Origin of the sequence: Colwellia psychrerythraea 34H, assembly GCF_000012325.1 — a bacterium.
GTDB lineage: Bacteria > Pseudomonadota > Gammaproteobacteria > Enterobacterales > Alteromonadaceae > Colwellia > Colwellia psychrerythraea_A.
Genome location: NC_003910.7, coordinates 4613718 through 5373180, shown reverse-complemented (window position 1 = coordinate 5373180; position 759463 = coordinate 4613718). Strand labels below are relative to the sequence as shown.

At 38.3% G+C, this 759463-nt stretch carries 614 protein-coding genes, 9 tRNA genes, 1 other RNA gene, 3 pseudogenes and 2 riboswitches (1 of these 629 running past the window's edge); of the genes and pseudogenes, 348 read left to right on the top strand and 279 right to left on the bottom strand.

Annotated features, from left to right (window positions below; genetic code table 11):
- Positions 1 to 371: 371 nt before the first annotated feature.
- The 24 genes from rpmH (at position 372) to prsR (ending at position 26913) form a co-directional block, all read left to right on the top strand.
- On the top strand, positions 372 to 506 hold the full coding sequence (gene rpmH / locus CPS_RS22740) for a 50S ribosomal protein L34 (RefSeq protein ID WP_011045771.1): 135 nt from the start codon (positions 372 to 374) through the stop codon (positions 504 to 506).
- A gap of 43 nt (positions 507 to 549) precedes the next feature.
- Positions 550 to 936, top strand: a complete 387-nt coding sequence (gene rnpA, locus CPS_RS22735) for a ribonuclease P protein component (RefSeq protein ID WP_011045770.1) — start codon at positions 550 to 552, stop codon at positions 934 to 936.
- Positions 903 to 1151, top strand: a complete 249-nt coding sequence (yidD, locus tag CPS_RS22730) for a membrane protein insertion efficiency factor YidD (protein WP_011045769.1) — start codon at positions 903 to 905, stop codon at positions 1149 to 1151. The genes rnpA and yidD overlap by 34 nt, the downstream gene beginning before the upstream one ends.
- Positions 1152 to 1274: 123 nt before the next feature.
- The gene (gene yidC, locus CPS_RS22725) at positions 1275 to 2906 is read left to right on the top strand and encodes a membrane protein insertase YidC (protein WP_011045768.1); all 1632 of its coding nucleotides are present in this window, start codon (positions 1275 to 1277) and stop codon (positions 2904 to 2906) included.
- A 141-nt stretch (positions 2907 to 3047) separates the two neighbouring features.
- Positions 3048 to 4463 carry a tRNA uridine-5-carboxymethylaminomethyl(34) synthesis GTPase MnmE gene (gene mnmE, locus CPS_RS22720; RefSeq protein WP_011045767.1) on the top strand — a complete coding sequence of 472 codons (1416 nt, stop codon included), beginning with the start codon at positions 3048 to 3050 and terminating at the stop codon, positions 4461 to 4463.
- 348 nt (positions 4464 to 4811) lie between these two features.
- Positions 4812 to 5309 (top strand): flavodoxin domain-containing protein, encoded by a 498-nt coding sequence (locus CPS_RS22715; RefSeq protein ID WP_011045766.1) that lies wholly within the window; start codon positions 4812 to 4814, stop codon positions 5307 to 5309.
- Positions 5310 to 5767: 458 nt separating this feature from the next.
- On the top strand, positions 5768 to 7657 hold the full coding sequence (mnmG, locus tag CPS_RS22710; RefSeq protein WP_011045765.1) for a tRNA uridine-5-carboxymethylaminomethyl(34) synthesis enzyme MnmG: 1890 nt from the start codon (positions 5768 to 5770) through the stop codon (positions 7655 to 7657).
- 73 nt (positions 7658 to 7730) lie between these two features.
- Positions 7731 to 8360, top strand: a complete 630-nt coding sequence (rsmG, locus tag CPS_RS22705; protein ID WP_011045764.1) for a 16S rRNA (guanine(527)-N(7))-methyltransferase RsmG — start codon at positions 7731 to 7733, stop codon at positions 8358 to 8360.
- 291 nt (positions 8361 to 8651) lie between these two features.
- Positions 8652 to 9458, top strand: a complete 807-nt coding sequence (locus tag CPS_RS22700; protein ID WP_011045763.1) for a ParA family protein — start codon at positions 8652 to 8654, stop codon at positions 9456 to 9458.
- A 14-nt stretch (positions 9459 to 9472) separates the two neighbouring features.
- Positions 9473 to 10375, top strand: coding sequence for a ParB/RepB/Spo0J family partition protein (locus tag CPS_RS22695; RefSeq protein WP_011045762.1), 903 nt, complete (start codon positions 9473 to 9475; stop codon positions 10373 to 10375).
- Between the two features lie 158 nt (positions 10376 to 10533).
- The gene (locus tag CPS_RS22690; protein ID WP_011045761.1) at positions 10534 to 11277 is read left to right on the top strand and encodes an outer membrane lipoprotein-sorting protein; all 744 of its coding nucleotides are present in this window, start codon (positions 10534 to 10536) and stop codon (positions 11275 to 11277) included.
- 49 nt (positions 11278 to 11326) lie between these two features.
- Entirely contained in the window at positions 11327 to 12574 is a 1248-nt protein-coding gene (locus CPS_RS22685) for an ABC transporter permease (RefSeq protein ID WP_011045760.1), read from the top strand.
- A gap of 8 nt (positions 12575 to 12582) precedes the next feature.
- Positions 12583 to 13908, top strand: coding sequence for an ABC transporter permease (locus CPS_RS22680; RefSeq protein ID WP_011045759.1), 1326 nt, complete (start codon positions 12583 to 12585; stop codon positions 13906 to 13908).
- Between the two features lie 68 nt (positions 13909 to 13976).
- Entirely contained in the window at positions 13977 to 14717 is a 741-nt protein-coding gene (locus tag CPS_RS22675; RefSeq protein WP_011045758.1) for an ABC transporter ATP-binding protein, read from the top strand.
- Positions 14717 to 16183, top strand: a complete 1467-nt coding sequence (locus tag CPS_RS22670; RefSeq protein WP_011045757.1) for a hypothetical protein — start codon at positions 14717 to 14719, stop codon at positions 16181 to 16183. The genes CPS_RS22675 and CPS_RS22670 overlap by 1 nt, the downstream gene beginning before the upstream one ends.
- Before the next feature lie 117 nt (positions 16184 to 16300).
- A complete protein-coding gene (locus tag CPS_RS22665; RefSeq protein WP_041737193.1) occupies positions 16301 to 16480 on the top strand; it encodes a hypothetical protein in 180 nt (59 codons plus the stop codon).
- A 163-nt stretch (positions 16481 to 16643) separates the two neighbouring features.
- Positions 16644 to 16720: transfer RNA gene (locus tag CPS_RS22660), tRNA-Arg, on the top strand.
- Between the two features lie 293 nt (positions 16721 to 17013).
- Entirely contained in the window at positions 17014 to 17682 is a 669-nt protein-coding gene (locus CPS_RS24290; RefSeq protein WP_011045755.1) for an OmpA family protein, read from the top strand.
- A 2-nt stretch (positions 17683 to 17684) separates the two neighbouring features.
- The gene (locus CPS_RS22650; protein ID WP_041737192.1) at positions 17685 to 17993 is read left to right on the top strand and encodes a hypothetical protein; all 309 of its coding nucleotides are present in this window, start codon (positions 17685 to 17687) and stop codon (positions 17991 to 17993) included.
- Between the two features lie 279 nt (positions 17994 to 18272).
- Positions 18273 to 19034 carry an outer membrane beta-barrel protein gene (locus CPS_RS22645; protein WP_011045753.1) on the top strand — a complete coding sequence of 254 codons (762 nt, stop codon included), beginning with the start codon at positions 18273 to 18275 and terminating at the stop codon, positions 19032 to 19034.
- 218 nt (positions 19035 to 19252) lie between these two features.
- Positions 19253 to 20275, top strand: a complete 1023-nt coding sequence (locus tag CPS_RS22640; RefSeq protein ID WP_011045752.1) for an efflux RND transporter periplasmic adaptor subunit — start codon at positions 19253 to 19255, stop codon at positions 20273 to 20275.
- Between the two features lie 27 nt (positions 20276 to 20302).
- Entirely contained in the window at positions 20303 to 23377 is a 3075-nt protein-coding gene (locus tag CPS_RS22635) for an efflux RND transporter permease subunit (protein WP_011045751.1), read from the top strand.
- Between the two features lie 120 nt (positions 23378 to 23497).
- On the top strand, positions 23498 to 25531 hold the full coding sequence (gene prsK / locus CPS_RS22630; RefSeq protein WP_011045750.1) for an XrtA/PEP-CTERM system histidine kinase PrsK: 2034 nt from the start codon (positions 23498 to 23500) through the stop codon (positions 25529 to 25531).
- 32 nt (positions 25532 to 25563) lie between these two features.
- Positions 25564 to 26913, top strand: coding sequence for a PEP-CTERM-box response regulator transcription factor (gene prsR, locus CPS_RS22625; RefSeq protein ID WP_011045749.1), 1350 nt, complete (start codon positions 25564 to 25566; stop codon positions 26911 to 26913).
- A gap of 18 nt (positions 26914 to 26931) precedes the next feature.
- Here prsR and CPS_RS22620 read toward each other — a convergent pair whose 3' ends face one another.
- The 5 genes from CPS_RS22620 to CPS_RS22600 are packed head-to-tail and all read right to left on the bottom strand — an operon-like array spanning position 26932 to position 32711.
- Positions 26932 to 27972 carry an XrtA/PEP-CTERM system-associated ATPase gene (locus CPS_RS22620; RefSeq protein ID WP_011045748.1) on the bottom strand — a complete coding sequence of 347 codons (1041 nt, stop codon included), beginning with the start codon at positions 27970 to 27972 and terminating at the stop codon, positions 26932 to 26934.
- Position 27973: 1 nt separating this feature from the next.
- Entirely contained in the window at positions 27974 to 29581 is a 1608-nt protein-coding gene (locus CPS_RS22615; protein WP_011045747.1) for a TIGR03016 family PEP-CTERM system-associated outer membrane protein, read from the bottom strand.
- Positions 29541 to 30434: an XrtA-associated tyrosine autokinase gene (locus CPS_RS22610; RefSeq protein WP_041737191.1), complete on the bottom strand. Its 894-nt coding sequence runs from the start codon at positions 30432 to 30434 to the stop codon at positions 29541 to 29543. Before CPS_RS22610 ends, CPS_RS22615 begins: the two co-directional genes overlap by 41 nt.
- A 2-nt stretch (positions 30435 to 30436) precedes the next feature.
- The gene (locus CPS_RS22605) at positions 30437 to 32023 is read right to left on the bottom strand and encodes an XrtA system polysaccharide chain length determinant (protein WP_011045745.1); all 1587 of its coding nucleotides are present in this window, start codon (positions 32021 to 32023) and stop codon (positions 30437 to 30439) included.
- A 52-nt stretch (positions 32024 to 32075) separates the two neighbouring features.
- Positions 32076 to 32711, bottom strand: coding sequence for an XrtA/PEP-CTERM system exopolysaccharide export protein (locus CPS_RS22600; protein WP_011045744.1), 636 nt, complete (start codon positions 32709 to 32711; stop codon positions 32076 to 32078).
- Positions 32712 to 32911: 200 nt separating this feature from the next.
- Here CPS_RS22600 and CPS_RS22595 point away from each other — a divergent pair, with 200 nt between their 5' ends.
- Positions 32912 to 34315, top strand: coding sequence for a TIGR03013 family XrtA/PEP-CTERM system glycosyltransferase (locus CPS_RS22595; RefSeq protein ID WP_011045742.1), 1404 nt, complete (start codon positions 32912 to 32914; stop codon positions 34313 to 34315).
- 246 nt (positions 34316 to 34561) lie between these two features.
- On the opposite strand, the gene CPS_RS22590 is transcribed toward CPS_RS22595, so the two are convergent.
- From CPS_RS22590 to CPS_RS22555, 8 genes are all read right to left on the bottom strand, one after another.
- Positions 34562 to 35545 (bottom strand): polysaccharide deacetylase family protein, encoded by a 984-nt coding sequence (locus tag CPS_RS22590; RefSeq protein WP_011045741.1) that lies wholly within the window; start codon positions 35543 to 35545, stop codon positions 34562 to 34564.
- Positions 35542 to 36708 (bottom strand): hypothetical protein, encoded by a 1167-nt coding sequence (locus CPS_RS22585; RefSeq protein ID WP_011045740.1) that lies wholly within the window; start codon positions 36706 to 36708, stop codon positions 35542 to 35544. The genes CPS_RS22590 and CPS_RS22585 overlap by 4 nt, the downstream gene beginning before the upstream one ends.
- On the bottom strand, positions 36705 to 37877 hold the full coding sequence (locus tag CPS_RS22580) for a glycosyltransferase family 2 protein (protein ID WP_011045739.1): 1173 nt from the start codon (positions 37875 to 37877) through the stop codon (positions 36705 to 36707). The genes CPS_RS22585 and CPS_RS22580 overlap by 4 nt, the downstream gene beginning before the upstream one ends.
- Positions 37877 to 38401 carry a serine acetyltransferase gene (locus CPS_RS22575; protein ID WP_011045738.1) on the bottom strand — a complete coding sequence of 175 codons (525 nt, stop codon included), beginning with the start codon at positions 38399 to 38401 and terminating at the stop codon, positions 37877 to 37879. Before CPS_RS22575 ends, CPS_RS22580 begins: the two co-directional genes overlap by 1 nt.
- Positions 38401 to 39597, bottom strand: coding sequence for a glycosyltransferase family 4 protein (locus tag CPS_RS22570; protein WP_041737190.1), 1197 nt, complete (start codon positions 39595 to 39597; stop codon positions 38401 to 38403). Before CPS_RS22570 ends, CPS_RS22575 begins: the two co-directional genes overlap by 1 nt.
- A 2-nt stretch (positions 39598 to 39599) precedes the next feature.
- Positions 39600 to 40235, bottom strand: a complete 636-nt coding sequence (locus tag CPS_RS22565) for a polysaccharide deacetylase family protein (RefSeq protein ID WP_011045736.1) — start codon at positions 40233 to 40235, stop codon at positions 39600 to 39602.
- A gap of 87 nt (positions 40236 to 40322) precedes the next feature.
- Positions 40323 to 41459 (bottom strand): glycosyltransferase, encoded by a 1137-nt coding sequence (locus tag CPS_RS22560; protein WP_011045735.1) that lies wholly within the window; start codon positions 41457 to 41459, stop codon positions 40323 to 40325.
- Positions 41449 to 42789, bottom strand: coding sequence for a phenylacetate--CoA ligase family protein (locus CPS_RS22555; protein ID WP_011045734.1), 1341 nt, complete (start codon positions 42787 to 42789; stop codon positions 41449 to 41451). The genes CPS_RS22560 and CPS_RS22555 overlap by 11 nt, the downstream gene beginning before the upstream one ends.
- 288 nt (positions 42790 to 43077) lie before the next feature.
- Here CPS_RS22555 and CPS_RS22550 point away from each other — a divergent pair, with 288 nt between their 5' ends.
- Genes CPS_RS22550 through CPS_RS22535 form a run of 4 tightly spaced genes read left to right on the top strand, consistent with a single transcriptional unit; the run spans position 43078 to position 48808 of the window.
- Positions 43078 to 44577, top strand: a complete 1500-nt coding sequence (locus tag CPS_RS22550; RefSeq protein ID WP_011045731.1) for a lipopolysaccharide biosynthesis protein — start codon at positions 43078 to 43080, stop codon at positions 44575 to 44577.
- Complete coding sequence (locus tag CPS_RS22545; RefSeq protein ID WP_011045730.1) at positions 44570 to 45760, top strand: glycosyltransferase; 1191 nt, start codon at positions 44570 to 44572, stop codon at positions 45758 to 45760. Before CPS_RS22550 ends, CPS_RS22545 begins: the two co-directional genes overlap by 8 nt.
- A 34-nt stretch (positions 45761 to 45794) precedes the next feature.
- Positions 45795 to 46820 (top strand): lipid II:glycine glycyltransferase FemX, encoded by a 1026-nt coding sequence (locus CPS_RS22540; RefSeq protein ID WP_011045729.1) that lies wholly within the window; start codon positions 45795 to 45797, stop codon positions 46818 to 46820.
- A gap of 17 nt (positions 46821 to 46837) precedes the next feature.
- Positions 46838 to 48808 carry an acyltransferase family protein gene (locus CPS_RS22535; protein ID WP_011045728.1) on the top strand — a complete coding sequence of 657 codons (1971 nt, stop codon included), beginning with the start codon at positions 46838 to 46840 and terminating at the stop codon, positions 48806 to 48808.
- 147 nt (positions 48809 to 48955) lie between these two features.
- Here CPS_RS22535 and CPS_RS22530 read toward each other — a convergent pair whose 3' ends face one another.
- The 9 genes from CPS_RS22530 to CPS_RS22490 form a co-directional block, all read right to left on the bottom strand.
- Positions 48956 to 49618, bottom strand: a complete 663-nt coding sequence (locus tag CPS_RS22530) for a hypothetical protein (protein WP_011045726.1) — start codon at positions 49616 to 49618, stop codon at positions 48956 to 48958.
- A gap of 13 nt (positions 49619 to 49631) precedes the next feature.
- Complete coding sequence (locus tag CPS_RS22525; protein WP_011045725.1) at positions 49632 to 50804, bottom strand: prenyltransferase/squalene oxidase repeat-containing protein; 1173 nt, start codon at positions 50802 to 50804, stop codon at positions 49632 to 49634.
- Positions 50805 to 50859: 55 nt separating this feature from the next.
- The gene (locus tag CPS_RS22520; RefSeq protein ID WP_011045724.1) at positions 50860 to 51870 is read right to left on the bottom strand and encodes an acyltransferase family protein; all 1011 of its coding nucleotides are present in this window, start codon (positions 51868 to 51870) and stop codon (positions 50860 to 50862) included.
- A gap of 97 nt (positions 51871 to 51967) precedes the next feature.
- Complete coding sequence (locus CPS_RS22515) at positions 51968 to 53278, bottom strand: O-antigen ligase family protein (RefSeq protein WP_011045723.1); 1311 nt, start codon at positions 53276 to 53278, stop codon at positions 51968 to 51970.
- A gap of 141 nt (positions 53279 to 53419) precedes the next feature.
- On the bottom strand, positions 53420 to 54490 hold the full coding sequence (locus CPS_RS22510; protein WP_041737189.1) for a GNAT family N-acetyltransferase: 1071 nt from the start codon (positions 54488 to 54490) through the stop codon (positions 53420 to 53422).
- A 1-nt stretch (position 54491) separates the two neighbouring features.
- On the bottom strand, positions 54492 to 55580 hold the full coding sequence (locus tag CPS_RS22505; RefSeq protein ID WP_011045721.1) for an acyltransferase family protein: 1089 nt from the start codon (positions 55578 to 55580) through the stop codon (positions 54492 to 54494).
- Between the two features lie 26 nt (positions 55581 to 55606).
- Positions 55607 to 56704 (bottom strand): glycosyltransferase, encoded by a 1098-nt coding sequence (locus tag CPS_RS22500; RefSeq protein WP_011045720.1) that lies wholly within the window; start codon positions 56702 to 56704, stop codon positions 55607 to 55609.
- Between the two features lie 3 nt (positions 56705 to 56707).
- Positions 56708 to 58498, bottom strand: a complete 1791-nt coding sequence (locus tag CPS_RS22495; protein ID WP_011045719.1) for an asparagine synthase family protein — start codon at positions 58496 to 58498, stop codon at positions 56708 to 56710.
- Positions 58499 to 58547: 49 nt separating this feature from the next.
- Entirely contained in the window at positions 58548 to 59651 is a 1104-nt protein-coding gene (locus CPS_RS22490) for a glycosyltransferase family 4 protein (RefSeq protein WP_011045718.1), read from the bottom strand.
- 114 nt (positions 59652 to 59765) lie between these two features.
- Between CPS_RS22490 and CPS_RS22485 the strand changes: the two genes are divergently transcribed.
- The 6 genes from CPS_RS22485 to CPS_RS22455 all read left to right on the top strand — a co-directional run bounded on the left by CPS_RS22485 (position 59766) and on the right by CPS_RS22455 (position 65196).
- Complete coding sequence (locus CPS_RS22485) at positions 59766 to 59978, top strand: hypothetical protein (RefSeq protein ID WP_011045717.1); 213 nt, start codon at positions 59766 to 59768, stop codon at positions 59976 to 59978.
- Positions 59979 to 60179: 201 nt separating this feature from the next.
- A complete protein-coding gene (locus CPS_RS22480; protein WP_041737188.1) occupies positions 60180 to 61166 on the top strand; it encodes an endonuclease/exonuclease/phosphatase family protein in 987 nt (328 codons plus the stop codon).
- Between the two features lie 410 nt (positions 61167 to 61576).
- A complete protein-coding gene (locus CPS_RS22475; protein ID WP_011045715.1) occupies positions 61577 to 62581 on the top strand; it encodes an endonuclease/exonuclease/phosphatase family protein in 1005 nt (334 codons plus the stop codon).
- 94 nt (positions 62582 to 62675) lie between these two features.
- On the top strand, positions 62676 to 62951 hold the full coding sequence (locus CPS_RS22470; RefSeq protein WP_011045714.1) for a hypothetical protein: 276 nt from the start codon (positions 62676 to 62678) through the stop codon (positions 62949 to 62951).
- A gap of 111 nt (positions 62952 to 63062) precedes the next feature.
- Entirely contained in the window at positions 63063 to 63410 is a 348-nt protein-coding gene (locus tag CPS_RS22465) for a hypothetical protein (RefSeq protein ID WP_011045713.1), read from the top strand.
- A 757-nt stretch (positions 63411 to 64167) separates the two neighbouring features.
- Entirely contained in the window at positions 64168 to 65196 is a 1029-nt protein-coding gene (locus CPS_RS22455; RefSeq protein ID WP_011045710.1) for a glycosyltransferase, read from the top strand.
- Here CPS_RS22455 and CPS_RS23810 read toward each other — a convergent pair.
- Together CPS_RS23810 and xrt are read right to left on the bottom strand one after the other, a co-directional pair.
- Positions 65190 to 65270 (bottom strand): annotated as a pseudogene (locus CPS_RS23810) (sugar phosphate nucleotidyltransferase); the annotation flags it as partial. The gene CPS_RS22455 and the pseudogene CPS_RS23810 overlap by 7 nt on opposite strands.
- A gap of 8 nt (positions 65271 to 65278) precedes the next feature.
- The gene (gene xrt / locus CPS_RS22450; RefSeq protein WP_011045709.1) at positions 65279 to 66667 is read right to left on the bottom strand and encodes an exosortase; all 1389 of its coding nucleotides are present in this window, start codon (positions 66665 to 66667) and stop codon (positions 65279 to 65281) included.
- Positions 66668 to 66880: 213 nt separating this feature from the next.
- Here xrt and CPS_RS22445 point away from each other — a divergent pair.
- A pseudogene (locus tag CPS_RS22445) lies at positions 66881 to 67222 on the top strand (IS1595 family transposase); the annotation flags it as partial.
- Between the two features lie 174 nt (positions 67223 to 67396).
- Complete coding sequence (locus tag CPS_RS22440; RefSeq protein WP_011045707.1) at positions 67397 to 68830, top strand: mannose-1-phosphate guanylyltransferase/mannose-6-phosphate isomerase; 1434 nt, start codon at positions 67397 to 67399, stop codon at positions 68828 to 68830.
- A gap of 19 nt (positions 68831 to 68849) precedes the next feature.
- Here CPS_RS22440 and CPS_RS22435 read toward each other — a convergent pair whose 3' ends face one another.
- Positions 68850 to 69581, bottom strand: coding sequence for a DNA-3-methyladenine glycosylase I (locus CPS_RS22435; protein WP_011045706.1), 732 nt, complete (start codon positions 69579 to 69581; stop codon positions 68850 to 68852).
- Between the two features lie 171 nt (positions 69582 to 69752).
- Positions 69753 to 71804 carry an oligopeptidase A gene (gene prlC / locus CPS_RS22430; protein ID WP_011045705.1) on the bottom strand — a complete coding sequence of 684 codons (2052 nt, stop codon included), beginning with the start codon at positions 71802 to 71804 and terminating at the stop codon, positions 69753 to 69755.
- Positions 71805 to 72087: 283 nt separating this feature from the next.
- Between prlC and CPS_RS22425 the strand changes: the two genes are divergently transcribed.
- Positions 72088 to 76692 (top strand): EAL domain-containing protein, encoded by a 4605-nt coding sequence (locus CPS_RS22425; RefSeq protein WP_011045704.1) that lies wholly within the window; start codon positions 72088 to 72090, stop codon positions 76690 to 76692.
- Positions 76693 to 77064: 372 nt separating this feature from the next.
- The gene (gene gorA, locus CPS_RS22420; RefSeq protein WP_011045703.1) at positions 77065 to 78429 is read left to right on the top strand and encodes a glutathione-disulfide reductase; all 1365 of its coding nucleotides are present in this window, start codon (positions 77065 to 77067) and stop codon (positions 78427 to 78429) included.
- Positions 78430 to 78457: 28 nt separating this feature from the next.
- On the opposite strand, the gene CPS_RS22415 is transcribed toward gorA, so the two are convergent.
- From CPS_RS22415 to CPS_RS24210, 3 genes are all read right to left on the bottom strand, one after another.
- Entirely contained in the window at positions 78458 to 79294 is an 837-nt protein-coding gene (locus CPS_RS22415; protein ID WP_011045702.1) for a tetratricopeptide repeat protein, read from the bottom strand.
- A 650-nt stretch (positions 79295 to 79944) separates the two neighbouring features.
- Entirely contained in the window at positions 79945 to 80385 is a 441-nt protein-coding gene (locus tag CPS_RS22410; protein WP_011045699.1) for a DUF4399 domain-containing protein, read from the bottom strand.
- Between the two features lie 236 nt (positions 80386 to 80621).
- On the bottom strand, positions 80622 to 80831 hold the full coding sequence (locus CPS_RS24210; RefSeq protein ID WP_011045698.1) for a hypothetical protein: 210 nt from the start codon (positions 80829 to 80831) through the stop codon (positions 80622 to 80624).
- 792 nt (positions 80832 to 81623) lie between these two features.
- Here CPS_RS24210 and polA point away from each other — a divergent pair.
- Positions 81624 to 84434, top strand: a complete 2811-nt coding sequence (gene polA, locus CPS_RS22405) for a DNA polymerase I (RefSeq protein WP_011045697.1) — start codon at positions 81624 to 81626, stop codon at positions 84432 to 84434.
- A gap of 320 nt (positions 84435 to 84754) precedes the next feature.
- Here polA and recG read toward each other — a convergent pair whose 3' ends face one another.
- The 8 genes from recG to CPS_RS22365 all read right to left on the bottom strand — a co-directional run bounded on the left by recG (position 84755) and on the right by CPS_RS22365 (position 93999).
- Positions 84755 to 86848: an ATP-dependent DNA helicase RecG gene (gene recG, locus CPS_RS22400; protein WP_011045695.1), complete on the bottom strand. Its 2094-nt coding sequence runs from the start codon at positions 86846 to 86848 to the stop codon at positions 84755 to 84757.
- 39 nt (positions 86849 to 86887) lie between these two features.
- A complete protein-coding gene (trmH, locus tag CPS_RS22395; protein ID WP_011045694.1) occupies positions 86888 to 87595 on the bottom strand; it encodes a tRNA (guanosine(18)-2'-O)-methyltransferase TrmH in 708 nt (235 codons plus the stop codon).
- A 200-nt stretch (positions 87596 to 87795) separates the two neighbouring features.
- A complete protein-coding gene (locus CPS_RS22390; RefSeq protein WP_187148322.1) occupies positions 87796 to 88188 on the bottom strand; it encodes a RidA family protein in 393 nt (130 codons plus the stop codon).
- Positions 88189 to 88235: 47 nt separating this feature from the next.
- Positions 88236 to 90347, bottom strand: coding sequence for a bifunctional GTP diphosphokinase/guanosine-3',5'-bis pyrophosphate 3'-pyrophosphohydrolase (gene spoT, locus CPS_RS22385; RefSeq protein WP_011045692.1), 2112 nt, complete (start codon positions 90345 to 90347; stop codon positions 88236 to 88238).
- Positions 90348 to 90642: 295 nt separating this feature from the next.
- A complete protein-coding gene (gene rpoZ / locus CPS_RS22380; RefSeq protein ID WP_011045691.1) occupies positions 90643 to 90930 on the bottom strand; it encodes a DNA-directed RNA polymerase subunit omega in 288 nt (95 codons plus the stop codon).
- Between the two features lie 104 nt (positions 90931 to 91034).
- Positions 91035 to 91691: a guanylate kinase gene (gene gmk / locus CPS_RS22375; protein ID WP_011045690.1), complete on the bottom strand. Its 657-nt coding sequence runs from the start codon at positions 91689 to 91691 to the stop codon at positions 91035 to 91037.
- Between the two features lie 169 nt (positions 91692 to 91860).
- Entirely contained in the window at positions 91861 to 93051 is a 1191-nt protein-coding gene (locus tag CPS_RS22370; RefSeq protein WP_011045689.1) for an amino acid aminotransferase, read from the bottom strand.
- Positions 93052 to 93288: 237 nt separating this feature from the next.
- Complete coding sequence (locus CPS_RS22365; RefSeq protein ID WP_011045688.1) at positions 93289 to 93999, bottom strand: hypothetical protein; 711 nt, start codon at positions 93997 to 93999, stop codon at positions 93289 to 93291.
- A 41-nt stretch (positions 94000 to 94040) separates the two neighbouring features.
- Between CPS_RS22365 and CPS_RS22360 the strand changes: the two genes are divergently transcribed.
- Both CPS_RS22360 and traF (CPS_RS22355) read left to right on the top strand, forming a co-directional pair.
- The gene (locus CPS_RS22360; protein WP_011045687.1) at positions 94041 to 94952 is read left to right on the top strand and encodes a peptidylprolyl isomerase; all 912 of its coding nucleotides are present in this window, start codon (positions 94041 to 94043) and stop codon (positions 94950 to 94952) included.
- A 162-nt stretch (positions 94953 to 95114) separates the two neighbouring features.
- Positions 95115 to 96623, top strand: a complete 1509-nt coding sequence (gene traF / locus CPS_RS22355) for a conjugal transfer protein TraF (RefSeq protein ID WP_011045686.1) — start codon at positions 95115 to 95117, stop codon at positions 96621 to 96623.
- A gap of 82 nt (positions 96624 to 96705) precedes the next feature.
- Here traF (CPS_RS22355) and greB read toward each other — a convergent pair whose 3' ends face one another.
- Positions 96706 to 97188: a transcription elongation factor GreB gene (greB, locus tag CPS_RS22350; protein ID WP_011045685.1), complete on the bottom strand. Its 483-nt coding sequence runs from the start codon at positions 97186 to 97188 to the stop codon at positions 96706 to 96708.
- Positions 97189 to 97353: 165 nt separating this feature from the next.
- Here greB and CPS_RS22345 point away from each other — a divergent pair, with 165 nt between their 5' ends.
- On the top strand, positions 97354 to 99744 hold the full coding sequence (locus CPS_RS22345; protein WP_011045684.1) for a Tex family protein: 2391 nt from the start codon (positions 97354 to 97356) through the stop codon (positions 99742 to 99744).
- Between the two features lie 565 nt (positions 99745 to 100309).
- Here the strand turns inward: CPS_RS22345 and CPS_RS22340 are convergent.
- From CPS_RS22340 to CPS_RS22330, 3 genes are all read right to left on the bottom strand, one after another.
- Positions 100310 to 101947: a methyl-accepting chemotaxis protein gene (locus CPS_RS22340; protein ID WP_011045683.1), complete on the bottom strand. Its 1638-nt coding sequence runs from the start codon at positions 101945 to 101947 to the stop codon at positions 100310 to 100312.
- A 499-nt stretch (positions 101948 to 102446) separates the two neighbouring features.
- Complete coding sequence (locus tag CPS_RS22335) at positions 102447 to 103505, bottom strand: DcaP family trimeric outer membrane transporter (RefSeq protein ID WP_011045681.1); 1059 nt, start codon at positions 103503 to 103505, stop codon at positions 102447 to 102449.
- A gap of 224 nt (positions 103506 to 103729) precedes the next feature.
- Positions 103730 to 105313: a methyl-accepting chemotaxis protein gene (locus tag CPS_RS22330; RefSeq protein WP_011045680.1), complete on the bottom strand. Its 1584-nt coding sequence runs from the start codon at positions 105311 to 105313 to the stop codon at positions 103730 to 103732.
- A gap of 358 nt (positions 105314 to 105671) precedes the next feature.
- Between CPS_RS22330 and CPS_RS22325 the strand changes: the two genes are divergently transcribed.
- Positions 105672 to 106934 carry an alpha/beta hydrolase gene (locus CPS_RS22325; RefSeq protein ID WP_011045679.1) on the top strand — a complete coding sequence of 421 codons (1263 nt, stop codon included), beginning with the start codon at positions 105672 to 105674 and terminating at the stop codon, positions 106932 to 106934.
- 126 nt (positions 106935 to 107060) lie between these two features.
- Here the strand turns inward: CPS_RS22325 and CPS_RS22320 are convergent, their stop codons facing one another.
- The 5 genes from CPS_RS22320 to CPS_RS22300 form a co-directional block, all read right to left on the bottom strand.
- Positions 107061 to 109181 carry a TonB-dependent siderophore receptor gene (locus CPS_RS22320; protein WP_011045678.1) on the bottom strand — a complete coding sequence of 707 codons (2121 nt, stop codon included), beginning with the start codon at positions 109179 to 109181 and terminating at the stop codon, positions 107061 to 107063.
- A gap of 512 nt (positions 109182 to 109693) precedes the next feature.
- On the bottom strand, positions 109694 to 111775 hold the full coding sequence (locus tag CPS_RS22315) for a S9 family peptidase (protein ID WP_011045676.1): 2082 nt from the start codon (positions 111773 to 111775) through the stop codon (positions 109694 to 109696).
- Between the two features lie 225 nt (positions 111776 to 112000).
- Positions 112001 to 113362: a leucyl aminopeptidase family protein gene (locus CPS_RS22310; RefSeq protein WP_011045675.1), complete on the bottom strand. Its 1362-nt coding sequence runs from the start codon at positions 113360 to 113362 to the stop codon at positions 112001 to 112003.
- A gap of 394 nt (positions 113363 to 113756) precedes the next feature.
- Complete coding sequence (locus CPS_RS22305) at positions 113757 to 114473, bottom strand: exonuclease domain-containing protein (RefSeq protein WP_187148282.1); 717 nt, start codon at positions 114471 to 114473, stop codon at positions 113757 to 113759.
- A complete protein-coding gene (locus tag CPS_RS22300) occupies positions 114473 to 116347 on the bottom strand; it encodes a putative nucleotidyltransferase substrate binding domain-containing protein (protein ID WP_011045673.1) in 1875 nt (624 codons plus the stop codon). The genes CPS_RS22305 and CPS_RS22300 overlap by 1 nt, the downstream gene beginning before the upstream one ends.
- A gap of 480 nt (positions 116348 to 116827) precedes the next feature.
- Here CPS_RS22300 and CPS_RS22295 point away from each other — a divergent pair, with 480 nt between their 5' ends.
- The 12 genes from CPS_RS22295 (at position 116828) to glmS (ending at position 136779) form a co-directional block, all read left to right on the top strand.
- Positions 116828 to 117079 carry a DUF4212 domain-containing protein gene (locus tag CPS_RS22295; RefSeq protein ID WP_011045672.1) on the top strand — a complete coding sequence of 84 codons (252 nt, stop codon included), beginning with the start codon at positions 116828 to 116830 and terminating at the stop codon, positions 117077 to 117079.
- Positions 117079 to 118869 (top strand): sodium:solute symporter family protein, encoded by a 1791-nt coding sequence (locus CPS_RS22290; protein WP_011045671.1) that lies wholly within the window; start codon positions 117079 to 117081, stop codon positions 118867 to 118869. Before CPS_RS22295 ends, CPS_RS22290 begins: the two co-directional genes overlap by 1 nt.
- 167 nt (positions 118870 to 119036) lie before the next feature.
- The gene (locus tag CPS_RS22285; protein ID WP_011045670.1) at positions 119037 to 119477 is read left to right on the top strand and encodes a hypothetical protein; all 441 of its coding nucleotides are present in this window, start codon (positions 119037 to 119039) and stop codon (positions 119475 to 119477) included.
- Positions 119478 to 119761: 284 nt separating this feature from the next.
- A complete protein-coding gene (locus CPS_RS22280) occupies positions 119762 to 121243 on the top strand; it encodes a NarK family nitrate/nitrite MFS transporter (protein ID WP_011045669.1) in 1482 nt (493 codons plus the stop codon).
- A 106-nt stretch (positions 121244 to 121349) separates the two neighbouring features.
- Entirely contained in the window at positions 121350 to 123182 is a 1833-nt protein-coding gene (locus tag CPS_RS22275; RefSeq protein ID WP_011045668.1) for a bifunctional protein-serine/threonine kinase/phosphatase, read from the top strand.
- Between the two features lie 277 nt (positions 123183 to 123459).
- Positions 123460 to 126225 carry an EAL domain-containing protein gene (locus tag CPS_RS22270; protein WP_011045667.1) on the top strand — a complete coding sequence of 922 codons (2766 nt, stop codon included), beginning with the start codon at positions 123460 to 123462 and terminating at the stop codon, positions 126223 to 126225.
- Between the two features lie 411 nt (positions 126226 to 126636).
- A complete protein-coding gene (gene nirB, locus CPS_RS22265; RefSeq protein ID WP_011045666.1) occupies positions 126637 to 129237 on the top strand; it encodes a nitrite reductase large subunit NirB in 2601 nt (866 codons plus the stop codon).
- Between the two features lie 15 nt (positions 129238 to 129252).
- Positions 129253 to 129609, top strand: a complete 357-nt coding sequence (gene nirD, locus CPS_RS22260) for a nitrite reductase small subunit NirD (RefSeq protein ID WP_011045665.1) — start codon at positions 129253 to 129255, stop codon at positions 129607 to 129609.
- Between the two features lie 75 nt (positions 129610 to 129684).
- Positions 129685 to 132402 (top strand): nitrate reductase, encoded by a 2718-nt coding sequence (locus CPS_RS22255; RefSeq protein WP_011045664.1) that lies wholly within the window; start codon positions 129685 to 129687, stop codon positions 132400 to 132402.
- Between the two features lie 112 nt (positions 132403 to 132514).
- Complete coding sequence (gene glmU / locus CPS_RS22250; RefSeq protein ID WP_011045663.1) at positions 132515 to 133900, top strand: bifunctional UDP-N-acetylglucosamine diphosphorylase/glucosamine-1-phosphate N-acetyltransferase GlmU; 1386 nt, start codon at positions 132515 to 132517, stop codon at positions 133898 to 133900.
- Between the two features lie 201 nt (positions 133901 to 134101).
- The gene (locus tag CPS_RS22245; RefSeq protein WP_011045662.1) at positions 134102 to 134866 is read left to right on the top strand and encodes a DeoR/GlpR family DNA-binding transcription regulator; all 765 of its coding nucleotides are present in this window, start codon (positions 134102 to 134104) and stop codon (positions 134864 to 134866) included.
- Between the two features lie 80 nt (positions 134867 to 134946).
- Complete coding sequence (gene glmS / locus CPS_RS22240; protein ID WP_011045661.1) at positions 134947 to 136779, top strand: glutamine--fructose-6-phosphate transaminase (isomerizing); 1833 nt, start codon at positions 134947 to 134949, stop codon at positions 136777 to 136779.
- A 109-nt stretch (positions 136780 to 136888) separates the two neighbouring features.
- Here glmS and CPS_RS22235 read toward each other — a convergent pair whose 3' ends face one another.
- The 3 genes from CPS_RS22235 to CPS_RS22225 all read right to left on the bottom strand — a co-directional run bounded on the left by CPS_RS22235 (position 136889) and on the right by CPS_RS22225 (position 141594).
- Positions 136889 to 139078, bottom strand: a complete 2190-nt coding sequence (locus CPS_RS22235; RefSeq protein ID WP_041737187.1) for a sensor domain-containing diguanylate cyclase — start codon at positions 139076 to 139078, stop codon at positions 136889 to 136891.
- Positions 139079 to 139575: 497 nt separating this feature from the next.
- Entirely contained in the window at positions 139576 to 140253 is a 678-nt protein-coding gene (locus CPS_RS22230; protein WP_011045657.1) for a PEP-CTERM sorting domain-containing protein, read from the bottom strand.
- A gap of 621 nt (positions 140254 to 140874) precedes the next feature.
- Positions 140875 to 141594, bottom strand: a complete 720-nt coding sequence (locus tag CPS_RS22225; protein ID WP_011045656.1) for an SDR family oxidoreductase — start codon at positions 141592 to 141594, stop codon at positions 140875 to 140877.
- A 287-nt stretch (positions 141595 to 141881) separates the two neighbouring features.
- Here CPS_RS22225 and CPS_RS22220 point away from each other — a divergent pair, with 287 nt between their 5' ends.
- Positions 141882 to 142781 (top strand): LysR family transcriptional regulator, encoded by a 900-nt coding sequence (locus CPS_RS22220; protein WP_011045655.1) that lies wholly within the window; start codon positions 141882 to 141884, stop codon positions 142779 to 142781.
- Positions 142782 to 142928: 147 nt separating this feature from the next.
- On the opposite strand, the gene CPS_RS22215 is transcribed toward CPS_RS22220, so the two are convergent.
- The 3 genes from CPS_RS22215 to CPS_RS22205 form a co-directional block, all read right to left on the bottom strand.
- Positions 142929 to 143984 (bottom strand): betaine/proline/choline family ABC transporter ATP-binding protein, encoded by a 1056-nt coding sequence (locus tag CPS_RS22215; protein WP_011045654.1) that lies wholly within the window; start codon positions 143982 to 143984, stop codon positions 142929 to 142931.
- Positions 143985 to 143995: 11 nt separating this feature from the next.
- Entirely contained in the window at positions 143996 to 145036 is a 1041-nt protein-coding gene (locus CPS_RS22210) for an ABC transporter permease (protein ID WP_011045653.1), read from the bottom strand.
- Between the two features lie 172 nt (positions 145037 to 145208).
- Positions 145209 to 146180, bottom strand: coding sequence for an ABC transporter substrate-binding protein (locus CPS_RS22205; protein WP_011045652.1), 972 nt, complete (start codon positions 146178 to 146180; stop codon positions 145209 to 145211).
- 545 nt (positions 146181 to 146725) lie between these two features.
- Here CPS_RS22205 and CPS_RS22200 point away from each other — a divergent pair.
- Positions 146726 to 147196, top strand: coding sequence for a hotdog fold domain-containing protein (locus tag CPS_RS22200; protein ID WP_011045651.1), 471 nt, complete (start codon positions 146726 to 146728; stop codon positions 147194 to 147196).
- A 231-nt stretch (positions 147197 to 147427) separates the two neighbouring features.
- Positions 147428 to 149287 carry a gamma-glutamyltransferase gene (gene ggt / locus CPS_RS22195; protein WP_011045650.1) on the top strand — a complete coding sequence of 620 codons (1860 nt, stop codon included), beginning with the start codon at positions 147428 to 147430 and terminating at the stop codon, positions 149285 to 149287.
- 227 nt (positions 149288 to 149514) lie between these two features.
- Here ggt and CPS_RS22190 read toward each other — a convergent pair whose 3' ends face one another.
- The 4 genes from CPS_RS22190 to CPS_RS22175 all read right to left on the bottom strand — a co-directional run bounded on the left by CPS_RS22190 (position 149515) and on the right by CPS_RS22175 (position 155684).
- The gene (locus CPS_RS22190) at positions 149515 to 150204 is read right to left on the bottom strand and encodes a c-type cytochrome (protein ID WP_011045649.1); all 690 of its coding nucleotides are present in this window, start codon (positions 150202 to 150204) and stop codon (positions 149515 to 149517) included.
- A gap of 10 nt (positions 150205 to 150214) precedes the next feature.
- On the bottom strand, positions 150215 to 151459 hold the full coding sequence (locus CPS_RS22185; protein WP_011045648.1) for a molybdopterin-dependent oxidoreductase: 1245 nt from the start codon (positions 151457 to 151459) through the stop codon (positions 150215 to 150217).
- Between the two features lie 77 nt (positions 151460 to 151536).
- Entirely contained in the window at positions 151537 to 154143 is a 2607-nt protein-coding gene (locus CPS_RS22180) for a sensor domain-containing protein (RefSeq protein ID WP_011045647.1), read from the bottom strand.
- 5 nt (positions 154144 to 154148) lie between these two features.
- The gene (locus CPS_RS22175; RefSeq protein WP_011045646.1) at positions 154149 to 155684 is read right to left on the bottom strand and encodes a methyl-accepting chemotaxis protein; all 1536 of its coding nucleotides are present in this window, start codon (positions 155682 to 155684) and stop codon (positions 154149 to 154151) included.
- Between the two features lie 217 nt (positions 155685 to 155901).
- Here CPS_RS22175 and CPS_RS22170 point away from each other — a divergent pair, with 217 nt between their 5' ends.
- From CPS_RS22170 to CPS_RS22150, 5 genes are all read left to right on the top strand, one after another.
- Entirely contained in the window at positions 155902 to 156480 is a 579-nt protein-coding gene (locus CPS_RS22170) for a response regulator (protein ID WP_011045645.1), read from the top strand.
- Positions 156481 to 156549: 69 nt separating this feature from the next.
- Positions 156550 to 158394 carry a PAS domain S-box protein gene (locus tag CPS_RS22165; protein ID WP_011045644.1) on the top strand — a complete coding sequence of 615 codons (1845 nt, stop codon included), beginning with the start codon at positions 156550 to 156552 and terminating at the stop codon, positions 158392 to 158394.
- A 1-nt stretch (position 158395) separates the two neighbouring features.
- Positions 158396 to 158752: a response regulator gene (locus CPS_RS22160; protein WP_011045643.1), complete on the top strand. Its 357-nt coding sequence runs from the start codon at positions 158396 to 158398 to the stop codon at positions 158750 to 158752.
- A gap of 183 nt (positions 158753 to 158935) precedes the next feature.
- The gene (locus CPS_RS22155) at positions 158936 to 159619 is read left to right on the top strand and encodes a 2OG-Fe(II) oxygenase (RefSeq protein WP_011045642.1); all 684 of its coding nucleotides are present in this window, start codon (positions 158936 to 158938) and stop codon (positions 159617 to 159619) included.
- Positions 159620 to 159653: 34 nt separating this feature from the next.
- Positions 159654 to 160127, top strand: coding sequence for a hypothetical protein (locus tag CPS_RS22150; RefSeq protein ID WP_011045641.1), 474 nt, complete (start codon positions 159654 to 159656; stop codon positions 160125 to 160127).
- A gap of 102 nt (positions 160128 to 160229) precedes the next feature.
- On the opposite strand, the gene CPS_RS22145 is transcribed toward CPS_RS22150, so the two are convergent.
- Entirely contained in the window at positions 160230 to 161105 is an 876-nt protein-coding gene (locus CPS_RS22145; protein WP_011045640.1) for a LysR family transcriptional regulator, read from the bottom strand.
- A 320-nt stretch (positions 161106 to 161425) separates the two neighbouring features.
- Between CPS_RS22145 and CPS_RS22140 the strand changes: the two genes are divergently transcribed.
- Positions 161426 to 162403, top strand: a complete 978-nt coding sequence (locus CPS_RS22140; protein WP_011045639.1) for an aldo/keto reductase — start codon at positions 161426 to 161428, stop codon at positions 162401 to 162403.
- Between the two features lie 306 nt (positions 162404 to 162709).
- Here the strand turns inward: CPS_RS22140 and CPS_RS22135 are convergent, their stop codons facing one another.
- Positions 162710 to 163207, bottom strand: a complete 498-nt coding sequence (locus CPS_RS22135) for an Lrp/AsnC family transcriptional regulator (RefSeq protein WP_011045638.1) — start codon at positions 163205 to 163207, stop codon at positions 162710 to 162712.
- A gap of 606 nt (positions 163208 to 163813) precedes the next feature.
- Between CPS_RS22135 and CPS_RS22130 the strand changes: the two genes are divergently transcribed.
- The 9 genes from CPS_RS22130 (at position 163814) to CPS_RS22090 (ending at position 174174) form a co-directional block, all read left to right on the top strand.
- On the top strand, positions 163814 to 164620 hold the full coding sequence (locus CPS_RS22130) for a maleate cis-trans isomerase family protein (RefSeq protein ID WP_011045637.1): 807 nt from the start codon (positions 163814 to 163816) through the stop codon (positions 164618 to 164620).
- Positions 164621 to 164639: 19 nt separating this feature from the next.
- Positions 164640 to 165800, top strand: coding sequence for a M20 aminoacylase family protein (locus CPS_RS22125; RefSeq protein WP_041737184.1), 1161 nt, complete (start codon positions 164640 to 164642; stop codon positions 165798 to 165800).
- Between the two features lie 61 nt (positions 165801 to 165861).
- A complete protein-coding gene (dctP, locus tag CPS_RS22120) occupies positions 165862 to 166902 on the top strand; it encodes a TRAP transporter substrate-binding protein DctP (protein WP_011045635.1) in 1041 nt (346 codons plus the stop codon).
- Positions 166903 to 167070: 168 nt separating this feature from the next.
- The gene (locus CPS_RS22115) at positions 167071 to 167598 is read left to right on the top strand and encodes a TRAP transporter small permease (RefSeq protein WP_011045634.1); all 528 of its coding nucleotides are present in this window, start codon (positions 167071 to 167073) and stop codon (positions 167596 to 167598) included.
- Positions 167595 to 168941, top strand: a complete 1347-nt coding sequence (locus CPS_RS22110) for a TRAP transporter large permease (protein ID WP_041737183.1) — start codon at positions 167595 to 167597, stop codon at positions 168939 to 168941. Before CPS_RS22115 ends, CPS_RS22110 begins: the two co-directional genes overlap by 4 nt.
- Before the next feature lie 46 nt (positions 168942 to 168987).
- Complete coding sequence (locus CPS_RS22105; RefSeq protein ID WP_011045632.1) at positions 168988 to 170169, top strand: M24 family metallopeptidase; 1182 nt, start codon at positions 168988 to 168990, stop codon at positions 170167 to 170169.
- A 105-nt stretch (positions 170170 to 170274) separates the two neighbouring features.
- The gene (locus CPS_RS22100) at positions 170275 to 171171 is read left to right on the top strand and encodes a DMT family transporter (RefSeq protein WP_011045631.1); all 897 of its coding nucleotides are present in this window, start codon (positions 170275 to 170277) and stop codon (positions 171169 to 171171) included.
- 476 nt (positions 171172 to 171647) lie between these two features.
- A complete protein-coding gene (locus CPS_RS22095; protein ID WP_011045630.1) occupies positions 171648 to 172838 on the top strand; it encodes a diaminopropionate ammonia-lyase in 1191 nt (396 codons plus the stop codon).
- Positions 172839 to 172962: 124 nt separating this feature from the next.
- A complete protein-coding gene (locus CPS_RS22090) occupies positions 172963 to 174174 on the top strand; it encodes a carbohydrate porin (RefSeq protein ID WP_011045629.1) in 1212 nt (403 codons plus the stop codon).
- Between the two features lie 206 nt (positions 174175 to 174380).
- On the opposite strand, the gene CPS_RS22085 is transcribed toward CPS_RS22090, so the two are convergent.
- Positions 174381 to 175199, bottom strand: coding sequence for an AraC family transcriptional regulator (locus CPS_RS22085; protein WP_011045628.1), 819 nt, complete (start codon positions 175197 to 175199; stop codon positions 174381 to 174383).
- Between the two features lie 100 nt (positions 175200 to 175299).
- On the opposite strand from CPS_RS22085, the gene CPS_RS22080 reads away from it, so the two are divergent.
- From CPS_RS22080 to CPS_RS22070, 3 genes are read left to right on the top strand one after another with little or no spacing between them, the layout of a single operon-like run.
- Positions 175300 to 176019 carry a type 1 glutamine amidotransferase gene (locus CPS_RS22080; RefSeq protein ID WP_041738217.1) on the top strand — a complete coding sequence of 240 codons (720 nt, stop codon included), beginning with the start codon at positions 175300 to 175302 and terminating at the stop codon, positions 176017 to 176019.
- A 56-nt stretch (positions 176020 to 176075) separates the two neighbouring features.
- On the top strand, positions 176076 to 176906 hold the full coding sequence (locus tag CPS_RS22075) for a DUF417 family protein (protein ID WP_011045626.1): 831 nt from the start codon (positions 176076 to 176078) through the stop codon (positions 176904 to 176906).
- 19 nt (positions 176907 to 176925) lie between these two features.
- Positions 176926 to 177609, top strand: coding sequence for an MOSC domain-containing protein (locus tag CPS_RS22070; protein ID WP_011045625.1), 684 nt, complete (start codon positions 176926 to 176928; stop codon positions 177607 to 177609).
- Here CPS_RS22070 and CPS_RS22065 read toward each other — a convergent pair.
- Positions 177606 to 178160, bottom strand: coding sequence for a MarR family winged helix-turn-helix transcriptional regulator (locus CPS_RS22065; protein WP_011045624.1), 555 nt, complete (start codon positions 178158 to 178160; stop codon positions 177606 to 177608). The genes CPS_RS22070 and CPS_RS22065 overlap by 4 nt on opposite strands.
- Positions 178161 to 178313: 153 nt before the next feature.
- Between CPS_RS22065 and CPS_RS22060 the strand changes: the two genes are divergently transcribed.
- The 3 genes from CPS_RS22060 to CPS_RS22050 all read left to right on the top strand — a co-directional run bounded on the left by CPS_RS22060 (position 178314) and on the right by CPS_RS22050 (position 179725).
- On the top strand, positions 178314 to 179060 hold the full coding sequence (locus tag CPS_RS22060; RefSeq protein ID WP_011045623.1) for a hypothetical protein: 747 nt from the start codon (positions 178314 to 178316) through the stop codon (positions 179058 to 179060).
- A gap of 19 nt (positions 179061 to 179079) precedes the next feature.
- Entirely contained in the window at positions 179080 to 179325 is a 246-nt protein-coding gene (locus CPS_RS22055; protein WP_011045622.1) for a DUF2024 family protein, read from the top strand.
- 145 nt (positions 179326 to 179470) lie between these two features.
- A complete protein-coding gene (locus CPS_RS22050; RefSeq protein ID WP_011045621.1) occupies positions 179471 to 179725 on the top strand; it encodes a Rho-binding antiterminator in 255 nt (84 codons plus the stop codon).
- A gap of 49 nt (positions 179726 to 179774) precedes the next feature.
- Here CPS_RS22050 and CPS_RS22045 read toward each other — a convergent pair whose 3' ends face one another.
- Positions 179775 to 180668, bottom strand: a complete 894-nt coding sequence (locus tag CPS_RS22045) for a helix-turn-helix domain-containing protein (protein ID WP_011045620.1) — start codon at positions 180666 to 180668, stop codon at positions 179775 to 179777.
- A gap of 337 nt (positions 180669 to 181005) precedes the next feature.
- On the bottom strand, positions 181006 to 181827 hold the full coding sequence (locus CPS_RS22040) for a GNAT family N-acetyltransferase (protein ID WP_011045617.1): 822 nt from the start codon (positions 181825 to 181827) through the stop codon (positions 181006 to 181008).
- Between the two features lie 212 nt (positions 181828 to 182039).
- On the opposite strand from CPS_RS22040, the gene CPS_RS22035 reads away from it, so the two are divergent.
- Together CPS_RS22035 and CPS_RS22030 are read left to right on the top strand one after the other, a co-directional pair.
- Complete coding sequence (locus CPS_RS22035) at positions 182040 to 182507, top strand: hypothetical protein (protein ID WP_011045616.1); 468 nt, start codon at positions 182040 to 182042, stop codon at positions 182505 to 182507.
- A 164-nt stretch (positions 182508 to 182671) separates the two neighbouring features.
- On the top strand, positions 182672 to 183859 hold the full coding sequence (locus tag CPS_RS22030; RefSeq protein WP_011045615.1) for a YbfB/YjiJ family MFS transporter: 1188 nt from the start codon (positions 182672 to 182674) through the stop codon (positions 183857 to 183859).
- A gap of 31 nt (positions 183860 to 183890) precedes the next feature.
- On the opposite strand, the gene CPS_RS22025 is transcribed toward CPS_RS22030, so the two are convergent.
- The 4 genes from CPS_RS22025 to CPS_RS22010 all read right to left on the bottom strand — a co-directional run bounded on the left by CPS_RS22025 (position 183891) and on the right by CPS_RS22010 (position 187662).
- The gene (locus tag CPS_RS22025; RefSeq protein WP_011045614.1) at positions 183891 to 184847 is read right to left on the bottom strand and encodes an ABC transporter substrate-binding protein; all 957 of its coding nucleotides are present in this window, start codon (positions 184845 to 184847) and stop codon (positions 183891 to 183893) included.
- Between the two features lie 310 nt (positions 184848 to 185157).
- Positions 185158 to 185844 carry a glucosaminidase domain-containing protein gene (locus tag CPS_RS22020; protein ID WP_011045613.1) on the bottom strand — a complete coding sequence of 229 codons (687 nt, stop codon included), beginning with the start codon at positions 185842 to 185844 and terminating at the stop codon, positions 185158 to 185160.
- 214 nt (positions 185845 to 186058) lie between these two features.
- Positions 186059 to 186490 (bottom strand): GlcG/HbpS family heme-binding protein, encoded by a 432-nt coding sequence (locus CPS_RS22015; RefSeq protein ID WP_011045612.1) that lies wholly within the window; start codon positions 186488 to 186490, stop codon positions 186059 to 186061.
- A 383-nt stretch (positions 186491 to 186873) separates the two neighbouring features.
- Positions 186874 to 187662, bottom strand: a complete 789-nt coding sequence (locus CPS_RS22010; RefSeq protein WP_011045610.1) for an IclR family transcriptional regulator — start codon at positions 187660 to 187662, stop codon at positions 186874 to 186876.
- A gap of 720 nt (positions 187663 to 188382) precedes the next feature.
- Here CPS_RS22010 and bhcB point away from each other — a divergent pair.
- From bhcB to CPS_RS21985, 5 genes are all read left to right on the top strand, one after another.
- Complete coding sequence (gene bhcB / locus CPS_RS22005; protein ID WP_011045607.1) at positions 188383 to 189360, top strand: beta-hydroxyaspartate dehydratase BhcB; 978 nt, start codon at positions 188383 to 188385, stop codon at positions 189358 to 189360.
- A gap of 109 nt (positions 189361 to 189469) precedes the next feature.
- Positions 189470 to 190618, top strand: coding sequence for a 3-hydroxy-D-aspartate aldolase BhcC (gene bhcC / locus CPS_RS22000; protein ID WP_011045606.1), 1149 nt, complete (start codon positions 189470 to 189472; stop codon positions 190616 to 190618).
- 73 nt (positions 190619 to 190691) lie between these two features.
- A complete protein-coding gene (bhcD, locus tag CPS_RS21995; protein WP_011045605.1) occupies positions 190692 to 191729 on the top strand; it encodes an iminosuccinate reductase BhcD in 1038 nt (345 codons plus the stop codon).
- 279 nt (positions 191730 to 192008) lie between these two features.
- Positions 192009 to 192434 (top strand): GNAT family N-acetyltransferase, encoded by a 426-nt coding sequence (locus tag CPS_RS21990; protein WP_011045604.1) that lies wholly within the window; start codon positions 192009 to 192011, stop codon positions 192432 to 192434.
- A gap of 142 nt (positions 192435 to 192576) precedes the next feature.
- On the top strand, positions 192577 to 193137 hold the full coding sequence (locus CPS_RS21985) for a YbhB/YbcL family Raf kinase inhibitor-like protein (protein WP_011045603.1): 561 nt from the start codon (positions 192577 to 192579) through the stop codon (positions 193135 to 193137).
- A gap of 57 nt (positions 193138 to 193194) precedes the next feature.
- Here CPS_RS21985 and CPS_RS21980 read toward each other — a convergent pair whose 3' ends face one another.
- The 4 genes from CPS_RS21980 to CPS_RS21965 form a co-directional block, all read right to left on the bottom strand.
- On the bottom strand, positions 193195 to 194334 hold the full coding sequence (locus CPS_RS21980; RefSeq protein WP_011045602.1) for a PepSY-associated TM helix domain-containing protein: 1140 nt from the start codon (positions 194332 to 194334) through the stop codon (positions 193195 to 193197).
- Positions 194335 to 194673: 339 nt separating this feature from the next.
- A complete protein-coding gene (locus CPS_RS21975) occupies positions 194674 to 195114 on the bottom strand; it encodes a cupin domain-containing protein (protein ID WP_238383572.1) in 441 nt (146 codons plus the stop codon).
- A gap of 494 nt (positions 195115 to 195608) precedes the next feature.
- A complete protein-coding gene (locus tag CPS_RS21970; RefSeq protein WP_011045600.1) occupies positions 195609 to 196856 on the bottom strand; it encodes a malic enzyme-like NAD(P)-binding protein in 1248 nt (415 codons plus the stop codon).
- A 622-nt stretch (positions 196857 to 197478) separates the two neighbouring features.
- On the bottom strand, positions 197479 to 198306 hold the full coding sequence (locus tag CPS_RS21965; protein WP_011045598.1) for an outer membrane protein OmpK: 828 nt from the start codon (positions 198304 to 198306) through the stop codon (positions 197479 to 197481).
- 184 nt (positions 198307 to 198490) lie between these two features.
- Here CPS_RS21965 and CPS_RS21960 point away from each other — a divergent pair, with 184 nt between their 5' ends.
- Complete coding sequence (locus CPS_RS21960; RefSeq protein WP_011045597.1) at positions 198491 to 199612, top strand: pyridoxal-phosphate-dependent aminotransferase family protein; 1122 nt, start codon at positions 198491 to 198493, stop codon at positions 199610 to 199612.
- A 321-nt stretch (positions 199613 to 199933) separates the two neighbouring features.
- On the opposite strand, the gene CPS_RS21955 is transcribed toward CPS_RS21960, so the two are convergent.
- From CPS_RS21955 to xdhA, 13 genes are all read right to left on the bottom strand, one after another.
- Positions 199934 to 200359 carry a CBS domain-containing protein gene (locus CPS_RS21955; RefSeq protein ID WP_011045596.1) on the bottom strand — a complete coding sequence of 142 codons (426 nt, stop codon included), beginning with the start codon at positions 200357 to 200359 and terminating at the stop codon, positions 199934 to 199936.
- 153 nt (positions 200360 to 200512) lie between these two features.
- Complete coding sequence (locus CPS_RS21950) at positions 200513 to 201139, bottom strand: TetR/AcrR family transcriptional regulator (protein WP_011045595.1); 627 nt, start codon at positions 201137 to 201139, stop codon at positions 200513 to 200515.
- 235 nt (positions 201140 to 201374) lie between these two features.
- Positions 201375 to 203564, bottom strand: coding sequence for a malate synthase G (locus CPS_RS21945; RefSeq protein ID WP_011045593.1), 2190 nt, complete (start codon positions 203562 to 203564; stop codon positions 201375 to 201377).
- A 3-nt stretch (positions 203565 to 203567) separates the two neighbouring features.
- On the bottom strand, positions 203568 to 204773 hold the full coding sequence (locus tag CPS_RS21940; RefSeq protein WP_011045592.1) for a urate hydroxylase PuuD: 1206 nt from the start codon (positions 204771 to 204773) through the stop codon (positions 203568 to 203570).
- 353 nt (positions 204774 to 205126) lie between these two features.
- Positions 205127 to 206476: a guanine deaminase gene (gene guaD, locus CPS_RS21935; RefSeq protein ID WP_011045591.1), complete on the bottom strand. Its 1350-nt coding sequence runs from the start codon at positions 206474 to 206476 to the stop codon at positions 205127 to 205129.
- Positions 206477 to 206583: 107 nt separating this feature from the next.
- Positions 206584 to 207096 (bottom strand): ureidoglycolate lyase, encoded by a 513-nt coding sequence (locus CPS_RS21930; RefSeq protein WP_011045590.1) that lies wholly within the window; start codon positions 207094 to 207096, stop codon positions 206584 to 206586.
- Between the two features lie 78 nt (positions 207097 to 207174).
- The gene (uraH, locus tag CPS_RS21925; RefSeq protein ID WP_011045589.1) at positions 207175 to 207516 is read right to left on the bottom strand and encodes a hydroxyisourate hydrolase; all 342 of its coding nucleotides are present in this window, start codon (positions 207514 to 207516) and stop codon (positions 207175 to 207177) included.
- Between the two features lie 24 nt (positions 207517 to 207540).
- Positions 207541 to 208050 (bottom strand): 2-oxo-4-hydroxy-4-carboxy-5-ureidoimidazoline decarboxylase, encoded by a 510-nt coding sequence (uraD, locus tag CPS_RS21920; RefSeq protein WP_011045588.1) that lies wholly within the window; start codon positions 208048 to 208050, stop codon positions 207541 to 207543.
- Between the two features lie 120 nt (positions 208051 to 208170).
- Positions 208171 to 209271: an allantoicase gene (gene alc / locus CPS_RS21915; RefSeq protein ID WP_238383571.1), complete on the bottom strand. Its 1101-nt coding sequence runs from the start codon at positions 209269 to 209271 to the stop codon at positions 208171 to 208173.
- A gap of 100 nt (positions 209272 to 209371) precedes the next feature.
- Positions 209372 to 210739 carry an allantoinase AllB gene (gene allB / locus CPS_RS21910; RefSeq protein WP_041737182.1) on the bottom strand — a complete coding sequence of 456 codons (1368 nt, stop codon included), beginning with the start codon at positions 210737 to 210739 and terminating at the stop codon, positions 209372 to 209374.
- A gap of 66 nt (positions 210740 to 210805) precedes the next feature.
- On the bottom strand, positions 210806 to 211702 hold the full coding sequence (gene xdhC / locus CPS_RS21905; protein WP_011045585.1) for a xanthine dehydrogenase accessory protein XdhC: 897 nt from the start codon (positions 211700 to 211702) through the stop codon (positions 210806 to 210808).
- A gap of 46 nt (positions 211703 to 211748) precedes the next feature.
- Positions 211749 to 214139: a xanthine dehydrogenase molybdopterin binding subunit gene (xdhB, locus tag CPS_RS21900; protein ID WP_011045584.1), complete on the bottom strand. Its 2391-nt coding sequence runs from the start codon at positions 214137 to 214139 to the stop codon at positions 211749 to 211751.
- Positions 214132 to 215616: a xanthine dehydrogenase small subunit gene (gene xdhA, locus CPS_RS21895; protein WP_011045583.1), complete on the bottom strand. Its 1485-nt coding sequence runs from the start codon at positions 215614 to 215616 to the stop codon at positions 214132 to 214134. The genes xdhB and xdhA overlap by 8 nt, the downstream gene beginning before the upstream one ends.
- A 514-nt stretch (positions 215617 to 216130) precedes the next feature.
- Here xdhA and CPS_RS21890 point away from each other — a divergent pair.
- Together CPS_RS21890 and CPS_RS21880 are read left to right on the top strand one after the other, a co-directional pair.
- Positions 216131 to 216793 (top strand): HupE/UreJ family protein, encoded by a 663-nt coding sequence (locus CPS_RS21890; RefSeq protein ID WP_420794799.1) that lies wholly within the window; start codon positions 216131 to 216133, stop codon positions 216791 to 216793.
- Between the two features lie 266 nt (positions 216794 to 217059).
- Positions 217060 to 217599, top strand: a complete 540-nt coding sequence (locus CPS_RS21880) for a hypothetical protein (protein WP_011045580.1) — start codon at positions 217060 to 217062, stop codon at positions 217597 to 217599.
- Positions 217600 to 217736: 137 nt separating this feature from the next.
- Here CPS_RS21880 and CPS_RS21875 read toward each other — a convergent pair whose 3' ends face one another.
- The 8 genes from CPS_RS21875 to CPS_RS21840 all read right to left on the bottom strand — a co-directional run bounded on the left by CPS_RS21875 (position 217737) and on the right by CPS_RS21840 (position 228698).
- Positions 217737 to 218318: a hypothetical protein gene (locus CPS_RS21875; protein WP_011045579.1), complete on the bottom strand. Its 582-nt coding sequence runs from the start codon at positions 218316 to 218318 to the stop codon at positions 217737 to 217739.
- 61 nt (positions 218319 to 218379) lie between these two features.
- Positions 218380 to 219258: a substrate-binding periplasmic protein gene (locus tag CPS_RS21870; protein WP_011045578.1), complete on the bottom strand. Its 879-nt coding sequence runs from the start codon at positions 219256 to 219258 to the stop codon at positions 218380 to 218382.
- A gap of 10 nt (positions 219259 to 219268) precedes the next feature.
- A complete protein-coding gene (locus tag CPS_RS21865) occupies positions 219269 to 222427 on the bottom strand; it encodes an efflux RND transporter permease subunit (RefSeq protein WP_011045577.1) in 3159 nt (1052 codons plus the stop codon).
- On the bottom strand, positions 222424 to 224013 hold the full coding sequence (locus CPS_RS21860) for an efflux RND transporter periplasmic adaptor subunit (RefSeq protein WP_011045576.1): 1590 nt from the start codon (positions 224011 to 224013) through the stop codon (positions 222424 to 222426). The genes CPS_RS21865 and CPS_RS21860 overlap by 4 nt, the downstream gene beginning before the upstream one ends.
- A complete protein-coding gene (locus CPS_RS21855) occupies positions 224013 to 225503 on the bottom strand; it encodes a TolC family protein (RefSeq protein WP_011045575.1) in 1491 nt (496 codons plus the stop codon). Before CPS_RS21855 ends, CPS_RS21860 begins: the two co-directional genes overlap by 1 nt.
- Before the next feature lie 121 nt (positions 225504 to 225624).
- Positions 225625 to 226062, bottom strand: coding sequence for a hypothetical protein (locus CPS_RS21850; RefSeq protein ID WP_011045574.1), 438 nt, complete (start codon positions 226060 to 226062; stop codon positions 225625 to 225627).
- Between the two features lie 374 nt (positions 226063 to 226436).
- Entirely contained in the window at positions 226437 to 227189 is a 753-nt protein-coding gene (locus CPS_RS21845) for a hypothetical protein (RefSeq protein ID WP_187148281.1), read from the bottom strand.
- 252 nt (positions 227190 to 227441) lie between these two features.
- Positions 227442 to 228698 (bottom strand): IS110-like element ISCps5 family transposase, encoded by a 1257-nt coding sequence (locus CPS_RS21840; protein ID WP_011045571.1) that lies wholly within the window; start codon positions 228696 to 228698, stop codon positions 227442 to 227444.
- 334 nt (positions 228699 to 229032) lie between these two features.
- On the opposite strand from CPS_RS21840, the gene CPS_RS21835 reads away from it, so the two are divergent.
- The 3 genes from CPS_RS21835 to CPS_RS21825 all read left to right on the top strand — a co-directional run bounded on the left by CPS_RS21835 (position 229033) and on the right by CPS_RS21825 (position 231894).
- Positions 229033 to 230205: a hypothetical protein gene (locus tag CPS_RS21835; protein WP_011045570.1), complete on the top strand. Its 1173-nt coding sequence runs from the start codon at positions 229033 to 229035 to the stop codon at positions 230203 to 230205.
- 103 nt (positions 230206 to 230308) lie between these two features.
- Complete coding sequence (locus tag CPS_RS21830) at positions 230309 to 230974, top strand: RNA polymerase sigma factor (RefSeq protein WP_011045569.1); 666 nt, start codon at positions 230309 to 230311, stop codon at positions 230972 to 230974.
- Positions 230975 to 231471: 497 nt separating this feature from the next.
- On the top strand, positions 231472 to 231894 hold the full coding sequence (locus tag CPS_RS21825; protein ID WP_011045567.1) for a hypothetical protein: 423 nt from the start codon (positions 231472 to 231474) through the stop codon (positions 231892 to 231894).
- A gap of 50 nt (positions 231895 to 231944) precedes the next feature.
- On the opposite strand, the gene ilvA is transcribed toward CPS_RS21825, so the two are convergent.
- From ilvA to ilvG, 5 genes are all read right to left on the bottom strand, one after another.
- A complete protein-coding gene (gene ilvA / locus CPS_RS21820) occupies positions 231945 to 233513 on the bottom strand; it encodes a threonine ammonia-lyase, biosynthetic (RefSeq protein ID WP_011045566.1) in 1569 nt (522 codons plus the stop codon).
- Between the two features lie 188 nt (positions 233514 to 233701).
- Positions 233702 to 235564, bottom strand: coding sequence for a dihydroxy-acid dehydratase (gene ilvD, locus CPS_RS21815; RefSeq protein ID WP_011045565.1), 1863 nt, complete (start codon positions 235562 to 235564; stop codon positions 233702 to 233704).
- A 215-nt stretch (positions 235565 to 235779) separates the two neighbouring features.
- The gene (locus CPS_RS21810; RefSeq protein WP_011045564.1) at positions 235780 to 236706 is read right to left on the bottom strand and encodes a branched-chain amino acid transaminase; all 927 of its coding nucleotides are present in this window, start codon (positions 236704 to 236706) and stop codon (positions 235780 to 235782) included.
- Between the two features lie 122 nt (positions 236707 to 236828).
- Positions 236829 to 237107 carry an acetolactate synthase 2 small subunit gene (gene ilvM, locus CPS_RS21805; RefSeq protein ID WP_049757955.1) on the bottom strand — a complete coding sequence of 93 codons (279 nt, stop codon included), beginning with the start codon at positions 237105 to 237107 and terminating at the stop codon, positions 236829 to 236831.
- A 1-nt stretch (position 237108) separates the two neighbouring features.
- Complete coding sequence (gene ilvG / locus CPS_RS21800; RefSeq protein ID WP_041737179.1) at positions 237109 to 238773, bottom strand: acetolactate synthase 2 catalytic subunit; 1665 nt, start codon at positions 238771 to 238773, stop codon at positions 237109 to 237111.
- A 631-nt stretch (positions 238774 to 239404) separates the two neighbouring features.
- Here ilvG and CPS_RS21795 point away from each other — a divergent pair.
- Positions 239405 to 240934, top strand: a complete 1530-nt coding sequence (locus tag CPS_RS21795; protein ID WP_011045560.1) for a YifB family Mg chelatase-like AAA ATPase — start codon at positions 239405 to 239407, stop codon at positions 240932 to 240934.
- A gap of 13 nt (positions 240935 to 240947) precedes the next feature.
- On the opposite strand, the gene ilvY is transcribed toward CPS_RS21795, so the two are convergent.
- Positions 240948 to 241826, bottom strand: coding sequence for an HTH-type transcriptional activator IlvY (gene ilvY / locus CPS_RS21790; RefSeq protein ID WP_011045559.1), 879 nt, complete (start codon positions 241824 to 241826; stop codon positions 240948 to 240950).
- 155 nt (positions 241827 to 241981) lie between these two features.
- On the opposite strand from ilvY, the gene ilvC reads away from it, so the two are divergent.
- The 4 genes from ilvC (at position 241982) to CPS_RS21770 (ending at position 245858) form a co-directional block, all read left to right on the top strand.
- Positions 241982 to 243463, top strand: a complete 1482-nt coding sequence (ilvC, locus tag CPS_RS21785; protein WP_011045558.1) for a ketol-acid reductoisomerase — start codon at positions 241982 to 241984, stop codon at positions 243461 to 243463.
- Between the two features lie 158 nt (positions 243464 to 243621).
- Positions 243622 to 243936, top strand: a complete 315-nt coding sequence (locus tag CPS_RS21780) for a pyrimidine/purine nucleoside phosphorylase (RefSeq protein ID WP_011045557.1) — start codon at positions 243622 to 243624, stop codon at positions 243934 to 243936.
- A 407-nt stretch (positions 243937 to 244343) separates the two neighbouring features.
- Positions 244344 to 245321, top strand: a complete 978-nt coding sequence (locus CPS_RS21775) for an SPFH domain-containing protein (protein ID WP_011045556.1) — start codon at positions 244344 to 244346, stop codon at positions 245319 to 245321.
- A 78-nt stretch (positions 245322 to 245399) separates the two neighbouring features.
- Positions 245400 to 245858 (top strand): NfeD family protein, encoded by a 459-nt coding sequence (locus tag CPS_RS21770; protein ID WP_011045555.1) that lies wholly within the window; start codon positions 245400 to 245402, stop codon positions 245856 to 245858.
- Positions 245859 to 245995: 137 nt separating this feature from the next.
- Here CPS_RS21770 and yegD read toward each other — a convergent pair whose 3' ends face one another.
- Positions 245996 to 247357 carry a molecular chaperone gene (gene yegD, locus CPS_RS21765; RefSeq protein ID WP_041737178.1) on the bottom strand — a complete coding sequence of 454 codons (1362 nt, stop codon included), beginning with the start codon at positions 247355 to 247357 and terminating at the stop codon, positions 245996 to 245998.
- 199 nt (positions 247358 to 247556) lie between these two features.
- Here yegD and CPS_RS21760 point away from each other — a divergent pair, with 199 nt between their 5' ends.
- Positions 247557 to 247946 carry a hypothetical protein gene (locus CPS_RS21760; protein ID WP_041738212.1) on the top strand — a complete coding sequence of 130 codons (390 nt, stop codon included), beginning with the start codon at positions 247557 to 247559 and terminating at the stop codon, positions 247944 to 247946.
- 117 nt (positions 247947 to 248063) lie between these two features.
- On the opposite strand, the gene CPS_RS21755 is transcribed toward CPS_RS21760, so the two are convergent.
- Together CPS_RS21755 and proB are read right to left on the bottom strand one after the other, a co-directional pair.
- Positions 248064 to 249320, bottom strand: a complete 1257-nt coding sequence (locus CPS_RS21755; RefSeq protein ID WP_011045552.1) for a glutamate-5-semialdehyde dehydrogenase — start codon at positions 249318 to 249320, stop codon at positions 248064 to 248066.
- 57 nt (positions 249321 to 249377) lie between these two features.
- On the bottom strand, positions 249378 to 250475 hold the full coding sequence (gene proB, locus CPS_RS21750) for a glutamate 5-kinase (protein WP_011045551.1): 1098 nt from the start codon (positions 250473 to 250475) through the stop codon (positions 249378 to 249380).
- Positions 250476 to 250839: 364 nt separating this feature from the next.
- Here proB and CPS_RS21745 point away from each other — a divergent pair, with 364 nt between their 5' ends.
- From CPS_RS21745 to CPS_RS21735, 3 genes are read left to right on the top strand one after another with little or no spacing between them, the layout of a single operon-like run.
- Entirely contained in the window at positions 250840 to 251751 is a 912-nt protein-coding gene (locus CPS_RS21745; protein ID WP_011045549.1) for an acyltransferase, read from the top strand.
- A gap of 60 nt (positions 251752 to 251811) precedes the next feature.
- Positions 251812 to 253065: a mechanosensitive ion channel family protein gene (locus CPS_RS21740; RefSeq protein WP_011045548.1), complete on the top strand. Its 1254-nt coding sequence runs from the start codon at positions 251812 to 251814 to the stop codon at positions 253063 to 253065.
- A gap of 14 nt (positions 253066 to 253079) precedes the next feature.
- The gene (locus CPS_RS21735; RefSeq protein WP_011045547.1) at positions 253080 to 253631 is read left to right on the top strand and encodes a DUF962 domain-containing protein; all 552 of its coding nucleotides are present in this window, start codon (positions 253080 to 253082) and stop codon (positions 253629 to 253631) included.
- Positions 253632 to 253713: 82 nt separating this feature from the next.
- Here the strand turns inward: CPS_RS21735 and tesB are convergent, their stop codons facing one another.
- Positions 253714 to 254571 (bottom strand): acyl-CoA thioesterase II, encoded by an 858-nt coding sequence (gene tesB, locus CPS_RS21730; protein ID WP_011045546.1) that lies wholly within the window; start codon positions 254569 to 254571, stop codon positions 253714 to 253716.
- Positions 254572 to 254765: 194 nt separating this feature from the next.
- Between tesB and CPS_RS21725 the strand changes: the two genes are divergently transcribed.
- The 4 genes from CPS_RS21725 to hemN all read left to right on the top strand — a co-directional run bounded on the left by CPS_RS21725 (position 254766) and on the right by hemN (position 257763).
- Complete coding sequence (locus tag CPS_RS21725; RefSeq protein ID WP_011045545.1) at positions 254766 to 255023, top strand: hypothetical protein; 258 nt, start codon at positions 254766 to 254768, stop codon at positions 255021 to 255023.
- A 124-nt stretch (positions 255024 to 255147) separates the two neighbouring features.
- Entirely contained in the window at positions 255148 to 255774 is a 627-nt protein-coding gene (gene yihI, locus CPS_RS21720) for a Der GTPase-activating protein YihI (protein ID WP_011045544.1), read from the top strand.
- A 5-nt stretch (positions 255775 to 255779) separates the two neighbouring features.
- A complete protein-coding gene (locus CPS_RS21715; protein WP_011045543.1) occupies positions 255780 to 256268 on the top strand; it encodes a DUF2489 domain-containing protein in 489 nt (162 codons plus the stop codon).
- Positions 256269 to 256392: 124 nt separating this feature from the next.
- The gene (gene hemN / locus CPS_RS21710) at positions 256393 to 257763 is read left to right on the top strand and encodes an oxygen-independent coproporphyrinogen III oxidase (protein ID WP_011045542.1); all 1371 of its coding nucleotides are present in this window, start codon (positions 256393 to 256395) and stop codon (positions 257761 to 257763) included.
- Positions 257764 to 257846: 83 nt separating this feature from the next.
- Here hemN and rmf read toward each other — a convergent pair whose 3' ends face one another.
- Together rmf and CPS_RS21700 are read right to left on the bottom strand one after the other, a co-directional pair.
- Entirely contained in the window at positions 257847 to 258020 is a 174-nt protein-coding gene (rmf, locus tag CPS_RS21705; RefSeq protein WP_011045541.1) for a ribosome modulation factor, read from the bottom strand.
- Between the two features lie 638 nt (positions 258021 to 258658).
- Positions 258659 to 258877 (bottom strand): DUF3820 family protein, encoded by a 219-nt coding sequence (locus tag CPS_RS21700; RefSeq protein ID WP_011045540.1) that lies wholly within the window; start codon positions 258875 to 258877, stop codon positions 258659 to 258661.
- A gap of 119 nt (positions 258878 to 258996) precedes the next feature.
- On the opposite strand from CPS_RS21700, the gene CPS_RS21695 reads away from it, so the two are divergent.
- On the top strand, positions 258997 to 260109 hold the full coding sequence (locus CPS_RS21695) for a DUF3083 family protein (RefSeq protein ID WP_011045539.1): 1113 nt from the start codon (positions 258997 to 258999) through the stop codon (positions 260107 to 260109).
- A 19-nt stretch (positions 260110 to 260128) separates the two neighbouring features.
- Here CPS_RS21695 and CPS_RS21690 read toward each other — a convergent pair whose 3' ends face one another.
- Both CPS_RS21690 and CPS_RS21685 read right to left on the bottom strand, forming a co-directional pair.
- A complete protein-coding gene (locus CPS_RS21690) occupies positions 260129 to 260689 on the bottom strand; it encodes a response regulator transcription factor (RefSeq protein WP_011045538.1) in 561 nt (186 codons plus the stop codon).
- Positions 260682 to 261950, bottom strand: coding sequence for a sensor histidine kinase (locus CPS_RS21685; RefSeq protein ID WP_011045537.1), 1269 nt, complete (start codon positions 261948 to 261950; stop codon positions 260682 to 260684). The genes CPS_RS21690 and CPS_RS21685 overlap by 8 nt, the downstream gene beginning before the upstream one ends.
- Positions 261951 to 262210: 260 nt before the next feature.
- Here CPS_RS21685 and msrA point away from each other — a divergent pair, with 260 nt between their 5' ends.
- Together msrA and CPS_RS21675 are read left to right on the top strand one after the other, a co-directional pair.
- Positions 262211 to 262765, top strand: coding sequence for a peptide-methionine (S)-S-oxide reductase MsrA (gene msrA, locus CPS_RS21680; protein ID WP_011045536.1), 555 nt, complete (start codon positions 262211 to 262213; stop codon positions 262763 to 262765).
- 93 nt (positions 262766 to 262858) lie between these two features.
- Positions 262859 to 265045: a DUF6351 family protein gene (locus CPS_RS21675; protein WP_011045535.1), complete on the top strand. Its 2187-nt coding sequence runs from the start codon at positions 262859 to 262861 to the stop codon at positions 265043 to 265045.
- A gap of 115 nt (positions 265046 to 265160) precedes the next feature.
- Here CPS_RS21675 and CPS_RS21670 read toward each other — a convergent pair whose 3' ends face one another.
- On the bottom strand, positions 265161 to 265709 hold the full coding sequence (locus tag CPS_RS21670) for a YkvA family protein (protein ID WP_011045534.1): 549 nt from the start codon (positions 265707 to 265709) through the stop codon (positions 265161 to 265163).
- Between the two features lie 245 nt (positions 265710 to 265954).
- Here CPS_RS21670 and CPS_RS21665 point away from each other — a divergent pair, with 245 nt between their 5' ends.
- Positions 265955 to 267232, top strand: a complete 1278-nt coding sequence (locus CPS_RS21665) for a DUF3667 domain-containing protein (protein ID WP_011045533.1) — start codon at positions 265955 to 265957, stop codon at positions 267230 to 267232.
- A gap of 93 nt (positions 267233 to 267325) precedes the next feature.
- On the opposite strand, the gene nadC is transcribed toward CPS_RS21665, so the two are convergent.
- A complete protein-coding gene (nadC, locus tag CPS_RS21660) occupies positions 267326 to 268222 on the bottom strand; it encodes a carboxylating nicotinate-nucleotide diphosphorylase (protein WP_011045532.1) in 897 nt (298 codons plus the stop codon).
- Between the two features lie 13 nt (positions 268223 to 268235).
- Entirely contained in the window at positions 268236 to 268757 is a 522-nt protein-coding gene (locus tag CPS_RS21655) for a retropepsin-like aspartic protease family protein (protein WP_041737176.1), read from the bottom strand.
- A 187-nt stretch (positions 268758 to 268944) separates the two neighbouring features.
- Here CPS_RS21655 and ampD point away from each other — a divergent pair, with 187 nt between their 5' ends.
- From ampD to CPS_RS21615, 8 genes are all read left to right on the top strand, one after another.
- Positions 268945 to 269514, top strand: a complete 570-nt coding sequence (gene ampD, locus CPS_RS21650; protein WP_011045530.1) for a 1,6-anhydro-N-acetylmuramyl-L-alanine amidase AmpD — start codon at positions 268945 to 268947, stop codon at positions 269512 to 269514.
- Position 269515: 1 nt separating this feature from the next.
- Positions 269516 to 270451 carry a beta-lactamase regulator AmpE gene (gene ampE, locus CPS_RS21645; RefSeq protein WP_011045529.1) on the top strand — a complete coding sequence of 312 codons (936 nt, stop codon included), beginning with the start codon at positions 269516 to 269518 and terminating at the stop codon, positions 270449 to 270451.
- Between the two features lie 263 nt (positions 270452 to 270714).
- On the top strand, positions 270715 to 271506 hold the full coding sequence (gene pdhR, locus CPS_RS21640) for a pyruvate dehydrogenase complex transcriptional repressor PdhR (RefSeq protein ID WP_011045528.1): 792 nt from the start codon (positions 270715 to 270717) through the stop codon (positions 271504 to 271506).
- Between the two features lie 510 nt (positions 271507 to 272016).
- Positions 272017 to 274698 carry a pyruvate dehydrogenase (acetyl-transferring), homodimeric type gene (gene aceE / locus CPS_RS21635; RefSeq protein WP_011045527.1) on the top strand — a complete coding sequence of 894 codons (2682 nt, stop codon included), beginning with the start codon at positions 272017 to 272019 and terminating at the stop codon, positions 274696 to 274698.
- 287 nt (positions 274699 to 274985) lie between these two features.
- Entirely contained in the window at positions 274986 to 276635 is a 1650-nt protein-coding gene (aceF, locus tag CPS_RS21630) for a dihydrolipoyllysine-residue acetyltransferase (RefSeq protein ID WP_011045525.1), read from the top strand.
- Positions 276636 to 276797: 162 nt separating this feature from the next.
- Complete coding sequence (lpdA, locus tag CPS_RS21625) at positions 276798 to 278231, top strand: dihydrolipoyl dehydrogenase (RefSeq protein WP_011045524.1); 1434 nt, start codon at positions 276798 to 276800, stop codon at positions 278229 to 278231.
- Positions 278232 to 278386: 155 nt separating this feature from the next.
- Entirely contained in the window at positions 278387 to 279436 is a 1050-nt protein-coding gene (locus CPS_RS21620) for an energy transducer TonB (RefSeq protein WP_011045523.1), read from the top strand.
- An 88-nt stretch (positions 279437 to 279524) separates the two neighbouring features.
- Positions 279525 to 279902, top strand: coding sequence for a hypothetical protein (locus CPS_RS21615; protein ID WP_011045522.1), 378 nt, complete (start codon positions 279525 to 279527; stop codon positions 279900 to 279902).
- A gap of 174 nt (positions 279903 to 280076) precedes the next feature.
- Here CPS_RS21615 and CPS_RS21610 read toward each other — a convergent pair whose 3' ends face one another.
- Positions 280077 to 282884, bottom strand: coding sequence for a bifunctional aconitate hydratase 2/2-methylisocitrate dehydratase (locus CPS_RS21610; protein ID WP_011045521.1), 2808 nt, complete (start codon positions 282882 to 282884; stop codon positions 280077 to 280079).
- Between the two features lie 1013 nt (positions 282885 to 283897).
- Here CPS_RS21610 and acnB point away from each other — a divergent pair.
- Positions 283898 to 286489, top strand: coding sequence for a bifunctional aconitate hydratase 2/2-methylisocitrate dehydratase (gene acnB / locus CPS_RS21605; RefSeq protein WP_011045519.1), 2592 nt, complete (start codon positions 283898 to 283900; stop codon positions 286487 to 286489).
- Between the two features lie 413 nt (positions 286490 to 286902).
- On the top strand, positions 286903 to 287928 hold the full coding sequence (locus CPS_RS21600; RefSeq protein ID WP_011045517.1) for a rhodanese-related sulfurtransferase: 1026 nt from the start codon (positions 286903 to 286905) through the stop codon (positions 287926 to 287928).
- Between the two features lie 103 nt (positions 287929 to 288031).
- Here CPS_RS21600 and CPS_RS21595 read toward each other — a convergent pair whose 3' ends face one another.
- Positions 288032 to 288925, bottom strand: coding sequence for a dienelactone hydrolase family protein (locus tag CPS_RS21595; RefSeq protein ID WP_011045516.1), 894 nt, complete (start codon positions 288923 to 288925; stop codon positions 288032 to 288034).
- A 330-nt stretch (positions 288926 to 289255) separates the two neighbouring features.
- On the opposite strand from CPS_RS21595, the gene CPS_RS21590 reads away from it, so the two are divergent.
- Positions 289256 to 291343, top strand: a complete 2088-nt coding sequence (locus tag CPS_RS21590; RefSeq protein WP_011045515.1) for a S9 family peptidase — start codon at positions 289256 to 289258, stop codon at positions 291341 to 291343.
- An 89-nt stretch (positions 291344 to 291432) separates the two neighbouring features.
- On the opposite strand, the gene CPS_RS21585 is transcribed toward CPS_RS21590, so the two are convergent.
- Both CPS_RS21585 and CPS_RS21580 read right to left on the bottom strand, forming a co-directional pair.
- The gene (locus CPS_RS21585) at positions 291433 to 292290 is read right to left on the bottom strand and encodes a PA4780 family RIO1-like protein kinase (protein ID WP_011045514.1); all 858 of its coding nucleotides are present in this window, start codon (positions 292288 to 292290) and stop codon (positions 291433 to 291435) included.
- A gap of 238 nt (positions 292291 to 292528) precedes the next feature.
- Positions 292529 to 293014, bottom strand: coding sequence for a potassium channel family protein (locus CPS_RS21580; protein ID WP_101157898.1), 486 nt, complete (start codon positions 293012 to 293014; stop codon positions 292529 to 292531).
- A 358-nt stretch (positions 293015 to 293372) separates the two neighbouring features.
- Between CPS_RS21580 and CPS_RS21575 the strand changes: the two genes are divergently transcribed.
- A complete protein-coding gene (locus tag CPS_RS21575; RefSeq protein ID WP_011045512.1) occupies positions 293373 to 293795 on the top strand; it encodes an SRPBCC family protein in 423 nt (140 codons plus the stop codon).
- Between the two features lie 152 nt (positions 293796 to 293947).
- On the opposite strand, the gene CPS_RS21570 is transcribed toward CPS_RS21575, so the two are convergent.
- From CPS_RS21570 to CPS_RS21555, 4 genes are all read right to left on the bottom strand, one after another.
- A complete protein-coding gene (locus tag CPS_RS21570) occupies positions 293948 to 295897 on the bottom strand; it encodes a DNA topoisomerase III (RefSeq protein ID WP_011045511.1) in 1950 nt (649 codons plus the stop codon).
- 200 nt (positions 295898 to 296097) lie between these two features.
- Positions 296098 to 299091, bottom strand: a complete 2994-nt coding sequence (locus CPS_RS21565) for a TonB-dependent receptor (RefSeq protein ID WP_011045510.1) — start codon at positions 299089 to 299091, stop codon at positions 296098 to 296100.
- A gap of 551 nt (positions 299092 to 299642) precedes the next feature.
- Positions 299643 to 300500, bottom strand: a complete 858-nt coding sequence (locus tag CPS_RS21560) for a DMT family transporter (protein ID WP_011045509.1) — start codon at positions 300498 to 300500, stop codon at positions 299643 to 299645.
- 289 nt (positions 300501 to 300789) lie between these two features.
- On the bottom strand, positions 300790 to 302685 hold the full coding sequence (locus CPS_RS21555) for a beta-ketoacyl synthase (RefSeq protein WP_011045508.1): 1896 nt from the start codon (positions 302683 to 302685) through the stop codon (positions 300790 to 300792).
- A 150-nt stretch (positions 302686 to 302835) separates the two neighbouring features.
- Here CPS_RS21555 and CPS_RS21550 point away from each other — a divergent pair, with 150 nt between their 5' ends.
- Positions 302836 to 303870 carry a GlxA family transcriptional regulator gene (locus CPS_RS21550; protein WP_011045507.1) on the top strand — a complete coding sequence of 345 codons (1035 nt, stop codon included), beginning with the start codon at positions 302836 to 302838 and terminating at the stop codon, positions 303868 to 303870.
- A 56-nt stretch (positions 303871 to 303926) separates the two neighbouring features.
- On the opposite strand, the gene CPS_RS21545 is transcribed toward CPS_RS21550, so the two are convergent.
- On the bottom strand, positions 303927 to 304805 hold the full coding sequence (locus CPS_RS21545) for a GGDEF domain-containing protein (RefSeq protein ID WP_011045506.1): 879 nt from the start codon (positions 304803 to 304805) through the stop codon (positions 303927 to 303929).
- 239 nt (positions 304806 to 305044) lie between these two features.
- Between CPS_RS21545 and CPS_RS21540 the strand changes: the two genes are divergently transcribed.
- The 10 genes from CPS_RS21540 to nusG all read left to right on the top strand — a co-directional run bounded on the left by CPS_RS21540 (position 305045) and on the right by nusG (position 310176).
- Positions 305045 to 305689, top strand: coding sequence for a dUTP diphosphatase (locus CPS_RS21540; protein ID WP_011045505.1), 645 nt, complete (start codon positions 305045 to 305047; stop codon positions 305687 to 305689).
- 192 nt (positions 305690 to 305881) lie between these two features.
- On the top strand, positions 305882 to 306565 hold the full coding sequence (locus tag CPS_RS21535) for a DUF2726 domain-containing protein (RefSeq protein ID WP_011045504.1): 684 nt from the start codon (positions 305882 to 305884) through the stop codon (positions 306563 to 306565).
- Positions 306566 to 306840: 275 nt separating this feature from the next.
- Positions 306841 to 306916, top strand: a tRNA-Thr gene (locus tag CPS_RS21530).
- A gap of 60 nt (positions 306917 to 306976) precedes the next feature.
- Positions 306977 to 307061 (top strand) — tRNA-Tyr (locus tag CPS_RS21525).
- A gap of 61 nt (positions 307062 to 307122) precedes the next feature.
- Positions 307123 to 307196: transfer RNA gene (locus tag CPS_RS21520), tRNA-Gly, on the top strand.
- A 16-nt stretch (positions 307197 to 307212) separates the two neighbouring features.
- A tRNA-Thr gene (locus CPS_RS21515) sits at positions 307213 to 307288 on the top strand.
- An 82-nt stretch (positions 307289 to 307370) separates the two neighbouring features.
- Complete coding sequence (tuf, locus tag CPS_RS21510) at positions 307371 to 308555, top strand: elongation factor Tu (RefSeq protein WP_011045489.1); 1185 nt, start codon at positions 307371 to 307373, stop codon at positions 308553 to 308555.
- Positions 308556 to 309020: 465 nt separating this feature from the next.
- Positions 309021 to 309097: transfer RNA gene (locus CPS_RS21505), tRNA-Trp, on the top strand.
- Positions 309098 to 309190: 93 nt separating this feature from the next.
- Positions 309191 to 309571 (top strand): preprotein translocase subunit SecE, encoded by a 381-nt coding sequence (secE, locus tag CPS_RS21500; protein ID WP_011045503.1) that lies wholly within the window; start codon positions 309191 to 309193, stop codon positions 309569 to 309571.
- A gap of 17 nt (positions 309572 to 309588) precedes the next feature.
- The gene (nusG, locus tag CPS_RS21495) at positions 309589 to 310176 is read left to right on the top strand and encodes a transcription termination/antitermination protein NusG (RefSeq protein WP_011045502.1); all 588 of its coding nucleotides are present in this window, start codon (positions 309589 to 309591) and stop codon (positions 310174 to 310176) included.
- 313 nt (positions 310177 to 310489) lie between these two features.
- Here nusG and CPS_RS21490 read toward each other — a convergent pair whose 3' ends face one another.
- Together CPS_RS21490 and CPS_RS21485 are read right to left on the bottom strand one after the other, a co-directional pair.
- The gene (locus tag CPS_RS21490; RefSeq protein ID WP_011045501.1) at positions 310490 to 312310 is read right to left on the bottom strand and encodes a glycoside hydrolase family 9 protein; all 1821 of its coding nucleotides are present in this window, start codon (positions 312308 to 312310) and stop codon (positions 310490 to 310492) included.
- Positions 312311 to 312407: 97 nt separating this feature from the next.
- Positions 312408 to 313223: an ion transporter gene (locus CPS_RS21485; RefSeq protein WP_011045500.1), complete on the bottom strand. Its 816-nt coding sequence runs from the start codon at positions 313221 to 313223 to the stop codon at positions 312408 to 312410.
- A gap of 263 nt (positions 313224 to 313486) precedes the next feature.
- On the opposite strand from CPS_RS21485, the gene CPS_RS21480 reads away from it, so the two are divergent.
- The 13 genes from CPS_RS21480 to CPS_RS21420 all read left to right on the top strand — a co-directional run bounded on the left by CPS_RS21480 (position 313487) and on the right by CPS_RS21420 (position 333583).
- Entirely contained in the window at positions 313487 to 314590 is a 1104-nt protein-coding gene (locus CPS_RS21480; protein WP_011045499.1) for an OmpA family protein, read from the top strand.
- A gap of 271 nt (positions 314591 to 314861) precedes the next feature.
- Positions 314862 to 315290 (top strand): 50S ribosomal protein L11, encoded by a 429-nt coding sequence (gene rplK / locus CPS_RS21475; RefSeq protein WP_011045498.1) that lies wholly within the window; start codon positions 314862 to 314864, stop codon positions 315288 to 315290.
- Positions 315291 to 315293: 3 nt separating this feature from the next.
- Complete coding sequence (gene rplA, locus CPS_RS21470; RefSeq protein ID WP_011045497.1) at positions 315294 to 315992, top strand: 50S ribosomal protein L1; 699 nt, start codon at positions 315294 to 315296, stop codon at positions 315990 to 315992.
- A 365-nt stretch (positions 315993 to 316357) separates the two neighbouring features.
- Positions 316358 to 316852 (top strand): 50S ribosomal protein L10, encoded by a 495-nt coding sequence (gene rplJ, locus CPS_RS21465; RefSeq protein ID WP_011045496.1) that lies wholly within the window; start codon positions 316358 to 316360, stop codon positions 316850 to 316852.
- A gap of 121 nt (positions 316853 to 316973) precedes the next feature.
- Positions 316974 to 317333, top strand: a complete 360-nt coding sequence (rplL, locus tag CPS_RS21460; protein ID WP_011045495.1) for a 50S ribosomal protein L7/L12 — start codon at positions 316974 to 316976, stop codon at positions 317331 to 317333.
- A gap of 255 nt (positions 317334 to 317588) precedes the next feature.
- A complete protein-coding gene (rpoB, locus tag CPS_RS21455) occupies positions 317589 to 321617 on the top strand; it encodes a DNA-directed RNA polymerase subunit beta (RefSeq protein WP_011045494.1) in 4029 nt (1342 codons plus the stop codon).
- A gap of 108 nt (positions 321618 to 321725) precedes the next feature.
- Positions 321726 to 325946 (top strand): DNA-directed RNA polymerase subunit beta', encoded by a 4221-nt coding sequence (rpoC, locus tag CPS_RS21450; protein WP_011045493.1) that lies wholly within the window; start codon positions 321726 to 321728, stop codon positions 325944 to 325946.
- Between the two features lie 486 nt (positions 325947 to 326432).
- Positions 326433 to 326807, top strand: a complete 375-nt coding sequence (gene rpsL / locus CPS_RS21445; protein WP_011045492.1) for a 30S ribosomal protein S12 — start codon at positions 326433 to 326435, stop codon at positions 326805 to 326807.
- A 118-nt stretch (positions 326808 to 326925) separates the two neighbouring features.
- Positions 326926 to 327396 carry a 30S ribosomal protein S7 gene (gene rpsG, locus CPS_RS21440; RefSeq protein WP_011045491.1) on the top strand — a complete coding sequence of 157 codons (471 nt, stop codon included), beginning with the start codon at positions 326926 to 326928 and terminating at the stop codon, positions 327394 to 327396.
- 254 nt (positions 327397 to 327650) lie between these two features.
- Positions 327651 to 329750: an elongation factor G gene (gene fusA, locus CPS_RS21435; RefSeq protein ID WP_011045490.1), complete on the top strand. Its 2100-nt coding sequence runs from the start codon at positions 327651 to 327653 to the stop codon at positions 329748 to 329750.
- Positions 329751 to 329843: 93 nt separating this feature from the next.
- Positions 329844 to 331028 (top strand): elongation factor Tu, encoded by a 1185-nt coding sequence (gene tuf, locus CPS_RS21430; protein ID WP_011045489.1) that lies wholly within the window; start codon positions 329844 to 329846, stop codon positions 331026 to 331028.
- 319 nt (positions 331029 to 331347) lie between these two features.
- Positions 331348 to 332325, top strand: a complete 978-nt coding sequence (gene epmA / locus CPS_RS21425; RefSeq protein WP_011045488.1) for an elongation factor P--(R)-beta-lysine ligase — start codon at positions 331348 to 331350, stop codon at positions 332323 to 332325.
- A 154-nt stretch (positions 332326 to 332479) separates the two neighbouring features.
- Positions 332480 to 333583 carry an energy transducer TonB gene (locus tag CPS_RS21420; protein WP_011045487.1) on the top strand — a complete coding sequence of 368 codons (1104 nt, stop codon included), beginning with the start codon at positions 332480 to 332482 and terminating at the stop codon, positions 333581 to 333583.
- Positions 333584 to 334369: 786 nt separating this feature from the next.
- Here the strand turns inward: CPS_RS21420 and CPS_RS21415 are convergent.
- From CPS_RS21415 to CPS_RS21405, 3 genes are read right to left on the bottom strand one after another with little or no spacing between them, the layout of a single operon-like run.
- Entirely contained in the window at positions 334370 to 335131 is a 762-nt protein-coding gene (locus tag CPS_RS21415; protein ID WP_011045486.1) for a phosphoadenylyl-sulfate reductase, read from the bottom strand.
- Positions 335124 to 336878 (bottom strand): assimilatory sulfite reductase (NADPH) hemoprotein subunit, encoded by a 1755-nt coding sequence (gene cysI / locus CPS_RS21410; RefSeq protein WP_011045485.1) that lies wholly within the window; start codon positions 336876 to 336878, stop codon positions 335124 to 335126. The genes CPS_RS21415 and cysI overlap by 8 nt, the downstream gene beginning before the upstream one ends.
- Positions 336878 to 338716 (bottom strand): assimilatory sulfite reductase (NADPH) flavoprotein subunit, encoded by a 1839-nt coding sequence (locus tag CPS_RS21405; protein ID WP_011045484.1) that lies wholly within the window; start codon positions 338714 to 338716, stop codon positions 336878 to 336880. The genes cysI and CPS_RS21405 overlap by 1 nt, the downstream gene beginning before the upstream one ends.
- 151 nt (positions 338717 to 338867) lie before the next feature.
- On the opposite strand from CPS_RS21405, the gene CPS_RS21400 reads away from it, so the two are divergent.
- Positions 338868 to 339521 carry a lytic transglycosylase domain-containing protein gene (locus CPS_RS21400; RefSeq protein ID WP_011045483.1) on the top strand — a complete coding sequence of 218 codons (654 nt, stop codon included), beginning with the start codon at positions 338868 to 338870 and terminating at the stop codon, positions 339519 to 339521.
- Between the two features lie 94 nt (positions 339522 to 339615).
- Here the strand turns inward: CPS_RS21400 and CPS_RS21395 are convergent, their stop codons facing one another.
- The 3 genes from CPS_RS21395 to CPS_RS21385 are packed head-to-tail and all read right to left on the bottom strand — an operon-like array spanning position 339616 to position 341845.
- A complete protein-coding gene (locus CPS_RS21395; protein WP_041737174.1) occupies positions 339616 to 340371 on the bottom strand; it encodes a TIGR04219 family outer membrane beta-barrel protein in 756 nt (251 codons plus the stop codon).
- 4 nt (positions 340372 to 340375) lie between these two features.
- Entirely contained in the window at positions 340376 to 341368 is a 993-nt protein-coding gene (locus CPS_RS21390) for a DUF2333 family protein (RefSeq protein ID WP_011045481.1), read from the bottom strand.
- A 33-nt stretch (positions 341369 to 341401) separates the two neighbouring features.
- On the bottom strand, positions 341402 to 341845 hold the full coding sequence (locus CPS_RS21385) for a copper chaperone PCu(A)C (protein ID WP_011045480.1): 444 nt from the start codon (positions 341843 to 341845) through the stop codon (positions 341402 to 341404).
- An 81-nt stretch (positions 341846 to 341926) separates the two neighbouring features.
- Here CPS_RS21385 and CPS_RS21380 point away from each other — a divergent pair, with 81 nt between their 5' ends.
- Positions 341927 to 342664, top strand: coding sequence for an enoyl-CoA hydratase-related protein (locus CPS_RS21380; RefSeq protein ID WP_049757950.1), 738 nt, complete (start codon positions 341927 to 341929; stop codon positions 342662 to 342664).
- A gap of 57 nt (positions 342665 to 342721) precedes the next feature.
- On the opposite strand, the gene CPS_RS21375 is transcribed toward CPS_RS21380, so the two are convergent.
- From CPS_RS21375 to CPS_RS21360, 4 genes are all read right to left on the bottom strand, one after another.
- Positions 342722 to 343078 (bottom strand): hypothetical protein, encoded by a 357-nt coding sequence (locus tag CPS_RS21375; protein ID WP_011045478.1) that lies wholly within the window; start codon positions 343076 to 343078, stop codon positions 342722 to 342724.
- A gap of 48 nt (positions 343079 to 343126) precedes the next feature.
- Positions 343127 to 343357: a PspC domain-containing protein gene (locus CPS_RS21370; protein ID WP_011045477.1), complete on the bottom strand. Its 231-nt coding sequence runs from the start codon at positions 343355 to 343357 to the stop codon at positions 343127 to 343129.
- Positions 343358 to 343450: 93 nt separating this feature from the next.
- Positions 343451 to 344113 carry a phage shock protein PspA gene (gene pspA, locus CPS_RS21365; RefSeq protein WP_011045476.1) on the bottom strand — a complete coding sequence of 221 codons (663 nt, stop codon included), beginning with the start codon at positions 344111 to 344113 and terminating at the stop codon, positions 343451 to 343453.
- Positions 344114 to 344223: 110 nt separating this feature from the next.
- Entirely contained in the window at positions 344224 to 344562 is a 339-nt protein-coding gene (locus CPS_RS21360; protein WP_011045475.1) for a hypothetical protein, read from the bottom strand.
- 329 nt (positions 344563 to 344891) lie between these two features.
- Between CPS_RS21360 and CPS_RS21355 the strand changes: the two genes are divergently transcribed.
- The 9 genes from CPS_RS21355 to CPS_RS21315 all read left to right on the top strand — a co-directional run bounded on the left by CPS_RS21355 (position 344892) and on the right by CPS_RS21315 (position 352874).
- Positions 344892 to 345515, top strand: coding sequence for a TetR family transcriptional regulator C-terminal domain-containing protein (locus CPS_RS21355; RefSeq protein WP_011045474.1), 624 nt, complete (start codon positions 344892 to 344894; stop codon positions 345513 to 345515).
- 44 nt (positions 345516 to 345559) lie between these two features.
- Positions 345560 to 346543 (top strand): oxidoreductase, encoded by a 984-nt coding sequence (locus tag CPS_RS21350; RefSeq protein ID WP_011045473.1) that lies wholly within the window; start codon positions 345560 to 345562, stop codon positions 346541 to 346543.
- Between the two features lie 122 nt (positions 346544 to 346665).
- Entirely contained in the window at positions 346666 to 347322 is a 657-nt protein-coding gene (locus CPS_RS21345; protein ID WP_011045472.1) for a nitroreductase family protein, read from the top strand.
- 158 nt (positions 347323 to 347480) lie between these two features.
- The gene (gene murB, locus CPS_RS21340) at positions 347481 to 348617 is read left to right on the top strand and encodes a UDP-N-acetylmuramate dehydrogenase (protein ID WP_238383570.1); all 1137 of its coding nucleotides are present in this window, start codon (positions 347481 to 347483) and stop codon (positions 348615 to 348617) included.
- A complete protein-coding gene (birA, locus tag CPS_RS21335) occupies positions 348610 to 349611 on the top strand; it encodes a bifunctional biotin--[acetyl-CoA-carboxylase] ligase/biotin operon repressor BirA (protein ID WP_011045470.1) in 1002 nt (333 codons plus the stop codon). Before murB ends, birA begins: the two co-directional genes overlap by 8 nt.
- Positions 349608 to 350357 (top strand): pantothenate kinase, encoded by a 750-nt coding sequence (locus tag CPS_RS21330; protein ID WP_011045469.1) that lies wholly within the window; start codon positions 349608 to 349610, stop codon positions 350355 to 350357. Before birA ends, CPS_RS21330 begins: the two co-directional genes overlap by 4 nt.
- A gap of 87 nt (positions 350358 to 350444) precedes the next feature.
- Positions 350445 to 351176: a 5'-methylthioadenosine/S-adenosylhomocysteine nucleosidase gene (gene mtnN / locus CPS_RS21325; RefSeq protein ID WP_011045468.1), complete on the top strand. Its 732-nt coding sequence runs from the start codon at positions 350445 to 350447 to the stop codon at positions 351174 to 351176.
- Positions 351177 to 351221: 45 nt separating this feature from the next.
- A complete protein-coding gene (locus tag CPS_RS21320; protein WP_011045467.1) occupies positions 351222 to 352187 on the top strand; it encodes a cobalamin biosynthesis protein CobD/CbiB in 966 nt (321 codons plus the stop codon).
- A 27-nt stretch (positions 352188 to 352214) separates the two neighbouring features.
- Complete coding sequence (locus tag CPS_RS21315; protein ID WP_011045466.1) at positions 352215 to 352874, top strand: trimeric intracellular cation channel family protein; 660 nt, start codon at positions 352215 to 352217, stop codon at positions 352872 to 352874.
- A gap of 327 nt (positions 352875 to 353201) precedes the next feature.
- Here the strand turns inward: CPS_RS21315 and CPS_RS21310 are convergent, their stop codons facing one another.
- The 3 genes from CPS_RS21310 to CPS_RS21300 form a co-directional block, all read right to left on the bottom strand.
- Complete coding sequence (locus CPS_RS21310) at positions 353202 to 353828, bottom strand: lysophospholipid acyltransferase family protein (protein WP_232769283.1); 627 nt, start codon at positions 353826 to 353828, stop codon at positions 353202 to 353204.
- Positions 353829 to 353880: 52 nt separating this feature from the next.
- Entirely contained in the window at positions 353881 to 354204 is a 324-nt protein-coding gene (locus tag CPS_RS21305; RefSeq protein WP_011045464.1) for a ribonuclease E inhibitor RraB, read from the bottom strand.
- 97 nt (positions 354205 to 354301) lie between these two features.
- Positions 354302 to 354787: a DUF4136 domain-containing protein gene (locus tag CPS_RS21300; RefSeq protein ID WP_238383569.1), complete on the bottom strand. Its 486-nt coding sequence runs from the start codon at positions 354785 to 354787 to the stop codon at positions 354302 to 354304.
- 491 nt (positions 354788 to 355278) lie between these two features.
- Between CPS_RS21300 and CPS_RS21295 the strand changes: the two genes are divergently transcribed.
- The gene (locus CPS_RS21295) at positions 355279 to 356169 is read left to right on the top strand and encodes a TraB/GumN family protein (protein WP_011045462.1); all 891 of its coding nucleotides are present in this window, start codon (positions 355279 to 355281) and stop codon (positions 356167 to 356169) included.
- A 44-nt stretch (positions 356170 to 356213) separates the two neighbouring features.
- On the opposite strand, the gene CPS_RS21290 is transcribed toward CPS_RS21295, so the two are convergent.
- The 6 genes from CPS_RS21290 to nosR form a co-directional block, all read right to left on the bottom strand.
- Positions 356214 to 356717 (bottom strand): nitrous oxide reductase accessory protein NosL, encoded by a 504-nt coding sequence (locus CPS_RS21290; RefSeq protein ID WP_011045461.1) that lies wholly within the window; start codon positions 356715 to 356717, stop codon positions 356214 to 356216.
- A complete protein-coding gene (locus CPS_RS21285; protein ID WP_011045460.1) occupies positions 356717 to 357535 on the bottom strand; it encodes an ABC transporter permease in 819 nt (272 codons plus the stop codon). Before CPS_RS21285 ends, CPS_RS21290 begins: the two co-directional genes overlap by 1 nt.
- On the bottom strand, positions 357535 to 358449 hold the full coding sequence (locus CPS_RS21280; RefSeq protein WP_011045459.1) for an ABC transporter ATP-binding protein: 915 nt from the start codon (positions 358447 to 358449) through the stop codon (positions 357535 to 357537). The genes CPS_RS21285 and CPS_RS21280 overlap by 1 nt, the downstream gene beginning before the upstream one ends.
- A gap of 4 nt (positions 358450 to 358453) precedes the next feature.
- Entirely contained in the window at positions 358454 to 359857 is a 1404-nt protein-coding gene (locus CPS_RS21275; protein ID WP_011045458.1) for a nitrous oxide reductase family maturation protein NosD, read from the bottom strand.
- Positions 359858 to 360834: 977 nt separating this feature from the next.
- Positions 360835 to 362736 carry a TAT-dependent nitrous-oxide reductase gene (gene nosZ / locus CPS_RS21270; protein ID WP_041737171.1) on the bottom strand — a complete coding sequence of 634 codons (1902 nt, stop codon included), beginning with the start codon at positions 362734 to 362736 and terminating at the stop codon, positions 360835 to 360837.
- Positions 362737 to 362796: 60 nt separating this feature from the next.
- Complete coding sequence (nosR, locus tag CPS_RS21265) at positions 362797 to 364986, bottom strand: transcriptional regulator NosR (protein ID WP_101157828.1); 2190 nt, start codon at positions 364984 to 364986, stop codon at positions 362797 to 362799.
- Positions 364987 to 365269: 283 nt separating this feature from the next.
- Between nosR and CPS_RS21260 the strand changes: the two genes are divergently transcribed.
- Positions 365270 to 365698, top strand: a complete 429-nt coding sequence (locus CPS_RS21260; protein ID WP_011045455.1) for a hypothetical protein — start codon at positions 365270 to 365272, stop codon at positions 365696 to 365698.
- Positions 365699 to 365782: 84 nt separating this feature from the next.
- Here the strand turns inward: CPS_RS21260 and glsA are convergent, their stop codons facing one another.
- The 3 genes from glsA to tyrS form a co-directional block, all read right to left on the bottom strand.
- Positions 365783 to 366784 (bottom strand): glutaminase A, encoded by a 1002-nt coding sequence (gene glsA, locus CPS_RS21255; protein WP_238383568.1) that lies wholly within the window; start codon positions 366782 to 366784, stop codon positions 365783 to 365785.
- Positions 366785 to 366799: 15 nt separating this feature from the next.
- Positions 366800 to 368194: a DcaP family trimeric outer membrane transporter gene (locus CPS_RS21250; protein WP_011045453.1), complete on the bottom strand. Its 1395-nt coding sequence runs from the start codon at positions 368192 to 368194 to the stop codon at positions 366800 to 366802.
- Between the two features lie 290 nt (positions 368195 to 368484).
- Positions 368485 to 369684 carry a tyrosine--tRNA ligase gene (gene tyrS, locus CPS_RS21245; protein ID WP_011045452.1) on the bottom strand — a complete coding sequence of 400 codons (1200 nt, stop codon included), beginning with the start codon at positions 369682 to 369684 and terminating at the stop codon, positions 368485 to 368487.
- A gap of 513 nt (positions 369685 to 370197) precedes the next feature.
- Between tyrS and CPS_RS21240 the strand changes: the two genes are divergently transcribed.
- The 14 genes from CPS_RS21240 (at position 370198) to CPS_RS21180 (ending at position 385826) form a co-directional block, all read left to right on the top strand.
- Positions 370198 to 371694, top strand: coding sequence for an OapA family protein (locus CPS_RS21240; RefSeq protein WP_011045451.1), 1497 nt, complete (start codon positions 370198 to 370200; stop codon positions 371692 to 371694).
- Positions 371687 to 372877: an anhydro-N-acetylmuramic acid kinase gene (locus tag CPS_RS21235; protein WP_011045450.1), complete on the top strand. Its 1191-nt coding sequence runs from the start codon at positions 371687 to 371689 to the stop codon at positions 372875 to 372877. The genes CPS_RS21240 and CPS_RS21235 overlap by 8 nt, the downstream gene beginning before the upstream one ends.
- 186 nt (positions 372878 to 373063) lie before the next feature.
- Entirely contained in the window at positions 373064 to 373255 is a 192-nt protein-coding gene (locus CPS_RS21230) for a hypothetical protein (protein ID WP_011045449.1), read from the top strand.
- 459 nt (positions 373256 to 373714) lie between these two features.
- A complete protein-coding gene (locus CPS_RS21225; RefSeq protein WP_011045448.1) occupies positions 373715 to 375196 on the top strand; it encodes a Na+/H+ antiporter NhaC family protein in 1482 nt (493 codons plus the stop codon).
- Positions 375197 to 375355: 159 nt separating this feature from the next.
- On the top strand, positions 375356 to 376384 hold the full coding sequence (locus CPS_RS21220; protein WP_011045447.1) for an isoaspartyl peptidase/L-asparaginase family protein: 1029 nt from the start codon (positions 375356 to 375358) through the stop codon (positions 376382 to 376384).
- Positions 376385 to 376592: 208 nt separating this feature from the next.
- Positions 376593 to 376718 (top strand): hypothetical protein, encoded by a 126-nt coding sequence (locus CPS_RS24285; RefSeq protein ID WP_011045446.1) that lies wholly within the window; start codon positions 376593 to 376595, stop codon positions 376716 to 376718.
- A gap of 268 nt (positions 376719 to 376986) precedes the next feature.
- Complete coding sequence (locus CPS_RS21215; RefSeq protein ID WP_011045444.1) at positions 376987 to 377604, top strand: LysE family translocator; 618 nt, start codon at positions 376987 to 376989, stop codon at positions 377602 to 377604.
- A 190-nt stretch (positions 377605 to 377794) separates the two neighbouring features.
- On the top strand, positions 377795 to 378694 hold the full coding sequence (gene oxyR / locus CPS_RS21210) for a DNA-binding transcriptional regulator OxyR (RefSeq protein WP_011045443.1): 900 nt from the start codon (positions 377795 to 377797) through the stop codon (positions 378692 to 378694).
- Positions 378695 to 378897: 203 nt separating this feature from the next.
- Positions 378898 to 379467 carry an alkyl hydroperoxide reductase subunit C gene (gene ahpC / locus CPS_RS21205; RefSeq protein ID WP_011045442.1) on the top strand — a complete coding sequence of 190 codons (570 nt, stop codon included), beginning with the start codon at positions 378898 to 378900 and terminating at the stop codon, positions 379465 to 379467.
- Between the two features lie 239 nt (positions 379468 to 379706).
- Positions 379707 to 381278: an alkyl hydroperoxide reductase subunit F gene (gene ahpF / locus CPS_RS21200; protein WP_011045441.1), complete on the top strand. Its 1572-nt coding sequence runs from the start codon at positions 379707 to 379709 to the stop codon at positions 381276 to 381278.
- Positions 381279 to 381572: 294 nt separating this feature from the next.
- Positions 381573 to 382298, top strand: coding sequence for a hypothetical protein (locus CPS_RS21195; RefSeq protein WP_041737169.1), 726 nt, complete (start codon positions 381573 to 381575; stop codon positions 382296 to 382298).
- Between the two features lie 46 nt (positions 382299 to 382344).
- Positions 382345 to 384993: an intermembrane phospholipid transport protein YdbH family protein gene (locus CPS_RS21190; protein ID WP_011045439.1), complete on the top strand. Its 2649-nt coding sequence runs from the start codon at positions 382345 to 382347 to the stop codon at positions 384991 to 384993.
- A 288-nt stretch (positions 384994 to 385281) separates the two neighbouring features.
- On the top strand, positions 385282 to 385464 hold the full coding sequence (locus CPS_RS21185) for a YnbE family lipoprotein (protein WP_011045438.1): 183 nt from the start codon (positions 385282 to 385284) through the stop codon (positions 385462 to 385464).
- Positions 385465 to 385472: 8 nt separating this feature from the next.
- Complete coding sequence (locus CPS_RS21180) at positions 385473 to 385826, top strand: YdbL family protein (protein WP_011045437.1); 354 nt, start codon at positions 385473 to 385475, stop codon at positions 385824 to 385826.
- A gap of 103 nt (positions 385827 to 385929) precedes the next feature.
- Here the strand turns inward: CPS_RS21180 and CPS_RS21175 are convergent, their stop codons facing one another.
- On the bottom strand, positions 385930 to 387831 hold the full coding sequence (locus CPS_RS21175) for a methyl-accepting chemotaxis protein (RefSeq protein ID WP_011045436.1): 1902 nt from the start codon (positions 387829 to 387831) through the stop codon (positions 385930 to 385932).
- Positions 387832 to 388178: 347 nt separating this feature from the next.
- Here CPS_RS21175 and CPS_RS21170 point away from each other — a divergent pair, with 347 nt between their 5' ends.
- The gene (locus CPS_RS21170) at positions 388179 to 389069 is read left to right on the top strand and encodes a TIGR01777 family oxidoreductase (protein WP_011045435.1); all 891 of its coding nucleotides are present in this window, start codon (positions 388179 to 388181) and stop codon (positions 389067 to 389069) included.
- Positions 389070 to 389131: 62 nt separating this feature from the next.
- On the opposite strand, the gene CPS_RS21165 is transcribed toward CPS_RS21170, so the two are convergent.
- Together CPS_RS21165 and CPS_RS21160 are read right to left on the bottom strand one after the other, a co-directional pair.
- The gene (locus CPS_RS21165) at positions 389132 to 389545 is read right to left on the bottom strand and encodes a hypothetical protein (protein ID WP_011045434.1); all 414 of its coding nucleotides are present in this window, start codon (positions 389543 to 389545) and stop codon (positions 389132 to 389134) included.
- Positions 389546 to 389683: 138 nt separating this feature from the next.
- Positions 389684 to 390199: a hypothetical protein gene (locus CPS_RS21160; protein WP_011045433.1), complete on the bottom strand. Its 516-nt coding sequence runs from the start codon at positions 390197 to 390199 to the stop codon at positions 389684 to 389686.
- Between the two features lie 192 nt (positions 390200 to 390391).
- On the opposite strand from CPS_RS21160, the gene CPS_RS21155 reads away from it, so the two are divergent.
- A complete protein-coding gene (locus CPS_RS21155; protein WP_011045431.1) occupies positions 390392 to 391372 on the top strand; it encodes a WD40 repeat domain-containing protein in 981 nt (326 codons plus the stop codon).
- Between the two features lie 25 nt (positions 391373 to 391397).
- Here the strand turns inward: CPS_RS21155 and CPS_RS21150 are convergent, their stop codons facing one another.
- Together CPS_RS21150 and CPS_RS21145 are read right to left on the bottom strand one after the other, a co-directional pair.
- Positions 391398 to 392786 (bottom strand): sensor histidine kinase, encoded by a 1389-nt coding sequence (locus tag CPS_RS21150; protein ID WP_041737167.1) that lies wholly within the window; start codon positions 392784 to 392786, stop codon positions 391398 to 391400.
- Positions 392776 to 394227 carry a sigma-54-dependent transcriptional regulator gene (locus tag CPS_RS21145; RefSeq protein ID WP_011045429.1) on the bottom strand — a complete coding sequence of 484 codons (1452 nt, stop codon included), beginning with the start codon at positions 394225 to 394227 and terminating at the stop codon, positions 392776 to 392778. Before CPS_RS21145 ends, CPS_RS21150 begins: the two co-directional genes overlap by 11 nt.
- A 613-nt stretch (positions 394228 to 394840) precedes the next feature.
- Between CPS_RS21145 and CPS_RS21135 the strand changes: the two genes are divergently transcribed.
- The 3 genes from CPS_RS21135 to CPS_RS21125 all read left to right on the top strand — a co-directional run bounded on the left by CPS_RS21135 (position 394841) and on the right by CPS_RS21125 (position 399481).
- Positions 394841 to 396136: an efflux RND transporter periplasmic adaptor subunit gene (locus CPS_RS21135; protein ID WP_011045427.1), complete on the top strand. Its 1296-nt coding sequence runs from the start codon at positions 394841 to 394843 to the stop codon at positions 396134 to 396136.
- Between the two features lie 121 nt (positions 396137 to 396257).
- Positions 396258 to 396950 (top strand): ABC transporter ATP-binding protein, encoded by a 693-nt coding sequence (locus CPS_RS21130; RefSeq protein WP_011045426.1) that lies wholly within the window; start codon positions 396258 to 396260, stop codon positions 396948 to 396950.
- Between the two features lie 20 nt (positions 396951 to 396970).
- The gene (locus CPS_RS21125; RefSeq protein ID WP_011045425.1) at positions 396971 to 399481 is read left to right on the top strand and encodes an ABC transporter permease; all 2511 of its coding nucleotides are present in this window, start codon (positions 396971 to 396973) and stop codon (positions 399479 to 399481) included.
- Positions 399482 to 399587: 106 nt separating this feature from the next.
- On the opposite strand, the gene CPS_RS21120 is transcribed toward CPS_RS21125, so the two are convergent.
- Complete coding sequence (locus CPS_RS21120) at positions 399588 to 400478, bottom strand: LysR family transcriptional regulator (RefSeq protein ID WP_011045424.1); 891 nt, start codon at positions 400476 to 400478, stop codon at positions 399588 to 399590.
- Positions 400479 to 400678: 200 nt separating this feature from the next.
- On the opposite strand from CPS_RS21120, the gene CPS_RS21115 reads away from it, so the two are divergent.
- The 4 genes from CPS_RS21115 (at position 400679) to CPS_RS21100 (ending at position 406520) form a co-directional block, all read left to right on the top strand.
- A complete protein-coding gene (locus CPS_RS21115) occupies positions 400679 to 401668 on the top strand; it encodes a YeiH family protein (protein WP_011045423.1) in 990 nt (329 codons plus the stop codon).
- A gap of 158 nt (positions 401669 to 401826) precedes the next feature.
- A complete protein-coding gene (locus CPS_RS21110; protein ID WP_011045422.1) occupies positions 401827 to 402609 on the top strand; it encodes a DUF4097 family beta strand repeat-containing protein in 783 nt (260 codons plus the stop codon).
- A 267-nt stretch (positions 402610 to 402876) separates the two neighbouring features.
- Positions 402877 to 404925, top strand: coding sequence for a GGDEF and EAL domain-containing protein (locus CPS_RS21105; RefSeq protein ID WP_011045421.1), 2049 nt, complete (start codon positions 402877 to 402879; stop codon positions 404923 to 404925).
- Positions 404922 to 406520, top strand: coding sequence for a bacteriohemerythrin (locus CPS_RS21100; RefSeq protein ID WP_041737161.1), 1599 nt, complete (start codon positions 404922 to 404924; stop codon positions 406518 to 406520). The genes CPS_RS21105 and CPS_RS21100 overlap by 4 nt, the downstream gene beginning before the upstream one ends.
- Positions 406521 to 406543: 23 nt before the next feature.
- Here the strand turns inward: CPS_RS21100 and CPS_RS21095 are convergent, their stop codons facing one another.
- The gene (locus tag CPS_RS21095) at positions 406544 to 407362 is read right to left on the bottom strand and encodes a helix-turn-helix domain-containing protein (RefSeq protein ID WP_011045419.1); all 819 of its coding nucleotides are present in this window, start codon (positions 407360 to 407362) and stop codon (positions 406544 to 406546) included.
- A 53-nt stretch (positions 407363 to 407415) separates the two neighbouring features.
- Complete coding sequence (locus CPS_RS21090; RefSeq protein ID WP_011045418.1) at positions 407416 to 407865, bottom strand: carboxymuconolactone decarboxylase family protein; 450 nt, start codon at positions 407863 to 407865, stop codon at positions 407416 to 407418.
- Between the two features lie 335 nt (positions 407866 to 408200).
- Between CPS_RS21090 and CPS_RS21085 the strand changes: the two genes are divergently transcribed.
- Positions 408201 to 409802, top strand: coding sequence for a methyl-accepting chemotaxis protein (locus tag CPS_RS21085; RefSeq protein ID WP_011045417.1), 1602 nt, complete (start codon positions 408201 to 408203; stop codon positions 409800 to 409802).
- A gap of 125 nt (positions 409803 to 409927) precedes the next feature.
- Here CPS_RS21085 and CPS_RS21080 read toward each other — a convergent pair whose 3' ends face one another.
- Positions 409928 to 410830, bottom strand: a complete 903-nt coding sequence (locus CPS_RS21080) for a LysR family transcriptional regulator (RefSeq protein ID WP_011045416.1) — start codon at positions 410828 to 410830, stop codon at positions 409928 to 409930.
- Between the two features lie 392 nt (positions 410831 to 411222).
- Here CPS_RS21080 and CPS_RS21075 point away from each other — a divergent pair, with 392 nt between their 5' ends.
- The 6 genes from CPS_RS21075 (at position 411223) to CPS_RS21050 (ending at position 419514) form a co-directional block, all read left to right on the top strand.
- On the top strand, positions 411223 to 412917 hold the full coding sequence (locus CPS_RS21075; RefSeq protein WP_011045415.1) for an L-lactate permease: 1695 nt from the start codon (positions 411223 to 411225) through the stop codon (positions 412915 to 412917).
- A 181-nt stretch (positions 412918 to 413098) separates the two neighbouring features.
- Positions 413099 to 413884, top strand: a complete 786-nt coding sequence (locus CPS_RS21070; RefSeq protein ID WP_011045414.1) for a (Fe-S)-binding protein — start codon at positions 413099 to 413101, stop codon at positions 413882 to 413884.
- Positions 413881 to 415359 carry a LutB/LldF family L-lactate oxidation iron-sulfur protein gene (locus CPS_RS21065; protein ID WP_011045413.1) on the top strand — a complete coding sequence of 493 codons (1479 nt, stop codon included), beginning with the start codon at positions 413881 to 413883 and terminating at the stop codon, positions 415357 to 415359. Before CPS_RS21070 ends, CPS_RS21065 begins: the two co-directional genes overlap by 4 nt.
- Positions 415360 to 415363: 4 nt before the next feature.
- Positions 415364 to 416050, top strand: coding sequence for a LutC/YkgG family protein (locus CPS_RS21060; RefSeq protein ID WP_011045412.1), 687 nt, complete (start codon positions 415364 to 415366; stop codon positions 416048 to 416050).
- Between the two features lie 28 nt (positions 416051 to 416078).
- The gene (locus CPS_RS21055; protein WP_011045411.1) at positions 416079 to 418913 is read left to right on the top strand and encodes an FAD-binding and (Fe-S)-binding domain-containing protein; all 2835 of its coding nucleotides are present in this window, start codon (positions 416079 to 416081) and stop codon (positions 418911 to 418913) included.
- Positions 418914 to 419109: 196 nt separating this feature from the next.
- Positions 419110 to 419514, top strand: a complete 405-nt coding sequence (locus CPS_RS21050) for a hypothetical protein (RefSeq protein ID WP_011045410.1) — start codon at positions 419110 to 419112, stop codon at positions 419512 to 419514.
- Between the two features lie 74 nt (positions 419515 to 419588).
- Here CPS_RS21050 and CPS_RS21045 read toward each other — a convergent pair whose 3' ends face one another.
- The 5 genes from CPS_RS21045 to CPS_RS21025 all read right to left on the bottom strand — a co-directional run bounded on the left by CPS_RS21045 (position 419589) and on the right by CPS_RS21025 (position 426488).
- On the bottom strand, positions 419589 to 420509 hold the full coding sequence (locus tag CPS_RS21045) for a GGDEF domain-containing protein (RefSeq protein ID WP_337998960.1): 921 nt from the start codon (positions 420507 to 420509) through the stop codon (positions 419589 to 419591).
- A 364-nt stretch (positions 420510 to 420873) separates the two neighbouring features.
- Positions 420874 to 423951, bottom strand: a complete 3078-nt coding sequence (locus tag CPS_RS21040; protein WP_041737160.1) for a ligand-binding sensor domain-containing protein — start codon at positions 423949 to 423951, stop codon at positions 420874 to 420876.
- 341 nt (positions 423952 to 424292) lie between these two features.
- Positions 424293 to 424958, bottom strand: coding sequence for a TorF family putative porin (locus CPS_RS21035; RefSeq protein WP_011045405.1), 666 nt, complete (start codon positions 424956 to 424958; stop codon positions 424293 to 424295).
- Positions 424959 to 425100: 142 nt separating this feature from the next.
- Positions 425101 to 425643 carry an HTH-type transcriptional regulator PuuR gene (gene puuR / locus CPS_RS21030; RefSeq protein WP_011045404.1) on the bottom strand — a complete coding sequence of 181 codons (543 nt, stop codon included), beginning with the start codon at positions 425641 to 425643 and terminating at the stop codon, positions 425101 to 425103.
- A 77-nt stretch (positions 425644 to 425720) separates the two neighbouring features.
- Positions 425721 to 426488 (bottom strand): gamma-glutamyl-gamma-aminobutyrate hydrolase family protein, encoded by a 768-nt coding sequence (locus tag CPS_RS21025; protein WP_011045403.1) that lies wholly within the window; start codon positions 426486 to 426488, stop codon positions 425721 to 425723.
- Between the two features lie 253 nt (positions 426489 to 426741).
- Here CPS_RS21025 and CPS_RS21020 point away from each other — a divergent pair, with 253 nt between their 5' ends.
- Both CPS_RS21020 and CPS_RS21015 read left to right on the top strand, forming a co-directional pair.
- The gene (locus CPS_RS21020) at positions 426742 to 428112 is read left to right on the top strand and encodes a glutamine synthetase family protein (RefSeq protein WP_011045402.1); all 1371 of its coding nucleotides are present in this window, start codon (positions 426742 to 426744) and stop codon (positions 428110 to 428112) included.
- A gap of 38 nt (positions 428113 to 428150) precedes the next feature.
- Positions 428151 to 429434, top strand: coding sequence for an NAD(P)/FAD-dependent oxidoreductase (locus tag CPS_RS21015; RefSeq protein ID WP_011045401.1), 1284 nt, complete (start codon positions 428151 to 428153; stop codon positions 429432 to 429434).
- Positions 429435 to 429803: 369 nt separating this feature from the next.
- Here CPS_RS21015 and CPS_RS21010 read toward each other — a convergent pair whose 3' ends face one another.
- The 6 genes from CPS_RS21010 to CPS_RS20985 all read right to left on the bottom strand — a co-directional run bounded on the left by CPS_RS21010 (position 429804) and on the right by CPS_RS20985 (position 437923).
- Entirely contained in the window at positions 429804 to 431909 is a 2106-nt protein-coding gene (locus CPS_RS21010; protein ID WP_011045400.1) for a methyl-accepting chemotaxis protein, read from the bottom strand.
- 77 nt (positions 431910 to 431986) lie between these two features.
- The gene (locus CPS_RS21005) at positions 431987 to 432790 is read right to left on the bottom strand and encodes an ABC transporter permease subunit (RefSeq protein ID WP_011045399.1); all 804 of its coding nucleotides are present in this window, start codon (positions 432788 to 432790) and stop codon (positions 431987 to 431989) included.
- The gene (locus tag CPS_RS21000) at positions 432790 to 433743 is read right to left on the bottom strand and encodes an ABC transporter permease subunit (RefSeq protein ID WP_011045398.1); all 954 of its coding nucleotides are present in this window, start codon (positions 433741 to 433743) and stop codon (positions 432790 to 432792) included. The genes CPS_RS21005 and CPS_RS21000 overlap by 1 nt, the downstream gene beginning before the upstream one ends.
- Positions 433740 to 434870: an ABC transporter ATP-binding protein gene (locus CPS_RS20995; protein ID WP_011045397.1), complete on the bottom strand. Its 1131-nt coding sequence runs from the start codon at positions 434868 to 434870 to the stop codon at positions 433740 to 433742. The genes CPS_RS21000 and CPS_RS20995 overlap by 4 nt, the downstream gene beginning before the upstream one ends.
- A gap of 104 nt (positions 434871 to 434974) precedes the next feature.
- Positions 434975 to 436060, bottom strand: a complete 1086-nt coding sequence (locus CPS_RS20990; RefSeq protein ID WP_011045396.1) for a polyamine ABC transporter substrate-binding protein — start codon at positions 436058 to 436060, stop codon at positions 434975 to 434977.
- Positions 436061 to 436504: 444 nt separating this feature from the next.
- Positions 436505 to 437923: an aldehyde dehydrogenase family protein gene (locus CPS_RS20985; protein WP_011045394.1), complete on the bottom strand. Its 1419-nt coding sequence runs from the start codon at positions 437921 to 437923 to the stop codon at positions 436505 to 436507.
- 236 nt (positions 437924 to 438159) lie between these two features.
- Between CPS_RS20985 and CPS_RS20980 the strand changes: the two genes are divergently transcribed.
- Both CPS_RS20980 and CPS_RS20975 read left to right on the top strand, forming a co-directional pair.
- The gene (locus CPS_RS20980; RefSeq protein WP_011045393.1) at positions 438160 to 439332 is read left to right on the top strand and encodes a CaiB/BaiF CoA transferase family protein; all 1173 of its coding nucleotides are present in this window, start codon (positions 438160 to 438162) and stop codon (positions 439330 to 439332) included.
- Between the two features lie 60 nt (positions 439333 to 439392).
- On the top strand, positions 439393 to 440577 hold the full coding sequence (locus CPS_RS20975) for an acyl-CoA dehydrogenase (protein WP_011045392.1): 1185 nt from the start codon (positions 439393 to 439395) through the stop codon (positions 440575 to 440577).
- A gap of 108 nt (positions 440578 to 440685) precedes the next feature.
- Here the strand turns inward: CPS_RS20975 and CPS_RS20970 are convergent, their stop codons facing one another.
- Positions 440686 to 441609 (bottom strand): LysR family transcriptional regulator, encoded by a 924-nt coding sequence (locus CPS_RS20970; RefSeq protein ID WP_011045391.1) that lies wholly within the window; start codon positions 441607 to 441609, stop codon positions 440686 to 440688.
- 105 nt (positions 441610 to 441714) lie between these two features.
- On the opposite strand from CPS_RS20970, the gene CPS_RS20965 reads away from it, so the two are divergent.
- From CPS_RS20965 to CPS_RS20955, 3 genes are all read left to right on the top strand, one after another.
- Positions 441715 to 443199, top strand: coding sequence for an NAD-dependent succinate-semialdehyde dehydrogenase (locus CPS_RS20965; protein ID WP_011045390.1), 1485 nt, complete (start codon positions 441715 to 441717; stop codon positions 443197 to 443199).
- A gap of 97 nt (positions 443200 to 443296) precedes the next feature.
- Complete coding sequence (gene gabT, locus CPS_RS20960) at positions 443297 to 444583, top strand: 4-aminobutyrate--2-oxoglutarate transaminase (RefSeq protein ID WP_011045389.1); 1287 nt, start codon at positions 443297 to 443299, stop codon at positions 444581 to 444583.
- 80 nt (positions 444584 to 444663) lie between these two features.
- Entirely contained in the window at positions 444664 to 446019 is a 1356-nt protein-coding gene (locus CPS_RS20955; RefSeq protein ID WP_011045388.1) for an aspartate aminotransferase family protein, read from the top strand.
- A gap of 113 nt (positions 446020 to 446132) precedes the next feature.
- Here the strand turns inward: CPS_RS20955 and CPS_RS20950 are convergent, their stop codons facing one another.
- Positions 446133 to 447014 (bottom strand): LysR family transcriptional regulator, encoded by an 882-nt coding sequence (locus CPS_RS20950; protein WP_011045387.1) that lies wholly within the window; start codon positions 447012 to 447014, stop codon positions 446133 to 446135.
- Positions 447015 to 447463: 449 nt separating this feature from the next.
- On the opposite strand from CPS_RS20950, the gene glaH reads away from it, so the two are divergent.
- Together glaH and lhgO are read left to right on the top strand one after the other, a co-directional pair.
- A complete protein-coding gene (gene glaH / locus CPS_RS20945) occupies positions 447464 to 448426 on the top strand; it encodes a glutarate dioxygenase GlaH (protein WP_011045386.1) in 963 nt (320 codons plus the stop codon).
- 15 nt (positions 448427 to 448441) lie between these two features.
- On the top strand, positions 448442 to 449641 hold the full coding sequence (gene lhgO / locus CPS_RS20940; RefSeq protein WP_011045385.1) for an L-2-hydroxyglutarate oxidase: 1200 nt from the start codon (positions 448442 to 448444) through the stop codon (positions 449639 to 449641).
- A 386-nt stretch (positions 449642 to 450027) separates the two neighbouring features.
- On the opposite strand, the gene CPS_RS20930 is transcribed toward lhgO, so the two are convergent.
- On the bottom strand, positions 450028 to 451359 hold the full coding sequence (locus tag CPS_RS20930) for a D-serine ammonia-lyase (RefSeq protein ID WP_011045384.1): 1332 nt from the start codon (positions 451357 to 451359) through the stop codon (positions 450028 to 450030).
- A gap of 228 nt (positions 451360 to 451587) precedes the next feature.
- Here CPS_RS20930 and dsdC point away from each other — a divergent pair, with 228 nt between their 5' ends.
- A complete protein-coding gene (gene dsdC, locus CPS_RS20925) occupies positions 451588 to 452547 on the top strand; it encodes a DNA-binding transcriptional regulator DsdC (protein WP_011045383.1) in 960 nt (319 codons plus the stop codon).
- A gap of 168 nt (positions 452548 to 452715) precedes the next feature.
- On the opposite strand, the gene CPS_RS20920 is transcribed toward dsdC, so the two are convergent.
- From CPS_RS20920 to CPS_RS20910, 3 genes are all read right to left on the bottom strand, one after another.
- Positions 452716 to 452934, bottom strand: coding sequence for a TIGR02922 family protein (locus CPS_RS20920; protein ID WP_011045382.1), 219 nt, complete (start codon positions 452932 to 452934; stop codon positions 452716 to 452718).
- A 754-nt stretch (positions 452935 to 453688) separates the two neighbouring features.
- Positions 453689 to 454552, bottom strand: coding sequence for a nuclear transport factor 2 family protein (locus CPS_RS20915; RefSeq protein ID WP_011045381.1), 864 nt, complete (start codon positions 454550 to 454552; stop codon positions 453689 to 453691).
- An 88-nt stretch (positions 454553 to 454640) separates the two neighbouring features.
- Entirely contained in the window at positions 454641 to 455516 is an 876-nt protein-coding gene (locus CPS_RS20910; RefSeq protein ID WP_011045380.1) for a helix-turn-helix domain-containing protein, read from the bottom strand.
- 430 nt (positions 455517 to 455946) lie between these two features.
- Here CPS_RS20910 and CPS_RS20905 point away from each other — a divergent pair, with 430 nt between their 5' ends.
- Positions 455947 to 458235, top strand: a complete 2289-nt coding sequence (locus CPS_RS20905) for a bifunctional diguanylate cyclase/phosphodiesterase (RefSeq protein ID WP_011045379.1) — start codon at positions 455947 to 455949, stop codon at positions 458233 to 458235.
- 167 nt (positions 458236 to 458402) lie between these two features.
- On the opposite strand, the gene CPS_RS20900 is transcribed toward CPS_RS20905, so the two are convergent.
- The 10 genes from CPS_RS20900 to CPS_RS20855 form a co-directional block, all read right to left on the bottom strand.
- Positions 458403 to 458882: an aminoacyl-tRNA deacylase gene (locus tag CPS_RS20900; RefSeq protein ID WP_011045378.1), complete on the bottom strand. Its 480-nt coding sequence runs from the start codon at positions 458880 to 458882 to the stop codon at positions 458403 to 458405.
- Between the two features lie 251 nt (positions 458883 to 459133).
- Positions 459134 to 459210: transfer RNA gene (locus CPS_RS20895), tRNA-Pro, on the bottom strand.
- A 519-nt stretch (positions 459211 to 459729) separates the two neighbouring features.
- Positions 459730 to 460257: an outer membrane beta-barrel protein gene (locus tag CPS_RS20890; protein ID WP_011045377.1), complete on the bottom strand. Its 528-nt coding sequence runs from the start codon at positions 460255 to 460257 to the stop codon at positions 459730 to 459732.
- Between the two features lie 343 nt (positions 460258 to 460600).
- Positions 460601 to 460677: transfer RNA gene (locus tag CPS_RS20885), tRNA-Pro, on the bottom strand.
- A 47-nt stretch (positions 460678 to 460724) separates the two neighbouring features.
- Positions 460725 to 460800: transfer RNA gene (locus CPS_RS20880), tRNA-His, on the bottom strand.
- A gap of 235 nt (positions 460801 to 461035) precedes the next feature.
- A complete protein-coding gene (locus CPS_RS20875) occupies positions 461036 to 464161 on the bottom strand; it encodes an efflux RND transporter permease subunit (RefSeq protein ID WP_011045376.1) in 3126 nt (1041 codons plus the stop codon).
- Complete coding sequence (locus tag CPS_RS20870; RefSeq protein ID WP_138140328.1) at positions 464161 to 465489, bottom strand: efflux RND transporter periplasmic adaptor subunit; 1329 nt, start codon at positions 465487 to 465489, stop codon at positions 464161 to 464163. The genes CPS_RS20875 and CPS_RS20870 overlap by 1 nt, the downstream gene beginning before the upstream one ends.
- Positions 465490 to 465491: 2 nt before the next feature.
- A complete protein-coding gene (locus CPS_RS20865; protein ID WP_011045374.1) occupies positions 465492 to 466886 on the bottom strand; it encodes a TolC family protein in 1395 nt (464 codons plus the stop codon).
- A 141-nt stretch (positions 466887 to 467027) separates the two neighbouring features.
- Positions 467028 to 467756, bottom strand: coding sequence for a substrate-binding periplasmic protein (locus CPS_RS20860; RefSeq protein ID WP_041737159.1), 729 nt, complete (start codon positions 467754 to 467756; stop codon positions 467028 to 467030).
- Between the two features lie 177 nt (positions 467757 to 467933).
- Positions 467934 to 470093 (bottom strand): S9 family peptidase, encoded by a 2160-nt coding sequence (locus tag CPS_RS20855; RefSeq protein ID WP_011045372.1) that lies wholly within the window; start codon positions 470091 to 470093, stop codon positions 467934 to 467936.
- 191 nt (positions 470094 to 470284) lie between these two features.
- Between CPS_RS20855 and CPS_RS20850 the strand changes: the two genes are divergently transcribed.
- Positions 470285 to 470827, top strand: a complete 543-nt coding sequence (locus CPS_RS20850) for a DUF1285 domain-containing protein (RefSeq protein ID WP_011045371.1) — start codon at positions 470285 to 470287, stop codon at positions 470825 to 470827.
- A 12-nt stretch (positions 470828 to 470839) separates the two neighbouring features.
- Here CPS_RS20850 and CPS_RS20845 read toward each other — a convergent pair whose 3' ends face one another.
- From CPS_RS20845 to moaA, 10 genes are all read right to left on the bottom strand, one after another.
- Complete coding sequence (locus CPS_RS20845) at positions 470840 to 471589, bottom strand: HesA/MoeB/ThiF family protein (protein ID WP_011045370.1); 750 nt, start codon at positions 471587 to 471589, stop codon at positions 470840 to 470842.
- Positions 471590 to 471617: 28 nt separating this feature from the next.
- On the bottom strand, positions 471618 to 472760 hold the full coding sequence (modC, locus tag CPS_RS20840) for a molybdenum ABC transporter ATP-binding protein (RefSeq protein ID WP_238383566.1): 1143 nt from the start codon (positions 472758 to 472760) through the stop codon (positions 471618 to 471620).
- A complete protein-coding gene (gene modB / locus CPS_RS20835) occupies positions 472757 to 473461 on the bottom strand; it encodes a molybdate ABC transporter permease subunit (RefSeq protein ID WP_011045368.1) in 705 nt (234 codons plus the stop codon). The genes modC and modB overlap by 4 nt, the downstream gene beginning before the upstream one ends.
- Positions 473458 to 474300 (bottom strand): molybdate ABC transporter substrate-binding protein, encoded by an 843-nt coding sequence (gene modA / locus CPS_RS20830; RefSeq protein WP_011045367.1) that lies wholly within the window; start codon positions 474298 to 474300, stop codon positions 473458 to 473460. The genes modB and modA overlap by 4 nt, the downstream gene beginning before the upstream one ends.
- A gap of 34 nt (positions 474301 to 474334) precedes the next feature.
- Positions 474335 to 474805, bottom strand: coding sequence for a molybdopterin synthase catalytic subunit MoaE (gene moaE, locus CPS_RS20825; RefSeq protein WP_011045366.1), 471 nt, complete (start codon positions 474803 to 474805; stop codon positions 474335 to 474337).
- A 3-nt stretch (positions 474806 to 474808) separates the two neighbouring features.
- Complete coding sequence (moaD, locus tag CPS_RS20820) at positions 474809 to 475057, bottom strand: molybdopterin converting factor subunit 1 (RefSeq protein WP_011045365.1); 249 nt, start codon at positions 475055 to 475057, stop codon at positions 474809 to 474811.
- 15 nt (positions 475058 to 475072) lie between these two features.
- Entirely contained in the window at positions 475073 to 475600 is a 528-nt protein-coding gene (gene moaC / locus CPS_RS20815; RefSeq protein ID WP_011045364.1) for a cyclic pyranopterin monophosphate synthase MoaC, read from the bottom strand.
- Complete coding sequence (moaB, locus tag CPS_RS20810) at positions 475600 to 476142, bottom strand: molybdenum cofactor biosynthesis protein B (protein WP_011045363.1); 543 nt, start codon at positions 476140 to 476142, stop codon at positions 475600 to 475602. Before moaB ends, moaC begins: the two co-directional genes overlap by 1 nt.
- A gap of 107 nt (positions 476143 to 476249) precedes the next feature.
- Positions 476250 to 476906, bottom strand: a complete 657-nt coding sequence (gene mobA, locus CPS_RS20805; protein ID WP_011045362.1) for a molybdenum cofactor guanylyltransferase — start codon at positions 476904 to 476906, stop codon at positions 476250 to 476252.
- Positions 476907 to 476908: 2 nt separating this feature from the next.
- On the bottom strand, positions 476909 to 477880 hold the full coding sequence (gene moaA / locus CPS_RS20800; RefSeq protein ID WP_011045361.1) for a GTP 3',8-cyclase MoaA: 972 nt from the start codon (positions 477878 to 477880) through the stop codon (positions 476909 to 476911).
- A riboswitch (molybdenum cofactor riboswitch) is annotated at positions 477867 to 478059 on the bottom strand. Its footprint overlaps the gene before it by 14 nt.
- 257 nt (positions 478060 to 478316) lie before the next feature.
- On the opposite strand from moaA, the gene moeA reads away from it, so the two are divergent.
- The gene (gene moeA, locus CPS_RS20795; protein WP_011045360.1) at positions 478317 to 479549 is read left to right on the top strand and encodes a molybdopterin molybdotransferase MoeA; all 1233 of its coding nucleotides are present in this window, start codon (positions 478317 to 478319) and stop codon (positions 479547 to 479549) included.
- Between the two features lie 105 nt (positions 479550 to 479654).
- Positions 479655 to 480056, top strand: a complete 402-nt coding sequence (locus CPS_RS20790; RefSeq protein ID WP_011045359.1) for a hypothetical protein — start codon at positions 479655 to 479657, stop codon at positions 480054 to 480056.
- Between the two features lie 302 nt (positions 480057 to 480358).
- Here the strand turns inward: CPS_RS20790 and hemL are convergent, their stop codons facing one another.
- The 6 genes from hemL to CPS_RS20760 all read right to left on the bottom strand — a co-directional run bounded on the left by hemL (position 480359) and on the right by CPS_RS20760 (position 487770).
- Complete coding sequence (gene hemL / locus CPS_RS20785; RefSeq protein ID WP_011045357.1) at positions 480359 to 481642, bottom strand: glutamate-1-semialdehyde 2,1-aminomutase; 1284 nt, start codon at positions 481640 to 481642, stop codon at positions 480359 to 480361.
- 42 nt (positions 481643 to 481684) lie between these two features.
- Positions 481685 to 482698, bottom strand: coding sequence for an aspartate carbamoyltransferase (locus CPS_RS20780; RefSeq protein ID WP_011045356.1), 1014 nt, complete (start codon positions 482696 to 482698; stop codon positions 481685 to 481687).
- A 276-nt stretch (positions 482699 to 482974) separates the two neighbouring features.
- Complete coding sequence (locus CPS_RS20775) at positions 482975 to 485083, bottom strand: trypsin-like serine protease (RefSeq protein ID WP_011045355.1); 2109 nt, start codon at positions 485081 to 485083, stop codon at positions 482975 to 482977.
- Positions 485084 to 485210: 127 nt separating this feature from the next.
- Entirely contained in the window at positions 485211 to 485561 is a 351-nt protein-coding gene (locus tag CPS_RS20770) for a hypothetical protein (protein WP_011045354.1), read from the bottom strand.
- Positions 485562 to 485599: 38 nt separating this feature from the next.
- Positions 485600 to 486046 (bottom strand): protoporphyrinogen oxidase HemJ, encoded by a 447-nt coding sequence (gene hemJ / locus CPS_RS20765; protein ID WP_011045353.1) that lies wholly within the window; start codon positions 486044 to 486046, stop codon positions 485600 to 485602.
- Positions 486046 to 487770 (bottom strand): chloride channel protein, encoded by a 1725-nt coding sequence (locus CPS_RS20760; protein ID WP_011045352.1) that lies wholly within the window; start codon positions 487768 to 487770, stop codon positions 486046 to 486048. Before CPS_RS20760 ends, hemJ begins: the two co-directional genes overlap by 1 nt.
- 23 nt (positions 487771 to 487793) lie before the next feature.
- Here CPS_RS20760 and CPS_RS20755 point away from each other — a divergent pair, with 23 nt between their 5' ends.
- The 4 genes from CPS_RS20755 (at position 487794) to CPS_RS20740 (ending at position 493692) form a co-directional block, all read left to right on the top strand.
- A complete protein-coding gene (locus CPS_RS20755; RefSeq protein WP_081428781.1) occupies positions 487794 to 488513 on the top strand; it encodes a DUF6776 family protein in 720 nt (239 codons plus the stop codon).
- Positions 488514 to 488692: 179 nt separating this feature from the next.
- Entirely contained in the window at positions 488693 to 489034 is a 342-nt protein-coding gene (gene erpA / locus CPS_RS20750) for an iron-sulfur cluster insertion protein ErpA (RefSeq protein ID WP_011045350.1), read from the top strand.
- Positions 489035 to 489364: 330 nt separating this feature from the next.
- Entirely contained in the window at positions 489365 to 490525 is a 1161-nt protein-coding gene (locus CPS_RS20745) for an efflux RND transporter periplasmic adaptor subunit (protein WP_011045349.1), read from the top strand.
- Positions 490526 to 490533: 8 nt separating this feature from the next.
- Positions 490534 to 493692, top strand: a complete 3159-nt coding sequence (locus CPS_RS20740) for an efflux RND transporter permease subunit (protein WP_011045348.1) — start codon at positions 490534 to 490536, stop codon at positions 493690 to 493692.
- Between the two features lie 101 nt (positions 493693 to 493793).
- On the opposite strand, the gene CPS_RS20735 is transcribed toward CPS_RS20740, so the two are convergent.
- A complete protein-coding gene (locus tag CPS_RS20735; RefSeq protein ID WP_011045347.1) occupies positions 493794 to 494963 on the bottom strand; it encodes an HD-GYP domain-containing protein in 1170 nt (389 codons plus the stop codon).
- 275 nt (positions 494964 to 495238) lie between these two features.
- Here CPS_RS20735 and CPS_RS20730 point away from each other — a divergent pair, with 275 nt between their 5' ends.
- The 4 genes from CPS_RS20730 to CPS_RS20715 all read left to right on the top strand — a co-directional run bounded on the left by CPS_RS20730 (position 495239) and on the right by CPS_RS20715 (position 500570).
- A complete protein-coding gene (locus tag CPS_RS20730; RefSeq protein WP_011045346.1) occupies positions 495239 to 495874 on the top strand; it encodes a tetratricopeptide repeat protein in 636 nt (211 codons plus the stop codon).
- Between the two features lie 77 nt (positions 495875 to 495951).
- On the top strand, positions 495952 to 498432 hold the full coding sequence (rnr, locus tag CPS_RS20725; RefSeq protein ID WP_011045345.1) for a ribonuclease R: 2481 nt from the start codon (positions 495952 to 495954) through the stop codon (positions 498430 to 498432).
- A gap of 45 nt (positions 498433 to 498477) precedes the next feature.
- Positions 498478 to 499233, top strand: a complete 756-nt coding sequence (rlmB, locus tag CPS_RS20720; protein WP_011045344.1) for a 23S rRNA (guanosine(2251)-2'-O)-methyltransferase RlmB — start codon at positions 498478 to 498480, stop codon at positions 499231 to 499233.
- Positions 499234 to 499280: 47 nt separating this feature from the next.
- Positions 499281 to 500570 carry a YdgA family protein gene (locus CPS_RS20715; RefSeq protein WP_011045343.1) on the top strand — a complete coding sequence of 430 codons (1290 nt, stop codon included), beginning with the start codon at positions 499281 to 499283 and terminating at the stop codon, positions 500568 to 500570.
- A gap of 246 nt (positions 500571 to 500816) precedes the next feature.
- On the opposite strand, the gene CPS_RS20710 is transcribed toward CPS_RS20715, so the two are convergent.
- Positions 500817 to 501785, bottom strand: coding sequence for a class 1 fructose-bisphosphatase (locus CPS_RS20710; RefSeq protein WP_011045342.1), 969 nt, complete (start codon positions 501783 to 501785; stop codon positions 500817 to 500819).
- Between the two features lie 128 nt (positions 501786 to 501913).
- On the bottom strand, positions 501914 to 502843 hold the full coding sequence (locus tag CPS_RS20705) for a DMT family transporter (protein WP_011045341.1): 930 nt from the start codon (positions 502841 to 502843) through the stop codon (positions 501914 to 501916).
- A gap of 406 nt (positions 502844 to 503249) precedes the next feature.
- Between CPS_RS20705 and CPS_RS20700 the strand changes: the two genes are divergently transcribed.
- The 4 genes from CPS_RS20700 to CPS_RS20685 are packed head-to-tail and all read left to right on the top strand — an operon-like array spanning position 503250 to position 508683.
- The gene (locus tag CPS_RS20700; protein ID WP_041737157.1) at positions 503250 to 504725 is read left to right on the top strand and encodes a PLP-dependent aminotransferase family protein; all 1476 of its coding nucleotides are present in this window, start codon (positions 503250 to 503252) and stop codon (positions 504723 to 504725) included.
- Positions 504722 to 505990 (top strand): Bcr/CflA family efflux MFS transporter, encoded by a 1269-nt coding sequence (locus CPS_RS20695; protein WP_011045339.1) that lies wholly within the window; start codon positions 504722 to 504724, stop codon positions 505988 to 505990. The genes CPS_RS20700 and CPS_RS20695 overlap by 4 nt, the downstream gene beginning before the upstream one ends.
- Before the next feature lie 20 nt (positions 505991 to 506010).
- Complete coding sequence (gene elbB, locus CPS_RS20690; protein ID WP_011045338.1) at positions 506011 to 506667, top strand: isoprenoid biosynthesis glyoxalase ElbB; 657 nt, start codon at positions 506011 to 506013, stop codon at positions 506665 to 506667.
- A 12-nt stretch (positions 506668 to 506679) separates the two neighbouring features.
- The gene (locus CPS_RS20685) at positions 506680 to 508683 is read left to right on the top strand and encodes a glycoside hydrolase family 3 protein (protein WP_138140326.1); all 2004 of its coding nucleotides are present in this window, start codon (positions 506680 to 506682) and stop codon (positions 508681 to 508683) included.
- 205 nt (positions 508684 to 508888) lie between these two features.
- On the opposite strand, the gene CPS_RS20680 is transcribed toward CPS_RS20685, so the two are convergent.
- The 5 genes from CPS_RS20680 to CPS_RS20660 all read right to left on the bottom strand — a co-directional run bounded on the left by CPS_RS20680 (position 508889) and on the right by CPS_RS20660 (position 514536).
- Positions 508889 to 510001 carry an AI-2E family transporter gene (locus tag CPS_RS20680; protein WP_011045336.1) on the bottom strand — a complete coding sequence of 371 codons (1113 nt, stop codon included), beginning with the start codon at positions 509999 to 510001 and terminating at the stop codon, positions 508889 to 508891.
- Positions 510002 to 510054: 53 nt separating this feature from the next.
- A complete protein-coding gene (locus tag CPS_RS20675) occupies positions 510055 to 510804 on the bottom strand; it encodes a potassium channel family protein (RefSeq protein WP_011045335.1) in 750 nt (249 codons plus the stop codon).
- Between the two features lie 60 nt (positions 510805 to 510864).
- Entirely contained in the window at positions 510865 to 511092 is a 228-nt protein-coding gene (locus CPS_RS20670) for a hypothetical protein (protein ID WP_011045334.1), read from the bottom strand.
- Positions 511092 to 511940 (bottom strand): VOC family protein, encoded by an 849-nt coding sequence (locus tag CPS_RS20665; protein WP_011045333.1) that lies wholly within the window; start codon positions 511938 to 511940, stop codon positions 511092 to 511094. The genes CPS_RS20670 and CPS_RS20665 overlap by 1 nt, the downstream gene beginning before the upstream one ends.
- 67 nt (positions 511941 to 512007) lie before the next feature.
- Complete coding sequence (locus tag CPS_RS20660; RefSeq protein WP_011045332.1) at positions 512008 to 514536, bottom strand: DUF748 domain-containing protein; 2529 nt, start codon at positions 514534 to 514536, stop codon at positions 512008 to 512010.
- Positions 514537 to 514709: 173 nt separating this feature from the next.
- Between CPS_RS20660 and CPS_RS20655 the strand changes: the two genes are divergently transcribed.
- The 4 genes from CPS_RS20655 (at position 514710) to CPS_RS20640 (ending at position 518445) form a co-directional block, all read left to right on the top strand.
- A complete protein-coding gene (locus CPS_RS20655; protein ID WP_011045331.1) occupies positions 514710 to 515537 on the top strand; it encodes a mechanosensitive ion channel family protein in 828 nt (275 codons plus the stop codon).
- Positions 515538 to 515780: 243 nt separating this feature from the next.
- Complete coding sequence (locus tag CPS_RS20650) at positions 515781 to 516959, top strand: porin (RefSeq protein ID WP_011045330.1); 1179 nt, start codon at positions 515781 to 515783, stop codon at positions 516957 to 516959.
- Positions 516960 to 517049: 90 nt separating this feature from the next.
- A complete protein-coding gene (locus CPS_RS20645; RefSeq protein ID WP_011045329.1) occupies positions 517050 to 517562 on the top strand; it encodes an FMN-binding protein in 513 nt (170 codons plus the stop codon).
- A 103-nt stretch (positions 517563 to 517665) separates the two neighbouring features.
- The gene (locus CPS_RS20640) at positions 517666 to 518445 is read left to right on the top strand and encodes a PepSY domain-containing protein (protein ID WP_011045328.1); all 780 of its coding nucleotides are present in this window, start codon (positions 517666 to 517668) and stop codon (positions 518443 to 518445) included.
- Between the two features lie 75 nt (positions 518446 to 518520).
- Here CPS_RS20640 and CPS_RS20635 read toward each other — a convergent pair whose 3' ends face one another.
- Positions 518521 to 518997, bottom strand: a complete 477-nt coding sequence (locus tag CPS_RS20635) for a TlpA disulfide reductase family protein (protein ID WP_011045327.1) — start codon at positions 518995 to 518997, stop codon at positions 518521 to 518523.
- Positions 518998 to 519107: 110 nt separating this feature from the next.
- On the opposite strand from CPS_RS20635, the gene CPS_RS20630 reads away from it, so the two are divergent.
- From CPS_RS20630 to envZ, 3 genes are all read left to right on the top strand, one after another.
- Positions 519108 to 519626, top strand: coding sequence for a hypothetical protein (locus tag CPS_RS20630; RefSeq protein ID WP_011045326.1), 519 nt, complete (start codon positions 519108 to 519110; stop codon positions 519624 to 519626).
- Between the two features lie 148 nt (positions 519627 to 519774).
- The gene (ompR, locus tag CPS_RS20625; protein WP_011045325.1) at positions 519775 to 520497 is read left to right on the top strand and encodes an osmolarity response regulator transcription factor OmpR; all 723 of its coding nucleotides are present in this window, start codon (positions 519775 to 519777) and stop codon (positions 520495 to 520497) included.
- A gap of 27 nt (positions 520498 to 520524) precedes the next feature.
- Positions 520525 to 521817, top strand: coding sequence for a two-component system sensor histidine kinase EnvZ (gene envZ / locus CPS_RS20620; RefSeq protein WP_011045324.1), 1293 nt, complete (start codon positions 520525 to 520527; stop codon positions 521815 to 521817).
- Positions 521818 to 521931: 114 nt separating this feature from the next.
- Here the strand turns inward: envZ and pckA are convergent, their stop codons facing one another.
- The 3 genes from pckA to CPS_RS20605 all read right to left on the bottom strand — a co-directional run bounded on the left by pckA (position 521932) and on the right by CPS_RS20605 (position 525159).
- On the bottom strand, positions 521932 to 523542 hold the full coding sequence (gene pckA / locus CPS_RS20615; RefSeq protein ID WP_011045323.1) for a phosphoenolpyruvate carboxykinase (ATP): 1611 nt from the start codon (positions 523540 to 523542) through the stop codon (positions 521932 to 521934).
- Positions 523543 to 523876: 334 nt separating this feature from the next.
- Positions 523877 to 524749: an Hsp33 family molecular chaperone HslO gene (gene hslO / locus CPS_RS20610; protein ID WP_011045322.1), complete on the bottom strand. Its 873-nt coding sequence runs from the start codon at positions 524747 to 524749 to the stop codon at positions 523877 to 523879.
- Positions 524750 to 524754: 5 nt separating this feature from the next.
- Positions 524755 to 525159, bottom strand: a complete 405-nt coding sequence (locus CPS_RS20605; protein ID WP_011045321.1) for a S4 domain-containing protein — start codon at positions 525157 to 525159, stop codon at positions 524755 to 524757.
- 475 nt (positions 525160 to 525634) lie between these two features.
- Between CPS_RS20605 and gspC the strand changes: the two genes are divergently transcribed.
- The 12 genes from gspC to CPS_RS20545 all read left to right on the top strand — a co-directional run bounded on the left by gspC (position 525635) and on the right by CPS_RS20545 (position 537630).
- Positions 525635 to 526567 carry a type II secretion system protein GspC gene (gene gspC / locus CPS_RS20600; RefSeq protein ID WP_138140325.1) on the top strand — a complete coding sequence of 311 codons (933 nt, stop codon included), beginning with the start codon at positions 525635 to 525637 and terminating at the stop codon, positions 526565 to 526567.
- Between the two features lie 110 nt (positions 526568 to 526677).
- Positions 526678 to 528771 (top strand): type II secretion system secretin GspD, encoded by a 2094-nt coding sequence (gspD, locus tag CPS_RS20595; RefSeq protein ID WP_011045319.1) that lies wholly within the window; start codon positions 526678 to 526680, stop codon positions 528769 to 528771.
- On the top strand, positions 528771 to 530300 hold the full coding sequence (gene gspE / locus CPS_RS20590; RefSeq protein WP_011045318.1) for a type II secretion system ATPase GspE: 1530 nt from the start codon (positions 528771 to 528773) through the stop codon (positions 530298 to 530300). Before gspD ends, gspE begins: the two co-directional genes overlap by 1 nt.
- Positions 530301 to 530358: 58 nt before the next feature.
- On the top strand, positions 530359 to 531600 hold the full coding sequence (gene gspF, locus CPS_RS20585) for a type II secretion system inner membrane protein GspF (protein WP_011045317.1): 1242 nt from the start codon (positions 530359 to 530361) through the stop codon (positions 531598 to 531600).
- 58 nt (positions 531601 to 531658) lie between these two features.
- Positions 531659 to 532090, top strand: coding sequence for a type II secretion system major pseudopilin GspG (gene gspG, locus CPS_RS20580; protein WP_011045316.1), 432 nt, complete (start codon positions 531659 to 531661; stop codon positions 532088 to 532090).
- A 130-nt stretch (positions 532091 to 532220) separates the two neighbouring features.
- Positions 532221 to 532841, top strand: coding sequence for a type II secretion system minor pseudopilin GspH (gene gspH, locus CPS_RS20575; protein WP_011045315.1), 621 nt, complete (start codon positions 532221 to 532223; stop codon positions 532839 to 532841).
- Positions 532831 to 533214, top strand: a complete 384-nt coding sequence (gene gspI, locus CPS_RS20570; RefSeq protein ID WP_011045314.1) for a type II secretion system minor pseudopilin GspI — start codon at positions 532831 to 532833, stop codon at positions 533212 to 533214. Before gspH ends, gspI begins: the two co-directional genes overlap by 11 nt.
- Complete coding sequence (gspJ, locus tag CPS_RS20565) at positions 533214 to 533873, top strand: type II secretion system minor pseudopilin GspJ (RefSeq protein WP_011045313.1); 660 nt, start codon at positions 533214 to 533216, stop codon at positions 533871 to 533873. Before gspI ends, gspJ begins: the two co-directional genes overlap by 1 nt.
- Positions 533874 to 533876: 3 nt before the next feature.
- Entirely contained in the window at positions 533877 to 534992 is a 1116-nt protein-coding gene (gene gspK, locus CPS_RS20560) for a type II secretion system minor pseudopilin GspK (RefSeq protein WP_011045312.1), read from the top strand.
- Positions 534992 to 536344 carry a type II secretion system protein GspL gene (gene gspL / locus CPS_RS20555; protein WP_011045311.1) on the top strand — a complete coding sequence of 451 codons (1353 nt, stop codon included), beginning with the start codon at positions 534992 to 534994 and terminating at the stop codon, positions 536342 to 536344. The genes gspK and gspL overlap by 1 nt, the downstream gene beginning before the upstream one ends.
- Positions 536344 to 536814: a type II secretion system protein GspM gene (gene gspM, locus CPS_RS20550; protein WP_011045310.1), complete on the top strand. Its 471-nt coding sequence runs from the start codon at positions 536344 to 536346 to the stop codon at positions 536812 to 536814. The genes gspL and gspM overlap by 1 nt, the downstream gene beginning before the upstream one ends.
- 60 nt (positions 536815 to 536874) lie before the next feature.
- Positions 536875 to 537630 (top strand): type II secretion system protein N, encoded by a 756-nt coding sequence (locus tag CPS_RS20545; protein ID WP_011045309.1) that lies wholly within the window; start codon positions 536875 to 536877, stop codon positions 537628 to 537630.
- 55 nt (positions 537631 to 537685) lie between these two features.
- On the opposite strand, the gene CPS_RS20540 is transcribed toward CPS_RS20545, so the two are convergent.
- Positions 537686 to 538633, bottom strand: a complete 948-nt coding sequence (locus tag CPS_RS20540; protein ID WP_238383565.1) for a 1-aminocyclopropane-1-carboxylate deaminase/D-cysteine desulfhydrase — start codon at positions 538631 to 538633, stop codon at positions 537686 to 537688.
- Between the two features lie 270 nt (positions 538634 to 538903).
- Between CPS_RS20540 and CPS_RS20535 the strand changes: the two genes are divergently transcribed.
- The 26 genes from CPS_RS20535 (at position 538904) to tldD (ending at position 570673) form a co-directional block, all read left to right on the top strand.
- Positions 538904 to 539869 carry a hypothetical protein gene (locus CPS_RS20535; protein WP_041737156.1) on the top strand — a complete coding sequence of 322 codons (966 nt, stop codon included), beginning with the start codon at positions 538904 to 538906 and terminating at the stop codon, positions 539867 to 539869.
- Positions 539866 to 540468: a PilN domain-containing protein gene (locus tag CPS_RS20530; protein WP_041737155.1), complete on the top strand. Its 603-nt coding sequence runs from the start codon at positions 539866 to 539868 to the stop codon at positions 540466 to 540468. The genes CPS_RS20535 and CPS_RS20530 overlap by 4 nt, the downstream gene beginning before the upstream one ends.
- Positions 540468 to 541160, top strand: a complete 693-nt coding sequence (locus tag CPS_RS20525; protein WP_011045307.1) for a hypothetical protein — start codon at positions 540468 to 540470, stop codon at positions 541158 to 541160. Before CPS_RS20530 ends, CPS_RS20525 begins: the two co-directional genes overlap by 1 nt.
- Positions 541153 to 541527, top strand: a complete 375-nt coding sequence (locus CPS_RS20520) for a hypothetical protein (RefSeq protein ID WP_011045306.1) — start codon at positions 541153 to 541155, stop codon at positions 541525 to 541527. Before CPS_RS20525 ends, CPS_RS20520 begins: the two co-directional genes overlap by 8 nt.
- Positions 541528 to 541547: 20 nt before the next feature.
- Complete coding sequence (mshL, locus tag CPS_RS20515; protein ID WP_081428780.1) at positions 541548 to 543356, top strand: pilus (MSHA type) biogenesis protein MshL; 1809 nt, start codon at positions 541548 to 541550, stop codon at positions 543354 to 543356.
- A gap of 54 nt (positions 543357 to 543410) precedes the next feature.
- Positions 543411 to 544313, top strand: coding sequence for an ExeA family protein (locus CPS_RS20510; RefSeq protein WP_011045304.1), 903 nt, complete (start codon positions 543411 to 543413; stop codon positions 544311 to 544313).
- Positions 544310 to 545521 (top strand): tetratricopeptide repeat protein, encoded by a 1212-nt coding sequence (locus tag CPS_RS20505; protein ID WP_011045303.1) that lies wholly within the window; start codon positions 544310 to 544312, stop codon positions 545519 to 545521. The genes CPS_RS20510 and CPS_RS20505 overlap by 4 nt, the downstream gene beginning before the upstream one ends.
- 8 nt (positions 545522 to 545529) lie before the next feature.
- On the top strand, positions 545530 to 547242 hold the full coding sequence (locus tag CPS_RS20500; RefSeq protein ID WP_011045302.1) for a GspE/PulE family protein: 1713 nt from the start codon (positions 545530 to 545532) through the stop codon (positions 547240 to 547242).
- Between the two features lie 53 nt (positions 547243 to 547295).
- Positions 547296 to 548522 carry a type II secretion system F family protein gene (locus tag CPS_RS20495; protein WP_011045301.1) on the top strand — a complete coding sequence of 409 codons (1227 nt, stop codon included), beginning with the start codon at positions 547296 to 547298 and terminating at the stop codon, positions 548520 to 548522.
- 11 nt (positions 548523 to 548533) lie between these two features.
- The gene (locus CPS_RS20490; protein ID WP_011045300.1) at positions 548534 to 549022 is read left to right on the top strand and encodes a hypothetical protein; all 489 of its coding nucleotides are present in this window, start codon (positions 548534 to 548536) and stop codon (positions 549020 to 549022) included.
- A 231-nt stretch (positions 549023 to 549253) separates the two neighbouring features.
- Complete coding sequence (locus CPS_RS20485) at positions 549254 to 549943, top strand: pilus assembly FimT family protein (RefSeq protein ID WP_011045299.1); 690 nt, start codon at positions 549254 to 549256, stop codon at positions 549941 to 549943.
- Between the two features lie 99 nt (positions 549944 to 550042).
- The gene (locus tag CPS_RS24280) at positions 550043 to 550606 is read left to right on the top strand and encodes a prepilin-type N-terminal cleavage/methylation domain-containing protein (RefSeq protein ID WP_011045298.1); all 564 of its coding nucleotides are present in this window, start codon (positions 550043 to 550045) and stop codon (positions 550604 to 550606) included.
- A 63-nt stretch (positions 550607 to 550669) separates the two neighbouring features.
- The gene (locus CPS_RS20475) at positions 550670 to 551218 is read left to right on the top strand and encodes a type II secretion system protein (RefSeq protein ID WP_011045297.1); all 549 of its coding nucleotides are present in this window, start codon (positions 550670 to 550672) and stop codon (positions 551216 to 551218) included.
- Positions 551208 to 551795 carry a prepilin-type N-terminal cleavage/methylation domain-containing protein gene (locus tag CPS_RS20470; protein WP_011045296.1) on the top strand — a complete coding sequence of 196 codons (588 nt, stop codon included), beginning with the start codon at positions 551208 to 551210 and terminating at the stop codon, positions 551793 to 551795. Before CPS_RS20475 ends, CPS_RS20470 begins: the two co-directional genes overlap by 11 nt.
- Positions 551795 to 552673: a prepilin-type N-terminal cleavage/methylation domain-containing protein gene (locus tag CPS_RS20465; protein ID WP_011045295.1), complete on the top strand. Its 879-nt coding sequence runs from the start codon at positions 551795 to 551797 to the stop codon at positions 552671 to 552673. The genes CPS_RS20470 and CPS_RS20465 overlap by 1 nt, the downstream gene beginning before the upstream one ends.
- A gap of 142 nt (positions 552674 to 552815) precedes the next feature.
- Positions 552816 to 553388, top strand: coding sequence for a PEP-CTERM sorting domain-containing protein (locus CPS_RS20460; RefSeq protein WP_011045294.1), 573 nt, complete (start codon positions 552816 to 552818; stop codon positions 553386 to 553388).
- 192 nt (positions 553389 to 553580) lie between these two features.
- Positions 553581 to 554006, top strand: a complete 426-nt coding sequence (locus CPS_RS20455; protein ID WP_049757944.1) for a hypothetical protein — start codon at positions 553581 to 553583, stop codon at positions 554004 to 554006.
- Between the two features lie 185 nt (positions 554007 to 554191).
- On the top strand, positions 554192 to 558922 hold the full coding sequence (locus tag CPS_RS20445; RefSeq protein WP_011045291.1) for a LamG domain-containing protein: 4731 nt from the start codon (positions 554192 to 554194) through the stop codon (positions 558920 to 558922).
- Positions 558923 to 559229: 307 nt separating this feature from the next.
- Entirely contained in the window at positions 559230 to 560273 is a 1044-nt protein-coding gene (locus tag CPS_RS20440) for a rod shape-determining protein (RefSeq protein ID WP_011045290.1), read from the top strand.
- Between the two features lie 214 nt (positions 560274 to 560487).
- Positions 560488 to 561363: a rod shape-determining protein MreC gene (mreC, locus tag CPS_RS20435; RefSeq protein ID WP_011045288.1), complete on the top strand. Its 876-nt coding sequence runs from the start codon at positions 560488 to 560490 to the stop codon at positions 561361 to 561363.
- Positions 561363 to 561842 carry a rod shape-determining protein MreD gene (gene mreD, locus CPS_RS20430; RefSeq protein WP_011045287.1) on the top strand — a complete coding sequence of 160 codons (480 nt, stop codon included), beginning with the start codon at positions 561363 to 561365 and terminating at the stop codon, positions 561840 to 561842. The genes mreC and mreD overlap by 1 nt, the downstream gene beginning before the upstream one ends.
- A gap of 38 nt (positions 561843 to 561880) precedes the next feature.
- The gene (locus CPS_RS20425) at positions 561881 to 562519 is read left to right on the top strand and encodes a Maf family protein (protein ID WP_011045286.1); all 639 of its coding nucleotides are present in this window, start codon (positions 561881 to 561883) and stop codon (positions 562517 to 562519) included.
- 44 nt (positions 562520 to 562563) lie between these two features.
- Positions 562564 to 564021, top strand: coding sequence for a ribonuclease G (gene rng, locus CPS_RS20420; protein WP_011045285.1), 1458 nt, complete (start codon positions 562564 to 562566; stop codon positions 564019 to 564021).
- A 370-nt stretch (positions 564022 to 564391) separates the two neighbouring features.
- Complete coding sequence (locus tag CPS_RS20415; RefSeq protein WP_011045284.1) at positions 564392 to 568363, top strand: YhdP family protein; 3972 nt, start codon at positions 564392 to 564394, stop codon at positions 568361 to 568363.
- Positions 568356 to 569177 carry a carbon-nitrogen hydrolase family protein gene (locus CPS_RS20410; RefSeq protein ID WP_011045283.1) on the top strand — a complete coding sequence of 274 codons (822 nt, stop codon included), beginning with the start codon at positions 568356 to 568358 and terminating at the stop codon, positions 569175 to 569177. Before CPS_RS20415 ends, CPS_RS20410 begins: the two co-directional genes overlap by 8 nt.
- Positions 569178 to 569227: 50 nt before the next feature.
- Entirely contained in the window at positions 569228 to 570673 is a 1446-nt protein-coding gene (gene tldD / locus CPS_RS20405; protein WP_011045282.1) for a metalloprotease TldD, read from the top strand.
- A gap of 66 nt (positions 570674 to 570739) precedes the next feature.
- Here the strand turns inward: tldD and yjgA are convergent, their stop codons facing one another.
- Positions 570740 to 571264, bottom strand: coding sequence for a ribosome biogenesis factor YjgA (gene yjgA, locus CPS_RS20400; protein ID WP_011045281.1), 525 nt, complete (start codon positions 571262 to 571264; stop codon positions 570740 to 570742).
- Between the two features lie 242 nt (positions 571265 to 571506).
- Here yjgA and pmbA point away from each other — a divergent pair, with 242 nt between their 5' ends.
- A complete protein-coding gene (gene pmbA / locus CPS_RS20395; protein ID WP_011045280.1) occupies positions 571507 to 572868 on the top strand; it encodes a metalloprotease PmbA in 1362 nt (453 codons plus the stop codon).
- A 154-nt stretch (positions 572869 to 573022) separates the two neighbouring features.
- Here the strand turns inward: pmbA and mgtE are convergent, their stop codons facing one another.
- The 12 genes from mgtE to CPS_RS20335 all read right to left on the bottom strand — a co-directional run bounded on the left by mgtE (position 573023) and on the right by CPS_RS20335 (position 583231).
- Positions 573023 to 574381 (bottom strand): magnesium transporter, encoded by a 1359-nt coding sequence (gene mgtE / locus CPS_RS20390; RefSeq protein WP_011045278.1) that lies wholly within the window; start codon positions 574379 to 574381, stop codon positions 573023 to 573025.
- Positions 574382 to 574862: 481 nt separating this feature from the next.
- Positions 574863 to 575138: an HPr family phosphocarrier protein gene (locus CPS_RS20385; RefSeq protein WP_011045276.1), complete on the bottom strand. Its 276-nt coding sequence runs from the start codon at positions 575136 to 575138 to the stop codon at positions 574863 to 574865.
- 15 nt (positions 575139 to 575153) lie between these two features.
- On the bottom strand, positions 575154 to 576008 hold the full coding sequence (gene rapZ / locus CPS_RS20380; protein ID WP_011045275.1) for an RNase adapter RapZ: 855 nt from the start codon (positions 576006 to 576008) through the stop codon (positions 575154 to 575156).
- A gap of 300 nt (positions 576009 to 576308) precedes the next feature.
- On the bottom strand, positions 576309 to 576761 hold the full coding sequence (gene ptsN / locus CPS_RS20375; RefSeq protein ID WP_011045274.1) for a PTS IIA-like nitrogen regulatory protein PtsN: 453 nt from the start codon (positions 576759 to 576761) through the stop codon (positions 576309 to 576311).
- A 108-nt stretch (positions 576762 to 576869) separates the two neighbouring features.
- On the bottom strand, positions 576870 to 577157 hold the full coding sequence (gene hpf / locus CPS_RS20370; protein ID WP_011045273.1) for a ribosome hibernation promoting factor: 288 nt from the start codon (positions 577155 to 577157) through the stop codon (positions 576870 to 576872).
- 26 nt (positions 577158 to 577183) lie between these two features.
- Positions 577184 to 578701 (bottom strand): RNA polymerase factor sigma-54, encoded by a 1518-nt coding sequence (locus CPS_RS20365; RefSeq protein WP_011045272.1) that lies wholly within the window; start codon positions 578699 to 578701, stop codon positions 577184 to 577186.
- 107 nt (positions 578702 to 578808) lie between these two features.
- Positions 578809 to 579549 (bottom strand): LPS export ABC transporter ATP-binding protein, encoded by a 741-nt coding sequence (gene lptB, locus CPS_RS20360; RefSeq protein WP_011045271.1) that lies wholly within the window; start codon positions 579547 to 579549, stop codon positions 578809 to 578811.
- Positions 579550 to 579553: 4 nt separating this feature from the next.
- Positions 579554 to 580162 carry a lipopolysaccharide transport periplasmic protein LptA gene (lptA, locus tag CPS_RS20355; protein WP_232769269.1) on the bottom strand — a complete coding sequence of 203 codons (609 nt, stop codon included), beginning with the start codon at positions 580160 to 580162 and terminating at the stop codon, positions 579554 to 579556.
- Positions 580149 to 580718 carry an LPS export ABC transporter periplasmic protein LptC gene (gene lptC, locus CPS_RS20350; protein WP_011045269.1) on the bottom strand — a complete coding sequence of 190 codons (570 nt, stop codon included), beginning with the start codon at positions 580716 to 580718 and terminating at the stop codon, positions 580149 to 580151. The genes lptA and lptC overlap by 14 nt, the downstream gene beginning before the upstream one ends.
- A complete protein-coding gene (kdsC, locus tag CPS_RS20345) occupies positions 580715 to 581260 on the bottom strand; it encodes a 3-deoxy-manno-octulosonate-8-phosphatase KdsC (RefSeq protein ID WP_011045268.1) in 546 nt (181 codons plus the stop codon). The genes lptC and kdsC overlap by 4 nt, the downstream gene beginning before the upstream one ends.
- Complete coding sequence (locus CPS_RS20340) at positions 581260 to 582225, bottom strand: KpsF/GutQ family sugar-phosphate isomerase (protein WP_011045267.1); 966 nt, start codon at positions 582223 to 582225, stop codon at positions 581260 to 581262. The genes kdsC and CPS_RS20340 overlap by 1 nt, the downstream gene beginning before the upstream one ends.
- Positions 582226 to 582250: 25 nt before the next feature.
- Entirely contained in the window at positions 582251 to 583231 is a 981-nt protein-coding gene (locus CPS_RS20335; protein WP_011045266.1) for a calcium/sodium antiporter, read from the bottom strand.
- Between the two features lie 266 nt (positions 583232 to 583497).
- Between CPS_RS20335 and mlaF the strand changes: the two genes are divergently transcribed.
- The 7 genes from mlaF (at position 583498) to murA (ending at position 588453) form a co-directional block, all read left to right on the top strand.
- A complete protein-coding gene (mlaF, locus tag CPS_RS20330; RefSeq protein ID WP_041737153.1) occupies positions 583498 to 584328 on the top strand; it encodes a phospholipid ABC transporter ATP-binding protein MlaF in 831 nt (276 codons plus the stop codon).
- A gap of 26 nt (positions 584329 to 584354) precedes the next feature.
- Positions 584355 to 585131 (top strand): lipid asymmetry maintenance ABC transporter permease subunit MlaE, encoded by a 777-nt coding sequence (mlaE, locus tag CPS_RS20325; protein WP_011045264.1) that lies wholly within the window; start codon positions 584355 to 584357, stop codon positions 585129 to 585131.
- Between the two features lie 87 nt (positions 585132 to 585218).
- Positions 585219 to 585692, top strand: a complete 474-nt coding sequence (gene mlaD, locus CPS_RS20320) for an outer membrane lipid asymmetry maintenance protein MlaD (protein WP_011045263.1) — start codon at positions 585219 to 585221, stop codon at positions 585690 to 585692.
- A gap of 4 nt (positions 585693 to 585696) precedes the next feature.
- On the top strand, positions 585697 to 586470 hold the full coding sequence (locus tag CPS_RS20315; RefSeq protein WP_011045262.1) for an MlaC/ttg2D family ABC transporter substrate-binding protein: 774 nt from the start codon (positions 585697 to 585699) through the stop codon (positions 586468 to 586470).
- Between the two features lie 3 nt (positions 586471 to 586473).
- Positions 586474 to 586776: an STAS domain-containing protein gene (locus CPS_RS20310; RefSeq protein WP_011045261.1), complete on the top strand. Its 303-nt coding sequence runs from the start codon at positions 586474 to 586476 to the stop codon at positions 586774 to 586776.
- Positions 586777 to 586808: 32 nt separating this feature from the next.
- Positions 586809 to 587072, top strand: coding sequence for a BolA family protein (locus CPS_RS20305; protein WP_011045260.1), 264 nt, complete (start codon positions 586809 to 586811; stop codon positions 587070 to 587072).
- A gap of 118 nt (positions 587073 to 587190) precedes the next feature.
- Positions 587191 to 588453, top strand: a complete 1263-nt coding sequence (gene murA, locus CPS_RS20300) for a UDP-N-acetylglucosamine 1-carboxyvinyltransferase (RefSeq protein WP_011045259.1) — start codon at positions 587191 to 587193, stop codon at positions 588451 to 588453.
- Between the two features lie 406 nt (positions 588454 to 588859).
- On the opposite strand, the gene CPS_RS20295 is transcribed toward murA, so the two are convergent.
- The 7 genes from CPS_RS20295 to CPS_RS20265 form a co-directional block, all read right to left on the bottom strand.
- Positions 588860 to 589066, bottom strand: a complete 207-nt coding sequence (locus CPS_RS20295) for a cold-shock protein (protein ID WP_011045258.1) — start codon at positions 589064 to 589066, stop codon at positions 588860 to 588862.
- Positions 589067 to 589507: 441 nt separating this feature from the next.
- Positions 589508 to 591526, bottom strand: coding sequence for a methyl-accepting chemotaxis protein (locus CPS_RS20290; protein ID WP_011045257.1), 2019 nt, complete (start codon positions 591524 to 591526; stop codon positions 589508 to 589510).
- 143 nt (positions 591527 to 591669) lie between these two features.
- A complete protein-coding gene (locus tag CPS_RS20285; protein ID WP_011045256.1) occupies positions 591670 to 592527 on the bottom strand; it encodes a symmetrical bis(5'-nucleosyl)-tetraphosphatase in 858 nt (285 codons plus the stop codon).
- Positions 592528 to 592853: 326 nt separating this feature from the next.
- Positions 592854 to 593759 carry a 16S rRNA (adenine(1518)-N(6)/adenine(1519)-N(6))-dimethyltransferase RsmA gene (gene rsmA, locus CPS_RS20280; protein ID WP_011045255.1) on the bottom strand — a complete coding sequence of 302 codons (906 nt, stop codon included), beginning with the start codon at positions 593757 to 593759 and terminating at the stop codon, positions 592854 to 592856.
- An 18-nt stretch (positions 593760 to 593777) separates the two neighbouring features.
- Entirely contained in the window at positions 593778 to 594758 is a 981-nt protein-coding gene (pdxA, locus tag CPS_RS20275; RefSeq protein ID WP_011045254.1) for a 4-hydroxythreonine-4-phosphate dehydrogenase PdxA, read from the bottom strand.
- A complete protein-coding gene (surA, locus tag CPS_RS20270; protein WP_274377093.1) occupies positions 594758 to 596080 on the bottom strand; it encodes a peptidylprolyl isomerase SurA in 1323 nt (440 codons plus the stop codon). Before surA ends, pdxA begins: the two co-directional genes overlap by 1 nt.
- A gap of 22 nt (positions 596081 to 596102) precedes the next feature.
- Positions 596103 to 598418, bottom strand: coding sequence for an LPS-assembly protein LptD (locus CPS_RS20265; RefSeq protein WP_011045252.1), 2316 nt, complete (start codon positions 598416 to 598418; stop codon positions 596103 to 596105).
- 433 nt (positions 598419 to 598851) lie between these two features.
- Between CPS_RS20265 and djlA the strand changes: the two genes are divergently transcribed.
- Positions 598852 to 599679, top strand: coding sequence for a co-chaperone DjlA (djlA, locus tag CPS_RS20260; RefSeq protein WP_011045251.1), 828 nt, complete (start codon positions 598852 to 598854; stop codon positions 599677 to 599679).
- Between the two features lie 127 nt (positions 599680 to 599806).
- On the opposite strand, the gene CPS_RS20255 is transcribed toward djlA, so the two are convergent.
- The 3 genes from CPS_RS20255 to rapA form a co-directional block, all read right to left on the bottom strand.
- Positions 599807 to 600748 carry a DUF3530 family protein gene (locus tag CPS_RS20255; protein ID WP_238383564.1) on the bottom strand — a complete coding sequence of 314 codons (942 nt, stop codon included), beginning with the start codon at positions 600746 to 600748 and terminating at the stop codon, positions 599807 to 599809.
- A gap of 93 nt (positions 600749 to 600841) precedes the next feature.
- Positions 600842 to 601525 (bottom strand): pseudouridine synthase, encoded by a 684-nt coding sequence (locus tag CPS_RS20250; RefSeq protein WP_011045249.1) that lies wholly within the window; start codon positions 601523 to 601525, stop codon positions 600842 to 600844.
- A gap of 81 nt (positions 601526 to 601606) precedes the next feature.
- A complete protein-coding gene (rapA, locus tag CPS_RS20245; RefSeq protein ID WP_011045248.1) occupies positions 601607 to 604534 on the bottom strand; it encodes an RNA polymerase-associated protein RapA in 2928 nt (975 codons plus the stop codon).
- Positions 604535 to 604808: 274 nt separating this feature from the next.
- Here rapA and CPS_RS20240 point away from each other — a divergent pair, with 274 nt between their 5' ends.
- A complete protein-coding gene (locus CPS_RS20240; protein ID WP_049758064.1) occupies positions 604809 to 606230 on the top strand; it encodes a PhoH family protein in 1422 nt (473 codons plus the stop codon).
- Between the two features lie 28 nt (positions 606231 to 606258).
- Here the strand turns inward: CPS_RS20240 and CPS_RS24200 are convergent.
- Positions 606259 to 606459 (bottom strand): annotated as a pseudogene (locus tag CPS_RS24200) (hypothetical protein); the annotation flags it as partial.
- A 181-nt stretch (positions 606460 to 606640) separates the two neighbouring features.
- On the opposite strand from CPS_RS24200, the gene CPS_RS20235 reads away from it, so the two are divergent.
- Positions 606641 to 610054, top strand: a complete 3414-nt coding sequence (locus tag CPS_RS20235; RefSeq protein ID WP_011045245.1) for a PAS domain-containing hybrid sensor histidine kinase/response regulator — start codon at positions 606641 to 606643, stop codon at positions 610052 to 610054.
- Positions 610055 to 610061: 7 nt separating this feature from the next.
- On the opposite strand, the gene argR is transcribed toward CPS_RS20235, so the two are convergent.
- Entirely contained in the window at positions 610062 to 610535 is a 474-nt protein-coding gene (argR, locus tag CPS_RS20230) for a transcriptional regulator ArgR (RefSeq protein ID WP_011045244.1), read from the bottom strand.
- A 239-nt stretch (positions 610536 to 610774) separates the two neighbouring features.
- On the opposite strand from argR, the gene mdh reads away from it, so the two are divergent.
- Positions 610775 to 611710 carry a malate dehydrogenase gene (gene mdh, locus CPS_RS20225; protein WP_011045243.1) on the top strand — a complete coding sequence of 312 codons (936 nt, stop codon included), beginning with the start codon at positions 610775 to 610777 and terminating at the stop codon, positions 611708 to 611710.
- 109 nt (positions 611711 to 611819) lie between these two features.
- On the opposite strand, the gene ispB is transcribed toward mdh, so the two are convergent.
- On the bottom strand, positions 611820 to 612803 hold the full coding sequence (ispB, locus tag CPS_RS20220) for an octaprenyl diphosphate synthase (protein ID WP_011045242.1): 984 nt from the start codon (positions 612801 to 612803) through the stop codon (positions 611820 to 611822).
- Between the two features lie 273 nt (positions 612804 to 613076).
- Here ispB and rplU point away from each other — a divergent pair, with 273 nt between their 5' ends.
- The 9 genes from rplU to CPS_RS20175 all read left to right on the top strand — a co-directional run bounded on the left by rplU (position 613077) and on the right by CPS_RS20175 (position 622321).
- A complete protein-coding gene (gene rplU, locus CPS_RS20215; RefSeq protein WP_011045241.1) occupies positions 613077 to 613388 on the top strand; it encodes a 50S ribosomal protein L21 in 312 nt (103 codons plus the stop codon).
- 15 nt (positions 613389 to 613403) lie between these two features.
- On the top strand, positions 613404 to 613661 hold the full coding sequence (gene rpmA, locus CPS_RS20210) for a 50S ribosomal protein L27 (RefSeq protein ID WP_011045240.1): 258 nt from the start codon (positions 613404 to 613406) through the stop codon (positions 613659 to 613661).
- Positions 613662 to 613813: 152 nt separating this feature from the next.
- Positions 613814 to 614977 (top strand): Obg family GTPase CgtA, encoded by a 1164-nt coding sequence (gene cgtA / locus CPS_RS20205; RefSeq protein WP_011045239.1) that lies wholly within the window; start codon positions 613814 to 613816, stop codon positions 614975 to 614977.
- Positions 614978 to 615258: 281 nt separating this feature from the next.
- A complete protein-coding gene (locus CPS_RS20200) occupies positions 615259 to 616515 on the top strand; it encodes an HlyD family efflux transporter periplasmic adaptor subunit (protein WP_011045238.1) in 1257 nt (418 codons plus the stop codon).
- Between the two features lie 204 nt (positions 616516 to 616719).
- Positions 616720 to 616914 carry a hypothetical protein gene (locus CPS_RS20195; protein WP_011045237.1) on the top strand — a complete coding sequence of 65 codons (195 nt, stop codon included), beginning with the start codon at positions 616720 to 616722 and terminating at the stop codon, positions 616912 to 616914.
- Positions 616915 to 616983: 69 nt separating this feature from the next.
- Complete coding sequence (locus CPS_RS20190; RefSeq protein ID WP_041737151.1) at positions 616984 to 617265, top strand: hypothetical protein; 282 nt, start codon at positions 616984 to 616986, stop codon at positions 617263 to 617265.
- Positions 617266 to 617403: 138 nt separating this feature from the next.
- Positions 617404 to 619569: a peptidase domain-containing ABC transporter gene (locus CPS_RS20185; protein ID WP_011045235.1), complete on the top strand. Its 2166-nt coding sequence runs from the start codon at positions 617404 to 617406 to the stop codon at positions 619567 to 619569.
- Positions 619570 to 619670: 101 nt separating this feature from the next.
- A complete protein-coding gene (gene folA, locus CPS_RS20180; protein WP_011045234.1) occupies positions 619671 to 620183 on the top strand; it encodes a type 3 dihydrofolate reductase in 513 nt (170 codons plus the stop codon).
- 830 nt (positions 620184 to 621013) lie between these two features.
- The gene (locus CPS_RS20175; protein ID WP_011045233.1) at positions 621014 to 622321 is read left to right on the top strand and encodes a hypothetical protein; all 1308 of its coding nucleotides are present in this window, start codon (positions 621014 to 621016) and stop codon (positions 622319 to 622321) included.
- Positions 622322 to 622827: 506 nt separating this feature from the next.
- On the opposite strand, the gene CPS_RS20170 is transcribed toward CPS_RS20175, so the two are convergent.
- From CPS_RS20170 to folE2, 3 genes are all read right to left on the bottom strand, one after another.
- Positions 622828 to 624255, bottom strand: coding sequence for an FAD-dependent oxidoreductase (locus CPS_RS20170; RefSeq protein WP_011045231.1), 1428 nt, complete (start codon positions 624253 to 624255; stop codon positions 622828 to 622830).
- A 25-nt stretch (positions 624256 to 624280) separates the two neighbouring features.
- The gene (gene gltB, locus CPS_RS20165; RefSeq protein WP_011045230.1) at positions 624281 to 628741 is read right to left on the bottom strand and encodes a glutamate synthase large subunit; all 4461 of its coding nucleotides are present in this window, start codon (positions 628739 to 628741) and stop codon (positions 624281 to 624283) included.
- Positions 628742 to 629181: 440 nt separating this feature from the next.
- A complete protein-coding gene (gene folE2 / locus CPS_RS20160; protein ID WP_011045227.1) occupies positions 629182 to 630108 on the bottom strand; it encodes a GTP cyclohydrolase FolE2 in 927 nt (308 codons plus the stop codon).
- A 247-nt stretch (positions 630109 to 630355) separates the two neighbouring features.
- Here folE2 and CPS_RS20155 point away from each other — a divergent pair, with 247 nt between their 5' ends.
- Positions 630356 to 630712: an Hpt domain-containing protein gene (locus CPS_RS20155; RefSeq protein ID WP_232769267.1), complete on the top strand. Its 357-nt coding sequence runs from the start codon at positions 630356 to 630358 to the stop codon at positions 630710 to 630712.
- A 70-nt stretch (positions 630713 to 630782) separates the two neighbouring features.
- On the opposite strand, the gene arcA is transcribed toward CPS_RS20155, so the two are convergent.
- The 3 genes from arcA to CPS_RS20140 all read right to left on the bottom strand — a co-directional run bounded on the left by arcA (position 630783) and on the right by CPS_RS20140 (position 634342).
- Positions 630783 to 631484, bottom strand: a complete 702-nt coding sequence (arcA, locus tag CPS_RS20150; RefSeq protein WP_011045225.1) for a two-component system response regulator ArcA — start codon at positions 631482 to 631484, stop codon at positions 630783 to 630785.
- A gap of 136 nt (positions 631485 to 631620) precedes the next feature.
- Positions 631621 to 633252 carry a sensor histidine kinase gene (locus CPS_RS20145; RefSeq protein ID WP_041737150.1) on the bottom strand — a complete coding sequence of 544 codons (1632 nt, stop codon included), beginning with the start codon at positions 633250 to 633252 and terminating at the stop codon, positions 631621 to 631623.
- A gap of 28 nt (positions 633253 to 633280) precedes the next feature.
- A complete protein-coding gene (locus CPS_RS20140; RefSeq protein WP_232769265.1) occupies positions 633281 to 634342 on the bottom strand; it encodes a methyltransferase in 1062 nt (353 codons plus the stop codon).
- A 179-nt stretch (positions 634343 to 634521) separates the two neighbouring features.
- Positions 634522 to 634767: riboswitch (Lysine riboswitch) on the top strand.
- 173 nt (positions 634768 to 634940) lie between these two features.
- Between CPS_RS20140 and CPS_RS20135 the strand changes: the two genes are divergently transcribed.
- The 3 genes from CPS_RS20135 (at position 634941) to CPS_RS20125 (ending at position 638263) form a co-directional block, all read left to right on the top strand.
- Positions 634941 to 635690, top strand: a complete 750-nt coding sequence (locus CPS_RS20135) for a 2,3,4,5-tetrahydropyridine-2,6-dicarboxylate N-succinyltransferase (RefSeq protein WP_011045222.1) — start codon at positions 634941 to 634943, stop codon at positions 635688 to 635690.
- 181 nt (positions 635691 to 635871) lie between these two features.
- The gene (locus tag CPS_RS20130) at positions 635872 to 637119 is read left to right on the top strand and encodes a PLP-dependent decarboxylase (protein ID WP_011045221.1); all 1248 of its coding nucleotides are present in this window, start codon (positions 635872 to 635874) and stop codon (positions 637117 to 637119) included.
- Between the two features lie 13 nt (positions 637120 to 637132).
- Positions 637133 to 638263, top strand: a complete 1131-nt coding sequence (locus tag CPS_RS20125; RefSeq protein ID WP_011045220.1) for a succinylglutamate desuccinylase/aspartoacylase family protein — start codon at positions 637133 to 637135, stop codon at positions 638261 to 638263.
- A 150-nt stretch (positions 638264 to 638413) separates the two neighbouring features.
- Here the strand turns inward: CPS_RS20125 and traF (CPS_RS20120) are convergent, their stop codons facing one another.
- Entirely contained in the window at positions 638414 to 639679 is a 1266-nt protein-coding gene (gene traF, locus CPS_RS20120; protein ID WP_011045219.1) for a conjugal transfer protein TraF, read from the bottom strand.
- 792 nt (positions 639680 to 640471) lie between these two features.
- Between traF (CPS_RS20120) and CPS_RS20110 the strand changes: the two genes are divergently transcribed.
- Positions 640472 to 642979 (top strand): TonB-dependent receptor, encoded by a 2508-nt coding sequence (locus tag CPS_RS20110; protein ID WP_011045217.1) that lies wholly within the window; start codon positions 640472 to 640474, stop codon positions 642977 to 642979.
- A 164-nt stretch (positions 642980 to 643143) separates the two neighbouring features.
- On the opposite strand, the gene CPS_RS20105 is transcribed toward CPS_RS20110, so the two are convergent.
- Positions 643144 to 643998, bottom strand: a complete 855-nt coding sequence (locus CPS_RS20105) for a CvfB family protein (protein WP_011045216.1) — start codon at positions 643996 to 643998, stop codon at positions 643144 to 643146.
- A gap of 735 nt (positions 643999 to 644733) precedes the next feature.
- Between CPS_RS20105 and CPS_RS20100 the strand changes: the two genes are divergently transcribed.
- The gene (locus CPS_RS20100) at positions 644734 to 645966 is read left to right on the top strand and encodes an efflux RND transporter periplasmic adaptor subunit (RefSeq protein WP_011045213.1); all 1233 of its coding nucleotides are present in this window, start codon (positions 644734 to 644736) and stop codon (positions 645964 to 645966) included.
- Between the two features lie 2 nt (positions 645967 to 645968).
- The gene (locus tag CPS_RS20095) at positions 645969 to 649193 is read left to right on the top strand and encodes an efflux RND transporter permease subunit (protein WP_011045212.1); all 3225 of its coding nucleotides are present in this window, start codon (positions 645969 to 645971) and stop codon (positions 649191 to 649193) included.
- A 162-nt stretch (positions 649194 to 649355) separates the two neighbouring features.
- On the opposite strand, the gene CPS_RS20090 is transcribed toward CPS_RS20095, so the two are convergent.
- A complete protein-coding gene (locus CPS_RS20090) occupies positions 649356 to 650249 on the bottom strand; it encodes a glucosaminidase domain-containing protein (RefSeq protein WP_011045211.1) in 894 nt (297 codons plus the stop codon).
- 313 nt (positions 650250 to 650562) lie between these two features.
- On the opposite strand from CPS_RS20090, the gene CPS_RS20085 reads away from it, so the two are divergent.
- The 3 genes from CPS_RS20085 to CPS_RS20075 all read left to right on the top strand — a co-directional run bounded on the left by CPS_RS20085 (position 650563) and on the right by CPS_RS20075 (position 655563).
- Positions 650563 to 653493 (top strand): ATP-binding protein, encoded by a 2931-nt coding sequence (locus CPS_RS20085; protein ID WP_238383563.1) that lies wholly within the window; start codon positions 650563 to 650565, stop codon positions 653491 to 653493.
- Between the two features lie 7 nt (positions 653494 to 653500).
- Positions 653501 to 654421 (top strand): RT0821/Lpp0805 family surface protein, encoded by a 921-nt coding sequence (locus CPS_RS20080; RefSeq protein WP_011045209.1) that lies wholly within the window; start codon positions 653501 to 653503, stop codon positions 654419 to 654421.
- Between the two features lie 212 nt (positions 654422 to 654633).
- Positions 654634 to 655563, top strand: a complete 930-nt coding sequence (locus CPS_RS20075; RefSeq protein ID WP_011045208.1) for a Dyp-type peroxidase — start codon at positions 654634 to 654636, stop codon at positions 655561 to 655563.
- 71 nt (positions 655564 to 655634) lie between these two features.
- Here the strand turns inward: CPS_RS20075 and CPS_RS20070 are convergent, their stop codons facing one another.
- Positions 655635 to 656702 carry a hypothetical protein gene (locus CPS_RS20070; protein WP_011045207.1) on the bottom strand — a complete coding sequence of 356 codons (1068 nt, stop codon included), beginning with the start codon at positions 656700 to 656702 and terminating at the stop codon, positions 655635 to 655637.
- Between the two features lie 293 nt (positions 656703 to 656995).
- Here CPS_RS20070 and CPS_RS20065 point away from each other — a divergent pair, with 293 nt between their 5' ends.
- From CPS_RS20065 to lpxC, 17 genes are all read left to right on the top strand, one after another.
- On the top strand, positions 656996 to 658804 hold the full coding sequence (locus tag CPS_RS20065; RefSeq protein ID WP_011045205.1) for an acyl-CoA dehydrogenase C-terminal domain-containing protein: 1809 nt from the start codon (positions 656996 to 656998) through the stop codon (positions 658802 to 658804).
- Positions 658805 to 659171: 367 nt separating this feature from the next.
- Positions 659172 to 659630, top strand: coding sequence for a division/cell wall cluster transcriptional repressor MraZ (gene mraZ, locus CPS_RS20060; RefSeq protein WP_011045203.1), 459 nt, complete (start codon positions 659172 to 659174; stop codon positions 659628 to 659630).
- A gap of 59 nt (positions 659631 to 659689) precedes the next feature.
- The gene (gene rsmH, locus CPS_RS20055; RefSeq protein WP_011045202.1) at positions 659690 to 660640 is read left to right on the top strand and encodes a 16S rRNA (cytosine(1402)-N(4))-methyltransferase RsmH; all 951 of its coding nucleotides are present in this window, start codon (positions 659690 to 659692) and stop codon (positions 660638 to 660640) included.
- Between the two features lie 2 nt (positions 660641 to 660642).
- Positions 660643 to 660951, top strand: a complete 309-nt coding sequence (ftsL, locus tag CPS_RS20050) for a cell division protein FtsL (RefSeq protein ID WP_011045201.1) — start codon at positions 660643 to 660645, stop codon at positions 660949 to 660951.
- Between the two features lie 138 nt (positions 660952 to 661089).
- Positions 661090 to 662865, top strand: a complete 1776-nt coding sequence (locus tag CPS_RS20045) for a peptidoglycan glycosyltransferase FtsI (protein ID WP_011045200.1) — start codon at positions 661090 to 661092, stop codon at positions 662863 to 662865.
- Positions 662858 to 664450: a UDP-N-acetylmuramoyl-L-alanyl-D-glutamate--2,6-diaminopimelate ligase gene (locus CPS_RS20040; RefSeq protein ID WP_011045199.1), complete on the top strand. Its 1593-nt coding sequence runs from the start codon at positions 662858 to 662860 to the stop codon at positions 664448 to 664450. The genes CPS_RS20045 and CPS_RS20040 overlap by 8 nt, the downstream gene beginning before the upstream one ends.
- The gene (locus tag CPS_RS20035; RefSeq protein ID WP_011045198.1) at positions 664447 to 665988 is read left to right on the top strand and encodes a UDP-N-acetylmuramoyl-tripeptide--D-alanyl-D-alanine ligase; all 1542 of its coding nucleotides are present in this window, start codon (positions 664447 to 664449) and stop codon (positions 665986 to 665988) included. Before CPS_RS20040 ends, CPS_RS20035 begins: the two co-directional genes overlap by 4 nt.
- Positions 665988 to 667070 (top strand): phospho-N-acetylmuramoyl-pentapeptide-transferase, encoded by a 1083-nt coding sequence (gene mraY / locus CPS_RS20030; protein WP_011045197.1) that lies wholly within the window; start codon positions 665988 to 665990, stop codon positions 667068 to 667070. Before CPS_RS20035 ends, mraY begins: the two co-directional genes overlap by 1 nt.
- Before the next feature lie 52 nt (positions 667071 to 667122).
- Positions 667123 to 668538 (top strand): UDP-N-acetylmuramoyl-L-alanine--D-glutamate ligase, encoded by a 1416-nt coding sequence (murD, locus tag CPS_RS20025; RefSeq protein ID WP_011045196.1) that lies wholly within the window; start codon positions 667123 to 667125, stop codon positions 668536 to 668538.
- Positions 668529 to 669842: a cell division protein FtsW gene (ftsW, locus tag CPS_RS20020; protein WP_011045195.1), complete on the top strand. Its 1314-nt coding sequence runs from the start codon at positions 668529 to 668531 to the stop codon at positions 669840 to 669842. Before murD ends, ftsW begins: the two co-directional genes overlap by 10 nt.
- The gene (gene murG, locus CPS_RS20015; RefSeq protein ID WP_011045194.1) at positions 669842 to 671005 is read left to right on the top strand and encodes an undecaprenyldiphospho-muramoylpentapeptide beta-N-acetylglucosaminyltransferase; all 1164 of its coding nucleotides are present in this window, start codon (positions 669842 to 669844) and stop codon (positions 671003 to 671005) included. Before ftsW ends, murG begins: the two co-directional genes overlap by 1 nt.
- A complete protein-coding gene (murC, locus tag CPS_RS20010) occupies positions 671002 to 672513 on the top strand; it encodes a UDP-N-acetylmuramate--L-alanine ligase (RefSeq protein ID WP_011045193.1) in 1512 nt (503 codons plus the stop codon). The genes murG and murC overlap by 4 nt, the downstream gene beginning before the upstream one ends.
- Positions 672513 to 673466: a D-alanine--D-alanine ligase gene (locus CPS_RS20005; RefSeq protein ID WP_011045192.1), complete on the top strand. Its 954-nt coding sequence runs from the start codon at positions 672513 to 672515 to the stop codon at positions 673464 to 673466. Before murC ends, CPS_RS20005 begins: the two co-directional genes overlap by 1 nt.
- A gap of 9 nt (positions 673467 to 673475) precedes the next feature.
- Positions 673476 to 674336, top strand: a complete 861-nt coding sequence (locus CPS_RS20000) for a cell division protein FtsQ/DivIB (protein WP_011045191.1) — start codon at positions 673476 to 673478, stop codon at positions 674334 to 674336.
- A gap of 21 nt (positions 674337 to 674357) precedes the next feature.
- Positions 674358 to 675593: a cell division protein FtsA gene (gene ftsA, locus CPS_RS19995; protein WP_011045190.1), complete on the top strand. Its 1236-nt coding sequence runs from the start codon at positions 674358 to 674360 to the stop codon at positions 675591 to 675593.
- Positions 675594 to 675718: 125 nt separating this feature from the next.
- Entirely contained in the window at positions 675719 to 676879 is a 1161-nt protein-coding gene (gene ftsZ / locus CPS_RS19990) for a cell division protein FtsZ (RefSeq protein WP_011045188.1), read from the top strand.
- 274 nt (positions 676880 to 677153) lie between these two features.
- The gene (lpxC, locus tag CPS_RS19985; RefSeq protein ID WP_011045186.1) at positions 677154 to 678071 is read left to right on the top strand and encodes a UDP-3-O-acyl-N-acetylglucosamine deacetylase; all 918 of its coding nucleotides are present in this window, start codon (positions 677154 to 677156) and stop codon (positions 678069 to 678071) included.
- 69 nt (positions 678072 to 678140) lie between these two features.
- On the opposite strand, the gene CPS_RS19980 is transcribed toward lpxC, so the two are convergent.
- The gene (locus CPS_RS19980; protein ID WP_011045185.1) at positions 678141 to 678647 is read right to left on the bottom strand and encodes a DUF721 domain-containing protein; all 507 of its coding nucleotides are present in this window, start codon (positions 678645 to 678647) and stop codon (positions 678141 to 678143) included.
- Between the two features lie 69 nt (positions 678648 to 678716).
- On the opposite strand from CPS_RS19980, the gene CPS_RS19975 reads away from it, so the two are divergent.
- The 3 genes from CPS_RS19975 to mutT all read left to right on the top strand — a co-directional run bounded on the left by CPS_RS19975 (position 678717) and on the right by mutT (position 683154).
- Positions 678717 to 679613, top strand: coding sequence for a M23 family metallopeptidase (locus tag CPS_RS19975; protein ID WP_011045184.1), 897 nt, complete (start codon positions 678717 to 678719; stop codon positions 679611 to 679613).
- A 90-nt stretch (positions 679614 to 679703) separates the two neighbouring features.
- Positions 679704 to 682385 (top strand): preprotein translocase subunit SecA, encoded by a 2682-nt coding sequence (secA, locus tag CPS_RS19970; protein WP_011045183.1) that lies wholly within the window; start codon positions 679704 to 679706, stop codon positions 682383 to 682385.
- A gap of 334 nt (positions 682386 to 682719) precedes the next feature.
- Complete coding sequence (gene mutT, locus CPS_RS19960) at positions 682720 to 683154, top strand: 8-oxo-dGTP diphosphatase MutT (protein WP_011045182.1); 435 nt, start codon at positions 682720 to 682722, stop codon at positions 683152 to 683154.
- A 26-nt stretch (positions 683155 to 683180) separates the two neighbouring features.
- On the opposite strand, the gene yacG is transcribed toward mutT, so the two are convergent.
- The 6 genes from yacG to pilB form a co-directional block, all read right to left on the bottom strand.
- Positions 683181 to 683417, bottom strand: coding sequence for a DNA gyrase inhibitor YacG (gene yacG / locus CPS_RS19955; RefSeq protein WP_011045181.1), 237 nt, complete (start codon positions 683415 to 683417; stop codon positions 683181 to 683183).
- Positions 683418 to 683525: 108 nt separating this feature from the next.
- Positions 683526 to 684278 (bottom strand): cell division protein ZapD, encoded by a 753-nt coding sequence (gene zapD, locus CPS_RS19950; protein ID WP_011045180.1) that lies wholly within the window; start codon positions 684276 to 684278, stop codon positions 683526 to 683528.
- A gap of 60 nt (positions 684279 to 684338) precedes the next feature.
- The gene (gene coaE, locus CPS_RS19945) at positions 684339 to 684947 is read right to left on the bottom strand and encodes a dephospho-CoA kinase (RefSeq protein WP_011045179.1); all 609 of its coding nucleotides are present in this window, start codon (positions 684945 to 684947) and stop codon (positions 684339 to 684341) included.
- A 317-nt stretch (positions 684948 to 685264) separates the two neighbouring features.
- A complete protein-coding gene (locus tag CPS_RS19940) occupies positions 685265 to 686170 on the bottom strand; it encodes a prepilin peptidase (protein ID WP_011045178.1) in 906 nt (301 codons plus the stop codon).
- A gap of 107 nt (positions 686171 to 686277) precedes the next feature.
- Positions 686278 to 687537, bottom strand: a complete 1260-nt coding sequence (locus CPS_RS19935; RefSeq protein ID WP_011045177.1) for a type II secretion system F family protein — start codon at positions 687535 to 687537, stop codon at positions 686278 to 686280.
- A 118-nt stretch (positions 687538 to 687655) separates the two neighbouring features.
- The gene (pilB, locus tag CPS_RS19930) at positions 687656 to 689356 is read right to left on the bottom strand and encodes a type IV-A pilus assembly ATPase PilB (RefSeq protein WP_011045176.1); all 1701 of its coding nucleotides are present in this window, start codon (positions 689354 to 689356) and stop codon (positions 687656 to 687658) included.
- 338 nt (positions 689357 to 689694) lie between these two features.
- Here pilB and CPS_RS19925 point away from each other — a divergent pair, with 338 nt between their 5' ends.
- Positions 689695 to 690405, top strand: a complete 711-nt coding sequence (locus tag CPS_RS19925; RefSeq protein ID WP_011045175.1) for a transposase — start codon at positions 689695 to 689697, stop codon at positions 690403 to 690405.
- A 91-nt stretch (positions 690406 to 690496) separates the two neighbouring features.
- Here CPS_RS19925 and CPS_RS23035 read toward each other — a convergent pair whose 3' ends face one another.
- On the bottom strand, positions 690497 to 691195 hold the full coding sequence (locus CPS_RS23035; protein ID WP_049757942.1) for a hypothetical protein: 699 nt from the start codon (positions 691193 to 691195) through the stop codon (positions 690497 to 690499).
- Positions 691196 to 691322: 127 nt separating this feature from the next.
- Complete coding sequence (locus tag CPS_RS19915; protein WP_011045173.1) at positions 691323 to 691805, bottom strand: pilin; 483 nt, start codon at positions 691803 to 691805, stop codon at positions 691323 to 691325.
- A gap of 670 nt (positions 691806 to 692475) precedes the next feature.
- Here CPS_RS19915 and rplM point away from each other — a divergent pair.
- The 7 genes from rplM to CPS_RS19880 all read left to right on the top strand — a co-directional run bounded on the left by rplM (position 692476) and on the right by CPS_RS19880 (position 697596).
- Positions 692476 to 692904, top strand: a complete 429-nt coding sequence (rplM, locus tag CPS_RS23975; protein ID WP_011045172.1) for a 50S ribosomal protein L13 — start codon at positions 692476 to 692478, stop codon at positions 692902 to 692904.
- 3 nt (positions 692905 to 692907) lie between these two features.
- Positions 692908 to 693300, top strand: a complete 393-nt coding sequence (gene rpsI / locus CPS_RS23970; RefSeq protein ID WP_011045171.1) for a 30S ribosomal protein S9 — start codon at positions 692908 to 692910, stop codon at positions 693298 to 693300.
- A gap of 457 nt (positions 693301 to 693757) precedes the next feature.
- Positions 693758 to 694348, top strand: coding sequence for a ubiquinol-cytochrome c reductase iron-sulfur subunit (gene petA, locus CPS_RS19900; RefSeq protein WP_011045169.1), 591 nt, complete (start codon positions 693758 to 693760; stop codon positions 694346 to 694348).
- A complete protein-coding gene (locus CPS_RS19895; protein WP_198560109.1) occupies positions 694348 to 695625 on the top strand; it encodes a cytochrome b in 1278 nt (425 codons plus the stop codon). Before petA ends, CPS_RS19895 begins: the two co-directional genes overlap by 1 nt.
- On the top strand, positions 695625 to 696383 hold the full coding sequence (locus CPS_RS19890; RefSeq protein WP_011045167.1) for a cytochrome c1: 759 nt from the start codon (positions 695625 to 695627) through the stop codon (positions 696381 to 696383). Before CPS_RS19895 ends, CPS_RS19890 begins: the two co-directional genes overlap by 1 nt.
- A gap of 92 nt (positions 696384 to 696475) precedes the next feature.
- The gene (gene sspA, locus CPS_RS19885; RefSeq protein ID WP_011045166.1) at positions 696476 to 697117 is read left to right on the top strand and encodes a stringent starvation protein SspA; all 642 of its coding nucleotides are present in this window, start codon (positions 696476 to 696478) and stop codon (positions 697115 to 697117) included.
- A complete protein-coding gene (locus tag CPS_RS19880) occupies positions 697117 to 697596 on the top strand; it encodes a ClpXP protease specificity-enhancing factor (RefSeq protein WP_011045165.1) in 480 nt (159 codons plus the stop codon). Before sspA ends, CPS_RS19880 begins: the two co-directional genes overlap by 1 nt.
- Before the next feature lie 418 nt (positions 697597 to 698014).
- Here the strand turns inward: CPS_RS19880 and CPS_RS19875 are convergent, their stop codons facing one another.
- From CPS_RS19875 to CPS_RS19860, 4 genes are read right to left on the bottom strand one after another with little or no spacing between them, the layout of a single operon-like run.
- Positions 698015 to 698623, bottom strand: a complete 609-nt coding sequence (locus CPS_RS19875) for a BON domain-containing protein (protein ID WP_011045164.1) — start codon at positions 698621 to 698623, stop codon at positions 698015 to 698017.
- On the bottom strand, positions 698624 to 699214 hold the full coding sequence (locus CPS_RS19870) for a phosphoheptose isomerase (RefSeq protein WP_011045163.1): 591 nt from the start codon (positions 699212 to 699214) through the stop codon (positions 698624 to 698626).
- Positions 699215 to 699267: 53 nt separating this feature from the next.
- Positions 699268 to 699657 (bottom strand): YraN family protein, encoded by a 390-nt coding sequence (locus CPS_RS19865; protein ID WP_011045162.1) that lies wholly within the window; start codon positions 699655 to 699657, stop codon positions 699268 to 699270.
- Positions 699644 to 701683 carry a penicillin-binding protein activator gene (locus CPS_RS19860; protein WP_081428755.1) on the bottom strand — a complete coding sequence of 680 codons (2040 nt, stop codon included), beginning with the start codon at positions 701681 to 701683 and terminating at the stop codon, positions 699644 to 699646. Before CPS_RS19860 ends, CPS_RS19865 begins: the two co-directional genes overlap by 14 nt.
- A gap of 161 nt (positions 701684 to 701844) precedes the next feature.
- Here CPS_RS19860 and rsmI point away from each other — a divergent pair, with 161 nt between their 5' ends.
- The 4 genes from rsmI to CPS_RS19845 all read left to right on the top strand — a co-directional run bounded on the left by rsmI (position 701845) and on the right by CPS_RS19845 (position 705214).
- Complete coding sequence (gene rsmI / locus CPS_RS19855; RefSeq protein ID WP_011045160.1) at positions 701845 to 702693, top strand: 16S rRNA (cytidine(1402)-2'-O)-methyltransferase; 849 nt, start codon at positions 701845 to 701847, stop codon at positions 702691 to 702693.
- A gap of 53 nt (positions 702694 to 702746) precedes the next feature.
- An RNA gene (gene rnpB / locus CPS_RS23045) (RNase P RNA component class A) lies at positions 702747 to 703182 on the top strand.
- Between the two features lie 436 nt (positions 703183 to 703618).
- On the top strand, positions 703619 to 704191 hold the full coding sequence (locus CPS_RS19850; RefSeq protein ID WP_011045159.1) for an aspartyl/asparaginyl beta-hydroxylase domain-containing protein: 573 nt from the start codon (positions 703619 to 703621) through the stop codon (positions 704189 to 704191).
- A gap of 27 nt (positions 704192 to 704218) precedes the next feature.
- Positions 704219 to 705214 (top strand): hypothetical protein, encoded by a 996-nt coding sequence (locus CPS_RS19845; RefSeq protein ID WP_041737148.1) that lies wholly within the window; start codon positions 704219 to 704221, stop codon positions 705212 to 705214.
- A 39-nt stretch (positions 705215 to 705253) separates the two neighbouring features.
- Here the strand turns inward: CPS_RS19845 and CPS_RS19840 are convergent, their stop codons facing one another.
- Positions 705254 to 705913 carry a HEAT repeat domain-containing protein gene (locus CPS_RS19840; RefSeq protein ID WP_011045157.1) on the bottom strand — a complete coding sequence of 220 codons (660 nt, stop codon included), beginning with the start codon at positions 705911 to 705913 and terminating at the stop codon, positions 705254 to 705256.
- A 306-nt stretch (positions 705914 to 706219) separates the two neighbouring features.
- On the opposite strand from CPS_RS19840, the gene CPS_RS19835 reads away from it, so the two are divergent.
- From CPS_RS19835 to CPS_RS19820, 4 genes are all read left to right on the top strand, one after another.
- Entirely contained in the window at positions 706220 to 706915 is a 696-nt protein-coding gene (locus CPS_RS19835; RefSeq protein WP_011045156.1) for a PEP-CTERM sorting domain-containing protein, read from the top strand.
- Between the two features lie 113 nt (positions 706916 to 707028).
- Complete coding sequence (locus CPS_RS19830) at positions 707029 to 707424, top strand: DUF6916 family protein (RefSeq protein WP_011045155.1); 396 nt, start codon at positions 707029 to 707031, stop codon at positions 707422 to 707424.
- An 86-nt stretch (positions 707425 to 707510) separates the two neighbouring features.
- Positions 707511 to 708059 (top strand): phage tail protein, encoded by a 549-nt coding sequence (locus tag CPS_RS19825; protein WP_041737147.1) that lies wholly within the window; start codon positions 707511 to 707513, stop codon positions 708057 to 708059.
- Positions 708060 to 708124: 65 nt separating this feature from the next.
- Positions 708125 to 708595, top strand: a complete 471-nt coding sequence (locus CPS_RS19820; RefSeq protein ID WP_041737146.1) for a GNAT family N-acetyltransferase — start codon at positions 708125 to 708127, stop codon at positions 708593 to 708595.
- 210 nt (positions 708596 to 708805) lie between these two features.
- Here the strand turns inward: CPS_RS19820 and CPS_RS19815 are convergent, their stop codons facing one another.
- From CPS_RS19815 to CPS_RS19780, 8 genes are all read right to left on the bottom strand, one after another.
- Positions 708806 to 709915, bottom strand: coding sequence for an alkaline phosphatase D family protein (locus tag CPS_RS19815; RefSeq protein WP_011045152.1), 1110 nt, complete (start codon positions 709913 to 709915; stop codon positions 708806 to 708808).
- On the bottom strand, positions 709915 to 711075 hold the full coding sequence (locus CPS_RS19810) for a sulfatase-like hydrolase/transferase (protein WP_011045151.1): 1161 nt from the start codon (positions 711073 to 711075) through the stop codon (positions 709915 to 709917). Before CPS_RS19810 ends, CPS_RS19815 begins: the two co-directional genes overlap by 1 nt.
- An 84-nt stretch (positions 711076 to 711159) precedes the next feature.
- Positions 711160 to 713448, bottom strand: coding sequence for a TonB-dependent receptor domain-containing protein (locus CPS_RS19805; protein ID WP_011045150.1), 2289 nt, complete (start codon positions 713446 to 713448; stop codon positions 711160 to 711162).
- 205 nt (positions 713449 to 713653) lie between these two features.
- Complete coding sequence (locus tag CPS_RS19800) at positions 713654 to 714988, bottom strand: sensor histidine kinase (protein WP_049757941.1); 1335 nt, start codon at positions 714986 to 714988, stop codon at positions 713654 to 713656.
- A complete protein-coding gene (locus tag CPS_RS19795) occupies positions 714978 to 716330 on the bottom strand; it encodes a sigma-54-dependent transcriptional regulator (RefSeq protein ID WP_011045148.1) in 1353 nt (450 codons plus the stop codon). Before CPS_RS19795 ends, CPS_RS19800 begins: the two co-directional genes overlap by 11 nt.
- Before the next feature lie 199 nt (positions 716331 to 716529).
- Entirely contained in the window at positions 716530 to 719022 is a 2493-nt protein-coding gene (locus CPS_RS19790) for an ABC transporter permease (protein ID WP_011045147.1), read from the bottom strand.
- Complete coding sequence (locus tag CPS_RS19785; protein ID WP_011045146.1) at positions 719019 to 719753, bottom strand: ABC transporter ATP-binding protein; 735 nt, start codon at positions 719751 to 719753, stop codon at positions 719019 to 719021. The genes CPS_RS19790 and CPS_RS19785 overlap by 4 nt, the downstream gene beginning before the upstream one ends.
- Before the next feature lie 120 nt (positions 719754 to 719873).
- On the bottom strand, positions 719874 to 721112 hold the full coding sequence (locus CPS_RS19780) for an efflux RND transporter periplasmic adaptor subunit (RefSeq protein ID WP_011045145.1): 1239 nt from the start codon (positions 721110 to 721112) through the stop codon (positions 719874 to 719876).
- Positions 721113 to 721526: 414 nt separating this feature from the next.
- Between CPS_RS19780 and CPS_RS19775 the strand changes: the two genes are divergently transcribed.
- The 9 genes from CPS_RS19775 to CPS_RS19735 all read left to right on the top strand — a co-directional run bounded on the left by CPS_RS19775 (position 721527) and on the right by CPS_RS19735 (position 734253).
- A complete protein-coding gene (locus CPS_RS19775) occupies positions 721527 to 721955 on the top strand; it encodes a hypothetical protein (RefSeq protein WP_011045144.1) in 429 nt (142 codons plus the stop codon).
- Positions 721956 to 721976: 21 nt separating this feature from the next.
- Positions 721977 to 722699, top strand: coding sequence for a pseudouridine synthase (locus CPS_RS19770; RefSeq protein WP_011045143.1), 723 nt, complete (start codon positions 721977 to 721979; stop codon positions 722697 to 722699).
- A gap of 150 nt (positions 722700 to 722849) precedes the next feature.
- Positions 722850 to 723152, top strand: a complete 303-nt coding sequence (locus tag CPS_RS19765; RefSeq protein ID WP_011045142.1) for a hypothetical protein — start codon at positions 722850 to 722852, stop codon at positions 723150 to 723152.
- 74 nt (positions 723153 to 723226) lie between these two features.
- Positions 723227 to 725845 (top strand): sensor domain-containing phosphodiesterase, encoded by a 2619-nt coding sequence (locus CPS_RS19760; RefSeq protein WP_138140323.1) that lies wholly within the window; start codon positions 723227 to 723229, stop codon positions 725843 to 725845.
- A 245-nt stretch (positions 725846 to 726090) separates the two neighbouring features.
- Complete coding sequence (gene putA / locus CPS_RS19755) at positions 726091 to 729918, top strand: bifunctional proline dehydrogenase/L-glutamate gamma-semialdehyde dehydrogenase PutA (protein ID WP_011045140.1); 3828 nt, start codon at positions 726091 to 726093, stop codon at positions 729916 to 729918.
- A gap of 165 nt (positions 729919 to 730083) precedes the next feature.
- Positions 730084 to 730560 carry a winged helix-turn-helix transcriptional regulator gene (locus tag CPS_RS19750; RefSeq protein WP_011045138.1) on the top strand — a complete coding sequence of 159 codons (477 nt, stop codon included), beginning with the start codon at positions 730084 to 730086 and terminating at the stop codon, positions 730558 to 730560.
- 91 nt (positions 730561 to 730651) lie between these two features.
- Entirely contained in the window at positions 730652 to 731494 is an 843-nt protein-coding gene (locus tag CPS_RS19745; RefSeq protein ID WP_011045137.1) for an HDOD domain-containing protein, read from the top strand.
- 340 nt (positions 731495 to 731834) lie between these two features.
- Positions 731835 to 733259, top strand: a complete 1425-nt coding sequence (locus CPS_RS19740; RefSeq protein ID WP_011045136.1) for a sodium-dependent transporter — start codon at positions 731835 to 731837, stop codon at positions 733257 to 733259.
- Positions 733260 to 733353: 94 nt separating this feature from the next.
- Complete coding sequence (locus CPS_RS19735) at positions 733354 to 734253, top strand: class I SAM-dependent methyltransferase (RefSeq protein ID WP_011045135.1); 900 nt, start codon at positions 733354 to 733356, stop codon at positions 734251 to 734253.
- 38 nt (positions 734254 to 734291) lie between these two features.
- Here CPS_RS19735 and CPS_RS19730 read toward each other — a convergent pair whose 3' ends face one another.
- The gene (locus tag CPS_RS19730) at positions 734292 to 735170 is read right to left on the bottom strand and encodes a DNA ligase (protein ID WP_011045134.1); all 879 of its coding nucleotides are present in this window, start codon (positions 735168 to 735170) and stop codon (positions 734292 to 734294) included.
- A 133-nt stretch (positions 735171 to 735303) separates the two neighbouring features.
- On the opposite strand from CPS_RS19730, the gene CPS_RS19725 reads away from it, so the two are divergent.
- Positions 735304 to 735837 (top strand): hypothetical protein, encoded by a 534-nt coding sequence (locus CPS_RS19725; protein ID WP_232769261.1) that lies wholly within the window; start codon positions 735304 to 735306, stop codon positions 735835 to 735837.
- Between the two features lie 6 nt (positions 735838 to 735843).
- Here CPS_RS19725 and CPS_RS19720 read toward each other — a convergent pair whose 3' ends face one another.
- Together CPS_RS19720 and CPS_RS19715 are read right to left on the bottom strand one after the other, a co-directional pair.
- Positions 735844 to 736566, bottom strand: coding sequence for a DUF3581 family protein (locus CPS_RS19720; protein ID WP_138140322.1), 723 nt, complete (start codon positions 736564 to 736566; stop codon positions 735844 to 735846).
- A 96-nt stretch (positions 736567 to 736662) separates the two neighbouring features.
- Entirely contained in the window at positions 736663 to 736950 is a 288-nt protein-coding gene (locus CPS_RS19715; protein WP_011045131.1) for a GIY-YIG nuclease family protein, read from the bottom strand.
- Between the two features lie 54 nt (positions 736951 to 737004).
- Here CPS_RS19715 and arfB point away from each other — a divergent pair, with 54 nt between their 5' ends.
- From arfB to CPS_RS19700, 3 genes are all read left to right on the top strand, one after another.
- Positions 737005 to 737418, top strand: a complete 414-nt coding sequence (gene arfB / locus CPS_RS19710; RefSeq protein WP_011045130.1) for an alternative ribosome rescue aminoacyl-tRNA hydrolase ArfB — start codon at positions 737005 to 737007, stop codon at positions 737416 to 737418.
- Positions 737419 to 737491: 73 nt separating this feature from the next.
- On the top strand, positions 737492 to 738343 hold the full coding sequence (locus CPS_RS19705) for a DUF2797 domain-containing protein (protein ID WP_011045129.1): 852 nt from the start codon (positions 737492 to 737494) through the stop codon (positions 738341 to 738343).
- Between the two features lie 116 nt (positions 738344 to 738459).
- Complete coding sequence (locus tag CPS_RS19700; RefSeq protein WP_011045128.1) at positions 738460 to 739311, top strand: HDOD domain-containing protein; 852 nt, start codon at positions 738460 to 738462, stop codon at positions 739309 to 739311.
- 110 nt (positions 739312 to 739421) lie between these two features.
- Here CPS_RS19700 and CPS_RS19695 read toward each other — a convergent pair whose 3' ends face one another.
- The 3 genes from CPS_RS19695 to CPS_RS19685 all read right to left on the bottom strand — a co-directional run bounded on the left by CPS_RS19695 (position 739422) and on the right by CPS_RS19685 (position 742558).
- Positions 739422 to 741095, bottom strand: coding sequence for an FAD-binding protein (locus CPS_RS19695; RefSeq protein ID WP_011045127.1), 1674 nt, complete (start codon positions 741093 to 741095; stop codon positions 739422 to 739424).
- A gap of 34 nt (positions 741096 to 741129) precedes the next feature.
- Entirely contained in the window at positions 741130 to 741954 is an 825-nt protein-coding gene (locus tag CPS_RS19690) for a PEP-CTERM/exosortase system-associated acyltransferase (protein ID WP_011045126.1), read from the bottom strand.
- An 88-nt stretch (positions 741955 to 742042) separates the two neighbouring features.
- A complete protein-coding gene (locus CPS_RS19685) occupies positions 742043 to 742558 on the bottom strand; it encodes an AMP-binding protein (protein WP_011045125.1) in 516 nt (171 codons plus the stop codon).
- Positions 742559 to 742989: 431 nt separating this feature from the next.
- On the opposite strand from CPS_RS19685, the gene CPS_RS19680 reads away from it, so the two are divergent.
- On the top strand, positions 742990 to 743754 hold the full coding sequence (locus tag CPS_RS19680; protein WP_011045124.1) for a S1 family peptidase: 765 nt from the start codon (positions 742990 to 742992) through the stop codon (positions 743752 to 743754).
- A 56-nt stretch (positions 743755 to 743810) separates the two neighbouring features.
- Here the strand turns inward: CPS_RS19680 and CPS_RS19675 are convergent, their stop codons facing one another.
- The 3 genes from CPS_RS19675 to gpmI form a co-directional block, all read right to left on the bottom strand.
- Positions 743811 to 744533, bottom strand: a complete 723-nt coding sequence (locus CPS_RS19675; RefSeq protein ID WP_041737145.1) for a divergent polysaccharide deacetylase family protein — start codon at positions 744531 to 744533, stop codon at positions 743811 to 743813.
- A gap of 176 nt (positions 744534 to 744709) precedes the next feature.
- Positions 744710 to 745945 carry a murein hydrolase activator EnvC family protein gene (locus CPS_RS19670; RefSeq protein ID WP_011045122.1) on the bottom strand — a complete coding sequence of 412 codons (1236 nt, stop codon included), beginning with the start codon at positions 745943 to 745945 and terminating at the stop codon, positions 744710 to 744712.
- Between the two features lie 72 nt (positions 745946 to 746017).
- On the bottom strand, positions 746018 to 747580 hold the full coding sequence (gene gpmI / locus CPS_RS19665) for a 2,3-bisphosphoglycerate-independent phosphoglycerate mutase (RefSeq protein ID WP_011045121.1): 1563 nt from the start codon (positions 747578 to 747580) through the stop codon (positions 746018 to 746020).
- Positions 747581 to 747791: 211 nt separating this feature from the next.
- Between gpmI and CPS_RS19660 the strand changes: the two genes are divergently transcribed.
- The 4 genes from CPS_RS19660 to gpsA are packed head-to-tail and all read left to right on the top strand — an operon-like array spanning position 747792 to position 750122.
- A complete protein-coding gene (locus CPS_RS19660) occupies positions 747792 to 748217 on the top strand; it encodes a rhodanese-like domain-containing protein (protein ID WP_011045120.1) in 426 nt (141 codons plus the stop codon).
- A gap of 55 nt (positions 748218 to 748272) precedes the next feature.
- On the top strand, positions 748273 to 748533 hold the full coding sequence (gene grxC, locus CPS_RS19655; protein ID WP_011045119.1) for a glutaredoxin 3: 261 nt from the start codon (positions 748273 to 748275) through the stop codon (positions 748531 to 748533).
- Positions 748534 to 748571: 38 nt separating this feature from the next.
- A complete protein-coding gene (secB, locus tag CPS_RS19650; protein WP_011045118.1) occupies positions 748572 to 749069 on the top strand; it encodes a protein-export chaperone SecB in 498 nt (165 codons plus the stop codon).
- A 48-nt stretch (positions 749070 to 749117) separates the two neighbouring features.
- A complete protein-coding gene (gpsA, locus tag CPS_RS19645; protein ID WP_011045117.1) occupies positions 749118 to 750122 on the top strand; it encodes an NAD(P)H-dependent glycerol-3-phosphate dehydrogenase in 1005 nt (334 codons plus the stop codon).
- Between the two features lie 134 nt (positions 750123 to 750256).
- Here the strand turns inward: gpsA and trmL are convergent, their stop codons facing one another.
- A complete protein-coding gene (gene trmL, locus CPS_RS19640) occupies positions 750257 to 750721 on the bottom strand; it encodes a tRNA (uridine(34)/cytosine(34)/5-carboxymethylaminomethyluridine(34)-2'-O)-methyltransferase TrmL (RefSeq protein ID WP_011045116.1) in 465 nt (154 codons plus the stop codon).
- A gap of 278 nt (positions 750722 to 750999) precedes the next feature.
- Here trmL and CPS_RS19635 point away from each other — a divergent pair, with 278 nt between their 5' ends.
- Positions 751000 to 751905 carry a cation diffusion facilitator family transporter gene (locus tag CPS_RS19635; protein WP_011045115.1) on the top strand — a complete coding sequence of 302 codons (906 nt, stop codon included), beginning with the start codon at positions 751000 to 751002 and terminating at the stop codon, positions 751903 to 751905.
- 34 nt (positions 751906 to 751939) lie between these two features.
- Here the strand turns inward: CPS_RS19635 and CPS_RS19630 are convergent, their stop codons facing one another.
- The 5 genes from CPS_RS19630 to rsgA all read right to left on the bottom strand — a co-directional run bounded on the left by CPS_RS19630 (position 751940) and on the right by rsgA (position 757651).
- The gene (locus CPS_RS19630) at positions 751940 to 752944 is read right to left on the bottom strand and encodes an alpha/beta fold hydrolase (RefSeq protein WP_011045114.1); all 1005 of its coding nucleotides are present in this window, start codon (positions 752942 to 752944) and stop codon (positions 751940 to 751942) included.
- A gap of 96 nt (positions 752945 to 753040) precedes the next feature.
- Complete coding sequence (locus CPS_RS19625) at positions 753041 to 755143, bottom strand: M56 family metallopeptidase (protein WP_011045113.1); 2103 nt, start codon at positions 755141 to 755143, stop codon at positions 753041 to 753043.
- 18 nt (positions 755144 to 755161) lie between these two features.
- Positions 755162 to 755542 carry a BlaI/MecI/CopY family transcriptional regulator gene (locus tag CPS_RS19620; protein WP_011045112.1) on the bottom strand — a complete coding sequence of 127 codons (381 nt, stop codon included), beginning with the start codon at positions 755540 to 755542 and terminating at the stop codon, positions 755162 to 755164.
- A gap of 146 nt (positions 755543 to 755688) precedes the next feature.
- The gene (gene asd, locus CPS_RS19615) at positions 755689 to 756528 is read right to left on the bottom strand and encodes an archaetidylserine decarboxylase (protein ID WP_041738165.1); all 840 of its coding nucleotides are present in this window, start codon (positions 756526 to 756528) and stop codon (positions 755689 to 755691) included.
- 64 nt (positions 756529 to 756592) lie between these two features.
- Positions 756593 to 757651 carry a small ribosomal subunit biogenesis GTPase RsgA gene (rsgA, locus tag CPS_RS19610; RefSeq protein WP_011045110.1) on the bottom strand — a complete coding sequence of 353 codons (1059 nt, stop codon included), beginning with the start codon at positions 757649 to 757651 and terminating at the stop codon, positions 756593 to 756595.
- Positions 757652 to 757766: 115 nt separating this feature from the next.
- Here rsgA and orn point away from each other — a divergent pair, with 115 nt between their 5' ends.
- Positions 757767 to 758312 (top strand): oligoribonuclease, encoded by a 546-nt coding sequence (orn, locus tag CPS_RS19605; protein ID WP_011045109.1) that lies wholly within the window; start codon positions 757767 to 757769, stop codon positions 758310 to 758312.
- Positions 758313 to 758394: 82 nt separating this feature from the next.
- On the top strand, positions 758395 to 759463 hold the 5' portion of the coding sequence (locus CPS_RS19600; protein ID WP_011045108.1) for a DUF885 domain-containing protein. The gene runs 719 nt beyond the window's last position; 1069 of the gene's 1788 nt are visible here — the first part of the coding sequence; its start codon is at positions 758395 to 758397; the stop codon falls past the right edge of the window.

The window sequence follows — 759463 nt, the reverse complement described above, 5'->3', positions numbered from 1 at the left end:
ATATTGACTTTTAACTATTATAATTGTTTTTTAACAACACAAAGCTAACACATTGTTAATATTATATAAAAAGAAAGAATATCAACAAAAAAAAGTATACTATTTATAAGTGAATTTTACTTTAAACCAGCATTTAACTGAATTAGTTATTAAGATAATAAAACACGAATGTGGTAAAACTGTGAATATCATTAGTAATACCAATGAAGATCACTACGATCCTTAATAAAAAAGTAAGGATCATAGTGAAAATAGCTAACATAAATGATTGACAATTATCCTAGTAAGCTTTAATATTCGGCCTCATTTTTTAGACATGTGTGCTCAATAGGCTGTTTTGCCAGGGCAACAACAACCGACGGATTAGCGTAATGAAAAGAACATTTCAACCTAGCGTATTAAAGCGTAAGCGTAACCACGGATTCCGTGCTCGTATGGCAACTAAAAACGGACGTGCTGTTATAGCTCGTCGTCGTGCGAAAGGCCGTGCACGTCTTAGCGCATAGTATCAAATCTTGTTTACAATATTTGATATAAGGTAGCCTGACTATGGCTACTTACAAATTTAATCGGGAGTCACGTTTGTTGACTCCCGGTCATTTTCAAGCGGTTTTTTCTAAACCTATCCGCTTTGGCTCTCGCCACTTTACTTTATTAGTAACACCAAAACCTCATACTTTCGTCTCTGATAAACATAATTCTGTTGCAAAAAACCGTTTAGGCTTAGCTATTGCTAAAAAACGAGTAAAACTTGCTGTGCAACGTAATCGCGTTAAAAGACAAGTCAGAGAAAGTTTCCGCTTAAATCAAGATAATTTACCTGCTATCGATATAGTCGTCATGGTAAAATCTGGCATTGATCAACTTGATAACAAGACGATTAATCAAGAATTAGAGAAAATATGGCGAAAAATAATTCAACGCCACAAAAACTAGTAATAACCGGCATAAAAGGCTATCAACGCTTTATCAGTCCGTTACTAGGCTCTAATTGTAGATTCACTCCAAGCTGTTCTGCCTATGCAACTGAAGCTATCAATCGCTTTGGTGTAATAAAAGGTGGTTGGTTAGCAAGCAAACGTATTTTAAGGTGTCATCCGCTCAATGATGGCGGCGAAGATCCGGTTCCACCAATAAAAAAGAGTAAATAGCCTATCTAGACTAAAAGATAGTAGGTTATCAAGCTAACCTATATTAATATGCCACGCACTTATCAAATTTAAATTATGCACGGGAAAATAATCCCCTGCCAACAAAGAAGAGAAGTTAATTTTATGGAATCCCAACGCAGTCTACTTTTTATTGCGCTTATGGTTGTTACCTACTTACTGTTTAGTCAATGGCAGCAACAAAATGCCGTAGTTCCTGAGCAAACAAGTATTAGCCAAAACCAGTCAGTTGAAAATGCCGACGCAGACTTCGTGCCTGAATCTTCAGATGCCCAAGTAAGCTCGATAAAATCAACCAATACTTCTGCCAAATTAATTACAGTGACCACAGATACATTAATTTTAAAAATTAATAGTCAAGGTGGTGATATTGTTGAAGCTAAATTACGAAAATTTGATACTGAGCAAGGTAACGATATCCCTTTTACTATTTTACAAAATGGTAATCAAAAATATATTGCTCAAAGTGGTTTAACAGGCGCTAACGGTATTGACCGTACAATCAAAGGCCGTCCTATATATACTAGTGCGAAAAACAGCTATGAATTAGTAAATGACAACTTAATTGTCGATTTAGTTTTTCATGATGTTAGTGGCATGTCAGTGACTAAACGATTTACTTTTAATAAAAATAGCTACAGCGTTAATGTTGATTACTTAATTGACAACAACACGGCTAACAGCGTTTCTGTACAAATGTATGGTCAACTTAAACAATCTACCGTAGTAGAAACTGGTGGTGGCATGTTACCTACCTACCGCGGTGCTGCTTACTCAACAACAGAAGAACGTTACGAAAAATACGATTTTGATGATATTGAAGAAGCAAACTTAAATGCAGTAACTGCAGGCGGCTGGATTGCAATGCTTGAACATTACTTTGTTTCAGCTTGGGTACCAAACGCAAAAGACAGTAACCAACTTTATACAACGTATAGTAATAACTTTGAAGCAGTTATTGGTTTTAAAGCTCCAGCTGTAATCATTGACGCTGGTAAGCAAGGTTCTACTTCAGCAATATTTTATGCTGGCCCTAAAGACCAAGAAGTATTAGAGAAAATAGCACCAAACTTAGACTTAACCATAGATTACGGTTTCTTATGGATGATCAGTCAACCGTTATTCTGGTTACTACTAACGATCCAAAGTTTTGTTACTAACTGGGGTGTAGCTATTATTATCATCACCTTAATCGTTAAAGGTGGTATGTACCCATTAACTAAAGCGCAATATACCTCAATGGCTAAAATGCGTGATTTAGCACCAAAAATGGCACAACTAAAAGAGCGTTTTGGTGATGACAGACAAAAAATGTCACAAGCCACAATGGAAATGTATCGTAAAGAAAAGGTCAACCCAGCAGGCGGTTGTTTACCACTAATACTACAAATGCCAATTTTCTTAGCACTTTACTGGGTATTCTTAGAAAGTGTTGAATTACGCCATGCACCTTTTGTTTTCTGGATTCAAGATTTATCAGCAATGGACCCATTCTTCGTATTACCAGTACTTATGGGTATCAGTATGTATGTAATGCAAAAAATGCAACCGATGACGATTCAAGATCCAATGCAACAAAAAATCATGCAATATATGCCCGTAGTATTCTCAATATTTATGGCTTGGTTCCCATCTGGTTTAGTACTTTACTGGTTAGTAAGTAACTTAATTTCAATTACACAAATGAAAATAATATTTGCTGGTATTGCTAAGAAAAAAGCAGAAAAAGCAGCATAATTTTTGTAAAGAACTAAGTTATAAAAATAAATTGAAAGGCGATTACTGATAACACAGTAATCGCCTTTTCTATTATTGGGCATTTAATCTTGAAATAAAGTAAAATAATCATCAACCACTATTTGAATTAATTACCTCGCTATGACATCAATTTCTCAAACAACGACAATCGCCGCACAAGCAACCGCACCCGGACGTGGTGGCGTCGGTATAATTAGAGTATCAGGCCCAGAGGCTAAAAATGTTGCTCAAGCTATTTTAGGTAAGCTACCTGAAGTAAGAAAAGCTGAATATTTACCCTTTTTAGATTGCACATCAACTGATAAAACACAGGTATTAGACCAGGGAATAGCACTCTATTTCAAAGCGCCTAATTCATTTACCGGTGAAGATGTTATCGAATTTCAAGGCCATGGTGGTCCCGTAATTTTGGATATGCTACTCAAAGTAATTCTTGCGCAACCCAAAGTTATCATGGCCAAACCTGGTGAGTTCAGTGAACAGGCCTTTTTGAATGACAAACTCGATTTAACCCAAGCAGAAGCAATTGCCGATTTAATTAACTCAAGTTCAGAACAAGCAGCTCGCTCTGCCCTGCACTCTTTACAAGGTGACTTCTCTAAACTTGTCAATGAAATGGTAGAAAGTATTATTCACCTACGCATGTATGTTGAAGCTGCGATTGATTTTCCTGAAGAAGAAATTGACTTTCTTGCTGATAAAAAAATTGTTACTGATTTAAAAGCTATTATCAGCCGAGTAGAAGACGTTCGTAAGCAAGCCCAGCAAGGTAGTATTATTCGTGAAGGAATGCGTGTAGTGATTGCTGGTCGTCCTAATGCTGGCAAATCTAGCTTACTCAATGCATTAAGTGGTAAACAAACAGCCATAGTTACCGATATCGCTGGCACTACTCGTGATGTACTAGCCGAACAAATTCATATTGATGGCATGCCGTTACACATTATTGATACCGCTGGATTACGAGATAGTGATGATGTTGTTGAGAAAATAGGCATTGAGCGTGCTTGGCAAGAGATCAATCAAGCCGATCGCGTTTTATTAATGGTTGATGCCAGTGAAGATCACAGTATTTTAGAAGACGATCAAGACATTAAAGATTTCTATCCCGAGTTTTTTGCCAAACTTCCAGAAAAAATTGGCCTTACATTAATTAGAAATAAAGCCGATGTTAATGATGCTAAAACGGGGTTCACTGAGTTTACCGATACCGATGGTACACAGCATGCCATTATTACTTTGTCAGCTAAAACAGGCAAAGGCGTTGATAGCTTAAAAGAACACTTAAAAACAATAATGGGCTACCAAGGTGGCACTGAAGGGGGCTTTATGGCGAGAAGACGTCATTTAGTGGCCTTAGAGAATACGCATCAGCATTTACTTACAGGATTAGATCAACTTGAATCTTATGTCGCTGGTGAAATATTGGCAGAAGAGCTGCGTATTTGTCAGCAAGAATTAGATCAAATCACCGGGGAATTCACCAGTGATGACTTGTTAGGTAAAATTTTTAGCTCTTTTTGTATTGGAAAATAGTTCCTGATAAATATTTTCCGATGAATAATAAAACGTGACTTCCTCGTTACGATTTATAAAAAGGGCTAGTGTTTATTTACAATACTAGCCCTTTTTATATTTATTGAAATAAACAATTATATTCGTAACTAACACCATTTTATGAGTTTCTTATTTGAGTCTACTTAGCAATAAGTCTGCTTTATTAACCTTTTATCTACCCGCTAAACTATCAATATACTCCCTCAAATTTGCTTTATTTAACTAAAATAACAAACTATTTGTTTATCCATACTTAGCTTAAGTAATACAATAACAATGTACTTATTATCATTGTAAATAACCCCATTTTATTAAAAAGAGACCCCTATGAGCTCAGTTCAAATCATTGTTGGTAGCATGCTTGGTGGCACAGAATATGTTGCAGAAGCCTGTGAAGAAACCCTAAATAAACTTGATCATACTGTTGATATACACCTTAAACCGGATCTTAAAACCGTCATCAACAACACTTTTCACGCGAATAATGAACAAAATAACGACAGTGTTCTAGCCCAAAATCCTATTTGGATCATTTGTACCTCCACACATGGTGCTGGTGACTACCCTGACAACATCAAACAATTTGTTAGTGATCTAAGTAATTGTGATCAAGATCTATCCACGGTTACTTTTTTAACAATTGGGATCGGAGATTCTAGCTATGATACTTTTTGCAAAGCAGCAATAGATTTATCAAACCTATTAATATCAATTGGTTGTAAAGAAATAGTACAAATTAAAACCTTAGATATGTCAGAAGATATCGATCCAGAAGAGCTCGCTCAGCAGTGGATCAGTACAAATAAAGATCTGCTTTCGATCTAAGGTGATCACTTACCCATAAGTTATCAACAGATTACGATCTATATTTTTACCATTGTGGATAAAACAGTTAATAACCAGTTAATTTACTATTATTATTCAGTTGATTAAAAACATTTTAAATCGCCCTGTGTATAACTTGCCGTTTTGATCAAAGGTTATTTGCTGATTGATCAAAGGTTGATCACAACGTTATCATTGTCTTTAGTTATTAATAAATAAAAGAAAAAAGTGCTTATCCACAGAAAACAACGATCCTAATAAGTAATAATAATAAGATCTTTATAAAGATCTCTTTTTATATATTAAGGATCAGCCCCGATCTTTTTTACCAATTTGATCGTATCCCTGAAGAGAAAAAAGCGGTAAAATACGTTCCCTTATTTTTGAGTCTTGTAAATTTTGCAATTCACTTTAAATAAAAACTTTAACTAATTTTAACCAAGCAGGATTGTTATTTTATGTGGTATCAAGAGTCTTATGACGTAATTGTTGTTGGTGGTGGTCATGCGGGAACCGAGGCCTCACTTGCTGCTGCGCGTATGGGCTGCAAAACTTTGTTGTTAACCCATAACATTGACACGCTAGGCCAAATGTCTTGTAACCCCGCCATTGGCGGTATCGGCAAAGGTCATTTGGTTAAAGAAATTGATGCACTGGGTGGTTTGATGGCAACAGCCATTGATCATAGTGCCATTCAATTTAGAACATTAAATTCGAGCAAAGGACCTGCAGTGAGGGCAACTCGTGCTCAAGCAGATCGCATTTTATATCGTAACTATGTTCGTAATACGTTGGAAAACCAAGAAAATTTAACTATTTTCCAACAGCCCTGTGATGACTTGATCCTTGAAAACGATCGTGTTGTCGGTGTATCGACACAAATGGGCCTTAAATTTAAAGGTAAAAGCGTAGTACTTACGGTAGGTACTTTTCTTTCAGGGCTTATTCACATTGGCTTGAATAACTACCAAGGTGGAAGAGCAGGTGATCCTGCCAGTGTAAATCTAGCAGCAAAAATGCGAGATATGCCGTTTAGAATGGATCGTTTAAAAACGGGTACTCCACCTAGGTTAGACGCAAGATCATTAGATTTTTCTGTTATGGAAGAGCAAGCAGGTGATACACCTAGTCCAGTATTTTCTTTCATGGGATCACAGGCGGATCATCCAGAACAAATATCTTGTTTTATCACACATACCAACGAGCAAACCCATCAACACATTCGAGATGGTTTAGATCGATCTCCAATGTATACTGGCGTAATTGAAGGTGTGGGTCCAAGATATTGTCCGTCTATTGAAGACAAAATCACCCGCTTTGCAGATAAAAGTTCACATCAAATATTTGTTGAACCTGAAGGTTTGACTACTCATGAAGTGTATCCAAACGGTATTTCAACCAGTTTACCTTTTGATGTACAAATGAATTTAGTACGTTCAATCAAAGGCTTTGAAAACGCTTTTATTACTCGTCCTGGTTATGCCATTGAATATGACTACTTCGATCCTCGTGACTTAAAACAAAGTTTAGAAAGTAAATTCGTTCAAAATTTATATTTTGCCGGACAAATTAATGGCACCACAGGTTATGAAGAAGCCGGTGCTCAAGGACTCATCGCTGGAGCTAATGCTGCAAATAGAGTTAAAGAGCGTGATGAGTTCACTCTTGGTAGAGATCAAGCTTACATGGGCGTGTTAATTGATGATTTAGCAACGCTAGGTACGAAAGAACCTTATCGTATGTTTACTTCTCGTGCTGAATACCGTTTATTGCTTCGTGAAGACAACGCTGATATTCGTTTAACAGAGCAAGGTCGTAAAATTGGTTTAGTTGGTGATACTCGTTGGCAGCGATTTAATGAGAAGATGGAAAACGTTGAACTTGAACGTCAGCGCTTACGATCTACTTGGGTACAAAAGGATCATACAAAAATAGATCAAATCAATGCCTTGCTGAAAACACCAATGAGCAAAGAAGCGAGTTTAGAAGACTTAATTCGTCGTCCAGAAGTAAACTATACCGATCTAATGAAGATCGAAGGTTTGGGGCCAGCGATAGAAGATAGTCAAGCTTCTGAGCAAATTGAAATTCAAACTAAATATGCAGGTTACATCGACAGACAGTTAGATGAAATAGCCAAGAAAAAACGTAATGAAGATACTAAAATCCCGAGAGATTTTGATTATCAACAAATTTCAGGCCTATCTAACGAAGTTGTAGCCAAGTTAAAAGATGCTTGTCCAGAAACTATTGGTAAAGCTTCACGAATTTCTGGTATTACTCCGGCGGCAATTTCGTTATTATTAGTCTACTTAAAAAAACACGGTCTTTTACGCAAATTAGCGTAAAAGCAATAGGTAGGGGCGAGCCGCTGATTAATGTTCAACTTAACGTTAATTAGTCAGGCTTGTCTAAATAAAAATGACTTTATCACAGCAATTATCGACACTGATTAGTAAAACGCAGCTTGTCGTATCTCAAGAACAAATCGATTTACTTATTCAATACGTTGAGTTACTCAATAAATGGAATAAAGCATATAACCTAACTTCTGTTCGTGATCCTAGTGAAATGCTAGTTAAACATATTATGGATAGTTTAATGGTGGGTGAAGTGCTTATAGGTAAGAACTTTATTGATGTTGGAACGGGTCCTGGTTTACCTGGCATACCATTAGCTATTTTGTATCCAGAAAGAAATTTTGTTTTACTAGACAGTCTAGGTAAACGTATTACTTTTCTTAGACAAGTGGTTTTTCAATTAAAGCTTAGCAATGTGACACCAGTGAAAGCAAGGGTTGAAGAGTATCAAGGTGAGGAACCTTTTGATGGGGTATTAAGTCGTGCCTTTTCTTCTCTGAATGATATGGTAAGCTGGTGTAAGCACTTAATTACCACTGAGCAAGGACGATTTTTTGCACTCAAAGGGCAATATCCTCAGGATGAGATCTCACAATTACCTGAAAATATTACTTTAGTAGATAGTCATGAAATTATCGTGCCTGACTTGGTTGGTGAACGCCATGTAATAGTACTGAAGAAGTTGCACTAGAAATAATACCAAGTCCATTAAGTTATTGGCCACTCAGCGAGAAATAAAAGGCTTAGAGGCAAGGCATTAATTGATGATAATGGTTATTCCCTTATCAAAATTAATAACGCAGCATATATGCCTTTTAAACTCGCCCTTTGGGAGCTTATTAGCAAACTAATAACTGCATAAAATTAATAAAAGATAGACTAACTATGTTTAACCAATTTTTATTGTTATAAGCTCGCTAATATAGCTCTGAGTTGATAATAAATTTAATGTAATTGGTATAACATAACATTAGAGGTGCTTGTGGGAAAAATAATAGCAGTTGCAAATCAAAAAGGTGGTGTGGGTAAAACTACTACCGCGGTTAATTTGGCTGCCTCGCTGGCGGCGACGAAACGCAAAGTTTTATTAATCGATTTAGATCCTCAAGGCAATGCCACTATGGCTAGTGGCGTTGATAAATACCAAGTTCACGCGACTTGTTATGAATTATTAGTTGAAGAGCAAAGTGTTGAGGACGTTGTTATTAAAGAAACGTCAGGTCTTTATCACTTAATTTCTGCCAATGCTGATGTTACAGCAGCTGAAATAAAGCTAATGGAAGTATATGCTCGTGAACAGCGTTTAAAAAACGCATTAGCGCCAGTAAAAGATTTTTATGACTTCATCATCATAGATTGTCCACCATCATTGAATATGCTTACTGTTAACGCTATGACGGCAGCAGACTCTGTTCTTGTGCCAATGCAATGTGAATACTATGCATTAGAAGGCCTAACGGCGCTGATGGACACCATTACTAAGTTAACGTCAGTGGTGAATGATAAATTACATATTGAAGGCATTCTTCGTACTATGTATGATCCTCGAAATCGTTTAGCTAATGATGTATCTGAACAATTAAAGCGGCATTTTGGTGATAAAGTTTATCGCAGTGTAATTCCTCGTAATGTTCGTTTAGCTGAAGCGCCAAGTTTTGGTACACCAGCCATGTATTACGATAAATCTTCAACGGGCGCCAAAGCTTATTTAGCGCTAGCTGGTGAAGTATTACGTAAAAATGATTATGCTAAAAAATCTCCGCAAGCTAAGGCAAGTGTTGCTAGCTAGCACAAAGGAAAATTATGAGTACAGCAAAACGTAAAGGCGCTAGTCGCTTAGGTCGTGGTCTTGATGCCTTATTATCACCTGCGATACCAGCAGGTGAGAGCCAAACAGAAACTACTGAAGCAAGCAATAGCGTAAAAGCGACAGATAATGAACTGATTAAACTACCTATTTCCAAGTTAGTACCGGGTAAATATCAGCCACGTCGTGAAATGTCTGATGCAGGTCTTGAAGAGTTGTCATTATCTATTCAATCACAAGGTATTATTCAACCGATTGTTGTGCGTTTAGTTGGCGACGATCAATATGAGATCATCGCGGGTGAACGTCGATGGCGTGCGGCTAAATTAGCACAGCTTGATATTATCCCTTGTTTAGTTAAAAACGTACCGGATGAATCAGCAGTCGCGATTGCACTCATTGAGAATATTCAACGTGAAGATCTTAATGCAATGGAAGAAGCGGTTGCATTAGAACGCTTATTAGTGGAATTTGATTTAACCCATGAAGAAGTAGCCATTGCCGTTGGAAAATCGCGTACAACAGTGAGTAATTTATTACGTTTAAATAAATTAAATGATGAAGTAAAAACCTTATTAGAAAATGGTGATATTGAAATGGGTCATGCCCGAGCTCTATTAGCCTTAGAAGGTGAAGTACAAACTTCTGCAGCGCAAACTGTTGCGACTAAAGAATTAACCGTACGAGAAACTGAAAGTTTAATTAAAAAGATTCAAAATCCTGTAGCTGAAAAAGAAAAAGTTGAAAAAGCTATAGAGACTATAGAGTTGGAACAAGGTTTAGCAGAAAAGTTTGGTGCGAAAGTGTCAATTAGCCACAACCAAAAAGGTAAAGGCAAGTTGGTTATTTCTTATACCAACCTTGACAAATTAGATGAGATTTTAACAAAAATAAGATAATTTAACTTTGTGAACCTTATCGCTATAAAAACCAGCCTAGTGCTGGTTTTTTTGTTTAAAAAATGTAAGAAATACCTAATATTGCTCTGTAGCTTTAATTAACTTGGTATAGTTATACCAAGTTAATTAAAGCTACAAATAATCTTAAGGATTAGTTTATGTTGAAGTTACTTTTATCCGTACTCTTTTCACTTGTTGTCTATTTACCTAGTTATTCATGTTTCGCCGATGATGATGCTGCCACTTTATTAAAAAAAATGGATGAGTTATTTCGCTCTAAAAGCTCCATTGCAATGATGAAAATGCAAATTATCACGCCTAATTGGCAACGTACCCTGGAAATGCAAAGCTGGACCATAGGTATGGACGATACTTTTATTCGGGTATTGTCACCAAGGAAAGATCGTGGTGTGGCGACCTTAAAAAAAGATAAAGAGATGTGGAATTTTTTTCCTAAAATTAATAAGGTTATTAAAGTTCCACCATCAATGATGATGGGATCTTGGATGGGATCCGATTTTACTAATGATGACTTGGTCCGTGAAGTTTCATTGGTTGAAGAATACCAAGTGTCTAAACGTATTGAAGGTGAAAACTATCGTTTAACCTTAGTTCCCAAAAAAGATACCGTGACGGTTTGGGGCAAAATTGAATTTATTGTTAATCAAAAAACACTATTGCCATTGGAGCAAAGTTATTACAACGAAAAAGGTGCAAAGGTGCGCACTATGGTCTTTAGTAATATAAAGGATTTTGCTGGTAAAAAAATGCCAGCGGTTATGACGATGATCCCATTAAATAAAACAGGACATAAAACGGTTATTGAATATGTTGAAGCCGAATTTGATATTGATTTGGGGGATAATGTTTTCACGTTACGCAATTTACAAACGCGTTTTTAATCGCTTTATTTCATTTCATTTCATTTTATAACGATAAATGTAAATACCTATGCTGATAGTAAAACTTGCCTTTAGGAACATATTACGTAATCGACGCCGTTCATTGTTAACATTATTGAGCATGGGTGGCGGCTTTTTTTTACTTTGCCTAACTCTCTCTATGTCAGAGGGAAGTTATAGCAACATTATTAATATATTTACCCAAGATCACACCGGGCATGTGCAAATTCATAAAGAAAACTACCTAGAGCGCCCTTCTCTATACAAAACGATCAATCATGCTGATGAGATCATTACTCTATTAGAGCAAAAAACACTGGTATTAGGTGTTGCGCCACGAATTTATAGTCCTTCTTTAGCTTACGGCAAGAATAAAACTTTTCCAGCTCAGGTTATTGGTATTGATCCCGAGCGAGAAGCTAAAACCACAGGGTTAGATAATAAAGTTAACGAGGGATATTATTTAACAAGACCGTTGGCCAATAAAATAAGTAAGGATGCTTATTTTCCCGCCATGATCGGCTTTAGTCTAGCTAAAAACTTACAGCTTACAGTTGGTGACGAACTGGTACTCATTTCTCAAGGTATTGATGGCTCTATCGCCAATGATATTTTTAATGTCGTTGCTATTGTGGGTGATGCTAGCTCATATGAACGTATGAATGTTTATATTAGCTTAACAGCCATGCGAGAGTTTTTATCAATGGCAGGTGATACCAGTAAAGTTCACGAATTAGCGTTAATTTTATCGAGTCAAAGCCAAGCAAGGGAATTCGCTGCTAAAACTCAATCAGCGCTTAAAGATGAGAGCTTAAGTGTAGAACCATGGCAAGTGGTTGAATCCTCTTTTTATAAGAGTATGCAAGCGGATAAAAAAGGCAGTTATGTCTCTATGGGCATTATTATATTTATCGTCTCAATAGGCGTATTAAATACCATCTTAATGGGCACCATGGAGCGAACCCGCGAGTTTGGCGTTTTGAAGGCTATTGGAACTCGGCCTTTAGCGGTTTTTACCTTAATAATGTTAGAGTCTTTTGTACTGGCTATTATCGGTTGTTTACTTGGATTGCTACTCGCGCTACCTGTTTGTTTTTGGCTGGCAGGTGTTGGTATCTCTATGCCAGAGCCAATAGATATGGGCGGGATTATATTTGATACCATGCTAGGAGAAGTAAGCTGGTTTGTAGTGTTATTACCCTCAATTGTTGTTATTAGTAGTACGTTAATCGTTAGTTTTATTCCTGCGATTCGGGCAGCTAAAATATCACCGTTAAAAGCATTACAGGCGGTTTAAATATCATTATGGCAACACGAACACCTAATTCATACAATGCTTCTAAACTCGATAACAACGGCTCATCAGCTACTGTCAATGAATCCAACTCGACTCAACATAACAGCAGTCAAAATGCGATAATTGCACGTTTAGCCAAGCGCAGTATTTTTAGAAATACTCGTAGAACACTATTAACCGTACTTCTTATTTCATGCAGCCTAGCGGCTATTTTATTTACCGATGCTTTTGTCAGAGGCATGGTAGAAACCATGGTAAAAATCAGTACACAAACCTTCTTAGGAGAAGGACAAATTCATCGGGTGGGTTTTCGTGAGGCAAACGATATAGATTTATACATTGAAGATACTACAACACTATATCAGCAACTTAACGCCACCACAGCCATTCAAGCATTTGCCCCAAGGGTATTAACAGGCGCGATGACCTCCTCTTCTGAAAATGTTGCCTCAGCAATTGTTTATGGTGTAGATGCAATACAAGAAGCACAAGTGAGTAAGTTAAAATTAGCGGTAACTCAAGGGGAATATTTATCAGGTATTGATGGTGAAATCATCATAGGAGAACAACTTGCTGATTTATTAGAAATTAGTTTAGGTGACCGGGTGGTTATTACTGTTTCAGAAGCTAATGGTGGCGATTTATCTCAAGCACTGTTTCGTGTTTCAGGCTTATTTAGTTTTAATGAAAGAAGCATGGATATAGGTATGGCTTTTATTAACTTGTCACAAGGACAGAAATTGTTAAACATTGCTGGTGTGCATGAAGTTGCTCTTCGTTTACAACACTTACATCAAGCTGAAGATAGTACCCTACCCTTTTGGAAAACACTTAATAATGACCAAATAGAAACGTTAAGTTGGAAAGAATTAGTGCCTCAATTAAGTAGTATGCTGGCGATGACCAAGTACTCGACACTGATTGTTTCAATCATCATGTATGTACTGGTTTGCTTAGGGTTAATAAACACTATGTTTATGTCTATTTTTGAGCGACAAACAGAGTTTGGTATTTTACTGGCTATAGGAACACGATCTAAGCAGCTCTTTTATCAAATAATGCTGGAAGGTTTTTTCATCGGTTTGTTAAGCGTAACTGTTGGTTTATTAATGGCTTTTCTCTTGTGCTACTGGGGTTCTATTGTCGGTATAGATTACTCTGAATTAGAAATGTCAGGTATGACTTTAAATGAACCCATCTATTTAATACTCGACGCCAGCAGTTTTGCCATTATGGGAGTCGCGACGTTAGCAGTTACCCTTATTGCGAGTGTATACCCTGCTTTTCATGCGGCGCGTTTACAACCTTCTTTTGCCATGCGAAAAACCCTCTAATTGGTTAGTTGAGAGTTAATAGTTAATTCAAGAATAAGAAATTACTGAGTGAAAAGGAAATTATTAAAATGACAACTCAAGTGGATATTGCTGGCGTCAATAATAAAGCGACGGTTAGCCAAAATACTGTCATTGAAACGACTCATTTGTGTAGAGAATTTGGTCAAGGTGATACGTTAGTTAAAGCGCTGACTGATGCCAATATCACCATAGAACGAGGTGAATTTACCGCGATAATAGGCCCTTCTGGCTCAGGTAAATCAACTTTATTGCAATTAATTGGTGGTTTGGATAATTCAAGTTCAGGTGATGTGTTTTTAGATAATAAAAATATTAATCGTATGACAGGCACCGAGTTGTCAGATTTCAGACGTGATCATATTGGCTTTATTTTTCAAGCCTATAACTTGATACCTGTGTTAAGCGCCCGAGAAAACATTGAGTATATTATGTTACTGCAAGGCGTACCTACAGCAGAGCGAAACAAACGCGTAGATAAGCTAATGCATGCGGTAGGTTTAGAAGGTTTGGGAGATCGTCGCCCTGCTGAATTATCAGGGGGGCAACAGCAACGCGTAGCCGTAGCAAGGGCTATGGTATCAAAGCCTAGTATTATTTTAGCGGATGAACCGACAGCTAATCTAGACTCGAAAACAGGTGCTGATTTGCTTGATATGATGAAAGAATTAAATGAAAAGCAAAATATGACCTTTGTATTTTCAACGCATGATCCAAAGATAATGGAACGAGCCAAACGTATTATTCGTTTGGTTGATGGCTGCATTGTTGATGATGAGCGCAGAAGTTAATGCATGAATTAGTGCAAAGATTAAGCTTGCCCGTTAAGTTTTTATTAGTATTAACGCTACTTGGCGCTACTGTCTCGCCTATGAGCAGCTTTGCGGATAGTTTTTCATTTAGTGGTTACATGAAAAGTTATGCACTCGCACAAGACAGCATATCTATTCAAAGCGATTCCATTGATAAAAGTACTATTGAAAATATCACTACTGAGAGCAACACAATTAAAAATAATAGTGTTCAAAATCAAGCTCAAAGCATTGCCGGTAACTTTCAATCACAAAACGCACTACGTTTAATGGCGTCTTATTTGTCCTCAAGCAAAGGTAATATTGAAATAGATTACGAAATACAGCCACTGTATTTCTCAAATAGTACAATGGCTGAATACTATACCAAGGGAAACCTAGGCGTTATTGGTGGTACAGTTTCTTCGGCGAGTAATCAATATCGTTATAAAGATTTTGATGCCGTTTTGAGTGATGTAGGTAGTCATGGCGTGGTTTTGCAAAACCTTGACCGATTTAATTATCAATACAGTAATGACTACGGCGATTTAACGATTGGACGACAAGTATTATCATTTGGTTCTGCTCGCTTCACCAATCCAACCGATATATTTATCCCTTTTGCTATTCAAACTCTTAACCAAGAGTATCGTGTTGGTATTGATGCTATTCGATATAAAGCTGATGTCGGTGATTTTGCTGTGATAGATATGGGGTTGGTTATCGGTGAGGATGGTAAAAAACAAAACAGTGCCGCTTTTTTACGTGGTAAAAACTCTATTCAAGGTAATGATATAGAAGCTATCGCTATCATACTTGATGATGCCTGGTTACTGGGTGGTGGCATTGAGCGTTCAATAGGTGATTTTGGTTTTTGGTTTGAGGCCGCTTATATGGACTGGCGCCAAAGTAACAATGCTGAAGGTAATGCTTCTGAAAATAATACTGACGGAAATAATTCATTAGAAAACATCACCGTAGACAACTTTGCAACAAACACCCTACCCTTGGCTGGCGCCTACACTGATAACTATTGGCGTTCTTCAATTGGCTCAGACTATGCGTTAAATGAAGATGTAATTATTATGATCGAGTATCACTATAATGGTGCGGGCAGTAATAATGTTGAGAATTACACCAAACTGGCGACACAAGCGCCCTACCAGAAAGCTGGTGTGTATTTATATGGTGAACACTACCTTATCCCCGCATTAACTTGGTTAGTCTCTCCTTTGGTGTCTGTTAGCGCCAGTGCTTTTTATAATATCAGCGATAGCTCAGTGTTCTTAACTGTCAGTAGTGAAACCAGTTGGAGTGATAATTTATACTCTGATTTTGGACTGTATATAAGTCATGGGGATACCTTGCAATATAATGCGAGTGGCGCCAATGGAAATTATGCTTTTGGCTCAGAATTTGGGGCTTACCCTTTGAGTGTTTATGGCAGTCTTAGATACTATTTCTAGTGCTATCGCTTTAATAAAAGCTACGACCCTAACATTATTATTAAGTGGCTCTGGGCTTTGATTTACCTAATTAATTGACGTAGAGTGTTATTAGTTATTACTTTCAAGGATGAAAATATGCAAGAACTACCACCATTAGCTCTAGTTAAAACGTGGCTTGAAGTTGTTCAACAGCTCGATTTTCCTATTACCATACGTGAAAAACGCGGTAAATTACTTACTTATTATTTTGGTTCAATTAAACAAGCTCAAAGGTATGTAGAGGATAACGATGATTACTGTCAGCGAGCCTCTTAATTAACTCAGTTAAGTATATTACAAAGCGCTGAAACATGGTCTTCGTAAGTTAACAAATTTAGTCTATATCCAACTCTCGAATAAATTTATCAATATACTTAACAAAAAAAATTAAGTACTGGTATTCGTTCGAGGCTTTTTATAGAATGCCATTTCTTATTTTCCACCCGTAGCTCAGCTGGATAGAGCGATGCCCTCCGGAGGCATAGGTCACAGGTTCGACTCCTGTCGGGTGGACCATTTAGAGCAATTTTATTATCTAGATTACAAAACTTAACGTTAGTAATTATATTGCGAAAGTTAAATGTTATAGCTGTTGTTTTTAAAATTTAGTTCGCTATTGATATGTGCGTTTTCGTAAATATTTAAACCCGACACCAATCGGGTTTTTTTATGTCTTAAAATAGCTATAAAAAACACATAACCGCAATAACATCGATAAATATCCAAGCCCTTCAAGTAGTTTGGGCATAGTAATTAATAATAGCCATAGCTTCGAATCAGTAGCAATCAGGCCAAAACAGGGAATATCCATGAAAAAAATAATCACCACCGCTTCAGCCATACTGCTGTTACAAGCTTGTACAACATTTGACCCTTATACTGGGGAAAGCAAAACCAGCAAGACCGCTATTGGCGCAACAACGGGTGCTGGCCTAGCAGCAGTTGTGGCTTATATAAGCAATAAAGATGAAGACAGCAATACACGCAATAAACGCATTCTTGCAGCAGCAGCTGGTGGTGCGGCTATAGGTGGCGGTATTGGTTTTTATATGGATTCTCAAGAAGCTAAGTTACGTAAGCAACTGAGAGATAGTGGTGTAAGTATTCAACGTGAAGGTGACAAAATTAACCTGATCATGCCTGGCAACATCACTTTTGCTACTAGCAGCTCTAACATCAACACTAACTTTACTGGTGTATTAAATTCTGTTGCCTTAGTGCTTGAAGAATATAACAAAACACTTGTTGTTGTTTCTGGTCATACAGATTCTAGCGGTTCTGCTCAGTACAACCAAAAGCTATCTGAAGAACGTGCGGGCTCGGTAGCCAATTATTTACGTGGTCAAAAAATTCTTAGTGAGCGTTTAGAGGTAGTTGGTTTTGGTGAAGCACAGCCGGTAGCAGACAATCAATCAGCTGGCGGTCGCGAACTTAACCGACGTGTTGAGATAACTTTATTACCTATTGCTGAGTCATAATAATGATTAAAAAAATGAATATCGGTATTGTGGCTTTATCCGCTGTGTTATTGGCAGGGTGTCAGACTAGTAATGCTATTAAAAATGCTTCATCTGATGGCATGGCTAATATGTTTACTTGCGATAAAATTGAAACAACCTTTGACGCTTACGACAAAGACAAAAATTCATTCCCCGCATTACAACAAATTACTGACATGGTAGGTATTGATAGCAGTAGCTTCGATAGCTCAAATACTGCCAGTTATTTTGGTATGGTAAAAACAGGGGTTAATACTGCATTAATGCTGAAAGGTTGCGCTGCAATTTAATAGCGTTTTATAACCAGGGTGAACCTACCCTGGTTGCTTATTCAATAGTTCTCTACTTTTGAATATACTGAAAAAAATAATACATACACTTCATAAAACCTTTATTCTTCATAACGCGAATTAATTATTAACTCTGTTGGTAAACAGTGTTAAATCTTTGAATGTAATTGATCTAATCCCTAATAGTTATTACCATTAATATTAATCTGTTAAGTCTAATTTATATGGATAAATTCATAATTAAGTAAATTTCAGGATATTAAATAAAAAGGAAATAAGATGAAAAATAAAGTTTTATTAAGTTTACTACTCTCAGCAATAGGTACTTATTCTGCATGTGTATCTGCCGACGAATGGAGTTATCAACTAGAGCCCTATTTAATGGTCACTTCTATTAAAGGTGATGCAACAATTGGTCGTACTAATACAGCTGATGTGGATGTTGATTTTGGAACCATATTAGATAACTTAGACGCTGCGGCTATGGTTCATTTTGAAGCTCATCATGACTCAGGTTGGGGGGTTATGTTTGATTATGGCTTTATGGATCTTGGTGGAGATAAAACTAATGACAATGGCAACTCTACTGATGTTAGTGTTCGACAAGGCGTACTTGAACTTCATGCCTTATACCGAAATAAATTGAATGATGGATTTCTTGATTACTTTGCCGGTGTTAGGTGGTGGGATAACGATATAGACGTAACGCTTGATTTTGCAATTCGCCCTGAAAAAAATTTTGAAAAAGAGGTTGAGGCTGATTGGATAGACCCTGTCATTGGTGTTAGGTGGATAAAAAATATCGATGATAAGTGGATGTTTTTAGCTCAAGCAGATGTAGGCGGTTTTGGTCTTGGGTCTGACTTTACTTCTTCTGTTCAAAGTGGCGTTATGTACAAAATCAGTGATTTAATGACTTTGGATCTTAAATATAAAGCGACTTGGGTCGATTATGAAGAAGGTAGGGCAGGACAAGATGGATATTTTGGTTATGACACAGTGACTCATGGCACTGTGATTGGCCTAGCTTTTAATTTCTAACTGCAAACACGAGTCGTTGACTATCCTCCGCGTAGCTTGTGCTTAAAGCCTGAGCTACGCGAAATTAGTGCTTATCACTCAATAAAACCCTAATTAATTAGCCCGTTTATTTGATCTGGAAAATTTATATTTACCTTATGATTAATATTTATGTACTTTGTAAGTAAAACTGCCTAAAGTTATGAATCCTCTAATAAATTTTCGGCTAAACTCTCAAAATGAAACCTCGTCTTTTTAGATTGCTTTCTGTTCTATGCTTTACCAGTTTGTTCTTAAATGCGCCTATTTATGCGCAAGAACTTGAAACCAAAATAATTAAAGCTGAACCTATTGTTAAGAAGATTAACCGCACGGGCAAATTAACCTTTAAGCGAACGTTAAATTTATCTTTTAAAAGTAGTGGTTATCTCGAAGAACTTACTATTGATGAAGGTGATAGTTTTATTAAAGGCCAGTTATTAGCTCAGCTTGACAGCGAAGAACTTACCGCGGAAAAAAATGCTAGTTATGCACGTTTGTTACAAGCAAAACGTGAAATTAAGCGCATTAAAACGCTGCTAAGTAAAAAACTAAGCTCACAACAAGCATTAGATGACGCTATCACCTCAGTTGAAACCACACGTGCCCGCCATAAAATAGCCCAATACAATCTCACTAAAGCGCAGTTAATTGCACCTTTTGATGGTGTAGTACTCGCTCGATATACTGATTTAGGTGAACTGCAAAGCCCTAGCCAAAGTGCTTTAAAAATAGCCGCAGTAGAAAATAATTTAGTCGTTCGTGTCGCGTTAACTGCATCGGAAGTTAATCTAGTTAATTTACAGCAAAGAATAGATCTTAATTTAACGCAATATGGTTTAGTCACTGGCACTGTGAGTAAGGTTCCAGCTATTGCAGATCAACAAAGCCATTTATTTACTATTGAAGTTTTATTAGAAAATTTAAAAGTGAATCAAGTTGTTGTTGGACAATTAGTTCATGTATTAGCTGAAGTCATGACTGATACGTTTTCCTATCGATTACCGCTTGAGGCGCTAAATAGTGTTGATAATCAAGGGAAAGCGTTAGTTATGGTGTTAGATACTAACGCAACAGAAACCAAAAATTATCGTCAGCAAGAGTTTTTGATTAAACAGCTCTCAAATGAATATATCTATTTATCTGCTCAACCAAGTTCTCCTCCCTTAACTATTGTCACGCGGGGCTGGCAACATCTAGCATTAATTGAAAATAAGCCGTAGATGAAGCTCAGTAAAGAGAAATAAGCAATGAAACTCCCTAGATTAGCGATAGATAATGCACAATTCACCTTAACAATATTTTTATTGTTGGTTTTAGTGGGTGTAGTGTCCTATTTGAATATGCCTCGCTCAGAAGACCCTCAGTTTGATTTACCTGTCACCTTAATTGAAGTGGTTTATCCTGGCGCTTCGCCCAGTGATATTGAAACTTTAGTGGTTGACCCACTTGAAAAAGAAATTGCTGATATTGAAAATATTAAAAAGATAGAAGCAAAAATCCATAATGGTGCGGTAAGGATTACCATAGACTTTCTTTATGGCACGGACGGTGAAACTGCGTTTAATAAAGTAAAACAGGCGGTATCTACCGTAAGACCTAGCTTACCTGCAGGTATCGCAGAGTTGTTGGTATTAAAAGCAACACCTAGCAGTGTTGCTATAATGCAGTTGGCTTTGTGGTCTGAGCCTACCAACTATAAAACGATGGAATTGCATGCCAAGTTATTGGAAAAACGACTAGAAACAATAGCCAGTGTACGTAAGGCAAGTATTTGGGGATATCCGCGGCAAATTGTTGCGATAGATATTAATTTACCCTTATTAAAATATTATGACTTAGCGCTTACTGATATTACCCAAGTGCTTCAAGGACGAGCATTAAATATCACGCCTGGATTTGTAGATGCCAGCACACGACGTTTTAATGTTAAAGCCAGTGGTAACTTCACTCAATTAGTGGATATAGAAAATACTGTTATTAGCGATAACAATATGGTCAGTGCGAATGGTGTATTAAAAGTAAAAGATATTGCGGGCGTTACTTTTACTGATGCTGAGCCAAGTTATTTAGCTTATTTTGATGATATACCAGCGATATTTATTACGGTGGAGCAACGTGAAAAAACTAATATATTTGTCTTAACTGAGCAAATAAATCAAGAAGTTGAGCAGTTTAAAAATAGTTTACCTCGTGGTATTAAGCTGGAAAAATTATTTCAACAAGCGGACAGTGTTAATGTGCGTGTTAATGGATTTTTTGATAATTTAACGCAAGGCCTAGTTATAGTAGGTTTAATGGCTTTACTATTTTTGGGCATCAGAGAAGCCTTAGTGGTGATCCTCGCTATTCCGATTTCATTCTTGATGGCTATTGGTTGGCTTGATTTTAGTGGCTATGGCTTACAGCAAATGTCGATTGTTGGTTTAATTATTGCGCTGGGTTTGTTAGTTGATAACGCTATTGTGGTAACTGAGAGTGTTCATAGAGAAAGTAAGCTTGGTAAAGATATAAGGACTGCTGCAGCATCAGGCACCAGTAAAGTCGCTTGGGCTATTGCTAGTGGCACTATCACGACGATGTTAGCCTTTTTACCAATGCTGATGATTCAAAGTAATACCGGCGACTTTATTCGCTCAATGCCCGTAACTGTAGTGTTAGTATTATTTGCTTCGTTATTAGTGGCATTAACGTTAACACCACTTTTAGCCAGTAAATTACTTGTTGTTATTGAAAAAGACGATAAACCTAAAAAGATTAAAATTAAGACCCTGCAACACTACGCCAATAAATTTGCTGAAAAGAGCTATACCAATACGTTAACGATTTTAATGCGTAATAAAGCTGCCGTTATTGTTGTGAGTTTACTGATGTTAGTAGCTATGTTTTCTTTATTTGGGCAAGTAGGTGTAAGCTTATTTCCAAAAGCAGAAAAACCTATGTTATTAATTAATGTTACTACTCCTGCTAACTCATCTCTGGCATATACAGATAAAGTGCTACAGCAAGTTCGACTGCATGTTAAGCAGTATGATTTAGTTGATAAAGTAGCGCTAAATATTGGTAATTCAAATCCACGTATTTATTATAATGAGGTCCCAAAACGCGGCATGATTCGTTTTGGCCAAGCGTTATTGGTATTAAAGGATTATCAGGCTGATGAAGTCACCACGTTAGTAAAACGTTTACGTGATGATTTTAAAAATTGGCAGCAGGCGGAAATCACTGTTAAAGAGTTTACTCAAGGTCCGGTGACCGATCAGGTTATTGCTATTCGGTTGTTAAGCGAATCCTTAACTGACTTAGAGCACGTTGCCAATGATCTTTCGGCTAAAATGCGACAGTTATCAGGTATTGTAAATATTGATAACCCTATTGGCATGGCAAACACTGAGTTGGCGCTAACGATTGACTACCAGCAGGCAGCATTAAGTGGTGTGAGTGTTGAACGATTAGATAAAACCATTAGTACCATCTTATCAGGTACGACTGTTGGCCAGTTTAATGACGTTAACGGCGAAGATTACCCTATAATGATTCGTCAAAAAAATCCTAGTATTGATAGTTTGTCAGCCATTGAAATTAGCAATAATCAAAGGGTTTCAATTCCCCTTGAGCAACTCGCCACTATGGAGTTAAAAAAGGGTGACAGTGACTTTTTTCATTATCAGAAGTTACGTATGGCTAAAGTATCTGCCGATGTTGAAACCGGTTATTCAGTTGGCGAAATCACTAAACAATTGGTCAATTATCTTGAACAGTATGATCTACCTGCAGGTATGCATTTTACTTTAGGTGGAGAAGAAGAATCTAGACAGAAGACTTTTGCAGGTTTAACACAAGTTATGTTGATTACGGCGATGGGAATATTTGCAGTATTAGTGTTGCAGTTTAAATCTATTTTACAGCCAATGATTATTTTTAGTTCAATCCCTTTTGCCATGGCAGGCTCTATCATAGGCTTGTATTTAACAGGGTTATCTTTTTCTATGATGGCTTTTGTAGGTTTGATTAGTCTGTTTGGTATTGTTGTCAACAATGCCATTATTTTGATTGATAGTACCAACGTTAATTTGCGTTTAGGCTTAGACAAGCATTCGGCAGTATTAAAGGCTAGTGCTGTTCGTTTTACGCCAATATTGTTAACCACACTAACGACCATAGGCGGTTTAATTCCATTAACATTATATGGTGGCAGTTTATGGCAACCACTCGGTGTGGTACTTATTTCTGGTTTATGTGTGTCAGCTATTTCAAGCTTTTTATTGGTACCTATTTTAACTGAACTCTTTACAGAGCGAGCGTCCGAAAATAGAGCTGACTAGGCTATTTCATGGCTAAATTAGGCCAATAAAACTAAGACATCATGATGAATTACTATATAATAATTTCTGTTCCAACAAAGATGTCACCATAGTAATACCAACATTTTAGGATTTAGATAAATGGAAGTAATTGGCACCTCAGGTTATTTTTTAGCAGCCTGTGCTTATGCGGTTTTTATTTTATTACTTTTAGCTGCTCGTAATAAAACCTTAGCCGGTGGCTTAATGCTGTTAGCGGCATTATTAGTTTTTTCTTCCTCTCTTAGCGCAGCACTACAACCTAAACAAGGTTTTTCATTGCTTATCGTCATGGCAATAGAAACGTTTAAAGTTGCTGTTTGGTCCTTATTGATTATTTGTACTCAAGCAAATATCACGTCGGTTAAAGCACTAATTTCTCACCCTAAAGTTAAGCAATATCTGAAAATATTCAGTGGCTTATCTGTGCTTTGTTGGGGAGCTGCGCTATTTATGCCTGATAGTGTGAAATATCTATTTTCATTGTTTTTATTACTTAACTTATGGTTACTCGTTTTACTTGAACAGCTATATCGAAATGCCGATGTTAAAGTTAAATGGGCCATTTGGTCTTTAATTATAGCCTTGGGCATGGCAACTGTTTTTGATTTTGTGCTGTTTGCGCAGGCGGCTATGGTTAACCAATTAGACTTTTCTTACTGGTATGCGCGTGGTTTTATTGCGGCCATAGGTATGCCCTTAATATTGGTAAGTACTCGGCGTATTAAAGACTGGTCTGTCGATGTTTTTGTTTCCCGTGAAGTGGTCTTTTATAGCTCAATGTTACTTATTTCGGGTTTATACCTACTTTTATTGGCTATAGCCGGTTACGTAATTAATTACTTTGGTGGAGCTTGGGGCGACGTTATAAGTATTGCGTTTATTATTTTAGGTGGCAGTGTGTTAGCAGCCTTATTAATAGCCGAGAGGTTACGTAGAGAAGTTAAGGTGTTCATCACTAAACACTTTTTCGCTAATAAGTATGATTATCGAGTTGAATGGCTCAAATCCATTGAACAGCTCGAAATCGGTGAAAATGATGATTGTTATCACACTGCAACTCACATTATGTGTTCATCGTTGAACATCCATCAAGGTGCATTAATTAAAAAAGTCACAAAGAATCATTATCAGGCTATTTATCAGCAAAATTTTGAGCTAGAACAAAGTGATTTACATTTTTTAATTGCTGTCGATCAATTCTGTCAACAAAACGGCTGGATTATTGATGTCAGAGAGTTGGCAATGGTTGAGGATAGTTATCCTGGTTTAGTGTTAGATGCTCGAGCGTGCGAGCAAAAAAATATTGATATGATTATTCCTATTTTTATGAATAAAGTAGTTTACGGTTTTTTCTTGTTAGCACTGCCTGAAGAGCAAGGGGAATTAAACTGGGAAGACAGGGACTTACTTTTTTCTCTCTCTAAGCAGCTCAGTAACTACTTGTCACTTAATGAAGCCAATGAGAGTTTGGCTGAATCTAAGCAGTTTGATGCTTTTAATCGCATGTCAGCTTTTTTAGTTCATGATTTAAAAAATATTCAAGCACAATTGGCGTTAGTTAATAGTAATGCCAAACGCCACAGAGATAATCCGGCTTTTATTGATGATGTTTTTGAAACCATAGAATCAGCAACGGGGCGACTTGATAAAGTATTAACACAGTTACGCAATAAACAAGTGGTAGAGTCAACAAAAAAGACTATAGACGTACAAGCGCTGATCGAGACGGTGATTGAACAGCGTAATGTGCAGTTACCACATATTAGCGCACAACTCGCTATTGATAATATGATTTCAATTGATGAAGAAACGTTTTCTTCAGTATTAAATCATCTATTACAAAACGCACAAGAAGCGACAAATGAAAGTGGCTGGGTTAAAATAAGCGCAGAAAGGATATGCAACAATTTACACATTTCTATTGTTGATAATGGTTGCGGTATGTCAGTTTATTTTATTAGAAATCGTTTATTCAAACCCTTTGATACCACCAAAGGAAATGCTGGCATGGGGATTGGCGTTTATGAAGCTAAACAGTTTGTTGAAAGTATTGGTGGTACTATGCAAGTCGCTAGTTTTGAGAATGAAGGTAGTATTTTTACGCTTGTTATTCCTTGTAGTAGCAATGATTAGAAAAGAATAAAAATAAAGGATATGACATTGTTATGGAAAAATTATTAATTGTTGATGATGATTTAGGTATACAAAAACAACTTAAATGGAGTTTAGCTGACTACGAGGTAGTGCTCGCTGGTACCCGTGAAAGTGCTATTGCTGCAGTGAGACGTTATGAGCCTAAAGTGGTTACACTAGACTTAGGTTTGCCGCCAGATGCGGCTAATGCTAGCGAAGGTTTAGCGGCATTAAAACAAATATTAGAAATTTCCCCCCATACTAAAGTGATTGTTATTACGGGTAACGATGACAGAACGAATGCGCTAAAAGCCATCGAAATGGGCGCTTATGATTTTTATCAAAAACCTGTTGATGCGGATGTTATTAATGTCATAGTTTCTCGTGCTTTTAGTTTAGCAACGATAGAAACAGATAACCGTAGTATGAAGTCTATTGTAGGCTGTGATACTGGCATTATCGGTAGTAGTGAGAGTATTGATAGATTACGCCTTATGGTGCAACGTATCGCTCCTACTGAGATTACAGCGCTGCTTCTTGGTGAAAGTGGTACTGGTAAAGAAGTTACAGCTAAAGCCATTCATAAAGTGAGTGATCGGAGTGATAAACCTTTTGTTGCTATTAATTGTGCCTCTATTCCTGAAAATTTATTAGAAAGTGAGTTATTTGGCTTTGAAAAAGGTGCTTTTACTGGCGCGCATAAAACGACGTTAGGAAAAATAGAATGTGCCCAAGGCGGGACCTTATTTTTAGATGAAATAGGTGATATGCCTTATCAATTGCAAGCTAAATTATTACGTTTTTTACAAGAAAAAATAATAGAGCGCTTAGGTGGACGAAAAGAGATTCCGGTTGATGTGCGGGTAATATGTGCGACAAACCAAAATCTTGAAGTGATGGTTTCAGAGAAAACGTTCCGTGAAGATCTTTTTTATCGTATTACCGAGATTACTTTAAATATACCACCATTACGTGATCGTGATGAAGATGTACTTATCTTAGCTAATTTCTTTTTACAGCAATACGCCACTGAATATAAAAGCAGTGCTAAATCATTTGCGGATGATGCTTTATATGGCTTACGACACCATAAGTGGCCTGGCAACATTCGAGAGCTACAGAATAAAGTTAAATCGTCAGTGATTATGAGTACCAGTAACCAAGTAACCGCTTTTGATTTAGGTTTCTTCGATAAAGAAAATGCAGAGTATGAATTATCGCTAAATTTACGTGTTGTGCGTGAACAAGCCGAAACTATAGCAATTCAAAAAGCTTATGCACTTACGGATGGGAATATGTCGAAAACGTCGGAATTATTAGGTATTACCAGACCGACGCTTTATTCTTTAATTGAAAAATATCAGATAGCTATTAACGTTTAACTACCAAACTGCTGATAGTTATTTACTATCAGCAGTTTTACTCTGTAATTCAGCAAATTCACGATTTTTTTGTTTTAAAAGCTTATCAATATAACGTGTCATTTTAACTTTCTGTTGAATTGAGCTTTCTAATATTTCTTCTACTTCACGTAAGACATTTTTAATATTTTCAACATTTTCCGTCGAATTGATTACTAATGGTTGATGTTTGTTATCACTCTCAAGGACATTTCCACTCAGAGAGCCGGTAAGCTCAACAGACATTTCCTTGGCAACTTCATTGATGGCATTGCAATCAATATTATTTAACTCCTCTAAAAAACCAAACAATAATAAACGATCAACAAAAATATTTATTTTTCTTGGTACGCCTAGCGTTTTTTCAAAAATAAGCTGAAATGCTTCATCTGAAAACAAGGCTTCTCTATTGCAATTAGCTTGCGCTAATCTATGATTGATATAGTTTTTTACTTCTTCGGCATTCAGTGGTTTTAGGTGTGCAGAAGCAATAATACGTTGTCTAAATTGTTCCATATCAGGTGCAGATATAATTGCTTTTAACTCTTCTTGACCCAATAAAAAACTTTGGATAAGTGGTTTATTATCGAGTTGAAAATTTGAAAGCATTCTCAGCTCTTCTACCGTTTCAACGGGTAGGTTTTGAGCTTCATCAACCAATAATAATGCGCGCTTACCTTGTTTGTTCAAATTAATTAAGAATTTTTCTATACTTTGCAGGACATCAGCCTTGCTGTTACCTGTTACTGTGATTTTAAATTCAGCCGCAACGAGATCAAGTAATTCATTGGGTGTTAATTTAGTGGTAACTAATTGCGCGGCAACAATATTTTCATCAGCTATATTAGCTAATAAATTGCGGGCTATCGTTGTTTTCCCTGTGCCAATAGGCCCGGTAATAACAATAAAGCCTTCACCTTGATCTAAGCCATATTGTAAGTAAGATAAAGCACGTTGATGGTGGTTGGTTGCAAAGAAGAAACGCGGGTCAGGGCTTAACTGAAAAGGTCGTTCACTAAAACCATAGTAACTTTCATACATGTTAGAAATCTTTTGTTAAATTAATGGAAGCGCGTGCTTCAGTGTAAGTGAAACGCTCAAAATTTGATTCTCGATCTAGATATTGTAGCGTTAAAAAAGCATTGAGTGATGATGCTAGACTTCTGTTGTAAGTGCTGGACAGTGTTTTATAAGTATCTTCTTGTCTTGGACCATCAGGCCTATCTTTATCAAAAATATTTTTGTTATAGTTAACAGAGAAGATAATATCACTTCTAGCACTCATTCGGCGAGTAATGCTAAAACGCGCATCAAGGTAATTATCAATGATACCAGTACTTAAGCTTTCTCTATCACGGTTAGATAGGTCAAGGGTAAAGGTCGTACGTGCTAATGCTAACTGAGACTGCCAAGCTAATCGCTTGTTTAATGTAAACTCATTGTTCTCTTCTAAAACTAATGAAGTTAACGGTATGCTCACGAAGCCGTTGTTATCATCTGGCGACTGACCAAGGGGTAAACAAGCATTAATATCTGTGGCATTTTCTGGGCACCATATCTCGCCAACAGATACTTCTCGGTAACTATTTCGATCAAATACTTCAACGGTTTCATGATACGAAATAGTATTAGTTAGACGTCGAGTACGGTGAGAAAAATCCAACTCATAAGAATCACCAAAAAAACGGTTAGAGTAACCAGCTTTTAGTGATGTACGTGCCGATGGTTGCCAATCAATATCAGCAGCTATATAGTCACTGTCATCACTCGCTAGTGAGTCATCTCTAATGTAATTATACGAGACATCAATAATTAAATGCTTAGCTGCTTTATAACGAAAACCAGGTCCCCAGGAGGGAATGGCATCAGGGTTACTTCCAGCGGCAGTACCAGTGACGCTTTCATTATAGAAACGAACAAAAGGGGTCAGCTTGTAGGGGGTTATAGCGCCAATTTTGGTTTCAAGTCGGTAATTCTCACTCGTGAAGCCGTTATTTTTTCGATTGCTAAATGAGCCATCTACTTGCCAAAAAATAGTGCGAGCAGCATTACCATTCACACTGTTGATTAATGCCGTGTAACCATTGCTTTCGCCTATGTTATCTTCTGTTTCTACTAAGTTGTATATGAGGGAGGAGGATAGAGCATAATCGCTATTAGCCGTGTTATATTGTAAACCAGCAGAATGGTTACGTTGCTGAACGGTATCACCACTCACTAAATCAGCTAAACTATTGCCGATATCATTTTGACTGACGTTAGTTATTGCTGAGCTGGCAATCACTTGCAGCTTGTCATGCCAAAGTGAGTATGAGGCATCAGCCCGTAAAGTCTGGTAGTCATCATTAAGCTCACTATTATGACTATAACCAACAAGCGTTTCTGTGCCGGCAAATGAGAATTGTAATTTTCTCGAACTATAATTAGCATCCGCGCCAATAATGAACTGACTCACTAAACTCGATTGTTTATCTAGTTGATTCAATTCAACATTATTGGTGTATGTTTCGGTCAGCCCCAAACTAGGATCAAATTGCCAATCACCTGCTAAAGCGCTGACGGATAAAAATAAGCCAGCGATTGCAAAACCTTGCAATTTCAGATGAGATTTACTGGTTTTTTCTGCCATAGCCATATCCATAATAGCCATATACATCCTTTTTAGATCTAATGGTTTTGTTCATTACTAAGCCTAAAGCAATATCACTATTTAGCTGACTTACCGCGGTCTTAAGATCTTCAGTTTTAGTTTTTGACTCTTCGACAACAATAAGTGCTTGGCCAACGAGATCAGATAACAGAGGGGTTTCTGTCACACCAATAATGGGGGGGCAATCAAAAATAACGATTCTGTCTGGGTAGCGCTCTGCTAATTCTTTAGCTAGGCTCTCCATGCGTTCACTGGCCAATAGTTCATTAGTCAAATGATGTGGTTTACCGGCAGGAACTAACTTTAAATTATCAATGTTAGTACTGTAAATTATATCGGACAGCGATGACACTTCAGAAAGTAAGTATTCCAGTAAGCCTTTTTTACTCTCAAACTCTAATTCTCTATGTAAACTAGGTCTCAATACATCCGCATCTATCAATAGTACTGTTTTATTCTGCTCAAGGGCGATACTCAATGCTAAGTTAATGGCAACATAAGTTTTCCCTTCATTAGGGAGGGAACTGGTTACCATAATTAAGTTACTATTATGTAGTGTCTTGGACGCTAAACCAAAAGCATTGTTCAGTAGTTTTCGCTTAATATGGCGAAACTCTTCTTGAATATGATGAGCGCTATCCGGACTATAAATAAAACCACGTTCATTTAATCTATCACCATTTAATATTATTTTTTCTTTATTACTGCTTACTTTCTTTGTTGCTGCAGGCACGGAAATACTACTAATCTCTTGAATGTTATTATCAGCTTTGGTCGCATATTCAGAAGCGTTTTCAAGTTTTTCATGCTGAGCTAATTTTTGTTTAGCCAGGGCTTTTTCAATGGTACTCATGGCTAAAATATCCTTTTTAATGGTGCTTGAATAGTATCAGGAAATAAAAAGTAACTAACAAATAACACTAACAAGCAGAGTAATAGCACGTTAGAGCCTATAAAAATGAAAGTTTTCTTTTTATGCCATTGTTGTAAACCTAAGTTTTCATTGGCAGAGATAACACCAAAAATAGGTACGCCGGTAATTTTAGATAATTGAGCGGTAGAGGTTGCTACAGGGTTCAATTGACTCATTAATAATGACAAACCAATGCCAACAGCAAACCCTATAAGAGTGACGACACCAAATAAAAGAAAGCGCTTTGGCCCTGAGGGTTTAGTTGCTTTACGTGGTGGGTCAATAACACGAAATTGAATTTTATCAGTAGTTTCATCGGCTTGTTGAGCCAGTTGTGCAGTTTCTTTACGTGATAACAGCTCTTCGTACTTTTCTTTGGTAATACCATATCCACGGTTTAGTGCGATTAACTCAGCCTCAATTTCCGGTAAAGTATGGACTCTATTTTCAAGTTCGATAATGCGTTGGCGGTAATTGTCAGCTCTAACATTGAGTGAAGCAATCAAATTCTCCAGTTGATTAACATGAATTTGTACTTCTTGAATAACGGGATTAGCACTTAAGCGTTTTAAACTGCCAGTGTTCTCATTATTTTGTGCTAGATACTTTTCAATTTCAGAGCTACGCAATTTATTTAAATGTTCTAAATTTCGGCTAGTTTCGATCACATCTGGGTGTTTCTCGGTATAACGAAGCTTTAAATTATCCAGTAGAACTTCTAATTCATTTATACGGTCATCATAAGTAGTTTGTATTGAATTTTCACTTTTAATTTTGTTATCACTTCCAGTGTCAGCTACTACGGATTGGGCTAGCTGCTTTTTAGCGGAATCAAGACGGGTTTTATTCTCCAAAAGATCCAACTCAATTGCTTTTAATTTTTCTCTATTACCATTGAGCTTTGCATAATAGCCACCTGATTGATCAGGTAAAATACCACTATACTTTTGTTTGAAACTCGTCAGTCGGGCTTCTGAATTTGACAGGCGGTTTTCATAATCTTTGATTTGAGTATTTAAAAACTTTTGCGCACTATCTGAGTCACTTCGAGTTTCGCCTAAAGTATTTTCAATGAAAACAGTCAACGCTGAGCGAACTATGTTTTTTGCCATTTCAGGATCTTCATCTTCAATGCTTAAGGTATAAATGTTTTCTCGGCGAGCGCTTGATATTTTAATGTTATCTTTTAGGTTTTTGATTATTGCTTCATATTGAGCAGGAGTGCTAGCCTGTACATCTAAATCTGTCATACGCGAGATACGCTCTAAATTCGGACGGCTTAATAGTGTTTTTACCATAAGACGAATTTGCGTATCAGGATTGGTTTCGACGGTTAAACCCTTTAATAAAGGCCGCAATAAAGACTGGGTATCAACATATACTCTTGCTTCTGATTGATAAACATTGGGCATAGCAGCAACGAAATACCAGCCAATAGGGCAAATAAGCCAAGTTGCTATGATGATATAACGACGTTTTAACCAAATTCCTTTTAGATAATCAATTATCTCTTCAAATATATCTTGCATTACTACCCTTTAATTTTGTGCTAACTTATTGATGTACTGAGTGTTTGGTATATTAAAACCAAGCTTCAGGGATAATGATAATATCGCCCGGTAACATATCAACATTGGCACTTATCTCTCCATCTTTAAGTAGCTGGTCTATCATTACTTGATATTGGTTTTGTGTGCCACTTTCAATACGTATGAGTACAGCATCGTTACCATCAGCAAATTCGGTTAAACCGCCAACTTGAATCATAACATCGAGCAAGGTCATATGCTGAGTATAATTAATAGCTCGTGGCTGTGCGGCTTCACCAATAACACGAATTTGCTCACTAAAAGGACCAACAAAATTTTCAACGGTGACCGTGACAATAGGGTCTCGTAGATAAGTTGCTAAGATTTTTTCAATTGAACGCGCTAATTCAGTAGGCGTTTTACCACTGACTTCGATATCTTCAACTAAGGAGGTGGTAATCATGCCATCAGGGCGTACTACAAATGAGCCTGAAACTTCGGGATTACGCCAAACAAAAATATTAAGCACATCGCCAGAGCCGATTAAATATTTATAGCTATTTATATTTTCTGTATTGGATGGGTGTAAAGTTGCACTAGGTAGCGTATTGTGTGTAGTACAGCCTGAAAGAAAAATTACTAGCAATAGTAGACCAACTTTTAATGTGCTGGCAAAGCGATTATCCATAATTTACACCTTTTAAAGACAATTTTATTTGAAAAACGATGTGTAATTGTATGGTATTTTATTGTCTTTTAGCAATATCTTTTAACATGTGTAAATTAATCGTTAACTTTAGTGCGTTTTTTGTTAGAATTAGCGCTGTTTTTGTCGGTAGAAGATTGTTATTTATTAGCAAACCTTAATTAAAGGGATCCTAGTCAGTTATGTCTAGTTCGAAATTTCGTGATTTATCAGCAGGTACTAAATCTTTAATTATTGTAGAACAAATCTTATTTGTTGGAGCTTTGATTTTAGCTGTTCATTTGAACGGGGAATATCAAATTGTTGATTTTATAGTGGTATCTGATGGTTTCTTATTACTCTATGCTGTTATTTTTGCCCTATTTAATCAATTAAGTGCCTTAGCGCTAGGATTGTACAACTCAAAACTGAGAGAAAGTTTTCGAGGGATTTTTCGTCGCATGTTGATGTGTGTCTCTATCGGGTTTTGTGCGACAACACTCATTAATCCTTTTTATGGGGTTTATCATTTACCAATAGAATTATTGGCTATCGCCTCTTCACTTAGTGTTTTTCTAGTCAGTTCTTTTCGCTATTTTACCTTTAAAATAGATTTCTTTGGTTTTGGCAAACGTAATATTTTGGTATTAGGCTCTGGACAACGAGCATCAATTATAGAAAGGCGTATGCGACGTGATGTTGATCGGCAAGACTTCACTGTGCATGGTTTTGTTATCATGGAAGGTGATTCAGCTGATGGGATTCAGCATGAAATACGCATCAAGCTAAATGAATCATTAGTTGAATACACCTTAGCCCATGATATTGATGAGATAGTCGTCGCTAATGACGAGCGTCGTAATAACTTGCCTGTAGATGAGTTGTTTGCTTGCAAGATCCGCGGTATTGAAATTATAGATATATTGGATTTCATTGAGCGTGAAACCGGACAAATAGCCGTTAACCTTATTTATCCTAGCTGGGTCATTTATTCTAATGGCTTCGCCTCTAATAATTATTTACGTAATACCTTAGATTGGATCTTTAATGCAGGAATGGCACTGATCTTGTTATTACTTACTTGGCCGGTGATGCTTATTACTGCGTTGTGTATGAAGATCACCGAAGGTCTTAATGCGCCAATCTTTTATAAACAAGAGCGGGTTGGCTTAGATGGTGAACTGTTTAATATGATCAAATTTCGTAGTATGCGTTTAGATGCAGAAAAAAACGGTGCCCAAATGGCAAGCGAAAACGATAACCGTATTACAAAAGTCGGTCAGTATTTACGTAAATATCGTATTGATGAACTGCCACAAATTTGGAATGTTTTGCATGGTAGTATGGGTTTTGTTGGACCAAGACCTGAACGACCTCAATTTGTGAAAAGCCTTATTAATAATATCCCTTATTATAACGAACGTCATAATGTTAAACCAGGTTTAACCGGTTGGGCGCAATTAAAATACCCTTACGGCGCTACGGAGGCTGATTCTTTAGAAAAGCTGAAATATGATTTGTATTATATTAAGCACCGTAGCTTTCTCTTGGATTTATTGATATTAATTCGAACGTTTGAAATTGTGTTATTTGGTAAAGGAAGATAATCTCACTGGCTTTTATTAGCGGCGTTAAATCAGGTTACTTATGGTTATCAATGGGGCTGGTCATTACTATATAAATATTAGCGCTCCCAAGTGCCTTTACATCGCTTGAGAAAATTAAATTGGTTGCCGCTAGTTCAGTGCTCGATACCTCTAATGTCGCATCGTTACCATCTTATAACTTTTCAATTTTAGTTTGAATAATATCAAAACCTATTACTTCAAATTTTTACTATTTTTTTTAATATGTTATTTTGATTTTGCACTTAAAATCATTTCTTTAAATACTCTTTCATTAAAAGGCTGATCTATTGAGAATCGTCCTATTTCAAAACGATTTTCATTAAGGTTCTTATTTATTATGGCACTAAATGAAAATGCTAACTTATAACCGTTAGATGAAATAGCTCCATACATACTCTTGTCATACGTTGTAGCACTACCGACAGGGTAAGATAAGCTACTGATATTACCCAACATGTTTAAATCTATTAAGCGTTTAGATTCTTTGAGTTCAAAGTTTAGCTCAGCTTCAGATAAACAAGAGAAAACTTTATGGGTATGTGAATGTGCACCAACCGTCATATTGTTTTCAACCATTTCAGTAACTTGATGCCATGTCATAAATAGACTTTTAATTTCATTATCAGAGATTTTTGCAGGTGTTAATGCCCGTAATTCATCTAGTTGACTTTCAATTAAAGAAGGGTTTATTTTTATTTGTTGTAAAACATTGCGTATGTTTTGTCGAGATGGTGTCTTATCAATAGTTAAAGCATGATGCCATGGGGCAAGTTTAATGGTTTTATTTGCTAACTGCCTTACATGCCAGGCAATTTCATCCCACCATGGAATAAGGTTAGAGTCTATTAAGCTGGTGGTGATAAAAAAAGTAGCGGGTAATCCTAACGATTTTAATAGTGGGAAAGCAATATGGTAATTATCACTATAGCCATCATCAAAGGTAATCAGTGCTAATTTCTCTTTAATTGGAATGTTTTTTTCAGCAATATTATTAATCTCATTAAGAGTAACAACTCGGAAATTATTTTTTATAAAAAAAAGATAGATTTCAAAGTTTTCAGCGTCACAAGAAAATACACAAGGATCATAGCTTGTTTCTTGCCATGAGCCAATACGGTGAAAGTTAAAGCAATATAAACCGTTTTTTAAAAAAGGCCATAAAACCGTTGATAAATTAAGCCGTTTAATGAACTGATGCTTTATATTCATAGAGGACGGACTTTAAATTGTGGGCGAGGTAAAAAGTAGTCGCGATATTGGTTTGGATTACCTTGCTTTCCTTCTTCGGCTGCTTTAATCATATTGTACATTTCGCGTGAATTGACATAATGTAATACATAGTTCTCACCATCATTGTACTGGCTTTCTAAATAGGAAAACATCTCATCACAGGGCTGGCCTAATAAAACGTCCATATCTCGCTCTTGAGTGCCATGGGTGTGTACTTTAATAAAACGCCATTCTGGTCTGCCTTCAACATGCACATTCGCATCTACCCATAAATCGACACGATCTTGAGTGGGCTCCATACCTTTGCGGACATCAGAGTTTTCAATCTGTGGAAATATGCCTCTTTTAAGTTTTTTCCAATTCAGCATTAAAGGTCCATTAACCATTAAAATATCACCCCAAGGTTTTCCGGCAACTTTACAATTAATACCGGTATTGTGGGAGTTCGGCTTATTTGGATCATCTTTTGCGTAATAAATGCTATTAATGGTGTCAGGCTGAGTTGGGTGAGGCGCTGAAGGGAAAGTAAAATCTGCATAACAGCCAGTTTCTCTTAAAATAATCAGTTCGTCATTTACACCGCAATTATTACCGGTTGGATCACTATTATCTAATGCCCAGTTACCATGTATAAAACCATAGTTTAGCTGGCCTGTCTCAGGGTTGTGACTAAGAGCCCCATGTTTTTCGTGTAATGTTTGGCAAAAACCAGTGATAAGTGATCGTAAGTTTTCAGAATTATCATTATGATGATGCAAGTGTAATTCTATTTCACCAAAACCATCTTGGCACATTTTTGCTATTTTGTTCAGATGCTCAAAACGGTATTCTTCTTCAGGATAATAAAAGGTATGTTGTGGATGAAAACCATCAGCATCTTGATGCTTTTTCGCCATTTTAGGGTATTCTGCTAACCACCGATCAACTCGAGAACGCTCAACATTAATATCATTAGGTTTACCCCATTGAGGTTCATAATGATCAACAAATGAAAAGATAATATGCGTAGGGCCTTTAATTTCTACTGCTTTTTTTAAGCGCTGTTTAATGTATTGGGGCAACCAACCTGACATATTCTTTTTTTTAAGAATAAATATAAAAGCAAACACAAATAATAAAAGTAAGCTAAAAAAAATAATCATCTTGTTGTTCTTTCCCATGTGCCTTGGACGTTGGAGCTAAAATACCGAATAAATCCTCGCATTAACGCGATATTCATAGAAACAAAAAAGGCAATTATCCCTATAATTGAACTGACTTTTTGCCGTTTTTGTTGTTTTTTAATACCATAAAAAGCAACGGAATAAAAAAGGATTTGCCCAATAAATAATAATTGATATAAAGGGTTACTAATGAGTAATAAATTACTAATCAAGGTAATAAGCATTAAATGAGGGACAAACCATCGGCATACTTTATGGCTGATATAAGCGATAAAGCGCCAACCTAACAAAGGATTTAGTGCCCAAGCCATGGTGAATAATGCTTGGTAATTACCTAAGCCAATTCGTACCCTTCTCCCTTCTTCCGCTTGCAGATTTGGCGCTATCTCTTCAATTGCAATGGCTTCAGGATCATAAATTAGACGGAAACCTTGTTTAGCAACATTCATTGCAATCTGGAAATCATCTACAATAGTATTGGCTGGTAACGGGATGAAAAGTTCTTTTCGAATAGCGTAAATTGCTCCATTTGCGCCTTGTAATGCATTTAATCGAGCTTCATGAAACTTTAATACTTGTTCGTAGCGCCAATAAATATTGTCTTTATTATCGCCTGAATCAACATCTACCAGATGAAGCTCTCCACATACAGCACCAATATTATCATGATTAAAGTGTCTGACTAAGTACTCAATGGTATTTTTGTTAAAGTGTGTATTTGCATCAGAGAAAACAATGTAATCACTGTTTACTTGTTCAACAAGATCATTGAGCACACTCATTTTACCACGATTTTTTTCAAATATATGAACCTTTAAATTCACAGCATCAAATGAAGTTAAAATTTCTGCTGTTTTATCTTGGCTGCCATCAGAGCCAATTAATATAGTCAGTTTATCTTGCGGGTAATCGAGGGAAAGTAAATTTTCCACCCTAGCTTTAATGCAGGACTCTTCATTGTAAGCGGCTATTATTATCGATACAGGGGGTAGGTTGTCTTTGTCTACAACTCTACGTTGGCTCTTTTTCCAAAGATAGCGTGTATCACTAATAGCTTGCTTTACAGCACTAAATATTAGCAAAATGAATGGATAAATAAAATAACTGTAAATGATGACAGCTAAACTGAACCAAAAAATATTTACCATTATAAATTTGTGCCTTTGTTATTTTTTAAATAGGCTTTTGCTGGAATACCCAGCATGGTTGAACCGTATTTAGCATCTTTTGTTAAGACAGCATTCGCACCAATTTTCACATTGTCTTCAATGGATAATTGGCCAATAATTTTAGCGCCAGAACCGATAAAAATATTATTTTCTAAGCAAGGCGATTTACCTTTCTCATCACCAATGACAACACCACTCTCTAAAGTAATATTGTGCCCACCAATTACTTTAGAGTTAATAACAATGCCAATAGGATGCATAATGACAAAACCAGAGGAAAAATTTGCACCACTGCCGATCACACAACCATTCACCAATTTATTTAGCCATTGAAAAAAATAGGCTACCAGGCCTAAACGATGTGTTGCACACCAGCGCATACATCGATAAATAATATTTGCACTAGTGCCATCAGCCATCAAAATTCTTAACATGCTTACTTTAGCACCATCGTCTGCAAAAATTTGTTGCTTACGCTTTAAATCAGCTATTATTTTTTGCATCAAGCTTTCTCTCTAGCAGTAACTAATGATAACAATTGTTCAGCATTATGTTTCCATTGTCGTTCGTTTTCAATATAGGCTCGAGCCTTTTTGCCAACTTCTTGATGAGCTTCTCTATCATTAACAATCTCAAAAACCTTGTCTATACACGCTTGTTTATTGCTCGCTGGAAATAACCAACTTGTCGCGTTATCTTGAACAACTTCTGCAATAGGGCTGAAATCTGGAGCAATCATGCCTTTGCCCATCGCCATAAATTCAAATAATTTCATCGGTGAACCATAATCATTTGAATCAGGTAATATACCTAAATCCATTGCTGACAAAAAGGATGAAACTTCATGATGCGGGACTTTACCAGGTAAAATAACTTGAGATTCAACACCTGCTTCAATAACGCGTTTTTTAATGCCCTCAAAAGCGACACCGTCTCCTACTAGCAATAATACTAACTCAGGTGTTTCCTTTAATTTTTGACAAGCCAAATCAACAAACCAATCAATACCATGCCAATGAACGAATGCACCAACATAACCAAGCACTATTTTGTTTTCAACTCCCAGTTTACTTCGTAATGCTAAGCCAGAGGTTTCATCAATGATAAATTTATCTAAGTCGGCGCCATTAGGTGATACAACAGAATTTGAAATTTCACCGTATGCTTGCTCAGCCACTTCCTTAAAACGTGTTGAAATAAACACTAGGCCGGTAGCATTTTTAAAAATCCAGCCTTCAATTTTTGCAGCAAGTTTTTTAAAGGTTAATGAACGCACCCTTTGGACTTGGCAAGAGTCGTTGATTTCTAACACTATAGGTAAGTTATGACGTTTTGCCCACCAAACACTGGCAAACATAAATAAGGAATAACGCTCGTAAATAAGGGTAATGTTTTTTTCTTTAACGGTTTTACGTAAACGTATTACCGCGATTAAATTAAACGCAAGCTCAAAAAGTTCGAAAACAAATTCTGGTACATGTTTAGTGAGATCAGAAAGTATGGAAAAACTACTTTTTTTAGTCGGAGGCTGATTCACCTTTTCATCAATAGCTTTTGCTTCTTCAACTTCAGGCTCAGCTCCGGGCAAGGATAAGATATCAACACGATTATTTAACTGCCTTAAACCTTTGACCACGCCTCTTATATGAACACCTTCGGCACCACGCCCACGAGTTCTATGATGAAACAGAATATTCACTTTTATTTATTCTCCAATGCGTTGAGACTAAAACCTTGAGAATGCCAATGGGGTATTAAGGTTTTTAACGCCTCGATACAACGAGAGTTATCATCATGAAATAATATAATGTCGCCATTCTTTACTGGCTCATCAATAAAACGTTTCACAATTTTTTCTGGTTGCTCTTTAAGAAAATCCATAGAGTCTCGACTCCAATGTACTGCTGTCATTTTTAAACGAAATAACTTAAACAGTAACCTGATACTCCAGCGGCCTTGGGGGGCGCGAAATAATCGACAACATTGTTGAGTAGTTGCCCTAATTAGCTCATTTGTTGTGATTATTTGTTCAAGCATTGTTTCACTTGATAACTTAGTGAAATTAGGGTGGCTGTATGAATGATTTGCAATTGTATGTTTTTGTTGATGTATCTTTTTTAGTAAATCCGATGATTTGCTGATGCGAGAGCCAATAATAAAAAAAGTAGCTTTTACTTTATGTTGTGCAAGTAATTCAAGTAACTCTTCAGTGACACCTTGAACAGGACCATCGTCAAAAGTTAAATAAAGTGATTTAGACTCTCTTTTCCCATTGATCAAAAACAAGCTATCAGGCAAGAGCTTAGATCGTATGAAATATATAATTTTATTTCGCATTAAACTTCGAGTCCGTCGAAAAATGAAACGTTATAAAAACATTGTAACAGTAATTTAACCTTTGCCAATATAACTTTATTTCTCAAATTAGTTATTAACTGACAGTAACTCAATGAGTTGGCGTTTATTGTTTTCCCATGTGAATTTTTTACTATGCGCTTGTATTTGTTTCTTATTCCAAGGTTGATTGAGTATGTAATTTAAGCCATTCTCTACCGCTATTTCACAGCGTAGTTTAATTAACTTGCCACAGATTTTTTCGTCTATTACTTCCGGAATTCCACCAACTCTTGTTGCTAATACAGGCGTGCCACAAGCCATAGCTTCTAAAATAACATTAGGAACCCCTTCGTTATAACTGGGTAATACTAATGCTTTAGCGTGAGTAATCAGCGCGGGTAATTTATGATGTTCAACAGAGCCCAGTAATTGAACTTTATCAGCAATATTGAGTGTTTTTGACAATTCAACAAGCCGTTCTTTCTCTACGCCAGACCCTGCATAGACAAGATGTAATGTAGGATAATTCTCACAGATGTTTGCAAACCCCTTGATAAGCTCGACGACACCTTTGTCATGCTTTAAGTTTCCAACATATAAAAGATAGTCACCGCTTAATGGTGTTTTTGTTTCTACACCGAACCTTTGATGGTCAACGCCATTATAAATAACCGATATTTTTTTCCGTTCAATACCCATGCCTACCATTTCATCTGCGAGTGCTTTTGAAACTGATAAAATACCCGATGCTCTTTTAGCTGCCTTTACTATTTGTTGAGCCCGAGCGGGAATTTTTCCATGTAGGTTAATATCGCTACCGTGAACTTTAAAAAAGAAATGACAGTTAAATAACTTACTTAACCAACTGGCGGCAACCGCTTCAGGAAAAGCCCAACTCGCCAATATTATTTTCGGCTTTTTATTAATTAACCACCAACCAGAGTGCATTAAAATAGACAAAAACATAAAGACACTATAAAAACGACGCCCCACTTTAGGCAGATAAAAGTAGGGAACGTATCTTAAATTTTCAGTTTGCTTTATTTCCTTTTTATGAGAAAACCATTCAGAAAAGGCTATAGGCACTAATACACTTTTGTCAAACTCGTCATCAAGTTGAGCGAATTGTTGGCGGTTAAAGGTTGCTCTATTAGGCTCCCAAGGAAGTGGGAATAAATTAGTTATAATTACCAATGAACTTTTATTTTTTGTATCAGACTTCACAAATAGTCACTCTATGTTTGCCGCTAATAGTTAATGGAATGTCATCAACTAATTTAAATTTTAAATTAAGTTCATTGGTTGCATATTTATTTATTTCAGTAGTAATGTTGTTTTGATCTTCTTTTGTGAATTTTTCGTTGGCAATAATGAAAATATGCACTTCATCAATTTTGCTCTGCTTCACTTGAAAACGGGAAATACCTTTGAACTCTTTAAACAAGTGCGGAAATAATTCTCCGGGAATGGTTTTCCCTGATGGTGTTTTTATAATATCTAGTTTCCTGCCATCCACACTACTCATCAAAGGTAGCGGGTTACCACAACGGCAGGGTTCATTTATCAGTGTAGCTCTATCACCATTTACATAACGAATAAGAGGCATGCCAAAATTATACAAATCGGTTATAACTAAATCGCCACTCTGCTCATAAACCGGTTTACCTTGCTCTGAAAGCGTTTCAACTACTAAGTGATCACTATTAATGTGTAAGTTCTTATACTCAGTGCACTCCGCAGACATTAACATAAATTCTCGACAACCGAAGGTGTCGTAAACATTGCAGTTAAAAGCCTTTTCTATTTCAGTGCGTTGGAAGTCATGAAGGGGTTCGGCTCCCGTTAAAATAGTGTTAGGAGAAAAAACCGGTGTATTGTTTTTATTGATATAACAGGCAAGTTCATAAAGTGGATTAACATAAGACACTAATGCCTTGGGTTTATAAGCACTAATCTCTTTTACATAATCAATCATATTATCTTTATCCATTGCAAATGAATTAAGCATTTTGCGATTATAAAACTTATGATAAAGGTCTGTTTTCATTCTTTTTAAAAAGGTGGGTTCGCCAACATCAGCTCCCCATAAATAAAGGGTTTTATGTCCTAACCCTGCACCTAGCCAGCCATAGCCACGCCACATTATGGCTTCACGCCTAGTATTACTGTCGGTGTTTAATTCGAAGCTAAACGGTTGACCAGTGGAGCCACCGGTAGATTTCTTTATATTATTTGAATAATTACTCGCGAGTAAATCACTATAATGCGCGGAAATATCATCTTTAGTAACGACAGGGAGTTTGGCAAAATCAGCCATGCATTTTATATCATTTCTTGAATTTATTCCTGATTTAGCCCAATGTTTAGGATAAAAAGATGTGTACTCAAATGCGTGTGTAATTAAAGCCTCAAGGGCTTGCCACTGTTTATCCTCAAGCTGCTTTTTCGTTAGTGTTAAATTACTTTCATAAATTTCAAGGTGGTGCAGTAAATTTTTGCCTTTTATTTTTTCATAAGCAGGCATTAAAAAACGTCGTAAAATAAAAGCGTACATAACTGCTAAAATCCTAAAATTGAATGAATGAGTATAAGTGCCTTTAATTTAACAAAAAATACAAATGAAAGTAACATTTTTGTAGTATTAGTTATAGATTTTTATTTACTTAGAACAACTCGTATTTTCAACAAAGATAAAGATAAACCGATTACATAATGTTACATTGTGATGATTTGATAAATAAGGAAGTTTTGTGACTCAGTATTTAGTGTCTATTGTTGTACAAGCGCGTAATTACAGTTATTTTGTGCCATATTTTTACAAGGTTAGTGCGGTTAAGTTTTAATGAAAAAACAATTAATTAAAAGTTCAACGTTTAGAACATTAGAAGTTATTATTATTACCGTAATATCGCTAGTGTTAACACCCTATCTTATTCATCATCTAGGTGATGCCCACTACGGGCTATGGATTCTAATTCTTTCAGCATTAGGTTGGTTTAATTTTATAGATCTTGGCTTTGCTTATGCAGTACAAAGAAACATCGTATTAGCACTGGAAAATAAAGACAACCACCGTATAAATATAGTTTTTTCAGTTGCTGTAGCCTTATTTTCTGTTTTGGGCTTTATTGCTGCTTTTTGTGTTTTGGTGCTTGCCTTTTTTCCTGAGTTACTCGGAATAAATGAAAAAGAACAGTCAATTGCAACAATAGCTTTTTCGATATTAGCGATTAAAGTTTTTTTAGATTTTATCATGAATTGTTTTCACGGTTTCTTCACTGCGTATCTTCGCATGGATATTGATGCGAACCTCGGTACTCTTAATATGGTGGTAAAATCAATACTGGTATTTTACCTAATTATTGATATGAATATTTATGGGGCAGTGTTTGCCACAATTGCTGCAGATATACTGACACACAGCTTAAAAATGCATTTTGCCCGTAAACTTCATCCGGAATTCAAGTTTGTTCTCCACTTGGTTAAGTTTAGCGAAGTTAGGCAATTATTCGCATTCTCCAAACATCTTATTTTGATGGGAATGGCAAAGAGTGTTAATCGACGAGTAGATCCCATTATTATTAGTCATTTATTAGGTTTGAAATTTGTCGCTATTTACAATGTAATTAATAGTTTGATGAATCAAGTTGAATCACTAGTTGGAGCTATCGTTGGTGTTTTTCAACCAGTACTTACCAAAATGGTTGCTAGAAATACAGGGCTGGATGGGACATTCAAACTGATCATCAGTATTAATTTTTTTACCGTCATTTTACTGTATATGCCATTGGCTATTTTAGCCGAAGATTTTATCACGTTATGGATAGGCCTTGATTATGCTCAAGCAGGGCAACTAGCTCCAATACTCGGGTTTGCTTATATTTGTCGAACGGTTTCTCGCCCGATCAGTAGTTTATTGTTAGCAAAAGCTCAACACCAGTTGTTGTCGGTTGTTAATTTGCTTGGGGCTTTATTAAACATCGGTTTATCGTTAGTGTTAGGTAGTCAGTGGGGATTATTGGGGATAGCCATTGCGACTGCATGTAGTTTTTTTGTATCTGATGTTATTTTGCATTTAGTCTTATTAAATAAATATACAGAATTACCAGTTTTAAAACCAATCTTGGAATTCATCAAACTTGTGGTTTTATACATTTTGCTTGTTGTCTTGGGTATAAGTATGATGCAATTATTTGAACCTCTTAATTGGGGGCAGCTAATTATTGCAGCGATTGCTTGTGTTTGTATAGCGTTGCTTATTGCATGGCCTATGCTGCTAGATAAAGAGGTTAAACAGAAGTTGCTTGGTATGCTAATAAAAACAGGAAAAGCTCATGACTAGAATCTTAATTGTCATCACAGAATATGAACCATTTTCTGCTAGTGGGGTAAATCGTATTCGTTTTTTCAAAAGGTTTCTTGAGCAGCACGGCCATTTTGTCGCAATATTATCAACGATTACATCCGCACAAGGTTTAAAATCAAACCAGATATTTGATAGTGAAAATAATATTTATCGAGCTTTTACATTAAGTTTGTTACAAAGACGATTATTAAGCAGTAGGCGATTACCAATTTATCCTTCATTAGCTAAAACTGGAAAATATGCAACATGGATCCCTTTTGCTGTTAATAAAGGTAAAAACTTAGTTAAAAAACTTGATATTGACCTTATCTTTACCTCTTTCCCTGATTTTGCTTCTGTTGATGTCGCAGAAAAAATAGCACGTGCGACAGGGAAAAAATTGATTACTGATTTTAGAGATCCTCCTTATTGGATTTACGATAAAGTTGATGAAAGTGCAAAAACAAAAGTTTGTCAGCCGATTGTTGAGCGTGCTGTATCACTTAGTCAAGAAATAATAACCTGTACAGAAGACAGTACCCAAAGCCTAAAGGATTACTATCAGTTCAATACAAATACGACTGTAATAGGTAACGGATTTGACCGAGACATAATTAATCAAATAAAGGCTGACAATCCTAAATTAAATAACACGTTTGAATTAGTTCATATTGGTTCTTTCTATAATGAAGGCCGGGATATAAAGCCAATTGTTCGAGCAATAGAAAAAAATTGCAAACATACAGATAAAAAAATCAAATTGAGGTTAATTGGTGATATACCTGATTTAAGCACGCAAAATCACCTAAAAAATACCGCTAAATCATTTGAGGTATCCATTGAACCGCCAGTACCTATGGAAGCTGCTTTAGCAATTGCCAAAAGTGCTGATGCATTGTTATTACTGCAAGGTAGTCGATTCGATAGACAGATCCCAACAAAAGCGTATGAATATTTGGCACTAAACCGACCCGTATGGGCGGTAATCGGTGCTGACGGTGCAACAAAGAAATTACTTGATAAATATTCCGATAATGTCGTGTACTCTGATTATGATGACGAAGATTGTATTGTTAGCGAATTCCCTCGCCTTCTAAATTTTCAAGTTAACGAACGTAATTGTGATGAGTTAAGTCGCCAAGCACAAATTGAACAAATACTATCATTAGTAAATTGTTGATATCTATTATGGTACCGGGACCTAGGGATTTGAAATGAAAGTAATAATTAATAAGGATATTTCCGCCGCTGAATGGGATAAACGAGTAACTCATTGTGGGGGGAATTATTTTCATACCCATGCATATGCCTTGTATGAAACGAATAACAGTAGTGGCACGCCGTTATTTCTTTCGCTCGTCACTCCAAACGGAGATGTTGAAGGTATAGCTGTGGTGCACCTTGAGTCACCAAAGCTTTGGCCGTTTTCAATATACTGTAAAAAGGCTAGTTTTGGCGCGTTACCTGAAACATTAAATTCCGACGATTTATTGCCATTTATGCGTTTAATTGAAGACGAATTAGCTAAGTTGGGTGTCTTTTATATCTTTAATCATGCCTATGAATCTCGTCACTCAAAAGATATTTTAACGGTACTAGGTTACCAATTAAATGAACGTAGTGAGTTTTATATTTCGCTGGAAGCGAGCGAAGATGATATTTGGAAAAAATTGAAAGGAAGTAAACGAACTGATATTCGTAAAGCAGAAAAAAAAGGGGTCGAATCTGTTTTTAAGCATTCAATAGAAAGTGTGGCGCAATTAAAATCAATGCAAAAGTCTGCTCTTGCACGAAAGGGGGTTGTGGTGAGTAATCATAGTAAAATGGTTAAGCGCATTAAAGATAAGCTAATTGACCTAGACCGTGCTGTTGTTGTAACCAGTAAAGTCGATAATGAAGCTATTAATGCCGGTCTCTTTGGTTATTACAATGATAAGGTATACTACGTTATTAGTGGCTCGACGATTGACGGCAACAAGTTCTCAGGTCCTGCTCACATGATTTGGCATACCATTTTGCAATTTAAAAAAAAGGGCTTTAAATCCATTAATCTTGGTGGTGTCAGCGAAGGAGAATCACAAAATCAAGCAGGTCTATTTAGTTTTAAAAAGGATTTTGGTGCTGAAATTGTTAACCAACCATCAGGACAAAAAATATTATCATCCACAGGTAATTTACTTAACAAAGTAAAAAACTGGTTGCAGCTATTAAAGGCAACTAAGCTTAACTATAATTCGTAATTAAGTAGGTGATTTAGTTGTATTATAGGAAAGAAATTGATGGTCTTAGAGCTATAGCGGTGATGCCGGTTATATTCTTTCATGCTGGTTTTTCTAGCTTTAGTGGGGGATATATCGGTGTAGATATCTTTTTTGTCATTAGTGGGTATTTAATCACTTCTATTCTCCTGAAAGAAATGGAAAATGATAAATTTTCACTACTTAGCTTTTATGAACGACGTGCGCGAAGGATCCTACCCGCATTATCTGCTGTATTGATTGTTACAAGTATCGCGGCATTTTGTTTAATGCCGGCAGAGCTATTAAAATCTTATTCACAAAGTGTTGTGGCTGTTGTAACTTTTTCGTCTAACATTTTTTTCTATTTAACCAATGGTTACTTTTCTACGGCTTCAGATGAAAAACCTTTACTGCATACGTGGAGTCTTGCCGTAGAGGAGCAGTACTATTTATTTTTCCCTATTTTAATGTCAGCATTATGGTCTAAAGGCAAGAAATACTTATATAGTTTGTTATTTATAATGACGGTAATTTCATTGTTTTTTGCTCAGTATTTGGCGATGAATAATCATATTGATGCAAATTTTTATCTTATATTTAGCCGTGCTTGGGAGTTGTTTATTGGCTCTTTAATCGCTTTCGGTAAGCCGATTAGTGTTGCGGATAAAAGGATTCGAAACGAGCTAGGAGGAATTGTAGGCTTACTGTTGATCATCTATTCGATCTTAACATTTGATAATGAAACACCATTTCCTAGTTTTTACACCTTGATACCAGTTCTCGGGACTGGATTTATTATTAGGTTTGCGCATGCCGAGACTTATATTGGGCGCCTTCTTTGCAATAATTTATTTGTTTCTATTGGGCTTATTTCTTATTCCCTATATTTATGGCACCAGCCAATCTTTGCCTTTTTAAGATTGAAAACCATTGGAGAACCCCTGAATATTTGGTTTTATATGGCAATTATTTTGACTTTTTTTCTTGCCATCACGAGCTATCGGTATATAGAGAAGCCTTTTAGAAATAAATCAGCTTATTCTAAGAAGGCAATTTTTAAATTGTCCGGTATATCGTTAAGTCTGTTCTTATTAATAGGCGTATTAGGGCATGTAGGTAATGGTTTTAAAGGTCGATTTCCTGAGAATAAATTTACAGATTCTATTAAGTTCAGCCCAAAACGTGAAGCCTGTCATACTCAGGGCGATTCATTTTTAAAACCTTCGGCAGCGTGCAGGTACTTTGAAAAAGATGTTAAATGGGCAAGTTTTGGTGATAGCCATATCGTTGAACCAACCTATGCATTAGCCAAACAACTTGAGGAAAATAACCTTGGAATATTACATTTGAGCTTTAGTGGCTGCCCACCAGCACTATTGTTTGATGTAAATGTAAAAGGGTGCTCAGAATGGATAAAGCAGTCATTGGACTATTTGGAGAATGATAAGACAATAACTAATGTCTTATTGGGTTTTAGATATAGTGAATTTTTATTTGGCGGGCAACAACATAACTACCCTGAACTGCCAAACATTAGCCCTAAAAATCGAATTAAAGTTACGCAGAAAAGTCAATCTACAGCTGAGTTAAGAGATATATACTGGGATAGCTTAGATGCAATTGTTCAGCGGTTACTCAGGGCAGGAAAAACTGTACATATTATGTATCCAATACCAGAAATGCCATTACATGTTAATAAAGCCATTTCACCCTTCTCTATATTCAGTGACGAATCAATGTTAGATCTCGAACAGTCGGTTTCTAAAAGCTACTACATGAGAAGAAACGAGTTTATTATTAACAAATTAAATTCTTTAGTATACGGAGATAAGCTATATCGAATTAAGCCATTTGAGCGTCTATGTGGAGAAAGTTATTGTTCGATAATACATAAAGGAAGTGCATTATACTTTGATGATAATCATTTGAGTTTAACTGGTGCTGAATTACTCATGAGAGATATAGCGAAAAATCACCGTAAATCATAAACCAGATGGATGTCTTAAATAAACTAAAATACCTTTAAATCGGCAAGAAATAGCAAAATCAATATTATGCTCACTGTCGAATTTTAAACAACTAATTAACAATGTATTAGAGGTAATATTGTTAATTAGTTTATCATCTACGATAGTCTAAACAGAGATCCAAGTATGATTGTTAGAGAACAGCTGCAGTACATGAAGCTTGCCTACTCTTTTGAATCCCATTGATGAAAATGACTTATGTGAACTTTTGCTTTTGGGCATTATTAAGGCCATAAGGCCTTTTTTGTTATTATCTTTTACCAATTTTAATTGCTCATTCATAAGGCAGGGTAAAATCTTTTTCCCTCGATGAGAAGGCTGTACAAAAGCCATGAATGCATAGCCATAGTGATTTTCTATCGCCCAATCTCGTAAAGATTTACTCTTACTAGGAAAAGGAAAGTTGTCGAAAGCAAGCCACATGTCACCAATAATATCATTATTAGGTAAAGATCTTGCAACTACTGTTTGGTGTCCTAATGGAAGCCAATTTTCGATATAACTGTCAGTCATATCACTTCTCTTTTCTAAGTAGGTAGTTTTGTTTTTGCAAAAATCACTCTCACTCCACCACTTTATTGAATAATCATTTTCGTTGGTATTTATCGCTTCGTTTACTGCTATAGCTGGTGAGCTTGAGTTCAAGTTATAAGTGTAAATAAAGTAATATTTATACGAGAACTTAAATTGTGCGGCTACTTTAACAATAGCTTTACGTATACCTTGTGTTTTTATAGTTGCTATGAGTTTATTTATCTTATGAATAACCATAATAATCCAATATTTATTTAATTTCTAATGCCAATAGTTGAGCGTCAATATAGAATTTTGCCGCCCAGTTCAGTTGTTGGTAACGCCCATAGCCACCTTGTACTGGATACGAACCCTGTACACCACCAGAATAAGCTTTATCTTCTTCAATTTTTATTGTTTTACGGACAAAAGTAATCGCTTGTAATGCTGCTTTAACAAATTCTGGATTAGGTGATACATCATTCAATAATAATAAGCATGAAGCAATTTGTACTGAGCCTGTTAGGCAACTCCAGTCTACCGTACCCTGCCAATCTTTATTTAATCTACCCGGTAAAAAGGAGTCTTTTATTAGCAGTGACGTAAGTGGTTTCGCTGTAATTAATGCCGCTTGATAGTACTTATCATCTTTGCTATGCAAATATGCTTCTACAACACCACGAAGGACATAACCGATAGTATGCGTTAGCGGATTTGTTGGATCTTCTAAGCAACAATCTACAAACCAGCCGTTGGCTTGCTGCTTTGTGAGAGCCCAGTCAACATTTTTAAGTGCATATTCAAGATATGTTGTATTCCCAGTAGATTTTGCTGCTTCCATTAACCCCCAAGCTACGTGCGTTTCATAGGCTTTCTCACCATTTGCCGCAAATGGTGTTGGGAACTTTCTCCAGCAACCATCATCATCTAGAGAGTCGCATAACCATTGAGCAGCTTTGTGGGTAGCTACTGAGTATCTATCTCCGTATTCACTCAAACCGGCAGCTAATCCGAGCAATATTTGGCCGGTATTAAATGTTACAGGTACAACGGGAGTGCTATCAATTCTTCCCCCTTGGAATGAGCCGTCATCAAATTGTATTGCCACTAACCAATCAAGTGCTTTTAAAGCGCTATCATTTAGATCTGGGCGTTGAAGTTGATGAGATGCTTCAATAAGCGTAGGGATTATATAGCCAGTGGTTTCAGGATAGGAAGAAGCCCAGCCATTAACGAAACTGAAATGACGAGCATAACCATTGTCATTTAATTTATTGTCTGATTGCGCTTTTAATAACCAAGAACAAACAACGTCTAGGGCTAATCTTTCATCAATATCGAATAAATCATTAACATGGACAGCATCTCTTTTTTTAGCCTCTTTTGCTGTCTGAGGTAGCTTAGCATTATATTTTATCGCTCTTAATGTATCTAATATAAACATTCAATCTTCCCTGTTATTTTCTGAAGCTCTAACTGATTCACTGCTTGTTGGTAAACTATAGTGCCAAAGAGTTTTTAGCACTATCAATTTTTTTATTGGGCGCCCATTTTTTATTGATGAATTTTCGCATCGGATCTTCAATAACATAATATGATGCTATACCTACAAAAATGGCTAATAACAATGCTACGCCGATAGGTAGTTTATCTTGAATTTTGTACAGAGGTTGTTGCCATAAATATATCGAAAAAGAGTATAGGCCTAATTGTGTTAATAGACGTGTACTTAAAAATTTTTGAATTGCATTTGAAGTGTCTTTAAGGTGATTAACGGTGAATGCTAATAATATAGGAGAGAAAAAACTACTCCACCAAGGCATTATGTTTAGATAGCAGGTTACCGCTACAATAAATGTGACCAAAGGTAGTGCGGGGTGAACTTTGATAAGTTTCGATTCAAGAAAGACTCGATAACCTGCAGCGTAGAAGATAAATGAAAGTGCTGCTTCAGTTCTAATTTCAGCGTTAACGGGCTGAGTTAATATATTGGTAGAGTAGAGCAAGAAAACTAACTGTGAAATCACTGCTAAAGCAATTAAGTTCAAAGAAGACTTTCTAAGGTTGATTACAAATAAAGTGATAAAACTCATTATGACATAAGCATGTTCTTCAACATTGAGCGACCATAGGTGTCCTATAGGTATAGTTGATTGATATATACTAATGTCGCTAGGAAAATAGGTGCGTAAAAAAAACAGTGTGGGGAATATATGCTCTGTTGGTGTGGTATCACCCAAGAGCCAGTATATGCTAAACAGTACCAATACAAAGACGAGAAAAACTGGAATAACTCTTGAAAACCGTCTGATATAAAATGTTCTTAGATCAGTTTTTTTAATAAAGAGAATGTTACCCATTAAGGTGCCGGAAAGGACAAAAAATATATCAACGCCTAAACGACCAGCATCCATAAAATTAATATGAAAAAAATGCGATAGCAACACTAAAAAAATGGCAATTCCACGCCAGCCATCTAAATATTGAATATGTCTAGTCTGATGCTCCAAAATTTCTCCATATGCTATTAAATATTGCTTTCACCACAATATTAATTTTCACCGTAATAATATTGTAAATCAGAAATTATATAAAAAATTAATAAGTTTACAATCCCATTTTCAAAGAAATATACACAGCAACTATAATGACCCAGCAATACCCCATTGACTTTATTGCATTAGCTTTACTGAAAATAGTGCTAAGTTCAGGCATTAACTTGATTAAACGAACATGTGACGCAATAGTCATTCCCATAAATATAAATAGTAATAATGTAAAAGAGCGACTCAAGAAAAAAGCTGTAATCATAAAACCTATCATTGAGAAAAATAAAGTTTTATTTAAGGCTAATTCATTTTTGCATTCAGTATTGTACTCTTCTGGTGATTGTGTTTTTATTATAAATAAGTAACCCACTAAAGCTGTAAATACAAGCGCTCCACCCCATAAAGAGTAACCTGGAATTCCAAGCTCACCAGCAATGTGGATATAAGAGTTATGGGCAACTCTTTCGTGTTCCTCCATAAAGTTCCCTGTACCCACGCCGAATATTGGATTAGATATCAACATCAATATTCCCGCGTACCAAGCTTCTAAGCGTCCGTCTATTGAAGAATCAATATTACTTTGCAAAGACGTGATAACCGTTGCTGCAATTGGCGATAAAATTGCTGCCGCAATAAATAATTTTGGACCTGCGCTCATAACGAGCCAATAAATCCCAAGTAAAGCGCCTACTCCTAACATGGTTCCTCGAGAGCCGGTTAAATAAATGCCATAGCCTAAAGCAGTAAGTGCGGCAAGCATGGTGACCTTTGTTAAGAAGTTACCTTTTGTATAAAAGTATAAAGTAAAGGGGATATTCATCACCAGAAACATGCCAAGGTCATTGGGATCGTTAAAGAAACCTAAATAAGTAATTCTTTTTTCGCCTAAACTAAGGTAACCAACCGAATGGGTATCTAAAGCCCAGCCATAACCTAAATAGCCAGTTTGTTGAGTGTGGCCATTGTGAACCATAAAAAGTGCAGCAACAATACATATTAGCATTAGAATATGTTGACGTTTGATGCTGGTAATACAGCTGCTATATAAAAAAAGAGGAATTATAGCGCTAATAAATAACTTTCGTGCCTGTTCAACACCATCCATACCCGAGCCATTCAAAAATCCTGAAACGACGATGAGGGGGATTAAACCTAATAGCATCCAGTGCTGTGAATAAAGCTTTAGGGGACGTTGTGCTGCAATAGTGGCGATGAAGGCGATGATGGCAAACACTTTGATAGTGATCCATTCCACACTAGAGAGAAACATTTCGTGCGGTCGTATCAATACTGATGCGGTATATAACACTAAGAAGAAAAAAGCAAAAGTGGAATCAGTGTTTTCTTGTTCAGGGAATTGTCGAGCCATGAAAAATATTAATCCTTTATTTTTATTTGTGACAACATTTTGGTTAAATATGCTTTTATGTTTGATTTTAGTATCTAATAAAAAAACATTATGCTATTAGATAGTTTATTGAACATTTTAAACAGTTATAAAGTTATTTAATTAAGCGCTAAGATACTTAACTTTAATTTTTTCAAAAACGCTATAGAACAATAGCTTAATGGGGCTAAAAGTTAATGTTATATTGTACATAGGCTGTTGTAGGGTAGCAAATTTAGCCTTATAACTGTCTTTTTTTTTGCCCATCATGAAATCGTAATAAGGTTTGTTATTATTCTCTATGGTCCATAAATGCAGTATTAATCCGGGTGACAAATGTGAGTACTCGCTTTCGTTCCAGCCTGACTGATAAAAGTATAATGTGGTAGCGTCTGAAAAATAATAATGTATCGCTATGGGGGTATCGTTAACCCATATGGCACTCATGGCGATATTTTTAGGTGACTTTTCTCGAAACTTTGCATGAAATTGATTGAATTCATCGCTACAGAAAGCGCCCTTTGCATTCTTACCTTGCCACCTTTTTTGGTGTAATTTTTTCATCAGTTGCCAATACTGGTCAAAGTCGCTTTGTTCAACCCAGTCAATCGTTGCATTTAATTTGTCTAATTGGTTTAAGCCTCTTCTATAACGAGAACGCATATTTTTAGATAGATTTTCAAGTGACCAGTTTAAGCCATTAACAATGTAGCGGGTGGCCTCATTAGACTTTGTTTGTTCATAATCAGCGAGAATGTTTCTAGTAGAGCTATTATGGAGTAATGCATGCCAATGTAGTTGGTCAGCTTTTAAATTCAATATCCATTGTTGAATTTTGGGTAATAAGTGTTCTTGAAATTTTTCGTTAATTAGAATGTCAGTATATTCGGTTGATATTTCTTGTGCTTCAGCTTCGCCTTGACCTAAAGGATAAAGTACTTTCATTGGAAGTATTGAATTATTTTGTTGGTAATAAAGAGGTACAATTGCAATCAACTCATCATCACACCAAGCAATTAAAACATTTAGTTGCCAGTTTTTTTGCCAGAACGTTTCAAGCCAAGAGGCAACCCAAGAAGTAGAATTAAATATTTTGCTTGTCGTTTGAATTTTAATTAATTTTTCCCATTGAGGAATTATTTTTAAGAGTTGTTCTATTTTAGTTAGCTCAGCCCAAGTGATTTTATCCGCCACGTTATGTATTCTCACCTGATTGCACTTGATTGATTGGTTTATCCTGGCGTTTAGCATTTTTAATTTTTGTTCTTAATTTTTCTATAGGGTTATCTACCCATTTGATAATAATTAAAGAAAGTAAGAATAAAACGGCAAAAGTTAATAAAACAGAATTGATTGTTATGCTTCCTTTAAACACTGTTACTTGTCCAAAGATTGTATAACTGGCTATTGCCGCCGCCTGATAATGTAGTAAATAAAAAGGATAAGAAAAATCTCCAAGTTTTTTATCTAAAGCTTTAGGGATAAACGAAGTGAATGGTTTCCCCATCGCTAAGGAAAGTACAAGCAAGAAGCTAATGATTAAGCTGCAATAAAATAATATTTCCATTGCCCACAAAGGCAAACCTTTTGTAATTGTAATTGATACAAATATGGCTATAGCAAGCATGGTTCCAAATAACGTAAGTGGGTAGTTAACCAAAACAGGAGGGATAAATTTAGTTTTATTATCTTTTACAAGAAAGAATATAAGTGCACCGAGCGAGAAGGGGAGAGAACCAGCGGGTATCGAAAAATATCTTGCATGCCAAAATAAATCTAAGGCATATGTGGCTAAAATAAATGCTAATGAAAGTGCCACCCAAATATATGTTCTGTTTATGGTTTTTGAAGCGCCCAAGGCTATTGCCGTATAAAAAAATAATTCTACTGTTAAAGCCCAAGTGGCTGGAGATAATCTAGGTTCAATCTGGTTTGGCATCCAATGAGGAAAAATTAAAGTAAAATTACCAAATATGGATATTATAGTGTCAGGAATAAACATGATGGCGTATTTCCCATCTTCTGAAAGGTCAAATAAAAGTATTAATAAAATAGTAGTGGCACATGCAAGCCAATAAGCTGGAAATAATCGCAAAAATCTATTTTTCGCAAATTTTATTTTTGAGGAATGAGCGTAGCCATAGCTGTTTTGCATGACATATGTCATTAAGTAACCACTTAAAATATAGAAGCCAAAAACAGCAAACCTTCCAAAATCGCTTACCCAAAATATATGGCCAACAACAACCATAATGGCCCAAAGGGTTCTTAAAGATCCGAACATTTAACTTCCTTTTTTATAGAATACTTTTAGTTAAGATAAATACATTCATATTTCTCAATGGCTTGATTAATTGAATAATTGCTTTCTAATAATAAACGCCCTTGTTTACCATATTCGGTCAATTTTTTAGGGCTTTTAATAAAGCTTTCTATTGCTGTAATTAAGCCCGCTTTATCTTTGTTTTCAACTAATATTCCGGTTTCGTTATTAAGAACAACCTGTGGTATTCCACCTACATTTGTTGCAATAACAGGTAAGTTTGCTGCCATCGCTTCCAGAATGGTCATGGGTATACCTTCTGAAGAAGAGGTTAAGGCAAACACATCTAATGCGTTTAGAATGTTCGCGATGTCTTTTCTTTCTCCTAACATAGTAACTATGTTTTCAAGGTGGTTAGCCTTAATATAAGTTTCTATTTTATTCTGAAGTGGTCCGCCACCAACAATAATTAACTTAATATCTGGAAAGGTTTTAGATATAGCCGCAATAGCATCTATTAATAACAAATGATCTTTAGGCTCAGAAAGGCGAGCAACAATGCCTACACAAAACGTGCTTTGGCTAATACTAAGCTTTTCCTTTGCAAGCTCTTTAGGAATTTGTTCTTTAAAAGCGGTTAACGATACACCGTTAGCAATATACTCAATGGGTGACTTATTTTTGGCGATCCATTGTTGCATTATCTGGGTTATATCAGCAGAAACACCAATTATTTTACTTTTTTGTAAAGTAAAATAATTGATTTTTGTGGTTAAGCCTGAAGTAGGAATGTGCTGGCCGTGCTTAGTTAATACTACCCGGGTTTTAGGAAGTAACTTTGCGCAAATTCCGCCAAAAAAATGTGCTTGCAAATTATGGCAATGAATAACATCTGGTTTAAGTTTTTTAAGCCTTTTATACACTAAAAATGTCGCGATCAATAAGTTATTTGGTATGTTTAACACCTCAATTGAAATGTCATTCTCTATTTGCTCTCCAAGCGCGCCTAAGGTATTTAAACATAAAATAGAGGTTTTACCTGTTGTTCGGCCTATGGCTAAATCAGATACTAAGCGTTCCATACCGCCAACTTCCAAAGAAGGTATTAAATGAATTACATAAAGGCTGTTACTACTCTTAGCCATATATTAAGCACTCATCATGGTATTTAATAACTGTTCTTTACTTTGCCCTAAGCAATGTAATCTTCCCCATAACTCGATATTTAGTAACGTCCATCTTGCGGGGTCTGATTTAGGTAAAGATTCGAACACACTGGAAACATTTGCGCATAATAAATCTTGTAAAAAACCACCTTTTAATAATTTTGCCGAAGGCTCTAACCAAATATGAGTGAGCGTTGGAAAGGCATATTTCTTTCTAAAGGCAACATCATGCCCAATATATTCACTGGTGAACTTACGCCAGAGCCATTTTTTGTGTCCTTCATTGACTTTATATTTATAGGGAAGGTGTAAGCCTAAGTTGATTAGGGCTTCGTGAGCAAAAGGATAATGGGTAACACCACCTTCGAATTCGTCTTTTTCAAAGAATATATGGTTTAAGCCAGTGGGTACTTCTTTTATTTGGATCCAACTAAAAATATCGGCATAACGCTCAATAGCACTATCACCTTTTGGAAAGTCTAGTACTTCGGCTAACAGTTCAGCGCGTTCCATATCGCCCATTGCTATTCTGGAAATATCTTCTGTAGGGGCTACTTGAGAAATGTCCATAACCCAGGCCGCTTCTGAGATAATGCCACGATCTAATTGCATTCTTAATCTTTTCGGTAGTTTCGATAACATTCGAAATAAACGCACCATTGGCATTAATCGAGCAAAGGGTGATAGTCCACCAAAAACGGTGTCGGCTCCTTCTCCGGAAATGAAAACTTTATCACCAGCTTCTAGTGCTAGTTTTCTTGCGTAAATCCCGCCAACAGAATTTGGGCCTGTCATTGGTTGATGAGATTGCTCCATTCTGTCTAGAAAGTTATCTAAAAAAACCTGTTTATTTAAGTTTGCATACTCACAAGGAATCTTGAGTTGCTTAGATAATGGTTTCATCCATTCGTCTTCACTCACAGGAGCGTCGGGTTGGTTAATGCACCAAAAGGTAACGTCTTGCCCCCGTTGGGCTAAATAAGCACCAAGAAATGAAGAGTCAACCCCTCCACCACAAGGAACAGAAACATGTGGTTCATTTTCTAAAGGTTCTAGTGCTTTGTCCATCGCCTTTTTTATTTCTAACAAGACTGCTGATTCTGTCATTGATTTAAATTTTGACTTCAATTCAGGGCTATATTGAGATTTTTCAGTAAGTAACCACTGATGAACGACAAGTTGATCTTGTGTAAAAACACTGACACCACCTGGGGAAATAGCATTGAGGTTTTGCCATAAAGTTCGTTTGCCTGTTCTATGGGCATAAACAAGCATTTCATTTATTTTATCGGTGTTAACACCACTAAATTGTGTGTTTTTGCGTACGGTTTCTAAATTAGAAGAAAACACTAAAGTATTTTGACTAAAGTGATAATAAATAGGAAGAAACCCGCATGCGTCACGAAGCACCACAACTCGGCCTAGTTTTGCTTGAATGGCAAAAACGATTGCGCCGGGTAAAAGTAGGTTGGTTATTTCTTTTTTTATATCGGAAAAAAGTGTTTTTTCGTTTATATCAGCATCATTAAAAATAGACTCATTGATAACTTTGTTACATATGTCTTCAAATTCAATTTCGCTGAGCCCTTGAGCAAAAATAAACCAATCATTACCCACTGACTTATAAGAAACAGTAGACGTAGATTCAAAGAAAAACATTTCGCTTTGCCAGTTTGAAGCAGCTTCTTGCACCTCAAGTTCATCAAATGTTTGGCATTTTATCCAACCTGAAAAACCTGTTTTTACATGTGGCATAAGCCCTGACCAGTTCATAATGTTTCCTTTTATTTTTATCTACTAATATATGGTTGTTTTTAGTTGTTCAGTTTACCGCTTGATTAAAAATATCAGTATATTTGTTGACCATATTGGTAAGTGAAAAATGTTCAGTAATACGTTTATATCCATTTTCACCATATTGCTGACGTAAAGGGGGAGAATTTATTAATATCGCTAATGCATGCTCTACTGCTTTAGGTGAAGAAGGAAGTACTAATAAGCCGGTTTCTTTAGATACTATTATTTCCTTTATACCACCTACTGTGGTGGCAATTACAGGTTTTGCTTTTGCGCCTGCTTCGACAAAAACCAAGCCGAAGGCCTCTTCTACTGAAGGTTGAATAAAAATGTCACACGCTTCTAACCAGCTGAATGCATTATTTATTTGCCCAAGAAAGGTTACATTTTCGTTTATTTGCAGTTTGTTGACCAGTTCAGTTAATTTTTGTTTTTCTTGTGCAGCGCCATCACCAGCAATGTATAAATGCAACGCAGGCATTGTTTTGGTGAATTTTGATAACGCAACTAAGGTGTCTTGATGACCTTTGATTTCTCCTAAATGGCCAATACTAAGCAACATTAATTGATCAAGAGGTATGCCAAGATCAGCCCTTGCTTTATTAATTGACGTTACGGTTGGTTTTTTTTCTATTACAGAGCCGCCATGAACCACATGACATTTGTTTAACGGTAATTTTAAATTGTTGGTGAGTAATGACAGTCGGTCGTGAGAAACAGCAACAAAGTGAGATGCAAAAAGCTTAATTAATTTGTTGACCATATTAGGTTGATATTTAGATAAATCAGAACGATGAAAAGTGGCGACTGTTTTTATGCCACAAGTAACACCTGCAATACTTGCATATAACTGGCTAAATTCACAATGAGCATGAATAAGGTTAATATTATTTTTTATTATTTTTTTTCTTATTTGAAAAACAAGCTTCCAATTGATGCCTGCTGTTTTGTGGAGTACTTCTAAGTCGGGAATACTCACCCAAGATTCGGGTTTGGAAATACATAACGGAACGGTAAAAATCTTCTGTGCTCTTAGCCCTGCAACTGTATCAGTAAAGCGGGTTGTTCTTCCTCCCTTCTCTAAACTTTGTACAACTTCCAATACTCTTAATTGAGCAGGTAATGACATTTTACTTCCTTGACTTATGTTATTATTTTTATAATGTTCGTATCAAAAATATTGAAACTCAATTATCATTTAAAATAATTACTAATATATCTTATTTAGTGGTAGAAGTTAACTATGAAAAGTGGGTGTGTAAAAATTAAAGTTGCTTATATTGTGGGTAGTCTAAATGTTGGAGAAGCAGAGCGTTTTGTTATTGATTTATGTAGTATTCAAAAACAATCAAAGATGAAACCCACCATTATATCATTAGGCAGCCCTGATGATATAATAGTGGGAGAATCTAGGGTTAACAATATTCCTGTTGCCAGTTATGATGGCGGATCGTAAATTAAAATTATTAGCGTTTTTATTGTGCTATTAAAATTTGATATTATTCATATTCATTCACCTTATGCACTACAGTTTTTAAGCTTAGTTTTGCCTTTTTTAAAAAAAGGTAATTTATACACGACATGGTGCTGATGCTTTCACTTACTATTAGTGATAATTTTTCGATAAAAAATTCAGTTAAAAAATATGAAAAACTATATGTGGGATAAAATAAAAAATAACTTTCATTATTTTGTTAACTTTTATTTTATCGCGTGTTGCCTCGCATGTGCGCTTGTTACCCTGCTTCCTTGGTGGCCTTCAACTATTTTTCTTGTTATTCCTAAATATATTTTATTATTTGCACCACGAAGGTTATTATTTCTAGCCTTATTGGTTTTATTGTTTTTGTGGAATAATCTTTCAAAAATTCAAAAGTATTCTTTACCTTTATTATTCTTTATTTCAATTAAATATTTAGATTTCGGGATGAATTTTAATCCAAATAATATTGTGGAAGAGCATAAAATAGTTAAGATTATTACAGCCAATATTGGTGAAGGTGGGCAAGTAAAGAAAATAAAATTGTTATTGAAATATTACCAACCTGATATTTTACTTTTACAGGATGCTAATAGCATTTCTCTAAAAAAAATAGATATTGATTACATGTTTTTCGAATGTGTAGGTGAATTATGCATATTAAGCAAGCATCCTTTTGAACGAACAAACCAACTAAGCAGAGCTTTAGTGGGGGGGTGGGGGAATTTTGCAGTTTTTTATAAGCTATACCTAGGTGAGAATACCCTTAATATTGCTAATGTTCATCTACAATCTGTACATTCATTGTTAGTTGATATACAGAAAGGTAGTGTTAATTTTTCAGATATTGTACAACTTGAAGACAATAAGCGTATTGAAACTGGAATTCTAAGTTCTTGGATAAAATACGAACCTTATTCCCTTATTGTGGGGGACTTTAATATGCCAATTGAAGAGAATATATACCAAGAAAATTTTTCAATGATAAATAATGCATTAAGTGATGTTGGGATTGGTTTTAACGATACAATACGAATAGATGGTTTAAGTCTTAGAATAGATCATATTTTATTTAGTAACCAATTTGATTTAATTGATGCTCAAGTTATCGAGTCATTAGGGGGAGATCACTTACCTGTAATGGTAAGTTTAATTATTAAGTAGTAGGGTTATTGTAATGGGAAAATTAACAGTTTTGTGTGTTGTTCTATTTTGTTTAATATCTAGTGCTTTTGGTCAAATATTGATGGAATTACTTTTAAATTTTCATTAGATAAAGAGGCTGCTCGGTTATTAGGTAATATCAATCTCACGAAGTATGTGATCATTTCTACTGATTAAAACAACTAGTTATTGAAAATAATGTCTTGTGTTTTGCCAACTAAATATCGCTACCAAGTTTTAACTGGATGTTGGATTAAGAGAATGCGAATTAGTTCGGCAAACATGTGAGTACCTTGAAATAGAAGTATTGAAAGTAAAGAGCATGTTTATCTATTAGACGCTAATGCTTTCGCTTACATTTGTGATTATTTATCGATAAAAAACTCAGCCGAAAAAGGATGCAGCAATATATGTGGGATAAAAAAAACAAAATTTTTCATTATTTTGTTAACTTTTATTTTGTCGCATGTTGTCTCGCATGTTTACTTGTTACCTTGCTGCCTTGGTGGCCGACATTAAATTTATTTATTATTCCCAAATACTTATTGTTGTTTGGTCCTCGTTGGTGGTTATTAGTTATTGTATTGTTAATGCTTCTATTTTGGCGTTTTCTCTCAAAGCGTCAATTTGTTATTTTTCCTTTATTGGTTGCTTTAGCATTTAATTATTTAGATTTTCAACTACCAAATTTAGCTACTTTATTTGCCAATAACAACGACAAAGCTAGTCAAATAAAAGTTATTACCTTTAACATTGGTGGTGGCTCAAAAGACGAATTACAGCTATTGGTGAAATATATGAAGCCTGATATTTTGCTTTTGCAAGAGGCATTAAAAGTAAATTTAGAAGTATTATTTGATCAGCGCTATTATAGTGAATGTATTTCAGGTTTATGTATTTTAAGCAAGTTTCCTTTTCAACAAACAAATAGACTAAATCGAAAAATGTTTGGTGGATGGGGGACATTTGCTACTTTTTATAATGTAATCACACCTTATGGTGAACTTTCGTTGGCTAATATTCATTTAGAAACGCCTAGGTCTGTATTAATGGGGGCTATATATCGTCACCCTGATCAGCAATTAGCCGAAAGCACCGAAAGTAACCGTGAGTTGGAAGTTAATTTACTTAATTTGTGGGCGACAAATAGACCTTATACAATCATTGCTGGCGATTTTAATATGCCCGCTGATGAAAACCTTTACCAACAAAATTTTTCTCTGCTTAATAATGTTATTGAAGTAAAAGGCTTTGCTTTTAATCGCACTAAGTATACCTCTTGGCATGGCGCAAGAATTGACCATATATTATATTCGGATGACATATCTTTATCGTCGGTAGAGGTTGTTGAACGGGTAAAAGGTGATCACCGGCCTGTTATGGCTACTTTGGTGATTAAAGCTGTTGATAGATAATGGTGCTAGATAGTAATGGTGAATGTTCACAATAAGGGATGGCAAATGATAAAGTCGCTATGGTCTTTTTTTTGATAACTTATTTACTTTTTCCATGAATGCTTTTGCTAATGCGCAGCAACAGAAAATTAGTTTTGATGTTTCATTAAATAGCTCCTCAACATTACTTTTACCTATTCCTAATCAGTTAATTTATACCAATACAACTTTTGAGTTGTGGCAAAATAAGAGAAGAGTGAATGCGAGTTATTCACTTGTTAATAAATGGCCAGTATTACATGGTAAAAAGTATATTCGTTTATTAAATATTACGCCCGACAGTATTAATGGTTTATCTGGGGTGTTAACTTTAACTTGGCAAGAAAGTTAAAAAGGAAATGTTCGATAATATAGCATCGCTAATAAAAATAAATCGTTAAATACAAGCTTAGTTTACCCCTCAAAAAACTGGCTAGAGCAAAGTTTATTACTTCACCCTAAAATGAATGATATTGATAACCGCTGGTATACAGAGCCGCAAAAGAAGTATGCTAACTATGTAACCAACGTTGTTTTACTTACTCAAAAAGGTTACTCCTCAAATAAACCATTCACAATGGTTATACGACCGTTCTCAAGCGGTTTATCAACTATATATATGACCGGTGATAAACAGTGGTTAAATAAAGCGAATACTTTAACTGATTTGTATCAAAAAAATATTGATGATGGAGGCAAGTTTAAGCTAAAAAAGAGTTTTGATGTTAAGTCTTTAATGCCAAAGGGCTTACTATATCGTTATTTATTCAGTGGTGATGTACAGGCAATAAGCACTTTAGTTAAAATATAATAATCGCTCGTTATATTGGGGTCCATAATATGCCTTAAGGCGAGGTTTTTGGACCGAGCGTAATCAGGCTACTGCTTTAAATACTGCTGTTTCTTATTGGGAATTAACTAGTGATAAAGGAGCGCAAGATCGAGTAAATGCTATTATTGATGGCAAAGTAATAATGATTTTTAATCCAGAGAGTAACTGGGTTATTAGAGGTTGCCCTTAGCATTCTTTTAAATCTCATAAAGGTTGGAGTGATACACACCCACTTGCTCTCCGTGGATGATGGCATTACTAGGAGATGCTTTATGGCGATTTTATCAGTTAACTGGTGATAAAAGATCAGTGGCTCTCATTGATGCTTTTGGTGATTTTGTTTTTAATTACGGTTTATTTTATGGTGACAAGCAGGTAAAAACATTGTCATACCTAAGTATATTGTTTCTATTGATAATGCAGAGCAAGAAGAGTTAAATCAATTGAGTGATCCCCAGCATGTTTGTGATGTTGCAGGGTTATTGGATAAGTCAGTTTATATAAAAATAAAGCGGGTAGTGATAGTTTTCTCATTCAATATTTGTTCACTGCTTTTGTAGAACAATGTCGGCAGAGTTATGTTAGATTAAAAAAAGAACAAAACAAACCATGTTGCTCACTAAAACCTCCAAGACGCTTTGCTTGGATGTGCTCTACTACAAGTGATTTACCTTAGTTAAATAATTTAATCAACGAACAGTATTAACCAAGAAATCTTGAATAAAGGAATTAAAACATGACACAAAAAAAAGTAACAATTGTAATCTCACCCAGAGATCGATTTAGTGGTTTGTCTGATTGTATCGATCTGGTTTATCGATATACCGATGAAAATTTATTTGATCTTGTTATTTTAGATCTAGGGTATCCAAAGGCGGAATTATCAAAAGCACAAAAGAGTATCTCTGGTAAGTCTAATGCGAGTATCTCGTCTTATGGTTTAATGATACCTATGGAAGGGCTTTTACAAGTACAGGGGAAAATAAAAACGCCTTTTACTTTTTTACTTGATAATGATTCAAGAGTATCTGAAAACTGGTTACCGCCATTAATTGAAACTGGCGAAGAAACGGGAGCAGCGGTTATTGCCCCTTTAATTCTGGAAACCGATGGTGTTGATGGTGCTTATACTCGTAATCACTCGTTTAATGTTGAAATAAAAGTGGTAGATGTTGAAGGCACCCCTTATTTAATTGAAAATAAATTATATCGCCGTGAATTGCCTGAGAACATGCCTACTGAAATTCAGCCAACACATGCATTTGAGTTACATGGTGTTATGTTTAGAACGGATGCTTTTGACAATATAGAATTGCCTTATATGACCATACGGGAGCATTTAGATATTGGCATGCAGTTAACGGCTAAAGGTGAGCTTTTATTTGCTGAACCAAAATCAATTATCTATTTTGATAACCTAGGCACTAGAGGAGAGTTAAATGATCTTAAATATTTTAACTATCGCTGGAATGCTAAAATAGCTAAGTATTCTCATGATTTATTTGAAAAACGCTGGGGTTATAAATGGTATGGCGAACAAGCTATTTATTATTGGTGCGTTCGTCGACGCATTTATATGTTACTTCGTTGGCTTTATATTCCTATCCCGGCAGCAAATTTTATTGATCGGCTAGTTAGTAGCCTTAAAAGACGAATCTCGCCTATTTGGGATCCAATTAGTAATCCTAATGAAGTATCTACGTTGCTTTATGATAGGCTAGAAGGCAACAAGGCTGTACCATTAAGTCATGATATTAAATTATAATAAGCGGTTAACTGTTTACTAACAACTTTGGTTAGTGGGTAGAGTCTAATCCCACTACCACCTGCTAATATAATTCATTTTCTCATAATAAAACCTTTTTTGTGTGCGAATTTATTGCTTGTGCGTTTATTGTATTTAATTGAAACTGCCAATGCAATTTAGTCTTTCTTTTTCCCAATAATGCTTGTTTTAATCTTTCAAGCTTGAATCGTGAGGAACTTCCAAATTTTAGTTCTGATATTTCATAACTGACCGTAATGGTGGCAGTTTTTAGACCTTTTGTTATTTTAATCACTTGCTCTTCATTGCTTATAACTTTACTAACAACAAGCCAGTTTTTAGGAATAAAGTTATTTTCATAAAAAGTAGGTTTTGATTCTAGATTACTTTCACTAAAATTGTAAATTAATTGCGTTTTTATTGAGCTGTTAGTGATAACTTCAACCGTTGAAGCGTGATAAATGATAGGTTGAACAAGCACATTTTTAAGTTTTGTTTCAGGCTCTGTTGTTGCTGACATTTGTAATGAGGTAGAAGAAAACAATAAAATTATAAACAAAACAACTCCCAACTGCCCATTAGGTGTATTCAGTTGTAATTTGGCTGAACTGTCAGATGCGATTGGTTTGTTGTTTTCTTTATCAGCAAGGTACCCACCAAACTTAAACAGTAAGAACATAAAGGGAATATAAATGTACCAACCAAACATATTATGATCAGTCATTAAGTCACTGGTCATTTCTGTTTGGTGACCAATTATAATTAAAGCTGATATTCGTAACCAGTTTGTTAATAACGCACCAAGTATTGCCACTGAAATAAATATTGCGGTATTTTTTATTGTTCTAAAATATAGAAAAGAAAACAAAGTACTAATTGCTAGAGAAGTAAGCAAGTAACGTAACCCACTACAACCACCGGCAATTTCAAATACTCCTGATGGAATATGTACAAACTGCTCTTCAACAAATACAGGAATAGTAGTGAACCCCATAAGGGTCTGAGCCGCAAATACTGATAGGTTTTGTAGGGGAATGGTTAATATCCCCCAAACAGGAAGTAAAAAAATAAAATAGGATGCGGCTGCAGCTATTTTGATATTAGCATTGAAAACAAAAATAATACTTGAACAAAATAATAATAAAATGGTCAACCAGTATAACAGGCTAATTTGCGCAGTTGACGTAACAAAAAGTATATAGGCACTTATAATTAGTAGTACTGAAGCAGGTAAAGATATAGTTTCCCTATACTTTAATTCTCCATTGTTATTTATCACATAAAATAAATAAGCAACAATAAGAGGAATCAAATAAGCGTGTGAATAAGTGCCATCATCAAAACTATATCTCCATAGGGTCTGCATGATAGGAATATTTAATAGGGCTATTAATATTGTAATTGCAAGTATTAAGATGACAGGTGAAAAATTATGTTTAAATATATTTGAATTGATTTTTTTTATATTCAAAGTATTACCCTTAATGATATTATTTTTCTATGTAGATAAAATTTTGTAAATTACTTTACTTCTATGTTTTAATAAAACAGGCTACAGCTAAATTCAACGGGTAATAAATGGTATTAAATGTATGTAAATTATACATACATTTTTATGTTATTGTCGTTAGTAAAAGTTAGTTTAAACGGGATAATACACATTTAGATAATATATATCAAAGGCTATGTTCCCGTGTTAACGGTACGAGATAGAGGGAAACATACCTATGAAGCTAGTTATTCCTTCGAGCAACTCAACAAAGAGTCACAAGGAAAAATAGCCAAAGATTGCGTCTTGTGCCGCGATGGTTTTAGTGCTTATATCAAATTTTCACAAGGTAATGATTTTATTCACAAACGGCTGAATGTAGCCGTTGGTGTTCAGGTTATTGAAAAAGTATTTCACATTCAAAATGTTAATGCTTACCACCGTCGCTTAAAGGCTTGGATAGATAGATTTCATAGTGTGGCGACTAAGTATGGAGAAAATTACTTAGGTTGGTTTAGGTTTTTAGATACCAGTTAAAATCCTAACAAAAACAATCAATTTAAAGCTTAGCAACACATGGCGGAACATAGCCAAAATCTATTGTCCTATTACTTGTTAATGAAAGATAAAAGAGGTTTTACTCTCTATTAGTATCGCTTACTATAACCGCATTATTTTCTATGAAACTTCAACATCATCAACGGAATAAATATGAATACAAAAACAACTTCTTCTGCTGTATCTATTTTCCCTGCAATAATGTGTGGCGGCAGCGGCACACGTCTTTGGCCACTTTCTCGCGCACTTTTCCCTAAGCAATTTTTACCTTTAGTTAACGATACTAGTATGTTGCAAGATACGCTTTTACGCTTACCTGAAAATAGTAAGGAAGCCGTATTTATTTGTAATGAAGAGCACCGATTTTTAGTGGCGGAACAGGTGAGACAGTTATCTTCATCGCAAGGAACAATTTTACTTGAGCCAGAAGGGCGTAATACCGCTCCAGCTGTAGCATTAGCGGCGATTAACGCCCTAGAAAAAGATAAAGGTGCGCTTTTACTGGTGTTAGCTGCAGATCATGTTATTCAAGATACTGCTGCTTTCCACCAAGCGGTTGAGCAAGCAAGTATTGTTGCACAGCAAGGAAAACTCGTTACCTTTGGTATTGTCCCCACTCACGCCGAGACTGGTTATGGCTATATTAAAAAGGGCAATGTGCAAAGCTCAGGTACTTTTGATGTTGCAGAATTTGTTGAGAAGCCTAAACAGGATATAGCCGATGAATATTTAGCTTCAGGTGACTACTTGTGGAATAGTGGTATGTTCTTATTTAAAGCCTCGCGCTATTTAGAAGAGCTAGCTAAGCATCGTGGTGATATTTTAGAAAACTGTCAGCGAGCTATGAAAGGTGTTGAGCAAGATCTTGATTTTATGCGTCCAAATAAAGCAGACTTTTTAGCTTGTGCTAGTGAGTCAATAGATTATGCGGTAATGGAGAAAACAGACTCTGCGGTAGTCATTCCACTTGATGCTGGCTGGAGTGATGTCGGCTCTTATTCTGCACTTTGGGAAGTCTGTCAGCAAGATGATGACAAAAACGTATTAAAAGGTGACGTAATCGCTCAGCAAACGACTAATAGTTATATTCACAGTCAAAACAAGCTGATTGCAACAGTTGGTGTTGATAACTTAGTGATTATTGATACACCTGATGCTGTATTAGTTGCCAATAAAGATAAAGTACAAGAAGTTAAACAAATAGTTGAGCAGTTAAAGGCCGATAAGCGTAGTGAGGCAGTATTACATCGTGAAGCCTACCGCCCGTGGGGAAAATATGACTGTATTGATACGGGAGAGCGTTTCCAAGTTAAGCGCATTACTGTAAAGCCAGGCGCTAAACTATCAGTGCAAATGCATCATCACAGAGCTGAACACTGGATCATAGTGTCAGGTACAGCGAAAGTAACGATAGATGAAAAAGTTGTGTTATTAACTGAAAACCAATCAGCTTATATTCCTGTTGGCGCTGTTCATGCGCTAGAAAACCCAGGGAAACTACCATTAGAAATGATTGAAGTACAATCGGGTAGTTATTTAGGTGAAGATGATATCGTTCGTTTTGAAGATAAGTATGGCCGTTCTTAGTTAGCAAATTATGTGCAGGTTACTCCTCAACCTGCACATAATTATCGCCACTAGCAAAAGCAATCAAACGACTTAATTGCGTTAAGTTATAGCCACTTTGTGTTTGTAATGTATTAAAAAACGCTTGAATAGCTGTTAAGCTTTTTTTACTTTGCAAACCACCATCAATTATCTGCTGTGCTCTTAAATAAGCTTCAACATCACTGCTTAAAATGAAGGTATCTTTGCCTAATAATCTAAGTGCGTATGGGCCAGTATTACCACCTAAGCGTTGACCATGCTTTTTCAAATAAGCCCACAAGCCTATGATGTCTTCACTTGGCCAGTCATTAATAAATTGCGCAAAGCTGATGCTTTTTTCTAGTGAGATATCAAACATCATCTGCGCATTGGCTTTAATAGTCTTTACTTTATTGTAATTACGAATAATCTTCGGATCTGCTGCTTTTCGTTCCAACATTTCTTCAGGCATCATTAGCATTTTTTCGATATTAAAATTAAAAAAATGTTCCTCAAAGTCAGGCCATTTATTCTCAACCACTCGCCACACAAAACCAGATTTAAAAATCTGCTTGGTAAAAGCGGCTAACACTCTATCGTCAGTGAGTTGGCTAATGCTTTCTTCTGCGGCGTTATCATCGAGTAATTTCTTGCCCAATATTCTTTTACCTAGCAATAGCTCAAGTGCCAACTTGCCACCTTTTCGATCGGCGGCACGCTGGTATAATGATTTAAATGATTCGTGGGTCATAACTTCTTAATTAAATTAGGCATTATTATTGGGTGATGTCATTCCCACATTATCTGAGCAGGAATCCATATTATGCACAATAAACCTTGGGTGTAAGTGACACAGATACTGGACCCCCGATTAATACACCTCGGGGATGACGTCCTTCATGTTGAATGTTTACATTAATATTTACGCTTCAATACCACAGTGACGCAATAGCGCATCAATTTCTGGTGCTCTGCCTCTGAAGTTTTTAAACAACACGCTTGGCTCTTCGCTGCCGCCTTTTTCTAAAATATTGTTTAAGAATGACTGACCGGTTTCTTCATTGAAGATGCCTTGCTCTTCAAATAAACCAAATGCGTCAGCGGATAATACTTCAGCCCACTTGTAGCTGTAGTAACCTGCTGAATAACCACCGCCAAAGATGTGGCTAAAACCATGTTGAAAACGATTAAATTCAGGCGCTGTTACTACAGAGTACTTGGTTCTAACATTATCGAGCACTTGTTGAATATGTTTTTCATTATTCAATGCATTGGGGTTATAGCTTTCATGCATAGTGAAATCAAAGATGCTGAACTCAATCTGACGCAACATTTGCATCGCTGATTGGAAATTCTTTGCCGCCAACATTTTGGTTAACATTTCTTGAGGCAATGACTCACCACTTTCAAAATGGCCTGAAATAAACGCAAGTGCTTCGGGTTGCCAACACCAGTTTTCTAAAAATTGACTAGGAAGTTCTACTGCATCCCAAGGAACGCCATTAATACCGGCAACACTGCTGGCGTTTATTTGGCTTAACATGTGATGAATGCCATGACCAAACTCATGGAATAAGGTAACAACTTCATCATGGGTAAATAATGCCGGTTGATTGCCTACAGGGCCGTTAAAATTACACGTTAAATAGGCAACTGGATATTGAATAGACCCATCAGCTAGCTGGCTTCGACCAACACAGTCATCCATCCAAGCTCCACCACGTTTTTTCTCGCGGGCATAAAGGTCAAGATAAAAGCTGCCTCGTCTTTCACCTGATTTATCAAATACATCATAAAAGTTAACATCGTCATGCCATACATCAACACCTTCACGATGTTTGATAGATAGGCCAAATAACTTATGGACCACTGCAAATAGACCAGAAACAACTTTGTCTTTAGGAAAATATGGGCGTAATTGTTCATCTGAAATGGCGTAACGACTTTGTTTTAACTTTTCGCTGTAATAAGCCAGATCCCAAGCCTGTAAATTATCTTTCTTGAATTCAGTCGCAGCAAAGTCGCTTAGTTCTTTAAAGTCTCGTTTACCTTGGTGTTGTGATTTAATGGCTAAGTTTTCAAGAAACGCCATGACTTCACTCGTGGTATTGGCCATTTTAGTGGTTAATGAATGTTGAGCATAGTTGTCAAAATCAAGTAAATTAGCTAATTCATGTCGCAAGCTTAGTAACTCATCCATGATGGCGCTATTATCAAATTTATTTGCATTAGGCCCCTGGTCTGACGCACGAGTAACAAATGCCGTATAAAGTTGCTCACGTAAATCAGCATTATCACAATACATCATTACCGGTAGATAACTTGGAATATCAAGAGTAAAAGTAAACCCCTGTTGCTCTTTTGCTGTGGCAAGTTCTTTTGCCGCCGCTAAAGCACTCTTCGGCAAGCCGGTAAGCTCTTTTTCGTCTTCAATGGTAATACTAAAGGCATGGGTAGCATCGAGCACATTATTGCTAAAACTAGAGCTGAGTTCTGATAAGCGAGTCGCTATTTCACCATAACGCTTCTTATCATTATCACTTAAAGCAATACCTGATAGTTTAAAATCACGAAGGGCATTCGTGATAACTTTTTGTTGAGCTACGTCGAGCTGTTCAAATTGCTTACTGTTTTTAACGCTAAGGTAGGCTTGATATAAACCTTCATGTTGACCAACAAAGGTGCCATATTCAGATAAAAGGGGCAGACAAGACTCATACGCATCACGCAATGCATCACTACTCACAACTGAATTCATATGGGAAACAGGTGACCAAAGTTTAGATAGCACATCATCAACTTCATCAATGGGTAATACTAAATTATCCCAAGTAAAGACATCATCATTAGCGAGAACTTGCTCAATAATTTTTTTGCAATCTTTAATTGATTGCTCAACAGCAGGTTTTACATGTTCAGGCTTAATTTTTGAAAAGGCAGGTAGTTCGCTAGATACTAATAATGGATTGGTCATAATGCTTAAAAATTAGTTTATGTTATTAAGAGATGTAAGACCTAGAGAGGCTTTATTCAAGGCTATTCAATCAATAGTTATGAAATATTCATCATATGAAGTTATAAATACACATTGTTAATGTTTTACTCAATTACTTATTGGTGTGATTTTATTGTATAGCGTAAGTAAACCTGTTGTTAGCAGTTGTATTTTTTATTGATTTTTGTTTGCACAAAGCCATCGTAAACTATACTTTATGGGACCTTTATATTTTTATAATTAATTCTGTTGTTGAGTAACTATGCTTAAGAGATTACTTATTTCCTGTCGACTATTGTTAAGTATTTTTTTTAGCGTTATTTTTTTTAGCGTTATTTTCATTGGCGGCATTGTCGCATCTAGCACCAGTTATGCTGCAATAGAAAACCTTTCCCTAGAGCTTCTTTCTGTTGATGATGGTTTGTCACAAGGTAGTATTCATTCAATTATTCAAGACAAAGCAGGTTTCATTTGGCTAGGTACTGAAAGTGGCGTCAATGTTTATGATGGTAATGAAGTTAGGCAATTGCCAGGACCCAAAAATAGTTTTGAAAATGTTGCTATATACAATGTACTTGAAGATAAAAATGGTTTTATTTGGTTAAATGTTGATGGTCGAAAACTTTATTGTTATAAGCCTAAAACAGATAGTTATCAGCATATCCCAATAAAACTTGCGCAAGGCTTTGATTACTATATTAGGGACTTGATTAATGATTATGACAATAAAATATGGGTGTTAACATCAAAAACGCTCGGTGTTTATAATCAAGTTACTGACGAGTACAAGCAAGTAGTAGATTTAGAATCAGAATTAGCAGGTAATTTATCACTATTTCAGATGTCATTGTATGATGGCGTGATCTACCTGGCTTCTAAGATAGGTATTTTTGCTTATGATATTGAGAAAAATCATTGGAAAAAACTACCGCAAATACCCGCTGATATATCTAAGCAATCAAGCATTGAAGAACTTAATAAAATATATACTGTACATGCAGATAACAATCATACTTTATATTTAGGCTCCTTCGATGGTTTTTTTGCTATAAACGTAGCTGATATTAAAGCATATATTGCGGAAAAATCGCAATTACCAAACTACCAAAAACTTATTGAAAATATGGCCGCATGGCAGACCTTACTTGATGGCGAAATGCTTTATGTAGCCTCTGATAAAGGTTTGTATGTTATTAATACACTCAATAATAGTAGTGAGTTCTTGTTTGGTTTTAGTGATTATTTTGACAATATTACCGATGACAACATACATACATTGATTAAAGATAATCACGGAGTTTTCTGGTTAGGCTCAAATACTGCAGGGGCTTATCAATGGGACCCTCAAAAAGAATTAGTTAAAAACTATGGTTATAAAAAAAATAATCCCGCTAGTTTGAGTTATAACGAAGTGTGGCATGCTTTACCTGACAGCCTCAATAATGATTTACTTTGGGTTGCTACCTCAAATGGTTTGAACTTAATTGATCTAACTAAGCAGCAAGTGACTCCCTTTTTGGTGAATGATGACTCCAAAAGCATCTATACCCAGAGCCATATTTATAGTTTAGTGACGTTATCGCCTGAGCAGTTACTTGTCTCTACTGCTCAAGGTGTACTTCTATTTGATAAAAAGCAGGAGAAAACATTAGCATTACCCTTTAATGATGAAGTTAATCAGCTGCTGGCATTAGAGCAATTTGACATTCTAAAAGAAGGTGATTTCTTATGGTTAACGAATGAAAAAGGTATTTTTAGAATAAACTTAATTACTTATCAAGTTGATACGTTAAGTGAAATTACGACTCAGTTTTCCCCTGAACGTTTATTGTATTTCTTGGGCTCATTACCAAATAGTGATTGGTTTTTACTCACCAGTAATGATGGTTTATGGGGCTTTAATGTCAATACACGAGAATTTGTACAGCTTTATCAACTGGAAGGGATACTCGCAGGTGAAAACGTTTATATCGATAACTGGGCGATTGATAAAAACCAAGTGCTCTGGTTGAGCTACAGTGGTAAAGGCCTTATTGGTTTAACATTACCTGATTTTAAAGAAAAATATTTTTACCATAAAGCTAACTCCATTATTGAAAATAACGTTTATGGTGTCATGGCAGATGAATCTGGGGATATCTGGTTCTCTAGTCATGATGGTATATTTATGTTGGATTCTGATAACCAACATATAAGTCATTTCACTCGTAAAAATGGTCTTGGAGCGACAGAATTTAATGCTAGGGCTAATGCAAAATTAGCGAATGGTTTATTTGTCTATGGTTCTATGGAGGGGATTAGTCTTTTTGACCCTTTACAGCTAAAAAAAATATATGATAATGAAAATATTACAGTCAAAGTTACCGCCGTAGAATTATTATCTCGAGATTTAGTCCTACCTTTAGTCATTGAAAATAATGCTGTTATTAACCTAAACCATGATGATGTAGGTATTCGTATTGATTTCTCTACTTTTTCTTACGGTAATGAGAAAAGCATCATCTATAAATATCATTTAACGGGACAAGACAACATTGATTTTCCGGCAAGTCGTGAGGCTCATGTTACCTTTCCTAGTCTCGCTTCAGGTAAACATACTTTATCAATTCAAGCTAAATCTCCTTATACAGGAGAGTTCTCTTCGCCTGTATATATTAAATTTAACGTAGGCTTTGCTCCATGGCGTTCACCTTTAGCGATATTACTTTATTCTATCGCCTTAATGTTAATGATGGTGACTTGGTATCGTTATCGTAAAACCCAGCAACAATTATTACTTGATGTTCATGAGCAAGTAAAATATCGAGAAAACCGCTTACAACTAGCCTTAACGGGTAGTAACAGTGAGGTCTGGGATTGGCAAGCCGATGAAGACTTAATATTTGGCAAGCGTATTTCTTTAGATTTAGGTTACCGAGAAAAAGCGCTGTTTTATAGTTTAGAAGAGCATGTAGCGCTTATTCATCCTGAAGATCATGATAATTTTATTCATTGTTGGCAGCTATTTATTAGTAGCGCTAATCTAAAGGATAACTTTTCCTGTACCTATCGTTTGAAAACATCAGATGGTCAGTGGTTTTGGTATAAAGATTTAGGAAAAATTGTTGCTGTAGATGCTAATAATCATCCTGTCAGAGTGACAGGATCTTATACTAATATTACCGAGTCGCGCGCTAATGAAGAGCGCGCTCAGTATTACGGAGATGCCTTTCAGCAAACCCAAGATTGGGTATTTATTATTGATGAAAAAATATCCCGAATCACTGCAAACCAGTCAATGCGTGCTGTTTTTGATTGGCCAGAAGAAGAGTTTGATTTTAGTGACAAACTCTTAGGCGTCAGCCAGAAACGTCGCAGTTTTTATCGTAAATTAATGCTTTCGCTAAAAGAGGGGGAGCATTGGCGTGGAGAAGAGTTGATAGTTACCGCCAATAAGGATGAATACCACGTCATTATTAACGTCACGGTAGGGTTTAGTTCAGTAACTAATGCGTTACATTATTTGTTTGTTTTAACGGATATTAGCGCGCAGAAAAGTGCGGAAAGTGAATTGCGATTATTAGCAAATTATGACCATTTAACCGGATTACCCAATCGTACGTTATTACTTGAACGTATTAAGCATGCGATAGATTTTTCTAATCGACGAGATACCTCCATTGCGGTATTTTTTATTGATCTTGATCGATTTAAGCAAGTTAATGATTCTTTAGGGCATGATTTCGGTGATTTATTATTACGAGAAATCACTAATCGCTTACAAAGTACATTACGCATCGATGATACGGTAGCACGTATAGGAGGTGACGAATTTGTTGTGCTACTAGAGAGTTTCGCTAATGAAAATCAATTGGGAAGAATTGCAGAGAAAGTTATTGACACCATTGGTCAATCCGTTGATTTAGATGGAAATTTAGTTAGTGTTGGTGCAAGTGTAGGCATTGCGCTATACCCTAATGATGGTATTAATTCAGACGAATTATTACGCCATGCTGATGTTGCTATGTATCATGCGAAACAAGCCGGAAAAAGTAACTTTAAATTTTATACTGCACAAATGAACGTTGAAGCAATGGAGCGCTTGAGTCAGGAGTCGGCATTAAAATTAGCAGTAAAAAATAATGAGTTTATCAATCACTACCAACCTATTATTAATGCTTATACGGGTAAGGCTGTGGGAGTCGAGATGTTAATGCGTTGGCAAACGTCTACTGGCTTAGTGCCACCAAGTGACTTTATTCCTTTATCAGAAGAGCTCAATTTAATCATCACGATGACAGAAATGGCACTTGAGCGAGTATGTAAAGATCTAAAAGAATGGCATACCATACGACCTGAATTTTATGTGTCGATAAACTTATCAGTACAACACTTTGTTGAAGCAGACATAGTCTCATTTATTAGTGAGTTATTGGCACGTTACCAATTACCTGCAGCAATATTACGTGTTGAAGTAACAGAGAGTTCGCTAATTTTACAACCTGAAAATGCCATCACCACCATGCGTAAGTTATCTTCACTAGGTCTTACTTTAGCGCTTGATGATTTTGGCACTGGTTTTTCGTCATTGTCTTATTTAAAAAAGTTACCTTTAGATATTATAAAAATTGACCGTAGCTTTGTTGCTGGTATTGGTATAAATGAAGCAGATGAAGCGATTGTTGATACCACGCTAGTATTAGCAAAAAGACTTAACATGCATTGTATTGCAGAAGGTGTAGAAACGGTTGAGCAATTTAATTATTTAGTGGCCAAACAATGTCATTATCTACAAGGTTATTTATATAGTAAGCCAAGCTCAGCGGAAAAGATTATGAAAAATTTGCTGATAGATAAGACAGAACTTACTTATAGCCAAGCCCTTTGAAGGTGGGTATTACTGAGCGATTTACGATTAAATGGCTCATTTTATTAATAGTTATTTCCTTAAAAATAAGGCAATGAAGAGCATAAACTGTTCGGAAGACCCCGCAGGGCTAGTATAGAAATGTTTTATGCTACGTTATTAATTTCGCAAATAGCATACTATCCCTCCAACCATTGCCTTGTCTGAGGGCGTTTCTGATTTCAGCTAAAACCTACATCTGGATGTAGTTTGGGTGTATACCAATAACTAATTCGATAAAGTGGACAACTAATTACAGAGAAAGTTATTAAATATTATTACTTTAATACTTGAATAAAGTGTATTTTGCGCCCACATTCTATTTAAACAATACGTTAACTAATGAGTGAAACCATGACACAACATTTTGATTATCTAGCCATTGGCGGTGGCAGTGGCGGTATAGCATCCGCTAACCGCGCAGCAAAGTTAGGTAAAAAGGCAGCAGTTATTGAAGCCAAATACATTGGTGGTACTTGTGTAAATGTTGGTTGTGTACCTAAAAAGGCGATGTGGTATGCAGGGCAGATATCTGACGCATTGAAATATGCGAGTGATTACGGTTTTGCTCAACATCTTACCCAAGACACTCCTCAGTTTGATTGGGCTAAATTGGTCGCTAACCGAGAAGCTTATATTGAACGAATTCATGCGGCCTATCAGCGTGGTTTTGATGCTAACGATGTAACCGTTATTGATGGATTTGCCAAATTTGTTGATAAAAATACGGTTGAAGTCAACGGTGAGTTAATCACCGCAGATCATATTACTATTGCTACGGGTGGGCGTCCCACTCTGCCAAATATTGAAGGTGCTGACTATGGCATCGATTCAGATGGTTTTTTCGCCTTAACAGAGCAGCCTAAAAGTGTTGCTGTTGTTGGCGCAGGCTACATCGCGGTCGAGTTAGCGGGTGTGTTTCATGCCTTAGGTACAAAAGCGCATTTATTGGTGCGTAAAGAAAAACCATTACGTGGTTTTGATAACATGCTGAGCGATACCTTAGTAGAGCAAATGGCAAAACATGGCCCAACGTTACATAACCACAGCACGCCAGAACGTATCGAAAAATTGGCAGATGGCAGCTTAGTAATACATCTAACTAATGGGAAAACTATTGGACCAGTTGAAACCTTAGTATGGGCAATTGGCCGTGAACCAGCAACCGACAATATTAATTTAGCGGCCGCTGGTGTTGCTATGAATGAGCGTGGTTTTATCGAAACAGATAAATATCAAAATACCAATGTAGACGGTATATATGCAGTAGGTGATAACACCGGTCGTGCACAATTAACGCCGGTAGCTGTTGCTGCGGGTCGTCGTTTATGTGAGCGTTTATTTAATAATAAACCTGAAGAGCATTTAGATTATTCCGGCATTGCTACGGTAGTATTTAGTCATCCAGTTATCGGCACCGTTGGATTGACTGAAAACGAAGCTATTGCGCAATACGGTGAGGAAAATATTACTGTTTATAAATCGCAATTCACTGCACTGTATCAAGCAATCACTGAGGACCATCGTGATCCGACACGAATGAAGTTAATTTGTGCAGGCAAGGAAGAAAAAGTAGTTGGTTTACACAGTATTGGTTTTGGTAGTGATGAATTATTACAAGGCTTTGCTGTGGCAATGAAAATGGGCGCAACGAAAGCTGATTTTGATAACACTATTGCTATTCATCCGACCTCAGCAGAAGAGTTTGTCACTATGTAAAGCAAGCTGAATGTTGATTGCTATGCCTTTAATTAATTGCTGCTATGTTATGTTCAATATTATAAAGCTTATATTTGTATAGCTTTCTTTCATCAAGCTCATAGGTCCATTCTAATGCTTTAACGAGCATTGTTTGGGCCTTTTTTAGTTTGTTTTGTTTTATATAAATTTTATAAAGTCCCATATACGCTTGGTTGAGGTATGGTGCCTTTGACAATGCTTTCTTAAAATAAATTTCGGCTTGTTTAATATTGCCAACATTTTTCGCTGTATAAGCCTCTCCTAACCATTGATACGGGTCTGGGTCATCTAGTTGGTTTAGTTTGTCTTGTAGGGTGTTAACTTCGTCCATACGCCGTTGAGACTTGAGTAACATAATATAGTTACTTAATAGCGCTATATTCGTTTGCCCTTTGTCCATACCTGTTTTATATATCGCCTCTGCTGTTTGTAAGTCGCCTGATCTTCTGTGGATAACAGCTAATAGGTTAATTGTTTCAATATTGTCAGTATCTAATTGGTAAGCTTTATTTGCGTATAAAAATGATTTATTTAAATCTTTATCTGCTAAAGCATCGGCGGCAATATTCTTATAATACATAGCGAGAAAGGTCTCCAACGAAAACTTTATCCCAGAACGATGACTTTTACTTGGGAAATAATCAATAACCACCGCAGGATTTGCGAGGTAAAAAGTATTTTGATCAGCGATAAAACTAGGATCGTAAATTATTGTTTGTACATGTGAAGAGGATAAAATAACATCCTCTTTTTTAGTGAATATGGGTAGAGTGCTTACTTTTCGATACGAAAAATCAAGGCCTATAATTTTTGCATAAGCCGTTGTTAAAATCGCTAAGCTCATGCAGTTTCCCTTATTTAAGCGAAGTGCGGTTGTTGCATCGTAGGTTTCACTTAGCTAATCTTTCTGCTAAAACTTCGCTTAATGCTTTATGAGGGGCTAAACCGTTTGCTATTTGTTGATCAAAATTAACAATAAATTCTTTTTGCTGTACCTGTGTCAGAAAAAAATGTCTTCTGTATTTAATTGCTCGTTTTCTATATTGGGGAAGAGACGATAATTTATCGGAATTTACATTGCTTGATTAACATCCTCACTTTGCTGAGGTTTGGTTATAGATGAGCAAGAAGAAACAAGTAAGCTGAGTAGTAATACTAAAACTATTGGCATGTTATTCATTCATAATCCTTTATTATTCCTTAATCATTCCATAACTATATTTTCTATTAATGATACCCAAGGTGTTTATTTTTTGAACAAGGTAGAGCTACATTATCACGCTTAGAAAAATGAGTTAAATATAGTCATTCTGTATCTAACTCATTTTGAGGTGTCATCAGTTTACTAATGAGCTTTCGAAAGGCACTTTAAACGATATATATGCTGTGCTCTTGTTTAATTCAATGAAAAAAACGCTTTGCATATAATTGTAAAGTCGCCAACGAATTCATTTTTTAAGTACGTTTTATTCTCAGTTCAGCAGTATTAAAATTTTACTCTACCGTAATAGTAATCTTCTTTGAAACAACCGCAGGCTTATGAGGGATATGATGATGATCGCCTAAAATAAGTTGTAAAGTATGCTGTCCTTTCGGCAAGGTTAACGTTGTTTGTGTTTGTCCACCGCCAAAGTGCTGAACATCGCCGCCCATAGGCATATCAAAAGCAGGCAGAGAGTCTTTGTCGACTAATAAGTGATGATGACCTGTATGTTTTTTCTCGATACCTGCGGGAGATACTCCCATATCTTTTAAACCAAAGGTTACTGTAAACGTAGCTGGCACTGTTGCGCCATCTACAGGTGAAATAATGTATACCGAGGCATTAGCCGGAGATACTGATTGCGGCAAACTATTAGCACTGACTAGCTCAGAGGCTAATAGAGCTGGGGTTAAAGCCAAAGTGAGTAGTGATAATTGAACAAATTTTTTCATAATATAACTCGTTAGTAGGTATATAGGTAAGGCTAAAGGTAGCTAGAGCCCAGTTTACTGTCAATGATTTCGATTAAAACGGATTATCAAATTTGAACTTGAGTAAGTGTCAGAATAATAAGTGCTTTACTTAGCAAGAGGAACGGCGATTGATGAATCCCTTAGAAACCTCACAAGCAAATATAGCAAAATTATAAGGTTACCTAAATAATAATACTTCTTATTCTTAGATTTTATTACTTATTAGGGTCTGTTGACCTTTCGAGATTGTTTTTACAGCGGTTTGTTGGGTATTTATACAAGGCAGAGTCTTTGCCATGTGGTTGTTCCACATAAAAAGGCGATAACGCCGTAAAAATGACCAACAAACGCTGTCCGAAGGATTCGGCTAAAAGCGTTTTACTCTTTGTTGAGTATAATTTGCTTAGAATGACTAGGCTACACACTACTCGCCGCGATTAAAACGCTTTTATCTCGAATAAAATTTAACCGCGAAAGATCAACATACCCTAATCTACCTACGATTATAACAAAGTAAGATAAACCAATTTGCTCAGAACTAAATTAAGTAAATTTTACAGTCCCTTTGTTTAAGACAAAATTCAACAAATAATATCTGCACCTCTATTATTATATCAAACGGATTAATTTATGGGGCAGAATAGCGCCACATTCACGAGCTTAGAACAAACAAAATTATTTAAATAGAGTTATCCTATCGTGCATTCAAAACCATGACGAAAATACTCTCTTTGTATAGTAAAAAAAATATTTTTTACTATACAAAAAAATTATTTAACTGGTGGATCTCTTGCTAGCTATTGCCCTTACTCGCTTATGTTTTTTTGTTATTTAAAAGTGTCATTATTTGGTAAAAAAAGTTTAATAATGCACTGGTAATCACGCCAAATTCTGATAATCTCTTACCACGTTATTTTCTTCAGCCGATTTTTCGTACAGCTAAAAAATAACGCGATAATAAAATTATCCACATATAGTTAAAATAAAATCACTATGTATTTAAAGGTATTGTAAAAACCTTTTTATTCAATAAAAACAAAGTATTATATTGACAAGGCCAGGTTTGACATTTACAAATCTCTGGCTGTTTTTCGTACTTGACCACAAGGTTATCCACAAGCAGCATCAATAAAGCATACTGATAAAGTGGAGCCTACTTGCGCTTTGTGGCATGCTTAGCCATCTTTAGCTTAATTTAGTCGCTTCGCGTATTTCTTATGACAATTTCTGCAACCACCCAAGACTCTAATAACTCGCAATCACCCTTAATATTGGTCGATGGTTCATCGTATTTATTTCGAGCCTATCACGTACCTTATTTGCAAGCTCTTTCAACCGCTGATGGTCAACCTACGGGAGCTATTACTGGTGTATTGAATATGTTTCGTAGTTTAAAAAAAGACTACCCCAATGGCAATATCATCGCTATTTTCGATGCTAAAGGTAAAACATTTCGTAATGACATGTTTCCCGAATACAAAGCCAATCGTCCACCAATGCCTGATGATTTACGTACTCAAATTGCACCAATACATGAGATTATTACAGCAATGGGTTTGCCACTTTTAGTTATTCCGGGTGTTGAGGCCGATGATGTTATTGGTACATTGGCAAAACAAGCTGATGAGCTTGGTATTGAAACCGTTATTTCGACCGGCGATAAAGACATGGCGCAGCTTGTTACTAAGCATGTTCGTTTGATTAATACCATGACCGATGTAGAAATGGATGTTGCTGGCGTTAGTGAAAAGTTTGGTGTTAGACCTGATCAAATTATCGACTATCTTGCATTAATGGGGGATAAAGTTGATAACATTCCTGGCGTTGTTAAGTGTGGTCCCAAAACTGCCGTTAAATGGTTAGCAGAACATGGCACCATGCAGGAAGTTATTGCCAATGCGGACAAAGTAAAAGGCAAGATTGGTGAAAATCTTCGTGATGCATTAGAACAACTGCCATTGTCTTATCAATTAGCCACTATTAAATGTGATGTTGAATTAGAACAAACGGCTGGAGAATTAGCGGCTAGTGAACCAGACGTAGACGCATTAGCTGAACTTTATCAAAAGTTCGAACTAAAACGTTTGTTAGCTGACTTAGGTAAAGGTGGAAGTGACGTTGGCGCGAGCACTAGTAGCGTAGCTAAAAAAACTAAAGCAGACTCTACAGCTTCGGTGGGCGAGCAGGCCGTTGAAATTAAAGCTGTAGACGTTGAAAAAACTCAATACGATATTATTTTAGACAAAGAGCTTTTTGAACAGTGGTTGAAAAAGTTACAAGCGTGCGAGTCTTTTGCTTTTGATACTGAAACCACTAGTGTTCATTATATGAAGGCTGAACTAGTCGGAGTATCGTTTGCTATTGAAGTGGGGAAAGCTGCTTATGTACCATTGACTCATGATTATGAAGATGCCCCTGAGCAACTTGATAAAGAGTGGGTATTAGCGCAATTAAAACCGTTACTCGAAAGTAAAACCATTAAAAAGATTGGTCAAAATCTTAAGTATGATGCCAATGTATTAAGCCATTATGATATTGCTTTGCAAGGCATCGAGTTTGATACCATGATCGAGTCTTATTGTTATAACAGTGTTGCTACCCGACATAATATGGATGCATTAGCACTGAAATATCTTGATTATCAAACCGTGCATTTTGAAGATGTAGCAGGTAAAGGTGCTAAACAACTTACTTTCAACCAAATTGACATTGAAAAAGCGGGTCACTATGCCGCGGAAGATGCGGATATCACCTTGCGATTACATCACGCTATTTTCCCCGCGTTAGCAGAAACCGCTTCAATGTTAAGTGTTTTCAATGAAATCGAGATGCCATTATTACCTGTACTGGCCCGCATGGAGCAAACCGGTGTATTAATTGATAGTGATATCTTAGCTGAACAAAGCTTTACCCTAGGTCAGCGTTTAGATGAACTAGAAATTGAAGCACATAATTTAGCAGGTAAAAGCTTTAACTTGGCATCACCGAAGCAATTACAGCAAATTCTTTTTGAAGATTTAAAAATCCCGGTCATCAAAAAGACACCCAAAGGTGCTCCTTCAACAGCAGAAGAAGTATTGCAAGAGTTAGCGCTCGATTACCCATTACCCAAGGTTATTTTGGAAAATCGAGGACTTAGTAAACTGAAGTCGACGTACACCGACAAGTTACCATTAATGGTGAGCGATAAAACTAATCGTTTGCATACTTCGTATCATCAGGCGGTTACGGCAACAGGGCGTTTATCTTCAACCGATCCAAACTTGCAGAACATTCCAATTCGCAGCGAACAAGGCCGCAAAATTCGCCAAGCTTTTATTGCACCAAAAGATCATAAAATAGTCGCGATAGATTACTCTCAAATTGAATTACGCATAATGGCACATTTGTCGAACGATAAAGGTTTAGTCACTGCCTTTAGCGAAGGTAAAGATATCCATCGCGCGACAGCGGCAGAAATCTTTGCTGTTGAACTTGGTGAGGTTACTACCGATCAACGACGTAGTGCTAAAGCTATTAACTTTGGTTTAATTTACGGTATGTCAGCATTTGGTTTAGCCAAGCAGCTCCATATTGGTCGTCAGCAGGCGCAAGAGTACCAAGATAAATATTTCCAGCGTTACCCTGGTGTATTAACGTATATGGAAGATACTCGTCAACAAGCGAGTGAGCAGGGCTATGTTGAAACCTTATATGGTCGTCGATTATATCTACCTGATATTAATGCTAAAAATGGTATGCGTAAAAAAGCGGCCGAGCGAGCTGCAATCAATGCACCGATGCAAGGAACCGCTGCGGATATTATTAAAAAGGCCATGTTAGCCGTAGATTCATGGTTACTTGAGCAAAATGATGACCGTATAAAAATGACTATGCAAGTTCACGATGAACTGATTTTTGAAATTCATCAAGATATTGTTGAAGAAACCACAGCTAAATTGGTGACGTTAATGAATGATGCGGTAGAGCTGAGTGTGCCATTAATTGCAGAGGCTGGCATTGGCGATAACTGGGATGAGGCGCATTAATTTTATTTTTAACCTGAGCTAGTAGGTTAATACACTGATAAGAGAAAACCACGCAATGTTAGCATGTTGTGTGGTTTTTTTATGGCGTTCTGTTTATCCAGTGCCTTTTCTGACAAGCTCCCAAGGGCGAGTACCTAATAAAAAAGTAAAGGCTTACATACAGCGTTATTGATTTTGACAAGGACGCTGTATGGATGCAGCTTATTAGAGAATGCAGGAGCATATGTTCCTGAATAACCACTCTCTTCGATCAATGCCTTGCCTCTAAGCCCTTTAATTCTTGCTGAGTGGGAAATAACGTAATGGACTTGGTATAACTTTTAGGCGTTAGAATAACGCTCTTTATTACCTAACCAACGTTGAATTAATGCTTGAGCACATTCAGGTTGTTGGCGTGATAATAAATAGGCCTTTTGCTTTATTTCAGGTATTAAGTAACCATCACGCAATAGGTCGGCAATCTTAAGATCTGCTAAACCTGTTTGCCTAGTACCGAGTAACTCCCCAGGCCCTCTAATTTCCAGATCTTTTTCTGCAATCACAAAACCATCATTACTTTCTCGTAATACTGCTAAGCGTTTAGTGGCTGTTTTTGATAAGGGCGCCTTATATAATAACACGCAAAAAGAGGCGACAGAGCCTCGGCCAACACGACCACGTAATTGGTGTAACTGGGCCAATCCTAAGCGTTCAGGGTTCTCTATAACCATCAAACTGGAATTAGGTACATCAACTCCCACTTCAATCACCGTAGTAGCAATTAGCAGGTGTAAATCACCCGATTTAAAAGCATCCATCACTTCTTGTTTTTCAATGGCCTTCATCCGGCCATGTACTAAACCAATTTTTAACTCAGGTAATTGCTCTTGTAATAAAATCGCAGTATCTTCAGCAGCTTGGCATTGTAATACTTCGGACTCTTCGATTAAGGTACATACCCAATAAGCTTGCCTACCATCATTAACACAACCTTGGCGAATTCGTTCAATGACATCCCCGCGGCGTAAGTCAGGTAAAGCTACTGTATTGATTGGGGTACGACCGGGTGGAAGTTCGTCAATAATCGAGGTATCTAAATCTGCATAAGCGGTCATAGACAAGGTACGAGGAATAGGGGTTGCTGTCATGATCAACTGGTGAGGGTATTTATCATCGAACACGCCTTTTTCACGTAAAGTGAGGCGTTGATGAACGCCAAACTTGTGTTGCTCATCAATTATAACTAACACTAGGTTTTTAAAGACTACATCAGCTTGAAATAGTGCATGGGTGCCGATAACCATTTGCATCTCACCACTAGCAATATGCTCAAGCGCCAGTCTTTTAGCTTTTGCCTTGGTTTTACCAGCCAGCCAGCCGACGCTAATATCAAGTGGTGTAAACCAGTTAGCAAAATTAATAGCGTGTTGTTCAGCAAGAATTTCAGTAGGTGCCATCAAAGCGACTTGATAACCTTCACTAATAGCGGTTAATGCAGCAAGGGCAGCGACTAACGTTTTTCCTGAGCCAACATCGCCTTGCACTAAACGCATCATGGGTTGAGTTTTAGCTAAGTCAGTTTTTATTTCCTCGACTACGCGTGCTTGCGCATTAGTGGGGGAAAAAGGTAATGCGTTCAAAAATTTTTGACTGATCTTTTCATCACCCAATAGTGATACCGCATCATGGATATCACTATTTTGTCTAAGTTTAAGCATACTTAAGTTATGGGCAAGTAACTCTTCTTTAATTAACCGTTGCTGAGCAGGATGACGACCTTGTTCTAATTGCTCAACCGATACCTCGGGTGGCGGACGATGAATGATGGTTAACGCTTCACTGAGAGAATACTGCTCATTAAAAAGATTCGCGGGTAATAACTCTTCAACTTGCCCTCGCTGTAATCGAATCAACGCTTGTTCGGTTAAACTGCGTAGGGATATTTGTCTTAGACCGTCGGTGCTGGGATAAACAGGCGTTAAGGTTTCTTCAACCGGGGTTAATTCTATATCGTCATCAAGGGATTTATATTCGGGGTGAACAATTTGATAACCACGTGGCCCACGTTTTACTTCGCCGTAGCAGCGGATAGTTTTGCCAATCGCTAAGCTGTTTTTTTGACTGGCGGAGAAGCTGAAAAAGCACAGTTGAATACTGCCAGTGCCATCATGAAGAGTAACCACCAACATTCGGCGTTTACCATGGGTGATTTGGCTATCAGTTATTTCACCAATAATATTGGTTGAGGTACCGACTAATAAATCACGCACTGTAGTAATACGCGTTTTATCTTCATAGCGTAAAGGCAGGTGAAAAAGCATATCTTGCACTGACAGCAAGCCAATTTTCTCTAGTTTTTCCGCTAAACTAGGTCCGACACCTTTGAGGGTACTCAGGGGAACTTGTGATAATCGGCTTAACGCTTCCAGTGCCATAGGTAACCTCAGCTCAGCTTAGCTCTTGTATCTAGATAACTAGTCATCGAGATGTTGCCAAGCTTTCTTGTTCATTTGCATTTTTTGCCACCATTTTTCATCAGCTACAATTTGACCTGCTTCATCTATTTCAGGGTACGGTAACCCCTTACGCTGACAAGCTTCTGCAAAGATAGGGTGACCACCTTCAAATAAAGTACGTTGACGGCGCTCATTACTTAAGCGAGGTTGATCATACATACCCGCTGCAGCGCGCTGGCGTTGTGCTTCGTATAAAACGACTGAACAAGCAACCGAAACATTCAGTGATTGCACCATGCCGACCATAGGAATAACAATATGCTGATCAGCGAGCTCAAGTGCTTCTTCTGAGGTGCCAAACTTCTCCTGGCCTAAAATTATAGCGGTGGGCTTGGTATAATCAATTTCGGTAAAATTAACAGCAGTATCAGACAAGTTGGTCACCAATACCTGCATGCCCTGTGCTTTTAACGCAGCAATGGCATCGGCTGTTTTATGGTAATTATGGACATCAATCCAATTTTGGCTACCTGCGGCACTACCACCGCGTACTTCCGCCTCTTCACTCTTCCATACCGCATGAACATCACTAATACCAATAGCATCACAAGTGCGTACTACGGCGGCTAAGTTATGAGATTTGTGTAAGCCTTCCATGCATACCGTTAAATCAGGTTGGCGTTTGTCTAACATGGTATTAATACGTGCTAATCTTTCTGGAGTCATTTTTTAATCTTTTAAATAATTTTGAGCTGATATGTGGCTTTTATTAGTCACTTAAACTTAACTTGGGCCAACCAAATAGGCAAAATGAATGTTAGTTAGGCAAAGCCGTCAAGCTGTGAGTCTATTGAGCTTATATCTATAAGTGATTTAGACGAACAGCGCAGACAATGCCGACTAATTTTCATTCATGAAGCATATTTTTAGTTAACGCTAGGAAGTTCCATCACACCGTCAATTTCAATATCAACATCTTTTGGTAACTTAGATACTTGTATTGCCGCTCTTGCTGGGTAAGGTTGGCTAAAGTAACGACTCATAATATCGTTAACTGTGACGAAGTTACTTAAATCCGTTAAGAATATATTCACTTTAACCATATCGTTAATGTCGCCACCCGCGGCTTCACATACAGCAACTAGGTTTTTAAATACTTGTTCTGCTTGTTCAGCAAAGCCACCTTCAATTACTGTCATTGTTTCAGCAACAAGTGGAATTTGTCCTGATAAATAAACTGTATTGTTTACTTTCACTGCTTGGCTATATGGGCCAATGGCGCTAGGTGCTTTGTCTGTACTGATTATACTTTTCATAATCTTTCCTTTAGAGTAATCTTTGGAGACTGCTGTGGTAATTGTTTTGTTTATTTATTTCGAATGACGCGTTGTACATCAATCATGACTTTAATTTTTCGAATAATATCCGCTAAATGAATACGATCTCGACAGGTTATTTCCATGTCTATTACGTATAAGCCAGCTTCTTTTTCACCAGAATTTAGGTTGTGAACGTTAGAGCCACACTTTGCAACTGCATTAGTTAATAATGCTAATGCACCTTGATGGTTAATGATTTCTACCCGTAATTTAGCAATAAACTCTTTATCAATATCGCTATCCCATTTGACCGGGAATAAGCTGCCTTGGTCGTGGCCTTTAATGTTTCGACAACCTTGCTGATGCACCATTAAACCTTTACCCGGGCTTAAGTAAGCCAAAATAGCATCGCCAGGGATAGGACGGCAACATTTACCGTAACTGACTAACATGCCTTCGGTACCCTTTATCGGCATTTTGGTCTTGGGGCTGGTAGTCGATGTTAATTCATTGTCTTCAGTAAAACCATCGGTTAATTGTCTAGCAATACCGATACTCAAGGCATTACCTAAACCGATATTCGTCAATAATTCTTCAAAAGTACTATTGCCACTTTGTTGCACTACTTCATCAATTTTTTCTTGTGCTAGATCTACAAGTTTAGTTTTACCGAGGGCGTGACTTAACAAACGCAAACCTAAAGCATGAGATTCATTTTTTTCACAGCTTCTTAAATAAGTTCTGATTTGTAAGCGAGCTTTAGCGGTAACGACAAAGTTTAACCAAGTTGCATTAGGCCTTGCTGATGCTGACGTTATTACTTCAATGGTTTGGCCAGAGTCAATGGGTCGGCTCATAGGATAAGGTTTGCGATCAACCTTAACGCCGACACAAGAATTACCAACATCAGTGTGCACTGCATAAGCAAAATCGATTGCGGTTGCGCCCATTGGTAGCTCAATAATACGGCCGTCCGGAGTGAAGACATAAATTTCTTCAGGAAATAAGTCAGACTTAACGTTTTCAATAAACTCGAAAGAGCTGCCTGCACTTTGTTGTAGCTCTAATAAACTTTGCATCCAACGACGGGCTTTCATTTGCGCCGTTGTACCCGTGTTGTCACCATCTTGTTTGTATAACCAATGAGCAGCAACACCTTTGTCGGCCATTTGGTCCATATCATGGGTACGGATTTGAATTTCTACTGGAATGCCATGCGGACCAATTAACGAGGTGTGCAGTGATTGATAACCATTAGTTTTAGGGATGGCGATATAATCTTTAAAGCGTGTTTCAATCGGCTTGAATAGGTTGTGCATAGCACCTAACGCGCGGTAGCAGTTATCAATTTTATCATGCACGATAACGCGAAAAGCATAGATATCCATCACTTCATTGAACATTAATTCTTTATTTAGCATTTTACGATAAATTGAATAAAGGTGCTTTTCTCTGCCTATAATTTGCGCGTCAATACCGCTTTCGGCCAAACGTGCAGCAATTTCTTTTTCAATGTTATCAATAATAGCTTTACGATTACCGCGGGCACTTTGTACTGCAGATTTTAAAGCGCGAGAACGCATGGGGTAAAGCGCTTCAAAGCCGAGAAGTTCTAATTCATTTTTTATATCATGAATACCTAGACGGTTAGCTATTGGTGCATAAATCTCTAACGTTTCGCGAGCAATACGTCGACGCTTATCTGGTCGTAAAGAGCCTAAGGTACGCATATTATGGGTACGATCGGCAAGCTTGATTAAAATAACTCGGATATCTTGCACCATGGCAAGTACCATCTTACGGAAGTTCTCCGCTTGCATTTCTTCTTTGTTATTAAATTTAAGTTTATCGAGTTTACTAACACCTTCAACGAGTTCAGCCACGGTATGACCAAAAAGTTCAGCTAATTCATCTTTGGTTACTTCGGTGTCTTCAATAACATCGTGTAATAACGCCGCCATGAGGGTTTCATGGTCTAGATTCATTTGCGCTAAATTAATAGCTACAGCAACGGGGTGAGTAATATAAGGGTCACCACTGGATCGCATCTGGCCATCATGGGCATCACGCGCAACAACATAAGCGTGTTTAAGCAAATCAATTTGTACTTTTGATAGATAAGTAGAGCTAAGTTCTTTTAAAGGTTCAAATAAGTACACCTAAAACTCCAAATTGAAGGGGGCAAATGGGGGTAATTCGAGTATATACCCTAGTATGTACTAATGTTACCTCGAAACGCACGGTTCAGCGAGCATTAAAAGGGCTAGAGGGGAGGCATTGATTGAAGTTTCATTAGTATAACTACAATACGCAGCAATACGGTCTATGTACAAGGAAAAAATAAAACTTAAGCAATAAAAAAACGCGTAATCTATATTCTGCTTTATATCAGAATATAGATTACGCGTTTTTAAGAGCTTAAATTAATTCATTCTCAAAAGAGAAATAGTAACTTTAGCTTAATTCTTCTTGTTGACCACCAACAATCGCTGCAACAGCATCTAATTCAGCAGTATCTTGCTGGATTTGTTGTGCACGATCAGAAGTGTTCATAATGTCTGTAGTAATTAAGCCTGCTTCGATTTCACGCAAAGCAATTACAGTTGGTTTGTCATTCTCGACATCAACCAATGGATCTTTTCCACCCGTTGCAATTTGACGAGCACGACGTGATGCAACTAGCACCAAATCAAAACGATTGCCGACTTTATCTACGGCATCTTCAACAGTTACGCGAGCCATCTGGGCACTCCAACTAATAAAACAACTTACAAAATAGCTGCGTAGTTTACTGCCCACTCACTAATTAAGCAAGCGATACCCTATACAACTGGAGAGATTTTTGCCTATTCAGTTGGCTCCACGGCTTCAATGTTTAGCAACTTACTAAATAAACTTTGCTGCGCGATGCTTTGCTGACGACATTTAAGACGCTGATTATTTACAATAGTAGTGAGATCAAGCAAGGCTTGCTCGAAATCGTCATTAACAATGACGTAATCAAATTCATTATAATGAGAACATTCAGCTTGCGCTTGTGCCATACGACTAGCAATGACTTCATCACTGTCTTGGCCACGACCTCTTAAGCGACTTTCTAACTCTTCTTTAGACGGCGGGCTAATAAAAATAGTTGTTACGCCAGGTTTTTTCATACGAACTTGCTGAGCACCTTGCCAATCAATATCGAGAAAAACATCAATACCTTGAGAAAGTTGCGCATCAATAGCTGCTTCAGAAGTGCCGTAATAGTTGCCAAATACTTCAGCATACTCATAAAAGGCGTTGAGGCTGATTTGCTTTTTAAATTCTTCAACGCTAACAAAGTGATAATGTTCGCCATTATTCTCACCAGGGCGGGCATCTCGCGTGGTATGAGAAATAGATACCTGCATGGCTCTTGCGGAGGCTTGATTATCAGGTTTTAGCAAGGCATTGATAAGGCTTGATTTTCCTGCGCCACTTGGCGCAGAAAGAATAAATAAATTACCGGGAACAATCACAGGGTTTTCCTTGAATCACATATTAAGTTGTACCAAGAGGAGTCATTAATTAGCCAGCTTGGGAATAAATTGCAGCCAATAAAAAAGGCTAAGCCATATTTTACTCTATTAGAATAAAAAAAGCTCAGCCAGATTTTTTTGCTATTTTAGCAGATGACTTGCGAGAGTGCTAAAGCACCTTAGCAATAGATTTTGCTAAGTAATCAACATTGCTATTGGCAATACCAGCAATACTCATTCGGCTAGAGCCTACTAAATAAATGCTGTATTCATCTTGTAGCTGTTGAACTTGCTCAGGCGTAAGACCTAAGAAAGAGAACATACCACTTTGACGACTAATAAAGCTAAAGTCACGTGTAACACCATTTTCTATTAACTTATCAACGATTAATTGACGATTACCGTTAATGCGGTCACGCATTGCTTTTAATTCAACATACCATTCGTTGCGAAGTTCATCTGAACTTAAGATGGTTTCGACAATAGCGGCACCATGTGCTGGCGGCATTGAGTAGATAACGCGCACAACGTAAAGTAAAACAGAGTTAGCAATATCAACAGAAATACTTGATTCACCAATAATGGTACAAGCGCCAATACGTTCTCGGTATAAGCCAAAGTTTTTAGAACATGAACTACAAACAATCATTTCTTTAACTGTTTCAGCCATAAGACGCAGACCGTAAGCATCTTCGTCTAAACCTGAGCCAAAACCTTGATAAGCCATATCGATTAATGGTGTGAAACCAACATCTTTCGCTACATCAGCAACTTGTTGCCATTGCTCATTATTTAAATCCATACCACTTGGGTTATGACAACAAGCGTGTAATAACACCACGTCATCGCTGCTCACTTCTTTAAGGGCATTTAACATACCGTCAAAGTCTAAGCTTTTGTTTTCATAATCGTAATAAGGATATGTTTTAACGTTTAAACCAGCAGCCGCAAATAAGCCAGTATGATTTGCCCATGTTGGGTTGCTTACCCAAATAGTTGCACCTGCTTTACAAGACTTAATAAATTCCGCCGCAACGCGTAATGCGCCAGTACCGCCAGGTGTTGATATAGTGCGGGCACGGTTTTCATTTAATACTTTATGCTCACTACCAAAAATAAGTTTGGCCATTTCGTCATTAAAGACAGGAGAGCCTGTAGGGCCAATGTAAACTTTACTGTCTTCAGTATTGGTACGATGTTGTTCAGCTTTTTTTACACAATCTAAAACGGCAGTATGACCTGCTTCGTTTTTGAATACGCCAACACCCAAATCAATTTTATTTGGGTTGTTATCTTTTTTATATTTAGCTAATAATCCAAGAATTGGATCGGCAGGCAAAGCCTTTAAACTACCAAACATGACAGAAGTTTACCTTATGGTTTGAAGAGAGTTACGTCCATAAGGCATCATCGCGCTTATGAGTTCAAACTCTCTAATTTTTAATCACTCAAGCATAACGTAAAGTTAGGGCGTAATTAAAGTGATTTTTATGCCATATCGTGACAAAAGTAAGATTAATTTGTACGGATGTCAGTCTTTATTTTATAAGTGCAAAATTATTTATCAAATAAGAAATTTTACTATTGATAAAACGAACTAAAAATTATTCGTAATCGCAGCAATTACGCCAATAACACCGCCAAATATGCCCCCCCAAACGACTAGCCAACCAAGATGTTTTTTTATCATTTTTTGAACTATTTCTTTAACTAATTGAGGGGTCAATTCATTAAGACGTTTTTCAATAATATCGCTGACTTTGTCCCGCATGCCGGAAATTATATCTGGTTGTTCTAATTCTTCTCGTAACAAGGTATTAAATTGCTCACTTTGCGCGATATCTTGTATAGAGATTTTCATCTTCTCAATAAATGGTTCTCTCATAGGTTGCAAAGCTTCACTACCTCCGACCATGGCAAGCATGCTACCAAAAGAAGAACTTTCAATAACAGCAACTAAGCTGTCAAAGGCGGGGGATAGGTCAATCTTCTCGATGACAGGGGCCAAATTAAGGGTACTGGCTTTGCCTGAACTATCAGAAAGAAATCGGTCAATGTTTTGCTCAGTGAAAAATTGTTCCATCATCAATTGACGAATAGCAATTTTGAACTCTTCAAAACGCGCAGGAATGACACCTGAGCCATACAATAATGGCACCTTTTCAAATAGCATATACACAGCAAGCCAGTTAGTGATGGCGCCAGATAAGGCAAAAAGGCCTAATGTGAAAAGAATATGATGCTCGCTAACATAGCCCCCTACTGTAAAAGCTAATGCAATAAGGTTAGTGATAAGGCTTTTGTTCACGAAATACTCCAAGATGATTTGGTTAAATTTTAAAAGCGGCTATGATAGCATTTAATTTACTTAAAATAGATAACCCAGCAATGACAGCTTCTTTGAAAAGTATCTTGACGTTAACAACGTTATTTTTTATTAACGCCTGCGGCGCGGATAACTCAGCAGATTCTGTTTGGCGTGAATTATCACTAAACAATACGGTGTTATTAACCTTGCCCCATGGCAAAGTGGTTATTGAATTAGCTCCTCAGTTTTCCCCTATACACGTAGCTCAATTCAGTCAGCTAACTCAACAAGGCTTTTATGACCAGACAAGTTTCTATCGCGTGATAGATGGTTTTGTCGCTCAAGCTGGCCCGAAAGATGGCAGTAAAAAAGACCGCTCGGTACCACTTCTGGCGATGGAAGCAGAGTGGCAGACAGATAAAAAGTGGACATACACATCGGTACAGGAAAATGATTTATTTGCCGAACAGACAGGTTTTAAAGACAGTTTTGCTCTTGGCTACCAAGCAAGTAATGACGGAAATACTGGTAAAGCTTGGCTAACACACTGTCCAGGTACTGTCGCAATGGCTAGAAATAATGAAGCCGATTCAGCATCGAGTCACTTCTATTTTGTTATTGGTCAAGCACCACGCTATTTAGACCGTATTATGACTATCTTTGGCCGTGTGGTTTACGGTATGCAACATATCCAAGCAATACAGCGAACGGAGGTTGTCAAAGGCGATTATGCTGTAGATCATCGAGATTTTACTAAAATAGTCAGTATGCAATTGATGAGTGATGTGACAAAAGCAGATCAAATTCATATCGAAGTTGAAAATACCGAATCAACAAATTTTGCTGATCGCCTAGTGAAACGTCGTGCTCGTGATAGTGCTTTTTTCTATAAAAAGCCCCCACCTGTGCTTGATGTTTGTCAGATCCCTATTAGAAGTCGACGAGTGAAATAAAACAGCCGATAAATATTTTTTAGCAATGTGGAAAGTGCTGTGTAAAGTTGTTATGACTTTGTAATTTAATCCCTTTACCCGTGTTCTGTTGTTCTCAATATGTTAAAGTAGCTCATTAATAATACAATTATCTATAGTTAATAGCTGAACAGGGACGATATTTTGCCATTATTCTCATTAAAATTATTAAAAAGCGACTTCCTCAAAGCTGTAGCTAAGCACAATGGCTTAGCTACAGTAATTACTTTTCTTAGTCTGTCCGCGTTAAGTAACTCTGCTTGGGCAGATATTCAGCCACGAAGTGCTAGCCAAAATTATTCGCAAAAATCACTGTCAAATGCCGGAAATCCTGCAGCGGCAGCACTTATTGTTGCGCGTAAAGACCCCCATGTGATGACCGGTGGTTCTTTTGAAATAGGCGGCGGTGTTGAATATGGTAATTTAGATGAATTATTTGGCAAAATAGATGAATTATCATTATTGTTTAATCCGCCGAGCGAAGGTGATGACGGCGCTGGTAGCGAAGCTCCCCCTAGCCTAGAAAATCCTGATAAGGATTACCTATGGGAAGATCTTTTTGTCGAATACCCGGAGCTAGAAGATCGCCTTGAGATTATTAAAACAAAGGTAGTGACCACCGCAAGTTTGCTAGCCTTAATTACCGCTGAAGGCTACGGTAAAGCGGAATTAACAAGCGAGGCGAGTTTTGTTTTGCATGAAGACTTCTTTGGCGGCACTTTATTATTCGGTATGGCATATAAAGGCAATTCAGAAGCAGTGGGTATTTTTGAGGAAATTACCTTTGATTCAGACTATGCAAAGGCGCAATTGAAAACAATCCCTGATTTTGATGAAAATGATCCGATACAAGAAATCGACCTATCTGATGGCATTAGCTTATTTTATAACCCCGCGAATAAAAGAGTTAAAATGTCTGTCGACAATGACAGTTTGTTGCTGGTTAAAGCAACAAAAATAGCGCAGTTTTCCTTATCTTACAGTCGCAATGTTATACAAAGTGATGCCGGCGATTTATATTTGGGCGTAAAACCTATCTTTTATCGGGTTGGTTTAACCCATACCAGTACTCGTATTGGTGAAATTACCGATACTGAAGATTTGTTTGAGGATATTAAAGATGCTGATTTTATTTACCAAAATGGTTTTGATGTCGATTTAGGAATTGTTTGGGCGGCAGACCATTATCAGGTAGGCGCCTCTGTAAACAGCCTCTTTGAGCATACCTATGAATTTCCTGACTTCGATAGAAGATCATTTACGTCATTAAAAATATTAAGTCAGCTTAATGACCAAAGCTCTTATACTATGGAGCGTCAATTGAAGTTAGAGGCAGGTATTTTTACTGACCAACGTCACTGGAGTTTAAACCTTGAGTTAGATGCCAATGCGGTTGAAGATCCTATGCATGATGATTACCAATGGTTCACATTAACAGGCGGGTATGCCGCAGATAGTTGGTGGTTGCCTAGTGCACGTTTAGGTTTTAGCCGTAACTTAGCGGGTTCAAAGCTTGCCTATGTAAACGCAGGAGTGACCGTCATGAAATTTATTAACATTGATGTGGCAACCACTTTAGATACGGTTACGTTAGATGGCAGTGAGATGTTGCGTGGTGCAAATATTCGTTTAGGCGTACAATTTGATTACTAAATTCTATCTCTAGATTTGAAAAGAAATTAGCGAATTAACTCTGTAGTTAATTCGCTTTATAAAGACAATATTACGATTAGCGTTATTTCGTTAGCTTGTAGCTAATATTGACAATATCAAAAACACGCTCACCTTCAGGTGCATTTACAACTATCTCATCGTCAACGGCTTTACCTAACAACGCACGAGCCATAGGGGAGTCGATACTAATTTCTCCTCGTTTTACGTCCCATTCATCAGGACCGACTAAACGATAAACAACTTCAATATCATCTTCGTTGATTAAAGTGACCCAAGCACCAAAAAATACTCGGCCCTCTTGCTGAGGATCGGGATACACTATGGTTAAATCTTCTGTACGCTTCATTAAAAAACGTACTCGGCGATCTATTTCACGCAAACGGCGCTTACCATAAATATATTCAGCATTTTCACTGCGATCACCTTGTGCCGCTGCTTCACTGACTGAGCGAGTAATTTTGGGACGTTCATCTTTCCAAAGAAACTTAAGCTCTTTATCTAAACGGTCCCAGCCTGCGCGAGTTATATAACTTGATCTTTTCATCGTGCCATTTTACATAATAAAGTAGTGTTTTGTTAAAATATCGAAAATAACTTATGCAAGGTATTGCATAGAGTAATCAGCTTGGGGGCTGCAGTAAAATTTTCGTCGCAACAGTTTTCTGTTATTATGCTGTCCAACATATTATCCTGCTGGAATCGCCTTTCAATGTTAACTATTGCCGAGCAAATAGCTCAAGAACTCAATGTTAACGCGGTACAAATTAATGCCGCTATTACCTTACTTGATGATGGTGCTACTGTGCCATTTATTGCCCGTTACCGTAAAGAAGCTACTCAAGGCTTAGACGATAACCATCTTCGTCATTTAGCACAGCGCTTAAGCTATTTACGCGAGCTAGAAGACCGTCGACAAGTTATTTTAGTTAGCATAAAGCAACAAGATAAGCTCAGTGCTGAATTAGAAAAATTAATTAAACAAGCAGATAACAAAACTCGACTAGAAGATTTATATTTACCCTATAAACCAAAGCGTCGTACTAAAGGTAAAATAGCCAACGAAGCAGGCATAACTCCCTTAGCGAATAAGCTTTTTAATAACTGGCAACTATCTCCAACAACTGAGGCGGTCGCTTTTATTAATGAAACGGCAGGTTTTTCTGATGTGAAAGCTGTGCTAGAAGGTGCGAGCTATATTTTAGCGGAGCGTTTTAGTGAGGATGCTAACCTACTAGCAAAGCTGCGTAGTCATTTGTTAAAACAGGCGCATTTAGCCAGTAAACTTGTTAAAGGCCAAGAAAGAGCAGGCGCTAAATTTCGTGATTACTTTGAGCATAGTGAAAAGCTGAGAACGGTTCCTTCTCATCGCATGTTAGCGATGTTACGCGGAAGGAATGAAGGTTTTTTACAACTCAATATTGATGTCGATCCAGGACAAACTATCACAACGTTTAATAGTGCAGAACAACTTATTATTGAGCACTTAACACTTAAATGTTTATCATCAGGTAATAAACAACCCGCTGCGGAATTTTTAACGAAAGTAGTGCAATTAACATGGAAAGCTAAATTAAACATCAGCTTAACAAATGAATTGATCACGAGTTTACGCGAGCAGGCAGAAACACAAGCGATAGACGTATTTTCAAATAACCTATCCGATGTATTAATGGCAGCACCAGCAGGGCCTCAAGTAACATTAGGCTTAGATCCTGGCTTAAGAACAGGTTGTAAAATTGCCATTGTCGATGGCACAGGAAAACTATTACATACTGCTACTATATTCCCACATGTCCCACAAAATCATTGGGATAAGTCACTTCGTACATTGGTGAATATTTGCCGACAACATAAAGTTGAGTTAGTGGCCATTGGCAATGGTACCGGCTCGCGAGAAAGTGACAAATTAGTTGCTGAGGTGATCCAACTCTTTAAAGCGGATGAAAGCAAAGTGCAACTCACTAAGATGGTCGTTAGTGAGGCTGGTGCTTCTGTTTATTCCGCTTCTGAATTTGCCGCGAACGAGTTTCCTGATTTAGATGTGTCATTACGTGGTGCTGTCTCTATTGCTCGTCGTTTACAAGACCCCTTGGCTGAGTTAGTAAAAATTGATCCTAAAGCGATAGGTGTTGGCCAGTATCAACATGATGTCAGCCAAAGTCAGCTCAGTAAAACCCTTGATGATGTCGTTGAAGATTGTGTAAATGCGGTTGGTGTTGACTTAAACAGTGCTTCAGCGGCGTTATTAACGCGCGTTTCGGGATTAAACAAAACAATGGCTGGTAATATTGTTGCTTTTCGCGATAGCCAAGGTCGTTTTACCAATAGAAAACAGTTGAAAAAGGTAGCACGTTTAGGACCAAAAGCTTTTGAGCAAGCCGCTGGTTTCTTACGTATTACTAACGGTGATAATCCGTTAGATCAGTCAGCACTTCATCCTGAAAGTTATCCAGTGGTTGAGAAAATCCTCAGTCAATTACAACTTGATGTAAGTAAAGTACTTAATAATAACGAGCAATTACAATCTCTCGATATCACTCAGTTTACCGATAATGATATAGGTGAAATAACCATTAAAGACATCATTAAAGAGTTAGCTAAACCAAGTAGAGACCCTAGACCGGCATTTAAAACCGCTAGTTTTGCAGAAGGGGTAAATACCATGGCAGATTTAACCCCAGGTATGATACTTGAAGGGGTGGTCTCTAACGTAGCTAATTTTGGCGCCTTTGTTGATATTGGGGTACATCAAGATGGATTAGTACACATTTCATCAATTACAGAAAAGTTCATCAGTGATCCGCGTGAAATTGTGAAAGCTGGTGAGGTTGTTAAAGTGAAAGTGGTTGAAGTAGATATAGCTCGAAAACGAATTAGCTTAACTATGCGTTTGGAAGAGCAGGTTAGCGCACAAACTAGCAAACCTGCTTCAGCTAAAAGTGACGGGAAACACGATAGCAATAAAGCAAAGAATCACGAAAACAGTAGTAATAATAAAGGTAAACCAGCCGTAAAGCACAACAAATCAAAAAGTAAGAAAGTAGACAATGCCGCTATGGGTAACGCTTTCGCCGATGCTTTTGCTAAGCTGAAGAAATAAAAACAGTTATTTTAAATTATTTGTTAAAATAGTGTTGACTATCTTAATGAGAATGATTATCATTTATTTAGTTGCTTAGGCAGTGAATGCTCTCTCACTAAATAGGTAATAGCAAAGCAGGGAACTTAGTGGTTATGCTCCAGGACACATAACCACTAAGTGACCACTTTGGGATTCTACGGAGTTTATTCGACATTAAAATTTTTGATGGTTTAGCCAGTAACACTTTCTTGATGGTAAGTGTCACTGGCTTTTTTATGCTTGTTATATTTAAACTTTTTATTAATTAATAAAAACTGAAAAATAGTGTTGACTATTCAAATGAGAATGATTATCATTTGTTTCGTTGCTTAGGCAGTGAATGCTCTCTCACTAAATAGGTAATAGCAAAGCAGGGAACTTAGTGGTTATGTTCCAGGACGCATAACCACTAAGTACCACTTTGAGGTTTTACAGTTTTAATTCGATTTTAAAAATTTTTGATGGTTTAACCAGTAACCCTTTCTTTAAGGCAAGGGGTACTGGTTTTTTTATGCCTGCTAATATACCTATTGATTGTTCTTTGTTACGCTATTTTAAAGCGACCGACTACCTCAGACATATTATTACTGCTGACTTTCAATTGTTGACTAGTTTCGCTGAGTTGTTGTGTTGTAGCCAGAGATTCATCAGTCATACTCGCTAAATCATTAATGCGTAAATTAACCTCATCAGCTGCTAGGCTCTGTTGCTCGGTAGCTCGAGCAATTTGAGTATTCATATCGGAAATGACTTGCATTAAGCGATCGATTTCAGAAAGAGAATCATCAGCCTTACCTGTTTGAGCAACCGTTTGTAATGAAATATCTTGACTGACTTTGACCGCAGAGACAGCTGCTTGTGCGCCCGTTTGTAGTCTTTGTATCATTTGCTGAATTTCATTAGTACTTTGCTCTGTACGATTAGCTAAGGTTCGCACTTCATCAGCGACTACTGCAAAACCACGACCTTGCTCACCAGCGCGTGCAGCTTCTATGGCGGCATTAAGGGCCAGCAAATTGGTCTGTTCGGCTATGCCTCGAATTACATCCAGAACTGAGCCAATATTGTTACTCTCAGATGCAAGACTGGCGACCACTTGGCTTACTTCATCAATATTAGCCGACAGCGACTGCATTTGTGTAATGGTGCTCGAAATAATTTTTTTACCATCCGTGGTGTTATTTCTCGCATCGTTTGCTGCTTGCTCCGCTGAGCTGGCATTGTCACTCACTTCCTTTATTTGAGAAGTCATTTCTTCCATGGCAGTTGCTACTTGAGTGGTAATGTCATTTTGGTTGTGGATAAGAGCTTGGGCAGTATCACTGGCGCCAGAAACAGCTTGTGCATGATCTAAAACCTGTGCGGTATTGTTAGATACATCTTGTAAAGATTGGCGCATTTTGCCAGTAAAGTTATTAAAATAATTAGATAAGCGAGAAATCTCATCGTGACCTGTGTCATCTAAATAATTAGTAAGATCACCATCACCTTGGGCAATATCTTTCATTAACTCAGCAGCTGACTTAGTGGGCAGTAGAATACTTTTTCCGATAACATAGCTTAAAACAATAATAATAATAGCGATAATGAGGCTATCAATAATGAGCATATTACGTTGTTTGGCAAAGGTAGCCTCAATATCATCAAGGTAAGTACCTGAGCCAATAATCCACTGCCATGGGGTGAAACCTTTAACAAAGCCAATTTTATCAACAGGTTCATCAAAACCAGGTTTAGCCCACTTGTAATAAACGAAGCCATGACCTTTAGCCTCGGCAACCTTAACCATATCGATAAATAAAGGCTTACCATCGGCGTCTTTAATGCCCGATACATTTTTACCGTTAAGCGCTGGTTTGACCGGATGCATTATCATGTTGGGCGTAAAGTCATTTACCCAAAAATAGTTATTTTTGTCATAGCGCATACTGGCAAGGATACTTAACGCTTGCTCTTTTGCTTTACTTTCATTGAGCTCACCTTTTTGTTGCAATGCATAGTGGTGTTCAATAATGCTGTAAGCACTATCAACTAGCTCTTCGGTTGTATGTTTTTTTTGCTCCATTAACGATTTGTATTCTCCTGACAAACTCATAACATCGAGTACTGAAAGACCAATAATAATTAATACCACCAGAATGAATAATCTTTTCTGTATGGTGAATCTCCGTAAAAAATTCATAAAATTCCCTTTTAAATTAGTAAACTATGCTAATTAATATAGTTCAATTTTAGTGTAGCTCAATTTTTACGATAATTACGAATAAGCTAAATAAAAGTACGTAGTTGAAAGTTAAAAATAAATTAATCACTGTTGATGAAATATTTCATACAATGCCGCCCTTGCCTTGAGCCAGGTTTAATAGGATAGAAAGAGTAAATAATGTAAAAGACAATAAGGTAATTAATGTACTAAATGACATCAAATGCTCTTTTTCATTTAAAAAAAGAAGAGAGATTGTTTTACTTTATTCTCTGCAGGTTAGCAGCAGTAAAATCAGTATGGTGAGAAAACCGAATTTAACTTTTTTATAAGGCACCTTAAGCGCCTGAAGTATGCATTTAGATTGTTAATAAAAGCATAAAAAAAGGGAAGCATATGCTTCCCTATAAAATAACCCCAACAGAGGTTAACTAACGCAAGTTGTGAGACTAAATTTACGCTTTAGTCGCGTGTAAAACTATAAAACGTATTTAGCTGAGAATTGTAAGTAGTTCGAATCTTTACTTACTTCATTCATTTCAAAATTACCTACTTCAACACCAAAAGAAAGTTGCTTGGTAAAGTTTTTAAATAAGTTAACAGCGACATGATTACGCTTTGTATTGGCTACGTCAGCATCTGTGCTGCCGTAAAATACGGTTGAGCGCATTTCTTCGGTCCAAAAGTGACGGTAAGCCACCATGTACGAGGTAGTTTCTTCAACTTCTTCACCCACTAAATCTCTCGCTGCAACTACACCCACGTAGCGACCAGTTTCGCCACCGTGCACTTGAAAGCGGAAATCATCTTTACCGAAAGTTTTAATACGACCAGCAATACCACCACCAACCGCTGTTTCCGAATTTCCACCAACAGTATTTAACTGACGGGCTAAACCGGATACTGAAACATTACCCCAGTCGCCTTTGAAGGTATATTTGGCAATAAAATCAGGAATGGAATCTTGACTGCTGTCACCTTTATCTGAATGTGGATTTTCTAAAGAAAGTTGTAAACCACCCATGGTGTAACGAACTTGTCCTTGTCTAATAAACGCAGAGGCATTTAAAGCACCACCAAAGTTAGCCGCTTCTGCAAGCGCGCTAGTATTCATAAAGGTTGTCCAAGTTTGCCCAACTAAAATATTTTTATATTTGATAAAAGCGTGACGTAGTCTTGGATGTGATGAGTTTGAAACAATTTGGTTGCCGCCGCCGCCGTAAAAATCTAATTCAATAAAGCCAGTCACGTCGCCATGAACATACTTAGTATTGAAGCGAGTTTCATTGGCTGAGAATTTGGTTGTGGATATATCATCAACTACTGCGGCGTTACCAATCCAGTAATCATCATTGGTTACGGGTGAACTAACATCACCACTGATTGAACGAACGTCTGCTTTGATGTAACCACCAAAAGTAATGGTGTCACCGTCATCTAATTTAACAGTGTAACCGGCATTAGCAGCACCAGTAACCGCTAATAAACTGGTTGCGAGTACTACTTTTTTTAATTTAAATAATGAATTATTAAACATTGTATTTCCCATTTTTGTTTTATTTATTTTAATGTGACTTATTATTATGAGGTCTTAAGTGCCTCTTATTATTTTCTTTTTAGTTTGCTTGGTTGTTATTTTTTGTTATCGAATAATAAGTTAGTGTGTAAAGTGAACAAAAGGAATTAGACCTAAGTCTACATTGCTAAAAAAAGGGGGTAGACTTTAGTCGATTTCAACTACATTTTAAGGTATTTCAATACTTACTTGGCTTTAAAACCAATTCTAAAACCACCCCAATGCTTACCTTGAACAAATATTGGTGCAGAAACATCATGCATAATTTCACCAGTATCACGCTTGTATGTTTGCAGTAAAAACTTATCGGTGTGCTTGCCACAACGAATGCCCGTGGGGTCATCAAATAGTCGTTTAGTACGGTTATTGATAATATCTGTTGCTGCATTGCCGGTTAGCGGCTTAGAGAAGCATTTATTATGGGTAGGGAAGTAACTGTTAATATCTACAGCGCCAGCGTAAATCATCTCAGGAAACTGAACTAGCAATGGTTCTTGGATTTTAGGTAAATGCTGGTCGGTAAATTTATCAAAAGAGGTACTGTATTTCTTCGGCTCACAGCTGCCTAGTTGTTGATAGCTAAAGTTAAATAACTGTTGTTGAGTAATAAGGTTTTTTTCGATACTTTGCTCAAATAACAGCCCTACTTGATTCGCGGAAAGCTGTGCTTGTTGACACATGTTAGCAATGAGAGAGTTACTTTCAAAAGATGATATATGGACGAAAATTGATTCCGAACTATTGGATAGGGTTTGCGCTTGAATTGACGCGTCTTGCGTTTCACTACTTTTATTTAATAAAAAATCATGTAAACGTACAACTGAAGATGAGATTTCTTCTGCTGCGAAATCTTGCTCTGTTAACGCATGACTTATTTGATCGCTTGCCGCAGAAGAGTCAGTCAGTAATTGATCTATTTCAGCAAAGCCGTGTGACAATTCCGTCATGGTAGAAACTACACTGTTTGTTTGTTCAACAATCTGTGACATAGCCAGAGTTGTTGCACTGGTTTCATCACTTGTTTGCTTGAGCATCTCACCAATTTGCGCCGTTGCATCAGCTGTTTTACCAGCTAAAGCCCTAACTTCATCAGCCACGACGGCAAAACCACGACCTTGCTCTCCAGCACGTGCCGCTTCTATGGCGGCATTTAATGCTAATAGATTAGTTTGTGCAGAAATCCCATCGATAACATCAGTAATACTTTGAATGGCCAGGGCTTTCTTTTCAAGAGAACGTATCTTTTCTGCCGCGCTATTTACCGACACATTGAGCTGATTAACGATATTAATATTGTTACTTAACTGAGCTGAACTGGCATTACTAGATGACATAGCATGACTCGCTTGCTGAGAAGCAAGTACGGCATTGTCGTTAATTTGTTTGGAGTTGGCAGACATTTCTTCGGCTGCAGTCGCTAATCGGTCAACATCTTCACTCGATTGTTCAATTGCGCCACTAAGTTGTGCTAAGAAATAGCTTATTTCGGCTGAGTTAATCGCAAGTTCGCTTGCTTTATTACTAATTTCGCCTCCAATGACGCCAAGTTCAGCATTGCTGTGAGTTTGCTCTTGCTCAGCTATTAGAGCCGCAGTTTTCAGGGTTTGTTTGTGTATTATGTTGGATAAAAACAAGAGAGTAAAAGCGCTAAGAGTGAACAAAAAAAGACTATAAAGTTGCGCTGAAACTAAATAGGTTTGGCTTAAGTAAGCCAATAGAGTGAGTAGCGTTGATAGTAAAAGGACGGTAGAGAGTAACTTCTTATTCATGGAATTCTCATTAACAGTTTAGTGCATAAGGCACTGTAAAGTAGGGTTAAATAATTTCCAGAGGCGGTTTATCTATATCTAATAATAATCCCTTGTAATTTTGGTAGCAACTCGCCGACTAGTTTAACATTACAGCACTAAAAACAAGGGTTCAGCTATTAGACTTTAGTGTTGCAAGCCCTCAACTTTATAATGGTTTTCCCGTAACTGTAAGTAGTCGTTTACAGTTTTAAGCGACTGAGCAATAAAGGAATCAGCAAAGTATTTTTATTAGTAATATGCGTGTTAACCTAGCTGAAAAGTCAAATTCATTTAAGTATTTATTACGATAATTATTAAGATATACAAAGGACGTGTTATGAAAAAATACATTATAGTATTTATGTTGTGTTTGTTAGCTTATTCCGCGGTAGGGGAAACGGCATCATTTAGTATGGGTGATAGGGTTTCTATTGACTCGAAAGTACTATCTACCGATCGTGAACTGCAAGTTCTGCTGCCTGAAAATTATTTTGCAAATACACAAGCCACTTACCCCGTTATCTATTTGATTGATGGAGATTATAACTTCCACGGCGTGTCGGGCATGCTGGATTTATTGGCGAATAAAGGACAATTAATTCCTGATGTGATTTTAGTGGGCATTGCTGATAAAGGCACAAGTCAATACCATGAATACATGACACCCAGTGTATTTGATTCAAAAGCGAAACCAAGTAAAGGAAAAGCTGCCAAGTTCATTCGTTTTATTACTGAAGAAGTAAAACAATATATTGATAATAATTACCGTAGTGCAGAGAGTTCTACCTTGGTTGGACATTCAATGGGGGGGTTATTTGTGTTAAATATGTTACTTGAAAAGCCGTCTGCTTTTAATAACTACGTGGCAATTAGCCCGTCAGTATGGGTTGCTGATCAAGGCATTGTTGCTAAAGCGAAAGAAAAACTGAGCAAAGCGCAACACAAACCCGTGTCATTATTTTTGTCACTCGCGGATGAAACTCGGATGGGGCAATATGATTTTATTAATGCCTTAGATCTAGCACAACCCAATAATATTGATTGGCAATTTAAACACTATCCAGATGAAAATCATAACTCGGTAGGTATTATTGCTTTACGGGATAGCTTAAAAATTATCTATAAACCTTGGTATATTGTTGAGAATAAGCTGGCTACATTTAAAACGCCAGAGTCGATAGTACAGCATTATCAAACAATAATGACAGAATTCGGTTTTAGCCAACCGATGCCCTCAACGAGTGTTCAAGAGATATTTAGACGCCATTATCGTAATAAAAATGCAGCCTTATTACCTACTTTTATTGACGAGACAGTTAAGAAATTACCCGCATCTAAACAAGCATTGATTACTATGCAAGCCAAGTATGTCGCGCATTTTGATTCGCCCAAGGCCTCATTACCTCTATTAATAGCGGTAGAAAAAGAGTTCTCACAATCCATTGACCACTTAAAAGCGATAGCGAGTACTTATGAGCAATTAGAATATAAGGGGATGGCGCATGAATACTATCAGAAGGCGCTTGTGCTAGCTGAAAAACAAAAAGCTAATCAGTGGCAGTTTAATATTATTAACGCTAAATTAGTGGCAACTAAGTAGGCACAGGTGATGTTAACACTGTGTTGAATTAATAAAAAATGCAAAAAAGCCTAGGTATAAGCTGTTTACATCTGCTTAAATTCTAGGCTTTTTGTTGTAACTTTTGTACGACTATTTTTTATCTCATTAAAAAGCAATCTGCATGGCAAGACGGAAGTTTCTGCCATCTCCCACTGTCACGTTAGACACTCCGCCACCAGCGAGGTAATCAGTATCAAATAAGTTTTGCACGTTAAAACGTAAGTTAATATCGGTATTTTGTAAGACTATTTTATAAGTAGCACCCACATCAACACGGGTATAAGCATCTTTTACTATGGTGTTATCGGTATTAGCAAAACGTTCGCCTTCATAAAAAGCACCGGCATTAATAGAAAAGTTTTCAGTCAATTCATAACGTGACCAAACGGAGGCTGACCACTCTGGCGCATCTACAGGCGTTGAGCCATTAAACTGACTATCTGTACCATAGGCGGCATCCAAGTTCATCATAGATGCCATGATAAATAATTTATCGGTTACCGCGCCTTGTGCCGCTACTTCAAAACCTTTGTGGCGTTGTTCACCTGCTTGCGTAGTAATTTTAGTGATATTTTCATCCACGCTTTCATAGTCTTCGGTTACTAGTACGCCCGATTTAGTGATGTCGAATAGTGCAGACGTTAACAGTAAGCGGTCATCGAATAATTGCCATTTTACACCAACTTCGTATTGCTTCGAAGTCTCGGCATCGATCTCCATACCGTGGTTAAAATCATCTTTATCATTAATGGTTTCACTACTTTGCGGCTCAAAACCTTCACTATAACTGCCATAGAAGGTAGCACTATCATTCGGGTGATATAGTAGACCCGCTTTAGGTAATACCGACTCATTATCAGCACCTGTTTTGCTTTGTTTATCGTAACGGCCACCAATCATCACCTGCCATTCTTGGTTAATAGTGATTAAGTCTTGGATATAAATACCATAATAATTGTATTCGCTGGTATATAAGCTGTCATCAGTTGCATAGCTGATATCAGGGCGGGATGGTTCAACTTGCCCTGCAGAATATTCAAACGAGTCTGACTTATTCTTTGTTCTTAGTTGGCCATAATAATAGTCAAGATAGTTAGCACCAATAAGTAAATTATGTTCTACACCTGCCAGTTCAAATTCACCGGTAAAATCTATAAACGTAGTAGTAAATTGCCAATCATCATAACGGTCATATGGATTTGAGGTATAGCTATCGCCCTCTACAAAATCACTCGGTTTGTTCGGAGCAGATTCAAAACGCTGACGCTCGAATGTTTGTTCGTTATAACCAACTTTTACTTGCCAGGCATCACTTAAAATATAACTAACATCAACACCGTAATTTTCTACTGTGATGTCGGTAAAAGCCCATGACATATCACGAATAGTTTTATCATCACCAATAACATCGCCGTTATCATCAAGCCAAGCACCAGTATCTAAACCCGCTTTGTCATTGGTTCTATCGTAATGAAAGCTAACGAGTAAATCCTCATTCACATCATAATCAACTACCAGTGCGCCAAGGAAACGTTCACGTTCTCTTTGTTCGCCATTTTGATATTCACGTTGGTAAGTCACATCTTGTTTAACTAAATTAGCGCGATAACGCAGTGATTCATCTTCTGTTATGGCACCACCGGCATCTAACGTTATACGGGATGAACCTTCTTGATCAAAATCGACACCTAGGTTAAAAATACTATTAGCGGTAGGCTTTTTTGTCACCATGTTAACTAAACCACCGGGGCCTGATTGACCGTATAATATGCTTGAAGGTCCTTTTATTACTTCAATACTTTCCAGTGTTTCAATAGGTTGTTGATAATGAGACCAATGCTGATGACCATCGCGTAAATAACCATTTGATGAGCTTAATTCAAAGCCACGTAGACTAAAGACTTCACGGTTACGTTGTTTTGAACCAGCGGTTAAACTAGCGTCATTAACGAGTACTTCGCCTAACGTAGTGGCTAATTGCTCGTTTATTATGGTATCAGGAATAACGGTGACCGATTGTGCTGTTTCTAATAAGGAAAAGTTACCGCGCATAGCTCCATTAGCTTCATCAACTTTATAACCATGGAAATAACTACCTTTTACTTCAATGACTTCCATAGCCTGTTTATTTGATGAGCTGTCAGTTGCACTGTCAGCTGTGTCAGCAAAAACTGCTGTTGAAGAGAGAACCGCACTGACGGCTAAAAAGAGTGGAGAAAACTTCATAAATAACTCAAACCTTAATGATTACTAGGATGAAACTCCTAGGTAATAATGATGGTGCGAAGTCTAATGATAACGATTGCTATTTGCAATGGTTGTTTTGCTTTTATTTGGAGTATTTATTCTAGGCTTGATTTAGCGCATATTTTTTACCAAGGCATAATACCAAACGGATTAATTTATTGGCTAGCTTAGAGTTACATTAGCGAGCTTAAAACAAGCAAAACGAGTTAACCATAGTTATTCTATATTTCATTCATTTTGTGATGTTATCAGTTTGCTAATGAGCTTCCGAAGGACGAGTTTAAAAGGTTTACATGCGGCGTTATTGATTTTGACAATAGAATAACTATTCTCTTCAATCAATGCCTTGCCTCTAAGCCTTTTAATTCTCGCTAAGTGATCAATAAATTAGTCCGATTGGTATAACACTATTTATCATTAATCGAGCATTATATAAAAGGCCAGCTAAGCTGACCTTTTATATAATGGTTTGTAACTAAAGCGACTGTAGATTATTTCTTATCAGCTTCTTTTTGTGCTGTTAAGTTAGCTGCATGAGGTAAGTCATGAGCTGGCATCGGTTTGTTATCATGTTTTAAATAGTTATCCATCCAACGCATTAAACGCAAGCTGTAATCGTACTTGGCTGCAGCACGTTTATTGCCGTGTCCTTCGCCTGGGTAATAAACTAAACGCACTGTTTTGCCATGGACTTTCATATAACGGTACATTTCCATAGATTGTGCTGGATGTACACGAGGGTCAGCTTTACCGTGCATAATGAGTAATGGCGTTTCTGACTGTTCTACCCAATAAATCGGGCTGCGTTCTAAGTACCACTGCCATTTGTCCCAAGGGTAAGAGCGTGCATGAACTAAATGCATTTCATTAGAAATATCGGTCGTACCAAACTTTGATAACTGATTAGAAATACCAACAAACATAACACTGGCGGCAAAATGTTTAGTTAATTTAGTTGCGCCCCAAGCTGAAGCATAACCACCGTAGGAACCACCGGTAATACCGACTTTTTTCTCGTTGACTAAGCCGATGTTAACTAAATGATTTTTAAGGTCGACCAAGTCATCGAACTCTTTACCAGCGTAATCATTTTGACCTAGCTTAGAGTAGTCTACGCCTTTACCTGTGCTACCGCGGTAGTTTGGATAAAACACGGCGTAACCTTGTGCAGCCGCCAATTGGCCAGGACGAGAATATGCTGTCATCCAACCATCTTTATCATGGCTTTCAGGGCCACCATGTACTGACATGATTAATGGGTAACGTTGACCGTTTTTGTAATCAAGTGGGTAAACTAAAACGCCACCAATCTCAACACCATCACGGGCTTTAATGGTAAGGTTTTCTTGTTTAGCTAAAGCAATATCATTTAACCAAACATTTGAGTCCGTTAAACGTGTTTGTTTTTTACCGCGTAATATAAACACTTCGTTAGGATGTTGGGATGTATGGCCTTTTACCACAACAGTTTTGTCTGAGTTGGAAATACTTAAATTACCGGCAATAAATTTACCCGCATCGACAACTGTTTTGTATTTGTTAGAACCAGGTTTAATTTTGGCAACCACTGATTGCGTACCAATATTAGCAATAAAGAATAATTCATTACGCTTATTAGACCATTCAAAATCACTGACGTGACCTTTAAAGTTTGGGAGCCAGTTACTTATTTTTCCAGAAGCAACATTGGCAATAAATAAACGACCATTTGCTGGATCATGTTTGTCTTGTGCGCCGTGCAGGGCAACATATTTACCATCGTAGGAAAATTCAGCAGCGCCTAATTTTCCTTCAGTAGCAAAAGACGTTTTAACGGCTTTTTTAGCGATGTCAACAATGTGCCATTGTGACTTCATGTATTTGTCATCAATTAACGCAGTCGGTTGAGTTTTAATTAATAAATCTTTACCGGTTGGTGAAAAATGTACATCAGAAACATAACCTTTGATGTCCCATGCTTCAGGCGTGATCGCTTGATCAGACTGAGTAAGATCTGTTACGTATAAAAATTGATTAGTTAGCTCTTCTTCGAAAACTTCGGCTTTAAAGCCTAAATCGGTCAGCTTTTTAACTGATTCATCTTTCGCTTTTTTAGCTAAAATAGCGATTTTTTTGTTATCACTGCTCAGTGCGTAGCTACTAATGTTAGTTTCTTTTAACGCCACCGTTTTTTGCGCTTGACCACCGTTTGCTGGTATTTGATAAAGCGTGGTGAATTCATCATGGTTCATTTTTGCTAAGAAATATATTAATGAGCCGTCAGCAGACCACTGAATGTTTTTAACATTTACTTCACCAGTAATATAAGGACGCTCTACGCCTTTATCATCTACTAGGTAAAGTTCACCCCAGTTTTTACCATCTTTTTCAACATAGATTTCACGCGGAACGGAGCGAGTATAAGCAACGTATTCACCACTTGGGCTTACTTGTGCTTGGCTGACTGATTGTAGAGTCGCAAGGTTTTCAGCGGTAATGACTTTACTTACATGCTCAGCCATTGCGACGGAACAAGTAAGCAAACCTAAGCTGATTGCTAAGGCTCGCTTTAATGAGTTTATTTTTAGTTTCATTTCTAGTCCTAAAGGTCTATTCGAAAAAATTTCACTGACGAGTTTATGTTTTTTTGCAGGGTAAACCAATGAAAAGTGACTTAAATTCGATGAGAAGCGTGAAAATTGAGATTAAATAATTTAGCAACTAAAACACTCAATAGAAAAAGCCTGCATTATTATCTTGGGGATATAAAGTGCAGGCTTTTTATTGTTAGCTTAAGAATGTTAATGACTAAAATCGTATTAGTTAAATCTAGCTGCTAAGTAATCGAACACGGCGCGAATACCGAATGCTTCACCACCTAACGGACGCCCTGACAAATGGCGAACATTAAAGGCCATGACATCAAAATGTACCCAATCTGTCTTTTCGACAAAACGTTGTAAATATAATGCTGCAGTAATAGCACCACCAAAAGGCTGTGTTGGGCAGTTAGTCATATCAGCAATGGTGCTGTCGAACATATTATCATATGGGCTATAAAGTGGCATACGCCATACGGGATCACTAATTTTGCTACCCGCTAAGGTAATGCCTGCGGCAACTTCATCATTGGTAGAGAAAAAACCAGGTAATTCAGTACCTAAAGCCACGCGCATCGCACCTGTAAGGGTAGCGAAATCTATAATTAATTCAGGTTCATCATTTTCAGCCTCAGCTAGTGCATCACATAACACTAAACGGCCTTCAGCATCGGTATTATGAATCTCTACAGTAAGGCCTTTACGAGTAGTAACTACATCGCCTGGACGAAGTGCGTTGCTTGATACTGCATTTTCTACTGCTGGAATTAATACACGTAAATTAATCGGTAAGTTATGCGCCATAATTAATTGTGCTAGACCTAACACATGGGCAGCACCGCCCATGTCCTTTTTCATGTTTCGCATGCCCGCAGCAGGTTTCATATCTAAACCACCGCTATCAAAACAAACACCTTTACCAACTAAAGTGACTTGTGGGTTTTTACTATCACCCCATGTTAAATCGACTAAGCGGGGTGTATGAATACTGGCACGGCCGACAGCATGAATGGTCGGATAATTCTGTACTAACAGTTCATCACCAATAATTTGTTTAACGTTACCGTTAAATTTTTCTGCGAGTTCCAACGCAGCTTGAGCAATGTCTACCGGCATCATATCGGCAGCGGGTGTATTCACTAAGTCACGAGTTAATGTAGTCGCTTGAGCAAACTTTATTGCGTTCTCTACAATATCAACATTGTTAATCGCTAAACTTGCTAACTGCTTAGTTGATTTATTACTGATGTATCTATCAAATTGGTAAGCACCCACTAACCAACCGAAGCTAATAGGTTCAATATGTTCTGGCTCAGCTTGTAATAAATATTGCCCTTGTGGTAACTGCTTAATTAAGTCGCCACAAGCAAAGAAGTCGCTGGCATCAGTAACCACAAATAACACCTGACTGAGTTCGCCTTGGTTATTAGGGATAAGGGCTAAGCCTTTACCGCTAAATTGCGTATTTGATAACCACGTTTGACTTTGTTCGGTTTGGTTTTCAAGCCAAGCTTGGTAGGCTGATTTTTCAATGATGATTAATGGTGTGCCGCCGTTTTGTGCGTTTAATAAGTTATTCATGAGCATCCTTTTTTGTAGAGATTCTACTAATACCAAATCCATTTAGTTAGTTCTCACTCAGAGCTTGCCAGCGGTTTGAGAACAAATAGAATTTTTTTGTATATAGTCACTCTATATGAAAGAAATTCTGTGCGGTTATCGAATCGCTGGAAAGTTCCCAAAGGGCGAGTTTAAAAGACTTATATGCGGCGTTATTGATTTTGACAAGGGAATTACCATTCTCTTCAATCAATGCCTTGCCTCTAAGGCTGTTAACTCTCGCTGAGTGGGAAGAAACTTATTGGAATTGGTATAACATTTCATGATTGTAACCTAAGCACGGTAAAGCGGAAGAGGTACAGCTCAAAAGGACATATCATTTAACAAAAAAAATGCAGAAGTTGTATTGATGTTATTACAATAAAACATCTTTAAGTGTTGTTTTACCGTCTTTATTGGCTTTGCTCATTTGTGCCATAAATAATTCAGCGGTAGCAATCGCGTCATTTAATGCATTATGGGCATGGTGTTCGGGTAGCTGAAAATTATTGCGTAAGTTAGTCAGACGTAATTCTGATGGATCATAGGCCACATCACGTTTATCTAAACGACGTTTAGCCAGTGCAAGGGTATCTATCATGGGAAAAATCGGTGCCATGCCATATAACTCATAACAAGCTTCAGCCAAAAACTGTCTTTCAATACGGGCAAAATGTACCAGCATTACTTTACCCGCTAAAGCTTTTAATAATGCTTCAACCACTATCGCTAATGCTTGTCCCTGTTCTTTTTGGCTGTCGGTAATGTGATGAATAATGACATTACTTTCTTCAAGTTGTGCTTTAGTTTTGATGATTTGGTGATAGCTTGTTTTGAGTGACATTTGCTGTTTTTTCAGTGTGAGAAAACCAACACTCAGTAGCTTGTCTTGTTTGGCATTAAGGCCGGTTGTTTCGAAATCGACCGCTAAGATTTCTACCTTATCAATGCGGGTATTTATATCAGGTAAAGGTACGGATAAATAATCTCGTAATGCGCCTTCAGGCGCCTTTTTCAACAACTGCTTACGCTTGGCTTCATACCCAAGTAACCAGCCGAACATATTTGAATTTACTAAGGTTGTAGGGGTCATTAGTAACTCGATTGTCTAGCGTCTTGCAGGCTTTTAATTACCTTGAATGCATCTTTAAGGTGTTCACGCTCTAGCTTAGAAATTTCTTTTGGTGATAAAAAGTTATCAGCGCTTTCGCCTCGCGCTAACTCTTTAGCTTGGTGTTCAACTCTGAGCATACCTAAAAACTCGTAAGCATCAATCAAGTTTTCTGCGGACGCTTTCGTTATTGAAGGGGTGCCAGCCGCTTGTTGAATTCGCTCTATGGTATTTACCGCGCTGATGCCTTCTGCAAGAGCATAAATTCGTGCTAAATCGACCACAGGCGCGATACCATTATGTTTTAAATCCAGTGTTGCTCTATGTTTACCATTTTGTTTTAAAACAAAATCACGGAAAAAACCAAGAGGTGGACGTAAATTTAAGGCATTTTTTGATAAGTGGGCAATAAACAAGGTACTCTTTTGCGTTTTTATCAAGAGCTGCTTTCTTACTTTGTTAAGTAAAGAGGCGTCCCCATAAATGGTTTCTAAATCAAAGAAAACGCTACTATTTAATAAGGCCTTCGGACTAGGGGTTTCTACCCAGTCAGAAAAGTACTTATGCCAGACTTTTTGGGGCTGTCGCCATTTGGGGTTGGTTGCCATAATATCGCCAGGACAGTAGATAAAACCACACTCGGCTAAGCCATCACAGACAAAAGTAGCGAGGCTCTCAAACCAAGCATCATCATAACGATTCATTGAATCACAGATGATAATGGCATTATCTTGATCTGAATGAGCCAGTTGTTCTTGTCGTGCTTGAGAGCCTGCAGCAAGCCATGCATAAGGCACTGGGGCTTGACCATATTTGTATTCAGCCATTTCAATCAAACGTTTGGTGAAAGCCATGGTGATTGCGCTAACACTTTTACCAACATGGTCGGCACTGCTACCTAATTTGGCTAATCTTATTTGCAGTTTAGGTAACAAGTGGCTGATTTCTTTTAACTCGGCTACCGTATTCGCTTTGTTAATAATGCCAGATAAATTTATGGCATTATGGCCTTCGTTATTAATTAGATCTGTGACGGTAACCATACCGACAAGGTTGTCATATTTTGTGACCGGAAGGTGGTGGATATGTTTAGCTGTCATCATCATTAAAGCATCATATGCGTTGCATTTTGCGTCAATAGTACACATATCGCGTGTCATAATTGCGCTAATGACTTCACTGGTTGATAACCCCTCAGCTACGCAGCGTCGGCGGATATCTTTATCAGTAACAATGCCGACAGGATTATCATTCTCAAGCACAACTAAGCAAGAATAGCCTTGTTCTGTCATTTGCACTGCTGCTTGCTGAATTGTTTGTTCAGCACTAATTGAGGCGACAGGACTTTGATAAAAGTTACTGACTGAAGTATTCATCAAGGTAGAAGATAAAATGGCCTCTTCATTGACCTGACTCATTTTAGTTTTTAAGCGCTGAGCTGAATTTTGGCTAAAATAATCACTAACACAGGGAAAATGCTCACCTATTTCATGCAATATACTTGCTTCGACACTGTAGATTAAGCAATCTTCATCAGTATGCACGTTAAGCTGGCTTTCTACTGTGGTTTGATTATTGCTGAGTACGTCGGCATCACTGTGATAAAAAGCGTCACACAAGTCTCCTTCACCTAAACGGCTAACTAATTCTCCATCTGCAGAAAGGCAGCTAATAGCCCCTTTTCGTAATATGTATAACCTTGGTTCATTAATGCCTTTGGGGGGGAAATCATCACCTTTTCTAACGTAATTGATGGTTAATTCACGAACAAGCTGAGCAAGCACTTGTTTAGGTAAACTATCAAAGGGCGGAATGCTGTGAATAAATGTGCTAATTTCTGAAAGTTCAGTATCCATGCTATTGCCTCATCCTTTAGGTATTGATGACCAAGATTCGAGTGATATCGTTAATTTAGAGTCTTGTATGCTTTTAGACAAGTGTTATTGGTTAAACCTAGACTAAAGTTCGAGACGTTATTGCAATAAAGGGTGTATAAACTTGGTTTCTGAAGAAAAACTAGCTTAAAAAGGATTAAATAGAGCTAAATTAAAAAATAGACTATTTACTCAGTTAACCCACTGTTTTTAGGATTTTTTTGTGATCTAGACTAAAGGCTAATACCCCGTCAAAACAAAGCTTGTTAGTGTATTTAACAGTTAAAAGTTGAATATGGATTTTTGCCACTGTTAGCTCCTAGGAGATATTTTGACAGAAATCTATATCCACACTTTTACTACATGTTCATAAATTATTACTAATTCTTTTTATAAGAAAGGCGTAATGAAGCGAAATAAAAAAAGAAATCGCTAAATACGCTATGTCGCTAGGAGACTATTGTGGAAAATAAAGAAACATATTGGTCGGAGAATATTCGAATCATATTGATCTGCCTTGCAATCTGGTTTGTAGTTTCATTTGGTTTTGGCTTGCTACTTGTAGAGCCGCTAAATGCAATTAGTATAGGTGGGTACAAACTTGGTTTTTGGTTTGCACAACAAGGTGCAATCTATGCATTCCTTGGCTTAATCTTTTGGTATGGCCACAAAATGAATAAGCTTGATATTAAATATGCAGAGGGGAGTGAATAATGGATGAGTTAAAACTCTATACTTACATCGCAGTATTTAGCACGTTTGCTTTATACTTTGCTATTGCTTGGTGGGCTCGTGCGGGTTCAACCAGTGATTTTTACGTAGCGGGCGGTGGTATTACCCCAATGCAAAATGGTATGGCAATTGGTGCCGATTGGATGAGTGCAGCGTCATTTATCTCAATGGCAGGTTTAATTGCCTTTTTAGGTTACGGTGGCTCAGTTTTCTTAATGGGTTGGACAGGTGGTTATGTATTATTGGCAATGCTTTTAGCACCATACATGCGTAAACACGGTAAGTTCACAGTACCTGAATTCATTTTTGATAGATATTACTCAAAAACTGCACGTATTGTTGCGGTTGCTTGTTTAATAATCGCTTCATTAACTTACATCATCGGTCAAATGAAAGGAGTGGGTGTTGCTTTCTCTCGTTTCTTAGAAGTTGATTACGGTTTAGGCTTAGGCATCGGCATGTTCGTTGTTTGGGTATACGCTGTACTAGGTGGTATGAAAGGTATTACTTACACGCAAATCGCTCAGTATGTAGTAATGATTTTTGCTTATACCATTCCAGCAATCTTTATTTCATTACAACTTACCGGTAACCCAATTCCACAACTAGGCTTAGGTAGTACTTTAGCTGATGGTAGTGGTGTTTACTTACTTGATAAGTTAGATATGGTTGTTACTGATTTAGGCTTTAAAGAGTACACAACAAGTAACTTAGGCGGAACATTGAATATGTTCGCTTACACTATCTCTCTTATGATTGGTACTGCGGGTCTTCCTCATGTAATTATGCGCTTCTTCACTGTTCCTTCAGTACAAGCAGCACGTCAATCTGCAGGTTATGCACTTGTTTTCATCGGTTTACTTTACACAGTTGCTCCAGCAGTTGGCGCTATGGCTCGTCTTAACTTGATGAATACCATTGAACCTACAGCAGGTCAGAACCTTGTTTATGATGAACGCCCACAATGGTTCAAAGACTGGGAAAAAACTGGTTTATTGAAGTTTGAAGATAAAAATGGCGATGGCAAAATTCAGTATACATCTAATGCAACAGATCAAACTGTCACCAAAATAAATACAATGACTGGGAAAGAAATAGTAGTGGTTCCAAATGAAATGGTTAAAGTTGACCGTGACATTATGGTACTAGCTAACCCTGCAATTGCGAATTTACCTAACTGGGTAATTGCTTTAGTTGCTGCTGGTGGTCTAGCGGCTGCGTTATCTACTGCGGCGGGCTTATTGTTAGCAATATCCTCATCTATCTCACATGATTTAATGAAAGGGGTATTAACACCTGACTTGTCAGAGAAAAATGAGTTACTTGCCGGTCGAGTTGTGATGACTATAGCGATATTAGTCTCTGGTTATCTTGGATTACATCCTCCAGGGTTTGCTGCAGGTACGGTTGCACTAGCCTTTGGTTTAGCAGCATCAAGTATCTTCCCAGCATTAATGATGGGTATATTCTCTAAGAAAATGAGTGGTACAGCAGCAATTTCAGGTATGGTTGCAGGTATCGGTGTAACAATGATGTATGTGTTCCAACACAAAGGCATTATGTTTATTCCAGGTACTTCATTCCTAGGTGACATGGGTAAAGATTGGTTCTTTGGAATCTCTCCTAACGCTTTTGGTGCCGTTGGTGCAATAGTTAACTTTGGTGTCGCTTTCATCGTTCTTCAGTTTACTGGACCATGTCCAGCTAATATTGTCGCTATGGTAGAAAACATGCGTGCTCCAGGTGACTGTGCTGCAGCACACGATCACTAGTTCTCCACTACTAGAAACACTTTAGGCTAAAGATATATTTTAGCCAACAGGTAAACTAAAAAGGCTAGACGACCCATTTTAAAAGTCGCCTAGCCTTTCTTTTTCTAGGGCAATTTGTTTTAATGAAATCAAAAATAAATAACCCAATATAACTTAAAGATAATCTTATGAATAAACACACAAAACTTGCCTTCATGGTCGCGCCTATTCTTGCCGTTGTGGGCTTTATTGCTGCCGATTATTATGAAGAGAATGAAGCTGCAGCAAATAAAATAATTCAACTAGTGCCAGAAGGGCATTGTGATATTGCTAATAAAAATTGTGTACTTATCTCAGGCGACTTTAAAATAAATGTCTCTGATGAGGCTGGAGTTACTGAAGTTAATTCTACTTTTCCACTAGATAGTGCGACCCTGTTTTTAGTCGATAAAAGTGACAAGATGACACCGTATCCTTTAGGCATGAAAAAGAGCCCTTATTATTGGCGTAGTAATACACCTTTAGGTGGTTTATTGGCTAATAAAGGAGATAGTTATAAACTACGTTTAATTGCTAAAATTAAAGGTGGTCAGTACATTGGTGAGTTTTACACCCAAACAGTGAAATAACCGGCTTCACTTCGTTGCTTATAATGATCACTGTCAGGAGTAAAACTGGCAGTGATAAGCTCAATTTAAGTTGATAAATCGACTCGTATTACCTAACTACTCACTTTCTTACTGTATTGAAAACTCTGCACTGTCTAGGTGCGCCCCCCCATAAAAGTGCATATAACACCTTCTTTCCCTAGTGTGCCTAGTACTAACGTTATGATATATATGATTATAAATAATTATTGATTACTGGCATTTTGCTTGCTCTATAAAGTTATATAAACTTTAAGGAGTAAACAATGAGTAGTGAAATTGGCATTAAATTATGGTCATTTACTGGGAAAATGAAAATCCTACATTTAAGTTGGATGGCCTTTTTCATCACCTTTATGGTGTGGTTTAACCATGCACCGTTATTGGCGGTGATCGCGGATAGTTTAGGGCTGAGCAGTAGTGAAATAAAAACGCTGCTTATTTTAAACGTAGCATTAACCATACCTGCACGCATTATCATTGGAATGTTAACGGATAAATATGGTCCTCGACTAACCTTTGCTGTTCTGCTAGCCGTATGTAGTTTGCCTTGTTTTATGTTTGCTTTATCGCAAAATTTTGAACAAGCAGCCTTAGCTCGTTTTTTACTGGGCTTTATTGGGGCCGGTTTTGTTATTGGCATTCGACTGGTTAGTGAATGGTTTCCCGCTAATGAACTCGGTACTGCGGAAGGACTTTATGGTGGCTGGGGAAATTTCGGTTCTGCTGCCGCAGCAATGTCGTTACCCTTAATAGCCCTCTATATAGGTAAAACCTTCGGCGTTGAAGACGCTTGGCGTTATGCTGTTGCTTTAACTGGTTTAATGAGTTTACTTTTTAGCTTCATTTGGTATGCAAATGTTAGTGATACGCCTAAAGGTGCTACCTACTTTAAACCGACGCAAACGGGCGCAATGGAAGTGACCAGTGTAGGCGATTTTTACTTACTCTTGTTGATGAAATTACCCATGTACGGTGCGTTAGCTTTACTTACTTGGAAATTATCACCTCAAGGTGTGAGTTTGTTATCCAGCAATATGACTATAATTGCATATGTTTCTTTAGTTATATTATTTATTGCTGAAGTTTGGAAAACTTACCAAGTTAATGGTCATTTATTTAAAGAAGAAGTTCCTGAGATTCATCAGTATCAGTTCAAGCAAGTGGCTGTACTGAATGTCTTATATTTCGCAACGTTTGGTTCTGAATTAGCAGTAGTTTCTATGTTGCCATTATTTTTTGCAGAAACCTTTAGTTTAGATATGGTTTATGCAGGCATGCTCGCATCGCTTTATGCTTTTATGAATCTGATGTCTAGACCCGGTGGTGGTTGGTTAAGCGATAAATATGGCCGTAAGAAAACCTTATTGATATTAACTGCAGGTTTAGCGCTTGGCTATCTTGCTATGGCATTAATTGATAGTTCTTGGCCACTGGTGTTGGCAGTGATTACTGCTATGGCTTGTTCGTTCTTTGTACAAGCAGGAGAGGGGGCGGTATTTGCTGCAGTCCCATTAATTAAGCGTCGATTAACGGGGCAAATAGCAGGCATGACTGGAGCATATGGTAATGTCGGAGCTGTGGTTTATTTAACGGTATTATCTATGGTTAGCTACCAAACCTTTTTCTTAGTCATTGCAGCAACGGCGGTATTAGGTTTTGTTACTTTACTCTTTATGCAAGAGCCAAAAGGGTCAATTACCGAGATTCGAGAAGACGGTACAGTAGAGTTAATTCAAGTTAAATAATGGCGTCCCATTTATCAGCAGTTTAGTCATGACTTTTTTCATAATGATAAAATATCGTGATTAGGCTGATGGTAATCCGTTTGGTATAAGCTCAAAGAGGGTATAAATGAAAACTGATCAAAACGCTTATACAAAACAAGCTGCTCAGGCGCCTCCTTTAACGCCAGCAATACCGCTAACACAGGCAAAATTACAGGTGTTTTTGGGCGGTCATAGTAATGCGGGTATAAAAGCAACCAATGAAGATGCTTTTGCTTCACTAGTGCCCAAAGATGCAGAATTAACGGCTAAAGGTGTTGTTGCTGTCATTGCTGATGGTGTATCAAGTGCCAGTAAAGCAGCGGAGGCAGCGCAATTATCAGTGACACAATTTATTAATGACTATTACGCAACGCCGCAAACGTGGTCAACACAAAAGTCTGCTAGTAAGGTGTTATCTAGCTTAAATCAATGGTTATATGCACAAACCGATGCGGTTTCTGGTTACACATTACAATGGTTAACAACCTTTTCAGCATTGATAGTCAAATCGTCTACCGCCTATATTTTTCATGTCGGTGATACGCGTATCAGCCAGTATCGGCAACACGAGCTAGAAGTACTAACTAAGGACCATCAACAAAAGCAGGGACCATCTCATAGTGTGTTAACCCGAGCTTTGGGCGCTGATCATCGATTGCAAGTTGATGTGCAGCAAGTTGCTATTCAAGCGGGTGATATTTTTGTACTTACTTGCGATGGCGTTCATGAATATTTATCAGCTCAACAAATAAAAAAACAGTTAAATCAATTGCCACAGTCGCCTAGCACGCAAGCGTTAGAGCAGATGGCGAAATTACTGACGGAATTAGCGATAAAGAAGGGTAGTAAAGATAATGTCAGCTGTTTATTAGTTTATATCGGCGGTACGCCTAATAGGGCGTTAGTCGAAATTGAACGAGAACTGTTAAATAAAGCGATACCACCAGCGTTAGCGGTTGGTAATAGTATTGATGACTATGAAATTTGCAAAGTTATTCATGCCAGCATTCGGTCACATTTATATTTAGCGAAACACCCTAATGAGTCTGAGCCTTGTGTTCTTAAGGTTCCTTCAAAAAACCTCGCTGATGATAGTAGTTATTTACAAGGTTTCATACGTGAAGCTTGGCTAGGGGAAAGGTTAAGCAATAGTCATGTGATGAAAATAAAACGTGGCAGCGAGAATAGTCGCTTTCTTTATCATATTTGCGAATATATTGATGGCCAAACATTAGGGCAATGGATGTTTGATAATCCAAAACCTAATCTTGCACAAGTACGTGATATTGTCGGGCAAATTATTATCGCCTTACGTTCATTTCAGCGCTTAGAAGTTATTCATCGGGATTTAAAGCCTGACAACATAATGATTGATTCTTACGGCAAGGTTTTTCTCATTGACTATGGCACTGCGCTTATTGCATCACTGGCTGAAAATAATGATGTTGTTACCGAAACTGTGCCACAAGGCACATTGAATTATATCGCACCAGAAACCTTATTAACTTTACATGCTGACCACCAAAGCGATTTATTTTCCTTAGGCGTTATCACCTATGAAATGCTTTGTGGAGAATTGCCTTACAAGCCGATGCAAAGAGCTGATATGCACAGCTACACTGTTGATGACGAAAAAAGTCGCGTAGAAAATTATTCACAGTGGCAGTATCGTAGTATTAGACAATTTCGCAGCGATTTACCTTTCTGGCTTGATATGGTGCTGTCAAAAGCGACACAAGCCGATCCTAAGTTTCGTTTACAGGCGTATTCTGAATTTAAAGCTGATTTAAGCAAACCGACGGCTTCGGCATTGGAAGAATATAAAAGTCAGCCTATCTTACAGCGTAATCCGGTATTGTTTTGGCAAGGAGCTACCGCGTTATTTTTTATCTTATGGTTATCAACGATATTTTTCTAATGAACAATGAATTGATGGTTTAACTCATTAAGCTTTTAAGTTTTATCATCTATTTTTACTCTCACTGTAAGTTTGTCATCCTGCATTGAATTAACAACGAGTGGTGGACAGTGCTTGCGTTGCCAAGTGGTAAATAATACTCAATACGCTTGAGAAATAAAATTATTTAAGCTAGGTTTAGGCACAGAGTATCTGAAAATTAAAGTAATTATTCGCTTTAAATTGAAGAGGAACTTCAATTCTTATTATTAATGTTTCTAGTGCCAAGGTGAAAAGGATGTCTTCTATTAGAGCTATTGTAAAAGCCAAAAATACTATTTTGTTTAAGTTTTCTTTTGGTATGAGTCTGTTGTTTTTAGTGATGACTGCGGCGACCTATATGGTGGTTGACCTCGTGGTTAAAAATTACCTAGTCAATAAAAACAAAGAGTCGATCGACGAGATTGGTTCGCACATAGTCTCAGAGATATCCCAACGCATTAGTATCGCAGAAACCTTAACCCGACATTTGGCCGCAGCAGGGGAAACTTGGCCTCAAGACCCACAGCTATTCTACAAAGTTATTCCTCAAATGCTGAATATGAAAGAATACCAAGACATTATTGCTGGCGGTGGCGTGTGGCCTGAGCCTCAACAGTTCACCCTTGGTGTAGTGCGACGGAGCTTCTTTTGGGGTCGAGACAATTTTGGGGAATTGCAATACTTCGATCAATATAATGATGTCGAGGGCACAGGTTATCATGATGAAGAATGGTATGTGCCAGGTCGTTATAGCAAACAAGGTGAATGCCTTTGGTCTAAATCTTATATGGACCCGTATACATTAGCGCCGATGGTGACTTGTACCGTCGCCATGTTCAAACAAGAAGTATTTTCGGGCAATGCAACAGTTGATGTCAGTCTTCAACAACTCAAGAGTATATTACACCAAGGTAGTGCCAAACTCAGAGGATACGCTTATGCTGTAGACCGTAATAATAAGTTTTTGTCTTTTCCTGATGATGAGTTAACTAAAGTAGCCAATCGAGATAGTAATCACTTAACTCAAGAATATATTACAGTAAATCAACTGGCTGAAAAGCTTGAGTCCTTCCAACCTATTGCCGAAATCTTAACTGAGATAAACCAATCTTTGATTCAGTCTATAGCAGACAAAACAAGAGTACCGGCTGCAAATATTACCGAACAAAGTAAGCAAATATCTCCCTTAGACGCGCAATTAATTGTTGCCAATATGTCAACTATGCCAGATCAGAGTTCTCATCGTAATACTAAGACTATTTCAGTGATAAGTAAGCAAGATTTTCTACTTGGTGAAGCAGTGAATGTATCGGTATTTATTATACCAAAAACGTTGTGGAAGGTTGTTGTGGTCACCCCGCAAATGGTGGCGATAAATAGCGCAAGTAAGGTATCAAACCTGATCTTAATGTTGCTCATCGCAATCATGATTATTGCGGCTTTTTTGGGTTTTATTTATTGTCGACGCAGTTTAATTATGCCTATTTATCAAATGGTTAATCAGCTGCAACGGCCAGTTACTGAAGGTGGGCAGGTTTACCCAGAATTGCTCGATGACCGCAGACAGGATGAATTTGGTCTGCTGGCTTACCACTTTAATCAGTCTAAAATGGCGCTAGATAGTAACAACCGAGATCTAAAATTACAGATCAATGAACGTAAGCAGGCAGAATATCAATTAAAACATCTGGCGCTACATGATCCGCTGACGGGTTTGCCTAATAGACTATTATTTCAGGATCGGCTGGAACAGGCGATAGCACTGTCTGACCGTCACCAACATAAATTTGCCGTATTTTTTATGGATCTAGACAATTTCAAGATCATCAATGACACCATGGGTCATGACGCTGGTGATGAATTATTAAAGCAGGTTTCGTTAAGACTCTCTTGCACCGGGCGAAAGACTGATACGGTAGCGCGCCTAGGGGGTGATGAGTTTGCTTTTATTATCACTAAAGTTAATACAATTGAAGATGCGGTAACCTTCGCTCAGCGGCTCAACTCGTTATTGAAAACACCAATAGAAATTAACGGAAACAATATTAATATGGGTAGTAGTATTGGAATCACTATTTATCCTGACGATGCAGCTAATAGTGAGGAATTACTACGCAATGCCGATATTGCTATGTATCAGGCGAAGGATGATGGCAGAAATACAGTCCGCTTTTTTACCAGTGAAATGAATGCAAGATTGCAAAGAAATAAGGAAGTTTTGACTGACTTAGCTGAGTCTTTGACTAAAGAGCATTTTGAACTCTATTACCAACCGCTCTTTACTATCGACCAAAATATCTTGGTTGGAGCGGAAGCGCTCATCAGATGGCATCATCCTGAGAAGGGCATGATTCCTCCGGATCAATTTATTGCAGTTGCCGAGAAGAGTGGATTGATCAATGAATTGGGTGATTGGGTCTTAGCGCAGGCATGCCGCGAAATAAAAAACTTTTTGAATGCGGGGATTACAGTCTTTAAGGTGGCGATTAATATTTCTCCTGTGCAATTTAGGCGTAAAGATCTTTTACAGCATATGTTAATGATTCTTGCGCAACATGATGTTAGCGCAGAGCTTATCGAACTTGAAATCACAGAGGGTGCGGTGATGGATAATGTCGATCAAGCTATCGAGACAATGCAAGCCTTGCACGATGCAGGCTTTCAGTTGGCGATGGATGATTTTGGTACCGGTTATTCCTCACTAAGTTATTTGAAGCGTTTTCCGATCCAAAAGGTGAAAATAGATCGTAGTTTTATTTCAGACCTTGAGAATGACGATGATAGTAAATCTATTACCACCGCTATTATTCAAATGAGTCACTCGTTAGGATTGCATGTACTTGCTGAAGGTGTTGAAACCGAAGAGCAACTGCATTATCTACAAGCCGAAAAGTGTGATTATGTGCAAGGTTATTATACGGGAAGACCTATACCAGCCAGCGAGTTTATTAAAAACTTCAGCGAGTCCAAAAAAGGGAAATATGCTAACGGCGTCTGGACTGAATCAACGACAATGACTTAATCAAGACGCATGTTTCAGAGTGCCTGGGCTATATCACTTTTTCGATTAGTTAAAAGTCACTCTATTAGGCTTACTTAAATACTATCTACAAAATATCGCCTCGATAATATTAACCCATTCATCATCAAGAGAAATGACTATTGAATCACTCAATAGTCATTTCTTGACCCACGTTCAGCTTGTTTACCTTTTGTGAGAACGCTGCACCGTCCGAGTGCTAAATAATATTCACCCTAGTGCAAAGGGGTGATTTCCTAGGATGCAACTGGCATTAAATAATTGTTTTTATTGAAAAAAATATGTTGGCATCTAGCTTGCTCTACTAAACGCATCTTGAATAAAACCATGTTAATAGTGTGTCTTTGCTAAACGGTTTTATTTTATTCCCGCATTTTGAGTAGGATCGTCCTTATGAATACAGATAAACAGCTATTAACTAAAACTAATATTGTTGTGGTAGGTAACGGCATGGTTGGCCATCACTTTGTTGAGGAAATGGCTAAAAATCCAAACTATCAAATAACAGTGCTCTCAGCGGAGTCTCGCTTAGCTTACGATAGAGTTCACTTATCGGAATATTTTGGTGGTAAAACTGCTGACGATTTAGCAATGACTACACCGGAACATTATGAAGCCTTAGGGGTGACCTTTAAAACCAATGCTAAAGTGATCCTGATTGATAAAATCGTTCAATATGTGACGACTGAAAGTGGCGAAACTTATCATTATGATAAATTAATTTTAGCTACCGGCTCGTACCCATTTGTTCCTCCCATTCCTGGTAAGGACCAAGATCATTGTTTAGTTTATCGTACTATTGATGATTTAGAAGACATCGCCGCTAGCGCTAAAGAAAGCAAAGTCGGCGTGGTTATTGGTGGTGGTTTATTAGGTCTTGAAGCGGCAAACGCTATCAAGCAATTAGGTCTACAAACACACGTTGTTGAATTTGCCCCACAATTAATGGGTGTTCAAATTGATGGTGGTGGCGGTCGTTTATTAAGACAAAAAATTGAAGACTTAGGTGTACAAGTTCACACCTCTAAAGCGACAAGCGTAATCGAAAAAGGCAATACTAGCCGCTATAAATTATGTTTTAGTGACGAGACTGAATTAGAAACCGATCTAATTTTATTTTCTGCAGGTATTCGCCCGTATGACAACCTTGCACGTGAATTTGACCTTACTTTAGGTGAGCGTGGCGGTATTGTTGTTAACAATCAGTGTCAAACCTCAGACGAAAATATTTACGCCATTGGTGAATGTGCTTTATGGAATAACTTTATCTTTGGTTTAGTTGCACCGGGTTATGCTATGGCTAAAGTTGTCGCCAAACACATTGCTGGCTTTACTAATGAAGGAAATGGTGAAAACGGAGAAATTGCTGAGTTTACGGGTGCGGATATGAGTACTAAGTTAAAACTCATGGGCGTAGAAGTTGGCTCAATTGGTGATGCTCACGGTAAAACTGAAGGTGCATTAACCTACACTTACGAAAATCAACCTGAAGGTGTTTATAAGAAAATAGTAGTCTCTTCGGATAAAAAATCCTTACTAGGTGCTGTGCTTATTGGTGATACCAGTGAATACGATACCTTATTGCAATATATGCTTAATGCCATTGAATTACCTGAGTCTCCAGAAGGTCTTATCTTACCAATGGCTGCTGATAAGCCGACATTAGGTGTTGATGCCTTACCTGATACGGCAACCATTTGTTCATGTCATAACGTCACTAAAGGCGACATTATTGCTTCTATTGATGCAGGCGCGATGACCGTTGGCGATGTTAAAAGCTGTACTAAAGCCGGCTCTGGTTGTGGTGGCTGTGCTGCCTTGGTTAAAAGCGTTGCTGATAACGAATTTGAAAAACGCGGTGTTGAAGTTAAGAAAGACATTTGTGAGCATTTTGCTTATTCACGTCAAGAAATATACGACATTGTTAGTGTTGGAAAAATCAAAACCTTCGACGAGCTACTTGAAAAACATGGTCGTGGTCTAGGTTGTGAAATTTGTAAACCGGTAGCTGGCTCTGTGCTTGCTTCTGTATGGAATGACTACATTCTTAAAAAACCTCATTTATCTCTACAAGATACTAACGATACCTACCTTGGTAACATGCAAAAAGATGGTACCTACTCAGTTGTTCCTCGAATTGCTGGCGGTGAAATTACCCCTGACAAACTTATCGTATTAGGTGAAGTAGCTAAAAAATATAATCTTTATACCAAAATTACCGGTGGCGCACGGGTTGATTTATTCGGCGCACGTGTTGAGCAATTACCGCCAATTTGGAAAGAATTAGTCGATGCTGGTTTTGAAACAGGTCATGCCTACGGTAAATCATTACGTACGGTTAAATCATGTGTTGGTTCTACTTGGTGTCGTTACGGCGTTCAAGACAGCATGAGCATGGCTATCGACTTAGAGCACAGATACAAAGGTTTACGTGCTCCGCATAAGATTAAGTTCGGCGTGTCGGGTTGTACTCGTGAGTGTGCTGAAGCACAAGGTAAAGATATCGGCATAATCGCAACAGATAATGGTTGGAACTTATACGTTGCTGGTAACGGTGGTATGAAACCTCGCCACGGTGATTTATTCGCCACGGATTTAGATGATGAAACCTTAGTTAAATATGTTGACCGTATCTTGATGTTCTACGTACAAACGGGCGACAGATTACAACGTACATCAACTTGGATCGACAACTTAGAGGGCGGTTTAGCTTACTTACAAGACGTTATCATCAATGACAGCTTAGGCCTAAATGATGCGTTAGAAACACAAATGAAAGCCATTGTTGGTACCTATCAATGTGAATGGAAAACAACTATTGAAGATCCAGAAGCATTAAAACGTTTCCAACCATTTGTTAACTCAGATAAAAGTGATAGTAACATCCAATTTGTGACTGAACGCGAACAAATTCGTCCTGCACGTGGACAAGAAAAAATTGATGTTAAATTTATCGACGCAACTGAAAAAGAAGCCGTAGCTGAAGAAGCTTAAGAGGAGTACAACAAAATGACTACAACCACGAACAAAGCATGGCGCACTATTTGTAAGGCAACTGAACTAGTAAAAGATTCTGGTATCAGTGCTTTAATAGCTAACTCGGCGGGTGAAGATGAGCAAATTGCCATCTTTCATATACCTAACAGCGAAGAAAAAATATATGCCGTAGGTAACTACGACCCTATTGGTCAAGCCAATGTCTTATATCGCGGTCTTGTTGGCTGTATTGATGATGAGCCAGTGGTTTCTTCGCCATTATATAAACAACATTACTCGTTAAAAACAGGTCGTTGTTTACAAGAAGATCAGACTATTGCCGTTTACGATATACGGATTGAAAACGAGCAAGTACAACTTTTTTACTAGCGTATATGGCTAATTTTCAACCTAACATTGTTGGAAATTTTCCGATAGCCAAGGTTAATTTTTTTGGAGTTCAGTTTGAGCGATTTATTACCGACATCACCGCTTACCTCACCTGTAATTAAAACCGGTGAACCGTCACTTATCCAAAGTACTTGTGCCTATTGTGGCGTGGGTTGTGGTGTTGATATTGGCGTAGCAGATGGCAAAGCAACGTCATTAGTAGGCTCCGCTGCCCATCCTTCAAACTATGGCAGACTATGTGTTAAAGGTAGTAACTTACTTAATACTATCGATTTAACGGGTCGCTTGTTATCCCCTGAAATCGCAGGTGAGCAAGTAAGTTGGGATAAAGCGACTGATTACGTTGCTGAACAATTTAACGACATCATAAAAAAATATGGTAAAGACTCTGTTGCCTTCTATGTGTCAGGTCAGTTATTAACTGAAGATTACTACATTGCTAACAAGCTGATGAAGGGTTATATCGGCTCAGGTAATATTGATACTAACTCTCGTCTTTGCATGTCGTCAGCCGTATCAGCATACAAGCGTGCTTTTGGTGAAGATGTTGTTCCGTGTACTTATCAAGATTTAGAAGAAACTGATCTATTATTACTTACGGGTTCTAATGCGGCATGGACTCATCCAGTTTTATATCAACGTATTGAACGCGCTAAAAAAATTAACCCTGCAATGAAAGTTGTAGTGATTGATCCGAGAAAAACAGCAACTTGTGAATTAGCCGATAACTTTATTCAATTGAAGCCTGGTACTGATGCTGCTTTTTTTAATGGTTTATTACACTTTTTAAGTGAAAACCAAGGATTAGATACAGATTATATCGCTCAGCACACCGAAGGATTTGAGCAAGCACTTACCCAAGCCACAAGTTGGACAGTAACGAAGGTTGCAGAGTTTTGCCAAGTTAGCATAGAAGAACTTACTACCGTTTATCAATTATTCTGCAGCAGTGAAAAAGCAATTACCTTTTATTCTATGGGCATCAATCAATCCTCATCCGGGGTAGATAAATGCCAAACTATTATTAACTGTCATTTAGCCAGTGGTAAAATCGGTAAAGCTGGCAGTGGTCCTTTCTCTATTACAGGACAACCTAATGCTATGGGCGGCAGAGAAGTTGGTGGATTAGCCAATCAACTTGCCGCGCATATGGATATCGACAACCCACAGCATCAAGACAAAGTGCAACGTTTTTGGCAATCACCCACCATAGCCAACAAGCAAGGAGCTAAAGCGATTGATCTGTTTGATAAACTTGCTTCAGGTGAGATTAAAGCGGTCTGGATAATGGCGACCAACCCAGTGGTAAGCCTACCTAATCGCGCTAAGATTACTGCCGCGCTGAAAAAGTGTGAGTTAGTCGTGGTGTCTGATTGTGTTGAGCAAAACGATACCTTAGCTTTTGCCGATGTAAAATTACCGGCAACACCATGGTTAGAAAAAAACGGAACAGTGACTAACTCAGAGCGCCGTATCTCTCGCCAACGTAATGCCGTCTTACCCGCAGGACAAGCTAAGCACGATTGGCAAATTATCCAAGACGTTGCCACCAAAATGGGTTTTAGTGGTTTTGATTTTGACGATGTTAGTGATGTGTTCAAAGAACATGCTCAACTTACTCAATTTGAAAACGACGGTGAACGTCTGCTTGATTTAAGTGGTTTAAGTCAATTAACAGCCAAAGAATATAACGAACTTGCACCAATACAATGGCCAGTAAATGATGCTAATCCTGAAGGTTGTGCGCGCGTTTACGCAGACGGAAAGTTTAATACACCGTCTGGTAAGGCGAAATTTATTCCTGTTAAACCACAATTACCACTTCAAAAAACGTCTGCTGAATTCCCGTTTGTATTAAACAGCGGTCGATTGCGTGATCAATGGCACACCATGACACGAACTGGTAAAACAAATAAGTTGTCAAAACATACAGACAAGCCCTACCTTTATTTACACCCAACTGATGCTAAAGCATTAGCGGTACAAAATGACGATATGCTGTCGATCACCGCCAGTACAGGACAAGCGATCGCGCATGTAAAAGTCGATGCAAAGCAGCGGTTAGGTGAATGTTTTATGCCAATTCACTGGAATCAGAACTATGCCTCACACGGTAATGTTAGCGATTTATATCAAAGTATTGTTGATCCTCTTTCTGGTCAAGCGGAGAGTAAGCAAGGTGCTGTCGCCTTAGGTAAAAAAACGTATAAGCAATATATAAGTGTACATACCACCAGTAAGATTACGTTAAGTGCTGACTTCTGGGTTAAAAGTACCACCGCTTATGGTGATTCATATCAAGTTGCTTTAGATGAACCAACCATTGATGCTTTGCTGTTGTGTCAACAAATCAGTGGTTTATCAGGTGAATGGTTAACGTTTATTCAAGACAACCAAAGTTATGTGGTTTGTTTACAAGCCGGCAAGCTAGCCTTTTTAGGTTACTTCTCAGCAACGTGGCCTGAAATAGAGCAATCATGGCTTGAACATGTTTTTGGTTCAAAAACCTTAGAGTTTGCCACTATTCAATCGCTACTACTTGGCATTTCTAGTGATGAGTTTAACCAAGGAAAACAAGTGTGTAGCTGTTATAGCGTTGGAGAAAAAACCATTAACGAAGCGATAGCACAAGGCTGTGGTAGTGTTGAAGCCTTAGGTGAAAAACTACAATGTGGTACTAAATGTGGTTCTTGTAAGCCTGAATTAGCCAGTTTAATCAGCCAGTACAATGCAGACCCTATTGAAACTGCCATAGTGCTGGCCGAAGATTGATCAAAATAAAGAGCAACTATTTTAATCGTGAAAGGTCAACAACCCCTAGCCTAAACAGTACAAACTTGGTTACAATACGCGCTCTTAAAAATGCTCAATGAATGGATTTATTATGTCACTTTCTGTTGTTATTCTTGCCGCGGGTAAAGGTACCCGTATGCGCTCCTCTTTGCCAAAAGTACTTCATAGTGTAGCTGAAAAGCCTATGGTAGGTCATGTTATTGATAGTGCACGTCAACTTGGTGCTAGCAATATCTATGTAGTGTATGGCTTTGGCGGTGACGTATTAAAAGCAACACTCACTAAAGATAATACCGGTGATGACTTAACGTTTGTTGAGCAAGTTGAACAACTTGGTACAGGCCACGCCGTTGATCAAGCTTCACCATTTTTAACGGATGATGAAGACGTGTTAGTCCTTTATGGTGATGTCCCGTTAACTAAAGTCTCTACTTTAGAAAGTTTATTAGCCGCTAAGCCTACAGATGGTATGGCGCTATTAACGGTTCATCTAGCTAACCCAATGGGTTATGGCCGAATTGTTCGTCAAGAAATTTCAGGAAAACAGCAAGTTGTTGGTATTATTGAGCAAAAAGATGCTAACGAAGAACAGCTAAAAATTAACGAAGCCAATACCGGTATTTTATTGGCCAATGGCGGCGATCTAAAACGTTGGTTAAGTAACTTATCTAGTGATAATGCTCAAGGTGAATACTACCTAACAGATATTATTGCTGCTGCTCATGGTGAAGGTAAGGTTGTTGCTACAGCTCATCCTGAGACAGAAATAGAAGTAGAAGGCGCTAATAACCGTGTGCAATTAGCAACATTAGAACGTGCTTACCAAGCGAGAATCGCTGAAGAACTGATGATAGCTGGCGCAAGTTTACGCGACCCTGCTCGCATTGATGTTCGTGGTAATTTAACCACAGGCACTGAAGTGAGTATCGATATTAATTGTATTTTTGAAGGTGAAGTAAGCCTTGCTGATAACGTGCAGATAGGCGCGAACTGTATTATTAAAAACAGTACCATTGGTGCTAACGTTGAAATTAAGCCAAACAGTATTATCGAAGATACGATTATTGAAGCTGATTGTTCGGTAGGCCCATTTGCTCGCCTTCGTCCAGGTTCAGTAATGAAACAAGACTCACATGTGGGCAACTTCGTTGAAATGAAAAAAACTACTCTGGGTGTTGGCAGCAAAGCAGGGCACTTAAGTTATTTGGGTAATGCAGAAATTGGCACTAAGGTAAATATTGGTGCGGGCACTATTACCTGTAACTATGATGGTGTAAATAAATCAACCACCGAAATTGGTGACAATGCTTTCATTGGTTCTAATAGCTCATTGGTAGCACCGGTAATTATTGGCAATTCAGCAACTGTTGGTGCCGGTTCAGTGATTAGCAAAGAAGTAGAAGATAATGATTTAGCACTAACTCGAGCCAAGCAACGTAATATTGCTGGTTGGCAGAGACCTGTTAAAAAGAGTTAATTATCTGAACAGTTTATTTAAGGCGCTATTTTTATAGCGCTTTTTTAATGTCTAAATTTTATGCGTGATTAATCATGAAAAGCGAACTAAAAATTGCATTATCTTTCGGTATGAAACATAATACGGTCCATAGCGAAACTAAGTTACGCAATTCGAAACTATTCGAGATACATTAATCATATAAGTAAACTATAAAATCCTATGTCGAAACGAAATACTCAACAACGTCGTCATAATATAATTGCTGATTTAAATGCTCAGGGTGAAGTGAGTGTTGACAGTTTAGCCAAGCAATTTGATACGTCAGAAGTTACTATCAGAAAAGATCTCGCCGCTCTTGAAACCAGTGGTTTATTACTAAGGCGCTATGGTGGCGCGGTTGCTTTGCCAAGTGAAATCACTGAAGCAAAGGTAGACCAACTGTCTCAACAAAAGTTACATATAGCCAAAAAAGCGGCCATGCTCATTCGTGATCACAATCGTATTATTATCGATAGCGGTCAAACTACGTCTGCTTTAGTAAGCGAATTAGCGAATAAGAAAGGTTTAGTGGTCATGACTAATGCGCTTAGCATTGCTAACGAAATTCATGCCTTAGAAAATGAACCAACATTATTGATGACCGGTGGAACTTGGGATGCTACCTCTGAAGCTTTTCAGGGACAAGTTGCAGAACAAGTTTTACGATCGTACGACTTTGACCAGCTCTTTATCGGTGCTGATGGTATCGATATTAAGCGCGGAACGACGACTTTTAATGAATTAATCGGCCTGAGCCGAGTAATGGCTGAAGTGGCTCGTGAAGTTATAGTGATGGTTGAATCGGCAAAAATAACGAAGAAAATCCCTAATTTAGAACTCAATTGGCAGCAAATTCATACAGTGATCACAGATGATGGTCTCTCAGAAGAAATGCGAATAGCCTTAACTGAGCAAGGCGTAAAATTAATTATCGCCAAAGGTTAACGCTCTGACTTATTTAAGTTAATGATGTTAACCAAGCTCAAACAATCAAATACGTAAAAAATGAAAAAGGAATCAATATTATGTGCGGTATAGTCGGTGCAGTAGCTCAACGCGATGTAGCAGATATTTTAGTAGAAGGTTTAAAGCGATTAGAGTATCGCGGTTATGATTCTGCTGGTGTTGCAGTGATCAATAGCAATAACGAATTACTAACCACAAAACGTTTAGGTAAAGTACAAGAACTTGCCCAAGCATTAGAGCAACAACCTGTAACAGGTGGTACTGGGATAGCACACACACGTTGGGCTACTCATGGCGTTCCAAGTGAAGTGAACGCTCACCCACATGTCTCTAATAATACAATTGCGGTAGTACATAATGGTATTATCGAAAACCATCAAACTTTACGTAGTCAGCTACAGGGTTTAGGTTATGAATTTTTATCGCAAACTGATACTGAAGTTATAACTCACTTGGTTCATCATGAATTAAAAACCAGTGATACTTTATTATCAGCAGTACAGAAAACAGTTAAGCAGCTTGAAGGTGCATACGGCACTGTAGTAATGGATAGTCGCGATCAAGACAACATCATTGTTGCTCGCTCTGGTAGCCCATTAGTTATCGGTTACGGTTTAGGCGAAAATTTCATTGCTTCAGATATTATGGCTTTATTACCGGTAACACGTAAATTCTCTTACCTTGAAGAAGGTGATGTTGCTCAAATTAGCCGATTTAACGTCAGTATTTTTGATACAAATGGCGAGCCTGTTGAACGTGAAGCGAAAGATGCAAACGTGTCGCACGACAGTGGTGATAAAGGTGAATACCGTCACTACATGTTAAAAGAAACTTATGAACAACCTACCGCTATCCGTAATTCATTAGAAGGTCGTTTAGTAAATGGTATGTTAGATATTAATACCTTTGGCGAAGGCGCCGATGAGATATTTAAAAACGTAGAGCATGTACAAATTATTGCTTGTGGTACGAGTTACCACTCAGGCATGGTTGCAAGGTATTGGTTAGAAGAGCTTGCCGGTGTTTCTTGTAATATTGAAATTGCCAGTGAATTTAGATACCGCAAATCTTTTGTGCCTAAAAACTCTTTATTGGTAACCATTTCGCAATCTGGCGAAACAGCTGATACTTTAGCTGCTTTGCGTTTAGCGAAAGAAATTGGTTATCAATCTAGCTTAGTTATTTGTAATGTTCCTGGTTCATCATTAGTACGTGAATCCGATCTTGCCTTTATGACGAAAGCGGGCGCTGAAATTGGCGTAGCATCAACCAAAGCCTTTACCACTCAGCTTGTTGGTTTATTAATGATGACCGTAGCTATTGGCCAGCATCACGGTATGTCTGATGAGAAGCAAGCCGAAATTACTCAGTCATTAATGTCCTTGCCGGCAAAACTTGATGAAGTATTAGCACTTGCATCTTCAATTGAAGACTTGGCTGAAGATTTTGCAGATAAGCACCATGCATTATTTTTAGGTCGTGGTGACCAGTACCCAATCGCAATGGAAGGCGCACTCAAGCTGAAAGAAATTTCTTATATTCATGCTGAGGCATATGCTGCAGGTGAATTGAAGCATGGTCCATTAGCGCTTATTGATGCAGAAATGCCGGTAATTGTGGTAGCACCAAAAAATGATTTAATCGAAAAACTTAAATCGAACGTTGAAGAAGTACGAGCTCGTGGCGGCTTAATGTATGTCTTTGCTGATAGCGATGCTAACTTTGCTAGTGATGACACCATGAAAGTGATTAATGTGCCTGTGTGTGATGATATTATCGCACCAATCGTTTACACCCTACCATTACAGCTACTTTCATATTATGTAGCGATAATCAAAGGTACGGATGTGGATCAACCGCGTAATTTAGCAAAATCAGTTACTGTCGAATAATCACTTCAAAATAAAATGGTGATTGATGAGTTGTTAACTCATTACACTAACTATCAGCAGTGTTAAAAAAAAGCGACTTACTCACAGAGTAGTCGCTTTTTTATTGGTGTTAAACATTTACTTTAGCTGAAATATCTATCACGGTTATTTTTGTTTGATTTCGACCATTATCTTTAGCCTCGTAAAGGCACTCATCAGCAACGGCAAACCAATCTTCCCCTAGATTAGAATATTTCGCTTGTCCTACCGCGATGCCAACTGAAATGGTTAATGTGATAGGCCCCTTACCATCATCTTTAAATGCATAGGCAGCGATTTGTTGCAGAAATTCATCCATCCGTGACCTCAGTATTTCAACATCATCACATTGTGAAACCACGACAAACTCTTCACCACCAAAGCGAGCAACGAGATCGGAATCGCGATTGAAAAACTTCTTCAACATGTTTGCCACGGTAACTAAACAATAATCGCCAAACAAATGTCCGTGGGTATCATTAATGTTTTTGAAAAAATCTAAATCAATTATTGCATACATCAAGTTGGAGTTATTTCGAGAAAAAATGGATTGCATCATTTTAAAATTCTTTTCAAAATATCGACGGTTATAAAGGCCTGTTAACGTGTCGGTATTGGCTTGTTCAGTTAATTTACGGTTTGCTTGGTTAAGTTCTTCTGTTCTTTTAAATACCTGTTTTTGTAATTCTTCTTGATTATCCAGCAGTGCTAGACGGTTTACCCTTAACTCTTGGTAAAGTTTCTGAATTTCGGTTGGCGTTTCGTAAGGAACATCTCTGAAATCCCCTGTTTTTTTGCCTTTTGATAATTCATCCATAACGAATCTCAGTGGGCGACTTAAATGAATAGCGAACCTCTTTGCAAAAAAACTGGCTGCAAGTAAAGTAACAAACAGTGTTAAAAACATAACTAAGTACAAGTCTTCTATGTTTTTCAAAGAAAACTTATGTTCTATCAAGGAGTGAATTTTCCAGTCATTCATTAATTGCGTTTGCTTGTGAATAAACATTTCACCTTCATTTTTTTCTGATTTTAAGCTGATTAAGTTTAGTGAGTTTTTGTAGGCACGATCTTCATAACTAAATCCAGATAAGGTCTCTAGTTGCAAACTATCTGAAGAATAGATAATTCGGTCATTTTGATCCGTTACAATCGTTTTGATCAGCTTTTCATCGTGGCCTATTTTGTCATAAAGGCCAAACATTCCTAAATTCAAGGAGCCTTCAACAATACCTGAAGGGCCATTTAGCCCATCACCTTGATAGAGTGGAGCACTGATGGCAATAATTGGATCATTACCAAAAGCTCTACCTAGAAATACGTCAGAAACGAATAATTTTTGCTCTTCCATAGCATGGATAAAGTAAGGACGGTCGACTACTGAAAATTGACCAATAACTAACTTTTCCATAATTGAACTAGGTGAGGCTAACTCTATTTTTCCTTGCTTGGAAGCGGTTAGCATGGTCAAAAAACCAGGGTATAAATGATGAAATTTTGATAGTGCCCTTTTTCTTTCTGCTGGGTCTGTTATGTAAGATAGTTGGTAGGCGATATTTTCAATCGCTTGTTGATGTTCATTTAAATAACTATTACCAATATGGGTAATATAGTTGTTATTAATTTCTAATTCTTTTTCAAGTTGTGCCTTCTGAAATTCACTAAAGTTAGTACTGAGTACCAATGAAACACAAATAACAAAAAATGCAGAAATACTCCAAAATGAATACAAGAGCCATTTGGGTAAACTTTTAACTAATGGCGGCTGACTTGATTTTATCGATTGGAAATAGTCATTAAAAGTGAACAGTAAAATACAAGCTAAGGAAGTATAGAGCATTGCATTGATAGCTTGTTTCAAGACACTAAAGAACACGAAACTTTGGGCAAATTCCATGTTGCTCCAAATAAGTAAAGCGGTAAGCGGCATACCAATAACTAACCAATAAAGTAAATCAGCAGTAAGTACATACCAACCTCTTGCGCGTAACATTGAAATAAACCACGCTTCAAGGCCAAAAGTAAGGAAGCCAAACGGATGGCCCCAATAGAAATAAAGTGGAATAACGCTTATGAGTGCGCAAAGTAATGTTAGACCGGGACGTAAAAATGAAGCTGCAACAATATAGGCGGTATTACCAACAACAAGTGCAATACTAAAAGCTAACTCTATTGGATATAAGTTGACTATTGCCCCTATAACGCCAAAAAACAGTGCTAATAAGTACTGATTGGAGTGAAGGAATGAACTCGCTTTAGGGGATATGGATATGTTCGCCATTGCTCACTTAAATATGTAGTTGTTTTAACCTTGACGCTGAAAGTACATTACTACGCTTTTCAAAGTTTCGAATAATCCATTAACTTACTTGGTTAGCTAATTTTATGGGGTGAGCATAAATTGGAGTGTCTTTAATATTTTCTGTTCGCTCTAAGAAGACCTTAAGCTTTTCATTACCTTGCGTCAACTAAGTAAAAAAGGCTAATTTTAACTCTAATTGTCACAGTCAAAAATTTATAGCACCTGACTAGATTACCAAATGCAGAAATTTTTCAATGAATGGTTAAGTAAAACAACTTACTTTAGAACAGTGTTCAATGGTGTTGAAAAGACAGGGGATAATGAAAGAAATCAGCACTCATAGGGTATAGTCATTGCTACTCGGCCTTGGATGAATACTTTGTTTTAATTTATAAATAACTAACTTTTAGACATAAAAAAACACTGATCATTATAATCAGTGTTTTATAGAATCTCTACAATTTGAATCTTTAATATTATTTCTTAAATTGACGAGAGGCTAAACCAATAAGGCCCAAGGCAAAAATAGCAATTGTTGTAGGTTCTGGGATCTGAGTACCAAAAAATTCAATTTCACCTAACTGATGATTTGTTCCACTTACAACAGAAGTCGATTGATAGCGGAAAATGCTATAAGCAGTATTAGCGTTATAATCATCGTTGTTTGAAAATTGCACTACTTCAAAACGATCTGAGCCCCAAATTGACTGACCAGCTACATCATAAGAATAAAGTGCAGTATAATTAATACCATCATTAGAGCCTAGAATTCTCCATTGATCAGAATCTCTATTAGGTACGTCATTTGCCGAAGATAACGTAAACATGTCTAGTATATAACGGTCTGTGCCAAAGTCTGCTTCGACCCATACGTTTCCGCCACTACAACACCATTTACCGTTGCGACTTGTTAAGGTGTTATCAAATACATTGAATGCAAATTCACCGCCGCCAAAACCGGGTTCTACACTTGAACGAAAAGTTGCATCATAGTTGACGTTAGAATTAACTAAACCATCATTTTCAGGGTCAGTTAAATCACCACCAACTAATGCCGAAGTACCAGTACCAAGAATTAAACTTGCACTAGCCGTTGGCGTTAGGAAAGTTAGAGTCGCTGTTAATATGATAAGCGGGAGAAGTTTTATGTTCATAGTGTATCTCTTTAATAAATTTCAAATAAATCTGGCAAGTAATCGTGTAAATATTAATTATAATATTTCTACATATGTTAAGGCACTAGTCGTACCAGTTTGCATTGTAGCACTAATCGTACCAGTTTGAAAAAGTGTAATTATTTCAATGAAATGGAAATTGAAATTTATAGAGCTAAAGTAAACTGTAAATTATTCTGACATAAGATAACTCATCAATCAGTTGATTTACTTAATAATATTAACAAGAGTCTATCTTGGTTTTTATTCACAATACAATGAAGTACTGTAAGTGTTTTTACTTATATAAGAGCAAACAGTAAGCGCCTTAAAATTATAAAGCGTAGCACTTTGCATTATTACTTAGGGAGCCGCTGCTTTTTGAATTGAAAGTAACTGAGTTCTGAGAGAAAAATAAAAAATGTAGGATCACTCCAACCAAAACTGATGGAAATACCTATTGCACCCGCATAGTAAGGTAGTTGTAACACCAAAGATAATTGTTATGAATAGGGTATTAAGAACTCCAGGGCTGTTTGATATTGTTCGTCGTTATACCTGCAACGATTTTAGGAAAAGCACTTCAAAATTTTGAAGCGCTTTGATTTTATATATATTTAACTATGGCTGTTGTTTAGTTGGTGCTAAAACAATTTCACGAATACAAACGTTTTGCGGTTGATTATAGGCATATGAAATTGCGTTAGAGACATCAATAGGTGCTAAAACACCGCCCATCTCTTTTTTCCAAGACTCATATCCAGCAATAATTTCAGTAGAGCTGGTGTGTGATAATAATTCTGTTTCGACAGCACCTGGGGCAATTGTGATGACTCTTACGTTGTTATTAGCCACTTCTTCTCTTACGTTTTCAGAAATAGCATGAACAGCAAATTTAGTTCCACAATAAGCGGCATGGTCACCAAATGTTTTTCTGCCGGCAACCGAACTAATATTGATGATAGTACCCGTATTGCGTTTTTTCATGGCGGGTAACACAGTTTGCATGCCATTTAATAACCCTATTACATTGACGTCATACATGGCTTGCCATTCAGCTGCATTTTGAACATCTACTTGGCCAAGTAACATAAGACCGGCATTATTTACCAGTAAGTCTACAGGGCCATACATATCAGTAGCGATGTTAATTGCATGTTGGAAAGCTTCTTTATTCGTTACATCTACTTTCATGCAGAGGGTATTTGAAAGGCCGAGGGCTTCAAGTTTTTCAACTCTTCTTGCTAGCAGCAATAAAGGGTGACCTTGTGCATTCATTTGTTTCGCTAATTCTTCACCAATACCTGAGCTTGCGCCAGTAATAACCACTAAATTTTTCATATTATACCTCGTCATAGAGTTTTGTCTGTTGAGTTAATAATAAAGAAACCTTAGGTAATGATATATGGCACTTTACTTACATCATTGATGACTAAGAGTTACCAATCTAATGCCTTCTAGTACATTATATTATTGTCAATCTACCCTTTATGTCGCTATAGGTTTAACTTGTAGGCTACTTTACCAATGGAATAACCAACTACTACCATCATTTACTTTACTGTTTTTTGGTGATATATATCCATCAATAGTCGTATCTGTTTACTCTAAGTTGACAAAGAGGTCGTATGAAAAAACACGTGAGTCTTTCTGATATTAGAACCTTTGTAGTGCTGGCTGAGCAAGGAAGCTTTACTAAAGCGGCTGAAGCACTAGCGTGTTCAAGATCACATATTTCTAAACAATTAGCTCAATTAGAATCTAGCCTCGGTGTTAGTCTGTTGATAAGAACTACCCGCACGCAACATTTAACGCCGCAGGGCGAAGCGTTTTATGAACGCTGTAAACAGTCACTCAATGGTATATCTCATGCTATTGATCGAGTACTCGAAAGTGCTGACTCTTTATCGGGTCATATTCGCATTAATTGTGTTGGTGGTTATATTGCAGAGGAGATTATTGCTACGTTGATAAGTGATTTTATGGTTCTCCACCCCGACATTAATATTGAACTAGACTTCTCTAGCCGACGAGTAGATCTGGTTTCAGGGGAATTTGATTTTGTTTTTCGTATGGGGGAATTAGCCGATTCATCACTTATTGCTAGAAAACTTACCGATATAAAGATAAATACCTATGTGAGCCCTAAGTACTTAGCAAAAAATGGTAAACCGAATGACCCAAAAGGTATGGTACATCATCGATGTATTGCAGGCAGTTTAAAAAACTGGACGTTCATTAATAGCGACAACAATAAAAAAATTGAAGTGATAGTAGCGGGTAATCTTACTTGTAAAAATGGCAGAGTGATGGTCTCTTCAGCTATTGCAGGCAACGGAATCATTAGAGTGCCAGAGTTATATTGTAAAACAGAACTTGAACAAGGTTTATTGGTACCACTATTTGATCATTGGCAGGTAGAGCCCACTCCATTTTATTTAGTTTACGTACAAGATAAACATCAGCCACTGCGTTTAAAAGCGTTTAAGGATTATGTGGTCGAGAATTTTTCGAAGTATTTAACGTAATAAAGTTTGATATGGATTAGACGGTTGATAGTCGAAAGTTAAGTCATTATATTTAAAACAATTGTATTCAAGGCGCGGTGATGAAATAAGGGTTATTCAGGAGCATGTTCTCCTGATTAACCATTCTCTCCAATCAATGCCTTGCCTCTAAGCCGTTATAGTTTCTTTTTGGGAGGGAACTCTGGGCACCAGAGCACGCACTAAGTCTTTCATGCATATAGTCCCTACAGCTTCGCCTTCTTTCTTGACTAAGTACACCTTGTTAGTGTCGCCACCTGAATGAGAGATCACATCTTCTAGCGTAGCGTTGACATCGACACTGCCAGCTGTATCTAAGGAGTTATCAGGTAGCGGTTGCATCACTGAACGTACTCGCAGTACTCGTACCCGGTTAATTTCGCTGACAAAACTTTCAATGTAAGGGTCGCAAGGGTTTAATAGAATATGCTGGGGTTCACCTTGTTGAATTACTTCACCATCTTTGAGGATAACCAGATGGTCAGCTAGTTTAAGCGCTTCATCTAGATCATGGCTAATAAAGATAATCGTCTTGTGCAGCTCTTTTTGAAGTGCTAGCAGTAGATCTTGCATATCATTACGGATCAATGGGTCCAGTGCTGAAAAAGCTTCATCCATTAACATCACTGCCGAGTTTGAGGTCAGCGCTCGGGCGATACCCACTCGTTGCTGCATACCACCGGACAACTGATGTGGATAGTGTCCTTCAAAGCCAGTCAAACCTACTCGGTCGAGCCATTTTTTAGCTTCTAGATCCGCCTCTTCTGTTGAAACCCCTCTGACTCGCAGAGCCGTACCTGCATTTTCCAATACTGTTTTATGAGGCAGAAGGGCAAAGTTTTGAAACACCATCGACATATCTGACTGTCGCATTTTACGCAGCTCTTCATTAGATAGGTCCATCACATTAATACCATCAATCAAGATCTGACCATCAGTGGGTTCTATCAGCCGGTTAAAATGGCGAATCAAAGTAGATTTTCCAGAGCCAGACAATCCCATAATCACAGTGACCTGGCCATCTAAAATATCGATGTTGATATCTTTCAAACCCAATACATGATCGTGCTGTTCCAAAAGTTCGGGTTTTTCAACGCCATTTTTAACATGTTGCAGCGCCATTTCAGGGTCAGGGCCAAATATTTTATAGAGCTTCTTGATAGATATTTTTATATTAGCTGTCATTGTTCACTGCCTTAGGTGTTAGATTGAGAGACATCAATCCGTGCTAGCGTTGCTTTACTTACACGATCGAGCAAGATGGCCAAAATTACGATACAGAAACCAGAGACTAGTCCCACACCGAGCTCAAGGTTATTAATTCCCCGCAATACCAATACACCAAGACCCGGAGCAGAGACTAGTGAAGCAATAACCACCATCGCCAGTGACATCATAATAGTCTGATTAACGCCGGCCATAATGTTAGGTAGTGCCAGTGGCAGTTCAACATTGAACAATTTCTGACGGGCGCTCATACCAAAGGCATTAGCCCCTTCAATAATATCTTTATCGACTAATCGTATACCCAAATCAGTGAGCCTAATTACTGGAACTATCGCGTACATAATAATCGCAATGCCATATAATTTGGATTCGGTGACACTAAACAGAAAGATGAGTGGAATGAGATAGACAAAGGAGGGCAAAGTTTGCAGCATATCAAGAATCGGAATGACACCTTTTTGAAACCTATCGTATTTTGACATCGCTATGCCGATGGGAACGCCGAGTAAAACACTGATCCCCGTACAGACAAAGATAATTGCCATAGTTTGCACAGCGTAAGAGTAGTGGTCGATAAAAGCGAGGAAAAACCAAGTAATAGCGGTCAGCAAGGTAGCGCCTTTTGAACGAGTCATCATTTGCACAGCGATAAGTGTTAATCCGATCAAAAGCCACCAAGGCGTAGCAACGAATAACCAGATAGAGCCATCCAATAGCCAGCTCAGAGGCTGTGTTAGGGGATCAAGTACAAACTGAAGGCTGCTTTTCACATTGAGAAAAAGTTGCTCGACACCTGAAGTCATATCTCGCGTACGAGGGATGCTGTTGCAAGCGCCATGGAGGTTATCGAGTGATGGGAAAGGTACATTCCACAGAGAAGTGTCTTCGGTTACCGCAGAGCCTTTGCTTTTTGCTAAAAGTTCAGCCATTGTCATTGGCCCGCCTTTAGCTTCGTTACTGCACCAGTCCTGTAACCCAAGTGAATCGAATAGCGAGTCATAAAATGACATATTAAATATTTCCTGTTTATTTTACCCTGTTCGGATAATTCCTTATCAGGGTAACTGTTGTTGCTTTGTATTTAGGGCATCTTGATTTTGTTGCAATATTTGTTATCAATATGTGTGTGGGAGGATAGGATCAGTATCAATACTTGCTTACTGGTCCCATCGTTAATGCAGTTTATTTCAGCAGTGACGCGAGGTTTTTACGGGCGTCTTCACTGAGCCACGCTGACCAGATATCCTGTTGGGTGGTAATAAAATGAACTGCAGCCTCTTCAGAAGAGGATTTATTAGCTTCTTGCCAAGCCAGTAATTGACTCATCTGCTTGTTAGTAAAGGAGAGCTTCTTCATCAGGTTCAGCACTTCTGGCTCACGTGTAGCCAGATCGGTTGTTATTGCAGTCACTACCGTGGCGCTTGGCAGAGAGGTCTTTTGCGGATTAGAACATTCTTTACTTTCAGCGCAGGCATAAGCTGTCTCATCGAAAGCTCCCATATCTACGGCAACCATTTCATACTTACCTAAGACAGACGTCGGTGCCCAGTAGTAGCCGAACCATGGTTCATGGGCGTCGTAAGCTGATGCAATAGAGGCGGCCAGTGTTTCACCTGAGCCATGGTTGAAAACATCCATCTTATTGCCAGCAAAGTTGAATGCCTTGATCAAGTTGTCGTTCGTGGTTCTCATGCCCCAGCCGTTTGGTGCATTATGGAAACGACCGCCAACCAGTTCGGGGTTAGCCAGGACGCCTTCTATGGTTTTCAGCTCCGGATGTTTGTCGGCAAGGTATTTCGGAATCCACCAACCGTTAGTACCACCATCAGAAAGAACCTTAGTTGCCGTGATTACTTTGCCCTGTTTTTCAAGCTCTTTATACAGAGGCACTGCGGTGATCCATAGTTCGGTAATGATGTCAGGTTTACCCGTTTCAGCAAGAGATACAACGGAAGGAACGGTAGATGTCGGGATGGTTTGAACGTTACAGCCGTATCCCTGTTCTAAAATGAATTTGGATACCGATGTTACCAATTGTCCTGAGGCCCAGTTCATTTCACTTATTGTGATGTCCCCGCAATCTGATTGTGCCGTAGCTGGCATTATATAAGTACTGAATATTAAAGCGGCTATTGGTAGGATTGATTTTTTCATTATTATTTCCTTTAGTTTTTATCAAAGAGTCTTGTTGCCGTTCAGGACCAGATTACATTAAAAATGAATAAATATCATTCTGATGGTTCAGATCGAAAACTGCTATCACCGATACTAGAACGAAGGAAATGCAGTTGTTAAATTTATAATCATTAAAAATAACTTAAATAAAATTTATGTATATACCCGCTCCACTTGAAGATGCTCGTTTCAGGAAGCCGGAGCGAATCATAATCAAGGCACATTTTTTTGTTAAGGGTTATTCCCTTAAAAACAAATGTAACGATGAATATTTTTTGCTCAGGTCTCCCCAAAGGGCTGGTTTATAAACGCTTTATGCCACGTTATTGATTTCGACAATAGAATAACTATTCTCTTCAATCAATGCCTTGCCTAAAGGCGTTTATAATTCCAGCTGAATCCTGCATCTTCAAGTGGAACGGGTATAGTTAACTATTTCATTAGTTTGTAGTGAAGTTGAGCTAATGATAAGTTATCTTCACCTAGCATTGAAAACTCTTGAAAATAACCGTTAAAAGCAGATTATGAACCAAACCAATAAAACTCTATCGCTATATAATAAACTTGAAAAATACCCTTTTGGAAATAAACTATTTTCAATTATGGTAAGCCGCATCGCGCCTTATTTTGCAACTATTAGTCCTAAAATTTCAGAATTAGTACCTAACCAGTGCACTTGTCTTATCAAAAAAAGAAAAAAGGTCTTTAATCATATAAAAACGGTGCATGTGATCGCTATTTGTAATGGTTTAGAAATGGCAATGGGGGTAATGGCAGAAGCATCGGTACCTAAGCACCTACGTTGGATACCAAAAGGAATGACCGTTGATTACACCGCAAAAGCAGGTAGTGATATTCGATGTGTAGCAAAGGTTAATGCAGAAGATTGGCAGCCTGGTGATATGCTTGTCGATATCACTGCATATGATGAAAATGATGTTGTTGTTGTTAAGGGAAACATTAAACTTTGGATATCTGAAAAACCTACCAAGTAAAGTTTACGTTTTTACTTAATGTCGATTCGACACGTCATGATACAAAGCATAACTGCGTAACGTTATTGAAATGTTTTACAATGCTAAAAAAGTGTCATTAATACATAAGGGTATTTACCTGCTAATGTTGATGATGAAAATTTTCTGAGTTACAAACTGTCTAGTAGAATCTGGGCAGTTCCTCCAACCATTTTTCCTTAGTGGAAAATCCTATGACATAAAGAAATAACTATGAAAAATAATTTTATTACCAATATTCATAATCGATTATTCTCCAGTGCCCACTCCCAAAAAAATCTTCGAGATATGGTAGTAAAATTAACTTGTTGTTTTTTATCGTTCGTCGCTACTAACAGTGTCGCCACTACGCCAGTCCAGCAAGTTAGCAAAGCTGAGCTGCCTCGTTTATGGCAATTGGTTGATTATCACGATATCTCTCATCCTGTCATCGGCAGAAAGGGCATGGTGGTGAGTCAAAAGCGAATAGCCAGTGAAGTGGGGGCAGATATTCTTAGGCAAGGCGGCAACGCAGTTGATGCTGCGGTAGCGGTAGGTTTTGCATTATCCGTTGTTTTACCACGCGCTGGAAACTTAGCTGGTGGTGGTTTTATGCTGGTTCATTTAGGTGATGAAAAGAAAACAATTGCCATTGATTATCGAGAAACAGCTCCTGCTTTAGCATACAAAGATGTTTTTCTTGATAAATATGGTTACCCGATAGTAAATAAATCACTGAAAACATTATCCGCTTCGGGTGTACCAGGCACAGTTGCAGGTTTACATTATGCCCTTGAAAACTATGGTTCAATGTCTTGGTCTGAAGTAATTAAACCGGCAGAAAAACTTGCTAGAGCGGGTATCGTTGTTGATGATGATATGGCGCGTTTCTTTTACAAAGAACAAATGTTTTTATCAGCTAACTCAGAAACATGTCGAGTATTTTTAAAAGAAAACTGCCAACCGTATCTAGCAGGCGAAGTTTGGGTGCAAACAGATCTTGCCGATAGCTTAGCCTACTTGCGCGAGCAGGGTAAATCTGGATTTTACCAAGGGGATATTGCAAAAAAAATTGTTGCAGCAATGCAGCAGGGCAATGGCCTCATTACTGCAAAAGACTTAGCGGATTATAGAGTGAATGAAGTAGCGCCTATTCGTGGCACATTTCAAGGGTTTGAAATTTTAACTATGCCACCGCCAAGTTCAGGTGGCGTTCACCTTATTCAAATGTTAAATATGTTTGAAACACTTAACTTAGAGAACATTCAGCAAGGCTCTGCAGCACTAATACATCTGCAAACTGAAATATTTAAGCGCGCCTATGCCGACAGAAGTTCCTTTTTAGGTGACCCTGCTTTTGTCAACGTACCGAGTGAGGGCTTAACTAGCAAAGCATACGCAAAAGAACTCAGTAAAAATATTAAGCGAAATAAAATAACTCCTTCAAGCGATATTAAAGCCGGTGAACCCAGTAAATATGAAAGCCCTGATACCACACATTTTTCTGTTATGGATGCCGAGGGTAATGTGGTGAGTAGTACTTATACTTTAAATCATAACTACGGTAGTGGTATTACTATTCCAGGTACGGGAATTTTACTGAATAACACCATGGATGATTTTTCGGTAAAACCAGGTAGTCCTAATAGTTACGGTTTAATTGGCGGTACAGCTAATGCCATTGAAGCAAAAAAACGTCCGCTTAGCTCTATGACGCCAACGATAGTGCTTAAAGATGGTGAACCCTACCTTGCTACTGGTACGCCAGGTGGTAGTAAAATAATTACCTCGGTATTTCAACAATTGGTTAATGTTTTATATTTCGAAATGAATATTGCTGAAGCGACCAATGCACCACGGTTTCATCATCAATGGCAACCTGAGGTGTTGTCTGTTGAGAGGAATATCCCTGCTGATACCGTTGATATCTTAAAAGCGAAAGGTTACAACATCAAAGTATCTAGTTCATTGGGTAGCTTACAAGCCATCATGAAACATAATGGCGTATTTTTAGGAGCAGCAGACCCTAGAAGAGCTGGTGCAGCTGCCATTGCTGTTGATGTTATCGAGCAGTCTGTTAAGTTAGCCAAGTAAATTAGCGCAATAAGAATGACAGTAGAATAATGATGACCGATTAATTAATTCTGTTTATAAAAGCTAACTAATACGATTGGTATAACTTAGCTTAACTTAAATAAATGAATAATAAAAAACAGCCTCTAGTGAGGCTGTTTTTTATTGAATTGATTTCTATCACAATAGTGGTGGATGAAAGTAACCGCTAGATGTTGGTAGTGGCGGCTCTTCTCGAGTTTTGTGAGTTACTGTTGGAGTATAAATTCTGCTAATGCCTGCGCTTGTTTTTCGTTAACATTCATTGGCGGCATAGCCATATTTCCCCATTTTCCAGTGCCGCCGTTTCGAATAGAGACGACTAACTTACTAATAGCACCAGTATCGCTCTTATACTTTTTGGCAATAGCCTTAAATGCAGGACCAACAATGGTCTTATTTATATCATGACAGCCCGAACATCCATTGCTAGTTAGCAATACTTGTACATCGAGTGCTTCACCAGAGGCTGGCGTACTAATGGGCGATTGAGAAGCACTAATAATTGTTGGATCATCAGCTTTGGCTGAACCATATACAACCGATAGATAAGCGCCAATACTGTTAATATCGCTTTCACTTAGCGGTGCTCCATAAGAGTGTTGCATTTTTAGTACCGCACTTGTCCATGCTTTTTGATCCATGCCAGGAGGTTGATGATGTATGTAATCAACGGAGTGGCAAATAGTACATTTTTGCAGGGCTAGGTTATAGCCTGGCAATGTTGATTTGGGTAGAGTAATTGTACTTGCTGGCAGCGTTATCTTTTTTATCGTAGTCTCAACTGCTGCGTATGCCTGACTAACAGGCGGTGATATACCTGCAAGAACGACAATGGTTAACAAGGAGCCAATAAAACTAGAACTCAATAAAGTAGTAAGTGATTTGTTGTTAGACATGGGGCTACCTCTATATAACGTTAATGGCGACTGATTCAATGGCATGACGTCTATAGCCACCATGATTCCAGCTTGCTCTAAGTGGTTGCACTTCACCATTGTTGTTACTGGCTCGTACCATGACAGTTGCCTTTCCTTTTTGTGCAAAACTTACGGTAAGTTTCCAAGGAAGAAAGGAGAAACGTCCCAGGCTTTCACCTAAGGTACTGGTTAGCCAAGTTAAACCGCCATCGATTGATATATCGACATTTTTTATGCCAGAGCCATCGTCAAAGGCAATGCCTTCAAGTTCAATTGGCTTAGCTGAAGAGAGGGTATCGTCAGCAGAAATATTAGTAATAAAACTCCGAACTGGCAGTGTTGAAATCGGACGGTTTTTCTCAGCAGTACTGCCTGGCGTAACACATAGACAGTCGTTGTCGGGCAGTTGATAAGCGGTATTCATGAAATAGGAATCTTGACCGGTGAATTCAGTATCTAATACCGTGATTTCAGATAAATGTTTAACCCAATACGTACCGAAATAGCCTGGAACAATTAGCTTCAAAGGGTAACCGTTTAAAAATGGCAGGTCTTCACCATTCATTCCCCATGCAAGTAATGGTTCTGGGCTAAGAGCATGTTCAATATTTAGTGCTTTTATAAAGTCAGGAGTGGTGGGTAATACGGGCTTATCAAGACCATTAAAAGTAACGTACATTGCTTCAGGTGATACACCTGCTTTTTCCAACACTGTTCTAAGAGGGATACCGGTCCAGCGTGCATTTCCCATGGCACCATTACTTAGTTGAGCACCAAAAACACGTGGTGATGAATAACCTCGGCTGTTTCCTGAACATTGGTTAACTGCAACAACATCAACAGGCTCTGCCATTGACTTGAGTTCTTGAAGGCTAAGCTGGAGTGTTTTGTTAACCGCGCCGTTAATGTTAAGTTTATATTTTTTTAAGTCTATTTCGGTAGGAAAGTTTGCAAGATGATAACGAACGTAAAATGCGTCATTTGGGGTAATAAGGCTTTCATTAAAGACAGAAAAAGGTGTTTCTAAATGGGGCGGCCTGCTGTGAACCAAGATCAAATCCCGTTTTCCCGGGTATTTAACTAAAGGTCTCATGCCTCCGGCAAGGCTAACGCCTTCATTATTGTCGGTTGCCGCTAAGCTAAGTAATGGAGACGCTCCTAGAGCTAACATGCTTGCTTTGCGTAAAAATTGACGACGAGATTGTTGTACAAGATGGGTTTTATTATCAGCCATTGATTAATTCCCTTTAAGTTATATCAATACTTCCATAAGACATACCCTAACAGCTGGCGTAATAGTAATCAAAATGTTTAATCACTTAACTTTTCTTTCCATTTATCTAACCACTGGGTAGAATTTAACGGCTTAGAAAAGTAATAGCCTTGTATAACATCGCAACCATGGTCAGCTAAATAATTTAGTTGTGCTTTAGACTCAACACCTTCAGCGACCACCCTGAGTTTTAAAGACTTTGCCATCTGTAATATGGTATTGATGATCGGCACATCATCTGTTTCATTTTTTATATCATCAACAAAACACTTATCAATTTTTAGTTCGATTATTGGTAGGTGATGAATATAATTTAAGCTTGAATAACCGGTACCAAAATCATCAATTGAGCAGAGAATACCTTTGCTTTTCAATAGTTCCATTTTACTGACCACAAGTTTTAAGTCGGTAACCAGTGCACTTTCGGTTAATTCCAGTACCAGCTCTGAGTAGGGGACTTGGTAATTATCAAGGCTAGTTAAAAGGTTATCGACAAAGTTTGGCTGAGCAATTTGTTTGGCACTTATATTGACAGATATAGGGGATGTTTCTTTTGAAAACACTCGCCTTTGCGCTAACAAACTACAAGTTTTATCGATAATCCAATTACCCAATTCAATAATAGCGCCGTTCTTTTCTGCTAAGGGGATAAATTCAACGGGTGATATTCCTCCTAGTGATGCAGACTGCCAACGTACCAATGCCTCTGAACCAACAATTTTACCTTGTGTGGAATATTGAGGCTGTAACACAATATTGAGTTCACGGATGAACAGGTTACTTTTCATCGCTAATGATAATTCTGAATGCCTTTTAAGTGAGCAGGTATCATTATTGCTAGCAAAAACATAATTATCACCACCCTTATTTTTAGCATTAAAGACAGCTAATTCTAGTAATGGCTTGATATCAATGTAGTCTATATCTTTAGCAGGAATATTTAATATTCCTATACTTGCTTGCACATTAATTACATGCTGATTAATGGTAATTGCTTGATGAATCTCTTTAAGAATTTTCTCGGCTAAGTCTTCATTGGTCATGATACGTGCGTCATCTAACCCAACCGCTGCACTTGGATTGATAAGCACATAAAAACTATCTGCACTGCTTCTATAAGTAACTACCCAAGAAGGTAAACGTTCATTTAGTCTGGTCGCGGTTTCTTTTAAAATGACGTCGCCAGTATCATCACCATAAATTAAGTTAACTTGAGAAAACTTATCTAAATTTATAAGCATTGCTGTGATATTTTCATTTAAGAGTAAGGATTTATCGAAACATTTTTTTAAATCACGCTCAAGCGAGTAACGATTCATTACCCCGGTAGTTTCATCAAAATAAGCAAGTTGATGAATATCTTTTTCTGCTTTTTTTCTCTCTGTGATGTCTCGAACGATGCCAATAAAAACTTTATCATTTCCGTGCAATACTTCTGATATCGATAATTCCATCGGAAAACTAGTGCCATCTTTTTTCATCGCAGGAAGCTCTCGTCCAACTCCAATGATTTTAGCATGACCTGTTTTGAGATAGTTCTGCATATACTTATCATGCTGAGAAACAAAGGGCTTTGGCATTAATATTGAAACGTTTTGGCCAATCAACTCTTGCTGTAAATAGCCAAATGTTTTTTCTACCATCCTATTGGCGGATAAAATAATGCCTTTACTTGAAATAGTGACAATACTATCGTTTAAATTATCAACAATTGTTTTTAAGTCTTCACTGGTCGATCTTTCTGAGTCGAGAAGTTGTTTTTGTTCGGTTATGTCTTCGAATGCGCCATAAACATGGGTTGCAATGCCTTGAGCATTACTTCTTATTTGCCCCGTAGTCTTTACCCATTTATGGTTGCCTTGAGCATCAATAAATGGCAACTCTACCTGATAAGGTATCAACTGATTTACAGCTAATTCAAAGACATCTTTTATCGTTTTTTGAACTTCTGGACTGTAAAATTTAGCGGCCTGTTCTAGCGTTATTTCTTCATCAAGTGATAAGCCATAAATCCGATATGTTTCTTCTGTCCAATGTGTTTTTCCTGTTGATATTTCGTAGTCCCAGCCACCAATTTTGGCAAGCTTCTCTATTTCACTCATCAACTGATATTGATGTTGGAGCTTAGTTTCAGCGACTGAATTATCTAGTGCTAACAGCGCTCGTTCAAATAACTGCACTAAAATTCTACTGGCAAAAAGCACATCGGGAGACCATTCGATATTTTTTTGACTATCACCTAGAAATATAAAACCTCTATTTTCGCCTTTGATTTGTAAGGGAATAAGCAGAAGTGAACAGAGCTGAAACCGTGATAATATTCTGCTGGTATTTAAACCAAATGATTCATAGGTGAAATAATTATTAATAATTATTTCAGAGGTACTTTCTAAAAAAGAGAAAAGCTCTGCATCTTCTTTTTTAGTTAATCGTTGAGATGATCTATGATCAATCATGCCATCAAAAAAATCAGCTTCACAAAGGTAAGCTTGTTCGTCTTTATCTAATACCCACAGTGCTGCACGGTCGACAGAAAATAAAGCAGGGGTAACATAAAGCCCTTCTTGTATTAACTGCTCCATACATCCAGAATCTAGCGCTGAACCACTGGTTAAAGACATTAATAGGCTTGCATAATCAGTCATCAGCTTTATCCATTAAAAGCTTGGCCTAAAGCCCCAAGGGCGTTGGCTCTTGTTTTAATGTTTATAGTTTCGCTTTCGACGGTATTGGCTTGATGGAGATTATTTTGGGAAGCATCACTGATGTTCATAATATTGCGGCTGATTTCTTGCGATACCATGCTCTGCTCTTCTGATGCGGTTGATATTTGAATAGCTAAGTCAGAAATGTCAGTGATTGATGAATAGACCTTATCAACAACGTTATGAGCTTCTGTAGCTTTTTCAACACAACTTTCAGCAGATTCTTTACCTTTGGTCATTGTTTGCACCCAAGACAATAATGTACTTTGCATTTCTGATATTGAGGTTTGTATTTGTTCTGTTGCTGCGTGGGTTCTGCTTGATAATGCCCTTACTTCATCGGCCACAACGGAGAAACCGCGGCCATGCTCACCCGCTCTTGCCGCTTCGATCGCAGCATTTAACGCTAATAAATTTGTTTGGTCTGCAATACCTTGAATTTCATGCATGATGCTACCAACTTTTTCTACTTCACTCGCCAGCTCTGTTGCTGATGACGCTGAGTCAGCCACGTCCTGAGCTAATAGGTTCACTTTTTCCATGGTGAGGTGCATCGCTTCTGTAGCAATTTGACAATCTGAATGTGCTTGATTGACTTTTTGGGAGGTGAGAGTGGTATTTTTCGCAACTTCATCGATGGTGGCAACCATTTCTTCAACGGCTGTCGATACCTGATGTAGCTCTGTCGTTTCTTGCTCTGCACCTTCTTTAGCTATTTGTGCTGCTTGCTCAAGATTAGTAGCACCCGAGCTTAGTAAATTACTGCTATCAATGATGCGACCCAAAATTGTTTTTATCTTACCTTCAGCAACCTTTAAATGAAAATCTGCAATGCCTTGAGGTTTAGTGCCACAATAAATTAAACGTGAAACGCTGTCATAATCACGTACTAGATCTTTAAGGTATTTTGGCGTGTCTATTATTTCATTTTTATAAGTTATGAAGGGCAGTACAGGCAGTAAGAACATCATATAGGGGTAATACATGGCGCTTATGAGCGTGGTAATACTTGCTGACCAATAGACTAGGTTTTTAATGGTGGTGTTTTGATACCATTTCGTTAATGATTTACCCTTTTGTAATGCTTGATAAGACGAAATAGCATTTTTCTTGGTTGCATCATCTAAACGTGTTCTAACCGATTGATAACCGACGAGCTGACCAAATTCAAAAATAGGCGTGACAAAGGCGTCTACCCAATAATATCGACCATCTTTACAACGGTTTTTAACAACGCCACGCCATGGTAAACCTGACTGTAAGTTTTTCCACAAATCTTTAAATGCAGCAGATGGCATATCGGGATGTCTTACAACATTATGATGTTGTCCGATAAGTTCATCAAGAGAGAAGCCAGCAATTCGACAGAATTCTGGGTTTGCATAGGTAATCACGCCGTTTTTATCTGTAGTCGAAATTAATTCAACACCGCTTTGAAAATTAACTTCCTCATTAATGAGCGGTTGGTTTCTTTTTGTCATTTTTAATTCCTTTTAGATAAAGTAATGATAATTACATCCGAGTAACAAAAATATATCGTACCATTGACAAAAACGACAAAAGCGACAATATTGGTGAAATATAGCTGAAATTTCATGTAAGCTCAATAAATAAAATAGCTACATTGATCTAGGTTAATATTAGGGAATGGTATACTGCTATAGTGAAATGGGCTTGTTTTTATTAAGGATTATTGGATTGGATATCAGTAAAAAGTCTCTGTTAACCCCTGCAGAAGCGGCTAAATTGTTACATGTTGCGCCAACGACCATTCGTCATTGGGCTCAAATTGGTCGATTACCTTTTATTTCTACACCCGGTGGACATAGGCGGTTTGATCGAAATGACATTTTATCTTTAATGTCTACCCCCAAAATCAATGTAAAAAATGATTTTTCTATCTTGATCATTGAAGATGATAAAGAGTTTGCAGACATGCTCACTCAGTTTCTAGAAAACCTTTTTCCCTACGCTAAAATAAAAATAGCTTACAATCCTTTTGATGCAGGTGATTTGCTGCATACTGTTAAGCCTGATGTCGTCATGCTAGATTTAATGATGGTAGGGATGGATGGATTCTCTATTTGTCACCGCATTAAAAGTACGCCAGCAACCGCAAATATTATAGTTATTGCAATGACTGGCGCATTAACTGATGATAATGTGAGTAGGATAGTTGCATTAGGGGCTGAAACTTGTTTTGGAAAACCGCTTAACTTTACGCTTTTAGAAAAGACAATCAAACAACTTGTCGAGCAAAAAAAGGCGACCTCCTAACTACAGCGTGCATCTTATTAATTCAATTTTACGACTATTGATAATAGTAGCTTTTATAGAGTTTTAACGATGCCAATTGAAGCAGAACAGAATATCTACGAGAAATTCTTTAACCTATCTATTGATATGTTATGTGTAGCTAATACAGAGGGCCATTTCCAAACCATTAGCCCCTCATTCACCCAAGTACTAGGCTATAGCGAAGAAGAGTTACTCTCCGCGCCCATCCTTGATTTCATACACCCAGATGATGTCGATAAAACAGCTCAAGAATTTGCCAAATTAAACTCAGGACAAGATTCTTTATTTTTTGAAAATAGATACAGGCATAAAAACAATCACTATTTAACATTTTCATGGAATGGTTATTTTGAGGGTGATTCAGGACTTATCTATGCCGTTGCTCGTGATATTACCGAGCAAGTTAAAGTTCGAAATAAACTGCAACACTTGCAACGCGCATTAGCGCAAGAAACTATTTATGCTGAAACCGATATAAGTGGTGTTATCACCAAAGTTAATGATAATTTTTGTCAAATATCGGGATATTCAAAAGAAGAATTAATAGGTAATACACACAAATTAATCAATTCGGACCATCACCCAGCCTCTTTCTTTAGTGAGATATGGAAAAAAATATCATCAGGAAAGATTTGGTCAGGCGCTATAAAAAATCGCAAGAAAAATGGTGAGTACTACTTTGTACAAAGCATTTTAGTACCTATATTCGATAATAATGAGAAAATCTCTAATTTCATTGCCATAAGGCAAGATATAACCGACAAAGTTAATAGTGAACATGATCGCTTAAAGGCCCTTGAGATCCTCAGTGAAACAAGTTCAGCAGCAAAAATTGGCGGTTGGGAAATGGATGTTGCTACCGGCTTGCTAACGTGGACCAATGAAACCTTTAGAATATTAGACGTTGAACAAGTTGACGGATTATCGCCGATGTTACCCGAAGGATTGCAGCTATTTATTGCTGAAGACCAGCCCATTATTGAGAATGCTGTTGGCAGGGCGATAGAATTTGGCGAATCTTATGGTTTAGAGCTACAAGCCAGAACACCAAAAGGTAATATAAAATGGATATATACCAATGGTAAAGCTAACTATAAAGATGGAAAAATCGAAACAATATCGGGCACTATTCAAGACATTCATCAACGTAAAATTACCGAGATAAAGTATAATCAAGAAAGACAAAAAAGCATTATGAACGCAAAGTTTGCAGCACTTGGCGAGCTATCAGCAAGTGTTGCCCATGAGATAAATAATCCACTAGGTGTAATTTCTGGTTACGCTGAATTATTACAACTAACTAATACCACGGCATCCCCAGAAGATATTTTAGCAAAATCCGCTATTATTCTAAGGTCTTGTGATCGAATTACTCATATCGTTAAGAGTCTGAAAAAATTCTCCCGAAGCGATGAAGCAATCCAACATACTAGTTGCTCGCTTAAAAATCTGATTAGTGAAGCGATAGTGCTCACTAGACCCAAACTAAAACTTTGTATGATAGAGCTGCAATGTGAGTATATCGAAGATAGTAATATTCTGTGTAACGAAATAGAAATTGAACAAGTTATTGTAAACTTAATTAATAATGCTATCGATGCTTTATCAGAACTTCCTGACAAATGGATTGATATCTTAGTCACCGAAACGACACAAGATTACATCATTTCAATTACCGATGCTGGCATCAGCATTCCAATAGATAAACAGTTATCAATATTCGAACCATTTTTTACTACAAAAAATACCGGGGAAGGTACTGGGCTTGGTTTATCTATCGTAAAGGGGATTTTAGATAATCATGGCGCCAAAATTTCGATCGATAATAACAACAAAAATACATCTTTTGTTATTCATTTCCCTAAATTGAATAACAAAGTGAGTAAGGGGTAATATGTCAATCAAGGTTGTTTATATTGATGATGAAGAAATGTTATGTCAGATGTTCAAAGAATATCTACACTCAGATGAAATTAATCTTGCGGTTTTTACTGATGAAGAACCCGGCATAGAGTATTGCAATAATAGTAATCCAGATTTGATATTTATTGACTACCGATTAAAAAAACAAAATGGGACTGATGTCGCTAACGCAATTACCAGTGATTCGATAAAAATTTTGATCACTGGAGAACTCGATGTAACGATGGATACTTGTTTTGACCATAAAATTGAAAAACCCTACCGACTGGCTGATATCAAAAACTTCATTGTTGAAGCCTTTGAGAACAAGGGATTGCAAAAGCTCTAACCAAGCATCGAATTATAATCTTCACTCTAAGTAGTTAAAGTTTTCGGCAGATAAAAGCGCTCTCTAATTAGAATGCTTTTTATTTGGAAAGCTCAGGCTTATATCTATGCAAAATGCTATTATGACTTATATTCCTTTTTATTAAATTATCAATTCAATGTTAATTTTACCTCTCAAGACAGGTTGTCGTTGAGCCTAGCTCAAACAACATATTCTGGCGGTGACACATCACTGTTCGAATCAATATCCGGTGACATCGTCGACAAGGGATACAGTATTCGTCCTTACGCTTTGCCTACAAACTTAACCAGCTTGTTATCACAACATATCATCGAACTGCCCACTGACGAATTTAAACGTGCAGGTATAGGTCGAACTAAAGATCATATGATTAACGACTTTATTCGCACAGACGCAATAAGTTGGATAACCGATGATAGCGAGGCAGGTTGTGCTTGGATAAACTGGGCGGAGTCACTACAAGCCTATTTAAATAGACGTTTATTCTTGGGTCTATTTTCTTTTGAAAGTCATTTTGCCCATTATGCGAAAGGCGATTTTTATAAGAAACACAAAGACGCGTTTAAAGGTGAAGGTAATCGTGTGTTATCTGTTGTGGTCTATCTTAATCCCCATTGGGCTTCATCGGACGGTGGTGAGTTAGTCATTTATGATAAAAACAGCCCTTCCTCAGTAGTGGTTGATAACAGTAAAATTACCGTCATACCTAGTTTTGGTACCATAGTGGTATTTTTAAGTGAAGAATTTCCTCATGAAGTATTAGCCGCAAAACGTGACCGATACTCTATAGCGGGCTGGTTTCGCTTAAACAATAGTATTGCCAATAATATTGATCCGCCAAGTTAATGAAAAACTATGAAATTTTATGAGAGCGTAACCATTGTCTAAATCGCCCCCCAAGCTACATAATATCAGTGAATTATATGATATTAATGAGCAAATCAGCCCTTTAAAAGCACTAGCAGATAGAGAACGTGCCTCTATTTATGGTTTAACAGGCATGGTTTATACCCCGCATATAGATGACTATATGCAGGTCAGTATAAAGAAAGCCGAGATACTCGCGTGTTTAAAAAAACAGGGGATAATGGAATTAACAGAAGTAGAATTAATTAGCTCAGCATTAGATTTCTTATATAAAAGAGCCAAAAATAATTCGGTTGTTGAGTATGAAGGAAATAGTTATCAACGACGATTTTCGCCACTAAAGTTAAGCAAATCAGGAAAGGTTGTTCGAACATGGGCAAGGTATTGGCTTTTACAAATGGCGAGTGGCAGAATTGATCCCAAGTGGGAATCTCAAGTACGAGAAATTTGGCCAACGTATTTTTTAATCAGAGCAATAGATATTTAGTTTGCTAAGCGAGTGATAAATAGTTCGGGCGGTCTTAACGCTATAAGAGCAAGCGACTCAATAAATTAGTCCAATTGAAATGCAAAAATAGCGATCAAGATATTATTTAGCAAAGTACTGCTGAGTAAAATTTAAGAAGGTTGAAATTCTTTTTGATGGGTGAATACGTTGAGGGTGTATTATATAAATCATCGAACCACTTGGCATTTTCTCTTCAAATATCGTCTTAAGTTTTCCTGACTTTACCTCTTTGTCTACTAAATATTTAGGCACTCTAATAATGCCTTTATCCGCTAATGCGAGTCCTTTTAACATATTATTATCGTTAACTTCCAACCAACCCTGTGTTTGTACCGCTTCTTGTTGAAATTGCCAGGTAGTTTGCTCTTGCCCTTTAAGGCACTCATGATTTATTAAGTCAGCGGGCGTTTTTGGCACCCCTTTGCTGTCAAAGTATTTCGGGGATGCACAGCAACAATGTTGATAAGACATTAAATGTTTAGCGACCATGTTTTGCGGCGGTTCACTGGTTGCTCTAAAGGCGAAATCAAAATCACTTCTGTTTAAATCAAATCGGGTATAGCTGCAATTAAGTGAAAATTCGATGGCAGGGTGTAATTGTTTGAACTGTGAAAAAATATCAAATAAAAAACGTTCAGCAAATCCCCCTGGTGCGGTAATCTTTATTCGACCTTCTATTTTATTGCCTTCATGTTCAGCACTTCTTTCTAATTCTAATAGGTCATGACGGATCTTATTCATACCAGTAAGAACACGTTCACCTTCAGGAGTTAAGCGGACACTTCGTGTTGAGCGAATCAACAGAACCATCTCCATATCTTGCTCTAAACGTTTAATTTGACTGGAAAGGTGGCCACGAGAAACATTTAGTTTTTCAGCTGCCGCGGTAAAACTTAAGTGTTCAGCGACTTCACTAAAGAGCATTAAACGTTCAAGTTTTTTGTGTTCTTTCATCATGAGATTAAATCAATTACCGACTATTATTTTTTATACTAAACAATGATTATTTTTTTGTCATATTTTATTTGCTAATGTTTTAGTGAACAATGCACATATAAAAGGACAAAGCCGTATAATACCAATTACACTAATTAATTGCCCATCTTCAAATGGTCTACCTCTACAATTTCTGCGTTGCGCTCAATTCCAATAGCCAGCTATTGCTCAATCATGCGCCTTGAACTTGAAGATTTATCCTCATTGAATCTTGATCACTAAATTAATGTAAATGGTATAGACAGCCGTGATCCTAGCAACCATTCTCTATAGGAATTTAAATGAATTGTAATCAATACCCGTTATCTCGCGTAATCAAAAACAATAGCTCGATTGTCTTTGGCTGTATGGGATTAGGCGGCACTTGGGATAAAAATCCTATTAGTGCCGTCGATATAAAAAAAGCCCATGAAGTTGTTGATGCAGCTATTGATGCAGGTATTAAGGTCTTTGACCATGCTGACATTTATACTTTCGGTAAAGCTGAACAAGTTTTTGGTGAATTAATAAAAGCACGTCCTGAATTACGATCGTTAATTTCTATTCAATCAAAATGCGCCATTAGATTTGAAGATGATTTAGGGCCCCAACGTTATGATTGTTCACCGGAGTGGATTATAAAGTCCGTTGAAAAAAGTCTGTCTCGGTTAAACATAGAGCAATTAGATATATTAATGCTTCATCGCCCCGATCCCCTGATGGAACCTGAGTTAATCGCCCAAGCTTTTGATACGTTAACGGCTAGCGGGAAAGTTAAAAATTTTGGTGTCTCTAATATGCAGCATCATCAAATATCATTTTTATCGTCAGCATTATCACAGCCTATAGTTGTTAACCAAGTTGAGCTCAGCTTAAGCCATTTGGCTTGGATAGAAGAAGGCGTAACGTCAGGAAATTCAGGAGAACCGTCGGTAAATTATGGTGCAGGTACCATTGAATATTGTCGCCAAAACAATATTCAGTTGCAATCGTGGGGTTGCTTAAGCCAAGGTTTGTTTAGCGGACGTGATATTTCTCAAAAGCCACCCCATATTCAACAAACGGCAGAGCTGGTTAGTAACTTGGCTGCGGAGTATCAAGTGAGTAAAGAGGCCGTAGTATTATCGTGGTTAAAGCGTCATCCGGCGAACATTCAACCGGTAATCGGTACAACAAATGTTGAACGCATTAAAGCCTGTGCTGATATTGATAACATTAACCTAACGAGAGAGCATTGGTATGCATTATGGCTTTGTGCGCGAGGTCACGCATTACCCTAAAATACAGGTGAAACTTTAAAATAACCAACACTAAAATTACTCTACCTAGGGTAATACCAATCAGATTAATTAATTGTTCAACTTCAGAGCAACATAAGCAATGATGTTATTGGATATGTAGACTATTTAAAAAGATCACTTAGTGAGTCTGCTCTTACGTTACTATTAGTTAGAAATTTCTCGCCAAGAGGTAATTCTGTTGTTACCTCGAAACAGCCAAAAATTGCTGTGGCAGTTGGATTTTACACAACATTATTATTGCCATTCCAATCCGAGTTAAGCCTATTGACCCGTTACAATCTGTGATTAATCTTCGAGATTAACAGGCACCGTAAGGCCTTTTTTTACGTGATTCATCACTACATTTGACTGAAAATTACGAACATTGTGATTTTCAAAAAACACATCGCGCGTAAAAGATTCGTAGTCATCCATATCAACCGCCGTAACGATCAAAATAAAGTCAGCACTGCCAGTTACGTAAAAGCACTGCTGAACAGCTGGGTTGCTTATCATTTCTTTTTTAAACGAGTCAAGTAAGTCGGAGCGCTCTCGCTCTAATGTTACTTCTACAACAATAGTAACACCAAGACCTACTGCTTGTGGGTTAACAACCGAGACATCTGCCTGAATTACATTTTGTTCACGCATTCGTTTCATGCGCCGTTGTACCGCCGCAGGAGAGAGACCAATTTGTTCCGCTATTCGATCAGAGGTTTCTCTATTGGATTGCTGAACAATTTCTAATATTTTGCGATCGAAGTTATCAAGGGGTGCCGTTTTAGCGTTATTCATAAGGGACATCAACCTGTTTAAACGAAATACAATTTTGCCTATATTAAAGGCAGAGGAAACAGCCCCAATTTATACTGATGTGAAACCAACCTCAAGACTTTCATCCCATAATCATTAGTCAACTCTTCTATAAACTGAGTGCGACTTTATTCATTCGTGCCATATTTTCTGCCCTTTTGTTGCTGACTATGGTGTTATGCCTTCATTAAAAATGATATTAAATAACCAATGAAAATATCCCTTTTTTTAATTACCTCCACTGTGTCCCCTTTTAAGTATGTGCTTCGCTCAATTTAATGAGTTTGAGGCATGCGTAAACACCCCCCAACACTTTAATGGAAGGTGAGCATTATTATATTTTTACCCGTGACTGCTAATCCGGCGCTTTCTTGCGATTTAAAAAAATGTAGTGAATTAATGTGTTTTAAGTGTGATTTTGCGGATTGCCATCATTTAATGGTCCTTAATCCGTTAATTTCTGCATTAAATGTAACGTAATATAATAAGCATGCTCCATTCAGTACTCTTATTAACATCTTGAGACTGACTTTAGTCATCATATTTTTCTAGTACAAATTGCTCAATATTTTAGTTTTCAGACAAGGTAAGGCGATAATGAAATTTACAACGGTTCAACATCAACAACCATTAGACTATCTGGCCTCAGGTGGTCGAATCGGAGTCATTTCACTCGCAACCGACTTTAACATCGAGGCTGATCTACAACAAATGTATCCTAACGATGTTCAGTTTTTCACTAGCAGAGTGAAAAATGTTAACCCATTGACTATCGAAAATTTGAAAAAAATGGCGCCTGGTATTAGTGCAACTGCTGATACGATTTTACCTGGTACAGATCTAGATGCGATTATTTATGCATGTACCTCAGGTACGGTTGCTATTGGCGTTGAACAGGTTAGCGAACTAATCCATCAAACTCGCCCTGGTGTACCCGTAACCAATCCTATAACAGCAGTGATGTCGGCTTTTGAGCATTTTGATGCAAAAAGAATCTCAATTTTAACGCCTTATACTGAAGCCGTTAATCGTGATATTGCCGACTTTTTTACCGCTCAGGGCTACGAGGTATTGAGTATTTCGGGTTTTGGATTTGAAGACGACACCGCAATGACTTATATAACGCCAAAGGATATAGCCGATCAGGCGGTCGCTTGTTGCGAACCTACTGCTGATTTGTTGTTTATTTCGTGTACCGCATTAAGGGCGTCAGTGGTCATTGATGAAATTGAACAGCGATTGGAGATTCCAGTCGTGAGTAGTAATCAAGCCCTCGTATGGCATAGCTTGAAGCTGGTGAAATATCCTAAGGCTATCACAGGTTTTGGCGCATTATTGCGCGATAAGTTGGTCAGTTGTGATGAATTAGCAACTGAGCTAACACTTGAACAACAATCTAAATAATACGATTGGAGACTGAATTTTGACTTTACATACAGAATTAATTACTCAAATGACGCAATGGCGCCGTCATATGCACCGCTTCCCTGAGTGTGGTTTTGATTTACCATTAACCGCTAATTTCATTGTCGAAAAACTTGAAAGCTTTGGTATTGAAGTGACTTGCAATATTGGTCAACAAGGTATTGTTGGTGTCTTACGTTGTGGTACCGGCGATGCCAGTATTGGCTTACGTGCCGATATGGATGCACTTCATATTAATGAACAAAATAGCTTTGAACACCGTTCTTGCCATGACGGAAAAATGCACGCCTGTGGGCATGATGGTCATTCGGCAATGCTGCTTGGTGCTGCCAGCCATTTAGCCGAAAATAAAGGCTTTAATGGCACTGTGCATTTTATTTTTCAGCCTGATGAAGAGCACGGGAAAGGCGCACAGGCGATGATAGATGATGGCTTGTTTGAGCGTTTTCAAATTAACACTATATATGGCTTACACAATATGCCAGGGCTTGCCGAGGGGCAATTTATTGTTCGCCCAGGTTCATTAATGGCGAGTGAAAGTAGCTTTGAAATAGTAATAGAAGGTGTTGGTGGGCATGCCGCAATGCCGCATCGCGGCATTGACCCTATAGTAGTAGGTTCTCAAATTATAATGGCCCTGCAAACGATTGTTTCGAGAAATCTAAATGCGATTGAAGAAACTGCAGTGGTGTCAGCGACGGAATTTATTACTAACGGCACAGTTAACGTGATCCCATCACAGGTGATTATCAAGGGTGACTGTCGTTGTTTTACCGAAGATAGTTTAGTCAAAATAGAACAAGCTATGGAGCGTATAGTTGCCGGTATTTGTCAGGCTGCTGGTGCGCAATATCAATTCAATTTTCTCAATACTTTTTACCCAACCGTTAATAGCAGCACGCCAACTGAACATGTTATCCAAGCGGCTGTTGCTGTCTTTGGAGACGAGCATGTTGAACGGAATTGCCTTCCTTTAACCATCTCAGAAGATTTCTCCAGCATGTTACGTGTTAAACCCGGTTGTTATGGGTTATTGGGTAACGGTGTCGACTCTGTCGGAGGATGTGCTCTACATAACCCTGAATATGATTTTAATGACAATATTCTTAAACTTGGTGCGCAATATTGGGTGCAACTTGTATCAGATCAATTGAAATAACTATTACATTAATTTTAACCATTACATTAATTCTAACCATAATAAAAGTAAGGAAAATAAAATGAATAAATTACTAGCAGCTTTATTAACACTAAGTCTTAGCTTAGGTGTGAGTGCTGAAACTTGGAAGTTCGCCTCTGAAGAAGATAAACAAGATGTACAAGACATTTTCGCGAAAACGTTCGCGAAAACCATCAAAAAAGAATCCGACGGTGATATTCGAGTAAAAGTTTATTATTACGGTCAATTAGGTACAGAGAACGACATTGTTGAGCTGACAGCTAAAGGAACCATTCAGTTTGTCTCAGTAGGGACTGGTCATTTAGGCTCTTATGTACCTGAAGTTCAAGCACTGAGTATACCGTATGTTTTAGGCACTGATACTGATGTTGTGCGTAAAGTACTGACCACCAGTAAAACTATCTATGGTGACTTGGCTAATCGTTTCGAAAAAGTAAATTTGAAGTTATTGACCATGATGTCCGAAGGTGAAATGGTTTGGGGTGCCAACAAAGCGATCCGCAGTCCTGAAGATTTTGCAGGCCATAAAATCCGTACATTTACTTCGACTATTCCGGTAGAAACCTACAAAGCATTTGGTGCTACCCCTACTCCATTGTCTTGGGGTGAAGTATATGGTGCGCTACAACTTAAAACAGTGGATGGCATGGTTAACCCCATTTACTTTGTTTACAACGCTAAGTGGCATGAAGTTCAAGATTATTTGATGTTTCCTGGCCAACAGCCATACGTCAGCACGGTCTCTACCAATAGCACATGGTTCAATGGGCTATCGCCTGAGAAAAAAACCATGGTACGCAAGGCTATCGTTGTTGCCGAACAAGCTGCTCACGAGTATCAAATCCGTATAAACCAAGAAAATCTGGACAAAATAATCGCTGAGCGTCCCGACTTGAAGATTATTGTTCTCAATGAAGAAGAACGTACGCGCTTCAAAAAGTTAAGTAAGTCAATTAATAAAACATTCTATGATGTGGTCGAAAATACTTATCAAGAGTCAGAAAAAGCGCAAGCTCGTGTTAGTGCTAAAAAAATCGTGAAAAATTTGATCAAAGAAGTTAAGGAAGCGACAAAACAGTAATTTACTAGATGAATGTGGGGAATAGTTAGGCTATTCCCCACATTTTATATCAAATCTCTCTGGTGGGTGCTCTATAACTTTGCTAATAAGCAGTTGTATATATGGATTGTTCATCATTTTTAGTATGAAAAAATCCAGCATCCGTAGTGTGGTGTGCAAGGTGTTCTTATGAAAAAAATATTCATTACCATCAGTAAGACAACTGAATTGATAGAGCAATATATAGTTTGCTATTCGATTCTTTTGATGATGGTCAATTCTACCGCTAATGCTATCGGACGGTATGCTTTTGGTAAGAGCTTATTCTTTGCTGAAGAGCTAAACCAATTCTTGATTGTAACAATCACCTTTGTCGGATTTGCTTATGCGGTGCGTAAAGGTCGTAACATTCGAATGACCGCAGTCTATGATTCTTTAGGTTATTACGCAAAAAAAGTTATTACCACATTGATATCAATCACCACTGGCCTATTGATGTTTTATCTTGCCTACAAGGCAATCTTTTACGTCATCGAATTAAAGGATCTCAATCGTTTAAGCCCAGCGCTACAATTCCCCGTTTATATTATTTATTCAATAATACCCTTAGGGTTAGGCATCGCAGGTTTGCAGTATTTGATCGCCTTCTTTTTGAATATAACCCATAAAGAAATTTATATCTCACGTGAAGTTGTTGAAAAAGGTGAACCATCATGAGTGCTGTTTTTGAGTTTTTTTCTAACATCATTGCTGGTGAACTCGATGTGTATGTCATTACCTTTACTTTAGTTTTTGTGATGATTGTATTGCTGTTTCTAAGTTTCCCTATGGTAGTGCCATTATCGGTGGGAGCACTTATTGGTCTGGTCCATTTTTCTAGCATAGACACTGGTGTGATAATACAGCAGATGGTTACTGGCATATCACCAAATGCCTTAATTGCTGTGCCTATGTTTATTCTAGCTGCAGACATAATGACTCGGGGACATACCGCGCACAATCTTTTAGGTTTAATTGAATCATTCGTTGGCCATCTACGTGGCGGCCTACCAATAACCGCTTGTATTAGTTGTACTTTGTTTGGATCTGTTTCAGGTTCAACCCAAGCAACGGTTGTATCTGTCGGCCAGATCATGCGTCCTAAATTGCTCCAAGCGGGCTATAAAGATAGTTTCGTCATGGCTTTAATCATCAATGCCAGCGATATTGCCTTTTTGATCCCACCGAGCATAGGTTTGATCTTGTACGGAACACTAGCAAATACCAGTGTTGGTGAGTTGTTTATTGCGGGGATCGGTCCGGGAGTTTTACTTGCGGTCATGTTTTCTGCGTATTGTTATTTTTATACCGTTTACCAAGGCGATAGCATTACGCTGGTAAAAAAATCAACCATGGCAGAGAAGCTAGTCGCCATCAAAAAGTCACTGTTACCGCTTGGTTTCCCGACATTGATTGTCGGAGGAATATACTCTGGGGCGGTAACGCCGACTGAAGCGGCCTCATTCTCTGTGCTCTATGCGATTATCCTCGAGTGTTTTATTTATCGAGAGTTAAAGTATAAAGATGTTATTGATGCGGCGTTAAGCACTGGCTTGATCACAGCGGTAGTTTTTATTCTTGTTGGTATGGGACAGGCCTTTTCATGGTATATCTCATTTGAACAAATTCCGATGGAACTCTTAGCGCCACTAGACTTAGAGGGTGCCTCTAAAGAATATGTATTGTTCGTAATAGCCCTATCCTTTTTTGTTGGTTGTATGTTTGTTGACTCGTTAGTGGTCTTGGTTATTTTGACCCCTATTTTTGTACCGATAGTCACCGCGGTTGGGCTTGACCCTGTATTGGTAGGTGTGATGATCACCCTTCAAATGGCCGTTGGCTCGGCAACACCACCTTTTGGTTGTGACATTTTTACCGCGATAGCAATCTTTAATAAGCCGTATTTGGAAGTAATACGAGGGACCTTACCCTTTATTTTGATCCTCTTTATGATGTCGGCTTTGTTAATCTATTTCCCGGAAATAGCCTTATTCTTACGTGACCAAGCTTTTGCCAAATAACGCCTAAGCTACTAATAAAATAGAAAATATAAAAGTGAGTAATAAAATGAAAAATGAATTTATCGCCCCATCAAGAGGGTTCGAACGTAGTGAGTTTGAACAACGTACTGGCAAGTTGCAGCAACAAATGGCTGTGCAGGGTATCGATGCCGTATTTTTTTCTACGGAGCATGAATTTCGCTATTTCAGTGGTTTTGCTTCACAGTTTTGGCAAAGCCCAACACGACCTTGGTTTTTAGTCATTCCTGCAAAAGGGCAACCTATTGCTGTAGTTCCAGGGATAGGCGCCGCCGGTTTTGATGATACTTGGATTGATGATGTTCGAACCTGGCCATCGCCACGCCCTGAAGATGACGGTGTTAGCTTACTCGCTGATACCTTAGCTGAAGTATCTAAGCAAACAAGATGCATAGGTGCGATGCTTGGCCCTGAAACACATTTACGTATGCCGATTGCCAATTATCAAACATTGCAGGCGAGCTTAAATCAACACGATATGGTCGATGTTAGCGAGATTGTCCGTAAACTACGCAGCATAAAGTCCGTTGCGGAAGTCGATAAAATTCGTTTTGTTTGTGATGTTACGGCAGCGGGTTTTGACTTTTTGCTTGAGAACTTACATGCGGGTATGACTGAACGTCAAGCTTGTAAAGCGATGCATTTAGAGATGTTACGTTTAGGTGCGGATGCTTGTCCTTACTTGATTTCGGCCTCGGGACAAGGCGGATACGACAATATTATTATGGGGCCAACTGACCGACGACTCGATCAAGGTGATTTATTGATCATCGATACCGGCGCCAATTTTGATGGTTACTTTAGTGATTTTGACCGTAATTTTGCTTTTGGTGACGTTGATAGAGCCACCCATGATGCTTATGAAGCAGTATATGCTTCGACTGAAGCCGGTCTTGATATTGCTGCACCAGGGCGCTCAACTGGTGATGTTTGGAAAGCTATGTGGTCGGTACTAGAAGCCGCTGGCTCACTGGGTAACGATGTTGGCCGAATGGGACATGGCCTTGGCATGCAGTTAACAGAATGGCCGTCTAATGTGCAAGGTGGTGATGTTATTTTACAACCTGGAATGGTATTAACATTAGAGCCTGGCATGACATTTGCGCCGGGCAAAGTGATGGTTCACGAAGAGAATATACTGATCACCGAAAAAGGTTGTGAAATGTTACATAAACGCGCATGGGAAAAACTCCCTATTATTACGCGTTAAACTGAGGTGTCTCTTTTAATAGGCTCTGCTTTGCAGAGCCTATTTTCTTTGTATTAATAGAAATATTATCAAATACCACAATAATTTGATTAATAAAGGATTAATGTGAAAAGTAAACAAAATCAATCTAAGCAAATGACAGGGATGCTCTATAGCTTATTAGGTGTATTGTTATTGACGCCTGACGCGTTAATTTTGCGTTGGGTCACCATCGAACATAGTGAAGTATTATTGTGGCGTGGCATATTTTTTTCACTTGGTTTTTCTTTTATCGTATTGGTTCGTCATCGCAGCAACGCAGTGCGTGCACTCATTAATGCGGGATGGCCCGGCATTATCACTGGCTTTTTCTTCGCGATGAATACTTACTGTTATACGCAGGCATTGCAACAAACTGGCGCAGCAACAGCAATGATGATTATCAGTACCGCGCCCGTTTTTGCAGCATTGATCGCCTGGTTATGGTTAGGCGAACGAATTAGTTTACCTGTTGGACTTACGATTACAATGACTTTACTCGGTATGGCTATTATTGTCAGCGATGGTGATGACGGCAATAGTTTATTTGGTAACATGATGGCTATGGGGTGTGCCATTTTTATGGCAATAAACTTTAACTGGGCACGACGATACGCTTCACTGGATATTACACCGGGACTTATTTTTGGTGGTTTATTTATTATTGCACTTGGCTGGTTCAATACCAGTGTAGTGGCGGCGAGACCTGACGAAATAGGTGCTATGTTTCTTTCTGCGGCGATTGCTATGCCTATTGGGTTTGTTTTATTACAAATTGCGCCACGTTATATCAGTGCTACGGAAGTCAGTTTGTTTTTATTGTTAGAGTCGATTATTGCGCCAATATGGGTGTGGCTGGGGTTGGGTGAAACGCCAAGTAACATAACCTTATTAGGTAGTGTTATTGTCTTAGTTGCATTGCTCTTGTATTGCTATGTTGTGCGTTTGAAAGCACAAACGATATTAACCACTAAAGAGGCCTAACGATCAGTACTACTGCATTGATACGGCGTTGACTTTCTTCCTCCATTTTATAGCCCACATATTATAACTAAATAAGTGGGCTATAAAACTGGCCATATATTTCCTTACAACGGTTACCCACTAATTCATCGTAAGCCACTCTGGTAGCACTGTAGAGTGGAACGCACCTATTTTCATAAAGTTCGTTGCAGATAAAACTCATCAACCCCCCTTATTTAAATGTAATTCCTCACCCACATTGTCAATTTGAAAGAATGTCCGCAACGGCTATAGGTAAACTTATTGTCATAGTTACTTTGCTATGGACATTAAAGGTTAATTCATCGCAATACCGTACTTAATAGTCTGGTTTATTTAGAAATACCAATAAGGCTAATTGTGATCGATCTTGTTTAATCCAGTTCAATCTGGTTATTCATTTTACTAGATTTTAGGTCGTTCGAAAAATCATCTGACAACTAGAGGCATTTATAAATATGTTAAAACAAAATAGTAGGCTAACCCATTTTGCTAACCCTGCAGCACATAGGGAAAACCAATATTCGGACGCACAGCGAGACGTTTTAAGCGTCGAAAAATCTGTTGATGTGATTGCCAACATAAAAACATGGCCAGCTTATTCAACTACGCCATTACATTCATTATCTGATATGGCAACAGACGCTGGTTTGGCCGCTATTTGGTACAAAGATGAATCAGAACGATTTGGCCTCAAAAGTTTTAAGGCGCTTGGCGGTGCATATGCCGTTGCTTGCCAGCTGCAAAATTTATTAGAGCAACGTTTAGGCAAACGCCCAAGCATTGCAGATTTGTTAGAAGGACGTTTGAAAGAAGACGTTGCAGAAATCGTTGTTACCTGTGCAACTGATGGTAACCATGGACGATCAGTGGCGTGGGGAGCACAAATGTTTGGTTGCGGCTGCATTATTTATATTCATCGCGATGTCTCTGAAGGGAGAAAAGTCGCCATGGAAGCCTTTGACGCTGAAGTTATTCGTATTACCGGCAACTACGACGAGTCTGTTCGTCAGGCTGGTGCAGATGCTAAGGCTCATGGCCGGATCATCGTTTCCGATACCAGTTACGAAGGTTATATGGAAGTGCCGAAAGACGTTGCCTTAGGATATACCGTGATGCTGGCTGAAACGGTGGAACAGCTTGATGGTGAGATACCTACCCATGTTTTTGTCCAAGGTGGCGTCGGCGGACTGGCCTCAGCAGTAGCAGGCTATTTCTGGGATCTTTGGGGCGATCGCCGTCCAAGATTTGTCGTGGTAGAACCAGAGCAGGCTAACTGTTTGCAGCTTAGTGCTAAAGCCGGTGAACCTGTGGTGGTTAAGGGCGATCTCGATACCTTAATGGCAGGACTCGCTTGCGGTGAAGTATCTTTATTAGCTTGGCAAATATTATCAAACGGCGCCGATGATTTTATGACGCTGAGTGAGGACGCTATTGCCGACACGATGAGCTTATTAGCCAAAGGGTATAAAGGAGACCCTGCAATTGAAGCGGGAGAGTCTGCCGTACCAGGATTAGCCGCTGCTATCAATGCACGTGCGCAGGATACTTTTGCCAAAGCATTGAATTTAGATGCTCAAAGTAAAGTATTAGTTATTGGTACCGAGGGGGCAACAGATCCTGAACTTTATCAACAATTAGTGGGCTAATTCTAGTTCCATTAATTTCGAATGGACTCTCAGTTGACAAGCACTTAACAGCTAATTATTAGCTGTTAAGTAAAACATAAAAAAAACTATAAAAAAATAAAGACTAACTAATTGGAGAGAATACATGAAAATTTACAATAGCGTATTACTTGGTTGTTTACTTACCAGCTCAACGGCGGTTTGGGCTGATACTTCAGAGCAACGCATAGAGCAACTTGAAAAGAAAATTGCCAAATTAGAGAAGCAGGACACAGAGGACCAAAAGAAAATATCGTCATTGACACCCGACATAAAAATCGGCGGTGCGGTTCGCGTGAATTACAACTACAGCGACTCAAATAAAGATCGAGGGGGAGATTTAGATTTTTCTCTCTTTCGCCTTGACCTCAACGGTACCATTGGAGATATTAGATTATCAGCTGAATATCGTTGGTATACGTATATGGATGTAGTTCATCATGCTTATGCTGCATATCAGTTTAATGAGAACTGGGAGGGGCAAATAGGTGTCACCAAGGTACCTTTTGGTAACTTAGACTATAACTCGAATAGCTTCTTCTTTAGTGATGCTTTTTATGCCGGTCTGGAAGATGACTACGATGCAGGTTTAAAATTTATCGGTAAATTCGACAATCACGATATTCGTCTTGCTTATTTTCTTAATGATGAAGCAGGTGGTAGTGGTACCAATGCCCGTTACAGTTTTGATGTTGTTGGTTTAACTGACCTTGATGAAAACGGCGCTATCATAGACCCTTTTGCTGCACCTACTGTGGGTCTGAGTGAAAGTAATACTATTAATCTTAGATACACCTACACCTTTGATAACGACGTTGTTAAAACCGAAGTTGGTGGCTCTTTTTTAACAGGGGAGCTTGAAGGCGCCACTGATTCGCTTGGCGACCGTACTGCCTATGCAGTACATCTAAAAAGCAACATGAATAACTTTACCTTGATGCTTCAATATACCGATTACGATTATGATTTAGACAATGGTGATGATTTTGTTACTGTTGGGGCTTATGCTTATAACGATAGTATGCCTACCTCGGCGACCATATATAACATAAACCTCGCGTATTCTTATGATGTCGATTTTGGCGCATTTGATAATCTCACTTTCTATAATGATTACACTGTAATGACTGATAAATCTGGAAATTTTAAAGAAGATACTCAGATGAATGTTTTTGGGGTAGGGGTAACTGCAGGGCCAATTTTTGGCTGGGTTGATTATGTTGCTGGTACAAACCAACCTTTTAATAATGGTACGCTTGTAGGCGATTCAACTGAATGGGAACACCAACTTAATATTCAGATAGGTTACTACTTCTAGCATTGGTAATACTCTAATATCCATATAGACAGGCATCGAATATTCGATGCTTTTTTTTGCAAACTTATTGCTCAGGCTTGATCAATCCATTGAGGGTTGATGGGATGCTTTAATGGCAGAATAATACCAATTACACTAATTAACTGCCCATTTAAAAAGATCCCTTAGTGAGTCTGATTGGATAAGTCAATACTATCAAGCTAGTACTATTTATCGTTTATTCTAGAACTAAGCTTAAAGCCACTATGACGATATTGTTGCGGTGTTTGTTGGAATAATTTTTTAAATGCATAAATAAATGATGAGTCAGCGTTATAGCCAACTTTAAATGCAATTTCTTGCACAGAAAGGTTAGTTTCCAGTAAATTCAACGACGAGACTAATCTCAGATGCTGGCGCCAAAGGGGGAATGTCATACCTAATTCTTTGGTGAATAATCTTGAGAGCGTTCTTTCTGATGCGCCCACCTGCTTGGCCCAGTCCGATAACTTTGTGTTGAGTTGTGGATCTGTCATCAATGCTTTGAAAATAATCATCAACCGTCGATCACTCGGCAGTAACAGTTTCATTTGGTATGACTCTCCACTCGAGATTTGATCAATCAGTACTGCCACTAGTTTGGATAGTTCTTCCTCAGAAACGATCGAGTTACTAACACCATGATTGATATGCAGGACTAATTCTCTTAGAAACGGCGTTACAGAAATTGCCTTAGCTGTTAGTGGGAAATGATTCTGAAATTGAGGGTTGAGATAAATCCCGATAAATTTTGTATCCGTCACGACAAAGGATTCATGGGGTGTATTGGCAGGAATAAACAACATACCACTATGAGGAATGACAAACTGACTGTCTGCAACTTTGGTTTGCAATATGCCTTCAAAGGGAAATGCAATTTGGTGCCATGGGTGTTGGTGCCATCTATCAATGTAACCTTTCGCCATTTGTTCTATTTTTGCCGTTACTTGAAAATCAGCGCGTTCACTAATTAACAGATTAGCTTCTTTTGTTTGGCGGATTGTCATTGTTTACTGTCTTAATGTAGATATTGAGATTGTAGAAGCAATGCTAGCATAAGACGTCAGTTAGCAATATTAATTCAAGCGTTATTAGAGAGATCAAATGATGAAAGTACACTTTATTATCCATGAAGCATATGAAGGACCAGGGGCACTTTTAAGCTGGGCAGAAGAGCGAAATTATAGCGTCACTAGTAGTAAAGTTTATCTGGGAGAAGCATTACCTGAAGAGAGTAATGCTATTGACTTGTTAATAGTTTTAGGTGGACCACAATGCCCTGCAACGACAGTAGAAGAATCTCCTTATTTTAACGCAAGTGAAGAGGTATCTTTTATCCATAGCTGTATTGAAAGTGATAAAGCAGTGTTAGGTATTTGTTTGGGCGCTCAGCTCATTGGTGAGTCATTAGGGGCTAAATTCGAACAAAGCCCCAACAAAGAAATAGGTTACTTCCCTATAGCGTTAACTGAGTCGGGTAGACAGCATCCACATTTATCACATTTTAATGCGACTGAAATTGTAGGTCATTGGCATAACGACATGCCGGGTTTAACGCCAACGAGTAAAGTGTTGGCAACAAGTGCCGGCTGTCCGAGACAGATCGTTGAGTATTCACCGTTAGTTTATGGTTTTCAATGCCACTTAGAATTCACCGCTGCATCGCTGGCGGATTTAATTACGGTCTCTCACGATGAATTTGAAAGAATCGGTCACCATAACTATATACAAAAACCTGAGATTATTAGGTCCAGCAGCAGCTTGGCTATGAATGCTTTATTGTTTGGATTTATGGATGAATTAATCCTTTCATATGAAACGAAATAAAAATCAGTTAATCAGGTCTTATTGGCACTTATTATTTTAATACGCTCAGGATCTATATGAAGACGCTACACCTTAACGCTACTTTACTCTTAATTGGTATTTCTACTGCACTGTTAGGGCTAAGTATATTACTGTTGGGTTCCCATAAGCATATAACCTTAACGACAGATTTTTATCTCATTTCCGATATATTACCCGCCCAAGTATTTAATTCGATTGCCGCTTTCGCTTTTATTTCGAGTGCGGTATTGGCGTTCTTATCTATAAAACAACCTAACTTTCGATCTATATTAGGATATTTACTGATCGCAATAAGCATAGTGCCTTTAGGTTCTTTGTTAAGTGATTCTATGTGGATAGCTTCTATGGGCGGATTTCCTGTTATTGGCTCTGGCCAAGGGGTTATTAAGTATTTCGCCTTATTATCAATAGGAATGTTGCTAGTAAAACGCACGTTTTCTCCTCTGATCACAGCCTGGATTAGCATCTTGCCGGTGTTACTCGTTTTACTGTGGATTGGTGGTATGAAGTTCACTTTACTCGAAGCACAAGGTATAGAAGGGTTAGTAAAAAGCTCTCCTTTTATGGGCTGGTTGTATAATATTTTCAGCATACAAACAACGTCAAATATCATTGGCGTGTATGATTTAATTGCAGTGGTTATGTTAATCTTAGCGATATATTCGCCGAAATTGACTGTGCCAGCAATTTTGATGTCTGGTATGGTTTTTGTGGTAACTCAGACCTTTTTAATAAGTTTTTCTGGTTCATTATCAAGTGAGACCTTATTATCAACGACGGGGCATTTTCTTATTAAAGATTTATGGTTTTTGGCGTGTTTATTTTTCTATTATTCAGCAGTACAAAAATTGCCACGAAAAGCATAATTTAACCAAAGGTTAGCGCATGAAAAATAAACACTATCTAACGAATATTTATTGCGGAAAAGTGGCGGAGCGTTACGGTATTGAAACCGCGATAGACAAGCAGCCGGTAAACACTAGCCTGTATTTATCATTCGATGGATTAGCAGGTGATGAGTGTGCTGATAAACTTCATCATGGTGGGCTTGAGCGTGCGTTACATCAATATCCAGCTGAGCATTATGCCTATTGGCAAGAGAAATATAATACAGATAATACTTGGCAAGCCGCGGGCATGGGCGAAAATATTAGTTCAACAGGTATGACAGAACAGACTGTATATTTAGGCGACCGTTATCAATGGGGAGAAGCGATTATCGAAGTCAGTCAGCCTCGTTCTCCTTGTTTTAAGCTAAATAAACGTTGGGGCATCGATAACTTATCGGTCGATATGCAGGATGTTAGTCGCAGTGGCTGGTTATATCGCGTTATTCAGCCGGGCATGGTCAGTGTCGATGAACCGTTGGAATTAATCGCCCGAATTGATAATGCAATGACAATTACTGAGGTGTGTGAGACATTTTTTGGTGACCCACTCAATAATCAAAAGCTGTTGGCATTAAAAAAACAAAGCACCTTATCTGATAGTTGGATGGAAAAAATTGTGCAACGCTTAGCAAACAATGAAGTAGAAAACTGGAATTTTAGACTGTTAGACCATGCTTAAACGACATATTCTCTGCAGATAAGCATGATGTCATCGCTGCTTAAAGCTTCTTTGGTTAAATCACATAAAATGCCGTCACTGGTCTTGCGATTAAATTTACAATGCTTGCAGACCCCAAAGGCAGTTCGACCAGTAGCGAGTTGATAGTTACTTAATACTTTTTTAAGTAATGTTTTGGTTTCAAACTCCTCATCAACAGACAAACCGGCAATAGCATCAGTAAACTTTTGTGGAGGGCAAGTTTTCATTAAAAACTCGCGACCGGTTTCAGTTACTTTTAAATGGGTAATGCGTTTATCTTTTTTGTCTTTTACTTTAGCAATTAAGCTTTTGCTTTCCAGAATTTTTAACGATTGTGATACCGTGCCTTTGGTTAACCCTAAAAACTCAGTGACCGCTAAGGTGGTATCTGAGTAACGGTTACAAGTCGATAGGTAATACAAAGCCTCTTGCTGTATAGGTTGTAACCCTAAGCTTTGCCCTTCAAGTCGCGTTTCTTGCCGTAATAAATTGGCTAAACGCTCGATTAAATTAAATAGTTCATCATTCATTCTCTAATAGTATCGAGTCAAAACATATTTGACAAGTAGAGTTTTATTATGCTTAAATATATTGGTATCGAATCGAAACTATTTTGATGGAGATAAGCCAAGTTAAGCATTAAGCACTTATTACTATCGTTTAATTAACTCAAAGGATTAATCATGAAAACTTCACAGCTATTTATCGCAGCAACCTTGAGCACCGTGCTGTTGACAACAACTACCTATGCTCACAATAAGCACAGCGGTCATATTCAAGCACCGATATCTTCGGCCATTGCTACTGAGTTTGACATTGTTCATGCCAAGGTAATTACCCAAGGCAGTCATTTAATATTCCAACAAGCGGTAACCGGTAAAGTTGGTAATAAACAGCCCGAAAAAAAGGGTCAGTTAGCCGGCGCCGAGGTCTATAGTTATGTATGGCCAACGTCACTTAATAGCTCTGCTGTAGGCTTTGAAGCGGATCAAGGCATTCTCTCTTTAGCGTTAACTGTACATCCTGACTTCGATGACACTCCTTTATATGATGAAGATGGTGATGGCAATAAAACCAATGACGGAGATAAATGGCATAGCCACTGGGTAGTTCTTGTGCCAGATAATGCCTGTGGTGAAGGCGCTTTAAAAGTTAAAGACATTGCTCAAGGTAGCTCACCTAAATTACCACTGACTTGGCCAAATTTACCTATCTTTATTGACAGTCCTGGATTTGATTTTAGCTTAGCGAAATCTGAAGTCTTAGTGCGAGTACCTCTATCTTCACTAGGTTTTCCAGAAAGCTTTTCTTTTGATGGTGTCACCGCAGGTTTAAAAATAAATCAGCAAGTACATGCGCCTTTGTTGTGTGTTAGTGATGTATTTGATGTCGCATCTGGTGATTTAAGCTTACCGGGCAAAAGCCAATAACTTTGTAGGAGTAGTGAGTATGCAAATACATGTTTTTGATACCCATGTAATGACGGATTCTGGTCAATATATCCATTTTGATGTTTTGGTGAATAATGAAAATATTAAGGAAGTAGAGCAATATGCCAAACAGTATCTCGCAAGTTTAGGCGTGAAAATAGATAATATTAAGCAAAGCCGTTGCAATTTTTGCCATAGTGAACTTGCTGACCTTGAGGTGCAAGATAATATCGCTAATCAGGGGCATAGTATTATTCGCTTATAATACCAATCCGACTAACCAGCTATTGCACAACCAAGTGCAGTGTTCTTGACTATTTGTCCTTATAATAAATTGCGCCATTAATTAATCTGATTGGTATAATTTATCTAACAGCTAGTTAAGTCTTAAGTAAAGGAGATAGTATTCAATGGCAAACAATATAAGTTGTGATGCTCATGACTATTTTGAAATTGTCTGTATGCGTCGAAGCCTAATCAAGGTGACGAGCAAAGACAATAAAATTTACCATGGCATAGCAACAGATATTAAACTTGTGGAAAAGCAAGAATATCTACAAATTAGTGATGATATTAAAACCGAGCAACTGCTGTTAAGTGAAGTGAAAACACTGGAGGCACTAGGAAATACTATTGCTCAACATAACTTTTCGATCACATGGTGATCTGAGCTGAACGTTTGAACAGGACAAATGATGGTATAAAATAATAGCGCTACAGTGAATCAACGCCACCATAAACATCAATGGTAAAACCCCGTTGTAGGGCATAGTCTTGGGGCGTTAATCCGAGTTGTTTTTTTAAATATCGAATTAGGTGAGGTTGATCACTAAAACCAAACTGATAAGCAATATCTACCCAGTCAATATCACTTTGTTCACGTTGATAGAGAAATTCCAAAATAGCTTCTAGCCTATTCATTGATTGGCATTGCTTAAGCGTTACCCCTGAAACTTTTAAAAAACTACGCTCTAAGGTGCGTTGTGAACAAAAGAGGGTATCTCCTAATGAATTAATTGCAGCTTTAGCCAACAGTGGTAGTACCTTCCTTGTCAGTTCACTATGATTATCCTCGTGGTTTTTTAAAAGCCAAGGCAGGCATAGCTTGTCCAGCATTTCAGCGCAGTCATCAGGGGAATTTCGTGCCAGAATAACTAAATCATGTTCATTTAGTTGATTATTATCGCTTAACTTATGGTCATCAAAATTGCTCTGTGCAAAATTAATGTTCTCAAAAGAAATCGCTTCAACAGTATCGACCACTGCTTGCGGTGTCTGTTCTTGCAAGTCCATAAAAGTGGGTAATGAATATAGTGCGCCGACATGGAATTTAATGCCAATACAGGCAACAGCCTTAGCATGATCTAATTCATAGGTTTTCCCATGAGGGTGTAACCAGTGACAACCATCCATTTGAGTAACACCATTATCACTCTTGTATCGAAAGTTTTGCTGTGGCAGCGCCAAAATTAAATGTGATGCTGGGTCAGGGTTAAGCTTCGGATAATCATTATGACCTTCAGCATTAGGCAATTTTTCAAGAAACCAATAACAGGCTATATATTTAGCAAGTTCTGGATTATTAGGGACTTTCAACCAATGTATCATCACACACCTTGATAGTTTTTTTGATCAATATAACGCAACCACTTTATGCTAACTATACCCGTCACCAATCAAGATACAGGTTTCAGAGTGCTTGGGCAATTTCTATGCAAGGCGCTGTGATGAAATAATGGTTATTCCATTGTGAATCACAGCAACGATTAAGTGATGTTGCTCAAGCGCTTCTTCGATGGTGTTAAATTGACTTTATACGGCGTTAAATAATCAAACCATAGAATGACTATGTTTAAATTATTTGCCCTGCCTAAAGTCATTTTAATTCCCACTGAAATCCTGCACTTTGGATGGTAACGGGTATATATTATAAATATAGTTATTTTTATGCGTGCTTGAACTCAAACTGTACTATACGATGAGCCGAGGTAAAGCCGGCGTGGGCAATGGCTTTTTGAGCGGCCACATTATTGCTTTCGGTGGAACAAATAGATGTTAATCCTTGGGTAGCGGCATGTTTAGTTAGAAAGGTTAAAACTTTTTTAGCGATACCTTGTCCACGGTTAGATTGTGCGACAATCATGCCTAAGTCAGCGTATTCAGTTTGATATTGATCGAATAAACGACATTCTCCTGCAGCTAATAATTTCCCTTTATGCCAATAACCAAAAAGTTCTTTGCGCTCAATTAAATTGCCGTAGTATTGCGTTAGCCATTGCTCGGGAGCACCGATATTGGCTGCTGCAAAGGTAACAAACGCTGTTAATTGCTCAGTACCAGCTATTTGCATATCAATCATCTCAAGATTTCTATCAGCCAACTTTGTGTTGTGCTGGTACATCAAAGAATTCACTTTAAATGTCGCTGAGTTATCTAAACATAAAGCCTGATAATTTAGCTCTGCGGTGCTAACAAATGCGCCTTTAACTTCACCTATTACGGAACTATTTTGCTGCGAAATTAATGTAAATAATTCCTGAGAACACAGTTGGAACTCCGGCTGAAGATAATATTGCAGCAGGTATCCGTCATCATTAACGCAACAGAATCCTACTAGGTTTTTATTTACATAAAAGCCAAAGTGTTTAGCCATAGGAGCGAAACCAAAATGCCACATGCCATCGAGTGGCACAATCGAGCTATCAAAATACGCTTTTTTTAATTGCGTTAAGTCGCTTAGCGATTCAATTGTTTTAATTTTAAACATTGTTTATTACCTACTATCTACTTGTATGATTCATATAGTAGGGTTTTAATACGTTGAGGGATTGAATAAAAGCGACAATGTCATTTTTATCACTGTCAGGACAATTAATAGCTGAAACTCTTCGTTAGCAATTTTAGATAAAGCACTATTACAATAACTCCATATATTATGGCAACTCACCGATTAATCGATAATATTTTATAAAGGCGCTGATGACTCTTAAAATTTTACTAATAACACTGTCAGCACTATTTCTTATCAGCTGTTCAGGCCGTCAAGTTGAAATAATGGATGATAACGGTAAGGTGATTGGCGAATGCTATGCTGGCGTTGATTGGCACTTTTATGGCATGCAAGACACCATTGATTATATGCTGTATCAGTGTGCTAAAGACTCTATTGAACAAGGTTATGCTCTTTCTGACAAGTCTCTGTTAGAAAAAGACTTTACCTTGCCAAAACCACCTAAAGATCAAGCATGGAATAAAAAAATTGCCATGCAGCACTATAAAAATGGTGCTATTAGCGAGCAAAAATTAGGTTACATTCTTGCTGCCATTGAGTATGAGTACATGAAAGTTGCTTGGCCTGCTCAAGATGACTTAATCACAGGAAAAATTAATCAAGCAGAATTTGATCGAATTGTTAAAAAGGCTAAATATATTTGGCTTGGAGAATGATACTAATTTTCCTAGCAAAAAGTAATCCTCCGTTATTATTTTTACAACTCAGTTGAACTCACATCTACATTTTATATGTTACTCATCATCATTGGTGATTTACTTATTTATCTCAGTTGGTTATACACTGCAACATATCGCAAGGAACATCTTTATGGAGCAAAATGGCGCACTTCAACCGAGAGAGTAATAATGCAATTTTATTGGCAGGTATATTAGCTCTTGTTGTGGGTGTTGGTGTCGCTCGTTTTGTTTTTACTTCACTTTTGCCGGCAATGTTGGAAGACTCGATCAACATAGCTTTTGCTGGTGTGCTTGCCTCAATAAATTACTTCGGTTATTTAAGCGGATCAGTTTTTTCTATTTTTATTAAAGATATATACACCAAGGTAAAATATTTCCGATTAGGGTTAGTGCTTTGTGTCATTTGTTCTTTTGTTTTAGGTATTACTGAAAACGATATAGTGTGGGTTATTGCCCGATTCTTGGCTGGTTTTGGTGCTGCAATGGCGCTTGTTGTAGGATCTGCTATTGTCATGCTGAAGCTACAATCGACCAATAAAACTAAAGCAATGGGCATACATTTTAGCGGTTTGGGCTTTTCAATCGTCATTACGGACCTAGTGATGCGGGGTGTCTTTAGTTATGGTGGAGACTGGAAAGATGCATGGCTTATATTGGCTATTCTTGGCGGCTTCTTTTCATGTTATTCCGCTTATATTTTACGCTTTGAAAAACAACCTACCAATGACGTAATTAAACATAAATTTGATAAATCACTCTTTTCACCTATGGTCATCATTCTTATTTTGGCCTACTTTACCGAGGGTGTTGGTATGGTCGTACAATCAACCTTTTTGCCTGACATAGTGAACTCATTAGATGGTTTGTCAGGTTATGGTGGCTGGGTATGGTTAGTCGCAGGTATTGCCGGAATTCCCTCTTGTATTATATGGATGCGATTAGCACATCGCTTTGGCAGTATTAATATTATGATGATCGCCATGCTGTTGCAGATTATCGGGATTTTAATCCCGATATTTTCTAACAATATAATTATGAATCTTATTAGTGGTATCCTTTTTGGTGCCACATTTATTGGTTTAGTTGCTTTGTTTATGAATTTTGGCGGTCAACTATCAAAGAAAAATCCAGTCTTTATCATGGGGGCATTAACAGCGGCTTACGGGGTGGGGCAAATTATCGCACCATTATACAGCGTTGCATTGATCGAACAGTTTCAGACTTATAATCACGCTTTATATTTAACCGCGTTTATCGTTGCGTGTGGCATTTTACTGCTGACTTATGCCAAGTTTAATCTTAAGGAAGCAACACTGTGTATGCAGTAGTTATGTGTGCAGTAATAATGTGTTTTGAGGTTTATTGCTGACACTCTAACGATGACCACTTTTTGATATCTTTAGCATATTTCTTTGACCATTCATTAGCGGCGTCCTGATCTGAAAGCCTTGTTATAACCGCTAAAGAAGATGCATCGGTAATCATACGGTTGGTAAAACTAATGTTTTGAATTAAGTGATATACACAAGGAAATTTTTGTTTTAAATTTGGCGCCGCTGCTTTTTTTAACCATCCGCCTCTGCGGTTGCCACAGTCTTTAACTAATTTTTTATTGAGTCCCCACTCGGGTATATTTTCACACTGTTCTGTATACAGAGGAAAATTGACAAATTCACCTTCGATATAATTGTCGGTCCAATTAGGGCTCCAATTTAACAAGAGGATAGGGCGCTTTTTTTCAATCGCAAGGGTAAGTGCTTCCCACAATGCTGATTCATCAGGTAAACGTTCAATGGCAAACTTTAGCCCTAACGCTCGAATAATATCAGCATCACCATAATTCCATGGGCCACCAAAATATATACCTTTTTCCGTTGTTTTCGACCCCTTAAAAAGTGCTCTACATTTATTTAAAGCTTGCCACTGGGGTAATTCAGGACATAAATCTTCCACATATTTTGGGTACCACCAATCTTCTACTACTTTGGCTTCATGTGTTCCTAAATCAATAATATCACCGTTAGCGACAAGCTTATTGAACTCTTGCCCCATTGACGGTTCCCATACTTCTATTTGAAAATGAATAACTCCACGTTTCAGTGCTCCCCATTGTCGGTCAGCACTAATGTTTATGTACTCTACCGGGGTACCTAAATTTTCAATTAACTGACCAACAACGTTTGACAATACCCGCTGGCTTGACCAGTTATTTGTTGGTATAACGACTTTATCTGTAGGGTGAGACGGTTTGGACCATAATGTGCTGGAAAAAAATAGTAATGAGAATAAGGTCTTAACGTAATAACTATTGTTCATTTTTAGCCTAAGGATTAAATGGGGTTAGGTGCGCTTCAAATAATATGTAATAACACTAGGGCTAAATTTTATCGCGAATAATGAATAAAAAGTACCAGTTATTACTACCTCCAAGGGGCTAGTGCTATTGAGTTTAATATATATTGACTATGATGTCCTATTTCGTCTCAAAGTAAGCCGCTGGTTGGGTGCTCTCAACACGCCAATTACGTTCGATTTATGCTTTAGTGAAACCTAATTGAAGCGGCCGTTACTACTAAAAAAGTCAGCTTATGGCGTATAAACTGAATTTTTTAGTAGTCAGCTTGATTTAGTCAGCGTCATACTTATTAAATTTATTGAACTTGATAATTGAAGTAAGCTCTTCACCATAAAGACTACCTTTTTCAGAATAACGATCCAATTTAGTAACCAGTATAAAAGGGTCGTTTGTTTGCATTCTAGCTTCTCTAAACTCAGCAAAAGCGCTGCTACGTCCCACAGTGCGATAGTAATCGACTATAGCATCTTCAATAGAATTGTATTTCTTTACCCAAATAGTTTTGTCGCCACGCATTTTTAAAGCAGCAACCCTAGGTTCATTTTTGTCAAAAGACCAAACACCAAAGATATTATTAGCGACTCTAAAAAAGCGTGAGGTAGCCCAAGAACTTTCTATTGCCGCTTGTGCGATGGCAATACTTTTAGGGTGAGGTTTAAGTGCCATGAGCAATTTTTCATTGGTAGTGGCTTTGTATTCTACTTTTAATTTTTCAATCTCAGCACTCGTTTTACCGGCATCAAGTGTTGTTTTAATCTCTTCATATCTAGCCATTAGTTTCGTGTAAACAATGTTAACAGCAGGAATGATTAACGCTCTAAATCTTGCTTTTTTCTCTTGTACTGTCATTTTAGGGAGCTCAGGCTCCTGTTGAGTAACACTGTAAATAACCGATGCAATGATAACGAGCAGTATTGTAGCGATAATTATTTTGATTTTATTTGAAGGACGTAGCACTAATATATTTCCGAAGTGATTGTTAAACTGAGGTATTAAGACTAAATAGTAGGGTAGTTCGGTGGTAAAAACAAAATTTAATCTGGCAAGGGGTAACGTTGGTTGTCATCAGGATGGGTTTACCGAGGTAGTGTGTGAGTTTTGAAATAGGCAAAAGTGAGTCATACTGAGATGAATATACCTCAAAGTGTAACACTCACTTTCGCTTGATTAGTTAGCCATAGGTTTTACTAAAACTATCAACACCTGCTTGCGCGCAGCCTAAATCTTGCTCGGGTGAACCTGAACTCACGCCAATACCACCAACAACGCTGCCATTAAAGGTGATGGGCAAACCACCGCCAACAATGCACATACGGCCACCTAGAGCGGTATGAATGCCAAATAAATTATTTTTATGTCCTGGAATGCAGGCCTTATTAAATTCATGGGTACCCTTACGCGCTGATGCCGCGGTAAAAGCTTTATCTTGTGAAATGGTAATACTGTGTACTTTACCGCCATCCATGCGTTCAAAGGCAATTAAATTACCTGACTCATCTACCACGGCAATGCACATAGGCACGCCAAGTTCATTGGCTTTATTCACCGCGCCGTCAATTATCGTTTTTGCTTCCGTTTGGTTTAGTCTATTTATTGTTAACATAGTTTCCACTCTTTAATTTTAAATCTGGTTTATACCCAAGCCACTTCAAAATGCTCGTTCAGGATAGTGAGCAACTCATGAGCAAGGCGCATCTTTTTATTAATTGTCATTCCCTTAAAAACGGATGCAACGAGGTTCATGAATTGCTCAGAAATCCCCACAGGGTTGGTTTAGAAACATTTTTGGCTGCGTTATTAATTTTGAGAAGGGAACAACCATTCTCTTCAACCAATGCCTTGCCTAAAACGTTTCTAATTCCAACTGAACCATGCTGTTTGCAGTAGTTTGGGTATTACCCCAAGCTCCGTTGTGATGGGGGGTGGGTATGCCGCAGAGATAAAATATTGGCGGTGAGAAAATACCCTTGCTGTTGTAAACTTTGCTTAACTGGTTTCTTTAATTGGCTGTTGGTTTTTAACAAAGCCAAGTTCAATGGAAATTGACTTACCTGCTTTGACTAAGTGTTTGACCCATTCATCTTTACGTCTATCTATCGGTGCTGACACCGATAACCCAGCAACAACTTCACCGTATCTGTCATATAACAGCACGCCAATACAACCTACACCTATTTCGGCTTCTTCGTTATCGTAGGCAAATCCTTGCTCAACACAGTGCATACACTCGCGCTCTAAGCTTTCTATGTCTGAAAATGTTTTACGAGTATAGGTTGGTAAATTTGTGCGATGGGCATAACCACTAATTCCTTCGCTGCCTTCCATGCCTAACATCATTTTACCAACGCCTGTTACATGAAGCGGCGCTCGGCTACCAATAATTTGTTGAACATGCATCATTCTATTGGGAATGGCTTTTTCTACGTAAATGATCACATCGCCTTCACGCGTGGTGAGGTTAATCGTTTCACCAAACTTATCTCGTAGTTTTTCCATATAAGGTAATGCCACTTTGCGAAAATCTACGTGTTGAGATTGATAATTACTGAGTCTAATGAGTCGACCACTTAACTGGTACTTACCTGAATTGTCTCGATCAACAAAGTGATTATCGATAAGAGAATGTAATATTCGAAAAGCAGTAGATGGCGCTAAATTAGTATCGGCACTAAGCGCTTTTAGTGTTACCGGCATGGTATAGCGTGAAATAGCATCGAGTAATGTGGCTGCTCTATCTATTACTTGAATGCGAGATTCGGGTTTAACTTTAGTCATAATATTGCCGCTCAGTTTAAAAATTTATCGAATATCAAACTAACTAAGTGATCTTTTTAAATGCTCTAAACACCCAATAACATTGTTGCTTTTGAAGGTTTACGCTCATTAAATTTGAATTATTAATTAATTGGATTGTTATAACATCCCCTTTCTTGACTCTTGTGTCAACTTTATGTTGGTTTTGATTTAAATATATAGCTTAAACCGACAAAAGCCATCATTAATGCGAGTTCGTCGATTTCACATAGTGGAATATGTAAATTGCACTGAACTCGATATTCATATACCCCCTTATTTATCAGTGGTGTGGAAGGCATTACTCGGTATACAAAGTCATTATTTCACATGGTGGAATTCATCTTGTTTGCCTGAACTAGTTGTTTTCCATAAGGTGAAATAGAAGCAAAAAATGACTAAGAAAATAAACATCAGCTACAAATTACGAGTCACCTTAAGACTCATATAGATAAATACGACTTATACCAGTTTCATTAATTATGTGATCTATTTTATACGCAGGAAAAATGGCGAAATATAAGGCATTTATTGCAATAACTAGTTGTTATAATTATTAAATAAATAACGAAGTAGTTGGCTATTTAACCAGTAGAAATGATCACTAAGTTAGTGAGGTTGGTATTACCACACGATTAATGTCACGGCTAAAGCCATGACTAATATGACGGTTAATACCGCAAGAGATATTAAGAGGCACCTATGAGCAGTTCACCTAACCAAACCATGAATATTCCAAGCTACGAGGATGTACTCGTAGCCCACGAACGTATTAAACCCTATATTCACGAAACCCCAGTATTAACCTCACGTTTCCTTAATGAATTAACAGGTGCTGAGTTATTTTTTAAATGTGAAAACTTGCAAAAGGCAGCCGCTTTTAAAGTGCGCGGAGCCTGTAATGCTGTTTTTGGTTTAACAGACGCTGAAGCAAAAATTGGTGTGGCTACACATTCATCAGGTAACCATGCTTTATCGTTATCTTATGCCGCTGGACGACGTGGCATCCCCGTTACCGTAGTGATGCCGCGTACAGCGCCGCAAGCTAAGAAAGATGCCGTAATTGGCTATGGCGGAGTCATTGTTGAATGTGAGCCTTCTACTAGTTCACGCGAAGCCGTCTTTGCTGACGTTGTTGCTGAGTCAGGTGCAGACTTTGTTCATCCTTACAACGACCCACGCGTTATCGCTGGCCAAGCCACTTGTGCAAAAGAGCTGGTTAATCAGGTACTTAATTTAGATGCTGTGGTAGCGCCAATTGGCGGCGGCGGCATGATATCAGGTACTTGCTTAACACTCTCTACTACTAATCCGACAATCAAAATTTATGCGGCAGAGCCTTTGAATGCAGATGATGCTGCGCGCTCATTTAAAGCGGGTCATATCATTGCTGACGATGCTCCAGAGACAGTTGCCGATGGTCTAAAAGTTCCACTTAAAGATCTGACTTGGCATTTTGTTAAAAACCATGTCACCGATATTTTAACGGCAACCGAAGACGAAATTGTCGCGGCAATGAAGCTTATTTGGATCCGCATGAAAATTGTAGTGGAGCCAAGCAGCGCGGTAACACTCGCGATTATTTTGAAAAATCCCGAGGTATTTAAAGGCAAGCGTATCGGGGTAATTCTGACTGGCGGTAATGTCGATTTAGACAAATTACCTTGGATGAATAAATAGGCCAATAAGTACAGCCGTCAAAAAAATTAAATTTTGGTTCAAATTAAAAATTATACAAAAGCTCGATCTAAAAATTATCTAAATACTAATTAAAATTTTGGAGAAGAAGATGACAAAAGTAAATGATTTAGAAGTAGGTTATGACGTTCCGGCCCTTCCGGGTATGGATGAAGCGGACATTCAAACACCTTGTTTGATTGTCGATTTAGACGCGTTAGAGCGTAACATTACCAAGATGGGACAATTCGCTAAAGAGATGGGGGTTCGTCATCGTGTGCATGGCAAAATGCATAAGTCTGTTGATATAGCATTTTTACAAGAAAAGCTGGGTGATAGCTGTGGTGTATGTTGTCAAAAAGTATCAGAAGCCGAAGTCTTTGCACGTGGCGGCATTAAAGATGTTTTAGTATCTAACCAAGTACGTGAACCAGCAAAAATAGATCGTTTAGCACGTTTACCTAAACTTGGCGCTCGTACTTTGGTTTGTGTTGATGATCTTGAAAATGTTGCTGAATTAGCAGCTGCGGTTAATAAACATGACACGCAAATTGAATGTTTAGTTGAAATTGACTGTGGCGCGGGTCGTTGTGGTGTAAGTGAAGGCCAGCCCGTTGTTGATATCGCTAAAGCGATTGCGGCAACACCAGGTCTAACTTTTTCTGGTATTCAAGCTTACCAAGGCGCTATGCAGCACATGGAAAGTTACCAAGAACGTAAAGAGAAGATTGACATCGCTGTTGGCATGGTTGCTCGAACAATCGACATGCTTAAAGCAGAAGGGCTTGAGTGCGACATCGTTGGTGGTGGCGGTACAGGCTCATATTACTTTGAAGGTAATTCAGGTGTTTTCAATGAATTACAGTGTGGTTCTTACGCTTTTATGGATGCTGATTACCAACGCATTCATGATGAAAAAGGTGAGCGAATTTCAGAATTTGAAAACTCATTATTTATCTTAACGTCTGTTATGAGCCACACCAAAGCTGACAAAGCTATTTGTGATGCAGGTCTTAAAGCGCAATCAGTAGATAGTGGTTTACCGTACATCTTTGGTCGTGATGATGTTGAATACATCAAGTGTTCTGATGAACACGGTGTTATTTCAGATGCTAACGGCGTACTAAAAATTAATGAAAAGCTAAAACTCGTCCCTGGGCATTGTGATCCAACGTGTAACGTTCACGATTATTATGTTGGTGTACGTAATGGCAAAGTAGAAACCTTATGGCCAGTTTCTGCACGTGGTAAAGCGTACTAAACATTCATCTTTAAAAGCTATTTATGCCCTCGGCCTTTGTTGAGGGTTTTGCTATTTTTATAGGACATTAATTATGAGTGATTCAAAAGAAAACCATGCACCAGAAAACCATTCACATAAAAACTCTTTACCCGTTAACAAGGGCGTATCAGTTGTTTCAGAAGCGGTTTGCCAAGAAGTTATGGGTAGAGCAGATGCCTTTACCGCAGTAGAAAACGTATTTTCTGCAATGGCGAAAAATACCGCCTACAACTTTCCGGTAATACGTGAAGCCATTGGTCATGCGGATGCCCTCTATGGTTTTAAATCGGGCTTCGACCGTGACGGTATGGTGCTTGGCTTAAAATCAGGGGGATACTGGCCGGGTAATGTGCAAAAAGACCTGACTAACCACCAATCCACAGTGATTTTGTTTGACCCTGATACCGGCCAGTTAAAATCCCTTGTTGGCGGTAACTACTTAACTGCCGTGCGAACTGCTGCCTCTTCTGCCGTTTCTATTGCGCATTTAGCTCGTAAAGATTCAAAAGTGCTAGGTATGGTAGGTGCAGGTCACCAATCAACTTTTCAATTACGTGCCGCTGTTGAACAACGTGAGTTCGAAAAAATTGTTTGCTGGAACTTCCACCCTGAGCAAATACCTAAGCTTGCTGCGGTGGCTGAAGAATTAGGTTTACCGTTTGAATCAGTAACGCGTGAAGAGCTTTGTGCTCAAGCGGATGTCATTATTACCATTACTTCAGCGTTTGAGGCGCTAATAGATAAAGACTGGATCAAGCCCGGTACTCACATTGCGTGTATGGGAACCGACACTGTAGGCAAGCAAGAAGTTGATGCTAAGCTACTGGCAGTAGCTAAGGTCTTTACCGATGAATTAGCGCAATCAATTACTCTGGGTGAAGCTCAACATGCGATTGCACAAAAGCTCATTCAACAAAGCGACATTGTGCCAATTGGCGAAGTAATTAACGGTACTAAAACCGGCCGAACATCAGCAGAAGATATTACTTTGTTTGATGGTACTGGTGTTGGCTTACAGGATTTAGCTGTAGCCTCAGTCGCTGCTGAATTAGCTGAAGCTAAAGGGCAGGTTACTTACTTCAACTTATAACACTACTTTTTAGCTAAAGTTTCAAGGGCAACAATTCACAATGGCTGTTTATTCATTTAAACAGCCATTTTTTGCTTTCTAAAAATTAGCTAGCCAATAACATAATGTTAAAAAATAGTCTTAAAATAAAAATGATGTTTATTATGTGAAAGTATTAGTAGTTAAGTTAACTTAGTAACAGACTTTGATTTTCTGCTCAGAACGTTAAAGTGATTTATTACGACAGTACTAATGTTTGATTGGTTGAGCGTACGATTAAGCTGCCTAGAATAAATGGAGATGACAGTGTTAGCAGATAAATTTTGCTTAAAATTAGACAGCCCAACAGTTGAAGACTTTCTGACATTACGCAGCAAAGTGGGATGGGGCGATCTTGATGCGAACCTCGCTGAAAAAAGTTTAAATCATAGCTTATTCCATGTGATCATTTTGCATGATAACCGACTTGTTGGTATGGGAAGAGTCGTTGGTGATGGCGCTATGTATTTTTATATTCAGGATGTGATTGTCGACCCAAGCTACCAAAAGTTGGGTATTGGCGCGGCTTTAATGGCTAAGATAGAAGGCTATTTATCTGATGCCACTAACCAAGGCTCTACTATCGGTTTGTTGGCAGCACAGGGAAAAGAGGCCTTCTATAGCCGTTATGGTTACACCCAAAGACCTAGTCGTTCTTTAGGTCATGGCATGTGTAAGTTTATATAAAACTTACCAAAAAAAACGGGTAGGGCGAAACTTAGCAGTATCGATACTATGAATTATATGGGATATCGCTAGAATAGTTATCTATAGTTAACCATCTATTGCCAATCACCATTTAGTAATTCATTAAATAAGGTTCATCGTTATGTTTAAGTCACTCACATTAGTTACCTTGCTCTCAATCAGTTTTTCTTCTATCACCTTGGCAGATACTTTTACCTTATCAAGTAAAGATATCGCAGAGGGAGAATTTATGGCTAAAGCCCAAGAATTTAATGGCTTTGGTTGTAGCGGCGGGGATTTATCGCCACAGCTAGCATGGTCAGGTGCTCCTGAAGGTACGAAAAGTTTTGCCATTACTGCCTATGATCCTGATGCACCAACAGGCAGTGGTTGGTGGCATTGGCAAATAGTGAATATTCCTCATACTGTGAACGAAATAGCCGCAGGCGCTGGCAGTGCCAAAAAAGGCTCAGCACCTGAGGGCAGCGTGCAAATAGCAAATGATTTCGGTTACCGCGGGTTTGGTGGTGCTTGCCCGCCAGAAGGCCACGGAATTCACCATTACCGCTTTACTGTTCATGCACTATCAGTAGAGAAGCTTGAGTTGCCACAAGAGGCGTCAGGCGCGTTAACGGGTTATATGATTAATGCGAACACTATTGCCACAAGTACAATCGAGTCTTTATATAAACGAGACAAATAACACCAATTATGTAGAGCCACTTAAAGCTCTACTTAGACCAACCCTCTTTAGTCATAGTTAATTTACTTGCGCGGATACAGTGCCGCTTACTTTTTGACTGTTTTTCCAACGCCTCCAAGAAAGCATCGCGCCGGTATACACCAATAAGCATGCAAATAGCGAAGCCAAACCAGCAATAGTTTGTCCAAATGGTCCGAAGACTTCACCGGTATGAAGAAACCTAATGTAGCTACGTAGCTTGCTGTAAGTAGATAGTTGGTCAAATTTTTGTTCTTGAACCAGATCCCCTGTTGTAGAATCTAATAATATTGAGATACGTTTTTGTGGTTCACCACCATTACCCATATCAACACGGTAAATTTTGCTGCTAGTCGGCGCATTATCTAATGAAAATTGAATGCTTTGCCACTGTGGATAATATTGTCTTATTTTGGTTAATTGTTTAGTAATAGTTAGTTGGGACGCGCTTTGTTGAGCAGACACTTCAACAGGCTTAGCAAGTGACACTGACTCTGTTGAGACATAGTTTTTAAGTGTTTGGCCCGGCCATTTATAGGAAAAGAATACCGCAGTTACCACCACTACAAAAAGTACCGGCGCGATATAAATACCAAAAACATTATGCCATTGGTAATTTCTCGCACTCTTGTTAGGATAATTTCCAGACAAGGTTAACCTTTGCTTGAATGCTCTGCTGTTAAAGCGCTTAGGTAGCCATAAATATAGCCCTGAAAGAATTAAAACAATAAAAATGACATTGGCAATACCATTAACCTCTCGACCTGTTTGACTGAAATCTCCATCTAAGGTTAACCAACGATGAAAAGCTCTTAATTTACGGAAAAAGGTTTTTGTGCCTTGACCCGGTATCGCTATTTCTGCCCCAGTATAAGGGTTAAGGTAAGCGAGTGTTTTTCTGCCATCTTTAATAATAATCGGTGCATTAGGCTGATTTTCTACCACAACGTTAGCGATTTTTTTGCTCGGGTACTGTTTAGCAATAATCAAAAGTTGCGACAGGGGTAACTTGTTATTTGATGCTGTTGGCGCTGCAGGATAATCGCTACGTTCGGCGGCTTTAATCATCTGACGTTCATAGGTTAAGGCAACACCGGTGATAGACATTAAAAAAATAAAAATAGCCGCACTACAGCCTATGATTAAATGTAGCCAAAAAAAAGTTTTTCTTATATTCATGATTTTACCTAGAACTAGCATTGAAAGCCCTAAGCTAGAAAACAAGATAAGTCCTCTGCGAACTTAATACCCGTTTAGCTAACTTAATAGGGGGAGTTTTGTCAGTATTGAAGTGACATTTTGAGGATTGTAAAACATTTTTATAAAATAAAATATAATTGGATACGAATCATTCGTTATTAGATGTGTTTTTTGTAGTATTCATGATTTAGCTATAAAAAGTAGCAATAAATAACGAATAAACTACTAGGGCTAATATGTTATTCCTAGTAATTTATCGGCATCAACATTAACCGTTTTATCGTATGTTTTACTGAAAACTCAAGTGATATAGCCAAACTAAATAATATGGATTTTATATTTTTCTATGAATGATTTTTTGTCTTTATCCGTAGGAGGATTGTCATCTGAAAACGTTGAAATATCTCTAATAAAATTTTCAGATGGACCTGAAGGTGTATTTATTACCAGTAAGTGACTATCTGAAATAGCTTTAAAACGTCGACTCACGTTAGGCCCAGCGATAATTAAGTCACCAGCTGTAGCTAGAAAATTTTCTTTTTCTACATCAAACTCTACTTCACCTGAAATAATATAAAAAATTTCATCATCAATTTCGTGATAATGCCAAGGAGCCTCATTTCCTTTTGGAAGTTTACTGTCAAAAATAGACACTTGATTGTCTGTATCTAAACCTGTTGCAAGAATTGAGGTAAGTTCTCCTCCTGCTAGATTGTATCGTTCTGATTCACCTGCTTTTACATGTTTATATCTCATCATAATCTCCTAATATTTCTTTAAATTAGTCTGCAATCTAGTTTGCATAGTAGAAGCCAAGTAATTGAACTGACAACGCTTGGTCAAGAGATCCTAAACCAAATGTTAGCAATTGAGAAAGGTATCATTGAAACCATGCAAAACTCTCTTTCAAGCGAACAAATTAACCAGTTTAATGTCGTTGCTATGATTATGACTAAAAATTTAAAAAATAATTGATGATCGAAGTCGGTTTAATGAAACTGAATGACAGTGTTTAGTGCTATGAAGACGTTGGGCTTTTTATAACCTAGGTGCAAGTTATTGTTTGTGCTGACTCATCGTAACGTAATAGCGGCTACTTATTTTTTTAAATCTTTGTTATATAAATAGAAATAAAAAGTGACGATTTAATTATTTAAATAGTCACTCTTGTAATTAACAAAATGAAAATAAGGATTTTCATGTTGTTTTATATGAATAATTTAAGAGTTAGACTTAAACATGAATAAAAAATTTTAAGTATCATTCATATAGTTATCAGGCAAAGGTAAAGCAGCAACGCCTGAATCAACCGCAGCTTTAGCAACTGCTAAGGCAACATTTTTGCATAACCTTGGATCCATTGGGCGAGGAATGATGTAACCTTTCCCAAAGGACAATTCCTTTTCATTACTTGCTTTTAAAACACTTTTCGGCACGTCTTGCTTGGCTAGTTCTCTAATTGCATGGACCGCAGCTATTTTCATTTCGTTATTAATCTTACGCGCTCGTACATCTAAAGCACCGCGGAAAATAAAGGGGAAACATAGAACATTGTTCACTTGATTTGGATAATCAGAGCGACCGGTCGCCATAATTAAATCACTTCTAACACTGTGTGCTAGTTCAGGTTTTATTTCAGGATCTGGGTTAGAACACGCAAACACAACTGGGTTGTCTGCCATTTTCTTTAACTGCTCTGTGTTAAGCAAGTTAGGGCCAGAAACACCAAGAAAAACATCAGCGCCTTCAATAACATCATCTAAAGTTCGTTTGTCGGTGTTATTGGCAAAACGGGTTTTATATTCAGATAAATCATCACGGCGAGTATGGATAACCCCTTTCGTGTCGAGCATATATATTTTTTCACGAATTGCGCCACATTGGATCAGCAACTCCATACAGGCAATCGCAGCCGCACCGGCACCTAAACAAACGATATCAGCTTGTTCAATTTTCTTATTTTGTATTTCTAAGGCATTAATCATGGCAGCCGCCGTCACGATAGCAGTCCCGTGCTGGTCATCATGAAACACCGGTATTTTACAACGCTCATTTAGTGCTTTTTCAATTATAAAACACTCAGGTGCTTTGATATCTTCTAAGTTAATACCACCAAAACTATCCGCGATAGCAGCGACCGTATTGATGAACTCTTCAGGTGTTCTATGCGTTACTTCAATATCGAATGAATTAATGTCAGCAAAGCGTTTAAACAATAATGCTTTACCCTCCATTACTGGCTTAGAGGCCATTGGCCCTAAATTACCTAAACCTAAAACAGCAGTACCGTTTGAGATAACGGCAACGGTATTACCTTTACCTGTGTATTTATAGACATCATCAGGATTTTTGGCTATTTCTCGACAAGGTTCAGCGACTCCAGGACTATAAGCGAGCGATAAATCAGCACTGGTTTCGGCGGGTGTTGTGATAGCAATGGCAATTTTCCCAGCCGTTGGCAAGGCGTGATAATCCAGTGCTGCTTGTTTAAAATCAGACATTTTGACCTACTTTTTATAGTTTTAAGGTTAGAAGTTAATACGGTAGTCAACGCTTTCTTTGGGGGGAGTTTGTTGAGTACTAAAATTAATCTGTTTGGTATTAGTTATTGATAAAGTTATATCGTTGTTTTTGTTTTAATAAGCTTTAGATAAATCAGTGAAATACACCTTTCATCGAGAAAGCACCCCCATACCTGTTAATCAAGATATAAATAGGGTTAAAGCATGCAAAATACCGCGCCACAGTAGTGGGATTCAGTATAGGATTTTCAACAAATAGGAATAATAAAAAGGCTGCCAATAAACATAATGAAATCGGCAGCTTATTTTAATTTATGGGTCTATACCCATTACCAATCAAAGTGCCGGATTCAGTGGGAATTAAAACCACTTTAGACAAGGTAAATAATTTAAGCATAGTCATTCTATGGTTTGGTTATTTAACGACGTATAAAATGATTTTAAACCCATCAAAGAAGCGCTTGAGCTACATCACTTCATCATTGCTGTGAATTATAATGGAACAACCATTATTTCATCACAGCGCCTTGAATTGACATTGCTCAAGCACTCTGAAACATGCATCTTGAATGGTAACGGGTATAAATAGGTTATTAACCTATTAGAAACGCCATACAGCAAGAAGCTGTGCAGCATTATCATCAGTACCTTTCTCACCTAGTTTATTTTTCCAGTATTGGTATTCAATACCAACGAATAAACGCTGTGCTTTTTGTCCTAATACTTCACCTAAATCTAAGCGAATTTGTGGTTGAAATAAAATCCATGATTCTAGCTCTGTAGTACCAAAGTTATTCACTTGAGTGCGGCCGTCAATGTATTCTAGATGACCTTCGATGCTCCAGCTTGTTGAACCAATTTTAAAGGGATATGCCCAAGCAAAATCAACCATAAAACTAGAGTCTTCATCAACCACGGTAAAGACAGGGGAATCTGCACTGCCGCCGCCTTGATGGATATAACCAGTCACATCAATTTGTGCAAAAGCAAAACCTGGTAAATCTAAGGCGAATCTAACACCAGGTAATACCCAAGCGCTGTCTACTTCAGGGGCGAAGTTAAAACCAGCAACAACACCAATATCTTTTACTGGACCAAAGCTAAGATCATTACCGCTAATTGCGCCCAAGCTAAAGTTTGAATACCACTCGCCGTATAGCTCGCTTGAATCTGCTACCGGGAAGTTAGCATCGTTATTTACTGAGTAACGAGAATAATCCATAAAGAAGAAGTTATCGCCATATTCCCAGCCACCAGCATGTTGGAAGGTGATGATGGTAGTGTCAGCGGTGCCACCGGTACCTACTCGTTCTAATTCACCTAGTGCTTGTAATTGTACTTCTGTATTTCCCCAGATCTCTGCTGAAACCATTGGTGCATTTAACGCAACGGTTAATGCAAGGGCGGTAAGTGGTACTGAAATTTTCATATTGTCTCTCTCAATGTAATTTTAGTTATGATTTTAATTTTAATTTTAATTTTTTTCAATATATCCAAGTTTCATTGTTTTTTCGTAACTTGACACATGTGTCAGGTTGCGATTTACTACGATACATCAGGTTGTTTTATAAACACAACTAAAAATTAAAACTAAAATAGAAGGTAATGCAATTATGACATTTAAATCATTCAACCCACCACAAAGAATTTTAATGGGCCCTGGGCCTTCAGATGTAAGTGCACGAGTATTGTCTGCATTGGCTAGGCCAACGATTGGTCATCTAGACCCGTTATTTATCAGTATGATGGATGAAGTAAAAACGCTACTTCAATACGCTTTTCAAACCAAAAATGAATTCACTATCGCCTTATCAGCACCGGGCTCTGCAGGGATGGAAGCCTGTTTTGTAAACCTAGTTGAAGCGGGCGACAAAGTGATTGTTTGTCGCAATGGTGTTTTTGGTGACCGTATGATTCAGAACGTTACCAGAATAGGTGCAGAGGCCGTGGTTGTTGACTCTCCTTGGGGGCGTGCAGTTGAAACTCATAAGGTAAAAGCTGCGTTACATGACCATCCTGATGCTAAATTCTTAGCCTTTGTTCATGCAGAAACGTCAACGGGGGCGCTTTCAGATGCCAAAGCCCTATGTAAAATGGCGCAAGAGCATGATTGTTTAACGATTGTTGATGCAGTGACATCATTAGGAGGTGTAGAGCTGAAAGTGGATGAATGGGGCATAGACGCTATCTATTCGGGTACACAAAAATGTATGTCTTGTGTACCAGGCATATCGCCTCTTTCCTTTAGCCCTAAGGCTGTAGCAGTAGTTCAAAATCGTAAAACTCAAATACAAAGTTGGTTCTTAGATCAAACCTTAGTGATGGGCTATTGGTCTGGTGAAGGTAAGCGTAGTTACCACCATACCGCTCCAGTAAACTCTTTATATGCCTTACATGAAGCCTTAGTAATGCTTCATGATGAAGGCTTAGAAAATAGCTGGGCACGCCATAAAGAACAACATGAAGTATTAGCTAAAGGACTGAAAGAATTAGGTATTGAGTTCATCGTACCGGAAGAAGAGCGCTTACCTCAATTAAACGCTATCTACATTCCTGATGGTGCTGATGATGCTAAAATACGTGATTACTTATTAGAGCACTACAACCTTGAAATAGGTGCTGGTTTAGGTGCTTTTGCTGGTAAAGCATGGCGAATAGGTCTTATGGGACATGCGGCTAAAAGCGAGAATGTTGCCTTATGTTTATCGGCTTTAAAAGACGCGTTACACCAATAAAATCTTAAAAAAAGTTTTATTAATGAAAAAAGACCATCTTTCGATGGTCTTTTTTTTCACATAATGAAATAAAAAACGCTTTTTTGTAAAATTTCATCCAATAATATTCCACTATGTGGAACTCAAAGTGCTTTTTGAAGCGTTAAATCTGGGCGTTTTACGGTAACAGATGCTAGATTTTGCTTTTTTGAGGGGCTGAAATACTGGTTGGTTATGTTCGCAGGTCAGTTACGAACATCAAACTTACTATTTTTAGAGGGGTATTCATCGGATATCACGTCGATGATTCCAATAACCATACACCGTTTAGTACCATAAAAGTTAAGATTTAGGTGAGTTAACTTTACTATATAACCACTTAATTATATCTCGAGAGGTGATAACTCCGACAGGCTGGTTATTGCTATTGATTACAGGAAGACAAGACATGCCAGTATCATGAAAGGTCTTTATTGCTTCACTAAAAGGACTGAATTGTTTAATGGCGACTAATTTTTTCGAGACAATTTGATGAACGCGTTTGTTTAACATCGCCAAATCTTTTTCATTAGCTGTGGGTAATTCTATATTTGAATTGGTCGCTTTTAAATAATCTCTTTCAGAAATAACAGCTACTAGTTGATTTTTACTATCCGTAACCATTAAATGGTGAAACTTATGCTTAATGAATAGTTCTCTAACAACAGATAATCTGTCATCTAAATCTATACAAGTGACTTCTTCACTCATTATCTCTTCAATTTTCATAGGTTAGTTTCTATTATTTATTCTCAAGGTCTAGGAACGTTCAAAACTAAGATGACAGTAAGCTTTTCAATAAATCATGTCAACAATGCCAGTAAAGTTGTCAGGGATGGCGAAGCATCTTCTAGCTTAGTGAGATAAACACCACTGTTTGGCTTAAGATAAACCGCAGCCTTTTAGGATAATTGAAGTCAGTGACTGGATTACATCATCAAAATCATCATCGTTCATTGCCTCTTTACCAAAACCAGCCAATACCTGCACATTAAAGTCAGCATAATGCTGGGTGGAACTCCAAATAAGGAATAACAAGTGATGTGGGTTGATTACATCTATTTGACCTTGTTTAATCCAGGTTTCAATGATGGTGATTTTTTCATCTAACCATTGCTTAAATTCAGTATGCAAATAGTCTTTAAGAATAGGCGCGCCATGAATGACTTCACTGGCAAATATTTTTGATCCATCAGGATCATGTTTGGCATGCATGATTTTTTCATGAATATAAGCAGTAAGAATTGTTTTAGGATCATCATCAATGCTTAAGGTATCGAAACTAGTATTCCAGCTGACAATTATTTCAGTGAGTAATTGCTGATAAAGATCAGTTTTGTCATCGAAATAATAATGGATATTTGCTCGAGGAATATTTGCACGTTCAGCGATGCGTTTAATTGACGCACCTTTAAAGCCATGTGTAACAAACTCTGTTTTGGCCGCTGTTAAAATAAGTGCAACATTTCTTTGGCGAACTTGCCCTACAGATTCTTTTTTTACCGACACAAATACCTCATAACTTCATTGATGATGCAGTAAACAATTTTATAACAAATGTTATCTGGCAGCCATAGTATTCATAACAAATACTTTGACTTAATCGAAGTTATGCTTGATTGCTCGCGTTGAGTTTTGTCATTAACTTATAAAGCAAAAGCCACATTACCGGCGTTGCAAGTAATGTGGCTTTTAAAAACGATGATGTTAAATAAGCGCTGTGCTTAAATTGTTGTAAATAAAGTTAGTACATGGCTTTAACTTCTTGGCGTCTTTGGTGTAATAACGGTTCGGTATAGCCGCTTGGCTGCTCTTTGCCTTGGAAAATAAGATCCTTGGCAGCTTTAAAAGCAATACTTTCCCCAAAATCTGTCCCAATAGCAATGTAGCTGCTATCGGCAGCATTTTGTTGATCAACAACTTCAGCCATGCGCTGTAGTGATTCAAGTACTTGGCTGTCACTGATCACACCATGATGAAGCCAGTTGCAAACATGTTGACTTGATATTCGTAAGGTTGCTCTATCTTCCATGCGGGCTATATTGTCGATATCAGGTACTTTGGAGCAACCAATGCCTTGATTCACCCAACGAACCACATACCCCAATAAACCTTGAATGTTATTGTCTAGTTCTTTTTGAATTGCCGCTGTTGATAATTCGGTTTGATTTTTAAGTAAAGGGATAGTCAATAACTCACTTAAATCATCAATAGTTCCCGGTAAAGAAAACTCGGCTTGCATGGCACTTTGAATCTCTTGAACATTGACTTTGTGGTAATGCATTACGTGTAACGTAGCGGCAGTTGGCGAGGGAACCCAAGCACAATTTGCCCCCGATTTTGGATGGGCTATTTTACTTTTAACCATTTCCGACATTTGATCCGGTATTGCCCACATGCCTTTACCAATTTGCGCTTTACCTTGCAGGCCTGCTTGCAAACCAATTCTTACATTTCTATTTTCATAGGCTGTTATCCAGGGTTCATCTTTCATCAAGGCTTTTTGAGCCATAGCGCCCGCATGCATACTGGTATGAATTTCATCACCGGTGCGGTCTAAAAAGCCAGTGTTAATGAACGCAAGGCGTGTTTGTGCGGCGCGTATACACTCTTTTAAATTGGCAGAAGTGCGACGTTCTTCATCCATGATACCCATTTTTATGGTGTTTTGGGCTAAGCCCAAATGACGTTCAATGGCACTAAACAAATCATGGCTAAAGGCAACTTCTTCAGGGCCATGCATTTTAGGTTTTACAATGTAAATACTGCCTTGTTTAGAGTTTTTGAATTTCGAGGTGCCCTTTAAATCGTGCAGTGAAATTAAACTGGTGATGAGGCCATCAACAATGCCTTCAGGTACTTTTTCATTCTTTGCTGTGACAATAGCATTTGTGGTCATTAAGTGACCTACATTACGAATGAATTGCAGGCTTCTTCCTGGCAGGGTGATTTCTTTCTGGTCAGGCGATAAATAGTTGCGGTCATGGTTTAAGGTACGGGTGATGGTTCTACTGCCTTTTTGAATAATCTCAGCAAGGTCGCCTTTCATTAAACCTAACCAGTTACGATAAACCGAGGTTTTGTCCGAGGCATCTACCGCGGCAATAGAGTCTTCACAGTCTTGAATAGTACTTAACGCCGACTCTAATACTACATCTTTAACAGCAGCGGCATCGGTCTTGCCGACAACATTGTCTTTATCTATTTGGATCTCAATGTGTAGACCATTATGACGGCAAAGTAGGATAGAGGGAGCAGCGGTAGATCCTTTGTAGCCAACAAACTGTTGTGCCTCTTTTAACTGCACTTGTTCACCAGTGAAAAGGGTCACAGTAAAGGCTTTTTTGACGATATGGTACTTCACCGCATCAATATGACTACCACGGGTTAACGGTAAAGTTTCATCTAAAAATCTGCGCGCGTATGCTTGCACTCTACGTCCGCGAATAGGATTGAAATCTTTAGTCTGTTTCGCGCCATTATCGTCACCAATAACATCGGTACCATATAAAGCGTCATACAAGCTACCCCATCGTGCGTTCGCGGCATTAAGGGAAAATCGTGCATTCATCAAGGGCACTACCAGTTGAGGGCCCGCAATAAGGGCAACCTCATCATCAACATTTTGAGTAGAGATAGTAAAATCTGCTTTCTCGGTGACCAAATATCCTATTTCTTTTAAAAACAACTCATAGCGCTGTTGGTTAAAAGGCTGATTGGCGGGATCAGTATGCCAAACATCAATATGCGCTTGTAAATTAGCTCTTGTCGCTAATAGCTGTTGATTACGCGGAGTAAACTCAGCTAACACCTCAGCAACAGAATTCCAAAAGTCATCGGCATGAATGTTAAGACCCGGTAATACTTCATGGTTGACTAAATTATACAAGCAGCCTGCAACTTTATAACCGTGCTTGATTGTTCTTTGCTTCATTTCTTATCCTTTATTTTGGTCTTTATCTTTGCTTAACCAAAGTGATAGCGTTAGACGTTCTTCCTCAGTCATTTGGGTTTTGTTCATAAACGGCATGTCTTTGGAGTTGACAACACGAGCTTCAATTCTCGGTGCCCATTGTTTGATAGAAGCCATGTCTGAAAAAATAACGCCACCTTGAGGAGATTTAAATACATCATCAGTTGGTGCTTCTGAATGACAGGCACTACAACGGGTTTCAATAATATGTTGGACTTGCGCATTACTAACACCTTGCTGTTTTTGCTCAGCGGAGAGTTCAACTGTCTTGGGGGCAATAGCGTAGGCAAGCACGATAGTGGCAATAATAGAGCTCACTAATACCATAGGTTTTTGTTGGCCAAAATGACGTAAAACAAAATACTGACGTACGGCTGCAGTGATTAATATGATGGCCATTAGTACTAACCAATTTGCACTATGGTTATAGGTAATTGGGTAGTGATTTGAAATCATAATGAACAACACGGGTAAGGTGATATAGGTGTTGTGCGTTGAGCGTAACTTGGCATTAAGGCCATATTTAGAGTCAGGAGTAGCACCTTCTTCTACCGCTTTAACTAAGGCGCGTTGTGATGGCATAATGCCGAAAAACACATTGCCAGCCATGATAGTACCTAAGATTGCACCCATATGCATGTAAGCACCACGGGCACTAAAGACTTGGGTTAATCCGTAAGATAAAACTGTCGCAATAGCGAATAAAATAACGGCTAATACTAAACCATGGTCTTTAAGCTTTGTGCGTACTAATAACTCATAACTACCCACACCAATAACAATCGAGCCTAGTCCTAAGCCAATAGCTTGCCACTGGGTTAAATCTTTTACGCGCGGGTCAATGAGGTAAGATTCAGCGCCAACATAAAACATAAGCGAGAGTAGTAAGAAACCTGTGATCCAAGTGGTGTAAGCTTCCCACTTAAACCAATGCAATGTGGTTGGCATTTTAGGTGGCGCTAATTTATATTTTGCTACTTCATAGAAGCCACCACCGTGAATGGCCCAAAGATCACCAGAAATGCCTTTTTCAGCTTTTGCTTCGGGTGGTTTTTCAAGATGGTTATCTAACCAAACAAAGTAAAATGAAGCACCGATCCAAGCGATACCAACGATAAGATGTGCGAAGCGAATGATTAGGTTTAACCACTCAGTAATATACGGGTCCATAGTCTTTCCTTTTGTACCTTTACTCGAAATAAGGGTTTTATAATTTTATGATTAACTAAATTTTTGAGTAACTAATGCTCTATACAATATAGTCTTATGATTATCGTTTTTATAAAGCATTGTCTGTAAGTGATGTTGCCTTAGCCCCGCGCTAGGAAACCGCCTGTTATATGTAGTACTGGTATTTTTATTAGCTCCTTAGCCTTTAGTAAGTGAAGCGTTTGAATATACCATTAGTGAATTAATTGATGTCTGAAGTTTGTGAGTACAAAGAAGAAGCACGGAATTTATAACTATAAATGAGTACTTCTGATGCCGTATTCGCAGGTTTCAGGTATTAAATAATTTGTTAATTAAACTTTTTCGCCCATGATGTGCGTCGCTTTAACGTGTCTATCGTCACCTAGCATGCTCAACACGAATAATTTTTCAGTTAAGGTTGTACAGCGTTTGATGCGTACATCCATTAAAGGTGTTGCTTGATAATCAAGCACGATAAAGTCAGCTTCAGCGCCTTGAATAAAGTTACCAATAGTCCCTTCTAAATCTAAGGCAATAGCGCCCCCTAAGGTCGCTAAATATAATGATTTGTAGGGGCTTAATTTATCACCACGTAATTGCTGAGTTTTATAACCTTCGTTGAGTGTGGTTAACATAGAGAAACTGCTACCGGCACCAATATCAGTACCTAAGCCGACATTCACATCAAATTCTTCAGCTTGCTTTAAGTTGAAACAACCGCTACCTAAAAATAAGTTTGAGGTTGGGCAAAAAGCAATGGCTGAATTGGTCTCACTTAAGCGCTGACACTCATGATCGTGCAAATGTACACCGTGAGCAAAAACACTACGGCGACCTAATAGACTGCTTTTATCGTACACATCAAGGTAACCGTCACTGTCAGGGAATAATTCACTCACCCATGCAATTTCATCTTTGTTTTCAGATAAATGGGTATGTAAATAAACACTAGGATATTCTTTTAATAACTCACCGGCTTTATTCAGTTGTTCCGTTGAGCAAGTCGGTGCAAAACGTGGCGTTACCGCATATTGTAATCTGTCAGTGTTATGCCATTTTTCAATGAGCGCTTTACTGTCGGCGTAACCTGATTCAACGGTATCTGATAAATCATCAGGACAGTTTTGATTCATCAACACTTTACCGCAAATCATGCGTAATTTTTTCTGTTGAGCGACGGTAAAAAAAGCTTCAACAGATTCTTTATGTACTGTGCCAAAGACCAATGCTGTGGTGGTACCAGCATCTAATAATTGGCTTAAGAAAAATTCAGCAACACGTTTACCGTGTTCAAGATCAGCAAATTTTTTTTCTTCAGGGAAGGTATAGTTTTCTAACCACTCGAGTAATTGTTCGCCGTAAGAAGCGACCATTTCGGATTGTGCATAATGTACATGCGTATCAATAAAACCAGGCATGATTAGGCCATTGTCATATTGGGTAACGACAACGTCGGCGGGTAACGTTTTCAGTAAATCCTTGGCGTTACCGACGGCTTCAACTAAGCCATGGTTGATGACTAATAGTCCATCTTCAAAGTACTGATAACTCTCTTCTTCTGATACTTTGGCAGGATCCGCTAAAAAGTGTAGTACTTCGCCACGATATGCTTTGCGGCCGGTACTTGTAGCTTTACTTATTGCTTCACTCGTTGAAGAAGTGTTTGCAGTGTTGTTCGACATATTTCTTAACCTATTACTTATTGAATTTTACTATTACTGGGTGCTGTACTGTTTTTCACGGCTTAATACCGTGCTATCTATTTACTATATTACTATTGAAGTCTTCATTACTTAGCTGCTAATGAGATCACCAGTGAACCGTCGAGTTTTTCAACATCACAGTTATCACCTTCTCCGCCGCGATCGACTACGAGAAAGTCACTCACTTCATTGAGCGCTAAACAAAAGTGATGCCAAGTACCTTTATGGTAATTTACCCCTTGTTCACTGCTGGCTAAAAACACTTTTATTTTGCTGGTATCAAGTTCACCTGCTGGCGCAACAACCACTACATAAGGTTGCTTGCCTTTAGGGATAAACGCTTGGCTACCTAATGGATGACGCTCCATCATTTCTATTGGTAAAGGAAAAGCCAGCGGGGTAGAACGAAAAATATTAATCAGGGTTTTGCCCTGTTGCTCGGCAACATCAACCTCGGCAAGATCGTGATAACGCATAGTATGGCCATCATTAATGGCGAAATGTTCAGCACTTTCGGACACCGAAATTACATCCCCATAAGCTGAGAAATTCTCTGCCGTTAGCTCTTGGGGTACAACATTAATGATTTTACTGGTCATCTTAATCTCTCGGTTAATGGTAACGCTTAATATCTTTCTACTGGCTTGAAACTGTGTCTACTTATTGTGAATAGCTAATTAGCTACCGCGATAAGTAGAGTATCCATATGCGGTTAGCAATAATGGAATGTGGTAATGCGTGCCGCTGGCATCGATTTCAAAAACGATATCAACGTATGGGTAAAACCCTGCTTCGTTGTTGGCTTTAAAATAAACCGCGGTAGCAAAATGCATACGGTAAACACCCGCTGCTAATGTTTCGTCAACAGCCAATAAACCGGGTAAACGTCCGTCTTCATTGGTGACACCACCATTGACTTCTTTCCAACCTTCACCGTCTTGAGCAAACAAGGTGATAGGTACATTCTTCGCGGGTAATCCACGGGTAGTATCAAGTATATGGGTAGTAATTTGGCTCATATTTGTTCCTTAATAAATTTAGGACTAGCCTTCAGCTAATGCTTTATCAATGCGTAGTTGAAATATTTTACGTTGCTCTTCAGCGGCATTAACAAGCTCTTGCGTTTTATTATTTGGTAGACGTGCCTGTAATAAATCAGACATTTGTTTAGCACTTTTTCCGGTTGCACAAACAATAAAAATAAAGCCAAATTTTTTTTCATAGTCGCTGTTACCTTGAGAAAGTACTTCAAGTACATCGTCATTTGCTTCTTTAACTAAACCTTGCTCGTTACCTGCCAATTCTTTGGTATTAGCATACTTAGCACGTAAACTACTGACATCACCAATTTTTGGATGACCTTCAAAGGCTTCAAAATAATCTTGTTCAGTTAAACCTTGCCACGCATCATCAGCGGCTTTTTTTATTGCTAGCTCAGAAGAAAATGGACGCGCTGTAACCATTTTTTTTACCCAAGCACTTGCGGAGCAACACTGCATAAATGTATGGCTAGCCTCCGCTGCAGGTAATTGGTTTAAATCTTCTAATATCATTTTAGTTTCCTTTAATCACTACTGCCTAATAGTAAAAGCTTAAAATAGCGATTGATTATTAATCGTTTTGGTTAACCGCACTGAATAACAGTGCCGTTAACCTGACGAAAAAAGTGCTAACTAACCTTGGCGGTTACCAAAAACACGCATGCGAGAAATACCACCATCAGGAAAGATGCTTAAACGTACATGAGTAAAAGGTTGCTCTTTTTCAGTGATTATTTCTTTAGTGAATAAATGTTCACGATGAGCATACAATTTAGTACTTGGGATAATTGGAGTCCAAGTTACGCTTGTTGCGCTATCAGAAAAATCATCACTATCGCTAATACAGCCTTCAAGCATAAAGGTGTCAGGGAAATTACCCTTGAAATGACACGTATCTATGATGACTTTATTAACACTACCGGTAGCGGCAAGTTTTACAATTGACCAATCTGGACCTGGATCACGACGACGTTTAGTTTCCCAACCGTCACCCATGTTCACACCACGACCTGGCATAATTAGATTGTTTTTATCGCTGAAAAACATGTCGCTAACTAACAATGCTTTAGCGCCATTTCTAATTGACGCTAAATCGATCAGTTCACCGTCAACAAAATCATTCCAGTTAACGGCGGCTTCACCGTACACACGAAAACGCGCAATACCACCATCAGGGAACATGGTTAAACGCACATGGGTAAAAGCTGTGTTATTTAGCTTTTTTTCAGCGTCGAGGACAAAAAGGTTTTGGCTGTGTGCTTCAACATCGGTGGCTTCAAAAATAGTATGCCAAACGGTATCTTTGTTTGGTTGAACTTCACTTACACAAGCTTCAACCGATACTTTCTCTGGAGCATTGCCACGGAAGTAATTGGTGTCGATATCAAAAGCACGGATAACACCACTGATACCTAAACGAATAATACACCAATCTGAATCACGACCATTGTTACGACCATAACTTCTACGTGATTCCCAACCGTCCATCCATTTACCGCGTTCAGTAAATTTCTCTTCGATAAAAATACCACGACCGGGCTTTAATAAGTTTTCCATTTCAGCAAAGAAATCATCACTACATGACAGTGTTTCACCGCCAACGCGTTCGCTAGCTAAATCGACATAATGAGTCTTTAATTTTTGTTCTAATGCTGCATCTTCGGTAGATAATTTGTTTTGTGCTAACCAATCTTCAATCATTACTTCATCTCCTGTTAACGCTTTGTTAGCCAAACCTTTCAAAGGCTCCGCTAGGTTGCGTGAGTGTTAGTTTGTTTTAGTTCTTATTGTTAATTTTTAATTCATTTCATTTGTTAAATAGAAGACAGCTAACTTACAGCTGGCCTTTAAGTAACGGTCTGCCAATAGGCGAACTGATAAATTGGTCATTACAGTAAACTTGCTGACCACGAACAAATGTTTGCATTATTTGGCCATCAACTTTGCGTCCCACATAAGGGGTGATTTTATGTTTATGTTTGATCATGTCAGTGCTGATGATAAAACTGGCGGTGTCATCAAAAACCATGAGATCGGCATGATGTCCAACAGATATTTGGCCCTTTATTTTGTCTAAACCAGCAAACTTGGCGGTTTCATGTGACATCAAACGGGCTAAATCGACCAGAGTGAAATCACGGTTTTTTGCTTCGGTCCAAATAAGCGGCAAACCAAATTGCAGTGCTGAAATACCGCCCCATGCTTTTTCAATGTCACCGGTATCTATGTGTTTTAATTGCGGTGTACACGGAGAGTGATCTGAGACGATAAAACTAATGCGACCATCAGTTACCGCTTGCCATAACTGCTCTCTGTTTTTGTTTTCGCGAATAGGTGGACAACATTTAAATAACGTTTTGCCATCAGGAATGTTTTCTGAGGCAATAGTTAAATAATGTGGACAGGTTTCTGCGGTAAAACGCAAGCCTTCAGCTTTTGCTTTTGCAATGGTATCGAGCGCTTCATCACTTGATAAATGCACAATGTGAATTTTACAGTTATCACCGGCTGCTTTAGATTCACGCGCCATGTCTACCATTAACGAGATAGCATTGTTTTCCCAGCTTTTAGGCCGTGATTCTAAAAAACTATTGTATTTATCGGTAATTTTAACGTCGTCAAAACTGCCGCAATCTAGTTCAGCATGAATCAAATATGGCACGTCGTGTTTCGCTAAAATAGGCATAGCAGCACGAATGTCTTTTGCAGCAACATTAGGGAATTCTTCAATGCCTGAGTCGATTAAGAAGGATTTAACGCCTAAAACACCTGCAGTTAGTAAATCATCAAGTTCATCAATATTGTCAGGGATAACGCCACCCCAAAAGCCACAATCTACCCAAAGTTTGTCATGTACTGACGCTAGCTTTTCTTCAAAAGCAGCTTTGGTTGTTGTAACTGGGATACAGTTCAGTGGCATATCAACTAAGGTAGTGATACCGCCTGCCGCTGCTGCTTGAGTTGCGGTATTAAAACCTTCCCATTCGGTGCGACCTGGCTCATTAATATGAACATGAGAGTCAACCAAACCTGGCATAAGTACCTGTTCACCTAAATCGGTTATTGGGCAATCAAGGGCTTGTCCATAAGGGTGAATGTTATGGATTAGTTGACCTTTTATTTCTATGCAGGCAGCGATCATTTCGCTCTGATCACCAGCATGAACAATAACTTTTTTACTTTGCAGGGCAAAATGAGACACCTTGCTTCTCCTTAAAATTTGATAAACGTGAACGTTGAGAATACTTATACTCATTGCACGAACTGACTAACTTACTTCTTCCGTCATTAAACTTTTTAGTTCTTGCCAAGCGATACCTTGTTTAGTGCTTTGTGGTTTGGCATCTTTTTGTTTGTTGGCACTGGGATTAGCTAATGCTTGTGACGCTAGCTCAGCTTGATACAGCTGAATAATTTCACCAGCAACTGACACTGCTACTTCCATCGGCAACTTACCTTGTACCTGCGGTAATCCAATGGGGCAGTTCATCTTTTCTACTAAGCTTTTAGCAATATCACGATGCTGGAATCGTTGTTGAAAACGACGCCATTTGGTATCAGAGGCAATTAAACCTAAATAAGCAAAATCAGCGCGTTTTAAAGTATTGTGACTGATCTCAAAATCCAGTTGATGGTTATGAGTCATGACAATGTAATAACTATTCGTTGGCATGAGAGCAACTTCTTCAGCCGGGTTTTCACTGACTAATGTGGTGACATTATGATAATTGCCTGCGTCATCGGGGAATTGATCCGCACGGCTATCAACCCAAGTAATGCTGCAAGGTAAACCAGCAAGAATAGGCATTAGTGCTTTACCCACATGACCTGCGCCAAACAGCATGATATTGACACCACTGGCGCTAAAACTTTCAAACAATACGCTGGCATTACCACCACAACATTGACCAAGTTGTGCACCTAACTGAAAATGTTCTAGCTGTTGGCAATCATCTCCAGCCATTAACAGCTGGTGTGCATGTTTAATCACTTTATGTTCAAGGTGACCGCCACCTATGGTGTCAAAAATATCATCATGGGTTATCACCATTTTGGTACCACTATTACGCGGAGTTGAACCAGTTACCCCAACAATTGTCGCGATAACATAGGCTTTGCCTTGTTTGTTCAATTGGTGTGCTGCACCGGTCCAATTCATTTTCATGATGATATTCCTATTTATTCCGACTTAATTCAGATGAAAGGGCGAATTACTTCGCTGTCACTGCTTTAATGGCTTCAACTGCAAACAATACTCGCTCTGGTGTTGCTGGCGTATCTAGTTTCGGATTAGTTTTGTAATCATTAACACTGGCGATAGCATCTTTAAGTGCAGACCAAACGGCCATACCTAACATAAATGGTGGTTCACCAACTGCTTTAGAGTTGTAAATGGTGTGCTCACGGTTTGGTGCATCAGGCACTAAGGCAACTCGGAAATCTTTAGGTGCATCGTTAATTGCTGGGATTTTGTAAGTTGCTGGATTGTTTGAAAGTAAACGACCTTGTTCATTCCATACTAACTCTTCAGTCGTTAACCAGCCCATACCTTGAACAAAAGCGCCTTCAATTTGACCAATATCAATTGCTGGGTTAATTGAGTGACCAACATCTTGTAAAATATCGGTACGTAAGGTTTTGTATTCACCCGTTAAGGTATCAATGATAACTTCTGATACAGCGGCACCCGTTGCATAGTAGAAGAACGGACGACCTTTACCTGTAGCACGGTCAAAATGAATTTTGGGGGTCTTATAGAAGCCAGTAGAAGATAAAGATACTCGGCCCATGTAAGCTATTTGTGAGAATTCAGCGAAAGAGAACGTTTGCTCACCGACAATGACATTGTTGTTTTCAAATTGTACTTGTTCTGCTTCAACCTGATATTTTTCACAAGCAAAGTCAATGAGACGTTGTTTAATGGCTTTAGCCGCAGCTTCTGCTGCTTTACCATTTAAGTCAGTACCTGATGAGGCTGCTGTTGGGGATGAGTTAGGCACTTTATCGGTACGTGCTGAAGAACAGGCAACAGTATCTACATCAACTTGGAATTCTTCAGCAACAATTTGCGCTACTTTAGTATTCAAACCTTGGCCCATTTCACTGCCGCCATGGCTTAAGTGAATGGTACCGTCAGTGTAAACATGAACAAGTGCGCCAGCTTGGTTCAAATGCTGTACCGTGAATGAAATACCAAATTTAACGGGTGTTAAGGCAATGCCTTTCTTCAAAATAGGGCTGGTAGCGTTAAATTCAGTAATGGCTTTACGACGTGCTTGGTAATCAGAACTTTCTTCTAATGACTCAATAACTTCGCTTAAGTTATTATGCTCAACTTTTTGATGGTAGTGGGTTTCGTTACGGTCATCAGTGCCATATAAGTTTACTTTACGAATGTCTAACGGGTCTTTACCTAAATGACGCGCAATATCATCCATAACCATCTCTATGGTCATCATACCTTGCGGACCACCAAAACCACGGTAAGCGGTATGAGATACAGTGTTTAGTTTACAACGATTACCGGTAACGGTTGCTTGATCTAAGTAGTAAGCGTTATCTGAGTGGAACATTGCTCTATCAACAATGGCATCAGATAAATCGGGGGAGTAACCACAGTTACCATTAACTTCGATGTTAATACCTTTGATTTGACCATCTTTGTCAAAACCAACGGTGTAATTATTTTCAAAGGGATGACGTTTACCTGTCATCACCATATCGTCCATACGCGCTAGCTTAAACTTAACTGGGCGTTTAGTCACATTTGCCAATAAGGCTGCGATACATGCCCAAGGTGCTGCTTGTGTTTCTTTACCACCAAAACCACCACCCATGCGGCGCATATCAACTAATACTTTGTTTAGTGGAATGTCTAAAACTTCAGCTACTAACTTTTGTACTTCACTAGGATGTTGTGAAGAGGTGAAAATATTCATACCACCATCTTCGGTCGGTTCAGCTGTTGATACTTGCCCTTCAAGATACATATGTTCTTGACCACCAACTAGGATTTCACCGGATAATTGATGATCTGCCGCTGTAATAGCCGAGTCAGAATCACCACGTTTCATGGTAAATGGCGGGCGAACAAAGTTTTGCTTCGCTAACGCGTCTTTTACCGTAAGCACGGCTTCAAGCTCTTGATACTCAATTTTTGCTAATTTAACCGCTTTACGAGCAAGATCGAAACTTGTTGCCGCTACAGCAAAGATGGGCTGACCAATAAATTCAACTTTACCAATGGCTAGTACTGGGTCGCCAGGGAATACTGGACCAATATCGGTATGTCCAGGCACATCTTCAACCGTAATGACTGAGATAACACCTGTCGCTGCTTTAACGGCAGATAAGTCCATTGAGATGATGTTGGCATGTGCCATGGTAGATTGACCTACCGCAGCATGTAACTCACCACGCAGTGATGGGCGATCATCTACATAAATGGCTTCGCCAGCCACTTGCTTGTCAGCACTTTCATGTTTTTTAGAACGACCTACGCCACCTAAACCAACATTTTTTTGTCCGTTAACAACACTTTTGTCTGTGTTTGTTTGTACTTTATTAGTAACGGCTTTCTTTACATCAATAAGACTACGCATAATTTACCACTCGTGTTTCTATAACTTCTCTTGCATTGGCGCTCTGCAACTCTAAATAACATTTTTCAATCAGGTTTTGAGCTACGGTCATCCGGTACTTATCAGAAGCACGAACATCTGACATTGGTTGGAAATCGGTCGTTAACGCTTCTTTTGCTTGCGCTACTAACGCTTTTGTTAAGCTATTGCCTAACAATATGGCTTCAGTCGCAGGTGCACGTTTAGGAATAGCAGCCATGCCACCAAAAGCTAAACGGACATTAGTAATCTTTTGACCGTTTCCATCAACCTCTTGCTCGATGAAAAAGGCCGCTAATACCGCTGAGATATCGTCATCAATACGCTTAGAAATTTTGTAAAGTTTTAACGTTTGCCCCGCGGTAGGTTTAGGGATTTGAATTGATTTAATAAATTCAGATGGCTTAAGCACAGTTTTCTTATAGTCGACAAAATAGTCTTCAACTAAGATGGTACGTTCTTGACCTTGAACATGCAGTGTCATGGTTGCACCTAAAGCGATTAACGCTGGTGGCATATCACCAATAGGTGAGGCATTACCAACGTTGCCGCCTAAAGTACCGGTATTACGTACTTGCTTAGAACCGATACGTTCGATCATTTCCCCTAAATCAGGGTAGTAATGATGCAATGTATCGATAAATTCACTGTAAGGTAGTGCAGAGCCAATAATAATCTCAGTTTCTGTTTCTTCGATAGTCGTTAATTCTGCAACATTACCGACATAAACAAGCTTATCAATCGTTGCTAAATTCTGTGTAACAGAAAGGGCTAAATCGGTGCCACCAGCCACTAATGTGGATTTAGGCTCATTGGTTAACTCAGTCGCCAACTCATCGATATTTTTTGGCGCAATATAGTTATGGCTATTACCTGTTAATGCAGGCGCTGATAATTTTTTTAATGCTGTTAGCGCAGTAACGGTTGCTTGATAGTGCTTAGCAAATGAATCTTCTGCCGCACTTTCGCTAGACGTGATGGCCGCTTCGATAATTGAGCGGTAACCAGTACAACGACACAAGTTACCGGCTAATGCTTCTAATACCTCAGCACGATTTGGTGTGTTGTTTTGCTTATGCAAAGCAAAAGACGACATAACAAATCCAGGGGTACAGAATCCACATTGTGAACCGTGGTTATCAACAATTGTTTGCTGGGCGTGATGTAACTGAGCGCCTTCCTTCAAGTCTTCAACAGTAATCAATTGCTTGCCATGTAAATTACCAACAAAGGTAATGCAGGAGTTAATTGATTTATAAATTAGTTGACCAGTCTTTTTAGGATCTAGTTCAGCGAGTACTACGGTACAAGCCCCGCAATCACCTGAAGCACAGCCTTCTTTTGTGCCAGATTTAAATCGCTCTTCACGTAAGTATTGTAAAACAGTCGTATTAGGATCTAAGTTCTCAATCTTTACTAGCTCGTTGTTTAACAGGAATTTTATTGTATTTGCTACCATTATTCTTTCCGCTTTAATTTTGATTTTTAGTGTCGAGTTGAATATTCGTATTGATTCACTATAGCAGAATCAATAGTTGACACAAGTGTCAGCTTTGATTTATTTGTTACTGCAGTCGTTGTACGAGGACACTAACGTGTACTTAATTCTCTTTAAATGGAGGCAGGAAATGACTCTCATTTAACTATGAATATGTGGTAAAACAGTGCTTTGCTGAGGGTTCTCAAGAGCAGTATTTAATTATCCAAGGCTGTGTTTATCACTATGCGATTTTGATAAAAATTTCACCATGTGAAATTAACATGAGTTGAATATTGCGTTGTCGATGCCTTGTAAGCAATGAGTTGAATATTAAAAATAGTAGCGGCAGCACTTGTCAGGCTCTATTTAACTGGCATTATGTACTCAGTGTGAACGCAATTCATTTTTAACACCCATTCTTATCACTCAATTTAGGCTGAAATCAGCGGAGTAATTAATGTTTCCTCGAAGTAGTCGCCTGGCCTTAATTACCATGGTATTGAGCATGGTGGGTTTATTTTCTTTCAATGCTATGGCGCATGGCGTCGATGAAAGTACCCGTCTTTTTTTACAAAACAATACTGGGGTTCAATTCTTCCCTTTTATGTATATTGGCGCTAAACATATGGTGACCGGGTACGATCATTTGCTGTTTTTAGCTGGCGTAATATTTTTTCTATATAAGAGCAAAGACATTTTATTGTATGTCAGTATGTTTACCTTGGGACATAGCTTAACTTTACTTTTTGGTGTGCTGGGTGATGTGCAAGTTAATGCTTATATCATTGACGCTATTATTGGTTTGTCGGTTGTTTATAAAGGTTTTGATAATTTAGGTGGTTTTGAGCGTACCTTAGGCTTTAGCCCAAATGCTAAAATGGCTGTGCTGATTTTTGGCTTATTTCATGGTTTTGGTTTAGCGACAAAATTACAAGAATTTCAACTAGCCAAAGAGGGTTTATGGGAGAACTTGATTGCTTTTAATATAGGGGTGGAGTTGGGGCAGTTTGCCGCGCTAACATTTATATTACTGATCATTAGTTTTTGGCGAAAACATCATTCGTTTGCCCAATTTTCAACGGCAAGTAATACCTTATTAATGAGCGCTGGTTTTATGCTGATAGGCTTTCAGTTAACTGGCTATTTTATGAGTTAGCTGAGTTATCAAGGTTACTAAGTTATCAATGTTATTAGCTCAGCAAAAAACTCACTTACTCAATTCGATATTTAAGAGACTTGTACCCGCTCCACTTGAAGATGCTCGTTTCAGGAAGTCTGAGCGATTTATAATTAAGGCGCATTTTTTTATTAAGGGTTATTCCCTTAAAAAGAAATGTAACGTAGAGTATAGTTTGCTCAGCCTTCCCTAAAGGCGTTTCTAATTCCAGCTGAATCATGCACCTTCAAGTAGAACGGGTATATATGCAACATACGTTATCAAATAAGGCTTTATTCAAATCAACTATTATCGCGTTGGTGATTGCTGGTATTGTACTAATTAGTTTTATCTTGCCAGCAGAATACAATATAGACCCAACAGGTATTGGCGCTAAGCTTGGTTTAACAGCTTTAGCTAATCCAGGGGGCTCTGCGACAATTAGCAGCAACCAAAGTGATGAACTAAATACAGAAAATCAACAAGAAACCGATATTATTGAAGTTATTGTCCCTGCAGGACGTGGTGTTGAGTATAAATTTGCTATGGCGCAGTTTAAGAAAATGGAATATCAATGGCAAACTGATGGCGCTGCACTGTTCTTTGATTTACACGGCGAGCCTGAAGGCGATACCACAGGTTATTATGAAAGTTATGCTATTGCGACGTTGACTGAAATGAAAGGTAGTTTTACTACACCATTCACCGGTGTTCATGGTTGGTATTGGAAAAACACATCAGATAAACCGGTCGTCGTTAAACTCACCGTCGGTGGCGAATATTCTATTGTTGGATTAAAAAAATAGCCTTTGGGTAAATATTTAAAACATTGATAAATTGAATGTTTGTGAAAAATAGTTGAATTTCAAACGTGGTATTTGAATGGATGGCCTAAGGCTATTCCTTAAAGTAATGACTTAAGGTAATTTCCTAAGGTAATGATTTAAGGTATTAACTCAATCGCACGAACTTGCAAAATAGCTTCACCACCATCTTTATCTGTCATGCTTGGTGTCAGATAAATTGCATCAACATGTTCAGGTAATAAACCATAATCTGTTGAGCTGGCAGGTGTCCATTTTGGTCGGGAGAAGTCTTTCAAATCAACTTCCTTAGTTGACCACTGATTTGTTGGTGGTAATTCTATTTGATAATGGGCATAACTTTGATCGCCATGTTTACCGTATTCTCGCTGTGATAATTTAATAATGAGAGCAATATCACATTGGTAGGTTAAACGTATTTTTTGGCTACCGGCTAAAGAAGTGGCAGGTAATCGATGAATGAGTTCAACCCATGAATTACGCTTGGCATCAACGCGAGGAACTCGCTTAAACTTTATCCAAATACCACCATGCCTAATCAGTTTTTCGTTAATAATAGCTTCACTACCATAAGGGTCAGTGTCATAGCTCCATTGGTGTTTATCTAATGGCGCTTGAGTAATTTCTGAATTAGCAGAGGCGATAGATATCGCTAGAAAATGAGCTAAACCAACAAGTAATATTATTTTGAAAAAGTGCATTTATAGTCTTCATATTGATGTTTAGGGTAATATGGAATCAGGGGAGCTTTGCAAGAAAGCTTTACCCCTCCAATAATAGTGATAATTCTTCATCTTGGAAGGTAACAGATTGCTGATGCCAATCTGTTACGCCATATTTTTCTAATATTTTGTTTAACCGTCCATTTTCTCTAAGGCTAGTTAAGCCATTATCGAAAAGTTGTACGTATTTTTTACTCAGTAAAGGTGAAAACCCTAAAAATAGCGGAGTAAAAATTCCTTCAGTGCCAGCATAAACGATTGAGGGCTCGGACCTAGTTGATATTTTCAACTGTGCTGATTTTCGTAACAACTTAGATAGCTGATATTGCACAGTAAATCTAGAGTCCAATAAAATGTCCAATCGACCTAAGTGCAACATTTTCAATTGTTTTTGCAAAGGAGAATTGCCACTAGCTGAAAATATGTGTGCTGTATTATCTTTCAATAACCTACCGATACTGTCGCCATACTCATAACCGTTGATCGTACCTAAAATAGCATTACTTTTTAGCGCAACTTCTAAGTCAGCAATACTTTTAAAGCGCCATGGATCACTAGCGCGTACATAAAAGTCATTATATAAACCACCAAAAGTTAGGTGACTTTTTTTGAGCTGAAAGTCACCAATATGCTGTGAAGTTAAACCCAGTAGAATGTCTATTTTTCCCTTTTTAGTGAGGTCTAACGCTCTTGCTAATGGCGTTAAAGAAAACTTTACTTTAACGCCATTACTGGCAGCGATCTCTGTCACTATCTCAACTAAAAACCCCGGAAGATGAGTGTCGTCACAGATATAAGGGCACCATTCATCAGAAGCTACCACTAAAACTCTTGCCTGGACAGGCTTAGCAAGAATACTTGCGCATATAATCAAGAACGCAAGGCTAAATGATATAAGGTTTTTAGTGTGTTTCATCATCTTCTTTTTCTTAAACGACAACATCAGTCGTTGGTAAATTAGCCGAACGCCATAAATAATAGAGCGCAGGTAAAACGAGTAAGGTTAATAGCATAGCACTCGCCATACCACCAACCATAGGTGCAGCAATTCGGCTCATCACTTCTGAGCCAGTACCTGTGCCATATAATATGGGTAATAAGCCAACAATAACCGTTCCTCCGGTCATCATAATAGGCCTTATTCGTAAACCTGCGCCATGAAGCACGGCTTGTAAAACCTCAGCTTTAGTTGTTATTTTTCCTGCTCTGGTATTATCAGCTATTAAGGCATTATACGCTTGATTTAAGTAAACTAGCATAATAACGCCAATTTCTACTGCAACACCAGCAAGCGCAATAAAACCGACACCTACAGCGACAGAGAAGTTAAAACCTTGCAAATACATTAGCCAAATACTACCCACCATAGCCAGTGGTAAGGTACCTAAAATCATGGCGACTTCAATGACATTTCGAAAGTTTAAATACAGTAATACAATGATAATTGCCAACGTTAGTGGCACCACATACGTCAGTTTAGCTTTCGCCCTCTGCATGTATTCATACTGACCTGCCCACGTAATAGAATAACCTGTAGGAAGTTTTAATTCCCTATCCAGTACTGTTTGTGCATTAGTCACGTAACTGCCAACATCAACGCCTTTGGTATCAGCCAAGTCAATGAAAGCCCAACCGGTTAATCGAGCATTCTCTGATTTTATGCCAGGTGGACCATCTTCAATAAAGACATGGGCAACATCGCCTAACGAAATTCGCTGACCATTAGGCGTAACTATAGGTAATTGTGAAAGTTGCTCTGGTGAGTCTCGGTAATCTTGGGGATAACGTAAACTCACCGGATAACGCTCTAAACCTTCTACGGTATTGGTAACATTCATACCACCAATTGCAGTGGCAACCACTTGCTGAATATCACTAATATTTAAACCATAACGAGCCGCTTTGCCACGTTGAATGTCAACTTTGATATAGCGACCGCCAGCAACACGCTCAGAATATACTGAAGCGGTACCAGGTACTTTGGCCAAAATACTTTCAAGCTGTTGACCAATTTCTTGAATCGTTTCAAGTTTTGGTCCCGATATTTTAATACCAACAGGTGTTTTTATGCCTGTAGCTAACATATCTATACGGGTTTTTATTGGCATAACCCAAGCATTAGTGACGCCGGGTAGTTTTACTAACGCATCAAGTTCCTTTTTTAAACTAGCGATAGTCATGCCTTCGCGCCATTCACTTTTAGGCTTAAATTGAATAAAGGTTTCTATCATAGTTAACGGTGCGGGATCCGTTGCTGTTTCTGCACGTCCCATTTTACCAAACACGGTTTTTACTTCAGGTACCGTTTTAATCAGCTTGTCGGTTTGTTGCAGTAACTGCCTTGCTTGTCCGATAGATATGCCAGGATAAGTGGTTGGCATATACATCAAGTCACCTTCATCAAGCGGAGGAATGAATTCACTGCCTATTTTATCTAACGGATATAAACCAATGATAAACACAACCACAGCGGCAGATAGGGTGGTTTTTGGAAAACGTAATACTGCTTTGAGTGCAGGTAGGTATAATGCGGTTAAGAATTTATTTACCGGATTTTTATGTTCAGCGAGTACTTTACCGCGAATAAAGTACCCCATTAATACTGGTACCAAGGTAATCGCTAACGCAGCAGCGGCCGCCATTGCATAGGTTTTGGTGTAAGCGAGCGGCGAAAACATTCGACCTTCTTGCGCTTCAAGGGTAAACACTGGCACAAAACTGACTGTGATAATGAGTAAACTGAAGAATAATGCCGGGCCCACTTCACTGGCGGAATCAACGACAACCTGCCAACGTTTTTCGTTTGATAAGGGTTTATCTTGGGGTTCACGCTCCATATGTTTGTGCATGTTTTCAATCATTACAATTGCACCATCAACCATAGCGCCAATGGCAATAGCGATACCGCCAAGAGACATGATGTTGGCATTCAAACCTTGCGCATGCATCACGATAAAGGCCGTTAAAATACCGACAGGAATGCTAATAATCACCACTAAAGAAGAGCGGAGATGAAAGAGAAAAATGACACAAACTAAAGCGACAACACCAAACTCCTCTAACAGTTTCATCGCTAAGTTACTTACAGCACGCTCAATTAATGCCGATCTATCATAAACGGGAACAATTTCGACCCCTTCAGGTAAGCCTTTTTTCAACTGTTCTAGTTTAACTTTTACGCCGTTAATGACCTGCTGAGCATTTTCGCCAAAGCGCATCACCACAATACCGCCGACGGTTTCACCTTCACCATTTAGCTCGGCAATGCCACGGCGCATTTGTGGCCCCGTGCCTATTTGGGCAACATCTTTAAGTAATAGTGGTGTGCCGTTTTCATTGACACCTAAGGGAATATTTTCAAGATCTTCAACGCCTTTTAGATAACCCGTTGCTCTTACCATGTATTCAGCTTCGGCCATTTCTACCACAGAAGCGCCAATCTCTTGGTTACCTTGTTTGATGGCTGTTTGAATAAGAGAAAGTGGAATACCAAAAGCACGTAGCTTGTCTGGATCAACTTGTACTTGGTATTGCTTAACCATGCCGCCAAGTGCAGTAACTTCTGAAACACCTTTTACCGTTTGCAGCTCATATTTTAAAAACCAATCTTGTAAGCTACGTAATTGACTTAAGTCATGTTGGCCGGTTTTGTCGATCAACGAATAGAGGTATACCCAACCAACACCTGTCGCATCAGGGCCTAATTGCGGTTTTGCATCACTCGGTAAATTAGGAGATACCTGACTTAAATATTCTAATACACGAGAACGCGCCCAATAAAGATCGGTATCTTCTTCAAAAATAATGTACACATAAGAATCACCAAAAAAAGAGAAACCACGAACAGTTACTGCACCAGGTACTGACAACATGGCGGTGGTAAGTGGGTAAGTTACCTGATCTTCAACAACTTGCGGTGCTTGTCCGGGATAACTCGTTTTGATAATAACTTGCACATCTGATAAATCAGGTAATGCATCAATAGGCGTATTTTTTACTGCATATAAACCTGCGCCCACTAAAATCATAGTGGCCAAGATGACGAAGAAACGATTACCTACTGACCAACGAATAATGGCAGCAATCATTGTTTCTCTCCCTGAGCCATATCATGTGAAGAGCTGCCTGACATGCCTTTTTTCATCGCCATAGCGCTAACAATAATGAATTCACCCTCTCTAATTTCGAAGGTAAACATTAAATAAGCATCAACAGTAAATAGTGCCATATCCACGGATTCACTCACAATGAAATCAACACTAGCGGGCTCTCGGTTCCATTTTTCAATCGCTTCACGATCGATAGTAACCATGCGGTGATCGGTCATCACGGAAGTGACGGTGCCATTTACCATTGCCGAAGACACGTCATTATTACTTTCGTCCATAAAATCATCAGATTGAAACTCTTCAATATGCATACGTTTAAAGTCTGACGTTTTGCTAGACTCTGAGTCGAGTAAAAACTGAGCGGAACTAACTACTTTCTCTCCTTCAGAAAGACCCGAAATAATTTCGATATTATCACGATCAAAACGACCAATTTTCACCGCGACCGACTTAAAGTAACCATCGCCTAGTGCCAAAACAACTCTGTCTTGGTTACCCGTGCGAATAACGGCTTCTTTTGGTACTTGCAAAGCGGGTTCGTTGTCATTGATCGCTATTGAAATTTGCGCGAACATATTCGGTCTTAAATCACCGTTCTGGTTATTAAAATGCAACCTAACAATACCGGTTCTTGTTTTTGGATTTAACATAGGGTGTACGTGTTCTACTTTACCGAGCCATTGTTTCGAGGGTAAATAATCTAAACGCATGCTAGCACTATCGCCGATGACTACTTTAAAAACATCGCGCTCGAAAACTTCTGCTTTTACCCATACCTGATTTAAATCGACTATAGATAACATCATGGTTTCTGGTTTTACGTAGAAACCTTGTCTGACAAATAAGCTCTCAACTACACCATTTTGTGGTGCGTAAAAAGTAACGTTGAGCTGTACTTTTTTATCCTTTTTTAAGGCGTTAATAGCTTTACGAGGGATTTGTAAGGCGATAAGACGATTTTCAGCAGCTGAAATTAAACGCTTATTTTTTCTATCCAATGCGAGCAGTAATTCTTCTTGAGCATTAACCAATTCAGGTGAATATATGTCATAAAGCGGTTGACCCTTGGTTACAGGATCACCAATAGCGTTGATGTAGAGCTTCTCAACCCAGCCGGAAATACGTGGGTGAATATGCACTAATTTGTCTTCATCATAAGTGACATAACCTACGGTTTCTATCGTGGTCTTGAGTGGGCGATAAGTCGCCGTTGTAGTGCGCACACCTAAGTTATTTATAACACTCGGCGATATTTTTATAGTGCCAGCGCCTTCATCAATCGTATTGTTTTGACTACCGTAGTAAGGGATAAGATCCATACCCATAGGGGATTGACCAGGTTGATCACGTCTAAAATTTGCATCCATTGGCGCTACCCAATACAAAGGTTTATTTTCTTCTTTACTACTATCACTAACACTTGTTGTTGAGGGTAAAAAGCTCGTTACAACTAAAGTGATTATTACCCCGAAAACTAAGCCTAAAATTATGCCTGTTAACGTAATGTGTCTGACTTTTACTACTGGGCGTTCTACTGAGTCATTGGTGTTTTTATTGATAGTCATTATTTTTCCTCACGCTGAGCAAAAGTTTGCTGCGGATTTTTCGATGTATTGTTCGTAGCCAAACTACCGACAAAAAGGTAATTCAGTTCTAAAATTATTTTTTGCTGTTCAACCGCAATTTTTAGCTGTTCTATTTCAGCATTAAGTACGGCGATGCGTGATCGTACGACTTCGGAAAAATCACCATCATCATTGGTATATGCCGTTAATGAGGCTTCTGCTTGATCGTGAATTTGTGGCAACAGTCTGGTTTGGTAAAGTGTTTTACGATTGTTCAAACGTGATAAACGCCCTTGTGCACTAGAGAAAGCACCCAGTAACTGACGCAGTAATAATATTTTTTCTGTTTTTACTGCTTCTGTTGCTGAAACTGCTGATTTTACTGTCATATCTTGACGATTATCAGTAAACAGTGGCAGATCAAAAGTCACCCCAACAGAGAATAAATCTGCTCTATTGTTACCTGAGGGATCATCATCACGATAGCCATAACTTGCATTAATACCCCACTCAGGTTGGTAGGCTTGTTCTGCTAAATTTATGCCTGTTTTTGTCGCTAGTATTTTTTTATCTAATGCAATAACTGCAGGGTGCTTAACGAATTGTTCGGTGAGCTCCTCAACAGATAACCAAGGGGGATTGTTCAAACTAGTACTGCTAAGGCCATTCCTGTCGGCATTTGAACGAGCAGCGCCCGAGTGATTTAAATCTTCATGTAGTAAATCTAACTGGGGTAATTGCTTAGCTAATTTCATATTCTGTAGTTGACCGACTTCAGCAATATTTACTTGCATAGGATCGTTAAGAAATGCCGTCGATAGCCATTGTGATAACCTGCCTAGGTAAGAATTTTGTTGCTGTGCGAGTCTATCGAGTCGATCATCTAGCTGTGTTAACTCAAGTTGGGCACGAACAATATCTTGTTGGCGTGTTTTACCTAACGTTGAAGAATAACTGGCTTGAGCTACATCCGCTAATTGCTCGAACAAGGAGCGATTTTGTTCTATTAGGGCACTACTTTGTTGAACGTAATAAGCATCCAGCCATAAACTGCCAACGGTAACAGCAACTTTGGCTTTTCTGTCGTTACGTTGAAACGGATAGGCCTCACTTTGAATACGCAATTGCTGATTCTTTATTGTCAGGCTATCACCTCGAGGAAACATCTGGGTAATCCCCACTTTTAGCTGTGTCATACCCTCTTGAGAAAAATCAAAACCATCGGTAGGCAGGTTTGCAAATGCGACCGACATTTTAGGATCTGGCAAACTTGAAGCTGCATTGCTCATGGCCTCAACGGCTTGTTGCTGGTGTTTATTGCCCGTGAGCCAAGGGTCGTTTTTTTGCGCGGTTGTTACTGTGCTATTAAATGACCAAACCTTTTTATTATCAGCAGCCTGAAGAGTAGGGCTAATAGCACATAACACACTTAATGTGATGATGCTGGCAACAGTTGCGCGAGCTTGAACGGGAAAAGAAAATAAAAACATGACTCCCTCCTGAGGGAATACTTTACGGTAATGACGAGACGATTTTTTGCATCAGCGATACTTTGTGAGTTATCAACTATAAAAATTTATACAGCAAAATGTAGACGCAATGAGACTGTGATTAGCTCAGAATTGGTGGTCTATAAAGGGAGGTCAGTGTTTGACTTGTGGTGATAGTATTGAGTGAATTTATTTTACACGGTGTTGCAAATACCGGGGTGTAATTGATAATTATTGAAAATGCCGAGACGGTTGAGCAGGCACCTGATAAGCAGTCACATTCTTGTTCACAGCATTCTTGTGTAGACATAGTGGAACAAGCTGTGTTCGTCATTTTTTCTTCATCGCAATCAGACATAGCACTCATATCATGGGCAGTGTTGTTCATCTTTTCACTTTGATGATTTGAGCTTTTTATCGAGGTCATTTCAGTCATCGACTGCATATTTAATTGCATAGCTGTCATGCTATAAAACATAGTCATTGATGCCATAGATTGACCAATAAAGATCAAACAAAGCAAAAAAACCATTACTGTTTTATTGATAAAAGTAGGCACAAGCAGCACTTAGATTATGAGTTAGGTACTATTAGCTAGATATTAAAATACTTAATAACTAGGCAATAAGAATTAGTTTAATTCTAGCATCATTGAAAAGAAGATAGCAATAATACCAAATCTATTAAATATATTTTCAATGTCGAGTTGTGTTAATGGACTTAAAACACGAACCATTGGTGAAGCTTTGTTTTAAATGACGATTCGCGCCACAGCATGTGAAAACTTAATAAATTAATTACGTTTTGTGACGGTCGCTGACCTTTGAGTTTTGATCCAGTATGATCACTAATGCCACAAAGCTGACATTAGCCTTAAATATAATTGGACAGGTTGGGTTAGATTTTTTATTGAAAACTAACCATAGCATCTTGTTAGCCGGATATTTCCTCAACCTGCACTAAGACACCGCAATGGTCATCAAGATCATAAGAAATACCAGCCCCTATATTAAAGTCTTTAACATAAGACTCTAAATCTTCAGATTGTGATTCAAATAAAGTAAACCTAAATGACTTTTTAATATCAGCTTCTTCATCGAGTGTTTTGACATTTATGTGAAACTGATAATCTCCGGGTTTCCACATGAATTTTTTTTGAAACATTTGGATAAATGGTTCTATAAATTCGTCTGTAACTTTTACGTTAGTTTTATCATTTTCTTGCAATAGCTTTCTTAGGCTTATAATTTCTTCTCTCAAAGCCTTCTCGGAAGTTTTAAATGACTTATCTTCTTCTCTATTAAAGTAATTTAATAAATTAACTCTATTTGACCACTCATCATTTGGAGTAAGCGAAAAATTAGTAAACAAAATGCTTTGATTATTTAAAGCATCAGGTAGGTAATTTTGTGCTATTAATGTATCTATAAACTTCCCATCTCTTTCTATATCAACACTAATTTCTTTGACTCTAATATTTCGTCCACCAATGTTTCTTAAAACCAGATGAATTTGAACGTTAGGGTTTCCAACTTTATGTGTGAGAAGAACTCTTGAATACAGCTCAAGATCCAATTTGGCTTTTTGAAACCAAAGTCTAATTGGTCGAAGCTGGGATAAAATCAAAGCAATAAAAGCAACTAAGAACGACCAAAATTTCCAATCCGTTAAAAACTCCATGCTCACTTTGAATGTACTCCTAATCTAAGATACGGCTAACGAGCTTGTAGAATAACTCGTTTGTTATTAATTACTATGAATTTTTTATAATGTTTTTAGTGATTTACCAGTAAGCATTATTGCATTCAACCCTGTCTAAAATTTTATATATCGTGCCAAGCTCTTAGTTAGCTCATTATTTAACAATAGAGAAGTCATTCATTAGAAAATATATGGCAAATAATTAAATACTAACGTCCGCACTACGCCCTGAGACCTTTAACAAGCTTTTTCTTTAAAAAGTAATGGAGAATTTCGATCTCGTAATGCTTTTAAATACTTCGACTCATCATATGCCTCTTTTGTTTTCCAACAACGATATAAAATCCGTATCCACTTAAATGCTAACGATCTTACTGATGATTGATGCGTGTTACCTTTTGAACGTTGTTGCTGATAATAAATACCTGCCCAATAAGATTGATGAACGCTTTTAGCTGCCCATTCAATAAATGACTGCCTAACGAATTTAGAGCACTGGTATCGCCAATGCACCCAACATTTTTGACCACTGCGCTCCGTCACAGGAGCTATACCAGCAGACATTTGAATTTCTGATGCACTCGTAAAGCGGCTACGATTTTCTCCCATAGCAACTAGTAGTCTTGGTGCCAAACAAGGCCCTGTACCCGGTAATGATTTATAAAGTTCAGCATCAGGCAAGGTCTCAAACAACACACTAATTTCTTTATCAAATATTTTAATCGCTTCGACTACCACTAGCATTTGATTAGCGAGAGCCACAGCTAAGAGCTGGTGTGATTCAATGACCGCATTATCTAAGGTAAGTGGTTCGGCTTTATTAATGAGCACGAGGCGTTGTTCTGTGCAACTTGCTGTACGCCCAGGATAGGCATGAAAAAACTTTCTTAATGTGTCAGTTCTTGCTCTTTTCAACTTTTGTAAGTTCGGCCAACGTGTAATGAAATCACAAAACATACCGGAGCCTCGATGTGAAAACCAATCCAATAAGTGAGGATAATATTGCTTGAGTGTATTAATTAATCGATTACTAAAGCGTCTTCTATCTTCTACCAGTCTTCGGCGTTGTTCGACTAAGTACGTGAGTTTTCGAACAGGTTCACTTTCCATCTTTAATGCTTTAATTTTCTTTGGATAATTGAGCATTAAATCAAGTGCAAGCTCAGCGTCAGTTGGGTCGTCTTTGGCTCCACTGGGAGAAAAGGCTTTACGGTACTGGGCTAACATAGAGGGATTAACCGGATGAATAGTTACAAATTTATACTTCTGAAGTGCATATACAATAGGTCCTTTAGATAATTCAACAGCAACGGCTATCTGTCCTTTATATTGCTTATGCAGACTGATTATCCAATCATTTATCGTATTCGCTGAGTGCTTTATTACCTTAAATTTTCGTCTATCTGAATTAGCTTGCTGAATGCATAGATCATGTTTGTCGTTCGCCCAATCTATTCCAACATAAACAGAATAATTGCCATTTAATTTAGCCATCATAACCTCCAATTAGTATTGTCAGCATGTATGCCTAAGCTCTTCGAAAGCAATATAGATAGCGTTTAGGGGCAAGCCCTGAGTATTCGTTATTGAGCTAAGGCGTACCTAAAACATCGAAAGCAATGAGGAAATCATCAAGATAATTTGCGCACAATATTCGTATGAAATAGGCACATGATCTGAACACCCTAATTATGGTCTTATTCAGACTAAAAGGACTATAATGCGCACAGAGCAGCCTTTATTTTCTAACAATTTGTTCAATATTTTTGTTACTTTTTCTTAACTCATACATCTATTAATTACACTTATTAGAAAATATGAGAGCAACATGAAATATACAAGCAAGATAATTACGCTCATACCCCTGATATTATTAGGGCTGTCAGGATGTAATGATTCATCTAACGAAGAATCAATGTTAGACCCTAAACTTGTTGCACAAGGCAAAGAGATATTCCGCTTTGATACCTTTGGCGATGAGCAACTATGGACAGATACGTTGCAATTACACAATGTAGTTGCTGGTGCAGTCGATCCGGTAACTGCTTTATCAGTCGGCCTTAAAGTTGATTCTGAGGTATTACCTGAAGGGGTATTACAAACGGTTGATCTTACCGACCCCGCCACAACTATCATCTTATTAAAACTCAATGCAGTTGTTGGTTTACAAGGTGATGTTCAAGAAATTAATGGTAAAGATACTTTAGTTAGCCTTGGGGCGACTTGTGCCTTGTGTCACTCAACAGTTGATGACTCCGTTGCTCCGGGCATTGGTAAACGATTAGATGGCTGGGCAAATAGAGATCTAAATCCTGGTGTTATTTTGTCATTGTCACCAGCTTTACAAGATCAGGCGACGCAAGACGTACTGCTATCTTGGGGCCCTGGTAAGTATGATGCGTATTGGAATCAAGATGGTCTTAATGATCCTACCGTAATACCACCAGCTTATGGCTTAAAAGACGTCGCATTAGCAACCTATACGGGAGAAGGAAGTATTTCATATTGGAATGCTTATGTTGCCGTGACACAAATGGGCGCAGCAGGTAATTTCATTGATGAAAGGTTAGGACTCAATATTATGCACGATCCTGATTTACTTACCGACAAACTACCTGCCTTAGAGGCTTATCAATTTTCCTTAGATGCCCCTAAAGCCCCTGAAGGGAGCTTTGATGTTGACGCGGCTGCGCGAGGCAAGGTGGTCTTTAATAATCAAGGCAACTGTAGTTCTTGTCATAGCGGCGATAAATTTACCGATGCTAGCACACAGCTTCATTACCCTGATGTTATTGGGACAGACCCCACATTAGCCAGCAGAAGTCTCACAGGAAAATACCGTACTACGCCATTGGCAGGCGTATGGCAGCATCCGCCATATTTTCATGATGGTAGCGCCGCGACCTTACTTGATGTAGTCGAACATTATAATAATCACTTGGCTTTAGGGTTAATGCCTTCTGAAAAAGATGATTTAGTACAATATTTACTATCATTATAAATAGGCTCAAGCTGCATACTGCCATGTATTAAAATACCATGGCGGTAATCTTAAAAAAATGAAGTAAAAAAAGTTAACTTAAACGTGATTTACAGGCAAACACATGACCGAAATGGATTCTTTAACGACAACAGAAGACTACCAACTCATTACGCATATTTTAGCGGGCAATATTAATGCCTACGAAGTCGTAATACGTCGCTATAACCAGCTTATGTTTCGCATAGCCAAAGGTATTTTTGCTGATGACGATGAGGCGATGGATATTGTGCAAGAAGCGCACATTACCGCTTATCAAAAACTCGCTACCTTTAAGGGACCAAAAGGTTTTATGACTTGGATTGCCACTATAACGCGAAATATTGCTTTGATGCGTTTAAGAAAATCTAGTCGCTTAAGCTATAAAGAGGAGGAAGAAGTGTTTAATTTAATTGAACTTGATACTGCCGCCGAGCCCATTCATGACGCTATTGCTAATCAACAAACTAAAGCTACGCTAGAACAATTAATTAACGCATTACCGATAAATTATCGTGCGATCTTTATTTTACGTGCCATTGAAAAAATGGCGATAAATGATATTGCTCAAATACTTTCACTTGAATATAACGTTGTAAAAGTACGCTTTCATCGAGCTAAAAAAATGTTAAAAATCGAAATAGGGGAGATACTCACCGAACAGAAGCTTAGTTTGTATGAATTTGCAGGTGATCGCTGTGACAACATAACGCGCAATGTAATGGCGGTTATCAAGCAGGAAAGTCGATAAATTTTAAAAACTAGGTTATTACCTGAAACAATGACATATGAGTGTAAATAACCTGAACTCTGGATAAGCAGCACTTGCTCAACATTCCTCTTCATCCATTTCTCAGCGTTAAAACGTCGATAAATAGCCGCTATTCATAAACGTTTTGCCTTGATAATTGAATAAAATGAAACATTGATAAAGCTTATAACTACTTTAATTATATTACTTTTTATACGTAACAATCTAAGTTGTTGATTTTACTTAAACATCAAGCACTCATTATCCAGAGTTCAGGTTAAATATACATTTTGTCTTGTTTCTACGGTCTGGTCGAAAATGTATGATCAGGTGGAATAGCACTTAAATATCTTTGTTATTTTACTTATTAGTAGTTCGTATAACCCAAGCTCAACTCATTATTTATGGCGTCCAATCAAAGTCTTGCCATTATTACCTTTGCTCAGGTAATATCTAACCAATAAAATTGGTATAACAGATTATAAATAAGGAATTTTATGCGTGGAGCAGGTGGTACATCAGGTGGTTTAGGACAGTTTTTTATTGGATTGATCATGATGTGCGGTGGTTTTTACTTACTGCTTAATGCAATTACAGTGAGCTCTAGTTTCGGTATGGGGATGCGTCTTTATGGCTTCTCTGCCATGGGCGGAAATTATAGCGTAACGAGTGGTATGGTGATGATCCCTTTTATGTTTGGCGTTGGGATTATTTTCTATAACAGTAAGAACCCTATTGGCTGGCTGTTAGCGCTAGGCTCAATTACAGGTCTTATCTTTGGTGTAATTTCCTCTATTCGTTTTAGTTTTAGAACTATGACTTCTTTTGACTTAATCGTTATTTTGGTCTTGGCTATGGGTGGATTAGGGCTATTTTTACGCTCGTTAAAGAAAATTGATGCGGCAATTCCAGCTAAGTAATACCTAATAGATAAGAGCCAATAAAGTATTACTTTATTGGCTCTTCAACATTAATTCAAAAATGTCTGATAAGCGAGGTTGTCAGTTTCTTCTTGCCATTGATAGCCAAGGTCATCAAGATGTTGGAAGAATTCGTTCTGCTGACTTTTCTCAAGATCAAAACCAGCAAGTACCTGACCAAATGCTGCGCCATGATTACGGTAATGAAATAAGGTGATATTCCAGTATTCCCCCATAGCGGCTAAGAATTTTTCTAACGCCCCTGGATGTTCAGGAAACTCAAAACTAAAGAGTCGTTCATCCTTTTCACCTACAGAATTAGTATTTTTAGCTGAATTAGGCGTTTTTCCGCCAATCATGTAGCGAACGTGTAATTTAGCTAATTCATTATCAGTAAAATCTCTTACTTGATAATTCGCGCTTTCTAGCCCTTGAAGTAACTCTTGACGTTCTTCGACACTGCCGCCAAGACGAACACCGACAAAAATTTCAGCACTAGGTTTACCAGAATAACGATAGTTAAACTCGGTAATGGCACGGTTACCTATGGATTGACAAAAACGTTTAAAACTACCTTTTTCTTCGGGAATAGTAACCGCTAATATCGCTTCTTTCTTTTCACCTAATTCACAGCGTTCTGATACGTAACGCAAGGTATGAAAGTTCATGTTTGCGCCTGAAAGTATTGCTGCTAAAGATTCACCACCTTTGCTAGTCAGACAATACTTTTGTAAGCCGGCCAAAGATAATGCACCAGCAGGCTCAGCAATAACACGTGTTTCTTCGAAGATGTCTTTGATAGATGCACAAATTTCATCGGTTGAAACGGTGATCACTTCATCACAAAACTCTTGAATCAAACCAAAAGTATTTTCACCAATACGTTTAACGGCAACGCCATCGGCAAACAAACCTACTTGAGTTAAATCAACGGGCTCTCCTGCTTCAAGTGCGGCTTTTAAACAGGCTGAATCTTCAGCTTCTACACCGATAATTCTAGTTCTTGGATTTAGCTGTTTTAAATAAACAGCCATACCCGCAAGAAGTCCACCACCGCCAACAGGTATAAACACCACATCAGCTTGGGGTAGCTGTTGTAATAATTCTTTAGCTACCGTGCCTTGGCCAATAATGACTTCAACATCGTCAAAGGGATGAACAAGGGTTTTATTTTCTGCTTTGGCATATTCGATTGAAGCGGCTTGTGCTTCATTGAAACTATTGCCAACTAATCGTACTTCACCACCAAAGCGCCTTACATTGTCCACCTTAATATCAGGGGTTGTTTTGGGCATGACGATAGTTGCATTGATGCCAAGTTTTTTAGCCGCTAGTGCTAAACCTTGAGCATGATTACCAGCAGAAGCAGCAATAACACCATGAATGCATTGCTCTTCAGTTAAACTATTGAGTTTGTTGTAAGCGCCACGTAATTTAAACGAATGTACGGGTTGCTGATCTTCACGTTTTAAATAAATGTGGTTATTTAACCGGGAGGACAACTTGTTGCAAGCCGTCAATTCAGTTTCAACCGCTAGATCATAAATAGGGGCAAGTAGAATACGACGTAGGTAATCTAATGGCTCTTGTGGGGATACTTGTTTGAGTGTTTCTGTCATGGTTTTGCCTAAATTACTGTCAATCACTTGAAAAAATGCAGCTAACTATGAAATAGTCATGCTCGAGTTGATTATATCGAGCATCCATTATCTGAAAGCTAGATTCCCGATAAGAAAACTCGGGAATGACGAAATCAAATTAGCTGAGCTAGAAAGTCTTTTGTCTTTTCTAGCACCATTTTTCAGTTTTACTTATCAACTAAACCATCTAATAAGTCTCTGTTACGCACAGCACCTTTATCAGCACTAGTGGCTAACATTGCGTAGTTTTTAAGTGCGTAGCTAATTGGACGAACACGATCTGCTGGTTTCCAAGCTTGCTTACCTTTAGAAATCATTGCAGCACGACGTTCTTCAAGTACTTCTTCAGATACTTGTAGGGTAATTTCACGGGTAGGAATATCAATATGAATGATATCACCTTGTTCAACTAAGGCGATTGTGCCGCCGTCAGCTGCTTCAGGAGAAACATGACCAATGGATAAACCAGAAGTACCACCAGAGAAGCGACCATCAGTTAATAAGGCACAGGCTTTACCTAATCCCATCGACTTTAAGTAAGTGGTTGGATAAAGCATTTCTTGCATACCTGGGCCGCCTTTAGGGCCTTCATAACGAATAACAACCACTTCACCAGCGACTACTTTTCCGTCTAAAACACCGGCTACGGCATCATCTTGGCTTTCAAAAATGTGTGCAGGACCTGTAAATACTAAGTTGTCGTCACTTACACCTGCAGTTTTAACAACACAGCCATCTACTGCAATATTACCTGAAAGTACCGCTAAACCACCTTCTAACGAAAAGGCATTTTCAAGGTTACGAATACAACCATTTACTCGGTCATCGTCTAAGGTATCCCAGCGACAATCTTGACTAAAGGCTTTAGTAGTGCGAATACCTGCAGGGCCAGCACGGTAGAATTTTTTAATGTCTTCATCGTCAGTAAGGGTAATGTCATATTTGGCAATTACATCAGCTAACGTAGTACCTAAAACATTAGGTACGTCAGTCTTTAATAAACCAGCACGCGATAATTCACCAAGAATTGAAATCACACCACCGGCGCGATGCACATCTTCCATATGATACTCAGGTGTTGATGGCGCAACTTTACATAACTGTGGCACGATGCGTGATAATTTATCCATGTCTTCCATGGTGTAATCAATTTCAGCTTCTTGTGCTGTTGCCAATAAATGCAAGATAGTGTTGGTTGAACCACCCATCGCAATATCTAAACACATGGCATTGTGTAATGCCTCTTTACAAGCAATATTACGTGGTAGAGCTGATTCATCGTTATCTTGGTAATAACGTTTCGTTAATTCAACAATTTGTTTACCCGCTTTTAAGAATAATTGCTCTCTATCAGCATGTGTTGCCAACATTGAACCATTACCCGGAAGAGCTAAACCTAATGCTTCTGCTAAACAGTTCATGGAGTTGGCGGTGAACATACCTGAACATGAACCACACGTCGGACAGGCAGAGCGTTCAATTTTATCACTGTCTTCATCACTTACTGTTGGATCCGCACCTTTAATCATGGCATCAACTAAATCAAGCTTAATAATTTGATCACTCAATTTTGTTTTACCGGCTTCCATTGGACCACCAGATACAAAAATTACTGGGATGTTTAAGCGCATTGCTGCCATCATCATACCTGGGGTGATTTTGTCACAGTTTGAGATACAAACCATGGCATCAGCACAATGAGCATTTACCATATACTCAACTGAGTCGGCAATTAAATCACGTGAAGGTAAGCTATAAAGCATACCTGAATGACCCATAGCGATACCGTCATCTACAGCGATAGTGTTGAATTCTTTAGCAACACCGCCTGCTTCTTCAATGGCACCAGCAACTAATTGTCCCATGTCTTTCAAATGCACATGACCGGGTACAAATTGAGTGAAAGAGTTCACTACCGCGATAATAGGTTTCCCAAAATCGCCATCTGTCATGCCTGTAGCACGCCATAAAGCACGGGCACCGGCCATGTTACGGCCTTGAGTAGAAGTTGCAGATCTTAATTTAGGCATGATTTTTACATTCCAATTGGTGAGTTTGAGAACTTATTTTTTAATAATATAATTTTGAAAATTCACTTTGTTATTACTAAGCTAAATGAACTTTTAAAATAACTTTATATAGAGAAGGTTAATAAAATTGTATTTTGACTCTAGACAAGTCAGGAGCACGGAGCCTATGAATATAGGTGAGTACTCCTAACGAGGAACTAGAGCCTAAAGGCATTTTATTTTACAGGATCTAACCAGCTTTCTGGTACGCTGGTAGTGCCATCAAAAATACCAAAAAAGGCTTCTTGAAGTGCTTTAGTGATTGGTCCACGAGAACCAGTACCTACAGGTAAACCATCTACCGATTTAACCGGTACTACTTCAGTAGCTGTACCACACATAAAGAATTCATCAGCAAGATATAGTGCTTCACGTGCAATAGATTCTTCACGTACTTCATAACCTAACTGCTTAGCCAAGTAGAAAACAGCATCTCGTGTTAAACCTTGCAAAATAGAGGCTGTGCCCGGTGGAGTATAAATAACACCGTTACGTACTAAAAATAAGTTTTGACCTGCGCCTTCACTTACCATGTTATTCACATCAAGTGCTACACCTTCGGCATAACCATGGCGAGCAGCTTCAGTAGATATAAGCTGTGAAGACAAATAGTTACCACCTGCTTTTGCTGCAGTAGGCATTGTATTTGGCGCTAAACGGTTCCAACTAGAAACGCCCACATCAACACCATTCTCAACAGCATCAGCACCTAAGTATGCTTCCCAGCTAAATGCGGCAATCATAAGGTCAGCTTTAGCATCGATAGGTGGACGAAGACCCATACCGATATCACCTAAAAAGGCTAATGGACGAAGATATGCTGATTTTAAATCGTTTTTTACAACAGCATCTTTACAGGCTTGTACAACTTCTTCTTGCGTGTATGGAATATTCATTCGGTAAATTTTTGCTGAATCAAATAAACGCTTGATATGCTCTTCTAAACGGAAGATACACGTGCCTTTATGTGTTTCATAGGCACGAATGCCTTCAAAAACTGATGAACCGTAATGAAGTGCATGACTCATTACATGAACAGTAGCATTTTGCCACGGCATGATTTCACCATTGAACCAAATATAGTCTGCATTTACTTTAGCCATTATCTTTTCCTAATTTTGTTGCTCTTGAAAAATCAACAAACCCCGACGCCAATGTCAGAGTAATGTAAATTTTTAGAGAGCGAATTTTTATTATATTACTTGTTGTCTAAGCGCCGTGTTATTTAAGCGCTGTGTTGTTGTATTTGCACTTCACTATTGTCCACTTTGACACCCTTGATGTCGATCAATTTGTTTATTTGATCAATAAGCAAAGAAATAGGACGTTCACTACTGACACTCATAGTGATTGTGGCAACATTGTTACCCGTATTTACTTCGGCATTCATACCATTGATTAGAAAACCGCGATAGCGAGTGACTTGTAAAATTCGCTCCAACACCACCTGTTTATCATCAGCCATAATGATTAATTGATACTTATTCAGCGTCAAAGAACTCATATTAAACACCCTCCATCATTTTATCGTTTGCTGTATTTGGTGGAACTAGCGGCCAAACATTTTCTGCTGCATCTATTTTTACTTGTAATAAGTAAGGGCCATCATGATCTAGCATCTCTTCAATGGCTGCTTTAACTTCACTCTTTTTAGTGATTAACTGTGATTTTATCTCGAACGCTCTGGCTAGCATGACAAAGTCAGGGTTGTCAGACAAATCAGTTTCGCTTAGTCGACCGTCAAAGAATAGGTCCTGCCATTGGCGAACCATACCTAGTTTTGCGTTATCAATTAACACAACTTTCACCGGGATCTGATAGCGTTTGATCGTGGCCAATTCTTGTACATTCATCATAATTGAACCATCACCTGATACCGCTATAACTGTATCGTGAGGACGTGATATTTGTGCACCTATTGCTGCGGGTAAACCAAAGCCCATAGTGCCCATGCCGCCACTGGTTAAAAAGTTGCTTGGGTCATCAAAAGTCATATGCTGTGCGGCCCACATTTGGTGTTGACCAACATCAGTGGTTACACAAGTGTTGCTCGGCATAAGGTCGCTCACCGTTTTTAATACGGCTGGTGCAAAAATATTATCACCGGGGTGATCATATCGCCAAGCAAAATCAGTGTTCATTTGCTGCAATTTTTGTTGCCAGTCTGCTATGTCTAATTCAGTTGTTAATAACGGTAAGTTACCCTTTAAGTCACCTAAAATAGCAGCGTCAGCATCGCGACGTTTATTAATTTCAGCAGTATCAATATCAAAATGAATGACTTTAGCATTCGGAGCAAATTCATCTAGCTTGCCGGTCACTCGGTCATCAAAACGAGCGCCAACTACCACTAATAAATCGCTTTCCTGCACCGCAAGGTTAGCGGTTTTTGTACCGTGCATACCTAGCATACCCAGGTGATTTTCATTATCCGGATTTATCGCACCCAATCCCTTTAAGGTCGAAACACTTGGCATACCTGTTTTTTCAGCAAAATCGCGTACTTCTTCTACCGCGTTTGCCATACCAACACCACCACCAACATATAAAATAGGTTGCTTAGCATGCGTCAGTAAATCAAGAGCTTTGCTGATATCTGCAAGGGGTAATTTTACTTTATTCTTTAAATGAGACAGTTTATCTAAACGCTGAGTTACTTCTGCTAATTGAACGTCTTTTGGAATATCAACAAGTACTGGTCCATGACGACCTTCTAAAGCAATTTCAAAGGCTTGATGCAATACTTTTTCCAGCTCATTAATATCAGTTACTTGGAAAGAATGCTTAGTACACGCAAGAGATAAACCAAAAATATCAATTTCTTGGAAGGCATCACTACCCATTGCAGCAGTAGGAACTTGTCCTGTAATGGCAACAACTGGAATCGAATCAGCAAGCGCATCGGCAAGGCCGGTAATCAAGTTTGTAGCCCCTGGACCTGAGGTCGCTAAACAGACACCAACAGTACCAGCAGCACGCGCATATCCTACAGCAGAAAATGCTGCACCTTGCTCGTGTCTGCATAGAAAATGCTTTACGTCACTATCGTATAAAGCGTCATAAATTGGCATGATGGCACCGCCTGGGTAGCCAAAAACGTGCTGTACACCGTGCTCTTGTAATACTTCAAATAATAATGCGCCGCCTGTTAGCGTTTTACTCTTGGTCATGATGATTCCAATTGTTATATTGTTAATGTCTGTATTTCCAGCATCTTCATCTTTAATAAAAAATCAATTAAAAAGAAACTAAAAAGAAAACCCTCGGTTCTTGCGAAGCGAGGGTTTGTTATTTGATTGAATGCTTTTTTTTAGCTCAACAAAACCCTCGAGATGATTTAAGAATCACCACGACGAGAAGGTTTATAATAATTGAGTTAAATATGTGCATTTTATCTCTTTGTTTGTTTATTTTGCGCAGACTGATTATTGGTTTTATTATGTTCAGCGTCGCTTACTTATTAAATTAGTACCATAGCTCTAATCCTATGTGCAAGTTTTTTTGTTAGAGTATTTTTGTGCAGTAATTGACAATAGGTAATAAACCAATATACCCATGTTGCCTCAAGATAGGGGATTCAGCTGGAATTATAAACGTCTTTAGGCAAGATATTGATTGAGGATAATGGTTGTTCCCTTATCGAAATCAGTAACGCAGCATAAAGCGTTTCTAAACCAGCCTTAAGGGGATGTCTGAGCATGAATCGCACAGGCATCCTGAAACTTGCATCTTGAAGTATCATGGGTATATAAAAATATTTGGACTACACTGGAAAAAAGGAACCTATTAAATGGAATTTATATGTCACTTTCTTGTGTGTACAGTCGGGCACGAATCGGCCTTGAATCTCCCCTTGTTACGGTTGAAGTTCATCTTGCCAATGGTTTACCAGCATTCAATATCGTCGGGTTACCCGAAGCCTCAGTAAAAGAGTCAAAAGACAGGGTGCGTAGCGCCATCATAAATTGTGGTTACGAATTTCCGGCTAAACGTATCACGGTTAATTTGGCGCCTGCTGATTTACCCAAAGAAGGTGGCCGTTTCGATTTACCCATAGCGGTTGGAATTCTCGCTGCGTCGGAACAACTTCCAGCCGTTGATCTATCTCAATATGAATTTGCGGGAGAGCTGGCCTTATCCGGTGAGCTACGGGCGATTGTCGGGGAAATTCCTGTAGCCATGGCAAGTAATCAAAGTAAGCGGACTTTGATTATTCCTACACAAAATATCGAACAGGCCAGTTGGGTTAAACAAGCAAAAATTCATGCCATAAGCCATTTAACGCAGCTGTTTTCTCATTTTGCCGGTCAACAAGTTTTACCGCTAGTGACTGATAAAATAATGGCAGAAGAAATGGCTGAACTAGATCAAACATTGGATATGAGTGATGTTATGGGGCAACCCTTGGCAAAACGAGCGTTGGAAATTGCTGCTAGCGGAGGTCATAATTTATTATTCATCGGCCCTCCAGGTACCGGTAAAACCATGTTAGCTAGTCGTTTAGCCGGTATTTTACCGCCGATGACCGAGAACGAGGCGCTTCAAGTCGCCGCTATTCAATCGATTAGCCATCAAGGTATTACACGTAAGTCGTGGTTTACTCGACCTTTTCGAGCACCGCATCATACTGCGTCATCAGCGGCTTTAGTCGGAGGAGGCAGTCAGCCCAAGCCCGGAGAAATCACGCTCGCACACAACGGTGTATTATTTTTAGATGAATTACCTGAGTTTGAACGAAAAGTATTAGACGTATTGCGAGAGCCAATGGAGTCGGGTGAAGTTACTATTTCCAGAGCGTTACACAAACAATGCTTTCCCGCACGTTTTCAATTGATTGCAGCGATGAACCCGAGTCCTACCGGCTTTTATAACGACCAACGGAGTACGCCAGAACAAGTTTTACGCTATTTAAATCGTTTGTCAGGACCTTTTCTTGATCGCATTGATATTCAAATTGAAGTAGCAAGACTACCTCGAGGTACATGGGCACAGAGCAGCCAAAAAAATGAGTCAAGCGCACAGGTACAACAACGAGTGCGAGTCTGTCGGACTATCCAACTTGAAAGGCAAGGCAAAGCCAACGCGCACATCAGCAGTAGTGAGTTAAAGCGGTATTGTGATCTAAATACGGATGACAATGAATTTTTAGAACTTGCCGTAGAAAAGTTAGGTTTATCAACCCGCGCGCATCACAAAATTTTGAAAATTGCCCGTACCCTTGCAGACATGGAAGGGAGCTTGAATATTTGTAATAAACATTTGGTTGAGGCCCTATCTTATCGGGCTATGGACAGATTGTTACGTCATTTAATGAATGCCGTTTCGGTCTAATGAATTATATTAATTAAACTATCGAGGAAAAAAAAGCTTTAATCAATGGCTGTGCTTTTGCTTGATTCAAACAGCAAACACCCAATTCGAAGGGTTCAATATCACCAATATTCTCGAGATTGCTTACCCTATCTTTGACTGGGCTGTTATCCACCACCACTTGCGGCACTATGCCAACTCCACAGCCTAAAGCAACCATGCTCACCAAGGCTTCATGACCAGAAACTGTGGCGTAGATGGTCGGTTTTCCTTGTTGCTTTTTACGATACCAGAGCTCAAATCTTTTTCGAGCAGCGCCATGTTCAGGCAAAATTATTGGAATTTCAGACCAAGTTAATACTTTTTGACTCAGTTGCTGCTGCACCTTGCAAGTCATTGTCGGTGCAATCACCGTGAGTGCTATGGTATCAAGGTGGTGAAAGTAAACACTACGGGGTAAGTTCTCAGGAGCAGCAGCGATAGCAAAATCAACGGATTGATTTTGTACTTGTTCAAGGGCATCAGCTGCATCCCCAGTGGTCAGCATAATTTCTACTAAGGGATGTCGAGCACGAAAACGTTCCAGCAATGGCGGTAAATGACTGTACGCAGCAGTCACGGAACAGTAAATATGGAGTTTACCTGTTAGGGCGGCTTGCTTATGGTCAAGGGATTGTTTGAAGCTATGCCATTGCTCAAGCTGTTGCTCGGCATAAATTTTGAATTTTTTACCTACATCGGTCAGTACTACCGTTCGATTATCGCGGTGTAATAATTCGCCCCCCACTTCATCTTCCAGTCGTTGAATTGCTCTGCTAAGCGTAGATGGACTGATGTGATGTGCTAGTGCCGTTTTACCAAAGTGTAATGTTTGGCTCAAGTGGGCAAACATCGACAGTGCTTTTTGATCCATAATTTATTGCCCTTGTATTGAATTTTTTATCTATGTTGCAATAAACGCAACGTAGTGATGCGAATATATCACTTTTTGCAACATAATATCTAGGGTATGGTATTTTCATCGTCAGGAAAACTGACTTAACAAAGAACCAAATTCAGAGGATCCCCATGAGCAATTATTTTAATACTTTAAGCTTACGTGAAAAACTAGGTCAGCTAGGCAAATGTCGTTTTATGAAACGTGAAGAATTCAACGATGGTTGTAACTTCATTAAAGATTGGAACATTGTTATCGTTGGTTGTGGTGCTCAAGGTTTAAACCAAGGTTTAAACATGCGTGATTCAGGTTTGAATATTTCTTATACATTGCGTGATGCAGCGATTAGCGAAAAGCGTCAATCATGGCAGTGGGCTACTGAAAATGGTTTCACAGTAGGTAGCTACGCAGAATTAATTCCTCAAGCCGATTTAGTTTTAAACTTAACACCTGATAAGCAACATACTTCAGCAGTTACTGCGGTAATGCCATTGATGAAGCAGGGCGCAACACTAGCTTACTCACATGGTTTCAATATCGTTGAAGAAGGCATGCAAATTCGTTCTGATATCACAGTAGTTATGGTTGCTCCTAAGTGTCCAGGTACTGAAGTACGTGAAGAATACAAACGTGGTTTTGGTGTTCCAACACTTATCGCAGTTCACCCAGAAAATGATCCACAAGGTAACGGTTTAGCCATTGCTAAAGCTTACGCAAGCGCAACAGGTGGTGATAGAGCGGGTGTTCTTGAGTCTTCTTTCATCGCTGAAGTTAAGTCTGATTTAATGGGCGAGCAAACAATTCTTTGTGGTATGTTGCAAACGGCTGCAGTTTTAGGTCACAAACAGCTAATTGCTCAAGGTATGGACGCAGCTTACGCACGTAAATTATTACAATACGGTTTAGAGACAACCACTGAAGGTCTTAAGCATGGCGGCATCACTAACATGATGGATCGCTTATCAAACCCAGCTAAAATTTTAGCGTTTGATATGGCTGAAGAGTTAAAAGTAATTTTACGTCCTTTATTCCAAAAACATATGGACGACATCATTGAAGGTCGTTTCTCTGCAACTATGATGGCAGATTGGGCCAACGACGATGTTAACTTATTAACATGGCGTGCAGAAACAGCAGAAACTTCTTTTGAAAAATCACCTGAGTGTGACACTGAGATTTCAGAGCAAGAATACTACGATAAAGGTATCTTTGTTGTTGCGATGATTAAAGCTGGTGTTGAATTAGCATTCGACGCAATGGTTGATTCAGGTATCATCAATGCATCTGCATATTATGAGTCGTTACACGAAACGCCATTAATTGCTAACTGTATTGCACGTAACATGTTACACGAAATGAACGTTGTTATTTCTGATACTGCAGAATACGGTAACTATTTATTTACTCACGCTGCTGTGCCATTACTTGCAGACTACACGGCTAGCTTAACGTTAGAACAATTAGGCGAAGGCTTAAAAGAGAGTTCAAATAACGTTGATAATGCTCGTTTGATTGAAGTAAACGAAGCGATTCGCAGTCATGGTGTTGAAGTGATTGGTAAAGAACTTCGCGGTTATATGACTGACATGAAAAAAATTGCTAGTGCAAAATAATTGAGACGTAGAATGACACCCTTATAGGTTGTCATTCCCGTGGTCACTTATATCGCAGGGTATTAGTCGGGAAGCCATTGCTCAATAGATGCTAATGGCTTCCCGTTTTTGCTTTTAATCCCCACGCTTTTAAATCCCAATACACCAAAGGAATCCCTATGTCAGAGTTTAAAGAAGTTACCGTTACTAAAGCAGCCAGCGTTTATTTTGATGGTAAAGTTACTAGCCGTAAGGTTACTTTCAATGATGGAAGTTTTAAAACCTTAGGTATTATGATGCCAGGTGAATATAAGTTTGGTACCAATGAAGAAGAATTAATGGAAATTACTGCAGGTGAATGTGAAATTTTACTAGCAGGAGCTACTGAATGGCAGAACATTAGCGACGGGCAATCTTTTGGTGTCCCGGCAAATAGTTCTTTTGAAGTACGCGCGAAAACCTTAATTGATTATTGTTGTACTTATATAAGCTAACAACTTTACTGTTAGCTATATAATAGTAGGAGGCTATCGCCAGTCATAATCCTGCTAACCAATATTATTGGTAAACTTTAAAAGCACCACTCTCTGTTGGTGCTTTTTACATTTTTTCTAGCTAAAAATAGCCATGTACTACTATAAGCCCTAGCACTAGGGCGGCCAAACGTTAGCATCAGATTTAACTACTTCTCCCATTGTTAGCATTCCTGACCGATACTATTTTACTTCTTTAACATTAAGCCGCTAGTCTTATGACAATGCGCCATCTCGCTATCTCAGAACGGGTATGAGCAGCTTTGCTGAAATAGCTTGCTTTGCTCGTAACAGTCTATTAACGTGTTGTTAAAAATAATTCTCAATTGAATTTAGATTTCACTTCGAATAAAAAGGAAAATATATTTATGGAAAACATTGTTGAAGGCATCATCACTAGTCCTGTTTTATGGCTGACTATTGTTATTTTATATACGCTGAAAAAAGGTATCTATTTTGTACCGCAAAACCGAGGTTATGTTATTTATACCTTAGGTAAGTACAGCAAAACTCTTGCTGCAGGTTTAAATTTTATTATTCCTTACGTGCAATCGGTTGCTGCCGATCGTAATTTAAAAGAACAATCATTAGAAATAACGTCACAAGCAGCAATAACTAAAGATAATATTAGTTTAGATATTGATGGTATTTTGTTTATGAAAGTTACTGATGCGGCCGCAGCAACCAATAATATTACTGACTATAAGATGTCGGTAGTTCAACTTGCTATGACTAGTATGCGTAATGCCATAGGCTCAATGGAGTTGGACGAATGTTTTCAAAACCGTGATACGATAAATGCCCAAATATTAAGCTCAATGACCGAAGCTACAGCGCCTTGGGGTGTTATGGTGACGCGTTATGAAATAAAAGATATTACGCCTCCACAGACTATTCGTGAAGATATGGAAAAACAAATGACCGCAGAGCGTGAAAAACGTTCAGTGATATTAACCGCAGAAGGGGTTAAAACTGCAGCGATCACAGAAGCTGAGGGCCAGAAGCAAGCGAGAGTATTGGATGCTGAGGCAGCAAAAGCTGAGCAAGTTCTAGCAGCGCAAGCTTCTAAAGAAGCACAAATTCTCGAAGCAACGGGTAAAGCTGAAGCCATACGATTAGTTGCTGATGCGGATGCTAATGCTCTAGAGGTAGTAGGTAATGCGGCAAATAGCGAACAAGGTCACGCGGCGGTCATGCTAACGCTAGCACAAGATTCGATTGCAGCTCATCAAGCCATTGCTAACGAAAGTACTGTAGTACTGACGGATGGAAAAACGGGTGATAACATTGCTAATACTGTTGCACAAGCCATTGCTGTTTCAAGTAGTTTGAAGTTGTCTAACTAGTAGATAATGTAGGCCTAACGTGTTTGGCTATAAAGTCTAATACGCTTAGTCTACATTTCTTTTTACCCAAGAGGTTTTATGGAATATTTTTTAGAAAACCCTGATCATTTATGGTACTTAATTGCGGGTATTAGCTTTGTTATAGAACTGAGTATCATGGGGTTAAGTGGTCCGTTATTATTTTTTGCTATTGCAAGTTTGACTACCGGTATTTTAGTGACTGTTGGTTTTGTCGAAGGTTGGCAAAGTGAAATATTTACCGTTGGCGTATTAACAGCGATTATTGCTGCTATTTTATGGAAACCATTAAAGTCATTGCAGAATTCAAAAGACACAACGGATAACTCCAGTGACATGGTTGGTTTAACCGTTTTAGCAAGTACTGAAATTAATGTAAGCAGTGGTAGTATTCGTTATTCGGGTATTGATTGGCAAGCGCGCTTAGCTGAGGAAGCTAATGGGGAATCCATTAGTGCACAAAGCCAGTGTGTCATTGTCGCAATAACAGGCAATATTATGCTTGTTAAATCGCTTTAAGTTGAATAGCCTTTAAGGCTGAAAGATTTACAGCCGCTAACTAAAACGACGCATCCGCGTCGTTTTTTTGTACCTTAATTTACTCAATCTACTTACGTTTAATTATCAACAAACAAACAAACGAAAGGTTAGAGCAATTATTGATATATTTTCTCAGCCCAACGCGCTAAACCTGACGTAACGCTACCAAAATGATCACCAACAACAATCGGAACATTAGGCATTTGTTGCTGTAAAAACTCACTCAATACAGGAGACTTTGCGGTCCCACCAGTAACAAAAATCACATCGGGTTGACACTGGGCTTGTTGTACCGCTGATTGCATTATATTAGCAATGCTTTCTAAGGTACGTTTATTGGCTGAGCGCAACGTTTCTTTGGTCACTTCAGCACAAAGTCCATCAGTAACATCACTTAAGTCGATTGTTTGCTTACTTTGCTCTGTTAGCGCGATTTTTGCTTGTTCAGCTGCATTGACTAATTGATAACTAAGTTTGTGGTCGTGCACTGCCACCAAGCGCTCGATTATAGCTGTTTCTTTGGCATCACGAGATAATTGAACCAAGTTTCGTCTATTCTTGGCGCTATAAAACTCTGTTTGCTCATTAATGTTATTAATGGCTAGCGCTTGATAAAAACTACTGGTTGGCATCGGTTTACCTGTCTTTAATAAACTATTCATACCAAAGCTTGGCATGATGCCTTGAAGGGCTAATTGAATATCAAAGTCATTACCTGCTACACGAACACCGGTATGAGCGAGCAGATGATCATTACGATTGTCGTTGTCAGTGAAATCTGGGCTCATCAGTAGCATTGAACAATCACTCGTTCCGCCACCAATATCAACAACTAATACCCGTGTTTCTTTTGTTAATGAGCTTTCGAACTCAAAACCAGCAGCAACAGGTTCATACTGAAACTCAACGTCTTTAAAACCAACGCGTTTTGCCGCATTAGTTAATACGCTGATGGCTTGTCGGTTGCTTTCTTCGCCATGTAAACCTTGGAAGTTAATAGGTCGACCTATAACCGTTTGTGTCACTTCTTTTTGCAGTGCTTGTTCAGTGAGATTTTTTACATTACTCATCATACAAGCAACAATATCTTCAAAAAACTGAATTTGTGCCGTCGCTAAACCACTAGCACCCAGAAATGACTTAGGTGATTTGATGTAATAGCCTTCTTCAGGGTCTTCAAGGTATTGAGCTAAGGCAGACTTACCAAAGAGTAACTCACTGGAAATACCGTCAAATTTTAACTCTCGCAGCGCCGCTTGACCTTTTTGTAGCTGAGCTTTTCTCTCCGCGATGAAGTTTGCTTGTTGCGGACTATCCAACTGTTGAGAAAGCCAATTGGCGATCACATCACGGCTTGGAGCATATAGGTTTGAAGCAATGTATGATTCATTACCTAATAACGGAATAATGTGGGGTTGGCCGTTACGCATAGTGGCGACACCACAGTTGGATGTACCGTAATCAAAACCTATCATCATTAATACCTACGAGAATGCCTGTGAGAAAAAAGGTCGCGTAGCATACTCAGTAACTAAGAAAATCACAAGCATTAGTGACTGAATTCTACTTTTTTAGTAGGTATAAGAAGACGCTGTGAGATTTAACACCAATGGTTTTATTGTTTTCCCTTTTAGCCGCAGTTAAAATAGATAAAATTGAATTGGTATAATGATGAAGATGAAATTAAGCAAAACGAATCAAAAAATTGATAATAATGTATGTAAAGCGTTAACGATAGCGTGTGAGTCATCTTTGCATGAAGTGGCGGGGTTTGTTTGGTTAACCCATAGAGCCAATTACACTAATTTCCCCGCTAGTTTAGTGATTACCTGTGTATTTAATACCGATGAAGAAATTGACGCAATGAAGGCGTTGCAACATGATGAAACAATGATTTCGACTATCCAAAAGCAATTATTAAAAGTAGGAGTTGTGGTTAAAAACATTAAAAAAAGCGTTCGCTTTGATAGTGAACAAGCTTGTCAGGCTAAACATGACGGGCAATGGTCTGACCGGTTAGCATTGAGTATAGTGAAACAAAAACCAAATGCTCGACGCGTTCATTAAACTTTAGCTAATACCAAAAAGGATTAATAAATTAGTCTGATTGGAATAAAAAAACCTAAAATTCTGATGAATTTTAGGTTTTTTTGTTAATTATCTACCAGATATAAGCCTTATCGCTTATTGACGAATTTGACCATCACCAAAAACAACAAATTTCTCAGTGGTTAACGCTTCTAGGCCCATTGGGCCATAGGCATGTAGCTTACTGGTAGATATGCCTATTTCCGAGCCTAAGCCTAATTGGTTACCATCAGAGAAGCGTGAAGAGGCATTCACCATCACTACTGAGGAGTTTATTTGACGAATGAATTTTTGACTGCGTGAAATGTCTTGGCTAATAATGACTTCAGTATGATCAGAGGTAAATTCATTGATATGACCAATTGCTGTATCAAAGCTACTGACAACCTTTACAGCAATTTCTTGCGCTAAATACTCCGCTTGGTAATCTTCATTAGTTGCCAACTCAGCATTAGGGAAAAAACCAATACTATTCTTACACGCATGAACTTTCACTTGTGCTGCATCATTCAGTGCTTTAGCCGCTAATGGTAAGAACTTTGCACTAATATCACTATGTACCAAAACGGTTTCAAAGGCATTACACGCACTTGGCTTCTGGGTTTTACCATTGACTAAAATGTTGACCGCTTTATCTAAGTCTGCGTATTTATCAATGTATAAATGACATACGCCCTTATAGTGTTGGATAACAGGGATACGGCTATTTTCACTAACATAGCGGATCAAACCTTCACCGCCACGTGGAATGACTAGGTCAATCGTGTCGCTTTGCTGTAATAGTTGCTCAATAACACTGCGGCTAGTATCAGGAATAACACAAACAATATGTTCATCAACATTATGAGTCGTTAATACTTGATGTAAGCAGTGAGCGATAGCTAAGTTGGAATGAATTGCTTCTGAGCCACCACGTAGGATCACGGCATTACCCGATTTAATACATAAGGCGGCGGCTTCTGCTGTAACATTGGGGCGCGCTTCATAAATCATGGCTATGACGCCAAGAGGGATGCGCATTTTACCGACTTGAATGCCATTCGGGCGTAATGATAGTTTATCAACATCTCCAACAGGATCTGTTAAAGCAACAATCTCACGGATAGCAGAACTCATGTCCTTAATGCCTTTATCCGTGAGCACTAATCGGTCCAACATCGCTTGCGACAAGCCTTTTTCTCGACCTGCTGCAATGTCTTTACTATTTTCTTGGATAATAGCATCACTATTATTTTCAATCGCTGTGGCAATGTCATTTAATAGCGCATTTTTTTCACTACTGTTAAGTTGTGCAGCCACTCTGCTAGCTTGTTTAGCCTTTTGTGCCATAGTGGCGATATTAAAATCAGTCATTTTGCTACTCTTGTCGAAAATTGTTTAAGTTATTTTAATCTGCTTGCTATAGCTTAATTATAATATAACCATATCATCACGGTGAACCACAACATCGCCTTGGTCATGGCCTAAAATATCGGTGATATCATTACTGTGTTTGCCCATAATTCTTTTTAAGTCATAGTGACTATATAAAGTAATTCCTTTGGCGATCACCGCATTATTGCTTGCATCAACTAGATCGATTGCATCACCTGCTTTAAATCTATTAGTCACTGATTTTATACCAGAAGGTAATAAAGAAGCACCTTTGTTCACAACCGCATTAACTGCACCGGGGTCGAGTTTAATTTTACCTCGACTTTTTAATGTGTGTTTAAGCCAGTGCTTTTTAGCGGTAATAATATCTTTATCTGCGGCAAAACGAGTGCCTGGATTAACTTTTGCTAAAAGTGAGCTAAATACCTCACTTTTCGAGCCGTTGACTATATAGGTGTTTATGCCGTGTTCAACGGCTTTTTCAGCGGCTTGTATTTTGGTTTTCATGCCTCCGCTCGCTAAAGGATTACGACTTGTGCCAGCCATGGCATAAATTTCATCGGTAATCTTATCGATATTAGGGATTAATACGGCATCGTCATGGATATTTGGGTCTTTGGTAAATACACCATCAATATCACTTAATATGAATAAACTGTCTGCTTCACATGCCTGGGCAACTAACGCGGCAATATTGTCATTATCGCCGATAGCGAGTGCTTTTGTGGTGACGGTATCATTCTCATTAACGATAGGTAGTACACCATTGGCTAATTGAATTTTTATTGTTTCTTGAATGCTGATAAAGCGTTCTCTATCGGCTAAATCATTTTGAGTGATGAGTATCTGGCTACAAGGGATATCAAAAAAACGCTGCCAATTAGCCATCATTTGCATCTGACCAACGCTTGCCATGGCTTTTTTAGTGGAAAGCGAGAGCTTTGGTGAGCCATGTTGAATGATAGTACGGCCAGCTGCCACACCGCCAGATGAAACTAAAATAATTTCCTTACCTTGCTGTTGGCATTTGGTAATGAATTGTGCAATTGCTAAGATGTATTGGCCACTACAACCATCGCTAGTCGGTGCAACTAAGGCACTACCTACTTTGATTACAGCTCTATTAAAGTTCATTTTATCTCCTATTATTAAGCTTGTTTAGTATGCTTGAAACTGATTAAAAACTCAATTATTAAAGGTAATTATTCACTATTAGAAAATACTAAAAAGTCTATTTTCAATCGTTTTATAAAGTATTTGCAGGTAACCATGTGTTTTACACCCTTATATTCAGATAAACAGCGATATTATTGGATGATAAAAAAAAAGAGATCACTTTTTACCCAAAAAGATAATTTAACGATTATTTAACGAATAGTGTGATTTTAAAATGAATTGCTTGATAGAGGAGCAATAAAAAAATTTAATTATTAGCTAAATCATGATTAAATGACGTTATCCGTGTTACTTATCTATTATTATTAGTTATTATCAAGATATGCTAAATTTCTTACCAGCCAAATTGATCGGTTTTATATCCTTTTCCCTTTATATCCTTAATACCATATTTTGGCTGTTACCTATTTTAGTTTTTTCCCTGTTTAAAGCGTTAATTCCATTAACTTTCTCCAAAAAAATATTTAGTTACTTACTTGATTTAATGGCCAGTAATTGGGTGGCAACAAATAGCATAATTCAAAAGTTATTTACTAAAACAAATATCGTGGTGACAGGTTTAGAAGCGCTTAAAATTAATGATTGGTATTTGGTGTTAGCAAATCATCAAAGTTGGGTTGATATTGTCGTTTTACAACGAGCTTTACACGGCAATATTCCCTTTTTAAAATTCTTCCTAAAAAAAGAACTTATTTATGTCCCCCTATTAGGACTGGCTTGGTGGGCTCTCGATTTTCCTTTTATGAAACGATATAGCCAAGCTTTCTTGAAGAAGAATCCTCATCTACGTGGTAAAGACTTAGCAACAACTCGAAAAGCATGTGCTAAGTTCAAACACAAACCAGTTAGTGTGATGAATTTTATTGAAGGTACGCGTTTTACTCAAAAAAAGCATGATAAGCAAGGTTCTCCTTTTCAACATATGTTGAAGCCAAAGTCAGGTGGTATCTCTTTTGTATTAGATGCAATGGGTGAGCATTTGACCAAAATAGTTGACGTTACTATCTATTATCCCGATGGAATTCCAAATTTCAGTGATTTTATCTACGGAGAGGTGGAGAAGGTACACATTGATATCCAGACCTTCGATATTGCTAGTGAGTTAGGTCATATCAATTTTTCAGATCGAAATGATAGAATTGCTTTTCAAAAATGGTTAACGCAATTTTGGCATGATAAAGATGCAAGACTTGAGAACATGAGACAGCAATATAATGCCCAACGTGATGACTAATTTTAAATGCGGAATGTCCCTGAGCTAAGCCCCTCACCAATAAGATGACAGGAGAAGTGTATGAATGAACTGATCAGTATTTGGTTGAGTGAGCAAGGTATCAGCTCGAAATATTTAGCCAGTAGCGCAACTGCTGTCGGTATTGGTATGATTTTGTTGATTTCTAGCCTAAGTTATTATATTGCGAAACATCAAGTCTTAGGTTTGATGAATAAGATCATTATTAATAGTAAAAATACCTGGGATGATGCATTGATGGAGCATGGCGTGCTCAGTCGAATGGCTTTACTACTACCGCTAGTATTAATGCTCTTCTTAACGCCACTTATCTTAGAAACCACCAGTATTGCCAGTACTTTACTCATTTTATTGAGTAAAGTGTTACTTACTTTTCAAATTTCACGTTGTATTAGCGCCTTACTTAATGTCAGTCGAAGCATCTATAAAGAAAGTGCCAAGCAACGGTTTTTACCGTTAAGCGCTATTATTCAAATCATTAAATTAGCTTTATATTTAGTGACCAGTATTATCATTATTTCGCTTATCATTGACCGCTCACCGGTTTATCTATTAAGTGGTTTAGGTGCTTTGACCGCGGTACTCTTGTTAGTTTTTCAAGACACCATTAAAGGTTTGGTTGCTAGTATTCAAATATCAGCGAATAGAATGGTTGTTGCTGGCGACTGGGTTGAGTTACCCAAATATGGTGCCGATGGCGATGTGCTAGAAATAGGTCTAAGTACGGTGAAAATAGAAAATTTTGATAAAACCATTACCACAGTACCTACTTACGCGCTGATTAGTGATTCCTTTAAAAACTGGCGCAATATGTATCATACCGGCGCACGACGGATTAAGCGTACCATTATTATTGATATTGCTAGTATTGATTTCTGTAGTGCTGAAAAAATAAACCAACTGACTAATGCGTATTTATTACAAGATTACCTTAGTGATAAAAAGCAAGAGCTGGCACAGAGCGAACACGGCCACAACAGCGGTGAGATCACCCAATCGTTTACTTCTTTAAATAGTCGACAACTGACTAACATAGGAACTTTTCGAGCTTATATTACCAAGTACTTACAACAAAATAGTCATATTCGTAATGATCTTACGTGTATGGTGAGGCAGTTAACCGCCACGCAAACTGGCTTGCCATTGGAAATTTACTGTTTTGCTAACACCACTGATTGGCTTGCTTACGAGACAATCCAAGCTGATATCTTTGATCACCTTTTTGCCATAGCACCACAGTTTGATTTGCGTGTTTTTCAACATCCTAGTGGACATGACTGGCAACAGAATTCATAACATAGAGTACTTAAATGAAGTCAATTGAAGAGCAACTAGCGCGTTATAAAAGTGTGCATTTGAATCAGAAAAACATCAACACCCATTTTGTTGGCGTCCCTTTGATAGTGTTAGCCGTAACACTGATGTTGAGTACTATTGCCTTTGAAATAACCCTGGATGATGTTTTTAGTGCTCAAGTGACTTTGCACTATACCTTAGCAATGCCTATTTTTTCTGTTGTCGCTATTTATTATATTTTTTTGCATCGTTTATTGGCATTGGGCATGCTGATATACATTTTAATTAACTTGTTTATTGCGCAATTATTGAGTGGCACAGCAGGTTTGATTTATATCGCACTAGGTTTATTCGTTGTTGGTTGGATTATTCAGTTTATTGGTCATTATTATGAAAAAGCCAAACCGGCTTTTGTTGATGATTTGAGCCAGTTTCTAATCGGACCATTATTTTTAATGGCTGAAGTGTATTTTATGTTAGGTTTAGAGCCGGTATTAAAAGCGAGAGTTACTTCTCTAGCGGTTGAAAAACGTAAAGCATTAGAAAAAAGAACAGGTGCTAAATAGCTGTCATTAACTTGACTGCAAACTAAGTAATCTAAAAAGTCATATGGCTATAAATTTATAACCATATGACTAATAGCTATCGCTAGCGTTGCCTAATTACACCTTCCTGCATGGTAGACGCGACTAACTCTCCCTGACGATTATATATTTGACCTCGCACTAGCCCGCGACCATTACTCGCAGACGGACTATCCATACAATAAAGTAACCAATCATCAAAGCGAAATGGGCGATGAAACCACATAGCGTGATCTATGGTGGCAATTTGGAAGTTTGGTTGCCAATGACTGGCGCCATGAGGCAGTAATGCTGTTGGTAAAAAATGAAAATCTGACGTGTAAGCTAACATATAGGTGTGTATACCTAAATCATCAGGTAAATCGCCATTGGCCTTTATCCACATTTGGCTTACAGAATCTGTAGGCTTTGGTTGCAACCAGTTATATTGTTGAACAGGACGAACATCAATAGGCTTTTCAGCTAAAAACTTTTCGCGTAATGACTTAGGTATATAGTCTTGGTTGGCTTTTATATAATCGGTAAATGAGGGAAGATCTTCGGGAGCCGCTACAGTAGGCATGGTATCTTGGTGATCAAAGCCTGTTTCAGCATGTTGAAAAGATGCGGTCATATAAAAGATGGCTTTACCATTTTGCACCGCTTGCACTCTACGGGTACTAAAACTCGAACCATCACGAATGACTTCTACTTCATAAACAACGGGTAAGCTAGCGTCACCAGGGCGTAAAAAATAAGAATGTAGCGAATGAACAAAGCGATTAGCGGCAATTGTTTCTTGAGCCGCCGAAAGTGCTTGGCCCATAACTTGACCACCAAAGAGAGCTTTATAACCTAAATCTTGGCTTTGTCCTCGATAGATGCCTTGTTCAATGACTTCTAGTTTTAATAACGCTGATAATTCATCTAATACACGTGTCATTTTTTACCTTATATATCAAAGACTATGTGGTTATAAACCAACTAATTTAAGGTAACAGTGTAATCGCTATTGATGTTACATGTAAAGTAGGTTAAATTTCATTCAAAATAGTATTAATACTAATACTAATACTAATACTAATAATAATAAATAAAAACTTATCTAAATCATAATTGGTCTAGGGAGGGGAAATTATGGCTGCAGCAATGCAAAGAGAAGATCTGTTGGAGCGCCGGCAAGAAGTGTTGGGCGATACAGATAAACTTTGGGAAAGTTTAACATTGGCGCAAAAATTTGCTGCCAGTAGCTTAGCGCAATTTGGCTATAAGCTTAGCTTTATAAGAGACGTTCACGATACTCATGTGGCAGTACTAAGCTGTAATGATAATATCGCTGTGATCTCTAAAGGGGGAGAAATCAATACTCACCCAAAGATTAAAATTCGTCTTTAAGTTAATGAGACATAAAAAAGCGCCAATTGGCGCTTTTTTTGTGTCTTTTTTCTGCTTTTTAAGGTTTTTAAGCCATTAATAACGTAAAATAGCTGACATTATTAGTAAAAAAGTAACTGTATCTATGTCTCGTTCAAAAAAATCTAGAAAACCAGGTGGAGCACCGACAGCTAAACCTAAGTTAAGTAAGCAAGAATTAGAAAAAGTTGAGAAGCGTACCCGTAAAACAACGGGTAAGGTGGCGGGAAATCGTCAAAAAGAAGCAATGCCAGAGCAAACTGATAATAATCAGCAAGGGGGCAATAAAGATCCGCGCCTTGGTAATAAAACGCCGATTGTTTTAGGTAAAATAATTACTAAAGCCGAAAAAGCTAAAGCAGAAAAATCTAAGCAAGCAAAAGCGAAACAAGACAGCCAGAAATCAGCACCTATCGCGGCTGTGCGTTTTGTTGAAAATACTGTTGTTGAGAATACGAAGGTTGAATTGTCTGCTGAACAAGAGCTTGATGCTATTGAGCAAGATGAGTTGTTACAAAGTATTTTAGCTAAACAAGAAGACGATATTGCTTTAACAGAGCAAGAAGTTGACTACTACAATGAGAAAATGGAACGTCATCAAGCATTATCTGCAGAATTGGGTCTAGATGAAGATGAAGACGCAAGTGATGAATCTAACATCAGTGATAGCGAAGATGACTTATGGGATAAACTAGATCGCCCTAACTTTTCAGATTTTGAAGAGAAAGAGTAACATCAATGAGTGATTTTTGGCTTTATGCTTTGTTGTTTGGCGTTATTATTGTACTTGCCTTAGCATTTTATGCAGGTAAGTTATTAAAACAAGTAGCGCGGCAAAAAGAACAACAAGCACAAGCAAAACAGGCACAAGAGCTAGCGCTTAATAAGCACGATAAAAAAGTACTTGATAGTGTGTTATTAATTACACGTGCTATGCAGGAAGAGCAATGTGAATTTGATGAAGGATGCTGGCGTTTGTCGGTATTGTTGTCTTCATTGAAAACATTGACGGAAATGTCTGATAAATTTCCGGGTATCTTTGGCTTATATGAAGAAATTAAAAGCCTTTCAATTCTAGATGCACGTAAAACGCTAACGAAAAAAGAGCGTATGCGTGAAGATTATCAACGTATAACAGCGTTAAATAAAAGGCATGACGAGGTTGTGATTGATTTGGATAAGCTTTTTCAATTCACTACTGAGCAAATTACTCTTTTAACTCCTTAGCGCCAACAGTAGGCCTTCATTTCAATAACAGATCTTATTAAGGTCTGTTGTTGCGCTTGATCAATGCGTACAAATTATAAAAGGCTATAATATTTTCGTTCACTAAATAAAACGGTATGAAAATATGAAAGTAAGTCAATTCTTCGATAATGCGCTATTAAATAAATATAACACCAGCGGACCAAGATACACCTCTTATCCAACAGCGTTAGAGTTTCATGATAATTTTAAACATGAGGACTTTATCAAAGCGATAGAAAACTCGCAAAACCGTGAATTGTCACTTTATGTGCATATCCCATTTTGTCATACACTTTGTTATTACTGTGGTTGTAATAAAGTTATTACTCGTCATCGTGGAAAAGCAGATACTTACCTTGAATATTTAGCGCAAGAAATAGCACTACAGGCACCCTTGTTTGAAGAGTATACCGTTAAGCAACTGCATTGGGGCGGTGGTACACCCAGCTTTTTAACTCACCCGCAAATTACTCAACTTGTTTCTTTATTAAAAGAGAAATTTAATTTCTCGGATGAACTAGAAATGAGTATTGAAATTGATCCTCGTGAAATTGAGATGGACTTAGCTGAGCATTTATATTCTTTAGGTTTCAATCGCTTAAGTTTAGGTGTGCAAGATCTTGATTTAAAAGTACAACAAGCTATTAATCGTGTGCAGTCAACAGAGTTCATTGGTGACTTTATTCAGCACGCCAAAGAGGTTGGCTTTAAATCTATTAATATTGATCTTATTTATGGCTTACCGCATCAAACGCTTGAGAATTTCACTAAAACGTTAGTAAAAGCCCATGAGTGGGATGTTGACCGTATCTCTCTATTTAGTTACGCCCATATACCAAGCCGTTTTGCCGCACAGCGTAAATTACGTGATGAATGGTTACCTAGTACACAAGAAAAGTTTGCCTTGATGAAATTAGCCATAGAAACGCTTTGTGACTTTGGTTATGACTTTATCGGTATGGATCATTTTGCTAAACCAAATGATGAATTAGCGATAGCGCAAAGTGATGGTACCTTGCATCGTAACTTCCAAGGATACACTACTAAAGGTGGCTGTGACTTATTAGGCTTAGGCGTATCATCAATTAGCTCTATTGGTAATAGTTTTAGCCAGAATATAAAAGATTTGAAAGAATATTACCAAGCAATAACAGAAAAACAGCATGCCCAAATCAAAGGCGTAAGCTTATCTGAAGACGACATTTTACGTGGTGAAGTTATTCAAGAATTGATGTGTAACTTGTATTTAGATAAACAAGTCATTAGTGAAAAATACAATATTGATTTTGATGAATATTTTGCTGAAGACTTACCATTATTAAATACCTTTATTGACGATGGTTTAGTAGAAAATAATGCTCAACATATTAAGGTAGAGCAAAAAGCCCGCTTATTAATTCGTATCATTTGTATGAGCTTTGATGCTTACATGAAAAAGCATGTTAATCAGCAACGTTTTTCTCGAGTGATTTAATTAATCCGCTTGCTATAGCTCAGTTTATTGATAATATTTATCCCCAATCGTTAAGATTCGGGGATAAAGTCTTCAGTTGATTTCTATTTAAATAACCCCAAATTTCTATCACTTATGGCGTCTCGCCAACCACCAAGCCATTGCGATTTAGCATCAATATTTTGATAAGGACACTGCTCCTTAGTTTTGCCGCCAAGGCCAGCCTGATATCCGTTAGAATGCGCTCTACCTAATTTATCCCTTTTTTGTCTTTTCATTTATTCCACCTTATAAAAATTTCGTAATTATTTGACAAATCAATTAATAAACAAATTTAGTGTCCCTCGTTTACCTGAGAGAATTTATTACTTAAGACTACAGAGTGGTCGACTATCGAATTCTATCTTATCTGAAAGTAGTATGAAATTTCATCAATCGACGAGTCATTTAAGAGGATTTTTTGTAGTGATGCAAGTGAAAAAATGTAATTTTAAAGAGGAGAGAAAAAGATAAAGTAAGGAAAAATGGTAGGCAAATTTTTATCATGAAAGTTTGCCTTGGCAAAACAATTTGTTAGCTGCGCATCATGATAAAACGTTATTGCGATAGATAATAAAGAGCTAACTTGATAGACAAAATTACTCTAAAAAAGGTTTTTACTATTGACTAGGAGCCGTTAAAAAAAATTATTTGAGAAACAATCTGTATTTTAAGTTATTAAGTAAGCTGAACTCTGTTTAAGTGATAGTTAAGCTCATGAATTATATGACGTAAATAATTTCAATATATCTAGCTTGATATTTTTTCTTAATTCGAGGCAAATTTACGCGTCAATAGCTGGCCTATTGCAAGTGGATTTAACAAAGAAGTTAGTAAAAATGGCGGCTAGAGAAATATTTATTAAGCAGAGTTCAGGTTACGTACGTAATAAAGGTTGCAGCATGGTTTCTAAACCATTGAGCTTCACTTCATACATCAAGGCTAATTGTTGTCCTAATTTTCCTTCAGGAAAACCTTTGCTATGAAACCAAACCAGATACGGTTCAGGTAATTGTAATAATTTTCTACCAGCATATTTACCAAAAGGCATCGTTTGATTAATAGCTTCAATCAGGGCTTGTTGATCGTTTAACAAATTAGGTCCTTTTACGGGTAAATGCTTGTCATATTAGTGACATCTTTACGTCACAAAAGCTTCATTCTTGCTCATTATACTGTGCTTAACTTAAAAGGTTAACAACGTTAGGGATGAACATGTCAATTATTAGAAAACGAAGTGCCGCTCACAAAGCTTACTTACCTGGTAATGTGCGCGATAATCAATATATTCTAGCCGAGTTTACCTTGACCGATGAACTGTTTCAGCAATTTTCAGGAAAATACAGCGATTTAAAGCCACAGCCATATTATGATTTTTATCAGCAATTATCGGCATTGTTTTTTGAATTGACTGAAGAAATAGAGCTAGAGAATTGTCAGTTTATAGCCAATGACAAACTCGCGCGCGTAAGGTACAGCCAAGAAATGCATCAATGGCAAACTAATCAGCAAATTTTATTTTATTACAACCCTGAGAGCCATCATCTTAAAAAATCGTTTTTTGATGGGAGTAAAAGAGCGAAGAAAGTGTGTTTACTCTTTTTAGCAACGGGTAATGAAATTAGAGTTAATGCTGCTAATTTTCATAGTAAAATCAGCCAAGTGGTGGAAAAATTTTGTGAAAAAATTAAACTCGATAAAAGCGATGTGCGTTTGCGAGATCATCAACATTTGACTTACGATCTGTTTGCTAAGAATAAAGGTTGCACCATTACTCAAGCGCATAAATTGCGTGAGATTAATAAACGCTATGCTAGCCAAAAAGTGACGGTACCAAGTTACCATAGTGCCATGAATTATGCTGTTGTTACCTTGAATATCAGTAATGAGTTATTGCAACAAGTAGAAATCGATAGTAATTCTAAAGATCCTTACAACCCTTTGTATATGTATCTAACGGATGTTTTTACTATGGCGGCAAAGCGCTATAATCTAAACAATGGTGCGTTGATTGCCAATGGGCTAGTACCTATTGTTAGATACAGTATTCATGAGATCGTATCTAGAGTGGGTGAGTTGCAAATGTTAGGGTATAACCCTGAGCAAAGTCCATGCGGTATTGTGAGTAAATGGAATGCAGCTGAGCTGACTGATAATGTTCAGTTAGTCTTTGTCGCAACACCTGAAAATAATAGTAGCCATGGCTTTGGTCGATTTTTAAATCAAATAGAGCAAGCAATACAGTTAATGGCAGTAGAACTTGAAATAGACCCGACTAAAGAAGAAATGATGGTTAGGTTTCATCAGCATCTAGCCTATAACTTTTAACACGGATTAAGTTCACAACCTAAGTCGATTGAGGTCGCTTTTGTAACTTACGTTGTAAGGTTCTTCTGTGCATTGAAAGCTGTCTAGCCGTGGCCGAAATGTTCCCCTGGTTAGCTTTCAATACCTGTTGAATATGTTGCCATTCAACTTGCTCCGCAGATAAAGTTTGTTCGTTTTTGGAATCAACTTCTATGGTTTCTGCTTTGCTACCTTTAAGCGTCGCGAGCAGTGTTTGGCTATCTACGGGTTTAGATAGATAATCATCGGCACCTAATTTTATTGCGTCAACTGCGGTAGCAATGCTAGCAAAACCAGTAAGTAGCACAATGCGACTATCGGGACGTAATTTACGTAATGGTGTGATGATTGATAAGGTATTTTCTTCGGCCAGTTTCATATCTAGCAAAATATAATCAGGTGTGTGGCGATGGCATGCGAGTAACGCATCATTGTTATTATCTACTTGAACACAATCAAAACCGTGTTTAGTCAAACGTCTATTAAGAGTGTTGGCAAAAATAACATCATCTTCAACGATTAATAGTTTAGATGGCACGGTCGCTATTGCTGAATTAGGCATAATCATTTCCTGAAGTTAATGATGAAATTGGTAGACTTAAAGTAACTAGTGCACCGCCCTCTTGATGGTTTGTTAAAGCTAATTTACCACCAAGGCGTTCTAAGCTAGCGTGACTAAGAAAAACGGCCATGCCAAAACCTTGATCGCTATTGACTGGTTTTACTCCTAGCTCATTCAGTTTCTTTAAAGTAAACCCTTTGCCATAATCACGAATAGTAAATTGCCAGTTATTCTCAATCGTTTGACAAGTGAGGCTAAGTGCATTGCTGTTATTGGCCTTACTCGCTCTGATTGCATTATTAATTAAATTGAGAATAGCAGGTAGCAAAGCAGCGTCAGCATCAATAGTGACATCTTTAGCGTGTTCATCACTATTTTTTTGTAATTGTAAGCTGACTTCTGGATTATTGACTCGGACATTATCGGTTATTTCATCAAATAAATCTTGGCAATTAATGGCTTTAATCACCTGTTCTTTAATATCGAAAACCATAGCACGAAATTCAGATAAGCTGTCTCTACAACGAGTGAGTTGGCTTTGCATATCAAGCACTATTTCGTTGTCAGGAAAATCTTCACTTAATTCATCAGCCAGCAGTTGCACTGTGGCTATAGGCGTCGCCAACTGGTGGGTTACCTGAGCGGAAGCAACACCTAAAGAGGTGACTTGCTCTTGTTTCAATAAATTTTCACGATAGGCCGCAATAGCAAGTTCTTGTTGATTAATACTACGTGCCATTTTACCCACAACAATAGCAACTACGAGTGCTGAAAATAAAAAGTTGATACCCATGCCAATAAAGTGACCTTGCATATTACCGTGCATAACACTCATGGGTAATGACCATAGTAAAATGCTATAAGAAGCAATGGCAAGGAAGGCAACTACCGTTAGTAATAATGGCGTTAAAGTGACCGCGGCTATCGCGATAGGAATGAGTAATAAAGAAACAAAAGCATTGGTTGCTCCGCCACTAAAGAATAGTAATAGAGAAAGGAAAATAATATCAGCACATATTTGTACTAAAATTGCTTTTTGGCTGGCCTTCTTTTCACTTAAATGATTACGGCTATAATAAAGATAACTACCGAAAGTAAAAAGAACTTCTAAACTGATAACACTTACCAATGGCGTCCATGGTAACTCGTACGCTAAGCCCAAATTGACGAAGAGAATCAACAATAATTGAATCGCGATAGCAATGCTACGCAAGGCAATAATTGCTTGTATTTTACTCGTTCTTTTGAAAAATTGTGGCATATATTTCTTACTGGCTAAATATGAGTATAATAATAATGGTATATACCCAAGCTACCTGAATATGCAGGTTTCAGCTGGAATTAGAAAAACCTTTAGGCAAGGCATTGATTGAAGAGAATAGTTATTCTATTGTCGAAATCAATAACGCAGCTTCAAATGGCTTGGGTATAGATAAATTAACGATGATATCTTAGCCTATTTCACGACAAAAAAGGCTGTGATAAATCATAAAAGAAACAATGATTAAGGCAGTGGATATAATGACAGATCAACGCAACGATAAAGCGGTACAAACAGCGACTTTAGCCGGAGGCTGTTTTTGGTGTATTGAAAGTGCGCTTAATATGGTTAAGGGTATTATTACTGCGAAGCCTGGTTATATGGGCGGGCAGAGTACAGCGCCAACGTATGAAGAGGTTTGTACTGGTAGCAGTGGTCATGCTGAAGTAGTACAGCTAGAGTTTGATAGTGAAGTGATTAGCTATAGGGAAATATTAGAGATATTTTTCAGTTTGCACAATCCAACGCAGTTAAATCGACAAGGAAATGACATCGGAACACAATACCGTTCTGAAGTTTTCACCCATGATGCTCTACAACAAAAAATTGCTTTAGCTATCATTGAAGAAATCAATCAAGAGCAGCTATTTGATGATTCTATTGTCACCGAAGTTAGTCCAGCGGTTACCTTTTATTGTGGAGAAGATTATCATCAAAATTACTTTAAAAATAATCCAGAAAATCAATATTGCCAAGCCGTGGTATCACCTAAATTAGCTAAGTTTAGGAAAACCTTTGTTGCTAAATTGAAATAAGCGGCGACTTTTTCAGCGTAATATCTTCTACCGGACTCAATTAACTCCACTATATTTAACTTAGGTGGGGTAATTTTTTTCGGTGGTGTTGTGATGCAAAAGAAAAAACTTATATTATCTATTATCGCTCTGATTGCTTTTCTAGTATGGCTTTATCCTGCTGAGCAGCCTTATAAATATCGGCAAGTTAAGCGGTTAGCCACAGCAGAGGATAATTTTTTATTGCCAATTTCTCCGCATATTAGCTTAGTTACTCGACCAACAGAAACATTTCACTTTCCGGTCAAGCTCGATGATGTTGGCCCAAGTAATTCTTTATATTCAGGCTCAAAGCAGTACCCGTTCTATTGTATGACCATAGATTCTCATATAGGTCAGCCTTTAGTAGATAACCAAGAAGGCTTCGGTGTGCCTGTTTATGAAAATCTAGCACAGCGCAGTAAAGTTATTGGTTATTCAAAAGATTGCCTATTTAAAAGTCATCTACAGTTTTATTATCTAAATAATGATGAAAAGCTCATTAAAATTGCTACTGAGCAGTTTTCTCAATTAACCACTTTAAGAGATGCCCAGTTACCTTTGCAATTGTTTCGCGCAGAGCAAGGTAGCATTAATCGTTTTATATACACTATTGCTATGGCAGTAACCCCAGAAGAGTTAGGTACGCGTACGGTAAGCTCACTGTGGAATAAAAAATTAATTTATCAGTTTCATGGCGGTTCGGGCATAGGTTTTAGGCAAGGTAGACAAAAAGCGACACGAACAATTACTCGTCGTTTAGAAGAAGTGCAAAAAGGTTATGCAATTATAAGTTCAAGCGGTAATCGCACTAGCTATACCTATAATATGTTATTGGCAGAAGATACTGCTCGTAGAGTTAAACTTCATTTTATCAGTTTATTTGGCGAGCCATTATACACAGTGGGTATTGGTGGGTCAGGTGGAGGGTTGGCACAATATCTTATCGGTCAAAATAGCCGTGGAATTCTTGATGGCCTAATTCCTCAATATTCTTATCCTGACATGTTAAGCCAAACAATTTATACCTTAGATTGCGATTTATTTAATAATTACTTTACCTTTCGAGCAACAGATAATCTGCGTTGGCAACAGTGGGAGCAGCGACAATTACTTGAAGGCATGAACAGCTTACAAGATTTCCCACAAAAAATTGCTTTTCTTCAACCCGTAGCTCAATTGATGGCCGGCATGGTGCCGAGTTTCCCTCAAGGCAATAGCGAATGTATTAACGGTTACTTTGGCTTATCAACTTTTATTCATAACCCTAGGCAGGGTTTTTTAAGGCATTTTTATAGTGACGATGTGGTTGAGCAAACGAATTGGAATTATTGGGAAGATATGGCTTGGCTGTTCAGGCGTGATAAATACGGATTAGTCGAGAGCACATGGGATAATGAAGGGGTGCAATATGGACTACATGCCTTAAAACAAAAGAAAATAACCTTAGCTGAATTTGTTCATCTCAATAAAAATATCGGCAGTTGGAAAGCACAACATCAAATGAAGGCTGAAACCATTGTGACACCCTTCGGGCGTAAAATGCCATTTTGGATTTCGTTATGGGGCAGCGATAATATAACGCAAGTGATTGATAATGAAATGGCACCTCGACGTAGTGCTTCACTTAACGCGATTGAAGCCGCTTATCGAGGAGGACAGGTTTTTATTGGTAAACTTGATTTACCCATTATTGATGTTCGCCATTACTTAGAAGAAAAATTGGACATGCATCATATGTCAGCATCCTTCAGTACCCGTTTACGTTTGCAACAAGCTAATGGGCATTATGACAATCAGGTGATTTGGGTGGCAAAACGTGATTTTGATCCGACAAATAAAGCGTTTGACCTTATGGATATATGGCTATTAAAACGTACTGAATTTCCGAAACTTAATGCGGCTCAAAGTAAACCTACACAATTAAAAGATACTTGTTTTGATGATAAAGGTGCTGTACTGGCGGAAGGAAAAGATGTTTGGGATGGTAATTGGAACGACGTTGGTTATGGAAATGAAATGTTAAAACGAGGAGCATGTGCAGAGCATTACGCTATTTTTTCAAATAGCCGTATCCAAGCTGAAGGTCCTTGGCAAGGCAGCGTTTTCAAATGTTATAAAATTCCGTTTGAGCAAGCGATTAAACAAGGTATGTATGGTGGCATAGAGCTAGCTGAACAGTTAACGTCTTTACGGGCAATATTTTCTCAAGGAGTGTGTGATTATAGTCAAGGGGATGCAGGTAGACCAAGCGATTTGTAGAAAGAATAGTGGGGTAGAGTTGAAATTAGAAGATAAAAAATGGCAAAGCCAATGCTTTGCCATTTTGAAAGCTGGTTCTAATTATTAAATAGAAATAGCTTTAATGATGTTTACTTTAAAAAACAGAACGAAATGAAGAGCGGCCACTTCGTCTAGATGAACGACGACTTCTCATTCTACTATGTAATTCGTGACGTTTTGACTCTAACCACTCTTCACGTGTAATAGTTGCATCTCCGCTACGACCTTCTTCACGTTGACGGTATGCGCAAAACTCTTCAAAGGCTTCAAAATCATCTTTAAATTCTTCAGCAACAAGTTCGATCATAATTGCATCGTCTAAAAAGCCTAATACCGGAATATGATCAGGTACTAAATCTTCAGGATCACTAAAGTAAGCCAAAGCGCTTAATACTTCGGTTCGCTCGTCACTTGGGATCTGCCATTCATCATCTTCAATCATGGCAACGAAAGTTTCTAGCTTTTGAATTCGGTCACGAACAAACTCGGGTACATTATCTTTTATATTTTGACTAATCTTTTTAGCATTAGCTAAAATCTCTTGCTCGCTAAGTTGTTTGGCACCTGCTTGCGCTTTACGCATAACATCGCGGAAATGCTCTAAGTCTGATTCGGTTAATTCAAATTTAACTTCAAACGCCATTATAATTCTCCTGCTTTTGGCTTTATTTTCAATGTGTTTTTTTGGTGATTATGTCTAAGCATAGTTGACCAGTCTTAATAGAGTTAGTTGAAATATATTGAATTGATCTTATATCTCAAATATCAATTTAGCAGAATAGATCAGTCTCGACACCTTATTTACTTAAGTTTTTTAATTACTTTGTAACTTTATATTCACATAGTGTTATGCTTTTATTGTCTATTGCTATTCAATAATTATTCATTATGCCAACAACAGAGTTAACTGAAGCCGAATCTACAAATGATGTGGTAATTGTCCCGATTGAGGATAATCAAAGCTGTGAAAATTGCCATTTCCCATTAAATGGACCTTATTGTGCTCATTGTGGACAAGAGGCCGATTCGAAATTGAAATATTTTTGGGTGGTTATCATGCACCTATTAGATGATATTTTTAGTTTTGATTCTCGCGCCAGTCGGACAGTTATTCCATTACTCACTAGACCCGCTTTTTTAACGAATGAATATTTTGCTGGTAGGAGGGTGCATTATGTACCGCCGCTACGATTGTATTTATTTATTAGTATTGTGTTTTTTATAACCTTGAAGTTTTTTGTGGCGGGTGATGATAACGTCATTAATCTAAACGGCAAGCAAGGTATGATTACCGAGATTAAAAGCCATATAGAAACGCTGGAAACAGAGAGAAGCACGTTAGAAAATAAAGTAGAAAAAAATGTTGAAGTTATTACTAAGGTGGCAAAATTAACTGCTGATTTAGCAAGATTTAACATTTATCTTAATGATTTAAACAGTGACTATACTCAAGGTAATAACAAAAGCATTATAAAACTGACGCGAAAACTTGTCGAGTTGGATTTTGAGCAAGTTAAAGAACCGTTACCTACTGATAAACAAGCCCGTTTTGATGCATTGATTACTAGTCTTTTAAAAGAGAAGAGCGATGATAAGGACGTTAACGCTAAGAAAGACTTAGATTTAGATGACAATGGGGATGAAACGGTACAACTTGATTTTCTTTCCGAAGAAAAAAATAAAAAAGTTAATGTTTTTTTTAAAGAATTAATTAAAAAAGCTGAAAAAGCTTTTAACTCAGATACCGGCCCACTCATTGAGCAAGTTATAGGTAAGCTTCCTCAGTTGATGTTTATTTTACTGCCACTTTTTGCGGTATTACTGAAAGTGATGTTTATTTTTTCTAAGCGATTATATATGGAGCATTTAACGGTGGCTTTGCATAGTCACAGTTTTATTTTTATTGCATTACTACTTTCTGAAATGCTTGATTTATTAGAAGCTAATATAAAAACCAACAGTCCAGAACTGGCAAATTTTGTTGGACTAGTTGCAGGCGGTTTATTGTTATGGATACCCATTTATTTATTTTTAATGCAGAAGAAAGTGTATAAACAGGGCTACTTTTTTACCATCGTAAAATTTAGTTTTATTGGCACTATATACAGCATCATGATAGCAGTAACGGCTCTTGTGGCTGTAGTTTGGGGATTAATGGGAACCTAATTAAATCTAATTTATTTGAAATATACGATCAACCTCTCATAAAAAAAGCGTTAAGCATAAGATGCTTAACGCTTTTTTTATGAATCGTAGCGTCTATTTAAAGCGCATAGATAAATCAATAGCGTTAACATGTTTGGTTAGTGCGCCACTTGATATGTAATCGACGCCTGCTTTGGCGTATTTTTGCAAAATTTCAATGGTCATATTGCCAGAGACTTCGAGTTTTGCTTTGCCACGTGTTGCCGTGACGGCTTGTTCTATCATTTCAGGGGTGAAGTTATCAAGCATGATAATATCAGCACCCGCGTTAAGTGCTTGTTCAAGCTCATCGAGAGACTCTACTTCCACTTCAACAGTCTTATCACTGTGATTGCTTTTAGCAGTAGCAACTGCTTGGCTAATACCACCACAAGCGGCAATATGGTTTTCTTTTATTAAAAATGCATCGAATAAACCAATTCTGTGGTTTACACCACCACCACAAAGCACTGCATATTTTTGTGCACTTCGTAATCCAGGTAACGTTTTACGGGTATCAAGGAGTTTAGTCTCACTGCCGGCTAACTCTTTCACATAGTGACTGGTTAAGGTGGCGGTTCCTGACAACGTCTGCAAAAAATTTAAGGCAACACGCTCACCGGTCAACAAAGTACGCGCATCTCCTTCGAGTTCGAACAGAGTGCTATTAGCGGCAACAGATTCGCCATCATTAACGAACCAAGTGATTTTTGTCGCTTGCTCAACGGTTCTATTTAAGGAAGCATCAAGTTGTTTGAATACTTCATTCACCCAAGCAACACCACAAACGATACAATCTTCACGGGTAATTACAGTGGCAACCGCTTGCTCATTTTCGGGAATTAACATCGCGGTAATATCTTGGCTTGCTTGAGGCATAGCATTATCAACGGCACCTAAATCTTCACAAAGGGCCCAAGAGATTGTTTTGCTAATATCTTGCTGTAATTTTTCTAATTGTGAACTAAGCATTGCTTTCTTCCTATTACAGGGGGTCCCGTAAGATTAATTGTTTACCCGTTTGATAAAAGTCTACTTGTTTTAGTGCGCTCATGCCTAAAAGTATTTCATCTGCTTTCATTGCTGGGTTAATGTGAGCGGCGACATTATACAAGAAAATATTACCTAAGCTCAATTGGGCAATTTCAGTTTTATAAACGGTAATGCTGCCATTAGCCGTTTGTACTCGATAATTTCCTTGTGCGACTAAACCTAACTGCTCAGCAATATGTGCAGGTATTGATACTTGAGTTGCACCCGTATCGAGTAAAAAGGTAACAGGAGTCTCATTTATTGTGCCACGGGCAACATAATGACCTTGCCGATTTTGATCTAAAATCACCTCAGCTTGGCCATTCTCCGTTAAGCGCATTTCCGGGCGGCTATTTGGATTGTATTGCTCGTCTAGAACATCCTGAAACACGAACATTAATAGCGCTAAGCCAATTATCCAGGCTATCCAAACGAATATTTTTGCCATTTTGTTTGTTGGGTCAACTTCAGCCATACTAAGCAGCCTTTGATTAAGGGTACCGATATTGTATGTTAGCAAGTAATAAAGTACAAAGTGTAATCTTACACCCGCTCCACTTGATGATACTTGATTATGAATCGCTCAGACTTCCTGAAACGAGCATCTTCAAGTGAAGCGAATATATACTAAACGCATTAATCACTATAAAAATGAGAAACACATGTTTTCAATTTCCTCTGGCTGGCTAACTCAGGCAGAACACCTGCCGTCACCGTTTTACTCTCCACGTGAATTGGATGAAGAAATTAGTTTACTTGTTGTTCATAATATCTCATTGCCTGCAGGGCAATTTGGCGGGAATTACATTAGTGATTTATTTCTTGGCCAATTAGACTGTAACGCCCATGTCAGTTTTAATGACTTAAGAGGTGTTGAGGTTTCAGCACATTGCCTTATTCGCCGTGATGGTCATGTGATTCAATATGTTGCTTTTACTGACAAAGCTTGGCATGCAGGAGTTTCATCATTTAACAAAAGAGATCGTTGTAATGATTATTCCATCGGCATTGAATTGGAAGGTACAGATGATATCTCTTATACAGCAGAACAATATCAGCAATTAATCTCGTTAACACTTTGTTTGCAAGATCAATTTCCTGCTATTATTATGGACAATGTTGTTGGTCATTGTGATATTGCCCCGGTTAGAAAAACCGATCCCGGGCCGGTATTTGACTGGCAATACTTTCGTCAGTGTTTGACTGAACAAGCGACAAGGAACAACACCTAACATGAGTTTATTAAGTTTATTAATTGCATTAGCAGCCGATCGATCTTTATCTGCAAAAGTATGGCAATTTAATTTTTATTACCAACATTATCACCATTTTTTTAGCAAAAACTTTACTGCTAAGCAAGGTACTACCGCTAGTGCAGTGTTTATTATCTTGCCAGTTATTGCGACATACCTATTACTTGACGTTATTGATAACTCCGTACTGCAACTATTATTTTCTACCGTGATACTTATTGTTTGTTTTGGTTGTACCACCACTAGAAAGAGCTACAAGAGTTATTTGCATTCTGCTTTTCGTGGTGAAGAAACGACGACAGAAATGCATCACGAGCAATTATTATCAGATAAAAATTTGCCAGAGATGGGCTTCGGCCAAGCACTTATTTGGTTAAACTACCGTTATTACATTGCTATTATGCTGTTCTTCACCGTTTTTGGTGCTGCTGGCGCGGTATTTTACCGTTTGTTAACGACAGTTATTGAACATAAAAAAGCAAAATGTATGGCTAGTGCCGCTGAAAATAAAGCTCAAGCAGAAGTCAGTTCAGTAGATGAAAGCGACATTGAATCTGAAGAGCATCATCAAGCTGTTCATGAGGGTAACGTTGCGCCAAATATCATGAATGGCTGTCAAAACCATCATGATGTACTTTTTTGGTTAGACTGGTTACCTGTGCGTATAGCTTCTTTCGGTTATATGTTTGTCGGTCACTTCTCCAAAGCGATGCCTGTTTGGTTAGAAAGTTTGTTTGATAGTCAAAAACCAACCCATCAAGTTTTAATTGATGTTGCAGAAAAATCGGAAGACCTTTTGGTAAACGAAAACGATTGCACAGCAGAACCTTGTTTACTCGTTAGACTGGCAAAACGTAATGTTCTACTTGTCCTTGCCGTTATTTCAATCTTGACGCTTAGTGGCCTGCTTAATTAATTAAATCTAGTCAAATAGGATTGGTCAGACCAATCCATCTGCTCTCCTTTTATGCGCTAAAATAGTTAAAATAATTTGTTTTAGCGCATAAAAAACTTGCATAAACACCACCCATCAACTAAATTTACTTGTCAAAAGTAGCTATGTTTGCTACTTTATTACCCAGAATCTGATTGGTCTTACCAATTTACCATGTGTTTGGCGAGTGATATCAAGCCTTATTGTCTTTTATTATTATTGAAATAATTAGTTAATTTACTTTTATGAATACAAACGTAACGACAAATAAATCAGTACAAGCAGCCAAAAACACTGGGCGAGTAAAACCACAAAAATTAGCTGATATTATTTTAGCTCAGCTTGAAGGCATGATAATTGAAGGCAGTTTACAGCCAGGTGAAAAATTATTACCTGAGCGTGAACTTGCTCTGCAATTTGAAGTCTCAAGACCATCATTACGTGAAGCAATACAGAAGTTAGAAGCCAAAGGTTTGGTGACACGTAAACAAGGTGGGGGCACTTTTGTTTGTAACAATTTACTCAGCGGTTTTTCTGATCCCTTGTTTGAATTAATGTCCAATAATAATGAATCACAATTTGATTTATTAGAGTTTCGCCATGGTATTGAGGGTATGGCGTCATACTACGCTGCTATGCGTGGTACACCTGCGGACTTTGAACAAATTCAAGCAAAGCATAATGAAATTGGTAACAGCCAATTAGAAGATGACTTTCGAGGGGAAGCTGAAGCCGTTGTTGAGTTTCATTTAGCTATCTGTGCAGCGTCACATAATGCGGTAATTTTACAGCTTGCTCGCAGCATGTCGTCATTATTAGCGGATAATATTGCACAAAATTTAACAGTATTAGCAAAGCGGCCTGATATCTTTAGCAAGATTACCGATTATAGAAAGCGTTTGCTTGATGCCATTCTCAGTGGCCAACCCCAAAAAGCTTGGGGAGCAAGCCATAGACACTTAGCGTTTATCGAAGAAGTATTATTAAAATCGACACAAGAAAACAGTCGCATGGAACGTTCAATGCGAAGAATGTAGATAAGTCAGTGGCGAACCTCAAAAGGCTTGGGTAGTAAGTCATCGACATCTAGCGTTTATCGATGAAGTATTATTACTCTTCAAAGAAATGTACACAAGAAAACAGTCGCATGGAACGTTCAATGCGCAGAATGTAGATAAGTCAGTGGCGAACCTCAAAAGGCTTGGGGAGTAAGTCATCGACATCTAGCGTTTATCGAAGAAGTATTATTACTCTTCAAAGAAATGTACACAAGAAAACAGTCGCATGGAACGTTCAATGCGCAGAATGTAGATAAGTCAGTGGCGAACCTCAAAAGGCTTGGGGTGCAAGTCATCGACATTTAGCGTTTATCGAAGAAGTATTATTACTCTTTAAAGAAATGTACACAAGAAAACAGTCGCATGGAACGTTCAATGCGCAGAATGTAAAAGAATTTATGTAGTGAAATAACGAATAGTTAGAAATTTAATTTTAAACATTTAATTAAAACTTTTTATTAAATAAAAAAGTATTGGAGACTAAACAATATGTCAGATCTACCAAATATCGATATTGATTCAGCAGAAACCCAAGAGTGGTTAGAATCAATGGAGTCAGTATTAGAAAATGAAGGCCCAGAGCGCGCACATCAATTATTAGAAACGTTAATTGAACGCGCACGTCGTGGTGGTACTCATTTACCATTTGATGCAACTACTGCTTATGTAAATACTATCCCGCCAGGTCAAGAGCCAAACATGCCTGCGGACCAAACTATTGAATCACGTATTCGTGCTGCAATTCGTTGGAACGCTTTGGTCTTAGTATTACGTGCCTCTAAAAAAGATTTAGAGCTTGGCGGTCATATTGGTAGTTTTGCCTCTTCATCTACTTTGTATGATGTAGGTTTTAACCACTTCTTTAAAGCGGCAACGCCAGAAAATGGCGGCGATTTTATTTTCGCACAAGGTCATATTTCTCCAGGTATTTATTCACGTGCTTTCATGGAAGGGCGTTTAACTGAAGATCAAATGAACAACTTCCGCCAAGAGTGTGATGGCAAAGGTTTATCTTCATACCCTCATCCACATTTAATGAAAGATTTTTGGCAGTTCCCAACAGTTTCTATGGGTCTAGGTCCATTACAAGCTATCTACACGGCACGCTTCTTAAAATACTTAACTGATCGTGGTATTAAAGACTGTTCAGGTCAACGTGTTTACTGTTACTTAGGTGACGGTGAAACAGATGAGCCAGAATCATTAGGTGCTATTGGTTTAGCTTCACGTGAAGGTTTAGATAACTTATGTTTTGTTGTTAACTGTAACTTACAACGTTTAGATGGTCCGGTACGTGGTAACGGTAAAATTATTCAAGAACTTGAAGGTACATTCCGTGGCGCAGGCTGGGAAGTAGTGAAAGTTATTTGGGGTTCTTACTGGGATTCACTTATTGCTCGTGATACCTCAGGTAAATTATTGCAGTTAATGAATGAAACAGTGGATGGCGAATACCAAAACTGTAAAGCGAAAGGTGGTAAATACACGCGCGAAAACTTCTTTAACAAATACCCAGAAACAGCCGCAATGGTTGCTAACATGTCAGATGATGACATTTGGCGTTTGAACCGTGGTGGTCATGATCCAGTTAAAGTATATGCAGCTTATGAAAAAGCAATGAATACTAAAGGTCGTCCTACTGTTATCTTAGCTAAAACAGTTAAAGGTTTTGGTTTAGGTGCATCTGGTGAAGCATTAAATATTGCACATAACGTTAAGAAAATGGACGTTGAAGCAATTAAACATTACCGCGATCGTTTCAATATTCCAGTAAAAGATGAAGATATTGCTGACTTACCTTTCTACAAGTTTCCAGAAGACAGCGAAGAATTCAAGTACATGAAAGCACGTCGTGAAGCATTAGGTGGTTCATTACCAGCACGTCGTGTTCAAGCGGAAGAGCAACTTGAAATTCCAGCGCTTAAAATCTTTGATCCTATCTTAAAGGGTTCAGGTGAGCGTCAAGTATCATCAACAATGACCTTTGTGCGTGTACTTAATAGCTTATTAAAAGATAAGAAAATCGGTAAGCGCATTGTGCCAATCATTCCTGATGAAGCACGTACCTTTGGTATGGAAGGTTTATTCCGTCAAGTTGGTATTTATGCAAGTGAAGGTCAGAAGTATGTTCCACAAGATGCTGACCAAGTTGCTTATTATCGTGAAGATAAAAAAGGGCAAGTTCTACAAGAAGGTATTAACGAATTAGGTGCTATGGCCTCTTGGGTTGCATCGGGTACGTCTTACTCTACTTGTAACGCGACTACTATTCCGTTCTACATCTACTACTCAATGTTTGGTTTCCAACGTGTCGGTGATTTAGCATGGGCAGCAGGCGATAGCCAAGCACGTGGTTTCTTATTAGGTGCTACTGCAGGTAGAACAACACTTAACGGTGAAGGTCTGCAACATCAAGATGGTCATTCACATGTACAAGCGGGTCTAATCCCTAACTGTGTTACTTATGATCCAACTTACGGTTATGAAATTGCTGTTATCGTGCGTGAAGGTTTACGTCGCATGTATGAAGAAAATGAAAATGTTTTCTTCTACTTAACGTTAATGAATGAAAACTACCAACATCCAGCAATACCTGACAACAAAACGGTTGAAGATGAAATCATTAAAGGTATTTATCAACTAGAACAAGCTGCACCTGCTAAAGGTAAAGCGACTGCTAATGTTCAGTTGCTAGGTTCAGGTACTATCCTTGAAAAAGTACGTGAAGCAGCTCAAATTCTAGCGAATGATTACAATGTTTCTAGTGATGTTTACTCAGTAACGTCATTTAACCAACTAGGCCGTGATGGACAAGACGTGACTCGTTGGAACATGCTTCACCCTGAAAGTGAACAGCGTGTACCATACATTGCAAAGATTATTACTAAAGAAGCGGGTCCTGCGATTGCTGCAACTGACTATATCAAAAACTACTCTGATCAAGTACGCGCATATCTTGATACTGAATACCGTTGTTTAGGTACTGATGGTTTTGGTCGTAGTGATAGTCGTGCAAATTTACGTACTCACTTTGAAGTAAGTGCAGCTTACGTTGTTGTAGCGGCATTATTCGAGTTAGCGAATCGCGGTGAAATCAAACGTTCAGTAGTTACAGAAGCAATCAAACGCTTTGATATTGATACTGAAAAACTTAACCCACTTTACGCTTAATTAGCGTAAATACTCGTTGTCATTCAAATTGAAGGGTTTCAGTGGGAATTAAAATGACTTTAGGCAAGGAAAATTATTTAAACATAGTCATTCTATGTTTTGATTATTTAACGCCGTATAAAGTTATTTTAAACCCATCGAAGAAGCGCTTGAGTAACATCACTTCATCGTTGCTGTGACTTATAATGGAATAGCCATTATTTCATCACAGCGCCTTGAATTGAAATTGCTCAAGCACTCTGAAACATACAATGTGATTGGTAACGAGTATTAATAAGGAAAATATTATGTCTATAGAAAAAGTTCTAGTCCCTGATGTGGGTGGCGACGAAGTTGAAATCATTGAAATTTGTTTTGCGGTTGGCGATACCTTAGAAGCAGATGAAGGTATTGTTACTGTTGAAACTGATAAAGCTTCAATGGATATTCCAGCACCGTTTGCGGGTGAGCTTGTTAGCTTAACCGTAAAAGTTGGCGACAAAATTAAAGAAGGCGATATTATTGCTGAAATGAAGGCGACTGGTGCAGTATCTGCTCCAGCTGAAGAAGCGCCTGTTGCAGCCGTAGTTGAAACACCTGTAGCACCGGTTGCTGCTGTTGTTGAAGCGGCTCCAGTAGCTGCCGCTGTTGCTACTGCCTCGCAAGTGATTGAAATCGCAGTACCTGATATTGGCGAAGACGGCGAAGTCGACGTTATTGAAGTATTAGTTAGCGTTGGTGATGTGATTGAAGAAGAAGATGGTTTAATCACACTTGAAACAGATAAAGCAACGATGGATGTTCCATCAACGCATGCCGGTACTGTGAAAGAAGTATTTATTAGCAACGGTGACAAAGTTAAGCAAGGTTCTCTGGTTATAAAACTTGAAACTGCTGGCGGCGTTGCACCTGTTGCTGCAGCACCTGCAGTTCAAGCTGCACCAGTAGCGGCTGCTCCTATTGCAGCCCCTGCAGTTGTAAAATCAGCACCTGTTCCACATCATCCACAAGCGGGTAATGTCAAGAAAGGTACTATTTACACTTCACCTTCAATTCGTCGTCTTGCACGTGAATTTGGTGTTGATTTAACCTTAGTGAAAGGCACTGGTCGTAAAGGCCGAATCTTAAAAGAAGATGTGCAATCATATGTTAAATATGAGCTATCTCGTCCAAAAGCGAATGCAGGTAGTTCAGTTGCTGCGGGTGAAGGTGGTTTACAAGTAGTGAGTGCTAAAGCGATTGATTTCTCTAAATTTGGCGAAATTGAAACGAAAGCATTAACGCGTATTCAGAAAATATCTGGACCATTTTTACATCGTAATTGGGTAACTATTCCACATGTTACTCAATTCGATGAAGCTGATATCACTAACGTTGAAGCGTTCCGTAAAGAACAGAACGTTGTTTGTGAAAAGCAAAAGCTTGGTTTTAAAATTACACCATTAGTTTTCATCTTGAAAGCAGCGGCAGATGCATTACGTGCATTCCCAACGTTTAACTCAAGCTTGAGTGAAGACGGTGAAAGCTTGATTCTTAAAAAGTACATTCACATAGGTGTTGCGGTTGATACTCCAAATGGTTTGGTTGTACCGGTAGTTCGTGATGTTGATCAAAAAGGTATTCATCAGTTATCTCGTGAATTACTTGAAATCAGTATGAAAGCACGTGATGGCAAGCTAAAAGCAACAGATATGCAAGGTGGTTGTTTTACTATTTCTAGCCTGGGTGGTATTGGCGGTACGGCATTTACGCCAATCGTTAATGCACCAGAAGTGGCTATTTTAGGTGTTTCTAAATCAGAAATAAAACCTAAGTGGAATGGTAAAGACTTCGAACCTAAATTGATGTTGCCATTATCAATGTCTTACGATCATCGCGTTATTGATGGTGCATTAGCTGCACGTTTCACTGTGCATTTAGCAGGTGTTATGTCTGACATTCGTAAGTTAGTACTTTAATCCGTACATTCAAGCGTTAGGCACTCAGACTTTAGTCGGCAGTGGTTAATTAATATTGGCGAAATTCAACGCATAGGCGTAGAATTTCGCCACAAGAAATTATTATAAATAAAAGCTGATACAGAAACCCTATATCAGCTTACATATTCAATGAGGATAAGCATGAGTAACAATATCAAAACTCAAGTAGTAGTATTAGGTGCAGGCCCTGGTGGTTATTCTGCGGCATTTCGTGCAGCAGATTTAGGTTTAGACGTAGTATTAGTTGAAAGCCGTGAAACATTAGGTGGCGTTTGTTTAAACGTTGGTTGTATCCCATCAAAAGCATTACTTCACGTTGCTAAAGTTATTGATGATGCAGCTGCAATGGCTTCTCACGGTGTTACTTTCGGTAAACCTGAAATTGATTTAGATAAAATCCGTGGCTGGAAAGAAAGCGTAATTGCTCAACTTACTGGTGGTTTAGGCAGCATGTCTAAAGCCCGTAAAGTCGCTACAGTATACGGTTACGGTAAATTCACTTCTGATAAAACTATCGAAGTTGAAGGTAATGACGGCGAAAAAACGACTATTACTTTTGATAACGCAATTATCGCAGCGGGTTCTTCAGTAATTGACTTACCATTTATCCCTAACGATGACCCACGTGTTATTGATTCAACGGGCGCACTAGAACTTAAAGATGTTCCAGAAGAATTATTAGTACTTGGTGGCGGTATCATTGGCCTAGAAATGGGTACTGTATATTCTGCTTTAGGTTCTAATGTATCTGTTGTTGAGTTTGCTGATCAATTAGTACCAGCAGCTGATAAAGATATCGTTAGAGTTTATAACAACTACAACAAGAAAAAATTCAACATCATGTTGTCTACTAAAGTTGTTGCTGTTGAAGCAAAAGATGATGGTTTATACGTTACTTTTGAAGGTAAAAAAGCACCAAAAGAACAAGTACGTTATGACAAGATTTTAGTTGCTGTTGGCCGTAAGCCAAATGGTCACTTAGTTGCTGCTGATAAAGCGGGTGTAAATGTTGATGAGCGTGGTTTCATCAACGTAACTAACGAGCTTCGTACTAACGTGCCACACATCTTCGCTATTGGTGATGTTGTTGGTCAACCTATGCTTGCGCATAAAGCCGTTCATGAAGCACATTGTGCAGCTGAAGTTATTTCTGGTAAGAAGCATACTTTCGAACCTCGTTGTATCCCTTCAATTGCTTATACTGATCCAGAAATGGCTTGGGTTGGTGTTACTGAATCTGAAGCGAAAGAGCAAGGTTTAAACATTGAAATCGCTAATTTCCCTTGGGCTGCATCTGGCCGTGCTATCGCTTCTGCACGTACCGAAGGTAAAACTAAGTTAATCTTCGAAAAAGAAACAGGTCGTATACTTGGTGGCGCTATCGTGGGTATCAATGCTGGCGAAATGTTAGGCGAAATTTGTTTAGCCGTTGAAATGGGTGCTGATGCAGAAGATATTGGTTTAACCATTCATGCTCACCCAACGTTAAATGAGTCAATTGGCTTAGCAGCAGAAATCTTTGAAGGTTCAATCACTGATTTACCAAATGCTAAAGCAGTTAAAAAGAAAAAATAATAACGTTTACTTTCGGTTAGCGAAATAAAAATTATTTAATAAAACCAATTGTAGGGACTAATTTTAGTCATTTATAATTGGTTTTTTTGTGCCTATAGATTGAAGGTTAACATTCTGTTAACCTTGGGCGACGCTACAAATAAAAGGATTTAATTATGAGTCATAAAATACTCTACGCGAGTGCCGTTGCTCTTCTAGCTGTTAGCACTAACGGCCAAGTTTCTGCCAACGAAATTTCTCAGCACCTATCAACGATTATCATTCCTGAGCCTATTGAACGTATTCAACCTAAATATCCTATTGACGCGGCTCGAGAAGGCCGTGAAGGCTGGACAATTCTTAGTTTTGTTATTGATGAAAAAGGCAACGTATCTGATGCTTTAGTTAAAGAATCTTCTGGTAGCGAAGATTTTGATAAGGCAACGCTAAAAGCCGTGACTAAATGGAAGTATCAACCGGCATTTGAAAATGGTAAGCCAATACAGCAGTGTGTTAATACAGTACAAATGGATTACCGTATGGGCAAGAACGTTGGAACTAAAGGAGTGTCTCGAAGATTTAAGAAAAAATATGAAATAGCTACTCAAGCCTTGAAAGATAAAGATTACCAGGCAGTAGAGCATCAATTAGCTAAGATGAATGCACGAAAAACAATGCACCTGAGTGAGAATAACTACATGCACATTCTTGCGGCAAATTATGCAAGAGAAATAGGTAATGATACATTACAGTTATATCACCTTGATCGAGTGACCCTTGATAGCGGAGTAAAAAGTGAGAATTTAAAATTTTCAGTGCTGTATCAACAATTTTACTTAGAGACGACTTTATCTAAGTTTCAAAGTGCATTTGCTACCTATAAACAGCTTATTAAGCTTGAAGAGGCTAAGCCTTATTTAGCAAAACTTAAAAAGGTCATGGCAGATATTGATTCTGTAATCAGTAGTGATAAGGATATAGTTATTGATGCTGCTATTGATAGTGATTACTGGTATGCAGACTTAGTTAGAAATGAGTTTTCATTAACCAATATTGAAGGGTCCTTGCATACTTTAGATGTTCGTTGCGCTAATAAACGTCATGTTTATACGGTAGAAAATAATAATACTTGGAGAATTCCTACAAGTTGGATGAATTGTAGTATTTATGTCTACGGTGAGCCAAAAACGAGTTTTAATTTGATTGAGCATCCTGTCGACATATAATTTCTTTTAAGTAACTGATTTAACACTATTGCTGTCATAGCTTTCTATTTGCTAGACTGTTAAGACAACAGTTAAAAGGATGGTAACTATGTTAAATTTCACTCTAAAATCAGCACTTCACTCTATTGTTTTTTTGTTATGTATTTCATTGTTAGCGGCTTGTGCAGGACCTAGTCAAGTCGTTTTAGGTCAAGCTCAGTCAGAATGGGATTTTGATCACAAACTACAATTCAAAAGAACTCAATTTGATGACAGCCATTATCAGTTAGAAGTTATTCCGAATAATAAAGTCAGCTTTGAGCGTTTATCTGCATTTTTATTACGCAGAAGTTATTTAATTTGCGGTTCTTATGGGTATAAGTTAGAACTAATAAAAGGTGTTGAAAGCTTTGATTTCCCTCGTGCGTCACCCAATTTAATTATGCCAAATCTCACTGCTAAGCTTGAGTGCGCAACAACAAAATAATGCGGTCAGCATTGTTAAGAAGTGATTATCAATTTGAGTAATATGAATTCATTTTAAAAATATAAAACATAGGCAAAAAAAAGGGTTACTTAACTTCAATCAGTTAAGTAACCCTTTTTGCTTTATGTTATTTAGTTATTAAAGTAGACGTTCTACCCACTAACTATCTATCTATTATACCACTTTAACCGGTACTGCTTGAGCAGTATACTTAGTAGTCATTTCATGCGTAGGAGGAGCGAATCGAGTTAAATCGATACCTTCTACAGCAGACTTGTACTCTTCGATTGAAGGGAAACGACCAAGCATAGTTGAAAGTACCACTAACGGTGTAGAGCCAAGTAGTGATTCGCCTTTTTTCTCAGCAGTATCAGCTACAACACGACCTTGGAATAAACGCGTTGACGTTGCAATAACAGTATCACCAGGTTCAGCTTTCTCTTGGTTACCCATACACAAGTTACAGCCTGGGCGTTCAAGGTACATGATGTTTTCGTATTTAGTACGAGCAGCATTTTTAGGTACAGCATCGTCAAATTCAAAACCTGAATATTTTTGTAAAATATCCCAATCACCTTCAGCTTTAAGTTCATCAACAATATTGTAAGTTGGTGGTGCAACAACTAATGGTGCTTTAAATTCTATCTTGTTACCTTGTGCTTCCATATTACGGAACATTTGAGCGATGATTTGCATATCACCCTTGTGAACCATACAAGACCCAACAAAACCTAAATCAACTGATTTATCAGCGTAGTATGAAACAGGGCGAATAACATCATGGGTGTAACGCTTAGATGCATCTTCGTTGTTAACATCTGGATCAGCAATCATTGGCTGGTCGATAACATCTAAATCAATCACAACTTCTGCGTAGTATGTAGCGTTATCATCTGGTGCTAATGCAGGAGTTTCACCTGATTTAATGCCTTCGATGCGTTTGTCAGCTAATGCGATTAAACCGTTAAGGGTTTTCGCTTCGTTTTCCATACCCTTGTTGATCATGATTTGGATACGGCTCTTAGCAAGCTCAAGTGATTGAATTAACGTTTCATCTTCAGAAATACAGATAGACGCTTTAGCCTTCATTTCTGCAGACCAATCAGTAAATGTGAATGCTTGGTCAGCTAATAAAGTACCAATGTGCACTTCAATGATACGGCCTTGGAATACGTTCTCACCACCAAATTGCTTAAGCATTTGGGCTTGAGTTGCGTGAACTACATCACGGAAATCCATGTGGCCTTGCATGTTACCTTTAAAAGTAACTTTTACAGACTCAGGGATTGGCATAGCAGATTCACCTGTGGCTAGCGCGATTGCTACTGTACCCGAGTCAGCACCAAAGGCTACACCTTTAGACATACGAGTATGCGAGTCACCACCAATGATGATTGCGCGATCGTCTACTGTGATATCGTTTAGTACTTTATGAATAACATCAGTCATTGCATGGTAAACGCCTTTCGGGTCACGTGCAGTAATAAGACCGAACTTATTCATGAATGCCATAAGCTTAGGAATGTTAGCTTTAGCTTTGCTATCCCAAACTGACGCTGTATGACAACCTGATTGGTATGCACCGTCTACTAGTGGAGAAATAGTAGATGCTGCCATCGCTTCAAGTTCTTGACATGTCATAGGACCTGTCGTGTCTTGAGAGCCAACAATGTTCACTTTAACGCGAACATCTGAGCCTGCATGTAATGGTGTTTCAGACGTTACACCAACAGCGTTGTTATTAAAGATTTTTTCAACGGCCGTTAAACCTTGACCTTCATGTGAAATTTCTTTTGAAGTTGCGTATACAGGTGGTGTTGCTAGGCCAAGTGTTTCAGCTGCGAACGTTTGTAATTTCTTACCAAATGTTACCGCGTAAGAACCGCCTGCTTTCATGAATTCTACTTTCTGTGGTGTAAAGGCTGAAGATATATCCGCAAGCTCTTTGTCACCGTTGTATAATTTCTTCGCTTTGGTATCAATAGTTAACACAGTACCAGTTGCTACTGAGTAAGCTTCTTCTAAAACTGCATCACCATTTGCATCTACAACTGCGTTGCCATTTGCATCTACTTTCTTAACCCAGTTTTTAAGGTCAAGACCAATACCGCCAGTTACATCAACGGTTGTTAAGAAGATTGGAGAAATACCATTAGTACCAGCAACTACCGGTGCAATGTTAATAAACGGTACGTATGGGCTTGCTTTTTTACCTGCCAATAGTGCAACGTTGTTAACACCCGACATACGAGATGAACCAACACCCATAGTGCCTTTTTCAGCAATTAACATCACTTTCGCATTAGGATGCTTAACTTGTAATGCTAGTATTTCTGCTTGAGCTTCTGGTGTGCTCATGCATTGGCCATGCAATTCACGGTCAGCACGAGAATGGGCTTGATGACCTGGAGAAAGTAAATCCGTTGATATATCACCTTCACCAGCAATATAAGTCACTACTTCAACTTTTTCTTCAACATTTGGTAATTTTGTGAAAAATTCAGCTTGTGCGTAACTTTCTAAAATTTCTTTCGCAAGCGCGTTGCCAGCTTTAAAGGCTGCTTCAAGACGCGCTGTATCTGCGTCATATAAAAACACTTGAGTCTTTAATACTTCAGCCGCTTCTTTTGCTACTGCTGCGTCATCAGATAATGCTAAATCAAGAAGTACCTCAATTGAAGGACCGCCTTTCATATGAGATAACAATTCAAAAGCGAATGTAGGTGTAATTTCTGCTACGACAGATTCAGCTAGGATGATTTCTTTTAGGAAAGTTGCTTTTACACCTGCAGCACTTGTTGTACCTGGCAAAGTGTTATAAATGAAAAAGTTAAGAGACTCTTCGCGATGCGCATTAGCTGAGTCTTTAATCTGAGCTATAATCTCAGATAATAAATCGGCAGAATCAATTGGCAAAGGTGCCAATCCTAGATCGGTTTTACGACTTTCTATTTCTTTAATGTACTCTGAATATAAGCTCATCTGATACTCTCTCTAGCTATAATATGGCTAATAATATTGTCATTATTAGCAAGGACAAATTTTTGCGCCTATTTTACCTGATTTTCTGCTAACTACTAATCATTTGCTTAAATAAGCACTATTCATAACGGTAATGACAACTAGATAATATAGTTATGTGACTTATATTGGATTGTTGGTTACACTGGAAATTCTCTTTCAAGGTGATGTTAATACCAATTCCATTAAATTTATTCCCACCTCAGAGCTATGCCAGAGAAGTTAGAACAAATAAAATTTGTGCTGGTATAGTCATTCTACATCTAACAAATTTGTGCAGTTGTTGCTTTTCTGACAAGCTCCCAAGGGCGAGTACCTAATAAAAGGTAAAGGCTTATATACATCGTTATTGATTTTGACAAGGACGCTGCATGGATGCAGCTTATTATAGAATGCAGGAGCATATTCTCCTGAATAACCATTCTCTTCAATCAATGCCTTTCCTCTAAGCCTTTTAATTCTCGCTGAGTGGGAAATACCTTAATGGATTTGGTATAAATACTAAAGTCCCCTATATCCCTGCAAGTTCGCGACTAAAATACGATTATTTTGGCAGATGTAAAGTCCGTCTAATCGCTGAAAACCATCTTATCCCCTATACTATAACTATAATCATGCAGCCATCTTAACAGGCCTAATGGTTAACTATTTTGCATAATAGAATCTTAAGTGAAATCGAGATATTTCCGACAATTTTTAAAATAACGAATGATTTACTAGTATTATAGTCGTACAAACAAAAATAATAAGTTTCGTATACCTTTGAAGTGTAATGATTATATTTTTTGTGAATGTTTATAATAACCATCGTAACTAGTTGTAAGTAACAAAAAGTGTCGACAATATTGTATTATTAAGACGAATTTTCAATCCTGTTTTAATCTTAGATACTTAAAAACTTTGTCCTAAATTGGCTCTATATTAATCGAGTCATCCCTAAAGTGATTAGTGTCTCCAATAAGAAGGTGAATATCATGCTTCAAGAATATCGTAACCACGTAGCAGAACGTGCAACTGAAGGTCTTGTACCTAAAGCTTTAGACGCTGAACAAACAGCAGCATTAGTCGAATTAGTTAAAAACCCTCCGGTCGGTGAAGGAGATTTTTTAATTGATTTATTATCAAATCGTGTACCCGCAGGTGTTGATGATGCGGCTTACGTTAAAGCAGGTTTTTTAGCTGCAGTGACTAAAGGTGAAGCGACTTCATCAATATTAAGTGCTGAGAAAGCCACTGAATTATTAGGCACCATGTTAGGTGGTTATAACATTCAGCCGATGATTGACCTTTTAGACAATGAAGCACTATCTTCAGCGGCTTCACACGGTTTATCAAATACCTTATTAATGTTCGACGCTTTCCATGATGTGCAAGAAAAAGCTGAAGCAGGTAATGCTGCAGCTAAATCAGTAATGCAATCATGGGCTGATGGTTCTTGGTTTACTTCTAGAAAAGAAGTGGCTAAAAAAATCACGGTTAAAGTATTTAAAGTTACTGGTGAAACGAACACCGATGATTTATCTCCTGCTCCTGATGCATGGTCTCGTCCTGATGTTCCATTACATGCTAAAGCAATGCTTAAGATTGGACGTGACGGTATTACCCCTGAAGAAGATGGAGTTGTTGGTCCTATCTCTCAAATTGAAGAATTACAAAAAGACGGTATCCCACTAGCATATGTTGGTGATGTTGTTGGTACGGGTTCTTCACGTAAATCTGCAGCTAACTCTGTTTTATGGTACATGGGTGATGATATTCCTTGTATTCCAAACAAACGTGGTGGCGGTGTCTGTTTAGGAGGAAAAATCGCTCCTATTTTCTATAACACTTTGGAAGATTCAGGCGCATTACCCATTGAATTAGACGTACAAAAAATGAATATGGGCGATATTATCGACATTTACCCATACGAAGGTGTTGTTAAAAACGCTGCTGGTGACGTTATTTCAGAATTTACACTTAGCCCGGTATTATTAGATGAAGTTCGTGCTGGTGGTCGTATTCCATTAATCATCGGTCGTGGTTTAACTGGTCGTGCTCGTGAAGCATTAGGTTTACCTGAAGCTGATTTATTCGCTAAACAAGTTGCTGTTACTGATACAGGTAAAGGCTTTACCCTTGCTCAGAAAATGGTGGGTAAAGCTTGTGGTATTGAAGGTGTTCGCGCTGGTCAATACTGTGAACCTAAAATGACAACTGTAGGCTCTCAAGATACAACAGGTCCTATGACACGTGATGAATTAAAAGATTTAGCCTGTTTAGGCTTTTCTGCTGATTTAACTATGCAGTCATTCTGCCATACATCTGCATACCCTAAGCCTGTCGATGTTATTACCCATCACACCTTGCCTGATTTCATGATGAATCGTGGCGGTGTTTCACTTCGTGTGGGCGATGGTGTAATCCACTCTTGGTTAAACCGTATGTTGTTACCTGATACTGTAGGTACAGGTGGTGATTCTCATACACGTTTCCCATTAGGTATTTCATTCCCTGCGGGTTCTGGTTTAATTGCTTTTGCTGCTGCTACAGGCACAATGCCTTTAGATATGCCTGAGTCAGTTCTAGTTCGTTTTAAAGGTGAAATGCAGCCGGGTATTACATTACGCGACCTAGTACATGCTATTCCTTATACAGCAATTAAAAATGGTTTATTAACGGTTGAAAAAGCAGGTAAAGTAAACGAATTCTCTGGACGTGTATTAGAGATTGAAGGTCTTAAAGGTTTAACCGTTGAGCAAGCATTTGAATTATCTGACGCATCAGCTGAACGTTCAGCTGCAGGTTGTTCAATCAAACTTGAAGAAGACGCTGTTGCAGAGTACTTAACGTCTAACATTGTTATGCTTAAGTGGATGATTGCTGAAGGTTACGGTGACGTTCGCACTATTACTCGTCGTATTAAAGGCATGGAAGAATGGTTAGCTAATCCTTCATTAATGTCTGCTGACAGCGATGCTGAATATGCTCATGTTATTGAAATTGATTTAAATGAAATCAAAGAACCTATCGTTTGTTGTCCTAACGATCCTGATGATGCACGATTATTATCAGACGTTGCTGGTGTTGAAGTTGATGAAGTATTTATCGGTTCATGTATGACTAACATTGGTCACTTCCGTGCAGCTGGTAAGCTTATCGAAAAATTTGGTGGCTCATTACCAACACGTATGTGGGTTACACCACCGACAAAAATGGATAGTGCACAACTTAAAGATGAAGGTTACTTCAACATTTATGGTAAAGCCGGCGCTCGTGTAGAAACTCCGGGTTGTTCACTGTGTATGGGTAACCAAGCACGTGTAGGTGATAATACGACGGTGTTGTCTACTTCAACACGTAACTTCCCTAACCGTTTAGGTACTGGCGCAAACGTTTACTTAACGTCAGCAGAACTTGCGGGTGTTGGTGCTATCTTAGGTAAACTCCCAAGTGTGGCTGAATACATGGAGTATGCCTCTCAAATTGATGCTACTGCTGCTGATACTTATCGTTACTTGAACTTTGATAAGATGGAAGAATACACGTCAAAAGCAGATACTGTAATTTTACAAGTAGAAGCCTAATTTATTGCCAGCTCTTAGCTAACAAGCTCAATAACAGCGTTAGAAGTACTCACCTATAGTCATAGGCTCCGTGCTTCTTTCTTGTTCTTGAATTTGTTAGCGTTGAGAAAGCGAATAAATTTAACTGATAAACGCCACCTTGCTGATGCAAGGTGGCGTTTTTTTTGCGCTTAATGTTATTCCTATCTGTTCTTATCTTAATATAGTTGCGCTATATATCGTCTACTTTGTGCGCTATGTTTATTGTTAAATAATTCTGCTAGAATACGCCTCCCTAAAACGTGGCTTAGGTGATTTATTAAGTACATTTTCTAATACTTTATTTGGGAAGTAATAAGTTACGTTTATTATTGATTTTAAAAATTTAATCTACAGCTCTGGATTTACGTTCCAGTTAGCTCAATGGAGAGACCATGAGTTCATCAGAAAAACAGTTATCGACGCCTGCGACAATACAAACAGCGTCAACTATCACTATTTGTGCATTATATAAATTCGTGCGTTTAGACGCATATGAAGCATTACGTGAGCCATTATCAAATAAAATGGCCAGTGTTGACGTCAAAGGCACCCTATTATTGGCTGCTGAAGGTATCAACGGTACTATTGCAGGTCCGCAAACGGGTATTGATACAGTACTTGCTTTTTTAGGTGAGCAACCCGGTTTAGATAATATTTCTCATAAAGAATCTTATAGTGAAGAAAACCCATTTCATCGTACTAAAGTGAAATTGAAAAAAGAAATCGTCACTATGGGTATTGAAGGTATTGATCCTAACCAAGTGGTTGGCACTTACGTGAAACCAAAAGATTGGAATGCTTTAATTTCTGATCCAGAGGTGGTCTTAGTTGATACCCGTAACGATTATGAAATTGAGATTGGTACCTTTAAAAATGCTATTAATCCGAACACCGAAACGTTCCGTGAATTCCCTGATTATGTTGCAAAGAACCTAGATAAGAATAAACACAAGAAAGTTGCCATGTATTGTACTGGTGGTATTCGTTGTGAAAAATCTACGGCATACCTAAAAGAACAAGGTTTTGAAGAGGTTTATCACCTTGAAGGTGGCATCTTAAAGTACCTTGAAGAAGTGCCAAGTACTGAGACTATGTGGGAAGGTGAGTGTTTTGTTTTTGATGGTCGTGTTGCCGTTAATCATGAACTAGAGCAAGGTCAATACGATCAATGTTTTGCCTGTCGTTTTCCGTTAACTGACGTAGAAAAAGAAAGTGAGCATTATGTTAAAGGCGTAAGCTGTCACCGTTGTCATGATAAAGTGTCTGAACAACAACGTAGCCGTTATGCTGAACGTCAACGTCAAATCTCTTTAGCTGAAGAGCGTGGTGAAAGTCACATAGGTGGAGATATTCAAAATATTATTGAAGAACGCCGCCAAGAGAAAAATGATAAAAAAGCGAAACAAGCAAACAAGTAGCTAACTTAATTTATACTTGAATACGTACTGAAACAGCCCGAGTTATTAAACATAACATCGGGCTGTTTGTATTTATGACCCGGTTACCTCATTAACGGTAATACTATTCATTATTATCATGTTCATTATATTTACTCTTTTGTAAATTAAATAACCCAGTGAAAAACTTTATTACCCGATATCGAGATTTATAAGCAACGCGTATGTTAGGTGCTAATGTTACTAACCCACCTTGGCCTAAATGTGAAAAGGGGTCGTCAACGATCCATTTAGGCTCTAATCGATCCCATGCATGAAAAGCTCTTTTGTAAACTTTAACCTTCACAAATGATTGATCGTGTTCAGATAGATTATCTACTAATGCGGGGCAGGTTTCGGGTAAATCATAATCATCTTTGGCGCCGGTTTGAATGAGAACGGGTGCACCGGTAAAGTTATCAAACTCAAAACCAGGTGCAAAATTAAATAACCAGCAAAGAGGGTAGTGAGCTACATGCCCAGCAAAACGGTAGGGTAAACCAGTCATCGACATGTATTGCTCTGTTGCGGTTAGCATAGATAAAATACCTCCCCAAGAAAAGCCAATAACACCAATGCGATCTTTATCTATGTTGGGATGCTGAGCTAAATAAGCGAGAGCGGCAAAAACATCAGGTAAGGTTTCTTGTGGTGACTCAGGTCTATTCTCGCTTCCTCCAGCTAAGTCACGTGCACCCCATAAATCAAGTTCTAAGGTCGCAATACCGCTATGATTGAGTGCGCGGGCATAGAAAGCCCCTGTACTATCAACACCTGCAGAACTATGCAAAATAACGACTGCGGGTATTGCGGAATCTGAATTTCTTGGCACGCGTAATTGTGCAGATACCTGCCAGCTTTGTGCGGGCGTTACGACAGGAATGGTAATATAGGATATTCTTGTTGGTAGTTTTGTAGCGTACACAAAACCTTGGCAAAAGAGTAATAGTAAGATTACTAGAAACATTTTTTTAAGCATAATAAATCCATTAATATTGATTGTTGTATATGAACCATACTCATTTACTACAGATCGCAAACATCACTATCAAGAGATGGCCTACTTCCATGAAGCGCTTTAATCATAGCTGTATATTATTTAAACGTCTAACTGATGACCTCCAAATATTTGCTAACATTGCGCGAGTCTTTCAGTCTTCATTAACATCATATTTATGCGCGAACGTAAAAAACTGTGTACGTCGTAGTCGAATTTTACTGTGCTAAAATTAAAGCTATACAGGTAAGTAATTGTGTAACGTATGCGGATTGTATATTCTTGCTGAGTTGACAATTATTCGAGACTCTTATGAAAAAATTACTTAGCTTTGCAGCGCTTTCATTAATGACGGCGGTAACTTCGGTCAAAGCAGCAGACTCAGTGTCTGAAGTGTTCACTGTTGAAAAACTTAATGAATTAAACCAACTGCATGATGTCACTTTATCTCCTCAAGGTGATGTACTGGTTTATGGTTTGAAAAAAGGCAGTAGCTCTAAAGACAATCACTTATATAAACAAAATATTAAAACGGGCCAAATTACACAACTTACTGAGCATGAGAAAGCTGAAAGTAATGTTGTCTGGGCTGATGATGGAAAATCTTTGTATTTCCTCTCTTCGCGTAATGGTAGTAGCCAAATTTGGCAGCAGGATTTACAAGATCAGACAGCTAAGCAAATATCAGATTTTCCGGTAGAAGTTAACGGCTTTAAATTATCTAAAAATGGCCAAGTGTTCGCTTTGTCCTTTACCGTTAAGCCAGGCTGTGAAACGTTAACCTGCACCGTTGAAGCAAAGAAAGCGGATGAAGAGAAAAAATATAATATTCGTGCCTATGACCAATTAATGGTTCGCCATTGGGATGCATGGGCAACAGAGTATAAAGAACATTTATTTATTGCTCATGCCGATAAAAACGGTCAGCTTAAGCATGCGCAAGATATTATGCCAAATTGGGTAAGTGATTTTGCAGGTATTAGCCAAGTAAGTATTCACCCTGATGCAACATCTTTAGCCTTTTCAGCGAAAGACTCCTCAAGTAAAGCCGCAGCCAAAGATCATGCTTGGAGCACTAACTTTGATATTTTTGAAGTGTCTCTTGCAAAAGGGCAAACAGCTTTTAATCTAAAGAATATTACCGAAAAGAATAACGCCTGGGATTCAAGTCCTGTTTATTCACCCAACGGTAGATATCTTGCTTATAAAGCCATGAAAATAGCAGGCTATGAAGCAGATAAGTTTACCCTACAGTTACGTGATAACAGAACAGGAAAAATCCGCGCAGTTGCTGCTGATTGGGATCGTTCAATTAGTAGCTTAGCTTTCGCACCAGATAACAATTCTGTCTATGTGGTGGCGCAAGATGTTGGCCAAAAAAGTATTTTTTCTATTACTCCTGAGTTTGATGAAGTGCGTAGCATTTCTAATGTTGGTAGTAATGGTGATATCTCAAGCCACGGTAATACAATTTACTTTACTCGCCATACGTTAAATTCACCGCAAGATATTTTTTCCATTGATAACCATGGTGATGACTTAACGCAATTAACTCACATCAATAAAGATAAGCTGGGCGACGTAAAGTTTGCTGATTACCAACAATTTAACTTCAAAGGTTGGAATGATGAAACCGTGCACGGTTATTGGTTAAAGCCAGCTAACTTTGAAGCAGGTAAAAAATACCCTATCGCTTTTTTAGTACACGGTGGTCCTCAAGGTAGTTTTGGCAATATGTTCCATTATCGTTGGAATGCCCAATTATGGGCAGCGCAGGGTTATGGTGTCGTTATGGTCGACTTCCACGGTTCTACGGGTTATGGACAAGAATTTACCCATTCAATAAGTCGTGACTGGGGTGGTAAACCATTAGAAGATTTACAGAAAGGGTTAGATTTTATCGTCAAAGAGCAGCCTTGGTTAGATGGTGATAATGCTTGTGCTTTAGGTGCTTCTTACGGTGGTTACATGATGAACTGGATAGCCGGAAATTGGCCTACTCGCTTTAAGTGTTTGATCAATCACGCAGGTTTATATGATATGCCAAGTTTTTATCAATCTACTGAAGAGTTATGGTTCCCAGAGTATGATATGGGCGGTCCTTCATGGGGCAAAGAAAATGGTAGTGCTAAAGGCAAAGTAAGCCCTGATTACACTAAATTCAATCCATCTGCTTATGTTAATAACTGGCAAACACCTATGTTAGTGATTCAAGGTGAATTAGATTACCGTGTCCCTTACGCACAAAGTTTAGGGGCATTTACCACCTTGCAGCGTAAAGGCATTGATAGTCGTTTAGTGATGTTTCCAGATGAAGATCACCATATTCGTAAACCTGATAACTTAGTGGTTTGGTATGACGAAGTTTTTAAATGGTTAGAGAAATATACTAAGAAGTAATAACAAAAAAGGCACATTAACTTAGGTTAATGTGCCTTTTTTATTTTAGTAATTATTTAAAATAGGGCTATAGGAAAAAGTGCCTTAAATTAATCTTGCTCAGCAGCTTCTTTGAGATAGGCAAGTCGGTCCTGCTCTTGCTCAAAAGCCGCTTGAATTTCAGCTAATATCGTCTCAACATCGGCGCTTTGAGTGTCTTCTGCAAATAGGCCTGTCAATTTAGTAGTATCGCTTAATTCACCTGCTTCATACAGTGCCCACATCTCTTCGCCAAATCTGGTTAATGCTAAGTTCGGGGCGAATTGGGCGTAATATGTAGTGATATTGTTGACATCACGCAGTAACATTGCTTTGGCATTATTATTGGCTGAGGCATCAACTGCTTGAGGCAAGTCGATAACAACGGGGCCATAAGCATCTACCAAGACATTAAATTCAGATAGATCACCATGTACTATGCCTGCACATAACATGCGCATGATATAAATCATCATTAAGGCGTGATCTTCTATCGCTTGTTCTGCTGGCATAACAACATCATTAAGTCGAGGTGCAACATCACCTTGCTCGTCAGTGATCAGTTCCATCAATAATACGCCGTCAAAACAGCCATAAGGCTGTGGGACACGTACATCGTGTTCTGCAAGGGTATATAAGGCATCAACCTCAGCATTTTGCCAAGCGGTTTCTTGTTGGCTTTTACCGTACTTAGAGCCTTTCTCCATTGCTCTAGCACGTCGACTACTGCGGCCTTTTCGACCTTCAGTGTATTGTGATGCTTTTTTAAAGCTACGTTTAGTGGCTTCTTTATAGACTTTCGCGCAGCGAATTTCATCGCCGCAACGAACTCGGTAAACAGTGGCCTCTTTACCGCTCATTAATTGGTTGAGCACTTCATCAATTAAGCCTTCTTCTACGAGAGGCAATAGTCGCTTTGGAATTTTCATTGCGCTGTTATACATCAGTTGCGCTAAGGAAGATAGTAAAACATCATTTGTTACCTTGATACGGGCATTAGGCTGCGGTTTTACCTGACGATGACATGACTAAATATTGCTTAAGAAAGGCTCTAATAACAGCGCTATTTGAGGTTGTTAATCTTGAACAAGTACACTTAAACGTTTGGCTAAAGTATTATCTTCAAAGGGAAACTTGATATTGAGCTAGTTATTCAAGCTCGATCTATTATTTCGTCTCTCTATTAAACGCTTCTAGCTTATCTTCTAATGCGGTTAATTTTTGATAAATCTTATCATTTTGTAACAAGATTTCTTCATTTTGCTGTCTAAGTTCTCGATTTTTTATATTGGTATCAGCAAAGCCAAAAATCTTATTGGCAAAAACAGCGCCTACACCACCTAATATGCCGACACCTAAAATGAACATAGTAAAAACAGCAATACGACCCTCTAACGTAATTGGATAGACATCACCAAAGCCGATGGTGGTTGATGACATCAGCATCAGCCAAAAAGCATCAGCATAATTCTTTACGGGTGATCCCTCTACGGCGGTTTCTGCTACAAAGGTGACATAACCTAAGCTGATATTAATAAATGCAAATAGGACGAAGGAAAGTATTGCTAATATGCCATAGTTGTAATTTTTCACGCCAAATTCATCGACTTTATATAAGTTACTTTTTTCCATGGCGTTTTGCAGAATAATCATCTTGCTCTCTTTGCTTTTTACTCAGAATATTTTCGATGATATTACAATCTGAGACGATAGAAAAGTGTTTGCTTGGGGATAATGAGGACCATAGATTATCTACCCAAGCCACTTGAAGAGTTTGATTTCCTCAGACATCCCCCGAAAGGCACTTTCTGTTGCGTTATTCCTTTAAACAATGGAACGCTATCAATGCCTTGTCTAAAGGCGTTTCTATTGCCAGCTGAAACCTCATCTTTATGTGGATTGAGTATAGACACGTTGAGTTGTGTATTATCAGTTTCCTGTTATTTGGCAATTTTACTGTGATGGCATAAACTTAACTGTATATTTTATGTTCTACAATCAGGTGCTACTCATGGGTAGATGTTACAACAATATAGTCATTGACGCGTCAATCGAAGCAGTTTGGCAACAAATAGGCAACTTTCATGATATGTCGTGGGCGAAAGGGGTGATCACCTCTTTAGTTAAAGTAGGCCCTGCTAGTGGTACTGAAGTAGGCGCTAAGCGCATTTTAAATGATGCTATTCACGAAACCTTAGTATCACTAGATTCCAGTAATTATACTTTTACTTATTCTATTGATGATGGGCCAGATGCTATTGCTAAGTCAGCGGTAGATAACTATTTAGGTATGGTTAATTTGTCTGAAAGTAGCACGGGTGTGTTGGTTGAATGGAGCTCTAGTTTCACTTCAGATAATGAAAAGGCGGTTACTGAGTTTTGTGATCCAATTTATATGGCATTACTTGGCGCATTAAAAAATAGTTTACGTTAAGTCCAACTTACTTCAGCGTTAAATTCACTTGTAACAGCCGAGCTGTTGACGCCTAAATTCGCCTTAGAAAAAGACTAATCAACTTCTACCTCTTAAAGATATTTGAGATTAATTACCTTTGTATAGTTTACCTTCAAACAAGTAGCTTGGCGCTAACTTGCTTTTTTTACCGCTTTCTTCTGAAATGTTCGTTTGCCGCGTTTAGGCTTAAAAGCAACCTTAGGTAAACCAGAAAAAGATTGCTGACTGGCACCTTGTACCATCTCATTGACTATAACTGTTAAAGGTTGCATAAAGCTTAGATAGTTGGCATTTTTCTCACTGATTGCTGTGAGTGTTGCTTCCCATTGTGCTGTCATATCTGGCAAAGTAGCCATGGTGGGCAGGGCGGTGATTAACGCAACACCAACCTTCGTTGCAGTAATCGCTTTGCCTTGACGTTGTAAAAACCCGCGTTTAAAAAGTAAATCTATAATGCCGGCGCGAGTAGCGTCTGTACCCAGACCATCGGTTTCTTTCAGTACTTTTTTAATGGCCGCATCATTGACGTAACGGGAAATACCGGTCATGGCACCGAGCAGCGTTGCATCAGTAAAAGATTGCGGCGGTGACGTGTGTTTTTCTATTAATTCGCCTTGTTGGCAATGTAATAGTTGCCCTTTTGTTAAAGGGGGCAATGTTTGCTCTTGTTCTTGCCCATGTTCTAACTTGCTTTGGTTATTCGTTTTATTACTTTTTGGGAATAAGACTTGCCAGCCCAGTTGTTTTTCTGTTTTTGCTTGGCTCATAAAATTCCCGCCAGCAATTAATAATTCCACTTTGGTTTGCTGAAAAATATAGGCAGGATAAAACTGTACTAAATATTGACGTACAATCAGTAAATAGACATTTTTTTCAAAGGTATTTAAATTGATGTTCTCAGGTGATTTCTCGGTAGGGATAATTGCATGATGGGCGGTTATTTTTTTATCGTTCCATGCTTTACTCACAAAAGAAGTATTTGCCCCTTGAGCGGGTTTATTACAAGGTAATGATGAGTTGGCGAGTGTATTAACAATGCCACTTGCTTGCTTTAGTTGCTCTTTAGGCAAATACCGACAATCTGAACGTGGGTAAGTAATCAGTTTATGTCTTTCATATAAAGCCTGACAAACATCAAGCACAAGCTTGGCATTCATAGAAAACTGCTTAGCAGCACTAATTTGTAATTGCGATAAATTAAAGGGTAATGGGGCGGCTTGTTGTTTTTCGTTACTGTCAATATTACTGATTGTTGCGGGTTGGTTAGCAATGCGTTTAACGACATTCTCTGCTAATGCTTTTACCAAAACTCGACCTTCTTCATCGCAATATGGTTGACAGTTTTCACTTGGTTGCCATTTTGCTGTAAAAGCGACGGCGTCCTTTGAACTTAGTGCAATATGAGCCTGAACTTGGAAGAATGGTTTACTGACAAATTCTGAAATTTCTTGCTCACGTCTAACCACTAAACCTAACAAAGGTGTTTGCACACGACCTACGGACAATACCGAGTTGTAACCGGTTTTTTGCCCTTGCAATGTATATGCACGGGTAAGGTTAATACCATAAAGCCAATCAGCGCGTGAACGTGCTAAAGCAGAAATAGATAACGGCATAAAATCACTATTAGGTTTTAGTGACGTAAGGGCTCGCTTAACGGCAGGTAAGTTTAAATCGCTGATCAGCAGACGTTTAATGTTAGCTTTTTTTGTTTTGGATAATTTAAAGTAATCAATCACTTCATCAACGAGTAATTGACCTTCTCTGTCGGGATCGCCTGCGTGAATAATTTCATCGGCTTGTTTCACCAATTTTCTTAAGACAGTGAGTTGTGAGCGAGTTCGAGCAATGGGTTTTAATTGCCATTGCTGCGGCACTATAGGCAAACTTTCCATGCGCCATTTTTTTAATTCGGCATCATAGTCTTCAGGATCTGCTTGCGCCAAAATGTGTCCGATACACCAACTGACCACATCACCGTTAGCGAGCTCAATATGTGTTTTATGGTTTTTTTGTGGCTTAGGTAATGCGGCAGCAATAGCGCGACCTAAACTCGGTTTTTCGGCAATATAGAGTTTCAAGCCATATCCAAGTGTTAGTGATTAACAACAAAGGCTTAAGTATAGTGCGTTTACTGGTTTTATGTACAGCTTTATCGGTTAGCTTTGACTAGGTAAGGAAAGTACACATGATGCTTAAAGTTTCGCAATAAAAAAACCGCTCTTAAAGAGCGGCTTGAATCTTAGCTGCAGCTAAATATTAGCTGCTTAAACAGTAACTATTAAAACTCGTAACGGGCAACAAATGATACATAACGTTCTGTTTGACGATCAGTAATACTTCCGTAATCAGCATTTTTAACTAAGTTTCCGTCATCATTTAGGGAGGTTCTGGTTTCATTAATATTGGTCGCTGAATCGCTATCAAATACGTTATAAACGGTCGCTTTGAATGATAAATCACCATCCATTACTTCGGTAATATAAGTTAATGATAAATCGACATTAGTAACCCAATCAAGGTTACCTTTTGAACCACGCTTAGCCGGTTGTTCGTTTTCATCGTAAAAGCTCTCATGACCAGAATTGCCATAACACGCTTCCCATACATTACCAGCAGCACAGCTATCTACGCCTGTTGGATGACGGCCAAGGTAACTTTGTGGACGACCAGAACTGATACTCGAAACGAAACCAAAAATTAAGTTTTCAGTAATGTCGTAACTACCGTTAAATTTAAATACATGGGTGTGATCGTTTGGTAACAAGCCATAGCCGTGGTCCATAACATCTCCGTAATCGTACGAAGTTGTCCAACCTGGATCTGCTTGGTTATTATCTGTTTTAACTAGACCTTCTGTATTACCCCAGTTTTTAGAGTAAGTGTAAGAAGAGTTAATGCGGAAGCTATCCGTGATCGAACCATCAAGGGTGAATTCCATTGCAGCATAATGACGTTCCATCTTAGGCAACATCATTTCCTCAGCAGATAAAGTTACTGCTTCAACGCCATTATCAGGATTACCATCAAAATCTTGTTCAATCGTTAAGCTTTCACCCGGGTTGTGTAAGAACCATGTACCACCGACATCATTATAACCAAGTTGAGCCAATTTCTTATTCAACGGTGATTGGATATCACTATCTTCTACACCACGGCCAAGTTCACGCCAAATAACGCGTGTACCAAAAGTCATGGTATCAAAGACTTCTTGCTGAAAGCCTAGGGTGACTTCATCTGAGTACATTGGCTCTAATGTGGTAGAAGCAATACCACCAGCGGCTAAGTTGGTGCTGTCTTGACGAATATCTGTCTCACGATATGCGGAGCCATGGCTAGGAGAACCGTCAGCCAGTAAAGCGGGATAACCATCGTTGTCTAGTTGGTCTGTGCGGTAATAATCACGTACGTCTGTTGCAGAACTACCCTGAGTAATGTTCATGTTAGCTGATACTGGCTGAAAGAAACGGCCATAAGTGGCATAAACTTTTGAACTTCCATCACCAGATAAGTCATAGATGGCTTGTAAGCGCGGTGCTATTTGACTATCAAAATCAACATAAGCTTCACCACTATTCATGGTATTTTCAGATTGGGTATAACGTACACCCATGTTTAATACTAAATTATCAGTTGCTTGCCATGAGTCGTTTACATAAAAGGCTAGTTGACTCACATCAGAATCAGTAAATCTATTACGGACACGCTTTTCAATATAGGTATCACCTGCTGGCGCACCAGAAACACTGCCATCGCCGGCAGTATATACTGTCCACCAAGCAGCAGCGTCACCTTCACCATTAGGAAACTCTAAATAATCAACAGCGACATTGGTATAATCAACACCAAAACTAATCGCATGTTCTTCAAGATCTAAGCTGAAATCGATACGCGCTTGATCACGAGTGTATTCTTCGTTTTTCAAAGTGCTGTCTGTGTCGTTACTTAATTTAACCCAGCCGTCAGTTGCATCCCAGACACTTGGTGCTGCTGAACCAGGAATAGTATTAACTTCTTCAACCACACGACCAATCACTGCGTTTACACTAAAGTTATCCGTTAAGTAACCGTTATAATTAATGCTATATAATTGACCGCCATCTTCACCGGGTGAGTTCACACCCAGTTTTTCACCAACAGTATTGGCTTGCGAGTCATAGGCGTAATTTTTTTTGGTCCATGTGCGTTTATTATTCATCGCCATAAAGCCAAAAGAGTGATTTTCGTTAACAAACCAATCTGCTTTTGCAAACCAGCGGTCTGATTCTCGTACACGATCTGTCGTTACGGTTTGTGTTGAGTATGTTTCATCTTCTTTACGTGGCTCATATAAACCATAGAAGAAGAGTGAATCTTCGATAATGGCACCACTTACCCAAAGTCTTGCTTCGGTAAATTGGTAACTATCTTGTCCAGTAGCTCCATCACTAGAAACATTGCCGTTGGCAAGGTAAACAGTGTCTTGGCTTGCGCGCATTGAAGAGGGATCAATACGTATTTGTCCGCCAAATTTAAATTCATTATCACCAGACTTTGATACGGCATTAACAATACCACCCAAGGCACCACCAAATTCAGGGCTTACACCACCTGTTTTAACTTGTGTCTGCGAAATAGCTTCCCATGGTAGGGATAACGCGCCTAAACCTGTTTTAATATTAGTGATATTAAGACCGTTTAAGTAATAGGCATTTTCCGCAGAAGATGAACCTCCAAAGCTAGAAGCACCCTTAAAATTTGAACCACCTGCAGAAGAGGTACCGGGGGCTAATAAAGCAATATTTTCAAAACCATTATCTACTGGCATTCTATCAAGCTCTTCCTGATTGAAGGTAACACCTGAAGTTGAAGAAGCTAAATCTACACGACGAATACTACTACCGAGAATATCAATGCGTTCAATCTCTTGCGCTGTCGCAGAGCTTGACAGTAATTGACTATCTATAATAACAGGTTGACCAATTCTCAAGCTGATATTAGGTTCTTCTGCGCCGTTATAGCCATCTTTTGTGATGGTAATATTATAGTCACCCACGGGAACATTACGCAGTGAGTAATTACCTTTATCGTTGGTTTTAACCGTGAATACTAAACCTTTGGTTTTATGTTTTAAGGTGATGGTGGCATTGCTGAGGACAGTGCCTTCATTACTGATGATATGGCCTTTAACCGTACCTGTGTCGATAGCCAATGCGCTAGGGGCAGTAAGTATTAGTGCGGTACCTACGGCAATAGCAGCGAGAGATTTACGTGCCTTTAAGCTTGATGTAATCATTTGGTTTTACCTATTTTATTGTTGTTTTATATTATTATTGTTTTGTTGTGTCCTTTAAGCTGACTTAGCTTCCCTTGTATTTTTACCTGTCAGCAGCGGGGATTTATTAAGCGAATAACCCCACACGACGGACACACTTATATACGTTATATTGTATATTATCTACAATTATTTGATGTGGAGTCTTTACAAATAGAATAAAAAACGAACTGAAAAAGTATGTTGGGAAACGAAAGTTCAGTAAAAACGCTCGTTGTGGGTGATGTGAAAAGCCACTGTATAATATAAATACAGCTTAAGAATATAATGCTATTAGCTTAGAATTATTTTGAATATAATGCCGTTTTCAATTGGTTATCAAAATAAAATACAGTTTGGACAGGGGTGCTGAAGGTTGTTTATTGAAGGTTCACTGTTGGAGATAGCTGGGTATGGCTGGGTAATAAATTAAAGATGTTAAGATTTTCCTTATTTTGATTAAATTTTTTGAGTCATTCTAATTATTCAGTATTATGACGTTGTGTAGATGGTATGTACTGTTAAAGAGGATATTAATGCCTACGCTTGAAAGTCAGTACTAGAATGGTGCCAATTAATATGGTAATTGAAGCGAATATGACACGTAATGTAATGACTTCATTTAGTAGTAGAGCCCCAGCTAAAGTGACTAATAGCGGAACACTTAATTGCACAATCGCGGCTTGAGTGGCTTTAAGCTCAGGCAACACACTATACCAAATAATATACCCGATACCAGAAGTGACAATACCGGATAGCAATGCATAAATAACACCAGTGTTTGCTAAGTCGATAGTGTTGTTTGTAAACAGGTAAACTATGAGCCATAACAGTGTTGCCATAGGGGCAGCTTTTATGAAGTTACCGGCAGTGCTAGCTGCAGGACTACTTGCTCCTCTGCCTTGTAGCGTGTAAATACTCCAAGCGATCCCTGAGATACACATCAAAAATGCTCCCATAAAGGAAGGTGCACTTATACCCGGTAGCATCAAAATGACTAGCCCAACAATTGCTAAAACAAAGCCGACTAGCTGTATTACGTTCAGTCGTTCTCCTTCACGGTAACCTGCAACGGTCATGGTAATTTGTACTGATCCAAAGAGTAATAGGGCACCTGTGCCAGCTGCAATCAATCCGTAACCATAGGTAAAACTGACGGCATAAATAAACAAAGCAAAAGCAGCAAACCATGTCCCCCCTTGTGCTATTTTTTTACCTTTTTTGATCGCTAAAAATAACCACAAGAAGAGTGCTCCTGAGACAACTCGAAGCATAATGAAGCTAGCTTCATCAATAGCCGTTTTTTCTAAAGCAAAACGAGTGATGAGCGAATTAGCAGCAAAGGCTGATAGTGACAGTAAAGTGATTAAAATGATGCGAAGCCGAGTCATATTTTGCCTTATCTTTGTTTAGGAAAACTATAATAGGAGGAGAAGTGACTCGATTTTGTACTTTAGGAAGAGCAGGAACATATCAGGTGTTAGCTTGCCATTTTAGCAAGTTATCACCATTATACCCGCTCCACTTGAAGATGCTCAGTCTTCCCCAAGGGGATGGTTTAGAAACACTTTAAGTTGCGTTATTGATTTTGACAATATATCTTCTATCAATGCCTTGCTTCAAGGCGTTTCTAATTCCAGTTGAATCATGCATCTTCAAGTGGAACGGGTATAGATAAGGTTAAACCATATCATCAAAAGGGTTTTTGCTAGGTAGTGCGATGCTATTTTTGAATTCAGTGAAGCGTAAACTATCGTTAGTTAATTCAATATTGGCTTCATCGATCAGACCTTCACCAAATTTGTAAATTAAATCAAACTGACCATCATTAGCGTTATCACGATACACTTGCTGGGCTTGTTCTACTTCAATTAACTTCTGTTGGTAAGTTGCCATTGCCTCTGCACCATAACGTTTCTCCATCATTGATAAACTTACTTTTGGAGAAAAAACAGTCGCGGTTGCATTATTGCCACCAAAGCCTTTTGAATTGATAAAAGCGATATCCATATCAGGGCAGTGCCAATGATCTGTAGCAATATTAAGGTGTTCGTTATGAACGTCTTCAGCAACTTCATCAATAGTGGTAATACCGGGCATAATATTATCACTAAAAATACCTAATGCCATTGCCATTTGATCGCCACTTGCAGGGCCTAAGGTGTGACCAATATACGCTTTAGGTGCAGCAACCGGCCAATTTTCAATGTTAAAACACTCTGCAACTTTATGATAAATTAATGACTCAGTAACGCGATTTTGTGGGGTACTAGAACCGTGCGCCAAAATAAAGCTACGTTCTTGTAATGCTTCTTTACCTAAAACTTGCTCTGCTAAAGCAACGGATTTGGCCATGGTAATATAGTTACCAGGTCCTGGTGCGGTAATTGATTTTTTGTAACCGTCAGCGTTAATGAAAACGTCGGCAACAGAGCCGAGTACTTTTGCGCCCATCTCTAAGGCAAGCGCATCATCCATCAAGACAACAAACTGTGCGCCTTCACCCATAGTAAAACCACAGTTCTGACCAAATGGACGGCTAGTTCGACGATGATCAGCAGTATCAGTACCATCAAGTTTTTTTAGCCCTTCTTCGTTGGCTAATGCACTCATGTTGCCAAAGCCTTCAATCATCTCTGGCGTAATAGGCGCTTCACTACTACCAACAATAGCGATACGTGTTCGGCCAGCGGCCATATCATGTGTTGCGGCACGTAGGTTATACAAAAATGTTGCACAAGCACCTGAGCTAGTAAAAGTAGTACCAACATTGCCAGTAACATAAGCATTGATAAAATCGGTAGACATAGTATTAAGTCCCAGCGCTAATTGCTTAGAGCTGACACGAGAACCGGTTAAACGGCTTTTAACTAAGCCACCAAAGCCTTCATCATGCATTTGTCCTGCTATTGAAGCTGAGTAGGTACCAACTTCATCGGGACTAATTTTATCTAGAATAGCATCCCATTCTAATCCGGTAGAGCGAATAGCATCTGTCGCCGCAAAGATTGTTACTTGCAAACCGCGCGGATGGTTTCGACTTTTGTAAAGCTCAGTAGGATCGAATCCTGTAGGAAATTGACCCGCGGCTTTAATCGGATTATCACGGTACGAATCGTGAGTAATTGTTAGTTGCTCAGGAATTTCGACAGAAACTCTACCTGCACCTAAGTCAGTAACCAACCATGAACTTGGTACCGGTTGAGGTAATTCTTTAGCACGTAATTCAAACGCTATAGGCTTATCTGTAGGCGTGACATTCATTTTTTGATGCCAGTGAGTCGCATCAGGATCAAAATGGTTTTTTTCAATTTTACGAATTAGGGTACCAGCAAGAATTTTTTGCCCAAACTTGCTTTCGATCTCTTCAGCTAAAACAAGGTTACCGTCACCATCAACTAAAGCACCATCTTTTTTTGTGACAATTTTCATTAAGCTTGCTAATCCGACAAATGTTTCTTGGCGTGCTTGAGCAGTTAATTTATCGATTACTATACGTCGGAAGCCTTGATGAAATGAGGTACGGCCTGAAGCATTAATACCGCCCATGCCAATAATTAAAGGTAAACGTGTCATGTAATAATCCACTTAAAGAATTTGAATAAATGCAAAATAGTCGTATTGCGTTTGATAGTGTCTATTCTAATGACTCCTCAAAATAATAATAAGCCAAAATGGCCTTGTAGTATGCAATAATGGCCAAAAATAACGAAAAGGAAAGGAATGATGCCTAATAAGCGGATAAAAATAGATTATCTAACAAATAAGTTAACGGTAAATTTAGTTATTTATCCGCATGTATTAGCCACGGGAGTTACTTTACCCATAGAGATGTTACTCGCTGGTGAGGCTTTTGCTAGGCGTTATGATAAATCAGTATTAAAACTAGACACGCAATTTTTAAGTGAATCGTCAGTTAAAATAAAGTCACGTGCAGGCATTACCATGGTTGCCGATATCACCCTTGATAGTGAATTATTAGTTAAATCAACCCCACCTGATATTATTATTGTGCCCAGTTTGTGGCGTAATCCTCGCCCCGTACTTAAAAGTCATGAAAAATTAGTTGCTTGGTTAAAGCATTGCTGGCAGCAAGGAAGTACTTTAATTGGTGTTGGCACTGGGGTGTGCTTTTTGGCAGAGTCAGGTTTATTAGATAATCACTCAGCAACCACGCATTGGCATTATGTTGAGCAATTTAAGCGAGACTATCCACAAGTTGATTTAAAGCCCGATTTCTTTATTACGCAATCTGAACGTATTTATTGTGCAGCTAGCTTAAATGCATTGGCAGACATTATTGTTCACCTAATCGCTCAGCATTACGGTAAAGAAGCGGCACAAAATGTAGAACGAAATTTCTCCCATGAAATACGCAAGCCTTATGAGGAACAACGTTATTTGGAGGGATCGGGTGATAGGCATGCGGATGAATTGATTGCTGAAATTCAATTTTGGCTACGGACAAATTTAAATACTGAATTAACCCTGACAGAAATTGCTAAGCAATTTGGTATGAGTCAACGCTCATTTACCCGCCGGTTCAAAGCGGCAACGGGCGTTCGTGCGACACAATACTGGCAGCAGTTAAGAATAGAAACAGCAAAAGAACTATTGGCATCAAGTAATTTAACTATTCAAGAAATAGCAGATCAGGTGGGTTATCAAGATCAAGGACATTTAACTCGATTATTTAAGAAAGACTTACATTTAACGCCGAAAGCTTATCGCGCTATGGTAAGGAAAAAACTGTTCAGTTAAAGTGAGCATATCAAACAGTAAGGTCTGCCCATGAATTTGAACTATAAATTGAAATTTTATGTTACTGAATGATAAGTCACTTTATTTTTTCCATGGGACTTCGCTTCATAAAGTAAATTATCAACTCGCTTAGCTATAGAGTTGGGACCATCACCAGTAGTTACTTCACAAATACCTAAACTGATGGTGATATTAATATCGGTAAGAATAGTATTAAAAGCCACAATTTTTCTTAATTTTTCGGCTAACTGAATCGCATCAACTTTAGTTTTTGACTCTGATAAAATGACAAATTCTTCACCGCCAATTCTAAATAGATGGTCAGTTTCTCGAATATTTTTCTCGATAAGCGCACCAAAACTCCGTAATACCGTATCGCCAACATCATGACCAAAGTTGTCATTAATATTTTTAAAATCATCAATATCTATGCTGATAATTGAGAAAGGGGTTTGGTAACGCTCAAAAACAGCGAGTAAAGATTTAATTTTAAGGTTATATGCTTTTCTGTTTTTTATCTGTGTAAGTTCATCCAATAATGTTTGTTGCTTTAATTGTTGGTTGGCTTTCTCTAACGAAGTGATATCACGACTAATGCCTAAAATTCCGGTGTTAATACCATCATAAACAAAAGGAATTTTTTTGGTTAACAGATAAACTTTGTTGTTATTAGGATAGACAACCCATTCTTCATTGGATCTGACACTACCTTCAGCTAGCATGAGTTTGTCGTGCTTTCTGAATAGGCAAGCCAAGTCATGATCAAATATTTCAAAATCATCCTTGCCTATAAGGTCCTCAGCTTTTTTGCCGACAAAGTTGAGGAAAGCAGTATTACAGCCAATATATCTGAAGTGTTTATCTTTATAAAAAATCAAATCATCAATGAGATCAATGACGGAGTTAAGTAGTAGGTTATTGTCTAAATACTTCATAGAACTTTCCTTGAGCTAACTCGTTTACTTGGTGATATGGTAACAATAAGCAGAGGGAGAAGAGTTTTACCTACCTAATATAGTCATAAAGCCACTCTTAAAGCAAAAGAAACAGCTAATACCTTTCGAGCTGATGTAGCGCTAACTTGGTCAATAAGTTAATCCGTTTAGTATAATACTTGTCACAAGCTATCAGCTACGGCAAAATAACAGTACTAACATTATTATTTGAGAAATACATGAGCGAAAAACTATCAACTGCACTCTCTATAGCCGAGAAACAAATTAGCCAAATGCTGGTCATGCAAGATGCGATGAACAGTCGTGTTAGTGACACTTGGCGTGAAAATGGCTATGAATGGTATCGTGCAATTTGGGTAGAATGTGCTGAGATGTTAGACCATCATGGTTGGAAATGGTGGAAACACCAAGAAATTGACATCGCTCAAGTGCAATTAGAACTCGTTGATATTTTTCACTTTGGTTTGAGTTTACGTTTAATGTCTGGTGATAGTGCCGAATTAATTGCCAGTGAACTTTCAAAAGAATTACACCAAGGTACGGCAGAAAGTGACTTTAAAATAGCGCTAGAAAACTTAGCATCGGCTGCTGTTACAAGTAGAGCTTTTGATGCCAAAGCTTTAGCTGACTGCATGTCGTTAATGAATATGGATCTAGATGAATTATTCAGACAATATGTAGGTAAAAATACACTAAACTTTTTCCGCCAAGACCACGGTTATAAAGAGGGTAGTTATATTAAAGAGTGGCACGGTGAAGAAGATAATGAAGTATTAGCAAAGCTAGTTACTACTTTAGATACTGGTGCAGAAGATTTTCAGCAGCAATTATACCAAGCGTTAGAAGAAAAATACCCTGCCTAAATTAATACTACTATATAGGTGCAGTATTTGACGCTGCATCTATTTCTTAAATAAGTATTATTCAAAATCATATCTTAATAAACCTTTCTAAACATCGATCTTCGGCACAAATTTTGCTTAATCAAGGTTAAGTAGTACGTTTATTCTCTAATAGAGAGAAAGCGTCAAGAATTTGAATCGCTGGAGAAATGTATGGAACTGATATTATTTACCTTGATTACCTTAGTGGTAATTGTTGCCGTGTTAGCAAGTCGTTTAAATGACAATAGCTTTCCTTTTCCTTTTGATAGTAAAAAAGCAATTTTTACACCCGCAGAAAAAAACTTCCAAAATCTTGTTGAACAAGCATTAGGTGCGAAATACCGTGTGCTGAATCGCGTCAGGCTCAGTGATGTGGTAACGATACGCAATGGAGTCTCAAGTCGAGCCAGTCAAACGGCAGCAAAAAGTGCTGAAACCAAATACTTAGATTTTGTTATTTGTGATCGTAGCACTATGAAACTACTTGGCGCGATTGATTTAGTCGATACGCAGGGCCGAGGTTATAAAATTAAAAAAGACTGGTTTGTGAGTGGTAGTTTAGAAGCCGCTTCAATTCCACACCTTCGTATTAAAGTAAAAGCCAATTACACATTAGAAGAAATTAGATCTTGTATCCATACTCGCCTCTTGGGTAAATCGGCGGCTAACTTTGCACCTGAACCGAAAATAAAGGGTCGTATCATCCCGGCTCCTATGGTGAGAGCACGAAATAAATCAGTTGGCGCTTTAACAGCGGCAGCGGCTAGAGCACAAGTTGATCAACAAACGCCAATAATGCCACAAATGTCAGCAGGACAATTAGGTGGAATGCCAGCTTCCTCCTTATCACACTAAGCATTGCATTTAATTAAGGGATAACACGGCTATATATAGTAAGAAATATAGCCAAAAATATGTCCTAACAAAGAAAAATAAAGAGATCCGACATTTAACAGTGTCGGATTTTTTACTTTAACCACCAGTAACAAGCCGTTGAGCAGCAAAAACGACCTTCCTTTGAATGAAAAACCATCAAACAAACAATAAAGATGAAAAAAGTGCAAAATATTTGAATTTAGCTATTGCAAGGCGTAAAACATTACACTAGAATTCGCACCACTTAATGTAGTGCCGACTTAGCTCAGTTGGTAGAGCAACTGACTTGTAATCAGTAGGTCGCCAGTTCGATTCCGGCAGTCGGCACCATTAATACTTATTAAAGCAATGCTTTTATAGGGTACCTTGGAAAAGGTATAGGCTTAAAGTGGAGGGGTTCCCGAGTGGCCAAAGGGATCAGACTGTAAATCTGACGGCTCAGCCTTCGGTGGTTCGAATCCACCTCCCTCCACCATCTTTCGAGTTATACTTTGTTGAAAAGTATAGTTCAAAAAAAAAGATATCTGATAGAAAACGCGGGCGTCGTATAGTGGTAATACCTTAGCCTTCCAAGCTAAAGCTGCGAGTTCGATTCTCGCCGCCCGCTCCAATCTTTGTATATGAATGCTGATATGGCTCAGTTGGTAGAGCGCACCCTTGGTAAGGGTGAGGTCGGCAGTTCGAATCTGCCTATCAGCACCATTCCTAGATTAATCTATCCTTATCTCAAATTAAATATCAAACTTAAACAGTAAATAATTACTATACCCAGAGGTATCTTACAATGGCTAAAGAAAAATTTGAACGTAATAAACCACATGTAAATGTTGGTACTATTGGACACGTTGATCACGGTAAAACTACTTTAACAGCCGCTATCTCTGCGGTATTAACTAAAGTTCACGGTGGTGAAGTTAAAGATTTCGCACAAATCGATAACGCTCCTGAAGAACGTGAACGTGGTATTACAATTAATACTTCTCACATCGAATACGATACTGAAGCACGTCACTATGCACACGTAGATTGTCCTGGTCACGCCGATTATATCAAAAATATGATCACTGGTGCTGCACAAATGGATGGCGCTATCTTAGTAGTTGCTGCTACAGATGGTCCTATGCCACAAACACGTGAACACATCTTATTGTCTCGCCAAGTTGGTGTTCCTTTCATCATCGTTTTCATGAACAAATGTGACGTTGTAGATGATGAAGAATTATTAGAATTAGTAGAAATGGAAGTTCGTGAACTTCTTTCTGAATATGATTTCCCAGGTGATGACTTACCGGTAATTCAAGGTTCTGCTTTAGGCGCTCTTCAAGGCGATGAAGCATGGGAAGCGAAAATCATTGAGCTTGCTGATGCACTTGATACTTACATTCCAGAGCCAGAGCGTGCAATCGACGGAGCATTCATCATGCCTATCGAAGATGTATTCTCAATCTCAGGTCGTGGTACAGTTGTAACAGGTCGTGTTGAACGTGGTATCATCAAAATTGGTGAAGAAGTAGAAGTTGTTGGTATCCGTGATACACAAAAATCAACTTGTACAGGTGTTGAAATGTTCCGTAAGCTTCTTGACGAAGGTCGTGCTGGCGAAAACTGTGGTGTTCTTCTACGTGGTCTTAAGCGTGAAGATGTTGAACGTGGTCAAGTACTTTGTGCTCCAGGTTCAATCTTACCTCACACTAAATTCGAATCAGAAGTTTATGTTCTTTCTAAAGATGAAGGTGGTCGTCATACTCCATTCTTTAAAGGATACCGTCCACAGTTTTACTTCCGTACAACAGATATCACAGGTGCTGTAGAGCTTCCTGAAGGTGTTGAAATGGTAATGCCTGGTGACAACCTTAAGTTTGTTGTTGAGCTAATCAACCCAGTAGCGATGGACGAAGGTTTACGCTTCGCAATCCGTGAAGGTGGTCGTACTGTTGGTGCTGGTGTTGTTTCTAAGATTATGGCTTAATTTGTCTTTAACATCGATTTAACGTCGTTGTTGGTACTCATTGACTAGCGTCAACTCCGTGCCAACGTCTTGTTAAATCATCTGTTAAAACACAAATTCATATTAGAAATAGTACTGAATAAAGAAGGTCGCTAACGCGGCCTTTTTTGTGCGCATAATTTAACGCTGGAAAGAAACTTCCAACAGTATAGAGTCGCATTTTAAATGAGTGACCGGGTTTCAATAATACGAAATAGTATTTCTTAAGAAGGCTAGTTGAGCATCTATTGCGTTTTAAATAATCATGTTCTGATTATTTAAAGATGCTATTGCAGAGAAACGGCTTATCTTAGCCAATACATCAAATACTTCTTGAGTAAAACACTGGGCTGAGTATAATAGCGCCTCACTTCTCGAGTATCTCTTATTTCCCAAAAAACTAAGATTCACCTGATAAGTGTAACTATTGCTTTATAAGCAATCTGTAGGGGTGTAGTTCCAATTGGTAGAACAGCGGTCTCCAAAACCGATGGTTGGGAGTTCGAGTCTCTCCACCCCTGCCATTTTTGAGTAAACATAGATGATTTCATTTATGTTTAAGCGACTTGTGTTTGCAAGTCGTGTTATTAGAAAGTAGATAAATACGGAATAGAATTATGAATGCAAGTACAGAAGAGCAACCAAGCAGTTCTTTCGATGCAGTAAAGTGGGGAGTTATTTTCTTACTTTTAGCGGGTGCTGTTGCGGGTAATTACGTTTACGGTGAAGAGTCAGTATTAATTAGAGCAGTGGCTGTTGTGGCAATGGTTGGTATTGCTGGTTTAATTGCATTACAAACTGAAAAAGGTCGTAATGCTGCTATATTTGCAAAAGAAGCTCGTACTGAAGTACGTAAAGTTGTTTGGCCAACACGCCAAGAAGCCGTACAGACGACAGGTATTGTATTAGTAGTGACTTTATTGATGTCATTACTACTTTGGGGATTAGACTCCGTTCTATTCTGGTTAGTTGGTTTAGTTACAGGTATGCAGGTTTAGTTATGTCTGAAGAAAATATGTCAGAAGAAAATATCTCTCCTGAAGGCGAAGAAAAGAAAGTTAATCAAAATCCGAAATTGCGTTGGTACGTAGTACAAGCATTTTCTGGTTATGAAGGTCGCGTTCAAAAAACATTGCTTGAGCACATTGAAATCCACGGTTTACAAGAGAAATTCGGTGAGATTTTAGTTCCTACTGAAGAAGTAGTAGAAATGCGCGCAGGTCAAAAGCGTAAAAGCTCACGTAAGTTTTTCCCTGGATACGTTTTAGTACAAATGGAAATGGATGTTGATGCTTGGCATTTAGTGAAAAGTGTTCCACGTGTTCTTGGCTTTATTGGTGGTACAAGTGATCGTCCTGCACCGATTACCAAGAAAGAAGCGGATCGTATTTTACAACGTCTTGAAGAAACAGATAAGCCGAAGCCTAAGACATTGTTTGAACCAGGTGAAGTTATTCGTGTTATTGACGGACCATTCGCTGACTTTAATGGTGTAGTTGAAGAACTTGATTACGAGAAAAACCGTATCAAAGTATCTGTACTTATCTTTGGTCGTTCAACGCCAGTTGATTTAGAATTTGGTCAAGTTGAGAAGGGTAGCTAAGTAGCCACTTTTTCTGAATATAAAAAATACTTGATATAATAACGCTTGCTTTGTGCAAGCGTTTTTTTTTGTGATTAATTAATCCGTTTAGTAGCACTAAATTTTCAGTATTACAGAGTCGTTATTACAGGTTAATCATTACCTGATTAATATTCGTCTGTGTAAGTTCAAGAGAAGAGTAAACGTTAGGTAAAGCTATTTAGCTATCAGCAGCTTTGATGAAAAGATTCTAATGTAGAAGTCTGTGTTTGAAGAAATTAAGAATAGGTGTTGTCAAAGGACTAAGTTTAATAGCTCAGTCCATTGATGTGAATTACTCAGTCATTGCCGTCATAGCTAACAAATACCAGGTTGAATTTTGTAACCATTGTTCTACCCAGCGCCTATTATTTTCATCAGGTCCTTCAGCCCAAGTAATGCCACGGCCATTTAGGTATGATGTTGCGCCAGTGATACCATTTGAAATACCACCATTTAACATAGTACCCGCACTTTTAGCATGCGGTGGGTTATTAACGCCAAAACCGTATAACATACTTACTTGGTAAGGATTTTTACCCATGATCCAATCTATTTGGCTTTGTGCAAAATAAGCGAGTTCATCATTGATACCAAAAGCACCACTTTTATCACTGTGAGTGATTTTACCACCCCATATTGCTGCAGCGGTTAATGAGGCCAAGCGTGAATTTTCACCTTGCCAAGCATGGCTAGCTTCACTTGCATGCGGTATAAAGAAGCCTTCTTGTTGTTTAGTGTGCTGGCCATCTTTGTAGCTTTTAAATGTTTGGCGTGCCAAATTAAATGGATTAGCAACCTGAGAATTTAAGGCGAGTTGATAATCAAGCGATAGTTTAATAGTCCGTTTAGTTTTAGTTTTAATTTGTCGATTACGCTCTATTGCTAAATAATCAACTAAGGCAATAACAGGTAATCCTGCTTCAGCCCCATGATAAAAGGGTCTATTATCATCATCGCTGACAAACCAACCTTGTGAAGTCATTCTATTATTTAAGTTATGAGCACGGTGACGCGCGGTTTTTAAGTATTTCGATTTTTTAGTTATGCGATAAAGTTCAGTGGCCGCAATGAGGGCAGTGTAATCATCGATAATATTTTCTTTACCATTATCAACATAACGTAGGTTGTTCTTTTGTAAATGAGTAAAAGCACGTTCCGCATCGATTAAATACTGCTTTGCAGAAAATTCACCTTGAACACCTGTTTTATTACTCAGTTCATGTGCTCTTACTAACGCAGCAATAGCTATGCCTCCGCCTTCACGAAAAGCGGCTTGGAAGTTAGTGTTATAATCACCTTCAGCTCCTTGATAACCTGAGATTAAACGCTCTTCTGCCAAGCCTCGTTGGTCGTAAATATTGGTATAAAAATAGCCTTCACTGTCTAATATTCTATGTAGATAATCTGCGCCCCAAATAACTTCCTCAGCAAGCTCCAATGTTAATGCCTTGCGGTCATACAATCGATTTAAGCTATCATAAGATTTTGCCATGGCCCAGGTAGCTATTGCGCCTTGTTGAGGAATTAAAAAGTTAGACTCAGTATGCTGACTTAAGTGTTTGCCCTGATCCCCTCCTGCATCTACCCAACCACCTGAAACATTAACGTAACGTTCAGTACCAATCATGCGAATAGATTCATCTCTCGGATTAGTATGACGACTTGCTTTAAAGTAATTGATTAGTGATTTGGCGGTAAGTGCAAAGTAAGCATTATGTTTAATCGCGAACGTTGATGAAGCTAGTTGCTGCTTGGGTGTATTTACTACAATATGAAATTCACCTCGGCGTTTTACTTGCGAGAAATCAGCGAGGTAATAGTGAGCACCTTGCCCCCATTCAGAGAAGCTTGGTTGAGAAGTAAGCTTACCTTGATAAATCATGTTTGAATCTTGATAAACGATAAAACGACTTGCTGTTTCACCTATGGGTAAAGCAACTACTGCTTGTTTGGGCGCTTGCACGTCAAAAGCCAGCTGGTTAATATAAATATTAGCCTTGGTTAGGGGAGGTGGGTTGCTTGGTTGTGGTGTGCTGCTACAAGCAGAGACAATAATCACCATAGCAAGTGGCAGTAGTTTACATAAACGAGAATAAAGGGAAACCGTTGTCATTTTTTTACCGTAAGGTTATATTTTTTATAAAGTTAACCTTAACTTATTGGTATTAATTTGGTAATACTTTAATCACATAAGATAATACTCAATTCTACTATTTATCAGGCTTAGATTTACTCTGTAGTAATTGATTTAGTTTATCAATTTTTTGTTCAAGTATTAACATATCTTCTTTAGTTGCTATGACTTGTTTAGGTTTACCTTCTTCTTCATGCATGACTTGCATCGCATCAACTATAATACCAATAAATAAGTTAAGGACTGCGAAGCTGGTAATAATGATAAAGGGTACAAAGAATACCCAAGAGAGGGGAAATAACTCCATGGTTGGACGAACTATCCCCATAGACCAACTCTCTAATGTCATTACCTGAAATAAGGTGTAAGCAGAAGCCCCAATGTTGCCAAACCATTCCTGCATGTTCGCATCACTATGAGTGCCAAATATCTTAGTGGTTAGTACAGCGGACACATAAAATATAATACTCAAGACACCAACTACTGAAGCCATACCTGGTAATGAATGCCCTAGGGCGCCTATCACACGACGCATTTGCGGAACGACAGAAAGTAACCGTAAAACTCTCAATATTCTAAAGGCGCGTAAAACCGATAATGCACCGCTTGTAGGTGCCCAGGAAATGGCAACGATTATAAAATCAAACCAGTTCCATCCTGAACGAAAAAATTGATTTCGATAAACAATGAATTTTAATAAAAGCTCAATTGTGAACAGTACTAGGATGGTCGTATCTATGGTGTGTAAAAGCTCAGCATTAGCTTTACCAAACTGGCTTGTTTCAAGGCCCAGACTAATTGCATTAAAGAGGATAAGAAAAATAAGAAAACTTTGGAATTTTTTACTTTCAACAAACCTTTGTAGTTTGCTGTTGTGTGCAGATATAGACATATGAGACCTAGTAATAATGTGACTGACATTTTTATGAAAACATTATAACTAAAATTAAAATGTTAAATGTAAGAGACTTTAGCCCAAACAAGGAGGTAAAGGCCTATGTAGCCCGAAATACAGCTTATCAATGTCTTTTTAATAACAATTTGAAAGATATTTTTACAAATTGATAACTAATTGCTGCAACATAAAGAAGAAACGATTAAAATATGCGCCGTAAAAAACCAATCATTGGACTACATTCATAGGGATAATATGTAATGCGCTACTTACCAGTTTCAAAAATAAGCCAGTTTATCGGTTTATCAATTTTTTCTTTATCGTTATCAGCTGCTGAGCAGCCAAGTGCTGAGAGTTTAGTTGGCAAGGTGTATCTTGGTGGCCATACTTTGTATTTAAAAACAGATGAGGATCGTCTTTTTAATAGCAATGCCAACTCATCAATTGATCATGCTTCAGGTGTAGGTGCGGAGGCGGGTTACCGTATCTCAGAGTTATTTGAAACTAGACTTTCTTATACTCATTTTAATCCGGTTGCTGAAAATCATAACGTTGATTTATCATCAGGCAAAAGTATTGCGTTAGATCTATTATATTTCCCATTTAAAGAAAGTTTTTATGTTGTGGGTGGCGCAGATGTTTTAGATGTTGAGGAATCAAATCTTTCTGCAGCATTAGGTGCTGGCTACCGTCATTATTTAAGTAAGAATATGGCACTTTATTTTGAAGGAAAAGGCCATTATCAATTTGAAGATAATTACACTGACCTATCTGCTAAGTTAGGCTTTATCTATTTCTTTGGTACACAAAAAGCTGAAATAAAGCGTAGTGAGCCAGTAAAAACTAAAGCTGCCGTTGTTGCCCCTATCGCTGCTGTTGCTCCTATCGCTGAATTAGATAGTGATAATGATGGTGTATTAGATAGCAAAGATAATTGCGCTAATACTCCTGCAACGGACAAAGTAAATGAAGTAGGCTGTACTGTTTTTACTGAAGCGCAAGATACCGTTGAGTTACTTATTAACTTTGATAGCAATAAAGCCGTAGTTAAAGAAAAATATAAACCAATTATGGTTAAAGTCGCTAAATTTATGGAAGCTTATCCAGATCTTAGTTTAACAATTAAAGGGCATAGTTCAGCAAAGGGAAGTGCTGCATATAACCAGACTTTATCTGCTAAGCGTGCTCAGGCTGTTGTTGATGTTTTAATTAATGACTTTGGTGTTGATGCAAGTCGTTTAAATTCGATAGGTTATGGTGAAAGCGAATTACTAAATACAGATAATACAGCTGCAGCTCACGAACAAAACCGTCGTATAGAAGCTACCATTTCTACTACTAATAAAGTAGCGGAAAAACGCTGATTTTACAGGGGAAACAGTGGTTTGATGTAAATACAGAACACCACTATTTTCTAGGTAACAATAAAAGCGCTTGAAATGATATGGCTGGTTAATATATAATCCGCTGCCGCTTATTTTTAGCGCGCACTAAATGCGCTTTATTCTGTTGTGAAAACAATTGTTTTTAAAGCGAATTTTGTAAACAGGGAAGCGAAAACTTTATGTCGAGTTGGTGAATTCCACCTTAATGTTAAGTGATTGCGTTAACTACCCAAACAAAAGGTATTTTAAAATGGCTAAGAAAGTCCAAGCTTTAATCAAGCTACAAGTAGCTGCTGGTGCAGCTAACCCGTCACCACCAGTTGGTCCTGCATTAGGTCAACATGGTGTTAACATCATGGAATTCTGTAAAGCGTTCAACGCGAAAACAGATTCTTTAGAAAAAGGCGCTCCGGTTCCAGTAGTAATTACTGTATATAGTGACCGTTCGTTTACTTTCGAAACAAAAACTCCACCTGCTTCTTTCTTATTGAAAAAAGCAGCTGGCATAAAAAGCGGCTCTGGTCGTCCTAACACTGATAAAGTTGGAACTGTTACTACAGCTCAACTTGAAGAAATCGTTAAGACAAAAGAACCTGATTTAACTGCTGGTTCACTTGAAGCTGCAGTGCGTACCATTGCGGGTTCTGCTCGTTCAATGGGTTTAGTGGTAGAGGACTAATCAATGGCTAAATTATCAAAACGCGCTCGTCTTATCCGTGAAAAAGTAGACGTAACAAAAGAATATGATATCAATGAAGCAGTTTCTTTATTAAAAGAATTTGCTACAGCTAACTTCCGTGAAAGCGTTGATGTTGCTGTAAATCTTGGTATTGACGCTCGTAAATCAGATCAAAACGTTCGTGGCGCTACAGTATTACCAAATGGTACTGGTCGTGAAGTACGTGTTGCTGTATTTACACAAGGCGAAAACGCAGAGAAAGCTAAAGCAGCTGGTGCTGACATCGTTGGTATGGAAGATTTAGCCGCGCAAGTAAAAGCCGGTGAAATGAACTTCGACGTTGTTATTGCTTCTCCAGATGCAATGCGTGTTGTTGGTCAACTAGGTCAAATCTTAGGCCCTCGTGGTTTAATGCCTAACCCTAAAGTTGGTACAGTAACTCCTGACGTAGCTGGCGCTGTTAAAAACGCTAAGTCTGGTCAGATCCGTTACCGCAACGACAAGAACGGTATCATCCATACTACTATTGGTAAGGCTGATTTCGAACCTGCACAATTGCAAGAAAACTTAGAGTCTTTGCTAGAAGCGCTTAAAAAAGCAAAACCTGCAAATGCTAAAGGTCAATACTTGAAGAAAGTTTCTCTTTCTACAACTATGGGTGCCGGCGTTGTCGTCAACCAAGCAACACTAACTCAAGCTTAATATTACCTGTAATTTATTACGTGTAAATATTATTGAGTAAAGTTTTGTGTATTGAATCTTTACAAGGGCGAAATTATAATCTATAATTTCGCCCCTTAAATTTTGGTAGGAGTTGTGAACTTTTTTGGCCAGTTTTTCGAGTAAAATCGAATGAAGCTGAATAAATACACAACCCCCGTCCAAGACCGTAGGTGTAGTTATTTCTTCTGATTTAATTACTTAATTTATCCTACGTAGATGGTGATTACCCAGATATTTCCTAGATTTTTCTGGTCCTCGCCGTTATGGCTTAGCTAGTAAGTAATTATTAGCTAAGGATTGTAAATACCGGTACTTTTACCGGTCTGAACCAGGAGTTAAAGCCAATGGCTATCAATCTTGATGACAAAAAAGCAATTGTTGCTGAAGTTCAAGAAGCTGCTAATGGCGCTCACTCAGTTGTAATCGCGGATGCCCGTGGTGTTGCAGTTGAAGCAATTACTGTATTGCGTAAGCAAGCACGTGAAAATGGTGTATGGATGAAAGTTGTCCGTAACACATTAGCACGTCGTGCAGTAGAAGGTACTGAATTTGAATGTGTTTCTGACGTATTCAAAGGTCCTTCATTAATTGCTTTTTCAAGTGATCACCCAGGTGCTGCTGCACGTTTATTCACAGATTTCGCTAAAGCTAACGAAAACTTTGAATTAAAAGCAGCTGCATTTGAAGGCAACGCAGTAGACGTAAATATGTTAGCTAAGCTACCTACTTACGACGAAGCGATTTCACGTTTGATGAGCGTTATGAAAGAAGCATCTGCAGGCAAATTAGCCCGCACGTTTGCTGCTATACGCGATCAGAAAGAACAGGAAGCTGCATAGGTTATATAAGCTTATTGCTTATAACCAAGCTTTTTGTATTTGTAGTTATTTCAAACAGTGCTTTATTACTTAATAAGAAAAGTAAAAATGGCCTGTTTATTAAAAATTAGGAAATTATAGTATGTCTATTTCTAAAGACGATATCTTAAACGCAGTTGCTGAAATGTCAGTAATGGACGTTGTTGCTTTAATCGAAGCAATGGAAGAAAAATTTGGTGTTTCTGCTTCTGCTGCTGTTGCAGCTGCTGGACCTGCTGAAGCTGCTGACGAACAAACTGAGTTTAACGTTGTTATGACTAGCTTCGGTGAGAAGAAAGTTGCAGTAATCAAAGCAGTTCGTGGCGCTACAGGTTTAGGCCTTAAAGAAGCTAAAGACTTAGTTGAATCTCTTGGCGTTGTTAAAGAAGGCGTAGAGAAAGCTGAAGCTGAAGAACTTAAGAAAACTCTTGAAGAAGCTGGTGCTTCTGTTGAGATCAAATAATCTGTTTTTAAACAGATTGTTTGCCTGAAAAGGCATGGCTGGTGATTTAAACGTCACCGGCCTTTTTGCGCTTTTGTTGTTAGAAAATAAATATTTGTTTATTCTCTAACAATGCATTATTAAGCGTTTAGGTGATTTTCTCGTTATTAGAGAAGCATCTAGTAGTATTTAGACGTAAATATTACAGCATAACCTGTCTAACTGAGCGTTGCTCAGTGGGCAGATTTGGCCATAACCAGCAAGCTGAGGAACCCCATGGCTTACTCATACTTTGAGAAAAAGCGAATTAGAAAGGACTTTGGTAAAAGCGTACAAGTAATGGAATATCCATTCTTGTTGTCCATCCAACTCGACTCTTTCCGCAAGTTTATTGATACTGATCCAACAGGTGAAACCGGTCTAGAGGCTGCTTTCCGTTCTATTTTCCCAATTAAAGCTTATTCAGGTAGCTCGGAATTACAATATGTAAGCTATCGATTAGGTGAACCGTTATTTGACGTTAAAGAATGTCAAATACGTGGTGTAACTTATTCAGCACCACTGCGTGTTAAGTTACGCTTAGTGGTTTACGATAAAGAAGCCGCAGCAGGTACTGTTAAAGATATCAAAGAACAAGAAGTGTACATGGGCGAAATCCCGTTGATGACAGATAACGGTACTTTCGTAATCAATGGTACTGAGCGTGTTATCGTTTCACAATTACACCGTTCTCCTGGTGTATTCTTTGATCACGATAAAGGTAAAACTCACTCATCAGGTAAAGTATTATATAACGCACGCGTTATTCCTTACCGTGGTTCATGGTTAGACTTTGAATTCGATCCAAAAGATAACTTATTTGTACGTATAGATAGACGTCGTAAATTACCAGCGTCAATTATCTTACGTGCATTAGAATATTCGACTGAAGAAATTTTGGCGATGTTCTATGACACAACTGACTACACCATTAAAGGTGATAAGTTGATCATGGATCTTATCCCTGAACGTCTTCGTGGCGAAACTGCTATTTTTGATATTTCTATCAAGAAGGGTGAAGTATTAGTTGAATCTGGTCGTCGTATTACAGCACGTCATATTCGCGCTTTATCAAAAGCAAAATTGGAAAAACTAGAAGTACCAGCAGATTATATCGTTGGTCGTGTTTTATCAAAAGCTTACATCGACAAATCTACAGGTGAAGTAATTGCTGAAGCAAATGCAATTATCACTTTAGAATTATTAGCCGAGCTTAGCCAAGCGGGCCATAAAGTATTATCTACTTTATACATGAACGAATTTGATGTTGGTTCATACATGTCAGATACACTTCGTGTTGATAGTTCAACTAACAAGCTTGAAGCTTTAGTTGAAGTATACCGCATGATGCGTCCAGGCGAGCCACCAACGAAAGACGCTGCTGAAGGGTTGTTCTCTAACTTATTCTTCGCATCAGAACGCTATGACTTATCAACGGTAGGTCGTATGAAGTTCAACCGTCGTGTTGGCAATGCAGATGATGTTGGTACTGGTATCTTGTCAAAAGAAGATATTATTTCAGTAATGAAAACCTTAATCGGCATTCGTGACGGTAAAGGTGAAGTTGATGATATCGATCACTTAGGTAACCGTCGTATTCGTTCTGTTGGCGAAATGGCTGAAAACCAATTCCGTGTTGGTCTTGTTCGTGTTGAACGTGCAGTTCGTGAGCGCTTAAGTCTTGGTGACTTAGATGCAATCATGCCGCAAGATTTAATCAACGCTAAACCAATTTCTGCGGCAGTGAAAGAGTTCTTTGGCTCATCACAATTGTCACAGTTTATGGATCAGAACAACCCGTTATCAGAAGTAACGCATAAACGTCGTATTTCTGCCTTAGGGCCGGGTGGTTTAACCCGTGAACGTGCTGGTTTTGAAGTACGAGATGTACATCCAACGCATTACGGTCGTGTTTGTCCAATCGAAACGCCAGAGGGTCCAAACATTGGTTTGATCAACTCGCTTTCTTGTTACGCACGAACTAATGATTTTGGTTTCTTAGAAACACCATACCGCAAAGTTATTGACGGTTTAGTGACTGATGAAATTGATTATTTATCAGCGATTGAAGAGGGTAACTTTGTTATCGCTCAGGCGAACGCTGAACGTAATGATAGCAACAAGTTAGTACAAGACTTAGTTAACTGTCGTCATAGAAATGAATTTATCTTAAAAGCTTCTGCTGAAGTTCAATATATGGACGTTTCTCCACAACAAATTATTTCTGTTGCGGCGTCACTTATCCCATTCCTTGAACACGATGATGCAAACAGAGCCTTGATGGGCTCGAACATGCAACGTCAAGCTGTACCTACTTTACGAGTTGATAAACCGCTTGTTGGTACTGGTATGGAAAAAGTAGTAGCTGTTGATTCAGGTGTAACTGCAGTTGCCAAACGTGGTGGTGTAGTTAGCTATGTTGATGCATCGCGCATTGTTGTAAAAGTTAATGAAAATGAAATGCATGCTGGTGAAGCCGGTATTGATATTTATAACTTAACTAAATACACGCGTTCTAACCAAAATACTTGTATCAACCAACGTCCAGTGTGTCGTATGGGTGAGCCAGTTGTACGTGGTGATGTATTAGCGGATGGTCCTTCAACTGATATGGGTGAATTGGCTTTAGGTCAAAACATGCGTATCGCCTTTATGCCGTGGAATGGTTACAACTTTGAAGATTCAATGTTGTTATCTGAACGTGTTGCAATAGAGGATAGATTTACTACTATTCACATTCAAGAGTTAACGTGTATTGCACGTGATACTAAATTGGGTAGTGAAGAAATTACGGCAGATATTCCAAACGTAGGCGAATCAGCATTATCTAAATTAGATGAAGCGGGTGTTGTTTATATTGGTGCTGAAGTAAATGGTGGTGACATCTTAGTAGGTAAAGTTACACCAAAAGGTGAAACACAACTTACGCCAGAAGAAAAACTACTACGAGCAATTTTCGGTGAGAAAGCTGCTGACGTTAAAGATAGTTCATTACGTGTACCTAACTCTGTTAAAGGTACTATCATCGATGTTCAAATATTCACCCGTGACGGCGTTGAAAAAGATGCTCGTGCAGTTGAAATTGAACAAATGCAACTTAAAGAAGTTAAGAAAGATCTTGGCGATGAATTAAGCATTTTAGAAGATGGTATTTACGCACGTACTAAGAAGTTATTGTTATCTGCTGGTTTAAATGAGTCTGACTTAACGTCAATGTCTCGTGACAAGTGGTTAACACAAAACTTAGCTGATGAAGGTCAACAAGCTGAACTTGAGCAAATTGCTGAGCAATTTGATAATATCAAAGAAGATTTTGATAAGAAGTTTGAAGTTAAGCGTCGTAAGATCACTCAAGGTGATGACTTACAACCTGGCGTTTTAAAAATCGTTAAGGTTTACTTAGCTGTTAAACGTCATATTCAGCCTGGTGATAAAATGGCTGGTCGTCATGGTAACAAGGGTGTTATTTCAAACGTAGTACCTGTTGAAGATATGCCATACGATCAATTCGGTGTACCAGTTGATATCGTATTGAACCCGTTAGGTGTTCCATCACGTATGAACATTGGTCAGATCTTAGAAACTCACTTAGGTATGGCGTGTCGCGGTATCGGTGAAAAGATCAACCGTATGTTAGAAGCACAACAAGAAATTCACAAACTACGTAACTTCATTCAAGAAGTCTACAATGTAGGTGAGTCTCGTCAAGTAGTTGATGTTGCAAGCTTCTCTGATGACGAAGTTTTACGCTTAGCAGGTAACTTACGTGCTGGTCTACCAATTGCTACACCAGCATTTGATGGCGCTGCAGAGAAAGAAATTAAAGAGTTATTCGTGCTTGCTGATATGCCACAAAGTGGTCAGTTCGTATTAACTGATGGCCGTACCGGTCGTGAGTTTGAACGTCCTGTTACTGTTGGTTATATGTATATGTTGAAACTAAACCATTTAGTTGATGACAAAATGCATGCTCGTTCAACTGGTTCTTACTCACTCGTAACTCAGCAACCACTTGGTGGTAAAGCTCAGTTCGGTGGTCAGCGTTTCGGTGAGATGGAAGTGTGGGCACTTGAAGCATATGGTGCTGCTTATACCTTGCAAGAAATGCTTACGGTTAAGTCTGATGATGTTAACGGTCGTACTAAGATGTATAAAAACTTAGTAGATGGTGATCATCGCATGGAACCAGGTATTCCTGAGTCATTCAACGTATTGTTGAAAGAAATCCGCTCGTTAGGTATTAACATCGAGTTGGACAAAGACTAGGTTTCAAACCATAAGTCAACTGAGCTTATCCTGATGGGTAAGCCGGTAAGCGAAGAAGGCAAATTATTTTGCCTTCTTCTCAAAGTTTAACTCCGACAGGAGAAGTGTGTGAAAGATTTACTTAAGTTTCTTAAGCAACAGAATCAAACCGAAGATTTCGATGGTATTCGCATCGGATTAGCGTCGCCAGATTTGGTACGTTCTTGGTCATTTGGTGAAGTTAAAAAGCCAGAAACCATTAACTATCGTACTTTTAAGCCAGAACGTGACGGTTTATTCTGTGCGCGTATTTTTGGCCCAGTAAAAGACTATGAATGTCTTTGTGGCAAATACAAACGCTTAAAGCATCGTGGTGTTATCTGTGAAAAATGTGGCGTAGAAGTTACATTGACTAAAGTTCGTCGTGACCGTATGGGTCATATCGAATTAGCAAGTCCAGTGGCTCACATTTGGTTCTTAAAATCATTACCATCACGTATTGGTTTACTACTTGATATGACGTTACGTGATATTGAGCGTGTGCTTTATTTCGAATCATATGTTGTAACCGAACCTGGTATGACAACATTAGAAAAAAGCCAAATTCTAACGGAAGAAGAATATCTTGATGCGTTAGAAGAACACGGTGATGAATTTGATGCCTTAATGGGTGCTGAAGCGGTATTAGCTTTACTACAACAAATTGATTTAGACGGTGAAGTAGCGCAAATGCGTGAAGAGTTACCAGAAATCGGTAGTGAAACTAAACGTAAAAAAATCACTAAGCGTTTAAAATTAATGGAAGCATTCGCTGCTTCAGGCAACAAGCCTGAGTGGATGATTATGAATGTTTTACCAATTTTACCGCCTGATTTACGTCCGTTGGTACCATTAGATGGTGGTCGTTTTGCGACTTCTGATCTTAATGATCTATACCGTCGTGTTATTAACCGTAACAACCGTTTAAAACGTCTTCTAGATTTAGTTGCACCAGATATTATCGTACGTAACGAAAAACGTATGTTGCAAGAGTCTGTTGATGCATTATTAGATAATGGTCGTCGTGGTCGAGCTATTACGGGTTCTAACAAACGTCCTCTTAAATCTCTTGCCGATATGATTAAAGGTAAGCAAGGTCGTTTCCGTCAGAATTTACTAGGTAAACGTGTTGATTACTCTGGTCGTTCAGTAATCACTGTTGGTCCTACGCTTAAACTACATCAGTGTGGTTTGCCTAAGAAAATGGCACTTGAATTATTCAAGCCATTTATCTACGGTAAATTAGAAGCACGTGGTTTAGCAACTACAATTAAAGCTGCTAAGAAATTAGTTGAACGTGAAGGCGCTGAAGTTTGGGATGTACTTGATGAAGTAATCCGTGAACATCCAGTTATGCTTAACCGTGCACCAACACTTCATAGATTGGGTATCCAAGCTTTTGAACCTGTGTTGATTGAAGGTAAAGCAATTCACCTTCATCCACTAGTTTGTGCGGCATACAATGCCGATTTCGATGGTGACCAAATGGCGGTACACGTACCGTTGACAATCGAAGCACAAATGGAAGCACGTACGTTGATGATGTCAACGAACAACGTTCTAGCACCGGCTAACGGTGAGCCAATCATAGTACCATCGCAGGATGTTGTATTAGGCCTTTATTACCTAACACGTTTTCGTATAAACGGTTTAGGCGAAGGCATGTACTTTACTGACGAAAAAGAAGTAGAAAAGGCATACCGTACAGGTGTTGCTGAACTTCATGCTCGTATTAAAGTTCGTATTACCGAGCACGTTAAAAATGCTGATGGTGAATGGGAACCAGTAACTAAGTTACGTGATACTACAGTTGGTCGCGCAATTATGTGGCAAGTATGTCCTAAGGGCTTACCTTATGACCTAATTGACAAGCCACTTGGTAAAAAACCAATTTCAAAACTGATTAACCATGCTTACCGTAACTTAGGTTTGAAAGAAACAGTAATGTTTGCTGATCAAATCATGTATACAGGTTTCCATTACGCGATGATTGCAGGTTGTTCTGTTGGTATCGACGATATGGTTATTCCTGAAGCTAAGTATACGATTGTAGAAGATTCAGAAGCTGAAGTTGCTGAAATTCAAGCCCAGTTTGACCAAGGTCTAGTAACTGCCGGTGAGAAGTACAACAAAGTAATCGATATTTGGTCATCTGCTAACGAAAAAGTTTCGAAAGCGATGATGGATAACCTTTCGAAAGAAATGGTTATGAACAGAGATGGCGAAATGGAAGAACAAGATTCTTTCAACTCAATCTTTATGATGGCTGACTCGGGTGCTCGTGGTAGTGCTGCACAGATTCGTCAATTAGCGGGTATGCGTGGTTTGATGGCTAAACCAGATGGTTCAATCATCGAAACGCCAATCAAAGCTAACTTCCGTGAAGGTCTGACTGTATTACAATACTTCATCTCAACTCATGGTGCGCGTAAAGGTCTTGCCGATACGGCACTTAAAACAGCTAACTCGGGTTATCTAACTCGTCGTTTAGTTGATGTTGCACAAGATTTGGTTGTTACTAACCATGACTGTGGTACACATGACGGTTTATTAATGACGCCACTAATCGAAGGTGGTGATGTTGTTGAGCCATTACGCGAACGTGTTCTAGGTCGTGTCGTGTGTGATGACGTATTAATTCCAGGTACTGATGAAGTATTACTTCCACGTAATACACTAATTGATGAAGCACTCTGTGATGTTATTGAAGACAACTCAGTAGATCAAATCAAAGTACGTTCAATCATTACTTGTAAGACTGACTTTGGTATTTGTGCTAATTGTTACGGTCGTGATTTGGCTCGTGGCCATATGATCAACCAAGGTGAAGCTATTGGTGTAGTTGCTGCACAATCAATTGGTGAACCTGGTACACAGTTAACAATGCGTACGTTCCATATCGGTGGTGCTGCATCTCGTGCTACTGCTGAAAGCAGCGTACAAGTTAAAAACACAGGTACTTTGAAATTACAAAACGCTAAGTTTGTAACAAACTCAGAGAAACATCTCGTAATTACGTCTCGTTCATCAGAGTTAACAATCATTGATGAAATGGGCCGTGAGAAAGAACGTTATAAAGTTCCTTACGGTTCTGTACTTTCTAAGAATGATGGCGAAGCAGTGAACTCTGGCGATACTATCGCTAACTGGGACCCACATACGCATCCTATCATCACGGAAGTGGCAGGTAAGGTTCAATTCGTTGACCTAGCTGATGGCGTAACTATGGTTCGCCAAACTGATGAGTTAACTGGTTTATCAAGTATCGTTATTACTGACGCTGCACAACGTAATGCAACAGGTAAAGAAATGCGTCCAGCATTGAAGCTTGTTGATGCGAAAGGCAAAGAAGTAATGATTGCTGGTACTGAAATTCCGGCACTTTACTATCTTCCAGGTAATGCGATTGTTAACCTTGAAGATGGCGCGGATGTTGGCGTTGGTGATGCACTAGCTCGTATACCACAAGCAAGTTCAAAAACTCGTGATATTACCGGTGGTCTTCCTCGTGTAGCTGATTTATTTGAAGCACGTAAACCTAAACTTCCTGCGATACTTGCAGAGAAAACGGGTGTTGTTGCTTTCGGTAAAGAAACCAAAGGTAAAGTACGCTTATTGATTACTCAGCCTAGCGGTGAAGTTTACGAAGAGATGATCCCGAAAACGCGTCTATTGAATATCTATGAAGGTGAGCCAGTAATCAAAGGTGAAGTTATTGCCGATGGTCCTGAATCTCCACATGATATCTTGCGTTTACGTGGTGTTGCACCAGTTGCTAACTACATCGTTAACGAAGTACAAGAAGTTTACCGTCTACAGGGTGTTAAGATTAACGATAAGCACATTGAAGTTATCGTACGTCAAATGATCCGTAAGTGTGAAATTCTTGATGCAGGTGATTCTACTTTCCTTAAAGGCGAACAAGTTGAAGTGGCGCGAGTTAATATCTCAAACCGTGAACTTGAAGCTGAAGGTAAGCAACCAGCTGAATATGAAATGCAGATGATGGGTATTACTAAAGCATCATTGGCAACTGAATCATTCATTTCAGCGGCGTCTTTCCAAGAAACAACACGTGTACTTACTGAAGCTGCTGTTGCAGGTAAGAAAGATGGTCTACGTGGCTTGAAAGAAAACGTTATCGTTGGTCGTTTAATCCCAGCAGGTACAGGTTATTCGTACCATCAAGAACGAGCAAGACGTAAAGCTGCTGCTTTAGCACCAGCGGTTGAATCTACTGTTTCAGCTGATGATGCAGAAAAAGCATTAACTGATGCCTTAAATTCAGATTTACTGTCAGGTAATCATTAATAATTTGTTATATGGGCTAGCCTGCTACTCCATATAGTAAAGCGTTATAATAAAACCGCACCTTGAAAGAGGTGCGGTTTTTTGTTTTTCTAGTTTAGAGATTTAAGCTAGCAAACTATTACCAACTACGTTAACAAAGGCCACAGAGTTCAACAATAAAGACGCTGATTAACAAGGCACTTGTTCGAGAGATAACGAGTTACTCTCAATGAAAGCAACAACATTATAGGATCGTTTGGCTAGTTGATAATGATCACTTAGTGAGTGTAATTGCTATAAATGCTTGACAGCTCAATCATTGACCTATAGAATTTCGCGACCTGATATTCTGTACCCAGTGTGCATAATATAAAAGGAGTGATGAATTTCACGCCTTTATAAGGTAAAAGATATATTACGAGCGTGTAAGCTTTTCCCATTGATTTAAAGCTTATGCAATAATTTATCAAGGCTACTTTCCTTGGTAACAACTAATCAGGAGCTATAATGGCAACTATTAACCAACTAGTACGCAAACCACGTGTTAGACAAGTAACAAAAAGTAACGTTCCAGCGTTACAAGCTTGTCCACAACGTCGTGGCGTTTGTACTCGTGTGTATACTACTACACCAAAAAAACCTAACTCAGCTTTACGTAAAGTAGCTCGTGTTCGTTTAACTAACGGCTTCGAAGTAACTTCATACATCGGTGGTGAAGGTCACAACTTACAAGAGCATAGCGTGATTTTAATCCGTGGTGGTCGTGTTAAAGATTTACCAGGTGTGCGTTATCACACTGTTCGTGGCGCGCTAGATTGTTCTGGTGTAAGCGATAGAAGACAAGGCCGTTCTAAATACGGTGCTAAACGACCTAAATCTTAAGTTTTCCCTCCTTTACCTACTTGATAGGTAAAAGATAAAAACGTTAAGTAAGGCCAAATTAAGAAATTTTTAAAATTTATATATTTTGGATTTATCCTGAATACTACGGAGAATTAAGATGCCAAGAAGACGCGTCGTTGGGCAACGTAAAATATTGCCAGATCCTAAGTTCCATAACGAACTTTTAGCAAAATTCATCAACATCCTTATGGTTGATGGTAAGAAATCTACTGCCGAAAAAATTGTTTACGGTGCATTAGATATTTTAGCTCAGAAATCTGAAAAAGATCAATTAGAGCTTTTCGAAGAAGCTTTAGATAACATCCGCCCATCTGTCGAAGTTAAATCTCGTCGTGTTGGTGGTTCTACTTATCAGGTTCCAGTTGAAGTACGTCCAGTGCGTCGTAATGCTCTAGCCATGCGTTGGTTAGTTGAAGCAGCTCGTAAACGTGGTGAAAAATCAATGGCTCAGCGCCTAGCTAACGAAATGTTAGATGCGTCTGATAGCAAAGGTTCAGCGGTTAAGAAACGTGAAGACGTTCACCGTATGGCTGACGCTAACAAAGCATTCGCTCACTACCGCTGGTAAGCTAGCAGTATTGACTGATTGTATTATCTACTTTTGGGTTCACTCAAAGGTAGATACATGGCTAGCAAGAGTTACTCTTGCTAGCCATACTCATTTTACGGACTAGTGCTTTTACCACTAAGTTAGAAACATGAGTCAGAGTTTTATTAATTAAGTGTTTGGCTGTTGTGATGTACTCAACAACGAATATTTAATTAATAACACTAAATATATATTACTTGTTTACTGACCAGTAATAGTAAGAGGATTTCACTTTGGCCCGTATCACTCCTATAGAGCGCTACCGTAATATTGGTATCTGTGCGCATGTAGATGCAGGTAAAACGACAACCACAGAACGCGTATTATTCTATACAGGTCTATCTCATAAGATTGGTGAAGTGCATGACGGCGCGGCCACTATGGACTGGATGGAACAAGAGCAAGAACGTGGTATAACCATAACCTCTGCAGCAACTACATGTTTCTGGAAAGGCATGGAAGGTCAATTTGAAGACCATCGTATTAATATTATTGATACGCCAGGTCACGTAGATTTCACCATTGAAGTAGAACGTTCTTTACGTGTTCTTGATGGTGCTGTACTCGTGCTATGTGGTTCATCAGGTGTACAGCCGCAAACCGAAACGGTTTGGCGTCAAATGGAAAAATATGCTGTACCACGTATAGTGTTTGTGAACAAAATGGATAGAACAGGTGCTGACTTCTTATATGTAGTTGAGCAACTGAAAACTCGTCTAGGCGCAAATGCAGTACCAATACATTTAGCTATCGGTGCTGAAGACGATTTTGAAGGTGTGGTTGATCTGATTAAGATGAAGGCCATCAACTGGAACGCAAGTGATCAAGGTATGACCTTCAGCTATGAAGAAATTCCTGCTGATATGCAAGATATGGCTGAAGAATGGCGTGAAAACCTCATTTCTGAAGCCGCTGAAGCTAACGAAGAGTTAATGGATAAATACCTTGAAGAAGGTGATTTAACCGAAGAAGAGATTAAAGTTGGTTTACGTGCTCGTACACTAGCAAATGAAATTATCCTGTGTAGTTGTGGTAGTGCCTTTAAAAATAAAGGCGTTCAAGCGGTACTCGATGCTGTTATTGAATATCTGCCTTCACCAACTGAAGTTGCCGCTATTACGGGTATTAATGATGATAAAGATGAATCTGAAGGTATTCGCTCAGCAGATGATGAAGCACCCTTTTCAGCACTCGCTTTTAAAATAGCGACAGACCCATTTGTTGGCACACTCACATTCTTCCGTGTATATTCAGGAGTAGTGCAAACAGGTGATAGCGTTTATAACCCAGTTAAGGGTAAAAAAGAACGTTTTGGTCGTATAGTACAAATGCATGCCAACGACAGACAAGAAATAAAAGAAGTTCGTGCTGGTGATATAGCCGCTGCAATTGGTTTGAAAGATGTCACCACGGGTGATACGTTATGCGATGCGAAACATATTATTACGCTAGAGCGCATGGAGTTCCCTGAACCGGTAATTTCAGTTGCGGTAGAGCCAAGAACACTCGCAGCACAAGAAAAAATGGGTATTGCGTTAGGTAAACTTGCGGCAGAAGACCCCTCGTTTAGAGTGGCCACTGACGATGAAACTGGACAGACCATCATCTCGGGTATGGGTGAACTACACTTAGATATCCTTGTTGAACGTATGAAGCGTGAATTTGGTGTTGAGTGTAATGTTGGTAACCCACAAGTTTCTTATCGAGAAACGATTCGCGGTACTGTTGAAGTTGAAGGTAAATTTATCCGTCAATCAGGTGGTAAAGGTCAATTTGGCCATGTTTGGTTGAAGATGGAACCGAATGAAGAAGGTGCTGGTTTTGAGTTTGTTAACGAAATCGTTGGCGGCACAGTACCAAAAGAATTTATTCCTGCAGTAGAAAAAGGCTGTAAAGAACAGATGGATAGTGGTGTTTTAGCTGGTTATCCGTTATTAGACATAAAGGTTACTCTTTATGATGGTTCTTTTCATGATGTTGACTCAAACGAGATAGCATTTAAAGTTGCTGCTTCTATGGGCTTTAGAAAAGGTGCGCTTGAAGCAAATCCTGTTATTTTAGAGCCAATGATGAAAGTAGAAGTTACTACACCAGAAGCCAACATGGGTGATGTTGTAGGTGACTTAAACCGTCGTCGCGGTATGATTGATGGTATGGACGAAGGTCCTGCAGGTTCGAAAATTGTAAATGCATTGGTACCCTTAGCTGAAATGTTTGGCTATGCTACCGACTTGCGTAGTGCTACTCAAGGCCGTGCATCTTACTCTATGGAGTTTCAGCAGTATAATGAAGCGCCGAAATTGGTAGCACAAAAAATTATGGAAACTCGTTAGAGAATCCATTACTCGAATATTTACATCTGGCAAGGTCATTTTGACTGCGCCTTTTAATTTATATAGTTTACTAAACTTAAAGGTAATTGAAAAATGGCTAAAGAAAAATTTGAACGTAATAAACCGCATGTTAACGTTGGTACTATCGGTCACGTAGATCACGGTAAAACAACTTTAACAGCTGCTATCTCTGCTGTATTAACTAAAGTTCACGGTGGTGAAGTTAAAGATTTCGCACAAATCGATAACGCTCCTGAAGAACGTGAACGTGGTATTACAATTAATACTTCTCACATCGAATACGATACTGAAGCACGTCACTATGCACACGTAGATTGTCCTGGTCACGCCGATTATATCAAAAATATGATCACTGGTGCTGCACAAATGGATGGCGCTATCTTAGTAGTTGCTGCTACAGATGGTCCTATGCCACAAACACGTGAGCACATCTTATTGTCTCGCCAAGTTGGTGTTCCTTTCATCATCGTTTTCATGAACAAATGTGACGTTGTAGATGATGAAGAATTATTAGAATTAGTAGAAATGGAAGTTCGTGAACTTCTTTCTGAATATGACTTCCCTGGTGATGATTTACCAGTAATTCAAGGTTCAGCTTTAGGCGCTCTTCAAGGCGATGAAGCATGGGAAGCGAAAATTATCGAACTTGCTGATGCACTTGATACTTACATTCCAGAGCCAGAGCGTGCAATTGACGGTGCATTCATCATGCCTATCGAAGATGTATTCTCAATCTCAGGTCGTGGTACAGTTGTAACAGGTCGTGTTGAACGTGGTATCATCAAAATTGGTGAAGAAGTAGAAGTTGTTGGTATCCGTGATACACAAAAATCAACTTGTACAGGTGTTGAAATGTTCCGTAAGCTTCTTGACGAAGGTCGTGCTGGCGAGAACTGTGGTGTTCTTCTACGTGGTCTTAAGCGTGAAGATGTTGAACGTGGTCAAGTACTTTGTGCTCCAGGTTCAATCTTACCTCACACTAAATTCGAATCAGAAGTTTATGTTCTTTCTAAAGATGAAGGTGGTCGTCATACTCCATTCTTTAAAGGATACCGTCCACAGTTTTACTTCCGTACAACAGATATCACAGGTGCTGTAGAGCTTCCTGAAGGTGTTGAAATGGTAATGCCTGGTGACAACCTTAAGTTTGTTGTTGAGCTAATCAACCCAGTAGCGATGGACGAAGGTTTACGCTTCGCAATCCGTGAAGGTGGTCGTACTGTTGGTGCTGGTGTTGTTTCTAAGATTATGGCTTAATTGATAACTAATTTTCGCTAGAACTTGTGTTAGCTGCATTGGAAGTACTCATTGACTCACGTCAATTCCGTGCTTCTGCTTTGCAAACACTTCATCTAGCATTAAATTAATTTATCAATCCATATTAGAAATAATATCGAATAAAGAAGGTCGCTAACGCGGCCTTTTTTGATCTTAAGAGAAAGTAAAAAACCATTTATTAATTAAAGATCTAGTAAATCTGTTGGCTTTATCTACAATGGCAACAGTCGTCATTCCCGAAGTTTCTTGTCGGGAATCTATTGTCTATGCAACGTCCTAATCTATTAACGGTATTCACATGACTTGGCAAAGCACACTAACTTGGCAAAACGCTCAAAAAAGAGCAAAAATATTACAACAAATTAGACAGTTCTTTGCTGAACGCAATGTCGTTGAAGTGGAGACACCTTCTTTATCTCAAGGCACAGTGACCGATGTCTATTTAAATGCACTCTCCTGTAAGTATGATTTTTTAGCTGATAGTCCAGTAGGTCATTCGACCGAGTTATTTTTACAAACCTCGCCAGAGTTTCATATGAAGCGGTTACTTGCTTCTGGATATGGCTGTATTTTTCAAATAGCGAAGGCGTTTCGTCATGAAGAGTCAGGTAAGAATCATAATCCCGAGTTCACCATGCTTGAATGGTACCGTATTGGCTTTGATCAGTTTGATTTGATGTCAGAGGTCGCAGACTTACTGCAAGTCGTTTTAGGTGGTGATAAGGCGATATTTACTAGCTATCAAGATATATTCCTTAAAACAGTTTCTGTAGATCCACTAACCGCCACTTTTGATGAGCTTACTGAGGTATTAAATAAGTATGGTAAATCTGCTGATTGGCTAGTTGAAATGAATGATGCCGATTTGCTGCTTCAATTTATCTTCACTGAAATCATTGAACCAACCATAGGTATTGATGCGCCGCAATTTATCTATGATTTTCCAATAGCGCAAGCATCACTAGCAAAAAAATCAATTGATGATCTTCGTGTTGCACAACGATTTGAATGTTACTTCAAAGGCATAGAGCTGGTTAATGGGTTTAATGAATTAACTGATGCTAATGAACAGCAAGTTAGATTTGAAGAAGATAATGCAAAGAGAGCTGCTCAAGGATTAGCTGTTAAGCCTATTGATGAAAACTTCATTGCGGCATTAAATCATGGATTACCACAGTGTTCAGGAGTCGCTTTGGGAATTGATAGGTTGGTGATGTTAGCGCTTGATATTAAAACAATAAGTGAAGTACAGAGTTTTTCAATAGAACGAGCTTAATGGTGAATAACTCAAAATCACGGCTGAAAGTTCTACTTCAAGCGCTCTGAGCCCATTGACATCTAAACTGATCATATTATTTTTTAAATGTGAAAGTATGTTAAAAAGCCTAAGCGAACTTTAAAATAATAAAATTAGTAATTAAGGGATTAAAATGAATGCAACATGGGTAGGTTTATCTTTAGCAATACTTATAACAGTATCCTTCAGCGCAAGGGCTAAACAAGAAGTAACCTTGAATAGCCAGTTTAAAACTGCCTACTTTTCATATCAGGGGGCGGTAAAGAATAATGATGCAGACTCCCAATTTAAATATGCCACTGAAGCTTATCAATTAGGCAGTAAGTTCTATGGTACTGCAAATATCAACACCGCAAACTTAGCGCTAATATTAGCCCGACTGCATCTTGATAAAAATCAAAAAGAGCAAGCAACGTCATTACTTCTTAATACTTTGAATGCTTTCAAAGTTGAATATGGGGATAGTGCAATAGATCTTGCTGAAATATATATCCTCTTAGGTCTATCTCTAAATTACGATCAAAGAAAGAAGTCTATTAATTATCATCTAAAAGCATTAAGCATTGCTGAAGAGCATGCAGCAGAGCATGCAGCAGAGCACCCATTTATCAATGCTCAAATTCAATTAGAAGCCGGTATAGCACTACTTCGCCTAGGCTCTAGTAAAAGTAACGCTATTCTAACCGCACAAGAGTTTTTTAAAGATAAGCTATCTTCAAATGATAAACGAGTTATCGAGTCTAATTTTTATGCGGGGAAATACTACTTAACTCGAAGAAAATATAGTAAATCGGTTGATTACTTCGAAAGCAACTTACCAGTATTTAAAGCGCTGGAAGGAGCAACTCATCCTTTAGAGCTAAATACACATGCATTTTTAATCAATGCGCTAGAGAAAAGTGGTAAAAGTGATGAAGCTACCAACCATTGTATTGCCATTGGCTCAATGACACCATGGGATGACAGTCAAGAGCCAATACCTTTATTTAGAGTTGAGCCTATATACCCTGTTGATTATGCTCGCAGAGGAAAATCGGGTTATGTAATAATAGGTTTTACTATTTCTGATTTTGGAACGGTGTTAGATACAAAAGTATTAGAATCTATAGGTGGGAAACAATTTGAGAGGACCGCTTTAGCAGCACTAAATAATTGGCGTTACGCACCTAAATTTGAAGATGGAAAACCTGTTGAAAAATACGCCACGGTACAATTAGACTTTAAAATTCGTAAATAAATTGGGTCAGAGTAAATTAAAGTAATTTGTCGCGGTGGCGACGACACCCAAGGGGCGTTACACGCCAAAAGCCCCTTGGAACCCCATGGCGCTGCTAACAAACTACTTCTTCAATTCACTCAAGTGTTATCGACGTAACAGCGCTGATGGCACATCCATGTGCCGACATCGCTTTGTTCATCATCCATGATGAACATACGTGAACACTTTCATTCATCTCAGCGTTTGTTCAAGCAGAATTGGTGCTTGTTGATCGGGGAACTGCTCTATTTTTAAGGTTCGTCATTCCGTAAGTGTCTTGTACGGAATCCATGTCACTAAGAGCTAGATCCCCGACTAAGTAACCACGGGGATGACACCTGCTAGGTTCCGTGGCTGTGCCAAGTACTCCAAATCCCATCTCAGCAATTCAATCATCGACTAGCAAAGGTAGACCTCGACCCGAGACAGGACGTCGAGGGCTGCCGTTGTTCAGGGATGATAAATCGGCAGGAATCGAGGTTTACGCTAGTTGGGGATTGAATGTTCTGCTGAGTAGGGCGTCGCAGGGGTTCCAAGGGGAGGCGCGGCGGTACGTCGCCCCTTGGGTGTGGTCGCCACCGCGACGTCAAGCAGATAAATAAAGATCCAAGCCTATCAACTAATCAACAGAAATATAAAGTTAGCTGCTGTAGTTAATGTCTATTTTGAATCTAGTCATGGATTAACAGACATAAAAAAAGCTAAAAGAGTTTTCTCTTTTAGCTTTTTTTGTTGATCTAATTATTTACTAGATGTGAGTAAAAATTAAATACCATCACCATCAGTATGCAAACCACATTCACGTTGACCGCCGCCGAAGCGAGTATCACTTTCACTCATACCCAATGTTAATGGTTTTGTGCTATGTACATCACCAACCGATACATAACCTTCATCCCAAAGGGGATGGTATGGTAAGTTGTGCTTAGTTAAGTACTCATGTACGTCTTTATTACTCCAATCAATTATTGGATGTACTTTATAACGACCACGCAGTGTACCCACAACAGACAAACCTTCTCGGTGAGCTGATTGTTGACGACGAACACCAGAAAACCAAGTATTAGCATTTAAGTCAGATAACCCGCGCTCTAGCGGTTCAACTTTATTACGGCGATTATAGGCTTTAAGTGCATCATCACTTTGCGCCCATTCATCACCGTACTTGGCTTGTTGCCATGCGGCACTTTCTTTTGCTTGATAGACTTGTAAGTTCAAGTTCAAACGATCAGTCAACTGCTCAATGAATCGATAGGTTTCAGGAAATAAATGTCCTGTATCCGTTATCAATACCGGAATATTGCTATCTACTTGGGTAAGTAAATGCAACATCACCGCAGATTGAATACCAAAGCTTGAAGATAAAACAAACTGACCTGGCAAGTTTTCCATTGCCCACTCTGCACGAGCAATCGCTGTTTGTTTTTCCAAAGATTGATTCCACTCTCCTATAGCAGGATGAGGAAAGGTTACTTCAAAAGGGCTGGTAAGCTCTTTATCGGCAATACCTGTTGTGGTATTAAGCATGGTGAAAATCCCTAAAGCTCACAATAACTTGTTCAACGATACCTGCACGAATAACAAAATCACCAAATGCTTCACCGTCATTACGTTCTGCAGACCAACGAGCACTTAACGCATCAATTTCACTCAATACGCCAGCTTCATCAACATTTTCTTTGTATAATTTTGGTACACGACTACCGGCTAAATCACTACCTAAGTACATATTGTACTTACCAGGACCTTTACCGACTAAACCAATTTCAGCAAGCATTGCACGGCCACAACCATTTGGACAGCCAGTAACACGTAAAATAATACTGTCATCTTTTAGGCCATTCTTTTCAAGAATAGCTTCAACATCATCGACTAAGCCAGGTAAGTAACGCTCGGCTTCAGCCATGGCTAATGGACAAGTAGGAAAGGCAACACAGGCCATTGAACTCTTACGCTGGTTAGAAACACCGTCATTGATTAAACCGTGCTCACGAGCAAGTTGTTCAATAATCGTTTTATCTTCTGCTGAAACACCAGCAACAATTAAGTTTTGGTTGGCAGTTAAACGGAAATCACCTTTATGTATTTTGGCGATTTCACGCATACCTGTTTTTAACGCTTTACTATCAGAATTAGCACCGTTGAAATCAAGGATACGACCATTTTCAATGAATAAGGTCAGGTGGTTTTTACCATCAATACCTTCAACCCAACCAAAGCTATCGCCACGGTGAGTAAATTCATATGAACGAGATTCAGAGAACTTAATACCTGCTCTGCGTTCAACTTCAGCTTTAAACGTATCAACACCAACTCTATCTAACGTATATTTAGTTTTAGCGTTTTTACGGTTAACACGGTTTCCCCAATCACGTTGAGTAGTAACAACCGCTGCGGCAATTGCTAATGTATGTTCTTTTGGTATAAAACCAAAGTCATCAGCACAACGAGGGTAAGTTGCTTTATCACCATGAGTCATGGCTAAGCCACCACCAACAAGTACGTTAAAACCAATTAACTCACCACCTTCGCTAATAGCAACAAAGTTTAAATCATTGGCATGTACATCAATGTCGTTATTTGGTGGAATTACTACGGTTGTTTTAAACTTACGTGGTAAATAATTACTACCTAAAATAGGTTCAATTTCATCTGCTTCAGTAGTTTCTACTTTCTCTTCATCTAACCAAATTTCAGCATAGGCACGCGTTTTTGGTAATAAATGCTCACTGATCTTGGTTGCCCATTCGTAAGCTTCTTGATGCAGTGCGGATTCAACCGGATTAGAAGTACACAGTACGTTACGGTTAACGTCACCGGCAGTTGCAATAGAATCGAGGCCAACACTGTTTAGTGTTTGGTGCATTAATTTAATATTTGGCTTTAGTACACCATGAAACTGAAACGTTTGACGTGTAGTTAAGCGAATACTGCCGTAAGAGGTATAATCATCAGCGAATTTATCAATAGCCAACCATTGTGTTGGGTTGATAATACCACCAGGTAAACGCGCTCGAAGCATAACGTTATGCAATGGTTCGAGTTTTTGTTTTTGACGTTCTGCACGAATATCGCGGTCGTCCTGTTGATACATACCGTGAGTACGAATCAACTGGAAGTTATCGCTGGTGAAACCACCTGTCATTCTGTCTTGCAGATCGTCTTTAATCGTACCACGAAGATAATCGCTTTCAGCTTTTAAGCGTTCATTGTCGGCCTGTTTACCTTCAACAATCAATACAGGGTTTTCAACTTTTGTGAAATTGTTGCTCATTAGTAAACATCCTTCTGGTAACGCTTATTAGATCTAAGTGATTTTAAATAGTCTTCTGCTTGTTCTGCACTTAATTTACCGTGCTCTTGGATAATTTCTACCAAGGTTTGATGAACATCTTTGGCCATACGGTTAGCATCACCACAAATATATAGGTGTGCGCCACGTTCTAACCAAGCAAAAACATCACTTGCTTGTTCTTTTAATCGGTCTTGCACATAAACTTTCTCAGCTTGGTCGCGAGAAAACGCTACGTCCATGCGTGTTAACAAACCGGATTTTAAATAATTTTGCCATTCCACTTGATATAAGAAGTCTTGAGTGAAAGTTTGATCTCCAAACAACATCCAGTTATCGCCGTTGGCATCACGCGCTTCACGTTCTTGCATGAAAGCTCTAAATGGTGCAACACCGGTACCTGGTCCAATCATAATGACAGGAGTATCATCCGATTGAGGTAAACGGAAATTGTCATTGTGTTCAACAAAAACACGTACTTTTTGACCTTCTTCTAAGCGGTTTGCTAAGAAGCTTGAAGCGCCACCAGTGCGTGGTTCGCCATTTGCATCAAAACTTACTAAACCAACGGTTAAGTGAACTTCTTCTTCAACTTCAGCTTGTGCTGATGCAATTGAATACAAGCGTGGGGTTATTTTACGAAGTGCTTCAACAAAGAATTGAGGATCAATTTCAGTTTTTGCTGCTTTTACCACATCGATAATTTGGTGCTCACCAGCGTATTCTCTAGCTGTGTTTTTATCAGCAGCTATTTCAGTCAGTGCTTTATCACCAGAAATTTTTGCCCAAAACTCAACAAATGCTGGTGCTGTTTGTGTAATTTCTAACTGGGTAGTTAAGGCATCTGTTAGTGTGAAAACCTGATTTGCGCCATTTACTTTTAACTTGATTTTTTCTTCGCCAGTAAGGCTTAAGGTAGCAATTAAATCAGCCACTAAATCAGCGTCGTTTTCAAACCAAACACCTAAGGCATCACCTACTTGGTAAGTTAAACCTGATTCACCTAAGTCAATTTCAATATGGCGAACATCTTTAGCAGAATCTCGACCAGTAATCTTTTGACTTAAAGAAAATTCAGCTTCAAACGGGTTTTGCTTTGAATACTGACTTTCAGCACCTGCTGTTGGTAAATCAACAACATTTGCAGAACCTGAAGATGCTTGGGTAAGCTCATCTTTCAAAGATTCAACAATACTTAAGGTCCAACTTTCACATTCGCTGTCGTAATCAACATCACAGTCAAGGCGAGGGGTGACTTGTTTTGCGCCTAATGCTTTTAAACGCTCGTCAAAATCTTTACCTGTTTGACAGAAAAATTCATAGCTGCTGTCACCTAAAGCTAAAACGCTATAGCTAAGGTTAGGTAATTTAGGTGCTTTTTTACCTAATAAATATTCATGAAACTCAATGGCATCATCTGGTGCTTCGCCTTCACCATTAGTACTGGCTACTATTAACAGGTGACTTTCATTTTTTAAGCCTTTGGCTTTATAGTCAGCAATGTTTTTAAGTACAACATTAATGCCTGCTGCTTTTGCGCTTTTCTCAAGTTTGCTGGCAACACCTTTAGCATTACCTGTTTGCGAGGCATATAAAATAGTTAAAGTCTTGGCAGCAATAGCTGGCGCAGCCGGTGCGATTAGGGCATTATGGCCTTGTTCGCTTTTCGCTGCTAGATAACCGCTTGCCCAAGCAAGTTGTAGTGATGAATAATCAGCAACGGTTTGTTGTAGTGAAGCTAATTGATTTGCATCTAAGGCACTACTATTGTTTGCTGAATTTGATGTATTTTGATTTAATAAGCGCTGCTCTGGCAACATAACTATTTTCACCCATGACAATTGATGGATGAAGAATAGACAAATTTCATTCAGATCAAAAGGAATAGATAGCGATTTTTTATTCCAAAATGGAATATAGAATTATGAAAGGATTTTAGTCTATGTTAAGTGTATTGAATAAGGAGGGTAGATGAGACGATTTTCAAGGGAACAATTTCAATGTTGCCGCTTAGGTTTGTTCCTAATTTTAGCTACGTCTGTAATCGTCAGTTACGCTTTTGAAAAAAAAACAGCAAATATTTACACCTATAAATCAACCTCAGGGGTAACGTCTTTCTCTGATATCGAACCACTTGATGTTGATTTTAGTCGTTATCGATTTGATTGTTATGCCTGCGAAGTTGATTCATTAATTGACTGGCGTAAAGCAACCCTTTATTTACAGCCTTATAAGAATGATATAAATAAAGCTGCGTTGAAATATGATATTGACCCTGCTTTTGTTCGAGCGGTTATTCACGCAGAGTCTCATTTTAATCCCCAAGCTGTGTCGAAGCAGGGCGCGCAAGGTTTGATGCAGTTAATGCCTGCAACAGCGAAAGAGCTTGGCGTACGGAATTCGTTAAGTGCCCAGCAGAATATTAAGGGAGGCGTTAAACATTTAGCACGCCTACTCAGAAAATATAAGGGTGATAATAAATTAGCTTCAGCAGCTTATAATGCAGGGGAAGGCGCAGTTAAACGTCACGGAGGTATTCCGCCCTATAAAGAAACCCAAGTGTATGTAGAGCGGGTCGGTATTTTACACCAGCGTTATGGACGCTTTTCTCACCTTAATAAATAAGGACTAAATTTATTTGGATATAAAAAAGCCGTTGATATTTTAAATATCAACGGCTTTTATTTTATGTTTATCTATCATGCCAAATGGCTAGGGGCTAAAAATGAACAACAGCACCGGCAAAGAAACCGTCGTAAGTTAAATCACTATAGAAATCATCTAAATCATCTAATTCCATTTTCACTGTGCGGTAACCAAGTGTTACGTCAAAATCGACTGCAAGATTATCTAAAATTGCATAGCTCACGCCAATTTGTGCATCATAAACAGTTTGATCGTCATAGCTAATAAAGTTAGCTTCGGCGAAAACGTTTAAACCGGTAAAAGGCAGACCAACAATAGTTGATAGATAAAACATTGGGATAATACCAGAGACATCTAAATCACTTTGTAACTGGGTTGCAGGTTCTATGACTTGAATAGTAGCGTCTAAATCACGCGCAGTTAAACCAAAATCAAAGGTTAACAAATCGTTGTCAAATACTTCATAATAAAGGGTGTAATCAACGAAGCTGGCATCTAACGTAGTATCTAATGTTGAGTTAGTATTATAAGTAATGCCATCAAACTTAAAGCTGTCGTTTAACGTAGTACCGCCAACCGTATCAAGGGCTGTTGATGCTATTTTAATGTTAGGAATTAATGGAATTGGGTGCTCAAAAGCGACATAGAAGCTGCCTTGGTTTTCATCATCAAATTCAAAAACTGATTGATTATCAGCTCCTTCACCAAAGCTACCGCTGGCTTCGTTAGACCAGATTTGGCCGCCGATATATAAACCTAATAGAGTATCGGCTTGGGCAGTGCCACACATTAGTGCCGCTAAGCTGCCAGCGAGTAAAGTCTTTTTCATGTCATTATCCTTTGGTTAAAAGTTCATTTAAATCGATTAATGCTGCATTTGCGCGAGAAATATAGTTAGCCATTACCAGTGAGTGATTGGCAAGAAGACCAAAGCCACTACCGTTTAAAATCATTGGGCTCCATACTGATTCTTGGCTTGCCTCTAGCTCGCGAATAATTTGCTGTAAGCTAATTTTGGCATTTTTGTTTTCTAACACGCTATTAAAATCTATTTCAATGGCTCTAAGTAATTGCAGTAATGCCCAAGTAGCACCTCTAGCTTCATAGAATACATCATCTATTTGCCACCAACTTGTTTGCAGTTGCAAATGAGAGTCACCTTGGCTTGATTGCTCTGCGGGTTTATCACCAGCTAAATCAGTATTTACCTGTTCACGACCTACGCTCAAGCTTAAGCGGTGAGAGTAACCACCTAAACGCTTTTGAACTTCTTCAATATAGGCACGTAGGTTATCGGCACGAGCATAAAACTGAGCTTTATTACCATTAGTGCTAACCAATGCCGAACGATAGGCATAAAGTTGCTTAATAGCTTCTCCATATTCAGATTCTGCACTCGGTACTGCCCAACTTTCACTGTCGATATTAAAACGTGGTTGCGCTTCGAGTAGATGCTTATTAACAAGGGATTGTGATTGAGAACGACTAAAGTCTTTACGCATCACTAATGCTATATCACGAACCATTTCTAATACACCGAACTCCCAAGCAGGCATATTATCTAAAAAGAGAGAAGGTGGCATAATGTCATTTGATAAATAACCACCAGGCTTATTTAGCAGTGCTTCACTGACTTTTATCAAAGCAGTGGTAGTGGTATAGCCAACAACAGGGGCGACATTTTCAGCTTTAGCTGCTTGTGTTACTTCAGCATGAATGTTGATGGACATAGGAGCAGTGCTCCAATAAACACCAATGCCATATAGAAGAAAAAATATGCCAGTAAAGGCCCAGACAATTGATTTTGTAGAAAACATTGTTTTCATATCCACTCCAAGGATGAGGTTGTTGGTATTGTACTATTTATATTTACGAACAGGTAATTGAATTTTAATGTTTGTTTTATTTGAGAACTTTAATGTTAATGGAATAACACTTTTTTCTTTCATAGGCTGTTTTAGTGAAAAAATCATGAGGTGTAATCCTGATGGTTGAAGCACAACTTTGCTGTTAGCCTTGATAGTGATTTCACCCACTTCACGCATTCGCATCATACCGTCAGCCATGCTGTGTTCATGAATTTCAATGCGATCAGAGATTGTACTGCTGACCTTTTGTAACGTTATCGCTTCATCACTAGTATTATTTATTGTCATATAAGCGGCGGTAATGTCAGTGCCAGGTATACTTGCTTTAATATATCCATCGGTCACTGTAATCGAACTTGTTGCGTAGACATTAGTTATCATTCCAAGCAATAAAGCGAACAAAATACTGACTTTTCTATAGTGAATATTTCTCATTGTAACTATACATCCCTGATAACAAGTATTAGAGTTTGACTATACCGTATTGATAAACCTATGTAACTAAACTGGTGGAAAATGGATAATTTGATTTTAACGACAGAAAACCAAGGTGTTTTTACCATTACCTTGAATCGTATTGATAAAAAAAATGCATTAACTAACGATATGTATAAACAGCTCTGTCAGTATTTCGCTTATGCAGAGCAAACATCAAGTATTCATTGCGTAGTTATTCAAGGAAATGAACAGTGTTTTTGCGCTGGTAATGACTTGCATGATTTTATTCAATGTTCCGCTGATGACGAATTAGCGGCCCTTGCCTTTGTTAAAGTTCTGTCAGAATTTACTAAACCTCTTGTTGCTGGTGTTGCTGGCGTTGCTGTGGGTATTGGCACTACGTTATTATTGCATTGTGATATGGTCATAGCGGCTAATAATAGTAAATTTAAATTGCCTTTTACCCAGCTAGGTTTATGTCCAGAAGCAGGATCTAGTTTGTTATTAACTCAAAAAGTCGGTCCAAATAAAGCTTTTGAATTAATGGTGCTTGGACAGACGTTTAACGCAGAGCAAGCATTGAGTTATGGCATAACTAACCAAACTTGTCAGCCCGATGAACTCTTAGCACTTACATCCGATGTTGCCCAAGCCATTTCCAACTTGCCTGTTGAGTCAGTAATGACTAGTCGACGGTTAATACGTCAAGCGAATAAATTAGCATTGAGCCAGGTTATTAGTGAAGAAAGCCAAGCGTTTTCTCATTTAGTTAAATCAGAAGAATGTAAAAACATTCTAGCTAAATTTTTCAAATAAAATTGAGCGATATTATTTAAATCTAGCTTGCTAGATTATTACTGCTCTCACTAAACACTAAGCATATTGCTTAGTGTTTTTATTTCGACTACTGTTATTTCGAGTAAAAAGCCAGATAACGACAGCCATTAATAGAATTGGCCAAAATATGCCGACAGTCACCATGGCAATGCTTCCAAAGATAACCAAGCCAATAAATATCATGCCACCAAAAACACTTAATACAATTCCTAGTGCGGCCACAACTAATACCACAACCACTAAAGCTGAAACTCCTATAGCTTTCAGTGGTTCAACGGCTTCACCGTCCATCATCACATGCAAGTCCATTAACTCCAGCATGCCAACACCAAAAACATAGGTTAAGAAGATAGTCGCGATAATTGCCAGTATTAAGGATTTAAAGAAGCTCATAGTTTCCTCACTTTTATAGAGATGAAAAGTATTTAGATTAGTTCTAAATTAGTAATATTTACTGTTAGGTAACAACATACTTGCTACGACATACGCAACGCCCGTGGCTACGGGTAACATAATCAGTACGGCAATAGCGACGATGCGCACAGCTAATCGAGGGAAGTCATAATATTTGGCAATACCTGCACAGACACCAGTCAATTTTTTATTTGCTACGTCTTTACATAATGTCTGGCGAACATTTTTTATACTTGAATATTCTCTGTCATATTTCATGGGAACTCCTTAGTTTTACAATCTAACGTTTACACTATTACTTATATAAAATGACTGCCCTCGTCTAAACGAGGGAGTTGCTATATTCAATCATTAACCGTTAACAACTTTCTTTTTCATTTCAGCTAATTCCGCTTCAATGTTATCGTCTTGTTCAAGGTCAGATATCTGTGTTGATAAATCTTTATTCTCTGTTAAATCATAAGATTCAACTTGCGCTTCAAGATGATCAATTTTTTGTTGGTAACGTTCAAATTTGGCCATTGCTTCATCAATATTATGAATCACAGCTTTTTCTCGCACCTTTAATCTCACTTCAGCGGATTCTTGACGAAGTCTTAATGCATCTTGACGACGTTTGGCTTCACTAAGCTTATCTTGCAAGCGTTGCGCATCTTCTTGAATGGCGCTCAACAAGTCAGTTAATTGTACATTTTCTTCATTTAGCTGAGTTAATTCAGCTTGGCATTTATGTTTTTGCGCAAGGGCTGATTTTGCTAAATCTTCTCTACCTTTATTTAACGCAATCTCTGCTTTGTCATGCCAATGAGCAACGCCTTCCTGAGTCGTTTTAACTTTTCTTGCCAAGGTCTTTTGTTCAGCAATATTTTTGGCTGCTGTTGAACGCACTTCAACTAATGTTTCTTCCATTTCGCCAATGATCATGCGAATCATTTTTTCTGGATGCTCGGCTTTGTCTAACATGCTGTTTAAATTTGCATTAACAATGTCGGTAAAACGGCTGAATAATCCCATAATTTTCTCCTGCTTATTTTTGATATTTAGTTTAACTATTTAGTTTTTAAATTTAATAACATGCAATTTGATTACATGTTATTAAGTTGGTTTAAAGCTCTGCTGGTCACTTAATTAGCTACTTTGCTATCATCGTTAACTGCTGGTGTAGCTTGCTTGTATTCTTGCTCTATTGCTAACCAAGTTGACGTATTATCAAATGAAAAGTTGGCTGAAAATTCTTCAATTTCGTTCTCTATAGATTGCTGTAATTGTGTATTTAATTCAGTAATCATTTTTTCTCCCTGGGCAACAATAAAGTCGCTTACGGCTTTTTCAACATCAGGTAAAGGTGCGGCATTAACGCTAGTGCTTAGCGTGGCGCCCATTAAAGATCCGATAAGTACTAGTGCAAGGCTTACATCTTTAATTTTGCTGCTAGTTTTTTTAGTCATGTTAAATGTGCTCATAATAAATTCCTTCTTCTCTTTGTATTTGTTGGTTACGTTGTAGTGTTAGTTTTCTATTTGGATGTTAAACATCGTCTGGTATGCAATAGCTATTACAAGTGCTGTGCCAAAGATTAATAATGTTTTAACTTGTTGATAATTAATGAATATATTATTTTATTTGGATTGCATGAAAATCAAGCAGAAGATTTTGTTTTAACTTTTTAGTTAAATTGACCATGAAAATAGTTTATTTGACCATGTTAGTTGTTGTTGTATTTATTTTATTGTTCATTCTTTAGACAATTTAATACTTGCATTTAAATAGACGATCGGTCTAATATTGGTTTATGCAATTAGATACTATTAAAAAACGAAGAGGCAGACCTGCAAAGTCTGGCCGAGATACCACTAATACCAAAACTGAACTAATCAGTAGTGGCGTTGAACACTTCACGCAATTTGGTTTTGCTTCATCGGGTTTAGATCAGATATTAAAAAAAGTGTCGGTACCTAAGGGATCTTTCTATTATTACTTTGCTAATAAAGAAGTTTTTGGTTTAGCGGTAATTGACTATTACGACAACTACTTCGGTCGTAAACTTGATTCGCACTTAAAAAATGACCAGTTAGCGCCTGAACAAAGGTTAATAAGTTTTGTTGATGATGCTAAAGCAGGTATCGAACGCTATAATTTTAATCGTGGCTGTTTAGTGGGCAACTTAGAACAAGAAATTGCTGTTTTACCTGAGAGCCACCGAGATAAGTTAGTGATGGTGATGCAGGGCTGGCAAAATAAAATCTTTGATCACCTCAATGTGCTTTGCCCTGATGCTGAACAAGAAGAACATCACTTGTTAGCAGAGTTTTTTTGGATTGGTTGGGAAGGTGCGGTAAGCCGTTGCAAGTTGGTTCAAACAACTAAGCCGATTGATATTTTTATCAATCATTTCTTACAGTTGTTAAAAAAATAATATTTTATTAATTAATAGACGATCAGTCTATATTGGAGGTTCATATGTTTAAATGTTTACTGGTAAATAAAGATGAAAACGGTTACAAGACATCGATCACTGAATTACCTGAGGAAACCTTATCCCAAGGTAATGTCCTAGTGAAAGTCCTCTATAGCACGCTTAATTATAAAGATGCCTTAGCAATAACTGGGAAAGCTCCCGTAATAAGAAGTTTTCCTATGATACCAGGGATAGATTTCAGTGGCATTGTCGAACACAGTGAAAGTGATGAATTCAAAGTTGGTGATAAAGTGTTACTGAACGGCTTTGGAGTTGGTGAAAAGCATATGGGTGGTTTATCACAAAAAGCGAAAGTAAATAGTGACTGGCTCATTCCTTTACCTGCAGCTATTTCACCGCTGCAGGCTATGTCAATTGGTACCGCAGGTTATACCGCTATGTTGTGTATTCTGGCATTAGAAAAAAACGGTATTACTCCCCAAAGTGGTAAAATTCTCGTTACGGGCGCCACTGGTGGTGTTGGTAGTTTTGCGGTGAAACTGCTTTCCTTAATGGGTTACTCAGTTGTTGCCTCGACAGGTAGTAGTGATCAACATGATTATCTATATGACTTAGGTGCGACTGAGATTATCGATAGAAATGAATTATCAGCGCCAGGTAAACCGTTAATGAAAGAAAAATGGGCTGGCGCGGTTGATTCTATTGGCAGTCATACTCTCGCCAATGTTTGCGCAAGCATCCAATATGGTGGCGCTGTTGCGGCTTGTGGTTTGGCACAAGGCATGGACTTACCTGCCTCAGTGGCTCCCTTTATTTTAAGAGGAGTTTCTTTATTAGGTGTTGATAGTGTTATGCGCCCTAGAGCAGATAGAATAGCAGCATGGAAAAAACTATCGGAAATTTTACCAGCAACGGAAATGGAATCGATAGCAGAAGTGATTAGTTTAGAAGAGTCTATCGACGTGGCAGGTAAGTTACTTGATGGCAACGTTACTGGTCGTGTCGTGGTTGACGTAAATAAATAGTCTTCAAACGAAGCCATATAGTCGCTAAGGTAATGTTAAGTAAAAAAACACCTTAGCGACATTGAATATCAACGTCATAGCTACTACCTTATGTTGATATTACTTTTCTTGATGGAATCATTATGACTCACCCTATTATCGAAGATCTTGCTAGCCGCCATACGGTAAAAAAATACGACGCAACGAGAAAAATTCCCCAAACAGATTTAGATGTCCTATATGAAGCAATGCGTCTTTCAGCTTCGTCTATCAATTCCCAGCCATGGAAGTTTATCGTACTTGAAAGTGATGCCGCCAAGCAGCGCTTGAATAATACCTTTGCCAATATGCATGAGTATAATAAGAAACATGTTTTTGATAGCTCGCAGGTGATACTTTTTGCTCATAATCCAAAATATACACGTGAGGACTATGCCAAGGTAGTTGACAAAGGTATTGAAGACAAACGCACACTTGCTGAAAAACGAGAAGCAGCTTTTGCTGTTTATTCATTTGCGGAGCTAAATACTAGCGAATCTGGTGATACCAGTACTTGGACCAAAGCACAAACTTACTTAGCCTTAGGTAATACTCTTCATATACTTGCTCGACTACAAATTGATTCCACACCAATGGAAGGTATTGATATTGAGTTGGTGAATAAAGAGTTTAGCGAAGAGCTTGATGGTTATCAATGTGATGTAGCATTGGCTATTGGTTATCATCACCCAGAAGACGATTTCAACGCCAAGTTACCAAAATCTCGTTTAGCCCTTAATGATGTTCTAGTGCGTATTTAGCCTCTTTGAACAGTAAATTACTCATAAAGTGCTAGTAAAGTACTAGTAATAAATAAAATGAGTCATACATATAAATAAGGTAGCAAGAAATTCTTTGTTACCTTATCTTGGTTAATCGTTGTGAATAATTGGAGTTAAGTAGATTTTTCAGTACAATAATGATTCTTTCATTTTTCATTTTCATGGCTATGCACTCAAATCAAAATTACTCCCTAAAAAGCAGTAACAGCTTTAATATTAAGGCGAGTTGCTCACGCATCTATTTCCCAAGTTCCCTGGCAGAATTGCAGCAGTTACCTGATTTATCTGCTGGCAATACCTCAGACAACTTTTATATTCTTGGCGAAGGTAGTAATACTCTGTTTGTAGAAGCTCAAGCACCAATTATCATCCAACCGAAATTTAACGGTATCAGTATTGTTGAACAAGATGATCACTTTGTTGTTACCGTCGGCGCAGCAGAAAATTGGCATGACCTTGTCTGTTTTTGTCTAGAGCAGGGGATTTATGGTTTAGAGAATTTAGCCCTGATTCCCGGTAGCGTTGGTGCAGCGCCAGTGCAAAATATTGGCGCTTACGGGGTGGAATTTGCTGATTTTTGTCAAGAAATACAGTGGTATGAATTTGCCAGTGAAACACTGCACTCGCTCACTAAACAAGCTTGTCGATTTGCCTACCGTGATAGCATTTTTAAGCAGGAACGTTATAACAAAGGGTTAATTACTCAAGTGACCTTTAATTTTCCGAAAGCATGGCAAGCAAATCTTTCTTATGCGGGACTAGATACTCTTGCCAAAGAAAGCACGGCTAAACAAGTGATGGCGCAAGTCATTGCATTACGCAGTAGCAAGTTACCTGATCCTAAAGAGTTACCTAATGCAGGTAGTTTCTTTAAAAACCCCATAGTCAATGATGCAGATTTTGCTCAATTACAGCAACAATACCCTAAAATCCCCCATTTCCCTCAGAAAAACGGTGAGATAAAACTGGCCGCTGGTTGGTTAATTGATCAGGCGGGATTAAAAGGATTTCGCCATGGCGACGTTGGCGTTCATCAACAACAAGCCTTAGTTCTAGTGAATTATGGTAGTGAACTAGGGGCAGAAATTATTAGTTTAGCTAAGTATATTCAACAGAAAGTAGCAAAAAAATTCTCAGTATCATTAATACCTGAAGTGCGCATGATTACACATAAAGGCGAGAGATCATTCTCTTCGTTGAGTGATTTAAATCCTATCGAAAATATCACTGTTATTGGAGATAGTAATTCTATTAGAGGTAGTAGTGATGACTAAAACAGTTAAAGAGCACTTAGTTAAGTCATTAGCCTCAGGTCAATTTATTTCAGGACAGTTGCTCGGTGAGCAATTAGGCATCAGTCGTACTGCTATCGCTAAACATATTAAAGTATTAACCGAAATTGGCTTAGATATTTACAGTGTCACCGGTAAAGGTTACAAGCTGGCGCAGCCGCTGTACTTATTAGAGAAAGACAAAATTATCAGTCTATTGGCTGATGAAAAAAACCCGCAAGCTGAAAAGCAAAGCGACTTACCATTGATTGAAGTGCATAGCTTAATTGACTCTACTAATGATTATTTAATGAGGCGTTTGCCTAATCAAGTAACATCAGGGCAGGTTTGTTTAGCTGAATATCAAAGTGCTGGTCGAGGTCGTCGTGGTAGGCAGTGGATTTCACCTTTTGGCTCGCAAATATACTTGTCTATGTACTGGTACTTAGAACAAGGATTATCAGGGGCTATGGGATTAAGTTTACTAACGGCACTAGCGGTCAGCGATGCAGTAAAAGCCCATAGTAACGTACAAGTTCAGTTGAAGTGGCCTAATGATATTTATCTTGATGGCGTCAAGCTCGCAGGTATCTTAATTGATCTTGAAGGGCAGGCATTAGAGCCTAGTCATTGTGTTATTGGCATTGGTTTAAATCTACATATGCCAGTGGACGCAGGTAAATTAATTGAACAAAAATGGACAGATCTACAATCACACAGTAAAGTCAAAATCGATAGAAATGGACTCAGTGCACAATTAATCAGTTGTTTACGAAAGCGATTACAACAACATCAGCAAGTGGGTTTAGTGCCGATGTTAGAAGAGTGGCATGCTCATGATGCTTTTTTAAATAAGCGGGTAAAATTAATTACCGGCGAACGAGTAACTCACGGCATATGTCGAGGAGTTAATAACCAAGGTGCTTTACTGCTAGAGGTCGACGGGCAAGTTAAACCAGTCTACGGTGGTGAAGTAAGTCTTAGGATGGACGAATGATCCTATTAATTGATATCGGCAATAGCCGAACGAAATATGTGCAGCTCATTAGCGGTGAGCTATCAGCGACTACGCAGCTAAACAATAGTGAGTTTTCTGCAGAATATTTTACAAAATACTTCAACCAAGCTAGCCAGTTAATCGTTGCCAATGTGGCGAAGTCGGCATTAACCGATGAACTTGCTACTTGGTGTGCAAGAGAAAAAATCAGCTATAAACAAGTGCATAGTGAACAGAAAAAAAACACCTTGATTTCAGCGTATCAAGAACCAACAACCTTAGGTATAGACCGCTGGCTCGCACTATTAGGCACTATACATCTTTACCCACAGGAAAATGTATTAATAATAGATGCAGGCACTGCGACCACTGTAGATTTATTGACGAGTAATGGTCAACACCAAGGTGGTTGGATATTAGCTGGTATTAACGCACTGTTTACTAGTATTTTAAGCCATAGCACCTTGGTTCATGCAAAAAGTAAGACAATGCCTAGCTTAGCATTTGGTGCTAACACATCTGATAATGTCAATAACGCGTGTTGGGCAGCAACGCTAGGCATGATTGAGCGAGCCATTGAGCAAGCACAGCAATTAGGTGATATTAATCGCATTATATTAACAGGTGGTGATGGTAAAGCGTTAACAAGGTTATTGTTAGCACAGACAACTGAAAATATTCTAGCGGTAGAAAACATTCAATTTATCGATAACCTTATTTTCTTCGGCCTGCAGGAATACGCATAAAAAAATGCTTCAAATTGCCATAGTGAAATGAAATGAGCAGTTATTATTTACACATTTTAATTATATTAAACACAGTTAGGAATGATCATGAAAGCAGGAATTATTGGCGCAATGGAGCCAGAAGTTGCCATTTTAAAAGAAAAATTAACCGATGCTAAAAGCACAGAACATGCAGGTTACACTTTTCACCAAGGCCAATTAGACGGTAGTGATGTCGTTATTGTTCAATCAGGGATTGGTAAAGTTGCGGCGGCGCTAGCAACAGCAATATTAATTGACCGTTTTCAAGTAGATTACGTTGTTAATACTGGCTCTGCTGGTGGTTTTGATGCGAGCTTAAAAGTAGGTGATATTGTGGTGAGCTCAGAAGTTCGCTATCACGATGTTGATTTGACTGCCTTTGGTTACGAAATTGGCCAATTACCAGCCAATCCTGCGGCGTTTATGCCACATGATGATTTAGTGGCAGCAGCAAAAAAAGGCATTGAACAATTAAGCCAAACAGCTGGGGAAAACATTAAAGCGGTAACAGGGTTGATCACTACAGGAGACACTTTCATGACTAAAGAAGAAGATGTCGCCAAAGCACGTGCTAACTTCCCCACTATGGCAGCAGTTGAAATGGAAGGTGCTGCAATAGCCCAAGCGTGTTTGCAGCTTAAAACACCTTTTGTTGTTATTCGCTCACTTTCTGATATTGCTGGTAAAGAATCACCGCATACCTTTGAAGAGTATTTAGAAACAGCGGCGGTTAACTCATCGCAACTAGTACTGAATATGTTAGGACAACTTAAAGGTAAAGTACTTAGCGCAGCCTAAGCACTTTACTTAAACTAGAAGCTGGCAATTGAAAAGGGATAATTAATGAAAGTACTCACCGAGTTAGCACCTTTTACTTACCATGTGTTAATTCTCATGGTAGTGCTGATCATTAAGTCCTTAGTTAGTCATTTCATTGCCCATGAGCCACTACGTTTTTTCCAATTTTATTGCTTACAGTTAGGTAATAAGGTTAATAACAGTAAAAATGGTACTCAACATCAAACCATCGCTGGTTTATTAGCGCTGTTAGTCACTTTGGTACCGATAGTTATTATTTTATGGCTCTTTGCTGACTTTATTGCGGTTGATTACCTATGGCAAGGGTTATTACTTTATCTTGCCCTAGGCAGCCTTAATCTAGGGCAGGTAAACATAGGTATTGCGCAAGCTTTAGTTGCTAAAAAAAACTATCTGGCAAAGCAAACTCTCAAGCCATTACTCTTGCGAGAAACAGATCAACTCTCATCAGTGGGTTTAAGTAAAGCAGCTATTGAAATGCACTTGCTTCGCAGTTTGCAGCAAATTTATGTGGTTAGCTTCCTCTTTATTATCGTTGGTCCGTTAGCGGCTCTGAGCTACCGACTAATGTTAGAAATGCATTATTGTTGGAATACTAAATTAGGGCGATATAAGCACTTTGGCTTTTACAGTCAGCTGTTTATCCAGCTTATCCAATGGTTGCCTAGCCGGTTAATGGCGTTATTGATATTACTAAGTACTGTAGGGCAGGGCAGTTTATTATTTTGGCGCTTAACACGAGGCCACTTATTTAAACTCAATAATAATTTTTTTATAGCGGTACATGCTTTTTCGCTTACCGTGAGACTCGGCGGAGTCGCTATGTATCAAGGCGAAAAGTTACGTAAGGCGGCCTTTAATGATCTTGGCAAACAGCCAGAGCCACGCGATATTATTAACGCAAGCCGAAAAGTTAATTTCACTATCTATAGCAGTTTATTTTTACTCGTGCTGTCAGCACTATGCTGGCAGTTAGTCACGTCAAGCTAATCTCCCTTTAGTTAATTTGGTATTTACATGAACGACTTTTTATTTTATTTAGATATTTTTGGCGTCATTGTTTTTGCCTTATCAGGGGCGCTTATGGCTGGGCGTTATCAACTTGATCCTTTTGGTGTTGTGGTGTTGGCTTCAGTTACTGCTGTGGGTGGCGGTACCATTCGAGATGTTATTTTACAAACGCCCGTCTTTTGGGTGGAAAAACCCTACTACCTCTATGTTATTTTAGCGACTGCAATACTCACCATAGTGCTTATTAGACAACCAAAACGGATCCCTAAGCGTTTCTTGCTCATTGCTGATGCACTAGGTTTAGCTTTGTTTGCGGTTTTAGGCACGCAAAAAGCATTATATTTGGGCGCACCAATTCCGGTGGCTGTGGTATTAGGTACTATTACGGGGATTGCCGGCGGAATGATTCGAGATGTTTTATGTAATGTAATCCCGATGATTTTACGTGAAGAGATTTATGCGCTGGCGGCCATGTTAGGTGGTAGTTTATTTATTATATTGCATGGATTAAATTGGAATGATACCAATGCGATGATTGTGTCAATCTCTGCAGCATTGGCTCTACGCCTAGCCGCTATCTATTGGCATGTTTCATTACCGGCCTTTCATATTGTTGAAAAGCCAAAAAAAGAAAAAGGCACAACTAAGATCATAGAGAAAAAATAAAATTACTGTCTAACGGGTTATTTAAGAATAAAGTAAAAAAAACAATACTTTTAATTCGAAATTTGGGCGTGTGATGTGAGAACTAGTAGTGGCTGTTTTTCAATTTCTTCCCTCAAGACCAATAGCTAGCTATTGGTCAATCAAACGCCATGAGTATGACGGTAAATAAGAGAGATTTTTTCATTGGGAAGCACCAAGCTAGGTATAACAACTCGTTGTTGTAACGAGTTAAAAAGGTGCCGATATTTTATCAGTTACAAACAATTACCCAGTGTGCCATATTGCCGCAATTAGCGGGTCTGATAGCTCATTAGCCAGTGCTGTAAGCTATCGGCTAAACGTTTTGTTCATTTGTTGTTGTATCTCTTCGTACCAATTATCAGTAATGCTGACTGCAGGTAAAGCTTCTATCTCTATGGTACCTGAAGTCGCTGATTTATCAGACTCGTTATAAACATCTAAGATGTTCTTAATAACAACGGGTTGAGCTTTAAGTTTAAGCTTTTCAACCAGTAATTTTGCACCTGCTTCAAAAGGTTCAATTTGTCCTGATTGTGAGCGTGTTCCTTCAGGAAAGATGATAACCTTTTTACCTTTGCAAATTTTTACGTCTTTTAATAATTTGATGATGGCACGGCTGTCTTTTTGATCGACGGTAATATGACCAACCCTATCGACAATTCGAGAAACAGGCCATTTATCCATAATACCTGTTCTACCGATAAAACGCGTATCCAAGCCTACGACCTCTTCAAGAGAGAAGATATCAAACATGCTTTGATGATTAACAATTAAAATATCGGTATCGTCATCAATTATGCCGGTAAGGTTTACCCGAGCACCAACACTACGCACAATTCTAACAACAAAAAATTGGCGAAAACGATTGAACATCGCCCCATGGCGCTTACACAGAGAGAGTGCAACAGACTCGGCCGCTATGAAGACATACATAGAGTATTTTTTTAGATAAAAGCTAAACATGAGTATTATTCAGAAGCGGTAATTAAGCTTCAATCCCCCAGCCATCGGTGTAACCAGCAAACTGGGTAACGATTTTATCAAAAGCTTCTTCTTGTTTAACAATAGCTTCATGTGATGGTGTCATAACAACGGTACAATCTACATCCCAAACATTAGGTGTTTCATCTGGGTGTAAGTCGCATTTTACTTCGGGCAAATGTTCGTTTAAATGTTGAACCATAGCCTGTGCTTGGCTTTCTTTCTCAAACAAATGAAAAAATACCACATGATGTGATTGGCTCAAGTCTATACCTGCTTGGTGCATTTCGGCTAATACTTGGCCTGTTTCGTCATCTGGGTAGTTCATATATGGGTAAGATTCTTATGTTATTGAATGGAGCATTATAAATCGGTAAAAGCGGCTTGAATAGAGCTTGGGATAAATAAATATTTTTGTGTCATTTTTATTTTCCAGGATACTGAGTCAGCATAACATCAACCGCTTCCATTGTTTTTTCATTTTGTATGGTGCTGTTATCTTTTGGCTTGAAATCTAGCGGATATATACTGCGCCACACAGAACGATTACGTTTAGGATCGACTAAATCAATAATCAAACCGCCCGGATAAATAGACCAATCATCGTTGTCTTGTTGCCAAGTATTGGCTTTTAAACAGTGTGGGCAAAATAGCACGATTTTATTATAATCTTGGTAATCTTGACGTGTCCCCTTAACTAGGTGATAGGTCACTATCATATCTGCACTTTCAAGGTCACTGTAAACAAAATCTTGTGCATTGAGGCTCTTTTCTATTGCTATTTCAATACGATTTCGCTGTGCATGGCTCAGGCTTTGACTATCAAAAAACTTTGAATCACTCGGGTAAAAGCTATAGGTTTTTACTTGAGAAAAATCAAAACTAGTGTGATAGGTCACAGGGTTGTTCATCGAGCTACAACTAGATAAATTTAATACAAGTAGGTAGAGTAACAGTAATTTTATCGGCAATGTTAATACCATAAGTTAGCCAACACAGAGTAAAGAATGCGTTAGAAGTAAAATGCTAGCCTAACAACTGGCTTAAGGTTTGAACAGGGAAACCGACAATATTTTATACCCGTTACCATTCAAATGCAGGATTTCAGTGGGAATTAAAGTGACTTTAGCCAAGGAGAATAATTTAAGCATAGTCATTCTATGGTTTGATTATTTAACGCTGTATAAAGTCATTTTAAACCCATCGAAGAAGCGCTTGAGCAATATCTCTTCATCGTTGCTGTGATTTACAATGGAAAAACCATTATTTCATCACAGCGCCTTGAATTGAAATAGCTCAAGCACTCTGAAACATGCATCTTGATTGGTAACGGGTATAGCCTGATTACAGCGCTTTTTAACCTTGAGCTGCATTATTTTACAGAAAAGAATAAGGATATTTAATGATTAAAAGTACTTATAAGCATCTATTTATTGGTGCATCCCTTCTTGCAATGAGTTTTGTTTCTTTAACCGCGCAAGCACAATCATCTGTTTGGAAAGTCAGTAAAGGCAATGACTATATTTTTATCGGGGGGACAGTGCACATTTTACCACCGTCAGAATTTCCACTACCCAAAGAATTTAATGAGGCTTATAAACAAAGCGATAGCATAGTATTAGAAGCTAACTTATCCGATGCCAGTAATGCTGATTTTCAACTGAAAATGATGCAACAAATGACTTATAGCAATGGCAAAACTATTAGCAGCTTTTTATCAACGAAAACGCAAAAAGAACTCAGTCAGTATGTTTCTTCTTTAGGTGTCGATCTAGCTATGTTTGAGCACTTTAAACCTGGGTTTTTGGTCACTATGCTGGCGTTATTAGAAGCGCAAAAAGCACAGTTATCAGGAGAAGGTGTTGATATCTTCTACAGCAAACAAGCAACTAGAGATAATAAAGAGATAGCCTATTTAGAGAGCGCTGAGTTTCAAATGAATATGATTGCTAATATGGGTATTGGCGATGAAGATCGTTTCATCAAGTCAAACCTTGAGCAAATGACAGACTTTAAAGCGATGTTTTTAGGCTTACTTAAAGCCTGGCGAGCAGGTGATGAACAGCAGCTTAATACGTTAGCTATTCTTCCAATGAAGGATGATCCTAAAACATTTAAAAAATTACTAACCGATAGAAACCACACTTGGATATCACATATTGATCGCATGTTTTCTGACAATGGTAAAAGCACAGGTAAAGAATTTGTTTTAGTAGGTGTTGCACATTTAGCGGGTGATAAAAGTGTCTTAGCGTTATTGAAAACTAAAGGGTATCGCGTAGAAAAGCTTTAATGTCATTGAACCCCATTTATAATGGGGTTCTCTTTAATGACTCTCTACCAAAGACTATCTTGATTCACGTCTTTAAAGCTAAGTACTTTACCGCCAAACTCATCAGCAAACGCTTGAGCATCTGTTTGTAAACTAAAACTCGCTAGTGTTTTCCCCATAGCTCCTGTTTTTTCAGAGCCAGTTACATACCAAGCAGTTTTAGCATCAATAAAATATTTATCATCAATACTGTCACTGCCCCAAGGCATTTTACTCATATCATGTACCAGTATTTGACTGACATTACGTGTATTTTCTGGGTCTAAATAATAGCTAAACATATCGCGGGTAGAGCAGAACTTAAAGACTTTATCACCTTGCTCTTTTCGGAAAACTTCGCCTTTAGGGCCATCAAAATTGGTGATAAGCATGCCACATAAATGGCATTCATCGCTGCTTTCCATGGCAACAGCTTTATGAATTACGGCTTGTTTTGCTGAATTATCTGAACAAGCAGATATGACAATTAAACAAAAAAGTGCACCGAGCGTTTTAAAAATAGCAGACATTACAGTTTTTTCCTTTTGAAGATAAATATGGCAATGCTCAAGGGTAATGCAACCCAAGCAAATAAAGCGGTGAACAACTGTCCTTGTGAGAGGCTGGCATTAATGGCAACAGCAAGAGCGCCGTTAACATCACTACTATCAAGGCCTGAAAGGTTTACCAAACGGAAAATATCCGCAGGATTAAGCATCATCAATTGCGTTAAACCGGCTTGGGTAATACCTTCTTCAACGCCAACAAGTAAAGCTAATAACGCTAAATCAAAGGCAAGCGCAAACAAGAACCAAGTGATTAAAGCAAAACCAGCGGCTTTAGATTTTTCACTTACCGATAAACTAATTAAATAAGAAATTGCAGTAAAACTTAAGCCTAATAAAATCGCACTAACAATAAATACTGAGAAGCTTGTTAATACTTGGATGTCACCGAGTTGGAAATACAGTAATACCGCCGATGAGCCAAAACCAAGCAAGGTCGCTAGGGCGATAATGCTGCCTTGGCCAATAAACTTACCGAGTAATAATTGGCTTTTACTTAATGGGTAGGTCAATAGTAACAACAAGGTACCGCTTTCTTGTTCACCGACAAAGCTATCGTAGCTGAGCAGCAAGGCAATAAGTGGAATAAGAAAAACAGCTAAACTGGCTAGACTGGCAACCGTTGTTGAAAGTGAAGCTACGCCAACAGCACCTGAGGCTGCTGCGCCAAAGTAAGTTAAGCCTATAGACAGTAGAGCAAAAATGAGTGTGATTGAGATTAACCAACGATTTCTTAAACCATCGTGAAACTCTTTATTGGCAACGGTTAATACTTGTCTCATTATTTTTTCTCTCCACTTTCATGTTTCAACAAGAAGTGCTGATAAACTTGCTCTAAATTTGCAGTATCTACCTGTAAATCATCTAAGCCTTCATGACTGAGTAGCTGCTTTAACACCTTCATTTTTTCTTGTTCAGGTACCAATAAAGTATTTGGACAGCTGGCAGTTAAAAAACCTTTTAGTTTGCTGTCATTGGCCACGGTTCCATTAAGTCCAAAGGGTTTAATAGTAACAGGTAAAGCAGCTTGTTGGCGCAATTGGGCTAACGTACCCATAGCTAGTAATTCACCAGTCGATAAAATCATCGCCCGATCAATATGTTGCTCAACACCTGGCAAAACATGAGAACATAGAATGACACTAGAGCCGTTTGACTTTAATTGATCCACTGTTTTATAAAAATCGCGGGTAGCAATGGGATCTAAACCAACGGTTGGCTCATCAAGCAATAATAACTTTGGTTCACCGATAAATGCTTGTGCTAGACCTAAACGTTGACGCATACCCTTGGAGTACGTCTTTACTTGTCTTTTCATCGCATGGGTAATACCCACTTGCTCAAGTAAATCAATAGCTTGTTTTTTGTTGAAACCTTTTAATTTTGCAAAATAAGTTAATACTTCTAAGCCGGTAAGCTGTTCATAAAAGCTCACGTTTTCAGGTAAGTAACCAACTTTACTGCGGCAATGCCACGCTTCTTTTGAATCAGGTGCCATGCCCATGACTTCAACCGTACCGCGACTTGGAGAAATAACCCCTAGGATGAGTTTCATCATTGTAGTTTTACCGGCGCCGTTATGGCCAAATAAACCCAGAACCTCACCTTGGTTCAAGTGCATTGTCACTGACTTTAAAGCATCGAGTTGCTGGTAGCTTATACCTGCATCGGTGAGTGATACTAGTGGAGTACTCATAAAATTATTCCTTCAAGCTTGCGCTAGTGGTGTTTGCTGACTGCGCAGAATTACTTTTTGTAAAGGTAGAGGTTGTAACAGCAAGTGGTGTAGCGGCTTGCTCGTTTTTTGTTAAACTTGGGGCGCTCATTAATGGGAAGCTGTCTTTAACGCCAGGAGGTTTAAGTACCGGAAATTGTCTTTGAACCCAGCGCAAAATTAAAATTGCAGGGCTGTCCATAATCATTTTCATTTCTGGATATTGCCAGACGAGTTTATCTATACCGTCGTTCGGTTCAAAAATAGTATCGCCGATGCCATCATTTCCCATATCCCAGCCTAAATAATTACTCCAGTAATTACCTCGACCATCTTTGCTCCATTCTTGTTTTTTATTGGAAACATATTTAACTTGGGTGGGGTTATTGATAAAGCTATTACCGAAGATTTTGATGTTTTCCGAGCCTGCAGTAAGGTGGATGCCTATTTCAGCGGTATCAATAATATTGTGTTTTACCGTATTGTAGCCAGAGTTATAAACAAATAAACCTTTACCATCGCGGCCAAGCACTTTGTTTTCAGGCTTTGTCCAAACGTTTTTAACATAGTTATGACTAAAAGTAGATTGGGTAATAAAATTCAGTAAAAAACCATAATCTTCGCTGTTGGTTGTTTTATTGCCGGTAATAGTTAATCGACGTGAACTCATTAGGGCGTAACCTGCACGAGTATCATAAGCGGTATTATTTTTTACTGTATTATCATAAGAATACATATAATGAATACCGTAGCGTAAATGGTGCATGGTATTTTGTTCAATTATATTATTTTGACTGGAAATAACATAAACACCGTCACGGGTTTCACTAACCTCGTTAAGAAAAACATGACTATTAGTGACATTGGCAACTTGAATACCGTTCCCTCTGTCAGCTGAACGTAATGTTAAATTTCCTTTAACGCGGTTATGGCTAATAATCGCTTTGTCAGCCTGATTAAGCCAGATGCCAAAACCGTCCCCGATTAAAATGTTATTTCTAATGGTTAAGCTAGGCACTTTGTTGTTGTCTATTTTACCGTGAGAATAGATACCAGAATTTTGGTCAGTTAAGTCATGACCCCAGTTGGTTATGGTTAGGTTTTCTATGGTGATCTGTGAATTTTTCAGCCATAAACCATGACCTTTACCTTGAGAGTCTATAATGGCTTCGCCTTTGTTATTGCTACGAAGTGTTACTTGATTGGAGATAATGAAATTACCGAAATAACTCCCAGGTCCTAATGTAATAACATCGCCATTTTGGCTATTATTAAGAGCTTGTTGTAAATCATCAGCAGGTGATAATTGAATTTCTTGCGCACTTACTTGTTGAGCATAAAAACTGCTGATGATGAACAAGATGGCAAGTGATTTTTTAAAGAGTAGCAAAACAATTATTCTATAAAGGGGTAACTAAATGCAGCATAGCATTATTCGATGAAAATCAGTTGATCTCGATTAAATAAGTTTCATTTATAGGCTCTTATAGGGAATAAAATTATAAAAAACCTTGCAATAGCGTGGGTAATTGTATTTATCTGTATATAGGCACGATATATCGCTTATTTATAAGGTTTAGAGCTTCAACTGTCAAGTATCGGCAAATAGATGCCAATGGTTTTTCATGTTTATTTGTATTACACCAAGATAAGTCAGTTTCCTATTACAGAGCCCACAAAAATCCCAACACTTTTCAGTGTTAGACTTTTGAATTTGTTATTAACTGTTTGTTAAATTAAAGCCTAAGCTTCAACGAACATACGGCCACGCATTTCCATGCTTGTCGTATATTAACTGCATGACAGAACTAGTTTCCTGTTATTAAGATCAAAAAAAAGCCTGACACTTTTCAGTGTCAGGCTTTTGAATTCTTAATTAACTGCTTGTTAAGTTTAAGCTTATGCTTCAACGAACATGCGGCCACGCATTTCCATGCTTGTTGTATATTAACTGCATGACAGAACCAGTTTCCTGTTATTAAGATCACAAAAAAGCCTGACACTTTGCAGTGTCAGGCTTTTGAATCTGTAATTAACTGCTTGTTAAATTAAAGCTTAAGCTTCAACGAACATGCGGCCACGCATTTCCATGCTTGTCGTATATTAACTGCATGACAGAACCAGTTTCCTGTTATTAAGATCACAAAAAAGCCTGACACTTTTCAGTGTCAGGCTTTTGAATTTTTAATTAACTGCTTGTTAAGTTAAAGCTTATGCTTCAACGAACATGCGGCCACGCATTTCCATGCTTGTCGTATATTAACTGCATGACAGAACCAGTTTCCTGTTATTAAGATCACAAAAAAGCCTGACACTTTTCAGTGTCAGGCTTATGAATTCTTAATTAACTGCTTGTTAAGTTAAAGCTTATGCTTCAACGAACATGCGGCCACGCATTTCCATGTGTAGTGCATGACAGAACCAGTTACAGTAATACCATTGTACGCCAGGTTTGTTGGCAGTGAAGGTAATAGAAGAAGTCTGTTGAGGACCAATTTCCATTTGTACGCCGTGGTTAGTCATACAGAAACCATGAGTAACATCTTCTACTTGGTCAAGGTTAGTTATGATTACCGTAACTTCATCACCTAGTTTTACAGTAAATTCACTCATACCATAAGTTGGTGCAACAGAAGTCATATATACACGTACTTTTTTGCCATCGCGAATAACTTTATTGTCACTCATCGGATCAACACCATCACGCTTCGCGATTGCTAATGTTTCTGCAAACGTTGGCTCATCACGAGTATAAACTTTCTTAGGCTTAACTTTACTACGGTGTACCATAATACAGTCATGCGGTTCAGCAAATGTTGGGCCATCATGAACAAGCTTCATTACATCACCAGAAATATCAATTAATTGATCATTTTCTGGTTTAAGTGGTCCAGTAGGTAAGAATCTATCTTTAGAGAACTTACATAAAACAACTAACCATTTACCATCAGCATCACGTGATTCACCTTGTGTTGTATGGTTATGGCCTGGTTGATAATGCACATCTAGTTTTTGACGGATGTAGTTAACTTTTTCGCCTTTGTACGCTTTAATAGCATCTTCAACATTCCATTTAGCAATTTGGCTATCTAGGAATAAGGTAGTGTAAGCATTACCACGGCCATCAAAAGCGGTATGTAAAGGACCTAAACCTAACTCTGGCTCTGCTACTACAGTGTCACGAGGTTTAATTTTGTTAGCAAATAAATCATCCAATTTAGCAATAGAAATTACTGTTACTGTTGGTGATAATTTACCATTTGCCATGAAGTATTTACCTTCTGGCGAAGTATTCAAACCATGAGGTGATTTTGGTACTGGAATATAACGTGTTAATTCAGAGCCTTTACGGCCATCTAATACTGGTACATCATTACCGTTGTAAGTTTTGAATTTACCGGCTTTAAGTGCTGCTTCACAAGCCGCTAAGCTGAATATAACAACGTGGTCACGCTCAGCAGAAATCATTTCGCCTAAGTTCATACCCATTTCTGAGTTGTAACAGGTAGATGCGAAGTATTTTCCATCAAAATCAGCATCAGTATTATCTAAGTTACCGTCAACCATTACTTGGAAAGCCATTTCCATGGTTTCTGCGTCAATTACGTTGTATAACGAACGGTAAGTGCTGACATCTCTCATGCCGTCTTTACCATCGTTATTCATTGGAATTTCAAATTCACCATTACAAACAACATATTTAGTATATGGTGCTTTTTGTACACGTAATCCGTGAACTGCTTGTACGTTTGGTACCGTAAGCATTTTGTCACACTTCATGATGTCACAACGAATACGTGCTACACGAGAGTTAGCTTTATCGTTAATGAAAACATATTTACCGTTGTAACTACCATCGGTCATACTCATATGAGGATGATGTGAGTCACCCATCATGATATCGGCGCTGTCGCCTTTAACACGTTTAGATTCTTCAGTTAAACCCCAGCCTGTTGCTGAGTCAGTATTAAATACTGGAATACGCATTAACTCACGCATTGATGGGATACCCATAATACGTACTTCACCAGAATGACCACCTGACCAGAAGCCATAATACTCATCTAATTCACCTGGATGAACCACTGGGCTCATTGCCAATTCTTTTCTTTGTGCTTGCGCAGTAGAGGCAAACATAGCTGCTGTCATTGGCGCTGCTACAACACCTGCACCAATTAGGGCACTTTTACCAAAAAACTTACGACGTTCTTCGCTTTCCAATGTAACTTCATTGGAGTCATTCGTTAAATTTAACTCTTCTTTACTCATTGGTATTCTCCACTTTACTTAAAATGTAATTAAATTTGTTATTTAGCTCGCTTGATCCAATTAAGCTACTTCGGTTATTTCTATTTCTGTTTCTTTAAACTTTGCTTTTTTTCTTGCTATTTTTTTCAATGGTGGACATTTTTCTTCATTAAAATAAGTCACTTGGCAATCAAGACAGTAATGGCACTCACGCATATTGATAACACCATCTGGATCTATTGCTTGAATCTCACATTCTTTAGCACATGTTTTACAAGGCTGACCACATTCAGGACGACGACGTAACCAGCTGAATAAACGAATGCTATTACTGGTTGATAATGCTGCGCCTAACGGGCACAAGTAACGACAGAAGAACTTGCGGTTAAAAATATTAATAATGAGTAGGATAGATGCATATAATACAAACGGCCATTCACGATCAAATTTTAGTAGGAAAGTTGTTTTAAATGGTTCTATTTCAGCGAATTGCTCTGCCAGTGATAATGACTCCATCGACAAGCCAAACAACGCTAATAAAATTAGATATTTGATGGCCCATAAACGCTCATGTACAGCCCAAGGTAATTCAAATTGTGGAATTTTGATGTGGCGGGCAAAAATATTCATTAATTCTTGTAACGCGCCAAACGGGCATAACCAGCCACAGTAGACCGCACGGCCCCACAAAATCATGGTGACTGCTGCTGCGCCCCAAAGAATGAAAATCACCGGGTCAAGTAAGAACAAGTCCCAAGAAAAATCAGACATAAAGGCTTGTAAGAAGGTAAATACGTTCACTACAGAGAGTTGTCCGCCCCAAGACCAACCAATAAATACTACCGTAACAATTAAGAATAAGTGACGGAAGTTATGCATAAATGTTGGATGACGAACAAGGATGTCTTGGAAGAACAAACTCATCACAACAATAATAAGCAAGATAATGAGTACAATGACTTCAGCTTCTTTTTCTTTCCATACTTGCTGCGCTAGCGTTAATTCTGGCTCAGGCATAATGACAGCTGGGCGATCTAAATATTTGTCTAAGGTATGATAATCAGCTTTAAAACTTGTGAATATGCTTTCTAGAGGACCGGTTTGACGACGAACTAATAACTCCAGTTGCCAATCAGAAGCGGGGTTAAATTTGTGGTGGTCACGAATAATAAAGACTGAACGTTCAGTGAATTGTGGCGCTCCTTCAATATAAATATCGGGTACACGACTATGATCTAAATCCCTAAAGGCAAATGCATCGCCATTTTGTAATATTTGAAGACGATCAAAAATAGCACCACGAACATAACCTGAACCTTTAAATGAGTAACCTGTACCCATTAAAATAAGTGCGTGTTCACCGGGTTTTAATGACGACATAATATAGTCATATTCACTATCGCCTAATAAGTTACGACCAACCGTAGGAATGTTTAATTGTGCAAAATAAACCTCGGCAAACATATCTTGTTTTTGTTCGCTACTCGCTTCTTCAACATGTTCAGCGTCAGTACCTACAAAAGCTTCATCAACCGTTTTTCTATTGAGGTATAACTTACGAATAGAGCCATCACCTGTGAGGGTAGTCCAATCTGACTTGGCAAAAACGTCAGGGTAAATGGTTCCCATCGGTTGAATTACTTCTTGGCTAGCACTAATAATACCTAGCGCACGAGCAACCTTTGTTGCTGATTTTACAATACCAACATTCATCACCATTACCGTAACGGTTGCGCCGGAAAGGCCATCGATATGAATAACGTTGTCGGTTTTGTTACCGCCAACTTTTAGGCGGTCACTCACATGTAAACCGTCATATTGTTTGGTGAAATTATGTAATTTACTCTCAGGAATACCCGCTAATATGATCGGTTCATGATGCTCTAATACTTTAGCGCCTAAATAAACGCCTTTAGGATCAATAGCCACTAACATATTGACTGGTTCGCCTGAATAGGCAGGAATTTTAGCTATGTCGTTAGTTTCAAAGGCGTAACCTAAAATTTCTTCGCCTTCAGTTCCTTGTTTGTATACGGTCCAAACTAAGGGCCCACCTTCGTTAGTGGTTTGTTTTTCACTAATTTTAGTTTGCTCGGCAAAGATCTCCTTAATTAACGGCATAGGATCTTTAGGAGGGCTTACGAAAAGGGCTTGTGCGGGCATGATGACACATAAAAATAGAACCAACACTTGGGTAAGCGCTGTTCTCAATGTAGAGACTGTTTGCTGGGGAAAACGCATAAAGACGTTAAAAAATTTATTTACTAACATGACATCGCCAAGGTGTTGTGTTCATACAGTATGGTATAAAAACAACCAACTGCGACAATATGTCACAGTTTACGCTTTCGCCTTAAAGCCGTTATGATGTAGATCAAGCTATGTAAATAAATGTACTGTGGTTTGAACTCCTTAAATCCCTATATAAATTATGGGTATATGTATCGATATGAAGGTAAATAGCTTAATAGAAAACTATGACTTTACTTCAATTGAACAAGTCTTCTAATGGTAACTAAAGCGCACAACCCGCTATTTTTATAGGTAAATTGATATGTTTGCAGTACATGGTGATTGGCGAATATTAGTACAAAATAATTATGTCTTGCAGTGGTTCAGTGGTTGCTGGAATGAAGAAGCGGCTATTCAATATAGTCAAGAATTTAGAGATAAAACAGCGCATTTAAATGGAACTCATTGGGCTATTTTTTCCTATTTTGATGAATGGGAGTTAGGTGTTCCTGAGATGGAATCTCATTTAATTGAGCATTGCCAGCAATTTAAAAATAATGGCTGTATTAAAGATTGTCATATTTATTCGCCATCTGCTTGGAAGAGCATGCAACTTGAAAATATTGTCCCACAGAGTGAAGGGGATTATGAACGACGAGTGTTTGTTGATGAGTCAGAGGCTATTGCATGGATGAAATCGTGCGGTTTTTCTATTGTGACAGGTAATTTTTTAAAAAATTTACCTGCGTAATTTTGACGTTGACCACACGCCTAGTCTCAAGGAGTGTGGTAACCAAAACCGTAAAAGCGTGCTAACAATATTTATACTAATGCATTAGAAAATATTAGCGTGTAATTTTTCGGCGATATAATCAATGGCTTTTTGCGCGCGTATGCTATTACCTGCAGAATCAAGCCTAGGTGAAAAAACAGCGACCGCAAATTTTCCAGGTGATACCGCGATAATACCGCCACCAACGCCACTTTTTGCAGGTAAACCTACCTGATAAGCCCACTGGCCACTATTTTCATAAAGTCCTGCGGTTGTCATTACTGCCAACACCCGTGAGACATTATCACTACTCATCAAACGTTTGTCTGTTAACGGATGAACACCGTTATTGGCGAATACCGATGCCATCACGGCAAGATCTTTGGTCGTGACAGCAACTGAACATTGACGAGTATATATCGCAAGGTTGAGGTCGACATCACCATAAAAACGGTCATAAGACGTTAATAATTCGGCGATTGCGCGGTTATGACCGTTTGTATCAGATTCAGATTTATAAACATCTTCTAAAACACTTAACTTTCGGTTGGCAAATTTATCATACCAAGCGGAAAGAGCCGACCACTTAGCTTTTTCATTTTTACCATCAAGTAAGCTTACCGTGGCTATTGCACCGGCATTAACTAAAGGGTTCACGCTGCGTGCTTTATTTAGTTCTATAGCCGTCACTGAGTTGAATGCTAAACCTGTGGCATTTACGCCTATTTTATCAACAATAGTTTGTGGACCCTTTTGTTCCATTGCTAATGCTAAGGTGAATACTTTAGAAATAGATTGAATAGAGAAAGGCTGACTTACGTCGCCTTTGGTATAAATTTTGCCATGAGGAGTGACTACCGCTAAGCCAAAATAAGCTGAATCCACCTTAGCTAATGCAGGAATATAATCAGCATTCTTGCCTGAAGTATCATTTTCAAATTTATGATAGGCATCATCTAATATACTTTGTATAACGGGCTGTTGTGGCGATTTTGCCAATACCGGGCTGGCACAGGTTAATACTAAGAGTTGAACAAAAATTACTAGGTAGTTAGTTAACTTCATTAAATAGATTCCTTATTAATATTTAAAACCGACCGAGGCTTGGACTCTAAAGTTATCCGCTTCAAGGTTTGATTTACTTTGAACATCACCATACTGTAATTCAACGCCTGCTTTTATTTGACTAGCAGGATACCAAATAAGGTTCGCCGTTGAATAAGCACTATTTTTGATCGCTTTGTCTTTTTGCGTCACTAGATTATCAATAGTTAAATAGCTATAACCAATAGCGCTGCTCCACTTTTTACTCCACTGTTTATTATAATAGGCAAATCCGCCAGTCACAGGAATAGCTTTCAACCGGCCATTACCGTCTATACCTGCATCAACGCCACCGGTTTCATCACTGTAATAACTGCAGCAGGTGTCATTAACGTAACGACCAATACCTTCGCCATGCGCTAGTTGAAACTTTATCGAGTCCGCAGAGGTGAGTGTGATGGCACCTGAAATATTGAGTCCCCAACCTAAGGTTGTATCTTTAGTCGATAAGGTTTCATAGCCAAGTTGTCTAAACACCATAGCCGACTTTATGTAACCAAAGTCACCGCTGTGTAAGTAAGACACGGTCAAGTCAGGCAACTCATTAATATCGTCATAATCTGCTTTGGTAGATGATTTTGGCACGGCAAAATCACTAGCAGATTTTTCTATGGTAAACATTATTCTTCCACTTTCACTTACTGCTGTGCTATAACGCACTTGAGGCTGGCGGCTAAATACCATGGAGTTAGGCCCCCAGAAATCTAAAATATTGGGGAAGGAGTTGATGTCCATGAACCCACTAAAGGTTTGACCGGCACCAAAATCACCTATTTCTCCCCATAAATGGGTAAGATTAAAATCAGCATTACCTTGATCATCAAACATATCAAACTCAAAGCGAGTGGTCATAGCGCCATACTGAGTCGGGGTGTAACTTTTAAAGGATAAATTAGATTGGCCTACACTAAGCAGGGTATTGTCTTTAGTGGTATTGTTTTCATAAGCAATGGATGATGTTTGAAAGCCCGCCCGATTGGTCATTTCGCCACTATTATAAATAGCATCTAACCAAATCTGTCCGCCAATCTGTAAGGTGGTATCACTATTACTCAGTACAATACTTTTATCAGGTGCTTCAAAGTCATGACTAGGTCGCTGAGTGGTTTTAGGTATGACTACGACCTTTTCGCTATTACTAGATTGGTTTTTTCCATCTTTAGCTATTGTTGAACTTTGATTGTTTTTCTTTTGTACTTGTTGCTCAAGTTCTAATAAGCGTTGCTCTAAACTTTTGATGCGTTCTTTATCTGTTTGTTCACTGTAAGCACTTACTGAACAAAGTGTGCTCAATATAGCTAAAGATAGTGATAATGAATGGGCAGCGTTAAAACGTGGAGATGATAGAATTGTCTGGGCAGGTTTAGTCATTTACAACCTCACTCTTTAAGTCGTACTCATTGATTTAAATAATTTTATTTGGCTAAGTGTAGTTAAGTAAAATAAGTAGTAAGTAGCAAGAGATGAAGTGAGAATATAATCATTTAAGTGCCATCCATGCGTATAATTATTAATCACTACATTATCCCAGTGACAAGATAAAACAACTAGTTATTGCAAATTATTTACTTCAAGCAAGCAAAGAAGTGGATAGGAAGACATAAAAAAGCCAGTAACTTAAGTACTGGCTTGATAGGAAGTTAAGTAAATTTTTAGGTTAATTAACTTACGGTAATACGAGCAAATTTACGTTTGCCGACTTGATAAACTGCCGTCGTGCCAGCGCTAATAACTAAGCTACGGTCAGTTACTTTTTCGCTATCAATTTTAGCCGCCCCTTGTTTGATCATTCTAAAGGCATCAGAAGTACTACCGACTAATCCTGCATCTTTAAGCAAGTTAGCAATGGCTATTTCACCATTTTCAGTGGTAATCGTTAATTCCGGCATATCATCAGGTAACGCACCTTTTTGGAAACGATTGATGAATTCATCATGGGCAGCTTGTGCAGCAGCTTCATCATGAAAACGAGCAATCAATTCTTTGGCTAAATCAATTTTAACATCACGAGGATTTTTGCCATTTTCTATCTCGGTTTTATAACCTTCAATTTCTTCAAGCGGTTTAAAGCTAAGTAACTCGTAGTAACGCCACATTAATACATCTGAAATTGACATTATTTTGCCAAACATGTCGGTAGGCGTATCAGTAATGCCAATGTAGTTGCCTAATGACTTAGACATTTTCTGAACGCCATCTAGGCCTTCAAGTAATGGCATCATTAATACTGTTTGTGGACGCTGGCCTTCAGATTTTTGTAACTCACGACCCATTAATAAATTAAACTTTTGGTCGGTACCACCCAGCTCAACATCAGCCTCAAGCGCAACTGAATCCCAACCTTGTACTAAAGGGTACATAAACTCATGAATAGCAATGGCCTGGCCGTTAGCATAACGTTTTTTAAAGTCGTCACGCTCCATCATACGGGCAACCGTTTGACGAGAGGCAAGTTGTAACATACCTGCCGCGCCTAATTTATCCATCCAAGTAGAGTTAAAGGCAACGGTTGTTTTAGCGGGATCTAATATTTTAAAGACTTGCTCTTTATACGTTTCAGCATTGGCTAATACGTCTTCTTTAGTGAGTGCCTTACGCGTCACATTTTTACCCGTTGGATCACCAATCATTCCGGTGAAGTCACCAATCAAGAAAATAACTTCATGACCTAATTGTTGGAATTGACGAAGCTTGTTAATTAATACCGTGTGGCCTAAATGTAAGTCAGGCGCAGTAGGATCAAAACCCGCTTTGATTTTTAGCGGCTTACCTGTCTTAAGCTTTGTTAATAATTCTTCTTCTACTAATATTTCTTCTGCTCCGCGTTTTAGTTCGGCGAATGCTTGGTTAAAATCGGTCATTAGGACTCCACTGATTGGCTTTGAGTACTTAGTCTTTTAATAAATGATAACTACTGAGCGGAGCACTGAAAACAAGGCGCACACTGTTTTGGTAAGTTGAGTGGTTATATTGACTAGGTAAAGTTTATTTAATGGTCGAATTCTACTGCACTTTGCGGGTGGGATAAAACTTTATAATGGCTTTTTTAGTAAAGAAATAGTGATCTTAATGATAAACAGAGTTAATAAAGGGCTAACTTAAGCAAGTTAAGTTGATTTTTTTGTTTTTAAAAGTAAATCACCTCATTAAAAACTTAAGACGTTGCTGTTATTAACCTTAGTGGAGAACCAAATTTAAATAAGTGCCTCTTACTCAGTTCGTCTTTGAATGTGATTAATTACATTTGCTTACAAAGACTAGGGTTTTCATCGATGAGTGCAGTCAGTAATCGCATTATTTTTTCTGTAGTTTAGGTACAGTTTTGATATAGTCGGTAGATTACTGAATTTGTTTTTGATTTATCATTTCCCGCTATGAAAGTTTCGAGTCGTATCCTGTTGAAAAAATTATTAGAAATATTTAAAAACCTACCTAAGTTACATCGCCGGATAATTATTGCCAGTAGTTGTTTTTTACTGCTTTTATTGATCATTCCCTCGAATGACGAAAGTCTCGATGTTGATAATATCCAAGTAGGAAAACGCATTCAGGTATCATTGCCAGAAGATATAGTGCCTAAAGGTACAACGCCCAAACAAAGTGCCTTACCTCAGCGAAGTAGTAGCAAAGCCAACAACAAAATCACAATTGAGCAGATACCCTCGTTAGCTAAAACTGTCAGTGCGCAAAATGCAGGCAGTTTAGTGAGCGGGAAATTAGAAAGAAAAGTAAAAATACAAGATTCGTTAGAAACACTCGCCCAACTAAGCTGGCAAACCGTGAAGGTTCGAAGTGGTGACTCTTTAGCCTTGATACTAAAACGGTTGGGTTTTAGTGCGCAAACAACCTATGCGGTCAGTACCGCTAAAGGTAAAGAAAGTAAATTATTAAAAAGACTAAATGTCGGTGATAAATTACGCATTGCCAGCGATGAAGAGCAACAATTAGCCGCGCTTGAATATCCACTCTCTAAAACTGATACCTTATTTATTAATTTAGTGGGCGACAGTTATCAATCTCATCGGGAAACTAAAGAAGTAGAAATACGAGAAAGTTTTAGTTACGGCACCATCAATTCTAGTTTCTGGAATGCAGGCGTCAGTGCTGGATTGAATGATAGCCAAATCATTAACTTTGCCAATATTTTTGGTTGGGACATTGATTTCGCCTTAGATATCCGTGAAGGCGACAGTTTTCATATTACTTATGAAAAGAAATATATCGACGGTGAGTATATAGGTACAGGCAATATTTTAGCGGCGGAAATAACTAACCAAGATGAGGTATTCCAAGCTATTCGTTTTACCGATGATGAGTATTACAGTCCTGATGGCAGAAGTATGCGCAAGGCTTTTCTACGTGCACCTGTAAACTTTAAATATATAAGCTCGAGTTTTAAACGAAAACGTTTTCATCCAGTACAGAAACGTTGGAAAGCACATCGTGGTATTGATTACGCAGCTAAGACCGGCACACCAGTTGTTGCGGCAGGTAATGGTAAGGTGACGCATGCGACCTATAATAAATACAATGGTAACTATGTCTTTATTCAACATGGTAATGGCATAGTGACTAAGTATCTGCACTTTTCTAAACGAGCAGTCAAAAAAGGTCAGCGTGTCAAACAGGGTCAGGTCATTGGTTATGTTGGCGCTACCGGTTTAGCGGCAGGCCCGCATTTACATTACGAATTTTTGCTTAATGGCGTACATCGTAATCCGCGTACCGTCAAATTACCTGATGCTAGGCCTATCGCTAAAAAATATAAAGCCAAATTCTTATTATTAGCTGATGAACGTCTACAAGCCTTATCAGGGGCTAAAAATGCATTACTTTCGACACAAGCAAGTGATATAGCGACTAATGATTAATAATAAAACGGTAGCAGAAGGAAGATACTATATTGGCTTAATGTCAGGCACCAGTGCTGATGGTATCGACTTGGCGCTAGTAGACTTTACTGATAAGGGGCAACAGCCTCGATTAGTTGCTAGTTTCTATCAAAGTTATAGCGCTATTATTGCAGATAAAATCACCTCACTTTATCAACCTGGGAGTAATGAGATTGATCGTGCATTTCATTTGGATGTTGAATTAGCGCAGTTATTTTCTCAGGCCATTAATGCATTACTTAATCAAGAAAAGCTAACCCCTGAAGATATTATTGCCATTGGTAATCACGGGCAAACCATTCGTCATCGTCCAAGTGGCGATAACCCATTTACTTTACAAATAGGTTGCTGCCAAACGTTGGCTACGTTGACTGGGATTCGCGTGGTAGGTCAGTTTCGTCGTAAAGATATGGCGTTAGGTGGTCAAGGCGCACCTTTAGTCCCGATTTTTCATCAACAGTTATTCACTCAAACAACCGCCGCGAACTTTGTGGTGAATATAGGCGGTATTGCCAATATAACCTTTTTGCCAACACGAGATTCTAATCAAGCTGTTTTGGGTTTTGATACAGGACCAGGTAATGCTTTACTTGATGATTGGTTCACTAAACATCACCCAAATAGTGATGACTGCTTTGATAAAAATGGCGCTTGGGCAACAACGGGACAAGTTATTCCGTTGTTGCTAGAGCAGTTGATGCAAGATGATTATATAAATTCTGCAGCACCTAAAAGTACAGGAAGAGAATATTTTCACCTTGAATGGCTTGAACAGCAATTAACAGCTTTTAAAGAGGCAACTCATTCGCAACATGAAACAGTAATCAATCATAATGCCGATATTCAAGCGACACTATTGGCTTTTACCGCACAGAGTATTAGCGACGCCATTATGGCGCTAACGGCACAAGGTAAAGTCTACTTGTGTGGCGGCGGTGTCCATAATAAGGCTCTAGTGGAAGCGCTTAGCAGTAGATTAACTGCATCCGACACTGTCTTTGAAATAAACACCATGCAAGCACTGAATATTGATGGTGATATTCTTGAAGCTATGGCGTTTGCTTGGCTTGCATACGCTTTTGATCAAGGTTTAGACAGTAATCTGCCAGCAGTCACTGGTGCGAGCGCAAGTTGTACCTTAGGTAGTGCTTTTCTTCCTTAAATATTCTTTTATAAATTTGAGTCAGTTACTTACGTTCAGCAGTTTCATGCTTAAATCAGACAATAATCTACTAGCATTTCATGACATCAATACTATACTTAATTACTGGGTGTTCAAAAAATGAACTAACTGGTCGTACTGAAGTCAAACTCAGTACACCTTGGAAGTTAGCGTTGAGGAGGGCTTATGGAATTTAAAGATATTCATATTGGTATGAAATGTGGCAGTAAAAAAGGCAGTGGTACTGTTACCTGGGTTGATGGCTCAACACATACTATTTATATGGTTGATTGTAACAACAATGATAACTTTGAAGTTAACATCAACGATATTATCGAAGATCCACAAGCGCACAATAAAGAAGATGATTACTATTAAATAGTACTGAGATTTATCTTTTAAAAATAATAAAAAACCCGACAAATTTACATTTAGTCGGGTTTTTTATTTTCACTTAGTCAATATACCCGTTACCATTCAAAGTGCAGGTTTTCAGTGGGAATTTAAATGATTTTAGGCAAGAAGAATGATTTAAGCATAGTCATTCTATGTTTTGATTATTTGACGCAGTATAAAGTCATTTAAAACTCATCGAAGAAGCGCTTGAGCAACATCACTTCATCGTTGCTGTGATTCACAATGGAATAACCATTATGTCATCACAGCGCCTTGAGTTGAAATTGCTCAAGCACTCTGAAACCAGCATCTTGATTGGTGACGGGTATATATTGAATCTGCCTTAGTTATTTGCCACACTGCTCCCTCTACGACTAGCTTGATTAATTGAATTAGTATAATCAAGCCACTCAATATCAAACTCATGCTTTAAGGTCTTTTATGGATTGGTTGTCTGTGCTACCTCCTTTGGTCGCTATTATTATTGTTATTTGGAAAAAAGAAGTCATTCTTGCTTTACTCACCGCGGTATTTACCTCTGAGTTGTTATTAGCATCACAAGAGCATAGCAATGTCATTTTTCATGCTTTTATAGGCTCTCTCGAACGTGTTATCGGCGTCGTCAGCTCTGCTGGTAATGCCCGTATTTTGATTTTCAGTTTACTGATTGGCGCTTTACTGGCGTATGTTAGAGATTCAGGTGGTGTTACTGCAACGGTCGAAAAGTTAGTTAATAAAGGTATCGCCAAAAGTAAGCGACAAGTAGGTGCTCTAACCATGTTTACCGGCATGGTCATCTTTATCGAATCAAATCTTAGTGTGCTTACTGCAGGTATTTTGTCTCGTGATTTATTCGACAAATTCAAAATGAGTCGTGCTCGCTTAGCCTATATTATTGACAGTACCAGTGCGCCAGTATGTATATTAGTATTACTAAATGGCTGGGGTGCGTATGTACTCGCACTATTAAATAACTATGAACTAGGGCAGTCTTCTGTGTCTATTTTATGGGGATCAGTCGCATTTAATTTCTACGCTATTATCGCTTTGCTCATGGTGGTTTATACGGTAGTGACCGATAGAGTACATGGGCCAATGAAAACGGCAGAGTTGGCATTGAATACCAGCGAAAAAACAAAGGAAAGGGTAGAATCTGATGATTTATCGCAGCGCTCTTCAATAGCTGAATCTTCAATAGTGCAAACAGCTGCACCTCAAGAAACACTATCACAAGCCATACTGCATGAGGCCATGGTGCCAGCCACCAAAGCACGCTTTATGTTGGTACCTTTAATGAGCATGATCTTCGGCATGTTTTTCTTTATGTATTGGAGCGGTAATGGTGATATCACTCAAGGTGACGGTAGTAAATCGGTACTTTATGCCACTTGCTTAGGCTTGGCAGTAAGTTACTTTTTATTGCGTTTTTCTAATCGTTTCGGACATCAAGAGTTAGTAGAAATAGGGTTTAAAGGCATTGGTGAACTATTACCGTTAGTCACGATAGTGTTATTGTCATTAACCCTTGGCGCTAGCTTGAAAGAGCTTGGCACAGGTTATTTTATTGCAGGTATTGTTGGTGAGTATCTACCATTAATTTTAGTGGTGCCTATGTTGTTCATTGCAGGTGCTATTATTTCATTTAGTACAGGGACCTCGTGGGGTACTTTCGCCATTTTAATTCCTATTGGCGTGCCATTAATTCAAGCGCTCGGTTTACCGCCTTCATTAGTCATTGCTGCCATTTTAGGTGGTGGTATCTTTGGTGATCATTGCTCACCAATCTCTGATACCACCTGTGTATCAGCCATCGCATCAGGTTGTGATTTACTTGAGCACGTTAAAACCCAGATGCCTTATGCACTGTTTGGTGGCGCGTTAACACTTGTGGCTTATATTATCGCAAGCATTGTCATGATTTAACTTATATACCCAAGCCACTTGAAGATGCGCGTTTCAGGACATTTGGCTATAACTCTTTTGCGTGCGATGAGTTGTAAAGCAGTTCAGTTACTGCCGATTAATTGTCTAAGATTTACAGTCTAAGAATAACGAGGAATAATAATGAAAATAACGCGACCGATGTTAACTTTTTTACTTGTATCAGCCTTTGCTAATACTGCATTTTCTAATACTGTCTTAGCAAAAGACGTTCCTTTTGCTATCGCCATTCATGGTGGTGCGGGCACCATTCAAAAAGACCATTTTACTCCTGAAAAAGAAGCGGCTTATCGTGCTAAATTAAAAGAGTCTGTTGAAGCAGGTTATACGGTTCTTGAGCAAGGTGGTACTAGCCTTGATGCGGTAGCCACTGCAATAAATGTTCTCGAAAACTCACCATTTTTTAATGCGGGTAAAGGTGCTGTTTATACCCATGATGAAACTCATGAAATGGACGCTTCAATTATGGACGGAAAAAACCGTCAAGCAGGCGCTGTCGCGGGAGTTAAACATATTGAAAACCCGATAAATCTAGCACGTTTGGTGATGGATGAATCAGTACATGTGATGTTAAGTGGTGCTGGCGCAGAAAGCTTTGCTCATAGCCAAGGGGTTAAGTTAGTTGATAATAAGATCTTCGATACTGACCATAGATATAAATCATTGCAACGCGCTAAAGCTAAAATGAAAAAGGCTAAACAACAAAATAAAGACTACCAAGCAGCGCACTTTGCTTTAGATACTGAATATAAAGTGGGTACGGTTGGCGCTGTTGCGCTTGATAAATTTGGCAATGTTGCTGCAGGTACTTCTACTGGTGGTATGACAAATAAGCGTTATGGTCGTATTGGTGATTCACCTGTTATTGGTGCAGGTACTTTTGCTGATAATGCTTCCTGTGCTGTTTCAGCAACGGGTCATGGTGAATTCTTTATTCGTTATAACGTAGCGGCTGATATTTGTGCCAGAGTTCAATATCAAGGTAAGAGTATTGACCAAGCGGGTAAAGAAGTTATTCATGATGTGCTCATGCCTGTTGGTGGTACGGGTGGTGTGATTATTATAGATAGTAAAGGTAATATCAGCTTACCATTCAATACTAAAGGTATGTATCGAGCCAGCAAATCTACCAGCCAAGTGACTTATGTTGGTATTTTTAAAGATGATTAATTAAATATCAAATATCAAATAACAAAATCGAATAGCTAGAATACCTGCTCGGTAAGTTGTTGGTTACGCGAAGATTAGTGACTTAACTTTTAGTTTTTCGTCGCTATACCCTTTGATCTAGATCAAGTTTCTCTGTCCATCATTAACAATATCGGCTAAAATCCGCGCCATATTTTAGTTGTTTAACCGCAGTACAGGAAACTAGACCATGTCTCAGCACGAAGAAGATTTTAAAGATCCCTCCTCTTTCAAACACTTAGCAATGATTATTGTGGCAATGTTTGCTATGCCATTATTACCAATGGTAATGGGTTGGTTTACGCTTCTGCGTTAAGCAATTTTATCTATTACTGGCGAGGGGCACTTGCTCCTCACAGTAATTATTGTCTTCTGCATGACCTACTACTTTCTCTCTTTGTTCTTTTCTAATATTAATCATTTTTCTACTCGTATTAAATAAACCTCAATACCTTGGTTATACAGTCGATTTTCTGCATTTAGCCTTTTAAATTCGATTATTCATCGTTATTTTATAATCAATGCTGCACTTTATTGTTACAGTGTCTCTGAATTTTCCTATCTTCAACTTAAAAGTGAATCGAATGCCTGATATAGCTGTTCTTGCGGTCTTTCTTCCTACCTTCTTTTTTGTCTCAATCACGCCAGGTATGTGCATGACATTGGCGATGACGCTAGGCATGAGCATTGGTGTGCGTCGTACCATGTGGATGATGATTGGTGAACTCATTGGTGTCGCAATTGTTGCGATAGCAGCTGTGTTTGGCGTTGCTGGTATTATGCTTAACTACCCAGATGTATTCGAAGTGTTGAAGTGGATAGGTGGTGCATACTTAGCGTACATAGGCGTTAATATGTGGCGCTCAAGGGGTAAAATGTCGATAGGTGACAATAAGCCCAGCGATGTCAGTCGTTATTCTTTATTCACGCAAGGGTTCGTCACCGCTATTGCTAACCCCAAGGGATGGGCCTTTATGATTTCCCTGCTTCCTCCTTTTATTAGTGTTGACCGCGCAGTAGCACCACAATTACTGATGTTACTCGGCGTTATCATGTTTACCGAATTTACTAGCATGATGGCTTACGCAACGGGTGGTAAGAGTCTACGGTTATTTTTAAGTCGCGGCGATAATGTTAAATGGATGAATCGTATTGCGGGTAGTTTGATGATAGCTGTTGGTATTTGGCTAGCAGTTAGTTAACCCTTAGCTAAAGGATCGCTAGGCCATAGTTAGTCAATGTGCATGACTGAACTTATTATAAGTGGCTTTATTTAAGCTAATCTGAGGGCAACATTTCTACTTCACATACCTTATGAAACTCGCTTTCAACACGTGATCATAATACCATAGCCAAACTCTCTGTTTTCTTATTAAAAGATAGGTCTTAGCTATGATTAAGTTGCGCGATTTAGAATATTTAACGGCTATCGATAAACATAAACACTTTGGTAAAGCGGCTCAATCTTGTTTTGTTAGTCAGCCTACTTTGAGTGGGCAACTAATGAAACTGGAAGAGCAACTAGGTTTGCAACTGGTCGAGCGTCATCGCCGCAATGTTATGTTAACGCCTGCTGGGGAACAGTTAGTTAAAGAAGCGCGAAAAGTATTACAAGCCGCAGGACAATTTGAATCTTGTGCTAAAGCCTTGCTTGACCCGTTTGCGGGTGATTTACATCTAGGATTAATACCTACATTAGCGCCATATTTGTTGCCACATATCATGGCAGACTTGAATAAAGCACTACCTAACATCAACTTCTTTCTACATGAAAATCAGACCAAGGTATTATTGCAGGAATTGGATGAAGGTAAATTAGACGTATTAATTTTGCCTTACCTTGATGAAATGGATAAATTTGAATCATACCAATTGTTTGATGAACCACTGATGCTGGCAACACCAAAAAATCATCGACTTGCCAATAAAAAAGATTTATCACTCTCCGACTTACATGATGAAAAAATTCTAACCTTAGCTGATGGCCATTGTCTTAAAGACCAAGCAATGGGCTATTGTTTTTCTGCGGGTGCTAAAGAAGATAATAGTTTTCAAGCGACAAGCTTGGAAACGCTACGTCATATGGTGGCAAGCGGCATGGGCATTACTTTATTACCAGCCCTTGCTGCACAAGGAAATTTAGCTAGCGATACTATTCATTATGGTCAGTTTCAAGCCCCAGTGCCTGTACGAGGCATCTCTTTGGTGATTAGACCTAATTATTCACGTATGCAATGCGTTAGATCGATAGTGGCCAGTGTTAGAAAGTCTCTCAACGGTATCATTACCTAGTTTATCCATTCTTACTAAAAGCTAAAACCTTTCAAATAGCTCACTATAGTGTTCTTTAGAATACTGCATGATAGGTTTTAACTATCATATTGATAATTATCATCGATTATACTAATTCATCCTCTGACTCTATTATTACCCCGTCTTCAACGAAACAGTTTTAACGTTTCAAACATATTTATAATACTTAACGGGAGTTCAGAATGAACCAATCAATTATTAATACTAAATTATTACCTTTTAACGCTACTGCTTTTCACAACGGTGAATTTGTTGAACTAAGTGAAAAAGACCTTGCGGATAAATGGTCAGTAGTTTTCTTCTACCCAGCTGATTTTACTTTTGTATGTCCTACCGAATTAGGTGACATGGCAGACCACTATGACGAATTACAAAAAATGGGCGTTGAAGTTTACTCAGTATCAACCGATACCCACTTCACTCATAAAGCATGGCACGACACCTCAGATACGATTAACAAAATCAAATATCCAATGATTGGTGATCCAACTGGCGCAATTACCCGCAATTTTGGTGTCATGATTGAAGAAGCTGGTTTAGCACTTCGTGGCACGTTTGTTATTAATCCAGAAGGCGAAGTTAAAATCGCTGAAGTACATGACTTAGGCATAGGTCGAAGCGCAGCTGAGTTACTACGTAAAGTTAAAGCAGCACAATATGTTGCTGAGCATGATGGTGAAGTTTGTCCAGCAGCATGGCAACCAGGTGCTGAAACTTTAGCTCCATCATTAGACCTAGTAGGCAAAATCTAAATTAGGATTAGTTAAATTTTCCTTAGATTCGTTTAAATGCTTACTGCTCTGCGTTACGAGGGCTTCACATAGGCAAGCTATGCTACAGCCCTCGCGCCTTGAGCAGAAAGCATTTAATTCAAATCTAAAGTCAAACTTCGGCGGAATAAGGATGTTTCGCACTTGCTAATTAATAGCAAAACTAAAGTTCCTTTCCCTTATCACTTTCCACTTCCCATTGAATATCTTTAGAGGTCATTATGTTAGACACAAACTTACAAACACAATTAAAAAGTTATTTAGACAACTTAAAAACACCAGTCGAGCTAATCACCTTTACTGATGAAAGCCCTAAGGCAAAAGAACTTGCTCAATTAGTGACACAAATCGCTGAATTATCACCATTAATCACTGAAATTAATGGTAATAATAGTGAACAAGCGGCCAACGAACGCGTGCCATCTATGTTAGTCCGTAGTGTGGCGAGTAATAGCGAAATGCGTTTTGCAGGTTTACCAATGGGGCACGAATTTACCTCATTAGTCATGGCGTTATTACACAGTGGTTCACACCCTTTAAAAATTGAAGCTGAGCAAATAGAACAAGTACGCAACCTCGAAGGGGATTTTGTTTTTGAGACCTACATCTCGTTAAGCTGTCAGAATTGTCCGGATGTAGTACAAGCCTTAAATATGATGGCAGCCATTAACCCGAATATAAAACACACCATGATTGACGGTTCGTTATTTCAAACGGAAGTGTTTGATCGTGATGTGATGGCAGTCCCCAGTGTGTATTTAAATGGTGAGTCATTTAGTCAGGGTCGTGTGTCATTAACCGATATTTTAAATAAAGTAGATACCAATGCGGGTGCTCGCCAAGCTAAAGCATTAGAGAATAAAGATACCTATGACTTTTTAGTTGTCGGTGGTGGGCCTGCAGGTGCCGCCGCCGCAATTTATGCGGCACGAAAAGGTATTAATACTGGCTTAGTTGCAGACCGATTTGGCGGACAGGTCAGTGATACCATGGCGATTGAAAACTTTATCTCGGTCAAAGCCACACAAGGGCCAAAACTTGTTGCTAGTTTAGAAGAACATGTTCGTGAATATGATGTAGATATCATGAACAGTAATAAAGCGAGTAAAGTGAAGCGCAATGAAGCTACAGGACTGGTTGAAGTTAGCTTAGAAAATGGCGCCGTATTAAAAAGTAAGTCGGTGGTATTAGCAACTGGCGCACGCTGGAGAGAAATGAATGTACCGGGTGAAAATCAGTATCGCGGCAAAGGGGTTGCTTACTGTCCTCATTGTGACGGACCACTCTTTAAAGGCAAACCCGTAGCGGTTATTGGTGGTGGTAATTCAGGTATTGAAGCTGCCATTGATTTAGCCGGTATTGTAGAGCATGTCACTGTTTTAGAATTTGCAGACACGCTACGTGCAGATGATATTTTGGTGAGAAAAGCTAATTCATTAACTAACGTCACTATTATTACTAATGCGCAAACCACTGAAGTGCATGGTGATGGTACACGTGTCACTAGCTTAAGTTACACCGACCGAGGTACAGGTGAACATCATTCACTGGCATTGGCAGGTATTTTTGTGCAAATAGGCTTGATGCCAAACACTGAGTTTTTACAAGGTGAAATAGAATTAACTAATCGCGGTGAAATTATTGCAGGTAGCCGAGGTGAGACGTCTATTACAGGGGTTTTTGCAGCAGGCGATGTAACCAACAACCCTTATAAACAAATTATTATTGCGATGGGAAGTGGTGCAAATGCTGCTTTGGGAGCTTTTGATTACCTTATTCGTCAAGACGTTTAATAGGATTAAACCATAAACAAAAAGTCATACCTTATTGTGCACGTTACTTTAAATTTGATATTTATAGTTAGAAAATAAACCGTTTAAAAAACTAATATTTTAAGCGGTTTAGTAAGCGGTTTAGTAAGCGGTTTAGTAAGCGCTTTAGTAAGGTGCTTAGTAAAGCTTACGACAGTACCTTATGCTTTTTGAGCCTATCAAGATTTGTTAGCATTAGTGTCATTAAAATAACAAGTGTAATTGGTATATAAATTGCTCGTAATAAAAGTGTCAATTTATTACGGTATTTACCAAATGATCAATAACCTAGGCCTGTATAGCGCCACTTTTAATAACAATTCAACGGTGAGTCAGCAAAATACTGCTGAAATACAAGCAATCACTGAAAAACATGCTGAAAGCATTGCTAAAAGTGAAGAGCCAGCTGTTGTTGATAACAGTTTATATTTATCAAGTAGAGCGCAAAAGATTAATGCTATCAGCAGTGAGTTTTTTAGCGGTGCAGAACTAACATTTGATGATGTAGGCGCGTTAAAAGAAAAGCTTTATCAATTTGGACTTATTTCAAAAGGTGAGTATGCCACGTTAAGCGGGACTTCAGCGGAAGCTACCACTAACGAATCTAGCGAGACCACTTCTACCACCACGTTAACTAATTTCCTTGGGGACTTTATTGAGCGCTTAAATAAAGATGATAGTGATGAGAATACCGACAGTGATGATGAAGATATCCCTGAAAGTGAAACAATAGTGGCTTTAACTGGTGCGTTAACTACTGCAAAAAAAATATTGAAAAACGTCGAAGAGCAGAAACTGCAACCTGACTTTAAAACCTCTCTTAATGAGGCATTAGCCTTACTTAAGGAAACAATTAATGATAAATCATTTGAAAAATTACCTTTAGAGGACAAAATCGGACTCAGTAAAGTGCATCAAGCATTAGAAATTGTTGATCGCCTATCTCCACAACGACTTAATAATGATAAAGTTAATCAATATATTAAGTTATCATATAGGTAATCGATATACGCTATTTCACAGTCATATTTGAAGGTAAGGGATTATTTTGCGATTGTTTAAATTTACCTTAGCCATATCTTTGGTCTTTGTTATCACACTCAGTGCGGTATTTTATAGTCGAAGCTCGGTGGTGACAGCAATAGTAAATAATTATCTGACTGAGCATAATAGTGAGTTAACCTGTATTGATTTTGAAGTAAATAACAACTTTGATTTACTGATCACCCGTATATGTATTGATTCTCCTTATGCGGAAATAGAATTAATTGGTAGTCTGGTAGAATGGCGATTTGAGCCCAGCAAGTTAGACGTAGATAATATAGCCGACGCTATTTCAGCGATAAATATTGATGTAGCTACGGTACGTGCTAAAGGTGATTTTCAATTCCCTGAAAACCCTACTTCAAGTAACGTAAAATTCAGTGAGTTACCCACACTTATTAGAAAAAAAATTAATGACCTTGCGTTGATATCCATTCCAGTTGAAATTGATATCAAAACCTTTAGCTACCAACCCTTTACTAATAAAAAAACTAATAAACAAACCCATCAAAAAGCTAATAAAAACCACACTTATCAAGGGCAATTTTCAGCCAATGCTCAGCAGCTCGCATTCTCTTTAGCTAATCAAAAGAATGAAAGTGTTCTTGCTTTGGCGTTAACTAAAAATGGTGATGAGATTCGTGCTAGTTTAGCGACAGATTTAGCAAAGCTCAGGCCATTTCTCGTCAGACACCAAAGAGCTTTGCCTCTTAGTTTATCAACACTCTTGCTCGATGACTCTTGGATTGCTGCGGGGAAACTTAATAGCCAACTTGATTGGCAACAGCAAACCTTGGCTCTGACCAATCAAATGACTGATTTTTCTTTCGAGGCATCACAAGGTTTTTCTTCATTAGGGCCGATTGAGCTAGAGACAACATTGTCGTGGCAAACAGCTTTAGTGGGAGAAACCCTACAATTTGACTTTACTCATAAAGATTACCAGCGTAATAACATACAGTTAGTTTTTAATGCAGAAAAGTTACTTGAGCAACTCACAGCGCAAACAGTGGACCAGCAGATAATAAACGTGCTCACAGACAATGCTATAAATTCCTTAACAGTTCAGTCATTGGGTTCGCTAACAATTGACTTTGCCCAGCAATCTATAGCCAGCGATAGCCTTGATATTGTTAGTAGAAATTTATATGGGCCAATAAAACTCTCGTTAAACGATGTACTCTTTAATTTTAATGATGATCCAGCAATAACAACTAACTTACAAAAAGCAAAATTATCACTGACAGGAGCAGCAAGCATTGCTCAATTACAGCCTTATAGCAGACAGCCAGTAAAGGTAAGTGTCATAGGGGAAATTGTGCAGTACAGTGATATTTGGCAGCTAACACTTGCCCAAGGCACGGCAATCGAATTAGCTCAGCTCAGCTTACCGTCAAATAAGTCAGTTATTGAACCGATAAGGAAATCTCAACAATCAACCCCCAATGCTCAACCGAATATAAAATCGTTAATCAGTCATTGGCAAGGTAAAGTGTCGATTGCTAAAAATGACAATCAACCTCAGTCTAAAAATAGTGAATCAGTGACGTTTGCATTAGATATTAACAGTCAGATAAAACAGCTAAATTATCCTAATATATTGAAAGTTGATGAACTTGAGTTAACTACAAAGCTCAGTGGAAATATTGAAGAGATAACGATAAATACTAAAGTGATTGCCGATGATGTACCCATAGCGACCGCTATCTTAATGGGGGATTTACGTCATCCGAGTGTGATTGTGTCGGCACAAGATGTGTTGCTTACTGATTTATTAGCTTTGAAGTTGAAACTACCTGTTGAGTTGAAGCTTATTGATGGCAATATCGACTATCACTTAAGCGGACAGTTAAAAAATAGTGATGACCTATTAGCTAATCCAATGATACTCACACTAACGGTACAAGATGTTACTGGGGAAGTTGATGGTACTTGGCTACAAGAGCTTAACTGGCAACAAAAGCTGCAGTTACAAAATGGTGAGATAAAATCGAGACCAGACCAGACTAAAACGTCATCTAATCTGACCATTGCCAAGATAGAAACGGCGACACCCATTAATAATTTTTCAACAAGAACTTATATCGACTTTTCACAAGATAGACTGAAATTATTAGCACATAATATTCGCGGACACTTATTAGGTGGACGTTTTGATATACCACAAGTTCAGTGGCCTTTTAGGAAAGATCTGCCAGTGAAAGTAGCACTAACTAAAATAGATTTAGAAAAACTACTCGAGTTAGATAAAAAGCAAGGTATAGTCGTGACAGGAAAAGTCTCAGGGCAGTTACCCATTCAATATGATGGTGAAAACTTTCTCATCAAAGGCGGTAGCATAAAAAATGTCGGTGACGGTATTATCCAAGTTTATAATAACCCCGCGGTTGAAGAACTAAAAGCCAGTAGCACTGAATTAAAGCTGGCGTTTAGCGCCTTGGAAAACTTGCACTACCATCATCTCTCATCAGAAGTTTCGATGGCGGATGACGGCTATATGTTATTAGATACAGCCATTAGGGGCCGAAATCCTGATTTGGACAATGATGTAAATTTGAATTTAAATCTTAGCTATGATTTATTAGGCTTAATTGAATCACTCAATATTACCGAGGATTTTGAAAGCAAAATTATCAAAGGGTTATACCCATGATACTTCAAAAGTCGAGTTTCAGGATACCAGATAAGTTCATGATCAAGGCGTATCTTTTTATTAATGGTTATTCCCTTAAAAACGGATACAACGATGAGCATGACTTTATCAGGGATCCCCGTAGGGCTGGTTTAGAAACGCTTTATGCCACGTTATTGATTTAAATAATAGAATACTATTATCTTCAATCTATGCCTTGCCTAAAAGCGTTTCTAATTTCAGCTGAATCCTGAATTTTGAGGTAACATGGGTATATACAAAAAAGAACTAAACAATTAAGGAACATTTATGGTTAAAATACTGGCACCACTGCTAGCTGTATTTTTATTTACTGCCTGCACTCATCGAGTTGAAGTAAGTGCTAAAGAGCCAATCACGATTAACTTGAATCTTAAGATTGATCATGAGATTCGAGTCAAAGTCGATAAAGAACTCGATGATATTTTCAGTGACGATAGTGATATCTTTTAGGAGCAATAATGAATAAATTAATAAAACACTCAATCAAGCACTTAATTAGAAAAGTGAGCCTAGTGTTAATTGCCTCTTCCATAGCATTTTCAGCTTGGGCAGTTACTCTCGATCAAGCCAAACAGCAAGGGCTTGTTGGTGAAATGTCTAATGGTTATCTAGGTGTGGTAGTGGCAAGCACTGAAGTTAGCGACTTGGTAGATATGGTCAATAAAAAACGTAAAGATATTTACCTTAACTTGGCGCGAAAAAATAAAATCACTATGCAGCAAGTTACTAAGCTAGCGGGCGAAAAGTCTATGGCTAAAACTCAGCCAGGACATTTAATTCAAAATGCTGAAGGGCAATGGGTTAAAAAATAACTGACGGCAACGATTGAACCTAGTTGAGCTTTAAAGAAGAAAACCGTATTACTTTTTAAGTACTACGGTTTTTTTGTGGTTTTTCAGTAAATGTAGGTACAAACTACACTTTAAATTTGCTGATAATCTCAGTTAACTGCTGGTTGATATCATCAATACTATTGAGCTCAGCAAACGCTTGTTTACCGTTGTTATCTAGCTCGCCGACAATCTCGTTAATTGCGGTCATATTTTTACTGACCTCATGGGTGACATTGCTTTGTTCTTCAGCTGCAGTGGCAACTTGTGTACTTAAATTATTAATCTCAGACACAATACCTGTCATTTCATCTAAACTTATTGATACTTCACCTGCACCTGTCGCCGCTTTTTGACAACGCTCTTTGGTGACACTCATTGAATCAACAACCGTTTGATTACCTTTTAATAGGCTAGAAAGTGCACTTTCAATCTCATCGGTACTTGACTTGGTTCGGCTTGCAAGGTTACGCACTTCATCGGCAACAACGGCAAAACCACGACCTTGTTCACCAGCGCGAGCGGCCTCAATAGCCGCGTTAAGTGCTAATAAATTGGTTTGATCGGCAATGCCACCAATAACACTCAAAATCGAATTTATGCCATCGGTTTTACTACTCATTTCACTCACACTTTCTACCGAGTTATCAACGTCAGTAACCAACTCTGCAATAGTCCCTTGTGCTTGGCTTACTGTTTTCATCGATTCACGACCTGCGCTGTTGGCGTTATCTGTTAGTAGAGCGACATTGGCAATATCGCTTGCCATAGAGCCCGCAGTAGCATTCATTTCTTCAATAGCCGTTACCACTTGCTCAGTTTCTTGAACATGGCCATTTAATATAACGGTATTATGCTCTGATTGGTCTTTCAGCTTAGAGACATTGCCATTTAGTGCTGTTGTTGCCTCTTTTATTTCTAATATCATTGATTGCAAGCTTTCTATAAACCGATTAACACCATCTGCAATTTGACCTAAGTCATCAGTTGAATTTACCTTAAGTCGCTGTGTTAAATCGCCATTACCTTGAGAAAGTGCAGTGATTGTTTCTTTTAATACAAGTATAGGGCGATAAATAATTTGCAATAAGATGAACACCAAAATAACACTTATTAATGTTGCGGCAATACTGCTGATAATAGCGCTTTGCTTCGCTTTAGACAGACTTGCATAGGCAACTTCTGTATCTAGACCTAAAGTGTAATACCAATATTTATCAGCTATTTTAATTTGATGTGCAAACAGTAACTTATCCACACCATCTAATTGATAGGTATATATCCCCCTTTCATGGCTAACAGCGTTTAACGCTGCCTCTTTAAACCAAGGGTAACTCGTTGCTAGTTTTTTGTTTTTAACCGTTTTACTTGTCGAAGCCAAAACGGTGGTGTCTTGATTAAAAATTAATGCTACAGCCCCTGGTATTTCTGCGGAGTTCTCAACTAACTCATTCAAAAAATCCAATTTCATATCAACTGAAATCATACCATTTTTAATTTTATGAACGATACTGACCCAATAAGTCATTGAACCAAAATATGGCTCACTTGTTGCGGTGCCTGAGCTTCTGCGAGCTAATTGGTAATATGATTCATCTCTAACATCACCTGAAAATATATGTTCAGGCCAAGTATTACTCGTTTGATTCCAGTAGCCAACGCCACTTTCAAAACCAATGGCAGAGCTATTGAGGTTCATCGAATAAGCAATGGTTTTTGTTAATTTAACAAAATACTCAGTACCGGCTTCTTCTCCTTGATCATCATAGAGTTTTGCAATTCGGGCCAAACCTAATGCTTTTTCATTCAATTGTTGTTCTATGAGCTCCGCTTGTTTCCGCACGAATTCACTGTTTTCTTTGATAATGAGAGCGGTCAGGGTTTTTTCCTCTTTTATATAGGAAAAATAGCTTGTTAAAGAAACGGAAAGTCCGACTAAGACAGTTATTGTAATTAGTAACAGGTTTTTGAATCCAAACTGCACCATGGTGTATCCTTTTTTGTCGCCATCTTGGGCTGTTAACTTCTTATGGATTGAAATTACTTAGATAATTTCAGCCGACATATATTTCATATCAATTAACAGAAATATATTTACAAAACTTATGTGACTGCTCTGAATCCTTGGCATGGATATAAATTAGACTATTTAAAACACTGTCCTTTAGCTTAATTTAAAGCGACTATACTCATTATTAAAAGCGACTTTACTCAATGTTATGCGTTTTTAATTACTGATTCGTGATTGGTATTTACTTTATGATCATAATTGATCGAATTTGATATCCCTCACGTATTCTTAAGAGTAATAGTCTTAAATGTAGCGGAGTGAATATGAAAATATTAGTAACCGGTGGTACAGGTTTAATTGGTCGACACTTTATTAGTGCTTTTAATCACAAATATCAATTCACTGTTTTAACGCGCAACACTCAAAAAGCACAACTATATTTACCTAAAAACATTGAGTTTATTGAACAGTTACCAGAGCAAAATTATTTTGATGTGATCATTAACCTTGCCGGTGAGCCTATTATTGATAAACGCTGGAGTCGCGCACAAAAAGAAAATATTTGTCAGAGTCGATGGAACATCACTGAAAAAATAGTTGAAATGATTGCACGCGCCACGGATAAACCAAGTTGTTTAATTAGTGGTTCAGCCATAGGTTATTATGGTGAAACGGGTGCTGTATCAACGCATGAAGATGCAAAAGTTACTCATTCTGATTTTGCGCACACCCTCTGCCAAAAGTGGGAGGAACTTGCACTTAAAGCCAAAGAACACTGTCGTGTGGTGTTATTACGTACTGGTATCGTATTAGCAAGTGATGGTGGAGCATTAGAGAAAATGCGTTTACCCTTTTCTTTAGGTTTAGGCGGAAAACTTGGTAATGGCCAACAATATATGTCCTGGATACATATAGATGACATGATTCACGCTATTCATTTTAGTGTACAAATAAAGTGTATTGAAGGTGCTATTAATTGCACTTCTCCTAAGGCAATAACTAATGAAGTGTTTACTAAGGCATTAGGCAAAGAAGTTAATCGGCCCACTTGGTTTAGCGTACCTGCATTTGTATTAAATATTTTAATGGGACAAGGTGCAGAGCTATTATTGACAAGCCAGAATATTTATCCGCAAAAATTGCTCAGTCATGGTTTTCATTTTAACCATAGCGATATTGAACATGCACTTGCAGATTTAATGACTGAATCTTAAATATATTAGGGTGAACTCCTTTGAGTATGAGGGTTGTAGAGCGATAGCAGGTTATCATTACTCTACTGGTTTCTTTCAACCGGGCTAGTTGCTAGCGTGCTAATTTGTCTTTTTTCTTCTATCGTTAATGCTTGATAAAATCGAGGGTATGACCAACCATATCCCCATCGAAACGACGTCGGGAAATATGGACTTCCCCCTGCACGAACACCCATTAACATGAGCTTCGCTATTTGTGGTTCACCCACTTTAGCAACACATTGCTGAAGTTGTTCATCAGCGATTAACCTGCCTTCATAGGTACCGCCTTGCCAATAAGCATAATCATGAGCGGTACAACAAGATAGCCATAATTCTTTCTGCTCAAAGGTACCATCAGGAAAAACGCTGCATCCGTCAGTAGTGAAGGGGGCAATTGTCTCTGCATGTACAGACACTGAAGCTAACGAAAACAAGAGATAGATTATGATACGCATAAGTTTTTGTACTACTTTATATATGAGCCTCATTTCAGTAAAATCGATATTATTGTCTTAAATAAAGGCGGGCTAAAATTTTGATGGTAATGATATTGGCAAACGATAGCCACTCGTTTTACACTTTTTGATTAGGGACTATTGACCAGCACCAGCCTGTTGTAACTTTTGCTCTAACAAAGCTTCAAGTTTACCTTTTTTCATCGCTAAATCTACTTCAAGTGATTGGCGCTCTTTTACTGACGCTTTATCTTCTTTGTCTTGTAGCATTTGAACTTTTACACTTAACTCGAGGATCTCCATTGATAATTCTCGAATTTGTGTATCGAGATCACTTTCTTTAGCTTTCTCTGCGGCCGCCGCTTCTGCTGGCGACATAGCACCACTTAAGCTACTTGCATCTATGTTTTTCTTCCCTTCATCTTTTTCTTTTGTGCTTGCTTCGGCTTCAGCCGATTTAGCTCTCGCTTCTTCAGATAATGCCAGTTGGTCTGGTTGTAATTGCTTACTTTTATCTGGGGCACTGGCTTCGGATTGTTGAGGAGTATCAACAATGGATGTACTTGCGACTGGCACCGTAGCTGTCTGCGCTGAACGCGAAGTGTCTGTGGCAGAGAATTGTGTTGTTAAAGCTGAAGTGTTAATACTGTCCATGGTGACTTCCTATGTGACCGAATACTTGATTAAATTGATTAGTTGAAAGCTAACTATAGCGATATATGCTTTTGTTCCCAAGTATTTTTTATGCGATTAAATACAGTTAATCATTTTTAGCACAGTGAGTAATCGTATATAGTCATGGATGATTCCCAATGTCATCACAAATTTATTAAGGAATGTTTGAGTATGGTAAAAGTTGCAATGCTAATAAGTGCGGTAAGCCTATTAAGCCTTTTCGGTTGTAGCCAACAAGACGTTCATACCGGTACGTCAGAATTAGCGTTAAGTCATAGTGATAACATCATTGCAGCCTCAGCACTCTCTAAAGATGGTCAGCTTAATTTAGTTGCTGATGGTAAAACAGTGTGTTTATGGAGTAAAAAGCAGGTGAAATCGCCATTACATTGCTTAATGGGTAATGATGCGCAATTCATCGAGTTGCTTGATATTAGTGAAAATAATCAATTTTATTTAGTATCGAATCAAGTGTCGGTGCGTTTGTATTCGATGCAGGGTAATAAACACATAGGTGAGTGGCAAGTTGCAGATAATATTATCAATGATATGGATATATCTGCAAATGGCAGAAAAATATTATTAGGCTTTCGCAGCGGTAAAGCGAGTATCATCGATGTGAAGCGCAATAAGGTCAGCACTTTTGATAAACATCGATTAGATATAAATTCGGTGAGCTTGTCTGATGACGGTGAAATTGCATTGACTGGCTCAAGTGATAAAAAAGCACGTTTATGGAAAACTGGCTCAGGGGATAATGTTCAGGAATTTTCTCATGGTTCAAGAGTGAACCATGTCAAAATTAGTGGTGATGCTAAGGTTGTTTTTACGTTAGATGCAATCAAAGACCGTACTTTTTGGGATTCATCAACGGGAAAAGTCCTCGCTGAATTAGATACTAGTTTACGTTTCTTTGAGTTTAATGATTCATTATTTTCTGCTGATAATTCGCTACTTTTAACGGGATCTCCTAAGCAAGTTATTAAACTTTGGCGAGTATCTGATGGTGCATTAGTTGCTGAATGGCAATCTGAAATGACTCGCGGTCGTTCGTCAATACTCAGTGTGGCTTATTTAGCTCACGATAAAATTGTCACTACCAATAGTGATGGTTTATTCGAGCAATGGCAACTACCTAACCCTAGCGAGTAAATTTAGATTTAAATAGGCGCGACAGTTAAAAAGTTAAACTAAAGGTTGCGCCACCTTGGCTATTGTTACGCACAGCAACCTTGCCATTATGAGCTAACATCACTTGTCTTGTTAAAGCTAAACCGACACCCGAGCCTTCTTTTTTGGTAGTGAAAAAGGGTACAAAAATTTGTGTCATGTTTTTATTTTCAATACCTTTACCATTATCAGCAACTTCAATGATGACATGGCCACGGACATTTAAAAATGCGTTTAATGCTATTTTTGGTGTACTGTTTTTCTTCTCTATTACTCCTGCTGTTGTAATTAACGCGTGTTCAGCATTTAACAATAAGTTAAGCAATATTTGTTCGATCATATCTGGATCAACATGAATATCTAAAGCTTGAGGAGTGATGCTCGCGGTTAGTTCAATGTTATCTTTTTGCCAATTCTGCTTGGCTAACGTTGTGACGTGGTCGAATATAGTCGCTACTGATATTGTTTTTTTATTAGGCGAGGGCAGGCGTGTTAAACGACGGTAGCTGGTGACAAACTGCATTAAGCCATCACTTCGCCTAGCGACAGTTTTTACTGCTCCTAATACATCGTCTAATTCTTCAGTTATCTCGTTGGTAATAGCGGGTAAGGTCCGGGTTTTTTCTTGTACATCTTGAACTAAATCTACAGCTGTTTTAGCCAGTGATGCTACCGGCGTAATACTATTCATTATCTCGTGAGTTAAGACACTGACCAAGTCTTGCCATGCTTGCAATTGAGCTAGTGCTAGCTCACTTTGAATATCTTGCATACTCAGTAAGGTTTCTTGCTGTGTTGCTGTCGTTATTTCAGTCGCCGAGATAATGAGCTTATGTTCCATGTCATCAATAGTGATATGAACTAGTGTGCGCTCACCCGCTAAAATACTTTGTAATTTTTTTGGGAAGTCTTCATTAAACTGTGCCATATCATCTATATGGGTGACTGCATTGGTACCAAATAAGCGCCTGACGCTATTGTTCCATAAAGTAATTTTACCATTATGATCAATACTTAACAGCGGTACTGGGACATGTTCAATAATGGCTTTAATATGTCGTAGTTCGGCCTCTTGATTTGAACGCACACGTTGAATACGTTTTAGAATATCAGTAAAGGTGGAACCCAATTCATCAAATCCTGTACCAAGGGATTTTAGCTCAAAGCGTTGTGAAAAATCGGCATGGCGGACGGCTTCAAAAAAGCGGACTAATTCTGCATTGGTCTTTGAAATAAAACGTGTTATTTCAAAGAACTGTATCAGTAATACTGCCGAAAGCAACAGTACGGTCGCGTGATAACCATCACTCATAATTGCTTGCGTGAGAAAAATCAACGTGAGCATGGCTAAAATAGTGCGCGTGGCTATTAAGAGTGAAAAGCGTTTAAAGTCCATGTTTTTCCATCCGGCGGTAGAGTGCAGCACGTGTTAAGCCAAGTTCTTTTGCGGTATGACTTATATTAAATCGATGCTTTTTAAGGGCTAAAGCGATAGCATTTTTCTCAATTTGCTCTAAATTCAGCTCTTCTGGTAGCATTATCTCAGCGCTGGTTGTTTCAAACTGATTTGTTATTACCTTGTGCTTTGAAGTTGATGCCGATTGGCTTGGTTTAACATGGCTAGGGACATCAAGCTGAAAATCACCCGAAGTCAGCATTTCAGATTGGCTTAATATCATCGCACGCTCAATTGCGTGGCGCAGTTCTCTGATGTTACCGGGCCATGAATAAGAGGATATTGCTGCTAATGCGTCATCACTCAACTGTTTAACACCTTTACCTTGTTGCTGATATTTTTTTGCGTAAAAGTCGACATAATGGCTGGCTAGTAATGTTATATCGCTGCTACGTTCGCGCAAAGGCGGCAAATTAATTTCAACGGTGTTGAGTCTAAATAATAAATCTTGTCGGAAATGCTGTTCATCTTTTAACGTTTCTTTAGATAAGTTAGTTGCTGACACGACCCTAACATTAAAGGCGATAGCTTTATTTGCACCCAGGGGGGTGACTTTTCGCTGCTCTAATACAGTCAGTAATTTTGCTTGTAGATGAAGAGGTAGGTTTCCTAGCTCATCTAAAAATAAGGTACCACCATCTGCCGCTTGTAACCGGCCAACTCTATCTTGTTGTGCGCCAGTAAAAGAACCCTTTTTATGACCAAATAATTCACTTTCGAATAAAGTTTCGCTGATTGCGCCTAAATCAACAGACATAAACACTTGTTGAGCGCGAGCGCTTTGTTGATGTATCTCTCGGGCAACTAACTCTTTGCCAGTCCCATTTTCACCCAATATCATCACATTAGCTTCAGTTGGTGCAGATCGAGCGATTAACGATTGTATTTGCTGCATCGCTTGAGATTGGCCGAGCATATTTTGCTGGCTTGCCGGGTTACTCGCTTGTACTAATACTTTATTGGTTTCACGTAATTTTTGCGTTTCACTACGGCTTCTGCCCAGTAAAACTGCAGTTGATACCGTTGCGATAACTTTTTCATTTTGCCAAGGTTTGGCAATAAAATCGGTGGCGCCTAGCTTCATTGCTTCAACTGCCACATTAACGCCACCATGGGCGGTGATCATGATAATGACGCTTTCTGGCTTAATTTCTAATATCCTTTGTAGCCAATAAAATCCCTGCGCACCAGAGCTTTCACCCGGACCAAAATTCATATCCAAAATAATGGCATCAAAATGCTGATCGTTAATAAAGCGAGGAATGTGTTCAGGTACATTGCAGGTACTTACCTGTGAAAAGTGGCGTTTTAGTAATAACTTACCTGCCGTTAAAATATCTTCATCGTCATCAACAATGAGAATTTTTCCTTCTTTCTTCACGCTTAATCACCCTTCAATTTTGGTCAGTGCAATGGCAGTACTTAGATAGTGCCTAGGTTGTCTTTGGATACCGCTTAGCTTTTTTCAGTCGTTTTTAGTAATCCATACCCAAACTACCTGAAGATGCAGGTTTCAGCTGGCATTAGAAATACCTTTAGGCAAGGCATTGATTGAAGAGAATAGTTATTCTATTGTCGAAATCAATAACATAGCATAAAGCGTTTCTAAACCAGCCCTGCGGGGACGTCTGAGCAAACCATGTTCTTCGTTGCCTCCTTTTTTAAGGGAATAACCCTTAATAAAATGAAGCGCCTTGATCATGAATTGTTCAAGCGTCCTGAAACACGCATCTTCAAGTGGCTTGGGTATATACTGCATAAAGTGTTCATTAACGTACACCTACTGTTCATAAACGTACAGTTTTAATCTAGGTTATTTTAGCAACTATTTATAAAAAGCAATAAAAACAATCGATTACAAGTTGGAATGATTATTGGATTACTAAGGCTAAAGAGAACGTTAAATTTATTTATTCTTGGTTTAGGCCAGCTCCGTTATTGAGAGCTTATTACGATAAAATTATTGCGACAAAACTACTATGACAAAAGTTAATATGACAAAAAATACCACACCGCTCACTTCTGTAACTAATGCCGTTTCGGGTGCAGGAATGGATCGTAAAGTCACCACCAATGCTAGCCCAATGAAAAAATGGCTAAGTCTAACCTTGATCATGCTCATCGTTGTTTTTGCGGGTTATATGATCGCTAGTAAGAGTACGGGGAAAGTATTATCAGTAGATAATAGCCGGGTAGTTATTTCAAAAGTAACTTCAGGAGTTTTTGAAGATTTCATCCCTATCCGTGGTCGAGTTACGCCGGCAAAAACAGTTTATTTGGATGCCATTGAAGGAGGACGTGTAGAAAAGATTCTAGTGGAAGATGGCGCGAGCTTAACGGCGGGTAATCTTATCGTAGAGTTGTCAAATGCTTCACTGCAACTCAGTGTATTAGGCAATGAAACACGCGTCGCAGAGCAACTAAATAATATGCGCTCTATTGAGTTAAATTTAGAGCAGAATCGTCTACAACATAAACGTAACATCGTTGATATTAAGCACCAAATTAAATTGTTAACTCGCCAAGTTGACCGTTCACAATCGCTTATCGCAACGGGTGCGATTACCAAATCGAAAATGGAAGATACTGAAGATACCTTAACTTGGTATCAAGACCGATTGGCGCTAACTATTGAAAGTCAGCAATCAGATGCTCGTATGCAAGGAGAGCAACTCACGTTTTTAAGATACACGAGTCGTCGTTTAGAAAGTAACTTGGCTATTTCACGTCAAAATTTAGACAACATGAATGTTAAAGCGCCGGTAGCAGGTAAGTTATCTGGCTTTAATGTTGAAGTAGGCCAAAGCATTGCCCGCGGTGAGCGTCTTGGACAAATAGATACACCTAACGATTATAAGCTCACTGCTTTTATTGATGAATTTTACCTAGGCCGTGTCGATATTGGTCAAACGGCGACCTATAAAAATTACTCCTTAGTCATTGCCAAAGTCTATCCACAAGTGCAAAACGGTCAATTTGAAGTCGATTTTAAATTTACCTCCGAGCAGCCCAAAGGCATTCGCCGCGGACAAACCATTCAAATCAAGCTGACACTTGGCGATGCGAGTGAAGCACTGTTGATCCCCAATGGTGCCTTTTTTCAAGATACTGGCGGCAAGTGGATGTTTGTTGTTAGCCCAAATGGTAGCGAAGCGGTGAAGCGTAATGTGCGCCTAGGACGACGAAATAACCAATTTATAGAAGTTATTGAAGGACTTGAACTTGGTGAACAAGTTGTCACTAGCCCTTATAGCAGCTACCAAGAGATGCAGCGCCTTAACTTTAATTAGTGAATCACACGTTAGCGGCTGATTATCTGGCCGCAATGAACAGCTTTACATAACAAGTAATAAACATAATTCATCACTGAACAGAACATTAAAAGACTCGTGAAGAGCAAAGGAATTTACCATGCTAAAACTACATAATTTAACACGCGTATATCAAACTGAAGATGTAGAAACATCAGCCTTAAACAATGTAAATATTGAAATTGCCCAAGGCGAGTTTGTTGCCATTATGGGACCATCAGGTTGTGGTAAATCAACCTTACTTAATACTATTGGTATGTTGGATTCACCCAGTAGTGGTGATTATATCTTTAATGGCGAAAATGTTGCTGGTTATTCAGAAAAACAGCTTTCCGTTATTCGTAAAAAAAGCATTGGTTTTATCTTTCAAAACTTTAATTTGATTGATGAGTTAACCGTTGCTGAAAATATTGAATTAGCCTTAATTTATCACAATATTCCAGCAGCAGAGCGCAAAGCTAAAGTTGAAAAGGTCATGGATAAAGTGGGTATTGCCCATCGCGCTAAGCACTTACCAAGTCAGTTATCTGGCGGGCAACAACAACGAGTCGCAGTCGCTAGAGCGGTTGTTGGTGATCAAAAAATGATTTTGGCCGATGAACCAACGGGTAATTTAGACAGTGCACACGGTCAAGAAGTAATGGAAATGTTACAAGCACTTAACGATGAAGGCACTACTATAGTGATGGTGACACATAGCCCAGCACATGCTGATTACGCTAGACGTACTATCAATTTATTTGATGGTCATGTGGTTGCACAAAGTGTTCGTGCTGCTGAGCAAACGGCTTAATTGCTAATTAGGAGAATTTTATGTTTCACAATTACCTTATTACCGCTTGGCGTAATATCATTAAAAACGGTATTTTTTCGGTTATTAACATTTTTGGTCTCGCCATCGGTTTGATGAGCTGTATTTTAATCATGTTATTTGTTCGCCAAGAATCCGGTTTTGATACCTGGATTAAAGATCATGGTCAACTAGTACGTACGCACACTGCCTATTCTATCCCTAATCAAGAACCGTTTGATTCTGTCCGTTCAGCGGGTAGCATGATGGAAGCAATTCGTGATTTTGCTAAAAATGAAATTGAAACCGGCGTACGTTTTATTCAGTTTGATATGACAGTAAGACAAAATGAAAATGCCTTTCCAGAACAATTTACTATGGTTGATGGCAGTTTCTTTAATGTTTTTGATTTACCTTTTATTCATGGCTCTAAAGAGTCTTCCTTTAATAAACCAATGGACTTGGTTATCACTGAAGAGTTAGCTTACAAATACTTTGGTAAAAGTGACGTTATTGGTGAGACGCTTACCGTATGCTGTGTTGCCGGCAATACAGCAACGTTGACTATCACTGGAGTGATGAAAAATTTACCCGATGCGACGCATTTAAATACCGATATGGTGATTTATTTACAGCCAGCCTTGTTTAGCGATAATGATGGCATGTTAAATACTTGGACCAGCTTAAATGTTTATACCTATTTTAAATTGAATTCGGGTATTTCTTCAGAGCAATTACAAGAACGTATTAATTTTTGGATGAATAATGAAAGTCCACTGGTTGAGATGCTTGTTAATATTTTAGGTGAAAAAGCCTCAGGTAAGCAGGTTACCGATTTAATTAAACTGCGAGTAATGCCAGTGGCAGACTTGCATTTACATGCCAAAAGCCACGCGGGTAATGGCGGGGATTTAACCCCTATGGGCGATAGTAAAATGATTACTACCTTTATTATTGTCGCAAGCTTAGTGTTACTTATTGCTTGTATTAATTTTATGAACCTATCTACCGCTAAAGCCAGTAAAAGAGCGCGTGAAGTTGCTATGCGTAAGGTCTTAGGCGCTAGCCGAACTCAAGTGGCTATTCAATTTTTAGGTGAGGCGATTGCCTTAGTTTTACTCTCTTTATTGTTTGCCTTGGTCGCTGTTGAATTAGCATTACCATTTTATAATGAAGTGTTAGGTAAAGAGTTAGCTTTACATCTAATGAATGATCCAAGTTTATTGTTCACCTTAATTGGGCTGGCTGTTTGTGTGGGTATTGGCGCGGGCATTTATCCTGCATTGTATTTATCACGCTTCTTACCTGGACAAATTCTAAAATCGAGTAAAAGTGTTGAGTCGAAAAGTTCGGCAAAATTTAGAAGCGTGTTGGTGGTTTTTCAATTCGCGACATCCATTATTTTAGTGATTTCAACCTTGGTTGTTTATGGCCAAACGATTTTCTCTAATAACATGGCGGTTGGTTATGAAAGTGATAACAAACTGGTGCTTAGTATTCGCAACGCCGGGGATAACTTACCAAGTTTAACGCAAGAGTTATTAAATTTGTCTGAAGTAACGAGTGTAACGTTTTCTTCTGAGGCACCATCGCAAGACAATGAGAATAATAATAATTTTAAGCTACTTGAAGCACATGCCAATGGAGGAGCTAATGAAGCTGAATTGATGAATTACCATAATATGGGTTATGGATTTTTTGAAGCTTATCAAGTGAAGCCGATAGCAGGCCGTTTGTTTGATGAAAATTTTGGTTCAGACACCATTAAAGACGTTGCTAAAGATACAGTGGGTCAATCAAGTGTGGTACTCAATAGTTCGGCCTTGAAAAAGTTCGGTTTCAGCAGTGCGCAAGAGGCTATTGGTAAAACATTGGAAAGTGATATCCGCGGAACACAGCATTTAACTATCATTGGCGTTATCCCAGATGTTTACTTTCGCTCAATTAAGTTTGGCGTTAGAGCTTCAGTATATACGTTGAATCCAGAACGTTTTCGGGTAGCCAATATCTCTTTTGATACCAATAATATTCCTAATTTGATTCGTGCGATTGAAGGTGTGTGGAAGAACAACGTACCAATGCAGCCTATTAACTTAGAGTTTTTGAGTGAAATGATGAAAGCGCAATACAATGATGAGCTCATCACCGCCCAGTTATTCTTGGTGTTTTCATTGATAGCCATTGTTATAGCTTGTTTAGGTTTATATGGTTTATCTGCTTTCACGGTAGAAAGAAGAACCAAAGAAATCGGTATCAGAAAAGTGATGGGCGCGAGTGTTAAAGATATTGTTGGTTTACTTATTTGGCAATTCTCCAAACCTGTAGTATTGGCTAATCTCATTGCTTGGCCTATCTCTGCCTACTTGATGCTAACCTGGTTAGAAGCATTTCCTTATCGCATAGATGCTATTTGGCTGGTACCAATATGTTTAGGTGTTGGTTTGTTATCACTGATTATTGCGTGGAGCACTGTGGGCGGTAATGCTGCTAAAGTAGCGAGAAAAAATCCAATCAAGGCACTTAGGTATGAATAAGCGTTTAGCGCTAATAATGAAAGAAAGGCGAGTAATAAGTCGCTAATACCTAAACCTAAACCTAAAACGGCAGTGAATATTTTTCATTGCCGTTTTTATGCTTCTATTAACCTCTACTTGTCAGAGGCTCATCCATTAAGTAATCAATGAATGTTTGGGCTAGCGAGTTGTGATAGCTATTTTTATTGGTGACTAAAGCAAAACGACGAGACAAATTTAATGGTGAATGTAACGCAATTAATCCACCGTTATTTAGCTCTTCAGCAATGCTAAGTTGTGACAGACAACCTAAGCCTAAACCGGCTTTGACCGATTCTTTTATAGCACTCTGTCTAGTCAATTCAATACCTAAGCTAATTTGGGCACCCATTTGTTCAATTGCAGCATCAAATATTGCGCGTGTTCCTGAGCCATGTTCACGCAATACCCATGAGTATTGCTGCAGCTGTTCGAGATTGATAGTCGCTTTTTCTGCTAATGAATGTTCAGGTGCACAAAAAATTTGCAATTTATCCACTTGCCATGGCGTTATTTGTAAATGTCTATGCACTGCAGGGCCTTCTATTAAACCAATAGAGGCTTTACCTTTATCTAAATAATCTATCACCATTTGGGTATTACCTATATGTATTTCAGGTATAACCTCAGGGTAAATTTTTACAAATTTTGCAATCAATTGAGGTAGTAAATAAGTGGCGATGGTGGCGCTGGCTACTACTCGCAATACACCACTCATGGTGTTTAAATTGGCCAGTTTTAAGCTATCAAGTAAATCGCTTATTTGACGTACTTTAGGCAACGACTTAAGACCATTTTCGGTGATCAATAAATCTCGACCAGTCCGCTCAAATAATGGGTAACCTAAACTCTGTTCTAATTCTTTTAACGCTTGGCTGGCGGCTGATTGGCTTAAAGAGAGTTCACTGGCTGCTTTCGTGAGTTTCCCTAAGCGTGCAGTCGCTTCAAACAGTTGAAGTTTTTTTATCGATATACTCATAGCTTCATTTCCTCCTAAGAATTATTGGCCTGAGTGCTCAGTTTTAACACAGCACCTTTAGTTCGGTTTTTTGAATACTATACATCGAATCAATCCATTATTCTTATTTAAAACTTTACGTTATATTATATTCCATAAAGTGATTACTCTTTGGTGGTCACGTGTAAACACACAGTCATTTATTAGACAAGAGATGCGTTATGCCCACTTATATAGTTCTTCCCATCATTGCCTTATTGGCAATTGCTTTAGCAAAAGTAGAGCAAGTATCTGCTTTTGGTTTGAGTGCTTTACCATTAGCGATTGTTTTTGGCATGTTTTATGGGCATTTTTCATTGAGAGTTGAAGATGAAAGAGACCAACTTTTTTCGACTTTTTGCAAACAGAAATTACTGAGATTTGGCATTATATTATTTGGTTTTGGCCTCAGTTTTCAGCAAATATTGGCCGTTGGCTGGCAAGCTGTTGTTATTGACTTAGTGATGATAAGTACAATTTTCACTGTGGGTACTGTTGTTGGCATTAAAGTCTTGAAGTTACATCGTGATGTTGCCATTTTAACTGCGGCTGGTAGTGCTATATGTGGTGCGGCAGCGATACTTGCTACTGAGTCGGTACTTAAACCAAAGCAACAGCACATTACTATTGCCATTGCGACTGTCGTGCTTTTCGGTACGTTAGCGATGTTTATCTACCCGTTTATTTATCAATGGGTTGATATGACCGACCAGTCTTTTGGTATTTATATTGGTAGTACTGCCCATGAAGTCGCACAAGCGGTTGCTGCTGGACAAAGTATTAATGGCGAGACTATGCAAACGGCCGTTGTTGTTAAGCTTATTCGAGTGATGATGTTAGCGCCATTTATTCTGATGTTAAGTGCAGCACTAAATCGTATTGACGCTGATAGTGAAACTAAACGTGAAAAGAGTGTTATCGCTATTCCTTGGTTTGTTTTCGGTTTTATGGCTACTGCAATGATTAATAGTATCGTCATCTTGCCTGAACTTCTTAAAACAGTATTGAGTTTTGCCAGCCAATTTTCTTTAGCGATGGCAATGGCAGCTTTAGGCGCCCAAACCCAGTGGGCAACTATTAAAGAAGCGGGACCTAAACCTCTAATGCTGGCATTATTACTCTTTATTATTTTAATCATTGGTGGTTTTTTCTTAAGTTCGTGGTTAGCCTAAGGGCTGAAGTATTTAATTATTATTTAAATAAAAATTAGCTTTAAACCTTTTACTTCTTTGTTGCATCTCACTTAATAATGACCAAAAAATTGGCTAAGTGAGCAGTAAACTTATTCACTTGTCATGAAAATTCCAATAAAGATATACGGAGATACCTAATGTTAAAGATGAACAATACTTTTAAATATGCACCTATCGCTCTTTTGTTAATGGCTGGTGGTTTACAAGCCAAAACCATTAATAAAGAGTTTACTGTTGCCAATGGCGGTTTACTGAAAATTGCGACTGATGTTGGTGCTATTGATATTGAAACGCATGCAAAAGAAACGGTACTTGTTGAAGTCGAAATCACTGGAAAAAATGAAGACGACATGGAAGTCAGTTTTAAAAATAATGGTGACGATGTCACCATTAAAGGTGATTTCGATCGTAGTGGCTTTAACTTCGGTAATAACCATATAAGAGTCACCTATAAAGTTACTCTACCGCAAACTTATAATGTAGATCTTAATACCAGTGGTGGCTCTATCGAAATTGAAGACCTTGAAGGTGAAGTAGACGCTTATACCTCAGGTGGTTCGATTTCATTAGAGGATATACAAGGCAATGTTGATATTAAAACCTCAGGAGGCAGTTTAGATCTGGATAATATCACCGGAAAAATTGATGCCCATACCTCTGGTGGCAGTATTGAGCTTAAATTACCAACAAAACCGACCAAAGATAGCAAGGTCAAAACTTCTGGTGGTTCTATTACTGCTTATTTAGTTAAAAATGTAGCTGTAAACCTTTCGGCTAAAACGAGTGGTGGGCGTGTATCAAGTGAGTTTACCGTTGATGGAAAAATCACTAAACGCTCAATTGAAGGTACTATCAATGGCGGCGGACCTGAGTTGGTATTAAAAACCAGCGGTGGAAGCGTGCGTATAAAAGAGATATAACGTAGACATTAAATCTCACCCTATTTTCAATGCCATTTTCAAAGCGTAATAGTTATCTATTACGCTTTTTTTATGTAAAAAATATGACTCAGCGTCAATAATGCACCCTGATAATTCAGTTATTTCCCGCTCAGGAAAAATTCACAGACAAGACATAATATTGAGTAGGTAAAAAATTGCATTATATTGAATTATAACTAATATATAAGTATATGAAGAATATATTTCAGAGGTGAGCTCTCATCTTAATAAAAGGAATTACTTGGGATGACATTTTTAGATAAAGGATTAGCTCAAGGTGAAATTGATACCGGCATATTGGTCTTAAATCTCAATGGCGAATTAGAGGAAGTAAATGAACAGTTTCTCGCTATGACAGGATTTCTAAAAGAAAATGTACTTGGTCAAAATATAGATGAAATTGATAACTGTTCGGCAAAGAAAATATTATCAGGGAAAAGTGCTATTTATGGACATTATCATTCAATACTCACTCGTAAAGACGGTAGTAACCTCCAAGTAGAAACTTGCTACTTTCGCCAGCAGACTCAAAATTCAGCACAAATATTACTATTTATTCAAGAAAGCAATTATGCCGAACTAACAAAAACTTCTATTATTGAACAAATATTCGATCATACCAATGAAGCGATCATTGTGACTGATAATCAAGGATTGATACAAACGGTCAATAAAAGCTTCTCAAATATAACCGGGTACAGTGAAGAAGAAGTTATTGGTAAAACACCTGCCATTTTAAATTCAGGGAAACAGGATAAATATTTTTATAAAAAGTTTTGGCAACAAATAATTGACCAAGGTTCTTGGCAAGGGGAGATTTGGAATAAACGTAAAAATGGGGAAGTGTATCCTGAATGGTTAAATATCAGCAGTATTAGAAATAAAGAGAGTCAAATTTCTAATTATATTTGCCAATTTACAGATATCACCAATCGAAAAAAGTCTGAAGAAGAGCTGCACTTTCATGCCTACCATGATTCATTAACTAGTTTACCTAACCGGCATTTACTTTTTGAGAAATTGAACCATTTATGCGTACTTCATCAAGAACAACCGACCTATTTCGCTGTGCTTTTTTGTGATCTAGACCGCTTTAAGATGATTAATGACTCGCTGGGTCATGATGTAGGGGATGAGCTTTTAAAGAGTGTTGCTAACCGGTTTGAAGCAAAGTTACGAGATAATGACATTATAGCGCGTACTGGTGGAGATGAGTTTATTGTTGTTATTGAAGGCGAGAAAGCACTAAAAAATCTAGATAAAATATGCTTGCAGATACTCTCTCTTTTTGAAGTCCCTTTTCAAACTAAATATGGTGAATTTAAGACAACAATTAGTATTGGCGTTAGCCAATTTCCTTCAGATTCTGAGGATGTGAGGGAGCTTATTTCATTCGCTGATGTTGCCATGTATAAGATAAAAAAGTCAGGAGGTAATCATTACTCATTTTTTGATGTTAAAGAGAAGGCTCTTATACAACAAAGGCTAGAGCTTGAAAGTGAAATTACCCAAGCGATTGAAAAAGATCAATTTGCAGTTTGGTACCAACCACAAGTAAATACACAAACCCACGAAGTATATGGTGTTGAGTGTTTAATTAGGTGGAATCACCCTGAGCAAGGGTTAATCCCTCCTGATTTATTTATTCCAATCGCTGAAGCTAACGGATCTATTAAAGAGCTTGGTTATTTTGTTTTAAAAACGGCATGCCAGCAATTAAGACAGTGGCGTATTAAAAATATCTTTACTGGGGTTATGGCAATTAATGTTTCACTACGACAATTTGAACGAAATGACCTTCTCGCCCAAGTGAAAAAGACATTAGTAGATGAAATGTTACCTGCTGAGTCTATTGAACTTGAAGTGACAGAATCACTCTTCTCAGAAGACAATAACTACCATACCCCGATTCTATGTGCCTTAAGAGAGTTAGGGGTTAAAGTCGCCATTGATGACTTCGGTACTGGGTATTCCTCCTTACAACGTTTGAAAAGCTTACCTATTGATAATGTAAAAATTGATAAGTGTTTTGTTGATAACATCGAACATTGTCCTGAAGATGTTGCGATTGTGATGGCAACCATTTTGTTGTCAAAAACCTTTAAGGTAGATGTGATTGCTGAAGGAATAGAAACACAAGAACAAGCCGATAAATTAAGTGACTTAGGTTGTTTCAATCAACAAGGTTATCTCTACAGTCGGCCTCTTAAAGCACATGATTTTGAAGTTTGGCTCGCTGACTTTTCTTTGAAAAACAATGAAATAAAAACACTTAAAGCGATAAATCACTTATGAGTCAAATAAGCTTACCAAATCATCCCGACGTTATTATGGTTTACCAAGACCGTGATAGCGTAGAACCGGCTATTCAACAAATAATGGAATTAGAGCTTTCATTTAAATCTTACAAATATAATCCAAAAAAGTTGCATGATATAACGTTAATGAAACCTAAAGTGTTATTGCTAGCGTCTAACAATGTTAAAAGTACCATCCAATTTTATATTAATTATTTAGAAGAGTACGAACAAAAAATTGCGCCACATAGTGCTATTTTACTCATTAGTAACCGTGAAACTTACCGTGCTTATTTAGCCTGTGAAAATGGCCTATTTGATAACTATGTCATTATCAACCCGTTAAACAATCCTTATCGGTTAAAGCTGGTTTTGTTACAAGAATTAAAGCTAATAGAAAACCATAAGAATAGTAGTTTAGAGCAGCTTATTTCAGAAGGTGAAGATGAACTGGCGTCTTGCATAGAACACGGAGTCGCCTTGAAAAAATCATTTACTCAGGAAGTAAGTAAATGTGAAAATGAGATTTTATCGGCAACAAATGAAGCGCTAGATAATAAGGAAGCCAAAGCGGTTTTACAAAATTTAATAGGACTCTCGGTTGGCGACATTAATGAAAATGTTTCGAGTAGTATTCAAAAAATTGTAGACCAATTAATAAAATTAAAAGCCAATAATCAGTCAATAAAGCAGGGAATTGAAAAACTCCATATACCGAAAAAGAAAACAGTTATTGGTGTTAATACGGATCTATTAACTACAGAGGATGCTGAAAAGGCATGTCTTAAAACGTCTCGCTATAAAATACTCATTGCAGAATCTTCTGATTTATTTACCAAAGTGATTGAGGAAATATTTGCTGACACGGTATTTATATATGCTTTAGTCAATGACGGACAAGCAGCACTAGAAAAAATCCGAACCTTCAAACCAGATGTAGTGCTATTAGCCTACGACTTACCAATAATTAATGGCCTAGAAGTTACAAGATTGATTCGTGAAGAGGGTAATAAAGTACCTGTGATTGCGTATGCCCATCATAAGGATAAATCGGTCATTAAGCGTTGGATCCCATTCGGACTAAGTGGTTACCTAATTAAACCATTGAAGAAAAGTGCCATTTTAAATAGCGTGACTAAAGCGGTAAAAAATCCGATAGAGATTATCTCTCATCATAAAGTAGCCGATAAAGTTGGTATTCAATGGATTGCGGAATATTCTATTGGCAATATAGAAATAGATGAACAGCATAAAGTGCTCTTTACTATGATTAATGACTTCTTCCATCAAGATAATAAGGAGGCTGCAATTATGCTCTTTCAAAGTTTATCCTCTTATATTGATTTACATTTTGAATCTGAGGAAAACTTATTAAGACAAATTAATTACCCCGACACTGAAGAGCACATTAAGAAGCATGGTGAATTAAGAGAAAAATTTCACTTACTACGAGGTAAACTCGATGATTATGATCTTGATGTACACCATAAGATAGCCATGTTTCTTTATAATTGGCTAGCTAAGCATATCTTAAAGGCTGATATGGAATATAAGTCTTATGCTTTATCTATAGAAGAATCGAGCTTCAAATAGTTGTGTTAATTAATATTCAATGCTTAGCCAACTTTTGGTTTTATTATTGATAGAGCATTGCTCTTATCATCAATCACTTTTTGAGCATAATGCTTAGGGGTGATTCTAGCGATATACTTAAACTCTCTGGTCATGTGCGCCTGATCGGTGAAACCTATGCTTAGCGCTAAATCGGCTAGTGCTGTTTCCGGATGAAGTTTAAGTACTTTTAACGCATTTTTGACTCGTGATATTCTTTGATAATATTTTGGCGTCATATTCAACCATTTTTGAAAGTGCCGTTCAATTTGCCGTTGGCTTAAAAGCACATGATTACTCAACTCCCCTGGTGATTTTTTATCTTCTAATGCTTTTAAAGCTGACATTAAAGGGGCAGGGATATTATCAATTGTTAGTAGCATGGTATTTAACCATCGATAAAATACCACAATACGGGCGTAATGGCCTTTTGCTTGCTCAAGCTGATTACCAAGTGTTTGCAGTGAAAGAATATTAGTTTCAGATTTCTTTATCTGGGTAGCTTGCTGATAAATGTTGCCTAAAATGGCAAAACTCATTGCTGGATGAAAGCGAACGCCAACCACCACTGCGCCGGGAGGTAAGGTAATTGTTTGTGCTTGTTTACTTACTGGCAGCAGCACGCCACCGGTAGAAATTGATAGGTCATTTAACTGTATTGGCTCACTTAGATTAAACAAAAATCCACTACAGGCATCACTGTGTAGCCATCTTTTTATGTTATTTGAGCTATGTATAGCAACAGAAGTTGACCACACGCCTTGTACAATAGAAGCTAAGCGTCCCTTAGGTTGGAATAATGTAAAATCTAAATGCTCTGGCACGCTTAGCGGACTCCTTAAAGATGCTTTTTAGCTCAATCCTGTTTTAAATCGCGTTAATTGGCATCGAAACTGCCTACGGCTGGCTTAAATGCTTTGGCAATACGATTCCAACTACTAATGGCATTAATCGCTATGGTTAAATCAACCAAGGTTTGCTCGCCTAACACTTGCAAAACGGATTGGTATTCAATATCTGTAGCGGGTTGGTCTGATACAATAAGTTCTGCCCATTGTAATGAGCACTGTTCTTTTTTTGAATAGCATGTCATATCACGCCAAGCGTTTAAGCCATAAATACGATCGAAACTTTCACCGGATTTTAGTGCGTCTTTGCTGTGCATATCAATACACAGTGCGCATTGATTAATTTGTGAAACTTTTATTTTTACTAATTCTAATAGCAGTTTACTCCCTTTAAATGCTTCATCAAGGTAGCTCTCTTGGTTTAATAAAATATCCATCGCTTTAGGCGAGGTGGCAAAGTAATTTAATCGTGTCGTCATGGGCTTATTCCTTATTAAAAAGTCAGCATAAACTCTGGCTAATGATACTTATTGAATAAATTCGACATGAATGATTTTATTATTAAGCTTTTTGACGATAATCCATATTGAGATAATTATTAAGTGGCTAAAAATAACAATCAGATCAATTAAAAAACTTTTTAAATTGTTCTGATTGTTGAAAGCTATTATCTCATTGAAGTCTCATGTATTGCTCGAATCATAGTGATGAAATATCTGAGTAAATTATATTTTTATAGACAAGTTCCTATATTTGATTTCTTTTTCGTGTATAAGTGTACGATGCTCAGCTTATTACACTCCAGAGGAATTAAATGGCTTCAATTAGTAAAAAAGTCTTACTAGGTTATTTGTTAGTTTTAATTGTCGCTATTGCGGCTTCAGTAACTTTGTTTGGTGCTGCGAGTGAAGTAAAGCAACGAACTAGCCAGTTCATTGGTGCAACCTTGCCTGAGTTAAGTGATTTACAACAAGTGAAACAATCATTAGATGCTATACAAATAGCGGCGTACGGCTTGTACGGAACTATGATTGAGGCGAATGAATTCTCTAATGTAATAAATGAAAAAAAGCAACGTCTGGACCAATTATTGATGGCAAATGGTGCATTATCGTCGCACCAAGAATACCGAACAATAGTTGAAGAAATTAATGAATTAGTTACCGTAATGACTCAACTTCAGCGTGTTATGACCGCTGATGAAGTTGATTGGGATGGCGCGCGAGCTATCTTAGTCGAAGTTGATACGCACTCAAGAAATGTTTCTGAAAAGTTAACCAAAATAAGTAAAGATGTTAGCCAAGATGCGAATAATAGCTCGGCAGCAATCTACACTGAAATCGCTGATATTCAGCGACTAGTATTAGCTCTGCTTGCTAGCATAGTGACAGTCGCAGTAGTTGCGTATACCCTTTCCCACAAAAAAATAGCTTTACCTATTCGAGAATTGGCTGAAGAATTGGATCAGGTAGCAAAAAACTATGATCTAACAAGGGTTGTACCAGCACTCTCTAATGATGAAATTGGTCTTGCTGCTGATAGTGTTAACCGTCTACTTAAAGCCTTTAATAGTGGTATTACTGATGTCAGACATATCGCTAATAACATAAATGAGTTGGTCGATGTACTGGGTTCCACTTCTGAAAATGCTGATGTACAAGTTAATTTATTAAATGAAAAAATAGAGTTGCTGTTATCAAGTATGGTGACCTTAGAAAGCCAAATATCCAATGGTTTTGAACAATCAAATAGTGCAGCTGAACAAGCCAAAGAAGGCGCGCAAGCGGTTGAAAACGGAGCACAACAAGTAGCTAAAACGTCAACAAGTATTTCTTCATTAGCGAACAATATTGAAGCGTCCTCTGAAATGTTAATTGAGTTACGTAAATCGGGTGATCAAGTCTCTACGGTAGTAAGCACCATTGCGGGTATTGCTGATCAAACAAACTTACTAGCGCTCAATGCTGCAATAGAAGCGGCAAGAGCGGGTGAGTCTGGTCGAGGTTTTGCTGTTGTTGCCGATGAGGTTCGAACTCTTGCCACACGTACTCATCAGTCTACGATTGAGATTAATACTATGTTGGCAGGCATTGTTGGCGCTATTTCTCAAATCGTTACTTCTATGGAAAGCAACCAAACGCAGGCTGATCAAGCCGTTGCGTTGTCACAAAAAACAGTTGAATCTCTGTCATTAATTCAATCAAGCATCTTGAGTTTAAGTAATGTAAGTACTGAAGTTGCCAGTCAGGCCGAGCAATCACATCATCAAGTGGTAGATATGCGCTCATGGGTAGAAGATTTTAAAACCGTGGGTGATGCGGTGTGCCAAGGCAGTATGGAAAGCCGAGACACCTCATTGAAAATGACAGAGTTAGCGATTAGTTTTAACAAATCTGTTGAACGATTCCGCACTTAATCGTGTTCTATACCCAACCCACATGAAGATGCAGTTTTGATCATGAGTCGCTTAAGCGTCCTGAAACACGCATCTTCAAGTGGTTTGGGTATAAAGTCAGCAGTCACACAGTAATAATCAGGATATTAGAAGTATTCGGCCTGTTGTTGATAGCAATCTTTTATATGCTCAATTAACAGGCGTACTTTTTGAGACTGATGTTTGGTATAAGGATATACCGCATAAATGCCTAATTGACGGCCATGAAATTCAGGTAACAATTGTACTAAGTCACCCCGTTGCATATCATCATAAACACTACAGCGTGGCACATAGACAATGCCATACCCTGCCAGAGCTGCTTTACGTAATGCTTGTGAGTTATTCGTGGCAAAGTTTCCTGAAATTTTTACATAATAGGCTTCGTCTGACTGACTAAAATACCAATCATGCGCACCTTTGTCTTGATAGGTGTATGCCATGCAGTTGTGTCGGGATAATTCTTGAGGTGTTTGTGGGGTACCATGCTTTTCAATGTAAGATGGCGCACAACATACGATCCAATTTGACTGCAGTAGCGGTTTTGCTATTAAACTAGAGTCACTTAATACACCCGTTCTAATTGCTAAATCTTGTCCTTCTTTAATCAAATCAACAAACTCATTTTCTAAGCGCATTTCAACACTTAATTTGGGATGTAGCTGACAAAATTCAGCAACCGCTTGCGCGAGTATTAATTCCCCTGAAATGGTTGGCACTGTCATTTTTATGGTGCCAGATAGACCTTCGCTAAAACTACTAACGGCACTAACTGCATCATTTACTTGCTTATTAATATCCTTAGAGTGGCTGTAAAGTATTTCGCCTGCCTCCGTTAAACTTAATCGTCTTGTTGTTCTATACAACAATTGAATGCCTAAATTTTTCTCAAGTTTAGATATTTTTTTACTCAGTGCTGCTGGTGATATTTCTGCCAACTGGGCAGCTTTATTGAAGGATTTAGCTTCAACAATTAATGAAAACAAAGCCAATTCGCTAGCATTAGGCATCTATTACACTCTTTTAGTTAATAATGAATTCATTATAGCGCTATTCATAAATAATGTCGTTAGGGTTAGATTGTATATCCAAGCTACATGAAGATGAATATTTCAGCTGGAATTAGAAATGCCTCTAGGTAAGGGTTTGATAGAAGATAATGGTTGTTCCCTTGTCGAAATCAATAACACAGCATAAAGCATTTCTAAACCAGCCCTACGGGGATGACTGAGCAAAACATGCACTTCGTTGCCTCCTTTTTTAAGGGAATAACCCTTAATACAATGAGGCGCCATGAGCATGAATCGCTCAGGCGTCCTGAAACACACATCTTCAAATAGCTTGGGTATATAAAACTATAACAAAGCACCTACTGAAAATGAAAGTAGGGCGAGGATAAAATATGTCAATTACACTACAAGCTTTACTCGCGTTTATGCCGATTGCACTGTCGGCAATATTACTTATAGGGCTTCATTGGCCAGCAAAAAAGGCTATGCCTGTTGTTTACACCGTAACAGCAGCTATAGCCTTTTTTGCCTGGGAAATGAGCTTTAATCGAATCGTTGCCAGCTCCCTTCAAGGATTAATGATCACCATTGCTGTTTTGTGGATCATTTTTGGCGCAATAATGTTGCTCAATACCTTACAGCACTCTGGCGCTATTTTACGTATAAGAGCCGGTTTTACTAATATCAGCCCAGATCGCAGGGTGCAGGCAATTATTATTGCTTGGCTCTTTGGTTGCTTTATTGAAGGCGCATCAGGTTTTGGTACACCTGCGGCCATTGCTGCACCTTTACTGGTGGCTATTGGTTTCCCTGCAATATCGGCGGTGATGATTGGTATGATGATTCAATCAACACCGGTGTCATTTGGCGCGGTAGGTACACCCATTATTATTGGTGTTAGTAGCGGCTTAGATAAGAGTAATCTTACTGAGCAATTAATTGCTAATGGCAGTAGTTGGGAGCAATTTTTACGATTAATAACCTCAGAGGTTGCCATTGGGCATGCCATTGTAGGTACGTTAATGCCACTTTTCATGGTGGTGATGTTGACGCGATTCTTTGGTCAGAATAAAAGTTGGAAAGAAGGTTTTGAAATTGCTCCTTTTGCAATCTTTGCTGGCTTAGCTTTTACCGTCCCTTACGCATTAACGGGCGTTTTTCTTGGTCCTGAGTTTCCTTCACTAATTGGCGCATTGGTCGGTATGGCTATTGTGGTACCGCTAGCAAAACGTGGCTTTCTTATGCCAAAAAAGGCATGGGATTTCGCACCAAAAGAACAATGGCCTGCTCACTGGTTAGGCAAAATATCATTTAAACAAGATAACAGCGAAGCTAAAAAATCAATGTCGTTAACTAGAGCGTGGTTACCGTATTTACTTGTTGCAATAATCCTTGTGCTTAGCCGTGTTTCAACTGAATTTAAAGCGTTATTAAAGAGCCTTTCATTTGGCTTTAGCAACATTCTTGGTGAAGTAGGTATTAGTGCGAGTGTTCAGCCTTTATATCTACCCGGTGGTATTTTGTTCTTTGTTTGTATTCTGACATTATTTTTGCATCAGATGAAATTCAAACAAGTGGTAGATGCAGCTAAACAGTCAACGACTACGCTAGTGGGTGCCGGTTTTGTACTTATCTTTACCATCCCTATGGTACGCATATTAATCAACTCAGGTGTTAATGGCGCTGACTTAGCAGCGATGCCGGTTGCAATGGCAAGTTTTGTTGCGCAAACGTTTGGCGATCTATACCCCTTGTTTGCGCCTAGTATTGGTGCCCTTGGTGCTTTTATTGCGGGTTCAAATACCGTGAGTAATATGATGTTAAGTCAGTTTCAGTTCGAAGTTGCTAATGCACTGTCTGTTTCAGGTGCCTTACTTGTCGCTTTACAAGCTATAGGTGCAGCTGCAGGCAACATGATAGCTATTCATAATGTGGTAGCAGCTTCCGCAACTGTTGGTTTATTAGGGCAAGAGGGTAGAACATTGCGCAAAACCATATTACCAACTATTTATTATGTAATAGCTGTCGGCGTGCTTGGGTTAATTGCTATCAATGTATTCAACATTAGTGATCCCTTACTCGGCTAAGTAATGGGCTAATTAAATAGCCATCAAAAACTTGCAGCCAGGCTTGTCCTCAATTATGCCTAGGTTTGCAAGTTTACATACTCGTGCAGCTATTTATATAAGCTAGCTACTTCAACAGTTTTGAAATGATTGATTAACACTATTTTTTGAAACTGTGATTTACAATAATAGAGAGCAATCTATGCAACAACTTAATACTCAGCATCTCCGTGACTATCCTAAAAAACCAAAGCAGGTTTATTTATTTGGTACATGTATAGTTGATAGTTTTTTTCCAGATACGGGCATGGATGCTATTGAATTACTTGAGCGCGAAGGCATTGAGGTAATTTACCCACAAGGGCAAAGTTGCTGTGGACAGCCAGCCTATAACTCAGGTTATAAAGATGAAGCTAAAGCGGTAGCAATGGCACAGGTGAAACAATTCCCTCTGGATATTCCTGTCGTTGTCGTTTCGGGATCTTGCGGTGGCATGATGCGTCATCATTATCTCGATTTGCTTGGTGATGATCCTAAAATCAATAATTTTTGTCAGCGTGTTTTTGAATTTACAGAATTCTTAGTGCATGTACTGCGTTTAAAACCTATCGATCAGGGCCCAAAAGAGCGGGTTGCATTGCATACGTCTTGTGCTGCTAGAAGAGAAATGGGCGTGCATATCACCGGCAATAAGTTGATTTCTCAACTCGCGAACGTTGAGTTAGTCATACATGATTATGAAAGTGAATGTTGTGGTTTCGGTGGTACGTTTGCAGTAAAACATGCGGATATATCGGCCGCTATGGTTGCTGATAAAAGTAAAAACCTTGTAGCAACTGATGTTGTTAGATATATCAGTGCCGATCATGGTTGCATGATGAATATAAATGGCGCGCTTGATTATCAAAAACAGTCATTACGTGGTGAACATATTGCGAGTTACTTACTTAATCGTATAAAAGGTAATTCGTCTAAGGGGTCACTATGAAACATATTATCGAAGAAGAAAGTAAATATGCAGCATCAGCTAAAGCCTTTCGTGCGAACGTTACCCGAGATCTCGGCAATGAAGAACTAAGATCGAACTTCAGGGGTGCGATGGATTATTTGATGGATAAGCGTAAAGGCGCTTTTTCATCAGAAGATGAGCTTGAAGTATTACGCGAACAGTGCAAATTAATTAAGCAGCGTTGTTTGGCTAAGTTACCGCTCTTACTTGAGCAATTAGAAGGTAACCTTGAAAAAAATGGCATTAAGGTGCATTGGGCAGAAACGATTACTGAAGCAAATGAGATTATTGCTCAGCTTATTGCCCAAAAAAAGGGGAAGTCAGTCGTTAAAGGCAAATCTATGGTGTCAGAAGAAACGGCACTCAACGACTACCTTGAAGAGCGAAATGTAGAATGTCTTGAGTCAGATATGGGCGAGTACATTGTGCAATTGGCCAAAGAGCACCCGTCTCATATTATCATGCCAGCTATCCATCAAAACAAAAAACAAGTGGCTAAACTATTTGCTGATAATATCGAGGGTTTTGAGTACAGCACCGATGTTGATACCTTAATTCAGCAAGGAAGAGAGGTGCTCAGGAATAAATTTTGTCAGGCTGATGTGGGTATCTCAGGTGTTAACTTTGCTGTAGCGGAAACGGGCACACTGTGTTTAGTGGAAAACGAAGGTAATGGTCGTATGTGTACCACTATTCCTGATTTGCATATAGCGATAACAGGCATAGAAAAAGTGATAGAACACTTGGCAGACGTGCCACCGCTGTTAAGTTTGTTAACGCGAAGCGCTACCGGACAAGCCATTTCAACCTACTTTAATATGATCAATTCACCTCGAAAGCCTGGTGAAAAAGATGGCCCTAAAGAAGTGCACTTAGTTTTACTTGATAATGGTCGTAGTCAAGCCTTTGCTGATGAAGAGTTAAAGCAAACGTTACAATGTATTCGTTGTGGCGCCTGTATGAACCATTGCCCTGTGTATACCCGTATAGGTGGTCATGCTTACGGAACCGTTTATCCTGGTCCTATTGGTAAAATGATTTCACCGCATATGTTGGGACTTGAAGCGACGACTAATTTACCAACGGCATCAACCTTATGTGGAGCTTGTGGTGAAGTTTGTCCCGTTAAAATCCCTATTCCTAAAATATTATTACGTTTGCGCCAAGAGAGTGTAAAGCCTAAATCTCAGCAACCTCAAGTGATGAAAGGGCAGGGAGCAGGTCGTAGTAGTGTGGAAGCACTCATTTGGAAAGTATGGGCACAAGTGCATAAGTCACCAAAATTGTATGCCTTATCAATGTGGGGTTTAACACGCTTTCGCTTTTTGATGCCTAAAAAATTAGGTGGCTGGACAAGTGTTAGAACGGCACCTAAACCGGCAGCAACGACTTTACATCAGCGTATTAATGCTAAACAAAAAAAAGCGAAGCAATCACAGCAAGAGCGAGGCTAACCTTATGACAAACACAAAAGCAGATATCAAAGCAGTCAGTAATACCGCGCGTGGCAATATTCTTGCTAAGTTGAAAGCGGAGGTCAAGGGGGCAGATTATGAAAAATTGCCTGAAGAAGTCCCTTATAATTACCCTGAATTTAGTCGTGAAGAAAATTTAGCTCAGTTTATTTCTGAACTTGAGAAAAACCATGCTCAAGTGATCAAAACAACTAAAGAAAATATGGCCGAGGTTATCAGCGAGCAGCTTAAGGCACTAAATATCTCTAAATTGCTTTATGGTGAAAATGATTCTCACCGTGAGGTTATCAATGCACTAGATGGCAAAGTAGATCTACAAGTCTATGATTTTTCAATTGATAATAATAAAGAAATGCTCTTTAATGAATGCCCAGCCGCTTTATCAAGCTCGCATTGCTCAATTGCTGCAACAGGTAGCATAGTCTTATGGCCAGACGAAAATGAGCCACGAAGCTTAACCTTGGTGCCGCCAGTGCACTTTGTTATTGTCGATGCCAATAAATTATATGCTGACTTTGGTAGCTTAATGACTTCGCAACAATGGCAAGATAAATTACCGACCAATGTTGTCTTAGTATCAGGACCATCGAAAACTGCTGACATTCAGCAAACGTTAGCTTATGGTGCTCACGGCCCGAAAGCGCTTATTGTTTTATTAATAAATATTTAATAGTTAATAGTTAATTTGGGAAGATTTTATGTTACCTGAGCATTATCAATTGCTTGCTAAGCAAGTGGCAGAGTTTATTCCTGCATCACGTATTATTACCGATTATACTCGACGTTTAGCTTATGGCGTTGATGCAAGTTTCTATCGCTTAGTACCACAATTAGTACTTATTTTAGATGACGAAGCTGAAGTGGTAAGGGTCATTAAAGCTGCAGCACAAGCAAAGTTGCCGGTAACATTTAGAGCTGCTGGTACCAGCCTTTCGGGTCAGGCCCAATCTGACTCAATTTTAATTATGCTCACTAATAGCTGGCGTGACCATGAAATATTAGATCTCGGTCTAAAAATCAAACTGGGACCTGGCGTGATAGGTGCTGACGCTAACAAGTATTTATTACCTTATGGACGAAAAATAGGCCCTGATCCTGCTTCAATTAATACCTGTAAAGTTGCAGGTATTGCCGCTAATAATGCCAGTGGTATGTGTTGTGGTGTTGCACAAAACAGTTATCAGACGCTTGATAATATTCGCCTTGTTTTACATGACGGTAGCATCCTTGATACCGCAGATGAAGCAAGTATTTCAGCGTTTAAAACTAGCCATACCCAATTATTAGAACAGTTAGATACACTGGCTACTAAAACTCGTAGCGATGGGACGTTAAGTGCGTTAATTAAGCATAAATATCGATTAAAAAATACCACGGGTTATGCAATTAACTCCTTGGTTGATTTTGAAGACCCTATCGATATTTTGGCACATTTGATGATTGGCTCAGAAGGTACTTTAGGTTTTATTTCTTCGATTACCTATAACACGGTCATCGAGCATAAATACCGTGCTTCATCGATAGTGTTTTTTCCTGATATGCAAACAACTTGTTCTGCGGTAAGCGCGCTAGCTGATGCAAATGTGTCTGCGGTTGAATTGATGGACCGAAGATCGTTAGCCTCAGTAAGTGATATGAAGGGCTTGCCTGAATTTATTAAAACACTCGACCAAGATGTTGGCGCATTACTGATTGAAACGCGTGCAGCCAATCAACAGTTATTAACCGAGCAAATAGCTGACTTAGAAAGTCTATTAAGCGACTTTGAACAAACCAATGTCATCAAATTCACTGATGTTGCGAGTGAGTACTCACAACTGTGGGCCATTCGAAAAGGTACCTTCCCTGCGGTTGGCGCCGTAAGAGAAACAGGTACGACTGTTATCATTGAAGATGTTGCTTTTCCTGTTGAACAACTTGCAGATGCGGTTGCCAAACTACAAGGGCTGTTTGAAAAATATCATTACGATGAAGCCATTATCTTTGGCCATGCTCTTGATGGTAATTTACATTTTGTTTTCACCCAGGATTTCTCAACGCAGTCAGAAGTAGACCGATATCAGTCTTTTATGGATGACGTTTGCCAGCTAGTGGCAGTCGATTACCAAGGTTCATTGAAAGCTGAACATGGTACTGGACGCAACATGGCGCCATTCATTGAATTAGAGTGGGGCAAAGAAGGTTTTAGTTTGATGCAGCAATTAAAAGCCTTATTTGACCCAAGTTATTTATTAAACCCCGGCGTTATCATTAATGATGATCCGTTAGCTCACATTAAAAACTTAAAAAACCTACCGGCAGCACATGACATTGTCGATAAATGTATTGAATGTGGCTTTTGTGAGCCGGTCTGTCCTTCAAAAGGGCTGAGTCTAACACCAAGACAGCGTATTACCACCTATCGTGAAATTAGTCGTTTAACAGCCTCAGGTGATAACCCTCAATTGTTAAGTGAACTTGAAAAAGACTTCAACTATTTAGGTATAGATACCTGTGCAGCAACAGGTTTGTGCGCGGATCGTTGTCCTGTCGGCATTAATACCGGTGACCTTATTCGAGATCTTCGCAATGTTAGAAATACTAAGTACCAAGGAGTATCGAAAAAGTTAGCGAATAACTTTGCCAGCATAGAAAAAATGACACGGGTTTCCTTAGCCATTGCTGGTTTTAGTCAACGCCTACTAGGTAATACTGTGATGGGCGGTTTAACGGGCACCGTGCGTAAATTGTCAGCGAATAGTATTCCACTATGGAGTAAGTACCTGCCAAATAAAGCTAGTTATCAGCCCAAAACGATCTCAGACAGCAATAGTGCTAAACCCAAGGTTGTTTATATACCCAGTTGTGCCAGTAGAAGTATGGGACAAGCGGTTGATGCAACTGAGCAACGTTCGTTAACTGAAGTGACCTATGCGGTTTTAGCAAAGGCAGGTTTTGACATTATTAGTCCTGACTTTACCGGTGAGTGTTGCGGTATGCCATTTAATAGTAAAGGTATGTTTGATGAGGCTGGACAGAAAAGAAGTTCACTGTTAACAAAGCTAATTGAGCTGAGTGAAAATGGTAAATATCCAATTTTAATTGATACTAGTCCCTGTAAATCAATGTTACTTGAAAATACAGCCGCCACTGCAAATTTATCTATTTATGAACCAGTAGGTTTTGTTGCGGATGTATTGGCTGAACATTTAGCTTTTAAGCAATTAAACGATACCATCATGCTGCATGTCACTTGTAGCAGTAGACGTATGGGCTTAACCGATAAAATGGAGCAACTTGCTAAGTTATGCAGCAATAATGTTGTTATTCCTGAACATATTCAGTGTTGTGGTTTTGCGGGAGATAAAGGTTTTACCACCCCAGAGTTAAATGAAAATGCTTTAGCCACCTTAAAAGAGCAAGTACCATCAGACTGCTCTGTGGGCTATAGCAATAGCAGAACCTGTGAAATAGGTTTATCGCATCATGCAGGGATAGATTACCAATCCATTCTTTATTTAGTAGATAAAGCGACTACGGGTCATAGCGTTTAAAGTAAATAAGCGAAGTACTTAATATTATTATGGAGATAACCCAATAAAGGGTATCTCCTACAGGCTTAGCTATCCCAAAAAACTGCAAAAGAAGCTGCAAAAATATTTTTAAAAGTCTAATAATTCACAATCGAGCATTATGAATTTAATGTTGCTATTATAAACCTACTCAACCTAAGTTTACTCAGAGAACGTCATGTCAAAACGTACTTTTTTGCCACATGGAAGTAGCAATATAACGGTAGATAATGATCTTATTACTGTGGATATTACTGGACCTTGCAACACAGAATTTTTTGAACGCATGGAAGAACAAATAACGTCCTTAAGACCACAGTTAAATATGAATAACTATACTAGCTTAGTGGTACTTCGTAACGAAGCACTCGCAACACCTGAGGCAATGACCTACTTCACTAATTATTTAAAAGCAGTTCAAGTACGCGCTGTAGCCATCAATCTTCAGTATGCCGATAGTCCTTCAATTACAGAGGATATTTGTAAAAAAGCGTATACTGACGCTGGTGTAAAGCATCGTTTTTTCTCTGATAACGTTAGTGCTAGTAGCTGGTTAAGAAAATGTATGGCGACTACTAACTAACGGTCTAGCGGAGGTTAATGTGGTTATTAGCATTACGTTCAGGTGCACTTCATTACCCCTTGATAATCGCAGATTTAAAATTTTGGAAATATTTGATTTCTTCCTGAATTCTTCGCCTGATATAAGTATTTGTCTGCGCTGTTGATTATCTCATCAATGTTTTGATTGCCATTGAATTGTTCAATACCCATACTGACCGATACTTTAATTTCTTTACCTTGGTAATCCACTAAATGGTTTTGCAATTTTTCTTGAATTTTTACAGCAAAAACATTGGCATTTCTCGCGAGTGTCTGCGGCAAAATAAATAAAAACTCTTCCCCACCCCAGCGAGCGACACAATCTTGTTCTCTTATATTGCTGGTAAATATTTTTGCAAGTTCTATCAACACTGCATCACCAGCATTGTGACCATATTGATCATTAATTTTTTTAAAATAATCAACATCGCATATGATGATGGATAATGGTTCTTTACTACGTATCATTCTCGCTTGTTCTTGTTTTAAAATACCGAGTGCATCACGACGGTTCGAAAGTTGAGTTAAGGGATCGAAGTGGGCAAGCTGTTGGTATTTTTTACTTAATTCTAAAGTGTGTTGATAAGATTTATTTCTTGAATATTCATACAAAGCTGACAGAAAGGTAACGGTTAAAAAAGAATAGAGTAAGCGTAATTTAAATTCAGTACTGTAGTTAGCATGAGCAATAATATCTGTTGGCATAAACATTAGGGTACTTATGATTGAAACGAATACTGCAATATCAATCAAGCCGCGCTTTAAACCATGAATAAAGACTGAAACAGGGGCTACAATAAATATCCATAAAGGTCCTGTATTCTCAACACCACCAGAGTAAATAAGATAGAACATTAATAAATAGAGAGAATAGAGAATAATAGCGGAGCTTAATGCGACATTGTTGTGTTTCTTATAAGCATAATAACCAAGGAAATAGACAAAAGAGGCGAAGAATAAACTCGCAGCTAAAATGAAATTGTTGTTGAATAGCCCAATGAGTCACATGACGGCAGTAATTGACATACCCACCAAGGCAAATAAAGAAACAACATGGGCTTGTTGAAATTCTTCATTATCGAGACTATTTATTGGGGGTAGTTCATCCAAAGAACTTAATCCTATTAGTGATATAACAAGAGGTCACAGGATAATTTAGCATAACACTTTTGTAATAAATACTAAGGTGCACTTTTTTATAAAAATACAAGTGTCTCTAACACTCGGATGAAGGGTAATCGTGGCAATATTAGGCGTGGACATGAATCATTAATTAACGAAACTTATCTCTCTGATTTAATCACAACGCCTACAACTGACTAAAACCTGCAGCTAGCTACTAATCAGCTCGGACAACCTTATTTCTTCCATTTTTCTTACCCATATAGAGCGCTTTATCTGCACTTAAAATAATTGCGTCAACGGATGTTTTTTGCTTAGGAGGAATAGTAACAACCCCTATAGTTAAGGTGACAAAGTTACTCGTTTTAGATTTTTCATGAAGAATTTTCATGTTCTCTATAGCAAAACATAAACGTTCAGCAACCAGAGTCGAGTGTTCCACTGATGTATTGGGTAGGATAATAGCGAACTCCTCACCACCATAACGACAATTGGCATCTGTCATTCTTGCTACGTTAGTACCAATACATTCTGCTACTCTTTTCAGACAATTGTCACCTTGCTGATGACCGTAAAGATCGTTAAATAGCTTGAAGTGATCAATATCGCAAAGGATGAGAGATAATGATTGCTGTTGACGATAATGTCTATTTATCTCTGTTGTCAGTTGTTTATCAAAGTATCGGCGATTATAAAGCCCTGTTAACCCATCTTGATAGGTAAGCACTTCTAACTGCTTATTTGCAGCGATTAAGTCACTTGCTTTTGCATTTAAGGATGCGGTTTTTTCTTCAACTTGTTCTTCAAGTGCTAATACAAACTGCTTCTGCCTGGCTATTTCTGTTTGTTGAAAACGTGTTCTAAAATAAATAAAAATGAATACAACAAGCAGTGTTAATAGTGCATATAAGCTATATGCCCACCAAGTCTTCCAAGGCGGTGGCGAGACATACAAGTTAATAGAGAGTATTTTTTCTCCCCACTTACCACTACTGTTCGTTGCTTTGACCAAAAATTTATATGAGCCACCATCTAAATTTGTAAAAGAAGCGACATTGCGATTACCAATATCAATCCAATTATCATCATATCCTTCTAACTTATAAGCATACAAATTCTTACTCGGGGAAATGAAATCTAATACTGAGAATTCAAAAGAAAAAAAGTAATCAATATAAGAAAGCTCAATATCAGTTACATAAGAATAAGGTTTTTCAAGTTTTACGGAGTGTCCCATTTTATTGAACCCCGTTAGAATAATATTGAACTCGCTATTATTAGCTTCAATAGCCGATGTGTTAAAGAATTCAATGCCTCTTTGGCTACTAGTGAAAAGTGTTTCATTTCCACCCTTAACCAGGCTATTTGCATAGTAATTTAAACCTAATAAGCCATTGTAACTGTCAAAGTTAGTTACTTTTCCTGATATTGGATTTAGCTTTGAAATACCTTTATTTGTTGTCAGCCATAAATGACCACTATTATCATCTTCAATTGCACGTATCAAAGAGGTAGGTAAGCCATTTTTTCTACTAAAATGTTTAAAACTATTCGTTTTAGGCAGGTATAAGTTGAGGCCTTTTTGGGTGGCAATCCAGATCTCTCCATCTTTAGATTGATGTATATCCTGAACTATTGTTCCCAATAAACTATCTTTGTTATTATGCTCACTTTTAAATGAAATAAACTGTTTATTACTCTCATCCCAAAGGTTGACTCCATCGCCCGTACCAACCCAGATGTTTTGTGCATTGTCTTTAAATATTTCCAATACTTCAGGATGAGATAATCCGAAAGAATCGTCTAAATGATTAAAAGATTTTGTCAAAGGATCGTAGCGATAAACACCATTTTTATAAGTACCAATCCAAAGGTTGCCATATTTATCAGTATTGAGCGCTCGTAACTCTCTGAATTCGTTATAGCTTGGATCAGATTTTGGATATTTTAATAAATCAATCTGCTTAGTTATCAAATTAAATTTTGCTAAACCATCATCTTGTGCAATCCATAAAATATTATTGTCATCTAGAAATATTATGGGCTTCTCTAATAGCCGGTTTACCCCATAACCATTTTCATTGCTAAAGATTGGTGCTGAGAGTATTTCTAGTTTTTGTGAGGATATTTGCCATTTAAATAATTGAGATGATGATGAGACAATTAGCAAATCACCATTCGCATCAACGGTTATATCATTTGGTGCTGTTAGTGCAGAACTGTTAATCGATTTAAACTTACGATGAGGCACTATTTTATATATACCGTGAGTTTCGCTAGTAACCCATATGGTTCTCGAACTGTCTTCGAAAATTATTCTCAAGCCGTTATTATTATCAAGTACAAATTGTTCAATTCGAGGACCTGAGTTTGATTGTCGAAACAAACCTTTACTGGAGACAAACCACAGATAACCTTCTTGATCCTCAATCATAGAATTGACTTGACCCAGGTATTGATCATCAAGGGTTTTTAAAGGGGTAAAAAGACCGCTTTGTTTATCGAAAGTAAAGGGGCCTTTTTGTGTACCGACATAAAGTTTGTTTTTTGAAGTTTTTAAAATACTTCTTATTTCATTTGCCCCCGTGGGGGTAGGGTTATCTGGGTCAGGGAAAAAATGAGAAAAAGTTTTATTATTTTTATCATATAAATTCAAGCCAAAACTAGTCGCAATCCATAAGCTTTGCTTATCATTATCTTCTATATCCCATATTCTATTATGGGATAAACCAGATTCTACCTTGTCATCTTTCTCAATATGCTCAAAATTGTTATTGCCAAGATATCGATTTAAGCCATGATCATAGGAGCCTAACCAAATAGTACCTTCTTGGTCATGAAATAAAGATTGTATGCGATTAGATGAGATAGAATCGACCCGGAGAGGATCGTTAATAAAATGCTGAAAGTTTCCTGTTTTTGGTTCATAAAGACTAGCGCCTCCGCCCCAAGTACCAATCCATATTCTCCCGTTACGATCTAACATGAGATTGCCAGCATCATTATGAGATAAACCGTTTGAATTCATACTATCAAATTCAAAGAGGGTTATTTTCCGGCTATCATAACGCATAACGCCATTTTCGGCAGTGCCAAACCAAAGTAAGTCTTGGTTGTCCTGAATGATCGAATATATTTCAGAAGAAACAAAACCCTCGTCTTCAGTTAACAGCTCTACAGAGTACTCATTAGTAAGCTCTAAAGGATGCTCATTACTATAAGCTGGAATAAAAACACCAACAAGCAAGATAATAAAATACATAAAGCGATTAAAAAACAATGAAATAGATCTCATAGACGTTAAAGCTAAGGGGTAGCACAAAAAAGCAACACAGGTATTATTTTAGTTTATTTATCAGACTATTACTATGATAAAAAATTGATGCTGTGTTTATTACAAGATTATATTTTAAACGAAAAATAAGAAATAAAAAGGCAGGTAAATTAGCAGTACTTGAATTAGTGACAATTATTACTTTTCAACTGTCGCGACAGAGAGGTTTTACGTACTTCTAATAAAGTAAATTTAGCTAAAAATTAGGGATATTTCAGTAGAAGATAAAAAATTTAGCCTGCTTTTTGACAAGCAGGCTAAAGGTAAAGCAAACAGATGTTCACGCTATGTGAACAAAGTGCTTAAAATGTGCGTGAAACACCTAAAACAAATCGAAAATCTGCATTGTCAGCATCATCAATATCGGTATTTATTACGGCAGCAGTAAAATCAAAGTCAAAAAATGTTTTTGCAACTGTTGCGCTATAATCTACATACTCGGCATCGTCAAATGCATCACCCATGGTATAGCCAGCTTGTAAAGTTAAGGCATACTCTTTAGGAAGTTCGATATCATAAGCTGCTGAAATATACTGTGCTGAATCACCGGTATTTACATAATCAGAAGCATAACCAAGGCCTAACGTGAATGAGTTAATATAAGCATTGAAAAGAAATTCGCCGTAATCAGAATCATCTGCTGAACTGTAACCTTGATAGGTGTAGTAGTTATACATAACATCATAAGAAAAAGTGTCATTAATTTCGCCAAAGTAACCCGCGTAGAAATCAATTTCTGCATTTGCATCGTCTTCGAAGTCAACATTTGACGCCCAAACGCCGGCAAAAAATCCACTTTCATGTTCGTAATCTAAACTCGCCTGAATAGCCGGAGAGCTATCTGTTTGACTAACACCTCTAAATACATAATCCGACGTTAATGTTCCTGTAACACTGACTTCTGCAGAGACGAGTGGAGCTATAGCCGTAAGCGCGAATGTTGCTGCTAACAATTTAATTTTATTCATGTTATTCCTTTTTTTATGGTTTTATGGTTTTTAAATTAAATCAAATTAAATACAATCTAATGTACTTTCACTTTTTAATTAACCCCCATATGGGTGCTAAAAAAAATTAATAACAGCTCGCTTTCAAGGCTACAGAGTTACGCTAAAAAGAAGGCGGCGTATGCGCACTAATAATTTTACAAACTTTTTTCGATGTATTTTTAAACTTATGCGGTAAGCTTGTCGAAAATTTGTAACTATCACCTTTAGTTAGCTTAAAACTACGTCCTGCCACTGTTATCTCAATACTTCCTTCGATCACCGTACCTGCTTCTTCACCAATATGAGTGATCATATCTTTACCAGTACTTGATCCAGGTTGATAACGCTCAATCAAAAATGCAAGTTTAGAGTCCGGCTGTGGTGTACCAACCAAATGTAGCTCTACACCGTCACTCCCTACATCAACTAAGGTGTCTTTTTTAAAGACCACTTGCGATTCAGTGGGAATTTCTAAAGTAAAAAACTCAGTAACCGTTAGAGAAACGCCTTCTAAAATTTTCTTTAACGAACTAATCGATGGGCTCACAGCATCTCTTTCTATCATTGATATAGTGCTATTTGTTAAGCCAACGCGCTTTGCTAATTCACGTTGTGAAAGCCCATACATTTCTCTAACTTCTTTTAATCTTTTGCCTACGTCCATAATTACCCTTAATAAACTAACTACACTGACAGGCAGTACCTGCATTGAAAAAGAGTTAGTTTATTACATTAATGGCTTTAACTGTATGCTTCATTTCCTTTGTATTTTCTGCAAGCATCACCAAAACTTTTAAATATTTCGGTGTAAAAAGGGTTCTCAGCAATTTTCCACTCGGGGTGCCACTGCAGCCCTAAATAATAACTAGCGTTATCCGCCAATGAAAATGCTTCAATTAATCCGTCAGGTGCTGTGCCTTCCACTTTTAGAGTGTCAGCTAATTTATCAACGCCTTGACCATGCAATGAATTAACTTGTTGAATTAACTCTCCGTCCATAATCGAAGATAATATACCGGCCTCAGATAAGTTTAAGTCATGAGACACACTGTACTGTTCATCCATAGAGACCGATTTATCTTCTCTATGCTCTGTCATATTATCGAGTTCAAATACTTGCTGATGTAATGTTCCGCCCAGCGCAACATTCATTTCTTGAAAACCTCGGCAAATACCCAACACGGGGATTTTTAGCTCTACTGCTTTTTTTAATAGGGTTAAATTAGTGGTATCTCGATTGGGATCACGTGGCATATCGACCCCTAATTCAGTGCCACCAAAATGATGTGGTTCCATATTCGAATAACTACCTGTTAAATATATACCATCTAAATGCGGTAATATTTCTAACATAGCTTCACCAAAACTAGGAATCAAAACGGGGATAACATCACTACCGGCCATCAAGGCACGAATGTATTTATCACCAACAACTTGTTGATGATGAATCCCGTTAAGACTACTGCAACAGGTAATGCCGACAACAGGCTTCTGATTTTTACTAACCATCGAATCAATTCCAAATAAGTTACTGCTAAATTTCAATAACTCTAAGGTAAATTAAAAAACTTCGGTTTTCAATGAATATTTTTTACAAAAAGGCAATAAAATGACAATAAAGTCATTTTATGTAAAAAATATAGCTTATTTATTTGATTTTACCTTGACGTAGCTATTACAATTACTTACTAATAGATAGTGAAGCAAATATTCATCATTTTGTGATGGGTAAATTATATGTATCAATTTCGAAGGTAATTTTATGATAAAAGTTGGACAGACAACAGAGGTAGAAAATTTTCTCTCCAATCACCCAGAAGTTGAGGCTATAGATGTCCTCATTTCTGATTTAGTCGGCTTTGCTCGAGGAAAGCGCATTGAAAAAAGTAGTTTAGAAAAAATTTATAGCAGTGGCTTAAATATGCCCGCTACGATATTTTCCATGAATGTACTTGGAGAAACTATTGAAGAGTGTGGGCTCGGGCAAGACATTGGCGAGCCGGATATGGTCTGTAAACCTATTGCGAACACCCTTCATATGGCCTCTTGGCATGATCGCCCAATCGCGCAAGTATTAATGAGCATGTTCAACCACGATGGAACGCCTTTTTTTGCCGACCCACGTAATATCTTAAGTAACGTTGTTAGACAATTAGCAGAAATAAATTTATACCCTGTTGTTGCCGTTGAATTAGAATTTTATCTATTAGATAAAAATAAAGATAACAAAGGAAATTTACAAGCTCCTATCTCACCTAAAACAGGTAAAAGAGATGAACATACTCAAGTTTACTCCGTCGATACTCTGAATGATTACAGTGCATTATTAGACGATATTAATAGAGTATGTATTGAGCAAAATGTACCTGCAGATACCGCAGTAGCTGAGTGTGCGCCTGGACAATTTGAAATAAATTTAAAACATGAAGCCGATCCAGTCGCTGCTTGTGATAATGCAATTTTGTTAAAGCGTATTATCAAAACAGTGGCTGATAAGCATAATTTTGATGCGACCTTTATGGCTAAGCCTTATTCAAATGAAGCCGGTAGTGGTATGCATGTCCACGCCAGTCTTTTAGATGAGTGCGGTAACAATGTCTTTGCTGATGAGCATAATGATTATAATGAAACATTAGAACATGCCATCGGTGGCATGCTTGAACTAATGCCAGCTTCCATGCCGTTGTTATGTCCTAACGTGAATTCTTATCGTCGATTTATGCCAGGGTACTATGTTGCAATGGCAAAAAATTGGGGAGTAGACAACAGAACAGTTGCACTTCGCCTTCCTCGAGGACATAAAAATGCAACGCGTATAGAACATCGAGTTTCTGGCGCTGATGCTAACCCCTATTTAGTGATGGCTGTGATTTTAGCCTCTATTCATCATGGTATAACCAATAAAATCAAACCTATAAATCCTACGGTAGGAAACGCGTTTGATGACGACTGTGAAGCACTGCCATTAAAATTGGATAGAGCACTTGCAGAATTAGAAAAAGATCAAATACTTACAAGCTATTTAGGCGAAGAATTTACTAAAAACTATCACACTGTTAAACAAAAAGAGTTAGAGCAATTTGATATGCATATTAGTGAGCTAGAAGTTAAATGGTACTTATCTAATAGCTAATTAAATAGTTAATAAATTTAAAATTTCAGAGGCAAGTTATGAATCACGTTTCCCACACAGGCTCTTATTATGCGGCAAGTGCTAATGATAAAGTTCAGCGATCAAAGCTGACAGAAGATATTACTGCCGACATTTGCGTTGTTGGTTCTGGTTTTACTGGATTATCAAGCGCATTACATTTGGCTGAAAAAGGCTTCAAAGTGGTGGTTGTTGAAGGCAGTCGCATTGGTTTTGGCGCTTCAGGTCGCAACGGCGGCCAGTTAGTTAATAGTTATAGTCGAGATATGGACTTTATTGAACGTAATTATGGCAAACATGTTAGTACTGAAATGGGACAAATGGCCTTTGAAGGTAGTCGAATAATTAAACGTTTAATTAACGATTACGACATCAAATGTGATTTAAGACCAGGAGGTGTTTTTGCCGCTTGTAACAGCAAACAGCTGGATGAAATGGCTGAAAAGCAAAAACTGTGGGCTAAGCATGGCTACCATGAAACTGAGCTATTAAGTGCAAGTGACATTCAAAATCATGTCGGTACTGAACGTTACGTGGGAGGATTATTAGATAAAGCAGGTGGTCATATTCATCCTCTCAACTTAGCCCTTGGTGAAGCTGCTGCGTTTGAAAAGTTAGGTGGAATAATTTACGAAGACAGTATTGTTGTTGATATTGTTCATGGTAAAAAAGCGGTCATTAAAACAGACTCAGGTAGTGTAACGGCTGATTTTGTTGTTGTAGCTGGTAATGCTTATTTAGAAGGGCTTTTACCTAAGCAACAGAAACAATCAATGCCATGTGGAACGCAAATAATTACCACTGAAGTCTTACCAGAAGCCATGCAAAAGCAATTATTACCGACCGATGTCTGCGTAGAAGATTGTAACTACCTATTAGATTACTTCCGCTTATCAGGCGATGGTCGTCTGATCTACGGTGGTGGCACAACTTATGGGGCGAGAGAGCCTTCTAAAATAGAATCAATTATCATTCCTAAAATGTTAAAAACATTCCCTCAACTCAAAGATGTGAAGATTGATTATGCCTGGACAGGTAACTTTTTACTGACGTTAATGCGATTACCACAATTTGGCCGTATAAATGACAATGTCTATTATGCTCAAGGCTATAGTGGCCATGGTGTAACTTCGACCCACTTAGCCGGTAAAGTTATTGCCGATGCAATTACTGGCCAAGCAGAACGCTTTGATGTATTTGCTGGCTTACCTCAATATCCATTCCCAGGTGGTAGGTTATTTAAAACGCCTTACACCGCGATGGGTGCTTGGTATTACCAGATGAGAGATAAGTTAGGTATCTAACCTTTTATACCCAAACTACATGAAGATGCAGGTTTCAGTTGGAATTAGAAACGTTTTTTAGCCAAGGCATTGATTGAAGATAATGGTTACTCCCTTATCGAAATCAATAACGTAGGATAAAACGTTTCTAAACCAACCGTATAGGGACATCTGAGTACTTCATGTTCTTCGTTGCCTCATTTGTTAAGGGAATAACCATTAAGAAAATGAAGCGTATTGATCATGAATCACTCAGGCGTCCTGAAACACGCATCTTCAAGTGGTTTGGGTATATGCTCATGTAAACAAAAAAAGCTAACAAGGTGTTGTTAGCTTTTTTATTGCCATCAATTTATGACTTATCAACTCAACTCAACTCAACAGATTGACCTAAAACTTAAATCGCCCGATGAGTTGTTCTTGATCTTGTCCTGATACCAACAGCTCTTCACTCACTTTTAAGGTCTGCTGAGCACTTTGCGTAAGCTCGTCAGTGGTGGTATTTATATTCTGTAAGGTGCTACTGATCTCTTCTGAAACATGACTTTGCTCTTCAGCGGCAGAAGCAATATTTGCCGCCATATCCGTCATGTTAGTCACTTCTTGTTCAATAACTTCAAAGATCGTTTGCGTTTCCTGTGCTTGTTCAGTGCAAGCCTCGGCTCTTTTAACGTTTTCACTGATAGTTGCCACCATTTCTTTCGTTGAAACTTGTAACTCATTAACGACGCCTTCAATTTCAAATACCGAGCTGGCCGTTCTACCCGCGAGTGCCCTTACTTCATCAGCAACAACCGCAAAACCACGACCTAATTCACCTGCTCTTGCGGCTTCGATGGCTGCGTTTAAGGCAAGTAAATTAGTTTGTTCTGCAACTGACTTAATCACGTTGAGTACATTAACAATATTATCGCTATTGGTTGACAGCTTATCTACTTGCTCGTTTGAATACTGCATCTGTTCTGCCAGTTTTGAAATGGTGCTGGTGGTTTGTTTTAATTTAATAATACCATTTGAAGCTGCACTTCTAACTTCTTTAGTCGCATCAGCAGTTGAAACCGCATTTTGCGCAACATCGGTAGAGGTTTGCGACATTTCCTCTGCTGCCGTCGCGACCATTTCAATCATTAACTGTTGGCTAGCTAATTGTGAGTTAGTTGTTGTCGATAACGCTTTACCTGTTTCAGAGGCCGAAAAGGTGGTTTTAACGCCTTCTGAAAACTGACCTACAATACTTGCCAGCCCTTCTACAAACTGGTTAAACGAATGGGCAAGCTGACCCGTTTCATCTTTTGAATTAACTTTGATACGTTGAGTTAAATCAGCATCACCACTGGCTATTTGTTTTAAAGCGTCCGCCACAGCTCTTAAGGGTACTGTCAATTTTTCAGCCATGAAAAAGATTACAATACTACCTATGATTAACACCAATAAACTCATATACAGAACACTGGTAAACTGGTCTTCAGTGCCTTTATCTAACACAGTCATGGTCTGATTTACTTCATCAGTAATATATTGTTTAGGTATTTCGGTATAAATACTCCACTGAGTGATGCCACCTAAATGAATACGTTTCACCAAAGTAAAACTGCGATCATTCTCACTAATGCCTTCATTTAACTGAGTACTATTAATTATTTCAGAAAATAAAGCACCTTGATTAGCACTATTGTTAGAATCAGCTATCACCGAGTTATCTTCAGATACAATCAATACTCGGCTGTTGCCATCCGCAATTTTAGTTGAGAACGCTTCTGCTTTTGTTTGGATATCAGCTAACGCGATATCAATACCGACAACACCAACGACTTTATTCGCGAATTTAATTGGTATCGCTATTGAAGTCATTAATATGTTTTTACCATCAACTTTGTCTATATAGGGTTCTAATAAACAATTTTGTTGTTTTTCAATAGGGCAAGTAAACCAGGAGTTATAGGGTTGTCCAGTTGAATTAGGACTGGTATCGTTAATCATCTCCTCAGGCATTATTTCTTCAATAGCTTCACCTTGTTCGTTCAAAGCCCAATAAACAGCAAATCTTCCTGCTTCATTTGTTGCTAGATCGTCTGCACCTTTATTTGCTTCATCAGCACCATCAAGTGCATTGGGAAGAAAAACAGCATATACGCCAACGGCTGATTGATTACTTTCTATAGCACTTTTTATGTACATATTTAAAATATGGCGAACATCTTCAGCAGATAAAAAAAGCGCGCGAAATTGTACCCGTAAAAACGCAATGTCACTTGCAAGGCGATCAGCCTCATTGATTACTTGGTCAAAAAATACTTCATTTCTTGCCGTTTCAGCGTCTGCCGCAATAACCATTGGCATTAAACTGCTTTCTTTAATTTTTGGTTGTAGGTATTCAGATAAAGAGGTTGCGGTTTTATCAACAGAGATTGAAGAGACGATTAATAATGAGGTTATTGTGATGATAAGTAATAACAGGGTGGAAAAAATAATTTTTGTTTTTACGGATTTATTCATGTAACGAATCCCTTTGAAAATAAAAAAGGCTGTACAACGATACAACCTTAATAAGAAAGACTAAAAATGAGCGTTATTTAGAGGGTGGTTTCTTTTTTTCTCATTTGCCACATAGCAGCGACTACACCAATGGCGACAATTAATATCATGATTGTTGCCAGTGCGTTCACTTCAGGTGACACCCCTAGTCTTATCTTAGAGAAGATAACCATAGGTAGCGTACTGTTACCTGGACCGGATACAAAACTCGCGATAACCAAATCATCTAACGACATAGTAAACGCCAGTAACCAACCAGAAATTATCGCGGGAGAGATAATAGGTAAGGTGATTAGAAAGAACAAACTATGTGGTTTTGCTCCTAAATCCATCGCAGCTTCTTCTAATGAATCATCCATTTGTGACAAGCGAGACTGCACAATTACTGCAACATACGCCATACAAAAAGTAGTATGGGCAATAATAATCGTGGTAATGCCTCTTCCTGCAGGCCAACCTATTAAGTTCTCTAAAGAAACGAACAATAGCAAGAGTGATAAACCGGTGATCACTTCTGGCATAATAAGCGGTGCACTTATCCAACCTGAAACGATTAATTTACCAGGGAACTTACCCATTCGACTCAGTACATAACCCGCCAGAACACCGAGAATAACGGATAGCGTTGCGGTGATAAATGCAACTTTTAAGCTCACTATTGCCGCATCAATAATTTGTTGGTTGCTGAATAATTCAGCATACCATTTAACAGACCATCCACCCCATACCGTCACTAGCTTAGATTTGTTAAAGCTATAAATAATTAGTGAAAGTATCGGCGCATAAAGAAATATAAATCCAAATAACGATGAGATTGATAAAAACTTTGAATTTCTAGTCATTATTCAGCTCCTTCTTTTTTGCCATTACGTAAAAACATTATAGGAACAACTAAAATAAGTAACATCATGGTCGCCACTGCTGAGGCCATTGGCCAGTCTCTATTCTGGAAGAACTCATCCCAAAGCACTCGTCCTATCATTAACGTGTCAGACGCACCTAATAGGGCAGGAATAACAAATTCTCCAACGGCAGGTATGAACACTAATAAACAGCCAGCTAAAATACCGGGCATAGACATGGGTAAGGTAATCAAGAAAAAGGTTCTAATTGGTCCTGCACCCAGATCTTTAGACGCTTCAATCAAACTACCATCTAGTTTTTCTAAGGTGGTGTACAAAGGTAAGATCATAAAAGGTAAGTAGGTGTAGACAATACCAATGTATACAGCAAAGTCGGTTTGTAACATTTGAATAGGTTGGTCAATAAGGCCAATGCCTTGTAAAAACTCATTAACAATACCATTCTTTTTAAGAAAGCCCATCCACGCATAGACTCGTAATAGAAATGAAGTCCAAAAAGGTAAGATAACAAGCGTTAATAAAAGCGTTCGCATGGTGCCTGTTTTACTTGCAATAAAATAGGCCATTGGAAAGCCGATTAATAAAGTAAAAAAAGTAGAGACCGCGGCGATCTTAACTGAACTTAAATAGGCGTCTAAATAAAAGGAGTCTTCAAAAAGGTATAAATAGTTGCCAAGTTTTATTTTTACATCAATAATTGCATCTTCTACATTCCAAGCAAACATATCTGTATAAGGAGGTACAGCTATAGCAGATTCAGCCAGTGAAATTTTAAACACAACTAAAAAGGGAATAAAGAAAAATAAGGCTAACCATAAGGAAGGGATAGAGATAACAGAGTATCTACCCCAGCGAATTTTTTTCAATGAACTAAATCGAGTTTTGACTGTGTCATAACGACCGAGCCAAAAAGTGCCGGTTACTTTACTCATGATGTTAATACCACGCTGCTGTCGTCATCCCATGCAAGGTAAACAAAATCATCCCATGTTAATGGATTGCGGTTTTCTCTGACAAGATTAGGTAAGGTGACACGAACAATGACGCCACTCTCTAACTTGACCCTAAAAATTGACAGGTTACCCATATAGGCAATGTCGATGATTTGCCCGTGTAAGCAGTTATATTCCTGATCTGGTTTTCTACGGGTGACTTTCATTTTTTCAGGACGAACAGCAACTGTCACTTTTTGATTAGGGGCACAGCTAATGCCATGATTGACAAAAAAGTTACAACCAGCTTCTTTTGACTTTATTTTTACATGCTCAACTTCATCTTCATAAATACGACCCTCAAATAAATTAATAGAGCCAACAAATTCTGCAACAAAACGGCTGCTTGGATATTCATAAACATCGCGAGGTTCATCAACTTGGGTAATAATACCATTACCCATAACGCCAATGCGGGTCGCTAGTGTCATGGCTTCTTCTTGGTCATGAGTCACCACAACAAAGGTAACTCCTAACTTATCTTGAATATTAACTAATTCAAATTGAGTTTCTTCTCTAAGCTTTTTATCCAGTGCACCTAAAGGCTCATCAAGTAATAGTAATTTAGGGCGTTTGATCAATGATCTTGCTAACGCAACACGTTGGCGCTGACCGCCTGATAATTGATCGGGTTTTCTATCTGCAAATGCTTCTATTTGCATCATGGTAAGCATTTCAGTAACACGTTCTGCAATTTCTTTTTTCGGCACGTTATCTCGCTTTAAACCAAAAGCAATATTCTTAGCCACGGTCATATGAGGAAATAATGCGTATGACTGAAACATCATATTTATCGGTCGATTCCATGGCTCAATATTAGCCATATCAACGCCATCGATGAGTACCTGACCAGAGGTGAGGTCCTCAAAACCGGCTAATATCCTTAACAGGGTGCTTTTTCCTGATCCCGAACCTCCTAATAAACAAAATAATTCATTTTCATAAATATCTAACGAAACATTATCTACGGCGGTAAATTCACCGAATTTTTTAGTCACGTTTTTTATTTGAATAAAAGGTTTAGCGCCATCTTGTTTCCAAAGAGGCATAGTTGTTTCTTGAGTCATTCGAGATTCCTAGGGATATTTTCGACAGGATTTAGATATTTGTTATTGTAGTTATGTCCTAAAGCATAAGGGCAAGCTAATGCCCTTATGGTCAATGATTAAAACTATCTACCTGTTTTGATTTGTGTCCAAGCACGCGTTAATTTACGGTCAAAACGCGAGGTGTGAGCGAGTTGAGAAAACAGATTTTCTTTTGTTTCGCCAACCGGATAAATACCGATATTAGATTTAATGTCGTCATTAACAAACTTAGTAGCAGCTTCATTAGCAACAGCATAATAAACATAGTTAGAAATACCAGCACCTGTTTCAGCTTTTAAGATGAAGTTGATAAAGGCATAAGCTTCTTTCTTGTGAGGCGCATCAGCAGGAATTGCCATCATATCGAACCAAGCAATGGTGCCTTCTTTAGGAATTAGGTACTCAACTTTAACGCCTTGTCCAGCTTCACTTGCACGACTATTAGCTTGCAACATATCGCCGTTATAACCTAACGCAACACAAATATCGCCATTGGCTAAATCAGCAATCAGGCGGCTTGAGTCAAAATATTTATAATGAGGGCGAGCCTTTTTAATCATCGCTTTAGTTGCTTTAAGATCTTTATCACTTTCAGAGTTAGGATCTAAACCTGCGTAGTTTAACGCGATAGACATAACTTCAGCAGGTGAGTCTAAAATACCAATACCACAATCAGCTAGCTTAGCTGCGACTTCAGGCTTAAAGATAAGATCTAAGCTATTAAGTTCCACATCACCTAAGCGTGCTTTAACCATATCAGTATTAATACCTAGACCAATCGTTCCCCAAGTATACGGCACACTGTGCTTGTTACCTGGATCATGAAGCGCCATTTTACCAGCCATTGCTTTATCAATGTTATTGTAATTGGACAGGTTGTTTTTATCGATTTGTGCGTAAATACCTGCTTTTGCTTGGCGTTCTAAAAATGAACCTGTTGGTACCACAACATCATAACCTGAACCACCGGCCATCAGCTTAGCTTCGAGGATTTCATTAGAATCATAAACATCGTAGTTAACTTTGATACCGGTTTCTTTTTCAAACTGTTTAATCGCTGCAGGGTCAATATAATCTGACCAGTTATAAACGTTAACTACTTTATCTGATGCAGATGCGGCCAGTGAAGCAAGCATTGTTGTTATTAGTAATATACTTTTCTTTTTCATGGTTCATACCCTGTTTTTGTTTGTTATTTACTTATAAAATCTATTGTAAAACTCAGAATGACATCGTTATGTTAAATATATTCTTCAAATTCTTATTTATAGAAACATAGTCAAGTCAATAAATCAACACCCTTTTAGGGGAAATTTAAGCTTATATACCCGTCATCAATCAAGATGTAGGTTTCAGAGTGCTTGAGCAATTTCAATTCAAGGCGCTGTGATGAAATAATGGTAATTCCCTTATAAATCACAGCAACGATGAAGTGATGTTGCTCAAGCGCTTCTTCGATGGGTTTTAAATGCCTTTATACTGCGTCAAATAATCAAAGCATAGAATGACTATGCTTAAATCATTCTTCTTGCCTAAAGTCATTTAAATTCCCACTGAAAACCTGCACTTTGAATGGTAACGGGTATAAGTAAATATAATTAAAATTTCAAAGACTAACGGCTAGTCGCTTTAATTTCTAAATAATCATCAAAGCCATATGTTCCCCACTCACGACCATTTCCTGATTGTTTATAACCACCAAACGGGGAAGTGTAATGATGTGAAGCCCAGTTAATCCTTACCATTCCAGCCCTCATTTGCCTTGCAACACGGCTCGCTTTTGTTTCATCAGGGGTATTTATATAGGCAGCTAAACCATAAGGAGAATCGTTTGCTAACGTGATCGCTTCTTGCTCATCTTTGAAAGGAATGATCACCAAAACGGGGCCAAATACTTCCTCTTGTGCGATGTTCATTTTATTGTTCACATTTGAGAATATTGTCGGTTTGGTGAAATGACCCAATTCAAAACCTTCAGGCTTACCGAGACCACCGGCTGATAATGTAGCGCCTGATTCTATTGCTTCTTTGATCATGCTTTGTACTTTATCAAAGTGGGCTTTGCTAACTAATGGGCCAATATGATTACCTGGCTTATCAGCCCTATCGATTTTTATGTTATTAGCCACTTGAGTCGCTATTTTAACGGCATCATCATAAACAGACTCTTGCACTAGCATACGTGTTGGTGCGTTACATGATTGACCCGTATTTTCCATACAGCCGACAACACCTTTAGTCACGATCGATTCTAGGTCCACATCGTCAAATATAATGTTCGGTGATTTACCACCTAACTCTAGTGCCACCCGTTTTACCGTATCTGCTGCAGATTTCGAAATTAATGAACCCGCTCTAGTTGAGCCAGTAAAAGAAACCATATCAATATCTTGGTGAGACGATATCGCAGAGCCAACGCCCATTCCATCACCATTAACAAGATTAAAAACTCCTGCAGGGAAACCGGCATCATCAATTATTTTGGCAAAAACATGGGCGGATAAAGGAGCAATTTCACTCGGTTTTAAAACCACAGTGCAACCTGTGGCTAGTGCGGGCGCAACTTTGCAAACAATTTGATTAATAGGCCAGTTCCACGGTGTAATAAATCCACAAACGCCAATTGGCTCATGGGTTATGGTGGCATTTCCTGAGGTGTGCTGAAATTCATAATTTTTTAAAGCATCCAACGCCGTTTGAATATGACCTCGGCCACAATCAGCTTGAGCAGCCGTGGCAAAATCGATTGGCGCGCCCATTTCTTGGGAAATAGCCTGCGCCATCTCGTCATAACGATTCATATAGGCACTTAATAGTTTCTCTAATAGTGCAATACGTTCTTCTCTTGAACTAAAACCATACTGATTAAATGCGTTTCTAGCCGCGGTAACGGCTTTATCAACATCGACATTAGTGCCTAGAGAAATAGTACCAATTTGACGTTCATTTGAAGGGTTTTCAACGATAAAGTCATTTGGTTTTTCTGGAGAGACCCATTGTCCGTTAATATAAAAGTGGCTTAAATTTTTCATAAACACATTGCCTTATAGCATATTTTAAATAAATCTAGTGTTGGATAAAATAAACAATAAAGCGCAAAACATCAATAAATATTAAAATTTTGTTGTAAATAACACTTCAATAAGGTTATAAACGGTTGTGTGTAAAACCAGTGCATTTAGCCATTTTATTTATCATGAGGTAAATGGTGCCTCAGTTTATTAACTTAAAAGCGTAGTAATCATCACTCTCACTTAAGGAGCATTTAATGGCAGGCCCACTCACCGGAATCAAAGTACTCGATCTTAGCCGAATTTTAGCAGGCCCTTGGGCTACACAAGTATTGGCTGATTATGGTGCCGAAGTGTGGAAGATAGAACGACCTGAAAAGGGAGATGATACTCGCCACTGGGGTCCTCCATATGTGAAAGATGAGCAGGGTGAGGATACTGCTGAATCAGCATATTACCTTGCCGCTAATCGAGGGAAAAAGTCGATTGAAGTAGATATGACAAGTGCTGATGGACAAGCAGCAATATATAAATTAGTAGCACAAGCAGATATTGTCGTTGAAAATTATAAGGTTGGCGGACTTAAAAAATACGGCTTAGATTATGAGAGCATTAAAAAAATTCGTAAAGATGTTATCTATTGCTCAATCACTGGCTTTGGCCAAGATGGCCCGTATGCGAATAGAGCGGGTTACGATGCCATGATTCAAGCGATGGGTGGATTGATGAGCATCACTGGAGAAAAAGATTCGTTACCCGGTGGTGGACCACAAAAAGTAGGGGTAGCAACAACGGACTTAATGACAGGTATGTATGCGGTGTCGGGTATTTTAGCTGCCTTATATCATCGAACTCAAACGAACGAAGGTCAACAGATAGATATTGCACTATTAGATACGCAAGTTGCCTGCTTAGCGAATCAAGGCAGTAGTTATTTAGTGAGTGGTGATGTACCACAAAGATTAGGGTCGGCTCACCCAAATATTGTTCCATATCAAGCCATGAAAGTACAAGATGGTTATATCCTGTTAGCCGTTGGCAATGATGATCAATTTCAAAAATGCTGTAATGTACTGGGTTGCATAGAGGTTGGTGAGAATATGCAGTTTACAACCAATGCATTACGCGTAAAGCATCGTGAAACACTTATCCCCTTACTGGAGTCTTACTTTATCAAACAAAAGTTAGATTATTGGTTAGCAGCACTTTCAGAAGTACATGTACCTTGTGGTCCCATTAATTCAATTGACCGTGTGTTTGAAAATCCACAAATTAAACATCGTAAAATGGCCTTTGAGCTAGATCATCCTACCGCAGGTAAAGTGCCTCAGGTCGGCAATCCGGTAAGATTTTCACAAACGCCAATTACTTATCACGCTGCTCCACCCACACTGGGACAGCACACTGATGAAATATTAAAATCAAAGTAAACCTAACGTAACTAAACCTAAATCTAAATATAAATCTAAATTTTATAACGGAGGAATAACATGACAAATTCAGTACTAAACAATTGGGATGACATACTTCTACTTAACGACCAATTATCAGAAGATGAACGAATGGTGCGTGATATGGCACATACCTTTTGCCAAGAAGAGTTAATGCCTGGTGTATTAATGGCTAACCGTAATGAGGACTTTGATCCAAATATCATGCGTCAGTTTGGTGAGCTTGGGTTATTAGGTGCAACCATTGATGGTTATGGTTGTTCAGGTGTTAATTACGTAAGTTATGGCTTAGTCGCCCGTGAAGTAGAACGAGTAGACAGTGGTTATAGAAGTGCAATGAGCGTGCAATCCTCATTAGTTATGCATCCAATTAATGCGTACGGTACTACTGAACAAAAAGAAAAATATTTACCTAAGCTTGCTACGGGTGAATACATAGGTTGTTTTGGTTTAACCGAGCCAGGTTCAGGTTCTGATCCTTCAAGTATGATCACTCGCGCTAAGAAAGTAGATGGCGGTTATCGTTTAACGGGCTCAAAAATGTGGATTACCAATTCACCTATCGCCGATGTTTTTGTAGTGTGGGCAAAAAATGAAGCTGAAGGAAATCAAATTTGTGGTTTTGTGCTAGAAAAAGGCATGGCAGGTTTATCAGCGCCAAAAATTGAAGGTAAAATATCTTTACGTACCTCAATTACGGGTGAAATCGTAATGGATAACGTTTTTGTGCCAGAAGAAAATATGTTTCCTGAAATACGCGGTTTAGCTGGACCATTTGGTTGTTTAAATATGGCGAGATATGGTATTTCTTGGGGGGCATTGGGCGCTGCTGAGTTCTGTTGGCATGGTGCACGTCAGTACGGTTTAGATCGTATTCAATTTAAACGTCCGCTGGCACAAACACAGTTATTCCAAACTAAACTCGCTAATATGCAAACCGAAATCTCGTTAGGTTTACAGGCATCACTACGTGTTGGTCGTATTATTGATACCAAAAAGTGGGACCCAACCATGATATCAATGGTTAAACGTAACAACTGTGGTAAATCACTTGATATTGCTCGTATGGCGCGTGATATGCACGGCGGCAACGGTATTTCAGATGAGTTTCATGTTATTCGTCATATGGTTAACTTAGAAACGGTAAATACCTATGAAGGGACGTATGATGTACATGGTTTAATACTCGGTCGTGCTCAAACGGGTTTACAAGCATTTTACTAAACTAATACCATTATAGTTAAATAAGTGAACAGGGGTTATACCATCGGGTATGCCCCTTTTTTATACGCGAGGCAGAATGTATTCATATAGATAAATTCCCACGAACTTTTATAGCTCAAATACTTGGGAAAATACATTCGTTAATAACTCAACTTTTTTGACTTCTCTGGGGGTTTTCTTACTAACTAAAGATAACCTAAATTGATAATGATGACTGTTGGGTTTTATTATTCTGATCTCGCCACGGTTTAGTTCTGCTTGAATAAAACTTTGTTGCATAAAACCTATATAACAGCCAGATAGAATCATGGCCTTACGGGTATCAAATTGATAAGACTTTGCAGATAAGTTAAGTTTTTCTAATTGTTGTTTACCAGCTAAATCTATATTGATGCCTGGGTGTATAGCAGCGGCTTGCCCTAATATTTCTTCAGATATAGCCGTATCGACTTGATTAAAGAAAGGGTGCTGCTTGCCACAACATAGATAAATAGATTCGCTAAATAGCGGTTGGTATTGCAAACCTTCGATTTGTTGATAGCTTGGAAACAAAGCGATGTGAGCTTTATCTTTTAGCAGAGCCTTCTCTATATTTGAGATAGAGTCACCATCTAACACTAGGTGCAAATTAGGTGAGGCATCGTTTATCTTTTTAATCACTTGCGCCATTTTATGCTGTTTGCTTTCATCAAGTTGATCCGCACATAAAATAATTAATTCGCCACTTAATTCACTGCCTAAGCTATCAATTAATAAAGAAAAATCATCCATTGTGGCAAATAAATCAAGTACGGCTTGGTAAACAGCCTGACCATCTTCAGTTAAAGAAAATCCTCCACGGCCACGTAAACACAATTTTAATTTCATGCGAGTTTCTAAATTAGACATATGCACACTGATGGTAGAGCGCGTTATTCCTAAGGCATTAGCTGCCGATGAAAATCCGCCATGTTCTACTACTGAGATGAAAATACGCAGCAAACGTAAATCATATTCACTAACTGGTTTAGGAATAATCGAGTGTTTATACATGTTTTGTCTACTTCAAACTAAAGGTTTATTGTTTTGTATTTAACCTTAATTAAAACTAGGTTTCAATACCGTTATTGTTTATTAAATAACTAGCGAGATAAAACCATGACTGAAGTTACTTGTAATTTAGAAGCCGCGGGCATAAAAGACAGCCAGCTTATCAAACCATTTTCATATATTAACGGCAGTTGGCATAGTAGTGAAACACAATTCCCAGTAATCAACCCATCGACTGGGGAAGTTGTTGCTCAAGTGAGTAATGCTGATGTAGCCGAAACTGAATTGGCGGTGTCTGCTGCCAAAGGTGCATTAAAAATGTGGTCAGCTAAATCGGCCAACGAACGTGCAACTCTGTTACGTAACTGGTTTAATTTAGTAATGGAAAATCAAGATGACCTAGGACGTATCCTAACGTTAGAGCAAGGTAAACCTCTAGCTGAAGCTAAAGGTGAAATTGCCTACGGTGCGGCATTTTTAGAATGGTTTGCTGAAGAAGGTAAACGCGTTTACGGCGATACCATCCCTGCGCTTTCGAGTGATAAAAAAATTGTTGTTATTAAGCAGCCCGTTGGCGTAGTTGCTTCTATTACCCCATGGAACTTCCCAAATGCGATGATCGCCCGTAAAGCGGCGGCGGCGTTAGCTGCAGGTTGTACTTTTGTGGTTAGACCGTCTGAATCTACACCGTTGTCGGCATTAGCAATGGCTGAATTAGCAGAGCGAGCAGGTATTCCTGCTGGCGTATTTAACGTTGTTGTTGGTAGTAACTCTCGCGGCATGGGGCAAGTATTAACACAACATCCTGATGTTGCAAAATTCACTTTCACCGGTTCGACTGGCGTTGGCAAATTATTATTAACTCAATGTGCAACAACCGTGAAAAAAGTATCAATGGAATTAGGTGGTAATGCACCCTTTATTGTTTTTAACGATGCCGATATTGATGCTGCGGTACAAGGTGCGATTATTTCTAAATACCGTAATGCAGGTCAAACGTGTGTTTGTACCAATCGTATTCTTGTACAACAAGGCGTATTAGAAGAATTTACCGAAAAATTCAAAAATGCAGTAGCTGAATTGCACATTGGTGATGGTTTAGTCGAGGGCGTTAACCTTGGCCCAATGATTTCAGATAAAGCGGTTTGTGATGTTGAAAAACTGGTTGCTGACTCTATTGCGGCAGGTGCAAAAGTTGCCTTTGGCGGACAGCGTTCAGAAGCAGGTGAACTGTTCTATCAGCCAACAATCCTAACTGGCGTGACCAATGATATGCCCATTGCAGCCAATGAAATTTTTGGTCCAGTTTCACCTATTATTGCTTTTGAAACTGAAGAAGAAGCGATTGAACTTGCCAACGATACAGAATACGGCTTAGCGGCGTATTTCTATTCTCGCGACATTGGAACGGTTTGGCGAGTAGCTGAAGGGCTTGAGTTTGGCATGGTAGGTATTAATGAAGGCATTATTTCTAACGCTGCTGCTCCATTTGGTGGTGTTAAACAATCAGGTAACGGCCGCGAAGGTTCAAAATACGGCTTAGACGATTACTTAGAAATTAAATACCTATGTATGGGCGGTTTAGATAAATAGCCTCGTTTAGGCAAGTTTAACCCAATTTATATTATGTCGAGAGAGTTATACAAAAGTGTCTCTCTCACCATTTAGAAAAGAATTTAGAGACAATACAATGACAACATCAAATCAAGAATTACAAAACAGAAAGACTAAAGTGATCGCTCGTGGCCAAGGCAATATGTATCCAGTGTATGTAGAGCGTGCAGAAAACTCAGAAATATGGGATGTAGAAGGTAATCGCTATATCGACTTTGGTGCGGGTATTGCGGTGTGTAATACCGGTCATAGTCACCCAAAAGTTGTCGCTGCTGCAAAAGCACAGTTAGATAAATTTAGTCATACTTGTGTCATGGTTAACCCTTATGAAGTTGCTGTTGAATTAGCAGAAAAACTAATCGATATCGCCCCTGGTGATTCTGAGAAAAAAGCGATATTTGTTTCAACAGGTGCTGAAGCCGTTGAGAACTGTGTGAAAATTGCTCGTGCCCATACTGGTCGTCGTGGTGTTATTGCCTTTAATGGTGGTTTTCACGGACGTACCAACTTAACCATGGCGCTAACAGGTAAAATCACACCTTATAAAAACTTATTTGGCCCATTTCCTGGTGATATTTTTCATGCCCCATTCCCAATCGAATGCCATGACATTACGGTTAAGCAATCGTTAAAAGCCCTAGAGAATTTATTTAAAGTCGATATCGCACCTAGCGATGTTGCAGCCATTATTGTTGAACCTGTACAAGGTGAGGGCGGTTTTTATGCGGCACCTACTGAATTTTTGCAAGCCTTACGTCAACTCTGTGATCAGCATGGAATTATGTTAATTGCTGATGAGATCCAAACGGGCTTTGGCCGTACCGGTAAAATGTTTGCTTTTGAACATTCAGGGGTTGAAGCAGATTTAATGACCATGGCAAAAGGCATTGCGGGTGGTTTCCCAATCGCAGCCGTTGTGGGTAAAAGTGAAGTGATGGATGCACCATTGCCAGGTGGTTTAGGCGGAACTTATGGTGGTTCTCCTGTCGCTTGTGCTGCAGCTTTAGCGGTTTTAGATATTATCGAAGAAGAAAGTTTAGTTGAGCGTTCAGCACACATTGGTGAACAATTTAACCACCGTTTAAGCCAGTTAAAAACGGCATTCCCTGAACTAGTTTTAGAAGTACGTAATCAAGGTTCAATGATTGCCATGGAATTAATCCAAAACGGTGATGCAGAGCAACCAAATACTGAATTAACCCAAGCGATTATCGCTCATGCGGCTAAAAATGGTTTGGTATTGCTTGCGTGTGGTTTTTACGGAAATGTTATCCGTTTCTTACCACCACTAACCATCACAGATGAAGTATTAACAGAAGGCTTAGATGCGTTCGAAAACATGTTCAAAGAGCTTGCTAAGTAGAGTGTAATTTTTAAAAAACGTTTTAAACAGACCGCTCTCATAGAGCGGATAATTTATAATAAAAATTAAAAGGTTATGTTATGAAATCAGAATTTCAGCAGAAAAATACAGCACATCACTTTCAACCATTTAGTGATAATAAAGAGCTAGCAGAAAAAGGTATTAAATTAATATCTAAAGCGGAAGGTGTTTATATCTATGAAGATAATGGTAAAAAATATCTCGATGGTATGGCGGGTTTGTGGTGTGTAAATATTGGTTATGGTCGTAAAGAGCTCGTTGAAGCAGCAAGTCAACAAATGACAGAACTGCCTTATTACAACTTGTTCTTTAAAACAACCACGGCACCAGCAACTAACCTGGCAGCAAAAATAGCTTCTCTTGCGCCTGCTCATATGAATAAAGTATTTTTTACTGGCTCAGGCTCTGATGCGAATGACACAAACTTTAGAATGGTGCGTAGATACTGGGACTTAAAAGGCAAACCAACGAAGAAAACCTTTATCAGTCGTAAAAATGCGTATCATGGTTCTACTGTTGCTGCGGCAAGCCTAGGTGGAATGGGTTATATGCATGAACAAGGTGACTTACCTATTGATGGTATTGTGCATGTTGATCAACCTTATTGGTTTGCTGAAGGTGGCGATTTGTCTCAAGATGAATTTGGACTTAAAGCAGCCCAATCATTGGAAGCTAAAATATTAGAAGTAGGCGAAGAGAACGTTGCTGCTTTTATTGCAGAACCTTTCCAAGGTGCTGGTGGGGTTATAACACCTCCAGATAGCTACTGGCCTGAAATTAAAAGAATTCTAGCCAAGTACGATATTCTCTTTATTTTAGACGAAGTTATTTCAGGTTTTGGTCGTACAGGCGAATGGTTCGCGAGTGAATACTTTGATTTAAAACCAGACATGATTACTATCGCTAAAGGAATGTCTTCAGGTTATTTGCCTATTGGCGGCGTTATCATTTCAGATAAAGTTGCTGATGTAGTGATCGGAGAAGGTGCCGATTTTAACCATGGTTACACTTATTCAGGTCATCCGGTAGCGGCGGCTGTCGCACTAAAAAATATCGAAATTTTAGAATCAGAAGGTATTGTTGATCAAGTTAAAAGTGAAATATCACCTTACTTACAGCAACGCTGGCAAGAACTTGCAGACCATCCTATTGTGGGTGAAGCGCGTGGTTTAGGCATGGTTGCAGCAATTGAACTTGTTAAAGATAAGGCAACTAAAGAACGTTTAGCCCCTAATGCCGCTGGTGGTGGTGTTTGTCGTGATTATTCAATGGATAATGGCTTAATTATGCGTTCATGTGGCGACATCATGGTTATCTCACCACCTTTGGTTATTACCAAAGCCGAAATTGATGAGTTAATAGAGAAAGCTAAAAAGACATTAGACGATACAGCAAGGTTCTATAACCTTATCTAAATTCAAATTAGTTTAGATTTTGTATAAAGAAAGCCACTACTCATCAGTAGTGGCTTTTTTATATGGGGCTTTGAATTCATCGTTCTCTGCAGTTGAGAGCCAATTTTTCAAGTTTAGCCCATAGGATCAAGCGTTGAGCTTAAATGTGTCATAAAAGCTTTACTGGCTTTAGAGAGGTAGTGATTTTTTTTCCATGCCAAACTCAGCTTAAATTCAATTTTTGGCTCAAAGGGAGTTGATGTCATCTGCTGTTCGTTTTGTAAAATACGCGATAGACAAGTGGTAATTCCCACCTCACTACGCACCAATGATTTTTGCAGTTCAATAAGATTCGTTTCCATACGAATATCTAAGGCTAAGTGATTTTTTTTTGAATATTGACTAATGACTTCACGCAAGAAATACCCTTCATGAAATAGTACCAATGGCTGCTGACAAAATTGTGCGAGTGATATGCTTTGCTCATTAGCTAGCGGATGAGAGCTGGCCATGGCTGCAACAACCTCCTCATTAAAAAGCTCAGTGTAGCGCAGTTGTGGGTTCTCTGAATCACTGCGAACTAAGGCTAAATCAAGTTCGCCATTGAGTAACATTTTCTCAAGTGCAGCTGTGCCTTGATCAACCAAATGCATTTTTATTTTTGGATACTTTTGTTTAAATGTTGCTAGTACTTTGGGGAAGTAATAAGAGCCCATCATAGCGGAAACACCAAATCGAATAGTGCCTTGCTCTAGGTCTTTGAGTTCTTCTAATTCTAATTCAAGCTGTTTTGCTTGGCTTAATAACTGGGTTGCCAGTTTATATAATACTTCACCTTCAGCGGTTAATAATGCGTTTTTTTCAGCCCGATTAATTAACTTCAATCCAACTTCTTGTTCTAGTTTTTGAATCGCAATGGTCAGTGCTGGTTGAGCAATGCCAATTTTATGTGCAGCCCGAGTAAAGTTGCCCAACACGGCTAATTGACAAAAATATTCAAGGCGCTTTAAATTCATAGTAACGTCATCGATAAGTAAAAGTTATGAAAATTATAAAAACTATATATTATATTTATTCTCGCTTTCTAGATAGAGTAAAACACTAATGAAGACCAATAAAAATTACAGTGAAGCTAGCAGTAGTTAGCAATTTACTAACACGACTATCTATACACATGCTACTTCAAGATGCGAGTTTCAGGACTACAGAGAAATTCTTGATCAAGGCGCATCTTTTATTAATGGTTAGTCCCTTAATAATAGATGCAACGATGAGGATGGTTTTCTCTGTAGCCCCTGCATGGCGAGTTTAAAAGGCGTATATGCCGCGTTATTAATTTTGACAATAGAATAACTATTCTCTTCAATTAATGCCTTGCCTATAAGCCTTTTAATTCTCGTTGAATCCTGCATCTTGGAATAGCATGGGTATTGGTTTTAAATCAAAAGCATAAGAGGGTGATAGAATGAATACATCAGCAATAAAATTAAACAATGAATCAATTCCATATGGCTTTTCGGTAGCTCCATTTGCAGCGAATCCACGTTTACAAGTGATAAAGCTGAGCTCTGAAACAGTAAAAGGATTTATTGAACAGGCATTACCGTTAGGAGTGCAGGCGATAGAGTACAAGCCATTTTTGCGTTTTCATGTTGCGGGTATTCTTAATCATCTCACTAATGATACTTTAGGTGCCTTACTGCTAGGTATTATCAAGAATAGAGATACGGGTGCCTTTATGTTGCAATGCGAGCCTGTTGCGGCTGAATTTGATCAGCTTGAGTTTAATATTTTATTATCGACTGCTGTTTCTCACTTAATTGGTGTACCTAATTTAGATGCTATGTATGGCAAATTTTATGCGCGATTCAGCGTAAAAAATGAAGACAATAGTGATAGTTATTTACGACAAGCCCATCGACGTATGGAATTACACAATGATGGTACCTATGTAGAGGAACGCACCGACTGGGTTATTATGCAAAAAATAGCGGAAGAGAATATGGCGGGCGGTGATTCTTTGTTATTGCATGTAGATGAATGGCAAGATTTAGAAAAATTCTATAATCATCCGTTGGCAAAAGAAGACATTCAATGGACATCGCCAGCGAGTAAAAATATTACCTATAAAATGCAACATCCGGTGTTTTTTGAAGAAGATGATAATGGTCGGCCTAAAATGCTTTTTATCGATCAATTTGCTGAACCTTTAAATATGCGTCAAGGTCAGTATTTATATGAAATGGGCACATCATTAGAAGCAGAACAAAATACCTTTAATGTCCGTGTTCCTGTGGGCAGTATGTTAGTGGTGAATAATCACGCTTGGTTACATGGTCGTGATAAATTTGTTGCCGATAAAGGACTTTATCGTGAATTACTGCGTCAGCGCGGTGCTTATTGTGAAAACGCAAAACTGAAATCGTAAAGCTAAGGTATTTATATGATCTATGACTACATAATCATTGGCGGTGGTATTGTTGGTGTATCGACTGCTTGGCAGCTACAACAACGCTATCCAGATAAAAAAGTATTATTATTGGAAAAAGAAAGTGAATTTGCCACTCATCAAACTGGACATAATAGCGGTGTTATTCATGCTGGCGTATATTATGAGCCTGGCAGTTTAAAGGCTAAGTTTTGTCGAGCAGGGGTAGATGCCACTATCAATTTTTGTCAGCAACATAATATTCCTTTTAATCAATGCGGTAAGTTGTTGGTTGCCACCAATGAATTAGAAGTAAAGCGCATGGAGGCGCTTTATCAACGCTGCCAAAAGAATAATATTGAAGTGGAGTTATTAGATAAGCAGCAACTTAAAATTGAGGAGCCTAATATTACTGGGCTTGGCGCTATTTTGGTTAGATCGACAGGCATTGTCGATTACCAACTCATTACCATTAAAATGGCGCAGGAATTTCAGTCTTTGGGCGGTGAATGCAGACTAAATACCAAAGTAACTCAGTTAAAGGAAACGGCAGAAGAGATTCGCGTGAGTTCAAACCAAGGTGAATTTTATAGTCGTTACTTAATCACCTGTTCAGGTTTAATGGCTGATCGTGTGGTTAAAATGTTAGATATTAAAGTCGATTTTCAAATTGTACCGTTTCGTGGTGAGTACTATCAGTTGCCAGCGAATAAAAACGCCATTGTTAATCACTTAATATATCCGATTCCTGATCCAACATTACCTTTTTTAGGTGTGCATTTAACTCGGATGATTGATGGCAGCGTCACTGTTGGTCCCAATGCGGTATTGGGTTTTAAACGAGAAGGTTATGGCAAAATTAATATTAACTTACGTGATATTAAAGAAATGGTGATGTTTGCTGGCTTCTGGAAAGTACTGGGGAAAAACTTGAGTTCTGGCATTACTGAGTTTAAAAATTCACTCTTTAAAAAGGGTTATTTAACCTTGGTGCGAAAATATTGCCCCTCAATAGAGCTATCAGATCTCAAATCATATCCTGCAGGTATTCGTGCGCAAGCAGTAATGAATGATGGCAGTTTAGTGCATGATTTCTTGTTTGCTAATAGCGAGCGAACAATTAATGTCTGTAATGCGCCATCGCCAGCAGCGACTTCGGCCATCCCCATTGGTGGTTATATTGTTGATAAAGTCAGTGAACATTTTTGTTCATAATATATACCCGTTCCACTTGAAGGAGCATGATTCAGCTGGAATTAGAAACGCCTTTAGGCAAGGCATTGATTGAATAGAATGGTTATTCCCTTCTCAAAATCAATAACGCAGCATAAAGCGTTTCTAAACCAGCCCTTGGGGAAGGCTGAACAAATCATACTCTGCGTTACATTTCTTTTTAAGGACGCTACATGGATGTAGCTTATTAGAGAATGCAGGAGCGTATTCTCCTGAATAACCCTTAATAAAAAAATAGGCCTTGATTATGAGTCGCTCAGACTTCCTGAAACGAGCATCTACAAGTGGAACGGGTATAAATGAAAAAAGAGCAACTTGCTCTTTTTCAATTATTATTGAAGCGCCTAGCTCATTGAACCACAATAAGATTAACTGCCAGCTTTTGATAGATATTTTTCCATTTCTATCGCTGGAACCATACCGCCACCCGTTGCCCAAATAAGGTGTGTTGCGTTTACCAATTTTTCATTGCTCATGTTTATACGCTTAAGATATTCATCATTATTAGTTACAACAATAGGGCCTAACATACCAGCCAATGCCGATGGCTCTAATTGAATACCTTCTACCTTATTTAATAGCCCAAGCAGATCATACATTCTCTGATCGCTGATGGTATAAAAACCATCTAACAGTCTTTCCATTGCCCGGCCAACAAAGCCAGAAGCTCTTCCAACAGCCAGGCCATCAGCAGCGGTAATATTATCGATGCCGATATCTTGAACGGCAATGCCATCATGTAATCCAGTGAGAATTCCAAGTAACATGCAAGGGGAATGTGTTGGCTCGGCAAATATACAATGCACGTTGTCACCAAAAGCCATCTTCAGCCCAAATGCTACGCCACCAGGACCACCACCGACGCCGCAGGGCAGGTAGACAAATAGTGGATTATTTTCATCTACCACAATATGCATAGCATCAAACTGTTGTTTCAGTCTTTCACCGGCAACGGAGTAGCCTAAAAAGAGTGTTTGGGAGTTTTCATCATCGATAAAGAAGCACTTGGGATCATTTTCAGCTTCCTGGCGACCTTGCTCTACAGCCACACTGTAGTCTTCGTTGTACTCAACAACATTAACACCATGAGCACGGAGTTTTTCTTTTTTCCATTGGCGCGCGTCTGCAGACATATGCACGCTAACTGAAAAACCCAGTTTTGCACTCATAATACCAATAGACATACCAAGGTTTCCCGTTGAACCAACAGCGATGCTGTACTGGCTAAAAAAGGACTTAAACTCTTCGGTAAATAGCTTACTGTAATCATCTGAAAGCTCAAGCACCTCTGCTTTTATTGCTAGTTGTTCAGCATGTGTCAATACTTCATAAATGCCACCACGCGCTTTGATTGAACCTGAAATGGGCAGGTGACTGTCTTTTTTTAGCAGCAGTTTACCTTGAATTTCTACTTCATATTGCTGCTCTAGTTGCGATTTCATTGCTGAAATTTCAACTACGTCAGATTCAATAATGCCATTGGTTATCGCCGTTTCGGGAAATGCCTTTACCATGTAGGGGGCAAAACGTGCTAATCGGTCACTGGCATCTTGAATATTATTGTTATCAAGTCCGACATAAGGAAGGCCTTCTTGCAGCGAAGTAATATTAGGGTTAAACCAGCTTACCTCTTTTAGTTCGACCATTTTTTCTATGAGGGGAAAGTCAGCTATTAGCTGTGCAATGTTATCGTTGTTCATTATGACCTCTCAATCCGCTTTATGATGTTGTGCTTAATAGTATTAAACAATAATCGTCACTGACTGACAAATGATGATAATTCAACTTCACATGAGTTAGATATAAACAAGAAGATATAAACCGTTATAAAAGCATAACATTATTCAATTTGAGTTATTTTATGTTGTGCATGATGATATTGTTATTGTCTGAATTTGTCGAAAATAGTCTATGGAATAGCCTGCGTTATGTATACTCAAGACAATGTTATCTCTAACAATAAACGGTTAAGCAGTTTTCAACTGTCTAAAATGCATACCTTTGAAGTGGCCGCTAGGCACTGTTCTTTCTCTCTTGCGGCGGAAGAGCTGTCGATGACGCCAAGTGCCATATCTCATCGAATAAATGCCTTGGAGAGCGAATTAGGTATTTTGTTATTTAAACGCTCACACCGAAAAATTGAGTTAACCAAGGAAGGTGAACGCATTTATATCGCGGTAAAATCCTCATTTAGTAGCTTAAATCAGGAAATACTCGAGGTAAAAAGCAATGAAATTTCTGGAGAGTTAACTGTTTATTCTCGACCTTCTTTTGCGCAATGCTGGTTGGTGCCTAGAATTGCCGGTTTTCAAAAGCAATACCCTGCTATTTCACTCAACATCTTGACGGGAAATGAAAATATCAACTTTCATGGACATGGCATTGATGTAGCAATTTATTTTGATGAAAAACAACCGAGTAAGTTATATTGTCAAGATATTATGACAGAGACGATAGTACCGGTATGTAGCCCAGAGTACGCTGAAGAATTTGATTTAATAGGCAAGATTAATAATTTAAGTCAGTGTACGTTGTTACATGATAACCAAGCATGGGGATATGATTCCAACACAGATGAATGGGCATTATGGGCAAATAATTTCAATATAAACTGCTTAGCCTCTAGTGCGAGTATCAGGTTTGACCGCTCAGATTTGGCCGTTATCGCAGCTATGAATAATGCTGGTGTAGCAATGGGTAGGGAGAGTTTTATCAGTAATCAAATTAAGAGAGGAGAGTTGATTAAACCCTTTATTGATAAAAAAATTCTGTGTCCACAGCGGTATTATGTTGCTACGTTACCTAATAATAAAAACACAAAAATAGAATTGTTTATTGAATGGCTAAAAAATGAAGTACAAAACGAAGGAGGTGAATCTATTGTGTGACTTTTGAATACTCGCTGACCTAATAATTAGATCAATTAGAAATAGCTTACTGAAGAGATATTTGAGCGTTTTTGTGTATGTAAATAAAAACTTGTTGATAAGCTTCAACTGGGGATGATTGAAAGCTTATCAATATTATTATTATCCGAACTAGAGACTACAATTTTCTTATGCGACTTTACCAACAGATAAAATACGATCGCCTACTTTATTTAAAATGGTAATTTCACCCTCACAAACTGCAATAATTGATTTACCCTTTTTAAACTCCGCAGGTAAAACAACTCTGCCATGATGGTTTTTTGGAAATGATTTCACTTCATGTAGTAATTCAAGTGACTCTACTTGATAATAAATGATGGTTACCTGGGTTAAACTTTGCTCCATAATACTCTCTTTTAGTTATTCCATATTGAATTTTTTAGTAAATGCCTTACATAAATGCCTGATATTATCTCATAGGTGCTATAGATTTGTTTAGATCTATATCAATAGCTGACCTTAGTTCATATTACTTAATAATAAGAACAAAAAACACCAACGATTATCGTTGATGTTTTTATAATTTAGATACTATTACATTTGTTATTTTTAAAAAAAAAAGCACAAAACACGCCAAGTTAATAATAGTCAACTATTTAAGTATGATAAAGGAAATACCTTGACGAATATATAGTAACTGTAAAATAGCCTGACATCTGTAACTCGTCAACCAGTTGATTATGTTACATAATATTAATTTGAACTGTGTGATGAAGTTATCTTCAGCATTCACTGTTGAACCTAATTGAGAACTCAATTCACAACTGAGTTTTCTTCATCAAAAAGCTGTAGTGTATTAATATGAAAAATTACTTAGCAAAGTTAATTACTGTTTGTTTAGTTTTACGTTAGTGGCTTGTGGCTCAATAGTAAGCATTGGGAATCTACCAATTATGTTTACTTGTGATGGGAATATACTTCTCCCCTTTGACTCGTCGTTGCCCCCTGAAAACACTGTTGATTGCCCCTGATGAGGCTAAATGGTATTGGTTTATCTATGGTAAGGATGCGGATATAAACGCTAATTTCAGACAATGATTAAAGAAAGATATCGTGTTGAAGTACGCAATATCTCTCTTTAATATTTCAAAAAAATTAATTATAAATTACCGAATTTACCGTTTGTATTTTTCCATCGCTCTTTTGGAATAATCGTTTCCATTACATCCCAGTGCTCAACAATTTTTCCATTTTCAACACGGAATAAATCGTAGAATGAAGTCGGCTTATCGGCAAAAGAGCCTTCACTGATACTTAATACAAAGTTACCTTCACCGAGTATCTTATGATTTTTGGTATAGACCATTTTAATGCCGTTTTTCGCCATTGCTTCCAGCGCTTGACCTAATCCGGATAAACCGTCGGCGATTACCGTATTATGCTGATGGTAAAAATCGCCCTCAAAGAAGGCGCTTAATTGATCAAATTGCCCCTTAACTAATATGCTATCAACAAAGTTTGCCACTAATGTTTTGTTTTCATCTGTCTTATCTAAATCATCCACTGTTGTTGGACCATCTATTTGGCTACGTCCGCTTGGATTTGGTGTTGCTGATTTATCGTCTAAATTATCCCAGTGCTCGACAATCAAACCGTCTTCAAATCTAAACAAATCAAAACCAATTTTGGGGCCAAAAAAGTTATAGTCATTGTGAGTAAATACATATTCCCCATCAGTAAATGAACGCGCTACATTTACCTTGGCACTATTTTTAGGTAAGGCTTGTAAAACAGCACCAAAACCAGCTAATCCATCTCCTACAGCCAAGTTGTGCTGGGTATACTTTACTGGATTTACATAACTAATAGCGGTTTGGTCACCGGTTTCAATACTATTAAGTAAGGCAACGGCTTTTTCTTTATTTGATATATTCATCTTCATCTCCGAATTCACAGTGGTGGCGTTACAGGCAGTGATGGCTAACAATCCTGCTACGACAGTCGTTAAAAAGCTTTTTTTCATCGTTATTTCCTTCTAAATAAGATAAGGGAATTATATGTTGTTGCTTAGTAACTGTTCAGGTGAATTGAGGCATAAAAATGGTAAATATCTAACCTTGGTTTAATTTTTTGAATTGTGAAGGGGTAAGAAGAGTGTTCTTTTTGAAGTACTTTACGAAGTTAGTGACCTCATCAAAGCCTAATTCGTCAGCAAGTTGCTGAACGCGGATATTTTCAATTGAAAGCTTTCGCTTTGCTTCTAAAATGATATACGCATCAATTAGTTGCTTTGTCGTTTGTTTTGTTGCCAGCTTACAGATTTGATTAAGCGACTTATACGTCATATGCAACATGTCAGCATATATTTTTGCATCGCGTGTGTTGGTATAATTTACTTCAAGTAACTCAATGAATGTCATAAATTTTTCCGTACGAGATTCACTCAAATATTGCTCAAAAGATCGAGTTCGCTCACTTGATAGCTTGGTTAATACCGCCGAAAATATTAAGTTTAAGAAATTCAAATTAGGGTCTTTTACTTGATATTCCTTTTCAATCTCTGTGAGCAGTACGTCACAGGTGTTTCTTATTTTTTTTGATAATGAAAAGGTAGGCGAATAGGAGGTAAGTAGATAGTTATGAGCGGATAAAGGCGTTTTGATCGTGGTAAGAATAGTATCAAGGTATTCATCAGTAAAAATAATCAGCTTACCTTGTGGTTGGTTGATTAAATCAAATGCGTGAACTTGGTTTTTATTAATAAAAACAACACTTCCAGCTTGAGTAGTATAGGTATTGAAATCAATGAAGTGTGTTCCGCGACCTTGCGTTATGTACAATATATTGTGAAATTTTATACGGTGTGGTTTTGCAATAAAATTTTCAAGGTCATCATCAGAGCGCTTATAGATATCAGATAATTCAATGATTTCTATCCCAATATTTTTATGAACCTTGGGGTTGAATTGCACTTTTGGTATGTTCATCTATTACTAATTTACTTCTCTAGGTAACTTACTTTTAAAATAATAAATCACGTTTGTATAGTGATTTATTGATACGGTGACGATAAAATTAACGTTAGCAGTAATTAACAAAATTAAAGCTTAGCTTTCCACTTAACTAAGTTTTCATATGAATAGATTGTAACTAGGAGATCTTAGTTACAATCGTTCCATAATTAGATAGTAAAATCAGCAAGCTAGCAAAAGTCATCTATCATTAATATTGTTAATGAAAGTACTATACGTATTCCTTAACCAATATAAACAGCTCTGACCACAAATATACAGCTTTGTGTATTTAACATTGTTTGCTAGTTTAAATATGTGAAGGAATGTCATTTTTCCTAGTTAGGCTTTACAAATAATAAAACTCAAACTGTTTGTATTATTTGATGTAGTGATTTGAGGATATATGACAGAAATAGCGAACAAAGAAACACAGCTACAAAAAGAGATTGAGCAATTACGTTCAGAGCTTGTCGCAGCACATCTAAGTAAAGACGTTCGTACCGCGGAACTTCTTAATAGTGAAGAGCGCTTTGCTCTGGCTATGCGAGGTGCATCGGATGGTCTGTGGGATTGGGATTTAGCTACGGATGATGTTTATTACTCCCCTCGCTGGAAAAGTATGCTGGGTTACAGTGAACATGAGCTCGAAAATACGTTAAGTACCTGGGCTGCAATGGTTCATGTTGATGATAAAGATTTTGTGCTAAAGAATGTTCATAAATTCTTATCTGGGGAAGTAGACACATTTGAAGTTGAAATGCGTATGCGCCATAAAGTAGGCCATGACGTTTTTATTCGCTCTCGTGCTTTTAAAGTAACCCGCGGTGAGAATAATGAGACAATACGTTTAATTGGTACCCATGTTGATATAACACAACAAAAAAAATCAGAATTTTTCAATGAAAGAAATACCAAAATTCTTGAGTTAATTGCCAAAGGCAAGCCCGCCTCTAAAATCTATGCTGAAATTGCGTTAATGTACGAAGAGCGTCACTCTGGATTACGTTGTTCAATGCTCGAATTAAAGGGGGGGAAGCTGTTACATGCGGGTGCACCTAGCCTACCAAAATCTTATTGCAAAGCAGTACATGGTCTTGAATATGGCCCACAAGTTGGCTCCTGCGGTACATCTACTTATACCGGAAAACGAGTACTTGTCGAAAATATTGCAACTGATCCTAAGTGGGCTGACTTAAAGTACGTAGCACTTCCTTATGGTATGCGCAGTTGTTGGTCAGAACCTATTAAAAGCTCTTCTGGAAAAGTATTAGGAGCTTTTGGTATGTATCATGACTATCCGGCATTGCCTAACGAACAAGAATCTAATGATCTTACATCAGCAGCTCGACTTGCTGGTATTGTCATGGAGCGAGAACAAAATCAAAAACGTATTCAAAACTTAGCCTATACCGATGAGCTAACTAAGCTTTCCAGCCGCCCCCATTTTTATATAAACATTGAAGAGTTAGTAAAAATATCAGCACGTGAAAAAAATAAGTTTGGCCTGTTATATATCGATCTTGATAATTTTAAGACGGTTAACGATAGCCTAGGGCATGACGTTGGAGACTTACTCCTTAAGAAAGTTGCACAGCGTTTAAAAAGCGCATGTCGTGAAATTGATTATATTGCTCGCCTTAGTGGCGATGAATTTTGTATTGCCGTTAATAATGTGATGGATGACTACGGTGCTGCTCACGTTGCGCAACGTTGTCTTGAACTGATATCAAAACCTGTAGAGCTAGCTGGAAGAAAGTTTACACCAGCCTGTAGCATTGGTATTGCACACTATCCCGACGATGGAATCGATCTGCAAACTATATTAAAAGCAGCAGATACTGCGCTGTATGCGGCGAAGGATCTTGGAAAAAATAGGTTTGCTTTTTATAAGAAAGAGCTAACCGATAAAGCAGAATACCGTTTTAAAATAGAACAACATTTAAGAGAAGCGATAGAACAACAACAATTGTCACTCGTTTATCAACCAAAAGTTGATATTAAATCGGGCAACATCATAGGCGTTGAAGCTTTATCTCGTTGGAATCATCCACTGCTCGGTCAGGTTTCTCCAGTAGACTTTATCAGCATGGCCGAACAAATCGGCATGATAAAACCACTCACTGAATGGGTCTTGAAAACAGCTTGTAACCAGGCAACGTTGTGGAAGGAAGCTGGTTTTTCTTCAATTATAATAGCTGTTAATATATCACCAAGTCATTTTCTTGATAGTGATCTGGTGCCACTGATCAAGCGTGTTATTAAAGAAACAGGAATGTTGCCGGGTGATCTTGAACTAGAAGTGACTGAAGGGGTGATACAGACTAACCCAGAAAATCTTGCCGTTTTTGAACATTTAAAAGAGCTGGGTATATTACTGGCAATTGATGATTTCGGCGTTGGTTATTCATCCTTCGCCTCACTGAAACATCTTAATGTAGACTACTTAAAAATTGATAAATATTTTATCGATGACATTCTTGTCGACCATAAAGCAAAACTTTTGGTTGGTTCGATGATTGAAATGGGTCATAACCTTGAGCATAAAATTACAGCTGAAGGTATTGAAAGCGAAGAACAAGCGACTATGCTTCAGGAGCTTGGTTGCGATTATGCACAGGGGTATTTTTTTAGTAAACCCGTTAGTGCCAATCAAATTTCAAAATTATTAGGTAGAAAATTAACAGGACAGTAATTGATGATTAAGAGTTTGTTGAGCCTGTAACTGATTTTGTTAGTTACCGTTCACTAATCTATCCTTCTGCAGTAGTTGCTCCTGTACTCATCTTAGGCGATACATCAGTACTCACCAAGTTAGAAGCAACGCTGTGGCGCAGAATCAGAAGACATAGATCATCACCATTAATGAAAAACTTCATTACTAAAACGCAAATGTTTACTATTTGCAGTCATGATTTTAAAATCTTCATTGTTAATACGTAATAACTTTCGATGATCACCAGCTTCAATATAAACATAATCTAATTGGTCTAATAGCTCGTCGCATATCATTTGCATATTGAAAGCCTCACCTACGGGCGGAATAGCCCCATGCTCACAGTCACTAAACATGCGATAGACTTCTTTTTCTTTAAGTAACTTGTAACTGCCGAATAGCTCATCATTAATTACAGATAAGCTTATTTTATTTTTAGCAGGTAATACTGCCATTAATTTTCTATCTTCATGGTCTTTTAAAATGACAGCTTTGGCTATTTGGTTCAGGGGAATCTTCGCCGTAATAGCACTATCAAAAGAGCTTGCACTGTGGTCATGTTCAATGGCCTGAAAAGATATATTCTGTGCGGTTAAGTAGGAGTCGAGTCGGGTAGAAATAGTCATAGGAACCTCCACATTATATTTGGTTCATCTAAAGTATAGGAGGTGAGTTTTTTTTAACCAGTTGTTGCCAAGTTGCTTGAGTCAGCAACTCATGTAAAAGATAAACATAGGGGTTGAGTTTCAAGAGACTCACTACAGTAGTTAGATAGTAATATGATCGTTATAGATTTCCCTGAATACAGGGTATGCACGGGAGCAGTTTATGAGTTGTAAAATTGTTATGTGTGTTTTCAGAGGAGGATATTTAAAAGTGGTCGGTGATGCAAGATTCGAACTTGCGACCCCTTGGACCCAAACCAAGTGCGCTACCAAGCTGCGCTAATCACCGATTATCTTTTCGTACTTCTATTTTTTAACTTATGGAGAGTTAAAAATGGGGTGGCTAAAGGGACTTGAACCCTCGACAATCGGAATCACAATCCTGTTGTAGTTATGGGAATAACGTATATGCTCTTACCATAACTTGTATTTAGTCATGATTTATTAGCTTTGCAAACTCACATAATACACACATAGTATATTTTTAATTGTTTATATAAATTTTTAAAATTAACTGCCAAACGCTTAATATGGGTACTTTTCAGTAACATTTAGCGCTAAACAACGGCCTTGTCGAAATGGAATAATTGAACGTGATTTAGTACATTGAAACGAAAGTGACTAAAAACTTCCTCAAGATCGAAAAACCATTTACAAGTAGAGATAGATATTTATCAAACATGGTATAACGTGATCAGAGTACTTAGTAATTTAGATGGTAGAACACCATAGGAAGAAAATAATAAAGGAAGTAAAATGGCCGAGAATTTCTGCCACTTTACTAAAAAATCAATAGTACTACTGTGGTTTAGAAGTCGAAACGAACACCCACACCCAGAGATTCAGTTTTAACTTCAGTATCAAAAACTAAATATTCAACATAAAAATCAAAAGTATCAAGAATATCAAGCGAGGCACCGATACCACCGAAACCTTCAGTACCACCTAAATCAGTAGTGGTACCGTCAACAGAGTAATCTATATTAGTTTGTGCTACACCCGCTTTGGCATAAACTTCAAAAATAGGACCAATCGGTAAATATGCGACAGCAGATAAGCTTAATGCATCGGAGTCAATCTTCGCACCATTATTGCCAACACTGCCCAAATCGTAATAACCGAGCTCGGCAGAGAACATAAAAATGTTGGTATCAATAAACTGATAACCCACAAAAAATGCTGGCGTAGTATCACTATCTTGTATCGCTTCATATTCAGTTTCAGGGCTATAAATACCTGCGCCAATATAGAATCCGTCAGCGCTTGCTTGCGTTGCTGAAACGGCAAGCGAAGCAGCCAAAATACTTTTTAATACTATGTTCTTAAGAGATTTCATTTTGTATTCCTTTTAAAATTATTTTTCTCAGTATTATTATCACTTAGCTAGATAGGCTAGCTGGTTATGCTATTGGAGAGCCTTATTTTTATTATTATTAGCTAGCAAGAGGACGAAAGATCTCACCCAATAAGTTCAGATGATAATAGTTTAGCCAAGAGGAATCAAATAAAGCCCCTTGGAAATCTCTACAAGCCAGGTAATGAGATGTTTATTAAGATATTTATTGGAGATGAAAGTAATATGATCGTTATAGATTTCCCTGAATACAGGGTATGCACGGGGGAGCAGTTTATGAGTTGTAAATTTGTTATGTGTGTTTTCAGAAGAGGATATTTAAAAGTGGTCGGTGATGCAAGATTCGAACTTGCGACCCCTTGGACCCAAACCAAGTGCGCTACCAAGCTGCGCTAATCACCGATTATCTTTTCGTACTTCTATTTTTTAACTCCTTGGGGAGGAGAAAATGGGGTGGCTAAAGGGACTTGAACCCTCGACAACCGGAATCACAATCCGGGGCTCTACCAACTGAGCTATAGCCACCACTGAGGTGTACTGATACATATTATAGAAATATGTGTGCTGCTCTTTAACAGCGCGGCGATTGTATTGCATTTCGTTGCTTGTTGACAAGAAAAAAATGCGTTTTATGTTACTTTTTTAGTAAATATTTTGAAAAATCATAAATTGCTTAACTAAAGTGCAACTTTATCCGTATTTACCACCTAATTTTTCGTATAAGCCTGCTCAAGGATAAGTGAAGAGCAGGGATTACCACCTAAGCTTGTGCAGCGATATTTTGTTGGTCGATAGGTGACTCTGATGAAAATAAGCTTTTTAAACGTTCAACAATTAAATAATTGACCGGTACTAGTATCAAGGTGATGAAAGTGGCGAATAAAATACCAAAACCTAATGATACTGCCATAGGGATTAAAAACTGTGCTTGTGTCGATTGTTCAAACAACAACGGCATTAAACCAATAAAGGTAGTCAAACTGGTTAACATTACCGGTCTAAATCTAGCCGCACCTGCAGTTAACACCGCTTCCATTAACTCACCGCCTTCGCTGCGTTTTTTATTGATAAAATCTACTAATACTAGCGAGTCATTCACGACTACACCGATTAGCGCCAACATGCCTAGTAAGCTCATGATGGTTAATTCCATACCCATAATCCAGTGACCAATAACAGCACCTATCATGCCAAAAGGAATTATGCTCATCACGATGATTGGTTGAATATAAGACTTGAAAGGAATAGCTAACAACGCATAAATAATAAAGAAGACAAAGCCCAGTGCCCAACCAAGCGAGCCAAAAGATTCACGCTGCTCTTTCGCCTCGCCTTCAAGGGAGTGGCTAACGCCTGGATATTGCACTATTAACTCATCTAAATAGCTTTTTAAATCAGCTTGCAGCACCGTCATATTGGTATTTGATTTTTCAACATCTGCACTTACATTGGCTGTGCGGTAGCGATCAATTCTTGAAATGGTCGACGGACTTTTACCAGGGATAAGCTTGGCTACATGAGATAGTGGTACTGAGCCCCCTGAAGGAGTGACCACAAGAATATCTTCTAAATCAGCCATAGTGCGGCGTTCCTCTATGGGTAGTCGAACCATTACGCGTACATCATCTCTACCACGTTGGATACGTTGTACTTGTGAGCCAAAGAAAGAACGTCTTACTTGATTTGATATGCTAACGCGGGTTAACCCTAACGCTTTACCTTGTTCTGTTAACTCAATCTGCAGCTCTTCTTTACCGTTAGATAAACTATCAGCAATATCAAATACCGTAGGGTAGGTGGCTAATCGTAATTTCACTTTATCGGTTATTTCTTTCAATGTGTCTAGTGAACTTGCTTTAAACTGCACATGAATGGGGTCTGATGAACGACCAATCTCCGCTCTAAAGGTAATACTTTCCGAACCTGGAATAGGTCCAATTAAATTTCGCCATTCACGAACTAGTTCACTAGAGGAGATGGCAAGTTCACGTGATTCTGGTGGCGTTATTTCAAAACGAACACTGCCGGAGTTTGAAGCACCGCCACGACCGCCGGTGGTTGCTAATATATTGATAATGACACTGCTGTTAGTTGATGGCTCAATATATTTCTGTTTCAGCTCATCTGCTTTTTCAGCCATTTTAATAATATACTTATTGGTTACTTCAAATGGTGTACCTGCAGGTAGGGTTAGTGTTGCTCTTACGGTTTCACTAGGGATTCGCGGAAAGAATATAAACTTAGTCCAACCACTCATAATAAGGGCAAGAATAACTAAGAAAACGCCGACAAAACCAACTAAGGTGGTGGTCTTGTTGCTTATGGCACGTTTCAATAAGGGCTGGTAAAAACGGATTATCGCTTGCTCGAAACCATCAGCGAATGATTGCTGTAGTTGACTAAACTTTGATTGTTTTTCTTTTTCTGAACGTAGTTTCAAGTGTTTTAAATGCGAAGGCAAAACGAATTTTGATTCTATTAAAGAGAATATCAATACCGGAATAACGATCACTGGAATTTGCGCAAATAAAGCGCCACGTGCACCTTCAATAAAGGCCAGTGGCAGAAATGCTGCTACGGTTGTTAATACACCAAAAGTTACTGGTGTGGCAACTTCTTCGGTGCCACGAATGGCTGCCATTTCACCTGATTCTGACGTTTTTAGATGAGTATAAATATTTTCTCCGGTGACAATGGCATCATCGACCACAATACCCAATACCAAGATAAAGCCAAACAAACTCATGATATTTAAGGTGACACCAAACACCGGCATCATAATAAAGGCGCCCATAAAAGAAATCGGAATGCCAATAAATACCCAGAAGGCAATGGAGGGTCTGAGGAACAAGGTTAATAAGGCTAGTACTAAGATACCGCCTTGTAAGGCACTGGTTGTTAATGTCGAAATACGATTTTTCACGATTTGAGAATCGTCATCCCAAAAACTTAATTCAACGCCTACAGGCAATGTACTTTGTTGATCATTAATATAGGTTCTTACGGCATCGGCAACGTCAATCGCGCTTTGTTGACCGATTCGATAAACATCTATAAATGCGGCTTGTTTACCGTTGAAACGAGTACGAACAGGGGTTTCTTCAAAGTCATCTTTGATGATGGCAATATCACTTAGGCGAATGATAGAACCATCAACATTCGTTTTAATGGCTATTTTTTCAAACTCGTCTTTGCGATAGGCTTGGCCTTTTGAGCGCAACAGAATATCACCACCTTTGGTTTTTAAATTACCAGCAGAAATATCAGTACTTGAATCTGAAATAGCAGAAGATATTTTCGCTATGGTTAAATCATATTGACGTAATTTATCTTGAGGTACTTCAATCGATATTTCGTAGTCGCGCACACCACTGAGTTCCACTTGGGTAATCGCGGGTATTTTTAATAAATCATCTCTGACTTTTTCAGCGAATTCACGCGTTTCTTTCTCGCTATAGATGCTGGCAATAGTCACGGCAATAACTTCACGTTTACGTGTCGCTAAAGAGACTACGGGTTTTTCTGCATCAGCAGGAAAAGTATTTATTTCGTCAACACGGCTTTTTATATCGGCGAGCATCTCGCGAGGGTCGTAGCCTGACTCAACTTCGATATTGACCGCTGAAGAGCCTTCTTGTGATCTACTAGCAATTTGTTTAACGCCTTCTAAATCTTGCACTGCTTCTTCTATGCGTATAGATATGCTTTTTTCTACATCTTCTGGAGTCGCGCCGCGTAATGACACATTAACGTTAATGCGGTCGGTGGCAAAAGAGGGAAATACTTCTAGCGGAATGCGATTAGATAAACTAAATAAACCTGCTATTAAAATGGTAATTAATAGTAAGTTGGCGGCAACATGATTTCGTGCGAACCAAGCAATCATTAGTTATTCACCTTAGTAACAGGTGTTGTGGTTGATTTTTTGGCTACTTGCTCTGATTTTTGACGGCGCTCTTTAGGGCTTTTTGATTTTTTGCTAGGCGTTCGACCTGCAATGGCAACCGGTGTGCCTGAACTGACTTGCCCTAATGAGGTTAGTACTAACTGGTCACCCGCGATTAATCCTTGCGTGACGATAGACTCAGTACCGTTTTGCCATCCTAATTTAATCTCTTTACGCATCAATAAGCCGTCTTCAACTATATACACATAGCTGCCTTGATAAATGGCACTGCTCGGTATTACTAAGGCATTGTCGACTTCTCGCCCGGTAATTTCCGCAGTCACATATTGGCCCATTTTTATTTGCGCACCTTGATTATACTCGCCGTCGTATGGGCGAATAATTTGTGCCACGACATAGAGTTGCTGCGATACTTCATCAATGGCGCTTTCAGTACGAACAATCTTTCCCTGCCATACTTGATCGCCCATCAGATCAGACGAAATAACAACATTACTAATCATAGAGTTATTGTTATCAGTATTATTACTGTTAGAACGACTAGTTTCGGACTGCTCATGAGCATTGCGGTACTCTTCAGGCAATTTCATTAGCGGTAAGTCTTTGTTTTTTATCGGTAGGCGAATCTCGACATAATCAACAGCAAAAATATCGGCTAACTGGGTATTACTTGAAATCACCTGACCAATATCAACATTTTTCTTTAATATACGGCCGGCGTAAGGTGCAACAATACTTGTCCGTTCTAGCGATAATTTTACTTTATCCAGCTGAGCTTCTGCAGAAAGTACTTGCGCTTTTGCCGATTCATATTGTGGTTGACGTAATACTAATGCATTAGGCGCTTTACCATTGCCAAGCCTTTTCCAGTCTGCTTTGGCTTGTTTTACCCGTGCGTCTTCTTCTTGTAAAATTTGTTTGGCTGACATTAGACTTGCTTGAGCAATGTTAACTTCAGCGCGATGATCTCTATCATCAAGTTGGATTAATATGTCACCTTGCTCGAAAAAACCACCCGCTCTAAATTGTTTACTTACGTAATTAATTTGTCCTGAAACTTGGGCGAAAAGCACACTTTGAGTTCTTGGTTTGACGGTACCAAAACTTTGTACCATCACTTGATAGGTTTGAGGTGTAAGTGTGATGATTTCCACTGTCATTTGCGGTGCTTTTGAAGGCGTTCCACGGTTACTTGTTGGTGGGTTTTTAAAAATAACCATCATTAATACTAAGGTGGCAATGATAATAATGACCGGCAATAATATTTTTCTATAGTTAGGGATTTTCTTTTCAATGATGAGAGACATGGTTATTCGGCCTTATTTTCAAGTGACGGCGTGGTGAAGTCGCCACCCAAGGAAAGATGTAAATTGATTCTATTGGCAATGAGTTGGTTTTTAATTTTTATCAGTGTCGATTGTGCTTCAAAAGAACGGTTTTGCGCATCAAGCACCGTGGTATAGGTAACTAAACCACTTTGGTATTGTTCGAAAGATAATGTGGAGGCGATTTTTGCATTTTCTTGTGCGGCCAACATGGTGTAATAACTGTTCTTTAAGTTCTTTTCAGTGGTGATAGCATTTTCAACATCACTAAAAGCGTTATATAAAGTATCAAGGTACAACTGTTCACCTTGTTTGAGTTCTATACGGGCTTTTTCTTCATTTGCTTTCAGGCGCCCAGCATTAAAAATGGGTGCTGAGACACTGCCCAGTAGTGACCATGCCAATGAAGAACCAGAGAGTAAGTCACCAATGTCTGCGGTAGAGTCACCGATCGAACCTGATAATACAATGCTAGGAAAACGTTGTTTATGCGCATAAGCTAAGCCGGCATCTTGCGATAACAATTGATACCAACTGGCTTTTAATTCTGGCTTTCGGCTGATTAGTTCTGACGGTAAGCCAACAGGAATGTCTGTGGTGAGTAAAGGTAAGTTAGCATTGACTAAAAGCTCGCCTTTCGGATATTCACCAATCAAGCGTTCAAGCTGTCTAATTAGTTTGGTTCTTTCTGTTTCTTGCTCTGATACTCTCGTTAACTCGTTGTTCAAATCGTTACGTGTTAAGTAGACATCAAGTGCAGCGGTTAACCCTGAATTATAGCCTGCTTCAATGATAGCTAAATTCTGCTGAGAATTTGCAACTCTGCTGCGATAAAGGGCGAGCAATTTTTCTGCCTCAATCACGCGAAACCAAGTTGTTAATACGTTGACAACAAGCTGCTGCTTGTATTGCTCAAAAGTGGCTTTTTGCGCGAGATAGTTATAATTAGTCATGCGATCGGCATCAGATAACTTGCCCCAAATATCCACTTCATAGCTTAAATTCAAGTTAACTGAGTTACTGTTTGAATAACTATCGGTTTGATTGTCTTTATTACGGCCACTACGAAATGCTAGATCAAGCTCTGGCCAAAGTTGGCTACCCGAGATGATAAGTTGCTGTTCGGCTATTTCGAGTGTGTAAGCTTGCATGGCAAATTGATGGTTAGCCGCTAATGCCTTTTTTACTAATTGATGAACTTGTAAGTTATCAAGTTCAGATAACCAATTATGTTCAACGGCCAAGGCTTGTTGGCTATCTTGCCAGTTTTTGGGAAGAGGAAGGTCTTTTAATTTTTCATCTACTTGTGAAGTGCTACTGCAAGCTAATAATAACAGGCTTGAGAATAATGGAAGCAGTAGTCGAAATCGACGTGTCATAAAGTGATTAACTCATGTTAAAAAATAACTCATGACTATAGTGTAATCAAAGATGCTGGATGATAATAGCGACATTACATAAGTTTACACAGTATACAGAATTGCGATTTCCAAAGACGAATTAATCAATTTAAGGAGGTTTTATTGGTACTTTAATTGAAGGTTCTCTAATGCACCTTGAGCAATCATTTTACTGAATGTTGCTTTTATCTTTTCGGCGGAAATATGACTTTTACTTTGTTTCGATAACTGTAACCAAGGAGTTCGTTCAGAAACAATAAGGGGTTTACCAAAAAAACTTTTACTTAGACCTAATTGTTTTGCACCACTGATAATAGGCTTCATAGGCCCTATGATTGCGTCAACACGACCTTTCTTTAACATCAATAAACCTTGATTAAAATCTACCACAATTTGTTTATGAATCTTAGGGTTATTATCTACCTCATAGCTAAACTTTGCACCGTTTAGGTAAGCTATGTTCAAGCCTTCTAGTTGTTCAATATTCTGATAATCATGGCCATGGCGACCAATGACGACATTTTTTAACGCTGGAAGTGGGTGAATATAATCAACGTAATTGGCGAGCTCTTTATATTTGAACATGATGGTGAGATCTGTTTTACCCAATTTTAGTTCATGTATTATCCGGCCGTAGGGAAATATATGATGCTCTGACGCTAAGCCACTCTTGATAAGTAATGAATGCGTTAGCTCATAGTAGATACCGCTTAGTTTTCCTGAGTCATCGATACCATAGGGTGCAATTGCAATGGTCCTCACTTGTAGAGCATTGGGGCTATGGTCAGCAAAACTTTGATGACTGATGCATAGCATACTTATAAAAGATAGCTGGAGGAAAGTCTTCATTGACACATGCATCGGTAGTTCATCGGATGTATTAATATAAAGAATATTAATACTAATGTCATTAGTAAAGGAAATGGCTTGGGTATAGTCCGATAAGTTTGGGGATGGGTAAGTGAGAAATAATTATCTTCACCCAGATGTGTCTAAGATGAAGATAATTTAAGCTAACTGAATTGATTAACTCTTATTAAGCAAGTCAATGAAGAAGCTATATTGTAAAGCGGTATCATGAATGCGTTTAAAGCGGCCAGAAGCACCACCGTGTCCAGCTTCCATATCAGTTTTAAACAATAATAAATTATCATCAGTTTTATAATCACGTAACTTAGCGACCCACTTCATTGGCTCGAAGTATTGTACTTGAGAGTCATGCAATCCTGTAGTAACTAGAATGTTAGGGTAGTCTTGTGCTTTCACTTGATCATAAGGTGAATAGGACAACATATAATCATAATAAGTTTTTTCTTTTGGGTTACCCCATTCTTTGAACTCATTGGTTGTTAGTGGAATACTTTCATCAAGCATAGTCGTTACTACATCAACAAATGGTACTGCTGCGGCAATGCCTTTGTATTGCTCTGGAGCCATATTAATAACTGCGCCCATGAGTAAACCGCCAGCACTACCACCAACTGCGAAGACATTTTCTTTATCGCCGTAACCTTGTGCTGTTAAGTCTTTAGTGACATCAATGAAATCAGTAAAGGTATTCATTTTTGTTAACTTCTTACCGTCTTCATACCAAGGACGTCCCAGCATTTCTGACCCGCGGATATGCGCAACAGCATAGACAAAACCACGGTCTAATAGGCTTAATCGACTCACTGAAAAAGAAGGATCGATTGTGTGCCCGTATGAACCATAGGCATATTGGTATAATGGGTTAGTGCCATCTTTTTTGAATTTATCTTTACGATAAACTAAAGAAACCGGTACTTTTTTACCATCTCGAGCTTTAACAAAAATACGCTCAGAGGCATAATTATTACTGTCAAAATCACCCAATACTTTTGCTTGCTTTAATTGCGTCTTATCAAGGGTATTTAAGTCCACATCGTAATGTGTTCCTGGCGTAGTAAAACTAGTGTAATAAAGGCGTAATTTATTATTTTTCAATTCATTATTACCGTATAGCGATAAGGTGTACGCAGTATCATTAAAGCTAAGTTGTTGCTTTTTCCCGCTTGATAATTCTTGAATAGTCAATCGGCTAATGCCATTTTCACGTTGTTGATAAACAAGGTGATTAGCAAATAATTCATAATCCTCAAGCTTAACTGCATCATTTGCTGGAATCACATCTTGCCATTGTGTTTTATCACCAAGGTGCTTTTTATTTACTTTCATTAAACGAAAGTTAGTCGCTTGCCAGTTAGTATTGATGTAATACCAGTCATTCATCTTAGAGATAGAGTATTCATGACCTTCTTCACGTTCAATGAATTTTTTAGGCATTGCTTTGGCATTATCAGCATCAATAACTGAAACTCCGCTTGCTTCGGTACTTGAATGCCAAATAAAGACACTGCTGCCATCTTTAGATTTACTCAGGCCGGTATAATAAGCTTTATTGCTTTCTTCATAGACCATTTCATCGGTCGCTTGGGGGGTGCCTAAGGTATGACGAAATACTTGGTAACCTAACAAGGTTTGTGGATCTTTTTTGATGTAATACACGGTTTTATTGTCATTACCCCAAACAATGCCACCATTGGTACCTTCAAGTCTGTCATCAAGTAATGTTTTACCCGCGATATCTTTGAATTGTACGGTATAAATTCGACGACTAACGGTATCTTCTCCGTAAGCGAGTAGCTTGCCATCTGGACTAGCACTTAAACCACTTACTTGATAATAATCGTGTGCTTTGGCTAATTCATTGACGTTAAGTAATACTTCAAGATTACTGCCTGAAAAATCAGATGATCTTACGTATATAGGGTATTCATTTTCACCTTGCATTTGACTCGCGTAGTAAAAATAACCTTTTTTGGTTGGTACTGAACTATCGTCTTTTTCAATACGCGCTTTAATCTCTTGAAAGATCTTTTCTTGCATTGCTTCAGTATGCTGAAGCTGGGCTTTCATATAATCATTTTCTGCGGCTAAATGTGCTAAAACCTCTGGATTTTTACGACTATCGTCACGCATCCAGTAATAATCATCGACACGCGTATGATTATGAATAACCATTTTATGGGGAACTTTTTTAGCTATAGGCGCGGTAATATCGTTCATGGCATTTGTTGCTTCATTATTTTGATTGCTGCACGCTGCTATTAGCAGGGCAGAAGAGACTATTAAACTTAGCTTAGTCTTTGATAGGATTTGTGACATAAAAGATCTTTCCTTGTAAGATAACTTACGATAATTACTACAAATCGTAATACGTTAACGGTAGTAAATGTTAAAAAAATGTATCAAGCATTAAGTTAGCACGATAATAGTTATAAGGAAATTTACTTATCGCTTAATACAGTTACCTTATCGCATTTGGAAAATTGAAAAGTTTGAACAAGGGGAGCAGTATGTCATTGGATAAAATTTCGACTCAGTTAGGTGGAACTCACACAAAAATGCCACCAGTGGAATCTTGGAATCCTCCGTATTGTGGAGAGATTGATATACAGATAAAAGCCAATGGTGATTGGTTTTATCAAGGCGGTATTTTTAAAAGACTACCTTTAGTAAAATTATTTGCGTCTGTGTTGATTAAAGAAGTTAATAAAAATGTTGATGAATACTTCTTAGTAACACCGGTGGAGAAAGTGAAAATAAAAGTTGATGATGCCCCTTTTGTAATTACGCAGTGGCATTGGACTGATGAAAACAACAACATTATGAAGGTTAGTACTAACTTGGATGACGAGTTTATTCTTAATGCAGAACATCCGTTAATTGTTACTGAAAATGGTGATTTGTATGTCACTGTTCGCAGGGATTTACAGGCGAAAGTGCATAGAAATGTTTATTACCAGTGGGCAGACATAACGCAAGAGATGGTGACTGAAAATGGCACTGAGTTGATTCTCTCAAGTGCCGACTGTCAATTTAGCTTAGGTAAACTGTAACGGCTATAACTCTTAATTTGAACCACAAACTGTGCAGCTCTTTTGTTTTTTCATTGTAAATTGTTGCCATTGATTCGCTAAACCATCAAGTAAGTTAAGCTGATTGAGTTGTACTTTATTACCCGTTAATAGCTTAATCGCTTGCAAGCTTTGCATACCGGCAATCATGGCGAGTACGGGGCCTATAATGCCAATGGTTTGACAGTTATCAGTGGGTGCTTTCTCACTAGCAGGAAAGAGGCAATGATAACAAGCACTGGTTTCATCGCGAGGGTCTATAGTCAATTGTTGACCATCAAAGCCAGTAGCGGCTCCCACTATCAGTGGCACTTTATGTTGTACGCATGCTTGATTAATTAAGTAGCGAGTTTGGATATTATCAGAGCAATCGAGCACTAAGTCGACTTGTGGAAGATAATAATCACTTAACTCTTCATCGAACATTTCATCTATCGCTTCAATAGTCACATCGGGAAATTGCTGTTGTAATTTTTCAGCGGCCACATCAGCTTTATTTTCATTAATATTGTCTTCACTAAAGAGAATTTGTCTGGGTAAATTACTGAGCTCTATATAGTCACCATCAGCGATATAGAGTGTACCAACGCCAGCAGCAGCTAAGTATAAGCTCGCAGGGTTACCTAAACCGCCCACGCCTAAGATGAGTACTTTAGCGTTACGCAGCGCGATTTGTCCTTGGTTACCAATTTTATCGAGTATGATTTGACGGGAGTATTTGAGTTGCTCTTGATTACTTAACACGTAGGTTCCTCATTTGTTTCTATTTGCTTTAGTGGATAAAAGTTCGCACAGCACTGGCTTTGAATTGCAAATAGACTTGTTGTCTGTTGGATAACGATAATTTTTTCTCAGAGAAGGCACTGATAGTGACAAAAAACTCTTGAGCAGCACAGTTAATGGTTAGTAGTACCTTGTTTTCTCTATGACTTATTCGTTTTATTGTGCCAAAGAGATGATTCACAATGGAGCTATTATTTGGCTCTGTTAATGCAATACTAATATCACTTGCCAAAATAAAGCAACGCAGATGAGTCTGTCTTTCGAAGGCTTTATCACTGGTTAGGTAAATGTCTTGTTGTGCGTTTAGCGCTAATACCGTTAAACCATGACCATTATCAAATTGCTTGATAGGCAGTGACAAACTGGTTTGTTGATGAATAAGCGTATTATCACCAAAATTATTTAGCTGATGAATGATTTGGTGAATATTACCAAAATTAACGACCTTACCTTTTGCTAACACTAATAAAGTGTCACAGACTTGCTGTAACTCATCTAATGAATGGCTGACATATAGCATAGGCAAGTTCAGCTTTTTTTGAATATTTAACATCATCTTTAACAATTGAGTTTTACTGTGTTGATCAAGCGCGCTTAAGGGTTCATCAAGTAGTAATAACTTGGGTTCAGCCAAAATGGCTCTTGCTAAAGCAACCCTTTGTTGTTGACCACCTGATAATTGATTTACTTGGTGTTCAAGCAATGTTGTCAGCTCTGTCAGTTCGATGACTTCATTCAAGTCCAATTGTCTGTTTTTGCAACGTTTAACGGAAAACTCTAAGTTGCCTAGCACTGATAAGTGCTCAAACAAGCGACTATTTTGAAAAACCAAACCAATTTGACGCGCTTCGGGTTTGAGGTAATGGTCTTGCTCTGTATTGACTAAAACTTTATCTGCAACGTTAGCACTGGCTAAGGTTATGTCACCAGTAAGTGTTTTTTCCAAACCTGCAATCGCACGCAGTAAGGTTGATTTACCGGAAGCGGAATGGCCAAAAATACCTGTGATACCTTTTAAGGGTAATGGTAAATTGATGGCTAATTCGAATTGCTGATAGTTAACACGAATATTGATGTCGAGTTGAGGAGACTCACCTGCAGGTACTTTATTTAATTTAGTATTACCCATCATTTGACTGATCTTACCTGGCTTAAATTTTTAGTGTTGTTTCTTGTCGGTAAGTTTAACCAGTAAATAGCAGCTAATAACACCATTGAACCAATCAACAAACTGATGGCGAGCAAGTGCGCTCTGGCATAATCAAAGGCTTCTACATGATCAAATAGGGCGATAGAAAGTACCCGCGTTTCACCAGGAATATTGCCACCAATCATTAATATGACACCAAACTCTCCTACGGTATGGGCAAAACCCAAGCTTGCCGCAGTAATAAAGCTCGCTTTTGTTAACGGTAATACAATAGAGAAAAATCGATCGATAGGTCCAGCGCCAAGTAATGCGCCAGCTTCTAACAATGAGTCACCTAGTTGTTCAAAGGCTTTTTGTAATGGTTGAACGACGAATGGCAATGAATATAAAACAGAGCCAATAACGATTGCGGAAAAGCTAAAAGCGAGTTGTTGACCGGTAGCTTGTTGCCATAGTTGCCCAGGTAAGTATTCGGGTGAAAAAGCGATAAGTAAATAAAAGCCGAGCACCGTAGGTGGTAAAACTAGTGGCAATGCCACAACAGCTTCAATAATAACCTTAAATCGACTGGTCATTTTGGCCAGATACCAGGCGAGGGGAGTACCAATAATTAATAAAATGAACGTGGTTAATGCCGCCATTTCTAGCGTGGTAACGAGTGCTTGTAAGTCTGAATTTATCATTTAGCCGTCAACTCGATTAACTTTATATCTGTATTGTTTACTTGCTTTGTATGCGCGTAGCCATAACTCGTTATTCTGTTTTGACTTTCAGAGGATAACAAAAAATGACTTAGCTTTTCTGCAGCTGCTTGCTGTTTGCTGTTACGAATTATAATTAACTGTTGCTCTATCGCTTGATGGTAATTGCTGGGAATAATGATCCCTGATAAGTTATTTAACACCAATTGGCTATTGGCAACAATACCACTAGCAACGGCTTTACTACGCAACTGGGTAAATGTCTGGCCAATATTAATACCTTTGACCAAGCGAGACTCATAAGCTTGCCACAAACCCATATGAGTTAATGCTTCTTTTGCTGCTTTACCGTAAGGTGCAGTGTCAGGGTTAGCGATGGCAAAGCGTGCAGGTGGCTTCCTTAGGGGATCAAGAGCTAACAGCTCAAGAGATACTTGGTCAATTGAGTTTACATTAGCACTCAATGATGACGAATATAATGCTAACTGACCGATAGCATAGGTTTTCCTACTACCTGCTAGTGCATAGCCCGCTTGCTCAAGTTCTTTGGGCCGACGACTGTCAGCACTGAGAAAAATATCAAAAGGAGCGCCATATTTAATTTGTAAAAACATGGCACCACTAGCCCCACTGATTACCTGACTTTTTATACCAGTTTGTTTGGTAAAGTCTTCAAGTAATACTTTTAATACCGGTGTGAAATTGGAGGCAACAGCAATTCGTAGTGGTTTGTTATTGCTATCACTCTTCGTTTTAGTCTTAGTACTGTCGTTGACGTTACTTTGGTAGGCTTGGCTACTGTTTACATCCAGTAAACTCATAATCAAGACCGTGACTAACAGTATACGTAGCACGTTAGCTCCAAAGATCTGCTTTGTCGCTATCACTGTTTTTAGCATCTAACCAATTTTCAGAGGTTTGACCGTCATCGGTAATTTGTTCTTTTTTCCAAAAGGGAGCTTTAACTTTCAAATAGTCCATGATGAACTCATTCGCTGCAAAGGCATCTTGTCGATGTTTACTGGTTACACCAACAAAAACAATCTGGTCACCTATACTAAGCTCGCCAATACGGTGAATCACTTTTACCCGACCAATATTCCAACGTTCTTTGGCTTGTATAATAATTTTAGCGAGTGATTTCTCTGTCATACCAGGGTAATGTTCTAGCGTTAAGGTCGTCACTGAATTACCATTATTGTTGTTTCTAACCCTGCCGGTAAAAGTAACGACCGCACCATCCGTTACATTATCTTTTTCAAGTAAGGCAACTTCATCAGCTAAACTAAAATCATCAGTTTGGATCGATATCTCTTGTTTCAACATAAGTTATCCGCCGGTAACTGGAGGGAAAAAGGCAACTTCATCGCCTGATTTTACCAAGTGACTACCATCAACCATGTCATGGTTTACCGCAGATAACAGTGACGTATTACTGAACGTTTGTTGCCACTGTTCATTTTTATCACTTAATAACTGCTTAATATCATCGACTGTCTTAGCATCATCTGCTGCTAGAGACAGTTCAGCACAGTCAAGTTGCTCTCTAAGTGCTGCAAAAAAAACAATTTTTATCATAAGGTTTTCTCTTAATTAGGTAGACGGACTTTGCCAATGACCAGACTTGCCACCTTCTTTGGTTAATACTTCAATACCATGAATCATCATTGCAGGGTCAGCTGCTTTACACATATCAAACAAGGTTAAGCAAGCAATAGAAACTGCGGTTAATGCTTCCATTTCAACACCTGTTTGCCCTGTTAAGCGACATAAACTATTCACTTGTACTTGACTGTTTTCACTATCAAGGGTGAAATCTACTTGCACTTTACTTAGCATCAAAGGATGACATAAAGGAATTAAATCACTGCACTTTTTCGCCGCTTGAATACCAGCAATTCGCGCAACTGCAAACACATCGCCTTTTTTATGCTTACCTGTGGTGATTAATTCAAAGGTCGCTCGGTTCATTTTAATATAACCTTGCGCGGTAGCGGTACGAGATGTCATGGCCTTTTCGGTAACATCTACCATGTTTGCTTCACCTTGTTGGTTAAGGTGGCTTAACTCTGGCGCTTTTTCAGATGTTTGTGCTTCGTTGCTAGCAGTATTCGTTGTCATTAGTTACGTGTCTCACATTGCTCGGCACTTAAGTTCAAGTGTGGTACAAAGTTACAAGGACGATGGCTCGCATCAAGCTGTTCTTTAATGACTTTATCCCAAGCTGTTTTACATGCATTGGTTGAACCAGGTACACAAAGCACTACCGTTTTATTTGCAATACCGCCAAAAGCGCGTGATTGTATAGTTGAAGTGCCTATTTCTAATAATGAGACATGACGAAATACTTCGCCAAAACCTTCTACTGCTTTATCAAATAATGGTGTTAGTGCTTCAGGGGTATTATCACGGGCAGTAAAGCCAGTACCACCGGTAGAAATAATGGCGTGAATAGAGTCATCCGCTATCCATTTTGATACTTGTGCGCGCAGTTGATACACATCATCAATCACAATCGCTTTATCGGCTAGGTTATGGCCTGCTTGTGTCAAGCGCTCAACAAGTGCTTGACCAGAAGTATCGTTTTCTTCACTGCGTGTATCAGATACCGTTAAAACGGCGATATTTAATGGAACGAAAGTTTTGCCGCCATGTGCTGACATAGGTTTATCCTTTACTAAATCTTTAGATTAAAATTACTGTTCTTACGTGTTTGTTACCACTGTTTTATTGGATTGATGTGCATGCAACTTCATAAGATACGTGTGGCTTAAAATTTTTGTTGTGCTTGTTGCCATTGCTCTGGCGTATTGGTGTTAAATAGCACCTGATTATTTAGGCTAGCAATGGCTTGATGAGGCACTTGCTCTAACATGGCTCTCACTGAAGGGCCATTTTTCTTATTATTACCTTTGCTGTTTGCTAGCAATTCCTCTCGGTGAAATGCTTGCATTAAAAACATATTCAAGAATGCATTATTGGGTAAGTATAAAGGGATATGGTGCCTGTTTTTTTGCCTATCACTGAAAAACGTTGCTTTGTGGCTAAGCTCACCTTTTAGTCGTAATTCGGTTAAAGCGCTGGCAGTCATTAAAGGTAAATCAACGGGTAAGATTAATAAGGCTTTTGGTTGTAAGTGTTCAGGGCTATTTGCAAGGTAATGCGAAAGTACACTATAAATCCCGCCAACAGGTCCTGCATGTGGCACACGATCAGGAATTTGATGATTATCACCGCTGATAACAATATTTTTGATACCAGCATCAGCTAAAAGCTGCTTAGAAAAATCTAACATGCTATGCGCTGATTTTGCTGATGGATCCGTTGTCTTTTGCAGGCGCTTTAGTTGCGCTTTATCTTGTCCCATACGAGAAGATAAACCGCCAGCGAGAACCACACCTAAACAATCAATAACTTGATGAGTCATATTTACCCTCCAAGCATAGCAAGGTGTTTAGTGGCACCTGTCAGTTTTTCATGCAAGTAGTGAGTAGCTTTTTTATCGCCCAGTAATGCTAATATTTTTGCTTGTAAAGGCTCAATATCATCACTTTGTAATTGTTCACGTAATGACAAACCTTCTTCACCAAATAGGCATAAATGTAACTTGCCACTTGAGCTTATGCGTAAGCGGTTACAGCTACTACAAAAATCCTTAGAATAAGGCATGATCAAGCCGACTTTACCTTGATAATCAGGGTGGTAAAATTCTTGGGCAGGACCTGCAGACTTATTTTGAATGACTGGAAGCCAGCCATCGAGAATTAAGTTTTGCTTAATACGCGAGCCTTGTACATGCTGCGCATCAAAAAATTCTTTATTATCACCTGTTTGCATTAATTCAATAAAGCGCAAGGTAATAGGGGTGTCTTTTAGCCAGTCAAGGTAGCTTTGAATTTCTCTACCGCTGTGATCACGCATTAATACCGTATTAACTTTAACTGAGGCTCTGCCGTCAGCCAATGCCATATCAATCCCCGTGAGGATGGTCTTAAGTTTATCGTGCCCCGTTATCGCATGAAATTGACGAGGATCTAAACTGTCGATACTTATATTGATTGCATCAATACCAGCATCTAACCAATGAGGCAGGTGATCTGGTAACTTAAAACCATTACTTGTAATGGCAACTTTTTTGATGCCAGCTGTTTCTTTACAAATTCGAATGATTTCAGGTAAGTCTTTACGTAGGGCTGGTTCACCACCGGTTATGCGGATCTTTTCAGTTCCTAACTCGGCGAAAGCTTTCGCTATACGTTTGATTTCACATAGTGATAAAAAATCACGCGGTTGATCGCACTGATATCCATCCGGCAAGCAGTAAGTGCAACTAAAATTGCAAACGTCGGTAATAGAGAGACGCAGGTAAGAGAACCTACGGCCAAAGTTGTCTGTTAACATGTCACCTTTCCAAATGTAGGGAGGCTAACGCGTTTCCTTGTTAACCCTGGCAACTAAAAGCCAATAAATACATGGTTTTAGTCACGGCATGTCACAACATGAATGCTTCGAATAGTTGGCTTAATTTAGCCAAAAAATAAAACAATGTTAGCTGTGATAGCTCGGTGTAATAAAATAAAATTCTGTTCTAAAATGAGTATATACCCATTGTATTGCGAGATGGTAATTTTTTTTGCCCACCTCATTATTGATTGTAATCAATAAACGGGCAGTTAAATCACTATTAATTTTGTCAGTAATTAAGCGATACTATCGTTAACGAATTTATCTATAATGATTTTACCAATCTTTCTCTTAACAAGCTTGAAAAGCTATCTAGTTTAGAGTGAAATTTATCGTACTAAGTAATTGTAATATCTAATTAAGCGAGTTTTTTATGTCTGATTGTTGCTCCGCCCCAGGGCTTTTACCTTTTGAACAAGCCGTAGCAAATATGCTATCGCAAGTATCACCTATCACTGAAACACTAACCTTGCCCATTGAACAAGCGCTGCACTATGTTTTAGCGCAAGACATTGCTAGTCCATTGAATGTACCGCCACACGATAATTCAGCAATGGATGGTTATGCCTTTGCTCTTGAAAGTTTTAACGAGAGTAAAACACTGGTCCTAATTGGACGCTCTATGGCAGGAGCACCATTTCAAGGCACATGTCAGCCTGGCGAATGTATTCGAATTATGACTGGGGCGAAAATGCCTGATTGTTGTGATTCTGTCGAGATGCAAGAAAATGTCAAAGCTGATGGCGAGAACATTACCTTTTTACAAGAAAAGACTTTTGGGTCTCATGTAAGAAATGCTGGTGAAGATATTAAGATTGACCAGCAAGTACTCTATTCTGGTCATAAATTAGCAGCGGTTGATATTGGCGTGCTTGCTTCTTTAGGTGTGGCTGAAGTTGTTGTTTATCGCAAATTAAAAGTGGCTTTAATCGCCACGGGTGATGAGCTTAAATTACCTGGTCAAGCTTTACGAGTAGGAGATATCTATGAATCTAACAGTTTTGTTTTAGCTGCCATGCTTAAAACATTGCATGTTGATATTATTGATTTTGGTATTATTTCTGATGATTTTGAGGCGATAAAAGCTGCTTTTGTTAGTGCTGATGAGCAAGCTGATGCCGTTATTTCTTCTGGCGGTGTTTCGGTAGGTGATGCTGATTACACTAAAACAGTGTTAGATGAATTAGGTGAAATTGGCTTTTGGAAAATAGCAATGAAACCAGGTAAGCCCTTTGCCTTTGGAAAGCTAGCTAACAGTGTCTTTTTCGGACTGCCGGGTAACCCCGTTTCAGCGTTAGTCACCTTTCATCAATTAGCGTTGGTCGCCTTAACTAAAATGCAAAATGCCAAACCTTTAACGCGTACGCATCTAACGGTGAAATGTAGTAGTGACCTACGGAAATCCCCAGGTCGACTGGATTTTCAACGGGGTGTTTTATCGATTAATGAAGCGGGTGAAAATGTTGTTACTTCAACAGGTGCACAAGGTTCAGGTATCTTATCTAGCTTAGCTCGGGCTAATTGTTTTATTGTTTTACCTAGCGAGCAAGGCGGAGTAAAAGCCGGTGAAATGGTGAATGTACAGTTATTCGATCATTACCTTTAAATTTATTAATAAAGCAGGTAAAAAAATTCAAACACACGTTTGTTAAGTTGAAAATATAGGTCTAGTATTGTTGTTCTAAGTACAAAAATATGTGGGCAGGACGTTATGCAGAAATACCAACTTAGTTTTGCAAAAATTAATGTTTTAACTGAGCATATTGCCGAAGTTATTGTCAGTCAAGATGTTGTCATATCTTTAGAAATGTCTGAAGAGTACGATGATTTTTTGACTAAACTATTTTCGAGTAATTTTGCTCTGCTGATTAATAAAATAAATCAATATGACTTTTCATTTGAGGCCAAGGTTAGCGTGGCTTCGCATCAAAACTTAGCAGCGATTGCTGTCGTTACTTATGATAATGAAAGCAAAGTATCGGTAGGAAAAATTGGTGCGATACGACAACGTGATGGTTGGAATTTGAAAGTATTTGATGGCCTCAATTTAGGTTGGCAAGAAGGCTTAGATTGGTTACATGGTGAGTTGAGCAATGAAGCATTGAATAGCTAACTTTTGGCTAAAAAATACCAACCAAACTAACTAAGTGATCTTTTTAAATGGTCTAAATATCCAATAACATCGTTGCTTTCAATGCCAATAGCCAGCTATTACTCAATCAAGCGCCTTGTTCTTGAAAATTTATTCTCATTAAAATTTGCCCCATTAATTAATTTAATTGGTATAACTCAATAGTGAGCATTATCTTATACAAATAGCTATGAGATAAAAAAACATAAAAAACGCTGCCTGTATTGCTACGGGCAGCGTTTTTTTTATATATAAATTATAGATTAATCTCTATCGTGAACTGGTTACAACTGAGCGAAACACTTATCGGCAGCAACTAAGGTTTTTTCAATAATGTCATCGGTATGTGATGTTGATAAAAAGCCAGTTTCATAAGATGATGGTGCTAAATATACGCCTTCATCAAGCATTAAGTGGAAGAAGCGCTTGAACATTTCTCCATCACATTGGGTCGCTTGCTCATAGGTAGTAATAGGGTTTTTATCTTCCGTAAAGAAAAATCCAAACATGGCGCCAACGTAGTTAACGCTTAAACTAACGCCATTACGTTCAGCTGCGGCTTTTAAGCCCATGGCTAACTTTTCTGTAGCAGAAGAAAGTTGTTGGTGTTTATTTCCTTGAGCTAATTCAGTCAATGAAGCTAAACCCGCGGCCATAGCAATTGGGTTACCTGATAAAGTTCCTGCTTGATAAACAGGACCAACAGGAGCGATATAATCCATGATCTCTTGTTTGCCACCGAATGCGCCAACAGGCATACCACCACCAATGACTTTACCTAAAGTAGTTAAGTCAGGTTTAATATTATAGTGAGCTTGAGCGCCACCTAGTGCAACACGAAAGCCAGTCATTACTTCATCAAAAATTAATACGCTGCTGTATTGGTCACATACGTCGCGTAAACCTTCAAGGAATCCTTCAACAGGAGGGATACAGTTCATATTACCTGCAACAGGTTCAACGATAATACACGCTATCTCATCGGCATATTTTGCGAAAATTTCTTTCACTTCGTCGATATTATTGTAGCTAACGGTAAGGGTATGTTTAGCAAAATCTTCAGGAATACCCGGTGAATTAGGTACGCCCAATGTTAATGCACCAGAACCCGCTTTTACTAACAAAGCGTCGGCATGACCGTGATAACAACCTTCAAACTTTAATATCTTATCGCGGCCAGTATAACCACGTGCTAAACGGATAGCGCTCATCGTAGCTTCTGTACCAGAGCTAACCATGCGTAAAGATTCCATTGAAGGTACTAACTCACGTACCTTCTCAGCCATGGTAATTTCAATTTCAGTCGGAGCACCGAAACTTAAACCATTTTTAGCGGTAGTAATAACAGCTTCAAGTATTGCTGGATGGTTATGACCTAAAATCATAGGTCCCCAAGAGCCAACATAGTCGATGTAAGCTTTATCATCAGCGTCATAAATATAAGCGCCTTGAGCACGTTTTATAAAACACGGAGTACCACCAACACCATTGAAAGCACGTACTGGAGAGTTAACGCCACCAGGGATAATCTTTTGAGCTTGTTCAAATAACTGTTCTGATTTATTCATAATTGTTTCTTCTAAAATCGTTACTAATAAGGAATGTTGCCATTAGGCGTTTTTATTTGTGAACCAGTTTACTGGTTTTTCATAATCGGTTAATTGATCTTCAACACCTAACGTTAAGGCAAATAATGCCATTCGCACTAAAACACCATTTTGTGCTTGCCTAAAAATAGCTAAGTTGTCTAAGTCATTAAGATCAGTATCAAGTTCATTAGCTTCAGGGCGAGAGTCGCGTGGTAAAGGGTGCATTATTACCGTGTTTTCTTGGCAATATTTCTGGTAAACACTCTTATTTAAACTGAAATGTCCGCGATATAACTCAGCTTCATCTTTGCTGGCAAAGCGTTCTTGTTGAATTCTTGTTTGATAAATGACATCTGCAGATAAATTACCCGCCATAGTCTCAGTCAAAATAACTTCATGACCAGCGTCGCTTAAGGTTGAAATAACGCTATCAGGCATTTGTAGCGCTTTTGGCGCAACCATGGTGACTTTTACATTATCATAAAGACTTAGTAGTTTTGATAATGAATGTACGGTACGACCATGTTTCAAGTCGCCCATCAAAACAATATTTAAATCATCTAAACCTTTGTTAAAGTGCATCATTTCAGACTGAATAGTAAATAGATCAAGTAGTGCCTGAGTGGGGTGTTCATTGGCACCATCACCACCGTTGATAACAGGGACGGAACTGCCTTGTGCAAACTGCTCTACCGAGTGCATTTGCGGATGACGCATGGCAATAACGTCTGAGTAGCCACTGATTACTTGGGCAGTATCAAATAAAGATTCACCCTTACTTAATGATGAGTTTTCTTGACCAACAGTCTCGCGTACAAAACCGCCGAGCAAATTAAAAGCGGTACCAAAACTGACTCGGGTTCGAGTACTCGGTTCAAAAAATAAATTACTTAATATGGCGCCATCAAGCACATGACAACGCTTTTTTCGAGACGCATAAGGCGCCATTTGCGCAGAAACTTGCAGGATCTTTGCGATAGCTTCACGGTCAAATTGTGATACCGAGAGAATATGGTTACCTTGGAATTTCATCATCTTGATTTATTACATTGAAAGGGGACAAATTTGCCAAGAATATAGCATATACCCGCTACCATTCAAAGAGCAGGATTTCAGTAGAAAGTAACATTACTGCATCACAGCACCTGGAAATGAAATGGCTCAAGCACTCTAAAGCATAGTTCTTAATCGAGTGTATTTATAATATAGTTACTTGCGAATGCTAAAGAACATTTGACCTGTCTGCAAAGATGATAAGGCTAAAATAAAAAAAGACAGATAATCCTGCCTTTTATCGTTGATAGTTAACGATTAGATTAGTCGACGTTTAGCTGTGAGCATGATGAGCAGGAACAACATAAAATAGACACTACCACCACCCGACTTGGTGTCTGTTGTGCTTGGAGGTAGGGGTGTCGGCGTGGGAGGAGACGGAAGTGCTGTCACTGTCGGAGTGAAAATAACATTCTTTAAAGAAGCTTTATCTGTGCCTTCACTAGTACCGCCATCTTTCTTATATAACCAAGTTACTTGATGTTCCCCTTCGGCTAACTCATCGATAGTTACCTTAGTGTAAGCGACCTCTCCTGAGATAAACTTGATTTGTTTATCATCAATAATTAGATATAAAACACCAAACGGCTCATCAGGGGTGTCGGTATTTTCTTCAGAAGCAACGGACCAATCAAATGATAAGGTGCCTGCACCAGAAAATGTCAGTAAAACAGCGCTTTGTTGATCTTCGCCAATAGCACCGCTCATTATTGCTGCTTCGCTATTATCGAGCAGCCATGGTTGGTCACCACCACTAAACCAGCGTAATTCTGAGGAACCATTTGATAGCTGAGTATTGATATCGCTATTGGAAGCAACTGCTTCAGCACTTATGTAACTTTGGCTCGTTGGGATATTTACATCATTGCTATTAATGACAATCCGTACTTTATGTTTTCCTAGAGTTTTGGCATCAAAATCAACTTGAATTTGACAACTTTGCTTTGCTGCTAATTGGGTACAATTATCGGTATTCAAGCTAAAGCTATGGCTGCTTATGTTATCAGCCAATAGCGTGAAGCTTAAATTAGCGATCAGATTAGTATTGTTGGTGACGATTAGTTGTGTTGTTTGCGCTTTATTTTGTGGCGTTAAAGCAAAGTCATAATTTGACTCAATAGCAATCCCTTGGGTGATGTTATTAATCCAAGTAGTAAAATTTCCTACGCGGGCATAAACATCCGGAAAAGCCTCATTAGCACAACCAACACCAAAGCTAACGATACCTATTTGTTGCCAACCTTCATTGGTATTTACTACTAAAGGTCCCCCACTATCTCCTTGGCATGAACCTTTTTGAACGTCTCCTGAGAATGCAGCACAAATCATGCTATTGGTAATACCCACTTGATTGGGTGAATAAATGGTATTATTCAAGTCGCTATAAGCTTGGGCTAACTGGTTTTTGCACTCTTCATTGCTTAATAAATAAAGCTCAACTTGGCGTAATTGATCGGGTTGACTATTTACCGGAGCTTCGTCATTTGGACCGTAAGCATTTATGTTACCCCAGCCAATAACCGTGGCGGGACTGTTAGCAATAGCTAATTGTTTGCTGGTATTGTAATCGAGCAGTTTAACCGCTGTTTGGTCACTCGCTTCTACTAACTCAATCAGCGCGATATCATTATTAAAGGCACTGCCTTCATCGTACTCTGGATGGATATAAATACGCTTAATCGCTTTAGCATTACTAGCGCCATCACTTAAATCATATTCGCCAATATTAACTTTTAAAAACTCAATATTGACATCTTCAACACAATGAGCAGCGGTAAGTACCCACTTATCTCCTATAAAGCTTGCTCCACAGCTAGCGCTTTGCGCAAGATCTTGTTTCACCGATAAATTAATTGTCGCAATACTGTCGAGTTTATTGAGTAAAAGTGCTCCGTCATTTTGGCTAATGGCAACTACCGGAATGTTGCCAATATAATCTTCTCCTAAGGTGCCACTTATAACCCCTGAAGTATTGTTATAGATAATTGCACCGATACCACCTGCAGCTTGGCAATTATCAACTTTCACCGAAAAGTCTATTTCACCACGGGCAATTAAACATATTTTATTTTCAGCTAAATTACATAAATTATCAGCAATACCACAGTCAGCCATAGTGGCACTCGCTTGACCTGAAGGAGAATATGAAAACGGTTCACTCTGGTATGGAGTGCCAGCAACGTCTAAAGAGCTATCTACATCACTATAGGTAAAAACTAATGCTGACATCCAAGGCCAAGCATTTTGAGAAGCAAGTTCGCCGCCAACAATTTTAGGCTTTGATAAAAGCAGGGGAGATTGGTTCGCTTCGTTTGCGGATGAAAATAAGGTTGAAATCGCTAATACAGCGAATAAAAAGTACTTCATTTTGATGTTTCTCAATGCTGTAAACAGAATACCAATGATTCGTTAACCAGGTGACAAATCATCTTATCTTGATTATAACGATAAAGCTTGAAAAATGAAGCCTTCAAAATGAGGTTATGCGTTGCTGCTAGCTTGCCAGTTCTTGCTTATTCAATGGTAAGTAGGCGATAACAAAGCACAATATAAACACAAGTGCCGTGCCAATATTATATTGCTTTTCTGCGATTAAATTAAAGTAAGTTAAAGCGTTTTCACTCAACGCAATGATCACACCACAAAGAAGTAAGGGTAATTTTTTTGCATATCCTTTTGCACCTAAAGCTTTGGCTAAAATATAACCCAGTATTGGTATAAAGGACCAAATGAAAAATACCGCTATTGAAAAAACCACAGCACTTGCTGCAAGGGAGTTTCTTGAGAATACATCGGCAATAGCATAAAACTGTATTGCCACGTAGCCCAGATATAAATACCACATAGGTTATCTTACCTTTACAATTCCTAAATAATCCATAATTACATTGGCTTAACGTAAGCTAAGATAATAACAGCAAACAAAATCAGCACGGGGATCTCATTGAAAATTCGATAGAAGCGCCCTGAGCGGATGTTTTTATCTTGCGCAAAGGTGGTAACTAACTTAAAACAATACCCATGATAAGCAAAGAGCACTATGACTAAACTTAATTTGATATGTAGCCATTTTGCGGCAACAAACCAGTCATAGCCATAGGCATATATTATTGCTACACCGAGCAACAGGGTGAAGATGGCAAAAGGGGTAACAAAATAGAGTAAACGTTTTTCCATACCTTTAAGTTGTTGCGCTATTTCATCAGACTTGGTTTCGGCATGGTTAACAAATAAGCGTGGCAAATAAAATATACCAGCAAACCAAGCCACCATGAAAATGACATGAAATGCTTTAAGCCAGAGGATATTGTTGATTAAAAACGTGCTCATTAATTGAGTTTTCCTTCTAATAAATAAATTCTAAGTTGTTCAAAAGTCACCAATCCAATACAGTCATTGATATCTTTATGGTAAATATATACAGCGCCTGAACGCTGCTCTACTAGTGCTAAATAAGCCTCTGCTAAAGTGACTTGATGACTCAGTGGAATAAGTTTGTGCAGTATTAGTTTATTAGCGAGATTATGTTCAATATCTTCACTTTCATCGTCAACGACTTCTACATCTAATTGCGCCCAATAATAATTATTGAGCTGATCAGTTTCGCTCGTCGGTTCTTTGTTAATGACTAATTGCGACTCATGACTGTGCAGGAGTTCTCCTATGATAGTACGAGGACTTGCTTGCTCTAAAATCAACAAATTATCTTTCATTACCGCTAAAGCACCAATATTTTGCAATGATTCTTCAACCGGAGGTTTGCGGTAGAGCAAGTTTTGCGCATCTAATTGCATGATGAAGATAGATTCATTTTTACAAAGCTGTCGCGATACGATGCTGGCAATGGTAATAACTATCATGGCAGGCACAACCAACTCGAGTTGACCTGATAGTTCAACAACAGCAAGCAAAGTGGCAAGGGGAGCATTTAAACTGGCAGCCATAAAACCAGCCATGCCCATCAAAATAAAGTCACTGCTTACATGTTCTCCGGGCAATACTTGTATAACAACAGCCCCAACAAGAGCGCCAGTAATGGCACCAATACTTATGGTTGGTCCAATAATTCCACCAGGAATACCTAAACCTAAGGCGAACATTGTCATTAATAATTTAGCAATAAGTAAGCTGAACAGAAAACCTAAGGGTAAATTGTTCGTTAAAGAAATATCAATTGCACTTGTACCTGTGCCCATAGCACCAGGTACTAAGTAACCTAGCGTACCCGTAATAAGTGCAGCAAGAATTAAGCGGGGTACTATATGGTATTTAACGCTTTTTTTAATGATTACAACCAGATACTTATTAAATGCAGCCGCCAAAATCCCTAGGACTATCGCTAATAAAATTAAAGAGAAATAATGCTGTTGTTCAAGCGCTATGGTATTAAAGTGCTGGAAATTATGACTGGTGCCAAAAACACTGCGAGTAATCAAAGAGCCAACAATTGAAGCGAGCATCACAGGTACAAAAACATGAGCTTTGTATTCTCGCATGACCACTTCCATGACAAAAATAACCGCGGCTATCGGGGTATTAAATGTTGCGGCAATACCTGCTGCTATGCCACAGGCACATAAAGTTCGGGTACTGTTATAGGGGAGTTTTAGTACACTGCCTAAATAACTACTACATGCTGCGCCAAGATGTACCGCGGGCCCTTCACGGCCGACAGAAAAGCCAGACGCTAAGGCTACTGCACTTCCCCAAAATTGATTTAATGTGTTTTTAAAAGGGATAATGCCATGCGCTACTTTTAACCGGTGTAGCACAAAGGGGATGCCAGTACGTATGTATTTATAACCAGTAAGCCAAGCCATTAAGAGGATAATAAGTGAGCCGATGATAGGTAAATGAAAACGACTTACCTCATCTAAACTGTTATAGTTGTCGCGTTTAATTAAGTAGAGCTGTTGAATTTCTTCAATAGTCAGGGTAAATAGCACTACTAATAAAGCGGAGGCGGCTCCACCAATAATGGCAAGTAAGCATATTTGCCAAGAGGTTTTTGGCAAAGCTAAGTGTTTTCTTATTGTTGCGATTGATATTATCATTACGGGATTATAATACTTTACAAATGAAATGGTTAGCAAAAATAAATTTGGGTGTTGTTATTGAGCGCTTAGGTACTTTTAAATCGGCTTTGTTTTTAATAACAGTGATAAGTCTGTGTTTATTTACCGGCTACCGAGTGGGTAATTATTATCATCACTTTCAAGTGACTAACCTTGAGCAACAAAAGCTTAGGCTGGAACAGCTTTACCAGCAACAAGAAGAAAATATAGCACGAATTCACACCTTAGAAGTTGAACTAACGGTCGAGCAACTTGCAAATATAAAAGCGCAAGAGTTACTCAAAGAAGCCGCTGAACAGAAATTTGAAGTGAAAAAGCAGTTGGCCTTCTATGAAAAAATAATGGCACCTGAAAAAGAAGCTGCAGGTTTATTCGTTGAAAATGTCAACATAGTAGCGAGCAAGATTCCCAATCAATATCACTTTCAAGTAACTTTAGTGCAGCAGCAATTAAAGCGTCGTTATAGTAAAGGTTATATTGAATTAGTTTTTGAAGGTCAAGAAAGTGGTAAATCAGTAAAGCTTAAGCTGGCAGATGTAACAAAGCTGAACAAAAACGATCTTAAATTTAGTTTTCAATATTTTCAGATTATTAATGGTGAATTTACCTTACCCGCTAACTTTACGCCTGAAAATGTCTTAGTCTCAGCAATCTTGACTAAATCGCGCTGGCAAAAGTATGCCAAGAAAGAAAAAAGTGTCTCTTGGCAAATCAATCAATAGCACTTAATACACTTCCTCATAAATTATCATTCAGTGAGTACTTTCTTATACGGAGTGGTATCATTATGGTAAAGAATAATACTTGACTAAAATAGTCAAGTTTAAGATAATTACCCTCGTTGTTAAACACCCACTTTGTAGCGTATTTTTTTGTACTTTGTTGTACTAAGTAGAGCACCATGTCAAACCCTGAATTACCCATTAAATTTACCGATTCTGCCGCGAGTAAAGTTCTTTCGCTAATCACAGAAGAAGAAAACCCAGCACTTAAGCTACGTGTATATGTTACCGGTGGTGGTTGTTCAGGTTTTCAGTATGGCTTCACTTTTGATGAAAAAGTGAATGACGGCGATATGACCATTGAAAAGCAAGGCGTTATGATGGTAATCGATCCTATGAGTTTGCAATACCTTGTTGATGGCGAAGTTGATTATCTTGAAAGTTTAGAAGGTAGCCGCTTTGTGGTAAATAACCCAAATGCAACAACCACTTGTGGTTGTGGGTCATCTTTTTCTATCTAGTATTTTAGTTACCTCTTAACTAAATATAGTCATCGCTTTGGCAGAAATGTACAAAGCGGATGACGACCAATTACCAAGCAATGTAAAGCCGACACCTCGTTAAAATTTTTATAATAAACACTAGTGCTCTTGTCTCACGTAAAAGATCTATCCCCATTCCAATCGTCAGCTTTTGTCCAATCAAATGGTGTTTCTACTAAGCGAATGTTTCGTAACCTTGTTTATTTTAATGTACAAAAACTTACAAAAGATAAACAGTTTGTAGCACGTTAGCTTATATCTTCTTTATCAAAAAACGTTATCATATTCCGATAAAATGGAGATATAACGATGAAATTAACCCTAAAATCTAGCTGGTTAGCGCAACGACCTTACCTTATTGCAGCACTAATCACCCTTGTTTTAGTGCTATGGATGGCTTCTGGCCCTAGTGTTGCAGAGCAAAAGTCTGAGATAAAAGCACAAATTCCTAGTCATGATGAAAAGCAGATAACTGCACAAGTTAAAGTTGAAACACGACTTGGACAACATATTCATAAAACAATTGAGCTTTATGGTCGCACCGAGCCTGATCGCATCACGACATTAAAAGCTGAAATACACGGAAAAATTATTCAGGTATTAGCAAAAAGAGGTTCAAAAGTTGCTAAAGGTGAAATTATTGCAAAAATTGCTTTAAATGATTTACCTGCTCAATTAACCCGTAGCCAAGCATTATTGAACCAACGTGAAGTAGAATACGAAGGTGCGTTAAAGCTTAATAAACAAGGTTATCAAGGTAAGGTGCATTTAGCACAATCATATGCTGCACTGGAATCGGTTAACGCTGAAATAAAGCGATTAGAGTTAGACATTGCCCATACCATTATTAAAGCGCCTTTCACCGGAATTCTTAACACACGCTATGTTGAAGTGGGTGACTACGTCGCCTCGGGTGATGATATCGCCATGATTGCTGATTTAGACCCGCTTATTGTTAGAGCGCATGCCACCGAACAACAAATAAGTCAGTTGTCTGTTGGTCAAGTAGCGCAAGTAACCTTATTAAATGGTGCACAAGCACAAGGTAAGCTGCGTTACATTGCCAGTGTCGGTAATGATGCGACCAATACTTTTAAAATTGAAGTGGAAATTGATAATAAAAAGGCGAATTTATTGGCGGGCTTAAGCAGTGAATTGACCATAGACTTAGCCAGATTGTCTGCAATAAAAATATCACCAGCACTGCTCGCTTTAGATGAGCAAGGTAATATCGGTGTTAAATCGGTAAAAAAATCAATTGTTCACTTTACGCCAATAGAGATCATTAAAAGTGAAAGTGATGGCATATGGTTGACAGGTCTTGGCGAACAAGCCGATATCATTGTCTTAGGTCAAGGCTTCGTTCGTGCAGGGGACAGAGTGGAGGCCATCTTCGATAAGGTAGATGATAAAGCTAGCAATAGCACAGATAAACAAGCTGCTACTGTAACCGCCGCTACACAAAAATAGGAGCTATTATGTTAACGCTTATTGAAGCCGCATTGACACGTACTCGCTCTGTTTTGATGCTATTTGTACTACTACTTATTTCTGGCGCAGTGACTTACAACAACATTGCTAAAGAAGCCAATCCTGATATTACCATTCCAATTATTTATGTTTCTATGATTCATGATGGTATTTCTCCTGAAGATGCTGAGCGCATGCTCGTAAGACCGATGGAAAATGAGCTTAAATCTATCGCGGGCATTAAAGAAATGCGTTCCAATGCAGGAGAGGGGCACGCCTCTGTTACGTTAGAATTTATTGCCGGACTTGACCCTAAAGAAGCACTTGCCGATGTGCGTGATAAAGTGACTTTAGCCAAAGCTAAATTGCCCAATGAGACTGAAGAGCCGGTGGTAAATGAAGTCACCATGGCTAACCAAGAAGCAGCATTGACGGTTGTGTTATCTGGGGCTGTTACTGAGCGAGGTTTGATAACAATAGCGCGGAACGTCAAAGACAAAATCGAAGGCATGCAAGAAGTGCTAGAAGTTGAAATTGGTGGTGACCGTGAAGATATGGTTGAAATCATTGTCGATCCGTTATTAATGGAAAGCTATGGGCTTGATCAAACGGACATTTATAACCTTGTTGAGCGTAACAATCGCTTAGTACCAGCAGGGACTATGGATACTGGCAAAGGACGTTTTGCCATCAAAGTGCCTTCTGTTTTTGAAAATATTCAAGACTTACTTGAACTGCCTATTAAGGTCGATGGCGATCGAGTTATTACCTTTCAAGATGTATCAACGGTGCGTCGTGCTTATAAAGATCCTACTGGTTTTGCTCGATTAAACGGTCATCGCTCGGTATCAATAGAAGTCAAAAAACGCTCTGGTGAGAACCTGATTGAAACGGTTGATAAAGTTAAAGAAATTGTCAATGAAAGCCGTTTAAAATGGCCACAACAAGTCAAAGTGGATTATGTTGGTGATCAATCTATAGAAATTAAAAATACGCTCACAGACTTGCAGAATAATGTTTTTTCAGCGGTATTATTGGTCGTTATTGTCATTATTGCTGCTTTAGGTGGCCGCACCGCTTTATTGGTAGGTTTAGCAATTCCAGGCGCCTTTTTAACAGGAATATTAGTCATTGCTTTAGCAGGGATGACGGTAAATATAGTGGTGCTATTTGGCCTAATCATGGCAGTAGGCATGCTTGTTGATGGGGCGATCGTTGTCACCGAGTTTGCAGACAGGCAGATGAATGAAGGTCATAGCAAAGCTGTTGCTTATGGTACTGCTGCTCGTCGTATGGCATGGCCGATTATTGCTTCAACGGCGACAACATTAGCAGCCTTTGCGCCCTTGATGTTTTGGCCAGGTATTATGGGTGAGTTTATGAAGTACTTACCTTTTACCCTCATCGCGGTGTTATCAGCCTCCTTAGCAATGGCACTCATTTTTGTGCCCACTTTAGGCGCTGTTTTAGGTAAAGCTCGCGTTGTTAGCAGTAAAGAACAACAACAAATAGAGCATGCTGAAGCGGGAGAATTCAATAAATTATCGGGTTTTACCGGTCGATACATACGTGTACTGACAACAGCAATTAGACATCCTTGGAAAATAGTTGCTGGTACCTTTGCGATATCTTTTGTGGTGATGTGGCTCTATGGCGCATCTGGTCTTGGCGTGAGCTTCTTTCCTGAGGTTGAGCCTCAAAGTGCAACTATGGTGGTGCGCTCTCATGGCGATTTATCAGTAAAAGAAAAAGACGTGATTATGCGTTCTATAGAAGCACGTATCTTACCGCTCGAGGAAATTGAAACCTTATATACTCGAACGGGTGGCAATAACCAAATCGGCACTTTTAAACTAAATTTTGTTGATTGGCAGGTAAGACGTTCAGCGGATGAAATAGTGGCCAATATTCACGAGTTAACGGATGACTTAGCCGGCGTTGAAATTGAAGTGAGAAAAAATGAAAACGGCCCGCAAAGTGGTAAGGATCTTAAACTTGAATTGAGCTCGCGTTTTCCTGGAGAACTGGATAAGTCGGTGAAAATTATACGTGATGCATTGGAAACATCCGGTAAATTTACTGACATAGAAGATACGGGTGCTAAACCAGGCATAGAATGGCAGCTCATTATTGATCGTAATAAAGCGGCTACCTATGGCGCTGATGCTGCGTTAGTTGGCTCAAGTGTGCAAATGGTTACTAACGGTTTAAAACTTGGTGAATATCGCCCTGACGATGTTGATGATGAACTGGATATTCGAGTTCGTTTTCCGGAAGACAAACGTAATATAAGTCGACTAGATTCACTCCGTTTAAAAACAACGTCAGGTTTAGTGCCCGTTGGCAGTTTTGTCGAGCGTAGAGCCGCACCTAAAGTTGATACAATTCGTCGTGTTGATGCTAAGCGAGTTGTCACTGTGCAGGCGAACTTAATTGCCGGTGCTCAGTTACTGAATGAGTTACCTATTTTGCAAGAACAGTTACCGACACTTGGCTTGCACCCGTCAGTGGATATTGATGTTAAGGGACAGAATGAGGATCAACAAGAGTCACAAGCGTTTTTAGTGAATGCTTTTGCTATCGCACTCTTTGTAATGGCCATGATTTTAGTGACTCAATTCAATAGCTTTTATCAAGCATTATTGATTTTAAGTGCCGTCATATTCTCAACCGTTGGCGTATTTTTAGCACTATTATTAGTTCAAAAACCGTTTGGCATAGTTATGGGCGGCATTGGTGTTATCTCATTGGCGGGTATTGTTGTAAATAATAATATAGTACTGATTGATACCTACAATGTTTTACGTAAAGAAGGTTACCCTGTGGTTGAGGCCGTTTTAAGAACAGGCGCGCAGCGTTTACGGCCGGTTATGTTAACCACTATAACCACCATTTTGGGTTTATTGCCTATGGTCTTACAGGTAAACTTAGATTTCTTTGAGCGTACTATTGTCTTTGGTGCACCGTCAACACAGTGGTGGACACAGCTAGCAACGGCTATTGCTGGCGGCTTAGCTTTTGCTACGGTATTAACCTTAGTATTAACACCCTGTCTATTGGTCTTAAGAGATAAGCGTAAAGAAGATAAACAGGCAAAGGCAACAATCATTCTGCAAAAAGAAGCGAATCAAGTTAAGCAAGTTAAAGAAGTGAGTAGCGCAGCTTAGCCATTTAATTACTTAGTGTTACTTTCAATGCTTGGATAACGTATCACTCAACGAGAGTTTACTCTCGTTGAGTGATACGTTTTTTATCACGTGATAAAAAACTAGCCTTCCATTAGCAACATATCGACAATTTGCTTCATATCAAGGTCGAACTCTTCTGCCCTGACACTTTTAACAATTGAATCTTCACTGCCTGATAAATCAATTTCTTGTTTGTTGAGAAATTGATTTAGCTTGACGCTGTAAAAGGAGTGAACTTGTGGATTAATGGGATCTTTATCATTGCGCTCCTGTACCAATGCTAATTTATTTGATTTTAATTGCACCAATGAGCCAACAGGAAATACCCCGACACATTTGATAAAGTGGTCGACCAAACTTGCATCTAGCTGCCCTTGCTTTGCCAATTCTCGCAAAATGCTAAAAGCTTTACCGTGGGTAAAGCCTTCTTTATAAACACGTGTAGCGGTCAATGCATCAAAAATATCGCAAATGGCAATCATGCGTCCATATTGGCTAATATCTTCACCATCTACTTGAAAAGGATAGCCACTCCCATCAAGCTTTTCATGGTGTAAGGCTGCTACCTCAAGGCTAAGTGCACTGATGCCAGGCGTTTCTTTAATGATAGCTATGGAATGATTGGCATGGGTTTTCATGATGGTAAATTCATCAACGGTCAACTTACCGGGTTTATTGAGGATTTTATCAGGTATTTTTATTTTACCGATATCATGCAGAAATGCCCCAATAGATAGTTGCTCGATAATGTGTCTCTCTAGGTCTAAATAGCGAGAGAAAATGGTGATATAAACAGAAACTGCAACAGAGTGCTCTAAAAGGTATTCATCTTTCTCTCGAATATTTAACATACAGGCAAGTGAATCAGGGCTGTTAAATATTGCATCAATTGATTTATTAGTGACTTCCACTACCGGTGATAAGTCTAAGCAACTGCCACTAAGTGCATCATGAAATAACTTCTTTTGAATAGACTTAGATTGGTCGAAAATCGCTTTTGCGTGCTTAAGTTCTTTGTTTTTAACGATTGAGGGAGCGTCTACAGTGGCGCTTTTCTCGTGGCTACTAGACAATAATGTTTTGCTATCATCAATTAAAACACGATGAACATTTTTGCTTTTGAGATGATTTATAACAGCTTTGCTTTTGATGTGTCCAGCGGCAGTTAACGAAAAGCAACCTTCTTGCTGAATAATCTTTACCACATAGTGGCCTACGGTTAACTCAGAAAGCTCTTTTTCAATCAGCATATTAATCGCCGTTCAGAATAAATAATGGAGGAGTTATTATTTTTAATACTCACTGAAATAAGCTATCCGTAAATTGATAATGTTAGTGAGTTCCTTACTATACGCTAAATAATAGTGATTATAGTAAATTTCCAATTTGAATTAATAATAGTCTCAAAACTCTATGTTGGCGCCAAAATTGCTTTAGTATGGTTATATTATTTAAATAAATTTCATAGATGCAGCTTGCTTGCCGATACAAAGAAGTCAGCTGATTCAGCCTAGTTAGGATTTTTATGCGTATATTATTTTTCTTTGTTCTTTCTGTTATGTTTTTATTTGCCAATTCTTCAGCATTCGCTATGAAGAAAAACTTGCAAGCTGTTCAGATTTATACTGATAATCAATTGCTGGATTTAATTAAAGACAACAAGCATTTAAGCCAAGTAGTGCTTGATGAATGCCAATTAGTGCAAGATATTGAAGCACGTGCCAATAAAGCGAATATGCCCTCATATCAATTTTTGTGGGGTGATATGTTAGCTTATGGTGTTTGTGTGAAAAAAGATATTCCGCTAGGACTGCATTATATGCATTTAGCCGCTGATCAGGGTTTAGCAGAAGGTTTAGAGCAGTTGGGCCGTTATTACCATATGGGCAAGTTTATGCAGGTAGATATTGACCGCGCTATTGTTTATTTAAAAACGGCGGCAAGTTTAGATAACTTAGCTGCACAGATGCGACTTGCTAGTCTATATGAGCAGGGCTACGGTAGCCCATTAGATTATCCTGCGCTTTATTCTCAATTACATCACTCCGTAACTGATGATAAAGTAATACATAAACAAATCAGTGTCTTAATTTCAGGTCTTGCCAGTAAAATGCCCAGTAAAGTAATAGAGCAAGCGAAAAGAACCAGTTATACAAATTAAGCATTTGTGTAAGCGTTGTAAATTTAAAGTTTATGGTATACTGACAAGTAGTTATCCTTAAATATTGACCCATTATAGTGACCTATAACGATCCACACGCTAAACGCGAAGCCAAAAAATATGAAAAGCCAGTCGCCTCACGCGAATTATTGCTATCAATCATCGAAAAATGCTCGCCGCCACCAAGTTTTAATAGCTTGGTCAAAACACTAAAGTACGATGAAGAGTATCAACTTATTGGTTTGAAGCGTCGTTTACGTGCGATGGAAAACAGTGGTCAGTTGATTTTTAATAAATTCAAACAATACGCACTGCCGGAAAAAAATAGCCTGCTTAGCGGCAAAGTTATTGGCCATCGTGACGGTTTTGGTTTCTTTTCTCCTGATGATTCATCTATTACCGATAAAAGAGGTAAAGATTTCTATATTTCCTCCCACGAAATGCAGCGTGTCTTTCATGGTGATATCGTGCAAGCCATTTTGGTTGACCGTACCGATCGTAAAGGTCGAAAAGAAGTCAAGATACTGGAAGTTATAGAACCAAGGAAAGCACCTATCGTTGGTCGATTATATATTGATCATCATGTTTGCTCTGTTGTGTCAGAAGACAGTAAAATCAAACAAGAAGTATTGATTGATCCACAAACTAAAATGGGTGCTAGACACGGGCAAATGGTCGTCGTTGAATTAGTTCAAAGGCCGACTAAACGTTCTCATGCTATTGGTAAAGTGATTGAAGTTTTAGGAGATCACCTCGCTCCTGGGATGGAAATAGAGATAGCCTTGCGCGCCCATGACTTACCCCATCAATTTCCTCACGCAGTACAAGCTGAAGTGGCTAGTATTGCTGATGAAGTTGAAGAGTCATCTAAATTACCACGTAAAGACTTACGTGACTTACCTTTGGTTACTATCGATGGCGATGATGCTAGAGATTTTGATGATGCTGTTTATTGTGAACCAAAAAAATCAGGTGGTTGGCGTTTATGGGTGGCAATTGCTGACGTAAGTTATTACGTTCAGCACGGCACGGCGTTAGACGATGAAGCGATATCACGTGGTAACTCAGTGTATTTTCCTAGTCAAGTTATCCCTATGTTGCCAGAGAAACTTTCTAATGGTTTGTGTTCACTCAACCCCGACGTAGATCGCTTATGTATGGTGTGTGAAATGACCATCAGTGCTACCGGAAAACTATCAGGTAGTAAGTTCTATCCCGCAGTAATGCGTTCTCATGCTCGTTTTACTTACACCAAAGTCGCTGCGATTCTCGACGGTGATGAAGCGCTTTGTCAAGAATACCAAACCTTAGTGCCTGATTTAAAAAATCTTGAACATATGTATCACGCGCTAACAGATGCTCGTCTTAAACGTGGCGCTATCGCTTTTGAAACGCAAGAATCTATTTTTATCTTCAATGAAGATAAAAAAATTGCCAGTGTCGAAGCGCTTATTCGCAATGATGCCCATAAAATCATTGAAGAATGTATGATTATGGCCAATGTTGCGACAGCCAAATTTATAGAAAAACATGAAAAGCCAGGTTTGTTCCGTGTTCATGATAAACCTAGCGAAGATAAGTACCGTAACTTTGTTACCTATTTAAATGAACTTGGTTTATCTCTGCCGTCAAAAGAAGCACCGGAACCAAGAGATTACGGTGATATTTTAGCGAAAGTTGCAGGTCGACCTGACCAAGAGCTTATTCAAACCATGTTGTTACGCTCAATGCGCCAAGCTGTCTATCAAAGTGACAATGAAGGCCATTTTGGTTTAGCACTACCCTCTTATAGTCATTTCACCTCACCTATTCGTCGCTATCCTGATTTAGTGGTGCATCGAGTGATCAAAGCTATTTTAGAAAAAGAAGCGAAAAATGCTGCCAACGAAGGTAACTATGAATATTCTTTAGAGGAAGTTATAGAGCTGGGTGAGCATTGTTCTATGACAGAGAGACGCGCTGATGAAGCAACTCGCGATGTTGCTGATTGGCTCAAATGTGAGTTTATGCAAGACCATGTTGGTGATAACTTTACCGGTGTTATTTCAACAGTAACTAACTTTGGTATGTTTGTTCGCTTACAAGATTTACATATTGAAGGTTTAGTTCATATCACTTCTCTTGGTCGTGATTTCTATCATTTTGATGATGTACGTATGTGCCTATCCGGTGAGAATAGTGGCAAAAAGTACCGTGTTGGTGATGAAATTCGGGTACAAGTTGCCGCGGTAAACCTTGACGAAAAGAAAATAGACTTACGACTTGAAGGCTCTGAAGCTGAAGAAAGCCAAGGCAAACCTAAAGGCAAGTCGAAAGGTAAAAGCTCTAGACGTTCAACGTCAAAGTCAGCTGAGAATAAACCAGAAGCTAAGACTGGAACTCAAGCAACTACAGCTAAGAGTGATAAACCTAAAAGCAAGTCTAAAGGTGGTTCAAAAGACAAATCTAAAGACAAATCTAAAGACAAGCCAAAAGAAAAAAGCAAAGCAAAAAAACGCAGTGCACGTAAAAAACGCCCAGGAAAAAATGCCCGTAAAAGTTCGGAAAATAAGGCTTAGGCAATAGCTTATTAGCCTCGTTGTTTACATAAATAGAGAAAGATCATGGCGAAAAATGAAGAGTTAGTTTTTGGTATTCATGCAGTTAATGCCTTAATTAACGCAGCTCCCGAGCGTTTTATTGAAATATGGTTATTAAAAGGTCGTGAAGATGATCGCATAATGCCAATCATTAATTTATCAAGAAAATACGGTATCGGGACACAATTGGCGAGTCGTAAAGCGCTTGATGAAAAAAGTGAAGGTGAGCAACACCAAGGCGTAATTGCCCGTGTAAGACCTGGGAAAAGTTATACAGAAAATGATATTGATGACATCATTCTTGCTGCAGAAAAAAAATCAATCGCACCATTTTTTCTTATTTTAGACGGTGTCACCGATCCTCATAATCTAGGTGCTTGTCTACGTAATGCTGATGCTGCAGGCGTACAAGCGATAATTGTGCCCAAAGATAATGCAGCACAAATTACGCCTACCGTTCGAAAAGTTGCGGTAGGGGCAGTTGAAAGTGTACCTTTAGTACAAGTAACTAATTTATCAAGAACGATGAAGCAGTTGCAAAAGCAAGGTGTATGGATTGTTGGTACCGCAGGAGAGACAGATACCTGTTTGTATGATGTAAAACTTTCTGGACCTATGGCACTTGTTATGGGCGCCGAAGGTAAAGGGATGCGCAGATTAACCCGTGAAAACTGTGATCAACTAGTGAAGCTTCCTATGGCAGGTACTGTTTCTAGTTTGAACGTATCAGTGGCAACAGGCATCTGTTTGTTTGAAATGGTACGCCAACGTTCAATTTGACAATAGATAATTGAACTTAAAAATTATTTTAAAAAGGAATTTTAATAATGAAAAAAATATATATCACTATAGTTTTAATCCTAGCTAGTTTGCTAATTGCGCCAAAATTTATTGGCGCTATGGTTGAAACAGAACGTCAACGAGTACTTGTAAAACTTAATGAAACGGATGGTATCACCTTAACAACCAGCCAATATAGCGGTGGTTGGTTCGGTGCTGATGTCGTCTCAGAAATGAAAATAGCCTTGGAAGATAATAACCTCAATGAGGTGACTATTACCGTAGAAGAAGACATCTCTTTTGGTCCTGTCATAATTACGGATAAAAATTGGTATTTTGGTTTAGGCTATTCAACGGCGAAATTTAAGTTTGCAGCGCTTGGGGTAGATGAACGTATAGTTGATATTATTAACGAAAAGCTGCATGTCGGTGCACTACTGGGCTTTAGTAAAGATGTTACCACCTTCATTAATACTGATAAAATAAGTTATCAAGATACTGATAGCGTGATTGTATCTGAGCCATCTTTTGCCCAATTTACCTTAATTAATAATGAACACATCATTGGTGATTTTTCTTGGGGAGGTCTCGATGTTAAAGGACAGGATGAACGCCTTGTTATTGGTGACGTTGGTATGTCGACTAAGCAAAAAGTTGTTAGCGGTGATTATCTTGCGGGAACGGCCATCTTAACTGGTGATGCCATCTTTACCGTTACAGGGATTAGTGTTTATAACGATAACAGTAAAGTTTTTTCTTTAGATGGAGCAACCTTAACGAGCGAGGTTTCATTAGATAATGATTTATTAGCGCTTGCGTTGAACTATCAAGCCAAAGAAATTAGTGCTTCAGGACAATATTTTAAAGAGCCCAACGTAGCGGTACTGTTAGCTAATATTGATGTCCATGCTTTGCAAGAATTAAACACGGCTATGGCAAATTTGTCGGTTAATGCTTCAGGTGAATATGACACTGAAGAAAGCCTAAAAGTGCTATCAGCAGTAGCAGAAAAAATACTCGCTAAAGATCCTAACTTGAAAATAACAGATTTAAGTGTTGTTACCGAAGAAGGTAAAGTGGCAACTGAATTTAACTTCAACATCAACAAAGATTTATTTGATAGTGCTAATTTGAATTCAATGGCCTTAATTAAGGCTTTAGAAGCCGATGCTAAAGGTAAAGCACCTATGGCATTCCTAAGTAAATTAGGTATGGCTCCTATGGTGGATAATTTTGTAGAACAAGGTTATTTGAACCGCCACAATAACGAAATAACGGTTGAAGCCAAATATGTCCAAAGTCAACTAACGGTTAATGGAAAAGCCTTTCAGTTATAGCTTTCATAACCAAATATAAAAAAGGCTTATTGTTTTAAACAATAAGCCTTTTTTATTAATCTAATTTTTTAAACTTGTTTAGCTTATACCAGTTTTATTAATTAGGTGACCTACTTTATACGCAGAAAAAATTACCAAGTACAAGGCATTTATTTTAATAACTAGTTATCCTAATTATTAAATAAATAACGAAGTAGTTGGTTATTTTAACCAGTAGAAATGATCACCTAGTTAGTGAGATTGGTATTAATTATAGTAGCTTAAGCATTTCTCAACTTCATTCTTAGAACCCATAATAACTTCAACACGTTGATGGATACTATTTGGTTCTATATCCATAATGCGCCCTTCACTGGTCATTGCTAAACCACCCGCTTGTTCAAGTAAAAACGCCATTGGGTTAGCTTCATACATTAAACGTAGTTTGTATGGTTGCTCAGGTTTTCTACTATCAGCAGGGTATGTGAAAATACCACCGCGACATAAAACACGATGAATATCACCAACCATGGCCGCTATCCAACGCATATTGAAGTTTTTCTCACGTGGACCGGTATCACCAGCAAGTAAATCACTGATGTAATTTTGCATAGGTGCTTGCCAAAAACGCTGGTTAGACATATTGACGGCAAACTCTTGTGTATCAGCAGGAACTTGTACATTTCGTTCTACTAATAAGAAACCGCCATGGGTTCTGTCTAATACATAAAAATGGGTACCGCTACCTGTAGTCATCACTAACATCGTTGATGGACCATAAAGCACATAACCAGCACATACTTGCTTGTCACCGGCTTGCTTAAACATGTCATCATCACCAGCGGCAATATCTTTAGGTGCTTCATGAATAGAAAAAATAGTCCCAATCAATGAATTGATGTCTATGTTAGAACTACCATCGAGGGGATCAAAAGAAACAATATATTTGCCATTTTCATCACCAGCAACTGAGTGATCTTCTTCTTCTGATGAAATCGCTTTAACAAAACCAGATTCAAGTAAAATATCTTTGAATAATTCATTGGCAACAACATCTAATTGTTTCTGAACTTCGCCTTGAATGTTCTCATCAAGGGTTGAGCCCATCACGTCACCTAAGTGACCTTGGCTAACACGAAACGAAATTTCTTTTGTGGCAGCTAAAATAGTTTTTATTAATGAAATTAAATCAAGAGGTACATTGTCTTGACGTAAAGCTGGGGCTAGTCGTTGCATTAGGTTACCTAAGTTACTTTAAAGTGGTTGGCTAAGTTTGAATTAGTTTACTTGTTAATCAGTCTGCCATTATTATAGCAAGTTTGTGCTTTGCTTTAACATGGAAAACACGATTAATTTAAGCAAAATTATTTTGCATCGCTACAGCTAACCTGTTTTAAACTCGTAGAGTTGAAACGTTTTAGCATACCTGGTTTGGCGAGTACCACTAAGTTACCTGCTAACATCAAACTTAAGCCAATAAAGGTATAACTATCCCAGATAAAACCTTCGAAAAAGCTTGAGATAACCACAGCGACTGCGGGAAACATAATCGTGGCATAAGAGGCCTTATGTGCACCGATACGAGCCAATAATGTTAAATAACAACCAAAAGCAATAACCGAACCAAATATTGATAAGTACAACAATGAGCTGATGTACTCGAAAGTATAAGAAAAGTTAAAGGTTTGACCCTGAACAAGCGCAACAACAAACATAAATAGACTGCCGTACATCATGCCCCATGCCGTGGCAGGTAGTACTGGCATATTGTCGTGCTGATTCTTAATCGAAATCATATTACCGGTAGAGGCGAACACCACGCCAATTAAGCACAAGCCTAAGCCCAATAAAGTACTATCACCAAAATGCACATTACTTATTTGTGGCCAAAACAAGGTAACAATACCCATTAAGCCAAGTGCGCCACCGTAATAAACTCGGCTCGAAATGCGAGTTTTAAACCAAACACGTGCATTAAGAATATTAATCATCATCAAAGTGGAAAATGCAATGCTGGTCAATGCTGAATTAATATGAGCTTGTGCGTTATACAGTAAATAATAATTAAAGCCAAACAGGGTTAAACCAAAAGCGGATAGTTGCAGGTGTTGTTTGGCTGAAAACTTCAGCGGTAATTTCTTGAAGCGACAATAAGCGAACATACATAAAGCTGCTAAGCCAAATCGATAAACAATCGATACTTCAGCAGCGACTTCACCTAATTGGTAATTAATAGCTATCCAAGTCGATCCCCATATTAGGACGGTAATTACGTATAAAAGCGTATTGTTCATAAATTTTGTCACTCCATGAGTAGGACTTATACCCGTTCCACTTGAAGATGCTCGTTTCAGGAAGTCTGAGCGATTCATATTCAAGGCGCATTTTTTTATTAAGGTCAATCCCTTAAAAAGAAATGTAACGCAGAGTATGATTTGCTCAGTCCTCCCCAAGGGGCTGGTTTAGAAACGCTTTATGCTGCGTTATTGATTTCGACAATAGAATAACTATTCTCTTCAATCAATGCCTTGCCTAAAGGCGTTTCTAATTCCAGCTGAATCGTGCATCTTCAAGTGGATCGGGTATATAGGATAAGCGTGACATTGTAAGGATAATTTGATTTAATAACATATACAAAATTATGAAAATGTAACCTATACAGTTGGCGTTGTTAATCAAGGCACTTACTCTGAGAAATAAATGAAATTATTAGATAAAAGCTCCTCGGCATATTTGTATCAACAAGTAATTGATTTTATTGAACATCAAAAGAAAATAGGTGCGTTACACCCAGGTGATAAGTTACCTAGTTTACGCAAACTAAGTCGCCAGTTTGATATAAGTGTACCAACGGTTAAGCAAGCTTATATTGAATTAGAACGACAAGGACAAGTCTGTGCCAAGCCACAATCGGGCTATTATTTACAGGCAATGCAAGCACGAACGCTTAAACCAAGACCGGCAAAATGGGCTCAGTGTGATCCGGTGGAAGTGCAAGGTCGCAGTATGATTGAACAAGTCCATGCGGCGGTGCACTTACCTAATACTGTTGCCCTTGGAATTTCAAATCCTATTCAAGCACATCCGCCTGATAAAGCGCTTGCCAGATTAATGCGCTCAGTCTTAAGTAAAGTCTCAGAAAAGGCAGTAAGTTATGGCCCAGTAACGGGCGATGCTAAATTACGCATGCAGCTGGCATTTCGTTATCAAGACCAAGGTGTCGAGACAAATCCTGATGATATTGTCATCACCAATGGCGCGCAAGAAGCACTCTCCATTGCCCTGCAATGTGTAGCGAAACGTGGTGATATTATTGCTATTGAATCTCCGTGCTTTTTCGGCATGATTGAATTGATTGAAACATTAGGTATGAAAGCACTTGAAGTTTATACCTGTACAGAAGACGGTGTTTGTGTCGAAGATTTAGCTGAGGCTATTAATCAGCATGATATCACTGCTTGTTTGTTTTCAACGGCGATAAACAACCCATTAGGTTCGATGAAAACTGATGAACAACGTCAAGCGATGGTTTCTCTATTAGAGCAACATGATATTCCATTGATTGAAGATGAAGTTTATAGCGAGATATACTTTACTGATAACAAGCCAAAACCTGCTCAGTTGTATTCTGAAAAAGGATTAGTGATGACCTGTTCTTCCTTTTCCAAAACAGCAGCACCAGGTTATCGTATTGGCTGGTTATTACCGGGTAAGTTCGAAGAGCAAGCAAAACGAATTAAGCGGGCACAATCGGCCTCGACACCTATGTTGCAGCAATGGACCTTAAATGAATACTTACTGAGCGGCGATTATGACCGCCACCTTTGTGTATTACGAAAGACGCTGGCATACAATTGTGAGCGAATGCGAGCATTAATTGCCGAACATTTCCCGCCAGAAGTCTGTATTTCAAAACCTTTAGGGGGCAGTGTGCTTTGGCTGCGCTGTCAGTCACATGTAAAAACGGGTGAATTTTTTCAACAGGCGCTAACACAAGGGGTTAGTTTTGCCCCTGGAGCAATTTTTTCTCCATCAGGAAAGTATCAAAATTACATGCGAGTGAGTTATGGCGTGCAATGGGGGGAGGATGTTGAAACGGCCGTTAAGGTATTAGGTCAATTGGTATACGAATATACCAGCAAGCAAAAAACAGCACAATTGATGGAAAAACAATGACAGCGACAAACAATAATACATCAAGTAATAACGCAGTAATAAAGCATGGCGATACGTTGACACCTTCAGCGCAGCTTAAAGTCTCTTTAAAGTTGTTATTACCTTTATTAGCTTCAATATTAGCGGTTTCTCCCTTAGCGGTAGATATGTATTTACCCGCTATGCCAACGTTAGCTGAGCATTTAAATACACCCATGAGCATGGTGCAAAATAGCTTAAGCATTTATTTGTTGGGTTATGCGCTCGGTTTAATATTGTTTGGTCCTATGGCAGATAAACACCCACGTCGGAATCTTGTTTTGTTGGGCATCGGTGGTTTTTTTATTGCCAGCTTATTATTACCTTTTGTGAGCAATATAGAGCAATTTCTTACCGTTAGATTTTTTCAAGCCTTTGTCAGCAGTGCCGCCACCGTAGTTGTTCCGGGGGCCGTGCGTGAATATTACGGTAAAGATACTGCGAAAGGGCTTTCGTATGTCAGCATGATTATGATGTTAGCGCCTATGATAGCGCCGAGCATAGGCAGTGTGCTGTTACTGGCACATAGCTGGCAACTTATCTTTTATGTATTAGCCGCTTACAGCCTCATTGTGCTGGTATTGGTTAGCTACTATTTACCTAATGCAAGCGATGTGACCTTGCCAGAAGGGCCAGTAGTTAAAAAAGTTGAGATGAGCTTTATTCAGCGCTATAAAATAGTGTTAAGCAATGCTGAAGCACGACTAGATATTATTTCATCAATGATGATAGCACTGGCGTTTTTTGCTTATATTACCGCAATTCCTTTTGTCTATTTAACCATCTTTGAAGTATCAGAATATACTTTTAGTTTGTTGTTTGCCTTAAATATATTAGCGTTGATGACGGCGCATTTTACTAATACACGTTTTGTGGTGCGTAAAGGTTCAAGGACGATGTTGCGTTTTGGTTTAACGCTAGCAACAATGGCAGCAACGGCCCTGATGTTGGTAAATGTTTTGGCATTACCGTTAATTTATACCGTTGTGGCTATTTTTCCACTTATGGGGAGTATTTCCATGATAGCGGTAAATAGCGATGCTTTAATTTTAACTAAATTTCCTGCGCATTCAGGGACAGTAACAGCGGTTATTGGTACCCTTCGTTGGGGAATAGGCGCGTTAGCAGGACCCATTTTAGCCTTCTTTTATGATGGCAGTGCAAAGCCATTTGCTTTGTTAATGTTCTTTGCTGTCTTGGTAGTATTAAGCTGTCAGCTAATGATATGGTTTAACAATAAAAAATAGTTAAAAAGAAAGGATTAAATATGAAAAATATAGCAGTTATTCTAAGTGGTTGTGGTGTTTATGATGGCAGTGAAATTCAAGAAGCAGTCATTACGTTATTAGCGATAGCTCAGCAAGGCGCCACTTATCGCTGCTTTGCACCTAATATAGCTCAGCACCATGTTATTAATCATCTCACGGGTGAAGTGAGCGAAGAGGAAAGCCGTAATGTACTTGTTGAAGCCGCGCGTATTGGTCGTGGCGATGTAGAAGATTTAATAGAACTGAATGAAAAAGAATTTGATGCCATCATATTTGTCGGTGGTTTTGGCGCAGCAAAGAACTTAAGTAGTTTTGCGTTAGACAACGATAATTATAGTGTTAACGAACAAGTATTAACCGCAGCTAAAGCTTTTGCCAAAGTAGAAAAACCAGCAGGCTTTATGTGTATTGCTCCTGCTTTATTACCGCTTATTTATCCCGCAGGCGTAAAAGGCACTATTGGCAAAGATAACGCAACGGCGAAATTAATTTCAGCCAAAGGTTTAACGCATATTGATTGTGATGTTACTGACGTAGTTGTGGATGAAGCACATAAAATTGTGACAACACCAGCCTATATGCTTGCTGAATCGATCAGTGAAGCGGCAGTGGGTATCAATAAACTAGTAAAATATGTTCTTGCTTTTAGTAAGTAGGTTTTGTCTTTGATGGATAATCGATCGAGCCACTTACCGAGTACTTTCCTCGATAAATTATCGAGTAATAAGCGAACTTACTTAGTGCCAAGTGCGCTAATAATGATAGTTTCAATTGCGCTTAGCGCTTGTCAAAGTCAGGCAACAGAAAAAAATATGACCCATAACTCCACTAGTACTAATACATTCACTCCATTTGAGCGAAAAGTTGCACAAAGAATGTCGCTCGATATTCGATACTTTTGTTCTGATATAGATGGTAAGGCCAGTGTGCCAACATCAAAACATTGCCGACAAGTAGTGACTGAGCTACCCAAAGAACTTGCGCAGATGATAAGCACAAGTAATGTCGGTGGTATCGTATTATTCGCTGAAAATGTGCAAGAGATAGCGCAAGTGGTGAAGCTAACCCATGATATTCAAGCCGCGGCATTAAAGTCAGAACAAGGAAACCCCTTGATTATCTCAATAGACCAAGAGGGCGGTCGAGTAGCTCGCTTTGCTAAAATGACTGGCTTTGCTGGAAATATGGCTATTGGCGCTAGCTATCCTGAGCATGGTACTCACTTTGCTACGCAAGTTAATGCAGTTATTGCTAAAGAACTAAAAGCCTTAGGTATCAATAATAATTATGCCCCTGTCGTTGATGTAAATACCAATGTTGACAACCCGGTGATTAATACGCGCTCTTTTGGCGAGTCCGCTGTCCAAGTAGCCGAACTTGGTGCTAGTGCGGTAACAGCCATTCAAGCACAAGGCGTGATGGCAACCTTGAAGCATTTTCCTGGTCATGGTGATACGCACGTTGATAGTCACTTAGGTTTACCACGAGTTGATCATGACAGAGCGACTATAGATAAGGTGGATCTTGCACCTTTTGCTTGGGCTATTGATCACGCTAAACCCGCGATGATAATGACGGCTCACATTCAGTTTCCAGCCCTAGATAACAGTTTATTTATCAGTAAAAGTGGCGATAAACTTATTCGCCCAGCGACCATGTCCCGTAAAATATTAACCAACTTGTTAAGAGAAGAGATGGAGTTTGATGGCATTATTGCGACGGATGCTCTTGATATGGCGGGTGTTACTCACTTTTTTACTGACATTGAAGCTGTCGTTGAAACCTTTGTGGCAGGTGCAGATCTTGCCGTGATGCCATTTAAGGTTCGAACACCAAATGATATCGACAATTTTTATAACTTTATAAAAGCAGTGGCCAAGGCCTTAGCAATACGCATTGAGCACAATGAATATCAGTTAACTGAGTTTGAACAATCGATAGTGAGATTAAACCGATATAAGAAACAATATATTGAAGTGGCCAATGAATCAGTAGCACAACAACTGCTCTCGGTTAATGCTGTTATTGCTAATGAAAAGCATATTATTACAGAGCAAGCGCTTGCCAATGCCGCGGTAACATTATTGAAAAATAACCAGTTGTTACCTCTTACTGTAACAGGTATTAAACGAATACATTTTGTTGTCGCAAATCAGCAAGAACTGGTGGCGTTAACTTATGCGACTAATAAGGTATTAGCGCAAATATTGCCAGCAAGTGAGGTTGAAAAAATTAGCATTAGCCACTTTATTGCCGGTAATACCGAGTCGGATAAACAAATGAAGTCGCTGCTAAGTGAAGCGGATGTCGTCATTGCTACTGTTGATATTAAAACGGCCAGTTTAGTTGATTTAGGCGGTATGGATGATTTAACGCCAAGTTATGGTAGTGCTGCTCAGCAACAGAAAAAACTGACCTATGCAACGTTATTAAAACAGCAACTTACGCTAGCGGGAAAGCTAGGAAAGCCTTCTATACTTATTGCTAAAGGTTCTCCCTTTTTAATAAATGAGTACAGTGAACTAGCCGATGCAGTGTTGTTAAACTTTGACGATAGAATCTATGAGAGTAAAAATCAGCAAAGTATAAGCCCAGGGTTTAATGCCAGCATGGCAGTTGTTTTCAATGAAAGAAAGGCTTTAGGTAAACTACCTGTAACGTTGAAAAGGTAAGGCTGTTATTTAATATTTAAACCACCTGAAAAGGGTTATTTGTTTAGCGAGATTAGTATCATCAATAAGTAAAAATAGAAAAATAGAAAAATAGAAAAATAGAAAAAAAGCGGCATAACCATTGATGGTTATGCCGCTTTTTTTATTTAACTGATAGCGTGATTAATCACGCTAGCTTATGCGTAAACTCTTAGCTATATCATGCTTAAGATTCGCTTTGCTCAGCTTCAGTATTGTCTTCTTCACTTTTTGGCGTATGGCTTAACCAATCCATCATTAACTCATAACCTAAGGCTAATACTACCGCACCAACAAACAAGCCAATAATGCCTGAAAGTAGCATGCCACCAATAGCGCCAAGTAAAATGACTAACATAGGAATACTCATACCGCGTCCTAAAAATAGCGGTTTTAAGAAAGCATCACTAGCACTAACAATAATACTAAAGATTAAAAAGGCGATGGCTGGAGTGGTGTCCGCTACAGAGAAATAATACGCCGCAATAGGACCTAAAATTAGAATGGGTGGTAATTGCGCGATAGCTAATATAAGAACTGCAATTGCCCAAATACCTGCGCCAGGAATATCAGCAATCATCAAGCCAACACCAGACATGAGTGATTGAATAACGGCAACGCCAAGTACACCCGTAGCGACACTTCGAATAGTGGCAATAGTGGTACTAATTGTTCTATCGCCAAAGTCATTCATCAAGCGGCGCATTAATTTACTCAAACCTTGATGTAATGGGGCTGACTTTGCCATAAACACTACCGCAATAATTAAAGAAACAATAAACTGTAATATACCGCCACCAATACCAGCTACTGCTGATAATAAAGTGCTTGAAAGTGATTTTAATTGTTCAGGGTATTGCCCGGCAACTTTTTGAATATCTTGAGAAGCATCCTGCCAAAAATTGAACAGCTTTTCACCGACTAGCGGCCATTCTTTAATGCTTTCATCAGCAGCTGGTATTTTTAAAGTACCTTCTTCAATTCCTGTATAGACATGCTGGGCAGAATCAATAGCAGAAGACGAAAGGTTAATTGAAGGGATAGCGATAATTGATATCCCGACAATGGCAACAATGGTTGAAGCGAGTTTTTTATTACCTTTAAGTGCAGCAGTAAGTTTTTCATGTAAAGGATATAAAGCAACGGCTAAAATGGCAGCCCAAATGGTAATTAATATGAAAGGCCTAATAATAGAAAAACACCATAGGATAATCATCGCCATGGCGGCAAGCTTAATGGCGATATCAATAACCCGGCGGTTAAATGCCTGATCACTGGTTAACTCTTGTTGGTTTTTCATGGAAGTTTCCTTACGTTAATAACTTATTATTATGTTTACTTGGTGGATTAGTACTAAGAACCTGAACTGGAGGTGTCATTAGGTGAATTATTTATTCGCTTATTTTTATCTGAACTTGTATTAGCTGAATTATGTTGAGGTGAATTATGGTTTGCACCGAAATTACTCATATGTGAACCCACTAAACTAGCCACTAATATCGCTAAATAAAACTGGCCAACTATGGCTTCAAAATAAACTAAAAATCTTGAAATAGGTAAAATGGGCGAAATATCACCAAATCCTAAGGTCGTAATAGTAACAAAAGAAAAATAGATAAAATCAGGGAATAAGGTAAACCATTCATTGTTACTGTTGATGTTAGTAAATGAACCAGGGAAAGTTAGTTGTATTAAGGTGTACAGTGTTGCCCAAATTAGCCCCATTAATAAATACAAACAAATGGCCCCTAAAATTTTATTACCATCAATATCACCGGTAAATAATACCTGTTTAGCCGTGCGAAGGGCGCTTGAGATAAAGAAACTCAGCAGCAACAGTAAATAAACTTGGTCAAAGCCAGCATCATCAAGCCATGCACTAAAAAAAGAAAAGAATAAAATAGCGATGGGAAAAATAAAGGTTTTACGCAGCACGAAATCTTTTGAATCCACTCCCCAAACTGCAACTAATAGCGTCACTATAGTGGCAGATTGCACTAAACGTTGCACCGAACCTTCAAAAAACTGCTGAGCTAATGACGTGCCAAGTAATAATAAAATTAAAGCAAAAGTGAGATAAATAAAATTATCTTGGCGTGTCATTATTTTCAAAAGCGTTTCTCTTCAGTCATGCGTAACTATGGGTCAAATAATCAATTTAGACTAACGTCTCTTTGCTCTAGTAGGTCGAGAGCGGTTATTTCTAGCTGGTTTAACAACGACAACGTTTGTATGACGATGATAACCATTACCATAGTACATCGGATACCCAGCGCCATATCCCATACCATAGCTCATAGAGCCACTTACATGGGTATTCTCACAGGCGGTTAATAATAAGGTACTAAGAACAACAGTAGCGGTAAGTAATAAGGTTTTAAGTTGTTTCATTATTCACTCTCCTGCTGTGTTAAACCCAGTAATGCGCCATTGGGATCAGCAATGATGGCTAAGCCTCTATTTTCTGGTTGATAAATGATAGTTGCGCCGTTGCTTGTGGCTTTTGATAATATAGTGGAGAGGTCGTTAACTTCAATAAAGTTGACCCAACGATCTCTTTGTTCAAATGAGTCGGGTAGCTTTACAATACTGGCTTGAACCATTTCTGCTTGAATTAAAAAGAAGCTTTCTTTTTTGGCATTAATTGGCTCTAAAGTATAACCAAAAGTGTCTTGATAAAACAAAGCAGCTTGTTTGGTATTGGTACTAAACAATTGCGCCCAATCCCACTTATTACTTATTTTTTTATGATTTTTGTTGGTAAGATCTAACTCAAGCAAGGCAATAACGCCGCCTTGTGGATCAGCTAAAACCGATCTTTTACCGTAAAGGGTAAAGTCATGAGGAGCTAATATTATGGTGGCATTGTTTTTAGCGGCTAGTGCACTTCTACTCGAAACATTATCAGTATCTATGCTGCCAACCCATAAGGCATTATCCGTTTTGTTACGCTTTGAATCACGCTCAAGTACACCGGCAACGGCTTGGCCATTATCGTACAGTAAATGATATTTTGCCTGCTCTTTAGCGAATTCTTTAACTGTCCAGCCAAAAGTGTCGTGATAAAATTTAAGTGAAGCTTCTACATCTCCGGTGTATAGGTCAGCCCAAACTAATTTTCCGTGCTGATTTTCTACTATTTTTTGGTCGCTTGTTTCTACTTCTGCTGCTGACGTAGCATAACTATTTAACAGTAATGGTAACAATAGTGGTATTAAAAATTGGCTTAACCTTTTCATCTTCAAATTTCCCTTTGTTTTTAACTAATTGATATTACTACATTGAACTATTATTGATAGCCATAATTTAGACTGATATTCCAATACGTGGCATTGCGCCTTCGCTGATGTCTATCTGAGGCTTACAGAATAAAATACGTGATGAATCAATTTTACCTTGTTCAATTAAATGATCTTTAAAGGCATGTTCACGTTGCTCGCCAATGTCGAGTAGTTGTTTAATATCAGCTTTGTCTTCTACAGAAACTCCGGCTTTTAGGCCTATATCAGCTGGGGTGCTGATAGCACAAATCGTGACACGGGTATCTTCTTTGTCTTGCATCAAGGCAATGAAGTCAGTTAAGTAGGCGTTTTGGTGGTCATCGGGCTCAACTTGCTTTACTTGGTATTCTAAATCATCAAAGCGTAACTTTAAGGCAAATTCACCCGCCGTTATCGCAATAGAGACTATATTGGCATACGGGACAAAAGTGGTCATTAAATAATCTTGTGTTGCAGACAAAATGGCTTTTTTGGTAATTAAGGTAACAATACTACTCAAACCAAAATTTGGATCTGAGATAGAGCCACTTAATGGGACATCAAGTTCTACATTACCATCACCATCTTTTAGCATGCCCATTGCCATGTTTAAAGGTAATGCACCTTGATCAATTAGATTACCCGCTTCTTCACTATCAACTAAGCTTGTTTCTAGCGCTTGTAGCAGCACAATTATATTTCCCTCAACTTCATCACCAGCAAGGCTTAGATCTAAAGCGGTATTGAGCTGGCCTGTTTTCACTTCAATACCGGTTGACGCTTTTAGATACGACGAAATAGCAGGCAATGAAAATTCTTTGAAATCCCCTTCAATATGATAAGTGGCAAGTTTTGAAAAAGGTTGTAAATAACCCGTCAAATTGAAGTTAGCGTACTTATTACTACGACCCACGAGGGTATAAGGGGTTTGCTGTTGTTTTTTCTCTTTTCTATTGCTTAAAGCTCCGACATCTAAGGTGTCTAGAAATAAAGTTCGTTGATAGATTGGATCAACACTAAAGTCAGTAAAAGCAAAAGAATTTTCATTAATAAAACGAAGTTCTTTGAAGCTGAAAACAAAACCATCATGCTTCGCTTCTGCTTCTTGTAATTTGATTTCTGATTCAATAGCAGCGACTTCCTCAGTAACATTCGATTGGGTAGCGCTTTGTTCACTTGCTTTATCATCCAAAAGAATCAAGTTAGCAATATCTTTGTTTTCCTTAATAATAATCTCACCAACTAAGGTATCAAAAATAATACTATTGATATCAACACTTTTTTCGTGGATATGTATGTTATTTACCGTTAATTGTTTCAATTGCAAAACCGGCGGTAGTTTCACAATTGCAGCAGCAGCGATATCAAGACCATCTTCATCAGAAAGTTTATTAATTCTATCAATTGCTTTTTGGGCTACAGCATCAGCTAGAGCTGCTTTTTTAGAGAACAGTAAGTCATCCATTACTATATCGGTAATATCAATACTGGGCTCATCATCCAACACAAAATTGATGTCATCTAGACTAAGTTGTTTAAAGGCGGTAATGGTCGCTTTGCTTTCATTTTGGCTAAGAATGGCATCAGTCAGCTTTATATTACTATTACCTGCTAGATGAGTAATTTTGTTGTCTTGTAAGTGAACAGCAACATCAGAAAAATTATGTTGTAAGGTTTGAAGAGTAAAATTCTGTTCAGCTAAACCTAACAATAAATCTTGCAACGTTAAGCTGGCTTTTTGTACTTTTAAATTAATACCTTGTTCAGCAAGGGTTACTGTTTGTTGACTAGTAAATGAAAGAGAGCCTTTTAATTCAGTAAGTTGTTCAACATATGGTGCTAATTTTTCAATAGGATAATTATTGATAAGTAAGTTACTGTGGATATCACCTTTACCTGATACTAATTGCGTATTCGCTGTAAGAGACAAATGAGTTTCATCAACTAAAGCGGTCAAGGCTAAATGACCTTCTTGCTTTGTCTCTGTTGCTTTTATTTGACTTAATGCGAGTTGTTTAATCTCTATGTGGTGAGTTTTATTCTGCAGTTTTTGACTATCTATTTCTATTTCAATAGCAAATTGGCTTAAGAGAAAATCAGGTAACACTAGCTGATAAGGAAGGCTTGTGGCTGGCTCGTTAATTTGCGCCTTAGTAAGCTCTTCACCTTCCGTTGAAGGAGGAATTGTTATGCCGGCAATGATCAGGTGGTCATCATGCTGAATGACTTTTAATGTACCTCGGGTAAGTGAAAATTCACTCAATGCAATTTTATCAAACGCTAATTGCCATAAAGCGACTTGTAACGTTAATTCTTCTAAGGAAAATACAGTGTATTGCTGCTTGCTTTTTGTACTTGATAAGTCTATATCACTAAGGGTGATACGCATTAAAAAGGGATTAAATCGAATACTTGAGTCATCAGATAACTGTAATTGGTGCTCAGCTAAAATTGGGTTGATAAAGTGTTTTGCGACCGGTGACGAAATAAGCCAAATACATAAAAATATGCCCAAGTATAAAGCTAACAATATTTTAAAAAATTTATGAGTAAAAAAAGATAGCAGGGTTGCCATAATAAAGGACGTTCCTTGTTAGTTTTAATAGTTAATGTGGGGTAAATAGGTACTTGAAGGCTGAAAATAAAGCGGAATATAATTTACACCATTTTGTAGAAAGCTTACAATTGTAAATTAAAGGTTAACTTCAACGTTAACTATTATTTAACATGGCTTAGGATATCATTTTCATGGAAATCAATATAGAAAAAATCGAACATTATATGCAAATGCTTGGTGAGATGGGTCTGCAATTCGGCGTACAATTTTTATTAGCCATTGTTGTTTATTTCGTCGGTAATTTTATTATCAAAAGAGTGCTTAGCCTAGTAGGTAAAGGACTAGAAAAGAAAAAGGTTGAGATTACCTTACATCAGTTTTTATTAAGTATTTTAAGTACGTTATTAAAAGCGATTCAAATTATAATTCTTGCTTCTATGCTTGGCATTCAAACCGCGTCGTTTATTGCTATTTTAGGTGCTGCTGGTTTAGCAATTGGTTTAGCGTTGCAAGGTAGTTTAGCTAACTTTGCTGGTGGCGTTTTAATCTTATTATTCCGTCCGTTTAAAAATGGCGATGCCATTAAAGCGCAAGGTTATGTTGGTAGCGTTGAAGAAATTCAAATTTTTAATACCATCCTAAAAACATTTGATAACCAACGTATTATTATTCCAAATGGTTTGTTATCTAATGGTTGTGTGACCAATATTAATGTTAACGGTACCCGTCGTGTAGATATGGTATTTGGTATTGGTTATGACGATGATATCGCTAAAGCAAAAGCACTTTTACGTACAATAATTGAAGCCGATGAACGTGTACTTAAAGACCAAGCCGTAGATATTTGGGTTGGTGAACACGGTGAAAGTTCAGTAAATTTATTTGTTCGTCCTTGGGCGAATGCAGAAGATTACTGGGGCATTTATTTCGATATGATGGAAAAAGTGAAAATTGAATTCGATAAAGCTGGTATCAGCATTCCATTTCCACAACGCGATGTGCATATGCATCAAAAGTAGTTAATTGCAGTGTTATAGCAATTAATTTAATTGGTATTCTTTAAAAACCTATTTCAGTTTTACTGAAATAGGTTTTTTCGTTTTGGTAGCATACTTACTTACAATTTCTCTGATTTAAATCAAGAAATAACTTTTTAATCTAATAAATAATACAAATGCTATTGATTCTTGTTTGTTTTGTGGTTTAATGTCGGAAAATAAATATAAGACACATTAAATAACATAACTTTCTGGATAAATAACATGAACAAAACATTAATTGCCTCAGTTATTGCGACATTGCTTACAAGTAATGCTGCTATCGCTAGCGAAGAAACGGTTGAGTTACGTAAAGTCATTACTCAACAACAAGAAGTGCTTAAGTCACTAGAACAACGTTTAAATGAAACAGAAAAAAAACTTGAAGCAACGGCTGATCAAGTTGAAGTGGTTACTGAAAGTACTGGCGGTATGTTTGCTAACACTACAATTGGTGGTTATGGTGAGTTACATTACAATAACTATGAAGATCAAGATGCGAAGATAGATTTTCACCGTTTTGTATTGTTTTTCGGGCATGAGTTTTCTGATAGCATACGTTTTTTCTCTGAATTTGAACTAGAGCATTCTATTGCTGGTGAAGGAAAGTCAGGAGAAGTTGAACTTGAACAAGCCTATGTTGAAGTTGATATTAATGAAGCGACAAGCTCTAAAGTTGGTTTGTTCTTAATTCCTGTCGGCATTATCAATGAAACGCATGAGCCACCAACATTCTATGGTGTTGAACGTAACGGTGTTGAGAAGAACATTATTCCTGCTACTTGGTGGGAAGCTGGTTTATCATTTAATTATAAGCCAGTAGGTGGTGTAAGTCTTGATGGTGCAGTGACTAGTGGTTTAGAAGTTGGTGATGACTTTAAAATTCGTAACGGTCGTCAAAAAGTGGCTAAAGCAACGGCAGAAAACCTTGCTTATACTGGTCGTGTTAAATACACAGCCATTACTGGTTTAGAGCTAGCAGCAACGGTACAGTATCAAACAGATATTACTCAAGGTGGCAATAATTTTGACGCCCCTATTGATACTGCAGATGCAACATTACTTGAAGCGCATGCTGTTTATCAAGTTAATGATTTCACCGTTCGTGCTTTATACGCGCGCTGGGACATCAATGGTGATGAAGCCAAAGCGTTAGGTCGTGATGAGCAAACAGGTTGGTATCTTGAACCTTCTTACAGAATAAGTGAAAAAGTAGGCGTTTTCGCTCGTTATGCAGAATATGACAACAACGCAGGTAATAGCGATTCAACCACTGTTGAATCAACAAATGTTGGTGTTAGTTATTTCTTACATGAAGACGTAGTGTTAAAAGCGGATTATGAGGACTTAGGTGGTTCTATAGACTCAAAGGGCTTCAACCTAGGTTTTGGCTATCAGTTTTAGTACAAATAAATAAACTGTTAAGCTAAGTGGTTCAATGCTGTCTTGTACAGTGTTGAGCTTTTTAATTTATTAAAAGTTAAGAGTAAACTTGTGAAAAAGTTTTTATTTTTAGTACTTTTATACTGCTTTTTAGCGATGAATGTTATGGCTAAAGGGGTATATCAAACATCTGAGGAGTTCCTTAAAGGGATTTTTCATGAGCAAGTACCTGCGGTGCAAGTCTTGTGGTTAAGTGCGGAAGATAAAAAAACTATTGCAGAAATTCTTAGTCATAAATACAGTCGTATGCGGGTGCGTTACTGGCAAGAAGCTAATGATAACGTCTGGATTCTAAATGAGGTGGGTAAAGAAAAACCAATCACCATTGCCGTTCACATTCATAAAGATGCAATTAAACAGCTCAAAGTGCTTACTTTTAGAGAAACCCGAGGTGATGAAGTTCGTCATGACTTTTATAGTGAACAATTTGCGCAGGCAACACTGACAAAAGATAAAACGCTCAGTCAGCATATTGATGGCATTACGGGCGCAACCTTATCGGTAAGAGCAACCACAAAAGTCGCCAGACTTGCTCTGTGGTTAAATAGTAAAGTCACTCTTTAAAACAGAGACTAGCTAAAATGAACATGCTCAGGCAAAATAACGACTTATTTTTTACTCTCTAGCTTTCGAAGCTTATAAGCCTTTATTTAGTTGCCGTATATTTATGAAAAAAACTGTTAAACCATTCTCTCAACAGCTAAATCGCACTTTTAGAAAGTGGCATCGAAAACTGGGCGTTTTTGCTGCATTTTTTATTGTTTTTTTATCTGTTACGGGAGTCGCTCTTAACCATACCGATGGTTTATCCTTGGCGCACCAACCAATTAAAAGTACTCTGCTACTTGATTATTATGGTATTTCTATTCCTCAAGATGTTCGTTTTTATCAACAACAAACTATTCAGGTAGTTAATAACAGTGTCTGGCTTGAGGGTCATTTGTTATTTGAAAGTGATGCTAAAATTGTTAGTGTTGGTCAGTTATTTTTGAAACATAATAAGCAAAAAGTGTTTGTTGTAGCTACTCGGCAAAGTATTTTACTATACAACCTTGAAGGTGAGTTAGTTGACATGCTTGGTACCGAATCAGGCGTACCTGAAATGATAAAAGCAATGAGTATTAATAACGGCCAGGTGATAGTTGATAGTGCTGAAGGTTATTATCAAACTGACAGCGACTTTTTCGATTGGCAAGTTATTCAACCACTTATTGCACCAAAATGGCTGCAATCTGAGCAGGCTTCTGGCGATGTAGTACATCAGGCCGAACTGGCTTATCGTGCTCAATTTCTAACACTCGAGCGCATTATTATTGATAGCCATAGTGGCCGTATTCTAGGTGATATAGGCGTGTTCTTTATGGATTTTATAGCTTTATTATTGATTGTTTTATCAATAAGCGGACTTTATATCTGGGTGAAATACACTAAAAACACCCGAAAATAACATACTCCGAAAACAGCAATAATGTTTGACAATATTTTCTTTAGCTCAATTACCGCCTGTTAATCGGCATATTTATCATTGGGCTAGTGCTTGCGATATTTCATGTTCATACTGTTGCTGCTTTTTACCATTAAAACCAGTGTGGGCACTAATGAGTTTGCCTTGGCGATCAAATAAGTAACTGCTAGGCATACCTTTTAGTTTAAATTTTTGCGCTAACTTTCCTTTTGCATCATAAATAATGGCAAAGTTAGCTGGGGTCTGTTTCAAAAACTTCGTTGATAATGTTTCCTCCGCATCCAGATTAATACTCAGCACTACAAAACCTTGCTCTTGATGTTTTGCTTGCATGGCATTCATCCATGGAAAAGATTTACGACAAGGAACACACCAAGAAGCCCAAAAATCAACATAAACAATTTTACCTTTGTGTTGCGCCATCGCTTGTTCAAATTCTTTTACTGGACCACTTGCGTGTGTACTTTTGCAAGTAAGCAATAATGCCATGGTTATTATTAATAGGTTTACTAAGGTTTTTAGTGAGTTGACCATATTACTTCCTACATTTTTTAAACATAAGTTAACTATACTTAGTTTTAGCTGTGGTGCACAATATATTAAGAGAGATCAAATTCAATTTATATTTGTCAGAGTCTAGTCATATGAAAATAGAATTAAAATTATTATTAATTGTTCTTACTTGTTACGCTTTACCCAGCCAAGCGTGGTGGTTTTTTTCGGTGAATTCAGCAAGCACTTCCGTTGATGTTAATCCTGGAAATGAGCAGGCTCATAATGAATGGTTAAAAAAACGCTTTAGTAAGCAGCATCAACAATTAATCCCTATTGTTGCGGTTGCCGATATGTTTATCATTTGTAATCAGGATAGGAAGTTCGATAAAGTCGACTATAAGTTAAGCTACTTAATCACTGAAATGGATAAAAATACCTTGGCAGAAAAGCTTGCAAGCTGTTTAGGTGAAGACAGTATGAAATCAGATGTGGCATTAAACTTTGGCTTATTTGGTTGCTTTCAAGCACAACTTGCTCATTTACCGAAAGCAGAGCGAGATCAAAAGATGATATTAGTTAAACAAGCGGTATCTTCCCTTTCACACAGTGAGCGCAAGAAAAGTTTCACTCAATGTGTAACAGAGCAAAGTATTCACTATTTAAAATAATGTAAGCTAAGCTAAGCTAAGAATTACATAAATTGTAACAAATACTTAGAGTCTTTTACTTTTGCCAGTTTCTTATTGTAAGCAATATCACTTATAGTAACGGGTATATATTTACAATAAAAACAAACCGAGCAAGGTGAAACAACATATGACTCAAGAAACACCTAAAATTTTAGTAGTAGATGATGATATGCGTTTACGCTCATTATTAGAGCGTTATTTAGTTGAACAAGGTTTTACGGTTCGAAGTGCGGCTAATTCAGAACAAATGGATCGTCTGCTTGAACGTGAAAACTTTCATTTGTTAGTACTTGATTTAATGTTACCCGGCGAAGATGGTTTATCAATTTGTCGTCGCTTACGTCAGAATTCCAATAACATTCCGATTGTGATGTTAACAGCGAAAGGTGATGAAGTTGACCGTATTATTGGCCTAGAGCTAGGTGCAGATGATTATATGCCCAAGCCTTTCAACCCTAGAGAGTTACTTGCCCGTATTAAAGCCGTATTACGTCGTCGTACTCAAGAAGCTCCGGGAGCACCTGCACTAGAAGAAAATGTTATTAGTTTTGGTGGCTACCATTTAAATTTAGCTACTCGTGAAATGCAAAAAGACGATATTAGTATGCCGTTAACCAGTGGCGAATTTGCTGTACTTAAGGCATTAGTTACCCATCCGAGAGAGCCATTATCACGTGATAAATTGATGAACCTTGCACGTGGTAGAGATTACTCAGCATTGGAGCGTAGTATAGATGTGCAAGTATCTCGCTTACGTCGAATGCTTGAAGAGGATCCTGCTAAGCCAAGATACTTACAAACGGTTTGGGGCTTAGGTTATGTCTTTGTGCCTGATGGTAGCCCAGCTTAGTTTATTCTTTCAAGTTAAGTCCTTTATATGAAAATATTGCCACGCAGTGCGTTTGGACAAACGGTTTTATTGATAGGTTTTTTACTTTTTATCAATCAAATCGTTTCCTACATTTCTTTTGCGCTCTATGTTATTGAGCCAAACCAGCAACAAATGAATCAATTGTTGGCTAAACAGGTACGTGTAGTTTTCATTGATATCAATGATGCCAAGTTAAGCCCGAAAATGGCAAAGGCCTTTCATAATGAAACGGGCATTGGTGTTTATCGTGAAGAAGATGCCTACAAGTTTGGTTTAGCCAATGCAGGGTTATATCCTTATCGATCTGAACAAATGTCCGCATTGCTTGGTGGGCCAGCTGAAGTAAGAATTTCGCAAGGTGATGAGTACCTTTTTTGGATACGAGCACCTCAGGCACCGCATCTTTGGGTAAAAATTCCTCTGATAGGTATGGAGAAAGGGAGCTTTTCGCCGTTAATATTCTTTATGGTTGTTATCGGTTTATTAAGTGTTATGGGCGGTTGGGTTTTTGTACGACAGCTCAATCGACCGTTAAAGTCACTAGAAATAGCGGCAGAAGATGTTGGTCGAGGTGATTTTCCTGACCCGCTTATTGAGCGCGGTACCTCAGAAGTTATGGCGGTAACTCAAGCCTTTAATCATATGTCTAAAGGCATTAAGCAGCTCGAAGAAGATCGTAACTTATTAATGGCGGGTATTTCTCATGACTTACGTACGCCTTTGACCCGAATTCGTTTAGCGAGTGAAATGATGAATGAGTCAGATGACTTTCTTAAAGAAGGTATTGAAACCGATATTGATGATATGAATAATATCATCGACCAATTTATTGATTACATTCGTCATGACTCAAAAGATAAAGCAGAGCTCGGTGATTTAAACCTTTTAGTTGATGAAGTGCTGAACGTTGAAACACCCATTGATAGAGTGATAACGTTTCATCCGGGTGAATGCGCTAAAATTCCTTTACGTCACGTTGCGGTTAGACGAGCACTGGCAAATTTAGTGCAAAATGCCATTCGTTATACCACGGATGAAATTGAAGTTTTCACTGGTGTAGAAAAAGACTACGCCTTCTTCATTGTCAGTGATAATGGTGCAGGTATTCCTGATGCTGATATTGAACGATTATTTCAACCTTTTACTCAAGGGGATACGGCTAGAGGGACAGAAGGCAGCGGTCTAGGTTTAGCTATTATAAAGCGTATCGTTGATACTCATGGTGGTAAAGTTAAGCTCTCTAACAAGCCCTCTGGTGGCTTACAGGCAAAAGTTTATCTTCCTCTAGTGTTTAAATAACACATAGAAGTTTCAAATTTTAGGTAATAAAAAAGCCAGATGTTAATAATTTAACATCTGGCTTTATTGTCTGTTGAATAAGGCTATTTCAGTAATAGCCTTTCACTCATTGTTTTATAACTGAGGACCAGCAGCAACAAGCGCTTTACCGTTATCAGTATCTGTAAACTTATCAAAGTTATTAACAAAACGTTTCGCTAAGTCTACCGCTTTATCATTCCAAACACTTGGATCTTCATAAGTATTACGAGGATCAAGGATATCTCCCTCAACGCCAGCAATTACTTTAGGTACTTCTAAGTTGAAAAACGGTACGGTTTCAGTTTCAGCATTGTCAATTGAACCATCTAAGATTGCATCAATAATAGCACGCGTTGCTTTGATAGAAATTCGTTTGCCAGTACCATTCCAGCCAGTGTTTACAAGGTAAGCTTCAGCGCCAGCATCATCCATACGCTTATGTAAAACTTCAGCATATTGCGTAGGGTGTAAGCTTAAGAACGCTGCTCCAAAACAACTTGAGAAAGTTGGTGTTGGTTCAGTAATACCACGTTCAGTACCTGCTAATTTAGCGGTAAAACCTGAAAGAAAGTAATATTCTGTTTGTTCTGGTGTTAATTTAGCTACGGGTGGTAAAACACCAAAAGCATCAGCCGTTAAGAAGATAACTTTTTTAGCATGACCAGCACGTGAAACAGGCTTAACAATGTTATCAATATGATGAATTGGGTAAGAAACACGTGTGTTTTCTGTTTTTGAATTATCATCAAAATCGATTTTACCATTTGCATCAACCGTAACGTTTTCTAGTAAAGCGTCACGACGAATGGCATTGTAAATATCAGGTTCGTTTTCTTTGCTTAGGTTGATTGTTTTAGCGTAACAGCCACCTTCAAAGTTAAATACTCCATTGTCATCCCAACCGTGTTCATCATCACCGATAAGTTGACGTTTAGGATCGGTAGAAAGTGTTGTTTTACCTGTGCCAGACAAACCGAAGAAGATAGCAGTGTCACCATCTTCACCAACGTTTGCACTACAATGCATTGAAGCAATGCCTTGTAATGGAAGGTAGTAGTTCATCATTGAGAACATACCTTTTTTCATCTCGCCGCCGTACCAAGTACCGCCAATCAATTGAATTTTTTCAGTTAAGTTGAAAGCAACAAAGTTCTCTGAGTTTAAACCTTGCTCTTCCCATTTATCATTAACTGTTTTCGCACCATTCATTACCACGAAATCGGGTTCGTAATTTTCAAGTTCTGCATCGGTAGGACGAATGAACATGTTTTTAACGAAATGTGCTTGCCAAGCTACTTGTGTAATGAAACGTACTTTTAAACGTGTTGCTTCATCAGCACCACAAAAAGTATCAACAACAAATAAACGTTGGCCAGAAAGTTGTGTAGTTACTAAGCCTTTTAAGTGATCCCATGTTTCAGGAGTCATAGCCTTATTATCATTTTTACCTTGATCAGACCACCATACTGTATCGCGAGTTACATCATCGCGAACAATATACTTATCTTTAGGAGAGCGACCGGTAAATATCCCCGTGTCTACATTAACTGCACCAAGCTCAGTTACTATGCCTTTATCAAAGCCCTCAAGGCCAGCTTTAGTTTCTTCACTAAAAAGTAACTCATACGATGGGTTATAAACAACTTCGTTAACATCGTCGATGCCGTATTGTGACAAATCAATTGAGTTTTTCGGGGCGGTCATAGCAAATTCACTCCTAAGTATGACAAATTTTAATTTAAGTAAGTCGATTAATGAAGCCAGTCATGAAAGTTTTCATGCTGTCATTATTGGGGGTATTTTAGGGTAATAGCGAACAAAACGAAAGTAAAAAATAGTTTATTGTGAAAGTTTTCACTATAAATAGCATGAATGGTTACCATGAAAGTTACGTTTATTTCGAATTTTAATTCGTAATGTTAAGTAATTAGAGGGCTGTGGCGACGTGTTGGTTAGCTATTAATTATCACTATATGGAATAAGTGATAATTAATAACGAAGCTTTTGATTGGTTTTAGCGTCAAAAAGAGTGGTTTTTTTAATGATTAACTTTCGAAATGAAACTTTTTAAGCTCAGTTCGTCAAAATCATAAGTAGTGATACAGTAATCACAGGTCATCGAAATTTTTCCATGCTCTGCTAATATCGCTTTAATTTCACTTGGTTCAATTTGCGATATTGCCGATAAACATTTATCAGCAGAACAGCCACACAGATAGCTAACCATTTGTGGCTCAAATATATTGACTTGCTCTTGGTGATATAAACGATAAAGTAATGCTTCAGCTTCTAATGAAAAGACTTCTTCACTTTTAATGGTATTAGTGAGCTGACATAAATGTTCAAAGTCACTTTGCTGTTGTTCTTTGTTTTCAGTACTTCCGTCGCCATCAGGTAATAATTGCACTAAAGCACCGGCGGCTAATTGCTGCTCAGTATCACAAAACAACCAAATTTTAGTAGGTATTTGCTCTGAAACATCAAAATAATGCGCTAAACAATCGGCAAGGCTCTCTTCATCTAAAGCAACAACACCCTGATAGGCTTCGCCAGCATTAGGGCGAATAGTGATAATCATAGTGCCTTTACCAATTAACGTTTGCAGAGTATCAGCTGACGTTTCTTCTGCCATTTTGGCAATGCCACGCATTTGTTGCTTGTTGTTGCCGCTAACCGACATATAACCAACAGGGCCATCACCTTGCAATTGCACGGTAATATCACCTTCAAACTTGAGGGTCGCGGTTAATAGGCAAGTCGCACAAAGTAGCTCACCAAGTAGTTTTTCTACACCGACAGGATAATTATGGTTTTTAATAATACTTTCAAAGCTACTACTTAATTGTACGAGTTCACCACGGGCATGGGCATCGGTAAATAAGTAGCGATTTAATACATTGAATTGGCTCATGGCAGTTAGATCCTTTCTTTAAATTCACGTAGTTTCCTACGTTGTTTTTTATCTGGCTTAGTAACACTAGCAGGGCTAAGGAGAATACCTTGCTTACGTGCTAGGGCATTTTTCTCACGGGTTTCAATACTTTGTTTACTTTCTTGATATAAGGTTTGAGCAAAAGTAGCGTCACTGCGTTTGTCAGCTAATGCAATAACGGTGACTTCTTTTTCTTCAAATCCTTGTCTGATTTTTATTATATCACCGATTGATACGGCTTTTCCCGACTTAGTACGTTGACCATTATAAAAAATTTTTCCGCCATCAATCATCTGTTTAGCAATAGCGCGGGTTCGATAGAATCTTGCAGCCCAAAGCCATTTATCTAAACGAATTGGCTTTTTTTGAGGATCTTGACTTGTTGACATAATAAACCTGAAAGCTGGAACTTATATGAAATATATTGGTCTGAAAATTAACATTACAACCTTATATATCCAAGCTACTTGAAGATGCAGGTTTCAGCTGGAATTAGAAATGTCTTTAGGCAAGGTATTTATTGAAGAGAATAGTTATTTTATTGTCGAAATAAATAACGTAACATAAAACGTTTCTAAACCAGCCTTGTTGGGGCGTCTGAGCATACTTTGCTCAAGCGTCCTGAAGCACACATCTTCAAGTGGCTTGGGTATATTTATCTAGCTTTGACGACTTAATTACTATCTAGTTACGATTTAATTTGCTCAAAAAGCTTAAAATCTCAGGCTACGGCTTGTTGCTTACCTTGCGGTCAAGTATCATTCGTGTTTACTTAACATAAATCTAACATATGGCGGCGGCTATAAATGACTAGATTATTTCAAAATAACAATAATATAAGTAGCTATGGCATTTCCCACTAACATGACAGCGTTTGCATCATTATTCACCCAGCTAGGTCATCGACGAGTTGCGCAATCAGTGATGGTATTATTAGTCGTTTATATTGCTTATGTATGCGCAAACATCACTTGGTCACTTGTATCACAAACACAATCGAGTCAAAACACTTCTGTGAATGGCAACACAAAAAGCGTCAATTCTAATAAAGTAAAGAAGGCAATTGATGTTGCTAAAATTCAATCGCTTAATCTGTTCGGTCAATATAATGAGAATAGTGATCAAGCAACTGAAATCGAAATGGCGAATGTGCCAGAAACCCAATTAAATTTAACACTGACTGGTCTGGTCGCAAGTGATGAAAAATCTATTGCTGCAGCGATCATTGAAAACCAAGGTAAGCAAGATACCTATGGTATTGGCGATATCATCATTGGTACACGCGCTAATCTTGAACAAGTATTAATAGATCGAGTGATAATTAAGCACTCAGGTCGGCTAGAAACTTTGATGCTTGATGGTTTTGATTATGGTCAGCCAGCAAGAGAGTTTGCTAACAAAGCAACCTCAAGAAAAACTCGGTCCACAGTGGGACCTAAATCTTCAGATTTGGGTGTTGTTGATCAAAGAGACAATAAAGCATTAACCGCAACAGCGACAAACCTACGATCTGAATTTTCTAAAGATCCGACAAAAATAGGCGACTATTTACGAATCTCACCGAAACGTAAAGACGGAAATATAATAGGTTACACCCTTCGACCAGGTAAAAAACCTGAGTTTTTCAAACTTGCCGGCTTAAAAACTGGTGATGTCGCCGTTCAGATGAATGGTTTTGATTTAATTGCTCCGACACAGGCAATGCAAGCGATGGCAGAAATGAAAAAAGCACGTGATATTTCATTACTGGTTGATCGCCAAGGTAGTTTGACTGAAATACTTATTAGTTTAGATTAAGTTGCTAAGCTAACCGAATTAATAATCGTAACAATTACGCTATATAATTATCGATTAATGATTTTCTAATAAAGATTATCTAATAAAATAATAAAGCAGAGATATCCCAAATGATGAAAAAGTTTTTACTCATTCTAACGACAGCGATAACCATCAATTGCTTATGTTTGGTTGGTCAAGCAAGTGCCGCTCAGTATTCTCCTAATTTTAAGGGCACTGAAATTACCGAATTTGTAAATATCGTTGGTAAAAACCTGAAAAAAACCATGATAGTAGATCCCAATGTCCGCGGAAAAATCAATGTCCGTAGTTATGATTTGTTATCGGAAAAACAATACTATCAATTCTTTCTCAATGTGCTTGAAGTGTATGGTTATGCTGCCGTTGAAATGGACAATAATATTGTCAAAATTATTCGTAATAAAGACGCGAAAACAGCGGCTATTCCTGTAGTAGGTAATAAAAGTAATATCATCGGTGATGAGATGGTTACCCGTGTTGTTGAAGTGAAGAATGTTACGGTACGTGAATTAGTGCCACTGTTACGACAATTGTCAGACCAAGCGGGTGGCGGCAATGTCGTAAACTACGACCCTGCTAACGTGATCATGTTAACGGGTACCGCTTCAACAGTTAATCGACTAGTAAAAATTATTGAACGTGTTGATAGAGCGGGTGATCAAGATGTTGAAATTATCAAACTTAAGTATGCTTCAGCGGGTGAAATGGTACGTATCATCGAAGCGATGAATAAACCTTCTGGTGGTAAAGCAGGTCAACCTACTTTTTTAATTCCTAAAATTGTTGCCGATGATCGGTCTAATAGCGTGATTGTTAGCGGTGAAGTGAAAGCCCGTGAACGAGTAGCACGCTTGGTTAAACGTTTAGATAGTGAATTAGAAAGTAACGGTAATACTCGGGTGTATTACCTTAAATATTCAAAAGCTGAAGATTTAGTTAAAGTGCTGCAAGGTGTTAGTGACTCAATTGCTTCAGAAACAACGACAGCGAAAACAAAAACACGTTCTAGTAAAAAACGTGACGTAAGTATTGAAGCGCATGAATCAACTAATGCCTTAGTAATTACCGCACAACCCGATATGTTACGTTCATTAGAGGCTGTAATTCGTCAATTAGATGTGCGTCGCGCACAGGTATTAGTTGAAGCGATTATCGTTGAAGTGTTTGAAAGTGACGGCGTTAGTTTAGGTGTTCAGTGGTATAACGAAGCAGGTGGTTTTACGCAGTTTACTAATGGCCCTGCGAGCATTTCTTCGGTTGCTGCAGGAGTTCAAGCAGCGGAAGGAGAACCTGCGACTAAAGTAACTACTATTGACGCAAATGGTAACCCTGTAATATCAGAAAATCCTTCTACTGACGGTGATTATAGCATTCTTGCTCAAGTACTCGGTAATGTTAGCGGTATGATGTTTGGTATTGCTAAAAATGACTGGGGCGCGATTGTGAGTGCGGTAAGTAGTGATACTAATTCGAATATTTTAGCTACGCCGAGCATTACCACCTTAGATAATGAAGAGGCTTACTTTATTGTTGGTCAAGAAGTGCCAATTATTACCGGTTCAGCAACGGGTAGTAATAACGCCAACCCTTTCCAGACAGTAGACCGTCAAGAAGTGGGCATTAAACTACGTGTTACCCCGCAAGTGAATGAAGGCAATGCGGTGCAACTGATTATTGAACAAGAAGTGTCTTCAGTCAGCGGTACCACAGGTGTAGATATCTCAATTAATAAAAGAGAGATTAAAACCACTGTAATGGCTGATAGTGGCGATACCGTGATACTCGGAGGTTTGATAGATGAAGACGTGCAAGAAAGTGTGCAGAAGGTGCCAATTCTTGGTGATATTCCAATTATTGGTCACTTGTTTAAATCAACTAGCAACAGCACACGTAAGCGTAATTTAATGGTGTTTTTACGCGCTACAATTGTTCGTGATTCAGCGTTAATGACAGAGATTAGTGAATCAAAATATAACTACATTCGTGCTGATCAAATTCGTAAACATGAGGAAGGTTTATCGTTAATGAGTAACGAAAACATGCCAATCTTACCGCAGTGGCAAGATAACCTAACCTTACCACCGTCATTTAATGAGTATCAGCAGAAGCTTGAGGACAAAGGTACAGAGTTACCTAAACCTCCTGTAACAACAGAAGGCGTTGCTGCGGAAGAGAAGCAATAATGTCTGATGAAGTTGAAGTCACTGCGCTTGATGAGGCAGAACAAGCACAAGTGAACAGTACTTGGTTATTGCCGTTTGCCTTTGCTAAGCGCCACAGTGTACTCATCTCAACCGATGAACAAACTGGTGGTTATATTTTGCACTGTTTGGCTGATGTTAACTTTGATATTGTTTTAGAAGTTCGTCGCATACTCAAAGCGTCTTTTGAATTTGATTTTTTACAACTGCCCGCTTTCGAATTATTGCTAACGCAAGCTTATCAAAGAGACTCTTCTGAAGCACAGCAAATGATGGAAGATATTGGCAATGAAGTTGATTTATATTCACTTGCCGATGAACTCATTGAAAGTGAAGATTTACTTGAAAATGAAGACGATGCGCCAATTATCAAACTGATCAATGCCATGCTCAGCGAAGCAATAAAAGAAAGAGCGTCAGATATCCATATCGAAACTTTTGAAAATACCTTACAGATACGTTTTCGTGTTGATGGTGTTTTGCGAGAAGTGCTTAAACCCAATCGTAAATTGGCGTCGTTACTGGTTTCACGCATTAAAGTGATGGCAAAGCTCGACATAGCCGAAAAACGTATTCCACAAGATGGCCGCATTTCGTTGCGTATAGGGGGACGTGCTGTTGATGTGCGCGTTTCAACTATGCCAACAGGTCATGGTGAGCGAGTGGTATTACGTTTATTAGATAAAAATGCGGCCCGTTTAGATTTGAAACACTTAGGTATGACTGACACTAACCGAGTCAATTTTTCAGCACTTATCGAAAAGCCTCATGGCATTATCTTAGTAACAGGTCCAACAGGCTCAGGTAAAAGTACCACGCTTTATGCTGGATTGACCCAGATAGATGAGAAAGAGCGTAATATTTTAACCTGCGAAGATCCTATTGAGTATGCTATTGAAGGTATAGGACAAACTCAAGTAAATACCAAAGTGGACATGACATTTGCTCGCGGTTTACGTGCCATTTTACGTCAGGATCCTGATGTGGTGATGGTAGGTGAAATTCGAGATTTAGAAACCGCGCAAATTGCGGTACAGGCAAGTTTGACTGGTCACTTGGTATTATCTACTTTGCATACTAATACTGCGGCTGGTGCTATAACCCGCATGGAAGATATGGGCGTAGAACCTTTCCTACTGTCATCGAGTTTATTGGGCGTATTGGCTCAACGTCTTGTACGTACCCTCTGCCCACATTGTCGTGCAAGTCATCTGCCTGATGACGAAGAAAGGCAATTATTAGCATTGCCAGATGATAATGATTCAGTGATTTATCGTGCTGTTGGTTGTGCGGAATGCAGTTTTAAAGGCTATCGAGGTCGAGTGGGTATTCATGAATTGTTACCTGTGGATGAAAAAGTACGCGAACTTATTCATAATGGTCAAGGTGAGCAGGCTATTGAAAAATATGTACGATATTCCAGTGCCAGTATTCGTCGGGATGGCTTTGATAAAGTTATGCTTGGACAAACCACTTTAGAGGAGGTCTTACGGGTTACTCGTGAAGATTAAAAGTAATTATTCATCATGAACCCAATAGACTCAATATAAGCAACTAATATAAAAAATTATGGCAGCATTTGAATACCAAGCGGTAGATAGTCGCGGTAAAACTAAAAAAGGCGTTATCGAAGGTGATACTGCTAGGCAAGTGCGCGGTTTATTGCGCGAGCAAGGCTTAATGCCAACCGCTGTTACTGCAACATTAGCGAGTCATAAAAAATCGAATGATAAAAAAAGTTTGTCGGCAGGCTTTAGCCAAAGTGGTGGCGGTAAAGTCTCTGCTGCAGAGTTAGCGCTTATCACTCGTCAATTGGCAACCTTAATTGAATCAGGATTGCCATTAGAAGAGTCGTTAATGGCGGTTGCAGAGCAATGTGAAAAGAACCGTATTAAAAGTATGATCATGGGTGTTCGCACCAAAGTGACTGAAGGCTACGGGTTATCTGAAAGCATGGCAGAATATCCTAAAGCGTTTAATCGTTTGTATCGGTCTATGGTTGCCGCAGGCGAAAAGTCAGGTCATCTTGATAAAGTACTTAATCGCTTGGCTGATTATACTGAGAAACGTCAAGAGATGCGCTCACAACTCATCCAGGCACTTGTTTACCCTATTATAATGACGGTTGTCGCTGTTGGCGTAATTGCTATTTTGTTAACGGCCGTAGTACCCAAAATTGTCGGTCAGTTTGAACACATGGGTGAAAATTTACCTGGCACTACGCAATTTTTGATTGCCAGCAGTGATTTTCTTCGGGATTATGGCCTAGTACTGGTAATACTATTTGCAGCAGTAGTATTGTTGTTTTCACAGTTATTAAAAAAGCCTAATTTTGAAATGGCATTTCATCAGTATTTATTGCAGATTCCTGGTATTGGTAAAGTAGCACGAGGAATTAACACTGCTCGCTTTGCCCGTACATTAAGTATTTTGACAGCAAGTGCAGTTCCCTTGTTAGAAAGTATGAAAATATCAGGTGAAGTACTTGATAACTTATATATTAAAAAACAAGTGAAAGCATCGACCGACAAAGTACGTGAGGGCTCGAGTTTACGTGTGTCATTGGAGCAAACTAAGTTGTTTCCACCTATGATGTTGCACATGATAGCAAGTGGCGAAAAAAGTGGCCAATTAGAGCATATGTTAGGTCGCGCTGCAGATAACCAAGATAGAGAGTTTGATGCTTTAGTGAGTATTACATTGAAGGCATTTGAACCAGCATTGATGGTTTGCATGGCAGGCGTTGTACTTTTTATTGTGATGGCCATTTTAGAACCCATTCTGCAACTTAATAGCCTAGTGGGCGGCTAAACGTTATTTAACCCTTTTACCTTAGTTACATCAATTTATCAGACGTTAGGAAAGCAATATGAACATGAAAAAAGTACAAGGTTTCACCTTACTCGAAGTGATGGTGGTCATTGTTATTTTAGGTATTTTAGCCAGTATGGTTGTGCCTAATTTAATGGGTAGCCAAGAGCGCGCTAATATGCAAAAAGCCATTTCAGATGTCACCGCATTAGAAACGTCTTTGAGTTTATATAAAATGGATAATTACGATTACCCTTCGACAGAGCAAGGTTTGGAAGCGTTAGTTGACCAAACGGATATTGAACCAGAGCCACGTCGTTTTCCTGAAGATGGTTACATCAAACGTTTACCAAAAGATCCTTGGGGCAATGAGTATGTTTTATTGAATCCAGGCGAGCAGGGTAAAATGGATGTCTTTTCAGTAGGTCCAGATGGTGAAGCCGGAACCGAAGATGATATAGGTAATTGGAATCTAGGCGATTTCCAGTAAGTAATAGCTGATCTTATTGCTGTAAATCTAAATTTAGGCGTCAAAGGTACTCATTGACTAACGTCAACTCCGTGCAATTTCCTTTAAATTTACGCTTACAGCTTCAAGTTCAACCATTACTGATCATCCTATGAGAAATTTATCGGAATTGGCAATAAGACAACGCGGCTTCACCTTAATTGAGGTGATGGTGGTGGTAGTGCTGATTGGCCTAATGGCCAGCTTGGTACAATTTAACTTTTCCGGCAATAACCCTGAAGATAAATTAAAGCATGAGAGTGCTCGTTTTGCCGCTATTTTTGAAGTGGCTGCTGAGTATGGCATGCTCAATAATATTGAATTAGGTTTAATAGTTAAAAAAGATAGTTATCAGTTTGTTGGTTATGATGGTACAAAATGGGCCGAAATCCCCGAGCAAGATTGGCAAGCTAATGTCACCGTACCTGAAGAAATAGAGCTCAGCATAGAGCTGGATGACTTACCTATTGAAGAGCCTATGCTTTTTGATGCCGATACTTTTAAAGAAAAAGATGAAGACGACTTCACCTTGCTTTCGAAGGAAGAGCGAGAAGAGAAAATAATCCCGCAAGTGTATATTCTCTCTGGCGGAGATCTTAGTCCTTTTAGTGTAACTTTTCGTTTAACTGAAGAGCTGGCCTATATCGAAGGTGCTGAAGATTTAGCTTATCGCGTCACAGGACTGTATAACGTGCCTTTAACTATTGAGGGGCCCGTGCTTGATGATGATTAACTCAACTAAGCAACATGGATTTACCCTGATTGAAGTTATGTTGGCAATGGCTGTTTTCGCTATTGCTGGTGTTGCACTGCTCGGTGTTGCCGATAATAATTATCGTCATATTAGTCATCTAGAAGAGCAAATGTTTGCTAATTGGGTCGCATCGAACCAACTTGTTGAAGTGAGTTTAGATAAAACTTGGCCGCCAAAAAATAACCGCAAAGGCAAAGTTGAGATGGCGGGTAGAACCTGGTATTGGCAGCAGAAGGTTATTAAAACAGCGAATAAAGAGCTGCGTGCCGTGAATATGCAGGTTCGACTAAATGAGGATGATGAGTTAGTAAGTGCTAGCTTATTGACTTACCTTGCTCAGGATAAACCCTGATGAAACATGGTATTTACCAGACTAATGCCATAGATAAACCTGCACAGCAAGGTTTTACCTTGCTAGAGGTATTGATTGCAATTGCTATCTTTTCAGTGGTGAGTTTGGCGAGTTTTACCATTTTTGATACCGTTTTACGTGGTGATGAAAATTCAAAAGTTCGTAGTGAAAGACAGAATGAATTACAACGTGCATTTTTATTAATGGAACGTGATTTTACCCAAATAGCAAAACGTACAATCCGTATTAATGGCGAAGCGCCAAATAGTGCTTTTTTACAAACCTCAGATGATAGTTTTTTAGCCGATGAACAAGCTATTGCTTTTGTACGAAATGGTTGGACTAACCCCGGATTACTGCTGCCGCGAAGTGATATGCAAAGCGTAGCCTATCGCTTGGTTGATGAAACGCTAGAGCGCTTACATTATAATTTTGTTGATGCCGTTGTTGGACAAGAGCCAAGAATAAGGCCATTAATAACGCAAGTCACTAGTTTATCCTTTGAATTTTATGATGGCAGCAAGTGGCAAAAACAATGGTCAGGAAAAAAACTACCGCAAGCGATTGCTATTGAAATTGAAACTCGGGATTATGGCTTAATTCGTCGTCAGTTTTTAGTGGCGGGTGACCTTGCTACTGATGATAAGAGTAAGACTTAGCTGATGGTTATTAAACAGGTATCAACTAGTTACAATAAAAGTGGTCAACGAGGTGTTGCTTTAATTACCGTGATGCTTATCGTTGCTCTGGCATCTATTATTGCAGCGCAAATGACCGCCCGCTTGCAAACACAAATGCAACGAAGCACCAATATCAGTTTTAACCAGCAAGCCTATTGGTATGCATTGGGCGCAGAAGCGTTTACTAAGAGAGTATTAATTAAAGCATTTAAAGATGAGCCAGATGTCACTCATCTGGAGCAAATCTGGGCTGAAGAAGGGAGTAACTACCCTGTCTATTTTGGTGAGATCAGTGGTGAAATCAGTGATTTGCAAAGTTGTTTGAATTTAAATGCATTACATCCTGAAGCAAAAACAAAAGCTGAGGCTAAAAGTGGAACGGGCAGTTCTTCAAACTCACCAGCAGCTAAAAATAAGACGAAAAGTGCAACAGCTTCATCAACTGGATCGAGAAGTAATTCAGCCAGCAATAAACAATTACCAGCAGCTACTGTTTTAGAAGCGCTTATCGTCAATTTAAACATCGAAGGCATTGGCAATTTTGAAGCGGAAGCTATGGTTAATGCATTAACTGATTGGCTAGACAGTAATGACATAATAACGGGTTCAGGTGGCGCAGAGGATAATGATTATGCTTCACGAGAGTTTCCTTATCTTGCCGCTAATAGTTATTTAGCTAGTGTTAATGAGTTAAGGTTAATTGAGCATTTTACCCCTGCCGTTATTTTAGCATTGACACCTTATGTATGCGTACTGCCACAAAATCCTCAACATTTAATAAACATCAATACACTTGATGCGGAAAAACCTGAATTATTACAGGCTTTGCTTGGTTCAAGTTTAGAGGATGCGCAAGAAGTGCTAAGTGCACGCGATAGCTCAGGTTATGGAGATGTTGCAGATTTTTTGAAGCTAAAAGAACTAACAAAGGTTAGATTGGAAAAATGGCAAACAGCGTCGTTCGTTATTGATAGTGAATATTTTAAATTAAAAGCTAGCGCACGCTTTAATAATAGCTATTTTTCGATGAGTTCAATGATGAAAGTTAATGATACACAACAAATTCAAGTAATTAGTCGTACTATAGGACGTAACTAGTGACAGAAACATTATTTATCCGTCTAGGAAGTCAAGCACACGATACCGTTCATTGGTTAGTCGTGGCTGAAACTAGCAGCAATACGCAGGAAATTATAGCGAGTGGTGAGCTAAAAGGTGCTCAGCAACTCAGTGAGCTTACTAGCAAAGCTGATAAGCGGCAGGTGAAAATATTGGTGCCTGGCTGTGATGTACTGTTAAAGTCGTTAAAAGTTCCAGCAAAATCTTCCAGAGCAATACGCTTAGCAACGCCCTATATGTTAGAAGATAGCTTGGCAGAAGACGTTGAACAGCTATTTTTTGCTTATGCAGATTTGGCTAGTGATGAGCAGGGAAATAATTGTTTTACTGCAATAGTTGCTCATAGCCAGATGCAACAATGGTTATCATGGTTGGCGGATGCGGACATTGAAACTGATACGATTTTGCCTGATGTATTGGCTATGCCAATTGTTGCTGAGGGTTGGAGTGCAATTGCACTTGGCGATGCTAATCAAGAGCAAGTGATTGTTCGTCAAAAACTTTGGCAGGGTTTTAATGTAGACGCCAATGCATGGCAATTACAATGTCAAACTTCAGCTAAGCAATCCGAGAATGCAGAGGGTAATGAGCAGTCTCATAGTATTCTTATCGAGGCATATTCACCATTAGCTCATAGTGAACAATGTAATGTCAGTACAATGCCTGAAGAATTAGCTTTAGCGCTTATGGCGACGAATTATGACAGTAAATTAAGTCACTTTAACTTACTGCAAGGCCAATACAAGGTTAAAGAAAACCGTAGTCATACCGGGCGACAGTGGTTATGGGTGGCAGGCGTTGCTATGTTTGCTATCTTGCTTAGTTTAGGTCATAAAAGTGCGCAACTATGGCAACTAAATGCAGAGCAAGAAAATATTCAACAAAATATTGTTGCCAGTTATAAAAAAGCCTTTCCAAAAACAAAACGGGTTCGGATTTCAACAATAAAATCTCAATTGAATAGAGAGCTAGCCTTACTCGGCGGCGTTGGTGATAGGCAAGGGTTTTTAGCTATGCTTGCTAAATTACAACCTGCCTTTGCTAAAGTGCCCGCATTAAAACCAGAGTCATTAAAGTTTGATGGTAAGCGACAAGAATTGCGTATTCAAGCAACAGCAAAAGATTATCAGGCTTTTGAACAATTCAGTGTTGCGTTAGCAACAACCAATTTGATTGTTAAACAAGGCTCGCAAAGCAATCAAGGTGATCAAGTAACGGGTTCTTTTAGCATTACTAATAAAGGGAGCACTAAAGGAGCGACGAAAAGATCAAATAATAAAAAAGGCTCAGCCAAGCAACGAAGTAATGCCAGTAATAAGGAAGCATCATAATGAAAGAATGGTGGCAACAACTAAACAGTAGAGAGCAGCGTCTTGTTGCAGTGATGGCACTGGTTTTTATTATATTTATTTTTTATAGCGCTATATGGCAACCAATAAATAATAGTTTAACTGAGGCTAACAATAAGTTGGCAAAGCAGCAGGAGTTATTAACTTGGGTAGAGGAAAATACCGCCTTGTATCATCAAGCTAAGCGTTCAGGTGGTAAATCAAAGCTTAGTGGTAGCATTTCAAGTGTTGCAAATCGAAGTGCTAAAACTTATAAATTAACCATTACACGCATGCAGCCACAAGGAGATGACTTACAGGTATGGATAGATAGCACACCTTTTACCCAATTGTTGTTTTGGCTGGAGCACTTAGCTAATAATGAAGGTTTGCAAGTGAAAGCCATTGATTTAACTCGAGGTGATAGTGCAGGTGAAGTTAAAGTAAGACGCTTGCACTTAACAAAAACATAATAGCTAATAGCAACAACTTAGCTTAGCTAATACCAGCTAAAGCAAAAACTGAGAGTTTTCATGAAGAAGTGGTTTGCCTTTACGGCAATTTTTTTAAGTAGCTACATCGCATTTTTAGTCGCAAATACTCCGCTATCATTGGTAATTAATAATGTTCAATTGCCTAAGGATATAGTATTGCAAGGTGTTTCAGGGTCCATTTGGCAAGGCGAAATTTCACGAGTAACGATAGATAATAATGCTATTGAAAAAGTAAAAACAACGGTGAGTTTTTGGTCATTGTTCGGTCTTTCTCCAAGTATTCAAGTTTCTTTTGGAGATGCCATGTTATCAGGACCTGAAGGGAAACTTAATCTAACTGTTTCTTCTGAGCAACTTACGTTAACTGAGGTAGAGCTCTATATATCAGCGAATGATATTGCACAGCAGTTGCCATTACCTATTCCACTGAGTGCTCAAGGAAATGTTGAGTTATTTTTATCAGAGATAGTTATTGTCACAGGTAATCAATTGTCATGTTCAAAAGCGGAAGGTGATGTTTTATGGTCACGTGCTGGTGTGGTTGCTTTAGAGCAAAATATTAAACTAGGTAAGTTTTCAGCTGAGATAAGTTGTGCTGAAGGTGATTTGTTAGCAAAGGTATCTCCTAAGAACAACTTAGGTTTGAGTTTTGATGGCGGCTTAACCTTAACAACTCAAAAAATATCAGGGAAAGGGTATTTGAAACCCGGAGCTAAGTTTCCTTCGCAACTGAGATCAGCATTGTCTTTTCTTGGCCGACCAGATAACCAAGGACGCTATTTGTTAAGGTTTTAATTTTTGCCTTTGTCTGCAAATTGTTTATAACAATATAGAGAGCGTTACTAACGGTTTATTCATTGTCAACGCTGCTTAATGGTGGCCAGTCATTGGCATCTAACCTACCTTGTTCTATCATGCCGCCCAGTCCTTGTAATCCACCAGTGTGCAATAAAACAATGCGTTCTTGCGGCTGAAAATAGCCTTGCGTTATTAAATCAAGTAAAGCTAATACCATTTTACCTGAATATACCGGTTCAAAGCATACGCCGGTTTGCTGGTTGAATGTTATTATTCGTTTGACATCATCCTCACTAAACTTGCCATAACCACCACGATGAAAGTTGGTTAATAACTTCCAGTTCTCATGGTTCTTAGCTTCTTCAGTAAGCAAGCGCTTAATGTCATCAACTAAATATTCCGCTTGTTTTAATACAGCAATACCCAAAATTTTATGTTGTTTCTGATTGGCGACACTATCTCCCGAAATTAAACCTGCTAACGTACCTCCGCTACCTACTGGGGTGATTAAGGTATCGAAATCTACTTGGCTATTCAATTCAGTCAACACCTCGGCAACGCCTGGTATAGCAAGTGAATTACTGCCACCTTCAGGAATAACAAAGTAATTAGGATATAGTGTTTTTAGTTCATCAATAAAGTTTGTCTCAAAACGGCGACGATAGGTCTTTCTGTCGACAAAGTGACATTGCATGCCCCAGTGCCGCGCCCAACTCAATGTAAAGTTATTCGCATAGTTAGCTTCCCCTCTAATAACACCGATGCAGGGGATGTTATGCTGTTTACATGCGTAAGCAAAAGCATGAATATGGTTTGAGTAACTACCACCAAAAGTTAATGCTCCTTGGTAATCATTAGTTTTAAGTTGCTCTAGGTTGTGCTTTAGTTTGCGCCATTTATTGCCTGATATGATGTTATGCAGTAAATCATCACGCTTGACGCGAACATCTAGGTTGTATTTATCAAAGAGAGGGTGTTCTAATTTTTGTATTTTGGACAATGGCTTATGCATAATTATTTATTGAAAGATTAATTAATAACAAGGTTGAAGACTATTATAAATGATAACAGCCCTTAACTTGGCTTTTATTCTCGCCACTATTTGAGGAGAAATTGTTTATAAAATTAATATTCACTATTAATCCATAGTATTCTTAGTAGCATAAATGACTAATAAACTTAGTTAATCGTCATTAGTAATACTTGCTCTACATGTGCCACAAAGGGTAGTATTGTCAATAATTTTAGCTTTGGGCGATATTGCCGATAAATGTCATTTTTAACGAAAATCAGCCAACTTTTTTCAAAAAACAATTCAAATCAGCGTCTTGGTATTGCTTTTCAGCATCAGGGTGTCTCCTTGTGCTCAATTCCTCAGCAAAAGCCCGATAATACGATTGATGAAAGTACGGCAGCAAAAGTCATCTTTGAACACGAAAAAGCTAACTCTGCTAATTTCCCCCGTGCCATTCAAGCACTGCATAATAAAAGTGATCTTGAAGGAAATGCTTGCTTAGTACTTAATGAAGCACAGTCTCAAATAGTGCAAATAGACAAACCAAGCTTACCTGACACTGAAATGAACAGTGCTTTGAAATGGCAAATTAAAGACTTAGTGAGTATTTCACCTACTAATATGGTGTTAGATTATTATGATGCGCCCATTCTTGCTGGCGGCAAAGAAAAAATCAATGTCGTTTGTGCATCATTAGATGAACTAAAAAAACTCGTCGAAGCTACAGAACAAGGTGCAGTGAAAGTCAATGCAATCACTACTCAAGAATTTGCTTTTGCTAATTTATTAGCGCCGAAAAGTGATGCAAATTTATTAGTTTGCCAACAGCCCAATGAAGAAATTGTTTTATTAATTGTTAAACAGAATAAAATATTCTTCCAACGTCGTTTACGTGGGTTTTCCCAAATTGCCAATAAGTCAGCAGAAGAATTATCCTTTTCAGTTATTGATGATATTGGCTTAGAAATCCAACGGTCTACAGATTATTTTGAACGTCAGTTAAAACAGGCTCCGATAAAAGAAATTAAAGTGTTGCTACCTATTAAATTAGAAAATTTATTTATTGAAAAGTTAGCAGCGAATTCAATTGTACCAGTGAGTTTACTGGAATTACCTCCCCCGTATCATCAACATAGAGAATACGCTGCGGCTATTGGCGCTAGTTTAGATAGTGTCCCTTATGATAAAGAAGCAGAAGTTTTAGCGGGGGTAAATTTATGACAACTAAAAATAATATTAATTTATTACAAGCTGAGCTTTTCCCCGAAAAACCGCTGTTAACACTGCAAAGAGTCGTAGGTGTTTGGTTAGGATTGTTATCAATTATGTTGATTTGGGTCGTTGTTACTGAACTAAATTACAAGCAATCAGCGGCAACATACAATGTTTTGTTAAAAGAGCAACAACAAAAACAAAAACTTGCTAAGCAATTAGAGTCACAATTGAAAAATAGGCAGGTATCTCCAACATTGAAAAGAGATCTCGATACAATGAAGTTGGTTATGCAGCATAAAGATGCATTATTGAATAAGCTCACTGATTCAAATGAGACCTTTGCTGGGGGCTTTGTTATGGCAATGAATGACTTGTCTGCTATGCATCATAAAGATATTCGATTACAAACCATCAGTATTGATGCTAAAAATATGAGTTTTACCGGACTAGCTCGAACTCCTCAGGCGGTACCCGCATGGTTAGCTGGTTTTAAGCAATCTCGATTATTATCAGGTAAAGCATTTATCCAGTTTAAGCTTGCTAAAAATGAGCAGAATATTACTGAATTTGTTGTTAGCTCCATACCTTCAGGGGGAAAAGGCTAATGAAAGAGCAATGGAAAAGTTACAGTGAAAAATTTCTTCAACTAACGAGTAGAGAGCAATTTTTACTACTGTCGACAGGGCTAGTAGCCATATTTTTTATTATCTCATCTTTTTATATTGATGATAAAAGTGCCCAAACAATCTCATATGATAAACAAAGTCGAACGATTACATCAGGTAATCAATCCCTTAATTTCTCTATTAAAGAATATCAAGCAGCATTAAAACAAGATCCTAATGTCAATACGGTTAAACAAATTGCTCAACTTGAAACAAAGCTAGCCAATATTGATAATCAACTAGTGCTTTTAACTACCGATCTAATTAGTCCTAGCGAAATGCGTGAAGCCTTACTTAAGTTGCTTGAATTAGAGCCAGGTGTATCGTTACTTTCCTTTGAATTAATAGGCGCTAAACCTTTATTAAATCTAAGCAACGAGCAATCGAGTGCTGATTCAGGAAACCATTCACCCACAGCCGAACAACTTGGTTTAAATTTATATAAACATGGTATTAAGATTAAATTGTCAGGTAAATATTTTCAGTTACGTAATTACTTACAACAGCTAGAACAGTTAACGTGGAAGTTTTTTTGGCAAGATTTTAAATTCGAAGTCAAAGAATACCCGCGTGGTGAAGTCAACATAACTATTTATAGTTTAGGATTGAAAAAGGAGTTTATCGGTGTTTAAAACTCACTTTAATTCATTGTTAGGTATCAGCTTAGCCACGCTGGTACTAGTATTAGCCCCTTCGATAAGCTTAGCTGCTGATGTTGACCCTACTCGTCCATTTGGTGCAAGTGGCTCTGGCAATAATAACCAGTTAAAGCGTGATGCTGGCTTTGTCTTGAGTTCAATTATCCATGGTGATGGTATTCATACTGCGGTTATTAATGGCAAAATATATAAAATGTTTGACTATGTAGGTGAGTATCGTATCACTGCAATTAACAGTCATAGCGTGATCTTACGTAGCGAATCTAAACGATTAAAGATTAACGTTTTTAAGAGTAAAGGTTTTAAGAGTAACATCGTAGAAGATACAGTAGCTAACTAATGATAAAAACAAGTCCCCCTATGAATAAACTAAAATTAAACATTGCTTTGTCAGCGTTTTTCTTTGCCTTAGTAGGCTGTCAATCTATGCCGAATGATCCTGTAGACATAAAAGCAGATTTAGATGCGTCGATCAAAGAAACTAAACGTTTAAATGGACCAAAGGCCTTAACGCAAGTGCCAAATTCAGTACAGCAAGAGTTAATGCTAAATAACATGGATCAGGCTAAGCAAGGCATGTTAGCTGAAAAACGCTTGGAGGTCTCAGCGACAGAAGTTGATGCCAAAGACTTTTTTCAAGCCATTGTTAGAGGCTCACGTTATAACGTAGTTATTCATCCAGATGTCACAGGACAAATATCTTTAAGCTTGAATAATGTTACGTTATCAGAGGCCTTAACCGTCGTTGAAGATGTCTATGGTTATGAAATTATTCGCCGTGGCAATGTTGTAAAAGTTTTCCCGCCGGGCATACGTACTGAAACTATCGCACTAAATTACTTATTCCTAAAACGTTTTGGTTCATCTAGTACTACTATCAATTCTGGTGGTGTTTCTGAAAACGATCCCAACAGTGGCAATAGCAGTAACGGCAATAGCAGCAATAGCAATAATAGTAATAGCGGCAGTAACAACAACCAAAGTGGTAATAATGGCTCGAGTAATCAGAATAGTGGCATTAACTTGTACACCGAAAATGAGTCTAATTTCTGGGATGAATTGAAAGAATCATTAACCGCTTTCGTTGGCACTGGGGAAGGTCGTTCAGTGATTGTTTCACCTCAAGCAGGTTTAGTGACAGTGCGTGCATTACCACAAGAGCTTACCGCGGTTAAGAAGTTTATAACAGCTACTGAAAGTCATTTACATCGCCAAGTCATTATTGAAGCGAAGATAATGGAAGTGACTCTTAATGATGATTTCCAACAGGGGATTAAGTGGAACAAAGTGCTTGATCAAGTCGGTAGTGCTGACATTATTTACTCAACTACAGGTAATGTTGTCGGTAATGTTATTTCAAACACAATCGGTGGTGTTAATAGTATAAATTTTAGTAAACAAACGAGTGGTAGCGATTTTTCAGGTGTTATTGAACTTTTACAAACACAAGGCAATGTTCAGGTACTTTCTAGTCCGCGTATAACCGCCACTAATAACCAAAAAGCGGTTATTAAAGTAGGTGAAGATGAGTACTTTGTTACTGAGGTTTCCAGCACTACCACGACCGGTACTTCAACAACGACTACACCAGAGGTTGAATTAACCCCATTTTTCTCGGGTATTGCACTAGACGTCACACCACAAATTAGTAAAGACGGCAGTGTTATTTTACATGTTCATCCTTCAGTGACTATTACTGAAGAACAAAGCAAAACTATTAAAATTGGTGACACAACACTGGTATTGCCACTAGCACAAAGTAGCGTTCGCGAATCAGATACCATTATCCGTGCTAACTCAGGGGAAGTTGTTGTTATTGGTGGCCTGATTGAAACCTATAACATTGATATTGAATCTAAAACACCGATATTAGGTGATATCCCTTATCTTGGTGAGTTATTTAAAAACAAGTCGCAAAAATCGCAAAAACGTGAATTAGTTATCATGCTAAAGCCCATTGTTGTTGGTCAAGATACTTGGAAAAACCAATTACAAGATGCGCGCAGTTTGTTAACAAAATGGTTTCCAGAAGAGGTTGACGCGTGCGAGTTATCAAATGACGGTACACTAACGCAAGAATGTCAAGCGCAATGTGCTGATGCAGAATATGCAACAGAGCATGGTGTTTGCCAAATGGCTGCACAAAATGCAGCTAGTAATGATAATTAAGCGTAAGGCTTTTTTATTTGAGTTAGCTTAACGAGAACACTGAGTCGATTTTCTATGTATTTATATCATTTTGGCTTAGGTGAGTTACCTTTTACCTTAACACCGAATACAAATTTTTATTTGCCAATGGCTATGCATGATGAAGCGTTAGCAGTGCTATCAACAGCACTGCAAACAGGCGAAGGCTTCATTAAAGTTGTTGGCGAAGTAGGTACGGGTAAAACCTTATTGTGTCGTAAATTGCTTAATGAAATACCAGATCACTTTGTTACGGCTTACATCCCAAATCCTTATTTAAACCCTGATGAATTAAGACGAGCTGTTGCCGTAGAACTTGGCGTTAAACAAGCGCAACGCATGTCAGTGCAATTGCTTACTCAGCGCATTCAAACACGTTTGTTAGAATTACATAATCAGGGACATTCGGTAGTGCTGATACTTGATGAAGCACAGGCGTTACCTGAAGATAGCTTAGAAGCGTTGAGATTGTTTACTAATTTAGAGACAGAAACACGTAAGTTATTGCAGGTAGTTTTATTTGCCCAGCCAGAGCTTGATGTGCGTTTAGCCAAAACAGAATTTAGACAATTGAGACAACGTATTACTTTTGCGTATAAATTAAGACCAATGAATGCAAATGAAGTACAGCAATATATTCAACATAGATTGCAAGTCGCGGGGTATAATGGAGCAGTACTTTTTCCTGTAAAGATATGCCAAAGTATCGCTCGAGTTAGCAAAGGTGTGCCACGGTTAGTGAATGTATTGTGCCACAAAATGTTAATGCTTGCTTATGGTCAGGGACATTACAAAATGACAATGAAATTACTGAAAGCGGCGGTAAAAGATACTGAAAGCATTGAGCAAAGCTCAAAAGTAAGTTTATTGGCTTTTTCATTTTTAGGAGGCTTGAGCGTTTTGTTGTTAGCTTATTATGCGCTGGTGGTTAAGTTATGAGTGTTATTAATCAGATGTTAAAGGATTTAGAACAGCGCAGTCCTGAGTCTAATACCGATGCTACTCAGTCAGGTAATGTTGCAGTAGCCCATTCCCCTATAAAAATAGCGCTCGTTACTGGGTTTTGTGTGTTAGCCGTTTGTTTTCTTAGTTTTTATGTTTGGCAATTAATTAGTGAAAATAACGCATTAAAAGCTGAAAAAATAACGAATAAAGTTAATGCCGTTCAAATGAGTTCAGCAAAAAATAGACCTGAAAATATAAGTAGCCAGATTAATACGTCTAAGCAAATAAGCAGCAACGAAAATACCGTTCAGAATGATCCAATAAACGTACATGTCACTAAAATTTATGATCAACAGGAAATAGCACCTATAAATGGTCAAATTGCTGAACCAACAGATGTAAATAAAGTATTATCAAATAACAGTGCTGAGACTACTGCCAAGTTAATAACGGCAAAACCTTTGGTAAATAACAGCGCTAGCCAAGTAACACCAGTAAAGAAAGCGAAAGTTATAGCGGATACCCATAGTCATTCGGGAGATAGTTCAGGTCATAGCCACGACATTGTTGATATCGTCAAAGCTAAACCTAAGCCAAAAGTAAATAAAATGTCGGTGTCACGACGTCAATTATCGGCGGATGAACTAGCAGAGCAAAAATTAGTCCTCGCTGAAAAAGCACTAGCGGCTAAGCAAATCGAGAAGGCCGAAAAACTACTAGAAGATGTAGTCATTATCAGGCCGAGCGATAGTCAAACACGTAAAAAACTGGCGGCTTTATGGTTTGGCCGTCAAGCTTATCAAGATGCTGTGAATTTATTGTCACAAGGCATCGCCTTAAATGGTAAAGACAGCAGTTTACGTCAAATGAAAGCGCGCATTCATTTAAAGCAAGGGCAATTCACGGCTGCGCTGAATACGTTAAAACCTCTTGCTCAATTAAAAGATGAGCAATATCAAGTCATGCTGGCAAATACCGCACAGCAAGCCAAACAAAATAAAATAGCCGTTGATGCGTATAAAATGTTAATAGCAATGAAACCGGATATAGGCCGTTGGCCGCTAGGTTTAGCCGTTTTGTACGATAAAAACAGCCAGTTTGAGTTGGCCAGTATGGCTTATAAAAAAGCATTAACAAAAAATGATTTATCAGTTTCTTCAGAAAACTTTGTTAAGCAACGCTTACAAGTAATAGGACAGTAGGACAGATTATGGCAGCTCCCAAATTAAAGATGCGTTTAGGTGACTTATTGGTTGATAAAGATATCATTTCCAATGATCAACTCATGCAAGCGCTATCTAGTCAAAAGCAAACGGGCCGTAAACTCGGTGATACATTAATTGAGCTAAATTACTTATCTGAAAGACAATTATTAGAGTTTTTGGCGCAGCAACTCAATGTGCCGTTTATGGATATTTCTCAATTTAAAATATCACCGGCTGTTTCGAGTTTATTACCAGAAGTTCATGCTAGGCGTTTAAGAGCTTTAATTATTGAAGATAGAGGCGCTTCAGTATTATTAGGGATGAGTGATCCTGCGGATTTAAGTGGCTTAGATCAGTTAGAGCGAATGTTGTCGCCTAAGCGCATTGAGCTTGCGGTAGTCATGGAATCTCAGATTTTTGATGCCTTCGATAGTTTATATCGTCGTACTGCTGAAATTGAATCTTTTGCTAGCCAACTAGAAGAAGAGTATGAAGAATCATCTAGTTTTGACCTCGCAACAACCTTTCTTGATGAAGGTGGCGATGCGACCGTAGGTAAGTTACTGCAATCCGTGTTTGAAGATGCGGTACAAATGCGAGCATCGGATATTCATATTGAACCAGAAGAACATCAATTACGTATTCGTCAACGTATTGATGGTGTGTTACAAGAAAAGATTCTCAAAGAAAATAAAATAGCTTCAGCCATGGTGTTGCGTCTTAAGTTAATGGCGGGGCTTGATATATCAGAAAAGCGTATTCCACAAGATGGTCGTTTCAATTTAGATATTAGTGGGCATAACATCGATGTTCGTATGTCTACTATGCCTGTTCAATATGGTGAATCAGTTGTTATGCGTTTATTGGACCAATCTGCGGGTTTGTTATCACTTGAGCAAACAGGGATGCCGGCAGATATTGTTAAACGTATACGCCTGCAAATTCATCGCCCCCATGGAATGGTTTTAGTTACAGGACCAACAGGTAGTGGTAAAACAACGACATTATATGCAGCTTTGAGCGAACTTAATGAAGCCAGTAAAAAAATTATCACAGTGGAAGACCCTGTTGAGTATCGTTTGCCCCGTATTAACCAAGTACAGATTAATACTAAGATAGATTTAACCTTTTCTAGCGTTTTACGAACAGCACTTCGTCAAGATCCAGATATCATGATGGTTGGTGAAATGCGTGATCAAGAAACGGTTGAAATTGGCTTGCGAGGTGCCATAACAGGTCATCTAGTCTTATCAACCTTGCATACCAACGATGCTATCACGAGTGCTTTACGCCTGATTGATATGGGCGCTGCGGGATTTTTAGTGGGTAGTGCATTACGTGCGGTTATAGCTCAACGGCTTGTTCGAAGAGTTTGTGACTCATGTGCTATTGAATACCAAGCGGATGAACAGGAACTCTTTTGGCTAACGAATTTAGCAGGTGAGAGGGCGAAAAATATTCAGTTTATGCAAGGTAAAGGTTGCCAAACATGCCACTATACTGGTTATAAAGGTCGAATTGGTGTCTTTGAAATACTTGAAATGAATGAAGGTATGATGGCTGCTTTAAAGCGTAATGATAGTGAGTTGTTTGCGAAACTATCTAAAGAAAACCCCAGTTTTACACCACTGGCAAAAGCAGCATTTGATTATGCGGCAACAGGTATTACCACGGTCGAAGAAGTATTACGTTTAGTTGAAACTATTGATATTAATTAATCAGCTAAATAGACATTTAAGCAAGTAACGTATGTTAGAGCATCGAGAGTTTTATGGCGTCATTTAAATATACAGGGCGAAATGCCAACGGTAGCCAAGTGAAAGACAGCATCGATGCTGCCAATGTAGATATTGCCGCAGAAAAATTATTTAAAAAGGGTATTACTCCCATTTCTATTATCGCAGCGAAAACAGGTGGAAATGCTGCGAGTATAGATGTCTTTGAGTTACTCAATAATGGTCGGGTTTCATTAGAGGAACTGATAGTTTTTTGTCGACAAATGTATGCGTTAATGCGTTCGGGCGTACCTATATTACGGGCAATTAATGGCATGGTTGAATCAGCGAATTCGATCTCGTTAAAAAAAGCATTAACTGATATAGGAAAGCAACTTGAGGGGGGTTATACCTTTTCTTCAGCATTAAATGGTCACCCTAAAATTTTTGACCATCTTTTTGTCTCTCTAGTACATGTAGGGGAAAATACCGGTCAATTAGATCAAGCTTTTCTAAAGTTAACCACTTATCTTGAACGTGAATTAGACACCCGTAAACGTATTAAAGCTGCATTGCGTTACCCCAGTATGGTGCTAATTGCTATAGCTGCAGCTATGGTCATTTTAAATATTTTTGTCATCCCAACGTTTGCCAATATGTTCACTCGTTTAGGAGCTGAGCTACCATTTGCTACGCGATTTATTATTGCCAGTTCAAATTTATTTATAAATTATTGGCACTACATGTTACTTGGCATCTTTGTGGTTTTAATTATGATTAGGAAGTCCCTTAAAACAAAGAAGGGGCGATACCAGTGGGATAGACGTAAGATAAAAATTCCTATTATCGGCAGTATTATCGAACGTTCAATTTTAGCACGTTTCTCACATAGTTTTGCCATCGTTTTAAAAGCGGGTGTACCTATGACTACCGGATTAACATTAGTGGCAGAAGCCGTTGATAATAGTTACATGCAGGAAAAAATTTCTGCCATGCGTCAAGGTATCGAAAGTGGAGAAAGCTTATTGCGCTCAGCTGTAGCTAGTGCCTTATTTACGCCGTTAGTATTGCAGATGGTGGCTGTAGGTGAAGAAACTGGTCGAGTTGATGAATTACTCACCGAGGTGGGTGATTACTATGAAAGAGAAGTTGATTATGACTTGGCAACGCTAACGGCGAGAATTGAGCCGCTACTCTTAGTGGTCGTTGCTGCTATGGTACTCGTGTTAGCACTAGGTATTTTTACCCCTATGTGGGATATGGCCTCGGCTATGCAGGGGTAGTAGAAAAATTCATGGAAAAAGCACCAAACTATACAGAGAAAAAGCAACGTTCAATTATTGAATTTTTAATCGTTGTAGTAATCATTGCTATCATGATGAAGCTGTTAGTCGATGTATTTTTTAGCCAACAAGCAAAGATTACTAATACGGCCTTTGTGGGCTTAGCACAAAGCTTTACCAGTAAAGTTAACGTGATACATGGGCAATGGCTTATGGATAAACAGCCGCATACAGTGATATTAAATCGACTAAATAGTAATGTAAAAGAATCTATTCACGTTAATGAGATGGGTTGGGTTGATAGTGAGCATTCTAGCTTGGCCTGCAACAAAATTTGGCAGCAAACATTAGCCATACCATTACAGGTGGTTAAATCAAAAGTAATAGCAATCGAAATTCAGAAAAACACTATTAAAAACGGTCGGTTATGTCGTTATAGTATTGCTAATGGGCAATATTTTGATTACCGTAGTGACACAGGTAAATTAAAGCAGGGTTAGTTAATTTGCTAATGAATAAATTAAGGGCATACAAATAAATAGTTCGATAGAAAATTTATTTAGCAAGTACAAGTAATTACAACTATTTAACATTGAAAAATGGTTTGCAAGTGTCCATAATGTTAATATAAGTATTCAGGTCAGTTTACTATGTAATTTTAAGCGAACGTTTATAGAGTAAGTCTATGAAGTTTAAACTGATGCATCAACAGATATAAAAAGGTTATCTCAATGATAAAAATCATTTCCCATAATAGGATTTCCCTAATTAGTCAGGAGCAGACAGCCGTTCGTGTACTTAAGCAAAAGGGCTTTACCTTAATTGAATTGGTTATTGTTGTAGTTATATTGGGATTTTTAGCCGCAACCGCGATTCCTAAGTTTGTCGATTTAACTGAACAAGCTAAACAGGCAAATATAGAAGGTATGGCAGGCGGTTTTGCTACAGGTGTGTCATTAGCACGTTCTCAGTGGGAGGTCGAAGCTCGCCCAAAAGATACTAGTGGTGTAAATATGGTGAATTATGACGGTACCGTTGTTTATTTAACCAGTGAAGACAGAGATACATCGCCAACTATTAGCCCTGGTTATATTGTCGGGACTAATAGCGGTGCAGGAATAAATTCAAAGACTATGGCTATAGCTGATTGTATCTCTGTATGGGATAGCTTATTACAGCAACCACCTCTTATTGCTAGTAATGTTACTGAAATTAATGATGATGATGAGAGTTATAGGTATTTGGCAAATGTTACGGGTAGTGGCGCAACTACCTTATGTCATTACCACTTAAAAGAAACATTAGCTCGCAACAGTGATGGTAATTATATTGCGCCATCACCATTAACAGCTGTTGGTAATAGTTTTAGTTATCAGCCTGCTAATAGCTCGGTAATTATTTATATTAATGATAAATCGTAAACACTAATATCATTTATTGGTGTATACATCTTGTACAGTATTTAATTAAGTATTTTAAACTAAGTTAAATTAATTTTGATCGTAAATTTAGGAAGAAGCATGAAAAGTAGTATGAATGTAAAAGCAAATCAAAAGGGTTTTACCTTAATTGAATTGGTCGTAGTAATTGTTATTTTGGGTATTTTAGCGGTAACAGCAGCACCAAGATTTATAGATGTTCAAGATGATGCGCGTACAGCGACTTTAGATGCAATAAAAGGCTCCATAGAAAGTGTAAAAGCTTTAGTGCATAGCAAATCATTAATCGCAGGTAATGAGACGGTTGGTGCTGCAGCTGCTTCTGGTGGTGCTGCCGCTGTAACACCTGTAGTTGTAGTGAATGGCGTAGATGTAAATGTTAGTTTTGGTTACCCTCGTTCAAATACAGCATCAGTGACTGAATGGGAGGTTAATTTACTTGATATCGCAGTTGGTGCTGCATCGCCTAATGATGATGGTGAATTTGTTGTCTCATCAATTTCAGATGTTATCTATATAACGCCAGATCCAGATGGGACAAATACAAAATTAACGGTAGTTCCTACTACTTGCTTTGTGATTTATACCGAAGCAGCATCTGCAGCGAATGCAGATATTCCAGTTACAGCAGTAACGGATTGCTAATATAGTGTAAATTGATATAAAACAGGAGAGCTCTAAGCTCTCCTTTTTGTTTAAGGAGCTTGCATGTCCTCAAAATGCAGTTGTAATTTAATTCATCAAGGGTTTACCTTGGTGGAGTTAGTCACTGTAATCCTACTCATTTCGATTCTAGCGGTATCAGTAGCGCCAAAATTTGGTGGCACTGCCAGTTATGAAGCTCATACGCACAGAGCGAAACTCATTTCAGCCCTACGGCTTACGCAACAACGAGCAATGCAACAAACAGATACTGCTGATGGTTACTGCCATCAATTAGTTTTTGACAATGATAGTCTTGTTTCGCGCTATGGGATCCCTGATAGAGTAGATTGCACCGTTACTACATTTTCTGGACAAATACCTGAGTGGCAGCCCGATGCGACTGGCTTTGAAGTTGAATTAAAGTATCAAGTCAGCTTTGGTATTCAGGGTAAAAATAATCCTAGTGCCATTACTTTTGATAGTATGGGGCGACCAGTTAGTAATGCAACTCTTGCCAATAACTGTGTTGGAGGTTGCATTATTAATATACAGAGCAGTGTTGAGACTTTGAGAATTCAAATAGAGTCAGAAGGCTATATTCATGCTATTTAAATATTCTGAAACAGCGACTCCTTATTCGAAACATACCTCAGGCTTTACCTTAATAGAGATAATTATTGGTATAGTGGCTTTATCAATTTCACTATCAATTGTTTCAACACTTATAGCCCCTGCAGAGCAGAAAAGTGCTGACCAAATACATCAAGTTAAAGCTGCTGAGTTAGGACAAAGCTTTTTAAATGATATAAGCGCTCGAGCTTTTGACCAAAACTCAGATATGGCGGGCGGATTAGTTAGGTGTGGGGAGCCGAATGATGGTTCAAATCCATGTACAGATTCCGGAAAACTTGGTCCTGAAGATGGCAATGATGGACGACCTAATAACGGAGAGGTTAAGCGTGGTTTATTTAATGACGTTGATGATTTTCATAATTATTCTGAGAAATTTACCGGCAACGATGAAATATTAGCAAAGGGGTATAATAATTTTACCATTGATATAAAGGTGATTTATGATGGTTTATCTTTGGGGTTATCAAATAATAGAAGCGCTAAAAAAATTACCGTTTCTGTTACTACGCCATTAGGTACAGAAATTCAATTTGCCACTCATAAGGCAAACTTTTAATGAAAGCTAGTTGTAATAAGTACTTTCTTAATAAAAATAGACTCGACAGACGGCTAAAAAATTCTGGCTTTACTTTACTTGAATTAATAATAGTTATCATAATCTTGGGGATAATGTCTGTTGGTATTGCTGGTTTTATAACATTAAGTACACAAACTTATTTAAATGTTACTGAGCGAGATAAATTACTTTCTAGTGCCCGTTTTGCTGTGGAGCGTTTGAATCGAGAAGTGAGAAATGCTGTACCCAATAGTTTGAGAACATTCAATAATAACTCAGCGCAATGTTTAGAATTCACACCCATCAAAGCAAGCACCATGTATATAGATATTCCGGTTGTACCAGATGATAAGTCAGGGGAAATTGAAGTCGTTTCGTTTGTTGACTCTAGCGGTAACCCATTCGCCTGCACAGGATTTTGTTTGGATTACGTTGCTGTTTATCCGTTGCAATCATCAGATATTTATGATTTTAATGTCAATTCAGGAAAAGGTAAAGTAACCGCTTTCAAAGCTTTTTCTAATTTACCTGGCAGTATATGGACTGTACCTATTAGGCCGAACGCAGGGATGATTTTTGATGAACACTCACCAACGAAAAGGGCTTATGTTTTTGATGCTCCGGTTTCATATTGTGTTAATAACTCTGAATTAAGACGTTATTTTGGGCATAGTTTTACTGCGAACCAGTCATTAACACCTACAGGGGGATTTGTACTGATGGCTGAAAGTTTAACCTTCGATCAGAATGATCTACCTTTTAAAGTTTTACCGGCAACTTTACAGAGGAATGCAATGGTTCAAATTAAATTGAATTTTGATCGCGATGGTGAAGTCGTTTCATTTAATAATGATATTCATATTAACAATGTACCTTAATATTATGTCTGTTTTTTTTACATAATTTAAAAAAGGTAAAATAAATACTCGTTAACATATTGTTTATTAATGGTTTGTTTGCTGTGGTGTGATAATTGCATTTCATATTTCATATTTTTTGTAAATAGTCAGTATTATAGTTTTGAAATCATTTAAATATATAGTCTTAATAGCTTTTATCTTCCCTTTTCTAGCGAGTGCGACCCTTCTAGATCTTTCGAATGATATTGATGATGCATCATACCAAGCATTTATCACATTTGATGATAAGGATTGGGCTTGGGTTTCTCCAGTAAATACTCAATTTGATGGTTGTCTCCAAGAAGTTGATAATCCTGAAGACTATTTGACAACAGTTTTAGATAATAGTGATTGTGCAAATCAACTACTTGCCCCTGAATATCGTGAGGGTTGGAGGTTTGCAACTAGTACAGAACTTGATACAGTATTTAATATACTGACACTTAATTCTTTTTACGATTTTGATAAATCAATGTTTATTCAGGCAACTGAGTACTGGAATACAAATTACATAATCGGGGATCACTTAAATTTTCAAGCTAATTTAATTAGTGGCGAATGGAGTAGTAATAAATCGTTTGAAACCTTTTATATTAGAGATCATGAAGCAGATGCTATCCCTGAACCTTCTACTTTAATTATTTTTGCTTTAGGTTTATTTACTTTAGTAAATCGCAAAAAATTATTAATATAGACTTTTGACTTTAGTCTATTAGAAAACTCGCTTTTGCGGGGGTTTTTATTGCTTTTTATTTGCATGTTTAGTGACTTAACGTTACCGTTGCTTAATAAATACAGCAACAATTATTGATAGATGAAAATTCACTTTTTTCAATTCCCTAAAGCGATCTCTTGTTTTAAAAAACAAAGAGGTAGTGCTCTATTAATGACATTATTTATTATTATTGTTTTGATTCTCCTTGGTGGAGCATTAATGCGAGTGTTATCAACTAGCAGTGAAAGCATTGCGCAGGAAGTCATTGGTACTCGAGCTTATATGGCCGCTAACTCTGCAATGCAGGCTAAGTTACAACAATTATTTCCGTTAAATAGCTCTTCAACATGTCCTTTAGCCCCACTAGCTCCATCGGTTACAACTCATAATTTTTCTGCATCAGGAATGAATATAGATGGTCTTCATCATTGTAGGGCTGAAGTTTCGTGTAGTTGGTATGCGACTCACCCACAAACAGATGAGAAGTTCTATCGGTTAACCAGCACGGGCGAATGCGGTAGCGGTACAATTGAGGCCGATAGCAAAGTAGTTGTTATAAGCAGCCGTAGCATCCAAGTTGAAGCAAGGAGCTTGTAAATGTGCAAATGGATTTTAAGTACTTCTCTCCCTTCAGTACCTTTTCCTTATGTAAATTTTGTTCAAATCCAAGTGGATAAATTGACTGCAATCAATATTAAATATATGAGCTTTTATCTAAGTGATACCTCGATTTACAATGTACGAACGCGATTTAGTCAGATAAAAGTGAAAGGAATTTCGTTGTGAAAAGTGCTTTGGTATTTGCCATATTATTATATTGCATTTCAATTCCTGCTCAAGCGGCTAGGGTTATTAATAGCGTATTGCTAAATGGAAATACGACGACAAATGTTGCTGCTGGCGAAACAGTTACCGTAACTATGGAGGTCACTACCTCAGGGAATGGTGCTAACGCTAATTGGAAGTCAACATCGTATAAATTTAATGATGAACCAGTTATTTGTGAAAATACAAATGATAAGAATGGAAGAGGAACTTATACAAATACTTTCGAAATAACAGCCCCTCTAAATGGTGGTAGCTATAATGTTTCCTTTTATGCCCATAAAAATGGTAGTTGTAACCCAGGCGATCCAGGTAGTGAATTAGTAGTTCCAGATGGCATTGTTGTTTCTAGTTTAATTGCTGAATATCGTTTTGATGAAATAGAATATACTGATACCCCTAACGAGATTATTGATAGTGCAGGAGGCTTTCATGGGCAGGCAAAAGGTAGTCAACCAGTAGAGGGCAAGGTCTGTAATGCTATAGATCTTAGCGCGACTGGTACAAGTGATTATGCTGTGCTGGATAAAGATATTTTAACGGGAAAAACTGATTTTAGTATTTCAGTATGGGCAAAAACTAGTAAGACCTCCAACCAGAGTGTTCTCTCAGGAGCCGGTAGCTTTAGTAGTAATGAGTTGATTATGTGGTTTGAAAACCACACCAGTTTTCGTCCCTATTTGTATAATTCACAAAATGGAATAATTACCACTTCTTCAATTGCAGACAATAATTGGCAACATTTTGTGTGGACAAAGGAAGGGAGTCAAAGTTGCTTGTTTGTAGATAAAACATTAAAAGGCTGTGTTACACAGGAAACCTTTCAATTAGATATACAAAGTCTAATTTTAGGGCAAGAACAAGACGCTGTTGGTGGTGACTTCTCTTCTAGTCGTGCGTTTGATGGTTTACTTGATGAATTTTTAGTCTTTGATTCGGCTATAACGCCTGATGAAATAGCCACTATTTATGATAACCAAAATGCAGGCTTGGGTTATGATGGTAGTATTCGTAACTGTCCTATTCTTCCTTCTCCGGTTTTAGATCTTCATTTTGATGAAAATAATTGGGATGCCGCTAATTCCATTATTGATATCAGTGGTAATGATTATCATGCTAATGCGGTTAATGTCACGCCAACGGAAGGTTTTATATGTAATGCAGCCGATTTATCTGCTACAGGGATTAATGATTACTTAAGCCTAGATCATAGTGCTATCAATGGATTAAAAGACTTCACGTTATCAGCTTGGGTCAATACTGCTCGTACCAGTGCACAAACCATATTATCAGTTGCAAATAGCACGCAGTTTAATGAAGCAGTCTTTTACTATGAAAATAATACCAGCTCTTGGCCCACCATAAGAGAAAGCCCTTTTAATACATCGACCAAAAATCCTGTCAGCAATATTAGCACAGGTTCATGGAAACATCATGTTTGGACTCGAAAGACTAATGTTAACAATGGCGAGTTATGCTTATATATTGATAATGTTTTACAGGGGTGTTCGACACATAATAATGGTGAGTTTGCCATTGATGTTGATGCCACTGGCTTTATTTTAGGGCAAGAGCAAGACTCACTTGGAGGAGATTTTGATAGCTCACAAGCCTTTTCAGGCTTACTTGATGAAGTTTTATTGTTTGATAAGCAGTTATCAGTTAATGACATCAATAATATATATAATAATCAAGTTCAAGGGAAAAACTGGGATGGAACTGAGCGTTCATGTGGCCCCCTAGAACCTATAGCTGAATGGCGCATGGATGAACAGGCCTGGAATGGTAGCACAGGTGAGGTAATCGATGAAACTGGTAGCTTTAACGGACAATCTAAAAACGGGGCTGATACGGCTCGTTCAACTCCCGCGCTTATAGGTAACCCAGGCACATGTGCTTATGGTACCTTTGATGGGGTAAATGATTATGTGGCGTTACCAACTTCTTTTGAAAACCAACAGGGTAGCTTCACTATCACGGCATGGATAAATCCAAGTAACTTACAAAGTGGCTCTAGAATTTTTGCTGATGATGAGAATAATAGTCGCGGATATGCTTTTAGTTTGGGAGACCCTGGCAGTGGTCAGCTTCGTTTTTATTCTCGGGGCGTAAGTCCTGTCTCTGTTGATACTCTCTCAGCAGTTATTTCTGCAGATACATGGACCTTTGTAACAGCTGTGCATAATTTTGACACAAAAACCCGAGAGATTTATATCAATGGTATTGCTCAAACCGTTACCGGGGGAGGGACCAGTAATAATTATAGTGGTAATTGGGGCGTTGATACGGGTATTGCTTCTATTGGTGGAGAAACCGACTCTGGGGAGACGGGCAATAGGTTTACTGGCTCAATTGATGAAGTGAGGATGTATGACTCGGCATTATCTGCGGCTGAAATTGAGGGGGTTTATCGAGAAACTCATCCATGTGACAGTTTTATCGATCACTTTGAGATAAATACTCTTAATGGACAAGGCTTAACATGTGAGCCTGATATTATAAAATTACGTGTTTGTAGTGATCCATCTTGTAGTATTTTAACCCCCGATGCTGTCGATGTGGTGTTATCCGTCTCGGATAGTATGAGCGATGTGTTAACTAAAAATGTCACAATTGTTGGTGGTGAAATTGATGTTGAATATATTCATACCAAAGCTGAGGTCGTGTCATTAAGCTTAGATCAAACGTTTGAATGTTTAAATGGCTCTCCTACCTTATGTGATGTTACTTTTGCCGATGCGGGTTTTAGGTTTGTTACTGACTCAGGGGATTTAACTTTACCCGTGCAGCTTTCAGGGAAACCTTCAAATATTGGTTTTAATGCGGATACCTTCAAAATTGAAGCGGTTAAAACTGATGATGCAACCGGTGCTTGTGCACCACTTTTGATCACGGGTGAATCTATTGAAATGGCGGCAAGTTATCAATCACCTGGTACAGGAACTGAACTGGTTAATATTTCAGGTAAAAATATCGGCACATCCATCACTGGTACCGTTTTTGATAGCTTACCATTTATAGCCGTTCCGTTAGACTTTGGTGGTATTACTCAGCACAGTGCAGAATATATTTTTACTTACCCTGATGCAGGTTCTGTTGTTTTAAATGCGCGTTATGAATTACCAGATGATGAGGGTAACCCTTCAGGAGATTTCATAAAAGGTACTTCTAATCCAATTATAGTGCGTCCATTTGCTTTTGATATGTTTGTTGATAAGAACTTACCAACGGGTGATACCGCGTATAAAGTAAACCCTGCGGCAACAGATGGTAGTGGTGGAGAAGAGGATGTGTTTACAGTCGCGGCAGATGAAATACGTATAAGCACTCGAGCAGTAGCGTGGAAAACTGGTGATGACGCAAATGCTAACGGCTTAGCAGATCAAGTTGAAGATTTAACTACTAACGCAACGACCAATAATTTTATTGATGTCAGTTTATCGAGTTTGTCTCATACACAGTTACTGCCTACGTCAGACATAGATGGAGCATTGAGTGTAGAAACTGGGGCTGAATTTACTTCTGGTAGCCAAGTAGATATTGCTACCTATGATGAAGTGGGCATTATCTCTTTACAGGCTCTCAAAGAAGACTATTTAGCTGCAGGTGTTAGCATTGAAGGCAATACACCTTATGTCGGTCGCTTTATCCCCAGTCATTTTACTGTAACGAGTATTGCTGATGGAATATTAACAGGGACTTGTAGTGTTGATGACTCAGCAGAATTACCGTTTGTTTATAGCGGTCAAATGTTATCAGACAGTCCAACAAGAGGGGCATTAAGTTACTTGACTACACCATCTTTTGTTATTGAGGCAAGGAATAAAGATGATGTATTAACACAAAACTATATTGATGATTTCTTAAAGCTATCATTAACAAGTTTTCAACGTTTAATGGTACCAAACTTCGCTGTACCAAGTGTATCAATGTTAGCTCCCGTCACTGATACCAGTCGAATGGGTAAAGATACTACTAACTTAGTACATTTAACCGCTAATTTAGATGATGCTAATTTTACAGGAGTAAAAGGTGTTATTAGTTATAGTTATCATGATGAAGATAACTTTGTGTATTCGCATGAAGAAAATAGTGAAGTTAATGAATTCACTAGTGATATAGATTTGTCTATGGTGTCAATTATTGATAGCGATACTGTAGCAGCACAAGATTATGATCTGGATAGCTCTAACGGCCTAATCCTTACTTTAAAACCTTCTGGTAAATTAATTCGTTTTGGTCGTGCTCAACTTGCAAATAGCTATGGTCCCGATACTTCTAATTTACCACAAACGTTATCCGTTAATTATTATACCGATGATGGTTACTTCCTAAGTGAAAACGATACGTGCACTACCTATGATTATAACAATATATTTTTAAGTAATATCAGCTTAGACCCGGCATTATCGCCGGTACAAATTATAGTGCCAGGTAAGTTTTCTGATGAATTACCTTTGGGTGAAACACGCGATATAATATTAGAAGCGCCAACTGATAACATAAAGGGTGTTAACACGGGTCAGGTAGGTGTTATTTATAATATCAGTGATTGGTTACAATACGATTGGGCGTATGACACCGAAGGAGTTGATGGTTTGTTTAATGATAACCCACGTGGGATTGCTACCTTTGGCATATACCGTGGCAATGATCGTATTATTTATCAACGTGAAATATCTCGTTAAATGAGTTCAGTTAATTTATAGACTTAAAGAAAGTAAATGAGATGAATCTTCAAAAGAGTAACGAGGAAGAAGAAGGATAATAATAGCAATACTTTATCGCTTCTCCCTCAAGAAAAGTGCTTTATTCCCCCGTCTTTGTAGTAAATTCTTCTAGAATATTCCTACCGCAGATTCCTTTATTTTTTCTTTACTTTTTATTGTAAAAAAAGCAACACATTAGCCAAATTCTAAGGTATCATTATCCGATCTGTTATTCGCACCTTGACAGCGTCTACTTAATTAGTACTTCACAGGACATTTTGAGCTTATGTTTAAAAAAATACGCGGCATGTTTTCTAACGATCTTTCTATCGATTTAGGTACCGCCAATACACTTATTTATGTAAAAGACCAAGGTATTGTATTAAACGAGCCTTCTGTAGTAGCTATTCGTCAAGACCGTTCTGGCGGTTCGAAAAGTGTTGCAGCGGTAGGTGTTGCAGCAAAAGCTATGTTAGGTAGAACGCCGGGTAATATTGAAGCTATTCGTCCGATGAAAGATGGCGTAATTGCTAACTTTTTTGTTACTGAAAAAATGTTACAACACTTTATAAAACAAGTGCATAGCAATAATTTCTTACGTCCTAGTCCAAGAGTTTTAGTGTGTGTTCCTTGTGGTTCTACCCAAGTTGAACGTCGTGCTATTCGTGAATCAGCGATGGGTGCTGGTGCACGTGAAGTCTATTTAATTGATGAGCCAATGGCTGCCGCTATTGGTGCTGGTATGCCTGTGTCAGAAGCGACTGGTTCAATGGTTGTTGATATAGGTGGTGGTACTACCGAAGTTGGTATTATTTCACTGAACGGTGTGGTTTATTCTTCTTCTGTACGCATTGGTGGTGATAAGTTTGATGAAGCTATTATCAACTATGTTCGTCGTAACTTTGGTAGCTTAATTGGTGAAGCCACTGCTGAACGCATTAAACATGAGATTGGTTCTGCCTACCCAGGTGAAGAATTAATTGAAATTGAAGTACGTGGTCGTAATCTTGCTGAAGGTGTTCCTCGTAGCTTTACCTTAAACAGCAACGAAATTTTAGAAGCACTGCAAGAGCCATTATCAGGTATTGTGAGTGCTATTATGGTGGCATTAGAGCAATCTCCACCAGAGCTGGCGTCTGATATCTCTGAACGAGGTATGGTGTTAACCGGCGGTGGCGCTTTATTAAAAGATATTGACCGTTTATTAATGGAAGAGACGGGTATTCCTGTTGTTGTTGCTGATGATCCATTAACGTGTGTTGCTCGTGGTGGCGGTAAAGCATTAGAGATGATTGATATGCATGGTGGCGATCTTTTTTCATATGAGTAAAGTCTCCTACGAATAGAGTCAATATTTTTTCTTGTCCATTAAGCCCAATTACTGTGTTAATAGTACTCATTGACTAACGTCAACTCCGTGCTTTTTCCTTGTACTTGAACTAAATGGCTTTGAATAAATTATTGATTGAAAGTTATGTTGCTATATCGTTGAACTATGTTCTCTTTATAGCATCAAAACCTTATCGCTCAAGCTTGTAACTTATATGAACCCAATTTTTAATCAAGGCACATCCCCAGCGCACCGACTTATCTTGGTGCTTTGCTGTTCGGTGGCCTTGATTTTTTTCGACCATAAAATGGCGAGTTTTGAAACCGCACGTGGTTATTTACAATCCCTAGTTAGCCCGCTGCAATATATGGCTAATGCACCCAAGCAAATGATGACTTGGGCTTCAGAAAATATAGTTATTCGTCAGCAGCTCATGGAAGAAAATAAAAATTTTCGAGAAAATGAGCTATTCTTCCATGAGCAAGTGATGCAGTTAAGTATTGTGCGTCAAGAAAATGAACGATTACGCTCATTACTTTCTTCACCCGTTCGTGGTGAAATAAAAAAAATGTTTGCCGAAATATTATCCGTTGATAGTGACCCTTATTCTCACCAAGTAGTGATTAATCGCGGCGCCAATGATGGTGTCTACGAAGGTCAGCCAGTACTTGATGAAAAAGGTATTGTTGGGCAAATATTACATGTGGGTGTAAGCAGTTCTCGTGTGATCTTGATCAGCGATATATCTCATGCTATTCCTGTACGTATTCAACGAAATGGCTTAAGGCTCATAGCTTCGGGCAGTGGTCAAATTGATCGACTTATTCATAACTTTGTTCCACATAGCGCTGACGTGAAAGAAGGTGATTTATTAGTTACTTCAGGCTTAGGTGGTAAGTATCCTGAAGGTTATCCTGTTTCCCGTGTTGTTTTTGTGCGTGCCGACGAGTCACGAGAATTTGCGACTATTTATAGTGAGCCTGTCGCTCAAATTGATCGATTGCGTTATATGCTTCTACTTTCGAAGGATGAAGCCGTTAAGCCTGCGTCCCCATTAACCACTAAGAAAGCAACGGTAGGAAAATCATAATGTTTAGCAATAATGGTTTTATTATTTTCCTTACCCTATTAATTGCTTTGATGGCAAGTATTACCCCTATGCCATTGAGCGTAGATGCTTTTCGCCCAGATTGGGTGCTTATTGTATTGGTTTACTGGTGCTTAGCATTACCTAATAAAATAAATATTTTTACCGCGTGGGTAATGGGCTTTATCCTTGATGTTTTACTTGGCTCTGTGCTGGGTGTTCATGCTTGTGCGATGGCTTTATCTGTTTATATTGTTGTAGTTAATTTTCAAAAAATTAGAAATTTCTCCGTTTGGCAACAAGCACTCATTATTGGCGTACTCTCTGCGCAATACCACCTTGTTGTTTTTTGGTTGCAACGCTTCTTAAGTGATGTTGTATTCTTACCTAATTATTTATACCCAGTGATAACTACGATTGTACTTTGGCCATGGGTGTTTTTATTATTACGCCGTGTCCGCCGTCATTTCCGCATTGAATAACTCCACACTTTCTCAAGGGCTAACTATAACAGTATTGAATGATTTTTATGACCAACGAAATAGTTAATTCCACCAGTACGAGTCAAAAGCTGATATTAGCCTCGCAATCACCTAGACGAAGAGAGTTATTAGCGCAATTGGGCTATCAATTTTCTGTTCAGGCAAGTGATATCGATGAAACAGTAGAAAAAGCTGAAACAGCGTATGACTATGTACTACGCTTAGCAAAACAGAAAGCTCAACATGTTCTAGATTTATTACCGGAAGCCGAACGAGTATATAGTTATGTCTTAGGTTCAGATACCAGTGTGGTATTTAATGGTGAAATACTAGGAAAACCAGATAATGAAGAAAACTGCATTGACACTTTGTCGCTATTATCAGGTAACCAGCATCAAGTATTAACAGCTATTGCGCTTGTGAGTCATGCGGGTGTCAAGGGGCAAGTTATTACCACTGAAGTCACTTTTAAAACATTAACGAAGGCTGAAATTTCAGCTTACTGGTTGACCGGCGAGCCCCAAGATAAGGCGGGAAGTTACGGCATTCAGGGCATCGCAGGACAATTTGTTAAAACCATTAATGGTAGTTATTCCGCTGTCGTTGGTTTACCACTATATGAAACCGCCCAATTACTGGCTAACGCTGGTTTTGTTGGCAGTATTCATACGAAATAATTTTCAACTGATTTTTGAACTATTGTTTGAACTAAAGGATATTTATGAGTGCTGAATTATTAATCAACGTTACACCTAGCGAGACACGTGTTGCTTTGATCGAAAATGGCTCACTGCAAGAAGTGCATATAGAGCGACAAGCAAAACGTGGCATTGTTGGTAATATCTATTTAGGTAAAGTCATTCGTGTTTTACCAGGCATGCAAGCAGCCTTTGTCGATATTAATCTTGATAAAGCAGCATTTCTACATGCTTCAGATATTAATAGCAAACTCATCTTAAAAGAAGAAACTGATCAAGTACCTGACATTCGATCTTTAGTACACGAAGGTCAACACATCATGGTACAAGTGGTTAAAGATCCGCTTGGCTCAAAAGGAGCGCGTTTAACAACAGATATCACAATTGCGTCACGTTACCTGGTATTAATGCCTAACTCCCAACATGCGGGCATATCCTTACGTATTGAAAATCCTAATGAGCGAGATCGTTTAAAAGATATCGTTACCCCTTATTGCGATGAGCAACAAGGATTTATAGTTCGTACTGCGGGTGAAGGTGCTGATGAGTTAGACCTCCAACATGATGCTGAATTTTTACGTCGAGTATGGCATAAGGTGTTAGCGCGCAAACAGCGTAAGCAAACTAATTTACCTCTTTATCAAGATCTCTCTTTATCCTTTCGAGTGTTAAGGGATTTTGTCGGTATTAATCTTGAGCGTATTCGTATTGACTCTAATCTGACTTTTCAAGAATTAACCGTTTTTACTGAAGAATTTGTACCTGAGTTGACACCTTTATTAGAATATTATCCAGGTGAGTTACCTATTTTTGATCTGTTCTCTGTTGAACGAGAAATTCAGCGAGCTCTACATCGCAAAATTGAACTTAAATCGGGTGGTTATTTAATTATTGATCAAACCGAAGCGATGACTACTATTGATATAAATACCGGTGCTTTTGTTGGGCATCGTAACTTAGCTGATACCATATTTAGTACCAATATTGAAGCGACACAAGTTATCGCGAGGCAACTAAGGTTGAGAAACCTTGGTGGTATTATTATTGTCGATTTTATTGATATGCATAATGACGATCATAAACGTCGCGTATTGCATAGCCTAGATATGGCAATGAGCAAAGACAAGGTTAAATATAGTCTTCATGGTTTTTCAGCGCTTGGTTTAGTTGAAATGACACGACAAAGAACACGTGAAAGCTTAGAGCACGTATTATGTGGTGAATGCCCACTTTGTACAGGTCGTGGTCATCTAAAAACAGTAGAAACAGTTTGTTTTGAAGTACTCAGAGAAATTGTACGTGTAAATCGTGCTCATGATGCCGATAAGTTCACCGTTTATGCGTCAACTGCAGTGAGTAATTCGCTGGTTAATGATGAATATCATAACTTAGCTGAAGTTGAAGTTTTTATTGGGAAGTTGATTAAAGTACAAGCCGAACCCATGTATAATCAAGAACAATTTGATGTTGTTATGATGTAATGGCCCTATGCAATATACCCGCTGCCATTCAGAGTGCACTCTGAAACCTGCATCTTGATTGATAACGGGTATATACCCAAGCTACATGAAGATGCAGGTTTCAGCTGGAATTAGAAACGCCTTTAGGGAAGGAATTGATTGAAGAGAATAGTTATTCTATTGTCGAAATCAATAACGTAGCATAAAGTGTTTCTAAACCAGCCCTATAGGGACCCTGAGCAGTTTATGCTCTTCGTTGCCTCCTTTTTTAAGGGAATAACCCTTAATAAAAGAAGGCGCCTTGATCATCAATCGCTCAGTGGTCCTGAAACACGCAGCTTCAAGTTGCTTGGGTATACATCATAACAAATATAGGACACGCTAAGTTTTAATGAGCATTGTAAGTACTTCGAACCGTTGGCTAAACCGCCTTTATAAAACAATTGCTATTTTGTTAGTGTTGTTAGCGGTAATAATTAGTGCTTTTCGTTTGTTTTTACCTTATGTCCATAATTATAAACTTCCCTTACAAAATTACTTAAACGAAATATCTCAAACCAATATTGTTATTGGTACATTAAGTATGACCTGGCAACGGTCTGGACCCATCCTGATTATTGGTGATGTTCAAGTGCTTGAGACAGAAAGAGCCTCTGTATTTATCGAGCAACTTGAAATGCAAGTTGATTTTTGGAGAACACTCACAGAACAAAATTTAATTTCAAAAAATCTTCTTCTTTCTGGTGCAATAGTCAATGTCTCGGAAAAATTATGGATAGGTAAAGAAGATAAAGATAGCTCAGGTACAGTGAAAAAAGATGATGAAGCTGATGATATTGAAGTTATTAGTGACCTTTTTTTAAACCGTATCAAGCGATTCTCTATACGTGATAGTCAAGTCACGGTGCGTAATGAGTCAATTACACGCAGTATAAGATTAAACCAGCTACGTTGGTTAAACACAGGTGAGCGCCATCAAGCGGAGGGCAGTGTGGTGCTCAACGGCTTGAGTTCAAACAACTTGCACTTGAAATTAGACCTACAAGGTAATAAAGGCAGTGCACTTACTGGAAAAGTGTACTTACAAGCAAACCAGATTGATATAACGCCTTGGTTAGATGATGTTTTAGTGCTCGAAGACGACAAAACCAAAACGGATATTAATTTCTCTGCTTGGTTACACATTAATAACAGTGATATTGACCGTTTAAAAATTGATTTTTCAGATAGCAGCATGCATTGGCAGTTTGAGAATAAAAAACAAACGTTAACATTAGAGCAAGGGCAATTATTACTCGTCAAAGGTAAAGCCGATCGAAGCTTGATACTCTACAGTACACCGTTAGCATTGCGATTTAATGATACGCCACCGCAACAATTTACTGTTATGTTAGCGAAACAAGCAAATGATTTTTCATTACATCTATCTGAAATTGATGTTGCTATGCTGGCCCAACTAACACCTTTGATTGTTGAAAAACAAGAAACCCGAAATTTACTATCTGAGATGACCTTAACGGGAAAAATTGAAGATCTTTATATTCGTAATCAAAATAACACACTGCAAATAGCGACAAACTTTTCTGGGTTTAATAATAGCTATAGTCACGGTATTCCTGGTCTAGAAAATGTCTCTGGCAACCTCAGTTATGCCGATAATTATTTATCAGTAGATTTTGATGCAGAGCAAGGTAGGCTAGATTTTGATAAATTGTTTGTTCAAGCTTTTCCTTATCAAAAACTTTCAGGGCAACTAAATGCTGTATTTGATGATAAAGGTTGGACATTAACCGTTGAAGAATTAGATTTTCTGTCAAAAGAAATTAATTTATCAGCGCAAGTTAACGTTGAAGCACCGATTGATGGCGAAGTTAGGTTAGCGTTGTTAGCTAATGTATCCAATGGTAATGCTGGATTAGTGGGGCGTTACTTACCTTTACCAATCATGAGTGAAAATTTAGTTAATTACTTAAATGCGGCTGTTGTTTCAGGTCGGGTTGAAGATGCGCAAGTATTGATTAATGGACCTATTAGTCGTTTTCCGTTCACCGATGGCAGCGGTATTTTTGTCGTTGATGCCGAGTTGAGTAAATCAGAGTTTAAATTTGTAGATAACTGGCCTGCGATAACTGACTTTGTTGCCAATTTAAATTTTACTAACAATTCTATGTTAATAACAGGGCGGGGTGGAGAGCTAACTGGCCTTGACGTAAAAGGGGTTCGTGCAGGTATTGCTGATTTAGCAAATGGTCAAATTTTAACAGTAGATGCTGAAATAAAGCCAACTCAAACGCGTTATATTGGTGATTTGATAAATCAAAGCCCATTTAAAGATAGTGTTGGTAGTGCGTTAGAACAGTTGCAAATTAGCGGTGAGGTCACTGGCGAGTTTCACCTAAACCTACCACTTAATAATAATGAACAAGCATTGGCAAGGGGCCTTATTAACTTTGATAATAACAAAGTTGGCTTGCAAGCACCTCAGATGGACTTTACTGAAGTACAAGGACAGTTCATTTTTAGTAACGATAAAATTAGCACTAAAGACTTACAACTGATGTGGCAAGGATTACCCATTACCCTTGATATATCTGGTATGGATAAAGCTGATTACTATGATACTGATATTAACTTAGCTGCGTTATGGCAAGAGTCTACGTGGCTGTCCTTTGTCCCTGAAAAATTACGTCGATATACGCAAGGTGAGCTGCCGTGGCAAGGTTCATTATCGCTACATCAACATCATCAGGGAGGTTTTTCTTACTCAGCAAACTTTGACACTGAATTAAACGAAACCCGACTTTTATTACCAGCACCTTATCAGCGTGACGCGAATCAAGAAAATGCTCTATCTGTAAAAATTAATGGCGATAAAGAACAGTCTAATGTTGTATTAAATTACGGTGACAAAATGCATTTTTCTGGAGTGCTTGAACACCAAAATGTTGCGTTTACCCGTGCCAATTTAATGTTAGGTGAAGGCTCTATGGCTTTACCTGGAGATGGTTTTCATATCACCACCAAATTAGCTCAAGTGGATTTTTCGAAATGGCAGCCATTAATTAGTAATATTCTTGATAGCATTAATCAACCATCAACTGATGCCGAGCAAGACAACTTAAAGAGTGTAGAGCAAGTAAACTCAATTCCTTTTTTAGCTAAGCCCAAAAGGATTAGAGGATCTATTGGTCAGTTGAGTCTCTTGGGGCAGGAGCTTAACAATGTTTCTTTTAATTTATTAGATAAACCGCAATGGTGGTTATTACAACTCAATGCTAAAGAAACGCGTAGCCAAATAAAGATTTATCCTGATTGGTTAGTGCAAGGTTTGGATATTAATGCTGAGTTTTTAACTTTTCCTCAGGAGCAAGAAAACACCGATATAGAGGCAACTGTTGCAGTAATAAACCAACAACCAGATAGAGCAGAAAATGATATTATTTTTGCTGAAATCCCACCGTTAAAATTTCATTGTGATCGTTGTGTCATTGGTTTAGTGAATTTAGGGGAGGTTGATGTAAACATTAAACGTATTGATCAACAGACGATTGAATTTAAAAACTTTACTGCAAAACGAAATAAAACATCATTAAATCTAGACGGCAGTTGGCTTCATAATGAACAAGCATCAATAACTACCTTAGTTGGTAATCTGTCGGTGGATGATGTAGAAGCAGAATTAAAAGCAGCAGGTTATGAATCAATTATTAAAGACAGTGGCGCAAAAATTGATGTAAACCTAAACTGGGAAGGAGGTTTGCATGATTTTATGCTTAGCCACTTAAACGGCACGGTTAATGGACGACTAGATGATGGCTATTTAGCGGATGTAAGTGACTCAGCACGTATTTTCTCAGTGTTGAGCTTACAATCTTTGGTACGTAAGTTAACACTCGATTTTCGTGATATTTTTAGTGATGGTATGTTTTATAGTAATATCAAAGGAAACTATCAATTAGATCAGGGATTGTTAACTACCGATAATACTAAAATGAATGGCACCGCAGGTAACTTGTTTATGACAGGTAATACCAACTTGGTCACCGGTGAGCTTGATTACGAAATGTCTTATAAACCTAACCTAACTTCAAGCTTACCAGTGTTAGCTTGGATCGCTACCTCTTTGAATCCAGTAACTTTTCTTGCTGGGGTAGCTATCGATCAAGTTGTTAGGTCTCAAGTAGTCTCTGAATTTAAGTTTGAGCTAACGGGCACGGTCGATAATCCTGACTTCAAAGAAGTTGATCGTAAAAGTAAAAATATTAGTATCGAGGGCGCAGTACCGACCGAAGATGCTAAACAAGATGAGTCAATTATAGAAACACCCTCTACATCTAAAAAGGATAAAGCAACCGATGGTTAAATTGAGTGCAATACAGTTATCATCAGCAGCTAACGTCGAAACGAACCTTGCTAAGATAGCTGAGTTGCTATCTAAAATTACTGCTAGCCAAGAGGACGTTCAGCATTTAGTCGTACTGCCTGAGTGTTGCTTGTATTTTGGTAGTAAAGACAGTGAACAATTGGATTTGGCAATAGCATCAGCCACAGGCAATGACCTTTGCTTAGCGCTTGGAGAGCTTGCCAAAAAATTTAAAGTTTACTTAGTTGCTGGCACTATCCCTATTTTATCGACATCTTCAACTAAATTTACTAATAGCAGTTGTGTTTTCAATCCCGAGGGAGAGTTGATAGGGCAATACGATAAAATTCATTTATTCGATGTTAATGTCAGCGATAGCACCAAGAGCTATTGTGAATCTCGCTATACTCAAGCGGGTAAAGAAATAAGCATGGTTAATACCGAATTCGCTAATATTGGGCTATCAGTTTGCTTCGATTTGCGGTTTCCCAATTTGTTTCAGCAACTATCGATTGCGGGCGCTGACATTATTACCGTACCTAGTGCCTTTACAAGAGTAACGGGCAAAGCACATTGGCAAACATTATTGCAAGCAAGGGCTATTGAAAATCAAGTTTATATTGTAGCAGCAGGGCAAGAAGGCGTTCATGAAAATGGTCGCGAAACTTGGGGGCATTCAATGATCATTAACCCTTGGGGCGAAATTGAACAAAGTATTGAAACGGGTGAAGGTTATATTTCAATCGACTATCACTCCGAAGAATTAACACGCATACGTCAAAGCATGCCTTTGAACTCGCCGCTGAATAAATAAAGCAGCAATTTGATTATAATTAAAGAACATAGAAGTAGAGCTAAGACCTAATGAATATAGTTGAAAAATCCTTATTAAGTGATAGTCATATTGATGAAGAAATGTTGTCAAAAACCCTAAACAGTATGATGGGACGACAAGTCGATTATGCTGATTTTTATTTTCAAGCGAGTCAGCATGAAACCTGGGTTTTAGAAGATGGTATTGTCAAAGAAGGTTCATATAACATTGAACGTGGTGTTGGCGTAAGAGCCATTTCAGGCGAAAAAACAGGCTTTGCTTATTCAGATGATATTACCCCTGAAGCACTTCAAAAAGCGGCAGATGCGGCAAAAGGTATTGCAGATAGCGGTACTGGTGCAAGTGTTAAAGCGTTTAGCCGTCAATCACCTATTGAAGTTTATCAATCTGTTGAACCACTTGGCAGTTTAACGCAAGAGCAAAAAATTGATTTATTGCATCAAGTTGAAGCACATGCGCGCCAAGTTGATAGCCGTGTTAAGCAGGTTATTGCCAGTATATCAGGTGTCTATGAAACTATTTTAGTGAGTGCAAGTGATGGCACTTTTGGTACAGATATTCGTCCATTAGTTCGCTTAAATTGTTCAGTATTGGTTGAAGAAAACGGCAAGCGTGAGCGCGCAAGTGCTGGTGGTGGTGCTCGTACAGATTACAGTTACTTTTTTGAAGTTGAAGCGGGAGATAACAAACCACGTTACCTTGCTTATGCTGAAGAATCTGTTAGACAAGCATTAGTTAACTTAGTCGCCATTGAAGCACCTGCTGGTACTTTTCCTGTGGTATTAGGCGCAGGTTGGCCTGGTGTGTTACTACATGAAGCAGTAGGGCATGGTTTAGAAGGTGACTTTAACCGTAAAGGCTCTTCAGCGTTCTCAGGTAAAGTTGGTCAACAAGTGACTTCTGAGCTTTGTACCATTGTTGATGATGGTACATTAGCCAATCGTCGCGGTTCAATATCTATTGATGACGAAGGAACGCCTGGACAATATAATGTGTTGATCGAAAAGGGCATATTAAAAGGCTACATGCAAGATAAGCATAATGCTGGCTTAATGGGCGTGAAACCAACAGGTAACGGTCGACGTGAATCGTATGCGCACTTACCTATGCCACGAATGACTAATACGTATATGTTAGCAGGGGAGTCTAGTCCTGAAGATATTATTAAGTCGGTTAAAAAAGGTATTTATGCTCCAAACTTTGCTGGTGGACAGGTAGATATTACTTCAGGGAAGTTTGTTTTTACCAGTTCAGAAGCCTACTTAATTGAGGATGGTAAAATAACGTCACCAGTTAAAGGCGCTACGCTAATAGGTAATGGACCTGAGGCAATGAAACGGATCAGTATGGTCGGTAATGATTTAAAACTTGATGCGGGTGTTGGTGTTTGTGGTAAAGATGGTCAAAGTATACCTGTAGGTGTTGGTCAACCTACGTTAAAAGTTGATGAGATGACTATCGGTGGTACGCAGTAATGAGTTAATTTGAATACATCAGCAAGTATTAATATCCAAAATACTTGCTGATATTCACTGTTTTATTTAAGCATTTTCTTTTAGGTAAGTGAAAAGATTTTTATAATGCTTACCTAATTTCTCCGCTTTTTTCTCTTTTGCTGCATGGCGAATCAACTGCTTAATTTTTTGGCGTTCGATTTGTGGAAATTCAGTAATCAAAGCTTCAACAGCGTCATTTCCCTGATCAATTAATTCATCTCTAATCGCTTCTAAACGAACAAACTTTGCCGTTTCTTGTTGATGTTTATTAGCCATAACCTCAATAGCATGATGAATGGGCTCTAGGTCGGTTTCCAAAAGTATTCTAGCGGTGTGACGAATATGACGACGTAAAGCTTCATGTTTATTGCTGATCTTATCAGCTAAAATCATCGCATCTTTTATGTCTTCACTTAAAGGTAAGCGACTTCGTTGATGCTTAGACATTTCTATTAAGCTCTGTGCAAAATCTTGTAATTTATGCATTTCACGCTTTACTTCGCTTTTACTTTTTAACTCTTCTTCCATTTCTTCTGAAGATTCGTCGATATCGTTGGCTGACTGGGGCATAATAATGTCTAATACCATGTTAAAATAAATTATAATTACCCTTATTATATCACTAAATTAATTGAGGCTGTTGATCTTTTGCGGTCAAACCTTGTTCGAGTGAGAGTACTTTAATCACGACGAGCCGTGTGAACTAAGCAGAAACAATAAAAATAATCTTAAGTGTTCAACAGCCCCTACATTCTAGGTAGCTATTGAAGCCTTATTACTCCTTAAAAAGAAAAGAGAAAGTAGAAACCAATATGACCTTAGCCTCTAAATCGCATGATCCAATAACTAAACAACTTAGTGAAGTGAAAGAACGTGTTGCCACCGTACTTGAACTCGCTAAATCACTTGGCGCAGACGGTGCTGAAGTTGCTATGAGCCGTCAACAAGGCTTAAGTGTCAGTACACGCATGGGTGAAGTGGAAAATGTTGAATTTACCAACGACGGTGGTTTAGGTATCACTGTTTACCGTGAAGGCCGTAAAGGCAGCGCTTCTACAGCGGATTTGTCAGAGCAAGCATTACTTAAAACAGTTACCGCAGCAGTAAACATTGCTAAATATACCTCGGTAGATGATTGTTCAGGTCTAGCAGATAAGTCGCTTCTGGCAATGCAGCCAATTGATTTAGATTTATATCACCCTCATGAAATTAGCACTGAAGAAGCAATCGAACTCGCCAAAGAATGTGAGGAAAGCGCCTTAGCCGTTGATCCACGAGTGAGTAATTCAGATGGTGCTAGCTTTGATACCTTTGCTGGTTTTAAGGTCTATGGAAATAGTCATGGACAGTTAGTGGGTTACCCAAGTACCCGTCATAGCTTAAGTTGTGTGATGATTGCCAGTGATGGTGATGACATGGAACGTGACTATGCATACACGGTTAATCGTGAATTCTCTTTGTTAGAAAGCGCTAAAAATGTTGGTCTACAGGCCTCCCAAGAAGTTTTGTCACGTTTAAAGCCTCAAACAATCCCAACAGGTAAAGTACCAGTACTCTTTAGATCTGATATTGCGAATACTATTTGGGGACATTTTATCGCAGCTATTAGTGGTGGAAATCTATATCGTAAATCATCTTTCTTACTTGATGAGATTGGTAAAGATGTTTTTCCTAAATTTTTGAATATTAGTGAAAGACCGCATATTGCCAAGGCGTTGGCGAGTAGTGCATTTGATAGTGAAGGTGTATTAACGCAAGATCGTGAGATTATTAGCCAAGGAGCATTGCAAACTTACTTGTTAACCAGTTACTCGGCTCGCAAGCTAGGATTAACGACAACGGGCCATGCTGGCGGCATTCATAACTGGTTGGTAGATGCCCAAGGACATGATGGCAGTTTTGACGCCATGTTAAAAACCTTAGGCACAGGTTTATTGGTTACTGAGTTAATGGGGCAAGGAGTAAATGTTGTTAATGGCGATTACTCACGTGGCGCGTCAGGATTTTGGGTAGAAAATGGTGAAATAGCCTACCCAGTAAGTGAAATTACCATCGCTGGTAATTTAGCTCAGATGTTTAAGGGGATTGTCGCTGTTGGCTCTGATGTGGATATGCGTGGCAGTATCCGTACTGGCTCTATTTTAATTGATGAGTTGCAAGTTGCCGGACATTAAAAACTAAAGTTATTACTATTACTATTACTATTATTCTTAGTTTAGTTACTAGTAAAGTGATTCATAAAAAAGCGTTATCAATTTTGCTATTGATAACGCTTTTTTAAAGATAAAATTAGGTGTTTCTATTTGGTAATGCACTAGGTAAACAGAACTAGGTTAGTAAGAGCGTAGCGGTTCCTAAAAATGCGAAAATACCTACAACATCAGTTACCGTGGTGATAATAACGCTGCCTGCAAGCGCAGGGTCTATATTGAGGCGTTTTAATAACAACGGAATACTTACACCAGCAAGCCCGGCTGCAGTCATGTTCATCAGCATAGCGAATGCAATCACGCCGCCAAGCATTAGATCCTGCTTCCAAATCGCTACTACAGTCGCAATTAACGTCGCCCAAATAATACCATTTAAAAAACCAATAGCGACTTCTTTACTGAGCAGTGCGCGAGCGTTACTGTCACCGACATGACCTAGCGCCATACCACGAATAACAAGCGTTAAGGTTTGATTACCAGCAACACCGCCCATGCTCGGAACTAAAGAATTTAATACCGCCAAAATGGCTAGTTGTTGAAAAACACCCTCAAACATACTGGTAACAGCAACCGCCATTAATGCGGTAATCAGGTTAACACCAAGCCATAATGAACGCTGTTTAGTACTTTTAATGACGGGAGCAAAGGTATCTGCCTCATCATCTAAACCAGCCATACTCATCATGGAGTGTTCTGCATTTTCACGAATGATATCGATGACATCATCAATGGTAATACGACCTAGTAAGTGGCCTGCGTCATCAACAACGGGTGCAGAAAACCAATCATGACGTTCAAAAAGTTGCGCAACATCTTGCTCGCCCAACTCAGCTTGCACCGCTTCAACTTCAGCATTAATCAAACTAGAGACAATGGCCTCTGCTTTAGCTGTTACGATTGCTGCTAGTGATACTGCGCCAATAAATTTATTGTTACGATCAACAACATAGAAAGAGTCGGTTGCGTCAGGAAGGTCACCCTTAAGGCGTAAGTACCGTAATACCACATCAACCGTTACGTCCGGACGTAAGGTGATAGTATCGGTATTCATCATACCACCAGCAGTGTCTTCCTCGTAAGATAATGCTGTTTCGACACGACTACGGTCTTGCGAGTCCATCGAGTTCAGTACTTCATTATAAATACTGTCTGGTAGGGTACGGAAAACTTCAGCTAAATCATCAATATCCATGCCTTCGGCAACAGCAGCGAGCTTTTCAGGTCGCATGCTTTTAAGAATACCTTTACGAACTTCTTCATTAAGCTCTTCAAGTACTTCACCGTGAAAGTCAGGATCAATAAGCTGCCATAACACTGGGCGGCTTTTAGCAGTAGAAGACTCTAAAATAAGGGCTAAATCATAAGCAGGCATGTGCTGTAATAGTTTTCGCACGTAGACGAACATACCACTGCCAAGTGCTTCGTTGACTTGTTGTAATCTTTGTTGGTTATACTCTTGTTCTGATATTTCTGGCATAGCGACTCTGCTTCTGTAATGTATAGTGCACAGAAAACCCTCTAAAGAGTGTATCGCTGAGAACGTTGCGAAACGGAGGGTCATACCTATTGGACTAATTAATTGTACAACTTAGAACTACATTAGCGAGCTTAGAACAAGTGAAATTATTTAAATATAGTTATTCTATATTTCATTAATTTTATGATGATATCAGTTTGCTAATGAGTTCCCAAAGGGCGAGTACCTAATAAAGGCAAAGGCTTACATGCATCGTTATTTATATTGACAAGGAAATTACCATTCTCTTCAATTAATGCCTTACCTCTAAGCCTTTTCATTCTCGCTAAGTGGGCAATAAATTGGTCCACTTGGTTTTATTATTGTTGAAAAGAATAACAGCTTTCTTTGGAAAACAGCTGAAAGTCGGCTTAAGTTTATCGTAACTTAGTGGTTTTATCAGCTTTTTTATCTTATAAGGGGAGCTTTTATATAGGTTTTTTTATTCAGCTTCGTCGAACTTATCAGAAATAAGTTGGCATATTTCAGCGAGTGCCAACTGTGCGTCTTTGCCTTGTGCGGTGATATTTACCATTTTTCCTTGACCGCCTGCTAGTAACATTAGCGCCATAATACTACCAGCGTCGGCTTCTTTACCGGCTAATTCTAGGGTGATTTTCGCGGCAAACTTTTGGCTTAATTGCGCTAATTTAGTTGCGGCACGAGCGTGTAAACCCAATTTATTACAAATGGTCACTTGTTGAGAGATAACATTCACTGTTGTGCTCACTTATTAGGTGGATTTAATATCAATATCTCTATGATGCGTTTGTATATCATCACGCTCTTTACGGAAATTCTTAGCTAACATCTCAGCGATATAAACAGATCTATGCTTACCACCAGTACAACCAATGGCTATAGTCACATAGCTACGATTATTTCGTTCTAGATGTGGTAACCAAGTCATCATAAAACTGTTAATTTGCCAAATAAATTTAGTAACAATAGCTTGGCTGGCAAGAAAGTCTTTTACTTCTTGATCGACGCCTGTTTGACCTTTGAGTGATTTTTCCCAAAATGGATTAGGTAAGAATCTAGCGTCAAATACATAATCAGCATCAACAGGAATACCGTGTTTAAAACCAAACGATTCAAATACTAATACCATAGAGCCTGTTTTTTTACCTAAAATCCGCTCTCTGACTAAATCAGCCAATTGATGAGGGCTAAGTTGACTGGTATTTATATATAGATCGGCATTAGTAGATATAGGCTCGAGTAATGATTTTTCTAAAGCAATTGCTTGATCAAGTGCCATATTCTCTTTAATAAGGGGATGCAAACGGCGTGTTTCACTAAAGCGTCTGATTAAGTCATTATCATCGGCATCTAAAAATAACGTGTTAACGTCTACTGCTTTAGGTAAATAAGCAATAATTTCTGGGATATCTTCTGGGTCTTTCGGTAAGTTTCGAACATCGAGACTTACCGCAACGTTTTCATAGTCATTGATAACAGTATGGGTTAATGCCGGCAGAAGATTAATAGGGATGTTGTCTACACAATAATAACCAAGATCTTCTAAAACTCTTAGTGCAACCGATTTACCTGAGCCTGAGCGACCACTAACAATGATTAATTTCATTTATACTATTCCGAATGCGCGGCAACTTATACCCAAGCCACATGAAGATGCAGGTTTCAGCTGGAATTAGAAACGCCTTTAGGCAAGGCATTGATTGAAGAGAATAGTTATTCTATTGTCGAAATCAATAACGTAGCATAAAGCGTTTCTAAACCAGCCCTATGGGGCCCCTGAGCGGCTTATGCTCGTCGTTGCCTCCTTTTTTAAGGGAATAATCCTTAATAAAATGAGGCGCCTTGATCATAAATCGCTCAGCGGTCCTGAAACACACAGCTTCAAGTGGCTTGGGTATATCTATTGCTAGCTTGCTTGTTGAATTAAGTTATAGAGTGCCTGATTATCATTGCATTTTCGAACTTGCTTGATCATCTTTTTATCACTAAATAGTTTAGCAATATTTTGTAGCGTATCTAAATGTTCTTGGCAGCTATTTTCGGGCACAAATAAGGCAACAAAAATATCTACGTCTCTATTATCTATGGCATCAAAATCGATTGCCTTTTCTGTTGTTATTAACACCGCAACAGCTTTACTTGTATTGGGCAATCGACCATGTGGGATCGCAATACCGTTACCTATACCAGTGCTACCCATTTTTTCTCTATTGAGTAAACTATCTAATAGTTCATCTTGCTCTATATCAGTTATTTGAATCGCAGCGAGTTGACAAATTCTTTCTAGAATACGTTTTTTACTGGTTACTGCTACATCACAACTAGTACAGCTTGTTGTTAATATTTCGGATAATTGCATAATCGTGTTAATGGTTTTAAGGCGCCACTTACGCTAAATCATTTAGCTCAGGACGCCTGCTTTAATAGGCTTTAATTACTTTAAAGCGGTCTTTCGGGCTAACTCAACTTAATGATGAGAAACCTTAGCTTTATACTTAAGAATCTGCCTATCAAGTTTATCAACTAAGGTATCAATAGAGGCATACATATCGGTGTTGACTGCAGAAGCAAATACTTCACTGCCATTCATATGAACATTAGCTTCAGCTTTTTGATTAAGCTTTTCTACGGTAAGTACAACATGGACATTATTAATGTGATCAAAATGTCGTTCTAATTTTGAGAATTTTGTATCGACATATTCGCGCAATGAACTAGTTACTTCAACATGGTGTCCAGAAAGATTAATTTGCATAAACATGATCCTTTTATTGTAGTCTTCTAAAGTAAACTCTTACGTTGATTTGACGGTGGTATCGCTAATGATTCTCGATATTTAGCAATTGTACGTCGTGCCACTTTTATTCCCTGCTCAGCTAATAAGTTAGCCATTTTACTATCACTTAACGGTTTAGCAGGTGTTTCCGCTAAGATAAGTTTTTTAATCAAAGAACGAATTGCTGTAGATGAACATTCACCACCATTCTCTGTACTGACATGACTAGAGAAGAAGTACTTGAGTTCAAAGATGCCTCTTGGCGTGTGCATATACTTTTGTGTTGTAACACGTGAGATGGTGGATTCGTGCATATCAACAGCTTCAGCTATATCGTTTAGTACCATAGGTCTCATGGCTTCAGCACCATGTTCTAAAAAACCTTGCTGGCGTTGAACAATACAATTGGACACTTTAAGTAGTGTGTCATTGCGAGATTCTAAACTCTTAATAAACCATTTAGCTTCTTGTAAGTTGGATCTAATAAATTGTCCATCATCAGTTGACGACTTCATTGTTTTAGACATTGCCGCATACTGTTTATTAATCGACAATTTAGGTGCAGTATCAGAATTTAATTCAACGACCCAACGGCCATTTTTTTTCTCAACAGAAACATCTGGAATAACATACTGGTCATCGCCTTTAATTACCGCATCACCCGGACGAGGGTTCAAGCTTTGAATTAAACGCATTACTTCACGTAGCTGATCTTCTTTTAATTTGGTTTTACGCATTAACTGGCGATAGTCTCGATTACCAAGTAGATCGATATGGTCGTTGATTATTAATTTACTTTCTTTCAGGTAAGGGGTATCAGCACTAAATTGATTTAATTGAATAAGTAAGCAATCAGGAATGGAGCGAGCTGCGACACCAATAGGATCAAACATATTAATACGTTTTAATACGGCTTCTACTTCATCAAGCTCGAGCCCTTCAGTGCCAACACTCTCTAAGATATCTTCTGGTGATACAGTTAAATAACCGGCGTCATCGACTGCTTCTATAATAGCAATTGCGATGGTTTTATCAGTATCGCTGAAAGGGGTTAATTCCATTTGCCATAATAAATGATCTTGAATGGAATCAGTGGTTTCACCCTGATAGGTGTAGTCATCAGCAGGGCTACTTACTGCGCCAGTATTTGATACCCCAGCACTGTAGCTTTCTTCCCAAGTAGTATCTATATTTAGTTCTTCTGGTATATCACTTTTTTCCATCGCCTCAGTAGTACTGATTTCGTCAATACTGGCCTGCTGTTCTTCACTACCATCGCCCGCAGGTTGATCCGTTTTTTCTTCATTAGTATTGGATGAAAAGGCTTCTTCAAGATTATTTTGTTCACTTGAATTATCACTTTGAGCTTTTTCATCAAGTTCAAGTAATGGATTGCTCTCTAAAACTTCTTGAATTTCTTGTTGTAACTCTAACGTAGACAATTGCAACAGCTTAATAGCTTGTTGCAATTGTGGAGTCATTGTTAAGTGTTGTCCAATACGGAGCTGTAGTGTAGGGCGCATCTAGGTTATATGATTTCCTATTTATTATTCTTAGTAGTTACGCTATTACAATGGGTAACTACTATTCTATTAAGTATTCTGGCTAAATATACTAGCCTATCGCTTTACTATAGCGTGAATTGTTCGCCAAGGTATACATCTCTGACTTTTTGATTAGCAAGAATTTGATCTGCATTACCTTGCGCAATAATTTCACCATGACTAACTATATAAGCATGCTCACAAACGTCTAATGTTTCTCTCACATTATGGTCTGTTATCAAGATACCTATGCCTCGCTGCTTTAAGTGTAAGATGATTTTTTTAATGTCGCCAACCGAAATTGGGTCAACACCAGCAAAGGGCTCATCTAATAAAATAAATTGAGGATCTGCAGCGAGTGCTCGGGCAATTTCAACTCTTCGTCTTTCGCCACCGGATAAGCTCATGCCGGTATTGTCTTTGATATGACAAATGTGAAACTCTTCTAATAAATTTTCAAGTTTCTCAGCGCGCTGGGTTTCACTAAGCTCTTTACGTGTTTGTAATATCGCCATAATATTATCAGAAACAGTTAGCTTTCTAAAAATTGAGGCTTCTTGAGGTAAATAGCCAATACCGCTTCGGGCTCTTTCATGCATAGGAGCAAGGGTAAGGTCTTGACCGTTGAGTTTGATCGAGCCATTGTCATTGGGGACTAAGCCAACAATCATATAAAAGGATGTGGTTTTTCCGGCGCCATTGGGGCCTAATAAGCCAACTATTTGTCCTGCGTCAACTTGCAAACTAACATTCTTAACGACTTGTCTACTTTTATAAGACTTCGATAAACCATCGGCAATCAGTGTATTTACAGGTGTTGTTTTCACTGTGTTAGTTGTCACTACTGTCGCCTTCTTTTTCTACTACCTTGTCAGTTGGTTTTTCTTCTTTAGATTTTTCGTAAGTCTCTTTCTGTTTCTTGAGTACCGTTGGTTGTAAAATAGTAGTAACAGGCTGATTATTAGCGCTCCGTGCTTGTAGTTTTTCACTGACAGTATTATAAGTTATTTCATTACCACTGACTTCACTTCCAGCTTGCTTGACTAGGGCATTACCTGAAATAATGATTGTATTCGAGTTAGGGCTATAGGTTATTTCATCTGCCTGCAAGGTAATTAAGCTACCATCTTCTAGTTGTTGCTCGAATATAGCAGGTTTGCCTTTTGCCAAATAAGTTTCATTTTTTTCATCATTCTTCTTATTAACTTGACTAAAGACTTTAACTACATCGGCGGTAATAGAAATAGAGCCTTGACGAATAATAACATTATCTAAATAACTGATAATTTTATTTTTTAGATCGGCATCTTGACTTTCAGCGACTATAATTATTTCCTGTTCCAAATCTTTTATTGCCGCCAAAGCGTTACTGACAAAGAGTAAACTTGAGGCTACGGCTAAAACTGAAACTGTTTTTTTAATTAAATTAACTTTCATCATGTTTTTTATAAATAGTACGTTCATGCTGGATTAAGGTCATTTTTTTTGTGTTTAAATCGATAATTAATCCTGAGCCGTACATGGTGAAATCTCTTCCCACCACAACAACTGATTGCTCTGAACTAATGATATTGGTTTTTAAATCTAATGCTATTGTTTTGCAGTGAATCTCTTTTATTAAGCCGTCAATTTCTGTCGCTTTAATATGTACTTGATTCTTTAGCTCTACACGGTTGTCTTTGTAAAGTGTCGCTTCTTGCGCACTGACCTTCCATGGCTGGCCTTCTTTTTGCGGATATAATGTGTAATTCGGCAATTCAAAGTAACTGACTTCCAAATCAGAGTAATGCTCCATTCTTTCTGCTTCAATAGTGTGGGAGAGTTGCCCTAAGTCACTATAGATTTTACTTTCTAGCTGCTCAGCAATAAAATCCGGACGTTGCTCATCAACAATTAAAGTATCTTGTTCTATTGATGCACTACGCCATTCAATAATGCCATAAATTAGCGCACTAAGCAGTAAGACAAATAGCGCTAGGCTATTTAATCGATTCATATACTGGCGCCTGATGCTTTGTCTAAGCTATTTTGGCTTTGCATGATCAAATCACATGTCTCTCTTACCGCGCCAAATCCACCACGAGTAAAAGTGGTATAATTGGCAGAACGAAGAACTAAAGGATGTCCATCGGAAACACTAATGCCTAAGCCAACGGCTTCAATACAAGGTAAATCAGGTACATCATCACCAATGTACGCTACCTCTTCAATAGTAATGTTTAATTGTTCAATTAAATCAATTAATGCAGGTAACTTATCTTCTTGGCCTTGAATAATATGTGCAACATTTAATGCTTTCATACGATACTCAACGATAGCTGAAGTTCTTCCCGTAATAATCGCAACATCAACGCCACTAGCACCTAAGGCCTTAATGCCAAAACCATCTTTTGTATGAAAAGCTTTTAGCTCTTCACCATCATTGCCTAAATAAATTCTGCCATCAGAAAATACACCATCGACATCACATACCAGTAACTTTATTTGTTGCGCTTTAGCTAAAACGTTGTGTTCTACATTGCCATATAGGGTATTCATTAAAGTACTCCGGAACTTAAGAAGTCATGCATATTCATTGCACCTACAGGTATATTGTTGCTATCGACAATGATAAGGCCGTTTATTTTTTTATCTTCCATTATTTTTAGCGCCTGTGCGGCAAGCATATCACTCTGCGCTACACTAGGGTTATGGGTCATTACTGTGTTAATACTTTCACTGTGGATATCTATCCTATTGTCTAATACCCTGCGAAGATCACCATCAGTAAATAAACCGACTAGTTGTTGTTGTTCATTAACTATAGCAGTCATGCCCAGGCCTTTTAAGGACATTTCAACTAAGGCGTCTTTGATAAGAGCATTTTCCGAAATCATAGGTACGCGATCGTCTTTATGCATAATGTCGCTTAGGCGCAGTAATAGACGTTTGCCTAAACTGCCACCAGGGTGAGATAAAGCGAAATCCTCTGCGGTAAAATCACGCGCGTTGAGTAAAGCAACGGCTAATGCATCACCCATTACTAGGGTTGCCGTGGTACTTGATGTTGGCGTTAAACCAAGAGGACAAGCTTCAGCCGATACTTTAATGCAAACATGGGTATCGGCTAATTTAGCTAAGGTAGATTCAGTGTTGCCAGTCATTGAAATTAATTTAGCACCGATGCGCTTTATAACCGGAATTATAGCAAGTACTTCACTAGTTTCACCCGAATTAGAAATGGTTAAAACCACATCATTGCTGGTGACCATGCCTAGATCGCCATGACTAGCTTCTCCAGGGTGAACAAAAAATGATGGTGTGCCAGTACTAGCAAGCGTAGCCGCTATTTTACCACCAATATGACCTGATTTCCCCATGCCAATGACGATTACTCGTCCTTTGCAATGAAACATGAGTTGACAGGCAAGTTCAAAGTTATCATCAATAAACTGTACTAGTTCAGCGATAGCTTGCTGTTCAATCTCAATAACGTTTTTTGCTAATTCTTTGAAATTTTTCATAATGATTAATTAACAGCAACCTTTATTATGACAATTGACTAAAAAGTAATACTTGGTAAGCGATAAAGCTTAACAGTAATAATGCACCCTTGGCACGAGTAATTCTAAATGCACCTAAGCGGCGACTAAAACATAAGATAAATAGCAGCAAAGTAATACCTAACATATAAGGCGCATCTCTACTGGCAGCTAAAGCGTCAATATTACCAGGAGCTATTAGACCGGCTATTGGGAGAACAGCTAAAATATTAAAAATGTTAGAGCCTATTATATTGCCTAATGCTAAATCATCTTCTTTTTTAATGATGCTCATAATGCTTGCGGCGAGCTCAGGTAAACTGGTACCTATCGCTATAATAGTTAAACCTATAACTAAGTCACTAATACCATAAGCTTTAGCAATATATACAGAAGAATCAACCAAAAAGCTCGCGCTCAATGGTAATAAAATGATTCCAACACCCAGCCAAATTAAAGATAACTTCATACTAACGGCAGCGGCAACATCTTGTTCTGCTTCAATAATCAACGGATCATCACTGGGTTTACCCCTTGTTTTCTTCAATGTGATGACAAGGAGTGTAATAATGTAGATGGCAAAGCCAGATATCAAGATAATACCTTCAATGAAACTAAAGTGATTATCAAAAAGTAACCAATACCCTAAGGCGGTAACGGCTAATATAAGGGGGATTTCACGCTTTATTGTTTGTGATGAAACGGTTAACGGCTGTAGTAAAGCGGTAATACCAAGTACCAAGGCAATATTGGTAATGTTTGAACCAATAGCATTGCCAATGGCTGTATCTGGGTTACCTTGCATTGATGCCGTTGCAGCCACCATCATTTCTGGTGCTGAAGAACCCATAGCAACGATAGTTAAACCAATTATCATTGGTGAAATACCTAAGTTTCTTGCTAATGATGAAGCGCCAAAAACGAATTTATCGGCACTCCAAACTAAAACAACAAGGGCAATGAGTAATATAAATATTTGTTCTAGCATTAATGGCTCCAAAGTTAAGGGTAAATTGTCGCTGGTTGTTGAGCAAAAAAGAAGTAAATAATGTCAACTGAAGGAAAATAATATTCTTTTGTCTTACTTTTGAGCAAAAACGATCACTTTCTTACAATTTAACCTCTGATTTTTACACTTATTGCGCTGTTATTTGTTTATTTCTAATGAAGAATTGTTACCGCTCAGGTAAAATCACCTCTATTAAAAGAATTCCTATTGTAAATTCAGACAATAAACAACAGTGACGTTGAACCATGACAAATCCCGCACTTGAAGAAAATTTGGTTGAAATTGAAAACCTGACCTTTAAACGAGGTGAACGGGTGATTTATGACGATATCAGTTTGTCTATTCCTAAAGGCAAAGTTACCGCTATTATGGGGCCGAGTGGTATTGGTAAAACGACATTACTTCGCTTGATTGGTGGCCAAATAAAGCCTGAAAGTGGCAATATATTTTTTGCAGGCAGAAATATCCCTTTGTTATCGCGCGCTGACTTATATGAAGTCCGTAAAGATATGAGCATGCTCTTTCAAAGTGGTGCGTTATTCACTGAAATGAGTGTTTACGATAATATCGCCTTCCCCATAAGAGAACATACCCAATTATCTGAAGCCATCATTGAAAAAATTGTTTTGATGAAACTTGAAGCTGTTGGTTTACGAGGTGCAAGGCACTTACAACCCAGTGAGCTTTCTGGAGGAATGGCCCGTAGGGTAGCACTAGCAAGAGCTATTGCATTAGATCCTGAACTCATTTTATACGATGAACCTTTTGCTGGCCAAGACCCTATTTCTATGGGAGTCATTGTCCGGTTAATACGTTCATTAAATGATGCGCTGGGGTTAACCTCTATAGTGGTTTCACATGATGTTCCTGAAGTTATGAGCATCGCAGATTATATTTATATTGTTGCTGAAAAGAAAATTATTGGCCACGGTACACCTGATCAAATACGCCAAGATAGCTCTGCTCTAGTACAACAGTTTATTCAAGGTGAAGCTGATGGCGCGGTGCCTTTTCATTATGAAGCACCAGCTTATAGTGATGAACTCATTAAAATATCGTCAAAAAGAGTTAATTAAATGAATCAGTTTCAAGGCGGAAAATAGTGCAGCAGATACAGTTTTTAGGTAAACAAACGCTCAATATGATAAGTGGTCTAGGCCGCGCAGTAATTTTGTTGATCTCTGCGTTAATGCATGTACCCAATATTCGCAAGGGCACGCCTTTACTGATGCAACAGCTATACAGTGTTGGTGTATTGTCTTTGTTGATTATCGTGGTGTCAGGTACGTTTATTGGTATGGTCTTGGCTTTACAAGGCTATACTATTCTTGTGGGTTATGGCGCGGAAGCAAGTTTAGGTCCTATGGTTGCACTGTCGTTATTACGAGAGCTTGGCCCTGTGGTTGCCGCTCTGTTATTTGCGGGTCGTGCAGGATCGGCACTTACCGCTGAAATTGGTTTGATGAAAGCGACTGAGCAATTATCAAGTCTAGAGATGATGGCGATTGATCCATTAAGACGAGTAATTGCCCCGCGTTTTTGGGCTGGATTTATTAGCTTACCCCTGTTAGCTGCTATTTTTTCTATGGTAGGAATACTTGGCGCTCATGTTGTTGGTGTGGATTGGTTAGGTGTTGATGGCGGTACTTTTTGGTCAGTAATGCAAGATCAAGTCGACTTCCAAAAAGATATTCTCAACGGTATTATTAAAAGTATTGTTTTTGCTTTTGTTGTGATGTGGATAGCCGTATACAAAGGCTATGATTGTGAACCTACCTCTGAAGGTATTAGTCGAGCGACTACTTCAACTGTGGTGCAATCATCATTACTGGTGTTATTTTTGGATTTCATTTTAACGGCATTAATGTTCGTCAAGTAATTTAGGCTCATAAAGCAATTACTGAACATTGTTATCTCGTTAGAATTTTATTAGTGAATTTTTTATTACAAGGCGTTGGTGAAAGACATGGTGTCTAAGAAAGTAGAATTATTGGTAGGTTTTTTTGTTGCATTAGGTTTAGCGGCCTTATTGATGTTATCACTTAAAGTCGCAGACTCAGGTATAGGTGGTAATGGTGAAAGTTATCAGCTTTTTGCTAAATTCGATAATATTGGTGGCTTAAAAGTGCGCTCACCGATCAAAGTAGGTGGGGTTGTTGTTGGTCGTGTTAGTGATATTTCATTAGATGAAGAAGACTATACACCAGTAGTTACTCTTGAAATTTATACACAATATAATAAGTTCTCAGAAGCTACTTCTGTCGCAATATTAACTGCAGGTTTATTAGGTGAGCAGTATTTAGGTGTGCAACCTGGTTTTGTAGATGAGTCCGTAGATACTTTGCAGCCAGGCGACTTTATTGAAGACACGAAACCAGCATTAGTACTAGAAGAATTGATAGGACAGTTTTTATTTAGCCAAGGAAGTGGTGAGGAGTAGATAGGTGAGTTTAACTAAGTTTTGTACAAGTAATATTATTTTGGGTTTAACGATTGGTCTGGCATGTAGTTTGACCATTAGTAAGAGTGCTCTTGCTAATAATGAAACAGCAATAACTTTGCCTTCTCAGACAACTGAGCTATCCACAGAGTCAACGCGCCTAATCGTAGACCAAAGTAATCCATATCAGATGGTACAAGGTGCGGCTGAGCAGACTTTTAAACGTTTTGCGCGTGAGCAACAAGCTATTCAAGAGAATCCAAACTTGTTGAAAGATATTGTTCGAGAAGAACTGATGCCTTATATCAACTATAAATATTCAGCCTTTAAAGTCATTGGCAAACATTTAAGAAAAACAACAGATGCCGAACGTCGTGCCTTTGTACCCGTATTTCGAGAGTATTTAGTGAGCTCTTATGCACAAGTCTTTACTTTATACGATAACCAAGCCGTAGAGTTTTCTCCGGAAAGGTCATTCGCGGGTAAAAAAATAGTGGCTGTAAATACGCGTATTATTATGGTGGGTCGAGATAATATTGATGTGGCGTTCAAGGTAAGGCTTAATAAAAAAACGAAACAGTGGCAAGCATTTGATATGGTTGCAGAGGGAATCAGCTTACTTGACTCAAAGCAAGCTGAGCTAGGTAGTATCATCAGACAAAAAGGCCTACCTTACGTTACTGAATTATTAAAAAGCAAAAGTACTCGAAACATTGTTTTTAAAAATCGCGCCGTAAAAGATGAAAGTTCAGCAGCAAAAAAAGAACAGCAAGGATAAATAGTGAGTAAAGCGAATATAGTTCTTAATCATGGTACCCTAACTGTCTCTGGTCAATTGAGCCGACATAGTGTCGCGCATATCAAAAATAGTGAATATGTAAATTGGTTTGCACATGGCGCTATTAACGTTGATTTAAGTGACGTTAGTAAGGTTGATACTGCTGGCCTTGCTTGGCTTTTTTACCTTTTAGAGCAGGCTGCACATCATTCTTGCCAGCTAAGTTTTAGCAATATACCTGAAAAATTAACTAAACTAATCACCTTAAGTGGCGTAGATGGTTTATTACCTATAACATGCGATTAGTATTATAAATATAACGAACAAAGGAGACTCCCTTGGAAGTTGGTGAAATCGAAGAATTAGTAAAAAAATTGATAACTGATACCCTTGAACTTGATGAGATTCATGTGGTTTTTGATGGCTCTCAATGCCGAATTAATGCGATAAGTGATCTATTTGATGACTTAAGCCGCGTTAAACGTCAACAAGCAGTACTTAAGCCATTAGCTGATATTATAAAAGATGGCACAATCCACGCAGTGACGGTGAAAACATTTAATAAAGCACAATGGCAACGCGATAAACTATTTAATAGTTAGTATTAATGAGTAATAGTGTTACTAAATTGTACTTTTAATGCCTAGTTTTTTAATGCTGGGCATTTTTGTGTATACTGGCTCGATATTTTTTAATCATTTTAAGTAAGTAGTAGTTATTTTGGACGCATTTAAAGTTATTGGTGGTAAACCACTTCGCGGCGATGTCGTGATTTCCGGAGCAAAAAACGCAGCTCTTCCTATTTTAATGTCGGCGCTGTTATCTAAAACGCCTGTTGTTTTTAGTAACGTACCGCAGCTAAATGATATCCTAACAACGGTTAAGTTATTAGGTCAGTTAGGTGCCAAAACAAAGTGGCTTAATGAAGAGAAACTGATGATCGATGCTAGCAGCATTGATGTTTGTCGTGCACCTTATGATTTAGTAAAAACCATGCGTGCATCAATTTTAGTTCTTGGTCCATTATTAGCCCGTATGGGGCATGCGGAAGTATCTTTACCTGGTGGATGTGCCATTGGCGCGAGACCCGTTAACCTGCATATCCAAGGTTTAAAGCTTATGGGCGCAGATATTACCGTTGAAGATGGTTATATTGTGGCTAAAAAGCAAGGTCGTTTAACTGGCGCAACTATTTTCATGGACACGGTTAGTGTAACTGGTACGGAAAATTTAATGATGGCCGCAGCATTAGCTGAAGGTATTACCATTATTGAGAATGCTGCACGTGAGCCTGAAATTGTTGATTTAGCCAACTGTTTAATAAGCATGGGTGCTAAAATCACAGGTGCAGGTACTGATACCCTAACCATTGAAGGTGTTAGTGAACTTTGTGGTAAAGAATACTCGGTTATGCCTGACCGTATTGAAACAGGTACTTTCTTGGTGGCTGCAGCCGTAACTCAAGGGCACATTAAGTGCTTAAATACGGATCCATCCTCGTTAGAAGCTGTATTAAGTAAGCTTCAAGAAGCAGGTGCAACCATCACTACAGGTGATGATTGGATTGAACTTGAAATGTCTGCGCCGGCAAAAGCGGTCAATGTTAGAACGGCTCCACATCCTGCGTTTCCTACTGATATGCAAGCACAGTTCATGACTATGAATGTATTAGCAGAAGGTACGGCAACCGTTATCGAAACTATCTTTGAGAACCGCTTTATGCATGTTCCAGAATTACAACGCATGGGTGCAGATATCGCTTTAGAAGGCAATACCGCTATTGTTAAAGGAGTTGCTAGCCTGAATGGTGCTCAAGTAATGGCTACCGACTTACGTGCTTCAGCAAGTCTTGTAATTGCTGGTTTAGTGGCAAAGTCACCAACTCAAGTTGATCGAATCTATCATATTGACCGCGGTTATTTGTGCATAGAAGGTAAGTTACAAAGTTTAGGTGCAGATATTACTAGAATCAAAGTTGATTAAAATCTCGTTATGAGATGAGTTCATTGTCATAGATATGGCAGTATTTAAAAAGCTAGGTCTTTATAAGAGCTGGCTTTTTTTGTGCCTTTCACTTAGAGAATGCATAAATATAAGAGTCACCATTTAGGATGCGTGATTCATAAGCTCTACAAGAGGTTAGAGGCTTTCATTGTTAAACAACGAAGATGTAATCATCTACTCAGATATGATGTAGGGGCGCTTTAATGGGAGCCTTAATCTGAACTGAAGGCAAGTATGTGTATAGAAACGTTTAGAGAGAAGGTAGGGTTGGAAGAAAATAAAATGTATTTTTAGATAGGCAATAAAAAAGGACATCCAATTAAGGTATGTCCTTTCTTTAACATCTTTAGGTTTGTTATCGAATAACTAACCTAAATATTGCAAATTAAAGTGCAACGATGTTTTCAGCTTGAGGTCCTTTCTGACCGTCAGTAACTGTAAATTCAACTTTTTGACCTTCAGCAAGAGTTTTAAAACCGTCACCAACGATAGCGTTGAAATGAGCAAAAACGTCTGGACCATTTTCTTGCTCGATGAAACCAAAACCTTTAGCTTCGTTAAACCATTTTACTGTACCAGTTGTAGTAGACATATGTGTATCCTATAAATATTTAAGAGTAATTGTGCTAACAATCTTGGCATAAAGCTAAGCTGTTAGGGGTTTGCTAAAAAGAGTTGCTATTACTTATAAATCAGGACGTGTTACAGATATCTTATCTAAGGTAAGCATGAGATAACATCGAAATGGTGTACAAAAAAATAAAACTAACTTCAAGCTGGGTGCATTATATAGCTTGAATAATTCTTGTCAACTATAATACCTATTTCATTAAGTTATTGATCCCTTGTACTGGCTAAAATACTCCAAGATTGCATCACTTTTAATCCTAATAGCTCGCTATTGCTCAATAGAGTGCCTAACTTTGATCTATTAACCCTTCGTAAACAAAATCAAAAACTTAATGAGATTAGTATAACTGTAATCTAAATGGCAAGTTAAAGGTAAGTTTAGACTTGCCGTTTAGATTGATTACTATAATTTAAATTTTTGTACTGATTGCTGTAACTCTTCAGCTAAACGAGCAACTTCACTACTTGATGCTGCTGTTTGTTGTGAACCCGCGGTTGTTTGCTCGGCAATAGTCACAATGGACTCAAGGTTTTCACTGATTTCATGGGCAACAACACTTTGCTCTTCAGCGGCTGTTGCAATTTGCGAGCTGCGATCGAATGCCTCGTGTACAGCATGAGTAATTGTTTCGAGAGCTTGGTCAGCTTCCTCACTTTGATTTACACAATCACTTGCTTTAGATTTACCTGCATCCATTACGGTTACAGCTTTTCCAGCGCCCGTTTGTAGTGCTTCTATCATTGTTTGGATTTCAGACGTTGATTCTTGTGTTCTACTTGCTAGTGTTCGAACTTCATCTGCAACGACAGCGAAGCCTCGTCCTTGCTCACCAGCTCTTGCTGCTTCAATAGCAGCATTCAATGCCAGTAAGTTAGTTTGCTCAGCAATACCACGAATTACATCTAATATTCCGCCAATTGAGGCACTGTCTTGTTGTAATTGATTGATAACTTGAGAGGCGGATTCTACTTCATTAGCAAGCATTTCAATGGTCTGACGGTTCCTAGCTGAAATACCTTTAACACGTTCAGCTTCTTCATCTGCATGTTTAATTTCGCTTAAAGCATCATTTGCACTAGAAAGTACACTTTGTGAGGTACTGCTCATTTCTGTTGTCGCCGAAGCGGCTTGTTCTACTTGATTACGCTGTTCTTCAATTGCAGTGGTACTTTGTGCAGTAACTGCTGAGGTTTGTTCTGCAGCAGCAGCTAACTGCGCTGAGCGATTGACTATACTTTCAATCAGGTTACGTAAACTATCGATTAATAAATTACAATTTTTTGATAACTGAGCGAATTCATCTTTACCACTTTCATCTAGTTTCAACGAAAGATCACCAGAGGCCACAATACTTAGCATTTCATTAACTCGTGCTAACGGACGTGTAATACCAATAAGTGTAATTCGAGCAATTATGAGCGCAACAGCAATTGATATGAGCATAATAATGGTTGTATGAGTTGTGCCATTGCTTACTGAGTCTTCGATTAGTTGACTGGAAGTTATCGTTGTTTGGTTAGCTAGTTCAAGTTGCTTATCTAATATTCTATTTACTTGCTTAGCTACCTTTTCTTCCTGTGAGAGCATAAGAGAAGCTTGTCGATTAGATTTTAACTGCTTGTTTTTGTGGGCTATGATGCCATTTTCTTGTGATAAAAGACTTTCTATTTCATTGAACGCTAAGGTCACTTGTTCTGAGATGTCTTTAATTTCATGGCTATTTAATTCAAAGGTAATATTATCAACTGATTGTCTTGCATCACTAATACTACGTGTAAGCTCACTACCAATAAACTCTGCTGTGCTTTCATTCAAGATATCACGATACTCTAGAGCGGAAGAAACAATCGAGTTCAACTGATTCTCGAAGTAGTCACTTAAATTAATTGCCCGCTGAAGCTTGGTATCTGCGAGTTCATGGTCAGCCAAATCTAGCAGTAACATAATAGTGTTATCGGCTTTTTCTTCTAAAATATCAATCTTCTCAGTCAATAGCTGCTTTTGTTCAATAGAAATTTTACGATTGTTAAACAATTCAATACTCGCATTATTAAAATTCGAATATAGCTGGTCTACTTGAGTCAAGTTCGTCAATAAATCTTGTTCAGAGGCGACAATTTGTTTTAATTCTGATAATTGCTGCGCGAATACTGTTTCTATCTTTTTATAATTATTAAGGTTACCGGCTAATAGAGCATGATCCTCTTGGTAATAACCTTTCAAGGTTAAGTTACTCATCTGACTGATCTCAATAGCAAGTTTATTACTGGCTTTGAGTGTTGGAATAGCTAATGTGTTCTGCTGCTGAGTCGACTCGCTGATGGTGCTTAAATTAGATAACGATATGGTACTAATGACTATCAGTAAAGTTGAGATGATGGCAAAGCCACCAATTATTTTTACAGCTACAGTTAAATTCATTGAATCCACCCAATTGAAAGGCTACTTGCCTTGTTAATACGTTAGTTAGTTTTGATATATCAAGCTATGTTTGTATCGGCAGGTATTTGGAAATACTTAATTGCCAATAACTTTTTATTATACTCAGTGAGAAATAGTTATTGTTAATCACTCAGTTCAGAGCTTTGTATAAAGTATTTTTTATCATGCCAGCGAAGCATGGTCAATTGATTACCCCAAACACAGCCAGTATCTAAGGGATAAATATTAGGATGCGAACTTTTACCCATAAGCGAAGCCCAGTGGCCAAACACCCAACTTGTATTATTGATAGTTTGAGATAGTTCATACCAAGGGACTATGTTAGTAAGCGTGATATTTTCAGGAGAGTCTTTCTGTTCAAACTCTAGAGTCCCATCAGTAAAACAAAATCGCATACGGGTAAAGGCATTAATACTATAACGAAACCTTTCAATTTCAGTAATTGCTTGATGCCAATCGTTTGGTTTTTCACCATACATAAGTGCTAACCAAGTATTACGATCACTACTGGCTAATTTAGTTTGAATAAATTTTGCTTGCTCTAATGCAACGGATAGTTGCCACTGAGGTGATATTCCGGCATGGCTCATATAGGCACTGTTATTATTAGCTTGATTTATAGCATTTGAATTCGAGCAAGTATTAGGTATTTCTTGTAATAAAGGCTGTGCCGCTAACCAGTCCATAAGCTCATTAACATCTGGGGCTGCTAATAGCGCAGATAAGTTATCTGATTTTTTAGCTTTTTTAATACCAGCGTGCACTGAGAGTAAATGTAAGTCGTGGTTACCTAAAACTACTTTGGCGCTTTCTCCAAGAGATTTTACAAAGCGTAGGGTTTCAAGAGAGTTTGGACCGCGAGCGACTAGATCGCCCGCAAGGTAAAGGACATCGTTGTTACGGTCGAAATTGACCTGTAATAACAAAGAGGATAACTCATTAAAGCAACCCTGAATATCGCCTACCAGATAGATTGCCATAAACTATACCATTTTGATTAAGTTTCTTTTCGCTCAGCGAGAGTTAAAAGGCTTAGAGGTAGGCATTGATTGAAGAGAATGGTTATTCAGGAGAATATGCTCCTGAATTCTCTAAGAAGCTACATTCATGTAGCGTCCTTGTCAAACTCAATAACGTAGTATCTAAGCCTTTACCTTTTATTAGGTACTCGCCTTTCGGGAGTTTGTCAGCGATTCGATAACCGTACTGAATTCCTTTCATATAGAATAACTATAATGTAAAAAATTCAATTTGTTCTCAAACCGCTGACAAGCTCTGAGTGGGAACAACCTTAGTCAAATTGGTATTAATCTACTTCGGGTGCAGAATTCTCGTTCAAATTATTATTTGCTGGTTCAGTCATTTTGTTTTTTGCCATACGTCTTTTTTCTTTAACTGGAGCAGCTTCTGGCGGATTATCAACAATAAAATCGGCAAGTTTTTTATACTCATCAAGAGATAAGTTCTCTGGGCGTAAATTAGCATCAATGTTTAATTCAGCTAACTGCGCTTCAGTAATTAATTTCTTAAACGTATTTCGAATAGTTTTTCTGCGCTGGTTAAATGCGGCTAAACAAACGGTGTTCAGTGCATTTATGTCTTTAACAGGGTTCTCAATATGCGCATGAGGAATTAAACGTACTATCGCTGAATCTACTTTGGGCGCAGGTTTAAAAGCCTCGGGCCCAATTTCCATTACGGGAAACACTTGGCATTGATATTGAGTCATTATTGACAAACGACCATAGGCTTTGCAGTGTGGTCCTGCAGCCATACGTTCTACCACTTCTTTTTGCAGCATGAAATGCATATCTTTCACTTTATCTTTAAAAGTTAAAAGATGAAAAATAAGTGGTGTTGAAATGTTATAGGGTAAATTACCAAAAATTCGCAGTGGCTGTTCTTCAGTCGCTAACTCGGAAAAATCAAACTTCAGTGCATCGGTCTCATAGATAGTTAAATCCTTAGCTAAAAATGGATGATGACGCAGCCTATGGGCAAGATCTCTGTCCAATTCAACGACTGATAATTTACCTGCGCGTTCGATAACAGGTTCTGTTAATGCACCTAAACCTGGACCAATTTCTATTAAGTTTTCACCTGGCTCAGGGTTAATGGCATCGACAATGTCGCTGATAACAGCATCATTATGGAGAAAGTTCTGTCCAAAGCGTTTTTTAGCTTGATGGCCTAAATGTTTTTTGTCGTTCATAACTACTTCTTTGTTAAACTATTTGTTACTAGCTAAGTTGATGGCGTTGTTCATTGCTTCAATAAAACTGCCTGAGTCTGCGGTACCTTTACCTGCAAGTTCAAGCGCTGTCCCGTGATCAACGGAAGTACGGATAAACGGTAAACCTAGCGTTATATTTACTGAAGAGCCAAAGCCTTTGTACTTCAGCACAGGAAGACCTTGGTCGTGATACATAGCTAAAATCGCATCCGCTTCAGCCAAGTACTTTTCTTGAAAAATGGTATCGGCTGGTAAAGGACCAATAATATCTATGCCATCAGCGCGAAGTTCAGCAAAAGCTGGTTCCATGATTTCTATTTCTTCACGGCCAAGATGGCCATCCTCACCCGCATGAGGGTTAATACCACAAGCATATATTTTAGGTGATTTGATACCAAATTTTTCTTGCAAGTCTTTATGTAAAATTCTAGTGACTTTCTGCAAGCGTTCATAGGTAATTGCTTTAGATACATAGGCTAATGGTATATGTGTTGTAACTAATGCGACTCGAAGGCCTTTAGTCGCAAGCATCATTACAACATCACTGCAGTTGGCTTGAGTTGCAAAGTATTCGGTGTGTCCACTAAATGCAATACCCGCTTTATTTATTAGTCCTTTGTGAACAGGACCGGTAACGATTGCATCAAATTCACCAGATATATTTTTTTCACTGGCAATTCTTAACGTTTCTACCACGTATGAGCCATTTGCACTATTTAGTGTTCCGGGTACGCAAGGTTCAGTTAGCTCAACATCAAGTACTGTTAAACTGCCTGATTTTTGAGATTTCGCTGGAGCATGTTGATCATAATCGATTATGGTTAGCGGTAAAGAAAGCGCTTTTGATCTTTCTTGTAATAATGCTTTTGAAGCAATGACAACCATTTCAACAGGCCAATCTTGCTGAGCGATAGTAATTATTAAGTCGGGACCAACACCAGCAGGTTCTCCGGGGGTAATGGCAATGCGTTGTGTCATTACTTGTTATCCTGTTCAAATATTTCAATATAAGCTTCATCGCGTGTTTCTTTTAACCAACGGGTACTTTCCATACCATATTTACGATTAAAAAGAATTTGATAAGCACGGTTTTCGTTCAATTGTGAAGTGGCGTCAACCATACGGCGATCTTCTAACTTAATAATATGCCAGCCAAAAGAAGAACGAAATGGTTTATGGTAGCCACCTTTTTTCATGGTTGCGAGTGCTTCTGTAAAAGCAGGGTCATAGTTCTTAGGATCTGCCCAGCCTAAATCTCCACCGCGAACTGACGTTGGCCCTTCAGAATGTTCTTTAGCTAACTCTTCAAAGGTAGCTTCTCCAGCATCTATCTGATTTAAAAATCCTTGTAATAAACTCTTGGCCTTTTCATCACTTAAAATAATTGATGGCTTAATTAATATATGGCTAGCTTTTACTTCTTCCACCTCAACTACTTTTCTACCGCGAATATCCAATACTTTAACTATGCTATAACCTAAGCCAGTTCTGATGGGGCCAACAATAGTGTCTTTAGGTTTATCATTAATTAGTTCTGAGAACAGTGTTGGCATTTCATTGATATTTTTCCAACCTAAATCTCCACCTTTTAACGCGTTAGCATCACCTGAAGAGGTTATTGCAATTTTAGCAAAGTCTGAACCATCATTAAGTAACTCTACTACCTTTGTTGCGCGAGTCTTAGCTGCAGCTAAATCTTCTTGGCTAGCATCCGCAGGGAATTCTATTAAGATGTGGCCTAAATGATATTCGACATTATTACTGCTTTGTTCTTTCATTACTTTAAGTAAATTGTCCACTTCTTGTGGAGAAACAAATATTCGACGCCTAACACTATTACGGCTAACTTCACCTGAAACAAGTTCTATGCGGACATTCTCACGGTATTTCTCATAACTAGTACCCTCATCAATCACCTGTTGGCGAAATTGAGCTAAAGTTAATTTATCTTCTCTGGCCATGTTATTTAAGGTTTGGTCAAGTTGTGCATCACTAATTTGGATGCCCATGCGCTGACCCATTTGACTGAGTAGGCTGTCATTAATTAATTTATCCATCACTTGAATACGTAAAGCTTTATCGGAGGGTAAGCTCTGATTATTTTTTTTAGCTTGTTGCTTAATATTGACAAGTAGGTCGTTAACTTCAGACTCAAGTACTACACCAGTATTAACAATGGCTGCTACTCTATCAAGCAGTTCTTCTTTAGCTTGCACTGACGTGATAGTAGTAATAATAAGGCTAGAGGCTAACAGTAATGCTTTAATTCTATATTTCATATTTTTTATATCTTGTTTTATATTTTTAATATTGCGTATGGTGCTAATTCTGTAAGTAATAAGGGCGTTTATAACCAAATATGCTCTTATCAAACATCTCTTGCGTACCGATGGCTGATTGTTTGCCGTCTAAGCCTTTAATGATTAGTTTGATACTAATGCCTGTATCAAACTGTTCACGACCCTCACTAACAAAGCTGGCGGCATCTAAGTTAGAGTTAATATGGCGCTGGTAGGCTATACGCACCGCCCAACAACAACTTTCATATTGAAAGCCAGCATATGATTCTAAACTTCTATCTTGCTGTAAGTCTTGTGTTAAACGACCGACAAACGCCCAGTTTTCGTTAATAGCAATACTTGTTAAGAGGGAAGCTTGTTCTAAGCTATCTCCTGAGACATTACGAGTATAGCGATGGTTCAATTGAATTAGATTATATTTATTAATTTGATAATCAAGATTAACTTGCCCTTTATTAGTAAAGTCCTCTAGGGTGTTATATTGAATATCTCCACTGACCTGCCACTGATGATTTATTCGGTAGAATAAATCTGCTGCAACAGATGACTGTTTATTGTCAATGCCGCCATTATCAGTTAACAAGGCATCATTGGCAAGGTCGGTATTATTTTCACCAAGATATTGAATACGACCAAGACTAACACGAATTATTTCCAAGTTCTCTTCATCAAGTAATCGACTGGTAATACCCCAAGTAAACTGATTAGCTGCCGCGATTCTATCTAAACCACTGTAACGGGTATCACGAAAAATCCCGTGGAAATCATCTTGTAAAATGGTGGTGTCATATAAGCCAATATTAGATTGATCTTCATCTGGCACATAAAGGTATTGTAATTGTGGCTCTAAGGTATGGCGATAGCTTTGTCCAAAAGCGAGAAGTTGTCTATCAAAATTAACACCTGCATGGATACGTACCTTAGGTAGGGTTCTGTCTACTGTTTCTTCTAATGAGCTGCCTGCCGAAATATTGTCTTGTTGATAATAAGTATGCATTAACTTTACTTCAGAGTTTAAAAACCAAGAAGGTCTAGTAATTGGGAAAGTAAACCCCGCTTCAACATGGTAGCGATTTGCCGATACTTGATCTTTCTCTGAGGGTTGAAAATTAGTCATTTCAGAATAAAGTTCAAATTGGCCAGATAAAAAATTTAACGGTTGCTGGGCTGATAGTTCAAGGTGAGGTAATGTTTTATAGCTCGACTGATGATCACCGAGTACTTCAAAATCTTGTAATTGCAATGTCGCTTGCCACTGTTCGCCAAAGTAAGCTAATTCTCCAATTTGATAAAGATAAGCATCGTTTGAATTATACTGTTTACTGCCAATATCAACTAAATAGTTATCATCACTAATGGTGGTGTAATCAATATAAGCGCGGAAATCTTCAGAAAAAGTGCCTATATGTTGAAATCGCGCTAAATATCGAGGATCGTCATTGGTTTTAATTTTTTTATCTTTATTTAAATATTCAAGATCAATTTTACCCGATTGTTGGTCCATTAAATAACGAAATTCAGTTTGCAATTGCGTGCCGCGTTCAGACATATAGCGCGGAGTAATCGTGGCATCATAATTCTCGGCAATATTCCAATAAAAAGGGGCAGTAAACTCTATGCCTAAGCTGCTAGACGTACTTAGTTCAGGATACAAAAAGCCAGTTAAGCGTTCTTTAGATATTGGAAAAGAAAAGTAGGGCACATAAAAAACAGGTACATCGAGTACTCTAAATTGGGCATGATAAGCTTCACCAAAATCTCCCTTTGCAGAGAGGTTAATCTCAGAAGCCTTTATTTGCCAATCAGGCACTTCTTGTAAACAGGTGGTAAAAGTTGAGTCGACTAAACTCATCATGCCATCACTGTTGATTGACAATTTCCCTGCTTTACCATGGCCTGGATTGCCATCAAGTTGGTATGAAGCAGCGGTCATCTCTGTTGACTTATCAATTTTACTTGCACTTAGCTTATCGGCAAAAATATTGATTTGTTTGCCTTGGTAATGAATATTCCCAATGGCTTCTATTTGCATTTTTAAGCGATTAAAGGAAAGTTGGTCGGCAATTATTTTCTGACCCTTATCTACCAGAATAACAGAGCCGTTGAATAGTGCGATTTGGTCTTGTTGTATACTTGCTTGTGAAGAGGATATACGGATAGTGCTATCAACAACTTCAGGTATACCAATGGCAATATCATCAAATTCAGGTAATGGGCACTGCATCAATCTAGTTTCAGGGGATTGACTTTTTTGTTCGACGTTAGCGTGAGCCTTCTGTGAAAGGCAAACTACTAACAGTGCAACTAGGGTAAAACTTAATGTACGGGAAAAAAACATTTATTGTCCGAAAATGGTGAAAGTATTTATAAATTGATTTTATAGCGATGAATCAAGTATTTTAACGACTAATTGCTTTATGATATAGCAATTTTTTCAGTTGGACTAACTTCTTATGTCGAATAGCAATTTGAATAAATTTCTTTCCAACTCAGAGTTATGCTTAATATACTTTAACAAGGCAAGTTTTTTTAGGTTTAGTTATTCTAAATTAAATGAATTTAACGATGTTAGTGGGTATTTAGTGAACTCCTGAAGGGCGAGTTTAAAAGGCTTATATGCAGTGTTATTGATTTTTGCAAGGGAATAACCATTCTCCGCAATCAATGCCTTACCTCTAAGCCTTTTAATTCTCGCTGAGTGGGAAGGACTTAATCAACTTGCTATAGGTTCATCTATTGGTTAGATATTATTGTAAGGAATGCTTAAAAAAATGCATATTTGGGGTAAGATTTTAGGTTTTTTGTTTGGTTTTATGCTCAGTAAAAACCTGTTTGGGGCTTTATTAGGTCTTTGGCTAGGTCATATGTTTGATCGTGGCCGAGGTTTTAATTTCAATGGGTTAGCCGGCGGTAAAGAAGATGAGATAGCTCGACAAGCTGCTTTTTTCTATACCACTTTTTCTGTGATGGGACATGTTGCCAAAGCTAAAGGGAAAGTGACTAGTCATGAAATTATGTTCGCTAGTGCTTATATGGACAAACTGGGACTAAGTAGTGAATTACGTGAACAAGCACAAGATGCTTTTCGCGAAGGAAAGTCAACAGGTTTTCCGCTCAAAGATCGCCTTGTTAAATTTAAACGTTTGATGGGCAATAGACATGATTTGTTGCTAATGTTTTTAGAAATACAAGTTCAAGTTGCCTTTAGTGATGGCGAATTAGATGACGCAGAGCGTTCTGTTTTGCACACCATAGCAAAACTGTTAGGTTATTCAGCTGGTGAACTTGATAAATTATTAGAAATGATTATTGCTGGCGCTAATTTCCATCAACAACAAGGCGGCCGAGGTTATCATCAGCAGGGATCAGGAAATATACCCGCTAGCGGTCAGCAATTAGATAATGCTTTTAAAGTTCTGGGGATTGATAAAAACTCAGAAATGCGAGTAATCAAAAAGGCTTATAAAAAATTAATGTCTCAACATCACCCAGATAAATTAATGGCTAAGGGTTTACCACCAGAAATGATGGAAAGTGCTAAAGAAAAAACACAAGAAATTCAAGCCGCATACGACTTGATTGAGAAACAGAATAAATAGCCAAAAATAAAAATCAGAGTGCATTACTTTTAAATTCTGTACTCTGATTAGAAACCATCAAACCATCAAACCATCAAACCATCAAACCATCAAACCATTTGATGTTAAATCGCTTTAGGGGGCAACTTTACCAACCAATAGCTTTTAGCCAGCTATTAATTTGGCTCAATAATTCTTCTTCTGGATAATAACCGGTAACGGTATTGTTTAACTGACGTTGGCGGTAATATACTTTCATTTCTTGCTTCGAAAAGGCCCTTCTTTGTGCTGCCTTGTTTAGCACTAGTGGATTATCGTGTTTAAGGTAAAGGTCGAGTATAGGTAATTCTGTTGAAGCCACCTGACGTGCAAAGTTTTCATTTACACCATTAATAAGTGCATGATTACTTTGTCGATAACTACTTAGCATGATGAGTGCATTGGGCTGCTGACTATCATCTTGGCTGTATATATCGACTAGTAAGGCAGCATTATTTCCTTGAGCAATCACTAGCACTATGCCGGGATACTCTCTTGCGGTATTCATAACAGCATTGAGCATGCTATTTAGTTTACTTTTATACTCTTTGAGGACTAATTGATTTTCTTTTTTCTGTTCTGCAACCGTAATTTCCGTTGAGGGATAATTCTCTGGTTTATTACTCGGCTGTATGGCAATAGTGCTCCAACCTTTAGCTGGAAGGGCATTACGTAAGTAATTAATAGCTTTTGGATTGGTGGCGCCTTGCTGCCATTCAGGTAATAAAATCACAACGCCTTTACCGTTCGCACTGGTATATCTTTTCACTAAAGTCAGATAATCATCAGGTCCCGCGAGTAATGGCTTTACTTGTTCATCTGTTAGGTAATGCTTAAGGTCTTCTTTATACTGTTGAGTTAATTCGATAGGCTTTTTTATTGGAGTAACTTTATTCGCAGTCTTTTGAGTATTCTCTGCTGACGCGTCAGTTTTCTGTTCTTCTGCAAAGGTCAGGGGGGAGCAAATAAAAGTAAGCATACAGATAAATAAAACCAATGGTATTGAGCTGATTTTATTTCGACTTACGTTATGTGGACTTGTCGTATGCAACTGTTTTTCCTTAAAGCTCTTAAGCCTCATGGGTATTACCCTTTACCAATAATTCTATATCGACCATAGAATAAAAGCGCGACATAAAAAGAATTAAATGAAAGGGCACGGCGCATCAAAAGTAATCGCTTGTTCAGTTCTTGGATGGAATAAGCTTAATTTCAACGCATGTAATTGTAATCTGTTTCTCATCGTTAATGCTTCTTCAGGCGCATAAAGCCTATCCCCTAAAATGGGATGACCTAAAGCTAACATATGGACTCTAAGTTGATGAGAACGCCCGGTAATAGGTGTTAGTTCAAGCAAGGTGTTAGCTTGTTCATCTATTGAATCATTATGACTAAGTACCCGATAATGTGTTAATGATTTTTTGCCGTTCTCATGATCAACTTTTTGCTTTGGTCGATTGGGCCAGTCTGATATTAATGGTAAATCAACACTGCCTTCATTTAGTTCGACTAAACCCCAGACTCGGGCAAGGTAGCTTTTTTGAGTTTTTCTTTGCTCAAATTGACGGCTAATAGCAACATGTGCTGGTTTGTTCAACGCCATAATCATTATGCCTGATGTGGCCATATCTAACCTATGCACGATAGTTGCGGTAGGTAACACTCGTTGTACACGATTTTGTAAACAATCTTGATGTTCAGGTAAGCGACCTGGCACGCTTAAAATACCACTTGCTTTGTTTAAGACAACAATATCGTCATCTTGGTAAATAATATCAAGGTAAGGTGACATAGGGGGGAGATAAATAAAATCAGGGTTTGCGCTCATTAATTTCTCAAAATAGAGGGCTATGCTCTAATGAACATAGCCCTATAATTTATTAGTGGGTAGCCAGTTAACGTTTAAGCATTAGTGAGTAACTACTATCATGCGAATGGCTTCAAAGGTCAATTGCGCTTTATCAATATAGTGGCTCAATTCATCTTGTTGTTGGCTAATAAAGTCAATCTCTTCTTGGCGCACACTTGGGTTAATCGCTTTTAATGCGGTTAACCTATGATGCTCTAATGAGAGTTTACTTTGCATAGCAGCTAAAGATTTCTTTTGAATTTCAACAATGTGTTGCTCGCCGTGTATTTCTGCTTTTGCAACCAAAGGCGTTATTTGGGTCTTAAGTGCTTTGATAAGTTGTAATGCCATTTGCTTTTTAACCGGTGATAATTGTTTATCAAGTACTTTTTCACTGACTTTGTCGGCTAAATTATTGCCATTTTTGTCTACCAGAATACGAATTGGCGTAGTAGGTAAATAACGACCTAACTGTAAATGAGCAGGGGCGGTAGCTTCAACAGTAAATAAGCATTCAAGGAAAAATGTGCCTACTGGTAACGCTTCATTTTTTAATAAACCAATACTGGCGTTACCAATTTCATCGCTCAAGACCAAATCCATTACCCCACGAACCATAGGATGATCCCACGTTAATAATTGATAATTTTCATTAACTAAGGCTGTTTCTCTATCAAAAGTAACCGTAGTGCCGTCTTCAGGTAAGCAAGGGAAGTTACTATTAAGCATATGCTCGCTTTGATTTAAGGCAATAGCATTATCGGCTTTATCATCTTGCTGCACACCAAAAACATCTAGTGCTTGAAACATAAATTGAGGCAAGTTTATGTCGTTATCAACTTGTTGGATTTTTTCAACTAACTCATGTGCACGACCTTGTCCAGATGAGTTCAGCTCTAATAATTTATCTCGGCCAGATTCTAATTCCGCTTTAATAGATAAATGTTTCTGCCAACTATCACTGATGAGTGATTCTGCCTCAACTGACTGCTGCTGGCAGCTTAATGCTAATGAGAGTAATTGCTCACCGAAGGTTTCAAAAACCACTCGACCCGTAATACAAGTATGCTCAAATGCTTGCATACCTTGTTGGTACCAATCAAATAATAATTGCTGTGCCGAATCTGCAAAGTAAGGCACATGAATACGGATTATCTCTGTTTGTCCGATCCTGTCTAAGCGGCCAATGCGTTGCTCTAATAAATCAGGGTTACTTGGTAAGTCAAAAAGTACTAGATGATGAGCAAATTGAAAATTACGCCCTTCACTACCAATCTCAGAACAAAGCAATAATTGAGCACTATCTTCGTCTTGGGCAAAATAGGCGGCAGCCTTATCGCGTTCAAATATCGATAGACCTTCATGGAAAACAGCGCTGCGGATACCTTCTTTAATACGAAGAACGGCTTCTAAATCAATAGCTGTTTGGGCGTTTGCACAAATGACTAAGACTTTTTCTCTTTTAAGCGACTGTAATAGGTCAATTAAATAATCAACTCTAGGATCAAAATCAGTCCACGTATCATTTCGTTGATCCAAGCCGTGTAGCATTTCTGGAGTGAAAATATATTTAGCCTGCTTTGATTTAGCTAGGGCTTCTGGGCAGTCACTGAGCATAAACTCATTAATATTTTCTTGATATTGCTCGGGCATAATAAGTACTGTAGGCACTACTTGGCGGGCAGGAAAACCTTTAATAGTATTTCGAGAGTTTCTAAACAAGATACGACCAGTACCATGTCTGTCGAGTAACTGTTTTAATAAACCTTGGCGTACTTTTGCTGATTCTTTACTGTCTGCTTGGTTTAACTCTGTTAGTTGAATGCTGATATCAGTTTCTTTCAATAAATCAGAGAGTGTTGTCTCTTGCTCACTAGAAAGGGGCTTCCCTTCAACTAATGCATTGGCGGCATCAGCAACTTCACTATAGTGGGACTCTTCTTCGGTAAATTTTTGATAATCATAAAAACGGTCAGCATCAAGTAAACGCAAGCGAGCAAAGTGACTTTCATGACCTAATTGGTCAGGAGTAGCGGTTAATAATAAAACTCCAGGGATAACTTGCGCGAGTTGTTCAATACATTGGTATTCAATACTAGGTTTATCTTGTTGCCAGTTTAAGTGATGCGCTTCATCGACAACCATCAAATCCCAATCTTCACTAACCAGTGCGTCGAACCATTGTGGATTATTAGTGATAAAACCTAGATTAACCAATACCAATTGTTCTGAACTAAAAGGATTAGCTTTCTTACCATCAACATAGTTATCCTGGCTGGTTTCAACACAGCGTTCATTATCAAAAATGCTAAAGTTAAGGTTAAATCGGCGTAGCATTTCAACCAGCCATTGATGCATTAAAGATTCCGGCACGATGATCAAAATTCTTTTTGCACGACCAGTGACTAATTGCTGGTGGATTATTAAACCGGCTTCAATTGTTTTACCTAAGCCAACTTCATCGGCAAGTAAAACTCTCGGAGCAAAGCGATTACCGACTTCATCGGCAATGTAAAGCTGGTGTGGTATTAAGCTGACTCGACCGCCCGTCAAACCTGTTAAATCAGATTGCTGCTGTTGATACTGATGTTGTAAACAATCTTTGCGCAAGCGGAACCAGTCTAAACGATCAACTTGGCTATTAAGTAAGCGGTCGTGAGGTTTATTGAATTTAATAAAGTGATCTATCATCACTTCTTTTAGGATGATTTGCTCATTGGTATCTTGGCGTATACCTTCATAGCTGATGATACCTTGGGCTTCACTATGTGAAATTACCTTTAAAGACCAGCCTTCGTGGCTAGGAATAAGGTCATCTTTATTAAATATAACACGCGTTAGTGGGGCATTATCTTTAGCATATTTGCGGGATTCACCTGTAGCAGTGAAAACAATATTAACAAAGCGGTGTTCAACCCCTGTTACTGTACCTAATCCTTGATCTGATTCACTGTCACTGATCCAACGCTGACCTACCTGAAATGGCATAAACTTACTTCTCCAACGATTGCTTAGTTATTACTTTATATTTGATTAAGCGCGATACTAAACATTAAAAACTAGGGGTAAAAAAAAAGCGCTATAGTACTCCTAATCATAGACGGAATCATTAAAAAATTATGCTTGCTTAGTGATAAGTAAGATATTATTGTGAATAAGCTATACTTTTATAGGTATTGATTACGGATTGCTCTTTTATATTTGTTTTGTCAGTGAATCACGGAGATTAGCCATGACTAAAGAGAATATGAATAATGAGAATATGTTAAGTGATAATTCAACCCAAACGTCTCAAATCAACGAGACAATTGACCAACCTATTATCTATATATTAGATACCAATATCCTTTTGCACGAACCTTTCGCTTTTTTATCTTTTAAAGAGCACGATGTCGTTGTACCCATGACAGTGCTGGAAGAACTCGACTCAATTAAAGATAGGCGAAAAGATGTCAGCCGTGATGCTAGAGTTGCTATACGAGCGCTTGAAGATACGTTACGAGATGCCAGTCCAGAGCAAGTACTTGCTGGCGTAAAACTACCTCAAAACGATGACCAACACCCCAGTGGCAGCCTCGCCATTATTAATGATTATGCCCTTGAGAAAACTGCACACACCTTATCTTTCAATGAAAATGATAACCGTATCATTAACGCGGCTTTGCATATTCAAAAGAAAACTCCAAATAAAAAAATAGTCTTGGTCACTAAAGATATCAATATGCGCTTGAAAGCCAAGGGAGCAGGTCTGGCACACGTAGAGGATTATAGAACTGATCAGCTCATTGATGATATCCAATTTTTAACGAAAGGCTACCATAAATTTGAGGGAGACTTTTGGCAACAAATTCAATCCGTTGATAGCGAGACGGAAGGAAGAAATACTACCCATTATGTTTCTCGAGAAACAGTACCCTCAACTTACATCAATGAATACTTACTTGATGACAGTGGCACTTTTGCTGGTAAGGTTACCGGTTGGGATGACGATAAACTCGCTATTTTAGATCTCGGACGTGAACGACTGTTAGCGAAGAATGCTTGGGGCATTCATCCTAAAAATATTTATCAAGGTATGGCGATGGATGCATTATTGGACCCTACTATTGATTTAGTTATCCTTACCGGACCAGCAGGTAGCGGTAAGACCTTGTTAGCCTTAGCTTCGGCGTTAGAACAAGTAATAGAACGTGGTCTTTATGATAAAATAATTGTTACACGTAGTACTCCTGAAATTGCAGAGTCCATTGGCTTTTTACCAGGTACCGAAGAAGAGAAAATGGCGCCTTGGCTCGCCGCAATAACTGATTCACTTGAAGTGTTACATCAACAAGATGAAAGCATGCATGGCAGCTTGAACTACATTATGGATAAAGCCAATATCCAATTTAAGTCAGTGAACTTTATGCGTGGGCGGAGTATTCAAAATGCCCTAGTACTGCTTGATGAGTGTCAAAATTTAACAGCGGCTCAGCTAAAAACCATTATCACTCGCTGTGGTGAAGGAACTAAACTCGTTTGCTCGGGAAATTTGGCGCAAATTGATAGTAACTATTTGACTGCAGTAACTTCTGGGCTGACTTATATTGTCGAGCGTTTTAAAGACTTTCCAGGCTCTGCTACTGTTAACTTAAACGGCGTGGTACGAAGCCGACTTGCTTCCTTTGCAGAGGAAAATTTATAGTTTGCGAATGCACTTGGAACAGTAGCTCAGGGCCTGTTGAACTTTCGAGATTGTTTTTACAGCGTTTTGTTGGGGATTTATACAAGGCAGAGCCTTTGTCATGTGGTTGTTCCACATAAAAAGGTGATAACGCCGTAAAAATGTCCAACAAACGCTGTCCGAAGGATTCGGCTAAAAGCGTTTTACTCTTTGTTGAGTAGCATTTGCTTAGAGTGATTAAGCTACACACTACTCGCCGAGATTAAAACGCTTTATTCTCTTTAAAAAAGGCGAACAAAATTTAACCGCGAAAGAATCAACAGACCCTAGTTAAATACGCTACTTTCCTTGTTTAACGCTTGTTTAAATGAGGTGACTGCTTTAACTTATCAAGTTATCTAGTTATTTAAACAAAAAATTAAGGCGTTTTAGTGTATTTCCAAGCAGGTATAAATACAGTTTTTAGGCGTTATAATATCACCGTTGTAGTTGCCTTTATTGTCATTATTCTTATTGCCTTCTCTGCCGCCTCAGTACGTTATTTCAATCAAATTTCACAGCATAAAAAGCAAAGTTTGCTTGAGCTCCAGCAAGAAGCGCAACAGTTAAATTTTATGCTAGAGCAAAGTGTGCAAGCGGTAGTTGGCATACAAGAACTTGCCGAATATATTCTGAAGCATCCCAATGAAATAAACATTCCCATGCCTTCCTTGTTACAACAAGAAAACCTGTTTTATTTAAATAAGCCTCAGCATGATGTTATTAAACAGGGTAAACGCTTGAGTAGTAATATTACAGGTATAGGACAAATAAGTAAGTTTGGAGAGCTTAAAAAACAAGAAATTGCCATGGCTAATGCACTAACCCCTGCATTCATTGCTTCGCAAAATATCCTCAAAGAAGCTACATGGTTTTATTATATTTCTTTGGATAATTTTGTGAATATATACCCTTGGGTTGATCGCGAAATATGGCAGTTTAGTGAAAAAGCCCTCGATAGCCAACATAATAAAGCTATGCGAGTATTAACTGCAAAAAACAATCATGTTATCTGGTCTCCACCATATCTAGATGCCGCGGGCGGCGGTATGAACGCTTCATTAGGCACAGGTGTTTTTCATCAGGACAAGTTGTTAGGCTCAGTAGTTATTGATATCAATTTATCGCGTTTACATGCCAGTTTGCCTGAATTAGAATCAAACAATCAAGGCTTTGTTTTATATAATGAAAATAATGATGTTTTACTTTCAAAACGTCTGGGGAAAGAGTCGTTAAGCTACCGTGCTTCTTGGCAAGATCTGTTACCTGAATCACTTCAATACCTTAGTGCTAAGCATTTAGCTACAATGGGAGATACCGAGCGCTTAGGTGATTGGTTTATTGAAAAGCAGCAGCTCACCGCTAATGGTTGGACCTTACTTAAATATCAACAATATGAGGATTTTTCAGCGCCTCAGTATAGTGATTTTATTTTTGTTTTTGCGATGCTATTCATTGGCTTATTCGCATTTTTGATGTTAGTTAATACCATGACAAAGCGTACCTTTATTAAGCCAACTACTGAATTTATAAGTCATATTGAATATTGCGCTCAAGGAGACCCTGGCAAAGTTACCCCAGCAGCGGATTGGTTGCATTGGTTTCAAGTGGTTGAAGATATATTTGCTCAGAACCGTAGTTTATTATTACAACTAACCGAGCAAAATGATGTATTAGATAGCCGTGTCATTGAAAAGACTAAAGCGCTACAAGAAACAAGTACTAAGCACCAACGTGATTACGCCCTATTGCGCTCGGTGATGAATGCCATCCCTGAATTGATCGTCTTTAATGATCCTGATGGTTCATTAATGGGGTGTAACAAGGCTTTTGAGCGCTTGGCTAATCATTCTGTAGAACAAATGTTAGGAAGTAACTCAGCCAGTTTTATGCCGGTTCCTTTGGCAGAAGAAATTAAAATTTTAAATGCTCTGAATAATAATGTTTACCCTCAGCAAGCTTTAATTAAAGCTGGGGAGTTTATCTATCAAGGTTTTTGTAATCAGTTTACCGATGAACAAGGTAATATTCTCGGCACTATCAGTATTTTTCATGACGTAACGTCACAGCAGGCAACACAATCAGCATTGGTAAAAGCAAGAGATCAAGCTGAGTATGCTAACCGAGTGAAGATTCAGTTTCTGGCAAATATGAGCCATGAAGTTAGAACACCAATCAATGCTATGCAGGGCATGATGGACTTATTAGCTCATACTTCCCTAGATACCCGTCAGCTACATTATTTAGTAAATGCGCAAAGTGCCTCATCAACCTTGCTTCATCTTGTTGATGAACTGTTGGACTTATCTAAAATAGAAGCGGGTAAAATGATTGTCAGCCAAGATGCAGTCAACCTGCCAATCATTATTAATAAGGCGTTAAAACTCAATATCACCAATGTCGATCATCAACGCGTCAAGATCATTGTTGATATGAGTGCAGATGTGCCTAGCAATGTAATTAGTGATGAAATGCGTCTAGTGCAAGTGCTAGCTAATTTATTTAATAATGCTATCAAGTTTACTGAACAAGGCCAGATTAAATTAACTATTGATGTGCTTTCTATAGACGATACCGTAGCTAAATTACGCTTTCGAATGAGCGATACTGGTATCGGTATTGCTAGTAATAATCAAAGTCATTTGTTTAATGCCTTTAGTCAAGCCGATGAATCAATGACTCGTAAATACGGTGGGTCAGGCTTAGGTCTATCTATTTGCCAGCAAATCATTAAGCTACTCGGCGGTAAGATAAAACTGACAAGCCAATTAGGTCAAGGCAGTGAGCTTAGCTTTGTATTACCCTTTCAAATAGTTCAACTCGATACATTGGCGCAGCAAGACTCAGCGAGAGCTAATAATACCGCTCAAAAAGTTACTGAAGAGTTTATGACTACTTTACCTGCAGAGCTAAGTCAGCCGCTATTATCGGATATTACTATTTATGCGGTTGATCAAACACTCTCAGCTAGCTTTACTCAAAGTATTGCTAAAATGAACTGGCTGTTGCATGGCGTTAATAGTGTTGAAGCGTTATGTCAGTTAGATATTGCGGATAATAGTATCTTACTGATCGGTGAAGCAGACTTTGTTAAGCAACAAAGGGAACAAGAGTTAATAGCACCTTTAAATGAGTTTAGATTACTCTGTTTGTGTCAGCCGGCATTAACTCAATTGAATAACAATACTTGTAACTATTTAGATCAACTGTCTGTGCCTTATCTATTAGTTGACATGCCTTTGTTCCGTTATGCGCTTGATCAAATATCACAAGCACTATTTTATAAAGTCGAGCATTCAGCACAACAGGATAAAAATTTAAGCGTGATCGCTGAATATTCTCAGGGTTCTCAAGGGATAATATCTAAAAAAACAGAAACCACTAATAGGCAAGAATGTGCAATTACTCATGATAAGCACAATCTAAAAGAAGTGTCAGTTTTATTGGTGGAAGACAATTTAGTTAACCAACTAGTCGCTAAAGAGTTGTTATTGAACATGCAGGCTAAAGTGACGATAGCTGATAATGGTCAAGAGGCTTTAGATCTGTTAGCAGAGCAAGATTTTGATGTGGTGTTAATGGATATTCAAATGCCGATTATGGATGGACTCACCGCAGCTAAACATATTAGAGCGCAAAGTAACTATCAATACCTACCCATCATTGCTATGACAGCTCATGCCCGAGAAGAAGATAAACAGCTAAGTCTAGCGGCGGGAATGAACTTGCATATGCCTAAGCCTGTTACAGGACAAGCGTTACTAAGCAGTATAAAGAAAGTTCTAACTAACCTAAGCGCTGTTTAAATAAAGTTTAGGTTAAGTTTTTAGAGAATAGCTGCTCTAATTTTTTGATGGTTTCATTAATTTTACTGACATCGCTAGGAGCAATGAAAATAGTATCATCACCAGCAATAGTACCAAGTACGCCATCACTTTTACTTAAACTATCAAGAAGTCTGGCAATTAATTGCGCAGCCCCCGGGCTAGTTTGAATGATGATCATAACTTCGTTGTGCTCTATTTCTAATACTAGCTGCTTAAGAGGGCTTTGTGCGGTAGGTACGCCCAATTCAGCAGGTAAACAATAGACCATCTCTTGGCGAGCATTTCGTGTTCTTACTGCGCCAAACTTACTGAGCATACGAGATATTTTTGATTGACTGATATTGTCAAAACCATTGGCTTTCAGTGCATCAACGATTTCACCTTGAGAGCCAAACTGTTCTTGTTTAAGTAAATCTTTAAATTCTTGTACGAGTGCTTCTTGTTTTTGTAAACCGCTCATAATGCGTAATCAACCCTGTAGTAGACTAAAGTGGCGTTTGTAATCAGTATAAATAAAGATAGTATACGTCATCGCATCAGAATACTGAAAGTTAATATCTGAGTAATAGAGTATAACAATTGTTTTTTACTGGCTTATGCTATATCTTTTGGTCAGCAAAAAATTAACGTATTTACTCGAATAATATTTTAATAACAAATTTTACACTAATTAAACCCACTTAGTTTCGGAGAAATCACATGAAAGTAGCTGTTTTAGGCGCCGCAGGCGGTATTGGTCAAGCATTATCATTACTATTAAAAACTCAATTACCAGCAGGTTCTGAGTTATCTTTATATGATGTTGCGCCTGTTGTTCCAGGTGTTGCTGTAGATTTATCACACATCCCAACTGACGTTAAAGTTGCTGGTTTTGGTCGTGACGACCTTAACGGTGCATTAACAGGTGCTGATATCGTTTTAATTCCAGCTGGTATGCCGCGTAAGCCAGGTATGGACCGTGCTGATTTATTCAACGTAAATGCTGGTATTATTAAAGTATTGGCTGAAGGCATTGTTGCTAGCTGTCCTAAAGCATTGGTAGGTGTAATTACTAACCCAGTTAACGGTACTGTTCCAATTGTTGCTGAAGTATTCAAAAAAGCTGGCACTTATGATGCAGCTCGTCTTTTCGGTGTTACTACATTAGATGTTATCCGCAGTGAAGCTTTTGTTGCTGAACTTAAAGGCTTAGATGTTGCTACTGTTAAAGTACCAGTTATTGGTGGTCACTCAGGAACAACTATTTTACCATTACTATCTCAAGTTGAAGGCGCTACTTTCTCAGATGAAGAAGTTGCAGCACTTACTCCTCGCATCCAGAATGCAGGTACTGAAGTAGTTGAAGCTAAAGCGGGTGGCGGTTCAGCTACACTTTCAATGGGCGCAGCAGCAGCACGTTTTTGTATGTCTTTAGTTAAAGGTCTACAAGGTGAAGATGTTGTAGATTACGCTTATGTTGAAGGTAACGGTGCTGATGCACAGTTTTTCGCACAACCTGTACGTTTAGGCGTTAACGGTGTAAGTGAAATTTTACCTTACGGTGAGTTAAGCGCTTTTGAACAAAAAGCTAAAGAAGATATGCTTGCTACCTTGAAAAAAGATATTCAAGAAGGTGTTGATTTTATGGCTAGCTAAGCAGCCTTAAAACCGACAATAAAAAACGCTGTTATCGATTGATAACAGCGTTTTTTTATGTGTTAATTTTGGGTGCGAATTAACATATTAATTCATAATGGCTACAACATTAATGGCTTCGATTAGCAGCTATATGTGCTAAAGAAATAAGCGCTTGTTTGTGTTCACTATCAGCAATGACGTTGAGTGCCTTGATGGCTTTATCAGCTTCAATTTCAGCTTGTTTCTGGGTATAACGTAAAGAACCTGTTTCTTCCATCGCTTGAAGAATCAACTCAAGGTTATCCATGCCATTACCAAGCTCAATAGCTTCTTTAATTAATTTCTGTTGAGCCTCATTACCGTGCTTCATAGCATATAATAATGGTAATGTTGGTTTACCTTCAGCAAGATCATCACCGACATTTTTGCCCATTTCTTTAGCATCAGCAGTATAATCCATAATGTCATCAACTAACTGGAATGCAGTACCTAAATACTTACCATAGTCTGCCATGGCTTGCTCTATTTTAGCATCTTGCTTCGCTATAACGGCAGCAAGGCGTGTTGCGGCTTCAAACAATTTCGCCGTTTTACAATAAATGACCTGCATATAACTTTCTTCGGTGGTGCTTGCATCATTGCAGTTCATTAACTGTAATACTTCACCTTCAGCAACTATATTAGTGGCCTCAGATAAAATATCCATAATGCGCATATCACCCAATTTAGTCATCATCTGGAAAGAGCGAGTATAAAGAAAATCACCGACTAGTACGCTGGCGCTATTACCAAATAAAGCATTAGCGGTTTCTCTGCCACGACGCATATTCGACTCATCGACGACATCATCATGGAGTAAGGTTGCAGTATGAATAAACTCAATAATTGCCGCAATTTCCAAATGTTTGTCACCTTGGTATGCGAATGCTCTAGCCGCCAACACTGTTAACATTGGGCGCATACGCTTGCCGCCACCGTTAACAATATATATACCGAGTTGATTAATGAGTGCGACATCAGATTGTAATTGATCATAAATAAGATCATTTACTGCCGCCATATCGCTTTGCGCTAATGCCTGTATTGCTTTAATACTGTCTTTATTGCCCATACCACTTTTCTTTAGCTATTTTGATTAGTTAATAATCAAATGTATTCAATTAGTTGATATGGGAAAGTTTACACTAAATTTTAGGCAAAAGTAGCTTTCTGCTGGCTTTGTTCTAATTTCTTAGAGCAAAAGTAATTAAAAAGCATAAATGGTCAATAAAGTTAATAAATGATCACTTTTAGACTTGCCCTAGGTAGTTTCTTCGAGTAGAATTCGCGACCTATATTTTTTAAAATTAGCGTCACATATATAATGACGCAGTACGGAGTAGCTATGTACGCGGTATTCCAAAGCGGTGGTAAACAGCATCGTGTAACCGAAGGACAAACAGTTCGTCTAGAAAAGCTTGAGCTTGAAGTAGGCGCAACAGTAGAATTTGATAACGTTTTAATGATCGCTAATGGCGATAACATCAATGTAGGCGCGCCTTATGTTGCTGGTGGTAAAGTAGTTGCTGAGGTTGTTACACAAGCTCGTGCTCCTAAAATTACTATCGTTAAATTTAAACGTCGTAAGCATTCACGTAAGCAAGCGGGCCATCGTCAATGGTTCACTGAAGTGAAGATTACTGGTATTAACGGCTAATAGGAGCATTTAGACATGGCACATAAGAAAGCTGCGGGTAGTACTCGAAATGGTCGCGATTCAGAAGCAAAACGCCTAGGTGTTAAGCGCTTTGGTGGCGAATCTGTTTTAGCTGGTAACATTATTGTTCGTCAACGTGGTACTCGTTTCCACGCTGGTAGCAACATGGGTATCGGTAAAGATCATACTTTATTTGCTTTATCTGACGGTAAAGTACAATTTGAAGTTAAAGGTCCAAAGAGTCGTAAGTTTGTTAGCATTATCGCTGACTAATATAAGCTTCGATTTATAAAAACCTCGCTTCATAGCGAGGTTTTTTTTTAGTTTTTTTTTGACTGAGTAGAGATTCATTTTTAGTCGGTCAAAAATAGTTTATACTAATCATAATTGAACAAGAATTACCATATTAGGGTTATTGAGATTCCATGAAATTTGTTGATGAAGTTGAGATCAGAGTTGAAGCGGGTGATGGCGGCAACGGCTGTGTCAGTTTCCGTAAAGAAAAATTTATTGAGTATGGCGGCCCTAATGGTGGTGATGGCGGCGATGGCGGCGATGTTTATTTAATGGCTGACGAAGGTTTAAATACCTTAATCGATTACCGTTTTGAACGTTTTCATCGTGCTAAACGTGGACAAAATGGTCAACCGCAGAATTGTACAGGTAAAGGCTCTGAAGATTTAGTGTTAAAAGTACCGGTTGGAACACGCGCTGTCGATCAAGACACGGGTGAGCAAATTGGTGATTTAACTTATAAAGGCCAAAAGATGCTTGTTGCTAAAGGTGGCTGGCATGGTTTAGGTAATTTACGTTTTAAAAGTAGTACTAACCGTTCACCTCGTCAAAGAACTGATGGTACGCCAGGTGAAATTCGTAGCCTCAAACTTGAATTATTGTTACTTGCTGATGTTGGCCTGTTAGGTCTACCTAATGCAGGTAAGTCTACTTTAATACGCAGTGTTTCAGCAGCAACACCGAAAGTAGCTGATTACCCATTTACTACCTTAGTACCTAATTTAGGTGTAGTACGTTTAGATACACAGCGTAGTTTTGTTATTGCTGATATCCCAGGAATTATCGAAGGTGCAGCTGACGGTGCAGGTTTAGGAACACAGTTCTTAAAACATCTTGAACGTTGTCGTATATTATTACACGTTATTGATATTATGCCTGTTGATGGCTCAGACCCATTAGAGAACGCTAAAGTAATTATCAGCGAGCTAGAACAGCATAATGAAAAACTGGCAGGAAAGCCTCGTTGGGTTGTCTTCAATAAACTTGATTTAGTACTTGAAGAAGAAGCAAAAGAAATTACTGATGCTATTATAGCCGGTCTTGATTGGAAAGGTGAGGTGCATAGCATCTCTGCTTTTAATCGTTCAGGTACAAAAGAATTAACGCAGAAAGTAATGACCTTCATTGAAGAATTACCGCCTGAAGAAGAAGAAGTGATTGATGGTAAAACCGTTGAGTTTAAATGGGATACTTACCATGAAGAAACTATCGCTGCTCATTCTCAAGATGACGACCTAGATGATGACGACTGGGATGAAGATGATTACGATGTTGAAGTAGAATATCGTCAATAACATACCATGTTGATACTAAGCACTTGTTTATTTTTATAAACAAGTGCTTTTTTTTGTCTTGTTTTTAGCTTACCTAACTCTGATTGAAATCGACTTGAGGATCGCTTTTAAATGCTAAACAATATTTGTTATTTTAAGTTGCTGATACTAATTGACTTTATTTACAATTTTTAATTTTCTGCAAATCTGGCTTTATTTATATCTATTTTTAGCTAATATAATTACTAGACGAGGTTTTTTAACAGATGTAACTTTATCGACTACATATTCAAAGGATTGATATGTCACTATTTAGAAGGGAAGCTATTTCACATCAAAGTGAGCGTTTAACAGGTGCTATTACCTTAGCTCAACCATTATCTATCAAACTAACTGTACTCATTTTAGTCTCAATTGCTATCGCCATTATTACCTTCCTTTTTAGTGCTGAATACTCTCGTAAAGAAACCGTCCGTGGCTTTTTAATGCCAAATAAAGGTGTTATTAAAAGTTTTGCTAATCAAGGCGGCACCATAGAAAAATTATGGGTAAAAGAAGGTGATAAGGTTTTAAAAGGTCAATCACTTGCAACTATTATCGTTCAACAAAATAATAGCAATGGTATTGATTTAAGTACGCAACTTGCCGAACAACTCAATGCTCAAGCAAATTTACTGATTGATGAAATATCGCAACATCAGACCTTAAAAAAACAAGAGTTATCTAATCTTTACGCTCAAAATATGGCGTTAGATAATGAAAAAATCGCACTGGAAGATCAATTAGAATTGGCTGATGAAAAGTTAACGCTGTTGACTGAGCAACAGTTAGATTTTAATCAACTAAATAAAAGTGGTTATTTATCTAACTTAGAAAATGATCGCCAACAGCAAGCGCTACTCGAAGCGAAACAAGAAAAACAAAATATTGCCCGTTTGTTGCTTCAACATCAAAATCAATTAAACCAAATAGCGTTCAATATTAAAAATATTCCTCAGCAATATACCTTGCGTATTAACAACCTTAAACGCCAACAAGCAGATCTTCAGCGTCAATTAGTCCAAGTTGCGAGTAACTATAAATACACCATCACAGCAAGCAACAACGGTGTAGTAACTGGGGTTCAGGTTGTAGAAGGTGAAACCTTATCGCAATCTAAAGCACAATCTAAACCGCTACTGCACATACTACCTGAGGGCTCAGAGCTTATTGCGGAGCTTTTACTACCCACACGATCTGCTGGATTTATTCAAGTTGGTAATAATACCCGCCTACGCTTTGATGCTTTTCCTTATCAACGTTTTGGTTTTATCAATAGTGAAATTATTCGTATTGATCAGACACTGATTACACCCAGTGAAATACAATTACCCATTGCATTACAGGAGCCTGTTTACCGTTTACGAGCAAAATTAAATCAACAACAAATGAAGGCTTTTGGTAAATCGTTTGACTTAAAAAGTGGCATGTTGTTTGAGGCAGATATTATGCTGGAAAAGCGCTCACTCATTGAATGGTTGTTAGAGCCTATCTATAGTTTACGGGGCCGTATATCGTAGAAAGGAAAAATTACCAAGATTATAAGAATATTATTATTTTTTGGCTAACAAATTATTTACTGTTTGAGTCACTATGACTTAAATATAAATAAAGTGGCTAGATTGACTCAGCTTTTGTTGGACGAATCAATCTAGCCTATTAATAGCTAACAATTGTTAGCAATCAACATCGGTAGTATACCGATAATTAAGAGGTAAATCATTATGCGTGAATTAAACGTAAACGAAATTAAAGAAGTAAATGGTGGAATAGTACATTTACTAGGCTTTGCCCTAGCTTTTGCTGGTTCAGCAGGGGCTCGAACTTTAGGGGGCTATTTACTTAGAAGAGCTTCTTTAGGTTTGGCCACATATGGTTTAGTTGAGCACGTTTGGGGTGGGCATAAAAATAATAATTAATTAGTACAAAATATAAACGCCCTAATATGAATGGGCGTTTATACGTTTAAATTAATAAGGAGATGTGGTTTGAGAAAGTGTCCTAATTGTAAAAAAAACCTAATAAAAGAATACGACTTACTTAAGAAGAAAAGTGTTGATTGTGTAAATTGTAGAAAAAAAGTTGAGTTTGATTATGTATATTTTATTGCTATGCCTGTGGTATTGGGAGGAGGGGCTTTTCTTTTTTTTAGAAATGACTTTGATGTTTTAGGTTATATTTTTTTTGTTGCGATAATGGTTTATTCATTATCTTATCAGCATCTCCATGCTTACATATTTCCTTTAAAGGCTGTTAATGATGAAGTTTGAAAAACTGGGAACTGTGATGGTAATAGTTATAGTTTTTTTTGCTTTCTATTTTAAAGTAGATTTAACTATTATTATGTTTTCAATCATTATTGCTTCTATATTCGAATATATTTTAAATAAAAAATAACTTAATAATAAATGATAAAAACTTCGCCTAATCAACAACGACTTAAATTTACAGTATCAAAGACAACTCCTTTGGTCCTCCAAGCTGAAATTGCTGAGTGCGGTTTAGCTTCTATCGCCATGATAGCTTCATTTTATGGTCATCAATTAGATTTAGTCGCCATGCGCAAGCGCTTTTCTGCCAATTTAAAGGGGATGAATCTCCAGCAGCTTATTGAGTTAGGTGATAGTTTAGGGTTAGCCTGTCGTGCTTTACAGTGCTCTGTTGAAGAAGTACATAAATTAGCGACACCTTGCATTTTACATTGGGACTTAAATCATTTTGTTGTGCTAACCCAAGTGTCAGGCAAGGGAAAGTCAGTTAAGTATTTGATCAATGATCCCGCTGTTGGCAAGCTCACATTATCTACGGAAGAGTTTAGTAAGCACTTTACTGGCATATGCTTAGAGCTTACACCTACAAATAAATTTGAAATAAAGCAAGAACAAAGCCGCATGAAATTCACCCAACTGTGGAGTTCAATGTCGGGTTTAAAAGCTGGGCTTGTTAAATTGATTAGTTTATCGCTAGTGTTGCAAGTGTTTGCACTAATGACCCCCTATTATATGCAATGGGTAATCGATGAAGTACTGATAAGTTTTGATAAACCCTTACTTACGGTATTAGCTATTGGTTTTGCCTTAATCGTTGTAATTTCTGTTGTCACAAATGCGGTGCGTAGTTGGTTGATATTACGCCTTTCTAGCTTGCTCAATATACAAATGGGGGTGAATCTGCTTAGACATTTATTACGCTTGCCAATGAACTATTTTGAGTCACGACATATTGGTGACATTGTTTCTCGTTTTGGTTCTCTTGCTCAAATACGCGAGCGTATTACCACTGGTTTTGTCGAAACGTTAGTCGATGGTGTCATGGCTATTACTGTCTTGATAATGATGGCGCTCTACTCTTTGAAGCTCACTGCGGTAGTGCTTAGTGCAATAGTATTATATACCATAATACGCTTAATGCTATATCGCCCACTGCATCAAGCTACCGAAGAATTGATTCAAAGTTCTGCTAAGGAGCAGTCTAATTTCTTAGAAAATATTCGTGGCATGCAAGCTATCAAGCTCTTTAGCAATGAGTCACAGCGTCAAGGAATATGGCAAAATCGTTATGCTGATGTCATTAATAGTGAAATCAGTTTAGGAAGGTTAAATATCAGTTTTGACTCGTTCAACAAACTGTTGTTTGGTTTAGAAAATGTCTTAGTTATTTATTTTGCTGCCATCATGGTAATGGCTAATAGTTTGTCCGTAGGTATGGTGCTGGCTTTTATCGCCTATAAAGGACAATTAACAAATAGGTTTGCTAATTTAATAGAACAAATTATTCAATTTAAAATGATGCGTTTACACCTTGACCGTATTGCCGATATTGCTTTGACTGAACAAGAAGCTAACCGGGAAGGTGAAGATGTTTTTTCAAATAGTGAGGCTGATGAACCAAAAGGACAATTAACACTAGAAAATATCTGCTTTAGTTACAGCGACGATCAAACACCAATATTAAATAATATTAATTTGTCAGTAAAAGCAGGGGACTCGATTGTTATCACTGGTCCATCAGGATCAGGAAAAACGACTCTAATGAAAATTATGCTGGGTTTATTGCAACCCACTTCAGGTAAAGTAATGCTTGATGGTAAAGATATTAATCATGTTGGTTTAAAAAATTACCGTAAGAAAATAGCGGCAGTTATGCAAGGTGATACGCTACTGGCAGGTTCTATTGCGGATAATATCAGTTTTTTTGATCCCCAACCAAATTACCTAAAAATAGAAAAGTGCGCTCACTTATCTGCAATTCATGACGATGTTAACAAGATGACCATGGGTTATAATTCACTTGTAGGTGATATGGGGTCTAATTTATCTGGTGGCCAAATTCAGCGGTTACTACTTGCTCGTGCCCTATACCAATCTCCTTGCGTGTTATTTATGGATGAAGCAACAAGTCACTTAGATAAAGAAAATGAAGCGAAAATTAGTGAACAGATCCAACATTTGCCAATTACGCGGATCATGATTGCTCACCGACAAGAAACAATCAATATGGCTGAGCAAGTTTACATATTGAAGGATGGTGTATTAATGGACTTAGATGAAAGTTATTCGGAAGCTGTAATCTAGATTTTTATGCAGATATCGTGCACTTGTAAATTTTTATAAACAAGTGCTTTTTTTTATCTTTTTTTTAGCGATAATATAGAAAATAATTTTGAGAGTTTTGTATGACCATTTTATCGATGATAGTTGCGACGGCTGATAACAATATAATTGGCAAAGATAATGATATGCCTTGGCACTTGCCTGCAGACTTAGCCTATTTTAAAAAAGTCACTCTAGGTAAACCTATTATTATGGGACGTAAAACGTTTGAATCCATTGGTAGACCTTTACCAGGTCGACGTAATATTGTTATTTCTCGTGATGAACACTATCAAGCAGAAGGCATTGATAGTGTTACTTCAGTAGAGCAAGCTCTGGCTTTAGTTGATGGCAGCGATGGTATTGAAGGCGCTGAAGAGATTATGGTGATTGGTGGTGGTGCAATTTATGCGCATTGTTTACCAAAAGCAGACCGTTTATACATTACTCATATTAAAGCTGCTATTGATGGCGATACTAAATTTCCCAATTATGAGGACGGCAGTTGGGAAAAAGTAAGTAGTGAGCTTAGAGAGAGCGATGAAAAGAATATTCATCAATTAGACTTTTGTGTTTACGAGCGAATAGCTAGCTAGAAATACTTGAGTAAGAGCAGTTATTAGACTTGATAAGATATATACCAAGTTGAGAAAGATAATAAACAAGGTACGTTTTGAACGTACCTTTTTTATTGTTCAGATAACTACGTATTAAGGTAATTATTTATATAGCTATGAGTTAGTGGATTACGTAATCTAAGATATCTGTTACTACGGATCATTTTTGATATTACCAATCACTGAATTAGATTGAAATTAATCATGATCACTAATGCCACACTGCGGTCATTAGCATTGGGAATTTATACTGAAATTTTTAGTATATTTTGATCTACAGCGAACATGACTGAACAATCACTTTAGGTTAACAGTCTCCTAATAGCGGAAGTTCCCCATAGATAAAAACATGAGTCTTTTAATGATGACTTTCGTCGTTGAGTCGTTCAGCCTGAATGTGGCTTTTTAAATGCTGTATTAATAACTAACAAGAGAAACTATTTCTTTCCTTCTCTGCCTCCTATCTGAGGCATTAAATAATCAAACAAGTAATATTTTCAGGGAATTTATATATCGCAATGATAGTAGCGTAGTGGGCATCTTAGTTAAACTTTACTTAACGAAAGGTAGTAGCTACTATTAAAATCAGGCCATTGATACTGAAAATGAGTTAATCGTTATATCGGATACTCATTATTACCCTTGTATTATTGTGAATTAATTCCAAGACAATAAAGAACAATTAGGCAAATTTATAGATGCAGTATTGGACATCTCTGAAGCTTTAGTAGGGAGGTCAATTATCTGGACTGTCTCAAAATTGTTGAGAGTATCATGTAATTATCCCAAGCTTTTAGTTAGGAGTTCTTATGCGACAATACTTAAGCAAGTTAAGCTATATAAAATTCTTTTTGGTATTTTTAACCTCTAGTTTGTTTTTTGCTAGTAGTAATCTTTTTGCTCACTTACCGGCCTACGAAGGAGAGCGTGTTCGCAATGACAATCATTTTACCAAGAACGGTTTTGCTGAGCCGGTTAGAGGTGAGTGTGATTTTACTGCGGTAGGTTCAACCGACCCTAAAGCAGGATCAGCAAATATATACTTGGGTACAGATAATACACCACCAAACTTTTTCTGTGGTTTCACTAGTCAGGATGATTGGAGTTTTGAATTCCCTGTCGATATTATTGAAATATCGCGAACTCCAGTCCCTGACCCTTCTAGTTTGGGGCTCGAGCTGGAAGAAGGGTATATCCCTTGTTTCCCTGATAACCCAAATCCTTTCCAGTGCCCACGGCAAATAAATAACCCTATGGATGGATCTGTTATTAATTTGCCGGGTCAGTGTGTTGATCTTGGACAGCCGGGAGATCCTAGTGCTTCAGATTTTCCTGATTTAGATTACCATTGCGCGCTCCTTCCCGGAGCCCCACGACCCCGCGAAAGCTCAGTGTTATTTAGTACGTTAACGGGTCCAAAGGATGTGGATTGGGGAGTCTACAGATATGATCCTGTTTATGATGAGCAACCCATTGTCGGGGCATCTCAAGTACCTGCTTGTAAAGAAAATTTAACGAGTTTTGTGACGTTTGCTTACGCGGGTCCAATTGATATGGTGGATGCGAGATCAGGTGAACTTCTCTTTGAACAGCTATCAAAGGTCGGTAAATTGCCACGTGAAATTAAACAAAAATTGCCTGACGGATATGGGATCAGGGTTAAGAGACCCGAGGTGTTTTATCCTACAAGAAATAACCCACGTAAGGGGTACGCAAGTGGCTTTGCTCAAAATGGGTGGTTATTGGCGCCAGATTCTGTCATTCAATGCATTGATGATTTTGAAGCCTGTCTGGCAGATCAAACCGGCGAATTGTCCAGGCATTACAAAAATAATGATATCTTTTTTGTTAAAGAAGATGAGCCAGTTGATCTCTATTTGATCTGGTGGATAGATAGCAAACCAGGGCACCATTGGTGGCATCCTAATAAATCTAAGGGTTCGTCAAAACTCACCGATGTGTCAATTACCACAGGTGTTGTCGATCAGTTTATAATTGGGGATTTCATTAATATAAGTAACTCAGGGCCGTTCTCTGCTAATGGTCGTTATGTACATGGTCAGTGCACTGACCCTCGCAGAGGTGGTCGAGCGGATGTTACGATCGAAACAAACTAAACAATAAGAATGCTGGCTCAGGTCAGAACTCTTATTATTGGATGTAGTAAGGTGCTGATTTATGTCAGTTCATTTACTTAAACTAATATTATGAAGTATTGCGACTAGTGAGTAATTAAGCTTATTTTCGTGACGTAAAGTTAGCGTCCAGATGTGAAATCCAACGGTAACTATGAGCTTCAAGCGGACGTTAGGGATTACTTCGGTGTAACTTCCGCTTAGCGCACCAAGGGAACATCAGCGCCAATATTTATTGGTGCTAAAAAACTACGATGTTTGAGGGGGGGGGTCTTTAACCGTCACTTTTGCCACTAAGGCAGGGCTTATTATTTATCGTATGACAGAGCGTCAAGGGTTTCTAATAAATGTTTAAGGGAGTTCTGTATGCAAAGAGCGGAAGTTTTCCGTGATTGAGCTTACAGTTGCATAGCGATAATAACAAAGCTGCACGTTATAAACGCGCAGCTTTTCAGATTATTACGGTGAATTATTTATCTAGTTGTTAACTATTGAGTCACGTAATCTAAGATACCCATAGCTGCTTTTTGACCTTGGTCAATGGCAGTAACGACTAAGTCAGATCCAAGAACCATATCACCACCGGCGAAGACATTCTGCTTACTTGTTTGCAGGGCAAAGTCAGAGCTATCCACAGCAACAACACGACCACGAGAGTCTAACTCTACGCCAGCATCGACCATCCATTGAGGTGGGCTTGGTAAAAAGCCAAAAGCAATAACAACGGCATCAGCTTCCATAATAAACTCACTGTCGGCTATAGGCTCTGGGTTGCGTCTACCGTTAGCATCTGGTGAGCCGAGTTGAGTTTTAACAAACTTAACACCAATAGCAACACCTTGTTCGTTCACGGCAATGTCGAGCGGCTGAAGGTTAAACTCGAAATTAACACCTTCTTCTTTGGCATTTTGAACTTCGCGAGGAGAACCAGGCATATTGGCTTCATCACGACGATATGCACACGTCACGCTTGTTGCATCTTGCCTAATGGAAGTACGTACACAATCCATGGCAGTATCACCACCACCCAGTACAATAACCTTTTTATCTTTGAAATTTACATAAGGCTTAACTTGAGCATTGTCCGCTTTAGTAAATCCCATTAAATTCTGAGTATTACCAATCAAAAAATCTAATGCGTTATAAACGCCCTGAGCTCCTTCATTGTCAAAGCCGCCACTCATATCGGTATAAGTACCTAAGCCTAAGAAAACAGCATCATATTCATCACTGATATCTTTAAAACTAATATCAGTGCCAACATTAATATTTAAGCGAAACTCTATACCCATGCCTTCTAAAATTTCACGGCGCGTTTGAATAACACTTTTTTCTAGTTTGAACGATGGAATACCAAAAGTAAGTAAACCACCAATTTGTGCGTGTCTGTCATAAACCACAACATCAACACCATTACGAGTTAATACGTCAGCACAGCCAATTCCTGCGGGACCTGCACCAATAACGGCTACACGTTTACCTGTTTTTACTACGTGAGATAAATTGGGCTTCCAACCCTGTGCAATGGCAGTATCAGTAATATGTTTTTCGATATTACCTATGGTTACCGCACCAAACTCATCATTTAAGGTACAAGCCGATTCACAAAGCCTATCTTGTGGGCAAACTCGACCACACATCTCTGGCAAGCTGTTGGTTTCATGACATAAATCAGCTGCTTCAAAGATACGATTTTCAGTGACTAGTTCAAGCCATTGTGGAATGTAATTATGCACGGGGCATTTCCATTCACAATATGGGTTACCGCAGTCCAGACAGCGGTCAGCTTGACCCGCACTTTGTTCATTACCCATCGGTTGGTAAATTTCAACGAAGTTAATTTTACGTTCACTAATCGACTTCTTTGCTGGGTCTATTCGTTTTACATCAATAAATTGATAAACATTTTTGCTCATTATTTAAATCCTCAATTCTTACCAATTATTGTGCTTGGACACGAAGTTCAGCACTTGAACGACTACGGTGACCTAATAAGGTCTTTACATCGGTAGCTGTCGGTTTAATCAGTTTAAATAAGGGTGCATATCGATCAAAGTCATGAAGCATTTCATGAGCGCGCAAGCTACCCGTTTCTTCAAAATGTTGATTGATGATGCCACGTAAATGTTCTTGGTGAATGGTTAAATCTTCAATAGCCAACATTTCAATAGATTCTTTGTTCAGACGAACATCTAAGTCACCTGTTTCATCTAATATGTATGCGAAACCGCCGGTCATTCCTGCACCAAAGTTAACACCTGTATCTCCTAGTATAGTAACTATACCGCCAGTCATATATTCACAGGCATGATCACCAGTGCCTTCGACAACTGCATGACAACCTGAATTTCGTACAGCAAAACGTTCACCAGCACGACCTGAAGAGAATAACACCCCGCCAGTAGCACCATATAGACAAGTATTGCCCATAATCATCGTTTTATGGCTAGCGTATTCAACACCAACAGGGGGCTTGATCGTGAGTTTACCTCCCGCCATACCTTTACCGACATAATCGTTGGCATCACCGGTTAAAATCATGTTCAAACCACCAGCATTCCAAACACCAAAACTTTGTCCTGCAGTACCTGATAGATGTATTGTAATCGGAGAAGACGCCATTCCTTGATCGCCATGATGACGAGCAATTTCACCGGATAAGGTTGCTCCAACAGAGCGGTCAGTATTTTGAATAGTAAAACGATATTCACCGCCTTTACTATGAGACACCGAATCACTGGTGGCAGCTAAAATTTTCTGATTTAACTGACCTTTATCAAATGCAGTGTTTTCTTCTGTCTGATGAAGTGCCGTATTTTCACCGGCAACAACAGGTGCGATTATCGGTGATAAATCTAATTTACTTTGTTTAGACGTAAGTCCATCAATCTGTATTAATAAGTCAGTTCTGCCTATGATCTCAGTTAAACTTTTTACACCAAGACCGGCAAGAATTTCACGTACTTCACGGGCAATAAATTTAAAATAATTCATTACTTGATCAGGTAAGCCTTTAAAGAACTGCTCGCGTAAAACCTCATCTTGCGTTGCAACGCCAGTAGCACAGTTATTTAGGTGACATATACGGAGAAATTTACAGCCTAGTGCTACCATAGGTGCAGTACCAAAGCCGAAGCTTTCAGCGCCTAAAATAGCCGCTTTAACAATATCAACACCGGTTTTTAAACCACCGTCAACTTGTAGACGCACTTTATGGCGCAAACCATTGGTTACCAATGACTGATGAGCTTCTGCTAAACCTAGTTCCCAAGGACAACCTGCATATTTTACTGAACTAAGTGGGCTGGCGGCAGTACCACCGTCGTAACCTGAGATGGTAATAAAATCGGCATACGCTTTAGCAACACCCGACGCAATGGTACCAACGCCTGGTCCAGAGACCAATTTCACTGATATAACCGCTTTTGGATTCACTTGTTTTAAGTCAAAAATAAGCTGAGCTAAATCTTCAATAGAATAAATGTCATGATGCGGTGGCGGAGAAATTAAGGTAACACCAGGTACTGAGTAACGTAATTTAGCAATTAATGGCGATACTTTATCACCAGGCAACTGCCCACCTTCACCAGGTTTTGCCCCTTGCGCTACTTTAATTTGTAAGACATCTGCATTGACTAAGTAGTGTGGGGTTACGCCAAAGCGCCCTGAGGCAATTTGTTTAATACGAGAATTTTTAACGGTACCAAAACGACGCTCATCTTCACCACCTTCACCAGAATTTGAAAAACCACCTAAACGGTTCATGGCAATAGCCAGTGCTTCATGTGCTTCAGGGCTAAGCGCACCAATTGACATGGCGGCGCTATCGAAACGTTTGAACATTTCTCCTTCAGACTCTACTTGGTCAAGTTCAATCGGCTCGCAGTCATCCCTAAGTTTTAATAAATCTCGCAGGGTGGCTACTGGGCGCTGATTAACTTCATCGGCGAAAGTACGATAATCATTATAATCACCGTTTTGCACTGCACGTTGTAAATAATTAACCACATTAGGATTAAAGGCATGGTACTCACCACCATGAACGTACTTTAATAAACCGCCATGATTAACTTTTTGATGAGGTAAAAATGCTTTGCGTGCAAGGTTAGCTGCATCTTGTTGAATATCACTGAAATCAGCTCCTTTAATGCGACTTGGTAAGTCACTAAAACAAAGCTCCATAATATCTTCATTTAAGCCGATAACTTCAAATAATCCGGCACAGCGGTAACTGGCAATGGTTGAAATACCCATTTTAGAGAGTATTTTCAATAGCCCTTTATTGATACCTTCTCGATAATTAACGATGGCATCACGGGCTGATAAATCTATTTGCTTTTGTTCAACTAATTGCTCAATCGTTTCAAACGCTAAATAAGGATATATAGCGGTAGCACCTAAGCCAAGTAATACCGCATACTGATGCGAGTCACGCACTGAACCCGTTTCTACAATAATATTAGAGTCGCAACGTAACTGTTGATCAACTAAACGTTTCTGTACCGCGCCGACAGCCATTGCCGCAGGAATAACGAGTAAACCTGGTTGGATATTTCTATCTGATAACACCAAAATAACAGTGCTGCTATCGCGAACAAGTGTTTCTGCTTCATTACACAAGCGTCTAATAGCGGCTTCTAAACCTTCTTTTGCATCAAAACTTAGCGTTAATGTATCTGAGCGATAATGCTCAGGATCTAAATCTCGTAATTGTTTCAAGCCGGTATACATAAGCACTGGCGTTGAAAACAACATGCGATCGGCATGACCCGACGTTTCGTTAAATACATTATGTTCACGACCAATGCAGGTACCTAGTGACATCACATAACGTTCACGTAAAGGGTCTATTGGCGGGTTTGTTACTTGCGCGAATTGCTGACGGAAATAGTCATATAAAGTACGCGTTTGACTCGATAATACTGCCATAGGAGTATCATCACCCATAGAACCCGTCGCTTCTTGGCCATTTTCGGCTAATGTTCGAATGACTTGCTGAATTTCTTCATAGCTGTAATTGAACATTTTGTGGTACTGATTCATCTCTGCATCAGTAAATACACGTTGACCAATCAAGTTAGCTTCAAGTTGATCAAAGGGGACTAGTCGGCGAATATTTTTAGTTAACCACTCTCTATAAGGGTGACGTTCCTTTAAATTATTATCAATATCGGCTGAATGAGATATTTTACCTGTGTAGGTATCAATGGCGAGCATTTCACCAGGGCCAACACGGCCTTTTTCCACCACTTCATCTTCACCGTAATCCCAAATACCTACTTCTGAAGCGAGGGTAATAAAACCATTACGAGTAATAACATAACGAGCAGGGCGTAAACCGTTTCTATCAAGGTTACAGGCAACATGGCGGCCGTTAGTCATTACTACGCCAGCGGGGCCATCCCATGGTTCCATGTGCATAGAGTTGAATTCATAGAAGGCACGTAAATCATCATCCATTAACGGACTGTTTTGCCATGCAGGCGGCATCAATAAGCGCATTGCACGGTATAAATCCATACCACCAGCTAAAAAGAGTTCAAGCATGTTATCTAAAGATGATGAATCGGAGCCTGTCTGGCCAACAAAAGGAGCAGCATCTTGTAAGTCAGGCAATAATGGTGATTTAAAGCGGTGAGTTCTCGCCCGACTCCATTGACGGTTACCGTTAATGGTGTTGATTTCACCATTGTGCGCTAGATAGCGGAAAGGTTGTGCTAAATGCCATTGTGGCGAGGTATTGGTTGAAAAGCGCTGATGGAATACACAGATAGCACTTTGCATGCGAATATCAGCTAAATCTAAATAAAAATTAGGTAAATCTACAGGCATCATTAGCCCTTTGTAGATTGTTACTAGACAAGACAAACTGGCAACATAAAATTTTTCGTCGGTAATACGCTTTTCAGCGCGACGACGCGCCATATATAAACGTCGCTCTAACTCTAGGTTTCTCCATCCTGGAGGAGCATCAACAAAGACTTGTTCTATCGTTGGTAAATTGCCTATCGCAATTTCACCTAATACCGATGTGTCGATAGGTACAGTGCGCCAGCCTATTAATGTTAAGCATTCATTTGCTAACTCTTCTTCTAATACTTTTTTAGAAAGTGCAGCTTCAACGGGATCAGGGCTTAGGAAAATCATGCCGACAGCATATTTTTTACCTAGCTTCCATTTATTGTCGGCGGCTACGGCGCGAAAAAAACTGTCTGGTTTTTGCAATAATAGGCCACAACCGTCACCTGTTTTACCATCGCTGGCGATACCACCACGATGTTGCATACGATCTAAAGCGGAAATAGCGGTCTTAATTAGTTTGTGACTGGTTTCACCCTGTTGATGGGCAATTAGACCAAAACCACAGTTGTCCTTTTGGACGCTATGATCATAAAGTTGCATATTTTTCTCCTAATAATAAACCAACTTACTTACAGGACAGGTAAAAAGAATAAAGGCATGGAAAAAATGCATAAATACACCTCTTTTTAAGTAAGTGGAACTATCAACACTACCCAGTTCTTTGGTAAAGGTCAATTTAAATAGAGCTTTTGCTCGTCAGTCATCTTGACGGCTGTACTGAGTATTAATTGAATAATGAAAAGTGCTTATATCAACAGATTGTTTTTGCTGTGATTGTTATTTTTGATAAGTGCTTATATCTTTATCGTGCAAAAAATAATGAAATAAACATCGTTTATAGGCGTGTGATATAGCAAAAGGAGATTCTGTCTAAGTGACTTCTGAAGTTGATGTTCTGCTAACAGTTAAATAAGTGACACAAAAAAGCCAATAGTGATTTCACTATTGGCTTTAAGTTTTATAATAGAGCTTAGTTATCGCTATGGCTGATAGCCATCCTTGATACCCTTGGTCGTTACACTAACAGCGTCATGGGCATGAAGAGACTCTAAATGATTTATCCGTAACCAGAAGTCATCAAATTGATCTGTTTGATTCAGACTATGCTGTAAACGACGAGCAGCATCTTCACAAAACATTAAGTTTTGACCATTTAGGCGAGCAAACTCTTGCTCATCTTCGCGTTTGACTGCAGCTTGTACCGGTGTTTTTAGAGAGTTTTCAACCAGGTCAACTATCTCGGTAATAGGAAAGTCATTAATACTAGAATTTAGTTTTACTTTTACTTCGGCAACAGAACGTTGAGAATGAGGAGTTGCTACGATTCCTTCTGTTGTGCCTAACCAATCATGAACATCAGTTAATGCCAGTTCGCTTTGTTGAGCAAACTTATCTTGAAAAGCTTTTTGTATCAACTGCCTTGCAAGGGCCGCAGAGCATGGACAAGTTGAAGAATAAGGTACATCAATAGTTAGCTCGATAGTGAGTTTACCTTGATTTAGGTTTCCTGTTAGCGTTACCGGGTAAGCTTTCCAACCTTCTTTACCACTGATTAATGATTTTCTACGTAAATGATAATCAAAGCAAAATTGTACTTTAGCTTGGTCACTTAATTCTTGGTGACTACTAATAAATCCATCAAGCAAACTCACTAAACTTTGATAGTTAAGTATATTACTTGTAGATAATTCATCGATAAGTAGATAAAGACGCGACATATGTATGCCTTTAGCTTGTGCATCTTTTAAGTTCACAAAGGCATCAATATGAGCAGAGACCATACGCTCACTTTCACCTTTTGAGGCAACCATAATAGGCATTTCAATGTTACTCATGCCGACCCAGTCAAGTGTACCTTCGGTTTGAGCTGTTGTATGGTTGGCGATATCTGGCATTGATGTCGTCATTTCGACTCCACTTTAAACGATAGTTACTAACTAATCTTCGAGTTCTTCTTGAGATAAGGACGAAGAGTAGATCTAAGGGCGCACATTCTAGCTTATTTTTTAATGGTAATCATTACTGTTGTTGCACAAGAGATAAAAAATATAGCTATATGATATGTTTTTTCATAAGTTTCAATATGTTTGTCTGATTTTTATTACTGCGGTAATATAGAAGCATCCTATATTCCTTACAGAAAAAGGCGTGTTTGTGGAAACTAAACAATCGAATCCTGATTTAGATCTGGAGTTACTTCAAGGTTATTTAGACAGTTTAGGTAAAGTCATTGTTGAGCAGATGTTTGCTTTATATTGCCAGCAAGTTGAGATTTACCTTAACGATATTGAAAATGCACAACTCAATGATTCACTTTCTGGCTGGCAAAATCATTGCCATAAAATGAAAGGCGCTGCAGCAAGTGTTGGTATGTACCAATTACATGGACAATTGAAGTTAATAGAAAAAGCTGAGGTGTCAAAAGAGAAAAAATCGGTATTGTTAAAAGAGTTGAGGTTATTGAATGATCAAGCAGTATTTGCTTTTAAAAACTGGTTGGAAACTATCTAAGCTGTAATTACATTTTTATTTGATTCAACTAATAAAGCAGCCCAAGAGAGGGCTGCTAATATATTATAACTTAATCTAGTATACCGACAAAACGATAACCTTCACCATGAATGGTATTAATAAGCTCTGGAGTTTCTTGGTTCAATTCAAAGTGCTTACGAAGGCGCCTTATGGTGACATCGACGGTACGATCATTAGAACGTAAATCTCTACCTGTCATCTCTTTAATTAATTCTTGGCGTGAAATTATTTTACCTGCATTTTTTATAAGTAAACTTAATGCACGAAATTCACCGCGAGGAATAGCAATGACTTCACCTTCTGGGCTGGTCATTTGACGAGAATTACCATCTAAAGTCCATTGATTGAAGCTTACTATGCTTTGTTCGGCTTCAGTACTCGTTTGACCTATGCGACTTAAAATATTTCGAGCTCTGATAGTCAACTCGCGTGGATTAAAAGGTTTGGTCAAATAATCATCTGCGCCAATCTCTAAACCAAGGATTTTATCAATATCGCTATCTCTACCTGTAAGGAAAATTAACCCTAAGTCTTTATTTGCTGTTAATTCACGTGCTAATAGCAAGCCATTTTTGCCAGGTAAATTAATATCCATAATGACGAGGTTGATGGTATGAAGTCTGAGCTGCTCAGCCATGCTATTACCATCAACAGCTTCGAAAACAACGTAACCTTCTGCTTCAAATAAGTTGCGTAAGTTAAAGCGGGTGACGTCTTCATCTTCGACAACTAAGATTTGATAAGTCTGCATGTTGGAATTTACCTAATATTTAAATGGTGATTGAAATTATTATTATAATGAGTGAACTATTTGTAATATGTTTACATTTATTTAACTATATTAGTCACGTGAAATTGAAAAAACAATTTTTAAGACCATTATTTCATTAAGTTGCTGCTAATTCTACCGGAAAAGTGATATCAAAACACACACCATGCTCTGGTTCATTATCAAGAACTATATGACCATCTAGCGCTTGAGTAACTAAATTGTAAACTAAATGCATACCTAAACCACTACCACCACTGCCGCGTTTGGTGGTTGTAAAGGGATCAAAAATTTTTGCCTTCACCGAATCATCAATACCAAGACCATCGTCACTATAATTAATATGCAATTGATCACTAAGGTTCATAACGTTTATCGTTATCGTACCTTGTTCAAGTCCTTCAAAGGCATGATAAATTGAATTTAGGATCAGATTTATTAATATCTGATTGATGGGTCCTGGTTTACTCTTTATGTTGAGATCTTCTGGACAGATTACTGAGACAGTTACATTAGTAGACATCAGTTTAGCTGAAAGTGTTAGCAATACTTCATCGAGTAAATCATGAACATTGAAAGTAGAACTCTCAGCACTAGATTGGTCAACAGCAACCTTTTTAAAGCTCGATATTAATTTTGCTGCGCGTTCTAAATTGCGAAATATTATCGAGACATTTTCAACACCATCAGTTAAGAATTTCTTTAATTGGCTAGATTTTAAGGTTTTATCTTCAAAAGAAGCTTTAATTTCGTTTAGCTTATCTGCTAACAAACTTGAAGCAGTAACACCTAAACCAATAGGGGTATTTACTTCATGTGCGATGCCGGCAACCATGTCACCGAGTGAAGCCATCTTTTCAGTCTCAACCAATTGCCCTTGAAATTCATGTAGTTTTTCTAAGGTTGATAATAACTCTTGATTTGATTCTTTTAATGCATCTGTTCTCGCACTAAGCCTATTCTCTAATGCTTGATTTTGAGATAAAGCATGCTGATGCTCATCAATTATTCTAGTGATATGCTTATCAGTGCGAAGTAATAATACATTGATGTTTTTAGCCAGAATATCAAGCTCTTTGTAAGGCTGGTTAGCTAATTTAAGGGTGAAATTTTTACTTTGTGATATTTGTCCAACATCTTCGATTAACTTGACTATGGGGTGATTGGTTTTATTAAATAACCATTGCGAAACACCAAACGCAATTATAAGAAAAAAGAGAAGAAAGCTAACCATAATATAGGTTAATTTTTTGATGAAACTTTGCTTTTCAAGCAGGCTAGATTGGATAAATAAGTAGCCCAAGGTATGCTGACCTTGGCTGACTTTTACAATAAGTTCTAGATGATTTTCTTCAAACTGGATAGTACTTAATTGTGATATATGGGCTATTTTGTCGCTAATAGCTGGAAAGTTATGATTTTTATTATAGCTACTGAAATACTCTATGCTGCTATCTTCATTCAAGCGATACACATGTATACGATTAATGAGAGGAGTTGAGATTAATTTTTTAAGTTCGCTGCTCAGTGCTGTTTGACTATTATCATTATCACTTTCTAGAAATTGACGACTATTTTTTGCGAGGATATTTGCCCATGCTCGAGTTTCACTAGCGATAGTCTTATTCTCATGTTCATCGACCATATTAATAATGCTCATCGAAACAGCGATGATTATTAATAGGGTTAACCCCATTATACTTTTAACTAAGCGACTGTGCAGTGATATGGTGTTGGTTAAGTGTGGCATGGTACCCAATAAATTATATTTTGTATCTTTATGATAGCTGAGCTCGGTAAATAGTAAACCCTTTGTCTTTTGTTATCACGCGAGTATTACCAATGTGTGTTTCCATGATCGGTTGATAACGTAAAAAACTGTTGGCTACTATCGTAATGTTACCTTGTTTGTTAAGTTTTTTATTTATTCCGGCTAAAAAGTCTTCACTGGCTTGGTAGTGCGTTTTAACACCTTGATGAAATGGAGGGTTTGAAACAACGTGTTGATAGTGTTCGTTAACATCCGATAAGCTATTTGATGGGAATACATTACCCGATAGACCGTTTAAAGCTAAACTCTCTTGTGCTGAGGTTAATGCCAAAGCGCTAACATCTAATAGAGATAAGTTTGTACCGCTAAATTTCTTGCCAATAAAGCAACTGATTACTCCTGCACCACAACCAAAATCGAGTACTTTTCCTGTCATTTTACTCGGTAAATTACTTAGTAATAATGCGGTACCAACATCAAGCTTTTGCTGACTAAAAACACCCGGTAAAGAAGCTATTGTTAGCTCAATACCTTCTACAGTAATTTGGTATTTTTTGAACCAATCTTGCAGGTTGAAAACATCTGATAACCTTTCTGGCTGAAATAGACCAACAAAAAGCAGACAATGGCGTGCAGCATCGACTTTTTGACAACAAGAAAATATATGTTGAGTTAATTTAGCTGCAGACTGTATACCGCCTTTTTTCTCGCCAACCAGTATTATTTTTGTTTCATCATTTATGCAATGAGTAATCATAGCAAGCGTGAAGTTGAGTTCAGCTTTACTTTTAGGAAACGCTATTATCACAAGATCATGACAGCTTGTTGTTTGATATGTGCTGGCAAAAGTTGCCTTAACATTTTTAGTCTTTGTTGGACTGCAATGCTTTTTGGTAATTGCCTGATAATCAATGAAATTTGTATTAAAGCAATGGATAGTGTCTGGTTTATGAATCTCTGTATAAGCCTCAATGAAACCATCTTCAGGTAAGTTAATAAATAAAGGAACTTTAGCTACAAGTAATTCACTATTACGTAACAATATTTGGCTAGGGTTTGACAATGACATAGGGCAAGACACAGGGCAATAAATAGAGAAAGAACAATGGTTATATTCTACGGTAAATAAGTATAAGGGAATAGGGTTATTTGCCGTAAGTTAATTGTGTCGAGATAAAAAAAATGCTTAAATAGTAAGTGTCCCTAATTCCAATTTATTGGTTGAGTAACTAACCAGTAAATTTTAATAGGGCCAGAAGAGGAGCGTTAACCAGGTAATTACTATTGTTTTGTATTGTCTTGAACAATTCAAAAACAGATATCAAAATCTGTAGATGGTAATGAGGGGGATTAACGCCGAGATAAATGGCTATTTGATAAGCTGTTTATCGGTTGTGTACTTTATATATTTTATAAAGTAGTGGGCTGAATCCCAACAACTGTCACTTTGAAAAACAACCCTATGGGTTGTTTAAGTGGGGAGCTTCTGGTCTTTGCATATTAGCCCAAATATCGGCTCAGCTGATATTATGCTCTTCTCTGTCAATGCCCAGTCCTCCGCACAATGTATTTAGTTTTATTCATTAAGTGTGCCTTAAGCATACCTTTGATAACACGAATACTCATAATCTTTCTATAGACTTTTTATCAGATAAGCGGAGTAATAAATGAACTGGCAAGATGTATTAGCACAGTTAGAATCAGGTAGTTTACGAGCGGCAAACCAAGATGATGCCGGTAACTGGCATGCCAACATTGAAGTGAAACAAGGTATTTTAGCTGCTTTTAAAGCGGGTAAAAACATTGCTTTTGATGATAATTACCAAGGTTTTGTTGATAAACACAACTTACCAGCTCGTCAGTTTACACCTGAAGATGGTGTTCGTTTAGTACCAGGAGGTTCATCAGTACGCGCAGGTGCTTACGTTGCCGAAGGCGTTATCATCATGCCACCAGCTTATATCAATGTTGGCGCTTTTGTTGATAGTGGCACTATGGTTGATAGCCATGCTTTGATTGGTTCATGTGCACAAGTTGGTAAAAATGTACATATTTCAGCAGCAGTTCAAATTGGTGGCGTATTAGAGCCAATAGGCGCTAGCCCGGTAATCATTGAAGATGGTGCTTTTTTAAGTGCTGGTGTCGTTGTCGTTGAAGGCATTGTTGTTAAAAAAGGTGCGGTATTAGCACCAGGCGTATCTCTATCAAAATCAGTACCTGTTTATGATTGTGTTAATCAAGTTATGCGAGAAAAAGGTGCTGAAATTCCAGAACGTGCAGTTGTTGTACCTGGTACCCGTCCTGTTAAAGGTGAATGGGCTCAAGAGCAAGGTCTAAGTATGGCCTGTGCGCTTATCGTTAAATATCGCGATGAACAAAGCGATGCTTCTTTAGAATTAGAATCAATTCTAAGATAATACTTAGGGGATCATAACCTCGTTGCCGTAGCACTCAACTTATTCGTCAAAAGTACTCATTGATAGTCATCAACTCCGTGCTTTACCCTTTAATTTGAGCGTTACCGCTTAGCGTTTATTTACCCCTGATATAACTATCTACCGTTTTAAAACTTAAAAGAAAACTATAAAGATAATTATGATGACTAAATCCACTTGGTTTGACACCAGCATTGAAAATGCCTTAGTTACACATGAATCACCAGAAGATGAACAAGGCTATTTTGTTTATCAACTTGATGCACTTAAAGCACATTTAGCCGCTTTACAGCAGCAAGATGTCATTAAATTATGGTTTGCCGTTAAAGCGAATCCACTATCCAAAATAATTCAAACATTAGATAGTGAAGGCTTTAACTTTGATGTTGCTAGTAGCGGTGAGTTAGCTCAAGTTTTAGCGCAGGGAATAGACCCTAGTCGGATCTTAAATACTGGACCAGCTAAATCAAAAAAACAACTGACTGCATTTATTAAGCAGGGCGTTAATACTTTTGTGGTTGAGAGTCTAAATCAACTGAACTGGTTAAATGAAGCAGTACTTGAGCAGGAACAATCACTCAAGAGTGTTGAAAAACCGAAAGTACTACTGAGAGTTCAGCTGCAATGGCATGAAGGCGAGAAAAACCCACTGGGTGGAAATAGCTTAACGCCCTTTGGTCTATCAGTGTCTGAATGGCAGAATATTCATGTAGATAGCTATCCAGCGTTGGATCTTTGTGGCTTGCATATTTTCCAATGGGGTAACATGCTCAGTAATGAAAAAATGTTTTCATTATGGTCCCAAATGATAACTCCCTTGACTGATTTAGCTAGTAGCATTGGTATGACACTTGAAGTACTCGATTTAGGTGGTGGTTTAGGTATTGATTATTTAGGCGAGGGACAAGCTTTGTCTTGGTCTCAAGTTATCGAAGACTTGGCCATTATCAAAGCAAAAGCTGGTGTCAAAGAATTATGGCTTGAGTTGGGACGTTTTGCGGTTGCAGAGTATGGCTATTATGTCGTGCCTGTTGTTGATAGAAAAATGAATTACAACCAAGATCAGTTAGTGTTGGCGGCGGGAATAAATCATTTATTGCGTCCTGCTATTACTGATCAACCTTTTCCGGTACAGATACTACGAGAAGGGTTTGTAGCTGAAGACGACTCTATGCAAGCTTTTGATTTGCATGGCCCTTTATGCACCAGTATGGATAAATTAGGGCATTTACAGTTACCTAAAGACACGGCTGTTGGTGAACAACTCGTGTTTGGTTATTGCGGTGCTTATGGCTTTACTGAAAGCATGCCGTTTTTCTTATGTCATGAATTAGCGGCTGAATATGTTTACCAAAATGGTACGCTAACTCAAATCAGAGCAGCTCTGCCTGCTTCATCTTATTTGGCTTAGTTGAGGAGTTTCGATGAATAATTTTACCAAAGAAGTGATGTCCGTTGGCGAAATGGCAAGTGGTGCTAAGCTCACTGTGCCGGTATATGTTTTTGAAACTGAAAATAATTCTGCTCCCAGTGTTTATATTCAGGCTAATATGCATGGTGCTGAAGTACAAGGTAATGCAGTTATCTTTCAGTTACTTGAACTGCTACAGCATTGTAATTTACAAGGCAATATTACCTTAGTACCCTATGCTAACCCAGTAGCCTGTAATCATAAAAATGGTGAATATACTTTAGGTCGTTTTGACCCCATTACCGGGGAAAACTGGAATCGCATGTATCACTTTGATCAAAGTGTTATTGCCCCCTTTGCGCAGCAATACCTTGATGCGAGTGAAGAAGAGATAGCAGATAAATTCCAGCAACTTTTGATTACTGAAATAGATCAACGATTAGAGCACAATATTTGGGGTATCACTACGGGGCAACGTATTGCTTACCAGTTACAACGACTTGCCCATCAAGCCGATATCGTTTTAGACTTACACACAGGACCTATTTCAAGTAAGCACTTATATTGTCCAGAGTATGCAAAAGCGAGCGCGGAGTATTTTGATATTGAGCATACTATCTTTATTCAAAATGGTTTTGATGGCGCCATGGACGAAGCAACATTTTGTCCATGGTGGAGCTTACAAGAAGCTTATCAAGATTTAGGTCGCAACTTTACTATGGGCAAAGGAGCTTTTAAGAAAGAAAGCTTTACCGTTGAACTTGGCTCTCAAGAGCAAATTGACCTAGATGTAGCTAAGCAAGATGCACTTGGTATTTTATCTTATTTGCAATCTCAGGGTGTTATCGATAATAAACAGTATCAGCCACAGGAAATGACTAGATACGCTTGTTATCTGAAAGATTATAAAGCCTTATATTCACCTATGGGTGGAATGGTTGATTACCTTGGGGAATTTGGTAAGCCTTTAGCGGCTGGTGAGCCGTTAGCCCGAATTCTTCGTATGGATAATTACGGTGATGGTGAGGCATTGCATTATGTGTCACTTGAGCAAGACGTTATTCCTATTTTGCACTTCGCTTCTGCGAGTGTTAATCAGGGCACTGAGTTATATAAGGTCTTTTGTAATTACTTTGAGCTTTAAGAGCCATTAAGCAAAATACATATATTACAAAAAAGCAGTTATTGAATATTATCAATAACTGCTTTTTTATTGCGCTTGAAAGGCGACAACATACAGAGCCTCCACTTGTTGCTACTTAAGTAAGCCACTTATTTTTCTCTATTAAGATGGCTATATTTTTAAGCTGAGTTGTAATGCAGCCCCTATAGTGTCACTACCTCCCGTAAAGGCAGCAATATCAACGGCGAAAACATCCCAAGGTGATATACCAATACCCGCAGTATAAATATCATCATCAACATTATTTAAGTCAGTACGATAACCTAAACGAAATTGAATGTGCTCATAGAAACGAAACTCAGCTCCCACGCCAGCATATTTTGATGGCTCAATAGACGCGATTTGTTCACGATCAGTTAAATCAATATCGGTTGCTAAATTGAGCCAACTGTTTTGATAGCTTAAACCAAAGCTAGTACTATTTTCTAAGGTGAAAATTAGGTTTTGCTCAGCATGATGCACGGTTTGCTTGATTAAATTATTTGTGACCAATGCCGCATGCCATTGACGTTCTTCGCCCCAATTTACATATAATCCTAAGTCTATATTAGCGCCACTTTTGTTGGTGATATTCTCATCATTGGTAATCTCGAAATCGTCGTCATCGAAGTCACTAATTTGTACGCGGTTATAATAAAGATCAATACGTTGATATTTTAACTTGGCACCGACACTTAGATCATAGTTAGTGTCTGTAACCACAGGGTAACCAGCCATAAAACCTGCCTCAGCAACGGAGTAACCAATGGCTGAGGTTGTTGATTTTAGATCTTTTAAATCTAGGTCTCCTGATAAAATGGCATCATTTAATATTTCTTCATCGCTTTCGTTATAATCCATTACACCAGCAATACGACTATATTGGTTGGTAAAAAGACCAAAACTCAAAAATTGATTAGGGATGATAATTTGTAAGTTCAAGCCATTACGCACTTTTACAACTTGCCCATCTATTTTTTCAAAGTCAGCAATTATAGTGTCGACTTGCTGATTTAAATCATCGTTGTAGTTTTTCATTTGCTCGGGTGATTGAATAATTTGCAGTGACATACCGTTTATATCGTCGGCCAATGTATCAAGATCGTTACTAATGTCCTCAGCGGTATCAATAACATTATATTTATCAGATGCCATGATGCCTATATTTAAAGAAACAAAGACGTCATTATCATTACGGAATTTAGTCAGTAAGGCGGGGTTGCTCAACGATGAAGTAAAGTCTTGTGTTAGGCCAGTAAAACCTTGTCCTGTTCGCTTTGCGGTAAAGCTTTCACTATAAATTGGAAGTGTTACAAGCATTATGGGCAGTAAAAATAATGCTTGTTTTAGGGGTATAGCACTAGCTTTATTTAATGGGGAGTGGGTCAAAGGTGCCATAAAGATATCCTTGGTTAATGAGACAACATAACTATTCAATCAATAACTACTTGATGCGATGGTAGGAGAGGAGAACTTGCATAAAGTATAGCGCAGCACTGCTGTTTTTTTTGTTGAAGGTGAAAAAAATCTCTTACAGAGGTAGAAGCAATTATTGAGTTTGATTTTTAAGTGTTATACTATAACAAGTATGAACTTTACATTATCTCAACTTCAAATGAATGAACGACAAATTCGCCAGAGTGCTTTAACGCTCTTGCTTTTTTGCGCCACTTTGTTTGTCCATAGTGAGCATTATGCACAAGTTGAATTTGACACCTTTGCAAGCTTTGAACAGCATGACTGTAACTTGTGTCAACAAGGTATCGACACCCCACCAAGCCCTATAAGGCTATATCCGATATCTTCAAGTATCACTAATTTTGACAAAATTCGCATTATCAATCTTAAGCTAACTTCCTCAGCTTACGTATACCCTCCATTAAGAGCGCCGCCAAGCTTTCTGTAGTTTTCTTATTATGTATTTTTATAGTGAAGTGCTTAGTCAAAATAAGTACTTCACTTATATCAATCAGATTAATTAATGGTTCAAATTTTAATGAGGATAAATTTTTAAGAACAAGGCGATTGATTGAGCAATAGCTGGCTATTGGGATTGAAAGCAACAATGTTTTTGGATATTTAGACCATTTAAAAAGATCACTTAGTTAGTCTGATTGGTATTAGTTGTCTGTCTGCGAATATCAATTTGCAGTGCGGTATACACCTCCTAAAATTATCGGAAACCAGTTTATGTCATTCTCTGCGACTCAAAAGAGCACTAATGCTCAAGTAAAATCACCTTTGAAAAAAATAGTTAGTGCTACGGTACTGTCGACACTGGGTACAATGTTATGTTTTGTTCCTAACACCTTCGCTCAGCAGTTATCTGGTGTTGTACTGAACAAACAAGGTCAACCGATTAATAATGCTACTGTAGGGTTAAATGGAGATTCACAGCAAGTACGCACAAACTCTCTGGGACTATTTAATTTTACCGATGTTAAGAAGGGGATTTTTGAACTTCACATTAGTGCTAAAAACTACGGTCATAGCAATCAACACATTACAATGAAAGAAGAAGATATTACTGACTTAAGTGTAGTGTTACCTAGATCGGTAATGGAAGTTATTGATGTACATGCAACACCACTACATACTTCGTCAATCGAGTCAGCATTGCCTATTAATGTGCTCAGTGAAGATGAATTAAAAATGAAACAAGCGGCAACGTTAGGCGAAACCTTAAAAAATGAAGTTGGTGTTCATTCTAGTTATTATGGTCCGGTTGCCAGCACACCGATTATTAGAGGCTTGGATGGCCCTAGAGTTCTTATTACACAAAACGGATTAGACGTTGGCGATGCATCACGCGTCGGGCCTGATCATGTTGTCGCTACAGAAACGAGTACCGCCACTCAAATAGAAGTTTTACGGGGTCCAGCGACACTTTTTTATGGCAGTGGCGCTATTGGTGGTGTGGTTAACGTGGTGGATGGACGTGTGCCAACGAGTAGTGATGATCAAGTCGACTACTTGTTACAATATAACGATGTATCTAATGAGCAGCAGGCCTCTGTTAATATCCAAACGGGTACTGATAACATTGCTTTTCATCTTGATGCCTTTTGGCGTGACTCTAAAGACTATAAACTTGCGGGTGAAGCTGATATCCATAACGAAGACCATGATGAAGGTCATGAAGATGAGCACGAAGAAGAACATGAAGAGCATGGGGAAACTCGTCTAGCCAATAGCTCAAGTACTTCCAGTGGCGCAACACTGGGTTCAAGTTACTTATTTGAAGATGGCTTCATCGGTTTCTCTTATGGTTTTATGGACAGAGAATACGGCATTCCTGGACATAGTCATGGGGAAGAACATGATGATGAGCATGAAGAAGAACACTCAGATCATGATGAAGAAGTCGGTGTTTATGCCAAAATGAAGCAAGATAGATGGCAAGTACTTGGTGAGTATAATTTCGAGCAACAATTTATTAGTAAAATAGCAACAAAATTTGCTTATAGTGATTATCAGCATCAAGAGATTGAGTCAGGTGAAGTGGGCACAACTTTTACCAATAAAAGTACCGAAGCACGCATTGACTTATTCCACGAAAACACCGCAGGATGGCAGGGTGCATGGACAATTCATTATAAATCATCAGACTTTAAAGCACTGGGTGAAGAGGCTTTTTCTCCTCCATCTAAATCGGAAATGTTTGCTGTTGCTTGGTTAGAAGAGAAACACTTCGGTTCGGTATTGTTACAATTAGGTGCAAGGGTCGAGCAGGTAAATATAGATGCTGATGATAGCTTAATTGGCTTTGAAGATTCTCATCAGGATCAACATACAGAGCCATCACACGATGAACATCATCAAACATTAGTCTCATTCGATCAGCAGTCATTTACGCCAATCAGTGCCTCAGTAGGCTTAGTATGGAATTACCAACCAGGTTATAATTTAGGGTTCTCAACAGCATTATCACAACGAGCGGCCTCTGCGGGAGAGTTATTTTCCTTTGGTCCACATATAGGAACTAATACCTTTGAAGTCGGTGCTATGTTTGATGTGCACCAAGAAGGTGATGAAGTACATGTTGAGTTAGCAGAGCAAGCACCGAGTGTTGAAACGTCACTTAATTTTGACTTAACATTCCGAAAATTTAATGGTGATTTTGGCTACGTCATTAGTGCTTTTTATAACCGTGTAGATGATTATTATTATCAGCGAGATACCGGTTTATTTTTTGTTGAGGAACACGGCCATGCCGATGAACATGAAGATGAAGCAGGGCTACCGATTTTAGTGTATCAGCAAGATGATGTTGAGATGTACGGTGCTGAAGCTGAGTTTGTTTATCAGGTTTCATCGTCATTTAAAACAAGCCTAATAGCTGATTACATTCGTGCACGCTTAGTGAATGAAGATGGAAATGATAACTTGCCACGCATCCCGCCGATGCGAGTGGGTGCTATTTTCAATTACCAAGCCGATAAGTTTGATAGTGAGCTAAGCGTGAGCCATTACTTCGAGCAAGATGATGTTGCAGAGTTAGAGACAAACACCGATAGTTATACCATGGTTGATGCAAACTTTAATTATTACATCAATGGTGTTGGTGATGATTTAACCGTGTATGTAAAAGCACAAAACTTAACAGATGAGCACGCTCGTGTTCATTCTTCATTTCTAAAAGAAGTAGCACCATTACCAGGTCGTAATTTCAGCGTTGGCATTCGAGGAAGCTTCTAATACTAATAGATTATGCTGTTGGCTATAATTAGTAATACCAAGCGGAATAATAAATTGGTCTGACTGGTAGTATTAATATTCTTAGCAAAAGTTAGCGTAAAAAAAAGAGGCTATAACAATGTTATAGCCTCTTTTTTTACTTGAACGTTATCGAGTTAATTTATTTAAACTAACTTTATACCTTCTTTAACAATAGCAATTTTTCCATTTTTTAGTAAATTGCCTACCGTTGCTTTAAAGGTTTTTTTACTTACCCCTAAAGTTCTTTGAATTAATTCGGGGGCACTTTTATCATTTAATGGCGTGATACCACCTCTATCAGCAATATGCGCTAATAGCTTTTCAGAAAAATCATTAACTTTATTTTTACTACCACGTGTTAAAAGAAGATCTAAGCGGCCGTCTTCACGTACTTGTTTAATATAGCCAGGAATTTTTTTGCCAACTCTAAGATGCTGAAAAATTTCATTATCATAAAGTAAGCCCCAATGAAGGTCATTAACAATAGCCTTGTAACCCAAATCAGTTTTTCCACCAATAATTAAGTTTACTTTATCGCCTTGTTGGTATTCTGCGGGCCAGATATCAAGAAACTTATCTATCTTACTTGAGGCGGCAATACGATTAGTAAGTTGATCAAGAAAAACTCTAACTAGATAGTACTTACCCACTTCCATTTCAGAGTGCTGCTGAGTGAAAGGTACTAATAAATCTTTAGGTAATCCCCAATCAAGGAAGGCACCAATTTTATTCACCTGTACAACTTTTAAAGAGACAAATTCACCAACTTGGGCTAAAGGTGTAGTCGTTGTAGCTATAAGCCTTTCAGCGGAATCAAGATAAAGGAATACCTTAATTTTTTCACCAACTTGACAAGCTTCTGGCAGGTCGCGTTTAGGTAATAGAATCTCACCTAAGTCTCCACCATCAAGGTATGCGCCTTTGTCCAACATGGCAACAATGTTGAGTAGGTTGAATTTACCAAGTGTTGCTGGTGTTGTATTTTGAGAATCTGTCATGGAAAAAGCCGTGGAGAAATTTTTCTCATTATAACGTATTCAAAAAGTTATACCCACTGATTTCAATTCGATTTTCACTTACTATACCCGTTACCAATCATTATGCATGTTACAGAGTGCTTGAGCTATTTCAATTCAAGGCGCTGTGATGAAATAATGGTTATTCAGGAGAATTGCTCCTGCATTCTCAAATAACACCATCCATGTAGCGTCATAATAAATCACAGCAACGACGAAGTGATGTTGCTCGAGCGCTTATTCGATGGGTTTAAAATCGCTTTATACGGCGTTAAACAATCAAACCATAGAATAACTATGCTTAAATTATCTTCCTTGCCTAAAGTTATTCTAATTCCCACTGAAATACTGCTCTTTGAATGGTGATGGGTATATATGTGGCGATTTTAACAATGTTGATGAGAAACAGCTCAAGAAGTAGTGAAAAAGACTAATAACAAAAAATATAATTGTCGCCAAGGACAAGTTTATAAAAATAAAGATACAAAATTTTACTTGCAAGTCATTGTAATAATTGTATTTTATGTTTTTAGTTGTGTTGTGATACTTTTTTACTCTTTTTTGGCGTGCATCTTGTAATACTGAGTTACATCTTTGTTAATACTTGTAATCAAGAATTGGTTATTCTAGCGCTATTAAAATAAAGATAAGTTTGCGATCAATAAAGCAAATATAAAATATAAAATATAAAACTTTTAGAGAAATAAGGGATTAAAAGTGGCCACTAAAAAACAAATTATTATACCTATCGTCATATTAGCTGCAGGCATTGCTGCAATGGCAATATTTTCTAATATGAAAAAACCACCAGAAGAAAAAGAGAAAGTTGATAAAACTCCTATCGTTGCCGTTCAAAATATATCCGTTGCACCAATGACGCTAGAAGTAAACTCATACGGTATGGTAAAGCCTAAATATGAAACAGAATTGGTTGCTCAGGTTAATGGTGAAATTGTTGAATTGAATGATGTTTTTGTTCGGGGTGGCTTTGTCAAAGAAGGTCAACTATTAGCGCGTATTGATCCGAGTGATTATCAAGCTGCCTTAATTGATGCTCAAGCTAAAATGGCTACGGCTAGAGCTGCATTAGAAACAGAGCTTGCTCAAGGTAAAGTAGCTGAACGTGAGTGGAAACTAATCACAAATACTTCACCAACTGAGTTGAGTTTACGTAAACCACAATTAGCGCAAGAATTAGCTCGAGTTAAAGCAGCACAAGCCTCTGTTTTAAGAGCTGAGCGTAATTTAGAACGCACAGAAATTCGTGCGCCGTATAATGCAATGATTGACAGTCGGAATATTGGTTTGGGTTCATTTGTTGGTGTTGGTAGTAAAATTGGGCATGTATTGGGTACCGCAACTGCAGAAATTCGTTTGCCAGTTGCGGATAATCAATTAGCCTTTTTAGTTAAAACTGAGTCCACTGAACAAGGTGTTAATGCACCAGTTAACCTTATTGGCACTTACGCAGGACAAGATACACAATGGCAAGCAATTATAGCGCGCAGTGAAGGTGTCATTGATAGCAAAAGTCGCATGAGTTACTTAGTGGCTGAAATTAACGATCCTTATTTATTAAATAGTTCAAGCGATAGCAGTGATGTACCGTTACGCTTTGGTAGTTACGTGAATGCTAAAATTATGGGTTATGACATCAGTCAAGCAAGCTTAGTGCCTCGCTATTTAGTGGTAAACGGTAAAGTAGCTCTCTTAGATAACGAGTCAAAATTACATTATGCTGTAATTGACATTGTTCGCCAGCAAGGCAGCGATGTTATTGTTACTAATGGTCTACAAGATGGTGACCAACTTATTGTATCTGCGCTAGATTATCCTGTAGATGGTATGAAATTGGCTGTAGCCTCTGATGTTCTGCAATTGGAAGAAAAAGACATCGAAACTGAGAAAAGTGAAACTCAAATGGCGAATAATATAGAGTCAGGAGAGTAGTGATGAGTTCTAGTGACTTGAAAACAAATGAAAAAAATGACAGTGAAAATTTAAATCGTCCCCATGATGATATCGATACAAATAAAGGCATTATTGCCTGGTTTGCACGTAATACTATCGCTGCCAACCTACTTATGGTTTTTATCTTAATTGGTGGCGGTTTAACGGCACTAACCATTAATAAACAAATGTTTCCCCAGCTAGAGTTTAACTGGATTTCATATGCAGCGCCATATCCTGGGGCCGCACCCCAAGAGGTTGAAGAAGGTATTACCATTAAGATTGAGGAAGCACTTAAATCAGTGCAAGGTCTTAAGCGAGTGATAACATATTCTAATCGAAATTACTCCAACGGCTGGTTTGAAGTTGAACTTGATTATGATCCACAAGTTGTGCTGGAAGAGGTAAAGTCAGCTATTGACGCTATTCCAAGTTTTCCTGAAGGAATGGAGCGAATCAAGGTCGAACGAGAGAAATTTCGTCAAGAGGTGATGTATATTTCGCTCTATGGTGATTTAACTAATGGTGAGTTGAAAGAGCTAGGTCGTAAAATTCATAATGAAATACAGCAACTACCAGGTATCAGTATTTCTGAGCTATATAGTGGCTTAGCTTATGAAATATCAGTTGAAGTAAGTAAAGATAAATTACGTGAATACGGCTTAAGTTTCAGAGATGTTGCTAACGCGGTTCGCAGTTTTTCCCGCAATATGTCAGCGGGACAGATACGTGCTGCCAATGGATATATCAACTTACGTGTGGAAAACCAAGCCTATCGTGGCCATGAATTTGCACAAATTCCTGTTGTTACTTTAGAAGATGGCACCAAAGTCATGTTAGGAGAGGTTGCTACCATCAATGATGGTTTCGAAGAAGGGTTACAGTACTCTAAGTTTAATGGCGAAAATTCAATCACTATTTTTGTCGGTGCCTCAGAGAATCAAAGTATTACTAAGATTGCCGATATTATGAATAACTATGTTGATGAGAAAGCATCGGTTTTACCTCAAGGTGTCAAGCTGGAAACCTGGGTTGATTTAACATATTACCTCAATGGCCGTTTGAATATGATGTTAGACAACATGAAAAGTGGTGCGGTATTAGTCTTTTTGATGTTGGCCCTCTTTTTGCGGGTACGCTTAGCCTTCTGGGTAATGATGGGCTTGCCAGTATGTTTCTTAGGTACTTTATTATTTATGCCGATGGAGTTTATTGGTGTCACCATCAATGTTATTAGCTTATTTGCTTTTATATTGGTATTGGGTATTGTTGTTGATGATGCCATTGTTATGGGGGAAAGTGCTCATGATGAAATAGAAGAGCACGGTCATACCACAGACAATGTTATTCGTGGTGTTAAACGTGTCGCTATGCCAGCAACTTTTGGTGTACTAACTACTATTGCTGTATTTTTACCTTTCCTCTTTGGTGAAGGGCCATCTTCAGCCTTTGGCAAAGCCATTGGCGGGGTGGTAGTTTTATGTCTGATATTCTCACTAATCGAATCCAAACTTATTTTACCGGCGCATTTAGTTAAAATGAAAGTGAAAAAGTTTAACCCGAGAAACCCTCTGGATAGACTTCGTGCCTGGATTGATACTAAGTTAAAAAACTTCATCGAAAATGTTTATCGCCCCGCTTTAATAAAGTTCATTGAATATCGATATGCTGTACTGATGTTTTTTATTAGTTTGATGTTGCTGAGCGCCGGTTTATTTGGTGGTGGTTTAGTGCGTTATGTTGGTCAGCCTAAAATCCCTCATGATTTTCCTCGCATCAATGTGGAAATGAACATAGATGCTTCAGAAAAATCCACTTTAAATACCTTACTAAATATTGAAAGTATTATTCATAAAATAGATCAGGATATTGAAAAGCAGTATGGAAATTCAATGATTGCCGATATGCAAGTTGAGTTACGTAGCAGAACTAATGGCCAAGTGATGGTTAAGCTAGTTATTCCAAAAGAAAGAGCTATCAACACTTTTGAACTTGCCGATTTATGGCGTAAAGCAATTCCTGATTACCCTGGTGTTAAGTCGCTAACCATTAGTGATAATTTCTTTGGCGGTGGTCGTGATGATGGTGATATAGCCTTTAGATTGGAAAGTCAGGATGATGCTCAGCTAATGGCTGCAGCACAAGAGCTGAAGCTTAAACTTAATTCGCTTAAAGGGGTCGGTGATGTTAATGACTCTCGTCAAACCAGTGCTAAAGAAGTGCAGTTCTCATTAAAACCCTTAGCCTATAGCTTAGGTTTAACTCTGGAAGATATTGCTTCGCAAGTTAGTTATAGTTTTTATGGCTTAGAAGCGCAGCGTATTTTACGAGATAGCGAAGAAGTTAAGGTTATGGTGCGTTATCCCCTTGAGCAGCGCAGCAGTGTTGGCCATGTTGATGATGTTATGATCCAGGCGCCTAATGGTGCAGAATTGCCTTTATCTGAGTTAGCTGAAATTAATTTGACCGATGGTGTTACTCGCATTCGTCGTGAAAATGGTAATCGTACTATTAATGTATGGGCATCTGTTGATGCTGAGCAGGTTGAACCTTTTGAAGTCGCTAAAGATGTTCGTGATAATTTTATTCCTGACCTACTTAGAAAGTATCCGTCGGTAAAAAGTGAAGTATCCGGTCGAATTCAGGAAGAAATGGATGGTGCAGCAGAACAAATGCGTGATCTAATGATTTCGATTATGATTATATTTTCGCTTTTGGCTATACCGTTAAAGTCATACTCTCAAGCTCTTATGATCTTAACCGTAATCCCTTTTGGCGTTATTGGTGCGGTATTTGGTCATATGATCTTAGGCTTGGATTTAAGTGTGTTATCCATGTTTGGTATTGCCGCTGCGTCAGGTGTGGTAGTTAATGACTCTTTAGTCATGGTCGACTTTGTTAATAAGGCAAGACAGCGTGGTGAGCGTTTAAAAGATGCAGTAATACATGCTGGAACCAAGCGTTTTCGCGCTATCATGTTAACCTCAATTACTACTTTTATTGGCTTAGTACCTATCATTTTCTTTGAAACCAGTGCCCAGGCACAGATAGTGATTCCTATGGCGGTATCATTATCCTTTGGTGTGTTATTTGCCACAGTGGTTACTTTAGTACTAATACCAAGTTTGTATTTAATTATCGAGGACATAAAAAAGGTATTTTCTCGTAATAAAAATAAAAAACTTGTTGAAGGAGCTGTAACGGCTAAAGAACTAGCTTCAAATTAATCGCTGGGTTAATCGTTAGTGTTAAGCACTAACGTTAGACAATGAAGCTAAAGCTTGAGTAAACTTTAAGTTCGAACAATCAAAAGCAATGTTGCCAAACATTGCTTTTTTATTGCGGTTTAAATTGCTTTAGTCTTTCTGTCTAGTAATAACTCACTGACGTTATTTGGGGGCTATAAGCTTAATCAATATCGTGTCAGATAAATAAGCTTCATCTACATCTTCTAATTTGTTATAACGGATCATCGATCGCAGACCATCAATATAGGCTTGTCCACGTTCAGAATACTTATCTAACGTTCCTGCTAATTCTAACCCTGTAATAGCTTTATTTTCTTGGCGCAACTGAGCCCTTAATACACGCAGCTTTTTATAAGCCCCAGTGATATTAATGTTAAGCATATAACCCTCAACAGAATCTAATGGACTATCAAAACGGGCTAAACCATAATTACCTAGCTCTTTACGTTGCTGTTTAGGTGTCATGCCTTTTCCAGAAAAATCCCACTGACCAAAAAAAGCATTACCTTCTTCGGTAAAGCGTGACGTAGCCCAGCCACTTTCCTCTGCAGCTTGAGCCAATGCAAGAGATGGCGGCATAATATCGACTTGTTGCAACAATTGTTGACGTTGTTTGCTCGTTAAACTTAAGCTTTCATTGTTAACTAAACGATATTTCTTAGCTATTTTAAGCAATGTTTTCGATGACAACGGCGCTGACTTTACAATGTTGCGTTCTGCGAGAATATTTTCATTAGACATTAAAACTAAAGGTGCCATTAAGCGAAAAAACACCTGCTTCTTTTGTTTGACGGGAATTTTACTCGACGTTTCTTTCCATTGCTCACTAACGCCTTCGAACGTTAACCTTGGTACTTCTCTATCACCATTTTTCCAATCGTTACTGGTGTAATGGTGTTTTTTAAATAAGGACATTAAGCCATCTAAAGATCGAATTTCGACTTCGACAAATTGATTTTTTCCGTCATATGCATCAGTAAGTAGGCTGGTGATACTTGTTAGCACAAGTATCAATGCGACCGATGTTTTAATCATAGAGCTATCCTTAATAGAGAAAACTGAAGTAAACACTAATCTGATCAATAAATTAGTTTGATTGGTATAAATGCTATCAAGTAGGTATAGATTTGGATTGAAAGTAATGCAACTAATGGCTTGATTTTTTACAAAAGCAGTGCCTATTATCTTTGTTTTAGATCTGATTTTTATAGTGAAATTATGAGTTTTGCAAAGACGATTTATTGATATGATGTTTTTTAATAGCAATTAATGCTATAAATAATGTCCCTTAATACTGCTCATTAGATTCAGTATCCCATGATAGCGAAAGTTGAGCTTTAAATACCTGATGATGCAACGCCTAACACAAATAATATTGCTATTTTTTTTACTAACGGTGGCAAGTCTGACAACGGTTGATAAAACGTGGGCACAGGATAGCCAATTAACTAAAAAGCTTATCGAGATTAACAAAAAAGCAGATAAAAAGGCCGCGTTAGAAGCGTTATTAAATCTCTATAAATCAGCAGAACTCGATTCTGGTGAGAAGGCTGAAGTTTCACTTAATCAAGGAAAGGTACTGTTTACCTTACATCAATATGACCAAGGTATCGATGCAGTTAATAACGCCATCGAATTGGCCCATGAATCTAATCATTTCAGCTTAAAAGCACAAGCCCATAAGATGCTAGGTATATTGTATTATTATCAGGGTGAATTAAAATCAGCACTAAAGGCTTATCAAGCATCATTAGTCTATTATCAGACGAACCAAGCTGATGATATAAATAATTTTGCGATTGAACGAGCAAATTTATTTAATAATGTTGCCCTTGTTTATACTTATTTGGGTGAATCAGATTTAGCTTTAGTAAATTATCAATTTGCGGAGTCACTCTATACACAATATGGCGATGAAGCTGACCAAATAGACGTTAGATACAACATAGCTTCACTTCTCATCAGCTTAAGGCGTTACGATAGCGCAATTGATATGTTGAAAGTAATTATTGATAAGCGTATCCAGTTGAATGATAGCTATGGTATTGCATCAGCAAGAGCTGATATTGGTATTGCTTATAAACATTCAGGACAATTCAAGTTAGGTAAGGAAAATATATTAGCGGCTTTAACGTACTTTCAAAAACATGACTATACGCATGATATCGCTTCACAGTTGCATAATATGTCTGAAATATATAATGATACCTTTGATGTTGAACAAGCCATTTTATATGCTCAACAGGCGTTAATTGTTAGTAAAGAAGTAGGGCATCAAAAAGCCTATGCAGGAAGCTTACAGAGTCTTGCTAAAGCTTACTTTTATTCTGGAGATCTAGTACAAGCGGAACAATACATTGAACGCTCAATTGCGGTAGGGCAAAAAATTGATTATCAAACATTACTTACTGAAAATTTGTCAATTTCGTCTCTGATAAGTGCCAGTCAACAACAATTTATTAAGGCACTTTCTGAACATCAACGTTATGAGAAAAGTTATCTAATTACCTCGAACAATATGCTGAATGACAAGTTGGCAGAATTCGAATCAGAGCAGCTTAGTCAGAAAATAGTCGATTTAGAACAGCGTAGAAAACTGCAGATATTACAATCAGCCAAAGTCGAGCAGCAACGTAATATTATTATTTTAACCCTAATATTAGTGCTCGTGGTGGCCTTTTTTATCTATCGCCGTTACCTTGAAAAGCGCTTAACACAAGAGTTGGAGTTGCGGGTAAAACAGCGCACGCATGAACTTGAAGATTTGACCATAGAATTAGAGAAAGCGAATCAAGTTAAAAGTCAATTTTTAGCTAATATGAGTCATGAGATTCGCACACCGCTAACTGCCATTGTTGGTCATGCGGAAGCCATTATCCATGACGATATTGATAAAGATAAAGTACATGAAGATATTGAAGTAATCCATGGCAATAGTTTACATTTACTTGAACTCATTAATGATATTTTGGACCTAAGCCGTATTGAAGCAAATAAATTTGAACTAGAAGTGCAGCCACTTGATTTGGCTGAATTAATTCAAGATTTGTCACATACCTTTACCTCTCAAGCTCAACAAAAACAGTTGGATTTTACTATTGAGCATCAATTACCTGCACCTTTTATTATTCATATTGACAGTTTACGGTTAAAACAAATTTTACTTAACTTATGTGCTAACGCGATTAAATTCACTGAAAGCGGTCAGGTAATGCTAAGTATTACTCAGCAAAAAGAAGAACTCGTTTTTACGGTAACTGATACCGGCATAGGCTTAAGTGAAGAGCATTTAGCTCAAGTCTTTGAAATTTTCACTCAAGCAGATAATAGCATCAGCAGGCGTTTTGGCGGCTCAGGACTTGGACTGACTTTATCAAACCAGCTAGCAAAATTAATGTTAGGAAATATCGAGGTAACCAGTGAGTTAGGGAAGGGGAGTTGTTTTTGTTTAACGCTACCTTATCAACATGATACTGACGACAGTGTAAATACCTTAACTGATTTACCGCCTGTTGAATGTAGTGAAATATTCTTTAGCGGAAAAATCTTATTGGCTGAGGATCATGATGATAATCGACGGTTGATAGCTCGTTTATTGACGAGTTTAGGTCTAGAAGTTATTGTCGCCAGAAATGGTAAGGAAGCAGTGAAACTTTGCGTTGAGCATCAACCCGATTTAGTGCTCTTGGATATTCAAATGCCCGAAATGGATGGCGTTGAAGCTTTTAAAGCCTTACGTGCTTTAGGTTGTAATCAACCTATTTATGCTTTAACCGCTAACGCCATGTCCCATGAAGTTAGCCAATACCTAGGGTTAGGTTTTACTGGGCATTTAAAGAAACCTATTGAAAGAAAACTCTTTATTGCCACTATTGCTAAGTACTTCACTGCTCATAATGAAAAAATATTATTTACTGACCAAAAAAATAAGTCAGCAGAGCATGCTTTGACAGCAAATGAAGTTGTTAATAAAGTGGATAAAAGCTTATCCCAAGTTGACTTAAGCGATTTAGTCGCTGAATTTAAAGCCAACCTCAGTAACGATAAGCGAGACCTTATTCTCTATAGCGATAATGATGATATAAAGAAAATTTCTTATCTCGCACATCGCTTAGCTGGGGCGGCACAAATGTTTGGCTTTGTGGAACTTAATCAAGCAGCAAAAGAGTTAGAGACTATAATTAAGAGAGAATCAATGACAGATAAGCCAGCACACTTATTAATTGGTGAATTGACTCATTGTTTGATTGATGAAATTAATTTGATTGAGCAACAGTAGTATTCGTATGGTGAAACAATTTTCTTATTCTCAGGCATTGCTTGCTTTAGCAATTGCTTTTTTAGCCTTGTCTCTATTCAAGTTAACTTTGCATGTGCCTGCCATTATCAGTGTTATTGAAAAGACCACACAAACAGTCGATTTAGTTAGTCCGAAAGTTGATGATATTGTTAGTGAAGTCGCCTTGGTCAGAATTGAAGTGGGTAAAGTGAGGGAATTAGTCGCTCAACAAACACCCGCTATCTTATCGCAAGTTGAGGCTTCTCTTCCTGTGGTGCAACAAGTCGTAGTTGAAAGCGAATATTATTCAAGGCAATTACCAACACTACTAAGTCAAATCGCGAGCATTGAACAGCAAGTAGCAAAACTACAGGCGTCTATGCCAGCGATACTTAAACGTGTTGATGCTGTTGTTAAAACTACCAATAATACCACTGAAGAAGTCGCTCGTTGGCGACCGCATTCCACACGTTACCTTGAAGAAATAGAGCTCTCCAGAGGTTATATTCCAGAGTACCTATCACGTATTGAAAATACTATTGTTGATGCTAAGACTGTTGGCTCAGAAGCGAGTAGCGGTTTAGTATCTGGCTTTTTTAAAGGCGTAATTAACCTGCCATTTGAAGTGGTGTCTGGCTTAACAGGTATTGTCGATGCAGACTCTCGCTCTGCTAAGTACTTAACCGCTCAAGATGTAGCATTAATGCAGGAAAAAGTAGTGGCATTACTCAATGACAGCAATCAAACAAAGTCGGTTTGGCAAAATGTTAAGAGTGGTAATCGTGGCACTATTATAAAGGGGAAAAAGGCTACTCGTAATAAACAACAATGTATTAATATTACTTTTAATAATCACTTTGGCGACGATAAAGAAACACTTAAAGAGTTAATGTGCATAAATGATAAAGGATTATGGAAGGTGATTTAAGTGGTTACCGTCTAAGTAAGCTAATAACCCTTTTATTAAATTGCTGTGCGCTTATGCGGATTAAAATATCCAAGTCTAAGTATCGCTCTAATTTATTTTCTCTACGTAAAACAAGATCATAAACTTAATGAAAGTAGTATAAAATAATATTTATTGTGTACAATACAAACAATATAAGTTTGTCATATAAAATACGCTAATAGGAATGGAAAATGGCTAGAGAACAATTTGGTATTTGTGCTGAACCAAACCTTCATGGAAATTATCTATTATTTAACGCACTCGATGATAAGAATGCATTTATTCGTGCGGCAATTTCTCGTCTACCCAAGCTTTTTGATAATTATTCTGATCAGTTTTCAGAAGCAAACCTTATTGGCGTTGTCGCTATTGGTGATGCTTATTGGGATGAATTTTATCCCCAAGCACGTCCAGCGATGTTAGCGCCATTTCCTGCAATGCATAGTGATGACAGAGTTGCACCGACAAATAGTTATGATATTTATATTGAAATTCGCAGTGATCGCGCCGATGTTAATCATATTGTCAGCACTAAGGTGTGTGAGTTACTCGGTGATAGTGTTGAATTAATTGAACAAGTACAAGCTTTTAGATTTTTAGATGGCAGAGATTTAACTGGTTTTGTTGATGGTACTGAAAACCCTCAAGGTTTACATCGTCGAGAAGTCGCTTTGGTTAAAGAGCAAGATGATATTAACTTTACTGGCGGTAGTTATTTGCACACTCAACGGTATCAACATAATTTAACACTTTGGGGATCGCTGGCTGAACATGAACAAGAAGATGTTTATGGTCGAACCAAACTAGATAACGTTGAATATGATAGCGAAGATAAGGCACTGACTGCGCATACTAAACGTACCAGCCTTAAAGATGAGCAAGGAAATAGTATTGAAATTGTCAGGCAAAGCATGCCTTATGGCGACATGAAGCGTAAAGGCTTATTTTTTGTGTCGTATTGTCAGTCACCTAAGCCCTTTGAAACTATGCTTAAAAGCATGATTCATGGTGATGGGCATGGTAATTCAGATCATTTACTTAAATATACCCAAGCCGAAACGGGCAGTGCTTTTTTTGCGCCGAGTTTGACCTTTCTTGCTCATGTTGCAGATATTGACTAAACCTTTATTCTTTTAGGTAGTTACTATGAACAAATGTCCTAGTCTACTGACTGCTCTTTAGGCTCCATTGTCTATTCAGCTTTCTGCTCAGCTAAAGCTACATGATAATCTTGGGCAATATAGTGCCCTTGATTAATAGCTAACTCTGACTCTGGGGCTAGCGTACCTAAAGGCAGTAACGCTGGTCCCGTAGGCTCAGCTAACAAATACTTTACTTTATTATGGGTAATCGTTACTTCTCCTGCTTCGCCCTCTATATTAATTCCAATAAAAGCATGACCATCAATATAGATTAAAGCCATATCAATACGTGGCATCAAAGCCCTTAATAACGCCGCAGTTAATGTCATTTTACTATCGCAATCGCCTTGGTTTTCCCACAGTAATTGTAATGGTGGATTAAAACCCGCACCGGAAGAAGTCAGGCGAGAGTCTAAGGTGTTATAAGGAATACTCTGTACAAAACCCAATACGTAGTTGGTGACTTTTCGAATATTCTTAATTGAGACATGATCTAAAATTAGTGGCTTTAATGGTTTTAAATCAATGACCGAATTATTCGCAATACTTACATGATCTACTTTAATACCATTTATCTGTTCATGATTGGTAAACGTTTGATAATAGGTATCCTCAAGATACTGTTGCCTGACTTCATTCTCAAGTCTAGCTAATGTTTGATAAGCTTTCGCTACTTTATCTCTATCTGAGCCCTTGGCTTCAATGACAAACCTATTTTGTTGTTGTCGATAAAATATTTGCACGCCCTGAATAGGGCTTTGTTGCATTTTTTTCTTAATACGCTTGAGAATCGTTTTTTGTGCGTAACTATCTTGGTAAGTTCTGAAATTCCTAAAGCGCTCAAATAACCCATCTTGATTTAAGGTAAAGCTAATAGCTTGTTTGGTTTTGGTGTGATCGAGCCATTGGTATTGAAAGTTATACCCTTGGTCTACTTGAGTTTTACTAAAGCTCAATTGCTGTGCTTGCGCTTTAGTCATAAATACTAATAGCAAGGTCATTATCGTTAACGGAAGATGATGCTTTTTAAAAAAGGCATAAGGTAAATCGATGCTCACGTAATTGTTACTCGCTAGTACAGAGGTTAGTAAAGTTATTATCACTTTCTTAATTTTCATATCTATCCCTACCATTGGAATCACTCTCGCATTCTGAAACATGCATCTCGATTGATAACGGATATAAAGCCTAAATAACACATTAACTTAGTTTTAAATATGATAACAAATAGCGATCAAAGTTCTAACCAGTAAATACCATTATTTATCTGAATAACCTTCCCATTAAGTAAAAAATACTGAGCTATTGTTCGATATAGCTTTACATTTTCATGATTTACATTATTATTCAAACAAGTGTTTTAATTGTGTGTTTACCACACAGAAATAAAAATTTAATAAGGGAAGTCATCATGGCTGAGTATAAAGTTCCGTTAAAAGAGATGAGTTTTTTGCTTTATGAAGTATTTAAAGCGGATGATATGTGGCAAAAACTACCTAAATTAGCGGAGCAAGTTGATAAAGAAACAGCTCAAGCTATTTTACAAGAATGTGCCAAAATTGCTGAACAAGAACTTGATCCTATTGCTCGTCAAGGTGATGAAATTGGTGTGAGTTTTAAAGATGGTGTCGTTACCACTGCTCCTGGTTATAAAGAAGCGTTTAATACTTATGCTGAGGGAGGCTGGACTGCACTTGGCGGTGATGTTAACTATGGCGGCATGGGTATGCCAAAAATGTTAACTGCGATGCATGAAGAAATGTTGTGTAGCGCCGATATATCTTTTGCGCTTTATCCAGTGCTTACCGCAGGTGCGGCACTATCATTAGCAAAACATGGTAGTGATGAATTAAAAGAGCGCTATTTAACGCGCATGTATGCGGGTGATTGGTCTGCATCTATGTGTTTAACTGAATCACATTCTGGCTCTGATCTTGGCATTATCCGTACCAAAGCTATCCCGCAAGATGATGGTAGTTATAGCATTACGGGTAACAAAATATTTATCACGGGCGGTGAGCATGATCTTACTGAAAATATTGTTCATTTAGTCTTAGCAAAATTACCGGATGCACCAGCTGGACCTCGTGGTATTTCTCTATTTTTAGTGCCTAAATTTAATGTTAATGATGATGAAACGCTTGGTGAATATAACAATGTTAGTTGTGGCTCTATAGAACATAAAATGGGTATTCATGCCTCGGCAACTTGCGTCATGAATTTTGATGATTCAAAAGGTTTCTTAATTGGTGAACTAAATAAAGGCTTAGCATGTATGTTCACCATGATGAACTTTGAACGAATTGGTGTCGGTATCCAAGGTTTGAGTGCTGCAGTACGTTCTTATCAAAATGCGCTAGAGTACGCGAAAGACAGGTTACAAGGTCGAGCACTTGATAGTAAAACTAATGGTGTTAAAAATCCTGATCAAGAAGCCGACTCTATCATGGTTCATGGTGATGTTCGTCGTATGCTTTTAAATATGAAAGCACTGAATGAAGGATCACGCGCGCTTTCTAGTTATATTTCTATGCAACTGGATTACGCTACTTATGCTGAAGGCGAAGAACAAGTTAAAGGTGAAACATTAGCAGCATTGATGACACCTATTGCCAAAGCATTTTTCACCGATTTAGGTTTTGAAAATACAGTTGCGGGTCAACAAGTTTTTGGTGGCCATGGTTACATTCGTGAATGGGGTCAAGAGCAATTAGTACGTGATGCTCGAATTACCCAAATATACGAAGGCACCAATGGCATTCAAGCCATGGATTTATTAATGCGCAAAGTAGCTGGTTCAAAAGGTGCTATGCTAAAAGTGTTTACTGATGAAGTGAATACTTTCATTGAAAGCTGTTCACACGATCAAGCCATGAGTGAATTTATTACCCCTTTAGCTGCAGCCGTAACTGATTTAACTGAGTTAACGACTGATTTATTGTCTAAGTCACAAGATGACATAAATGAATTAGGCGCATCGGCAAATGACTATTTACATGTCTTTGGTTATACGGCGATGGCATTTGTTTGGGCGAAAATGGCACAAGTTTCTTTGTCACAGCAACAGAACAACGGTGAAAGCGGTGAAGATTTTTATCAAAGTAAAGTGCATACTGCTCGATATTTCTTTACTCGATTATTGCCACGTCGACTTTCATTAATTGCATCAGCAAAATCAGGCTGTGAATGTTTGTTTGCTATTGATGATGAGCTATTCTAAATACCTATGATTGGCTCTGTTAGGGGCCGCTTTTTCTTTTTGGGAAAAAGCGCCCCCTAAACACCACCTTCATCACCCCTGTCGCTAAAAATAGACACCATTTCAGTAAAAAAATTATTTTTTTGTCCTTTTCTGGGATTACTTGCCACAAAAGTCCACAATTTCATCTACTTCCTCGAAAGCCTTAATTTTACTGGTGTTATAGCCAGTGTATCCATACTCGTTTTTCGTTTTCCTCACTTGACAGATCGTTGCTTTTTTCACTAAACTGTAGCAATGTGGAAAAAAGTGGAGAAATGTGGATCTTAGAATCACATTATCAAACACTTGTTTATTTATTGTTCAAAAGAGTGAAGTAACAACAGATATGTTTAGAGGCACTAGCGCAATTACGCTTGACAGCAAAAATAGGATCACGATACCTACTAAGTATCGCGAAGAGCTATTTGCTGATTGCCAAGGAAAAATGGTCTGTACGGTTGATATTCAACATCCGTGTTTATTACTTTACCCGCTACCCGAATGGGAAGAAATTGAATTAAAGCTGTGCAATCTATCAAGCATGAACCCGCAAGAGCGTTTATTGCAGCAAGTTATTTTAGGTAATGCTAGTGACTGCGAGATGGATAAAAACGGCAGACTATTAATAAACGGTCCTTTAAGACAGCATGCAAGTTTAGAAAAAAATGTCATGCTTGTTGGTCAATTGAAAAAATTTGAAATTTGGCATGACACAGCATGGCAATCGCAAATGCTTCAGGGCATTAGCAAAATACAATCGGGTGAAATTGAATTGACTGAACGCCTACTAGATTTATCACTTTAGTTTTTACCAAAGTCACTTTTTAAAAATAAATGCGTTAACAAGGGTTATAAAAATATAACATGGAACTAGACACCACTCATATCTCAGTGTTGCTCAATGAAGCCGTTGATGGCTTAGCTATAACCGATGACGGTTGTTATATCGATTGTACTTTCGGTCGCGGCGGTCACTCTTCAGTCATTCTTTCTAAGTTATCAGACAATGGACGTTTAATCGCCATTGATCGTGATCCTACAGCAATTACCGCCGCTGAAAAGTTCAAAGATGATAAGCGTTTTTTGATTGAGCACCAAGGCTTTGCTGCTTTGGCTGAAATTGCAGAAAAGCACGAGTTAACTGGTAAGGTTGACGGTATTTTGCTTGATCTTGGCGTATCTTCTCCTCAACTTGACGAAGCTGAACGCGGTTTCAGCTTCATGAAAGATGGTCCACTCGATATGCGTATGGATACCAGTAAAGGCCAGACAGCAGCAGAATGGCTAGCGGTTGCCGATGTTGAGGACATCACTTGGGTATTACGTACTTTTGGTGAAGAAAAACATGCATGGCGAATCGCCAATGCTATTGTTGATACCCGAGAAGAAACACCATTAACTAGAACAAGCCAATTAGCAAAACTCATTAAAACTACTGCTCCTCAAAGAGAAATAAAAAAGCATCCAGCAACACGAAGCTTTCAAGCTATTCGTATGTATATTAATAGTGAATTGGATCAAATAGAGAAAGCCCTTGTTGCTTCTCTTGACGTGCTAGCAGAAGGCGGACGTCTTGTTGTTATTAGTTTTCATTCACTTGAAGATCGTTTAGTTAAACAGTTTATGAAAAAACATTCCCAAGGTAAAAAAGTTCCACGTGGCTTACCTATAAGTGAAATTGAATTAAATAAGGGCAAAAAACTTTCTTTAGTTGGTCGTAGGTTAAAACCAAGTCAAACGGAAGTTGAAGAAAATGTTCGCTCTCGCAGTTCAGTATTACGTGTTGCAGAGCGTTTAGAAAGAAACACTGATTAGTTATGGCTGCGCGTGCCTTAGTTTTTGATATTTGGCAAGATATTGTCCGTTATAGCGTTACTTATATTTTGTTGTTGTTTGTCGTGATGTCTTCGTTTTCTGTGATCTATTACAGTCATATCAATAGACAGACAACCAGTGAACTTGAAGTCTTATTGTCACAAAAAGATGACTTAAATATTGAATGGCGCAATTTATTATTAGAACAAAGTAGTTTGGCTGAGCACAGCGCAATTGAGAGTAAAGCAAAAAACTTATTGGATATGAAACGTCCGAATGGAAATTCGGAAGTGATTGTCACCTTGGAATAAAAACAGAATGTGGGTTCAAGTTTCTTAAAAGTATAAGTTAATAGTTAACAAAGATAGAAAAACTTTAGCTGAATTTGAGTTAGATATAAGCCAAGCATAAGTTAGGCAACAGCAAAACAATAATATATATGGAGCGGTGTGAATAAAAAAGCAGCCAAAAACAATAACCCACTAAATACCGCCCCATGGCGTTATTATTTAGTGCTGGCTGTTGTTGCTCTTATTTATATCAGTTTGATGGCGCGAACCGCTTATATCCAAATTATTGAACCTGAAATGCTGAAAAAACAAGGCGACTTACGCTCTTTACGCGTTGCCGCTAATACGGTTCAACGCGGCTCTATTGTTGATCGAAATGGTGCTGAACTCGCTATTAGTGTACCGGTTGAAACTGTTTGGGCTGATCCTAAGATTATTATGGATAATAATGCCATCGCTATGACCAAACATTGGCAAGCCCTCGCAGATGTACTCGATCAAGATATAAATAAATTGATCGCTCGTGTAGTTAAAAACCCACGTAAACGTTTTATTTATCTCGAACGTAAAATTTCGCCAGCTATGGCGAGTTACATCAAAGAATTAAAAATCCCAGGAATACATTTACGTAAGGAATCAAAGCGTTTTTACCCTACCGGTGAAATTAGTGCTCACCTTATTGGTTTCACCAATGTGGATGATAAAGGCATTGAAGGCATCGAGCGCATGTATGATGACTTACTCACGGGGACAGGTGGCGCTAAACGCTTTAGAAAAGATGCTAAAGGGCGAAAAATTGAAATTATCTCTGTTGAAGAACCAGAACAAGCGCAAGATATTACCTTAAGTATCGACCAACGAATTCAAGCGATTGCTTATAAAGAACTTAAAGGTGCTGTGCAGGCATTTAAAGCGACTTCTGGCTCAGTAGTGGTAGCAAATATCCATACCGGTGAGATATTGGCCATGACGAATAGCCCATCGTATAATCCAAATAACCGTCGTAACACAGCAATTCATCGCTTTAGAAATCGCGCCATTACTGATATCTACGAGCCTGGATCTACCATGAAACCACTCACTGCGTTAACGGCGTTAGAGTTTGGTTCAGCTAAAGCTAATTCTATTATAAATACCAGCCCTGGTTGGATGCGTTTAGGCGGACGTCGAGTAAGCGATCCTATTAACCGTGGTAAGTTATCAATTGAAGAAATTTTGGTCACTTCATCAAATATGGGTACCACTAAATTGGCGCTCTCTGTGCCAAAGGATTATTTGTTAACTAAATTTTTTGATGCGGGTTTTGCTGATGATACAGGCACTAACCTAGTTGGTGAGAGCGTTGGCATGATGCATGATAGAAGCCGTTGGTCTAAGTTCGAATTAGCAACCCTCTCTTGGGGCGCGGGACTTGCGATTACTCCTGCGCAATTAACACGTTTTTACATGGCTCTGGCTAATGGTGGAATAAAACGTAAATTAACCATTGTTAAAAGCAGTGATAAAACGACTGACCCAGAAGATCAAGAAAGAATTTTTTCTGCCAAGAATAGTCTCGCTATTACTCATATGCTTGAAGCTGTGGTAGATGAACATGTACCAAAAGCAAAAATTGATGGTTATCGTGTCGGTGGTAAAACTGGCACTTCAATTAAAGCAGTTGCTGGTGGTTATGGTAATGATTACGTTGCTTTATTTGCCGGTATTGCACCTATTTCTAATCCTGAAATAGTTGTCGTTGTGGTCATTAACGAACCAAGTGGTGACCTTTATCATGGTGGCGAAGTCGCCGCACCGGTATTTTCACGGGTGATGAAAGGTGCTTTACGTGTTCTTAATGTTGCTCCGGATGCACAAAAGTCACGAACAGCCAGTAAGCATATCAAGCTCACACATCCAGCACAAAAACCAGTAGCAGGAGAGCATCATGCCTAAACCTGCTAGCCAAAGTATTTTTACATATCTGAGTGTGTTTTCCATTGAACTACCTAGCTCGATTAATTTAATGGGCTTTTGCGGTGATCTTCACAACGATAGTCGAGCGATTGTTGATGGTGACATTTTCTGCGCTATTATTGGTCATGATCAAGACGGTCGCCAATATATTGAGCAAGCAATAAAACAGGGGGCTAAGCTAGTAGTTGCTGAGTGCGAGAATATTACCGAGCATGGTGATGTTACTTTTGCGTCAAGCGATAACACGGTAGCGATTGTTAAGTTCTATCAACTTAACCAGCATTTATTTACCCTAACAAAAAATTACTATCAAGCGCCGCAAGATAATATGACGCTAGTGGGCATTACCGGCACTAATGGTAAAACTACCACCAGTCAGTTATTAGCTCAAATGCTTAGTGCTTACCAAAAAACGTGTGCTGTTATTGGTACTAATGGTGCAGGTAGTATCGATAATTTACATCCTATAGAAAATACTACTCCCGGTGCTTGTGAGTTACACCAATTATTTAAGCGTTTTAGCGATGAACAATTTAGTTATGTAGCGATGGAAGTGTCTTCTCATGCGCTATCACAAAATCGCGTGCAAGCAGATTTATTCGATATAGCGATTTTTACTAATTTAAGCAGAGATCATCTTGATTACCATGGTTCAATGGCAAGTTATGGTGAGTCGAAAAAGCAAATTTTTAGTGCGGATAGTAACCAAGTTGCAGTAGTGAACTTTGATGATCAACAAGCAAAAAAATGGCTAGAGAATTGGCCGAAGCAACAAACTCTTTGGTTATATAGCCGTGAAACCGATAATAGTAATTATAAAAACTTTGTAACCGCTAAAGGTATTAATCACCATAGACATGGTGTCTCATTTACTTTAATGAGTCATTTAGGCGATATCGATATTACCAGTCCATTATTGGGCGACTTCAATATTGATAATTTATTGGCGGCTATCAGTGTGCTGCTTATCCAAGGCATACCATTAAGCGAGATCCCTCATTTAGTCACTCAAGTAAGCGCAATTGCTGGGCGAATGGAAGCAACCAGTGCTAAAAATTTAGCAACTGCCGTGGTCGATTATGCTCACACGCCTGATGCGTTGGAAAAAGCGCTGCAAGCCTGTCGTCAACATTGTGCAGGTGAGCTTTATGTTGTGTTTGGCTGTGGCGGTGATAGAGATAAAGGTAAAAGGCCCTTAATGGCACAAGCGGCAGAAAAATATGCTGACCATTTGGTCGTTACTAATGATAACCCGCGTAGTGAAGATGCCCAGTTGATAGCAAATGATATTGTTGCCGGTTTTACCTGTCCAGATGCAGAGCAAATATCGATTATTTTAGAAAGAGAACAAGCGGTATTGAAAACTCTGAATAAAGCAAAACCTGGCGATATAGTACTGTTGGCAGGTAAAGGCCACGAAGATTACGTCATTGTGGCTAAGCATGATGAAAAGGGCGGAATCGTTGGTACCCAGAAATTAGCTTACAACGAACGTTTAGTCGTGAAAAATTTTTATCAAAAGCACGCTGGTTTGGCCGTATTGTCTGATGAGGCAAACTTATGATTACTATTTCACTAACTACTTTAGTTAAAGTTACTGATGGCGAACTCATTGTTCCAGCAATACAAACAGCGTTAAGCCTTGATGAATTAGTTATCGACGATTTAGTTATTGATAGTCGTGCTATCAAAGAGCATTCTGACAAGTGTTCTGCTTTCCTTGCTCTTAAAGGACCTAATTTTGATGGCCACCGCTTTGCAGAGCAAGTTATCAAACAAGGCTGTCAATTACTCATCGTTGATCATCATTTGAGCGCAGTGACGGATACCGCGCAATTAATCGTGAGTGATACGCGAATAGCGCTAGGTAAAATTGCTGCTTTTGTTAAAAAAGAAGTCGCACCAAAAACGGTGGGCATTACCGGTAGTAGTGGAAAAACAACGGTTAAAGAAATGGTTGCGGCCATATTATCTCGTTTAGGTAAGGTCTTAGCAACGAATGGTAATTTCAATAATGATATTGGCGTACCATTAACATTACTTCGCTTAGATAACAGCCATGATTTTGCTGTTATTGAAATGGGTGCTAATCATATGGGTGAAATTGCTTATACCACAGCGTTAACTCAGCCAGATGTTGCCGTGATTAATAATATTGCTGCAGCGCACCTAGAGGGTTTTGGCGATTTATGTGGCGTAGCTCGGGCAAAAGGTGAAATATTTTCAGGGCTTGGTGAAAATGGTGTTGCTCTCTATAACAAAGACACCAAGTACACCAGCAAATGGCAATGGCGTTTAACGGATAAAACGGTTCGTACCTTTTCTTGTGTTAATAAAGCCAATTGTTATAGCGAAAAGGTCAGCTTAGACAAAAATGGCTGTGCCAGCTTTACCTTGCAAAGCGAGCAAGGTTCTTGTGTTATGACTTTAACGGTACCTGGTAAACATAATGTTTGTAATGCGGTTGCTGCGGCTGCTATTGCGTTAGAATTTGGTGCCAGTCTTGAGGACATTCAGTTAGGTTTAGCCCAAATGCAGCCAGTAAAAGGTCGACTAAATTTACATCAATTAGAAAATAAAAAAACGGGCTGCAACGTAAAACTGATTGATGATAGCTATAACGCAAATCTTGAATCAGCAAAAGCGGCAGCGCAATTATTATCAAGCTATCCAGGTAAGCAATTACTTATTCTAGGTGACATGGGCGAGCTAGGCAGTGAAGCGCGTAGTTATCATCAAGAAGTTGGTGGGTTTGCTAAGCACTTACAGTTAAATACTCTCTTGTCGTTAGGTGTGTTAAGTCAAAGTGCCAGTGATGCTTTTGCCAAAGACAATCACAAAAATGATCAAAGTCAGCATTTCAATCAAAGAGCTGATTTGATGACCCATTTATTTACCATGTTGAGTCAACAATTGTCTGTTGGTCAGCAAGATATTGCTATTTTAGTTAAAGGCTCTCGAAGTGCGCATATGGAGCATGTAGTGACAGAAATTATTGATTGGTTTGAACAAATGAATGCCGAGCAAGCTATGAATCAAGAACAAAGTACTAGCCAAATAAATGTAGCTAGTGATAATCAAAGTAAAGAAGGTATGGCTTAATGTTATTGTGGTTAGGTGAGTATTTAACTCAATTTTATTCAGCGTTTAATGTTTTCTCTTATTTAACATTTCGCGCCATTATCAGCACGCTAACCGCGTTGTTTATATCATTGTATTTTGGTCCCAAACTTATTCGTTATTTGCAAAAAATGCAAATAGGTCAAACGGTAAGAGATGATGGTCCTGAAAGTCATTTATCTAAATCAGGTACGCCCACCATGGGCGGTCTGTTAATACTCGCGTCTATTGTGATCAGTGTTTTACTCTGGGCCGATTTAAGCAATATTTATGTTTGGGTGGTGTTATTCGTAATAGTGAGCTTTGGCATTGTTGGTTTTGTCGATGATTACCGTAAAGTTATTCGTAAAGACGCGAACGGTCTAATAGCTCGTTGGAAATACTTTTGGCAAACCGTCATCGGTTTAAGCACGGCGCTATTTTTATATTTTATTGCACAAGGCCCAAATGAAACGGCGCTATTAGTTCCTTTTGTGAAAGAATTGTTACCGCAGTTAGGCATTTTTTATGTGGTGATGAGCTATTTCGTTATTGTCGGCACCTCAAATGCGGTTAACTTAACCGATGGTCTTGATGGCTTAGCTATTGTACCTACCATTATGGTCGCAGGAGCGTTTGCTTTATTTGCCTATGTTACAGGTCATGTGAACTTTTCTGCTTATTTGAATATCCCACATATCGCCTTAACAAGTGAATTAGTTATTGTCTGTACTGCCATTGTCGGTGCAGGACTAGGGTTCTTATGGTTTAACACCTATCCAGCACAAGTTTTTATGGGCGATGTCGGCTCACTGGCCTTGGGTGCTGCACTTGGCGTAATTGCGATTCTTGTTCGCCAAGAGTTAGTTTTATTTATTATGGGCGGTGTTTTTGTTATGGAAACCGTCTCGGTCATTTTACAGGTTGGTTCCTATAAAATGCGTGGTCAGCGTATTTTCCGTATGGCACCAATTCATCACCATTATGAATTAAAAGGTTGGCCAGAGCCGCGAGTTATTGTTCGCTTCTGGATTATCTCATTGATATTAGTGCTGATTGGTTTAGCCACATTGAAGTTACGCTAAATAATATTTTAAAAAAGATCGATAAACTAAATAAGGTAAATTTAAATAAGTTATGACTTGGTTAACAGCGTTTAAAGATAAAAATATTGTCGTGCTAGGAGCTGGAATGACAGGTTTGTCATGCCTACGTTTTTTGCACGCACAAGATTTGTCATTTGCTGTTAATGATTCACGACCTATGCCTTTTGCAAATAGGGATGAACAAACTCAATACGAGAATGATTATCCAAAGGCAAAATTTGTTTTCGGTCAATGGCAACAAAGTTTAATTTCTAGTGCTGATATAATTATTACCAGTCCAGGTATTGATTTAGTCAGTGAAGGAATTACAGCACTTATCCCAGAAAACTGTCTGGTTATAGGTGACGTTGAATTATTTTGCCTAGTTAACAATAGCCGCATCTCCCCGATGAAAATGTTGGCAGTCACTGGCTCAAATGGCAAGTCTACCGTAGTGTCACTGTTAGCTTCTCTAGCAAAAGCTATCGGAGTTAATGCTGCATTGGCAGGTAACATCGGAGAGCCAATACTTAATCTACTTCATCGAGAAAATGTCTATAACTCTCAGCTTGCTAATCAACCAGACATTGTCATTGTCGAGCTTTCGAGTTTCCAACTAGAAACGTTATCCAGTATGCATGCTATTGCTGCGAGTGTGCTTAATTTAAGTGATGATCACCTTGACCGGCATAAGACCTTAGCGAATTACCAGGCTATTAAACAAAGTATTTATCCACAAGCAAAAATTGCCGTGGTGAGTCGAGAAGATCAAGCATCAAATACTTTAGTTGCCGCTCAAGAAATAATTTCTTTTGGTTTAAATAAACCAGAGCAAGACTGTTTTGGTCTGCAAGCTATTGATAATAAAATGGTAATGATGTTTGGTGAACAAGCTTTAATTTCAATTGATGAATTACCTCTTGCCGGTATGCATAATGCGCTCAATTATATGGCAGCTTTAGCACTTGGTTATAGCGCTGGTTGGTCATTATCAGCTATGACAGAAAACCTTGCCGGATTTATGGGTTTAGCTCACCGTTGCCAGCGCGTAGCGAGTGAAGATTACATTCAATGGATTAATGATTCTAAGGCGACAAATGTTGGTGCAACACTCGCCGCTATTACTGGTTTAGTCCCGACGCTTACAGGCCAAAATAAGTTAATTCTTATTGCTGGCGGTGATGGCAAAGGTGCTGATTTTTCAGCGCTAACAACAATATTAAATTGTGATGTAAATCAGCTGATTACTTTAGGTAAGGACGGCGCTGAGATTGCTAGTTTAGTGAGTGATGCTATTCAAGTGGATACCCTCAGGGAAGCAGTAGAGCAAGCTAAGCAGATAGCCAAACCAGGTGACATGGTCTTACTTTCACCAGCGTGCGCCAGTATTGATATGTTCAAAAATTATCAAGTACGCGGCGAGCAATTCATTGCAGCAGTACAAGCTAAGGAGGACTCATGTCGTTAGAAAAAACCATGACCTTAGCCAGAACAATGTCTTTAGAGACAACTCAGGCAATAACAAAAACTCTATCACAAGTGCCTGTACCACCACTACCAGAGTGGATTAATCGCTTAATGGCAGGCTCAAATCAATATGGTGCAAATGCCTTTGATCGAAGCTTTATCGTGTTGGGATTGACCATGTATATGGTTGGACTAGTCATGGTCGCCTCTTCGTCTATACCGGTAGCGGAACGCTTATTTAATAATCCATTCCATTTTGTTATTCGCCACGGTATCTATATTGGATTAAGCCTTGCTGTTGCCGGGGTTGCCTTACAAATCCCCATGTCTTGGTGGCATAAAAATAGTAGTTACTTATTAGGTTTTGCCATTGTCTTGCTGGTTACTGTGTTGCTCATAGGTCGTTCAGTAAACGGTTCAACACGGTGGATTGTGCTTGGCCCAATTACAGTGCAAGCAGCAGAGCCAGCTAAATTGTTTTTCTTTTGTTATTTATCTGCCTATTTAGTACGTCGCCGTGAACAAGTAATGGAGAACCTAAAAGGTTTTATTAAACCGTTAATTGTATTTGGTGTTATGGCGGCATTGTTATTATTACAGCCTGATTTAGGTACAGTTATCGTAATGTTTGTCACCACGTTCGGTTTGTTATTTTTAGCGGGTGCTAAGTTATGGCAATTTATCGCTATGGCGTTAGTTGGCGCAACATCATTGGGAATGTTGGCTTATTTTGAACCCTATCGCTGGCGACGAGTGACTAGTTTTTTAGACCCATGGCAAGACCCGTTTGGCAGTGGTTATCAGTTAACCCAATCATTAATGGCTTATGGTCGTGGTGAAGTATTAGGTCAGGGCTTAGGTAATAGCATACAAAAATTAGAGTACTTACCAGAAGCGCATACCGATTTTGTTATGGCTGTTTTGGCTGAAGAATTCGGCTTTGTCGGTATCAGTGTAGTGCTACTACTGAGTATGACTTTGGTTTACAAAGCACTTATTTTAGGGCGTTATGCACTGGCTAAAGAAAAATACTTTGAAGGGTTTTTAGCGTACTCCATCGGTATTTGGATGTGTTTTCAAGCAGCAGTAAACATTGGCGCAAGTGCAGGTATTGTGCCAACGAAAGGATTGACCATGCCACTGATTAGTTATGGTGGTAGCTCGATGATAATCATGACTTTAGCGCTGGTTCTTTTAATACGTATTGACCATGAAATTCGTTTACAGAGTATTCAGGCTACAAGCTCAAAAAGAGCGACTAAGAAAGAGCTTAAGAGTATAACTAAGCAAAATGGTGATAAATAATGAGCGTTAATCATGGCCAAGGTAATAAAGATTTAGCAAAAACTTTGTTAGTCATGGCTGGTGGCACCGGTGGACATATATTCCCTGGTATTGCGGTCGCCGATGAGCTGAAAGCGCAAGGATGGAAAATCCATTGGTTGGGAACTGCCGATCGTATGGAAGCTCAAATTGTACCTATGCATGGTTATGATATTTCGTTTATCAATATAAGTGGTCTGCGTGGTAAAAATCTATTAACAACGCTTGTTATGCCTTTTAAATTGTTAAGGTCGCTTTTTCAAGCGAGACGCGTGATTAAAACAGTGAAACCTGATGTTGTTATAGGCATGGGTGGCTATGCAAGTGCTCCGGGTGGTTTGGCCGCTTGGCTAAGTAAAATACCGCTAATCGTTCATGAACAAAATGCTGCTGCCGGATTAAGTAATCGCTTGTTAGCGCGTATCGCCAATAAAGTATGCTGCGCCTTTCCTAATGCATTTGTTAGCGGAATTGATGTTGAAGTGGTTGGTAATCCTTTACGCGCGTCAATCGGTCAGCAAGCACTGGTTTCAGAAAATATAGATCAAAGCCACGAAGGTAGTAAAAATATTCTAGTGGTAGGTGGTAGTTTAGGCGCTCAAGTCTTAAATAAGGTGATGCCGGATAGCTTTAAGGATTTATCAGAAAGTGATGAGAAATATTGTATATGGCACCAAACGGGCGACAATAACCAAGCACTAGTCACCGCATCTTATAAACAGGAATATATTGATACTGGAAAAGTGAGAGTTACCGAATTTATTACTGATATTGCTGCTGCATATCAGTGGGCTGATATAGTGATTTGTCGTGCGGGAGCGCTAACCGTTTCAGAATTAGCCATGGCAGCAACACCAGCCATTTTTGTACCACTACCGCATGCAGTAGATGATCATCAAACAAAAAATGCGTTGTACCTCGTAAAGCGAGATGCAGCAAAGTTATTGCCACAGGCAGAACTAAATAATGAGAGTATCACGTCGTTAATAATCGAGCTGTTTGATCAGCCTCAAACTTTAGCTGACATGGCTAAAGCTTCTTTGAGTGCTGCAACTAGTGATGCAAGTCAGAAAGTAGCAAAATTGTGCCAACAGCTTTCAATATCGAATGGCGCAAAACTTAGAAATAATGAAGAGAAAATATGATTAAGCAAACTCACGTAAGTAATAGCTCAAATAATAGTACCAACTCAACTGCAGCTCAGGTACCTGAAATGCGCCGGGTAAAACGTATCCATTTTGTTGGCATAGGTGGCGCTGGTATGGGCGGTATTGCTGAGGTATTGCTTAATGAAGGTTATCAAATTTCGGGTTCAGATATTGGTGAAAATCAAGTGGTTAAACGCTTGAGAGCTCTAGGGGCGACCATTGTCATTGGCCACCAAGCAGAAAATGTGGTTCAAGCCAGCGTAATAGTAGTATCAACTGCGATAAATAGTGAGAACCCTGAACTAGTTAAGGCAAAAGAATTACGTATTCCTGTGGTTAGACGCGCAGAAATGCTAGCTGAATTAATGCGTTTTCGTCACGGCATTGCTATTGCGGGTACGCATGGAAAAACAACTACAACCAGTTTGATTGCCAGTATTTTTGCACAGGGTAAATTAGATCCAACGTTTGTGATTGGTGGCTTACTTAATAGTGCAGGTACTAATGCAAGATTAGGTAGCAGTCGCTACTTGGTTGCAGAGGCCGATGAAAGTGATGCATCGTTTTTACATTTACAACCTATGGTTTCGGTTATTACCAATATCGATGCCGACCATATGGAAACATATCAAGGTGACTTTGAAAAACTTAAAGATACCTACATAGAGTTTTTACATAACTTGCCCTTTTATGGCTTAGCGGTTGTTTGTATTGATAACCCAGTTGTCCGTGAACTATTACCACGCATTAGTCGCCAAGTGATCACCTATGGTTTTTCTAAAGATGCAGATGTGAGAGCAGTAAATTACCAACAAAATGGTGCCGTTAGTCATTTCACCGTAGAGGTTGAAGGACAAGAGCCGCTAGAGATGAGTGTAAATTTACCTGGTCAGCATAATGTTTTAAATGCTTTGGCTGGTGTAGCCGTTGCCAAAGATGAGGGTGTTAATGATGAAGCAATTTGTAAAGCATTAACCGAATTTGAAGGTATAGGTAGACGCTTTGAAAAACTAACCGATTTTAGTACCGCTGCCGGTGATATGGTTTTGGTTGATGATTACGGTCATCATCCGAGTGAAGTGAAAGCGACAATCCTAGCTATGCGTCAAGGTTGGCCAGATAAACGTTTAGTTATGGTTTTTCAACCACATCGTTATTCTCGAACCCGCGATTTATATGAAGATTTTGTTGAGGTATTGTCAGAAGTTGACTGTCTATTCTTGCTTGATGTTTATGCTGCAGGAGAAACACCAATCTCGTCTGCTGATAGCAAAAGCTTAGCACGCTCAATTCGTTTACGTGGTCAAATAGAGCCTGTTTATGTCAGTGATGTAGATAAACTGCCGCAATTATTAGCAACTCAGTTGCAAGATAACGATATGGTTATTACACAAGGAGCCGGGAGTATTGGTGCAGTTGCTCGCAACTTAGCTGATCATAGTTTGTTGCATACTCGTTGTTCAGTTCAGCCTGACGCTCAATCTGAAGTTAAGGGTGACAAATAATGGTTAAAGCACTGGATAGATCACTAGCATTGCTCAAGCAAGAGAAGATTGCTGTGCTTTATGGTGGAAATTCAGCAGAACGTGAAGTTTCACTCAATTCAGGACAAGCTATTGCGAAAGGTTTAGAAGACGCTGGTTTTAATGTTGTGTTAATCGATACTAAAGTAGTGCCGTTAACTGATTTAGTAAGTAACAAAATAGACCGAGTTTTCATCGCTTTACATGGTAGAGGTGGAGAGGATGGTTGTTTGCAAGGTGCACTTGAGTATTTAGATATTCCTTATACGGGCTCGAATGTTTTAGGTTCCTCGCTCTCAATGGATAAAGTAAGAAGCAAACAAATTTTTAAAGCGTGCGGCATACCAACAGCACCTTTTACCGTCGTTAATAAAGCTGAATTTTCAACATTATCATTAGAAAATATTCTCGCTGATTTAGGCGGTCGAGTGATGGTAAAACCGGCTAATGAAGGTTCAAGTATTGGTATGGCACAAGCAAAAACCATCGCACAATTGCGTAACGCGTTAATTGAAGCGTTTGGTTTTGACACCCAAGTCTTACTTGAAGCATGGATTGATGGTCCAGAATATACCGTTACCATTTTAGGAGATAAGGCTTTACCAGCTATTCACATGGAAACGCCACGTGAATTTTATGATTATGAGGCAAAGTATCAATCTACAAGTACACAATATCACTGCCCCTGTGGTTTAAATGAACGTGATGAGAATGAAATAAAATCTTTGTCAATGAAAGCATTTAATGCAACGGGTGCTCAGGGTTGGGGACGGGTTGATATCATGCGAAATAAAACTGGTGAATGGCAGATATTAGAAGTCAATACTGTACCAGGGATGACAGAAACGTCACTCGTGCCAAAAGCCGCAAAAGTATTCGGTTTGAACTTTAGTGAGTTAGTAACTCAAATTTTACAGCTTAGTGTCAAAGAGTAATAAACGACTATGACGAAAAAACAGCAAGGCAATAGTAATAAAACAGCACAACTAGGCCAAGACAGCACTTTGTCTTTTGGTTTGGGTTTGGTGTTTTTTATTGTCGTTCTGTTTAGCCTAATAACTGTCAGTTATTGGCTTACTCAACATTTTATTGGACAAGAAAGTGCACCGGTAACTTCAATCGTGGTTTCTGGAGAAATGCCTTACAGCAAGCGTAGCGATATTATTAATGCGATAGATCAGGTTGATATGGGGAATTTTTTTCAAGTTGATGTTAATGAAGTACAAAGTTATGTACTGACTTTACCTTGGGTTTACTCAGTCGCCGTAAGAAAGCAGTGGCCTAATGAATTGAAAATATATGTGGTTGACCAAAATCCGATAGCACTATGGAATGGTGACTTTTTGATCAATCAACTTGGTCAAGTGTTTCAGGCTGATATTGAACGTATTAATCATTACCTTCCTAACTTTTTTGGTCCTGAAGGAAGCGAATTGTTAGCGTTAGAAAACTATAGAGATCTCAATGCATTACTTGACTATAAAGCACTAAAAATTGATGAGTTAGTACTGAGTGAACGCTTTTCTTGGCAGCTAACGTTGGATGATGGCGTGACCTTAAATTTAGGTCGTGAAGAGCGAGTTGAACGTATTCAACGGTTTATGGATGTTTATCCAATAATTAAAGCACAGCTAAAGGCAAAAAAAATTGCAGAAAAACAGCAAAATCAGGCGGTTGATTACATCGATTTGCGGTATGATACGGGATTGGCTGTTGGTTGGAAAACTGTAGATAGTATTACCCAACATAAGACACAAAGTAAATTGCAAAAAAATAACAATAAAAATCACCCTAAATTAACATAATTAGTTAAGAGTTTAAGTTAAATGTCTAAAGCAGCAGAACGAAAATTAGTGGTTGGCCTTGATATAGGCACCTCCAAAATATCTGTCGCAGTAGGAGAGATTACGCCAGACAACCAATTGAGTATTATTGGTGTTGGTAATCAACCTGCTCGTGGTATGGATAAAGGCGGTGTTAACGACTTGAATTTAGTTATTCAAGCAATACAACGCGCCATTAATGAAGCTGAATTGATGGCTGATTGCCAAATAAGCTCAATCTATTTAGGCATTTCAGGAAAGCATATTAGTTGCCAAAATGAAAATGGCATGGTGCCAATTAATGACAAAGAAGTTATTCAAGAAGATGTCGATAATGTAATTCATACCGCGCGTTCAGTACCTATTTCTGCCGAACGCCGTATGCTGCATGTCCTTCCGCAGGAATACAGCATTGATTGTCAAGACGGTATTAAAAGTCCGATAGGTATGTCTGGTGTACGTATGGAAGCTAAAGTTCATATCGTTACTTGTGCCAATGACATGGCTAAGAACTTAGTTAAATGTGTCGAACGCTGTGATTTGACCGCTGATCAACTGATTTTCTCGGCATTAGCTTCAAGTTATGCAGTGTTAACCGACGATGAAAAAGAATTAGGTGTGTGTGTTGTTGATATGGGCGCAGGCACAATGGATATCTCAGTCTTTACTGGTGGCACTTTACGACATACCGCGGTAATACCTGTAGCAGGCAATCAGGTAACTAGTGATATTTCTAAAATATTTAGAACACCACTCAGTCATGCTGAAGATATTAAGGTGCAGTACGCCTGTGCTTTAAAACAATTAGTTAGCATGGAAGAAAGTATTGATGTGCCAAGTGTTGGTGGTCGTCCTGCTCGTTCAATGTCGCGTCATACATTATCTGAAGTGGTTGAACCTAGATATCAAGAGTTATTCGAGTTAATTCAAGACGAAATTAGAGAGTCTGGTCTAGAAGATCAAATTGCTGCCGGTTATGTACTAACAGGTGGTACGGCGAAAATGGAAGGCGTACTTGAATTTGCCGAAGAAATTTTCCAAATGCCAGTTCGTATAGCTAATCCGTTATCAGTACAAGGATTAAAAGAGTATGTAAACGATCCTACTTACTCCACAGTTGTTGGCCTTCTACATTATGGTATGCAGGCGACGAGTGAAGTGAATAGTTCGGCGAAAAAACGAGAAAGTGTTGGTGACTTTTGGTCAAGAATACATGCCTGGTTTAAGGGCGAGTTTTAAAAAAATTGTGTGGTGAGCTGTTACATGGAAATAACAGTTATCTCGAATTGTTGTTAATTAAAGTAACAAATAACAACAGTTTATTAAATATTTTAAGTTATTGTAAGTAAAACGGAGAGAGAAAAATGTTTGAATTAATGGAAGACCATAGCGAAGAAGCGATAATTAAAGTTATCGGCGTTGGTGGCGGTGGTGGTAATGCCGTTGAACACATGGTTTCACAAACGATTGAAGGTGTAGAGTTTGTTACAGCAAACACTGATTCGCAAGCGTTACGTAATTCTTCTGCAGATGTCACTTTACAGCTTGGCGCTGATGTCACTAAAGGGTTAGGCGCTGGCGCAAACCCTGAAATTGGCCGTTGTGCAGCTGAAGAAGATCGAGAAACTATTAAGCAAGCCTTGCAAGGTGCCGATATGATATTTATCGCAGCTGGTATGGGTGGTGGTACCGGTACTGGTGCGGCGCCTGTAGTTGCTGAAATTGCAAAAGAAATGGGGATTTTAACGGTTGCTGTTGTAACCAAACCGTTCCCATTTGAAGGTAAAAAACGAATGAACTATGCCGATCAAGGTATTGAGTTTTTATCTAAAAGTGTTGATTCACTGATTACTATTCCTAACGAAAAGTTACTGAAAGTACTTGGCCCTGGAACAAGCTTATTAGATGCCTTTAAAGCAGCAAATAACGTGCTACTTGGCGCCGTTCAGGGTATTGCAGAATTAATTACTCGTCCTGGTTTGATAAATGTCGATTTTGCTGATGTACGTACCGTTATGTCTGAGATGGGTACTGCCATGATGGGTTCTGGTACTGCTTCTGGCGATGATAGAGCACAAGAAGCTGCTGATGCTGCTATTTCAAGTCCTTTATTAGAGGATGTGGATTTAGCTGGTGCACGCGGGATCTTAGTTAATATTACCGCAGGTATGGATATTAGTATCGATGAGTTTGAAACTGTTGGTAATGCCGTTAAAGCTTTCGCTTCTGAAAATGCGACTGTTGTTGTTGGTGCTGTTATTGATATGGATATGACAGATGAGCTTCGTGTGACTGTTGTTGCTACGGGTATTGGCGCTGAAAGTAAGCCTGATATTACGTTAGTAAATCCTATGCCAATGGCTGAAGCAAAAGTTGTCGGTGGGGATTATACACCAGCTGCACCACAGGCAAATTTAGCGACTGAAGCAATAGCTATGACTGATAGCAATGCGCAGAAAGCAGCAGCAACCGACTTAGATACTTATTTAGATATTCCTGCTTTTTTACGTAAGCAAGCGGATTAATTCTCTAGGTATTAGATCTGAATTAAGTTTAACTGTTATTGGTATTTTTGATTTTAGCGCTTTTTTTTGATATATTATGCGCCCTGAAAAGAGCTTAGCTACTTTTATTCCTAAATCTATGCTTAGATTTAATAGGGAGTAGGTAGGTAGTTCATTTTAATAATGGGGTAAAATGCTGCATGTAAATGACTTTATTTGGCCTCGCGCTAAGTAAAATATTTATAAAAGCAATTGCATTTATTAACCAATAAAAAGCAAAGTAAGCGAGGCTGATATGATTAAGCAACGTACATTAAAAACGAGTGTTTCAACAGTAGGTGTTGGTTTACATAAAGGTGAAAAAGTGCAGGTTACTCTCCGTCCTGCGCCAGCAAACACCGGTATTGTTTTCCGTCGTGTTGATCTTGACCCTGTGGTTGATATCAAAGCGTCACCAGAAGCTGTGGGCGAAACAACGTTATGTACCTGTTTAGTTAATGAACAGCAAGTTAAGGTTTCAACAGTTGAGCATTTACTTTCAGCTGTTGCAGGTTTAGGCATCGATAATTTAATTATTGATGTGGATTCAGCTGAAATTCCTATTATGGATGGTAGTGCCTTACCTTTTGTTTACTTAATTCAATCGGTAGGTATTGAGACATTAAATGCGCCAAAACGCTTTTTGCGTATTAAGAAACCTATTCGTGTTGAAGAAGGCGATAAATGGGCAGAGTTATTGCCTTATGAAGGTTTTAGGGTCAATTTTTCTATTGAATTTGAACACCCCGTTATTGAGAAAACTTGTCAAACCATGAGTATGGACTTTTCTAGTTGTTCTTTTATTAAAGAAATTAGTCGTGCTAGAACCTTTGGTTTTATGAAAGACATTGAGTTCTTACGCTCTCATAATTTGGCGTTGGGTGGCAGTTTAGAAAATGCCATAGTACTTGATAATTATAGAATGCTTAATAAAAATGAATTGCGTTATGATGATGAATTTGTAAAGCATAAAATACTTGATGCTATTGGTGATCTTTATATGGGCAGTGCCAGTATTTTGGGTGAATTAAACGCTTTTAAATCAGGCCATGGTTTAAATAACCTGTTGCTTAGAGAAGTCTTTAAACGGACTGATTCCTGGGAATGGGTAACCTATGAAGGTGATAAAACTTCACCGATAGAATATCAAGAAGTTAACGCCACTGCATTTTAAATCTTCCACGCTTCACGAAATGCGGACATTGCTTTAAGAGTGTTCGCATATTTTAATTTGTTGCCCAGCTTACTTTCTTCCTGCAACCCGTGCTAATTTCTCTAATTTTTCTTTTAAGCCTTTAGGGGCATTTTTTGCGATCTCTAAAAACTGCTTAGCGGTTTTCTCGTTAACAACAGTATTACTTTGGGGAGATCTTACAGGTACTGATTGTAAAAGATCAGCGCGTGTTTTTTCGGTAACTTCGTGGCGTTGCTGGCGAAAGCCCTGTGGATTGACTTTAATTTCTATTTTATGAAAGTTACCTTCAGTGCTACTCGTTAATGCATTACAAATAGTATTGCGTTCAAACTGTAATCTTTGTCCCCAAACAGGAGACTTCACTTCTATAATTAGAGTATCTTTTCGGCAATTTGCAATATGCCAAGCATCTGCTGGCAAATCAGGGCAAATTTGCCGTACAATGTCCGCTAAGATGGTCAAAGAGTTGGTTTTTGTCTGAATATGTGCCAAAGTGCCAGTCGTTGTTTGCAATAGCGCTGACATATTAATAGGGACTTTTGATTTTCTAGCCATTGTTGTCACCAAAAATTAGCAAAATTCAATAATAATGCTTATTGAATAAATTAACCGAAATAGATACCTATGAGTTTAACACTACTATACCGAGGAAAGAACGTCCGATTTTCAATGCGGCTTACTAAATTGCATTGGTTGTCAGCGGTATGTGCCTTTGCACTAATTTCTGGGTTAATTGTTCATCTGATTGCCAGTAATAAATCACAACCTAATGGCGATAAGTACCAAGTTTTATCTCAAAATCATCTAGCTCCGATTCAGGTGAAAGATCAACAAATTACCGCACTAACAATTAAATTAGCTGAATTACAAAGCCAAGTATTACGTTTAAATGCTTTGGGTGATCGTTTGGCTGATGATGCTAGCATTCCTGAAAAAGAATTTAACTTCAACCAGCTCCCCGCTAGCGGTGGGCCAGCTTCGAATACTTTTTTAGTGAATGATAAAACACTAGAACAACTCTTTATTGAAATTGAGCGTTTTGAAAGTGAGATAAATTATGAAGAAAAACAGCTTCTAATGCTTGAATCTTTGACTTTTGGTCACCATATACAAAATAATGGCTACTTATCAGGTAGACCGATAACTAAAGGCTGGTTATCTTCATATTATGGCGTACGTAAAGACCCATTTAATGGTAAACCTACAATGCACAAAGGCGTTGATTTTGCTGGGAAAGAAAATACCGCTATTATTGCGACTGCTTCAGGCGTAGTTACTTGGGCAAGTAAACGCTACGGCTATGGGCAACTCATTGAAATAAACCACGGTGGGGGATTAACTACTCGCTATGGTCATAATAAAGATTTACTGGTAAATGTTGGTGATGTTGTAAATAAAGGGCAAAATATTGCGCGTATGGGCAGTACTGGCCGCTCAACAGGCCCGCATGTTCACTATGAAATATTAAGAAATAATAAACAAATTAATCCAATTAAATTTGTTTATCGCAAAGGGAAATAACCGACAAAGACATTAAGCGGTTATCATTATACATTCACGAAAGGTGGCGAACGTAGCTACTAATAATTCTCACTAAATGGTTTAAATAAGATGTTTGGAAATTTGTTAACAAAAATGTTTGGTAGTCGAAATGATAGATTACTAAAACAAATGAGCAAAGAAGTAACTAAAATAAATGCACTTGAACCGGTATTAGAAGCGTTAAGTGATGAAGAATTAAAAGCCAAAACCACAGAGTTTAAGGAACGATTTACTCAAGGCGAAACAGTAGAACAATTGTTAGTTGAAGCTTTTGCTGTCGTTAGAGAAGCCAGTAAACGAGTGTTTGGCATGCGTCATTTCGATGTGCAAATGATTGGTGGCATGGTACTAAATGAAGGCAAGATTGCCGAAATGCGTACTGGTGAAGGTAAAACATTAACGGCAACTTTGCCGTCATACCTTAATGCGTTAACCGATAAAGGTGTTCACGTTATTACTGTCAATGATTACTTAGCTACTCGTGATGCAGATTGGAGTCGTCCTTTATTTGAATTTCTTGGCTTAACTGTTGGCTGTAATGTTGCCGGAATGACAACTCAAGATAAACAAGCTGCCTATCAATCAGATATCACCTACGGCACAAATAATGAATTTGGTTTTGATTATTTACGTGACAATATGGTGTTCTCACCGCAAGAGCGCTCTCAAAAACCACTACACTTTGCCATTATAGATGAAGTAGATTCAATCCTAATTGATGAAGCTAGAACGCCACTGATTATTTCAGGTCAAGCTGAAGATAGCTCTGCACTTTATAAGATAATTAATACTTTAGTACCGACGCTTGAACAGCAAGAAGAAGAAGATAAAGAAGGTGAAGAAAGCACGGGTGATTTCACTATTGATGAAAAAGCCAAGCAAGTTTATTTAACAGAGCGTGGTCAAATTCATATTGAAGAGATCATGGTTGAAAAAGAGTTACTCACTGCGGGTGATACTTTATTTTCAGCGGCCAATATAACGTTATTACACCATGTTATGGCAGCACTTCGTGCTCATAAATTGTTTCAAAAAGATGTCGATTATATCGTAAAAGATGATGAGATAGTTATTGTCGATGAGCATACGGGTCGAACAATGGAAGGTCGACGTTGGTCTGAAGGTCTCCATCAGGCAGTAGAAGCCAAAGAAGGCGTTAATATTCAAAATGAAAATCAGACGCTAGCTTCTATCACCTTTCAAAATTATTTCAGAATTTATGAAAAATTATCTGGCATGACCGGAACAGCAGATACAGAGGCTTTCGAATTCAATCATATCTATGGTCTAGAGACTGTTATTATTCCTACTAACCAGCCAATGGTTCGTAAAGATTTGTCTGATTTGATTTACTTAACTACAGAAGAAAAATTTGAAGCTATTTTAGCTGATATACAAGATTGCGTGAAACGAGGGCAGCCTGTTCTTGTCGGCACTATTGCGATTGAAACTTCTGAGTTCTTATCTGATTTCTTGAAAAAAGCAAAAATTAAGCACAAAGTACTTAATGCTAAATTTCATCAGCAAGAAGCTGAAATTGTCGCTGATGCAGGTAAAGAAAATGCAGTAACAATAGCGACTAATATGGCTGGCCGTGGTACTGATATCGTTTTAGGTGGCAATTTAGATGCCACTATCGCTAAATTAACTAACCCTAGCGAAGATGATATCGCTAAAGCTAAAGCGCAGTGGAAAATTGACCATGAACGTGTACTTGAGTTGGGTGGTTTACATATAGTTGCTACAGAACGTCATGAGTCTAGACGAATCGATAATCAACTTCGTGGACGCTCAGGTCGACAAGGTGATGAAGGTTCAACGCGTTTTTACCTATCAATGGAAGATTCATTGATGCGTATATTTGCCTCAGAACGTATTTCAAATATGATGCGTAAGTTAGGCATGGAAAAGGGTGAGGCTATTGAGCACCCTTGGGTTACTCGTAGTATTGAAAATGCACAGCGTAAAGTTGAAGGTCGTAACTTTGATATGCGTAAGCAATTATTAGAATATGATGATGTTGCTAATGATCAACGTGGTGTTATCTATGAGCAACGTAATGAGTTACTTGATAATGAAGAAATTGGTTCAGTTGTTGAAGCAATTCGCAGTGATGTGATTAATGGTGTAATCGATCAGCACATTCCGCGTCAATCATTAGACGAAATGTGGGATATCGAAGGCCTTGAAGAACAATTAAAGGGTGAGTATGCAACTGAACTGACCATCGCTAAATGGCTTGAAGATGATAGTAAACTTCATGAAGAAAGCTTGCGCGAAAAGATCATTACTGAGTTTGAACAAGCTTATAAAGATAAAGAAGAAGCTGTTGGCGTAGATGTTTTACGTCAGTTTGAAAAAGCAGTGATGTTACAAAGCTTAGATTCACATTGGAAAGAGCATTTATCAGCCATGGATCACCTGCGTCAAGGTATCGGGTTACGAGCTCACGCACAAAAGAATCCTAAACAAGAATTCAAGCGTGAATCATTTGAGTTATTTACTGAAATGTTAGATAACTTAAAGTATGACGTTGTAGGTATTTTATCTAAAGTACAAATTCGTGCTGAGTCTGATGTTGAAGCGGTAGAAGAGCAGCATAGAAAGTCTGAAGAAGTACCAATGGATTTCCAGCACCAATCAGCATCAAGCCCTAGTGAGCAAGCACAAACTCCTCGCGTGGGTCGTAATGAACCTTGTCCATGTGGCTCAGGTAAAAAGTATAAACAATGTCATGGCAAGCTTGCCTAGTTGCTAGCCATGTTATTAATAAATGCCAGTCTTATGACTGGCATTTTTATTGTATACCCGCTCCACTTGAATATGCTCATTTCAGGGAGTCTGAGCGATTCATAATAAAGGCGCATTTTTTTATTAAGGGTTACTCCCTTAAAAAGAAATGCAACGCAGAGTATGATTTGCTCAGCCTCCCCCAAGGGGCTGGTTTAGAAATGCATTATGCTACGTTATTGATTTTGAGCAGGGAATAACCATTCTCTTCAATCAATGCCTTGCATAAAGGCATTTCTAATTCCAGCTGAATCATGCATATTCAAGTAGAACGGGTATATAAAGAAGTGAATTTATGAGTAAAGTTGTGCACGTTGCGGTAGGAGTTATCACAAGGGCAAGTGAAGATGAAGCTTGTCAATATTTCTTAACTAAGCGACTAGAAAAGGCCCATCAAGGCGGAAAATGGGAGTTTCCAGGTGGTAAAGTGGAAAACAACGAAACAGTTGCTCAAGCACTTGCTAGGGAGCTTAAAGAGGAAGTAGCGATTGACGTGTTATCTTGTCAGCCACTCATTAAAATTGAGCATACATACCGAAGTAAAGAGGGAGACGAAAAAGGAGATAAGAGTGTTTGTTTGGATGTTTTTATCGTTGATAACTTTACGGGTGAACCAAGTGCACAAGAGGGGCAAGGCCAGGGCTGGTATACTTTAAATGAGCTTGAGAAGCTAGACTTTCCAGAAGCAAATAAAACCATTATTGATAAGCTAGTAGAAAGGTCTCTCTAGTGAGGCCTTTCTAGTTCAGCTATGGTTTATTCGGGCTCAACAAAAAATTTGTTGTTAAGTAAAAATTCATCTTCCATCGCATCCAACATTTCTTCTGATAAAACAGTATCAACTTGAATGTTTTGGCTGATTTTATGACTTTCTTCTGCCCATTCTCCAAGATCAATGAGCTGACAGCGTTTACTACAGAAAGGTCTAAATTCGCTACTTGCTTGCCATACAACAGTTTTTTGACATTGTGGACAAGGAACTTTTAAGGTCATGGTCGTATATTATTTAAATTTTAAAGTGTTACTAATTATACACGAAAGCTAGTTGCATGGAATCATTTGTAGGCTGGTAGTGTATATAGAGCAGTATAAGGTAATCGGTTAGCAGCGAGCTAATTGAAATACAGTTGCTTGGTTAGCGTACCTGCGACCAGTATGTTGACAAGGCAACATAAAGCGGATGGAATAGCGGAACTTGTTACCACTAACTGTTGGATAGTATGCGGCATCCTTAGCTAACTTTATTCGCAATAATAAAAGCCCTTCACCGTTATCTTGATAAAAGCCACTATCCACTTCTATTAACTCAAACTCAGCGCGCAGTCGGATAAATTTAAGCACTATTGCAAGAGCAGATGATATATCACTTAATAGATTGAGCCATTGCTGAACTTCTTGTTTCGTTTGTACTTCATTTTGGTGAAGCCAGAAGTGCAATTGTGGCAAGTCAAAACTAGAGCTTCCACCCTGAATGGCAAAACGTTGTTTTAAGCAAGAAAGTAATTTATCTTCTTTTAACAACCACCAAGTGGGTCGTGGAATTCTCAAGTGACTAACTAATTTAACCGTTTCAGACAAATTCTTTTGAAGAGCACTGGTATCTACGTCAGGAACTTTTGACCAAACAACAAGATTTTGCTCTAGCTTCTCTAAATCTTTAATTAAATCACCACGGGTATCATTTCGTTCTAAGGTATCTAAGATGGAAAATAGGGCATTAAAAAAAACTTGATGGCTAGTCAGTATACTAAGATCACCACTAAGGCATGAGTAGGCCTGAGCGAAGAGTTGCTCAAGTTTTAGGTAGTTTCGTATTCGCTCATTGAGCGGATGTTCATATAAGACCGTAGACATACAAAGTTTTGTAACCAGTTAACCAAAAATGTAAATAAATAACTATTTCATTGTTGATTTTTAAACCATTTTTGTCAAGGTTAAATACTTTTTATCAAGCGATAGAACAGCCTCTTTGATTTCTGACAAAGGCGAATCATCATTGTTAATAATATCATCGGCAACATTTACTCTGGCAGCACGACTTGTCTGACTTGCTATTATCGCTTTGATCTCTTGTTCAGAACTACTATCTCGTACTAGGGTGCGTGTTATCTGAGTTGATTCATTCACATCAACGATTAATACACGATCAACTAATTCAAGTAGGTTATTTTCAATGAGTAAAGGGGCAACTAAAATACAATACGGGCTTTTAGCTTCTTTAGTCTGCGTCACAATATTAACGCGAATTAAGGGGTGCAATAACTTATTCAACCAAAGCTTATCGGCTTTATTGCTAAAAATTCTATTTCGTAATAATGGTCTGTTGAGCTGACCATCAGCTTGAATATAGTCATCACCGAAGTGCTTGGCAATTGCTTTTAATGCAGGGCTGTTAATTGCAACAACTTCTCTAGCGATAATATCAGCATCAATAATTTCAACACCCAACGCTAGAAAGTAATTAGTAATTGTGGTTTTACCACTACCTATTCCGCCAGTAAGACCAATAACTAGTTTAGACATAATTAAAATAATCCAGACATATTGAGTGTAACTTATACCAATCCGTATAAGAAAGGGATCGCTTAGCGAGAGTTTAAAGGCTTAGAGGCAAGACATTGATTGCAGAGAATGGTAATTCCCTTGTCAAAATCAATAACGCGGCATATAAGCCTTTAAAACTCGCCCTTCGGGAACGCATGGACACCATGATAACTGCACAAAATTTGTTTGATGTAGAATAACTATATCTACTCACATTTTGTTTGCTCTTATGTCGCCCATGCTATTCTAAGTGCTCACTTCTTTATATGGAATGGTATTATAACTTAACTTGTGAATTAAAGAATTTTTTGTAAATACCATGACCAAATACCATCACCCCATAATAAAGTTATCCAACCAGCTACTGCTAAATATGGGCCAAAAGGGATGCCTTGCTCTCTTTGATGGTTTTTGAATAACATTAAAGTAATACCAACAATTGCGCCAACAACTGATGCCATTAAAATTAGAATAGGAAGTAATTGCCAACCGATCCAAGCACCAAAAACAGCGAACAATTTAAAGTCGCCATAACCCATGCCCTCTTTACCTGTTATTACTTTAAAGAGCCAAAAGACAGAGAATAGGCTCATGTAACCAACGGCTGCTCCAATGACAGCATCGGGTAATGGGATAAAAGTTCCATTTATGTTTATTAGTAAACCTAACCATAAAAGTGGCAGTGTAATTTGATCAGGTAATAACATGTGATCAAAATCTATCATGGTAAGTGTAATCAAACACCAAGTGAGTAACAAAACCCACAATGTAGATATTGTTGCACCAAAATGTTGAGCAACAATAAGACTTAGCACCATGGTAGAAAGTTCGATTATAGGATAACGAGCTGAAATATTATTAGTGCACTGGCTACACTTCCCCTTTAGTAATAACCAACTTAATACAGGGATGTTTTCATAAAATCGAATTTTATGATCACAGTTAGGGCAGGTAGAGTCAGGTTTAGATAGGGTGATTTTAGTAAGTCTTTTTGCCTTAACATTAGCAACCTCATCGGCTAGAAACTCTCGGCAGTCATGATACCAAGTATATTCCATCATTTTAGGGGTACGATAAATGACAACATTAAGAAAGCTACCTATGGCCAATGAAATTAGGGCAACCGTAATATAGAAGAAGGTAGGGAGTTCTTGAAATAACATGTTTATGTGATTAAAGAGAGAATAAAATTTATCTAACAATGGGGTAGCCTATTTTAAATTTACTTTAGAGGGGGTATAGATGACGGAATAACGGGTCAGTTAACAGTGGTGTTGTATCAAGTACAACACCACTGTTATGTCTTAGTTTATACAATCTTACCGATTTCAAATATTGGTAAGTACATAGCAATAATTAAACCACCAATAACGACACCTAATACGGCCATAATCATCGGCTCCAACAGTGCGGTTAAACCATCAACAGCATCATCAACTTGCTGTTCGTATACATTAGCTACTTTTGATAACATATCATCTACAGCACCAGACTCTTCACCAATAGCCACCATTTGTATAACCATATCTGGGAATATTTTACAGTTACGCATAGCTAAATTCATTTGCATTCCCGAAGACACCTCAGCGCGTACTTCTAATATTGCATCACGGAATACGGCATTGCCTGATGCACCTGCGGCTGACTCTAGTGCATCAATTAAAGGAACACCTGCAGCAAAAGTCGTTGATAATGTTCTCGCGTAGCGAGCAACGGCTGCTTTCTCTAATAAATCTCCAATAACAGGTAATTTTAGTATGTTTTTATCAACCTTATCTCGTAATTTTTGGTTATTTCTGTGGGCACGTTTAAATAAGAAAAATGCTAAATAAAGTCCAGCTAAACCAAAGTACCAATAGGCCTGCATAAATTCAGAAATAGCAATCACCATTAGGGTAAAAGCAGGGAGTTCAGCGCCAAAACTGGCAAATATCTCCTGGAAAACAGGTACCACAAAGATAAGCAGTATTGATGTTACGATAAAGGCAACCACTAACACCGCAATAGGGTAAGTCATGGCTTTTTTAATTTTACTTTTTAATGCTTCACCTTTTTCTTTGTAGGTAGCAATACGGTCGTAAATAGTTTCTAGTGCACCTGATTGCTCCCCAGAGGCGACTAAATCACAATAAAGGTCATCGAAATAGAGTGGGTGATCACGTAAACAGTCTGATAAAGGGATACCAGAAGAAAGTTTAGTGGCGATATCTCCAAGAAGCATGCGCATCTTACCGTTATTATGCCCCTTGCCTATCATTTCAATAGTCTGAACTAGCGGAACACCAGCACCTAACATAGTGGCTATTTGTCTGGTAATAACAGCAATGTCCATAGGAGTTATTGCTTTATCTCCGCTACCTAAACCAAATAATGGTTTAGCTTTTTTCTTAACACGACTTGGTACTATGCCTTGTTTACGCAGCTGATTTTTTAGCTCAATAATACTCTTAGCAGAAAGTTCACCACTAATTTTTTTTCCTTTACGGTTAACCCCATGCCAAACAAAGACATCTTGCTCTTTAACTTTAGTTCTATCTTTAGCTGATTTTTTTTTTGTTGTGATAGCCATAGTTAACCCTGGTCCATGAATCACTTTACTCTCGCCTTAACATTGGAGCTGGTAAAGTATTATCTAATAAATAGGTGAATTATTTCTTTAAGTATAAGTAAGTTAAACGAAACTTACGTTAAGCGCTAGTTACTCGGTTAATTTCTTCTAAACTTGTCATACCGCTCATTGCTTTTAATAAACCTGATTGACGCAAGTTGTTATACCCCTCCTTTTGGCATTGCTTCGCTATATCAAGAGAGTTGCCACCTTCCATGATAATAGAAGCAATAGTCGGGCTAATTTTAATCACTTCGTAAATACCCACGCGGCCTTTATAGCCTCCAGTGCAATGAGTACAGCCTATAGGTTTAAATAACTTTATGTCAGCTAATTTATCAGCAGGAAAACCTTGTTCGGCTAATAGCATTTCAGAAAGAGGCTCTTCCTCCTTACACTGCGGGCATAATCGTCTTGCCAAACGTTGAGCAATAATAATAGAGACAGAGCTGGCAACATTATAGGAAGGAACCCCCATATTAAGTAAACGAGTAAGCGTTTCAGCAGCAGAGTTAGTATGCAGGGTTGATAATACTAAGTGGCCAGTTTGTGCGGCTTTTATCGAAATTTCAGCGGTTTCTAAATCCCGAATTTCCCCCACCATGACAATATCTGGATCTTGTCGTAAAAACGAGCGCAATGCACTTGGGAAAGTTAAACCGGCACGATTATTGATTTGTACTTGGTTGATGCCTTCAAGGTTAATTTCGACAGGGTCTTCCGCTGTAGATATATTACGTTCTTGTGTGTTTAATATATTTAATCCGGTATAAAGCGATACCGTTTTACCTGAACCTGTTGGTCCAGTAACTAAAATCATACCTTGCGGTTGTTCTAATGCTTCCATGTATATTTTTTTCTGAGCGGGTTCATAACCCAGCATATCTATACCCAGCATAGCACTTGATGAATCTAATATGCGCATTACGACTTTTTCACCCCACATGGTGGGTAAAGTACTGACACGAAAATCGATCGACTTTTTCTTGGATAGTGCCAACTTAATTCGACCATCTTGTGGAACACGACGTTCGGCAATATCCAATTTAGACATCACTTTCAAGCGGGCTGCCATTCTTGAAGAGAGGCTTACTGGTGGTCTAGCTATTTCAGATAAAATACCATCAATACGAAAGCGAATACGAAATGACTTTTCATAAGGTTCAAAATGTAAATCTGAAGCCCCTTTCTTTATAGCATCGAGTAATATTTTATTGATGAAAACAACGATAGGTGCATCATCTTCACCGTTAGCGTTAGCGTCTTCTTTTCTTGACTCTTCAACATCAATACCCGCTAACTCATCTGCATCGATGTCACTTATATCTAATGCAGCACTTTCATCTTCGAGTACTTTTTCAATACAAGTTTGTAAGCTCTTCTCATCACATAATACTAGCTCAGTGCTGTAACCGGTATTAAACTGTATTTCTTCTAAGGCATCTAAATTAGTCGGGTCTGACATGGCAATAAACAGTACTTTGCCACGTAAATATAGTGGCAATGCATTATGTTTAGTGATCAGTTTTTCATTACGAACACCTTCAGGTACCAAGCTGGTATCGAAGTTACTAAGTTGAATTAGTGGGTGGCCAAAGCTTTTAGAAAGTACTTTAGCAATACTATTTCCATCAATACTTTTGTCTTCAATCAAAAAACGAATGAAAGGTATTTTTTTACCGATGAAATCAGCCGTAATATCATCTATTGATTCTAAAGGAATAAGGTTCTGCTTTGATAATGCCGATAGCAGACTAGCTTGTTGGTGATTTCCTTTCATAACTTTAGTGATAACCTTAGGTAGATTTAAAACAGTAACTAATTTGAGTGTAACTGATTACACAATAAAAGAACAAAGAGATTATCATTATGCCTCTCTAATTTGATGCATTCATTGTACTTTTTTAAAAAAATCTGGATAAAGTCTTATCGCGTCACCAGTAATTTTATTTTTTAATTGACTATCAATATAGTGATTGTTTTCCTCTAATGTTTCTATCACTATTAGTGTATCTTAGTGTATCTTAGTGTATCAAAGGGGTCAGAGTTAGTTGATTTTTGTAAACTTATTTATTATGAACTAATCTTATTGTTCAGGCTATATTTTTAAGGATGAAAATGGCTAGATCACCTCGCTTAAATTTAAAAGACATTCCGCAACATGTGATTCAACGTGGTAATAATCGCCAATCTTGCTTTTTTGAAAACCAAAACTATCAAGTTTATCTTGATAAACTGCTTGAATATAGCCAAAAGCATCAAGTTGAAATTCATGCTTTTATTTTAATGACAAACCATGTGCATTTATTGGTCACACCAAGAATTGAAAATGGCGTTAGCCTGATGATGCAGTCACTGGGGCGTTATTATGTAAGATATATAAATCAAACTTACCACCGAACAGGCACTTTATGGGAAGGTAGATATAAGTCGAGCTTGGTTGATAGCGATAGTTATTTTTTAATAGTTACTCGGTATATTGAATTCAACCCGGTACGTGCAGAAATGGTTGTTCGACCTGAATTATATCCTTGGTCAAGTTATCATCAGCATGCTTTAGGAAAAACAATAAGCTTACTCACGGAGCATGATTGTTATTTAAAGCTTGGTGACTCTGCCAGTAAACGGCAGCAATCGTATCTTAAATTTTGTAAACGATACTTGAGTGATGATGAAGCGTCATTCATCAGAGCATCAGTGAATAAAGCTTGGATTTTAGGTGATGATAGATTTAAGCAGCAAATAGAGAGGCAACTTGGTGTGTCAGTTTCGCCCAAAGCAAGAGGTGGAGATAGAAAGTCAATTAAGTATCAGCAAAGCAAAGGTTAGGCAGATAATCAATTTACTCTGACCCCTTTGATTTTTTGATTTTTTGATTTTAACTTTGCTTTTTTAACGTCGTTTTTTAATAAAGGTAAGGCTATTTATCAGCTTTAGGCAAGAGCTGGATGTCAGCAATGAGCATATCCTGATTGAAAACAATAACAGCACTTCGTCGTTTGCCGGTTATTCTCTTGAAAATATATTCTTGGCCGTATCTTTTAGCAATGGCTTCCGGTAAATTTTTATAATCAAAAGTAAACTTAGTTAGTTCTTCAATATCAATCGCTTGATAATTTTCTAAGGCGTATAAAAAAGGGACTAATTTATTTTGGGTCTGTTGGATGTATTTATCGACATCTTGTTCGCTGATCATCACTAAAGGAATACCCTGATATAAGTTTAGTGTGGGTATGATTTTTGCGCTGTTCAACGGTTCAGCTAGAATTTTTTGGGGTACTAAGTGAAATACACCATCATAATGCACTAAGGCAATTAAACGCTCTTTTTCTATTTGCATTAAACCATAAGTTAACGCCGATATTTGAATAATAACAATAACGGCCATATCTAGGCTCAACTCTCGCTTTGATTTTTTACTTGAAACTAATAATAATGTTAATAATGGGCCTATTATAATATCAACGCCAGCTAACATCAGTAGCGCCATCCAAGTACCATCAAGTTGTAAAAACGGTTGTGGAAACCACAGAAACTGACATATAGCACTAACCAGTAATATAATAATTAAGCTAGCCGTAAGGTGATATCTAAAAAAGCGTTTTTTTAACGGGTCCATAATAAAACTCTTTATGTAAGGGATAACTAGGTGATAGGTAAAGTTTGTTGAAAGTAAATAAGCCATAAAAAAGCTCCCGAAGGAGCTTTTTTATGTTTGATATTATATTAAACAGTATTAAACAGTATTAACAATATCCTGCAGCTACACAACCACCACTATGATTCCAAACAGCTGTACCATTGCCAACTGTTGCGGTCAATACATACGTGTGGGTAGCATCGAAGCTACCTTGTACTGCTGGAATCACAGTAACTAAGTAAGGACCGACAAGAGTGGTACCGGAAATTTTAACTGATGTTACCATGCCAGATTGAGACCAACCAGTAACGTCAGGTATAGTCTCACACTTAGCTGCCTCAAGAAGCATAGTAGCAGGAGTAGTACTCGATACTAAACCGCCCTTACCTGTTTGAATACAAAGATCAACTGCTGTTTTTGCTGCAGTTGCAGATAATACTACTTCAGTAAACTTAGCTTTATCCGCATAAGTTTTGTAAGCAGGTAACGCCACGGCTGCTAAAATACCGATAATCGCGACAACGATCATTAATTCAATTAACGTAAAACCTTTTTGTACACTTTTTTTCATATTTTGTAAGTTTTTCATATTTATAGTTCCATTTAGTTTTTACGGGGGCTGGCTTCATACTGCGACAAAATTTAATAAATGTAAAACTTTGTTGCAATTTTTTTTATTTTTATTTCTGGTCAACCACTAGGTGGTTGTTTTATAACCTATTGTTAACTGAATATTAACTTTTTTTGAAGTATTGGCCTCTGTTACCACAAATCACGCTAAGATTTTCTAATATCAATGCCAGCTCCTCGTTTATCAGCAATAGCATCACTCTTAATGAGCACTAAAGGCCATTAAAGGTGTTGATTTCTAGTTAAATAAATAGCTATTTTGTAGTTTATTATATCTTGCACCTTTTATAAGACCGGGGTGTGGTTAACATCAGTTAAGCACTTACGGATATCACGATAAAAATAAATAGATTATGGATAATAAATAGTAAAAATGGCACTGAATTTAAAAATTAACTATTTATTCAACAAATATAGGTGATTTTAGATAGTTCTTTCTGTATAATCCGCGCTCCCTACGTTACAAAAGCCTATTATTTGGTGGTTTCTTTTTACTTTTATGTGAATAGTTCCCTATAAATAGTGGCGCTGGGCTCGATGCTCGAAGGGGCAATGGCGTAGTCCATTTAACCGGTAGTTTAAATTTTTAAATTATCATTTAAGTAACATTTTTAAGATTGGGTTTTTTAATGAAAACTTTTGTAGCAAAACCAGCAAGCGTACAACGCGAATGGTTCTTAGTGGACGCCGAAGATAAAACTTTAGGTCGTATCGCTACTGAAATTGCAACCCGTTTACGCGGTAAGCATAAAGCAGAATATACACCTCACGTAGATACTGGCGATTATATCGTTGTTATCAATGCTGAGAAAGTACGTGTAACAGGTAACAAAGCGAAAGGTAAAATTTACTACTCGCATACTGAATTCCCTGGTGGACTTAAGCAAATTAGCTTTGAAAAGTTAATTGAAAAAGCTCCAACACGCGTTCTTGAATTTGCAGTGAAAGGCATGTTACCTAAAGGTCCTTTAGGTCGTGAAATGTTCCGCAAATTAAAAGTATATGCAGGCCCAGAGCATGCACATACAGCACAACAACCACAACTTTTGGAGCTTTAAGCAATGGCTGATAATCAATATTACGGTACTGGTCGTCGCAAGAGCTCAACTGCTCGTGTGTTCATGAAAGCTGGTAACGGTGCAATCACAATTAACAAACGTGACATTTCTGAGTACTTCGGTCGTGAAACTGCTCGTATGGTTGTTCGTCAACCATTAGAGTTAGTTGAAATGTTAGAAAAATTTGACTTTAACATCTCTGTAGTAGGCGGTGGTATTTCAGGTCAAGCTGGCGCGATTCGTCACGGTATTACTCGTGCATTAATGGTTTTTGATGAAACTTTACGTGGTGAACTACGTAAAGCTGGATTCGTTACTCGTGATGCGCGTAAAGTTGAGCGTAAGAAAGTTGGTCTTCATAAAGCACGTAAGAAGCCACAATTCTCAAAACGTTAATATTCGTCATATTCAGGATTTATACAGCATTGTCTGCGCTGTTCGCCCCAGTCACTTAGTTAACCTAAGTTCAGGGGCTCACAACTTGACCGCTTTGTCTAAATCCAGAATATTTAGAATATATGCATTTAAAGAACCGACCTTGTGTCGGTTTTTTTATGTTCAAATTAAAGCTAATTTTTTGTTAATAATTCCTATTAACTCTGTCTAAATATACTTTATTTATTCTATTTCAAAGTATTTCAAATTATTTCTGTTTTTACAGTGCCTAAGCCCCTTTTTACCTTGTAAAAAACACGCTATTTCTTTATGATCGTAAAAATTTTTTGTCGATATACCACTTGGTATGAATTTGATCTAACAAAAACAAACGCTGTGCTTGCTGGTTATTATAAATTTATCGCTTAGTAAGTCATAAAAATAATTGTTTTGTTAGTGTCTTAGTTGGAGAGTATGAATGAGCAATGTGCCTGTAAATAACGGCCGCAGACGCTTCCTAACCGCTGCTACTGCAGTTGTTGGTGGTGTTGGTGTGGCTGGGGCTGCTGTGCCTTTTATTGCTTCCTGGAATCCAAGTGCTCGCGCGAAAGCTGCGGGTGCTCCAGTTGAAGTCAATATAGGTAAAATACAGCCTGGTCAATTAATCCGTGCTGAATGGCGTGGTAAACCCGTTTATATAGTACGTAGAACGGAAAAAACAGTTAGTAATTTAGCTAAACACGATGACCAGTTGCGTGATCCTGATTCTGAAAAAGCCCAGCAACCTGTTTATGCAACTAATGCCTATCGTTCAATTAAACCTGAATTCTTAGTTGCCTTAGGTGTTTGTACTCATTTAGGTTGTGCTCCTACTCACCATGCTGGTGATTTCGATCAGTTTGTTGAAGGCGTTCCAAATGGCTTCTTCTGTCCATGTCATGGTAGTAAATTTGATATGGCTGGTCGTGTATTTCAAGGCGTTCCAGCACCATTAAATTTAGTGGTTCCAGAGCATTCTTATATCAATGATGACACTTTACTTATTGGTGTTGCTCAAGGAGATGCGTAATGTTAATGAAATTAGCTACTGATTTCATGGGTTGGATAGACAAACGTTTACCTGTAACAGATGCTTGGAATAAGCATTTAGCGCAGTATCCAGCACCAAAAAACTTCAACTTTTGGTACTTTTTTGGCTCTCTAGCCATGTTAGTACTAGTAAATCAAATTGTTACCGGCATTTGGTTAACAATGAATTATGAACCATCTGGTGATGGAGCATTCGCCTCTGTTGAGTATATTATGCGTGATGTCGACTTCGGTTGGTTATTACGTTACATGCATTCTACGGGTGCATCTGCCTTTTTCGTCGTCGTATACATGCACATGATGCGTGGTCTTATGTACGGTTCATACCAAAAGCCTCGTGAATTACTATGGATCTTCGGTATGTTGATCTTCTTAGTATTAATGGCTGAAGCCTTTATGGGCTACTTATTACCTTGGGGTAATATGTCATATTGGGGTGCGCAAGTAATTATCTCCTTGTTTGGCGCTGTACCAATTATTGGTGATGATTTAACGCTTTGGATACGTGGTGATTACGTAATCTCGGGAGCTACCTTAAATCGTTTCTTCGCTTTACACGTTATTGCTATGCCATTGGTACTGGTTGTTCTAGTGTTCTTGCATATTCTTGCCTTGCATGAAGTAGGTTCAAATAACCCTGAAGGTGTTGACATTAAAAAGCCTAAAGGCAGTGTTAAACCTGAAGAACTAAGTAAGTTTACTTTCCATAAACAATATAGTGAAAAATACGATATTGTTGATGCTGTTCCTTTCCACCCTTATTACTCTGTTAAAGATATTATGGGCGTTGCTGGTTTCTTATTCTTATTCTGTTGGGTGATGTTCTTTGCACCAGAGGGCGGTGGTTACTTTATGGAAGCACCAAACTTTACCCCTGCGAACGGTTTGAAAACACCTGAGCATATTGCACCTGTATGGTATTTTGGTCCTTTCTACACAATATTACGTGTTGTTCCTGATAAGTTATTAGGTGCGGTTGCTATGTTTGGCGCAATCGTGATGTTATTTGCTTTACCATGGTTCGATCGTGGTGTTGTTAAGTCAGTTCGCTATCGTTCGAAGTTACATTTAGTTAACTTAATTCAATTCGCTATCTGTTTTGTTGTTCTTGGTGCTTTAGGTACTATGCCAGCAACACCAACGGCTAATTTAATTGGTGTGATTGCTAGTTTTGGTTATTTTGGTTTCTTTATTGCTTTGTGGTTCTATAGCAAAAATGAAAATACTAAACCAGTTCCAGAAAGGATTGCAGACTAATGAAAAAATTAATTATAGCCGCTACTTTCGGCATACTTTTCAGCGTAACGACACTGTTGTCGTTCACTGCTGTGGCTTCAGGGCCTAGTATTCATCTAGATAAAGCTAATAATGATTTATCAGATAAAGAGTCTTTGAAAAAAGGTTTTAAAACATATTTGAACTATTGTTTAGGCTGTCATCAGTTACAATACCAACGTTATAATCGTACTTTTGACGATTTAGGTATTGATAAAGCTGATGGTGTGGCTAACTTCATGCCTACAGGTGACAAAGTTGGTGGTCACATTCTAAATACCATGCCGGAAAAAGAAGCGGCAAAATGGTTTGGTAGCGCGCCACCAGATTTAACGTTGGAAGCACGTTTACGTAGTCCTGATTGGATCTATACTTACTTACGTTCTTTTTATATTGATGAATCACGTCCATTTGACGTAAATAACACAGTATTTAAAGATGTAGGTATGCCGCACGTTTTACAAAGTTTGCAAGGTGTAAGTACGTTAGTTGTACATAAAGAGCTTGACGAACATGGCGAAGAGCACGAAGTCTCTAGCTTATCACCAGCAATGGGTGGTAGTTTAACTGCTGAAGAGTATGATGTAGTAGTACGTGACTTAACAAACTTCTTAGAATATGTTGGTGAGCCGAATAAACTTGAGCGTAAAGCCCTTGGTTATTGGGTATTGGCTTTCTTATTCTTCTTCTTTATTATTTCTTATTTCCTTAAGAAAGAATATTGGAAAGACGTACACTAAGTTATTATTGCAATAAGTTTCAGGGGAATTCGATAGTCAAATGTCGAATTCCCCTTTGTTAGTTTTTAAAGTAAACGATTTTAGGAGGCTCTATGGCCGTAGCAGCAAATAAACGCTCTGTGATGACGTTGTTCTCTCATGCCGATGATATGTACAGTCATCAGACACGCATTGTTCTAGCAGAAAAAGGTGTTGGTGTTGACATCAACTTAGTTGATTTAGCTAACTTGCCTGAAGACCTATTGGACTTGAATCCATATGGTACAGTACCGACTTTAATTGATCGTGAATTAGCACTATATGAAGCTAAAATCATTGTTGAATATTTAGATGAACGTTTTCCTCATCCACCATTGATGCCAGTTTACCCTGTAGCACGTGGTCGTAGCCGTTTATTGATGCATCGTATGGAACAAGATTGGTATAGTCTTACTAAATTGATTATGTCTGGCACTGCAACAGAAGCAGCAAAAGCGCGTCAAGAATTGAAAGAAAGTTTACTAAGTATTGCACCAATTTTAAACGAAGCACCATACTTTATGAGCGAAGAGTACAGTTTGGTTGATTGTTATTTAGCACCATTATTATGGCGTTTACCTGTATTTGGTATTGAATTGACCGGTCAAGGTTCAAAAGAACTTAAAACCTATATGTTACGTGTATTTGAACGTGAATCATTCCAAGCTTCATTGACTGAAGAAGAACGTGAATTACGCTTTGGTCATCCAGCCTAATGGATGACGCAACACCTAACTCAATGAGCTCAAATAAGCCTTATTTAGTTAAGGCTTTCTATGAGTGGATTTCAGACAATGACCTAACGCCATACATCATGGTTGACGTCAATGTTTATGGTGTATTAGTGCCGATGAGTTACGTTGCTGATGGGCAGATTGTTTTAAATGTTGCCAGTTCAGCTGTTGGTACTATCGCATTGGGTGATAAAGCTATTGAGTTTAGTGCCCGTTTTGGCGGTAAGTTAGAGCACATCACGGTACCTTATGGTGCTGTAGGTGCTATATACGCCAAAGAAAATGGCGCAGGAACTTCATTACCAATCGAACATCCTGTTGAGGATGAAGATGACGTGGTTGATGTGATTCCTGAAAAACCAAAGTCTACTTTAAGTAGTGTTGCTTCAACGGGTAGTGAGACAGAAAAGTCGAGCAAGCCCAAAGGAAAAAGTAAAGCTAGCCTAAAAATTATTAAATAATTTAAATATTGTTAGTGTTATTAAATTTTAAAACCCGTAAATATCAATGATGTTTACGGGTTTTTTGTTTTAATTTCAATAAACTAAATAATACCAATTCCATTAAATTTATTCCCACCTCAGAGCTATGTCAGAAGAGTCATAGCAAACAAAATTTTTGCTATTATAGTCATTCTATATCTCACAAATTTGTGCAGTTATTGCTTTTCTGACAAGCTCCCAAGGGCGAGTACCTAATAAAAAGTAAAGGCTTATATGCTATGTTATTGATTTTGACAAGGACGCTGCATGGATGCAGCTTATTAGAGAATGCAGGAGCATATTCTCCTGAATAACCATTCTCTTCAATCAATGCCTTGCCTTTAAGCCTTTTAATTCTCGCTGAGTGGTAAATAACTTAATGGACTTGGTATGAGTATTAAATATACTCAAAAGCCTTAAATACACGGCTGACACCGTTGATGTTACGCGTGATTTCTACAACAATATTCGCTTCTTTCTTAGTGACCAAACCTAAAAGAAATACTTCAGAATTTTCGGTGACAACCTTAATATCTTTGGCATTAACTTCGCCATTGGTAAGCAAAGCTGATTTGACTTTAGAGGTTAGCCAAATATCATTACTCTGTGTCGAGAGCGCTGTTGTAGAGCCAATACGGACCTGATTATGTATCGTTACAATATCTGGAACATCTTGGATGGTTTTTATCGCGAGGTCTCTCAGGTAGCTATTAGGAGCCTGGCCAATAACTAAAACAGTGCCGTTCATACTAATCACATGTAAGTTCGTGTTATTAGACAATGCCTTTTGTTTATTTAATTCATTATGAGCGATAAACTCAATACTTTGATCATCAATTTGTTTACTAAAAGTTCTCCTATCTGCCACCATAGTGGCACCAGCGGTAACGGCAACTACCGTTGCAACGGCACACCCTTGCAGCGCTGAAGCGAGCATGAGAAGTCCTGCAATTCGTGCAGTTTTTTTGTTAGCCAATGCAGATAAGCCATTTTTTAGAATAAGCATTTATGAATCACCTTGCGGGAATAGGGTAGTATCAATAATCTCACATAAACTATGCAATACAACTAAATGAACCTCCTGAATTCTAGAGGTTCTTGCTGATGGAACGCGGATTTCAACATCGCCTTCACCTAATAATCCTGAAATATCACCACCGTCGAATCCTGTTAAGGCAATAATTGGAATATCACGAGATACTGCACTCTCAATAGCTTTAACTACATTTCGTGAGTTACCACTGGTAGAAATAGCTAATAATACATCGCCATTATGACCAAGGGCTCTTATCTGTTTGGAAAAAACTTCATCATATTGGTAATCATTAGCGATTGAAGTAATGGTTGATATATCACTGTTTAGAGATATTGCTGGCAGGCTAGGGCGTTCAGTTTCATATTTGTTGAGTAATTGGGCACAAAAATGTTGGGCATGGCCAGCAGAGCCACCATTGCCACAAGAGATAATTTTATTGCCGCCAAGCAAGCATTGAACCATCATCATACCAGCATGTTCAATAGATGGTCCTAACAACTCGCTAGCAGCTATTTGTGTTTGAATGCTCTCGGTAAAATTGTTTTTGATCTGTTCTAGCATGGAAAAATGACTCCGTGACTATTTAAAATGAGTAATGAGTTAATTGTAAAAAGCTAAAAGGCATTTTTTAACCAAGTAACTTGTGGCTGAGTAATATCACCTTCAAGCGCTACCACATCTACGCGGCAGGGAGTATTATATTCATTTAATCCGTTTTGATGTAGATAAAATGTTATGCAATGTTTAACCTTATTTTGTTTACTCGCTGAAATAGCGGCAATTGCACCACCAAAGCCTTTGCTTTTACGATATTTTACTTCAACAAAAACATAAGTATCACCATCAAGCATAATAAGATCAATTTCACCTTGGCGAGAGTGGAAATTTCTTTCAATAAACCTTAGGCCTTGTTTAGACAAATACTGCTGTGCATAGCTTTCCGTAACTTGTCCTTTATCGGTACTGCTTGTATTTTTGGCTGAGGTTTTATTATTCCATAACAATAGAAACCACCCTGTTTTTCTTGTAAACACCCCAAAGTAAGCTGCGTGTCAAAATGCTATTTTTATTGAGCTTGAGTACTCCGGTTTGTCCCCAGTGATGGAGATAAGGCGCTTGTTGCATTAATGGAATCTTATTAATGAGTTGGTAGCTGTCATATCCCATCGCAAAAAGTCGAGATAAGCCATCACTACGCTTTGGCCAAAGTTCTTGACTAAGAACCGCCAATTCTACGTTTTGCTCGCTGGCTAGCAACCAAGGGATTTCGGTAAACGTTAATCCTTGTAAGTCGCTATTACTGCTGTAATCAGTTTGAGTACTGTGGCTTCGTGAGCTAGCAAAAACAGGAATTATTTCAGCAAATTCACTTATGTTGACTTCGATATACGGCTTTACTAGGCGCGTTTGCTCAGGGGTGCCAACGAGATAAATCATATCTATATCACGTCGATTACGGGTTTTAGTTTTAATACTCTGGTTCAAACGGCTTTTGAGTTTAGTAATACGAGTCTTACTTTTATCTACCGATAAACTGGCTTTAATATTCTCTTGCATTTGAGCGCCAGTATCATAATAGACAACCTCAATAGTGTTACCTGTAATCCGCTGCCACTGTTTGACAAAAGCTTGAGCAATTCGCTTACTGACAATATTTTCTTGGCTTAATACCACGGGATGCTGAAATTTTTGACGACTCAGCGTTGCTGCGGCTTGTTTGGCTTCGTCTTCTGGGCGCATAGAAAGCACAGTATGATGACGTGTTAAAGAAGATTTTGCCGGGATATTTAACAGTAAAGTATCTATCGCTTTACTGTCTTGTGTTGGCTCTAAATAGCTCTTTATCGCAGAATCGCTGTCGATAGCAGTGATATAATCAGCTGTTTTATTTTGGCTAATTGATGATGTGTCTAAGGCACCCTCGGCTTTATTGATATCAAATAAACCCGAACTGGCATTAAGCAAGTCATTATTTTTCGATTGTGTTTGTGCGCTGGTATGGCTGATGTATTTATCAACATTAGATTTAAGTAATGGACCGATCACATAATCGACTTTTAATGTTGTAAAATCATTAGTTAACCCGTACCAGTTGACTGTATTACTATCGACAAAGTGCAGGTTTTTAGTGTTGTCGTTGGCAAAGCTGGCCAAAATACCTTGTTGTATTGCACGTCCAGAAGATTGTTGTTTACCACTTAAGGGCAAAATCACTGCTATATTTTTTATATCTTTCGTTGAGATCGCTTGAGAAGAAAGCTGTTTTGCGATGACATTCGCTGGATGGAGTTTGAATTTTTTCTGCCATGTGCTCAAATGGTATTTCATTTGTGCTTGATTGCCACCAAACTTATTCGCTAAGTTAGTTAACATTAACCAACCTTTACGCTCAGGCGCTTTATCCAACGCAAGCATGTTGAGCTGCCATTGGGATAGGGTCTGAAAGTTATGCCAAATATCCGATATTTGCTGTTGGCTTTGTGTGCTAGCCGGAGTTGCTGAAAATTCAAACAACTGGGCATTTAAAGCAGATATAGGTTGCCCCTCCTCATGAAACGCAGCACTTAATAATCGGTAATAGGTCGCAGTAAGTAGAATGCTATTTTCAGTAGCGTATTGCTCAAGTTGATTAAGCTCTATATGACTCTCAGGGTAATAACTGAGTTGTTGCAAACTACTTGCTTTAATCAGAGCTAACTGAACTTTCTCATGACTAAAATTGATTACATTGTCATCGACCAATGGCATGGTTTTATCTGCAAGCCAAAGTGCCTTTACATAATTTTCTTGCTGATAAAATAGTTTGGTTGCAGTCAATAATTCATTAACTGCGCCGTTGGTGTTTAATGTTTTAGCAAGTTCAACGTGTTGCTCAGCAGACAAGGCTCCTGCATCGACATCAATTTCTTCAATTTTAGTGAGTGCTTGAGTTTTTGTTGTAGCATCAGGAGCTTGCTTAGTACTGCAACTTGTAAGAAAAATAAGCAACAGGGCAGGTAATACTCGAGATTTAAAATGGTGAAAATGCATTGAAAAGTTATCTACCTTTGTTGGCTTTAATCTTACAAGTAAGCACGCTGTTTTTAACACAATAAATAAATCCGTGCATATTGCTATCAGTATGGGGTTATAATAAACGCCTACGAAGTTAGTCACAACTAAATCCGCCTAATCAAGTGAAGTAAGTTTACATGAGTGAAACAACCCTAACCCCTGCGACTCTATATATTGTCGCCACCCCAATTGGTAATTTAAGCGATATCAGCCAAAGGGCAATTGATATATTAACGCAAGTTGATGTTATTGCGTGTGAAGATACTCGACACACGGGGAAATTGCTGTCTGCATTTTCTATTAAAAATAAAACCATGTCATTACATGACCATAATGAACGTCAACGGCAGGACCAAGTGGCTAGTATGTTACAAGAGGGCAAAACTATTGCGCTTGTATCCGATGCAGGAACACCATTAATCAGTGACCCTGGTTTTCACCTAGTTCGCCATTGTCGAAGCCTTGGCTTACAAGTTTCACCTATCCCCGGTGCCTGTGCTGCTATAGCTGCTTTATCGGTTGCGGGTTTACCAACGGATAGATTTAGCTTTGAGGGTTTTTTACCTTCTAAGTCCGGTGCCAGACAAGCAACGTTAACTGCGTTGGCCGATGAATCTCGCACTATGGTTTTTTATGATGCACCACGCAGGGCTATCGACACGGTTCAAGATATTGTTACGACTTTGGGCGGTGATCGTTATATTGTTATCGCTCGAGAATTAACAAAAACATTTGAAACTATTCACAGCGACACCGCTGAAAACCTACTTGCTTGGCTGGAACAAGATGCTAATCAGTTAAAGGGTGAAATGGTGTTGATCATTGAAGGTTATAAAGCGACTGAAAATGAAATTTCTGCAGAGGTGATTAATACGCTGAAATTACTACTTGCAGAGATGAAGCCTAAAAAGGCGTGTGCTATTGCGGCTGAAATTTATGGTGTGAAGAAAAATGCATTATATGAAGTTGCTTTAGGACTTAAGTAAGGTCATTCAGTAAAGATTATAGACATTCCCACTGAATAAGGTAGAATGCGCGCCGAGTTGACCAGACAATCGCTGCTTTATCGTTGTAGTTTAAATTTCGATTTGAACTAAACAGATAGAGGGGAGGAAAGTCCGGGCTCCAATGAGCAGGGTGCCAGGTAACGCCTGGGCGGCGTGAGCCGACGACAAGTGCAGCAGAGAGAAGACCGCCGATGGCCGCTTGCGGAACAGGTAAGGCTGAAAGGGTGCGGTAAGAGCGCACCGGATTGCTGGTAACAGTAATTGCAGGGTAAACTCCACCTGGAGCAAGACCAAATAGGGTTTCATGATTATTAAAACGCAAGTTTTGATAATATAAGCGTGGCTCGCGTGGAAACCGGGTAGGTTGCTTGAGCTATAGAGCGATTTATAGCCTAGACGAATGATTGTCATCTCTTTTGCTTTTAGTAAAGGAGCTACAAAACCCGGCTTATGTGGTCAACTCAACTATTTTAAAAGAAAGCCTCTACAGTGATGTAGGGGCTTTTTTGTTTGTAAACTGGATACTTATATAGTCTGAAAGCCGGCATGGACCTTCAACAGCTTAAAATAATAAATGAAACTCCACAGTTAAAAAGTGAGATATGCGATTTCTTAATCTGTAATCACTTAACCATTATCAATGAACGTCTGCTCAGTAAGGTTTATCGATAACCTATTAGCAGCCATGCATTAAAGGCCTACTGATAGTACTATTTGTAAGCAAGTCGATTAATGGGATTATCAGTAGCTTATAGTTGATTGATATGTCGTGCGAAGATTTGAATTGCTTACTCAAGTAATATCATTGAGCTCAAAGAGCCGCTATAAGTGTTTATAACTCTAACTCGCAAAAATAGGTGTGTTTAACTAAACTAATATAAAAACTTTATAAATTATAAGCATAATGTCGTTTCCAGATCGTATAAAACTACCTATTTTATTTGACCATTCGCAAATGCGCCAAGACCTCGAAAAACTGAAAAATAATGAATGGGTAGAACACTTTGTAAAAGATAATTTTGAGGGCGACTGGTCAATAATTCCACTGCGAAGCCCTAAAGGCGAAACTCACCCTATTAGAATGAGTTACTCTGATCCCTCGCAAAATGAATTTGTCGATACTCATTTTTTAAAGCAAACTAGTTATCTGCCAAAGGTTGTCAGCTGGTTTCAATGTCCAGTAAAATCTGTTCGCTTAATGAGGTTAGCTGCAGGCTCTATTATTAAAAAACATACCGATCTAGATTTAGCTGCTGAATATGGAGAAGCTAGGCTGCATGTGCCAATAGAGACAAATACAGATGTGCACTTTTTTTTAAACGATAGTGAAGTTTTCATGAATCAAGGAGAGTGTTGGTATTTACGCTTATCAGACCCTCATAATGTCGTTAATAATAGTCAAAGTGACAGAATTCATTTAGTGCTTGATGTGGTAGTTAATGCTTGGCTTGAGCAGCAATTACGCCACCCGTTCTAAGTAAGGTAAATGTTTTAAGGACGAAATATGTCATCAATCCAAACACTAATTAGTGAAATAATAGATGAAAAAAATCCTGTCTGTACATTAAAACCGCAGATGAATGAACTGGCGCAAAGGTTAAACAAAATAGTCAATATCGATAAATTGATCAGCGATAAGATAGATGAAGGAGAAACAGCAACGAACACGGGCTTAGCCGTATCACCGACAATGGCAATTATGTGTGCAGACGATTACGTCCGTACGGTTCAATTTATTCGAGCACTACACAGTGCAATTTTAGATGTAAATCAGCTTAAACCAGAGACACCAGCTCAAGTGTTATATGCAGGTACAGGACCTTTGGCAATATTAGCAATCCCGTTGATGTTTATATTAACAGAGCATCAAGCTAAATTTACCTTATTAGATTTACACCAAATATCAATAGACTCAGTAGAACATATAGTAAATACATTGAAATTAAACAAATCAGTAAAAGCTATTGAAAAAATAGACGCATTCAATTATAAAATTGATAACACCAACCCTCCCGATATTATCATTCTGGAAATCATGCAAGCCTGTTTAGCTAAAGAGCCTCAAGTCGCCGTAAGCCACCATCTTATTAAACAAGCGCCAAAGGCGATATTAATCCCTCAAGAGATAAAAATTGAATTAATCATGGTTGATAGTAAAAATGAATTTGAATTTATTGGCGAGGACAAAACCAAAACGCGTATTAGATTGGGGAGCGCGTTAACTATTAATAAAGAACAGTTATTAGGGCGAGTTAATAAAGGAAAACTAGCACTCCCCGCGATAGCAATACAAATTCCTAAAACAATACCAGAGCATTTAGATGCTAAACTTTTTACGGTAATAACTACCTATAAACATCATGTACTAAAAGATTATGACTCTAGCTTAACCTGTCCAAGAACAGTAAATTGTAAGCAGCAATTTTCATTGGGTGACACCTTAGAGTTTAACTACCAAATAACCAATCAGCCAGAATTAAAGGTGCACGTTATTAGTTAGTTTACTGTTGTTTTAATAAAGTAAATTACATTTACTTTATTATTTTTCTGTAGAGTGTCTTTTGGTGTAATCTAAAAATATTAACGCATTATCTAAATAGTCTAACGTTTCTAGTGCGTTGATGATTTCGTTTTTTACCCCCGTATTTTGCTCAGAAAAAAAGGCCTGTCCTAATACTTGAACCGCTTCATTATTCGCTATTTGTTTTAATCCCTCAATGGTCGCAATGCGTACTTCAATATTATCATCACCTAGCCCAGATGCTAAAAGATGAGTTTCTTGCAAGTTAACCAGCTCTGCAATAGCGGTAAGTTTATCTTCTATTGACTCAGATAAATAAAGCTGATTGTGCCAGTATAATTTTGGTTGCTCGAAAAGCCTATCCTCTGATAAAAGAGCAAGACGAACGGCAGAAGCTTTAAACATATTGGTTGGCTTTGTATCATCACTTACAGGATATTCTTTCTGATTAACTTGAGATTTGATTTCAGAGAGAGCGTTACTATGATTTTCTGATATGTTTATTGGTTTATGATTATTAAGTTTTACTCGCTGCTTTTGCTCTATTTCATATTTACTCGATGCTTCATCATTAGCATGGACAGTTTGTTCTGGCGTAAGTAAATATTTCCCAATCAACAAACCGCAGAAAAACACCAATATTGGCAGGAAATATTTATGAGTAAAAATAACGTACATAAGTGTTCCTTTCTTTTTCACATTTTAGAGTAAATCTAGATATTGACCTGATATTTCATCGCCATTATTTTTTGTGTGAACCTTGAGTCAAGCCATTTACTACTCATTGTAGTCAATTGTTAGGCATAGATTAATAATGACGCTTTTACCTGTTGAAACTAACTGTCAGGTTTTTTTACACTGTTCGCTTTTTAAATAACTGTTCGTTTTATAAGCTACTGATAACTATAGCCCGGTATGTTTTATGCATTGAATCTAGAGATGAACTAATAAGAACACTATAAATTTCAGTAAAAGGATTATTATATGAAGCCGTCAAACTTGTTAAATTTATTTTCACCTTTACTAATCTCACTTATGTTTTTATCGCCAACAGCAAATGCTGGCTTAATTACTTCAGACTTAGGTAATGCTACTTCTGGGCTTGTCGATGGGAATAGCTATGCCCTTATTCCTGATATTCTAACTGCCCAAGCAGGGCAGCCCGCCCCATTTGATGCTGGTATCGGTAGCGAACTCTTTGGCGACCCAGCTAATGTTAATTGGCTATTTAATTATGGCGCAATTACAGACACCATTTTAAGTGCGAGCTTTTCATTTGGTATTTGGGATCATGATTCTGCTGCATCTGGCAGCCAGTTAGATGCATTTTCATTAGGTAGTATTGATACTACCGTAGCATTGGATGCAATGTTTGAAAGTGGCGGCGGGGCAACAGATGCTCAGTATAGTGTTTACACCTTTAACTTAGGGGCTACATTTTTTGCTGACCTTGCTGATGGTAACTTTTCTGTTGATTTGGATATCGGCGGTGCGGGGTTACAAACCGCTCTAATGGGTGGGCAAGTAAGTGAAACTGCAACTAATGGCTATCACCTAATTTATTCATCGTTAAATATCGTGACTGAAGATAGCGGACCAGGACCAATACCAGTGCCTGAACCAAGTACCCTGCTATTGTTTGTTCTTTCTCTAGCAGGATTAAAAGCTCGTATTAAATAATAAGTTGTAATGATATACATATAAAGGTTTAGAAGCCTTAGCAGTTGTGTTATTAGCCCACGCATCACATTGGCATTGGTCATTGTGATGCGTCATCAAGAGGAAATACACGCATGATAAATCGACGACATTTTTTATTATCAATCTCCGGCGCAATAGTTGCGACTGCATTGCCTAATGCTATCGCACAACCAAGTGGCATTGACCTTAGTTATGGACAATCAAGTCAGCAATCTACTCAACAAAAATTTCAAAATATAATTAATGATACGTTTTTATTACGCAATAAAAATGGCAGTCATTGGTTAACCCTGAAAAAGGTTGAGGTTGGGCCTGAACATGATGGTATGGAACAATTTCAATTAGTCTTTACCAGTGATAGTCCAAATTTCACAGATGATATTTATTCAGTGACTCATCTTTCGACACTACAAACACAGAAGATGAATATTGAAGCGAGTCAATCAATGAAACAACACTATGTTTCAACATTTTGTTTATTAACTTAATGGTAATGTTATTAATTTAGTTTGTACTTCAGTAGTACCTTGTTGTTTAAAGGGGTTGTACAAAGATCAACAATGAATAAGGAATTATTATGGAACCATTTATCGGTCAAATTTTAATGTTTGGTGGTAACTTTGCCCCGCGTGGTTGGGCGCTGTGTGATGGTCAATTACTATCAATAAGCTCTAATACTGCACTTTTTTCAATTTTAGGTACAACGTATGGTGGTGATGGTCGAACATCTTTTGGTTTGCCTGATTTACGTGGGCGAGTTGCTATGCATAATGGGAATGGGCCAGGGTTATCTAGTAGGAGATTAGGTGAAAAAAGTGGTACAGAATCAAATACTTTAGCCCAAGGGAATTTACCTGCACACAATCATTCAGTTGCTGCCTTGGCAAAATGTAAAGGTGGTGCTGGCAATGCTAATACAGCTGTTGGTAATGTTTGGTCAAATGATGCAGGAGTTTCTTCTGCTACCTATTCTAATGCTGATGCTGATGCTGATATGGCAGCTGCTGCAATTAATGTACAAGAGGCAGATATTGGAAATAGTCAGCCAGTAAATAATGTTCAGCCTTTTCAGGTGGTTAATTATATTATTGCACTACAAGGGGTATTCCCTTCTCGAAATTAATACTACTTATGAAATCAAGGGAATCCTGTTCATGGCTTCCCTTCTATATTAAGCACCACAAAATAATGAACATAGTGATTACGCGTTTCACATCAAGTGATGAGCAATTTTTTCTAAAACTCTATTCAGAACATGCACAACAAAACCTGCCATTTCTCCCCCACGAACAACTGGATAAAATTGTTGAAATGCAGTATTTGGCTCAATTAAGCTATTACAACAACCAGTGGCCAGACGCTATAACTTATCTGGTTCAAGCAGAGCATCTTGAAATCGGTAAAATCATATTAAGCAAGTATCAATCAGGTTTGCACATCATTGATGTCGTCATTGGTGAAAAGTACAGGAATAAAGGCTTTGGTCGAAAATTATTGACGTTAGTTGAACAAAGGGCATTAGATATAGGATGTACTAAACTAACACTTTCTGTTGCAACGAATAATAGAGCAAAGAAGCTGTATGATTACCTAGGCTATAAAGTAACTTCTCAAAATGAAACTCACACTGCCATGCAAAAGCAATTAGTGAAGAGTTAACGTATGTGGTCAACTCAACTAATTTTGGTAAGACCGCTTGTTTTTATATTACAAAACAAGCGGTTTTCTAAAACCTTTCAAAAGAATAACGCTAAACTCAAATCTTTCCCTTCAAGCCTACAAGTTCGATAAATAGTCAATGGCTAGTGACGCCATCGCCGTATACATTGTTAACTCCCTATTTCGATTCAGACTCATTGCAGTTGCAGTTTATTGTTTATGGTATGGACTAATCGAAGATAACGGCATTTTTTGCTGACTAAATACTTTGCCATCTACGTCTTTTAAGTTCAGCGTTATTTGCGGGTCGACTTGCTGCCAATCAATGAGTAACTCACCGTAATTTACTTTGTTAATAAAGTTTCCTATGCGATGTTTGTTAGGGCTTACTTCCTTCCACTCCTCCGTTAAGCCTGAACTTGTTACTTCCCATAATGGATAATCTAGCTTGTCTGATACCTTAGACATTTCTCCCCAATGGGTATCACCACTAATGATTATGATGCCATTAACCTGGTGCTTTTTAATTAAAGCAAAAAGGCGTTCTCTGTCATGAGGAAAATTGGCCCAAGACTCCCAACCAGTAAATTCAGGTAATAGCTGTAAACTAGAGGCAATCACTTTAATTTTTGATGGTTTTTGTAATTCTTTTTCTAACCATTGCCATTGAGTTTCACCAATCATTGAGGCGTTTTTTAGTGAGCTAGGACTATAAGGTCCCATATTCTTCGGCTTACGTTTTGTTTGGTAATTTAGTCTATCGACACTGCTCAATTTATCTCTGTTCCAGCGTAAATCAGGTAAAATAACATGCACTTTATTGTGTTCTTCTCCATACATATAAGCAGTGTAAATACCATTTTTTTGAGTATATCTGGCTGAATTCTGTGGTTCTTGCCAGAAGTCTAACATTAACTTTCTTGATTGTTCTTTTTGAGGATATTCAGCACCTGCATCATTTTCACCAAAGTCATGGTCATCCCAAATGGCGATGGTTGGTGTGGCTGAGCGCAGTGCTTGTATGTCTGGATTATTACCTAGACGTTGATATTTGTCGGCCATGTCTTGCATGTTTTTTGTATCACCATAAATATTATCACCCAGAAAAATGAATAAATCTGCAGCCTCATTATTAATAGACTTTAAAATAGGCATAGCTTTGTCTTGATGTGAACAGGAGCCAAAAAGAATTTTTTGTGGTGAGTTCTTTAACTTATCTGACCTATCTAAGTGAAGTAACTGATTTAATTGCGTAGCTTGTGCGGTTATGAATAGGCTAAAGCTGGTCATACATAGTAGAACAAATGATGATGATTTCATTAAAAAACCTCCTTAATAACAGAGCCTGCATTTGGATTGAATACCTTGGGGTCCTCACCTAACAAGGTCAATGCGGTAGCAGCAATTTGTTTTTGCTTAACTTCTTGTGTGGTTTTTATTTCACCACGTGCAATCACACCAGGGCCCATGGCAGCAAACCAAATATTTTCTGAGCCCACTATGCCATTTGGAAACGCTTCGAGGTTTTTCATATAACCTTGTACCGCTAGTTTTGAAGCATGGTGTTGCCAATCATCGGCATTACTACCTCGGCCATGATCAGTGGTGATCATTAATACGGTATTATCTTGATAGCCTGGCGTTGTTTGTAGGGTGTGCCATAAGTCAGCGATAAACTTATCCGTTTGATGAGCAGAGTTTAAGTAACTGTCGTAATGGCCGTCGTGTGCAAAGTCATCTGTTTCACCTAAAGCGATTATCATGACTTTAGGTTTAACCGTTAATAAATAATCTTTAGCGTAACGATAAGTGAAACTATCTAAGCGAACATTGTGCCAAGGGCTGGGAATTTCTGTTTGTAAATTATTGAGTAACTTGGCCTGCTCTGACAAAGCATAACCTTCGGCTGAATCAAATCCTGCATTAATATAAAGCTGGCTACGATCTTTATTTAAAATATACGGAAATACATCCCAACTGCCAAATGCTGCAAGTTTGTGTTGGTATTCATTTTTAGTATTAAGCCATTCTAAAAAAGAAATTTGTGGGTTTAATTTTTTTTTATTGCTATTGATGGAGTGATCAACCACACCAGTAAAAATCTCACTGTAACCTGGGTAGGAGAAGTGCCATTGGTTAGCAATCGACATGTTTGAACCTATCTTACGATTGCCAATGACCATACCTTCTTTTACCACAGTATTCCAAAAAAATGGCATTAATAATTGGCGACGATTTTCTTCATTGTCATGCCAAAATTTCTCCTGGAGGTGATGACCTTTTCGAACAAATTTTTTATTATTGAGTAAAGCAGCATCTGCGCCAGAAAATAACTCCTGCCAACGAAGACCATCAATGGTGACTAACACTAAATTCTTCCCAGTTGCTGAATTATCAATGGCAGAAGTATCGGTTGCTGCATTAACGTTAATACTAAAGCAGGTTAGCAGTAGCATGATTAAATAGAGATTTTTTAACATATGTAGACCCGTTATCAATTAGTTTAAATGAAAGAAGCCAAGTAATAACTACTTGGCTTTGTTTTCAATGTTGTCTATTAAGCTTTAAAAGCTGGCAGTAAAGGTCATTGAGGCCGTTCGAGGTGCACCAATAAAGAAGGTAGTGCCATTGCCTGTTCCCGTTGATAAATAACTTTCATCGGTAATGTTGGTAACAACGAAAGCTATATCAATTGAGCTAATTGCTTGACCGTCAAAAGGAACAAAGTAACCGGCATTGAAATCAAATGTAGTGTAAGAAGGCGCATCACCACGTTCTCCAGTATATTTACCCGATGCACCAAGGCGGAAATCACCTTTAGTGTAATCACTTGATAAGACAAACATATCATCCACGGAATCGATGACTTTATCACCGGCGGTAAAACCTGGGGCATCACCGACATAACGTGAATCATTATTGGTATAAGATGAATATAAACTCCACTGATCATTTAAGCGGTAGTTTACACTGAGTTCAAAACCATCGGACTCAATACCACCAACATTGAGGTAAGAGCCATTAGTACCAATGGTGTAATCAATACCATCAGAATCACTTCCAGGGGCTATGAAGGTAATTCTATTCTCAAAATCAATGGTGTAGTAAGTGGCCGAAAAGCTAATATCTTCAGTGTTGTAGCGCAGGCCTAAATCAATATTCTCAGCTGTTTCTGGTTCGATGTTTTCAAGAGTCGAAGCTTCCCTTTCTAACACACCATCTTTAATGGCTGAAAAGTTCTCACTGTAACCGGCAAATAATTCTATATTACTGTTTATTTGGTAAATGGCTCCAGTACTAAAGAGTACATCTGAGTCACTATTAACTTTGCCCGTTTGTTGGTTGGTAAAGCCATCCGTTTTTTCAATATCTACTAAGTATTTTTGGGCGCCGATATTCAATGAGAGATCGCCAAAATCTAGTGTGTCCTGTAGATAGAACTTTAAAGTGTCGGTTTGAAATTCATTACTATATTGTGTCCAATAAGGTGTTGCATCAAAGTGATGATAAACACGTGCATCAATCACTTTATGCCAATCTCTCGATTCATTACGCTCATTTGATTCTGCCCATAAACCAAATTTAATATCGTTCATGGCAATAGACCATTGTGCGTTTGCAGTTAAACCTACACGATCTTTTTCATAATGAGTATGACGATATGACATGACTGGCACAGCGCTATCACTATAACAGGCAGGGTGTAAACCTGGGCCAGAATCCCATGGCCAAGTAAAACTTTGCTCACAACCCGCAGCAGGGGCTAATGGCGTACCATTTTGATCGGTAAAGCCATAAGTAGAGCCTATTGAACCACCTTGATTGACGGGATTACCTTCATCATCAACCGCAGACACTAAATAAGGAGGGATCCAATCACCTCGACCTTTATTTTTATGAAAGTAGGGGGTAATTTGAAAAGAGAAGTTGTCTGACAGTTGATAATCAAATTTCACATAACCTAAAGTATTTTCACGTAAGGTCGACCAACCCTCGGCAAACATTTGATCAAGATGGGGAGTACCGGTCCAGTTCCATGTTAACTGATCCCAGTCAGGTGTTTGATTGAACTGCTCTAAACTAACCGAATTGTAATTATCTTCATCGGCATCGTCATAAGATAAACGGCCGGTAATACTTAAGTTACCTAGCTCAGTAATGAACTTAACCTCAGCGTGCTCTCTTTGCATACCTCCGTTTGAACCTTCGCCAACCCAGCGGCTAGTGGAAGTGGATGAATAGCTCGCGTAAGCGTAGGTATTATCAAAAATGCGTCCGGTGTCATGACGAATGAAATAACGAGATGCATCATGATCGCCATCGGTATAGGCCAATGTTGTTGTTTCTTCAAAAGCAGGATCTGCACTGACAAAATTGAAAGTACCTCCCAATGCTTCTAATGAGGCAGATGAAATGTCAGAAGTTCCTTGTGATACTTCAATGGTACGCATATTTTCACTGTCTAAATAACGATTTGCTTTTGCGCCACCGCCATAGTTAGAACCACCATTTGGGATACCGTCAATTGTCATTCCAAGTTGCTGCTGATTACCATCAATAGTAAAGCCGCGCATCGTAATCGATGTTGACCAATCATCACCACCAAAAGCATCGCCTTCATTGATGCTAATACCGGGTAGGTTGTCCATAATCGCGAGTATGCTACTCGCAGGTGATTGCTGTTTTATCATTGATGACTCAATCACATGATTGGCATGAGATAATTTTTTAGCCACAACAGTGACTTCTTCCATAGTGCTTTCGCTTTCTTGTTTGTCAGCTGCTGAAACAGGTAACGACAATGCTGAAGCAATGGCTATAGCGATAAGATTTTTTGAACATTGAATAGTCATATATCCCCTAGATAAATGTTTATTGTTTTAATTGCGGGGAAGTATGCTCACTGTTTATGACGGATTATCGACTAAATAATGACTTAATCATGACCGTTTAACGAATGAATTGTGACAGCTTACCTAAATGACTTATCTGATGAGGCGTGTATTTTGGGAGGGAATAGGATTATTCGATGAATGATGAAATTAAACTATCAAAATATTAGTGAGCTTTATTGTCTACCGGCCATGCCATCCTAATTCTTGCGCCATGTTCAGTATTTTCTAAGGTGAATTCACCACCATGGTTACGAGTGATTTCAGCGCACAGTGATAAGCCAATACCTGAGCCATGACTCTTAGTAGTGTAAAAAGGTGTCAAAGCATTATCAAGGTTAGCAAAACCAGGGCCATTATCTCTAATATCAATTACTTGCTTGGTCTGTTGGTAACCTTGTGAGTTTTCTTGTCGGTAGTATAAGCTAACGTCAATTTCACAGTGTTCTTCATCACAAGCTTCTTGAGCATTCTTGAAAATATTAATTAATATTTGTGCCATTTGTTGCTCATCAGCAAAACATTGATTACTGCCTTGATAGTTTATTGTACAAGGCTCGGTAATCATGGACTTAGCTTCTTCAAGTAAATCATTAAATTCAAACCAACTCGATTGCGGAGCAGGTAATTGACTCAACTGACTGTACTGTTCAATAAAACTAAGTAAACGATTACTTCGCTGTCTGATCCGACTTAAGACTAAGCGTACTTGATCTTCGTTAAAGCTGTCATTGCATAACAGCGTGTCAGCCATCGATGCCATGGGTGTTAAAGAATTACGAAGCTCATGAGCTAATACCCGAATAAGATTTTGCTGAGTAATACTTTGTTGTTGATGTAGTGGTTGAGAGATATCTAAAGCAGAAAAAATATGACATTTTTTTTGTTGAAAGAGGTAACTGATACTCTGACATTGCCATTGCTGATTGAACTGGCTGTGGGTTAAATTACCATTTTCAATAACAAAACCTAAGTCTTCAGCAGTTGTGCCAATAAGCATAGGTTGTTGGATTTTTTCTTTCATAGCGATATTGCGGTAGCTTAATTGATTATTCTCATCAAATAAACACACAGGTATAGGCCAGGAATCAAGTATATGGCTCAGGACATTTTCCAGTGTTTGGTTTTGTTGCAACTTATGTGCGTTACCTAAGGCTAGGGCTGATATTTCTTGCTGTAACTCAGCTAATAAATTGTCTTGATGTTGCACTTTGAAGCGTAAATTTGTTTCACCCTCCCGAACAACTTGTGTATAGGTAGTAAGTTGCATGATGGCTTGTTTCCAAAAATTATAACTACGCCAAGCAAGCCAAATGAGCGGGTAAGATAAAAAAAACACTAACGTGACTGTCGCCAATTTACTCCAGGCAAGGGTATAAGTGAGTGCAATGGTCAAGGCCAATATAACAATTAATGTAGTTGCTAAGCCAAAGATCAGCCACTGTTCATGACTGAATTTCAAGCTTAACTGTTTATTAGATTTATTGGTATTATTCGACATGATGAATGGCAAACTTTTCTAAACGTCGATAAAGTGCATTACGAGATATATCGAGTAATTTTGCTGCTTCTATCACTTGCCCACCGGTGACTGTCATCGCTTTTTCAATCAACTGTTTCTCTGCTTGTTCAAGTGGTTGTAACAGTACCGTATCATTAGTGCTATCGGCGTTCTCTAGTAATAATTGCTGTGCTGTTATTTCTCCGCCGCTGGTGAGTAAAACTGCACGTTCAATCACATGACTAAATTCACGTATGTTGCCCGGCCAATTGTGTTGTTTTAATTTACTGAGCGCACATGGACTGATGTTTAATGCTTGTTTCCGGTACTTCTCACTGAATTTAGTGATAAAGCAATTAGCCAAGCCTGGAATATCTTCGAGTCGTTCACGCAAGGGTGGAATAGTAATCACAATTGTATTTAAACGGTATAATAAATCTTGGCGAAACGCCTGTTCACTTATCAGTTGATTGAGGTTGGCATTGGTTGCACTAATTAAACGCACATCAGCAACTTGTGTTTGGCTCGAACCTAAAATCTCATAGTGACCCGTTTCTAACACTCGTAATAATTTAGGCTGAAGTGTTAGGGGTAAAGATCCTATCTCATCAAAAAATAAAGTCCCTTTATCAGCGAGTTGAAATCGGCCAACACGATTTTGTTTAGCGTCAGTAAAGGCGCCTTTTTGATGACCAAAGAGTTCACTTTCAAATAAATTATCAGGAATTGCCGCCATATTAACCGCGATAAGTGGAGCTTGCTGGCGTGATGATAACTGATGAATTCGCTCAGCAAGCAATGATTTACCTGTGCCATTTTCACCTAAAATTAAGATGTTGGCATCTGTTGGAGCTATTTGCGCGACTAGCGTTTCAATAGCCTGCATACTTTCTGATAGACAAACCCAAGCCTTTTTATTATCGCCGGCAAGTAATTGTCGATAACCTTGGTTTTGTTCTTTTGCCCGAGAAAAGCTTAATTGCTGTTTAATACTGTTTAGTAGCTTAAGCTTGTTCCATGGTTTTTCTATAAAATCATTGGCGCCCTTTTGTAAGCCTTCTACCGCTAATTCAATTGAACCCCACGCTGTCATTAAAATCACTGGGATATTTAATGGCTGTAACTGTTCTAAAATGGCTAAACCTTCTTGACCGCTAGTGGTATCTCTAGAAAAGTTCATATCCAACAATACTAAATCTGGCTGTTGTCGGTTACTTTCTATGATAATTTCTTTAGCGTTAGCCGCTTCAATAATCTGATAGCCCTGTGCACTAAGTAATAAGTTTAATGCTAAGCGAATGTCTTCATCATCATCAGCAATTAAAATGGTGGCGTTTGTCATTGGGTTTTCCATAAAATTAAGCGGTTTTTAGCTAATACAAAGGTAAATAATAACAATGAAAAATAAAAGTGAAAGAAACGAGGTAAGTCGTTTACTTCACTTTTACAGTAGATATTAACCCTTAGGAATAACTGCAGTTGATATTAGTATGCCAATTACTTTAGTAACTTGGCTAGTATTAAAAATCATACTAATAAATTTACTCTTCTCGCAAGGCCTGCATTGGGTCACTGCTTATCACTCGCCATGCGGGCATAATTACCGACAAGATAACAATAATCACTAACGCGGCATCTAATGAGGCCATTGCAAACCAGTTAAAGTCAGGTAACATTTCTAAGCTTTGTGAGACTTGTTGATAACCAAAAACAGAAATAATAAAACCTAAACCTAATCCAACCACTAACATAGACAAAGCATCTTTTAAAATAAAGTTGACCAATTTAGCTTGTTTGGCGCCCGTTGCCATACGCACAGCAAGTTCATATTTTCGATGGTTTGTGGTCATTTGTGTTAGACCAGCTACACCAATAGCAGCAAGAAATAACGTTAAACCCGTCATGGCAAGCACTATCCATAAACTAAGACGTTGATTTAATGTTTGTCTCTGCCCAATATCTATTAATGATTGTACGGTTAAGTTCGTTAAACGTGGGAATTGACGTTTAATTTCGCTTTCTAACATCGCTGGTGTAATGGTTTTTCCTGCGGGTAACATCACAGTAAATTGTAAGGTAGAACCTGGGTTTACTCGATGAGAATATACCGAAGGTAAACCTAAGGTCTCTGCAATACCGGTTTGGCTTAAAGTATTAGCTACCACCCCGGTAACAATTGATGGTGGTGTTGAACCATCGGGACTCATTTGAATAGTTTTACCGATAACCTCTTGGTAGCTTAAGTTTGAAAATAAGGATTTTGCCATATTTTCATCGATAACAATTCTATCTTCATCGTTATCAATTTGGGCTTGGCTGACATTCGCTCCAGCTAACATAGGGATATTAAAGGTTGAAAAATACTTTGCCCCTAAGGTCTTTATTTGGTGAATAACGCGCTCTCCTGATTCTTCATCACGAAAGGCATTTACACGTAAAGAATCAGACAAAGGGCCATAGTTAGGGATAATAACTCGGCTATTGCTTACCTGTTGTTCTATCAAGTTTGACACACCATCAAGTAATTGTTTAGCTTCGCTTTTGCCATAGGAGTCAAAGGTATTTAATTGAGTAATATATTCTTCATCGCTAACCGTCATGCCAATTTCATAACTATTGCCTATGTCATAACCGGTATCTTGGTATACTGCTTGATAGCTTTGCATCGCTATCATTACTGAAGCGGTTAGTAATATCGAGGCAATTGAAAGTTGTAAAACCATTAATACTCGGCTCAGCCATTGATTACTTTGTGCCTGTATTCCTTTACCACTACTATTTAAGTTATTGCCTAGTGCATGTTTATCAATATCAACCAATGCGAGGGAACTAAATAGTACGCTTAGCGCTAATATAATGGCTACTGAGGCAAGTATGGTGGTGCTATCTATAGCAATGGCATCTATCATAGGTAAACTATCACCCGCGATTAGCGGTAAGCTTTTTATCGCCCAACCAGTCACTAATAAACCCGTTACGGCCGCTAAAACAAAACTCGGTAGGTTCTCAAGTAATACCAATAATCTCACTTTTGTTAAGCTTGCACCTAAGCTTATTTGAATTGCGAATTCTTTAGTTCTTCCTTGATAATGCGCGATGAATAAATTTAGTAGGTTTAGCGTAGCCATTAATAACAGCCCTATAACGGCGGTAAATAATGCGATGAGTAGACTTTCAGTTTCACCTAACATGTTGCTACGATAATTACTGCCTTTAGCTTCTTTTTTTGTACTATTCATGAAGTCCAAAAACATTTGCACTTGCTCGCCATCGACATTTCGAGTGACATAATCTTCTAACCAAGCATCTACTTGGGCTAGTGATGGTAGTTTTGCTTGGCCATTAGCCGATTTAAGAATCAGGGTATCAATATCGTTGCTAATATTACCAACTGAGTCAGTTTGCGTCTTAACTTTGGCTAAATTGGCGATAAACCAGACTTGCTGTGGTAAAACTGCACGGGTACTCTTTATCGCCATTACGTCTTCAATAACACCAGCAATGATATAATTTTTATTGGTAATTGTTACTTGTTTACCAATGACAGATTTAACGCTGGCAAAAGCATTCTCCCAAAGGCTTTGAGAAATCCAAACATACTTTTCTGTTGACTCAATAGTGACATCATCGCCTAGTAACAGCTGACTACCTAACACTGAAAGAATGTTACTTGACGCATCATAACGCGTCGTTGCAAACGTAGTGTTATTTACCACCACATCTTGCTCTGAAGGTGCAACACCAGCCCATTCACCTAAATCAGTAAATTGCTCACTAAAGTCGACTAAACGATTCATGTTCCAATAGGAAACACTTAAGGTATCTGACATTTTAAAACGATAATCAAAGGTTTGCAACGAATCCTCATTTTCTATGCCTTGCAGCGGTTGATACAACAAGGTCGATGAAATTGAAATAACACTTAATACTGCGCCTAATGTTAAGCCAAGTGTTAAAATTAGTGGCACGCTTAGGCGGGGCAGTGAAAAGACCCGTGTTATTCCTTGATATAAGGACTTTTTGAATAAACTCATGCAACCCCCTGTAATGACTTTTCATTGTTTTCAACGTGTGGACTTAGTCCTGCATTAATCTCTGAAACAATCTGACCATCGAGCAGTTGAATTTGGCGACTAGCACAACGTGAATAGCGACTGTCATGGGTTACCATGACTATGGTGGATCCATCTTTATTAAGTTGTTCTAATAGTGACATCACTTGGTCACCATTCTTACTGTCTAAGTTACCCGTTGGCTCATCAACTAAAATCAGGTCAGGTTTACCAACAAGGGCACGTGCAATAGCAATACGTTGTTGTTGACCGCCAGATAATTGGTTTGGACGATAATGTTGGCGATGTAACATATCAACTTGCGTCAATACTTTCTCAACGCGGGTTTTTATCTCACTTTTAGAACAACCTCTGTGTTCAAGTGGCAAGGCGACATTTTCAAATACAGTCAAGTTATCTATTAAGTTAAATGATTGAAAAACATAACCAATATGCTCATTGCGAATTTGCGTGCGTTGGTCCACTTTTAAGCCTGCAGTCGAAATATTGGCGAGTTGATATGTCCCCTCTGTAGCTGAGTCCATTAAACCCATAATAGAAAGCAATGTCGATTTACCGCAACCAGAAGGACCGGTAATTGCAACAAACTCCCCTTGATTTATTTCTAAACTAACGCCTTGTAAAGCATGGGTTTCTATTTGCTGACCATCGTAACGTTTGTGGATGTTTGACATGGTAACTATATTTTTCATGAAGTTTTCCTTAATTTGTTTAACTGTTGCAATGTATTTACTGCTTATTTTTATACATTCATCTTAAGATGAATTGTTTTATTGTATGGCGACTATTTGCGTAATCGCCTTTATTCGTTTTTATTCAATAATTAAAAGTTGCGGATATTTAGTGTATTTTTGCGTATCGCTACTCACTAATTGCTCACCAGGTTTCAATCCTGAAGTGATCACTAATTTATTTTTTGATAACTCGCCAAAGGTGACATCTCTCTGCACTAATGAGTCGTTAGTGTCGCGAACAAAAAGGCTTTGTTTACTGCGTGGGCGAAACCCTGGTACTTGTTCTATGTAGCTGATTTCTTGTTGATGCCTGACAAATACTTGTGCTGATATTGATAACGCAGGACGTGCATTAGAAGTTAAGTCTTCATCAATGACAGCCTCAGCAAGCACTGACCCATTGTTAACAACACTTTCGATGCGGGTGATGTGACCTTTGATAATGCCCTTTTGGGTATCGATTAAGACTAGAGCATTGATATCTATTTGGTCTGCTTGGTTTTGTGGTAAGCGTAAACGAGCAATCAATACTTCATCACTACCTACTTTAGCTAGTGATTGACCTAATTGAACGCTCTGACCTAGTTCAACTTCTAAGGTTTGTAGTGAACCATTAATACCTGCTTTCACCTTCATATCATCAAGCTGTTGTTCAAGTAAGTTAACTTGTGCATGCTGCTGCTTTATAGTGATATCACGCTGTGTGAGTTGGTGGCTTTGCATTTCAATAAATTGCTTATATTTCTTCTTTTCGAAACCAAGCCTTTTATTTTCCTGTTTCACGGCCAATTTAGCGCGTTGTAATTCTATTTTGGAAGAAACACCTAAGTCCATCAGATTCATGTTCACCGAGAGCTCAAGCTCAGCTTTTTCAATCTCGGCTTCTATGTCAGCAATGCGACCTTGATAGTTTAAACGTTCACTTTGTTGTTCATATTTGAATGCTTCTCTTTGGGCTAACTGTTGAGCAAGTTGGCCATTAGCAGCATTTACTTCTTGTACTAATTTAGGGTTTGATAAATGCAAAATTATAGTGTCAGGTGTTACTTTAGTGCCAGGACGAACTAAAATTTCAGAGACCTTACCTAATGCAGGCGCCGTTAATAAACGTTCTTTTGCTGAAGCAAATTCACCATAGGCATTAGCATAAATATCTAAATCACCTTGAACTACTGTTTGAAAGCTTAAATCTTTTAATTGGACAGATTTTGTTGCCTTCCCACTGACGCTATAACCGGCGTAACTTAGCACTAGGGTAAAGCTGGCGATAGCGACCCATTTTTTCCAAGGTTGTTTTTTAGTTAATGCAATCTTCATAAATATTCACTGTTATTTTTACTTGATGTTATAAGTAATGAAATAACCATGCCATAATTTAAAGTTCAATATAATCAGTTGCTTGCTGTTTTTGTGTTTTTTTTCAGAACTAAGACTGTTCGCTTTTAAAGGGAAGATGTTCGAAAGTAAACTCTATTTTAAATAAAGAGAAATAGGCAACCATTTCCGATAACAATCTTTCTCGCTTTATTCTGATCATTAGTTTTTTTTGTAATGCGGTGTAATGTTAACCATTTAATATCTGAAGTAGGTTAGTAGAATAACTTTAATGATATTGAGCAAACAAGCTGAAGTTTGGATGCAACGCGGTTATGATATGCGGCATAACAAAGTGCTATTAAAATTGTGCTTTGGCTAAATACTTTATTGGTTATAAGAGAAAGAATATAGAAGATGACCGAAACGCTACCGATAACAATTAACGTAAATAAAGACTTACTCGATAAGTTTACCAATATAAAATCAGTGATCAACAAACTAGAGGCGCAGTTTAATTTTCAAACCTTAACTGCCAATTGGTATGGTGATGAAGAGGAAATTTTAACGATTCAATTATCCTTAGTAACACCGACAAGTTTCGAACAATTTAAAAAAGGGTTAGATAGCTTATCGACCCGTAGCGTTAACATCAGTCATTTCTCTGATGATGTTATTTGTTGTTTTAACGAAGACGAACAGCAATTGCTTTGCACTATTGCGATAACGGCTTCAGAATCGGATTTATTGGTATTGCAGCCAACGTTATTAGCGGGTTATATTCAGGCTAAATTGCGTAAAGTACTTAATTTAATTGCACAGCAGCAATCTTTGACTAGTATCTAATTGATGGGCTTTTTTTAAAATATGGCTATTAACACGGCACGTTTAGATCGCTTGATTAGTGATTCACGCCAAATCAATCGTAAAAAAGTAAGGTTGATTTTAGCGCAAAAAAGGGTTTATGTTGATGGTGTGTTAGCGACTGATATTGCTCAATTAGTTGACCAGTTTTCACATGTCGTTATGGATAATGAAGTACTACAGGCTAATCAAACACACTATATTATGCTGAATAAACCAATTGGTGTGGTTTGTGCGACCAAGGATAAAAAACATAAGACTGTGATTGATTTACTTGCTGAACAATTTGATCAAGATGTTTTGGATAGTTTACATATCGTCGGGCGACTCGATCTAAATACGTCAGGCCTGGTGTTATTAACCAATGACAGTCGTTGGTCTGAGCGGCTAACGTCACCGGAACATAAAGTCTCTAAAGGTTATCAAGTGACACTAGAAAATGCGTTAACGACAGACTATATAGATGCTTTTGCAAAAGGGATGTATTTTCCTTATGAGAACATAACGACAAAACCAGCAATTTTGCATATTGTTTCTCTCTTTGAAGCACAAGTTAGCTTAACTGAGGGGCGTTATCATCAAATAAAGCGTATGTTTGGCCGTTTTCGTAACCCTGTTATTGCATTGCACCGTTACTCAATAGGAAGCTTACGCTTAGATGAATCACTCAAGGACGGAGAAAGTAGAGTTTTAAATGTATCAGAGGTGACTAGCATAAGTAGCTGATGTAAGTGGTGAAAAATAAAACAATAAAAGTGAATATTTATACTAATTAATTGATATTGTTAATAACTATATAGGCTCTCGCAATTTGGTCTTGCTTGGGTATAATAGTTTGCAGTAACAAGTTGTTTCTTAATGTAATGGAATAGTTAAATGAATAAAATAGTTTTATTAGTGGTACCTTTTATCACTTTGTTAGCAAGTTGTTCAAGTGTTGATAATGTTTGCGAAGATGTCACTTTAGCCTCTGAACAAATTCAAGCGTGCCAAGCTTTACATAAACGCATTATTAATACTAAAGGGGATGTAATTATTCGTACCGAATTAGAACGTCGCTATCAGCAAGATTGTATTGATATTCGTTATTATCGAGATGAAAAACAAGCAGCTATTTGTGGTAATAAACATAAAGTTAAAGAAATTAGTAAGTCGGCTAAAGCTGACGCTCAGCAATAAGTAAGCAATTCTTAATAATTATTTATTAAGTGCTTGAACGATGAGCGAGCAAATAACTAAATGGTATGGTAATTTTGAAACCAGAAAGTCAACAAAAAAACACGACTCAAGCAGCAGAGCTGCTAATACGTGCCAAAGAGGCGAGCATTGCTGATCTCTCTGGAAATGTGGATTTTCTAGAGAAAAAAAATGCTGATTTGCAAGCTCGTTATACCGCACTCTTTAAATTAAACCAGCTATCTCAAGAATGTAATGATCTTGATAGCTTTTATCCGCAAGTACATACCACTATCGCGTCGTTAATGACCGCGAAAAACTTCTTCATCGTGCTCTATGACCAAACGTTTGAAACCTTAGAGTTCGTTTATTATCTTGATGAGAAAGATGAAAAACCGTCAGGCATCATAGATTACCAAGATTATGATGGTTCATTTACTAATTTAGTTATTGAATCAAAACAACCACTTCTCTTAACCCCTGAATTAGAAAAACAGTTATTTGATAATTATAAAATCAAACAGTTTGGTGTCCGCGGCACTGACTGGCTGGGTGTGCCTTTACTCCAAAATGGTTTAGTGATTGGTACCATAACTATACAAAGTTATGATGAAAAAATTCGATATAATGAAAGTGACTTAAATTTACTTACCTTTGCCGCCCAGCATATTGTTGGTGCTATGGTACGTTTACAAGATCAGCAACGCTTGAAAAATGCGGTTAATGCACGTACCAAAGAATTGATGGCTCAAATTCGTGAGCGAGAAAAATCTGAGTTACTACAAGAATCGTTATATCGAATATCGGAATTAACCACGGATATTGAACTCGATATAGATACTTTTTATAGTAAAGTTCACAATATTATCGGACAGCTGATCAATGCTAAGAACTTCTTTATTGCTAAATATGAAAAAGATTCAGACACGTTAAGCTTTTCTTATTATGTGGATGAAAAAACATCTAATTTAGCTAAAGACTTTAAACCAAGAAAACTCTCAAATCGATATTCCGAACTAGTGCTTCGCCGAAGAGAGACAGTATTACTTACTTATCAAGAAATGATGAGTCTACATCTTGAAGGTGAAACTAAAAAACCACAGGATGATATCCATTCTTGGTTAGGCGTACCATTAATCTATTCAGGTCAGTTACTTGGGGTCATGGTTTTACAGAGTTATTATTATAAAACCACCTACAACCAACAAGATGCCGAATTACTTAACTTTGTCTCGAACCATGTCTCAGCAGCCATTAAACGTCGAGAACTCGCTGATTTTGAAAGGCGCAGTCATGAGTTATTAGAGCAACAAGTTAAACTACGCACACTTGCCCTTGAAGATGAAATTACCCATCGTAAACAAGCTGAAAAATTATTAAAACACACCGCCGCCCATGATAGTTTGACCGGGTTACCCAACAGAATGGTATTCCTTGATTTACTTAATCATGCGATAGCTTGTGCAAAACGAAAAGATGACTTTTCTTTTGCTGTGCTGTTTTTAGACTTAGATCGTTTCAAAGTAGTTAACGATAGTTTAGGACATCATGCGGGTGATGTATTATTGAAAATAATAGCGCGAGAATTATTGGCTATTGTTCGTAAAGTAGATACCGTTGCTCGCTTAGGTGGCGATGAGTTTGTCATTTTAATTGAAGACTTGAAAAGTAACAATGAAGCCTTTGAAGTAGCGCAGCGCATCACGGCTTTTCTTCAACAACCTTTTACTATCGATAATCAATTAGTATACACAGGCACTAGTATTGGCATATCGTTTAGCAATATACGATATACTGATGCTGATACTATGCTCAGAGATGCTGATACTGCTATGTACCATGCTAAAGACAATGGTAGAGGGCGCTATGAAGTCTTTGACGACAGTATGCATCAGAAAGTACAGAATGCTTTAAGCCTTGAAGCGGATATTCGAGAAGCGATTACTTGGCAAGAGTTCATCCCTTATTTCCAACCAATTATTAAACTGGATAACCAAAAACTTAAAGGTTTTGAAGCGCTAGCTCGCTGGCAAAGTACTAAGCGTGGTTTTGTTTACCCTAATGATTTCATTCCGCTGGCTGAAGAAACTGATTTAATTAAAGAAATTGATATTCAGATTATTGAAAAATCTTGTCAGCAGTTGAAGTGTTGGCATGATGAATTAGGCTGTGATGATCTTTATGTCAGTTGTAATTTATTTTCCAAGCAATTTTTTAGTACTAGCTTACCGCAAGATATTGAAAAAGTATTAAAAAGAACAGGTTTAGCTCCCCATCATCTTCGCGTTGAATTAACTGAACGTGCTTTGTTGGAAAATGCTGAGATAGTTTTGACTAATATGCAAGCCTTGAAAAATATGGGGGTAAAAATATTACTCGATGATTTTGGCACCGGTTATTCAAGCTTGGGCTATTTGCATCGTTTTCCGATTGATGTGCTGAAAATAGATCGCTCCTTTATTAGTAATGTTGATGAGCATAATAATAACCGAGCCATAATTAGAACCATTGTTGATTTGGCTAATAATCTACAAATGTCTACCGTGGGAGAAGGCATTGAAAGTTTAGCTGATGCCGAGTTACTACAACAGATGGACTGTGTGTACGGACAAGGTTACTACTTTGCCAAACCTATGTCGTCTCAAGATACAAAGGATTATATTATTCAAAAATTATATTATTCATCAAGTGAGTAAATAATAACCCACGAACACTCCCTACAAATTATAAAAAACGATTTGCAGCACTTTATACTGTTGAATTCGTACTCCCCCATATAAAAGTGTTTTAAATCCTGAAAATAACCAGCACATCCTGTGGTTGTTACCCTAAAATTCGCTCATAAATTTAATGTCGTCACCAACTAATAATATATGTATTAGTGGAAAAAAAGACTATAACTAAAGCAGGATTTCTACCTGTCACACTTTGAGGAATGGTTATGCTATTTACTGGTTCATTGATTACTGATTGTCCAATAAGACAAAAAATTCGTGAGTTTTATCGAATTGACGAAAATGTTGCCGTTGATCATATTTTACCTGCTGCAGAAGTAAATGTTAGCGCAAGAAGCCGTGCGTGGGAACGCGCACGTAAAATGGTTTTAAAAATTCGTCAAGACCAAGAAGGTAATGGTGCAATTGATTCGCTACTCAATGAATACTCACTTTCTTCAGAGGAAGGCGTGGTATTAATGTGTTTGGCCGAAGCGTTATTACGTGTACCAGATAAACATACTCAAGATGAGCTTATTCGCGATAAAATTTCTCAAGGTCAGTGGAGTTCCCATTTAGGTGCCAGTGACTCATTATTTGTTAATGCTTCATCATGGGGTTTATTGCTTACAGGCTCTATGGTTAATTACGCTGATAAGCGTAAAAAAGAACAATTTGGTTTACTAAAGAAAACTGTTGGTCGTTTAGGTGAGCCTGTTATTCGTAAATCAATGAACTATGCCATGAAAGTAATGGGTAAACAGTTTGTTATGGGCGAAACCATTAAAGCTGCTACCGAACGTGCAGCGACGAAAGAACAGCAAGGTTATGTTTATTCATACGATATGCTTGGTGAAGGTGCCCGTACTATGGCTGATGCCAATATGTACCTAAAAGCCTATCAAGATGCTATTAATGCTATTGGTGAAGTTGCTGTTGCTTCAGGTAAGAACGATCCGCGTAAAGTACCTGGCATTTCAATTAAACTTTCTGCTATTCATCCTCGTTATGAGTTTTCTCATAAAGAACGGGTAATGACTGAAATAGTGCCTAAGTTAAAGGCATTATGTTTACAAGCTAAGCAATACAATATTGGTTTAACGGTTGATGCGGAAGAATCAGAGCGTTTAGATATCTCATTGGATATCATTGAAGCGGTATTTTCTGATAGTGAGCTTGGTGATTGGCAAGGCTTTGGTATAGCACTGCAAGCTTACCAAAAACGTGCTATTCATGTTGTTGATTGGTTGCGTGACTTAACGTTGCGTACTGAACGAAAAATGATGGTGCGTCTTGTTAAAGGTGCTTATTGGGATACTGAAATTAAGAATGCTCAAAAAGATGGCTTGAATCATTTTCCTGTGTTTACCCGTAAGTCATCTACCGATGTTTCTTACCATGCTTGTGCCAATAAATTATTAGAATATCGCGATACTATCTATCCACAATTTGCCACGCATAATGCTTATACTGCAGCAACCATAGTTGAATTAGCTGGCGATGATAAAGCTGGTTTTGAGTTCCAATGTTTACATGGCATGGGGGACTCTTTGTACGACCAAATTGTTAAAGAAGAAAGTATTCAATGTCGAATCTATGCGCCAGTAGGTCATCATGAAGACTTACTGGCTTATTTGGTACGTCGTTTATTAGAAAATGGTGCTAACTCATCGTTTGTTAATGCTATTGTTGATGAAGATCAACCAGTTGAATCATTATTGGAAGATCCAGTAGAAAAAACTCAACGCCTTAAAGCTAAATACAATAACCAAATAATTATGCCTATTGACCTCTATCGAGGTGAAGGTGAGAAAGGCCGAGATAATTCAAAAGGTCTAGATCTAACGGATATTAATGAAATCATTCCGCTAAAAGCCGCTTTAGATAATTGGTTTGTTGACCATTTATTGAATAAAAATGAAGTGCCTGATGGCGCCAATGCCGTAATGAACCCGGCGAACCGTAGTGAAATTATCGGCTTCCATCAACATGCAAGCCATGGTGATATGTTACTGATGATTGATAAGGCCGAAACAGCCTTTAGCACTTGGTCAAAAACGCCTGCAGTAGATCGCGCCGCCTTGCTTTGTCGCATTGGTGATATTTTAGAGCGCCATATTGATGAGCTCATTGCAATGTGTATCAAAGAAGCGGGTAAGGTCGCGCAAGATGGCATTGATGAAGTGCGCGAAGCTGTTGATTTTTGTCGTTACTACGCCGCTCGCGCTATTGAGTTAAGCAGTGATGAAAGATTAGAAGCACGTGGTGTAGTGTTATGTATCAGTCCGTGGAACTTTCCTTTGGCTATTTTCTTAGGCCAAGTTGCTGCTGCAATTGCCACGGGTAATACTGTTTTAGCAAAACCCGCGGAACAAACAGGTTTAATTGCGCTTCGTGCTATTGAATTGATGAAGTCAGTTGGTTTGCCTGAAAACGTAGTACAGGCTGTTATTGCGCGCGGTAGTGCCGTAGGTAACACTATTATTCCAGATAGCCGTATTCAAACAGTCATGTTTACTGGCTCTACAGAAACTGGCACACGTATTTCACAAACGTTATCAGACCGTGGTGGTGATCAAGTACCGCTAATTGCTGAAACGGGTGGTCAAAATTGCATGATTGTTGACTCAACGGCATTACCTGAACAAGTTGTTGATGATGTTATCTCATCAGGTTTCCAGAGTGCAGGTCAACGTTGTTCAGCGTTACGCGTACTCTTTTTACAGGAAGATATTGCAGATAATGTTATTACCATGCTTCAAGGTGCATTGGCGGAGTTACATATTGGCAATCCTGCAAAATTAAGTACTGATATTGGCCCAGTTATTGACCAAAAAGCCCTAGATGCGCTAAATGCTCACGCCGAATATATGAAATCACATGGCAAGTTACTTTACCAATGTGAGTTCTCTGAAGATGTTGTAGATGAAGATGGTCACTTTTTCTTTGCACCACGCTTGTATGAAATTGATGATATTAGCGTGTTAAAGCAAGAAGTCTTTGGTCCTTGTGTTCATATTGTTCGCTTTAAAGGTAATGAAATAGAAAGTGTTGTGGATAAAATCAATGGCACTGGTTTTGGCTTAACTATGGGTATTCATACGCGTATTGAGCATAGAGCTATTAATTTAGCCAAATTATCACGTGCGGGTAATATTTATATAAACCGTAACATGATTGGCGCGATTGTTGGTGTACAACCATTTGGTGGTCGAGGCCTTTCTGGTACAGGCCCTAAAGCGGGTGGCCCAAATTATTTAACGCGTTTAGTTAAAGAAAAAGCTACACCAGATGAGCGGGATTTTAACTTTTCAGCAAATAAAACGATTACCTTATCAGGTGATGCTGCTGAGAATCATCAAGCAAATCATTTGATGGATAAAGCGAATTGGGCGGAGAAAGAGTGGCGTTCAACAGAACTAAATACCCGAATTTCTTGTGTTCGCCAATTATTGGCTAAAATAGCGCACGTTGAAATTGTCGATGATCTAGCTGAAGATTTAAACCATACCCTAGTCTTGGCGCGTTCACAGCTTATTGATATTGAAAAGCGTTTGAAAAAACCACAACAATTACCAGGGCCAACAGGTGAATCAAATATTATTTATTTGGAAAACCGAGGCAATATTATTTGTTATGCGGATGAAAATGTTAGTTTTCACTTTTGGGTGCAATCTATTGTTACCTCGCTTGCTACAGGCAATACCGTTATTGCTGTTGTTTCTGATCTGTTTTATCAAGAAGCATTGGAATTTAGAGACAAATTTGTTGCCACAGGCGCTGGTAAAGATGTTTTTCAGGTAGCTAAACAATGTCATTTAGAAGCTATGCTGGCACACCCCGCTTTGTCTGGTGTTGTGGTCGATAGTGGTTGTGAAATCAAGCATTATATTAGTGAAAAATTAGCATTACGTCATGGGGCTATTTTACCGGTAATAACCTCTGAATATTTTGATACTATGATTCAACGTTTGGTTACAGAAAAAACGATTAGTATTGATACTACGGCTTCAGGGGGAAATACCTCACTGATGACCCTGGTTGAAGAAGACTAAATTGTTTGAATACCTTGTAGTTATTAAGTACTGATTAAATAGCTATAAGTTTGAATGAAATAAAACGCGAATGAATACCTTCAGGTAACGTTCGCGTTTTTTTTACTGTTTTTATTGAGATTACTGTGGCAATATCCATTATCTTCCCTACTAAGTAGTGTGAACATGAGTAATAACAAAACAAAACCCTTAGATCGTATTGATCTTATGATCCTTTCTACTTTGCAGTCAGATGGTAGAATTTCAAATGTGGATCTAGCCAAAAAAGTAAACCTAAGTGCTAGCCCCTGTTTAGATCGAGTTAAACGCTTAGAAACTGAAGGGTATATTGAACGTTATGGTGCCTTTTTAAATGCCAGAAAATTAAACTTTGGTATGAGTGCTTTTGTTCAAGTCACCTTAAGCAGAACAACTTCAGATTCATTCAAACTCTTCAATAAAGAAGTTGTGACTATTAAAGAAGTTGTTGAGTGTCATTTAGTGGCAGGTGGATATGATTACTTGCTGAAAATACGATTTGCCGATATTGAAAGCTATAGACTGGTGTTAGAAAATATTGGCAGACTGACTAATGTTGCACAAACAAGTACTTACATAGTAACTGAACATATAAAGCAAGATGGTGGTATACCGTTCAATTAAACCTGTAGGGCTTTACTAATATTTATAAAGTTTACATTAATGAGGTTTGCTTTAAGCGCCTTGTTTAAGGGATCAACTTCTAAGGATGACTATGAACGCACATGATTATGCATTACAAGCTAACGGTTCGTTTGCTTTACCTGATGCTTGTTTTAAAGTAAAAGCATTGATGGCTGATGAAAGTTCTGAAATTTCAAATTTTGCTGATGTTATTGGTATCGACCCCTCTATGACTTCTCGTTTGCTACAAATAGCTAACAGTGCCATTTATAGCTTCCCAGGTGAAATCAGTACTATTTCACGTGCCATTACCATCATCGGCACGCAAGCCATTTATAATATGATGCTAGTTGATGTTGCCGCCACCGCTTTTAAGCACTTTGAAAACCAGGCAATTGATTTAAAGCGTTTTTGGCGTATGAGTGTTTATTGTGGGCTGGTATCGAAAAATCTAGCCATTTCTGCCGGAATCCGTGATATTGAACGCCTATTCGTAGCGGGACTATTGCAAAATTTTGGTGAGTTATTAGTGGCTAAAATAAACCCTGAAGTTGCTCAACAATGTGAAAAATATGATAAAAACCAGCTGCCATGGCAATTGCAAGAACAGATGTTGGGCTATACTTATACTGAAATCTCTGCTGATTTATTAAAAATATGGCAAATTCCTGAAAAAATAATTTTACCAATTAGGCACTTCAATGCCGCATCATCTATTGAAATTAATAAAGATGTAAAAATCTTGAATTTAGCGTCTAGGCTGGCTCTTATTGATAGTCACAGTGATGAGTTCTCTTATGCTGATGTCATTGATGAGTCTTTATGCAGACCTTTAGGTTTATCAGTGGATGATTTAATACAAGCTGCTGATTTTGCTGAAAAAGAAGCGACGAGTATTTTATCTATTATGAACCCTAAACTTTTCTCTAAGTAATTTAAGTTGGCTTAACTAATATTAATAAAATTGAATACATCTGTATTTTTTAATAACTCAAAGTAGCGAATGGTTGTTGGATGACCGCTCAATGCTTCATTTATAAGCGAGTAGTGTTTGCTTCTGTTTACAGGGTAGTATTCGCGGTTTAAGTTAATTGGGAGTGATATTTTGACGCTATCTGTCCAGAGTACACTCAAGGTAACTTTACACATTTACACATTGTTATTTGCTTGGTAATAGCAAAGCTCAGCTAAAAAGAAGACAAAGTTAGTAAAGCTTGTTAGCATCGAGAGATCTCATTTATCGCGTTATCATAATAATTATAAAAAGGGTAAGTATGTCCGCTTCTAGAGAGCATTTTAGCTCACGAATTGGCTTCATTTTAGCCGCTGCAGGCTCTGCAGTAGGTATAGGTAATTTAGTTGGTTTTCCAGTTAACGCCGCTAAAAATGGTGGCGGTGCATTTTTGTTAATGTACGCATTATTTGTTTTTCTTATTTGTTTGCCTGTGATGATTGCTGAAATGGCTGTTGGACGTAATACGGCTAAAGAGCCTGTTGGCGCATTTAAAACATTGAGTAAAGGCAGTAAGTTATGGGGAGCCGCTGGCTTTTTAGGGGTATTAACTCCCTTTATGATTGCCGTTTTTTATATGGTGATCACTGTTTGGATTTTTGGCTATATTGCCTTAACGGTAACAGGTCATTTAGACTATTTAGCAAGTGATGTTGGTTTTGGCGAGTTTATTAACAGCCCGTACTTATATATTGCTTTAATAGCTGTTGCCGGTATTGTCAGTTTTATTTTGGCGGCCGGGGTCAAAGACGGAATTGAAAAAGCAGCTAAAATATTAATGCCAGCATTGCTAACTATGCTTATTTTAATGGTTGTATTTGTATTGTCTCTTGATAATGCTATGGCAGGGGTTACTTTTTTCTTAGTCCCAGACATTAATAAAATAACGCCAAGTGTAGTCAACGGTGCTTTGTCGCAAGCTTTTTTCTCACTTTCTTTGGGTATGGGGATATTACTAACCTATGGCTCATATATAAATAAACAAACTAATATTCCTAATTCCGCTAAATTAGTGGCGATTACGGATACGAGTGTGGCATTTATTGCTGGTTTGATGATTCTTCCTGCAGTATTTTCATTTAACCCTGAAGTTAATCCAAGTGAGTTAAGTGATAGCTCAGTGTCATTGATTTTTACCTTTCTACCTAAAATATTTTTAGCACTACAAACCTCATTGGGTTATGTGGGTGCTAGTGCTGTGGCTGCATTCTTCTTCTTATTAGTCTTCTTTGCCGCAATTACTTCGTTAGTTTCCATCATTGAAGTACCGGTTTCATATTTAGTCACTGAGAAAAAGCACAGTCGTAAAAAAGCATTAGGTTACTTAACGCTTACTGCTGGTGTGCTAACTTTATTTGCCACAGCATCGTTTGGCATGGTGCCATTTTTTACCGAGTTTACTTCGTACGCTGGCGGTACTAAGTCCTTATTCGATGTTATTTATGATGTTTTTTACGATACAATTTTACCGCTTAATGGTTTCTTACTGTGTATTTTTGTGAGTTACCGTTGGAAGAAAAAGCAACTATCTGAAGAACTAAGTATCGGTAATGAAAACTACAAAGGTTCATGGGTAGAAAAATATATTAACTTTTCATTGGGTACTTTTATCCCTGTTATCGTGCTGCTTATTTTTATTAATACTGTGGCAACAAAGTTTTTTGCAGCTAACCTTTTTGGTTTCTAGCTAAAACATCTAAATAGATTTAAACGATATAAACGCCGAATAGTAAATGTTATTATTGGGCGTTTTTTATTATTAATTACCCGATACCCTAGCCATGATAGAACATATTACCAGCACAGACTTTACCGATGCCCAACGATTATTTCATGGTCGAGGACACGCATATCCCAATTTAAGCCACGTAAATGTTGACTGGCTATCTCCGGTTATTCTTATCACTTTATACCAAGCTGTTGATAGCAAATGGTTAGAAGAACAAGCTGATGCATTAAAAAAATTGATTAAAAAATGTCGCTCGGTGCAAGTACAACTTCGCTATGAAAAATTTGCGCCCACCGAGTTATTATTAGGTGAGTCCATAAGTAATACTATCGTGAGTGAGCAGGGACTCAATTATCATATTGAATTTGGTAAAGCCCAAAATAGTGGTTTGTTTTTGGACATGAGTAATGGAAGGTCATGGTTAAGAGAGCGAGCAGAAGGTAAAAATGTGCTTAATCTCTTTGCCTATACCTGTGCCTTCTCGCTAAGTGCCATTGCAGGTGGAGCCAGTAAAGCGGTTAATATTGATCTAAGCAAATCATCTCTAAGTAAAGGTAGAGAAAATCATCAACTTAACCTGCTGGCTAAAAAGCAAGGCAAACAAGTTGTCTTTGAAGGTGTCGATATTTTTAAATCGAATAGCCGCATTAAAAAATATGGACCGTATGATATTTTAGTCTGTGATCCTCCTTCATTTCAAAAGGGTAGTGTTAATATCGAACGTGATTACGCTAAAATAATCCGCCGTATTCCACAATGGATGAATCCAGGTGCTAGCTTGATGTTATGTTTAAACTCCCCAGATTTAGATGCAAACTTCTTAAAAGCTGAGGTTGAGCGTGAATGCCCTGATTGTTACTTTGAGCAACAGCTTGAAAATCCTGAAGCCTTCAAGGAAGCCCATGAAGGCAAGGGCCTTAAAGTTTTAATTTTTACTTATCAGCCAAAATAATTTGGAAATCAAATAATAGCTGGTTGAGCTTATGAGAGTTAACCGCTAGCTTTTATACGCCAAAAACGGGCAAACCTTGGTATACCCGCTTGTGTGAGCCCGTTGTACTTGAAGGTAATAATAGTGCCAATTTTTGGTGGGTTGGCACGCTGAATATCACTTAAACCTGATCCAATTTTGAAAATTATTCCATCACTTGTTTTTACTTTGATTGCGCCAAGTTGGTTCTGATATTTACCTTTTCCTTCGGTATAACCAATGACTGTTGCTTCGGCATCTTGATATTTCTTTAGCTTCATCAATGCGGGATTTCGGCCTTGTTGATAGTGAGCGCTAGCGAGGTGTAGCATAAGGCCCTCACCGTGAGTTGCGATGACTTCATCAAGTTTGTGATCAAGCGCACTTAATTCCTCCAGTTTTACCTGATCTATCATGGCTAAGTAAACCGATTGATTTTGTACAAGTAAAGTCCGCATCTTAATTACTCGTTCATTGAAATCCCCTAGATGTTTAGGAAGATCAAATATCATAAAGCGAACACTTCTCCAGCAACTAGTCGTTTTATTTTCGACTGCTATGCGTTTAGTTGCACAAGAAAGTAATAGTTGGAATTGCCCTCTAGCAAGCCAGAGTTCACCGTCCATTGGATATGTAGGCCAATGCTGAGTAAACCAGCTAGGACTATTGATTAAATTTCCTCGGCGAGTAAACAATTGTTTTCCATCCCAGTAACCACGAATACCATCCAGTTTTTCAGAGACATAATACTGGCTAATGTCATCGACCTTTTGGTAGCTCACGCCATGCTGAATATTAGGCTTAAATTTTTGAGTTTTTTGAGTTGTTTGTTGTGCAGTTGAAGACAAATGGACTGATAAAATAAAGGCAAAGAAAATCCGTAGAACATACTTATTCATCACTAAACTCCATGTAATGAGACTTGCTAAAAAGGTAAAGTCTAGTCTATATTTGAAAAAAGGGAGACCTTAGCCATTAAGGTGATTTGCCAAATTTTATTTGGCGAAGTTAATTGCATTAGCAAGGATTGCTATGATGAAAAAACTCACTATGTTTACTTTTTTTTATGTTGTTGTGACCATATCTCTGCTAATTTTTAGCACAAACTCGTCCGCTAAAAAAAGGTGTAAACCTTTATTAGAAAAACTACATAATGTTCAAATGATGCAACGTAAAAACTACTCTTTAAAAAGAGGGCAGTCTTTGCGAGCAAAGGAAGATAAAGCGAGAGATAAGTGGTGGCAGTGTGAAAATAGCTCTTTGTCAGCATTTAAGTCGAAATATGGAACAAAAAAAAAGAAAGCCAAGAAGAAGCAGAAAAGCACAACCCATTATGCCAAATTGAATAAGGTAAAACTCAAGTTACCAAAGAAGATGGCTACGTTTAACCAAGATAGTGCAATTGTGATCAAGTCAAAATATCATGGAGATAAAAAGCTGGCTTGGTTGCAGTTTTATCAACAACCTATTAAGTGCCAGCGTCCTAAAAATATTAACGTTTTTGCTTTTTGTAGTGAAGACAAACTACAGCAGCGAGAAACATTTGAGCATAAATATATTCAGTAAATGACTTTATGCTTGGTAATTCTTCTTACTGTCGCGGTACTGATTTACCATAGCGTCAATCGTCTCTTGCTCATAGGTACGTAAGCCGCTCAAAAGCATATGTTTCTTACCGTGGCCGATAACTTTATCATTTGATAACAAGTCAAATTCAAGCCATGCATCGCCGCGCTTTCCTTCTATTGATAAACTGGTTTTGGCTAATTTTAATGTGACTGTTTCAGCCGTTAATGTATGTAAATCAATAGACATTGATTGATACATTACCATGGGGCGAGCAGGATTAATCATGACGCTATTGTCAGCCATTAATTTCACTAAAATATCAGGGAAAGTATGACCAGAAAAATCGACATAGGCCTTTGTCAGTGCATTAATCAGTACAGATTCATGTGTTTTATCGCCACTAACATGCACACTTAGACACGTTTTATCTTTATCATCTTTTATATCAAAACTTTCATCAATTTCCTGAGGAAAAGTAAGGTGAACATCATCGCTAACCATACCTGAAAAATCGAAGGTCATGTTTTTATGTAGTCCCGATTTGGCGATTATTATTGAAAAAAGTAAATCTCCAGGTACGCAAAAACGTTTAGCATCAATATTATGTAGTGGGTTAAAGTCATCTGCTACTTGTTTGGCAAAATCACTACCTTGTTGGCGTGTGAAGCTGATCCTATCAGCACTAATCGGGCAATAATTCTCAATAAACATTTCTTTTATAGACATCTTTGCAACTTCATTTTGTGAGTAAACGACATTCGATCGAAGCATTCTAACAGTACTTTAGTGTTAAATCGAAATAAAGTGCATATACCTTGCTGATCAGACCTGTTTGGTTTGGCTATATTTGCTTACTAACAGCTCTTTTTTGACTTTAGTGAGGTGACGAATTTTATACTCTCTTTGGCATGCTGTACTTTTGTCATCGGCCTCTTCGAGATAGGCCAAGCTTACAGGTCGTCTTGCTCGGGTATATTTTGCACCAAGTTTACTGTTATTATGTTCGTCAATGCGACGAAGGATATCTGTGGTAACGCCTGCGTATAAGCTATTATCGTTACAGCGTAAAAAGTAAACCCACCAGGTGTTCGTCTTGTTTATTTCGGTCATATAACGTGATAATTACTAGTATCAATATTGAAGGTATCTAAATGGTAAATAAAAGTGCTTGAGATATCAAATAATGTCAGCTTGGCTGATTGGGAAATAGAACTTAGTGCTATACGAGCAATGGGTAATGGCGGCCAGCGTGTAAATAAGGTGGCAACCGCTATTCACTTACGCTTTGATATTAAGCGATCTACTTTACCTGCAATTTATAAAGAGCGGTTACTTGCTTCCAAAGACAGTCGAGTTACCAAAGATGGTGTAGTTATCATTAAAGCGCAGAGCTTTAGAACACAAGAAATGAATAAAGAAGATGCGCTAAAGCGACTGAAAGAGTTCATTAAATCCGTGATGGTAGTACAAAAAAACAGACGAGCGACCAAGCCAACCAAAGGTTCAGTGCAAAGACGCTTAACCGGGAAGGCTAATCGTAAAGACGTCAAACAAACACGGAAAAAAGTACAACTCTAGTGAATGAACATCGCTATGAAAGTCCTTTACGAACAAATAAAAATTAAATCCTAATATAAAATAGAGAGCAACTATGCCAATTAGTGACGTCGGTGCAGTAGAGAAACTTACCGCACAACTTGATAGTAATAATTTAGTTCAGTATCAACTACCATTAGCTAGCCTTAATGGTGATGGCACTAAACAGAGTATTGAGCTAAATCCTTTAATAGGAAAGCAAATAACCTTACACTTTTCCGGCACTATAGCCTGTAAGCACTGTGGAAAGCGTACTAAAAAAAGTTACTCTCAGGGATATTGTTATCCATGTATGGCTAAACTTGCTCAATGTGATTTGTGTATTATGAAACCTGAAACTTGCCACTTTCATTTAGGCACTTGTCGTGAGCCAGAGTGGGGGGAAAGTCATTGTATGGTTGATCATTATGTATATTTAGCTAATAGCTCAGGCTTGAAAGTGGGCATAACCCGACATACTCAATTACCTACTCGTTGGATTGACCAAGGAGCATGCCAAGCTCTCCCTATATTTAAGGTGAGTACTCGCTTACAATCAGGTTTAGTAGAAACTGCACTAGCAGAATTCATTAGTGATAAAACCAATTGGCGCGCTATGTTAAAAGGTGAGCCAGAGCCTATAGACCTAAAAGCCAAAGCAGAAGAGTTAATCCCAGAGATCAGTATGCGCTTATCGCAACTTAGGCTTCAATTTGGTAGTGATGCAGTTCAAGAACTAAATGAAAGTGTGCAAGAAATTCATTATCCAGTAAGTGAATATTTAACTAAAATTAGTTCTTTTAATTTTGATAAAACGGAAACTGTATCGGGAGTGCTTTTGGGCATTAAAGGTCAATATTTAATTTTCGATAAAGGCGTAATTAATATGAGGAAGTTTAGCTCATATCAAATAAGTATTGACTATTAGTAACTTGAACTTGAGAATGGCGATCTGTATATAGCTATATTCAGCCAAAGATCGAATTTATTTGTTCGGCAACTTTATATGTCAAATTTCTAAACTGCAGTATTAAAGGTAACAAGATGACCGCAGATGATTATGTAGAACAAGCCAGTGAAATTTTTGTTTTATCCGATTCTTTTATCAGAATTAGGGAATTAATTGATGATGAATCATCTACCATAGATGATATTTCAGAGGTTATCTTACTCGATCCTGCCCTTTCTGGTACGGTATTAAAATTAGCGAATAGTCCTTTTTTTAGTTATCCCGGTAAAATAGACACCATATCTAAAGCTGTCTTGGTACTGGGGATTACGGAAGTTTATAACCTTGTTATTGCCTATTTTACGACGGAAGCTTTCAAAAACATTGATGCCAACCAAGATTATCTTGATGAGTTTTGGATAAAAAGTGTTGATTGCGCGTTGTTGATGAAGTTTTTAGGAACTAGTCTAGGTATTATTAATGCTGAACGTTTATTTATTTTAGGCTTGTTGCATAATTTAGGTGAATTAGTTGTTCACCAAATAACAACGGAAAAACAGCGTGCTTGTGATAGCCAGGATATCAATTTATTACCTTGGGTGAAGCAACAAGATGTATTAGGATTTACGTTTGGTGAATGTTCTGCCGAACTGTTAAAACAATGGCAGTTACCCTATAGCATTTTCGCACCTATTCGTGATCAGGATATTGACGATCTAAGCCAATACACTGCAGAAACACAGTTGTTATATATAGCTAAGCGTGTGATGAGTAAGCAGCAAGTGTTTAAAGATCAAAACTTAGATTTCAACGACTTGTTAACTGAAGAGCAGTTAGAGCCTATTCGTCTAGATAAAAAAATGCTAGAAAATGCCGTTGATTATTGTGATTTAGAACGGTTAGGTTTGTTATCAATTTTAAATCCTAGCGCTTGCATGCTTTATTAATACAAAGTAGTCACTCAAGTAAACGCTTAATTAAAAAAGCCCGATGAGCACAAGCTTGTCGGGCTTTTTCAATTAAAACATATGACTAATATGTTAGGTTCAAAAAATAGCTAGCTAGGATTATATCTTCCTTGGCTGAGGATATTATGTGGATCTAAGCTGCCCTTGATTTTATTGACTGTTTGCCAAAAATCACTGTCTTTATTAAGTAACCACTGTTGTTGATCTATATTAAGACGGTAGGGGACAAAGCCTTTTTTAAGACCTTCTGTTACCAGAGCTTTTAAACAATCATGAGCATCGGCGACTGCCTGAGGATTACCTAAATCGAAAACGATAGGAATAGTGCTATCAACGCAGTCGTGTTTTAGGTTAGTAAAGGTGATGAAAGGCTCAATATTATATTTTGGACAAGTTTCTCTAACAAACTCGACAAACTCTCGCATTTTCTTTGCTTTCATCGTTATTAATGGAGCATACCAAAGTAAACCGCAGCCATCTTTTCCTGGTGATAATTCACTTTTATCAAAACTTGCAGTCTCGGTATGACGCCAGTAAGCGAGTTTTAGGGCAACCTTATTCGGCTTGCCCAGCATAATCTCTTTACCCTTATTAAACGAATCCAGTTGCTCTACTGCCACAGATAAAGGCGGCACTTTATTAATCAATAATGAGGGGATGTATTTAATAACTTTATTCGCTACAACGATGATTAAGCTATTTGAATATATTCGTTTACAAGGCAATTGTTTAAAAATACGGTTAATTTCTTTTTTTACTGCTTTGACCACGCCGACACTGCCGTAAATACTACCAACAATGGTCCAGTTAGGCGCTTGTAATTCTTTAGCCAATCTTTCAATATCTTGATTTTCCATTACTTGATGGACGTCGTTACCATTGGGATTTTTGGCAAACATTGATAATAAACGGCGTTGATCCATTAAGTTAATTGAGCCAACAATACCTTCATAGTCTTGTAATACTTGTCGTATTAAGGGAACCGCTTGTTCAAGTAATGCATCATCTTCCATTTGGATAAAAAATGAAGTGAAATCAGCTTTCTTCTTGGCTAACCGAATGGTGATTTGGCTCACTATACCAAGGTTAGACTGGGTAAATAGTCCTTCCAAATAGGGGCCAAGTCCCCATTTAAACGTTTTATCGACAAACTTATCATCGCTGGCATCTAGTTCATTGACGGCTGATTGATAAGGCGTGCCGTTGGCCCAATACCCCTGAATACTGTTAACGGCAGCAAAATGGTCTGTATAAGGTGTTATACCGTAACCGCGTTCTAAGGCGTTGGCTAGTATAGAGCAGTCTGGTCCTGCCCCAGTGACAGGCACCATATAGTCATGATTATGTAGCTGTAAATAATCACACAATTGCTGTTGAGTAACCCCTGGTTCAATCGTGACTAAACCAAGTTCACTGTCAAAGTGTTTTATATCGGTTAATTGACCTAAATCCAAAAGAATAATGTTTTTAGCTGTGCCAGCAGGTTGGCTGGTGCCATAACCCCAATTTTTCCCTGTGCTAATAGGATAAAGAGAAAAGGCGAGCTCTTGATCGGTCGCACAGTGGTTGGCCAAATCAAGTAGTGCTTTTATCTCATGGGACTGAGTTAGTGTAATTACGGCAAATATACTTCTTTGTTTATTTTCAAAGCAAGTCAATCCTTCAGTGCCAAGCATAAAGCGAGAAACTTGCTGAGGATCAAATGATAAACTCGAATCAATTGTTAATACATTTTCAATGAGAGGAATAAGTTTCTGTGGCATAAGAGGTGCTTAGTGGTTTACCGCTGTAATTTTGTTAGGCTAAATCTAATTGATTCAGTTGTGAGCAAATGTCTTCTTCAATTATACTAAAAAGGCTTTTAAAACCAGGAGAGAGATTTTTCATAAAAATTTCAGGATTAATATAATAAGGGGCGCGTAAACCATGATAATCAACAGGGGGACCTAGTTGCTGGAAATTAATACCGATAAATTTCATGCTACGGGCAAGTCGTGGCTCCATCATCACATAAACATGACGAATACCGGTATTCATGCTCATAGTGGCTGCCGCCATATATAATCCTATGGCTATGAAGGGGAAGCAACGTAATTCGGTTTCTGAATAGGTAATTTCACTGATAACGCCAGTACCTGAGCCTTTATAGTTATCGGCCTTACGGCGACGAAAATCAGATTTAACGGCTAAACGTGATATTTCTGCTATTTCATTGCGATTAAAGCGTTTAGGGCTAAGCTCTTCGTTAGTGATCGACCCCATACAATACTTCTCAATAGGAAGTAATTCATCAGGGCCACTTGAAGTGACTAAGCGTACACAACTAGTAAATGTACCTGACGGTTTATGTTTGATTAAAGAAAACATTGATTGGTGATCAAATTCATCTGTTTCTTGGCCATTGTCTCTAACCTCTTCAAAAGCAAGTTCTTCACAGTAAACATTATGACGAATTTTAAATGCTTCTTCTTTTAAGGTTTGGCTGACGGCAACACAAGGCTGTAAAAACTGCGTAAAATGATCTGATATATTATGCGCCTCTCTACTCGCCTTAGCTGAGACAATTTTTTTGGTGATATCACCAATAATAGGGGTGTCTAATAATCGTTTGTTCCAGTTCATTTTTATTCCATTATGAAATTGTAAATAACTAGGCTAATTTCAGTATACTCATTAAGATAGAGTATCTGTAATTCTGCGAAGATAATATTTAAATTAATAGTTCACTTACTTGTGGCTGACTAAGAAGATCCTTAGGGCTGGCTGTCGCAACATAGGTCCCCGATTGAAAGACAACAACATAATCGCCCATACTTGCTTTAGGTAACATTATTTTATCAGCTAAAATATCAAGCGGGTTGCATATGGGACCGACAATGTTAACGAGTTCTTGAACACCCTCCTTGAGTTTATTTCTAATAGCTACGGGGTAGTTTTTTCGTATTAATTGACCAAAATTACAAGAGTTAGCTAGATGGTGGTGTAAGCCGCCATCACAAACTAAATAATTGGTAAATCGAGACACTTTTTTATCGATGATTTTACTAATATAAATACCAATGCGATCGCCGCGTGTAATGGCGAGTGAAGCATAAGCTTGCGCTACCTTAGTTACTTTTTCATTAAGCTGGGCGTAGCTCAAGCTCATATTTTTAACTTGCAGCGCAATTGCTTCGGGAGAGCGTTGTACACTGTGGCTTATAAGCTCGTGAACAAAGGTAATCATTTATCATCCTGAAAATTAATATGGGACACTTCTTAGCAGCGCTATTATGACTGTGAAAGCATTACATAGGCAAGTATGAGATAGAAAAAATGCTTATAATTTAATGAGCTATATCATGAGTTTCCATGTTAATCTTAATTGGAATAGCTTCTATTGAAGTTTGAGACCTAATTCTATACAGGTCAGACTTCTTTCTTTGGTCACTTTAAAATAGACCACAGAATATTCATCTATATTTATTATGATAGTGTTATGCCAAAACTGCTTGATGATATATTCGTGAAAAATATTGTATGCCAACTATAATCTTAAAGCATTTTTTAGGCAGCATAGTTTAATTATCGCTAAGTGATCAATAAATGAGTCCGATTGCTATAAGATAGTATTTGTGCTCGATAACAACTGTAGCTCACTTTACTTAGGAAAAATTTATGTCCATACATATTCCCTTACTGCTAGTTATTGCTTCTTTATTTACACCATACGCGCAAGCAGATTTTGTTGGCGTTGTTGCTAAAATCAAACCGTCTGTCGTTGGTATTGGAATACATACACCGACGAGTCGACCACAAAATATTCTACGAGGCACAGGTTTTGTTATTGGTGATGGTCGTTACATTGTTACTAATGACCATGTATTGCCTACCTTATTAGATGAAAGTTTGTTACAGAAAATGGCTGTTTTCATTGGTTCTGGTAAAAATGCTAAAGTAAGAGAAGCCGAAATTGTTGCAACATCAAGTTTATACGATCTAGCTATTTTAAAGATCTCTGGGGCAGCCTTACCTGCGATGACTTTAGCGAATGAAGATTTGTACGCAGACGGGAGTTATATTGCTTTCACCGGTTTTCCCATTGGCGGCGTGTTGGGTCTTTACCCTGTGACACATCGAGGCATGATTGCCAGTATTACTCCTACTGTTGTTCCTGCAGCTTCTGCAGGACAAATTAATTTAAAAATGCTCAAACGTATGAGAAATCCTTATTTGGTTTATCAGCTTGATGCGACGGCCTATCCTGGAAACAGTGGCAGTGCTATGTATGATATGAAAACAGGGGAAGTGGTTGGCATAATTAATAAAGTTTTTGTACAAGCAACTAAAGAGGCTGTTATTAGTAACCCTAGTGGCATCACTTACGCAATACCTGTTAAATATTTGCATCAAGTCTTACGAGAAAATAACATTAAACTTTAAGCGATACTTTAGACTGAATTATATGGCGTTAGAGATTTCATTGTTCTAGCGATAATTTACTCAGTTGCTGTAGAGTTAATTACCTTATTGATCGATGTTGGGTATAAACGAGATAATGGAACTAACTCAATACCGTGTAACTTTAAGGTAGGAATGAGTTTATTTAATGTTGCCACAGTTTCGGGATGAGGATGGGCGATAGCAATAGCTGTTTGGTGTTTTTGAGCGAAATGAATGAGTTGCTTAAATTGCTGACTAATATACTTTTCAGTTAATTCATTATCTAAAAATATATGCCTTGCTTTAACCGGTACGCCAAAATCGATAGCAGCTTGTTGTGCTTGTGAATGAGGACTGGTTTTACTGTCTAAAAAAAACAAATCATGCTGTTTTAAAAACGTCATAGTCCAAGCCATAGGTTGATATAATTGTGTGAGATAGCTCCCCATATGATTATTAATACCAATCGCAAAGGGAATTTCAGCGAAGGACTTAGTTAAGCTTTGACTAAATGCTTGTTCATCCATATTACTTGTTAGCGCACCAGGACCTAATTTTTTTCTATTTTCAGATTCCATTGGTATGTGAATCAGCACATCATGATTAGTGCTATTGGCTTGCATGGCAAGTTTTTTACCATAGGTGGTATGAGGTAGAAAAGCATAGGTAATTGCTCCAGGTAAAGTTAACGCATGTTTGTCGGTATACCGATACCCCATATCATCAATGACGATAGCAACTTGGTTCGCTTGAGCAATGCTTTGAACACTAAAAAGCATTAGATAAAGTATTATAAAAGAACGTATAGAGATAATTTTTAAAAAAGTATTTAGCACAGGGTAATATTTGTCTTTTTAGTTATTATAATAAGAAAGCGTAGCAGTTATTTAGTTAAAAAATATATAAAGTTAGCGCAATGATGTTGAGAGATCTTGTTTAATAAATGATTCAATAATTACCGACACCAAAGTTTAGGGTTGAGCGCTTTGCCTTGGTGGCGAATTTCAAAATAAAGACCTGATTGCTCTAAACCACCACTTTGTCCAATTAACGCAATGGGCTCACCTGTTTCTACACGATCACCGACTGATTTCAATAAGGTTTGATTATGTGCGTATAAACTCATATAACCATTACCATGATCAATCACGGTTAATAAACCATAGCCTTTAAGCCAATCTGAAAATAATACCTTACCATTATGAATGGTTTGTACTTGTCGGCTTATTGGAGCACTAATTAATACACCTTTCCATTTTAAGTAGCCTTGTTTTCGAGTGCCAAACCGATGCAATATGCGACCCTTAACTGGCCAAGATAACTTTCGTTTCAATTTACTTAAACCGGTTAAATCAATTTCAGCTTGGATAAGTGCCGCTAGCTTATTCAATGCTTGGTTTAAATTATTTTCTTCTGCTTTAAGCTTATTCAATTGCTGTTGGCTGGAAAGTAACTTACGACTTAATTTCTTTAGGGTTTGACTTCGCTGCGATTTACTACTTCGAAACTGGGTATCTTGCTGTAATTGTTCGTCTTTGAGTTGTTGTAAATGGTCAACCTGTGTTTGATGTTCGGTACTTACTTGGAGAAGTTGAGCGATGGTCACTTGAAAATTATCAATCTCTTTAGTTCGTGCTTGATTTAAGTATTGATAGTAGCTGATGGTGCGCTGGATCTTTTCACTTTGATCTTGGTTGAGTAACAACTTGAGATAATCATGTTGACCAGTAGTGTAGCCCGCTCTAAGTTGTTGTGCTAATAAACGTTCTTGTCTATGTTTAGCAATAGTTAGCTGTTTTTTCTTTATCGCTAAGGCAGTAATTTTTTCTTGAGTCGTTTCTAGATCAGTTTCAATTTTATTAATTGCTTTGGCTACTTTTGCAATCGCTAAGTCATCATTTTTTAATTGTTGCTCCAAACTACTGCGTTGTTTATTAACATCAAAAATATTCGACTCTTGTTGCGCAATAGCCTTTTGGACATCGCTGAGTTTTGCGCGGTTCTTTTTTTGCGCACTTTCATTGAGGTTACTTTGTTCAGCTTGCAAGGGAAAAGCAAGTATAAAACTTAGTATTACTATGATTGCTGTAGCTATATGTTGAAGGCGCTTATTTGCTAAATACGTGTGGATAAACAATCTCATAATTGATGATGGAAATAAATCAAAAGCCAATGTATCACTTATACCCATGTCACCTCAAGAAGTGCATCTCTTGAGGTGAAATAGTTATAGTTTACTAATCTACTATCAGGTAACTTACTATCACTTGATTAACTGCATTAGTACTGAACCTGTCATCTCTTGAGGTTGCTCCATTCCCATTAAATGCAATACGCTTGGCGAAATATCGCTCAAGGTGCCAGAGGCTGCTGGCGAGGCATTTCGGCCAACATAAATAAGGGGTACTGGTTCGCAGGTATGAGCAGTATGAGCTTGTCCTGATACTGGATCTTGCATCTGTTCAGCATTGCCATGATCAGCAGTAATTAAACACTCACCACCGTTATCTTGCGCAGCTTTAACAACACGACCAACACAGGTATCTACTGCTTCACAGGCTTTTACTGCAGCATCAAAACTACCGGTATGGCCAACCATGTCGCCATTTGGGTAATTACAAACGATAAAGTCATATTTACCACTTTCAATTGCGCCAACGAGCTTATCGGTAAGTAGAGTTGAATTCATTTCAGGCTGTAAATCGTAGGTTGCAACATCAGGTGAAGGAACTAAAATACGCTCTTCGCCCGTAAACATATCTTCTTTGCCACCGCTAAAGAAAAAGGTAACATGGGCATACTTTTCCGTTTCAGAAATACGTAATTGAGTTTTATTATGTTTAGCTAACCATTCACCCATAACGTTAGTGAGCGGAGTGGGAGCAAAAGCTGATGGAGCATCAATATCTGCAGCGTACTGTGTCAGCATAACAAAATTGCTTATTGCTGGAATTCGCTTTCGCTCAAAACCATTAAAGTTTGTGTCGGTAAAACAACGACTAAATTGACGCGCTCTATCTGCTCTAAAATTCATAAAAATCAAAGCGTCACCATCATTTACCTTGATAGCTTTACCTGATGGACTGGTTATAGCGCTGGCTCCAACAAACTCATCATTCTCATTACGTTCATAGGCCGCGGCAAGAGCATCCAAGGCACTATTATATTGGTGTAAACCTTCGCCATTAACCATTAAGTTATAAGCCGCCTCAACTCGATCCCAGCGTTGATCTCTATCCATAGCATAGTACCGGCCAATAACTGAAGCTATTTGGCCTTCGCCAGTATCTGTTTCTGTAAATAACTTTGAAAATTTTTGTTGGGCTTTTTCTAAAGAAGCTTGTGCACTGCGTGGCGGTGTATCCCGACCATCTAAAAATGCATGTAAGTAAACTTTTTGCGCGCCACGTTTTTTGGCTAGTTCCATCATAGCGAAGATATGTTCTTCGTGACTATGTACGCCACCTGGAGAAAGTAAACCGAAAATGTGCACAGCTTTATTGTTTGATGTCGCGGTATCTACTGCGTGGCAAAGCGTAGGGTTTTCAATAAAGTCACCATCACTTATCGCTTTAGTGATACGCGTAAAGTCTTGATATACCACACGGCCAGCACCTAAATTCACATGGCCTACTTCGGAGTTGCCCATCTGTCCTTCAGGTAAGCCAACGGCCATGCCTGAGGTATCAATAAGCATATTTGGGTACTTGGCTTTTAAATTATCTAATACTGGTGTGTTCGCTTGATGAATCGCGTTTGAACTCGTTTCTTCTCTATATCCCCAACCATCTAGAATCATCAGTACCGTTGATTTCTTATTCGCCATTATTTTTCCCGTTAAATTTAGTATCTTATGTGATTTATATATTTTATGAGCAAGTATTGTACACCCACAGATTGTGTTATTCACTAAGGATTTAACATTGAAATGTTCCGTAAAGGGTTACTAAGTTTTAGCTCGCGGTATATGCTCGCAATTCTAAGTCATTTGCGTATAATGTGCCGATTCGAAATTTGATAAAAACGAGCATTTATTTATGGAACAATTAATTACTTTTGCAAGCGATAATGGCATGCTGAGCGCGGTTTGGGTTGCCTTAGTGGTAATGATAATCGTCACGACAGTTAAAATGAAAATGTCACCGATTAAACAAATCAGTACTCAAGATTTAACTTTTTTGATGAATAAGGAAGAAGGTATTGCGCTTGATATCCGCAAGGAAAAAGAGTTTAAAGCGGGACATATTCTCGATGCAATCAATTTACCAAGTGAAAAAATCAACAAAAATGACTTCACTAGTCTTGAAAAATATAAAGACAAGCCCATCATAGTAGTATGTGCTGCGGGTATGAGTGCTGTGCAAATTGCTAATGATTTATATAAAGGTGGTTTCACTCGAGCTAGCGTACTTAAAGGTGGCATGAATAGCTGGACTAGTGCAGGTTTACCTGTAGCTAAATAGAATATTTACTGCAATTTTCGCTATCCGTTTAAATAGAAAATAAAGAGTGATTAAAATGGCAAAAGTTGAAATATATACCAAAGAATATTGTCCTTATTGTACTCATGCTGTTGCCTTATTAAAGAGTAAACAGACAGAATATAATGAAATTAAGATTGATGATGATATGGAAATGCGTAGCACCATGATTGAACGCACTAATGGTGGCTACACAGTGCCACAAATATTCATTAATGATGTTCATATTGGCGGTTGCGATCAATTAGTCGCCTTAGAAAGAAATACTCAATTAGATGCGCTTTTAGACGCAAAATAATAAATTCAATTAGAAAAAATATAATAAAGGAGCCACTCATGGCTGAAGAAAATCAAGTAGAGAACAGTGAAGCAGCACAACAATCTCCAGAATTCGCAATTCAACGTATTTACACTAAAGATGTTTCTTTTGAAACGCCTAATTCTCCAGCTGTATTTCAATTAGATTGGAAACCAGAAATCCAATTAGATCTTGATACACGTTCAACTAAGCTAGCTGACAATACTTATGAAGTTGTTTTATCGGTAACGGTTACTGCTACAGTGGAAGATAAAACTGCCTTTTTAGCTGAAGTACAACAAGCGGGTATTTTTACTATTGGCAACTTACCTGAAGCACAATTAGCACATACAATTGGCGCTTTCTGTCCTACAACATTGTTCCCGTATGCTCGTGAAACGGTAGCAAGCTTAGTTAACCGTGGTTCTTTCCCACAATTTAACTTAACACCGGTTAACTTTGAAGGATTATACGCTTCTTATGTACAACAACGTGCAACACAAGAAAACGTGGCACAAAGTAGTGAAACACATTAGTTAGTAGCAATATACAAAAGTAACATTAGCTTATAAATAGGGTTTTATATGTCTTTAGCTGCAAAAATTACAGTGTTAGGTGCAGGGTCTTATGGCACTGCGCTAGCAATTTGTTTAGCCAGAAATGGTCATAAAACCTTGTTATGGGGACGTGATGATAATCATGTCGCTGCAATGGAGCAAGATAGAGAAAATAATAAGTATCTTGCTGATTGCCCGTTCCCTGAAAATTTAGCACTAGAAGCAGATTTAGAAAAAGCAGTGCAAGCGAGTGATAACCTGTTAGTGGTAGTGCCAAGCCATGCTTTTGCAGATATGCTAAAGCAAATTAAACCTATGTTAACCGAGAATGCAAAAATTGCTTGGGCAACTAAGGGGCTTGACCCACAAACCGGTGATTTATTGCAAAACGTTGCTAGAACAGTACTTGGCGATAGAGTGTCTTTAGCTGTTTTATCTGGCCCAACGTTTGCTAAAGAAATGGCCTCAGGCTTACCAACGGCTATTTCGTTGTCTTCTGAGGACGATGAGTTTGTTGCTGAATTATCTGACTTACTGCATTGTGAAAAACGTTTTCGAGTCTACTCTAATAAAGACTTTATTGGCGTGCAGCTCGGCGGAGCGGTTAAAAATGTTATCGCTATTGCCGCAGGTATAGCTGATGGTATTGGCTTTGGTGCAAATGCACGTACAGCGTTAATCACTCGTGGATTGGCTGAAATGACTCGTTTAGGTTTAGCATTAAACGCTGAGCCCGCTACTTTTATGGGCATGGCAGGTTTAGGTGACTTGGTACTGACTTGTACGGATAATCAATCGCGTAATCGTCGATTTGGTTTAGCGTTAGGTCAAGGCAAAGAAGTTGAACAAGCGATAACTGATATCGGTCAAGTCGTTGAAGGTTACCGAAATACCAAAGAAGTTTATATGCTTGCCCAGCGACATGATGTTGAAATGCCTATTGTTGAGCAAGTATATCAGGTACTTTATCGCGGAAAAGATGCTAAGTTGGCAGCGGCTGATTTACTTTCTCGTGATAAGAAATTTGAGTAATCTAATCACATTTAAAAGAAATACTTTAAATAAGTACCTTAAATAAGTACTTTAAAGAAATTTTAAAAAGAATAACTGTAAATTTGATCATAATTTGATTTACAGTTATTTTATAATAAAGATATGATTTTTTGTTATACGGCGTTGGGGAAACCCAGCTGACGCCATGCATCGTAAACAATTACTGCTGTTGCGTTTGACAAATTCATGCTGCGACTCTCTTTTAGCATTGGAATTCTAAGCTTATTTTCGTCAGGAATTTGTGCACGAACTTCCTCTGGTAACCCCGCTGTTTCTGAACCAAACAATAAATAATCACCGGCTGCAAAGCTGATATCACCATAAAAGTTATTGGTTTTAGTGGTAATCGCTAGCACACGTTTTGGCTGCTCTTTTTCAAGGAAAGCATTGAAGTTTGCATGGCGCTGTATGGCGGCAAATTCATGGTAGTCTAGACCGGCACGACGTAATTTTTTATCATCTAAATCAAAACCTAATGGCTCTATTAAGTGCAAACGAAAGCCTGAATTTGCACATAAGCGAATTATATTACCGGTATTTGGTGGGATTTGGGGTTGAAAAAGAACAACATCTAGCATAACAATCATCTTGTAATAAATTTTTTGTTATTATAACGAACCTGAACCCCGCTTAATATATATTTATATACCGGTGATTTTTACTCATTTGATTGTTAAATTTATTTACAATATTCAGTACTTAAAGCTTAAGTCTACCTAACGTTAATAAAAAGTATCAAGCTGGCGCTATTACAGTAGTTTAGATGTTATAATTCAATGCCTTAACTATCTATTTATTAGAGTTCGGGTTAACAAGTAATAACTTTCAGGTTTTAATTTTTCTCCAAGGATTAGCAATGGCTATAAAAAGCTCAACAGACGATTATGCATTTTGGGTGCGACTAGCAGCAATATTTTCTACGTCTACCGCGTTTATCTTAGTGGTGATTAAATTGTATGCGTGGTTGGTAACTGACTCTAGTGCCATGCTCGCTTCTACCACTGATTCTATTTTAGACTTATTTGCTTCGATAATGAGTATTGTTATCTTGCGCTTTGCTTTAGCTCCTGCAGATAAAGAGCACAGTTTTGGTCACGGTAAAGCTGAAAGTCTAGCGGGGTTGGTACAAGCTTCTTTCGTACTTGGCTCTGCCATATTATTGATTTTTAGTGGTGTGTCTCGGCTGCTTAATCCACAAGCGATAGTTCATGGTGAAGTCGCTATTTGGGTAACAATTATCTCTATTGTATTAACTCTTATTCTAGTTGTGTTTCAGCGTTACGTAATAAAGCGTACTGGCTCTATTATTATCAGTGGTGATGCATTGCATTACCAATCTGATTTATTTCTAAACTTAGGCGTTTTAGCGGCAATTATATTGAGTCAGGGAATATGGTTACAAGCTGATGGTGTTTTCACTATATTGGTCGCTCTATATCTTGTTTTTGGTGCTGGCCAAATTATGGTGCAAAGTGTTTCTCAGTTAATGGATAGCGAGTTAAGTGATGAAGAATTGTCGCAAATAAAAACTATCGTTTTGAAACATAAACAAGCATTGGGCATTCACGAATTACGCACTAGACAGTCAGGAGTACAGAAATTTATCCAATTTCATTTAGAGTTGAGTGACAACTTATCTTTATTAGAAGCACACAGTATAGGCGATGAGATAGAGGCTGAAATTTGCCAAGTGTTAGCTCCTTGTGAAGTCTTTATTCATCAAGATCCTAGCTCTGTAGTGCAAAGTGAGCAGTCAAAATAGACTGTTACCTGTTAGTTTACATCACTTTAAAGCGTTAAGTATGTTGTTCAAACCAAGCAAGGCTTTGTGTTATTGCTTTATTTCTAAGATCATCGGTCTCAAAAAATAGCTCATGGAAGGCGTTATCAATGTTACTCGGTACGCCATTTGGACATGATTGTGGTTGCAATGTATGTAATTGCTGGCAAAAATCATCTTGTGCTTGTTGGCAAACGACAGTATCACCGCTAGCTTGAAGCAATAATATAGGCGTCTTAAGCTGAACAATCTTAGAGAAAAGCTCTTTTTGAGCCGCGATACTTTGTGCTAACCAGTGAGTGGTAACACCACCAAGTTGGATGATTTTATTCTTTTTATACAAATCAACAAAGTATTGATAGCGCGGTATTGAATGAGTTAATTTATTATCAGTAAAATTGACAGGGGAGTAGTCTTTTTGTCCTAAAAAATACCATGGCGTATTGCTGATAATATTATTGAATTTCAGCTTAATGGCTACCAGTATTTTAGCTATGCTCTTTGGTAACAAACCAGAATAAAAGCCCAACATAGGTGAAGATATCACGGCGGCTTTAATTGCATTTGGAGAGTCTTGCATAAAACGGGTGGCAATAGTCCCACCCATTGAGTGCGCTAAGAGGTATGGTTTTTCTGAAGATTTGGGTGTCACGATATTTTCAATGAAATACCGTAAGTCATCCACATAGTCTTGAAATTTTGTAACATAACCTTTGTTTACGTTTAGCAGCATTCGTCCTGATAGTCCCTGACCTCGATGATCTATGATAAAAATGTTATACCCTTGCTGGTATAAATCAAATGACAGCTCTTGGTACTTTAAGTAGCTCTCACAGCGCCCTGGCACTATGACTATCGTAGGACACTCTACTTGCTCTTGAATAAATTGCGCATAGTGTATGTTTACTTTATCTATCCCTATAAATGAGTCAAATAGGCCTTTATTCCAAAATAAGGTAATCTCATTTGGTAGTTTGTATTTGATGTTTTTCTCTGAATTAAAGGAGTGGTATTTACTCAAAAATATGCCTTTGTATGCTTATATTTAGTTGTAGCTATATGGAGATATACAGCTAAGATGAGGCGAGTTGCAACATTTCTTTATTCGTTATTACTACTAGGCATGCAAGCTAAAAGAGAATATCTTTGTCATCTTACTTTCAACCTTTCGGTTGTTTATCGTAGCAGGACTAAATCGCCATTTACGAATAGCTGAGCGGATAGCTGATTTGAAATAAATAAGCTTACTTTGTTGCGCGAAACTAATATCTTTAACTTTACCATCACGATCTATAATGAAATCTACTTGTACTTCCATCTCAAGGCCACGGCGCTTTGCAAGGCTTGGATATACTGGATTAATAGAGTTAAGTAATTTTGCCTCAAATGAGGTTGGCATCTGCAATACTTCTTGCTTTGATGGTTCAATTTCGCTCGCCTTTCCAACTTTAACTGTGTTTGAGGCTTTATATAATTCACTTTGTTCGGCTAGTTTGTTAACTTCTTGGTTATAAGCCAATTTGTGATACGAGTCTTTTTTGCTATTTAACGCTTTATCATTTAAGAGGGATAATTGCATATTACCCTCTTGAGATGAATTAATGATAGCTGGCTGCGCAGTAAACTTGTCTGCTGAAATCGATGATAATATTAATTGAGGTTGTGATTTTTCAATAGCTAACGGCTGCAAATTAGTTGTTGATGATAAACTATTTTTTGCTACATTTAGGTCTGATTTTGCTGAAGTCAGTTGAGGTGTTGTTCTACTATCACGCTGAACTTTCACCCTTAGGGCTGTTAGTACCTCGTTATCACCCGCAGTTATCTGTTTTGTACTGCTAATTGTTGCACTTCGATTAATCTGAGCCGTTTCCTTTGCTTTGATGGTATCTTGATAATTGCTGATAGCCAAAGGCTCTACAATAGCAGTGGTTAACTCTGATTCGTTTTTACTTTTCACAGCAAATGCATTCTGATTATTCTCTAACTCTACAACAGAAGCATCAGGTAACGTCTCTTCGCGATGGAGTAGTTGCTGAGCAATCGAATCATTGTTCAGTGTTGTATTCCGATTACTTGTGTTGTCTTTATTAAAATTCATTGCTGCAATCGTTGTGCTCGCAATATTACTGTTAATACTGTTTTTTTCTTGCCATGGGAATTTGTTGTTTAGCTGTTGAGCAAAAGGCATGGTCAATAATTGATTCATGCTCAATAATGCTAGCGCTAAAAGTAGGCTTACTGCCGCTAACCACTTGCTGGTGTTATTTGTTGGGGCACAATGATGATCAACAAGGCGAAGCACTCGTTCTTTTAAATCACCGCCGGATGCTGCCATTGCCATGGTCGGAATCGTATGGAAGTGATTTTTAGCACATAAAGAGGCGGTATCCGTTAGGGTGTGTGCGTAAGCTATGGCATCACCGCAGTGTTGAACAGCAATATCATCGCTACAATATTCACGTTCATTACGCATTTGCTTGCCGATCCAATGCACACTTGGGTGGAAGAAAAACAGTAGTTCGATCAGTGTTTGTAAAAAATTAACTAAATAATCATGACGGCGAATATGTGCAAGTTCGTGCAAAATAAGCATTTCAAGTTGAGCCGCGTTTAGTCCGGTCACCATACTAGCGGGTAGCAATACCACAGGCTTTAACCACCCTATTGCCATAGGTACTTCAGCTTTCAATGAAATAAGTAATCTGGGTGTTTTAGCTAACTTTATTTGTTTGGCCAATTCTTCAAAGCGGGCTGATAAAGCCAAAGAGGGGGAAATGCTCGAATGCAGAGGTAAGTTATTTACATTACGAATTTCAATGAGTAGCTTGCTAGAAAGAATTGCAATGGTAGCTAGCCAAAGTAATGACAGGTAAGGTAATGAATAGGCTAAAATTGAGGGCAACAATTCTTGATAAGTAAACAAGGCATTTTGTTGGGTTAACTCATTTACTAAACTTGTAAGGGGAATGGGACTGAGATAACTATTAATGCCTGAGCTTGTGTCAGGGTAAACCATGGTAAAGGTCAGTACCGCAAGTATTGCATTTGATAACATTGCAAACGTAGCGAGTGTGTAACGCAGTTTTGATTTATTCTTATCAATTATATATAACAAGGACTTTAAGATAAGCGCCACCAGTAAACCTTGCCATAAAAAATGCACTAAGGTTAGCGATAAGCTATATAAAAAAGGGCTGTTAAATAATTGTTCAAACATAGTTAAAGTTTAATGGTCCTACTTTTCTAAAGAGTTTAGTAACTGGCGAATATCATTAATTTCTTGCTCACTAGTTGAGTCGTCGATAGCACGCATGACTAATTTTGAGGTCGAGCCTCCAAAAGCTTTACTAATTAAGTCTTTAATGAGTGATGATTGTGTTTGTGTTTGGCTATTGGCAGCGGCATAGACATGAGCACGATTACTTTCATCTCGGATGACCAGTGATTTCTCATGCATTATTTGAAGTATTTTTAATACCGTAGTGTAGCCAGTTTTTTGCGTTGTGCTCACGACATCATGAACTTGTCTTACGGTTGCAGGGCCCATTTTCCATAGCACATTAAGTAAAGTTAACTCAGCCTGTGTAGGTTTTACTGTGGAATTTTCTTGTGCCATGTACTTGTCCCTTATTTAATTGTTTTAGTTATACTTTTATTGAATATAAGTTTTAGAGGTGTTACGAATTTGATCGTATTTCCTCTAAGCTTATAATGAGTACACTAAATGAGCAACAGTTTTGTTCGTTGACTGTTTCTTGCCCGTTATGAAGCACTCTTATCTAGTGCAGCGTAGATTTCGCCAAGTCGAGTGACAGTACCAGGGCCAGCATCGGTTGCAAATTCACTAATCATATTAGGTGCGAAAGTACTAACAACTGTCGATCCTAGTTTAAAGCGACCCATTTCATCACCTTTTTCAAAAGTAATCGCATCAGCCCCGTCTTTAGGATATTGCCACCTAAAAATGTCTTTTCCTGCAGGAGGCGTAATCGTACCTGCCCAAGTAGTTTCTATACTGGCAACAATCGTTGCACCGACTAATACCATGGCGAGTTCACCCATTTCAGTATCAAAAATGGCAACTACGCGTTCATTTCTCGCGAAAAGGTCGGGTACATTTTGAGCGGTTAATGGATTAACTGAAAATAGTTCACCGGGTACATAAATCATTTCACGTAAGGTTGCTGCCATTGGCATGTGAATACGGTGATAATCTTTTGGTGCTAAGTAAATACAAGAGAATTTCCCTCCTTGAAAAGGCGCTGCTGTTTTTTCGTCACCACCGAGCAAGGAGGTGACACTATAGTTGAAACCTTTTGCTTGAATAAGTTGCCCATCAATAATATCGCCTTGTTGACTGATTGCACCATCAACGGGATAACAGATTGTATTCTCATCATTATCAATAATTCGAGCACCCTCTTCTAGTTCGCGAGTGAAAAAGTTATTGAAGGTATCAAAGTCACTGGCCTTTTTAAGCTTAGCTTCATTCATATTAATGCCATAGGCTTTAATAAACATACTGATCAGCTTAGTGGTTAACCAACCCATTTTTGCAGCGGCTAACTTACCAACTAAACGTGAAATAGCATGTTTAGGCATAATGTACTGGAAGGTGATTTTAATTTTATCGCTAAGACTATTTTTTGAAGACACTCATTTTTCCTTAATTATTAAAGCGAGAAGTTAATTTATTATCATTTAGGCTGGCTAATATACGTTGAAAACTTGCTAAGCGAGCTGGATTTATTTGTTCATTTTCTGCTGCAGCGATTAGAGCACAGCCAGGATCTGTTTGATGCTTACAATCCCTGAATTTACATAAGCCAAGAAATTCCGAGAACTCAACAAAACCATGACATACTTGTTCTGGTGTTAAATGCCATAAACCAAATTCACGAATACCTGGTGAGTCAATTAAATCCCCCCCCTCATTAAAGTGGTATAAGCGTGCCACTGTCGTGGTATGTTGCCCTAAACCTGAGTTGTCCGAGACTTCTTTTGTTAATATCCCTAAATCTGGCATGAGAGCATTAACTAACGTTGATTTCCCGACACCAGACTGACCAACGAAAATACTGGTATGCTGGGCAAGCTGCATTTTTAGTTCACTTATACCATCGCGAGACTTACTGCTAGCGTAAAGCACTTGATAGCCAATATCTTGATAAATTTTCAATTGCTTGGCTATATTCTCTTGTTCTTCAGCGCTTATACTGTCTAATAAATCAGTTTTATTCAGCACAATAACAGGAGTAATCCCCGTTTGCTCTGCAGCTACTAAGTAGCGGTCAATAATATCGCTATTAAAAACAGGCAACACAGAAGAGACAATGAGGATTTGACTGATATTTGCCGCGATAGGTTTAACGCCATCATAAACATCGGGACGACTTAATACAGAGTCACGTTCATGAACAGCCTCTATTATACCTGTGATACTATGTTGAGTTTCTCTGCCAAGACGCCAAAGTACTTTGTCTCCACAGACAAGCGAGCCAATAGAACGACGTAAATTACAGCGGTATATTTCACCAAGTTCGCTTTCGACATCGGCATGTTGGCCAAACCGACTAATAATAACGCCTTGCTGAGGAGTGCCTAAGTCGTCATCTTCCCATTGCACTTTATCTTTATTTTTAGTGGTTTTACCATGTAATCTATTATCATGATTGGCTTTAATGCGCCTTTGCTGACCTTTGGTCAGTTTTTTTACCTTAGACAAGTGACTTATTCATACGATTTTATTTGATCCAATATTTAATTTGACCCGACTTGGTTCTGGCGTATTATACTAACAATTATATACGAATGCTTGTGCATTTTTTTAAGGGAAGGTTATGGCGGGTAACGACAGTAATTTAATTTGGCTTGATTTGGAAATGACAGGCCTCGAGCCTGTAGAAGATGTAATTTTAGAGATCGCTATCATTATTACCGATAGCGAGTTAAATATCTTAGCGCAAGGGCCAATTTTTGCCATTAGCCAAACTGATGATGTGCTAGATAACATGAATCCATGGTGCATTGAACATCACGGGAAATCAGGATTAACTCAACGTTGCCGCGACAGTGAAGTGAGCTTGGCTCATGCAACTAAAGAAAGCTTAGCTTTTGTTCAAGAGTGGGTACCTCAAGGTAAGTCACCCATGTGTGGTAATAGTATCGGTCAAGATAGACGATTCATAAATAAATATATGCCTGATTTTGAAGATCATTTCCATTACCGAAACTTAGATGTTAGTACAATAAAAGAGCTGGCAAAACGTTGGAAGCCAGAAGTACTAGAGTCTGTTGTTAAAACGGGGGCTCACTTAGCCCTAGATGACATCAAAGAGTCGATCGCTGAGTTAAAAGTATATAGAGAACTTTTCTTCAAGTTATAGCTTTACTAATAATACCATATTAAAGGCATGATAATGTTTGTATCGTTATTATCATGCTCCTTCCTACTTTTGAGTAATTCCTATGAAAAATGTAGTCACTTACCTAGTGCTTATACTGATTAATATCTGCCTGATAAATTACAGTTATGCTGCCAACGCCACAAAAAACACCCCGAGTGAAGATCAACAGCTAGCAAATATTATCGAAACTCATGAAGCCTTCTATCTAAAATCAAGTCCGTTTAATCAACCAGAGGTTATTGGTAATAACGCTAAATTACCTGATCTGTCAGCCGATTTTTTGCTAGCGCAATATCAACAAGGTTTGGCTATTTATCAACAGTTAATAGCATTGGATAATGAAAAGCTTACACAAGAAAATCAGATTAATTTTTCTGTACTTACCTATAGTCTTAAAAACCAGTTAGATAGTTACATTAACAAAGAACATTATATGCCGCTCACGGCAGAGTCGGGTTTTCATGTGTGGATTGCAAATATCTCTAAGCAAGTAGACTTTAAAACCTTTACTGATTATCAAGATTATTTAGTGCGTTTATCCTTACTTCCAGCCTACTTTTCTCAACAAACTTATTGGATGAAAAAAGGGCTAAAGAGCGGTATTAGTCAACCGAAAATCGTACTGAAGGGATTTGAACAATCTATTGCGGCTTACATAAAAGAAGATGTCACTGAAAGTTCGTATTACCAACCATTTAATAAAATGTCTGCTTTTATAACTACGAGTCAGAAAAAAGATTTACAGCAACAAGCTAAGCAAGTATTAAGCACTAAAGTGATGCCTGCATATACGGCATATTATGATTTTATGGTTAATGTATACCAGCCAAATGCTCGGGATAATATTGCGGCTATTTCGCTACCTAACGGTAAGGAATACTATCAAAATAGATTAGTGCATTATACTACGTTACCTATGACTGCAACGGAAGTTCATCAGCAGGGGGTAGGAGAAGTAAAGCGTATCAGAGTTGAGATGAACGCTATCATTGAACAGGTCAACTTTGATGGCAGCTTCAGTGAATTTGTCGAATTCTTACGTACCGATCCTCAATTCTATGCCTCCACACCAACAGAGTTGTTAAAAGAAGCATCTTTTATTGCTAAAAAAATGGATGCTAAATTACCGA

Excerpts from the sequence above, each read along its gene's own strand:
- CPS_RS22115 (WP_011045634.1), top strand. The coding sequence starts at position 167,071 with ATGAAAAAAATATTCATTACCATCAGTAAGACAACTGAATTGATAGAG.
- CPS_RS21330 (WP_011045469.1), top strand. The coding sequence starts at position 349,608 with ATGATCCTATTAATTGATATCGGCAATAGCCGAACGAAATATGTGCAG.
- CPS_RS21655 (WP_041737176.1), bottom strand. The coding sequence starts at position 268,757 with ATGGCTGAAGTTGACCCAACAAACAAAATGGCAAAAATATTCGTTTGG.
- murB (WP_238383570.1), top strand. The coding sequence starts at position 347,481 with ATGATTCTTTCATTTTTCATTTTCATGGCTATGCACTCAAATCAAAAT.
- CPS_RS22675 (WP_011045758.1), top strand. The coding sequence starts at position 13,977 with ATGACAACTCAAGTGGATATTGCTGGCGTCAATAATAAAGCGACGGTT.
- CPS_RS20665 (WP_011045333.1), bottom strand. The coding sequence starts at position 511,940 with ATGAAAAGGTTAAGCCAATTTTTAATACCACTATTGTTACCATTACTG.
- CPS_RS22080 (WP_041738217.1), top strand. The coding sequence starts at position 175,300 with ATGAAAGTACACTTTATTATCCATGAAGCATATGAAGGACCAGGGGCA.
- CPS_RS19870 (WP_011045163.1), bottom strand. The coding sequence starts at position 699,214 with ATGCTAGAACAGATCAAAAACAATTTTACCGAGAGCATTCAAACACAA.
- CPS_RS20140 (WP_232769265.1), bottom strand. The coding sequence starts at position 634,342 with ATGTCATTGTCAAACCCTAGCCAAATATTGTTACGTAATAGTGAATTA.
- CPS_RS20640 (WP_011045328.1), top strand. The coding sequence starts at position 517,666 with ATGAAAAAAACTGTTAAACCATTCTCTCAACAGCTAAATCGCACTTTT.
- CPS_RS21015 (WP_011045401.1), top strand. The coding sequence starts at position 428,151 with ATGAATCACGTTTCCCACACAGGCTCTTATTATGCGGCAAGTGCTAAT.
- moaE (WP_011045366.1), bottom strand. The coding sequence starts at position 474,805 with ATGTTGAAACAAGAGATATCGATCCAAACTGATGATTTTAGTTTAGCT.
- CPS_RS21685 (WP_011045537.1), bottom strand. The coding sequence starts at position 261,950 with ATGCCACAATTTTTCAAAAGAACGAGTAAAATACAAGCAATTATTGCC.
- CPS_RS22480 (WP_041737188.1), top strand. The coding sequence starts at position 60,180 with ATGTGGGATAAAATAAAAAATAACTTTCATTATTTTGTTAACTTTTAT.
- CPS_RS22650 (WP_041737192.1), top strand. The coding sequence starts at position 17,685 with ATGATTAAAAAAATGAATATCGGTATTGTGGCTTTATCCGCTGTGTTA.
- CPS_RS20770 (WP_011045354.1), bottom strand. The coding sequence starts at position 485,561 with ATGTGGTATTTATATCTGGGCTACGTGGCAATACAGTTTTATGCTATT.
- CPS_RS21150 (WP_041737167.1), bottom strand. The coding sequence starts at position 392,786 with ATGGACTTTAAACGCTTTTCACTCTTAATAGCCACGCGCACTATTTTA.
- CPS_RS21130 (WP_011045426.1), top strand. The coding sequence starts at position 396,258 with ATGCTAAAACTACATAATTTAACACGCGTATATCAAACTGAAGATGTA.
- CPS_RS22545 (WP_011045730.1), top strand. The coding sequence starts at position 44,570 with ATGACTAGAATCTTAATTGTCATCACAGAATATGAACCATTTTCTGCT.
- tuf (WP_011045489.1), top strand. The coding sequence starts at position 329,844 with ATGGCTAAAGAAAAATTTGAACGTAATAAACCGCATGTTAACGTTGGT.
- mraZ (WP_011045203.1), top strand. The coding sequence starts at position 659,172 with ATGTTTAGAGGCACTAGCGCAATTACGCTTGACAGCAAAAATAGGATC.
- envZ (WP_011045324.1), top strand. The coding sequence starts at position 520,525 with ATGAAAATATTGCCACGCAGTGCGTTTGGACAAACGGTTTTATTGATA.
- CPS_RS21225 (WP_011045448.1), top strand. The coding sequence starts at position 373,715 with ATGGATTGGTTGTCTGTGCTACCTCCTTTGGTCGCTATTATTATTGTT.
- CPS_RS21195 (WP_041737169.1), top strand. The coding sequence starts at position 381,573 with ATGATCAATAACCTAGGCCTGTATAGCGCCACTTTTAATAACAATTCA.
- CPS_RS22410 (WP_011045699.1), bottom strand. The coding sequence starts at position 80,385 with ATGAAAAAATTTGTTCAATTATCACTACTCACTTTGGCTTTAACCCCA.
- CPS_RS22130 (WP_011045637.1), top strand. The coding sequence starts at position 163,814 with ATGAAATTTACAACGGTTCAACATCAACAACCATTAGACTATCTGGCC.
- CPS_RS22095 (WP_011045630.1), top strand. The coding sequence starts at position 171,648 with ATGTTAAAACAAAATAGTAGGCTAACCCATTTTGCTAACCCTGCAGCA.
- gspC (WP_138140325.1), top strand. The coding sequence starts at position 525,635 with ATGACAGCGTTTGCATCATTATTCACCCAGCTAGGTCATCGACGAGTT.
- CPS_RS21305 (WP_011045464.1), bottom strand. The coding sequence starts at position 354,204 with ATGAACTACCCAGATGACGAAACAGGCCAAGTATTAGCCGAAATGCAC.
- CPS_RS22010 (WP_011045610.1), bottom strand. The coding sequence starts at position 187,662 with ATGACTAAAGTTAAACCCGAATCTCGCATTCAAGTAATAGATAGAGCA.
- acnB (WP_011045519.1), top strand. The coding sequence starts at position 283,898 with ATGCTTCAAGAATATCGTAACCACGTAGCAGAACGTGCAACTGAAGGT.
- gspH (WP_011045315.1), top strand. The coding sequence starts at position 532,221 with ATGAGAAATTTATCGGAATTGGCAATAAGACAACGCGGCTTCACCTTA.
- xdhA (WP_011045583.1), bottom strand. The coding sequence starts at position 215,616 with ATGGTAGCAAATACAATAAAATTCCTGTTAAACAACGAGCTAGTAAAG.
- glmU (WP_011045663.1), top strand. The coding sequence starts at position 132,515 with ATGTCACTTTCTGTTGTTATTCTTGCCGCGGGTAAAGGTACCCGTATG.
- CPS_RS21665 (WP_011045533.1), top strand. The coding sequence starts at position 265,955 with ATGCCAACAACAGAGTTAACTGAAGCCGAATCTACAAATGATGTGGTA.
- ftsA (WP_011045190.1), top strand. The coding sequence starts at position 674,358 with ATGTCTAAAGCAGCAGAACGAAAATTAGTGGTTGGCCTTGATATAGGC.
- CPS_RS22225 (WP_011045656.1), bottom strand. The coding sequence starts at position 141,594 with ATGAAAAATTTAGTGGTTATTACTGGCGCAAGCTCAGGTATTGGTGAA.
- CPS_RS21180 (WP_011045437.1), top strand. The coding sequence starts at position 385,473 with ATGAATAAATTAATAAAACACTCAATCAAGCACTTAATTAGAAAAGTG.
- CPS_RS21695 (WP_011045539.1), top strand. The coding sequence starts at position 258,997 with ATGTCAATTATTAGAAAACGAAGTGCCGCTCACAAAGCTTACTTACCT.
- glaH (WP_011045386.1), top strand. The coding sequence starts at position 447,464 with ATGAATACATCAGCAATAAAATTAAACAATGAATCAATTCCATATGGC.
- folE2 (WP_011045227.1), bottom strand. The coding sequence starts at position 630,108 with ATGACGACATCAATGCCAGATATCGCCAACCATACAACAGCTCAAACC.
- kdsC (WP_011045268.1), bottom strand. The coding sequence starts at position 581,260 with ATGAATACCCTATATGGCAATGTAGAACACAACGTTTTAGCTAAAGCG.
- gspG (WP_011045316.1), top strand. The coding sequence starts at position 531,659 with ATGAACATGAAAAAAGTACAAGGTTTCACCTTACTCGAAGTGATGGTG.
- CPS_RS20095 (WP_011045212.1), top strand. The coding sequence starts at position 645,969 with ATGAGTTCTAGTGACTTGAAAACAAATGAAAAAAATGACAGTGAAAAT.
- CPS_RS20970 (WP_011045391.1), bottom strand. The coding sequence starts at position 441,609 with ATGTATAAACACTCGATTATTCCTAAACCAGTTAGTGAATATGATTTA.
- coaE (WP_011045179.1), bottom strand. The coding sequence starts at position 684,947 with ATGTCTAAACTAGTTATTGGTCTTACTGGCGGAATAGGTAGTGGTAAA.
- trmL (WP_011045116.1), bottom strand. The coding sequence starts at position 750,721 with ATGCTAGATGTTGTTCTTTTTCAACCCCAAATCCCACCAAATACCGGT.
- erpA (WP_011045350.1), top strand. The coding sequence starts at position 488,693 with ATGTCAAACCCTGAATTACCCATTAAATTTACCGATTCTGCCGCGAGT.
- nosR (WP_101157828.1), bottom strand. The coding sequence starts at position 364,986 with ATGTTAGTAAATAAATTTTTTAACGTCTTTATGCGTTTTCCCCAGCAA.
- rmf (WP_011045541.1), bottom strand. The coding sequence starts at position 258,020 with ATGAAAAGACAAAAAAGGGATAAATTAGGTAGAGCGCATTCTAACGGA.
- ftsL (WP_011045201.1), top strand. The coding sequence starts at position 660,643 with ATGGCTGCGCGTGCCTTAGTTTTTGATATTTGGCAAGATATTGTCCGT.
- CPS_RS19980 (WP_011045185.1), bottom strand. The coding sequence starts at position 678,647 with ATGGCTAGAAAATCAAAAGTCCCTATTAATATGTCAGCGCTATTGCAA.
- CPS_RS20660 (WP_011045332.1), bottom strand. The coding sequence starts at position 514,536 with ATGGCAACCCTGCTATCTTTTTTTACTCATAAATTTTTTAAAATATTG.
- modB (WP_011045368.1), bottom strand. The coding sequence starts at position 473,461 with ATGATAAATTCAGACTTACAAGCACTCGTTACCACGCTAGAAATGGCG.
- prlC (WP_011045705.1), bottom strand. The coding sequence starts at position 71,804 with ATGACCAATCCATTATTAGTATCTAGCGAACTACCTGCCTTTTCAAAA.
- polA (WP_011045697.1), top strand. The coding sequence starts at position 81,624 with ATGACAATTTCTGCAACCACCCAAGACTCTAATAACTCGCAATCACCC.
- epmA (WP_011045488.1), top strand. The coding sequence starts at position 331,348 with ATGACTTGGCAAAGCACACTAACTTGGCAAAACGCTCAAAAAAGAGCA.
- CPS_RS22200 (WP_011045651.1), top strand. The coding sequence starts at position 146,726 with ATGAACCAAACCAATAAAACTCTATCGCTATATAATAAACTTGAAAAA.
- CPS_RS22035 (WP_011045616.1), top strand. The coding sequence starts at position 182,040 with ATGACTCTTAAAATTTTACTAATAACACTGTCAGCACTATTTCTTATC.
- CPS_RS21380 (WP_049757950.1), top strand. The coding sequence starts at position 341,927 with ATGGATAATTTGATTTTAACGACAGAAAACCAAGGTGTTTTTACCATT.
- CPS_RS20850 (WP_011045371.1), top strand. The coding sequence starts at position 470,285 with ATGTCATTGGATAAAATTTCGACTCAGTTAGGTGGAACTCACACAAAA.
- CPS_RS21100 (WP_041737161.1), top strand. The coding sequence starts at position 404,922 with ATGAGTCAAATAAGCTTACCAAATCATCCCGACGTTATTATGGTTTAC.
- trmH (WP_011045694.1), bottom strand. The coding sequence starts at position 87,595 with ATGACTCCAGAAAGATTAGCACGTATTAATACCATGTTAGACAAACGC.
- CPS_RS22620 (WP_011045748.1), bottom strand. The coding sequence starts at position 27,972 with ATGTATGAAAGTTACTATGGTTTTAGTGAACGACCTTTTCAGTTAAGC.
- mreD (WP_011045287.1), top strand. The coding sequence starts at position 561,363 with ATGTTTAGCAATAATGGTTTTATTATTTTCCTTACCCTATTAATTGCT.
- CPS_RS21350 (WP_011045473.1), top strand. The coding sequence starts at position 345,560 with ATGTTTAAATGTTTACTGGTAAATAAAGATGAAAACGGTTACAAGACA.
- sspA (WP_011045166.1), top strand. The coding sequence starts at position 696,476 with ATGGCCGTAGCAGCAAATAAACGCTCTGTGATGACGTTGTTCTCTCAT.
- CPS_RS19860 (WP_081428755.1), bottom strand. The coding sequence starts at position 701,683 with ATGCATTTTCACCATTTTAAATCTCGAGTATTACCTGCCCTGTTGCTT.
- mlaD (WP_011045263.1), top strand. The coding sequence starts at position 585,219 with ATGGTGTCTAAGAAAGTAGAATTATTGGTAGGTTTTTTTGTTGCATTA.
- CPS_RS22290 (WP_011045671.1), top strand. The coding sequence starts at position 117,079 with ATGGATGAGTTAAAACTCTATACTTACATCGCAGTATTTAGCACGTTT.
- CPS_RS22275 (WP_011045668.1), top strand. The coding sequence starts at position 121,350 with ATGAAAACTGATCAAAACGCTTATACAAAACAAGCTGCTCAGGCGCCT.
- CPS_RS22495 (WP_011045719.1), bottom strand. The coding sequence starts at position 58,498 with ATGAACTGGTCAGGGCTTATGCCACATGTAAAAACAGGTTTTTCAGGT.
- CPS_RS22160 (WP_011045643.1), top strand. The coding sequence starts at position 158,396 with ATGTCAATCAAGGTTGTTTATATTGATGATGAAGAAATGTTATGTCAG.
- CPS_RS20655 (WP_011045331.1), top strand. The coding sequence starts at position 514,710 with ATGGAAATCAATATAGAAAAAATCGAACATTATATGCAAATGCTTGGT.
- CPS_RS21345 (WP_011045472.1), top strand. The coding sequence starts at position 346,666 with ATGACTCACCCTATTATCGAAGATCTTGCTAGCCGCCATACGGTAAAA.
- glmS (WP_011045661.1), top strand. The coding sequence starts at position 134,947 with ATGTGCGGTATAGTCGGTGCAGTAGCTCAACGCGATGTAGCAGATATT.
- CPS_RS22415 (WP_011045702.1), bottom strand. The coding sequence starts at position 79,294 with ATGAGCTTAGCGATTTTAACAACGGCTTATGCAAAAATTATAGGCCTT.
- CPS_RS21550 (WP_011045507.1), top strand. The coding sequence starts at position 302,836 with ATGCCTAATAAGCGGATAAAAATAGATTATCTAACAAATAAGTTAACG.
- dsdC (WP_011045383.1), top strand. The coding sequence starts at position 451,588 with ATGTATACTCAAGACAATGTTATCTCTAACAATAAACGGTTAAGCAGT.
- CPS_RS22645 (WP_011045753.1), top strand. The coding sequence starts at position 18,273 with ATGAAAAATAAAGTTTTATTAAGTTTACTACTCTCAGCAATAGGTACT.
- CPS_RS22345 (WP_011045684.1), top strand. The coding sequence starts at position 97,354 with ATGTTAACTATTGCCGAGCAAATAGCTCAAGAACTCAATGTTAACGCG.
- CPS_RS21085 (WP_011045417.1), top strand. The coding sequence starts at position 408,201 with ATGGCTTCAATTAGTAAAAAAGTCTTACTAGGTTATTTGTTAGTTTTA.
- rpmH (WP_011045771.1), top strand. The coding sequence starts at position 372 with ATGAAAAGAACATTTCAACCTAGCGTATTAAAGCGTAAGCGTAACCAC.
- CPS_RS22075 (WP_011045626.1), top strand. The coding sequence starts at position 176,076 with ATGAAGACGCTACACCTTAACGCTACTTTACTCTTAATTGGTATTTCT.
- CPS_RS20070 (WP_011045207.1), bottom strand. The coding sequence starts at position 656,702 with ATGAAAATTAAGAAAGTGATAATAACTTTACTAACCTCTGTACTAGCG.
- CPS_RS20545 (WP_011045309.1), top strand. The coding sequence starts at position 536,875 with ATGAAGAAGTGGTTTGCCTTTACGGCAATTTTTTTAAGTAGCTACATC.
- uraH (WP_011045589.1), bottom strand. The coding sequence starts at position 207,516 with ATGAGCCAAATTACTACCCATATACTTGATACTACCCGTGGATTACCC.
- CPS_RS20915 (WP_011045381.1), bottom strand. The coding sequence starts at position 454,552 with ATGAAAAAAAGCTTTTTAACGACTGTCGTAGCAGGATTGTTAGCCATC.
- CPS_RS20735 (WP_011045347.1), bottom strand. The coding sequence starts at position 494,963 with ATGCTGATTGAAAAAGAGCTTTCTGAGTTAACCGTAGGCCACTATGTG.
- CPS_RS19800 (WP_049757941.1), bottom strand. The coding sequence starts at position 714,988 with ATGTCGAATAATACCAATAAATCTAATAAACAGTTAAGCTTGAAATTC.
- CPS_RS20250 (WP_011045249.1), bottom strand. The coding sequence starts at position 601,525 with ATGAGCGCAAACCCTGATTTTATTTATCTCCCCCCTATGTCACCTTAC.
- CPS_RS19895 (WP_198560109.1), top strand. The coding sequence starts at position 694,348 with ATGTTAATGAAATTAGCTACTGATTTCATGGGTTGGATAGACAAACGT.
- CPS_RS21000 (WP_011045398.1), bottom strand. The coding sequence starts at position 433,743 with ATGAGTAAAGTAACCGGCACTTTTTGGCTCGGTCGTTATGACACAGTC.
- birA (WP_011045470.1), top strand. The coding sequence starts at position 348,610 with ATGACTAAAACAGTTAAAGAGCACTTAGTTAAGTCATTAGCCTCAGGT.
- CPS_RS20525 (WP_011045307.1), top strand. The coding sequence starts at position 540,468 with ATGAAAGAGCAATGGAAAAGTTACAGTGAAAAATTTCTTCAACTAACG.
- CPS_RS21355 (WP_011045474.1), top strand. The coding sequence starts at position 344,892 with ATGCAATTAGATACTATTAAAAAACGAAGAGGCAGACCTGCAAAGTCT.
- CPS_RS22245 (WP_011045662.1), top strand. The coding sequence starts at position 134,102 with ATGTCGAAACGAAATACTCAACAACGTCGTCATAATATAATTGCTGAT.
- CPS_RS21690 (WP_011045538.1), bottom strand. The coding sequence starts at position 260,689 with ATGCCTAATTCAGCAATAGCGACCGTGCCATCTAAACTATTAATCGTT.
- CPS_RS20040 (WP_011045199.1), top strand. The coding sequence starts at position 662,858 with ATGCCTAAACCTGCTAGCCAAAGTATTTTTACATATCTGAGTGTGTTT.
- CPS_RS20700 (WP_041737157.1), top strand. The coding sequence starts at position 503,250 with ATGAAATTATTAGATAAAAGCTCCTCGGCATATTTGTATCAACAAGTA.
- tyrS (WP_011045452.1), bottom strand. The coding sequence starts at position 369,684 with ATGACCGATTTTAACCAAGCATTCGCCGAACTAAAACGCGGAGCAGAA.
- cysI (WP_011045485.1), bottom strand. The coding sequence starts at position 336,878 with ATGAGCAACAATTTCACAAAAGTTGAAAACCCTGTATTGATTGTTGAA.
- CPS_RS21110 (WP_011045422.1), top strand. The coding sequence starts at position 401,827 with ATGTTAAAGATGAACAATACTTTTAAATATGCACCTATCGCTCTTTTG.
- CPS_RS21810 (WP_011045564.1), bottom strand. The coding sequence starts at position 236,706 with ATGGCTAAAGTAAATGCAGACTATATTTGGTTCAATGGTGAAATCATG.
- CPS_RS22030 (WP_011045615.1), top strand. The coding sequence starts at position 182,672 with ATGGCGCACTTCAACCGAGAGAGTAATAATGCAATTTTATTGGCAGGT.
- CPS_RS21235 (WP_011045450.1), top strand. The coding sequence starts at position 371,687 with ATGATTAATAATAAAACGGTAGCAGAAGGAAGATACTATATTGGCTTA.
- ilvY (WP_011045559.1), bottom strand. The coding sequence starts at position 241,826 with ATGGATCAAAAAGCACTGTCGATGTTTGCCCACTTGAGCCAAACATTA.
- CPS_RS19840 (WP_011045157.1), bottom strand. The coding sequence starts at position 705,913 with ATGTACGTTATTTTTACTCATAAATATTTCCTGCCAATATTGGTGTTT.
- elbB (WP_011045338.1), top strand. The coding sequence starts at position 506,011 with ATGAAAAATATAGCAGTTATTCTAAGTGGTTGTGGTGTTTATGATGGC.
- CPS_RS21395 (WP_041737174.1), bottom strand. The coding sequence starts at position 340,371 with ATGAAAAAGACTTTACTCGCTGGCAGCTTAGCGGCACTAATGTGTGGC.
- aceE (WP_011045527.1), top strand. The coding sequence starts at position 272,017 with ATGTCAGATCTACCAAATATCGATATTGATTCAGCAGAAACCCAAGAG.
- CPS_RS21980 (WP_011045602.1), bottom strand. The coding sequence starts at position 194,334 with ATGAATATAAGAAAAACTTTTTTTTGGCTACATTTAATCATAGGCTGT.
- rpsL (WP_011045492.1), top strand. The coding sequence starts at position 326,433 with ATGGCAACTATTAACCAACTAGTACGCAAACCACGTGTTAGACAAGTA.
- CPS_RS20465 (WP_011045295.1), top strand. The coding sequence starts at position 551,795 with ATGAAAGCTAGTTGTAATAAGTACTTTCTTAATAAAAATAGACTCGAC.
- CPS_RS22600 (WP_011045744.1), bottom strand. The coding sequence starts at position 32,711 with ATGGATAATCGCTTTGCCAGCACATTAAAAGTTGGTCTACTATTGCTA.
- mnmG (WP_011045765.1), top strand. The coding sequence starts at position 5,768 with ATGTGGTATCAAGAGTCTTATGACGTAATTGTTGTTGGTGGTGGTCAT.
- CPS_RS22040 (WP_011045617.1), bottom strand. The coding sequence starts at position 181,827 with ATGTTTAAAATTAAAACAATTGAATCGCTAAGCGACTTAACGCAATTA.
- CPS_RS21975 (WP_238383572.1), bottom strand. The coding sequence starts at position 195,114 with ATGATGAGATATAAACATGTAAAAGCAGGTGAATCAGAACGATACAAT.
- CPS_RS22540 (WP_011045729.1), top strand. The coding sequence starts at position 45,795 with ATGAAAGTAATAATTAATAAGGATATTTCCGCCGCTGAATGGGATAAA.
- CPS_RS22435 (WP_011045706.1), bottom strand. The coding sequence starts at position 69,581 with ATGACCCACGAATCATTTAAATCATTATACCAGCGTGCCGCCGATCGA.
- CPS_RS20130 (WP_011045221.1), top strand. The coding sequence starts at position 635,872 with ATGACTAAATCCACTTGGTTTGACACCAGCATTGAAAATGCCTTAGTT.
- CPS_RS20875 (WP_011045376.1), bottom strand. The coding sequence starts at position 464,161 with ATGATTGCTTGGTTCGCACGAAATCATGTTGCCGCCAACTTACTATTA.
- CPS_RS21175 (WP_011045436.1), bottom strand. The coding sequence starts at position 387,831 with ATGGTGCAGTTTGGATTCAAAAACCTGTTACTAATTACAATAACTGTC.
- rlmB (WP_011045344.1), top strand. The coding sequence starts at position 498,478 with ATGGCGAAAAATGAAGAGTTAGTTTTTGGTATTCATGCAGTTAATGCC.
- CPS_RS22065 (WP_011045624.1), bottom strand. The coding sequence starts at position 178,160 with ATGAATGATGAACTATTTAATTTAATCGAGCGTTTAGCCAATTTATTA.
- CPS_RS21065 (WP_011045413.1), top strand. The coding sequence starts at position 413,881 with ATGAAACATATTATCGAAGAAGAAAGTAAATATGCAGCATCAGCTAAA.
- orn (WP_011045109.1), top strand. The coding sequence starts at position 757,767 with ATGGCGGGTAACGACAGTAATTTAATTTGGCTTGATTTGGAAATGACA.
- ftsW (WP_011045195.1), top strand. The coding sequence starts at position 668,529 with ATGTCGTTAGAAAAAACCATGACCTTAGCCAGAACAATGTCTTTAGAG.
- guaD (WP_011045591.1), bottom strand. The coding sequence starts at position 206,476 with ATGTCGAACAACACTGCAAACACTTCTTCAACGAGTGAAGCAATAAGT.
- rsmA (WP_011045255.1), bottom strand. The coding sequence starts at position 593,759 with ATGAACGACAAAAAACATTTAGGCCATCAAGCTAAAAAACGCTTTGGA.
- uraD (WP_011045588.1), bottom strand. The coding sequence starts at position 208,050 with ATGATATTAGAAGATTTAAACCAATTACCTGCAGCGGAGGCTAGCCAT.
- rnpA (WP_011045770.1), top strand. The coding sequence starts at position 550 with ATGGCTACTTACAAATTTAATCGGGAGTCACGTTTGTTGACTCCCGGT.
- rplL (WP_011045495.1), top strand. The coding sequence starts at position 316,974 with ATGTCTATTTCTAAAGACGATATCTTAAACGCAGTTGCTGAAATGTCA.
- mdh (WP_011045243.1), top strand. The coding sequence starts at position 610,775 with ATGAAAGTAGCTGTTTTAGGCGCCGCAGGCGGTATTGGTCAAGCATTA.
- CPS_RS21420 (WP_011045487.1), top strand. The coding sequence starts at position 332,480 with ATGAATGCAACATGGGTAGGTTTATCTTTAGCAATACTTATAACAGTA.
- grxC (WP_011045119.1), top strand. The coding sequence starts at position 748,273 with ATGGCAAAAGTTGAAATATATACCAAAGAATATTGTCCTTATTGTACT.
- CPS_RS21860 (WP_011045576.1), bottom strand. The coding sequence starts at position 224,013 with ATGACTATCAATAAAAACACCAATGACTCAGTAGAACGCCCAGTAGTA.
- CPS_RS22555 (WP_011045734.1), bottom strand. The coding sequence starts at position 42,789 with ATGTACGCTTTTATTTTACGACGTTTTTTAATGCCTGCTTATGAAAAA.
- secA (WP_011045183.1), top strand. The coding sequence starts at position 679,704 with ATGTTTGGAAATTTGTTAACAAAAATGTTTGGTAGTCGAAATGATAGA.
- CPS_RS19835 (WP_011045156.1), top strand. The coding sequence starts at position 706,220 with ATGAAGCCGTCAAACTTGTTAAATTTATTTTCACCTTTACTAATCTCA.
- CPS_RS21105 (WP_011045421.1), top strand. The coding sequence starts at position 402,877 with ATGACATTTTTAGATAAAGGATTAGCTCAAGGTGAAATTGATACCGGC.
- CPS_RS20090 (WP_011045211.1), bottom strand. The coding sequence starts at position 650,249 with ATGATTAAAACATCGGTCGCATTGATACTTGTGCTAACAAGTATCACC.
- yihI (WP_011045544.1), top strand. The coding sequence starts at position 255,148 with ATGTCTCGTTCAAAAAAATCTAGAAAACCAGGTGGAGCACCGACAGCT.
- modA (WP_011045367.1), bottom strand. The coding sequence starts at position 474,300 with ATGAGTTTACTGGATGTAAACAGTAGCCAAGCCTACCAAAGTAACGTC.
- CPS_RS21050 (WP_011045410.1), top strand. The coding sequence starts at position 419,110 with ATGTCAAAACGTACTTTTTTGCCACATGGAAGTAGCAATATAACGGTA.
- gspI (WP_011045314.1), top strand. The coding sequence starts at position 532,831 with ATGATGATTAACTCAACTAAGCAACATGGATTTACCCTGATTGAAGTT.
- CPS_RS21795 (WP_011045560.1), top strand. The coding sequence starts at position 239,405 with ATGTCACTTTCTTGTGTGTACAGTCGGGCACGAATCGGCCTTGAATCT.
- CPS_RS21565 (WP_011045510.1), bottom strand. The coding sequence starts at position 299,091 with ATGATTACATCAAGCTTAAAGGCACGTAAATCTCTCGCTGCTATTGCC.
- xdhC (WP_011045585.1), bottom strand. The coding sequence starts at position 211,702 with ATGAAAATGAATTGGACCGGTGCAGCACACCAATTGAACAAACAAGGC.
- lhgO (WP_011045385.1), top strand. The coding sequence starts at position 448,442 with ATGATCTATGACTACATAATCATTGGCGGTGGTATTGTTGGTGTATCG.
- CPS_RS19845 (WP_041737148.1), top strand. The coding sequence starts at position 704,219 with ATGTCATCAATCCAAACACTAATTAGTGAAATAATAGATGAAAAAAAT.
- CPS_RS20510 (WP_011045304.1), top strand. The coding sequence starts at position 543,411 with ATGTATTTATATCATTTTGGCTTAGGTGAGTTACCTTTTACCTTAACA.
- CPS_RS22610 (WP_041737191.1), bottom strand. The coding sequence starts at position 30,434 with ATGAGTACCATTGAAAAAGCCCTGGCTAAACAAAAATTAGCTCAGCAT.
- CPS_RS21320 (WP_011045467.1), top strand. The coding sequence starts at position 351,222 with ATGAAAGTACTCACCGAGTTAGCACCTTTTACTTACCATGTGTTAATT.
- CPS_RS21125 (WP_011045425.1), top strand. The coding sequence starts at position 396,971 with ATGTTTCACAATTACCTTATTACCGCTTGGCGTAATATCATTAAAAAC.
- moaB (WP_011045363.1), bottom strand. The coding sequence starts at position 476,142 with ATGTCAGCACATGGCGGCAAAACTTTCGTTCCATTAAATATCGCCGTT.
- CPS_RS19880 (WP_011045165.1), top strand. The coding sequence starts at position 697,117 with ATGGATGACGCAACACCTAACTCAATGAGCTCAAATAAGCCTTATTTA.
- CPS_RS19685 (WP_011045125.1), bottom strand. The coding sequence starts at position 742,558 with ATGATTACCTTTGTTCACGAGCTTATAAGCCACAGTGTACAACGCTCT.
- xdhB (WP_011045584.1), bottom strand. The coding sequence starts at position 214,139 with ATGCGTAGTCTTATTGATGTAAAGAAAGCCGTTACTAATAAAGTACAA.
- CPS_RS21415 (WP_011045486.1), bottom strand. The coding sequence starts at position 335,131 with ATGCTTAATACCACAACAGGTATTGCCGATAAAGAGCTTACCAGCCCT.
- CPS_RS21955 (WP_011045596.1), bottom strand. The coding sequence starts at position 200,359 with ATGAAAATTGAAGAGATAATGAGTGAAGAAGTCACTTGTATAGATTTA.
- CPS_RS20755 (WP_081428781.1), top strand. The coding sequence starts at position 487,794 with ATGAAATGGTTAGCAAAAATAAATTTGGGTGTTGTTATTGAGCGCTTA.
- CPS_RS21385 (WP_011045480.1), bottom strand. The coding sequence starts at position 341,845 with ATGAGAAATATTCACTATAGAAAAGTCAGTATTTTGTTCGCTTTATTG.
- CPS_RS21170 (WP_011045435.1), top strand. The coding sequence starts at position 388,179 with ATGAAAATATTAGTAACCGGTGGTACAGGTTTAATTGGTCGACACTTT.
- CPS_RS20910 (WP_011045380.1), bottom strand. The coding sequence starts at position 455,516 with ATGAACATACCAAAAGTGCAATTCAACCCCAAGGTTCATAAAAATATT.
- bhcB (WP_011045607.1), top strand. The coding sequence starts at position 188,383 with ATGAGCAGTTCACCTAACCAAACCATGAATATTCCAAGCTACGAGGAT.
- CPS_RS21160 (WP_011045433.1), bottom strand. The coding sequence starts at position 390,199 with ATGGACAGTATTAACACTTCAGCTTTAACAACACAATTCTCTGCCACA.
- CPS_RS20290 (WP_011045257.1), bottom strand. The coding sequence starts at position 591,526 with ATGAATTTAACTGTAGCTGTAAAAATAATTGGTGGCTTTGCCATCATC.
- CPS_RS20195 (WP_011045237.1), top strand. The coding sequence starts at position 616,720 with ATGCGTGAATTAAACGTAAACGAAATTAAAGAAGTAAATGGTGGAATA.
- CPS_RS19730 (WP_011045134.1), bottom strand. The coding sequence starts at position 735,170 with ATGAATAAGTATGTTCTACGGATTTTCTTTGCCTTTATTTTATCAGTC.
- lpdA (WP_011045524.1), top strand. The coding sequence starts at position 276,798 with ATGAGTAACAATATCAAAACTCAAGTAGTAGTATTAGGTGCAGGCCCT.
- CPS_RS22640 (WP_011045752.1), top strand. The coding sequence starts at position 19,253 with ATGAAACCTCGTCTTTTTAGATTGCTTTCTGTTCTATGCTTTACCAGT.
- CPS_RS20185 (WP_011045235.1), top strand. The coding sequence starts at position 617,404 with ATGATAAAAACTTCGCCTAATCAACAACGACTTAAATTTACAGTATCA.
- CPS_RS20085 (WP_238383563.1), top strand. The coding sequence starts at position 650,563 with ATGATGCAACGCCTAACACAAATAATATTGCTATTTTTTTTACTAACG.
- CPS_RS20500 (WP_011045302.1), top strand. The coding sequence starts at position 545,530 with ATGGCAGCTCCCAAATTAAAGATGCGTTTAGGTGACTTATTGGTTGAT.
- CPS_RS21280 (WP_011045459.1), bottom strand. The coding sequence starts at position 358,449 with ATGAGTACTCCACTAGTATCACTCACCGATGCAGGTATAAGCTACCAG.
- folA (WP_011045234.1), top strand. The coding sequence starts at position 619,671 with ATGACCATTTTATCGATGATAGTTGCGACGGCTGATAACAATATAATT.
- CPS_RS20110 (WP_011045217.1), top strand. The coding sequence starts at position 640,472 with ATGTCATTCTCTGCGACTCAAAAGAGCACTAATGCTCAAGTAAAATCA.
- CPS_RS21115 (WP_011045423.1), top strand. The coding sequence starts at position 400,679 with ATGCCCACTTATATAGTTCTTCCCATCATTGCCTTATTGGCAATTGCT.
- CPS_RS21285 (WP_011045460.1), bottom strand. The coding sequence starts at position 357,535 with ATGAGACAAGTATTAACCGTTGCCAATAAAGAGTTTCACGATGGTTTA.
- ampE (WP_011045529.1), top strand. The coding sequence starts at position 269,516 with ATGAGTTTATTAAGTTTATTAATTGCATTAGCAGCCGATCGATCTTTA.
- CPS_RS19635 (WP_011045115.1), top strand. The coding sequence starts at position 751,000 with ATGGCTATAAAAAGCTCAACAGACGATTATGCATTTTGGGTGCGACTA.
- CPS_RS20905 (WP_011045379.1), top strand. The coding sequence starts at position 455,947 with ATGACAGAAATAGCGAACAAAGAAACACAGCTACAAAAAGAGATTGAG.
- CPS_RS20535 (WP_041737156.1), top strand. The coding sequence starts at position 538,904 with ATGTCATTTTTAACGAAAATCAGCCAACTTTTTTCAAAAAACAATTCA.
- CPS_RS21840 (WP_011045571.1), bottom strand. The coding sequence starts at position 228,698 with ATGGCTAAATTAAATGGCAATTATTCTGTTTATGTTGGAATAGATTGG.
- CPS_RS22515 (WP_011045723.1), bottom strand. The coding sequence starts at position 53,278 with ATGGCTCGACAATTCCCTGAACAAGAAAACACTGATTCCACTTTTGCT.
- gspM (WP_011045310.1), top strand. The coding sequence starts at position 536,344 with ATGAAAGAATGGTGGCAACAACTAAACAGTAGAGAGCAGCGTCTTGTT.
- CPS_RS20730 (WP_011045346.1), top strand. The coding sequence starts at position 495,239 with ATGCGTATATTATTTTTCTTTGTTCTTTCTGTTATGTTTTTATTTGCC.
- CPS_RS22070 (WP_011045625.1), top strand. The coding sequence starts at position 176,926 with ATGAAAAATAAACACTATCTAACGAATATTTATTGCGGAAAAGTGGCG.
- CPS_RS22335 (WP_011045681.1), bottom strand. The coding sequence starts at position 103,505 with ATGTTTAATAATTCATTATTTAAATTAAAAAAAGTAGTACTCGCAACC.
- CPS_RS21490 (WP_011045501.1), bottom strand. The coding sequence starts at position 312,310 with ATGACAACGGTTTCCCTTTATTCTCGTTTATGTAAACTACTGCCACTT.
- CPS_RS20125 (WP_011045220.1), top strand. The coding sequence starts at position 637,133 with ATGAATAATTTTACCAAAGAAGTGATGTCCGTTGGCGAAATGGCAAGT.
- CPS_RS19680 (WP_011045124.1), top strand. The coding sequence starts at position 742,990 with ATGTCCATACATATTCCCTTACTGCTAGTTATTGCTTCTTTATTTACA.
- nirD (WP_011045665.1), top strand. The coding sequence starts at position 129,253 with ATGACTACAACCACGAACAAAGCATGGCGCACTATTTGTAAGGCAACT.
- hemN (WP_011045542.1), top strand. The coding sequence starts at position 256,393 with ATGAAAGTAAGTCAATTCTTCGATAATGCGCTATTAAATAAATATAAC.
- CPS_RS20240 (WP_049758064.1), top strand. The coding sequence starts at position 604,809 with ATGTTAAGTGATAATTCAACCCAAACGTCTCAAATCAACGAGACAATT.
- aceF (WP_011045525.1), top strand. The coding sequence starts at position 274,986 with ATGTCTATAGAAAAAGTTCTAGTCCCTGATGTGGGTGGCGACGAAGTT.
- CPS_RS20075 (WP_011045208.1), top strand. The coding sequence starts at position 654,634 with ATGGCTAGAGAACAATTTGGTATTTGTGCTGAACCAAACCTTCATGGA.
- CPS_RS22025 (WP_011045614.1), bottom strand. The coding sequence starts at position 184,847 with ATGAACAATAGTTATTACGTTAAGACCTTATTCTCATTACTATTTTTT.
- CPS_RS20475 (WP_011045297.1), top strand. The coding sequence starts at position 550,670 with ATGTCCTCAAAATGCAGTTGTAATTTAATTCATCAAGGGTTTACCTTG.
- secB (WP_011045118.1), top strand. The coding sequence starts at position 748,572 with ATGGCTGAAGAAAATCAAGTAGAGAACAGTGAAGCAGCACAACAATCT.
- CPS_RS21230 (WP_011045449.1), top strand. The coding sequence starts at position 373,064 with ATGGAATTTAAAGATATTCATATTGGTATGAAATGTGGCAGTAAAAAA.
- rsmG (WP_011045764.1), top strand. The coding sequence starts at position 7,731 with ATGACTTTATCACAGCAATTATCGACACTGATTAGTAAAACGCAGCTT.
- ilvC (WP_011045558.1), top strand. The coding sequence starts at position 241,982 with ATGAGCAATTATTTTAATACTTTAAGCTTACGTGAAAAACTAGGTCAG.
- mshL (WP_081428780.1), top strand. The coding sequence starts at position 541,548 with ATGAATAAACTAAAATTAAACATTGCTTTGTCAGCGTTTTTCTTTGCC.
- CPS_RS21715 (WP_011045543.1), top strand. The coding sequence starts at position 255,780 with ATGAGTGATTTTTGGCTTTATGCTTTGTTGTTTGGCGTTATTATTGTA.
- CPS_RS19775 (WP_011045144.1), top strand. The coding sequence starts at position 721,527 with ATGACCGAAACGCTACCGATAACAATTAACGTAAATAAAGACTTACTC.
- CPS_RS22045 (WP_011045620.1), bottom strand. The coding sequence starts at position 180,668 with ATGATACATTGGTTGAAAGTCCCTAATAATCCAGAACTTGCTAAATAT.
- CPS_RS19925 (WP_011045175.1), top strand. The coding sequence starts at position 689,695 with ATGGCTAGATCACCTCGCTTAAATTTAAAAGACATTCCGCAACATGTG.
- CPS_RS20170 (WP_011045231.1), bottom strand. The coding sequence starts at position 624,255 with ATGAGCAAAAATGTTTATCAATTTATTGATGTAAAACGAATAGACCCA.
- CPS_RS21610 (WP_011045521.1), bottom strand. The coding sequence starts at position 282,884 with ATGAGCTTATATTCAGAGTACATTAAAGAAATAGAAAGTCGTAAAACC.
- argR (WP_011045244.1), bottom strand. The coding sequence starts at position 610,535 with ATGAGCGGTTTACAAAAACAAGAAGCACTCGTACAAGAATTTAAAGAT.
- CPS_RS22590 (WP_011045741.1), bottom strand. The coding sequence starts at position 35,545 with ATGAATATAAAGCATCAGTTCATTAAACGGCTTAATTTATCAACGGTT.
- mlaF (WP_041737153.1), top strand. The coding sequence starts at position 583,498 with ATGACAAATCCCGCACTTGAAGAAAATTTGGTTGAAATTGAAAACCTG.
- ilvD (WP_011045565.1), bottom strand. The coding sequence starts at position 235,564 with ATGCCTAAATTAAGATCTGCAACTTCTACTCAAGGCCGTAACATGGCC.
- CPS_RS20890 (WP_011045377.1), bottom strand. The coding sequence starts at position 460,257 with ATGAAATCTCTTAAGAACATAGTATTAAAAAGTATTTTGGCTGCTTCG.
- CPS_RS20920 (WP_011045382.1), bottom strand. The coding sequence starts at position 452,934 with ATGGAGCAAAGTTTAACCCAGGTAACCATCATTTATTATCAAGTAGAG.
- CPS_RS20865 (WP_011045374.1), bottom strand. The coding sequence starts at position 466,886 with ATGACACGTCGATTTCGACTACTGCTTCCATTATTCTCAAGCCTGTTA.
- CPS_RS21020 (WP_011045402.1), top strand. The coding sequence starts at position 426,742 with ATGATAAAAGTTGGACAGACAACAGAGGTAGAAAATTTTCTCTCCAAT.
- CPS_RS21240 (WP_011045451.1), top strand. The coding sequence starts at position 370,198 with ATGAAAGTTTCGAGTCGTATCCTGTTGAAAAAATTATTAGAAATATTT.
- CPS_RS20530 (WP_041737155.1), top strand. The coding sequence starts at position 539,866 with ATGACAACTAAAAATAATATTAATTTATTACAAGCTGAGCTTTTCCCC.
- CPS_RS21375 (WP_011045478.1), bottom strand. The coding sequence starts at position 343,078 with ATGAGCTTCTTTAAATCCTTAATACTGGCAATTATCGCGACTATCTTC.
- CPS_RS20470 (WP_011045296.1), top strand. The coding sequence starts at position 551,208 with ATGCTATTTAAATATTCTGAAACAGCGACTCCTTATTCGAAACATACC.
- CPS_RS21740 (WP_011045548.1), top strand. The coding sequence starts at position 251,812 with ATGAATGAACTGATCAGTATTTGGTTGAGTGAGCAAGGTATCAGCTCG.
- pilB (WP_011045176.1), bottom strand. The coding sequence starts at position 689,356 with ATGAAAGGAAATCACCAACAAGCTAGTCTGCTATCGGCATTATCAAAG.
- CPS_RS22050 (WP_011045621.1), top strand. The coding sequence starts at position 179,471 with ATGGCAAACAATATAAGTTGTGATGCTCATGACTATTTTGAAATTGTC.
- CPS_RS22085 (WP_011045628.1), bottom strand. The coding sequence starts at position 175,199 with ATGACAATCCGCCAAACAAAAGAAGCTAATCTGTTAATTAGTGAACGC.
- CPS_RS19770 (WP_011045143.1), top strand. The coding sequence starts at position 721,977 with ATGGCTATTAACACGGCACGTTTAGATCGCTTGATTAGTGATTCACGC.
- CPS_RS19975 (WP_011045184.1), top strand. The coding sequence starts at position 678,717 with ATGAGTTTAACACTACTATACCGAGGAAAGAACGTCCGATTTTCAATG.
- CPS_RS22475 (WP_011045715.1), top strand. The coding sequence starts at position 61,577 with ATGTGGGATAAAAAAAACAAAATTTTTCATTATTTTGTTAACTTTTAT.
- CPS_RS20710 (WP_011045342.1), bottom strand. The coding sequence starts at position 501,785 with ATGCAACGACTAGCCCCAGCTTTACGTCAAGACAATGTACCTCTTGAT.
- CPS_RS21960 (WP_011045597.1), top strand. The coding sequence starts at position 198,491 with ATGACATTTAAATCATTCAACCCACCACAAAGAATTTTAATGGGCCCT.
- CPS_RS21775 (WP_011045556.1), top strand. The coding sequence starts at position 244,344 with ATGGAAAACATTGTTGAAGGCATCATCACTAGTCCTGTTTTATGGCTG.
- rplU (WP_011045241.1), top strand. The coding sequence starts at position 613,077 with ATGTACGCGGTATTCCAAAGCGGTGGTAAACAGCATCGTGTAACCGAA.
- CPS_RS19695 (WP_011045127.1), bottom strand. The coding sequence starts at position 741,095 with ATGCCACAGAAACTTATTCCTCTCATTGAAAATGTATTAACAATTGAT.
- CPS_RS22270 (WP_011045667.1), top strand. The coding sequence starts at position 123,460 with ATGTCTTCTATTAGAGCTATTGTAAAAGCCAAAAATACTATTTTGTTT.
- CPS_RS19815 (WP_011045152.1), bottom strand. The coding sequence starts at position 709,915 with ATGAAATCATCATCATTTGTTCTACTATGTATGACCAGCTTTAGCCTA.
- ompR (WP_011045325.1), top strand. The coding sequence starts at position 519,775 with ATGACTCAAGAAACACCTAAAATTTTAGTAGTAGATGATGATATGCGT.
- gspJ (WP_011045313.1), top strand. The coding sequence starts at position 533,214 with ATGAAACATGGTATTTACCAGACTAATGCCATAGATAAACCTGCACAG.
- CPS_RS21780 (WP_011045557.1), top strand. The coding sequence starts at position 243,622 with ATGTCAGAGTTTAAAGAAGTTACCGTTACTAAAGCAGCCAGCGTTTAT.
- CPS_RS20965 (WP_011045390.1), top strand. The coding sequence starts at position 441,715 with ATGACTGAAGTTACTTGTAATTTAGAAGCCGCGGGCATAAAAGACAGC.
- CPS_RS20365 (WP_011045272.1), bottom strand. The coding sequence starts at position 578,701 with ATGCGCCCTACACTACAGCTCCGTATTGGACAACACTTAACAATGACT.
- CPS_RS22190 (WP_011045649.1), bottom strand. The coding sequence starts at position 150,204 with ATGTCTAACAACAAATCACTTACTACTTTATTGAGTTCTAGTTTTATT.
- recG (WP_011045695.1), bottom strand. The coding sequence starts at position 86,848 with ATGGCACTGGAAGCGTTAAGCCGATTATCACAAGTTCCCCTGAGTACC.
- nusG (WP_011045502.1), top strand. The coding sequence starts at position 309,589 with ATGTCAGAAGAAAATATCTCTCCTGAAGGCGAAGAAAAGAAAGTTAAT.
- prsR (WP_011045749.1), top strand. The coding sequence starts at position 25,564 with ATGGAAAAATTATTAATTGTTGATGATGATTTAGGTATACAAAAACAA.
- CPS_RS19740 (WP_011045136.1), top strand. The coding sequence starts at position 731,835 with ATGTCCGCTTCTAGAGAGCATTTTAGCTCACGAATTGGCTTCATTTTA.
- CPS_RS21620 (WP_011045523.1), top strand. The coding sequence starts at position 278,387 with ATGAGTCATAAAATACTCTACGCGAGTGCCGTTGCTCTTCTAGCTGTT.
- rsmI (WP_011045160.1), top strand. The coding sequence starts at position 701,845 with ATGAGTGAAACAACCCTAACCCCTGCGACTCTATATATTGTCGCCACC.
- CPS_RS22185 (WP_011045648.1), bottom strand. The coding sequence starts at position 151,459 with ATGGCTGATAATAAAACCCATCTTGTACAACAATCTCGTCGTCAATTT.
- nirB (WP_011045666.1), top strand. The coding sequence starts at position 126,637 with ATGAATACAGATAAACAGCTATTAACTAAAACTAATATTGTTGTGGTA.
- CPS_RS19875 (WP_011045164.1), bottom strand. The coding sequence starts at position 698,623 with ATGCTTATTCTAAAAAATGGCTTATCTGCATTGGCTAACAAAAAAACT.
- gspE (WP_011045318.1), top strand. The coding sequence starts at position 528,771 with ATGTCTGATGAAGTTGAAGTCACTGCGCTTGATGAGGCAGAACAAGCA.
- CPS_RS20605 (WP_011045321.1), bottom strand. The coding sequence starts at position 525,159 with ATGTCAACAAGTCAAGATCCTCAAAAAAAGCCAATTCGTTTAGATAAA.
- CPS_RS21250 (WP_011045453.1), bottom strand. The coding sequence starts at position 368,194 with ATGACTAAACCTGCCCAGACAATTCTATCATCTCCACGTTTTAACGCT.
- rpoZ (WP_011045691.1), bottom strand. The coding sequence starts at position 90,930 with ATGGCTCGCGTAACTGTTGAAGATGCCGTAGATAAAGTCGGCAATCGT.
- asd (WP_041738165.1), bottom strand. The coding sequence starts at position 756,528 with ATGCCTAAACATGCTATTTCACGTTTAGTTGGTAAGTTAGCCGCTGCA.
- CPS_RS22300 (WP_011045673.1), bottom strand. The coding sequence starts at position 116,347 with ATGGATACTGAACTTTCAGAAATTAGCACATTTATTCACAGCATTCCG.
- CPS_RS22490 (WP_011045718.1), bottom strand. The coding sequence starts at position 59,651 with ATGTCATTACCTGCTCAATTAAGAGTATTGGAAGTTGTACAAAGTTTA.
- CPS_RS19660 (WP_011045120.1), top strand. The coding sequence starts at position 747,792 with ATGGAACAATTAATTACTTTTGCAAGCGATAATGGCATGCTGAGCGCG.
- CPS_RS21575 (WP_011045512.1), top strand. The coding sequence starts at position 293,373 with ATGGGTAGATGTTACAACAATATAGTCATTGACGCGTCAATCGAAGCA.
- CPS_RS22205 (WP_011045652.1), bottom strand. The coding sequence starts at position 146,180 with ATGAAAAAATCAATCCTACCAATAGCCGCTTTAATATTCAGTACTTAT.
- CPS_RS20505 (WP_011045303.1), top strand. The coding sequence starts at position 544,310 with ATGAGTGTTATTAATCAGATGTTAAAGGATTTAGAACAGCGCAGTCCT.
- mobA (WP_011045362.1), bottom strand. The coding sequence starts at position 476,906 with ATGACTCATCAAGTTATTGATTGTTTAGGTGTGGTTCTCGCTGGCGGT.
- CPS_RS20485 (WP_011045299.1), top strand. The coding sequence starts at position 549,254 with ATGATAAAAATCATTTCCCATAATAGGATTTCCCTAATTAGTCAGGAG.
- CPS_RS21580 (WP_101157898.1), bottom strand. The coding sequence starts at position 293,014 with ATGATTATTCTGCAAAACGCCATGGAAAAAAGTAACTTATATAAAGTC.
- rplM (WP_011045172.1), top strand. The coding sequence starts at position 692,476 with ATGAAAACTTTTGTAGCAAAACCAGCAAGCGTACAACGCGAATGGTTC.
- CPS_RS20930 (WP_011045384.1), bottom strand. The coding sequence starts at position 451,359 with ATGAACAACGATAACATTGCACAGCTAATAGCTGACTTTCCCCTCATA.
- putA (WP_011045140.1), top strand. The coding sequence starts at position 726,091 with ATGCTATTTACTGGTTCATTGATTACTGATTGTCCAATAAGACAAAAA.
- ilvM (WP_049757955.1), bottom strand. The coding sequence starts at position 237,107 with ATGAGTTCTTTGACGCTGAATAAGTATCAATTAATCATTATGGCTGAT.
- CPS_RS21880 (WP_011045580.1), top strand. The coding sequence starts at position 217,060 with ATGCAACATACGTTATCAAATAAGGCTTTATTCAAATCAACTATTATC.
- CPS_RS23035 (WP_049757942.1), bottom strand. The coding sequence starts at position 691,195 with ATGGACCCGTTAAAAAAACGCTTTTTTAGATATCACCTTACGGCTAGC.
- gspD (WP_011045319.1), top strand. The coding sequence starts at position 526,678 with ATGATGAAAAAGTTTTTACTCATTCTAACGACAGCGATAACCATCAAT.
- CPS_RS20340 (WP_011045267.1), bottom strand. The coding sequence starts at position 582,225 with ATGAAAAATTTCAAAGAATTAGCAAAAAACGTTATTGAGATTGAACAG.
- CPS_RS22340 (WP_011045683.1), bottom strand. The coding sequence starts at position 101,947 with ATGAATTTTTTACGGAGATTCACCATACAGAAAAGATTATTCATTCTG.
- CPS_RS22425 (WP_011045704.1), top strand. The coding sequence starts at position 72,088 with ATGCTTAAGAGATTACTTATTTCCTGTCGACTATTGTTAAGTATTTTT.
- CPS_RS22305 (WP_187148282.1), bottom strand. The coding sequence starts at position 114,473 with ATGACCCCTACAACCTTAGTAAATTCAAATATGTTCGGCTGGTTACTT.
- CPS_RS22525 (WP_011045725.1), bottom strand. The coding sequence starts at position 50,804 with ATGTTTATATTAGATACATTAAGAGCGATAAAATATAATGCTAAGCTA.
- CPS_RS20410 (WP_011045283.1), top strand. The coding sequence starts at position 568,356 with ATGGTTAAATTGAGTGCAATACAGTTATCATCAGCAGCTAACGTCGAA.
- CPS_RS22500 (WP_011045720.1), bottom strand. The coding sequence starts at position 56,704 with ATGGCTAAGAGTAGTAACAGCCTTTATGTAATTCATTTAATACCTTCT.
- CPS_RS20635 (WP_011045327.1), bottom strand. The coding sequence starts at position 518,997 with ATGGTCAACTCACTAAAAACCTTAGTAAACCTATTAATAATAACCATG.
- CPS_RS22505 (WP_011045721.1), bottom strand. The coding sequence starts at position 55,580 with ATGTTCGGATCTTTAAGAACCCTTTGGGCCATTATGGTTGTTGTTGGC.
- CPS_RS21215 (WP_011045444.1), top strand. The coding sequence starts at position 376,987 with ATGCCTGATATAGCTGTTCTTGCGGTCTTTCTTCCTACCTTCTTTTTT.
- CPS_RS20285 (WP_011045256.1), bottom strand. The coding sequence starts at position 592,527 with ATGGCAATCTATCTGGTAGGCGATATTCAGGGTTGCTTTAATGAGTTA.
- mraY (WP_011045197.1), top strand. The coding sequence starts at position 665,988 with ATGTTATTGTGGTTAGGTGAGTATTTAACTCAATTTTATTCAGCGTTT.
- bhcD (WP_011045605.1), top strand. The coding sequence starts at position 190,692 with ATGAGTGATTCAAAAGAAAACCATGCACCAGAAAACCATTCACATAAA.
- CPS_RS24280 (WP_011045298.1), top strand. The coding sequence starts at position 550,043 with ATGAAAAGTAGTATGAATGTAAAAGCAAATCAAAAGGGTTTTACCTTA.
- arcA (WP_011045225.1), bottom strand. The coding sequence starts at position 631,484 with ATGCAGACTTATCAAATCTTAGTTGTCGAAGATGAAGACGTCACCCGC.
- CPS_RS20495 (WP_011045301.1), top strand. The coding sequence starts at position 547,296 with ATGGCGTCATTTAAATATACAGGGCGAAATGCCAACGGTAGCCAAGTG.
- CPS_RS20175 (WP_011045233.1), top strand. The coding sequence starts at position 621,014 with ATGCGACAATACTTAAGCAAGTTAAGCTATATAAAATTCTTTTTGGTA.
- CPS_RS20975 (WP_011045392.1), top strand. The coding sequence starts at position 439,393 with ATGACAAATTCAGTACTAAACAATTGGGATGACATACTTCTACTTAAC.
- CPS_RS21025 (WP_011045403.1), bottom strand. The coding sequence starts at position 426,488 with ATGGTTAGTAAAAATCAGAAGCCTGTTGTCGGCATTACCTGTTGCAGT.
- rpoB (WP_011045494.1), top strand. The coding sequence starts at position 317,589 with ATGGCTTACTCATACTTTGAGAAAAAGCGAATTAGAAAGGACTTTGGT.
- CPS_RS22140 (WP_011045639.1), top strand. The coding sequence starts at position 161,426 with ATGAATTGTAATCAATACCCGTTATCTCGCGTAATCAAAAACAATAGC.
- CPS_RS21040 (WP_041737160.1), bottom strand. The coding sequence starts at position 423,951 with ATGAGATCTATTTCATTGTTTTTTAATCGCTTTATGTATTTTATTATC.
- CPS_RS22235 (WP_041737187.1), bottom strand. The coding sequence starts at position 139,078 with ATGGCGAACATATCCATATCCCCTAAAGCGAGTTCATTCCTTCACTCC.
- CPS_RS19935 (WP_011045177.1), bottom strand. The coding sequence starts at position 687,537 with ATGGCTATCACAACAAAAAAAAAATCAGCTAAAGATAGAACTAAAGTT.
- CPS_RS21360 (WP_011045475.1), bottom strand. The coding sequence starts at position 344,562 with ATGAGCACATTTAACATGACTAAAAAAACTAGCAGCAAAATTAAAGAT.
- CPS_RS20990 (WP_011045396.1), bottom strand. The coding sequence starts at position 436,060 with ATGAAAAAGAAAAGTATATTACTAATAACAACAATGCTTGCTTCACTG.
- CPS_RS20715 (WP_011045343.1), top strand. The coding sequence starts at position 499,281 with ATGAAAAAAATATATATCACTATAGTTTTAATCCTAGCTAGTTTGCTA.
- CPS_RS21590 (WP_011045515.1), top strand. The coding sequence starts at position 289,256 with ATGAAAAAATTACTTAGCTTTGCAGCGCTTTCATTAATGACGGCGGTA.
- CPS_RS21075 (WP_011045415.1), top strand. The coding sequence starts at position 411,223 with ATGTCAATTACACTACAAGCTTTACTCGCGTTTATGCCGATTGCACTG.
- CPS_RS22605 (WP_011045745.1), bottom strand. The coding sequence starts at position 32,023 with ATGCAAGATATATTTGAAGAGATAATTGATTATCTAAAAGGAATTTGG.
- gspF (WP_011045317.1), top strand. The coding sequence starts at position 530,359 with ATGGCAGCATTTGAATACCAAGCGGTAGATAGTCGCGGTAAAACTAAA.
- CPS_RS20630 (WP_011045326.1), top strand. The coding sequence starts at position 519,108 with ATGAAAATAGAATTAAAATTATTATTAATTGTTCTTACTTGTTACGCT.
- CPS_RS20065 (WP_011045205.1), top strand. The coding sequence starts at position 656,996 with ATGGCTGAGTATAAAGTTCCGTTAAAAGAGATGAGTTTTTTGCTTTAT.
- CPS_RS21055 (WP_011045411.1), top strand. The coding sequence starts at position 416,079 with ATGTTACCTGAGCATTATCAATTGCTTGCTAAGCAAGTGGCAGAGTTT.
- CPS_RS20985 (WP_011045394.1), bottom strand. The coding sequence starts at position 437,923 with ATGAAAAATTTAAGCCACTTTTATATTAACGGACAATGGGTCTCTCCA.
- CPS_RS20760 (WP_011045352.1), bottom strand. The coding sequence starts at position 487,770 with ATGATAATATCAATCGCAACAATAAGAAAACACTTAGCTTTGCCAAAA.
- rsmH (WP_011045202.1), top strand. The coding sequence starts at position 659,690 with ATGGAACTAGACACCACTCATATCTCAGTGTTGCTCAATGAAGCCGTT.
- ispB (WP_011045242.1), bottom strand. The coding sequence starts at position 612,803 with ATGGGCAATAAAGACAGTATTAAAGCAATACAGGCATTAGCGCAAAGC.
- CPS_RS22550 (WP_011045731.1), top strand. The coding sequence starts at position 43,078 with ATGAAAAAACAATTAATTAAAAGTTCAACGTTTAGAACATTAGAAGTT.
- rapZ (WP_011045275.1), bottom strand. The coding sequence starts at position 576,008 with ATGAAATTAATCATTGTTAGTGGTCGCTCAGGCTCAGGTAAATCGGTT.
- CPS_RS22135 (WP_011045638.1), bottom strand. The coding sequence starts at position 163,207 with ATGTCCCTTATGAATAACGCTAAAACGGCACCCCTTGATAACTTCGAT.
- CPS_RS22215 (WP_011045654.1), bottom strand. The coding sequence starts at position 143,984 with ATGACAGCTAATATAAAAATATCTATCAAGAAGCTCTATAAAATATTT.
- gpsA (WP_011045117.1), top strand. The coding sequence starts at position 749,118 with ATGTCTTTAGCTGCAAAAATTACAGTGTTAGGTGCAGGGTCTTATGGC.
- rpmA (WP_011045240.1), top strand. The coding sequence starts at position 613,404 with ATGGCACATAAGAAAGCTGCGGGTAGTACTCGAAATGGTCGCGATTCA.
- CPS_RS20000 (WP_011045191.1), top strand. The coding sequence starts at position 673,476 with ATGACGAAAAAACAGCAAGGCAATAGTAATAAAACAGCACAACTAGGC.
- CPS_RS20490 (WP_011045300.1), top strand. The coding sequence starts at position 548,534 with ATGGAAAAAGCACCAAACTATACAGAGAAAAAGCAACGTTCAATTATT.
- CPS_RS21985 (WP_011045603.1), top strand. The coding sequence starts at position 192,577 with ATGTTTAAGTCACTCACATTAGTTACCTTGCTCTCAATCAGTTTTTCT.
- CPS_RS21390 (WP_011045481.1), bottom strand. The coding sequence starts at position 341,368 with ATGAAAACAATGTTTTCTACAAAATCAATTGTCTGGGCCTTTACTGGC.
- CPS_RS21545 (WP_011045506.1), bottom strand. The coding sequence starts at position 304,805 with ATGAAGTATTTAGACAATAACCTACTACTTAACTCCGTCATTGATCTC.
- yacG (WP_011045181.1), bottom strand. The coding sequence starts at position 683,417 with ATGACCTTAAAAGTTCCTTGTCCACAATGTCAAAAAACTGTTGTATGG.
- CPS_RS21220 (WP_011045447.1), top strand. The coding sequence starts at position 375,356 with ATGTTAACTTTTTTACTTGTATCAGCCTTTGCTAATACTGCATTTTCT.
- CPS_RS21835 (WP_011045570.1), top strand. The coding sequence starts at position 229,033 with ATGAAATATACAAGCAAGATAATTACGCTCATACCCCTGATATTATTA.
- CPS_RS21970 (WP_011045600.1), bottom strand. The coding sequence starts at position 196,856 with ATGTCTGATTTTAAACAAGCAGCACTGGATTATCACGCCTTGCCAACG.
- CPS_RS20780 (WP_011045356.1), bottom strand. The coding sequence starts at position 482,698 with ATGATGAAATTCCAAGGTAACCATATTCTCTCGGTATCACAATTTGAC.
- tuf (WP_011045489.1), top strand. The coding sequence starts at position 307,371 with ATGGCTAAAGAAAAATTTGAACGTAATAAACCACATGTAAATGTTGGT.
- CPS_RS22105 (WP_011045632.1), top strand. The coding sequence starts at position 168,988 with ATGAAAAATGAATTTATCGCCCCATCAAGAGGGTTCGAACGTAGTGAG.
- oxyR (WP_011045443.1), top strand. The coding sequence starts at position 377,795 with ATGATTAAGTTGCGCGATTTAGAATATTTAACGGCTATCGATAAACAT.
- CPS_RS20005 (WP_011045192.1), top strand. The coding sequence starts at position 672,513 with ATGGTTAAAGCACTGGATAGATCACTAGCATTGCTCAAGCAAGAGAAG.
- proB (WP_011045551.1), bottom strand. The coding sequence starts at position 250,475 with ATGAACTTTAATAGAGCTGTAATCAAAGTAGGTAGTGCCTTAGTTGCA.
- CPS_RS19750 (WP_011045138.1), top strand. The coding sequence starts at position 730,084 with ATGAGTAATAACAAAACAAAACCCTTAGATCGTATTGATCTTATGATC.
- ilvG (WP_041737179.1), bottom strand. The coding sequence starts at position 238,773 with ATGACCAAGAGTAAAACGCTAACAGGCGGCGCATTATTATTTGAAGTA.
- greB (WP_011045685.1), bottom strand. The coding sequence starts at position 97,188 with ATGAAAAGATCAAGTTATATAACTCGCGCAGGCTGGGACCGTTTAGAT.
- CPS_RS21760 (WP_041738212.1), top strand. The coding sequence starts at position 247,557 with ATGAAATTAAGCAAAACGAATCAAAAAATTGATAATAATGTATGTAAA.
- tesB (WP_011045546.1), bottom strand. The coding sequence starts at position 254,571 with ATGACACGTGTATTAGATGAATTATCAGCGTTATTAAAACTAGAAGTC.
- CPS_RS21295 (WP_011045462.1), top strand. The coding sequence starts at position 355,279 with ATGATTAAAAGTACTTATAAGCATCTATTTATTGGTGCATCCCTTCTT.
- moaA (WP_011045361.1), bottom strand. The coding sequence starts at position 477,880 with ATGTTAACAGACAACTTTGGCCGTAGGTTCTCTTACCTGCGTCTCTCT.
- prsK (WP_011045750.1), top strand. The coding sequence starts at position 23,498 with ATGGAAGTAATTGGCACCTCAGGTTATTTTTTAGCAGCCTGTGCTTAT.
- CPS_RS21090 (WP_011045418.1), bottom strand. The coding sequence starts at position 407,865 with ATGACGACACGATTAAATTACTTTGCCACCTCGCCTAAAGCGATGGAT.
- CPS_RS19725 (WP_232769261.1), top strand. The coding sequence starts at position 735,304 with ATGATGAAAAAACTCACTATGTTTACTTTTTTTTATGTTGTTGTGACC.
- CPS_RS19735 (WP_011045135.1), top strand. The coding sequence starts at position 733,354 with ATGATAGAACATATTACCAGCACAGACTTTACCGATGCCCAACGATTA.
- rng (WP_011045285.1), top strand. The coding sequence starts at position 562,564 with ATGAGTGCTGAATTATTAATCAACGTTACACCTAGCGAGACACGTGTT.
- msrA (WP_011045536.1), top strand. The coding sequence starts at position 262,211 with ATGACAGATCAACGCAACGATAAAGCGGTACAAACAGCGACTTTAGCC.
- mreC (WP_011045288.1), top strand. The coding sequence starts at position 560,488 with ATGAACCCAATTTTTAATCAAGGCACATCCCCAGCGCACCGACTTATC.
- CPS_RS20705 (WP_011045341.1), bottom strand. The coding sequence starts at position 502,843 with ATGAACAATACGCTTTTATACGTAATTACCGTCCTAATATGGGGATCG.
- puuR (WP_011045404.1), bottom strand. The coding sequence starts at position 425,643 with ATGGACGTAGGCAAAAGATTAAAAGAAGTTAGAGAAATGTATGGGCTT.
- CPS_RS22220 (WP_011045655.1), top strand. The coding sequence starts at position 141,882 with ATGAAAAAACACGTGAGTCTTTCTGATATTAGAACCTTTGTAGTGCTG.
- CPS_RS21120 (WP_011045424.1), bottom strand. The coding sequence starts at position 400,478 with ATGAGTATATCGATAAAAAAACTTCAACTGTTTGAAGCGACTGCACGC.
- CPS_RS21930 (WP_011045590.1), bottom strand. The coding sequence starts at position 207,096 with ATGACCAGTAAAATCATTAATGTTGTACCCCAAGAGCTAACGGCAGAG.
- CPS_RS21480 (WP_011045499.1), top strand. The coding sequence starts at position 313,487 with ATGCGCTACTTACCAGTTTCAAAAATAAGCCAGTTTATCGGTTTATCA.
- CPS_RS20680 (WP_011045336.1), bottom strand. The coding sequence starts at position 510,001 with ATGAAAAACCAACAAGAGTTAACCAGTGATCAGGCATTTAACCGCCGG.
- lptA (WP_232769269.1), bottom strand. The coding sequence starts at position 580,162 with ATGATGAAAGTTAATTTAATTAAAAAAACAGTTTCAGTTTTAGCCGTA.
- CPS_RS22330 (WP_011045680.1), bottom strand. The coding sequence starts at position 105,313 with ATGAATAAGAAGTTACTCTCTACCGTCCTTTTACTATCAACGCTACTC.
- modC (WP_238383566.1), bottom strand. The coding sequence starts at position 472,760 with ATGATGGGTAATACTAAATTAAATAAAGTACCTGCAGGTGAGTCTCCT.
- CPS_RS20265 (WP_011045252.1), bottom strand. The coding sequence starts at position 598,418 with ATGTTTTTTTCCCGTACATTAAGTTTTACCCTAGTTGCACTGTTAGTA.
- CPS_RS22665 (WP_041737193.1), top strand. The coding sequence starts at position 16,301 with ATGCAAGAACTACCACCATTAGCTCTAGTTAAAACGTGGCTTGAAGTT.
- zapD (WP_011045180.1), bottom strand. The coding sequence starts at position 684,278 with ATGTCTACGGTCTTATATGAACATCCGCTCAATGAGCGAATACGAAAC.
- petA (WP_011045169.1), top strand. The coding sequence starts at position 693,758 with ATGAGCAATGTGCCTGTAAATAACGGCCGCAGACGCTTCCTAACCGCT.
- CPS_RS20685 (WP_138140326.1), top strand. The coding sequence starts at position 506,680 with ATGGATAATCGATCGAGCCACTTACCGAGTACTTTCCTCGATAAATTA.
- CPS_RS20200 (WP_011045238.1), top strand. The coding sequence starts at position 615,259 with ATGTCACTATTTAGAAGGGAAGCTATTTCACATCAAAGTGAGCGTTTA.
- CPS_RS21600 (WP_011045517.1), top strand. The coding sequence starts at position 286,903 with ATGAGTTCATCAGAAAAACAGTTATCGACGCCTGCGACAATACAAACA.
- CPS_RS21315 (WP_011045466.1), top strand. The coding sequence starts at position 352,215 with ATGAACGACTTTTTATTTTATTTAGATATTTTTGGCGTCATTGTTTTT.
- hpf (WP_011045273.1), bottom strand. The coding sequence starts at position 577,157 with ATGCAAATTAATCTTTCTGGACACCATGTTGAAGTAACTAGTTCATTG.
- CPS_RS22165 (WP_011045644.1), top strand. The coding sequence starts at position 156,550 with ATGCCAATTGAAGCAGAACAGAATATCTACGAGAAATTCTTTAACCTA.
- CPS_RS21675 (WP_011045535.1), top strand. The coding sequence starts at position 262,859 with ATGCAAAAGAAAAAACTTATATTATCTATTATCGCTCTGATTGCTTTT.
- mtnN (WP_011045468.1), top strand. The coding sequence starts at position 350,445 with ATGAAAGCAGGAATTATTGGCGCAATGGAGCCAGAAGTTGCCATTTTA.
- moeA (WP_011045360.1), top strand. The coding sequence starts at position 478,317 with ATGTCTGATTGTTGCTCCGCCCCAGGGCTTTTACCTTTTGAACAAGCC.
- CPS_RS20455 (WP_049757944.1), top strand. The coding sequence starts at position 553,581 with ATGACATTATTTATTATTATTGTTTTGATTCTCCTTGGTGGAGCATTA.
- CPS_RS21965 (WP_011045598.1), bottom strand. The coding sequence starts at position 198,306 with ATGAAAATTTCAGTACCACTTACCGCCCTTGCATTAACCGTTGCGTTA.
- CPS_RS19705 (WP_011045129.1), top strand. The coding sequence starts at position 737,492 with ATGCCAATTAGTGACGTCGGTGCAGTAGAGAAACTTACCGCACAACTT.
- CPS_RS21405 (WP_011045484.1), bottom strand. The coding sequence starts at position 338,716 with ATGTTGCCAGAGCAGCGCTTATTAAATCAAAATACATCAAATTCAGCA.
- CPS_RS20695 (WP_011045339.1), top strand. The coding sequence starts at position 504,722 with ATGACAGCGACAAACAATAATACATCAAGTAATAACGCAGTAATAAAG.
- CPS_RS20675 (WP_011045335.1), bottom strand. The coding sequence starts at position 510,804 with ATGACACGCCAAGATAATTTTATTTATCTCACTTTTGCTTTAATTTTA.
- CPS_RS22485 (WP_011045717.1), top strand. The coding sequence starts at position 59,766 with ATGAAAAGTGGGTGTGTAAAAATTAAAGTTGCTTATATTGTGGGTAGT.
- CPS_RS19745 (WP_011045137.1), top strand. The coding sequence starts at position 730,652 with ATGAACGCACATGATTATGCATTACAAGCTAACGGTTCGTTTGCTTTA.
- CPS_RS22015 (WP_011045612.1), bottom strand. The coding sequence starts at position 186,490 with ATGTTAACAATAAATAGACTAAACCAAACGGAAGCAAAAACGATAATT.
- CPS_RS22440 (WP_011045707.1), top strand. The coding sequence starts at position 67,397 with ATGAATACAAAAACAACTTCTTCTGCTGTATCTATTTTCCCTGCAATA.
- hslO (WP_011045322.1), bottom strand. The coding sequence starts at position 524,749 with ATGAGCCAATTCAATGTATTAAATCGCTACTTATTTACCGATGCCCAT.
- CPS_RS22680 (WP_011045759.1), top strand. The coding sequence starts at position 12,583 with ATGGCAACACGAACACCTAATTCATACAATGCTTCTAAACTCGATAAC.
- CPS_RS22060 (WP_011045623.1), top strand. The coding sequence starts at position 178,314 with ATGAAAACTTCACAGCTATTTATCGCAGCAACCTTGAGCACCGTGCTG.
- CPS_RS19780 (WP_011045145.1), bottom strand. The coding sequence starts at position 721,112 with ATGAAGATTGCATTAACTAAAAAACAACCTTGGAAAAAATGGGTCGCT.
- CPS_RS20145 (WP_041737150.1), bottom strand. The coding sequence starts at position 633,252 with ATGCCACACTTAACCAACACCATATCACTGCACAGTCGCTTAGTTAAA.
- CPS_RS19765 (WP_011045142.1), top strand. The coding sequence starts at position 722,850 with ATGAATAAAATAGTTTTATTAGTGGTACCTTTTATCACTTTGTTAGCA.
- CPS_RS21300 (WP_238383569.1), bottom strand. The coding sequence starts at position 354,787 with ATGAACAACCCTGTGACCTATCACACTAGTTTTGATTTTTCTCAAGTA.
- CPS_RS22615 (WP_011045747.1), bottom strand. The coding sequence starts at position 29,581 with ATGGCTATTATGGATATGGCTATGGCAGAAAAAACCAGTAAATCTCAT.
- yidD (WP_011045769.1), top strand. The coding sequence starts at position 903 with ATGGCGAAAAATAATTCAACGCCACAAAAACTAGTAATAACCGGCATA.
- rapA (WP_011045248.1), bottom strand. The coding sequence starts at position 604,534 with ATGCCATTTCAGGTAGGTCAGCGTTGGATCAGTGACAGTGAATCAGAT.
- CPS_RS22695 (WP_011045762.1), top strand. The coding sequence starts at position 9,473 with ATGAGTACAGCAAAACGTAAAGGCGCTAGTCGCTTAGGTCGTGGTCTT.
- CPS_RS21595 (WP_011045516.1), bottom strand. The coding sequence starts at position 288,925 with ATGCTTAAAAAAATGTTTCTAGTAATCTTACTATTACTCTTTTGCCAA.
- CPS_RS22230 (WP_011045657.1), bottom strand. The coding sequence starts at position 140,253 with ATGAACATAAAACTTCTCCCGCTTATCATATTAACAGCGACTCTAACT.
- nadC (WP_011045532.1), bottom strand. The coding sequence starts at position 268,222 with ATGCTTAGTTCACAATTAGAAAAATTACAGCAAGATATTAGCAAAACA.
- djlA (WP_011045251.1), top strand. The coding sequence starts at position 598,852 with ATGCATATTTGGGGTAAGATTTTAGGTTTTTTGTTTGGTTTTATGCTC.
- traF (WP_011045219.1), bottom strand. The coding sequence starts at position 639,679 with ATGGCACCTTTGACCCACTCCCCATTAAATAAAGCTAGTGCTATACCC.
- rplJ (WP_011045496.1), top strand. The coding sequence starts at position 316,358 with ATGGCTATCAATCTTGATGACAAAAAAGCAATTGTTGCTGAAGTTCAA.
- pdxA (WP_011045254.1), bottom strand. The coding sequence starts at position 594,758 with ATGACACAACGCATTGCCATTACCCCCGGAGAACCTGCTGGTGTTGGT.
- mnmE (WP_011045767.1), top strand. The coding sequence starts at position 3,048 with ATGACATCAATTTCTCAAACAACGACAATCGCCGCACAAGCAACCGCA.
- CPS_RS21725 (WP_011045545.1), top strand. The coding sequence starts at position 254,766 with ATGGCTGCAGCAATGCAAAGAGAAGATCTGTTGGAGCGCCGGCAAGAA.
- CPS_RS20335 (WP_011045266.1), bottom strand. The coding sequence starts at position 583,231 with ATGCTAGAACAAATATTTATATTACTCATTGCCCTTGTTGTTTTAGTT.
- yegD (WP_041737178.1), bottom strand. The coding sequence starts at position 247,357 with ATGATGATAGGTTTTGATTACGGTACATCCAACTGTGGTGTCGCCACT.
- CPS_RS19805 (WP_011045150.1), bottom strand. The coding sequence starts at position 713,448 with ATGACTATTCAATGTTCAAAAAATCTTATCGCTATAGCCATTGCTTCA.
- moaD (WP_011045365.1), bottom strand. The coding sequence starts at position 475,057 with ATGATAAAAATTGTTTTTTTTGCAGCACTTAGAGAGCAACTTGACTGT.
- CPS_RS21535 (WP_011045504.1), top strand. The coding sequence starts at position 305,882 with ATGGAACTGATATTATTTACCTTGATTACCTTAGTGGTAATTGTTGCC.
- CPS_RS20035 (WP_011045198.1), top strand. The coding sequence starts at position 664,447 with ATGATTACTATTTCACTAACTACTTTAGTTAAAGTTACTGATGGCGAA.
- CPS_RS21185 (WP_011045438.1), top strand. The coding sequence starts at position 385,282 with ATGGTTAAAATACTGGCACCACTGCTAGCTGTATTTTTATTTACTGCC.
- CPS_RS21070 (WP_011045414.1), top strand. The coding sequence starts at position 413,099 with ATGCAACAACTTAATACTCAGCATCTCCGTGACTATCCTAAAAAACCA.
- CPS_RS21870 (WP_011045578.1), bottom strand. The coding sequence starts at position 219,258 with ATGATGAAACACACTAAAAACCTTATATCATTTAGCCTTGCGTTCTTG.
- CPS_RS19690 (WP_011045126.1), bottom strand. The coding sequence starts at position 741,954 with ATGAACTGGAACAAACGATTATTAGACACCCCTATTATTGGTGATATC.
- CPS_RS20670 (WP_011045334.1), bottom strand. The coding sequence starts at position 511,092 with ATGAAACAACTTAAAACCTTATTACTTACCGCTACTGTTGTTCTTAGT.
- CPS_RS19785 (WP_011045146.1), bottom strand. The coding sequence starts at position 719,753 with ATGAAAAATATAGTTACCATGTCAAACATCCACAAACGTTACGATGGT.
- CPS_RS21135 (WP_011045427.1), top strand. The coding sequence starts at position 394,841 with ATGACAAAAAATACCACACCGCTCACTTCTGTAACTAATGCCGTTTCG.
- CPS_RS21670 (WP_011045534.1), bottom strand. The coding sequence starts at position 265,709 with ATGGCGTTTGAAGTTAAATTTGAATTAACCGAATCAGACTTAGAGCAT.
- CPS_RS19715 (WP_011045131.1), bottom strand. The coding sequence starts at position 736,950 with ATGACCGAAATAAACAAGACGAACACCTGGTGGGTTTACTTTTTACGC.
- nosZ (WP_041737171.1), bottom strand. The coding sequence starts at position 362,736 with ATGAGTAAAGAAGAGTTAAATTTAACGAATGACTCCAATGAAGTTACA.
- rplK (WP_011045498.1), top strand. The coding sequence starts at position 314,862 with ATGGCTAAGAAAGTCCAAGCTTTAATCAAGCTACAAGTAGCTGCTGGT.
- pspA (WP_011045476.1), bottom strand. The coding sequence starts at position 344,113 with ATGGGATTATTCAGCCGTTTTACCGACATTGTTAATGCAAATTTAAAC.
- CPS_RS21290 (WP_011045461.1), bottom strand. The coding sequence starts at position 356,717 with ATGTCTGCTATTTTTAAAACGCTCGGTGCACTTTTTTGTTTAATTGTC.
- CPS_RS22325 (WP_011045679.1), top strand. The coding sequence starts at position 105,672 with ATGAAAAAATACATTATAGTATTTATGTTGTGTTTGTTAGCTTATTCC.
- CPS_RS22685 (WP_011045760.1), top strand. The coding sequence starts at position 11,327 with ATGCTGATAGTAAAACTTGCCTTTAGGAACATATTACGTAATCGACGC.
- moaC (WP_011045364.1), bottom strand. The coding sequence starts at position 475,600 with ATGACAACGAATACTGCTAGCAACGAAGCACAAACATCTGAAAAAGCG.
- CPS_RS20950 (WP_011045387.1), bottom strand. The coding sequence starts at position 447,014 with ATGAATTTAAAGCGCCTTGAATATTTTTGTCAATTAGCCGTGTTGGGC.
- CPS_RS20860 (WP_041737159.1), bottom strand. The coding sequence starts at position 467,756 with ATGAAGACTTTCCTCCAGCTATCTTTTATAAGTATGCTATGCATCAGT.
- CPS_RS22180 (WP_011045647.1), bottom strand. The coding sequence starts at position 154,143 with ATGACTGATTATGCAAGCCTATTAATGTCTTTAACCAGTGGTTCAGCG.
- ampD (WP_011045530.1), top strand. The coding sequence starts at position 268,945 with ATGTTTTCAATTTCCTCTGGCTGGCTAACTCAGGCAGAACACCTGCCG.
- glsA (WP_238383568.1), bottom strand. The coding sequence starts at position 366,784 with ATGAAGTTAACTAACTACCTAGTAATTTTTGTTCAACTCTTAGTATTA.
- CPS_RS20135 (WP_011045222.1), top strand. The coding sequence starts at position 634,941 with ATGAACTGGCAAGATGTATTAGCACAGTTAGAATCAGGTAGTTTACGA.
- pdhR (WP_011045528.1), top strand. The coding sequence starts at position 270,715 with ATGAATACAAACGTAACGACAAATAAATCAGTACAAGCAGCCAAAAAC.
- hemJ (WP_011045353.1), bottom strand. The coding sequence starts at position 486,046 with ATGAGCACGTTTTTAATCAACAATATCCTCTGGCTTAAAGCATTTCAT.
- tldD (WP_011045282.1), top strand. The coding sequence starts at position 569,228 with ATGAATATAGTTGAAAAATCCTTATTAAGTGATAGTCATATTGATGAA.
- CPS_RS22455 (WP_011045710.1), top strand. The coding sequence starts at position 64,168 with ATGACACAAAAAAAAGTAACAATTGTAATCTCACCCAGAGATCGATTT.
- CPS_RS20775 (WP_011045355.1), bottom strand. The coding sequence starts at position 485,083 with ATGAAGTACTTTTTATTCGCTGTATTAGCGATTTCAACCTTATTTTCA.
- murG (WP_011045194.1), top strand. The coding sequence starts at position 669,842 with ATGAGCGTTAATCATGGCCAAGGTAATAAAGATTTAGCAAAAACTTTG.
- CPS_RS19890 (WP_011045167.1), top strand. The coding sequence starts at position 695,625 with ATGAAAAAATTAATTATAGCCGCTACTTTCGGCATACTTTTCAGCGTA.
- CPS_RS22635 (WP_011045751.1), top strand. The coding sequence starts at position 20,303 with ATGAAACTCCCTAGATTAGCGATAGATAATGCACAATTCACCTTAACA.
- CPS_RS22175 (WP_011045646.1), bottom strand. The coding sequence starts at position 155,684 with ATGACAAAAAGAAACCAACCGCTCATTAATGAGGAAGTTAATTTTCAA.
- CPS_RS20790 (WP_011045359.1), top strand. The coding sequence starts at position 479,655 with ATGCAGAAATACCAACTTAGTTTTGCAAAAATTAATGTTTTAACTGAG.
- CPS_RS19830 (WP_011045155.1), top strand. The coding sequence starts at position 707,029 with ATGATAAATCGACGACATTTTTTATTATCAATCTCCGGCGCAATAGTT.
- CPS_RS19810 (WP_011045151.1), bottom strand. The coding sequence starts at position 711,075 with ATGTTAAAAAATCTCTATTTAATCATGCTACTGCTAACCTGCTTTAGT.
- CPS_RS21310 (WP_232769283.1), bottom strand. The coding sequence starts at position 353,828 with ATGTATGTCTTCATAGCGGCCGAGTCTGTTGCACTCTCTCTGTGTAAG.
- CPS_RS21890 (WP_420794799.1), top strand. The coding sequence starts at position 216,131 with ATGGTATTGAGCATGGTGGGTTTATTTTCTTTCAATGCTATGGCGCAT.
- CPS_RS21005 (WP_011045399.1), bottom strand. The coding sequence starts at position 432,790 with ATGACTAGAAATTCAAAGTTTTTATCAATCTCATCGTTATTTGGATTT.
- CPS_RS20995 (WP_011045397.1), bottom strand. The coding sequence starts at position 434,870 with ATGACTCAAGAAACAACTATGCCTCTTTGGAAACAAGATGGCGCTAAA.
- CPS_RS20870 (WP_138140328.1), bottom strand. The coding sequence starts at position 465,489 with ATGTCTCTCATCATTGAAAAGAAAATCCCTAACTATAGAAAAATATTA.
- mgtE (WP_011045278.1), bottom strand. The coding sequence starts at position 574,381 with ATGCCAGAAATATCAGAACAAGAGTATAACCAACAAAGATTACAACAA.
- CPS_RS19720 (WP_138140322.1), bottom strand. The coding sequence starts at position 736,566 with ATGTCTATAAAAGAAATGTTTATTGAGAATTATTGCCCGATTAGTGCT.
- CPS_RS22580 (WP_011045739.1), bottom strand. The coding sequence starts at position 37,877 with ATGGTAAATATTTTTTGGTTCAGTTTAGCTGTCATCATTTACAGTTAT.
- CPS_RS22670 (WP_011045757.1), top strand. The coding sequence starts at position 14,717 with ATGCATGAATTAGTGCAAAGATTAAGCTTGCCCGTTAAGTTTTTATTA.
- CPS_RS19795 (WP_011045148.1), bottom strand. The coding sequence starts at position 716,330 with ATGACAAACGCCACCATTTTAATTGCTGATGATGATGAAGACATTCGC.
- CPS_RS22585 (WP_011045740.1), bottom strand. The coding sequence starts at position 36,708 with ATGATTATTTTTTTTAGCTTACTTTTATTATTTGTGTTTGCTTTTATA.
- CPS_RS22715 (WP_011045766.1), top strand. The coding sequence starts at position 4,812 with ATGAGCTCAGTTCAAATCATTGTTGGTAGCATGCTTGGTGGCACAGAA.
- CPS_RS22595 (WP_011045742.1), top strand. The coding sequence starts at position 32,912 with ATGTCTAGTTCGAAATTTCGTGATTTATCAGCAGGTACTAAATCTTTA.
- CPS_RS22145 (WP_011045640.1), bottom strand. The coding sequence starts at position 161,105 with ATGATGAAAGAACACAAAAAACTTGAACGTTTAATGCTCTTTAGTGAA.
- CPS_RS19700 (WP_011045128.1), top strand. The coding sequence starts at position 738,460 with ATGACCGCAGATGATTATGTAGAACAAGCCAGTGAAATTTTTGTTTTA.
- CPS_RS21945 (WP_011045593.1), bottom strand. The coding sequence starts at position 203,564 with ATGAAGCAAAGAACAATCAAGCACGGTTATAAAGTTGCAGGCTGCTTG.
- gltB (WP_011045230.1), bottom strand. The coding sequence starts at position 628,741 with ATGCAACTTTATGATCATAGCGTCCAAAAGGACAACTGTGGTTTTGGT.
- CPS_RS20080 (WP_011045209.1), top strand. The coding sequence starts at position 653,501 with ATGGTGAAACAATTTTCTTATTCTCAGGCATTGCTTGCTTTAGCAATT.
- CPS_RS21060 (WP_011045412.1), top strand. The coding sequence starts at position 415,364 with ATGACAAACACAAAAGCAGATATCAAAGCAGTCAGTAATACCGCGCGT.
- CPS_RS21400 (WP_011045483.1), top strand. The coding sequence starts at position 338,868 with ATGAGACGATTTTCAAGGGAACAATTTCAATGTTGCCGCTTAGGTTTG.
- CPS_RS21865 (WP_011045577.1), bottom strand. The coding sequence starts at position 222,427 with ATGATTGCTGCCATTATTCGTTGGTCAGTAGGTAATCGTTTCTTCGTC.
- hemL (WP_011045357.1), bottom strand. The coding sequence starts at position 481,642 with ATGAATAAATCAGAACAGTTATTTGAACAAGCTCAAAAGATTATCCCT.
- CPS_RS22285 (WP_011045670.1), top strand. The coding sequence starts at position 119,037 with ATGAATAAACACACAAAACTTGCCTTCATGGTCGCGCCTATTCTTGCC.
- CPS_RS21825 (WP_011045567.1), top strand. The coding sequence starts at position 231,472 with ATGCGTGGAGCAGGTGGTACATCAGGTGGTTTAGGACAGTTTTTTATT.
- CPS_RS19620 (WP_011045112.1), bottom strand. The coding sequence starts at position 755,542 with ATGGCACAAGAAAATTCCACAGTAAAACCTACACAGGCTGAGTTAACT.
- ptsN (WP_011045274.1), bottom strand. The coding sequence starts at position 576,761 with ATGCAATTATCCGAAATATTAACAACAAGCTGTACTAGTTGTGATGTA.
- ahpC (WP_011045442.1), top strand. The coding sequence starts at position 378,898 with ATGAACCAATCAATTATTAATACTAAATTATTACCTTTTAACGCTACT.
- CPS_RS19915 (WP_011045173.1), bottom strand. The coding sequence starts at position 691,805 with ATGAAAAACTTACAAAATATGAAAAAAAGTGTACAAAAAGGTTTTACG.
- CPS_RS20980 (WP_011045393.1), top strand. The coding sequence starts at position 438,160 with ATGGCAGGCCCACTCACCGGAATCAAAGTACTCGATCTTAGCCGAATT.
- CPS_RS21370 (WP_011045477.1), bottom strand. The coding sequence starts at position 343,357 with ATGAAATATGACAGAGAATATTCAAGTATAAAAAATGTTCGCCAGACA.
- CPS_RS20105 (WP_011045216.1), bottom strand. The coding sequence starts at position 643,998 with ATGACAGATTCTCAAAATACAACACCAGCAACACTTGGTAAATTCAAC.
- CPS_RS21940 (WP_011045592.1), bottom strand. The coding sequence starts at position 204,773 with ATGGACCCGTATATTACTGAGTGGTTAAACCTAATCATTCGCTTCGCA.
- rpsG (WP_011045491.1), top strand. The coding sequence starts at position 326,926 with ATGCCAAGAAGACGCGTCGTTGGGCAACGTAAAATATTGCCAGATCCT.
- CPS_RS24290 (WP_011045755.1), top strand. The coding sequence starts at position 17,014 with ATGAAAAAAATAATCACCACCGCTTCAGCCATACTGCTGTTACAAGCT.
- CPS_RS21155 (WP_011045431.1), top strand. The coding sequence starts at position 390,392 with ATGGTAAAAGTTGCAATGCTAATAAGTGCGGTAAGCCTATTAAGCCTT.
- CPS_RS19670 (WP_011045122.1), bottom strand. The coding sequence starts at position 745,945 with ATGGGTATAAGTGATACATTGGCTTTTGATTTATTTCCATCATCAATT.
- yjgA (WP_011045281.1), bottom strand. The coding sequence starts at position 571,264 with ATGCCCCAGTCAGCCAACGATATCGACGAATCTTCAGAAGAAATGGAA.
- murD (WP_011045196.1), top strand. The coding sequence starts at position 667,123 with ATGACTTGGTTAACAGCGTTTAAAGATAAAAATATTGTCGTGCTAGGA.
- CPS_RS22110 (WP_041737183.1), top strand. The coding sequence starts at position 167,595 with ATGAGTGCTGTTTTTGAGTTTTTTTCTAACATCATTGCTGGTGAACTC.
- CPS_RS20650 (WP_011045330.1), top strand. The coding sequence starts at position 515,781 with ATGAACAAAACATTAATTGCCTCAGTTATTGCGACATTGCTTACAAGT.
- CPS_RS21010 (WP_011045400.1), bottom strand. The coding sequence starts at position 431,909 with ATGAATAAATCCGTAAAAACAAAAATTATTTTTTCCACCCTGTTATTA.
- CPS_RS22320 (WP_011045678.1), bottom strand. The coding sequence starts at position 109,181 with ATGAAGTTTTCTCCACTCTTTTTAGCCGTCAGTGCGGTTCTCTCTTCA.
- CPS_RS19790 (WP_011045147.1), bottom strand. The coding sequence starts at position 719,022 with ATGAGTTTATTCAAAAAGTCCTTATATCAAGGAATAACACGGGTCTTT.
- dctP (WP_011045635.1), top strand. The coding sequence starts at position 165,862 with ATGAATAAATTACTAGCAGCTTTATTAACACTAAGTCTTAGCTTAGGT.
- CPS_RS22470 (WP_011045714.1), top strand. The coding sequence starts at position 62,676 with ATGAATGCTTTTGCTAATGCGCAGCAACAGAAAATTAGTTTTGATGTT.
- CPS_RS21770 (WP_011045555.1), top strand. The coding sequence starts at position 245,400 with ATGGAATATTTTTTAGAAAACCCTGATCATTTATGGTACTTAATTGCG.
- CPS_RS22210 (WP_011045653.1), bottom strand. The coding sequence starts at position 145,036 with ATGTCATTTTATGACTCGCTATTCGATTCACTTGGGTTACAGGACTGG.
- CPS_RS22370 (WP_011045689.1), bottom strand. The coding sequence starts at position 93,051 with ATGTTTGGTAGTTTAAAGGCTTTGCCTGCCGATCCAATTCTTGGATTA.
- pckA (WP_011045323.1), bottom strand. The coding sequence starts at position 523,542 with ATGACCGCCCCGAAAAACTCAATTGATTTGTCACAATACGGCATCGAC.
- CPS_RS22280 (WP_011045669.1), top strand. The coding sequence starts at position 119,762 with ATGAGTAGTGAAATTGGCATTAAATTATGGTCATTTACTGGGAAAATG.
- CPS_RS21165 (WP_011045434.1), bottom strand. The coding sequence starts at position 389,545 with ATGCGTATCATAATCTATCTCTTGTTTTCGTTAGCTTCAGTGTCTGTA.
- CPS_RS22360 (WP_011045687.1), top strand. The coding sequence starts at position 94,041 with ATGATAGCATTTAATTTACTTAAAATAGATAACCCAGCAATGACAGCT.
- CPS_RS24285 (WP_011045446.1), top strand. The coding sequence starts at position 376,593 with ATGTCTCAGCACGAAGAAGATTTTAAAGATCCCTCCTCTTTCAAACAC.
- CPS_RS21990 (WP_011045604.1), top strand. The coding sequence starts at position 192,009 with ATGACAGTGTTAGCAGATAAATTTTGCTTAAAATTAGACAGCCCAACA.
- CPS_RS20425 (WP_011045286.1), top strand. The coding sequence starts at position 561,881 with ATGATTTTTATGACCAACGAAATAGTTAATTCCACCAGTACGAGTCAA.
- secE (WP_011045503.1), top strand. The coding sequence starts at position 309,191 with ATGAATGCAAGTACAGAAGAGCAACCAAGCAGTTCTTTCGATGCAGTA.
- CPS_RS20955 (WP_011045388.1), top strand. The coding sequence starts at position 444,664 with ATGAAATCAGAATTTCAGCAGAAAAATACAGCACATCACTTTCAACCA.
- CPS_RS20295 (WP_011045258.1), bottom strand. The coding sequence starts at position 589,066 with ATGTCTACTACAACTGGTACAGTAAAATGGTTTAACGAAGCTAAAGGT.
- pmbA (WP_011045280.1), top strand. The coding sequence starts at position 571,507 with ATGACCTTAGCCTCTAAATCGCATGATCCAATAACTAAACAACTTAGT.
- CPS_RS21560 (WP_011045509.1), bottom strand. The coding sequence starts at position 300,500 with ATGACTCGGCTTCGCATCATTTTAATCACTTTACTGTCACTATCAGCC.
- bhcC (WP_011045606.1), top strand. The coding sequence starts at position 189,470 with ATGACAAAAGTAAATGATTTAGAAGTAGGTTATGACGTTCCGGCCCTT.
- CPS_RS20855 (WP_011045372.1), bottom strand. The coding sequence starts at position 470,093 with ATGTCACAAATCCTATCAAAGACTAAGCTAAGTTTAATAGTCTCTTCT.
- CPS_RS21875 (WP_011045579.1), bottom strand. The coding sequence starts at position 218,318 with ATGCACTTTTTCAAAATAATATTACTTGTTGGTTTAGCTCATTTTCTA.
- CPS_RS21830 (WP_011045569.1), top strand. The coding sequence starts at position 230,309 with ATGACCGAAATGGATTCTTTAACGACAACAGAAGACTACCAACTCATT.
- CPS_RS22530 (WP_011045726.1), bottom strand. The coding sequence starts at position 49,618 with ATGGTTATTCATAAGATAAATAAACTCATAGCAACTATAAAAACACAA.
- yidC (WP_011045768.1), top strand. The coding sequence starts at position 1,275 with ATGGAATCCCAACGCAGTCTACTTTTTATTGCGCTTATGGTTGTTACC.
- rplA (WP_011045497.1), top strand. The coding sequence starts at position 315,294 with ATGGCTAAATTATCAAAACGCGCTCGTCTTATCCGTGAAAAAGTAGAC.
- CPS_RS21755 (WP_011045552.1), bottom strand. The coding sequence starts at position 249,320 with ATGACTGATTTTAATATCGCCACTATGGCACAAAAGGCTAAACAAGCT.
- CPS_RS20745 (WP_011045349.1), top strand. The coding sequence starts at position 489,365 with ATGAAATTAACCCTAAAATCTAGCTGGTTAGCGCAACGACCTTACCTT.
- ilvA (WP_011045566.1), bottom strand. The coding sequence starts at position 233,513 with ATGACAGAAACACTCAAACAAGTATCCCCACAAGAGCCATTAGATTAC.
- CPS_RS20740 (WP_011045348.1), top strand. The coding sequence starts at position 490,534 with ATGTTAACGCTTATTGAAGCCGCATTGACACGTACTCGCTCTGTTTTG.
- CPS_RS22315 (WP_011045676.1), bottom strand. The coding sequence starts at position 111,775 with ATGAAACTAAAAATAAACTCATTAAAGCGAGCCTTAGCAATCAGCTTA.
- CPS_RS22690 (WP_011045761.1), top strand. The coding sequence starts at position 10,534 with ATGTTGAAGTTACTTTTATCCGTACTCTTTTCACTTGTTGTCTATTTA.
- CPS_RS21485 (WP_011045500.1), bottom strand. The coding sequence starts at position 313,223 with ATGTCTATATCTGCACACAACAGCAAACTACAAAGGTTTGTTGAAAGT.
- CPS_RS19820 (WP_041737146.1), top strand. The coding sequence starts at position 708,125 with ATGAACATAGTGATTACGCGTTTCACATCAAGTGATGAGCAATTTTTT.
- CPS_RS22090 (WP_011045629.1), top strand. The coding sequence starts at position 172,963 with ATGAAAATTTACAATAGCGTATTACTTGGTTGTTTACTTACCAGCTCA.
- ggt (WP_011045650.1), top strand. The coding sequence starts at position 147,428 with ATGAAAAATAATTTTATTACCAATATTCATAATCGATTATTCTCCAGT.
- CPS_RS20440 (WP_011045290.1), top strand. The coding sequence starts at position 559,230 with ATGTTTAAAAAAATACGCGGCATGTTTTCTAACGATCTTTCTATCGAT.
- rpsI (WP_011045171.1), top strand. The coding sequence starts at position 692,908 with ATGGCTGATAATCAATATTACGGTACTGGTCGTCGCAAGAGCTCAACT.
- gabT (WP_011045389.1), top strand. The coding sequence starts at position 443,297 with ATGACAACATCAAATCAAGAATTACAAAACAGAAAGACTAAAGTGATC.
- gspK (WP_011045312.1), top strand. The coding sequence starts at position 533,877 with ATGGTTATTAAACAGGTATCAACTAGTTACAATAAAAGTGGTCAACGA.
- CPS_RS19675 (WP_041737145.1), bottom strand. The coding sequence starts at position 744,533 with ATGCTTTTTAGTGTTCAAAGCATTGCTCAAGCGAACCAAGTTGCTATC.
- CPS_RS19850 (WP_011045159.1), top strand. The coding sequence starts at position 703,619 with ATGTCGTTTCCAGATCGTATAAAACTACCTATTTTATTTGACCATTCG.
- cgtA (WP_011045239.1), top strand. The coding sequence starts at position 613,814 with ATGAAATTTGTTGATGAAGTTGAGATCAGAGTTGAAGCGGGTGATGGC.
- murC (WP_011045193.1), top strand. The coding sequence starts at position 671,002 with ATGATTAAGCAAACTCACGTAAGTAATAGCTCAAATAATAGTACCAAC.
- CPS_RS20415 (WP_011045284.1), top strand. The coding sequence starts at position 564,392 with ATGAGCATTGTAAGTACTTCGAACCGTTGGCTAAACCGCCTTTATAAA.
- CPS_RS20900 (WP_011045378.1), bottom strand. The coding sequence starts at position 458,882 with ATGACTATTTCTACCCGACTCGACTCCTACTTAACCGCACAGAATATA.
- CPS_RS21615 (WP_011045522.1), top strand. The coding sequence starts at position 279,525 with ATGTTAAATTTCACTCTAAAATCAGCACTTCACTCTATTGTTTTTTTG.
- CPS_RS22310 (WP_011045675.1), bottom strand. The coding sequence starts at position 113,362 with ATGAATAACTTATTAAACGCACAAAACGGCGGCACACCATTAATCATC.
- gorA (WP_011045703.1), top strand. The coding sequence starts at position 77,065 with ATGACACAACATTTTGATTATCTAGCCATTGGCGGTGGCAGTGGCGGT.
- CPS_RS21735 (WP_011045547.1), top strand. The coding sequence starts at position 253,080 with ATGAAGTCAATTGAAGAGCAACTAGCGCGTTATAAAAGTGTGCATTTG.
- lpxC (WP_011045186.1), top strand. The coding sequence starts at position 677,154 with ATGATTAAGCAACGTACATTAAAAACGAGTGTTTCAACAGTAGGTGTT.
- ftsZ (WP_011045188.1), top strand. The coding sequence starts at position 675,719 with ATGTTTGAATTAATGGAAGACCATAGCGAAGAAGCGATAATTAAAGTT.
- mutT (WP_011045182.1), top strand. The coding sequence starts at position 682,720 with ATGAGTAAAGTTGTGCACGTTGCGGTAGGAGTTATCACAAGGGCAAGT.
- ahpF (WP_011045441.1), top strand. The coding sequence starts at position 379,707 with ATGTTAGACACAAACTTACAAACACAATTAAAAAGTTATTTAGACAAC.
- CPS_RS21540 (WP_011045505.1), top strand. The coding sequence starts at position 305,045 with ATGAGCGAAAAACTATCAACTGCACTCTCTATAGCCGAGAAACAAATT.
- lptC (WP_011045269.1), bottom strand. The coding sequence starts at position 580,718 with ATGAATCGATTAAATAGCCTAGCGCTATTTGTCTTACTGCTTAGTGCG.
- CPS_RS22465 (WP_011045713.1), top strand. The coding sequence starts at position 63,063 with ATGAATGATATTGATAACCGCTGGTATACAGAGCCGCAAAAGAAGTAT.
- CPS_RS21080 (WP_011045416.1), bottom strand. The coding sequence starts at position 410,830 with ATGCCTAATGCTAGCGAATTGGCTTTGTTTTCATTAATTGTTGAAGCT.
- CPS_RS22055 (WP_011045622.1), top strand. The coding sequence starts at position 179,080 with ATGCAAATACATGTTTTTGATACCCATGTAATGACGGATTCTGGTCAA.
- CPS_RS21585 (WP_011045514.1), bottom strand. The coding sequence starts at position 292,290 with ATGAAAATTCCAAAGCGACTATTGCCTCTCGTAGAAGAAGGCTTAATT.
- CPS_RS21555 (WP_011045508.1), bottom strand. The coding sequence starts at position 302,685 with ATGACACGTTTACCTTTAATTATTGGCATGGGCGGTATTAATGCTTCA.
- CPS_RS22575 (WP_011045738.1), bottom strand. The coding sequence starts at position 38,401 with ATGCAAAAAATAATAGCTGATTTAAAGCGTAAGCAACAAATTTTTGCA.
- CPS_RS21035 (WP_011045405.1), bottom strand. The coding sequence starts at position 424,958 with ATGAATAAAATTAAATTGTTAGCAGCAACATTCGCGCTTACGGCTATA.
- CPS_RS19625 (WP_011045113.1), bottom strand. The coding sequence starts at position 755,143 with ATGTTTGAACAATTATTTAACAGCCCTTTTTTATATAGCTTATCGCTA.
- CPS_RS21855 (WP_011045575.1), bottom strand. The coding sequence starts at position 225,503 with ATGTTTTTATTTTCTTTTCCCGTTCAAGCTCGCGCAACTGTTGCCAGC.
- CPS_RS21260 (WP_011045455.1), top strand. The coding sequence starts at position 365,270 with ATGTTTGCAGTACATGGTGATTGGCGAATATTAGTACAAAATAATTAT.
- CPS_RS21745 (WP_011045549.1), top strand. The coding sequence starts at position 250,840 with ATGCTAAATTTCTTACCAGCCAAATTGATCGGTTTTATATCCTTTTCC.
- gpmI (WP_011045121.1), bottom strand. The coding sequence starts at position 747,580 with ATGGCGAATAAGAAATCAACGGTACTGATGATTCTAGATGGTTGGGGA.
- CPS_RS22565 (WP_011045736.1), bottom strand. The coding sequence starts at position 40,235 with ATGCGAAATAAAATTATATATTTCATACGATCTAAGCTCTTGCCTGAT.